This is a genomic window from Sorangium sp. So ce1504 (assembly GCF_051521635.1).
GTDB lineage: Bacteria > Myxococcota_A > Polyangia > Polyangiales > Polyangiaceae > Sorangium > Sorangium cellulosum_B.
The window spans coordinates 1,038,088-1,960,833 of record NZ_CP150365.1 but is presented as its reverse complement, the minus strand read 5'-3'; the positions used below and the strand labels follow the sequence as shown (position 1 = coordinate 1,960,833).

At 71.0% G+C, this 922,746-nt stretch carries 708 protein-coding genes, 2 tRNA genes, 12 pseudogenes and 2 riboswitches (2 of these 724 cut by a window edge); of the genes and pseudogenes, 363 read left to right on the top strand and 359 right to left on the bottom strand.

Annotated elements, in window-relative coordinates; all coding sequences use genetic code 11:
* The 5 genes from WMF39_RS07480 to WMF39_RS07460 all read left to right on the top strand — a co-directional run.
* Nucleotides 1-800: the 3' portion of an AAA family ATPase gene (locus WMF39_RS07480; protein WP_437298446.1), read on the top strand. It extends 166 nt beyond the left edge of the window; 800 of the gene's 966 nt are visible here — the last part of the coding sequence; its start codon lies off the left edge, out of view; the stop codon is at nucleotides 798-800.
* A 5-nt stretch (nucleotides 801-805) separates the two neighbouring features.
* The gene (locus tag WMF39_RS07475) at nucleotides 806-2,101 is read left to right on the top strand and encodes a DUF58 domain-containing protein (RefSeq protein WP_437744856.1); all 1,296 of its coding nucleotides are present in this window, start codon (nucleotides 806-808) and stop codon (nucleotides 2,099-2,101) included.
* A gap of 149 nt (nucleotides 2,102-2,250) precedes the next feature.
* On the top strand, nucleotides 2,251-3,819 hold the full coding sequence (locus WMF39_RS07470) for an AbgT family transporter (protein WP_437744855.1): 1,569 nt from the start codon (nucleotides 2,251-2,253) through the stop codon (nucleotides 3,817-3,819).
* A gap of 372 nt (nucleotides 3,820-4,191) precedes the next feature.
* Entirely contained in the window at nucleotides 4,192-4,806 is a 615-nt protein-coding gene (locus WMF39_RS07465; RefSeq protein ID WP_437744854.1) for a sugar O-acetyltransferase, read from the top strand.
* A gap of 10 nt (nucleotides 4,807-4,816) precedes the next feature.
* The gene (locus WMF39_RS07460; RefSeq protein WP_437744853.1) at nucleotides 4,817-5,392 is read left to right on the top strand and encodes a TetR/AcrR family transcriptional regulator; all 576 of its coding nucleotides are present in this window, start codon (nucleotides 4,817-4,819) and stop codon (nucleotides 5,390-5,392) included.
* 21 nt (nucleotides 5,393-5,413) lie between these two features.
* Here WMF39_RS07460 and WMF39_RS07455 read toward each other — a convergent pair whose 3' ends face one another.
* From WMF39_RS07455 to WMF39_RS07440, 4 genes are all read right to left on the bottom strand, one after another.
* Nucleotides 5,414-5,968, bottom strand: a complete 555-nt coding sequence (locus WMF39_RS07455; RefSeq protein ID WP_437744852.1) for a hypothetical protein — start codon at nucleotides 5,966-5,968, stop codon at nucleotides 5,414-5,416.
* A gap of 145 nt (nucleotides 5,969-6,113) precedes the next feature.
* Nucleotides 6,114-7,232, bottom strand: coding sequence for a DUF4185 domain-containing protein (locus WMF39_RS07450; protein WP_437744851.1), 1,119 nt, complete (start codon nucleotides 7,230-7,232; stop codon nucleotides 6,114-6,116).
* Between the two features lie 324 nt (nucleotides 7,233-7,556).
* Nucleotides 7,557-7,679 (bottom strand): hypothetical protein, encoded by a 123-nt coding sequence (locus tag WMF39_RS07445; RefSeq protein WP_437744850.1) that lies wholly within the window; start codon nucleotides 7,677-7,679, stop codon nucleotides 7,557-7,559.
* A gap of 28 nt (nucleotides 7,680-7,707) precedes the next feature.
* Nucleotides 7,708-8,178, bottom strand: coding sequence for a GNAT family N-acetyltransferase (locus WMF39_RS07440; protein ID WP_437744849.1), 471 nt, complete (start codon nucleotides 8,176-8,178; stop codon nucleotides 7,708-7,710).
* 79 nt (nucleotides 8,179-8,257) lie between these two features.
* Here WMF39_RS07440 and WMF39_RS07435 point away from each other — a divergent pair, with 79 nt between their 5' ends.
* The 4 genes from WMF39_RS07435 to WMF39_RS07420 all read left to right on the top strand — a co-directional run bounded on the left by WMF39_RS07435 (nucleotide 8,258) and on the right by WMF39_RS07420 (nucleotide 13,558).
* The gene (locus WMF39_RS07435; protein WP_437747955.1) at nucleotides 8,258-9,031 is read left to right on the top strand and encodes an endonuclease/exonuclease/phosphatase family protein; all 774 of its coding nucleotides are present in this window, start codon (nucleotides 8,258-8,260) and stop codon (nucleotides 9,029-9,031) included.
* A 273-nt stretch (nucleotides 9,032-9,304) separates the two neighbouring features.
* Nucleotides 9,305-10,939 carry a serine/threonine-protein kinase gene (locus tag WMF39_RS07430; RefSeq protein WP_437744848.1) on the top strand — a complete coding sequence of 545 codons (1,635 nt, stop codon included), beginning with the start codon at nucleotides 9,305-9,307 and terminating at the stop codon, nucleotides 10,937-10,939.
* A gap of 155 nt (nucleotides 10,940-11,094) precedes the next feature.
* Entirely contained in the window at nucleotides 11,095-12,774 is a 1,680-nt protein-coding gene (locus WMF39_RS07425) for a rhomboid family intramembrane serine protease (protein WP_437744847.1), read from the top strand.
* Nucleotides 12,775-12,847: 73 nt separating this feature from the next.
* On the top strand, nucleotides 12,848-13,558 hold the full coding sequence (locus WMF39_RS07420; RefSeq protein WP_437744846.1) for a GNAT family N-acetyltransferase: 711 nt from the start codon (nucleotides 12,848-12,850) through the stop codon (nucleotides 13,556-13,558).
* A gap of 57 nt (nucleotides 13,559-13,615) precedes the next feature.
* Here WMF39_RS07420 and WMF39_RS07415 read toward each other — a convergent pair whose 3' ends face one another.
* Nucleotides 13,616-14,938, bottom strand: a complete 1,323-nt coding sequence (locus WMF39_RS07415; protein WP_437744845.1) for a DUF6896 domain-containing protein — start codon at nucleotides 14,936-14,938, stop codon at nucleotides 13,616-13,618.
* 132 nt (nucleotides 14,939-15,070) lie between these two features.
* Complete coding sequence (locus tag WMF39_RS07410) at nucleotides 15,071-15,292, bottom strand: hypothetical protein (protein ID WP_437744844.1); 222 nt, start codon at nucleotides 15,290-15,292, stop codon at nucleotides 15,071-15,073.
* A 212-nt stretch (nucleotides 15,293-15,504) separates the two neighbouring features.
* Between WMF39_RS07410 and WMF39_RS07405 the strand changes: the two genes are divergently transcribed.
* From WMF39_RS07405 to WMF39_RS07395, 3 genes are all read left to right on the top strand, one after another.
* Entirely contained in the window at nucleotides 15,505-16,215 is a 711-nt protein-coding gene (locus tag WMF39_RS07405; RefSeq protein WP_437744843.1) for a DsbA family oxidoreductase, read from the top strand.
* Between the two features lie 30 nt (nucleotides 16,216-16,245).
* Complete coding sequence (ylqF, locus tag WMF39_RS07400; protein ID WP_437744842.1) at nucleotides 16,246-17,157, top strand: ribosome biogenesis GTPase YlqF; 912 nt, start codon at nucleotides 16,246-16,248, stop codon at nucleotides 17,155-17,157.
* Between the two features lie 195 nt (nucleotides 17,158-17,352).
* A complete protein-coding gene (locus WMF39_RS07395; RefSeq protein WP_437744841.1) occupies nucleotides 17,353-18,276 on the top strand; it encodes a DUF808 domain-containing protein in 924 nt (307 codons plus the stop codon).
* Between the two features lie 29 nt (nucleotides 18,277-18,305).
* On the opposite strand, the gene WMF39_RS07390 is transcribed toward WMF39_RS07395, so the two are convergent.
* The 10 genes from WMF39_RS07390 to WMF39_RS07345 form a co-directional block, all read right to left on the bottom strand.
* Nucleotides 18,306-18,743, bottom strand: a complete 438-nt coding sequence (locus WMF39_RS07390) for a DUF3037 domain-containing protein (RefSeq protein WP_437744840.1) — start codon at nucleotides 18,741-18,743, stop codon at nucleotides 18,306-18,308.
* Nucleotides 18,721-19,569: a HipA family kinase gene (locus WMF39_RS07385; RefSeq protein WP_437744839.1), complete on the bottom strand. Its 849-nt coding sequence runs from the start codon at nucleotides 19,567-19,569 to the stop codon at nucleotides 18,721-18,723. The genes WMF39_RS07390 and WMF39_RS07385 overlap by 23 nt, the downstream gene beginning before the upstream one ends.
* Before the next feature lie 294 nt (nucleotides 19,570-19,863).
* On the bottom strand, nucleotides 19,864-20,940 hold the full coding sequence (locus tag WMF39_RS07380; protein WP_437744838.1) for a hypothetical protein: 1,077 nt from the start codon (nucleotides 20,938-20,940) through the stop codon (nucleotides 19,864-19,866).
* Nucleotides 20,941-21,248: 308 nt separating this feature from the next.
* Nucleotides 21,249-21,794 (bottom strand): dihydrofolate reductase family protein, encoded by a 546-nt coding sequence (locus WMF39_RS07375; RefSeq protein WP_437744837.1) that lies wholly within the window; start codon nucleotides 21,792-21,794, stop codon nucleotides 21,249-21,251.
* Nucleotides 21,795-22,037: 243 nt separating this feature from the next.
* Nucleotides 22,038-23,300: a hypothetical protein gene (locus WMF39_RS07370; RefSeq protein ID WP_437744836.1), complete on the bottom strand. Its 1,263-nt coding sequence runs from the start codon at nucleotides 23,298-23,300 to the stop codon at nucleotides 22,038-22,040.
* 612 nt (nucleotides 23,301-23,912) lie between these two features.
* On the bottom strand, nucleotides 23,913-25,022 hold the full coding sequence (locus WMF39_RS07365; protein WP_437744835.1) for a hypothetical protein: 1,110 nt from the start codon (nucleotides 25,020-25,022) through the stop codon (nucleotides 23,913-23,915).
* A 371-nt stretch (nucleotides 25,023-25,393) separates the two neighbouring features.
* Nucleotides 25,394-25,864 carry a hypothetical protein gene (locus tag WMF39_RS07360; protein ID WP_437744834.1) on the bottom strand — a complete coding sequence of 157 codons (471 nt, stop codon included), beginning with the start codon at nucleotides 25,862-25,864 and terminating at the stop codon, nucleotides 25,394-25,396.
* A 10-nt stretch (nucleotides 25,865-25,874) separates the two neighbouring features.
* Nucleotides 25,875-27,077, bottom strand: coding sequence for an MFS transporter (locus tag WMF39_RS07355; protein ID WP_437744833.1), 1,203 nt, complete (start codon nucleotides 27,075-27,077; stop codon nucleotides 25,875-25,877).
* 45 nt (nucleotides 27,078-27,122) lie between these two features.
* Complete coding sequence (locus WMF39_RS07350; protein WP_437744832.1) at nucleotides 27,123-28,376, bottom strand: outer membrane protein assembly factor BamB family protein; 1,254 nt, start codon at nucleotides 28,374-28,376, stop codon at nucleotides 27,123-27,125.
* 29 nt (nucleotides 28,377-28,405) lie between these two features.
* Nucleotides 28,406-29,617 (bottom strand): DNA polymerase IV, encoded by a 1,212-nt coding sequence (locus tag WMF39_RS07345; protein ID WP_437744831.1) that lies wholly within the window; start codon nucleotides 29,615-29,617, stop codon nucleotides 28,406-28,408.
* 209 nt (nucleotides 29,618-29,826) lie between these two features.
* On the opposite strand from WMF39_RS07345, the gene WMF39_RS07340 reads away from it, so the two are divergent.
* From WMF39_RS07340 to WMF39_RS07305, 8 genes are all read left to right on the top strand, one after another.
* Nucleotides 29,827-31,200 (top strand): hypothetical protein, encoded by a 1,374-nt coding sequence (locus WMF39_RS07340; protein WP_437744830.1) that lies wholly within the window; start codon nucleotides 29,827-29,829, stop codon nucleotides 31,198-31,200.
* Nucleotides 31,201-31,328: 128 nt separating this feature from the next.
* Entirely contained in the window at nucleotides 31,329-31,946 is a 618-nt protein-coding gene (locus WMF39_RS07335) for an RNA polymerase sigma factor (RefSeq protein ID WP_437744829.1), read from the top strand.
* A 5-nt stretch (nucleotides 31,947-31,951) separates the two neighbouring features.
* Nucleotides 31,952-32,932 carry a tetratricopeptide repeat protein gene (locus WMF39_RS07330; RefSeq protein ID WP_437747954.1) on the top strand — a complete coding sequence of 327 codons (981 nt, stop codon included), beginning with the start codon at nucleotides 31,952-31,954 and terminating at the stop codon, nucleotides 32,930-32,932.
* A gap of 308 nt (nucleotides 32,933-33,240) precedes the next feature.
* Nucleotides 33,241-33,510, top strand: a complete 270-nt coding sequence (locus tag WMF39_RS07325; RefSeq protein ID WP_437744828.1) for an HPr-rel-A system PqqD family peptide chaperone — start codon at nucleotides 33,241-33,243, stop codon at nucleotides 33,508-33,510.
* Entirely contained in the window at nucleotides 33,507-34,574 is a 1,068-nt protein-coding gene (locus tag WMF39_RS07320; protein ID WP_437744827.1) for an ATP-grasp domain-containing protein, read from the top strand. Before WMF39_RS07325 ends, WMF39_RS07320 begins: the two co-directional genes overlap by 4 nt.
* Nucleotides 34,571-35,914 carry a diaminopimelate decarboxylase gene (locus WMF39_RS07315; RefSeq protein ID WP_437744826.1) on the top strand — a complete coding sequence of 448 codons (1,344 nt, stop codon included), beginning with the start codon at nucleotides 34,571-34,573 and terminating at the stop codon, nucleotides 35,912-35,914. Before WMF39_RS07320 ends, WMF39_RS07315 begins: the two co-directional genes overlap by 4 nt.
* The gene (locus WMF39_RS07310; protein ID WP_437744825.1) at nucleotides 35,902-38,163 is read left to right on the top strand and encodes an urea transporter; all 2,262 of its coding nucleotides are present in this window, start codon (nucleotides 35,902-35,904) and stop codon (nucleotides 38,161-38,163) included. The genes WMF39_RS07315 and WMF39_RS07310 overlap by 13 nt, the downstream gene beginning before the upstream one ends.
* Nucleotides 38,160-38,801, top strand: a complete 642-nt coding sequence (locus tag WMF39_RS07305) for a tetratricopeptide repeat protein (protein WP_437744824.1) — start codon at nucleotides 38,160-38,162, stop codon at nucleotides 38,799-38,801. Before WMF39_RS07310 ends, WMF39_RS07305 begins: the two co-directional genes overlap by 4 nt.
* 30 nt (nucleotides 38,802-38,831) lie before the next feature.
* Here the strand turns inward: WMF39_RS07305 and WMF39_RS07300 are convergent, their stop codons facing one another.
* A complete protein-coding gene (locus WMF39_RS07300; RefSeq protein ID WP_437744823.1) occupies nucleotides 38,832-39,884 on the bottom strand; it encodes an FG-GAP repeat domain-containing protein in 1,053 nt (350 codons plus the stop codon).
* A gap of 650 nt (nucleotides 39,885-40,534) precedes the next feature.
* Between WMF39_RS07300 and WMF39_RS07295 the strand changes: the two genes are divergently transcribed.
* Together WMF39_RS07295 and WMF39_RS07290 are read left to right on the top strand one after the other, a co-directional pair.
* Nucleotides 40,535-41,494, top strand: a complete 960-nt coding sequence (locus tag WMF39_RS07295) for an NAD-dependent epimerase/dehydratase family protein (RefSeq protein WP_437744822.1) — start codon at nucleotides 40,535-40,537, stop codon at nucleotides 41,492-41,494.
* A 14-nt stretch (nucleotides 41,495-41,508) separates the two neighbouring features.
* Complete coding sequence (locus WMF39_RS07290) at nucleotides 41,509-41,919, top strand: hypothetical protein (RefSeq protein WP_437744821.1); 411 nt, start codon at nucleotides 41,509-41,511, stop codon at nucleotides 41,917-41,919.
* Between the two features lie 275 nt (nucleotides 41,920-42,194).
* Here WMF39_RS07290 and WMF39_RS07285 read toward each other — a convergent pair whose 3' ends face one another.
* The 3 genes from WMF39_RS07285 to WMF39_RS07275 form a co-directional block, all read right to left on the bottom strand.
* A complete protein-coding gene (locus WMF39_RS07285) occupies nucleotides 42,195-43,328 on the bottom strand; it encodes a hypothetical protein (protein ID WP_437744820.1) in 1,134 nt (377 codons plus the stop codon).
* Nucleotides 43,329-43,467: 139 nt separating this feature from the next.
* Nucleotides 43,468-44,637 carry a hypothetical protein gene (locus WMF39_RS07280; RefSeq protein ID WP_437744819.1) on the bottom strand — a complete coding sequence of 390 codons (1,170 nt, stop codon included), beginning with the start codon at nucleotides 44,635-44,637 and terminating at the stop codon, nucleotides 43,468-43,470.
* On the bottom strand, nucleotides 44,634-45,812 hold the full coding sequence (locus WMF39_RS07275; protein ID WP_437744818.1) for an RNA polymerase sigma factor: 1,179 nt from the start codon (nucleotides 45,810-45,812) through the stop codon (nucleotides 44,634-44,636). The genes WMF39_RS07280 and WMF39_RS07275 overlap by 4 nt, the downstream gene beginning before the upstream one ends.
* A 492-nt stretch (nucleotides 45,813-46,304) precedes the next feature.
* Between WMF39_RS07275 and WMF39_RS07270 the strand changes: the two genes are divergently transcribed.
* Nucleotides 46,305-46,619, top strand: a complete 315-nt coding sequence (locus WMF39_RS07270) for a hypothetical protein (protein ID WP_437744817.1) — start codon at nucleotides 46,305-46,307, stop codon at nucleotides 46,617-46,619.
* A 9-nt stretch (nucleotides 46,620-46,628) separates the two neighbouring features.
* Nucleotides 46,629-47,084, top strand: coding sequence for a DUF6968 family protein (locus WMF39_RS07265; protein ID WP_437744816.1), 456 nt, complete (start codon nucleotides 46,629-46,631; stop codon nucleotides 47,082-47,084).
* Nucleotides 47,085-47,700: 616 nt separating this feature from the next.
* Here the strand turns inward: WMF39_RS07265 and WMF39_RS07260 are convergent.
* From WMF39_RS07260 to kdpF, 6 genes are read right to left on the bottom strand one after another with little or no spacing between them, the layout of a single operon-like run.
* Nucleotides 47,701-48,405, bottom strand: coding sequence for a response regulator (locus WMF39_RS07260; protein WP_437744815.1), 705 nt, complete (start codon nucleotides 48,403-48,405; stop codon nucleotides 47,701-47,703).
* A gap of 16 nt (nucleotides 48,406-48,421) precedes the next feature.
* A complete protein-coding gene (locus WMF39_RS07255; protein ID WP_437744814.1) occupies nucleotides 48,422-51,154 on the bottom strand; it encodes a DUF4118 domain-containing protein in 2,733 nt (910 codons plus the stop codon).
* Nucleotides 51,155-51,166: 12 nt separating this feature from the next.
* Nucleotides 51,167-51,739: a potassium-transporting ATPase subunit KdpC gene (kdpC, locus tag WMF39_RS07250; RefSeq protein ID WP_437744813.1), complete on the bottom strand. Its 573-nt coding sequence runs from the start codon at nucleotides 51,737-51,739 to the stop codon at nucleotides 51,167-51,169.
* Between the two features lie 20 nt (nucleotides 51,740-51,759).
* Nucleotides 51,760-53,952: a potassium-transporting ATPase subunit KdpB gene (gene kdpB, locus WMF39_RS07245; protein WP_437744812.1), complete on the bottom strand. Its 2,193-nt coding sequence runs from the start codon at nucleotides 53,950-53,952 to the stop codon at nucleotides 51,760-51,762.
* The gene (gene kdpA, locus WMF39_RS07240) at nucleotides 53,949-55,691 is read right to left on the bottom strand and encodes a potassium-transporting ATPase subunit KdpA (protein ID WP_437744811.1); all 1,743 of its coding nucleotides are present in this window, start codon (nucleotides 55,689-55,691) and stop codon (nucleotides 53,949-53,951) included. The genes kdpB and kdpA overlap by 4 nt, the downstream gene beginning before the upstream one ends.
* Complete coding sequence (kdpF, locus tag WMF39_RS07235; protein WP_437744810.1) at nucleotides 55,688-55,780, bottom strand: K(+)-transporting ATPase subunit F; 93 nt, start codon at nucleotides 55,778-55,780, stop codon at nucleotides 55,688-55,690. The genes kdpA and kdpF overlap by 4 nt, the downstream gene beginning before the upstream one ends.
* A 340-nt stretch (nucleotides 55,781-56,120) precedes the next feature.
* Here kdpF and WMF39_RS07230 point away from each other — a divergent pair.
* From WMF39_RS07230 to WMF39_RS07220, 3 genes and pseudogenes are all read left to right on the top strand, one after another.
* Nucleotides 56,121-57,201 (top strand): annotated as a pseudogene (locus WMF39_RS07230) (hypothetical protein).
* An 85-nt stretch (nucleotides 57,202-57,286) separates the two neighbouring features.
* Nucleotides 57,287-58,372, top strand: a complete 1,086-nt coding sequence (locus WMF39_RS07225) for an FG-GAP repeat domain-containing protein (protein ID WP_437744809.1) — start codon at nucleotides 57,287-57,289, stop codon at nucleotides 58,370-58,372.
* A 485-nt stretch (nucleotides 58,373-58,857) separates the two neighbouring features.
* On the top strand, nucleotides 58,858-60,036 hold the full coding sequence (locus WMF39_RS07220; protein WP_437744808.1) for a hypothetical protein: 1,179 nt from the start codon (nucleotides 58,858-58,860) through the stop codon (nucleotides 60,034-60,036).
* 106 nt (nucleotides 60,037-60,142) lie between these two features.
* On the opposite strand, the gene WMF39_RS07215 is transcribed toward WMF39_RS07220, so the two are convergent.
* Entirely contained in the window at nucleotides 60,143-61,843 is a 1,701-nt protein-coding gene (locus WMF39_RS07215) for a hypothetical protein (protein ID WP_437744807.1), read from the bottom strand.
* Between the two features lie 389 nt (nucleotides 61,844-62,232).
* Here WMF39_RS07215 and WMF39_RS07210 point away from each other — a divergent pair, with 389 nt between their 5' ends.
* On the top strand, nucleotides 62,233-63,537 hold the full coding sequence (locus WMF39_RS07210) for an ABC transporter substrate-binding protein (protein WP_437744806.1): 1,305 nt from the start codon (nucleotides 62,233-62,235) through the stop codon (nucleotides 63,535-63,537).
* 200 nt (nucleotides 63,538-63,737) lie between these two features.
* On the opposite strand, the gene WMF39_RS07205 is transcribed toward WMF39_RS07210, so the two are convergent.
* The 6 genes from WMF39_RS07205 to WMF39_RS07180 form a co-directional block, all read right to left on the bottom strand.
* Nucleotides 63,738-65,885 carry a TonB-dependent receptor plug domain-containing protein gene (locus tag WMF39_RS07205; protein ID WP_437744805.1) on the bottom strand — a complete coding sequence of 716 codons (2,148 nt, stop codon included), beginning with the start codon at nucleotides 65,883-65,885 and terminating at the stop codon, nucleotides 63,738-63,740.
* Between the two features lie 93 nt (nucleotides 65,886-65,978).
* The gene (locus WMF39_RS07200) at nucleotides 65,979-68,837 is read right to left on the bottom strand and encodes a response regulator (protein WP_437744804.1); all 2,859 of its coding nucleotides are present in this window, start codon (nucleotides 68,835-68,837) and stop codon (nucleotides 65,979-65,981) included.
* Nucleotides 68,838-68,842: 5 nt separating this feature from the next.
* Nucleotides 68,843-69,421, bottom strand: a complete 579-nt coding sequence (locus tag WMF39_RS07195) for a response regulator (protein WP_437744803.1) — start codon at nucleotides 69,419-69,421, stop codon at nucleotides 68,843-68,845.
* A gap of 53 nt (nucleotides 69,422-69,474) precedes the next feature.
* Entirely contained in the window at nucleotides 69,475-70,512 is a 1,038-nt protein-coding gene (locus WMF39_RS07190; RefSeq protein ID WP_437744802.1) for a hypothetical protein, read from the bottom strand.
* On the bottom strand, nucleotides 70,503-71,129 hold the full coding sequence (locus WMF39_RS07185; RefSeq protein WP_437744801.1) for a hypothetical protein: 627 nt from the start codon (nucleotides 71,127-71,129) through the stop codon (nucleotides 70,503-70,505). The genes WMF39_RS07190 and WMF39_RS07185 overlap by 10 nt, the downstream gene beginning before the upstream one ends.
* Before the next feature lie 1,245 nt (nucleotides 71,130-72,374).
* On the bottom strand, nucleotides 72,375-72,893 hold the full coding sequence (locus WMF39_RS07180; protein WP_437744800.1) for a hypothetical protein: 519 nt from the start codon (nucleotides 72,891-72,893) through the stop codon (nucleotides 72,375-72,377).
* A 119-nt stretch (nucleotides 72,894-73,012) separates the two neighbouring features.
* Here WMF39_RS07180 and WMF39_RS07175 point away from each other — a divergent pair, with 119 nt between their 5' ends.
* The 5 genes from WMF39_RS07175 to WMF39_RS07155 all read left to right on the top strand — a co-directional run bounded on the left by WMF39_RS07175 (nucleotide 73,013) and on the right by WMF39_RS07155 (nucleotide 76,631).
* The gene (locus tag WMF39_RS07175) at nucleotides 73,013-73,606 is read left to right on the top strand and encodes a hypothetical protein (protein ID WP_437744799.1); all 594 of its coding nucleotides are present in this window, start codon (nucleotides 73,013-73,015) and stop codon (nucleotides 73,604-73,606) included.
* A gap of 235 nt (nucleotides 73,607-73,841) precedes the next feature.
* Nucleotides 73,842-74,093, top strand: coding sequence for a hypothetical protein (locus WMF39_RS07170; protein ID WP_437744798.1), 252 nt, complete (start codon nucleotides 73,842-73,844; stop codon nucleotides 74,091-74,093).
* Nucleotides 74,090-74,716, top strand: a complete 627-nt coding sequence (locus WMF39_RS07165) for an RNA polymerase sigma factor (RefSeq protein ID WP_437744797.1) — start codon at nucleotides 74,090-74,092, stop codon at nucleotides 74,714-74,716. Before WMF39_RS07170 ends, WMF39_RS07165 begins: the two co-directional genes overlap by 4 nt.
* Nucleotides 74,709-75,602 carry a hypothetical protein gene (locus tag WMF39_RS07160; RefSeq protein WP_437744796.1) on the top strand — a complete coding sequence of 298 codons (894 nt, stop codon included), beginning with the start codon at nucleotides 74,709-74,711 and terminating at the stop codon, nucleotides 75,600-75,602. Before WMF39_RS07165 ends, WMF39_RS07160 begins: the two co-directional genes overlap by 8 nt.
* 9 nt (nucleotides 75,603-75,611) lie before the next feature.
* Nucleotides 75,612-76,631: a hypothetical protein gene (locus WMF39_RS07155; RefSeq protein WP_437744795.1), complete on the top strand. Its 1,020-nt coding sequence runs from the start codon at nucleotides 75,612-75,614 to the stop codon at nucleotides 76,629-76,631.
* Nucleotides 76,632-76,634: 3 nt separating this feature from the next.
* On the opposite strand, the gene WMF39_RS07150 is transcribed toward WMF39_RS07155, so the two are convergent.
* Entirely contained in the window at nucleotides 76,635-77,471 is an 837-nt protein-coding gene (locus WMF39_RS07150; protein ID WP_437744794.1) for a LamG domain-containing protein, read from the bottom strand.
* 354 nt (nucleotides 77,472-77,825) lie between these two features.
* Here WMF39_RS07150 and WMF39_RS07145 point away from each other — a divergent pair, with 354 nt between their 5' ends.
* From WMF39_RS07145 to WMF39_RS07135, 3 genes are all read left to right on the top strand, one after another.
* The gene (locus WMF39_RS07145) at nucleotides 77,826-79,280 is read left to right on the top strand and encodes a DUF1592 domain-containing protein (protein WP_437744793.1); all 1,455 of its coding nucleotides are present in this window, start codon (nucleotides 77,826-77,828) and stop codon (nucleotides 79,278-79,280) included.
* Nucleotides 79,281-79,350: 70 nt separating this feature from the next.
* Nucleotides 79,351-80,928, top strand: coding sequence for a DUF1552 domain-containing protein (locus tag WMF39_RS07140; protein ID WP_437744792.1), 1,578 nt, complete (start codon nucleotides 79,351-79,353; stop codon nucleotides 80,926-80,928).
* A gap of 79 nt (nucleotides 80,929-81,007) precedes the next feature.
* Nucleotides 81,008-83,320, top strand: a complete 2,313-nt coding sequence (locus WMF39_RS07135) for a di-heme oxidoredictase family protein (RefSeq protein ID WP_437744791.1) — start codon at nucleotides 81,008-81,010, stop codon at nucleotides 83,318-83,320.
* A gap of 135 nt (nucleotides 83,321-83,455) precedes the next feature.
* On the opposite strand, the gene WMF39_RS07130 is transcribed toward WMF39_RS07135, so the two are convergent.
* A complete protein-coding gene (locus WMF39_RS07130; RefSeq protein ID WP_437744790.1) occupies nucleotides 83,456-84,241 on the bottom strand; it encodes an SDR family NAD(P)-dependent oxidoreductase in 786 nt (261 codons plus the stop codon).
* 1,092 nt (nucleotides 84,242-85,333) lie between these two features.
* Here WMF39_RS07130 and WMF39_RS07125 point away from each other — a divergent pair.
* From WMF39_RS07125 to WMF39_RS07085, 9 genes and pseudogenes are all read left to right on the top strand, one after another.
* Entirely contained in the window at nucleotides 85,334-86,335 is a 1,002-nt protein-coding gene (locus tag WMF39_RS07125; protein ID WP_437744789.1) for a Vgb family protein, read from the top strand.
* A 153-nt stretch (nucleotides 86,336-86,488) separates the two neighbouring features.
* Nucleotides 86,489-87,604, top strand: coding sequence for a hypothetical protein (locus WMF39_RS07120; RefSeq protein ID WP_437744788.1), 1,116 nt, complete (start codon nucleotides 86,489-86,491; stop codon nucleotides 87,602-87,604).
* Nucleotides 87,605-87,860: 256 nt separating this feature from the next.
* A pseudogene (locus tag WMF39_RS07115) lies at nucleotides 87,861-88,169 on the top strand (integrase core domain-containing protein); the annotation flags it as partial.
* A 402-nt stretch (nucleotides 88,170-88,571) separates the two neighbouring features.
* Nucleotides 88,572-91,583, top strand: coding sequence for a hypothetical protein (locus tag WMF39_RS07110; protein WP_437744787.1), 3,012 nt, complete (start codon nucleotides 88,572-88,574; stop codon nucleotides 91,581-91,583).
* Between the two features lie 46 nt (nucleotides 91,584-91,629).
* Nucleotides 91,630-93,582, top strand: a complete 1,953-nt coding sequence (locus tag WMF39_RS07105) for a DUF4397 domain-containing protein (protein WP_437744786.1) — start codon at nucleotides 91,630-91,632, stop codon at nucleotides 93,580-93,582.
* 144 nt (nucleotides 93,583-93,726) lie between these two features.
* Nucleotides 93,727-96,129 (top strand): lysyl oxidase family protein, encoded by a 2,403-nt coding sequence (locus WMF39_RS07100; RefSeq protein WP_437744785.1) that lies wholly within the window; start codon nucleotides 93,727-93,729, stop codon nucleotides 96,127-96,129.
* A gap of 101 nt (nucleotides 96,130-96,230) precedes the next feature.
* A complete protein-coding gene (locus WMF39_RS07095; RefSeq protein WP_437744784.1) occupies nucleotides 96,231-97,982 on the top strand; it encodes a M16 family metallopeptidase in 1,752 nt (583 codons plus the stop codon).
* Between the two features lie 4 nt (nucleotides 97,983-97,986).
* A complete protein-coding gene (locus WMF39_RS07090; RefSeq protein ID WP_437744783.1) occupies nucleotides 97,987-99,636 on the top strand; it encodes a M16 family metallopeptidase in 1,650 nt (549 codons plus the stop codon).
* A complete protein-coding gene (locus WMF39_RS07085) occupies nucleotides 99,633-100,436 on the top strand; it encodes a phosphatase PAP2 family protein (RefSeq protein WP_437744782.1) in 804 nt (267 codons plus the stop codon). The genes WMF39_RS07090 and WMF39_RS07085 overlap by 4 nt, the downstream gene beginning before the upstream one ends.
* Nucleotides 100,437-100,503: 67 nt before the next feature.
* Here WMF39_RS07085 and WMF39_RS07080 read toward each other — a convergent pair whose 3' ends face one another.
* A complete protein-coding gene (locus WMF39_RS07080; RefSeq protein ID WP_437744781.1) occupies nucleotides 100,504-101,793 on the bottom strand; it encodes a glycerophosphodiester phosphodiesterase family protein in 1,290 nt (429 codons plus the stop codon).
* 174 nt (nucleotides 101,794-101,967) lie between these two features.
* Between WMF39_RS07080 and WMF39_RS07075 the strand changes: the two genes are divergently transcribed.
* Nucleotides 101,968-102,426 carry an SRPBCC family protein gene (locus WMF39_RS07075; protein ID WP_437744780.1) on the top strand — a complete coding sequence of 153 codons (459 nt, stop codon included), beginning with the start codon at nucleotides 101,968-101,970 and terminating at the stop codon, nucleotides 102,424-102,426.
* 119 nt (nucleotides 102,427-102,545) lie between these two features.
* Nucleotides 102,546-103,004 carry a thioredoxin family protein gene (locus WMF39_RS07070; RefSeq protein ID WP_437744779.1) on the top strand — a complete coding sequence of 153 codons (459 nt, stop codon included), beginning with the start codon at nucleotides 102,546-102,548 and terminating at the stop codon, nucleotides 103,002-103,004.
* A 183-nt stretch (nucleotides 103,005-103,187) separates the two neighbouring features.
* Here WMF39_RS07070 and WMF39_RS07065 read toward each other — a convergent pair whose 3' ends face one another.
* From WMF39_RS07065 to WMF39_RS07035, 7 genes are all read right to left on the bottom strand, one after another.
* Entirely contained in the window at nucleotides 103,188-104,351 is a 1,164-nt protein-coding gene (locus tag WMF39_RS07065) for a sigma-54 interaction domain-containing protein (protein WP_437747953.1), read from the bottom strand.
* A 152-nt stretch (nucleotides 104,352-104,503) separates the two neighbouring features.
* The gene (locus tag WMF39_RS07060; RefSeq protein WP_437744778.1) at nucleotides 104,504-105,259 is read right to left on the bottom strand and encodes an ABC transporter ATP-binding protein; all 756 of its coding nucleotides are present in this window, start codon (nucleotides 105,257-105,259) and stop codon (nucleotides 104,504-104,506) included.
* A 105-nt stretch (nucleotides 105,260-105,364) separates the two neighbouring features.
* Nucleotides 105,365-106,147 (bottom strand): ABC transporter permease, encoded by a 783-nt coding sequence (locus WMF39_RS07055; protein ID WP_437744777.1) that lies wholly within the window; start codon nucleotides 106,145-106,147, stop codon nucleotides 105,365-105,367.
* Between the two features lie 47 nt (nucleotides 106,148-106,194).
* Complete coding sequence (locus WMF39_RS07050; protein WP_437744776.1) at nucleotides 106,195-107,055, bottom strand: ABC transporter permease; 861 nt, start codon at nucleotides 107,053-107,055, stop codon at nucleotides 106,195-106,197.
* A gap of 64 nt (nucleotides 107,056-107,119) precedes the next feature.
* On the bottom strand, nucleotides 107,120-108,202 hold the full coding sequence (locus tag WMF39_RS07045; protein WP_437744775.1) for an ABC transporter substrate-binding protein: 1,083 nt from the start codon (nucleotides 108,200-108,202) through the stop codon (nucleotides 107,120-107,122).
* Nucleotides 108,203-108,365: 163 nt separating this feature from the next.
* A complete protein-coding gene (locus tag WMF39_RS07040; protein WP_437744774.1) occupies nucleotides 108,366-109,859 on the bottom strand; it encodes a hypothetical protein in 1,494 nt (497 codons plus the stop codon).
* A gap of 145 nt (nucleotides 109,860-110,004) precedes the next feature.
* Nucleotides 110,005-111,534, bottom strand: coding sequence for an amidohydrolase family protein (locus WMF39_RS07035; RefSeq protein WP_437744773.1), 1,530 nt, complete (start codon nucleotides 111,532-111,534; stop codon nucleotides 110,005-110,007).
* A gap of 1,337 nt (nucleotides 111,535-112,871) precedes the next feature.
* Here WMF39_RS07035 and WMF39_RS07030 point away from each other — a divergent pair.
* Nucleotides 112,872-113,336, top strand: a complete 465-nt coding sequence (locus tag WMF39_RS07030) for a hypothetical protein (protein WP_437744772.1) — start codon at nucleotides 112,872-112,874, stop codon at nucleotides 113,334-113,336.
* 228 nt (nucleotides 113,337-113,564) lie between these two features.
* Here the strand turns inward: WMF39_RS07030 and WMF39_RS07025 are convergent, their stop codons facing one another.
* From WMF39_RS07025 to WMF39_RS07000, 6 genes are all read right to left on the bottom strand, one after another.
* On the bottom strand, nucleotides 113,565-114,527 hold the full coding sequence (locus WMF39_RS07025) for a PAS domain-containing protein (RefSeq protein ID WP_437744771.1): 963 nt from the start codon (nucleotides 114,525-114,527) through the stop codon (nucleotides 113,565-113,567).
* Between the two features lie 239 nt (nucleotides 114,528-114,766).
* Complete coding sequence (locus WMF39_RS07020) at nucleotides 114,767-115,132, bottom strand: DUF1428 domain-containing protein (protein WP_437744770.1); 366 nt, start codon at nucleotides 115,130-115,132, stop codon at nucleotides 114,767-114,769.
* A 273-nt stretch (nucleotides 115,133-115,405) separates the two neighbouring features.
* Nucleotides 115,406-116,434, bottom strand: coding sequence for a hypothetical protein (locus tag WMF39_RS07015; RefSeq protein WP_437744769.1), 1,029 nt, complete (start codon nucleotides 116,432-116,434; stop codon nucleotides 115,406-115,408).
* Between the two features lie 369 nt (nucleotides 116,435-116,803).
* Nucleotides 116,804-117,763 (bottom strand): aminoglycoside phosphotransferase family protein, encoded by a 960-nt coding sequence (locus tag WMF39_RS07010; RefSeq protein WP_437744768.1) that lies wholly within the window; start codon nucleotides 117,761-117,763, stop codon nucleotides 116,804-116,806.
* Complete coding sequence (locus WMF39_RS07005) at nucleotides 117,760-118,302, bottom strand: hypothetical protein (RefSeq protein ID WP_437744767.1); 543 nt, start codon at nucleotides 118,300-118,302, stop codon at nucleotides 117,760-117,762. The genes WMF39_RS07010 and WMF39_RS07005 overlap by 4 nt, the downstream gene beginning before the upstream one ends.
* Before the next feature lie 290 nt (nucleotides 118,303-118,592).
* Entirely contained in the window at nucleotides 118,593-120,098 is a 1,506-nt protein-coding gene (locus tag WMF39_RS07000) for an FAD-dependent monooxygenase (protein WP_437744766.1), read from the bottom strand.
* A gap of 105 nt (nucleotides 120,099-120,203) precedes the next feature.
* Here WMF39_RS07000 and WMF39_RS06995 point away from each other — a divergent pair, with 105 nt between their 5' ends.
* Nucleotides 120,204-120,905 (top strand): TetR/AcrR family transcriptional regulator C-terminal domain-containing protein, encoded by a 702-nt coding sequence (locus tag WMF39_RS06995; protein ID WP_437744765.1) that lies wholly within the window; start codon nucleotides 120,204-120,206, stop codon nucleotides 120,903-120,905.
* 146 nt (nucleotides 120,906-121,051) lie between these two features.
* Here the strand turns inward: WMF39_RS06995 and WMF39_RS06990 are convergent, their stop codons facing one another.
* Nucleotides 121,052-122,077 (bottom strand): hypothetical protein, encoded by a 1,026-nt coding sequence (locus tag WMF39_RS06990; RefSeq protein ID WP_437744764.1) that lies wholly within the window; start codon nucleotides 122,075-122,077, stop codon nucleotides 121,052-121,054.
* 325 nt (nucleotides 122,078-122,402) lie between these two features.
* Between WMF39_RS06990 and WMF39_RS06985 the strand changes: the two genes are divergently transcribed.
* Nucleotides 122,403-123,239, top strand: coding sequence for a cyclase family protein (locus WMF39_RS06985; protein WP_437744763.1), 837 nt, complete (start codon nucleotides 122,403-122,405; stop codon nucleotides 123,237-123,239).
* A gap of 43 nt (nucleotides 123,240-123,282) precedes the next feature.
* On the opposite strand, the gene WMF39_RS06980 is transcribed toward WMF39_RS06985, so the two are convergent.
* Together WMF39_RS06980 and WMF39_RS06975 are read right to left on the bottom strand one after the other, a co-directional pair.
* Nucleotides 123,283-123,672: a tautomerase family protein gene (locus WMF39_RS06980; RefSeq protein WP_437550482.1), complete on the bottom strand. Its 390-nt coding sequence runs from the start codon at nucleotides 123,670-123,672 to the stop codon at nucleotides 123,283-123,285.
* Between the two features lie 32 nt (nucleotides 123,673-123,704).
* Nucleotides 123,705-125,645 carry a D-glucuronyl C5-epimerase family protein gene (locus tag WMF39_RS06975; RefSeq protein WP_437744762.1) on the bottom strand — a complete coding sequence of 647 codons (1,941 nt, stop codon included), beginning with the start codon at nucleotides 125,643-125,645 and terminating at the stop codon, nucleotides 123,705-123,707.
* A gap of 169 nt (nucleotides 125,646-125,814) precedes the next feature.
* Here WMF39_RS06975 and WMF39_RS06970 point away from each other — a divergent pair, with 169 nt between their 5' ends.
* The 4 genes from WMF39_RS06970 (at nucleotide 125,815) to WMF39_RS06955 (ending at nucleotide 131,194) form a co-directional block, all read left to right on the top strand.
* Nucleotides 125,815-126,981, top strand: a complete 1,167-nt coding sequence (locus tag WMF39_RS06970; protein ID WP_437744761.1) for an RtcB family protein — start codon at nucleotides 125,815-125,817, stop codon at nucleotides 126,979-126,981.
* A 145-nt stretch (nucleotides 126,982-127,126) separates the two neighbouring features.
* Nucleotides 127,127-128,911: a Rieske 2Fe-2S domain-containing protein gene (locus tag WMF39_RS06965; RefSeq protein ID WP_437744760.1), complete on the top strand. Its 1,785-nt coding sequence runs from the start codon at nucleotides 127,127-127,129 to the stop codon at nucleotides 128,909-128,911.
* Nucleotides 128,912-128,981: 70 nt separating this feature from the next.
* Nucleotides 128,982-129,869 carry a serine/threonine-protein kinase gene (locus WMF39_RS06960; protein ID WP_437744759.1) on the top strand — a complete coding sequence of 296 codons (888 nt, stop codon included), beginning with the start codon at nucleotides 128,982-128,984 and terminating at the stop codon, nucleotides 129,867-129,869.
* Nucleotides 129,870-129,874: 5 nt separating this feature from the next.
* Nucleotides 129,875-131,194, top strand: a complete 1,320-nt coding sequence (locus WMF39_RS06955; protein ID WP_437744758.1) for a GNAT family N-acetyltransferase — start codon at nucleotides 129,875-129,877, stop codon at nucleotides 131,192-131,194.
* Nucleotides 131,195-131,234: 40 nt separating this feature from the next.
* Here the strand turns inward: WMF39_RS06955 and glgX are convergent, their stop codons facing one another.
* Entirely contained in the window at nucleotides 131,235-133,364 is a 2,130-nt protein-coding gene (gene glgX, locus WMF39_RS06950; protein ID WP_437744757.1) for a glycogen debranching protein GlgX, read from the bottom strand.
* 79 nt (nucleotides 133,365-133,443) lie between these two features.
* Nucleotides 133,444-133,695, bottom strand: coding sequence for a hypothetical protein (locus tag WMF39_RS06945; RefSeq protein ID WP_437744756.1), 252 nt, complete (start codon nucleotides 133,693-133,695; stop codon nucleotides 133,444-133,446).
* 611 nt (nucleotides 133,696-134,306) lie between these two features.
* On the opposite strand from WMF39_RS06945, the gene WMF39_RS06940 reads away from it, so the two are divergent.
* On the top strand, nucleotides 134,307-135,440 hold the full coding sequence (locus tag WMF39_RS06940; RefSeq protein WP_437744755.1) for a hypothetical protein: 1,134 nt from the start codon (nucleotides 134,307-134,309) through the stop codon (nucleotides 135,438-135,440).
* 225 nt (nucleotides 135,441-135,665) lie between these two features.
* Here the strand turns inward: WMF39_RS06940 and WMF39_RS06935 are convergent, their stop codons facing one another.
* Nucleotides 135,666-136,859: a glycosyltransferase family 4 protein gene (locus WMF39_RS06935; protein WP_437744754.1), complete on the bottom strand. Its 1,194-nt coding sequence runs from the start codon at nucleotides 136,857-136,859 to the stop codon at nucleotides 135,666-135,668.
* Between the two features lie 14 nt (nucleotides 136,860-136,873).
* Entirely contained in the window at nucleotides 136,874-137,953 is a 1,080-nt protein-coding gene (locus tag WMF39_RS06930; RefSeq protein ID WP_437744753.1) for a glycosyltransferase family 4 protein, read from the bottom strand.
* A gap of 294 nt (nucleotides 137,954-138,247) precedes the next feature.
* Here WMF39_RS06930 and WMF39_RS06925 point away from each other — a divergent pair, with 294 nt between their 5' ends.
* The 4 genes from WMF39_RS06925 to WMF39_RS06910 all read left to right on the top strand — a co-directional run bounded on the left by WMF39_RS06925 (nucleotide 138,248) and on the right by WMF39_RS06910 (nucleotide 142,625).
* Complete coding sequence (locus tag WMF39_RS06925) at nucleotides 138,248-139,144, top strand: hypothetical protein (protein ID WP_437744752.1); 897 nt, start codon at nucleotides 138,248-138,250, stop codon at nucleotides 139,142-139,144.
* 79 nt (nucleotides 139,145-139,223) lie between these two features.
* Nucleotides 139,224-140,306 (top strand): nucleotidyltransferase domain-containing protein, encoded by a 1,083-nt coding sequence (locus WMF39_RS06920; protein WP_437744751.1) that lies wholly within the window; start codon nucleotides 139,224-139,226, stop codon nucleotides 140,304-140,306.
* A 28-nt stretch (nucleotides 140,307-140,334) separates the two neighbouring features.
* A complete protein-coding gene (locus tag WMF39_RS06915; RefSeq protein ID WP_437744750.1) occupies nucleotides 140,335-141,051 on the top strand; it encodes a TIM barrel protein in 717 nt (238 codons plus the stop codon).
* Nucleotides 141,052-141,227: 176 nt separating this feature from the next.
* Nucleotides 141,228-142,625 carry an ATP-binding protein gene (locus tag WMF39_RS06910; RefSeq protein WP_437744749.1) on the top strand — a complete coding sequence of 466 codons (1,398 nt, stop codon included), beginning with the start codon at nucleotides 141,228-141,230 and terminating at the stop codon, nucleotides 142,623-142,625.
* 40 nt (nucleotides 142,626-142,665) lie between these two features.
* Here the strand turns inward: WMF39_RS06910 and WMF39_RS06905 are convergent, their stop codons facing one another.
* The 3 genes from WMF39_RS06905 to WMF39_RS06895 all read right to left on the bottom strand — a co-directional run bounded on the left by WMF39_RS06905 (nucleotide 142,666) and on the right by WMF39_RS06895 (nucleotide 146,617).
* On the bottom strand, nucleotides 142,666-143,934 hold the full coding sequence (locus tag WMF39_RS06905) for a glycoside hydrolase family 113 (RefSeq protein WP_437744748.1): 1,269 nt from the start codon (nucleotides 143,932-143,934) through the stop codon (nucleotides 142,666-142,668).
* 52 nt (nucleotides 143,935-143,986) lie between these two features.
* Complete coding sequence (locus tag WMF39_RS06900; RefSeq protein WP_437744747.1) at nucleotides 143,987-145,987, bottom strand: protein kinase domain-containing protein; 2,001 nt, start codon at nucleotides 145,985-145,987, stop codon at nucleotides 143,987-143,989.
* 282 nt (nucleotides 145,988-146,269) lie between these two features.
* On the bottom strand, nucleotides 146,270-146,617 hold the full coding sequence (locus tag WMF39_RS06895) for a transcriptional regulator (protein ID WP_437744746.1): 348 nt from the start codon (nucleotides 146,615-146,617) through the stop codon (nucleotides 146,270-146,272).
* 204 nt (nucleotides 146,618-146,821) lie between these two features.
* Between WMF39_RS06895 and fusA (WMF39_RS06890) the strand changes: the two genes are divergently transcribed.
* The gene (gene fusA / locus WMF39_RS06890; protein WP_437744745.1) at nucleotides 146,822-148,933 is read left to right on the top strand and encodes an elongation factor G; all 2,112 of its coding nucleotides are present in this window, start codon (nucleotides 146,822-146,824) and stop codon (nucleotides 148,931-148,933) included.
* A 16-nt stretch (nucleotides 148,934-148,949) separates the two neighbouring features.
* Here the strand turns inward: fusA (WMF39_RS06890) and WMF39_RS06885 are convergent, their stop codons facing one another.
* Nucleotides 148,950-150,581, bottom strand: a complete 1,632-nt coding sequence (locus WMF39_RS06885; RefSeq protein WP_437744744.1) for a L,D-transpeptidase — start codon at nucleotides 150,579-150,581, stop codon at nucleotides 148,950-148,952.
* Nucleotides 150,582-150,829: 248 nt separating this feature from the next.
* On the opposite strand from WMF39_RS06885, the gene WMF39_RS06880 reads away from it, so the two are divergent.
* Nucleotides 150,830-150,903 (top strand) — tRNA-Arg (locus WMF39_RS06880).
* A 205-nt stretch (nucleotides 150,904-151,108) separates the two neighbouring features.
* Here the strand turns inward: WMF39_RS06880 and WMF39_RS06875 are convergent.
* Both WMF39_RS06875 and WMF39_RS06870 read right to left on the bottom strand, forming a co-directional pair.
* The gene (locus WMF39_RS06875; RefSeq protein ID WP_437744743.1) at nucleotides 151,109-151,606 is read right to left on the bottom strand and encodes a hypothetical protein; all 498 of its coding nucleotides are present in this window, start codon (nucleotides 151,604-151,606) and stop codon (nucleotides 151,109-151,111) included.
* Between the two features lie 119 nt (nucleotides 151,607-151,725).
* Nucleotides 151,726-152,760 carry a GNAT family N-acetyltransferase gene (locus tag WMF39_RS06870; protein WP_437744742.1) on the bottom strand — a complete coding sequence of 345 codons (1,035 nt, stop codon included), beginning with the start codon at nucleotides 152,758-152,760 and terminating at the stop codon, nucleotides 151,726-151,728.
* Between the two features lie 91 nt (nucleotides 152,761-152,851).
* On the opposite strand from WMF39_RS06870, the gene WMF39_RS06865 reads away from it, so the two are divergent.
* The 3 genes from WMF39_RS06865 (at nucleotide 152,852) to WMF39_RS06855 (ending at nucleotide 155,573) form a co-directional block, all read left to right on the top strand.
* Nucleotides 152,852-154,309, top strand: coding sequence for a PLP-dependent aminotransferase family protein (locus WMF39_RS06865; RefSeq protein ID WP_437744741.1), 1,458 nt, complete (start codon nucleotides 152,852-152,854; stop codon nucleotides 154,307-154,309).
* Nucleotides 154,310-154,472: 163 nt separating this feature from the next.
* Nucleotides 154,473-154,733, top strand: a complete 261-nt coding sequence (locus tag WMF39_RS06860; RefSeq protein ID WP_437744740.1) for a SemiSWEET transporter — start codon at nucleotides 154,473-154,475, stop codon at nucleotides 154,731-154,733.
* A 177-nt stretch (nucleotides 154,734-154,910) separates the two neighbouring features.
* A complete protein-coding gene (locus WMF39_RS06855) occupies nucleotides 154,911-155,573 on the top strand; it encodes a methyltransferase family protein (RefSeq protein ID WP_437744739.1) in 663 nt (220 codons plus the stop codon).
* Between the two features lie 100 nt (nucleotides 155,574-155,673).
* Here the strand turns inward: WMF39_RS06855 and WMF39_RS06850 are convergent, their stop codons facing one another.
* Entirely contained in the window at nucleotides 155,674-156,969 is a 1,296-nt protein-coding gene (locus WMF39_RS06850) for a serpin family protein (RefSeq protein ID WP_437744738.1), read from the bottom strand.
* 120 nt (nucleotides 156,970-157,089) lie between these two features.
* On the opposite strand from WMF39_RS06850, the gene WMF39_RS06845 reads away from it, so the two are divergent.
* A complete protein-coding gene (locus WMF39_RS06845; RefSeq protein WP_437744737.1) occupies nucleotides 157,090-157,575 on the top strand; it encodes a gluconokinase in 486 nt (161 codons plus the stop codon).
* An 82-nt stretch (nucleotides 157,576-157,657) separates the two neighbouring features.
* Here the strand turns inward: WMF39_RS06845 and WMF39_RS06840 are convergent, their stop codons facing one another.
* The gene (locus WMF39_RS06840; protein ID WP_437744736.1) at nucleotides 157,658-158,971 is read right to left on the bottom strand and encodes a hypothetical protein; all 1,314 of its coding nucleotides are present in this window, start codon (nucleotides 158,969-158,971) and stop codon (nucleotides 157,658-157,660) included.
* 345 nt (nucleotides 158,972-159,316) lie between these two features.
* Nucleotides 159,317-159,574, bottom strand: coding sequence for a hypothetical protein (locus WMF39_RS06835; protein WP_437744735.1), 258 nt, complete (start codon nucleotides 159,572-159,574; stop codon nucleotides 159,317-159,319).
* 359 nt (nucleotides 159,575-159,933) lie between these two features.
* Between WMF39_RS06835 and WMF39_RS06830 the strand changes: the two genes are divergently transcribed.
* Nucleotides 159,934-162,537 carry a GAF domain-containing protein gene (locus WMF39_RS06830; protein ID WP_437744734.1) on the top strand — a complete coding sequence of 868 codons (2,604 nt, stop codon included), beginning with the start codon at nucleotides 159,934-159,936 and terminating at the stop codon, nucleotides 162,535-162,537.
* Between the two features lie 719 nt (nucleotides 162,538-163,256).
* Here the strand turns inward: WMF39_RS06830 and WMF39_RS06825 are convergent.
* The 4 genes from WMF39_RS06825 to WMF39_RS06810 all read right to left on the bottom strand — a co-directional run bounded on the left by WMF39_RS06825 (nucleotide 163,257) and on the right by WMF39_RS06810 (nucleotide 169,633).
* Nucleotides 163,257-163,595 (bottom strand): hypothetical protein, encoded by a 339-nt coding sequence (locus WMF39_RS06825; protein ID WP_437744733.1) that lies wholly within the window; start codon nucleotides 163,593-163,595, stop codon nucleotides 163,257-163,259.
* Between the two features lie 735 nt (nucleotides 163,596-164,330).
* Entirely contained in the window at nucleotides 164,331-166,472 is a 2,142-nt protein-coding gene (locus WMF39_RS06820; RefSeq protein WP_437744732.1) for a response regulator, read from the bottom strand.
* 717 nt (nucleotides 166,473-167,189) lie between these two features.
* Entirely contained in the window at nucleotides 167,190-168,305 is a 1,116-nt protein-coding gene (locus tag WMF39_RS06815) for a prephenate dehydrogenase/arogenate dehydrogenase family protein (RefSeq protein ID WP_437744731.1), read from the bottom strand.
* A gap of 197 nt (nucleotides 168,306-168,502) precedes the next feature.
* Entirely contained in the window at nucleotides 168,503-169,633 is a 1,131-nt protein-coding gene (locus tag WMF39_RS06810; RefSeq protein WP_437744730.1) for a serine/threonine-protein kinase, read from the bottom strand.
* A gap of 404 nt (nucleotides 169,634-170,037) precedes the next feature.
* On the opposite strand from WMF39_RS06810, the gene WMF39_RS06805 reads away from it, so the two are divergent.
* Nucleotides 170,038-175,122 (top strand): sensor histidine kinase, encoded by a 5,085-nt coding sequence (locus WMF39_RS06805; protein WP_437744729.1) that lies wholly within the window; start codon nucleotides 170,038-170,040, stop codon nucleotides 175,120-175,122.
* Between the two features lie 46 nt (nucleotides 175,123-175,168).
* Here the strand turns inward: WMF39_RS06805 and WMF39_RS06800 are convergent, their stop codons facing one another.
* The 4 genes from WMF39_RS06800 to WMF39_RS06785 all read right to left on the bottom strand — a co-directional run bounded on the left by WMF39_RS06800 (nucleotide 175,169) and on the right by WMF39_RS06785 (nucleotide 178,865).
* Nucleotides 175,169-175,738: a cytochrome C gene (locus WMF39_RS06800; RefSeq protein WP_437744728.1), complete on the bottom strand. Its 570-nt coding sequence runs from the start codon at nucleotides 175,736-175,738 to the stop codon at nucleotides 175,169-175,171.
* Between the two features lie 65 nt (nucleotides 175,739-175,803).
* The gene (locus tag WMF39_RS06795) at nucleotides 175,804-177,957 is read right to left on the bottom strand and encodes a heavy metal translocating P-type ATPase (RefSeq protein ID WP_437744727.1); all 2,154 of its coding nucleotides are present in this window, start codon (nucleotides 177,955-177,957) and stop codon (nucleotides 175,804-175,806) included.
* 2 nt (nucleotides 177,958-177,959) lie between these two features.
* The gene (locus tag WMF39_RS06790) at nucleotides 177,960-178,556 is read right to left on the bottom strand and encodes a hypothetical protein (RefSeq protein ID WP_437744726.1); all 597 of its coding nucleotides are present in this window, start codon (nucleotides 178,554-178,556) and stop codon (nucleotides 177,960-177,962) included.
* Between the two features lie 48 nt (nucleotides 178,557-178,604).
* Nucleotides 178,605-178,865 (bottom strand): hypothetical protein, encoded by a 261-nt coding sequence (locus WMF39_RS06785; RefSeq protein ID WP_437744725.1) that lies wholly within the window; start codon nucleotides 178,863-178,865, stop codon nucleotides 178,605-178,607.
* Nucleotides 178,866-179,486: 621 nt separating this feature from the next.
* Here WMF39_RS06785 and tssC point away from each other — a divergent pair.
* The 5 genes and pseudogenes from tssC to WMF39_RS06760 form a co-directional block, all read left to right on the top strand.
* Nucleotides 179,487-180,959, top strand: coding sequence for a type VI secretion system contractile sheath large subunit (gene tssC, locus WMF39_RS06780; protein WP_437744724.1), 1,473 nt, complete (start codon nucleotides 179,487-179,489; stop codon nucleotides 180,957-180,959).
* Between the two features lie 99 nt (nucleotides 180,960-181,058).
* Nucleotides 181,059-183,173, top strand: coding sequence for a M13 family metallopeptidase (locus tag WMF39_RS06775; RefSeq protein ID WP_437744723.1), 2,115 nt, complete (start codon nucleotides 181,059-181,061; stop codon nucleotides 183,171-183,173).
* A 33-nt stretch (nucleotides 183,174-183,206) separates the two neighbouring features.
* Nucleotides 183,207-183,839, top strand: coding sequence for a glutathione S-transferase family protein (locus tag WMF39_RS06770; protein WP_437744722.1), 633 nt, complete (start codon nucleotides 183,207-183,209; stop codon nucleotides 183,837-183,839).
* A gap of 37 nt (nucleotides 183,840-183,876) precedes the next feature.
* Complete coding sequence (locus WMF39_RS06765; RefSeq protein WP_437744721.1) at nucleotides 183,877-184,188, top strand: RICIN domain-containing protein; 312 nt, start codon at nucleotides 183,877-183,879, stop codon at nucleotides 184,186-184,188.
* Between the two features lie 624 nt (nucleotides 184,189-184,812).
* Nucleotides 184,813-186,954 (top strand): annotated as a pseudogene (locus WMF39_RS06760) (right-handed parallel beta-helix repeat-containing protein); the annotation flags it as partial.
* A gap of 193 nt (nucleotides 186,955-187,147) precedes the next feature.
* On the opposite strand, the gene WMF39_RS06755 reads toward WMF39_RS06760, so the two are convergent.
* A complete protein-coding gene (locus WMF39_RS06755) occupies nucleotides 187,148-188,479 on the bottom strand; it encodes an extracellular catalytic domain type 1 short-chain-length polyhydroxyalkanoate depolymerase (RefSeq protein WP_437744720.1) in 1,332 nt (443 codons plus the stop codon).
* Between the two features lie 389 nt (nucleotides 188,480-188,868).
* A complete protein-coding gene (locus WMF39_RS06750; protein WP_437744719.1) occupies nucleotides 188,869-189,018 on the bottom strand; it encodes a hypothetical protein in 150 nt (49 codons plus the stop codon).
* 365 nt (nucleotides 189,019-189,383) lie between these two features.
* Here WMF39_RS06750 and WMF39_RS06745 point away from each other — a divergent pair, with 365 nt between their 5' ends.
* Nucleotides 189,384-190,901: a hypothetical protein gene (locus tag WMF39_RS06745; protein WP_437744718.1), complete on the top strand. Its 1,518-nt coding sequence runs from the start codon at nucleotides 189,384-189,386 to the stop codon at nucleotides 190,899-190,901.
* A 5-nt stretch (nucleotides 190,902-190,906) separates the two neighbouring features.
* On the opposite strand, the gene WMF39_RS06740 is transcribed toward WMF39_RS06745, so the two are convergent.
* Together WMF39_RS06740 and WMF39_RS06735 are read right to left on the bottom strand one after the other, a co-directional pair.
* Nucleotides 190,907-191,263, bottom strand: a complete 357-nt coding sequence (locus WMF39_RS06740; protein WP_437744717.1) for a hypothetical protein — start codon at nucleotides 191,261-191,263, stop codon at nucleotides 190,907-190,909.
* 69 nt (nucleotides 191,264-191,332) lie between these two features.
* Nucleotides 191,333-191,608, bottom strand: a complete 276-nt coding sequence (locus tag WMF39_RS06735; RefSeq protein WP_437744716.1) for a hypothetical protein — start codon at nucleotides 191,606-191,608, stop codon at nucleotides 191,333-191,335.
* A 269-nt stretch (nucleotides 191,609-191,877) separates the two neighbouring features.
* On the opposite strand from WMF39_RS06735, the gene WMF39_RS06730 reads away from it, so the two are divergent.
* Nucleotides 191,878-192,270: a family 43 glycosylhydrolase gene (locus WMF39_RS06730; RefSeq protein WP_437747952.1), complete on the top strand. Its 393-nt coding sequence runs from the start codon at nucleotides 191,878-191,880 to the stop codon at nucleotides 192,268-192,270.
* Between the two features lie 283 nt (nucleotides 192,271-192,553).
* On the top strand, nucleotides 192,554-194,041 hold the full coding sequence (locus WMF39_RS06725) for a UxaA family hydrolase (protein WP_437744715.1): 1,488 nt from the start codon (nucleotides 192,554-192,556) through the stop codon (nucleotides 194,039-194,041).
* 40 nt (nucleotides 194,042-194,081) lie between these two features.
* On the opposite strand, the gene WMF39_RS06720 is transcribed toward WMF39_RS06725, so the two are convergent.
* The 5 genes from WMF39_RS06720 to WMF39_RS06700 all read right to left on the bottom strand — a co-directional run bounded on the left by WMF39_RS06720 (nucleotide 194,082) and on the right by WMF39_RS06700 (nucleotide 199,066).
* A complete protein-coding gene (locus WMF39_RS06720) occupies nucleotides 194,082-195,359 on the bottom strand; it encodes an MFS transporter (RefSeq protein WP_437747951.1) in 1,278 nt (425 codons plus the stop codon).
* A gap of 202 nt (nucleotides 195,360-195,561) precedes the next feature.
* The gene (locus tag WMF39_RS06715; protein ID WP_437744714.1) at nucleotides 195,562-196,692 is read right to left on the bottom strand and encodes a mannitol dehydrogenase family protein; all 1,131 of its coding nucleotides are present in this window, start codon (nucleotides 196,690-196,692) and stop codon (nucleotides 195,562-195,564) included.
* 17 nt (nucleotides 196,693-196,709) lie between these two features.
* Complete coding sequence (locus WMF39_RS06710; RefSeq protein ID WP_437744713.1) at nucleotides 196,710-196,838, bottom strand: hypothetical protein; 129 nt, start codon at nucleotides 196,836-196,838, stop codon at nucleotides 196,710-196,712.
* A gap of 38 nt (nucleotides 196,839-196,876) precedes the next feature.
* The gene (locus tag WMF39_RS06705) at nucleotides 196,877-197,890 is read right to left on the bottom strand and encodes a zinc-binding alcohol dehydrogenase family protein (protein ID WP_437744712.1); all 1,014 of its coding nucleotides are present in this window, start codon (nucleotides 197,888-197,890) and stop codon (nucleotides 196,877-196,879) included.
* A 195-nt stretch (nucleotides 197,891-198,085) separates the two neighbouring features.
* A complete protein-coding gene (locus WMF39_RS06700) occupies nucleotides 198,086-199,066 on the bottom strand; it encodes an amidohydrolase family protein (RefSeq protein WP_437744711.1) in 981 nt (326 codons plus the stop codon).
* Between the two features lie 740 nt (nucleotides 199,067-199,806).
* Here WMF39_RS06700 and WMF39_RS06695 point away from each other — a divergent pair.
* Together WMF39_RS06695 and WMF39_RS06690 are read left to right on the top strand one after the other, a co-directional pair.
* Complete coding sequence (locus tag WMF39_RS06695) at nucleotides 199,807-200,895, top strand: PfkB family carbohydrate kinase (RefSeq protein WP_437744710.1); 1,089 nt, start codon at nucleotides 199,807-199,809, stop codon at nucleotides 200,893-200,895.
* On the top strand, nucleotides 200,892-201,563 hold the full coding sequence (locus tag WMF39_RS06690) for a bifunctional 4-hydroxy-2-oxoglutarate aldolase/2-dehydro-3-deoxy-phosphogluconate aldolase (RefSeq protein ID WP_437744709.1): 672 nt from the start codon (nucleotides 200,892-200,894) through the stop codon (nucleotides 201,561-201,563). Before WMF39_RS06695 ends, WMF39_RS06690 begins: the two co-directional genes overlap by 4 nt.
* A gap of 449 nt (nucleotides 201,564-202,012) precedes the next feature.
* On the opposite strand, the gene WMF39_RS06685 is transcribed toward WMF39_RS06690, so the two are convergent.
* From WMF39_RS06685 to WMF39_RS06675, 3 genes are all read right to left on the bottom strand, one after another.
* Nucleotides 202,013-202,957, bottom strand: coding sequence for a lamin tail domain-containing protein (locus WMF39_RS06685; protein WP_437744708.1), 945 nt, complete (start codon nucleotides 202,955-202,957; stop codon nucleotides 202,013-202,015).
* An 11-nt stretch (nucleotides 202,958-202,968) separates the two neighbouring features.
* Entirely contained in the window at nucleotides 202,969-205,053 is a 2,085-nt protein-coding gene (locus WMF39_RS06680; RefSeq protein WP_437744707.1) for a PEP/pyruvate-binding domain-containing protein, read from the bottom strand.
* Nucleotides 205,054-205,439: 386 nt separating this feature from the next.
* Nucleotides 205,440-207,809, bottom strand: a complete 2,370-nt coding sequence (locus WMF39_RS06675; protein ID WP_437744706.1) for an FG-GAP repeat domain-containing protein — start codon at nucleotides 207,807-207,809, stop codon at nucleotides 205,440-205,442.
* A 212-nt stretch (nucleotides 207,810-208,021) separates the two neighbouring features.
* On the opposite strand from WMF39_RS06675, the gene WMF39_RS06670 reads away from it, so the two are divergent.
* Entirely contained in the window at nucleotides 208,022-208,687 is a 666-nt protein-coding gene (locus WMF39_RS06670; RefSeq protein WP_437744705.1) for a DUF3455 domain-containing protein, read from the top strand.
* A gap of 95 nt (nucleotides 208,688-208,782) precedes the next feature.
* Here WMF39_RS06670 and WMF39_RS06665 read toward each other — a convergent pair whose 3' ends face one another.
* The 3 genes from WMF39_RS06665 to WMF39_RS06655 form a co-directional block, all read right to left on the bottom strand.
* Nucleotides 208,783-209,061, bottom strand: a complete 279-nt coding sequence (locus WMF39_RS06665) for a hypothetical protein (RefSeq protein ID WP_437744704.1) — start codon at nucleotides 209,059-209,061, stop codon at nucleotides 208,783-208,785.
* A 22-nt stretch (nucleotides 209,062-209,083) separates the two neighbouring features.
* Nucleotides 209,084-210,739, bottom strand: coding sequence for a bifunctional metallophosphatase/5'-nucleotidase (locus tag WMF39_RS06660; protein WP_437744703.1), 1,656 nt, complete (start codon nucleotides 210,737-210,739; stop codon nucleotides 209,084-209,086).
* A 180-nt stretch (nucleotides 210,740-210,919) separates the two neighbouring features.
* Complete coding sequence (locus WMF39_RS06655) at nucleotides 210,920-212,356, bottom strand: FAD-dependent monooxygenase (RefSeq protein ID WP_437744702.1); 1,437 nt, start codon at nucleotides 212,354-212,356, stop codon at nucleotides 210,920-210,922.
* Nucleotides 212,357-212,425: 69 nt separating this feature from the next.
* On the opposite strand from WMF39_RS06655, the gene WMF39_RS06650 reads away from it, so the two are divergent.
* On the top strand, nucleotides 212,426-213,052 hold the full coding sequence (locus WMF39_RS06650) for a TetR/AcrR family transcriptional regulator (protein ID WP_437744701.1): 627 nt from the start codon (nucleotides 212,426-212,428) through the stop codon (nucleotides 213,050-213,052).
* A gap of 352 nt (nucleotides 213,053-213,404) precedes the next feature.
* On the top strand, nucleotides 213,405-215,186 hold the full coding sequence (locus WMF39_RS06645) for a hypothetical protein (RefSeq protein ID WP_437744700.1): 1,782 nt from the start codon (nucleotides 213,405-213,407) through the stop codon (nucleotides 215,184-215,186).
* Nucleotides 215,187-215,466: 280 nt separating this feature from the next.
* Here WMF39_RS06645 and WMF39_RS06640 read toward each other — a convergent pair whose 3' ends face one another.
* Nucleotides 215,467-216,603, bottom strand: coding sequence for an FAD-dependent oxidoreductase (locus WMF39_RS06640; protein WP_437744699.1), 1,137 nt, complete (start codon nucleotides 216,601-216,603; stop codon nucleotides 215,467-215,469).
* 83 nt (nucleotides 216,604-216,686) lie between these two features.
* On the opposite strand from WMF39_RS06640, the gene WMF39_RS06635 reads away from it, so the two are divergent.
* The 3 genes from WMF39_RS06635 to WMF39_RS06625 all read left to right on the top strand — a co-directional run bounded on the left by WMF39_RS06635 (nucleotide 216,687) and on the right by WMF39_RS06625 (nucleotide 218,850).
* Complete coding sequence (locus tag WMF39_RS06635) at nucleotides 216,687-217,382, top strand: TetR/AcrR family transcriptional regulator (protein ID WP_437744698.1); 696 nt, start codon at nucleotides 216,687-216,689, stop codon at nucleotides 217,380-217,382.
* 15 nt (nucleotides 217,383-217,397) lie between these two features.
* Nucleotides 217,398-217,601 (top strand): hypothetical protein, encoded by a 204-nt coding sequence (locus WMF39_RS06630; RefSeq protein ID WP_437744697.1) that lies wholly within the window; start codon nucleotides 217,398-217,400, stop codon nucleotides 217,599-217,601.
* 187 nt (nucleotides 217,602-217,788) lie between these two features.
* Nucleotides 217,789-218,850 carry an endonuclease/exonuclease/phosphatase family protein gene (locus WMF39_RS06625; RefSeq protein ID WP_437744696.1) on the top strand — a complete coding sequence of 354 codons (1,062 nt, stop codon included), beginning with the start codon at nucleotides 217,789-217,791 and terminating at the stop codon, nucleotides 218,848-218,850.
* Nucleotides 218,851-219,090: 240 nt separating this feature from the next.
* Here WMF39_RS06625 and WMF39_RS06620 read toward each other — a convergent pair whose 3' ends face one another.
* The 5 genes and pseudogenes from WMF39_RS06620 to WMF39_RS06600 form a co-directional block, all read right to left on the bottom strand.
* Nucleotides 219,091-220,770: a methyl-accepting chemotaxis protein gene (locus WMF39_RS06620; protein ID WP_437744695.1), complete on the bottom strand. Its 1,680-nt coding sequence runs from the start codon at nucleotides 220,768-220,770 to the stop codon at nucleotides 219,091-219,093.
* Nucleotides 220,749-221,744, bottom strand: a complete 996-nt coding sequence (locus WMF39_RS06615) for a CheR family methyltransferase (protein WP_437744694.1) — start codon at nucleotides 221,742-221,744, stop codon at nucleotides 220,749-220,751. Before WMF39_RS06615 ends, WMF39_RS06620 begins: the two co-directional genes overlap by 22 nt.
* Complete coding sequence (locus WMF39_RS06610; protein ID WP_437744693.1) at nucleotides 221,741-222,295, bottom strand: chemotaxis protein CheW; 555 nt, start codon at nucleotides 222,293-222,295, stop codon at nucleotides 221,741-221,743. The genes WMF39_RS06615 and WMF39_RS06610 overlap by 4 nt, the downstream gene beginning before the upstream one ends.
* A gap of 55 nt (nucleotides 222,296-222,350) precedes the next feature.
* The gene (locus tag WMF39_RS06605; RefSeq protein ID WP_437744692.1) at nucleotides 222,351-224,039 is read right to left on the bottom strand and encodes a chemotaxis protein CheA; all 1,689 of its coding nucleotides are present in this window, start codon (nucleotides 224,037-224,039) and stop codon (nucleotides 222,351-222,353) included.
* Nucleotides 224,040-225,180: 1,141 nt separating this feature from the next.
* Nucleotides 225,181-226,016, bottom strand: a pseudogene (locus tag WMF39_RS06600) (gamma-glutamyltransferase).
* Nucleotides 226,017-226,240: 224 nt separating this feature from the next.
* A riboswitch (SAM riboswitch) is annotated at nucleotides 226,241-226,355 on the top strand.
* 95 nt (nucleotides 226,356-226,450) lie between these two features.
* On the opposite strand from WMF39_RS06600, the pseudogene WMF39_RS06595 reads away from it, so the two are divergent.
* A pseudogene (locus WMF39_RS06595) lies at nucleotides 226,451-226,591 on the top strand (aminotransferase class V-fold PLP-dependent enzyme); the annotation flags it as partial.
* A gap of 230 nt (nucleotides 226,592-226,821) precedes the next feature.
* Here the strand turns inward: WMF39_RS06595 and WMF39_RS06590 are convergent.
* Nucleotides 226,822-227,847 carry a lipoyl protein ligase domain-containing protein gene (locus WMF39_RS06590; protein WP_437744691.1) on the bottom strand — a complete coding sequence of 342 codons (1,026 nt, stop codon included), beginning with the start codon at nucleotides 227,845-227,847 and terminating at the stop codon, nucleotides 226,822-226,824.
* A 112-nt stretch (nucleotides 227,848-227,959) separates the two neighbouring features.
* On the opposite strand from WMF39_RS06590, the gene WMF39_RS06585 reads away from it, so the two are divergent.
* Together WMF39_RS06585 and WMF39_RS06580 are read left to right on the top strand one after the other, a co-directional pair.
* The gene (locus WMF39_RS06585) at nucleotides 227,960-229,795 is read left to right on the top strand and encodes a vWA domain-containing protein (RefSeq protein WP_437744690.1); all 1,836 of its coding nucleotides are present in this window, start codon (nucleotides 227,960-227,962) and stop codon (nucleotides 229,793-229,795) included.
* 380 nt (nucleotides 229,796-230,175) lie between these two features.
* The gene (locus WMF39_RS06580; protein WP_437744689.1) at nucleotides 230,176-231,129 is read left to right on the top strand and encodes a serine/threonine-protein kinase; all 954 of its coding nucleotides are present in this window, start codon (nucleotides 230,176-230,178) and stop codon (nucleotides 231,127-231,129) included.
* A 126-nt stretch (nucleotides 231,130-231,255) separates the two neighbouring features.
* Here the strand turns inward: WMF39_RS06580 and WMF39_RS06575 are convergent, their stop codons facing one another.
* Complete coding sequence (locus WMF39_RS06575) at nucleotides 231,256-232,167, bottom strand: LysR family transcriptional regulator (RefSeq protein WP_437744688.1); 912 nt, start codon at nucleotides 232,165-232,167, stop codon at nucleotides 231,256-231,258.
* A gap of 57 nt (nucleotides 232,168-232,224) precedes the next feature.
* Between WMF39_RS06575 and WMF39_RS06570 the strand changes: the two genes are divergently transcribed.
* The 4 genes from WMF39_RS06570 (at nucleotide 232,225) to WMF39_RS06555 (ending at nucleotide 237,619) form a co-directional block, all read left to right on the top strand.
* Nucleotides 232,225-233,232 (top strand): aldo/keto reductase, encoded by a 1,008-nt coding sequence (locus tag WMF39_RS06570; protein ID WP_437744687.1) that lies wholly within the window; start codon nucleotides 232,225-232,227, stop codon nucleotides 233,230-233,232.
* 1,116 nt (nucleotides 233,233-234,348) lie between these two features.
* Nucleotides 234,349-236,229, top strand: a complete 1,881-nt coding sequence (locus WMF39_RS06565) for a hypothetical protein (RefSeq protein ID WP_437744686.1) — start codon at nucleotides 234,349-234,351, stop codon at nucleotides 236,227-236,229.
* A 227-nt stretch (nucleotides 236,230-236,456) separates the two neighbouring features.
* Complete coding sequence (locus tag WMF39_RS06560; protein ID WP_437744685.1) at nucleotides 236,457-236,930, top strand: hypothetical protein; 474 nt, start codon at nucleotides 236,457-236,459, stop codon at nucleotides 236,928-236,930.
* 26 nt (nucleotides 236,931-236,956) lie between these two features.
* Nucleotides 236,957-237,619 carry a glutathione S-transferase family protein gene (locus WMF39_RS06555; RefSeq protein ID WP_437744684.1) on the top strand — a complete coding sequence of 221 codons (663 nt, stop codon included), beginning with the start codon at nucleotides 236,957-236,959 and terminating at the stop codon, nucleotides 237,617-237,619.
* Between the two features lie 118 nt (nucleotides 237,620-237,737).
* On the opposite strand, the gene WMF39_RS06550 is transcribed toward WMF39_RS06555, so the two are convergent.
* Both WMF39_RS06550 and WMF39_RS06545 read right to left on the bottom strand, forming a co-directional pair.
* Entirely contained in the window at nucleotides 237,738-238,115 is a 378-nt protein-coding gene (locus WMF39_RS06550) for a response regulator (protein WP_437744683.1), read from the bottom strand.
* The gene (locus WMF39_RS06545; RefSeq protein ID WP_437744682.1) at nucleotides 238,099-240,108 is read right to left on the bottom strand and encodes a sensor histidine kinase; all 2,010 of its coding nucleotides are present in this window, start codon (nucleotides 240,106-240,108) and stop codon (nucleotides 238,099-238,101) included. Before WMF39_RS06545 ends, WMF39_RS06550 begins: the two co-directional genes overlap by 17 nt.
* Nucleotides 240,109-241,177: 1,069 nt before the next feature.
* Here WMF39_RS06545 and WMF39_RS06540 point away from each other — a divergent pair.
* The 3 genes from WMF39_RS06540 to WMF39_RS06530 are packed head-to-tail and all read left to right on the top strand — an operon-like array spanning nucleotide 241,178 to nucleotide 243,565.
* Nucleotides 241,178-241,537, top strand: a complete 360-nt coding sequence (locus WMF39_RS06540) for a hypothetical protein (protein ID WP_437744681.1) — start codon at nucleotides 241,178-241,180, stop codon at nucleotides 241,535-241,537.
* Nucleotides 241,538-241,563: 26 nt separating this feature from the next.
* Nucleotides 241,564-243,078: a hypothetical protein gene (locus WMF39_RS06535; RefSeq protein ID WP_437744680.1), complete on the top strand. Its 1,515-nt coding sequence runs from the start codon at nucleotides 241,564-241,566 to the stop codon at nucleotides 243,076-243,078.
* 1 nt (nucleotide 243,079) lies between these two features.
* Nucleotides 243,080-243,565, top strand: a complete 486-nt coding sequence (locus WMF39_RS06530; RefSeq protein WP_437744679.1) for a hypothetical protein — start codon at nucleotides 243,080-243,082, stop codon at nucleotides 243,563-243,565.
* A gap of 291 nt (nucleotides 243,566-243,856) precedes the next feature.
* Here WMF39_RS06530 and WMF39_RS06525 read toward each other — a convergent pair whose 3' ends face one another.
* The 4 genes from WMF39_RS06525 to WMF39_RS06510 all read right to left on the bottom strand — a co-directional run bounded on the left by WMF39_RS06525 (nucleotide 243,857) and on the right by WMF39_RS06510 (nucleotide 248,473).
* Entirely contained in the window at nucleotides 243,857-245,005 is a 1,149-nt protein-coding gene (locus WMF39_RS06525) for a hypothetical protein (protein WP_437744678.1), read from the bottom strand.
* A gap of 294 nt (nucleotides 245,006-245,299) precedes the next feature.
* Nucleotides 245,300-245,899 carry a multicopper oxidase domain-containing protein gene (locus WMF39_RS06520; protein ID WP_437744677.1) on the bottom strand — a complete coding sequence of 200 codons (600 nt, stop codon included), beginning with the start codon at nucleotides 245,897-245,899 and terminating at the stop codon, nucleotides 245,300-245,302.
* A 304-nt stretch (nucleotides 245,900-246,203) separates the two neighbouring features.
* Nucleotides 246,204-247,790 carry an alkaline phosphatase D family protein gene (locus tag WMF39_RS06515; RefSeq protein WP_437744676.1) on the bottom strand — a complete coding sequence of 529 codons (1,587 nt, stop codon included), beginning with the start codon at nucleotides 247,788-247,790 and terminating at the stop codon, nucleotides 246,204-246,206.
* Between the two features lie 179 nt (nucleotides 247,791-247,969).
* Nucleotides 247,970-248,473, bottom strand: a complete 504-nt coding sequence (locus WMF39_RS06510) for a response regulator (protein WP_437744675.1) — start codon at nucleotides 248,471-248,473, stop codon at nucleotides 247,970-247,972.
* Nucleotides 248,474-248,671: 198 nt separating this feature from the next.
* Here WMF39_RS06510 and WMF39_RS06505 point away from each other — a divergent pair, with 198 nt between their 5' ends.
* The 3 genes from WMF39_RS06505 to WMF39_RS06495 all read left to right on the top strand — a co-directional run bounded on the left by WMF39_RS06505 (nucleotide 248,672) and on the right by WMF39_RS06495 (nucleotide 253,357).
* The gene (locus tag WMF39_RS06505) at nucleotides 248,672-249,286 is read left to right on the top strand and encodes an NAD(P)H-dependent oxidoreductase (RefSeq protein WP_437744674.1); all 615 of its coding nucleotides are present in this window, start codon (nucleotides 248,672-248,674) and stop codon (nucleotides 249,284-249,286) included.
* A gap of 258 nt (nucleotides 249,287-249,544) precedes the next feature.
* The gene (locus WMF39_RS06500; protein ID WP_437744673.1) at nucleotides 249,545-251,587 is read left to right on the top strand and encodes an ABC transporter ATP-binding protein; all 2,043 of its coding nucleotides are present in this window, start codon (nucleotides 249,545-249,547) and stop codon (nucleotides 251,585-251,587) included.
* A gap of 96 nt (nucleotides 251,588-251,683) precedes the next feature.
* Nucleotides 251,684-253,357: a glycerol-3-phosphate dehydrogenase/oxidase gene (locus tag WMF39_RS06495; protein ID WP_437744672.1), complete on the top strand. Its 1,674-nt coding sequence runs from the start codon at nucleotides 251,684-251,686 to the stop codon at nucleotides 253,355-253,357.
* A gap of 77 nt (nucleotides 253,358-253,434) precedes the next feature.
* On the opposite strand, the gene WMF39_RS06490 is transcribed toward WMF39_RS06495, so the two are convergent.
* The 4 genes from WMF39_RS06490 to WMF39_RS06475 form a co-directional block, all read right to left on the bottom strand.
* A complete protein-coding gene (locus tag WMF39_RS06490; protein WP_437744671.1) occupies nucleotides 253,435-253,815 on the bottom strand; it encodes a response regulator in 381 nt (126 codons plus the stop codon).
* A 229-nt stretch (nucleotides 253,816-254,044) separates the two neighbouring features.
* Complete coding sequence (locus WMF39_RS06485) at nucleotides 254,045-256,000, bottom strand: ATP-binding protein (protein ID WP_437744670.1); 1,956 nt, start codon at nucleotides 255,998-256,000, stop codon at nucleotides 254,045-254,047.
* 117 nt (nucleotides 256,001-256,117) lie between these two features.
* Nucleotides 256,118-256,795 (bottom strand): hypothetical protein, encoded by a 678-nt coding sequence (locus tag WMF39_RS06480; RefSeq protein ID WP_437744669.1) that lies wholly within the window; start codon nucleotides 256,793-256,795, stop codon nucleotides 256,118-256,120.
* Nucleotides 256,792-257,976 carry a hypothetical protein gene (locus WMF39_RS06475; RefSeq protein WP_437744668.1) on the bottom strand — a complete coding sequence of 395 codons (1,185 nt, stop codon included), beginning with the start codon at nucleotides 257,974-257,976 and terminating at the stop codon, nucleotides 256,792-256,794. The genes WMF39_RS06480 and WMF39_RS06475 overlap by 4 nt, the downstream gene beginning before the upstream one ends.
* 292 nt (nucleotides 257,977-258,268) lie before the next feature.
* Between WMF39_RS06475 and WMF39_RS06470 the strand changes: the two genes are divergently transcribed.
* The 5 genes from WMF39_RS06470 (at nucleotide 258,269) to WMF39_RS06450 (ending at nucleotide 262,589) form a co-directional block, all read left to right on the top strand.
* A complete protein-coding gene (locus WMF39_RS06470; protein ID WP_437298262.1) occupies nucleotides 258,269-258,586 on the top strand; it encodes a putative quinol monooxygenase in 318 nt (105 codons plus the stop codon).
* A gap of 1 nt (nucleotide 258,587) precedes the next feature.
* Complete coding sequence (locus WMF39_RS06465; RefSeq protein ID WP_437744667.1) at nucleotides 258,588-259,766, top strand: iron-containing alcohol dehydrogenase; 1,179 nt, start codon at nucleotides 258,588-258,590, stop codon at nucleotides 259,764-259,766.
* A gap of 27 nt (nucleotides 259,767-259,793) precedes the next feature.
* Complete coding sequence (locus WMF39_RS06460) at nucleotides 259,794-259,994, top strand: hypothetical protein (protein ID WP_437298260.1); 201 nt, start codon at nucleotides 259,794-259,796, stop codon at nucleotides 259,992-259,994.
* Between the two features lie 43 nt (nucleotides 259,995-260,037).
* Complete coding sequence (locus tag WMF39_RS06455) at nucleotides 260,038-261,171, top strand: class I SAM-dependent methyltransferase (protein WP_437744666.1); 1,134 nt, start codon at nucleotides 260,038-260,040, stop codon at nucleotides 261,169-261,171.
* A 251-nt stretch (nucleotides 261,172-261,422) separates the two neighbouring features.
* Complete coding sequence (locus WMF39_RS06450) at nucleotides 261,423-262,589, top strand: acyl-CoA dehydrogenase (protein WP_437744665.1); 1,167 nt, start codon at nucleotides 261,423-261,425, stop codon at nucleotides 262,587-262,589.
* A gap of 39 nt (nucleotides 262,590-262,628) precedes the next feature.
* Here the strand turns inward: WMF39_RS06450 and WMF39_RS06445 are convergent, their stop codons facing one another.
* The 6 genes from WMF39_RS06445 to WMF39_RS06420 all read right to left on the bottom strand — a co-directional run bounded on the left by WMF39_RS06445 (nucleotide 262,629) and on the right by WMF39_RS06420 (nucleotide 266,446).
* Entirely contained in the window at nucleotides 262,629-262,922 is a 294-nt protein-coding gene (locus tag WMF39_RS06445; protein WP_437327957.1) for a type II toxin-antitoxin system RelE/ParE family toxin, read from the bottom strand.
* Nucleotides 262,919-263,140: an addiction module protein gene (locus WMF39_RS06440; RefSeq protein ID WP_012233798.1), complete on the bottom strand. Its 222-nt coding sequence runs from the start codon at nucleotides 263,138-263,140 to the stop codon at nucleotides 262,919-262,921. The genes WMF39_RS06445 and WMF39_RS06440 overlap by 4 nt, the downstream gene beginning before the upstream one ends.
* 58 nt (nucleotides 263,141-263,198) lie before the next feature.
* Entirely contained in the window at nucleotides 263,199-263,678 is a 480-nt protein-coding gene (locus WMF39_RS06435) for a DUF2383 domain-containing protein (RefSeq protein ID WP_012233797.1), read from the bottom strand.
* Between the two features lie 303 nt (nucleotides 263,679-263,981).
* The gene (locus WMF39_RS06430) at nucleotides 263,982-264,488 is read right to left on the bottom strand and encodes a hypothetical protein (protein ID WP_437744664.1); all 507 of its coding nucleotides are present in this window, start codon (nucleotides 264,486-264,488) and stop codon (nucleotides 263,982-263,984) included.
* A 257-nt stretch (nucleotides 264,489-264,745) separates the two neighbouring features.
* Complete coding sequence (locus WMF39_RS06425; protein WP_437744663.1) at nucleotides 264,746-266,083, bottom strand: DNA topoisomerase IB; 1,338 nt, start codon at nucleotides 266,081-266,083, stop codon at nucleotides 264,746-264,748.
* A 12-nt stretch (nucleotides 266,084-266,095) separates the two neighbouring features.
* A complete protein-coding gene (locus WMF39_RS06420) occupies nucleotides 266,096-266,446 on the bottom strand; it encodes a polyhydroxyalkanoic acid system family protein (protein WP_437744662.1) in 351 nt (116 codons plus the stop codon).
* 403 nt (nucleotides 266,447-266,849) lie between these two features.
* On the opposite strand from WMF39_RS06420, the gene WMF39_RS06415 reads away from it, so the two are divergent.
* Together WMF39_RS06415 and WMF39_RS06410 are read left to right on the top strand one after the other, a co-directional pair.
* Nucleotides 266,850-268,694, top strand: coding sequence for a hypothetical protein (locus tag WMF39_RS06415; protein WP_437744661.1), 1,845 nt, complete (start codon nucleotides 266,850-266,852; stop codon nucleotides 268,692-268,694).
* 135 nt (nucleotides 268,695-268,829) lie between these two features.
* Nucleotides 268,830-270,356, top strand: a complete 1,527-nt coding sequence (locus WMF39_RS06410; RefSeq protein WP_437744660.1) for an amidohydrolase family protein — start codon at nucleotides 268,830-268,832, stop codon at nucleotides 270,354-270,356.
* A 151-nt stretch (nucleotides 270,357-270,507) separates the two neighbouring features.
* Here the strand turns inward: WMF39_RS06410 and WMF39_RS06405 are convergent, their stop codons facing one another.
* Nucleotides 270,508-271,413, bottom strand: coding sequence for a LysR family transcriptional regulator (locus WMF39_RS06405; protein WP_437744659.1), 906 nt, complete (start codon nucleotides 271,411-271,413; stop codon nucleotides 270,508-270,510).
* A 66-nt stretch (nucleotides 271,414-271,479) separates the two neighbouring features.
* Between WMF39_RS06405 and WMF39_RS06400 the strand changes: the two genes are divergently transcribed.
* Nucleotides 271,480-272,304 (top strand): SDR family NAD(P)-dependent oxidoreductase, encoded by an 825-nt coding sequence (locus WMF39_RS06400; protein ID WP_437744658.1) that lies wholly within the window; start codon nucleotides 271,480-271,482, stop codon nucleotides 272,302-272,304.
* Nucleotides 272,305-272,344: 40 nt separating this feature from the next.
* On the opposite strand, the gene WMF39_RS06395 is transcribed toward WMF39_RS06400, so the two are convergent.
* Complete coding sequence (locus tag WMF39_RS06395; protein WP_437744657.1) at nucleotides 272,345-273,733, bottom strand: MATE family efflux transporter; 1,389 nt, start codon at nucleotides 273,731-273,733, stop codon at nucleotides 272,345-272,347.
* A gap of 56 nt (nucleotides 273,734-273,789) precedes the next feature.
* Nucleotides 273,790-274,398, bottom strand: coding sequence for a DUF2239 family protein (locus WMF39_RS06390; protein WP_437744656.1), 609 nt, complete (start codon nucleotides 274,396-274,398; stop codon nucleotides 273,790-273,792).
* 111 nt (nucleotides 274,399-274,509) lie between these two features.
* Between WMF39_RS06390 and WMF39_RS06385 the strand changes: the two genes are divergently transcribed.
* From WMF39_RS06385 to WMF39_RS06370, 4 genes are all read left to right on the top strand, one after another.
* Nucleotides 274,510-274,917: a hypothetical protein gene (locus tag WMF39_RS06385; protein WP_437744655.1), complete on the top strand. Its 408-nt coding sequence runs from the start codon at nucleotides 274,510-274,512 to the stop codon at nucleotides 274,915-274,917.
* A gap of 14 nt (nucleotides 274,918-274,931) precedes the next feature.
* Complete coding sequence (locus tag WMF39_RS06380; RefSeq protein WP_437744654.1) at nucleotides 274,932-276,104, top strand: hypothetical protein; 1,173 nt, start codon at nucleotides 274,932-274,934, stop codon at nucleotides 276,102-276,104.
* A complete protein-coding gene (locus WMF39_RS06375; protein ID WP_437744653.1) occupies nucleotides 276,101-276,475 on the top strand; it encodes a hypothetical protein in 375 nt (124 codons plus the stop codon). Before WMF39_RS06380 ends, WMF39_RS06375 begins: the two co-directional genes overlap by 4 nt.
* A gap of 157 nt (nucleotides 276,476-276,632) precedes the next feature.
* Nucleotides 276,633-277,364 carry a hypothetical protein gene (locus WMF39_RS06370; RefSeq protein WP_437744652.1) on the top strand — a complete coding sequence of 244 codons (732 nt, stop codon included), beginning with the start codon at nucleotides 276,633-276,635 and terminating at the stop codon, nucleotides 277,362-277,364.
* A gap of 49 nt (nucleotides 277,365-277,413) precedes the next feature.
* Here WMF39_RS06370 and WMF39_RS06365 read toward each other — a convergent pair whose 3' ends face one another.
* The 6 genes from WMF39_RS06365 to WMF39_RS06340 form a co-directional block, all read right to left on the bottom strand.
* The gene (locus tag WMF39_RS06365) at nucleotides 277,414-278,079 is read right to left on the bottom strand and encodes a hypothetical protein (RefSeq protein WP_437744651.1); all 666 of its coding nucleotides are present in this window, start codon (nucleotides 278,077-278,079) and stop codon (nucleotides 277,414-277,416) included.
* 316 nt (nucleotides 278,080-278,395) lie between these two features.
* Nucleotides 278,396-278,938 (bottom strand): YkgJ family cysteine cluster protein, encoded by a 543-nt coding sequence (locus WMF39_RS06360; RefSeq protein WP_437744650.1) that lies wholly within the window; start codon nucleotides 278,936-278,938, stop codon nucleotides 278,396-278,398.
* Nucleotides 278,939-279,021: 83 nt separating this feature from the next.
* Nucleotides 279,022-280,473, bottom strand: coding sequence for an FAD-dependent oxidoreductase (locus tag WMF39_RS06355; RefSeq protein ID WP_437744649.1), 1,452 nt, complete (start codon nucleotides 280,471-280,473; stop codon nucleotides 279,022-279,024).
* Nucleotides 280,473-282,605, bottom strand: coding sequence for a molybdopterin oxidoreductase family protein (locus WMF39_RS06350; protein WP_437744648.1), 2,133 nt, complete (start codon nucleotides 282,603-282,605; stop codon nucleotides 280,473-280,475). Before WMF39_RS06350 ends, WMF39_RS06355 begins: the two co-directional genes overlap by 1 nt.
* A gap of 99 nt (nucleotides 282,606-282,704) precedes the next feature.
* On the bottom strand, nucleotides 282,705-284,414 hold the full coding sequence (locus tag WMF39_RS06345; protein WP_437744647.1) for a WD40/YVTN/BNR-like repeat-containing protein: 1,710 nt from the start codon (nucleotides 284,412-284,414) through the stop codon (nucleotides 282,705-282,707).
* A gap of 203 nt (nucleotides 284,415-284,617) precedes the next feature.
* The gene (locus tag WMF39_RS06340; RefSeq protein WP_437744646.1) at nucleotides 284,618-285,205 is read right to left on the bottom strand and encodes a hypothetical protein; all 588 of its coding nucleotides are present in this window, start codon (nucleotides 285,203-285,205) and stop codon (nucleotides 284,618-284,620) included.
* 1,598 nt (nucleotides 285,206-286,803) lie between these two features.
* On the opposite strand from WMF39_RS06340, the gene WMF39_RS06335 reads away from it, so the two are divergent.
* Nucleotides 286,804-287,223 carry a hypothetical protein gene (locus WMF39_RS06335; RefSeq protein ID WP_437744645.1) on the top strand — a complete coding sequence of 140 codons (420 nt, stop codon included), beginning with the start codon at nucleotides 286,804-286,806 and terminating at the stop codon, nucleotides 287,221-287,223.
* A gap of 407 nt (nucleotides 287,224-287,630) precedes the next feature.
* On the top strand, nucleotides 287,631-288,041 hold the full coding sequence (locus WMF39_RS06330; protein WP_437744644.1) for a hypothetical protein: 411 nt from the start codon (nucleotides 287,631-287,633) through the stop codon (nucleotides 288,039-288,041).
* Between the two features lie 225 nt (nucleotides 288,042-288,266).
* Here WMF39_RS06330 and WMF39_RS06325 read toward each other — a convergent pair whose 3' ends face one another.
* Nucleotides 288,267-288,977, bottom strand: a complete 711-nt coding sequence (locus WMF39_RS06325) for a DUF3943 domain-containing protein (protein ID WP_437744643.1) — start codon at nucleotides 288,975-288,977, stop codon at nucleotides 288,267-288,269.
* Nucleotides 288,978-289,306: 329 nt separating this feature from the next.
* Here WMF39_RS06325 and WMF39_RS06320 point away from each other — a divergent pair, with 329 nt between their 5' ends.
* Complete coding sequence (locus WMF39_RS06320) at nucleotides 289,307-289,693, top strand: SDR family NAD(P)-dependent oxidoreductase (RefSeq protein WP_437744642.1); 387 nt, start codon at nucleotides 289,307-289,309, stop codon at nucleotides 289,691-289,693.
* On the opposite strand, the gene WMF39_RS06315 is transcribed toward WMF39_RS06320, so the two are convergent.
* Together WMF39_RS06315 and WMF39_RS06310 are read right to left on the bottom strand one after the other, a co-directional pair.
* On the bottom strand, nucleotides 289,680-290,186 hold the full coding sequence (locus WMF39_RS06315; RefSeq protein WP_437744641.1) for a hypothetical protein: 507 nt from the start codon (nucleotides 290,184-290,186) through the stop codon (nucleotides 289,680-289,682). The two genes, WMF39_RS06320 and WMF39_RS06315, sit on opposite strands and share 14 nt — an antisense overlap.
* A gap of 344 nt (nucleotides 290,187-290,530) precedes the next feature.
* Nucleotides 290,531-292,108 (bottom strand): PLP-dependent aminotransferase family protein, encoded by a 1,578-nt coding sequence (locus tag WMF39_RS06310; protein WP_437744640.1) that lies wholly within the window; start codon nucleotides 292,106-292,108, stop codon nucleotides 290,531-290,533.
* Nucleotides 292,109-292,176: 68 nt separating this feature from the next.
* Between WMF39_RS06310 and WMF39_RS06305 the strand changes: the two genes are divergently transcribed.
* Nucleotides 292,177-293,460, top strand: coding sequence for a hypothetical protein (locus WMF39_RS06305; protein WP_437744639.1), 1,284 nt, complete (start codon nucleotides 292,177-292,179; stop codon nucleotides 293,458-293,460).
* Complete coding sequence (locus tag WMF39_RS06300; RefSeq protein ID WP_437744638.1) at nucleotides 293,457-293,999, top strand: GNAT family N-acetyltransferase; 543 nt, start codon at nucleotides 293,457-293,459, stop codon at nucleotides 293,997-293,999. Before WMF39_RS06305 ends, WMF39_RS06300 begins: the two co-directional genes overlap by 4 nt.
* Before the next feature lie 54 nt (nucleotides 294,000-294,053).
* Here WMF39_RS06300 and WMF39_RS06295 read toward each other — a convergent pair whose 3' ends face one another.
* Nucleotides 294,054-295,481, bottom strand: coding sequence for a sensor histidine kinase (locus WMF39_RS06295; protein WP_437744637.1), 1,428 nt, complete (start codon nucleotides 295,479-295,481; stop codon nucleotides 294,054-294,056).
* 258 nt (nucleotides 295,482-295,739) lie between these two features.
* Between WMF39_RS06295 and WMF39_RS06290 the strand changes: the two genes are divergently transcribed.
* The 5 genes from WMF39_RS06290 (at nucleotide 295,740) to WMF39_RS06270 (ending at nucleotide 299,716) form a co-directional block, all read left to right on the top strand.
* Nucleotides 295,740-296,846: a substrate-binding domain-containing protein gene (locus WMF39_RS06290; RefSeq protein WP_437744636.1), complete on the top strand. Its 1,107-nt coding sequence runs from the start codon at nucleotides 295,740-295,742 to the stop codon at nucleotides 296,844-296,846.
* A gap of 46 nt (nucleotides 296,847-296,892) precedes the next feature.
* Nucleotides 296,893-297,723, top strand: coding sequence for a molybdate ABC transporter substrate-binding protein (gene modA / locus WMF39_RS06285; RefSeq protein ID WP_437744635.1), 831 nt, complete (start codon nucleotides 296,893-296,895; stop codon nucleotides 297,721-297,723).
* A complete protein-coding gene (locus WMF39_RS06280) occupies nucleotides 297,720-298,535 on the top strand; it encodes an ABC transporter permease (protein WP_437744634.1) in 816 nt (271 codons plus the stop codon). Before modA ends, WMF39_RS06280 begins: the two co-directional genes overlap by 4 nt.
* Complete coding sequence (locus WMF39_RS06275; RefSeq protein WP_437744633.1) at nucleotides 298,535-299,311, top strand: ABC transporter ATP-binding protein; 777 nt, start codon at nucleotides 298,535-298,537, stop codon at nucleotides 299,309-299,311. Before WMF39_RS06280 ends, WMF39_RS06275 begins: the two co-directional genes overlap by 1 nt.
* A 174-nt stretch (nucleotides 299,312-299,485) precedes the next feature.
* Nucleotides 299,486-299,716 carry a hypothetical protein gene (locus WMF39_RS06270; RefSeq protein ID WP_437744632.1) on the top strand — a complete coding sequence of 77 codons (231 nt, stop codon included), beginning with the start codon at nucleotides 299,486-299,488 and terminating at the stop codon, nucleotides 299,714-299,716.
* A gap of 311 nt (nucleotides 299,717-300,027) precedes the next feature.
* Here the strand turns inward: WMF39_RS06270 and WMF39_RS06265 are convergent, their stop codons facing one another.
* The 4 genes from WMF39_RS06265 to WMF39_RS06250 form a co-directional block, all read right to left on the bottom strand.
* Entirely contained in the window at nucleotides 300,028-300,519 is a 492-nt protein-coding gene (locus WMF39_RS06265) for a Fur family transcriptional regulator (RefSeq protein WP_437744631.1), read from the bottom strand.
* Nucleotides 300,520-300,789: 270 nt separating this feature from the next.
* A complete protein-coding gene (locus WMF39_RS06260; RefSeq protein ID WP_437298218.1) occupies nucleotides 300,790-301,044 on the bottom strand; it encodes a UPF0175 family protein in 255 nt (84 codons plus the stop codon).
* 127 nt (nucleotides 301,045-301,171) lie between these two features.
* Nucleotides 301,172-301,531 (bottom strand): ArsR/SmtB family transcription factor, encoded by a 360-nt coding sequence (locus WMF39_RS06255; RefSeq protein ID WP_437744630.1) that lies wholly within the window; start codon nucleotides 301,529-301,531, stop codon nucleotides 301,172-301,174.
* Nucleotides 301,515-302,033 carry an SRPBCC family protein gene (locus tag WMF39_RS06250; protein ID WP_437744629.1) on the bottom strand — a complete coding sequence of 173 codons (519 nt, stop codon included), beginning with the start codon at nucleotides 302,031-302,033 and terminating at the stop codon, nucleotides 301,515-301,517. The genes WMF39_RS06255 and WMF39_RS06250 overlap by 17 nt, the downstream gene beginning before the upstream one ends.
* A 218-nt stretch (nucleotides 302,034-302,251) precedes the next feature.
* On the opposite strand from WMF39_RS06250, the gene WMF39_RS06245 reads away from it, so the two are divergent.
* From WMF39_RS06245 to WMF39_RS06235, 3 genes are all read left to right on the top strand, one after another.
* Nucleotides 302,252-302,581 carry an ArsR/SmtB family transcription factor gene (locus WMF39_RS06245; RefSeq protein ID WP_437744628.1) on the top strand — a complete coding sequence of 110 codons (330 nt, stop codon included), beginning with the start codon at nucleotides 302,252-302,254 and terminating at the stop codon, nucleotides 302,579-302,581.
* 10 nt (nucleotides 302,582-302,591) lie between these two features.
* Nucleotides 302,592-303,101: an SRPBCC family protein gene (locus WMF39_RS06240; protein WP_437744627.1), complete on the top strand. Its 510-nt coding sequence runs from the start codon at nucleotides 302,592-302,594 to the stop codon at nucleotides 303,099-303,101.
* 117 nt (nucleotides 303,102-303,218) lie between these two features.
* Nucleotides 303,219-303,887: a glutathione S-transferase family protein gene (locus WMF39_RS06235; protein WP_437744626.1), complete on the top strand. Its 669-nt coding sequence runs from the start codon at nucleotides 303,219-303,221 to the stop codon at nucleotides 303,885-303,887.
* Between the two features lie 7 nt (nucleotides 303,888-303,894).
* On the opposite strand, the gene WMF39_RS06230 is transcribed toward WMF39_RS06235, so the two are convergent.
* A complete protein-coding gene (locus WMF39_RS06230) occupies nucleotides 303,895-304,740 on the bottom strand; it encodes a ketopantoate reductase family protein (RefSeq protein ID WP_437744625.1) in 846 nt (281 codons plus the stop codon).
* A gap of 96 nt (nucleotides 304,741-304,836) precedes the next feature.
* Between WMF39_RS06230 and WMF39_RS06225 the strand changes: the two genes are divergently transcribed.
* From WMF39_RS06225 to WMF39_RS06210, 4 genes and pseudogenes are all read left to right on the top strand, one after another.
* The gene (locus WMF39_RS06225; protein WP_437744624.1) at nucleotides 304,837-305,703 is read left to right on the top strand and encodes a LysR family transcriptional regulator; all 867 of its coding nucleotides are present in this window, start codon (nucleotides 304,837-304,839) and stop codon (nucleotides 305,701-305,703) included.
* A 201-nt stretch (nucleotides 305,704-305,904) separates the two neighbouring features.
* Nucleotides 305,905-306,459: pseudogene (locus WMF39_RS06220) on the top strand (TetR/AcrR family transcriptional regulator); the annotation flags it as partial.
* Between the two features lie 128 nt (nucleotides 306,460-306,587).
* On the top strand, nucleotides 306,588-306,884 hold the full coding sequence (locus WMF39_RS06215; protein ID WP_437744623.1) for a YciI family protein: 297 nt from the start codon (nucleotides 306,588-306,590) through the stop codon (nucleotides 306,882-306,884).
* Nucleotides 306,881-307,495, top strand: a complete 615-nt coding sequence (locus WMF39_RS06210; RefSeq protein WP_437744622.1) for a DNA-3-methyladenine glycosylase I — start codon at nucleotides 306,881-306,883, stop codon at nucleotides 307,493-307,495. The genes WMF39_RS06215 and WMF39_RS06210 overlap by 4 nt, the downstream gene beginning before the upstream one ends.
* Nucleotides 307,496-307,532: 37 nt before the next feature.
* Here the strand turns inward: WMF39_RS06210 and WMF39_RS06205 are convergent, their stop codons facing one another.
* Together WMF39_RS06205 and WMF39_RS06200 are read right to left on the bottom strand one after the other, a co-directional pair.
* Nucleotides 307,533-308,960 (bottom strand): MFS transporter, encoded by a 1,428-nt coding sequence (locus tag WMF39_RS06205; RefSeq protein ID WP_437744621.1) that lies wholly within the window; start codon nucleotides 308,958-308,960, stop codon nucleotides 307,533-307,535.
* Nucleotides 308,957-309,496, bottom strand: coding sequence for a hypothetical protein (locus WMF39_RS06200; RefSeq protein WP_437744620.1), 540 nt, complete (start codon nucleotides 309,494-309,496; stop codon nucleotides 308,957-308,959). Before WMF39_RS06200 ends, WMF39_RS06205 begins: the two co-directional genes overlap by 4 nt.
* Nucleotides 309,497-309,645: 149 nt before the next feature.
* Here WMF39_RS06200 and WMF39_RS06195 point away from each other — a divergent pair, with 149 nt between their 5' ends.
* Nucleotides 309,646-310,605 (top strand): LysR family transcriptional regulator, encoded by a 960-nt coding sequence (locus WMF39_RS06195; protein WP_437744619.1) that lies wholly within the window; start codon nucleotides 309,646-309,648, stop codon nucleotides 310,603-310,605.
* Between the two features lie 34 nt (nucleotides 310,606-310,639).
* Here the strand turns inward: WMF39_RS06195 and WMF39_RS06190 are convergent, their stop codons facing one another.
* Together WMF39_RS06190 and WMF39_RS06185 are read right to left on the bottom strand one after the other, a co-directional pair.
* Nucleotides 310,640-311,704, bottom strand: a complete 1,065-nt coding sequence (locus tag WMF39_RS06190) for an NAD(P)-dependent alcohol dehydrogenase (RefSeq protein ID WP_437747950.1) — start codon at nucleotides 311,702-311,704, stop codon at nucleotides 310,640-310,642.
* 207 nt (nucleotides 311,705-311,911) lie between these two features.
* Entirely contained in the window at nucleotides 311,912-312,868 is a 957-nt protein-coding gene (locus WMF39_RS06185; protein WP_437744618.1) for a LysR family transcriptional regulator, read from the bottom strand.
* A 211-nt stretch (nucleotides 312,869-313,079) separates the two neighbouring features.
* Between WMF39_RS06185 and WMF39_RS06180 the strand changes: the two genes are divergently transcribed.
* The 5 genes from WMF39_RS06180 (at nucleotide 313,080) to WMF39_RS06160 (ending at nucleotide 319,275) form a co-directional block, all read left to right on the top strand.
* Nucleotides 313,080-313,772: an O-methyltransferase gene (locus tag WMF39_RS06180; RefSeq protein ID WP_437744617.1), complete on the top strand. Its 693-nt coding sequence runs from the start codon at nucleotides 313,080-313,082 to the stop codon at nucleotides 313,770-313,772.
* A 365-nt stretch (nucleotides 313,773-314,137) separates the two neighbouring features.
* A complete protein-coding gene (locus WMF39_RS06175) occupies nucleotides 314,138-315,031 on the top strand; it encodes a hypothetical protein (protein WP_437744616.1) in 894 nt (297 codons plus the stop codon).
* Between the two features lie 389 nt (nucleotides 315,032-315,420).
* A complete protein-coding gene (locus WMF39_RS06170; RefSeq protein ID WP_437744615.1) occupies nucleotides 315,421-316,869 on the top strand; it encodes a sigma factor-like helix-turn-helix DNA-binding protein in 1,449 nt (482 codons plus the stop codon).
* Between the two features lie 83 nt (nucleotides 316,870-316,952).
* Nucleotides 316,953-318,005, top strand: coding sequence for a hypothetical protein (locus tag WMF39_RS06165; protein WP_437744614.1), 1,053 nt, complete (start codon nucleotides 316,953-316,955; stop codon nucleotides 318,003-318,005).
* A gap of 148 nt (nucleotides 318,006-318,153) precedes the next feature.
* Complete coding sequence (locus WMF39_RS06160) at nucleotides 318,154-319,275, top strand: hypothetical protein (protein WP_437744613.1); 1,122 nt, start codon at nucleotides 318,154-318,156, stop codon at nucleotides 319,273-319,275.
* 203 nt (nucleotides 319,276-319,478) lie between these two features.
* Here WMF39_RS06160 and WMF39_RS06155 read toward each other — a convergent pair whose 3' ends face one another.
* A complete protein-coding gene (locus tag WMF39_RS06155; protein ID WP_437744612.1) occupies nucleotides 319,479-320,324 on the bottom strand; it encodes a hypothetical protein in 846 nt (281 codons plus the stop codon).
* A 552-nt stretch (nucleotides 320,325-320,876) separates the two neighbouring features.
* Between WMF39_RS06155 and WMF39_RS06150 the strand changes: the two genes are divergently transcribed.
* From WMF39_RS06150 to brxL, 12 genes are all read left to right on the top strand, one after another.
* Nucleotides 320,877-321,053 carry a hypothetical protein gene (locus WMF39_RS06150; protein ID WP_437744611.1) on the top strand — a complete coding sequence of 59 codons (177 nt, stop codon included), beginning with the start codon at nucleotides 320,877-320,879 and terminating at the stop codon, nucleotides 321,051-321,053.
* 111 nt (nucleotides 321,054-321,164) lie between these two features.
* Nucleotides 321,165-321,374 carry a helix-turn-helix domain-containing protein gene (locus tag WMF39_RS06145; protein ID WP_437744610.1) on the top strand — a complete coding sequence of 70 codons (210 nt, stop codon included), beginning with the start codon at nucleotides 321,165-321,167 and terminating at the stop codon, nucleotides 321,372-321,374.
* Nucleotides 321,371-321,937 carry a BrxE family protein gene (locus WMF39_RS06140; RefSeq protein ID WP_437744609.1) on the top strand — a complete coding sequence of 189 codons (567 nt, stop codon included), beginning with the start codon at nucleotides 321,371-321,373 and terminating at the stop codon, nucleotides 321,935-321,937. Before WMF39_RS06145 ends, WMF39_RS06140 begins: the two co-directional genes overlap by 4 nt.
* On the top strand, nucleotides 321,934-322,719 hold the full coding sequence (locus tag WMF39_RS06135; RefSeq protein WP_437744608.1) for a BrxA family protein: 786 nt from the start codon (nucleotides 321,934-321,936) through the stop codon (nucleotides 322,717-322,719). Before WMF39_RS06140 ends, WMF39_RS06135 begins: the two co-directional genes overlap by 4 nt.
* On the top strand, nucleotides 322,716-323,291 hold the full coding sequence (locus WMF39_RS06130) for a BREX protein BrxB domain-containing protein (protein ID WP_437744607.1): 576 nt from the start codon (nucleotides 322,716-322,718) through the stop codon (nucleotides 323,289-323,291). Before WMF39_RS06135 ends, WMF39_RS06130 begins: the two co-directional genes overlap by 4 nt.
* Before the next feature lie 12 nt (nucleotides 323,292-323,303).
* Nucleotides 323,304-326,852, top strand: coding sequence for a BREX system P-loop protein BrxC (gene brxC, locus WMF39_RS06125; protein ID WP_437744606.1), 3,549 nt, complete (start codon nucleotides 323,304-323,306; stop codon nucleotides 326,850-326,852).
* Complete coding sequence (locus WMF39_RS06120; protein ID WP_437744605.1) at nucleotides 326,849-328,279, top strand: ATP-binding protein; 1,431 nt, start codon at nucleotides 326,849-326,851, stop codon at nucleotides 328,277-328,279. The genes brxC and WMF39_RS06120 overlap by 4 nt, the downstream gene beginning before the upstream one ends.
* Nucleotides 328,272-332,129: a BREX-1 system adenine-specific DNA-methyltransferase PglX gene (pglX, locus tag WMF39_RS06115; protein WP_437744604.1), complete on the top strand. Its 3,858-nt coding sequence runs from the start codon at nucleotides 328,272-328,274 to the stop codon at nucleotides 332,127-332,129. Before WMF39_RS06120 ends, pglX begins: the two co-directional genes overlap by 8 nt.
* Complete coding sequence (locus WMF39_RS06110; RefSeq protein ID WP_437744603.1) at nucleotides 332,122-333,438, top strand: AAA family ATPase; 1,317 nt, start codon at nucleotides 332,122-332,124, stop codon at nucleotides 333,436-333,438. Before pglX ends, WMF39_RS06110 begins: the two co-directional genes overlap by 8 nt.
* The gene (locus WMF39_RS06105; RefSeq protein WP_437744602.1) at nucleotides 333,435-334,004 is read left to right on the top strand and encodes a hypothetical protein; all 570 of its coding nucleotides are present in this window, start codon (nucleotides 333,435-333,437) and stop codon (nucleotides 334,002-334,004) included. Before WMF39_RS06110 ends, WMF39_RS06105 begins: the two co-directional genes overlap by 4 nt.
* Nucleotides 334,004-336,556 carry a PglZ domain-containing protein gene (locus WMF39_RS06100; RefSeq protein WP_437744601.1) on the top strand — a complete coding sequence of 851 codons (2,553 nt, stop codon included), beginning with the start codon at nucleotides 334,004-334,006 and terminating at the stop codon, nucleotides 336,554-336,556. The genes WMF39_RS06105 and WMF39_RS06100 overlap by 1 nt, the downstream gene beginning before the upstream one ends.
* 3 nt (nucleotides 336,557-336,559) lie before the next feature.
* Nucleotides 336,560-338,602, top strand: coding sequence for a protease Lon-related BREX system protein BrxL (gene brxL, locus WMF39_RS06095; RefSeq protein WP_437744600.1), 2,043 nt, complete (start codon nucleotides 336,560-336,562; stop codon nucleotides 338,600-338,602).
* Between the two features lie 334 nt (nucleotides 338,603-338,936).
* Here the strand turns inward: brxL and WMF39_RS06090 are convergent.
* Nucleotides 338,937-339,012, bottom strand: a tRNA-Asn gene (locus WMF39_RS06090).
* 87 nt (nucleotides 339,013-339,099) lie between these two features.
* On the opposite strand from WMF39_RS06090, the gene WMF39_RS06085 reads away from it, so the two are divergent.
* The 3 genes from WMF39_RS06085 (at nucleotide 339,100) to WMF39_RS06075 (ending at nucleotide 347,239) form a co-directional block, all read left to right on the top strand.
* Nucleotides 339,100-340,740, top strand: coding sequence for a lipopolysaccharide biosynthesis protein (locus tag WMF39_RS06085; protein WP_437744599.1), 1,641 nt, complete (start codon nucleotides 339,100-339,102; stop codon nucleotides 340,738-340,740).
* 180 nt (nucleotides 340,741-340,920) lie between these two features.
* Nucleotides 340,921-342,594 carry an energy-dependent translational throttle protein EttA gene (gene ettA / locus WMF39_RS06080; protein ID WP_437744598.1) on the top strand — a complete coding sequence of 558 codons (1,674 nt, stop codon included), beginning with the start codon at nucleotides 340,921-340,923 and terminating at the stop codon, nucleotides 342,592-342,594.
* A 154-nt stretch (nucleotides 342,595-342,748) separates the two neighbouring features.
* A complete protein-coding gene (locus WMF39_RS06075) occupies nucleotides 342,749-347,239 on the top strand; it encodes a translocation/assembly module TamB domain-containing protein (RefSeq protein ID WP_437744597.1) in 4,491 nt (1,496 codons plus the stop codon).
* A 57-nt stretch (nucleotides 347,240-347,296) separates the two neighbouring features.
* Here WMF39_RS06075 and WMF39_RS06070 read toward each other — a convergent pair whose 3' ends face one another.
* Nucleotides 347,297-348,100, bottom strand: coding sequence for a phosphate/phosphite/phosphonate ABC transporter substrate-binding protein (locus tag WMF39_RS06070; RefSeq protein WP_437744596.1), 804 nt, complete (start codon nucleotides 348,098-348,100; stop codon nucleotides 347,297-347,299).
* 182 nt (nucleotides 348,101-348,282) lie between these two features.
* Here WMF39_RS06070 and WMF39_RS06065 point away from each other — a divergent pair, with 182 nt between their 5' ends.
* On the top strand, nucleotides 348,283-351,762 hold the full coding sequence (locus WMF39_RS06065) for a POTRA domain-containing protein (RefSeq protein WP_437744595.1): 3,480 nt from the start codon (nucleotides 348,283-348,285) through the stop codon (nucleotides 351,760-351,762).
* Between the two features lie 66 nt (nucleotides 351,763-351,828).
* Nucleotides 351,829-352,767, top strand: a complete 939-nt coding sequence (locus WMF39_RS06060; RefSeq protein WP_437744594.1) for a hypothetical protein — start codon at nucleotides 351,829-351,831, stop codon at nucleotides 352,765-352,767.
* 97 nt (nucleotides 352,768-352,864) lie between these two features.
* Here the strand turns inward: WMF39_RS06060 and trpA are convergent, their stop codons facing one another.
* From trpA to WMF39_RS06035, 5 genes are all read right to left on the bottom strand, one after another.
* Nucleotides 352,865-353,689 carry a tryptophan synthase subunit alpha gene (gene trpA, locus WMF39_RS06055; RefSeq protein ID WP_437744593.1) on the bottom strand — a complete coding sequence of 275 codons (825 nt, stop codon included), beginning with the start codon at nucleotides 353,687-353,689 and terminating at the stop codon, nucleotides 352,865-352,867.
* Nucleotides 353,686-354,879 (bottom strand): tryptophan synthase subunit beta, encoded by a 1,194-nt coding sequence (gene trpB, locus WMF39_RS06050; RefSeq protein ID WP_437744592.1) that lies wholly within the window; start codon nucleotides 354,877-354,879, stop codon nucleotides 353,686-353,688. Before trpB ends, trpA begins: the two co-directional genes overlap by 4 nt.
* Before the next feature lie 56 nt (nucleotides 354,880-354,935).
* The gene (gene trpCF, locus WMF39_RS06045; protein WP_437744591.1) at nucleotides 354,936-356,420 is read right to left on the bottom strand and encodes a bifunctional indole-3-glycerol-phosphate synthase TrpC/phosphoribosylanthranilate isomerase TrpF; all 1,485 of its coding nucleotides are present in this window, start codon (nucleotides 356,418-356,420) and stop codon (nucleotides 354,936-354,938) included.
* On the bottom strand, nucleotides 356,413-357,456 hold the full coding sequence (gene trpD / locus WMF39_RS06040; protein WP_044967908.1) for an anthranilate phosphoribosyltransferase: 1,044 nt from the start codon (nucleotides 357,454-357,456) through the stop codon (nucleotides 356,413-356,415). The genes trpCF and trpD overlap by 8 nt, the downstream gene beginning before the upstream one ends.
* Nucleotides 357,457-357,876: 420 nt before the next feature.
* Entirely contained in the window at nucleotides 357,877-358,110 is a 234-nt protein-coding gene (locus tag WMF39_RS06035; protein WP_437744590.1) for a hypothetical protein, read from the bottom strand.
* A gap of 333 nt (nucleotides 358,111-358,443) precedes the next feature.
* On the opposite strand from WMF39_RS06035, the gene WMF39_RS06030 reads away from it, so the two are divergent.
* The 5 genes from WMF39_RS06030 to WMF39_RS06010 all read left to right on the top strand — a co-directional run bounded on the left by WMF39_RS06030 (nucleotide 358,444) and on the right by WMF39_RS06010 (nucleotide 365,372).
* Complete coding sequence (locus WMF39_RS06030) at nucleotides 358,444-359,652, top strand: FAD-dependent monooxygenase (RefSeq protein ID WP_437744589.1); 1,209 nt, start codon at nucleotides 358,444-358,446, stop codon at nucleotides 359,650-359,652.
* A 187-nt stretch (nucleotides 359,653-359,839) separates the two neighbouring features.
* Nucleotides 359,840-362,275, top strand: a complete 2,436-nt coding sequence (locus WMF39_RS06025; RefSeq protein WP_437744588.1) for a sulfatase-like hydrolase/transferase — start codon at nucleotides 359,840-359,842, stop codon at nucleotides 362,273-362,275.
* A gap of 18 nt (nucleotides 362,276-362,293) precedes the next feature.
* Entirely contained in the window at nucleotides 362,294-363,385 is a 1,092-nt protein-coding gene (locus WMF39_RS06020; protein WP_437744587.1) for a formylglycine-generating enzyme family protein, read from the top strand.
* A gap of 113 nt (nucleotides 363,386-363,498) precedes the next feature.
* A complete protein-coding gene (locus WMF39_RS06015; RefSeq protein WP_437744586.1) occupies nucleotides 363,499-364,107 on the top strand; it encodes an SH3 domain-containing protein in 609 nt (202 codons plus the stop codon).
* Nucleotides 364,104-365,372, top strand: a complete 1,269-nt coding sequence (locus tag WMF39_RS06010; protein ID WP_437744585.1) for a guanine deaminase — start codon at nucleotides 364,104-364,106, stop codon at nucleotides 365,370-365,372. The genes WMF39_RS06015 and WMF39_RS06010 overlap by 4 nt, the downstream gene beginning before the upstream one ends.
* Here WMF39_RS06010 and WMF39_RS06005 read toward each other — a convergent pair.
* From WMF39_RS06005 to WMF39_RS05990, 4 genes are all read right to left on the bottom strand, one after another.
* Nucleotides 365,363-365,611, bottom strand: coding sequence for a hypothetical protein (locus WMF39_RS06005; protein ID WP_044964103.1), 249 nt, complete (start codon nucleotides 365,609-365,611; stop codon nucleotides 365,363-365,365). The two genes, WMF39_RS06010 and WMF39_RS06005, sit on opposite strands and share 10 nt — an antisense overlap.
* A gap of 130 nt (nucleotides 365,612-365,741) precedes the next feature.
* The gene (locus WMF39_RS06000; RefSeq protein ID WP_437744584.1) at nucleotides 365,742-367,133 is read right to left on the bottom strand and encodes a hypothetical protein; all 1,392 of its coding nucleotides are present in this window, start codon (nucleotides 367,131-367,133) and stop codon (nucleotides 365,742-365,744) included.
* Between the two features lie 360 nt (nucleotides 367,134-367,493).
* On the bottom strand, nucleotides 367,494-368,876 hold the full coding sequence (locus WMF39_RS05995) for a CCA tRNA nucleotidyltransferase (RefSeq protein WP_437744583.1): 1,383 nt from the start codon (nucleotides 368,874-368,876) through the stop codon (nucleotides 367,494-367,496).
* 52 nt (nucleotides 368,877-368,928) lie between these two features.
* On the bottom strand, nucleotides 368,929-370,827 hold the full coding sequence (locus tag WMF39_RS05990; protein ID WP_437744582.1) for a serine/threonine-protein kinase: 1,899 nt from the start codon (nucleotides 370,825-370,827) through the stop codon (nucleotides 368,929-368,931).
* A 207-nt stretch (nucleotides 370,828-371,034) separates the two neighbouring features.
* Between WMF39_RS05990 and WMF39_RS05985 the strand changes: the two genes are divergently transcribed.
* Complete coding sequence (locus tag WMF39_RS05985) at nucleotides 371,035-372,672, top strand: ABC transporter permease (RefSeq protein WP_437744581.1); 1,638 nt, start codon at nucleotides 371,035-371,037, stop codon at nucleotides 372,670-372,672.
* A 58-nt stretch (nucleotides 372,673-372,730) separates the two neighbouring features.
* Here the strand turns inward: WMF39_RS05985 and WMF39_RS05980 are convergent, their stop codons facing one another.
* From WMF39_RS05980 to WMF39_RS05955, 6 genes are all read right to left on the bottom strand, one after another.
* Nucleotides 372,731-373,879 (bottom strand): hypothetical protein, encoded by a 1,149-nt coding sequence (locus WMF39_RS05980; protein ID WP_437744580.1) that lies wholly within the window; start codon nucleotides 373,877-373,879, stop codon nucleotides 372,731-372,733.
* Nucleotides 373,880-373,928: 49 nt separating this feature from the next.
* Nucleotides 373,929-375,836, bottom strand: coding sequence for a 4Fe-4S binding protein (locus tag WMF39_RS05975; protein ID WP_437744579.1), 1,908 nt, complete (start codon nucleotides 375,834-375,836; stop codon nucleotides 373,929-373,931).
* Between the two features lie 5 nt (nucleotides 375,837-375,841).
* A complete protein-coding gene (locus tag WMF39_RS05970) occupies nucleotides 375,842-376,834 on the bottom strand; it encodes a DUF362 domain-containing protein (protein WP_437744578.1) in 993 nt (330 codons plus the stop codon).
* A gap of 111 nt (nucleotides 376,835-376,945) precedes the next feature.
* Entirely contained in the window at nucleotides 376,946-378,739 is a 1,794-nt protein-coding gene (locus WMF39_RS05965; RefSeq protein WP_437744577.1) for a serine/threonine protein kinase, read from the bottom strand.
* 208 nt (nucleotides 378,740-378,947) lie between these two features.
* Complete coding sequence (locus tag WMF39_RS05960; RefSeq protein ID WP_437744576.1) at nucleotides 378,948-379,829, bottom strand: hypothetical protein; 882 nt, start codon at nucleotides 379,827-379,829, stop codon at nucleotides 378,948-378,950.
* Nucleotides 379,830-380,116: 287 nt separating this feature from the next.
* Entirely contained in the window at nucleotides 380,117-380,347 is a 231-nt protein-coding gene (locus tag WMF39_RS05955) for a hypothetical protein (protein ID WP_437744575.1), read from the bottom strand.
* Between the two features lie 501 nt (nucleotides 380,348-380,848).
* Between WMF39_RS05955 and WMF39_RS05950 the strand changes: the two genes are divergently transcribed.
* The 10 genes from WMF39_RS05950 (at nucleotide 380,849) to WMF39_RS05905 (ending at nucleotide 388,166) form a co-directional block, all read left to right on the top strand.
* Nucleotides 380,849-381,205: a DUF4398 domain-containing protein gene (locus WMF39_RS05950; protein WP_437744574.1), complete on the top strand. Its 357-nt coding sequence runs from the start codon at nucleotides 380,849-380,851 to the stop codon at nucleotides 381,203-381,205.
* A 7-nt stretch (nucleotides 381,206-381,212) separates the two neighbouring features.
* Entirely contained in the window at nucleotides 381,213-381,662 is a 450-nt protein-coding gene (locus WMF39_RS05945) for a hypothetical protein (RefSeq protein WP_437744573.1), read from the top strand.
* 292 nt (nucleotides 381,663-381,954) lie between these two features.
* Nucleotides 381,955-382,389 (top strand): universal stress protein, encoded by a 435-nt coding sequence (locus tag WMF39_RS05940; RefSeq protein ID WP_437744572.1) that lies wholly within the window; start codon nucleotides 381,955-381,957, stop codon nucleotides 382,387-382,389.
* Between the two features lie 157 nt (nucleotides 382,390-382,546).
* Nucleotides 382,547-383,098 (top strand): CDP-alcohol phosphatidyltransferase family protein, encoded by a 552-nt coding sequence (locus WMF39_RS05935; RefSeq protein WP_437744571.1) that lies wholly within the window; start codon nucleotides 382,547-382,549, stop codon nucleotides 383,096-383,098.
* 84 nt (nucleotides 383,099-383,182) lie between these two features.
* Nucleotides 383,183-384,106, top strand: coding sequence for a DUF4349 domain-containing protein (locus WMF39_RS05930; RefSeq protein WP_437744570.1), 924 nt, complete (start codon nucleotides 383,183-383,185; stop codon nucleotides 384,104-384,106).
* 14 nt (nucleotides 384,107-384,120) lie between these two features.
* A complete protein-coding gene (locus WMF39_RS05925) occupies nucleotides 384,121-384,603 on the top strand; it encodes a serine/threonine protein kinase (RefSeq protein ID WP_437744569.1) in 483 nt (160 codons plus the stop codon).
* Between the two features lie 91 nt (nucleotides 384,604-384,694).
* A complete protein-coding gene (locus WMF39_RS05920) occupies nucleotides 384,695-385,510 on the top strand; it encodes a hypothetical protein (protein ID WP_437744568.1) in 816 nt (271 codons plus the stop codon).
* Nucleotides 385,507-386,835 carry a hypothetical protein gene (locus tag WMF39_RS05915; RefSeq protein WP_437744567.1) on the top strand — a complete coding sequence of 443 codons (1,329 nt, stop codon included), beginning with the start codon at nucleotides 385,507-385,509 and terminating at the stop codon, nucleotides 386,833-386,835. Before WMF39_RS05920 ends, WMF39_RS05915 begins: the two co-directional genes overlap by 4 nt.
* Before the next feature lie 53 nt (nucleotides 386,836-386,888).
* Complete coding sequence (locus WMF39_RS05910; RefSeq protein WP_437744566.1) at nucleotides 386,889-387,770, top strand: hypothetical protein; 882 nt, start codon at nucleotides 386,889-386,891, stop codon at nucleotides 387,768-387,770.
* Nucleotides 387,771-387,902: 132 nt separating this feature from the next.
* Entirely contained in the window at nucleotides 387,903-388,166 is a 264-nt protein-coding gene (locus WMF39_RS05905) for a NifU family protein (RefSeq protein ID WP_012233706.1), read from the top strand.
* A 207-nt stretch (nucleotides 388,167-388,373) separates the two neighbouring features.
* On the opposite strand, the gene WMF39_RS05900 is transcribed toward WMF39_RS05905, so the two are convergent.
* Nucleotides 388,374-389,228 carry a hypothetical protein gene (locus tag WMF39_RS05900; RefSeq protein WP_437744565.1) on the bottom strand — a complete coding sequence of 285 codons (855 nt, stop codon included), beginning with the start codon at nucleotides 389,226-389,228 and terminating at the stop codon, nucleotides 388,374-388,376.
* 318 nt (nucleotides 389,229-389,546) lie between these two features.
* On the opposite strand from WMF39_RS05900, the gene WMF39_RS05895 reads away from it, so the two are divergent.
* From WMF39_RS05895 to WMF39_RS05885, 3 genes are all read left to right on the top strand, one after another.
* Nucleotides 389,547-390,113: a cobalamin ABC transporter substrate-binding protein gene (locus tag WMF39_RS05895; protein WP_437744564.1), complete on the top strand. Its 567-nt coding sequence runs from the start codon at nucleotides 389,547-389,549 to the stop codon at nucleotides 390,111-390,113.
* On the top strand, nucleotides 390,110-390,928 hold the full coding sequence (gene map, locus WMF39_RS05890; RefSeq protein ID WP_437744563.1) for a type I methionyl aminopeptidase: 819 nt from the start codon (nucleotides 390,110-390,112) through the stop codon (nucleotides 390,926-390,928). Before WMF39_RS05895 ends, map begins: the two co-directional genes overlap by 4 nt.
* A gap of 179 nt (nucleotides 390,929-391,107) precedes the next feature.
* Nucleotides 391,108-392,640 carry an FAD-dependent thymidylate synthase gene (locus WMF39_RS05885; RefSeq protein WP_437744562.1) on the top strand — a complete coding sequence of 511 codons (1,533 nt, stop codon included), beginning with the start codon at nucleotides 391,108-391,110 and terminating at the stop codon, nucleotides 392,638-392,640.
* 159 nt (nucleotides 392,641-392,799) lie between these two features.
* Here the strand turns inward: WMF39_RS05885 and recN are convergent, their stop codons facing one another.
* From recN to WMF39_RS05870, 3 genes are all read right to left on the bottom strand, one after another.
* Entirely contained in the window at nucleotides 392,800-394,497 is a 1,698-nt protein-coding gene (recN, locus tag WMF39_RS05880; RefSeq protein WP_437744561.1) for a DNA repair protein RecN, read from the bottom strand.
* Between the two features lie 34 nt (nucleotides 394,498-394,531).
* A complete protein-coding gene (locus WMF39_RS05875) occupies nucleotides 394,532-396,985 on the bottom strand; it encodes a hypothetical protein (protein ID WP_437744560.1) in 2,454 nt (817 codons plus the stop codon).
* A gap of 228 nt (nucleotides 396,986-397,213) precedes the next feature.
* Nucleotides 397,214-398,026: a hypothetical protein gene (locus WMF39_RS05870; protein WP_437744559.1), complete on the bottom strand. Its 813-nt coding sequence runs from the start codon at nucleotides 398,024-398,026 to the stop codon at nucleotides 397,214-397,216.
* 223 nt (nucleotides 398,027-398,249) lie between these two features.
* Here WMF39_RS05870 and WMF39_RS05865 point away from each other — a divergent pair, with 223 nt between their 5' ends.
* Nucleotides 398,250-399,494: a DUF3829 domain-containing protein gene (locus tag WMF39_RS05865; protein ID WP_437744558.1), complete on the top strand. Its 1,245-nt coding sequence runs from the start codon at nucleotides 398,250-398,252 to the stop codon at nucleotides 399,492-399,494.
* A gap of 91 nt (nucleotides 399,495-399,585) precedes the next feature.
* Here WMF39_RS05865 and WMF39_RS05860 read toward each other — a convergent pair whose 3' ends face one another.
* Together WMF39_RS05860 and WMF39_RS05855 are read right to left on the bottom strand one after the other, a co-directional pair.
* Nucleotides 399,586-401,301, bottom strand: a complete 1,716-nt coding sequence (locus tag WMF39_RS05860) for a glycogen synthase (RefSeq protein WP_437747949.1) — start codon at nucleotides 401,299-401,301, stop codon at nucleotides 399,586-399,588.
* Between the two features lie 33 nt (nucleotides 401,302-401,334).
* The gene (locus WMF39_RS05855) at nucleotides 401,335-402,225 is read right to left on the bottom strand and encodes a helix-turn-helix transcriptional regulator (protein ID WP_437744557.1); all 891 of its coding nucleotides are present in this window, start codon (nucleotides 402,223-402,225) and stop codon (nucleotides 401,335-401,337) included.
* Nucleotides 402,226-402,314: 89 nt separating this feature from the next.
* On the opposite strand from WMF39_RS05855, the gene boxC reads away from it, so the two are divergent.
* Nucleotides 402,315-404,111: a 2,3-epoxybenzoyl-CoA dihydrolase gene (boxC, locus tag WMF39_RS05850; RefSeq protein ID WP_437744556.1), complete on the top strand. Its 1,797-nt coding sequence runs from the start codon at nucleotides 402,315-402,317 to the stop codon at nucleotides 404,109-404,111.
* Nucleotides 404,108-405,568 (top strand): benzoyl-CoA 2,3-epoxidase subunit BoxB, encoded by a 1,461-nt coding sequence (gene boxB / locus WMF39_RS05845; protein WP_437744555.1) that lies wholly within the window; start codon nucleotides 404,108-404,110, stop codon nucleotides 405,566-405,568. Before boxC ends, boxB begins: the two co-directional genes overlap by 4 nt.
* Here boxB and WMF39_RS05840 read toward each other — a convergent pair.
* The gene (locus WMF39_RS05840; RefSeq protein WP_437744554.1) at nucleotides 405,565-406,026 is read right to left on the bottom strand and encodes a hypothetical protein; all 462 of its coding nucleotides are present in this window, start codon (nucleotides 406,024-406,026) and stop codon (nucleotides 405,565-405,567) included. The two genes, boxB and WMF39_RS05840, sit on opposite strands and share 4 nt — an antisense overlap.
* Nucleotides 406,027-406,105: 79 nt before the next feature.
* Between WMF39_RS05840 and WMF39_RS05835 the strand changes: the two genes are divergently transcribed.
* A complete protein-coding gene (locus tag WMF39_RS05835) occupies nucleotides 406,106-407,179 on the top strand; it encodes an AAA family ATPase (protein ID WP_437744553.1) in 1,074 nt (357 codons plus the stop codon).
* Nucleotides 407,179-407,811 carry a hypothetical protein gene (locus WMF39_RS05830; RefSeq protein ID WP_437747948.1) on the top strand — a complete coding sequence of 211 codons (633 nt, stop codon included), beginning with the start codon at nucleotides 407,179-407,181 and terminating at the stop codon, nucleotides 407,809-407,811. Before WMF39_RS05835 ends, WMF39_RS05830 begins: the two co-directional genes overlap by 1 nt.
* A gap of 101 nt (nucleotides 407,812-407,912) precedes the next feature.
* On the opposite strand, the gene WMF39_RS05825 is transcribed toward WMF39_RS05830, so the two are convergent.
* The 3 genes from WMF39_RS05825 to WMF39_RS05815 all read right to left on the bottom strand — a co-directional run bounded on the left by WMF39_RS05825 (nucleotide 407,913) and on the right by WMF39_RS05815 (nucleotide 412,564).
* Nucleotides 407,913-408,569, bottom strand: a complete 657-nt coding sequence (locus WMF39_RS05825) for a hypothetical protein (RefSeq protein WP_437744552.1) — start codon at nucleotides 408,567-408,569, stop codon at nucleotides 407,913-407,915.
* An 85-nt stretch (nucleotides 408,570-408,654) separates the two neighbouring features.
* Entirely contained in the window at nucleotides 408,655-411,324 is a 2,670-nt protein-coding gene (locus tag WMF39_RS05820; protein WP_437744551.1) for a HEAT repeat domain-containing protein, read from the bottom strand.
* 139 nt (nucleotides 411,325-411,463) lie between these two features.
* Nucleotides 411,464-412,564, bottom strand: coding sequence for a hypothetical protein (locus tag WMF39_RS05815; RefSeq protein WP_437744550.1), 1,101 nt, complete (start codon nucleotides 412,562-412,564; stop codon nucleotides 411,464-411,466).
* Between the two features lie 307 nt (nucleotides 412,565-412,871).
* On the opposite strand from WMF39_RS05815, the gene WMF39_RS05810 reads away from it, so the two are divergent.
* Nucleotides 412,872-413,786, top strand: a complete 915-nt coding sequence (locus WMF39_RS05810; RefSeq protein ID WP_437744549.1) for a hypothetical protein — start codon at nucleotides 412,872-412,874, stop codon at nucleotides 413,784-413,786.
* Nucleotides 413,787-413,927: 141 nt separating this feature from the next.
* Nucleotides 413,928-414,851, top strand: a complete 924-nt coding sequence (locus tag WMF39_RS05805) for a hypothetical protein (protein WP_437744548.1) — start codon at nucleotides 413,928-413,930, stop codon at nucleotides 414,849-414,851.
* Between the two features lie 30 nt (nucleotides 414,852-414,881).
* On the opposite strand, the gene purS is transcribed toward WMF39_RS05805, so the two are convergent.
* Nucleotides 414,882-415,130, bottom strand: coding sequence for a phosphoribosylformylglycinamidine synthase subunit PurS (purS, locus tag WMF39_RS05800; protein WP_437532982.1), 249 nt, complete (start codon nucleotides 415,128-415,130; stop codon nucleotides 414,882-414,884).
* 87 nt (nucleotides 415,131-415,217) lie between these two features.
* Nucleotides 415,218-416,180, bottom strand: a complete 963-nt coding sequence (locus tag WMF39_RS05795) for a phosphoribosylaminoimidazolesuccinocarboxamide synthase (protein ID WP_437744547.1) — start codon at nucleotides 416,178-416,180, stop codon at nucleotides 415,218-415,220.
* Between the two features lie 128 nt (nucleotides 416,181-416,308).
* On the opposite strand from WMF39_RS05795, the gene mdh reads away from it, so the two are divergent.
* Complete coding sequence (gene mdh, locus WMF39_RS05790; protein ID WP_012233684.1) at nucleotides 416,309-417,250, top strand: malate dehydrogenase; 942 nt, start codon at nucleotides 416,309-416,311, stop codon at nucleotides 417,248-417,250.
* A gap of 133 nt (nucleotides 417,251-417,383) precedes the next feature.
* On the opposite strand, the gene WMF39_RS05785 is transcribed toward mdh, so the two are convergent.
* Nucleotides 417,384-418,559, bottom strand: a complete 1,176-nt coding sequence (locus WMF39_RS05785) for a hypothetical protein (RefSeq protein WP_437744546.1) — start codon at nucleotides 418,557-418,559, stop codon at nucleotides 417,384-417,386.
* Between the two features lie 289 nt (nucleotides 418,560-418,848).
* Here WMF39_RS05785 and WMF39_RS05780 point away from each other — a divergent pair, with 289 nt between their 5' ends.
* A complete protein-coding gene (locus WMF39_RS05780; RefSeq protein ID WP_437744545.1) occupies nucleotides 418,849-419,322 on the top strand; it encodes an N-acetyltransferase family protein in 474 nt (157 codons plus the stop codon).
* A gap of 52 nt (nucleotides 419,323-419,374) precedes the next feature.
* Here WMF39_RS05780 and WMF39_RS05775 read toward each other — a convergent pair whose 3' ends face one another.
* The 5 genes from WMF39_RS05775 to WMF39_RS05755 form a co-directional block, all read right to left on the bottom strand.
* Nucleotides 419,375-419,845 carry an NUDIX domain-containing protein gene (locus tag WMF39_RS05775; RefSeq protein WP_437744544.1) on the bottom strand — a complete coding sequence of 157 codons (471 nt, stop codon included), beginning with the start codon at nucleotides 419,843-419,845 and terminating at the stop codon, nucleotides 419,375-419,377.
* 59 nt (nucleotides 419,846-419,904) lie between these two features.
* Entirely contained in the window at nucleotides 419,905-420,867 is a 963-nt protein-coding gene (locus tag WMF39_RS05770) for an HTTM domain-containing protein (RefSeq protein WP_437744543.1), read from the bottom strand.
* Nucleotides 420,864-421,412 carry a hypothetical protein gene (locus tag WMF39_RS05765; RefSeq protein ID WP_437744542.1) on the bottom strand — a complete coding sequence of 183 codons (549 nt, stop codon included), beginning with the start codon at nucleotides 421,410-421,412 and terminating at the stop codon, nucleotides 420,864-420,866. Before WMF39_RS05765 ends, WMF39_RS05770 begins: the two co-directional genes overlap by 4 nt.
* 188 nt (nucleotides 421,413-421,600) lie before the next feature.
* On the bottom strand, nucleotides 421,601-421,939 hold the full coding sequence (locus WMF39_RS05760; RefSeq protein ID WP_437744541.1) for a hypothetical protein: 339 nt from the start codon (nucleotides 421,937-421,939) through the stop codon (nucleotides 421,601-421,603).
* A 238-nt stretch (nucleotides 421,940-422,177) separates the two neighbouring features.
* Complete coding sequence (locus tag WMF39_RS05755; protein WP_437744540.1) at nucleotides 422,178-422,744, bottom strand: Uma2 family endonuclease; 567 nt, start codon at nucleotides 422,742-422,744, stop codon at nucleotides 422,178-422,180.
* Nucleotides 422,745-422,846: 102 nt separating this feature from the next.
* On the opposite strand from WMF39_RS05755, the gene gpmI reads away from it, so the two are divergent.
* Nucleotides 422,847-424,478 (top strand): 2,3-bisphosphoglycerate-independent phosphoglycerate mutase, encoded by a 1,632-nt coding sequence (gene gpmI / locus WMF39_RS05750; protein WP_437744539.1) that lies wholly within the window; start codon nucleotides 422,847-422,849, stop codon nucleotides 424,476-424,478.
* Nucleotides 424,479-425,960: a serine/threonine protein kinase gene (locus tag WMF39_RS05745; protein ID WP_437744538.1), complete on the top strand. Its 1,482-nt coding sequence runs from the start codon at nucleotides 424,479-424,481 to the stop codon at nucleotides 425,958-425,960. It begins immediately after the preceding gene.
* An 18-nt stretch (nucleotides 425,961-425,978) separates the two neighbouring features.
* On the opposite strand, the gene WMF39_RS05740 is transcribed toward WMF39_RS05745, so the two are convergent.
* The 4 genes from WMF39_RS05740 to WMF39_RS05725 all read right to left on the bottom strand — a co-directional run bounded on the left by WMF39_RS05740 (nucleotide 425,979) and on the right by WMF39_RS05725 (nucleotide 430,569).
* On the bottom strand, nucleotides 425,979-426,485 hold the full coding sequence (locus WMF39_RS05740; protein WP_437744537.1) for a YkgJ family cysteine cluster protein: 507 nt from the start codon (nucleotides 426,483-426,485) through the stop codon (nucleotides 425,979-425,981).
* A complete protein-coding gene (locus tag WMF39_RS05735; RefSeq protein WP_437744536.1) occupies nucleotides 426,437-427,453 on the bottom strand; it encodes a peptidylprolyl isomerase in 1,017 nt (338 codons plus the stop codon). The genes WMF39_RS05740 and WMF39_RS05735 overlap by 49 nt, the downstream gene beginning before the upstream one ends.
* A 73-nt stretch (nucleotides 427,454-427,526) precedes the next feature.
* Nucleotides 427,527-428,279, bottom strand: coding sequence for a ribonuclease HI (locus WMF39_RS05730; protein ID WP_437744535.1), 753 nt, complete (start codon nucleotides 428,277-428,279; stop codon nucleotides 427,527-427,529).
* A gap of 169 nt (nucleotides 428,280-428,448) precedes the next feature.
* Nucleotides 428,449-430,569 carry a DUF4215 domain-containing protein gene (locus tag WMF39_RS05725; protein WP_437744534.1) on the bottom strand — a complete coding sequence of 707 codons (2,121 nt, stop codon included), beginning with the start codon at nucleotides 430,567-430,569 and terminating at the stop codon, nucleotides 428,449-428,451.
* A gap of 554 nt (nucleotides 430,570-431,123) precedes the next feature.
* Between WMF39_RS05725 and WMF39_RS05720 the strand changes: the two genes are divergently transcribed.
* The 7 genes from WMF39_RS05720 (at nucleotide 431,124) to WMF39_RS05690 (ending at nucleotide 441,130) form a co-directional block, all read left to right on the top strand.
* Nucleotides 431,124-431,594 (top strand): hypothetical protein, encoded by a 471-nt coding sequence (locus WMF39_RS05720; RefSeq protein WP_437744533.1) that lies wholly within the window; start codon nucleotides 431,124-431,126, stop codon nucleotides 431,592-431,594.
* Nucleotides 431,575-431,928: a hypothetical protein gene (locus WMF39_RS05715; RefSeq protein ID WP_437744532.1), complete on the top strand. Its 354-nt coding sequence runs from the start codon at nucleotides 431,575-431,577 to the stop codon at nucleotides 431,926-431,928. Before WMF39_RS05720 ends, WMF39_RS05715 begins: the two co-directional genes overlap by 20 nt.
* A gap of 72 nt (nucleotides 431,929-432,000) precedes the next feature.
* The gene (locus WMF39_RS05710) at nucleotides 432,001-437,361 is read left to right on the top strand and encodes an AAA family ATPase (RefSeq protein WP_437744531.1); all 5,361 of its coding nucleotides are present in this window, start codon (nucleotides 432,001-432,003) and stop codon (nucleotides 437,359-437,361) included.
* A 70-nt stretch (nucleotides 437,362-437,431) separates the two neighbouring features.
* Nucleotides 437,432-438,727, top strand: a complete 1,296-nt coding sequence (locus WMF39_RS05705) for a serine hydrolase domain-containing protein (RefSeq protein WP_437744530.1) — start codon at nucleotides 437,432-437,434, stop codon at nucleotides 438,725-438,727.
* Nucleotides 438,728-438,892: 165 nt separating this feature from the next.
* Nucleotides 438,893-439,435, top strand: a complete 543-nt coding sequence (locus WMF39_RS05700) for a hypothetical protein (protein WP_437744529.1) — start codon at nucleotides 438,893-438,895, stop codon at nucleotides 439,433-439,435.
* An 18-nt stretch (nucleotides 439,436-439,453) separates the two neighbouring features.
* Nucleotides 439,454-440,278: a hypothetical protein gene (locus tag WMF39_RS05695; RefSeq protein WP_437744528.1), complete on the top strand. Its 825-nt coding sequence runs from the start codon at nucleotides 439,454-439,456 to the stop codon at nucleotides 440,276-440,278.
* Nucleotides 440,279-440,533: 255 nt separating this feature from the next.
* The gene (locus WMF39_RS05690; protein WP_437744527.1) at nucleotides 440,534-441,130 is read left to right on the top strand and encodes a hypothetical protein; all 597 of its coding nucleotides are present in this window, start codon (nucleotides 440,534-440,536) and stop codon (nucleotides 441,128-441,130) included.
* Nucleotides 441,131-441,423: 293 nt separating this feature from the next.
* Here WMF39_RS05690 and WMF39_RS05685 read toward each other — a convergent pair whose 3' ends face one another.
* Nucleotides 441,424-441,858, bottom strand: coding sequence for a hypothetical protein (locus WMF39_RS05685; protein ID WP_437744526.1), 435 nt, complete (start codon nucleotides 441,856-441,858; stop codon nucleotides 441,424-441,426).
* Between the two features lie 400 nt (nucleotides 441,859-442,258).
* Here WMF39_RS05685 and WMF39_RS05680 point away from each other — a divergent pair, with 400 nt between their 5' ends.
* On the top strand, nucleotides 442,259-442,633 hold the full coding sequence (locus WMF39_RS05680; RefSeq protein ID WP_437744525.1) for a hypothetical protein: 375 nt from the start codon (nucleotides 442,259-442,261) through the stop codon (nucleotides 442,631-442,633).
* Nucleotides 442,634-442,682: 49 nt separating this feature from the next.
* On the opposite strand, the gene WMF39_RS05675 is transcribed toward WMF39_RS05680, so the two are convergent.
* From WMF39_RS05675 to WMF39_RS05640, 8 genes are all read right to left on the bottom strand, one after another.
* Nucleotides 442,683-443,321: a lysophospholipid acyltransferase family protein gene (locus tag WMF39_RS05675; RefSeq protein WP_437744524.1), complete on the bottom strand. Its 639-nt coding sequence runs from the start codon at nucleotides 443,319-443,321 to the stop codon at nucleotides 442,683-442,685.
* Between the two features lie 124 nt (nucleotides 443,322-443,445).
* Nucleotides 443,446-444,894, bottom strand: a complete 1,449-nt coding sequence (locus tag WMF39_RS05670) for a GuaB1 family IMP dehydrogenase-related protein (RefSeq protein ID WP_437744523.1) — start codon at nucleotides 444,892-444,894, stop codon at nucleotides 443,446-443,448.
* Nucleotides 444,895-445,019: 125 nt separating this feature from the next.
* Nucleotides 445,020-446,336, bottom strand: coding sequence for a glycosyltransferase (locus tag WMF39_RS05665; RefSeq protein ID WP_437744522.1), 1,317 nt, complete (start codon nucleotides 446,334-446,336; stop codon nucleotides 445,020-445,022).
* 67 nt (nucleotides 446,337-446,403) lie between these two features.
* A complete protein-coding gene (locus WMF39_RS05660) occupies nucleotides 446,404-447,582 on the bottom strand; it encodes a glycosyltransferase family 4 protein (protein ID WP_437744521.1) in 1,179 nt (392 codons plus the stop codon).
* Entirely contained in the window at nucleotides 447,579-450,206 is a 2,628-nt protein-coding gene (locus WMF39_RS05655) for an MMPL family transporter (protein WP_437744520.1), read from the bottom strand. The genes WMF39_RS05660 and WMF39_RS05655 overlap by 4 nt, the downstream gene beginning before the upstream one ends.
* A 78-nt stretch (nucleotides 450,207-450,284) precedes the next feature.
* Entirely contained in the window at nucleotides 450,285-451,874 is a 1,590-nt protein-coding gene (locus tag WMF39_RS05650; protein WP_437744519.1) for a glycosyltransferase, read from the bottom strand.
* Nucleotides 451,875-452,133: 259 nt separating this feature from the next.
* On the bottom strand, nucleotides 452,134-453,129 hold the full coding sequence (locus WMF39_RS05645) for a glycosyltransferase family protein (RefSeq protein WP_437744518.1): 996 nt from the start codon (nucleotides 453,127-453,129) through the stop codon (nucleotides 452,134-452,136).
* A gap of 6 nt (nucleotides 453,130-453,135) precedes the next feature.
* Entirely contained in the window at nucleotides 453,136-453,285 is a 150-nt protein-coding gene (locus WMF39_RS05640; protein ID WP_437744517.1) for a hypothetical protein, read from the bottom strand.
* A 398-nt stretch (nucleotides 453,286-453,683) separates the two neighbouring features.
* Here WMF39_RS05640 and WMF39_RS05635 point away from each other — a divergent pair, with 398 nt between their 5' ends.
* The gene (locus WMF39_RS05635) at nucleotides 453,684-455,192 is read left to right on the top strand and encodes a serine/threonine-protein kinase (RefSeq protein ID WP_437744516.1); all 1,509 of its coding nucleotides are present in this window, start codon (nucleotides 453,684-453,686) and stop codon (nucleotides 455,190-455,192) included.
* 17 nt (nucleotides 455,193-455,209) lie between these two features.
* Here WMF39_RS05635 and WMF39_RS05630 read toward each other — a convergent pair whose 3' ends face one another.
* The 3 genes from WMF39_RS05630 to WMF39_RS05620 all read right to left on the bottom strand — a co-directional run bounded on the left by WMF39_RS05630 (nucleotide 455,210) and on the right by WMF39_RS05620 (nucleotide 459,782).
* A complete protein-coding gene (locus WMF39_RS05630; protein ID WP_437744515.1) occupies nucleotides 455,210-456,532 on the bottom strand; it encodes a glycosyltransferase family 4 protein in 1,323 nt (440 codons plus the stop codon).
* Between the two features lie 285 nt (nucleotides 456,533-456,817).
* On the bottom strand, nucleotides 456,818-458,845 hold the full coding sequence (locus WMF39_RS05625) for an SBBP repeat-containing protein (protein ID WP_437744514.1): 2,028 nt from the start codon (nucleotides 458,843-458,845) through the stop codon (nucleotides 456,818-456,820).
* A gap of 1 nt (nucleotide 458,846) precedes the next feature.
* Nucleotides 458,847-459,782, bottom strand: a complete 936-nt coding sequence (locus WMF39_RS05620; protein ID WP_437744513.1) for a hypothetical protein — start codon at nucleotides 459,780-459,782, stop codon at nucleotides 458,847-458,849.
* A gap of 278 nt (nucleotides 459,783-460,060) precedes the next feature.
* On the opposite strand from WMF39_RS05620, the gene WMF39_RS05615 reads away from it, so the two are divergent.
* Nucleotides 460,061-461,785, top strand: coding sequence for a DUF1592 domain-containing protein (locus tag WMF39_RS05615; protein WP_437744512.1), 1,725 nt, complete (start codon nucleotides 460,061-460,063; stop codon nucleotides 461,783-461,785).
* Nucleotides 461,785-463,167 (top strand): DUF1552 domain-containing protein, encoded by a 1,383-nt coding sequence (locus WMF39_RS05610; RefSeq protein WP_437744511.1) that lies wholly within the window; start codon nucleotides 461,785-461,787, stop codon nucleotides 463,165-463,167. The genes WMF39_RS05615 and WMF39_RS05610 overlap by 1 nt, the downstream gene beginning before the upstream one ends.
* Before the next feature lie 78 nt (nucleotides 463,168-463,245).
* Here WMF39_RS05610 and WMF39_RS05605 read toward each other — a convergent pair whose 3' ends face one another.
* Entirely contained in the window at nucleotides 463,246-464,403 is a 1,158-nt protein-coding gene (locus WMF39_RS05605) for a PEGA domain-containing protein (RefSeq protein WP_437744510.1), read from the bottom strand.
* Nucleotides 464,404-464,468: 65 nt separating this feature from the next.
* Nucleotides 464,469-465,923, bottom strand: coding sequence for a serine/threonine-protein kinase (locus tag WMF39_RS05600; protein ID WP_437744509.1), 1,455 nt, complete (start codon nucleotides 465,921-465,923; stop codon nucleotides 464,469-464,471).
* 176 nt (nucleotides 465,924-466,099) lie between these two features.
* Here WMF39_RS05600 and WMF39_RS05595 point away from each other — a divergent pair, with 176 nt between their 5' ends.
* Nucleotides 466,100-466,717 (top strand): hypothetical protein, encoded by a 618-nt coding sequence (locus WMF39_RS05595; protein WP_437744508.1) that lies wholly within the window; start codon nucleotides 466,100-466,102, stop codon nucleotides 466,715-466,717.
* Nucleotides 466,718-467,244: 527 nt separating this feature from the next.
* Here WMF39_RS05595 and WMF39_RS05590 read toward each other — a convergent pair.
* Nucleotides 467,245-467,778, bottom strand: a complete 534-nt coding sequence (locus tag WMF39_RS05590) for a hypothetical protein (protein WP_437744507.1) — start codon at nucleotides 467,776-467,778, stop codon at nucleotides 467,245-467,247.
* Nucleotides 467,779-468,028: 250 nt separating this feature from the next.
* Between WMF39_RS05590 and WMF39_RS05585 the strand changes: the two genes are divergently transcribed.
* Nucleotides 468,029-469,870, top strand: a complete 1,842-nt coding sequence (locus WMF39_RS05585; RefSeq protein WP_437744506.1) for a hypothetical protein — start codon at nucleotides 468,029-468,031, stop codon at nucleotides 469,868-469,870.
* A gap of 11 nt (nucleotides 469,871-469,881) precedes the next feature.
* Complete coding sequence (locus WMF39_RS05580; protein ID WP_437744505.1) at nucleotides 469,882-471,456, top strand: hypothetical protein; 1,575 nt, start codon at nucleotides 469,882-469,884, stop codon at nucleotides 471,454-471,456.
* A gap of 109 nt (nucleotides 471,457-471,565) precedes the next feature.
* Here WMF39_RS05580 and WMF39_RS05575 read toward each other — a convergent pair whose 3' ends face one another.
* Nucleotides 471,566-472,324, bottom strand: a complete 759-nt coding sequence (locus WMF39_RS05575; RefSeq protein ID WP_437744504.1) for a type IV pili methyl-accepting chemotaxis transducer N-terminal domain-containing protein — start codon at nucleotides 472,322-472,324, stop codon at nucleotides 471,566-471,568.
* Nucleotides 472,325-472,567: 243 nt separating this feature from the next.
* On the opposite strand from WMF39_RS05575, the gene WMF39_RS05570 reads away from it, so the two are divergent.
* Entirely contained in the window at nucleotides 472,568-474,367 is a 1,800-nt protein-coding gene (locus tag WMF39_RS05570; RefSeq protein ID WP_437744503.1) for a protein kinase domain-containing protein, read from the top strand.
* Between the two features lie 25 nt (nucleotides 474,368-474,392).
* Here the strand turns inward: WMF39_RS05570 and WMF39_RS05565 are convergent, their stop codons facing one another.
* Both WMF39_RS05565 and WMF39_RS05560 read right to left on the bottom strand, forming a co-directional pair.
* Complete coding sequence (locus tag WMF39_RS05565) at nucleotides 474,393-475,187, bottom strand: alpha/beta fold hydrolase (protein WP_437744502.1); 795 nt, start codon at nucleotides 475,185-475,187, stop codon at nucleotides 474,393-474,395.
* Between the two features lie 200 nt (nucleotides 475,188-475,387).
* Nucleotides 475,388-476,074: a YqiA/YcfP family alpha/beta fold hydrolase gene (locus WMF39_RS05560; RefSeq protein WP_437744501.1), complete on the bottom strand. Its 687-nt coding sequence runs from the start codon at nucleotides 476,072-476,074 to the stop codon at nucleotides 475,388-475,390.
* A 66-nt stretch (nucleotides 476,075-476,140) separates the two neighbouring features.
* On the opposite strand from WMF39_RS05560, the gene WMF39_RS05555 reads away from it, so the two are divergent.
* Both WMF39_RS05555 and WMF39_RS05550 read left to right on the top strand, forming a co-directional pair.
* Complete coding sequence (locus WMF39_RS05555; RefSeq protein WP_437744500.1) at nucleotides 476,141-476,611, top strand: N-acetyltransferase family protein; 471 nt, start codon at nucleotides 476,141-476,143, stop codon at nucleotides 476,609-476,611.
* Nucleotides 476,612-476,934: 323 nt separating this feature from the next.
* Nucleotides 476,935-478,221 (top strand): MFS transporter, encoded by a 1,287-nt coding sequence (locus tag WMF39_RS05550; RefSeq protein WP_437744499.1) that lies wholly within the window; start codon nucleotides 476,935-476,937, stop codon nucleotides 478,219-478,221.
* Between the two features lie 7 nt (nucleotides 478,222-478,228).
* Here the strand turns inward: WMF39_RS05550 and WMF39_RS05545 are convergent, their stop codons facing one another.
* The 6 genes from WMF39_RS05545 to WMF39_RS05520 form a co-directional block, all read right to left on the bottom strand.
* Complete coding sequence (locus WMF39_RS05545; RefSeq protein ID WP_437744498.1) at nucleotides 478,229-479,530, bottom strand: ABC transporter permease; 1,302 nt, start codon at nucleotides 479,528-479,530, stop codon at nucleotides 478,229-478,231.
* Complete coding sequence (locus tag WMF39_RS05540) at nucleotides 479,473-480,699, bottom strand: ABC transporter permease (protein WP_437744497.1); 1,227 nt, start codon at nucleotides 480,697-480,699, stop codon at nucleotides 479,473-479,475. The genes WMF39_RS05545 and WMF39_RS05540 overlap by 58 nt, the downstream gene beginning before the upstream one ends.
* Nucleotides 480,696-481,817 (bottom strand): efflux RND transporter periplasmic adaptor subunit, encoded by a 1,122-nt coding sequence (locus tag WMF39_RS05535; protein WP_437744496.1) that lies wholly within the window; start codon nucleotides 481,815-481,817, stop codon nucleotides 480,696-480,698. The genes WMF39_RS05540 and WMF39_RS05535 overlap by 4 nt, the downstream gene beginning before the upstream one ends.
* Entirely contained in the window at nucleotides 481,814-482,608 is a 795-nt protein-coding gene (locus WMF39_RS05530; RefSeq protein ID WP_437744495.1) for an ABC transporter ATP-binding protein, read from the bottom strand. Before WMF39_RS05530 ends, WMF39_RS05535 begins: the two co-directional genes overlap by 4 nt.
* Nucleotides 482,609-482,846: 238 nt before the next feature.
* On the bottom strand, nucleotides 482,847-484,046 hold the full coding sequence (locus WMF39_RS05525; protein WP_437744494.1) for a glycoside hydrolase family 88/105 protein: 1,200 nt from the start codon (nucleotides 484,044-484,046) through the stop codon (nucleotides 482,847-482,849).
* A 25-nt stretch (nucleotides 484,047-484,071) separates the two neighbouring features.
* Nucleotides 484,072-486,324: a heparinase II/III domain-containing protein gene (locus tag WMF39_RS05520; RefSeq protein WP_437744493.1), complete on the bottom strand. Its 2,253-nt coding sequence runs from the start codon at nucleotides 486,322-486,324 to the stop codon at nucleotides 484,072-484,074.
* Nucleotides 486,325-486,858: 534 nt separating this feature from the next.
* Between WMF39_RS05520 and WMF39_RS05515 the strand changes: the two genes are divergently transcribed.
* A complete protein-coding gene (locus tag WMF39_RS05515; protein ID WP_437744492.1) occupies nucleotides 486,859-487,176 on the top strand; it encodes a hypothetical protein in 318 nt (105 codons plus the stop codon).
* A 34-nt stretch (nucleotides 487,177-487,210) separates the two neighbouring features.
* Here WMF39_RS05515 and WMF39_RS05510 read toward each other — a convergent pair whose 3' ends face one another.
* The 4 genes and pseudogenes from WMF39_RS05510 to WMF39_RS05495 form a co-directional block, all read right to left on the bottom strand.
* Nucleotides 487,211-489,886 carry a hypothetical protein gene (locus WMF39_RS05510; protein ID WP_437744491.1) on the bottom strand — a complete coding sequence of 892 codons (2,676 nt, stop codon included), beginning with the start codon at nucleotides 489,884-489,886 and terminating at the stop codon, nucleotides 487,211-487,213.
* A 437-nt stretch (nucleotides 489,887-490,323) separates the two neighbouring features.
* A complete protein-coding gene (locus tag WMF39_RS05505) occupies nucleotides 490,324-491,415 on the bottom strand; it encodes a glucuronyl esterase domain-containing protein (protein WP_437747947.1) in 1,092 nt (363 codons plus the stop codon).
* A 366-nt stretch (nucleotides 491,416-491,781) separates the two neighbouring features.
* Nucleotides 491,782-492,006, bottom strand: a pseudogene (locus WMF39_RS05500) (cellulose binding domain-containing protein); the annotation flags it as partial.
* Between the two features lie 575 nt (nucleotides 492,007-492,581).
* Nucleotides 492,582-493,355, bottom strand: a complete 774-nt coding sequence (locus tag WMF39_RS05495) for a class I SAM-dependent methyltransferase (RefSeq protein WP_437744490.1) — start codon at nucleotides 493,353-493,355, stop codon at nucleotides 492,582-492,584.
* Between the two features lie 367 nt (nucleotides 493,356-493,722).
* Here WMF39_RS05495 and WMF39_RS05490 point away from each other — a divergent pair, with 367 nt between their 5' ends.
* Nucleotides 493,723-496,167 (top strand): alpha-glucuronidase family glycosyl hydrolase, encoded by a 2,445-nt coding sequence (locus tag WMF39_RS05490; RefSeq protein ID WP_437744489.1) that lies wholly within the window; start codon nucleotides 493,723-493,725, stop codon nucleotides 496,165-496,167.
* 276 nt (nucleotides 496,168-496,443) lie between these two features.
* Nucleotides 496,444-499,770, top strand: a complete 3,327-nt coding sequence (locus WMF39_RS05485; protein WP_437744488.1) for a hypothetical protein — start codon at nucleotides 496,444-496,446, stop codon at nucleotides 499,768-499,770.
* Here WMF39_RS05485 and WMF39_RS05480 read toward each other — a convergent pair.
* From WMF39_RS05480 to WMF39_RS05465, 4 genes are all read right to left on the bottom strand, one after another.
* The gene (locus WMF39_RS05480; RefSeq protein ID WP_437747946.1) at nucleotides 499,751-501,100 is read right to left on the bottom strand and encodes a DUF1552 domain-containing protein; all 1,350 of its coding nucleotides are present in this window, start codon (nucleotides 501,098-501,100) and stop codon (nucleotides 499,751-499,753) included. The two genes, WMF39_RS05485 and WMF39_RS05480, sit on opposite strands and share 20 nt — an antisense overlap.
* Nucleotides 501,101-501,159: 59 nt before the next feature.
* Nucleotides 501,160-502,884: a DUF1592 domain-containing protein gene (locus WMF39_RS05475; protein ID WP_437744487.1), complete on the bottom strand. Its 1,725-nt coding sequence runs from the start codon at nucleotides 502,882-502,884 to the stop codon at nucleotides 501,160-501,162.
* Between the two features lie 366 nt (nucleotides 502,885-503,250).
* Nucleotides 503,251-503,889: an NADPH-dependent F420 reductase gene (locus WMF39_RS05470; protein ID WP_437744486.1), complete on the bottom strand. Its 639-nt coding sequence runs from the start codon at nucleotides 503,887-503,889 to the stop codon at nucleotides 503,251-503,253.
* A 28-nt stretch (nucleotides 503,890-503,917) separates the two neighbouring features.
* A complete protein-coding gene (locus WMF39_RS05465) occupies nucleotides 503,918-504,736 on the bottom strand; it encodes an inositol monophosphatase family protein (RefSeq protein WP_437747945.1) in 819 nt (272 codons plus the stop codon).
* Nucleotides 504,737-504,903: 167 nt separating this feature from the next.
* Here WMF39_RS05465 and WMF39_RS05460 point away from each other — a divergent pair, with 167 nt between their 5' ends.
* Nucleotides 504,904-505,812 carry a LysR family transcriptional regulator gene (locus WMF39_RS05460; protein WP_437744485.1) on the top strand — a complete coding sequence of 303 codons (909 nt, stop codon included), beginning with the start codon at nucleotides 504,904-504,906 and terminating at the stop codon, nucleotides 505,810-505,812.
* Nucleotides 505,813-505,906: 94 nt separating this feature from the next.
* Here the strand turns inward: WMF39_RS05460 and WMF39_RS05455 are convergent, their stop codons facing one another.
* The gene (locus tag WMF39_RS05455) at nucleotides 505,907-506,842 is read right to left on the bottom strand and encodes a LysR family transcriptional regulator (protein ID WP_437744484.1); all 936 of its coding nucleotides are present in this window, start codon (nucleotides 506,840-506,842) and stop codon (nucleotides 505,907-505,909) included.
* Between the two features lie 109 nt (nucleotides 506,843-506,951).
* Between WMF39_RS05455 and WMF39_RS05450 the strand changes: the two genes are divergently transcribed.
* Nucleotides 506,952-507,683 (top strand): SDR family NAD(P)-dependent oxidoreductase, encoded by a 732-nt coding sequence (locus tag WMF39_RS05450; protein WP_437298067.1) that lies wholly within the window; start codon nucleotides 506,952-506,954, stop codon nucleotides 507,681-507,683.
* Entirely contained in the window at nucleotides 507,673-507,990 is a 318-nt protein-coding gene (locus WMF39_RS05445; protein ID WP_437744483.1) for a DUF1330 domain-containing protein, read from the top strand. Before WMF39_RS05450 ends, WMF39_RS05445 begins: the two co-directional genes overlap by 11 nt.
* 9 nt (nucleotides 507,991-507,999) lie before the next feature.
* Here the strand turns inward: WMF39_RS05445 and WMF39_RS05440 are convergent, their stop codons facing one another.
* The gene (locus WMF39_RS05440; protein ID WP_437744482.1) at nucleotides 508,000-508,476 is read right to left on the bottom strand and encodes a hypothetical protein; all 477 of its coding nucleotides are present in this window, start codon (nucleotides 508,474-508,476) and stop codon (nucleotides 508,000-508,002) included.
* Between the two features lie 366 nt (nucleotides 508,477-508,842).
* Between WMF39_RS05440 and WMF39_RS05435 the strand changes: the two genes are divergently transcribed.
* A complete protein-coding gene (locus WMF39_RS05435) occupies nucleotides 508,843-509,589 on the top strand; it encodes an outer membrane lipoprotein-sorting protein (RefSeq protein WP_437744481.1) in 747 nt (248 codons plus the stop codon).
* Nucleotides 509,590-509,914: 325 nt separating this feature from the next.
* On the opposite strand, the gene WMF39_RS05430 is transcribed toward WMF39_RS05435, so the two are convergent.
* Complete coding sequence (locus WMF39_RS05430; RefSeq protein ID WP_437744480.1) at nucleotides 509,915-512,176, bottom strand: SdrD B-like domain-containing protein; 2,262 nt, start codon at nucleotides 512,174-512,176, stop codon at nucleotides 509,915-509,917.
* A 920-nt stretch (nucleotides 512,177-513,096) separates the two neighbouring features.
* On the opposite strand from WMF39_RS05430, the pseudogene WMF39_RS05425 reads away from it, so the two are divergent.
* Together WMF39_RS05425 and WMF39_RS05420 are read left to right on the top strand one after the other, a co-directional pair.
* Nucleotides 513,097-513,261 (top strand): annotated as a pseudogene (locus WMF39_RS05425) (DNA glycosylase AlkZ-like family protein); the annotation flags it as partial.
* A 465-nt stretch (nucleotides 513,262-513,726) separates the two neighbouring features.
* The gene (locus WMF39_RS05420; protein WP_437744479.1) at nucleotides 513,727-514,185 is read left to right on the top strand and encodes a hypothetical protein; all 459 of its coding nucleotides are present in this window, start codon (nucleotides 513,727-513,729) and stop codon (nucleotides 514,183-514,185) included.
* Between the two features lie 10 nt (nucleotides 514,186-514,195).
* Here WMF39_RS05420 and WMF39_RS05415 read toward each other — a convergent pair whose 3' ends face one another.
* On the bottom strand, nucleotides 514,196-514,771 hold the full coding sequence (locus WMF39_RS05415) for an exonuclease domain-containing protein (protein ID WP_437744478.1): 576 nt from the start codon (nucleotides 514,769-514,771) through the stop codon (nucleotides 514,196-514,198).
* Between the two features lie 50 nt (nucleotides 514,772-514,821).
* Here WMF39_RS05415 and WMF39_RS05410 point away from each other — a divergent pair, with 50 nt between their 5' ends.
* The gene (locus tag WMF39_RS05410; RefSeq protein WP_437744477.1) at nucleotides 514,822-515,823 is read left to right on the top strand and encodes a hypothetical protein; all 1,002 of its coding nucleotides are present in this window, start codon (nucleotides 514,822-514,824) and stop codon (nucleotides 515,821-515,823) included.
* Nucleotides 515,824-515,923: 100 nt separating this feature from the next.
* Here the strand turns inward: WMF39_RS05410 and WMF39_RS05405 are convergent, their stop codons facing one another.
* Nucleotides 515,924-516,421, bottom strand: a complete 498-nt coding sequence (locus tag WMF39_RS05405) for a hypothetical protein (RefSeq protein WP_437744476.1) — start codon at nucleotides 516,419-516,421, stop codon at nucleotides 515,924-515,926.
* Nucleotides 516,422-516,733: 312 nt separating this feature from the next.
* Complete coding sequence (locus WMF39_RS05400; protein WP_437744475.1) at nucleotides 516,734-517,669, bottom strand: LysR family transcriptional regulator; 936 nt, start codon at nucleotides 517,667-517,669, stop codon at nucleotides 516,734-516,736.
* 69 nt (nucleotides 517,670-517,738) lie between these two features.
* Between WMF39_RS05400 and WMF39_RS05395 the strand changes: the two genes are divergently transcribed.
* Both WMF39_RS05395 and WMF39_RS05390 read left to right on the top strand, forming a co-directional pair.
* Complete coding sequence (locus WMF39_RS05395) at nucleotides 517,739-518,071, top strand: cupin domain-containing protein (protein WP_437744474.1); 333 nt, start codon at nucleotides 517,739-517,741, stop codon at nucleotides 518,069-518,071.
* A gap of 243 nt (nucleotides 518,072-518,314) precedes the next feature.
* Nucleotides 518,315-519,676, top strand: a complete 1,362-nt coding sequence (locus tag WMF39_RS05390) for a CotH kinase family protein (RefSeq protein ID WP_437744473.1) — start codon at nucleotides 518,315-518,317, stop codon at nucleotides 519,674-519,676.
* A gap of 150 nt (nucleotides 519,677-519,826) precedes the next feature.
* Here the strand turns inward: WMF39_RS05390 and WMF39_RS05385 are convergent, their stop codons facing one another.
* Complete coding sequence (locus WMF39_RS05385; protein WP_437744472.1) at nucleotides 519,827-519,973, bottom strand: hypothetical protein; 147 nt, start codon at nucleotides 519,971-519,973, stop codon at nucleotides 519,827-519,829.
* 19 nt (nucleotides 519,974-519,992) lie between these two features.
* Entirely contained in the window at nucleotides 519,993-521,462 is a 1,470-nt protein-coding gene (locus WMF39_RS05380; RefSeq protein ID WP_437744471.1) for a cytochrome c peroxidase, read from the bottom strand.
* A gap of 287 nt (nucleotides 521,463-521,749) precedes the next feature.
* On the opposite strand from WMF39_RS05380, the gene WMF39_RS05375 reads away from it, so the two are divergent.
* Both WMF39_RS05375 and WMF39_RS05370 read left to right on the top strand, forming a co-directional pair.
* Entirely contained in the window at nucleotides 521,750-522,793 is a 1,044-nt protein-coding gene (locus tag WMF39_RS05375; RefSeq protein ID WP_437744470.1) for a sensor histidine kinase, read from the top strand.
* Entirely contained in the window at nucleotides 522,790-523,647 is an 858-nt protein-coding gene (locus tag WMF39_RS05370) for a LytR/AlgR family response regulator transcription factor (RefSeq protein ID WP_437744469.1), read from the top strand. Before WMF39_RS05375 ends, WMF39_RS05370 begins: the two co-directional genes overlap by 4 nt.
* Here the strand turns inward: WMF39_RS05370 and WMF39_RS05365 are convergent.
* On the bottom strand, nucleotides 523,601-524,782 hold the full coding sequence (locus WMF39_RS05365; RefSeq protein ID WP_437744468.1) for an FAD-dependent monooxygenase: 1,182 nt from the start codon (nucleotides 524,780-524,782) through the stop codon (nucleotides 523,601-523,603). The genes WMF39_RS05370 and WMF39_RS05365 overlap by 47 nt on opposite strands.
* A gap of 206 nt (nucleotides 524,783-524,988) precedes the next feature.
* Here WMF39_RS05365 and WMF39_RS05360 point away from each other — a divergent pair, with 206 nt between their 5' ends.
* Together WMF39_RS05360 and WMF39_RS05355 are read left to right on the top strand one after the other, a co-directional pair.
* Entirely contained in the window at nucleotides 524,989-525,948 is a 960-nt protein-coding gene (locus WMF39_RS05360) for a TetR/AcrR family transcriptional regulator C-terminal domain-containing protein (protein ID WP_437744467.1), read from the top strand.
* Between the two features lie 366 nt (nucleotides 525,949-526,314).
* A complete protein-coding gene (locus WMF39_RS05355) occupies nucleotides 526,315-528,567 on the top strand; it encodes a hypothetical protein (RefSeq protein WP_437744466.1) in 2,253 nt (750 codons plus the stop codon).
* 32 nt (nucleotides 528,568-528,599) lie between these two features.
* Here the strand turns inward: WMF39_RS05355 and WMF39_RS05350 are convergent, their stop codons facing one another.
* Entirely contained in the window at nucleotides 528,600-529,490 is an 891-nt protein-coding gene (locus tag WMF39_RS05350; protein ID WP_437744465.1) for a LysR family transcriptional regulator, read from the bottom strand.
* A 113-nt stretch (nucleotides 529,491-529,603) separates the two neighbouring features.
* Nucleotides 529,604-532,522 carry a protein kinase domain-containing protein gene (locus WMF39_RS05345; protein ID WP_437744464.1) on the bottom strand — a complete coding sequence of 973 codons (2,919 nt, stop codon included), beginning with the start codon at nucleotides 532,520-532,522 and terminating at the stop codon, nucleotides 529,604-529,606.
* A 406-nt stretch (nucleotides 532,523-532,928) separates the two neighbouring features.
* Between WMF39_RS05345 and WMF39_RS05340 the strand changes: the two genes are divergently transcribed.
* The 5 genes from WMF39_RS05340 (at nucleotide 532,929) to WMF39_RS05320 (ending at nucleotide 537,481) form a co-directional block, all read left to right on the top strand.
* Complete coding sequence (locus tag WMF39_RS05340; RefSeq protein WP_437744463.1) at nucleotides 532,929-533,777, top strand: SDR family oxidoreductase; 849 nt, start codon at nucleotides 532,929-532,931, stop codon at nucleotides 533,775-533,777.
* Nucleotides 533,778-533,788: 11 nt separating this feature from the next.
* Entirely contained in the window at nucleotides 533,789-536,158 is a 2,370-nt protein-coding gene (locus WMF39_RS05335) for a tetratricopeptide repeat protein (RefSeq protein ID WP_437744462.1), read from the top strand.
* Nucleotides 536,155-536,418 carry a GIY-YIG nuclease family protein gene (locus WMF39_RS05330; RefSeq protein WP_437744461.1) on the top strand — a complete coding sequence of 88 codons (264 nt, stop codon included), beginning with the start codon at nucleotides 536,155-536,157 and terminating at the stop codon, nucleotides 536,416-536,418. The genes WMF39_RS05335 and WMF39_RS05330 overlap by 4 nt, the downstream gene beginning before the upstream one ends.
* Nucleotides 536,419-536,611: 193 nt before the next feature.
* Entirely contained in the window at nucleotides 536,612-537,226 is a 615-nt protein-coding gene (locus tag WMF39_RS05325) for a PH domain-containing protein (protein ID WP_437744460.1), read from the top strand.
* Nucleotides 537,227-537,262: 36 nt separating this feature from the next.
* Nucleotides 537,263-537,481: a hypothetical protein gene (locus tag WMF39_RS05320; RefSeq protein ID WP_012233609.1), complete on the top strand. Its 219-nt coding sequence runs from the start codon at nucleotides 537,263-537,265 to the stop codon at nucleotides 537,479-537,481.
* A 41-nt stretch (nucleotides 537,482-537,522) separates the two neighbouring features.
* Here WMF39_RS05320 and WMF39_RS05315 read toward each other — a convergent pair whose 3' ends face one another.
* Both WMF39_RS05315 and WMF39_RS05310 read right to left on the bottom strand, forming a co-directional pair.
* Nucleotides 537,523-537,882: a DUF2325 domain-containing protein gene (locus tag WMF39_RS05315; protein ID WP_437744459.1), complete on the bottom strand. Its 360-nt coding sequence runs from the start codon at nucleotides 537,880-537,882 to the stop codon at nucleotides 537,523-537,525.
* A 233-nt stretch (nucleotides 537,883-538,115) separates the two neighbouring features.
* Nucleotides 538,116-538,475 carry a DUF2325 domain-containing protein gene (locus tag WMF39_RS05310; protein WP_437744458.1) on the bottom strand — a complete coding sequence of 120 codons (360 nt, stop codon included), beginning with the start codon at nucleotides 538,473-538,475 and terminating at the stop codon, nucleotides 538,116-538,118.
* 510 nt (nucleotides 538,476-538,985) lie between these two features.
* On the opposite strand from WMF39_RS05310, the gene WMF39_RS05305 reads away from it, so the two are divergent.
* Nucleotides 538,986-539,960, top strand: coding sequence for a ferritin-like domain-containing protein (locus WMF39_RS05305; RefSeq protein ID WP_437744457.1), 975 nt, complete (start codon nucleotides 538,986-538,988; stop codon nucleotides 539,958-539,960).
* Nucleotides 539,933-540,847, top strand: coding sequence for a hypothetical protein (locus WMF39_RS05300; RefSeq protein WP_437744456.1), 915 nt, complete (start codon nucleotides 539,933-539,935; stop codon nucleotides 540,845-540,847). The genes WMF39_RS05305 and WMF39_RS05300 overlap by 28 nt, the downstream gene beginning before the upstream one ends.
* On the opposite strand, the gene WMF39_RS05295 is transcribed toward WMF39_RS05300, so the two are convergent.
* The 6 genes from WMF39_RS05295 to WMF39_RS05270 form a co-directional block, all read right to left on the bottom strand.
* Nucleotides 540,783-541,838 carry an RHS repeat domain-containing protein gene (locus tag WMF39_RS05295; protein ID WP_437744455.1) on the bottom strand — a complete coding sequence of 352 codons (1,056 nt, stop codon included), beginning with the start codon at nucleotides 541,836-541,838 and terminating at the stop codon, nucleotides 540,783-540,785. The genes WMF39_RS05300 and WMF39_RS05295 overlap by 65 nt on opposite strands.
* Nucleotides 541,839-541,934: 96 nt before the next feature.
* The gene (locus tag WMF39_RS05290; RefSeq protein ID WP_437744454.1) at nucleotides 541,935-542,525 is read right to left on the bottom strand and encodes an SMI1/KNR4 family protein; all 591 of its coding nucleotides are present in this window, start codon (nucleotides 542,523-542,525) and stop codon (nucleotides 541,935-541,937) included.
* Nucleotides 542,526-542,712: 187 nt separating this feature from the next.
* On the bottom strand, nucleotides 542,713-543,576 hold the full coding sequence (locus WMF39_RS05285; protein WP_437744453.1) for a hypothetical protein: 864 nt from the start codon (nucleotides 543,574-543,576) through the stop codon (nucleotides 542,713-542,715).
* A gap of 14 nt (nucleotides 543,577-543,590) precedes the next feature.
* Complete coding sequence (locus tag WMF39_RS05280; protein ID WP_437744452.1) at nucleotides 543,591-543,773, bottom strand: hypothetical protein; 183 nt, start codon at nucleotides 543,771-543,773, stop codon at nucleotides 543,591-543,593.
* Between the two features lie 34 nt (nucleotides 543,774-543,807).
* Complete coding sequence (locus WMF39_RS05275) at nucleotides 543,808-544,182, bottom strand: hypothetical protein (RefSeq protein ID WP_437744451.1); 375 nt, start codon at nucleotides 544,180-544,182, stop codon at nucleotides 543,808-543,810.
* Nucleotides 544,179-550,877, bottom strand: coding sequence for an RHS repeat-associated core domain-containing protein (locus tag WMF39_RS05270; RefSeq protein ID WP_437747944.1), 6,699 nt, complete (start codon nucleotides 550,875-550,877; stop codon nucleotides 544,179-544,181). Before WMF39_RS05270 ends, WMF39_RS05275 begins: the two co-directional genes overlap by 4 nt.
* Before the next feature lie 522 nt (nucleotides 550,878-551,399).
* On the opposite strand from WMF39_RS05270, the gene WMF39_RS05265 reads away from it, so the two are divergent.
* From WMF39_RS05265 to WMF39_RS05235, 7 genes are all read left to right on the top strand, one after another.
* On the top strand, nucleotides 551,400-551,996 hold the full coding sequence (locus tag WMF39_RS05265; protein ID WP_437744450.1) for a hypothetical protein: 597 nt from the start codon (nucleotides 551,400-551,402) through the stop codon (nucleotides 551,994-551,996).
* 12 nt (nucleotides 551,997-552,008) lie between these two features.
* On the top strand, nucleotides 552,009-552,575 hold the full coding sequence (locus WMF39_RS05260; protein ID WP_437744449.1) for a sterol desaturase family protein: 567 nt from the start codon (nucleotides 552,009-552,011) through the stop codon (nucleotides 552,573-552,575).
* Nucleotides 552,572-553,327 (top strand): sterol desaturase family protein, encoded by a 756-nt coding sequence (locus WMF39_RS05255; RefSeq protein ID WP_437744448.1) that lies wholly within the window; start codon nucleotides 552,572-552,574, stop codon nucleotides 553,325-553,327. Before WMF39_RS05260 ends, WMF39_RS05255 begins: the two co-directional genes overlap by 4 nt.
* Before the next feature lie 216 nt (nucleotides 553,328-553,543).
* Nucleotides 553,544-554,176 (top strand): hypothetical protein, encoded by a 633-nt coding sequence (locus WMF39_RS05250; protein ID WP_437744447.1) that lies wholly within the window; start codon nucleotides 553,544-553,546, stop codon nucleotides 554,174-554,176.
* 190 nt (nucleotides 554,177-554,366) lie between these two features.
* Entirely contained in the window at nucleotides 554,367-556,070 is a 1,704-nt protein-coding gene (locus WMF39_RS05245; RefSeq protein WP_437744446.1) for a DNRLRE domain-containing protein, read from the top strand.
* Nucleotides 556,071-556,645: 575 nt separating this feature from the next.
* The gene (locus WMF39_RS05240) at nucleotides 556,646-557,860 is read left to right on the top strand and encodes an aldose epimerase family protein (RefSeq protein WP_437744445.1); all 1,215 of its coding nucleotides are present in this window, start codon (nucleotides 556,646-556,648) and stop codon (nucleotides 557,858-557,860) included.
* Between the two features lie 156 nt (nucleotides 557,861-558,016).
* Nucleotides 558,017-559,216, top strand: coding sequence for an alpha/beta hydrolase (locus WMF39_RS05235; protein WP_437744444.1), 1,200 nt, complete (start codon nucleotides 558,017-558,019; stop codon nucleotides 559,214-559,216).
* 345 nt (nucleotides 559,217-559,561) lie between these two features.
* Here WMF39_RS05235 and WMF39_RS05230 read toward each other — a convergent pair whose 3' ends face one another.
* Entirely contained in the window at nucleotides 559,562-561,196 is a 1,635-nt protein-coding gene (locus WMF39_RS05230; protein WP_437744443.1) for a glycoside hydrolase family 30 protein, read from the bottom strand.
* A 607-nt stretch (nucleotides 561,197-561,803) separates the two neighbouring features.
* On the opposite strand from WMF39_RS05230, the gene WMF39_RS05225 reads away from it, so the two are divergent.
* The 3 genes from WMF39_RS05225 to WMF39_RS05215 all read left to right on the top strand — a co-directional run bounded on the left by WMF39_RS05225 (nucleotide 561,804) and on the right by WMF39_RS05215 (nucleotide 565,370).
* On the top strand, nucleotides 561,804-562,670 hold the full coding sequence (locus WMF39_RS05225; protein ID WP_437744442.1) for a glycoside hydrolase family 11 protein: 867 nt from the start codon (nucleotides 561,804-561,806) through the stop codon (nucleotides 562,668-562,670).
* Between the two features lie 319 nt (nucleotides 562,671-562,989).
* Nucleotides 562,990-564,543, top strand: a complete 1,554-nt coding sequence (locus WMF39_RS05220; protein ID WP_437744441.1) for a DUF5924 family protein — start codon at nucleotides 562,990-562,992, stop codon at nucleotides 564,541-564,543.
* Nucleotides 564,540-565,370 carry a hypothetical protein gene (locus WMF39_RS05215; RefSeq protein ID WP_437744440.1) on the top strand — a complete coding sequence of 277 codons (831 nt, stop codon included), beginning with the start codon at nucleotides 564,540-564,542 and terminating at the stop codon, nucleotides 565,368-565,370. Before WMF39_RS05220 ends, WMF39_RS05215 begins: the two co-directional genes overlap by 4 nt.
* A 15-nt stretch (nucleotides 565,371-565,385) precedes the next feature.
* Here the strand turns inward: WMF39_RS05215 and WMF39_RS05210 are convergent, their stop codons facing one another.
* The 4 genes from WMF39_RS05210 to WMF39_RS05195 all read right to left on the bottom strand — a co-directional run bounded on the left by WMF39_RS05210 (nucleotide 565,386) and on the right by WMF39_RS05195 (nucleotide 570,663).
* The gene (locus tag WMF39_RS05210; RefSeq protein ID WP_437744439.1) at nucleotides 565,386-567,344 is read right to left on the bottom strand and encodes a sensor histidine kinase; all 1,959 of its coding nucleotides are present in this window, start codon (nucleotides 567,342-567,344) and stop codon (nucleotides 565,386-565,388) included.
* Nucleotides 567,345-567,483: 139 nt separating this feature from the next.
* Nucleotides 567,484-568,647: a formimidoylglutamate deiminase gene (locus WMF39_RS05205; protein WP_437744438.1), complete on the bottom strand. Its 1,164-nt coding sequence runs from the start codon at nucleotides 568,645-568,647 to the stop codon at nucleotides 567,484-567,486.
* A gap of 171 nt (nucleotides 568,648-568,818) precedes the next feature.
* Entirely contained in the window at nucleotides 568,819-569,457 is a 639-nt protein-coding gene (locus WMF39_RS05200) for a hypothetical protein (protein WP_437744437.1), read from the bottom strand.
* A gap of 183 nt (nucleotides 569,458-569,640) precedes the next feature.
* Nucleotides 569,641-570,663 (bottom strand): YegS/Rv2252/BmrU family lipid kinase, encoded by a 1,023-nt coding sequence (locus tag WMF39_RS05195; protein ID WP_437747943.1) that lies wholly within the window; start codon nucleotides 570,661-570,663, stop codon nucleotides 569,641-569,643.
* A gap of 157 nt (nucleotides 570,664-570,820) precedes the next feature.
* Here WMF39_RS05195 and WMF39_RS05190 point away from each other — a divergent pair, with 157 nt between their 5' ends.
* Both WMF39_RS05190 and WMF39_RS05185 read left to right on the top strand, forming a co-directional pair.
* Nucleotides 570,821-573,913, top strand: coding sequence for a PEP/pyruvate-binding domain-containing protein (locus WMF39_RS05190; RefSeq protein WP_437744436.1), 3,093 nt, complete (start codon nucleotides 570,821-570,823; stop codon nucleotides 573,911-573,913).
* 212 nt (nucleotides 573,914-574,125) lie between these two features.
* Nucleotides 574,126-574,638, top strand: coding sequence for a DUF1993 domain-containing protein (locus WMF39_RS05185; protein WP_437744435.1), 513 nt, complete (start codon nucleotides 574,126-574,128; stop codon nucleotides 574,636-574,638).
* Nucleotides 574,639-574,678: 40 nt separating this feature from the next.
* Here the strand turns inward: WMF39_RS05185 and WMF39_RS05180 are convergent, their stop codons facing one another.
* Nucleotides 574,679-575,272 carry a Uma2 family endonuclease gene (locus WMF39_RS05180; RefSeq protein WP_437744434.1) on the bottom strand — a complete coding sequence of 198 codons (594 nt, stop codon included), beginning with the start codon at nucleotides 575,270-575,272 and terminating at the stop codon, nucleotides 574,679-574,681.
* Nucleotides 575,273-575,553: 281 nt separating this feature from the next.
* On the opposite strand from WMF39_RS05180, the gene WMF39_RS05175 reads away from it, so the two are divergent.
* From WMF39_RS05175 to WMF39_RS05160, 4 genes and pseudogenes are all read left to right on the top strand, one after another.
* Nucleotides 575,554-575,841, top strand: coding sequence for a LysR substrate-binding domain-containing protein (locus tag WMF39_RS05175; RefSeq protein ID WP_437744433.1), 288 nt, complete (start codon nucleotides 575,554-575,556; stop codon nucleotides 575,839-575,841).
* A 159-nt stretch (nucleotides 575,842-576,000) separates the two neighbouring features.
* A pseudogene (locus tag WMF39_RS05170) lies at nucleotides 576,001-576,072 on the top strand (AAA family ATPase); the annotation flags it as partial.
* 209 nt (nucleotides 576,073-576,281) lie between these two features.
* Nucleotides 576,282-576,773: an AAA family ATPase gene (locus WMF39_RS05165; protein ID WP_437744432.1), complete on the top strand. Its 492-nt coding sequence runs from the start codon at nucleotides 576,282-576,284 to the stop codon at nucleotides 576,771-576,773.
* Entirely contained in the window at nucleotides 576,770-577,141 is a 372-nt protein-coding gene (locus tag WMF39_RS05160; protein ID WP_437744431.1) for a hypothetical protein, read from the top strand. The genes WMF39_RS05165 and WMF39_RS05160 overlap by 4 nt, the downstream gene beginning before the upstream one ends.
* Before the next feature lie 22 nt (nucleotides 577,142-577,163).
* Here WMF39_RS05160 and WMF39_RS05155 read toward each other — a convergent pair whose 3' ends face one another.
* Together WMF39_RS05155 and WMF39_RS05150 are read right to left on the bottom strand one after the other, a co-directional pair.
* On the bottom strand, nucleotides 577,164-579,179 hold the full coding sequence (locus WMF39_RS05155) for a sulfatase-like hydrolase/transferase (protein WP_437744430.1): 2,016 nt from the start codon (nucleotides 579,177-579,179) through the stop codon (nucleotides 577,164-577,166).
* A 5-nt stretch (nucleotides 579,180-579,184) separates the two neighbouring features.
* Entirely contained in the window at nucleotides 579,185-581,245 is a 2,061-nt protein-coding gene (locus tag WMF39_RS05150; RefSeq protein ID WP_437744429.1) for a sulfatase-like hydrolase/transferase, read from the bottom strand.
* A gap of 153 nt (nucleotides 581,246-581,398) precedes the next feature.
* Here WMF39_RS05150 and WMF39_RS05145 point away from each other — a divergent pair, with 153 nt between their 5' ends.
* From WMF39_RS05145 to panD, 13 genes are all read left to right on the top strand, one after another.
* Entirely contained in the window at nucleotides 581,399-582,682 is a 1,284-nt protein-coding gene (locus WMF39_RS05145) for a SprT-like domain-containing protein (protein WP_437744428.1), read from the top strand.
* Nucleotides 582,683-582,855: 173 nt separating this feature from the next.
* The gene (locus WMF39_RS05140) at nucleotides 582,856-583,320 is read left to right on the top strand and encodes an SRPBCC family protein (RefSeq protein WP_437744427.1); all 465 of its coding nucleotides are present in this window, start codon (nucleotides 582,856-582,858) and stop codon (nucleotides 583,318-583,320) included.
* 234 nt (nucleotides 583,321-583,554) lie between these two features.
* Nucleotides 583,555-585,009: a sensor histidine kinase gene (locus WMF39_RS05135; RefSeq protein WP_437744426.1), complete on the top strand. Its 1,455-nt coding sequence runs from the start codon at nucleotides 583,555-583,557 to the stop codon at nucleotides 585,007-585,009.
* 359 nt (nucleotides 585,010-585,368) lie between these two features.
* The gene (locus tag WMF39_RS05130) at nucleotides 585,369-585,770 is read left to right on the top strand and encodes a c-type cytochrome (protein ID WP_437744425.1); all 402 of its coding nucleotides are present in this window, start codon (nucleotides 585,369-585,371) and stop codon (nucleotides 585,768-585,770) included.
* A gap of 138 nt (nucleotides 585,771-585,908) precedes the next feature.
* Nucleotides 585,909-588,503 (top strand): transglycosylase SLT domain-containing protein, encoded by a 2,595-nt coding sequence (locus WMF39_RS05125; protein WP_437744424.1) that lies wholly within the window; start codon nucleotides 585,909-585,911, stop codon nucleotides 588,501-588,503.
* 131 nt (nucleotides 588,504-588,634) lie between these two features.
* The gene (locus tag WMF39_RS05120; RefSeq protein WP_437744423.1) at nucleotides 588,635-589,972 is read left to right on the top strand and encodes a protein kinase domain-containing protein; all 1,338 of its coding nucleotides are present in this window, start codon (nucleotides 588,635-588,637) and stop codon (nucleotides 589,970-589,972) included.
* A gap of 4 nt (nucleotides 589,973-589,976) precedes the next feature.
* Nucleotides 589,977-591,056 carry a dipeptidase gene (locus WMF39_RS05115; RefSeq protein WP_437744422.1) on the top strand — a complete coding sequence of 360 codons (1,080 nt, stop codon included), beginning with the start codon at nucleotides 589,977-589,979 and terminating at the stop codon, nucleotides 591,054-591,056.
* Between the two features lie 47 nt (nucleotides 591,057-591,103).
* On the top strand, nucleotides 591,104-592,198 hold the full coding sequence (locus tag WMF39_RS05110) for a hypothetical protein (RefSeq protein WP_437744421.1): 1,095 nt from the start codon (nucleotides 591,104-591,106) through the stop codon (nucleotides 592,196-592,198).
* A 220-nt stretch (nucleotides 592,199-592,418) separates the two neighbouring features.
* Complete coding sequence (locus WMF39_RS05105; RefSeq protein ID WP_437715874.1) at nucleotides 592,419-592,964, top strand: DUF1232 domain-containing protein; 546 nt, start codon at nucleotides 592,419-592,421, stop codon at nucleotides 592,962-592,964.
* A gap of 82 nt (nucleotides 592,965-593,046) precedes the next feature.
* The gene (locus tag WMF39_RS05100; RefSeq protein WP_437744420.1) at nucleotides 593,047-594,144 is read left to right on the top strand and encodes a metallophosphoesterase; all 1,098 of its coding nucleotides are present in this window, start codon (nucleotides 593,047-593,049) and stop codon (nucleotides 594,142-594,144) included.
* Between the two features lie 202 nt (nucleotides 594,145-594,346).
* On the top strand, nucleotides 594,347-594,523 hold the full coding sequence (locus tag WMF39_RS05095; protein ID WP_437744419.1) for a hypothetical protein: 177 nt from the start codon (nucleotides 594,347-594,349) through the stop codon (nucleotides 594,521-594,523).
* Entirely contained in the window at nucleotides 594,523-595,668 is a 1,146-nt protein-coding gene (locus tag WMF39_RS05090; protein ID WP_437744418.1) for a hypothetical protein, read from the top strand. The genes WMF39_RS05095 and WMF39_RS05090 overlap by 1 nt, the downstream gene beginning before the upstream one ends.
* A gap of 134 nt (nucleotides 595,669-595,802) precedes the next feature.
* Entirely contained in the window at nucleotides 595,803-596,192 is a 390-nt protein-coding gene (gene panD / locus WMF39_RS05085) for an aspartate 1-decarboxylase (protein ID WP_437297999.1), read from the top strand.
* Nucleotides 596,193-596,238: 46 nt separating this feature from the next.
* Here panD and WMF39_RS05080 read toward each other — a convergent pair whose 3' ends face one another.
* From WMF39_RS05080 to WMF39_RS05045, 8 genes are all read right to left on the bottom strand, one after another.
* Nucleotides 596,239-597,891: a hypothetical protein gene (locus tag WMF39_RS05080; RefSeq protein ID WP_437744417.1), complete on the bottom strand. Its 1,653-nt coding sequence runs from the start codon at nucleotides 597,889-597,891 to the stop codon at nucleotides 596,239-596,241.
* Between the two features lie 8 nt (nucleotides 597,892-597,899).
* On the bottom strand, nucleotides 597,900-599,954 hold the full coding sequence (locus WMF39_RS05075) for a PhoX family protein (RefSeq protein WP_437744416.1): 2,055 nt from the start codon (nucleotides 599,952-599,954) through the stop codon (nucleotides 597,900-597,902).
* Nucleotides 599,955-600,547: 593 nt separating this feature from the next.
* On the bottom strand, nucleotides 600,548-600,751 hold the full coding sequence (locus WMF39_RS05070; RefSeq protein WP_437297996.1) for a hypothetical protein: 204 nt from the start codon (nucleotides 600,749-600,751) through the stop codon (nucleotides 600,548-600,550).
* Nucleotides 600,752-600,904: 153 nt separating this feature from the next.
* The gene (locus tag WMF39_RS05065; protein WP_437744415.1) at nucleotides 600,905-603,355 is read right to left on the bottom strand and encodes a sodium-translocating pyrophosphatase; all 2,451 of its coding nucleotides are present in this window, start codon (nucleotides 603,353-603,355) and stop codon (nucleotides 600,905-600,907) included.
* Between the two features lie 472 nt (nucleotides 603,356-603,827).
* Nucleotides 603,828-605,579: a serine/threonine-protein kinase gene (locus tag WMF39_RS05060; protein ID WP_012233567.1), complete on the bottom strand. Its 1,752-nt coding sequence runs from the start codon at nucleotides 605,577-605,579 to the stop codon at nucleotides 603,828-603,830.
* Between the two features lie 57 nt (nucleotides 605,580-605,636).
* Nucleotides 605,637-608,300, bottom strand: coding sequence for an ATP-binding protein (locus WMF39_RS05055; RefSeq protein ID WP_437744414.1), 2,664 nt, complete (start codon nucleotides 608,298-608,300; stop codon nucleotides 605,637-605,639).
* Between the two features lie 78 nt (nucleotides 608,301-608,378).
* Nucleotides 608,379-609,083, bottom strand: a complete 705-nt coding sequence (locus tag WMF39_RS05050) for a DNA-directed RNA polymerase (protein ID WP_437744413.1) — start codon at nucleotides 609,081-609,083, stop codon at nucleotides 608,379-608,381.
* 161 nt (nucleotides 609,084-609,244) lie between these two features.
* A complete protein-coding gene (locus WMF39_RS05045) occupies nucleotides 609,245-611,149 on the bottom strand; it encodes a hybrid sensor histidine kinase/response regulator (protein ID WP_437744412.1) in 1,905 nt (634 codons plus the stop codon).
* 458 nt (nucleotides 611,150-611,607) lie between these two features.
* Between WMF39_RS05045 and WMF39_RS05040 the strand changes: the two genes are divergently transcribed.
* Nucleotides 611,608-612,102, top strand: coding sequence for a hypothetical protein (locus tag WMF39_RS05040; protein ID WP_437744411.1), 495 nt, complete (start codon nucleotides 611,608-611,610; stop codon nucleotides 612,100-612,102).
* A gap of 13 nt (nucleotides 612,103-612,115) precedes the next feature.
* On the opposite strand, the gene WMF39_RS05035 is transcribed toward WMF39_RS05040, so the two are convergent.
* On the bottom strand, nucleotides 612,116-614,317 hold the full coding sequence (locus WMF39_RS05035; protein ID WP_437744410.1) for a TonB-dependent receptor: 2,202 nt from the start codon (nucleotides 614,315-614,317) through the stop codon (nucleotides 612,116-612,118).
* Nucleotides 614,318-614,555: 238 nt separating this feature from the next.
* Nucleotides 614,556-614,763: riboswitch (cobalamin riboswitch) on the bottom strand.
* A 150-nt stretch (nucleotides 614,764-614,913) separates the two neighbouring features.
* Here WMF39_RS05035 and typA point away from each other — a divergent pair.
* The gene (typA, locus tag WMF39_RS05030; RefSeq protein ID WP_437744409.1) at nucleotides 614,914-616,800 is read left to right on the top strand and encodes a translational GTPase TypA; all 1,887 of its coding nucleotides are present in this window, start codon (nucleotides 614,914-614,916) and stop codon (nucleotides 616,798-616,800) included.
* A 79-nt stretch (nucleotides 616,801-616,879) separates the two neighbouring features.
* Nucleotides 616,880-617,374, top strand: a complete 495-nt coding sequence (locus WMF39_RS05025; protein WP_437744408.1) for a hypothetical protein — start codon at nucleotides 616,880-616,882, stop codon at nucleotides 617,372-617,374.
* Here the strand turns inward: WMF39_RS05025 and WMF39_RS05020 are convergent.
* Complete coding sequence (locus tag WMF39_RS05020) at nucleotides 617,362-618,300, bottom strand: LysR family transcriptional regulator (RefSeq protein ID WP_437744407.1); 939 nt, start codon at nucleotides 618,298-618,300, stop codon at nucleotides 617,362-617,364. The two genes, WMF39_RS05025 and WMF39_RS05020, sit on opposite strands and share 13 nt — an antisense overlap.
* Before the next feature lie 208 nt (nucleotides 618,301-618,508).
* On the opposite strand from WMF39_RS05020, the gene WMF39_RS05015 reads away from it, so the two are divergent.
* Nucleotides 618,509-619,318: a haloacid dehalogenase type II gene (locus WMF39_RS05015; protein WP_437744406.1), complete on the top strand. Its 810-nt coding sequence runs from the start codon at nucleotides 618,509-618,511 to the stop codon at nucleotides 619,316-619,318.
* A gap of 401 nt (nucleotides 619,319-619,719) precedes the next feature.
* Here WMF39_RS05015 and WMF39_RS05010 read toward each other — a convergent pair whose 3' ends face one another.
* Nucleotides 619,720-620,229 (bottom strand): Hsp20/alpha crystallin family protein, encoded by a 510-nt coding sequence (locus tag WMF39_RS05010; protein ID WP_437744405.1) that lies wholly within the window; start codon nucleotides 620,227-620,229, stop codon nucleotides 619,720-619,722.
* Between the two features lie 392 nt (nucleotides 620,230-620,621).
* On the opposite strand from WMF39_RS05010, the gene WMF39_RS05005 reads away from it, so the two are divergent.
* Nucleotides 620,622-621,227 (top strand): isochorismatase family protein, encoded by a 606-nt coding sequence (locus WMF39_RS05005; RefSeq protein ID WP_437744404.1) that lies wholly within the window; start codon nucleotides 620,622-620,624, stop codon nucleotides 621,225-621,227.
* Between the two features lie 315 nt (nucleotides 621,228-621,542).
* Here WMF39_RS05005 and WMF39_RS05000 read toward each other — a convergent pair whose 3' ends face one another.
* The 3 genes from WMF39_RS05000 to WMF39_RS04990 form a co-directional block, all read right to left on the bottom strand.
* Nucleotides 621,543-621,881 (bottom strand): hypothetical protein, encoded by a 339-nt coding sequence (locus WMF39_RS05000; protein ID WP_437744403.1) that lies wholly within the window; start codon nucleotides 621,879-621,881, stop codon nucleotides 621,543-621,545.
* Nucleotides 621,882-621,902: 21 nt separating this feature from the next.
* Complete coding sequence (locus WMF39_RS04995; protein ID WP_437744402.1) at nucleotides 621,903-622,163, bottom strand: hypothetical protein; 261 nt, start codon at nucleotides 622,161-622,163, stop codon at nucleotides 621,903-621,905.
* 595 nt (nucleotides 622,164-622,758) lie between these two features.
* Nucleotides 622,759-623,391 (bottom strand): DUF1990 family protein, encoded by a 633-nt coding sequence (locus WMF39_RS04990; RefSeq protein ID WP_437744401.1) that lies wholly within the window; start codon nucleotides 623,389-623,391, stop codon nucleotides 622,759-622,761.
* Between the two features lie 264 nt (nucleotides 623,392-623,655).
* Between WMF39_RS04990 and WMF39_RS04985 the strand changes: the two genes are divergently transcribed.
* The 9 genes from WMF39_RS04985 (at nucleotide 623,656) to WMF39_RS04945 (ending at nucleotide 631,682) form a co-directional block, all read left to right on the top strand.
* A complete protein-coding gene (locus WMF39_RS04985; RefSeq protein WP_437744400.1) occupies nucleotides 623,656-624,015 on the top strand; it encodes a hypothetical protein in 360 nt (119 codons plus the stop codon).
* Between the two features lie 5 nt (nucleotides 624,016-624,020).
* Complete coding sequence (locus WMF39_RS04980; protein WP_437744399.1) at nucleotides 624,021-625,199, top strand: caspase, EACC1-associated type; 1,179 nt, start codon at nucleotides 624,021-624,023, stop codon at nucleotides 625,197-625,199.
* A gap of 137 nt (nucleotides 625,200-625,336) precedes the next feature.
* On the top strand, nucleotides 625,337-625,834 hold the full coding sequence (locus WMF39_RS04975; RefSeq protein ID WP_437744398.1) for an HD domain-containing protein: 498 nt from the start codon (nucleotides 625,337-625,339) through the stop codon (nucleotides 625,832-625,834).
* A complete protein-coding gene (locus WMF39_RS04970) occupies nucleotides 625,806-626,219 on the top strand; it encodes a sigma factor-like helix-turn-helix DNA-binding protein (protein ID WP_437744397.1) in 414 nt (137 codons plus the stop codon). The genes WMF39_RS04975 and WMF39_RS04970 overlap by 29 nt, the downstream gene beginning before the upstream one ends.
* Nucleotides 626,216-627,061 carry a nucleotide-binding enzyme gene (locus WMF39_RS04965; RefSeq protein WP_437744396.1) on the top strand — a complete coding sequence of 282 codons (846 nt, stop codon included), beginning with the start codon at nucleotides 626,216-626,218 and terminating at the stop codon, nucleotides 627,059-627,061. The genes WMF39_RS04970 and WMF39_RS04965 overlap by 4 nt, the downstream gene beginning before the upstream one ends.
* A 280-nt stretch (nucleotides 627,062-627,341) precedes the next feature.
* On the top strand, nucleotides 627,342-628,391 hold the full coding sequence (locus tag WMF39_RS04960) for a DUF2169 family type VI secretion system accessory protein (protein WP_437744395.1): 1,050 nt from the start codon (nucleotides 627,342-627,344) through the stop codon (nucleotides 628,389-628,391).
* A 224-nt stretch (nucleotides 628,392-628,615) separates the two neighbouring features.
* The gene (locus WMF39_RS04955; RefSeq protein ID WP_437744394.1) at nucleotides 628,616-629,458 is read left to right on the top strand and encodes a helix-turn-helix transcriptional regulator; all 843 of its coding nucleotides are present in this window, start codon (nucleotides 628,616-628,618) and stop codon (nucleotides 629,456-629,458) included.
* A 44-nt stretch (nucleotides 629,459-629,502) separates the two neighbouring features.
* Complete coding sequence (locus WMF39_RS04950; RefSeq protein ID WP_437744393.1) at nucleotides 629,503-630,690, top strand: methylated-DNA--[protein]-cysteine S-methyltransferase; 1,188 nt, start codon at nucleotides 629,503-629,505, stop codon at nucleotides 630,688-630,690.
* 269 nt (nucleotides 630,691-630,959) lie between these two features.
* Complete coding sequence (locus WMF39_RS04945) at nucleotides 630,960-631,682, top strand: glutathione peroxidase (protein WP_437744392.1); 723 nt, start codon at nucleotides 630,960-630,962, stop codon at nucleotides 631,680-631,682.
* Between the two features lie 42 nt (nucleotides 631,683-631,724).
* Here the strand turns inward: WMF39_RS04945 and WMF39_RS04940 are convergent, their stop codons facing one another.
* The 3 genes from WMF39_RS04940 to WMF39_RS04930 form a co-directional block, all read right to left on the bottom strand.
* On the bottom strand, nucleotides 631,725-633,227 hold the full coding sequence (locus WMF39_RS04940) for a hypothetical protein (protein WP_437744391.1): 1,503 nt from the start codon (nucleotides 633,225-633,227) through the stop codon (nucleotides 631,725-631,727).
* 181 nt (nucleotides 633,228-633,408) lie between these two features.
* Nucleotides 633,409-635,205 (bottom strand): AMP-dependent synthetase/ligase, encoded by a 1,797-nt coding sequence (locus WMF39_RS04935; RefSeq protein ID WP_437744390.1) that lies wholly within the window; start codon nucleotides 635,203-635,205, stop codon nucleotides 633,409-633,411.
* 248 nt (nucleotides 635,206-635,453) lie between these two features.
* Entirely contained in the window at nucleotides 635,454-636,902 is a 1,449-nt protein-coding gene (locus WMF39_RS04930; protein ID WP_437744389.1) for an AAA family ATPase, read from the bottom strand.
* Between the two features lie 171 nt (nucleotides 636,903-637,073).
* On the opposite strand from WMF39_RS04930, the gene WMF39_RS04925 reads away from it, so the two are divergent.
* Nucleotides 637,074-638,120 carry a helix-turn-helix domain-containing protein gene (locus WMF39_RS04925; protein WP_437744388.1) on the top strand — a complete coding sequence of 349 codons (1,047 nt, stop codon included), beginning with the start codon at nucleotides 637,074-637,076 and terminating at the stop codon, nucleotides 638,118-638,120.
* Between the two features lie 97 nt (nucleotides 638,121-638,217).
* On the opposite strand, the gene WMF39_RS04920 is transcribed toward WMF39_RS04925, so the two are convergent.
* Both WMF39_RS04920 and WMF39_RS04915 read right to left on the bottom strand, forming a co-directional pair.
* Nucleotides 638,218-640,074, bottom strand: coding sequence for a hypothetical protein (locus WMF39_RS04920; RefSeq protein WP_437744387.1), 1,857 nt, complete (start codon nucleotides 640,072-640,074; stop codon nucleotides 638,218-638,220).
* A 166-nt stretch (nucleotides 640,075-640,240) separates the two neighbouring features.
* The gene (locus tag WMF39_RS04915) at nucleotides 640,241-641,545 is read right to left on the bottom strand and encodes a glycoside hydrolase family 5 protein (protein WP_437744386.1); all 1,305 of its coding nucleotides are present in this window, start codon (nucleotides 641,543-641,545) and stop codon (nucleotides 640,241-640,243) included.
* A 502-nt stretch (nucleotides 641,546-642,047) separates the two neighbouring features.
* Between WMF39_RS04915 and WMF39_RS04910 the strand changes: the two genes are divergently transcribed.
* On the top strand, nucleotides 642,048-642,764 hold the full coding sequence (locus WMF39_RS04910; protein ID WP_437744385.1) for a hypothetical protein: 717 nt from the start codon (nucleotides 642,048-642,050) through the stop codon (nucleotides 642,762-642,764).
* Nucleotides 642,765-643,118: 354 nt separating this feature from the next.
* Nucleotides 643,119-643,577, top strand: a complete 459-nt coding sequence (locus tag WMF39_RS04905; RefSeq protein WP_437744384.1) for a hypothetical protein — start codon at nucleotides 643,119-643,121, stop codon at nucleotides 643,575-643,577.
* Between the two features lie 85 nt (nucleotides 643,578-643,662).
* On the opposite strand, the gene WMF39_RS04900 is transcribed toward WMF39_RS04905, so the two are convergent.
* Entirely contained in the window at nucleotides 643,663-644,049 is a 387-nt protein-coding gene (locus WMF39_RS04900) for an NFACT RNA binding domain-containing protein (protein WP_437744383.1), read from the bottom strand.
* A gap of 14 nt (nucleotides 644,050-644,063) precedes the next feature.
* On the bottom strand, nucleotides 644,064-645,047 hold the full coding sequence (locus WMF39_RS04895) for a lysophospholipase (protein WP_437744382.1): 984 nt from the start codon (nucleotides 645,045-645,047) through the stop codon (nucleotides 644,064-644,066).
* A gap of 117 nt (nucleotides 645,048-645,164) precedes the next feature.
* Here WMF39_RS04895 and lon point away from each other — a divergent pair, with 117 nt between their 5' ends.
* Nucleotides 645,165-647,576 carry an endopeptidase La gene (gene lon / locus WMF39_RS04890; RefSeq protein WP_437744381.1) on the top strand — a complete coding sequence of 804 codons (2,412 nt, stop codon included), beginning with the start codon at nucleotides 645,165-645,167 and terminating at the stop codon, nucleotides 647,574-647,576.
* 6 nt (nucleotides 647,577-647,582) lie between these two features.
* Here the strand turns inward: lon and WMF39_RS04885 are convergent, their stop codons facing one another.
* The 4 genes from WMF39_RS04885 to WMF39_RS04870 all read right to left on the bottom strand — a co-directional run bounded on the left by WMF39_RS04885 (nucleotide 647,583) and on the right by WMF39_RS04870 (nucleotide 653,082).
* Nucleotides 647,583-648,506: an N-acetylmuramoyl-L-alanine amidase family protein gene (locus WMF39_RS04885; protein WP_437744380.1), complete on the bottom strand. Its 924-nt coding sequence runs from the start codon at nucleotides 648,504-648,506 to the stop codon at nucleotides 647,583-647,585.
* 162 nt (nucleotides 648,507-648,668) lie between these two features.
* Nucleotides 648,669-649,850, bottom strand: a complete 1,182-nt coding sequence (locus WMF39_RS04880) for a DNRLRE domain-containing protein (protein ID WP_437744379.1) — start codon at nucleotides 649,848-649,850, stop codon at nucleotides 648,669-648,671.
* Between the two features lie 739 nt (nucleotides 649,851-650,589).
* Entirely contained in the window at nucleotides 650,590-651,636 is a 1,047-nt protein-coding gene (locus WMF39_RS04875; protein WP_437744378.1) for a hypothetical protein, read from the bottom strand.
* Between the two features lie 222 nt (nucleotides 651,637-651,858).
* Nucleotides 651,859-653,082 carry an MFS transporter gene (locus WMF39_RS04870; RefSeq protein ID WP_437744377.1) on the bottom strand — a complete coding sequence of 408 codons (1,224 nt, stop codon included), beginning with the start codon at nucleotides 653,080-653,082 and terminating at the stop codon, nucleotides 651,859-651,861.
* A 132-nt stretch (nucleotides 653,083-653,214) separates the two neighbouring features.
* On the opposite strand from WMF39_RS04870, the gene WMF39_RS04865 reads away from it, so the two are divergent.
* Both WMF39_RS04865 and WMF39_RS04860 read left to right on the top strand, forming a co-directional pair.
* The gene (locus WMF39_RS04865) at nucleotides 653,215-654,075 is read left to right on the top strand and encodes an MBL fold metallo-hydrolase (protein WP_437744376.1); all 861 of its coding nucleotides are present in this window, start codon (nucleotides 653,215-653,217) and stop codon (nucleotides 654,073-654,075) included.
* 392 nt (nucleotides 654,076-654,467) lie between these two features.
* Nucleotides 654,468-656,330: a hypothetical protein gene (locus WMF39_RS04860; protein WP_437744375.1), complete on the top strand. Its 1,863-nt coding sequence runs from the start codon at nucleotides 654,468-654,470 to the stop codon at nucleotides 656,328-656,330.
* Nucleotides 656,331-656,433: 103 nt separating this feature from the next.
* On the opposite strand, the gene WMF39_RS04855 is transcribed toward WMF39_RS04860, so the two are convergent.
* Nucleotides 656,434-658,902 (bottom strand): ATP-dependent helicase, encoded by a 2,469-nt coding sequence (locus WMF39_RS04855; RefSeq protein WP_437744374.1) that lies wholly within the window; start codon nucleotides 658,900-658,902, stop codon nucleotides 656,434-656,436.
* Between the two features lie 180 nt (nucleotides 658,903-659,082).
* Here WMF39_RS04855 and WMF39_RS04850 point away from each other — a divergent pair, with 180 nt between their 5' ends.
* The gene (locus WMF39_RS04850) at nucleotides 659,083-661,380 is read left to right on the top strand and encodes a D-alanine--D-alanine ligase family protein (RefSeq protein WP_437744373.1); all 2,298 of its coding nucleotides are present in this window, start codon (nucleotides 659,083-659,085) and stop codon (nucleotides 661,378-661,380) included.
* Nucleotides 661,377-662,579 carry a P1 family peptidase gene (locus WMF39_RS04845; RefSeq protein ID WP_437744372.1) on the top strand — a complete coding sequence of 401 codons (1,203 nt, stop codon included), beginning with the start codon at nucleotides 661,377-661,379 and terminating at the stop codon, nucleotides 662,577-662,579. Before WMF39_RS04850 ends, WMF39_RS04845 begins: the two co-directional genes overlap by 4 nt.
* Nucleotides 662,580-662,739: 160 nt before the next feature.
* Here the strand turns inward: WMF39_RS04845 and WMF39_RS04840 are convergent, their stop codons facing one another.
* Nucleotides 662,740-663,117, bottom strand: coding sequence for an STAS/SEC14 domain-containing protein (locus WMF39_RS04840; protein WP_272100194.1), 378 nt, complete (start codon nucleotides 663,115-663,117; stop codon nucleotides 662,740-662,742).
* Between the two features lie 153 nt (nucleotides 663,118-663,270).
* Nucleotides 663,271-664,512 (bottom strand): glycosyltransferase, encoded by a 1,242-nt coding sequence (locus tag WMF39_RS04835; protein ID WP_437744371.1) that lies wholly within the window; start codon nucleotides 664,510-664,512, stop codon nucleotides 663,271-663,273.
* Between the two features lie 177 nt (nucleotides 664,513-664,689).
* On the opposite strand from WMF39_RS04835, the gene WMF39_RS04830 reads away from it, so the two are divergent.
* The 5 genes from WMF39_RS04830 (at nucleotide 664,690) to WMF39_RS04810 (ending at nucleotide 671,820) form a co-directional block, all read left to right on the top strand.
* A complete protein-coding gene (locus WMF39_RS04830) occupies nucleotides 664,690-665,778 on the top strand; it encodes a Gfo/Idh/MocA family protein (protein ID WP_437744370.1) in 1,089 nt (362 codons plus the stop codon).
* Nucleotides 665,775-666,785: an NAD-dependent epimerase/dehydratase family protein gene (locus WMF39_RS04825; protein ID WP_437744369.1), complete on the top strand. Its 1,011-nt coding sequence runs from the start codon at nucleotides 665,775-665,777 to the stop codon at nucleotides 666,783-666,785. Before WMF39_RS04830 ends, WMF39_RS04825 begins: the two co-directional genes overlap by 4 nt.
* A complete protein-coding gene (locus WMF39_RS04820; protein ID WP_437744368.1) occupies nucleotides 666,782-669,247 on the top strand; it encodes a hypothetical protein in 2,466 nt (821 codons plus the stop codon). Before WMF39_RS04825 ends, WMF39_RS04820 begins: the two co-directional genes overlap by 4 nt.
* Before the next feature lie 114 nt (nucleotides 669,248-669,361).
* Entirely contained in the window at nucleotides 669,362-670,327 is a 966-nt protein-coding gene (locus WMF39_RS04815; RefSeq protein WP_437744367.1) for a hypothetical protein, read from the top strand.
* 116 nt (nucleotides 670,328-670,443) lie between these two features.
* Nucleotides 670,444-671,820 carry an O-antigen ligase family protein gene (locus WMF39_RS04810; protein WP_437744366.1) on the top strand — a complete coding sequence of 459 codons (1,377 nt, stop codon included), beginning with the start codon at nucleotides 670,444-670,446 and terminating at the stop codon, nucleotides 671,818-671,820.
* 84 nt (nucleotides 671,821-671,904) lie between these two features.
* Here the strand turns inward: WMF39_RS04810 and WMF39_RS04805 are convergent, their stop codons facing one another.
* Nucleotides 671,905-672,636: a sugar transferase gene (locus WMF39_RS04805; RefSeq protein ID WP_012233516.1), complete on the bottom strand. Its 732-nt coding sequence runs from the start codon at nucleotides 672,634-672,636 to the stop codon at nucleotides 671,905-671,907.
* 65 nt (nucleotides 672,637-672,701) lie between these two features.
* Here WMF39_RS04805 and WMF39_RS04800 point away from each other — a divergent pair, with 65 nt between their 5' ends.
* The 5 genes from WMF39_RS04800 to WMF39_RS04780 all read left to right on the top strand — a co-directional run bounded on the left by WMF39_RS04800 (nucleotide 672,702) and on the right by WMF39_RS04780 (nucleotide 678,832).
* Complete coding sequence (locus WMF39_RS04800) at nucleotides 672,702-673,289, top strand: ATP-binding protein (protein WP_437327675.1); 588 nt, start codon at nucleotides 672,702-672,704, stop codon at nucleotides 673,287-673,289.
* A complete protein-coding gene (locus WMF39_RS04795) occupies nucleotides 673,286-673,585 on the top strand; it encodes an STAS domain-containing protein (RefSeq protein WP_012233514.1) in 300 nt (99 codons plus the stop codon). The genes WMF39_RS04800 and WMF39_RS04795 overlap by 4 nt, the downstream gene beginning before the upstream one ends.
* A 337-nt stretch (nucleotides 673,586-673,922) precedes the next feature.
* Nucleotides 673,923-675,479, top strand: coding sequence for a GumC family protein (locus WMF39_RS04790; protein WP_437744365.1), 1,557 nt, complete (start codon nucleotides 673,923-673,925; stop codon nucleotides 675,477-675,479).
* Complete coding sequence (locus WMF39_RS04785) at nucleotides 675,472-677,334, top strand: hypothetical protein (protein ID WP_437744364.1); 1,863 nt, start codon at nucleotides 675,472-675,474, stop codon at nucleotides 677,332-677,334. Before WMF39_RS04790 ends, WMF39_RS04785 begins: the two co-directional genes overlap by 8 nt.
* A gap of 88 nt (nucleotides 677,335-677,422) precedes the next feature.
* Complete coding sequence (locus WMF39_RS04780; protein WP_437744363.1) at nucleotides 677,423-678,832, top strand: hypothetical protein; 1,410 nt, start codon at nucleotides 677,423-677,425, stop codon at nucleotides 678,830-678,832.
* Nucleotides 678,833-678,883: 51 nt separating this feature from the next.
* Here WMF39_RS04780 and WMF39_RS04775 read toward each other — a convergent pair whose 3' ends face one another.
* The 4 genes from WMF39_RS04775 to WMF39_RS04760 form a co-directional block, all read right to left on the bottom strand.
* Complete coding sequence (locus WMF39_RS04775; RefSeq protein WP_437549743.1) at nucleotides 678,884-680,578, bottom strand: SpoIIE family protein phosphatase; 1,695 nt, start codon at nucleotides 680,576-680,578, stop codon at nucleotides 678,884-678,886.
* 479 nt (nucleotides 680,579-681,057) lie between these two features.
* The gene (locus WMF39_RS04770) at nucleotides 681,058-682,392 is read right to left on the bottom strand and encodes a nucleotide sugar dehydrogenase (RefSeq protein WP_437744362.1); all 1,335 of its coding nucleotides are present in this window, start codon (nucleotides 682,390-682,392) and stop codon (nucleotides 681,058-681,060) included.
* Nucleotides 682,393-682,662: 270 nt separating this feature from the next.
* A complete protein-coding gene (locus WMF39_RS04765; RefSeq protein WP_437744361.1) occupies nucleotides 682,663-684,144 on the bottom strand; it encodes an oligosaccharide flippase family protein in 1,482 nt (493 codons plus the stop codon).
* A 2-nt stretch (nucleotides 684,145-684,146) separates the two neighbouring features.
* Nucleotides 684,147-684,758: a polysaccharide biosynthesis/export family protein gene (locus WMF39_RS04760; RefSeq protein WP_437744360.1), complete on the bottom strand. Its 612-nt coding sequence runs from the start codon at nucleotides 684,756-684,758 to the stop codon at nucleotides 684,147-684,149.
* A 273-nt stretch (nucleotides 684,759-685,031) separates the two neighbouring features.
* Here WMF39_RS04760 and WMF39_RS04755 point away from each other — a divergent pair, with 273 nt between their 5' ends.
* The 4 genes from WMF39_RS04755 to WMF39_RS04740 all read left to right on the top strand — a co-directional run bounded on the left by WMF39_RS04755 (nucleotide 685,032) and on the right by WMF39_RS04740 (nucleotide 690,439).
* Nucleotides 685,032-686,303 (top strand): 3-dehydroquinate synthase, encoded by a 1,272-nt coding sequence (locus WMF39_RS04755; protein WP_437744359.1) that lies wholly within the window; start codon nucleotides 685,032-685,034, stop codon nucleotides 686,301-686,303.
* Nucleotides 686,300-687,799, top strand: a complete 1,500-nt coding sequence (eboE, locus tag WMF39_RS04750; protein WP_437744358.1) for a metabolite traffic protein EboE — start codon at nucleotides 686,300-686,302, stop codon at nucleotides 687,797-687,799. Before WMF39_RS04755 ends, eboE begins: the two co-directional genes overlap by 4 nt.
* On the top strand, nucleotides 687,796-688,677 hold the full coding sequence (locus WMF39_RS04745; RefSeq protein WP_437744357.1) for a UbiA family prenyltransferase: 882 nt from the start codon (nucleotides 687,796-687,798) through the stop codon (nucleotides 688,675-688,677). Before eboE ends, WMF39_RS04745 begins: the two co-directional genes overlap by 4 nt.
* A 376-nt stretch (nucleotides 688,678-689,053) precedes the next feature.
* Complete coding sequence (locus WMF39_RS04740) at nucleotides 689,054-690,439, top strand: hypothetical protein (protein WP_437744356.1); 1,386 nt, start codon at nucleotides 689,054-689,056, stop codon at nucleotides 690,437-690,439.
* A gap of 59 nt (nucleotides 690,440-690,498) precedes the next feature.
* Here WMF39_RS04740 and WMF39_RS04735 read toward each other — a convergent pair whose 3' ends face one another.
* From WMF39_RS04735 to WMF39_RS04725, 3 genes are read right to left on the bottom strand one after another with little or no spacing between them, the layout of a single operon-like run.
* Nucleotides 690,499-691,872: an alkaline phosphatase family protein gene (locus WMF39_RS04735; RefSeq protein ID WP_437744355.1), complete on the bottom strand. Its 1,374-nt coding sequence runs from the start codon at nucleotides 691,870-691,872 to the stop codon at nucleotides 690,499-690,501.
* A gap of 12 nt (nucleotides 691,873-691,884) precedes the next feature.
* Nucleotides 691,885-692,769: a TatD family hydrolase gene (locus WMF39_RS04730; protein WP_437744354.1), complete on the bottom strand. Its 885-nt coding sequence runs from the start codon at nucleotides 692,767-692,769 to the stop codon at nucleotides 691,885-691,887.
* A gap of 23 nt (nucleotides 692,770-692,792) precedes the next feature.
* On the bottom strand, nucleotides 692,793-693,551 hold the full coding sequence (locus WMF39_RS04725) for an EboA domain-containing protein (protein WP_437744353.1): 759 nt from the start codon (nucleotides 693,549-693,551) through the stop codon (nucleotides 692,793-692,795).
* A 104-nt stretch (nucleotides 693,552-693,655) separates the two neighbouring features.
* Here WMF39_RS04725 and WMF39_RS04720 point away from each other — a divergent pair, with 104 nt between their 5' ends.
* From WMF39_RS04720 to WMF39_RS04710, 3 genes are all read left to right on the top strand, one after another.
* Complete coding sequence (locus WMF39_RS04720; protein ID WP_437744352.1) at nucleotides 693,656-695,095, top strand: PQQ-dependent sugar dehydrogenase; 1,440 nt, start codon at nucleotides 693,656-693,658, stop codon at nucleotides 695,093-695,095.
* A gap of 111 nt (nucleotides 695,096-695,206) precedes the next feature.
* Nucleotides 695,207-697,066: an MYXO-CTERM sorting domain-containing protein gene (locus WMF39_RS04715; protein WP_437744351.1), complete on the top strand. Its 1,860-nt coding sequence runs from the start codon at nucleotides 695,207-695,209 to the stop codon at nucleotides 697,064-697,066.
* A gap of 168 nt (nucleotides 697,067-697,234) precedes the next feature.
* On the top strand, nucleotides 697,235-697,996 hold the full coding sequence (locus tag WMF39_RS04710) for a YdcF family protein (RefSeq protein ID WP_437744350.1): 762 nt from the start codon (nucleotides 697,235-697,237) through the stop codon (nucleotides 697,994-697,996).
* A 17-nt stretch (nucleotides 697,997-698,013) separates the two neighbouring features.
* Here the strand turns inward: WMF39_RS04710 and WMF39_RS04705 are convergent, their stop codons facing one another.
* The 3 genes from WMF39_RS04705 to WMF39_RS04695 all read right to left on the bottom strand — a co-directional run bounded on the left by WMF39_RS04705 (nucleotide 698,014) and on the right by WMF39_RS04695 (nucleotide 702,287).
* Complete coding sequence (locus WMF39_RS04705; protein WP_437744349.1) at nucleotides 698,014-699,138, bottom strand: glycosyltransferase family 2 protein; 1,125 nt, start codon at nucleotides 699,136-699,138, stop codon at nucleotides 698,014-698,016.
* 249 nt (nucleotides 699,139-699,387) lie between these two features.
* Nucleotides 699,388-701,739 (bottom strand): peptidylprolyl isomerase, encoded by a 2,352-nt coding sequence (locus WMF39_RS04700; RefSeq protein WP_437744348.1) that lies wholly within the window; start codon nucleotides 701,737-701,739, stop codon nucleotides 699,388-699,390.
* A gap of 2 nt (nucleotides 701,740-701,741) precedes the next feature.
* The gene (locus WMF39_RS04695; RefSeq protein WP_437744347.1) at nucleotides 701,742-702,287 is read right to left on the bottom strand and encodes a YdcF family protein; all 546 of its coding nucleotides are present in this window, start codon (nucleotides 702,285-702,287) and stop codon (nucleotides 701,742-701,744) included.
* A gap of 398 nt (nucleotides 702,288-702,685) precedes the next feature.
* On the opposite strand from WMF39_RS04695, the gene WMF39_RS04690 reads away from it, so the two are divergent.
* Nucleotides 702,686-703,519, top strand: coding sequence for an MBL fold metallo-hydrolase (locus WMF39_RS04690; RefSeq protein WP_020733205.1), 834 nt, complete (start codon nucleotides 702,686-702,688; stop codon nucleotides 703,517-703,519).
* 90 nt (nucleotides 703,520-703,609) lie between these two features.
* On the opposite strand, the gene WMF39_RS04685 is transcribed toward WMF39_RS04690, so the two are convergent.
* Entirely contained in the window at nucleotides 703,610-704,437 is an 828-nt protein-coding gene (locus WMF39_RS04685; RefSeq protein WP_437744346.1) for a sigma-70 family RNA polymerase sigma factor, read from the bottom strand.
* Nucleotides 704,438-704,820: 383 nt separating this feature from the next.
* On the opposite strand from WMF39_RS04685, the gene WMF39_RS04680 reads away from it, so the two are divergent.
* Entirely contained in the window at nucleotides 704,821-706,704 is a 1,884-nt protein-coding gene (locus tag WMF39_RS04680; protein WP_437744345.1) for a S41 family peptidase, read from the top strand.
* A gap of 20 nt (nucleotides 706,705-706,724) precedes the next feature.
* On the opposite strand, the gene WMF39_RS04675 is transcribed toward WMF39_RS04680, so the two are convergent.
* The 4 genes from WMF39_RS04675 to WMF39_RS04660 all read right to left on the bottom strand — a co-directional run bounded on the left by WMF39_RS04675 (nucleotide 706,725) and on the right by WMF39_RS04660 (nucleotide 716,613).
* Complete coding sequence (locus WMF39_RS04675) at nucleotides 706,725-710,930, bottom strand: DnaJ domain-containing protein (RefSeq protein ID WP_437744344.1); 4,206 nt, start codon at nucleotides 710,928-710,930, stop codon at nucleotides 706,725-706,727.
* On the bottom strand, nucleotides 710,930-713,758 hold the full coding sequence (locus WMF39_RS04670; RefSeq protein WP_437744343.1) for a protein kinase domain-containing protein: 2,829 nt from the start codon (nucleotides 713,756-713,758) through the stop codon (nucleotides 710,930-710,932). The genes WMF39_RS04675 and WMF39_RS04670 overlap by 1 nt, the downstream gene beginning before the upstream one ends.
* A 138-nt stretch (nucleotides 713,759-713,896) precedes the next feature.
* Entirely contained in the window at nucleotides 713,897-714,832 is a 936-nt protein-coding gene (locus WMF39_RS04665; protein WP_437744342.1) for a 3D domain-containing protein, read from the bottom strand.
* Between the two features lie 5 nt (nucleotides 714,833-714,837).
* On the bottom strand, nucleotides 714,838-716,613 hold the full coding sequence (locus WMF39_RS04660) for a hypothetical protein (protein WP_437744341.1): 1,776 nt from the start codon (nucleotides 716,611-716,613) through the stop codon (nucleotides 714,838-714,840).
* A gap of 351 nt (nucleotides 716,614-716,964) precedes the next feature.
* Between WMF39_RS04660 and WMF39_RS04655 the strand changes: the two genes are divergently transcribed.
* The 6 genes from WMF39_RS04655 to WMF39_RS04630 all read left to right on the top strand — a co-directional run bounded on the left by WMF39_RS04655 (nucleotide 716,965) and on the right by WMF39_RS04630 (nucleotide 727,417).
* Nucleotides 716,965-718,107 (top strand): SDR family oxidoreductase, encoded by a 1,143-nt coding sequence (locus WMF39_RS04655; RefSeq protein WP_437744340.1) that lies wholly within the window; start codon nucleotides 716,965-716,967, stop codon nucleotides 718,105-718,107.
* Nucleotides 718,104-719,528, top strand: coding sequence for a GDSL-type esterase/lipase family protein (locus WMF39_RS04650; protein ID WP_437744339.1), 1,425 nt, complete (start codon nucleotides 718,104-718,106; stop codon nucleotides 719,526-719,528). The genes WMF39_RS04655 and WMF39_RS04650 overlap by 4 nt, the downstream gene beginning before the upstream one ends.
* A 132-nt stretch (nucleotides 719,529-719,660) precedes the next feature.
* The gene (locus WMF39_RS04645; protein ID WP_437744338.1) at nucleotides 719,661-721,127 is read left to right on the top strand and encodes a serine/threonine-protein kinase; all 1,467 of its coding nucleotides are present in this window, start codon (nucleotides 719,661-719,663) and stop codon (nucleotides 721,125-721,127) included.
* Nucleotides 721,127-721,768: a tetratricopeptide repeat protein gene (locus tag WMF39_RS04640; RefSeq protein ID WP_437744337.1), complete on the top strand. Its 642-nt coding sequence runs from the start codon at nucleotides 721,127-721,129 to the stop codon at nucleotides 721,766-721,768. The genes WMF39_RS04645 and WMF39_RS04640 overlap by 1 nt, the downstream gene beginning before the upstream one ends.
* Before the next feature lie 367 nt (nucleotides 721,769-722,135).
* A complete protein-coding gene (locus WMF39_RS04635) occupies nucleotides 722,136-726,365 on the top strand; it encodes a protein kinase domain-containing protein (protein WP_437744336.1) in 4,230 nt (1,409 codons plus the stop codon).
* Nucleotides 726,366-726,370: 5 nt separating this feature from the next.
* Nucleotides 726,371-727,417 carry a tetratricopeptide repeat protein gene (locus tag WMF39_RS04630; RefSeq protein WP_437744335.1) on the top strand — a complete coding sequence of 349 codons (1,047 nt, stop codon included), beginning with the start codon at nucleotides 726,371-726,373 and terminating at the stop codon, nucleotides 727,415-727,417.
* A 246-nt stretch (nucleotides 727,418-727,663) separates the two neighbouring features.
* On the opposite strand, the gene rpsS is transcribed toward WMF39_RS04630, so the two are convergent.
* The 9 genes from rpsS to rpsL form a co-directional block, all read right to left on the bottom strand.
* Nucleotides 727,664-727,960, bottom strand: coding sequence for a 30S ribosomal protein S19 (gene rpsS, locus WMF39_RS04625; RefSeq protein ID WP_437744334.1), 297 nt, complete (start codon nucleotides 727,958-727,960; stop codon nucleotides 727,664-727,666).
* Between the two features lie 2 nt (nucleotides 727,961-727,962).
* Nucleotides 727,963-728,793, bottom strand: coding sequence for a 50S ribosomal protein L2 (gene rplB, locus WMF39_RS04620; RefSeq protein WP_437279857.1), 831 nt, complete (start codon nucleotides 728,791-728,793; stop codon nucleotides 727,963-727,965).
* A gap of 2 nt (nucleotides 728,794-728,795) precedes the next feature.
* Nucleotides 728,796-729,092: a 50S ribosomal protein L23 gene (locus WMF39_RS04615; RefSeq protein ID WP_012233478.1), complete on the bottom strand. Its 297-nt coding sequence runs from the start codon at nucleotides 729,090-729,092 to the stop codon at nucleotides 728,796-728,798.
* 15 nt (nucleotides 729,093-729,107) lie between these two features.
* Nucleotides 729,108-729,731, bottom strand: coding sequence for a 50S ribosomal protein L4 (gene rplD, locus WMF39_RS04610; protein WP_437744333.1), 624 nt, complete (start codon nucleotides 729,729-729,731; stop codon nucleotides 729,108-729,110).
* A 13-nt stretch (nucleotides 729,732-729,744) separates the two neighbouring features.
* Entirely contained in the window at nucleotides 729,745-730,056 is a 312-nt protein-coding gene (rpsJ, locus tag WMF39_RS04605; RefSeq protein WP_272100105.1) for a 30S ribosomal protein S10, read from the bottom strand.
* A 10-nt stretch (nucleotides 730,057-730,066) separates the two neighbouring features.
* Nucleotides 730,067-731,257 carry an elongation factor Tu gene (gene tuf / locus WMF39_RS04600; RefSeq protein ID WP_012233037.1) on the bottom strand — a complete coding sequence of 397 codons (1,191 nt, stop codon included), beginning with the start codon at nucleotides 731,255-731,257 and terminating at the stop codon, nucleotides 730,067-730,069.
* A gap of 9 nt (nucleotides 731,258-731,266) precedes the next feature.
* Nucleotides 731,267-733,381 carry an elongation factor G gene (gene fusA / locus WMF39_RS04595; RefSeq protein WP_437744332.1) on the bottom strand — a complete coding sequence of 705 codons (2,115 nt, stop codon included), beginning with the start codon at nucleotides 733,379-733,381 and terminating at the stop codon, nucleotides 731,267-731,269.
* A 304-nt stretch (nucleotides 733,382-733,685) separates the two neighbouring features.
* Nucleotides 733,686-734,156, bottom strand: a complete 471-nt coding sequence (gene rpsG / locus WMF39_RS04590) for a 30S ribosomal protein S7 (RefSeq protein WP_012233474.1) — start codon at nucleotides 734,154-734,156, stop codon at nucleotides 733,686-733,688.
* Between the two features lie 37 nt (nucleotides 734,157-734,193).
* Nucleotides 734,194-734,592 carry a 30S ribosomal protein S12 gene (gene rpsL / locus WMF39_RS04585; RefSeq protein ID WP_012233473.1) on the bottom strand — a complete coding sequence of 133 codons (399 nt, stop codon included), beginning with the start codon at nucleotides 734,590-734,592 and terminating at the stop codon, nucleotides 734,194-734,196.
* Between the two features lie 1,390 nt (nucleotides 734,593-735,982).
* Between rpsL and WMF39_RS04580 the strand changes: the two genes are divergently transcribed.
* A complete protein-coding gene (locus tag WMF39_RS04580; protein ID WP_437744331.1) occupies nucleotides 735,983-736,729 on the top strand; it encodes a hypothetical protein in 747 nt (248 codons plus the stop codon).
* 57 nt (nucleotides 736,730-736,786) lie between these two features.
* Here the strand turns inward: WMF39_RS04580 and ppk1 are convergent, their stop codons facing one another.
* Nucleotides 736,787-739,000 carry a polyphosphate kinase 1 gene (gene ppk1 / locus WMF39_RS04575; protein ID WP_437744330.1) on the bottom strand — a complete coding sequence of 738 codons (2,214 nt, stop codon included), beginning with the start codon at nucleotides 738,998-739,000 and terminating at the stop codon, nucleotides 736,787-736,789.
* A 193-nt stretch (nucleotides 739,001-739,193) separates the two neighbouring features.
* On the opposite strand from ppk1, the gene panC reads away from it, so the two are divergent.
* Together panC and tmk are read left to right on the top strand one after the other, a co-directional pair.
* Nucleotides 739,194-740,084: a pantoate--beta-alanine ligase gene (panC, locus tag WMF39_RS04570; protein WP_437744329.1), complete on the top strand. Its 891-nt coding sequence runs from the start codon at nucleotides 739,194-739,196 to the stop codon at nucleotides 740,082-740,084.
* The gene (gene tmk, locus WMF39_RS04565) at nucleotides 740,085-740,783 is read left to right on the top strand and encodes a dTMP kinase (RefSeq protein ID WP_437744328.1); all 699 of its coding nucleotides are present in this window, start codon (nucleotides 740,085-740,087) and stop codon (nucleotides 740,781-740,783) included.
* Between the two features lie 82 nt (nucleotides 740,784-740,865).
* On the opposite strand, the gene WMF39_RS04560 is transcribed toward tmk, so the two are convergent.
* Nucleotides 740,866-742,218 (bottom strand): hypothetical protein, encoded by a 1,353-nt coding sequence (locus WMF39_RS04560; protein WP_437744327.1) that lies wholly within the window; start codon nucleotides 742,216-742,218, stop codon nucleotides 740,866-740,868.
* A gap of 634 nt (nucleotides 742,219-742,852) precedes the next feature.
* On the opposite strand from WMF39_RS04560, the gene WMF39_RS04555 reads away from it, so the two are divergent.
* Entirely contained in the window at nucleotides 742,853-743,989 is a 1,137-nt protein-coding gene (locus WMF39_RS04555) for a vWA domain-containing protein (protein ID WP_437744326.1), read from the top strand.
* Between the two features lie 36 nt (nucleotides 743,990-744,025).
* Here the strand turns inward: WMF39_RS04555 and WMF39_RS04550 are convergent, their stop codons facing one another.
* Entirely contained in the window at nucleotides 744,026-745,198 is a 1,173-nt protein-coding gene (locus tag WMF39_RS04550; RefSeq protein ID WP_437744325.1) for a tetratricopeptide repeat protein, read from the bottom strand.
* Between the two features lie 338 nt (nucleotides 745,199-745,536).
* On the opposite strand from WMF39_RS04550, the gene WMF39_RS04545 reads away from it, so the two are divergent.
* On the top strand, nucleotides 745,537-745,758 hold the full coding sequence (locus WMF39_RS04545) for a YdcH family protein (protein ID WP_437744324.1): 222 nt from the start codon (nucleotides 745,537-745,539) through the stop codon (nucleotides 745,756-745,758).
* A 271-nt stretch (nucleotides 745,759-746,029) separates the two neighbouring features.
* On the opposite strand, the gene WMF39_RS04540 is transcribed toward WMF39_RS04545, so the two are convergent.
* The 5 genes from WMF39_RS04540 to WMF39_RS04520 all read right to left on the bottom strand — a co-directional run bounded on the left by WMF39_RS04540 (nucleotide 746,030) and on the right by WMF39_RS04520 (nucleotide 752,169).
* Nucleotides 746,030-746,539 (bottom strand): hypothetical protein, encoded by a 510-nt coding sequence (locus tag WMF39_RS04540; protein ID WP_437744323.1) that lies wholly within the window; start codon nucleotides 746,537-746,539, stop codon nucleotides 746,030-746,032.
* 120 nt (nucleotides 746,540-746,659) lie between these two features.
* A complete protein-coding gene (locus WMF39_RS04535) occupies nucleotides 746,660-747,817 on the bottom strand; it encodes a serine/threonine-protein kinase (protein ID WP_437744322.1) in 1,158 nt (385 codons plus the stop codon).
* A 36-nt stretch (nucleotides 747,818-747,853) separates the two neighbouring features.
* On the bottom strand, nucleotides 747,854-749,233 hold the full coding sequence (locus WMF39_RS04530; protein ID WP_437744321.1) for a serine/threonine-protein kinase: 1,380 nt from the start codon (nucleotides 749,231-749,233) through the stop codon (nucleotides 747,854-747,856).
* A gap of 78 nt (nucleotides 749,234-749,311) precedes the next feature.
* On the bottom strand, nucleotides 749,312-750,706 hold the full coding sequence (locus WMF39_RS04525) for a formylglycine-generating enzyme family protein (protein WP_437744320.1): 1,395 nt from the start codon (nucleotides 750,704-750,706) through the stop codon (nucleotides 749,312-749,314).
* Nucleotides 750,703-752,169, bottom strand: a complete 1,467-nt coding sequence (locus tag WMF39_RS04520; RefSeq protein WP_437744319.1) for a formylglycine-generating enzyme family protein — start codon at nucleotides 752,167-752,169, stop codon at nucleotides 750,703-750,705. The genes WMF39_RS04525 and WMF39_RS04520 overlap by 4 nt, the downstream gene beginning before the upstream one ends.
* A 173-nt stretch (nucleotides 752,170-752,342) precedes the next feature.
* Here WMF39_RS04520 and WMF39_RS04515 point away from each other — a divergent pair, with 173 nt between their 5' ends.
* The 3 genes from WMF39_RS04515 (at nucleotide 752,343) to WMF39_RS04505 (ending at nucleotide 755,946) form a co-directional block, all read left to right on the top strand.
* Nucleotides 752,343-753,290 (top strand): hypothetical protein, encoded by a 948-nt coding sequence (locus WMF39_RS04515; RefSeq protein WP_437744318.1) that lies wholly within the window; start codon nucleotides 752,343-752,345, stop codon nucleotides 753,288-753,290.
* A 26-nt stretch (nucleotides 753,291-753,316) separates the two neighbouring features.
* On the top strand, nucleotides 753,317-754,339 hold the full coding sequence (locus WMF39_RS04510) for a PEGA domain-containing protein (RefSeq protein ID WP_437744317.1): 1,023 nt from the start codon (nucleotides 753,317-753,319) through the stop codon (nucleotides 754,337-754,339).
* Between the two features lie 173 nt (nucleotides 754,340-754,512).
* A complete protein-coding gene (locus WMF39_RS04505) occupies nucleotides 754,513-755,946 on the top strand; it encodes an AAA family ATPase (RefSeq protein WP_437744316.1) in 1,434 nt (477 codons plus the stop codon).
* A 471-nt stretch (nucleotides 755,947-756,417) separates the two neighbouring features.
* Here WMF39_RS04505 and WMF39_RS04500 read toward each other — a convergent pair whose 3' ends face one another.
* The 4 genes from WMF39_RS04500 to WMF39_RS04485 all read right to left on the bottom strand — a co-directional run bounded on the left by WMF39_RS04500 (nucleotide 756,418) and on the right by WMF39_RS04485 (nucleotide 774,260).
* Nucleotides 756,418-764,265: a beta-ketoacyl synthase N-terminal-like domain-containing protein gene (locus WMF39_RS04500; protein ID WP_437744315.1), complete on the bottom strand. Its 7,848-nt coding sequence runs from the start codon at nucleotides 764,263-764,265 to the stop codon at nucleotides 756,418-756,420.
* 11 nt (nucleotides 764,266-764,276) lie between these two features.
* Nucleotides 764,277-772,004, bottom strand: a complete 7,728-nt coding sequence (locus tag WMF39_RS04495) for an SDR family NAD(P)-dependent oxidoreductase (protein ID WP_437744314.1) — start codon at nucleotides 772,002-772,004, stop codon at nucleotides 764,277-764,279.
* 26 nt (nucleotides 772,005-772,030) lie between these two features.
* A complete protein-coding gene (locus WMF39_RS04490; protein ID WP_437744313.1) occupies nucleotides 772,031-773,680 on the bottom strand; it encodes a PfaD family polyunsaturated fatty acid/polyketide biosynthesis protein in 1,650 nt (549 codons plus the stop codon).
* Nucleotides 773,681-773,915: 235 nt separating this feature from the next.
* On the bottom strand, nucleotides 773,916-774,260 hold the full coding sequence (locus WMF39_RS04485; protein ID WP_437744312.1) for an SDR family oxidoreductase: 345 nt from the start codon (nucleotides 774,258-774,260) through the stop codon (nucleotides 773,916-773,918).
* Between the two features lie 303 nt (nucleotides 774,261-774,563).
* On the opposite strand from WMF39_RS04485, the gene WMF39_RS04480 reads away from it, so the two are divergent.
* Entirely contained in the window at nucleotides 774,564-777,143 is a 2,580-nt protein-coding gene (locus WMF39_RS04480; RefSeq protein ID WP_437744311.1) for an ATP-binding protein, read from the top strand.
* 41 nt (nucleotides 777,144-777,184) lie between these two features.
* Here the strand turns inward: WMF39_RS04480 and WMF39_RS04475 are convergent, their stop codons facing one another.
* Nucleotides 777,185-777,934, bottom strand: coding sequence for a hypothetical protein (locus WMF39_RS04475; protein WP_437744310.1), 750 nt, complete (start codon nucleotides 777,932-777,934; stop codon nucleotides 777,185-777,187).
* Between the two features lie 305 nt (nucleotides 777,935-778,239).
* Here WMF39_RS04475 and WMF39_RS04470 point away from each other — a divergent pair, with 305 nt between their 5' ends.
* Nucleotides 778,240-779,409, top strand: coding sequence for a hypothetical protein (locus WMF39_RS04470; protein ID WP_437744309.1), 1,170 nt, complete (start codon nucleotides 778,240-778,242; stop codon nucleotides 779,407-779,409).
* Between the two features lie 76 nt (nucleotides 779,410-779,485).
* On the opposite strand, the gene WMF39_RS04465 is transcribed toward WMF39_RS04470, so the two are convergent.
* On the bottom strand, nucleotides 779,486-780,835 hold the full coding sequence (locus WMF39_RS04465) for an MBL fold metallo-hydrolase (RefSeq protein ID WP_437744308.1): 1,350 nt from the start codon (nucleotides 780,833-780,835) through the stop codon (nucleotides 779,486-779,488).
* A 292-nt stretch (nucleotides 780,836-781,127) separates the two neighbouring features.
* On the bottom strand, nucleotides 781,128-781,937 hold the full coding sequence (locus tag WMF39_RS04460; RefSeq protein WP_437744307.1) for a transglutaminase-like domain-containing protein: 810 nt from the start codon (nucleotides 781,935-781,937) through the stop codon (nucleotides 781,128-781,130).
* 558 nt (nucleotides 781,938-782,495) lie between these two features.
* Here WMF39_RS04460 and WMF39_RS04455 point away from each other — a divergent pair.
* The 7 genes from WMF39_RS04455 (at nucleotide 782,496) to WMF39_RS04425 (ending at nucleotide 789,659) form a co-directional block, all read left to right on the top strand.
* Nucleotides 782,496-783,269: an acyl-CoA desaturase gene (locus WMF39_RS04455; protein ID WP_437744306.1), complete on the top strand. Its 774-nt coding sequence runs from the start codon at nucleotides 782,496-782,498 to the stop codon at nucleotides 783,267-783,269.
* A 286-nt stretch (nucleotides 783,270-783,555) separates the two neighbouring features.
* A complete protein-coding gene (locus WMF39_RS04450) occupies nucleotides 783,556-783,930 on the top strand; it encodes a hypothetical protein (protein WP_437744305.1) in 375 nt (124 codons plus the stop codon).
* On the top strand, nucleotides 783,927-784,175 hold the full coding sequence (locus WMF39_RS04445; protein WP_437744304.1) for a hypothetical protein: 249 nt from the start codon (nucleotides 783,927-783,929) through the stop codon (nucleotides 784,173-784,175). The genes WMF39_RS04450 and WMF39_RS04445 overlap by 4 nt, the downstream gene beginning before the upstream one ends.
* 97 nt (nucleotides 784,176-784,272) lie before the next feature.
* Nucleotides 784,273-784,629: a hypothetical protein gene (locus WMF39_RS04440; RefSeq protein WP_437744303.1), complete on the top strand. Its 357-nt coding sequence runs from the start codon at nucleotides 784,273-784,275 to the stop codon at nucleotides 784,627-784,629.
* 503 nt (nucleotides 784,630-785,132) lie between these two features.
* Nucleotides 785,133-787,058 (top strand): glycosyl hydrolase, encoded by a 1,926-nt coding sequence (locus WMF39_RS04435; RefSeq protein WP_437744302.1) that lies wholly within the window; start codon nucleotides 785,133-785,135, stop codon nucleotides 787,056-787,058.
* 251 nt (nucleotides 787,059-787,309) lie between these two features.
* Nucleotides 787,310-788,044: a hypothetical protein gene (locus WMF39_RS04430; RefSeq protein ID WP_437744301.1), complete on the top strand. Its 735-nt coding sequence runs from the start codon at nucleotides 787,310-787,312 to the stop codon at nucleotides 788,042-788,044.
* A gap of 112 nt (nucleotides 788,045-788,156) precedes the next feature.
* Nucleotides 788,157-789,659, top strand: coding sequence for a carotenoid oxygenase family protein (locus WMF39_RS04425; RefSeq protein WP_437744300.1), 1,503 nt, complete (start codon nucleotides 788,157-788,159; stop codon nucleotides 789,657-789,659).
* Nucleotides 789,660-790,160: 501 nt separating this feature from the next.
* Here the strand turns inward: WMF39_RS04425 and WMF39_RS04420 are convergent.
* The 3 genes from WMF39_RS04420 to WMF39_RS04410 are packed head-to-tail and all read right to left on the bottom strand — an operon-like array spanning nucleotide 790,161 to nucleotide 793,946.
* The gene (locus WMF39_RS04420; protein WP_437744299.1) at nucleotides 790,161-790,538 is read right to left on the bottom strand and encodes a response regulator; all 378 of its coding nucleotides are present in this window, start codon (nucleotides 790,536-790,538) and stop codon (nucleotides 790,161-790,163) included.
* Between the two features lie 36 nt (nucleotides 790,539-790,574).
* Entirely contained in the window at nucleotides 790,575-791,111 is a 537-nt protein-coding gene (locus WMF39_RS04415; RefSeq protein WP_437744298.1) for a chemotaxis protein CheX, read from the bottom strand.
* A gap of 48 nt (nucleotides 791,112-791,159) precedes the next feature.
* Nucleotides 791,160-793,946 carry a nitrate- and nitrite sensing domain-containing protein gene (locus tag WMF39_RS04410; RefSeq protein ID WP_437744297.1) on the bottom strand — a complete coding sequence of 929 codons (2,787 nt, stop codon included), beginning with the start codon at nucleotides 793,944-793,946 and terminating at the stop codon, nucleotides 791,160-791,162.
* A gap of 552 nt (nucleotides 793,947-794,498) precedes the next feature.
* Here WMF39_RS04410 and WMF39_RS04405 point away from each other — a divergent pair.
* From WMF39_RS04405 to WMF39_RS04395, 3 genes are read left to right on the top strand one after another with little or no spacing between them, the layout of a single operon-like run.
* Nucleotides 794,499-796,025 carry a hypothetical protein gene (locus tag WMF39_RS04405; protein WP_437744296.1) on the top strand — a complete coding sequence of 509 codons (1,527 nt, stop codon included), beginning with the start codon at nucleotides 794,499-794,501 and terminating at the stop codon, nucleotides 796,023-796,025.
* Between the two features lie 17 nt (nucleotides 796,026-796,042).
* Complete coding sequence (locus WMF39_RS04400; RefSeq protein ID WP_437744295.1) at nucleotides 796,043-796,498, top strand: hypothetical protein; 456 nt, start codon at nucleotides 796,043-796,045, stop codon at nucleotides 796,496-796,498.
* Between the two features lie 23 nt (nucleotides 796,499-796,521).
* Nucleotides 796,522-796,902, top strand: a complete 381-nt coding sequence (locus WMF39_RS04395) for a hypothetical protein (RefSeq protein ID WP_437744294.1) — start codon at nucleotides 796,522-796,524, stop codon at nucleotides 796,900-796,902.
* 31 nt (nucleotides 796,903-796,933) lie between these two features.
* Here the strand turns inward: WMF39_RS04395 and WMF39_RS04390 are convergent, their stop codons facing one another.
* Nucleotides 796,934-797,443 carry a chemotaxis protein CheX gene (locus tag WMF39_RS04390; RefSeq protein ID WP_437744293.1) on the bottom strand — a complete coding sequence of 170 codons (510 nt, stop codon included), beginning with the start codon at nucleotides 797,441-797,443 and terminating at the stop codon, nucleotides 796,934-796,936.
* A 487-nt stretch (nucleotides 797,444-797,930) separates the two neighbouring features.
* Here WMF39_RS04390 and WMF39_RS04385 point away from each other — a divergent pair, with 487 nt between their 5' ends.
* The gene (locus WMF39_RS04385) at nucleotides 797,931-800,102 is read left to right on the top strand and encodes an alkaline phosphatase D family protein (RefSeq protein WP_437744292.1); all 2,172 of its coding nucleotides are present in this window, start codon (nucleotides 797,931-797,933) and stop codon (nucleotides 800,100-800,102) included.
* A 25-nt stretch (nucleotides 800,103-800,127) separates the two neighbouring features.
* On the opposite strand, the gene WMF39_RS04380 is transcribed toward WMF39_RS04385, so the two are convergent.
* Together WMF39_RS04380 and WMF39_RS04375 are read right to left on the bottom strand one after the other, a co-directional pair.
* Nucleotides 800,128-801,504, bottom strand: coding sequence for a multicopper oxidase family protein (locus tag WMF39_RS04380; protein ID WP_437744291.1), 1,377 nt, complete (start codon nucleotides 801,502-801,504; stop codon nucleotides 800,128-800,130).
* Between the two features lie 205 nt (nucleotides 801,505-801,709).
* Nucleotides 801,710-803,251, bottom strand: coding sequence for a right-handed parallel beta-helix repeat-containing protein (locus tag WMF39_RS04375; protein WP_437744290.1), 1,542 nt, complete (start codon nucleotides 803,249-803,251; stop codon nucleotides 801,710-801,712).
* Between the two features lie 619 nt (nucleotides 803,252-803,870).
* Here WMF39_RS04375 and WMF39_RS04370 point away from each other — a divergent pair.
* Both WMF39_RS04370 and WMF39_RS04365 read left to right on the top strand, forming a co-directional pair.
* Complete coding sequence (locus WMF39_RS04370) at nucleotides 803,871-805,619, top strand: DUF1592 domain-containing protein (RefSeq protein WP_437744289.1); 1,749 nt, start codon at nucleotides 803,871-803,873, stop codon at nucleotides 805,617-805,619.
* 4 nt (nucleotides 805,620-805,623) lie between these two features.
* Complete coding sequence (locus tag WMF39_RS04365) at nucleotides 805,624-807,096, top strand: DUF1552 domain-containing protein (protein ID WP_437744288.1); 1,473 nt, start codon at nucleotides 805,624-805,626, stop codon at nucleotides 807,094-807,096.
* An 18-nt stretch (nucleotides 807,097-807,114) separates the two neighbouring features.
* Here WMF39_RS04365 and WMF39_RS04360 read toward each other — a convergent pair whose 3' ends face one another.
* The gene (locus WMF39_RS04360; RefSeq protein ID WP_437744287.1) at nucleotides 807,115-808,737 is read right to left on the bottom strand and encodes a GMC oxidoreductase; all 1,623 of its coding nucleotides are present in this window, start codon (nucleotides 808,735-808,737) and stop codon (nucleotides 807,115-807,117) included.
* 356 nt (nucleotides 808,738-809,093) lie between these two features.
* Between WMF39_RS04360 and WMF39_RS04355 the strand changes: the two genes are divergently transcribed.
* Together WMF39_RS04355 and WMF39_RS04350 are read left to right on the top strand one after the other, a co-directional pair.
* The gene (locus WMF39_RS04355; RefSeq protein WP_437748161.1) at nucleotides 809,094-809,462 is read left to right on the top strand and encodes a hypothetical protein; all 369 of its coding nucleotides are present in this window, start codon (nucleotides 809,094-809,096) and stop codon (nucleotides 809,460-809,462) included.
* A 34-nt stretch (nucleotides 809,463-809,496) separates the two neighbouring features.
* Nucleotides 809,497-809,772, top strand: a complete 276-nt coding sequence (locus tag WMF39_RS04350) for a hypothetical protein (RefSeq protein WP_437744286.1) — start codon at nucleotides 809,497-809,499, stop codon at nucleotides 809,770-809,772.
* A 725-nt stretch (nucleotides 809,773-810,497) separates the two neighbouring features.
* Here WMF39_RS04350 and WMF39_RS04345 read toward each other — a convergent pair.
* From WMF39_RS04345 to trmB, 5 genes are all read right to left on the bottom strand, one after another.
* Entirely contained in the window at nucleotides 810,498-812,192 is a 1,695-nt protein-coding gene (locus tag WMF39_RS04345) for a recombinase family protein (RefSeq protein ID WP_437744285.1), read from the bottom strand.
* Entirely contained in the window at nucleotides 812,189-812,377 is a 189-nt protein-coding gene (locus WMF39_RS04340) for a hypothetical protein (RefSeq protein WP_437744284.1), read from the bottom strand. Before WMF39_RS04340 ends, WMF39_RS04345 begins: the two co-directional genes overlap by 4 nt.
* Before the next feature lie 240 nt (nucleotides 812,378-812,617).
* A complete protein-coding gene (locus WMF39_RS04335; protein ID WP_437744283.1) occupies nucleotides 812,618-813,385 on the bottom strand; it encodes an MXAN_6577-like cysteine-rich protein in 768 nt (255 codons plus the stop codon).
* 489 nt (nucleotides 813,386-813,874) lie between these two features.
* Entirely contained in the window at nucleotides 813,875-814,111 is a 237-nt protein-coding gene (locus WMF39_RS04330; RefSeq protein WP_437744282.1) for a hypothetical protein, read from the bottom strand.
* A 57-nt stretch (nucleotides 814,112-814,168) separates the two neighbouring features.
* On the bottom strand, nucleotides 814,169-814,849 hold the full coding sequence (gene trmB, locus WMF39_RS04325) for a tRNA (guanine(46)-N(7))-methyltransferase TrmB (RefSeq protein ID WP_437744281.1): 681 nt from the start codon (nucleotides 814,847-814,849) through the stop codon (nucleotides 814,169-814,171).
* A gap of 111 nt (nucleotides 814,850-814,960) precedes the next feature.
* Here trmB and WMF39_RS04320 point away from each other — a divergent pair, with 111 nt between their 5' ends.
* The 7 genes from WMF39_RS04320 (at nucleotide 814,961) to WMF39_RS04290 (ending at nucleotide 825,607) form a co-directional block, all read left to right on the top strand.
* Nucleotides 814,961-817,195 carry a hypothetical protein gene (locus tag WMF39_RS04320; protein WP_437744280.1) on the top strand — a complete coding sequence of 745 codons (2,235 nt, stop codon included), beginning with the start codon at nucleotides 814,961-814,963 and terminating at the stop codon, nucleotides 817,193-817,195.
* 387 nt (nucleotides 817,196-817,582) lie between these two features.
* Nucleotides 817,583-819,922: a TonB-dependent receptor gene (locus WMF39_RS04315; protein WP_437744279.1), complete on the top strand. Its 2,340-nt coding sequence runs from the start codon at nucleotides 817,583-817,585 to the stop codon at nucleotides 819,920-819,922.
* A gap of 163 nt (nucleotides 819,923-820,085) precedes the next feature.
* Entirely contained in the window at nucleotides 820,086-820,574 is a 489-nt protein-coding gene (locus tag WMF39_RS04310; protein WP_437744278.1) for a chemotaxis protein CheW, read from the top strand.
* 149 nt (nucleotides 820,575-820,723) lie between these two features.
* Nucleotides 820,724-821,083 (top strand): response regulator, encoded by a 360-nt coding sequence (locus WMF39_RS04305; RefSeq protein WP_437747942.1) that lies wholly within the window; start codon nucleotides 820,724-820,726, stop codon nucleotides 821,081-821,083.
* A gap of 75 nt (nucleotides 821,084-821,158) precedes the next feature.
* Nucleotides 821,159-821,740 (top strand): YfiR family protein, encoded by a 582-nt coding sequence (locus WMF39_RS04300; RefSeq protein ID WP_437744277.1) that lies wholly within the window; start codon nucleotides 821,159-821,161, stop codon nucleotides 821,738-821,740.
* Between the two features lie 137 nt (nucleotides 821,741-821,877).
* A complete protein-coding gene (locus tag WMF39_RS04295; RefSeq protein WP_437744276.1) occupies nucleotides 821,878-823,443 on the top strand; it encodes a methyl-accepting chemotaxis protein in 1,566 nt (521 codons plus the stop codon).
* Entirely contained in the window at nucleotides 823,427-825,607 is a 2,181-nt protein-coding gene (locus WMF39_RS04290; RefSeq protein WP_437744275.1) for a hybrid sensor histidine kinase/response regulator, read from the top strand. The genes WMF39_RS04295 and WMF39_RS04290 overlap by 17 nt, the downstream gene beginning before the upstream one ends.
* Before the next feature lie 30 nt (nucleotides 825,608-825,637).
* On the opposite strand, the gene WMF39_RS04285 is transcribed toward WMF39_RS04290, so the two are convergent.
* Nucleotides 825,638-826,429: an OmpA/MotB family protein gene (locus tag WMF39_RS04285; protein ID WP_437744274.1), complete on the bottom strand. Its 792-nt coding sequence runs from the start codon at nucleotides 826,427-826,429 to the stop codon at nucleotides 825,638-825,640.
* 302 nt (nucleotides 826,430-826,731) lie between these two features.
* Between WMF39_RS04285 and WMF39_RS04280 the strand changes: the two genes are divergently transcribed.
* Both WMF39_RS04280 and WMF39_RS04275 read left to right on the top strand, forming a co-directional pair.
* Complete coding sequence (locus WMF39_RS04280; protein ID WP_437744273.1) at nucleotides 826,732-827,400, top strand: hypothetical protein; 669 nt, start codon at nucleotides 826,732-826,734, stop codon at nucleotides 827,398-827,400.
* 605 nt (nucleotides 827,401-828,005) lie between these two features.
* Nucleotides 828,006-829,490: a glucose/sorbosone family PQQ-dependent dehydrogenase gene (locus WMF39_RS04275; RefSeq protein WP_437744272.1), complete on the top strand. Its 1,485-nt coding sequence runs from the start codon at nucleotides 828,006-828,008 to the stop codon at nucleotides 829,488-829,490.
* Nucleotides 829,491-829,536: 46 nt separating this feature from the next.
* Here WMF39_RS04275 and WMF39_RS04270 read toward each other — a convergent pair.
* Nucleotides 829,537-830,265: pseudogene (locus WMF39_RS04270) on the bottom strand (hydroxylamine reductase); the annotation flags it as partial.
* A 222-nt stretch (nucleotides 830,266-830,487) separates the two neighbouring features.
* Here WMF39_RS04270 and WMF39_RS04265 point away from each other — a divergent pair.
* Complete coding sequence (locus WMF39_RS04265) at nucleotides 830,488-832,200, top strand: CotH kinase family protein (protein WP_437744271.1); 1,713 nt, start codon at nucleotides 830,488-830,490, stop codon at nucleotides 832,198-832,200.
* A gap of 58 nt (nucleotides 832,201-832,258) precedes the next feature.
* Here the strand turns inward: WMF39_RS04265 and WMF39_RS04260 are convergent, their stop codons facing one another.
* Together WMF39_RS04260 and WMF39_RS04255 are read right to left on the bottom strand one after the other, a co-directional pair.
* The gene (locus WMF39_RS04260) at nucleotides 832,259-832,681 is read right to left on the bottom strand and encodes a DoxX family protein (RefSeq protein ID WP_437744270.1); all 423 of its coding nucleotides are present in this window, start codon (nucleotides 832,679-832,681) and stop codon (nucleotides 832,259-832,261) included.
* 97 nt (nucleotides 832,682-832,778) lie between these two features.
* Nucleotides 832,779-833,681: a LysR family transcriptional regulator gene (locus tag WMF39_RS04255; RefSeq protein ID WP_437744269.1), complete on the bottom strand. Its 903-nt coding sequence runs from the start codon at nucleotides 833,679-833,681 to the stop codon at nucleotides 832,779-832,781.
* Nucleotides 833,682-834,087: 406 nt separating this feature from the next.
* Here WMF39_RS04255 and WMF39_RS04250 point away from each other — a divergent pair, with 406 nt between their 5' ends.
* Complete coding sequence (locus tag WMF39_RS04250; protein WP_437744268.1) at nucleotides 834,088-835,458, top strand: glycoside hydrolase family 15 protein; 1,371 nt, start codon at nucleotides 834,088-834,090, stop codon at nucleotides 835,456-835,458.
* A 54-nt stretch (nucleotides 835,459-835,512) separates the two neighbouring features.
* Here WMF39_RS04250 and WMF39_RS04245 read toward each other — a convergent pair whose 3' ends face one another.
* A complete protein-coding gene (locus WMF39_RS04245) occupies nucleotides 835,513-836,400 on the bottom strand; it encodes a transglutaminase-like domain-containing protein (RefSeq protein WP_437744267.1) in 888 nt (295 codons plus the stop codon).
* 335 nt (nucleotides 836,401-836,735) lie between these two features.
* Between WMF39_RS04245 and WMF39_RS04240 the strand changes: the two genes are divergently transcribed.
* Genes WMF39_RS04240 through arsN2 form a run of 5 tightly spaced genes read left to right on the top strand, consistent with a single transcriptional unit; the run spans nucleotide 836,736 to nucleotide 839,109 of the window.
* On the top strand, nucleotides 836,736-837,041 hold the full coding sequence (locus WMF39_RS04240; RefSeq protein WP_437744266.1) for an ArsR/SmtB family transcription factor: 306 nt from the start codon (nucleotides 836,736-836,738) through the stop codon (nucleotides 837,039-837,041).
* Nucleotides 837,042-837,085: 44 nt separating this feature from the next.
* Nucleotides 837,086-837,562 (top strand): ArsI/CadI family heavy metal resistance metalloenzyme, encoded by a 477-nt coding sequence (locus tag WMF39_RS04235; protein WP_437744265.1) that lies wholly within the window; start codon nucleotides 837,086-837,088, stop codon nucleotides 837,560-837,562.
* The gene (locus WMF39_RS04230; RefSeq protein ID WP_437744264.1) at nucleotides 837,549-838,265 is read left to right on the top strand and encodes an aquaporin; all 717 of its coding nucleotides are present in this window, start codon (nucleotides 837,549-837,551) and stop codon (nucleotides 838,263-838,265) included. Before WMF39_RS04235 ends, WMF39_RS04230 begins: the two co-directional genes overlap by 14 nt.
* On the top strand, nucleotides 838,262-838,672 hold the full coding sequence (locus tag WMF39_RS04225) for an arsenate reductase ArsC (RefSeq protein ID WP_437744263.1): 411 nt from the start codon (nucleotides 838,262-838,264) through the stop codon (nucleotides 838,670-838,672). The genes WMF39_RS04230 and WMF39_RS04225 overlap by 4 nt, the downstream gene beginning before the upstream one ends.
* Nucleotides 838,669-839,109, top strand: coding sequence for an arsenic resistance N-acetyltransferase ArsN2 (arsN2, locus tag WMF39_RS04220; protein WP_437744262.1), 441 nt, complete (start codon nucleotides 838,669-838,671; stop codon nucleotides 839,107-839,109). The genes WMF39_RS04225 and arsN2 overlap by 4 nt, the downstream gene beginning before the upstream one ends.
* Nucleotides 839,110-839,185: 76 nt before the next feature.
* Here the strand turns inward: arsN2 and WMF39_RS04215 are convergent.
* Nucleotides 839,186-839,287: pseudogene (locus tag WMF39_RS04215) on the bottom strand (zinc-binding dehydrogenase); the annotation flags it as partial.
* 71 nt (nucleotides 839,288-839,358) lie between these two features.
* On the opposite strand from WMF39_RS04215, the gene WMF39_RS04210 reads away from it, so the two are divergent.
* Entirely contained in the window at nucleotides 839,359-840,477 is a 1,119-nt protein-coding gene (locus WMF39_RS04210; RefSeq protein WP_437744261.1) for an STAS domain-containing protein, read from the top strand.
* 151 nt (nucleotides 840,478-840,628) lie between these two features.
* Here WMF39_RS04210 and WMF39_RS04205 read toward each other — a convergent pair.
* Nucleotides 840,629-840,748: pseudogene (locus WMF39_RS04205) on the bottom strand (carbohydrate ABC transporter permease); the annotation flags it as partial.
* Nucleotides 840,749-841,256: 508 nt separating this feature from the next.
* On the opposite strand from WMF39_RS04205, the gene WMF39_RS04200 reads away from it, so the two are divergent.
* On the top strand, nucleotides 841,257-842,582 hold the full coding sequence (locus WMF39_RS04200; protein WP_437744260.1) for a trypsin-like serine protease: 1,326 nt from the start codon (nucleotides 841,257-841,259) through the stop codon (nucleotides 842,580-842,582).
* A 63-nt stretch (nucleotides 842,583-842,645) separates the two neighbouring features.
* On the opposite strand, the gene WMF39_RS04195 is transcribed toward WMF39_RS04200, so the two are convergent.
* Entirely contained in the window at nucleotides 842,646-844,883 is a 2,238-nt protein-coding gene (locus WMF39_RS04195; RefSeq protein WP_437744259.1) for a prolyl oligopeptidase family serine peptidase, read from the bottom strand.
* A gap of 389 nt (nucleotides 844,884-845,272) precedes the next feature.
* Here WMF39_RS04195 and WMF39_RS04190 point away from each other — a divergent pair, with 389 nt between their 5' ends.
* Nucleotides 845,273-845,539 (top strand): hypothetical protein, encoded by a 267-nt coding sequence (locus WMF39_RS04190; RefSeq protein WP_437744258.1) that lies wholly within the window; start codon nucleotides 845,273-845,275, stop codon nucleotides 845,537-845,539.
* Nucleotides 845,540-845,753: 214 nt separating this feature from the next.
* Here WMF39_RS04190 and WMF39_RS04185 read toward each other — a convergent pair whose 3' ends face one another.
* Nucleotides 845,754-848,846 (bottom strand): hypothetical protein, encoded by a 3,093-nt coding sequence (locus WMF39_RS04185; protein WP_437744257.1) that lies wholly within the window; start codon nucleotides 848,844-848,846, stop codon nucleotides 845,754-845,756.
* Between the two features lie 700 nt (nucleotides 848,847-849,546).
* On the opposite strand from WMF39_RS04185, the gene WMF39_RS04180 reads away from it, so the two are divergent.
* On the top strand, nucleotides 849,547-851,064 hold the full coding sequence (locus tag WMF39_RS04180; protein WP_437744256.1) for a M20/M25/M40 family metallo-hydrolase: 1,518 nt from the start codon (nucleotides 849,547-849,549) through the stop codon (nucleotides 851,062-851,064).
* Between the two features lie 23 nt (nucleotides 851,065-851,087).
* Here WMF39_RS04180 and WMF39_RS04175 read toward each other — a convergent pair whose 3' ends face one another.
* Nucleotides 851,088-851,387, bottom strand: a complete 300-nt coding sequence (locus WMF39_RS04175; RefSeq protein ID WP_437744255.1) for a hypothetical protein — start codon at nucleotides 851,385-851,387, stop codon at nucleotides 851,088-851,090.
* A gap of 343 nt (nucleotides 851,388-851,730) precedes the next feature.
* On the opposite strand from WMF39_RS04175, the gene WMF39_RS04170 reads away from it, so the two are divergent.
* Together WMF39_RS04170 and WMF39_RS04165 are read left to right on the top strand one after the other, a co-directional pair.
* The gene (locus WMF39_RS04170; RefSeq protein ID WP_437744254.1) at nucleotides 851,731-852,174 is read left to right on the top strand and encodes a helix-turn-helix transcriptional regulator; all 444 of its coding nucleotides are present in this window, start codon (nucleotides 851,731-851,733) and stop codon (nucleotides 852,172-852,174) included.
* Nucleotides 852,175-852,227: 53 nt separating this feature from the next.
* Nucleotides 852,228-852,614, top strand: a complete 387-nt coding sequence (locus WMF39_RS04165; protein WP_437744253.1) for a VOC family protein — start codon at nucleotides 852,228-852,230, stop codon at nucleotides 852,612-852,614.
* A 138-nt stretch (nucleotides 852,615-852,752) separates the two neighbouring features.
* On the opposite strand, the gene WMF39_RS04160 is transcribed toward WMF39_RS04165, so the two are convergent.
* Nucleotides 852,753-853,532, bottom strand: a complete 780-nt coding sequence (locus WMF39_RS04160) for an SDR family oxidoreductase (protein WP_437744252.1) — start codon at nucleotides 853,530-853,532, stop codon at nucleotides 852,753-852,755.
* Nucleotides 853,533-853,618: 86 nt separating this feature from the next.
* Nucleotides 853,619-854,020 (bottom strand): (R)-mandelonitrile lyase, encoded by a 402-nt coding sequence (locus tag WMF39_RS04155; RefSeq protein WP_437744251.1) that lies wholly within the window; start codon nucleotides 854,018-854,020, stop codon nucleotides 853,619-853,621.
* A 198-nt stretch (nucleotides 854,021-854,218) separates the two neighbouring features.
* On the opposite strand from WMF39_RS04155, the gene WMF39_RS04150 reads away from it, so the two are divergent.
* A complete protein-coding gene (locus WMF39_RS04150; RefSeq protein WP_437744250.1) occupies nucleotides 854,219-854,359 on the top strand; it encodes a hypothetical protein in 141 nt (46 codons plus the stop codon).
* A gap of 92 nt (nucleotides 854,360-854,451) precedes the next feature.
* Here the strand turns inward: WMF39_RS04150 and WMF39_RS04145 are convergent, their stop codons facing one another.
* From WMF39_RS04145 to WMF39_RS04135, 3 genes are all read right to left on the bottom strand, one after another.
* Nucleotides 854,452-855,579, bottom strand: a complete 1,128-nt coding sequence (locus tag WMF39_RS04145) for a hypothetical protein (RefSeq protein ID WP_437744249.1) — start codon at nucleotides 855,577-855,579, stop codon at nucleotides 854,452-854,454.
* An 89-nt stretch (nucleotides 855,580-855,668) separates the two neighbouring features.
* Nucleotides 855,669-856,508 carry a hypothetical protein gene (locus WMF39_RS04140; protein ID WP_437744248.1) on the bottom strand — a complete coding sequence of 280 codons (840 nt, stop codon included), beginning with the start codon at nucleotides 856,506-856,508 and terminating at the stop codon, nucleotides 855,669-855,671.
* Nucleotides 856,505-857,437, bottom strand: a complete 933-nt coding sequence (locus WMF39_RS04135; protein ID WP_437744247.1) for an ABC transporter ATP-binding protein — start codon at nucleotides 857,435-857,437, stop codon at nucleotides 856,505-856,507. Before WMF39_RS04135 ends, WMF39_RS04140 begins: the two co-directional genes overlap by 4 nt.
* Before the next feature lie 649 nt (nucleotides 857,438-858,086).
* Here WMF39_RS04135 and WMF39_RS04130 point away from each other — a divergent pair.
* Nucleotides 858,087-858,680: a hypothetical protein gene (locus tag WMF39_RS04130; protein WP_272093450.1), complete on the top strand. Its 594-nt coding sequence runs from the start codon at nucleotides 858,087-858,089 to the stop codon at nucleotides 858,678-858,680.
* A 57-nt stretch (nucleotides 858,681-858,737) separates the two neighbouring features.
* Here WMF39_RS04130 and WMF39_RS04125 read toward each other — a convergent pair whose 3' ends face one another.
* From WMF39_RS04125 to WMF39_RS04115, 3 genes are all read right to left on the bottom strand, one after another.
* Nucleotides 858,738-860,096, bottom strand: a complete 1,359-nt coding sequence (locus WMF39_RS04125; RefSeq protein ID WP_437744246.1) for an FAD-binding oxidoreductase — start codon at nucleotides 860,094-860,096, stop codon at nucleotides 858,738-858,740.
* Entirely contained in the window at nucleotides 860,093-860,800 is a 708-nt protein-coding gene (locus tag WMF39_RS04120) for a FadR/GntR family transcriptional regulator (protein ID WP_437744245.1), read from the bottom strand. Before WMF39_RS04120 ends, WMF39_RS04125 begins: the two co-directional genes overlap by 4 nt.
* Nucleotides 860,801-861,478: 678 nt before the next feature.
* Entirely contained in the window at nucleotides 861,479-862,861 is a 1,383-nt protein-coding gene (locus WMF39_RS04115) for an RICIN domain-containing protein (protein WP_437744244.1), read from the bottom strand.
* An 886-nt stretch (nucleotides 862,862-863,747) separates the two neighbouring features.
* On the opposite strand from WMF39_RS04115, the gene WMF39_RS04110 reads away from it, so the two are divergent.
* Together WMF39_RS04110 and WMF39_RS04105 are read left to right on the top strand one after the other, a co-directional pair.
* Nucleotides 863,748-864,956: a hypothetical protein gene (locus WMF39_RS04110; protein WP_437744243.1), complete on the top strand. Its 1,209-nt coding sequence runs from the start codon at nucleotides 863,748-863,750 to the stop codon at nucleotides 864,954-864,956.
* Between the two features lie 525 nt (nucleotides 864,957-865,481).
* On the top strand, nucleotides 865,482-867,026 hold the full coding sequence (locus WMF39_RS04105; RefSeq protein WP_437744242.1) for a M20/M25/M40 family metallo-hydrolase: 1,545 nt from the start codon (nucleotides 865,482-865,484) through the stop codon (nucleotides 867,024-867,026).
* A gap of 57 nt (nucleotides 867,027-867,083) precedes the next feature.
* On the opposite strand, the gene WMF39_RS04100 is transcribed toward WMF39_RS04105, so the two are convergent.
* From WMF39_RS04100 to WMF39_RS04085, 4 genes are all read right to left on the bottom strand, one after another.
* On the bottom strand, nucleotides 867,084-867,638 hold the full coding sequence (locus tag WMF39_RS04100) for a DUF1003 domain-containing protein (protein ID WP_437744241.1): 555 nt from the start codon (nucleotides 867,636-867,638) through the stop codon (nucleotides 867,084-867,086).
* A 173-nt stretch (nucleotides 867,639-867,811) separates the two neighbouring features.
* On the bottom strand, nucleotides 867,812-869,503 hold the full coding sequence (locus WMF39_RS04095) for a hypothetical protein (RefSeq protein WP_437744240.1): 1,692 nt from the start codon (nucleotides 869,501-869,503) through the stop codon (nucleotides 867,812-867,814).
* A 132-nt stretch (nucleotides 869,504-869,635) separates the two neighbouring features.
* Nucleotides 869,636-870,958 carry a hypothetical protein gene (locus WMF39_RS04090; RefSeq protein WP_437744239.1) on the bottom strand — a complete coding sequence of 441 codons (1,323 nt, stop codon included), beginning with the start codon at nucleotides 870,956-870,958 and terminating at the stop codon, nucleotides 869,636-869,638.
* Between the two features lie 470 nt (nucleotides 870,959-871,428).
* Complete coding sequence (locus WMF39_RS04085; RefSeq protein ID WP_437744238.1) at nucleotides 871,429-871,788, bottom strand: hypothetical protein; 360 nt, start codon at nucleotides 871,786-871,788, stop codon at nucleotides 871,429-871,431.
* Between WMF39_RS04085 and WMF39_RS04080 the strand changes: the two genes are divergently transcribed.
* A complete protein-coding gene (locus WMF39_RS04080) occupies nucleotides 871,787-872,473 on the top strand; it encodes a hypothetical protein (protein ID WP_437744237.1) in 687 nt (228 codons plus the stop codon). The genes WMF39_RS04085 and WMF39_RS04080 overlap by 2 nt on opposite strands.
* A 132-nt stretch (nucleotides 872,474-872,605) precedes the next feature.
* Here WMF39_RS04080 and WMF39_RS04075 read toward each other — a convergent pair whose 3' ends face one another.
* The 6 genes from WMF39_RS04075 to WMF39_RS04050 all read right to left on the bottom strand — a co-directional run bounded on the left by WMF39_RS04075 (nucleotide 872,606) and on the right by WMF39_RS04050 (nucleotide 882,347).
* Nucleotides 872,606-876,520: a serine/threonine-protein kinase gene (locus WMF39_RS04075; RefSeq protein WP_437744236.1), complete on the bottom strand. Its 3,915-nt coding sequence runs from the start codon at nucleotides 876,518-876,520 to the stop codon at nucleotides 872,606-872,608.
* Nucleotides 876,521-876,721: 201 nt separating this feature from the next.
* Nucleotides 876,722-877,588 (bottom strand): hypothetical protein, encoded by an 867-nt coding sequence (locus WMF39_RS04070; RefSeq protein ID WP_437744235.1) that lies wholly within the window; start codon nucleotides 877,586-877,588, stop codon nucleotides 876,722-876,724.
* A gap of 365 nt (nucleotides 877,589-877,953) precedes the next feature.
* Nucleotides 877,954-878,127, bottom strand: coding sequence for a hypothetical protein (locus tag WMF39_RS04065; protein WP_437744234.1), 174 nt, complete (start codon nucleotides 878,125-878,127; stop codon nucleotides 877,954-877,956).
* Nucleotides 878,128-878,594: 467 nt separating this feature from the next.
* On the bottom strand, nucleotides 878,595-879,089 hold the full coding sequence (locus WMF39_RS04060) for a cupin domain-containing protein (protein WP_437744233.1): 495 nt from the start codon (nucleotides 879,087-879,089) through the stop codon (nucleotides 878,595-878,597).
* A gap of 118 nt (nucleotides 879,090-879,207) precedes the next feature.
* Nucleotides 879,208-880,497 (bottom strand): DUF1552 domain-containing protein, encoded by a 1,290-nt coding sequence (locus tag WMF39_RS04055; RefSeq protein WP_437744232.1) that lies wholly within the window; start codon nucleotides 880,495-880,497, stop codon nucleotides 879,208-879,210.
* Between the two features lie 71 nt (nucleotides 880,498-880,568).
* Nucleotides 880,569-882,347 carry a DUF1592 domain-containing protein gene (locus tag WMF39_RS04050; RefSeq protein ID WP_437744231.1) on the bottom strand — a complete coding sequence of 593 codons (1,779 nt, stop codon included), beginning with the start codon at nucleotides 882,345-882,347 and terminating at the stop codon, nucleotides 880,569-880,571.
* Nucleotides 882,348-882,760: 413 nt separating this feature from the next.
* Between WMF39_RS04050 and WMF39_RS04045 the strand changes: the two genes are divergently transcribed.
* Both WMF39_RS04045 and WMF39_RS04040 read left to right on the top strand, forming a co-directional pair.
* A complete protein-coding gene (locus WMF39_RS04045) occupies nucleotides 882,761-884,350 on the top strand; it encodes a B12-binding domain-containing radical SAM protein (protein WP_437744230.1) in 1,590 nt (529 codons plus the stop codon).
* Nucleotides 884,340-884,798: a hypothetical protein gene (locus tag WMF39_RS04040; RefSeq protein WP_437744229.1), complete on the top strand. Its 459-nt coding sequence runs from the start codon at nucleotides 884,340-884,342 to the stop codon at nucleotides 884,796-884,798. The genes WMF39_RS04045 and WMF39_RS04040 overlap by 11 nt, the downstream gene beginning before the upstream one ends.
* A 69-nt stretch (nucleotides 884,799-884,867) precedes the next feature.
* On the opposite strand, the gene WMF39_RS04035 is transcribed toward WMF39_RS04040, so the two are convergent.
* Entirely contained in the window at nucleotides 884,868-885,608 is a 741-nt protein-coding gene (locus WMF39_RS04035; RefSeq protein WP_437744228.1) for a helix-turn-helix domain-containing protein, read from the bottom strand.
* A 224-nt stretch (nucleotides 885,609-885,832) separates the two neighbouring features.
* On the opposite strand from WMF39_RS04035, the gene WMF39_RS04030 reads away from it, so the two are divergent.
* Complete coding sequence (locus WMF39_RS04030) at nucleotides 885,833-886,684, top strand: NAD(P)H-binding protein (protein WP_437744227.1); 852 nt, start codon at nucleotides 885,833-885,835, stop codon at nucleotides 886,682-886,684.
* Between the two features lie 47 nt (nucleotides 886,685-886,731).
* On the opposite strand, the gene WMF39_RS04025 is transcribed toward WMF39_RS04030, so the two are convergent.
* Nucleotides 886,732-887,544 (bottom strand): hypothetical protein, encoded by an 813-nt coding sequence (locus WMF39_RS04025; protein ID WP_437744226.1) that lies wholly within the window; start codon nucleotides 887,542-887,544, stop codon nucleotides 886,732-886,734.
* A gap of 249 nt (nucleotides 887,545-887,793) precedes the next feature.
* On the opposite strand from WMF39_RS04025, the gene WMF39_RS04020 reads away from it, so the two are divergent.
* Nucleotides 887,794-888,462 carry a hypothetical protein gene (locus tag WMF39_RS04020; protein ID WP_437744225.1) on the top strand — a complete coding sequence of 223 codons (669 nt, stop codon included), beginning with the start codon at nucleotides 887,794-887,796 and terminating at the stop codon, nucleotides 888,460-888,462.
* A 232-nt stretch (nucleotides 888,463-888,694) separates the two neighbouring features.
* Nucleotides 888,695-889,186 carry a UPF0262 family protein gene (locus tag WMF39_RS04015; protein WP_437744224.1) on the top strand — a complete coding sequence of 164 codons (492 nt, stop codon included), beginning with the start codon at nucleotides 888,695-888,697 and terminating at the stop codon, nucleotides 889,184-889,186.
* A gap of 167 nt (nucleotides 889,187-889,353) precedes the next feature.
* On the opposite strand, the gene WMF39_RS04010 is transcribed toward WMF39_RS04015, so the two are convergent.
* Both WMF39_RS04010 and WMF39_RS04005 read right to left on the bottom strand, forming a co-directional pair.
* A complete protein-coding gene (locus WMF39_RS04010) occupies nucleotides 889,354-889,860 on the bottom strand; it encodes a DUF1993 domain-containing protein (RefSeq protein ID WP_437744223.1) in 507 nt (168 codons plus the stop codon).
* Between the two features lie 244 nt (nucleotides 889,861-890,104).
* A complete protein-coding gene (locus WMF39_RS04005; RefSeq protein WP_437744222.1) occupies nucleotides 890,105-890,422 on the bottom strand; it encodes a hypothetical protein in 318 nt (105 codons plus the stop codon).
* 28 nt (nucleotides 890,423-890,450) lie between these two features.
* Between WMF39_RS04005 and WMF39_RS04000 the strand changes: the two genes are divergently transcribed.
* On the top strand, nucleotides 890,451-890,819 hold the full coding sequence (locus tag WMF39_RS04000) for a hypothetical protein (protein ID WP_437744221.1): 369 nt from the start codon (nucleotides 890,451-890,453) through the stop codon (nucleotides 890,817-890,819).
* Between the two features lie 153 nt (nucleotides 890,820-890,972).
* Here WMF39_RS04000 and WMF39_RS03995 read toward each other — a convergent pair whose 3' ends face one another.
* Nucleotides 890,973-892,883 carry a response regulator gene (locus WMF39_RS03995; RefSeq protein ID WP_437744220.1) on the bottom strand — a complete coding sequence of 637 codons (1,911 nt, stop codon included), beginning with the start codon at nucleotides 892,881-892,883 and terminating at the stop codon, nucleotides 890,973-890,975.
* Nucleotides 892,884-893,200: 317 nt separating this feature from the next.
* Between WMF39_RS03995 and WMF39_RS03990 the strand changes: the two genes are divergently transcribed.
* The 5 genes from WMF39_RS03990 to WMF39_RS03970 all read left to right on the top strand — a co-directional run bounded on the left by WMF39_RS03990 (nucleotide 893,201) and on the right by WMF39_RS03970 (nucleotide 898,026).
* On the top strand, nucleotides 893,201-894,130 hold the full coding sequence (locus WMF39_RS03990; RefSeq protein WP_437744219.1) for an RNA ligase family protein: 930 nt from the start codon (nucleotides 893,201-893,203) through the stop codon (nucleotides 894,128-894,130).
* Between the two features lie 77 nt (nucleotides 894,131-894,207).
* Complete coding sequence (locus tag WMF39_RS03985; RefSeq protein WP_437744218.1) at nucleotides 894,208-895,416, top strand: aminoglycoside phosphotransferase family protein; 1,209 nt, start codon at nucleotides 894,208-894,210, stop codon at nucleotides 895,414-895,416.
* A gap of 43 nt (nucleotides 895,417-895,459) precedes the next feature.
* The gene (locus WMF39_RS03980) at nucleotides 895,460-895,762 is read left to right on the top strand and encodes a hypothetical protein (RefSeq protein ID WP_437744217.1); all 303 of its coding nucleotides are present in this window, start codon (nucleotides 895,460-895,462) and stop codon (nucleotides 895,760-895,762) included.
* 250 nt (nucleotides 895,763-896,012) lie between these two features.
* Complete coding sequence (locus WMF39_RS03975) at nucleotides 896,013-896,597, top strand: protoglobin domain-containing protein (protein ID WP_437744216.1); 585 nt, start codon at nucleotides 896,013-896,015, stop codon at nucleotides 896,595-896,597.
* Nucleotides 896,598-896,874: 277 nt separating this feature from the next.
* Nucleotides 896,875-898,026, top strand: coding sequence for a cytochrome P450 (locus WMF39_RS03970; RefSeq protein WP_437744215.1), 1,152 nt, complete (start codon nucleotides 896,875-896,877; stop codon nucleotides 898,024-898,026).
* On the opposite strand, the gene WMF39_RS03965 is transcribed toward WMF39_RS03970, so the two are convergent.
* Complete coding sequence (locus WMF39_RS03965; RefSeq protein WP_437744214.1) at nucleotides 897,998-899,071, bottom strand: trypsin-like serine peptidase; 1,074 nt, start codon at nucleotides 899,069-899,071, stop codon at nucleotides 897,998-898,000. The two genes, WMF39_RS03970 and WMF39_RS03965, sit on opposite strands and share 29 nt — an antisense overlap.
* An 832-nt stretch (nucleotides 899,072-899,903) precedes the next feature.
* Between WMF39_RS03965 and WMF39_RS03960 the strand changes: the two genes are divergently transcribed.
* Complete coding sequence (locus tag WMF39_RS03960; protein WP_437744213.1) at nucleotides 899,904-901,451, top strand: hypothetical protein; 1,548 nt, start codon at nucleotides 899,904-899,906, stop codon at nucleotides 901,449-901,451.
* Nucleotides 901,452-901,574: 123 nt separating this feature from the next.
* Here the strand turns inward: WMF39_RS03960 and WMF39_RS03955 are convergent, their stop codons facing one another.
* Complete coding sequence (locus tag WMF39_RS03955; RefSeq protein ID WP_437744212.1) at nucleotides 901,575-902,027, bottom strand: hypothetical protein; 453 nt, start codon at nucleotides 902,025-902,027, stop codon at nucleotides 901,575-901,577.
* Nucleotides 902,028-902,326: 299 nt separating this feature from the next.
* On the opposite strand from WMF39_RS03955, the gene WMF39_RS03950 reads away from it, so the two are divergent.
* Nucleotides 902,327-902,803 carry a VOC family protein gene (locus tag WMF39_RS03950; protein ID WP_437744211.1) on the top strand — a complete coding sequence of 159 codons (477 nt, stop codon included), beginning with the start codon at nucleotides 902,327-902,329 and terminating at the stop codon, nucleotides 902,801-902,803.
* 54 nt (nucleotides 902,804-902,857) lie between these two features.
* On the opposite strand, the gene WMF39_RS03945 is transcribed toward WMF39_RS03950, so the two are convergent.
* The 8 genes from WMF39_RS03945 to WMF39_RS03910 all read right to left on the bottom strand — a co-directional run bounded on the left by WMF39_RS03945 (nucleotide 902,858) and on the right by WMF39_RS03910 (nucleotide 915,145).
* On the bottom strand, nucleotides 902,858-904,159 hold the full coding sequence (locus WMF39_RS03945; RefSeq protein ID WP_437744210.1) for an aminotransferase class V-fold PLP-dependent enzyme: 1,302 nt from the start codon (nucleotides 904,157-904,159) through the stop codon (nucleotides 902,858-902,860).
* A gap of 138 nt (nucleotides 904,160-904,297) precedes the next feature.
* Complete coding sequence (locus WMF39_RS03940) at nucleotides 904,298-905,335, bottom strand: NADP(H)-dependent aldo-keto reductase (protein WP_437744209.1); 1,038 nt, start codon at nucleotides 905,333-905,335, stop codon at nucleotides 904,298-904,300.
* 220 nt (nucleotides 905,336-905,555) lie between these two features.
* Entirely contained in the window at nucleotides 905,556-906,254 is a 699-nt protein-coding gene (locus WMF39_RS03935) for a hypothetical protein (protein WP_437744208.1), read from the bottom strand.
* A gap of 128 nt (nucleotides 906,255-906,382) precedes the next feature.
* A complete protein-coding gene (locus WMF39_RS03930; RefSeq protein WP_437744207.1) occupies nucleotides 906,383-910,303 on the bottom strand; it encodes an ATP-binding protein in 3,921 nt (1,306 codons plus the stop codon).
* Nucleotides 910,304-910,443: 140 nt separating this feature from the next.
* Nucleotides 910,444-911,484, bottom strand: a complete 1,041-nt coding sequence (locus WMF39_RS03925) for a metalloregulator ArsR/SmtB family transcription factor (protein ID WP_437744206.1) — start codon at nucleotides 911,482-911,484, stop codon at nucleotides 910,444-910,446.
* 226 nt (nucleotides 911,485-911,710) lie between these two features.
* Nucleotides 911,711-912,313, bottom strand: a complete 603-nt coding sequence (locus WMF39_RS03920; RefSeq protein ID WP_437744205.1) for a glutathione S-transferase N-terminal domain-containing protein — start codon at nucleotides 912,311-912,313, stop codon at nucleotides 911,711-911,713.
* A gap of 86 nt (nucleotides 912,314-912,399) precedes the next feature.
* The gene (locus WMF39_RS03915; protein ID WP_437744204.1) at nucleotides 912,400-914,070 is read right to left on the bottom strand and encodes a right-handed parallel beta-helix repeat-containing protein; all 1,671 of its coding nucleotides are present in this window, start codon (nucleotides 914,068-914,070) and stop codon (nucleotides 912,400-912,402) included.
* A gap of 133 nt (nucleotides 914,071-914,203) precedes the next feature.
* On the bottom strand, nucleotides 914,204-915,145 hold the full coding sequence (locus tag WMF39_RS03910) for a helix-turn-helix domain-containing protein (protein ID WP_437744203.1): 942 nt from the start codon (nucleotides 915,143-915,145) through the stop codon (nucleotides 914,204-914,206).
* 170 nt (nucleotides 915,146-915,315) lie between these two features.
* Here WMF39_RS03910 and WMF39_RS03905 point away from each other — a divergent pair, with 170 nt between their 5' ends.
* The 4 genes from WMF39_RS03905 to WMF39_RS03890 all read left to right on the top strand — a co-directional run bounded on the left by WMF39_RS03905 (nucleotide 915,316) and on the right by WMF39_RS03890 (nucleotide 917,965).
* Nucleotides 915,316-915,771: a nuclear transport factor 2 family protein gene (locus WMF39_RS03905; RefSeq protein ID WP_437744202.1), complete on the top strand. Its 456-nt coding sequence runs from the start codon at nucleotides 915,316-915,318 to the stop codon at nucleotides 915,769-915,771.
* A complete protein-coding gene (locus tag WMF39_RS03900; protein ID WP_437744201.1) occupies nucleotides 915,768-916,676 on the top strand; it encodes an NAD(P)H-binding protein in 909 nt (302 codons plus the stop codon). Before WMF39_RS03905 ends, WMF39_RS03900 begins: the two co-directional genes overlap by 4 nt.
* A 235-nt stretch (nucleotides 916,677-916,911) precedes the next feature.
* Nucleotides 916,912-917,319, top strand: a complete 408-nt coding sequence (locus tag WMF39_RS03895; protein WP_437744200.1) for a PAS domain S-box protein — start codon at nucleotides 916,912-916,914, stop codon at nucleotides 917,317-917,319.
* On the top strand, nucleotides 917,273-917,965 hold the full coding sequence (locus WMF39_RS03890) for an STAS domain-containing protein (protein ID WP_437744199.1): 693 nt from the start codon (nucleotides 917,273-917,275) through the stop codon (nucleotides 917,963-917,965). Before WMF39_RS03895 ends, WMF39_RS03890 begins: the two co-directional genes overlap by 47 nt.
* Nucleotides 917,966-918,002: 37 nt before the next feature.
* Here WMF39_RS03890 and WMF39_RS03885 read toward each other — a convergent pair whose 3' ends face one another.
* The 3 genes from WMF39_RS03885 to WMF39_RS03875 all read right to left on the bottom strand — a co-directional run.
* Entirely contained in the window at nucleotides 918,003-918,635 is a 633-nt protein-coding gene (locus WMF39_RS03885) for a MarC family protein (protein WP_437744198.1), read from the bottom strand.
* A gap of 316 nt (nucleotides 918,636-918,951) precedes the next feature.
* The gene (locus WMF39_RS03880; protein ID WP_437744197.1) at nucleotides 918,952-921,219 is read right to left on the bottom strand and encodes a hypothetical protein; all 2,268 of its coding nucleotides are present in this window, start codon (nucleotides 921,217-921,219) and stop codon (nucleotides 918,952-918,954) included.
* Nucleotides 921,220-921,271: 52 nt separating this feature from the next.
* A protein-coding gene (locus WMF39_RS03875) for a dipeptidase (RefSeq protein ID WP_437744196.1) crosses the window boundary here: on the bottom strand, nucleotides 921,272-922,746 show its 3' portion. The gene runs 85 nt beyond the window's last position; the window shows 1,475 of its 1,560 coding nt (coding positions 86-1,560); its start codon lies beyond the right edge, outside the window — the gene reads right to left on this strand; its stop codon occupies nucleotides 921,272-921,274.

Sequence of the window (922,746 nt, the reverse complement as noted above, 5' to 3'; positions counted from 1 at the left end):
GCACCCTCGCGCACGTGCTCGGCGCCACCTTCAAGCGCATCCAGTTCACGCCCGATCTGATGCCGAGCGACGTCACCGGCGGCAACGTCTTCAACCAGAAGGAAGACCGCTTCGTCTTCCACGAGGGGCCGATCTTCACGCAGCTCCTCCTCGCCGACGAGATCAACCGCGCGCCCGCCAAGACGCAGAGCGCGCTGCTCGAGGCGATGCAAGATCTCGCGGTCACCTCCGACGGCATCACGCGCGCGCTGCCGGATCCGTTCTTCGTCATCGCCACGCAGAACCCCATCGAGTCGCAGGGCACCTACCCGCTGCCCGAGGCGCAGCTCGACCGCTTCTTGATCCAGGTCAACGTCAAGCACCCCTCGCAGGCGGTCGAGAGGCTGATCCTCAAGAACCACGTCAACGGCTTCCACGCGGCGCGCCTCGATCGCTTCGAGATCCAGCGCGTCGCCACCGCCGCCGAGCTCGTGGAGATGCGCGAGGGGCTCGCGCGGATCCGCGTGGACGACGGCATCATCGAGTACATCGCCGACATCGTCGGCCGGAGCCGCGTGCACCGCTCGGTTTACCTCGGCGCCTCGCCGCGCGCGTCGATCGGCCTGCTCGCGGTCGCGCGCGCCATGGCCGCGAGCGAGGGCCGCGAGTACGTCATCCCCGACGACGTGAAGGCGCTCGCGCCCGCGATCCTGCGCCACCGGCTCATCCTGCACCCCGACGCCGAGATCGAGGGCGTGAGCGCCGACGACTGCGTCGACGACATCCTCCGCGAGGCCAAGGTGCCGAAGACGGCGGCCTGAGCGCGATGATCCCCTCGCGCGCCCTCGTCCTGCTGGCGATCGTGCCCCTCGGGCTCGCGGTGGCGACGCTCGTCGATCGCACGCTGCTCCTGCCCATGCTCGCCGCGGACGCGGGCATCGCGCTCTGGGCCGCGATCGACGCGCTCCTCGCGCGGAGGCCGCTGGTGACGGTGAAGCGCCACGCCCCCGCGGTGCTCTCCATCGGGCGCCCCAACCTGATCACGCTCGAGCTCCGCTCGCTCTCCCGCCGCAAGCTCTCGATCGAGGTCGCCGACGATCTCTTCGATCACGCCGAGAGCGACGACCTGCCGGTGAAGCTCGAGCTCCCGCCCAGGGAGCGCGCGACGGCCCGCTACCACGTGCGCCCCACCCGCCGCGGCGCGCACACGATCGGCGATCACCACGTGCGCTACCTCTCCCCGTTCGGCCTCTGGATCCGGCAGGTCACGGTGCCGGCCGAGACGCCGGTCAAGGTGTACCCCGACGTGCAGGCCGTGCGCACCTTCGAGCTCATGGCGCGCCAGGATCGCGATCCGTCGGCGCTGCGCGCCTCGCGCAAGCGCGGCGGCGAGAGCGAGTTCGAGCGCCTGCGCGAGTACCGCCGCGGCGACGAGTTCCGCTCCATCGACTGGAAGGCGACCGCGCGGCAGAAGAAGATCATCAGCCGCGAGTACCAGCTCGAGAGCAACCAGAACCTCCTCTTCCTCCTCGACGCGGGCCGCCTGATGACCGCGCAGACGCAGGGGCTCTCGCTCTTCGATCACGCGCTCAACGCGAGCTTGATGCTCTCGCACGTCGCCGCGCGCGGCGGCGACCGCGTGGGCCTGCTCGCCTTCGCCGACGGCATCAAGAGCTACGCGCCCCCGGTGAGCGGCGCGGGCGCGGCCAAGCACGTGCTCTCCGCCGGTTATGACCTCTACCCCGAGCTCGTCGAGACCAACTACGGCTCGGCGTTCCAGCACGTGGGCCTGCGCGTGCGCAAGCGGAGCCTGATCGTGCTCTTCACGCAGGTCGTGGACGACGTCGCCGCGAGCGAGCTGCTCCGCCTGATGCGCGGGGTGATGCCGCGCCACCTGCCGCTCATGGTGCTGCTGCGGGACGTGGAGATCGACGCGCTGGTCGAGGGCGGCGAGGCCGACCCGTACACGCGCGGCGCCGCCGCCGAGCTCTCGAGCTTCCGCGACCGGCTCGTGCGCGACCTCAAGAACCACGGCGCGCTGGTGCTCGACGTCGCGCCCGGCCAGCTCACCGGGCAGCTCATCAACCGGTATCTCGAGATCAAAGCGCGCCATTTGCTCTGATCTGCGCGGCGGCCCTGGCGCCCATTGCTGCTCCAGCAGCAATCGGTGCTGATCCATTGCTCCTGCACGAGCACACCGGCGCCGGCCCGAGCAACCGATCAGGGCTCAGCGCGTCACGCTCCGCGGGGTGATCGCTCTAAGATGCGCGCATGTCCAGCGAGCAACCCGAGCAGTCCCTTCCCCTGCCCCGCGCCGAGCGCCGCGGGGCGAGCCGCGTCCTCGACGCGCTGGAGCGCGCCGGCAACAGGCTGCCTGATCCGGCGGTGCTCTTCGTCCTGCTGGCCGCGGTGGTCGTGGTCCTCTCCGCGGCGCTCGCTACGCTCACGTTCAGCGAGATCGACCCGCGCACGAAGCAGCCGCTCGTGGTCCACAGCCAGCTCTCGGGCAAGGCGATCACGGAGTTCCTCTCGACCATGGTGCAGACCTTCACGAGCTTCCCGCCCCTCGGCGTGGTGCTCGTGGCCCTGCTCGGGGTCGGCATCGCCGAGCGCTCGGGGTTCATCAACGCCGGCCTGAAGAAGGTCCTCGCGGTCACGCCGAGGGTGCTGCTCACGCCGATGCTGATCCTCGTGGCCATCGCGAGCCACACCGCGGCGGACGCGGGGTACGTGCTCGTCATCCCGCTCGGCGGCGTCATCTTCCAGGCCGCCGGCCGGCACCCGCTCGCGGGCATCTCCGCGGCGTTCGCGGGCGTGTCGGGCGGCTTCAGCGCGAACTTCATCCCGTCGAGCCTCGACCCGCTGCTGCAGGGCCTCACGCAGGCCGGCGCGAGCATCCTCGACCCGAAGCGCACCGTGAACCCGCTCTGCAACTGGTTCTTCTGCAGCGCCTCCTGCCTCGTGATCGTCGCGGTCGGCTGGTACATCACCGACCGCGTGATCGAGCCGCGCGTCGCCCGGACCCCCGTGGACGCCGCGCCCGAGGGGGAGCAGCGCATGACGGCGGCGCTCACGCCGCGCGAGGCGCGCGCGCTCTGGCTGGCCCTCGCGTCGATGGCGGCCAGCGTCGCGCTGCTGGTCGCGGCGAGCGTGCCGGCCTCGTCGCCGCTGCGCGCGCCGAGCGGGCAGCTCACGGTCAGCGGCGCGCCGCTCATGGGCGCGATCGTGCCGCTCATCTTCCTCTTCTTCCTCGTCCCGGGGCTCGTCTACGGCTACGCGGCCGGCACGTTCACGAGCCACCGCGACGTCATCGACGGCATGAGCAAGACGATGAGCACGATGGCCTATTACCTGGTCATGGCCTTCTTCGCCGCGCAGTTCATCTACCTCTTCAACCGCTCAAACCTCGGCGCGCTCCTCGCGCTGAAGGGCGCCGCGGGGCTGCAGGCGATGGCGCTCCCGAGCGCGGTGACCATCGTGGGCGCCATCCTGCTCACGGCGCTCACCAACGTCCTCATCGGATCCGCGTCGGCGAAATGGGCGCTGCTCGCCCCGATCCTCGTGCCCATGCTCATGTCGCTCGGCATCTCGCCGGAGCTCACGCAGGCGGCGTACCGGATCGGGGATTCGACGACGAACATCATCTCACCGCTGATGGTGTATTTCCCGCTCGTGGTGGTCTTCTGCCAGAAGTACGTGAAGGGTACGGGGATCGGCACGCTCGTCGCGCTGATGGTCCCTTACTCGGTGACCTTCCTCGTCGCCTGGACGCTGTTCCTTCTCGCGTACTGGCAACTCGGCTTCCCGCTCGGGCTGGACGCGCCCTATGTCTACCCCTGATAATCGACCTCTCCGGGGCGGCCGCGCACGAGCCCGCCCTGGAGTGACGTCCTTCGAGCGTCCACCCCGATGCCAGGCAGGTCGCGACCGTGCGCTGGCCGCCTTCGCAATCGCCATAGAAACAGGAGGGGCCGTTTTGCTGCCGGCACTCCGCCTCGGGCACCGGAATGGCCTGCAGGCAAAGTCGTGTGAGCGAGCGCCGCGCCCACCGGCGTGTCCTGCGCACATGGTTTGATGGAACATCGCTGCAGCGTCGTTCGGCAGGCAGGCGCAGGCTGGCTGGCTGCGCTCGCGCTCCTCGCCTGAACGCCGACGCGTTCGTCCCGGCCGCCGATGTGGACATCCGTTCCTATCGAGTGTACACTCGTCCATATGTCGACCCCTCCCGATCTCCGGTCCATGCGCGAGCGGATGCTCGCTGGCGACCTCTACATCGCCGACGATCCCGAGATCGCCGAGCAGAGCGCGGCAGCGCTCGATCTCATGGCGGCCTACAACGCGACGTCGCCACGGCAGCGCCCGCTGCGCCGCCGCTTGCTGGAGCAGCTGCTCGGCGCGATCGGCGAGGGCACCGAGATCCGCCCGCCGTTCTACGTGGACTACGGCTCGCGTATCACCCTCGGGGCGCGCTGCTTCGCGAACTTCGGCCTGGTCGCGCTCGACGTCGCGCCGATCACGATCGGCGACGACGTGCAGATCGGCCCGAACGTGCAGCTGCTGACGCCGACCCACCCGGTGGAGCCCGAGCCCCGGCGGCAGAAATGGGAGGCCGCGAAGCCCATCACGATCGGGAACAACGTGTGGCTCGGCGGCGGCGCCATCGTGCTTCCGGGGGTGACCATCGGCGACAACACCGTGGTCGGCGCGGGCTCCGTCGTGACGCGCGACCTGCCGGCCAACGTGGTCGCGGTCGGGAACCCCGCCCGCGTGATCCGCGCCATCGACGCCACGGGGGCCGCGCAGGCGCCGGGCGAGGCGCGAGGGTGACGGAGGCGCGATGAGCGCCGCCAGGGCGAGGCGCGCCGCCCCCGCGCGGCGGGCCCGCCGCCACGACCCCGGGCGCCGGGAGCGGCTCCTGGCGACCGCGCTCGACGTGATCGCCGAGCAGGGCGTCGCCGGCGCGTCCCACCGCTCGATCGCCCGGGCCGCCGACGTGCCGCTCGGCTCGACCACGTACCACTTCGCCTCGATCGACGAGCTGCTCGCCGCGGCGTTCACCCGGCACGCGGACGACATGGCTACCCGCTTCGAGGAGCAGATGCGCGCCGCGTGCGACCGCGGGGCCGCGGTCGAGCTCCTCGTCGAGCACCTCACCACGGCCCTGCTCGGCTCGGAGCGCGACCTAGTGCTCAGCGTCGAGCTCTACGTCGCCGCCGCCCGGAGGCCCGCGCTGCGCGCCGTCACCCAGGCCTGGATGCTACGGAGCCGGCGCGCGCTGGAGCTCCACTTCGACCCGGTGACCGCGCGGGAGCTCGACGCGCTGATCGAGGGCCTCGTGCTGCACAGCGCCCTATCGACGGATCCCATGGCGCCCGAGCAGATCCGGCACGCCATCCGCCGCTTCACCCGCTGAGCTCCCGCAGGAGAATGCCCCTCAGCAGTCCGTGCCGCATACCAGCCGTCCGTCTGGACACGTCACGCCAGGCGTGCTGTCAGCGCCGCAGCTCACCTTGCACTCCGCCGTCTCGGCGCACGTCGCAACGCAATCGACGTCGCACTTGAGATCGCAGTGACTCTCGTCCTCACACCGGATCGTGGCGCCGGGGCCCAGGTTGAACTTGCACGTGGCCTGATCTCGACAGACCGCCGTGGATCCGCCGTCCGCCTTCAGGTCGCAGTTCGACTGCTCCGTGCACGTGATCACGCTGCCGTCGCCGCCGTTGCCCTTGCACTCGCTCGTGTCGATGCACTGGAGCGTGAGCGCGCCTTCGCTGCTGCCGTTGCACTTGGCGTCCGTCGTGCAGTCGAGCGAGCACGACGTCGAACCGCACTCGGTCTTGCAATCGGCGCCCGCCACGCACTCACAGTCGAACCCGCTGCACGCACATCCTGCACCCGTGCACGTCGCGCTCCCTGTCTCTCCCCCGTCGCTCCCGCACCCGGCAACCGTGAACATCGCGAGCGCCACCAGCCAAGCTCTTGCCGTCATGGTCATCCCCTCCGAGAGTAGGTCGATCGCTAACCGAACGTAGACGGCGTCGCCAACCTCGTCATGCAGAGCAGAACGCGCGTCGCGCCGCATCCGCCCGGCCGCCTGCGGCAGGGGGCGACGAGCGGCGGCGAGCGCTCGCCCGTCACTTCAGCACGACGCGGACGAGCGCGAACTCCGACCCGAACCAGCCGCTCGTCGGCCGCGAGTACGTGATGTACTGCACCCGGCCGCCGTCCTCCTCGTACTCTGCGTGATGAACCGAGTCGTACGGCGCGCGCTCCTCGGGGGCCGTATAGAGGGTGGCCTCGTCCGACCAAGGGCCGGTGAGGTCCGGGGCGGTGCGCGCCACGATCCGGTGGTCGAACGGGGGCGAGTAGACCGCGAGCCACGCCCCGAGGTGCTCACAGTACGAGACGGACATGATGGGCGCGCCGTCGAACAGCTCTGCCGCATCCCCGGCGTCGTCGCTCCAGCCATCGCCGTCGAAGTAGCGGAAGGCACCCCGGTCGAGGGGCGTCTCGAGCGGCACGCGCGCGAGGCTGCACGGCTTGGACAGACTGCCGTCGCACGCGAAGGTGTACAGGTCGTCGCCGTGGGCGACCAGCGCGGCCCCCCAGCCTGGGTCCCCTTCCCCGAAGAGCAGGTCGGGGTGCTCCGCGCTCGCGTCGACGATCGGCCGCTCCGGCGCCTCATCGAGGCCCTCCCAGATCGCGAACGACTGGCCCACGCCGCGGAAGTTGAAGTCGCCCGGCTCCGCATAGATGAGGCCATACGGGATCAAAGCGCGGTCGCGCGCCGGATCGAACACCGGCGCCCCGGGCCACACGGCCCAGCGAGCGCCGCACGGCGCCTCGGCGCAGTCATCGCCGGCGTGAGCGTCGTTGAACGCCTGCTCGCCCGCGGTGGGCGCGATGAAATACCCCGGCGCCCCCACGCCGTCGGCCGGCGATGAGAAGCCACCGATGCCGTCGGACGCGTCGAGATCGTCCGAGATGTCGAACGAGTTATGGTGCCAGTTCGTCCCGGCCTCGTCAGCCTGCGTGAGAACGGTATCGCCATAGACCCAGACCGACTTGCCCCACGCGACAGCGCTGTCCCCACCGTCGCGCCCTTCGATCCATGAGCTCTTTTCGATGACGCCGATCTCCTCGGCAGACTCGACGCCTGGGCCCGGATCCCCGCCACACGCCGCGACGACCAGGTGCGCGAGGACGATGGGGACAGAACGGGAGAGCGTGAGGGATCGGCGTGTGGAGCGCATGACGCCATCATCCCACGACAGCGGACGGCGCAGCTCGTCGGAGCCGATTTCTGCCTTCGAGGGCTCGACTTTTCTCGTACACCGGAGCGCCTCTCGTGAGGCCGAGCGGCGGAGAGGGAGGGGCGGGCTACGAGCGGGACCGGTCGACGATGCGGAGCAGCCTGTCGATCTGGAGAGGCTTCTTCAAGGAATCGACGGCTTGTCGAGCAGGTCGACCAGCTTGGCACTCCGCTCGACATCGTCCTCGACGACTGGATCGCGCACCGCGATCACGGCCGTGTCCCCGCGCCGCTGAGCGCTGAGCTCGACGGGGGCGCTCGCACCCTACTTCAGCGCATTGGACACGAGGTTCGTCACCACCTGCTCGATCCGCAGCGCGTCCCAGCAACCGAGGATCTCGCGCTCGACGCGCAGAGACAGCGAGCAACCCGCCTGCGCCAGCACCACCCGGAGGGGCTCCCCAGCGCCCGCCGGCTCAGGCCATCCGCCGGACCATCTTCGTGTGCGGGATCCCCGCCTCGTCGAAGATCGGCCCCTCCTCGACGAAGCCGAGCTTGCGATAGAACGCCGCTGCAGCGACCTGGGCGTTCAGGACCAGCGCGCGCGCGCCCTCGGCCCCGGCGACGCGGATCGCCTCCTCCATCAGCCGCCGCCCGAGGCCCGCGCCGCGAAGGTCTTTCCTGACGGCGACGCGGCCGACCTTGAGCGCGCCCTCGTACGGCACGATCCGCATCGTCGCGACGACCTCGCCGCCGTCGAGGACCACGAAGTGTTGCGCGACGGCATCGAGCTCGTCGATCTCGATGTCCTCGGGCACGGACTGCTCGACGACGAAGACCTCGCGCCGGAGGCGGAGCGCGGCGGCGTAGAGCGGCGAGTCGCTGCGGATCGGGAGGACGTCGCCGGCCATGCCCGCTTCGTGCGCCGTCTCGGGCGCTGCGTCCACCCGATTCAGCGCGCCTTTTGACTGCTCCGCGCACACGCCCCGGCCTCGGAGGAGCTAGCCTGATCGGACCGTGAAGATCATGACCTTCAACATCCTCTTCGGCGGCGAGGATCGGTTCGAGGCGATCCTCGCGATCGTCGCCGCCGCGCACCCCGATCTGCTCGTCCTCCAGGAGTGCGTGGGCTGGGAGGACGGCGCCCGGCTCCGGGCCGTCGCCGAGGCGATCGGCGCGCCCGCCGGCGAGCGGCACGCCGTCCTGGGCAACGCCAACCCGCGCCCGAACGGGAGGCGCAACCACGTCGCCGTCGTCAGCCGGGCGCCGCTCGCCGGCGCGCGCGTGCACGCGCCCGAGGCGCTGGCGCACTGCCTTGTCGAGGTCGAGCTCTCGCTGGGCGGCGAGCCGCTCGTGGTGCTCGGCACCCACCTCAACGCCGGAAGCGAGGATCGCCGGCTCACCGAGGCCCGCTGGCTGCTCTCCCTCGTGCCGCCCGCCCGGTTCGCCGCGGGCCTCTGGGCGCTCGCCGGCGACCTCAACGCGCTGTCGCGCCGCGACCCCTACCCCGCGGACCTCGGCGCGCGCCTCGCGGCGGCCGGCATCGAGAAGTACGGCAGCCCGCCGCGGTTCGACACGATGGATTCGATCGAGGCGTTCGGCTGGGCCGACGCCCTGCTCCTGAGGCCGCGCTCGTCGCGCTGGTTCACCGCGCTGCGCGGGCGCGACGGCGCGCAGGTGGAGACGCGGACCGACTACGTGCTGCTATCGCCGCGGCTCGCCGGCCGGCTCGCGCTGGCCGACGTCATCGACGTCGGCGCCGCGTCCGACCACCACGCGGTCATCGCCGAGCTCTCCTGACACCGCGCGCCGCGCGGCGGATCCGTCCACGCATCTGCAACTGCAACAGCGAAGCACCGTTCGCTCAGCAATCCTCACGGCGAGCGCGGTGGCGGCAGCGCCCGAGCAACGGACGGAGCGCCGGTGTGACCGGGTCGGACCGGGACGACGCCACTGGAACAGCACACGATGCGATGTCTTCGGCTCGCCAGCGGCCGACAACATGATTGAATCGGCGGCATCGCGCGCGACCCGCGCGGGGGGCTCCGGTACGCAAACGCTTCGGTCCGCGCCATGGATTCACCCTACGGCCTGCAAGCTGGCAGCATCATCGGCGGCGACTTCGAGGTCGTGCGCCCGCTCGGCTCGGGCGGCATGGGCAGCGTCTATCTCTGCCGCCAGCACAGCACCGCGCGCCAGCGCGCCGTGAAGGTCATGCACCCGGTGCGCGCCGTCGACCCCGAGGAGCGCCGCCGCTTCGAGCGAGAGGCGCGAGCTCCTGGGCTCATCGGGTCGCCGCACATCGTCGAGGTGCTGATCGCCGGCGTCGACGGCGTGACGGGCCTGCCCTACCTCGCGATGGAGCTCCTCCAGGGCGAGACCCTCTCGGCCTGCGTCGCGCGGGCAGGCCCGCTCCCGCTCGCGGAGGCGCGCCGCGTCCTCGGGCAGCTGGGGCGCGCGCTCGAGGACGCGCACGGCGCGGGCATCGTTCACCGCGATCTCAAGCCCGAGAACGTCTTTCTGGAGGAAGCCGGCGGCGGCGCCGCGCCGCGGGTCAAGCTCCTCGATTTCGGCATCGCCAAGATCATCGCCGACGCGCGCGCCTCGCTGACGGCCGCCGTCGGCACGCCCCTCTGGATGGCCCCCGAGCAAGCGCGCGAGAGCCAGGGGGCGCTCCCCCAGAGCGACGTCTGGGCCTATGGGCTCCTCGCGTTCTTCGTCCTCACGGGCAAGCCCTTCTGGCAGTGCCGAGACGTCCCGTCGCTCCTCCGGGAAATCCTGTTCGAGCCCATCCCCACCGCGAGCCGGCGCGCGGGCGAGCTCGGACTGCCGCCCTTCTTCGCCGGATTCGACGCCTGGTTCTCTCGCTGCGTCGAGCGCGACCCCCTCGCCCGCTTCACCAGCGCGTCCGCGATGTGCCCTGTCCTCGAGCGCCTCCTCGACGGCGCCGCGCGCGTGGCGCCGACCGCGCCGGCGTCGCGTCGCCGCACCTCGCTCCCGCCGCCGGAGGCGTCGCTCGGCGCCGCGGCGGCGCGTCGCCGCAGCTCGCTCCCTCCGCCCGAGGCCTCCCCGGCCGGCATGGTCACGGCGAGGCCGCCCGCCCCGGTCGCCGCCTGCTTCAACAGCACGCTCGCGGCCCCGCCGCTCAGGGACCACGACGATCCCGCGCCGCCCGCGAGCTCGCCGCCGCCGCGCAGCGAGGGGGAAAGCTGGGCGACGAGGCCTTTCCTCCACGCGCTGGATGAAGATCACTGCGTCGCCACCTGGAAGGGCCTCCTCTTCCAGATCTGGCGCCGGCACACCACGGCAGCTGCGGTGAGCGAGGTCCGGAGCATCCTGCGCGAGCGCGGCAGCGAGCTGCAGGCGACGCTGGTCATCCTCGAGGAGAACACCGTCCCGGCGGGGCGGGAGGTCCGGAGCTCGCTCGCGGAGCTCTCCAGGGAGCTCGCGGCCCACGGGATGTGCGCCGCGCTGGTGTTCGAGGGCCACGGCTTCAAGGCGTCGCTCGTGCGCAACGTGGCCATCGAGTTCATCCTGCTGAGCCGCTCGCGGCTTCGTTACGAGGTGTTCAGCACCATGGACGACGCCGTCGCCTGGCTGATGCGCAATCGCCCGACGCGGGACTGGCTCAGGGAGCTACCGGGGGTCACGGAGGCCCTCCGCCGCGAGGTGGCGGCGCACGCGGCGCGGGCGTCGCACATGCCCTAGCGAGGAGGCCGGGCGCGCCGACCCGGGACGAGCGCGGCAGCTCGCCGGGCGCGCTCCGCGATCCTGCGCGCGCCGCCTTTCGGCTACGCTCGCCGCGCGACCTCTCGCAGGAGGAGGAAGCAGGAGGAGAAGCGAGCGTGGTGGATCTACCGATCATGGACCGTGCGCCCGGGGACGACGCGGCGGCTCGACGCGACCGCCTGCTCGCCGCGCTGCTCCGCGGGCCGGACGCCCTCGTGCTGCTCCGCTGCGACCCGGGCCTGGCGTTCCTCGCGGGCAGGTCGGCGCCCCTCCAGATCGCGCTCGTCACGGCGCCGGGGGACCCGTCGGCCGACGAGCTCCACGCCCTGCTCGAGCCGCTCGTGAAGGCGGTGCAGCCCGGCGGGCCGCCGACGCACGTCGTGCTGGTGGGCGGCGGCGCTGCCCCAGGCCAGGCCGCGCTCGCCAAGGTCGCGCCGTTCGTGCAGCCCGTGCCGATGGGCTTCCACCACCTCGACGCGGCGGGCGGGCTCGCGCGCGTGAAGGGGCAGGCCCTTCCGGCCCTCGAGCGGGCCCACGAGCGCCTCGCCGAGGCGGGCCCGCTCGAGCCCGAGGCGCTCGCTGAGGCGCTCGCCGAGGGGCAGGCGCTGGCGCAGCAGGAGCGCGCGATCGCCGACCGGCTGAGGGGCAGCCGCCGCGTCACGGCGACGCTCATGATCGCGTGCGCCGTGCTCCTCGCCGTGAGCTACGCCTTCGGCTCGGGCACCCACGAGGCGGCGCTGTGGGCCATGGGCGCCAACAGCGGCGAGGCGGTGCGCCATGGGGAGCTCTACCGGCTCCTCGCCTCGGCGTTCCTGCACGCCGACCCGATCCACCTCTTCGTCAACATGCTGGCGCTGTGGTCCTTCGGCCCGATGCTCGAGGCGCTCCTCGGCCCGCGGCGCTTCCTCCTGCTCTACGGGGCCTCGGCGCTCGGCGGGTCGCTCGCGAGCGCGATGCTGGAGGACCGGTGGAGCGTCGGCGCGTCGGGCGCGATCTGGGGCCTCATGACGGCCGGCATCGGCGTCGCGCTCCGGCCGCACGGGCTCCTGCCCCCCGCGATGATCGCGCAGATGCGCAGCCGCGCGTGGCTGCCGCTCGGGCTCAACCTCGTCTACAGCTTTCAGCCCGGCGTCGACCTGCTCGCGCACCTGGGCGGCGGCGTCGTCGGCTTCGCGCTCGTCGTCACGGTCCTCCCCCGGGGCCTCACGCCCGTGGACCGGCGCGAGCGCGCGGCGGACGCCGAGCCGAGGCCGCGCCCCCTCCTCACGGCGGCGGCCGCCCTGACGGCCGCGGCGATGGCGCTGTCCGTGGCGATGGCGTTCGCCGCCGGCCGCCCGTGGGAGCTCCGCGCGCCGCCGGCGCTGACGCGCACCGCGGTCGCGGACACGGGCGTCGCCCTGGACCTGCCGGAGGCGCTCGCGGGCGCCGCGTCCGTGGAGGAGCTGTCCGGCGTCCGCTTCCACACGTACGGCCAGCTGCCCCGGACGCCCGTCGTGTTCCAGGTCGCCGTCTTCCCGCTCGAGGGCCCGGTGCCGCCCGATCAGCTGGACGCCCTCCTCGAGCAGGAGCGCAAGGTGCTCGACGAGCAACGGCCGGCGAACACCGTCACGAAGGGCCCGGCGGCGCGCGTCACGCTGGGCGGGCGGCCGGCGGTGAGCGTCAAGAACGGGCTCAAGAACGGCGTGCAGATGGTGAGCTACGTCGTCGTGCTCGGGGACCGCGAGGTGATGCTCCAGGCCTACTCGACGGCGGATCGGCCGGCGACGTGGGAAGGGATCGAGGAGAAGGTGGCGGCGACGATCGGAGCGCAGTAACACGCGTCGGGCGGCGTCTGCGGCCGGCGCCCTGAGCGAACCACCTTGTGGAGATAGCGATCCCGTGGAGCACATGAATTCTCTGATGCAGCCGATCGGCCACCCCCTCCCCGGCTGGACGCCGCGGCCGCTGCCGCCGCGCGAGATCCTGCTCGGGCGCACGTGCCGACTCGAGCCGCTCGACCCCGAAAAGCACGCGGCGGACCTCCATGCGGCCAACCTCGCGGACGCGGAAGGGCGAGGGTGGACCTACCTGCCCTATGGGCCCTTCGCGACCCTCTCGGACTACCGCGCCTGGATGGACGCCACGTGCCTGGGCGACGATCCGCTGTTCCATGCGATCGTCGACGCGGCGACCGGTCGGGCGGTCGGCGTCGCGGCGTACCTGCGGATCGACCCCAAGAGCGGCGTGATCGAGGTCGGACACCTCAGGTACTCGCCGCTCCTTCAGAGGACGCCTGCGGCGACGGAGGCGATGTACCTGATGATGCGGCGGGCGTTCGACGAGCTCGGCTACCGGCGCTACGAGTGGAAGTGCGACGCGCTCAACGCGGGCTCGCGGGCGGCGGCGGCGAGGCTCGGGTTCCGCTTCGAGGGCGTGTTCCGGCAAGCCATGGTGATCAAGGGGCGCAACCGCGACACCGCGTGGCACGCGATCATCGACAAGGAGTGGCCGGCGGCGAAGGCGGCGTTCGAGCGCTGGCTCGATCCATCGAATTTCGACGGCGCGGGACGCCAGCGGCAGAGCCTCTCTACGCTGATGGGAGTCCAGGAGCGGGGGTAATCGCGGCTTGCGTGAGACTGCCCCTGGATCGATATCGCGTGCGCGGCGTTCTGCGTTTCATCCCCACACCACGCGGTCGAAGTCCGGATCGATCCCCGGTCGGGTCGCGTCGGCCCAGGCGCGACGTTCGTCGATCTCGTACGCGAGAGAATCATCGGCGCAGGCCTCCTGGATCTCCTCCCATCGATAGCCCGGGCCCTCCGTCGTCCGCAGGACGTGGGTCTGCGTCCAGTGCGCGACCGCCGCGCGCGCCTCGTCCGATCCGATCCACGAGAGCGCGGCCCGCACGGAGGCCGATTCCTCGAACGTGGCGGCGTCGTCCAGCGCGAGCACGAGCTCTCGAAGGCACCACGCCTGACCGAGCGCCGCGAGCGCCGCGGCGACGTCCGTCCGGACCGCGGGCGTGCTCGATCGCAGCCCCCGGCGGAGCGCGGCGAGCGCGTGCGGAGGCGCATGCTCGAGGAGCAGCAGGGCAAGCTCGCCGAGGAACGGGTTGCCCAGGTAGCCCGCGACGACCTCGACGCCCGCGAACGCCAGCACCACCTCGACCGCGCGATCGCGCTCGATCCCGCGGCGCAGCAGGTACCGGGCCGCGGCGTGCACGGCGTAGGGATGATGCAGCGCCGGATCCGCGCGGGCGAGCAGCCTGGCTACCGCTGGGCAGACGGGGTAGTCCGGGTGTACGTCGAGCCGCTCGATCGCGTGCCCAGAGGTCGCGTTCACCGACGCGTCGATCAGCCCCGCGCACACATCGACGAACTCCGGCGGCTCGAGCACTGTCTCGAGGGGCTCGATGAACGCGCTTGCCGTCGCCTCGTTCGCGATCCCCGCGAGCAAGTACCGCTTGTAGGCGTCGCGCTGCGCGGCGGCTCGCGCCTGGGCGGCCGCCGAGGGCCGCTCGGCGGCGAGCAGCTCGTGATCGCCGAGGTGCTCCGCCCAGCGAGCGCGGAGGGACGCGTCGGAGAAGTCGATCGCGGCGAACGCCCCGGCGTTCCCCTCGACTTCCTGGACGACGCGGAAGACGTGCCGATGCTCGTTGCGGACGAGCAGTCCCCCCCGGGTGAGCTCGCCGATCGCGGCGGCCATGGCGTCAGCGGTCGGAAGGAATGCGAGCAGGCGCCGCTCGGGGAGCGCGGGGTAAGGGAGGCTCAGGATGCGCTGCGTGAAGAACCAAGGATCTATCGTGAGGCCGTCATCGCCGTGATCATCGACGTCGATCGTCTCGCCGTCGGGTGCGGTCAGGCAGAGGCCGATGCCGTGAAAGTAAAACTTCCAGCCCGGCATGCCCGGTACGTCGCCACGGCGGGAGGCACGAGAGAGGCGCTCACGCTGGACCCGTACCAGCCAGCGCTGCCGATCGACCTGCCGCGCGAGCGCCACGAGGAGCCATGCGTGCCACGGGTCAGGAGGCGGACCGGCGGCGACCGGGCCCGCGGCTAGGCCGGCGCGAACTGCGACGAGGACGGGATGCACAGGCGTCGTCGTGACGCGGCTGGGCTTGCGCGGCAAGGCTCATCCAGCAGGCGACACATCACCTCCTTTCAACGCTCGCGCGCATCGCTCAGCCAAAGCATGTATCTCTTGAGCGGCTTGACGCACCTCGCCACTGTCCAACCCCGGCTCGATCAGCTGGTTGATCCGCTTGAGATTCCCGACCGCATAAGCCCACGCGGCGACGACATCGAGCATGTGGGCACCGTTGTAGAAATCGACCAAGAGCCTCTCGATGTCCATCACGCCTCTCCTCATCCAATTTCCCACTCACCCCTTACGCCAGACCTCAGATGCTGCCGCGGAGGTATCCGCCTCGCACAGGCAGGCGTACACGGGAGGGCTCCGTTCTCCCCGGCGAGCTCGACCCCTCCCCGACCGCCGCGCCGGCGCGCCTCCCGCCCGCGATGCACGCCGCCTGGCCGGAGGCGCCGCGGCGCCCTACCTTGACCCCCATGAAGAAGCTCCGTGTCGATGTCTGGTCCGACATCGCGTGCCCGTGGTGCTACGTCGGCAAGCGCCGGCTGGAGGCCGCGCTCGCCAGGTTCCCGCGCCGGGATGCCGTCGAGGTCGTCTGGCGCGCGTTCGAGCTCGACCCCTCGGCGAAGCGCGTGCTCGACACCGAGGTCTCCTACGCCGGGCGCCTCGCGAAGAAGTACGGCGTGCCGGTCGCCAAGGCCGAGGCGATGATCCGGCAGATGACCGAGGTGGGCGCGGCGGACGGCCTCGATCTCCGCTTCGACAAGGTCCGGCCCGGCAACACCTTCGACGCGCACCGCGTGCTCCACCTCGCGGCCGAGCGCGGCGTGCAGGACGCGGTGAAGGAGCGGCTGCTCCGCGGCTACATGACCGAGGGCGAGGCCATCGGCGAGCCCGAGGTGCTCGCGCGCCTCGCCGGCGAGGCGGGGCTCGACCCGGACGAGGTCCGCGCGGCGCTCGCGAGCGACGCCCACGCGCGCGAGGTGCGGGCCGACGAGGCCGAGGCGCGCGCGATCGGCATCACGGGCGTCCCCTTCTTCGCGTTCGGCGGGCGGTACGGCGTCTCCGGCGCGCAGCCGGCCGAGGCCCTCCTCGGCGTGCTCCAGAAGACGTGGGACGAGGCGGCGGACGCGCCCGAGCAGGCGCTCGCCGAGGGGGCGGCCTGCGGACCGGACGGGTGCGCATGAGCCGCCGGGCGTGATAGAGCTGCGCGGCGGATGTCGATCCAATGGTATCCAGGCCACATGACCAAGGCTCGGCGCACGATCGCCGAGTCGATGCCGTCGCAGGACGTCGTCATCGAGGTGCTCGACGCCCGCATGCCGCTGGCCAGCGAGAACCCCGTCCTGGCCGAGCTGCGCGGCCAGAAGCCGTGCATCAAGGTCCTGAACAAGAGCGATCTGGCGGACCCGGCCGTCACCACGGCGTGGCTCCGCTACTTCGAGGCGGAGGGCGCCGCGCCGCCTGACGAGGCGGAGCGCGGCGCCTCGCCGGGGGGCCAGGTGCTCGCGATCGCGATCTCCGCGAGCCAGTCGTCCGAGGCGCGGCGCCGGATCCCGGAGCTCTGCAAGCGCCTCGCGCCCCCCAAGAACGGCCCCGGCAAGGTGGTGCGGGCCATGATCGTGGGGATCCCCAACGTCGGCAAATCGACGCTCATCAACCTGCTCATGGAGCGCAAGGTCGCCAAGGTCGGCGACGAGCCCGCGGTCACGAAGAGCCAGCAGCTCGTCACCTTGAAGACCGGCATGGCCATCTCCGACAACCCGGGGATCCTCTGGCCCAAGATCGACGATGAGGCGGCCTCGTTCCGCCTGGCCGTGGGCGGGGCGATCCCCGACACGGCCATCGATTACCAGAGCGTCGCCCTGTTCGCGGCGGGGTACTTCCTGCGGCGCTACCCCGAGCTCCTCGTCGCCCGCTACAAGCTGAAGGAGCTGCCGGAGACCGCCGCCGCGCTGATCGAGGAGATCGGCCGCCGCCGCGGCTGCCTGCGCAGCGGCGGGGCGGTGGACCTGCACAAGGCGTCGGACATCCTGGTCCACGACTTCCGCGCCGGCCGGCTCGGGCGCATCAGCCTGGAAGAGCCGCCGGGGCTGGAGTCGCCGTCGGGGATCGAAGAGAGCGCGTGAGCCGCGGCGCGGCGCCGACGGCCGGGCTGGCCGATCGACGTGGGCGCCCAGGATCTTCGACCCGAAGGCCGCCGACGCCCGCTACCATGCCCACCGCGACGGCTGCGCTGCGGCGCCGCCCGTGACGTTCGCCACGCTCCTACGCTCCTACGCTCCTACGCTCCTACCCCATTCACCCGACGAGGACCTCACTCCATGGCCGGAAGCAGCCTGCTCGCCCTGATCGACGACATCGCCACCGTGCTGGACGACGTTGCCGTGCTGACGAAGGTGGCCGCCAAGAAGACCGCCGGCGTGCTGGGCGACGATCTGGCGCTGAACGCGCAGCAGGTGACGGGCGTCAACGCCGAGCGCGAGCTGCCGGTCGTGCTGGCCGTGGCGAAGGGCTCGATGCTCAACAAGGCCATCCTGGTGCCGGCGGCGCTGGCGATCAGCGCCCTCGCGCCCTGGGCCGTCACGCCCCTGCTGATGATCGGCGGCGCCTTCCTCTGTTACGAGGGCTTCGAGAAGGTCGCCCACAAGGTGCTGCACAGCAAGCACGAGGACGAGGCGCACCACGCCGAGCTCGTGCAGGCGCTCTCCGATCCGAAGATCGACCTCGTCGAGTTCGAGAGGGCGAAGATCAAGGGCGCTGTGCGCACCGACTTCATCCTGTCGGCCGAGATCATCGCGATCACGCTGGGCACCGTGGCGGCGTCGCCGTTCGGCACGCAGGTCGCCGTGCTGACCGGCATCGCCCTGCTCATGACCGTGGGCGTCTACGGCCTGGTCGCCGGCATCGTGAAGCTCGACGACGCCGGCCTCTACCTGAGCCGCCAGAGCGGCGGTCTGCAGCAGTCGCTCGGCAGCGGCATCCTGAAGGCGGCGCCGTGGCTGATGAAGGGCCTGTCGGTCGCCGGCACGGCGGCGATGTTCCTCGTCGGCGGCGGCATCCTGACGCACGGCGTGCCGTGGCTGCACCACCACATCGAGGACATGACCCAGGGCGCCGGCGCCGTGCTCGGCGCGGTGGTGCCGTCGCTCGCCAACATGATCGTCGGCGTCGCGGCCGGCGCGGTCGTGCTGGGCGTCGTGACCGCGGTGAAGCAGGCGATGAACCGCGAAAAGGACGGCCACTGACCCTGGAGCGCGGGCTCGCGCCGCGCCGATCAGCCCTGTCCGGACCGCCCTGGCCGCACCAGCGTCGCGAGCAGCCGCTCGAGCGCCGCGGCCGGGTCGGCGCCGAGGCCCGCGTGGACACGCGATGGCTGGACGACGGTGCTCGCCGGGGACACCACCCAGCCGAAGCGCTCGGCCTGGGGGAGCTCGGCGACGTACCCGCACGCCCGATCGCCGGCGCAGACGCGGCGGATGAAGTCGAGGTGGCCGCGGACCGCCTCCAGGTCGAGGTCGGGCCAGAGGGCGAGCAGGCGCCGCTCGTCGGGCTCGAAGCGCGCGTCGAGGAAGCCCCGGGCGCGGCAGAAGAGGACCACCCCGACGTTGACGCGCTCGCCGCGCTCCACGCGCGGGACCACGCGCAGCACGGCGTAATCGAACGGGTCGGCGGCGGGCGCGCCCGGAGGGCTACCGCCGGGCACGGGCTGCATCGAGCGCCTCCTCGACGAAGCCCCGCGGCGACGCGAGGCGGTGGGTCAGGTAGGCGGCGTACGCCGCGCGCCGCGCCGCGACGGGCTGCGGCGCCTCGGCCGCGCCGGGCGAGAACGCGGACCGCCGCTCGCCCGAGGGCCGGGCGCGGGGGTCCTGATCGGCCAGCCACGCGTCCGGGATCGCGGCGACGATCCCCGCGATGCGCTCGGGCGTGAGCCGGGCGCTCAGCGCGGCGTCGGCCGCGGCGAGGTCGCCCGCGAACGGGAGCAGGACATGGCTCTTGACGAGCGGAAAGCGGTCGTCCGCGTCGGCGCGCGGGTCGGTCGCGTCGGTCCAGGCGTGGTGGACATAGAGCGCCGCGCCGTGGTCGATCAGCCAGAGGCGGCGGTGCCACAGGAGCAGGTTGGGGTTCTTGGGCGTCCGGTCCACGTTGCTCATGAAGGCGTCGAACCAGACGACGGCGGCCGCAAGCCCCGGGTCGATCGCCGGGCCGGCGAGCGGCTGGAAGGCGAGCGATCCGGGCAGGTAGTCGAGAGCGAGGTTCAAGCCGGCGCTCGCCGAGAGCAGGTCGGACAGCTCCGGATCCGGCTCGGCGCGCCCGAAGGCGGGGTCGAGCTCCATGAAGACGATCTCCGGCACCGGGAGCCCGAGCGCGCGCCCGATCTCCCCGGCGACGAGCTCCGCGATGAGCGCCTTCGGCCCCTGGCCGGCGCCGCGGAGCTTCAGGACATAGAGCCCATCGTCATCGGCCTCGACGAGGGCCGGCAGCGACCCGCCCTCGCGGAGCGGGGTGACGTAGCGGGTCGTTTGGACGGTTCGGATCATGCTTCAGCAGCGTGGCGGGTGGCGGGGGAATTCCCCGCTCCGCCGGAAGGATGGGGCCGCCAAGACGCCATGAGGCGCCAAGATTTTATGTTTTTCTTGGCGTCTTTGGCGTCCTTGGCGGTTCAAAAGCCCCCACCTTCGGCCAAAGTACGCCGCCACACCGCAGTTATGTGAGACGGGGAAGCTGGGTCGGGCTGGAGCGCACCGGGGAGCGCGCCCTCGATGATCGATGAGGCGGCCCGGACGCTCGCTCCGCGCAGCAGCGCGAGAGCGAGCGCCGCAGGCCCTCGTGGATCACTCGCCGAGGGGATCCAGCCTCGAGCCTGGCACGGTCTGGTAATCGCCGAGCAGGAAGCCCTGCAGCCCGTCCGTGAACTCGAACGGACCGATCACATTGACCACCTCGCCGCTCGCGCCGCCGGCGCCGCCCTCGCCGCTCGTGCCGCCAGCGCCGCCCTCACCGGTGGCGCCCGCCGAGCCGCCCTCGCCGCTCGTGCCGCCAGCGCCGCCCTCACCGGTGGCGCCCGCCGAACCGCCCTCGCCGCTCGTGCCGCCAGCGCCGCCCGAGCCGCCCTCGCCGCTCGTGCCACCAGCACCGCCGGCGCCACCCGCGCCGCCGGCACCGCCCGCGCCGCCCTCGCCGCCGGCACCGCCCGCGCCGCCCTCGCCGCCGGCACCGCCCGAACCGCTCGAGCTGGCAGACCTCGTGACGGTGATGGAGTCGATATAGACGACGGTCGGGTTGGCCCAGGGCCCCTCGGCACCTGCGTCGACCTTGACGCCGATGCGCTTCACCTGGGTCTTGTTGAACATCGCGGACGCCGCGGCGGAGTCATCGACGTCGATGGTGAGCTCGGTCCACTCTTTCAGGTCGCTGAAGCTCGTCCACGCCCAGGGGACGCCCGCCCAGCTCTGTGCATTGCCGTTCTGCACGAAGACCTGCAGACCACCGCCGGTGGCGGCATGAGCCTTCACACGGAACGTGACGGTGGCGCCCGTCAGGTCGACCAGCTGAGCGAAGTCGAACTGGAACAGCGTCCCCGTGGAAGGCGTGGTGAGCGGCACAGCCAGCCGGGCGCAACCCGAGCAGCTCTCCTCCGGACCGGGCCCGATGTCGGGGGCGCCGCCGCCTTCGCCGCCTTCGCCGCCGGCGCCGCCGTCGCTGCCGCCCGCGCCGCCTTCGCCGCCAGCGCCACCGTCGCTGCCGCCCGCGCCGCCTTCGCCGCCTTCGCCGCCGCCCGAGCTGGTCGAGCTGCCGCTGGAGCTCGACGTCGTGCTGGAGCTGGCCCCACCGCCCGCACCCCCCGCACCGCCGCTGCCGGTGGTGTCGTCATCACCGCAACCCGTCATGGCGAATGCGCCGACCAGCATCCCGCACATTGCCAAAGAAAGAACTGATCTCATCCTGACCCTCTCCTGATGTGCACCACGAGGCCACGCAGCCCGGGCCGCCGTTCGCCATGGCGGTTGCCACCGCCCGCTAGCTCCTCCGAGCCAGCCGCGTGGCGCAAGCTACCCTGGGCAGAAATTTTTCTCAACAGCCCGAACGTGTGAGCGCGGCAACCAGATCAGCTCCGTCGAGGCGCGGCGCTCAGCGCCCGCCCGACAAAAGCGCCGCGGCGGGCCCGACGACGGCGTCGCGACGGAATCGTGCGGCACGCCCTCGCCGGGGCGGCCCCTCAGGCGGCGCCCCCGCGCTTCACGTCGTACCGGAGGAGCGAGACGCCGTTCGCGTACGACGTCGCGCCGAGGAGCGCCAGCTCGACCTTCCTGGAGCTGCCGCCGAAGAGCCGGACCCCGTGCCCGAAGACGATGGGATTCACCTTGAGGACGAGCTGATCGATGAGGTCGTGATCGAGGAGGAAGCCGGCGAAGGCGCCGCCCCCGCAGAGATAGATATCGGCCCCGGCGCCCTCCTTCAGCCGCTTCAAGACCGCGATCTCGTCACGGTCCACGACCTCCACCTCGGCGCCCTCGCCGAAGCGGAGGGTCTTCGAGAAGATGTAATGTGCCATGTGCGGGTAGGCTCGCTTCCCCGGGACGAGCCCGAAGGGATAGCCCCACTCGTACGTCCTTCGCCCCATCACGACGGTGTCGTAGCCCTTCAGGCGCTCGACGTAATCGGCGACGTGCTCTCCTTGCATCGCGAAGCCGTCCACCGAGCCGTCCTCGTGCGAGATGAAGCCGTCGACCGTCACCGCGATGTCATAGACGACCTTTCTCATTCGAATCCTCCTTGAAACGCTGTCCTGAGCTCGCCGTGGGTCGGTCCATCGAGCGCGCGGGGTCTCGGCGCGTCGAAGCCATTCTCATCGCGCAGCTCGCGCCAGCGCAACCAGAGAAAGCTCGCCGGGGGGCTTTCGAGCCCCTCCGGCTGGCGTTGTCACGAGTTCAGGCTGTTGGATGCTCTGGCGCGCCGTGCGTGCTTCGCTGCGTCCGGTGCAGCGTGCTCCCCGGCTGGCCCGGGATCACTCGGCGATGTGGGTCAGCAACGAGCCGGCCACCGGCATGTAGTTGCCGACCACCATCGGCTCCGCGCCGGCCGTGAACTCGAACGGACCCACCACGTGGATCACCTCTCCACTGGAGCCGCCGCCTTCGCCGCCCGCGCCGCCGACACCGGACGAGCCGCCTTCGCCGCCCGCGCCGCCGACACCGGACGAGCCGCCTTCGCCGCCCGCGCCGCCGACACCGGACGAGCCGCCTTCGCCGCCGACACCGGCCGTGCCGCCTTCGCCACTGGCGCCGCCCACGCCGCTCTCGCCGCCGGCGCCGCCCACGCCGCTCTCACCACCGGCGCCGACATCACCGCTCGTTCCACCGGCGCCGCCCACGCCGCTCTCGCCGCCGGCGCCACCTTCGCCGCTCCACCCGCCGGCGCCGCCCTCACCGCCGGCGCCGCCCTCGCCGCGCTCGCCGCTCGGTGCGGCGCCTCGCGCGGCGCTCGGAGTGCCGGGCTTCGTGACGGTGATGGAGTCGACGTAGATGACGGTCGGGTTGGTCCAGGGCCCGCTGCCGCCCGCCGTGAGCTGGAGTCCAATCAACTTCACCCGGGCGCGGTCGAAGTTGGGACGCGATGGGGCCAAGGCGTCGACATCGATCGTGATCTCTTTCCAGTCTGCCAGCCCGGCGATCGGATTCCACGAATAGCCGATGTTCGCATAGAACAGGTCCGCCCCGTTTTGCACGAACGGTTGCACGCCGCCGCTCGTACCGGCGTGGGTCTTCACACGGAACGTGACCGTGCTCCCCGTCAGATCGACCGGCGAGGCAAACTCGATGAAGAACTGCGTCGCGGTATTCGCGGTCGTGAACGGCACGGACAGCCGCGCGCAGCCGGAGCAACGCTCCTCCGGGACCGAGCTGCCGCCGCCTTCACCCGAGCTGCCGCCGCCGCCGACACCCGGGCTGCTGCCGCCGTCGCCCGAACCACCGCCGCCATCGCTCGAACCACCGCCGCCATCGCTCGAACCACCGCCGCCGTCGCTCGATCCGTTGCCGCCGTCGCCCGCACCCCCGCCGCCATCCGCGTTTGAACCGCCATCACCCGCGCCGCCGCCGCCGTCAGAGCCCGAGCTGGTCGAGCTCGACGACGTGCTGGAGGTGGACGAGCTCCCGCCGCCCGTCCCGCCCGCACCGCCGCTGCCGGTCGACTCGTCGTCACCGCAACCCGTCATGGCGAACGCGCCGACCAGCACCCCGTACACCGCCAAAGAAAGAACTGATCTCATCGTGACCCCTCCTGGATAGGCCCCCGCGAGGCTGCGCAGCCGAAGCCGCCGTTCGCCGGAGCGGCTCTCACCGCACTCGATCGCTCCCGAGCCAGCCCCGCAAGCAGCGACATTATCCTGGACAGACAACTTTCTCAACAGCCCGGACGTGCGAATCCGTCACCAGAACCCAACGCGCTTGGCATCGTTCGGCGCTGGCGCTGCTGCGAGCGCGGCAGCCACATGAGACCACCTGTGGAGTCGAGCCCGAGCGCGGCGCAGCGGCCACATGCGACCACCTACGGAGTCGCGCAAAGCGAGGCGCGGCAGCCACATGAGACCACCTGCGGAGTCGAGCCCGAGCACAGCGCGGCATCCCGAGAGCGCAGATCAGCGCTCTGTCGTGCCAATCGCTTCCTCAGCGACCATCGTCGCCGCGACGACGCCGCCGACAGCGCACCTCGTTCATTCAAGGCACCTCCGGACGCGGCAGCGCGCTCGGCTCGCCGAGCGTGCCGAGCCCCTCGCCGTCGCGTCCGGAATCGTCGTCAGATCGGTGCAGAAGGATGCTTCAACACGTGTCTCGTGGACCTCCCTGACGGGGTACAGGGGGCGCCACGGGATAGCCAGGGGTCACGGGGCGACGTGGGTCACCGTCGAGCCTTCCACGGGCTGGTAGTCGTTGACCACCATCGGCTCCTCGCTCGTCGTGAACTCGTACGGACCCCTCACATGAATCACATCGACGCTGGAGCCGCCGCCTTCGCCGCCTTCGCCGCCTTCGCCGCCTCCGCCGCCTTCGCCGCCTCCGCTGCTCGCGCTGCTGCTGCTGCTCGCGCTGCTGCTGCTGCTCGCGCTGCTGCTGCTGCTGCTCGCGCTGCCGCCGCCTTCGCCGCCTTCGCCGCCCGCGCCTCCGGCCCCGGCCACCCCACCCGCGCCTCCGGCGCCGCTCATACCCCCCGCGCCGCCATCGCCGCTGGTGCCGCCCGCGCCTCCGGCGCCGCTCATCCCCCCGGCGCCGCCTTCACCCCCGGCGCCGCCTTCGCCGCGCTCCCCGCTAGGGCCAAAGGAGAAGCGCTGGCTGCTCGGAGCCCCTTCGCCTGTGCCGGGTCTCGTGACCGTGACGGAGTCGACATCAACAACGGTCGGATTGGACCAGGGCCCCGTGTTGCCCGCCGTGACCTGAACCCCGATCATCTCCACCACGGTGCGGTTGAAGTTTGGATTTGCCGGAGCCAGCGAATCGACATCGATCTTGAGCTCCGTCCACTGTCCCATGTCGACAAGCGGGTTCCACGAGTAGCCGATGTTCGCATAGCCGAGATCGCCCCCGTTCTGCACGAACGGCTGCAGAGCGCCGCTCGTGCCGGCACGGGTCCTCACGCGGAACGTGACGGTCGCGCCGGTCAGGTCGACCTTCTCGTGGAAGAAGATCATGAACTGTGTGGCCTGCATCGCCCTCGTGAGCGGCACCGAGAGCCGCGCGCAGCCAGGGCAGCCATCGCCCGGATCAACGACGCCTCCACCCACACCGCCGCCGGCACCACCACCTGCGCCGCCATTACCGGTGGTTGCTGCGCCGCTCGAGCTGCTGGTCGCGCCCGTCAAGCCCGACGATGTGCTCGGGGGGAAGGGGAAGCCCCCGCCCGTACCGTCCTGGTTCGCGGGGTTGTCCGTGCAACCCATGACGGCGAACGCGAAAACCAACAACCCACACCCCGCCGTGGAACGAACTGTTCTCATCCTAGCCCCTCCTAGATCCATCCCGCGAGGCCCCGGCCAATGCCGCCGTTCGCCTTCAGCGGCTCCGACCGCGCCCGAGCTCCTCCGAGCCAAACAGCACGGGATGAGACTATCCTGGACAGAGCAACTTCTCAACAACACGGACGTGCGGATCCGTCGTTACAGTTCAGCGCATTTCGCGATCAGCGACGCCGGCGCCAATGCGCGTGAAGAGGCCACATCATGCCACCTGCGAAGTCGCGTCCGGAGCGCGGGCGCCCGCCGGCGCCAGCGGCTGAGCGTCCCTGGCTGCTCGGCCGTGGTGTGATGTCGAGGCGACGGCGGCGCGCGGTGCCCGTGGCGAGGCCACATCGGTCATCGGGGCGCAGGGCTCAACGCCCACCCGGCGACGGGGCCGCGGTGGGGTGGAGTAGCATCATGGCAATGGCGATCACATAAAACGAGAGGCCGACCAGCAGGAACGCGATGGCGACACGGTAGATCGTGGTCTTGCGATCCCGGTAGGCGAGCGAGGCGAAGAGCCAGCCGCGCAGGTCGTCGCCCGGTTGCTCGGTGAGCCAGCGGATGTGCTGCACACCCCAGACGATCAGGGTCGCGGAGAGCAGGACGATCGCCACGCCGGCGATGATCAGCCCCTGCGCGTGGGGGCTGGTGCCGGCGATGAGGCGGCCGGAGAAGCCGGTCGTGGTGATGACGATGCCGCACAGACCGATGAGCACCTGAGCGCGGTTGTGGAGCACGGAGAACTGCCGCTCCAGGATCCCGTGGATGACGTCCCAGGACCCGGCGCCCACGAGCTTGATGAGCCGGTCCACCTCGTCCTCTCTCTCGATCTTCTTCATGACAGGCGCCCTAGCACCGCGGCGCCGGCGCCTCATCACGCCGCGCCGCGCGCGCGACGAACAGGCCGAACGCCGCGCTCGTCAGCGCGACGAGGAGCGCGCCCGAGGCCCACAGCACGGGGCGGTGCCCGTAGCGATCGACGCCCATCCCCACGACGGGCCCGAGCAGCACGAAGGCGAGGCGGAAGAGGAAGCTGCGGAGCGAGACGCAGCTCGCGCGATCGCCGTCGGGCGCGAGGCGCTGCTCCTCGTGGTGGAGCAGCGGCATGTGCAGCCCGCGCACGAGCGTGAGCAGGAAATAGAACGCGACCCCGAGCACGTGGCGCGAGAGCGCGAGGCCGAGGTACCCGGCCGCCACCAGGACGACGCACGCGAGCAGCGTCCCCGTCATGCCGAGGCGGCGGCCGGCGCGCTCGCTCAGCATCGAGCCGAGCGCGGTGGTGAAGCTCGCGAGGGCCCACATGGGGCCTATCCACGCGACCGGGGCGCCGGCCTCGGTCGCGTACAGCGCCATGAGCCACGTCGGCAGGTACGACGCGAGCGCGAGCGCGACGCCGAGCAGCAGCACCGCGCGGAAGTCGGCGCGCTCGAACAGCGCGTCGCGCACGATCGCGCGCATGCGGCCCAGGTGGTCCTCGACCTTCGGCTCGGCGCGCCGCGTCTCGCCGAACCGGAGGGCGATCCCCGCCGCGAGCGCCCAGGCCGCGGCCTCCATCGCGAACGGCAGGCGGGACCAGCGCGCATAAAGGAAGCCCGCGGCGAGCGCGGCGCTCCCCGAGGCGATCTGCGCGATCGAGCGCATGCGGCCGTACCAGCGGGCGAACTCGTGCTCTTTGCCCTGCTCTCGCAGCGAGTCGAAGAGGAGCGCGGAGTCCGCCCCCGAGACAAGGGAGAACCCGACGCCGAGCACCAGCTCGGCGAGCAGCACCGACCAGAGCCCGCGCGAGAGCGCGTAGAGGACCCAGCCGGCCAGGATACAAAAGGAGGCGATCACGAGCGCGCGGCGGTGGCCCAGGCGATCGGCGATGTAGCCCGACGGGAACTCGAAGAGCGCGATGCTCAGGCTGAACGCGCCCTGCACGGTCATCATGGTGGCCACGCTCATGCCGATGTCCTGCGTCCAGAACAGCGGGAAGATGGCCGCCGGGAACATCAGCGATTGAACGCCGTGGTAGACGCAGATGCGCCAGGGGTTCTGCTGGACGGACGACATGGCGGGGAGCCCTGGAGCCCGCGCTGCCGCGGGAGCGCCGGAAGCCTAGAACTCGGTCCCGATCATGTACCTGAGTTGCCCCGTCTTCAGCGAGAACACGTAAAGCGCCGTCCAGCTGGCGAAGAAGACGTCGTTCGCCGAGATCGAGATCCCGGACGAGACCTGCGACTTCTTGTGGACCTGCACGTCCCACAGCCGCTTGCCGGTGCCGGCCTCGAAGCAGGCGAGGCGCGTGCCGTCCTTGTGATCCTTCATGTCATAAGGGACGACCAGGAACCCGCCTTCATAGGCCCCCGCGTCCACCCCCGTGGGCCTCGTGGTCAGCGGGTCGACGCCGGGCACCACCATCTTCCAGAGGACCTTCTTCTTGTCCACCGCGGCCACCATGCCGACCTGGCTGCCCTTGCTCCGGCCGCCGAGCAGGAACCGCGGCCCGGGCCCGCTCGGGATGATCGCGCCGCTCACCGACATGCCCTCGACCTCATGCGACCCGGGCAGCCCGAGCTCGTCGAACTCGTGCCAGCGGGCGAACCGATAACCGGGCGCCTCTTCCTGGATCGAGCTCGGAACCGTCTTGCAGGCCGCGCCCTTCGCGAGCTCGCGCCGGGTCCCGGTCGCCGGATCGAGCCCGTGCTTCACGTCGTCGACCGTCTCGACGACGATGACGCCGTCGCCCTGGCACAGCCGCCTCGCCTTCTCGCCGAGCAACGCCGACCACGACGGCGTCCCGGTGCGCAGATCATAGGCCTGCACCTTGCCGAGCGCGTCGATCGAGATCAGACGGCCGGAGGCGATCGCGCGCCGCGCCTCGTGGTTGGCCGCGTCCTTGGTGAGCGCCGCCGTCTTCCAGATCGGCTTGCCGTCGCGCCCGTCGTAGGCCGCGATCCACTCCTCGCCGGCGGGGACGTTGCTCTTGCCGATCACGTCCGGCGCGCCGTCGCCGTTCACGTCGGCGAGCATCGGCCGATCGCTGAAGTACGCCTTCGGTCCCAGGCCGGGGAGCGGCGCCGACCGGCCCTTGGACGGCCCCGACGCGCTGAACACGAAGGCGCCGGCGGCCGCGCCGGCCACGACCATGGCCATGACGACCGACATCACGATGACCCCCGCCGCGTTGCTGGACGGCGGGGCGACCCGGACGACGTGCATGCCCTGCGGGATCGGCGCGGTGGTCGGCTTCCTGCCGCGATCGATGAGCGACCGCGCGCCGCAGTACTGGCAGGTGACTGCATCCATCGCCGGCTGAATCGGCAGCGGGGCGCCGCAGCGCGGACACCTGGAATCGACGATACGAGCCATCGTCCCACTCTACACGAGCTCGAGACCGTCTATTTCTTCTTCTCGCGCTCGCCCGGGGCCGCGCGCGACGTCGCGCGGCCCGAGGGCGGGGGTCCCAGCAGCGCCGCGCGGGTGAGCCCCTTCCCACCGAAGCGCTCGGCCACCTCCGCCACGACGCCCTCGAGGCGGCGGCGGCGCTCGGAGGCGACCGGGAACAGGCTCAGCGTCGGGCCGCCGGTCTCGCTCGTCAGGTCGCTCGCGGCGACGCCGACGAGCCGCACGGGCCGCGAGAGATCGAAGCGCGACAGCAGCCCCTTCGCGCAGGTGTAGATCGAGTCCGTGTCGCTGACCGGCTCGGACAGCGTCGTCTGGCGCGTCCGCAGCGTGAAGTCCGAGTACTTGAGCTTCACCACCACCGCGCGGCAGGACAGGCCCGCCTTGAGCAGGCGCCGCGCCACGCGGCCCGACAGATCGAGCAGCCAATGCTCGATCGGCTCCCTGCCCCGGAGGTCCTCCTCCACGGTCTCCTCCGCGCCGATCGACTCAGCCGCGCGGCCCGGGACGACCGCGCGCTCGTCGACGCCCGCGGCGAGCAGCCGCACGTGCTCGCCCCACGCGGGGCCGAGCAGCTCGTGGAGGCGCGGCGCGGGGCAGCGCGCGAGATCGCCGATGGTCGCGAGCCCCGCCGCGCGCAGCCGCTCGGCCGCGCGCGGGCCCACGCCCCACATGCGCTCGAGCGGCAGCGGCGCGAGGAAGGCGGCGACGTCGCCGGGGACCACGACGAGGCCGTCGGGCTTCCGCAGATCGCTCGCGATCTTCGCGGCGAACTTGCAGGGCGCGACGCCCGCGGAGGCCGTGAGCCCGGTCTCGTCGCGGATCGCGCGCTTGATCTGCGCCGCGATCGCCTCGCCGTCGCCGAAGAGCGCGCGGCTCGCGGTCACGTCGAGGAACGCCTCGTCGAGCGACAGCCCCTCCACGAGCGGCGTGAAGCGGCGGAAGATCGCGAAGACCTGCGCGCTCACCTCGGCGTAGCGGGCGTGCCGCACCGGCACCACGATCGCCTGCGGGCAGCGGCGGAGCGCCTCGACCATCGGCATCGCCGAGCGGGCGCCCGAGGCGCGCGCCTCGTACGACGCGGCCGCGACGACGCCCCGCCGGGAGGCGCCGCCCACCAGGACGGGGCGGCCTCGCAGCGACGGGTCGTCGAGCTGCTCGACCGACGCGAAGAACGCGTCCATGTCGATGTGGAGGATGTGTCGCATCGGTGCTGCTCTTCTGTACCGCCTCGCCGCCCGCGCGCCGCGGTGAAGCGGGTGAAGCGGGTGAAGCGCCGAAGCGCTGAGCTGAAGGCCGAACGCCCGCGGCGGCGCCGTGCTGCGCGGTGGCGTCGTCGCTCGTTTGCTGCTACGGGTCGACTCTACTTCTTCCTTCGTCAGCCGGACACGTTGGACCGCGTCGCGGATCGTGAGTCATGACGTCGAGCGCCGCACGACCGAACTGCCCCCGTTGCGCCGCGCGCCGGCGCAAGGCGCCCGCGCTGCTCGCGGCGGGGTGGCTCGCGCTGGCGTCGGGCGCGGCCGCGGCGGACGAGCCGCGCGCCCCGGAGCGCGCCGGCGCGGGTGATGCACCCGCGGCGCAGCGCGCGCTCGTGCTGATCGTCGCCGGGCGCCCGGGCTCGCCGCTCGAGGCGCACGCCGCGGCGCTCGTCGCGGCGCACGTCCGGCCCTCGGGCGTCGGGCTCCACGTGGTCCGGCGCGCGCCGGCGCCCGCGCTCGATCTGCACGAGCGCGTCGCGGCGGCGCGCTCGCTCGTGGAGCAATGGTCCGCGCACGGCGCGCTGTGGATCGAGGCGGGTCCGGGCAACGAGCTCGCCCTGTATCTCTTCCCTCGCGGCGGGGAGCGCGTGTACTCGCGGCGGTTCCCTGCGCCTCCCGGGCGGACGTCCGTGGCCGTCGAGGCGCTCGCGAACGTCGCGGGCTCGGCGGCGGCGGAGGCGCTGGAGGGGCCCATCACCGGGGCCGGGATGGCGAGCGTCGACGTCGGCGGCGCCGAGCAGGCCGCGCCCGCCGCGCTGGCGCCCTCGCCTGCGCAGGCCGCGCCGCCGCCGGACGCGCCCGCGCCCCCCGCGGCCCCTCCTGCCCGGCCACCATCGCGGCCCGCACCAGCGCCGGACGAGCGCCCCGCGCCGCCGCCCTCGACGCTCGAGCACGCCGACGCCGCGTGGTGGCGGCGGTGGTTCCTCTCGGCCGGTTATGCGGGCGGCACGTTCGGAGAGCACGTCCCCTGGCAGAGCGCCGTCTCGCTCTCGCTGTCGTGGGCGCCCACGCCCGATTCGTACGTCGGCGCCGGCTACGACTGGATGGACACACAGCACCTCCAGGTGGAGCGCGCGGGCCTCGATCTGGATCTCGATCGGACACCGCTCTTCGCGAGCGGGGGCCACCGATTCGACATCGGGAGCGGGCGCTGGGCCTTCCATCTCGGCGGCCGGGCCACCTTCGACGTCGTCTCGCGGAGCGGCGCGTGGCGAGCGCCGCACGCGCCCTGGAGATCGCCGGGTCCGCCGGAAGCGTCCTCGCCGGAAGGACCGCATCTTTCGTCCGACAAGCGCGTGACCGACCTGCTGATCAGCGTCGCGCCCACGACGGGGCTGAGCCTCCGGATCTCCGATGAGCTCCGCATCGCCCTCTGGACCAGCCTCGACGTGCCGCTGAACCGGCTCTCGACCCCCGCGCCGCGGGTCGCCGATCTCCAGCCGGATCCCCTGCGCTTCCTCGGTGGGATCGGCCTCGAGCTCGGGCCGGCCGCGCGGAGCGCCCCGCCTCGTACGGTCGCGGGGCGGTGACGACGGGGGCGCGGCGGGCTCTCGCCGCGTCGGGCCACCGTCGCGCCGGGCCACCCTCATAAAAATGACCCGATCGTGCCCGCGGGAGGCACAGGGTCACCGTGATCGTGGATGGACAGGCTCTCCTCATGGGTGTGCGCGTCACGGAGGGGACGCGCGCTCACCAGGCCGAAGGTCCCCTCGTCTCTTCCATCGATCTCGAGCGGACCCGCCGCGCCGGGGCGGGTGATCCCGCGGCCCAGGCGTGGCTCGTGGCCAGGCTCCTCCCGGGCGTCCGGCAGGTCGCGCAGGCGTTCCTGCGGCGCTCGGCCGACGCGGACGACGCGGCGCAGCTGGCGATGCTCGCCATCCTGAGGGCCGTGCCCGCGTACCGGGGCGAGGCCGTCATCGAGGGCTGGGCGCGGCGCATCGCCGTGCGGACCGTGCTGCGGTACCTCCGCGCCCTGCGGCGGCGCGACGCCCCCATCGCAGGCGACCTGTCGGACGCCGAGGAGGTCCCGGCGTCGTCGCGCGGGAGCGCCCAGGAGGCGCTCCCGCGCCACGTGCGCGATTACCTGGGGGAGCTGCCCGAAGCCCAGCGCGAGGCGCTGATCCTGCACCACGCGCTCGAACACACCGTCGATGAGATCGCTGAGATGACCGACGTCAGCCCGGACACCGTGCGCAGCCGCCTGCGCCTCGGGATCGCCGCCCTGCGAAAGCGGGTCCGGCAGGACATCGCCGTCGGCCGGAGAAGATCGCCGTGAAGACCATGATGGCCCATGCCTCGGACGAGGAGCGCTGGATCGCGATCGTCGCGGCCGAAGGTCGCGGGACGCCGATCGGGCCCGAGGACGCCGCGTTCCGCCGCCGCTACGAGGAGGCTCACCCGGAGCTCGCCGGCGAAGCCGCGCTCTGGGCCGACCTCGGCCGGCTCGGCGCGCGGCGCGGCGGGGCTCTCGGCCCCGTGGACGACGACGCCCTCGCTGCGCGGATCCTCGCGCAGGCCGCCGGCGAGGCGGGGGCGCAGCGCGTCCCTGCGCCAGAGGAGCGCCCCAGGCGGCGCGCGATCGTGCGGCGCGGGGTCGCGGGCACCTTCGCCGGCGTCGCGCTCGCGGCGACGTTCCTGGCCGCGCTCGCGGCCGAGCTCCTGATCGACCGCGACGTGGCGCCCCCGCCCCCGCGCGCGCCAGACGCGGCGCCCGCGCAGGCCAGCGCCGGGATCGAGCCGCCGCCGCGCTCCCTCGACGTCCAGCCCGCCGCCACGGCGCCCGCGCCGAAGGAGTCGCCCGACGCGGGCGTGGTGGAGGCCGCCGGCGCGGCGGCCGCTCCGAGGGCAGCGCGCGAGGGCCACCGCGGCGAGGCGCACCCCGGTCCGAGCGCCGACGAGCTGCTGCGCGACGCCCAGCTGGCGCTCGCCGCCGGCCGCGACGCCGATGCGTCGGCCGCGTACCTCGCGCTGCTCGCGCGCCATCCGGGCAGCCCCGAGGCGCGCGTCGCGCTCGTATCGCTCGGCCGGCTCTCGCTCTCCGGAGGAGATCCCGCCTCGGCCCTCGGCTATTTCGAGCGGTACCTCGCGGCCGGGCGCGGCGGGCTCGGCGCCGAGGCGCGCTATGGCCGCATCGAGGCCCTGCGCCAGCTCGGGCGCGGAAGCGACGAGCGGGCCGCGATCGACGACTTCCTCTCACGCCACGGCGACAGCGTCTACGCGGCCCGGCTGCGCGCCCGCGCGGAGGGCGCGGCCGAGCATTGATGGAGCGTTGATCCTCCTCGCGACACACCGTCAAATTCATTGACCCGCTCTCGCCCCCGGCGGGCACAAGGAGGGCAGGCAGCCGCGCCTGAAGCGCCCCGCTCTACTACTCCAGCCGCACCTGGTCCGAGGCGCGGCTGGAGGCCTGAGGAATACCCTCATTTCGTGGCCCTTTTCAGCGAATTGAACAGGGAGGCTGGGAGACAGGGAGTATTTTGAATCTCTCCTCCCCGTCTCCCCGCCTCCCTGTGAATTTTCTAAGAATTTCACGGTCGGCGCCCCAACACCCTTAGAACGAGGAGGCTCGCGTGAGCGCGATCCTGCGATTGAAAGAGCTTGCACTCAGCGATACCGGATTCGTGTTCGATCCCGCGTCGGGCGCGACGTTCACCGTCAATCCCACCGGCCTCTGCGCGCTCAACGCCATGAAAGAGGGGCTCTCGCGCGAGGAGGTCGCCGCCCGGCTCCGCGAGCGATTCGACATCCGCGGGGGCGACCCGGCGCGCGACGTCGGCGAGTTCCTGGAGCTCCTCCGGCAGCACGGCCTCCTCTCCGCGGAGCCGGAGGGAGCCCAGTGAAGACGAGGCCCCGCACCATCGCCGTCACCGGCCTCAACGCGACTGACAACCCCGCTCCCGGCGTGGGCGTCATCCGGGCGCTCCGCGCGGGCGGCGACGCCTCGATTCGCCTCGTCGGCCTCGCGTACGACGCGCTCGATCCCGGCGCGTACGCCGGCGACATCGTGAGCGACGTGTTCATGATCCCCTATCCATCGCAGGGCCTGGAAGCGTTCGTGTCCCGCCTCGAGTACGTCCACCGGCGGGTCGGGCTCGACGTGATCATCCCGACGCTCGACGCCGAGCTGCCCTCGTTCATCGACATCGCGCCGCGGCTCCGCGCGATGGGGATCGGCACCTGCTTGCCCACGCGCGAGCAGCTCGATCTCCGCTCGAAGGCGAGCCTCGCCGCGCTCGGCGCCCGCGCCGGCATCCGGGTCCCGCGCACGGCGGCCCTCTCGGACGCCGACGAGCTCCTGCGCATCCACGAGCGGGTGCCCTACCCCTTCCACGTGAAGGGCGTGTTCTACGGCGCGACGCTGGCGACGACCTTCGATGAGGCGGTGTCGGCCTATTACAAGGTGATAGCCCAGTGGGGCCTCCCGGTCCTCGTGCAGGAGCACGTGACCGGGGAGGAGTTCGATGTGGTGGCGGTCGGCGACGGAGAAGGCGGGCTCGTCGGCGCCGTGCCGATGAAGAAGATGCTCCTCACCGACAAGGGAAAGGGCTGGGCCGGCATCACCGTGCGCGACCCCGAGCTCGTCGGCATCGCGCAGGCCTTCGCGGAGGCGACGCGGTGGCGCGGCCCCTTCGAGGTCGAGGTGATGCGCGACGCGCACGGGCGCTATCACCTCATCGAGGTCAACCCGCGCTTCCCGGCGTGGGTGTACCTGAGCGTGGCGGCCGGGATGAACCTGCCTCGCGCCGTGGTCGATCTCGCCGCAGGCGCGCCGATCGAGCCGCTCCGCGGCTACGAGGTCGGCGCGATGTTCGTCCGCATCTCGATCGACCAGGTCGCGCGGATCAGCGACTTTCAGAGCATGGTGACGACGGGCGAGCTCGTCCGTTCAGGAGGCCTCTCGTGAATAGCCCGGTCTACGAATCGCCCAGCATCGTCCGGCACCAGATGGGGGCGATGAACAAGTTCGGCCGCCTCCAGGGCGTGCGGCCCCTCACCCACATCGACGGAGTCGCCATCGCCGATCTCGTCGCCCAGCACGGATCACCGCTCTTCGTGTTCTCGGAGCGGACGCTCGTGAGCCGCTACCGCGAGCTCCACGGCGCGTTCGCGCGCCGCTGGGCCAAGGTGCGGATCGCCTGGTCGTACAAGACGAACTACCTCGAGGCGATCTGCCGCACGTTCCACCGCGAAGGCGCCTGGGCCGAGGTGGTCTCGCCCTTCGAGTACGACAAGGCGATCCTCGCGGGCGTCCCGGCCGAGCGGATCCACTGGAACGGCCCCTACAAGCCCGACGCGGCGCTCGCGCGCGCGGTCTCCGGCGGCTCGATCATCCACATCGACAACCTCGACGAGCTGGCGCGGATCGAGCGGGTCGCCGAGCGGGTCAAGGCGCGCCCGAAGGTGGCCATCCGGGTCAACATGAACATCGAGGGCCTCGCGCCGTGGAGCCGGTTCGGCCTGAACCTCGAGTCCGGCCAGGCCAGGGAGGCGGTGAGCCGCCTCGTGAGCGGAGATCGCATGGAGCTCACCGGGCTGCACTGCCATATCGGCACGTTCATCCTCGACCCGGGCGCCTACGGCAAGGCGGCGTCCAAGCTGGCGCGCCTCGCCAACGAGATACGCGCCGCGCACGGGATCCGGCTCTCGTTCCTCGACCTCGGCGGCGGCTTCGCCTCGAAGAACACGCTCAAGGCGCAGTACCTGCTCGGCGAGCAGGCGTCTCCGTCGTTCGAGCGCTACGCCGAGGCCATCTGCGACGGCCTCGGAGAGCTCGACTGTCCCGCCCGGGAGCTCCCGACGCTCGTCCTCGAGACGGGCCGCGCGCTGGTGGACGACGCGGGGTACCTCATCGCGACGGTCGAGGCCAAGAAGCGCCTCCCCGACGGGCGCAGCGGCCTCGTGCTCGACGCGGGCGTCAACCTGCTCTTCACCTCGTTCTGGTACAAACACGATGTCGTCCCGGCGCAGGAGTTCAGCGCCATGCAGGAGCCCACCGTGATGTTCGGCCCGCTGTGCATGAACATCGACGTGGTGCGCGACACCGTGCAGTTCCCGGCGTCGTCCCCGGGAGATCGGCTCGTGTTCCGCAACGTGGGCGCCTACAATGTGACGCAGTGGCACCAGTTCATCACCCTCCGTCCGGCGGTGGTGATGGTGGGCGAGGGAGGCGCCTCCTGCATCCGCCGCGCGGAGACGCTCGACGATTTCCGCGCCGTCGAGGACGTGCCGGCATGGCTCAGGTGATCCCCGGGCCGACGAGCGACGCGAGCGGCGCGGCGCGCGCGACCGGGACGGCCCGGCGCCGTCGGGTCGCGGCGGCCGTGAGCTCGCGGCTCGCGAGGAGCGGCGTCGTCGAGATGGGGGAGTCGCTCCTCCGGGTCTACGCGCACATCCTGTTCTCGCGCTCGCCGGCGGTGGGGCTGCTCGTGATGCTCGCGACCGCCACCGTGCCTCGCGCCTTCGTGTTCGGCGTCATCGCGGCGTGCGCGGCGAACGGGGCCGCGCTCCTCCTCGACCTCGAGAAGGACGCCGTGAGGGACGGGTCGTACGCGTACAACGCGCTCCTCGTCGGCCTCGGCGTGGCGCAGTCGTTCACCGCGGACGGCCCCGCCGTCGCCGTCGCGCTGCTCGGCGCCGCCGCGTGCGTGGTGGTCACGGCGGCGCTGCGCTCCCTCTCCGGTCCCGGCTCCGGCGGCGCCGCCGGCCTGCCGGTGCTGTCGCTCCCGTTCATCGTCGTCTTCCACCTGACGCTGAGCACCTCGGCGTTCTCCGGGCTCACGCTCGCGGCGCCCGCGCAAGCCCCGCTCGCGTTCGAGGGCCTCCCCGCGCCCATCGCGCTGTTCGCGCGGTGCCTCGGCGGCCTCTTCTTCCTGCCCCGCGCCGACGCGGGCGCGCTGGTGCTCGCGGCGCTCCTCGTCCACAGCCGGATCGCCGCGCTCCTCGCCGCGCTCGCGTTCGCGGCGGCGCTCGGGCTCGCCTCGCGATGGCTCTCGCTCCCAGACGGCGCGCTCGACGTGCTCGGCTACAACGCCGTCCTCACGGCGGTCGGGCTGGGCGGCGTCTGGTTCGTCCCCTCGGCGTCCTCGTTCGCGCTCGGCCTGTCCGGCGCCGTCGCCGCCGCGCTCGTCACCGCCGGCGCGATGGCGCCGCTCGCGCGGCTCGGCGCGGCGCCGCTGATCCTGCCGTTCAACGTCACCGTCGTCGCCGTCCTCCTCGCGATGCGTCGGCGCGCGCGCGACGAGCGGCCCAAGGCGGTGGATTTCCTCCCGGGCACGCCCGAGCAGAACCTCGCGTACCTCCGCACGCGGCGCGCGCGTTTCCAGCAGTCGCCGCACGCCGTGAGCTTCCGGCTCCCGTTCCGCGGCACGTGGACGTGCACGCAGGCGGTCGACGGCGCGTTCACGCACAAGGAGCAATGGCGCCATGCCTTCGATTTCCAGGTGATGGGCGAAGGTCGCCTGGCCTTCCGCGGCGCCGGGAGCGCGCCGCAGGACTTCCACTGCCACCGGCTGCCCGTGGTCGCGGCCGCCGACGGCACCGTGGTGAAGGTCGAGTCGAGCGTGCCCGACAGCGACGTCGGCGCGATGAACCTCGAGCAGAACTGGGGCAACCACGTCATCGTGGCCCACGCGCCCGGCGTGTACTCGATGGTCGCGCACCTCGCGCGCGGGACGCTCAAGGTCGTGGAGGGGCAATGGGTGAAGCGGGGCGACGTCCTCGGGCTCGCGGGCAGCTCGGGTCGATCCCCCGAGCCGCACCTGCACTTCCAGCTGCAGTCGACCCACAAGCTCGGCGCGCCGACGCTCCCGTGCCGGTTCAGCGACGTGGTCACGGTCGGCGAGGAGGCGCGGCTCTGGCCCAGCCTGGAGCCGCGGGAGGGCGACGCCGTGCGCTCCATCGAGGCCGACGAGGACGTGTCCGCGTACTTCGGCTTCACCTGCGCCGACACCTGGGCGTACCGCGTCGGCGCGGACGTCGAGCGCGTCACGTGCGACGTCGACGTCTACGGGCGGCTCCTGATCCGCTCGGAGGACCGCGCCGCGTCGCTCTTCTACGGCAAGAGCGACGACCTGTTCACGAGCTTCGACGCGGTGGGCGACGACGCGTCGGTCGTTCACCTGCTGCGCGCGGCGCTCCCGCGGGTGCCGCTCGAGGGCAGCGCCTCGCTCCGCTGGGCGGACACGCTGCCGGCGCGGCGATTCCGCGCGTTCGCGCTCCGGGTGCTCGCCGACTTCGTCGCCCCCTTCCTGCCAGGCGACGGGATCGAGATGGACCTCAGGATGCGCCGCGAGGGCGACCTCCTCGTGGTCCTCGGCGAGTCGCGGCGGCGCGATCGCCGCGGCGAGCCGCTCGTGCGGACGCGGGCGGAGCTCACGAGGGGCCGAGGGCCGCTCAGGGTCGAGGTCACGGCGCAGGGCCGCACGCGGGTGGCGGAGCGGGTCCAGGGCGCCGGCAGGAAATTCACCGTGTCATTCGGCGAGGAGACGTCATGAGAGCGAGTCGATGGTTCTTCGTGATGCTGGTCGGTTGTGCGTTGAGCGGCGTCCCTTCCGGGGCCGCTGACGCGGAGGGGAGGCCGGCGGACCTGTTCCAGCTGTCCTATGACGCCGAGGCCGCCGGGAAGGTGCAGGACGCGCTCGCCGCGCTCGATCGCCTCCCTGCGCCGCAGAAGGATGGATACGTCGCGGAGCTCCGCCGCGGCTGGCTCTATCACAAGCTCGGGCGCAACAAGGAGGCCGTCGACGCGTACGGAAGGGCGAGCGCGCTCGAGCCGAGATCGGTCGAGTCGCGCGTCGGCGCGCTGCTCCCGCAGATGGCGCTGCGCCGGTGGGCCGACGTGGAAGCGACCGCGCGGAAGGCGCTGCAGCTCGACCCCGCGAACTACCTCGCGAGCCTGCGGCTCGCGTTCGCCCTGTACAACCTGGCGCGCTACCCGGAGGCCGCGACGATCTACGGCCGGCTCGCGGAGATGTACCCGAGCGACGTCGAGGTGCGCTCGGGCCTCGGCTGGTCGCTGCTCAAGATGGGCAAGGGCGGCGACGCCGCGCGGGAGCTCCGGCGGGTCCTCGACATCGCGCCCAAGCACGCGCTGGCCCGAGACGGCCTGCGCGCGGCGGGCGTCTCGAACTGACGTGACCACGCCGCGGATCGCCCGGGTCGGTCAGCCGCCGGGGGGGCCCAGGATCACCGGCCCTGGCGAGAGGACGTGGGTGCCGTTCATCAACCACACCGCTACCTGGCTCGTCCCCGGGCGTTGCCACACGACATCCGACATCAGATCGGCGTTGACGTCACCGGCGGCGACCGCTGTCCAGCCGTCGCCGATCGGCCCGGGGATCACCGGCCCCGCGTCGAGGAGCTCGACGCCATTCATCAGCCAGATCGCCACGAGGCCCCTCTCCTCGTTGGTCCAGAGCACGTCCGACATGCCGTCAGCGTTGAAGTCGGCCGCCCAGAGGACGTCCCATCCCTCGCCGCTCGGCCCGGGGATCACCGGCCCCCGCCCGAGGACCTCCGTGTTGCTCATCAGCCACACCGTCATCAGGTTGTGCACCTGGTCGTTCCAGATCACATCCGCGATGCGATCGAAGTTGAAGTCGGGCGTGGGGCCGATATCCCAGTCGCCGCCCGGCCCCGGGATGAACGGGCCCGGCGCGAGCAGCTGGACGCCATCCAGCAGCCACACCGTCATGAGGTTCTGCTCCTCGCTGTAAAAGAGCACATCCGAGGCGAGGTTGCGGTTGAAGTCGTTCGGCCGGATCACCCAGCCTCCGCCGCGCGGCCCGGGGAGCATCGGGCCCTGCGCGAACGGCCGGCCTCCGTCCGTCAGCCAGATCGTTATCAGGTCCCGCTCATCGTGACGCCAGAGCACGTCCGCCAGGCCGTCGAGGTTGAAGTCGTGCCCTATGGCGATCCAGCCTCTGCCGGCCGGCCCACGGACGATCGGGCCCGGCGTGAGCAGCTGGACTCCGTCCATGAACCATACGGCCATGAGGCTGCGCTCGGCGTCGATCCAGAGCAAATCCTGCTTTCCGTCGAAATTGTAGTCGATCACCTCGATGACCCTCCACCCGTAGGTGCTGGCCCGCTGTTCTGCGACCCCGAGGGTGGGCGTCGCGGCCGCCGCGGATCCGCCCTCATCGGGCAGGTCGACGCCGGCCGCGCAGCCGAGCGCGGCGTGAATCGCAGCGGCGGCACACAGATACTTGGTCACGACCACAGGACTCGTCACGCTCGCCTCTCTTGCGCCGCGTGCGCGGCAAGGCCGCCGATCCTGGGGGGATGCGCGACCTCGCCCGTGGGCACGCCGCTCACGGGCCTCGTGGGACGGCAAGCGGCGGTCCATCCGAGGCCAGCGTTTGCGGGCGGCGCTCTCCGCCGCACTTCAATCCTATCGCAGCGGGCGCTCGGGCCCTCATGCGAGAGCGGTGGTCGCGGCCCTCGCTGGCTCCGTATCACATTCTTCTTCGAGCTCTCGAAGAATCGGAAAGAACGGTACAGAACCGGCTGCGCCTCAGAGCCGGAATTTGCGGCGTTCGCGACATAGCAAACCGTCCACGCAAGCCCGAGTGAGGATTCTGGGTGCCCTGGGCATCTCGTCGCTCGGTGGTGGCCGTTGCAGCCTGGCGAGCTGGGCGCCCGCGCCGGAGCGGGGGGAGTGTGCCTCCAGTGCTCGAGCTCTGCCACGGGTGCAAGCAGTACGTGCTGCCAGGCACGACGAGTTGCCCTCATTGCGGCGGTGACGTCGCCGTGCTGGACTCACGCTACGCAGCCAACCTCGCCGGCGCCCAAGCCGCAGCCGAGCGACTGCGACGGCTCCTCGAGTCGGCCCACCGCACGCCCGCTCCCAAGCGCGAGTAGATCATGCATTTCGTCCTGATTGGCGGGACTCGATTCCTTGGCCCAGCGGTGCTGCGGCGCGCCATGGAGCAACAGCATAGAGTGACCGTGGCGCATCGTGGGACACACGAGATCCCCGACCTGCCCGAGGTGGAGCATCTGCACGGCACGCGGGCGGAGCTGCTCGCGCCCGGAGCAGCGATCGAGCGCGCGCGCCCGGATGTGCTCGTCGATACGTTCGCCGGCGGTGCTACGGCCGAAAAGGCGACGTCACTCGCGGACTGCGCGCGACGCGCAGGAGTGCGGAAGGTCGTCGCGGTGAGCTCGATCGACGTCTACCGCTACCTCGTCCAGGCGGGCATCGGGGACGGTTCAGGACAATCCCTGCTCCCAGATACGCCGCTCCCGCTCACCGAAGACGCGCCCACGCGAACGTCGCCGTATCCAGGAGCGCCGCCGAACCATGATAACGCGGCGATGGAGATGGCTCTCCGTGACAGCGCCGGCGATGTTACCGTGCTGCGGCCCGGAGCCATCTACGGGCCCAACGATCCTCGATCGCGGGCGTGGCCTTTGATCCGGAAGATCCGTTCGGGCATGCGCCGCCTGGAGCTGCCTGACCGCGGCGTCCAGGTATGTCATCAGGTCGCGCTCGATCGCGTGGCCCGGTCCGTCATTGCAGCCGTCGAGCGTGCGCCGCGGGGCTTTTGGGCCTGCAATGTCGTCGACCCTTATACGTGGACATACGCTGGCCTCGCGGCCGTGATCGGACGTATGTTCGACTGGGAATGGGAGCCGGCGGTGGTTCCCTTCGCGGCGGTCGACCACCCCTACAAGGTGTCGAGCCCGGTCCTGATCAGCGATTGCCGGCTGCGCGAAGTGCTCGGCGTGAATGAGCCCGATCCGCTGCAGGCGCTCGAAGAAGCGGTGCGCTGGCTGTGGGAGCACGGCCCCCCCGCAGACGCGACCTTTGCGGGCGACTGACACGAGGCATCTCGATGAATGCAACATTCCTCGACCTCCGATCCCTCCGTGCGCAGCTGCTTGCCTGGCACACGTCCGAGGAGCCGCTGGATGACCCAGCGATTGATCAGCTGCTCGATCTTCGCATAGAGAGCGTGGAAGCTGGCATTGTTCCGCTCAAACGAATCATTCAGTTTCCCGGCGAATGCTCGACTTACGAGGGGGCGTCGTACGCCTCGATTCGACGCTTCTACCGGTGGGCCGCACCGCGACCAGGGGACGTCGTCTACGACCTTGGTGCGGGCTATGGCCGCGTCCTCCTTTATGGCGGATTCATCTGCCAGGCCACGCTCCGGGGCGTTGAACTCATCGCCGCGCGCGTGGAGTGGAGGAGGCGAACCGCGCCCTGGCGCGTCTCGACCTCGACGCCGTCGAGTTGCGGCTAGCATGCCGCTTTTGCGCTACGGCCTGCGGTTCTTCGTCACGAGAGGCGGCTGAGCTCCCCTCCCACGCACGAAGAGCCCGGATTCCTGGGGAGATCAGGCTCTACGGGCACCGCGAGCTCGGGACCGTGTCAATGTCGCCGTCCGCCTGGTCGAGGGAGCTCCTGACGCGCATGCAGTGCTCAGGCTGGGGCGAGGCGACCCGATCCAGATTGCGGAAGCGTCGCCGCCTGGAGAGCGCCGCCCCTCCTTATGCAGGCGTGATGCCGGTGCGAGCCCTATGCCTGGCAGCAGAACGTCGACGGCTCGGCCGGCAGCAGCTCGCCGAACGGCTCGCCGCCGCTCGGGGCGCAGCCGCCGGGATCCACGGCCACGACCTCCGCCGACTTGCTGCCGAGGGCGACGCCGGGCGGCGTGACCCCGCAGAACGGCGCCATGGAGCTGACGAGGTTCGATGCAACCTGCTCGACGCACGCGCCGTCGCTGTAGACGGAGGCCATGACGATGCACGACGCGCCCTCCGGCTCCCCGCAGCCGCACTCGGAGCAGCCGCGCGTGTCGTCGGCGCCGCCGTAGAAGACATGCCTGTCCACGTACGGCGCCTCGCACGTCACGTCGCCCTCGTGGAAGATGCACGTCAGGAAGCCGCCGGGCGGCGGGACCCCGGGCTGGTCCGGCGAGGGCATGCAGGTGCTCCGGTCGCCCACGCACTCCGTGTAGGCGCCGGGCACGCAGGCGAGCGCCCGGGTCTGCCACGGGTCGAGGAGCGCCGGCGGCGGGGGCTCGTCGACCCTCGGCGTGCAGGCGGCGGTGACCAGCACGGCGGGCGCGTCGATCGAGATCGACTTCACACACGGCTGCCCGCCGCAGTCCTGGCCCGCGGGGATGGCGTTCTCGGCGGTGCAGGCGCCGTCCCAGCCGCCGGGCGCAGCGAAGGGGGTCGCGACGCTGCCGGGGTCGCCGGAACACGTCGTCGAGGTGTGCGCCGACCAGCCCAGCGGAAGCTGGCACAAGGCTGTCGCCGCGTCGGGCGGATCGCACAGGCAGGACGCGCAGGCGAGCGGCGCGGGCGCCAGGTCGGCGAACCCCTCGTAGCCGACGTTCGGCGCGGCGGCGGGGCATGCGGGTACCTGGTCCCGCGGGCCGAACCAGAGGAGCGCCGGTCCGAACCAGCCGAGCGGCGCCGGTGGGACGCAATCGCCGGCGCAGGCGGTTTCATCGCCGCCGCCGGCCCCGCCGCCGCCGCTGCCACCCGCACCGCCCTCGCCGCCGGCCCCTCCGCCACCTTGCTCGGGCCACGGGCAGCCAGGGTGGCCGTATTCCTGAGGCTGACAGGGACCGTGGATGATCGCGTCGCCGGAGCAGCCCACCAAGGAGAACAGTCCCACGAACAACCAGGAGAAGAGGCGCATGCCGGAGAAGCTACCTGACGGGACTTCACGCTGACAACGGAGATTCATGACGACACAGGCGATTGCATGCCACATTGCGGATCTCTTCTAAAAATTGTCATGTTGGATGCGGAAGGTCCCCGGCGTCATTCGAGCTCGTTCAATACATTGCCGTGATACCGAATCCGAGCGCAGCGCCGACCGGGGGTGACGACCAGGTGAGGGGTGAAGGCGGTTCACTTCCATCTTTCTGGCGTCGAAGAACCGCGTCTGCGACGATCCAGACGGCTTCGGCGTAAGCGTGCGCGGACCACCTGTCCGACAAGGGCCACGCGCCGCCGAACCGCGGGCCGACGCCGAGCATCGGCTGGCCGGGTGAGCTGATGGTCCACGGCGCCCGAGGGACGAACCGGACCACGCCGATGGAGGCGACCCCGCAACCGAACAGGGTTTGGCCGCGACGACAGGCCAGTGCAGCCGCCGTGAATGCCCTGGTGCGGACGGGTACCGCTTCCACCTCCTGCGCCAGGGACACGAGCCCGCGTCCCTCCACCGCCATCGACCAGTCGTGCCGGCGAACACCGAAGGAGAGCGTCATCCCGACCGCGGCTCCCGGCGTGATCCCCAGGCCCAGGGTCGCCCCGAGCCCCGCTTCGAGCCGCAGCCGCTCCGGCGGAGCCGGCGCCGTCTCCGGCCGAGACGACGCCTGCGACGGCTCGGCCGGCCGAGGTGGCTCCGGCGCGGCACGCTGCGCTTGCGGGGGCGACGCCGCGGGCGGCGAGGAGGGCTCCGGCGGCGAGGGCTCGGGCGGCGGCGAGGAGGGCTCGGGCGGCGGGGATGCCGGCTCCGGCGCGCTCACGACGCGCGCCACGATCGCCAGGGCCACGCCGGAGAGCAGCTCCTCGCAGCCGCTCCGGGTGCCGAACCCGTCAGCCCACCGGGTATCGCCCGCGCCGTCGCGCAGCGCCAGCAAGGCGGTGAGCTCCGGCCCCTCCTGCGCGATGCGGACCGTGAGCACCTGCGGCGCGTCGTCCTGGAACGGGTCGGCGCCGAGCCGGCGCGCCACCTCCGCGCGCAGGAACGCGTCGCCGGGGCAGCTCTCGGTGCCCGGGCCTCGCACGACCTCGATCCGCATCGCCGCGCGCGGCGCGTCCGGCGCGGCGCGGGCGTCCCCGGCGCCGAGCAGGACGGTGGCCGCCGCCACGGCGAAGCGCGCCGAGCGCCCCGTGCGCGCCGAGCGCCCCGCGCCCTGGAGCGGTCCGGTGGCGCAGAGGCCGCGGGCCGGTCGCGGGCCGAGCCCCGCTCTCGGTCTCGCCCTGGACCGGCTCATCGCGCCGGCTCTCTTGCTGGCGCGCCCGGCGCCGGATGGGCGAGGCGCGCCCGGGCCGCCGTGCGAAGCTGCTCTCGCACGGACTTCAGCCGGCCTGCGGGGAACCGCGCCTCGTGCGCGGCGAGCTGCCGGAGCGCCCCGGCGGGATCGCCCGTGGAGAGGCGCTCTTGCGCCGCCGCGAGCAGCCGGCGCTCCTCCACGAAGGCGTCCTCCCGCGCGCCCGCCGGCGGCGCCGCCCGCGGCGCGGCCGGGCACGGGCGCGCGGGCGCGTCGGCCGCCGGCGCCGCCGGCCGCGGTTCCGGGGTTTGCTGCGATGGCTGTGGCGGGGGTGCTGCAAGGCCGGCGCCGGTCGCGGGGAGCTCATAGGCCAGCGCCGCGTCGAAGCGGCGAGCCCAGAGGGGCCGCGGCGGGGCGAGGGCGAGCAGCACGGCCGCGGTCCCGGCGCCGCCCGCCGCAGCGGCGCCGAGGGTGCGGCCGAGCCGGGCGAGCCACGATCGCGGGCTCGGTCCGGCAGGCGCGTACGGCACGCCGGCCGGCGGTACGGCGGTGCTCGCGCCGCCGTCGCGCACAAGGAAGTCGGACGCCAGGGGAAACACGAGCCAGCAGGCGCGCAGCGCCTGTCGCCGCTCCGGGCGCAGCCGCTTGACGGCGGCACGGTAGTCCTCGCGGGCAAGGCGCAGCCGGTTGCTGGCGGTGTTGTAGTTGAGGCCGAGCTCGCGGGCGATCTCGACGAGCGGCACCTCGTAGGCCTCGTGAAGGACCAGGAGGACCCGCCGCTCGGGCGCGATCGTCAAGAGCACCTCCCTCGCGACCTCCAGCCGCTCTTGCTCCGCGATGCGCTCCTCGCTGAGCGGCGCGGGATCGACGGTCTGGTAGCGCGACGCCGGACGCAGGCCGTCCGGCACCTCGCGGCGGCGGTAGGCGCGATCCAGGTGGTGACTGACCTTCCGCCACGCGATCCCGAACACCCAGCGGGCCTCGGGGCTGCTGTGCTGGCGCCGGCCCTCCCGGCGCAGCGGATCGCCGGCGGCCCCGGCCTCGCGCTCCGGCGGGGACCAGGCGGGGTCGAACCGATCCAGGCTCTCGTACGCGGCGAGCAGGACCTCTTGCAAGACGTCGTCGATGTCGGGCTCGGCGACCCCCAGGAGGCGAAGCGCGCGGGGGAGACCTTCCACCGCGGCAGCATGAACGGAATTCCATGTGTGGTCGCGGGAGGAGCCTTCGGAGGGGAAAAGAAGTGTGCTCATATTCTGAAATTGCGCGGAGCTTTCCGGGGCTGTTTGTAAAACGTGCCTCCCGGTGCGCGGGGTTGGAGGCCACGCCCGCCCGCGGTGGGAGGCTCCCCGGTCCGCCGCGGTCGTCCCTGGCTAGCTCCGCTGCCCTCGGCGCACCGGCTGCGGTCGCCCCTGCCTGGCTCGGCGGTGATATCCGGAACCACATCGGCGCCACCCGCGTTCCGGACACTCGCGCGGCGCATCCCGGACACCCCACTCCACTGAGTGGACTTTGCAGCGCGAACGACCGCTAGGTGCCGTACCGCGCGAAGCGGGTCGCGTGCTTCAGCGCCATGATTCCGCCCACATCAGCACGCGATGCCCTGTGCGACCTGCGGCTGCCGCTGAGCTCCCCTGGCTCTAGGTGGAGCGAGCGGTCGAACAGGGGGCTCTATGCGTGGCGCGAAGCTCATCGGTGTCGCCATTGTCGTCTTGTCCGCGAGCTGTGTTGCGAGCACGACCGAGGAGGAGGCCGAAGTGGCAGACTCGGACATCGCTGCGTTCGGGGCTGCGATGGGAGAGCCACGGTCCGATGCCAAGGGGATCTGCCTGCTGCTGACCCACGCGAGTCAGCGGGCAAAGGAGGCATTCTGCCGATCACAGTGGAAGCTGGATCCGGTGAGAAAGAGGGCTTGCTGGGAAGTTGCGAACAGCGGGTCACCGGTCAGATGGGAGGTCTACTGCCTGGTCACGTCGTTTCCGGACTAACCTAGCCCCATGCCCAAGAAGCGCATCGGTGAGCCCATCGCGGTCCGTCACTACGGGGTGGAGGGCCAGCCGGACCGGCAGATCGTACTCGTCATCGGCAAGCCGATTGCTCCCGGCGCGCAGGGCGGCGACTGGTGCTGTCCGGTGCTCATCTCCGGGCTCGGCGCTGAGGTGTTCAAGTGGCAGGAGGGCGTCGACGCGTTGCAAGCCCTCCAGCTCGCCCAGGGCTTCGCCAGGCAGACGCTGGAGGCGTCCGGGCTGCCCATCACCTGGGCCGGCGGGGAGCCCGGCGACCTGGGGCTGTACCGGCCGATCGACTCGCCGTTCGGGCTCTGGTTCCAGCGCCTCGCGGAGCGGGCTTTCGATCTCGCGGTCGACGTCGTTGGCCGGGTCATCGTGGAGGCCAGCCAACAGCATCCGAAGGTCCGCAAGCAGGTGAAGCGAGCGCGCGCACGGCGCGAATGAGCGCTGTGCGCGCACGCCGTGGCATCACAGCTGGTGATTCGCTGTCCGTCGGCGCTCTGCGGCCATCGCACAGAAGAGCCGTCAAACAGGCTGCAATCGCGCATGCGGGCCAGAGCGACAAGCGGGCTGAAAGGTGCCTAAATTCAATGGGTTGCGAGGCCCGACCGATCTGCCGGGAAACAAGCTCCAAGGGCCAGGAATACGGGAGAGAGACGAACCGCAAGGGGCGCAAGGGACCAGAGACGAGATATTTTCTTGCCTTCCCCTTGCGCCCCTTGCGGTTTCTCTTGCCTTCTGTTGATTTCATCGGGACTCCAACGTGATCGGTGCCCTAGCTCTACTGCGGGAAGTTGCCCCGGATCAGCAGAAAAAACCGCCAACCCGCCAAGGACGCCAAGGGGAGAGGGGCATAGGCGTTAACCAAGATCGTTCGGTCACGTTCAGGGCACGAACCCCGCCCCCATCGGTCACCAACGTGAACGTTTACGTGATCGTGGTCGTGGACGTTCACGGCCTATCGTTGACGACCACGACCACGACCACGTAAACGTTCGGATGTAGGAGGACGCTGCGGGAAGCGTGGTTAACCCCTATGCCCCTTCATGCCAGGATCGACTCAAGGGCTCTTGAGCCGGTAGCCCACGCCTGGCTCCGTGATCAGGATCGACGGGCGCGCCGGATCGCGCTCCAGCTTGTGCCGGAGCTGCGCCATGTAGACGCGCAGGTAATGCGTCTGGCCCGCATACGCAGGCCCCCACACCTCGCCGAGGAGCTGGCGATGGGTGAGGACCTTGCCTGCATGTCGGATCAGCGTCGTGAGCAGCTTGTACTCGATGGGCGTCAGGTGGATCTCCTCGCCCGCCCGCAGCACGACCCGGCGCGCGAGATCGACCTCGACGTCATGGACCGCGAAGCAATGGCCCTCCGCCGCCGCCCCGCGCGCCGCGCTGGCGGCGTGGCGCAGGGCCACGCGCAGCCGCGCCAGGAGCTCACCGGCGCTGAAGGGCTTGGTCAGGTAATCGTCGGCGCCGCCGTCCAGCGCGTCGATCTTGTCCTGCTCCTGACCGCGGGCCGACAGCACGATGATGGGGACGGCGCTCCACTCCCGGAGCCGCCGGGTCACCTCCAGGCCGTCCATGTCCGGGAGCCCCAGATCGAGGAGCACGAGATCCGGATTGCGCGTCGTCGCCTGGGCGATCCCGTCGCTGCCCGTCTCCGCCTCCACGAGCCGGTAGCCGCGGGCCGCCAGCATCGCGCGGAGGAACCGGCGCATCTGCGGCTCGTCCTCGATCAGCAGCACGAGGGGGGACGCGTCCGACATTCGCCCAGCCACGTTATCAAGCGCCCGCCGCCGCCGGCAGCTCCGGGCTCGCGAGGTTCGGCGGGCGGCCCTCGATGGGCAGCGTCACGCGGAAGGTCGCGCCCCCGTGAGGCCGGTTCTCCGCCGCGATCCGCCCGCCGTGCGCGGTCACGATGCCACGGCAGATCGTGAGGCCGAGGCCGATGCCCCGCTGCGTGTGGCCGCGCCCCCGGTAGAACTTCTCGAAGAGGGTCTCCTCCTCGCCGGGCGGGAGGCCCGGACCGCGATCCTTGATCTCCAGCGTGGCCACGTTCCCCTCGGTGAACCCCCGGATCCCGATCGGGCTGCCGGCGGGCGAGTACTTGAGCGCATTCTCGAGCAGGTTGATGAGCACCTGCTCGATCAGCACACCATCCATCGGGACGAGATCCATCGCACGGTCGAGCTCGATCGAGACCTCCCGGCCTTGAAGGTGCTCCTCGACCCGGTTCAGCGCAGCCCCGACGACCTCCTCCAGCGGCAGCCACTCCTTCTTGACCGCGAGCGCCCCGGACTCGAGCCGCGTCATGTCCAGCAGGTTGCGCACGAGGCGCTCGAGCCGCTGCGCCTCCTCCAGCACCGTCTGCGTCAGATCGCGGCGAGCGGCCGGGTCGAGCGCCGCCCCGTCGTTGCCGTCATCGAGCAGCGCCCCCGCCGCGCCGGTGATGGTGGCGAGCGGCGTGCGCAGATCGTGCGAGACGGAGCTCAGGAGGGCGTTGCGGAGCTCCTCCGCCTGCGCCTTCAGCCGGGCGCGCTGGGCCTGCCTCGCGAGCAGGGCGCGCTCCAGCGCGAGCGCCGTCTGCGTGGCGAAGGCGCCGAGCAGCTCGCGCCGGCTCAGGTCGAGGAACGGCCACGGTCGGCTCGCGCGGACGCTGAGGACGCCGATCGGCCCGGAGGAGCCCTGGAGCGGCAGGTGCATCGCGCCCGCGCTCGGGAGGGTGTCGGTGCCAGCGCCCGCGGCCTTGCCGCGCGCATACGCCCACTCCGCGACCGCCCGCTCCTGCTCCCCCGCGACCAGATCCTCGGCCGTGCCCGCCCGGACGGCGAGGCGGCCGTCGGCGCCGGGCAGGAGGACGACGGCGTCGGCCTCGAAGACCTCGCGCACATGGCGCGCGGCAGCCAGGCTGAGCTTGTCGATCCCGCGCAGGGCGGCCAGCTCCCGGCTCATCGCGTAGAGCGCCGCGGTGCGCTGCTCGCGCTCGCTGGCGCTCTCGGCCTGGCCGCGGATGCGCGCGGTGAGGCTGGCGATGACGAGGCCCACGCCCAGCATGATGGCGAACGTGAGGAGGTAGCGGAGGTCGCTGACCGCGAAGGTCAGGTACGGCCTTACGAAGAAGAAATCGAAGGCGGCGACGCCGAGCACCGACGCGAGCACCGAGGGCCCGGCGCCGAAACGGCTCGCGACGAAGACGACCCCGAGCAGGTACACCATGATCAGGTTCGCCAGGTCGGAGAACGGGTGCATGAGCCACGAGACCAGCGTGCAGATCACCGCCGCGCACGCGCCCCAGGCGTAGGCCAGCGGCCGGAGCCCGCGCCGCTCCGGCGGCCCGGGCTCCGGCTTCGCCGCCTCCGCCACCCCCTGGATGACGTGGACGTCGATGTCGCCGCTCTGCCGCACGAGATCGTCGAGCAGCGAGCCGTAGATGAAATCCTTCCAGCGGGGGTGGGTCGGCTTGCCGACGACGATCTTGCTGACGTTGTGCTGCCTGGCGTACCGCAGCACCACCCCGGCGACCTCCGCGCCGTGGAGCTGGACCGCGGTGGCGCCGAGGCGCTCGGCGAGCGCGAGGTTCCGGTCGACCCGCTCGCGATCGGCCTCGGACAGCCGCGCCTGGGCCGGCGTCTGTACATAGACCGCGTGCCACTCCGCCTTCAGGCCGCCGGCCATCCGCCGCGTCGCCCGGATGAGCCGCGCCGACATGGGGCTCGGGCCGACGCAGACGACGATCCGCTCGGCGACGGCCCACGTCTTCTGGATCCCGTGGGCGCGCATGTAGCCGCGCATCTGATCGTCGACGCGCTCGGCGGTGCGCCGCAGGGCGAGCTCGCGCAGGGCGATGAGGTTGCCCTTGCGGAAGAAGTTCGTCGCCGCGCGCTCGATCTGCTCCGAGAGGTAGACCTTGCCCTCGCGCAGCCGCTCGAGGAGGTCGTCCGGGGGAAGGTCGATGAGCTCGAGCTCGTCGGCGCGCTCGATCATCGAGTCGGGCACCGTCTCCCGGACCACGACGCCGGTCACCTGCGCCACCACGTCGTTCAGGCTCTCGATGTGCTGGACGTTGAGGGTGGTGTGGACGTCGATCCCGGCGTCGAGCAGGTCCATGACGTCCTGCCAGCGCTTCGGGTGCCTGAGCCCCGGCGCGTTCGTGTGCGCGAGCTCGTCGACGACGAGGAGCTTCGGCCGGCGCTTCAGCGCGGCCTCGAGGTCGAAATCGCGCAGCGTCCTGCCGCGGTGCTCGACCTCGATCGCCGGCAGGCGCGGCAGCGGCGGGGGCTCGTCGAGGAGCGCCTCCGTCTCGGCGCGGCCGTGCGTCTCGACCCAGCCGACGACGACGTCGACCGCTTCCTCGCGGAGCGACCGCGCCGCCTCCAGCATCGCGTACGTCTTGCCGACGCCGGGCGCGGCGCCGAAGAAGATCTTGAGCTTGCCCTTCTTCCCGCGCTCCTCCTCCTCGCGGGCCACGGCGAGCAGCGCCTCGGGATCCGGCCGATCGTCGCTTGCGTCCACCACCTCGCGCTCTCCTCAGCGGGCGCCGTCGAGGGCGAGGTTCAGGAGGAGCACGTTCACGTGGGGCTCGCCGAGGAGCCCGAGCAGGCGCCCCTCCGTGTACCGCGCGACGAGGCGGCGCACGTCGTCCTCTGCCAGGTTCCGCGCGCGCGCCACGCGCCGCACCTGGTACTCCGCCGCCGCGGGGCTGATGTGCGGATCGAGGCCGCTGCCGGAGGCGGTCACCAGGTCGACCGGCACCGGCGCGGTGGCCTCGGGATCCGCGGCGCGGAGCGCCTCGATCCTGGCCTCGACCGCCTCGGTCAGGGCAGGGTTCGTGGGCCCGAGGTTGCTCCCGGCAGAGGCCTGCCCCGCGTAGGGGACAGGGCTCGTCGCCGAGGGGCGGCCCCAGAAGTAGCGCGGGTCGTGGAACGGCTGGCCGAGCAGGCTCGATCCGACCACGCGGCCGCCCTGGAGCACGAGGCTGCCGTTCGCCTGGTGCGGGAACGCGGCCTGCGCGATGGCGGTCGAGAGCAGCGGGTAGGCGAACCCCGTGAGGCCGGTGAGGACGAGGAGGAGGACGAGGGCGGGTCGCAGGTGCGCGAGCATGGTGTTCTTTCCTTGGGACCTCAGACGAGGCCGAGGGCGGACAGGAGCAGATCGATCCCTTTGATCCCCACGAACGGCACGACGAGCCCGCCGAGGCCGTAGACGAGCAGGTTCCTGCGGAGCATCCGCTCCGCGCCGACGGACCGGTAGCGGATGCCCCGGAGCGCGAGCGGGATGAGCGCGACGATGACGAGCGCGTTAAAGATCACCGCGGAGAGCACGGCGCTCCGCGGCGTGGCGAGCCCCATCACGTTGAGCCGCCCGAGCGCAGGGTACGTCGAGACGAATGCCGCCGGGATGATGGCGAAGTACTTCGCGACGTCGTTCGCCAGGCTGAAGGTCGTGAGCGCGCCCCGCGTCATCAGGAGCTGCTTGCCGATCTCGACGATCTCGATGAGCTTGGTCGGGTTCGAGTCGAGGTCGACCATGTTCCCGGCCTCCTTCGCTGCCTGCGTGCCGGTGTTCATGGCGACCGCGACGTCCGCCTGCGCCAGCGCGGGGGCGTCGTTCGTCCCGTCGCCGGTCATGGCGACGAGCCGACCGCCCGCCTGGTAATCGCGGATCATCTTCAGCTTCGCCTCGGGCGTGGCCTGCGCGAGGAAGTCGTCGACGCCGGCCTCGGCGGCGATGGCCGCGGCGGTGAGCGGGTTGTCGCCCGTGATCATCACCGTCTTGATCCCCATGCGCCGGAGATCGCCGAAGCGCTCGTGGATGCCGCCCTTCACGATGTCCTTGAGGTGGATGACGCCCAGCACCTCGCCGCCCTCGGCGACCACGAGCGGCGTGCCGCCCTTCCGGGCGATGGCCTCCGTCACCGCGCGCACCGCGGCCGGGACCGCGCCGCCCTTCTCCTTGACGTAGGCCTCGATCGCGTCGAAGGCGCCCTTCCGGATCTCGCGCGCGCCGCTGTCGACGCCGCTCATCCGGGTCTGCGCGGTGAAGGGGACGAAGCGGGCGCCGAGGGTCGAGAGATCGCGCTCGCGCAGGCCGTACTTCTCCTTCGCGAGCACGACGACGCTGCGCCCTTCGGGGGTCTCGTCGGCGAGCGACGCGAGCTGCGCGGCGTCGGCGAGCGCCCTGGCCTCGACCCCGTCCGTCGGGATGAGCTCCGTCGCCTGCCGGTTGCCGAGCGTGATCGTGCCGGTCTTGTCGAGCAGCAGCACGTCCACGTCGCCGGCGGCCTCGACGGCGCGGCCCGACATGGCGATGACGTTCGCCTGGATCATGCGGTCCATCCCGGCGATGCCGATCGCCGAGAGCAGCCCGCCGATCGTCGTCGGGATCAGGCACACGAGCAGCGCCGTGAGCACGGTGATGCTGATCGGGGTCCCCTGCCCTGCTGCCCGGACGCCGAAGACCGAGTACGGCAGCAGCGTCACGGTCGCGAGGAGGAAGACGATGGTGAGCGCGGCGAGCAGGATGTCGAGCGCGATCTCGTTCGGGGTCTTCTTCCGCTTCGCCCCTTCGACCATCGAGATCATCCGGTCGAGGAACGCCTCGCCGGGGTTGGCGGAGATGCGGAGGATGAGCCAGTCGGACAGGACGCGCGTCCCGCCCGTGACGGCGCTCCGGTCGCCGCCGCTCTCCCGCACCACCGGGGCGCTCTCGCCGGTGACGGCGCTCTCGTCGACCGACGCGACGCCGACGACGATATCGCCGTCGCCGGGGATGATCGCGCCCGCCTCCACGAGCACGAGGTCTCCCTTCCGGAGGCTCGACGCGGACACGGCGACCCGCTCCGCGTCGCGCTCCGGGCGGGCGAGCTTCACGGCCTCGACGTCGCGCCGCGCCTTGCGGAGCGTGTCGGCCTGCGCCTTGCCGCGCCCCTCGGCCACGGCCTCCGCGAAGTTCGCGAAGAGCACGGTGAACCAGAGCCAGAGGGAGATGGCGAGGATGAACCCCGGCGGCTCCTCGCCCTCCCCGACGAGCGCGTGCACGAACAGGGCCGTGGTGAGCGCGCTCCCGGCGAGGACCACGAACATCACCGGATTGCGCACCTGGTGGCGCGGGTCGAGCTTGCGGAACGCCGCGACGATCGCCGGCTTGACGATCGCCGGGTCGAAGAGCGGCCTCGCCGCGGTCTTCTTCCCCTCCACGTCGCGGGACGGGTGGCGCGGCCTCGGCGGCGGCGACAGCTCGGGGGGCGGGGGCGCGGGGGCGCCGGGCTTGGCCCTGGCGATCGCCTGTCCGGAGGTGTGAAGGTTCATGGTCATCGCGTCATCTCCAGGTGCTCGACGACCGGGCCCAGCGCGAGCGCGGGGACGAACGTGAGCGCTCCGACGAGCAGCACGGTGCCCGTCAGGAGCCCGACGAACAGCGGCGTGTGCGTGGGCAGCGTGCCCGGGCCGGCCGGCACGAGCTTCTTCCTCGCGAGCGAGCCCGCCAGCGCGAGCACGGGGACGATCACCGCGTAGCGGCCGACGAGCATCGCGACGCCGATGGCGGTGTTGTAGAAGGGGCTGTTCGCGCCGAGGCCGCCGAAGGCGCTGCCGTTGTTGTTCGCGCCGGACGAGAACGCATAGAGCACCTCGCTGAACCCGTGCGGCCCCGGGTTGAAGACGCCCTTCTGCCCTCCCTCGGTCATCACGGCGATCGCGGTGCCGACGAGGACCGTGATCGCCGGAAAGAGCACGACGAGGGACGCCATCTTCATCTCGAACGCCTCGATCTTCTTGCCGAGGTATTCCGGTGTGCGCCCCACCATCAGGCCGGCGACGAAGACTGCGATGACGACGAACATCAGCATGCCGTAGAGGCCCGAGCCGACCCCGCCGAAGACCACCTCGCCGAGCTGTATGAGCCAGAGGGGCACGAGCCCGCCGAGGGGCGTGAAGGAGTCGTGCATCGCGTTGACGGAGCCGTTCGATGCCGCCGTGGTGGCGGTCGCCCAGAGGGCGGAGCTCGTGATGCCGAAGCGCGCCTCCTTCCCTTCCATGTTGCCGCCGGCCTGGAGCGCGCTCGCCGCCTGATCGACGCCCAGGGCGGAGAGCGCAGGGTTGCCCGCCTGCTCCGAGGCGACGCATACGACGAGGAGGACAGCGAAGATGGCCGTCATCGCGGCGAGGACGGCCCAGCCCTGCCGCCTGTCGCCGACCATCCGGCCGAACGTGTGGCACAGCGCGGCGGGGATGAGCAGGATCGCGAGCATCTCGAGGAAGTTCGAGAGGGCCGTGGGGTTCTCGAACGGGTGCGCCGAGTTCACGCTGAAGAACCCGCCGCCGTTGGTCCCGAGCTGCTTGATCGCGATCTGCGAGGCCGCTGGCCCCATCGGGATCACCTGCTCGACGACCGCGCCGCCGCCCTGGTCCTTGACGGCCTGGAGCAGCGACGCGCTCTGGTACCCGCCGAAGCCCTGCACGACCCCCTGGGACACGAGGAGGACAGCGAGCAGGAGCGAGAGCGGCAGGAGGACGTAAAGCGTGCTCCGGACGAGATCGACCCAGAAGCTCCCGACGGTGTCCGCCGTCTTCCGCGTGATCCCGCGGATCAGCGCGACGAGCACGGCCATACCGGTCGCGGCGGACACGAAGTTCTGCACCCCGAGCCCGGCCATCTGCGTCAGGTAGCTGAGCGTCGACTCGCCGCCGTACGCCTGCCAGTTCGTGTTGGAGGCGAAGCTCGCTGCGGTGTTGAACGCGAGATCGGGCGGGACGGCCGCCATGCCCTCGGGGTTCAGCGGCAGGACGCCCTGGAGCCGCTGGAGGGCATAGAGGACGAGGAGCCCGGCCAGGTTGAACGCGAGCACCGCGAAGGCGTAGTCCTTCCAGCGCATCTCCTGATCGGGGCGCACGCCCGCGGCGCGGTAGACGAGCCGCTCGAGCGGCCCGAGGACGCTGGCCATGAGGCCGCGCTCGCCCTGGTAGACCCGCGCCATGTACGTGCCGAGCGGGACGGAGAGGCCGATGAGGACGGCGAGGTAGAGCGCTGGTTGAAGCGCGCCGCTGGCGGTCATGACAGGCGCTCCGGCTCGAGGAGGGCGAAGATCAGGTAAAACAGGAGCCCCAGGGCGAGTGTGCCCGAGATCCAGGTGAACGCGGTCATGGCGCTCAGACCCTTTCACAGAGCTGGATGAGCCCTGCAAACAGCAAGAAACAGGTGACTGTCAGTCCCAGGTAGACCATGTCCATGGCGACCTCATCGGGGGCCATCGGACGCCGCAGACCCCGCGGCGCCCGCGCCGACCGAGCGGGACAGAACGTAGTCCCGCGCGGGTCAAGGGACCGTCAAACCGAGGGGGCCCCTCGTCAAGAAAGTATCAAGACGGCGGGATCCGGCCGCTCGGCCTTCCCCCGCGCCTGCGAGCGGGTTGACGATCTCTTGACGGTGCCCGACCGCCTCTTGACGGCTTCTTGACGCCGGCGGGCCTAGCTTTGCGCCCGTCATGCAGAACAGGCCACCACTCTTCGTCATCCCCACGTACCGGCTGCGCGACGTGGGCGAGACCATCCACCTTTACGACGAGCACTTCTGGCGCAATGGACATGCGATCGCGATGATCGTCTTCGACGACTCGAACATCCACAACCAGCAGAAGTACTACTCGCTGCTCGAGGAGACCGCGACCTACAACGACCTCTACTACGTCGGCCCGCGCGAGAAGGAGGCGTTCATCGCATACCTGAACCAGAGGCTCCGTGACCGCAAGCTCGAGCCGCTCGTCAGGAACCTGTTCCGGCCGAGCTACGGCGGGAACCGCAACTACACCCTGATGTACACGCTGGGCAGCCGCATGCTGAGCGCCGACGACGACATGCGCCCCTACGCGCTGGTCGAGGACAGCCCGGAGTCCCTGGAGAAGGATGAGATCTGCCGGGGCAAGCTCATCAGGGCGAACGGCGGCGGCTTCACCCGGAAATCGTTCGACATCCTGGCTGCGTTCCTCGACGTGCTGGGCAAGCGCGTCACGGACGTCCCGTCGAACCACGTGCGCGGAGAGCTGCTCCGCGACAGCGCCATGGACCTCGAGACCAACCGTGGCCGCCGCCCACGTCGACGCCGCCCAGACGCACGTCAAGAACAACTACATGCGGAGCCCGCTCGCCGCCGAGGTGTTCAACGAGGAGGTGTCGAACCTCCTCAAGCTGAAGATCAAGTCGACCCTCTCGAAGGTCGAGGACCTCAGCATCGGCTTCGACTATGGCGGCGAGGTGACCGCGGAGGACTGCGACCGGATCCTCGGGCGGATCACCGCGCTCCACGCGCGGGTGCTCGGCGCGGCAGCGGCGACCGTGAGCCGCGAGCGCGCCGACGCCCTGCGCACCTTCGCCGTGACCCTCGAGAAGACCTTTTACGGCTTCGAGCCCGATTTTTTCCAGCAGAACCTCGTCCGCATCGTCGACGACGTGATCAGCCAGTTCAAGGGCTCGCTCGAGCTGTGGCCGACGCTCGTCGAGATCTGCTACCTCCAGAAGAACCGCGCCGGACTGCCGCAGTCGCGCGTCCAGAACAAGCGGCGGCATTGACCCGCGCGCGCCTTCGCGCATCGGCTATTCTGGCAAGCATCGACGGCCTGGAGCCTGTGCACGAAGGCAAGAGGAAAGTAGGGGTATGCGACTCGTCATTGCGGCGAAGCTCATGAGCATGATTCCTGCAATATGCGCCATGTTTGCCTGCGCCGACGGCGCCGAGCGCGAAGCGAATGGTCTGCGTTCCGAAGGCCAGAGTCCATCGCCCGGCGTGGCGGCGCAGCGGTTGGACGGCGACAGGTGGAAGACCGCCTACCCGGCCGATTTCAACCGCGACGGCATGGCGGACGTGCTCTGGAACAATGCCGGACGGAACCTGATGGCCGTGTGGCTGATGAACGACAGCCAGCTCCTGGCGCCGGGTCCGAGCATCCCCGGGCCGATCGGCGACGGGTGGGAGGCGATTTCCGCTGGTGATTTCGACCACGACGGCATGGCGGACGTGTTCTGGTACAACAGCCCACAGAACCTGGCGGCCATATGGCTGATGAACGGCAGCCAGCTTTTTGCACCGGGGCCGGTCATCCCCGGACCGCTCGGCGGCAGGTGGGTGGCCGTGACGAGCGCTGCCGACTTCAACTTTGACGGGATGAATGACGTGGTCTTGAACAACCCCCGACAGAATCTGGCGACCGTGTGGCTGATGAACGGCACCCAGCTGCTCGCGCCGGGTCCGAACATCCCCGGACCGATCGGAGACGGATGGATGGCCTCGACAACGGCCGACTTCAACTCCGACGGTATGGCGGACATACTCTGGAACAATGCCGGACAGAACCTGATGGCTGTATGGCTGATGAACGGCACCGAGCTGCTCGCCCCCGGTCCGAACATCCCCGGACCGATCGGAGACGGGTGGGTCACCATCACGGCGCTCGACTTCAACTTCGACGGCATGGCGGACGTGCTGTGGCATGACGCCGCACAGAACCTGATGGCCGTGTGGCTGATGAACGACAGCCAGCTGCTTGCGCCGGGTCCGAACATCCCCGGACCGATCGGCGACGGGTGGGTGCCCGCGTCGGGCGTCGCCGATTTCAACTTCGATGGCATGGCGGACGTGCTGTGGGGCAATGCCGAACAGGACCTGATGGCCGTGTGGCTGATGAACGGCAGCCAGTTCCTTGCGCCGGGTCGGAACATCCCCGGACCGCTCGCAGGCAACTAGCGCTACTGCGGGGAGTCGGGAGGCGAACCGCCATGACGCCAAGGAACCAGGGAAATAGGAGGGCAAATGCAGGAACAGCCCTTCCCCTCGCCTCTTGGCGGCCTCGGCGGTTTTTCTGCTGATCCGGGGCGACTTCGCGCAGTAGTGCCAGGTGCTCTGCGAGGTCACACAAGCAACCGAGCATGTTCCGGTATGGTTCTCAGGGGCAGGCAGTCCGGGCGGTGAACGCATCCACCGTGCTTTGCGCCGGACCTGGGCGCGGCGCCACCTGTGCGCCCACACGGCCAATCCCCGCTTCTTGCATCCATGGTCGTTGGAGATGCATTCGATGCACATCGAGCTGGTCGCGCCCCTGGATCCAGGGTGCTTGCCGCGTTTGCGCGATGGTTTCGGGGGGCCGAGGGAGACCATCGGCTCCTCGGCGCTCTGCACGCCGGCTCGGCTTCGTCTCTTCGCTGCGTTGATTGCAACCCAGGGGAGTGCACATGTTCGTTCCTGACGTGAAGCTCGTGCTCGGTACGGCGATGATGCTCGTTCCATCCATCACTTGCGTGAGCCCGCGCGAGGCGTCCGAGGTACCCGAGCGCGCGGACAGCGGCGTACGAGCCGGAGTCGGCGAGGCCCGGCAGTCCCTGTGTTTCGGTCAGACGATCACGAACGTCCTCGTTCTACCGGAGACGTTCCACTGGGAGGATGCCGCCCACCTGCTCCGCGTGGCGGAGGGGTTCGGCCCGCGGACCCTCAGCGTCTCCGTGTCGGCGAGCGTCTCGCCGTCGGTGAGCGTGGTGCACACCATCACCCCCACGAATCCCGAGCCAGCGGCGCGCACGACGGGCAGCCGCGCGCGCAACGACCTCTGGCCCTTCCCGGCACTCTCGGAAGACGACCCGTTCGGGGTCTTCCAGCCCTTCCCGGGCATGCCGGGCGGCGGTGACACCTGGGGCCCTCAGCCGGCGCCGGGAATGCCGAGCGGCACCTGGGGCCCTCAGCCCTCGACGGGAATGCCGGGCAGCGGCGGCGCCTGGAGCTATCAGCCCGCGCCAGGCATGCCGGGCGGCGGCACCTGGGGTCCTCAGCCTTCCTCGGCCACGTCGGGCGGCGACACGTCCCCGGGCGCCCAGCCCACACCGGGCCCGCTGGACGATTGCGTGCCGTCGAACGAGCAGATCTCCAAGGCCGTCGGGTTCAACGTGAGCGCGACCGTCGGGCTCGACGCGACCTCGGTCCTGTTCGTGCCCACGGCCGCGCTCGCGCGGGTCTCGGCCTATCCGGTCTACCAGCAATACACCTGGGATATCGTCAGCACCGTCGGCTGGAACTGGGAGAACAATGCAGCAGAGACCGTCGTCGTGGGCTCTGGCATCGCCTACAGGCCAATCGGTGTCTATTTCGATACCGACCTCATCTACGATCTGGCCGCGATCGGCGGCGGCGTGATCGACCCTGGCCCGTACGTGGATCCCGGAAACGGCGCCGGCGGCGCGGGCAACGGCTCCATCCCCGGTAACGAGGAGGGCGGCGGCGGCGCGGGAGCCGGCGGTGCCGGGGCTACCGGCGGCGCGGGCGGCGACGGGGCTACCGGCGGCGCGGGCGGCGGCGCCGGCGCCAACGACGGCGCGGGCGGCGCCGGCGGCGCGGGCGGTCCTTGGATCATCGATCCGTAGATCGCTGGCAGCGCCAACGCCTCGGGTAGGGCGGCCGGCACCGGCGGCGCGGGCTCGCAAGGAGCCGATCTCGGCGATCCGACGCGCCACCCAGCGCGCGCCGCCCCTACCGCGCCGCCCGCGCGATCTCGTCGGCCGCCCGCGCCCTCTCCTCCGCCGACTTCGACAGCGGCCCCGTCAGGAGCGCCTGCGCCTCGCGGAAGCGCGCCGCCACGTCGGACCAGTAGCTCGCCTCCGCGCCCTGCGGGGCGGCGATCTGCTTGATGAGCGCCGCGTCGTACGCCGCGATGCCCGCGTACGCCGAGGCGGGCTTCGCGCGGGCCACCCAGTCGAGCGCGGCGATGTCGCCCAGGCCGAGCCCCGCGAGCGGCGCCCGCCGCATCATGAGCGCCGCGTCCTCGGGGCCGTTGCGCAGGCCGAGCGCGACCGCGAGCAGCGCCGTCGCCTCGGCGGCGCGCGGCGTGTCCTTGGGCCACGCCGCGAGCAGCGCTGTCGCCTGATCGAAGTCCACGGCCCGCCAGTAAAGTCGGCCGAGCTCGAGCCGCGCCCTCGCATAGAGGAGCCTCGACTCGGGCGAGAGCTGCGCGGTGCGCAGCGCCGCGCGGTGCTGGAGCGGGACGCCCCGGCCGAGCAGGACGCGCAGGAGCTCGGGCCGCGCCGCCGCCTCGGGCGCGATCAGGCGGCCCGCGTAGTACGTCGGCAGCCGGGCGGCGAGCCGCTCGACGGCCGACGAGGGGGGGCTGCCCGCCGCGAGCGGCGGCAGCTCCAGCGCGTCCAGCGCGTCGACGCGCCGGCCGCCGTAGAGGCGGGAGAGCATCTCGCGCGCGCCGTCGACGCGGGCGTCGCGGAGGACGCCGACCGACGAGAGCTCGCGCAGACCGACGAGCGCGGCGTCACGGCCGCGGGCCTTCCAGGGATCGAGCAGCTGATCGAGCTCGCCGTAGTAGACGTTCGCGAGCTCCGCGTCCTTCCGCATGGCGTCCGGCAGCGGCGCGGACCGGACCGCCTCGACGAGCCGCATGTCGGCCCGCCCGGACTCCACGGCGACGATGCCCTTCGCGTAGAACGGAAGCTCGACGCCGCGCCGCCCGAGATCCTCGATCGCCCGGGCCTGCTCCGTCACCCACGCGAAGAGCGGCCCCTTGGTGAACGCGAGGACGCGCTGGACATCGTAGGGCGGCCGCAGCGTGGGCGGCTCGGTCGCGGTGCGCGCGAGCCGGGCGGAGAGCGTCAGGCCGAGCAGCACCTGGTAGAGGTCGCCCCGGAGCGCGCCGGGCGGCGCTTCGAGGAGCGGCGCGGCGATGGCGTCGCCGCAGGTGATGGGCGCGAGCTCGGCCCGGAGCGCGCGCGCGAGGCCCGCCTCGAGGCCCGCGCACGCCTCGACGCCCGCGAGCCGCGCGTCGCGCTTCGCCGCGTCGTCCTCGGCGAGCGCGGCGTCGAGCGCCTCGATCGCGCCCTGCGCGTCGCCGCAGGGCTGGGCTGGCGCGACGGCGGCGCGCCGCACGAACGCCTCGCAGGCGCGCGGCGCGGCGGGCACGCCGGCCGGCGCCGGGGGGACCAGCGCGGTCTTCGGGTCGAAGGGCGCCGGCTTCAGGATCGGGAGCCACTCGTCCTTGAGCGTGCCGTGGACGGCGAAGGCCTCTTCCTCCGGGAGCGGCGCCGGCGGCGGGGTCGCCGGGCGGCCGTCGCGCGGCGAAACCGGCGCGTTCGGCGCGGGCGGAGGCGCCCCGGCGCAGGCCGCGAGGGAGAGCCCGAGCGCGGCGGCGAGGGCGTTGAAGGCGAAGTGCGAGCGAAGGTTGGAGGGCATCACGTCTCCTTGGACACGGGCGGTCCGCAAAGGTTTCGCGGAGCAGCGGCGGGCGTCCATCACAATCCGAGCGCGGGCGCAACCTGGGCGCCGCCCACGGCACGACGCCGCGGCCGGGGCCCCACCCGGGGTCCCTCTCTCTCGGTCACGCTCTCACCACGGCCCGACAGCGGCGTTCGACGGGCATCGATCGCAAAACGCAAACAGCGAACCTTGTGGTGCGCATCGCACCCACGGCCCTTGACAGCTCCGCCCTCAATGCGATGTCATCGTCGAGAAGGACAACCATGTACACTGGGATGCCTACCGTTCGGGACTGCCTCCATCGAGCCGGCGCGTGGCTGGGTGCTCGCAGGCGACGCGCGCGCTGTATGGAGACCGGGCTGATTGTGGGACTCGCGTCCCTGCTCTCGGCGTCCTGCTCGTCGATGGCGCCCGATGAGCCCGATGAGCCCGAGAACGCCATCAAAATTGGGGCCCTCCTCCCCTTCTCCGGGAGCGAGTCGGCCGTCGGGCGCAACCTCGAGCAAGCCATGTTGCTCGCGGTCGAAGACCTGAACGCCGCGGGCGGGCTCGAAGGGAGGCCGTTCGACATCGTGAGCCGAGACAGCCATTCGAGCCCGGAGCGCGGGCTCGACCAGCTGCTCTCGCTGATCTACACGGATGATGTCCGCTACCTGGTAGGACCCGAAGAGAACGAGCTCGCCCGCGACATCGCGATCGAGGTGAAGAAGGAGAACCTTCTCCACATGCTGCCGAGCTATGCCGCGCCCTCCATCGCGCGCCATGAGGACGACGGCGGCAGGGTGAGGCTCGCCCCTTCCCCGTTCGGCATCGGCTGCGCGCTCGCGAAATACATCGTTAGCGAGGGTGTCCGCACTGCCAATAGCCTCTCCGCGCGGGACGACTACAACACCGCCGTCAGCACCGAGTTCACGACCCATTTCGCGGCGCTCCAGGGCAGGATCCTCCCCTCGGTGACGTTCAAGCCGGGCGCACAGACGTACAAGGACAAGATCAAAGCCGCCTTCAACCCAGAACGGATGGCCGGCCGCACGCTGCTGGCCGCCTATCCCGCCGCCGCCTCGACCATCGTGACCGAATGGACCGTCCACGGGCGTCCGGGCAGGTGGCTCCTCGGCCCTGCATTGCACACCGAGGTGTTCCTCGCCAACATCCCTCAAGGCACCCTCGATGAGAACTCCTATGGGGTCTCGCCCTCGCTCAGCCTGCGGAGCGAGTGCAGCCCCAACCCCAACGACCCAACCGGGGAGGCGCTCAGCTGCACGCACTGGAACGCCGACGCCTTCACCTATCACTTCTCCCGCCGGTGGAACGACGAGGTGCCGTTCCCCGCAGCGCACTTCTATTACGACGGCGTCGTCCTCATCGCGATGGGCCTCGTGTACGGGTACGCCACCACCGGGCAGATCATCACGTCCGGGAATGAGCTGCGGCAGAAGATCCTCGAGCTCAACGACCCCAAGAACGATGTGGCCTTGTGGTGGGATCTGAACGCCGCGATGGCCAAGCTCCGCGCGGGGACCCCGCTCCGCTACATCGGGGCGGCCGCCGAATACGAGTTCGACACCTACGGGGCGAGCCAGAATCACATCATGCAAAAGTGGACCATCAAAGGCGACAAGTTCGTCGATGGCGATCACTTTGACGCCAGGTGTGTGATCCAGCAATGATCTAGAGCGGTTTCCGCCCCCTCTGCGCCATCCAGAGCAGAGCGGCAGCAGAGCGGCAGCAGAGCGGCGGTCTCCCGCACAGGAGACGGGCCCAGATCGGCGTTTTCGGCGCGCAAGCGCACTCCGGTGCGCTGAGCACCGAAAACGCCGAGGTGGGCCCGTATCCGAAGCGGGTGACCGTCGCTCCAGAGCGGTGCAGCTCAGTAACGGTGTCGTAGCTCGAAGAAGATCTCGCGCGGCGCGAGCGGGTACTCGAAGCCAGAGAACCCGGGATCCGGGCCGAAGGTGCCGAGGATGTTCTTGGCGCGCACGGCCAGGGTCGTCTCGTGCCCCGGGATGATCCACAGGTTGCGCGCGACCAGGCTGGCGTTCCACCTGAGGTACGTGGGCAGCTCGAACGCGCCGCCGGCCTCGAGGGTGCTCGCCTCCGCGGACTGCCGGGGCCCGACGAGGATCCCTTGCGTCGAGAGCTCCAGCGGCACGGAGCTCGGCGACGGCAGCTTCACATAGGCGCCGGCGCGGGCGATCCAGCTCGGGTAGGCGACCATCGACGAGCCGACCAGATCCGCCTGGTACCCCACCTGGCCGGAGTCCCGGGTGGAGTGCACGGTCTCGAACGACCCGTAGCCCCCGAAGGCGTCGCCGTGGCGCAGCTCGGCGCGGGTCGCCCAGATCAAGGACTTCTGGCTGGCGATGTTCAGGGCCGTCTGGTTGATGCCCCGCGGGACGAACTCAGCCTTGTCGTTCAAGAGGCTGTACGATACCCCCGTGCTCGCCGAGGCCCAGACAGCAGGCCTCCACGTCAGCTCCGCGTCCACGGTGTGGATGAGCTGAGGCGACAGGCGCTCGTTCCCGATCACGTCTCCCGGCACGAGGGGCTCGGCGAAGAGCAAATACGGGGACGGCGCCTTGAAGGCGCTGCCGTACAGCAGCTTGGCCACGACCGTCTTTCCCAGGTGCGAGGTCGCCCCGAACCGACCGGTCAGCTGATTGCCATACTTGCTGTGGTGATCGTAGCGGAGCCCGCCCGTGACCTTCAGCCACGGATCGAGCACCTTGAGGTTGGCGCTAAGGAGCGCCCCGATGTCGACCAGCTCGGCCGATTGCTGCTCCCGCTCCGGCGAGCCGAAGGACTGCTTCGTTTCCTTGGTGACCCGACGGAAGGACGGCAGGTCCTCCTTGTCGTAGACGGACTCCAGATTCAATATCAGGTTGAATCGGTCCCACGGCATCCACCGGGCCTCGACGCTCGCGTCCACGCCGCGATACGCCATGCGCCGCTCGATGTAGTACCAGCCGCCGGCGACGTCGATGCGGTCGTCCGGCAGGACGCCACCCTGGAAGTACATCCCCTGCACCGCGAACGCGAGCTCCCGGTTCAGCTGGAAGAGCCCGTCGACCGCCACGCGGCGCTGCTGGAGGCTGATCACCGTGCCGGCACGGTTCCCCTCGTCGTCCGTCCCGCCGGTGAGCTGTGCCCATTGCGCAAAATCCCCGCCGCGCCGGAGGCCTGACCAGTACGCGCTGAGCACGAGGTGGTGCCCACGCTCGGGATGGCGATACCCGAGCCGCGCCCCGACGACCCCCGACATGCGCTCGAGGTTCTGGGCGTCCAGGCGCCCCGCGTTGTAGGGCGGGATGACGGGAGCCGGGGACTGGGTGGGCATCTCCAGGCCGCTTCGATCATCGAGCTCCCCCGCGGCCGTCAGCATCATCTCGAAGCGGTCGGTGAACATGCCGCCCACGAGGTCGAAACGGCCGCGCGGGTGGTCCTTCGTCACGCCGCCCTGCACCGTGCCGTCGACGAAGGGAATGTCCTCCGGATCGAGGGTGATGATGTTGACGACCCCGAGGAACGCATCGGCGCCATAGAGCGCCGACGCCGGACCACGGACGATCTCGATCTGCTTGATGGCCGACAGCGGGATCAGCTCCGTGCCCAGCCAGTTGCCGCTGGTGGTCCGGAACGCCGCCGATCGCCCGTTGATCATCACCTTGATCCCGCCGCTCTCGGCCCCCAGCCCGCCCGTCATCCCCTGCACGCCGGCGTTCGGCAGGATGTGGTCGTCGATGAGATAGAACCCGACGACGTGCTCCAGCACCTCGCCGACGCTCGTGTATCCCCAGCGCCGGATCTCTTCCGCGGTGATCGCCGTCATGATGGCGGGCGCGTCGTCGAGGGTCTCCAGCGTCTTGGTGGCAGTGGACACCTCGACGTCGAGCAGCCGGAGCAGGTCGACGTCCTCGAGCGCGTCGTTCCGGCGCTCACCCCCCACCGCCTTCGGCGCTCCCGGCGCCGTCGCGGTCGTCGGCTGGGCCCATGCGAGACCGGGGATCGAAGCGATCACCAGCGCAACCATCCACCGGGTTTCGAGTGAGGCAAGCATCATGCGGGTTCAGTGGGCTCCAGACATTCGTCCATCGTCGATTCGGCGCGATCGTCACGTCGCCTTGGCGGTCGCGGCGAGCTCCTCCTTCAGCGCAGCGCTCACGGAGTCGAACTCGTCACGTAGCCGCGCGAGGTCGCCCGCCTGCGGCAGCTCGCCTTGACCCGCGGCGAGCTGCATCTTCTCCGCCAGCTCCGCGACGCGCGCCGCGCCGATCGAGAGCATGCTGCCCTTCAGCTTGTGAGCGTTCGCCTTGATCTCTGCGGCCACGGCGCTCCGGATGACCGCCTCCAGGCCGTCGAGCTGCGCCGGCACGTTCTTGAGGACGAGCTCGATCAGCTTCCGCGAGCGCGGGACCTCCGGGTCGAGCACCGGCGCGCGCGCCGCCTCCAGTTCGGGGCCGGAGGGAGACGGCGACGACCCAGGCTCGTCCCGGCTCAGGACCACGTGCCGCCACAAGGTCTTCTGCAGAGATTGAGGGCGTACCGGCTTGGCCAGATAATCGTCCATACCCGCCGCGAGCACCCGGTCCCGCTCGCCGACGAGCGCGTGCGCCGTCAGCGCGATGATCACCGTGTGGCGATTCCTCGAGCGCTCCCAGGCGCGGATCTCCTGGGTGGCGGTGTACCCGTCCATCACGGGCATCTGGCAATCCATGAGCACGGCGACATACCGATTTCGCTTGACGCACTCGAGGGCTTCCTGGCCGTTGCACGCGGTCTCCACGCGCAGACCCAGCTGCTCGACCTGCTCCATCGCCACGTAGCGGTTGATCTCGTTGTCATCGACGACCAGCACGGGGAGCTTGCTCGCGATCTTACCCGGCTCAACGCCGGGCTTGCTAGGCGGCGGGGTCGAGGTGCCCGTGAGCGCGCTCTGCAGCGTGTTGTACAGCTCGGAGACGCGGAGCGGCTTGGGGAGCTGCGTGACCATGCTGGAGTCCATCCCGCTCAACGTCACGCTCGATCCCATGTGATAGAGCGCCACCACGGGCAACGTCTGCAGCGCCGGGACCGACTGGATGGTCCTGAGGAACTCCTCGAGGCCGAGGTCGTCCATCTGGACACCGACGACGGCGGCGCTGAACGGCCGCTTCTCCAGCACCGCGAGCTCGAGCCGGTTGATCGCGTCCCTCCCGGAGGCCGCGGACTCGGCGTCGAAGCCCCAGGCCACCAGGTGCTCCACCACGACGTCGCGCCAGCTCCTGCTGTTCTCCACCACGAGCGCGCGGCGCCCGCTCGCCCACTCGGCGGAGCGGATCTGCTCGCCTCCGGCCGTGACGCCGACCCTGATCGTGAACCAGAACCGGCTGCCCTGCCCCGGCGTGCTGTCGAGGCCGACCTCGCCGCCCATGACCTCGACGAGGCGCTTGCTGATCGCGAGCCCGAGGCCCGTGCCGCCGTGCTTGCGGACCAGCGAGCCGTCCACCTGCGAGAAGGCGGCGAAGAGCTTCTTCTGGTCGTCGGGCGCGATGCCGGGGCCGGTGTCCACCACGGCGAGCTTGATGAGCGCCGTGGCCTTTTCCTGCTGAGCCTGCTGAGAGATCGAGGCGTCGATCAGCACCTCTCCGCGATCGGTGAACTTGATCGCGTTGCCGACCAGGTTGGTGAGCACCTGGCGGAACCGGTCGGGATCGCCCACGATGCCCGTGGGGACGCGGCGCTCGACGCGGTACACGAGCTCGAGGCCCTTCTCGTGCGCCTGGCTCGCCATCAGCTCCGCGACCTCCTGGATGACGAGGCGCAGATCGTAGGAGACGTGCTGCGCCACGTACTTGCCGGCCTCGAGCTTCGAGAAGTCGAGCACGTCGTTGATGATCGACATCAACGTGTTGGCGGAGGCGTCGACGGTCTCCACGTAACGCCGCATCTTGCCGTCGAGCGACTGGTTCTGCATGAGCCGGATGACCCCGAGGATCCCGTTCATCGGCGTCCGGATCTCGTGGCTCATGTTGGCGAGGAACTCGCTCTTCATCCGGGACGCCTCGAGCGCCTGCTCGGTCTTCACGCGCAGCTCCTCGAACGCCTGCTCGTTCGCCTCGACCATGCTGTTGAAGGCCGCTCCGAGCAGCTCGAGCTCGTCGCCGCTCGTGATCTGCACGCGCTCCCACTTCTTCCGATCCACGATGGGCGATTCGGTCGGCGGCGCGCTCGAGCGGAGCCCGGTGGCGATGGCCCCCGCCGCCGTGCGCAGCGCGAGCAGCGGCTCGGTGATGTGGACCGCGACCCGCTTGACGAGGAAATAGCTGGCCGCCCCGCTGCCGAGGATCAGCGCCACGATCAGGCCGAGCGTGGTCACGAGCCGGTTCGCGGCGAGGTCCCGGGCCTGGACCATGCGCTCGACGACGCTCCTCGTGCTGATGCCGTAGATCACGGTCCCGGCGTGAGTCCCCTCCGAGATGACCGGGGCCGCGACCTCGAGGACATCCTCCCCGCCCAGGGGGTTCTGCCGCCGCCGCAGCGCGAGCCGGGACGGGTGCACGGTGCTGATCCCGAGGGACTCCAGGTCCGCCGCGGTGAAGTTCGGCGCCGCCGGGCTGGGCGCGTCCTTCGAGGCGGGCACCCGGGCCAGGCCGCTCGCCGCCCAGACCCGGTTCTCCGCGTCGAAGAACAACCCGTAGGCGATGTCGTTGTTCTCCGAGACGGTCTGGTGAATGAGCGCCTTGACATCCCCGAAGAGGTTGTCCGCCACCAGGCTGCGCAGCGCCAGCGCCTGGTTGAAGCCGAGGAGGCGCGCCTTCTCTTCCAGACCGCTCAGGAGCTCCTGCTCACGCTTGGCCTGGACCGCACGATCCGTCGAATAGATGAGCGCGCCGCTCGCAAGCAGCGTGGTGCCCCCGAGCAGCAGCAGCGCGCCCAGGATCAGGCGCAGCAGCTTGATGCGGAGCGAGCCGTGGGTGTTCGGGGTTGCCATGCACTCTACTTTGGGCGCCTCATCGAGGGCGGCGGGTTAGAGGAGGACGACGCCGCAGAAGACCCCGCAGACGAAGACGGCGGCGGGCTGGTCTTCCCGGCGCGCGAGGCCACCGCGCGCTCGACCGCCGGCGCCAGCGCGACGTGCAGCTTCGCTTTCGAGACGATGCCGTCGGCGCCGACCTTCTCGCCGATCGCGCTCAGCTTGTCGATATCACAGCTGGAGACGAGGACGATACCCAGGTTCGAGAGCTGCGCGTTGTCCCGGAGCAGCTTCGCCAGCTTGTCGCCGTTGATGGTCGGCATGTTGATGTCGAGCGCGACCACGGAGATCTTGTCTCGCTTGATGACCGCCGTCGCGCCGATGGGCGTGGCGAGCTCGACCACGTCGAAGCCGGCCCTGACCAGGACGGCGCGCATCGCCTCGCGAGCGATCTCGTCGTCATCGATCACGAGCACCCGGATCATGACGGCGCGCTCCAGGGACGGCAGCCATGCGTGCGACGCTCTCCACACGACGAGCAGCAGATGGCAGGCCTGCCCGGGCGCTCGATGGTTCGAGCTGGCCCGTCGCATCGTGACCATGTGCCCGGTTGGAAAGGTAATCGCACGGCGCCTCCATTCCCCCCGATACGCGCTCACCTACCGATGAGAAAGTCAACCTGGCCGAACTGACTGGAATTCAGGCCGAAGCGCCGTGCGAGCCTCACGTCGACCAGGCGTTTCACCGAGATGGGCAGGCGGACACCCGACGACTGGAGCTTCCAGTCGGCGTCCGCGAGCTCGTAGAGGAGATCCGCCGCTTGCACCGCGAGCGCCTGGGTGTCGGGGATGGCAGCGAACGTCCCGAACTCCGCGTGCTCGTTCACGAGCGAACGCACGGCCACGACCACCGGCGCGCCGAGCCGGTCCACATAGGGCAGCCAGACGTTGGTCAAGAACCTCGGGCTCAGGAGGCCATTGTCGTTCGGCAGCCAGATCGCGTCGACCTTCGCCCGCTGGAGGTTCACGAGCGCGGCGCGGAGGTCCTGCACGCGCGGCTTGTTCGAGAGCTCTTCCTTGACGAAGGCCAGCTTCTCGACGTGCATGAGCGCTTCTTGTCGCGCGATGTGATCCGCGAAGCCCTGGCGGTAGACGACGCCGACCCGATGAGCGTCGAGGCCCAGCGTCCGCAGGCCCACCATGGCCGTGACCGCCGGCACCTCGTAGGAGATGGCGACCGAGTTGGGGACGGTGCGCTGGAGCTCCTCGGCGAAGGACGCCATCAGGATCAGCGCGACCGGCGGGGTCGGAACGGTGCGCGCCCACTCGCGATACAGGAGCACGGTCGAGTTGTTGACCAGCACCACCGCCCGCGGGCGATCGCGGGCGACGATCCGCGCCACGAGGTCGGGGCCCGACTCCTCGCTGCGCAGCAGCGAGATGATGACACGGTGTTCCCCGGACAGCTCGACGCGCAGCGATCTCAGCATGTCGTCGAGCTGCGGATCCGAGGGGGCGATGACGGAGATGACCGGCCTCGCGTCCGGAGGCGGCGGCTGGAGCGTCGGCGCCGGGTCGCTGGCGACGGGTGTCGCCGGGCCCGACGAACAGCTCAGGGACAGCGCGAGCCCCGCGAGGGCGGAGGCCCGCAGCAGCGAGCGCCGAGAGAGGGGACGCGTCGACCTTACTTCCATTCGTCAACCCCCAGATCGGCCAGCACGTGTTTCGGAAGCCTCCGGATCGCGCCCTCCACCGTCTGGCGCTCGCTCAGGAACGTGACCGCCACCAGCCCGACCTTCGCCGTCGAGAGGCTGAGGATCGTGAACGTCATCTTGCTTCTCGACTCGAAGTCAGAACGAAATCGCTCGGGGAGGAGGACCGCATCAGCCGTCTGGAACTGGAGCAGCTGCAAAAGATCTTCGATCTTCGTGACGCGCTGGACCTCAGGCGCGGTGCTCACACCCAGCAGCCCGGCTACGAACTTAGGGAGCGATTTCCGTTCGACCAGATCGACGATCCCGTATCTGAGACCGGAGAGCATCTCCTTGGTCAGCGCCCTCGTCGAGACCAGGAGGTACTGCTCCGCGTCGTTCCCCGCCTTCACGCCCTGGATGTCGGCGGTCCGATTGAGCGAAGCCAGGACCGGCTTTGGCGAGAGGGCCGCGTCGGGCGGCGCCGACTCGAGCGCGGCCTTGAAATCGCTCAACTTTCCGAACACGGTGACATCGACGCCGGGCATCGACTCCTCGATCTTCTGCTCGAGGGCGCGGGCGCGGAGCGGTGTCACCGCATACACATAGAGCGTGGCCACGGGCCCAGCCGTGATAGGCGGGCTGAGCAGCAGAAGGCAGCACCCGACGAGCAGAGCCGCCGCGAGCAGTGCCACCGGCGCGCGCGTCGATCGGAGCCCCCGGCGAAGCGGAACTCCGGTCCTGTCGGGCCAAGCGCGCTCGGCGAGGGTCCTGAGGAGTGAGCGAAATCCCCCGTGCCGAACCGGAGGAGCCGCGCGGTTACTTCGTGGCACCCACGATGATGCCCAGCGGGTTGCGATTCGCGCCCGACACGCGAGGTGCCCCAAGGCCCGCTCGACCGCTGACCGCCGTGCCCCCGTGGAGCGCCTGCAGCTCGTTTCCACCAGGCTCATGCCCTCCCGGTCATCATGGGTAGGCAGCGTAGCCGATGGTTAACCCTCTTTGTCAAGCGCCCCCTGGGAGGCGCCCCCGCGGTCCCACCGAGCTTGGCGAAATGGGGACGCCGGAGAGGGTGACGACACCCGACGGCCGCTCCCCCGCCAGCAGCCGGCCAGCACGACCACGCCGGCGCTGCCGAGCACGCCAAATACCGGGGCGAGCGCTTGACACGCTCCTCACGCACCTCGGTCTCAGGGCTCGATCTGGAGTCCCAGGGGCGGCATGTCCCCCGCACCGCGTAAGCAAGAGATGGCGCCTCCGAGAGACCAGCAGATGGCGCCCCGGATTCGCGCGACACATCATGCCTCGTCGACCTACATGGTGAGCGATGGTGCATCGTGATGTCCGGCAATTTCACCTTGTCATGCACAAACAGCGGATCCATGGGTGCGCCTTCGCTCCCTGCCACCGAGCTCGATAGCTCGCGCGTCGCGCTCGTTCTGCTTACCGCTTGCGTACCGCTGGCGCTCTGCCGCTGGCGCTTGCCACTGGCGCAGGGCGATCGTGGCGTCCAGCTCTCCGGTGCGGCGTCCCGCCAACAATCGCTCCGACAATGGGATTGTAGTCCATCGGGTCGCCACACAGCAACCCTCGCGAACCGCGAACGCAGGGTCGGGGTGTCGGGGATCACAGCGGGTGGCGCGCCACAGAGGCGCTGGCGCCGAGCGCCGCGCAGACGTGAGGCAGGGCCCCTGCGACCCGGCGTATTTGCAAGGAACTCTCGTGACCTGGAGAGCGAAGGTTCCACTCGAAGGGCACTCGGCCAGCGGACGGGCAAACCGCTGCCCGCCGCTGCCCGGAGCGCCGAGCGAGCGGAGCGGCTCGACCGGCGAGGCGGCGCGCCGCGCTCCGGCGCGCCGTTCGTCTCAGTACCACTCGCTGCCGAGGCCCAGCGTGAAGGTGAATGTCGGCCCCTCTGGCAGGAACACCGGGTGGAGATCCGCGCTGATGGCGAAGCCGCTCCGCCGCGCGCCGCTCCCGGCCAGGCCGCCGAGGATGAGGGCGCCCCGCGCGTGAGCGCCGAAGTACCAGGCCGCCGTGCTCTCACAGCCGGCGCTCGGGAGCGGGATGCCGCCCTCCGGGACCTCCGCGCCGCAGGTCGCGACGGCCACGTAATCCATGGAGGGTCCCGCGCCGAGATCGAGGAAGTGGAACAGCGTGAAGCCCGCGAGCACCGAGTTGTAGTCGATGAACCCCGCCTCGAATCCAGCGCTGTTCTCGGTGCTCTCAGGGGTGAGCGTCACCATCGGTGTGTTCTGGTAGTATATCCCGAAATAGTGGTTGACCTGGACACCGAGCCGGCCCGAGAGCGCAAAGACGGCCCCCGCGCCCGTGGGTGACTCGATGATCCCGCCGCCGAGCGTCGTACCGAAACGAAAGCGCATCCCGTCCTTCTCGTCGTCCTCGGGCTCCTCCGGCTTCTCCTCGGGAGCGGGCGGAACCGGCGCGGGCGGCTCCGGAGCGGGCGTGTGCGCGGGCGGCGCGGACCGCGGCGCGGGCGGCGGTGCAGGCGCTGGCGCGGACCGCGGCGCGGGCGGCGGTGCAGGCGCCGGTGTCGACCGCGGCGCAGGCGCGGGCGGCGGTGCAGGTGCCGGTGTCGACCGCGGCGCGAGCGCAGGCCGCGGCGCAGGCGGCACCGGCGTGGGAGAAGGCGGCGGGAACGGCATGGGAGCGGGCGCAGGCGCAGGCGCGGGCTGCACCGGAATCGGCGCAGGCGCGGGTGCAGGCGCAGGTGCGGGCTGCACCGGTGTCGGCGCGGGCGCCGGCTGCACCGGTATCGGCGCAGGCGCCGGCTGCACCGGTGTCGGCGCGGGCGCCGGCTGCACCGGTGTCGGCGCGGGCGCCGGCTGCACCGGTATCGGCGCAGGCGCCGGCTGCACCGGTGTCGGCGCGGGCGCCGGCTGCACCGGTGTCGGCGCGGGCGCGGGCGCGGGCGCCGGCGCTGGCGCTGGCGCGGGCTGCACCGGTGTCGGCGCAGGAGACGGCGGCGGTGCTGGCTGCGCGGAGGCAGACGGGAGCGGCTCTGGAGGAGGAGGCGGCGGGAGGGGAGCGTCGCCCTGGGTCAAGGCCGTCGCCGAGACCGCCAATGGAACGGTGAGCGCCGCGAGCGCGGCAAGCCAGCGAGGGGGTGTCATCCGGTCTTCCTCGATGCGCTCCTCGCGGCCGTCAAGCGCGCGGAGGTGCGCGCTGTCGGCCGCGGTGCGCCGCAGCGGATGATCCGCCCGCGAGCCGTGGAGCGCCAGCGCATCGACGACCGCCCGATGAACGTCGCCCCCCGTCCCTCCACTTTCCTTCACGGAACGCGGCGGCTCCGGTAACCAGCCCCTCGATCCATGCGCCGAGCTCGCCAGGCCCTCCTCTGCGGTACCAGCCCCCTGCCCGGGATCCTCTTCTCCGCGGCTTGCGTGGAGGAAACGCTCCCCCCAGAGGCGACCGCGGGCGGCGGCACTGGAAATCTCCATGAGACGAGCGGCGCGGGTGAGGGCGGCGCCGGCCCCGTGGACCCCAGCGGCACCGGCCCCGTGGACCCCAGCGGCACCGGCGGCGAAGCGGGGCACGCCGATGAGGAGGAGCGCAGCCCGTGACGGCCCGCGCGGCGGTCGCGCCGTCGACACCTCCGCCCGCCGGGGCGGTGCCCGCCGTCCCCGCGGCCGGCGTGCAGGCCGCGCCGCTCGATTTCGCCGAGGTGTACGAGGAGATGTTCCCCTTCGTCTGGCGGACCGTGCGCCGGCTCGGCGTGGACGCCTCGGCGCACGAGGACGTGTGCCAGGAGGTGTTCGTCGTCGTGCACCGGCGGCTCCCGGAGTTCCTGGGCCGCTCGTCGCTGAAGACGTGGGTCTTCGGGATCGTCGTGAACGTCGTGCAGACGCACCGGAGATCGCTGCGCCGCAAGAGCCCCGCCCACCGCGGGACAGGAGAGACCGTGGATCCCGAGCTGCTGGCGGGGCCGAGCAACCTCAGCCCCTACGAGGCCATGACGAGGGCGGAGGCCGCGCGCGTCGCGCACGAGCTGCTCTCGTCGCTCGACGAGGAGAAGCGCGTGGTGCTCCTCCTCGCCGAGCTGGAAGAGATGTCGGCGGCGGAGATCGCGCGGGGCATCGGGGTGAACGTCAACACCGTGTATGCGCGGCTGAGGGCCGCTCGACAGGCGTTTTCCGACGCGGTGCACCGCCACCACGCCAGGATCCGAGGAGGCCGCAATGGATGAGCTGGGGACCGGGGAGCGAGCGCTCCTGAACGCCCTTCGTGACGAGGACGAGCCGACCGACGACGACAGACGTCGGACGCGCGCGGCCGTGTGGGCGAGGCTCGGCCTCGCAGGGACGGCGGCCACGGCCGTGGCCGTGAGCGCCGAGAGCGCCGGAGCCGCCGGCGCCGCGAGCGCCGGCGCGGCCGCGCACGCGGTCGGCCCCGCCGCCGCGAGCATGGCCGCGAGCGCGAGCACCGCGGTCGCAAAAGGGGCGGCCATCACGCTGCTCGGCGCCCCGATGAAGATCGGGCTGGCGGCGCTGGTCGTGGGCCTCGCGACGGGGGCCGCGCTCTACTTCCCGACACCGGGCGAGGCGCCCGACGCGCAACGCGCGCTGGAGGCGGCGGCGGGCGCGGCCGAGGCGCCCCGCGCGGCGCACGCCGCCGCGCCCTCCAGCGCCCCGAGCGACGGGACGCCTGCGTCCGCCGAGGCGAGCGCCTCCAGCAAGGCCGACGCTCCCGAGGCGTCCGGCGCACCGGCCGATCCGAGCGCCGCGCCCCCGGCGGCCGCCGCGGCGCGCGCGACGGCGTCGCGCACGCCCCGGGCGGCGGCCGCCGCGAAGCAGGGCTCGGAGGGGCTCGACGCGGAGATCGCGCTGCTCCGCGACGCGCAGCAGGCGCTGCAGGCGGGCCAGTTCGCGCAGGCGCTCTCGAAGCTCGACGAGCACGCCAGCCGGTACCCGAGGGGCGTGCTCTCGACCGAGCGCGAGGCGTCGCGCGCGATCGCGCTCTGCCGCTCCGGCCGCGCGCCGTCCGGCAGGGCGATCGCGGCGAGGCTGCTCGCGAAGAGCCCGGGCTCGCCGCTCGCGACGCGCGTGCGCGCCGCGTGCGGACAGGAGGAGTAGAGTGCGCGGGTGCACGTATCGAGGTGGGCGCACGCGCCGTCGATCCTCCCGGCGCTGATCGCCGCGGCAGGGCTCCTGCCCGCGCGCGCGCTCGCGGCGCCCGCCGAGCCGCGCACCATCGATCTCCGCTGGGAAGCGCCGGCGGGGTGCCCGCCGGTCGACGAGGTCCGGAGCGAGATCGCCCGGCTGCTGGGAACGTCGGAGCAGCGCCAGCCGATCGAGGTCGAGATCGCGATCGCTCGCGAGCGCGACGAGCGCTACCGGCTCGACCTGCGCATCCGCGCGCCGGCGCCGGGCGAGCGGGTGATCCATGGCGACGACTGCGCGTCCATGTCGCGGGCAGCGGCGCTGATCGTCGCGATGTCGATCGATCCCGACGCGGTCGCGCGGAGCGCCGCCGCGCAGCCCGCGCCGCCCCTGGCGATCGCCGCCCCCGCCGCCAGCGCGCCGCGCCCGCCGCCTCCCGCGCCGCGCCGCCCACCTCCCGCGGCAGCGCGGCCGTCCGCTGCGACCGAGCGCGACGTGGAGGGAGCGCTCTGGGTGAGCGCGCAGCTCGAGCAGGCGCTCGTCCCGACGATCGGCGTCGGGCTCGCCGCGGGCGGCGGGATCCGCAGCGGCTGGTTCCGCGCGGACGGCGCGGCCGGCGTGGTGCCGTCGAGCTCGAGCCACATCGCGGGGCTGGCTGCAGGCGCCGAGTTCCGGCTCTGGTTCCTCGAGGTCGACGCGTGCGCGCTCCCGCTCGAGCGCCCCATCCGCGTCTACGTCTGCGCGCTCGGCCGCCAGCACTGGCTCCGCTCCAGGGGGCGAAACGTCGATGAGCCCTTCACCCTCACGACGCCGATCTTCGCAGCCGGGCTCGGGACGCTGCTCGAATGGCGCATCGCCGCTCCCGTGAGCGTCGAGGGCGCGCTGCACGCCGTCGTCCCGCTGAGGCGGCCCCGCTTCGTCGTCGAGAACCTCGACGGCATCGTCTACCGCCCGCCGGCCGCGGGCCTCAGCGCGCGCCTCGGTCTCGCGCTGGCCTTCTGAGCCTCAGGGCAACTCCGGGCCGGCGCGCCACGCGGCCTCGATCGCGCAGCCGGCCAGCGCCTCGCGGTAGAGGCGCAGCTCGTCGTAACGCCCTCCGAAATACGGATCCTGATCGAACTGGGATCGCCCGAGCCAGTTGTTCGCGTCCTGGATCGCCGAGAGCGGAAAGCCGACCGGCGTGCTGCCGAGGAGCGCACCGTCGAGGTAAAGCGAAAGGATCCCCGCCCCGCCGTCGAAGACCGCGGCGAGCTGATGGATCTCGGCGTCATCGAGCGTGGGCGCGGTGGCGACCTGCACCTGGCCCGCGGCGCCGCTGTCGCTCGCGAGCGCGGCGATACCCGGCGGGTCGAAGCCCGTCGACGGGGTGATGACGAGGTAGGACCGCCCAACGCTCGAGTCGCCTTCGACGGGATTCTCACCTGTGCTGCCGATGCCGAAGTCGACGACGCGCAGGTACGCCCCTCCGCCGTTGCGGGCGACCCAGACCATGACGGTGACGTCGCTCAACCCCGCGAGGAGACCCGCGGGCAGATCGACGTAGTCGTCCTCTCCGTCGAGGGTGAGCCCCCCTCCGCCGTCGAGGCTCGCGCCGCCGAAGATCTCACCGTCGGCGCCGCCGACCGTATCGGCGACGATCGCCCCCACCCCGTCGAACGAGTACCGATGAGCCAGCGACGGCAGCGCATCGCAAGGGGCCGCGCCGCCGCCCCCTTCCCCGCCGCCGCCCGCCTCGCCGCCGCTTCCCGCTTCACCGCCGCTCAGCGCCCCGCCACCACGCCCCCCTTCCCCGCTGCCACGACCACCTTCCCCGCCGCCGCCCACAACCGACGTCGGAGTCATACGGCCCACCGCAATATCCACATCTGCCCCACATCCGGACAAGCCGAGGAGCAGCACCATCATCGTAGTCTTCCGCGCGCACGACACAGGCTGATCCTAGCGCGGGTGTGCGGTCGATTCGATCACGAAAGGCGCGCGCTCCGGCAACGAGGGGGAGAGTGCTGATTCCACACGCGGGAGCCGACCATGATGTGCCGACTTGACCGAGTGTTCGCAAGTCCCTGGCTCGCCGCCGGGGGATGTCTCTTGAGCATCTCGTGCACTGGCCTCCTCGGAGGTGATGACGCTCCGGGACCGGGACAGGAACCCGGAGACGACGCCGTCGTCGCGCCGGGCGGGATGCCTTTGCACCACATGACAGCATCGGAGTACAACAACACGGTCGCCCACCTCCTGGGCACGCGCCTGCGGCCGGCGGACGGATTCCCGGCCTCCGGCGCGAAGGGCTTCGACGCGAACGCCAGCGCGCTCTCGAGCCTCTCGCAGGTGCTCGTCCAGGGGTATTACGACGCCGCCAGGAAGCTGGCGGCCGACGCGTTCTCGAACGAGGCGCAGCGCGCCCAGATCCTCGTGTGCGACCCGGCGGAGGGCGCGGGCGACGGGTGCGCGCGCGAGATCATCGAGCGCTTCGGGCTGCGCGCCTTCCGGCGCCCGCTCGAGGCGGCGGAGGTCGACCGGTACGCGGCGCAGTACGACGACGCGCGCACCACCCTCGAGATGTCCCCCGTCGAGGCGGTGCAGCACGTCGTCCGGACGCTGCTGACGTCGCCGAATTTCTTTCTGCGGATCGAGGTCGGCCCCGACTCGAAGCGATCGCCGGGCGCCCTCGGCGGCCATGAGATCGCGTCGCGCCTCTCGTACCTCCTCTGGAGCTCGCTCCCGGACGAGGAGCTCTTCGACGCCGCAGAGAGCGACGAGCTGGCCACCGAGGACGAGCTCCGGGAGCAGGTGGACCGCATGCTGGCCGACCCGAAGAGCGCCGCGTTCTTCCAGAACTTCTTCGGGCAGTGGCTCGGGACCCGCACGCTCCCGAGCCACAGCGTCGACACAGCGCTGTTCCCGGGCTGGAACGACGAGATGAAGGGCGCGATGATCGACCAGGCCAACGCCTATTTCACCGGCTTCACGACCGGCGAGCGGCCGTGGTCCGAGTTCCTCACGGCGCCCCACCCGGAGAGCCCGCTGCTCGCGCCGCTCTACGCGAACGACCCCGAGGCCGGGCGCGCCGGGTTCCTCACGCTCCCCGCGTTCCTCACGCTGTCCTCGCGCGCCGATCGGACCTCCCCCACGTCCCGCGCGAAGACGATCCTGGCGCAGCTCTACTGCGCCGAGCTGGCCCCTCCCGCCGGCGTGGATATCCCGGAGCTCGAGGCAGCGGGAGGCGACTCGGGCACCGTCGACAACGTCCGCGAGAAGCTCGAGAAGCACCGCGAGTCGCCCGACTGCGCGGGCTGCCACGATGTCCTCGATCCCATCGGGCTGAGCCTCGAGAACTTCGATGCGATAGGCGCCTACCGGACCGAGTACCCGAACGGCGACGCGGTCGACGCGACTGGCGAGTACGGGGGCGCGGCGTTCCAGGACATCTCGGGCCTCATCCCGGAGCTCCAGAAGGACCCCCAGCTGGGGATCTGCCCCTCCGAGCAGCTCTTCACGTATGCGTTGCGCCGGCGCCCGATCGGCGGCGACAGGGGCACGCTCGAGGCGATCGCCGCGCGCTGGGAGAAGGGGACGATCGCGGATCTGGTGAAGCAGGTGGTGACCAGCGAGGCGTTCCGCCTCCGTCCAGCCAAGGTCGGGGCGAAGTGAGGCCGCAGGGCGAAGTGAGGCCGCAGGCGCTGTTTCCGCACGGAACCAGGCACGAAGGAGCGATGCGCACATGAAACGCGGAATGACACGCAGGAACCTGTTGCGCGGCGCGGGCGTCTGCCTGGCGCTGCCGTTTCTCGAGAGCCTCGCGCCGCGCAGGGCGCGGGCGGGGGAGCCCGGCACGCCGAAGCGCTTCTTGCTCTGCACCTTCCCGAACGGGGCGCCCCACCACTGGTGGGAGACGGCGCCCGCGTTCGGCAAGACGCTGAAGGGCGCCGATTTCAAGCTGCCGAGGGTGCTCGAGCACTTCGCGCCGGTGAAGTCGAAGATGCTCATGATAAGCCGCCTCGGCAACCACACGTGGAGCAAGGAGCAGAACGCGTTCCTCGAGCCGTCCCACTCGCGCTGCATGGCCGCGCTGTCGACCTGCGTGGACGCCGATGAGCTCGGGAGGGCCGCCGGGCAGGACCTCGGCGAGTGGGTGGGCAACGGCGTCTCGGTCGACCAGCTCATCGTCCAGAAGGCAGGCCCGGAGCAGGCGACCCGCATCCCGTCGCTCCAGACCGGGCTCGGGGTGAAGCCCGGCTTCTTCGACGGGCGCAGCTACGCCTACAATCAGGCCGTCTCCTGGAAGAGCCCGCGCGAGCCGCTGAAGCGCTCGGTCAACCCGAAGGCGGTGTTCGACGCGCTCATCAACGCGGGCGCCGCGAGCGCGCCCCCCGTGCCAGGGCAGACCGACGAGCAGGCCAGGATCGAGGCGGAGCGCCGCGCGGCGACCGAGAAGAGCGTCATCGACGCGGTGCTCGGGGACGCGAACTCGCTCATGCGCAAGGTAGGCTCGGACGATCGCAAGATCGTCCAGCAGTACCTGGACGCCCTGCGAGAGACCGAGAAGAACGTGACCCGCGTCCAGTCGACGATGACCCCGTCGAGCCTGGGCTGCAGCCCGATCGGCGAGCCCGGCGTGGTCCCCGAGCCGCCGGGGCAGCAGGAGGGGCTCAACGAGAACGACAGCACGGAAGCCGGCGAGTACAAACACGACGATCACGCGAACGTCATGATCGATCTCATCGTCATGGCCATTCAATGCGACGTGACGCGCGTGATCACCCACATGCTCGACGACGCGCGCTCCGAGTTCGAGTACCGGTGCATCCCGGCCGACGTCCGCGCGAAGGTGGGCCTCGAGTACAGGGAGGGCAGCAGCCTCCATTATCACTCCTGCCAGCACGGCCCCGGCAACCTGGGCGCCACGGACGAGGGCGGCCGCTACGCGGTCGTCGAGGAGAGCAACCTCGACTTCGCGGCGATCAACTGCTGGCTCGGCCAGAAGACAGCGCAGCTCGCGCAGCGGCTCGACGCGATCCCCGAGGGGGATGGAACGGTGCTCGATCACTCGGTGATGGTCTACATGAGCGAGATGCGTACGCACGACCACGACGCGTACGATCTGCCCATCGTCCTCCTGGGCGGCGACGGCGTCTTCCTGAACGACGCGCACGTCGCGTATGGCCCCCTCGGCGAGGATCGCCAGCTCCGCGATCTGTGGTTCACCATCATGAACCAGTACTACAACCTCGGCGTCGCGTCGTTCGGCGAGGATCGCCGCGGCGTGCCGAACGCGCTCCTCGAGGAGATCCTGCGGTAGCTCTGCCGTTCACGGTCTCGATGGATGGGCTCACACCGGAGGTCGAAACGCGATGTTCGAAAGCCGCTCACGTCGGTTGGTGTCCGGGGGTCTCCGTGTCGTGCTCGGGCTGCTCGCGACCTGCGCAGCAGAGCTCGGGTGCTCGAGCGACCTGTCGCCCGCGTCTCCCTCGCAGGGGTCGCCCTCGCCGGAGTCGCCCTCGCCGGGCGACGGCGGCGGTCCGGAAGGCGCGCCGCCCTGCGAGGAGACGAGCGGCGGGCCAGCGCTGCCGCAGGCGTTCGCGCTGAACTGCGGCGGGTGCCATAGCGCCCACGGCAAGCCGACCGGCGGGTTTCCCGATCTCTTCGCCTTCGACGGCCCCCTGGAGGAGTTCACGGCGCAGGTGCGCACGGAGCGCACGGGAGACGCGCGCATGCCGGCCTTCGGCGAGCAGCAGATCGCGACGGCCGATATCGAGGCGATCTTCGCTTATTTCTCCGCGGGAGCGCCGCCCGCGCCGGCCTGCGACGGCGGCGAGGTCGATCCCGGCGAGTGCTCCGGCGTGGACGGCGACATCTCCCCGCTGTTCCCCTCCGCGGCGGCGGGCAAGCCGATCACCACGACGGCCGCCGATGGGACGATCACGCTCGAGGCCGCAGGGCGCGTGCGCGGGCGCCACGAGAAAGAGGAAGAGTTCAGCCCGTACCAGCCGCGCTATTTCGAGAACCGAAGCTACAAGTTCATCGTCGAGGACACGATCCCGGCGGGCGGCAGCACCGTCAAGTTCACCTGGCTCCCCAAAGCAAACGCATCGAACAACCAGACCATCAATTTCCGTTGCTGGTACTCGGGCGAAGGCAACGTGTTCGACTCGAACAACGGCATGGAGCGCATCACGAGCACCCACTGGGAGTTCGTCGTCGATCGCAACGCCAGGGACAGCAGGGAGATCCGCGCGGGAGATCTGCTGGAGTTCGAGTTCGGGGTGTTCCTTGACGCGGGCACCGTCGAGGGGAGGACGAGCTATTACAGCGACACGTTCCGCTACCGCGTCGGCAGCGGCGAGCTGACGCCGTTCGACGAGCCGAACGAGGCGGCCCTGTCGGGCGGCGACGGGACGATACCGTACATCTACGAGGAGCCTCATCTCTATTACGAGCAGATGGCGCTCAACATCCAGGAGAGCTCCATCCAGCCCTTCCTCGAGGGGCGCCGCCTGTTCCATACGGATTTTGCCACCGGCGAGCACAGCGAGGGCGGTAACCCCGTCTTCGACGAGCACGCCGGCAAGGCGGGGCCGCTCTCGAACCAGGCGGCGTGCGTGAGCTGCCATATCAACAACGGTCGCGGCGCGCCGCCCGAGCCCGGCGAGGCGATGGAGACCGCCGTCGTGAAGCTGTTCGGCGCAGGCGCGAACGCGGACGGCGGGCCCACCGCCGACCCGAGCTACGGCCGGCAGCTGCAGGACAAGGCGCAGGGCGGGGGCGAAAGCGAGGGTACGGCCACCGTGGCCTACACCGAGGAGCCCGGGCAGTTCCCCGATGGCACGCCGTACGTCCTGCGAAAGCCCACGTTCCGCTTCGACGGGCTCTCCGCAGGGCCTATCGCGAGCTACTCGGTCCGCGTCGCACGCCCGCTCGTGGGCATGGGCCTCCTCGAGGCGATCGCAGAGGACGCGGTGCTCGAGCGCGCAGACGGGATGGACTGCAATCAGGACGGTATCTCGGGCCGTCCGAACCTGATCCCGGACCCTGTCTCGGGGGCGCTGCAGATAGGGCGCTTCGGCTGGAAGGCGAGCAAGGTGAGCGTGCCTCACCAGGTCGCCGACGCGCTGGTGGCGGACATGGGCGTGACGACGAGCCTGTTCCCGGTCGAGGAGTGCGGCGAGGCGCAGTCAGGTTGCCAGGACGGCACGCGCGGAGATCCCGAGCTCTCCGACGAGGATCTCGACAGGCTCGCCGTCTACATGCGCATGCTGGGCGTGCCGCCGCGCCGAGACACGGCGGACCCGGCCGTCCAGCGCGGAGAGGCGCTGTTCAGCCAGGCAGGGTGCGCGAGCTGCCATGTCCCCTCGATGAAGACGGGGAGCCGCCACCCGCTCGTCGAGCTGCGGGATCAGCTCATCCAGCCCTTCAGCGATCTGCTCCTGCACGACATGGGAGAAGAGCTCGCGGACACGTCGACGAGCGACCACCTCGCGGGGCCGCGCGAGTGGCGGACGCCGCCCCTGTGGGGCATCGGGCTGCTCGAGGCCGTGAACGGCCACACCCAGCTGCTGCACGACGGCCGCGCGCGGAACGTCGTCGAGGCGATCCTGTGGCACGGCGGCGAGGCGGACGCCGCGAAGCAGCGCTTCGTGGCGCTCCCCGCGGAAGATCGCGACGCGGTGGTCGCCTTCCTGCGCTCGCTCTGAGCGCCCGCCTTCCTGCGCTCGCTCTGAGCCCCCGCCTTGCGGAGCTCGCTCCGGGCGCCCCCTCCCCGCCTTCCTTCGGCTTGCTCGGGTGCTCGACCCGCTCGGCGTTCCCGGCACAGGAGGGGCGCGCTCCGCTCAGAACCCGGACCGGCGCGCCATCCGCCTCGAGAGCCAGCGCATGGGGCCAGGCGCCACGCGGGCGGCGAGGCTCGCGGTCTTCACGAACAGGCTCGTCTCCAGGACGTCGCGGCCCGCGTCGACGGCGCGCACGATCATCTCGGCGACCTCGTCCGGGCTCTGCTTCTTGTGGCCGGGCGGGCGGTAGCCGACGTTGTCGTCGGTCACGACGGCGTTCGCGTGGAACGGGGTCTCGACCGGCCCCGGCCGCACCACGAGCACGCGCACGCCGCGCGACGAGAGCTCCGCGCGGAGCGACATCGCGAGCGCCTCCAGCGCGAACTTCGACGAGGCGTACGGGCCCATCCGCGGCGCCGCGACGAGCCCCGCGATCGAGGAGACCATGACGAGGGTGCCTTTCGTGGCCGTGAGGGGCTCGATCGCGAGCTGCGCGAGGCGCACGGGCGCGACGACGTTCAGCCGGTAGAGCGCCTCGAGCTCGGCGGGATCGATCTCGATCGATGGCGTGTAATAGCCGCGCCCGGCGTTGTTCACCAGCACGTCCAGCCGGCCGTACGCGCCGAGCGCCCGCTCGCAGAGCGTCTTGCGGTCCTCCTCGACGGTCACGTCGCCGGCCACCGCGAGGGCGGCGCCGCCCGCCGCGCGCACCTCCGAGGCGACCCCCTCGAGCGCGTCTCGCCCGCGCGCGCTCAGCACCACGCGCGCGCCGCGCTTCGCCCAGGAGAACGCGAGCGATCGACCGATTCCGCTCGATGCACCGGTGATGACGACGACGGGAGCCATGTCGGCGAGAGTACACGACCTCGTGACGGCGAGGAGAAACTTGCTGCCGCCGGTCGCACGGCCGTGGGCGGGCCGTCGGCGGCCGCGCTCCCTCCCTCTCCGATCTCGGGCGCAGCTGCTTGAAGGCGCGACGCTGCCCTCGCAGGAGCAGCGATATCCGGCGCTGGCGTTCTACCGTTCCGGCACAGGACCGTCGCAGAGCTGACAGCCGAATCGTTCTCGAGGAGCGATATCCGGCGCTGGCGTTCTACCGTTCCGGCACAGGACCGTCGCAGAGCTGACAGCCGAATCGTTCTCGAATGCACGAGCTCGCCCATCGAGGACGACAGGATCACGCCATCACAGGACACACGTCGGTATTACGTAACACAAACTTCGCGCATTTCGTTCTCGCGCCTACTATAGTCCGCCCCACACGAAGCCGCCGGGGGGGCTGGCTGGCCGTCCCCCCCCGCATAGCGAGCTATGACGTGCGGGTCTCGATTGCATCGACGCGCCCGAATCGCGCAAATGCGTGAGCCTTCGAGCGCGTCACTATTGCATTCTGACGCGGGGTGACCAGCAGAGGCGGGAGCGCGGCTCGTCCTCCTTCCGCTGGCTGGCAGCGCCGCGGCGGCCGTTCGCGATCGTGGGGGTGACCCGAATGGGCCCGGCCATCAGCTCCACGAAGCCATGGCCGTTCATACAACCTGTTTGGCGGGTCCGGCAGGCGCGATCTCCGCGTCGCGTTCTCATCGCGCGCGCCTGGCGCCGACACCCCAGCGACGCGCTGGAGGCGATTCGCTCCGCGGCTACATGGCTCGTCTTACGAGCAAACAGGTACGGATCGACATAGGACGGAATCTGGTTACGGGGAGGGAATGGGGGACGCACCGGGTGTGCACGCAGTTTGCCAGCGCAGTTCCGAACGGGGCGCCGAGCGGGATCGTGACGGACCGCTGACGAGCGTGAGCGCGAAGAGGCAGCGGTCGAGCGCGCGTAGCGCCGCTCTCGACGAGCAACGCCAGCGCGCGGCGTAGCCGCGGCATTCACAGATTCGTAACAGGAGATCTCGCGAGACGCTCTCAACCTCGAACCCTGATAGAGAATGAAATGAAGAAAAAGTCGATTGTTGCCTTGTCGATGATGGTCGGCGCCGCACTGGTGGCGCAGGCGGAGCACGCGAGCGCCGGGCATTGCCCGGCGGCGTCCGCGGGTGACATCACGGAGTACGCCATTCCTTCGAACTCCACGCCGGGGAACATCACCTTTGGCCCTGACGGCCGCGTCTGGTTCACCGAGGGCTCCGCCAGCAAGATCGCGGCCGCGGATTCCAGCGGCAACGTGACCGAGTACCCGCTCGCGGCCGGATCGAACCCGAGCGGCATCACCCTCGGTCCGGATGGCCGGATCTGGTTCACCGAGCCGGGGACCAACCGGATCGGGGCGATCACGAAGACCGGCGTCGTGACCGAGTACGACATCCCGACGAGCAACTCGAACCCGTTCGGGATCGCGCTGGGATTCGACGGGAATGTGTGGTTCACCGAGCTCCTCGGCAACAAGGTCGGGCGCATCACGCCGGCCGGCGTGATCACCGAGTTCGCGCTGCCGACCGCCAATAGCCAGCCGCGCGGGATCGCGGCTGGAGCCGATGGAAACCTCTGGGTCGCGGAGTCGTTCACGAACAAGATCGCGCGGATCAGCACGTCTGGAACCGTGACCGAGTACCTGCTGCCGGCCTCGGCCTCGAACCCCAACGCGGTGACGCTCGGGCCCGACCTCAAAATCTGGTTCACCACCGCGAACGAGATCGCGAAGATCGACACCAGCGGGACCGTGACGGAGTTCGCGCTCCCCGCGCTGGACCGCGGCCCCACGGCCATCACCCTCGGGGTGGACGGCAATCTCTGGTTCACGGAGCAGTTCGGGAACAAGATCGGACGCATCACCACGAGCGGCGTCGTCACCGAGTTCGATCTCCCGATCGCCAGCTCTCGTCCGCTCGGGATCACGCTGCGCCCGTCGCTCCTGGGGTGCGGCATCCTCGACGTCTGGTTCACCGAGCGGCTGGGGCGGCGCCTCGGCAAGATCCGCACGGTGACCACCCACTGAGCGGCCGCGTCGCGAGAGATAGAGACTTGACCGCCTGACGGCGAGCGCTTCGGCGGCCAGGCGGTTTTCCTTGGATTGTTGCATTGATCGATGTGCGCCGGTGCACCGAGACGATCGAGGTGCACAGGCGCACCGTCACTCTGAACGATGGAGATGAACATGAAGAACATGGGCAAATTGGTCCTTTCGGCGCTCTCGGTCCTCGGCCTCGCGGCGTGCGCCGTGGGCAGCACGAACGAGGAGCTCGTCGGCGAATCGCAGCAGGCGCTCATCAGCGGGGGTTTCTACGGGTCGGACACGCTGTTCAACGCGACCACGGCCGCGATCGCCGCGTCGGGCGTCACGGGCCTCACCTACTACGGTACCGGGTCGGGCAAAGGCGAGCAGTGCCTGGAAGGCACCGGCGCCGCCCCCTGCAACACGAAGGCGCAGACGATCGCTCCGATGTCCAGGGACCTGCAGGGCTCTTGTGACAGCAGTGGCACTGGTCAGAAGAGCAATCGCATCGCGCTCGACGCCGTGTATATCTGGGCGGATAAGAACGCGGACCAGACCGCGACCGGCGCGAACTTGGCGAACGTCAAGGGCGCGTTCTGCGGCGACGGCGACGGGGACGCCACCAGCTGCGCCGGCTTCAACACGTGGGGCGAGTTCACCTCGGGGTCGACGAACCCCTCGAACGCCCTCGTGATGTATCGCCGCGACGACATTTCGGGCACGACCGAAGTCTTCAAGGCCCTCACCGGCTGCACGGCTTTCTGCGCGAACGTGCAGATCGTGGTGGACGACCCAATCGCCGGGCCGCGGCTCTCGACCGACACGCCGGGGACCTCTTCGCTCGTGCCCACGCCCTGCGCGGCGACCGACTCGGCCACCGATTGCATCGGCAAGCTCGTGGGCGCGAACGTCGATGCGATCGGCTATGCGGGCGGCGACGCGAAGGTCGCCTCGGGCACCTACGAAAACAAGCCCCTCGTGATCAACGGCGTCGCGCCGACCGAGGCCAACATCCGCAAACTCATCACGGACCCGAGCAACAAGTACCCGCTCGCTCGCTTCCTGTACCTCAACGAGGGCAACGGAACTCGCGACATCAAGGAGCAGGACTTCCTGGACTGGGCCTTCGGCGTGAACGATATTAACGACGCTATTGCGTTCGAGGATATCCTGATCGCCAACGGCTTCCTCGCGTGCACCGCGACGACCAACTCGCCCCGCACGCCGCTCAATTGCGGTAGCACCGGCACCACGTGCCCCTCCTCGCTGTGAGCTGATAGGCTGATGACGAAGGACGGAGCGCGCCGCGCGATCCATGCGGCAGGCGCGCTCCGTTCGACGCACATGGCCAGCGCGGCGTGCTCAGGCACGCCCCCTTCTCATCACCCGCTGAGCACCGCGCGCCGCGGGAGATAGGGACTTGACCGTCTAGCACAGAGCGGCACGCATAGACATATCCGCGCACGAGGACGTGAGACCCGGCGAAGAGCCTCCGCCGCGCGCTCAGCGTTCAGCCCTCGCGAGGCGCGCCGACACAGCAGCGCAGCAGCGCGTTTTCGACCGCTTTCGGCACGAGTACAACGACCAGCGTCCGCACGAGGCGCTCGGCCAGAGGACGCCGGCTTCGCGCTACACGCCCTCGCGCCGCTCGATGCCGAGCAAGCCCTCGTCGCCGGAATACCCGGACACGATGGCCGTTCGACGCCTCAACGAGAAAGGACGGCTGCAGTTCGGAGGGTCGCAGACCGCCCTCTCCACGCTGCTCGCCGGCGAGCCCGTGGGGCTGCTTCCGATCGCCGACGACGTGTGGGAGCTGTACTACGGCCCGGATTGGTGAGACGAACGCATCGATGAACTGAGGTCGAGCCGACGAGCAATGCTGCCAAGCTCCGAGCTCGGCACGGCGTCCTACGACGCAATACAGGTCCGGCACCGACAGCCCCAGCGGCAGCCCACCCCGCAACACCGCCCAGCGTGGGAGGTCTGCCCGGTGAACGCTTACTCCCCATCAGCGACCGGCGGGAGAGGCGAGCTTGCGGCGCGTAAATCAATGAAAGCGCAATCATCTACGTCGATGGGACCGCAATGGCGTCACGGGTCCGTGACAGCCGGCATTCACGGTTGTTCCAGGAGCTCACCGGTGTCATTTCGGCCGCTGCGACGGTAGGGGGTTCGCCGCTGCGAGCCCGGGGAGCTGGCAACGATGGGTCAAGGTCGGCGTTGGGTGACGATGAGGTCGATGGTGCTGTTGCTCGGGGTCGTGTCCGTGGCCGGGTACGGCTGCGGAGGTGACGACACCGATGAAATCTCGCCCCCGGAGGGCACGAGCGGCGGCGGCGCTACCAGCGGTGGAGACGGCGGCGGCAGCGGCGGAACCGGCGGCAGCGACGGGACCGGCGGCAGCGGCGGGACCGGCGGGACCGGCGGGACCGGCGGGACCGGCGGCAGCGGCGGGACCGGCGGCAGCGGCGGTGACGGGGGGGGCACGCAGCCGCGTCCATGCGCCCCGGCCCGATCGCACGAACCGATCCCTCAGCGCCACTCGGCGACGGTCGAAGATGCCCTCGATACCTTCAGCAACCTTTCGGGGGAGATCGAGATTCAATGTGGCAACTGCCACAAGGCCCCGGCAGAGCAAGGAGATTTCTCCTACGCCGGCACCCCGGAGAACCTGTGCAATGCGCGCGGCAAGAGCGGCAAGACGCCCGTTGACGTCATGCTCAGCGGGGAAATGCCCTACAAGATCGGCGGGCAAGAGGCGCTCGGCCGGCGGCTCCAGGCGTGGATCGCGCAGGGCTGCCCCTCCGGCACGTACGTCCTCCCGAAGGGTGACATGGAGGTCGATCCGGACGGAGATTTCGTGACCCCGCGCGAGATCGGCGATGCGTTGACCGAGCTCGGGAGCTGCATCCCCGACACCGAGATCGTCGGTCGAGACGAGGCGGTGGACGAGCGCTTCGCTGCGATGCGATCGTTCGCGGACCTCCCGGTCAAGCTCTCGGAGACCGATTTCGTCTCGCTGGACGCCGAGGTGCTCGCGCGCAGGGGGACGCTCGCCTACGCGCCGACCTACCCTCTCTGGTCGGACGACGCGGCGAAGCTGCGCTTCGTGCACGTCCCGGCGGGGCAGGCCATCACGTACGACCCGGAGGCGAAGAGCCTCCGCATCCCCCCGAACACCCGCTTCTACAAGACCTTCTTCAGGGCCGTGGTCGAGCCCGACGGCGTCACGCGATACCGCAAGATGGAGACACGCATCATCGTGACGCGCGAGCGGGCCGAGGACGCGATCTTCGGCACGTACGTGTGGAACGCGGAGGAGACGAGCGCGAAGCTCCTCGGGACCGGGCTCGATCCGGCGTCACCGGACAGCAGGGAGCTCTACCTGAACGGAGATCCGTTCCCCGACTACGTCCGCCCTTACACGGCCGACGAGACCACCGGCTCACTGCAGAGCTACGCCGTGCCCGGCGCGACGCGATGCGTGGCGTGCCACACGGGCTCGGAGAGCGAGAGCTTCATCCTTGGCATCACGCCCTTCCAGCTCCACAAGCGACCCAAAGGGGAAGGCGGCGTCTACACGCCGGACGTGCTCGCCGACGAGCTCAATCAGCTCGAGCGTCTCCTCGCCTACGGTGTCGTGCGCGGCACGTTGGCGACCCTCACGCCCGACGACTTCCCCAAGCTGGAGGACTCTGCACTGCCCCGCCGACCGCGCAACGCCGACGAGCTGAACATGCAGGCCTACATGGCGGGCAACTGCGCCCATTGCCATAACCCGCGCGGCTATGCGGTGGCGAGCAAGGCGACGCTGCGAGGCCTGGACATGTCGCCCGGCGGGAGCATCTTCGGGTTTCGCATGGATACCGTGGGCTCGGACGGGCTGCACTACTTTCCTGATGTGCCCGCGTCCTTCGATGAGCTCGTCATCCAGAGCTCCATCCCGGTCGGAGGGATCTACCGTCGCGTCGTCCTGCCCACGGGAGCGTGGACTCCCCGCGCGTTCGGCCTGCCCGTGGACAACGAGGAGGCAAGCGCGTTCTTCAGCCTCCACATGCCGATGCACACGGCGTCGGTGGACTGCCGCCTGCCGGTCCTCGTGGCGCGCTGGTGGGCGTCGGTGCCGCGCGATTACGAGCTCGGAGGACGGGAGGCGCCGGGGGATCCGGAGGCGATCGAGCTCGCCATGCGCGCGGCGGACGCCGCGGAGGCGCGCGCCCTTCACGACTGCGAGGAGCATCGCGAACTCGGGTGGGTGCTCGAGGACACGACCGAGCGCTATCCGTACGTCCCGCGCAACATCGACTGGAGGACGAAGCTCGACGACTGGATCCGCGCGGAGGAGGTGACGAGCGAGCACGAGGCGCTGGCGAAGAAGGTGTATGCTCAGGGGTTCTTCGCCCCAGGCTGCGCGTTCCCCGGGGACGCGCCGGAGCCCGAACCGGTGGAGCAGTGGATGATCAATCCGGGAACCGGGAGGCCGCGCCAGCCGTGGAGCGCGATCTACTGGTCCAACCCAGGGGAGCATATCTACGCCGGTATCTGCTCGAATTGCCATGGAATTTACGGAGACGCCCAGACCGGCGCGGCCAGAGCGCTCCGCGCGACCTCCGGGGCAAGGGTGGCGAGCTTCGTCGACGGGCTCTTCGGCCCGCGCTGGGCACCCAACGAGAACCTCGCCACGTTCCATGGGCCCGACGCAGGGGAGAACGACCTCGGGCCCGACGGGGCGGCGAAGTACCTCGTCTGGATGGCGACCGGGGGCACCACCGTCTCGTTCGGCCGTACCGCGGAGGAGGAGAGGACCTTCTTCAACGTCTTCGTCAGCAATCGGATCGTGGCCGCGGTGCCGATCCCGCTCGATCCGGAGACCGCGAAGGCGGCCTTCAGGCGATCGAGGGCGAACATGCTCGGCGTCGCGCGCGCCGCCTGCGATGAGATCCGCACCGATGCGCATCGGTTCGGAGCCAGTTACGACGCCGCGGCCGCGAGCGGGAATTGGAGTCTCATCCTGAGCAATACGGTGGCTCCAGAGTTCGGCGTGCCCATGTGGAGGGACGTGTGCACGCTCAGGAACCCTCTCTCGGCTGAGCTCCGCGCCGCGGACGCGAGCTCGCCGGAGGTCGACGCATGGCTCCGGAGAGCCGTCTTCAACGCCGGCGTGATGGCCTACATCTACATGCGTGACGAGCTGACGAAGGGAGTCATCGCGGTTCCGCGTGACGCCTGCGCGCTGAAGTTCCCGAAGTAGTGAATCGTTCTGGCGCGTACGACGCGCTACACGGAGATGTGTTACGATGAAGATGCGTCAACGATGGCTGATCATGGTGGGTGCGCTGGCCGGGCTTTCGATCTTCACGAGCGCTTGCGGGGACGACGATACCTCATCACAGTCGGGGCAAGGCGGAGGTGGGACCACGAGCGCCAGCACGTCGTCGGGCGGTAGCTCTGACGGCGGCGGCGGCGGCGGCACGGGCGGCGCCGGCGGCACGGGCGGCGGCGGCACGGGCGGTGCTGGCAGCACAAGCGGCGCTAGCGGCACGGGCGGCGGCGACGCCAGCGGCACGGGCGGCGCTGGCGGCACGGGCGGCGCTGGCGGCACGGGCGGCGGCGGCGACGCGGCCAGCGCCAGCAGCACGGGCGCCAGCACCACGGGCGCCAGCACCACGGGCGGCGCTGGCGGCACGGGCGGCAGCGGCGACGCGGGTGGCGCCGGCGGCACGGGCGGCGCTGGCGGCACAGGCGGCGCTGGCGGCACGGGCGGCGGCGATCCGGCGGAGTGTGGCCTGCCGCCGGACACCGACCCTGAACCCAAGATCCGGCTCATCAACGCCCTCTTGCCGAACCGCACGAACACACCGGTGGGGGTCAGCGACCCGCCCGCGCTCCGCCTCTATGCGAACGGTGCGCCGGTACCCGACACAGAGGCAGTGTCGCCCGGCGTGGTCGCCGCGTCCGTCACGAGGTACGCCAAAGTCACGGCGGACGCGATCACCTTCTCGGCACGGAGCGATGATGGAACCGGTGGTGGCGTAGGCGACGCGCTCACGATTTCGGCCGATCCACTGACGGTCGCCCCTGGGACGCGCTACACGATCGTGGCCGTCGGAATCCTGGGCACGACGGGCACGACGGCGCCGCGGCTTCTCATCGCAGAAGAGAACTTCACGACGCCTTCATGCAGCGAGGTCGCCCTGCGCTTCGTGGGCGCCGACTCCAACTCGTGGAATCCGAAATCGTTCTACATCGACCGTAGCGCCGCGGCCGCCGCGGCGCTCGATTGGTTCACCGCCAGCGCTCCAGAAGGCGTGCTCGTGCCCCTGTCGACCCGGTCGATCACGGTCACCGCGTCGAGGAACTTCGGTCCGACGGGTCAGGCGCCGTTCTCGCTCTCTGCGGCATCGCTCGTCGGTGGGCGATCGTACTTCGTCATCGAGACCGGGGAGCCGACCCGCGTCGCCAGCGACACGCGCGCACACGGCCTGCTCGTCGTCCCGGCAGGGGACGACTCGCCTGCCGTGTTCGTCAAGCGGGATCCGCTCGTCTATTTCTTCCACGCATCGCTGCCGCCCACGCCGTCGCCCCTCGAGGTGTACTCGGGCACGGAGAGGGTCGCCATCAACCTGAGGTATGCGCAGGCGCCGACGTACACCGATCTTCCGCCGGGTGAGTCGACGCTCTCGCTCGTCGCGCCCGGCGCCGGCGAGGGGGGCTCGGATGTCGAGGTGGTCGGCGCTCAGCGGACGGGCCCGCTGGAGCCCGGCGCGATCTACCTGGGAGGTTTGCTTGGCACCACCGGAGAGGCGGGCGACAAGGCGCTGCAGCTCAAGCTGTGGAGGGTTCAGCCGGAGCTGCCCGGGACGTTCACCACCCCGCGCGTCATGTTGATCAACGCCTCGGCGACAGCGCCCTCGGTGGATCTCGGCCACTGGTCGGTCAATGCAGACGGGACCCGAGGCGACACCTTTACACCCGTGCTCACGGACGTCGCGTACGCGTCGGCGAGCGCGAGCACCGGCGCCGAGTTCGCGGCGCCGCGCGGCGCCGGCCAGCAGTGGGTGGGCGTTCGACCGGTCGGCTCGGCCGATGCCATCCGGAGCGTCTCGGCAGCCGTGCAGAACTACTGGTTCACCGCCGTCCTCCTGGGAGATTGGGCCTCATCCGACCCTGCGAGCGGCGCGCGGATCATGTTCATAAGGAACTTCGGCGTCAATCCAGCGGTACTCCCGTATCCGCTGCCGAGCCCCTGACCGGTCGAAATCCTGCGCCCCCCTCGACCGTACCGATTCTCCCCGCGCGCACCCTCACGATACGCAGCTTGCCTGGCGGCCTGCCGGAACGGCACACGCCTTCCGGCCCGCGCGGCTCGTCTGCTACTGCTGACCAGGGTGCACATGAAGAACGTCGTCGAAGCGCTGTTGATGGGCTCATGGCTCCTGGCGGCCGCCGCGTGCGGCGACGACGGGCCGACCGAGCCGCCCTCGGGCCCGGGAGGCGGCGGGAGCGGCGGCGATGCGCCAGGAGGCATCCGTTGCCCCGGCTCGGACATCGTGTGTCCCGGCGGCGCGCGGTGTCAGATCGATGCCGAGGGCAAGCCGTCGGGCTGCGCCGCCGCGTGCGACGAGGCGCGCGCCTGCGGCGACGCGGCGTGCTGCAGCCCCGGCGCCGCGTGCGTGCGCGGCGGCTGCGAGGCGGCGGACCTCGTGCTCGGGCCCCCGGAGCGAGGAGAGCCCGTCACGTTCGCCACGGTCCGCGTGGACGAGGACGCCTGCGAGCTGCTGCATGGCTGCTTCGGCGCGAGCGGCCGGCGGGCGCTCATGCGCTTCCACGTCTCGCTCGCGAACGCCGGCGACGTTCCGCTCGACCTCGGCGCGCCCTCGGAGAGCGACGTCTTCGAGCCGAACTTCTGCGAGGACAGCTACGTCGTCCCGCACTTCTTCCGCGCGCGCCTCAGCCAGGGCGGCGCGGTGGTCGCCGAGGCCGAGCTCGACGCGCGCTGCGTCGCGATGCCAGGCGGCCAGTACGGCTGCGACGCGCAGGGCCTCGGCCCGGGAGAGCACGTCGAGCAGCCCGGCACCGTGGCGTGCAACGCCCTCGACGTGACCGGCGTCCCGGCCGGGCTCTACGAGCTCGAGATCACCGTGAACCCGAACAGGACCCTCGCCGAGGCGCGCTTCGACAACAACACGATCGTCCTCCCGGTCGATTACCCCGCCTGCGACGGCGCGATCTGCGGCGGCGCGTGCTGTCCCGGCGGCCACGCGTGCGAGGCCGGCGTCTGCATCGTGCCCGACCTGCGCCCGGACAGGCAGCGCATCGTCGACACGATCCGGTTCTCGTACCAGACGTTCCCCAGAGACGCCTGCGAGCTCATGGAAAGGTGCATCGGCGGCCCCGGCCGGCGGCATCTCCTCGAGTTCGAGGGGCGCGTCGAGAACGCAGGGCCCGGCCACCTCGACCCCGGCCCCGAGTTCAACAGCCCGCTCTTCGAGTATGCGCAGTGCCACCAGCACTTTCATTTCCTGGACTTCACCGATTACCGGCTGGTGGACGCGGAGGGCGAGGTCGTCTCCCTGGGGCACAAGCAGGCGTTTTGCCTCGTCGACATGGAGCCCCTCGATCCTTCGTCCCCCGCGCCGCGCGGCTACCCGACCTCGGGAGGCATGGGGTGCAACTTCCTGAGCGCGGGGTGGGCCGACACCTACGACGTCGGCACGCCGTGCCAGTGGGTCGACGTGACGGACGTGCCCGAGGGGGACTACACCCTCCGCGTCACCGTCAACCCGATCGGCGCGATCGCCGAGCAAGCGATCGAGAACAACGTGGTCGAGGTGCCCGTCCACGTCCCGGCGTTCGCGCCCTGCGAGCCCGAGCCGGAGATCTGCGGGGACGCGGTGGACCAGGACTGCGATGGGCTCCCCGACGACGGCTGCGAAGGCGAGGGGTGCGCCTCCCCGGTGCCCGAGGTGTGCGGCAACGCGGTCGACGAGAACTGCAACGGCGTCCCGGACGACGGCTGCGCGCCGATCCCGGGCGCCGACAGCTGCGAGACGCCGGGGGAGCTGACGGGCTCGATGGATTACGCGGCGGAGATCACGGCCGGGAACACCTCCGACGTCGCGCTGCCGTGCGGCGGCAGCGGCGGCGAGGTGTTCTTCCGGTTCACGCTCCCGTCCGACGAGGTCGTGTACCTCGGCACCCTGGCGTCGGACGTCGACACGGCGCTCGCGGTGCTCGAGGGCGACGGGTGCGGCGGCCCCCCCGTCGGCTGCGCGGCCAGCAGCTGCGGCGACGCCGCGCCGGGCGCGCACTTCGCGGCCAGGCTCCGGGCCGGGACCTACACGGTGGTGGTCAAGGCCGCGCAGCCGGAGGCGCTCGGCACGGTCCGCCTCAGGTTCCAGCGCGCGTCGTGCCTCGGCGAGAGGGCCGGGGTCATCTCGGGCAGCGGCCTCGTCAGCGGCGACACCACCGGGGCGCCGATCCCTCCCAGCTCCGCGTGCGGCGCGAGCAGCCCTGAGCAGACGTTCTATGTCCCGGTCTGCCCGGGGATGTCGACCGTGGTGTCCTCGTGCGGCCTGACCGACTTCCCGATGACGATCAAGACCGCGGACGACGCATGCAATCCCATCAACATCGAGTGCTTCGGCCCGCTCAGCGCATGCGCGGGCGAGAGGGAGGGCGTGAACTCCCGGATTTACGGGGCACGACCGGGAGGGAGCCTCGGCGCCATCACCGTGAAGGGGCGTACTCCGGTGGATTTCGGGCCGTACCAGCTCTTCGTCGCGCCATTCCAGTGACAGGAGCGCAGCGCCGACCGTGAACCGCGCTGCGCCGCGCCTCCCTTTCCACGAGCGAAGTTTGCGCTCGACCTCGGGCGATCTGCGCTAAAACCGCGCTCATGCGAGCCCACCATCGGTCCGAACGGACGCGCCCCCGGGCGCTCTCGTCCCTGTCCAGCGCGCTCGTCGCCGCGCTCGGCCTGACGTTGCCCGCCTACGCCGCGCCCCCGGCCGCGACGCCGGCGCAGCCTGCGGCGGCTCAACCTGCGGCCAAGCCCGCGCCCGCGGCGGCGCCGGTCGCGACGAAGGCGCAGCCTGCGGCGGCGGCGACCAGCGTGAGCGTCGCCATCCCGGTCGAGAAGTACACGCTGGAGAACGGGCTCGAGGTGGTCCTGCACGAGGATCACCGCACGCCCGTCGTGGCCGTCAACGTCTGGTACCACGTCGGCTCCAAGGACGAGCCGCGGGGGAAGAACGGCTTCGCGCACCTCTTCGAGCACGTCATGTTCCAGGGCTCGAAGCACGTGGGCGAGGACATGTTCTTCAAGTACCTGGAGCGGGCCGGCGCGAGCGATCGCAACGGGACGACGAACACCGACCGCACCAACTACTTCGAGACCGTCCCCGCCAACGAGCTCGCGCTGGTGCTCTGGCTGGAGAGCGACCGGATGGGGTGGCTGCTCGACCACGCGAACGACGCGACCTTCACGAGCCAGCGCAATGTCGTGAAGAACGAGCGCCGCCAGAACTACGAGAACGCGCCCTACGGCCTCGTGCCGCAGTTCCTCCGCGCGGCCCAGTTCCCGGAGAGCCACCCCTACCACCTGCTGACCATCGGCACGCCCGAGGATCTCGACGCGGCGCAGATGGACGACGTGAAGGCCTTCTTCCGGACGTTCTACGTGCCCAACAACGCGACCCTCGTCGTGGCGGGCGACATCGACCGGAGCAAGGCAAAGGAGCTCATCCAGAAGTACTTCGGCCCCATCGCGAAGGGCGCCCCGCCGCCCGTGGCGACGAAGCCCGACCCCGGCGACCTCGCGACCGAGAAGCGCCTCGACATCGAGGCGGACGTCGAGCTGCCCCGCGTGACGATCAGCTGGGTGACGCCGCCGAGCTTCGCGCCCGGCGACGCCGAGCTCGACCTCGTCGCCAACGTCCTCGCCTCGGGCAAGACGAGCCGCCTCTACAAGAAGCTCGTGTACGATCTCCAGATCGCGCAGGACGTCTTCGCGTTCCAGCAATCGAGCCAGCTCGCCAGCACCTTCCAGATCACGGCGACGCTGAAGAAGGGCAAGTCGCCCGAGCAGGCCCTGAAGCTCATCGACGCCGAGCTCGAGCGGCTGCGCAAGGCGCCGCCGACGCAGGACGAGCACGACCGGGCCCAGGCCAAGGTGCTCTCGGAGCTGGTCTTCAGCATGGAGCAGGTGACGGCCCGCGCGAACGCCATCAACAACTACAACCAGCTCACCGGCGATCCGGGGTACTTCCCGAAGGACGTGGCCAGGTACGAGAAGGCCACCGCCGCCGACCTGCAGAAGGCGACCGCGGATCTCCTGCCCCAGGGCAGGCGCGTGATCGCCCTCGTCACGCCGAAGCCGGGCGCTCCGAAGGCCGGGCGCCTCGTGACGCAGAGCGGGGCGGCGACGCCCGCGGCGGCGGGCGCGAAGCCCACCACCGCGGCGCCGTCGGCAGCGGCGAGCGTGAAGCCCGCGGTCGCGGCGCCCGCAGCCACGCCGGCGGGCGCGAAGCCCGCGGCCGCGCCGGCGACCGACAAGCCGGCGGCCGCGCCGGCCATCATGAAGCCCGCTGGCGACAAGCCCGCGGTCGACAAGCCTGCGGCCGGCCCGGCCGCGCCGAAGGGGGGTTGAGCCCATGCGCATGAAACGAACCGTCTCCGCCTCGCTCGCAGCCGTGGCGCTCGCCGCCTGCGCTCCGGTCACGTCGACGCCGCCCCCCGCGCCCCCCGGCGCGCAGGCCCCCGCCGCGGCGCCGCCCGCCGCCGCGTCGGCGGACGACTTCCGCAAATCGCCGCCTCTCCCGGGGCCGGAGGTGGTCTTCCAGCCGCCGCGGATCGAGGAGGCGAAGCTCGCGAACGGGATCCGCGTCCTCGTCGTCGAGCGGCACGAGCTGCCGATCGTGGCCGTGGACGTGACGACCGTCCGCGGCGCCGATCAGGCCGAGCCGGGCGTCGGCGCGTTCGCGGGCGCGATGCTCATGCAGGGCACCAGGACCCGCAGCGCGCTCGCGCTCAGCGACGCGCTCGGCAAGCTCGGCGCGAGCTTCTCGTCCGCGGTCGGCTTCGACGGCGGCGGCGTGCAGGGCCAGAGCGTGACGCCGCGGTTCGGGGAGATGCTCACGCTGCTCGGCGACGCGTACATGAACCCGGCCTTCGCGCCGGCGGAGATCGAGCGCGAGCGGTCGCGCCGCATCACCCAGCTCGCCGAGATGAACGATCGCCCCGCGTCGCTCCTCTCCATCGCCCAGGCCCAGGTCCTTTACCCCGAGGGCCACCCGTACAACGCGCCGCTGATCGGCACCGAGGCGGCGCTGAAGAAGATCACGGCGGGCGCCCTGGCGAAGTTCCACGCCGCGCAGTTCCGGCCGGAGCTGACGACCGTCGCCATCGCCGGGGACATCACCAAGGCCGACGCGGTGAAGGAGGTGGAGCGGGTCTTCGGCGCCTGGAAGGGCCTGGCCTCCGCGCCGCCCGCCCCCGCCAAGGCGGCGATCCCCGCCGATCCGCCGGCGATCGCCGCGGGCGCGCCGCGCGTCGTGGTCGTCGACAGGCCAGGGCTCACGCAGTCGACCGTGACGGTGGCGCTTCCGGGCGTGCCGCGCGCGACGGCGGACTACGACGCGCTGCTCGTGATGAACACCCTCCTCGGCGGGCAGTTCTCGAGCCGGCTCAACCTGAACCTGCGCGAGAAGCACGCCTACACCTACGGCGCGCGCTCCGGCTTCGACATGCGCCACGGAGCGGGCCCCTTCTCCGCGGGCGGCGCCATCGTGCGCGAGAACACGGGCCCCGCCGTGAGGGAGATCTTCGCGGAGATCGACCGGATGCGGCGGGAGCCCGTCACGAACGAGGAGCTCGCGGACGCCAAGGCGAACCTCATCCGCCAGCTGCCGGCGCGCTTCGAGACGGCGGACGCGACCGCGTCGACGATCGCGGGCCTCGCGGTCTACGATCTGCCGCTCGACGAGTACGCGACGCGACCGGCGAGGCTCCAGCGGATCACGCCCGCGGACGTGCAGCGGGTCGCGCAGAAGTACCTCGTGCCCGAGCAGCTCCGGGTCGTCCTTGTGGGCGACGCCGGCGCTGTCGGAGAGCAGCTCTCGGCGTTGCAGCTCGGTGAGGTCATCGTGCAGAAGGCGCCAGGCGTGACGGCCGGACCGGCGGCGGCGGCCAGCAAGCCGGCGGCGCCCGCAGCGCCCCAGGCTGCGAAGCCCGCGGCGCCCGCGCAGCCAGCCGCGCCCCAGACCACAAAGCCTGCAGCGCCCCCCGCAGCGAAGAAGCCGTGAGGTACGCCGCGCCGCTCGCCTGCGTGTGCGCGCTGGCGTGGAGCGCGCCCGCCGCCGCGCAGGCGGGGCCGGCGGCCCCGGACTGGGCGTTCGGCACGCCGGGCGGCGAGGCGGCCCTCGCCGCGGCCTGCACCGCGTCGCTCGCGACGTACCTGCTCCCGCAGCGGCGCTCCGGGTGGGGCGCCGCCACCAGCGAGGAGCGCAACGACGCGGTCGGCCTCGCCAGCGATATCACCGGCGCGGCGGCGGGCACGCTGCTCCTCCTCGGCAGCGGGTACGCCCTCGAGGGCAGCTACCTCGCGGGCGCCGGCGTCCCCCGCCCCTACGCGCGGGCGCTCAGGACATCGCTCATCGAGGTCGAGGCGGTGGCGCTGTCGACCGGCCTCTCGAACGTGATCAAGCGCCTGTCGGGCCGGTGCCGGCCGCGCTCGTGGCGGACCGATCGGTGCGGCGAGACCGACCTCGATTTCGACGCCTTCCCCTCGGGTCACACGACCCCGGTGGCCGCCATCGCGGGCGCGCGCCTGAACCTCGCGCTGCGCACGACCGGCGACGCCGCGCCGCGCCTCGGCGCGCTCGCCCTCGCCGAGGCGGCCACGGTGGTGACGATGGCGCTGCGGATCGGCGCCGGCGCGCACTCGTGGCAGGACGTCGGCGCCGGCATGATCCTGGGCCACGTGACGGGCTTCGCGATCGCGGCCGTCCACCCGATGCAGCCGAGCGAGACCAGGTACGCGGCCGGCGTGATGCCCGGCCCGCCCCCCGAGCCCGCCGCGGTCACCTGGTCGTGGGCGTTCTGATGCCACGTCGAGAGGCCGCCGGGGGCTCGGCGGCCGCGGTTGCGCCCCGCTCCCCCGCCGCCCCGCCTCAGAGGCCCATGCAGCTCGCGTAGTACGTCACGGTGGCTGGCCAGTCGGAGAAGACGCCGCGGACGCCCACGTCGCGCGCGAGCACGTCGAGCATCACCATCGTGTCGCCATCGTTGTCGATGCTGTCCGCGACCGACTGGTAATAGTAGCCGCCGCCGCTCGCCAGCGGGCCCGAGCGCTCGAGCGTCCACGTGATGATGTCGAGGCCGGCGGCCCTGGCGGCCTCGGCGTAGTCCGAGGGCACGATCCCTCCTTTGCCGTCGAGCGTCACGAGCGCGAACATCGGCGGCGCGACGATCTTCACGCCCTGATCCGCGAGGCGCTGCATCCCGGAGACCGCCTCCTCGTACCCCTCGGCCGTGTCGACGCGTTCGTCGAGGTACACGGCCTGCGCGCCGAACTCCGGCTCTCTCTCGAGCCAGTAGAGCACGTCGTCGAGGCGGAACGACTGCGCGAACACCTGCTTCGGATCGATGTCGGCCGCCTTGTACTCGTCGATCATCTGCTGCGCGTAGTCCTGTTGCTCGTACTCGCCCTCGTACGGCATCTCCACCTCCGGGACCTTGAGCTCCGGGGTGAACTTGACGCCCAGGCTCGAGAAGAGCTCGATGCTCTCGGCGTGCGTGAGCAGCGTGCCGCACGTGGCGTAGAGGTCCGTGCGGAACGTGGGCGTCGCGGCCATGTACTCCAGGGCCGTGGCGGCGTCCGGGTTCGCGGAGTCCATCTTGCCGCAGAGCCGCTTGAACTCGGCGAGGGTGATGTCGCTCGTGCAGCACTTCGCCGAGGCGGGCGTTCCGGCCTCGGCGTCGGCCGGCACGAACGGCTCCGAGCACTTCTCGGCGAGCTCCGGGATCGCGAGGATGTTCGTCGTCGTGTGGAGATCGCACTGGGCGTGACGGCACACGAGCTTTCGGTCCCTGGTGAAGGTCACGTCGCACTCCACGATGCCGGCGCCCATGCGGGCGGCCGCCTCGTACGACTCCCTCGTGTGCTCGGGGAACTGCATGCAAGCGCCGCGATGGCCGATGGAGAAATCGGTGCGCTCGAAGGGCCCCTCGGAGCACGAGAGGAGCGCCTCCTTCAGCTCGCCTTCTTCCATGTCCGCGACGAGGTAATACGGCCGCGGGCCGAGCTGCACGCCGTGCTGCGCGGCATCCTCCTCGGCCGGCGGGGCCGGCAGCGGCGCGGGCTGCACCGCCTCGTCGCCGCTGGAGCACGCGCTCAGCGCAGCGACAGGCAGCGCGACAAGCGCCGTGGCCGTGCTCATTCTGGCGCTCTTCCTGATCATGAGACGCTCTCCTCTGGGTGGATTGAAGTTCGGACGGTACTCGCGTGCTCCTGTGAGAATATGTCGTCGGTGAAACAACCAAGCGACATCCCCTCTCCGGCGTGCTGTCGCCAGGAGCGGCGGTGATGCGCGTGCGCTCCTCGAAGAGGGGCGTGATGCGATCCATGCTCGCGCATGCCCACCTTCGAGAAGCGCACGCGCATCGCCGCGCCCCCCGAGCGGGTCTTCGCCTTCCACGAGGAGCCTGACGCCCTCGAGCGCCTCACGCCCCCCTGGGAGCACGCGCGCGTGCTGGAGAAGACTGGAGGCATCCTCGTCGGCGCGCGCGTGGTCGTGGAGACGCGCGTCGGCCCCGTCCTCTTGCGCTGGGTCGCGGAGCACACGCAGTACGAGCGGGGCCGGATGTTCCAGGACACGCAGCGCAGCGGGCCGTTCAAGCGCTGGGTGCACACGCACCGCATGGACCCCGACGGCTCGGGCGGCTGCTACCTCACGGACCGCGTGGAGTACGAGCTCCCGCTCGGCGCGATCGGCCGGCTCGGCGGCGGCCTCTTCGTCCGGCGCAAACTGGAGCGGATGTTCGACTACCGCCACGAGGTGACGCGACGGGCCTGCGAAGCCTCGCCGCGGTAGCCCGCTCGCCGACCGCCGCGTCCGCCGCACGGCGCGCACGCCCCCTGGTTGCCAAGGCGTACGCCGGACCCAAGTTGCTCGCAATGCCGCGGCACGCGGCGACGGCAAGGAGAAGGAGCATGGCTATCTACCGTTGCGGCCGTTGCGGCTCGATCAACCGGGTTGCGGACCAGAGGGTCAAGGATCGGCCGGTCTGTGGCCGCTGCAAGGCTCACCTCGACACGACGGGCGCTCCGCAGCCGGTGGACGGGGCCGCGCTCGAGCAGGCGATTGCGAGCTCTCCTGTCCCCGTCCTTGTCGACTACTGGGCCACCTGGTGCGGCCCGTGCCGTGTCGTCGCGCCGGCCCTCGACGAGCTCGGCCGCAGGAATGCGGGCCAGGTGCTGGTCCTCAAGCTCGACACCGACGCCGATCCGGCGGAGGCCGGGCGCCGGCGCATCCAGGGGGTGCCCACCTTCGTGCTCTTCAGCGGAGGGCGAGAGCTCGATCGCCGCAGCGGCGTGAGCTCGCGCGCCGATCTGGAGCGCTGGATCGAGACCAAGGCCGGGCAGCCCTCCACGGGCGCGAGCCACACTTGAGCCCGCGCTGCGGGCCCTGCCTGCAGGAAGCGGAGCTGGGGAGCTGGGAGCCGGGAAGAGCGGGTGACGCGACGCGCCTGGTCGACGTCACCAGCGCGTCTTCAATCAAGCGTTGCGCGTCCGGCGAGGCAGGCGTGGCGTTGAAGAATCACAGCCGAGCTGACGCGCTGGCTCAACGTTCGCTCAGGTCGTCCCAGGGGCGCGCGGCGCGGGGCTCGCCTCCCCTCGCCCGAACGCGGCGGCCGCCGTCCCGCCGCGCGACGCCCGGTAGCGCGCCAGCTCCCCGAACTGCGCGAGCCGCGCGCGCACGATGTTCCTGCTGATGCCGAGCAGCCTGGCCGTCTGGAGCTGGTTGCGATCGCAGTAGCGGTACGCCGTCCGGATGATCGTCTCCTCGATCTGCTCGTGCAGGTTCGGCAGGTTCTGCTCGAACATCGCGAGCAGCGCGCCCTCCAGCGCCGTCGCCTGCGGCGTCGGCCTGACCTGGGACACGGCGTCCGTCGCCCCCTGCTCCGGCGGAGGAATGCTGGCCCCGGCCTTCGGCTGGAGCGCCGTGAGGCGCAGGTCCGCCGGGGTGACCTCCTGGCCTTTGCAGACCAGGAGCGCGTGGTGCATCGCGTTCTCGAGCTCCCGGATGTTCCCGGGCCACGGGTGCCCGAGGAGCCGCGCTGTCGCCTCCGCCGTGAGCACGGCCGGCCCCGAGCCGAGCCGGTGCGTGTAGAGCTCGAGGAAGTAGCGCGCCAGCGGGAGGATGTCGCCCGGCCGCTCGCGCAGCGGCGGGAGCGCCAGCGTCGCCACGTTGAGCCGGTAGAAGAGATCCTCGCGGAACTTCCGCGCGATCACCGCCTCCTCCAGGTTCACGTTGGTCGCCGCGACGAGCCGCACGTCGATCGGGATCGGCTGGCGCGAGCCGAGCCGCACCACCTCGCGCTCCTGCAGCACGCGGAGCAGCTTGACCTGGAGCGGCAGCGACAGATCCCCGATCTCGTCGAGGAACAGCGTCCCGCCGTCCGCCGCCTCGAACCACCCGGCCTTCGAGGTCGTCGCCCCCGTGAAGGCGCCCTTCTCGTGGCCGAACAGCTCGCTCTCGACGAGGGACTCCGACCAGGCGCCGCAATTCACCGCCACGAAGGGCCGCCCCCGCCGGTGGCTCAACGTGTGGATGTGACGGGCCACGATCTCCTTGCCCGTGCCGGTCTCCCCCGTCACGAGCAACGTCGCGTCGCTCGGCGAGAGCTGCCGGATCCGCTCGAGGATCGCCTGCGAGCGTGGATCCTCGAAGACAAGCGCCTTGGCGCGCACAGAAAGGGCCAACGAGCTCGTGTTGGGAAGCGTGAGCAAGGGCATCGTCATCGGGCTTCACTCACCATAATAGCGGATGGTTCGTCCATTATAACGGATGACCCTGCCATGCGCCAGAGATCTTTCTCTGGCGCGGCCCCACCGGTTGTCCCAGATGGCTTCGGGCCTCCCGTCACGCTGCGCCTCGATCCGTCACGCTAGGCCTCGAGGAGGTAGCCGCGCACCTCGTCGACGAGGGCCTTGATCTCGTGATCGGTGCGGGACCTCGGTCGCGGCGCGCTGACGGGGACGACGCGCTTGATCCTCCCGGGCCGCGGCTCGAGCACGACGACGCGATCGCCGAGGAACACCGCCTCCTCGACGTCGTGCGTGACGAGGATCATGGTGATCTGCTCCTCCTGCCAGATGCGCTGGAGCTCCTGCTGCAGCTTCGCGCGGGTCAGCGCGTCGAGCGCGCCGAACGGCTCGTCGAGCAGCAGGATGCCCGGCCGGTTGACCAGCCCTCGCGCGATCGCCGCCCGCTGGGCCATCCCGCCGGAGAGCTGGTGCGGGTACGCCCGCTTGAACCCGGACAGGCCCACGAGCTCGAGGTGCTCGTCGACCGCGCGGGTCTTCTCCGCGTGCGTCCACGCCGAGCTCTCGAGCCCGAGCGCGACGTTCTGCTCGATGGTGAGCCAGGGGAAGAGCCGGTGCTCCTGGAAGACGATGCCCCGATCGAGGCTCGTCCCCTGGACGCGCGCGCCGCCGACGAGGATATCGCCCTCGTAGTCGCCGTCCAGCCCGACGAGGAGCCGGAGGAGCGTCGACTTGCCGCAACCGCTCGTGCCCACGACGCTGATGAACTCGCCGGGGTGAATGGTCAGGCCGATCCCCCGGAGGACCTCCAGGGGCTTGTCCTTGACCACGTACTTCTTGCTGACATCGCGAATGTTGATGACTCCAGGCGAGCCCATGAGTTCCTCCTCGAAGCAGACGAAGCAGACGAAGCAGACGAAGCAGACGAAGCAGACGAAGCAGACGGAATCAGACGTTGACGACGTTGACGACGTTGTCGACGCTCACACGCCGCGGACGCGCCACCGCAACAGGCGGTCTTCCGCGGCCTTGGCCAGCGCGTTCAGGCCGAAGCCCACGAGGCCGGACACGATCAGCCCGACCAGCACGACATCCATGGCGAAGCGCTCGCGCCCGTCCACCATCAGGCTGCCGATCCCGGGGGCGGGCTCGAGCAGGTACTCGGCCCCGAGCGTGCCGAGCCACGCGTAGATGAGCCCCTGGTGCACGCCCGCGAAGAGCGACGGCGCGGCGGACGGCAGGATGACCTTGCGGAGGATCTGCCACCGCGAGAGGCGGAGCACCCGCGCCACCTCGATGTGTTCGACACCGACGCTGCGCACGCCTTCATAGGTGTTCACGACGACCGGGTAGAAGGCGGAGAGCGCGATGAAGGCGATCTTCGCCTGCTCGCCCACGCCGAGCCACACCGACATGAGCGGGATCCACGCGAACAGCGCGACCTGCTTCGCCGCGTTGAAGCTCGGTGAGAACAGCTTGTCGGCGGTGCGCGAGACGGCGAGCAGGCCGCCGACGGCGCCGCCCGCGAGGATCCCGAGCGCGAGCCCAAGGAGATCCCGGACAAGGCTGGCGCGCAGGTGTGCCCAGAGATCGCCGCTCTCGTGCAGCGCGCTCGCGGCCTTCCAGACCGCGAGCGGCGGGACCAGGATGCGGGTGCTGGCGAGCTCGTAGCGGCAGACCACGAGCCACGCGACGAACAGCAGGACGGGCAGGACCAGGCCGCGCCGCAGCCGCGGCTGGATCAGAGCATGGGTGATAGCGCTCATCGTGTGTGATCTTCGGTGAGGTGTACCAGGGCGTCTTCGGTGAGGTGTTACAGGGCGGCGCGCCGCCAGCGGAGGAGGCGGGCCTCGATCGCCTCGAGCCCCTTGTCGAGCACGAGCCCGACGATCCCCACGACGAGGATCGCCGCGAGCACCACGTCGAGCTGGAACAGCTGGCGGCCCCAGACGATCAGGAACCCGACGCCCTCGGACGAGGCCAGGAGCTCGACCGTGACGAGCGACAGCCACGCTTGCGTCAGGCCGTAACGGATGCCGACGGCGATGGACGGCACCGCGGCGGGGAGCACGACCCTCCGGAGCAGCTGAGCATGGCTGAAGCGGAAGACCCGGGCCACCTCGATGTACGATCTCGGCACGTTCTTGATGCCCTCGAACGTGTTGATCGCCACGGGGATGAGGCTCGCCTGCGCGATGAGGATCAGCTTGAGCGACTCGCCGATCCCCGCCACCATCATGACCAGCGGCAGCCACGCGAGCGCGGGGACCTGCGCGAGCGCCTTGAAGAGCGGGTGGACGTGCTCCTCGATCCGCCGCGAGAGCCCCATGGCAATGCCGAGCGCGAGGCCCGCCGCGCCGCCCGCGGCGAAGCCGCCGAGGACGCGACCGAGGCTGATGGCGATGTTCGTGTGCAGATCGCCCGAGCTCGCGAGCTCGGTCAGCGTCTGCACGACGAGCCCTGGCGCGGGCAGGATCTGCGCCGGGATCAGCTCGCGCTGCGAGGCGTAGCTCCACGCGAGGAGGAGCGCCGCCGGGAAGACGAGCCCCACGGCGACGTTGCCCACCTTCCGCGACAGGAGCCGGGAGGCGCCGCCCGCGGGCAGCGCCACGTCGGGCGCCGCGAGCTTGTAGCCGGCCTGGGTCTGGCTTTCTTGAATTCCCTGCTGCGTCATCTTGGTTGCCTTTCTCTCGTGGCGTTCCGCCCTGCGCTAGGCCCCTTCGCCGCGCGCTCTCCTCTCATGACCTCCCGGGGTGCTTGACCTTCCCGTTCACGTCGAACTCGGGCCAGTAGCCCTCGAGGTTCAGCTCCTTCAGCGCCGCGTTCAGGAACCGCAGATCGATCCAGGAGTCGACGTCGAACGTGTTCCTGATCAGGCCGAACCGCTTCGCGTCGGCGACGGCCGCCTTGTAGCGGGAGATCAGGTATTCATCGAACAGCGGGCTCGCGCGCACCTTGAGCGAGTCGCCCGTCTGGTCCGCCTTGAAGTTCGAGTACGGCACCCCCGACTTGGACCAGAGCTGGTAGATCGGCGCCGGGTTGGCCTCGTTCTGCGCGATCCAGTGGGCGGCCTGCACGACGACCTTGACGACGCGCCTCGTGATGTCGGGATATTTGTTCGCGAAGTCCTCGGTGACGATCAGGTGGGCGTGCCGCAGGTAGGCCGGCGAGTCGTTCTTCGTCGAGTAGACGATCTTGGCGACCCCCTGATCCTGGAGCGTGAGCAGGTCGTACCCGCCGAAGGCGGCGTCGATGTCCCTCGTCGCCAGCGCCGCCTTCGCGGTCGCGCTGTCCATGTTGAGGATCCGGAGATCGCGCTCCGACAGCCCGCTGCCCGCGAGGATCTTGTTGACGGCGAGCTGCAGATTCGTGCCCTTGAAGAGGGCGACCTTCTTCCCCTTGAGGTCCGCGAGCGACGCGATCGACGAGTCCGCCGGGACGGCGAGGTAGGTATGCTGCCTCGTCGACACCCCCGCGAGGAGCTTCGTCTTGAGCCCCCCCGCCCTGCCGATGCTCGACGGCAGGTCTCCCTGGAGCGCGAAGTCGAGCAGCCGGTTCGCGTACGCCTCGTTGACGGCGGGCCCGGCCCCCTTGAAGAAGGACCACTCGATCTTGATATTGTCCTTCTTGAACTCCTCTTCCAGGAGCCCCCGCGCGTGCACCACGCTCAAGCTGCTACCGCCGACGAACGGCCGGTTCCCGATCCCCGCCCCCGCAAATGCAACCCGGATAACGCCAGGCGCCTCCGCCCGCGCCACATGCGCCGTCAACGTCAAAATCGCCGCGACCAGTATCTGCACCCAAATCAAAGCTCGTCTCATAAATTTCCTCTCTGAACTCATTGCCACACACCGCCCCCAGAGGGGGGCTCACCCGCACAGGAGACGGGCCCAGATCGGCGTCTTCGGCGCGCAGGCGTACTCCAGTACGCCGAGCACCGAAGACGCCGAGGTGGGCCCGTATCCGAAGCGGGTGAGCCCCCCTCTAGAAGGAGCCTTGGAGCTGGGCTAGGACCTCGTGTTTGGCCCCCTCGGTGCTCGTGCGGTCGTCTCGACGGTTGACGTTGAGCTGGAACTTCGTCGTCTCCGCGAAGAAGACGTTGAAGCCGAGCGTGTAGACGTCGACCCGGTTCTCTTGCACCTCGGTGCTGGGGTCGAAGAGGTCGACGCGGAGGAACGGCTGGTAGGTCTTCGGCCACCAGTCGTCGTAGCGGCCCTGGTTGCGGTAGCCCCTCAGGAACTGCTCGCCCCAGTTGTAGAAGAAGGTCGCCACGTGCGACAGGCTGGTTTGCCTCGTCTTCCGGGGGTCCTCCGCCGTCGTCCCGAGCGTCACGTCGTCCTGGCCGTAGATGAACTCGTAGGTGACGCCGATCGGATAGTGGTTGTAGTAGATGTCGCCGCCGAAGCGACGCTTGACGCCCTTGCCGGACAGCGTCTTCTTCTCGTCCTTGAGAAACGTGTTTTGCCAGCCGATGTACGCGCTCCCGCCGAGCGTGATCTGGCGGAGGATGGAGTTGTAGTCGGACGGCACGGTGAACGCGAGGCGGCCGATGATGTCCTTCTCGCTGTTGTCGTCGGGCGTGTTCGGCCCGCTCCCGTTGATGATGCCGATCGCGTAGGCGAGGAGGGGCGCCCGGTAGTTGTAGCCGTAGTCCACCTGCGGCAGCACGTCGCCGCGGACGATGAGCCCGAGGTCGCGCCGGTTCAGCCCGAGCTTCGTCGTGAACTGCGCGTTGGTGATCACCGGCTTCAGCTCCTCGCTCGCGGGGACCTCCAGCCCGAAGGGCAGGAGCTGCTGGCCCAGGGTGACCTGCAGGACCCAGTCCTCGGGGGCGAGGGTGGGGAGCACGGAGTACGCCAGCTGGGCGTCCAGCAGGTTGAGGAAGCTGTTGTTGCTCGCCTGCTGGGGCGAGGCGCCGAAGCGCACCGAGTAGGTCAGGTTGCGGCCTTCCTCGTAGTCCTTGTAGAGGATGCCATTGAACGTGAGGGTCGCGGCGCCCGTGTCGAACGTCACCTTGCGATCGTTCGAGGTCGCCGTGTTCACCGGCTGCTCCGTCCATCCGATGCGCGCCTGGATGACGCCGCCGACGAGGAGGGAGCGTGTCGAGAGGGCGGTGTGGAGATCGCGCTCTCGCTGCCACTGGAACTTGAAGTTCTCGAGGTCGGTGACGAGCCCTTGCAGGTCGTCCCGCGTGACGGCGTTGGGATCCGGCTCGACGAAGGCCTCCGCGGCTGCGTCGCCCGCGGGCGGGGCGCCGGGGGTGGCGCCGGGAGCAGCCGGGGCGGCGGTCGCGGCGCCCGGCGCGGCGGGGGCTGCGCCAGCAGGCGCCGCAGCCGCACCGGCAGGCGTAGGGGCCGCGCCGGCAGGCGCCTGAGCCGCACCGGCAGGCGCAGGGGCCGCGCCGGCAGGCGCAGGCGCAGGCGCGGGACGCTCGCCCTGGGCTCTGCCGGGCGGGTTCTGCGCGCTCGCCTGCGTCACGCAAAGGACGAGGCTCGTCGCGAGGATCGATGAAATGGCGGTTCTTGAGCGGTCGAGCAAACGCATGAATGGATCCAGAGGGGTTCGTTGATTCACAGCTACGGTCGGGCGGGGCTGCTTCCGTCGCCCCGCCCGACGCTCCACGTCAGGCCGCCTTGCTCTTCCGCAGCTTCTGCTCGACCGCGGTCCCGGCGAAGAAGCCGGGGTTCTTGCCGGCAAAGAAGTTGTAGGGGTGGGTGAACACGAGATCGCGGAAGTTCGCCTCCGTGAGCGCCCCGCGCTCGACGAGGCTCCAGGTGTCCGCGAGGACCTCGGTCAGATCCGGCACGTCCCAGTGGCCGCTGTCCGACGCCCAGAACGCGTTGAGCTGGACGCCGAGCGGGTTGACCTTCGTGTCGAACGCGTACGCGATCGTGGGGTCGTCCGCCTCGGAGCCGAAGTAGAAGTTCGGCACGTACCGGTCGCGGATGTCCTCGATCCGCTCGATGCCCGCCGCCGCGAAGTCGTCGAGCGCGCCCGGGTCCTGCGGCTGCCTCCGCGAGTTGTTCGAGACGCCGAGCGCCCCGCCGAGGACAGCGTGGATATCGCCGAGCCGCGCCCCGACCTCCTCGCCGCCGTACTGCTGGTACAGCGCGTACAGCAGCTTCGCGTCGATCAGATCAGGGTTGTAGTTCTGGACGGCCCTGCCGTTGCGCTTCTCCCAGTGCCCCACCAGATCCGTGAACAGCGTCGCGCCCCACGCCGCCCCTCCCTCGAGGAAGCCGACGCGGAGATCGGGGAACCGGCGGGTCACGCCGCTGAAGAAGAGCGACTTCGCGAGCGCCTCGGAGGCGGAGGCGAAGTGGCCGATGTGGTTGTACATGTAGCTCGAGACCGAGCTGCGGCTGGTCCACCCCATCCCGGCGGAGTGGGTGGTCAGCACCGTCCTGAGCTCGACCGCCTTGGCCCAGAACGGGTCGTAGTTGTGCTCGCTGTCCACGCCGAACGTGTCGAGCCAGTTCGCGTGCCGCGCGACGTCCGGGTGGTGCCGCGACGGGTACTTCTCGGCCACCGACCGGATCGGCCGCCGGAGGTTGCCCGGGATGAGGGCGACCTTGAGGCCGAGCTCGCGCACGGCGAACTCGAGCTCTTCGACGCCCTCCTCCGGCGTGTGCAGCGGGATGGCCGCGACAGGCGTGAGGCGGTCGGCGTACGGCCGGTACACGTCGGCGTGATAGGCATTGACCGCGCGGATGAGCACCCGGCGCAGGTCCTCCTTGCCGACGTGGGTGGCGAACGTGGAGACGTTCGGGAAAAGAACCGCGTAGTCCGTCCCCGACTCGCCGAGCCGCTCGTGCAGCAGCCTGGGCAGCGACACCGTGGCGAGATCGAGGGTGTTCTTGGTCGGCAGCGCCCACCACGGGGGGCGGACCGAGCGCTGCGCCGCGCGCTGCTCGGGCGTGAGCTCGTACCACTCGTTGCTCAGGTAGCCGAAGCCCCGGTTGATCGCGTCGCGGAACTCGTCGACGGACTTCGCGCCGCCGTACTTCGCGATGTAATCCTCGAGGATCGGCGCGAACTCGATCGTGTGCAGATCGGTGTCGATCACCGGATAATCGAGCTTGTCGCGCACCACCCGCGAGCGAGAGGTCTTCTTGCCGTCTTTCAGCGAGAGGTGAGAGGATGAGACGCTCATGACGATGACTCCATGGCGCGATCGCGCGGTCGCGCGGCGGCCATCGGCGCCGGGCAGCCGCGCCCAGGGCGCACGAGGCCGCGCGCCGACCAGGCGCCCGCTCCTGTGCTGAGAATGTGAGAGGCCTTCGAGCTAGAGCGCCGCGAGCGCGGCGCCCCTACAGCGCGTGGCGGTCCATCGCTCGACGTCAGCGCCGATCCGGCGGGGCGCGAGCCGCTGCGAGCGCCGGGGGAGCGCGGGAGAGCGCCTCTCTGCCGGCGCGCCACAGGCGGCGCGGCTTCGCCCGACAGTCGGCACGCCCGCGCGGGCGTTCGGCATGGTCGAGCTGGCGAGGACAGGTGAGATCGCGCCGCGCGCGATCGCTGGGTTCTTCATAGCTGCCTTCAGGTGAGCTTTCGCCCTGACGCGTTGCATTGCGCGGACCAAACCTTCGCCGTTGCCAGCAAGGCAGGCCGGGCGGAAACTCTGCTGGTGCGCTCCGCGAGCAGCGGCGCCCGCTCTTTCCAGAGCGCCGTCCCGGGGGAGAGACGGAGAGGCCTCGAAGGACCCGGCACCTCCCGGCGACGAAGGAAGATCAACGGATCGCAGCACGCGCCGCGCACCATGTCAGGAGAGCCAATCGGCGAACGTTGCTCCGCCTCCTTTGTGCCTTTATGCATATACATGAGACGTGCCAGACTTATGTCCGCCGTAGAAGACGAAAGTCCGCTATATCGGACACCGCCCTGCTGCTCCAGAAGCAGGGCGTGCTTCGCGGGTGTTGCTGGAGCAACAGTGGGGACCGGCTGGGACCACGTCGATGCTGCGCAGACGTTGCTGCTTCGAAGGGAGCGGGAGCGAGGCGGTGAGCATGACGCCCCGCCCGGTGCGGACCTCGAACGCGAGTTCCGGGGCGGCTCGGTCGGAACGCTCGTTCCTCCACCCCTCGCAGCGCTCGAACACGCAGCGTGGGTGTGGCGCAGCGGTTGTCCGCAGCTTCACCGGATCCCATCACGCCGCGATGAGGACGGAGAATCCCGGCCTGCTCGATGGCGCTCTGCCACGCAGGAGCGCCGCTTCGGAGCGATGTCCCGAGTCCTGACCAGGGCTCGAGGGCACAAAGAACGGAAGCGCTCGATCTTCGCTCGGAGCAATGTTCGCAGAACTTACCTACGGCCTGGACGCCGGCCATGAGTCCCGGCCGCAACGAACGTGTCTTGGTCGGCGAAAACGCTCTGCTCTGGTTGCTCATTTTCTGCGAGGCAGCAACTACACAGGCTCCCAAAGGCACACGGCCTGCTCCACAGTAACCTCAGAGGTCCGCGGCATGGCCGTCATCGGACGTTGAGGGGGGACATATGCTGTCAGTGCACAAACAGGTAGTTTGGCTCGGGATAATTTTCGCGGCGCTCACGACAGGCTGCGTGATCGAGCCGGAGTCGATGAGCGACCTCGATCAGGACGAGGTCGATCTCGAGGAAGCGGACGCCGAGACGATCGGCACCACCTCGGACGAGCTCGAGCAGGTGCAGGGCGGCTCCTCAGATTCGGGCCAGCTCGCGCAGACGGCCAGCAAGGGCTTGCCGTCAAGCTACGCATTCTCGGGTCAGGTCGCGCAGGGCGCCAGCGGGCAGCAAACGCCCGCTGTCCAGCTGTTTCCGAGCGGCGAACAAGGGACGGTAGTGCTACCGACATCAGGAGGTCAGATCAATCTGCCGATCATCGCGTCCGGTTCTAACTATGCGATCATCGTGTACATCATCGACAACAGCGGAGACTACTCCAGCAATGGCGGGAGTCGGGCGCCGCACATCAACCCCTAGCGCGGGCGCCCCGCTCCCCGAGGCCGATGCAGCCCCATTTGCCCCGGCTCGACCCAGACGGTCGCATTCACCGACGCTTTCGGAGCGCGCGTGCGCCGGCGCTGTCATCGGCTGGCGCCAGGACGCGCCCCCCTCACCCCGGTCGTCCTCGGCGTGTCGCTGGGCGCGTCATGCACGATGCACGTTCGAAGAACGCACAACGCCGAGCGGGGACGCAACGTCTTCCCGTCATGGCTGGGACGCCGACGCGGGCGCCAAGCTCATCCCGGTCGCGAACGAGATCGCGCTCTGCAGGTCGCGGCGGGTCACGATGCCGGCAAGATCGATGTCGAGGCTGACGATGGCCTGGGACACCTCCGGCCGGATGCCTGTCAGGACGACCTGCGCCCCGAGCAGCCGGACCGCCCGCGCCACCTGCAGGAGGGCGCTCGCCGAGGCCGTGTCGATGAGCGGCACGCCGGTGACGTCGATGATCGCCACCCGCGCCTGCCGCTCGACCACCTTGCTCAGCAGGTTCTCCATCATCTGCTGCGCCCGCGCCGCGTCTAGCACGCCCACCAGCGGCAGCACGAGGACACCCTGGCTGATGGGCACGATGGGCGTCGACAGCTCCAGGAGCGTCTTCGCCTGCAGCCGGAGCTTATCCTCGAGCCGCTTCCGATCGGTGATCACCTCCGTGAACAGCATGATCCCGCCGATCTCGCCGCTCGACTTGTACCAAGGAAAGATCTTCCAGCGCACCCAGTCGACGCTCCCGTCGGCCCGCGGGAAGGGCTCTTCATCATTCGATTCCGTGGCGCCTGCGATGCAGCGCCGGTGGATCTCCCTCCAGTGCTCGGGGATCTCGGGGAAGAGATCGTAATGGCATCGGCCGATGATGTCCTGCTCCTTCATGCCGAAATCTTCCCGCCAGCGGTGACTGACCAGGATGTAGCGCATGTCCTTATCGAACATGGCCACGGCAGCCGGGCTATAGGTGACAAAGACGCGCGCATGCTCCTCGCTCTGGCGCAGCGCCGCCTGGAGGCGATCCCGCGCCTCCTCGGCCTCCTCCAGCTCCCGGATGCGCTGCCTCAGCTGCTGGTTCTCCGCAACGACAGCCATGTAATCCGCGTCACAGTTCATCCGTACCCTCGGTTCCGTCCTGGTCTGTATACCAAGAAAGCGCGGAGCATGGCGCTCGACCGGCACACGCGTGCGCTACCGAGGGGCGGGACAAGGCTGCAGGCGGCTCGCGTTCACGCGGGAGGATCGGCAGGCGCCCACAGCGGGGCGCCCTGCGCCGGCGTTCAGCGCGCTTCATGCGCGGCCTTGAGACCGGCGATGTCCAGCTCCCCCATCTCGAGCATCACCTCGGGGAGCCGGGCCGCCACCTCCGCCTCTTTCGCGTACCAGAGGTGCGGCGTGATCTTGTTGACCTTGGTGCTCGCCTAGCGCTCCTCTCCGCTCGAGTCGAAGAGGACAGCGAACCCGCCCGAGATCAAGCGCTTGGGGTCGAACGGCGGGTTCTCTGTCATCTGCATGCGCGGGTCGTCCCTCATCTTCGCGCCCGCCTGGTCGCGCACCTCCTTCGATGGCCACACGATCCAGGAGAACACGATGGTCTCGCCTGCCTCGGCCTTCACCGCGCCCTTGAAGTCGGTGATCTTGCCGTCGGGGACGTCGTCGCCCCAGCACTCGACGACCCGCGTCGCACCATACTCCAGCAAGACCTCGGCGGCCTTCACGCAGACCTCGCGATAAGCTGCCTTCTTGCCCGTGGGCACCGGAGTGACAAAACCGTCGATGTAGCTCATAGGCGCGATTATGCGGACCTGTCGATCACGGCGTCAAGCGCGGCTCTCCACGCGAATGGCGGACTCTGCCGTTCACGCGAAGCCCGTCGGCCCCGGGCAGGCCCAGCAAATCGCGGCAAACAGGCCCTGGCGCGGGCAATGATTCGGAGAGAGAGAAATCGAGATACGTACTCGCAATGCGCCCTGCGCGTCGTCGAGGGCGGCGACCGCCGCGCCTGCCATGCGGGCTTTCGGGCGCACCGGATCACGGCGTGCGCCCCGATCCGTACATCGCTAGCGGTAGGGCCCGCCCCCGGGGCCACGCAGGAGGTTGCGCTCGATCCTTGCGCGCACCTCGTCGAGCGTGTCGATGGCCCACACCATCGTGTCCGGCGCGATCGAGGGGGCGATCGGTCCCACGGTCACGCCGCGATCGTCGATGGTAACGGGGCCAGCGCGCTCGTCGAGGGCGAGGAGGGCCACACGGGCGCCAGGGTCGAGCAGCGCGGGGGCTCGGTCGGTCTGCCGCGGATCCACACGCACGTGGAAGCGGCGATCGAACGCCTCGTCCTCAACGACGATGTCCTGCCCGCCCAGCCTCGTGACGAGGCCGTCGAGGAGTCGTTCGCGCCGGACGGCGAGGCCAAGGCCGAGCTCGGTCTCGAAGCTCGCGCGCGCGGTGATCCGGTGGCGTCCGCGCGCCGCGCGCGCCGAGCCGACCTCGATCGGGCCCCCCTCGATCCGGCCCGTGATCGAGAGCGGCACGCTCGCGAAGGCGAGGCCGCGCGCCGAGGCGAGCGCGCGGAGCGCCTCCGCGTGCGCGGCGAGCGACGCGGCGGCGCGGAGGCCAGCGCGCGCATCGTCGAGGAGCTCGACGGTCTGCGCGGCGCTGTGGGCGGCGCGCACGATCCACGCCTCATCGGTGGATCCGTACCGCTCGGAGAGCGTGCAGCCGCCATCATGGACGCGGAGCTCGTAGGACGCGCGGTGCAGCGCCACGAGATGCTCGCGGAGCGCCACGGTGAAGAGATCCCCTGTCCGGGAGGGGTCATCCGCTGCGATCGAGAACTCGCTGTCGAGGTCGTCGCTGCCGGTCAAGACCGCGTTCACGAAGCCCAGGGTCGTCTGCCTGCGCGCCATCTCGAGGCCCAGATCGAGGGGTGGCCGGAGCGAGCCATGGACGAGGACGTGCGGACGATCTTCTGAGTCGCTGAGCTCCACGGAGACGGGACGCCCCGCGACGAGGCCCTTCGCTTCGCCGCCCTGCGCGTCGAGGCCGAGCGTGGCGGCCACGGCCTGGACTTGCTGCTCCCAGCTCCTCATGCACCCACGCTATCCGCGCGATGCACCGGGCGCAATCATCGCAATCCCACGCGCCGCCGCCCGATGGACCTCGCCTCGCTGCGCCCCTGGTCTTGGTGAACGGAGAAGCGTCATTGTTCCTTCGACGCCAGAACGCCTGTGGCGCGCACCTCGAGCTCAGGCCGTTCGAGCCCGCTTCACCCGAGGAGAAGGGGAGGAGTCCCCACAAGGGGACTCCGCGTCTCCCTGGATGTACTGCTGTCGTGCTGCGCAGCCGCCGGGTCGCGGCGCGACTGGCAGCGTCACCGCGGGCCGCGGAGCTCGCTGGGCAGCACCGAGGTGGGCCGCGATCCTTGCCGGGGGTCCGCGCCCCACGCCGTCAGCGTGACGTCATGGCCAGCCGCGCAGGACGTCGAGCGCCCCGGCTTCCTGCCGCATCTCGCGCAGGAGGGCGGCGGCGACGACGCCGGGGTGCGTTCGCTCCGGCGCGGCGCCGAACGCGGCGAGGACCTCCGCGAGCGGGCGAGACGCGTCGTCTTCAGGAGGCGGCCCGCCGAGGCGCGCTGCCCCGAAGAAGAAGCTCGCGGCGTAGAAGGCGAGGGCGATGGCGCGCGCAAGGCCCGCCCGCGCGCGCTCGTCGTCGCTCGCGGGCCTCCCCAGGTACGCCTCGAGCAGCGCCTCGCGCTGCTCGGGCCGCGGGTACGCAAAGACGCCGAGCTGCGCGAGATCGATGAACGGATCTCCCGCGCCCGCGTGGGTCCAGTCGACGAAGTACACGCGCTCGGCCGCCACGAGCACGTTGTTCGGGTTGAGGTCGCGATGACACGCGGCGGCGTGCGCGTGCGGCGCGCTCACACGCTCGAGCTCGACGACCGTGCGCACGAGCTCGGCTGGCAGGCCTGCTCCTGCGAGCGCCGCGCACTGCGCGTCGAGGGAGCGCAGGAAGGCCATGCGCGACGGGCTGCGCGGGAACGGCGGACCGTCGTGGAGCCGCCGCAACGCCGCCGCGACCCGCTCGATCTGCGCCGGATCGCGCGTCGGGCGGAGCTGTGTCCCCGCGATGCGGTCCATGATCGTCACGCCCGTCCGCGCGTCCGCGTGGTGCAGGCGCGGCGCGACGCCGCGCTCGGACGCGATGCGCATGCACGCGCTCTCGCGCGCGGGGCGCTCCGGATCGCTCGGATCGAGCGCGAAGCGCTTCGCGACGTACGGCGCGCCGTCGACGACGAACGCGATCAGCGCGGCGCCGGAGAACCCGCCGGAGAGCGAGGTCACGTCCTGGACCGGGCGCCCCGGGAAAGCAGCCTCGAGCGCGGCGATGAGGTCCGGGTGCAGCTCCGGGGCGCTCATGCCCACCCCCGCATCGAGGCGAGCCGCTTTGCGTAGAGGCGGCTCCGCGCGGCGAGATCGGCGGGCCGTGCCCAGTCCCACCCGATCGCCTGCCAGTCCGGGTCGTCGGGATCGAGCCCGAGCGACGCGACGAACGCGCGATCGGCGACGAAGAAGTGGTGTTTGTACGCGAGGAGATAGCCGCGCGACGCCTCTGGCAGCGCCTCGACGTGGGCGCGCGCCTCCTCGTAGGTCGCGAACCAGTGGTGCAGCACGCCGCCATCCCGGCCGTAGAGCAGCGCCCCGAGCTCGGGCGCGCCGGGCTCTCCCGCGAGGGCAATGCGCGCGCGCTCCCAGCTCGAGAAGCCGCACTCGCGCGCGACCACCGCGAGGCAGTGCTTCCGGCGGACGCCAGGAGCGGCCGCGGCGAGCGCGGCCTCGTCGGCGCGCCCGAGCTCGGGCAGCGCGCGCAGGCGCAAGAGCGCCTTGGCGTCGTTCGACGCGAGCTGCTTGTGCAGCAGCTCAGCGCGGGTCTTCAGCTCGCGAACGGGATCCATCATGGACGTCTCCTCTCGAATCGGCCGCTACCCGCTCCCTCGGCCCGAGGATGTCGACGTGGTCATGACGGTGCGAGGTGACTCGCGGTCGTCGCGTCGCAGGGTGAAAGGCTTCTTTCCGGCGGGGAGGGCGCCCCTGCGCACCCTGGCCAGACGCTAGCGCTTCGCGTCGGGGCGCGCCAGGCGGAATCCAGGGGCGTGCGGGCGCTGAACGCGCAAACGGGCGAACGAGCGCCGGTGCTCCACCGTCTCCACCTCTTCCGAGCCCAAGGTGTGAGCGCACCCTCGCGGCCTCACGCGGGCCCGCACCAGGACGCGAGCGCGCTCCTCAGATCGGCGAGGCGCGTCGCCCGTCGCGCAGCGTCGCTCGCCCACGCGACGTGCCCGTCCGGCCTCACCAGGACCGCATCGACGGCGGCGAGATCGCTCTCCGGGGCGGCCGTCGCGCGGACGACGTCGACGCGATCGCCCCACGCCGCGCCTACCTCCCGGAGATCGACCGCGCCGGAGAGGTCGAGCAGGACGAACCGGGCCGTGTGGAGCAGCTCGTACAGCCGCGAAGCGCCGGAGTCCGTCACGAGCGCGCGATCGGGCGCCCGCCTACCGACCCAGGGGTGCGCCTCCGCTGCCCCGCCGGCCGGATACGCGACGTCGAGCGCGCTGATCATCTCGGAGATCCGCCGATTGACGGGATCCATGGCGAGCAGCTCGCTCATCATCTGGCGGAGCGCCAGCCCCGCTTCCGAGAAGTCGCCGAGCTTGGTCTGAATCTCCGTGTTGCGCCCCAGGGCCACGCCCACGGGGTGACGCTCGGCATGATAGCTGTCCAGGAGGTGGGGCGGCGCCCAGCCGTTCACCTCGGCCGCGAGCTTCCAGCCGAGATTCATCGCGTCTTGCAGCCCGACGTTGAGCCCTTGGCCGCCGGCGGGAAAGTGGATGTGCGCCGCGTCGCCCGCGAGGAGGACCCGCCCGCGCCGGTACCGCTCGGCGACCCGCGTCGCATTGCCAAAGCGCGACAGCCAGCGTGGATTGCGCATCCGGAAGTCCCTTCCGACGATCCGCGCGACGCCGCTCTGCAGCTCCTCGAGCGTGACCGGCTCGGACGTGCTCACGTGCGCCCGTTGCGGATCGAACACGACGAAGCGATAGACGCCCTCGTGATCGCCGGGTGGAAGCGGGGCCGCCAGCACGGAGCCGCGCGAGCCCGTGTGCCTGAACGGCCTGGCCGGGGGCTCGTCGAGCTCCACGTCGCCCAGGATGGCCGTCACCGTCGTCTCCGTGCCCGGAAACCCGACGCCGATCGAGCGTCGTACGACGCTCCTCGCCCCGTCGCACCCCACCACGTAACGCGCGCGCTCCTCGGCCTGCCCCGCGGGGCCTTCGACCCGCAGCGCGACCTCGCCTCCCCTCTCCGCGACCTCGACGACCGAGCGACCACGCTGGATCTCGACGCCCAGCTCGCGAGCCCGCTCCTCCAGGAGCCCCTCTGTCTGCGCCTGGGCCAGCCACAGCGTGTACGGGTGCCGCGTATCGAGGCGCGAGAAATCGAGCGGCGTGTCGAGCCACGCGAAATGCCCTGCCGGCACCGGCACGCCCCGGCGCTGGAAGCGGTCCACGATCCCGCGCTGATCGAGGATTTCCAGCGTCCTCGGGTGCACCGTGAGCGCGCGCGATTGCTCGGTGCGCGTCCACCGCTGCTCCAGCACACGGACCCGGACCTTCGCGAGCGCGAGCTCCGAGGCCAGCAACATCCCAACGGGGCCACCGCCAACCACCACAACATCATCTTTCGTCGACACTGAAACCTCCTCGTCCCAAACTCTAACAACGTTAGAGTAAATTGAACGGTGTTAGAGTCAAGGCCGTGCTTCGACTTCCGGGCGCGAACGAGGGAAGGGCCGGCGATGCGACTACGACGTGAGCAGGTCGTCGCGACGGCGCTGCGCCTCTTGAACGACGTCGGGCTCGACGCGCTGACGATGCGCCGGCTCGGGCAGGAGCTGGATGTCCAGGCGGCGACGCTCTACTGGCACATCAAGAACAAGGAGGAGCTGCTCGACGCGATGGCGGAGGCCATGCTGGCAGGCTGCGCGGAGAGCGCGCCGGCAGCGCTCTCGGGGATGGAGCGCGCGGCGGACATGGCCGAGCGGCTCCGCAGGGCGCTCCTCGCGCACCGCGATGGGGCGCGGGTGTTCGCGGGGACCTACGTCGCGCAGGACAACACGCTGCGGGTCTCGGAGGTGCTGCTCGGCGCCTTGAGCGACGCCGGTCTCTCCCCGCGCGCCGCGGCGTGGGGGTGCTGGTCGATCGTGTACTACGTGATCGGCTTCACCCTCGAGGAGCAGGCCCTCGTGGTCCGCCCGGGAGCGGACCCTGGCAAGGCCGATCCTGCGCTCTTCCGCGAGGCGGTGGAGCGAGGAGCTTACCCGCACCTCGCGGCGGCGCTCCCGCACCTCCTGAGCACCGACACGGACGCGCGGTTCCGGTACGGACTGGAGCTGATCCTCAAGGGACTTGAGGCGGAGCTCGAAGGGGCGCCGCGACCGAGGGAGTCCAGGAGCTCGCACGCCGGAGCCAAGAAGCGGGCGCCCCGCCGGAGCGGCTGACCGCCGCCCGCGCGGATGGCCGAGCCGCTCGGGTCGACGGTCGCTCCCGACCTGGGCCGCGCCGCTGCGGCTCCTGTGCGGCGGCTGCGCCTACCTGGATCGAATCGCTGCGATCACGCGCGCGGAGAACCATCCTCCCGCGGAGCTCACGACGTGCGGAGCGGCTCCGCGAGCCAGCGCACCAGCGCGTCGGCCTCCAGATCGAGCAAGGCATCCTCGACCTCACCCGGACCGATGGCGCGGGCTCGCTCGATGATCGAGCGCTCTTCTTCGGCCGTCGGTCGCCGCCCGAGCCGCCGGGTAAAGAGCCGACCGAGCAGCTCCGCGATCGCCTGCTGCTTGCCTCGCTCCTCACCGCGTCGCTCCCCGCGCTCCTCGCCGCGTCGCTCCCCGCGCTCCTCGCCGCGTCGCTCCCCGCGCTCCTCGCCGCGTCGCTCCCCGCGCTCCTCGCCGCGTCGCTCGGCCTCGATGATCATCTCCCCGATGATCGGCGTGCGCCGGAGCAGCCCCTCTTCCTTGTCCTCCACCATCATGACGAGCTCCTTCAGCAGATTATGCTCCCAGGGATCGATGGTGGCCATCACCAGGAGCGCCGTGTACAGCTCGGCCCGCTCCTCGGCGGTGGCCGCCCCCGTATGGATCTCCGCGACGATCTGCCTCAGCGCCGCCAGGGTCGCGTTCCGGGCGAGAGGCGCGAACACCAGCCAGAGCACGCTGCCACGCGCCCGCAGCTCGGACACCGTGCGCTGGTAGACGGCGTCGATGCGGAAGTGCGCGCCGCTGAACGGCCGCCCCGGCCACGCGATGCAGCGTTTGCCCGTCGTCGGCAGTCGCCGCCTACGGCCCGACAGGACGACGGCGACGCTCTCGATCGGCGGCACCGCCTCCCCGTGGGCATCGAGGCGGAGCGCGGCGAAGAGGAAGCCGAGGTACTCGAAGAGGCGATCCGGAACGTCGTCGCGGAGCGCGAAGCAGAACTCGACGTGCAGCACGCGCGGCTCGCCGTCGATCCGCAAGCGAATGGCCTTGTCGAGGCGACGCTCGATGTTCGTGATCTGGCTGTCGACCCAGCCGAGGACCTCGACGGGACGGCCCTCCGGAACGAGGGCGCGCACCAGATCCTCGGGGCGCCTCCGGGCGAGGTGGCGAAGCGTGATGTCGGCGTCTCCCATGCGCGGTGTCCATGGCAGCGCGCGTACCAGGGGCGCAGGCGGCCGAAATCAGCGGAATTCAGGGTGTGGCGTGGCGTCAGGCAGGTGGCGGCGCCATGGCGGGTGCGGGTCGCGGCCGCACGAGCCGCGGGGCTCCGCCAAGATAGAGCCGACCGAGCAGCGCCGCGATCGCCTGCTGCTCACCTCGCTCCCGTCCTCGTCGCTCCCTGCGCTCTTGCCCGCGTTACTCTCTCCCGCGCGCGACGTCAGGAGCGATGCCCCGGCGCGAGGCCGGTGACAGAATCATCTCACGCGGCCGGTCGCATGGCCGGCCAGGAGGGGCTCGATGCGAACGTTGATCACGACGATACTCGTGCTCGCCGCGGTCTCGGCGGGCTGCGCGGCGGAGCAGGCGGGAGCGCGGGGCAACACCCCAAGAGGCGCTGGCGCGAGCGAGATCCGCCTGCCCGAGGGCGCGCGGCTCGTCGACCTGACCTATCCCTTCGACGACAAGACCATCTACTGGCCCACGGCAACGACGGGATTCACCCACGGTACGGTGCACCACGGCAAGACCGAGGGCGGCTATTTCTACTCGGCGTACACGCTCTGCGCGCCTGAGCATGGCGGCACGCACCTCGACGCGCCCATCCACTTCGCCGAGGGCAAATCGACCGCGGACGCCGTGCCCCTGTCCCGCCTCGTGGGCTCCGCGGTGGTGGTGGACGTGTCGGCCGCCGCGGCCAGGGACAGCGACTACCTCGTGACCCCGGCGGACATCGAGGCGTTCGAGCGGGCGCACGGCGCCATCGAGCCGCTCACCATCGTGATGATCCGGACGGGCTGGGGCGCGCGCTGGCCTGACAAGAAGCGTTACCTCGGCGACGATCGACCTGGCCACGCCGAAGCGCTGCATTTTCCGGGTATCGGCGAGGACGCCGCCCGGGCGCTCATCGAGCGGAACGTGGGGGCGGTGGGCATCGACACGGCGAGCATCGATCACGGCCCATCGAGGAGCTTCATGGCGCATCGGGCGCTGCTCGGGGCGGATATCCCGGCGTTCGAGAACGTCGCCTCGATGGAGTCGCTGCCCCCGCGAGGCGCGCTCGTCATCGCGCTTCCGATGAAGATTCGCGCCGGCTCCGGCGGGCCGCTGCGCATCGTGGCCGTGCTGCCGCGCTGACCGCCGGAGCCGCGCCGGCGCCCGGCCCGCGAGCGCCCGGACGCTAGAGGTTGATCTTGTAGTTCAGCTTGACCTCGTCGCCATGCATCCCCCGAAACCCCCAGTCGTGGGCGGGCGACTCCGAGATACAGATCTCGATGTCCTGGTGGTCGATCCCGACCTCGTCCCGGATCTTGTCGAACAGGAGCCGCACGAGCTTCTTCTTCGTCTCCACGCTGCGCCCGGTGATCATCGAGATCTCGATGATCGTATAGGCGTCGGTGCGCCCGCCCGGCGCCAGCATGTCCTCGCGCTCCATCGGGAAGAAGCGATGCGCCCGCTTGTCCTGCGGCATCTGCAGCGCCTCCATGACGCAGGCGTGGATCACCCTCGACAGGGCCTCCTTCACCGGATTGAGCTTCTCCTTGATTCCGTAAATCTTCACCTGAGCCATGGGGAGTTCTCCTGGAACCACGTCGATTCGTTTCAGTCGTCCGCGTCCTCGCCCTTCGGCCCGGACTGCCCCGCGGCGGCCTCCTCGCCCTCGTCCTCGGGGAGCCCCGCGTCCGCCGCGCCCGGCGCCTCCGCCGCGAGCGCCATCCGCTCGGCGAGGGGCCGCTCGGGCAGCGTGAGCAGCGGGCCGTCGCCGAGCTCGCCGATCATGTTGAGGTACGCGTTCATCGCGTGGCACACCGAGTCGGTGCGCACATAACGATCCCTGACGCTCCAGAACACCCCGCCGGCGGCCGCCTGCGGGTTCTTCACCACGAAGGAGCTCTCCGGACCGTAAGTGTACTGCAAGAGCAACCGGATCGCGGCGACCACCGCGTCCTTGTACCGATCGCAGCCCTCCATGCCCTTCTTCCGGCAATGGTGGTACACCTCCGATATCACCTCGGCGAGCCAGCCGCTCCCGCTGCTCGACAGCGACCGCTGCCAGCGGCCGTAGCGGTAGGCGTCCTCGGGCCTGCGCCACTGCCGCTTCACGAGGTCGTCGGCGCAGCGGAAGACGGTCTGCTCGACGCGCTGGTCGCCGCCGGCCTTCGCGAAGTCGAGCAGCGATTGGACCGCCCACGAGCTCGAGATCGGGTTGGGCTTCCTGTAATCGTCGCCGAGGAAACACCCCTTCTCCGCGATCCTGGCGAGCAGGTAGTCCGCGGTCCGGGCCGCGGCGTCGAGGTACTTCTTGTTGTTCGTGGCCCGGTAGGTGCGTGACAGGGCGGAGAGGACCTGCCCCGTGTAGAGCGTCGAGTCCTTGCCCTGGACCTTCCACGCCCCGCCCTCCTGCCCGGTCAGGGCCGAGCGCACGCTGCCGTCCGGCCGCTGCATCGAGATCAGCCACTCGGCCGCGAGCACGGCGGACTCGAGGTACCTCTTGTCCTTCGTGACGCCGTGGAGCTCGAGGAGCGTGAAGATCGACTTCGACGCCGTGCCGACGACCAGCCGGCGCTCGGGCCGCTCGCGCTCCAGGTCGAACGCATAGAAGAAGCCGCCGGCCGTGCGATCGCGCGCCTCGCGGCTCTGCATGCCCATCATGAAGCCGGCGGCCTCCGTCGCCAGCCGCAGCAGGCGCTCGTCGGGCTTGTAGGCGTGCAGCTTCAGCAGCGTCAGCGCCGTGGACGCGGTGTAGATCGTGTGCAGCTCGCGCTCGAACCGGTCCGCGGGGGCGTGGTAGTACTTGTGAACCCCCTTGTGCCGCGGATCGATGACGCGCAGGAGATAGCCTTTGCCATCCTCGATGCGCCGCGCGAGGAGGGGCTTGTCGAGGACGCGCACCGGCACGAGCCCCTCGACGAGCTCGACGCCCTTCCCCGGGCGCTCGACGCTCTCCACCATCGACTCGTGATGATCCGGAAGCTCCACGACCAGCCGCGCGCCCGCGAGCGCCTCGCGCGCGCCGCCCCCCGCGGCCACGGCCCTGCGCGCGGCCTCCTTCAGCGCGACGCAGAGCCCCGCGTCCGACGCCTCCCCGCGGGCGATCTGCTTCCCCTCCTGAAAGCCCATCACGACAGCGCGGAAGGGGCGTTTGGACGAGAGGGCGAGATCGCACGTCACCTTGTCACCGCCCGCTGCCACCTGGCGGACGAAGGCGACGGCGCGATCGCGGAAGGTGCCATCGTCGAGCTCGGCGCCCGCGCTCCCGCCCTCCGGGGCCTGGATCGCCGGATCGGGCACCCGGGGTAGGTTCGCCGCGATCTGGGCCGCGAAGCGGTCGTCGCCGGCGGGCAGGGCGCGCGGTCTACCTTCCGCACCTTCCGCACCTTCCGCACCTTCCGCGGCGCTGGCCGTCGCGGAAGCCGCGGCGGCGGGCTTCCCGGCCGCAGGGTCCTCGCTCGGCTTGCAGCCGTCACAACCGCTCGTGGCCCCACACGACAGAGCGGCAAAGATCGCCAGGGTTGCGATGGAGAGCGCGCGAGCAGACGGCATGAACAAGGACCCCGGAAGCAGCGATTTCGACGCGTATCAAGAACCCAGAGGCCCCGCAAGGCCGAACGGGGTAGCCGCGCGCCTCGCGATCGCCCGCCCGCGCCCTCGCGATTCGGCCGCATGCGTCCCTCGCTGTTCGCCTGCGCGCGCCCCGCGCTATTCTGCCCGCATGGGACCCGCGCAGATCAAGGGCAAGAACGTGGACATCAAGCTGTGGACCCGGCCGGACGAGGTCGAGGCGATCGCGCTGGAGCAGCTGCGGAACATCAGCGCCCTGCCCTGGGTGTTCCACCACGTCGCCGCCATGCCCGACGTCCACTTCGGCAAGGGCGCGACCGTCGGCTCGGTCATCGCGATGCGGGACGCGGTCGCGCCGGCCGCCGTCGGCGTCGACATCGGCTGCGGGATGGGCGCGCTCCGCACGAACCTCACCGCGGCCGATCTGCCCGACGACCTCCGGCGGATCCGCAGCGACCTCGAGCGGGCGATCCCTGTCGGGTTCGCGGCCCACGATGCCCCGCCGGAGGGGTTCGAGCGCCTCGCGCTCTGGGACGAGTTCGCGAGCCTGAGCCCGAAGGTCCAGGGGCTGTTCACGCGGGCGCGCTGTCAGCTCGGCACGCTGGGGGGCGGCAACCACTTCATCGAGCTCTGCCTCGACACGGGCGGCGGCGTGTGGCTGATGCTCCACTCCGGCTCTCGCAACATCGGCAAGGAGCTCGCCGAGATCCACATCGCCACGGCGAAGAAGCTCGCCCACAACCGCGACCTGCCCGATCGCGATCTCGCGGTGTTCCTCGCCGGCACCCCGGAGATGAAGGCCTACCGGCACGACCTCTTCTGGGCGCAGCGGTACGCGCGGACGAACCGGGAGGCCATGTTCCACCTCGCCGAGGGCGTGCTCCGCCGGCACTTCCCCGAGCTCGCGATCCAGGAAGCCATCACTTGCCATCACAACTACGTGGCAGAAGAGTGTCATTTCGGTGAAGACGTGCTGGTGACGCGCAAGGGCGCGATCCGGGCGGGCAAGGGCGAGCTTGGCATCATCCCCGGCTCGATGGGAACGCGCTCGTACATCGTCCGCGGCCTCGGCAACCCCGAGGCGTTCGAGAGCGCCTCGCATGGCGCGGGGCGCAAGATGAGCCGCGGCGAGGCGAAGCGGCGCTTCACGGTCGACGACCTGGCCGCGCAGACGGCCGGGGTCGAGTGCCGCAAGGATGGCGGTGTCCTCGACGAGATCCCCTCCGCCTACAAGCCGATCGAGCGCGTCATGGAAGACCAGCGCGATCTCGTGGAGGTCGTCGCCGAGCTGCGGCAGGTCCTCTGCGTGAAGGGGTGAACGAGCGGCGCGGGTCCGGACAGGGAACTTTTCGCGGCGGCCCCGTTCGTGGCCCCTCCCCGCCCCGCTCTCGGCTACGATGCGCGTCGCTCTCACGACGCGCGCCGCGTACCCACCGCGGCGCGCGCCGCCGCGCGGAGAAGCCATGAAGTCGGACTGGATCGATCTGGGCCCCCTCTCCGAATTTCCGGCGGAGGTGCCCGTGCTGCGCAAGGACGACACGGGGCGGCGCTTCGCCTGCGTCCTCCGTGGCGGCGAGGTCCACGCGCTCGACGATCGCTGCCCGCACCAGGGTTACCCGCTGTCGCAGGGCGCGCTGCGCGGCGGCGTGCTGACCTGCGCGTGGCACAACTGGAAGTTCGAGCTCGCCTCGGGCGCCTGCACGTTCGGCGGCGAGCCCGTGCGGCGCTACGCCACCCGCGTCGACGGCGGGCGCGTGCAGCTCAACCGGGCCGTCGACACAGCGGCCGAGGTGCGGCGCCTCGTCGCCGGCCTGCGCGAGGCGATCCTGCGCGACGAGCCGGCGCGCGCGCTGCGCGAGGGCCTCCGGCTGGGCGCGCTCGGGCTCCACCGGGGGGAGAGCGGCCTGGGCAGCCTGCACCTCGCGTTCGAGGTGCTCACCAGGGACGGGGCGGAGCGCGCCGAGTACGGCTTCGACCACGGCCTCGCCCTGCTCGCGGACCTCTGCGCCTGGGTCGAGCGCGGCAGGATCCCGGCCGAGGAGGCGTTCGTGGTCGCCGCCCACGCGATCGGCGAGGCGTCGGCCCGGCTGGGCCCCCGCGGCAAGGGCCCCGGCAAGGTGGGGGCGCGCTCGCCCCTCGCGCGCATCGCCGACTTCGAGCTCGACGAGCCGGCGAAGGTGAGCGAGGCGCTCGCGGCGGAGCGCCGCGACGAGGCCGAGGCGCGGATGCGCGAGCTCGTCGAGATCCGCGGCACGGCCGGCGCGCGCCGCGCGCTCATGCCCTTCGTCGCGCAGCACCTGTACGACTACGGGCACGGCGCCATCTTCCTCTCGAAGGCGCTCGAGCTGGCCGAGCGGTTCTCGTCCGCCGCCGACGAGGTCCTCGCCGCCTCCACGGTGCAGCTCGCCTGGGCGACCGCCGACACCAGCCTGCCCCCCTTCACCGCCACGCGCGCCGCGCTCGCGCGCCTCGCCGATCTGCCCCTGCCTGGCCCCGACAGCGCCGCGGCGGCCACGCGCCCGGACGCCGCGCCGCTCGAGGGCGCGGAGCGCGCCGCCTTCGAGGCCGAGGTGCTCGCAGGAGAGCAGCCGGCCGTCGAGGCGACCGTGCGCTGGCTCGCGCGCGGCGCCGGGCCGCTCGCGCTGCTCGGCGCGATCGGCCACGCCGCCGCCGTCCGCCTCGCGCGCTTCGACTCGGCCTGGGAAGCGCGCCTCGACGCCGAGGTCGGGGTGCTCGACGTCACCCACGCCGTCACCTTCGCGGAGGCGGCGGCGGCGCTCGGGCGCGAGGCCCTCCCGCGCGAGGCCGCGCAGCTCGCGGTGCTCGCGGCCGGCTTCGTCGGCAAGCTCCGCAAGGCGGACGCCGCCGCGCCGCACGCGTCCGCTACGACGGCGGCTACCCGCGCGCGAGGCGGCGGGCTGCTCCAGGCGGTGGAGGCGCGCGACGTCGGCGCGGCGCTCGCGATCGCGCGGGAGCTCGACGCCGCGGGTCGCCTGCGCGCGTTCGCCGAGCTCGCCCCCTTCGCCGCGTTCGACGCCGCGGTGAGGCCCATCTTCACGGCGCACGCGGTGAAGACGCTCGAGGCGCTGGAGCGGCTCGAGTCGTCCGATCCTCAGCCCGACGGCGCGTACCTCGCGGCGCTGCTCACCCACGTCGTCCCCGTCCGGCCGGAGCTCTCCGCGCGCCGGATCGCGGCTGTGGCCAAGAAGTTCATGTCCGATGGGCGACCACCCGATGGACTGTATTGAGCCGGCCGCCCGCCCGATGGACAGAGAGAGAAACGTGCACTGGTGCGAGCATCATTCATACTGACTGTCTATGCGGCTTGAGCCTGGTTCCCACGTAGCGCCGCACCTGACGCTCGACACCCTCCTCCGGATGGGAGGCGTCGGCAGCATCTGGACGGCGCATCACCTCGGGCTCGGCAAGGAGGTCGCCGTCAAGTTCATCTCTGCGTCGCTCGCGACCGATGCGACCGCGGTCGCCCGGTTCCACCGCGAAGGCGCGCTCATGGCGAGGATCAAGAGCCCTCACGTGGCCGAGGTGTACGAGCACGGCGTCGCCGCCAACGGTCTCTCGTACATCGTGATGGAGCTGCTGCGGGGCGAGGAGCTGTCCGACCGGCTAGCGCGCGCCGGGCGACTCCCCCTGGAGGAGACGCTCGCGCTCGTCTCGCAGCTCTGCACGGGGCTCACCGCGGCGCACAAGCTCGGCGTCATTCACCGGGACATCACGCCAGAGCACGTCTTCCTCGCCGACACCGGCGGAGGCACCTGCGTCAAGCTGCTCGATTTCGGGGTGGCCAGGGGGGATGTCGACCCGGATGGGACCACGCTCACGAACACGGGCGCGGTGGTCGGCAGCCTCGTTTATATGAGCCCGGAGCAGTTCTTCAACCCGAAGCTGGTCGACGGCCGCTCGGATCTCTGGTCCGTGGGCATCATGGCGTACCACGCGCTCACCGGCGCGCCGCCGTTCGAGCAGAAGGGGATCGAGGCCCTCCTCGGCGCCATCCGGCTCGGCACCTTCTCGCCTCCGAGCCAGCGTTGCGCCGAGATCACGCCCGCCCTCGACGCGTGGTTCGTCAAGGCGCTTGCCCGTGAGCCGTCCGGCCGCTTCGGATCGGCCGAGGAGATGTCCGAAGCGCTTCACCGGGCCGCCGAAGGGCCGCCGGGCCCAGGGAGCGCGCCTCCCAGGGTAGATTGACCGGCATGGCGCGCACCCGCACCCCGAGCCGTTCCAACCATGAGCTCGTGTTTCGCAGCGCCCGCAAGGGCGAGGAGGGCACCCTCGCGACGGTCGCCTACCGCGCGTTCCAGGCGGGTGATCCAGAGGCGTGGCTGCGGTATTTCACCGAGCACGCGCACCTCGCCCTCGACAACGTGATCGTCGCGGAGACCGACGGCCAGCTCGTCGGGTACGTCGCCTCGCTCGACCTGACGATGAGCTTCGCGGGCGCGGACGTGCCGTTCCAGGGCCTCTCGTCCGTCGCGGTGCTGCCGGAGTTCCGCCGCCGGGGCATCGCGGATCGGCTCGTCCGCGAGAGCCTCCGCCGCATGCGCCGCCGGGGCGAGGCGCTCACCCTGCTCCACCCTTTCCGGCTCTCGTTCTACCGGCGGTTCGGCTTCGGCGTCTGCGAGCTCCGGGACGTCGTGCGCACCTCCCCCGATCGGCTCCCGGACTCGGTGCTGCGCCGCCACGTGCGGGCCTTCTCCCGCCCGCGGGACGAGCCGCTCATCAAGCAGGCCTACGACGTCGCGCGGGCCGAGACGACCGGGCAGCTGAAGCGGAGCGACTACTGGTGGGACGTGCGCGTCTTCAAGCGCTCTCCGAGCGGGGCCGTCTACGTGGATCCGGGCTCCAAGGCGATCGCCGGCTACCTGTTCTTCGACGTCCCGGAGGGCGGCGCCTACGGCGCGCAGCAGCTGCTCGTCCGCGAGCTCCACGCGCCGACGCCGGGCGCTTACCGCGGGCTCATCGGCTTCCTCGGCGCGCTCGGCGATCAGTACGAGGTCGTGGAGCTGGCGCTCCCGCGCGGCCAGGGCGCGCCGCTGCTCGATGAGCCCGGCATCCGCGACGAGCCGATCGTGTACGAGACGGCGGCCCGGCACCCCGGCCTGTGCCCGCCCGCGCACACGGCGCAGCGCCGCAGCGTCCTCGGCCTGACGGCGGCGGGCGCGATGGGGCGCATCGTCGACGTCGCCGCCGCGCTCGCGCTCCACCCGTCGCCGCGGAAGCACGGCGTCCGGGGCGCCATCGGCGTCGACGTCGAGGACCCGGTGTTCACGGACGCGCCGCGCGCCTTCGACGTCACCTTCGCCGCGCGCGGCGTCCAGACGGCGCCCGGCAGCACAGCGGGCGATCGCCTCTCGCTCTCCATCGAGCGCCTCACGCAGATCTATTTCGGCGCCTCCTCGGCGCGCGATCTCCTGAGCCAGGGCTTCGTGGTGGGCAGCGCCAAGGCGGCCGCCCTCCTCGACGCCGCGTTCGCCGGCCCCCCCCTCTTCCTCGGCGCCTTCAACGCGTTCTGAGCGCCCTGCTCTACAACGGTTTCCGCCCCCCTCTGCACCCTCATGCAGAGCGCCGGCTGCGGAGGAAGAGCTTGAGCGAGCGCGACGCCAGCGCCGTCTCTTCGCCGCCTTTCCGCGTCTCGAGGGCGGCGTCGTCCTGGGTGTCCACGAGGAGCTGCCACGGCCTGGGCTCATCGGCGAAGGGCAGGAGGAAGCCCAGGTCGCACGGCGACGCGTTGAGCAGCAGGACGAAGTCGTCGTCGATCAGCCGATCGCCCTCCTCGTCCACGTCGTCGAGCCCCTCCCCCGACAGGAACACGCCGAGGCACTGCGTGCACGGGTTCGACCAGTCCTCGTCGGACATGAGCTCTCCGTCCGGGCGATACCACTGGATATCGTAGGTCTTGCCGCCGCGGATCGGGCGCCCCTTGAAGAAGATCGAGCGCCTGAGCGCCGGGTGCTCGTGCCGGATGCGGAGGCATTTGCGCGTGAACTCCAGGAGCGCCCGCGACGGCTCGTCCCAGTCCCACGGCTGCCACGTGAGCGGGCTGTCCTGGCAGTACCCGTTGTTGTTCCCCTGCTGCGTGCGCCCCCGCTCGTCCCCGTGGAGGAGCATCGGAGTCCCCTGCGAGAACAGGAGCGACGCCATGATGTTCCGCGCCTGCCGCGCCCGCAGCTTCAGGATCTCGGGGTCGTCGGTCGGCCCCTCGACGCCGCAGTTCCACGAGCGGTTGTCGTCGGCGCCGTCGCAGCCCCCCTCCCCGTTCGCCTCGTTGTGCTTTTCGTTGTACGAGACGAGATCCGCCAGGGTGAAGCCGTCGTGGGCCGTGACGAAGTTGATGCTCGTGTACGGCTTTCGCCCGCTGTTCTCGTAGAGATCGCTGCTCCCCGTGAGCCGGAACCCGAGATCGGAGGCGATGCCGCCCGAGCCGCGCCAGAAATCGCGCAGCGTGTCCCGATAACGACCGTTCCACTCGGCCCAGCGCACCGGGAAATTGCCCACCTGGTAGCCGCCGGGGCCCACGTCCCAGGGCTCGGCGATGAGCTTCACCTGGCTGAGCACCGGGTCCTGGTGGATGATCGTGAAGAAGCTCGAGAGCTGGTCGACGTCGTGGAGGCCGCGCGCCAGCGCCGCCGCGAGGTCGAAGCGGAACCCGTCCACGTGCATCTCGAGGACCCAGTACCGCAAGGAGTCCATGATCAGCTGGAGCGTCTGCGGGTGACGCACGTTGAGGGTGTTCCCCGTGCCCGTGTAGTCGAAATAGTAGCGCTCGTTGCCAGGGACGAGGCGGTAGTAGGTCGGGTTGTCGATGCCGCGCAGGCTCAGCGTCGGGCCCAGGTGGTTGCCCTCCGCCGTGTGGTTGTAGACGACATCGAGGATGACCTCGATGCCGGCGGCGTGGAGCGCCTTCACCATCTCCTTGAACTGCCGCACCTCCGACGCCACCTCGGCGCCGGCGCGGTACCCGACGTCCGGCGCGAAGAAGCCTATCGAGTGGTATCCCCAGTAGTTCCGTAGCCCCTTGTCGAGCAGGAATTTCTCGTGAACGAACGCGTGCACGGGCAGGAGCTCGATGGCCGTGATGCCGAGATACCGCAGGTATCCGATGATGGCCGGGTGGGCGATGCCAAGGTAGGTCCCGCGGAGCTCCTCCGGGATCTCCGGGTGCTGCATCGTCATGCCGCGGACGTGCGCCTCGTAGATGACGCTGCGGTGGAACGGCACGTACGGGCGCCGGTCTCCGCCCCAGTCGAAGGACGGGTCGATGACGACGCCGAGCGGGGCGCCGAGCGCCTCCCCCTCGGCCATGGCGAGGTCGCCGTCGGGCTCACCGCTCCGGTGGGCGAACGCGCCCGCGTCCCACTGGAGCCGCGAGGCGAGCGCCTTCGCGTACGGATCGAGCAGGCGCACCCGCGGGTTGAAGCGCAACCCCCGCTCCGGCGCCCACGGGCCGTGCACGCGATACGCGTATTTCTGCCCCGGCCCGACCTCCGGCACGTAGACGTGCCAGACGAGGGAGGTGCGGTGACGGACCGGCAGGCGTTGCTCGTTCCCCTCGTCGTCGACGAGGCACAGGTCCACCGCCTCGGCGTTCTCCGAGAAGAGGGCGAACTGCGTTCCAGCGCCGTCCCATGTCGCGCCGAGCGGGTACGGATCCCCGGGGCGCATTCCTTTGCGCTTGTAGCTCATGCTGATCTCGGTTTCGGGATCCACAGTCGAGGCGCGGCGCCCCCTCGGGCCCCGTCGCCCCGGCCGGCGTATTTGCGGGCTAGGCGGCGTGAGCGCGCCGGCTGCCCATGACGTCGGTCACGACATCCGCGACGCTCCGTGCCATCCCCTCCGCGATGCGGAGCGCCTGGGCCTGATCGCCCTCCGGGGTGCACATCCTGAGGCGCTCGATCATGTCCACGAGCCGCCGGGCTAGCTCGCACGCCTCGGTCATCGAAGCTGGTGACTCCAGGGAGGCCCTCCGCGGGAGGGAAACCATCTCTTCGCTCGGCGTCATCGCGGTTGACATCATGCCTGGCTCCTTATCGGTGATGGCTGCGGTCCGCACCCCCCAGAGCAGGCATCGTGCCAGCGCGGCTCCCGTTGGGATGCTCACCGCAGACACAACGGTAGGTGGTCAGCCGACAGGCTGGGCGGCACAAATCGCCACAGGTGGGGCGATTTGTCCCCTCACAGCCATCCTCGCTCGGCAAAGCGGCGCGGCTCACCGAACAGCCAGGCGACAAAATTGAAGACACGATGCATGCCGCAAGGGTTCGCCGCACGGTGGCTGTTCGGGACGGCCGTTCGGGCTCTGCTGGGGTGTGCTTGAGTTTCCATGGCCTCTGCGCACCCCTTTCCGTGGCGGGCGGGCCGCGTGCGCTCGCTGCTTGCGGGGCCGAGGACGGCGTCGCGCGCCTCGCAGGGGGCGAACGCGGCGAGCACGATCACGACGCACGCCCCGTCGCGCGCGCCGTCCGGGGGGCAGGTGGGCCGCGCTCCGCGCGACGTCGCCTGAGACCGCGAGGTGATCTTGATCGCTGCGCGGCCCCGAGGCGGCTATGGCTACGCCCGGGGGGGCCAGGTTAGTATCCGTTCCGCCGCGGCGGCCGCCGGTCCAACGCGTCGCGGTCGAGAGAGCTCATGATCGGAACACTCCAGGCGAAGATCCAGTATCTCAAGAACAAGAACCTTCACAACTGGCTCGGCGGCTACGCCCGGCAGAGGATCGAGAACGCCCGTGCTCCGCGTCCGCTCGGCCCGCGGCACCTGCTCTTCGCGGTCTGCGATCACTGGGAGCCAGGGTGGGAGAACCCCACACCGGAGGTCGGCGACGCGCGGGTGAGGGCGTGGTCGAAGGGGTATCCCGAGATGGCCGGCGCGTACCGCGACGCGGACGGCCGGAACCCGCGTCACAGCTTCTTCTTTCCGGGGGAGCAGTACACGCCCGGGTGGCTCGACGCGCTGGCGGACCTCACGCGCCGCGGCTTCGGCGAGGTGGAGCTGCACCTGCACCACCACAACGACACGGAGGAGAACCTGCGCGCGGACATCCTCAGGTACCTGGACATCCTGGGGAAGCACGGGCATTTCTCGCGCGACCCGGACGGGCGCATGCGTTACGGGTTCATCCACGGCAACTGGTGTCTGGCGAACTCCGGGCGGGACTCGCGGAACTGCGGAGTCGACGCGGAGCTCCCGCTCCTCTTCGAGACGGGCTGCTATGCCGACTACACGTTCCCGTCGGCCCCCGACGAGTCGCAGCACTCCATCGTGAACCAGATCTACTGGCCGACGGGCAACCTGGCGCGCCGGAGTGCCCACGCCGTGGGCGCGCGAGCCAAGGTCGGCGAGGTGCTGGAGGACCGGATCCTGATGATCGAGGGCCCGCTCGCGCTCGCGCTGACGCGCCGGGGAAGCCGGGTGCGGATGCGGATGGAGTACGGCGCGCTCCAGGCGATCGACCCGCCGACGCCGGATCGGGTGAAGACGTGGGTCGATCAGAACATCCATATCGAGGGGAGGCCCGAGTGGGTGTTCGTCAAGGTCTACACGCACGGCGCGCCCGAGGAGCAGGCGGCGTCGCTGCTCGGCGCCGGGGGCCACGAGCTGCACCGGGAGCTCACCACCCGTTACAACGATGGCAAGGAGTGGGTGCTCCACTACGTGACCGCGCGGGAGATGTACAATATCGCGATCGCCGCGCTCGAGGGGAAGACGGGCAATCCCGGTGACTACAGGGATCACCGCCTGAAGCCGCCGCCCTGCGCGAGCTGACGCAACCACTCCCCCTCCGACAACACCGCAGGCCCGGCGCATAGGCGTTAACCAATCTTCGCGCCGCGTTCTCCTACCTCCGAACGTTTACGTGGTCCTGGTCGTGAACGTGGTCGTGGTCGTGGTCGTGGTCGTCAACGGTAGGCCGTGAACGACCACGACCACGACCACGTAAACGTTTACGTTTACGTTGGCGTGTCCGTCGCGCGAGCCGGACAGCTCGCCTCAGCCCGGCCCGCGACCGCGCTGCTCGCCGAGGACCTCTTTCAGGAGCACGTGATAGCGCTCCCCCACGACGTCCCATGACAGCGCCCCCACGCTGCCCCGCAGCGCCTCCGGCTCCCATGCCGTATCCAGCGCTCGCGCCAACGCGGCCCCGAGCGCCCCGGGATCGCCGGGGGGGACGAGGAGGCCATTGCCCCCGTGCCCTTCGCGGACGAGCTCCGGCACGCCGCCGACCCGGGTTCCGACGACGGGGCGGCCCGAGGCGAGCGCCTCCAGGACGACGTTCGGACAGCCCTCGCGGCGGCTCGGCAGACAGAACACGTCGCACGCGGCCATGTAGTCCGGGATCTCCACGGGCAGCGCCCAGCCGAACAGCCGCACGCGATCGCCCAGGCCGAGCGCGCTCACCTTCGCGCGCAGCGGCTCGAGCAGCTCGCCACCGCCCACCATCATCAGGTGAATGTCGCGGCGGCCCGTCCGGTCGAGGTGCGCCATCGCCTCCACGAGGACGTCCACACCCTTCTCGGGCACGTGATAACCGGCGTACAGCACCACCTTCGCGTCCGCCGGGACGCCGAAGCGCCGCCGCGGCTCGGCCCGATCCCGGATCGCGAACCGCGCGCCGTCGACCGCGTTGAGCTGCACCACGACGCGCTCCCGCGGCACCCCGAGCTCCACCAGGCGCTCCCCGAGCGCCCCGCTCACCGCGACCACACGGGCGCAGCGCTGGAGCGCCGGCGCGATCTGCGCCCGCAGCGCGGGGTTCCTCGGCTGCTCGTTGATGTCGCTGCCGAGCACCGTCGTGACGACCGGCACCCCCGCCTCGCGCGCGAACGCCTCCGCGGCGACGGTATCGGGATAGGCCCACGCGGCCAGGATCGCGTCGTACGGAAACTCGCGCCGCAGCCCCGCCATCGTGCGCCCGAGCGATGCACGGAGCGCCCGCGCGTGCAGGCTCGGCAGCCCCGGGACCGACCAGTACGTGGGGAACAGCGCGTCGATGCCGGTGTGCGCCTCGCGCGTGCCGCCGAAGAGCTCCCGTGACGCCCCCCGCGCGCGCGTCCACCAGGGGATCGGGGCCACGAGCCGGAGCTCGCAGCGGCGCGCGAGCGCCCTGTACGTGTGATAGCTGTACGGCGCCATCGTCGGCAGCCGCGTGGAAGGGTAATGATGGGTGAAGACGAGTACCTTCATCGCGCGCTCGCCTGTCACGTGAGACGGAAATAGAGTTGCTCGTATTTGCGCGTCATCTTCTCGAACGAGAAGTCGTCGCGCACCCGCGCGTGCCCCGCCTCGCCGAGCCGCCGCCTCAGCGCCGGGTCGCTCGCGAGCCGCTCGATCGCGTCCGCGAGCGCGTCGTGCCCGTCCACCGGGACGATCAGGCCGTGCTCCTCGTGCCGCACCACCTCCGGGACCCCGCCGACCGGCGTCACCACGACAGGCAGGCTGCGCGCCATGGCCTCGAGGACGGCGAGCGGCAGCCCCTCGTCGCGCGAGGGCAGCGTGAAGAAATCGGCGGCGACGAGCAGATCGGGCACGTCCTTGCGGAAGCCGAGGAAGCGCGCCTCGGCGCCGTGGACCCCGAGCTCCCTCGCGAGCCCATGGATGCGATCGCGCTCGTCGCCGTCGCCGACGACGAGCACCGCGACCGCGACGCCCCGCTCCCGGAGCCGCGCGAGCGCCCGCAGCAGCACGTCGTGCGCCTTCACCGGGTGGAACGCGGCGGGCATGATGCCAAGGAACACGTCCGGGCCGAGCCCGAGCTCGGCGCGCACCTCGTCGCGCGTCCGCTTGGCCGGGGTGATGTCGATCCCGTTGTGGATGACAGAGATGTTGCTGGCCACGCCGACCGCGCCGCTCTTGTCGGCCGTGTCCTGCGAGCAGCCGACGACAGCGTCCGTTTCACGCCACTCGAAGCGCGACGGAACGCGGATGATCCCGCGCGTCTGGGCGTGATCGGTGAAGACGAGCCGCGCGCGCGTAAGGAGCTTGCCGATCGTGGCGTAATGGAGCGCAGTGGGGTTGTGCGCGTGGACGACGTGCGGGCGGGAGCGCGCGAAGGAGAGGGCCGCGTGCGCGAGCCGCGTGGGGAGGCGCCCGCCCAGCACCGTGGTCGGCAGCGTCCGCTGCCGCGCCAGCTCCGCCAGCGGCCCGCCGCGCAGCGCGAGGATCGAGGCGTCGTGGCCGTGGCGCCGCTGCGCCTCGGCGAGGCGCAGTACGAAATGCTCCATACCTCCGCCATTGAGGCTGCTCACGACATGGACGATCCGCAGCGTCGAATTCCCCATGAAGGCTTGCTACCCGAATCGGGTCCCCTGTTGAAGCGCAAACCGCACCCAGCATCAACACACGCGCTGCCAAACGCCCACCCGGCACGCCGGCGGTCGTGGCCTCTGGTGCGCGTCGACGTTCGTCGGCGTTCGTCGGCGTTCGTCCGCGTTCGTCGACGTTCGTCCACGCTCGTTGGCGCGCGTCGCCGCCCGCCGACGCGCGCGCCCAAAGATCGATGGATCAGCGTACCACCTCGCCTCGCCGTCACCTCACCTTTTGATTTGCCGAACGGAAGCGGCTACTAGACGGGCATGAACCCTGAGCTTCGGCGCGCCCTTGACGAAGGCATGCGCCGCGTGCCCGGCATGGACGCCGCGACGAGGCTGCTCGCCGTGCGGCTCGAGACGGTCAGAGCGCTCCTTGCGCGCCGGCTCGCAGAGAACCCGCTCCCCGTGCCCGACGCCGTGACCCCGAGCGAGATCCCATCCGTCGCCGAGCTCGGCCCGGGGGACAGGGTGCTCGCGGAGCTCGATCAGGACGGCTTCGCCTTCGCGGTCCACCCGGCCGACGTCGCCTTCTTCAACCGGCGGAGCGAGAAGATGCCGCGCCTGCGCTACCGGCTGCACGTCGTGCTGCGCAACGGCTACGTCTGCGTCCGCAAGCGCTTCGTCGGACAGCCGCAGAACGCGCCGCTCCAGGCGCACCTCTTCGCCCTGCTCGGTCTCTTCTTCTACAACGAAGCAGCCGCGCTCTTCCGCCTGCGCGACCTCCCCAGCGTCCCGAGGATTCGCGATCTCAGCCTCGCCACGCGCACCCTTTACCTCGACTACGTGCGCGGACGGACGCTGCAACATCAGGTCGCCGAGCGCGGGGAGAAGGTGCTCGACATCGACCTCGCGCCGCTCGGGCAGCTGTTCGATCCAGACCGCGACCGGCGAGAGATCGAGGCGTTCGCGAGCGGCGGCGGCGCGGCCTACCGCGGCCGGATCGAGGAGATCGTCCGGGCGATGAACGCGCGCGGCGTCGCGCCGCTCGACGTCAAGCTGGGCAACGTGCTCATCGGCGAGAAGACGGGCGCCCTGTACTGGATCGATTTCGAGCGAGCCGCGCTCGAGGGCACCCCCCGCTACCGCGATCGCCTCGACGAGCACCATGACCTCGTGAACCGGTGGTTCGGGCTCGCGCTCTCCGGCGACGGCGGGGCGTGAGGCGCGCGGCGCGACGCGGCGCGCTGCAATGCGCTGCGGTGGGCTCGATGGACGGCTCCCGCGATCGAGGGTGCGATCGATGACGAGAGATGAAGACGCGGCGCCGCGGAGCGCCATCGAGCGGATCGGCGAGAAGGCGGGGCGATCGTGGCCGAGCATCGAGGCGGCCGCGCGGCTCTCGACGGAGACCCGGACGCGGCTCGCGGCGCTGCTCCGCGAGCAGATCCCCTGCGACACGAGCGTCGTGGTCTTCGGCTCTCTGGCGCGGGGCGAGTACACGACCGGCAGCGATCTCGACTGGACGCTGCTCATCGACGGTCAGGCCGACGAGGGGCATTTCAGCCAGGTCCAGGCCATCACGAGGATCCTGAGGGAAGCGAAGTTCCATGAGCCGGGCCCGACGGGCGTGTTCGGCAACGTGGCCTTCAGCCACCCGATCCTCCACCAGATCGGCGGGCAGGAGGACACGAACAAGAACACGACCCAGCGCATCCTGCTGCTCCTGGAGTCGCTCGCGATCGGCCAGCCGGACGCCCACGAGCGGGTGCTCAGGCTCGTGCTCTCGCGGTACATCGAGGACGACCGCGGGCTGCGCTACGGCAGCAAGCGCGAGATCCTCCCGATGTTCCTCCTGAACGACATCGTCCGGTACTGGCGCACGGTCGCCGTCGATTTCGTCTACAAGCAGCGGGAGCGCAGCTCGGGCTGGGCGCTCCGCAACGCGAAGCTCAGGATGTCGCGGAAGCTCATCTTCGTGAGCGGGCTCCTCACCTGCTTCGGCTTCGAGCTGTTCTGCAAGGATCGGGCGACGTTGACCGACGACGGCGAGCGGCTCTCGACGCCCGCGCTCGTGCGCTTTCTGCGAGAGCGCATCCGGGTGACGCCCCTGGAGAGCCTGGCCGAGGTGCTGCTCCGGCCCTCGATCTCCGCGGAGACGGCGCGCACGCTGTTCGACAGCTACGACGCGTTCCTCGCGCTCCTCTCGAACGAAGAGGAGCGCGGCCGGCTGAAGCAGCTGCCGCTGGACGATCAGCTGGGCAGCGACCCGACCTTCAAGCGGGTGCGGGACATCGCGCGTGAGTTCCAGGGCGGGCTCGACCGGCTCTTCTTCAAGGAAGACGACGAGCTCCGCAAGCTCCTCCAGACCTATGGAGTGTTCTGATGCTCCTCCAGACCTATGGGGTGTTCTGATGCGACCCGTGGGCTACTCGACAGGGGCGCTCGCCCTCAGCGACGTCGAGCGAGCGCTCTCGATGCTCGAAGGGAGCTCGGCGACCGCCGTGGAGCTCTCCGCGCTGCGGATCTCGGAGCTCAAGCCGCTGCTCCGGCTCCTCGGCTCGCTCGACCTGTCGCGGTACGGCTACGTCTCGTTCCACGCTCCGAGCCGCTTCGACGCGGCGGAGGAGCGCGCCGTCGCCGACGCCATGGCGGAGGTGGCCGCGCTCGGATGGCTCATCGTCCTCCACCCCGACACGCTCCGTGATCTCGGCGCCTTCCGGCAGCTCGGCGGCCTCCTCGCCATCGAGAACATGGATAAGAGAAAGCGGACAGGCCGCACCGTGGAGGAGCTCGGGCCCTTCTTCGACGCGCTGCCGGACGCGTCGTTCTGCTTCGATATCGGCCATGCGCACCAGGTCGATCGCACGATGACCGAGGCCCATTTCCTCGTACGGGAGCACAGGACGCGGCTGAAGCAGCTCCATGTGAGCGAGGTGAACGCGGGGAGCCGCCACGGCGCCCTGAGCCAGAGCGCGGCGCACGCGTTCCAGCGGATCGCCGCCCACCTCCCTGACGACGCGGCGCTGATCCTGGAGACCCCGGCGTCGCCCGCGGAGCTCGAGCGGCAGATGGCCATTGCGCGGGCGGCGCTGTCGAACCCGAAGGGCCTGGAAAACACGCACGCCTGAGGCCGCGCGCAGCGCAGCCTCGACGGGCGCCGCGCCGCTCCCGCAGCGCCCGGGCTCGGCCGCCTCCCCGGCGGCTCCGGGAGCTCCGGATTGCCCGGCGGACGGGCCGCGCGCGCTCGAGGCGCTACGCTTCCGCTCGTTCCCGGCGCGACCTGGGCCGGAACCGGGGGACGACGATGAAGCTGAAGACGCTCGCGGCGGCGAGCACCGCATGGCTCGCCGCCCTCGCGCTGCTGACGGCGAGCGGGTTCACGCTCAGCGCCACGTACATGACCCGCGAGGTCACGTGCCTCTTCAACATCGTCCGGGAGGTGCGGTCCATCACGCAGCTGGAGGTCCACCTCCTCTCCCACGAGCGCGAGAGCGCCCGCGTGGCGCTGACCCAGCTCCCCGAGCACGTCGGCGCGCGCGATACCGCCAGGCGCGAGCTCTCCCGGTGGCTCGAGGACGCCCGCGCGCAGCCGGTCACCGCGGAGAGCGCCAGCGTCTTCGAGGAGGCCGAGCGGGAGATCGAGCGCTACCTCGCCACGCACACGCAAACGCAGGAGCACCGGGAGGCCGGGGTGTCCCACGATGAGGTCGACCGTACGTTCGCCGCGCTCGAGCGGCTGCTCGCCACCAGGCTCGCCGAGGCGCGGATCGCCCGGCAGCGCGTCGATGAGGTGCACCGGCTCTCGGAGATCGTGAGCCTCGGGGCCGCCGGGATGCTGCTGGCCGGCGTACTGCTCGCGCTCTGGCAGCTGCGCAGGTGCGTCTATCGCCCGCTCCTCTCGATCCGCGCCGCGATCGACCGCTACGGGGCCGGCTCGCACGACGCCCGCGCGCCGCAGGGCGGGCTCGACGAGCTGCGCGAGATCGCCGTCGCGTTCAACGAGATGGCCGCCGCGCTGGCCGAGCAGCGCAAGAGGCAGCTCGGGATCCTCGCGAGCGTCGCGCACGACCTGCGCAACCCGCTCGCCGCGCTGAAGCTCACGGTCGACAGCCTCCGGCCGGATCGGCCCCTCCCCCACGAGGAGCGGCTCCGGTCGATGCTCACCCGCATCGGGAAGGAGGCCGCGCGCTGCGACCGGATGCTCACGGACCTCATGGACATCGCGCGGCTCGAGGGCGGTGAGCTCGAGCTGCGCCGCGAGACCCGGGACGCGCGCGAGCTCGCCCGCGACGTCGTGGAGCTCTACCGCCCGACCGCGACCGCGCACGAGCTCAGGCTGTCGCTCCCCGAGGAGCCCGTCCCGCTGTGCTGCGACCCGATCCGGGTCGAGCAGGTGCTCAACAACCTGGTCGCGAACGCCATCAAGTACTCGCCTGCGGGCGGCGCCGTGCAGGTGACCGTCGCGCGGGTAGGCGCCGAGGTCTCCATCGCGGTCTCGGACCGCGGCGTGGGGATCGCGGCCGACGATCAGCGACGGCTGTTCGAGCGCTACTTCCGCGCCCCGTCGTCGAGCGGCGTGGCCCCGGGCGTCGGCCTCGGCCTGTGGGCCGCGCTCCGCATCGCCGAGGCGCACGGCGGGCGCATCGAGGTGACGAGCACCGCAGGCAGGGGCTCGACCTTCACCCTCCGCCTGCCGTCATGAGCGCATCGTCCCGCAAGGAGCGGCTCGTCCGCTCGTCCGGCTACGGGAACAGGCTCCCGGGCTCGTCGGGATCGAGCTCCCAGCCGAAGAGCCCCGGGGTGCGGGCGCGGTGCCCGCCGAGCGCGTCGCCGGGCAGCCGGGGGCCGTCGGCGGCCCAGCGGGTGGCGAAGGCGTCGCGCAGCACGAGCTCCGCGAGCTTGCCCCTCGGCGAGAAGCCCCACTCGGCCTCCTGCGAGACGTCGTCCGGATCGGCGTAGAGCCGCCAGACGAAGAAGCCGGCGCACGTGCGCGCGTCGAGGAACGGCGCGATCACCGCGGCGTAGGCCTCGGCCTGCGAGCGCTGGTCGACCACCACGCCCTTCATGCGATCGGGCCACTCCCACGGGCGCACGGCGGGATCGCGCCGCGTGGTGTAGCCGATCTCCGTCAGCAGGATCGGCTTGCCCCACGCGCGCGCCACGGCGTCCACCCCGGCCGCCACCTTGCGCCCGCCGCGCAGGAGCTCCTCGAACGACGCGCCCTCGCGCTCCGCCAGCGGGTAGAACGCGTTGATGCCGATGAGGTCGAGCGCGTCGAAGATCAGCGTGTGCTCGACGTCGTCCCAGTTCGCCGAGTAGGTGAGCAGCCCCGGGTACACGCGGCGCACCGCCTCGATGATCGGCAGGAAGCTCGCCGCCCGCGGCGTCGTCACCCAGCTCCGCAGCTCGACGCCCACGCTGAGCATCTCCGCGCCTCCCTCGCGCGCGACCGCGGCCCACGTGAGCAGGAACCGGCGGTACGACTCGGCCCAGCGCGCCCAGCCGGCGTCGTCCCCGGGATCGATCTGGGCCCGCCACTCGCCGCTCTCGACCCAGAGGTGCGGGACGAGCAGCACCTTGAGCCCGCGCGCGTGCGCCTGCGCGATCGCCGCGAGCACGTTGCGCCGGTTCTCCTCGAACGGCGCCTCGAAGACGAGATCGACGCCCGTGCCCTTGCCGTCCCACACGCGGCCGAACGGCGTCAGGCTGACCCACGTCGCGCCCATGGCGACCGCCTCATCCATCGCCCGCCCGCTCGCCGCGGTGCCGTAGCCGCGGCCCGGGTGCCGCAGGTTCTCGATCGGCCCGATCGTCACGCCGCGCACGCCGCCCCAGCCCGACACGGCCCACCCCGCCGCGCCGTACGGCAGGTGCTCCGGCGCGACCCGCGGCGCCTGCTGCGCGGCCTGCGGCGCGGCGCTCGCAGGGCGCACAGGAGCGCCGACCGCCGCCGCCGACACGGCGAGCGCGGCGCCCGCCGCGCGGGCGAGCGCGTAACCTCCTCGACTCATCCCTGGCACGGGCCGCCTTATACCAGGCAGGCGGACCACCGGGCCGCGGACGTCACCCGCCGTCGCTCGCCTGAGGTCGCTGCGCGCCGTCGCTCTCCGCGGGTTGCTGCGGCGCGCGCGCGCCCTCGGCGGGCTGCGCCGGCCCAACCGCGCCCTCCTCGGGCCGCGGCGGCTCGCGCCGGGACGCGTCGCGCTCTTGCCGCGCGCGGGTGGTCGCCTCACGCCACGCCCGCTCGCGCTCGAGCTTCTCGCGCCGCCGCCGCCGCTCGCGCTCGACCTCGTCGTAGATGACCTCGGGGCGCCGCGCGTCGAGACGGGCCCCTCGCGCTTGCGCCACACGCGGCGCCTCGCTCTCGGGACCCGCGGCGCTCGCAGGAACCAGCTCGGCCGCCGGGGGCTCGACCGCCGTGGGCTCGGGCGAGGGCTCCGGCGCGGCAGGGACGGCCGCGCTCGATCGCCCCGCCACCACCGACGAGCGCGCCTCCTGAGCCGCGCGCTTCGCCAGCCCCTTCGCCGCAGGCAGCGCGCTCCCGCCTCCGTCGAGCGTGCGCATCTGCACGAGCCACACGCCGCCGACCCCCGCGAGCATCCCGAACAGCGCGAACGCGATCGCGAACCGCCGGGGCCACGGCGACGGCCCCCGGCGCACCACCGTGAGGCGCTCCGCATCGGCCTCGGCCAGGACACGCGCGGTGAGCGCCGGCGTGACGCGAGGCGCCGCGCCATCGCTGACGCGGTGCACGACCTTGCGGCCGAGCGGAACGGGCGTGTCCTCGGCGGTCGGCGGCTGCCCTGGCCCGCCCGCCTGGGGATCGGAGCGGCGCTCCGGCGGGCTCACCGTCAGGACCGGCGGGGGCGGAGTCCGGCTCGCCCGGAGGTGATCGCCGCCGTCCCACGCCGCTCCCGCGTGCGACACCAGCGTGGCGTCGGACAGACGGCCTGCGGGAGATTCCCACTTGGCCGTCGTCTCGAGGTCGCTCATGAGATCGTCGGGCGACATCCTCGGCAGGTCCGCCAGCGTGTCGGCCTCCCACTCGTCCGCGGCGACCGGAGCAGGCGTCGCCATGCGGACGGTCTCGTCCGCCCGGAGCGCCTCCCACACGCGCTCGGCCGCGTCCTCCGCGCCCTCGCCCCCGAAGCGCGCGAGCGCGAACGCGAGCTTCGCGACGTCCGAGGGGCGCGCCTCCGGGTCCTTGGCGAGGCAGCGCAGCAGGAGGGCCCGCAGCTCCGGGGGCTCGACGCCCGCCGGAAAGGGCGCGGGCGGCTCGGTCAGGACCTTGGTGCAGATCTCGAGCTCGGTCGGCGCATCGAACGGGCTCGCCCCGCAGAGCAGCGCGTAGGCGACCGCGCCGATCGACCAGATGTCGGCGCGCTCGTCGATGCCGCCCGCCGACCGCATCTGCTCCGGCGCCATGAAGAGCAGCGACGTCCGCATGGCGCCCGAGGCGGCGTTCGGCCCCTCGCTCTCGACACCGCAGGCGACGGCCGACACCCCGAAGTCGAGGACCTTCACGCTCGGGGCGCCGTCGCCGAAGCTGAGAAAGAGGTTCTCGGGCTTGATATCCCGGTGAAGGATCCCGATGCCGTGCGCCTCGGCGACCGCCTCGCAGATCTGCAGGAGGTACTTCACCGCCTCCCTGACCCGGATCGGCCCGCGGCGCCGCAGGTAGCTCGTGACGTCGGAGCCCTCCAGGTACTCGCTGACCACGAACGGCGCGCCCCCTTCGACCCCGACGTCGAGGATCCGCGCGACGTACCTGCCCTTGAGCGCGCGCGCGGCGCGGGCGCCCCGGAGCAGCCGATCGACGGCGTGCCTGTTCTCGACGAGCCTCGGATCGACGCGCTTGAGCGCGACGCGCTGGCCGGACAGGCGATCGGTGGCGAGCTGGACGACGCCCACGCCGCCGGCGCCGATCCGGGTCTCCACCGCGTACCTGCCGGCGACGATCTCTTGCCACCTCGGGCCGCCCTCGGCCGCCCGCGGCGCACGTTCAGCGTCGGTCCGCTCCCGTGCGGCCGCGCGATCCTCTGCTCTGGGCTTCAGCGACGTCAACGCACTGCCTCGGTGTGTGTCCGCGAGCTCCGCGGACAGAGTCAAAGCCTGTCCCCTGAATAACAGATTCAGAGTGCTGCTATCGCGTCCATGACGTGTCGTCTAGTGACACTCGGGCACGAAAATGTCCGTTCTTCACGCATTTTGGCGCAGCTGGCTGGCCGGCCAGCTGGCCGGCCGGCCGGCCGGCAGCCATCTCCATCAGCGGCATCCGCGGCTATCGTCATGGGCCATCGAGCCATCGACACCGCTTCCATGCGTTCCGCGTGCCATCCACGCGGCTCACGGCGGGAGCCCCAATGCGAGCGCGACCAGAGTATCGACGCCGCTCAGGATCAGGACGAGCGCTGCGGCGGACGCCGCGCCGAGCCCGAGCGCCTTCAGCGCGCGGAAGCGCGCTGTTCCGCGTGTTCCACGCGCCCCCGGCCGCCCGTGCTGGACGCCGCGCGTGACCCAGCACCACCCGAGCATGGACAGCGGGCCAAACGCATAGAGGGCCGCGCCCCAGGTCGCTCCGTTCCAGCAAGCGCCGCGCTGCTCGGGCGTGAGCCGCCGTCGGTCCCAGCGCTGCAGCGCGAACGGTAGCGCGATACCGAGGACCATCTGGAGCGCGAGGCGGAGAGTGCTCATTTCGTGCGCCGAGCTCCCGGGCGAGCGCTCCACTCAGGCAGCGCCGGACAAGCGCAAATCGCCAGAGCACGCCGCAGCGCGTCGCGGCAGAGCTCGGGTGAGCGACTCGCTGCCCGGCTTCGCTGACCTCCTGCCTCGAGGAAAGCGCCGCAAAAATCGCGTGCCGGCCTTCTCGATCTCGACGGGGATTGGTACGAACGAGGGATGACAACGACTGAGGCAGGGGACATCAGGAACGTTGCAATCATCGGACACAAGGGGGCTGGGAAGACATCGCTCGCCGAGGCCATGCTGTACGTCGCCAAGGCGACGGCCAAGCTCGGCAAGGTGGACGACAAGTCGAGTGTCCTCGACGAAACCGCCGAGGAAAAAGAGCACGTTTGCTCGTTCGAGGCGAGCGTCGCGCACCTCGCCTGGGCGGGGAAGAAGGTCAACCTCGTCGACACGCCGGGCGAGGGGAGCTTCCTCGCCGAGACGCGGCTCGCCCTCGCGGCGGTCGACGCGGCCATCCTCGTCGTGAGCGGCAAGGACGGCGTGCAGCCGATCACGGAGCGCGTATTCGGCTGGGTGAGGGACGCAAAGCTACCGTGCATGATCGTCGTCACGAAGGTCGACGCCGAGAACGCCCGCCCCGACGAGGTGCTCGCCGAGATCCGCGCGCGCCTCAAGGCGCCGCTCGCGGTGATGGAGGAGCGCGTCGGCGAGGGGCTCCAGCACCGGGGGGTCGTCGCCATCCGGACGAAGAAGGCCTGGCTCGACAAACCCGAGGCGCCCGCCACGGCCGCGGGCTCTCCCGTGCCGGCCGACGCCGCGGGCGCCGTCGAGAAGGCCCGGGGGAAGCTCGTCGACGACGTCGCCGGCAGCGACGACGAGCTCACCGAGCGGTACCTGACCGAGGGCGATCTCACGCAGGAGGAGCTCGATCAGGGGCTCCGCGCCGCGGTCCGCCAGGGGGCGCTGATCCCGGTCTACTTCGCCTCCGGGGTCCGCCCGAGCGGCGTCGCCGCGCTGCTCGACGGCATCGTCGAGCTCGTGCCGCCGCCGACCGAGCACCCGGCCTGGAGCGGCGTCGTCCCGACCGGCAAGCCCGGCGCCGCGCCGCAGGCCGCGGAGCGGCCGTCGGCGGCGGAGGCCCCGGCCGCGGCGTTCGTCTTCAAGACCTCGATCGATCCGCACGCCGGCCGCACCTCGTTCGTGCGCGTGCTCTCCGGCGTGCTCCGGCCCGACGCCACGATGCTCAACGCGAGCACGGGCGGCACGGAGCGGCTCGGGAAGATCCACAGCGTGGTCGGCAAGGACCACAAGCAGGTGGACGAGGCGCGCGCCGGGGACATCGTGGCGCTGCACAAGCTGAAGGCGACGCTGAGCGGGCACACGCTCTCGGACGAGAAGCACGCGTTCTTGCTCTCCGCGCCGGAGCTGCCGCCGGCCCTCTTCTCGCGCGGCGTGCGGTTCGACGCCAAGGGCGGCGAGGACAAGGTCGGCAACGCGCTCTACCGGCTGACCGAGGAGGACCCGGGGCTCAGCGTGCACCAGGACGCGTCGACCCGCGAGCTCGTCGTCTCGGGGCTCGGCGCCCTGCACCTCGAGATCACGGTGGAGCGCATCCGCCGGCGCGTCGGGGTCGACTGTCGGCTCGGCCCGCCGCACATCGCCTACAAGGAGACGATCTCGAAGAAGGCCACGAACATCGAGGGCAAGCACAAGAAGCAGACGGGCGGACATGGCCAGTTCGGCGTCTGCTACATCGACATGGAGCCTTTGCCGCGCGGCGGCGGCTTCGTCTTCGAGGACGCGGTCGTGGGCGGCGCCGTGCCGCGGCAGTTCATCCCCTCGGTCGAGAAGGGCATCGTCAAGTCGATGTCGAAGGGCGTCCTGGCAGGCTACCCGATGATCGACGTCAAGGTCCGGCTCTTCGACGGCAAGTACCACGACGTCGACTCCTCGGACGCGGCGTTCCAGATGGCGGGCAGCAAGGCGTTCAAGGCTGCCGCCGCGCAGTGCGCGCCGGTGCTGCTCGAGCCCATCGTGCGGCTCTCGGTGACGGTGCCGAGCGCCGCGATGGGCGACATCATCGGCGACATCAACAGCCGCCGCGGGAGGATCATCGGCACGGACTCGGTCGAGAGCCAGACGATCGTGAACGCGTTCGTCCCGCTCGCCGAGGTGCTCGAGTACGAGTCGAAGCTGAAGAGCATGACCCAGGGCAAAGGCACGTTCACGATGAACGTCGAGCACCTGGAGGTCTGCCCGCCGATGGTGCAGGACAAGGTGATCAAGGAGAGCGGCTTCAAGGCCGAGGCCGACGAGGACTGACCCCCGCCGCTCCGCTCTAGGGATGGATGTGGACGATGGTCCCTTCCCCCGTGGCCTTCCCCGCGCTGACCCCGTGCCATCCGTCGGGCACGGGGGGATCGGTCCAGAGGAACACCCGGCGCGCGTCGATCGGCGACAGGTTGATGCACCCGTGGCTGCGCGGCTTGCCGTAGTCGTCGTGCCACGGCGCCGCGTGGATCGCGTAGCCGGCCTCGAAGTACTGCACCCACGGCACGTCGCGGAGCTCGAACTTGTTGTCGACCTCGTGCGCGTCCATGGTCGTCGTGACGTGTTTGTCGCGGATCCGGAACGTCCCGCGCACGGTCGAGAAGGTCTTCTTGGGGTCGCCGAGCCCGTCGCGGCCCGTCGCCGCCGCGGTGGCGTAGACGGGCTTCTTGCCCTCGTAGAGGATGAGCGTCTGGCTCAGGATCGAGATGTCGATCCACTTCACGGTCCCCTGCGCGAACGACGGCAGCTCCGAGGGCTTCACCGCGATGGCGACGTCGGAGTCGCGCACCCACGTCCCGTCCTTCGCCTCGACGAGGCGGGCGCCGCCGACCTTCTTCGAGCGCCCCGTGAGCTGCACGGCGGTGTGCCAGGGCAGCTCGCCCGCCTTCTCCATCTCGCCGCCGGAGATGTCGTAGCGCTTCGCGTCCTGCCGGTGCACGAACGCGAGCGGCAGCTCCCACCCCTTGGTCATGTCGACGCCGTGGAACGTGGAGCCGCGGGCGGGCTTGAGCTTCGAGGTGGGCACGAGCCGCGCGTCGGTGGTCAGGGCGAAGCGCCGCCCGCCGTCGCCCATGAAGGTGTCGATGAGGGCGAGCCCTGCCTTGCGCGCGATCCGGTTGGTGATGATCGCGTAGCCCGGGACCTTGAACGACGAGATGTTCGGGAGCTGCCGGCCGCCCTTGAAGAACCAGGGGATCTCGTCGCTGCCGTTGCCGCCGAAGAGCTCGCTGTCGCCGAGGTCGGGCGGCTCCGCGGGCGGGTCGGCGACGGCGTTGCCCGCGGGGTCGAGCGGCACGTCGTTGGCGCCGACCTTGACCTCGTCCCACTTCTTCTTGAGCTTCTTGTAGCTGCGGAGGTGCCGCTCCAGGCTCATCTCGTACTGGAGCTGCTCCTTCGTGGACGGCATCCGGTAGTAGTTCGGCGCGATGGCCCGGACGAAGGCGTACGGGTACGGCATCGGCTTGGACAGGTCGGGCCGCCGCGTGAGCGCCCGGACGATCGGGTGCTGCGTGTCGATCGTGGCGTCACTGTCCGCGCACATGAACCCGGCGGGCAGCACGCGGTAGTAGCCGCCCTGGCAGTCGTCGAACGCGGCGGGCTTCTCCCCGCGGGGCGCCGTCCCGCCCGCGCGGAGGTAGCCGAGCTTGGCCGAGCGCCGGTCCGCCTTCTCGTAGATGGGCGCGACCATCTGCACGGCGCCGATGCGGGGCCCGTCCGGGCGCGGCAGGGTGGCGGGGTCGTTCTCGGCGGCCTTCTGGGCCGCGCCCGCGGAGAGGCTGATGATGCCCTCGGGCGTGGCGTTCTCCCCGCCGGTGCAGGCCGACAGGGCCGGCAGGGCGAGGGCGGCGACGGCCAGGGCGAGCGGGAGGGGTCCGCGCGCCGGGGCCGGGAGCGCGGAGCTTCGCTGTCGGGCATCCATGCCCCGGGAATGCCGGACAGACGGGCCGGTGGCCAAATTTTGGCCGTCGCCACGCCGCCCTCGCTGGCGGGCGGGCGGCGGCGGCGCCACGGCTGGCGCGGGCCCTCGGCGAGCGACCGGCGACGGCGTGACGGCGTGGGCGGGGCGGGATGGCGGCAACGCGCAAAGGTGGCAAAGGTGCAGGAATGGGGTTGCGCGAGAGCCCGGTCTTGGGTAGGTTCGGGGCCCCTCGCGAAACCCGCGAGAGTGCGCCACTAGCTCAGCTGGATAGAGCGTCGGCCTCCGGAGCCGAAGGCCAGTGGTTCGAATCCACTGTGGCGCGCTGGGTCCTCTGCCTTTCCGCAACGCTCGCGGCTGGCTCGGCTGCGCTTCGCCCGGAATCCACGCGAGCGCAAGGTGGGGAGCTGGTGCCCCGGGCCTCCGCGCGCTGATCGCCGATCGAGGGATCGCCGGCGAGGGCGCGACGGTAGCCGACCGACGCCTCGGCGGTCGCGTCGGTGGCGTGGCCGCGCGCTCGAGGCGAAGTTCTAGGGGCCATCGATCGCTTTTGCGCCAATCAAGACACGCCACTCATCAGCGTAGCTCGGATCGTCGCTTGGGTGGCAGGCGTCATTTTCGCTCATGTGGTTGTCCACGCTCGTGCCCACGATCGCGCGGTATGCCCCGCTCGCGTCGATATCACCTTCGTGCCCGTCGAGAATCGAGGCGCCGGGCACATGGTCGACCCAGAACTGGATCCGGGATCTGCGGCTGCTCAGGCATTCACGTCGGATTTCCACGGGACATCCTTCTTCGGCGGCCGGCAACATCGCGATCGGTGTGAAATAGCCATCAGGGGTCCAGCTCGAAGCGCGAGCGCCTCCCGCGAGCAGCGCGCCCGTGACATCGGAGCCGGCGCGCACCTCGAACCACTGATAGACCTCGCCGAACTCCTCATATCGCGCCGCCCGAAGGAACACGGGACCGCTCGCCGGAATGGCACCGACGATGTGCAGATTGGAAATGGTGAGCGTCAGGCCGTGCACCGTGCCGTCTGCGTACGTGCACGCGAGGTCGCGCGATGCTGCGCTGGCTGCCTCCACCTGGCAGGGCGCGGCGCGTCGCCGCGTAGCCGCGCGGCCCCGTCGGGCGCCCGAGCGCCGCTTCACGCGCGGACGAGCTGCATCTCCGTCGACGTGAACGGCCGCGGCGGCAGCGCCGCGCGGTCACGGAAACCGAACCGCGCGTAGAACGTGTGCGCGTCCTGGGTGCCCAGGTGGACGTGGCTCGCGCCGCGGACCGCGGGGTGCCCGAGCAGCAGCCGCACCACCGCCTCGCCCACGCCGCGGCCCCGCAGCGAGGGCGCGACCATCACGTCGTACATCCACGCGCGCCTGCTCCCGTCGCTGATCGCCCGCGCCGTCGCCACGAGCCGGCCCGCCGCGTCGCGCGCGCCCACCCACGCCGACGAGCCGAGCAGCGCCCGCGCGATCGCCTCGCGCGACACGCCCTGGTTCCAGTAGCCGCCCTCCAGCAGATCGACGGTCGCCGCCACGTCGCGCGGGCCCAGCGCGCACGCGAGCACGCAGCCCGCCGGCGCCTGCAGGAACTCGGGCACCGGCGTGTCCAGGCAAGCGCCGCGGAGCAGCTCGATCGCCGCGGCATCGCCCGGCGCACCCCGCTCCCAGAGCTTCGTGAGGATCCGCGCCCGCTCCTCGGGCGTCCGGTTCTGCGCGAGCTTCGCCTTGCCGTCGAGCCGCGACAGCGGGACCGCGAGCACGAGGATCCCAGCGATCGCCTTGCGGTAGAGCGGGCTCGACGCGTCGAGCGGCGTGTACCCGCCCTCGGGCTGGTACTTCTGCATCAGCGCCTCCAGCACCTCGGCCTTGTGATCCGGATCGTCCACGCGCTCGATCACCCCGTGGACCTGCGCGCTCCGGTAGAGCGTCGTCGCCGGGCACGCCCGCTCCGGATCGGTGAAGTAGCTCGGGATCGACGCGACGACCTGCTCGCACGACACCACCGCGGGCCGGCCGACGGCCTCGATCTTCTCGCCCACGGGCGCGCCGTGGAACGCGATCGCGCCCCGGACCACGACGCCGTGCACCGTCCTCAGCACCGGCTCGCCCTCGGCCGTCGTCGACGCCAGGTGGATCACCTCCGCGAGCCCGAGGAGCGCCTCGGCCTCCGCCCTCTCCATGCGAAAAATCTCCCTGCGCATGGACCGAGGTTGGCGCGCACCTGGTACTCTCGAAAGATCCGGTTCGCCGATTTCTGCTAGACCAGCTGGCATGCCCTGGGAGCTCGCCCTCGCGGTCGATCCCGCCGCACAGCAGCCGATCTTCCTTCAGATCGCGCGCGCCCTCGCCGACGACATCCGCCGCGGCCGGCTCCGCGCCGGCGCCGAGCTGCCGGGCAGCCGCGCGCTCGCGCGGTCCCTGTCGGTCCATCGCAACACCGTCCTCGCCGCGTACCGCGAGCTCGCCGCCGAGGGCTGGATCGAGGCCAGCGCCGCGCGCGGCACCTTCGTCTCGGCGGAGCTGCCGGCGCCGGCGCCCCGCGGCTTCGCCCGGCGCGCGGCCGCGCGGGCGGAGGTGCCGGCGCGGCTCGGCTTCGATCTCGGCGCGACCTCGCTCCGGCACGTGCCCATCATCCCGCCCGGCACGCTCCGCATGAGCGGCGGCCTCCCCGACATGCGCCTCGTCCCGACCGCGGCGCTCGCGCGCGCCTACCGCCGCGCGCTGCACGCCGGGTCGAAGCAGCTGCTCGACTACGCCGATCCGCGCGGCGACGAGCGCCTCCGCGCCGCCCTCGCCGCGATGCTCTCGGCGGTGCGCGGCCTCGCCGCAGGGCCGGAGTCGGTCCTCGTCACGCGCGGCAGCCAGATGGCGCTCGACCTCGTCGCCCGCGCCCTGATCGCGCCGGGCGACGCGGTCGCCGTCGAGTCCTACGGTTACCGCCCCGCGTGGGAGGCGCTCCGCCTCGCCGGCGCGCGGCTCCTCCCGCTGCCGGTCGACGCCGCGGGCCTCTCCGTCGACGCGCTCTCGGAGCTCGCCGAGCGGGAGCGCCTGCGCGCCGTCTACGTCACCCCGCACCACCAGTACCCCACGACCGCGGTGCTCGCGCCCGGCAGGCGCATCGCGCTCCTCGAGCTCTGCCGGGCCCGCCGGATCGCGCTCCTCGAGGACGACTACGATCACGAGTTCCACTACGACGGCCGCCCGGTGCTGCCGCTCGCCAGCGCGGACACGGCCGGCGTCGTCGTCTACATCGGCACCCTGTCCAAGATCCTCGCCCCCGGGCTCCGGATCGGCTTCGTGGTCGCCCCCGGACCGCTGATCGAGCGCCTCTCCCTCCATCGCACCTTCGTCGACCGGCAGGGCGACCACGCCGTGGAGCGCGCCGTCGCCGAGCTCCTCGAGGACGGCGAGGTGCAGCGCCACGCGCAGCGCGCGCGCCGCGCCTACCGGGCGCGGCGCGATCTGCTCGTCGCGTCGCTGCGCGCGCGGCTCCCCGACGCGCTCGACTTCGCCGTGCCAGCCGGCGGTATGGCCCTGTGGGCCAAGGTGGACGCCGCGATCGACGCGGACGCCTGGGCCGAGCGCGCGCTCGCGCGAAAGGTGGCGTTCTCCGCGGGGCGGCGGTTCGCGTTCGACGGCAAGAAGCGCCCCTTCCTGCGGCTCGGGTTCGCGGCGCTGGACGAGCGGGAGATCAGCGATGCGGTGGAGAGGATGGTCGAGGCGGTGTGAGCGCCCAGGCGGGCGGACCAGCTGAGCGCCGCGGCAGTCCCGAAGGTGGACGCCGCGCCACGTGGAAGCGTGGAGGCGTCGACAAAACATCCCTATCTCCCTGTCTCTCCGGATACGCCTCCCCTATGCACCTCGGGCGAACCGAAGGGATACGACAGAACAGATGACGCCAGCAGCAGTGACCACGCTCGGGCTCGTCGCGGCGACCCTCACCACGATCTCCTTTCTTCCACAGGTGCTGCGCACCCTGCGCACGCGCGACACACGCTCGATCTCCGTCGGCATGTACGCGGCGTTCGTCACCGGCGTGGGCCTGTGGCTCGTTTACGGCCTGCTCACGCAGGACGTGCCCATCGTCGTCGCGAACGCGGTCACCCTCGTGCTCTCGGGCGCCGTGTTCCTCCTCAAGCTCCGATACGGCTGAACTCTCCTTCTCCCCCGCAGGCGCTGTCTCCGACAGACCTCGATCGTCCCGCGGCCCCGCCGCCGTCGAAGCGCGCTGCGCCCGCGGTGGATGGATGATGGATCCGACGCGGCGAAAGCCCCGCTGGCTTGACCTCGCTCGCGCCCCCTCTCACGATGCGAAGTAAGGGGGGATACAATGAATGGCGCGGTGCTCTACGACCTCGCGATGCGGCTGCCGCTCGCCGTCCTCATGCTCTATAACGCCCTGTTCGTCGGGCGCGAACTCTATGCTCACCTGTTTCTCTGGAGCGGGCCCAGGGGGCTCACGTACGGGACGACGGTGGCCTCGCTCGCGGCCACCGAGGCCTACCTGCTGCTCGTCGCGGCGTTCACGCTCGTTCGCCTCCGCCCTGTACGCAAGCTGAGCGGCATCGTACCTCGCATCACCGCGCTCGCCGCCGGCCTGCTGCCGGCGAGCATCGCGTGGCTGCCCAAGGCCCCGCCGATGCCCGGCCGTCAGGTGGTTGGCACGCTGTTCATCATCGGTGGAATGGCGCTCGCCGTGGTCAGCATCGGGTGGCTGGGCAAGTCGTTCAGCGTCATGCCCGAGGCGCGACGCCTCATCACCAATGGCCCCTACCGGCTCGTGCGCCACCCGGTCTATCTCGCCACCCTGATCCAGGGGACGGGGATCATCTTGATCTATCCGTCCATCGCCGCTGTCCTGATCTACACGGTCGAGATGATCCTGCAGGTCATCCGCATGGGATACGAGGAGCGCGTGCTGCGCGACACCTTTCCGGAATACGACGACTACGCGCGCCGGACGTCCGCGCGGCTCGTCCCCCGCCTCTATTGAGGAGGGCGCGCGCCCTCCTCAATAGAGGCGGGTACGCGGCGCCATAGGACAGGATGCAACGCCTGTCGCAGGATGCCTCGCTCGTCCGGACCCGGCGCTCTTACCTGGACGGGTCGGCCACGCGGCCGACGAACAGGATCGCGCTCGTCGCGCGATCGCGGATGACGAAGAGGAACGGGCGATCGAAGCGGATGGTGGCGGGCTCGGGCGCCGACGTCTCGCGGATCACCACCGCCGTCGCCGCCGCCGCCTCGGTGCCCGCCTCGTTCACGGAGACGAACGCTTCGTGGAGCACATCGGTGATGAAGAGGCCGCCCTGGCCGTCGATCCCCGAGAAATCCGCGCGATTGGAGAAGGCGGCGGGCATCCCCAGATCCTCGAGCGGCGGGGCGAGATCCAGGGTCGAGGCGATCTTGAACCGCGGCAGCGCCATCGTGACGCTCCGCGACCCGAGGGAGGCGAGGACGCCCTCCAGCCGCTCCCGATCGAGCCCCGCCTCGAAGCCCCCGAGCTCCGACGGCAGCACGAGCACCATCGACAGCTCGCCGCCGTCGTAGGGCAGCTCCAGCGCCTCGTAGCCGTCGCCCTCGCCATAACGGACCTGCGCGTGGTTGGTCATCATCGGAACGGACACCGTGGAGCCGTCCGCCAGCGTGAAGCTCCCCGGAGTCGTCTCCTCCTCCTCGAACGGAAACTGCCAGGCAGCGTTGAAGTAGATGGCGTTCGTCAGCACGAGCCGGGTCGAGGGCCCGAGGGCGCCTTCAGGCAGGATGTCCTTGATGCGGTCCTCGGTGCGCTCGGCCACCCAGCCATTGATGATCTTCCGCGCCTCGTCGGGCGCCTTCACGAAGTCGACGACGTGCAGCCCGGCCCCGTAGCTCTCCGCCAGCACGTCGAGGAACGACGGCACGAACGCGGAGCCGACCTGCCCCCAGATCGCGTTGGCCACGTGGAGCCGGAACCCCTTGCCGTCCTGCCCCTCGGCGCCCTCGCCGCGGCGCGCGAGCGCGAGGTCGAGCGCGTTGAAGGCCGGGTGGAGCCGCGCTTGCGGCAGCGTGAAGCGCAGCGCGCGCGCCATCTGCTCCGCCGTTTCCCCGCGCGCGCCGGCGGTTGTCATCGCCAGCGCGCTCGACACGCTGTACGGCGAACAGAAGAGGTTGCCCGGCGCGGCGCCGATCCGGCGGTAGAGCTCGAGCGCGAACGCCGTGTTGCCGAGGGCGAGCTCCCTGGCGTCGGCCTCCGGCACCCGAGGCGCGCGGGCCCGTTGCCTGTCCGAGGCGACGACGCAGCCCGCGGTGCCCGGATCGGCGCACCCGGACGGCGAGGGCCGCCGCTCCGGCTCGGCGCCGGCAGAGGAGCAACCGGCGCAGAGCAGGGAAAATGGCAACAGGACCACAGGGATCGGAGGCCTACGCATGCGCCCGGCGCAGCAGGGGGCGTGCCGAACCGCCCATGATAGGATGGCTCCCACCATGCGAAGAGCGCGAGATACAGCCCTCGGAGAGGCGCGGCGCCCGTGATCGTGCTCGTGATGGGCGTGAGCGGCGCCGGGAAGACGACCGTCGGGGCGCGCCTTGCGCGCGAGCTCGGATGGGAGCTCGTCGACGCCGACGACTTCCACCCCGCCGCCAACATCGAGAAGATGCGCGCCGGCAAGCCGCTCGACGATCGGGATCGCGCGCCGTGGATCGCGGCGCTCACCGCGCGCATCCGCCAGCTCCTCGGCGAGGGGCGCGGCGCCGTGATCGCCTGCTCGGCGCTCAAGGCGGCGCACCGCGCGCAGCTGCTCGTCGACCCCGCGCGGATGCGCCTCGTGCACCTGACCGGCGATCCAGCGCTGATCGCCGCGCGCCTCTCGGCGCGCAAGGATCACTTCATGCCCCCCGGCCTCCTGTCGACGCAGCTCGCCGCGCTGGAGCCGCCCGAGGACGCGATCCGCGTCGACGTCGGCGGCACCCCCGAGGAGATCGTCGCCGCCGTCCGCCGCGCGCTCGGCGTGTGAGCCGGGCCCGCGCCGCGCCGTCTGCCGGCGCCGGGCGCTTTCCAGGCGATCTCTCCGGGAGAACCCGAGCGCCCCCGCGCTGTCAGCCCGGGTCCGGCAAGCGGGTCAGGAAGAGCGCGCCCTGGTCGCTGGAGAGGCGTTCGCCCCCGAGCGCCATCGTGCCCTGGAAGGACCCGGCCAGCATCGGGCTCTCCCACGGGTCCATCTCCAGCCCGGAGACGTGGACGTCGGCGCCGATGCGCCGGGTCCACTGCTCCTCTCCGCTGGAGCTGAGCCCGGCCGCCCACGCGCTGCACGACGCCGGCTCATCCGCGGACTCGCACAGCGCATCGCCGGCAAGCACCACGCGCTCGCCGCTCGCCGTGATGCGGCGGGGGCTCCGCGCGTCGAAGCGCTTCACCCAGATCACACGGCCATCCGGGCCGATCTTGGCGACGAACGGCCGCGGGCCGCCCGGCAGATCGGGCTCGCCGAAGACGCCGCTGCCGGAGAGCAGCGCGGCGCCTTCTGGATCCACGGCGAGGTCGTACGCCTCCTCGAGCTGATCCGACGAGCCACGGAACCGCTTGTGCCACACGAGCTCTCCGTTCCGGTCCAGCTTGGTCACGAACGTCGCCGTGCCCCGCCCGTCCTGGCTCGCGAGGATCACGTTCCCGTCGCGATCGACCTCGATGCCGATCTCGTCGCTGTCGGAGCCGCTCGGCGGCAGGCTGACCCACGCGAAGCGACCCGACGCGTCGAGCCGGACGACGAAGGCGCCGATGGCCCGCCGCTCGATCCGCGCGCCGGCGACCTTCGCGGCCCCCTCCAGCCTGCCGAGCACGAGCGCGCCGCCGCGGCCATCGGCGGCGAGCGCCGTACCGCTCAGGATCGCGTCCTCCTCCGCGGAGATCTGCGCCGCCCAGCTCGCCGCGCCGCGCGGGCCGAGCTTCGCGAGGAACAGGTCCGCGCCCGAGGGCGACGCCGCCGTGAGCCGGTGGGCGCCGAAGCGGACCGTACCGGAGAAATCGCCGAGCACGAGCGACTGACCCCCGCCGCTCGCGGCCACGTCGATGGCGCTCTGCGCCGTGCCGTCGCCGAACTGCTTGCTCCAGAGCGGAGCGCCGCACGCGTCGAGCTCGGCCACGAAGGCGTCCGTCGCGCCCGCGCTCCGCAGCCGGGTGCTGCCGAAGGTCAGCTCCCCTTCGAAGGAGCCGGCGAGCAGCGCGCGGCCGGCGCCGTCGATCGTGAAGCCGCGCAGCGTCGCGCCCTTGCCAGGATACTGCCGGCTGAACGATCTCTGCCGGCACGCCCGCTCGGCCCGCTCGCCGTCGCCGAGCCCGGCCGCGCCGGCCAACCGCCCGCCGGGTGCGACCGCGGCACCCAGACACACGCCTCCGGGACCGACTGCCCCCATCTCGCACATCCCGGGAGGCGAGGCGTGCTCCGCGTTCGCCCGCGCCGCACCGCCGCTGTCGCCTCCCGGTTCGCCCTCCGCCACAATGTCCGCAGCTTCCGAGGACATACACCCGGCGCCACAGCAGATGGCGCCGCAGAGGGCGCTCCGTGCTCTCAAGACAGACCACATACTGCATCTCCTCTCCCGCCTCGACGCGGGCACACTGGAAACACTGCAGGATGCGGACCATGGCCGGCGCCTTTCAAGCTTCTCGCGAAGTTGAAAAATCCAAACTTTTCTCGCTGGATGCGGGCTCATCCGGGGCAGGAGGACGCGTTCGTTCAGCGCCGCTTCATGTCCTCTTCACACCATCGCTCCGGGGCGCACCGGCCATTCGACCCCGGTCGCGCGCTCGATCGACTCACGCACTGGCAGGCGCGCGTCGACAGAGATGGATAGGGCATCTCTCGCCCTGGACACCGCCTGTTCCGGATCCAGATCATCGATGGTCGAGATCTGGCCGAGTCGCTCGCCGCTGCCGTCGAGGCGCGGGCGACTGGCATCTTGAACGCCGCCTGGCCCGGCGAGGCGCAGGCGATGGGGCGGGTTGCTCGCGCGCAAGGCCCTGACGCCGGGGCGGGAGCCGGGAGCCGCGAGCCGCGGGCGGGGCGCTCGCGCGGACCCCGAGGCCGCCCTCCCCCGGCTCCCCCGGGTGACCGGCGGCGCGCGCAGACCGGAAAGACGGGCGCCTACCACCGTAGCGCACCCACGCCCACTTAAGGTAGGATGCTGTCACACGACTCCGGCGGACGTATTCCCGCTGGAGGAGCCCGCGACCGCGGGCGCCGGCCGCTCCATGACCCCCTATCCATCTACGATCACGACGGAGCTCCCTGCGAGCGAAGGCGCGACTGCGCGGCCCCCCCGCGCCAGCCCCGCCCTCGCCGCCGGTGCCCCCCGCGATCGCCTCGGAGATGGCGATGAAGTTGCTCTGCAAGCCCGCTGACGAGCGCACCGCGCGTGCGCAGGTGCTGAAGGTCGACATCGACGCCTACGCCGCCCTCCCTGACGCGGAGCGGCGCGCGGTCCACCTGCGCCTCGGGCGCATGGCCGAGGCGCGATCGCAGCGCGAGCGCTCGGACGAGGCGCTCTTCGAGGCCGCGCACCACCTGAACCTCGGCGCGCCCTTGATCGTCGAGCCGCGCGAGCGGGCGGCGCTCGCCGCGATGAACCTCGCCGCGGGCCGCAAGGCGAGGGAGCGGGGCGCGACCCCGGCGGCCGCCGATCTCTTCGAGGCCGGGATCGCGGCGCTGCCAGACGGGAGCTTCAAGCGAGACCACGAGATCGCCTTCTCGCTGCACGCGGAGGCGGCCGAGTGCGCGCACCTCGGCGGCCGGCTCGATCGCGCGGAGGCGCTGCTCGACGTGCTCGCGGCGGAGGCGCGCTCGGATCTCGAGCGGGCCAGGGCGCATGAGCTGCGCATCGCCGTGTACACAACCCAGGGCCGGCTCGACGAGGCGGTGGCGCTCGGAAAGACGGCCCTCGCGATGCTCGGCGTCCCCCTCCCCGAGGACGGGCCGGGGCGGAAGGCGGCGGCAGACGCCGAGCTCGCGGCCGCGCGCGCCGCGCTCGGCACGCGCCGGCTCAAGGATCTGCTCGACGAGCCCGAGGCGTCGGACGCCCGGACCCGCGCGGCGCTCCGGCTCCTCATGGCCCTCATGCTCCCCGCCGCGACGGTGAACCCGCCGCTCTGCACGTTCATCGCGGCCAGGCAGGTCAACCTGTCGCTGGAGCGCGGCCACGGCGGAGTTTCCCCGTACGGCTTCATGGCCTACGCCTGGGTCGCCGCGCGGGTGCTCCGCCGCTACGACGAGGCCTACGAGCTCGGCCAGCTCGCGCTCGAGATGAACGAGCGGTCCAGACAGCCCGAGCTCTCCTGCCGGCTGCGCGTCGTGCTCGGGGCCCACGTCAGCGTCTTCACCGATCACCTGCTTTCCAGCCTCGATCTCTTCCAGGCCGCGCTCGAGGCGGGGCACAGGACGGGCGATCTCACCTACCTGTCCCAGGCGTGCGTCCACACCGCGCTCGTTCGATTCGGGCTCGGCGACGAGTGCGAGGCGGTGCGGGCCGAGGTCGACGGGTTCCTCTCGCTGGTGCGGCGCGCGCGGGAGGAGCTCGCCGCCCTCGCGCTGACCGGGGTGCGCCGCGCGCTCGACGACCTGATGGACGCGACGCGCGCCGGCGCGTCACGCCCGCCCAGCCACGGCGATCTCGACGACGCAGGGGATGAAGCGAAGCTCTCGGCGCCGGCGCACGGCGCCGCCGCGCGCGTCCACTACGCGCTGCGGCAGCAGATCTGCTTCCTCAACGAGGACTACGAGGGGGCGCTGCGGATGGGCTCGCTGGCCGAGGCGAGGGTGCAGGGCGGCGTCGACGATCACCTCGCGACCGAGGTGTTCTTCTACACCTGCCTGACGCTGCTCTCGCCCGCGCTGGCGCGCGGCCGGCAGCTGACCACCGTCTCGGTGGCGAGCTACCGGGATCGGTTCTCGGAGTGGGCCGAGCGGTGCCCGGACAACTACCGTCACAAGCACCTCCTCCTCCGCGCGGAGTCCGCGCGCGCCGCCGGCGAGGAGCTCGCGGCGATGAAGCTTTACGATCAGGCGATCGAATCGGCGAAGGTGAACGGTTTCGTCCGGGACGAGGCGCTCGCCAGCGAGCTCTGCGCGAAGTTCCACCTGGCGAGCGGCAGGGAGAGGATCGCCCACGTCTACATGGCCGACGCCCACGAGGGCTATCTGCGGTGGGGCGCGCAGGCCAAAGCGCGACAGCTGTCGCGAAAGTACCCGCACCTCGTGGCGCGCGCCGCGCTCGTCGGGCAGCAGAGCCGTCCGCCGGAGTCCGCGCTCCCGGCGAGCACGGAGCGCCCCACGTCGCTCGACGCGTTCGCCCTCCTCCGCGTCTCGCGCGCGATCTGCGGGGAGCTCGTCCTGGAGCGCCTCTTCGAGCGGCTCCTCCGGGCCCTGAGCGAGAGCGCGGGGGCGCAGCGCGCGGTGCTGCTCCTCGCGCGCGACGGCGCGCTGACCATCGAGGCCGAGCTCGACGGCGACCGCGGAGGGGTCCGCCTCGGACCTGCGACGCCGCTCGAGTCCACCGCCGATCTCGCCGCGAGCGTCGTCCAGCACGTCGCCCAGACACAGCAGCCGATCGCCCTCACCAGCGCGGCCATGGACGAGCGGTTCGCGGACGACCCTTACCTGCTCGAGGGCGGCCTTCGATCGATCCTGTGCCTCGCCATGACGCATCAGGGCCGCCTCACCGGCGTGCTCTACGCGGAGAACGGCGCGACCGCTGGCGCGTTCCGCGCCGGCCAGGTCGAGCTCTGCGGCCTCCTCGCATCGCAGGCGGCGGTGGCCGTGCACAACGCGTTGCGCCACCGCGACGCGCAGAGCACCTCGCGCGAGCTCCGTCGCTGCAACGAGGCCCTCGTCGACGAGGTCGCTCGCCTCACCGAGGAGCTCCGCGCGTGCAACCGCGACGCTAGCCCCACGAGCGAGCTTCGGCGCTGCAACGAGGCGCGCTAGCCCCGCTACAGCGGGGTGCGTCCGGGGTCCATCCCGCCCGACAGGATTCCCCGCCAGGAAGGGGAGAGCTTCAGCGAGGCTTCGCGGGGCGCCGTGGGCAAAGCTCCCATCGCGGAGGGGACATCCCCTCTGGAAAATCCATGACGCCGGCACCAGAGGGGCCGCAAAACATGCATAGCGTGGGCGCGTCCGCGCGCCATGGCTCCGTCCGAGATGCGTGCAAGCGCGAAGGGGAACGCAGTCGTGCGAACAAGATACGCCACAGCGCGAAAGACACGTGGCAGCGCGGTAGAGCGCGCGGCAGCAGCGCAGACGCTGTCCTGCACACAGCCCTCGAGGCCGGCGCTGACAGGCACATGTTCTGAAATCAAAATGCTCGGGACACCACGGGACGGAAGGGAAGACACAAAGCACCTGCCGTCTCCCAGCCTGCCCGTGATTCCCGAGCCTACAGCGCGGCGCAACTTCGTGCGCTACGGGCTCATCCGCGTCGTTCGGCTCGCTTCAGCGCACGTTCGCACGCCTAACGCGCTGTCCTGACGGTCGAGCTAGCATCCCACGAACCTGCACATCGCGATAGAGCGCCGAACAAAGCCAACCGAGCCATGCAGCCGCGAAGGCGCATGGGGACGGGAGGTGATGAGTGGCGCTCCACAGCCTATCCCCCGCCCGCCGTACCGCGGGCTCGGCGGGGGATGGCCGCTATCGACGCGCTCGTCTCAGGCGCCGCCCGCGCCGCCCGCGCCACCGGCGCCGCCCGCGCCGCCCGCGCCGCCGGTGCCGCCGCCCTCGCCCGCGCCACCCTCGCCACCCGCGCCGCCGGTGCCGCCGCCCTCGCCCGCGCCACCCTCGCCGCCGGTGCCGCCGCCCTCGCCCGCGCCACCCTCGCCGCCGGCGCCGCCTTCGCCGCCTTCGCCGCCCGTGCCCGACGCCGAGCTCGTCGTCGTCGAGGAGGAGGTGGTGTTGGTCTCCCCGTCATCGCCGCATCCGGCGCCGATCATCATCATGGTCGCGCCTAGCAGCAGCGCGCTTGCAAAGATGCTCTTCGAAGCGTTCATGGTTCGTTCTCTCCGTTGGGTTGTCCCCCCCAAAGAATGACTCGGCAGAACCCCGCGCCGATCACCGCTCCACACCGCCAAGCGACTCAATCCACGCAAATTCGCGCAAAATGTGCGCCCTAAAAAGCGCTATGAGCACGCTGCGTTCGATGGGCCGGTGTCAACTCCGTGGTGATTCCGTTATGGTGGACGATAGGCCACCATACTGGATTACGCAAGCTTTTTGTCTCACTGCATCATCGTTGCATGTGGGTGCCCCCCCGTGAGCGCCCACCGGTCAAGCACATTCGCCTACATCGGCGCGGGCGAACATGACGCGTGAAGAGCGACTGTGCCTGACAGCTCATCCGCCATAACGGATTGACCTCCAGAGGTGAGGGCCCCATGAGCCAAAGCCTCCTCGCGTGAGCGACCTGGAGGAGCGGCGCCGGCGCCGCGCAACACGCGAACAGAGCCCGACTGCAGCGCGGACGCGCCTCGTCTGGCCCCCGATGGGTCGGCTCCCGGTCTGGTCATGAGGACACGTTCGCGTCATGAAGTGCAAGTCTCAGGCCCAATGCTCATCGGCCATGGTCCTCGTCCCTGCTCATGAGCGCAGGCACGCTGGGGAGAGACCCGATATCGCCGGCGGGTCGGGCAAGGTAGCGGGCGAGCTCAGGTTGGATGTGCGAGCGGCAGAGAACGCGGAGGCGCGCCGCTATGGAGCGCCCGCGGCCCGTCGTCTCCGCGCGATCTTCACGGGTTGATCTCCTCGCTCGACCCTCGCTCCCGGGCGCAGGGGAGGTCGCCTGCGCGGGCCCGGGCCGCGAGGCTGGCCACGGCGGCAACGAGGGCGGCGGGCTCGATCGGCTTCGTGGCGTGCATGTGGAAGCCGGCTTCGAGCGCGCGCTTCTGGTCTTCCTTGCGAGCATAGGCCGTCAGGGCCAGCGCGGGCAGATCACCGCCGGCCTGCGGCGGGCGCTGGCGGATGGCGCGGATGAGCTCGTAGCCGTCCTCGCCCGGCATGGCAATATCGCTCACGAGCACGTGCGGGAGATCCGCGCAGAACGCCGCGAGCGCCTCGTGGGCCGAGGCCACGGCCGTCACCTCGGCGTGGTGCTGCGACAGCACCTCCTGAAGGAGCTCCCTGGCGTCCGCGTCGTCCTCGACGAGCAGGACGCGGACCCCGCCGAGGTTGGACGCGGACTCCGAGCAAGCGAGCGAGCGCGACCTCCCCTCCCTCATGAGCGCCGGGAGCGAGCTGCGCTCGACCCCGAGGAGCGGGAGCCGGACCACGAACGTGGACCCCTTGTGCAACCCAGGGCTGTCGGCAACGACCGAGCCGCCGTGGATCTCGACGAGTTGGCGCACAAGGGACAGCCCGATGCCGAGGCCCGCGTGCGTCCTGCGGCTCGTGCTGTCGGCCTGGCGAAAGCGCTCGAAGACGAGCGGGAGGAAATCCGGCGCGATCCCCTCCCCCGTGTCGCGCACCGTGAGCTCCGCCGTCGCGCCGGCCCGCCGGAGGGAGACGAGGATATGGTCCCCGGGACGCGTGAACTTGAGCGCGTTGGACGTGAGGTTCGAGACGACCTGCTGCAGCCGATCCGCGTCGCCGTTCACCTCGATGTCGAGGTCGAGCGAGACGTCGATCGTGAGGCCCTTTGCCTCGGCGGCGGGGCGGATCGCGTCGATGGCGGTCTCCACGACGGGCGCGAGCGCCATCGGCGCGGCGCTGATGCTCAGCTTGCCCGTCGTGACCCGCGAGACGTCGAGGAGATCCTCGATGAGCTTCGTCTGCGCGGCCACGTTGCGCTCGATCACCTCGAGCCCGTGGGACACCCGCTGCTCATCGAACGGCTCGGACCGCAGGAGGTGCGTCCAGCCGAGGATCGCGTTCAGCGGGCTGCGCAGCTCGTGGGAGAGCGTGGCGAGGAACTCGTCCTTCAGGCGGTTCGCCTCGCGCGCCTCGGCGTGCACGCAGTTCTGGATGGCGATGGAAGCGAGCTGCGCGAGCTGCACGAGGACGGTCTCGTCGTCGTCGGAGAACTCGCCGTCGTTCCGATCCGAGAGCTGGATGGTCCCGATGTTCTGGCCGTCGGCGGCGGTGAGGGGCGCCGCGAGGTACCCCCGCGGCGGCGGCCTCTGCCCGCCGTTGTCCAGCCACTCCGGGTGCAGCGAGAGCTCTCGCTGGGTCAGCCGGAGAGGCCTGTTCCTGGCGCAGACGAGCGCGCACAGCTTGCCGGCGATGGGGGGAGGCGCCTCCTTCTGGAACGTCGTGTACCGCTCCGAGAGCGACACCGCGGTCCGCGCCCGCTCACCGGGCCGCTCCAGCTTCACGAGGGTCATCGCCTGATGGGCGCCGCCGACGTCGCGGGCCGCCTCCGTGATCGCCGCGACCATGGCGTCGAGCGACAGGGCCGAGTTGATCGTGAGCGCGGCGCGGTTGAGCCGCTGGAGCTGCTCCGCGTGCGCGCGCAGCGACTCCGCCTGGAGCTTGATCTTCTGTGTCTTCTTGAAGAGATCGACGAAGACTGACACCTTGGTGCGGAGGACCTCGGGGGCGAACGGGGTCATGATGTAATCGACCGCCCCGAGCGAATAGCTGCGCTCGACATAGACGCGCTCGGTGTGCGCCGTCAGGAAGATGATCGGCGTGTGCAGCGTGCTCCGCCGCTTGCGGATGAGCGTCGCCGTCTCGAACCCATCTATCTCAGGCATCTTGATGTCGAGGAGGATGACCGCGAACTCCTCCTGAAGGAGATGGCGAAGCGCTTCCCTCCCGGACGCCGCCTTGACGATGTTCTCGCCGAGCGGCGCGAGGACTGCCTCCAGGGAGAGGAGCTGCTCAGGCCTGTCGTCAACGATCAGGATGTTGACTCTGCCTACTTCTGCCCTCATCCCGCGTCTCCTTGCCCCCTTGCTCCGTTGTCAGCGCCGCGGCCAGCCTCGCAGCATCCTCAGGAATGGGGCGGTGTCCACCGCTTTCGGGCGGCGTCTGCCGCGTCCGCTCCAGCCCGCTCCAGCGCTCCGTGCGAGGAGGCTCGGGGAAACCACGTCGCCGCAGGGACGCAGCGCGCGCCCGCGGCGGAGGGTGAGCGCGCCCGCCCGCCTGCCGGAGCGCCCCCCGGGCGCCGGAGGGCCTTCCCGGAGGCGGCCCTGCGCGGGTGCGCCGGCGCGCGGAGCGCACGCCGGCCACGCTCAGCCCCGGAACGCTCGACCCGCCCGGCATGGCCGCTCCGCAGATCCATCCAGCCCCTCCCGTGCGCTGCGCTGCGCCGACGAGCTCGTATCGTAATCGAGGCGCTGTCTTACCTGCGACCCAGGTCTCGCCTGCAGTATCCACAAGGGGGCGCCTGACGCCGGTGCATGATCCCCGCACGCAGACCCTACACCGGAGCACGCCAGGGTGGAAAGAGGAATTCGTGCGCCACCGAGGCTCCCCCTCGAAGAGGCCATGAGAGCAGCGCGAGAATCGGTGAGAACACGAAGAAAACCGACGCAAGTGGCGTGGACAGCGATGCATCGACGCTCTCCTGACCCTCTGTCGATACCCGCTCGACGCGCTCGGTGTGCCTCGTGTTTCGGTGGTGAGGAGCCCGTCGCCTGCGCCGCGCGCTAGACGGCGGAGCGCCGCTCCTGGAGCGAGCGCGAGTGCCGGAGGATCACCTCGAAGACCTCGGCGACGCCGTCGGGGTCGAGGCCGAGCTCGACGGCGCAGCGGCGGCGCGACTCCATCAGCCGCGCCTCGCGCACCGGATCCCGGACCGCCGCCCCGATCGTGGCCTTGGCGCGCCCGGCGCGCTGGACGAGCTCGGCCCTTCGCGCGAGCAGGCCGACGAGCTCCAGATCCAGGTCGTCGATGAGCTCCCGCGTCTCGCGGAGCTCGGGAGAGAGCGCGCCGAGATCGGGGATCGCGAGCGCGGCGAGGACCTCGGGCGCGGCGTCCTTGGTCGGGACGTCGAGGCTCCGATCGACGGCGACGAGCGCGTCGATGAGGCGGCGGCGCGCCTCGCCCGCGAAGGGGTTCTCGCGGTGCAGCGCGGCGAACAGGTGCCCCGCGTCCACGCGCACCGTCTCGATCGTGTGCGCGATGCCCTGAAACGAGGGCGGCGCGTAGGGCGCGCCGGCGGGCACGCCCGCGTCCATCATGCCCTTCGCGATGAAGAACGCGAGCGCGTGCGTGAAGGCCATGACGCGGTCGTGCTCCTCCGGCGCCTGCTCCAGCACCTGACAGCCGATCCGCTCGAACAGCGCGATGACGCGGCGCACCGCGTCCGGGTGCGCAGGGTTCGGGCAGACGACGACGCGCAGCGGGCGCTCTCCGCGAGCGAGGCTCGCCGGGCCGAACAGCGGGTGCGTCGCCACCCAGGGCCGGCCTTCGCCGAGCACCTCGGCCATGGCGCTCGCCGGCACGCTCTTCACGCTGCCCACGTCGGCCACCAGCTGCCCCGGCGCAAGGTGCGGCCGCAGCGACAGGAGGGCCTCGCGCACCGCCGGCACCGGGACGGCGACGATGACGAGATCCGCGCCGTCCACGAGCTCCGGGAGCGAGGCGGCCCGCGCGGCGCCGCGGATCTCCGCGGAAGGGTCGAACGCGCGCACCGAGATCCCCGCATCGTGGAGCAACGACCCGAGCGCCGCACCGAAGCGGCCATACCCGAGGAATGCGACCTTGCCGATGCGCACGGGCGGAGCGAGACCGCCCCCGGAATGCGGGAGAGAATGCGGCATGCGGCGGATACTACGACAGCCGCTCTACGCGGATGTCACGTTTTCTCGGCATAGCCGCGAGGATCCGCGACCGCGTCCGTGGGAGACAGGACGGCTCTCCGGCTTCTCCACGCCTGCCGCGCTCGCGGCGACGATGCCCCTCCGGCGAGGGCCGGAGGCGGCGCTCCTGCGCCCGCGGCGGCTCGGCCGGCGCCGGCTCACCTGAGCTGCGTCGCGGCCACGCCGAGGATCGCGAGCAGCGACGCGACGGCGGCGATCAGCGCGATGCGCGCCCTGTTGCGCCCCGTGTCCTGCGCGCCGTGCGCGCCGTGCCGCTGGGTCACCGGGCCCGCCTCCGAGCTCGGTCCGGCGCTCTCGGGCGGACGGGGCCTCGCGCTGAGCCCGAGCCCGATCGTCGGGAGCGAGGCGCGGGGGCGCGGCGGGAGCGTCGCGCCGAGGAGCCGCGCGGCCCGCTCCACGTGATCCTGGCCCTCCGCCGACGCGTGAGGGGCGAGCGCGATCGCCAGCTCGGCCACGCTCGTGGGCCGCCGCGCGGGGTCCTTCTCGAGGCAGCAGAGGAGCACGCGGTCGATGGCAGGGGGGATGTCGGACCGCAGCGCGCTCGGGAGCGCCGGCGCCGCGCTCGCGATGCGCGGCGCGAGATCGGCGAGCGAGCTCGCCTCGAACGGCGGCCGCCCGGTCAGGAGCCGGTACAGGATCGCGCCGAGCGACCAGACATCGGCGCGGGCATCGACCGCGACCGAGGATCGCATCCGCTCCGGCGACATGTAGAGCGGCGCGCCGAGCTCCTCCCGCGTCCGCGCCGGCGCGCCGCCGTCGCTCGCGCCGGGCAGCTCCCTGGACGCGCCGAAGCCGAGCACCTTGAGGAGCGTCGCGCCGCCGGGGGTCGTCGCGAGGAACAGGCGCGCCGGCTCGAGGTCGCGGTGCACGATCCCCGCGGCGTGCGCCTCGGCCACAGCCACGCAGGCCTGCAGCACCCAATCGATGGCCTCCGAGAGCTCGATCCGGCCGCGGCCGCGCAGCAGCTCGGAGAGGTCCTGCCCGTCGAGGTGCTCCGTGACGATGTACGCGACCCCCGAGGCGAGCTGGCCGACGTCGAGCACCCGCGCGACGTGCTCCCCCTTGAGCGCCACCGCCGCGCGCGCCTCCCGGAGCGAGCGCTCCACGCGCTCCGGGCTGCCGTCGGCGAGCAGGAGCTCGATCGCGACCCGCTGCGGAAGCACGAGGTGGCTCGCGAAGGCCACCGTCCCCAGCTCGCCGCTGCCCGAGATCCTGTCGACCCGGTACTTCTCGGCGATCACGTCCCCTGCGACGACAGGTGCGTTCATCAAAGCTCCCCGCAGCGCGCACCGGCGCGGGAGCAGCCGCCCGCCCCCCGTATATGCGCTGATTCATCCTAGCACCTTCGCTCGCCGGATTGGCGGTCGCCGGTCGTCGCCGGAGCTCGAGGCCAGCGCCGCGCTGCCCCTTTCACGCCTGCCCGTTTCACCCCTGTCCGCGCGGCCCGACGGCCTGGCAAAAGACCGCTGGAGGGGAATCCTCGCGACGAGGGTGAGGCCGCGCAGCGCGCGCGTTGTCGTGCCGAGAGGGAGGAAGCGGTGGCGTTGCCGCGCGATGGCGCGAAGCGCACAACCCGACGTTTCTCCCAAATCACGAGACCCGGGACTTCCCGGCTCGCACCAGCACACATCCTGCTTTATATTCTCGCGGCAACGCGCGAGGGGGAACGCGTATGACTCGGGCGGAAGCGACTGAGGTCCACCGCTGCAGCCGATTTCTGCTCCGCAGACAGAGGCTTGCCGGGAGGAAGGTCGTGCAGAAAACCGTTCGGGGGCGTCATCCAGCCCCGGGCGCGGCGGCCCTCCTGCTGCGCGAGCACGCCTTCCTGCGCCGGCTCGATGTGCCGGGGGTCGTGCGGCCGCTCGCGCTGGAGGGCCCGGAGAGCATGCCGGCGCTGCTCCTCGAGGACGCAGGCCCCGAGGACCTCGAGCGGCGGCTCGCGCGAGGGCCGCTCGCGCTGGACGCGTTCTTCGACGTCGCCATCGCGCTCGCGGAGACGTGCGCGCGCATCCATGGGAGCGGCGTCGTCCACCGCGCGCTCGCCCCAGGCCGCGTGGTCCTCGGCGAGGACGGGCAGGTCACCCTGGTCCATTTCTCGGACGCGGCCGAGCTGACGAGCATGCCCCGCGCCGTGGAGCTCGAGAAGCTCGACGCGCTCCCCTTCCTGTCCCCCGAGCAGCTCGGGCGCACGTGCTGGTTCATCGACGCGCGATCGGACCTGTACGCGCTGGGAGCGACCTTCTACGCCATGCTCACCGGCGCGCCGCCCTTCAAGGACCTCGATCCGCTCGCGCTGGTGCACGCCCACATGGCGAGGAGCCCCGTGCCCGCGCACGTCGTGATCCCCAATGTCCCGGCGGCCCTCTCGGAGCTCGTGCAGCGGCTGCTCGCGAAGATGCCGGACCTGCGATACCAGAGCGCCGAGTGCCTCGCCCAGGACCTCCACGAGGCGCAGAGGCGATGGCGCGCCGCGGGCACCATCGCGCCATTCGAGCTCGGCCGCATGGACCTCGCGCGGCGCCTCCCGCTGCCCGAGCGCCTGATCGACCGCGAGCGCGAGCTCGCCGCGCTGCGCGGCGCGCTCGCCCGCGTGTCGAACGGCGGGACGGAGCTCGTGCTGGTGACCGGGGAGGCAGGCGTCGGGAAGACCGCCCTCGTCGAGGCGCTGCAGGCCGCCGTCGCCGAGCGGGACGGGCGGTTCATCGAGGGCAAGTTCGACCTGCGCGCGGCGAACGTGCCCTATGCGTCCCTGGCAGAGGCGCTCCGCGCCCTCGCGGCCGCGCTCCGCGCCGAGCCGGAGGAGAGCCGCGCGCAGCTCAGGGAGGCGGTCAGCGAGCGGAGCCGCGCCCTCGGCGAGCTCTGCCCGGAGCTCGTCGAGCTCCTCGGGGACGCGCCCGCGCTGCCGGCTGCGGATCCGATGCGCGCGGAGAACTGCTTCCTGCTCGCGATCCAGGACTTCGTGCGCGCGGTGGCCAGCCAGCGGCCGCCGCTCGCGATCTTCCTCGACGACCTCCAGTGGACGGACGCCGCGTCGCTCCGCGTCCTCCGCGCCCTCGCCGCGGATCCGGGCAGCAAGCACGTGCTCCTGCTCGGCGCGTACCGGTCGAGGGAAGTCGGCGCCGCGCACCCGCTCCACCAGACCATCGAGGAGATCCGGGGCGCGCAGGTCCCCCCGATGACGCACCTCTCGCTCGTCCCGCTCGGCGTCGAGGCGGTCGTCGCGTTTCTCGCCGAGGCGCTCCGCTGCGAGCCGGAGCGGGCGCGCCCTCTCGCAGAGCTCTTCCTCGCCAAGACGGCGGGCAACCCCTTCTTCATCCGCCAGCTCCTCCGATCGCTCCAGGAGAAAGGGCTGCTCCTCTTCGACGCGATCCGCTCGACATGGACGTGGGATCTCGCCCGGATCGAGCGGGTCGGGGTCACCGACAACGTGGTCCAGCTGATGTCGGAGTCCGTCCGCAGGCTGCCCGAGGCGGCGCAGGAGCTCCTGCAGGTCGCCGCGTGCATCGGCAGGCGCGCGGAGCTCAGGCTCATCGCGGCGGTGCTCGGCCGATCCGTCGACGACACGACCGCATCGCTCGTCCAGCCGCTCCGCGAGGGGCTCGTCGTGCCCGATGGCACGTGTGGGCGCGAAGCGGGGCTCGCGATCCGGTTCGTCCACGATCGGGTCCAGCAGATGGCCTACGAGCTCGGGCCGGAGCAGCTGCGGATGCAGCTGCACCTGGAGATCGGCCGCTTCCTCGAGGCCACCTGCACCAACGGGACGGACGCCGCGCTGTTCGACGCCGCGGACCAGCTGAACCTCGGCGCCGCGCTGCTCGACGCAGAGCAGCGGGACCACCTCGCCGAGCTCAACCACCGCGCGGGCGTGAAGGCGCGCCGCGCCGCGGCTTTCGGCCCGGCGCTCGCGTACTTCCGCAGCAGCCTTCGCCTGCTGCCGGAAGGCGCGTTCCGAGCGCGTTACGAGCTCTGGTTCTCCCTCCACCGCGACGCGGCGGAGTGCGCCGCGCTGACCGATCAGCACGCGGCGGCCCGCGCGCTCGTGGAGGAGGGGCTCCGTCACGCGGCGTCGATCCCGGAGAAGGTCGACCTGGAGGCGCTCCGGATCATGAGCGCGACGATCACCGGCGATCACGATCTGGCGCTCGGCTGGGGGCGCGACGCGCTGCGCGCGCACTTCGGGGTCGAGCTGTCCTTGGCGGACCTCGACAGCGAGATCGCGGCGCGGCGGGGGGTCATCGCCAGGGACCTCGCGGAGCGCTCGCCCGAGTCGCTCGTCGATCTCCCCCGCGTGACCAGCCCGGAAGAGCGGGCCCGCATGAGGCTCCTCGCCGAGATGGTGGCCCCCGCCTGGTTCGCGGACCGGAAGCAGCTGGTGCTCCTCACCTCCCTCGGCGTCCGCTTCGCGCTGGAGCACGGCAACGCGAGCGAGTCGATCCTCTCCTACGCAGGGCACGCGATGCTCCTCGCGGCCGAGGGCGACCTATCGGGCGCCCAGGGCTTCGGCCAGCTCGCCGTGGAGCTCGCGCGGCGGTTCGAGGATCGCGCCCAGGAGACGATCGCCCGGTACATGTACAACGAGTTCGTCCACCCGTGGGTCGCGCCGCTCGCCTCGGGCGGGGAGCCGTTCCGAGAGATCATCGAGCTGGGCGTGTCGTCCGGCGAGCTCCGCTTCTCCTCGTACGCGCGCACGGGGCTCATGGCGCACTCGTTCGCCGCAGGAGTGGAGCTCGATCGCGTGCTGGTCGATCTGAACGACGGGTTCGCGTTCAGCCAGCAGACCGGCAACAAGTCGACGCTCTTCTACCAGCTCGCCTTCCGGCAGATGATCCGGTGCCTCAAGGGGCTGACGAGGGGCCGGAACGTGGCCGATGACGCCGAGTTCGACGAGCGGGCCTTCCTCGAGGCGGCGCAGCGGGAGCTTCCGGCGAGGTGCGTGTATCACATCGGGCGCCTTCAGGTCTCGTACCTGCTCCGGGATCTGGCCGAGGCCATCGCTCACGCCGACGCGGCGGCCCCGTTCATTCACTTTCTCGGCGGCTACATCCCCGAGTGCCAGTACGCGCTGTTCACCGCGCTCACGCTGCTGTGGCGATGCGATGAGGCCGACGAGCAGGAGAGGGCCGCGCTGCTCGCGCGCGTGGCCGACCTGCAGCGCGCCCTGCGAAGGTGGGAGCTGGGCTGCCCGGAGAACTTCCGCCCGCGGCGCCTCCTCGTCGACGCGGAGTTCGCCCGCGTCGAGCGCAGGTTCGAGCTCGCCGGCGCGCTGTACGACGAGGCGGTCGAGGCGGCGACGCGCGGGGGGTTCCTCCACCTCGCGGCGCTCGGCAACGAGCTGGCTGGGCGCTTCTACCACGGGCTCGGGCGGGCGCGGATCGCGGCCATGTACCTGCGCGCCGCGCGCCAGGGGTTCGCCCGCTGGGGGGCCTCGGAGAAGGCCCGCGCGCTCGCGGCGGAGTTCAGGCTCGGCGGGTCCGGCGACGAGCCCGAGCTCGCCGAGGAGCGGCTTCCGGCGGTCGCCCTCGACGCGCTCAGCCTGCTCAAGGCCGCCGAGACCCTCTCGGGCGAGATCGTGCTCGATCGGCTGCTCGAGAAGCTCCTGGGCGTCTGCCTGGAGGCAGCCGGCGCGCAGTGCGGCGCGCTCGTGCTCGAGGAAGAGGGGGAGCTCTTCGTGCGGGCCCAGGGGTCCGTCGCCACCCCGGTCTCCATCGAGCGCACGCCGCTCTCCCGGTCGCGCGAGGTCCCCCGGCGGGTCGTCGAGCACGCGCACGGCGCGGGCGAGATCGTCGTGCTCGACGACGCGGATAACGCGCCGGCGCGCGACCGCGATCCTCACTTCGCCGGGGGCGGCGCGCGGTCGGTCCTGGTCCTGCCCATCCAGCGGAACGAGGCGCGGCTCGGGGTGGTTTACCTGGAGAACAAACTCACCACGTACGCCTTCACGCGCGCTCGCGTCCACGTGCTGGAGCTCCTCTCCGACCAGATCGCGATCGCCCTCGAGAACGCCCGCCTCTACCGCGAGGCGCAGCACGCGGTGCGCGTCCGCGACGAGTTCCTCAGCGTCGCGTCGCACGAGCTCAGGACGCCCGTCACCTCCCTGCGCCTCGGCCTCCAGGCGTTGCTCCGCCGGGGAGACCACGCGTCCGACGAGCGCCTCGCGCGCTCCCTGCAAAGGATGGATCGGCAGGTGCACCGGCTCGTCCGGCTGATCGACGACGTGCTGGACGTGTCGCAGCTCCACACCGGCCGGCTGGAGCTGCACGTCGAGCCGGTCGATCTCGCGGAGGTCGTGGACGACGTCCTGGAGCGGCTCACCGAGCGCATCGCGCACTCCGGCTCGTCCGTGAGCGTGCGCGCCGAGCCGTCCGTCGTGGGATCGTGGGACAGGAGCAGGCTGGAGCAGGTGGTCTCGAACCTGCTCGACAACGCCCTCAAGTTCGGCGCGGGCAAGCCGATCGAGGTCTCGGTCGCGCGGAAGGACGGCACGGCAGAGCTCGTGGTGCAGGATCAGGGCATCGGGATCCCGGCGGGGAGGCTCCCGCACGTGTTCGACCGGTTCGAGCGCGCGGTGTCGAGCCGCCATTTCGGCGGGCTCGGGCTCGGGCTCCACGTCGTGAAGAGCATCGTCGAGGCGCTCGGCGGCGCGGTGCGTGTCGTCAGCCGGCCGGACGACGGGGCGCGGTTCACGGTGGAGCTGCCCTGCGAGCGGCCGGCGGCGAGCCACGCGGCGTCGGCGACGCTCGGCGGCCTGCACGCCTGACGCGAGCCGACGCGAACCAACGCGAACCGACGCGAGGCGATGACGACTACGGCCTGCTCTTCGGCTGCTGCGGGACCATGAGGATGTACGGCGTCGCAGGCTCCTCCTCCGGCGACACCGCGCGGGGAGCGGGGACGCCCTTCTCACCGAGGCTCCGGATGAAGCGGTACATCGCGACGAGATCGCGCTCGTGCAGGGTCACGTAGTTGAGCCATGGCATCGGCGGCCGGCCGGCGGCCTCGCGGAACATCCGCACCCAGGCCTCCTCGCTGAGGTTCTGGGCGGAGATCCGGAGGTTCGCCGCGTAGCTCGTCCCCCACGGACCTCGGTAGCCGACGTCGCTGCCCGTCAGCCACTCCGAGGTTGGGAGCCTGCCGCCCGATCGGTCCCAGCCGGGCGTATGGCAGTCGTTGCACCCGCCCACGAGGATCAGGTACCGGCCGGCCTCCTCCGGGCTCCCCGCCGCGACGTGCGGCGAGGCAGGCGCCCGTGACACGGCTGCACAGCCGATCAACGCCAGGAGCGCCGCGCCGGGCAGCCACTGCACAGTCCGGCGCCCCGCGCGCGCCCGGTCCGCGGCGGACGATCTCGATCCGCCGCGCGTCTCGCTCTGCATTCCAACCATTCCATTCCCCGTGCAGCGCGCGTGCCGGGCTGCGGCGCGGCGCGCGGACGAGCGCGCTAGGGGCCGACAGCGCGGGCCTTCCTGCGCGGCGCCCCCATGAGCGGACGGAGTCCGTTCACGCAGGCGAGGACCGCGGAGCCGTTGTTCATGAGCGTCGCCGCGACCGGGTTGAGGAGCCCGGGGATCGACAGCGCGTACGCGACCGCGTTCACGGCGAGGATCATCGAGAAGTTCTGGTGGATGAGGCGCATCGCGGCGCGCGAGATGTCGATCGCCTCGACGAGCTTCGACAGGTCGTCCTCCACGAGGACGACGCCCGCCGTCTCCCGGGCGATCTCGGCGCCCGCGGACACGCTGATGCCGATGTCGGCGTACGACAGCGCCGGGGAGTCGTTGATGCCGTCCCCGACGACCGCGACCGTGCGGCCCTCCTGCGTCAGCCGGCGCGTGATCTCCGCCTTGTCCTCGGGCAGCATCTCCGCGAAGTACCGGGTGATGCCGAGCTCGAGCGCGACCTGCCTGGCCACCTCGCGGCTGTCGCCCGTCAGCATGACGATATCCTCGATCCCCCGCGCGCGCAGGCTGCGGATCGTGGCGCGGCTCTCGGCCCGGATGGCGTCGCGGCAGGCGAGCGTGGCGACGTGCCGGCCGTCGACGGCGAGGAAGAGGAGCGATTTCGCCGCCGCCTCGAGCGCCTTCCTGGCGCCGGGCTCGGCGCGGCAGGCGACGCCGAGCTCGTCGAGGAAGCGGGGGCTGCCGAGCTGCACGACCTTGCCGAAGACCCTGGCCTGCACGCCCCGGCCGACGAGGTAGCGGGACTCCTCCCGGTCCGGGATCGTCAGGCACCACGCCTCGGCGAGCCGGAGCACGGCCTGCGATACGGGGTGGGTCTGCCGCGCGGACACCGCGGCGGCGAGGGTCGCCGCCTCGCGCGCGGACAGGGCGTCGTGGACGAGGAGGTCCGTCACCTCGGGGATGCCGGAGGTCAGCGTGCCCGTCTTGTCGAACACCACGGTCGACACCTTCGCGAGCTTCTCGATGTAGGCGCCGCCCTTGATGAGGATCCCACGCCGCGCCGCGGCGTTCATCGACGCGAGCACCGTCGTCGGGGCCGAGACCCGCGGGCCGGTGCCGAAGTCGATCGTCAGGATCGCGGACACGCGGCCGAGGTCCCTGGTCGCGGCGAGCACGACCGCCGAGCAGGCGAGGGCCGGCGGGACGAGCCGGTTCGCCACGAGCTCGGCGTAGTTCTGCGCGCGCGTCTCCAGCGCGGGCGCGTTCTCGATGAGCCGCGCCGTGCTCGCGGCGGTCGTGTCGCCGCCGACCCGCTCGGCGCGGATGTACAGCTTGCCGTCCTTGATGACGGTCGCCGCGAAGCAGCGGTCGCCGGGGCCCTTGAGCACGGGCATCGACTCGCCGGTCAGCGTCTGCTGGTCGACGAGCCCCTCGCCGTCCGTGACCGTCCCGTCGACCGGGATCACCGAGCCGGTGTAGACGACGAGGACGTCTCCGGCGGCGAGCTCGGCCACCGGGATCTGCACCTTCGCGTCGCCGCGGACCACCCACGCGAGGTCCTGCTGGTACTCGAGCAGGCCGCTGATCGCGCGCCGGGCGCGCGCCTGGGTGAGATCGCGGATGTGGTCGCCGAGCGTGACCAGCCAGATGATGCCGGCCGCGTTGATGGCGTTTCCGGTCGCCACGGCCGACGCGATCGCCAGGCTGTCGAGCAGGTCGACGTTGAGCTTGCGGTCCCGCACCACCGAGTCCCAGGCCCTCTTGAGGATGGGCGCGGACGTCGCGGCGATGAACGGGTACGCGAGCAGCGGCGAGACGAAGCTGCCGAGCGAGAGGACCATGCCGACGCTCGACAGGTAGAGCGGGCGCTTCGCGAGGGCGGCCGCGCGGCGCGCCTCTCGGGCGGCGCGCGCGGCGCGCAGCGCCCCCCGCGGGGCCGGCGCGGCGGAGGCCGAGGCGGCGGCGCGCACGATGGCGTCGAGGTCGACGTGCCGCGGGTCGTGCTCGACGACGGCGCTCGACGCGCCCTCGGCGATGCGCACGGACAGGACCCCGGGCACGGCGGTGAGCCCCGCCTCGAGCAGCGGGCCGAAGGCCGCGTCCTTCCCGAGGCGCGGGAGCAGCAGGCGGACCCTGCCCGGGATCGCATGGACCACCGAGACCGGCTCGGTCGCGGTCGACAGGAGCGCGGCCATCGTCACCCCGCCTCGCCGCCGGTGGGTGCGCCCGCGCCCGCGCTCACGCCCGCGAAGAAGCTCTGGATACGGCCGTGGTTCAGCACCACGAAGAAGTCGACCCCGTACTTCACCAGGGTGATCCAGTGGGGCATGGCCGGGGAGCGCCGCAGCAGCACCTGGAGCATCCCGGACCCGACGAGGAGCGCCGGGACCAGGAGCTTGAGGTCGACCTGCGGCGGCGGGACGACCTGCGACGCCGCGTTCAGCCTGTCCGCGGCCTGGACGACGAGGCGCGCCGTCCGGCCCGGGCTCGGCGGCTCGGCGGGCGCCGCGCAGGGCGAGGGCGTGAGCCCATCGATCGGGCGACAGCTACAACCCGAGAGCTCGGGGATGTGCGCGAGCTCGGAGAAGACGTCCTCCAGCGGGACATCGGGCTCGTGCTCGACCGTGAGGCTCCCCGCCCACGCGCTCGCCCGCGCATCGACGACGCTGGGGCAGGCGCGCGCCAGCTCCGCGATCTCCTCCGCCCTCGCCGGGTCCCTGCGCAGCGCGGGGACGGCGAGGCGCACGCGCCCTGGAACCCAGTGGATGATGACGACCCCTCGATCGCTCGGCATGGCTCACCTCCCGGCCCGCGAGGCCGGGTCACCGGAACATTCCACTCGTCAGCTCCCGGGCGGCTCCATCTCCGCGCGCGACCACCCCTGCGCGCCGCCCGAGCCGGCGCGCTGCTCCTGGCGCGCCATCTCCTCCCTCACCTCGGCGACGAGGTCGGCGAGCCTTTCCCTGCCCTCGCCGAGCGCGCCCCTGATCGCGTCCACGGCGACGAAGCCTAGCTTCATGGCCCTCTTGACGGTCGGACGGGTGATCCTCGTCAAGCTGGTGAGACCTATCCCGATGATGATGCCGAGCCCGAGGCGTTCCATCCCGACTCCTCTCCTCGAAATCCACGACCCATGGCGCGCCTTGGCGCGCCGAATGCCGACGACGCGCGGACGCGCGCGATGCCGACGACGCGCGAAGGCGCGCCGGATGCTGACGACGCGCAGACGCGCGCCGAAAGGCAGAGAATCTGGATCACATAGGCACGGGGCACACGGAGAGATAGAGACAGGCGATGTCCGCTGTCCCGCCGTGTTCCCACTGCCCGTTTCACTCGGTCCCGAGCCGTTCGGGGCGCTGGCGCCGCGCGGCGCCGCGCGGCCACGACCAGGACGGGCGTCGACGCGGGGGCGTCGGCGCCTGTTCCGGGAGTGCGAGAGGGAAGACTCGAACGAAAGCCCTTATGTCTTCGGCTTCCGTGGGAGCACCCACATGTGATTTGTAACACTGCAGTCGCGCCATCGCCATGGGCTTTTCATGTCCGGTCGACACCTGACTCGCGTGCTGAGGGAGCGTTCCGCGCGGGCGTCCGAGGCGCGCCGAGCGGGCGTTTCTCCTGTGGCAGCGCCGCGCCATGCCGCCCCGGGCCCGGGCGGGGCGGGGCGCGCGGGCGCCGGCGTGTCCGTCGCTTCCAGCCGGCGAGCGACCGTGGTAAATTTCCGGACATGCAAGCGGGGCAGCACGAAGAGCCGGTGATGGGGAGCAATGGCTCTCTCCTTGCGGAGCTCCTGGCGGAGACGAGGGTCGCCCCCACGAGCGGCGCCTACCACGATGTGAAGCGGGGCGTGGAGGCGGTGGTCGGCAAGGTCGCGGGCCGCCCGGAGGCCGGCGCGGCGCTGGACAGCGCCCTCATCGACCTGTGGATCGCGGAGATCGACCAGCGGCTGTCGCGGCAGATCGACGAGATCCTGCATCACCCGGTGTTCCAGCGCCTCGAGGCCGCGTGGCGCGGCCTGAAGTTCGCCATCGATCACATCGACTTCCGGGAGAACATCCGCGTCGAGATCCTCAACTGCTCGAAGGACGATCTGCTCGCGGATTTCGAGGACTCGTCCGAGGTCGTGAGGAGCGGCCTCTACAAGATCGTCTATTCGTCGGAGTTCGGCAATTTCGGTGGCAAGCCGTTCGGCGCCGTCATCTCGAACTACGAGTTCGGCCCCGTGCCCCAGGACATCGCGCTCCTCCAGAAATGCGCGGCGGTGGCGACGATGGCGCACGCGCCCTTCCTGGCCGTCGCGGGCCCGCAGTTCTTCGGGCTCAAGGACTACCGGAAGGTGCCGCACCTAGGCGACATCAAGGCGCTCTTCGAGGGGCCGCAGTACGTGAAGTACACCGCGTTCCGCGAGTCCGAGGACGCGCGCTACGTCGGCCTGCTCCTCCCCCGCTTCCTCCTGCGCCTGCCCTACGGGGCGAGCACCGCCCCCATCCGGGCGTTCTCCTACGAGGAAGACGTCGTCGGCAACCACGCGGCGTACTGCTGGGGGGCGCCCACCTACGCGATGGCGACCCGGCTCGCCGAGAGCTTCGCGCGCCACCGCTGGTGCCTGCACATCATCGGGCCGCAATCCGGCGGCACCGTCGAGGGGCTCACGCTCCACGAGTACGAGGCGCTCGGCGCCATCCAGACGAAGATCCCGACCGAGATCATGCTGACCGAGCGCCGCGAGTTCGAGCTCAGCGAGGAGGGCTTCATCGGGCTCACGTTCCGCAAGGACACGGACAACGCCTGCTTCTTCTCCGCGAACTCGGCGCAAAAGCCCAAGTACTTCGGCCAGAGCGAGGAGGGGCGCGCCGCCGAGGTCAACTACCGGCTCGGCACACAGCTGCCTTACGTCTTCCTCGTCAGCCGGCTCGCCCACTACCTCAAGGTCATGCAGCGCGAGCAGATCGGCACCTGGAAGGAGCGCGGCGACCTCGAGCGCGAGCTGAACAGCTGGCTCAGCCAGTATGTCGCGGACATGGATGTCGTGTCGCCCGCCGTGCGCTCGCGCAGGCCGCTCCGCAAGGGGCGGACGTCGGTGACCGAGGTCGAGGGGAGCGCGGGCTGGTACCGGGTCCACCTCGAGGTGCGCCCACACCTCAAGTACATGGGGGCCTATTTCACGCTGAGCCTGATGGGCAAGCTCGACCGGGAGTGAGGCCGGCCCGCTCCGGGCGGATGCGGGCGCGAGCGCGCGATCCCGCGGCGGGCGGCCATCGCGGGCCCGCGCAACGGCCGGCCTGTGGTAGAGCGCTGTATGCGCACGCTCCGACAGCCTGCCGCTCCCCTCGCGCTCACCGTGGCCCTCTCCGCGCTGGCGGCCTGCGGCCCCGCCGCGAGCCCGCCACCGGCGCTCCCGCCCCCCGCCGTGAAGGCGCTGATGCCGCCGGCGCCGCAGGGCCTCCCTGTCGTCGAGACGAAGCTCGAGAGCGTCGGGCTCGACGAGGCCGCGCTCGATCGATCGGCGAACCCCTGCGAGGACTTCTATCAGTTCGCGTGCGGCGGATGGCTGGCGAAGACCGAGATCCCGGGGGACGAGTCCGCCTGGATGCGGAGCTTCAACGAGATCGAGAAGCGCAACGAGGCGGAGCTCCGGCGCATCCTCGAGGACGCCGCGAGCGCCGGCGACCGGGATCCGGTGACCAAGAAGATCGGCGCCTACTACGGCGCGTGCATGGACGAGCCCGCGGTCGAGGCCGCCGGCGCGAAGCCCATCGCGGACCTCCTCGCGAAGGCGCGGCGGGTGCGCGACCCGAAGGGCCTCGGGGCGCTCGTCACCGAGCTCCACCGCCGCCGCATCTGGGCGCTGTTCGACATCGAATCCGCGCAGGACATGAAGGACGCGACGCGCGTCATCGCGCAGCTCGACCAGAGCGGGCTCGGCCTGCCAGACCGCGACTACTACCTCAACGAGGACGACAAATCGAAGGCGCTCCGCAAGACCTACGAGGAGCACGTCGCGCGGATGATGCGGCTCGCCGGGGCGCAGGAGGCGGCGGCGAAGGCGGCGGCGCTCGACGTCGTGCAGATCGAGACCGAGCTCGCGAAGATCTCGAAGACGCGGGTCGAGCGGCGGGATCCGGCGGGCCTCTACAACAAGCTCGACCGGGCGGCGCTCGCGAAGGCAGCGCCGGCGTTCCCGTGGGACGCGTATTTCCAGGGGCTCGGCCTCCAGGACGCCAAGGAGGTCAACGTGACCTCCGTCCGGTTCTTCGAGGGGCTCTCCCGGCTGCTCACGTCGGTGAAGCCCGCCGCGTGGCAGAGCTACCTCTCGTGGCACGTGGTGCGCTCCATGACGCCCGCGCTGCCCAAGGCGTTCGTCGACGAGAGCTTCACGCTGCAGGCCGCGCTCACCGGGCAGAAGGAGGTGCGGCCGCGCTGGAAGCGCTGCGTGGACGCGACCGATGACGCGCTCGGCGAGCTGCTCGCGCAGCCGTTCGTCAAGACGAGCTTCCCCGGCGCGAGCAAGCCTGCGGCCGAGGCGATGGTGCACCAGATCAGCGACGCGTTCGCGCGCAACGTCCGGGCGCTGGACTGGATGGATGAGGGCACGCGGCAGCGCGCGCTCGCCAAGCTCGCCGCGATGGCGTACCTCATCGGATATCCCGACAAGTGGAGGACCTACGATTTCGAGGTCGATCCGCGATCGTACGCGAAGAACGCGCTCGCCGCGCGCGCCTTCCACACGCAGTGGGACCTCGGGAAGATCGACAAGCCGCTCGATCGCGACGAGTGGCAGATGAGCCCGCCCACCGTGAACGCCTATTACGACCCGCAGCGCAACCACATGGTCTTCCCGGCCGGCATCCTGCAGCCGCCGTTCTACAGCGTGAGCTCGGCCGCGGCGGTGAACCTCGGCGGCATCGGCATGGTGGTCGGGCACGAGCTCACGCACGGGTTCGACGATGAGGGCTCCCAGTTCGACCAGAAGGGCAACCTGGAGGACTGGTGGTCGAAGGAGGTCGGGGTGGCGTTCAGGGAGAAGACCGCGTGCGTCGAGGCGCAGTACTCGGCCTTCGAGGCGCTGCCGGGGCTGAAGCTGAACGGCAAGCTGACCCTGGGCGAGAACATCGCGGATCTCGGGGGCGTGAAGCTCGCCTTCATGGCGTACCGCGCGATGCGCAAGGGCGCGGCGGAGCAGACGGTCGCGAGCGGTTTCACGGAAGATCAGCAGTTCTTCCTCGCGCACGGGCAGTCCTGGTGCGGCAAGCTGCGCGACGAGGCGCTCCGGCTGATGGTCCAGGTGAACCCGCACTCCCCGCCGCGGTTCCGCGTCAACGGCCCGCTCGTGAACCTCCCGGAGTTCGGCGAGGCCTTCAAGTGCGCGCCGGGCACGCCGATGCGGCCGACCAGGACGTGCGCTGTCTGGTAGCCGCGCGCGGCAGGCTCGGTTAAACGCGCCGCCATGATCCTGATTGGCCAGTACGACTCTCCCTTCGTGCGCCGCGTCGCCGTGGCGCTCCAGCATTACGGGCTCGCGTACGAGCACCGCCCGTGGTCGGTGTGGGCCGACGCGGAGTCCATCGCGAAGTACAACCCGCTCCGGCGGGTCCCCGTGCTCGTGACGGACGGCGGGGAGCCGCTCGTGGAGAGCGCGGCGATCCTCGACGCCCTCGACGACCTGGTGGGGCCCGATCGCGCGCTCCTGCCGCGCTCGGGCGAGGCGCGCCGCGCCGGGCTGCGGGTCTCCGCGCTCGCCACGGGGCTCGCGGACAAGGCGGTGAGCCTGCTCTACGAGCACGTGCTGCGCACGGGCGAGCGCCGGAGCCCTGTCTGGGTGGAGCGCTGCACCGCGCAGATCGGCGAGACGCTCGACCTGCTGGAGCGGGAGCGCGCCGCCCGGCGCGGCGACACCTGGTGGCTGGGCGCCTTCAGCCACGCCGACATCGCGGTCGCCTGCGCGCTGCGCTTCGCCTCCGAGGCGCACCCGGCCCTCACCGACGCCGCGAGGCGGCCGGCGCTGGCCGCGCACGCGGCGCGCTGCGAGGCGCTCCCGGTGTTCGCGGCGGTGGTGCAGCCCCTCCACGTGGCCGTGTAACCCCGCGTGCCAGGAATCACCTGGCCATCGACCGCCTGTGAACTGCATTGGATCGGGCTGCTTCCGACTGACCAACGTCAAGAGCGGCAAGGTGCTGGACGTCCCCGACGAGTCGACCACCGACGGGATCGCGCTGAAGCGATGGACCAACCACGGCGGCGACAACCAGGCGTGGCTGCCATCGTCGATGGCCGAGCTGGTCCTGTGCACGAGCACCGCCCAGGTCCCCCGGAAAACACGAGCTCGCGCGAGCCGGGCTCGCGGGACAGCTAACGCGGGCGCCTCGGCCGGCCGCCGCTGCGCACCGCTCCGGATCGAGGACATCCGCGCGCCGGTTCATTTCGATTGACGCCAGCCGTGTGAACGTTCACATTTTACGCCAGGTATCCTTTGGCGTTGCCCTGGATAGGTGCGTCATGCGCACCGGGCCTTTCTCATTGTGCGCGTTCGCCGTGCCGGTCGGGCTGCTGGCTCCAGGTGAGGCGCATGCAGGGGGAGGAGCGTGCCGGCGCCCGTGCTCGGTCGGCATCTCTGCTTCGCGACGTACCGCTGCTTCGCGAGGCTCTGGCAGGGCTCGCGGCAGCGTCGCTGCGGGTCGGTTCCTCACTGAGTTGACGTGTTCTGGAAGCGGCGCGGTGCTCCGCGTGGGCGGCTGGCTCACCTTCCCTTCGAGGCAAACATCATGCGTGAGAGTCACGATTCCACCGTTCGTCACCTCAAGCTGCTGGTCGCCGCATCCCTGACGGCGTTCGCTGGGTTGGCTGCCTGTTCATCGGACGGGACGAGCCCCAACCTGGCCGGCGGCGGCAGCTCGGCTGGCGGCAGCGCAACCGGCGGAGCCGACGCCACTGCAGGAGCCGGAGGAGCGGCAGCGGACGGGGGCGGCGGCGGCGCCGGCGCGATGGCCGGTGGCGGAACGGGCGGCGGCGGCGGCGGCGAGGTTCCAGACGAGACCGGGACGCGGCAGGCGGCGTACTACGTGTCGCCTTCCGGTAGCGACGACAATCCAGGCACGGCCAGCGCGCCGTTCGAGACGGTCACCAAGGCGCGCGACGCCGTCCGCACCCTCAACGCCAACATGACCGGCGACATCTACGTTTACCTCCGAGGTGGCACGTACAGCCTCACCGACGCCATCGCCTTCGCGCCGTCGGACTCGGGCACGAATGGCCATCGCATCTACTATCAGGCTTACCCCGGGGAAAAGCCCGTTTTGAACGGCGCGACGAAGGTGACCGGATGGACGCCGGACGCAGGCAATATCTACAAGGCCAAGCTGGACCGAACGACGAAGCTGCGCAACCTGTACGTGAACGATGCTCGTGCCCGGATGACGAGCAAGCGGGTCACGTCGCGCGGAGGGGTCGGGACGTACAGCGTGACGGCCGGGCAGCACAGCTGGGCTTGGGCGACCGGCAGCGGCAGTGACGGCGCCAAGTACGACCTCAACGCGGTACCTGCCATCGCCAGCAACAAAGACGACCTCGAGATCGTGAACGGCACCACCTGGAACGAGAATATCGTTTGCGTTCGTGATGTCATCACCACGCCAGACAACCTCCGCGCGCTGCTCTTTCAACAGCCCTACGGCGCCATCGCGCAGACCCCCGGCTGGAATTCGGGCTTCAGCGTTTCTGGTTCCCACACGATTTACAACGCGCGCGAGTTCTTGGACTCACCCGGTCAGTTCTATTTCGACAAGACGACCGGGACCCTCTACTACTACCCGCGGCAGGGCGAAGACATGGCTCAGGCCGACGTGCAGGCGCCGATCGCAGAGAAGCTGATCGACATCGTCGGCGCCTCCAGCGCTAGCCGCGTCAAAAACCTCACCTTCCAGGGCATCACCTTCGCCAACACCGACTACAACCTATACAGCGTGGACGGGTCGCGCGGCAAAGCGACGGTACAGGGCGCCACCATCTACGTCGCTTACGGCGACGGCAACTGGCACAACAGCAAGTACGAAATCATCGACACGCTGCCCGGGATGATCACGGTCAACAACGCCGACTCGATCAACTTCATCGGCAACGTGGTGAAGCACAGCGGCAACGAGGGCATTTCCTTCATCAACGACGTCGTGAACTCCAGCATCGTCGGCAACCACATCACCGACATCGCCGGCAGCGGCATCACGGTCGGCCACCCGCAGCACCTGTACGCGGGCGACTCCGGCCCGCACCACAGGTTCGGCCCGGGTGTCGAAGGCGTCTGTAAGAACGACACCATCAGCAACAACCTGCTGTACGACGTGAGCTCACTGCCGGGTTTCGGTGGCCATTCGGGCATCACCGCGTTCTTCGTGGATGGCCTGAAGATAACCTACAACCACATCCAGAAGACGGCCTATAACGGCATCAACCTGGGCTGGGGCTGGCGGAACTTCCCCGACTCGACCACCTGCAAAGACAATGCGATCAACAACAATCGCTTCATCGACACCTTGAGCAGGCTACACGACAGCGGCGCGGTCTACACGCTAGGTCAGATGCCGGGCACGACCATCAACGAGAACTACGTCAAGGGCATTCCGCCCGCGACGAGCGGCCCCACGTACGGCCTGCACAACGACGAGGGCAGCGCGCACATCACGCAGAACGACAACGTGCTCGACATCGACCCCGGCGTAAAATACACGATCAACTGCGAGGATTTCGGGGCCAAGCACCACCTCACCATCCTGAGGACGTACGCCACCGTGAACAAGATGGGCATCAACCCACCCGATAGCAGGATCGACCCGCCGGTCGCGGTTCCGGACAACATGTGGCCTGCAGCGCAATACGAAATTTGCCTGAGCTCCGGCATCCAGGAAGAGCACCGGGGCATCATCCCCAGCAGGCTGCTCGCGGTTCAAGACTACGTGTTCCCGGCGAGCGCCTCGGTGGCACCCGGCACCAAGACAATCAAGATCAGGAGCACCGGCGCGGCGGCCAACGCCGTCTGGCTCGCGCCGGCCGGCACCGGCACGTTCACGGAGGGCGCGACGATGACGAAGGCGGCGGGGGACGCGACGTCCATCGCCGTGCCGGCCAGCGCCGGAACGTACAACCTGCATGTGGTCGATGCGCAGGGCGAGAAGCTCGGTGAATCGGCGGCGCAACTGCGGGTGCGCTGACGTGCCGCGGTGGGCGCTACAGCAGTGGCCTTGCCCGGCCGAGCCTTCGTTGCTGCCCGGCGGGGAGCGCGAGGAGCAGGAGACGAGCAGGCCCGAGGCAAGGAAGCCCAGCGTCAATTCCAATCCACGGGCGCATCGATCGGCGCGGGCCTCTCGCGGATCTCCCCTCGGTGGTCCCGGTTCAGGTTCACCCCACCGCCGTCCTCCGGCGACGACGGATCAAGGTCGAAAGTGCAACTGCCAGAGCAACCAGGGAAGTCCCGACGGACTCCCCCGAATCGGCCCTGCCGACCGCGCACGATCCAGAATCAGCGCTACCGGCCGGGCCACCAGCCGTGACGGCGCCACCCGTTCCACTGCTCCCGCCGCTTCCGCCTGAGGTGCCGCTTCCGCCCGCGGTGCCGCTTCCGCCTGCGGTGCCGCTTCCGCCTGCGGTGCCGCTCGACCCCGTGCTCCCGGCGGTCCCGCCGCTCATGCCGCCCTGCCCCTGTCCGCCACCCCCACCCTCTCCACCGGTTCCGCCTGCGCCGCCGCTTCCGCCCGCCCCACCGCTGCACTGCTCTATCTCGGGATCGACCGGCCCGGTCTTGTCGAGACCCAGAAAGGGGATGACGTACTCAGCGGGGAATAACGCGTCGGAGGGGCCGTGATCGCCGCCAATCGAGGTGAACGCGTCGAGGACCACGTAGCCGCACTCATTCTCCCAGCGCTGCCGCGTCGCATCGTGATTGCCGAGCCGGACTCCCGTATCGGTCGACGTCGGGCTCGCGCCCACGCCCAGGACGTTGGTCCATTGCTTGATGGCCTCCGTGTGGTTCGGGTACCTGATGATGGTGTCCGCGTCTCCGTGGAAGAGCTGCAGCCGCGGGCGATGTCCCGCATACCCCGGGGCCAGCGTACGGGCGATGTCCCCCCACTCTTGCGCTGTGTGGGTCACCGAGCCGCCCGCGCACGCTCCGCTATATCCGCCGTTGTTGCCTGATTCGTTGGCTGCGCGGCACCCGGCCGGCATGCCCGCGAACGCGGCGCCTGCCTTGAAGACGTCCGGGTAGAGGGCAAGCAGGAGCTCGGTCATCATGCCGCCGGACGAATCTCCCGTCGCATAGACGCGATCCGCGTTGCCTCCGTACGTGTCGAGCGCGTACTTCACCATCTGCCTGATGGCGTGACTGTCGCCACCGCCTTCGCGCGTGCGAGTCTTGTCCGAGACGACGTCCCAGCATCTTCCGCTGCTGGGGACGACCATGATGAAGCCATGGTCGTCCGCCGCGTCGACGATGCCCCCGCCCCGCGCCTGACCAAACACTGCACTGGCGGTCCCGCCGCAGTAGTGCACCAGCGTCAGAATCGGAGGATTCTGCGCCACGCGGTCCGGGACATAGACGTACATGCTCACGTCACCAGGCAGACCGCTCACCTTCCAGTCGTTGATCTGCTGCAACGTCGCCGCTCCCGCGGAGGGTACCGGCCCCAGCATGGCTGCCAGCAAGGCGCCCCAAGCAGTCCAATTTCGGCTCATGATGGAGTCCTCTCCTGTGTATAAATTTGCTCTCTCGAACCAAGCAAGGCTGCGACGACATGACGCCGGCGATGTCAATGGCGAATCGCAGCGCTCACCTCAGGTGACAGAAGGTTCCGTACGCGATCCGCCTTCCTCTTGCCGACGATGGCGAAGCAGACCATCCGGACGGAGTCGGCGCCGAGATCCATCGGATGACGAAGATCTCCGTGTTCACGACGACCCATCCATGGCGAAGCAAAAGGATACCGATCGGGTCGATTGTGAGCGTTCACATAGACAACGTCAATTCCAATCGACCGGCCCGCGGTGTCCTCCAGCCCGAGGGAGAAGAGGGTACCTCGGCGGGGGAACACGTGTGGATGGCCGCGCGAGCAGCTCTACAGGCGTCACGATGCGATGCGTCGCTCCCCCGGGCCGGGTACTTCATCCGGTAGGCCACCTCGCCGCTCCTCGGCACCGCTGACGAGGGCGATGCCCACGTCCGCGGCGGCGAGCGCGGGCGCGTCGTTGATGCCGTCGCCGACCATCCCCCCCATGCAGCTCTACCGAGCGCCAGATACGGCCGCCCGGCGCGTCGTGCCTGGCCACTTCGCGAGCAGGCTCGAGACCACCCGGGCGAGCCGCGTCGGACCTGCGTCGAGGTGGATGGGCTCCAGGGGAACGGCGGCCGTGAGCCCGTCGCCGGGCCATTTCGGTTGACGCCGCTGATGTGAGCGCTCACAATTGCTCACGAACTACCCTTTCGCTTTGTCCAGGACAGGCCGTCGTGCGCGCGGGGCGCTCGTCCTCGGATCGATCCCGGCACGGCTCCGCTCGCTCGGTCATCGCGGACAAGCAACTACGCGCGAAACCGAGGAGCGAGATGGCACGTCTGGGAAGCAGATCGAGAGCACGATTCCTGGTGGCTCTCTTATGGACCTCCGGGTGCAGCGACCCCGTGACGACGGCCGGCGGAGACGCAGGACCCGATGCCGAGCCCCCCGCGTGCTCCGAGGGCACCTGGGATCACGATGGCGATAGCGCGACGAGCTGCGTCGCATGGACAGGCTGCACCGCAGGCACCTTCGCGAGCGCCGAGGGCTCGCCTACGGCGGACCGGCGGTGCGCGGCGTGCCCGGAGGACACCTTCAGCGACACGACGAACGCGCCGAGCTGCAGGATGCACACGCCCTGCGCGCCGGGGACGAGGCAGACCGCGCCGGGGACGAGCGCCACGCCCGCGCAGTGTGACGGCTGCTCGCCGGGCACGTACTGCGCGGGCGGGACCGCCGCGCCTGTCGATTGCGCGGACGGCACCTGGGACGACGACGCCGATCCCGCGACGACATGCGTCGCGTGGACCGACTGCGTGCCAGGGGAGCTCGTCGGCACGGAGGGGAGCAGCACCACGGACCGCAGCTGCCTCACGTGCACGAACGGCGAGCACACGGCCACGATGAACGCAACCAGCTGCTCCCCGGGTGCCTGGGTGCTGAGCTACTTCGGGCCGCATCAGGACGTGGCGAGCGATTCGCTGCATCTCGCCTACAGCACCGACGGGCTTCAGTGGTCGACCGTCGCCAATGGACAGCCTGCGTACCAGCTCACCGGGATGGGCACGAATCACATCCGAGATCCGTTCCTGTTCCGCAAGAACGATGGAACGTACATCTATATCGCCACGGACTGGACGCTCTCGGAGAACGACTCGAACTACTGGAACCATCCGAGCTCCAAGGTCTTCGTGGCGGACTCGACCGATCTCATCACCTTCACGAATCCCCGGTTGATCACGCTCACGAACCTTCCGGGCCCCGAGGCCGCCCCGATGCACGCCTGGGCCCCGGAGGCTTATTACGACCCCGATCGCAAGCTCTATGCGATCATCTGGTCCGGGAACGACACCACGGGCGCGAACCGCATCTACGTCAGCTACACCGAGGACTTCGTCACCATCGTCAACCCGACACCCGACGTGCTCTTCGACCCGGGCTACAGCGTCATCGACGCGACGATCACGCAATGGAATGACCGCAACTACCTCTTCTTCAAGGACGAGACGGACAGCAGCGGGAGCGCGCTCACCGGATCGGGCAAGGACATCCAGATCGCGCGCTCCTCGACGCTCGCGCTCGATCCGGCGACGTTCACGCGATGGAGTCCGGACTACATCACGCGCGGGTCGACCCAGAGCAGGAGACGAGCGACGGAGGGACCGTTTGTCATCAAGGATCCGCGGCAGAATCGATGGTACCTGTTCGCCGACTACTACCTGAACGGCGGTGTGTTCGGGTGCTGGAGCACGACGGATCTCGACGCGGATCCGGGCTCTTGGACGGAGCTCCCGAGCGCGCAGTACCGCTTTCCGTCCGGCGTGCGCCACGCGAACGCGGTCCGGGTCACGCAGGCGGAGCTCGACGCGATCATCGCCCACTACTGAACATCCTACCGGACCCACGGATGGGTAGAGTTTCCCCTTATCATGCGCGCACCGAGCTCTTGCCATCCAGAGTGCACTTCCCTCTCTGCGCCACGCGTTGCGCTCACGGCGGCAGCTTGCGCCTTCGCCGCACTGCTCGTGGTGGTCGGGTGCTCGGATGGGCCCTCGACCGATGCGCCGGTCGCGTCGACCAATTCATTGCGGATCATGACGGCGGGCGCAGCGCTCAGCACCTCGGAGTCCGGCGGGCGGGTGACCGTGAGCGTGGCGCTCGACGGCGCGCCGAGCGCGCCGATCATGGTGCCGGTCTCGAGCTCGGATGCGACCGAAGGCTCCGTGTCACCGGCGACCATCTCCTTCACGGTGGAGGATTGGAGCGTCCCTCGAGAGATCACGGTCACGGGGGTGGACGATGCGGAGAGCGACGGGGATCAGTTCTTCCGCGTCCGCTTCGGGCCCTCGGTCTCTGCAGACCCAGCGTGCGACGGCCTCGTCGCGGCGTCCGCTGACATCACGAACACGGACGACGACGGCCCAGGGACGGCAGCGATCGTCGTCAGCGACCCGTCGGGGCCCCTCGCCGAACGCGGCGCGCCCGTGACATTCACCGTGCTCCTCGCATCGCAGCCGAGCGCGCCCGTGACGATCGCCCTCAGCGTCAGCGACACGACCGAGTCGACGCTGAGCCATGCGGGCCTGACGTTCACGGAGGCGAACTGGAACGCGGCGCAGACCGTGACCTTGAGCAGCGTCGATGACTGGGTGGCCGACGGAGCTCAGCCCGTACGCGTCGTCTTCGACGCACCTGTCAGCGAGGACCCCGCGTATGCGGCCCTCGCCGCCCCCGCTGTTCTCGAGCTCTCCAATCTCGACGACGACGTCGGAGGGGGTTACCAGCTTCGCACGACGCACAAGGAGGACGCCCCGCTCTACGTCGCGCACTCCTATTATCACGCGATGATCACCCACCTCGACGATAGGGCAAACAACCAGCTTCCTGGCGACTTCCAGTGGGCGGGTCTTCATCAGCTACTCAGCGAGCGCGACGGACGACCGCTACTGCCTCGGCCTGCTCACGGCGAGCGCGACGGACGACCTGCTGAGCGCCAGCTCGTGGACGAAGAACGAGAATCCAGTGTTCGTCAGCGCAAACGGGCTGTATGGCCCGGGCCACAACTCGTTCACGACCTCGGCGGATGGATCGATCGACGTGCTCGTGTACCACGCGCGGAACTACGAGAAGATCACGGGGGACCCGCTCTACGACCCGAACCGTCACACGCGCGTCCAGCGGCTCGAATGGAACGCAGACGGAACGCCGAACTTCGGCGTACCGCTCCTGAACGGCGCGAATACGATCGGCGACTGACTGTTTCGCGGAGGAATCGAGCACGAGCAGCGAGGTGGGGAGCTCAGCGCGAGGCGGTGAATTTCACGATCGCATTCCCGCTCGATCGTGAACGAAGCGTCGTTGTTCTGCATCGTACCGCCGTCGACCGTCGCCGCGCGACGCACCGCGCCGCAAGCTCGGGCGGGGACAGGCGGTCTTCGTGCAGCATCAGCGGCCTGGCCATGGTGGTTCCTCGCGACACGCATCCTTGCTGCGTCGCGCAGACTTGCCGCGCCGAACGACACGGGTTACCGTCGATGACATGAGCTTGGCAGCCTCCCTGTTGCAGATCGATCCCCGAGATGATGTGGCCGTCGCCGTGCGCGGCATAACCGCAGGTGATTCGGTGGCCGACGCGATCACCGCCCGCGTCGACATCCCGGCCGGGCACAAGGTGGCGCTGCGCGCGATGGCCGCTGGCGAGCTGGTGCGGAAGTACGGCTGGCCAATCGGGCGGGCGACAGTGGACATCCAGCCGGGCGACCACGTGCACACGCACAACCTGGCCACCGCGCTCTCCGGCCTCGACACCTACGCCTACGAGCCCACGAACCCTGAGCCCCTTCCCGCCACCGAGAACCGCACCTTCATGGGCTACCGGCGGAAGAACGGGCGGGTGGGCACCCGCAACGAGATCTGGATCCTGTCGACGGTGGGCTGCGTCTCGCGCACCGCCCAGAAGGTGGCCGCCGAGGCGGACAAACGCTTCAAGGGCCGGGTGGACGGGGTCTACGCCCTTACCCACCCCTTCGGCTGCTCCCAGCTGGGGGGCGACCTCGAGGCCACCCGCCGGATGACCGTGACCCTGGCCGGCCACCCGAACGCGGGCGGAGTGCTGATCATCGGCCTGGGCTGCGAGAACAACCAGCTCGGCCCGCTCCTCGAGAGCGCCGCGCACATCGATCCCGATCGCCTGCGGTCCTTCACCGCCCAGACGGCCGAGGACGAGCTCGAGGCGGGCCTCGAGGCCGTCGAAGAACTGGTGAGGATCGTCGAGCAGGACCGCCGCGAGCCCTGCCCCGCCTCGGACCTGGTGATCGGCCTCAAGTGCGGCGGCTCGGACGGCTTCTCGGGGCTGACCGCCAACCCGCTGGTGGGCCGCATCTCTGACAAGGTCTGCGCCGCCGGCGGCTCGGCCATCCTGACCGAGATCCCGGAGATCTTCGGCGCCGAGCGCCTGCTCATGACCCGCGCCGAGAGCGAGGCGGTCTATGAGGAGATCGTCGGCGTGGTGAACAGCTTCAAGAGCTACTTCATCGCCCACGGCGAGCCGGTGTCGGAGAACCCCTCGCCCGGCAACATCGCCGGCGGCATCACAACGCTGGAGGAGAAGTCCCTGGGCGCGGTGCAGAAGGCCGGCCGCGCCCCGGTGACCGAGGTGGTCCATTACGGCGGTCAGATCCGCGGCACGCCGGGCGTGGCTCTGCTGGAGGCCCCCGGCAACGATGCGGTCTCGTCCACAGCGCTCACAGCCGCCGGCGCGACGGTCATCCTCTTCACCACCGGCCGGGGCACGCCCCTCGGTTTCCCCGCGCCGACCCTCAAGCTCGCCACCAACTCCAGCCTAGCCCAGCGCAAGCAGCGCTGGATCGACTTCGACGCCGGCCGCATCGCTTCGGGCGAATCCATGGACGCGGCCGCCGACGCCCTGATGGACCTGGTGTTGGCCACCGCCTCGGGCCGTCCAACCCGCGCCGAGGAGAACGGCGAGCGCGAGATCGCACTCTGGAAGCGGGGCGTCACCCTGTGAGCCGAAAGCGCCTGTCGGAGGCCAGGCTCGGCCTCCTCGGTCAAACTCCGGGCTGGGGTACCTCGCGGCGATCGGTGCCGACCTGGAGCGGCTCGATCTTGCCGACGATGACGAGGTAGCTGAACGCGCCAAGCAGGCAGAAGCCGCCCGCCACGACGAGCGGGATCGTGAACGATCCCTTGGTCAGCGAGAGCATCACGCCGGTGAACGTCGTGATGACGATGCCGGCCAGATTCGACGCAAAGTTCTGGATGCCGCTGATCGAAGCCACATGGCGCGGCGTGGGCGCGACGTCGCCGGGGAGGGACCAGATGCTGGCGCCGGCGAACGCAAGGCTCGCGTAGGAGATGCCGAAGAAGGCGAGCATCAGATGGATGTTGGAGGTCAATGCCGACAACGTGATCGCCGACGACACCAGCATGCCGCCGACCATGCAGGTCTTGCGTGCGGCGGTGAGGCTCCAGCCACGGCGATAGAGCACGTCGGAGACGAAGCCGCCGATCCAGCCGCCCGGAATCGCCATCAGCGCGGGGATCATGCCGAGCGTGCCGAGCGACTTGAGCGAGAAGCCGCGCGTTTGCACGAGGTAGCTCGGGAACCACGTGATGAAGAAGTAGTTGGTGAAGTTGAGGCAGAAGAAGCCGAGCATCATGCCCCAGAGCGTGCGATGGCGGAAAAGCGACGCCCACGTCACGTTGTTTTGCGCGTCCTCGGCGGGCGCTGCGTGGACGACGTCCTGCTCGCCCGTCATGTCGCCATGTGCGGGGCTGCGGTAGATGACGACCCAGCCGAGGATCCACACCGCGCCGAACAGGCCCGTGATGATGAAGGCCGCCTTCCATCCGAGCGTGTCGATGATGAGCGCGACGAGGGGAATCGACAGCGCCGAGCCGACGCGCGCACCGCTGTCGAAGATGCCCGTCGCGAGCGCGCGCTCGCGCGGCTTGAACCACTGGCTCACGAGCTTGGCGCAGGCCGGGTAGGCGCCGGCCTCGCCCACGCCGAGCAGCAATCGGTAGCCGAACATGGCCGCGACGCTCGACGCCCCGGCGGTCGCCGCGGTGAAGAGCGACCACCAGCCGACGGCGATCGGCAGCGCGATGCGTGCACCCACACGGTCGACGAACCAGCCGAACGGCATCTGCATGAGCGCGTAGGTCCAGAAGAAGCCGCTCATGATAAACCCCATCTGGGCGGGGCCGATGCCGAGCTCCTTCTCGATCTGGGGCGCCGCGACCGCGAGATTGGCGCGATCGATGTAGTTGATGGCGACGGCGAGAAAGCACAGGAAAAGCACGACCCAACGCATCTTCCTCATCTGCATGTCTCCTTGGATACGGTGTCTGTTCGTGCAATCGGCAGCTCTCGCGCGCTGCCCATCGAGCGGCGCTGCCTTGCGGTACGTTGCGCGGGCGGTGCAACGGCGACTGCATCGGGTTGTCGTGGTTATCGGCGCGGCGATCGCGGCGGCTCGCGCGGCCCGTCGATTGCGCGAAGCCGCCCGTGGCAGCCTCACCTGCTCATGCGGGCGCGGCCGTGCAAAGCGCCGCGTGCAGCCGGGGCTGATCGAGGTTCAGGCCGAGCTCGCGCGCGAGCTCGATCACGGGCCCGAACCGGCGTCGCTTCTTCTCGCCATGGTTGCGCGCGATATCGGAGAGCCGGTGATCGAGGAATGGGTTCTGGAAGCGCTGGCGCACCTCGTCGAGGTAGGCGCGCGCGGCAGCACCCTTGCCGAGCGCATCGAAGACGGGCACCACCTCGTCGCGCCAGAGCGCTTCGAGATCGGCGCGCAACGCCGGATCGCGCATCGCGTGCAGCGTGTTCTCGTCCGCGGGGCGCCCGTCCAGCTGCCAGCGCTCGGCGAGGTAGGTGTGCCCGAGGTTCAGCAACAGCAGCTTCAAGCGTTCGTAATGGATCAGGTCGTCCGTCACGATCATCGCTTCATGCTGGCACGGCAGCACCATCCCCTCGCGCCGCTCGATCGCCCAGAGCGCGTAGGGCTCGGCAACCGCGCCGACGGGACGGATCGGCTCCGAGACGATCCGGTCGACGAGCGAGTTCACCCAGATGCACGTGTGCTCGATGTAGCTCAGGAACGCGGCGTCGGCGCCCCATTGGCGCGCGACGCCGGCGACGAGCGCACGCAGCGTGTCACCGTTGTTCGAGACGAGCTCGCAAGGCAGCAGCGTGAGCGGCGCGGCGCCCGCCTCGAAGCGCGCGCGCAGCAGGATGACGAGCTTCGCGGCGAACCCGCGCGGCACGCCCGCGCCGGGCGCAAGCAATGTCGCCGTGTCCTCGGGCAAGCAGACGTATCCGCTGTCGCTCGTGTTCGAGATCACGACGCGCGCATCCTTCGCGAAGCGCTCGCGCACGAGCGGCCAATCGGTGTTCGCATCGAGCGCTTCCGTGATCGAGCTGCATTCGATCGTCGTATCGACGACCTCTTCGCGGCGCAGCCCCCGGATCCGCACGGGGTGACGCCCCTGCGCGCGCAGCGCGTCGATGCGCGCGCGGCTTTCGGGGTTCGACGTGGTCTGCACCACGGTGATGGTCCCGAGCGCGCAGCCGGCGAGAAGCGCCTCCGAGATGAAAAGGTCCGCGTGAGCCTGCAGGAATCGGCTCGTGCCGAACTGAAGAATCGGATTGCCCATGTCAGTGCTCCGGCGGCTCAGCAGGCGCGTACCCACGCGAGGCTCGTGTGCGCGAGGCTCCCGGTCGCGCTCGGCGACACGGTCGACTCGGGATCGTTCTTCGAGAGCAGGTTCTTCATCCGCAGAAACTGGTGGATCGTCTTCATCCGAAATCCCTTCAGTGAAGGCGCCGAATCGCGCACGCTCACGACATACCCACCATGATCTTGGAGGTTTGACCGGGGTGGGCAGCCCAGTCAGCGAGCGCCTCGGGCACGCCTTCGATGGGGATCGATTTCGAGATCAAAATGTTCGGGTCGAACGTGCGTCGCTCGAAGAAGGCGATCACGTCCGAGAACTCGTTCAGGCAGTTGCGCGAGCCGAGGATGTCGAGCTCCTTCATCACGAACAGCCTGGTCTCGTAGCTCACCGGCTCTTTGCCGTACCCGATGTACACGACTCGGCCGCAAAATTTCACCCAATCCACCGCGTTGCGGTAAGTCGCGGTCGCGCCCACGGCTTCGATCACGACATCCGGCCCGTCGCCGTTCGTCAGGTCCATCACGCGCTGGCGTGCATCGGCGTTCCCGAGCACCGCCTCTCGCGCGCCGAGCGCCTTGGCGAGCGCGAACTTTTCGTCCTGCGTGTCGAGCGCGATCACGCGCGCGCCGCGGCTCACCGCGCCGGCGACGGCCCCGAGCCCCACGCCGCCGCAGCCCATCACCAGCACGGTCTCATCGGCCTCGACGCGCCCCCGCGCCGCGGCGTGAAAGCCTACCGAGAACGGCTCGACGAGCGCGAGCTCCGTGAGGCTCAACTTCCGTGACGTGAAGAGCTTCTGGTACGGCACGGCCACGAGCTCGGTCAGCGCGCCGTCGCGCTGTACGCCCATGGTCTTGTTGTCGCGGCAGGCGTTGCGCCGCCCCGCGCGGCACGAGGGACACCCGCCGCACGCCGTGTACGGCGTGAACGTGACGTCGGTACCGACGCGCCAGTCCGCCTCGACGCCCGAGCCGAGCTCCACGATCGTGCCGGCCACCTCGTGCCCCAGCACCCGAGGGTACGTCACCATCGGGTTCTTGCCCAAGAACGTGTTCAAGTCGGAACCGCACAAACCGACCCGTTGCACGCGGATCAACACCTCATCGTGCGCCGGTTTGGGCTCGCGGATCTGGCTCACCTGTGCAACCGACGGACCGGTGATCGTCAGGGCTTTCATGCTGTCATTGCCTCACTGAGCGACTTCGTTCACTCGCGGCTTTCACGGCGCGCTCCGCAGCCGGGGCCGCTTCGTTCTGCCAGAGAACAGAGCGCCATGTCGAATGGCCGAAGCCGAAGCGACGTGGCGTTGCTCTACGATCCGTGAGCGGGGCGGCAGGCGCCGCCTTCGCCGTGGCGCTCGGGACGCCGCTGTTCAGGGGTGACGCGCGTAGAACTTTTGCGCATTCTTGTACATGACCTTGTCACGTGCTTCCTGACCAAACTCCTTGAGGTAGAGCTCGGCGATCTCGATCTCCGAAGCGAGGCTGCCACCCATATCGACCACGGGCCAGTTGCTGCCCCAGATCAGCCGGTCTTCGCCGAAGGCCTTCATCAGCACGTCGAAGTGCGCCTTGTACGCCGCGAGGTCGGTCGGCGCCTTCCAGGGATCGTCCTCGGTGGCGGCCGGGTTGTACATGTCGAAGAACGACGAGAACTTGATGTAGATGTTCGGGTGCCTGGCCAGCCGCTGCATCGCGTCGACCCAAGCCGGATCCGGCGTCGGCCCCTTCGCGCCCGCCAGGTGATCGATGATGATACGGAGCTTGGGCACCGCGGTTGCGAGCGCCTCGACCTTGTCCTTCGGGTTCAGGGTGCCGCGGCTGATGATGTCGAGGGTCATGCCCTTGGCCGCGAGCTCCTCCAGCGAGGCGAGTTGCTTGGCGTCGAGCGCCAGCTTCGGGCTCCAGAGGAAGCCGCGAATGCCGACCACGCGCGGGTCCGCGACGAGGCGCGCCAGATCGGCGCTGAAGCTCGGCGAGCCGATCTCGAGCTGCGCGACGAGGAACTTGAAGAAGTCGTTGCCCTTCGTCGTCTCGAGGACCTTGAAGTTGTCGTCGACGACGGGGCTGGCTTCGACGATGCCGGTGCCGATGATGCCATTCTGCTTCGCGATGGCTTCATACTCCGGGGGCAACACGTCGCGGTAAATCGGCTTCTGCTTGGCTTCCGGCCAAACGACGCCGCCCGGACGCGTGACCTGGTAGAGATGGATGTGCGTGTCGAGGATCGGACCACGCTGCTTCGCCGGCACGGCCAGCGGGGCCGCCGCTTTGCTCGTGTCGCCCGCCGTCTCGGGTGGCGTCGCGGTGGTCGCGGAAGACGACGCACACGCCGCGAGCGGCGAGAGCGTCATCATCAGGCACAACTTGGCGAAAGTCGTCGGAATACTCGTGAGTATTTTCATGGCGGAGTTTTTTTTGAGTCGGTGCCGAACTCGATCCCGAGTGCGAAGGAGTCGCTGCCCATGACGACCCCCTCAGGGCAAAGTCGAAGAATGAGGCCTCAATGTGAACGTTCACATAATCGGTGTCAACACCAATCCGTCCCTCCGGCCAAGCTCGGACTCGGGTGGCGGGCAAGTCTCCTCCGGAGCGGCGCGACAAGAGAGGCGGGCACCGGGCCGCGGTCATGTTCGATGTGGATTGCAATTTCCAATCAGATCGCCCCGCGGCCAAGGGCCTATCCCAGGAGGGAGCATCTGGGATCTGGGGAGACTCGGAGCGCCGAACAAACCGGACCGAGCCGGGCGCCCGAGGGTGGGTGCAGCGCTGGGCGCGACGAGTATTTTGGTTGACACCTGTAATGTGAACGCTCACAATTCGTCTTGGGGCTTCCTTTCGCTCTCCCCTGAGCAAGCCGTCATGCGCGGCGGCCCTTCGTCCCTGGGACCGGGATCGATCTCTGCACCGACTCCGTTCGCCCGGTTGTCGTGGGCGCGAGCAATGGTGAGGTCGCGAGGGCATCGCCCGGGCTGGGTTCGAGGTCTCACCTGCGACCCGCGCGCGTACCGGTTCACTGGGAATCTCAGCCGCGGGGGGAACGGGAAAGCGCTGGTCGTCGACGGCGGCTGGATGAGCCGTCGAGGAGAAGAAGATGCAGATTCGCAGTGCAAAAGGTTGCCAGTGGGACCAGGTGAGCCTCGGCGAGGTGATGCTGCGCCTCGACCCGGGTGAGCGCCGCGTCCACACGGCGCGGACGTTCGACGTCGGGGAGGGCGGGGGAGAGTACAACGTGGCGCGGGGGCTCCGGCGCTGCTTCGGGCTCCGCACCGCCATCGTCACGGCGCTCGCGGACAACGCCGTCGGGCGCCTCATCGAGGACCTGATGCTCCAGGGCGGGGTCGACACGTCCTTCCTGCGCTGGGTCGACTACGACGGCGTGGGCCGGGACGTGCGCAACGGCCTCAACTTCACCGAGCGCGGCTTCGGGCCCCGCGCCGCCGCCGGCTGCTCGGACCGCGGCCACAGCGCGGCGTCCAAGCTCAGGCCCGGCGACGTGCCGTGGAAGACCCTCTTCGGCGAGCGCGGCGCGCGCTGGTTCCACACCGGCGGCATCTTCTGCGCTCTATCGGAGACCACGGCCGGCGTGGCGCACGAGGCCATGGAGGTCGCGCGCGCGCACGACGTGCGGATCTCCTACGACCTCAACTACCGGCCCTCGCTGTGGAAGAACTTCGGCGGCCAGCGGCAGGCGCGCGAGGTCAATCGCGCCCTCATGCCGTACGTCGACTGCGTGTTCGGCAACGAGGAGGACTTCGTCGCGGGCCTCGGCTTCGAGGTGTCCGGCGTGGACAGCAGCTACAGCCAGCTCGACACGAGCGGCTTCCGCCGGATGATCTCCGAGGTCGTCGCGGCGTACCCCAACATCTCGGTCGTCGCCACGAGCCTCCGGACGGCCAAGACCGCCAGCGTGAACGGCTGGGGTGGCATCCTGTACTACAAGGGCGAGTTCCACGAGGTCCCGCAGCGAGACATCGAGATCCTGGACCGCGTGGGCGGCGGCGACTCGTTCGCTTCGGGGATCATCTATGGCCTCTTGACCGAGCAGAGCCCGCAGTGGGCAATCGAGTGCGGCGTCGCGCACGGCGCGCTGGCGATGTCGACCCCGGGGGACACCTCGATGGCGTCGCTCGCCGAGGTGCGGAGGGCCATGAGCGGAGCCGGCGCGAGGATCGAGCGATGAACAGGGAGCAAGTCGTCCGCCGCATCGAGGAGATCGGCATCGTCCCCGTCGTGCGCGCGCCGAGCGGAGAGCTCGCCGTGCGGGCCGCTCGCGCGCTGTGCGCGGGCGGCATCGAGGTCATCGAGATCACGATGACCGTCCCCGACGCCCTGTCCGTCATGCGCGAGATCGCCTCGCGGATGGGGGACCACGTCCTCGTCGGCGCGGGCACCGTGCTCACCGCGGACGCGGCCCGCAGGTGCATCGAGGCCGGCGCCGAGTTCATCGTGAGCCCGGGGCTCAACCTGGAGGTCATCCGCGCGGCGCACGATCTCGGGAAGGCGGTCTTCCCGGGGGCGCTCACGCCGACCGAGGTGATCACCGCGTGGAACGCCGGCGCCGACACGGTGAAGCTGTTCCCGTGCTCCGCGATGGGGGGCGCGAAGTACCTGCGCGCCCTGCGCGCGCCGCTCCCGGAGGTGAAGATGATGCCGACCGGCGGGGTCAACCTGACGACAGCCAGGGATTTCATCGAGGCCGGCGCCGTGGCGCTCGGGGTCGGCGGCGAGCTCGTGGACGCCGCGGCGCTCGCGGCGGGCAAGGACGAGGTCCTCACGGAGCGCGCGCGCGAGTTCATGTCCGTGGTCAGCGCCGCGCGTGCAGAGCTCGAGAACAGCGCGCGGGCGTAGAGAGGAGAGCGCCAGTCCATGGAGCGCACACGCGCGGCGCGCCGCTCATTCCACCGATGGCCAGGGGGCCCTCGCGATCCTGGTCGTGACGCAGGCGGGCTGCTCGGGCGCGGCGCCCGTGACCGCGCCTCCGCCGCCGGCCGCTGCATCCCAGGGAGCCCAGCCGCCGGCGCCGCCGGCGGCCGCGCCGGCGGCTTCTGCGGCGCAGGACGCGCCGCCCCCGAGGGCGTGAGGTCGCCGCACGCTGCAATGCGATACGGAGAGACGCTGCTCCTCACCGAGTTCGACGACGCTGGTGCAGCTGGGGAGGCGGACGGCCGCCTGCTCATCCTGCGATCTTCGCCTCGCTGACGCCGAGCCATGCCCCAGCTCGGTCGGCGGGCCAGCGTCCCGGGAGCGAGCGCGCGGCGGCGCGCGCATGGCCAGCACGGTCCAGCGCGAAGGCGCGATCATTCTTCCGGCGGCTTCACGCCGGGGGTCGGCCGCCCGACGACGTAGCCGTCCGCGGCCCATTGGTAGGCCAGGCTCACGCCGGGTACCTGAGCTTCGAGCACGAGGCCGCCATCGCTCACGCCGCCGCGTGCCGTCAGCACGAGCTCGCCGCCGCTCGGATCGAGCGCAAAGCTCGTGTGGAGCTCGCCCTGGTCCGTGTCGCCGTCGGCAAACAGGACGAGCACCTCGTGACGCGGAAGGGTGACGGCGGGCAGCGGCCACTTGCCGCGCTCGGCGAAGTCGTCGGACAGCGTCCAGCCCGTCAGATCGACGTCCTCCGCCGACGGATTGAACAGCTCGATCCACGGCTCGTACTCGCCGGATTCATCCGCCAGCGTGGTCGTGTTGTTGAGCATGACCTCCGAGATCGACACGGCCAGCGGCGCAGGACACCCCCAACAGAACGCCGGGCTGCCGGTCGAGATCATCGGGACGGCGTCGACGAGCACGGCGCCGTCGGCGGCGAAGGCGCTGAACGTGAACGGAGCGCCGAGATCGAACTTGAGCTCGTAGCGAGCCGTGCCCGCATCGGCTCGCGCGATGTCCGTCCAGTTATGATGGCTGTTGACGTACTCGAGGCGGCTCGGTTCGGTGACGCACGCCGTCGTTCCGTCGAGCGATACGCTGAAACCGTCCAATCGATACAAGGAGGATTCGCCGACACCGATGTCCTCCCAGGTCCGCCTGAGCTGGACCACCGCGCGCCCGTCAGAGGCCTCGAAGCGCAGCACGTGGGTCGCTCCGAGACGGCCGCCGGGACGTTCGCCGCACAGCGCGTCGCTCGAGTCCGGCGGTGCTCCGCCGGCTCCGCCCGCGCTCGCTCCGTTCCCCGGCTCGGAGCTGGAACAGCCGGCGCACGCCAGCGAGAACCCGAGGCCGTACAGGATCGTTTTCAAGGTCATGTCTGGCTCCATCATGGCGTGTAGGGTCTGGCTTGCTTGATCACGGTGCGCCCGTCCATCGTGACGTCCACTTCCACGTCGAGCGACAGCGGGGCGAGGCTTGGGTACACGCTGGCCGCGAAATGGTCCTGCACCACGAACAACAGCCCCGCGAGCTCGTTCAACGCTGCATCGGACCAGAGCCGAGCGCCGCCCGCCGCCAGCGAGGACGGTGACACCAGCGTGACCTCGCTCGGCGATCCGCCGGAAGAGCGCCGGAACGTCAGGATCTCAGGGCTGGCGGTGGGATCCAGCGGCTCGACGACGCCCACCTCTCCCACCTGGCTGACCACACGATACAAAGGCTCCGGCGCGCCGGGTTCGAGCCCCGTGAGCGCGACGGCTTCCAGGCGTTCACCGACGAACGTGGGGTGGACCGCGACGCCCATGAACACCTTGGTGTGATCGATGCCATAGTACTCGCGATCGTCGAACGCGCGTTCGTTCCACAAGCTGGCCCAGACCCGGCGCACCGCGAGCAGGGCGCTCTTTTCTTCGGTCAAGTCCTGCTCCAGATCCTCGATGATCGGCAGCAGATGGCTCCGGTCGGGGTGCTCGGCGAGCTCGAGCTCTCGCCGCTCGAGCTCGGCGCGCAGGTAGGCCTCGTGCTCCGGGCTCAAGCAGGCCGACGGCCCGAGCGTGTCCGGATCGAGGTCGTCAGCCAGGCAGCCGCTCCGGGAGTCGTACAGACCTGCTCCCGACAGACCCGGCAGGTCCTCGGCGTTGGTGCTGCTGCGAAAACGCAGCCGGGTGACCAGCCCCGCGGCGCCGTAGGCCTGGCGAACGGCCGCTTCGAGCGCCGCGCCGAATTCGGGCAAGTGCTCGGCGGCGCGCATGCGACCCCGGAGCTCCGACAGGCGGCGCTGCTTGGTGTCGGCGTCCGTGAACACCCGGGGATCGGCCAGCAGCGCCGCGACGTCGGCATTGAACCCGCGCCGCTCCATGAAGTCTGCATAGGCGCGGAACGGAATCGCAAAGCCATCCACGCGGTTCTGTTCGGGCAGGATCCGGGACAGCTCTCCGAGGTTCGCGGCCTTGGTGCCGAACGCCGCGACATCCGCCGAGCCGAGCGACGCCAGGGCTGCCGGCGTGGCGACCTCCAGGTCCGCGGCTGGATCTCCGAGCGGCGGCCGGCGGGTGCTCCAGAACGCCTCGGCGTCTTCCAGGCGCGCGGGCTCGATCTCCACGTGGGTGCCCCGGGCCGTGAGGTGGACCAGCCCATGGGCGAGCGCGCGGAGCACGCTGTTGTCGAACACGCCCGGCACCGCGGCGCTCGGGATCCCCTTCTCGCGCAAGCGCAGGTTCACGTGGCTGGCCAGGCTCTGCGGCTGCCGCGTGACGAGGCCGGCGACCAGCCCCAGATCGCTCGGCGCCGCGTCGATCACCAGCACGTCGCGCGGTCCGGCGCTGCCTGCGGCGGCGCCATCCACGATCTTCAGGTAACCGTACGCCTCGCCCTCGCTGTACGTCTCGGCGGACAGCCCGCTCAACAGCGTATCCGGATCGACCAGCGCGACGCCTGCTGCCACGAGCTCGCCGGCGATGGCTTGCACCGCCGCGGTCTGGGCAGATCCATCCGGTGAGAACACCAGGAAGTCCTCAGCGAACGGACTACACCCCTTGAGCCGCCGGTCGGCTTGCACGATGTCGTCGACCGTCAGGAGCTCATCGGGCGCGGCTTCGCTGTAGACCGTGTACGCCAGCACGCCCGCCGCTCCGGTCAGCGGATGAGGCGTGGCCGGGTAGAGCTTCATGCCGCCGCCCCACATCACGCGGCTGGCGCGGCGCAGCACCATGTCCGCATAACGTTCCGGCGCGAGCGCCGCGTACTCGGGGAAGGTACGAAGGAACTGCAAATGGTACGGGTGGTCGTCGGTATTCTGAAACAGGCACGCTGCGCCGGCGAACATCGCCGGAGGCTCGCGGCCGTCGACGATCGTCAGGTACTTCACCTCCGCGCCCTCGCCTGCCAGGGAAGTGTAGTCGTCGCGCGTGACGAGCTCCGTGAGATACTCCGTGTCAGCCCCCGGCGCTCCCCCCGCGCCGGCGGCGCTCACGGCCGAGGAATCGCCACATGCGGTCAACGCGACTGCCAAAAGCAAGGCCGATGCTGGCGCCAAAGTCCAAGGTTGCATCGATTGGGCTTCCCTCCCCGATGTGGCCGGGGTCGAGCAAGCGTGGTGCCAGGCCGGCGGCGGCGCTGGCTACCGCCGGAGGCGGCGCTCGAAGGGCCGCAGCCGTGACATCCGCGTCGCGGAGTGTGCCGCGGCCGTCATGGCACAGAGCCCCTTCGCGCCACCGGCGAGAACCAGCCGTTCTCATCGGGATCCCGGGACTTCGCCACGAACACGCCGGACTCGGCCGGCTCGCCGCGTGCCGTGCCAGGTGGAAGAGCGCATGCGGCCTCCCCGCGCTACGAGGACCTTGACGCTCGGAGATGGCCCTAATGAGAGATATTGACGAAGACGTTCACGCTCCCGTCCTGCTGGGCCGGGGCGGAGACGACGAGCACGTCCGGCCTCTGGTCGGCGTTCACGTCTCCGATCGCGAGCGCCCTGGTGAAGACGCTTTGATACAGGAGCGCTGCGTCGAACGTGCCGTCGCCCTTGCCGCGAAGCACACCCACCGTCCCACCGCCGCCGAGCGCAAGGAAGATATCGGGCCGCGTATCCGAGTCGAAATCCGCCGTGCTGAGCGCTGTCTCGATGGGGAAGTAGACCGGCATGGTGATCGGCGCGCCGAACATCCCCCGTGGCTGGCCGGGGAGCACGCCGACGACGCTCGCGCTGCCCACCGTCGCGAAAGCCATGTCGAGCACGCCGTCGCCCGTGAAATCGGCGGGCGCGACGGTCCACGCGGAGCTGCCGACCGGGAGGCTCGTGGCCGCCTCGAACGTGCCGTCTCCGTCGCCGATGAGGAGCCGGATATCATCGCTGTCGTAGTTCGCCGTCGCCAGATCCGCCTTCCCATCGCCATTGAAATCGCGCGCCGTCACATCCAGGATGTTCATCCCCGCGGGATACGCGATCGGCGGCAGGAACCCGCCAGCCTTGTCATTGAGGAGCACTCGCACGTCCTCGAAGGTGATCGCGGCGATATCGGCGGCGCCGTCTCCGTTCATGTCGGCGAGCGCGATCCTCCTCCCGCCCTCGTGGAGCGTCACGGGGCCGAACGAGCCTGCGCCGTCACCGAGGAGCACACCGACCTTTCCCGCCGCGATGGTGCCGAACACGACATCGAGATGCCCGTCGCCGTTCACGTCCCACGCGACGACCTGCTCCGGATCCACACCGCCGGCAGGCATGGTCACGGGCATATCGAACGCGCCGCTCCCTTTTCCGACAAAGAGCGAGAGCGACTGGCCATCGGCATACGCAACGACCACGTCGGCCTCGCCGTCTTCATTCCAATCGCCGAGCGCCGCGCCTCTCGCGCCCTTGCCCCCGAGGAGCGCCGGAGCTGCGTGGAACGTCCCATCTCCGCGACCTCGCGCGACCACGAGGCCGCTCATCGACATGACGAGATCCGCTTTGCCGTCCCCGTCGAGATCTCCCGACCGGACGCGCGAGCCACGGTGTCCAGTGAAATACGTCACCCGCGACTCGAGCCCTCCGAGCCCGTCACCCCGAAAAACGCTCAGGATCGAGTCGTCCATGCTCTCCACCGCGATGTCTTGTCTTCCGTCGCTGTCCCAGTCGCCGATGACGACGCCGCTCGGCGCGAGGCCGGCCGGGACGCGCTTGGTCGCCGAGAGCGCGCCCGACGGGCCACCCATCAAGAGGGTCATTCCCTTCGTATCCACGGCAGCGATATCGGGGTTGCCGTCGGCGTCGAGGTCGCCGACCGCCAGATCAGCCGCGCTGCCGACCGGCACGCCATCTTGCGCGGAGATCGTGGTCCTTGTCACGGGGCCGAACGCGCCGCCGGCCTGACCGAAGCGCACGCTGACGACCGGCGCGGAGATCTCCGTGTCATAGCCAACGATGTCGCGCACGCCGTCGCTATCGAGGTCGGCCAGCGTGATGAAGCGACAGCTCGTGGTCCCGGTGAGCGTGCTCGACGTCGTGAACGCGCCCGCGCCATCCCCCGCCAGGATCGTGATGCTATTGCCATTGCGGCTCGCCACGATGTCGAGCTTCGCATCTCCGTTCACGTCGGCGAGGACGGGCGAGACGTAGTCCGCTCCCGGGCTCGAGATCGGGGCCTGGAACGTGCCGTCGCCGTTGCCGAGCAGGACGCGGACGCCAGCGTCGGCGCTCAGGAGCGTGACGACCAGATCCTGGTTCCTGTCGCCGTTCACGTCGCCCACGGCGACGTCGTGCGCGCCATTCACGACGTGCTCTGTCCGAGGAAGAAACCCACCCTTGCCATCGGCGAGGAGCACCGAGACCCTATTCGCGCTGCGTAGCGCCATCGCACCGTCGGCCAGTCCATCGCCATTGAGGTCCGTGAGCGCGAATGGGGTGCCGCCATAGCTCGATCCGGTCGCATAGAATCTGACGACATCAAAATCGATCGTCTCCGCGGCCTGAGGCGCCCCCCCACCTGCTCCGCCTGCGCCATCTTGGCCGCCGCTCCCGCCCGTGCCGCCTGTGCCGCCGCTCCCGCCCGTGCCGCCGCTGCCGCTGCCGCCTGCGCCGCCGCTCCCGCCCGTGCTGCCGGCGCCGCCTGCACCGCCGCTCCCGCCTGTGCCGCCAACGCCGCCCGCGCCACCTTGACCGCCGAGCCCCCCGGCGCCGCCCTGACCAACGGGCTGATCGGACGGAACGTCCCCGCACGCATAGCTGCAGAAGATGACGAACGCCGATGCCACAACTCCGCCATGTGTACGCATTTGAATATCACCTTGCAATGAGCCGCGATTGGGAAGATAGTCCGCGCAAATCCATTTCTATTTGTCAAGAACTTTGCGCCAGCGCGTGCAGCGTGGCTGTACGGTGGGACGGCCGCCACGAGGAGATTGACTTCCGGATCGCGTTTGGATTTCCTGGCCCCTGTGCCGCCGCGATCAGAGAGGAATTCATCATGAATGCGCGTTATGCGATTGGACTCATCGTCGTTGGTTGTGGTTGCGCGGGATCGACGCCGAGCGCCTCGAGCCCGCCGCCGAGCGAACCGCTTGCGAGCGCGGAAGCTCCCGCGCCCGTCGCGCCCGCGCCGTCGGCACCGGCGCCTTTGCAAACGGCGCCCGCGGCCGAACCCGCGGCGACTGCGAGCGTCCCCAAGCTAGCGCCCCCCGAAACACCCGATGCCATCAAGGCGCCGAGCACGGCCAATCTCGTATTGAAGGCGAACGCCAAGGGCGCGCAGATCTACGTGTGCGGCAAGAAGAAGGAGCCCAAGGCGAAATTCGAATGGACGCTCAAAGCCCCGGACGCGACGCTCTCGGACGAGGCAGGTAAGACGCTGGGCAAGCATTACGGCGGCCCGACCTGGGAAGCGGCAGACGGCAGCAAAATCGTTGGTGCCATGAAGGCCAAGGTCGATGCTCCCGACACCACCGCGATCCCCTGGCTGCTCCTGGAGATCAAGTCGACCGAGGGGCAAGGCGTGCTCAGCCACGTCGCGTGGATTCAGCGCGTTCAGACCGTGGGCGGCAAAGCTCCGGCGGACGGCTGCGACAAAGCGCACGATGGCGCCGAAGCGCGCATCGACTACAGCGCGACCTACTACTTCTACGCGAACCCGTGAGCTCGCTCGCTCTCTGAGCCCGCTCGGACAGCCGCGTTGGCGCTGGCCGCCGCCCTGCGCGCCGAGCGGGGCGCTCTTACCAAGGATCCGCCGACTCAGCGCGCAGCGGTCAGCTGCTTGGCAGACGGGGTTGTCGCCCTCGCATAGAGGCTATCGAGGAGCAGGGTCATCGAGAGGTACAGCTGCGCACCAGGGCTGTGGAGCAGGGAACGGTGCTGTCCGTCCTCCCCCAGGCCGGGCGCGGTGCTGTCGTAGCCGAGCTCGAACCACGCGATGTCCTCGGCCGGGTAGCTCAGCGACACCTCGAACGTGGTGTCGACCGTTGCCGACGAGCCGCGCGACGCCACGGGCGCGCACGTCGGCACGGTCTGCACACAGCCTCCATCGCTCGGCACATCACGGACTCTGCTTGCCCGCTGGCGCCGGCCTCTCGTCGAGCTTCCTCTCGAGCGGCCCCGCTTCCGCGCTCTTCTTCTTTTCGATCCACGCGATCACCGGATCTCGCCACGACACCCCCGTCCCCACGGGCTTCGGATCTCGCGCCGCGAAGACGGCGCCGTCACCGCCCCCGTACATGAAATCGGTGATGATGACCGTGTAGCGCTTCTTCGGATCCATCGGCTTGCCGCCCACCGACCAATCTCCGTTCGGCGCTCTCTTCGCGCCGGAGATGATGAACGACTTCGCCTCGAGGTCCTTCGCGAGCGACGCGCCGTCGATAGACACCTTCACCAGGCGGTTGTCGAACGGGAGCACGCTCCAGATCGTCGCGTGGGTGATCGGCCCCCGTGGGATGGTTTGTCGCACGCCGCCTCGGTTCATGATCGCCACGTCGCCGCCCACCTCGTGGAGCCAGGCGTCGCTCACGATCTTGCCGACAGCCTCCTCCGGGCCGATCCCGTCCTCCGAATGGCCGATGACCTTCCCGAGCGCGCCGTCGACCTTCGTTCTCGACGCCGTGACGAGCCGCGCGAGCGGAGGATCCGCTGGCACTTGCGGATCGGTCGCCACGTCGACGATGGAATGGCTGATCGTGACGACGCGGGCCCGCGGGGGATTGTCGGGGTTGATGGTGATGGCGACGCGGGCGTACTGGTGCAGGCGCCAGCCGGGGGTGATGACGGGCGTGTCGCCTGCGCGCGCGTCGATCTTCCTGTGGCAATGGCCCCCTCCGACGAACGCGAGCTGCCACTCCGGGTGTCTCTTCACGATGGGCACGAGATCGTCGGGGCATTCGTGCGCGGTCACGACGACGACGTCGGCGGCTCCCGTCTCCCGCGCTTCATGGATCGCTCTGTCGAGCGAGGCCTCGGTGGGCTCGAACGTGATCCCTCGAAAGCGCTCGGCCATCGCGGCCTTCAGCGTCTCTGCTGCGGCGAGCCCCACGACGCCGATCTTCACGCCCTTGCGCTCGAAGACCTCGTAACGCCGGATGGCGAGCTCGTCCGCGAGCTTCGCGTCGTCGATCTTCACGTTCGCCGCGAGGTAACGCAGTCGCGCGAGGTCACGGAGCTTCGAGAACTGAGGCACGCCGAAATCGAACTCGTGATTACCGAACGCCGAGGCGGCATAACCCATACGCCCCATCGCGCTCGCCATGGACACACCGTTGAAATACGTCGAGATGGCGGGGCCGGTGAAATTGTCGCCGCCCGAGAGGAGGAGCGTGCGCGGAGAGGTGCAATCCTCGGGCGCGGCGGGCGTGAGCGCCCCTGCCGCGTCGATGCCCGCGGGAACAGGCCCTGGGCAGTGCCCTTCGTACTTCACGAGCCTCCCGAGCAGCTCGGCCGCGCCTCCGCGGCTCACGCCTTCCTCCGACAAACTCTCGAGCCAGCCGTGTTCGTCCGTCGTGTAGAGCAGCGTGACGGTGACGTCGCCTCGCGGCTTCACGGCGAGCGGAGGCGTCTCGCTCGCGAGGTTCGCTGCGCCCGCCTCCGCCGAGGCACCCGGGGGTTTCAGCGGGGCGCCCGGGCCCCCCTGAGGCTGGGCAGGGCCGCAAGCAAGAGGAAACAGGACGGTGCACGAGCCGAAGAGCAGGGCCAACGGGCGCATGGTCGAGCACGATAGTCCAGGCCAGGTGTCGTCGGCACGAAAAACCAGATGAAGGCGATGCGTGTAGCCCTGGAGGCGGGTTCGGACTCTGCCACGTCACAGGGTCATGGGGCGGCCTGCCCGAGCTCGGGCCGCCGAACCATGGTGGCGGCGGCGCGACGACGGGCGCGTCGCGCTGATTCAGAACCAGCGCGCGAGCGCGTCGTCGAGCGACGTCGACGACGCGTCTGTCCACGCGATGCAGCCGTCGGGTCGGACGAGCATCGACGGGCCGTCTTTGGTGCGTGCATGGTGCACGTCTTGCGGGAGTGACCGTTCCGAAGGCGAGATGAAGAGGCCGCCGCCCTTCTCCATCAGCACATAGAGCCGCTCTTCGCTGCCGCCTTCGAGCGTGAGGAGCTCGTCCTTCGCGAGGATGCCGACGAGCGGGTCGTCGTCACCGAGGTCGTAACGAACGCCGACGCCCGTGAGCATCTCGCCGAAGTAGCGGTTGCCTTCGGGGAGCTTCATCAGGTCGCTCACGATGGCGCGGAGCGCGCTCGTGAGCGGGTCAGGACGCATGAGGGCGACTTGCGCGCGGGTATTCTCGAGGACGCGCGCAGCGACGGGGTGGCGCTCGGCGGTGTACGAGTCGAGGAGATGCTCGCGCCCCTTCACCGCCGCGGCGAGCTTGAAGCCGAGGTTCGCGGCGTCGACGAGGCCGAGGTTCAAGCCCTGGCCGCCGAAGGGCGAGTGGACGTGCGCGGCGTCACCGGCGAGAAGGACGCGGCCCATCCTGTAGGTCGTTGCTTGCCGGGCGTTGTCGGTCCAGCGCGTCGCCATCGTCATCGACAGGATCTTGACGTCGGTGCCGCTCACGCGCTGGATCGCCGCTTCGACCTCGGCTTGCGTGATCGGCGCATCCCGATTGGGCGGCGGCCCGTTGAACTCCGCCGTGAAGACGCGCCCCGGCATCGGTCCGGACGCGACGAGGCCGCGCGGCGTTCGGTGCCAGCCCGTCGCGAGCTTCTCGGGCATATCGAGCTCGACGACGGCTTGATAGCCGGTGATGGTCGGATCCGTGCCGGGGAACTCGAAGCCGGCGAGCTTGCGGACGCGGCTCCGGCCGCCGTCGCAGCCGACGAGGTACTTCGCGCTCAGCGGGCCCGCGCTCGTCTGCACGGTCACGCCGTCGCTGTCCCGCTCGAAACCTTCCACCGTGACGCCGCGACGGATTTCGATCCCGAGCTCCGTCGCGCGCGCGATCAGGATCTTCTCGAGCGCCTCCTGCGGCACGAGACGCATGTGGCGCTCCGGGTCGCGCTGGAGGCTCGGGTCGATCAAGAACAGTCCAGAAAAATGGCCTCCCGGCCTCTTCATCGGTCCAGGTCCGAGGCGCGCCTTCAGCGCCGGCATCATCAGCGCCATGGTGGCGCGGCGCTCGTCATCGAGCGCACGCGCGAGCCCGCGTCGTTCCAGCGCCTCGGCCGCCACCGCGCCGACCCCGCCGGCCTTGATCGTGCGGTCGGGCTCCGCGAGCCGCTCCAGCACGAGCGGCTTCACGCCCGCGGTCGCGAGCTCGATCGAGAGGAAAAGCCCGACCGGGCCGGCGCCTACGATGACCACATCGTGCATCATGACGTGAAGTTTATACTAGGTAAAACTTTGATCAAGACAAAATTTTTATCTTGGTCTACTATTTGATCCATGGGCGAGCTCCGCGAAAGCAAGAAGCGCGAGACGAGGCAGCGGATCTCCGACATCGCGACGGCGATGTTCTTCGCGCGCGGCTTCGACGCGGTGACGATCGAAGAGATCGCCGCCGCCGCAAACGTCTCCAAGATGACGGTGTTCAACTACTTCGCGCGCAAGGAGGACCTCCTCCTGGATCGCGAGGACGAGGTGAAGCTGCTCTTGCGCGAGGCAATCCGCGGGAGGTCGCAAGGGCAGCCGCCGATCGACGCGCTCCGCCGCCTCGTCGACAGGCTCTGCGAGCAGAAGCATCCGTTCGCTCGCATCGACGGCCAGACGGTCGGCTGGTGGCGCGTCGTTGCGGCGAGCCCGTCGCTCAAGGCGCGCCTCCACGAGATCGGGGACGAGGTGATCGAGGGGCTCGCGGTCGAGCTCGGTGGTCCAAAGCCCGATGGCCTCGCGCGGCTCGTCGCCGGCATGGTCGTGCTGACGTGGCGCACGGCGTACGGCGAAGCGATCCGCGTGTTCGAGCGCGGAGGCTCGGCGAAGAAGGCGAACGCTGCGTTCATCGCGCTGATCGATCGCGGCTTTGCGGCCCTCCACGGAATGGCGGCGGGCTCGAGCTGGCAGACGGACGGATGACCCATCCCCACCCAGGGAGCGCGCTGCCCCACCACTCCGGTCCTCGCGGCGCTCGCCTCCCCCGCTTCGGCGAGCTCGAGATCCTGTAAATCTTCCGCCGAGCATCAGCGACATGCCCTTGGCGCTGGGCGCTCGAGCCTCCGGGGCTCGTCGTCGCCGCGGCCCACCGCAGCGCCGGCGCCGACGAGACTGCATAAGTGCCAGAGGAGCAGAAGTCGACGCATCGCCGCACGCTCCAGCTGCAAGGAGTTGCCATCTCCGGTCTCGGAGCCCGGGGCGAAATGCATTAGAGTCGAATTCAGGTCGAGGCGTGGAAGGGCGCCGCGCTCCGGCGCCGAGTGGGAGCAGCGCGATGAACGAGATCAATTTCTACAAGCTTCCGCGTACCATCCAGGACGGCGTGATCGAGGCGTTCCGCGGGCGGTTCGCGCCGGCGCCGATCGTCAGCCGGTTCGGGACTCGGCGCACCATCGTGGCTTGGCTCACGGTCAGCGCCGCCTCGGGCCTCCTGCTGGCGGCGCTCTGTGCGGCCGGCCTGGGCGACGTCAACAGCGTTCTCGCGCTCCACCCGACGTCGGCGGCCGCCGCGTACGTGCTGCTCGCCGCGATCACCGTCATCGGCGTGCTCCGGGCGCTCGCCTACAACGCCGACCTCATCACGCTGCCGTTCGCGCCCGGCCTGTTCGTCTTCCCCGCGAACCTGGTCGACGCGCGCGACCACAGGCTCCGGGTCTTCTCGCTCGCGGAGCTCTCGCGCGTCTCGGCGGGCCCTCGGGGCGCCGTGGTCCTCACGTTCGGCGGCACGCAGCACGCCTTTCCCCTCGAGGACCCGTCGCGCTCGGACGACGTGATCCGGGAGGTCGAAGCGGCGTGCAGCCGCATGAAGGCGAAGCCCGACGCCGCGGAGCTGCGCCGGCTCGATCCCTTCGAGCCGCCTGCCATCGAGAGCCCGTTCGCGTCGCCGATCCCGCTCTCGCGCGAGGTCCCGGGGTGGCAGAGCTATGCATGGCTCCTCGCGGCCGCGGTCGGCGTGGCCCTCGGCCTTGGGCTCTTCTTCCTCCGCAACCGGATGAGCGACGCTCGGATGTACGCCGCGGCGCGGGAGCGCGACGACGTGGCCGCGTACCAGAGCTACGTCGCGCGCGGCCGCGGCCACGCGGAGGTCGTCTCGCAGGTGCTGCTGCCGCGGGCCGAGCTGCGCCTCGCGGTGGCGAAAGGCTCGGTCGAGGCCATCGACGACTTCCTCCGCGCCTACCCCAGGACGGGCATCCAGGCCGAGGTCGCCGCGGCCCGCCGCGCCGCGCTCGCCGCGGAGCTCGAGCGGGCGCGGGAGGTGGGTACGCTCGCGGCGCTGCTGGCGTTCGCGGAGCGCTACCCGAAGCACGGCCTGGACAAGGCGTTCAACGACGCCAGGCACGCGCTCTATGCGCGCGCGCTCGACCGGTACAAGAGCGAGATGCCCGAAGGGAGCGAGCAGAACGCGGGCTTCGTGCAGCGGCTCCTCGCCTACGCGGAGCGCGTGGGGCCCAGGAGCACGCCGCAGGGCCTCCGCGGCCCGGCCGTCCAGGTCCGCTTCCGGCGGCTTCCGTCGCAGGACCTGGAGCGCGCCGACGAGATCGTCAGGAAGATCCCGATGTTCAGCGGCGCCGCGTCCCTGCCGAGCCGCTACGTGGATGCGACCCGCCTCGATCCCCAGGAGAAGCGGACCGCGTCGGCCCTGGTGGAGGGGCTCGCGCGGGGGTTCGAGCCGGAGTTCGTCACCTTCGAGCCGGGCCCGCCCCTCGAGGGCGCCGCCGAGGAGCAGCTCACCGTGACCTCCCCCTCCCTCGTGGTGAGCTATCGCGTCGAGTCGTCCGGGATCGCCCACGCCAGCAAGAAGCCGCAGCTCATCATCATGGGGCTCAAGTTCTTCTTCAAGACGGAGTTCATCTTGCCCGGAGACGCGGAGCCGCTGCTCACGAGCTACAAGATCTCGCGGAAGGTCCCGGCCGGGCTCATTCAACAGCAGACCCCCGCCCCGCGCCCTGGGGTCCTCGAGGCCATCGTCTACGAGGCCATGATGCGCGAAGCCTTCATCGACCTCGAAGAGCGCTACCTCTCCAAGTGGTTCAGGAAGCGCGACGCGCCCCGGTGAGGGTGGACGCGGCGGGCGCGCGCCGGCCCGTCGACCGCAGCTGCGCTCCTCATCGCAGCGCCGGGCTGCGACTGGCTCGGCCGGGACGACATCCGCTGCTTCGAGTGGCCCGAGGAGCTCGGGACGTGCCTGGACCGCGAGCAAGCGGTGGAGGAGCTCAACCTGATCGATGGACGTTTCACCGACCGGAGATGGTTGACTGCGGAGCCTCACGACACGAGCGTCTAATTTCGGCAAATCTCAGAGACACATGACAGCGCTTCGACGGCAGGCGCACATCTTAGCCGCTCGACCGCGCCTCCCCGCCCGACAGCAATGCGATGAGGCCGTGCGGGGCGGTTTCGCCGAAGCAAAGCTCGAAGGTCGCCGCGGCTTCGGGGGCGGCCTTCGCTCCACGAACGAACATCGCTTCTTCGTATTCGGCGAGCGCGGCTTCGAGGTCATTCGGGTGCGCGGCGATGGCCTTGCCGAGCTCCGCGCCGTCGACCATCGCGAGGTTTGCGCCTTCCCCGTCGGGCGGGCTCAGGTGCGCGGCGTCGCCGAGGAGCGTCACGCCGGGCACGCGATCCCAGCGATGCCCGGCGGGGAGCTTGTGGATCATGCGCGGGACCGGATCGGTCTCGCCGTCGGTGATGAGCGCGGTCAGGGCCGGGGCCCAGCCGTCGAACTCCGCGGCGACGCGCGCCCGCGCCGTCTCCGGGTCGGTGAAGTCGATGTCCTCGATCCACGCCTTTGGCCTCGTGAGCGCGACGTAGGTGTGGAGGACGCCGTTCGTTTCGCGGTGCGTGATGATGCCTTTGCCGGGCGTGAGCGCGTAGAACGCGCCCCCGCCGACGAGCTTGGCGCTGGCGGAATGCCGCGCGTCGGCGTCGAGCAGGTGCGTCTCGATGTAGGTGGTGCCGACGTATTCGGGCTTCGCGTCGGAGAGGAGCGGCCGAATCCTCGACCACGCGCCGTCGGCGCCGACGACGAGGCCGGTGGTCACGGTCGACCCGTCCGCGAAGGTGAGCTCGTGCTTTCCGTCGCCGAGCGCGCGCACGCCCGTGAGCTTGCGGCCCCATCGCACGGTGTCAGGCGGGAGTGAGTCGAGGAGGATGCGCCGGAGGTCGCCGCGGAGCACCTCGGGGCGAACGCCGGAGCCGTCGTCCGGCTGGTCGAGGAGGACCGTGCCCCGCGGATCGACCAGGCGCATCGCCTCACCGCCTTCGTGGACGATGCCGCGGAACTCGTCGGAGAGGCCGGCGGCCTCGAGCGCGAGCTGGCCGTTGTAGTCGTGGATGTCGAGCATCCCGCCCTGGGTGCGCGCCTCGGCGGAGGCGTCCGCCTCGTACACGGTCGCCCGGATCCCGTGGACGTGGAGGACGCGCGCGAGGGTGAGCCCGCCCGGTCCGGCGCCGATGATGGTGATGGAAGTCATCTTGATTCCTCTCGGTCTTCAGCCTGGAACATCGTTCCACTCATTTACCTGGAACGCCGCTCCAGAACTGTCAAGATGGAGCCGTGGCGAAGAAGGCGGCGCGAGGGCCGGAGCGCGAGAAACGCCGCGAGGATGCGCTCTCGCGCGAGCGGATCGTCGAAGCGGCGATCGCGCTGCTGGACGCGGACGGTGAGGATGGGCTGACGTTCCGCGCGCTCGCGACGAGCCTTTCGACGGGCCCGGGCGCAATCTACTGGCACGTCACGAACAGGAGCGAGCTCCTCGCCGCCGCGACCGACGCCGTGGTCGCGCGCACGATGGGCGAAGTGCGCGGCTCGACCCGGCCGCACGAGGCGATCCGTCGCGTCGCGCTCGGCGTGTTCGACGCGATCGAGGCGCACCCGTGGGTGGGTGCGCAGCTCTCACGCGCTCCGTGGGAGACGGCGATGCTGCGGATCTACGAGCGCCTCGGCCGCCAGGTCGAGGCGCTGGGCGTCCGCGGGAGCGCCCAGTTCACCGCGGCGTCGACGCTGCTCAGCTACGTCATCGGGGTGAGCGTCCAGAACGCCACGGCGAGCCAGTTCGCGCGCCGCGAGCTCGCGCCGTCGACGAACCGCGTCGACTTCCTCGAGGCGGCGGCGGCGCGCTGGCGCGAGCTCGACGCCCGTGAGTACCCGTTCACCCGAAACGTCGCCGCCCACCTCGCCGGCCACGACGACCGCAAAGAGTTCCTCGCCGGGATCGACCTGATCCTCGCCGGAGTCGCGGCCTCGAAGTAAGCCGCGGACGTCGCGATGCAAGCGCCGGTCGGTGAAACCTCCGAGGGCGCGAGGACGCGCATCGTCGCCGACGACGATGCGGACATGCGCGGCTACCTGGAGCGCTTACTCCGCCCGCTCCGCGTCATCGAGCTCGCTTTCAGGAGGGATGCGGTTCTCTACGTCAACCAGCGCGTACAGCGTGGCTGTATGGTGGGATGGCCACGACGAGGAGATTGACATTCGGATCGCGTTTGGATTTCCTGGCTCCTGTGGCGCTCAATGGTAAATCGACCGACGCTGCACCTGCGGCGCATCGCGCATTGGAGCAGCGACGCGGAGGAAGCGTCACAGGACGGCGAACCCACGATTCGTCGGATTCGTCGTTCATACGTGAGCGGCAACCCCTGGAGGAAATAAGACGACCATGAATTTGAGAGAGCTGAGCATTGCAACCTTCAATCTCTTCAACCTCAACGAACCCGGATTACCGATGTACTCGGACCCGGAGGGCTGGACCCAGGATCAATACAATCTCAAGCTCAAATGGGTCGCCTGGCAGCTAAAAATACTGAAACCCGACGTTTGCGGGTTCCAGGAATTATGGCACCGAGATTCCTTGAACAAATGCTTGCAGGCCGCGGGCATGACGGAAAATTACGATGTGCTGACGCCGGCAGAGGCTACGGGAACGAAGATCGTCTGTGCCGCCATCGTACGCAAGGGACTCCTGGAAGGCCAGCCGAGCTGGATAGAGCGTTTCCCCAGAAAATTCGTTCTGCAATCCAGCGGCGACGATCCGCAAACGCCGGACATCAACGTGGGCATCAGCGGCTTCTCCAGACCGGTCCTCCACTTCACGATAAAACCGCGCGAAAACGACCCTGCGATTCATGTCTACGTATGCCACTTCAAATCCAAGGCGCCGACGAAAGTATTCAACGAAGCCTGGTTCAAGGCAGACAGGACTGCATATTCAAAGCACTCGGCCGGGCTCGGGTCGGCGCTTTCGACGATCCGTCGAACGGCGGAGGCGGCAGCGCTTCGCTTCCTTTTGACAGAACAGATGAAGGGCAACAATACACCCGTCATCGTGATCGGCGATATCAACGATGGGCAGCAGAGCAACACTGCCAACGTGTTGACCGGCCAACCGAAGTACCTGGTAGGCGATTCGGCTGGAGGTGGGGACACCGCACTCTATACCGCGCAGACCTTGCAGGAGTATCGCGACACAAGGGACGTCTACTACACGCATGTCCATCAGGACATACGCGAATCGCTCGATCACATCCTGGTGAGCCAGGAGTTTTACGACAACAGCCGCAAACGTTTATGGATGTTCGACGGCATGACGGTGAATAACGATCATTTGAACTTCGAGGATCACAAGGCCGACGGCACCAACGATCACGGCATCATTCGCGCGATCTTCAAGTACAAGCCGATGAAGAAGGAAGCGCAGGACGTGATCGAAGAGGAGGCTTGAGCCCGCTCGCGGGTTCTGCGGCTTTGCGCGCTGTAACGCCCGCAGGCTGCGGAGTGAACGCGGCCTCCTCGATGCATCGATAAGCTCCTGATACAGCGTCACTTTTTCGAGGAGCAGAGCGGCGGTCTCCCGCGCAGGAGACGGGCCCAGATCGGCGTTTTCGGCGCGCAAGCGTACGAAGGTGCGCTGAGCACCGAGAACGTCGAGGTGGGCCCGTATCCGAAGCGGGCGACCGTCGCTCTAGAACGGGACGAAGTCCTGATCGCCTGCGGCGCGCGGCGCGCGCCCGTTGCTCGATGCGCCGCCGCTCGGGGGGCCCTTCTGCGGCGGCCTCCACAGCGCCTTGCCGCCGCGGCGGTCCGGTAAACGCCCCGGCGCCGCTGGCCTCTGGCCCGGGTCGCCGTCGCTCTCCTGCGCGAGGCGGAACGACGCCATCACGTTCTGGAGCTGCTCTGCCTGCGCCGAGAGCTCGGCCGCCGTGCTGGCGAGCTCCTCGGAGATCGCCGCGTTGCGCTGCGTGGCCTGCTCTATCAGCTCCACCGCCCCGCTGATCTGGGCCACGCCGTTCGACTGCTCCTTGGACGCCACGGCGACGCCCTGCACCAGCTCCGCGGTCTCCCGGATCGACGGGACGAGCTCCGCGATGAGCTGTCCCGAGCGCTCCGCGACGACGATGCTCGACGCGGCGAACGAGCCGATCTCCTTCGCCGAATCCCGGCTTCGCTCGGCCAGCCGCCGCACCTCCGTGGCGACCACGGCGAAGCCCTTGCCGTGCTCGCCCGCGCGAGCCGCCTCGATCGCGGCGTTCAAGGCGAGCAGGTTCGTCTGGTACGCGATCTCCTCGATGATCACGATCCGCTGGGTGATCGCCTTCATCGCCTCGACCGTCTCCCGGACCGCCTGACCGCTCTGCTCCGCGTCCCTCGTCCTCCGGTGCGCCGTCTCCTCGACCTGCTTGCAGTTGGCGGCGTTCTTCGCGATCGTGCCGCTCAGCTGCTGCAGGCTGGTCATCGTCTCCTCCACGGACGCCGCCTGCTCGCTGGTGCCCTGCGACAGGCTCTGCGCCGTCGCCGAGAGCTGCACCGAGACCGAGGAGACCGAGACCGCGCCGCTCCGGACCTCGCCGATGAGGCCCGCGAGGCGCTCCGACATGGCCTTCACGGCGCCGAGCATCTGGCCGAACTCGTCGGAGCTCTTCACCGTGACATTGCCCGTGAAGTCGCCCCCGGCGATGCGCTGGTGGATCGACACCGCCTGGGTGAGCGGCAAGAGGATCATCCTGCTGAAGACGACGGCGAGCACGGCGGCGACGACGATCGCGAGCAGACCTCCTATCTGCAGCGTCACGTACATCGTCTTGACGAGCGCGTTCGTCGCCGCCTGCCGCTGGGCGAGGAGGGCGACCTCCTCGTCGTCGATCTCCTTGAGCGCCGTGCGCATCTGGTCCATGAGGCCCTTCCCGCGCCCCTGCTTGACCTCCTCGACGGCGCGATCCGCCGGCCCCCTCGCCTCGTCCGCGCTGCGGCGCTGCTGGATGATCGGCTCCAGCACGGAGGAGAGCCACTCGTCGTGGAGCTTGTCGATCTTCTCGAGGCGCGTCTGCTGGCGCGGGTTGTCCCTGGTGAGCTCCCGGGCACGGCTCAGGCTTTGCTCGAACCGGTCTCGCCCGCTGCGGTACGGCTCCAGGAACGATTCCACCCCGGTGATGACGAAGCCGCGCTCTCCTGTCTCGGTGTCGAGCAGCGACGCCATGATCTCTCTCGTCGTGAGCATCACCTCGTAGGTGTGCTGGTCCCACGAGCGGGCCTCGTCGAGCTCCGCGAACCTCATGTAGGACGTGCCCGCCAGTCCGAGGACGATGACGACCATGGCGGCGAAGCCGAGGTAGAGCTTCCGGCCTACTCCGATATGCGCAAGCATGATGCATGCTCCGGGCTAGATGTGGTGCGGCTTCCTGCGAGCCCCGCCGGGGGCGGGAGCCGATAAACGGATGGCGCGACGCACCGCACGCGGTGGTCCGTCCCGTGGAGGCCCTCGGCGTGTCCGAGGAACAGGTACCCTGAAGGCGCGAGGCTGGCGATGAGCCTCGCCACGATCGACGCCTTCGTCGCGGCGTCGAAGTAGATGAGGACGTTCCGGCAGAAGATCAGATCGAAGAGGCCGAATCGCTTGGGTGCCGCGTCGAGCAGGTTGAAGCGCCGGAAGGTGATGAGCCTGCGCAGCTCCGGCCGGGCCTTCATGAGGCCCGCGCTCGCGCCCGTCCCGCGGAGCATGTAGCTGCGCAGGCGCTCCTCCGGGATCTCCGAGGCCCGCTCGATCGGCCACACCGCGCGTTGCGCCTGGTCGAGCGCGCGGACGGACAGGTCCGTCGCGAGGATGCAGATCCCCGGAGCGCCGGTCGACGCGGCGGCGGCCCGTGGCGGCGCCTGTCCCGCCGCGTCGCTGCGATCCCGGGAGGGCAGGCTGTCGAGCAACGACATCGCTATCGAGTAGGGCTCTTCCCCGGTCGAGCAGGCCGCGCTCCAGGCGCGCAGCGGGCGGCGGCCGCGCGCGAAGGACGCTCCGTGGCCTGCGCTGTCGTGCCACGCCGGGAGGATCTCGCGCTCGAGGAGCTCGAACTGATCGCGCTCCCGGAAGAAATGGGTCTCGTTCGTGCAGATGCAGTCGAGCATGTGCACGAGCTCGCCCTCGCCGCCCGGCGCGGTCACGCGGCGGTAGTACTCGCCGAAGCTGCGGAGCCCGAGCGCGCGGAGCCGGGGCCCGAGGCGGCAGATCAGGAGCGGCTTCTTCTGCGGGCCGAGCGCGATGCCCGAGGCGCTCTTGACGAGCCTCTGGAACAGCGCGAACTCCTCGTCGCTGAGGGCGCGCGGGCCCAGCTCGGCGAGCGAGATCATGGCCTGTCCCCTTCGCCGGCCGGCGCACCGTGGCCGCCCGGGAGCGCCGGCGGGGCCCCGGGGGCCGAGGGGCCGGGCGTCGTCGAGGCCATGAGCTCCGCCGGCGAGAGGATGCGGTCGATGTTGAGCAGCAGCACGAGCTTCTGGCCCACCTTCGCCATCCCGAGCAGCTGATCCACGCGCACCTGCGCGCCAAAGGCCGGCGCGTGCTCGATCTCGCCCTCGGAGAGCGTGAGCACATCGCCCACACCGTCGATGAGCAGGCCGAGGCGGGTGTTCTCGCCGTCGAGCTCGGTCTCGACGATGAGGACGCACGTCCACCGGCTCACCCTCGTCGGCGGCAGCCCGAGCTTGACCGCGAGATCGATGACCGGCACGACGCGGCCCCGAAGGTTCATGGCGCCGACGATGCACGCTGGCATCATCGGGACCCGCGATGTGACGCTGTGCTCGACGATCTCCCGCGCCCGGAGGATGTTCACCGCGTACTCGTCCCCCGCGATGATGAAGGAGATATATTGCGACACGGGGCTCGACGCGTCGGAGATCATGACGCCTCCATGGAGAGAGATGGCAAACGGGCGCCCTGCGCGCCGGGGCGCCGGCTCATCCTGGGCTGCCTCCGGCGGCCGCTGGCGCTGCCCTGCGCTCGTCGGGGGCCTCGACCGGGCCGAGGTCCCCGAGGACGCCGCCGAGCAACGCGTCGACGTCGAGGATCATCGCCACGCTGCCGTCGCCGAGGATGGTCGAGCCGGAGATGCCCCGGACGCGGCGAAACAGCTGGCCGAGCGGCTTGACCACCGTGCGCCCCTCGCCGTCGAGGAGGTCGACCACGAGGCCGGCCTCGGAGCCGTCGTGCGCGACGATGACGACGCGCTCGTCCGGCGGGGGAGATCCGCCGAGCCCGAAGAGCGCCCGGAGGCGGACGCACGGCAGCGCGCGTCCGCGCCGGATCATGAGCCCCTGGGCGCCGCCGTGCGCGAGCGCGCCGCGGGGCAGATCGCAGCAGGCGAGCACCGCGCGGAGCGGGATCACGTACCGCTCGCCGCCGATCCCGACGGAGAGCCCCTCGATGGTGGCCAGGGTGAGCGGGAGCTGGATCGACAGCGACGTGCCGTGCCCTTCGCGGCTCTCGATCCGGATCGTGCCCTGGATCGACTCCACGCTGCGCCGCACGACATCCATGCCCATGCCGCGCCCCGCCAGGTGGGACGACTCCGCCGCCGTGGAGAACCCGGGCTCGAACACGAGGCTGAAGAGCTCATGATCGGGGAGCGCCTCGGGCTCCGGGTGCCTCCCCAGCGCGCAGACGCGGGCGGCGATGCGCTCGCGGCTCATCCCGGCGCCGTCGTCGGAGATCCGGAGCGCGATGCCGCCCCGCTCGTGCGCGGCGTGAAGGGTGATCGTGCCGCAGGGGTCCTTGCCCGCGGCGCGCCGCGCCTCGGGCGGCTCGATGCCGTGACAGATCGCGTTGCGCAGGATGTGCGTCAGGGCGTCCCGGAACCGCTCGACCACGGCCGTGTCCACCTCGACGTCGCCGTGCACGACGAGAAGGCGCGCCTGCCTGCCGTGCGCGTGGGCGAGATCGCGCACCGTGCGCTCGTAGTGCCGGAACCAGGGGCCGACCGGCACCATGCGCGCGGCGCGCACCGCCTCCTCCAGCTCCTTGCAGAGCCGATCTTGCTCCTCCATCTCGTCGCGCAGCGCAGCGCCGGCGTCGCCGCGCACCGCGCGGAGCGTCCGGGCGATCCTGTTCCGGCCGAGGGTGAGCTCTCCGATGAGATCCGCCATGCAATCCAGCTTCTCGACGGCGACACGGATGCTCTTGATGCCGGTCGCTCCCTCCGCGTCGTCCTCGGTCGCGCGGCGCGCGCTCGTCGCCCCCGCGTCCTCCTCCGCCTTCAGCCCTCCGCGCCGCGCTTCCTCCAGGCGCGCGACGACCCCTCTGTACGAGGTGCTGCGCTCGGCCTGCCCCCGCTCGACCTCGGCAACGAGCCGGCGGGCTGCGTCCACCGTCTCGAGCAGCAGCGAGACCACGGGCGTCGAGAGCGGGAGCTCGCCGCGGCAGAGCGCCTCGATGATGTCCTCGGCGGCGTGCCCGAGATCGCTCAAGCCGCCGAGGCCTATCGAGCCGGCGCTCCCCTTGAGCGTATGGGTGGCGCGGAAGACGCGCTGGAGGACCTCGTGAGCGTCGCGGCCGGTCTCGAGTTGCAGCAGCGCGCGCTCGATCTCGTCGAGGAGCTCGTGCGCCTCTGGCGTGAACGTCTGGAGCAGCTCGTCGCGATCGCTGTCCATGCGGCTCACAGAGGCCGGATCGAGATGGCGCCGTCGCTCGTCCGGAAGACGATCTCTAGTGCTTGCTCAGCGCCATCTGCTCGATATGCAGGAGGGTCTGAGAATCGTCGACCAGCAGGATTTTCTTCCGCGGCATCGTTGCCCCCCTCGATCCGATTCAGCGGACATGGCGCGGCTGTGCCATCGCGCATGAGCACGACTCCCCCTCTTCCACCTGCCAGCCACCTGCCAGCCACCTGCCAGCAGGGCGTCTCCCCCGAGCAGGATCACCCTACCACGAGAGCAGGCGGAACCTCCAATAGAAATTTGCAACAGGCACGCATCTGGTCCCTGTCGGTCGCGATGATTTACCGGCTCGCCCGGATCCTCTCCATGAGGTTCGCGACCACGGCGCTGGCGGCATGCGGGCGGGCAGGCGCTGGTAGGCCTGCAGCCGGAGCGCGCGGCCTCGAGTGGAGGCGCCATCCCCGCAGCGACAGCGATCGCGCGCGGACCAGGCGCGCGAGCTCCGCGACCGGGAGCTCATGGAGGTCGAAGGCAGCTGGAAGGGAGGCGGCAGGGAGACAGGTAGCAGGGAAGCAAAGGATGTGCGCCGCAACAACGCACAGCAAGCCTGAAGGAGCGACGCGCGGGTGCGTTCGGATGTCGAGCCACAAGGACGCCTGGAGGGCGTGAGCGCCGCCCGCGACCCATGGACGGTGCGGTCCGGCGAGATCCGTTGTCGGACCGCACCCTCGAATCCATCGCTCGGCGCTCCGCGAGGGTTCCTGAGGGTCGAGGGCGGCGCCCTCGGGAAGGCAGAACAGGCCGAGCTCGACCGCGGGAGCGTGGTAGCTCGACTGGCACAGCTGCCAGAGCAGCCGATCATCGATTGCGCGTGGACGGCATCAACGCTGGCGCTCGCTCGCGGGTCACGATGCCGTTGCTGCTGAAGCATCACGGTTACTTACCGACTGCTGCCCCACCAACACCAGGATCGCGCGACGGGCCTCGCCCGACCGGATCGCGCGGAGGTGGCACCTCGAGGGCTGGTTCACCGCGCTGGCGCAGCGCCTGGCTTCCGGCGCCCTGAGCGCCCCGCCTCCGGGGTGCTCGGGGCAGCCGTCGGGTCCGGGCCCCGAGGGGCGCGCGTGCGCCGCGCTCACCGCTCCTGCTCGACCATCGCGCTCCCGCCGTGGCGCCGGACCGGCTCGGCGACCGCGGTCACGGTCCCATCGCCGTCGAAGCGCAGGGCCGTGGCCGCGCCGATCTCGCCTCCCATCGTGCCCGCGTCGGAGAGGACGTGGCCCAGGGACGCGAGCCCCTCGGCCTCCGGGGCGCTCAGGAACGCCGTCTCCGCGTCGGTGGCGCCGTCGCCCGAGTTGCGCTGCGACAGGCGCGGCGCCGCGAGCGCCCTGTCGATGGGGAGGCCCAGATCGAACTGGCCGACGAGGATCTGCAGCACCGTGGTGATGATGGTGGACCCGCCTGGCGAGCCGAGCGCGAGCACGGGCTTGCCGTCCTTGAGGACGATCGTGGGGCTCATGCTGCTGCGCGGCCGCTTGCCCGGCTCGACGGCGTTGGGTGCGGCGAGCTCGGGTCGGGCGGGATGTTGAAGTCCGTGAGCTCGTTGTTCAGCAGGAAGCCGTACCCCGGTACGACGATGCCATTGCCGCCCTCGAACTCGATGGTGCAGGTATAGGACACGATGTTCCCGGCGGCGTTCCCCCCTCGCTTCAGGATCTCGATGGCGGCCAGCGTCCCGCGGAGATCGACCGTCGCCGCCGCCCCCCGCCGCCCGGTGGCCGTCGGCGCGATCTCCGGGAGCCGGGCGAACAGGTCGTCCCCGGCGCCGCCCTCGGTGGCGTCCGGCTCGGCGCCTGCGTGGCCCGGCGCGGAGCCGCCGTGGCCCACCGGAGCGAGCCTCTCGTCCGGTCTGCAGGCGCTGCAGGAGGCGCAAAGGAGGAAGAGAGCGAGAAGGAGTCCGGGTGTCTTCATGGGTCCTCTCGGGGTGCGCTGGAGGACGGACGGCTCACGGTCGCACCCCGCCTCTGCGGCAGAGTCGGCCGTGAGGGCCCTGTCCAGGAGCCGCCATGTGCGGCATCGCATTGCTCCGGAGATTCACAATGCAACCGCCGTACCGGCGTTCGCAGCCGAGCGGGCGGCTGTGAGGTCGAGCCGGTCCTTGCCACAAGGCAACCATCGCGGTAATGGGTTCGGCAGGTCATGAGCGCCAGCGCGTAGCCCCGGCTCGCTGGCCGACAACCCTCCGATCCGCGGTGGGGTGTCCCGGGTGACGACCTGGCCGGCCGCATGTGCGGCGGGCAAGCGCGGACTCTGGTCGCCCGGAGTCCCCTGGACTCGTGAGGTGGTATGTCGATCACGAGGCGATCGCGCGGGCCGACGGCGCGCTGCGCGGCGTGCTCTCACGCCATCGGCTGCTCGCCGTGACGGGGGCGAGCAACGTCACGGGCGAGCTGTGGCCGCTCCCGGAGCTCGCCGCGGTCGCCCATCGCCACGGCGCGCGGCTCGCCGTGGACGCGGCCCAGCTCGCTCCACACCGGCGAGCTTCGGCGTCGGCACCAGCGGGCCGGACATCGACCGGTTCCTCCTCGCGATCGCCGAGCTCGTCGCCCGGGGTCCCCGCTGGCGTTATCGCCTCGACGGAGGGCGGCATGTCCCCGATCCGGATCCTCGCCCGCGCCCTGCGCTGGCGGGCCTCCTCGCCGGGGGCGCGGCCAGCGCGGCGCTCGGGCCCCTGGCGAGCCAGCTCGCGCCCTGCCAGGCGCCCCCCTGAGGCGGATCAGCCCCCGGGCGCGCGGCCGAGGGCGAGCGCGCGCCGCGCGAGCGCGCGCAGGTCGGCGAGGGTCGCCCCCTCCAGCGGCGAGGCCTCGGCGTCGAAGTCCTCGCCGCGCGCCGGCGCATCCCCCCGGCCGAGCGCGTCGAGGAGCCAGCGCGCCGTGAGCACGTCGCCGCCGAGCCACGCGCGCGCCGGCGAAACGAGCGGGACGTGCGGATCGTCGGCGAGCGCCGCGGCCTCGATCCAGCCGATGGGCACGCGCGCCAGCACCGCGGCGGAGGCGCCCGGCGGCACCGGATCGTCGGGCGCGGTCACGGGCTGGAAGCGCTCGGCCGCGAGCTCGGGCGCCTCGCCGCCGTCGATCAGCGGGAGCGCGGCGCGGAGGGCGACCCCCTCGACGACGGCGCGCGCGAGCGCCTCGAGCGACAGGCGCGCCGGGAGGACCTCGGAGAGCGCGGCCGGGGCCTTGCCCAGCCAGCGGTCGATGACGCGCTCGTCCGGCGCCGCGAGCTCCGGGGGGATCGCGGGCGCCGCGTCGAGGCCCGCGAAGACCTCGATGAGGACCGCGCCGTCCGGCGTGGCGTCGAGGCCGAGCAGCGCGGCGGGGCGGTGCTGCAGCGAGATCCACTCGCGCCCGAAGTAATGCGCGGGCGCGCCGGCGCGGGAGAAGCCCTTGAGAAAGCCGCGCACGTTGCGGTTGAGGAGCGTCCGGGCCGTGGCGTCGGGCGCGAGCGCGGCGGCGTGCGGCAGCGCGAGGGTCCACACGACGCCGCGCCCGCCGAGGAACGCGGCGGTGCCCGTCGTGGCGCGCCGCAGGACCTTCGCGCCGCGCGCGGCGCAGGCCGAGAGGTCGACCACGCGCGCTGCGCGCTGGGCCGCGCCCAGCACCACGGCAGGCCCCTCGACGAGGCTGGCGGCGAGCCAGGGCGCCTCCCCTGCGGAGCGGGCGCGCGCGAGCAGCGCGGGGCCGAGCGCGAGCGCGTCCTCGAGAGGGCGATGAACCGGCGGGAGCGAGTGCATGGCGGGCATCGAGGGAGTCTCCTTGGCGTGAAGCTCGGCGCGCGGCGATGCGGCGATCTGCCGGCCTGCGGAAGCCATCGACCCGTTGACGGCAGCCCGGGGTGGGGTGTGCCATGGTGCCATGTTCAACGCCCGCCCCGATCGACCATGGCTCCCCGCCGAGCCCGCGGAGCGACTGCTCCGGGTGGAGATCACGGTACCCCGGCCCGAGGGGAGCCAGGCCCGCAAGCCTGTCCACCTCTCGCTGGTGATCGACCGCTCCGGCTCCATGTCCGGCGAGAAGCTCCGGCTCGCGCTGGAAGCTGCTCGCCAGGCCATCCGCACCCTCCAGCCCGGCGACCGCTTCAGCGTGGTCACCTTCGACCACCAGGTCGAGGTGCCCATCCCCTCCACCGAGGCCACGCCTGGGGCGCGGCTCCGCGCCGAGGCCGCGCTCGACACGGTGACCGCGCGAGGCAACACCGACCTGGGCGGCGGCTGGCTCCGCGGCTGCGCCGAGGTGGGCGCGCACCTGCCCGAGGATGCCATCGGCCGCGTCCTCCTGCTCACCGACGGCCAGGCCAACCACGGGATCACCTCGCCCGACGAGCTGACCTCCCATGCCCGCTCCCAGCGGCTGCGCCGGGTGACCACCAGCACCATTGGCCTGGGCGAGGGCTTCAATGAATTCCTCCTGGGCCGCCTCTCCGAGGAGGGCGGCGGCAACTTCTATTTCGCTGCGCGCGCCGACGAGCTCCCCGGCTTCGTCGGCCGGGAGATCGGCGAGGTGCTCTCCGTGGTCGCCCGCGACGCCGCGCTCCTGATCCGCGCGCCCGAGAGCGTCGAGGTGGAGTCGCTCAATGACTACCCCTGCACCCGCGACGGCGGGACTTGCTCCTTCTCGCTCGGCTCGCTCCCGGGCGGGATGGTGCTGGCCCCGATGTTCCGGCTGCGCTTCCCCGCCGGCGCGATCGGCGAGACGCACCTGGTCGACGTCGCGCTCACGGACCGGGACGGCGCGCTGTCGAAGGAGCCCTGGACGCTGGCATGGCCTCGGGTCGCGGAGGAGCAGGTCCGCGCCCAGCCGGCGGATCCGGAGGTGCTCCGGGCCGCGGCTGCGCTCGACGCCGCCCGCGCTCGCCGGGTGGCCCTGGGGCTCAACGACGATCGCCGGTGGCAGGAAGCCGCGTCCACGCTGGCCGACGCGGCCAACCGGCTCCGAGGCTACGCCGACGGGGATCCCGAGATCCGGGCCGAGGCGGACCGGCTCGACGCCGAGCGAGATGCCTATTCCAGGCCGATGTCCTCCCTGAGCAAGAAGAGCCATTATTACGACGCGATGATGGCCATGAAGATGGGCGGCCGCGGCCGTGCCCGGCCGGGCCCTCGGGTCCTCGGGGTCCCCACGGCTGCCCGGCTGGACCCGCTGCTCCGGACGGCATCCCAGGCGCTCGGCGGTGTGAAGGGCGCGCCGGCCTTCGACGTGGACGTGTCGTTCCAGGGGGCCTCGATCCCTGCCGGTCCGCTCTCGCAGCGCGGCGAGGACGAGCTGGCCACCTACGCGGACTCGCTGGATCCCGGCGCCCTCAAGGTGGTCTTCGTGGAGCAGCCCCTGCTGGACCGCTGGTTCTCGCACTGGCATCCGGGACACCGGACGGCGGTGATCTCGCTGGCCGGCCTGGATCAGCTCATCTCCTTGCCAGCCGCGTCCTTCGTGGCCTACGAGCTGCTCCTCTACGGGCTACACGCCCTCTCCGCCGATTATGAGCCCGCGAAGCTGTTGCACACCGAGACCCTCGCCTGCCTCTTCGACCTCTGCCAGCAGAAGGCCGACGTGGCTATCAAGCTCCAGGCCGGTCATGTCTGCGCCGGGTGCCTCGGGAAGCTCTCTACCGTCGGCCTGGATCGCGACGTGGTGACCCAGCTATGGCGAGCGGTCCAGGCGCTCGCTCAGTCGGGGACGTCCACGGGGCGCTGACCTCCAGCATCTGCTTGTCTTATCCGCCGCAAGACGGTCGCGGAAGCTCGTAGGCCGGAGATTTGTCGAAGACGATGCCTTGGGTTTGGAACATGTGTGCAACAGAGGGCGGCGCTCAGCAGCTTCCTCCTCAGCGAGCTCCCCCACGCCGGGATCGCCACGGGGCTGGGCTGGCTGACGTTCTACGGGTTCACCCTCCTTGGTGATGGCCAGCGGCGACATTCGTGCGCTCTGGCTGACCCGCGGAGGGGTCGGCGGCCCCCCCGGCGCGCCCCCTCGATCACGGTCCAATGCGCTGCCAGGACCCTCCCGGGAGACTTGAAATTCAAACTGGCGCGGGACGAGGCCCGGCGGGCAGCCGCCGGTGGTAGCATCTCCCCATGGTGACCGAAGAGGAGCTGGCAGAGCAGCGCGTCGGCACGCGGATCGGCCCCTGGGCGGTGGAGAGCGTCCTCGGGGTCGGCGGCATGGCGAGCGTCTTCTTTTGCCGCCGGGCGGACGGGTGCGTGGCGGCGCTCAAGGTCCTGCACGCCGAGCTCGCCGAGATCGAGGCGGTGCGGAAGCGGTTCTTGCGCGAGGGGCCGATCGGGAGCGCGCTGGCCGCCGTGGCGCCGCTCTGCGACGGGCTCCCCCAGGTGCTGGAGTCCGGGGCCACCGACGACGGCCTTGTCTACATGGCCATGGAGGTGCTCGAGGGAGAGACCGTGTTCGACCGCATGGCGCGGCACGGGACGCTCCCTGTCGGGCAGGTGCTCGCGCTCGGCGAGCGGGTCCTCGACGTGCTGATCGTGGCGCACGAGCACGGCGTCGTTCACCGCGATCTCAAGCCCGAGAACCTCCACATCGGGAGCGACGGGCGCGTGCGGGTGCTGGATTTCGGCCTCGCGCGCGTCCTCGACCCGCTGCTCGAGGACGTCGCCGGGGTGCCGGAGATGACGAAGACCAAGACGGGCGTGTCGATCGGCACCGACGATTACATGGCGCCCGAGCAGGCCCTGGGCCTCATCCACGAGATCGACGGCCGGACCGACCTCTTCGGCCTTGGAGCGACGATGTTCCGGCTGCTCGCGGGCCGCACGATCCACGGCAACCTGGACGACGCGCGCCTGCTCATCGCGGTCGCCACCGAGAAGGCGCCGCCCCTCGCGATGCACGCCCCCACGGCGCCGCCCGGCCTGTGCGCCGTGGTCGACCGCGCCCTCGCCTTCCTCAAGCAGGAGCGATATCCCGACGCGAGGACGATGCGCGCCGATCTCGCCGCCGTGCGCGCCGGCCGCGAGCCGCCTTATGCGACGGCCGCGGCGCGGCAGCCGCGCGGGGCGACGGGGGCGTAGGGACCGGGGGCAGACCGCGCTCCAGGTGGATCCAGAAGGCGGGAAGGCCGGAAGAAAGATCGATGATCTTCGTGCCTTCATGGAACTCTCTCCGGGTCGATGGGCGCTGACGGGCCGGCAGGCAGGTCATCTCTTGCTCAGCGGCCGCGCGATCTGGACGATCTTCTCCCGCGCGAACTTGCACGCCTCGTCGTCGTCCGTGGCGGCGGGCCACAGCAGCTCCATGTACCCGGGCTGGACCTCGAACGGCAGGGGCTTGGTCCGGAGGTGCGCCCTGACGGCGCGGATGTCGTCGGCGACGATCTCGGGCACGGTCGCCAGCATCGCCGTGCCGTCGATCAGCGCGCCCAGGTTGGAGAAGCTCGCGACGGAGCACCGGATCCTCCGCGTCTTGCCGAGCAGGTCCTCCACGAAGCCGCGCAGGTCCCCGTTGTACGAGACGATGACGTGATCGTGCGCGAAGTACTGGGCCTCCGTCAGCTTGCGCAGGCGCGCGTGGCGCGGGTCGTACAGGCAGGTGAAGCCGGTCTTCAAGAGCGGCCGCCGGCGGACGTTCGAAGGCAGATCGTCGGCGACCGTGATCGCCGCGTCGACGCCGCCGGCGAGCGCTGCGCCCACGGTGCGGAACTGCACGGGCACGGCGACGACGCGCATGCGCGGCGCCTCGCGCTCGAGCGCGCGCAAGAGCGGCGGGAGCAGCCACACCTCGGCCGTGTCGGAGAGCCCGAGGCGGAGGGTGCGCTCGCACGTCTTCGCGTCGAAGGTCGGCGGCGCCAGCGCGGCGTCGATCAGGGCGCCGAGGTGCGGCTTCAGCGACGCGCGCAGCCGTTCGCCGCGGCTCGTCAGCGCGACCCCGCGCCCGCTCCGCACGAAGAGCGGCGCGCCGATCGTCGCGGTCAGGCGCCGGAGCGCGGCGCTCACGGCCGGCTGCGTCAGGTACAGCCGGCTCGCCGCCTCCGTGACGCTGCCCGCCTCGGCGACGACGGCGAAGACGCGGAGCAGGTTCAGGTCGAGGTTTCTCCCATAAACGTCAGGCATGTCGAGAATACATACTATTCATTGGAGCAATGAAACGCGAGCGCCTAGGGTGACGGCATGACGACGACGAACACCACCAAGCTCGGCAAAGCTGGCCCCTCCGTCTTCCCCCTCGCCCTCGGCTGCATGAGCATGGGCGGGGGCAGCTGGTACGGCGAGAGCGACGAGGCGGAGAGCATCGCGACCATCCACGCGGCGCTCGATCGGGGCGTGAGCCTCCTCGACACCGGCGACTTCTACGGCATGGGCAAGAACGAGATGCTCGTCGGCCGGGCCATCAAGGACCGGCGCGACAAGGCCGTGCTCAGCGTGAAGTACGGCGGCCTGCGCGCGCCCGACGGCACCTTCCTCGGATTCGACGCCCGTCCGATGGCGACGAAGAGCTTCCTCGCCCATAGCCTGTCGCGCCTCGGCGTCGACTACGTCGACATCTACCGGCCCGCGCGCCTGGACCCGGCGGTCCCGATCGAGGACACGATCGGCGCCATCGCCGACATGGTGAAGGCGGGCTATGTCCGCCACATCGCCCTCTCCGAGGTGGGCGTGGAGACGATCCGCCGCGCCGCGAAGGTGCACCCGATCGTGGACCTCCAGATCGAGTATGCGCTCGTGAGCCGCGGCCCCGAGGCGACGATCTTCCCCGCGCTCGCCGAGCTCGGCGTCGCGGTCACCGCGTACGGCGTGCTCTCGCGCGGCCTGCTGGCCGGGAGCAAGCCGGCCGGCGCGGGCGACATGCGGGCCCACCTGCCGCGCTTCTCGGGCGACAACGCCCGGAAGAACCAGGCCCTCGTCGACGCCTTCGTTCGCCTCGCAGAGAGGCGCGGCGTCACCCCCGTGCAGCTCGCGATCGCCTGGGTCCGCGCCAAGGGCGCCGCGCAGGGCGTCACGGTGATCCCGACCATGGGCGCGCGCACGCGGAAGCAGCTCGAGGATGCCCTCGCCGGCCTCGAGATCGCGCTTTCGCCCTCCGACCTCGCCGAGCTCGAGGCCGCCGTCCCCGCGGAGGAGATCGCCGGCACCCGCTACCCCGCGCCCATGATGGCGATGCTCGACAGCGAGAGGTGACCTCAGGGCCGCCTCATCGTCGATGCATGGATGAATCGATCGGGTTGGGCGGAGAGGAAGAAGGAAAGATTCACAGGGAGGCGAGGATGCGGGGAGACGAGAGATGGGGATCCTATCTCTCTCTTCCCCGTCTCCCTGTGTACGCTCTTGCTCTGCCTCCCGTGCTGTCGAGTGAAGGCCGTCCGCATCGAAGGGGCCGCCTTCACTTCATAGCCTGCTGGGCCGCTGAATGGACGCGCGTCGTCCCGCATCGAACGGGCGGGAGACGAACCCCATGATGACGCGAGGGATGTGGCGGAGCGTTGTGCGGCTGTCGATCGTGACGGCGCTGTCGTCCGTGGCACTGGCGTGCGATGACGCGCCGAGCGGCGACGGATCAGGGCGAGCCGGTACCGGGGGCGCTGGCGCTGGTGTGGCTGAGAGCGCGGCAAGCTCCAGCGGCGAAGGCGGCGGCGGCGCTGACGGTAGCGGCGGAGTCGGCGGCGAAGGCGGCGACGCTGGCGGTAGCGGCGGAGTTGGCGGCGACGCTGGCGGTAGCGGCGGAGTTGGCGGCGACGCTGGCGGTAGCGGCGGCGAAGGCGGCGGTGGCGCTGGCGGTAGCGGCGGCGCTGGCGGTAGCGGCGGAGCCGGCGGCGCTGGCGGTAGCGGCGGAGCCGGCGGTAGCGGCGGAGCCGGCGGCAGTCAGGCGTGCGTTCCCTTCAGCACGATCGCCTGCTACACAGGCCCTGGCGGGACCGCCGGGGTCGGCCAATGCGCAGAGGGGGTCGCCACCTGCGCGGCCGACGGCGCAGGATTCGGCCCGTGCACGGGCGAGGTTACCCCGGCGACGGAGGCCTGCACAACACCGGTCGACGAGAACTGCGACGGCGCGGCCCCGCCCTGCGCCGGAGGGGAGCACGTCTGGAGCAGGCACTTCGGCTTCCAGCCGCAGAGCCGGGCCGTGGACGTCGTCATGCACCCGTCGGGGTACACCCTGTTCGTCGGTTCGCTGCATCGCGGCGTCAGAAACATCGGAACCGGAAGCTCGACAGCGCGGGGGCTCCGCTCTGGAGCAGGCGCCTCGGCGGCGAGGGGGACCAGCGCGCGACGAGCGTCGCGTGCAACGCGGCCGGCGACGTGCTCCTGGCAGGGCGCTTCGAGGGGGAAATGGAGCTCGACGGCGTCTCGGTGGTGAGCGCCGGCGGCGCGGACGCCTTCGTGGCGAGCCTCGGCGCGGCGGGCGAGCCGATCTGGATCGAAGGGTTCGGCGACACCGGGCACGACGAGGCCAGCGACGTGACCGTCGACAGCGCGCAGCGGACGGTCGTGACCGGCTCCTTCGAAGGCACGGTGGACTTCGGCGGCGGTCCGCTGGTGAGCGCCGGCGGCGCGGATGCCTTCGTGGCGCAGCTCGACGCGGCCGGGCTTCACCGCTACAGCTTCCGGCTCGGCGACGAGGGCGAGCAGGCCGGCCGCAGCCTCTCGGCGGGTCCGTCCGGCACCGTGGCGCTCGGTGGTGTCTTTCAAGGATCGATCGCGCTCGGTGCTCGGGTGCTGACGAGCGCCGGTGGTACGGAACTCTTCTGGGCGAAGCTCGACGCCGACGGCAATCCGCTCCTCGGCGGGCGCGCAGGCGACGGAGGCGACCAGCACCACGTGGCGGTCGCCAGCGCGGCGTCCGGGGCCATCACCCTGGCGGGATCCTACCAGGGCGAGATCGCGTTCGGCAGCGAGGTCCTCATGGGCGCCGGGGAAACCGCGTATACCGCCGAGCTGGGGGACTCCGGATCGTTCGAGTCCACCTGGCATTACGACGCGATGGGCGCGCAGCACGGCCACGACATCACCGTCGATCGGAGCGGCAACGTGTTCGCGCTCGGCGCCTTCGAAAAGAAAGCGCAGATCGGCGGCGACGTGCCGATCGTGAAATCGAGCGGGGGCAGCAACAGGCTCCTGGTCAAGCTCGATCCTTCGGGCGAGCCCGTGTGGCACAAGGTGCTCGCGGACCATGGCATCTACCTCGGGTCGAACGCTGCCATCGCGGTGGACGCGCTCGGGAACGTGTTCCTGACCGGGAATCGGAGCGAGGACAACATGGTCCTGGTGAAGCTCGATGCCGCGGGCACTTGGCGCTGGGAGCTGTCCTTCGCGAGTCCCCACGACATCACGGCGCTCGACGTGCTGGCGGATCCCGCCGGGGACATCGTCCTCCTGGGCAGCACGGAGGCGACGGAGCTCGACTTCGGAGGCGGTCCTTTCTGGGTCGGCGGTACGGTGGGCTCCGCGTCGCATTTCGTGCTCAAGATGACGGGCGACCACGAGCTGCTCTGGGCCAGGGGGGTCGACGACGACACCCCTTCCCGCGATGCCAGGGTCGGGGTCGACGCGGCCGGCAACGTGGTCGTGACGTGGATCGAGGTCATTCGGGAGCCAGTTCTCATCGAGCCGGACTTTGACTATGGCGACAGCGATCTCGTCGTGACGAAGCTCGACCCGGCGGGCAACGAGCTCTGGAACTGGAGCGTCGGCGCCGGCCCCGAAGATTACGGCTATATCCGCCCCCAGCTCGCCGCCGTGGATGATGTGGGCAACGTGTTCATCCACGCGGGGGTGATCGGCCGGTGCGATTTCGGCGGAGGTCCGGTCTCTGACACCCACGTGCTGGTCAAGCTCGACGCCGACGGCCAGCTCCTCTGGGACACCTCGCTCCCGTCAGAATGGCTGACCGCAATGGCGCCGGTCGGAGACGGCGGGCTGCTCCTCGCCGGCTGGGAATGGGGCATGGGCGATGTCCTCAGGGTGGTCGAGCTCGACGGCGTGGGCTCGGAACGCTGGAGCAAGGGCGACATGGAGTACGTCGTAGGCGAGTTCGAGCGGCCGATGATCAACGCCATGGCCTGGGACGGCGCGGGGAGCATCGTGATGACGGGCGAATTCGCGCACAAGCTCGATCTCGGTGGCAGCGCTCTGTACGGGACAGGGGAAGAGACGATGTTCGTCGCGAAGCTCGCGCGATAGCGGCAGCGGCTTACGAGCGGCGCGACATCGATGGCGAAATAACCGCCATGAGGCCGGTCGGGCGCGGGCGTGTTGTCGCGGGCCGGACGTCGAGCCCGCCGCTCGCGTGGACTCGCTGCCGGAGCCTTGCCGCTTGCCAGCGCCCGCGGGCTGTGCGGAGATCGCCCGCGCGCGGCGATGCGATGGGCATCGCCGCCTCCCCGCAACGAAACAGACAGGAGATCTGGATGAAAATCCGCGTGCTCGTACTCCCCCTCCTCATGTTCACGAGCGCCGCTTCGGCCGGCGCCCCGCCGCCGAACTTCTCGCAGCAGGTCTATCTGTGCAACAGCCATCTGCAAGCGAAGGTCGATATCACCTTCGGCCAGACGACCAGCACCGCGACCGTCCAGTCCCAGTCCGGGCAGGTCAAGGACAATCCGTTCGTGCCAGGCGTCGAGAGCGGCATGGAGTACTCCGTGTTCGTCGCCTCCTCGATCAAGCCCAGCTCGACCGCGTCCTGGTCGGCGGTGAGCGCGCAGCAGGACGGCCTGGTCGGCACGCCGCAGGCCCCTGTCGCCATCGGCAACAGCACGTTCGTGAGTTCGTCATCGTGCCAGATCAAGGGCACGGTGATCCTTTCGACCGGTTGCCCCAGTGCCAGCGGAATGACCCAGGACTACAAGACCATCGAGCGTACCTGGGTCGGCTGCGGCCTGTGATCGCAGGGCCTTGGAGAGGAAGATCCATGAAACTGTACTTCAGCCGAAACTTGAATCCACGAGTCGCCGTCGCCGTGGCGCGCCACCTCGATGCACCTGTGGAATACGTCCACGCGGCTCCTCTCGACCCGTCACAGCGGGAGAAGTTTCGAGCGCTGAACCCGAACCTGCGCGTGCCCATCCTGGTCGAGGGGGACCAGTCGCTCTGGGAGACAGACGCGATCGCGTGCCGCCTTTCGCAGCTCACGGGCTCGGATTTCTGGCGCACGGGCACCGCGCAACCGGAGATGATCCGCTGGTTGAGCTGGGGCACGCACAACTTCGTCGCCGCGTGCGACAAGGTCCATTTCGAGCGGGTGACGAAGCAGCGCTACGGGCTCGGTCCCATCCGCGACGACCTCGTGGCGGAGGGGCTTTCGGGGTTTGCCGAGGCGGCGACGCTGCTCGAGCAGGTCCTGAGCGGCAGGGACTGGCTCGTCGGGAGCGCGGCTTCGTATGCAGACTTTCGCGTGGCGTCGGTGCTTCCGTTCGCGGATCTCGCCGGCCTGCCGCTTTCGGACTACCCGCGCGTCGCGGCCTGGCACGCGCGCCTGTGGCAGCTCGACGCCTGGCGCGATCCGTTCGCGGGGCTCGATGCCCCGGAGCTCCCGGAGGTTCCGCGCTTCGATGCCGCCGGTCGGCGCGGGTGAGCAGGTCAGCCGTAGGCGACCAGCCATCGCCATGGGCGCGACCCCTCGCCGCTCTCGCCGGGGTCGACGCCGTCGCTGGATGATGTCTCGAGCGCCGAACGAGCTCCCCGACACGAGCTCATCGTGTCTTCGCGACCACGGCGAGGAGGGTGTCGAGATCGATCGGCTTCTTGAGCAGCGCACACACGTCCAGGGTGGCTGCTCTGGCTTCCAGTGAGTCGACGCCCGACAGGATCGCCACCGGGATGTCCGCCAGCGCGGGCTCCCGTCGCTTGAGCGCGAGAAACTCCCAGCCGTTGATCTCCGGCATCATGAGATCGAGCAGGATGATGCTCGGGCGGAGGCCGCGGCGGAGCAGATCCAGCGCCACCGCGCCGTTCTCCGCGCAGACGACCTCGTAGCCGCATGCCTGCAAGAGCTCTTCCACGACGGAGCGAAACCCGCCGTCGTCATCGACGATCATGACACCGTCGTGATGATCATCCTGCGGGCTCATCGGGACCTCCAGCCGGCAGAGACACCTCGGTCGGCAGAGCGTGGCAGCGCCGGCGCAGGGGGAGCTCCACGATGAAGGCAGCCCCCGCGCCGAGCTCGCTCTCGACCCGGATCGAGCCATCATGGGCGTTCACGATCCGGCGGCTGATGTACAGCCCCAGGCCGAGGCCGCCGTAGTGCTGCGCCGAGACGCCTCGCTCGAAGCGTTCGAAGATGTACGGCGCGCAGCTCGCATCGATCCCGATGCCGCGATCGGCGACGACCAGCCTGGCCACCTCGCCCTCGGCCGCGACGCTGATCTCGATCGGCTTGCCCCTCCCATACTTGATGGCGTTCAGCACCAGGTTCGTCACCACCTGCTCCAGACGGGCCCTGTCCCACATGCCCACCACGGGGGCGTCCGCCCGCCAACTCACCGCACTTCCTGCCTGCTTCAGCTCCACGTCGAAGTGCTCCACGACCTCCTGCGAAAGCGCCCGGAGATCGACGTCTCCCAGCTTCAGATCGAGCTTGTCTGCCTGGATCCGAGCCACGTCGAGCAGATCCTCGATGAGCCTGACGAGCCGCTGGCACTGCCGCTCGGCCATCCTGGCCAGCTTCGTCGCGCCGGCGGGGAGCGTCGTCGCCTCGCGCATCAAGCCTTGCACGGCGAGCTTCAGGCCCGCGATGGGGGTATAGAGCTCATGTGAGGCGATCGACAGGAAGTCGTCGCGCATCCGCACCGCTGCTTCGGCGGCGGTCCGAGCCCTCTGCTCGTGCTCCAGGACCAGGGCGCGCTCCGCCTCGATCTTCTTCCGCTCCGTGATGTCCGTGGAGATGCCGCCCACCGCGTACGGGACGCCGGCGACGTCGCGCAGAGGGAACTTGATGGTGAGATAGGTGTGCACGCCGTCGTCCTCGGGCATCACCTCTTCGTCTTTCAGCGCCGTCCCGGCGAGGAGCGCCCGCCGGTCGAAAGCGCGAAGCGCCTCGGCGTGCTCCCGAGAGAACACGTCATCGTCGCTCTTGCCCACGATGGCCTCGCGAGCGACGCCGAACAGCTCCTCGAAGCGGCGGTTGACGAGGAGGTAGCGCCCCTCGATGTCCTTGACGGCGACGATGGCCGTCGAGCTGTCGATGATGGCGCGCAGGAGCTCCTGGCTCGTGCGCAACGCCTCCTCCGCGCACCTGCACTCCTCCGCGACCTTCCGCAGCGCCGCCTCCGTCCGCTCGTGCTCGGCGATCTTCTGCCTGAGCTGGGCGTTGGCATGGCGCAGGTCGGCGGTGCGCTCGGCGACCTGCTGCTCCAGCCGCTCTTTTGCCCGGGCCTCTTCTGTCAGGCGAGCATCGAGGGCGAAGATGGATTTCAAGTCCATCTCGATCACGTCGCGACACTGCTGCATGAGCGCCTGGTAGGCCTTGCTGTAATGGTTCGCGCGGTCATCCAGCACGCAGATGGTTCCGAAGATATCCCCCGTGGGCCAGGTGATCGGGAAGCCGAGATAGGATATCAACCCGAGCTCGATGTCCGGATTCGACTTCCACTGCTCGTCTTTCAGGGCGTCAGGGATCAGCAGCGGCGTTCGGGTCTTCATCACGCTCTCGCAGTAGAGCCCGGAGCCGAGGCGCGCTCGTTCGTTGGGCGCGAAGGGGTTCCCCTTCGACTCGCTGGAGACGCAGACGACCATCTCCGGCGGCTCGATCCTCATGATCAGAGCGGCCGGGACGCGCAGGATCTCCGCGAGGAGATCGGTCATCTCCTGCCACTTGCGAGCGATGTCCGTCGGGATGTCGGTCGCGACCGTGCTCGACTGGGCTCTTCGGCCGCTCCCCGGCGGAGGGCTCTTCGTCCCGAGATCGTCCGTACGTTGCTCCGGCGGGCAGCCCGAGGCGGCCTTATGCGGCCCGAGGCCCGCGCGCTCAGCGCGCTCCGCGGGCTCGCCCGGCCCCGGGTGGCGGGCGTGCTCGACAACGAGCGCGCCTGGCTCCGTTTGATCGTCGGGTCCGGTACGCATGCTCCCCCACGATGAGGAATCGTGCGAAGGGCCATCAGGTTGTCAAGCAATCCACAATGACGCTCACCGACCCCCCAGCGATCCGGCAACGTACGCGCCCCGGACCTGGTGACGTCACGCTGGCCGGCCCGTCGCCGCTCGGGCGAGCGCGGCGGCTCCCGGGTCTCCGGACGGTGAAAATGGGGCGAAGCCGGCGGATCGCCTCCTGGGCCTCGGCGAACAGCCGGGCGCTGTCGAGCGCGACAAGGAGCATCGTCGGGTGCTGGGCGCACCACGGACTCTACGTGTAGCACAACAGCTCATGCCGGCGCCCAGGCTGTCCCGCTTGACGCCTGTAAGAGGCCACGCAGATCCGTGGAGCGCAGCGCGAACTCGGGTCGCCCTGCGCTGAGCCGCCCTCCCAGGTGCGCAGATTGCGTCTTCCACTGGCCGCAGATCCCTGTAGCATTGTCCATGTGCGGGCAGTTCGGGGGCATGGCCGCAGTGGACGGGCACGCTGGGATCTGGGCAGACCAGCTACGACGGCAGTAGCCGAGCTACCCTTCGGTCGGCTCGACAACAGAGAGGTTCACTCCTCTTGCAAACTCTGCGTTCGAAGGTTGTGCAACGAACCCAACAACAAGGGATGAGCGTGATGTCTGCGAGACTGCTGCATGGACCTCCCCCCTCGGCGTCACGCCGATGGGGTCGAGTCTTTCTGATGGCCAATACCGTTGCTTTTTCGTTCCTTGGTTGCGTCTATGACAGCGAACAGCCCTGTGGACCTGGCCAGACCATCAGGGCCGAGTCGGAGTACCTGGAGGTCTGCGTCTGCGCCGAGGGTCATGCTGCGACGACGGCGGGCTGCGTGCGCTGTGGCGAGAACGAAGAGGTCGGGCCAAGCGGCTGTGTCTGCGAAGCCGGATACGGCCGCGCTGACGCCACGGCGTCCTGCACGGCATGTGGCGAGAATGAGGTGACCGGAGCGACAGGGGCGTGCGAATGCGCCGCCGGGTTCAGCAGGGCGTCCGCCGAGGCGCCATGCACGGCGACCCCGGCCGGCCTGGCTGCGGCATGCGACACCGCGACGATGCCTTGCCCCGAAGCCACGTACAACACCTGTCACGCCGTCTCGGGGACCAGCGGCTACTGCACCAGCCAGGGATGCGAGGGCTCTGCCGACTGCGCGGATGGATACATGTGCGACCTCACGGTCACCCCATCCTACTGTCGCCGACCGCCGATCGGTGCGGGGAAGCCCTGCACCAGCGACGCGGATTGCGCAGGAACCGAGGCCACGTACTGCAATATCCATCTGACGCAGAAGTGTCAGGTCCAAGGCTGCACGCTCTCGCCGAACAATTGCTTCACCGGCACCGTGTGCTGCGACTTGACCGCCTATGGAGTCGAGCAATATCAGTGCGTCGCGGAAGGGAGCTGCGCCAATTGAGAACGCGATCCGTTGCACTCCGCGGCGTGCCCATTCACCTTGCCTTCGCCGTATCCTCCGCGCTGTTGCTCGGGTCGTCGTTCGCGGCGGCACAAGCAGCTCCGGCGCCTGCGGAGGCCACGGGGCCAGCGGCCCCCTCCGGACCAGCGCCGTCACCGGACGCCTCGGGCGCCGTTGGATCTCCGGAGCCAGCGTCTCCGGCGCAACCTGCCGCGAGCGCGCAGCCGGGCGGGGCAAAGACACCTTCGCCGGCGGCCAGCCCGGCTTCGAGCGCCGCGGCGCCTCGACCAGAGGCAGGGGCTACCGGCCCGGTCGACGCGGGCGCCGCGCCGGGAGCCGGCGGAGAATCGGTCGCTCAAGCGTTGGCCGGCGAGGTAGTCGCGGAGGAGCTCACCTCCGAAGAGACCAAGATCAGCGTCTACGGCTTCGCTGATTTCACCTTCGCCACGCTGCTCAGCGACGAGAAGACATCCGGGGCCTCGAGCGGAGTGGGCCCGAACCCGACGTTCTACATCGGCAATCTCAACGTCTACCTCGACTCGAACCTGGGCAAGAAGTTCCGCTCCTTGATCGAGCTCCGATTCACTTACCTGCCCGACGGGGCAGTCGTGACCGACCCGGCGACGTTCCAGAGCACCCGTATCAGCGCTGCCTTCCCAGACTACACCGACTTCTCTCGGGCGAAGAAGGTGGGCGGAGTGATCATCGAGCGCGCATGGCTTGAATACGCTGCCCATCCTCTCTTCAACGTCCGGCTCGGACAGTGGCTTACCCCGTATGGGATCTGGAACGTGGACCACGGGACACCTGTCATCCTGAGCGTCACGCGACCCTATGTCGTTGGCTCCGAGTGGCTGCCCCAGCGACAAACCGGCATCGAAGCGCATGGAAGTCATGGCATCAATGATACGCAGGTAGGGTACCACCTTACGTTGTCGAATGGCCGCGGCCCGGTCGATAGCTACATGGATCTGGACAAGAACAAGGCAGTTGGCTGGCGTCTCTGGCTACGGCAAGACACTCCGTTCGGCAACTTCGCCGTCGGCACATCGGGCTACAAGGGCCGCTACACCGACGCCGAGCAGGTCACGACGCTGGAGAACGGCACGCCTGCTACCAGCTTCCCGATCACCTCGAGCTACGACGAGCTCGGCCTGGCCGCAGATCTCAAGTACACCTGGGGCGGATTCTTGTTCCAGACCGAGTACATCATGCATGATGTACGCTACGACGACGACCACCGGCCTGCTGGCTTTGCCCCGGGGACATGGACCCCTGACAACCGTGCCTGGGGCGTTTACTTTCAAACCGGTTATCGATTGCCCTGGTACGGCATCATGCCCTGGTTCGGCTTCGAATACGACCGCCTGGGCAAATCCAGCTTCGTGTACGAGGCGTGCGATATCGTCGGCGGCTTGAACATACGCCCCACGGAGAACGTCGTGCTGAAGCTCGTCGGTGTGCATGTATGGATGCCCTACATGAAAGAGAAGAGCTTCGATTTCGATCAGTTCGTCACGCAGGCCGCGTGGAGTTTCTAGCATGATCGCTCGAAGAACCCTCTTGACGTCGTGCGCATGGGTGTTCGCGGCGGTGGTCACGGCAGCGCCGGAGGAGACGTACGGCGCGGGAGACCTGGGACCTCTGGCGATCGTCGTCTCGAAGAGCTTCCCCGCGGAAGGGATCTCGTTTGGAGATCTGAAGCGCGCGTACATGGGCAGCCAGGTCATGGTGAACGGGAAGCTGCTGGTGCCCGTCACCTATCCCAGGGTCGCTCCAGAGCGCATCGCTTTCGACCAGGCGGTCCTCAGCATGTCACCCGAGGAGGTTGGTCTCTACTGGATCGATCGCAAGATTCGTGGCCAACCCGGTCCGCCGAAGGGCGTGTCGAACGCGGCTACAGTCGTCTGGATCGTGGGCAGGGTGGACGGAGCCATCGGGTTCGTTCGCGCATCTGCAGCGGGGAATGACGTCAAGGTGCTTCGCGTCGACGGCAAGCTGCCCCGCGATCCGGGGTATCGTCTCTAGAGCGGCGGTCACCCGCTTCGGATACGGGCCCATCTCGACGTTTTCGGTGCTCAGCGCACCGGAGTGCGCTTCCGCGCCGAAAACGCCGATCTGGACCCGTCTCCTGTGCGGGTGACCGCCGCTCTGCGACGCTCGTACCCGGGGGCGGGTGGGAGCCGTTCTAGTGCATCGATTTCATCGATCCAGCGCGATGAAGCCGCCGACGAGGAAGCGCGGCGTGATCGGCTCCTCCAGCCACGGCCATGCGAGCACCAGGCCGGCCAACGGCTGGACCTGAACCCGCCTCCCGCGTCAGCCCGCGCGAGCGCCCCGCCCCGGAAGCCCTACCTCGACAATCTGGCTCTCGGGCTCCTCCGCGTCGCCCGGCTCCACGGCCGCCGCCTCGCCGGCCCCGCTCTCGGCCTCGCCCATGTGCCCCGCCTCCTCGGGCGGCTCCTCCCACGGCCGCGTGACCTGCGCGGGTCGCACCAGCGGCACCCACGGCCTCGGCCCCGCCGCCGCCATGCGCCCCTCCTCGGCCGCGATCTCCATCAGGCTCTCGCGGCTGATGCTCACCAGCTCGAGGCGCACCGCCTCCGGCATCGATCCCACCCGCGCGGGCTCCGGCATCTCCGCCCCGATCGCCGCCGCGGCCCCCTCCCCCGCCGACGCCGCGCCGAGCCGGATCTCGGGCGCCGACGGCCACGCCCCGCCGAGCTCTCGCCCGATGGCGTCGAGGCTCTCGCGCCCGAGCGTCGCCTCGCCGATGCGGATGTCCGGCAGCGACCCGGCCGGCCCCGCCGGCGCCCCGGGGGACGCCGGCGCCTCGCGCAGCGCCACCGGGCGCGCCAGCGACCGCGGCGGCCCCCCGTTGGCGAGGAGGGCCAGCCCCGCGACCGCGCTCCGCTTGCGGGCCGGCGGCGACGGCGGCGGCGGGCGCCTCGAGGCCGGGGCCGGCGCCTCGCACACGACCGCGGCCCCGCAGATGGCCGACGGCACCTCGCGCACCTCGGCGACCGGCCGGCGCGTTGAGGCAGGCACCGCCTCCCCCCGCGGCCGCGACCGGGTGCGCCGCGGCGCGCTCCGGATCGGCTGCGGCGCCGCCAGGGTCCCCTCGTCGATGGCACGCAGGCCGCGCTCGATCGCTGGCACCACGTCCCGCCGGTCCGCCCACGTGGGCATCACCACGCAGAGGATCGCCTCGGCGGCCACGCCGAAGTACACGTCGACGGGCGCCGCGCCCCCGTACGGCACCAGATCCTCGCGCCGCAGCTCGACGCACCCGAGCCGCCCTCGCTCCCCGAGGCTCAGCGCCGCGTCGACGATCTGGGTGCGGCCCTCCCTGGGCATGTCGCGCGGCACGCGTTTGGTGATGACCCGCCCCCGCCGGGTGATCACGAACGCGAAGTCCGCCCCCGCAGCCACGTAGGTTCGGTCCGAGATCACATCGAGATCCACCACGCTCCCATCCTACCCGATCCAGGGCGTCCCCGTCTCGAGATCATGCCTTTCCGCGCCTCGCAGCCCCCTCCCGCCGCGGCGGAGGTGATGTGTTGTGCGAGATACCGACAGAGCCCCTGTTTTTCTACAGCCCTGTTATCAACCCAGCCCGCGCACCGCTCGCCCCCCGCGTCCCGCTCCGCGCGCTTCGCCGCCTTCCCCCGCCGCCGCCTCTCACCGCGCTCACCGCGCTCACCGCGCTCACCGCGCTCACCGCGCTCACCGCGCTCACCGCGCTCACCGCGCTCACCGCGCTCACCGCACGACTTGCAGCATCCCCATCATGCCCGCGTCGGCGTGATCGAGGATGTGGCAGTGGAACATCCACATGCCAGGCCGGTTGTCGTAACGCACCGCGAAGCGCGCCGCGCCGTCCACAGGCACGTTCACCGTGTCCTTCCACGCGAGCGGCCTCACCGGCTGGCCATCGGCGCCAAGCACCTGGAAGAAGAAGCCGTGCAGGTGGAACGGGTGATCGAACTCCATCGTGTTCTCGATGATCCACACCGCGGTCTCGCCCACCGCCGCCACGAGCGGCTCCGCCTCCCAGGAGGGCACGCCGTTGATGCCCATCACGAGGTCGCCCGGGCCCTCCTCCCGCGTCAGCTGCAGATCGACGCGCCTCGCCGCCGCCGTGTCGAGCGCCTCGATGCCCCGCGCGATCGCGGGGAGCGGATCGTCCTCGGCCAGGGGCTCGTCCGCGAGGCGCAGCCGGAACGCCTCGACCTCGGGCCTCCCGAAGGTCGTGCCGTAGCCCCGATCGTAGGGCACCCAGCGCACCGAGAGCGTCGCGCCCGGCGCCCCGCCACCGTGGCACGCAGCAGCGGGCCGGGGAGCCCGCCGTTGTAGGTCCACGTCGGCGTCCTCTTGCCGGCCACGATCTCCACGTCCTCGACGCGCGCCGTCAGATCGACCTCGAGCACCCCCGGGCTCGCGTCGAGATCGCGCGCCGGTCGCAGCGCCACCGCGCTGTCCCACCCCTTGGGCTGCGACGGAGGCTCGCCCGCACACCCGATCGAGGAGACGACGAGCCAGAAGCTCACGAAAGGACCAGCCGAACGCCCGCACAGCATATCGCGGGGACGGATCCTACCACCGATCGGCGAAGAACCCGCGTGGTTTCGCGGGCTTCGCGGGCCCGCCGCACGTCAGCTCCAGGTCAGCTCACCCGAGGCGCGGCCTCCGGCGGGTCGTCGATGGCGGGCGCCGGCGCCTCTTCGCGGCGCAGGTGGCTCTCGCCGCGGCGCGCGGCGAACGCCGCGGCGAACACCTCGTCGACCTCCGGGCGCTCGGGCGCATCGTACAGGAACCACGCGCCCTGCACGCGCTCCGGCGTCACGTCGAGGATCGCGTACCCGCGGCGCCACAGGTCGGCGTACTTGACGTGCGGGTTCGCGAGGACCAGCGGCTCGGCCGCCCGGGCCTGCTCCTCGGTGAGCCACGGGGAGGTGATCCCCGGCACCGCGATCTCGACCGCCAGCGCGCCCCGGCCCGTCGCGGCGTCGTAGCGCGCCGGATCGAGCGGCGCCGGCGCGAGATCGATCGCCCACGACGCGTGGGTGTCGCCGCTGAGCACGACGACGTCGCGCACGCGCTCCTCGTCGAGGAGCTCGAAGAAGCGCTGGCGCGCCGCCGGATACCCGTCCCACGCGTCCGTGTTCAGGTCCTGCGGGATCTGGCCCATCAGCACCTGTTGGCCGATGACCTTCCACGCCGCCGTCGAGCCCGCGAGCTCCGCGCGCAGCCACGCCTCCTGATCGCGCCCGAGGATCGTCCGCGCCGGCGCCTCGATCTCCCCGCGGTCGCTCGGGTCGGCCTGCCGGTCGCGCCCCCAGGAGCGCGTGTCGAGCAGGAAGAGGTCGACGAGATCGCCGTAGCGCAGCGCGCGCCAGATCCGGCCGGCGCCGCGCCGCTCCTCGCCGCGCTCGCGGATCGGCATCCACTCCGCGTAGACGCGCTGCGCGACCGCCCTGCGCTCCTCCCACGAGCCCTCGGCAGGCCACGCGTGGTTCCCCGCGCCGCCCTTCCAGGTGTTGTTCGCCAGCTCATGGTCGTCCCAGACCGTGATGAACGGGTGCTGCTGGTGCGCCGCCTGGAGGTCCCTGTCGCGCCGGTACTGGGCATAACGCGCGCGGTAGTCGGCGAGCGTCACGATCTCGTGCGCGGGCTCGTAATGCCGCGCGCTCCCGTACTGGCCGGCGCCGAATTCGTAGATGTAATCGCCGAGGTGGATCACCGCGTCGAGGTCGAGGCGCGCGGCGATGTGCCGGTACCCGTGGAACAGCCCGTGCGCATAGCTCGAGCACGACGCGACGGCGAAGCGCAGCCGCCCGGCGCGGCCGCGCGGCGCCGTCCTCGTGCGCCCGACGGGCGACGATCCGCCGAGGGCGATGAACCGGTAATAATAGGTCTTCCCTGGGTCGAGCCCGCCGGCGTCGACCTTGACCGTGTGATCGCGCTCCTCGTCCGTCAGGAGGGCCCCCGAGCCCACGATCCGCGTGAAGCCAGCGTCGAGCGCGATCTGCCATGTCACCGCCACCGCGCCCGCCTTCCCCGGCGTCACGCGCGTCCAGAGGATGACGGCATCGGGCAGCGGATCGCCGCTCGCCACGCCGTGCTGGAATACCGTCTTCGACAGCTCGCTGGCCGGCGACGGAGCGTCCCCCGACGCCGGCAAAGGCGCGTCGCCGTCCGGCGCGGCGCCCCAGCCGCCCGACAATCCGGGGAGCGCAGCGAGGCTGAACATGGATACGCTGCAAAGGATGCTTCGCCGGGCCATCGACATGATCTCTCCCCTTGTCGACCGCGTGCGGTGAGCTGCGTATGACGCACCCACCGCCGCCCCGGCAAGCGGAAACGAGCGCTGTAACGCGCCCGTCGCGCCGCGCTCTCAGCGATGTTTGTTTCGGGCGTCCCGGCGCCGACTCAGGTGTTGCGACCGACCACGTCGAGCAACGCGACGAGATCGACAGGCTTCTTCAGGATGTCGACCGATCCGAGCTCCGTGGCCCGCGGCGCCGCCCCCGCTGTCAGCACGACCACGGGGACGTCGGAGATCGCGGGCGTGCGCAGCTGCTCTGCGCGGAACGCGTATCCGTCCATCCCCGGCATCATCAGATCGAGCACGATGAGCGCCGGCGTCGGCGCCTCGCGGAGCCTGGCCAGCGCGTCCTCGCCGTCCCCGGCCGTCATCACATCGTATCCCTCATCGCGCAGGACGGTCACGAGCGCATCGCAGACGCCTGGGTCGTCCTCGATGATGAAGATCGTCTTCCGTCGAGAGGGGCCCTGCTCGGCGAGCCTCCGCCCCATCGCGCCCGGAGGGCACGGCGGCGCGGCCGGCGGATCGCCCCGCTCCGCGCCGCCCCCCCTTCCGGGGGCGCACGGGACATCGACGCCGCCGCCCCTGCGCAATCCGCTCCGGACCATCAAGGGACCCATAAGGCGTGGAGCCGCGACGCGCAATTTGAATCGCGCCGCGCGCCGCGCGCCCTGCGCCATGCGTCATCCACGGCTGCAGGGCCTGCCAGCGGGCCGCTCATGCCGTTCTCGACGATGCCATGACGGGGCGCGCGGCGAGCTCATCGGGGTTGGCATGAAGCGCTCCGGCCATGTGATCACGGCGGTATGAGGGCTGCATGCGCGCTCGGCATGAACGTGGCCGTGATCTTCTATTCCCGCTATGGCGGCACGGCCGCGCTCGCGGCCGCCGTCGCGCAGGGCGCCAGGCAGGCCGGAGCGACCGTGCGGCTCCGGCGCGTCGCCGATCTGACGGCGATCGAGGACCGGTGGAGCGCGGCGAATGAGCGGATCCGTGCCGCGCGGGAACACCTCGCCTCCGTCCCGCTGGCGCGGCAAGACGACCTCTTCTGGGCGGACGGCATCGCCATCGGCTCGCCTGCGCGCTATGGCGCGATGTGCGCGGAGATCCGGCGCTTCCTCGACGGATCGAGGCAGCCCTCGGGAGATCTCGCCGGCAAGGTAGCCTCGGTGTTCTGCTCGCCGTCCGCGGTCGAGGGAGCGCAGCGCGCGACGCTCCAGGCGACGCTCGCCTCCCTCGCCGGCCATGGAGTCCTGCTCCAGGCCCCCGCCCGCGCGGAGATGGATCCGACGAGCAGGGCCGCGCAGCGCGACGGCCCGCCTCAGGCGATCGCGGATCACGCGCCGGCGGAGCTCGACCTCGCGCCGGCGCGCGCCCTCGGCCAGAGGCTCGCGCTGCTCGAGAGCCGGACTCGCGGGTAGGCGCGGAGAGCCGGCCGCGCCGTCGGCCTGTGCCGTTGGCCGCGCCGGCGTCGCTGGCCCTGGAGTCCCGGACAACCGCGCAGCAAATCAGCGAGCGCCGACCTCTTCTCCGGCACTCACGTAGAGCGCGTCCGCGTCGGGCTGTTACACCAGCGGCGATACCTCACTACCGGTCGTAACCGATGGATCGTCAGGCCGGGCCCGAGATGGGCCGCCGACGACCACCTCAGCCGTAGACAGGAGAGAGCTCAGCGAACCATGAGCGCACCGGCTCACCGCAAGCACTATCATCCTTCGCCTCGGCGCGAAGGCAGGGTCAGGTTTTCGAGGCACTCTCCGCGGACGACCGCGCAGCTGACGGCCGCGCGCGCCGCGCCCAGCCAGCCGGCCGGCGCGGAGCGGGTCCGCTTCTTCGTCCGGGTGGGCGCCTATTTCAAGGGCGAGTGGGCGCGCCTCGGGGCGCTCGCCGTGCTGGTCTGCGTCTCGATCGCGATCAGCCTGCTCCAGGTGTGGCCCGTCGCCGTGATCGTGGATCTCATCTCGACCGGCCCGCGCGCGGGGGACTTCGTCCATCGCATCCTGCTCGCGCCGCTCCCGGACAGCCTGCTCGGCCGCGTCCTCGGGCTCGCGGCGATCACGCTCGTCCTCCGCGTGGCGCAGGAGTTCGTGGGCATGGGCCGCGCCTTGCTCACGTTCCGCATCGGCTATGGCGGGCTCACGCGCGTGCGGCGCGACGTGTACCGGAAGCTCCAGGCGCTCCATATGGGCTATCACCGGGCGCAGCCGCAGGGGGACGCCCTCTACCGGCTCAACCAGGACGCCTCCGGGTTCCACGGCATCCTCAACGTGGCGGTCGCGGTGATGGGGAGCGCGCTGACGCTCGCCGTGATGATCTGCATCATGGCCTCGCGCAGCCTGGAGCTCACGCTGCTCGCGCTCGCGGTCGTCCCGCCGCTCCTCCTCACGAACGTCAGGTTCGGGCGCGTGCTGCACAAGAAATGCACCGAGGCGAAGGAGGTCGAGAGCGAGTTCGCGACGTCCGTCCAGCGCTCGATGGCGTCGATCGGCCTCGTCCAGGCGTTCGGCCGCGAGGCGGACGAGGAGGCGCGCTTCCACACGACGCTGCGCAACAGCGTGAAGGCGTGGCTCCGGCTCCACCACGACGAGCTCCGCCACACGCTCGCCATGGGCTCGATCCTCGGGCTCGGCGGCGCGCTGGTGCTCGGCTACGGCGGCTACCTCATCGTCCAGGCCCGGGCGGGCGGGGGCGAGGCCGGCATGACGCTCGGCGCGCTGACGGCGTTCCTCGGGTACCTGGGCATGCTCTACGACCCGCTCTGCAAGCTGACCGGCGCCGGCGCCGCGGTGCAGGGCGGCGTCGCGGGCGCGCAGCGCGTCTTCGAGGTGCTGGACCGCGACCAGGCGGTCGTCGACAGGCACGACGCGGCCACCCTCCCGCCCCAGCCGCGCGCGCTCTCGCTCGATGGCGTCGGGTTCGAGTACCGCCCGGGCCACCCGGTGCTGCGCGGGCTCGACGCGACCATCCGGCCGGGCGAGATGGTCGCGTTCGTGGGCTCGGTCGGCGCCGGCAAGACGACGCTGCTCGGCCTGCTGCCGCGCTTCCACAACCCGACCTGCGGCGCGCTGCGGCTCGACGGCATCGACACGCGCGCGGTCCGCGTGGCGGACCTGCGCCGGCACATCGCGCTCGTCCTCCAGGACAGCATCCTCCTGCCGGCGACGATCGCGGAGAACATCGCCTACGGTCGCCCCTCCGCGACCGACCCGGAGATCCGGAGGGCGGCCGAGATGGCGGGGGCGGCCGGCTTCATCGAGGCGCTGCCGGACGGCTACCTGACGGCGATCGCCGACGGCGGGCTCAACCTGTCGACCGGCCAGCGGCAGCGCATCGCGATCGCGCGCGCGCTGCTGACGGACGCGCCCATCCTGGTGATCGACGAGCCGACCGACGGGCTCGACGCCGAGCACGAGCGGACCATCGGCGAGGCGCTGCGGGCCCTGAAGGGGAAGCGGACGATCGTCCTGATGAGCCACCGCCTGAGCACGGTCGTCGACTGCGACCAGATCTTCGTGATGGAGCGCGGCCGCATCGTCGAGAACGGCGGGCACGGAGAGCTCCTGCGGCGGGGCGGCGTCTACACCAAGATGGCGCGCTGGCAGCACCTCCACACCGGCCACGCCGCCGCGGCGAAGAGCAGCCCGCGCCGCGTCCAGCCGGCGCCGTCGTCCGAAGCGTACCGCGGCGAGGACGGCAGCTGGGCCGATGGGCTGATGGGCTGAGCGAGACGTCGGGCGCCGTCCGCCGCCCCGAGGCGGCGAGGACGTGATAGAGCAGATGGGGCGCGCGCCGGCCGCGCCTTCGCCGGATCGCCATCGATGCTGCGGGCCACGAACATCGACAGCTTGAGCCGCGACACGTTCGACGTCCTCGTCCTCGGCGGCGGGATCAACGGCGCCGTCGCGGCCGCGGCCCTCGCCGCGCGGGGGGCGAAGGTCGCGCTGATCGATCGGGGCGACTTCGCCGGGTTCACCAGCCAGGAGTCGTCGAACCTCGCCTGGGGCGGCATCAAGTACATGGAGAGCTTCGAGTTTCCGCTCGTGCGGAAGCTCTGCACGTCGAGGAACCTCCTCCTCAGGAGCTACCCGTCGTCGGTGCAGGAGATCCGGTTCTACGCCGCGCACGAGCGGGGCTTCCGCCACGGGCTCTTCAAGCTCTTCCTCGGCACCTGGCTCTACTGGATCATCGGCAGCTTCTTCACGCGCATCCCCCGCCTGCTCTCCCGCCGGGCGATCGCGCGGGAGGAGCCGATCGTCAACCTGGACGGCTGCGACGGAGGATTCGAGTACTCCGACGCGTACCTGGTCGACAACGACGCGCGGTTCGTCTGGGGCTTCGTGCGCGCGGCGCTCGATCACGGCGCGCGGGCGGCCAACTACGTCGAGTCGCTCGGCGCGCGGCGCGAGGGGGGCGCGTGGGTCACGCGCGCCCGCGACGTCCTGTCGGGCAGGGAGCTCGCCGTCCGGTCGCGCGTGCTCGTCAACGCCTGCGGGCCGTTCGTGGACGCGCACAACGAGCTGACGGGCCAGCGGACGAGGCACCGCCACATCTTCTCGAAGGGCATCCACCTCATCGTGGATCGGCTCACCTCGAGCCGGCGGGTGCTCACGTTCTTCGCGGACGACGGCCGGCTGTTCTTCGTGATCCCGATGGGCTCGAGGACGTGCATCGGCACGACCGACACCCGCGTCGAGGGCCCGCGCGCGGCGGTGACGCCCGAAGATCGGCGCTTCGTGCTCTCCAACATCAACAAGCGCCTCAACCTGCCCCGCCCGCTGACCGAGGCCGACGTCATCGCGGAGCGCTGCGGGGTGCGCCCCCTGGCCGTCGAGGGCGGCGGGGACGGCGAGGACTGGCTGCAGCTCTCGCGCAAGCACGCCCTCGAGGTGGACGGGGCGCAGGCCCACGTGAGCATCTTCGGCGGCAAGCTCACCGATTGCATCAACGTGGGCGACGAGGTCTGCGCCGCCGTGCAGGGGCTCGGCGTCGCGCTGCCCCGCCCTGCGCAGCGCTGGTATGGCGAGCCCGGCGAGGCGCTTCGTAAAGAGTTCTTTCACAAGGCGCGCGCCCTCGATCTCGACGCGCTGACGCCGCCGCGCGCCTCGGAGACGCTCAGCACGCGGCTATGGCGCCGCTATGGCGCGCAGGCGCTCGGGCTGCTCGAGGACATCCAGAGCGATCCGCGGATGGCCGATCCGCTGTTCGAAGGGGCGGACGACCTGCGCTGCGAGGTCGCCCACGCCGCGAAGCACGAGATGATCGCGAAGCTCGATGATTTCCTGCGGCGGCGCACGAAGATCTCGCTCTTGCTCCGCCGCGAGGCGCTCGCGAGGTCGCCCGGCCTCCGCGAGGCGTGCAAGCTCCTCTTCGGGGACGAGGCCGACAGGCGGCTTTCGGAGTACTTCCACGAGCACGGCGCCGGCCGCCTCGCGGAGGGGAAGGCGCCCGCCGCGGGCGCTGCCGGTCAGGTAGCGCCGCGCCCCGGAGCCTGATCAGGGCCCCCGAGCCGCCCCAGCGCCGCCCTGGCGCGCGATCTCGATGGGCGGGCGCGCGCGCCCCGCCCGGCTCATCACGCCGGCGCGCCGCAGATGCGGTGGACGAGCTCGAGCAGCGGCTCGATCTGGAGCGGCTTCTTCAGCAGGCCCGCGACGCGCAGCCGCGACGCCTCCTGCTCGACCCGCACGTCGGCGGACACGATCACCACCGGGATCGACGCCAGCGCCGGGTCGCGCTGGAGCTCGGCGCGGAGCTGCCACCCATCCATGACCGGCATCATCAGATCGAGCAGGATCAGCGCGGGCGGCGCGTCCCGCCGCAGCAGCGCGAGCGCCTCGGCGCCGTCCGCCGCCTCCTCGACGTCGTACCCCTCGAACGCGAGGAGCTGCGTCAGAATGCTCCTGATATCCAGATCGTCCTCGACGACCAGGATGCGGCCAGTTTTCTCGATCATGACCGAACCTCACGACCGGACTGCGCCGCGCGGCGCGCTTCCTCTGCCGCCCCGCCGAGCAGCCCAGCTGCGGCCCTGACCGATCGAGTGTTCATGGGGCCGGTGACGCAACTTGAGCGAACGCCGCGGCCCTGGCAAGCGGTCGGTCCCGCGGAGCGGCCCCGCGGCGCGCCGGAGCACGGACGGCGCGCCGCCTGTCGGAGCCCGTCCGCCAAGGACGGCGGAGCGCCTACTGAGCGGCCTCCTCGGGAAGCTCATCGGAGGCCCCGCCCGAGGCGGCGTTGCGCTCCTCTCCTGCCCCCGCGCGATGGTCATGGACAGGCAAGAGCACGCGGAAACACGCGCCCTTGCCGACCTCGCTCTCCACGCCGATCTCGCCCCGGAAGCTCGTCACGATGCCGTGGCAGATCGCGAGCCCGAGCCCCGTCCCTTCCCCGATGGGCTTCGTCGTGAAGAACGGGTCGAAGATGCGGCTCCGCAGCTCCGGCGCGATCCCTGGCCCGGTGTCGCACACCTCGATGCACACGCGTCCGGGCGGCGCGGGGGCGGTGGAGATCCGGATCTCGTTCTCCGACACCTTCCCCTCCGGCAGCGCCTGGGCGGCGTTCACGAGCAGGTTCAGGAGCACCTGGCCGAGCTGCGCCTCGTTCGCGTGGACGGCCGGCACCGGGCGGAGCGCCAGGACGAGCCGCGCCTTGCTCTGTATCTGCTGCTGCGCCATCCGCAGGACCAGCTGGATCACCGGGTCGACGTCGACCGGGCCGAGCTCGCCGTCGTCGGCCCGCGAGAACGTCTTCAGGCCGCCCACGATGTGCCGCACCCGCGAGCCGCCCTCCGCGGCCTCGTCGAGCGCCGAGAGGAGCGCGTCGAGGCGCGCGCCGGCCCCCTTCGCGCGGAGCTCCTTGCGCGCGAAATCGACGTTCGCGACCATGTACGCGAGGGGGTTGTTGATCTCGTGCGCCACCCCGGCCGCGAGCGTGCCGAGCGAGGCCATGCGATCGGCGAGCTGGAGCCGCGTCTCCATCTGCCGGCGCTCCGTGACGTCGGACACGGCCCCGAGCATCCGGTACGCCCTGCCGGTCGCGTCGCGCAGCACGATGCCCCGATCGTGGACGTCGGCGTAGCTGCCGTCCGCGAGCAGGCACCGGTACCAGAGCTCGAACGTCCCCCCGTCCCCCTCCATCGCGCGCCGCAGCCCGTTCATCACGCGATCGCGATCCTCGGGGTGGACCCGCTCGAACCACCACACCGCGTCCTCCTCGATGTCGGCGCCGCCCGTGCCATAGAAGCTCCGCATGCGCTCGCTGCCGGTGACGCGCCCGGACGAGAGATCCCAGTCCCAGAAGGCGTCGCTCGTGGCGCGCACGACGAGCCGCATGCGCTCCTCGCTCGTCCGGAGCGCGTCCTCTGCGGCCTTGCGCGCCTTCATGTCGAAGGCGAAGCAGACGCCCCGATCGCGCGCCCCCTCGACCAGGGCAGGCGCGATGAGGACGGGCACGCGCCGCCCGTCGCGGGCCAGGAACTCCTTCTCGAACGGCGGACAGACGCCGTTCTTCAGGACCTCCGAGAGGGCGCGCTGGTCCGCGGCGCGGTGCTCTGGCGGCGTGATCGCCATCCAGTTGAGGCGCCCCGCCTCGACGTCCTCGCGCGTGTAGCCCACCATGCCGAGGAACGCGTCGTTCGCGTCGAGCACGCCCCCCGCCGCGTCCCACACGAGGAGGCCGATCACCTCCGCGGACGCGTCGCGGAAGGAGCGCGCGGCGCGCTCGAGCAGCGCGCGCTCCGCGGGCGCCCGGTCGGCCACGTGCGCCGACGGCCGCCGCACCCACCACACCGCCGCGTCGAGCTGGATGGCGATCGACGGCTCGAGCGCCGCCGCCACGACCGTCGCGCCCGCCTCGAGCAGCGCCGCGGTCGCGCCCGCGCTCCCGGTGACGGCGACCACGGCCACGCGATCGCCCCCGGGCGCCGCGCGCAGCCGCCGGCAGAGCGCGAGCGTGTCCTCGAGCGGCCCCTCGTCCGCCAGCACGGCCACGTCGAACGGCTGAGTCGCCAGGAGATCCAGCCCGGCCTCGACGTCCCGCGCCGGGACCGCGACATAGCCGCGCGCCGCGGCGAGCGCCTGCGCAGCGCCCGAGGGGCCGCCTGGGAAGATCAGGATCCTGGGTGCCTGTGGTCCCGCCACGCGCGCAACATCCCGCGCGCGGCGCGCAGACGCAATACCGGCGCAGCGGTCATCCACGTTCTCGCACGTTCCCGCGCGTTCCCGCGCGTTCCCGCGCGCTCCGCGCCTACCCCCGCCTCACCCGACCCCGGCCCTCCGGTCGTCGAACCATTGCCACGCGTTCGCGAACCCCACGCGCTGGGATGATTTCTTGTAGCAGAGGAAGTAGAGCCTTCCGCCCTGAACACCGCACTCCGTACGGTCTTTCCAGCAGGTGAGGAGATCCGGGTCCACGGCCGGATTGCTCGAAAACACCGTCCCTTCGTCGAGCTCCTGTGTCCCGGCGGCGTCCAGGCAGGCCGCCGGGCCGGGGGTCACCGGAAGGCCCACCGCGCTCGATTCCACGCCCGTGTTGAAGAGCGCCTCGGCCACCCGGCGCACGGCGGCTGCGCGGTCTGGACCGCAGAGAGAGAGGATATCGAGGCTCGCGCGATCGACCTGGACGAGAATGAAGTTGCGCCCCTCGATGACGGTGAGCCCGAGCCCGCCCGCGGCGTACTCGTGGCGGAGCAGGTCGGGCGTATCGTCCGTGGCGGCATGGAACGCGTGGCGCGCCTTCACGGCCTCGCCGTGCGGGTTGAGCTCGTCCCGGAAGATGGAGTCGCACCAGTAGAACGACTCCGCGCGCGCCTGGGCCGGCACGTCGTCGAACCGCTCGACGGGCGTGAAGCCATCCGGCGAGACGCGCGCCACGGCCGCGAGCCACCCCGCGATCTTCGTGTCGACGTCTTGCTTCTGAAATGCGTGCGCGCTCATCCCCAGCCTCCGTTTCTGTAGGTCGCCACGATCTGCTCGACGCGGAACCCTTCGTCCGGCGCCGAGCTGAACCAGATGAGCCCCCAGAAGACGCCCAGGATCGGCTCCACGGAATCGAACACGCCGGCGCCGCCCGCGTAATACCTGGTCACGCCGCCGTGGGAGAACTCGAGGCACGCCTCGTACCGGTTGAGCCCCGGGCTGACCGTCCCGTCGGGGAGGCGCGTATGGGACGCCGGATAGGTCCTCCCCACCTCCACCGGCCCGTCGACGAGCGCGGCGCGCCACACGCGGCCGCCCTCGACCTTCGTGACGTCGAGCCCCGCCCACGGATTCTGCTCGACATCGGCCGACAGCGTCTTGCGCCCGCCGCCCACGTTGGGGTCGCCCCAGACCACGATCATGCGCGTCCGCCCCGGGATCCCGAGCTGGCGCAGCATGCCGCGGAGGAGGCGGACGATCGCCTGGCACTCCCCGCTCTCCTCCACGTGATCGGTCATCGGCCAGGCGCCGCCCTCGCCGTTCATGTACGTCGGGTGATGGTACCGCCGGGGCACCCTGGGGCTCGGCAGGAGCGTGTACGTCGGGAACCTGGCCATGACCCCCTCCACGATCTCGTGGGGATCGACTGTATCCATCGGCGCGATCCAGGAAACCGCCCTGTCCATCCGCTTCAAGGTCACCCCATCTTCCTGCCAGACATCCTGTCTGTCGGTCTGGGGCCTGCCCATCGTGACATAGACGACGTTCGAGGTCCGGGCGGGCGACACCGCAGCTCCCGCGCCTGCAGACCAGCTCAGGGCGAGGTTGAACTTCTGGATCTTCCTCCCGAGCTGCCGCGAGGAGAAGAGATCGAGCGGCGCGGCGACGGCCCCGTTACCGCGGCTCTCGAGGACGATGCCCCCCGGCCCCACGGCGCGGATCTCGGCCGCCGCCGCGCTGTAGGCGTCGCGCTGCGAGAGCTCGAGCCGGACGACGATGTGCCGGCCCATCGAGATCGAGAGGGGGACGGCGCCCCCCCGCGTCCACTCCGGCCGTGGGCACAGGGCCCCTTCGTTCCTCCAGCCGCTCTCCTCCTTGCAGTCCTTCAGGAGACCGTGATCGGACCTGAACTCGATGGAATGCAGCGCGATGGACCGCGCCGCATCGGGCTCCGGGCTCTCCATGGTCGGATCCGCCATATCGACCTTCCTCGCTCGCGGCGCTCATGCACTCGACGCTTGCCGAGCCGCACGCCGGGTCACGACGATCGTAGTGCGCGAGCCGGCCGGGCCAAGTCGGGAGTCCACGCAGGGGGCGACGGCGCTCTGCCGGACGCGCCGCCACCCGCGCGCCCGCCCTGCCATCCGCCGCCGCGCCCCGCCCGGAGGCAGCGCGCTCGGCCGAGCCGGCGCGGCCCGCGCGCTCTCCCGGAAGGCCGGCCACGGCGCGAGCCGGGTTCCTGCGGCAGCGCGCCCGAGCTAGATTGCGCGCATGTCCAACAGCCTGTTCGTCGTACATGTGCATGTACGTGTCAGACCCGAGCTCGTCGACGCCTTCCGGAGCGCGACGATCGAGAACGCACGCGAGAGCGTCAAGGAGCCGGGGATCGCCCGGTTCGACGTCGTCCAGGACACCGAGGATCCCGCGCGGTTCGTGCTCGTCGAGGTCTACAGGACCAAGGAAGCGCCGGCCGCACACAAGGAAACGGCGCACTACCAGCGGTGGCGGGACACCGTCGCGGAGATGATGGCCGAGCCGCGGACCAGCCGGAAATACGTCAATGTCTTCCCTGACGACGCGGGGTATTGACATGGCGCCTCCCATCCATGAACCCGCCTTCGAGTTCGCCACCGCGACGCGCATCGCCTTCGGCGCAGGCAAGGTCGCCGAGGTGCCCGCGGCCGTGCGGGGCCTCGGCGGGACGCGGGCGCTCGTCGTCACCGGGCAGGATCCCGGCCGCGCCGCGCCGCTCCTCGCCGCGCTCGCGGCGGCGGGCGTCGCCGCGGTGCGCTTCGCCGTCGCGGGCGAGCCCACGGTGGACGTCGCCCGCGAGGGGACGTCGCGGGCCGCGGCCGAGCGGTGCGACGTCGTGGTGGCGCTCGGCGGCGGCAGCGCGATCGACGCCGGCAAGGCGATCGCCGCGCTCGTCGCGAACGGCGGCGACCCGCTCGATTACCTGGAGGTCATCGGCAAGGGGAGAGCGCTCTCCAGGCCGTCCGTGCCGTTCGTGGCGATCCCCACGACCGCGGGCACCGGCGCGGAGGTGACGCGCAACGCGGTGCTCGCGTCGCGGGAGGCCGGCGTGAAGGCGAGCCTGCGCAGCCCGCACATGCTGCCGCGCCTCGCGGTGGTCGATCCCGACCTGCTCGCGGGCGCCCCGCCCGGGGTGCTCGCGTCGAGCGGGCTCGACGCGCTCTCGCAGCTCATCGAGCCGTTCCTGTCGAGCCGCAGCAACCCGCTCACGGACGGCCTCGCGCGCGAGGGCATCCGCCGCTCGGTGCGCTCGCTGCGCCGCGCGGTCCTGGAGGGCGCCGACGCGCCGGCCCGGGACGACCTCGCGATCGCCAGCCTGCTCGGCGGCCTCTGCCTCGCGAACGCCGGCCTCGGGGCGGTCCACGGCTTCGCTGGGCCCGCGGGGGGCATGTTCGACGCGCCGCACGGCGCGGTGTGCGCCGCGCTCTTACCCGCCGTCCTGGAGGTCAACCTGCGGGCGCTGCGCGCGCGCGACCCGGCTCACCGCGCGCTGCCGCGCTTCGACGAGCTGGCCGCGCTCGTCACGGGGCGCGCCGGAGCCAGCGCCGAGGAAGGGATCGCCTGGGTCCGCGAGCTCTGCCGTGATCTCGCGATCCCGGGGCTCCGGCGCTACGGCATGGATGAGGCGGACCTCCCGGCGCTGGTCGCGAAGGCCAGGGCGGCGAGCAGCATGAAGGCGAACCCGCTGCCGCTCACCGACGAGGAGCTGTTCGACATCGCGGCGGCGTCCTTGTGATCGCGGCGCTGGTGGTATCATCAGGGGGTGGCAAGCCCGTACCGCACGAGACCGCCCACTCCGCCGCGGGTCCGGTCGATCGACCAGCGGCGGCGGATCAGCGTGGCGAGCCTCGTGTTCGGCATGCTCTGCGGCGTGACGGGGATCTCGCTCGCCGACGAGGGTCGGGCAGAGTGCGCGCTGCTGTTCACGGGCGTCTGCGGCTTCGTCTTGCTCCTCCAGCGCTAGGGTGCACGCTAGCCTTGACCCCACCCCCGACGACCGGAGCTCGATGAAGAACGATCCCGCCCCGAATCCCACCCTCGACGCCATGCTCGCCGCCCAGCGCATCGCGTTTGCGCCCGTCATGTTCCAGGTGGCGCGGGTGATGCGAAACCGCGGCGTCCTCAAAGCGCTCCAGCGCGCTGGCAAGGGCGGCAGGACACCGGCGGAGGTGGCCCAGGACACCGGCCTCTCCGCCTATGCCGCCAAGACCTTGCTGGAGGCGAGCCTGAGCTTCGGCCTGGTGGAGCGCGCAGGCGTCGCAGGCGGCGCAAACGCCCACGCAGAGCCGCGAGAGCGTGGCGAGCGCTACACGATCACGCGGGTCGGGCTCATCGTCGAGAATGACAGGATGACCCGCATCAACATGGATTTCATCCATGACGTCTGTTACGAGGGCATGCGCTTTCTCGACGAGGCCATCGAGGGCGGCAAGCCGGCTGGCCTGAAGGTCTTTGGCGAGTGGCCGACGGTCTATGAGGCGCTCCCGGCGCTCCCGCCGAAGGTGAGGGAGAGCTGGTTTGCGTTCGATCACCTCTACTCCGACTCCGCGTTCCCCGAGGCGCTGCCCGTCGTGTTCGAGCGGAGGCCGAGGACGCTCCTCGACATCGGCGGCAACACGGGGCGGTGGGCGATCCAGTGCTGCACGCACGACCCCGACGTGCGCGTCACGCTGCTCGACCTGCCGGGCCAGCTGGAGGACGCGCGCGTCAACGTCGAGCAGCACGGCTTGCTCGGCCGGATCGTGGGCACCCCCATCGACTTCCTGGATCACGGCCAGGCGTTCCCGACGGGCTTCGACGCCATCTGGATGAGCCAGTTCCTCGTGTGCTTCTCCGAGGCGGACATCCTCCAGATCCTCCGGCGGGCCGCGTCGGCCATGGGGGACGAGACGGTGCTCTGGATCCTCGACACGTTCTGGGATCGGCAGACGAACGAGGTGGCGGTCCACTGTCTTCACGGCTCTTCCCTGTATTTCACGTGCCTCGCGAACGGGAACAGCCGCATGTACAGCGCCGCCGATATCCGGCGTTGCGTCGACGAGGCAGGCCTCGTCGTCGAGGCGGAGATCGACCACCTCGGCCTCGCCCACACGCTGCTCCGGTGCCGCCGGCGCGACGCGCCCGCGGGCAAGCGCGCGTGAGCGTCCAGGTGAAGCAACGCGCGTGGCAGCCTGGACGATCCCGGCCCCGGAGCGAGCGGCGACACCACGGATGAGGCGGCTCGGGGCGGCGCGCCCCGTCCGCCGCCGACGCGGCGTGGCCTGCGTTGCGCCGCGGCGATGACCGGGCGGGGCGCGCTCGAACGGCTTTCGCTCGTGGCCCTCGCGTAGCATAGTGGGGCGACGCCGCCACGGCGCCGCGCTGCGCCATGGGCCCACAAGGAGAAACCGTCGTGTCCCACCCCCCGCTCACCCAGCTCTCCGACGAGGAGCGCCTCTTCCGCGACTCGGTGCTTGATTTCGCCCGGAAGCGCGTCGCGCCGCGCGCGGCGGCGATGGACGAAGAGGGCGCGCTCGACCACGATCTGCTCCCTCCGCTGTTCGAGCTCGGCCTCATGGGGATCGAGATCCCGGAGGCGTACGGGGGCTCTGGAGCGGGCTTCTTCAGCGCGATCCTCGCGATCGAGGCGCTCGCCGTGGTCGACCCGAGCGTGAGCGTGCTCGTCGACGTGCAGAACACCCTGGTGGCCAATGCGTTCCTCCGCTGGGGCACCGAGGCGCAGAAGGAGAGGTATCTCCCGCGGCTCTCCCGCGACTGGATCGGCTCGTATGCGCTGAGCGAGGCGGGCTCCGGCTCGGACGCGTTCGCGCTCGCGGCCCGCGCCGAGCGCCGGGGCGACCGCTGGATCCTGAACGGCCGCAAGCTCTGGATCACGAACGCGAACGAGAGCTCGGTGTTCCTGGTGTTCGCCAACGTCGATCCGACGAAGGGCTACAAGGGCATCACGGCCTTCGTGGTCGAGCGTTCCTTCCCCGGCTTCTCGGTGGGCAAGAAGGAGAACAAGCTCGGGATCCGCGCCTCCAGCACGTGTGAGCTCGTCCTCGAGGACTGCGAGGTGCCGGAGGGCAACGTGATCGGCGAGGTCGGCAAGGGCTACAAGATCGCCATCGAGACGCTGAACGAGGGCCGTATCGGCATCGGCGCGCAGATGCTCGGCCTGGCCGCGGGGGCGTTCGACCACGCGATGCGCTACATGGGCGAGCGGAAGCAGTTCGGGCAGTCGATCGCGAGCTTCCAGGGCGTGCAGTTCCAGTATGCGCGCGTCGCCATGGAGATCGAGGCCGCGCGCCTCCTCGTCTACAACGCCGCGCGGCTCAAGGACGCGGGCCAGCCGTTCGTGAAGGAGGCGGCGATGGCCAAGCTGTTCGCGTCCGAGGTGGCCGAGCGGACGGCGTCGCTCTGCATCGAGTTCATGGGCGGCGTCGGCTTCACCAAGGACTACCCTGTCGAGAAGCTCTACCGCGACGCGAAGATCGGGAAGATCTACGAGGGGACGTCGAACATGCAGCTCTCGACGATCGCGAAGCTGCTCCAGGCGGGATACGACGCGAAGGGCTGAGCGGGGGTGTTCGCCCCCGTCCCAACACCGGAGTTGCCCTCAGCGTCTCCGCTTCCATGACTCGGGTCTTCGGCGCGTGTGAAAGCACGCGACGAAGACGACGACGTCATCCATCAGACGAAAGAACAGCCCATAGGGGAAGCGCCGGACGAGCGCTCGCCGTGTTTGGCGGTGCAGAACAGCGTAGGCCGTCGGCGCCTCGACGACCGCCTGCATCGCCGCGCGGACCTCCACGAGGAACTCCTCTCCTAGCCCGTCGCGCTCTCGCTCGTACCAGGCATATGCCCGCGCGATGTCCGCCGCAGCAGCGGGCCGAACGAGGTACGGCCTCACCGTGACCGAGCGCGTGCCTGGGCGACGACCTCATCCCAGGTGAGCCCGACCGGCCCCTCGGCCTCGAGCTCATCGAGGCGCCGATCGAGCTCGACCCGCTGGGCGTCGCTGAGAGGCAGCGCGTCAGGGTCTCGCCCGAGGCTCGCCCACAACTCGTCGAGGAGGTCGAGCTGCTCGTCGCGGCTCAGTCGGGTAATGTCCAGCGCAGCCCTGCCCATACGCCCGAAAGTATCGCACGGGGGGCCCGCCCGAACAATCCGCCGACGGCTTCCCGCGTCACGGCAGCTGCCGCTTGAGATCCGCGAGCGAGCGGCGCGTCGACACCTGCTGCGGCAAGATCACGTCCCGCACCAGGGCGTGCGACTCGGTGTCGAGCTCCTCGATGTCGTTCCGGTAGTCCTTCAGGCCGTGCTCCTCCCCCTCGGCCAGCGCCGAGAGCGCCGTCTTGTGGCCAAGCGCCAGCGCGGTCCCCTCGACGGCCTTGGCGAACGCGCCCCATGGCCCGGAGCTCGCCGGGGGGTCGCCTCCGAGCTCCTCGATCCGCCGGCGCAGCACCTTCACCCGCGCCTCGTGCGACGCGAGGTTCAGCCGGAGGTGGTGAGCAACCCAGCCCTGGCGCGCCGCGGCGATGGCTTGACGGTAGGTCTCGACCGCGGACATCTCGCCGCGGCAGAACGATTTGAGCTGTTCGATCGAGTCATCGTCGATGAGTCCGTCCAGGCCCACGCTCTCGTCTGCGAATGCGACCGGTTCCATGGGTACTCTCCTGAGATGTCTGGTGAACGCCCGATTCCTCTCCTCCTTACCTCCCAAGGTGGGCCACCACGCCATACGTCCACGCAGGAGCCGCGATCGCCAGGGATCGTCGCCGCTGCGGGAAGGCGCGCGCCCCCTGTTGCCTCAGGGGTACATGTTCGCCTCGTACTGCATCAGTCTCGGCTGAACCCTTTCATTCCCTTCAAGTCCCGTTCCAATGTCCGGGACTTCGCGGTCATGAAGCGAGCTCATCGATCCAGCGGCTCCCTCGAGCGGCGACGCGGAGCGGTGAGCGCCGGCGGCTCACAGCGCGGCGAACACACGGGCTCCCTTGCCCGTCCCACAGAAATCGCCGTTGCCCGCGTCTCGCAGGATCGCGCGCAGCGCCGCGGCGTCCTTCTCGTCGCGCGCGAGGGCGCCGAGGAGCATCGCGCCTTCCTTGAGGCGCCTCTCGATCTCCGGCGCGCTCTGCTCGGGGATCCCGGCGTCGACGAGCACGCTGCTCAGGCTGGCCGTCTCGCTCGCCGAGCTCGCGTCCGCGAGCCTCACCGCGATGGGGCCGGCCACCGCGAGCCGCAGCCCCGGGACCACGAGCCCCGCGCTCGCCGCGGCGAGGACGGAGGTCAGCGCGCTCCCGTGCGAGGCCGCACCGTATGCGCGTGAGCGCAAGATGTGCTGGCGGCGCGTCGCTTCGCTCACGATGGCGCAGACGTCCCGTCGCGTGTGCCCGCTGTCCAGGATGCGCCGGACGACGTCTTCGGCCTCCCCACGTGCTCGCACCATCCCGGTGATCAACCTCTGGCTCGCCATGCAGACCTCCTTGGCTGAGGGTTCGCGCCGCGCGCGCTGGTTTCCAAGGAGCTACGCACAACACGAACCGTACCGCGCGCGTATCCGGCGCGAGATCGCGGGCCGCTCGCGACCCCAGCAACAGCCCCCGTCGCGTCCGCGGCACGATGCCACAGCGGGGCGATCACGCTGTGACGCAACGACACGGCAGACTCGTCGGGAACAGCGGGGCGAGGCGCATCCCCGCGCGGCCGCTGCGGCGCTCGCCGCGGCGCGGCTCAGGCCGCGGCGCGTCGTTCCCTGGGGGGATGCTTCGCGCTCTTGCCGGCTCGCCGCGCGTTCACCGCGCGCGCCGAGCGCACGCTCTCGCGGAGGCGGGTGACGAGCGGCACCGCCTCTCGCTCGCCGAAGCCGCGGACGATCCGGAGCATCTTCGCCTCTTCGGGCCGGAGCGCCGCGAGCGCCCCGTCCGCGACGGCCTCCTCCACGTCGATCAGGGACTGCAGGGCGCCCTCCGTGTAAGCGCGGATCACGGCGGGGTGGACATAACAACGCTGACAGACCGCCCGTGTGTTGCCCAGGCGGGCAGACACCCTGTCGATCACCTGCGCCACGCGCTTCTTCACCTGGCGGACCGAGCTCGCGATCGCCATCTCGCAGAAGAACGACGCGCACAGCACGGTGCCGGTCCAGGTGCGGAAGTCCTTCGCCGTGAAGTCGTGGCCCGCGACCGAGCGCAGGTACTCGTTCACGTCGTCCGAATGGATCCTTTGCCGCCGGCCCTCGCCGTCGATGTACTGGAACAGCTCGTGGCCGGGCACGTCCTGACAGCGCTTCACGATGCGGGCGAGCCGCCGATCCCGCACCGTCATCGCGTGCTCCTTGCCGCCCTTGCCCCTGAAGTGGAACCTGATGAGGCTCCCCTCTATCTCGACGTGCTCGTCGTGAAGCGTGGTGAGTCCATACGAGTCGTTGTCGCGCGCGTACTCGTCGTTCCCTATGCGGATCGACGTCTCGTCGAGCAGGCGCACCACGGCCGCCAGCACCTTCTCGCGCGGCAGGCCAGGCAGCGCGAGATCCCGCTCGGTCGCCGCGCGGATCGCCGGGAGCGCCGCGCCGAACGCGAGCATGCGGTCGTACTTCGTCTCGTCGCGGACCTCGCGCCAGCGCGGGTGATACCGGTACTGCTTTCGGCCGCGCGCGTCCCGCCCTGTCGCCTGGATGTGCCCGCGCTCGCTCCGGCAGATCCACACCTCGGTCCACGCGGGCGGGATCGCGAGGCGGCGGATCCGCGCGAGCGTCGCCTCGTCCTTGACGGGGCGGCCGTCGGCGTCGACGTAACGAAAGCCCTTGCCCGCCCCTCGCCTGGAGATCCCCGGCTCACCGTCGTTCACGTACCGGAGCCCGGCCGACTCGGCGGACTCGACCGGTGACGGGGTGAGCTGCCCTGTCCCCGCGAGCTCGCCGTTCGCGCGGGCGAGCTCGACCGTCTCGACGGACTTGATCGACACGCTGACGCGGCGCCGGCGGAGGACGACGCCACTCGCGGCGGAGCGGCGCGGAGCGCTCCGCGGGCGGCGCCTTTCATGGGTGGTCGTGGCGCTTCCGCTCTTCATGGCGCGGACCGCTCAGAGCGCCTCCTGCGCGACCGCGCTCGGAGCGCGCCGCCGCGCGCGATCGCGGTGCGCGTCATCGATGCACCGCCTCACCTCGGCGTCGATCGCCGCGATCGCCATCCGGTTGAACATGCGCAGCGGCAGCGGCATGTCGATCGCGAAGTCGACGGCCCTGGGCCGGAGCTCGAGCCGCCCGGAGAGCGTGAAGCCCTTGAAGGAGAGGCCGACATCCGCGCGCCGCTCGTCGCTCCAGAAAATGCAGGGAGCGTACTCCGCGTATCGATCACAATACTTCGCCATCGCCCGCAGGACGGCGCTCTTCGCTTCTTCGTCGTTCAGGTCGTGATGGACAGTGTGGTTCATGATGACCTCGGGTGATGGCTGGAAGCCGGAAGATCGACTCCAGCGGACCTCCAGCTGCGTCGACGCGACAGGCTCGCCAGCGCCGGCGTTCGCGGGGTTAGCAAGCCGGGTGCCTGTCGGGTCCGACGGGGGCCGAGCGCTCGCGGCAGGGCCATTTCCGGGCGCGTCCGCGCGAGAGCGGGCCCCCCCGCGGTCCGCGCATGTCGACCTTCGCCACGAGCGGGGCAGATCGCCACGGCCAGGCTTGAGCCTGCCCCCTCGCGCCGCGGCTCAGCTCGCGGCATGGCCCGTGCGATCGGATGGGCTCATGCACGCGCTCCTGCACGAAGCTGCCGCGCTGAAGTCCCCACATGCGCTCAGCGGGCGGCTAGGGCCACGGGCCAGGAGGGCGCTGAAAACGCTGTTGATCCTGCCTCTCGCGCTCTGGCTCGGCTACGTCGTCGTCGTGAACGTCATGCTGAGCACGGGGCTCATCGCGAGGCTCGTCAGCTACAACCCCGTCGACGCCTCGCTCTATTACGGGTCGGCGTGGAGCCTCTGGCCGGGCGTCGTTCACGTGAAAGAGCTCCGGCTCAGCGGCTCCGACAGCGTGCTTCAGTGGGCGGTGGAGCTCGACGAAGCGGACGTCGATATCCACCTGACCGATCTCCTCCGGAAGAAGTTCTATGCGGAGGACATCCGCGCCAGGGGCTTCGTGTTCCGGCTGCGGATGCTCGTGGATCCGACGAGCGAGCGCGATCTGGAGGCGCCGCACATCGAGGCGCTGCCGCCCATCCCGGAGTTCGCGAACCCTCCGCTCAAGCCGGAGCTGCCGCCGAAGCACGATCTCGAGAACTCGGACGAGGGCTACAACCTGTGGACGGTGCACCTGGAAGGCATCGACACGACGCTCAAGGAGGTCTGGATCCAGCAAGTCCGGTATGCCGGCGGCGGTCGCGTGCGGGGAGGGTTCTATTACAAGCCGCTCCGCGCCGCTCGCGTCGGGCCCGTCGCGCTGGAGCTCCGGTCCGGCGAGGTCCACGTCGCCGATCGCGTCGTCGCGCGGCTCGACGCCGACGCCGACGTGACGATGAGCACGTTCGATCCGCGGGACGTCGACGGGCTCGACGTCCTCGAAACCGCCTGGGCGCGCGTCCGCCTCGACGCGCAGCTGCCGGGGCTCGATTTCATCCCCCTTCCCGCGGGCGAGGGCGCCGGACCCCGGCTCGAGGATGGGAGCGGAGAGCTCCGGACGAACCTCGTCGTGAACCGGGGGAGCGTCGAGCCGGGCAGCACCGCGTCCTACGAGACGAGCCACCTCGTGGCCTCCACCGCGTCGCTCCGCGCGACCGCCGAGGCGCGCGCGGCGCTCCGCGTCGACGAGCGCGGAGCGGCGCGCCTCGCCGTGACGCTGCCCCGCGCGACGCTCGAGCGCCCGGGAAGCGGGCTGCCGCCCATCGTCGTGGAGAGGGCGAGCGCCACCTTCGACGCGCCGGAGCTCCATCTCCTGCGGCTCCAGCCGGGGTTCGCGTCGAAGGTGGATGTCGTCGCCGCGGCGATCCCGGACCTGCGCTGGCTGAACGTCGAGGGCGCCGCGCCGGACGCGCCGCGGTTCACCGGCGGCGCAGCCTTCATGCGGAGCAGCCTGGAGGTCGACCCGCTGGGCCGGGGGACGGGCTCGCTGAACCTGCTGCTGAAACACGGCGCCCTGCAGTGGAAGAAGACGAGGGTGAAGGGCGACGTGGCGGCGCGCATGACGCTCGACGCGGCGGACGTCTTGAATCAGGCAGCCAAGCTGCGGAAGGGCCGCATCGACATCGAGGACCTCGCGATCGAGCACGAGGGCGAGGCGATCCCTGGCTGGTGGGCGCACATCGACATCGAGGACGCCGAGGTGAGGCGGGGGCTCATGGAGGCGGCGATCCGGGTGGAATGCAAGGACGCGCGGCCGGCCGTGATGCTGCTCGACGCCGAGGATGCCATTCCCGGCTGGGCCGCGGGGCTCCTCACGATGGAGGGGCTCAAGGCATCCGCGAAGGTGAGGCGCGCGGACGCCGGCGTCGATTTCAGGCTGCTGGAGGCGAAGGGGGGCGATCTCGCGATCCGCGGGCGGCTCACGAAGTCCGACGGGCAGACCCCCAGGGGAGCGTTCCTCGTGAAGAGTGGGCTGCTCTCCGTGGGCCTCGCGCTCGATCGGGACGGGGCCGGCGTGCACCCCCTCGCCGGCGACGACTGGGTAAACGAGAGGATGATTGCGCTGGGCAGGTGATCTCGCAAGGCTCGACGCTGGCTTCCGCACCGGGTTAATCTTTGCTTTGCTCAGCCCACCAGAACGCAGTGGTCGGTGTCTCGAGAGGCGGGGGCACGACAGAAGGACGCGTGAACTGAGCAGGAGGAACTTGGTATGTGCCAGAAGCTCTGTGGAAACGACTCGAACCATGACGGAGAGCCAGGCGAGGCGGGCTCGTCTCGTCGCCGGTTTCTCGCGGTGGGAGCTTCAGCGCTCGGTGCTGCGGCGGCCTTCTCGACTCCCGCGGCGGCGATGGGGAGGGCGGAGCACGATGATGACATGCCGCACGGGACCGGCGCCTCGCACCGGCGTTACATCCTGAGAGGCGGCGCCGTGCTCAGCATGGATCCAAACGTGGGGGACTTCGCCCGGGGCGACGTGCTCGTGCAGGGCAAGAAGATCATCGCGGTCGGGCCGCACCTGCACGCGCCAGGCGCGGAGATCATCGACGCGACGGGCACGATCGTGATGCCGGGGTTCGTCGACACCCATCATCACCAGTACCAGACCGCGCTGCGGAGCTTCCTCTCGGACGGCCTCCTGGCCAACGACGGGCTGCCGCACGGCGAGAAGAACTACCTCGACTACATCCACTTCACCATCACGCCGGTCTTCCGGCCGCGGGACGCTTTCCTCGCCCTACTCGCCTCCTCGCTCAGCCAGCTGGATGCCGGGGTGACGACGGTCGTCGACACGTCCCAGGTGGGCCACACGCCGGAGCACACCGATGCCGTCATCCATGGGCTGCAGGAATCGGGCCGCCGAGCGCTCTTCGTGTACTCGCCGGGTGCGGGCCCCGGCAACATCTTCCCGAACGATCTCGATCGGATCCAGAGCCAGTACTTCTCCTCGACCGACCAGCTCCTGACCCTGGCCATGGGCGGGGAGGTGTTCGACCCCGCGTGGCGCGATACCTGGGCGCTCGGGCGCCAGCACGGCCTGCCCATCGTGACGCACCTCGTCGGCAGCATCGGCCAGGGGACGCTCATCGAGCAGATCGAGAGCGAGGGTCTGATGGGGCCTGATCTCGAGTTCATCCACGCCAGCGCCATCTCGGAGGCCTCCTGGCAGGCGATCGCCGATTCGGGCGCGAACGTCTCGATCGCGGCCCCGATCGAGATGACCATGCGGCACGGCATGCCGCCTATCCAGGCCGCGCTCGATCATGGCGTCCAGCCCGCGCTCAGCACCGACGTCGAGTGCACCATGACCGCGGACTTCTTCACCCAGATGCGGACCGTCTTCACGCTTCAGCGGGCGCTCATCAACGAACGCGCGCTGGCCGGAGAGACGGATCTGCCCGAGCTCCTCACGTGCCGCGATGTCATTCGCCTGGCCACGGTCGAGGGGGCCCGGGTGGCCGGGCTCTCCCACAAGGTCGGCACGCTGACTCCGGGCAAGGAGGCCGACATCATCCTGCTGCGAGCGGATGCCATCAATGTGGCGCCGCTCAACAACGTACCGGGGGCCGTGGTGACGTTGATGGACCGCAGCAACGTGGACACGGTCATCGTCGCGGGGAGCATCCGCAAATGGCGAGGCAAGCTCGTCGGCGTGAACTTTGGCCGGCTCCGCGCCGGCCTCGAGGCGTCCAGGGACTACCTCCTCGACGCTGCGGGCGTCGAGCGCGTGCTCTTCTGAGGCTGTAACTGCCGCGTTCGGGGGAGGGAGAGTTCAACGCAAAGGAGCAAAGACGCAAAGGCGCAAGAGAGAGAGAGAAAGAATTTTCATGCATTTTTGCGTCTTTGCGCCTTTGCGTTGAACTCTCCCTTCGGACTCCTGGCGGCCGAAACTAGCCGCGAGCCTTCTCACGAACGGCGATCTGACGGATCGCCTCCTCGATCGCCCCCGCGACGCCGCGGATCCGCGGAACGCGCCGCAGATCCCGGTGGACCACGAGGTACACGCTCACCGTCGGGAGCGGCGTCGCGCAGGCGAGCCGCCGCAGCCCGGGCACGTCACGCGCGAGCGCGTCCGCGAAGATGCAGATGCCCTGGGACTCGCTCGCGGCCGTGAGCATCGCGTCGTCCGAGCTCGAACGGAACGGGAACCGACGCGCGCCGCGGGCGACGAGCCACCGCTCCTGCTCGGACTCCCGCCCCGGCCCGTCGTAGCCGACGAAGTCGTGCCGCGGGAAGTCCGCCTCGCGCAGGTGGCCGTCGCGCAGGTGTCGCTCCACATACTCGTTCGAGGCCCAGAGGCCGTACGAGAACGTGCCGAGGCGCTTCTCGACGAGCGCCTTCGACGACGAGCGCACCGTCCGGACGCCGAGGTCGGCCTCACGCTTCGCCACGTCCGCGAGGCGCGCCTCCGAGGCGAGCTCGATCAGCGTCTCGGGGTGGATACGCCGCCACGCGGAGAGGACCTTCGCCATCGGGCGCGCGAAGCTCTCCTTGATCGAGACGCGCACCACGCCCTCGAGCGACTCGGCGCCGCGCGCGTCCCTCCCTTCGACGCGGAGCTCCCTCTCCATGCCCTCGGCGAGCGCGACGAGCGCGCGCGCCGCCGGATCGATCGAGGTCCCGGCGGTCGTCCGGTGCACGAGCTTCCGGCCGAGCGCGAGCTCGAGCGCGTCGATGCGCCGCCCGACCGTCGAGGTGGAGAGCCCGAGCGCCTTGCCCGCGCCGAGGAAGCTGCGACGTCGATCGACCTCGAGGAGCACGCGCAGGTCGTCCCAGGAGAAGGCGTCGTTTTTCATCCGTGGAACTCCGATGCCCGAAGATGTCCGTTCTCGCGAATCCACCCAGAGCTTACACATGGAGGCATGACGCGACACCCCTTCGAGAACCGGAACGCCCTGGTCACTGGAGCCTCCACCGGCATCGGCGCCGAATTCGCCCGCCAGCTCGCCGCGCAGCGATGCCACCTGATCCTCGTCGCCCGCTCGCGCGACAAGCTCGAGGCGCTCGCCGCCGAGCTGCGCGCCGCGCACGGCGTCCGCGTCGAGGTGATCGCCGACGATCTCACGAGCGCGGGGGCGATCGGGCGCGTGCACGCCGAGGTCGCGCGCCGCGGCGTGTCCGTCAATCTGCTCATCAACAACGCCGGATTCGCGACCCACGGCCGCTTCGAGGAGACGCCGATCGAAAGGCAGCTCGAGGAGATCGCGCTCAACGTGAGCGCGCTCGTCGCGATGACCCACGCGTTCCTGCCCGATCTCGTGAGGACGCGCGGCGCGGTCCTCAACGTCGCGTCCACGGCGGCGTTCTACCCGATCGCCTCGATGGCGGTGTACGGGGCGACCAAGGCCTTCGTGCTCTCGTTCAGCGAGGCGCTCTGGGCCGAGCTCGGCGAGCGGGGCGTGAAGGTGGTCGCGCTCTGCCCCGGCGCGACCGAGACGCCGTTCTTCGAGATCGCCGGGGAAGCCGCGGCCGTGGGCGCCAAGGCGAAGGCGAGCGACGTCGTGCGGCTCGGCCTGAGCGCCCTCTCGACGGGGCGAACCCACGCCATCCACGGCCTCGGCAACTACATCCTCTCGAACCTCGCGCGCTTCGTGCCGCGCGCCATGGCGGCTCGCCTGACGGCGGAGGTCATGCGGAAGAACCAGGTGCGCGCCCTGCCCGCCAGGACGGCGGGCGCACGTCCCTGAGCTGCGCTCGGCCGCGCGCCGCGCCCCCCCCGGCAGCGCGTCACTGCGATACGGGCGCCTTGAGCGCGAGCTCGCGCCGCAGCAGGATCTGCTGGAGCCCGAGCTGGCCGAGCGTGGTGCCGACCGATACGAGCCAGATGGTGTGCATACGGAAGCCGGGGCGCGCACTCAGGACGAGCACGGGGAGGATGAACGCGAGCGCGCGCGCCCCCGAGGCGGCGAGCGAAGGCCAGGTGTTGCCGAGGCCTTGAAAGACGCCGGCGCAGACGAACACGATGCCGCTCGCGAAGTAACCCCAGGAGGTCACCTGGAGGTAGTCGACGCCGGCCGCGATGACGTCCGGCGCGGGCGAGAAGAGCGCGACGAGCTGCGCGGGGAAGACCTGGCAGACCAGGGTGAAGAAGAGCATGAACCCGAGCACGAGCTTCACGCTCTCGAGCGCGGTCTCGCGGACGCGAGCGTAGGCGCGGGAGCCGTAGTTCTGGCCGACGACCGCCGCAGCGGAGAAGCTGATCGCCACGGCAGGCATGAAGCCGGCCTGCATCAGCCGCAGCCCGATGCCGAACCCGGCCTGCGCCTCCGAGCCGAAGGGGCGCGTGACCACGTAGATCACGCCCATGGTGACGGCCAGCAACAAGAACTCCGCGCCCGAGGGCAAGCCGATGGCCACCAGCTTTCTCCATGTGGCGAGGTCTGGCTGCCAGTCGGCGAGGCGGAGGCGAAGGAAGGTCTTGCCGCGCAGCAGATAGACGGCGAGCCCCACGACGGCGGCCGCGGTCGCGAGGAGCGTGGCGAGGCCCGCGCCGAATACGCCGAGCGGGCGCCCCGATACCCACCCGAAGACGAGGAAGGGCGCGAGGACCATGTTGAGCAGCACGCTCGCGGTCTGGGCCACGAGGCCCGGCTTCATGTCGCCGATGCCGCGCAGGGCCGAGCCGAGCCCCACCATCGTGAACTGCAGCGCGAGCGCCGGAATGAACGCGAGCAGAAAGCTGCTCGCGAGCTCGGCGGTCATGGCGTCTCCCGAGAGCCGCTCGGCGTACGTGCGGTGAAGCGCGAGGCCGAGCACGAGAAAGAGGGCGCCCGCCCACGTGGCGAGGCTCTGCACCTGGTTGAACAGGCGCTGCACCTCGCCGTGCTCCTTTCTCCCGGCCGCCTGCGAGACGAGCGCCACGCAGCCGACCGAGAGCATCTGCGTCGCGGCCAGGGAGACGAACATCAGGTTGCTGGAGACCGCCACGGCGGCGACGGCCTCCTTCCCGAGGCGACCCACCCAGTAGATGTCGATCAGGCCATAGAGGGTCTGGATCGCCATGCCGGCCAGGATGAACAGCATGACGCGCACGACGTGCGCGCGCGGCTTGCCCTGCGTCATGTCGTGCACGCCGCGCGGCGCGGACGGCGCTTCGACTTCGATGTTGGTGTCCATATATTTTTACCGGGTAGTATCTGACCGTCTCGCGGATGGCGGCTCGGCGGCTGCGGCTACCTCGTTCGCCGCGGTTTGCCCTCGCGCGCTGCAGGGAAGGCCCCGCCCTCGCGCAAGAGCTCGTTCAGGTGCTCTCGCACGTCCGCGGGCCAGGAGCGCGTGAGCTCCGTGAAGCGCCGCTTGTCCGACGCGAAGAGCGCGCGCGACGCCTCCTCGAACAGGGGCAGGTCGCCGGCCATGACCCACATGAAGCGGCTGGCGGCGGCGCGCGCCTCCCGGGCGCGATCCTCGTCCGGGGCGCGCTTGCTGGCCTCCTCCACCAGCCTGCGGAGCGCGGCCGAGATCCCCTGCGGCTGACGCTCGAGCCACTCCCAGTGGCGGGGCAGGAGCGACACCTCGCGCGAGACGACCCCGAGCTTCGGGCGACCGGGGCCCGCCCTGGCCGGGCGCTCCGGCCTGGCGCGCGAGAGGACCTGATCGAGGGTGCCCCGGAAGTCGAAGTCGACCTGCTTCCCCGAGGCGTCCTCGAAGATCAAGAGCCGGAGCTCCGGATCCGCGTCGAGCCGCTTCTTGGCCTCGCGCAGCATCTCCTCCAGCGTGCCGCGGACGACGCGCTCGGCGCCGGCGAAGGCGGTGAAGGTCGGCAACGTCGGCGGGTCGCTCATGATGGCGACAATATTACCCGGGTATATTATTTTGGCAAGGGCCAGGCGCGACGAGCGTGGCTCGGAGGCTCCGCTCTTGCGGTTTTCCGTGCAAAAGCACAGAGTGGCGGGATGATGAAGCCCTCGTGCCTTGTGGCGATCGCCACCTTGCTCGCAGCGCCGCTGCTCACCTCTTCTTCAGCGCGGGCGGACGTCCCGCCGCCCGAGAGCTGCGACACGCCGGGGTCGAGCTGTAACAACGCAGGGCCCGCTTACAACGAGCCTGGCACGTGCACGCAGCAGAAGTGCCAGCGAACGCTGCCAGGCGAGGACGGCGGCTTCACCACGATGGAATACGACTGCAATCTGTGCATTTCCTCGGGCGGGAGCGCGACGTCCGCCGGCAGCGCGGGCGCGGACAAGGCGTCATCGGACGACGGCGGCTGCGCCATGAGCGGCGCCGCCTCGGGCGGCGCGATGGCGGGGCTGATGCTGCTCTGCGGCGCCGCGGCGCTCGTGACCGCCCGCCGGCGCCGCTGAACCGGGCGTCGACCGTGCGCGCGCCCGGTCCTCCGCCTGCGAGCGTGGCCCGCCTGCTCGAGCGCGGCGTCGCGCCGCTCGACGGCGCGCGTCGGCGCCTCTTCGGCCTGCTCCGCCGGAGCGAGCTCGCGATCGCCGTCGTGGCGCGCCCCGATCGCAGGATAGCCACCCTCGCCGCGGCCAACGCGCTCGGCGCCTTCACCATGGCGGTCTTTGCGCCGAGCGCGCTGCTCGTGCTCGGGCCCGTCCTGCTCGGCGTCCTGCACGTCGCGGCCGACGTGCGCTACCTCGTGCTGCGGCGCGGGCTGCCGTCGTGGTGGCGCGGCGTCGTCTGGGCGGCCTGCGCCGCGCTTTTGGGGCTGCGGGGCGCCCAGGAGCTCTTCGGCTCGGCCGCGGCGCTGCTCCGCGCCGAGCACGCATTGCTCGCCGCCTGGCTCGGCGCCGCGGTCGTCGCCGGCGCGCTCGCGTCGCGCGCGTGGCGGCGCGTCGCGCTGGCCGCCGCCGCCGCCGTGGCGCTGTCGGCGGCGGCGCTCGCCGCGCCGCGCGGCTTCCGGCTCGTCCTCGCGCACGCGCACAACCTGGTCGCGCTCGCGCTGTGGCTCGCGCTCTTCCGCCGCCGGGTGCGCGCGGTCGCCTGGCCGCTCGGGCTCGTGCTGGCCGGGACCGCGCTCCTCGCGAGCGGGGCGATGACCTCGCTCACCCTGCGCGCCGGGTGGCTGGACGCCTTCGGGCTGCACCTCTTCCTGGCGAGCGACTGGCTCGCTCCCGGCCTGCCGACCCGCTCCGCGGTCGCGCTCACCGCATGTTATGCGTTCCTGCAGTCCGTCCATTACGCGGTCTGGCTGCTGCTCATTCCCCAGGAAGATCACCCGGACCAGCGGACGACCACCTTCCGCATGTCCGCGCGCTCGCTCCGGCGCGACTTCGGGGACGCAGGGCTCGCCGCCGTGGCGCTCATCGCCGGCCTGGTGCTGCTCGGCGCCCTGCGCAGCGCGCTCGGCGCGCGCAACCTTGTGCTCTCGCTCGCCTCCTTCCACGGGTACCTGGAGCTCGCGCTGCTCGCGTACTTCTATGTCCGCGGCGACGTCGGCCGCCGCGCCGCGGAGGCGCGCCAGGAGCGGTCCGGGCGCGCGCGCGGGGTGGACGGCGGCGGGCCCGAGATCGCCGCGCAGCCGGCCGCGCCATGAGCCGCGTCTTCACCGATCCGCTGGTGGCCGCCTGGGCGCGCGCGTTCGCGTTCACGCTGCTCATCGAGCTCGCCGTCGCCTCACCGCTGCTCGGCGCGGCGGAGCGGTCACGAGGCCGCCGCGCCGCGCTCGTCGTCGTCGCCAACCTCGCGAGTCACCCGGCGGTGTGGTTCATCTTCCCCGCGCTCGCGATCGGCGCCACGGCGCGACTGGCCTTCTCGGAGCTCTGGGCGGTGCTGCTCGAGCTCGGCGTCTACCGGCTCACGCTGCGCGAGCTGCCTGCCACGCACGCCATCGCGGCCTCGGCGCTCGCGAACGGCGCGTCGCTCGGGCTCGGGCTGCTCCTGCGCGCCACGACCGGCTGGGTGTGAGCGGGCCGCGGGGCGCCGCTCCGCCGGCTCCGGAGCAACACCACCGCGGACAGCGCCCCTGCGGGCGGGCTCGTCCGGCGCGACATCGCTCGTTCGCCGACAGCGTGGGTGTTCGTCTCACGCAGCGCGGACGGCTCCGCTGCGCTATGACTGCGAGATGTTTGGTCCAGGGCGCCCTCAGTACCCTCCGCAGCAGCCGCCTCAGTACCCTCCGCAACCGCCGCCTTACTACCCTCCGCAGCCGCCGCCTTACTACCCTCCGCAGCCGCCGCAGCGTCCGAAGTCAGGCCTGTCGCCGCTCGTGATCGTGCTCATCGTCCTCGGCGGGTTGTTCGCGCTGGGCGTGGGCGCCATCCTCGTGATCGGCGGCGCGGTGTACCTGGTGGCGAGCGCATCGCCGGAGCAAACCGTCGTCGAGACCACGCCCTCCGGCGTGTCGACCGCCGGCGGCCTCTCGCCGGTGGTGCCCACGTCGACGAGCACCCCGCTTCGCCCCGACCAGGAGGCCGACGAGGCGGCGGGCGAAGACCCGTCCACCGGCGACCGCGCCGCGGGCGAGGCGCCGTCGCCTGCTGCCGACGACGAGACGGGCGAGGCGCCGGCGCCTCTGTCGACAGCAGCGCGGACGCCCACCTCACCGAGCGAGGGCTCCTCGAATGGAAGCCCGAGCAACGGAGGCGCGGCGGGCGGGACGTCCTGGTGGTGTACGGCGAGCGCGTCCGTGCGCGTCTGCGGCTTCGCGGGCGCGTGCAACTATCAGATGGTGTTCGGCAATGGCTCGGCGAAGGACCGCTTCCTGGCGTCGCAGCAAGCGAAGCGGTCGTGCGAGGCGAGCGCCCGCGCCAAGGGCGCCACGGCCTTCTGCGTCGTGCAGTGCAGCCCTCGCTGACGGGCGATAACGTCGCTCGCTCCGCTCCGCTCAGCTCCTCGCGCCAGCGCTAGTAGCCGCCGCTGCCGCCGACCCCCGCCGCGCTGTAGCCAGAGCTGTAGTCGCCGCCGCCCGCACCCCCGACTCCGACCGAAGTTCCGTATCCACCCTCGCCACCGTAGTAGTCGTCCGGATCTTCGTAGACGTTGATGTCGAGGTTCACCTTGCCGTTGAGCCACAGCTCGCTGCTCCCGATACCGAACGCATACTGAACCCAGCTCGTCGAATGCGGCGAGACGTTAACGTAGACATTCTGCGACGACAGCAGCGTGGCCTCCACGTTTGGATCCGTCACCGTGCCGTCCTCGACCTTCTCGAAGTGCCAGCCCGGAAGGAGCCTGACGCCGTAGTTGCCCTGCTCCAGATCGACGAGGATGGAGCTCGCGTCCGGATCCTCGTCCTCGCTGCTGACCGTCACCACAGTTCCGTAGCCACCACCGACAGCCATGGCCGAGGTATTCTCATCTTCGTAGTAGTAATAACCGTTCGAGATCTCGAACGTGGCGTCGCGGAGCCGATATCGCGCTCCAGACGCTGCATCGGCCGCGAGCGGCAAGCTGATCGAGCCGACGTCCGGCCCGCGCTCAGCACCCTGCGAGCCGCAACCGCTGAGCAAGGCCGCGAACACCACGCCAGCCGCCGCCACCGACCCAAACCCTCTGATCGTCTTGGTCATTCTATCCTCCAGATAAGCTGCCCCTCCCGGACCGGCGGCGGCGTGTGCCGTGACCTGCCATCGGTCCAGAGTGGGCCACCACCTGAGAGCAACCCGCGGGCCAACCTGAATTTCCCATAAATCAGCGTATGCCCATGGGCACACGTTCAGCACATGGCCCACAGTGAGCCAATAGATGGGCCATAGTTGGCCTGTGCAATGCCTATCTGTGCCACCGCGAGCGCACGCAAGCCGAGGCCGGGAGCGTCATGGCGCCGGCGACCGTCGATCGGCTGAGCCGGACCGGCTCGTCATCAGGCCGACCGCTCGGCGGCAGCTACCCCTCGCCCGAGAGCACCGCGGCGATCGCGACGCGCTGCCCTCGCTGCTGCCCCGCCGCGTCGGCGTGGGCCATGTCGAGGGCGGCCAGCACCGTCGACAGCGTCGTCTGGTCCAGGACCGACGACGCCTCGACGGCGTGGAGGTCTTCTCCCACGAAGTTCTTCGGGCAGGCGTCGATGACCGGCAGCGCGCGCTCGCTGGCCGGCGCGAACCGGATGGGCAGGCCGTGCGTGCGGCAGATGAGCGGCCGCGCCGCGTAGATCGCGCACCTCCCCTCCCCGTCGAGCGCCGGGCACACGCCCGGATCGCCCGCCCGCGCGCGCTCGGCCAGCGCCGCGCGGTCGGCCTCCGGGAGCGCCGCGAGCGCCTCGCGGATCGCGTCGGCCTCGATCGACGTCACCGAGAACCGCCGCCGGCAGCAGTCGCTGCACCCGGTGCGGCAGGCCATCCGCCCGCCGTGGCGGGCGCTCGCGCTCGCGAAGAACGCGTCGACCTTGGTGAAGAGCTCGTGGAGGCGCTCGCGCGGCGTGCGGTGCATTCGCCGGCGTCTATAGCGGGGCGGATCCTCGCGCGCCAAGGGCGCCTCCGCGCCGCTCGGCTCGCCCCGGCGTGCTTTCCACGTTATCCGGCGGCCACGGCGCGGCCGCTTTCGTACTCCGGCGAGGGCGCGTGCCGGGCCACGAGCTGGGCGACCTCGCCGCGGCAGGAGCCGCACCCCGTGCCGGCCTTGGTCGCGGCGCACGCCGCCTCGAGCGAGCAAGCGCCGCCCTCGATGGCCTCCCGGAGGGTCGCCTCGCTGACCTTGTGACAGTTGCAGACGATGCGCTCGGCCTGCGCCGCCGGCCCCGCGCCGCCGCCGGCGCAGAGCGCCTCCAGAGGATCGGCGGGCAGCGGATCGTTGCGATCGAAGAGCTGCACGAGCGTGGCCGCGGCCGCGGTGTTGCCGACGAACTGGGCGCCTAACAGTCGCCCGTCGCGGAGGATCAGCTTCCGGTACGTGCTCTTCCGCGTCTCCACGACCTGGAGCACGTCGTCGCTCTCGAGCTCCGGCTCGGTGCTGCCCATGGAGGTGACGTCGACGCCCGCCACCTTCAGCCGGGTATACATCTTCGTGCCTCGGTAGCGCGCCTGCGGGTTCGCGCCCGTCAGGACGTCGGCGAGGACGGCGGCCTGCTCCCAGATGGGCGTCACGATGCCATAGAGCCTGCCCCGGTGCTCCGCGCACTCGCCGATCGCGTAGATGCCGGGTACCTGGGTGGCCATCGTGTCGTTGACGACGATGCCCTTGTTGATGGGCAGGTTGGAGGCGCGCGCGGCGTCGACGCGAGGCCGGACGCCGCACGCGAGGACGACCATGTCCGCCGGCAGGACGCTGCCGTCGTCGAGGCGACAGCCCTCGACCGCCTCCTCCCCGCAGATGGCCTCGACGGTGCGCCCGGTGCGGACGAAGATGCCGCAGCGCTCGATATGCTGCTCGAGCATGTCGCCGCCCATCGGATCGAGCTGCGCGTTCATGAGGCTCTTCGCGACGTGGATGACGGTCACGTGGAGGCCCATGTCGCTCAGCACCTTGGCCGCCTCCAGGCCGAGGAGCCCGCCGCCGACCACGATGGCGTTGTCGCCCGCCCGCGCGCAGCCGCGCATCCGGACGCAATCGTCCATCGTCCTGTACACGAACACGCCCTGGCGCAGATCGCCCTCCGAGGTCGTCATGCCCTCGAGCGGCGGGACGAGCGGCTGGCTGCCGGTCGCGAGCACGGCGACGTCGTAACGATGGCGCGCGCCGTCCGCCGACACGACCGCCCTCGACCCGGTGTCGATCCGCGCCACGGAGGTCCCGCTGACGAGCCGCACCCCGTTCCGCTCGTACCAGGCGGGGGGCTTCGTGACGATGGAGTCGGGCGCCTCCCCTGCGAGCACCTTGCTGAGCAGGACGCGGTTGTAGGCGCCGCCCCGCTCCTCGCCGAAGACGGTGATGTCGTAGCGGTCCCTGGCGCCGCGCGACATCAGCTCGTCCAGCAGGCGGCACGCCGCCATGCCGTTGCCAACGATGACAAGGTCCTTCCTTCGCATCAGTTCGACTCCGAGACCCGGCGCGCCCTGACGGCGCACACCTTGAACTCCGGCATCCGGCTGGTCGGGTCCAGCGCCGGCACGGTGAGGACATTGGCGGCCTTCCTGCCGCCCCAGTGAAACGGAGCAAAGAGCGTGTCCGGCCGGATCGAAGGCACGACCGCTACCCGGAAGGTGACCGCCCCTCGCCGGCTCTCGACGAGCAGGGAGTCGCCGTCGACGACGCCGAGGCGCGCCGCCAGCCTGGGGTGGACCTCGACCTTCGGCTCGGGCTTGGCCTCCTCGAGCTTGGAGACCCGGCGCGTCTGGGCGCCGGAGTTGTAGTGTTCCTTGTAGCGGCCCGTCGTGAAGTAGAGCGGATAGGCGTCGTCGGGGAGCTCGGCGGCGGGGCGGTGGTGGACGGCGTGGAACCGCGCACGGCCGTTCGGGTGATGGAACCGCTCGGCGAAGAGGCGCGGAGTCCCCGGGTGCTCGACCGACGGGCACGGCCAGAAGACGCCTCGGTGCCGGCGTATCTTGTCGTAGGTGATGCCGCTGTAGTCCGCCTTGGCGCCCGCGGTCGCCCGGCGCAGCTCGTCGAACACCTGCTCCGCGGACGTGTACTGGAAGTGCCTGCCCGCGCCGAGGCGGCGCGCGAGCTCGCAGAAGATCTCGATATCGGTCTTCACCTCGGGGGGCGCGGGGCGGACTTTTTGCCGCAGGATCACCCGCCCTTCGAGGTTCGTCATCGTCCCCTCCTCCTCGGCGAACTGGGCGACCGGAAGGAGGACGTGGGCGTCCCGGGCCGTCTCGTTGACGAAGGCGTCACAGACCACGAGCAGATCGAGCGAGGCGAGCCGCCGCTCGATGTTGAGCGCGTTGGGCGACGCGACAGCCACGTTGGATCCGAACACGAGCAGCGCGCGGATCCCCCCCTCGGGGCCGAGCGCGTCGAGCAGCTCGTAGGCGCTCTTCCCCTTGGCCGGCAGCTCGGCAGGGTCGATGCCCCAGACGCGGGCGATGGCCGCCCGGTGCTCCGCGTCCTCGATATGCCGGTAGCCGGGGAGCTGATCGGCCTTCTGGCCGTGCTCGCGGCCCCCCTGGCCGTTGCCCTGTCCGGTGAGGCAGCCATAGCCGCTGTACGGCTTGCCGACCTTGCCGAGCGCGAGCATCAGGTTGATGAAGGAGAGCACGGTGTCTGCCCCCTTCGACTGCTGCTCCGGCCCGCGGCCGGAGAGCAGCATGCTGCTCGGCGCCTCGGCGAGCAGCCGCACGGCCTTGAGCTGATCCTGCGTGGAGACCCCGGTCAGCCGCTCGACGTGCGCCGGGTGGTACGAGAGGACGACGCGCCGGAGATCGTCGAACCCGTCCGTGCGCGCGGCGATGTACGCCGTGTCGATGAGCTTCTCCTCGAGGGCGAGGTAGAGCAGGCCGTTCGCGAGCGCCAGGTCGGACCCGGGCGTGGGCTGGAGGTGGAGCGCCGCGGCGCGCGCCGTGTCGGTGCGCCGCGGGTCGACGACGATCAGCGCGCCGCCGTTGTCGCGCTGCGCGAAGATCCATTGCATGATCGGCGGCAGGGTCTCCGCGCAGTTCGCGCCCCAGAGGAGGAGCGCCTTGGTCTGGGCGATGTCGGACACGGGGAACGGCAGGCCGCGGTCGATGCCAAACGCCTTGTTGTGCCCCGCGGCCGCCGAGGACATGCAATAACGGCCGTTGTAATCGACGTTCGGCGACTGGAGGGCGAGGCGGGCGAATTTGCCGAGGAGGTAGGTCTTCTCGTTCGTCAGGGCGCCGCTGCCGAACGCGGCCAGCGCCGCGGGGCCGTGGAGCTCGCGCAGCCGGAGGAGCCGCTCGGCGACGAAATCGAGCGCCGTGTCCCAGCGCGCCGGCAGGAGGCGGCCGGCGCGCCCGCGGATCTTCGGCACGGTCAGCCGCTCGGGGTGATCGAGCAGCGCCGCGGAGGTGAACCCCTTGATGCACATCTGCCCGCGGTTGACGGGGAAATCGTCGTCCGGTCGGACGTCGATCGCCCCCGCGTGGTCCGCGCGATCCGTCATGACCACGCCGCACTGGAAGGCGCAGTAAGGACAGTGGGTGTGCGTGGTCGTCTCGGAGGTGACGATCTTGAGCCGGAGGGAACAGCGCGGTGCCATGGAGTCGCGTCGGCCACCCTCACCGAGCGCGTCGAGGAGGCTCTCCCTGGTGTAGCAATCGCTCTGTTTCGAACGTATTTCTGAGGAATGTGCGGGCAGTTAATCTGTCGACGCCCGATGTCGCCGGCGCAGCAGAACGTTCTCCCCCAGCGCCCACACCTCGGCCCCGTCCCCGCGCACCTCGAACAGGGTGCCCCAGGTGCCGGACGCCTCGCCTCGCCAGGTGCGGCCGCCATCGATGGAGCGCAGGAGCACGCCGCGCGCGCCGCAGGCCCACAGCGTGCCAGCGTCGTCTCCCCAGAGGCTCCTGAGGCTGCCGGAGACCTGGGCCACCACCGCCCAGGTCGCGCCGCCGTCTCGAGAGCGCAGCACGTCGAAGACGCCCAGTCCGCCAGCCACGAAGAGCTCGTCGCCCCTGCCCCAGATCGCGGACAGATCGCGGGAGCTGCCGCTCTCCGCGGCTTCCCACGTGGCGCCGTCGTCGATCGTGCGGACGATGGTCCCGCCGGAGCCGACCGCCACGGCGCGCTGCTCCGGCCCCGCCCAGACGGCGCGGAGGCGCGGCTCGCGCGGGACCTCCAGCTCCAGCCACCGTGAACCGCCCGCGCCGAGGCGGCAGACCCGGCCATCGAGGACGGCGAACGCCCTTGTCTCGTTCTGCCCGTGGACCGAGGCGCCGCCGGGTTTGCCTGTCACGTCGATCCAGGAGCGCCCGCCGTCCTCGGTCCGGATCTGCGAGATGCCCTCGCCGACAGCCAGGATCGTCTCGCCGCTGCCCCACACGGAGATCAGCGCGCCGGCGTCCTCCACGGCGCTCCTCTCCCAGGTCTGGCCGCCGTCGTGGGTTCGCGCGACGGTGCCTCCGTCGCCCACCAGCACGACCCTCCCCTGGCCTTGCACCCAGAGACCCCGGAACTTCCCCCGGACAGGCACCTTTTCCCAGGGCCCGTCGAGCGGCGCGTCCCCTGCCTGGACTGGCACCTTGGCGAAGCTCTTCCCGCCATCGAGGGATCGGGCGGCGGGGCCGTCTCCCACGCACCAGATCGCGCCCTCGTCATCGCCCCACGCCGCGCAGCGGTGCTGATCGGACCGGAGCGCGGTGCGCCTCCAGGTGCGGCCCTCGTCCTCGCTGATCGCCAGGATGCCGCTTTCGCCGGACGCGATCACGACGCCCGCGGCGCCGAGCCACAGCGCCTTGATCGAGCGCCCTGTCCCGGTGGAATGCGACTCCCAGGAGGCGCCCCCGTCCCGGCTCGCGTGGGCATGGCCGTCGCCGTCGCCCACGATCACGAGCCCGCCTCGCGCGCAGAGCGCCCTCGGACTCCGGCCCGGGACCTTGTGGCGCGTCCATGTCGCCCCTTGCAGGGTGGCGAGCTGTCCTTCGAGCGCCAGCGCGAGGAAGCGGCCCTCGGCGTCGACCGCGGCGGCCTCCAGGCAGAGGTCTCCGGGGCTCGGCCCGGCTCCCCAGGTCTGGCCGTGATCGCCGGAGCGGAGGACCGTCCCGCCGAGCCCCACCGCGATGGCCTCGCCGTCGTCCCGCAGGGCGACGCCGCGCAGGTCCGCCGTCGCGCCGCAGCCCACGTCGGACCAGCGCTGCCCGTCATCGTGCGAGGACAGCAGGGTCCCGCAGTGTCCGGCGGCGATCAGCGCCGCGCCGGTGCCTGCGAGCGCGCTGAGGTCCTGGCGGGTGGACGTCTGCGCCCTCTTCCAGCGCTGGCCGCCGTCCTCCGAGCGGAGCACGTGCCCCTCGGATCCCGCGATGACAATCAGGCGACCTCGTCCCCAGACGGCGCTGTGCCGGATGCTCATTCCGGGCACGATACCAGGCCGGTGCACCGGGGGCGCTCGCGATCGTGTCAGGCCCCCGTGCGCTGCCGGCGAAGGCTCGCGATGGTCGACATCGTCGGTTGGCAACGTCGGTGGCCGTCCGACGTCTCATGCCCTCACCACAAGGAAGATCGGCGTGAGGACGGCGGCGTGTACCGGCTGCCCGACATCCGACAGGAGCGGGGTCAGACATCACCGGGCTCCTTCCGGAAGAAGTGACCGTGGAGGAACTGCCCGTCCGCCGGATCTCGGTGAACGTTGTACTTGAAGCAGCGGCTCGGGCAGCTCACATCAAACAGGTTTGGCGAATCGTGGACGCTCAGCACCGCCGAACACAAGGGGCAAACGGCCTCCACGCCCTCGTGCCTCGCGATGCAGCCGCAGAGGTGCTGGAGCTGTCGACCTTCCGCCTTGTATCGATCGCGGCGGGCGGGAGTCCAGAGGTAGAGCGGTTTGTTCCTTCTTGCGGAGAACGCCCTGGCCTGCGCACGGAACACCAGCTCGACCTCGATCGTGTCATCGCCCGACGAACGATGGAACGCGAACTCAAATTTATAGATGTCGCGGACGGCGCTGTTCGGACCGCAGTACCGTTCTGCATCGTAGGCCGCCACCAGGGCTCCGCTCGTCGACTCGAAAGGCTGTTCGACCTGCGGCAGCAATTCCTTCTCCAGAAATGCGCCGAGCGCCTCCTTGAACTCCGGGGTCATCGCTGCCGCGTGGTAGGCGCTCGCAAAGGGACCGAATTGAATGACGGCGAAGGCGGGATGCATCTTCGATCCCCAATACCGTCGTTCAGCAGCGGGCGCCAGAGCGACAGCGAGGCCCGCAGGCCGTGGCGCGAGAGCGGCCCTTCGACAGATGGATAAGTTGTCGATACAGCGTCACTTTTCAAGGAGGGAGGCGGATCGCGTGAGGTGCTCGATGTCAACCAGCGCGTACAGCGTGGCTGTACGGTGGAACCGGTGATGCCGCGGGCCCTTCATCGCGGGCGACGCGGCGGCGGAGGGCGCCCCGGCCCGCTGGAGACGCGTCGACTGCCGCCGGTGCTCGACGGACCTGCCCCATGGCGCTGGACAGCATCGGGGCCTTGCGGCGCAGAGCCGATTCATGAGACCTTTCGTGGGGGAGGCGCGACATCGCCAGTCGGTCCACCTTCGTGAAAGTCACACTCGAGTAGCCTTCTGCCCCGCCATCCCGGCCGACGGCCTCCCGCCGCGGCTGAATGTCACAGGACCTGGTGTTGCAGGATCGCGGGGAGGTCGTGGCGGTCCTCACACGAATCGACCTTCCCGGGAGCTCGGAGCCCTTCGCGCGCTCGTGGGACGTGCCCAGGAGAGCGCTCCTCAACATGATCCAGGCGGTCCACTCCATCATCAGCATGCTGGAGGCCAGCCACACGGAACGGGCGCTTGCCCTGATCTCACAACATCAGCGCGCAAGGAGCTCGAAGCCGTAATCGGACTGGAGAGCGAAGCCTCCAGCTGCGCTGCTGCAGGGCTTCACCGGTTACCTGCGGGGCGATGGCCACGCAGGGTACGGCGCGATGCTGCGCGGAGGCGGCGCCCTGCGCTCGATAGCACTGTTTCATTTCTCGAACGCCGCCGTTCCAGCCCGCCGTCTGGCGTCGCCCGCCGTGTCGCCGCATACTCTGGACGTGATCCCGGCGCGGATGCGGGGCGGGTCGGATGCGCCTGCCTCCGCACCTCGGGCTGCAGCGGGCTCATCATGTGGCTCCGCCGGTGCAGAGGACATCACGGCGGATGGAACCTGGCCTCGATGATCCGCCGCGGTGCTCCGGGCGCGTCCTTCGAGCGCGAGGGTCGCGCGCGGCCGCTGCGGCTCTTCGAGACTGGCGATTGCCGTGAAGGGAGACGACGTCGCGAGCGGCACGCGCCTCGCCGAGCTCTGGGACCCACGAGCGAATTGCAGAGCCCGACTGAAGGCAAGGCCCGTTCTACTGACCGGGTGACTAGGATCAGATTGCCATTTCCACTCCAATCATAGATATCCATGAAAACGACACGCCCGTTTAGACATTGACAGCGTTTCCGCTTCTGAGAATGATGCCTCCGCGCTGGCCGATGAAGCACGGAGCGGGCTCTCCACTGCGGAGCCCACGGGGCGTCTTGCGACGTGACCAGGATGCACCAAGGAACGCCTGCGCACGACCACGCGCTTGGCTTGGAAACATAACCCATCATAACAACACATTGGCGAACAAATGAAACACTTCTGTCACACGATGCCCATGGGCGCCCTGATCTGCGGCCTTGTCGCCGGAGGCATCTCGCTGAGCGCACCGGCTCAAGCTCAGGCGCTGGAGTTCGGAGTATACGAAGGAGAATCTTGCCCCGTAGGGTACACACCGTTGACCCCACTCGACGCCTTCTGGACGTTCTTCGCCCGCTGCGATGAGCTCCCCTATTCAGGGGTCTTTCGTATCGCAGACGGGTCCTCGATAGATGGCCCGTGGAACAACTGCCAGCAGCACGCCGACGATACCCGCGAGCTGGACTACATCCTCTGCAAGCCCAACTACCAGCTCTTTGAGATTGACGGGACCACCTTCGCGGTAGTGAGAGGCGGAGATCAGTGCCTGGAAGGCTTCGAGCACGTGGATTTCGCTACCGCCTCCGCGTACTCGGATGAGATATGCACTCACGTCGGGTACTGGGGGATTGCGAGGATCGGTGGAGGGGGCTCCATCGACGGTCCAGGTTACGGCTGCGGCGTCCGCGCGACCGACTCTCGCGAGCTCGGTGATGCCATCTGCGTAGAAATCGAGTGAACATCCCGAACCAGAGGCAAGGAGCTTGACTTTCGAGTCGCGTCTCGATTTCCTGGCCCCAAGTTCGGCAAAGGAGTGGACACTTGGAAGGCGCGACAGCGACCGGCTTGCACAATGCGCACATCGAATGCCCGTTTACCGCGGGAAGCGTCCAGCTGGCAGGCACTACCCTGTGCGACAATTGTTTCTCGCGGCTTCCGTTCGGCGCGCGCAAGGGTGTTCCCGGTTGGCGACCTCCCACGGCGTGCGACGCCTGTGGCCTGCCGCTCGCATCGCTCATCGGCAAGCCGGTGCGGTTGGACGATGGGCGGTGGACGATCCGCTGCGACTGTGGGGACCTCCTGCGAGGCTCACACCGTCGCGGCGCATTGTTCGGCACCTGGGCTTTCGTGGGAGTGCTGCCATCGGTGGAGCTCAACGTTGGTGACGGGCTCATTCCCGAGGCCGTCAGGAGCTCGAGTGACCTGGGAGCAACCTGGCGCTCGACGGTGATGAACGGGCTCGACGTGGCTGACCTGGTCACGTGGCGCTCAGGCACCATCAACAGTCTGGAATTCTCTGACGGATCGACTCACAGGTTTCTGCTCCAGTTCCGGCGGGAGAATCCCGCCAGCTGGGTCGCATACGGTGGCGCAGGTGTCGGCGGCGCAGGCATGCTTCTCTGGGCGCCGCTCATGAGGGATCCCGAGCTTGAGCGGAGGATTGCAGCCATGCTCGACAGAGCGATTCGCTGGAGGCAATCGGCTCTGGCGGGCGGCAAGCAGGGAGTGATCGAGCCGCTTCGCGCCCTCGGGAACTTCTACGCGTATCTCTGCTGACAGGTCCTGGAGCGACGGTCACCCGCACAGGAGACGGGCCCACCTCGACGTTTTCGGTGCTCAGCGCACCGGAGTGCGCTTGCGCGCCGAAAACGCCGATCTGGGCCCGTCTCCTGTGCGGGTGACCGCCGCTCTGCTCTGCATGGTGCAGAGGTGGGCGGAAACCGCTGTAGTCTCGAGGTGGGCACAGCTGCCCGGTGTCAGGCAGCTGTGTCCACCTCGAGACTAGCAGTCGAAGACCCCGGCGCCCCGCTCGATCTCGCCGAACGGATCCATGAGCGCGCGCAGGATCAGGCGCGCCGGCGCGCTCTCGATGCCCCCTGCCGCGCGCCAGGTCGCGTACCGGAGCTCGCCCAGGAGGACCCCGGCGAGCGGCGTGTAGACAAGATCGAGCGCCGAGGGCCGGACGCCGTTGGCCTCGTAGCCGTACTCCCAGAGGTGGGTGCCGGCGATGGCGAACGCGAGCGCGGCCGGGGCGCCGAAGCGGCATATCCGCGCCCTGAGGTACATCTCGCTCCCGAGCAGGCCGTGGCCGACCACGTTGATCGGCCACGGGTCGTGATCCCACCGGAAGGCGGGCTGAGCGGCGTCGAAGAGCGGCGGCTTCGTGAGCGCCTCGCCATAGTGGTATCCCCATCGCTCCGCGCGAAGGTCGGCGAAGGGCTCGGGCCACAGCACCGCCTCGACGCTGCGGGTCACCGTGAGCACGGCCAGCGTGTGCACGATCGGCGGCGCCCAGGCGGGCTCCACGGCCTCGGCCGCGGCAGCACGTGGTGACGCCTGGGGCTCCCCCGCGGCAGGCGCGCGCTCCGGCAAGGGGGCCGGGAGGCCAGGCGGAAAGGCCGACTCGGCCGGAGGAACCGCCGTGGTCCGGCCGGCGCACGCGGCGACGAGGACGGTGAGCAAAGCGGCAGCGCACAGGCGGATCGGGGCCATCGGGGAGCGGCCGCGGCGCGCGGTGGGTGCGGCGACCAGACTCGAGTCTAGAGCGACCAGCGGGTCGAAGCCGCATGCAAACAGCAAGAAGTTGAGCTGCCAGGTCGCCAGGGACGCCAAGATTTTGGTGTCTTCCTGGCGACCTGGCGGCTCATCTTCTTGTCTTCCTGACGACTCGGCGGCTCATCTTCTTGGCGTGCTTGGCGTCCTTGGCGTGCTTGGCGCTTTGGCGGCTCATTTCTCTGGTTTCCAAGCTGCTCAGCGCTCCAGCGCGACCGCGAGCCTCACAGCACCCCGCCTCGCCGCGGGCTCGCGTAGGCTCCCGCGCCATGGCCGACATCATGCTCGTCACGGGCGGCAGCCGCGGGATCGGCGCCGCCACCGCGCTGCTCGCCGCGAGCCGAGGCTACGCGGTCGCCGTGAGCTACCTGCGCGACGAGGGCGCCGCGGCGAGGGTGGTCGACGAGATCCGCGCGCACGGCGGCGTCGCCCTCGCGATCGCGGCCGACGTGAGCCGCGAAGAGGACGTCGTGCGCCTGCTCCAGAGCGTCGACCGCGACCTCGGCCCGATCGCGGCGCTCGTCAACAACGCGGGCGTGCTCGACCGGCAGGCGCGCCTCGAGGACATGACCGCGGCGCGGGTGGAGCGCATCCTCGCATCGCCCTGCCAGGGGCGAAGCCGGGCCGCTCGCGCGCTCGGCCTCAGAGGTCCATGAGGCAGTCGCAGCCGCACTGGACGGTGGCCTCCTGCTGGTTGTATTGCCGCGAGCCGATGGCACAGCCGGATTCTTCCCACGTGTCCGTGTCCGTCACCTCGTACGAGCACATCCCCGTGCCGGTCGTCTCGTCGTACCCGTTGAACTCGCAGATCTCCCGACAGAGGATGTCCCAGACCTCCGGGTTATCGTCCCGGATCGCCTCACACTCGTTCTCCGCGTGGGCCTCGAGCGCGTCGATCGCGCGGCTCTCGGCGTTCTTCTTCCGCCCGATGAGGGCACAGGACGAGCCGACGCCGTACGCCTCCATCTCGAACATCGACATGGCCACGGGAACGCACCCGAACCCTTGATATTCGTTTTCGATCGGGCTGGCGAACGCCTCGACCTCCTCCACGTCGGTCTCCTTCGAGCCTTCGAGCCCGCCACAGGCTCCAGCCGAGCCGACCGACAGCATGAGCACGGACATCCCCACGATCTTCTTGAGCAGCATGAGCGTCTCCTCCGTCTACGAGGTCACGGGTCTCGCGGATTGCGACTTCGATGCCAGCCCGTCCTCGCGGCGAGGACCCGCGCGATCTCCGCGTGCGCGCGGTCCGCTCCTGCTTTTGGCGCTCGCGCGCCCGTCCTGCGACGCCGGGGAGCCTGCCACACGGACCGGGTGTGACAGGTGTCAGGTGTGGCAGGCGGTGACACGGCGATGGCCTGCATCGGCGTGCTCTCCGGAACGCGCCCGGACCAGCGGGCCGGATCGCGGACGAGCCCTGCTCGTACGGCGCGGCGGTGGGCGCGGCGCTCGCTCACGACGGGCGGTACCGCGTCCCTGGGGGACAAGTCCTATCGCGGCGGCGACCCCGGCCATGCGCCGGCCTCGCCCGCGCCGATCGCCTCGCTCACCACGGCCGCCAGCGTCCGCGCCGCATCCCGGAGCGCGCCCTCCGAGTGCGCGCCGAACCCCAGGATGAGCCCGGGCGCGCGCGGCGCGCGGGCCGAAGCGCGCGCCGCCGTGCTGCGCGAGAGCGGCTGCGCGTCCACGCCCCGCGCCGCGAGCGCCTGGACGATGGCCACGTCGTCCACGCCCGCGGGCAGGTCGAGCGTCAGCACCGAGCCCCCCGCGGGCGCCCGCGCCCGGACGGCGCTCGGCAAGAGCAGCCCGAGCTCCGCGAGCAAGAGGTCGCGCCGGCGCCGCGTCGCCTGCTTCAGCTTCCGGAGGTGGCGCGCGAAGTGGCCCTCGTCGATGAAATCGGCGAGCGCGGCCTGCAGCAGGTAGGGCGGCGAGCGCGTCGACGCCGCGCGCACCATGGCCACGGCGCGCACCAGCGCGGGCGGCACGATCATGAAGCCGAGCCGCAGGCCCGGGAACAGCGAGCGGCTGAAGGTCCCCACGTGGATCACGCGATCCTTCACGCCCTCGAGGTCGAGGCTGAGGAGCGAGGGCAGCGGGGTGCCGTCGAACCGCAGCTCGCCCTCGTAGTCGATCTCGACGACGGCGGCGCCCGCCCTGGCGGCCCAGGACAGGAGCTCGATGCGCCGCGGCAGCGTGAGCCGCGCCCCCGAGGGGAACGCGTAGGCCGGCGACACGAAGGCGACCCGCGCGCGCGGAGCGCCCCGACGTCGATGCGCGCCGGCGTGCACCCGGAGCCCGTCCTCGTCGACCGGGATCGGGATCGGCCGCGCGCCCGCCATGCGCACCGCCGCGCGGAGGGCCAGCGGCCCCGGGTCCTCCACCCAGGCGGCGTCGCCCGGATCGAGCAGCGCGCGGCAGCACAGGTCCACCGCGGCCTGGGATCCCTCCGTGATGAACACCTGGTCGACCGTCGCGCGCACGCCGCGGGCCACCGCGATGTGGTGGAGCACCGCGCGCCGGAGCAGCGGCGCGCCCCGCGGATCGTGATCGAGCGCGTCGGCCGCCGACATCGAGCGGACGCGGCGCGCGAGGCACCGCTCGAAGATGCGCCACGGGAGCAGCTCGAGGTCCGGCAGGCCGACGCCGAACGGGCGCGACCGCGCGCGGCTGCCGAGGAGCGCGTCGAGCTTGTCGGGGGGCACCACCGCCGAGAGCCGCCGCGCGCTCTTCGACGTGCGCGGCGCGGCCGCCGCCGGCTGGACGCGGGCGGCGCTCTGCCACCCCGCGCGCGCCGGCACGTGCGCGACGACCGGCGCCCGCCGAGGGCGCACCACGATGGTGCCGTCCGCGGCCAGCGCCTCGTACGCCGCCACAGTGGTGTTGCGCGACACGCCGAGCTCCCGCGCGAGCTCGCGGGACGACGGGAGCAGGTGATCGGGCTGGAGGACGCCGTCCAGCACGGCGCGGCGCAGCTGCTCGACCAGCTGGGCGGCCAGCGTCGCCGGCGCGCCGCGCTGCAGGTGGAGGAAGGCGTGGGCGGCGTGAGAGGCGGAGCGCGCTGGCACCATCGAAACCGGCGTATCTGGAGCTTTCCAGGGTGCCAGATCCAGGGCACCGTGTCGACGAGGAGCCAGCCATGCCCACCGCCGATGACCTCACGACGCTGTTGACCGCCCGCGAGCGGCCCACCGCCCGCGAGCGGCCCACCGCTCCCCCGCGGCGGCCGCTCGAAGGCGGCAAGACAGGCGAGCTCTCGTCGCGCATCGCCCGCCGGGCGGCCGAGGCGCACGCCGGTCAGCCGCTCGATCGGCTCCTCGCCGAGGACCTCCCGGGCAACGAGCTGACCACGCTCCTGCTCCATTGCCTGCGCCGCCGCGCGCTGCGGCGGAGCTTCGCCGACGTCCTCGATCACGCGGAGCGCGCGCCCATGACGCACGCCTCGACGGCGGACGCCCGGCGGCTGCACGCCCTCGACGCGGCGGCGTACGCGGCGGCGGCGGGCTTCGAGGCGGTGGATCTCGCCCCGATCGGGCCGCTCGGCGCCACGGCGTGCGCGGGCGTCGAGCCGAACAACGTGCTCGCGACGGTCCGCTTCGCCGAGGTCGCCGCGGATCCCACGACGGGGCTCGCGCTGCACGCCGCGCGGCGCCGGCGCGGGACCCGGGGCGGAGAGCCGCTGCGGTTCTGCGCGAGCCAGCGCGTCCTGCGCATGCAGCCCACGACCCAGCCGGGCTTCACGCCGCACTTCCGCCTGTTCGCCCTCGTGACGGCGGCCCGCTCGCCGGCCCGCGGCGAGGACGACGCGTGCGAGCGGCGCGCCCTGCTCGAGCACCTCGTCGTCTGGGCGGACCTCGTCCGCGCGCTGCCTCACGCGGGCTTCCGCGCCGCGGGGCTGCGCGTCGTGCTCTCCGACACGTCGCTGGTCCGCGCGAGCCTCGGCGCGCGCGGCGTCGACGCGGACGCGATGGCGCGGCGGGCGAAGGCGCACGAGCCCGGGTCGTCCGAGGCGGCCCTGCGCGAGGCCGGCGTCGATCTGCCGCGGCGCGCGGCGGATCTCGTGGGGGCCGCGCGGTCCCTCGGCCTCGGCCCCGAGCTCCTCGCGCGCGCCGAGCGCTGGGTCGCCGAGGTCAGCGAGCCGCTCGCGCGCGCGCGCCCGGAGGTCGAGGTCGTGCACGATCTCGGGCGGCTGCAGGGGCTCGGCTACTACGCCGGGCCGTTCATCCAGCTCGTCGTCCGCCGGGACGACGGCCTCGAGCTCCCGCTCGGGGACGGCGGCGCCTTGCCGTGGCTCGGCGCCCTGCTCTCGAACCGCCGCGAGCGGATGGTCGCGACCGGCATCGGGAGCGAGATCCTCGTGAAGCTCTTCGATCGATCGGAGGCTCGGGCCGGCGAGGCTCGACCGGAGGGAGCGACGCCATGATCCTCGAGATGCCCGCGTTCACCCTGCGTCCCTGGGCGGCGGTCGACGTCGACGCGCTCGTGAAGAACGCGAACGACCGCCGCGTCTGGGCGAACCTCCGCGATCGCTTTCCGCACCCGTACACGCGCGACGACGCCGAGGGCTGGATCGCGCACTGCGCGGCGCGCGCGCGGCCCGGCGAGGCCCTGGCGATCGTGGTCGCCGGCGAGGCGGCCGGCGGCATCGGCCTCGAGCGCCTCGACGACGTGCACCGGCACACCGCGGAGCTCGGCTACTGGCTCGGCGCGGCCTACTGGGGCCGCGGGCTGGCGACCGAGGCGGTGATCGCGCTGACGCGGTACGGCTTCGAGCAGCTGGGCCTCGAGCGCATCCAGGCCGGCGTCTTCGACTGGAACGGGGCGTCCGCCCGCGTGCTCGAGAAGGCGGGTTACGCGCTCGAGGCGCGGATGCGCCGCCACGTCGTGAAGGACGGGCGGCTCGGCGACGTGCTGCTCTACGCGCGCGTCCGGGAGGACGCGCTGGCCGGCGGGCAGCCGTGAAGCGCCGGGCGGCACGGGCGCCGCCGCGCGCCGCGCGCCGCGTGGATCGACGCCTCACCCGCGCGGGCGGCCCTCGCCTCCCGCCGAGGGCGCGGGCGCCTCTGCCGCCGCGGGCGCCTCGTGCCCCGCCGCCTCGGCGATCGGGAGCGTGAAGTAGAACCGGGCCCCCTGCCCGACCTCGCTCTCCACCCAGATGCGGCCGCCGTGCGCGTCGACGATCCCCTTGGCGATGTAGAGCCCGAGGCCGGTGCCCTTCTTCCCGGGCGTCTCGTCCTTCCAGAACCGCTCGAAGATGCTCGTGAGGTTCTGGGGTGGGATCCCCGGCCCCGAGTCGAGGACGGCGAAGCGGGCCATCGCCCCGTCCCGGTCCACCGAGAGGGTCACCTGGCCGCTCTTGGGCGTGAATTTCAGCGCGTTCCCGAGGAGGTTCGACAGCACCTGGAGCACGCGCTCCCACTCCGCGCGGATCACGAGCCCGGGCTCCTTCAGGGATTGCTCGAACCGGACCTGCTTCGACTCGGAGAGCGGCCCGAACATCTCCATGGTCTCGTGCAGGAGATCCTCCACCGCGCACGGCTTCGGCGTCACCGAGAACCTGGAGGCTTGCATCGTCGTCACGTCGAGCATCGTCCTGATGAGGTGCTCCATCCGCAGCGAGACGTGCTCGATCGACTCCGCTTGCTGCCGTGTTCGCTCGGAGTCGGCGCCCCGCCGCAGCCACGCGGCCTTCAGCGCGATGGCGCCGAGCGGGTTGCGCAGATCGTGGGCCACGATGCCCATGAGCTCGTCGCGGGCCGCCAGCGCCAGGCGCGCGGCGTCGCGCGCCTCCCGCGCCTTGTGGTACGGGCCGCCGAGGAGCTTCGTGAAGTACCAGGCGATCCCCAGGCCGGCCAGCACCAGCAAGCCCAGCAGGCCCTCGAGCCACAGCTCCAGCCGGGCTCGCTCCGCCTTCGCGTCATCGTAGAGCTGCTTGAGGAGGTCTTGCTTATGGTCGACGAGGCGGGCGAGGGAGCCCTCGAGATCGCGGTGACGCGGCCTCAGCTCCTCATCGAATCGACGCACGAGCTCGCTCGCGTCGCCGGTCCGCTGCCGGGCGGCGAGCAGCTCTTCCTGAATCCGGACGAAGTGCCTGGCCGCCTGCTCGACCTCGGCCACCCGCTGGAGACCGGTCGGGCTGAGCGTCCGGTCTCGAAGCGCGCTGACGTGCTCTTCGAAGCGCGCCCTGGCGCTCTTCGCCTGCTCGAGGAGCTCGCGATCGCCGGAGATGAGGTAGCCCCTGCCGTCAGACACGATGAGCTCGCTGCTCCACCGGAGCCGCTCAGCGAGCGTGATCTCGTGCTCTTTGGCGCGTAGCCGATCGATCTGAGCCTCGGCCACGGACGAGAAGCGCCGCACCGAGAACGCCATGCCGAGCGCCAGGAGCAGGGTGAGGATGGCGTAACCCATCCTCGCCGTGGCCTCGAAGCGCGTCCGCGTCGGCATGACCGAAGTTCCGTCCTCTCGGCGGGCGTCGGCGGATCCGTGGGGCTGAGCCACTCCGCGAAGGCTAGGCCGCGTTGCGCGAAGAGCAAGGCGCCCCGGCGCCGCACAGCATGGCGAGACGCGCTCCGGCGGCGAGCGGGAGCGTGGCAGGACAATGCGCGACGAGCGGGGCGACTCGACCTGTCGAGGGGGCGAGGGGCATCTCGAGGCGGCCAACGGATGACAAGAAAGCGTTCCTCGGTGTAAAGAGTGTGCGTCATGACGGACCGAGCGGCGAACCGGGTTCGCGCGCGGCGCGAGGCGCGCGGGCTGTCCCAGGTGGCGCTCGCCGAGCGCGCCCGCCTCACGAGGCAGAGCGTGGGCGCCATCGAGGCGGGCCGCGCGACCCCGGCGGTCGACGTCGCGCTGCGCCTCGCGAGCGCCCTCGACTGCTCGGTCGAGGTCCTCTTCGGGGGGTCGAGCGCGGCGGCGGACCTCGCGACCGAGACCGACGCTCCGGCGGCGCTGGGCCGCGCCGCGGTCGCGCGCATCGCGGACCGCTGGGTCTCCTACCCCCTCGAGCAGGACGCGGTGCGGGTGGCCGCGGACGGCATCGTGACCGGCGAGCGGCGCGGGAGGGCTGTCGTCGAGCCCCTCCGGGCGCTCGCCGAGGTCGAGGAGAACGTCGTCGTGATGGGCTGCGCGGCCGGCCTCGGGTTGCTCGCCGACCGGCTCAACACGAGGCCGGGGCCGGGGCGGTTCCTCTGGTTCCCCCGCTCGAGCACCGCGGCCCTCCAGGCGCTGGCCCGGCAGCGGACCCACGTCGCGGGCGTCCACCTCGTCGACGCGCGCACCGGCGAGGCGAACGTCGCCGACGTCCGCCGGCTCGGGCACGCCGAGCCGATCGTCCTCATCACGCTGGCGCGCTGGGAGGCGGGCCTCCTCGTTCGCCGCGAGGACGCCGGCCGCATCCGCGGCGTGGCCGACCTCGATCTCCCCGGCCTGCGCCTCGCCGGCCGCGAGGCGGGCGCCGGCGCCCAGCGGCTCCTCGAGCGCGAGGTCCGCGGCCACGGGCTGCCGCTCGAGCTCGCGCGCAAGCCGCACCTGCGGGTCGCCGGCCACCTCGACGTCGCGCGCGCCGTGGCGATGGGCGCGGCGGACACCGGCGTCGCGACGCGCGACGCGGCGATGGCGTTCGGGCTCGGCTTCGTGCCCCTGGCCGAGGAGCGCTACGACCTCGCTGTCCCGCGCGAGGGGCTCGATGACGGCAGGGTGCAGCGCCTGCTCGACGTCCTCGTCTCAGGGGAGTTCCGCCGTGAGCTCTCGGCGCTCGCCTACGACGCTCGGCAGGCGGGCGAGCGGGTCGCCGAGGTGCGAGCGGCATGACGGCGCGGACCGAGCCAGAGAACGACGGAACAGAGGAGTCTCCCGGATGAATTGCCCCCGACGACAGCTGGCGCGCGCCCTCCCCCTCCTGATCCTCGCGGCGTGCCTCGCCGTCCTCGGCGGCTGCGAGCACCCTTCGCCGGCGTCCGCCCAGCGGGAGGACAGGCTCGTCGTCTTCGCCGCCGCCTCCCTCCGGGACGTGTTCACCGCGCTGGGGGAGGACTTCAAGCGCTCTTATCCGGGCGTCGAGGTCACGTTCAATTTCGCCGGCACGCAGGAGCTCCGCACGCAGCTCGAGCACGGCGCCGCGGTCGACGTGTTCGCCTCGGCGGATCAGCGCCACATGGACGAGCTCGTGAAATCCCAGCGCGCCGCGGGCCCCGTCGTCTTCGCGCGCAACGAGCCCGTCCTCGTCGTCGCGAGCGAGAGCGCCGCGACCGTCCGGGGGCTCGCCGACCTCCCCGCCGCGACCCGCATCGTCATCGGCACCCCCGAGGTCCCGATCGGCCGCTACACGCTGCAGATCCTCGATCGCGCGTCGGCCTCCCTGGGCGCGGATTTCCGCGCGCGCGTGGAGTCCAGGGTCGCCTCGCGCGAGCCCAACGTGCGGCAGGTGCTCGCCAAGGTGCGCCTCGGGGAAGCGCAGGCGGGCGTTGTCTACCGGACGGACGCGCAGGCCGCGCAGGACGGCGTGGTCGTCGTCGCGATCCCGCCCGAGGTCAACGTCCTCGCCGAGTACCCGATCGCCGTCGTGTCCGGCGCCGCGCACCCCGGGCTCGCGCGCGCGTGGATCGATCTCGTGACGTCGGAGGCCGGCCGGACGGCGCTGTGGCGCGCCGGGTTCCTGGTGCCTTCCGGCGGGGGCGCGCCTCGGTGAGCGGGCGCCTCCGCGCGGAGCGGGTCGCCCTGGCCGCGGTCGGCGCGGTCCTCGTGGCCTTCCTGGCCGTCCCGATCCTGGCCTTGTTCGCGACGGCCACGGCGGGGGACGTCGAGCAGGGGCTCCGCCACCCCCTCGTGTGGCCCGCGCTGCGCCTGAGCCTCCTGACGACCTCCGCGAGCCTCGCCGTCGTGGTCGTCCTGGGGACGCCGCTCGCCTGGACGCTGGCGCGCTCGCGCGGGCGGCTCTCGCGCGCGGTCGAGACGGTGGTGCAGCTGCCCATCGTCGTCCCGCCCGCGGTCGCCGGCGTCGCGATGCTGCTCGCGTTCGGCCGCCGCGGGCTCCTCGCCGGGTGGCTCTACCCCGTGGGGTGGTCCGTCTCGTTCACGACGACGGCGGTCGTTGTCGCCGAGGTGTTCGTCTCGGCGCCGTTCTTCGTGCAGGCGGCGACCAGCGCGTTCCGGAGGGTCGACGCGAGGCTCCTCGTGGTGGCGCGGACCTTCGGCGCGTCGCCGCTCCGGGTGTTCTTCCGCGTGGCGCTGCCGCTCTCGGCCCCTGGGCTCGCCGCGGGGGCCGCGATGAGCTGGGCCCGCTCCCTCGGCGAGTTCGGCGCGACGCTCATGTTCGCCGGCAACCTGGAGGGGCGGACGCAGACGCTGCCGCTCGCCATCTACACGGCGCTCGAGTCGGAGCTGCGCGCCGCGCAGGCGCTGTCGATGGTCCTTGTCGTCGTGGCGTTCACGCTGCTCCTGTTCGTGCGGGCCGTGCTGGGGCGCTCCACCGAGGCCGAGCGCCCCGAGGCGGCGCCGTGATGGCGGCGGAGCGCCTCCGCGCCCGCGTGACCGCGCGCATCGGGCGCCTGCGCATCGAGGCCGATCTCGACACCGGCGGCGGGTCGCTCGTCCTGGTGGGGCCGAACGGCGCCGGGAAGACGACCTTGCTCTCGCTCCTCCTGGGCATCTTGCCCGTGGAGCGAGGGCGCGTGGAGGTCGGCGAGGCGGTGCTCCTCGACACGGCGGCCGGGATCGACGTGCCCGTCGAGCAGCGCGGGATCGGCTATGTGCCCCAGGACTACGCGCTGTTCCCGCACCTCAGCGTCCGTGAGAACGTCGCGTTCGCGGTGCGGAGCGATCCGGCGCGGCGGGGGCGCGCGGCCGACGCCGAGGTCGTCGACGCCATGCTCGACGACCTCGGCATCGCCGCGCACGCGCACCGGCGGACGCAGGCGCTCTCCGGGGGCGAGAAGCAGCGCGTGGCGCTCGCGCGCGCGCTCTCCGTGAGCCCGCGGGCGCTGCTCCTCGACGAGCCGCTCGCCGCACTCGACGTCCACTCGCGCCGCGAGGTCCGGGCGTTCCTCTCGGACTACCTGCGGACGCTCGCCCTCCCCACCGTCGTCGTCACGCACGACGCCACGGACGCGCGGCTCCTGGGAGATCGCATCGCCGTCCTCGAGGCAGGGCGCGTGACGCAGGCAGGCACCTGGGAGGAGCTCTCCGCCCGACCGGCGTCGCCCTTCGTGGAGGAGTTCGTCGCCTCGGCGCGCAGCGCCGGCGACGCGCCGCCCTCCCGTAGCGCGGATTCGGCCTGAAAATTCAGCAAGGAGCAGCGAAGACCCTCTGTCACGGCCGGATCTCCGGGCGCGAGGCCATCCGTCGGTCAGTCGCCACCCAGTCACAGTCGCCCCCCAGTCACAGTCGCCCCCCAGCGCGATCATGTTGAAAATGATAATCATTCGCGTTACCGTCTCGCTCGGGAGGTCGACTTGTCAAACTCGAAGGACTGTCGTCACGAAACCCTCGCGTACAACGGCGTCGCGCACGTCCAGCGGTGCTTGGACTGCGGGGGTATCTCGATTCACCTCGGCCCCGTCTCCGTCCGGCTCGACGATTCCAGCCTGGAGGCGTTGTGGGCCGTGCTCGGAGAGGCCTCCGCGGAGCTCCACGCGCGGAGGACGACCGAGGTGATGAGCGTCGTGAGGCGAGGTGTCGCGTGAGGGCCCGGGCGCTCGCGCGCGCGGCCTCGACGGCGCTTCCGCTGGACGGGCCCAGGGGGACGTTCGGCGTGCGGGTCCGGGGGCTCGCGTGCGCGGCCATGGGGCGCCTTGGCCGGTGGGTCGCCGTGGCCGGCTGCGCGGCGATGTTCGGCTTCGTCGGCGCGTTCGTCGCCCTGAGCGCCGGCTGGGTCGAGTGGCCTGGCTACCTGACGGCGGTGTCCGGGTCGCTGCTCATGTACGCCGCCTGCCTCGCGGTCGGGCACGCCGGTGATCCGGTCGCGCTGCGGCGCCGGCAGGGCGCCTCTCGCGCGTCAGCCCTCGACGCCGGCAGCGCTGCAGTCCTTGCAGACCCCGAGCAGCTCGTGGACGTGGCCCGTCAAGCGGAAGCCGAATCTCTCCGCGACATCGCGCTGAAGAACCTCGATCGCCTCGAACTCGAACTCCACGACCTTGCCGCAGCGTGTGCAGATCAGATGGTCGTGATGTTCACGCTCGAACGCTCGCTCGTACCGCGCGCCGTCGCCCTTCGACACGAGCGTCATCTGGAGGAGCCCCGCTTCCACCAGGAGGGGTAGGACCCGGTAGACCGTGGCGGGGTGGGCATCGACGACGCCGCTCTCGCGGAGCTCCTTCAGCAGGTCGTCGACCGAGAAGTGGCCTCGCCTGAGGAGCGCCGCGCGCGCGATGGAGTCGCGGACCGACGACCCCTTCAGGCCGCGCTGCCGCACCGTGCGCCGCAGCCGCTCCAGCGCCCGCTCGAGGCCGGCCTCGTCGAGCGCGGGCGGCTGGGTCACATGGCGCACGCGGGGAACTATACGAACCGTTCGCAAGATGGTCAACGCCAAGCCCGTCGATCCCTTGGAGCGCATGAGCAGGAGGCGATCGCAGCTCGATCCAGTCCAGGGTGGTCACGTCGGGCAGATCTCTGCCCAGGCGAAGCCCTACGTTGAGCTCTGCGACGACGGCAGGTGGGACGAGCAAGTGCCGATAGAGCTGTTGCAGAAGCTCGAGGCGCCCGAGTCGGTGAAGGTAGCTCAGCGGCCCCGTATCGCTGATCACCGCGACCGGAAGCGTCATCTCGCTGCCGTCTTGGCAACATCCACATCGGCCGGGTCGAACGCCGCGGTCGGGATGCCGATCTCCGCGAGCCGGGCTGCGAAGCGAAAACGCTCCACGCATGCAATTTCGGCGGCCTTGGCCAGCGACACCCGGCCTTCCTCGTAGAGGCGGATCGCGGCGGCGAAGGCGATCTCGGACGCCAGCCGTTCGGCCGGCACCTGCAGCGCTGCGCAGAGGTCGTCGGGTACCGTCAGGGCGACGATGGTCATGCCTCTGAGTATCGCGCGAAGCGCCCCGGTGTCGAGGTCGGCTCGGGGGCCACAGCCGGCGTCGGCGCTGCGATTCTGGGCGGCGCTCGACTGCCGCGCCCGAATGCTTGCGCTGCAAGCCGCCCTCTTATGGCGCTTCCCGTTCACGCGTCGACGACGGAGGCTCCTCGACCATCCGGCGCAGCCGCTCGAGCGCGCGATCCCAGCCTGCGGAGATGCCGTCGAGGAACACGCGGGCTTCCTCGATCCGCCGCGGCTCGAGCGCGTAGAGGACCTCGCGCCCGCGCCGCTCGTGCGTCACGAGGCCCGCGCCCTCGAGCACCCGGAGGTGCTTCACGATCGCCTGTCGCGTCACCTTCGCTCCGTCGGAGAGCGCGGTCGCCGACAGCGCCCCTCCGGCGCCGAGCCGGGTCACCACCGACAGCCGCGTCCCGTCGCCGAGGGCGAAGAAGACGTCAGCGACCGCCGGTTCACACGTTTTCGACATACTTCGCGATGTTCTCGGCCTGAGCGGCCCATCCCCCCTCGTTCATGCGGAACGCGCGCTCGCGCCGATGCGCTGGCACACGGTCGAAGCCGGACTCCACGATGGTGAGCAGGGTGCCGTCGGCGACCCCCTCGAGGCGGAACTCGACGAGCGTCGTCGGCTCGTTGTCCGGGTCGGCCTCGGCGTCGATGCCATACGGGATCCAGCGAAAGCTGAAGTACCGCTCCGGCTCGATGCGCTCCACCGTGCAGAACACCGCGCCCTTCTCGGGGAGCTTCACCTTCGAAGGCCGGAGACCGCGGCTCTTCTGGTAGTCCATGATGGCGGCCTCGTTGAGCCCCTCGTCGAAGATGCCCGTGAGCGTCTTGCCCGCGGCGAACTCGCCCTCGAGCTCGATCCCGAACCAGCGCCCGAACTCCCGGGCGTCGGCGATAGCCCGCCACACGCGTGACACGGGCGCGCGCAGCGTGACCTGCTTCTCGATCCTGTCCGTCGATGCCATGTGCAACCTCCTGGATGCACAATACCGAGCAGCGCAACGAAGTGCAACCATTTGATTGCACATCATCCGCACAGCGCGACCGTGGCGTCCGGCGCCAGCAAGGCAGGCGAGCTCCAGCGTTGCGTCCGACGACGCCTTCAGGGGGTCTTCCACCTCGAGGGTCTCGAGGTGGAAGACCTTCGCTTGACTTCCGGCAGCCAATACACAACCATATGGTTGTGGATTCGCTGAGCACGACCCTGGCCGCCCTGAGCGACGCCACCCGGCGCGCGATCCTCGTGCGGCTCAAGACGGGGCCTGCGTCGGTGCACGAGCTGGCGCAGCCGTTTCAGATCTCGCAACAGGCCATCTCCAAGCACCTGGCAACCCTGGAACGAGCGGGTCTGATCGAGAAGCGGCGCGACGGGCGGCAGCACGTTTGCCAGCTCAATCCCGCGCCGATGCGGGAGGTGGCGAGCTGGGTCGAGCAGTACCGGCAGCACTGGGACGAGGCGTTCGGCCGCCTGGACGACCTCCTGCACGAGCTGCATCCGCCGAAGAAAGGGTGATCACGTCACGATGCAATTTTCTCAAACCCCTCATGAGCCCACGGTCCTCATCGAGCGCACGTTCGATTTTCCGCGCGACGTGGTGTTCGATGCGTGGACGAATCCCGACCTGCTGGCGCGCTGGTTCGCGCCGCGGGGGTGCACCATCCGCTTCGCGCGGATCGACGTCCGACCGGGAGGGGGCTTCCACTCGTGCATCCACAACCCGCAGTTCGGCGATTGCTGGACCATCGGTGTCTACAGCGAGGTCGTGCGGCCGGAGCGGCTCGCGTTCACCATGCGGATCGCTGACGCGAACGGGAATCCCGTCTCCTCCGAGAGCCAGGGGCACGACCGGGACTGGCCCGAGGAGACGCTCGTGTCGATCACCTTCGTCGAGCGAAACGGGCGGACGCTCGTGAGGCTCGAGCAGAACGTGAGCGAGGCGCTCGCTCGCCGGACCGGCGCGCACCCGAGCTGGCTCCAGATGCTGGACGCGCTCGGCGAGGAGCTGGCGAGGGGCGCGCGGAGGCCTGGCTAGGACATCGATCAGGCTGATTTTGTGAGAACTTCGGGCGCTCCGATGGAACGCTCGACGGTCTCGCCGGACGCTTGCAGACACGAACCGCTCGCAGACACGCGAAGCAGCAAGGCCACCATGACGACACCGATCCTCTACGCCCACCCCTTCTCGTCCTACTCCCAGAAGGCCTTCATCGCCTTCTATGAAAAGGACGTCCCTTTCGAGCTGCGCCTGCTGGAGCCTTCCAACCCGCAGGCCGGCGCCGAGCTGGCGGCGCTCTGGCCGCTCGGCAAGTTCCCGGTGCTCCGGGTCGGCGACCTCGCCCTGTGGGAGGCGACCATCGTTGTCGAGTGGCTCGACCAGGCGCATCCGGATCCTGCCCGCCTGATCCCGCGCGATCCGGCCGCCGCGCTCCAGGTGCGGATGTTCGACCGCATCTTCGACAACTACGTCATGAATACGATGCAGGTGATCGTGAACAACCGCATCCGCGAGATGCAGTCCAACCCGCGCGATGAGTACGGGGAGGTTCAGGCCCGCGCCGCCCTGGACAAGGTCTACGCCTGGCTCGACGGCGAGCTCGCCGGCCGCACCTGGGCGACAGGCGACGCCTTTACCCTCGCCGACTGCGCCGCCGCCCCGTCGCTTTTCTACGCCGACTGGGTCCACCCCTTCGACGACCGCCCCAACCTGCGCGCCTACTACCGCCGCCTGCGCGAGCGCCCGTCCGTCGATCGCGCGGTGGAGGGCGGCCGACCCTACCGCCACTATTTCCCGGGCGGCGCGCCGGCCGATCGCGACTAGCTCCAGTCTACGGGCGGATCGCCAGCAGCTCGGCGGCCTCATTCGGCACCGCGGTCGCCATCATGTCGATGAGCATCCGGGGCTCCGCGGCGCCGAGCGCGCCGAGGTTCCGGAGCTCCTGGGTGCGGCTCATGAGCCACAACAAGCCGGTGGTGAGCATGCGCGGCAGACGGCTGAGCAGCGCCACCACGGTGGGCTCGATGGCGTGGCCCAGGCCGCGCACGATGTGAAACCCCTGGGCGAGCGCGGCGGCGTAGCGGCGCGCCTCACGCCATGTGATGCCGGCGTTCCTGTGCGCCACGACGACGCCGATCGACATGAGGGGGATCACCATGGCGGCGTGCGAGCGCAACCATCCATGCATATCGGCGCTGGTCACGGTCGGGATCCCTGCAGCGCCGAACACCTTCGCCCAGGCCGCATTGCCCACGGTGGTGCCGGGCAGGATGCGCCTCCGCAGCTTGCCGTCGATGAGATGCGCGAGCACGCCGCCGGGGAAGCCGAACGAGAAGCGCTCGGCGCCCACCGCGTCCCGCAGTCGATCCAGCGGCTCGAAGGTGTTGAACATGAACATGATGTGTCTCGCGGCGCTCTGTCGCAGCGCGGGTAAGACGCTGTCGACCTGAGGCGCCAGCACCGTCACGAGCACGAGATCGTACGGGACGCTCGGGTCGAGCGTGCCGGCGACGGCCACAGGGGCGCGCGCGCCATCGCTCAGAACAATGGCGCGGTCTTCCCGCAGGCGCTCCAGCCGCGCGCCGCGCGCGACGGCCGTGACCTCGTGGCCGGCTTTAACCAGCTGGTAAGCGAATGTGCTGCCGATGGCTCCTGTACCGAGCACTGCCATTTTCATGGAGACAGCATAACCTGCGCCGCATCACGGGGGTTTTGCGCTGGTACAAAGCCGTTTTGCATGGACGAAGATCCGTCGAGGTGGCAGGGTCGTCCCATGGACTGGGACGATTGTCGTGTGCTGCTCGAGGTCCACCGCCGCGGGAGCTTCCTCGCGGCCGGACAGCGCCTCGGCATGTCGGCCTCCACGGTCATGCGGCGCGTCTCGACGCTCGAGCGCGCGCTCGGGCGCTCCGTCGTCCACCGGACGAGCCACGGGGTGCGGCTGGAACGCGAGGCCCTCGCGCTCGTGAACATCGCCGCCGGGTTCGAGCAAGCGCTCGGGGCGCACGATCGTGAACGAGCCGGCACCGTGCGCCTCTCCGTGCCGGAGGGGTTTGGCGCCGTGGCAGCCCAGGCGGCGCGGCGATGCTGGGAGCAGGACCAGACGACCATCGTCGAGGTGTCGGTCGAGTCGCGGCTCGTCGATCTGGCGGAGCGCGAGGCCGACATCGGGCTCCGCGGGGGTCGTTCGGCCTCGAACGTGCTCATCGAGAAGCGCGTCGGCGAGGTCAAGCCGGCTTTGTACGCGAGCGCCGCTTACCTGGCGGCGCATCTGCCCGGACGCCGGGTCACGCGAGATGACTACACAGGCCAGCGCTTCATCGTCGATGAGCGAGTCACCCAGGGACTCGGCCCCTTCCACTGGCTCGTGGAGCGCGGCGCGCGAAATTTCCCGCTTCGTTCGAACGCCGTGGAGACGCGGATCGAGGCAGCGCGGGCAGGCATGGGCATCGTCGTGCACGCGGCCGGCGTCGATGTTCCGGGTCTGGAGCCCGTGGCGCTCGACGCCGCGGGTCCGTCGGTCCCGTTCTACGTCGTGATGCATCGAGAGCTGCGCCAGGTGCCGCGCATGCGCGCGATGGCGAAAGCGTTGAGCGAGCTGTTCGCGGAGTACACGACCGGGGCCGCCGCTCGTGGATGACAGCGGGCCCTCGCGCCGCTCCAGCGTGTCGACCGGCGCGACGGCGGGGTGGTGCTGCAGGCGCCGCCGGTCCGCGGCCGTGCCCGCTGGCGCCCCGCGTCGTGGCAGCGCGGACGCAGCGACGCTTGACATCCTAGGACAATCGTCCTACTAGATCGACTCTCCGCGGCTGCGACAGCGGCCGTCCGGCGAGGCGATGCTGTGAGCAACCCGACGACGCGCGCTCAGATCGTTCAAGCGGCTGATGGTCTCTTCTATCGACGGGGCTACGAGCACACATCCTTCGCTGATATCGCGGAGGCCGTCGGTATCTCACGCGGCAACTTCTATTACCACTTCAAGACGAAGGACGAGATCCTGGATGCGGTGATCGACGAGCGCCTCGCGAGCACGCAGCAGATGCTCGATCGGTGGGAGATCGAGGGCAACAGCCCCGCGGACCGAATACGTAGCTTCATCGGTATCCTGATCGCGAACCGCGCCAGCATCAAACGATACGGTTGCCCCGTTGGCACCCTGTGCGCTGAGCTCGCAAAGCTCGACCACCCTTCTCGACCGGGAGCCAACCGGCTGTTCACGCTCTTCCGGACGTGGCTGAGTCGGCAGTTCGTCCAGCTCGGCCGGGCGGACGACGCCGATGAGCTCGCGATGCACCTCCTGGCCCGGAGCCAGGGGGTGGCCACGCTGGCGAGCGCCTTCCACGACGAGACCTTCATCGCGCAGGAAGTGGAGCAGATGCACGCGTGGTTGCTGTCGCTGGCGACCAGCGCCGGCCCGCCTGACCCCGACGCTCGGTCAGAGCGGGGGCTCCAGGCGACGCAACGCAAGACGACACGTGGCCGCCCCCGCGGCAGACGTGAGCCGTAACCCCAGGAGCGTGCGCCGTGTTTCTTGTCCTTCTCAAATTCTCCGACAACAAGGGTCAAGCCAGCCTGCACATGGAGCAACACAACGCCTGGATCCGGCGTGGCTTCGACGAAGGAGTGTTCGTGCTGGTCGGGAGCCTGAAGCCCCACGGCGGCGGCGGGATCCTCGCGCATCGGACCACGATGGACGAGCTCCGCGACAGGGTGAACGGCGATCCGTTCGTCGCCGCGGGCGTCGTCAGCGCCGAGATCCTCGAGATCGCGCCGTCTCGCGTCGACGAGCGGCTCGGGTTCCTGCGAGGCGACGCGCCATGAGCGCCGCGACGATCGTGGGACCCGACGGTCGAGCGCGTTGCCGCTGGTCCGGCGCGGCGCCGGAGTTCATCGACTATCACGATCGCGAGTGGGGGTTTCCTGTCAGCGACGACCGCCGGCTGTTCGAGAAGCTGAGCCTCGAGGGCTTCCAGTCCGGGTTGAGCTGGCGCACCGTCCTCGCCAAGCGTGAGAGCTTCCGCGCGGTGTTCCACGGCTTCGACGTCGACGAGATCGCTCGCTTCACCGGGCGAGACGTCGAACGGCTCCTCGGAGATGAGCGGATCATCCGCCACCGCGGCAAGATCGAGGCGGTCATCCACAACGCTCGATGCGCCGGAGAGCTCGTCGAGCGCGAGGGCTCGCTGGCGGCGTTCGTCTGGCGCTATGAGCCCGCCGCGGAGCGGCTCGCGCGCCCGCAGACCGTATCGACGTCACCGGAGTCGGTCGCCCTCTCGAAGGACCTGAAGAAGCTCGGCTGGAAGTTCGTCGGCCCCACGACGGTGTACGCGTTCATGCAGGCGATGGGGCTGGTGAACGATCACGTCGAGGGCTGCGTCATCCGAGGAGACGTCGAGCGCTCGCGCGAGCGATTCAAGCGCCCCCGACGCTGACGGCTCGTACCCGTCACGGTCGGGGACACCGCGGCTTTCATCTGCCCATCCGCCCACCGTCATGGCTGCGGTGCGAGCCAGCACGCAGCGCGCTGACGATCCCGGCGCTCAGCGTCAGCGCGGCACCGATACCGAGGCCGATGCGCGGCGCGGCATCGATTGGCATGAGCGTGAAGAGCAAGGTCATGACGACAGCGCCCGCCGTCTGGCCGGCCAGCCGCGCGGTGCCCTGCATGCCGCCCGCGGCGGCGCTCCGCGCGCGCGGGGCCGCGAGGAACATGTTGCGGTTGTTCGGCACCTGGAACAGGCCAAAGCCCGCGCCGCACAGCGCCACGAACGGCACCAGCGAAAGCGCGCTGCCGTGCGCCGGCGACAGCGCGAGCGCAGCGAGCCCCAGCGCGAGACACCCCGCGCCCGTCGCGCACAGCCAGGCCGTCGAGATGCGGTCGGCGAGGCGGCCCGCGACGGGCGCCAGGAGGGCCACGCTCAGCGGCCAGGGCGTGATCAGCAGCCCGGTGCTCAGAGCCTCTTGGCCAAAGCTGTGCCGCAGATAGAAGGGCAGCGCGACCAGCGCCGAGGCCTGTCCCGCGAAGCACGCGACCGACGCGATCACGGAGACGCGAAACGAACGGCTGCGCAGCAGGTCGAGCGGCACCAGGGGCGCCTCCTTCGGCAGCTCGCGGCGGAGCAACAGCGTCGCGCTCAGGGCGGCCGCGGCGAGCAGGCCGGCCCCGAGCGCCGGCGCCGCCGGCAGCAGCTCCGCGCCTGCGATCAGCGCGCCGAAGGCCCCCGCGTTCAGCGCCATGCTTGTCGCGTCCAGCGCCCGCGCCGTGCCGGGGACCTCGGGGAGGCCGCGCGAGGCGAGCAGCACCGCCACGCCGAGCGGAAGATTGACGGCGAACAGCCAGGGCCAGCTTGCGCTCGAGAGCAGCACGGCGCCGACCGTGGGCGCCGCGGCCGAGGACAGCGCCACGGCGAGCGCGTTCCAGCCGATGGCGGCTGCCAGCTGCGCCTGCGGAACCACGAAGCGCAGCAGCGCCACCCCGAGCGCCATCACGGCGGCGCCCCCGAGCCCCTGCAAAAAGCGCGCGGCGACCAGCCAGTGGAGCGATGGCGCCAGCGCACACAGCACCGACGCGCCCGTGAACAGCCCGACGCCTGCCGTGAACACGGCGCGATAGCCCAGGCTCTCGCCCAGCGCGGCGCACGGCAACAGAGCCATCACCAGCCCGAGCTGGTAGGCGCTGACGACGCGCACCGACGCGGCGGGCGTCACCTGGAACGCGTGCGCCAGCGCAGGCAGCGCCACGTTGGCGATGCCCGCGGAGAGCACCACCAGCACCATGGCCGCGAGCACGCACGCGATCGCCTCCGCGCGCGCCGGGCCCTGCACACCGGAAGCCGCCTGCTCGGGCGCCTCGCTCGGCAGGGGCGCGCCCGCGATCGAGGTGCGCAGCGCCATCATGTTCCCACCGTCCAGACGCCGTTGCGCTCGACATAGCGGGTCACGCGCCGCGCGACCTGATCTTCCTGTCGGAGATCGCGCTCGGTGAAGCGGAACAGCAGCGCCGGGCCGGCGACGCAGCGCGTGTCGTGGATGTCTCCCGGCAAGAACAGCTGCGCCTGCCCGGCGCGCAGCAGCGTCTCGTCACGCTTGACCAGCTGGACGCCGGCTCCGGTCTCGACGCGAGCGTAGGTCGACATCGCGATCTCTCCGCGCTGCAGGGCGTAAATCACCCAGCCGCGACCGTGGTCATGCGGCGGGCGGTAAAGCCCGGGCTGCTCGGTGTGGGCCTGCAGCACGAAGCCGTGCTTCGCATCCCGGTAGAGCTCCCTGGACGCGGGCGCGTCCTCGTGAAGCGCCGCGAGCCAGGGCTCGGAGGCGTGCGCCTTCGCCAGCTGTTCCAGGTGATCGCGACAGCTGGCGACAAGGTCGCTGCTGAGCGGTCCCCAGCTGGCGCGGGTGCGATGGACGAACAGGTCAAGGGCGTTCTCGGTCATGCGTGGCCTCCGGCTCGGCTCGAATCGAGGTGATCCGACCTTCGACGTCGAAACTAGAGCGCCGGCACGGATTGCGGAACGCGCAACGATCGCAACAACTATGTGCGTATGACGCCATGGTTCGCCCCGACCTCTGCTAGCCTGGTGGCATGTCGCTGCCCGACCTGAACCTGCTCGTGACGCTCGACGTGCTGCTCACGGAAGGCAGCGTCACCGGCGCGGCCCGACGCCTGAGCCTGAGCCCGTCGGCGATGAGTCGGGCGCTCGCGCGCCTGCGGGAGACCCTGGACGACCCCCTGTTGGTGCGCGCTGGACGCGGCCTGGTGCCGACCCCACGCGCGCTCGAGCTGCGCGAGCGCGTGAGCCACCTGGTGCAGGGCGCCGAGGCCGTCCTGCGCCCGGCCGAGAAGCTCGACCTGAAGCGCCTGGTGCGCACCTTCACGCTGCGCACCAGCGAGGGATTCGTCGAGAGCTTCGGTCCAGCCCTGATCGAGCGCACCGGCGCCGAGGCGCCAGGCGTCCGGCTGCGCTTCGTGGCCAAGCCCGACAAGGACAGCGCGCCGCTGCGCACGGGCGCTGTCGACCTCGAGACGGGCGTCGTCGACGAAGACACCAGCCCCGAGCTGCGCACCCAGGCGCTGTTCCGCGACCGCTTCATCGGCCTCGTGCGCAGCGACCACCCCCTCGGCCGCGCGAAGATCACGCCCGCGCGCTACGCCGCCGGACGCCACGTCGTGTTCTCGCGGCGCGGCGTGGCCAAGGGGCGCATCGACGAGAGCCTGGCCGCGCTCGGTCTGGCGCGCGAGGTGGTGACCATCGTCGGCGGGTTCGCCACGGCGATCGCCCTGGCGCGCGCGACCGACCTGATCGCCACCGTTCCGGATCACCACACCAGGAGCCTGCGCGACGGCCTGTTCAGCTTCGCGCTGCCCTTCGCCGCGCCGGAGATCACCGTCTCGTTGCTGTGGCACCCGAGGCTGGACGCGGACCCCGCTCACCGCTGGTTGCGCGACAGCGTGCGGGAGGTCGTGGCAGGCGGGGAAGAGACGGCGGCGCGGAACGGGCGTGCTGGGCAGCGCCGCGAGCCACGGAGGAGGCGAAGGGGCTAGTGCCGCCCTTCAGTGTTGACGATGACCTATGGCCTTACCGCTGTGGCCCGACGGCCAAGCTGGCGGTGTCGATGACGAAGCGATACTTGACGTCGCCCTTGAGCATCCGCTCGTACGCCTGTTCGATCCGCTGGATCGGAATCACCTCGATGTCGGCGACGATCCCCTTCTCCGCGCAGAAATCGAGCATCTCCTGCGTCTCGGCGATGCCGCCGATCGTCGACCCAGCGATCGTCCTCCGCTTGAGCACGAGGTTGAAGACGGTGGGCGACGGGTGGGCGTCTTTCGGCACGCCCACGAGCACCAGGGCGCCGTCCCGCCTGAGCAGCCTCGTAAAGGCGTCAAGGTCATGGCTCACCGCGACCGTGTTCAGGATCATATCGAAGCTCTCGGCGTGGCGGTCCATCTCGTTCGCGTTGCGCGACACCACGACCTCGTCCGCGCCGAGGGCCTTGGCGTCTTGCCGCTTCGACTCCGACGTCGTGAACGCGACGGTGTGCGCGCCCATCGCGTGGGCGAGCTTGACGCCCATGTGGCCGAGCCCGCCGATGCCCACCACGCCGATCTTCTTGCCGGGCCCGGCGTTCCAGTGCCGAAGCGGCGAATAGGTCGTGATGCCGGCGCAGAGCAGCGGGGCCACGGCCGCCAGCTGTTCCTCGCGATGACTGATCTTCACCACGTGCTTGTCGTTGACGACGATCCGCTGGGAGTAGCCGCCCAGCGTGTGCCCGGGGGCGTCCGGGGTCGGAGAGTTGTAGGTGAGCGTCATGCCCCTCTCGCAGTACTGCTCGAGGTGCTCGGTGCAGGACGCGCAGCGGCCGCAGCTGTCGACGATGCAACCGACGCCGACCAGCTCGCCCTTCTTGAAGCGAGATACCTGGGCCCCCACAGCGGACACCCGCCCCACGATCTCGTGCCCAGGAACGCACGGATAGAGCGTGCCCGCCCATTCACCTCGGACGGTGTGCAAGTCCGAGTGGCAGACGCCGCAGTAGGCGATGTCGATCTGCACATCGTGGTCGCCCGGGGCGCGACGAAAGATGTCGAGCGCTTCCAGCGGCTTGTCGGCGGCATGGGCACCAAAGGCTTTCACGGTCATCTTGAACTCCTGGAAGAGCTTGAGCTCCTGGAAGAGGGAGGGTAGGCCCGCCTCGCTCGTCGGCTGCCGGGCCACGTGCAGCACTATCATGCGCTCGGCGTCGACGGTGAACCAGAGCGCCAAACGGGAAGAAATTCGAACAAATACGCAAACTTAGCAGGCAGTGCACCGAGCGACCCCCTCCTCGAAGCGTTCGGCCCGTTGTTTCTAGCCGCGTCGCCGTCGCCGCCGGCGCTCGCTCTCCTGTCTGCGCGGTCCCATCTCCCGATCGCGAAGCGCGGCGCCGAATTCACGTACCAGGTCGACGAGCGGTCGGAGCAGGACAGACTGCGCGTCGGGCCGCCACATCGCAATGTTGCGCATCTCCAGACCGAGATCGCTGACCGGCTTCCAGATCGCGGTGCCGACCGCGAGGAAGGGCGCCGCGGGTTCCGCGCCGAAGGTCAATCCGAAGCCGCTCGCCACGAGCGTCAACAGGGCTTCTCCGTCGAGGATCTCCGAAGCCACGTTCAGGGTCACGCCGCGCGCGCGAACGGCGGCGATGATGTCGTCATACAAACGAGGGTTGCTCTTCCGCGGATCCATGAGCATGGGCTCGTTCGCCAGGTCCTTGACTTTGATCATGGATTCGGTCGCCAGAGGGTGCTGCTCCGGCACGATGATCCCCAGGCGATGCCGGGCAAGCACGACGCTCTGGAGCGAGGAGTCATCCGGGACGTAGTTCCCATAGCCGAGCGAGATCTGCCCCGCGCGCAAGGCGTCCCACTGCTGCGCGCTGCTCATGGGCACGAGCTCCACGTTCACTCGAGGCGCCTGCTCCCGAAACCGCGTGAGGATCGTCGACAACGGCCCTACATACGCAGAGCCGCTCTCGAAGCCGATCGTGACCGTCCCGATCTGGCCTTCGGCCGTCTCCCGCGCCTCTTTCGCCGCAGCGTGCACGTCTGAGAGGATCGTCTTCGCTCTGTCCAGGAGAAGCCGCCCGGCGGGCGTGAGCTTCACGCCGCGTCCCGATGGCTCGAAGAGCTCCGCGCCGATCTCCTCCTCGAGCTGCTGCATCTGACGACTCAACGGCGACTGCGATACGTGCAGCGTCTCTGCCGCGCGCCTGAAGTTCTCCTCCTCGGCGATGGCGATGAAGTAGCGCAGGTGACGGAGTTCCATCGGTTTGGTCCTCGATCCCAGGGCTGGCCGCAGCCCCCCATCGATGCTCAGCAGGTCTCAAATCGAGCCCAATATCGTCCTGGACGACTCGGTTGTCAAACGTTACCAATCACGCAGGGTCATGAAGGTCGCAAGGAATCGCCTGGTCACCCAGTCAACGACCAGGCGTCGCACGCATGGCCGTTCATTCAGAAGGAAAGGGATTATAGATATGAATTCGATCAGCGACGGCCAGGTCGCAGAGGTCCTCGAGCGTCTTCATGGGGAAGCGGAGGCAGCCGACGCGCCGCTGGCCGCCAGCGCAGCGAGCGAGGCGGCCACCAGGGAAGAGACGATCACCCAGCTCCTCAAGGACGAAGCCAACGATCTGAAAGGCACGTATCGCGGGTTCGCGGAGAATTTCCTCAATGTCTCCCCGGATCTTGGACGTTTTCTCTACATGTGTGCCCGCGCATGCAAGGCCAAGTGCATCGTGGAGTTCGGCTCCTCGATGGGGATCTCCACGATCTATCTGGCGACCGCGCTGCGCGATATGGGCGGCGGCCGCTTGATCGGGACCGACCTTGTGCCCAGCAAGGTCGAGCGGGCGCGGGCGAACGTCGCCGCCGCCGGGCTGTCCGGTCTCGTCGAGCTCCGGGTCGGTGATGCTCGAGAGACCCTCAAGTCGGGTGTCGACGGTGATATCGACATGGTGTTGCTCGACGGCGCCTTCACCCTTTACCTGGACGTTCTCAAGCTGCTCGAGCCGCATCTGAAGCCTGGCGCGATCATCATCGGCGAAAACGCGTTCGAGCAGGCCTCGGGCTATATCGACTACGTGCGCAACCCGCAGAACGGCTACCTCTCCCAGCCGCTCCCGTTCGACGCGGGACGCGGCAACGAGCTCACGATCAAGACGGGTTGAGCACCCTGGCCGAGGCACGTTGCAGGGTCATGGGGCCACCCGGGTTCCCTCGTAGGATCCGCAACGCTCACGCCGTACGAGCTGCCGGCGCGGGCGATGGCGCGGTCCTGGAACAGCCGCGGCACCCACACGCGCAGAGCGCGGTAGCCGCGGCGGCGGGCCCCCGTGGAGCATCAGGGCTGGCACGGCGGCGCGCTCTCCATGCCGCTCATCGCGGGGTTTGCTGCGGGCAAGGTCTCCTTCTGAAGCTCGGCGCGCGCGGCATCGGGTCGAATAGCCGCCTTGCCACAAAAGCGGCCACCCGGCGCGCACCGTCCGCGTCGATTGCTGCCAGCCCGGAAGCGCTGCCCGAGTAGAATGCGCCGGTGAGCAACGTGCCCAGCGCCGCCGACGAGGTCGAGCGGTACCTCCGCACCGGCGAGACCGACCCACACAACGCGGCGTGGCCCGGCGAGTTCATGGAGCGTGCGAACCGCGCCCACGAGGAGCTCCGAGGCGCGCTCGTTCGCGAGGTGCGGCGGCGGGCCGAAGGACTCGCGCACGAATCCCTGCCGCACGCCGACGCCGTCGCCATCACGCGCGGCAAGGTCGAGCCGATGGTGCGGGGGCTGTTCCCGCGGGTCGAGCAGGACGCGGTGCTCGCGACGCTCGAGAAGTCGGTCGTGTTCGTCACGAGCGAGAACATCGAGCCGCTCTTGCTGGAGCATGGATACGACAGCTCGGCGTGGACGCTCGCCAACCTGTACCTCGCGAGCCTCGGCGCGGATCTGCTCGGCGAGGACGCGCCGTGCCTCGTTGGCTTGAGCGAGGGGACGACCTGCTATGTCTCGGTCGAGTACTTCGCGGACGACGATCCGTTCGCCGACTTCATCGTTCACGAGGCGGCGCACATCTTCCACAACTGCAAGCGCGCGACCGTCGGTCTTCGCGAGACGCGGACGAAGGAGTGGCTCCTCGACATCGAGTACCGCAAGCGCGAGACGTTCGCGTACTCGTGCGAGGCCTACGCGTGCATCCTCGCGCGCGCCAAGGGCCCAGCCGAGCGCCGCGCGCTCGCCGCGGAGTATGGTGCGACGGCGCGGCTCTCCGAAGAGCGGGTGGATCCGAGCGAGGTCGCAGACATCGTCGCGGAGGCGGCGAGCGCACGGAACGGCTGGAAGCGCATCCTCGCGCGGTGCGCTCCGACGAGCCGTCCGCGGTCGGCTATCCAGCTGCTACGAGCATCGTGGGCCGCTGAGGATGCTGCCCGGCGTCGGTGATCGAGTCGGGTCCGGTATCCATGCATTTCGGCCCGTCGGCCCGGCACGCCTTCTACGTCATCGTCCCCGCACCGCCGTCACGTTTACGGGGAACCAGCACACGCACGCGCTATCGTGACATCACGACGTTCGAGGCGCAGGGCGCCGACATCGAACTCCCGGAAGATCGGAGGGTCGGGCAGGTTCGCCACGCGGCGCACAGCAGATGGACGCCCCGGTCTGCTGGAGGACCTGCTCCCCTCCCATCGGGCGTCCCACCCGGTCGAGGGGTCGCCCCTCGTCCGAGCTGGGATCGCACCGGGTCGAAGGGGGGGCCGCATCGGGTCGGAGGGGGCCTCGGCCCGGACCGATTCTGTGACGGCTGCGAGAAACGCCCCGTAATTCTGAGCATGAGCCCTTCTCGTCCTCCGGCCGACCCGGTCCAGCACGGCGCCTGGACATCCATGCACACAACCGCGGTTCATGTCCTCCCTGGTATGCTCCGGTTCCTCGGGGTCGCCGAGGACGACCTGGACGACCTGTGCCAGGACGTCCTGCTGGGCGCCTACCGCAGCTTCCCCCGGTACGACCCGATGCGGTCCAGCAGCGCGCGCGCCGCGGCCCTGGTGGCCTCGCCAGACACCGTGGGATACGCCGCAGCGCCCGCGCAGGCCGCCGTCGTCGCCGCAGACAGCGCACCGGGTGACACGCCTCCCCGGCCGCGCAGCACACCCACGGGCATGCCCGATCCAGCGCGACCGGAGCGCCTCGGCGAGCACTGGAGGGCGGAGGCGTCGTGGCTCTTCGGGATCGCCTGGCGGCAGGTCCGCCATCACCTGGAGCGCGCCTACCGGCGCCGCGAGGTGCCTGTAGGGCTCGCGGACGCCGCTTGCTTCCAGCAGGCAGACGTCGCGGCGAGCAGCGAGCATCACATCGCCGCGCAGGAGCGGCTCGCGCTCGCGATCCGCCTCCTGTCGGAGCTCGCGCCCGAGCGCCGCGCCGTCCTCCTCCTGGCCGACGCGTACGATGTCCCGATGCGCGAGATCGCGCGCGCCCTTTCGCTCAACGAGCACACCGCCGCGAGCCGGCTGCGCCTCGCGCGCCGGGACTACCGCGCCGCCGAGAAGCGGCTGCGCCCCGAAGAGAGACGGGCGCTCCGGTCCAGCGTCCTCGTGCTCCCGCTGTTCTCCGCGACCTCGTTGCGTTCGCTCCGCGAGACGATCCTGCCCGCGAGCGACCCGGCCGCGCCGAGCGCCGGAGCGCGGGTCGATGGGACACGGTGGCGAGCACGCCTCGCGCGGCTCGCGCGCGCGACCCCCCGGGCCCTTCGCCCGGCGCTCGGGTGGGGTGCGGCAGGCGTCGCCGGTGGCCTGCTCCTGGCCGCCTGGCTCGCTCGAGCACCGGTCGACTGGGCGCGCCACCTGGGCCCGGCCGCGATACCCATCGTCGTCGCCCGAAGCACTCATCCAGCCCCGACGCCGGAGCCACGACCCCAAGGCGTTCTCGGTGAAGCGCCGCGCCCCGACGACGCCACGCGCTCCGCCGACACCCAGAGCCCCCGAGCGCCCGCGGCACGGACGACCGATGGGCCAGGCCAGCGCAAGCCCGCTGGATCGAGGCACGCCCCGGCGCCCCCAGACCAGAGCCAGGATCGTCTCGACGAGGAGCTCGCGCTGCTCGATGCGGCCAGGCAAGCGCTGTTGCATGGCGAGCGCGGCGCCGCCCTGAAGCACATCGATGCGCACGCGCAGCGGTTTCCACGGAGCCGGCTGACGTTGCTGCGCGAGCGGCTTCGGTCGAGGGCGGAGGCGCTGCCGGTGACGACGACCGGCGGCACGGCGGGGCACGAGCGGCGATGAGCGCAGAACCGCCGCTTCACGCGCGCGTCGCGTCGCGCGCCCCGCGACGGGGAAAGCGGGCATGGTGCGCAGCGTTCGCTTCGATGGTCGCGGCCCTTGCCGCGCAGCTCGCGGCCGCGCCGGTCCGGGCTGATTCCGGACCGCGCCGGGCCCACGTGCGGATCGAGCTCACGCGCGCTCCAGGCACCGAGCGCTGCCCCGACGAGCGGTTCCTGCGCGCGGAGATCGCCCGGCGCATGGGCTTCGACCCCTTCGACGCGGAGGCTCCGCTCACGATGGCGGTGTCGATAGAACAAGGGCAGCGCGAGCTCATCGCGTCGATATACCTGCGCGATCGCCGCGGCGTGGTGATCTGGACCGACGGCTACAGGGCGCGCGGCGACTGCAAGGCGCTGGTTTCGACGGTGGCCCTGTCGATCGCGGTGCAGCTCGACGAGACGGGCGAGCTCCCGCCGCCGCAGGCAGCGCCGGCCCCGCGGGGAGAGCCGGCGATGCCGGCGGAAGCGCCGTGCTCCCCCGAGCGCCCGTGCGCGGGACAGCCGGCGCCGCCGCCGAACGAGGCGCCGCCCGCGCGCGAGCTGCCATCCGTGCGGGCACCACCCCGCCACCGCGCGGAGCAAGCTGCGGCGGAGCGCTTCCGGTGGAGCGTTGGCGCCGGCGCCACGATGGCGCTGGGGCTGACGCCCGGCGTTGCGGTTGGACCGACGTTGGCGGTCACGGGACGCTGGCCGGCATGGTCGGTCGCGCTGGAAGCCCGCGGGCTCTCGTCGCTGTCGACAAAAATAGAGGGCGTGCGCGTGGCATCATCGGCGCTCACCGCGAACGCTGCCCTGTGCCTTCACCGGCAGCTTCTCTTCGCGTGCGGGGTCGGAGAGCTCGGCGTGCTCCGTGTCGTGCCCGACGCTCCAAGGCTCGCGAGAATGCTGCTGAATCTTCGTGCCGGAATCGGTGCGCGAGCCGGCGTCAGGTGGCCGCTGTCAGAGGGCCTCTCTGGGTACGGAAGTGCCGAGGCGGTTCAGCGCACGATCGATGCGTCACTCCTCCGCCGTGGAGGCATCGCCGAAGCAGAGCGCGCAATCTGGAGCGCTCCCGCGCTCGGTGCGGCGTTCGGGATCGGTCTCGAACTGAACCTATGAGGAGGTCCGGCGGCAGAGATATCCGCCGTCCCCCAAGGTGACAAGAATGAGAAACTTTTCACGACCGAGGGAATGCTCAGCGCGCGCCAGGCCCGCGGGGCGACAGCCGCCTTGCGCTCAGGGCCATCATTCCAATAGGGTACAACGCATGCGCGTTCCGAGCTTTGCCCTCGCAGGCGTCCTGTTGACCGCGAGCTGCACCCAAGCCCCCATCGTCATTGAGGGCCCATGTTCGGACGAAGAGCGCGTCCTCTACCCTGAGTGGTGTGAGAAGTACGGCGGCGACGGCGGCCAGGGCGGTGGTGGTGACGGCGGCGGTCAGGGCGGCGCTGGCGGACAGGGCGGCGCTGGCGGCGAGGAGCACAGCGCGCTGTGCTCCGGCCAGTGCGTCTCCCCCGCCCCGCTCGGCTGGTCCGGCCCGGCGCTCCTCTGGTTCGGCCCGCCGGAGGCCGCCCCCGATTGCCCCGCCGACGCGCCGACGATCGGCTACGAGGGCTTCGCCGATCTCCAGCAGGTGCCGAAGACGTGCCCGACCTGCGCGTGCGACCCGCCCGAGGTCTCGTGTTCGCTCCCCACCGCGTGGGCCGCATCGTCCTCCTCGTGCCCCGGCGACGAACCCGACGCCGTCGCAACGCCGTTCGCCGCGCCCGACGCATGGGACGGCGCCTGCACCGCCGGGAGCGCGATCCCTGCCGATCAGGACTGCAACGGCGAGCCCTGCGTGCAGTCGCTGACGATCGCGGCGCCCTCGATCGCGGCCGGCGCATGTACGCCCCGCATCGAAGCCCCGCAGCCCATCCCCCAGAACGCGCTCTTGTGGGCGACGCGCGCGAGGGCCTGCGTCGCCGGGGCGCACACCGCGTGCGCCAACGCGACCACGTGCGCGCCGGCAGCGCCGCCCGGGTTCCTGACCTGCGTCTACCACGAGGGCGAAGCCGAGTGTCCGAAGGGCTACGCCCAGAGGCATGTCTTCTATAAAGACGTGCTCGACGGCCGCGACTGTACTCCATGCAGCTGCGGCGAGCCGACCGGCGCCTCGTGCACGATCATGGCGTCCGTGTACCGCGACGCGGCATGCACGGACCTAGTCGCATCGACCCTCGTCGACTCCAGCGTTCCGTTCTGCGGGGTGACACCGCCCGGCGTCGGCCTGGGAAGCAAGTCGGCCGCGGTCGTGGCGGTGGAGCCGGGCGCGTGCGCACCGCAGGGCGGCGAGCCCGTCGGCGAGCTCCAGCCGGCCGAGCCGTCCACGTTCTGCTGCATCGCCTGAGCTCGCCGGAGCCGCCGCCGCCCGGCGGAGCCGCGGCCCGGCGCAACGACCGGCTACCGGCGCCCCCAAAACCGGCGGCGTCGTCTCAGATGGCTGCGAACGGCGATGGGCGATGGTGAATGGGGGCGAACGCGCCGCGGAGCGCAGTTTCCGCGCGGACGGCGAACCGGCTGGGATGACGGCGGCCGACCGCCGGCCGATGTCTAGGAGGTCGCGGGCGCGGGGGTCGCGGGCGCGGGCGCCGCCGCCGGCTTGCCGTTGGCCTGTCCGGCCTCGGCGGCCTTGCGGGCCTTCTCGCGCCGCGCCACCGCACGCCGGCGCCGCTCGTAGGCGCTCGTCACCTCACGGGCGATCTCGGGGTGGCGCCGGAATACGTGGGCCGCGATCTTCCGGATGGCGCCGACGCGCCCGACCATGAGGTGCAGGAGCTGGTTGCGGATCGTGGTCGCGGCGGCCGAGGCGCCGGCCTCGGGGGCCGCTTCCAGCGCCCGCCGTTGCAGATCCTCCGCGAGCTTCCTGGCCTCGGCGATGAGGCGCACGTCGAACGCCTCGTCCGCCTCGACCAGGCGGTCCTTGAGCGACTCCGCGAGCCCCGCGTAATCGCGGAGCGCCTGGGAGAGGGCGCTCGAGCGCTGGCCGTCCTGCGCGTGGAACTCCTTGATGCGCGCGAGCTGCGCGTCGGCGGGCTCGTCGACGTCGTCGTCGAGCAGGAACTCGAGCGCCGACTCGAGCTCATCGACGACGAACCGGGCGCGCTCTCCGAGATCGGCCACGGCCGGATCGACGATGAGGAGCAGCCGCGTCTGCGCCTCCTGCACGGCGTGCACGATGGAGAGCAGCTCCTCGCTGCTCGAGGCGGGCAGGCGGCTCTTGACCCGCTTGAGGCCCGGGCGATCGCCGTCGGGCTCCCAGTACTTCTTCACGAACGCCGCGGCGGCAACCGCCTCGCGCACGGCGATGTCGTACGGAATGTTCAGCGGGTTGTCGGTCCGCTCCGACCCGGCGGCGACCTTGACCCAGCGATCGAAGTCCTGTCCTTGCTTTGCCATGACTGCTTGACCCCTCCTCCTGCGACCCGCGCCCCTCGGGGCACGACGCAAAGCGGCAAGGATGAGCTCGGTCGTGGGGACGTCCAGCGCGGAGCAGGGTCTGGACGGGGGTGGGGGGAGCCGGGAGGCGAGGCGCGCGGGGTGGGATGTCCAGATGGGCAACGGGGATGTCCAGATGACCCCACCCCCTGTCCAGATGCGCGGGGGGATGTCCAGATGACCCCACCCGCTGTCCAGATGCGCGGGGGGATGTCCAGACGGGCGACGGGGATGTCCAGATGGGTCCGCCCCTTGTCCGGATGGGCGACGGGGATGTCCAGACGAGTCCGCCCCTTGTCCGGATGGGCGGGCCGGGTGCCCCAGATGGGTCGGGAAGGATGTCCGACAGGCTCAGGCCGAGCACGGCGAGCATCGCGCAGGTCGCCTGCATGCTTGCCCTCGCACGCCACCTCCAGGGCGCCATCGACCGGAACCTCACGCGGGTCGCGCCGCCGTGGCGCGCTAGCTGGGGCTAACGCGGGCGCACGCTAGCTGGGGCTAACGCGGGCGCAGATGACGCGCCCGCTCGACTTGCTCCTCCTCGCGCCCAATCTTCAAGACGCCGTCCGTGCGCTCGAAGCCGCCGACGGCGCAGAGCCGATGGCCGAGCGGCCCGCCCGATCGGTGGCCCACGCGGGGACGTGGGCCCCGCAGCGGGAGGTGTGCGCGTCCGTCATCCGGCGCGGGTAGGTTCCGAGCCACACCTGTTCTTCTCGACTCTAGTCGGGTCTTGTTGGCAGAACCCGGCCCGGGTAGCGTGCTCCGGTGCACACGGGATTCCACGCGACCGGAGCGGAGCCGATGACGACAGAGCGTTGGGCCTCGGTGGAAGACGTCGCCAGGCACCTTGGGGTGGCGAAGGACTCGGCCTACCCATCGATCGAGACGCGGAGCCTGCCGGCGCACAAAATAGGACGTCTCTGGAAGTTCCAGCTTTCCGAGGTCGACGAGTGGGTGCGTGCTGGCAGTGCCGATGCCCACGACGGCACTACGAAGGGGGGCACCCGATGACCGGAGCAGCGCTCGATCTCGATCGGCTGCTGAAGCTTCGCCTCCTGGTCGCACGCTTCGGTGAGATGGACCTCGCCAAGTGGTGGAACACCAAGGGCCAGCTCGGGCGCCTCGGATCCGCCGCCCTGCGGCGCGGCTTCCCGCGCACGCATCGCTTCGCGCAAGCACGCTCGGTGTTCGCAGTCGCTGCTCAACGGTGCGCGGAAGTCTTCCAGCCCCCGGGCAGCGCCACGCTCTGGCGGCTTCCCGAGGCACTCGAGGAGGAGTTCGCCGCGCGCTGGGAACACTGGCTCGACAACGCCAGCGAGTGGACCCCGTTCTTCGAGAAGCTTGAGACGCTGTCGGGTTCGGACCTCACAAGTATTCTGCGCGCTTACGAGGTCGTGTCCGATCGCGATCTCGAAGCCTATGCCCGCCTCCGTCGCTCGGCAGAGGGCCGCGCCGTACCGTTGCCCAGCCCCTTCTCGGGCAGCGACGACGACGTGGCGCTCCTCGCCCTCGGCTTCGCCCGCGGAGAACCCGGCGCGCTCGCCGTCCCCTACGCGCGAAGGGCCGACGCATGAAGTCGTCCTCGCGTGCGAACGTCGCATCGTCCTTCACCGTCGTGAAGGGCGCGATGATCGACGAGACCTACACCGTGTTTGCGGCGTGGGACTTCGAGCGTTCGAAGCGCGAGAACCTCGATCGCCTGAGGCAGGAGAACTTCATCGGCGCAAGCAGCGCGACCTGGCTTCGCGACATCGCCTGGGTACTGAACCGTCGCTTCGATCCGGAAGGGCGCGACCGTCCCCTCGCCGTGCTGGCGAAGCACGGGCTGCCCATCGATGAGTGGAAACCCTTGCTCCTCTGGCACATGACCCGCGACGAGTTCCTCGTACGCGACTTCATCGAGACGTGGCTCTTCGCTGCGTACGACGCAGGGACCTTCCGCGTCCGCACCGAGGACGTAGAGAAGTACCTGGGCGACATCGGCAAGCGGGGCGGCACTACGGAGCACGCGTGGTCCGAGCAGACCACCAAGCGCGTGGCAGCGGGCCTCCTCAAGATGGCCGTCGACTTCGGCCTGCTGCGCGGCTCCATCGCCAAGGAATTCGTCTCGTTCCACCTGCCGGAGCGGAGCTTCCTGTACCTGCTTCACGCGATGCGCGACGAGAAGCGGAGCCCGAGCAGGCTCGTCTCGTCGCCCGACTGGCGCCTCTTCCTGATGCGCCCCGCTGATGTCGAACACGAGCTCCTGCGGCTCCACCAGTACCGCAAGCTCGAATACCAGGTCGCCGGCAGCCTCGTGCAGCTCTCCCTGCCGTGCACGAGCACCCGCGAGTACGCCGAGAGGATGGTTGCATGAGCGACCTCGAACACCGCATCACACACAGCCTCGAGCCAGTCCTCGATCTGCCCGACCCCCGGCAGCGCATCAGCGCGTACCATGACATGCCGTACGCCCTGTTCCGCTACGATCCCGAGGACGAGTTCGAACTGCGCAAACAAGTGACGCTGCTCGAGACGCGCCTCGACCAGAAGGGCAAACGCGTGAAGCGGATCTCGCTCGCGGAGTGTCTGGACGAGGCGATGCGCTCGCAGCGCCCGCTGGAGGAGTGGTTCACCGCCGAGCGCGAACAGGGGATCGAGACCCTCGTCGAGACGGTTCACTCGATCCTGTCCGAGTACTCGCCGCTCGTCGACCTCGTCGCCGCGCGCATGCCAGAGGCCCCGGATCCCCTGCGTGACGTGGTCTTCATCCTCCGTACCGGCGCCCTGTTCCCGGTGTACCGGACCTTCTCGCTCCTCGAACAGCTCCAGGGACGGGTCCACGTCCCGACCGTTCTCTTCTACCCCGGCGACCTCGATGGCGCGGCAGGTCTGCGTTTCATGGGCGTGCTCGATGCGGAGCACAATTACCGCCCGAAGATCTTCTGAGGACTACCGACGATGACGACGCCCACGCCCATCAAGACCCTCTTCGCCAACGACATCCACCGTCGCATCGAAGAAGTCATCAAGGTCGACCAGACCGACGAAGAGATCATTCGCGACGAGATCAACGAGTACGTCGTCACGGACGCGATCCGCTCGCACTACACCAGCATCTTCGACGCCTACCGCGAGACGCCGAACAAGCCGCACGAGGGGATCGCCATCTGGGTCTCGGGTTTCTTCGGCTCCGGTAAGTCGAGCTTCGCGAAGATGCTAGGCATCTCCGTGGCGAACCGCATCGTGGCGGGCGAGTCGGCAGCAGAGCGCTTCGCCGAGCGCGCGGGCGACAGGAAGCTCCACGTCCTGCTCAAGGCCATCAACGAGAAGATCCCGACCCACGCCGTCATCTTCGACGTCTCGACGGACCGAGGAATCCGCAGCGGCAATCAGACGCTCACCGAAATCATGTACGGGCTCTTCCTGCAGAGCCTCGGCTACGCGAAGGATCTCGACCTTTCGGAGCTCGAGATTGGCCTCGAGGAAAAGGGGCAGCTCGCGCGCTTCGAGGAGGAGTACAGGCGCCTCTTCAAGAAGGACTGGGCCGCCGAGAAGGGCAAGGTCGCCTTCGCGCTGTCCGAGGCGAGCCGCGTGCTGCACAGCCTCGACCCCGACACGTACCCGGTCGCCGACTCGTGGGTGAAGGCCGTCAAGAACAAGGCCGACATCACGCCGGGCAAGCTCGCGGAGCGCGCGGGCGAGCTGATGAAGCGCAGGAAGCCCGGGCTCTCGCTGATGTTCGTGGTCGACGAGGTTGGCCAGTTCGTCGCCCGTGACGTTCAGAAGATGCTCGACCTCCAGGCCATCGTGCAGAGCCTCGGCGTGAAGGGGCGCGGCAAGCACTGGGTCGTCGTCACGTCCCAGGAGAAGCTCGGCGAGCTCGTCTCGGGCCTCGACGACAAGAAGATCGAGCTTGCCCGCTTGATGGACCGCTTCCCGCTCCAGGTTCACCTGGAGCCGTCGGACATCTCCGAGGTCACGAGCCGCCGCGTGCTCTCGAAGAACGCCGCAGCGCAGGCAGCCCTCGGAAAGCTCTTCGACAAGCACCGTGGCCGTCTCACGGAGCACACGCGGCTCACCGCCGACATCAAGCTCCCCGAGCTGACACGCGAGAGCTTCATCGACCTGTACCCGCTGCTGCCCTACCAGATCGACCTCATCATCCAGGTCGTCTCGGGCCTGCGCACGCAAGGCGGCGCGACCAAGCACGTCGGCGGCGCGAACCGCACCATCATCAAGCTCGCGCAGCAGCTCCTCATCAACCCCGCCGTGAACCTGGCCGACAGCCAGCTCGGCGACCTCGTCCGCCTCGACCAGGTCTACGACCTCGTCGAAGGGAACATCGGCTCCGAGGTCCGCGCGAAGATCGCCGCCATTTCGAAGGAGCTGAACCACCCGCTCGCCCAGCCGGTCGCGAGGGTGATCTGCCTGCTTCAGTACGTGAAGAGCGTCCATCGGAGCGCCGAGAACATCGCCGCCGCGCTCCACCCGAGCGTCGGCGGCGACTCGCAGCTCGCGTCGGTGAAGGAGGCGCTCCGCGAGCTCGAGGCGGGACACAAGGTTCGCCACGGGGACGACGGCTACCGCATTCCCACGCCTGCCGAGGACGATTGGGAGCGCCTGCGCAACGGCATCAGCCCGAAGCCCGGCGACGCGCACCGCCTCACCTCCGAGGTGCTATCGGCGTTCTGGCAACCGCAGCCGTCGCACACGCTGTTCGACACCAAGACCTTCAAGGCGGGTCTCGCCATCCATGGCCGCGAGGTGACGAGCGGCGACATGATGTTCCAGGTCCACCTCGCCGACGACGGGAAGGAGTTCGACGCGCTCGCCGCAGAGCTGCGTGCGCGCAGCCAGCAGGAGCGCAAGCACGTCTTCTGGGCCGTCGCGCTGACCGACGCCATCGACCGCGAGACCGTCGAGCTGTTCCGGAGCAAGGAGATGCTCGCGCGGAAGGAGCGCGAGACGAAGGGCGAGGACACCCCGGCGCTCATCGCCGAGGAGCGCGTGCGCCTGCGGCGCCACGGAGACGAGCTACGCCGTCTCCTCCGCGCCGCGTGCCTCTCGGGGCGCATCTACTTCCGCGGCAACGACCGCAGCCCCGGCGACCGCGCCGTGGACGTCGGCAAGACCGCCGCCGAGGTGCTGGGTCAGGTGCTGCCGGAGGTCTTCGATCGCTTCAAGGAAGCCGCCGCGAAGGCGACGGACGTGAAGAAGGGAACGGACGCCCTGTTCACCGCCGAGAACCTCCAGGGGCTGCCCAGCGTGTTCGGCGGCATCGGCCTCCTGCGCGACGAGAAGGGCAAGACCGTCTTCCGCACCGAGAGCGGCCCGCTCAAGGAAGTCCTCGACCGCATCGAGGAGCGCGCGAACTACGGCGACACCGCGAGCGGCCGCTACCTCGCCGACGAGTTCGCGAAGGAGCCGTTCGGCTGGGACTTCGAGGTCGTGCGCCTGCTCGTCCTCTCGCTGCTTCGCGCGGGCAAGATCGAGGCGACAAGCAAGGGCCAGACGATCGACACGGTCACGGGCGTCGAGGCGCGCGACACGTTCTCGAACAACAACCTGTTCCGGCAAGCGTCGTTTCGGCCCCGCTCGGGCGGATGCGACTTTGCCACGATCCTTCAAGGAGCCGAGCACGCCAAGGATGTCTTCGGGCTCGAAGCCAAGGAGCTGCAGGAGAGCGTCGTCGCGACGATCATCCGCGATGCGTTGAGCCGTGAGGAGCAGCGCGTCCAGGACATGCTCGTGACGTTGCGCTCACGCGCTCTTCCCGGTGTGGCCGTGCTGCAAACGGCCAGCGATGCGATCCGCAGCATTCGCTCGCGACGAGACTGTCCCGCGATTCAAGAGTTCTCTGCCGCCCATCGGAGCCTGAAGGACGCCATCAAACGCGCTGTCGAGCTCGAGCAGGCGCTCAGCGAGCCGCGCCTCCACGACCTCGAGCGCGCGCGCACGGCGATGACCATCGCATGGCCCGTGCTGAAGGATGAGCCGGGCATTGGCCCCGACCTGGAGTCCCGGGCCGCACAGCTCGACGATCTGCTGAAGCGCGAGACCTTCTATCGAGAGCTCCCCGCGATCGAGCAGCACGCGCGCGCGATCGAGCTCCAGTACGCGCGCCGCTTCGACGACGCGCAGCAGGCCCGCGTCGACGCCTACCGCAAGGCGTTCGAGCGTCTCACGAAGACGCCGGGCTGGCACGAGATCCCGGAGGACACGCAACGCGAGATAGCCGCGCCCCTGCTCGCGGGGAAGGAGCCGCTGCCGCGGACGACGCCGATCCCTCTCTTGCGATCGGAGCGCGATGCGTGCGAAGCGCGGCTCAAGAGCGCGATCCGACGGGTGCAGGAGACCGTCGAGGGCGAGCGACTGGCTTCCGTGCAGGTCCAGCCCTACTTCGGCGCCGGCATCGAGACGGAAGAGCAGCTCGACGCTGCGCTGGCTGGCCTGCGCGATGAGTGTGCGCGCCTCATCGGGGCGGGCAAGAAGGTGGTGCTCTCGTGACGGCCCGCATCGACCTCGTGGAGCTCGCGAGACGGGAGAGCGAGCAGACGGAATGGAAAGAGAACGTCGCTGACGTCAACGACGTCGTCGAGACGCTCTCTGCCTTCGCGAACGACCTCCAGAATCTGGGCGGCGGCTACGTGGTATGCGGTGCGAAGGAGGAGAAGGACGAGAGCGGATTTCCCAGGCTCGTTCGCACGGGGCTCACCGCGGCGCGCTTGAAGGAGGTCGAGAACACCGTCCTGACGCGGTGCAGGGATCGCGTTTCTCCGCCCCTGGCGCCGTTGGTCGAGGAGCTCGAGTCGGACGATCCGCAGCAGCGGATCCTGGTCTTCCTCCAACCTGCTACTGGCTCCGCGCACACGTTTCGCCGAAACAACGAGGGGGCGAAGCACTTCGTGCGGGTGAGCCGCTCCACCATCGAGGCGCGGAACGGGCTCCTCAAGGACCTGCTCGTTCGCAAGGGGGCACTGGAGCCCTGGGATCGGAGGCCGTGCAACGCCGCGACCGTGAACGACATCGATCTGCTCACGCTGAGGGACGCGCTGCAGCGCATGGGGGTCTTCACGCTCGACCGTGGTGTCGAGCCCTACCTGGTCGACGGGATCCAGCTGTCGCCGTTCGTGCCGTCGCTGTGCGTGGCCGAGCCGCTCTCCGGCGTGCTGCGTCCGAGGAACTTCGCCGTGTTGCTCTTCGGACGAGAACCCCAGCGCTTCATCCCCGGCGCGTTCTCGATCTTCTCCGCGTACCCTGGGCTCGATCGCACCGATCCCGTCGCTCGTCGCTTCGAGATCCCCGGGACGCTGCTCGATCAGGCGCGCCGCCTCCAGGAGCTCCTCGACGCCGAAGCCGTGACGCTGTTCGACAAGACCAACCTCGAGGCGCCGAATGCGGAGAAGTATCCACGGCGAGCTCTCCAGGAGGCGATGGTCAACGCGCTCGCGCATCGAGACTATGAGCTCGTCGATCCTGGCCGCTTCACCTCGTACCGTGATCGCATCGAGTTCGTCTCACCGGGGCCGCTTCCCGTCGGTGTGACGCTGGAGAACCTCCGCACGGGCTCCGTCACGCCCCGCTGGCGAAACCAGGCGCTCGCCTGGTTCCTCTCTCGCCTCCAGCTCGCCCAGGCGGAGGGACAAGGTATCCAGACCATCCGCAGCACGATGAATGCAACGGGCTGTCCCCCGCCCATCTTCGATGCCACGGACGTCTCCGTGACTTGCATCCTGCGGGCCCATCCCCGCTTCGAGTCGGCGAAGCGAGGGAAGACCATGGCGAGAGGCGGAGCCGCGAAGCCCGCTGCTTCGAAGAAGACCAAGCCGAAGGCAAAGAAGGTCGCATCGAAGTCGAAACCTGTGGCGAAGCCCGGGAAGACGGGCACGAAGGCGACCCAGAAGAGCAGCAAGAAGGGGGTGCGTCGTGGATAAGGACACACGCAACGCCATCGAACGCGCCACCCAGCGAGCGCGGAAGCTCCTCGAGGAGGACTTCGCCGCGCAGCTCGAGGGCGACTTCGACGTGCAGAAGGACGGCGAGATGGCCGCCAAGGCGGGCAAGCACCTCTCGGCACGTCAGGCTTTCCAGCGCGAGCGCATCGTCGCGGCCATCGAGCACAAGCGCGCCGCCGGGATGAGCACCGCCGAGGCTGCGCGCGACTACCTGCGCGACGCCGCGTTCACCGCGCTCAACCGCTTTGTGGCGCTGAAGATGCTCGAGGCGCGCGAGCTGGTGCAGGAGTGCATCACCAAGGGCGACCAGTCGGCGGGCTATCGAGAGTTTTGCGGCATGGCTCCGGGGCTGCCGCTCTTGCCGGACAGCGCGGGCTACCGGCTGTACATCGAGTCGCTCTTCGACGAGCTGTCGACCGAGGTGAAGGTCCTCTTCGATCGGCGAGATCCGTCGAGCGTGCTTTGGCCGAAGCGGGCGACGTTCGAGGAGCTCCTCGAGATCCTGAACGCCGCCGAGCTCGGCCGCGTGTGGGGCGAGGACGAGACCATCGGGTGGGTGTACCAGTTCTTCAACGGCCAGGACGAGCGCCGCAAGATGCGCGAGGAGAGCCAGGCGCCGCGCAACAGCCGTGAGCTGGCGGTGCGCAACCAGTTCTTCACGCCGCGCTACGTGGTTCAGTTCCTCACTGACAACACGCTCGGACGCATCTGGTACGAGATGCGCGGCATCGAGACGGTGCTCGCCGAGAAGTGCGAGTACATGGTCAGGAGGCCCGGCGAGGGGTTTGCACCGCGCGCAAAGAAGGATCCGCGCGACCTGCGCGTGCTCGACCCGGCGTGCGGCAGCGGGCATTTCCTGCTGTACGCGTTCGACCTGCTGCTCGCGATCTACGAGGAGGCCCACGCCGACCCGGAGAGCCCGAACAGCGAGGCGACGGGCAAGGCGCTGGCCGAGGACTACCCGAGCCTTGACGTGCTTCGGAAGGCCGTCCCCCGGCTCGTGCTCGCGCACAACCTCCACGGCGTCGACATCGACCCGCGCTGCGCGCAGATCGCCCAGCTCGCCCTGTGGATGCGCGCGCAGAAGGCCTATCGCGACTTTGGCATTGGGCGCGCCGAACGCGCGCAGATTCGGCGCTCCAACATCGTAGTGGCCGAGCCTCTCGTCGCCGATGAACAGATCGCCAAGGAGTTCGTTGCGAAGCTGGGCGACGCTGAGCTCGGGCGCGTGTTCACGTCGCTCGTAGAGTCGTTGAACCTTGCGGGCGACCTGGGGCTCCTCCAGCGCGTGGAGCAACTCGTCGCACGCCAGGGCAAGCGAGGGCAGACCGGCGACCTCTTCGCGCCGCCGGAGGAGCGCATCCGCGCGGCGCTCGACCGCTTCGCACGCGAGGATGCCAGCGCGACGAACATGCGGCGGCGCCTCTTCGCCGACGATGCCGCGCACGGCGTGGCGCTCCTCTGCGTCGCCGAAACGAAGTTTGATGTCGTGCTCATGAATCCACCGTTCGGTGCGGGCAGCATGCGAGCGAAAAGGAACTTTGAGAAGGCGTACCCGAGGACGAAGAACGACGTCTACGCGGCGTTCGTCGAGCGCTCACTCGAGCTCATTCACGAGGAGGGACGCATTGGCGCCCTCACATCGAGAACGGGTTTCTTTCTGAAGAGCTTTCGGGAGTGGCGTGAAGAGACCCTGCTCACCCACGGCCGAGAGATGATTCTTGCGGATCTTGGAATTGGCGTCCTGGATGACGCGATGGTTGAAACGGCGGCCTACACTATCGGCAAGGGGACCTGCTCTACCTTCATCCGCCTGACAAGCGAGGCATCGAAAGGAGATGCCTTGCTTGCGTCGGTCGCGCGTAGCGATAACAGCGGAGCTCAGAACATTCATTGCCTAAGCCTGCAAGAATTTCGAGCCGTCGAGGGCGCGCCGTTCTCATACTGGCTCGCCACGTCGGTCCGGCGGCTTTTCCGAGCTTTGCCGCCCTTCGAGTCCGAGGAGCGCTTTGCGCGGCTCGGTGCTTCGACCAAGGATGACTTTCGTTTTCTGCGCCTCTGGTGGGAGGTGCCTCTAGGATCGGTCGCAACTGCCGCGACCGAGACGGAGAAGTGTCGGTGGGTCACGTTCGCGAAGGGCGGGCCGAGCACTCCCTTCTACTCAGAACTAAGCTCAGTGGTCAACTGGGCCTACGACGGCCACGAACTGAAAGCCTTCATCAGCGCCTATCGCGAGAGCCACGGATGGGGCGACCACTGGCGCGCAGAGCTTCACAACTCAGACTACTACTTCCGCGAGGGCATCACGTGGCCGTTGCGCGCGAGTGCGTTCTGTCCCCAGATATTGCCGAGTGGTTGTATATTCAGCGTTCGCGGCTACGCGGTGCTTGCTCCGAGTGATCAGCTCCTGCCGCTTGTGGGTTTGCTTTCCTCCAGTGCTTTCGACTTTCTTTTTAAGTCGTTGCTGGGCAGGTTTGGCTTTCCAGAGTTCGTTGTTGGCGCACTGCAGAAGCTCCCGATTCCAGAGCTGTCCACACTTCACGATGAGCTGGGTCGGCTCGCGCGCGACGGTTGGCTAGCATCGCGACGGCTGGTGAGCATGCAAGAGACGGCCCGCGAGTTCGTCGCGGTCGACACCGGGAGGCAGCGCAGGCAAGAACTCGATGCGACTCTCGCTGCTACTAGCTCGCGCCTTGATGCACTCGGCTTGGCGGCCTACAGCTTGTCGCAGAGTGACATCGCCCTTGCCATCGAGGAGCCAAACTCCGACACGGTTGAGAGGACGGAACCGGCCGAAGACGATGAACCTTATTGCGCAACTGGCGAGCGGGCAACGCCAAGCATCTCGTGGGTGCTCGGCGTCTCCTTCGGCCGCTTCGACCCGCGCCTCGCGACGGGCGAGCGCCCCATCCCGCCAGTGCCCGAGCCCTTCGACCCGTTGCCTTCACGCTCGCCCGGCATGTACCCCGAGGGCGAAGAGCCCGCCGAGCGCCCCGACATCCGCGTTGACGACGAAGGCCATGCCGACGACCTCGTAGCGCGCGTCCTGGCCGTCGCCGAGCGTGTTCACGTCGATGTGCCAGAGAACCTCCGTGGCTGGCTCGCCAAGGAGTTCTTCCCGCTGCACATCAAGATGTACTCGAAGAGCCGTCGTAAGGCGCCGATCTACTGGCAGCTCGCGACGCCCTCGGCAAGCTACTCGGCCTGGCTCTACATCCACGCGTTCAGCAGGGACACGCTCTTCCGCGTCCAGAATGACTATGCCGCGCCCAAGCTCGCGCACGAGGAGCGGCGCCTCGAGTCGATCACCAGCGATCTACGCGACGGCGCAACCGCCGCTCAACGCAAGGCCCTCGCCGCGCAGGAAGCCTTCGTCGAAGAGCTGCGCGCCTTCCTCGACGAGGTGAAGCGCATAGCGCCGCTCTGGAACCCGAACCTCGACGACGGCGTCATCCTCAACTTCGCCCCGCTCTGGCGGCTCGTTCCTCAGAACAAGTCCTGGCAGAAGGAGCTGAAGTCCACCTGGGACTCGCTCTGCGAAGGCAAGTACGACTGGGCTCACCTCGCGATGCACCTCTGGCCCGAACGCGTGGTCCCGAAGTGCGCCAAGGACCGCAGCCTCGCCATCGCCCATGGGCTCGAGGACGTGTTCTGGATCGCGGGCACCGACGGCAAGTGGACCGCGCGCAAGACGCCCACGCGGAGCGCCGACGAGCTTGTCCGCGAGCGCACCTCGCCTGCCGTGAAGTCCGCGCTGAAGAGCCTGCTCGAAGCGCCCGTCGCCAGCGGCGCGGCCAAGAAGACGAAGAAGGGCAAAGCCAATGCTTGATTCCCTCCAACTCCAGAACGTCGGCCCCGCGCCCGAGATGAAATTGGAGCTCGCGCCCCGACTCAACCTCATCACCGGCGACAACGGCCTCGGCAAGAGCTTCCTGCTCGACGTCGCATGGTGGGCTCTCACGCGGAAGTGGCCGCAGGACCTCAACGAGAACCTGACCTCGGGCTACGTTGCGCGGCCCACCGACGTTGGCCAGAAGGCCACGATCAAGTTCTCCGTCGAGAGCAAGACGGGCCGTGTCGAGTACGAGAGTTCCTACGTGCCCGCAGATCAGTCGTGGCTCGGCAAGGCCGGACGCCCGTGGAACCCAGGGCTCGTCGTCTACGCGCTTGCCGACGGCGGCTTCGCCGTGTGGGACCCGGCGCGGAACTACTGGAAGAAGAGGGGCAACATCGACGTGCAGGAGCGGCTGCCCGCCTACGTCTTCAGCTCGAAGCAGGTCTGGGACGGTCTGCCGGTGCTCGTCGACGGCAAGACGACGAAGGTCAGCAACGGACTGGTCGCCGACTGGGCGTCGTGGATTCGCGAAGGCAAGGCCGACGCGAAGCGCATGGCGGCCGTGCTCGCGACTCTCGCGCCGACGTCGGGCGACGACGGTCTGCAGGTCGGCGACACGTTTGCGCGGCTGTCGGTCAACGACGCACGCGACATCCCCACGGTGCGCATGGCGTACGGGCAGGACGTTCCGATTCTCTACGCATCGCTCGGTGTCCGCCGCATCGCCGCCCTCGCCTACATGCTCTCGTGGGCATGGCGCGAGCACCTCATCGCGTCGCAGCAGCTCGGGCAGCAGCCGTCGTCCCGCATCGTGGTGCTGTTCGACGAGATCGAGGCCCACCTCCACCCGCGCTGGCAGCGCGCCGTCGTGCCCGCGCTCCTCAAGGTGGTGCAGACGCTGACGGCCGATGCCGGGGCATCGGTCCAGCTCATCGCCGCGACGCACTCGCCGCTGGTGCTCGCGTCGGTGGAGCCGCTGTTCGATGTCGAGAAGGACAAGCTCTTCGTCCTCGACATCGAAGACCATGTCGTCACCCTTCGCGAGAAGCCATGGGCAATGCAGGGGGACGTCATCAACTGGCTCGTCTCCGAGAGCTTCGGGCTTCAGCAGGCACGCTCGATCGAAGCCGAGAAGGCTGTCGAGGCTGCGGAGGCATGGATGCGTGGGGACACCGATGCGCTTCCGCCGGACCTCTCGACGAAGGAAGCGATCCATGCCGAACTCGCGCGTGTCCTTGCGGGGCATGACCCCTTCTGGCCGCGCTGGGTCGTGAAGTTCGAGAAGGCGGGAGGGCGCCCGTGATTCGCTTTGAACGACGCCCCAAGCCGGAGGGCTTCGAGAAGCGCGTCGAGGAGCCCGGAGCTGCGTGGCTCGAGGCCAACGCGACCGGGCGCCCGCCGGCACACTGGCGCGAGTTTCGCCCACAGCTCGCCGACGCATTCGGATCGCTGTGCGCGTATTGCGCGATGTTCGAGCCGGTCGGTACCGTGGACCACTTCGTCAGCATCGATGAGGACAGGAGCAAGTCCTACGACTGGACGAACTACAGGTTCTCCGCTGGCTGGATCAACTCGAGCAAGCAGTCGCTGAAGTCGACGCAGGTCATCGATCCGTTCGCGGTCACCAATGAGTGGTTCGCGGTTCAGTTGCCGTCGATGCAGCTCGTCCTCACCGACCACGTTCCACCCGAGGAACGTGAACGCGCGCAGTTCGTGCTCGACCGCCTGCATCTCGGGCATGACGAGCGCGTCGTCCGGCAACGTCGTGAGTGGTACCGCATGTACCAGGAAGGCGAGCTTGACCTCATCGGGCTCAGAAGAAAGGCACCGCTCATCGCGGCGGCCGTCAAGAAGCAGGAGGCCGCCTGATGCACCCTCTTCACGAGTACGTAGCGAAGCAGCTCGCCGGTAAGCTCAAGGACCGTCGGGTCGTCGTCTGGTACGACGAGCGCCGCGAGTTCCAGCCCTTCGTCGACGAGGTGCGCGGCGGCCCTCGTTCGGCGAGCGAGCCCGTTCCGGTCGCTGTCGCTGGTACGACGGCGAGCCTCGCCGAGTATGCGGGCTCGCTCTTCGAGCTGCGCGCCGTCGTCGAGCGACTCGTCAGCGGCGACAAGCCGGACGCCGTGGTGATCTACATCCCCGGCCTCGCGCACGACGCGAAGGCGTCGGTGCTGATGGAGCTGGAGAAGGCCGGGCGGACGTGGAAGCCGGAGCTGAAGCAGCTCGCCAAGAACGTCCTGCTCCAGAAGTACACGCTCGGCGTCGTCGACGAGATGCTGCCCTTCGACCGCAAGGTCACCTACAACGACCTTGCGCGCGCGGCCGCCGGCAACTCCGGCGCGGAGCCGCCGTCGATCCTCAAGAGCATCTTCCACGACGCCGGCGGCGACGACGGGCCGCTCACGGCGTGGCTCGTGAGCGATGCGCGCGACGCCGAGATCGCCGGCAAGGAGGCGACCCGCGAGCTGACCAAGCTCGTGAAGGCACGCCTCGGGCTCGACCTCACTACTGACTCCCCGCTGGCGAAGCTCCGCGCAATCACGCTGCGCTACGTGCTCGCTGGAGAGTTCCGGCTCGACCTGTCGTGTGACGCCCCTGCGTCGCTCGACGGCATCGCGAAGCCGCCGACGAAGGACGAGGAGTCGGCCGTGCGGGAGATCGCGCGGCGCCTGCGCGCGGGCCACGCCAACGCCTACGCCGCGCTCGCGGACCGCGTCGAGGAAGAGCTCGGGCTCAAGAACGCCAAGCTGCCCCCCGGGGCGCTCGGCTCGATCGACACGTTCCGCTTCGAGGAACGCGCCCTGCTTCGTCACGCGGGCAACCTCATCGCGAACGGCAAGTTCAGCGAGGCGCTCGCGCTCGTCGCGGATCGAGAGCACAGCTTCTGGCTCGACCGAGACGTCAGCAGGAAGGCCCAGTGGGAGGCCGCTCGACGCATGGCCGAGCTCGGCAGCGCAGCGATGGACGTGCGAAGGGCCGTCAACAAGACCTCGGGAGACGCCGCCGCGTGGCTGGAAGCCTACGTGTCGAAGGACGGTTGGTTCCGCCTCGACCAGGCCCAGCGTCGCCTCGAGGCGTGGGTCGCGAACCTCGACGAGGAGCCTGAGGAGCGGCCTCTCGGCGTCGTCCGCCGCGCCCACGAGGACGCCTGCCACGCGATGGCGGAAGGCTTCACCAAGGCGCTCGTGAAGGCCGGCTGGACCGTGCCAGGCGCGCTCCACCAGACGCGCATCTGGAGCGAGGTCGTCTCCGACAAGCCCAGGCCCGTTGCCTACTTCCTCGTCGATGCGATGCGCTTCGAGATGGGCGTCGAGCTCGCCGAGCGCCTGCCGAAGACATCCGAGGTCTCGGTGCGCGCGGCCGTCGGCGCACTCCCGAGCATCACGCCCATCGGCATGGCGGCGCTCATGCCCGGGGCATCCGCGAGCTTCGCGGTCGTCGAACAGAACGGGAAGCTCGGCGCCCGCATCGACGATGCCTTTCTGCCCGACCTCGCGAGCCGCAAGAAGTTCGCGGCAGCACGCGTCCCGAAGGTGGTCGACTTCGCGCTCGACGAGCTCCTTAGCCTCCCGCCGTCGAAGCTCGCGAAGAAGCTGGACGGCGCGCAGGTCGTCGTCGTCCGCTCGCAGGAGATCGATCACGCGGGCGAGACCGGCTTCACCTTCCAGGCGCGGCAGGTGATGGATACGGTCATCGACAACCTGGCGCGCGCGATGCGCAAGCTCGCTGCCGCGGGCGTCGAGCACTCGGTCATCAGCGCCGACCACGGTCACCTGTTCTTCGCCAGCGACCGCGACGAGTCGATGCGCACGGACGCCCCGGGTGGCGATACGGTGGATCTGCACCGGCGCTGCTGGATCGGTCGCGGCGGCGCTACGCCCCCTGGTTGCGTCCGCGTGGCTGCGTCGTCGCTCGGATACGCGTCCGATCTCGACCTCGTCTTCCCTGCCTCGAGCGGCGTCTTCAAAGCGGGTGGCGACCTCGCGTTTCATCATGGGGGTCCGTCGCTCCAGGAACTGGTCATCCCGGTGCTCACGGTTCGAACGAAGGTACGAGAATCCGCACGCCCCTCGGCGGGTCCGATCACGGCATCTGCGCTCCCGGAGGCGGTCACGAACCGCATCTTCAGCGTGGCGTTCACCTTCGGCGGAAAGCAGATCATGCTCGGAGCGACAGGCATTCAGGTTCGCCCGCTGCTGATGGCAGCGGGAAAACAGGTCGGCGCCGTCGGGATGGCCATCGACGCGCAGTTCGATCGTGCGACTGGGTGCGTGAAGCTGGAGCCGAACAAGCCCGTCACGGTCGCGTTCCTGCTCAGCGACGAGAGCGCTGCGTCGCTCCGCGTGGTGGTCCAGGACCCGACGACCGACGCGGAGCTCTACCGCTCGCCCACCGACATCCCGGTTCGACTTGGAGTGTAAGCCATGAGCAGCGGAGCAACCCCGACACGAGATGCGCTCGACGACAAGGTCAATCGCCTGTTCGCCGGGAAGGTGGTGCGCAAGGACCTCGTCCGAAAGGTGAAGGTCGGCGCCAACGTGCCGGTCTTCGTGCTCGAGTTCCTCCTCGGGAAGTACTGCGCCTCCTCCGACGAGGTGGCCATCCAGATGGGGCTCCAGGTCGTCAACGACACCCTCGCCAACAACTACATCCGATCAGACGAGTCGATGAAGGCGCAGGCGACGGTGAAGGATCGGGGCCGGCACACCTTCATCGACAAGGTGAAGGTCCGCCTCGTCGACTCGGACTACTGGGCTGAGGTCACGAATTTCGGCCACAGGAACGTGCACGTCCCGGAGCACTACGTCCGCGACTACGAGCGCCTCGTGATGGGCGGCGTCTGGGCTCAGGTCGACATGCGCTTCGAGTACGACGAGGAGACACGCGGCAAGAACCCGTTCTGGATCGACAAGCTCACGCCGATCCAGATCGCCACCTTCGATCTCGAGGAGTACCGCCGCGTCCGCAGCGAGTTCACGACCGACGAGTGGCTCGACCTCATCATGCGAAGCATGGGGTACGAGCCCGGCGAGATGTCCCGACGACTGAAGATGCTCTTCCTCTTGCGGCTCGTTCCGCTCGCCGAACGCAACTACAACCTCGTCGAGCTCGGGCCGCGCGGCACCGGCAAGAGCTACGTGGTGCAGGAGGTCTCGCCGTACTCGGCGCTGCTCACCGGCGGCACCACGGTCGCCAACCTCTTCGGGCACATGAGCGGGCGGCAGAAGGGCATGGTGCAGATCTGGGACGTCGTCGGGTTCGACGAGGTCGCCGACCTCCAGAAGATGCCGAAGGAGGTCATCACGACGATGAAGACCTACTGCGAGTCCGGCACCTTCCAGCGCGGGCAGGAGGCGGTCTCGGGCGACGCGAGCATCGCGATGTTCGGCAACACGAACCAGCCCGTCGACGTGATGGTCCAGACCGGGCACCTGTTCGCGCCGATGCCCGACATCATCCGCGACGACATGGCGTTCATCGACCGCATGCACTTCTACCTCCCGGGCTGGGAGATCCCGAAGATGCGGAACGACCTCTTCACGAACCACTACGGGTTCGTCGTCGACTACCTCGCCGAGGCGCTCCGTGAGATGCGGAGACACAATTTCACGGAGATCATCGACCGCCATTTCTCGCTCGGCGCGCACCTCAACGCGCGCGACCGGAAGGCGGTGCGCAAGACCGTCTCGGGAGTGATGAAGATCCTCTTCCCGCACGGCGAGGTCACCCAGGAAGAGCTCGCCGAGGTTCTCGAGCTCGCCCTCGAGGGACGGCGGCGTGTGAAGGAGCAGCTCAAGAAGATGGGCTCCTTCGAATACTACCACACGTCCTTCAGCTACACGCTGGCGGAGACCGGCGAGGAGAAGTTCGTCGGCGTGCCCGAGCAGGGCGGCCGCGACCTCATCTCCACCGACCCGCTGGCCCCTGGGACCGTCTACAGCGCGGGTGTCACGTCCGATGGCACCGTCGGCCTCTATCGCGTCGAGGTCTCCGTCTCGAGTGGCACCGGCAAGCTGAAGCTCGCGGGCGGCGTCGCCGGTGCGATGAAGGAGTCCGTCCAGCGCGCCTTCAGCTTCTTGCAGGCGAAGAAGACGGAGCTCGGCATCGCGCGTGACCTCGACGTCTCCGACGTCCACGTCGAGGTGATCGACCTGCTCGCGAACCGCGTCGAGGCCGAGCTCGGTGTGGCGTTCTTCGTTGCCTGCTACTCCGCGCTGCGAAAGGCGCCCGTCAGCCCCGCGCTCCTCATCCTCGGCGACATGAGCGTGCAGGGGAACATCAAGCCCCTGCGCTCACTCACCGAGCCTCTGCAGGTCGCCAAGGACAACGGCGCGAAGCGCGCCCTCATCCCGATCGAGAACAAGCGAAACTTCCTGGACGTCAGCGCCGACATCATGGAGCACGTCGACCCGATCTTCTTCGGTGATCCGAAGACGGCCGCGATAAAAGCCCTCGGCCTGACATGAGGGGCCCCTGGCCAGCTCAACGTCAGCGGTCCCGTCCCGGAAAATGAGCTTCGCTGTTGAACGCACTCGGCGTCTCTCTCCCCGGAGGACAGAACAGAGATTCCGGGCGCCGTCCAGAACGCCCTCGGCGCTCTCTGCACGGCTCGTACTGCACGAGATCTGCGCAGCTGACGGAGTGCAGTACGAGCCACGGAGCGCAGCGAAGTGCACGCTGTCCACGCGCGCGTCGTGCTCGCCGACGCGCCGCAGGTCGCGGAAACACGACGGCCCCGGAGATCGCTCTTCGAGGCCGCTGTTCAAAGTTGTGGGGTCGCGTTTCCGCGACCCACGTAGATGGCTCCAGCTGCTGGACTCGAACCAGCGACCCGGCGGTTAACAGCCGCCTGCTCTACCAACTGAGCTAAGCTGGAATGCGTTGGAGACGGGCGCGAGGATAGTCAGCGAGGCCTTCCCGTCAAGCGAATCCGCACCGCCCCTGAAGTTTACGTGACGCCCCGGTGTGCTCGCCCGCTCCGCGCGAGATTGCCCGCCCGGCGTGCTTCTGCGACAACGCCGCCGTGCAGCGCGCCGCCGTGCCCTTCCCGCCGCAGCCGCCGGACGCCCCGGCCCCCTCCCCCTCCGCCGCCCGCTCCGCCGGCCGCGGCGGCCTCGCCATCGCCGGCGCCAAGGTCTCCTTCATCCTCTTCGGCTTCGTCCAGCAGCTCATCCTCCCGCGGCTGCTCGGCACCGACGGCTACGGCGCGGTCTCCGTCGTCCTCGCGGGCGTGGGCGTCGTCAACAACGTCATCGTCGCGACCGGCATCCAGGGCGTCTCGCGCGCCGTCTCCAGCGTCGCGGAAGAGGACGTCGCCGCGGCCTTCCGCCGCACGCTCGCCCTCCACGCCCTCCTCGCCGCGGTCGTCTCCGCCGGCTTCGCGCTCCTCGCCGGCGCCATCGCCGACTTCTCCGAGGCCCCGCACGTCGCCGGCCCGCTGCGGCTCGCCGCCGCCGTCGTGCTCCTCTACGGCCTCTACGCCCCGCTCGTCGGCGCGCTCAACGGCCAGCGGCGCTTCGTCACGCAGGCCGCCTTCGACGTCGGCTACGGCGCGCTCCGCACCGCGAGCATCGCCGCCTTCGCCCTGCTCTTCCTCCGCGCCGGCCAGAGCGGCGTCCTCGGCGCGATCGCCGGCTTCGTCGCCGCGGCCGCCGTCATCGTCCCGCTCGCGCTCACCAGGACCGGCCTCGGCCGCCCCGGCAGCGCCGGCCCCTCGATCCGCCAGCACGCCGCCTTCCTCCTGCCGCTCGCCGTCTCGCAGACGTTCCTGAACCTCCTGCTCCAGACCGACTTCTTCCTCCTCCGCCGCTTCCTCGGGCAGGCCACGAGCGGGCTCGCGCTCGGCGCGAAAGCTGCGGACGACCTCATCGGCGTCTACCGCGGCGCGCAGCTCTTCGCGTTCCTGCCGTACCAGCTGCTCCTCTCGGTCACGTTCATCCTCTTCCCGATGCTCGCCCGCGCGCACGCCGAGCACGACCGCGCCGCGGTCCGCCGCTACGCCATGACCGGCGTCCGCCTCTCGTTCCTGCTCACCGGGCTCCTCTGCGCCCCGATCTCGGGCCTCGCCCCGCACGTCCTGCGCTTCGCCTTCCCGGTCGAGATCTGGAGCCGCGGCGGCGACACGCTCCGCGTGCTCTCCCTCGGCATGGGCGCGTTCGCCGTCCTCGGCGTCGCCTCGGCCGCGCTCACCAGCCTGCACCGGGAGCGCGTGGCCGCCGCCCTCACGGCCGCCACCGTCTTCCTCGTCGCCACCGGGTGCTCGATCGCCGTCCCGCGCGCCGCGTTCGGCCCCGACATGCTTGTGCGCTCCGCCGTCGCCACCTCGCTGGCGCTCGCCACCGCCGCGGTCGCCGGCGGCGCCCTGCTCCACCGCGCCGCCGGCGGCTTCGTCCCCGCCCGGACGGCGCTCCGCGTCGGCGCCGCGCTGCTCGCCGGGATCGCCGTGGGCGCGCAGCTCCCGTGGCTCGGCAAGATCGCCGTGCTCGGCGAGGCGATCCTGGTCGCCCTCGTGTACCTCGCCGTCCTCGTCGCCACGCGCGAGGTCGGCCGCGAGGACCTCGCCGCCCTCAAGCAGGCGTTCGGGCGCGGCGCGCGACGCGCCTAGCTCCGCCCGTCCGTCCCGGCGCGCGCCCTGCGCGCCCGCCTACAGCCGCCTCCGCGCCCTCTTGACCGTCAGCCGGCGATCTCGCATACGGCCTCTCCCCCCAGCCCGGCCAGCGCCGCGCCCGCTCGAAGGCCGAGCGGGGCCCCACGGCGCGCCGGGCACGCACAGGCAGGCGAAGACGTGGCCCCTCAATTCATCTTCACGATGCAGGATGTCCGGAAGGTGCACCCCCCGAACAAGGAGGTGCTGAAGGGCCTGTGGCTCTCCTTCTACCCGGGCGCGAAGATCGGCGTCCTCGGCTCGAACGGCGCCGGCAAGAGCACCCTGCTGCGCATCATGGCGGGCGTCGACAAGGAGTACCTCGGCGAAGCGAAGCCCGCCGACGGCATCCGCATCGGCTACCTCGCCCAGGAGCCGCAGCTCGAGGCCGGCAAGACCGTGCAGGAGCACGTCGAGATGGCGGTCCACGACGTCCGCTCCCTCGTCCAGCGCTTCGAGGAGATCGGCGCGAAGCTCGGCGAGTCGCCCCCCGACATGGAGGCGCTGCTCGAGGAGTACGCCGCGCTCCAGGACAAGATCGAGGCCGCGAACGGCTGGGAGATCGACCGCGTCGTCGAGCGCGCCATGGACGCCCTCCGGCTGCCGCCGCCCGACGCCGACGTCACCAAGCTCTCCGGCGGCGAGCGCCGCCGCGTCGCCCTCTGCCGGCTCCTCCTCGAGAAGCCGGACATCCTGCTGCTCGACGAGCCGACCAACCACCTCGACGCCGAGAGCGTCGCGTGGCTCGAGCGCTTCCTCCACGACTACCCCGGCACCGTCGTCGCGGTCACCCACGACCGGTACTTCCTCGACAACGTCGCCGGCTGGATCCTCGAGCTCGACCGCGGCGCCGGCATCCCGTACGAGGGCAACTACACAGGCTGGCTCGAGCAGAAGAAGAAGCGCCTCGATCTGGAGCAGAAGCAGGAGAGCGCGCGCAAGCGCACCCTGGAGCGCGAGCTCGAGTGGGTGCGCCTGGCCCCGCGCGCCCGCCAGGCCAAGAGCAAGGCCCGCCTCGCCGCCTACGAGACGCTGCTCGCCGAGGACAGGTCGAAGAAGGTCGAGGAGAACGAGATCCACATCCCCGCCGGCCAGCGGCTCGGGAACGTGGTCGTCGAGGCCGAGCACCTCCGCAAGGGCTTCGGCGACCGCGTCCTCATCGACGACCTCAGCTTCTCGCTCCCGCGCGGCGGCATCGTCGGCATCATCGGGCCGAACGGCGCCGGCAAGACCACGCTCTTCCGCATGATCATGGGCCTCGAGCAGCCCGACGGCGGCGCGCTCAAGCTCGGCGAGACCGTGGAGCTCGCGTACGTCGACCAGTCGCGCGACGCGCTCAACCCGACCAACAACGTCTGGCAGGAGATCTCCGGCGGCGAGGACCGCCTCCTCGTCGGCAAGCGCGAGGTCAACTCGCGCGCGTACGTCGCCAGCTTCAACTTCGCCGGCAGCGACCAGCAGAAGAAGGTCCGCGATCTCTCCGGCGGCGAGCGCAACCGCCTCCACCTCGCCAAGCTGCTCCGCCGCGGCGGCAACGTCCTCCTGCTCGACGAGCCCACCAACGACCTCGACGTCGACACGCTCCGCTCGCTCGAGGAGGCGCTGCTCAACTTCGCCGGCTGCGCCGTGGTCATCAGCCACGATCGCTGGTTCCTCGACCGGATCGCGACCCACATCCTCGCCTTCGAGGGCGACAGCAAGGTCGTCTGGTTCGAGGGCAACTACGCCGACTACGAGGCCGACCTGAAGCGCCGCCTCGGCGCCGACGCGGCCGAGCCCCGCAAGCTCCGCTACCGCAAGCTCACCGCGGGCTGACCCGGCCCGGCGCGCCTCGCACGGCGCCCCCGCGGCATTCCACCCTGGAGCACGTTTCCGGTCGGGTGCGACGCGCACGCACCGGCATTTTCCCGTCACAGGATCCCCCCGCCCACGTAAGCGTCCGACCGCGCATCAGCTAAGCTGCGCCCCGATGCACGGCACGAGGAGAAAGGGCTCCCCGCCGAGCGCCCGCAGGGACTGGGGGCGCCTCGCCGTGCGCGTCGTGTGCGCCGTGTTCGCGGTGATCGGCGCGATCCCGCTCGCGCTCGGCTTCCTCGTGCGCACCGAGACGGTGCGGGCCTGGGCGGCGCGCGAGACGGCGGCGCTGCTCCAGCGCGAGCTCGGCATCACGGCCCGCTACGACGTGCGCGTCCAGGCCTGGCCCCTCATGGTCGGCCTGAACCGCCTCGTCGTCGACTCCTCGGACGGCGGCGCGCCGTTCCTCGAGCTCGAGCGCGTGGCCATCCGCCCGCGCCTGTTCTCGCTGCTCGCGGGGCACATCGACGCCGGGGACGTCGAGATCATCGGCCCCCGCGTCCGCGCGGTGCTGAAGGACGGGGAGCTCCGCAACCTCACCCTCCCGAGCACCGGCAAGGGCGGCGGGGGCGGCCTCGACCGCGCGCCGCTCTCCTCGGTGGCCATCACCGACGCGCGGCTCGACCTGACGATCGACAACGTCCGCGTCCAGGCCACCGAGGTCGACGTCGACGTCTCCGCCGAGCCGTCGGACGCGTTCGAGATCGCGATGCGCTCCGGCCTCGTCTCGGTCGTCCGCACGCACGCCGCGCCCGGCCACGAGGCCGAGGAGGACAGCGTCGACGAGGACGTCGTCTGCCGCTTCGACACGCGCGTCCGCGTCGAGCCGGGCCGCGCGCTCGTCCGCCGGCTGATCCTCGAGGGCGCCGCCGACTTCGACCCGGATCCCGGCACCGCGCCGCCCTGCGAGCTCCAGGACGGCGACTGGCGCCGGGTGGAGCTCGAGCTCGGCGCCCTCCGCGCCGTCGGCCTCGGCGACGGCATGCCCCACCGGATCGAGGGCCGCGTGCGGGCGCGCCTCCCCGTGCCGATCGTGCACCGCTTCGTGAACCTGCCGCCCGCGTCCGGCTCGGTCTCGCTCGACGTCGATGCGGAGTACGACGCGGCGTCCGCGCCGCTCGGCCTTTCGCTCCCCCGCCTCAAGGGCACGCTCCTGCTCGACCGGCCGGGCCTCGACGGCAGGGTCTTCGCCACGCGCCTCGCGGGCAAGGTCTCGACGACCCCTGACGCCGTGCAGCTCTCCGACACCGACGTCGCCTGGGCCGACGGCACGCTGAAGATCTCGAGCGTGGAGATCAAGCCGTTCGAGAAGGGCGTGCCGCTCCAGGCCGGGCCGATCGACCTCGCCAACGTCGAGCTGCCCGGCCTGCTCCGCGACCTCGCGGTCCACCCGCAGGCGCACGTCGCGTGGACGCTGCGCGACGGGAGGTTCGATCGCTTCGGCGGCACGCTGTCCCCGCTCGCCCTCGAGGGCCCCCTCGCCGTGCAGACGCACGGCTTCGACATCTTCGATCACCCGACGAAGGACCCTGCCCGCAAGCGCCTGATGGGCGTCAAGGAGGCCACGGTCCGCGGCTCGTTCCAGGTGCGGCCGAACGCCGTCGTGCTCTCGGGCTTCTCGGTCGACACGCCGAGCTCGCACCTCAGGACCACCGTCTCGCTCGGCTTCAACGACCAGCTCGGGGTCGAGGTCCACCCGGGCTCGCGCGTGGACCTCGCCGAGATCTCCCCGCTCGCCGCGCTCGAGCTCGCCGGCGTCGCCACGATGAAGGCGGCGATGCACGGCTCCTACGAGCACCCGAAGCTCACCGGCGAGATCGGCGTCGAGAAGTTCGTGTTCGGGGGCTTCCCCATCGGCGACCTCGAGCCCTCGCCGGTCGCGTTCGAGCCGCTCGCCCTGACGCTCGAGAACGCGCGGGTCCGGCACGGGGCGAGCCGCGTCCGGGTCCCGTCGATCAAGATCGATTTCGACCCGGCCGGCAACCTGCCCAAGGGCCGCCCGCTCGACAGCTCGGCGGGGATCGTCGTCGTGGACGCGACCGTCGACACGCGCGAGGCGCCGCACCTCGCCGCGCGCGACCTGCTCGAGGTGCTCCGCCTCGACAAGGATCCGCGGTTCGCCGACTACAAGGCGACCGCGAGCGGGACGGCCCGCGCCCACTTCGCGCTCGGCGGCCCCGAGGACCGCTGCGGCGGCGGCTACCTCGCCGTGAACGCGGGCATGCGGCTCACCGGCGTCGAGCTGCTCGACGAGCGCTTCGACGAGGGCGAGGTCGACCTCGACATGATCTGGGACGACCAGGCCGCCGGCGCCGACGGCATGCGGCTCGACGTCCGCTCGGCGTCGCTGCGCAAGGGCACGGGCTCCGTGCTGGCGAGCGCCTCCGTCGCGCACGGCGGCGCGCTGAAGGGGAGCGTCATCGCGAGCGGCCTCCCGCTCTCGCGGATCGACGGGCTCGGGGCGGCGGCCTCGCAGTTCGACGGCTCGGTGTCGGTCGTCGCCAGCCTGGGCGGCACCGTGAGCAGGCTCGCCGGCTTCGCGGACGTGCACGTCTCGCGCATCGGCATCCGCCGCACGCACGCGAGCCTGCCGCCCTCGCGGGTCGCGCTCACGATCCTGCCGAACGACAAGCCGCCGAAGGTCATCGGCAGGACGCCGATCTGCGGCAACCCCCAGGGCGCGCCGTTCGATCCGGCGGAGTACGAGCGCGACCTCCCCGACGGCTCCCTCGTCGCGAACGGCTCGCTGTTCGGCGGGCAGGTCGCGCTGAAGGGGCTCCGCGTCACGCGCCAGCGGCGCAAGATCGTGGACGGGGACGTGCGCATGGACGCGCTCGACCTGGGCACGCTCGCGAACCTGATCCCGGGCGCCGCGCTCGCGGCGGCGCCGAAGGGCACGATGACCGGGTCGCTCGACATCGAGCGGCTCCCCCTCACGGATTTCCGGCAGGCGGCGCTCACGCTCACGGTCGACGCGCTCAAGCTCGATCGGGAGGGCCAGGGGGTCCACCTCACGAGCCCGAGCGGCCCGATCCGCCTCGCGGGCAACACGCTGAAGGTGCCGGAGCTCCACCTCGAGGCGCACACCGCCTCGCGCCTGTCCGCCGCGTTCACGGCGTCCGGCGACGTCAAGCGGGTGTTCACGGCGCCGGACCTCGACGTGGCGATCCGGGTAAGCCCGACGAGCCTCTCGCGGCTCAGCGCCGACATCCCGCAGATCCGGCACGCGCGGGGCACGGTGCAGGCCGAGGTCCAGGTGGCCGGGCCGCTCCAGGGGCTGCGCTACACGGGCTCGGCGACGCTCAAGGAGGGAGAGCTCGACGTGGTCGGCCTGCCGGTGTCGCTCGACGACATCGACGTGGAGTTCGCGATCGGCGGCGACCAGGTGCGCCTCACGAAGGCGAGCGCGCGGGTCGGCACGGGCACGGTGACCGCGGTGGGGCACATGCCGGTGCGCGGCCTGACCCTCGGCACGGCGCAGGCATCCATCGTGGCGACCGGCGTGAAGCTGCCGGTCGCCGACGGGGTGAACCTCACCGCGAACGCCAACCTGACGGCGAGCTTCCGGCCCGGCGTCGAGGACGAGGCGTCGGGGGAGAAGAACCTGCCGCGGGTCGAGGGCAAGATCACGCTCACGTCGTTCAGCTACACGCGCCCCATCCTGATGAGCATGGACCTCGGCGATCTCACGGGGCGCCAGCGGACGACGGTGCAGACCTACGACCCCGCCGCCGACGTGGTCCGGTTCGACGTCACCGTCGCCTCGCCGAACCCGCTCCGCTTCTCGAACGATCTGGCCGACATGCGGCTCGAGGTCTCGCAGCCCGGGCTCGCGCTCTCGGGCACGAACCAGCGCTTCGGCGCGCGCGGCACGCTGCGCATCCTGCCCGACTCGAAGCTCATGCTGCGCAGCACCGAGTTCGAGGTCCGGGACGGCTACGTCCGCTTCGACGATCCGTTCCGCATCGCGCCCAAGGTCGACGTGCGCGCCGAGAGCGAGTACCGCCGCTACACGTCGACGAGCACCGCCGCCGCGGCGGACGCGACGTCGGGCGCGGAGCCCACGGCGCCGACGGCCGCGGCCGCGGGCAGCAGCGCGAACTCCAGCGGGCTCTGGCGCATCAAGCTGCACGCCCAGGGCGACGCCGACAACCTCCAGCTCAACCTGACGAGCGATCCGCCGCTCAGCCAGGAGGACATCGTCCTGCTGCTGACGCTCGGCATGACGCGCGCCGAGCTCAACCAGGGCGTCGTGTCGTCGCTCGGCGAGACCATGGGCCTCGAGGCGCTCTCGTCGCTGACGGGCGCCGACAAGGCGGTGAAGACGATGGTCCCCCTCATCGACGAGTTCCGCTTCGGCACCGGCTACTCGTCCAAGAACGGCGCCCCGGAGCCGACGGTGACGATCGGCAAGCGCATCACGGACGCGGTGCGCGCCAACGTGACGACGGGGCTCTCGCAGGGCAGCCAGGTGCGCGCGGGCGTCGAGGTGAAGCTCAGCGACCGGATGAGCCTCCAGGGGTCGTACGACAACTCGAGCGACGCCTCGAGCTCGCCGCTCGGCAACGTGGGCGCCGACCTGAGGTGGCGGCTCGAGTTCGAGTGACGGTCGAGCCGCGGATGGCGCTCGAAGGACGCTCGCGCGGCGCTCGATCCGCGGCCGTCAGGTGGCCGCGGCGAGCGCCGCGTCGAGGGCGCCGTACCGGTCGTCGCGGCCGGAGACCCACTGCTTGTGGCCCATGAGCTCGAAGATGCGCCGGTGCTTCGGGTTCTTCCAGGTCATGCTGAGCAGCGCGCGCTGGAACGCCTCGGCCTTCGCCTCGGGCAGCGCCGGCAGCGCGTCGAACATCGCGAAATCGTAGGCCGGCGTGGTCCAGAGGACGTCGACCCGGCGGAGGTCGATGTGGCCGTTCGCCTGCTCGGCGAGCCACACCGCGTCCCCGACCGCCGCCGCCTGCGCCTTGCCCTCGTGCAGCGCCGCGAGCGCCTGGACCTCGCTCGTCGCGGTGTCCCCGTGCTTGCCGACGTCCACCTCGAACGGCATGAGCTGGATCTTCTCCACGGCCACGCCCGCCTGCCGGAGGAAGTGGAGCGGCAGGATGCGCGCGTGCGCCGAGTCGACGCTCCCGACAGCGAGCGCCTTGCCCTCCAGATCGCTGAGCGCCCCGACGGCGGCGTCGCGGCGGACGAGCAGCTTGCTGTGGAAGTCGCGATCGATCTCGCGCATCGCGAGCGAGCGGGACCGGCCCTCGGTCTGCCGCTTCACCCGCACGTGCGCGACGGCGCTGTTCCAGGCGACGTCGATGTGCCCGCGGATCAGCGACTCGACCTGGCGCTCGTAGGTAGAGAACAGCGCGAAATCAATCAGGATTCCATGTTCGCGGAAGTGCTCGCGCAGGCTCTCCCACAGCGTCACCACCTTGGCGTCATGCGCCACGGCGCCGACGAGCATCGCCAGGTCCTTCATCCGGTGCCTCGCACGGGCGGCGACGCTAGCACGAGCTCTGCCCGCCGAGAGCCCCGCGTCTCGCACATCGGGGCCTCGCGGGCGGCCTCTTGCCCATCCAGCGCCCAACCGGGCTACGCTGCGTCCGTCGTGCACGCCGGCGCCGGTTCATTTCCGTTTCGTCCCCCGGCGCTCCGCGCCTGATGGCTCGCTTCCGTTCCACCCTCATTCCCCTTCTGCTCGGCTTTTTGCCGCTCGGCGCGATCGCCATCCCGGCGCACGCCGACCCGACCCCCGCACGTCCGGCTCAGGCCAGCCCCAACCCCGGTCAGGCCAGCCTCAACCCCGGTCAGGCCAGCCCCAACCCCGGTCAGGCCAGCCCCAACCCCGGTCAGGCCAACCTCAACCCCGGTCAGGCCAGCCTCGACCCTGTCGACTCTGTCAACCCTGCGGCACGGGCCGTGCCCTCGGGCGAGGCCGGCACCCAGGCCACCGACGTGCCGTCGCTCGGCCAGCCGCTGGCCCTGGGAGAGCTCGTCGGCAAGCCGATCGTCCGCATCGATGTCACCGCGCAGGGCGACCGATGGCAGATCGTGTCGCCGGTCACCAGCGTCGACCTCGGCGAGCCGCTCAGCCCCGACGCCGCGCGCCGCGCCATGCGCGAGCTGCTCGCCTCCGGCAACTTCGCCCGCGCGTCGGCCGAGGCGTACCTCGTGCCGGACGGCGCCGCGCTCCGGATCTTCGTCGTCCCCCGCCGGAGCATCGCCACCGTCCAGATCACCGGCGGCGCGCTCGACCGGCAGGACACCCTCGAGGCCGCCGGCATCGCCGAGGGCGGCGAGATCACCGCGACCACGCTGGCCGAGATCAGCCCCCGCATCCGCGCGTTCTACGCGCTTCACGGCTACCCCGCGGCCGCCGTCACGGTCCGCGCCGTCGACACCGACGAGCCCTCCCAGGTCGTCCTCGCCCTCGACATCGAGGCCGGCGCCCCGCGCGTCGTCTCGGAGCGCGTCTTCGTCGTGGCGCCGCGCGCAGACCGGGAGCTCGGCTCGCTCAAGCAGAGCTACGGCCTCGGCGTCGGCGCCCGCGTCGACGAGCCCGCCCTCGCCGAGGCCGACCGCGAGATGGCCGAGCTGCTCCGCCGGAGCGGCTTTCACGACGCCGAGGTCTCCCACCGCGTGCTCGCGGTCGGCCCGCACAACTACCTCTACGTCTACCTCGAGCCCGGCGCGCGCATCGTCCCCGCCTTCGACGGCAACCGCGCCTTCGACGACGACGCCCTCGAGGCCGCGCTCGATCTCGGCGAGACGACCGAGACGAAGACGAACGATCTCACCGATCGGCTCCGCGCGTTCTACGTCGAGCGCGGCTTCCTCGACGCCGAGGTCACCCCCTCGCTGGGCGGCAAGCCCGACGATGCGGTCCGTTACCTGACCTTCACCGTCCGCGAGCACGACCAGGTGCGCGTCACGAAGCGCGTCTTCCCCTGCCTCACGGGCGACCTCAGCCCGGACGACCTCGGCCGCGAGATCGAGAGCTTCCTCGAGGAGGACCTGCCCGGCGCCGACGCCTTCTCGATGCCCGACCCGCGAGGCATCTCGGACCTCTTCGGCCCGACCCGCGGCGCCGGCGGCCGGGCCAGGCCGGTCGAGCTCATCCCCTCGATGACGTACGCGCAGGAGACCTACGAGCGCGCCCTCAAGCACCTTCGCGATCTCTACTTCAGCAAGGGCTACCTGAACGCCGTCGTCGGCCCGGTCTCGGTGCTCCGCGCCACCTGCTCGCGCCGTTCCCCGCCGGGCGCCTGCATCCCCGAGCCGGTCGCCGAGCGCGTCACGGCCCAGTGCCTCACCGACGCGCAAGGGCTGCCCCTCCCCGAGCCGCCCGTCCCCGCCGCCCTCACGTGCCGCCCCGACGCCGCCCGGCACATCGCGTGCTCCCCCGAGGTGACGCTCCGCATTCCGGTCCATCCCGGCCCGCAGACCCAGCTCTACGATCTCGCCTTCGAGGGGAACAAGGGCTTCTGCGGCCAGGCCGGCCTGAGCGAGCGCGACCGCGCCCTCTGCGCCGAGGAGCGGCCGTTCAGCGAGCGCTGGCTCAGCGACCTCGTCGATCTGAAGGTCGGACAGCCCCTCTCGACGCTCGCGCTCGACGCCGCGCGGCTGCGCATCATGGATGCTTACCGCGACCTGGGCTACGCGTTCGCCGAGGTCCGCACGGCCATCGAGCCCTCGCCCGACCGCACGCGCGCCCGCGCGCGGTTCATCGTCTCGGAGCGAGATCGGGTGTTCGTCACCGGCATCGTCGTCAAGGGCGCCGTCCGGACCGACGAGCAGCTGATCCTCCGCCGCGTGCTGCTCCGCGAGGGCGCGCCGTTCCGCCAGTCGCAGGCCCGCCTGAGCGAGGAGCGCATCGCAGCGCTCGGCCCGTTCTCCAGCGTGTCGATATCGCTCGAGGATCCCGACGTCCCGCAGAAGAACAAGCGGGTCGTCATCCACGTGGTCGAGCAGCTGCCGCAGTACCTCAACCCGCAGATCGGGTTCTCGACCGGCGAGGGCGCGCGCCTCGCCTTCGAGTACGGACACCGCAACATCGGCGGCCTCGCCATCGGCCTCACGATGGGCGTCCAGCTCAGCTACCTGTTCGAGTTCATGATCGTCGACAAGGCGGCGAGCCGCCACTACGAGGAGCTCCAGATCGACGACCAGCTGGAGCGCCGCATCGCGGTCTCGGTCACGCTCCCGGACATCGGCCTCGGCCCGCTCGTCAGCATGTCGCTCGCGGGCATCAACGTGCGCGACAACCAGCTGGATTTCGGCGTCACGAAGACGGCGATCATCCCCGCGATCACCTACCGCCCGCGGCGCGCCGTCACGACGCAGCTCGCCCTGTCGACCGAGCTGAACAAAGTCGGCTTCTTCCCCGGCGCCGTCGGCGCCGACAAGCGGGATATCCTCGACCAGCTGCGCATGCCCGAGGGCGAGACGATCGCCCTGGCGCAGCGGATCGACGCGTCCTGGGACACGCGGGACACCCCCTTCGCCGCGACCCGGGGCTTCCTCCTCTCCGGCGGCGTCGAGCACGTCGACGCCTTCGACGCCTTCGCCTCGGTCCGGGCCCAATCGAGCTTCCCCGAGAGCCACTTCCTGCGATTCACGGGCCGTGTGTCGGGCTATATCCCCCTCGCGCCGCGGTCGCGGCTCACCCTCGCCCTGAGCCTGTCCGGAGGGTATATTCAGCCGCTCGTGGCCGAGAGCGGGACGTACCCGGATCGCCTGTTCTTCCTCGGCGGCGTCGACTCGCTCCGTTCCCATCTGGCCGAGTCGCTGTATCCTGAGGACGGGCTCGAGGAGGCGAGAAAGGCGCTGGGCGGGGACGCCGAGGTATCGACCGACGATATCCCGCGCGGCGGGACGGTGATGGTGAACCCCCGCGCCGAGCTGCGCATTCCGCTGACGGATCTGCTCCAGCTCGGGCTCTTCCTCGACGCGGGCAACCTCTGGATCAGGGCGAGGAACGTCAACCTCGATCCGCGGCTCTTGCGTTACGGGCTCGGCGCCGGCTTGCGGGTGAACACGCCCATCGGCCCCCTCGCCTTCGACTACGGCTTCAACCTGGATCCGCGCGACGAGCTGGATGAGATCGACGGTGCACTCCACTTCTCCGTGGGGCTCTTTTGACAGGCGGCCTCGCGCGCGACGCGCGCGAGGCGGCTCCCAACGCATGATGATAACGAGGCTCCCCTGATGAACCGTTCACTCCGCATGTGTGCTTTGCTCGCCCTGACATCGACCCTCACGATCGCCGGCTGCGGCGACGACGAGAGCGCCGCGCCGAGCAGCGCGGCGAGCACGTCCGGCGCCGGCGGGTCCGGCGGGCAAGGTGGGCAAGGTGGGGCCGGCGGATCGGCGGGCAGCGGCGGAGAGGGCGGGCAAGGCGGCTCGACGAGCAGCGCCTCGGCTGGCGGCGATGCCACGGGCGGCGGCGGAGAGGGCGGGCAAGGCGGCTCGACGAGCAGCGCCTCGGCTGGCGGCGATGCCACGGGCGGCGGCGGAGCGGGCGGGCAAGGCGGCTCGACGAGCAGCGCCTCGGCGGGCGGCGGCGGCGACGGGGCCGGCGGCGGCTCGGTGAGCAGCGCCTCGGCGAGCAGCGCTTCGACGGGCGGCGGCGACGCCGCCGGCGGCGGCGGCGAGGGTGGGGCGTCGGCGTGCGGCGATCTGCGGTGTGACACCGGCGAGACGTGCGATTCGTGCGCCGACGACTGCGGCGTGTGCCCGCCGGTCTGCGGTGACGGCGTGTGCGAGCCCGACAGGGAGAACTGCCAGGCGTGCGCCACCGACTGCGGCGTGTGCCCGCCGGCCGAGTGCAGCCACGACCTCTGCGAGGAAGGAGCGCCCCTCCTCATGGCCTGCGACCCGTGCGTGACCGAGCTGTGCGCGGAGGACCCGGCGTGCTGCATGAGCAACTGGGACACCCACTGCGTCGCCGGCCTCACCGCCGCCTGCGGGCGGGCCTGCGGGTGCGCCCACGACCTCTGCGAGGAGGGCGCGCCCCTCGACGCGACCTGCAACAGCTGCGTCGAGACCGTGTGCGGAGAGGACGGAGACAGCTTCTGCTGCACGATCGGGTGGGACGAGGGCTGCATCGCGCTCTCGGAGAGGCTGTGCGACGTCACGTGCCTGTGAGCTCGGCTCGCCGCCCGAAAGGCGAACCACGCAGGGCGCGATAGCGACGGCGCTCCGCCGCGAACCTGGCCGGCTCGGCGGGTGGAACCCGGCGCGCTCAGCGCGCCGTCGCCGCCTTCATCTCGCGGACGAAGCTCGCGACGGCGCGCGCGGCCGCCTCGGGATCACCGAGGTTCGCCGAGACCCGCTGCACGACCGCGGACCCGCTGACCACGCCGAACGCCCCGGCGGCGAGGGCGTCGCGCACGTGCTCGGGCTTCGAGATGCCGAACCCCAGGATCGCGGGCGGCGCGCCGAACCGGCGCAGCGTCTCGAAGAGCGCCCCGTGGCCCAGGCGCAGCTGCTCGTCCGCCCCCGTCACGCCCTTGCGCGTCACGCAGTACGTGTACGCGCTGCACCGCTCCGCGAGCCGCTGCAGCGTGGCCTCCGAGGCGTTCAGCGGCGCGATCAGCACCGGCGCCACCCCCACGGCGCGCGCCGCCGCCACGTACGGATCCGACTCCCTCACCGGCACGTCGGCGACGAGCACGCTGTCGACCCCGGCCGCGGCCACCGACGCGTAGAAGCCCGCCAGATCGCGGTGCTTCACGAGGTTCGCGTACGTCAGGATGCCGATCGGCACCTCCGGCGCCTCCGCCCGGAACCGCGCCAGGAGCTCGATGCAGTCGCCCGGCCTCACGCCGGCCGCGAGCGCCCGCACGGCCGCCGCCTGGATCGTCGGGCCGTCCGCGATCGGATCCGAGAACGGGATCCCGACCTCGATCGCGTCCGCGCCGCCCTCCACGGCCGCGCGCAGCAGCCGCGCGCTCGTGGCGAGGTCCGGATCCCCCAGCATCAGGAAGGGGATGAACGCCCCCTCGCCGCGCTGCTGCAGCCGCTCGAATGCGCGATCGTAGCGCGTCGTCACCGTCTCCCGACTCATGTCGACCTCCCGGGATCGAGCAGCTTTTGCGCCTGCTCCATGTCCTTGTCTCCGCGGCCCGACAGGTTCACGACGAGCACCGTCTCGCGCCCTGCCTGCGCCGCCTCCGCCACCATCTTCAGCGCGTGCGCGATCGCGTGCGCCGACTCGAACGCCGGGATGATGCCCTCGCTGCGCGCGAGCCGCTGGAACGCGTCGAGCGCCTCGTCGTCGGTCGCCGCGACGTACGTCGCCCGGCCCGACGTCATGAGGTGCGCGTGCTCCGGCCCGACGCCGGGGTAGTCGAGCCCCGCCGAGACCGAGTGCGTCTCGGCGACCTGTCCGTGCTCGTCCTGGAGGATGTAGGTCTCCGACCCGTGCAGCACCCCCGGGCGGCCCTTGAGGAGCGTCGCCCCGTGCATGGCGGTCGACAGGCCGTGGCCGGCGGGCTCCACGCCGACGAGCGCCACGTCCTTGTCCGGGATGAACTCGGAGAAGATCCCCATGGCGTTGCTGCCGCCGCCCACGCACGCGACCACCGCGTCTGGCAAGCGCCCCTCGGCCTCCAGGATCTGGGCGCGCGCCTCGCGGCCGATCACCCACTGGAAATCGCGCACGATCGTGGGGAACGGGTGAGGCCCGGCGACCGTCCCGATCAGGTAATGCGTGTCCTCGTAGCTCTCGGTCCAGTAGCGCAGCGCCTCGTTGAGGGCGTCTTTCAGCGTCTGCGAGCCCGAGGTCACGGGCACCACCTCGGCCCCCATGAGGCGCATCCGGAAGACGTTGAGCCGCTGCCGCTCGACGTCCTTCGCGCCCATGTAGATGCGCGTGGGCATGCCGAGCAGGGCCCCGATCATGGCGGTCGCGACGCCGTGCTGGCCGGCCCCGGTCTCGGCGATGAGCCGCCGCTTGCCCATGCGCCGCGCGAGCAGCCCCTGGCCGAGCGCCTGGTTCGTCTTGTGCGCGCCGCCGTGGAGCAGGTCCTCGCGCTTGAGGTACAGCTTCACGCGCGGATCGCCGGTCAGGTTGCGGCACAGGGTGAGCGGCGTCGGTCGCCCCGCGTAGGTCGTCAGCAAGGCGTCGAACTCCGCCGCGAACGACGGATCGCCGCGCGCCTCCAGGTACGCGCGCTCAAGCTGCTCGAGCGCGGGCACGAGGATCTCCGGGACATAGGCGCCGCCAAAGGCGCCGAAGCGGCCGCTTTGCTGCATGTGATTGCCTCGATCGTCGGTGGTGCGTTGTGCGTTGTGCGTCGTGAGAGCTGCCGTCAGGGGGAGGCGCGGTCCGCCGGGGCCGCGGGGTCATGGTCGTGGCGCGACGGGCCGCGCGCGCTGTCGAACAGGCGCACGAGCAGGTCGGCGCACTTCTCGCCGGGCGCGCGCTCGACGCCCGACGCGACGTCGAGCCCCCACGTCCCCACCCGGCGCGCCGCGGCGATGTTGTCCGGGTTCAGCCCGCCCGCGAGCAGGCTCCGGGCGCGCGCCGGGTGGCCGTCGATCGCGCTCCAGGCGAACGTCCGCCCCGTGCCTCCGCGCGCCTCCGCCGTGCGCGTGTCGAAGACCAGCCGATCGGCGCTGCGCTCGACCTCCGCGCCCGCGCCCTGCTCCCCGGCCGCGCCCGCGGCGGCCGCCGCGCCGGCGGCCTCCCCGGACGGCGCCATCGGGACCGCCTTCCAGACCTCGCACCCCTCGGGGAGCTCGCGCCGCAGCGCCTCGATGAACGCGGCGTCCTCGTCGCCGTGGAGCTGCACGGCGCGCAGCCCGATCGCCCGCGCCGTATCCGCGACGAAGTCCACGGATTGATTGAGGAAAACGCCGACGAAGGGCAGCCCCGCGGCCGTGGCGACCACGATCTCGGCCTGCTCGCGCGTCACCCGGCGCGGCGAGGTCTCGGCGAAGACGAGGCCGCCGAAGCGGGCCCCGAGCCGCTCCGCCTCGCGCGCGTCCCCGGGCCGGGTCAGGCCGCAGATCTTCACCCTGCCGGTCACCAGCGCGCGCGCGGCGTCCGCGATGTCGGGGCTGCGCATGAGCGACGTGCCGACGAGGAACCCGTCCACCGAGGGCGCGAGCCGCTCCACGTGGGCGCGCGACTCGACGCCCGACTCCGCGATGACGATGCGATCGCGCGGCACGCGCGGGGCGAGCCGCTCCGAGACGGCGAGATCGACCTTGAGCGTCTTGAGATCGCGGTTGTTGATGCCGATCACGGGCGCGGGCAGCGCGAGCGCGCGCTCGAGCTCCGCCTCGTCGTGGACCTCGACGAGGCAGTCCATGCCGAGCGCCTCGGCGGCGCCCAGGCACAGGAGCGCGGTCGCGTCGTCCAGCACCGACAGCATGAGCAGGATCGCGTCCGCGCCGTTCGCCCGCGCCTCGATCACCTGGTAGGGCGTCACGACGAAGTCCTTGCAGAGGATCGGGACGTCCACGACCGCGCGCACGGCCTGGAGGATCTCGAAGCTGCCCTGGAAGAAGGGCTCGTCGGTCAGCACGCTCACCGCGTCGGCGACGCCGTAATACGCGGCGGCGACGGCGTGCGGGTCGAAATCCGGCCGGATGAGGCCCTCGGACGGAGAGGCCTTCTTGCACTCCAGGACGAACCGCGCGCCAGGCGCGGAGAGCGCGCGCCGGAGGCTCCGCGAGGTGGGCGGCGCGTTCGCCCGAAGGCCGGCGAGCGGGGTCCGCCGCTCGCGCTCCGCCACGTCCGCCCGCTTCCGCTCCACGATGCGCGCGAGCACATTGCCCTGCTCAGCCATGTTTCGCCTCCTTCCGCGCTTCCTGGGCCCCGTCCCGGCTCAGCGCCACGAAGCGCGTGAGCCGCTCCGCCGCGCGCCCGGAGCCCAGCGCCTCGAGCGCCAGGGCCGTCCCCTCCCGCAGCCCCTCGGCGCGCCCGGCGATCCAGAGCAGCGCGCCGGCGTTGATCGCGACGGCGTCGCGGTGCGCGGGCGCGCCGCGCCCGGCGAGCAGGTCGCGGAGCCACGCCGCGTTCGCCGCCGGGCCAGCGCCCCGGAGCGCCTCGATCGGCGCCGGCGCGACCCCCGCGTCGGCCGGGTCGATCAAGAGCTCCTCGACGACCCCATCGCGGAGCCGGGCCGCGCGCGTCGGGGCGTGCAGGGCGACCTCGTCGAGCCCCCCGCCGTGGACGACGAGCGCGGCCTGGCACCCGAGCATGCCGAGCGTGCGCGCGGCGTGGGTGACGAGCTCCGGATCGTAGATGCCCATCACCTGGATCGGCGGCGCGCTCGGGTTCACGAGGGGGCCGAGCAGGTTCATGATCGTGCGCACCTTGAGGGCGCGGCGCACGGGCATCGCGTGGCGGAGCCCGGCGTGGTACTGCGGCGCGAAGAGGAAGCAGAAGCCGACCTCATCGAGGGCGCGGCGCGAGACCTCGGCCGGCGGGTCGAGCCGGGCGCCGAGCGCCTCGAGCGCGTCGGCGGAGCCGCACTGGGAGGAGACCGAGCGGTTGCCGTGCTTGGCGACCGGCAGGCCTGCTTCGGCCGCGACGAAGGCGACGGCCGTCGACACGTTCACGGTGGACTGCCCGTCTCCGCCGGTGCCGCAGCAGTCGGCATAGACATAAGCCGGCCGCGCGAACGGCACCGATGTCCCCCGGAGCGCGCGCGCCGCGCCCGCGATCTCGGCGGGGGTCTCGCCCTTCGCCTTGAGCGCCACGAACAGCGCGGAGAGCTCGATCTCCGTCAGCGCCCCGGCGATCAGGTCGCGGAACAGCGCCTCGGTCTGCTCCGCGGAGAGGTCGACGCCGGCGCAGAGCGCATCGATGACTGCATGCATCATGGTTCTCTCCTCATCTTCACGGCTGTTCTGGCAGACACGGATCCTCGGGACTCGGGCGTCGCGCTGCGGCGCCCTGCATAGCGGACAAAAGCGAAAAGGCCCACCGTTGTTCGGCGGGCCCTCTTTCTTCTTTCCTTCAGGTCGTCCTCCCTGCAGGGAGGCGCGTTACCCGGGGTAAGGGCCCGCCTTGGTAGAGCACCAGCGCCACCAGCGCAGCCCTGCCACGCACGAACCCACCTCGGCGGCCGAGCGCGACGCGCCGCCGAGGACGAAGGCCTCGGAGCGGCGGCGAGCGCAGGACGCGGGGAGCGCGCGGGGCATGCGGGGAACATAGCTTGCGGGCGAGACGAGCGTCAAGCGGGTTCCGCGCCCGCCGACGAGCCGCCGCTCAGCCGCGGTGGCCCGAGCTTCCTCGGATCAGCGAACCTCCGAAGCCTCCGCGCTCTCCACCGCCATCCGCCGGCGACGCCTCCGCAGGAGGGTCCTCGTGCCCTCGCAGGCGGCCAGCGCCGGCGTCGCGACGGTGGACAGCGGGCTGAAGGCCGGCGCGGGATACCGGTTCTCGTCGGCGCCTCGGTACGCTCTGAAGACGGAGAGCACGCTATCGAAGATCTCAGCGAGCTCGTGCCGGCGCCGCATCACACCCGTCATGTGGCAGACGCGATAACCGATGTGGAATATCGCATAGAAGACATCGTCTAGCGACAGCTTGCGTCGCGCAAGGAGCGTCGGTCATCGGTCAACTGAGGGTCAACTGAGCGCGCGTGCCAGGTGAGCTCGTCGATCCCGGAGAGCGGCGCCGCCTTGACGACCGCGCCGTCGGCCTCCCCTGCGGCCGGCGCCGAGAACATGACGCGTCACCGAGGACGCAGGCCTCGGAACGGCCCCGCGTGCGGCGCGCGGGGCATGTGGTAGGGAACGCCCGGCAGCGTCGTTGGAAGGGTCGTGGTCGCAGGGAGGCCACGAGAGAGCACGGGAAGGTTCATGTTGAGGAGTGCGGTTCTTGGAGGCGGGATCGCCGGGTTGAGCGCGGCGATCGCCCTCGCCGGACGGGGGTTCGAGGTCGAGGTCTTCGAGCGACACGCTGCGCCGACGGACATCGGCGCGGGGATCGTCTGCTGGCCAAACGCCTCGTTCGTGCTCCAGGAGCTCGGGCTCCTGGAATCGGTCGCCAGGCTGGCGGGGCGCCCGACCCGGATGCGGAGGGTCTCGTGGACCGGCGAGGAGCTCGGCGCGCTGGACATCCGGAAGCTGGACCAGCTCATGGGATCCCCGAGCCTCTCGGTGCTGAGGAGAGAGCTCCAGGCGGCGCTGCTGTCGCGCGTCACCGAGCTGGGTGTCCGCGTGCGGTACGGGCACGCCGCCGATCGCATCGAGCCCTCGGCCACCGGCTCGGCGAGCGTTCACTTCGCGAACGGAGCGACCGTCGCGGCGGACGTGATCCTCGGAGCGGACGGGCGGATGAGATCGGTCGCGAGGGCGTTCGTGCACGGCGACAATCGCCCGAGATATCAGGGCTTCGTCAACTGGCTTGGCACGTTCGAGAGCGATCGCGCGGTGTTCTCGGAATCGCAGATCGAGGTGATGGACTGCTGGGGTGTCGGCGTGCGCTTCGGCGTCGTGCCCGTATCTCGGTCGAAGGCGTACTGGGCCGGCGCCGCGGCCTGCCCTGAAGCTCGGGGCAAGGAGCCAGCAGATTACCGGGCCGAGCTCCGCGCCCTCTTCCGCGGGTGGCCGAGCCCGATACCGGAATTGATCGAGGAGACGCCCCCCGAGCGCATGAACAAGATCTACGTCCACGACCACGATCCCATCGACGCGTGGCATCGAGACAACGTCTTGCTGATCGGCGACGCCGCGCACGCGGCGCTTCCCACGTCGGGTCAAGGCGCCAGTCAGGCCCTCGAGGACGCGTGGCACCTGGCCGACTGCCTGGGCAGCGCGGCCTCCCTCGAGGAGGCGTTCACCGCCTTCACGAAGCGCCGCCACGCCAAGAACGCCGCGATCAACGCGGGCGCCCGCGAGCTGGCGCGCTCGCTGTTCGCGACCGATCCTGCGCTCTGCGAGGCGAGGAATCGCGGGAGCAAGGCGACCGACTACGAGGCCATGGTGCAGGGCATGGCGAGGGGCTGGTCCAGCGGACTGCCGATGAGCGCGCTCACGAACGCCCCGCCGGCTCAGCCTCAGGCCTGACCAGCCCGGGAGGGCGCCGGTACGTTCAGATTCCGGCCGCCGGCGCCCCCGGCTCGTCCGCTCCCGCAGGATACTTTGCGGCCCGGTACACCGATGGTAGGCCCCGTTCTCCAGGGCGCACGACCTCGCGGCCAGGCGCGACAGGCCCTCGCGAGACGCCCCCGCGGCCCTCCCCCCCTGCGTGCCCATGATCACCGCCGAACCAGGTCCCCCGCCGCCGCCGAGCGCCGCCGGCTCTCATGACAGCGTCCCGCCGCGATCGCCGAGCGGCCCGCCCGCCCGGCAGAGCGCGCCGCCGGGGCGGTCCGTCCCCCCGCCGGGGCGGTCGGCCCCTCCTCCGCCGCGCCGCAGCGCCTGGACGACCCGCCTCGGCGAGGCCTGCGTGCTCGGCCTCGGCGTCGCCTCGCTCTCCGCCGTGCCGACCGCGCTCCGCACCGCCCGCGCCGGCGCGTCCTTCCTCGACGGGCTCCTCGTCGGCACCGCCGTCCTGCTCCCGCTCGTCACGCTCGCGCTCATCCTCTCGCGCGCGGCCGGCCGCGGCTTCCGCGGCATCGTCGGCACGGGCGGCGAGCGGCTCGCCGTCCTCCGTGTCGCGCTCTGGATCGGCGTCGCCTTCCCGGTGCTCGCCGCGCTCGCCGCCCTCCTCAAGGCGACGACCCACCACCGAGGCCTCGCCGGCGCGACCTTCGGCGTCCTCGGCCTCGCCGGCGCCGTGGCCGCGGCGCTCGTCACCCAGCGCCTCGTCGCGCTCGGCGATCGCCTCGCCGCCCGCGGCGTGAAGCCGTGGCTCCTCGCCGTCGCCGGCACGGCCATCGGCGTCGTGCCCCTCGTCGCCGCGCTCGCTCCGCTCGCCGCCCACGCGGCCAGCACGACCGGTGACGCCGGGGCCGCCGTGCGCGCCGCCATCGTCGACGGCGCCATCGCGCTCGTGGCGACCGCGCTCGTCTCGAGCGTCGACCTCAGCGCGGCCGTCGGCCGCATCGCCGGCGTCGCGGGCGTCCCGCTCGCCGCCCTGGTCCTCATGACCGCGACCGCCCGGATCGAGTCGTTCCCCCCGCTCGGCCAGGCCGTGCGCGCCGGCGGCGGGCTCGCGGCCACCCTCTTCAGCGCGCTCGAGCAGTGGACCGACCGCGACGGCGACGGGATGGGCTCGCACTTCGGCGGCCTCGACTGCGACGAGGGCGATCCCACCCGGTATCACGGCGCACGGGAAACGCCGGGCGACGGCATCGATCAGGACTGCAGCGACGGGGCCCACGAGGGTGCCGCCCCCCTGCCCGCCAGGGCCGTCGCGGGCTCGCCGACCGGCACGTTGACGACCGCGGCCGCCGGCGCCCCACCTGCCACCGCTTCCGGAGCCGCGCCGACCGCTCCTGCCGGCGCCCCGCCGGCCGCGCACGTGCGCGCCGCCTCCACGCCCGCCGGGCGCGACGAGGGCGGCGCGGTCATCCCGGCCGTCCTGACCAAGACCATCGCCCCCGCCGGGACCACGCCTGCGTCCCCCGCGCCCGCCGCCGCGCCGACGCGCCCCGACGTCCTCCTCGTCACGCTCGACACGGTCCGCGCCGATCACACGTCGGCCTACGGCTACGGCCGCGACACCAGCCCGCGGCTCGCCGAGCTCGCGGCCCGCGGCGTGCTGTTCGAGCGCGCCTACGCCGCCTCGAGCGAGACGCAGCGGGCCATCTCGCCGCTCGTCACCGGCCGCCGCCTCAACCGAGCGGCGCGCGACCGCCGCGAGTGGCCCACGCTGCTGCCCGAGAACGACACCCTCGCGGAGCGCATGAAGCGCGCCGGCTACCTCACCGCCGCGGTCAGCTCGTTCACGTGGATCAGCCAGGAGCGCGGCTTCGATCAAGGGTTCGACCGCTTCGAGACCGTCTACGGCGACGCCCACCCGGAGCGCGAGGCGACAGGCCACCTCGCGGTCGAGAAGGCCATCGAGCTCCTCGAGGGGGTTGCCCAGCGCACCCAGCCGATCTTCCTCTGGCTCCACCTCTTCGACGCCCACGAGCGCTACCTCGCTCACCCCGGCATCCGCTTCGGCGCCGGCAGGACCGCCGCCTACGACGGCGAGATCGCCTACGTCGACCGGCAGCTCGGCGCCCTGCTCGACGCCGTGGCGAGGGGCCCCCGCGCCGGCCGCACGGCGGTCATCGTCCACGGCTCGCAGGGTGAGGGGCTCGGCGAGCACGGCCCCGTGGGGCACGGCGTCGAGCTTTACGAGGAGGCGATCCGCGTCCCCCTCGTCATCGCCCTCCCCGGCGCCGCGCCTGGCCGCTACCCGCATCCGGTAAGCACGGTCGACATCGCGCCCACCGTCCTCGACGTCGGCGGCGCGGAGACCACGGCCGTCGAAGGCGCCTCCCTGGCCGCGATCGCCGCCGGCGCCGAGCGCGCGCCCCGGGGACCGGTGTTCGCGCGCACGGCGCGCCGCGCCGCGGTCGTCGACGGGCAGCTCAAGCTCCTCGTGATCCAGCGGAAGAAGCGGGACCGGCTGCTCCTGTTCGATCTCGGGAGCGATCCCCGGGAGACCCGTGACCTGTCCGGCGAGCGGCGCTTCGAGGCCGACCTCGGGCGGCTCCGCCAAAAGTTGTCTGCCTTCGAGTCTCCCTCGCAGTAGAGTTTACTGCGAGGGATCATGCACCGATTCGCCCCTTCGACGCGGAAGCCCGCGTCCCCCCGCGCGAGGGCGCTGCGCGCCGCCGTCGCCGTCGGCTTCGCGCTGGGCCTCGCCTCGCTCGCGCTGCTCGTCGTGCGGCTCGCGGAGGCGCCGTCGGTGCCGCTGACGCTCGGCGCGGGCGCCATCACGGGCTCGCTGCCGCGGCGCCTCCGGTTCGAGTGGCGCCTCGTGCGCGATCGCCACTGGCAGATCGCCTCGTCGCCTGCCGAGTCGCGCGAGGCCACCGACCAGATCGAGGGCACCCGCGGCACCTGCCCGACGGGCATGGTCGAGGTCTCCGGCCTCATGAAGCTCGACCCTGCCCCGAAGGCCCAGGGCGACCTGCGCTCCATCGACGAGATGCAGCGGACCACCTGCAAGCACTGGATCAGCAGGGATTACCCCGAGCGGTGCGCGGAGTTCGATCGCGAGAAGTGGCTCTCGATGTCGAAGGACCTCGACACGAAGCCGATGCACTTCTGCATGGATCGCTACGAGTACCCCAACCAGAAGGGCGTCTATCCATTCATCCTCGTCTCGTTCTACGAGGCGAACGAGCTCTGCGCCGAGGAGGGCAAGCGCCTCTGCGACGAGGCCGAGTGGACCTTCGCCTGCGAGGGCGAGGAGGCGCGCCCCTACCCCTACGGTTACGTCCGCGAGCCTGAAGCGTGCGTCGTCGATCAGGCATGGCGCCCGTACATCGAGACCGCGCTGCGCCCGCGGGGCGGCCCCGCGGCCATGGCCGAGATGGACCGGCTCTGGCAAGGCATGGCGGCGGGCGTCCAGCCCCGCTGCCGGAGCCCCTTCGGCGTCTACGACATGACCGGCAACATCGATGAGTGGACCCGTTCCGTCCGCGAGGGCGAGCGCCCCTCCATCCTGAAGGGCGGCTACTGGGGTCCTGTCCGCACGCGCTGCCGCCCCTCGACCCGCTCGCACGACGAGAACCACATGTTTTACCAGCAGGGCTTCCGCTGCTGCGCGGACCGCGGCGCCACGATCGGCGTCCCCGCGGAGCGCGCCGTCTCCGGCGATCCTGCCGCCGCCCCGCTGCCGCGCGAGGTCCGCTGACGCGCTCGCCGGCGCGGCGGGTCGAGCGTCATCGGAGCTCGCGCCGCCGCGCAGCCGACCGCGCGCCGCCGCGCAGTCGACCGCGCTCGCCGCAGCGCGTATCCTCTGCGCTGATGGACCACCCCCCCGCCGGACAGGGCGCCTCGCCTGGCCCCCGCGACGTGCGCGCCGAGCACGCCGGCACGCGCCTCGCTGCCCGGGCGGAGCCGCCGGGCGCCGCGCCGGCCCCGCCGCGCGCGCGCCAGCTCGATCGGCTGACCGGGCTCGTGCTCCTCGCCGCCGCCGCCGTCGTGCTGCTCCCGACGGCGCCAGTCGTGTTCCGGGCGGTCGCCGGCGATCGCTCGCCGGCGCAGAGCGCTGGCCGGTTCGCGCACCTCCTCGATGGGCGTTCCCCGGCGGACCGGCGCGCGCAGGTCCACCCTCGTTTCCCGTTCGACGACGATCCTGGCTCCGACGAGCGGCCATCCCCTCACGACGACGGCCCTGCCTTCGACGACGAGGAGGACCCGGGCGCGCCTGCGCGCCTCCAGGCGGGCATCGCCTCGCGCGGCATCACGCTGCTCGACGAGCCGCGGGCGGACGGCACACGGGTCGGCGCCATCGCCGCGGGCGAGATCGTGATGATCGTGCGCGAGTCGGGCGCGTGGGCCCTCGTCATGACGAACGGCGGGGGCGAGCTGCTCATGGGCTGGGCCCGCCGGAGCGAGATCGCCATCCGATGAGCGCGCGGCCGCTGGAGTCGCCGCGCGCCTACCGCGGTCGCCTGCTCACCCCGATCCCCGCGTCGCCGGACGGCGCTCGGGTCCGAACCATCGACGACGCGCTGCTCGTGGTCGGCAGCGACGGTCGGATCGCCCAGGCAGCGCCGTTCGCCCCGGGCGCGTTCCGCGGGCCGGTGCTGGACCTGCGGCCTGCGGTGTTGATGCCGGGCTTCATCGACGCGCACGTCCACTTCCCGCAGACGCGCATCATCGGCAGCGCCAGCGGCCCGCTGCTCGACTGGCTCGAGCGGTCGGTCTTCCCCGAGGAGGCCCGCTTCCGCGACGAGGCCTATGCCGCGCTCGTCGCCGGCGAGTTCACGAGCCGGCTGCTCGCGTCGGGCACGACCACCTGCGTCGTCTTCTCCAGCTCGTGCGCCGGCGCGACCGACCGGCTGTTCCGCGCCCTGCTGGCCGCCGGCTTGCGCGGCATCGCCGGCCTCACGCTCATGGACCAGAGCTGCCCGGAGGCGCTCCGCGTCCCTCGCGACGAGGCCATCGCCGCCGCCCGCGATCTCGCGCAGCGCTGGCACGGAGAGGGCGGCGGCCTCCTCGAGTTCGCGATCACCCCCCGCTTTGCCCCGAGCTGCTCCCGTCCCTTGATGGAGGCGGCCGCGCGGCTCGCCCGCGATCACGGCCTCCTCGTGCAGACGCACGTCGCCGAGAACCCGGCCGAGGGCGAGGCCACCTTGCGCGCGCACCCCTGGGCGCGCGACTACGTCGACGTCTACGACCGCGTCGGTCTGCTCACCGGGCGCGCCCTGCTCGCGCATGCCATTCACCTCTCGCCGCGCGAGTGGGACCGCCTCGCGGAGACGGGCTCCTCGGTCGTCCACTGCCCCGACTCGAACTTCTTCCTGGGCAGCGGCCGCATGCGCCTCTCCGACCCGCGCGCGCGCGGGGTCTCGGTCGGGCTGGGCAGCGACGTCGGCGCTGGCCGCAGCTTCGACATGCGCCGCAGCATGTCGAGCGCCTTCGACAACGCCCTCTGCCTCGGCGACCGCCTGACCCCGGCGGATCTCTTCGTCATGGCCACGCAGGGCACCGCCGACGCCGTTGGCCTCGGCCGCGTCGTCGGCAGCCTCGACGTCGGCAAGGAGGCGGACTTCATCGCCGTGCGTTTCCCCGAGCACGTGCTCGGCGAGGCCGAGACGCTGAACCACCTCGTCTTCGCGTCCGACGCGACCGTCCAGCGCGCGTTCGTGCGCGGCCGGCCAGTCTACCCCTGACCGGTCCCCCTCTCGTCCTCGGCGGCCTCATAGACCTCGAGCTCCCAGACGAGGATCTCGAAATCTCGCCGCAGGATGTACCGTGCGCCGTCGTCCCCGCGCACCTTGAAGTAGAGGTGATCGCCCCCGGGCCACCGGTCGAGGATCTCCGTCACCCGCACGCGGCGCTCCCCCAGGGTGACCGTCTCGGGCTCTTCGCTCCCGCCGTGGCCGGCACGGCACGCCACATCGACCCGCATCTGCCTCTCGCGCAGGGTAGCAGGTGCGGGCGCCTGGCTCCCGCGATCCCTCCACGGAGAGGGCTCGCCCGGCCGGACGCCCCGGAATGGCGGCGCTCCCGGGGTGTCGCGCCCGGGAGCGCCTCCTCGCTCAGTTCGGGTTGACCGAACAGCCGTAGAGCAGCTCCATGCCCGCGGTGTTGTCTTGCGCCGCCATGGCGCACGTGTCCTCGCACAGCTTGATGAGCCCCTCCTCGATGTAGAAGGACGAGGACGCCCCGGCGCACTCCTCGAGGCTCTTCACCTGGGAGAAGGTCTTCTTCTGCCCGCCGTCGCTCGGCGTGAACTCGATCTGCACCGTCTTCAGGTCGATCGAGTGCCCATCCGGCGCCTTGGGCACCTCGATCTCGCACGACAGCTTGGCGCCCGAGATCACGCTGTCTGCGATGGCCTGGAACACCGCATCGTAGGTGGCGTGCTGCTGGATCGGGTATCTCAGCCCGCCGGTCATGACGCTGAGGACCTGATAGGTCGTCCCCGGATCGACCGAGTCTGGCCGGCACTGCTCCCAGGTGGCTGGCGCCTCCGGCGGCCAGGGGGCGGTCAGTGGGTCGTTCTCCTTGATGCCCACGAAGCTGAAGAACTTGTAGTTGCGCGCGTCCTTCGAGCCGAAGAACTCCGGCGCGGCCGCCGTCAGGGCCGCGTCGAAGAGCTCTGCCGCCTGGGTGCCACCGGCGACGTTCTTGTTTTCATCATCTGCGGTGTCGAGGAGCTTGATGTCGCCGTCATCGAAGGCCTCCTTGTTCGCGCCGAGCGACGTCGTCGTGCAGTCGACGCCGTCATCGGTGATCTCCACGAACACCTTCAGCGAGTCCATCCGCAGCCACTGCGACCACCCGGGCGACGTGGTCTCGCCCCGGGGCTGGATCGCCCCCTTCAGCGTGTCGATCGCCATGCAGAGCGAGTCGAGGCTGCCGATATCCTGGTTGTACTGGTAGAAGTGCGGCGGGTTGGTGTTCGGGTTCAGTGGAACCGGCGAGCAGCTCCCGCTGCCGAGCGGCGCCTCGATGCAGACCGACTGCTCCAGCGTCGAGCTGCCGTGTCTCGAGAGCATGATGACGCGGTAATCGATCTTGCTCGCCGCGATGATCGAGGCGAAGTTCTGGTTGATGTTCCGCTGGACGCTGTTGATCTCGTCCGTCATGCTCCCCGAGTTGTCGATGATGAAGATGATGTCGGCCGGGCGCTGCTGGTAATCGGCCTGCAATCGGGTCGCGACGCACGCCGTATCGCCATTCAGCGACGCGTCCTTGTCCCCGGTCCCTGCGTCGACATCGAACCCACCGCCGTCCCCGATCCCGCTCCCGGACGTCTCGCCGCTGCTGCCGCTGCCGCCGCTGCCGCTGCCGCTGCCGCTTCCAGAGCCGCTATTGCCGGGGTTCGCCTCACCACCACCCCCGCCGGAGCACCCACCGATGGCTGCCGCCGCCGCAAGCAAACCCAGACCAACCAGCCCAACAAGCGTCTTCGTCGAGAGCTTCAAAATGACCTCCAAATTGGGGAACGCGACAATGCGCAGCGACGGATGTTACCAGACTCACGTCCCAGTGGACGCGATCGGCATGAAATAATCTAGACCGACATGAGGTAGACAACCGACCACCGTTGTCGGTCAAGGTACCTTGTCGACGACCGTTCGACTCGCCCTCTGGGACAGGCTCACCAAAGGAGCGAGGACATGGCCGAGGGCGGGTGAACCGGAGCGCCGCACGACGCGGCGGCCCCAGGGCAGCCCGGCGAGACCACCCTCGGGTACACGCAGCGAGCGCGGCGCACAGCCATCCTGACGGCTCCCCTCGGCCGCTCGGCGACGGGAATCGCAACGATGCGGCGGGGGGTAGCGCTAGACTGCGCTCTTCGAGGCAACGAGTTCGCGCGCCGCCGCGAGCAGGCGCTCGGGCGTGTTCGCCTCGGGCTCTTCGGTGACGAGCTCGACGAGGCGCTCCAGGAGCTCGCCGACGAGCCGGCTCGGCGGAATGCCGAGCTCCTTCATCAATCGATTGCCGTTCACGGCGAGATCCTTGGCGGAGAGCGCCGCGCCCGCGGCGAGCAGCGCGTCCACGCGCTCCCGGAGCCGCCCAATCGTGGCGATGTCCTCGGTCGCCTCGCGCCCCTTGCCGAGCGCGTCGGCGAAGCCGATCTCGTAGAGATCCGGCGCCAGCGCCGGGGTCACCCGGCGGAGCCAGCGGCGCACCGCTGCGTCCGTCCAGGTGTCGTCGTAGCAGATCAGGTGGTGTCGGATGAGCGCCACGATCCGCGCGCGCTCGTCGTTCGAGAAGCGGAGCCGCGTGAGGATCGGGTCGGCCATCTCGGCCCCGACCCGCTCGTGCTCGTAGAACGTGTAGTCCTTCGTCTTGTCGGAGAACTCGCGCGTCCTCGGCTTCCCGATGTCGTGCATCAGCGCCGCGACGCGGAGGATCGGCTCGGGCTTGCACGCGTCGAGGCAGGCCATCGCGTGCCCCCACACATCGTAGGCGTGCCATCGGTTCTGCTCGCACCCGACCGACTCGATCATCTCCGGGCAGGTGATCGCCAGCAGCTCCGTCCGGCGCATGATCTCGAACGCCACGCTCGGGCGGCGCGCGCGCATCGCCTTCAGCCACTCGTCGCGCACCCGCTCCGCGCTCACGCAGCGGAACGTCTGGTGCGACCGCGCGGTGCCCATCGCGCGCTCGGTCTCGGGGTCCAGCGTGCCCTCCAGCGTCGCGGCGAAGCGCGCCGCGCGCAGCACCCGCAGCCCGTCCTCGGCGAACCGCTCGCCCGGATCGCCGACCGCGCGGATGATCTTCGCCTCGAGATCGCTCCTCCCGCCGAACGGATCGATGAGGTGCCCGTCCACCGGATCGATCGCGATGGCGTTCATGGTGAAGTCCCGCCGCGCGAGATCGGCGGTGATGTCGTCCACGAACTCGACCCGGTCCGGCCGCCTGCCGTCGCTGTAGGTCCCGTCGCCGCGCAGGGTCGTGACCTCGTACGGCACGCCGCGCACGAGGACGGTCACCGTCCCGTGCTGGATCCCGGTCGGGATCACCTTCCGGAACGCGGCCACGACCTCCTCCGGCCGCGCGTCGGTCGCGACGTCCCAGTCCTTGGCGTCCTGCCCGCGGAGCAGGTCGCGCACGCAGCCGCCCACGATCCAGCCGCGCTTGCCGCGCTCGCGGAGGCGGCGACAGATGCCGAGCACGTCCTCGGGGACGGCCTCGATGAGGTGATCGATCCGGGTCACGCCTGCGGCTTATCACGGGGCACGGCGAGCAGGGCCCCCGCCGAGCGCACGCTCACTTCTTCGGGTGAGCCCAGGGGTCCCGGACATCCGGGTTCTTGGGGGTCCGGGTCGTCGGCGCCGCCGGCGGCCGTCCCGCCCCGGGCCTCGCCTTCGGACCGCTCTTCTCGTCGGCCTCGAGCTTCACGAGCTTGCTCGGCTCGGTGCCGTCGAGCACCACCGTGCTGGTCTGGTACCCCTCGGCCCGGATGTCGATCGTGACCGTCTGCCCGTGCTCCACGTCGATGCTCGCCGGCAGCTTCAGCTCCACGCCGTTGCGGTAGCCGACCGCCGTCTCCGGCACCGCGGCCAGCGCCACCACCGTCTTCTGGACCGGCGGCGGCTCGGGGGGCACCGGCTTGGCGGGCGCCTCGACCGGCGGCTTCTGCGCCTTCTGGGCGTTGTCCCTGGCCGACCCGCTCGCGCCGATGACGAAGATCGCCGTCACGATCCCCACCGCGGCCGCCGCCCCGGCGACCCACACGTAGCGGGGCCAAGGCGAGCGCGGGGGCGACGGCGGCGTCGCGGGGACGATCACCTTCGAGGTCTTGAAGTAATCGTGCGGCACGTTGAAGCCGCCCGAGCGCGCCATCATCTCCGCGACCGCGCCCGGCACGCCCCCGCACTTCACCTGCTCGAGGTCGGCGTGGAGATCGCTCATGGTCTGGTAGCGCGACTCCGGCTTCTTGGAGAGGCACTTCAGGATCACCGCCTCGAGCCCAGGCGGGCAGTCGGGGCCGCCGACGAGCGCGCGGATGGGGACCGGCGCCTTGTACATGTGCTGCGTCAGGATCCCCATGAAGTTGTCGGCGTTGAACGGGAGCTGGCGGCTCACGAGCTCGTAGAGCATCACGCCGAGCGAGTAGATGTCGGTCCGGTGATCGATGGGCGCCCCCGCGGCCTGCTCCGGGGACATGTAGTGCGGCGTCCCGAACACCGCGCCGGCGCGCGTCAGCTTGGTCGTCGTGCTCGTCGACACCTTCGCGATCCCGAAGTCGAGGATCTTCACGAAGTTCGGATCGCTGCCGCGGGCGACCACGAAGACGTTGTCCGGCTTGAGATCGCGGTGGATGATGCCGGCGTCGTGCGCGGCGGCGAGCCCCGCGGACAGCTGCAGCGCGATGTGACAGATGCGCTCCATCGGCAGCTCGTTCGGCGAGTCGATGAGCTGCGCCAGGCTCACGCCTTCCAGGTACTCCATGACGAAGTACGTGGAGCCGTCCGGCAGGTCGCCGAAATCGGAGATGTCCACGATGTGCGGGTTGCCGATGCTCGACGCGGAGCGGGCCTCCTGCACGAAGCGCTCGAAGATCTCGCGGTCCCTGGCGAGCTCCGCGCGGAGCACCTTCACCGCGACGCGCTTGTCGATCACCTTGTGGCGGGCGAGGTAGACGAACCCCATCCCGCCCTCGCCGAGCAGCCGCTCGATCTTGTACCGGTGATCGAAGGTCGTCCCGATGTAAGGGTCCTTGGCGCCCGGCGGCCGCCGCTCGCGCGGCTCGACCTCGTCCGGCGGCGGGATCTCCAGGGAAGGCTCCCCCTCGCTGATCGGCACCGGGCTCGTTCGCCCGCCGATCTCGCCGGCATCAGGCTCGCTCTGCCGCCCGAACCGCGGGGCCATCTGGCGCAGCGGCGGCGGCGCCCGGAAGCTCGGCGGCACCTCGCTCGCGGGCCCCTCGACCCACCCTGCCCTGGAGGGCCTCGACGAGGGGCGGAGCTCGACCTCCACCGGCACGTCGTCGTCTGCGCCGCTCGGCTCCATGGAGGAGGGAACGAACGCGGCCGCGACACCGGACGAGCGAGGCCCGCCCGCCGCGCTCTTGGGGCGCGACGGGGGCGGCTCCTCGAGCGCGCCTTCCTCGGCGTTGAAGACCCTGCTGCGCGCGGTGTGGTGCTCGTTTTTGGTGGCGCTCATGAAAGGCTCGCGGGCAGAAGTGCACGCCACATGCCGGCAGCTGCGACAGGGTTGGATTCTAGCAGGCGTTCGGTCCGGGAAGCGAGATCATGCGGACCCCGCGCGCGAAAGGGCGCGGCGAGCGCGCGTCGACGGCATGTCGGCCCGCCGCCGACGATGGCGGCCCAGCGTGCCGCGCGCGCCGCGTTCTGCTAGGAGGGCACCGCGATGAGCTACCCTATCGAGGTCGCGCTGCGATATCTCGGCTCCAAGAAGCGGGCGTTCATCTCGGTCGGCACCACGTTCGCGATCCTCGGGGTCGCGCTCGGGGTCGCGGCGCTCGCGACCGTGATGAGCGTGACCGGGGGCTTTCAGGCGGAGTTCCGCGAGAAGGTCCTGGGCGTCAACGCGCACGTCCTGGTGATCAAGTACTCGACGGACTTCCGTGAGTACCGCTCGATCATGGAGCAGGTCTCCAAGGTTCCCGGCGTCGTCGGCGTCGCGCCGTTCAGCATCAACCCCATGATGCTGACGCACGGCGACGCGACGGCGACCGGCGTCCTGGTCAAGGGGGTCGACCCGGCCAGGAGCCTCGGCGTGGGGGCCGAGGGCGCCTCCACGGCCGTGCTCGACCTGCCCCGTCACATCCTCCCGGGCGGCGATCTCGCCGGGCTGCGGCGCCCTGGCTCGAAGCCCGCCGAGCGCGCCGTGCCGTCGTTGCCCGATGTCCCCCTCCTGGAGCCGGACGCTGGCGCGCGGGGCGCGCTCGCGCCAGACGCGGGCGCCGAGATCGATCTGCTGAAGGCCTACGAGGCGCGGATCCTCGAGGACGAGCGCGCCGCGGCCGCGCGCGACGCCGCGCTCACGCCCGCGACGACGCGCGCGGCCGAGGCGGAAGGCGCGCCGGGCGCCGGGGCCGAGGAGGCGGAGGTCGCGCTCGACGAGGGCGCCCCGCGGGGCGCGATCGAGCCGCAGGGCGGCTATGGCAGCGTTCTCCCGGACGACGACGAGCTGCCGCCCGAGGTCGATCCGGACCCCTGCGCCGACAAGGAGCAGATCGCCAGGATGCCGGGCATCGTGATCGGCGCCGCGCTGGCGAAGAACCTGTCGCTCGACCTCGGCCAGTGCGTCACTGTCACCTCGCCCACGATCGGCTTCTCGTTCGCGAACGGCGCCATCAAGCCGCCGGTCGCCAAGCGATTCCGGGTCATCGCGATCTTCGAGGCCGGCTTCGAGCAGTACGACACCAAGCTGGCGTACGCCGATCTCTACGAGACGCAGGCGTTCTACGACCAGGGCGACACGGTGACCGGCGTCGAGATGAAGGTCGACGACATCGACAACGCGAGCGGCATCGCGCGCGAGATCAGCAAGCTCCTCGGCAGCGGGCTCTATTACACGATGGACTGGGAGGAGCTGAACCACGGGCTCTTCACGGCGCTGCGCATCCAGCAGATCGGCATGAGCGCGGTGCTGGCGCTCATCATCGTGGTCGCCGCGTTCACGGTGATCGCGACGCTGATCATGGTGGTGCTCGACAAGAAGAAGGAGATCGCGGTCCTCAAGGCGATGGGCGCGACGGACGGCGCCGTCCTGCGCATCTTCCTCTACCAGGGCGGGATCATCGGCGTCGCGGGCACCACGCTGGGCCTCTTGCTCGGCGTGGCGGTGTGCAAGGGGCTCCTGGTGTACGGCTTCCCGCTCGACCCGAAGGTCTATTTCATCTCCCGCCTTCCCGTCCAGGCGCGCCCGCAGGAGTTCCTCATCACGGGCTGCATCGCCATCCTCATCTGCCTCGCCGCCACGATCGTCCCCAGCCTCTACGCCGCGCGCCTCCGCCCCGCCGAGGGCTTCCGCGCGCAGTGAGCCCCCGTCTCTCCCCGCGCCCCCGGTAGGCGCGAGGCGGCCCTGCTCGCCGCGCCGACTACCGCCGAGAGGCGGCGTAGAGCTTCTGCTGCCCGTTTTTGTCGGACGCCAGGTAGAGCGTGCACTCGTCCGGGGACAGCGACGGCGTCATGACGGCGACGCTCGGGTCCAGGTTCGGCAGCAGCATCCTCGCCGGCTGATCGTCCACGGGCAGCCCGTCGTCCCCGAGCGCCACGTAGAAGCTCCGCAGCACCGACGCCTCCTCGCACTCGCCGCGCGCGCTGTAGGGCGCCTGGAAGAAGAGCAGGCGGCCGTCGGGCGTCACCCACGGGGCGAGGTCGTCTCCCTGCGCCGGGCAGTCGCCTGGCAGGTGGATGTCGAGCACCTGCACCTCCGCGTCCTCTGCGCGCCTCGTGACGAGCCGGCTCGTGGTCCCGCCGGCGTCCTGGAGCCCGTTCATGAACCAGTACCGGTAGGAGGGCCGCTGCCCGTGGGCGACCGCCACCGAGCGGCTCCCCCCCTCCGGGTTCAGCGCGGGGAGCGCGTCCGCCTGGGTCGCGTCCAGCCCATCCGCGACGAGCAGCAGCGGGAGGCTGCCCGGCGCGGTGGAAAGGCGATCGAAGAGCAGCGAGCCCGCGGGGAAGCCGCCCTGCGGCGAGGGCGCGTCCAGGGGCAGGAGGAGCGGGCCCGACTCCTGCCCTTCGGCGTCGACGATGAAGCTGGAGACGACCTCGCCAGCCGTCCAGGGCCGCCCGGTGGCCGTGGCGATCTTCGTGTCGTCCGATCCGAACTTCGCCGTGTAAACGAGCCGGAGCGTCGCCTCACCCTCTCCGGTCTCCGCGCGCACGCGCGGGAACGCGGGCATCGCCCCCGCGACCTCGACCTCCGAGAGCGCGCCGAACGACAGCACGCCGCCGCGGGCCGCGCAGGAGACGCACGTCTCGCTGGCCGTGCAGAACTCCCCCTCCTTGCACGCGCCGCACCCGCCCTCGCCGCCCCCGCCCGACGCGGCGGACGACGAGGCCGAGCCCCCGCCTCCCCCGCTGCCCCCGCCCCCGTCGCCGCCGGCGCCGCCCTCGCCGCCGCTCGACGACGTGGACGTGGCGCTCGCGCCGGCCGCCGTGAACCGCTCGCCGCAGCCGGCGAGCGCCGCGAGCGCCAGCTGCGCGGCGAGCGAGAAGGGTCCGTAGAAGCGAAGCGTGCGCACCCGAGCTGCCTCCTGTCGTGGTCCCGCCGCGCGGAGCCGGCGTGCGCGGTCAAGACGCCTTGTTGTAGTCCGTGTCCTCGAGAAGGATGACGTTCGTCTTCGAGCGGGTCTCGCCGACGCTGGTCACGTAGACCGCGGGCTTGTCCTGCACCGGACACACCTTCTCGCACGCGCCGCAGCCGATGCACAGCGACGGATCGACGTGCGGACGCTGCACGTGGACCATCTTCATCGGCGGCTCCTTGCCGTGCTCGGCCGCCACCGGCTCGCGCTTCGGGATGTCGACCTCCTCGACCCAGATCGCCTTGGGCGACGTCGGGCAGAACTCCTCGCAGACGATGCACGGCACGCTCATCGACCACGGCAGGCAGCGCCCCTGATCGTAGAACGCGGTGCCGATCGAGATCGGCTTCTGGCCGATGCCCATCTTCTGCTCCTCGGTGATCTTCTGGATCGCTCCGGTCGGGCAGACGTCGCCGCAGAGGACGCAGGAGTGCTCGCAGTACCCGATGCGCGGGATGACGATCGGCGTCCAGAGCCCCTCGATGCCCGCCTCGAAGAACGCGGGGTGGATCGCGTTGTTGGGGCAGACCTTCATGCACTCCGCGCACCGGATGCAGCGCTCCAGGAACTCGCGCTCCTCGACCGAGCCCGGCGGCCGGATCACGCGGTGGTCATAGTTCGCGTCGAGCACGTCGGCGATGCGCGCCGTCGGGATGATCACCGCGCCGGCCGCGGCGGTCGCGAGGGCGGTGCGGCGGCCCGTGTCGGGGGTCACGAGGGCGCTCTTCCGGTTCGGCAGGAAGCGGAACTTGATGACGTCCTCGGGGCAGGCGCTCTCGCAGTTGAGGCACATGTGGCACTCGTCCTGCCGCCACTTCACCCCGCCCTGGGGCGAGTCGGCGCCCTGGCAGTGCACGAGGCACAGGTTGCAGTCGGTGCACTTCGCGTGATCCTTCTGCATCCCGAAGAGCGCGAAGCGCGCGAACACGCCGAGGAACGCGCCGAGCGGGCAGAGCACGCGGCACCAGAACCGCGGGATGAACCGGTTCATGAAGAGGATCGCGACGAACAGGATCCCGACGAACCACGTGTGGTGGAAGTAGAACTGCTTCGTCTGCCACACGCTCGCGGCCAGGAAATCCTGCGCGTGATCCGCGGCGAGCTGCACCGGCCGGCTCCCGGTCGTGGCCGCGGAGCCGGTCACCACGGCGGCGACGTACTGCGCGGCCGGGATGACGGCGAGGCCGATGGCCCGGACCGCCACGCAGATCGGATCGAACAGCCCGCCGATCACGCTGCCGGTCGCGCTCGCCGCGAGGAAGGCGTACATCAGGTAGTACTTCACCCGCTGCCGCGTGTACGTCTTGTTCGCCTCGACGCGCTTGCCGCCCTTGCCGTAGCGCGACGGGAAGATCCACCCGAAGAAATGGTGGAGGGTGCCGAAGGGGCAGATCCAGCCGCAGAACACGCGCCCGAAGACGAGCGTCAGCGCGAGGATCCCGAGCGACCAGAGCAGGCCGCGGTAGACGGTGTGCGTCGAGAGCAGGGTCATCGCGCCGACGAACGGGTCGGCGAGGAGGAAACCCTCGACGGGGAGCGGCAGGCGCACGCGCGCCTCGGCGGAGGCGAACGAGCCGCGGAAGCCCGTCTGGAACAGGAAGTAGAGGAACAGCCCGAGGCAGCCGGCCTGCACGGCGCGGCGCGCCCAGACGAGCACCTGGATCACCTTGCGCGCCGGCAGCCCCGAGCCGGCCCGGCGCTTCGGTGCGGGCCGGACGATGGCGCCGGCCTTGCGCAGCAGCGCCCCCCAGCGGGCCTCCTTCGCGGGCGCGGCGGGCGGCGCCGCGTTCGGCGCGGCGGGCGGCCGCGCGCTCGCCTTCGCGGGCGCCACGGCCGCTCCTGCCGCCGGTTCACGGTGCGCCGGCGCGGCCGGTGTCGGATCGAGGTTTGCCATGACTACTACACCTCGGCGAGCCGCAGGTTCTGCCAGTGCATCGTGCCCAGGCCCCGGTCGTGGCCCATCTTCAGGTACGGGATCTCCTCCGGCTTGCGGCCGATGAGCTGGCAGCCGTACGCGTCGGCGGCGACCTGATCGGTCGTCGCGATCACGGTGTGCATGTCCTTCGCGTCGGCGACGTTCCCGCCCTGCGGCCCGTTGCGCATGAGGACGCGGACGGCGTCCACGATCGTGAGCGTCGGCTGGATGAACGTCGCGAGATCGGCGATCGACACGTCGATGTTCTGGTGGAGGCGGTTGCGCCGGCCGCCGAGCGCCCCGTACCAGTTCTTCATCGCGCCGGTGTACCTGGACAGGTTGTGGTGCTTCGCGATGGGGACGTTGATGACCTTGTCCGCGTTGACCAGCGGCGTGTAGACGGGCCAGTCGTCGAGCACCTCGCCCTTCAGGCGCATGCCGCGGAAGCGGTGCGCCGCGGGGATGACGACCTCCCCGCCGACGTCGTAGGCGGCCTTCCAGATGCCGGAGCGCTGGAAGCAGCGGTTCGGCTCGTTGCACGAGGCGTCCGTCACGATGACGGTCTTGGCGCCGGCGTCGTAGGCGAGGCGCACCACCTCGGCCACGACCTTGGGGTTCGTGTTCGCCGCGTGGATCGGCGTGCGATCCCAGCCGATGTTCGGCTTCACGACCACGACGTCGCCGCGCGAGATGAAGCGGCGCATCCCGCCGAGCGCGTCGACCGCCTTCCGGACCAGGGCGGCCGGATCCGGGGCGCCCGCGGCGAGCGCCTCGGCGCCGGCGCGGGCGACGACGAGCTCCGGCACCCCTGCGGGCGCGTCGCGGAGCCGGTAGTCCCGCGTCTGCTGGCGCTCGGCGGCGACGGCGGCGCTGCCGCCGCGGTCCCACCGGGCCGCCGCGAGCCCCCCCGCGCCCCCGAGGACGAGGCCCGCCGCACTCAGCCGACGCAGCATTTCACGTCGAGAAATGTCACCCATGGCCCTCGCCTTCCCTGGACCTACGGATAGCCTCCCCGGGCGGTCGCCACAAGCAGAGGTGGCCTGGCGGCAGCGATGTGCGCCGCCTCCCGGCGCTTCCAGCAACGGCGATCAAGGAGGAGCCGCGGCGGACGTCGCCGGGGCCGCCGGGGCCCCCGGCGTCGCCGGAGCGCCTGCGGCGGGGGAAGCGCCCGTGCTCGCCGGCTGCGACGCCTGCGGCGCTTGCGGCGGCGCGCCGCTCGCGGCGGGCGGCGCGTGCGCAGGCGGCGAGGGCGGCGGGGCGGCGGGCTCGTCCGGCTCGTACGGGTCGGCCTTCAGGCGATCGCGCTCTGCAAAACAGCTGGCGCGCTCCGCGTCGCACGCGGCCCGCAGCTGCGCCGCGTTGGCGAGCTCCGCCGAGCGCTGGTCGGCGAGCGCCCTGGCCTCGTCGCGCTCGGTGGTGACGGCGGCGCGCGCCTTCTCGACCTCGGCGAGCCGCTCGCGCTCGTCCATGGCCGCCTTCTGCGCGGCCGCCGCGCTGTCCTCGCAAGTTTTGAGGCGCGCCGCCTGGGTGGCGTGCAGCACCTGGATCTCGCGGGCGTGCTCCGCCTCCGACGTGGAGCCGCTCTTCTGGAGGGTGGCCAGCGTCGCGTTGAACTCCGCGCGATCCTGATCGCGGGCGCCGCGGCATGCGATCGCCTCGGACTGGGCGATCTGGTGGCTGGCGACGCAGGTGTCGAGCTTGTCGAACGACTCGGCGCCCCGCTGGCGGGCCTGCTCGAGCTCGTTCGCGAGCCGCAGGGTCTCGCGCTTCGAGAAACCGAGCAGCACGACCGCGCAGCCCACGAGGGTCATCGCGCCGGCCGCGATCCGCGCGCGCAGGTAGGACGTCTTCTGCCTGATCCGCAGCCGCTCCGCCTCGCGATCCGCCTCGCGCTCCGGCTCGAGCAGCACGTCGAGCTCCTCGGCGAGCTGGGTCATCGACGGGCGCTCGTTCGGATCGATCGCGAGCCATCGCCTGAGCGCGGCCTGGAACATCTCGCGCGGGCGCCCGGTGAGGTCTGGCAGCGCGTTGTCGGCGAGCGGCTTGTCGGCGCGGACGTCGTGCGCCTCGGCGAGCTCGGTGCGGCTCTGCGCGGACTCGCCCGGGAAGTCCCTGGGGTTCACGAGCGAGTAGAGCAGGGTCGTGGCGAGCCCGTACGTGTCCATCTTCTCGGAGAGCGGCACGGCGCCGGGGAACCCGTTCAGCGCCCGGAGCTGCTCGGGTGAGGCGTAGAGCGCGGTGCCGGCGCAGAAGGAGGCCTCTCGCTCCGCGGCCACGCCCAGGTCGAGCAGGATGGGGTGGACGCGGCCGGCGAACCTGGCGAGGAAGATGTTGTCGGGCTTGACGTCCTGGTGCCGGAGCCCGGCGGCGTGGAGCGCCTCGAGCCCGCGCGCGACGGCGAGGAAGATGTCGTGCGCCTCGCGCTGGGCGAGGGGGCTGCGCTCGAGGCGCTGGGCGAGGGTCTCGCCCTCGTAGACCGGCATGGTGAGCCACACGTAGTCGGCGTTCATGCCGTGGTCCTTCAGCTGGACGACGTGCGGGTGCCCGACGGTCGCGAGCATGACGAGCTCTCGCTCGACGTTCCGCATCGCGTACAGCGAGCGGGGCATGAGCTTGAGGGCGACCTGGTGCTCGGGGACGTCGATCCGCTGGGCGACGTACACCTTGCCGAACATGCCCTGCCCAAGGAGGCGCCCCAGGCGGTAGAGCCCGCCGACAATCTGGCCGACCTCGGGGAGGATCGAGGGGCCGCGGCTGCTGCTCCTCGCGGGGTCGTCGCTCCCGCCGCGCGACGTGGTGCGCACCAGGCTGGACGGATCCGCCACCGTGACGGCGAACGCGTGGACGATCGTGGTGCGGAGGTTGGGGTCGACGGGCGGCACAGCGATTGCCAGAGTAGCGGAAGCCGCGAGCGCTGAGAAAGAAGCCGGCGGACGGAAGACGGCCGGCGCGGGGCGTTTATTCGAGGGGGCTGGCGGAGGCGCCGGGGGGCTCACCCGTTCGCGCCGTTGCGCCGCCGGTGTGTGGACTGTGCCCCGGCCTCGCGCTCTGGATCGCTTGCCGCGGCGAGGCGAGCCCCTCGCCTGCCGCTCAGCCCTCCAGCGGCATCTCCGACACCGCCGGCGAAGGCGCCGCCGGCGCTGGTGTTGCCGGCGAGGGGGCCGCCGTCGCCTTGGCCCGCCGGGCCGCCGCGCGCTTGCGGCGCTCGTACGCGCTCGTCACCTCGCGCACGATCTCGGGCTGGCCACGGAACACGAAGCGCGCCGCGTTCCGGACGAGGCCCATGCGCTCGACGAGCAGCGTCGCCAGCTTGTTGCGGAGCAGCAGCGCGTCCTGCGCCTGCCTGGAGATCGCCTCCGCCTGCGCCGGCCGGCTCCGCAGCTCGGCCGCCACGGCGCGCGCCTCGTCGAGGTGGGCCGCGTCGAAGCCGCCGAGCCCGTCGAGCGCGTCGCGGTGCTTCTCCCCGAGCAGCGCGTAGTCGTCGAGCGCGCTCGCCAGGGCGTCGGCCGTGTCGGGATCCTCCGCGTGCGCCGCGTCGATGCGGGCGAGCATCTCGTCCTTCGCGTCGTCCACGCCGTCGTCGAAGTAGAAGCGCAGCGTCGCCGAGATCTCCCCCAGCAAGAACTTCCCGCGCTCGCGGGGGCTCTCGTTCTTCTCGACGGTCAGGAGATACCGCGTCTGCGCCTCCTGCGTGGCGCGCTGCAGCGAGAGGATCTCTTCTGCCGTCCTCGGCCCGAGGCGCGCGGCGTCCCCCTTCTTGCCGTCCTTCGGGACCGCCGACTCGAGGCCCAGGCGGGTCACCCGCTTCTGGGCATCGACCTGTGTCTTCCAGTACTTGTCGCAGAACCTCGCCACGTCGACCGCCTCCCCGAAGAGCACGTGCAAGGGCACCGTGATCGCCGGGAGATTGCCGGCGCTCATCTGCTGGACGACGTCCGACCACCGCTCGATATCGCTCGTCTTCTTCGCCATCTCGACCTCCCCTGGGTTGCGGCGCCGGACACCCCGTCCGGAGCGGCAATCCCGGGCATCCATTCCGGAGAGCCCTGGCTCGGACTCCCCTCCACAAGGACCTGAGCCCGAGACTCCCGCCCTCTCGCACCACGAGCCGCCGAGAGCGGGTCATGAAGCGCGCGAGATGCGGGAGCTTCGCGGCAGGGCGACAGGGATCCACGTCCCGTGCCTGGACGACACGGCGCCAGGGACACGCGAAGACGCTCCGGGGTGTCCCTGGCGCTTCACGACGTGTCCCTTGCGCTTCACGACGTGTCCCTGGCGACGATCTCCGTGTCCCTGGCGACGATCTCCGTGTCCCTGGCGACGATCTCCGTGTCCCTGGCGAGAACACCGCCGGTCGAGGTCGACGCTGCCGCTTGTCCCTGTCGGCCGGTTCCCTGTCCCTGCCCCTCATTTCCATGTCCCTGGCGCCGCTCGACGAACAGCGGCATGACCATCGCTGCCGATTCGCTCGGATGGTCCTTGTGGATCATTGCAATGAGGGCTGTCGATTCCGGGGCGTCGCCCGCGACAAGAGGTCACACGCGGGGGCTCAGGCGCCGTCATCGGATGCGCAACAGCGCAATCCATTGCGCAATGGGCAGAGGCGACAGGAGAGGTCGTCGCAGCGGTCGCGTGCCCCGGAAGAGCAAGAAGCCGGCGATGCTCCGGCGGCGCCGCCGCCGGCGGCTCCGGGCTCCTCCTCGAGGGACGGCACCAGCGACCACGTGTCGCTCCCCGGCTCGTGGAGCTGAACGGCAGAGGCATCGCGCCGAGGATCGGACCAGCAGCGGACGACCTGGACCCTGCCATCGGCGAGGAGCACGGCGCTCGGGGCCATGGGCCAGATCAGCCCGGCTCGTCCGCGGGCAGCGAGCAGCTCGCGCGCACGGATCGCGCCGGCCAGGCTGGCCTGCCCGATGCACAGCGCGAGCCCAGGCGCGCCGCCGGGAGCGACGGTGCCACCGGCGCCGCGAGATCGGGAATCCACGCAAATGCTCGCCAGAACCGCGCTCGTGATCGCCTGTCTGGAGCTCGCCGGGTGCGCCGCGTTCAGGCCGCCGGCGTCGCCGCCCGAGCTCGCCCGCTCCCGGGCGGCGATCCGCGCGGCCGAGCGGGAGGGCGCGAGCGCCGACCGGCGCGCGGCCATGCACCTCGCGCTGGCGAGGAGCGAGCTCGCGCGGGCGCGGCGGCGGATCTCGGTGGGCGACGTGGAGAGCGCGCGCTGGCTGCTGCGGCGGGCCGAGGTCGACGCGGAGCTCGCGGCGCTCCTCGTGAGGGAAGCGGGGCTGCGCGACGCCGCGGGCCGCACGCTGGACCAGGCGAGCACGCTCGCCGAGGGGAAGGAGTAGGGCCCGCGTGCGCGCCGGAGCCCCGCTCGCCATGGCGCTCGCGCTCGCGGGCTGCGCGACGCGCGCGGCCGCGCCGCCGCCCGAGCTGCTGACGGCGCGCGCCGCCGTCGTGCAGGCGCAGGACAATCCGCTCTCGCCGCTCGCGATCGCCGAGCTGAGGCGGGCGGAGGAGGCGCTGGCGATCGCCGAGCGCGTGGAGCGCGAGCGCCCGCGCTCGACGGTCGCGCGCGACGCGGCCTACGTCGCGCGGCGGAGGGCGCAGTGCTCGCTGCTGTCCTCGCTCGTGCGCGCGAACCAGAGCGCGCTCGTGCGCGCGCGGCAGAGCCAGCGCGCCGCGACGCAGCGCGCGCGCCCCGGCGGCGAGCCTGAGCCCGCGGCGCCCGACCCTGCCGTCGATGTCGGTCGCGGCGTCGCGCTCGACGGCGCGCGCACGCGGCCCCAGCAGTCCGCCAGGTGATCGCGGCCGCGCTCCTGCGCTGCCGCGCCGTCGCGCTCATCGCTGCGCGCCCGCGCGACGCCTGATTTGCCGCCGGGATCCGGGCGGATCGGCCCGAGCGCCCCCGCGCGCCGCGTACCGCCCAGGGCGTCGGCGCGGCTTCCATCGAACAGTTTCTCCTGGGAGTGGCCGATTTTTGGATCCAAGATGCGCGCGACGCGCCTCCGACGGCATCGAAAGCGTCCCGGAGGTCAGCGTCGGTCGAAGTTCGAAGTTCGACGGGACACCCGGTCCCGCGTGCGAGGAGAGCGCGATGAAGGAAGGCGCGAACGTGATACTGGTGCCCGTCGACTTCGAGGCGGCCTCGATGAAGGCGATCGAGCTCGCGAAGGATCTCGGCGCGAGGCTCGGGCACCGGGTCGTGCTGCTGCACGTCTACCAGCTCCCGGTCTACACGTACCCCGGGCTCGAGCCGGCGCTGATGCCCGGGTTCCACGCCGAGGTGAGCGCCGCCGCGTCGCGCGCGGTCCAGCAGCTCTCGGCGCAGACAGGGGGACTCTCGACGGCGCTGCGCGAGGGCGACCCTGCGACCGAGATCCTCGCCGCCGCCGACGAGCAGGCGGCGGCGATGATCGTCATGGGCACGCACGGCCGCCGGGGGCTCTCGCACCTCTTCCTCGGGAGCGTCGCCGAGCAGGTGATCCGGAAGAGCAACGTCCCCGTGCTCACGGTGCGCGTGGCCAGCTGATCGTCCGCGGCGCCTCGCGGTGGGCGGGCCGGCGCGGCTGCCGGCCGGGGCGCGGCGGGCAGGGCCGCGCTCGACTGGGTTAGGGCGGGCTCGGCCGCGCTCGACGTGGGTCAGGGCCCCGGCTTCTGCGTCGCATGCGGCGCGTGGAGTTCCTCGCATGTCGCCCCTGTGTCCGCGCGATCTCGCGCTTCCGCCGAACCTCGTGAGCCTGGCCCGGCTGCCGCTGGCGGCCCTGTTCCCGATCGTGGCCACGCGGCCTGCGCTCGCCCTCGCCGTCCTCTGCTGCGCAGGCCTGACGGACGTGCTCGACGGCTGGCTGGCCCGCCGCTCCGGTCAGGTGACGCCCACCGGGGCGATCGTCGACCCGATCGCGGACAAGGTGTTCGCGCTCGCGGTGGTGGGCACGCTCCTCGAGAGCGGCGCGCTCCCCCTCTGGGGCATCCCGGCGCTGCTGGCCCGCGAGCTCCTCGAGCTGCCGCTCGCGCTCTGGATCGCGGTGAGCCGCCGCTTCCAGGGCGCGCGCCTGTCGGCGGCGAGCGCCAACATCCCTGGCAAGCTCGCGACGGTGGTGCAGTTCGCGGCGGTCTTCACCGCGATCGCGCTCCCGTCGGCGCTGCCCGCGATGCTCGCCGCGTCGGCGATCGCGGGCGCGGCCGCGGGCGTCTCGTACTGGGCGCGCCAGCTCCGCCGCGTGCCCGGGGCGGCGTAGGTGCCGCCTGGAGGCGCTCCTGGTGTAAGGTCGGCCCAGGCGGCGCGTTGAGCGTCTGCCACCGGCTCCATGCTCCGAGGAACCATGCGAAGAACGCTGCCCGTCTGGGCTCTCCTTGCCTCGCTCGCCGGCCCTGCCGCCTGCAGCTCCGCCCCTTCGGCGGCGCGCGACGCCTCCAGCTCGCCGGCGTACGGAGCGGCGCCTGCCCCGATGGCAGGGATGCCTCCTGGAGTCCTCCAGACGACCGGCGAGTCGACGCGCTCGGGGTCGGTGCGCGAGGAGTCGTACGATGCCGAGGTGTCGGTGGCGGCGGATTTCGCCAAGGCTGCGCCGCCGCCGGCCCCCGGCGGCGGCGCTCAGCCCCCGATGGCGAGGCCGGCGCCGACCGCCACCACGCCGCAGCCGGCGCCGACCTCGTCCGGCGCCGCACCGCAGGCCGCGCCCCAGGCCGCCGGCGAGGTGAGCGCGGCGCGCGCGCCCCTCCTCGTCTACACGGCGGAGATCGGGATGGCGGTGTTCGAGGTGGGCGCGTCGCTCGGCAAGGTCGAGGCGCTCGCGCGGGATCTCGGCGGCTTCCTCGCCCGCCGCGACGACCGGACGATCACGATCCGCGTCCCCGCCGCCCGGTTCGACGAGGCGCTGAAGCGCCTGGAGGGGCTCGGCGACATCCTCCAGCGCAACGTGGTCGCCGAGGACGTGACCGAGGAGTTCTTCGATCTCGCCATTCGCATCCGGAACGCGCGGGCCGTGCGCGATCGCCTGGAGAAGCTCCTCGAGAAGGCCGCCAAGGTCGAGGAGTCGATCCAGCTGGAGCGCGAGCTCGCGCGCGTCTCCAGCGAGCTCGAGCGCCTCGAGGGGCGGCTCAAGTTCCTGCGCGATCGGGTCGCGTTCTCGACCCTCACCGTGACCTTCCAGCCGCGCTCGACGGAGACCCTCGCCCCGTCGGGACCGCGGCTCCCCATCGACTGGCTCAACGAGCTCGGCCTCTCGCGGCTCCTCAACCTGTGAACCGGGCGCCTCCGATGAACCACTCCCTTCGCCACGCCTTCGCCCTCGTCGCCACGCTCACCGGCGCGGCGGCGCTGCTCGCCTGCGGCCGGCCCTTCGTCCCCGCGACCCCGCCGGGGTTCGTCGATCTCGACGATCGCTACGGCGACGACGAGTACCGCGCGACCACCGCCGAGGGGCTGGTGATCGGGATCCGTGCGTTCGAGAACGATCCGAAGGGCGACCTCGCCTTCTGGTCCCGCGTGATCGAGAAGCGGCTGCGCGAGGGCGGCGGCTACGCGCTGCTCGGCAAGACCGACGTGAAGGCCCGGAACGGCCTGCCGGGCGTCCAGCTGCGCTTCGGGCACGACGAGGGGAAGGAAGCGCACCTTTATTACCTCACCGTCTTCGTCAACGACGATCGCGTCTTCCTCCACGAGGCAGGCGGAGCGAAGGCGCTGGTCGAGCGGCATCAGCAGCAGATCGACTGGGCCATCCGCAACTTCCTGCCGGAGTGACGCGCGCTGCCCGCGTCGGCCGCGCGCGCGTCACTGCAGCCCCTGCGCCGCTGCGCTTGCTCGCGGAAGCCCTGTTTGCTACCTGGCGGACGTGCGTTCCCGCCCCATTCCCTGTGACGCGCGGCAGCGCCGGTGGAGCCAGGCGCTGCTCCTCGCCCTCGCGGCCACGCTCGGCAGCGCCGACGCCCTGGCGCACGGCGGAGGAGAGAAGCCGCTCGCCACGGTGCCCGCGCCGCCCCCCGGCGACGGCGCCAAGGCGGCGCAGATCCTCCGCGAGATCGAGGGCCGCGTCGCGCCCCCGCCCGCAGCCGTCGCCGGCGAGAAGGCCGCCGGCGGCGAGGAGACCGCTGTCGGGGCGCCGAGCGCGGCGAGCGGGCCTTCGCCGAGCGCCGCGAAGGTCGTGGCCGAGCCGATGGCGCACGCGAAGCGCGCGCTCCAGCGCGCGCACGGCGCGCGCGCGGCGGGCGACGCGACGAACGCGCGGCGGCTCGACGCGGTGGCCCTCGAGTGGGCGGAGGCGGCGAGGACGCTGCTGCGCGCCGCCGCGGCGGAGGCGGCGGCCGTGGAGGCCGCGAAGCGCGCGCGCGAGGTCGAGACGAAGCTCGAGCGGGCGCGCGCGCTGCTCGAAGAGACGCAGGCGCGGCGAGGCCGCGCCGCGGCGGAGCTCGAGCGGATCGAGGCCGAGGCGCGCGAGGCGACCAGGACAGCGGCGAACGTCGAAGCGCAGCGGATCGAAGCTGGCAAGAGAGGGGAGAGAGGGGAGAGAGGGGAGAGAGGGGCGGCGCCCAAGGAGGCGACGCCCGCGACGCGGGGGGCCGAGCGGGCACCCACCGCGGCGCCAGGCGCCGGGCCCAAGGGCGGCGCCGGCAAGGCGACGGCTCCGGTGGGCCAGGAGGGCACGCCTTGAGCGCGCGTCGCCTCGCAGGGATCGCCGTCGCGGGGGTGCTCCTCGGCGCGTGCGCGCCGATCCCGCGGCCAGCGGTGCTCGATGAGCTCGATCACGTCCGCGCGGGGGCGGCCGCCGCCGAGTCGAAGCGGCACGCGCCGGGCGCGTTCGCGCGGGCGGAGAAGCTGCGCGGCGACGCGCTCGCCGCGCTCGAGAGCGAGGATCGATCCGGGGCGCAGATCCTGGGCGAGCAGGCCATCGCGGCGCACGCGCACGCGCACGCGCTCTCGCGGGTAGCTCGGGCCGAGGCGGCCGAGACCGAGGCGAAGGCGCAGCGCTCCGCGGGCGAGGCGTCGCTCGCGGGCCTCGAGGCCGAGCAGTCGCGCGTCGCGGCCGAGGTCGACGCGCTCGACATGCGGACCAAGGTCGCCCGGGACGCGCAGCCCGTGGTCCCGTCGGGCAAGGCCGATGCGGATCGCGAGAAGGCGCGCCTCGCCGCCGCGCGCTCGCTCGCGCTCCAGGCCCGCTTGCTGTGCGGCGCGGCGCGCCTCCTGATCGCACCGGCGCCGCAGGACAGCTCGCAGCCCGCAAGCGCAAGCCCCGCCGGACCCCAGCCCGCAGGCGCTACCCCCGCCGGCGCGCAGCCCGCAGGCGCGAGCCCCGCCGGCGCGCAGCCCACGGCCGCAAGCCCCGCCGGACCCCAGCCCGGCAGCGCCCAGCCTGGCAGCGCCGAGCTCGCGACGCAGCTCGAGGGGGCGACCGCCGCGATCAAGAAGCTCGACGCGGAGCTCGCCGAGGCGAGCGGCTCCACCCGCGCCCTCCCGGCGCCCATCGACCAGGCTTCCCGCGCCAGGGCGGGCTGCCTCGCCGCGCTGACGGCCGCGCGCCGCGCCGCCACGCCGGTGACCCGCGCGCCTGGCGCTGGTGACGCGCTCCTCGCAGAGCTCTCGGCCGCAGGCACCTGGTCGCCCGTCCGCGACGATCGCGGCATCGTTGTCACGCTTCGCGGGCTGTTCGCCGGCAACGCCCTCACGAAGGCCGGCGAGGCGCGCCTCCGCGACCTCGCGCTGGTCGCCACGGCGCACCCCTCCTTTCCCGTGGCCGTGGTCGTGCACACGGACCGGGAGATCCGCGCCAGGGAAGAGCCCGCGTGGGCGGCGCGGGCCGATGCCGTCGTCCGCGCCCTCGGTCCGGCGCAAGGTGCGACCGCCGCGGGGGCGCCCGCGGGCCCGTCCATCGCGCCGTTCCTCGCGGGATCCGCGTCCCCGGTCGTCGATCCGGGGGGCAGCGAGCGCGCCCGCAACGCCCGGGTCGAGATCATCTTTGTAACCCCGGAAACCCTGTGAGGCGTGATGGTCCCGGCCGCCGGAACTCCGCTCGTCTCGGAGAGTCGTTCTCGATGATGCGCTCTTCCACCTTCGCCCGAAGCGAAAGCAAGCCTGCCGTGCTCGCCTGTGCGCTGGCCGCCGCCCTCGGGAGCGCGTGTCAGGAGGACGGCAAGACCTCCCAGAAGCACGCCGCGGAGCTCTGCGCCAAGCTCGCGCCGGTCGTCGCGGAGGACGTCGGCCAGGTGCGGACGGGCCTCCCCGCGGGCTCGCAGAAGCTCGCTGCGCTGGTGGACACCGACCCGGGCGCGAACCTGCTCGGGCTCCAGAAGGCGATCGCGGGAGCGCGCGCCTCGGTGAAGGACCTCGAGTTCGCGAAGAGCACCTTCTTCTCTTTCGCCGATCCGAGCGGCACGGTGCTGCGCAGCGAGGCCGATCCGGACATGCTCGCCAACAGGTCCGTCCTGGCCTCGTTCCCCGAGCTCAGGAAGGTGCTGGCCCCGGGCAGCGGCGTCGTCGAGGCGTTCGGGGAGATGCAGGAGATGCGCGGGGTCAGGAACGGCCCCGATCTCCAGTGGGTCGCCGTGCACCCGGTCACACGGAGCGGCGGCGAGCTCCAGGGCCTCTTCGTCACGGGCTGGTCGTTCCGCGCCTACGCGTACCGGCTGCAGGAGGCGGCCAAGCGCGACATCGCCGAGATCGCCAAGCGGGACGGGCTGAAGTCGACGCCGCTGCTCTACGTCTTCGCGTGGAAGGGCGCGAAGGCGTACGGCGGACCGGTGACGCCCGACGTCAACACCGAGGCGCTCGAGAAGCTGGACTTGCCGGTGAAGACGGCCTCGGGCCCCTGGAGCGGCACGGTGGAGATCGCCGGCCGCACCTTCGGCGCTGCGGCGCAGCGCGTTCCGGAGCTCGCCGCGGACGCCGGCGTCGCCGCGCTCGTCTCGACGCTCTGAGCGCGCCCTCCGGGGCGGTCCCCCTGGCTACGGCCCGGGTGCTGTCACGGCCGGCGGCGGGCCTGAGATCTCCTTATCGAGCGCTACCGTGCTAGGCTGTGGCGACTGGCTCGCGCTGCCGAGCTCACCCCCATGCCGGCTTCCATCGATCAGCTTCTCAAGGTTTGCCGCGAGGTGATCGCGCCGCTCGTCCGAGCCGACGGCGGTGAGCTCTACATCGTGGCCGTCGAGCCCGATCACCTGACGCTCCACCTGGCCGGCGCGTGCTCGGGCTGCCCCGGGGCCATGCTCACCGCGCGCGCGGTGATCGAGCCAGCGGTGCTCGCCGTCGCGCCGTCCGCGCGGGTCATCGTGACGAACGGCATGCGTGTCCCCGACGGCGCCTCCCTGGCCTGAGGCGGGCACCCGCTGCGGAGACGGGCCCATCTCGACGTTTTCGGTGCTCAGCGCACTGGAGTGCGCTTCCGCGCCGAAAACGCCGATCTGGACCCGTCTCCTGTGCGGGTGACCGCCTCAGGCGGGCTACTGGGACGGAGGGGAGAGAAGAAAAAGGGTGCGATGAGCTAACACGAGGGCCGGACGGGGGCGCGGCGGGTCGTGGGGCTACTTCTTTTTGCCGGGCTTGTCGGCGGAGGGGGGCGGGGCGGGAGGGGGCTCTTCCTTGCGGACGGCGGAGGCTACGGCGGGGTCGATGGCGTTCGCGTCGACCGGCTTGTTGGGGCGGAGCGAATCGAGGCTGCCCAACGTGACCAGGTCCTCGTAGGCGAACGCGATCTCGGAGTCGTTCCGCTCGATCGCACGGAAGTGCGTGGCCGCGTCCTTCCAGTCGACCTCGTTGACGTAGCGGCCCTTGTCCGGAGCAGGCGGCGTCACGCGGCCAGGCACCCCGAACGCCGTCGCGAGCTTGACCACGGCGGACGCATAGTCCTTCCCGCGGGCGGCCTTCTCGCCCAGCGGGTGCTCGTCGATGATCTTCCAGAGCTTGTCCTGGATGAAGAAGAAGTACCGCTTCCCGCTCTCGCGGGTCAGCGTCATCATCGATTCCTTGTTGAGGTAGGTGTACTCGCCCTTGAGCGGCGTCGCGTCGATGCCGGTCGGCAACCCGCCGAAGTCGATGCGGCTGCGGCGGAACGCGCTCTTCTCCTCGGCGAGCTCCGCGTCGAGCGCCCTCATCTTCACGCCGGGCGAGATCGCCTTGTAACGCGGCACGTACGCCTCATCGAGCATCTTGTCGATCACCGCCGCCACCTGCTTGGTGGTCATCCCCCAGGCGATGCCCGGCGGCGTCAGCGCGATCGTCTTCTTCGTCGCAGGCGTATCGGCAGGCTTGGCAGGAGCCGCGGCAGGCGCCCCGCTCGTCCCCCGCTTCTGCTGGGCAGCCGCCACGGTCGCACTCGTGATCGCCGCAAGGCCCAGCCCCAGAGCCAGCGCCGCTCCCAGGAGCCTCTTCGCTTTCATGTTCCTCCTCCAGCCGGCGCAGGCCCTGTCCCCGCGCTCTGTGCAATCGCAAAAGCCAGGAAACCCAGCCCGGCAAGCCGGAGAACGCTAGCACCTGCGGTAGGACAGGAGAATAGGTTCTCCGCACCGAGCGGGGTCGACCGCCGTTGGACGATCGCTCGGCCGGATCGATGGAGAGCGAGCGCGAGGCGGATCGCGACGAGGGCAAAACAGCCTCGACAGCGCTTGTGGCCGGTGTGTGCCAGGTCCTGACAGGGACCAGACGACGTGCTACGAGCTCTGGCCCCAAGGATGATCCCTGCCGCCGGTGCTGCACCTTTGCGCCTTGCGCTCGCCGCGCTGGCGACCGTTGGCCCCGCCGGCGGCTGCGTCGCCGATCACGAGCGCCCCGCGGCGTCCGTCGATCCACAGGCCGGCCTGCCCCCATGGGAGGGGCGCGCGCGCGAGGTCTTCGACGACAACATCGAGCCTGCCGCCGTGGGCTTCTCGCTGGACGGCCCCTCGCCCAGATCCGACCTGTTCCTCCGCGAGAGGGCGCAGACGGGAGACGTGGTCGCGCGGGTCCGCGTCAACACGGTGACCGTCGACTCGATCGGCGAACAGAGCACCTACCACCTCGGGATCCAGGTCGGCTACCCTCCGCTGGCCACACCCCGGGCGCCGGACCGGGCGTTCGAGCTCCACATCCGGCCGCAGAGCCGCGCGTTCGGCGTCGCGAAGGCGATCGACGCGCGGCTCCGCGGGCTCACCTTCATCGCCTTCATCCGGCGCTTCGCCGGCGAGGCCGGCGAGCCGGAGATCCACTGGCACCTTTCACCTGATACAGCGGAGGTCGCCGCGGCCGTCAAAGAGGCCGTCGTCCTCGGGGAGCTGTCTGCGCCGTGAGCAACGTGAGCATCAAGACGGTCAAAGAAGTCGACGCCCTCCGCACGGCCTCACAGATGGCTGCGGAGACGCTCCTCGGCGTCGGCGAGATGATCCGCGCCGGCATCACCACCGAGGACATCAACACCTTCGTCCACGAGGACACGATCCGCCGCGGCGGCTACCCCGCGCCGCTCAACTACCACGGGTTCCCGAAGAGCGTCTGCACCTCGATCAACGAGGTGGTCTGCCACGGCATCCCGTGCGATCGCGTCCTCGTTCCGGGCGACATCATCAACGTGGACGTCACCACGATCTACAACGGCTTCTACGGCGACACGTCCGCGACCTTCTACATCGGCAAGCCCTCGGCCGAGGCGAAGCACGTGACCGAGGTGTCCCGGCGCAGCCTGCAGCTCGGCATCGCCCAGGTCCGGGACGGGGCGCGCCTTGGCGACATCGGGGCCGCCATCCAAGAATTCGCCGAGGGCGAGGGCTGCTCGGTGGTGCGGGCCTTCGTCGGGCACGGCATCGGGCGGCGCTTCCACGAGGCGCCGCAGGTCTCGCACGTCGGCAAGTACGGCAGCGGCGCCCGCCTCCGCGCCGGCATGTGCTTCACGATCGAGCCGATGATCAACCTCGGCACCTACGAGGTCGAGATCCAGGAAGACAAGTGGACCGCGCTGACGGCCGATCGCTCGCTGTCGGCGCAGTTCGAGCACACCATCGTCGTGACGAGGAACGGCTGCGAGGTGCTGACCCGTCGCAGCCGGCCGCTCGCGAACAGCGAGATCTTCCCCGATCCGTTCGCCGTCTCCGCGGCGCGAGCGCTCTGACGCAGAGCGCGCTCGACGACGCGCACAACGCCGAACGCGCGCCGCGCCCGGACCGCGCGCGCCGGCCAGCCCCGGCCACGAGGGCCTGCGCGGCGGTGCGTCGACGTGGCCCGGATCTGTCGATCGGAAACCCAGTTTTGTCGACCGTCCGGCCTGCGATTGGGAGTAGAAGCAGGTGCATGGCCTTGGACGAAGCGTCGCGTGCCCGAATCGCGCCGTATGTGTCGAGCCCGACGGCCGACGTCTTCTCGCTGTCGGGTCTGCCGGAAGAAGTCATCGCCGTCCTGTTCGCGTACTACTCGCGCAGCCGAGACGATCTGCGCACCAACCTGGCGCGCCTGCTCGGCGACGAGGAGCTCGACGTCGCCCCGGAGGCCGACGGCCGGCCGCGCCGGGGCCTCGCGTTCGCGTCGGACAAGGCGCGGAGCTTCCACGAGAAATGGGTCGTGGGCTACGGCCACGCGTCGGTCGCCGAGCACGCCGTGGTGCACCTCGCGATCGAGAACGTCAGCATCGTCGCCTCCAAGGTGATCGAGGACCTGCGGCTCGGCTCGTACACGGAGAAGAGCACGCGCTACGTGGTCTTCGATCAGCACTCGTTCATCGACCTGCCGGAGCTCGACGCCGAGCACGCCGCGAAATACAAGGCCTCGAGCGAGCGGCTCTTCGCGACCTACCTCGACCTCGTCCCCAGGGTGACCGAGCGGCTCGGCGCGCGCTCGCCGAAGCCCGAGAAGATGTCGGACGCCGCCTACAAGGGGGCGCTGCGCGCGCAGGCGTGCGATCTCCTGCGCGGCCTCCTGCCGGCGGGGACGCGGACGAACATCGGCCTCACCGCGAACGCGAGGGCGCTCGAGGTCCTGCTCACGAAGATGCTGTCGCACCCGCTCGAGGAGGTGCGCAGGGTCGCCCGCGACATGCACACGGCGGCGCTCGCCGTGACCCCGACGCTCGTGAAGTACGCCGCGCCGAACGAGCTCCGGCAGACGCTGCAGGCCAGCGTCGCCGCGGCGATGAAGCGGGTCTACACGCCGCCGGACGAGGGCGTGAGCGCGACGATGGTGATCAACCAGCCTGTCCGGCTGGTGCGCTACGACAAGGACGCGCTGGAGCGCGTCGCGCTCGCGCTCGCGTACGACGGGAGCGATCCGGGCGTGCACGCCTACAACCTGGGCGACGCGCTCCACCGCGCGACGCTGCCGGAGCTCATCGGGATCGCGAAGGCCGCGTGCGAGAAGCGCGGCCCGTACGACGCGCCGCCGCGCGCGTTCGAGGCGTCGACGATGACCTTCGAGCTGATGCTCGACTACGGCGCGTACCGCGACCTGCAGCGCCACAGGATGCTGACGCCGGCGACGCAGCGGCTCACCTGCCGGCTCGGCTTCGAGACGCCGCAGGCCCTCTCGGATCTCGGCCACGCCGAGGCCTACCAGGACGCGATGCTCGCCGCGCGCGACGCGTGGAACGCGATGGAGGAGCGCTACCCCCTCGAGTCGCAGTACGCGGTGCCGCTCGGCTTCCGCGTGAGGACCCTCTGGACGCTGAACCTGCGCGAGCTCTTCCACGTCATCGAGCTCCGCTCGGCGAAGCAGGGGCACACGAGCTACCGGCGCATGGCCCAGGGGCTCTACCGCACCGCGATCACGGTGCACCCCTGGCTCAAGGACCTGATCCGCGTCGATCTGAACGACTACGCGCTCGCGCGGAGCTGATCCGCCCCACGCACCCCGCCTCGGGTACGCCGTCGCAGAGCGGTGGTCACCCGCACAGGAGACGGGTCCAGATCGGCGTTTTCGGTGCTCAGCGCACTCCAGTGCGCTGAGCACCGAAAACGTCGAGATGGGCCCGTATCCGAAGCGGGTGACCGCCGCTCAAAGGCGCGCTGCTTCGATGAGCTCCGTCGCGGCCCTGAGCGACGCGCCGGTGACCTTCGCCCCCGACAGCATCCGCGCCACCTCGGCGATGCGGTCCTTCTTGTCGACGCGCGTGACCGAGCTCTTGGCGATGCCGCCCGCGTTCTCCTTGGCGACGACGAAGTGAGCGCCGGCGAACGCCGCGATGGGCGCGAGGTGGGTGATGCAGAGCACCTGGTGGTGGCGCGCCACGTCGCCGATCGCGCGCCCGATCTTGTCGGCGACGGCGCCGCCGACGCCGCTGTCGACCTCGTCGAAGACGTAGAGCCCGGCGGGCCCGCACTCCGCGAGCACCCGCTTCAGGGCGAGCAGGGCGCGCGAGAGCTCGCCGCCCGAGGCGATGCGGCGCAGGGGGCGAGGCTCGATCCCCTTGTTGGGCGAGATGAGGAACTCGACGCGGTCGATCCCGTCCTGGCCGAGGCGGGCGCCGTCGACGACCAGCTCGGCGCGGTCGCCGCCGTGCGGCTCGATGTCCACGACGACCCGCGCCCCGCCCATGCCGAGATCGGCGAGCTCCGAGGAGATCGCGGCGCCGAGCTTCTCGCCGGCCTTCCGCCGCTTCGCCGAGAGCTTGCGGGCGCGCTCGGCGGCGACGGCGAGCAAGACGTCGCGCCGCCGCTCGAGCTCCGCGACGTGGCTCTCGACCCCCGAGAGGCGCTCCAGCTCGGCCGCGAGGCGCGCCCGCGCGGCGAGCACGTCGTCGAGCGTGGGGCCGTGCTGCCGCAGCAGGCCCTCGAGGCGGTACATGCGATCCTCGATCTCGGAGAGGCGATCCGGGTCGGCCTCCGCGCGCTCGGCGTAACGGGCGATCTGGCGGGCCGCCTCGCTGAGCTCCGTCCAGCAGCCGTCGACCGCGCGGGCGACATCGTCGAGCGCTGGATCGATCTCCGCCGCCGCCCGGAGCTCCGAGGCGAGGCGCGCGAGCTCGTCGCACATCGCGTCGTCCCCTTGATCGAGGCGGGACGCGGCGCGCCGCGTGATGTCGTGCAGGCGGCCCGCGTGGCGGAGCCGGTTGCGCTCGGCCGCGAGATCGGCGAGCTCGCCGGGGCGCGGCGACAGCGCGTCGATGGCCTGGAGCTGGAAGGAGAGGAACGCCTCGCGCTCGCCGCGGCCGCGCTCGAGCTCGCGGGCGGCCCTGAGCTCGGCGGTGAGCGCCTCGAGCGCGCTGACGTCCGCCGCGAGCTCGCTGCGCGCAGGCACGAGGCGGCCGAAGCGATCGAGGTAGCCGAGGTGCGTCGACGGATCGGTCAGCGCGACGCTCTCGTGCTGCGAGGCGACGTCGGCGAGCTCCGGGGCGAGCGCCTGGAGCTCGCCCGCGGTGCAGAGACGGCCGTTCAGGTAGGCGCGCGAGCGGCCGGTCGCCTGGACCACGCGGCGGACCACGAGCTCGCCCTCGCTCGCGATGCCGGCGGCGTCGAGCATCGCCATCGCGCGATCGGAGCCGCGCACGTCGAAGAGCGCCTCGATCTCGGCCTCGTCCGCGCCGGGGCGGACCTGCTCGGCGCTCGCGCGGCCGCCGAGGACCAGCGAGAGCGCGCCCACGACGATGGACTTGCCCGCGCCCGTCTCGCCGGTGAGCACGTTGAACCCGGGCTCGAGCCGGAGCTCGAGGGCGTCCATCAGGATGAAGTTCTTGACCCGAAGCGCGACCAGCACAGCGGCGGGAGGATAGAAAGCTTTCGACCCGTCGTCAGCGGATCTTCACTTGCTTCATGACGGTGACCGGAATTCCTTCGAAAGGCGGCACCGCGACGTCGCGGAATGCAGCGGCGATGCACCCGGCGGTGGCGGTCCCGACCAGGTCGCCCCCCTCCACGCGCGCCGACATGGCCTTCCCCGTGGGCGCGAAGGTGACGGCCACGCGGGCCGTGCCGGTGAGGCCCTCGCCGGTGCACCCGGCGGCGGCCGCCGCCGCGGACGCGAGGACGCTGGACGCCGCGCTCTGATCGAAGCGCGCTGGCTCGTCCTTCGCCGGAAGGAGCGGCGCCGGCGGCGGCTGCTTGCCCGCCGGCTTGGCGCGCTCGGGCTCGCTCGGCGCCGCGGCCCGGGCAGGGCGCTCGGGTACATCAGGCTTCTCGCTGGCCTGCGGCGCGGCGGTCGCCGCCGGCGCAGCGGTCGCCGCTGGCGCAGCGGTCGCCGCTGGCGCGGGGTTCACCGCCGGCGCGGCGGTCGCTGCTGGCGCGGCGCTCGCCGCCGGCGCGGCGGTCGGCTCGGGTACCGCCCCGGGAGCAGCCCCTGCCTGCACGGGCTGCGGCGGTGCAGCTGGCTCGCCGGCAGGGCCGGCGGAGGCGGCCAGCGCCTGCTCCGCAGGGCCGGGAGCGGCGGCCGGCGACTCCGCGACCGGCTCGTCGTCCAGGGACGGCTCCCGGTCGGCGATCTGGCCAGCGGGAGCCGCCGCGGCGGACGACGGAGGCGGCACCTCGGGCGGCGCCGCAACGAGCGCGCCGCTGCCCGCGGGCGCGCCCTGGGTCGCCACGGCGCTGGACGAGCGGCCGTGAGCCTGCGCGAGGTAGAGCGCAGCGCCGAACACGATGAAGACGACGGTCACCCAGCCGGCGAGCGCCATGTTCTGGCGCGATGCCGGCGTCGAGAAGGAGCGCAGCTTCTCGGACACGAGGGAGCCGGCCGTGATCGAGGTGCGCACCGGCGTCTCTTCCCCGGAGGACGTGTGTCCCTCGACGGCCAGGAGCTCGGGCTCGACGGGCTGCGAGGGGAACGAGGAGTCCGAGCTCCGCCCAGCGGCGGCGTCATCGAACAGCCCGCTGTTGATGCTCAGGATCTCGTGATCGGCCCGGTCCTCGTTGCGGCGCGCCTCGCCCTCCTCGCCGGGCGGCGGCGCCATGCTGCGCAGGTCGATCAGGCCCGAGGTCTCCTTGCGCTCGGCGCGCCCGCGAGGCTCGTTCTGGCTGGGCCAGTCGCCCGCCGCGTGGGCGGTCGACCGCGGGGAGAGGTTCGTGAGCGCGATCGGCTCGTGCGACGGCCGCTCGTCGCTCCCCTGATCCCGCGGCCCTCCCGCGGCGCCCTGCGCCTCGGCCGCCTTGGACCTGGCGCGATCTCGCCGCTGCTCCTCGGCGGCGCGCGGCGGGCCCGCGGCCGGCGACGGGGCGAGCGAACCCAGCAAAGCGAGGTCCGCCGGAGAGGCGTCGGCGGGCTGCGCGGCGCTCGGACCGGACCGGGCGCGCCGCGCGGACGGCATGGGCTGAGGGGCGAGCGCCGCCATCGCCTGCACGTCCTGGAGCCGGAGCTCGGGCGACGAGCGGTGCGACGACGGCCGGCCCTCGTCGATGGACAGCGGCGCCGACGGTATCTCGGAGAGCGGCGCCGGCGGCATCTCCGACGGCGGCGCGATAGGCCGCGCGGAGCCGCCGGCGCGCGGGACAGCAGCGGTCCGCGGCCGCGCCACCGGCGACGTTGTGCGCTGCTCGCGCCGCGCCGGCGGTCGCGCCGGGACCGGCGTGCGCGGGGTCGCGCGGGGCACGGCAGCGGGTTCGGGCGCGGGCGCGGGCTGGCTCGCGCGCTCCTCCTCGAGGGCGTGCGAGCCGAACGAGAGCGAGGGCGGCTCGACGCCCGGGGAGAGCATCTGCGCGAGGTCCTGGATCGAGACGGGATCCGAGTCGGCGGGAGGGAGCGCGGACGGGCTCCTGCCGGTCGGCGCCGCGCCGCCACGGGGCGTGTCGTCCCAGGAGAGGCCGGCGAACGTGCGATGCCGCGCCGGGACCTCACGCCGCCCCAGCCCGCCGTCCGGCGTCACGACGGCGTGCTCGAGCGAGGCCTCGGCCGCCGCGTAGAACGCATCCAGCGCCCTCGGGCTGGACTCAGGCGCGACGTCCAGCTCCTGCTGCGCGATCCGCTCCGCGAGCGTGAGCCCTCGCCTGCGCCCGGCCGCCTCCGGCGCCGCGCGCCGCTCCGTCTCGCCCGCGGGCTCCAGCCGGTGCTGGATGCCAGCGCCCGGGAGCGTCGTCTCGGCGTCCAGCACATCGCTCGAGAGCCCGGCCCCCCTCTCCGAGCGGCGCCCGGAGGACGGCTTCGCGCGCTCCGGCTCGCTCGACGGCTCTCGCCGGTCGCGTCCGCTCGCGGAGCTCGGAACGCCCGAGGGGGAAGACCGTGGCTCACCCCTCTCGGACGCGGACTGCTTGCTCTTCATGCGACACGTCTTGCAGACAAACGGCAAGGACGGACGCATCTCGCGTCCTACACCGATCTCCACGTAGGTCCTGCAGAGAGAGCAGGCGAGTTGCACCTTGAGAAGAGAATCGCGCAGCTCGCCAGCACGCGCAATCTTCTTCACAGGTGACCAGGGCGGTCGTCCTCGGGCTCGCCCGCTCCGCCCGGCTCCGGGCCGCGGGATTCCGCCGGATCCCGCTGGATTCGTCTAGGCGGAGGGCTCACCGGCGGGCGCCGGCAGGGGCGCGGGCGGGCGCACCCAGCGTTGCTCCAACCAGTCCAGCGACACCGGCGCGCTCCGCAGCGCCGTGTCGACGGCGCGCGCGACCGGATCGGGGGCGGGGGCTGACCCGGAAGCGCGGGTCGACAGGATCCAGTTCGACAGCTCGTAGTGGTGGAGGAGCGGCGCGAACCGGTGGGCGTCGAAGCCGGCGAGGATCTCCGCGGCGCGGCTCAGGCGATCGCAGCGCACGAGCGCCGTCGTGACGTCGAAGAGCAGGGCGCGGAGGTCCTCGAAGGCGCGCTCCGGGTTCCCGGCCACGCTCTCCAGGAGCGCCTCGAACCCGGCGTCGGAGAGGCCGGCCGCCTCGGCCGCCTCGGCCATCGCGGGCACCTGCGTGGCCAGGAAGTCGGAGCTGGGGGCGTGCCCAAGGAGGCGCCCGACGAGGTACAGATCGAACGCGCTGGCGATGGCCTCGGCGAGCAGGAGCGCCTCCGCGCTGGGCGGAGCGCCGGCGCCCGCGGCCGTGAGCGCGCGGTGGGCGAGGTGGTGCCACGCGACGTGCGCGACGACGTCGGCGGCGAGGTGGTCGCCGGCGATCAGGTCGCCTTGCTCGCTCTGGCTCCAGAACGTCAGGTTCAAGAAGACGACGCGATCCCAGCTCGCCTCGCCCTCGGGCACGCGAAAGCGGTACCCGTCGCGCCGGAGTGCCTGCTTCAGATCGTCGTAGAGCGCGACGTGCCGGAAGGAGCGCTCGTCGTCGATGGTCAGCTCGTCCAGGGTCAAGGTTCGCAGCTTCACGCGGCGGACATTAGACCCGGAACGTTTCGTCAGCCACAGCGGAGGCCGGGGGAGGATAGCCCCGGCGGAGGCCTGGAAGAACCGAGCGGCGTCGCGTGTTTTGGGCCGCGGGCGGGGTTTTCCCGACCAGGGCCGCAAGTTCTCGCCCCTGGCCGGGTGTTGCAAGCGCCGCCGGCTTAGGCATGATGCGCCCGTTCCTGCGCCAGCCGAGGAGGCACACCGAATGATTTCCGTCAGGTCTCTCTGTTCTATCGCGCTCGTGCTCGTCGCCAGCGGTGCCGCCGGCTGCAAGGAGGACCCGCCCCCTCCCCAGCCGGAGCCGGCAAGCTCCGCGGCGGCGAACACGAACAAGGGAAAGGCGAGCCTGCGGACGCCCGTGTCGCCGATGGCGAAGGTCGACCCGCAGTCGATGAAGGAGTACCGCGTCGACGTCTGCTACTTCGGGACGCTCTCGCTGAAGCAGGCCCGCGACGCGTACCTCGCGAGCCTCGGCAAGGATGAGCCCAGCGAGAAGAAGATCCCGAGCTTCGGCAACGACGATCAGGCGAAGGCCGGAGACGCCGCGAAGGGCGCGCTCCCCGCGAAGCCGCCCGCGCCCGGCGCCGCCGCCGCGCCGAAGACGACCGGCCTGCCCGGCGCCGCCGCCGCGCCGGGCGGCACCAGCGCCCCCGCCGCCAAGGGCGCGCCGACCCCGCCTGGCAAGCCGGACGAGCGCCGGCCGATCAACTTCAGCGCGCGCGCGCCGCACGAGCGCAACGCGCGCGCCTGCACCGTCGCCCTCAGCCTCAAGGAGCCGGCCATGGCGGACGTCGACGCCGCGCTCGCCGAGTACGCGCCGTTCGCGACCGAGCTGGCGAAGAACATCGCCGCGGCGGCCAACTACTACCAGCGCGAGGAGTACAAGAAGGACAGCTTCGCGAAGGGCAAGGAGCTCCACGCGAAGCTCCTCGCCGACTTCCAGAAGCTCGACGCGCACTCCGACAAGCTCGGCCTCGCGGTGTCCGCGTGGCACGCGTCGCACCTGCCCGACCTCGCGAAGGCGGACGAGGGTCAGAAGGAGGCGATCACGGCCCTCGAGGACGCGCGGGCGCTCATGCTGATCCTCGCCAGCAAGAACGTCGATCCGGCGGCGGAGAAGACCGCGCTCCAGAAGCTGGAGACGTCCGCGGCCGCGCTCAAGGTGTACGGCTCGACCCACCAGACCGACCCGTGGGCCAAGATCATGGAGCCCGCGCTCGCCGGCTTCATCCGCGACGTGAAGGCGGCCGAGCCCAAGCTGACGGACAAGGGGATCACCTCCCCTGCCCTGTTCCTGCCGGTCGTCACGAGCTTCGTGTCGGTGATCGAGGGGAAGCACCGCGCGCTCTCCCGCTCGCTCATGGCGAAGAGCCAGGCGGCGACGCGCGAGGCCGCCGGGACCGCGCAGCCGGCCGCGCCGGCCGCGCCGGCCGCCCCCGAGAAGGAGTGACGCGCCCGGGCGCGCTCCCCGCGAGGGAGGCGCGCCCGCCCACGCGAGGGAGGCACGCGCCGATCGCGCCGCGCCTCCGCCGGGGGCGCGGTCAGAACGGGCGGCCGGTGCGGCGGGCGATCGCGAGGCGGTAGAGGGCCTCGTACTGCCGCGCGGCTTGCGCCCAGCCGAAGTTCTTCTTCATCGCCCGCAGCTGCATCGACCGGAAGTAGGCCGGGTCGGCGCGGTAGAGGTGCACCGCCCACGCGACGGTGTTCCCGAGCGCGCTCGACGACATCTCCTCGAACTTGAAGCCCGTGACGTTGTTCTCGACCGTGTCGTCGAGGCCGCCGACGGCGCGCACGACCGGCAGCGTCCCGTAGCGCTGGCTGTACATCTGGTTCAGCCCGCAGGGCTCGTAGCGCGACGGCATCAGGAAGAGATCGGCGCCCGCCTCGATGCGGTGGGCGAGCCCCTCGTTCATGCCGACGTAGACGCGGAAGCGGTCGCTCGCGCCGGAGATCCGCGAGAAGAGGTCCTCGGCCCAGCGCTCGCCGGAGCCCAGGACGATGAGCTGGACGTCGAGCGAGAGGATGTGGTCGAGCGCGCCCGCGAGGATGTCGATCCCCTTCTGGGTCGCCAGGCGGCTGATGAGCCCGAGGAGCGGGACGTCGGGGCGCTCCTCGAGCCCCATCTCTCGCTGGAGCGCCGCCTTGCAGAGGCGCTTGCCGCCAAGATCCTCGGCGGAGAACGGCGCCGCGATGTGGGGATCGGTCGCGGGGTTCCAGATGGAATCGTCGATGCCGTTGAGGATCCCGATCACGTCGGTGCCGCGATCCCGCAGAACGCCGTCGAGCCCCTCGCCGCCCTCCCACGTCTGGATCTCCTGCGCGTACCTGGGGGAGACCGTGGAGACGAGCGTGGCGTTGTAGATGCCGCCCTTGAGCAGGTTGATGCTGTCGTACGCCTCCAGGCAGAACCTGTGGAACTGATCCCACCCGAGCCCGGTCGTGGGGAGCTGTCCCTTGTTGAACCAGCCCTGGTAGCCGAGGTTGTGGATCGTCAGCACGGACGCGGCGCGGGCGAGCGGCGACCGGTGCTCGAGAACGTTGAGGTAGAGCGGGACGAGCGCCGACTGCCAGTCGTGGACGTGGACGATGTCCGGCCAGAACTCGAGCGCGTGGCAGAGCTGCAGCGCGCCGCGAGACAGGAGCGCGTAGCGGGCGAGGTTGTCGCCGAACTCGCCGTGCGCGTCGCCGTAGATGCCGTCGCGATCGTAGAGGACGTCGTGCTCGAGCAGGTACACGCGGGGCGCAGGTGTGCCGGGCGCCCCGGGATCGAGGCGCGTCTCCCAGACGGCGGTCCACGCCTCGCCGCCGCCAAGGGGCACGCCGAGCGAGATCGGCAGCCGGTGCGGCACGAAGCGCTCCGCCGGAGGCTCGCCGTCTCCGCCTTGGGTCGCGTCTGCCGCCGGGGCGGCGTCGGCCGCCGGGGCGGCGTCGGCCGCCGGGGCCGCGCCAGTCGCCGGGGCCGCGCCAGCCGCCGGGGCCGCGTCGGCCGCTGAGGCGGCGAGCCCGTTGCCCGCGGCCGCGGCGGCGGCGACGGCCGGCGCGGCGACGGCCTCGCTGCCCGCGGGCCGCTGCTCGGCGAGCGCGATCTGGCGGGCAAGGTAACGCTTGGCGGCACGGTACGCCGGCATCACGACGCGCACGTCGTGACCGGCCGCGGCGAGCGCGATCGGCAGCGCGCCCGCCACGTCGGCTAGACCACCCGTCTTGCTGAAGGGGACGCACTCGGACACCACGAAGAGAATTTTGAGGCGCGGCATGGACATGGGGAGGAGGGGGAGCGCGCCCCCGACTCAAGGCGAGCGCGTCGCGTTCCTTCTACCAGCTTCACGCGCGATCTTGACCACGCGATCGACAGAGCGCGCGAGACCGAGCGCCGACGTGTCCACCGCGAAGTCGGCCTGCTCATAGAGCGCGCGCCGCGCCTGGAAGAGCGCCCTGAGCTCCTTCATGGCGTCGGCCCGGTTGGCCATGGGGCGCGCGTCCCCCTGCTCGACCACGCGGCGCCAGTGGTCCTCGGGCGTCGCCCGCAGCCACACCGTCACCGCGCAGCGCCTCAGTCGCTCGAAGGTCGCCGGATCGGTCACCAGGCCGCCCCCCGTGGCCACGATCCCGTGGGCGCGCGCGCCCTCGAGCCGCGCGAGCTCCTCGCGCTCCAGCCGCCGGTAGTAGGCGTTCCCATGGATCTCGAACAGGGCGGCGAGGCTCATCCCCGCGCGCGCGGCCACGAGGGCGTCGAGCTCGAGGAAGGGCACGCCGAGCCGCGCCGCGGCGCGGCCGCCGATCGTGGTCTTGCCGGCCCCGCGCAGGCCGAGCAGCGCGACGAGGGGCTCGCCCGCCCCTTCCCCGTCCTCGCCGGCCGACCGGCCGCGCGGCGGCGCCTCCTCGCCGAGCTCGCCCGCCGAGAGCAGCGCGGCGGCCGAGGTGCCCAGCGCGCGGCCGATGTCCTCGAGCCGCACCACGGAGACGTTCGCCCGCCCGCTCTCGATCAGCACCAGGAAGCGCTCGCTCACGCCGGCGAGCTCGGCGAGCTCGCGCAAGGTGAGCGCGAGCTCCGTCCGCCGCTGCCGGAGCCGACCGCCGAGGTACGCGAGGATCGGCGGCGCGCCGTCCGCGACGCCCCCCGCGCCGGCCTCCGGCCCCTGGCCTGCCCGCGCCCTGCGCGATGTCTGACGGGACGCCATCTCGTCGATGCACTATATTTCATGAAAGCCTGTCCAACAAGAACTATACTGCTTGACTGAACCCCGGCGCGGTGGTGGGCTCGTCGGGTATGGAAGCGACCACCTCTCCTCCTTCCGCGGCGCCGGCGCCGCAGACCAGGGCCCGGGAAGACGGCGCGTCCGGCGAGGACGCGCCCCTCCGCTTCGAGACGGAGCCAGGCCGCTACAGGCACTGGAAGCTCTCGTTCGAGGGGGCGATCGCGCGCGTGGCGATGGACGTCGACGAGGACGCGGCGGCGCGGCCCGGCTACCAGCTGAAGCTCAACAGCTACGACATCGCGGTCGACATCGAGCTCGCCGACATCGTGCAGCGGCTGCGCTTCGAGCACCCCGAGGTGAAGGCGGTCGTCGTGACGAGCGCGCAGCCGCGGATCTTCTGCGCCGGCGCGAACATCTACATGCTCGGGTCGTCGACGCACGCGTTCAAGGTCAACTTCTGCAAGTTCACGAACGAGACGCGCCTCGCGATCGAGGAGGCGTGCTCCGAGAGCGGGCAGCGCTACCTCGCGGCGCTGAACGGCGTCGCCTCGGGCGGCGGCTACGAGCTCGCGCTCGCGTGCGAGGAGATCCTCCTCGCCGACGACGGGAGCAGCGCCGTCTCGTTCCCGGAGACGCCGCTGCTCGCCGTGCTCCCGGGGACCGGGGGGCTCACGCGGCTCGTGGACAAGCGCAAGGTGCGGCGCGATCTCGCGGACGTGTTCTCGACGCTGGCCGAGGGGGTGCGCGGCAAGCGCGCGGAGCAGTGGGGCCTCGTCGATCGATCGATCCCGAAGAGCCGCTTCGAGCAGGTGGTGGCCCAGCGCGCCGCCGAGCTCGCGGCGGCGACGCCGGACAGGGCGGGGCCCGGGGTGAGGCTCTCGCCGCTCGAGGCGCGGCGCGCCACGGCGGGCGACGTGTCCACCTGCGACTACCGCCACGTGTCGATGAAGGTGGACCGCGCCGCGAGGACCGCGGAGATCCGCGTGCTCGGGCCGGACGGCGAAGGGCGCGAGACGCGCGAGACGCGCGAGACGCGCGAGACGCCGACCGACGCCGCCGGGATGCGCCGGGCGGGCGCGGACCTGTGGGCGCTCCGCGCGTTCCGCGAGCTCGACGACGCGCTGCTCGACCTCCGCTTCAACCACCCGACGGTGGGCCTCGTGCTCCTGCGGACGTCCGGCTCTCCCGCCGCGGTGCGGGCCGCGGACGAGGCGCTGTGGGCGAGCCGCGACGACTGGTTCGTGAAGGAGGTGCTGCTCCACATGCGGCGCGTGCTCAAGCGGCTCGACCTCACGGCGCGCAGCGTGTTCGCGCTGATCGAGCCGGGCTCCTGCTTCGCGGGGAGCCTGTTCGAGCTCGCCCTCGCGGCGGACCGCTCCTACATGCTGGACGGCGGAGGGGACGAGGGGCAGGCAGGGGCGCCCGCGTCGCCCGCGTCGCCCGCGTCCATTGCGCTGAGCTCGCTGAACTTCGGTCCGCTCGTCATGTCGAACGGCCTGACGCGGCTCGCGTCGCGCTTCCTCGGCGCGCCGGAGCGCGTGGCCGCGCTGAAGGAGAAGAGGGGCCTCCTGTCCGCCGAGGAGGCGCTGGAGGAGGGCCTCTGCACCTTCGCGCCGGACGCGATGGACTGGGACGACGAGGTGCGGCTCGCGATCGAGGAGCGGGTGAGCCTGTCGCCCGACGCGCTCACCGGGATGGAGGCGAGCCTGCGCTTCTGCGGGCCCGAGACGATGGAGACGAAGATCTTTTCGCGGCTGTCAGCCTGGCAGAACTGGATCTTCCAGCGCCCCAATGCGGTGGGCCAGCGGGGCGCGCTGACGGTGTACGGGCGGCCGGAGCGCCCCGAATTCGACTGGAGGCGGACATGAGCGCGGTCGTCAACTCGGAGAGGATCCCGAACAACGTCGACCTCGCGTCGGACAGGAAGCTGCAGCGCGCCCTCGAGGCGTGGCAGCCGAAGTTCCTGGACTGGTGGCGGGAGACGGGGCCCGAGGGCTTCCAGGCGGACGACATCTACCTGCGCACGGCGATCAGCGTCGATCACGAGGGGTGGGCGCATTTCGACTACGTGAAGATGCCGGAGTACCGCTGGGGCATCTTCCTCGCGGATCGGGTGGCGGACCGGACGATCGGCTTCGGCGACCACCTGGGCGAGCCGGCGTGGCAAGAGGTGCCGGGGGAGCTCCGGAACATGCTGCGGCGGCTGGTGGTGACGCAGGGAGACACGGAGCCCGCGAGCGTGGAGCAGCAGCGGCTGCTCGGCCAGAGCTGCCCGAGCGTCTACGACCTGCGGAACCTGCTCCAGGTGAACGTCGAGGAGGGGCGGCACCTCTGGGCGATGGTGTACCTCCTGCACAGCCACTTCGGCCGCGACGGCCGGGAGGAGGCGGAGGCGCTCCTGGAGCGGCGCAGCGGCGACCCGGACAAGCCGCGGATCCTGGGCGCCTTCAACGAGCCGTGCACGAACTGGCTCTCGTTCTTCATGTTCACCTACTTCACGGATCGCGACGGCAAGTACCAGCTGCTCGCGCTCGCGGAGAGCGGCTTCGATCCGCTGTCGCGCACGACGCGGTTCATGCTGACCGAGGAGGCGCACCACATGTTCGTCGGCGAGACGGGCCTGCTCCGCATCGTCGAGCGCACGTGCGAGCTGATGAAGCGCAACGCGAACGAGGACGCGCGCGCCGAGGGCGGCATCGATCTGCCGACGATGCAGAAGTACCTGAACCTCTGGTACTCGCTGTCGCTGGACCTCTTCGGCGGGGAGATCTCGTCGAACGCGGCGTCGTTCTTCGCCTCGAGCGTGAAGGGCCGCGCGAAGGAGGCGTCGTACGACGACCACCGGGCGCTCGACGGCGTGTACGTGATCGACGTGCCGCACGTGCCGCACGTGCCGCACGTGCCCGCCGCCGGGGGCGGCGCGGTGACCGGCTGGCGGCGCGAGGAGGTGCCGCTCAGGAACGCGATGAACGAGGTGCTGCGCGACGAGTACGTGGCCGACTCGCAGCGCGGGATCGACAAGATGAACCGGGTGATCGAGGCGTCCGGCGTGTCGTTCAAGCTGAGCCTGCCGAGCCGGCGCTTCCACCGGAGCTCGGGGATCTACGCGGGGCTCCACTTCGACGTCGACGGCAACCCGCTCTCGAAGGAGGCGTGGGAGCGCCAGCGCGACGCGTGGCTGCCGACGGCGAGCGACGAGGCCTACGTGCGGAGCCTGATGGAGAAGCCGGTGTTCGATCCGAAGCAGATGGCGAACTGGATCGCTGCGCCGACCAAGGGGCTCAAGGGCAAGCCCGTCGACTTCGAGTACGTGCGGCGCGGCTAGGGCGCGCCGGCGTCGGGCGAAGGCGCGCCCGCGTCAGGGGGAGGTGCGCCCCCGCCTGAAGGCGCCTTCTTCGGCGGGTCGCCGTGCTCGTCGGCGAGCTTCTTCACGAGCCCGTCGAGGAGCACCTGCTCGTGGTACTGCGGCATCGCCGGGAGCTGCACGGCGACGTGCACCCCGGCGCGGCCGTCCACGACCTCGATCGCCCCCTGCGTCACCCTGCCGCCGCTCTCCGGGCTCCGGTACTCGAAGAGCAGGTAACCATTGGAGACGTCCTTCTCGACGATCTTGAAGCCGAGATCGACGCGCACGAGGCGCAGCGCCGTGCCGAAGGTCTGCTCGAAGGTGTAAGGCGACTCATAGGCGACGCTGGCGCTGGCGTGCCGCTCGCCGAGGCCGCTCGCCACGGGGACGGCGAGCGCGATGAGGGCGACGAGCGCGATCGACGGGAGGCGACGCATGACCGCGGCGTAGAGGGGCTGGCGAGGACGGGCCAAGTTCCTTGCTGCCGAGCGAGCGGCTATGCTGGGGTCGATCTCGATGGACCGACCCTACGTCGAGCAGCTCCGCATCCAGGGCTACGGCTGCGTTCAGGACGCGACCCTGGAGCTGACGCCGCTGCATGCGCTCATCGGGCCCAACGACAGCGGCAAGAGCACGGTGCTGCGGGCGCTCCGCACGCTCTCCTCCGTCCTCGAGCGGGCGCTCGGGGCGCCGTCGCCGGACACGTTCGGGCGCGCCGGCCCCACGAGCAAGGCCCCGGACGGCGCCGTGTTCGAGGTGTCGGCGGCGAGCACGACGTGGCGCGTGGAGCTCGACGCCGGGGGCCGGGTCCGGTCCATGTCGTTCCCCAGGGACCTCGAGCCCCCTTCCCTGCTCGACGACGCAGACGGGGACGACGCGGGCGGCGCGCCCAGCCCGGAGCGCCCTGCCCTGGACATCGTCCAGGCGCTGCGCGGGGCGCAGATGCTCCGCCTCGATCCCGACGCGCTGAGGGCCCCGCACCCGCTCATCCCCGACGGGCACCCGCTCTGCTTCGCCGACGAGCGCGGCACGGGCCTGCCGGCCGTCTACGACGCCGTCATCAGCCGCGACCTGTCGGCGTACGTCGATCTGAACGAGGAGCTCACCCGCCTGTTCCCCAGCGTGAAGAGCCTCCACCTCGCCAACCCGAGCTCCACGACGAAGGCCATCGGCGTGAAGCTCGAGGGCGGCGCCGTCGTGCCGGCGTCGCTGATGAGCGAGGGCATGCTCTACTACCTCGCCTTCGCGGCGCTGCCGCACCTCGATCCGACGCCCCTGCTCCTCGTCGAGGAGCCCGAGCACGGGCTGCACCCCGCGCGCATCGCCGACGTGATGCGCGCGCTGCGCCTCGTCTCCGAGAAGACCCAGGTCCTCCTCGCGACGCACAGCCCGCTCGTGGTCAACGAGCTGCAGCCGGAGGAGGTCACGGTCGTCACCCGCGCTGGCGAGCGGGGGATGAGGGCCACGCGCATCCTGGACACGCCGGGCTTCGAGGATCGGGCGAGGGTGTACGCGCTGGGGGAGCTCTGGCTGAGCTACGCCAACGGCGGTGACGAGGCGCCGCTCCTCGGGGGAGGGCCGCGGCCGTGATGAAGGCGCCCGAGCGGATCCGGGTCTTCCTTGTCGGCGAGGGCGAGAGCGAGCTGGGCAGCCGCGCCGGGGCGCCCGCCTACCAGTCGGACAAGCACCCCGGCGTGCTCTTCACGCTGCTCTCCCGCGTCCAGCCGAGCGGGTGGGTCGTCGGAGGCGCCCGCGAGTGGAAGAGCATCCGGAAGTACCAGGCGCGCGGCGCGGCCCACGAGGACACGCACCACGTGCTCGGCGCGGCGCTCGACGCGCAGGAGGCGGGGTGCGAGATCCTCGCGTTCGCCCGCGACATCGACCGCGATCCGGCGCGCCGCGAGGCGATCGCCGAGGGCATCCGGCGCGTCTCGTCGGCCCTGTCCTCGCCACCCGACGTGATCGGCGGCGTGGCCGCGCCGGCGCTCGGAGCCTGGATCCTCGCGCTGCTCGGCGAGAAGACGACCGAGGAGATGTCGCCCCTCAGGGCGCAGGCGATGCTCGCTGCAAAGGGCATGATGCCCGGCGACGGCGCCGCCATGGTGCGCGTGGCGGAGGACGCCGACCTCGACGCGGTCCCCCCGGACGCCACGTCGCTCGGCGAGTGGCTCGCACGCGCGCGCACGGTGCTGCCGCGGCGGGCAGGACGCGTCGTGAGATGAGCGCTGACGCCCTCACGATGGAACAGCCATGGTCGGAAGGGGCTATCCCAGAAGTCGAAGCGTGCGAGCTGCTTCGGCGGCGACCCTTGCGCGTTTGTCCTTCACGAACGTCTCGATGAGAGGTCGATCCTGTTCGCGGCCGAACTCTGAGAGTACCGCGAGGGCGCCGATGAGTTGCGCGGTTTGGCCGGCGGAGCTCGTGAGAATCGAGAGCGCGCGGTCGCGGTGGTCGACGCTCCTATGGAGCTTGCGGAGGTAGCGCCGAGCGTACAAGCGCACATTGGCGTTGCCGTCGAGGCATGCGACCTCGATGCGATCGGCGTCCGCGCGCCGACGATGCTCACGCAATGCCAGGAGTCGGAGCGACGGGCTGCGATTGGCTGCGAGCAGCCGAAGAAGAGGTTCCAGCTCATGTTGTGGAACGACGGAGAGCGCGTCCGGTTTGCGACGCCAGCCAGCGAGATGGCTTCCACTCGGACGGCGAGCGCGGAGACGGTACGCTGACGCAGGTAGCCGTCGCGCTGCATGGCGAGACAAACCAGGAGCAGGGTGGACAGGCTGGAGATATCGAAGGGGAGCAGCGAAGAGAACTCGGTGAGGTCGAGACCGACCCTGGCGTAGGCTTCACGACTGCGCAGGATCCGGTCGAAGTAGCGAAAGGCGCGCGCCCCGTCCCGCTCGAGGCGAGCTCGCAGGGTCGGGGAGTGCGTGGCGTCGTCCAGAAGCGCGTCCCGAACCAGCTTGTGAAGGTTGAGCACGCGTTTCGTTGGCCGATGAAGGAGAGTGGAGAGCGAGGGGCATCGCTGGCGGCCTGCCGCCCCCCTGCCGGCCTTCGATTCTCAGTCAGCGGCGGCCGCACTGCGGCGCCGCGGAAAGCGCTGCCCTCGCCGCCTCGCGCAGGCCGTGCGGCGTGTCCTTGTCGAGGAGCGGCTTGAGGCGCGCGGGCAGATCCGCCGGGTGCACCGACCCGAGCGCCGCGAGCGCCGCCGAGCCAAGCCGCTGATCGTGCTCGCCGATCGGCGCCTTCGCCCGGTGCGCGAGCCGCGTCCACAGGTCGACCGAGCTCGCGTCGCACATCGCCCCGAGCGCGAGGATCGCCCGCGCGCGCACCTCGACGTCCTCCTCCTTGTCCTCCGCCCGGTCGCGCACGGCCTCGATGTGCGCTGTCGCGCGGTGCGCGCCGAGGCCGTCGAGCGCGTGCCGGCGCACCTCGGGCGAGCTGTCGGCGAGCGCCCCGACGAGCGCCCGATCGCCCGCCGGCGTCGCCTGCATCGCGCCGATCGCGAGCGCAGCGCCGCCCCGGATGAACGTCCACGGGTCCGAGGTGAGCCGCGCCGCGAGCGCCTCGGCCGCGCCGGCGGGCAGCTTCGCGCCGGCAGAGGCCGCGCGCGCGAGCGCCACGATCGCCGCCTCGCGCACGCGCGCGTCCGGATCGGAGGCCGCCGCGAGCAGGTCCTGCGCGAGCGACGGCACGTCCGCCGCGACCTCGGCCGCGCGGAGGCGCACGTGCGCGTCCGCGTCCTTCCGGAGCGACGCCCGGAGGTACGCCTCCGCCGGCGCCTCGCCCGCGCGCGCGAGCGCCGCGGCCGGCGCTTGCAGCAGGTAACGCCGCTCGAAGGGCGCGCTACCCGCCGAAGCGAGCGCCTGGAACGCCGCCCCGCCGCCCTTCACCCGCCCGAGCGCCGGCCCGAGCGCGCGCAGCAGATCGAGCTGCGCGTCCTCCGGCCGGGCGCGGAGCCGCTCGATCTGCACCTCTTCCTCGACCACGGAAGCGGCCCGCTCGCTCCGCGCCGCCAGCGCGAGCGCGGCCCGGAACTCCCTCCGCGCCGCGCCGCGCGCCCCGGCGAGGGCGTCGAGCAGCGCCGGGATCGCCTCGGCCGGCGCGACGAGCGCGAGCTCCCGGGCCGCCGTCACCCTGGCCGCGGCCGCGCCCGCCTTCACGATCTCCGCGAGCGCCGGCGCGGCCGCGCGCCCGCAGCGGCGGATGCGATCGCGCGCGTGGTGGAGCTCCGGATCGGGCTCGGGCGGCGCGGCGCGAGGGGCGCGCCCCGGCGCGGCCGATGCCAACCCGGACGCGCGCCCCGCGGATGCCGCGCCGGGCGCGAGCTGCGCCGCCGACGCCGCGCCGGACGCCAGCCGCGCGGTGAGGAACGGGATCTGCACCGCGCAGGGCGCCGTGTCGATCACGCCCCGGGCGAGCTGCCTGCCCGCGGGGTCGAGCCTGTCATAGCCGGCGATCGCCGCCTCGACCGCCTCCGGCCCGCCGCGCGCGAGCAGCGCCGCCGCCGCCCTGGATCGCTCGCCGCCGCCCGCGAGCGCGCCCACGAGCGCCTCCGGACCCTGCCCGTCGAACGCCGTGCGCGCCGTGACCTCGGCGATCGTGACCCGCGCCTCCGGCGCCGCGGGCGCGCCGCGACCCCCGGCCCCCGCCGGCGCGTACGCGTCGTCGAGCACGACGGCGATGCACGAGGCCTTGATCTCCTCGGGGAGCTTCACCTCGTAGCCGGCGGACTCCTTGAGCCACGCGTCCTCGGGCAGGCTCACCTGGAAGAGCCGGTCGGGCGTCGCCACGAAGAGCGTGCGCGGCGCGGCGCCGCCCTCGACGCCGTCGGGCGGCTTGATGCGCAGACCCAGGCCCGTGATCCCGACCTCGTCCGCCGACGAGAACGACACGAACTCGCCCCGGCCCGCGCCCGCCTTGCCCTCGGACCACGCGGTCTTCGGATCGCCGTCGGCGATCTCCGCGAAGCGCTTGCCGACCGCGCTCGACGCGGCGGTCGGGCGCAGCAGCCGGAAGGCAGCCGCCGCCGCGTCGGCGTCACGGCGCTCGGCGACCACCTTGCCTGCACCGCGCCGCTCCTCCGCCGAGAGGTTCTGGAAGCTGGCCCCCTTCAGGAGCGTCATGGTCCGGGGATCGACCTCGCTCGCGCCGACCAGCGCCGGCCGCCCGCAGAGGGTCACGTCGTCTCGCAGCTGCCCGACGAGCACACGGCTGCCGCTGCCGCCGAGCGGCTCCACGACCACGGCGTCGCTCCGCCCCTCGCCGTGCTCCCCGGTCGCGACGCCGGTCCAGCCGCTCCAGAGCACGAGCGGCTCCGTCCCCTTCCCCGCGAGCGGCGCCGCGAGCAGCATCACCCAGCTGCCGCTCGCGCCTTCCGGCGCGCCGGCGCCCGCCGGCTTTCCCCCGGCCGGCGCCTCGATCTTGGCGAGGCGCTTGCCGTCCGCCAGGGTGACCGGCACGACGCGCGCGCCGCCGAGCAGCGGCGCCACCTCGGACGGCACGGCGAGGACCTTGCCGCCGTCGGGCGCGCACGCCGCCGCGGCGGGACAGGCGCGGGCAGTGACCCCGCCCGGATCGATGCGGACAGCGAGCGCCTGCTGGCCCGCCGCGTGAGGGAGCACCACGGGCGCGGCCTGCGCGGCGGCGCTGCCACCCACGGCCGCGGAGGCTGCGATCACCCCGGCCACGGCGCCAAGGCGAGGCCGCCGGAAACGAAACGGCGATCTGGACATGCGCGCCATCCTAATCGCCCGGCGCGGCGAGACCCCTCGAGAGTTGACGCCTCGAGCACAGCGCCGCTCCCACCCGGACCGGCGCTGCGGCGCGTCGTCCGGGCGGGCCCGCCGCGCACGGCGAGCCCGCGCGCCCTCGCTACTTCGGCGTCTCCGAGGCGGGGATCCAGAAGCCGCCCTCGTCCGGCGGCGTCATCCCGAGCGCCTTCGGGAGCACGTTGGTCCAGCCCGCCACCGTCTCGAGCAGGTAGATCTCCGCGCCGGCCTCGATCTCGCCGATCGGCTTCTCCTTCTCGTCGCGCCGCGCGCGGACCGGGATCGCCCTCGTCGCCTTCACGATCGGCGGCGCCTTGTCGAGCGCCAGCTGCGCGCCGGCCACCGCGGTCGTCGGCGGGATGTACTGGTCCATCATCTCGCCCTTCTTCAGCGGCTCGAGATCCTTGAGGCGACCCCAGGCGTCGATCGTGAGGTCGCCCCGCGACATCAGGTGAACGAAGCCGGACTTCGCCTCGGTGCTCCAGAAGAGCTGGGCCGTCCCCTCCAGCATCCTCAGCGTGAAGATCACGTCGCCGTCCGGGCGATCGAAGAGCTCGATCGTCGACGTCTTCATCAGGTACCCGCGGGCGCTGCCGGGGATCTCCATCTTCGTGGAGACGCCGCGCTGCAGCGCGAAGGCGTCGCAGGGGGCCGAGGCCTTCGCCGTCTGCCTTTCAGACCCGGAGATCGAGAGCTCCGCGCGCAGCGAGTCGCCCGTGGCCGCGACGAGCTTCACCTTCTGCGCGCTCGAGATCCACACGTGCCCGGCGATGACCGGGATGTCGCGCGTCGTGAACACCGCGACGTCCGAGGGCGCGATGTAGCCGTCGATCCGCAGCGCAGGCGAGCTGTCCGACGTGCTCAGCCGCGCGCGGCCCGCCGCCGGATCCGCCGGGATCGCGCTCAGCGTCATCGGGACCAGCGCGCCGGTGAAGCTCGCGACCGTCCTGCCGCCGCTCGGCGCGTCATGCAGCCGGGCGCCCTTGGGCACCGGCGCCGTCCCCTTCAGCTTGCACGCCGGCCCCGACACCGCCTGGCCGACCGCCGCGGTCGCCTGCGCGGCCGCCCCCGTCACCTGCGCGGCCGACACCACCACCTGGGCGGGCTCTGCCTTCGCCTCGGAGACGGCCGGCGTGCCCGGGAGCCCCGCGCAGAGCACCCCCCCAAGAGCCAGAAGACCGAGTCCCAGAACGTCGCTTCTCATCCACTTCCTCCGACACAGGCCAGCAGCCCCGCTCGCGCGGCGAGCCCGAGCGCGGTCCCCGCCTGTCGAGTCTCCCTGGAACCGCCGGCCTGCTCTGCGCGGCGGCGCACTCGCTGCGGGGCCGCCCGGCACGCCGAGCCGCCACTGCCGTTGGTCGGATCATCCTAGCGGATCATTCAGGCCTCGCCCGAGAAAGGTCCTCCACCGCAGCGCTTCGACCGTTTCGGGTGTATGGAGCAGGGCGCCCGACGCGGCACGCGCCGGGTCGCCCGGCTGGACGGTACCTACCTCCCCGGGAAGCCACGCCATGCACGGATTCGATCTCGCCTTCGCCTCCCCCCGCAAGCTCCCCCGCGCCCGCGATCTGCGCGGCAACGTCGCCGTTCTCGATATCGCCTTCGCCTCGGAGGCGGGGGGCAAGAGCTTCGAGACGGTCACGCTGCCCTTCATCCAGGACCTCGGGCCGCGGCTCGCCGCCTGGGTCGACCACCACGACAGCGCCCACCACGCGCGCTTCGCCGGCGATCCGCGCTTCGTCCTGTCGACCAAGGCCGAGCACGGCGCCTGCCCCGAGATGATCACGCCGGAGCTCGTCGCCCGCGCCGGGCGCGTCGACACCCTCGTCTGCCACGTCGACTTCGACGGCCTCGCCAGCGGCGCGAAGTGGATGCGCGGCGGCGTCGAGCCCTACCCCGGCTGCGACGACGACGCCCGCGCCATCGACACCCGCATCGGCGTCCCGGGCCCGGCCGCCACCCGCATGGACCGCGCGCTCCGCGCCCGCCCCCGCGATCAGGCCCTCTTCGGCCTCATCGTCCGGCACCTCGCGTCAGGCCTCTCCGACCCGTCGCTCTGGACTCCCATCGACCAGGCCGGCGCCGAGCTCGCCACCATGGAAGCCGAGACCCGCCGGATCGCGCTCCGCTACGAGCGCGTCGAGCCGGGCCTCGTCCTCGTCGACGCCTCCCAGCGGGGCGGGGCCTACGACAAGACCCTGCTCCTCCTCATCGGGCAGGAGCGCGCGCCCATCTCCGTCGTCGTCGACAACGACAGCATCACCTTCGCCGCCCGGTTCGACAGCGGGGTGAACTTCCTCGAGACGTTCAAGATCTCCGGAGGGATGCCGACCCGCATCTCCCTCCAGCGCTCCCGGCTCCAGGAGGCGCTCGTGGCCCTCGGGGTCAAGGCGACCGACGCGAGCCGGCTCGCCGCGACCCCCTGAGCCCCTCCTCACCGCGATCCCGCCGACATCGTTGACGCTGTGGGCCTCGACGGCTAGGGGGGGCATTGCAGATCTGCAATTTGCAATTCTGCAATGAACATCTGATCCGAGGCGTCACGTCTGCGCCGAGCACGAGGGGGTATGGCAGCGACAAACTTGTCTTCGACGGCGAGCAGCGGTGTCGACGAGCTCCTGTTCCGGAACGACTCCGTCTCGCTCTGTCTGCTGGTCAATCGACGGCACCGGACGCTCCGCATCGTCGACTTCCGAGCGGGACCCACGCCGTCCAAGCGGAGCTTCGTCCTGTCGACCGCCAAGCGCGAGGGGGTCGAGAAGATCTTCACGCTGGTCGAGCGCGACGAGGTGCCGACGTGGACCCGCCTCGGGTTCACGCGGGAGGGGTCGATCCCCGGCTTTTACAAGCGCAGCGACGCCTGGATCCTCGGGGCGGTCGTGTCCGAGATGACGTCGCGGCTGCGCACGAGCGGCGACGGCGAGGAGGGCGGCGAGGGAGACGACGTCGCGGCCTCTCCGGCGGTCCTGCTCGCGGAGCGCACGATCGGCCGCGCGAGGCGGCTGCTCCGGGAGGCCGAGGGGCGGCCGCTGCCCGCGATCAAGATCGCGCCCGCGAGCGGCGTCGAGCTGCGGCGCGCGGTCGCGGCCGCGCAGCGGGCGGGGCGGGCGCTGACGGGCTTCGAGCCGTTCGGGCGCGACGCGGTGCGGACGGGCTACGTGCTGTCCGCGCGGGGCGGCTTCACGCTGCACGCCGCGTGGGAGATGCAGTCGTGCTTCGGCAACTCGTTCCTGGAGATCCTGTGCCCGCCGCGCCACGAGGCGGAGCGGCTCGCCACGACGGCCGCCATCGGCGCGCTCTGCGACCGCCTCGTCGAGGAGAAGGCCGTGAGCACGTTCACCTTCGCCCCCGCGGACGACCAGGAGCTGTGCGCCGCCCTCCTCGCGAACGGCTTCCGCCGCTCGGCCGTGCTGGCGCGGCACCTCGTCGTCGGCCGCGCCCGCAAGGACGCCATCCTCTGGGCGAAGAAGCTCGTCGCGCCCGAGGCCTGAGCCGCCGGCCCCCGAGGGCCGGGGCGAGGGCTACGGCGCGATCGTGACCTCGTAGTCCTCGATGACGGTGTTGGCGAGCATCTCGTCCGCCATCTTCTTCAGCCGCTGCTCGAGGTCGGGCGCGCTGCCGAGCGAGGGGTCGAGCTCTATCTCGATGAGCTTGCCCACGCGCACGCCCTTCACGCCGGGGAACCCGAGCGAGGTGAGGGCGCGCTTCACGGCGTCGCCCTGCGGATCGAGGACCTCTTTCTTCAGTCGGACGTTGACGACGGCTTTCACTGGCTTTGCTCCACGCGCTCTTCGCGCGACGCGATGGCGGTGCGCACCTGCGCCCCGCGACGATTCATGGGCGCGGCCGCGCCCGCCTCACACCCCCAGGTTGCGCGGGATGCGCACCGCCGGGTCCTCGAGGTCGGGGACGAACGCCGCCCCGGTGATCCGCTCGAACGCCTCGATGTAGCGGCGGGACGCCTCGATCCGGACCTCGTCCGGGATCGAGGGGATCGGCCCGTCGCCCTGGAAGCCGCGCGCGGCGAGCCAGCGGCGCACGTACTCCTTGTCGAACGACTCCGGGTCCTCGCCGGCCGCGAAGCGCTCGCCGTAGGACGAGGCGAACCAGAAGCGGGACGAGTCGGGGGTGTGGATCTCGTCGATGACGACGATGTTCCCGTCCCGGTCCTTGCCGAACTCGTACTTGGTGTCGACGAGGATGAGCCCCTGCTCCGCGCACGCGCGGGCGCCGTGCTCGAAGAGCGCGAGGGCCATCTCGGCGGCGGCGTCGAAGTCGCGCGGCGCGATCGTGCCGAGGGCGAGGATCTCCTCGCGCGAGGCGGAGAGATCGTGCCCGCCCTTCGGCGCCTTGGTGCTCGGCGTCAGGATGGGCCGCGGCAGGCGCTCGTTCTTGCGGAGGCCCTCGGGGAGCCGGTGGCCGCAGAAGACGCGCTCGCCGCGCGCGTAGTGCGTCCAGATGCTGGTCGAGGTCACGCCCGTCACGTAGGCGCGCACCACCATCTCGACCGGCAGGGGCACACACTCGATCGCCTCGAGGACGTTCGGGTCGGGCTGGGAGATCATGTGGTTCGGCGCGACGCTCCGCGTGCGCTCGAACCAGAAGGCGGACAGCCGGTTCAGCACCTGGCCCTTGAGCGGCAGCGTGCCGAGCACGCGATCGAAGGCGCTGATGCGGTCGGTGACGACGAGCAGGCGGCGGCCGTCCGGCGTCGTGTAGCAGTCCCGCACCTTGCCCTCGTAGCGGGCGAAGGGGCCCGCGAGCGAGGTGCGTTCGAGCACCCTGCCGAGCGCGGTGCGCAGATCGTCCTCGGTGACCATGGGGCGCGGCTTACCCGGGCTCGCGGGCCGAGTCGACAGGTTTCGAAGACGCCGGCCGAGTTCCCTCCTCCGTGCCCGCCCTGGAGCCCCGTTGGTCTCCGGCCGGGGGGGTGGTAATAGGGCCGCCCATGGCAAACCGAAGAAAGATCGCCCTTATCGGCGCCGGCAACATCGGCGGGGAGCTCGCGGCCCTCATCGCGCGCAAGGAGCTCGGGGACGTCGTTCTGTTCGACATCCCCCAGAAGACGGACTTCGCGAAAGGCAAGGCGCTCGACCTCGAGCAGAACGGCGCCGTGCTGGGCTACGACGCCTCGATCAAGGGCACCTCGAGCTGGGCGGACTGTGCAGGGGCCGACGTCCTCATCGTCACGGCCGGCATCCCGCGCAAGCCGGGCCAGAGCCGTGACGACCTGGTCGCGACGAACCTGCCGATCATCCGCAGCGTGGCGGACGGCGCGAAGGAGCACTGCCCGAACGCGCTGGTGATCGTCATCTCGAACCCGATCGACGCGATGGTCTACGAGTTCAAGCGCCGCACCGGCTTCCCGCGCGAGCGCGTGCTCGGCATGGCGGGCGTGCTCGACAGCGCGCGCTTCCAGCTGTTCCTGGCGCGCGAGGCGAACGTGTCCGTGAAGGACGTGCGCGCGATGGTCCTCGGCGGCCACGGCGACGACATGGTGCCCATCCCGTCGGCGTGCACGATCAACGGCGTGCGCGCGACCGAGCTCATCAGCAAGGAGAAGCTCGACGCGCTCATCGCGAGGACCCGCAAGGGCGGCGGCGAGATCGTCCAGCTCATGGGGACGAGCGCCTACTACGCGCCCGCCTCGAGCGCCGTCGCGATGGCCGAGAGCTACCTGCTCGACCAGAAGCGGCTGCTCCCCGTCGCGGCCTACCTGGACGGCGAGTACGGCTACAAGGATATCTTCATGGGCGTGCCGGTCATCCTCGGCGGCAAGGGCATCGAGAAGATCGTCGAGCTGCCGCTGACCGCAGAAGAGAAGGAGATGCTCGCGAAGAGCGCGAAGAGCGTGCAGGGCATCACCGACGTGGTGAAGGCCTCGAGCTAGCGCCGGTCGCGCCGCCTGCGCTGGCGCGCCGCGCGTCACGAAGAGCACGGGCGGCAGGAGCGAAACGCGCGCCAGGAGCGGGAGGGAGAGGAGAGGGCGAAGGGCTCTCCCTCTCCCTCGGCGCTTCAGCGGTTCACATCACACCGCCGTAGAGGCCATCCAGCACGGCCGTCAGCTCGCGCCGAGGATCGCGGGCGAGCTCGCCGGGGCTCGCGCCGCCCGCCGGCATCTCGGCGGCCGCGTCGCCGTCCCCTGCAGCGATGTCGCTGATGCGCTGGCAGATCAGGTTCATCATCTGCCAGCCCTCGGTGAGCGCGCCCCGCAGCGGGCCGAGGTCCAGGCCGGGGAAGCCCTTCAGAAGGCTGTACCCGAGCTTGAAGTGCTCGGCGTCCACCTCGGCGTGCGTCGCGAAGTAGTCCGAGTCGGGGAAGACCTGCTGGGCCGCCGTGAGGAGGATGTCGGCGCAGCGCTCGATGACGAAGTGGACGAGGACCGTCCGCTCCTCGGTGGACGCCGAGCCCATCCGCTCGATGAACCAGGACGACGCCGCGGCGATGCCGCGGTCCCAGGACGGCGAGCTCCGCGGGTCGTGCATCCTGGAGAGCCTCCGGTTGTGCCCGACCTCGTCGGCCAGGTGGCGCTCGGCGATCGCGATGGCCCCGGGGTGCGACTCGAAGACGACCCTGGCGCACAGGACCTTCTGGAACGCGTTCGACCAGATCTGGAGCGCGCCGAGCATCCGCCGCTTCACGTCGTCCCGGAGGGCGCGCTCGGACCGGATGAGCTGCATCAAGGGGCTGCCCGCGAACTCCCGCGCGTGGACCTCGTTCTCCTCGACGAGGAGATCCACGGGGGACACGGCGCGATCCGGGGACGCCTCGTCCGCGCTGTCCTCCCGCCCGAGCGCCGCGCACAGACACGGCGTGTCCCACCGAGGCTCGCTTTCGTCGAGCTCCTCGAGATGGATGGATATCGCGGAGAGCCCGTCCGGCGCGCCGCCCACGAGCCCCTGCAGCCCGCCGGGAGGGACCATCACGACGTCTCCCGCCCGGACGCTGCTGGGCGAGTCCCCGATGACCTCGCCCGAGCCTTCGGTGACGACGATCATGCCTTTGCCGAGGAGCCCGCGAGGCCTGAGCGGCTGACCTTCGAGGAGGCGTACCCATCGCAAGGACAGGTGGCAGACTTCGGGCAGGTAAGCCGAGAGCTCCGAATGTTTCCGGAGCTCCTTGAACAGCCCCAGCAGGGTGCGCTCATCCGCCTTGAGAGACTCGATCGCGAGGATGTCGGCTGTGTTGACTACGCGCATCTACACGGTCCTCCGGGTCGACATGATGGTGCGTCGACTCTGCACGGCTTGATCGCCTGTGTCTAGATCACACTCGGGCATGAAGGCGAATCGCACGGGCCTAAAAAGGAAGAACTCCCGAGGTTCTTTTCATTCACGCTTCCCGCTCCCTGCGCTGCGGCTTCTCAGTATATCTGTTTTTCCGCTCGTCTGTTTCTCTGCTCCTCTGCTCCCCTGCCCCTCTGCTTCCGTGATTCCGTGATTCCGCGATTCCGTGCGGGACCGCCATGTGTTGTGGCAGGATGCGTGCATGAGCCAGCCGCAGCTCGTACCCGCCATCCGCCGCGCCGCCGAGGCAGACCTGCCGGCGATCGTCCATCTCTTCTCGATCCCGGACGAGGGCAACGCGAAGACGGACCACCCCGGCCCGCCGCTCGATCCGCGCTACCGCGAGGCGCTCGCCGCCATCGCGGAAGATCCGAACAACGCGCTGCTCGTCGCGGAGGTCGAGGGGCGCGTCGCCGGCGCGTTCCACCTGACCATCATCCAGTACGTGGCGAACCGCGGAGCACGGGTGGCGCAGATCGAGAACGTCATCGTGGACCCGAGCCTGCGGGGCCGCGGGATCGGCGAGGCGATGATGCGATGGGCCATCGACGAGGCGCGGCGGCGGGGGTGCTTCCGGGTGCAGCTCACCTCGAACAAGGCGCGGCTGCGCGCGCACCGCTTCTACGAGCGGCTCGGCTTCGTGGCGAGCCACGAGGGGATGAAGCTGAAGCTGTAGACACGAGCAGCCGCGCGGCCAGCACGACCGCCACGGCACGAGGGGAGCCGCCTCAGCGGCCGCTCACGAGGAGCGGCTCCCCCTCGGCCCCGAGCAGCGACAGCGGGAAGACCTGCGCTCCGGCGAGCACGTCGCCGCAATAGAGCTCCACGTCGGGGCCGCGCAGCGGCAAGGCCGCGAGCTCCTCCAGCGTGACCCAGCGCGCCTCGAGCGAGTGCTCGTCCGGCTGGCTCTTCGGGGGCGTGGCGTCCCGAGGCCGCGCGAGGAAGATCACCCGGAAGCGCGCCTGCCAGGGGCCCGGGCTGTGCTCGATGCGCAGGATGCCCTCCAGCTCCACCGGGACGCCGGTCTCCTCCAGCGCCTCGCGCCGCGCCGCGTCCGCGAACGTCTCCCCGGGCTCGACGCGGCCCGCCGGCAGATACCAGAGCTGGTCGTGCTTGCGCTCGTGCACGAGGAGGAACCGGTTCCGGTGCCTCACCAGCACCACGGCGAAGCACCAGGTCGGGATGGCCGTGCGCGACATGATCGAACCTGCGACAGCCTATCCGGGGGCGCCGTTCGCCAGAAGGGGGGACGCGAGGATCACCCAGGCGCCGCGCCAGCCGGAGCCTCAGGCCCGGGGGGCTCGCTCGGCACCGCGAACGCGGCGATGGTGAGCACCGCCATGAGGGCGCCGAACACGAGGAGCCCCATGAACAAGGCGATCCCGGCGTGCAGCGCCACGGTGGCGACGACCCAGGGCAGCCGCGTGCGGCGCGGCCAGATCAGGAAGCCATAGCCGATCTCCACGAGCAGCACCGTCCACCCGGCGACCGCCGCGAGCCAGGGGGCGCCGGCGAGCCACGAGAGGTCGAACTGCCGGTATTCCGGCAACATGACCGAACGCCAGATCGCCTCGCCGTCCCACCACGCCTCGCCCGCTGCTTTTCCCAGCCCGCTGACGAGGTAAGCGAACGAGAGGTGCAGCTGCACCACGCGCAACCCGAGCCGGGCTGCCGGCGTGGGCCCTCCCCGCACGCGCCCGAGCCGGCGATCCATGGAGAAGGCGGCCTCCGAGGGCATCCAGAGGAGATAGAAGAGAAAGATGCTGGCGAAGCTGTCCACGCCATAGACGGTGGAGCTCGCCGTCGTCACCAGCATCAGGTGGGTGAGCCACGCCAGGAAGGCCGCGGCCCTGGTGCACCAACCGGCCAGGAGCGCGGCGAGGGCAACCACGTAGATCACCCCCGTGCCCACGATGACCGGATCCTCCCCGATCCCGAGCGGGGCAAGGAGCTCCACCGCCCAGCCGATGCGTGGCAGATCGGTCCTCGCGAACACGTCGCGCAGAGGCCCCTGGAGGATCCCGGACCGGCCGTAGAGCTCGAAGAGCGCGGGCGCGACGAGCGCCGCTTGAAGCAAGAGCACGGCCGCGAGCCCGATGCGGAGGGCCGCGAGCGGCGCCGCCGAGGCCGGCGCCAGCGCGAAGCGCTCGATCGCGCGGAGGACGCGCGCGGGCTCGCCGCCTGCGGCCGCCCCGCGGAGGCCGATCGAAGGATCCTTCACCGCGCACCCCCGCTCGCCTCTCGAGAGGCCCGGAGCTTCGCGCGGATCATGAACTTCGCCTCGTACTGCAGGTTCCAGCTGGACCGCTTCCCCTCCCGGTACTCCCGCATCGACGGCAGATCGCACGTCTCCAGTCGGACGAGGATGCTCTCGGCCGCGGGGTGTCTCGCCAGCACCTTGCCCGCCCACGAGGCGGCGATCGAGCGCTGGATCGTCGGGTCCTCCACGCTCAAGAAAGGCGTGATGAGGTTCAGTATCCGGATCTCCGTCTCGCGGCTGGCGCCCGACTCGAGGGCGTCGGTGAGGGTCGCACCGCCGGCATCCGAGACGTGAAAGCTGGCCCTGGGCAGCGGGGTGATGCTGTCCGCGAAGAAGGCATAGCCGCTCTCGGCCCCGGAGAGCGCGCCGTAAACCGCGAGCGCCCGCGCAAGCCAGCCGTCTCCCTCGGGATGGATCTGGAGAGCGCCCATGACGACGAGGCCTAGATGGCCCACGACGGCGACCAGGGCTGCGGCGTGGCTCCGGCTGTTTCGCTTTCCCTCCATGCAGCTCCCTCCGGGTGTGCCCGCCTGCGAGCGCCCGCGAACCTGACCGACAAGAGCGAGACGGGGAGAGGGCCGCCCGTCCCGCTCTCCTGCCGCGGCGCCGGCGCCCTCGACGATCCGTCCTGCCCCCCATCGGGCGTCCGCCGGCCGAGGGGGCGAGGCCCCCCATCGGACCGCCGCCGGTCATGTCACCGCCAGTGCCCGTACCAGAGACCATGCCAATGACCATGCCAGTGACCATGACCGTGCCAGTGACCATGACCGTGCCAGTGACCGTGCCAATGACCGTGCCAGTACCCATGCCAGGGCCTGTACCAGTGACCATACCAGGACGCGTACCAGTGACCGTACCAGGGCCGCTGGCGTGCAGGACGAGCGTCGGCTGCATCCGCAGCGACGGGAGCTCGTGTTTCCGCGATGAGGACGAGCTCCTCGACGGGCGTCGTGGGTGAGGCCGAGGCGAGCTGCGCTGCCCCGAGGCATGCGAGCGGCGCGGCCAGCAGGCCGATGATGTTGATGCGCTTCATGTTCATCCCCCCGTGTGACCGCTGCTCATGACGAGCGCCGAACATGGCCGAGTGTCCTCAACACCCATGCAAGCCGCACGCCCCGGCTGCATCCGGCGGATGGTCGTCGCTTCCCCGATCTCGGGGTGACAATCACGATAAAGCGGAGCTCACGCACCTCGCCCGGCACGCGGCTCGACGCCGACCGGCGACGGCAGATCCTGCGCTATTCCTGCGCTATTCCTGCGCTATTCCTGCGCTATTCCTGCCAAAGAACGCCGAGCTCGATCTCCACGGCGTCGAACGGCGCCGCGCGCACGGTGACGTCACCCTCCCACGCGCCCACGCGCGCGAACCGCCCACCGTCGATGCGGTAGACCTCCAGGAGCCGGAGCCGCGGGTCGATCAGCCAGTAGTGCGCCACGAGCTCGCGCGCGTAGATCTCCATCTTGTCGCGGCGATCGAGCGCCTCGGTGGACGGCGAGATCACCTCGCACACCCAGTCGGGCGCGAGGAAGATCGCCGCGTTCCGCATCGGGATCTGCGGCATCCGGTCGCGGCGCCACGCGGCGATGTCAGGGATCACGATGTCCGGATCGGTGCCGAGGTGCAGCTCGGGCTCGACCAGCAGCGCCCACCGGCCAGGCCCCTTGATGCCCCGACGAAATGGCAGGTAAAGCTCGCCCGCGAGCACCGACGTCACGTTGCGGGAGGACACGGAGGGCCGCGGCGTCGCGTGGAGGACGCCGTTCAGGACCTCCGCCACCTGATTCGGCGGCGTGTCAAGCACATCCTGGTACGTGGCGCGACGGGCGCAATCGGACATGGTCGGATGTTAGCATGCACGCCGCGCGCGGCGGCTCGCCAGGCGAAAATCCGTGAGCAGCCCCCCTCCGATCGCCGCGGGTTCGTTGTAGATTCCGCCGCCATGAGCGAAGCAGCCCCCTCCCCCACGCAACGCCCCCGTCCGCTCGTCCTCTGCATCCTCGATGGATTCGGCGAGCGCGAAGAAAAGGACCAGAACGCGATCGCCCTCGCGGCGATGCCGAACCTCGACGCGATCAAGCGCGACTCCGAGAAGACGCTGATCGGGACGAGCGGCCCGGACGTCGGGCTCCCGGTGGGGCAGATGGGCAACAGCGAGGTCGGCCACCTGAACTTCGGCGCGGGGAGGATCGCGCTGATGGACATCTCGCGCATCGACGTCGCGATCGCCGAGAACAAGCTCGGCTCGAACGAGATCATCGACCGGACGTTCCGGATCGCGCAGGACCGCAAGTGCCGGGTGCACCTCTTCGGGCTCGTCTCCGACGGCGGCGTCCACTCGTCGCTCGACCACTTCCTCGCGCTGATCAAGCTCGCGAAGTTCCACGAGGTGCCCCTCGTCCTGCACGCGTTCCTCGACGGCCGCGACACGCCGCCGAAGAGCGCGTGGGGCTACGTCGAGAAGATCGAGGAGGCGCTCCAGGGCATCGGCGTCATCGGCACCATCTCGGGCCGGTACTACGCCATGGACCGCGACAAGCGCTGGGACCGCGTCATGAAGGCCTACACCGCGATCGTGCGCGGCGACGCGCCGCGGGCCGACACGGCGTTCGACGCGATCCAGCAGTCGTACGCGGCCGGGAAGACGGACGAGTTCGTCGAGCCCGTCCGCATCGGCGACTATAACGGCATCAAGGGCGACTTCGTGGCCGACTTCGCCTCGAAGGAGCCCCGCTGGGAGTGGCAGGGAGAGGAGGTCGGCCTCTCCGTCAACTTCAGGCCCGACCGCATGCGCGAGATCTCGGCGATGCTCACGCGGCGGAACCTGCCGGCCGAGGTGCTGGAGCTCCTCTCGGACCGGGGCAAGCCGGTCTTCGCCTTCCAGGAGAACTGTTACAGCGGCATGACCGAGTACGACGCGGCGCTGAAGCTGCCGGTCGCGTTCCCGAAGGACGAGGTGACCGAGTCGTTCCCCGAGGTGATCGCCCGCGCCGGGCTCACGCAGCTCCGGTGCGCGGAGACCGAGAAGTACGCGCACGTCACGTACTTCTTCAACGGCGGCCGCGAGGAGACGTTCCCGGGCGAGGACAGGAAGCTCGTGCCCTCGCCGCGCGACGTCGCCACCTACGACAAGAAGCCGGAGATGAGCGCGGCGGGCGTCGCGAGCGAGGTCGTGGCCGCGATCAAGAGCGGCAAGTACGACTTCATCCTGGTGAACTTCGCGAACCCGGACATGGTCGGGCACACCGGCATCCTCGAGGCCGCCATCCACGCCAACGAGGCGGTCGACAAGGGGCTCGGCGCCATCGGGGACGCCGTGCGCGAGGCCGGCGGCGCGCTGATGATCACCGCGGACCACGGCAACTGCGAGCAGATGAAGGACGAGCACGGCAACCCGCACACCGCCCACACGCTCAACCCGGTGCCGTTCTACTACCTGAACAAGAACGACCCCGGCATCGTGCTCCGGTCCGGCGGCCGCATCTGCGACGTGGCGCCGACGATGCTCGAGATCCTCGGCCTCCCGCAGCCCGCGGCGATGACGGGGCGCACGCTCCGCGTCCGACAGCGGTAAGTGGGCGCCGACCAGAGGCAGCTCGGCCCGTACATCCTGCGCGAGGCCGTCTCGTCGCGGGCGCTCACCGTGACGTACCGGGCCGAGCACGCCGGGCTCGGCCGGGCGGCGCTGATCAAGACGCTCAAGCCCACGGTGTCGGCCGCGAGCGCGTTCGCGGCCGGCCTCGAGCGCGAGGCGAAGATCCTCGCGCGCATCCGGCACCCCAACATCATCGACATCCACGACTTCCAGCGCGACGAGGACCGGATATGGCTCGTGCTGGAGCCGCTCTCGGGGCCGACGCTCGCGGCCCTGTGCGCCCGCGCTGGCCGCCTCGAGGAGGGCGCCGCGGCGGCCATCGCGCTGGAGATCGCGCGCGGCCTCGGGCACGCGCACGAGCGGGGCGTCGTGCACCGCGAGCTGCGCCCCGAGCGCGTCATCGTCACGCCCGCGGGCGGCGTGAAGATCCTGGAGTTCGCGGCGGCGTCCGACGGCCGGCAACCCTCGCTGCCAGAGCCGTTCGAGGGCAGCGACACGTTCGCACGGCCCGACTACATGGCGCCGGAGCAGATCCTCGGGGCAGAGCCCGGGCCTCAGGCGGACGTCTTCACGCTCGGCGTGGTGCTGTTCGAGATGCTCACCGGCGTGCGCCCGTTCGACGAGCCGAAGGCGGGGCCGGAGGATGCCAATCATACGTCGAGCCACGCGTCGAACCACCCGTCGAACCGCGCGCCGGGCGCGCCCGGCGCGCCGCGCGAGCGCGGCGAGGACCGGTGGGCCGAGGGCAGGGCCATCGCCCACCGGATCCGCAACGCGCCGCCGCAGCCGCTGCGGGGGCTCGTGCCCGACGTGTCGCGCGGCCTGGAGCGCGTGGTGCTCCGGTGCCTCGAGAAAGAGCCGGAGCAGCGCTACGAGAGCGGCCGCGCCGTCGCGGACGCCCTGGCCGAGGAGCTCGCGGAGCGCGGCCATCCGCAGCCGCGCGCGCTCATCGCGAGGGCCCTCGCGGCGGCCAAGCTCGGCGGCGACGAGCTGCCGCCCGCTCAGGCGCCCTCCGCGCGCCCCGCCGTCGAGCAGCGCAGCGCGCCGTCGCTCGCGCCCGACGTGGGGCGGCTCGTCGGCATCTTCGCGCTGGTCGTCGCGGGCGGCGCGCTCATCGAGCTCAGCCTCCGCCAGCACGACGCCGCGGAGCCGCCCAGCGCCGAGGTCAGGCAGCCCGGCGCGCGCTCGGAGGAGCGCGGCTACCTGAAGGTCCTCGCCAGGCCGTGGGCGGAGGTCGTCATCGATGGGGAGCTCATCGACGTGACGCCGATGGCGCGGGCGATCCCGCTCCAGGCCGGACGGCACTACGTCACGTTCCGGCACCCGAACGCGCCCGAGGAGAAGCGCACGATCAGCGTCTCCGAGGGGCAGACGGTCACGCTCGACGTGAGCATGCGGATCGATCGCGGCGCGATCGACGCAGGCGCACCGCCGGTGGAGGACAGGGACGCGTCGCCCTGACGGCGGCGCCGGCCGCACCTACACGGCGCCGCCCGCCGCCCCCGCGCCGTTTGCGCCCCCCTCGTCTCCCTCGCCGCTCGCGCCGCCCGCGCGGCGGCGGAGCGCCTCGAGCGCGAGGAGCGGCCGCTCCCGCTTCTCGTGCAGGTCGCCGAGGCACGCGCCGCTGCCGCGCTCGAGCGCGCGGCAGCAGTCGGGCCGCACCTCGTAGATCGAGCACAGGAAGCGGCCGCGCTCCGCGTCCAGCGTGAGCGCGGCGCAGCGGCCGTCCTCGATGCGCATGTAGCAGCGGTTGCCGATGAAGCGCGTGAGCCCCCGCGCGCGATCGTCCATGCGATCGTAGTCGCAGCCGAAGACCCGGACGTACTCCGGCAGGGTCGAGAAGCAGCAGGTGCCGCACGCGGTGCACTCGGGGACGACCGCATCCCCCTCGCCGCGCGCGCCGCCCGCGCGCGCCGCGCCCCGCTCGCCCTTGCGCGTCAGAGCCGGACCTCCACGTGCGTCCCGCGCTTCAGGTCGTCGAGCCACTTCTGCTTGGCCTTCGTCATGATCTCCGCCTGCAGCCGCTGCAAGACCTCCGGGCGAGCCGCATCGAGCGTCGTGAAGCGGGACGGCTGGCGGCTCAGGAGCTTCATGACCACGAACGCGTCGCCCGCGCGCATCGGCCCTGTGACGCCGCCCGGCTCGATCGCCATCAGCGCGGCCTCGAGCTCCGGGGCCATCACCTCGCGCTGGCCGGTCGCCGCGGCCTGCGTCCCCTGCGGCGCGCGGACCCCGAGGTCGCCGCCCTCCTCGCGGGTCGCGGTGTCGTCCGAGAACTGCCGCGCGAGCGCCGCGAAATCCTCCCCGCCGCGCGCGCGCTCCGCGAGCGCGGCGGCGAGCGCGCGGCGCTCCTCGACCGCCTCGGCGCTCGAGCCGGGCAGGACGCGCAGGACGATCCACGCCGGGTGGTAGTCGCGCCGCCGGCGCTCCTCGCGCACCAGCCGATCGAAGGCGGACCGCACGTCCTGCTCGGTGATGCGCACGCGGCCCTTCACCCGGAGCTGCAGCATCTTGCCCTCGAGGATCTGCCGGCGGATCTCGTCGCGGTACTCCTGCTCGGTGAGCCCCGAGCTCGCCCGCGCCGTCCGGAACAGCTCCTCGACCGTCATCTGCTCCGCGGCCGCGATGTTCCGGAAGGCGTTCTCGATCTCCTCGGAGGTCACGCGGATATTGGCCTTCTCGGCGGCCTGGCCCTCGAGCTCCTCGTCCACCATCTTCTGGAGGAGATCGCGGAAGACCTGCGACTCGGCCGCCGCCTGCTGCGCGCCCGGCGGAACGCGGGCCTGGATCTGCAGCAGGAAGGGGCGAGCCCGCTGCCGCAGATCCGAGAGCAGGATGGCGCGATCGCCTACGACGGCGACGATCCGCTCGCTCACGACCGCGTGGGCGAGCGGCGAGGCGAAGGCGGCGGCGGCGACGAGCCCGGCGAGGGCGAGGCGGAGCGGAACACGCATCGCGCGCCTCTACCACTGGGCCCCAGGCGGTTCCACGCGTTTCCGGCCCCGCGCGGCCCGGGTTGCCCCGGACTCAGCCGGAGCCGGGATACACCGTCCGACGGGAGGCGCGCTCGCGGACGGCCTCGCGCGCGAGCGCGTCGGCGCGCTCGTTGAGCAGCACGCCGGCGTGCCCCGGCACATACACGAGGCGCGCGCGCGGCCGCGCGGCGAGCGCGCCTCGCAGCGAGGCGATGAGCTCGGCGTTCGCCTTCGCCTTCCACCCCTTCTGGAGCACGCCGATCGAGTACTGGCTGTCCGTGTGGATCACGATGGGCCGCCCCGGCTCGTCCACCTCCTCGAGCGAGCGGAGGATGGCCGTCAGCTCGGCGATGTTGTTGGTCGCGGTGCCGAGGAACTCGCTGCGCTCGATCCGCCGGCTGCCGTCGATGATCACCACGCCGAGCCCCGCGGGCCCCGGGTTCCCCGAGCACGCGCCGTCCGCGTAGACGATGACAGCCCCTTCCGGGACGGGCGCCGCGCCGGCCTCCCCCCGCGCCGGCGCCTTGCGCTGCGCGCGCCCGGCAGGCGCCGGGGCGGCCGCGCCCCCCTCGGGCTGCTCGCCGGCGCGCGCCTTCACGACCGCCTCCGCAGGCCCACAGGTGTCGTCGGGCAACACCTTCGGGTCGACCACGGTCAGGTTGTCGGCGCGCGCCTTGTATCTGCGGCCGTCGTGCGGCTTGTAGCGGATCTCGACGCCGCCGCCCTCCTCTGCGACCAGGGCGCCGGCGGCGTCGGCGCGAGCATAGACGGATTGACCTCGAAGCGATGCGCGGACCCAGGGCACGAGCGCACCCTGGCATGGATCGAAGGCCGCCGGTACGGGAGACCACGCCAGGCGAGCCCGGCCGATCGGGCCGGCCGGGCGCGGCCGCGACTGCCCTCGTCGCAGCCCTCGCGCCGCGCTCGGCGGACAGCGTGGCTGGCGGCGCGCGCGCGGCCGCGCCGCCCTGCGATCACGGGTCGATGCAGAGCGCGAGGGACCACGCGGTCAGCGTACCGGAGTCGGACCCGGCGTCGTCCCCGACCCGGAGCGTCCACGCGCCGTTCGCCGGCCCCGAGAGGAAGGCCGCGAACGACGACTCCGGGCGGAAGCAGCCGCGGAACGGCGCCATCGCTCCCGTGACAGCGGTCGCGCAGCCCATGTCGAAGACGGTCCTCCGGTAGTTGTCGCCGGAGCCGCCGTTGTCGCTCGACACATCGACCGTCGCGCCAGCCGGCGAGGTGAGCGAGATATCGAGATCTCCGTCGAACGAATGCGCGATGTCGAGCTCGAGCGTCACGCGCCGGATCGCGCCCCTCGAGACGACAGGGAGGACGCTGGCAGCGACGGCGCGATCCGTGACGGTCTTCGGGATGTCCGTGGACGACTGCACCCACAGCACCTGCCCGGGCGAGCACGCGCCGACGGCATCGTCGCAGCCGAGCGCGCAGTCCGGGTCGGCGCAGTCCGTCTCGCCGTCGAGGTCATCGTCCGCCGCGTCGCCGCAGTTGCGCTCCTTGGAGTACGTGCACACGCTCGGCGTGCCCCGGCAGGTGTACCGCGCTTCCACGACGCAGCTCGCGCTGCAGCCGTCGCCGCTCGACGTGTTGGCGTCGTCGCAGCCCTCGACGCCGTCCCGCACGAAGCCGTCGCCGCACCTCGCGGCGCGACAGGTGATCGGGCAGCCGTCGGCGCTGTCGGCGTCGCCGTCGTCGCACTCCTCGCCGGCCTGGATCGCGCCGTCGCCGCAGCCGTCGAGGAGGCACCCTGGGCTGCACCCGTCGCCCGCGTTCCGGTTCCCGTCGTCACACGCCTCGACGCCGGCACGGACGAACCCGTCCCCGCACACCGCGCGCGCGCAGCTCGTCGGGCAGGCGTCGGTGTTGCTCGCGTTTCCGTCGTCGCACGCCTCGACGCCGGCGCGGACGAACCCGTCCCCGCACGAGGCGGCGACGCACGTGGTGAGGCACGCGTCCGTGGTGCTCGTATTGCCGTCATCACACGCCTCGGCGGCGGCGTTCACCACACCGTCGCCGCAGACCGGCGCGGCGCAGGTGCCTGCCGCGCTGCACACGTGGCTCAGGCAATCGCGCCCGGCGGCGCAGCGCATTCCGGCGGCGCACCCGACGCACGCGGGGCCGCCGCAGTCGATATCGGTCTCCGCCCCGTTCCGGGCGATGTCGGTGCACGACGGGAGGCACGTCGTCCCTGAACAGCGGCCGCCCAGGCAGTCGCCGTCCGCGGCGCACGCCTTGCCGGTGGCGCAAGGCGAGCACGCCGGTCCGCCGCAGTCGACGTCGGTCTCCGCCCCGTTCGTCGCGCCGTCGGTGCACGACGACGCGCGGCACCTGCCGTCCGCGCAGATCCCGCTCCGGCAGTCCGCGCCGGTGAGGCAGGCCTCGAGATCCGCGCACCGCACGCAATCCGAGCCGCCGCAGTCGACGCCGGTCTCGGCGCCGTTCACCGCGCCATCGCCGCAATCGGGCGCGACGCAGCTGTTCTCGACGCAGATGTTGCTCAGGCAATCGCCTGCGACGAGACACTCGACACAAGCGCCGTTCCCATCACAATAGCGCGCTCCGGTCGCGTCGGATCCGCCGCACTCCGTGGTCGCCGGCGCCGGAAGGTTCTTCGGCGCCCCTGCGACGCACACGTCGGCCGAGCACGGGTCTCCGTCGGAGAAGGCGTCTTGGTCGTCGTCGAGCTCGATCACGGCGCCATGCCCATCGCAAACGCGCGCCTTGCAGTCGCCCAGCACCTGCTCGCCCACGGGCTTTCCCCGCGGCGCGGCGTCGAGGGCGCACCGGCCGCCTTCGCAGGTGCGCAGCTGACACGCGCCGTCGACCCCGGGGCAGTCCGCGGCCGTGACGCAAGGCGCTCCGCCCCCTCCGCCCCCGCCGTCCTCGCCGCCTCCGCCGTCCTCGCCGCCTCCGCCGTTCCCGTCGTTCCCGCCGTTCCCGCCATCGCCGGCCTCCGGCCCCGGCGCCTGCCGGGGACGATCGCAGTCGACCGCGGTCAAAGCAGCAGCGATGACGAGCGGCGACAGAACCTTCGTGAACGGAGCGCTTCTGAAGAGGTCCGCTCGCACTGACACCTCGATTCCTCTGCTTCTGGCGGGAACGGCGACGTCCCTTCAAGGCTCGATCCGAGCCTGACGGACGCGCAGGCGGTCGATCATCGGCGCACTAGACTGATATGGAATCGAGAGGACGCCAGCAGCCAAACGGATCGGGAGAGCCCCTATTGCGACGCGCGGCGCTCGCAGCGCGCCGGGCCCTCGGCCACGCCATGGCGGCGGCCAGCTCGCCGCCGCGTACACCTCCCGGCCGCCGCGTGAGCGCACGCGTCCACCGGGAACCGGGAACCGGGAACCGTGAGAGGAGCCGCCCGCGAGCGCGGCCGGGCGCGCCGCATGCCGATGTGAGGCAGCCCTCGCACTGCCGAGCAACGCGCCCGGCTGATGCTTGACATCTCCAGGCCGTTCTGGGTTTCATTCCCTCTTCTGCGCTCGTTCGGGATACCACCTTGCTCCTCCGAACCGCTTTGGATTTGATTCTCCCCCGAGCTGTTCCCGCTGGCGGAGCCCCTGTGCGCTCTTCTGCCCACCACCGGACTCGATCCATGCAGGCGTAGGCGATGCAACCACTGTTGAGCACCTCGCTCCGCCCCGTATGGAGCAATCTACGCGCGACCCGGGCCTCGGTGCGCAATGCCCTCGCGCAGTACCCGAGCGCGCTCGTGGACGCGGCAGAGATGACGGCCTGCGAGCTGCTGGAGAACGCCATCAAGTACGGCGAGGAGGTCCCCGCAGCGCGCGCCATTCGCTTCACGCTCAGCCTGACCGAGGACAGGATCGAACTCGTCACGATCAACGGCTGCACCGATCGAGGGTCGGTCAATCGACTGCTCTGCCGGATAGAGTCCCTGCGCAGCGCCCCGAACAAGACGGAGCTCTACATCGAACAGCTGGAGGAGCTGCTCGTCAGCCCGCGCGAGGGCGCCAACGTGGGCATCTACAGGATCGCGATGGAAGGCGGCTTTGCGCTCGACGCAACGTACGCAGACGATACGGTCATTGTGACAGCCACCAGGAGAATCCATGACCGAGTCGACATTTGAGCGCGACGGGCTGAAAGTACGCATCTCCGTGGCCGGCGATTCGTCGCGAATCGAGTGGTCGGGCGTCAGCGACATCCGCAGCCCCGCCATGTTCCTCAATCCCCTCTTCGAGGACTGGACCGGGAAGACCAGGAACACGGTCGTCACGGTGGATCTGACGAAGCTCGAGTACATGAACTCGGCCACGGTGAAGCCCCTGGTGGACCTGATAAAATTGCTGGATCAGACGAGCCTCGGCGTGGTCGTCGTCTTCCGCGACAACGACTGGCAGCGAGCGCACCGCAACTGCATGTCGGCCCTGGCGCGCACCCTGAAGAAGACAAAGGTGCAATGATCTGGAGCGACAAGGCCATCGGCGCGCTCACCGCCCAGATCTCGGAACGAAACCGATCCTCATGAATCCACCATGATCACCTTGTCCGACCGCTACACCCTGAACGCGAAGGTGCGCGAGACCCAGAGCTCCGAGGTGTACCGCGGCTATCGCGTCGTCGACGGGGCATCGGTGCTGGTGAAGCTGCTCAGGAGCGAGCGCCCGACCGCGCTCGAGGTGGGACGCCTCCGCCATGAATATGAAGTGTTGACGTGCCTCGACATGCCCGAGGTCGTCAAGGCCATCGGGCTGGAGCGGCATGGGCACGGCCTGGCCCTGGTCATGGAGGACGCGGGAGACGTGTCCGTCGACAAGCTGATTCGATCGGGTCGCCTGGATCTGCTGCGCTCGCTCGAGCTTTCGCTGGCCATGGCGCGAACGCTCGCGGCGGTCCACCGCAGGCACGTCATCCACAAGGACATCAAACCCCATCACTTCTTCGTCACCGACGGCCCGAGCTCGATCGTGCTCGTCGACTTCGGGATCGCGACGCGCCTCTCCCAGAAAGTCGACGCGCTCTCGGGGGTCACGCAGCTGGAAGGCACGCTGGCGTACATCGCGCCCGAGCAGACGGGGCGGATGAACCGGAGCGTGGACTTTCGAGCCGACCTGTATTCGCTCGGGGTCACCCTGTACGAGCTCTTCACCGGCGCGCTGCCCTTCGACGCCAGCGATCCGCTGGAGCTGGTGCACGGCCACATCGCTCGCAGCCCCAGGGCGCCCCTGGCATCCAGGCCGGACTTGCCGCCGGTCCTGTCGGACGTGATCCTCAAGCTGCTCAGCAAGTCCGTGGAGCAGCGATACCAGACCGCAGCTGGGTTGCAGCACGATCTGAAGCAAATTCTGGATCAGGTCAAGGGGTCTGGCGCGGCGGAGGTCTTCGGTCTGGGCCAGCGCGACAGATCCGATGAGCTCTCGATCCCCGAGAAGCTCTATGGCCGCGAGCGCGACCTCGAAGCGCTCCTGGAGAGCTTCGGCCGCGCCAGGCAGGGCAGGAGCGAGCTCGTCCTCCTGTCCGGACAGGCGGGCGTCGGGAAATCCGCGCTCGTCGAGGAGCTGCACCAGCACATCCTCGGCCGGGCGTACTTCGGCGCGGGAAAGTTCGACTCCCTGGCGCGGAGCGTCCCCTACGGCCCGATCGCCCTCGCTTGCCGTGCTCTCGTCCGGTCCGTGCTCGCGGAGCCCCCGGGCGTGCTCGAGCAGCGGCGACGTGAAATCCTCGAAGCGGTCGGACCGAACGCGGGTCTCCTCACGGATCTGATCCCCGAGCTGAAGCACGTCGTCGGCGAACACCCCCCCGTGCCAGCGCTCGGTCCGACCGAGTCGCAGCGCCGCTTCGAACATGTCTTCTTGAGCTTTCTCCGTGCGCTGGCGGCTGAAGAGCACCCGCTCGTGCTCTTCCTGGATGACCTGCAGTGGGCGGACGCCAGCTCGACCCGGCTCTTGCAGCACGTGCTGACGGCCGCCGGCGCGCGCCACGTGCTCGTGATCGGAGCTTACCGAGAGCTCGAGATCGACGCCGCGCACCCGCTGTCTCTCATGCTCCAGGAGCTGCGCCAGGCCGGCGTCACGAGGCATGAGATCACGCTCGGCCCGCTCGGCCAGCCCCACATCGCGGACCTCCTCGGCGACACGCTCGGGTGCGGCGCCGAGGCGGTGGGCGGGCTCAGTGCTGCCTTGTTCGAGAAGACCCGCGGAAACCCCTTCTTCCTCGCGCAGTTCTTGATCGCGCTGCACCGGGACGGCCTGCTGCGCTTCGACCACGGGGACCTCGCCTGGAGGTGGGACACCGCGCGGGTGTGGGAGCGGCTGGCGACGGACAACGTGATCGATTTCATGGTGTCCGAGCTGCGGCGATTGCCTCCGTCGAGCCAGGACGTGCTGCGCTTCGCCGCCTGTGTGGGGCATAGCTTCGACATGGCCACGCTGGCCGCCGTGTCTCAGCGCTCTCACGGCGATGTCGCGGACCACCTCTGGGAAGCGCTGCGCCAGGGGTTCATCGCCTCGCTGGACGGCAAATACCGCTACAGGGCCGACGCTCATCACGACGCGACAGGGATCGTCGACGGCGCGCTCGACGCCGCGTTCCGCTTCTCGCACGATCGCGTCCAGCAGGCGGCCTACTCGCTGTTCGGCCCGGAGGAGCGGGACGCCATCCACCTGCGCATCGGTCGGCTGCTGCGGGAGCGCGGCGGTGCAGATCCGGGCGATCGTGAGCTGTTCGCGATCGTGGATCACCTGAACCGTGGCGCGAGCCTGATCGTGGAGCCGGCCGAGAGGCGCGGGCTCGCGCGCTCGAATCTGAACGCTGGCCGCAAGGCGCGCGCTCGAGCGGCGCCCGACGCGGCGGTGCATTACCTGAGGGCGGCGCTCGACGTGCTCGGGGAGACGGGGTGGATTGAAGAGTACGAGGTCGTCTGCGCCGCTCACCTGACCATGGCGGAGTGCGAGTACCTCACCGGGAACCTGGATTCCGCGTTCGGGCTGCTCCAGGTCGTGGAGCGGAACGCGCGGTCGGTGGTGGATCGGGTCATGGGGCGCAACCTCGAGGTGCTCCTGCTCACCAACACGGGCAGGCTCAATGCTGCGTGTGCGAAGGGCATCGACGCGCTGCGCCTCCTCGACGTGGAGCTGCCTCCCCTGGCAGACAAGGCGGCCCTCGGCGCCGCGATTGGCGCCGAGTTCGGAGCGTATCAATCTGCGATAGCGGGGTCGGAGATCGAGTCTCTGGGGACGGTGTCGGGGATGAGCGACGCCCACGGGCTCGCGGTGCTCGACACCCTGGCCACCAGCATCCCGGCGGCGTTCCAGGCCGTTCCAGAGCTTCACGTCCTGCTCGTGCTCAAGGGAGTCCAGCTGCTCCGCCGGGGCACGGCGCCGCTCGCGGGCTTCTTCTATGCGCAGTACGCGATCGTCCACCTCGCCATCACGGGGAACCGGGAGCACGCGTTTCGCTTCGGCCGGCTGGGCCTGGAGCTCGCTACCCGTGGCGGCAGCCCCGCCAGCAGGGGCCAGGTTCATTTCCTCTTCGGGGGCTTCATCGCCCACTGGTGTCAGCACATCTCGCACAACCTCGAGGTGCTGCGGTCAGGGCTGAGGCTCAGCCTCGAGATGGGAGACCAGATCTACGCGTCTTACTGCGCTGCGTTCGTGGTCTACTATCGGATGTATGCCGGCGAGAGCCTGCAGGACCTGGAGAACAGCCTCCTGGCCGCCCGCGACCTCGCGAACAGGACGGGAGACGTCGTCAACCAGGGCTTCTGCAGCATCGCCCAGCAGGCCATCCGGGCGCTGACCGGGCGGACTCGGCATCCCGCGAGCCTGGAGAGCGCTGATTTCGAGGAGAGCACGTTCATCGCCTCTGCGCCGCCGCCGACGCTGGCGATGTACGGAGTCGTGAAGGCGACCGCCGAGTTTTTCGCTGGCCACTTCCGCGATGCCCTGGCCACCGGCGACGGCTGCAAGCTCGTCCCTGGTTTCTTCTATCACGCTGAGCACGTCTTCTATCGGGCGCTGACCCTGGCTGAGCTGACGCGCACCGCCGCTCCTGAGGAGCGAGCCGGGCTCCTGGCTCGCCTGCGTGAAGACACCGCCACGCTCGAAGCCTGGGCCCTGTCGTCGCCTGCCAACTTCGCGCACCGCGCCGCGCTGGCGCAGGCCGAGATCGCGCGGATCGAGCGGCGCACCGAAGGCGCGCTGGATCTCTACGATCGCGCGATAGCCCTCGCGCAGGAGCACGGCTTCGTGCACGCCGAGGCCATCGGCAACGAGCTGGCTGGCCGATTTCACCTGGACGAGCGCAGGAACAGGGTGGCGAGCGCCTACCTGGCCGAGGCGATCTACGCGTACCAGCGCTGGGGGGCGACGTGCAAGACAGAGGAGCTGAAGTCGAGATACGCTCACGTGCTCCGGAGCAACGCGGCGCTCTCATCCCCCCTCAATCCAGCAGACGAAACGGCAACGAGCCAGCAAAGAACATCCAGCCAGACCTCCAGCCAGACCTCCAGCACGCTTCGATCGGGCGAGAGCCTCGACCTCACGGCGGTCATCCGCGCGACCGAGGCGATCTCCGCGGAGCTCGTCATCGATCGGCTGCTCGAGCGGCTGATGCGGACGCTGCTCGAGAACGCGGGAGCTCAACGGGGATGCTTGATCCTCGATCGCGCCGGGGTGCTCACCCTGGAGGCGAGCATGACCATCGATCCCGATACGATAACGCTGGACGCCCGCGCGCTGCAGGGCGGCTCGGAGGTCCCGGAGTCGCTCGTGCGCTACGTGGCGCGCACGCGCGAGCTGACGGTGCTCACGGACGCGCACCGTGACATGCGCTTCGCCTCCGACCAATACTTCACCCAGGCTCGGCCCAAATCGGTGATGTGCGCTCCGATGCTCCAGGGCGGAAAGGTCACGGGCGTCGTGTACCTGGAGAACAGCATCACCGCGGAGGCGTTCAGCCCTGCGCGGTGCGGGCTCTTGCAATTTCTCGCGACGCAGGCCGCCGTATCCCTCGAGAACGCGATGCTCTACGGGCGGCTGGAGGCCGCATCGCAGGAGCTCCGGCGCGCGAACGAGAACCTCGAGGCGCTCGTCGCCGAGCGCACCGCCGAGCTCAGGCGCCTGGTCGCGGAGCTGTGGAGCGAGATGGATCTCGCGCGCAAGATACAGACGGTGCTCCTGCCGCAGCAAAGCCGTCTGAAGGATTACGACATGGCCGCCCTGATGACGCCGGCCGAGAGCGTCGGCGGCGACTACTACGACGTGGTCCAGACGGGCGGGAGCAGCTGGGTCCTCATCGGCGATGTGTCCGGCCATGGGGTCACCGCCGGCCTGACGATGATGATGGTTCAGACCGCCGTTCGGACCATCCTTACGACGTCGCCGCGCGACGGCGAGCCCCTCACCCCTGCAGTCGTGCTGAGCCGGGCGAACCGCGCGGTCCGGGAGAACCTGCTCCGCGTCAGCCCCGATCAGTACATGACGATCGTCGCGCTGGAGCTCGGCTCCGGCACGGTCCGCTACGCGGGCCTTCACCTGGACATCTTGATCCACAGGGCGCTGTCCAACACGGTGGAGCTCGTCGAGACCAGCGGGATGTGGATCGGGATCGAGGACGATATCACGGCGCTGCTCCGGGACGATGTGATCGAGATCGGCGCCGGGGACACGATGCTGCTGTACACCGATGGGCTCACGGAGTCTGTCACCTCCGCGGGCGGAATGCTGGAGACCCACGGGCTGGCAGAGCGATTCCACGCGCTCGCGGCGCAAGGGATGTCACCGGGCGCCGTCCTGAAGGGCCTCGTGGGCCCCATGGCAGGGCAGCAGCTCCGTGACGACGTCACCGTGATGGTGATCCGCTACTCTCCGGCCGAGCGGCCGCCGGATGCAAACTAGGTGTTCCGGAGGCCACGCAATCCCTTGATGAGCGCGCCGCTCGGGGTTAACAACCATGCACACGATCACGATGAAAATGCTCCGCGCTTCGGTCTCTGCGGTCGCTTCGGGCCTGCTTCTCTCCGCGCTGCCTGCCGCCCTGGGAGGGTGCAGCGCCCCGGCGCCGGCCGCGGCGCCCGCGCCGGCGCCACCTGCCGTGTCCGCCGCGGCTCGCCGTGACCACGGTGACGAGCCGCTCCGCCGCCGGCTCGATGCGGTCGTCGAGGCGGCCATCGCGGAGGGGCGGGTCGTCGGCACCGTCGTCGTCGTCGCGCGCGACGGCGAGGTCGTCTACCGGCGCGCCGCCGGCTTCGCCGACCGGGAGGCGGGGCGGCCGATGCGCGAAGATACGGTGTTCCGTCTCGCGTCGCTGACCAAGCCGATCGTGTCCGCGGCCGCGCTCGCGCTCGTGGACGCGAGCGCGCTGGGGCTCGACGATCCGGTGACGAAGTGGCTCCCCGCGTTCGCGCCGCGGCTCGCGGACGGCCGGGCCGCGACGATCACGGTGCGGCAGCTGCTCACCCATACCGCGGGGCTCGGCTACACCTTCGCGGAGCCCCCGGACGGGCCTTACCACCGCGCGCGCGTGTCGGACGGCCTCGATCAGCCCGGCCTCTCCCTCGACGAGAACCTCGCGCGGATCGCCCAGGCGCCGCTGCTCTTCGAGCCTGGCACGGCGTGGGGCTACTCGCTGGCGACCGACGTGCTCGGGGGCGTCGTGGCCAAGGCGGGCGGCGCGCCGCTGCCGGACGTGGTCCGCCGGCTCGTGACCGGGCCGCTCGGGCTCGACGCCTCGTTCACGGTCGGCGATCCAGGCCGGCTGGCCGTCCCCTACGGCGACGCGAGCCCGCGCCCGGCGCGCATGGCCGATCCGCAGCCCGTCTCGCTCGGGCCGGCCACGGTCACGTTCTCGCCGTCCCGCGCGCTCGATCCGCGCTCGTATCCGTCGGGCGGCGCCGGCATGGTCGGCACCGCCGACGACTACGTCCGGTTCCTCGAGGTGCTGCGCACCGGCGGCGGGAAGATCTTGCGACCCGAGACGGCCGCCGCCATGACCTCGAACCAGACTGGCCAGCTGAAGGTGCAGCAGGCCGGCGGGACGTGGGGATTCGGGTTTGGCGCCGCGGTCCTCACGGCGCCGGACCCGAGCACGATGCCCTCCGCCGCGGGCACATGGCAGTGGATGGGCGCCTACGGCAATCACTTCTGGGTCGATCCGAGCGCGAAGCTCACGGTCGTCGTCCTGACCAACACCGCCTTCGCTGGCATGCTGGGCGAGTTTCCCGACGCCGTACGGCGCGCGGTCTACGGCCCCGCTCAGCCGTGATGCGGGCGCTGGCGACGGCGGCGCCGCTGCCGCTGGACCGCCCGCTTGTCTGTGCACACGCCGAGCGCGCTCCGTCGCCTTGGATGGATTGCGTCCCGCGTTGACCTCTACGTAACGTGCCCGGATCCGTGCGCGCACCCGGGAGGCCGGTCGCCCTCGACCGCGGTGAGTCGCGCGATTGACGCCCGGTTCCCTGTGCCATATCCCCGTCCGCGCTGGTCCGAAACGCTCCCTCGGAGGGCTTCATCATGTCGAGGAAAAGCCGGCTACGCAGCGTACGCCCTCAGCGGACTTACCGAATCCCAGATCGTCGATCCTGAAACCATCGACGAAGAAACGCTGCTGCGGCTCATCGAGGAGAACGCGCCGCTCGCCTGGGAGATGGCGGAGCAATGGATCGCCTCGCTGGATCCGACGACGCTCTCGTACGGGTACCCGATCAACGTTGAATGCATGAATCGGCCGTTCTCGTGTCAATCCAGCGTCGAATGCGACTTCGCCAAAATTTGCGTCCTCGACGACTGCGGGGACGGCAAGTGCAAGCCATGCCCGGACACGTGGGGCCTCGGGAACCTCATCACCAGCGGATGGTGCACGTACACGTGTTACCTGGGAAATGACGGCGACATCGTCGGCGCGGCAATCACGTTTCGACCCAGGATCGGCAGCCACATCGTCCCATGGGTCAAGCTCTGCAGCCCGAATTAGCAAGTGGAGGGCACGACGATGGACGAGTCGACCAGAGCACAGACGCAGTCCAGAGAATGGGCCCAGTGCATGGTGCAGATCGTGAACTACGCGGGCGCGCTCGCGGCGCCGCGGGTAGCGCAAAGCCTCGGTGCCGCGCCGAGCCGGGAGGAGCTCCTCACGCTCCTGGATCGCTTCATCGCGCTGAACGGTGAAGGGTCGCGGGTGACGATCGGCGACGGGAGGCCGATCCACGAGGTCACGGCGCACGTGCGGACGCTTCGCGCCCTGTGCGAGACGTGGACGCCGTCGCCCGCGGTCCCGGCCGAGATCCAGCAAGCCGCGCGGAGCCTGCTCGCCGCGTTCGGCTTCCCCGAGCCGCCCGAGGGCTGGGACGCGCTGGAGGCCCCGCCGGAGGTGCCGCCGGAGCCCGAGGACCCGGACCTCCGCCCGCCGCCGACCGAAGCGGAGCTGGCGGCGCGACCGCACCCGTTTGCCTTCGGCGTGGCCATCGGGTGGTGCCACTACCTGGCGTCGCCCAGGATGGTCGCGAAGATCCCGCCCGCGGATCTCCGGTTCCCGGCGCTCGGTCACCTCGACAACATGCTGGCTTTGTTCCGGACCGCCCGCAGCAAGAACGCTGAAGGGTGCGCCTATTTTGCCACGCTGATCCAACGTCTTGAGATCTTGCGCGCTCTCTGCGCGGCGTGGGACGGTGCCGAGGCGCCGCCCGCGCGCCTGCAAGAGGTAGCGCGCGCGGTACACATGCAGATGCAACACAAGAGCGATCCACGCGAGTACGACGAGTTCGAGGAAGACGTCGACCCGGTCTACTTGACGATCCCCAAGGTGCGGAACGCCTGAACGCATTGCGCTCTCGCATGAAAATTTCGCTCCATATTCGCATGGCGTAGCCCGTGTGCGGGGGCCCGAGCCGCTCCGGCCGCTCGCGTGCGCCGGCCTCCTGCCCGGCGCGCATCCTTTGCTGCGAAGCGCCTTCCGGCGGCTGAGCAAATTGCCGCCGCGCCGCGCGGGTTGCCTCCGGCTACGACGTCCACGTAGCTTCCCGAGATCCGCGCGCGCCGCACTCGGCGGGCGCCCAACCAAGGAGGTCGGTTCATGCCCAAGCAACCTGTGCAAGACCCCACGGACGTCGATCAGCTCTCGGCCGCCCAGATCGAGGAGCGCGTCGAGAAGACGCTCCAGCACATCGAGGCCATCCAGGCGCTCTGGCCTGGTCTCGAGCGGCTCGAGGAGGGCCGGCGCACGCGCAGCGTCGGCCGCAGCCTCGGCGTGCTGGGGCCTCCGCTCGCCAAGCTGTTCGCGCTCCTGCGCCCCAAGGACGGCAAGGACAGCCCGCTCGCGAGATCGTTCCACGTGCTCGGCGACCAGGACGACGGCGATGACCCCGAGCGGTTCGAGGTGGAGCTGCTCGAGCGGCGCCTGAAGCGCGCCCTGGCCCAGCAGAAGGTCGCCGACGCGCTCGAGGACCTGGCGCGCCACCTCGACGACGACGTCCTCGCCACCGCCGAGATCGTCATCGGCCCCGGCCTCGCCGCGCTCGACCTGGCGCGCACGATCGCCCGCCAGAACGCGACCTTCCGCGCCATTCTGGCGCCGGTCCTCGACGACTTCCGGGCGATGACCAAGCAGGCGCGCAAGGGGAAGAAGCCCGAGGCGCCGAAGCCTGAGCAACCGGCGCCCGAGCCGATCTGACGGCGGCGCGGGATTGCCCAAACCGTCCCCGCCGTCCCAATCTAGCACCTGGTACTGGTCCGGCGGGTGAGGCGTCCTCCCATGCCGGCGCCGCCGTCCGTTGACCCCAGACCGACGTTCCTGCATTGCCCCGCGAGGTATCCGGCGATACCTCGGCAGGTATACGGCGATATCCCGCGAGGTATCGCCGGATACCTCGCCAGGCATCCGCCGGTACCTCGCCAGGCATCCGCCGGTACCTCGCCAGGCATCTGCCGGTACCTCGCCAGGCATCCGCCGGAGCCGCCGTCTCGTCAGTACTCGACGTCCTGCTTGAAGATGAGCTCCGAGGACGGCGACTCGGGGTTGGCGGTCTTCTCGAGGCTGATGACGAGCTCGAACCGGGTGAGCGGCACGCTCACGTCCTTGAGCTTGCCGGTGCGGGCATCGGGGTCGAAGTTGAGCGCGCCGATCCGCTGCCAGGGCGAGTCGCTGTCCGGACGCGCCCAGACGACGTAGGCGGTGCCGCTCGAATCGAGGCGATCGGGCGGCGGGAGGTCCTTCGCGTTGATGTCGAGGCGGGTCATGGCCGCGTCGAAGTTGACGTCGGCGATGATCACGGCGTCCGCGCCCGGCGCCTTCCCCATGCCCTGCGGCGTGTAGCGCAGCGGGCCGCCGCAGCCCGCCATCAGCGCGCACGCAAACGCCACGACAGCGAGCCGCAGCACCCTGGAAACATGTCCTCTCATCTCGGTAGCTCCTCCTTCGTCCCTCTGCTGCGGGCGAAGACGCCTCGCGAGCCGCCAGCACCGGCCGGCGGCCGAAACAGCCGCGGCATCATAGCCGCTTTCGGCCGCGCCGACGGCGCTCGACGCAGCAGGAGGCGGCCTGGCCCGCCGGACGTGCTCGACGCGCCGGAAACCCCGCCGCCTCGCGCGCCCGGCCGGCGAGGCGCCGTCCGCGAGCGCAGCTCACGCCCCCGGCGTCGGGGAACGGAGCGGATCGGACGGATCGCGTGGCGGAGCGCCGCCCATAGACTAAAGTCTCGAAATCGAGATGGATTTGGCACACACACGGCTCGGAGCGCGGGGCGACCGCTGGTCGACCGGGCGGGGAGTCCTCGATGTTCGAACGCCGGCGTCCGACGTCGTGACGAGGCGCCTCGAGGGGTACGCGTCGCTCGATCTCATCGAGCCGGCGATCAGGCACCTGGAGACCCTCGTCGAGGCGGGCGTGCACCCGGTCGTGTTCGACGATTTCGAGCTCGGCACCGGCTATGACAGCGACGTCCGGGCCAGGCTCACGGCGTGGCACCTGCGGAACCCCGGCAAGCTGAAGGAGGTCCATATCCTCGTGCGGCCGGGGCTCGTCGCCATGGGCGTCACGGTCGCCAACCTCGCCACGGGCGGCCGCTTCAACGTGTACACCGACCGCTCCGCGTTCGAATGGGCGCTCGCGGGCGTGCTGACGACGAGGATCACGGCGGGGCCCGCCTCGTCGGTTCGCGCGCCGTCCCTGCGCTGACGAGCGCACCCGGCTGCGCGCACGCGGCTCGCGCGCTGCCGACCCGAGCTCAGGGGTGCTGCACGGCCCCGTTCGCCGGAGCACCCCTGGCGCCGAGCGTGATCTCGCTCATCCGCTCCGGGTGCTTTCCTTCGATACCCTCGTAGAGACGGCGGATCGCCGCCATGTCGGCCTCGATGTCGCCCGTCGGGTGGAACACGTGGAGGATCCCGCCCCGCTTGCGGGGGAAGTCGAGGTATCCGAGGAGGATCGGGACGCCGGCGCCGAGCGCGACGTAGTAGAAGCCCGTCTTCCAGCGCTTCGTGCGCGAGCGCGTGCCCTCGGGCGCGATGATCAGGATGAGCTCGTCGCGCTCCTTCAGCACGTCGACCACGGCCGCGACGAGGTTGTTCCGGTCGCGGCGGTCGACGGGGACGCCGCCGAGCCACTTGAAGAAGAAGCCGAACGGCGGCTCGAAGAGCGTGTGCTTGCCGAGCCAGGAGAACTCGAGGTCGAGCACGTAGCTGACCGCGAGCGTGAACGGGAAATCCCAGTTCGAGGTGTGGGGCGCCGCGATGATCACCGCCTTCGACGGGAGCTCCGCCATGCCCTCCACGCGCCAGCCGAACACGGACAACCAGGTGCGGCCGACGAACCGGCGAACGGCGCGGCGCGCGGCGGAAAAACGTGGAGCGGGTGCGTTCGGCATGGAGGACCTCGACGGTAAGCAGCCGGAGGTTCGTCGCTGCCCGGGTGGAAGTCACGTCACCTTTCCGTCATCCCGCGCTCGATCAGCGCCGTTCGATCAGCGCCGTTCGATCAGCGCCGCTCGATCAACGCCGTTCGATTCCGTGCGGCTTGCCCTCGCCGTAGCCCGCCAGCGTCTGCACCCCGATGACGGCCTTGTCGTGGAGCTCGTCGAGGTTCGCCGCGCCGGCGTAGGTGCACGCCGACTGCACGCCGGTGATCATCTCGATCAGGATGGCGCCGACGCTCTCGCGCCCCTCGTGGATGTAGATGCGCGACGTCGAGATGCCCTCGCGGAAGAAGGCCTTCTTGGCGCGCTCGAACGCGTCGAGGTCCGCGGTGCGCTCGCTGACCGCGCGGGCGCTCGCCATGCCGTAGTTCTCCTTGTAGAGCAGCCCGTCGCGGTCCTCCATGACGTCGCCCGGGCTCTCGTACGTGCCGGCGAGCGTCGTCCCGACCATGACGCGCGAGGCGCCGGCGGCGAGGTAGAGCGCCACGTCGCGCGGGTGACGGACGCCGCCGTCGGCCCAGACGCGCTTGCCGTGGCGGCGCGCCTCGCGGGCGCACGCGAGCACCGAGGAGAACGTCGGGCGGCCGGCGCCGGTCTGCATGCGCGTCGTGCACATCGCGCCGGGGCCGACGTTCACCTTCACGATGCCGGCGCCCGCCTCGATGAGGGCCCGCGTGCCCTCCGCCGTGCAGACGTTGCCGGCCACGAGCGGGACGGCGTCGCCGACGGCGCCCCGCACGGCGCGGATCGCCTCGATCATCCGGCGCTGGTGGCCGTGCGCGGTGTCGAGCACGATCGCGGACACGCCGATCTCGAGCAGGCGCGCGGCGCTCTGGGCCGCCTGCGCGGAGATCCCGATCGCCGCCGCGACCATGAGCTCGCCGCCGCCGTCGAGCGTCGGCTTGAGCAGCTCGAGCCGCACGGCGTCGTCGCGCGTCAGCACGCCGTGGAGCCGCCCGTCCCCGTCGAGCACGGGGACCGCCTTCACGCGGGCGTCTTCCATCAACAGGAAGGCCGTCCGGTTCGGCGTGCCGGCCGGGATGGTGATGAGGCGCGGCGACATGAGCGCGGACGCGGGCGTGTACTGATCCCGGTCGCGCAGGTCGGCGTGGGTGACGATGCCGATCGGCCGCCGCTCGTCGTCGACCACGACCACCATGTCGTGCGATCGCTTGCGGATGATGCCGTGCACGTCGCGGAGCGTCGCCCGCGGGGAGACCGAGAGGGGCGTGTCGTAGCGCGGGTCGGCGCGCTTGATGTGGCGGACGATGCGCTCGACCGTGTCGAGATCCATGTCCTGCGGGAGCACGCCGAGGCCGCCGAAGCGGGCCATCGTCTCCGCCATCCGCTTGCCGGTGACCGCGTTCATGTTCGCCGAGACGATCGGGTGCGAGCCGCCAGGGAAGTCCGCCGGGCGCAGGTCGGTCTCGAGGCGGGAGCCGCCGGCGAAGTACCCGGGGGTCAGGAACACGTCTTCGAGCGCGAGTTCCAGGCTCTCGTCATGCTCGGGGTGGAGAAAGCGCATGCACAGCTCCGAGGAAGGGGGATGGCGCCGTGAAGGCGGCGCGGCGCGCGCCAGTCTAGTGCCTGACGGCAGGGCGGGGTCGGCGCTGGTTGCGCGACGGCCCCCTCCCCGCCGGGCTACCATGTTCAAGCAGGCTGGCGGGCGCTACGCGCGGTCGCGTCGGTGATGACGCGGTCCAGGATCGCGGCGACGCTGGCCGCGGCCGCCTCGGACGACAGCTCCGCGGGCGGAGGCGCCGGGACCGGCAGCGCGCCCGTCTCCCGGAAGCGCGCGAGGTGACGCGCGAGCGCGGCGGCGATGCCGTCCGCGTCGTCCGGCGCGACGCGCGCGTTGTCGCTCCGGTACGAGAGGAGCTCTTCGACCTCGCGGTTCGCGGTCACGCTGACGACGGGCATCCCCGACGCGGCGTAGTCGTAGGTCTTGGCCGAGACGCGCAGCACGACGTGGGGGCTGAGCATCGCGAGCAGCACGTGCGCCCGCCTGAGCTCGCCGAGCACGTCGCGCTGCGGGACCGGGGGGAGCGCCTCGATGTACGGCGTGAGCCCCATGCGCTCGAAGCAGGCGCGATCGTGGTCGGACATCCGGCCGATCTGCCGGAGGACGACGTCCTCGGGCGCGAGCCGCTCGCGGTCGATGAACCGCCGCAGCGCGGCGCCTATCTGGTCCGCCGAGGCCTCCTCGCGGATCGTGCCGAGGTGGAGCACGACGAAGCGGCGGGGCGGCTCCGGCACGGGCGGCGGCGCGTACAGCGCGAGATCGAAGTGGTTGCGCACGAACGAGGACTTCGACGAGAGCTCGGGGAAGCGCGCGCGGTAGGCCTCGAGCGCGGCCCGCGTGTTGAAGATCACGTGGTCGGCGCCCTCGAGCCAGCGACGCTCCAGGCGCGGGACGATGGCGCGCCGGGCCCGCTCGGCCAGGCCGGACGGCGGCCCGCTCCCCGTCTCGTGCAGCGAGTACGGGTCGCGCATGTCGAGGACGAGCGGCACGCCGAGCGTCCGCTTCACGTGGAGGCCGACCGGGCAGGCCGAGTACGGCCCGGCGCTCACCACGACGGCCCGCGCGCCGGTGCGGCGGGCCAGGGCCACGGCCGCGCGCGCCCCGCGCGGCGCGTGCGCGATCCAGCGGTCGGTGATCGCCTGGAACGGGCGGAGCCCGACGAGCGGCCCCGCGCGCCCCGCGGGGAGCGGCGCCCGCGCGCGGAGGGCGCGCAGCGCGGCGCCCGCGGCGAGGACGGCCGGATCGAGGTACTCGTCGAAGACCTCGACCTCGGGCGGCAGCGCGGCGAGCAACCCGTCGTCGCGCGGATCCTCGGGAAAGGTCCCCGACAGGACGGCGACGCGGAAGCCGTGGCGCGGCAGGTGCCGCGCGAGCTTCACCCAGCGGAAGGCGCCGACGCTCGTCTGGGGCGCGAAGGCGGGGGAGATCAGCAGGAAGGGGCGCACGATCGATCCTCTCGCGTCCTCTCGCGTCCTCTCGCGTCCTCTCGCGGGCAAGCTGGCGTCCACGACGTCAGCCCTCGCCGCGCACGCCGCGCTCGAGCAGGTCCGCGTAGAGCGCGAACAGCGCTTCGAAGTGCTCGTCGCTCGTGGGCAGCCGCTCCCCCGCGGCCCGCGCCGCCGCGACGCGCTCCTCCCGCGGGCGCGCAAGCACCCGCTCGATCGCGGCGGCCACCTCGCCCGGCGAGGCGCGCGGCGCGTACACCTCGGCGGCGCCGGGCTGCACGAAATCCAGCGCGGCGCCGGCGGCCGGGACGACGAGCGGCAGGCCCGAGCACAGCGCCTCGCCCAGCACGAAGCCGAACGTCTCGGCGGCGCCCCCGTGGACGAAGACATCGGCGCTGGCGTGCAGCGCGGCGTAGGTGGCGCGGTCCTTGGCGAAGCCGAGGAAGGTCACCTGCGGAAGGGCGGCCGCGCGGCGCTCGAGCCGCGCCCGCTCGGGCCCGTCGCCCAGCACCGCGAGGGCGACCGGGCGCCGCGCCGCGAGCTCCCGCGCGGCGTCGATCACGAGCGCGACCCGCTTCTCGACGGCCAGCCGGCATGCGACGAGGAGCAGCGCAGCCGAGGGCTCGTCCGCGAACCGGCCGAGCAGGCCGCGGCGCAGCGCCGCGTCCGCGCGGGAGGGGTCGAAGTCGCCGCGCTTCACGCCGAAGGTGACGCGGTGGACGCGCTCGCAGCCGTGGCTGCGGAGCTGCTCCGCGATGAACGTCCCGGGGGCGATCGTCGCGTCGAACCGCCGCGACAGCGCGCGCGGCCAGGCGAACAGCGCGCCCTCGAGCGCCCGGGCGACCGCGCGCGGGCGCACCCGGTCGAGCAGCGGCGCCGCGTAGGTGCTGATCTGATCCGAGTGGTACACGAGCGTGCGGAGCGGGACCTCGCGGGCGCTCGCCGCGACGAGCGCGGCCGTGTACGGCGCGCTCGCCTGCACCACGTCCGGCGCCTCGCGGCGGATGATCGCCCGCGCCGCGCCGAGCCGGAGGAGCGCGTGGTAGGTCGGGTCGTACGGCATCGGCGGGCCGGCCACCCGCACGATGCGGCCCCCCTCGAGCGGCACCACCTCGTCGCGCGGCCCGGGCGCCACGACGACGATCTCGTGGCCGCGCCGGCTCCCCTGGCGCACGAGCTCCTCCAGGTACGACCGCACGCCGCCCCCGCGGGACGAGAAGAACTCCGCGACGTCGAGGATCTTCACGAATGGTTGCTCCCGCGCAGGAGGAGGCCGCCCTTCCACGAGCGCCGCATCCGCGCCGAGCGGTTCATGACGTGGAGCAGCGCCGGGAGGAACAGGAGCGCGCACACGACGCACGCCACCTCGCCGCTGACCGCGACCCAGCCGAACGAGTTCAGCGCCTGGTTGTCGGCGAAGATGAGCGACCCGTAGCCCAGCACGGTCGTGTAGCTGCAGAGGGCCACGGGGCCGGCCGAGCGCTTGACCGCGAGCGACACATCGCCGCCGAGCAGCCGCGCGCGATCGAAGACGTTGAAGGGGTACTCGCAGCCGATGCCGAACGTGATCGGGAGCGCGATGAAGTTCAGGAAGTTGATCTTGACGTCGAGCGCCGCCATGGCGGTGGCCGTCGCGAGCACGCCGAGCACGAGGGACAGGAGGACCGCGAGCGCGCCCGCCATGCTGCCCGTCGCGAGCACCACGACGGCCGTGACCGCGAGGAGCGAGGCGGCCGTCGCCAGCGGGCCGTCGCGCTCCATCGACCGGATCATCTCGGCGAAGACCGTCGGCCTGCTCGCCGTGACGACGTGGGTCCCGTCAGGGAGGACCACGTTGCCGGTCGTGTCGGCCATCCGCAGGAGGTTCCTGCCGTTCGAGAACGAGACGTTGTTCTTGTACTTCACGTAGAACACCGTCCCCACCACGCCGTTGTTCTCCTCGAACCTGCGGCGGATGAGGTCGGGCAGGTCCTTCGGGCCGATGACGCGCAGCGCCTCCGGCGGCTTCATGCTGAGGACGCGCTCGCGCTCCTCGGGGCGCAGGGCCTTCAGCACCCGCGGGGTCAGCCGGTCCCGGATGCGCTCCAGGATCTCGATCTTCCGCCGCTGCTCCTCGGCCGTGCCGGGGAGGGCGTCGGCGACCATCGCGACGTCGGCCACGAGCTGGCCCTGCGGATCCTTCGCGTCGTTCGCCAGGATCTGCGCCTTGATGGCCGGCACCTGCTCGGGTGTGTCGGCGAGCATCATCGCGCCGGCGACGTTCATCTTCCCGCCGAAGACCTCGGACGCCTTGAGCGACCAGCTCCCCGCGCCCTTCTCCCGCGAGCTCTTCGAGCCGAGGCGCGCGAAGTTGTACTCCCAGGGATCCCGGATGTACGCGGGGAGCTTCCACGCGGCGAGCGCGACGATGACCGGCGCGACCGCGAGGAACGCGAGCGGCCACCGCGACGTCACGCGCGCGAGCGCCCGCGCGCCGGGCCCGGAGGCGCCCTCGTCCGAGACGCGCGGCGCCGGATCGCGCATCCAGCGCGGGAGCCTCGCCTGGATGCGCTCGATCGCGACGAGCGTCGCGGGCACGAGCGGCACGATGGACGCCCACACCATGAACATCCCGACGAAGCCGATCGTGCCGAACTGGCTGAACCCGCGGAAGTGCGTGATCGTGAGCGATCCGTAGGCGATCGCCGCCACGCTCGCCCCGACGAGCTCGGCGCGGAACGCGTTGATGACCGCCTCGCGCCGCGCCTCGTCCGCGGGCATGCCGCGCGCGCGGAAGTCGCGGTACCTCGACAGGAGCACGATCGGGTAATTGACCCCGTTGCCGACGATGATCGCCCCGAGGAAGGCGCCGACCGTGTTGACGTAGCCGTAGGTCAGGGTCGCGAACGCGTACCCAGCGCTGGCGCCGAGGGCCGTGGGGAGCAGGATCACCACGAGCGACCAGGGCGAGCGGTAGTAGATCATCACGCCGCCGACGATCAGCACGAGCGCGATGGCGGTGGCCCACACCGCCTCGCTCACGAGCGACTTCTGCTCGGCGATGGCGTTCGGGATGTCGCCCGCGTACCCGACCTGCATGGCCGGGTGGAACGCCGCAGGATCGAGGCGCGAGACGAGCGCGGTCACCTGGTCGAGGAGCTCCGCCGCGCGGCGATCGCCCATCCCGGCGCTGCGCGAGACGATGCGGAGCGCGACCATGCGCCCGTCGGGCGTGGCGAAGTAGCCGCTCGGGAACTCGTCGATCTTCTTCAGGCGCCGCTGGAGCTCCTGCCAGGTCTCGTCGAGCGACAGCCCCTTCTGGGCCGGCGCCGGCGTCGCCGCCGCGCCCGCGTCACCGCCGGGCGCCCCGGAAGCCTCCAGATCCTCGATGAGGCCGCTCCGCAGCGCGAGCTCCAGCTCGATCGCCTCGTCCGCCGCCTCGAGCTCGCGGACGCTCGCGTAGAGCCACTTGTTCGCGTCGAAGAAGCTGCGGACCTCCTTCGTGCCGGACTCCACGTAGCGGATGAGCGCCGGCGGCCCGCACGCCGCCCGGCAGGCGTCGTCGCCGCACGCCGCGGCGCAGGCCGCGCGCTTCCGGAGAGGCTCGTTCAGCTGCTCCGCGAGCGCGTCGATGAACCGCTCGTTCGCGCCGCGATCCGGTGACTCGGCGATGACGATGAGCTGCGCTCCGCCGTCCACGCGCCGGGCCTGACGCTCGTAGGCCTGGAACGCCGGGCTGTCGCTCGGCAAGAGCTCGCGGAGCTCCGTGCGCAGCTCGAGCCGCGACGCGTACCCCCATAGCCCTGCCATGGAGAGGAGGGCGAGCGCGATGACGAGCCAGGGACGGCGCCCGCTGATATCGACGAGCGCACCGATCATCCTGAGGAGCATTCGAAGGACACCTCGAAACCGGGAACACCTCGAAGCGGCCGCGTGCGGGCCGTCTTCGGGCCGGTCTTACCACGCGCGCTAGGCGCAGAACGACGGCTGGATACCCTTGGGCCGCGGCGCCGCCGCGGGGCGCAGGTGGCCGAACGCGAAGAGGCCGCCGGTGAAGCCCATCCAGGTGCGGAAGTGCCGGAAAGTCTCCAGCCACTGGAGCGCCTTCGGCCCGTCGACGAGCGGGCGCAGGTTGGATTGCCTCGCGTGCTCGCGCGCGTGCGCGAACGCGTTCGCGAGCATGCGCTGCACGACGAGGGGCGAGGACCGCTCGCGCGCCCGCTGCGCGGCCGCGTTTCCGAGCCGCGCGGCGGCGAGCGGATCGCGCGTGAGCGCGAGCACGGCCTTGCCGTACGCGGCGTTCGCGCTCTCCTCGGCGATCGGCCCGCGGCCCGGGTCGATCAGCAGGCCGTTGTGGCCGCTCTGGATCTGCGAGCTCACGCCCATGCCGTCGGCGAACGCGACCGTCGGGGAGCCGCACCAGAGCGCCTCGCTGAGCACGTTTCCGAACGTCTCGCTCAGCGAGGCGTGCAGGAAGAGGTTCGCGTGCCGGTAGTAGTCCGAGATCTGGCTGTACGGCACCTCGCCCGTGAAGATGACCCGGCGCGCGACGCCCAGCTCGCGCGCGAGCGCCGCGTACGCCACGCTGTCCGGCCCGTCGCCCACGAGCGTGAGCGTCGCCTGCGGCTCGTGCGGGGCGATGTGCTCGGCGAAGATGCGGATCAGCCGGTGCTGCGACTTCTCCCGGGTGTGGCGGCCCGCGCAGACGAGGCGGGGGCCGCGCGGGTCGAGCCCGCGCTCCTCGAGCAGCTGCACGTAGGGGTCGGGGCCGAGCGGGCGCTCGAACACGTCCTCGGGGACCATCCGCGGGATGACGTGGATGGGCACCGTCACGCCCCGTTCGCGCCAGTAATCGCGAAGGCCCTCGCTCAGCACGACGAGGCCGTCTCCCTGGTTGTACAGGTCCACGAAGAGCCGCTCCATCGGCGCGCGCAGCGTCTTGTGGAGCACCGTGTGGACCGCGCCGATCCGGGAGACCCGCTCCGGCAGGAGCACGTCGTACGCGGCCGCGAGGTGCGTCGTGTTCACGCAGAGCAGCGGGATGCCGCGCATCTTGCGCAGCCAGATGCCGAACTCGACGAGCAGGGTCGTGGTCTGCGCAAAGCAGATGTCAAAATCCCACCGCATCGGATCGAGCACCGAGGATCCCACGGGGATGGGCAGGTGCACCCCCGGGTAGGTGCGCAGCGGCAGGCTGGGCAAGGCGACGGTGCCGGGAGGGACCTCGTCGGCCGAGGCATCCGGATCCCGAGGTCCGATCAGTGTTGCCTGGTGACCACAGGTGTTGAGCGCGCGATACAGGGCCCGCGTCTGGAAGACCGCGCCATTCGCGTAAGGAATGCGCGTGAAATCGCTGAGGATGGCGACCTTGAGCGGCCGCCCGTTGGCGCCGGAGAGGGCAGCGAAGGGATTCTCTGGAATGGCCGCTTGCACCCTGACGGAGGAGAGCCCTCCCCGCGCGGGTCCCGTCGACGGCGTGGGACGCGCCGGCGCGATCGCCTCGTGCGGCGCGCGATCGCTCCGGTGGTCGCTGAGCGGCAGAATTGCATCCATCGTCATCTTCGTTGCTCCTGGAGAAGCGGCGCGAACCGTGGTCGATGGCCGACCGAGGCGCGCAGCGTGACGGGCGGTAGGGCGCTCGTGTCGCGCCCGCGACAGCCGTGTCACGCTGCGGCCGCGAGCGCTGCCTGCTGCTCGGCACAGCAGCCATTCCTCGTCGGCCAATCGGCCTGTCGGCAGCGGGCGTAATTAGCAAAGCTCATGCCGCTTGTGTCGACTTCGGCCACGGTGCGAGGTGCGAACGTCGCGATGCACCTCGTCACGAGGCGCCCGCGCACGCTTCCTCCAGCAGGGTGAGCACGGCGGAAGGCGCGCTCGGCAGCGCGCGCTCCAGGTCGATGCGAGCGAAGTCGGCGGCGCGGCAGCGATCGAAGAAGCGCGCCACGACGTCCGGCGAGAGCGCCGCGAGCGAGCTCGCGACGGCGACGCCGGCCCGCTCGGCGAGGAGCGCGTTGAGCGTCTGCTCGTTGTGGCGGTCGTCGTAGAGCGCGAGCACGGGCTTGCCGGCGAGCACGCACTCGGCGAGGACGTTGCTGCCGGCGGTGGTCACGACCGCCGACGCGCCCTCGAGGTGACCGAGGAACGCGCCCGGATCGAAGGGGCGCGCCTCGACGCCGGGCACGTCGAGACCCGGGTCGCCGAACGCGATGACGCGCCGGCCGTCGCGCGCGACGAGATCGAGCACGCGGCGCGCGTCGCACTCGCTGAAGTAGCAGACGACGGCCCCGGGCTCGCCGGCGCGCGCGGGGGCGAGCCGGCGCTCGGGCCGCGCGACGAGGGTGCCCGGCGTCTCCGGCTCGATCGGCAGGAAGTGGACGGCGACCGCGCGGCGCGCCCGGCTGGAGGCCCAGGTCGTGCGCCGGCACGCGAGCACCCGCAGCCTCGGCAGCCCCTCGGGCAGGCGGCAGCGCGAGAAGACGAGATCGTGGCCGAGCGCGACGGCGGGGATCCCGAGCGCGCGCGCGGCGAGCAGCGACGGGACGTCGCCGTCGCTCACGATGGCGTCGGGCCGGAAGCCCGCCTGCTCGACGATCTCCTTCGCCAGGCGGCGCGGGAGCTCGATCACGCCCGCGAGCCCGCGGTGGATCGGCCGCACGAGGCGGTGCTCCGGGAGCGCGCCGAGCAGGTCCGCCGCCTGGCCGCCGCCGTAGATCCGGAGCTCGTGGCCGCGCTCGCGGAGGGCTCCCACGATCGGGAGCGCGCGGCTCGCGTGCCCGCGCCCGCGCCCGTGGACGTAGTAGCCGATCTTCGCCACGGGCCGTCAGCGCACCGGCGCGCCGCAGCAGCCGCGCGCGCGAGAGAGGGCCCGTCCCAGGATCGCGCGCGGGCCCATGGCCGCCCGCGCGGGGGCCGCGCCGGCGAGCACGCCATTGCGGACCGCGATGATCATGAGCGCACGTCTCTGCTTCATCCCATTTCCCCGCGGATCGCCGCCGAGATCGCCGCCATGGCGGGGGTCTCGGAGCGAGCGCGGAGCGCCTCTACAACGGACGCCCCGCCGGCGGAACCCCGGAGGCGCGCTCGCCGCGCCGCGCCCGGGCGGCGCCCGCGTGGTGCGTACGACGTGGGGCAACGCGTACGACGTGTGTGATGCGCGCGATGCGCGCCCCACGTACGTTGCGTGCGACACGTGCGATGCGTCATTTCTCGCTCCTCCCGACGGGCGACGTGCGCTTTGACTCCGCGCCAGCGCAGGGCTCCAATGGCCTGCGATACGGCCCGCGCCGCACCATGACCGCCTCGAGCAGCTTCCATTCGACGGGATCCCAGGGACCTCGAGGCGTCAGCTCGGCGGACGAGCGCCGCGCGATGGCGCGGGGCCTCCCCACGGCGCTCGTGACCTGGCCCACGTTCGCGGCGCTCGACGTGTTCGTGGTGCTCGCCGTGTTTCCGAGCGCCTCGGTCACCCGGCTGCTGCTCTACCGGCTGCTCGGCGAGGTCATCCTGCTCTGGCTGTACCTCCTCGCTCGGCGCGAGCAGACCTCGGCCGAGCTCCTCGACGCGGCGCACGTCTTCGCGGTGTGGAGCACGGGGGGGCTCATCTCCGTGATGGCGCTGGAGTTCGGGGATCTGACCTGGAACTACATGCACGGGCTGTCGATCGTGATGCTCGTCGACGCGACGATCCTGCCCACGCACTTCTCGCGATCGCTCCGGATGACGATCCCTGTGGCGCTCAGCTTCCCCATCATCATGGGCGCGGGGGCGTCCCTCGACCCGGCGCTGGCTGCGCAGTGGACGTCGCCGCGGTCGCTCGTGATCTTCGCCTGCAATTACATCTTCGTGCTCGCCACCGCGATCCTGGTGTCGGCGGCGAGCCACGGCCTCTGGTCGGCGCGCCAGCAGGTCTACGAGGCCCGCAAGCTCGGCCGCTACCGGCTCGTGGCGCCGGTCGGTCGGGGCGGGCAGAACGAGGTGTGGCTCGCCTGGGACGAGTCGCTCCGCCGCGACGTGGCGCTGAAGCTGCTCCGCAGCGAGAGCAAGTCCGAGGGCGACGTGCGCAGCTTCGAGCGCGAGGCGCGCGCGACGAGCCGGCTCACGTCGCCGCACACGATCCGGATCTTCGATTTCGGCGCGAGCAGCGACGGCATCTTCTACATCGCGATGGAGCACCTGGCCGGCGCCGACCTGGCCACCCTGGTGCGCGATCACGGCCCGATGCCGCCCTCCCGGGTCGTCCATTTCGCGCGGCAGGCCTGCCTCTCGCTGGCGGAGGCGCACGACGCGGGCGTCATCCACCGCGACATCAAGCCCCACAACCTCTACATCACGCGCGTGGGGGACGAGCAGGACGTGCTCAAGGTGCTCGACTTCGGGATCGCGAAGCAGGTGAGCCTGGAGGGAGACGCGAGCATGACGGACGTCGGCGTGATCAAGGGAACGCCGACGTACATGTCCCCGGAGATGATCTCGGCCGGCGCCGTGGACGCCCGGAGCGACATCTACTCGCTCGGGGTCACGCTCTATTACCTGCTGACGGGCGTGGCCCCCTTCGACGGCCGGAGCTTCGGCAAGCTCGTCTACTCGCACCTGACGATGCCGCCGATCCCGCCGTCGCTGCGCGCGCCCTGGCCGCTGTCGTCGGAGCTGGAAGAGGTGGTGATGCGGTGCCTCGCCAAGCGGCCAGGCGACCGTTACCAGAGCGCGCGCGAGCTGCTCGCCGCGCTCGACGCATGCGAGCCGGCGCCAGCGTGGACGCCGGACGACGCAAGGAGCTTCTGGACGGCGCGCGCCGCGATGCCGCGCGCCGAGCCGCCGCCCCCGGATCCCGGCCCCACCGTTCGCCTGCGGCCAGAAAAGGCCGTGCCCGTGGCCTGAGGCGGGGCCAGGGCCCTTCAGGCCTGGCCGACCCCGAGCTGCGCGCCGTCGGGGAACCGCCGCGAGGGGGGCGGCGCCCGTCGCACGGATGCAGGGGGTTGCGCGTCCGCCTGGAGCGCGGGGCCGTTGTCGATCACGGGCACGCGCAGCGGCGCGGGCGCGGGCGCTGGCGAGCGCCGCTCGCTCCGCGCCAGGACGAGCGTGTCGTGGAGCGCGCGAGCGCTCTCGTCCCACCCCTTGGACCCGGCGAGCGCCGAGATCCGCTCGGGATCGTAGGGCGCGTGCGCCGCGCGCGCCATGGCGCCGGCCAGGGCGGGGAGATCGCCGGGCGAGACGAGCTCGCCGAGCTCGGGGCGGCTGATCACGTCGGGGATGCCCCCGACCCGCGTCGCGACCACCCGGCGGCCCGACGCGAGCGACTCGATCACGACGTTGGGCGTGCCCTCGTGATGGCTCGGCAGGACGAGCGCATCGCAGGCGGCGACCCAGCGCGCCACCTCGTGGTGCGGCAGGCGACCGGTCATCAGAACGCGCCCGCCGAGCCGCTCCGCCGCCGACCTGCAGGCCTGCTCGTCCGCGCCGCTCCCGACCAGCGCGAGGTCGATGTCGGGGTGCGCGGCGGCGATGCGCTCGAACGCGGCGATCGCGTCGAGCGCGCCCTTGTCGCGGAGCAGGTGGCCGACGTAGAGCAGCAGCCGGCGCTCCGCGGGGCGGCCCAGGGCGGCGCGGGCCTCGCCCCGGTCGCGCGGGTAGAACAGGCCGCGATCGACGCCGTTCATGACGACATCGATGCGGTCGCGACGGACGCCGAGCGCGTGGACCCCCTCGGCCAGCTGCTTGCTCACGGCGACGACGCGGGTCGCGCGCCGGAGACCCCACTCGAGCGAGGGCCTGACCGCCGGTTGCTGCGAGAGCACGTCGACGTCCGAGCCATGCACCTTGACGACCGCCGGGACGCCGAGCAGCTCCGCGAGGCACACCGCGGCGAATCCGTCCGGATAGGCGAACGAGCCCACGATGACGTCCGGCGCAGGACGGTGGCGCGCCAGCTCGAAGAGCATGGACGCCGCATAGAGCGGGCCATTGAGATACGGCGCCACCTTGGGCACATAGAGGAATCGCGGGTGGCGCACCGGCAACCCCTCGATCACGTCCTCGCGAGGCGCGTCGCTCGACATGGACCACCGGGAGAACCTGGAAGCCCCGGGGAACCAGGGGATCGTCGCGAAGACGTCGATGTCGCAATACCTCGAGAGCGCGGCGAACTGCCGCCGGTTGAACGGCGCCTGTCCCGGGTTCGTCGCGTTCGGGAAGATCTTGGTGATAAGCAGGACGCGCATACCTCTGCTCCTTCGGACTCGCCCGCTCGGCTCGACGGAAATCCTCCGATCAGCGGAGCATCTCGCCGCGCGGTCGAGCGGTGTCGAGCAGAGAACATGCCACTGCGAGAAAGCTGGAAACGAGGCAAGGAATGGGAGCAACGTGCCCAGACGAGCGATGAGCGAACAGCCATGCTGCCCCAGCGAGGCAAATTGCCACGCGCCGTAGGTGACCTTGGCAGAAGAGGTGGGCAAACAGCGCGCAGCGCTAGCGAGCGAGCGCGACGATTGCAATGAGAACGGTATTTATAAAGAGAGCTTCGCGACGAACGCGTCGCCCTGGCCCGCGCTCGAGAGCGCCCCTTGACCGAAGTTGATGGCGCCGTAGAAACGGCCGGCGATCAACACGCTCGCGCCTGAGCCCGCCGCCACGTCGAGGCCGACCTGCGTCTGGACGTCGCCGAACAGCTTGCTGAACACGTGATCGTTCGAGGCGCCGAGCTTGACCAGGTAGACATCGGTCTTGCCTCGGCTCGTCAGCGGCCCTCCGCCGAAGTCCGCCGAGCCGAACAGCGGCCCCGCGAGCAGGAGATTGCCGGCGGAGTCCACCGCGACGCTCGCGCGCGCCCCGGTCTCGAAATCGGTGAGCAGCTGGTCCTCGTCGTCGCCGAAGCGCCGGCTCATGAGGTGCGCGCCGGCGCCGGAGAGCCTGGCGACGAACAGATCCCGCCCGCCGGCGCTCACCATCGGCTCGCCGCCGAGGTCGATGGTCGACGCGAACGTGCCCGTGAGCGCCACGTCACCCGTGGCCTGGTGGACCGCGACGTCGTGGGCCTCGTCCGCCTCGGCGCCGCCGAACCGGGCGCTCCAGACGTGGTCGCCGGAAGGACGGAGCTTGGCGAGGAAGATGTCGGAGAGGCCGGCGCTCACGAGCTGCGCGCCGCCGAGATCGATGGATCCATCGAAATACCCCGCGACGACCAGGTTGCCGTCGGCGTCGACCGCGATCCCGTGGGCGTAGTCGTCGCCTTCGCCGCCGGCGCGCAGGGCGAGGAGCGTCCGGCCGTCGCCCGAGGCGAGGCGCAGCACGAAGGCGTCGCGCATGCCCGCGCTCGTGAGCTCGCCGGCGCCGAAGTCGACGGCGCCGTGGTAGCCGCCCGCCACGAGCACGTTGCCCGCCGCGTCGACGGCGATGCGGTCGCAGCGATCCGCGCCGGATCCGCCGAAGATCCTGCTCCAGATGTGCTCGCCGCCGCCGCCCAGCTTGACGACGAAGACGTCGTCGCTCCCGTGCGACGCGAGCTCGCCGCCGCCGAGATCGACGCGGCCGAAGGCGCGGCCCGCCACGAGGACGCTGCCCGCCGCGTCGACCGCGAGCGCCATCGCGAACTGGTTGCCGTCGCCCGGGAACAGCTTGCTCCAGACGTGCGCGCCGAACCTGTCGAACTTCGCCACGAAGGCGTCCGTGCCGGTGGCCGTGAGCGGGCCGCCGCCGAGATCGACGGTCCCCTCCAGCTGGCCGGCCACGATCACGTTGCCGTCCGCGTCGAACGCGACGGATCGGGCGTACTGGCCGGTCGCGTCGCCGAAGCCGCGGCTCCACACGTCCTCGCAGGCGGGCGTCGCGCCGTCGCAGTCCTCGTCGTCGGGCGTGTCGCACGCGTCGAACGCGGGCAGGACCTCCCCCATGCACGGGCCCCACGACGTGCCCTCCGCGTTGCAGACGCGCGTGCCGGCCACGCAGCGCCCGACGCCGTCCGTCCCCCCCGGGCCCGTGTAACACGCCTCCTGCGCGCTGGGCGTGCACACGCAGCCGGGACAGCCGCAGTCGAGGCCGCTGCACGCGGCCGGCGTGAGCTCCGCGATCCAGGCGGCGACACACGCGATCTCCTCGGACGAGTACGGGGCCCCCCCGAGCGGCATGCGCGCGCCGCACGAAGGCGCGTCGGTGAGCCGCACGTAGAGCGCGCTCTCCTCCGGCCGATCGGGGTCGGCGAGCACGCCGGCGCAGCTCGTGGCCGGGCGGCCGGCGACGCGATCGCCGACGCCGAGCGTGACGAGGTCGAGGCCGGCCGCGGGCTCGCCCGGCCCGTGGCAGCTCGCGCCGCCGCACCGCTCGGCGAACACCGCGGGCACGTCGGCGCACGCGGCCTGCGGGCCGCCGCCGCCGCCGTGCCGCCGGTCGAACCGCTCCTGATCGTCGATCGTCCCCGGACACCCCGCGAGCAGCGGCAAGGCCGGAGCGACGAGCGCCGCCGCCGTCGCCGCCGTCGCCGCCGTGAAGCGCCCGCCGCGACGGGCAGACCCGGCGCGCGCCGCGCGCGCTGAGCGCACCTCACTCCCCATGATAAGCCACCCCCAGGTGAACGCTGAAGTGCTGGTCGAGCGCCCCGCCAGCGATGTACGTGTCCTCTGGCTCGGAGTCGAAGTCGTAGAAGAACCGCGCGTACGACGCGCCGGCGCGCGCCTCGAGCCCCGGCGCGAACGGGGCGGCGACCGCGACGCGGAGATCGACGCCTCCGGCGCTCGGCGCGCGGAAATGAGACGCGAGGGCTCCCATCGAGAGGGGCGCCTGGACCCCTCCCCCGGCCTCCAGCGCGACCGGGCCGACCGGCAATCGCCCGTCCACCCCCACGCGCAAGGCGACGTAAGACACCGACGCGGCGTCGCGCGACGGGTCGCCCGTCGACTCGATATCGAAGTCGGTCCAGCGGAGTCCGCCGCCCGCGAACAGGACCGGCCCGTCCTGCCCGGCGAGGCGGTAACGGCCCCGGAGGCCGGCGTGGAGCCGGCTCCACGAGGTCGATACGCTCGCTCCGCCGGCGCCCTCCGAGTCGAGGCCGAGGGCGCGAGCGTACGAGAGCTCGACACCGAGGTCGCGGAGCACCGGGACGGCGCTTCGCGCGAACGGGTACAGCTCGCCCCGGAGGGACGGCATGGGCACGCCCAGCACCTCGTAGGTGCGGAGGTTGTCGGAGAGCAGATCGCTATAGGACAGCGTACGACCCGCGATCTCGAGATCGACACCCGCGCTGAAGAGCGCGGTCCCCGCGGCGGGCGGGCGGGCGCCTTCATCGCGCTCGGCGCGATCGGCGCTGGACGCCGCGCTGGGATCGGCGAGCGCCGAGCCTGGCGAAAGGAGCGCCAGGAGCATCGACAGCGCCGAGAGCGCCGCGCCGAGCGGCGCGGCCGCAGGAGAGCGGCGCGCGCGGCGCCGCGGCGCCCGAGGAGAGAGACGAGAGACAGGACAGGCGAGCGTTCGCCTTTGCATTGGGCGCGAGCATAGTCGCTCCGTACACCGCAGGTCGAGCCGCCTTCGAAGGCCGGAGTCCGCGGCAACGCCGTAAGACACGCGCACACGGGATGATCACATCGGCCCCGTGCTCCCACTTGATTCGGCCGCTCCGAGCGCGGCTCCTATCCGGGAGCGACGGTTTGCCATACGCTCCTTGAAGATGGCGAGATGGCGCGCCACGCACACGGCCGCGCCGCGCGCGCTGCACGGAGGGGAACGCGCCGTGCCCTGCTCGCGCTCGCCGACGAGGCACCATGGCTGAACCAAGAGCTCTCCGCTGGCCCATCGGCCTGCTCCTCCTCGCCTCCTGCTCAGGGCAGTTCGGCGATCTCCCCGCGAACGACGACGACGACGACGGCGAGGCGACGGCACCGCTCTGCGCCTCCATCGAGCCAGGCGAGTCGCCGCTCCGCCGCATGACACGGGTGGAGTACGACAATACGATACTCGATCTCCTCGGCGACGACAGCCGCCCTGCGAGGGGCTTCGTGCCCGAGGAGGAGTCGCTCGGCTTCAACAACCAGGCGGCGGCGCTCGTGGTGAGCCCGCTGCTCGCGGAGCAGTACATGACCGCCGCCGAGGGCATCGCGGCGCGCGCGGCGGGCAAGCTGCTCGGCGAGGCGCCCTCGTGCCGCGGGGCCGCGGCGGGCGCCGCGTGCCGCGGCGAGATCACGGCGCTCATCGCGTCGCTCGGCAAGCGGGCGTTCCGCCGGCCCCTCGCCGAGGACGAGGTCGCCGAGCTCGCGGCGCTCTTCGACCGCGGGCTCGGCCTCGGGGACACGCCCGACGACGCGTCGACCGGCCTCTCGCTCGTTGTCCAGGCGATGCTCCAGTCGCCGCACTTCCTCTACCGCGTCGAGCTCGGCATGCCGGATCCGGTGGAGGGCGACGTCGTGCCGCTCACCTCGTACGAGATCGCCTCGCGGCTCTCGTACCTGCTCTGGGGCACGATGCCCGACGACGCGCTCTTCGCGGCCGCCGAGGAGGGGGCGCTCGGCACCGCCGCGGAGATCGCGGCGCAGGCGCGGCGCATGCTGGACGATCCGCGGGCGCGCGAGGCCGCGAAGAACTTCCACCGCCAGTGGCTCGGGCTCTCGAAGATCGACGAGATCGCCGCGGGCGGGAGGGATCCGGAGCTCTACCCCGAGTACCGGGACGAGCTCCTGCCGCTGTTCCAGGCCGAGACCGAGGCGTTCCTGGATCACGCGATCTTCGAGGAGGACGCGAGCGTGAGCACGCTGTTCACGGCGTCCTATTCGATGATGAACCGGGAGCTCGCCGAGCTCTACGGCGTCGAGGGAGGCCCGAAGGGCGAGGCGTTCGAGCGGGTGGAGCTCGATCCGTCGCAGCGCGCCGGCTTCCTGACGCACGCCGGGCTGCTCTCGCTCTACGCGAAGCCGAACCGGTCCTCGCCGGTGCACCGCGGCCGGTTCGTGCGCCAGAGCCTGCTCTGCCAGATCCCGCCGCCGCCGCCGGACGTGGTCCCGGAGCCGCCGATGGTCGACCGGACGAAGACGACGCGCGAGCAGTTCTCGCAGCACGTGTCCGACCCGGGCTGCAGGAGCTGCCACACGCTGCTCGACCCGATCGGGTTCGGCTTCGAGCACTACGACGCGCTCGGCCGCTGGCGGGACGCCGAGAACGGCATCCCGGTCGACGCCAGCGGCGAGCTCACGCAGACCGACATCGACGGGCCGTTCGACGGGGCGGTCGAGCTCGCGCGGCGGCTCGCGGAGAGCGAGCAGGTGCGCGCGTGCGTCGTGAAGCAGTGGTTCCGCTTCGGTTATGGCCGCGCCGAGCAGCGCGAGGACGCCTGCAGCCTCTCGCAGGCGACGGAGGCGTTCGAGGCGTCCCGGTACAACATCAGGGCGCTGCTCGTGGCGCTCACCCAGACCGACGCGTTCCGCTACCGGCGCGAGATCAACGTGGGAGACGACGCAGGGGGCGCCTCGGAGAGCGCCCCGGGAGGAGAGCCGTGATGAAGCCGTACCGACTCAGCCGCCGCGCCGTGCTCAGGGGCCTCGGCGGCGCGGCGCTCGCGCTGCCGTTCCTCGAGGCAATGGGCTGCTCGAAGCGGCTCGCGCCGGCGTCGGAGCAGACGGGGCGGGCCGCGTTCGGGCTCGAGTTCCCGAAGCGGTTCATCGTGCTCTACACGCCGAACGGGACCGTCCCACCGGACTTCTGGCCGTCGTCCTCGACGTTCCAGGACGGCGAGGAGCTGTCGCCCATCCTCGCGCCGCTCAAGGACCACAACAGGGATCTGCTGGTCCTCGGCAACGTGAGCGCGCTGTCGGCGCTGACGGGGCCGGGCGACGCGCACCAGAAGGGCACGGGGCAGTGCCTGACCGCGCGCGCGATGCAGGAGGGCGACTTCCCCGGCGACGCCGGGCTGTCGTGCGGCTGGGCCGACGGCATCTCGCTCGACCAGGAGATCGCGAACCACATCGGCACGAAGACCAAGTTCCTCTCGCTCGAGCTCGGCGTGCTCGTCTACGGGGCGACCGTGGGCGCGCGCCTCGCGTACCGCGGGCCGGCGCAGCCGCTGCCGCCGGAGAACAGCCCGTACGCCGCGTTCGACCGGCTCTTCTCCGACCTGTCGGTCGCGCCCGCCGACGCGACGCGGAAGACCGAGCAGCGCAGGGCGGTGCTCGGCAAGGTGGCCTCGGACTACGACCGGCTGCGCAAGCGGCTGGGCGCCGCGGATCGGCTGAAGCTCGACGGGCACCTCGCGTCGGTGGAGGACATCGCGTCGCGCCTCGATCGCGGCTCGGCGCCGACCTCGCCGGCGTGCGCCGCGCCGGCGCTGACGCCGGATCTCGACGTCGACAAGGTCGCCAGCATGCCGGAGCTCTGCCGGCTCCAGCTGGATCTCATCGCGATGTCCCTCGCCTGCGATCTGACGCGGGTCGCGAGCCTGCACTTCACGAACTCCGCGACGACCAAGGTGCTGAGCTTCCTCGGGCCGGACATCACCGAGGGCCACCACCCGATGGCGCACAACGGCTACGCCGATCAGGTGAACCGCGAGCGGCTCACCAGGATCAGCCGCTTCTACGCCGAGCAGCTCGCGTACCTGATCGCCAGGCTGAAGAGCATGCCGGAGGGCGACGGCACGGTCTTCGACAACACGGTGATCTTCTGGACCAACGAGCACGCGGACGGCAATCACCTGCGCAAGAACATCCCTTATGTCGTCGCCGGGAGCGCAGGAGGTCAATTCAAGACGGGCCGATACGTCGTCCAGCAGAAGGAGGTCGCGCACAACGACCTGCTCCTGTCGCTGCTCCACGCGATGGGCATCGAGGCCGACACGTTCGGCGACCCGGACTTCTGCACAGGACCGCTGGTAGGGATGATCTGACGGCGGCCTGCCGGCCGCGCTCGCCAGCGCGAGGCGCAGGTTCGTGGGCGAGCGCCGCCGTGGACCGCGGCGGCCCCCTCAAAACCGGCCACCGAATCCGGTCGGGCGGCCCTCGCTGGGGGCTCCCTGGCCCGCCCCCACCTGCTCGGGATGGGGGTCGTGCGCGAGGAGGAGGCCGGCCGACAAGGCCGCGGCGACGACCGCCCCGGCGCCGGCGATCCATACCCACGACGGCGTCCCGCCGCGCTTCTCGGCCGGCACCAGGCCGACGCGGACGCTGCTCAGCGCCTCGTCCTGAATCCGTATCTGAGCCTGGTAGGGCACCTTCCCCGGCGCCGACACCCTCACCACGTGACGGCCGCTCGGCACGATGCCCTCCCACTGCCCTTCGCCCAGGAACTCGCCGTCGAGCGCGAGGCGATCGCCCGGAGAGGCAAGGATGGAGAGCCTGCCGCCGTTCATCGGCCGCGCCAGCCGGACGTCGAGCGCCAGCTGCGCGCCAGGGGACACGCTCTCCACGCGGAGGTGCTCCTTGAACCCCGGCTTGAAGACACGGATTCTCCTGGTGCCGGCGTCGACGATCACCTTGCCCGGGAGCGGCGTCTTCCCGATCAGCTCGCCGTCGATCGTCACCTCCGCGTCCCGCTCGCTCGCGGCGATGTCCAGGTGACCGACGAGGGCCCTGGCGTTCCGCTCGACCTCGGCGATCGTCGCCCAGTCCTCCGGGAGCAGGACGCCGCGGTCCTCCTGCTTCAACCTCTCCACCAGCGCAAGGAGCTGGCTGTACCGGTGCATCTTGGAGGTGCAGGCGATCATGTTCCAGAGGAGGCGCGCGTCCTTCGAGCTCTCGTAGGCGCTCTGGAACTTGAGGAAGGCGCTGGCGAAGTCGCCGTTGCGAAAGAGCGCCTTGCCGGACTCGTAATCGGCCCTGGCCTCACCGCTCAGCCGCTCGCGGGCGGGCGCAGAAGCAGCCTCGCCCGGCGCGGAAGGGGCCGGCGCGGGAGCGGCCGGCGGGGGAGCGGCCGGTGCAGGAGCCGCCGCCGGCGCGGGAGCGGCCTTCGCAAGAGCCGCCGGCGCGGGAGCGGCCTTCGCAAGAGCCGCCGGCGCGGGAGCGGCCGGCGCAGGAGCCGCCGCAGGGGCGGGCTGGGGTTGCTGCGCGGCCGCGCCGCCGGCCGTGGTCAACACCACGATGGCGACCGCTGGCGCGAGCCCCGTCGCCGGGCGGCGCGAACGCACCGGCGCCTCGCCTGTATCCGGCTGGAATGCGGGGTGCCGCCGGTCGGAGGCCGGAGGTTCCTGTCTCATTTGATCGGTAGTTCCAAGGGATTCGTCCCTCCGGGCGCCGACGGCGCCTTCAGCGTCGCCGACGCGCTCGTCGCCGGGGGCACGCGCCGGCCCTCGAGCGCCGCCCCGGAGGGCGCCGCGTCGTTGGCCGGCGCGACGACCGGGGAGACCGACGGCGGCTGTGGCGGCAAGGCGTCACGGACCGCCGGCGGCGGCTCCGGCGCGATCAGCGGGTCCGCGCCGCGCGCCGCGGTGTCCTGCCGCGCGCGCCGCGGCGCCGTGTCGTCCCGCGAGGCCGCCGCGGCCTGCAGCGCCGCCGCCTCCGGCGCTCTGCCTGGCAACGCGACCGCGCCCCAGAGGGCGAGCGCGAGCACGGCGATCGCGACCGCCCCGAGCGCCGCCCCGAGGATCCTGCGCGACCCGGGCCGCGCGGACGTCCGCGTGAGCCCCCGCGTCGTGGGCAGGAGGCTCGCCATCGCGCCGGACGGGGCGCTCGGAGGGCCGCTGGCCGTCACGAGCCGCGGCGGCGGCACCGAACCGGTCGGCGGCGGCGTCGCCTGCGCCCCCGCCCCGAGGATCCGCGCGGCGCGCTCCGCGCGCTCCTGCCCGCCCGCCGTAGCGAAGGGCACCAGCGCGCGCGCCAGGTCGGCCACGGTCTGCGGCCGCCGGGCCGGATCCTTCTGGAGGCAATGGAGGATCGCGGCCTCGAGCCCCGGTGGGATGTCGCTCCTGAGCGCGGTGGGCGGGATCGGCTCGGCGCTCGCGACCTGCAGCACGAGCTCGGCGAGCGCCGGGGCCTCGAACGGCGGCTGCCCTACCAGGAGGCGGTAGAGCAGCGCGCCGAGCGCCCACACGTCCGAGCGGGCGTCGACCGAGCGCGACGACCGCATCTGCTCCGGGGACATGTAGATGGGCGAGCCGAGCATCTCCCGCGTCTGCGTCAACGATGCGCCGACGCCCTCGGTGCTGCCCGGCACCTCCTTCGAGATCCCGAAGTCGAGGACCTTGATGAGCGTCGCCCCGCCGGGCGTCGTCGTGAGGAAGAGGTTCGCCGGCTTGAGATCGCGGTGCACGATGCCCGCGGCGTGCGCCTCGGCCATCGCCAGGCAGGCCTGCAGGACGTAGTCGGCCGCGTCCACGACGCTGAGCGTGCCGCGGGCGCGGAGCACATCGGAGAGATCTTCGCCCTCCAGGTACTCCATCACGATGTACGGGATGCCGGAGCCGAGCTCGCCGACGTCGAACACCCGCACGACGTGCTCGCCCTTGAGGCGGACCACCGCGCGCGCCTCGCGGAGAAACCGCTGCACGAGCGCCGGGCTCTCCGTGCTGAGAAGGAGCTTGATCGCGACACGCTGCGGAAGGAACAGGTGGCTCGCCGCGACCACGATGCCCATGCCGCCTCGGCCCACGACGCGATCGACCCGGTACTTGCCGGCGATGACGTCTCCTTCGACGACAGGTGGCTTCATGAGAGCTCCGTGCTTCACGCCCGGCCACGGGGCGCGCCGCCATCCGAGCCTGCTGTGGTCGACGGTAGCACAGGTGCCCCCCGGCCGGTCCATCGACGGAGGCGTGCCCTCGTCTGCGATCGCGGGCCGGAGGGCGATACGATGCGACGATGAAGCGCTCACCTCGATGCATCTCAATGGCGGTAGGCTCGCTCGCGCTGCTCGTCCAAAGCGCGTGCGGCGGCGCGGTGATCATGGACGGCGGAGGAGGCGGGGCCGGCGGCGCGGGCAGCACGACCGGCCAGGGCAGCACGAGCGGCCAGGGCAGCCCGGATGGCCCGGATGGCCCGGATGGCCCGGATGGCCCGATCTCGACGACGAGCTCGGTCGCGCCGTCGCCGACGACCTCGGGCGGCGGTGGGCGCCGGGTGAGCGCGATCGTCTTCGGCGACTCGTCGAGCGTGACGCTCCGTGTCGCCACCCTGGCCCTGTCCTGCAGCGATCCCGACGCGAACCCCACGTACGAGCCCTGCAGCGACTGGTGGGACCTGGAGCTGCGCATGCCCGAGTCGATGCTCGCCGTGGGCGAGGTGGACACGGCGAGCGGGGATCTCACGATCTTCGGGACGTCCTCTCGCGCGGACTGCAGCAGCACGGGGGCCGTCAGCGGCGGCGGCGACGCGGGATTCGGCAGGCTCACCATCACGGCGATCGACGCAAGATCGGTCAGCTTCGAGCTCTCCGACGTGGGTCCCGTGTTCGTCGACGACGACCCGAACGGCCGCTACGTCGCGGTACGGTGCGCCGCGCGGTAGCACCGCGCCGCCGGAGAAAGAATTCACGGCGATTGGACGGGCTGCGCGGGCTGCCGGTGCCGCCGGAGGGGTGTGCGAGCAAGCTTGAACGCTCCGTCTCGAAAGGCCGCCCCCGCGGCCCGCGCTCGTGAAACGTCAGAACGGACGTCGCGACAGAGAATCCGGCGTAATTTTGCAGGAGCGCCCAGGTCCTGACCTGGACCTCGCCTCCCAAGCAGGATCCTGGAGAGATCGCGACCTGGGCGCTGGTCAAAAACGACGGCTTGGACAGGTCGCGACCTCCGCGCCGCCTCCAAAACGGCCCTTCCGCCAGGTCGCGACCTCCGCGCCGCCTCCAAAACGACCCTCCCGCCAGGTCGCCACCTCCACGCCGCCTCCAAAACGGCCCTTCCGCCAGGTCGCCACCTCCACGCCGCCTCCAAAACGGCCCTTCCGCCAGGTCGCCACCTCCACGCCGCCTCCCAAACGACCCTCCCGCCAGGTCGCCACCTCCACGCCGCGTCCAAAACGACCCTTGGCAGGGTGCTTCACTCCAGCGCGACGCTCACGCTCTTCGTGCCCTCGTATCCGTCGCCGCGCACGGTCACCGTGAGCCCGAGCTTCTGACCTTCGAGCGTCTTGCGGTCCCATGCGAACGGGTGGTAGAACGCGCCGTCCGAGACCAGGAAAGAACCGGTCTTGATGAACTGGACGTTGAACTGCGCGGCGGCGAGCCCGCGGGGATCGTCGGCGAGCGGACCCTCGAACTCGTTCGCGAGGCGCACCACATGGCACGTCTCCTCCGCGTCGCCGGGCAGGGCCTCCACCTGGACCCAGGGCGTGATCATCATCGAGCCCTGGTTGCCGAGGATCAGTTGCACGCTGGCGCCGTCGGCGTAGGGCACGAACGTCCCGGACGACGCGTCGCCGATGTCGACGGCGCGGGTCTCGGTGAAGTCCTCGCCGAACAGCGCGGGACAATCGCTGGCTTCCGCGGGGATCGACGGCTCACGGTCGACAGGGCCACACCCGGAGAGGGACGCGAGAAAAGAGAAGGCGGACGGTAAAAGGCAGGATCGCATTGCGCGCGCAGAGCTCCGAAAAACGCCGGGACGAGCCGGACAGGAGAGACGCCGGCTCGCAGAGGCGCGAGGGCGAGGGCGAGGGCGAGGGCGAGCTGTAGCACGCCGGGTCCGGAGCAACCTCGGCGAGCAAAGCGCGTCCGAGTGGCACGCGCGCTGCTATCGGCTCGCGGCGATGCTGAACTCATCACGGCGAAACGCCGGCGGCCCCGCAGATGCTCTGACGTTGGTGTCGCGGTCACGACAATCTGTGTCGCCTCGATTCGCGGTCCTCCGCCACCCCCTCTTCCTTGGCGCCCTGGCGCTCCTGGTGGTCAACGACCACCTCCTGAAAGGCGCCGGGCTCTTGCCAGGCGCGCTCACCGGCAAGCTCAGCGACCTCGCCGGCCTCGTGGTCGCCCCCGTCCTCGCAGCGGCGCTCGTGGACGCGCGCACCTCGCGCGGGCGAGCGGTGGCGTTCGCGGCGGTGGTCGCGCCGTTCGCGGCGATCAAGCTCTCGGCCGCTGCCGCGCAGCTCCTCGTGGGGCTCGTGGGGCTCGCGGGGATCACGTGGCGTATCTGGCAAGATCCGACGGACCTGGCCGCGCTCGTGGTCCTCGTCCCGGCATGGCGCCTCTCGGCGCGCGCGGCTTCCAGCCGGGAGCTCTCGGCCCCGAGCGCCGAGGAAGGCCCGCGCACCGCCTGGGTGCTCGAGCGCACGATCCTGGGGGCGTCCGCCGTCGCCTGCGTCGCGACCGGCACCCCCGCACCCGAGGGCTATTCCACGGACGCCTATCTCATCAATGCCACGTCCGGGATCGTGGACGTCCGCGTGCGCTGGGTGGACGCGTCGCTCGATTGCTCTGACGTCACCTCCGGCGATCCGACACGCATGTTCGGGCCGAGCGCGTTCAACCTCGGGATCACGTATCGGCTGGACCCGCAGGACACGCTCCCGCTCAACCGGGTAGTGGCCCACCTCGCCGCAGGCAACTTCGAGGAGACGGTGCCGGCCTCGGAAGAGCCTTGCGAGGTGGTGCTGCTCGAGACGGATGGAATGCGGCCTGTGATGGCATGGTGGTCCGACCTGCAATTCGTCCTGATTCCGCAGAACGTGAACGACAACAGGGATTTCTGGGAGGACACGGAGATGTTGGCGGGGCGCGTCGCGCTGAAGCCGCTCACGGTGGTGGCGCCCGGACAGGTGAAGACGGGCGCGCTGCAGACGAACGTCGTGCCCTCGGTGTGCGCTGGCGCGCCTCAATCGTCCTTCCAGTGGGCGGGCCCCTGGTCGAAGCAGGTGGTCGGCGAGATCGCGAACATCGATGCACTGTCGGATGGCTGCATCGAATTGACCATGAACTACCCGCGGCTCGGCCCCGGCAATGGCTCGGGCGGCGCTGGCGGCGTGGGCACAGGCGGCGCCGGTGCCGGCGGAGCCGACGTTGGAGGCGCTGGCGGCGCGGGTGCCGGCGGAGCCGACGTTGGAGGCGCTGGCGGCGCGGGTGCTGGCGGAGCCGACGTTGGAGGCGCTGGCGGCGCGGGTGCCGGCGGCGCCGACGTTGGAGGCGCTGGCGGCGCGGGTGCCGGCGGCGCCGACGTTGGAGGCGCTGGCGGCGCGGGTGCCGGCGGAGCCGGCGGTGATGATGGAATGGGCACCGGCGGCGAGGGCAGCGGCGAGCCGGACCCGAGCTTCACCCGTCAGACTCACTACCTGTGCATTCCGATCGAAGACTTCCCGTTCTCGGCGGGCGAAACGGTAGAATGGTTCGACAAGGGCGACCACCTCGAGGTCTCGGCCGTCGACTCGACGAAGCGGCTCGAGGTCTATCTCAACGTTGTCGAGCTCCAGCGCGCGGACCTCGCTGCCTCGATCGAGGCAACCGAGTGCGAGGGCGACCGGCTGAGCTGCGGCGCCTACGTCACCGACGCGGTGGTGGCGGTGCAGAGCGGCGGCGAGAAGACCCTGCTGGGCCCTGGAGACGCCCTCGAAGGGCCGGATTTCCGCGTGCGGGTCGGCCGCGCCGAGCGCGTGCTCGCCGGGCGTGACGAGTGCGACGCGGGGTACGAGACGCCCAGCGCGTCCGCGGACCTGTTGATTGTTCACGAATGAGGAGAGGTCATATGTCGTCGAAGATGAAGCTGGTCTCACTCGGCCTCTGCGCCGCCGCCGTCGGTTGCGGCACCGACAGCAGCGACGGCGCGGGCAGCGACGTCCCCACAGGCTCGGTCAACGTGGCCCAGGGCGGGGCGCAGGACATTTCCCAGTTCCGCGCGATCGTGAAGGCGGGGAAGGTGCCCGCGCTCGACACGCTGGATCCGATCGGGTTCTTCGCCGAGCACGCGATCGACCTGCCCCAGGCCGACTGCGGCAAGGACGTCTGCATTCACCCGTTCCTCGCGGTGGCGCCGCGCTTCAACGAGGGGAACTGGACGATGGCCTTCGTCGCGATGAACACCGCGGTCGACCCTTCGATGCTGGACAGGCCGCCGGTTCACCTGGCGATCGCCGTCGAGAACAGCCGCTTCGCCGGCATCGATGAGAACGCGCTGGACGCGGGAATGGGAGGGCTGCTCGAAAGCCTCCGTCCCGAGGACCGCGTCAGCGTCATCCGCTATGGCGAGAGGGTCGAGCGCCGCGCCTTCCTCGAAGCGCCGGAGTCGGCGGAGCTCACGCGCCTCATCGCCGACGAGCGCCTCGGCGACGGCGCCGGCGAGCTCGTCGGCCTCTACGAGGGGATCGCCGCCGCCGAGAACGCGTTCGAGGAGGGCGACGCGGCCGGCTTCGAGGGCGCGCACCGCGTGCTCCTGCTCACGAGCGGGCACGCGACCAGCGGTATCACCGATCCCGACCGCATCCTCGGTCTGGGCGAGGCGCTTGTGGAGAAGGGCACGGCGTTCGGCGTGATCGGCGTGGGCGAGAGCTTCCTGGTGAAGATCCCATCGGCGCTGGGCTCGATGGGCGCGGGCACGTACGCCTACGCGCTGAGCTCGGGCGACCTCGGCGGCCTGCTCTCGGAGGAGGGGAAGACCACGCTCTTCCCGCTGGCAACGGACTTCAACCTGGAGGTGACCCCGTCGGCCGGCTACAAGGTGGGGCGCATCTACGGGACGAAGCGGGCGACCGCCAGCGCCGCGGGGGCGGCCCTGGAGATGCCGGCGCTGTTCATCGGCCAGCGCGACGGCGCGACCGACGTGGGCGGCAGCCGCCGCGGCGGCGGTGGCGGTCTGTTCGTGGAGCTCCTCGCCGACGCGTCCCTCGGCGACGACATCGGGCCGGACAAGGCGGCCTTCCAGGTGACGGCAGGCTGGACCTCGGCGAAGGACGGAGCCACGCAGAACGTCGACACCACGCTGCTCAACGCGCTGCCTCCCGGGCAGAACCCCGACTCGATGTGGTGGAACATCTCCGACGGCGGCTCGGGCAAGCCGTACATGATGCTGAACATGTACCTGGCGCTGCGCGGCGCGCTCGACTTCTACCAGGCGGGCGACTGCCGGCGCTCGCTCGGGGTCATCGAGATGATGAAGCCGTCGGTCGGGGGGTGGCTCGGGGAGTACCCGGACACGGACATCCAGGACGACAACAACCTGATGTTGATGTTGCGACAGAACATCGAGGATGCCTGTCGTGAATCGCAGTCGTCCACGGAGCCCACGCCCCCCTTCGACTTCGACGGCGGCTGCGGCTGGCTGTGACCGCCGCCTTCCCCCTCTGAACGCCGCTCGGCGGCGGTGGGGGCGGGGGTCGCGCTCCCTTCATCCCGCGAGGGTAAATCGACAGGCGGTCACGGAGAGCCGATGTGCATCATGACTGTCCGATACCCGCGATCGCCCGGAGCGCCTGGACCGTGTTGTCGAGGTGCCCCCTGGCCTGGACGAGGTGGCTGATCGTCCTTCGGATCTCGCGCACCGCCGGGCGGAAGATATAGAGCCCTTCGAGAAAGAGGACCCCCAGGGTCACACACAGCAGGATCAGCTCGACGAGCCGGAGCCGCTCGATCCGCGCCGTCGCTTCGTGGGCAACCTGAGAGACGACCCGGTCCATCCCGCTCAGGAAGCCCGGCTCCGCGGCGAGGATCGCGGCGACGATCGGCTGGATGGCGGCCGCCTCCACCGGCTTTTCGCCGCCGGCGCCGACCGCGGCGAGGAGATCCTTCCCGTCCCGGAGCATGCTCTGGTGCAGCGGCTCGATCGCCTGGAACATACGGGTCACCTCCGGCGTGTTCTTCCCCGGCAATCCCATCGCCGGATCGCCGTGCTGGAGCGCGCGATGCGACCGCTCCCAGAGCGCCATCGCCTGCGCCAGCTCGTCGGCGCGGCCCTTGCGCTCGGCGGGGTCGGTGGTCACCTGGAACGTGAGCGCGGCCTTGCTGAGCCGCTGGCTGAGCATTCGCTGGCGCCCGGCCACGTTGACGACGTGGGCGTCGCTCGTCTGCTGGTTCAACGCGTGCTGCACGAGGAGCTGCGCCACGACCGACAAGAGCGCCACGGCGCCGAGCGCGCTGACGTACAGGCGCGTCAACCGGCGGGTCGGTGCCAGGAGCTCAGAGGATACCTGCGCCATTGTTCTCTCTCCATGGGCGAGGAGGGAGACATTACCCGCGCATCGGAACGAACATGTATCGCTCATGTTTCCGCAGATTGCTTTGCGCGCGCTGCCCGCGCTCCGCCATTTCAGGCGGACGCATTCAAAAAAAATCTGACATCTCATGACCGCTCCATGGTAAGACCCGCCTGAGAGCGCTCTTCGCGAGGCCCCTTTGCGCTGGCCTTGCAGTAGCGTCCACTGGAACCAGGAGAATGTCTCATGCAAGAGCGTACCGCGTTGGCCGCGGGCGGCGCGCCGCCGAGCACGGCCGGAAACGCACCTGAGCTCTTGCCGAAACAGTTCGGCAAATACACGCTCCTGTCGAAGCTCTCGGCGGGGGGCATGGCGGAGATCTTCCTCGCGCTGCATCGCTCGTCCTTCGGCTTCGAGAAGCTCGTGGTGATCAAGCGCATCCTGCCCTCGATGAACCAGGATCCGTCGCTCATCGACATGCTGCTCCACGAGGCGCGCATCGCGGCGACGCTCTCGCATCCCAACATCGTCCAGACGTTCGACGCCGGGCAGGTGGACAGGACGTATTTCATCGCGATGGAGCACATCCACGGCGAGGACGTCGGCTCGATCGTGCGCGAGGCGGCGGAGCGCGACCCGGGAGGGATCCCGCTCGAGCACGCGCTCAGCATCATCCTCGGCGTCTGCGCGGGGCTCGCGTACATCCACGACAAGCGCGGCCTCGACGGTGCGCCGCTCGGCATCGTCCACAGGGACATCTCGCCGCGCAACGTGGTCGTGAGCTACACGGGGGACGTGAAGATCGTCGACTTCGGCATCGCGCGGAGCGAGCTCGGCGACGTCGAAGAGCAGAGAGAGAACGTGCTGATGGGCAAGTTCGCCTACATGGCCCCGGAGCACGTGGCGGGGGATCGCATCGACCATCGCGCGGACATCTTCGCCGCCGGCGTGGTCCTGTTCGAGATGACGACGGGCAGACGGCTGTTCAAGGGCGGTACCCAGATGCGGACGCTCCTCCAGATCCACGGCTCGGAGTACCCCCTCCCGAGCGCGATCAAGCCCGGCTACCCGAAGGGGCTGGAGAAGATCGTCCTGCGCGCGCTCGAGAAGCGGCGCGAGGATCGCTACCAGTCTGCCCGGGAGATGCACGCCGCGCTCGAGGAGCTCATCCGCGACGAGCGCATCCCCGCCTCGCCCATGGGCCTCACGGCATGGATGGAGTCGCTCTTCCGGGACAAGCTCGCTCGCCACAAGGAGGCGCTCCTCGGCGTCAGGCAGCTCATCGACGTGATCGCGGCGCAGCAGCAGCGCTGGTCGCTGGAGATGAGCGGCGGCGCGACCGTCTCCCAGAGCGGCGTCCCGACGAGCACGAGCCCGACGACCTTGAGCAGCCCGCCGCCGCTCGCGGGCAAGGGAGGTGTTGCGGCGTTCATCCCGGCCGCCAGCGCGCTCGCGCTCGTGCCTGGGTTCCTCTACATGCAGGGGCAGCTCTCGGAGCGGCACGCCGAGTTCATGACGATGGTCCACGACGCCCAGGCGAGCCGCCAGGAGCCGCCCGCGCAGGTCGAGGCGAAGGGCTCGCTGGAGATCACGAGCAAGCCGGAGGGCTGCACGTTATGGGTGAACGGCGAGCGTCACCCCGTCGCCACGCCGGCCAAGCTCCACGGGCTTCCGCTCGGGCGTGAGCTCCACATCAAGCTCACAAGAGACGGATACAAGCCGTACCGCACGGCCGTGAAGCTGAGCGACGAGGCGCGCTTCAAAGAGATCGTGGCCGATCTGGAGAGGCTCACGGCGACGGTGGTGCTCTGGGTCGATCCGCCGGCCAACGTCGTCGTCGACGGGAAGCTCTGGAAGGGCAATCGCACGAGGATCGAGGGGCTCACGGTGGGCGAGGGACACCGCTTCGTGCTGTCCGCCCCTGGGCATGCGTCCAAGACGCTGATGGTCAACGTGGAGCCGGGAGAGATGAAGACGCTGAGCGTCCGGCTTCCGAAGCTCGGCGCGCAAGCGCCGGTGGAGGAGCGCGCCGAGGGCGCGCAGTGACGCCGCGCGCCGCGCGTCTCCCTCGTTATGCCCGGATCATTTGCTGCTCGCCCGGATCACCGCGCAGGAACGCCAGCGCCGCGCGGGCGAACGGCTCCTTCCACTCGCCGAAGATGGGGCCGTGTCCGCCGTTCGGCAGGATCCACAGGCAGGAGCGCGGGATGGCGCGGTACAGCTCCAGGGCGATCTCGGCCGGGTAGAGGGGATCGCGGTCGCCGCTCACGATCATCGTGCGCGCCGTGATGGTCGACAGGTGGGGGGGCGTGAAGTTCATGTCGTCGTGGCTGGCCGCGAAGCGGCGCGGCTGATTCCACAGCGCTCGGATCTGCGCGTCGCCGAGCGCATGGCGGCTCCTCATGTCCCGCCATTCCTCCTCCGAGCGGCCCTCGTCGGAGACGAGGCGCATGATCGCCCTGGCCTGCTCGGGGAAGTACGGTGTCGCGGACACGAGGACCATCGACGCGACGCGGTCCGGCTGCTGCGTGGCCAGGTGCAGGAGGCACTTGGCGCCGAAGCTGAGGCCGATGGCCCGGAACGCCTTCACCCCCAGGTGGTCGAGGAGGGCGAACACGTCGGAGGCGCACTGACGGATCGTCAGCGAGCCAGCCGGGTTGGTCGAGCGGCCGTGGCCGCGCAGATCGGGGGCGATGACCGTGTGTCCACACCCGAGCTCCGCGAGGTCGAACACGTGAGCCCAGTCCCCGCCCGCTCCGGTGAAGCCGTGGAGCAGCACGAGCGGCGGCCCTTCGCCGCGGAGCTCGTAGTACATCTCGATGTCGTTGACGGGCGCGGTGCGCCCGGTGGCCGTCGCTGTCGCCATTCGCTCCTCCGATCGCTCGACCGCGGCCGATCCGCGGCCGGTCACCCACGATCTGTAAGCGGCGCGCTCCGCTCTTGATAGCTGTGACCTTTTCGCATAGAATGCCAGTCGGTTGGTGAGGGGACGGCCGACGAGCGTATCCTGTTGAACGCGCTGAACAGACGCTCAGCGTCCGCGGTCCTGACGACAACGCGTGTTCGTCAGCCGACGAGGAAGTGGCGCAGGAACTCGTCTGCTTCGCGGAGGATACGAGGAATCGAGGCGACGAGCTCGTGGCCGTCGTCCACCTCGATGAGCCGGACATGCCGCTTCCCTGCGGCGAACGTCCGCGAGAGCTCGATGTCCACCACCTCGTCGCTCCGGCCATGGACGATCAGCGTGGGTACACGCACGTCAGGCCAGCCCCCCGAGCGCTCATCCACCTCGGCCGCGTCGGCGGCGAAGCCGAAGTCCACCCGGGCTCGCTTCTTCTCCGCGTAGTCGTCGACCTCGAGCCACCCCCGCTCCTCCCACGCCCGGAAGCCCTCCTCACCCAGCCGCAGCCGCCATCGCTCCATGATCCGGAACGCGGGCGCGAGCAGCACCAGCGCGCACACCCGCGCGTCCTCCTCGGCGACGCGGCACGCGGTGAGGCCGCCGAGGCTCGATCCCATCACCACCGCCCGGTCGCGCTCTCCGCCGATCGCCTGCTTCACGGCGCCGATCATCGCGCTCAGGCGCAAGCGCTCGAAGGCGGGCACCCGCAGGTTGAGCCGCTCGACGGCGACCCCGCGCCCCTCGAGGTGCGCGGCGATCCGGACGCCCTTGGTCGAGCTCGGGCCCGAGGCGAAGCCGTGCAGGTACAGCCAGCGCGGGCCGGCGGCGGAGGGCGGCGTCGTCATGGTCATGCAGGCGGGGAGCCTACTCCCTCCACCGCGGCGCGACGATGCGGTATGACGCGCCGGAGAGACGCCATGATCCGCCCCGCCACCGCCGCCGACATCCCCACCATCGCCCGCCTCATCCGGATGCTCGCCGAGTACGAGCGGCTCGCGCACGAGGTCACCTTCGACGAGCGAGAGCTCGAAGCGCACCTCTTCGGCCCGAGGCCAGCAGCCGAGGTCGTCCTGGCCGAAGCGGAGGGGATCCCGGTGGGATTCGCGCTCTTCTTCCAGAGCTTCTCCACCTTCCTCGGCAAGCCCGGGATCTACCTCGAAGACCTCTTCGTGCTCCCGGATCACCGCGGAGGAGGCCACGGCAAGGCCCTGCTCGTGCACCTCGCGAAGCTCGCGGTGGAGCGCGGCTGCGGGCGCTTCGAGTGGTCCGTGCTCGACTGGAACGAGCCGGCGCTCGGCTTTTACCGGAAGCTCGGCGCCAAGCCCATGGACGAGTGGACCGTCCACCGCCTCACCGGCGAGGCGCTCGCCCGGCTCGCGCAGGGCTGACGCGCTCGCCACGGGCGTTGCTCGTGGCGGCGCAGCCGAGCACCACAGGCTGCTGCTGGAGCAGCAGCGGCCGCGACCCCTCGGCGCGCTCTTGGCCTGATCACGCCCGAGGCGCGCCGTCCAGACGACCACCGCGGGCGCGGGGATCTTGGTACGGATGTTGCGATTCATGGCAAATGGCGGATTGCGAATCGCCCATCACACACGCCGCGTGGGCTGATAACGGCGTCGCGACTCCTGGACTCGGTCGCGACATGCCCTGCTGCTCATCGTGGTTGAGCGAGAGTCCACAACGCCCCACCAGGGCCGCCGCAGGCGCCGAGATGTCTTCCAACAACCTCACCGGGCTCGGCGTGCTGCGCCACCGGAGCTTCGCGTTCTACCTCGCGGCCAGGCTGCTCTCCGCGGTCGCTGTGCAGATGCAGAGCGTCGCGATCGGCTGGCAGGTCTACGCGCTGACCGGCGATGTCTTCGATCTGGGCCTCATCGGCCTCGCCCAGTTCGCGCCCTTCTTCGCGCTGATCCTCTTCGCCGGCCAGGCGGCGGATCGGTTCGACCGGCGCCGCATCATCACGGTCGGCCTCGGCGTGGAGCTGCTCTGCTCCCTCCTGCTGCTCGCGTTCACGGTGTCCGGCCTGACGGTGGTGTGGCCCGTGTTCGCGGTGCTGGTGCTGTTCGGCAGCGCGCGCGCCTTCATGATGCCGGCGCAGCAGGCGATCCTGATGAACCTGGTGCCGCAGCACAGCTTCAGCGAGGCGGTCGCGCTCAGCTCATCGAGCTTCCATGTCGCGGTCATCGTCGGGCCGACGCTCGGCGGGCTCCTTTACCTCGCCGGGTCGACGATCGTGTATTCGATCGTCGCGGCGCTGCTCCTCGTCTCTCTCGTGCTCATGAGCCTCGTGCGCGCGGCCCGGCAGGCGAGGCGCGCCGAGCCGACGTCGTGGAGCGCGGTGCTGGAGGGGCTTCGCTTCGTCTGGTCGAAGCCGGCGGTGCTCGGCGCCATCTCGCTCGACCTGTTCGCGGTGCTGTTCGGCGGGGCGGTCGCGCTCCTGCCCGCGGTTGCGCGCGACGTGCTCCACGCCGGCCCGACCGGCCTCGGCCTGCTCCGCACGGCGCCGGCCGCGGGCGCCGCGATCACCGCCGGCGTCCTCGCCTTCCGGCCGATCACGCGCCAGGTGGGCCGCTGGATGTTCGGCGGCGTCGCCGTGTTCGGGCTCGCCACCATCGCCCTCGGGCAGACCCGGAGCTTCACCGTCGCGCTCATCGCCCTGTTCCTCGTCGGCGCAGGCGACATGGTGAGCGTCTATATCCGTCACATCCTCGTGCAGTTCGAGACGCCGGACTCCATCCGAGGGCGGGTGAGCGCGGTCAACGCGGTGTTCATCGGCGCCTCCAACGAGCTCGGCGAGTTCGAGTCCGGCCTCACCGCCAGCTGGCTCGGCCTGCTGCCCGCCATCCTCCTCGGCGGCAGCGCCACCCTCGTGGTCGCCGCGCTGTGGGCCCTCGGCTTCCCCGTTCTCAGCCGCATGGACCGCTTCCCGCACGCGAAGCGAGATCCCGAGCAGAGCGCGGACGGCGGCGGAGCGACCGAGGCCGCCGCGACGACGTGAGGAGCTGCTACTCCGCGCGGAGGGCCTCGATCGGGTCGAGCCGCGCGGCGCGCCAGGCCGGGTAGAAGCCGAAGACCACGCCGATCGTGACCGAGAGGCCGAGGCCGAGGAAGAGCGACCAGGGCTCGACCTGGAACGCCCAGCGGCCGACCACCTGCGCGAGCAGCGCGCTGGCGAGCCAGGAGAGGGCGAGCCCCGAGAGCACGCCGAGCACGCCGCCGAGCAGCGAGACGGCCGCCGCCTCGCACAGGAACTGCAGCAGGATCGCGCGCGGCGAGGCCCCGACCGCGCGGCGGATGCCGATCTCCCGCGTCCGCTCGGTCACGGTGACCAGCATGATGTTCATGATGTTGATGCCCCCCACGATCAGCGCGACAACGCCGGTGCTGAGCAGCAGCATCTTGATGATGTCGAGGACGAGCTTCTCCTGGCCGTGGCTGTCCTCGTCCTCGATCCTGAAGTTCTTGACCCCGTGATGGCGGCGCTGGAGCGTCGCGTCGATGACGCCGCGGAGCGCGGCGAGCGGGGTCCGGACGGTGACGAGCGGATCCTGCCGGACGTACAGGCGGTCGGTCCTGTGCGACGGCGCGTAGAGCGCGTCGTAGGTGGTCTCCGGGACGAGGACCTTGCGGTTCCAGATGTTCGTGTCGTCCGTGGAGCCGAGGATCGGCCGGTCCCGGAGCACGCCGACGACCGTCCACACGTGGCCGTCGGCCGTCATGTGCAGGGGCTCGGCCTGCGCGGCCCGCGCAGGAGGGCCGCCGAAGAGCTCGGCCCAGACCTCGTGGCCGACCACGCACACGCGCCGCCGCGCCGCGAGATCCGCCTCGACGAGGAAACGGCCCGCCGCGAGCTCCAGGTCGTAGAGGGCCGGCGCCGCCGGCACGGCGCTGACGAGGGAGATCCGCTTCTTCTTGCCGCCGGCGCGGGCCTCGGTCGGGCGCACCGACTCGCTCAGGGCAGAGGCGCCGCCGAGGGCGCGCGAGGCGGCGAGCGCGCGGGCGTCGTCCCGCGAGAGATCGCGCCGGGTGCGGCGCCGGTCGCCGACGCTCACCTCCGCGGGGTGGACCTGGATGAGGTCGGCCTCCACGGCCTGCTGGCTCGCCCGGAGGAGCGCCTCCTCGCCGCCCGCGAGCAGCGAGGCGAGCAGCACGATCGAGCCGGTGCCGATGATGATGCCGAGCAGCGTGAGCGCGGCGCGGGTCCGGTCGGCGACCACGGCGCGCGTCGAGTGGAGGAGATCGTCGAGCCTCATCGCCGCATCGCCGCCACGGGGTCGAGCCGGCCCGCGCGCTGGGCCGGCAGCCACCCGAAGACCACGCCCACGCCGGAGGAGACGAGCAGCGCCGCGATCACGGCCGGCGTGGAGACCGCGCCGATCCAGCTCGGCGCGAAGCGGCGGATGACCGCCGAGGCGAGCTCGGCCGCGGCGGCGCCGCCGGCGACCCCGAGCAGGCCGCCGAAGCCCGAGAGCAGCGCCGCCTCGGCCAGGAACTGCGCGCTGATGTCGCGCGGCGACGCCCCGAGCGCCTTGCGGATGCCGATCTCACGCACGCGCTCGGACACGCTGACGAGCATCATGTTCATCACGCCCACGCCGCCGATGAGCAGCGCGACGCCCGCGATGAGGCCGACGATCGCCTTCATCGTGGTGAACATGGCCTCGAATTTCTGCATGATGCTGCTGAAATCGAGGAGGGTGAAGTCGTCGACGCCGTGGTGGCGGTCGACGAGGAGCGCGTTGATGATGCGCTTCACCGGGTCGTTGTTGCGGACGTCGTCGGTCTTGATGACGAGCAGCGCCGAGGTGCTCACCGCCTTCTCGACGTCCGCCGCCGTGTCGAGCGGGGCGACGAGCAGGTCGACCCAGCTGAAGCCGAAGTTGACGCCCATCCGATCGGCGTCGGCCAGCACGCCGATCACGCGGCAGCGCAGGGCCCCGACCGTCACCCACCGGCCGATCGGGTCGCCGCGCCAGAGCCGCGCCGCGAGCTTCGGGCCGGCGACGCAGACCCGGGCCCGGCGGCGGTCCTCCTCGTCGGAGAACGTCCGGCCGCGCGCGACGGGCATCCGGAAGGCGTCGAGGAAGCCGCTGTCGGCCGCGATGAAGTCGGTGCGATCCTCCTTGCCCTCGTCGGAGGTGACGTCGCGCGAGCCGAGCATGGCGTACATGGTGTGCTCGGCGACGTGGGGGACGCCGCGCGCGAGCCGATCGCGATCCCGGCGGGTGAAGCCGGTGACGTACATCGTCTTCTTCCGCTCGGCGCGCTCCGGCTCCTTCGGGACGACGAGGATGAGCCGCGCCCCGCCGAGCTGCTCGATGCCGCGGCCCAGCGTGAGCAGGCCGCCCTCCGCGAGCGAGGTCATGAGCACGATGGCGAAGGCGCCCAGGGTGATGCTGAGGACGGTCAGGAGCGACCGCAGCTTGTGCGCCGAGAGGGCCTTCGCGGCGATCGCGAGGTAGGCGGACCACCTCACATCTTCGTCTCGTTCGCGGCCGCCGAGGGCGGGTTGATGAGCACGCGGGCCCCCTCCGGGACGCCGTTCACGATCTCGACGTCGCGATCGTTGCGCGCGCCGAGCGCGACCTCGACCTTCTCGGTCGTCTGCTTGCCGTCGGGGCCGTCGACGACGCGCGTGACGAGCTGCTTGCCGCCCTCGTCGGCGACGGCCTCGATGGGCAGGGAGACCACGCCTGGCCTGCTGTCGAGCCGGATGCGCACGTCGGCGGTCATGCCGGGCTTGATGAGGCCGTCGATCTGGGTGAGCTCGGCCTCGACCGGGAAGACGTCGACCTCGCGGCCCTCGAGCTTCACCGAGGCGGGCGCGATCTTGGTGACCCTGGCCGCGTACGTCTTGCCGGGCAGGGCGTCGAGCGTCAGGGTCGCCGTCTGGCCGAGCGCGACCTTGGCCACGTCGATCTGGTTGAGGTCCACCTTGACCACGAGCGTCGAGAGGTCGGCCACGGTGAGCAGCGCCTTGCCGTTGAAGGTCGACTGCACGCCCGGCGTGACGACCTCGCCGGGCTCGATGTTGCGCTGGATGACGGTGCCGTCGAGGGGCGAGGAGATCTTCGTGTACCGGAGCTGGTCCCTGGCGGCGCTGAGCGCGACCTCGGCGAGCCGGATGGCGACGGTCTTCTCGGTGAGGTCGTGCTTGGCCGTGTCGAGCTCCTGCGCGGGGACGACGCTGGCCTCGACGCCGGCGGTCCGCTGCGCGACCACGCGCTTGGCGAAGCCCGCGGCGGCCCTGGCCCGGGCGAGCTCGGCCTCGGCGCGGGCGACCTCACGCTCGTAGTCGGTCGGGTCGAGCACGAGCAGCAGCTGGTCCTTCTGGACCCGGGCGCCCTCGTCCGCGAGCACCTCGGCGACCTGGCCCGCGACCTTGGACTTGAGCTCGACCTGCTCGCGGGCCTCGATGCGCCCGGTCTCGAGGATCTCGACGGCGAGGTCGCCGCGCTTCGCGGTCACGACGAGCGCCGGGTCGATGGGCGCGGGGCCGGCGCCGGCCTTCGCGAGGACGGCGGCGCCGCCCCCGGCGAGCGCCAGCGCCCCGACGAGCCACGGCCAGAGGCGCCGCCGACGCCGGGCGCTCACGAGAGGCCTCCGGGAGGGGACGACGCTGGTCCAGGAACCGGCGACGCTGGTCCAGGAACCGATGACGATGGTCCAGGAACCGGCGACGAGACGTCCACGCGCCGGCCGCGAGGGCCGGTGTCCTCGACGATGGCGCCGTCCCTGAAGGTGACGACGCGGGTGGCGTAGTCGGCGATCGAGCGGTCGTGGGTCACGACGACGACCGTCATCCCCTGCGCGTGCAGCGCGCAGAAGAGATCCATGACCTGCCCGGTGGTGGCGGAGTCGAGCGCGCCGGTCGGCTCGTCCGCGAGGAGGAGCGGCGGCTCGTTGACGATCGCGCGGGCGATCGCCACGCGCTGCTGCTGGCCGCCGGACAGCTGGTTCGGCAGGTGGTGCGCCCGGTCCTCGAGGCCGACGCGCGCGAGCGCCCGCGCGGCCCGCGCCCGCCGGTCGGCCGGCCGGACGCCGGCGTAGACCATGGGCAGCTCGACGTTCGCGAGGGCGGTGTCGCGCGGAAGGAGGTTGAACGACTGGAAGACGAACCCGATCTTGCGGTTGCGGAGCTGGGCCAGCTCGACCTCGTCGAGCTCCTCGACCGGCTCGTCGTCGAGGAGGTAACGGCCGCCGGTGGGGCGGTCGAGCGTGCCGATGACGTTCAGGGTCGTCGATTTGCCTGACCCCGAGGCCCCCATGATGGCGACCATCTCGCCCCGCGAGAGCTCCAGCGAGACGCCGCGGAGCGCCTGCACCTCCACCTCGCCCATCCAGTAGACCTTGGTGATCGCGTCGAGCTTCACGAGTGCAGGCATGAGGGTCCTCGGCGGTGGCCTGCGCGCCGTCCCCAGGGACGGCCGCGGCCCGCGCGAGCCCGGTTCACCTGACCCGCGCGTGACGCACCAGGGTGCGCCGCTCTCGTCGCTCCGGCCATCGCGCTGCGAAGGCCGGCGGACGCGCTGAGGCGTAGGCGAAGCGCAGCAGCAAGGCAACCGCGGCGCAGGAGCGCGGCGGTCGCGCGCCGAGGCCACGGCGAGCGTGGCGCTGGCAGCGCTACAGCCCGGACGTTTCGACGAGCGCCAGGACCACGGCCCCGACGCCGTACGAGAGGTCGTCGCGGAGCTCGACCGCCGCGTAATCCTCGAGCTTGCCGACCGTCGTGGGCCCGGAGATTCCGGTCACCACCGGCCGCCCGGAGCCGTCCTCCTCGATGCGCGAGCGCACGCCCGCCATGGCGCGGTCGATCGCCGGGCGCACCGAGGCGTCGAGGAAGCCGTGGCGCAACCCGCGCGCGAGCCCGACGGCGAAGAGGGCCGTCGCGCTCGTCTCCAGGTAGATCTCGCCGGGGCGGTTCATGATCGTCCACCACAGGCCGCTGTCCTGGTCCTGCGCGCCCAGGACCGCCGCGACCTGCCGCTCGAGCGCCCCGGCCACGGCGTCGTCGCGCTCGCCGCGCGCCGCGCGCACGCGGAGGTACTCGTAGCCGGCCGCCGTGATCCAGGCGTTGCCGCGCGCCCAGTACACGTCCGGATCCTGCGGCGCCGCCCAGTTGTACGCGTGCCGGAACAGCCCGGGCTCGTCCTGGAGGAGCGATGCGAAGATCTGGAATTGATTCGAGAATTCGTCGATCGGACGCGCCTCGCCCGAGCGCTCGCCGGCGCGGACGAGCACGTTGCCGAACATGAACAGCGAGTCGACCCAGAGGGTGGGCTCGAACAGCGGCGACACGCCGAGGTGATTGATGCCGCCCTGCTCCGTCCGGCGCGCTTCCTCGTAGAGGTAGCGGAGCACGTCGTCGACGACCTTCGCATAGGGAGCCGCGCACGTTTCCTCGTGGAGCGCGAGCGCGGCCATGGCCGGCGGGCAGCGGTCGCTGGTCGTGATCTCGTAGCCGTCCTCGATGTGGCGGTCGATGGTGCGCCGGTAGTAGTCCCGGTACGGGGAGTGCTGCGTGACGCGGTACAGCTCGACCAGCGAGAGCATGACCGTGCCCTCGCCCCAGTCCCACGGCAGCGACTCCGCCGGGTGCTCGGTGATCCAGCGGTCGGCGATGGCGCGCGCCAGCGTGATGCTCTCGGAGTCGGCTGCGCGCTCGCGCGCGAACGCGTCCTCCGCCGACGGCGAGCTCGGAGCGCACCTCGCCCCGGAGCTGCCCGGCTGCCCGGCGCCCGGGTCCCCCGCGCACCCGCCGGCCGCGGCGGCACACGCGGCGGCAGCGACGAGCAGCGCGCGGAAGCGCGACGTGCGCGACATGGGAGGGCGAGCTCTCGGCGGCATCTCACTCCTCCACGGCGAGGCCGGTGGCGTCGGGCGCGGTGACGAGGGGGCTCCCGTCCAGGAGCACCCTGGTCCCCCTCGCCATCAGCGCGAACGGCCGGTCGCCCTCGATCCGCAGCACGACGAGCTCCGCGTCGGTCTCGAGGACCTGCCCCCCAGGCAGCGCCAGCGCCTCCGGGGCTCCCTTGCTCCGCAGCACCGCGACGTCGGTCCCTCCTTCGCTCTCGATCTGCCACGCGACGACGCCGGGCTCCGCCGCGATCGGCGCCGCCTGGAGCGGCGCGTCGGGACCCGCGTCCACGCCGACCTTGTAGGGCAGGAGCACCGCCAGGAACCCCGGCGCCTCGGCCTGCACGGCTGCGTCGATGACGGCGTGGTCGGCGGCCTCGCGGTCCTCCTCGAACTCGTGGACGTGGGGCGCGGTGAGCGGCGTGTACGGCGGCTCCACGACGGCGAGCCCCGGCGACGTCGACTGCACGCGCGCCTCGACGCCCGCCCGCGCCCTCTCCCATCGGCCGCCGTCGGGGAGGAGCTCGAAGGTGCCTCCGGACGTGAGCCCCGCGTAGCCGTGCAGCCGCCACGCGTGAGCGCGGGCCGCCGGGTGCGACGTCGAGAGGCGGTCGCCGACCACGAAGTAGCGGCCGTCGATGAAGGCCACGGATCGCTCGACGTGCGTGTCCTGGTAGTCCTGGTGCGCCTCCGCGTAGTCGACGGCGTCGCCGTCGTGGGTGTTCCGGAGGAAGGCGTCCGCGTCGCCGAAATCGTTGAAGAGCCCCTTGTCGGGCGCGGATCGGCCGTCGATGAGGACCACGTTGTGCGACGGCGACTGGCTGGTCTTGGCGTTGTCGAGCGAATCGGGCTTGTAGTAGCCGGCGTCGATCAACAGGTACTCTCCGTAGGCCGCGAGGGAGAACGACGTGCCGTCCACGTGGTCGTGGATCGCCTTGCGCGCCGAGCCGTGCTCCGCGAGGAGCAGGAGCCAGCGCGCGTCGTCGCCCCAGTCCGATCGGAACACCGCGTGGCCGGTGTCGGGGAAGAAGCGCGTGAGGAAGCGCGGCGCCTCTGGGGCCACTGCGTCGTCGACGTAGAGCAGGTGATGGGCGATGAGGTCGGCGCCGAACTCCATGGCCTGGGGGTCGCGGTTCTGCTCCCAGTCCCACAGGTACTCCCCGCTTCCGCCGAAGGACGTGAGCAGCGGGCTCCCGTTGAACGGGGTGAAGACCCCGTCGTCGACGGGGGGCCGGCTGCCCCAGGGGAGGCGCAGCGAGAGCGACCAGTCGACGGCCTTCGTGAAGAGCCCGCCGCGCAGCGGGACCTTGAGCGCGCCCTGCTCGCCGTCGACGCAGCCATGTCCGGCCCACGGGTCCTCGTCGGAGCGGGTACGGCAGTCGCGGGTGAAGGCCACCTCGCCCTCGAGCGCGTTGTCGAGGGCGATGAAGAACGCCGCCGTGGGGCCCCAGGCGAAGCCGGAGTAATACGGGCCCTCGGACGCCCCGCCGTCGGGCTGCACGTACTGGCCGTCCGGGCCCCAGAGGTAATCGAGCTCCGAGATCGACCAGCTCCACCAGGTCGCGGCGGCCGGGTGCTCGGGGAACGCGAGCGCCACATAACCGAGCGCGTCGGCGGTCCGGATCGGGTGGTTGTTCTGCGCGGGGCGCAGCAGGAGATCTCGATAGAAATCCTGCTCGAGGTACTTGGCGAAGAACTGACCGGTGATGTCGGTGATCTTGCTCTCGGCCTGGGCGGACTCCTCGTCGGGGAACCACGGCGTGGCGCTCAGGAGGTCCCACGTGTTCGTGTACCCCATGAGGATCTTCGCCATCCGGATGTTCATGTCGAGGACCGTGTTCGTGTCCCAGCGGGTCTCCAGGCGGCGCAGGAACTCGCGCGCCTTGTCGGCCGCCGCCCGGTCCTCGAAGGCCCAGGCGAGGAGGGCATTCGCCTGCGCGGTCGAGGCGTTGTTGCCGTTCGTCTTGTGGTCCCATGAAGCGGGGTCGGGCTCTTCCTCGTAGGGGCGGTCGGCGCGGCGCTTCAGGGTGGCGAGGATCGAGGCGTAGGGCTCGCGATCGACGCGCGAGCGCAGGAGGTCGCGGTGCTCCGGGCGCGCGAGGAGCCGCGGATGAACGCCGGTGTCCCGCGGCTCGCTCGGCCCGGTGGCGTCCGTGCCGCACGCCGCGGCCGCGAGCGCGACGCACGCGAGCGCCGGAGCGAGAGAGTGAAGAGGGAGAGGAAAGCCGCGAGACAGTGATTTCATGGACGGATGGGGCGAGGGCTCAGAGGGACGAGCTGGTGCGTGAGGCGCAGCGTATCAGCTCGTCCCGGCCTGGGGCCGCCCGAGTTCTCGCTGCCGTGGGGGCGATCACCACATGTCCACGATGGGCAGTCTCGGCAGCCGCCGACACGCCGGAAGATCCGACCAGAGCGGAGAGAACAACGCTGGCGACGCGCGGTCGCGAGGGGAATGCGGGAGAGGAGGAGCCTTCTGTGAGCCCGCCAGGATCAGCCTGGCAGGCGCCCCGGGGAGCGTGTCCTGCGAGCTGAGCCGTGCCTGTTGCGATGGCCTGGCGCGGGCTGCGTCGAGCGCGCCCGCGGCCTTCTCCGCGTGAGGGGCCGCGCTCGCCCAGGGTGGTGCGATCCTGCGCGAGCGTCTGCCCGCTGTAGCAGAACGCGACGGGCGGGGTGGAGTGACCGCGCCGCTCGCGCAGAACCCTCCACACAGGGGCTCCCCGCTGCGCGGTCTCCCGCTTGCATTGCCCGGCCCCGGTAGGGGGAGTCGAGGAGGTTTGATATGGCGACCGAGCAGAAGCAGGGAATGGGCGCACAGGGGCAGCAGGGCGCTGGCCTACAGGAGGGCCGCAGCGAGAGCAGCGTGGTCCCCGACAAGGACTACAACCTGGTCAGCGTGCTCTACCATGTGCTCAAGGGCGCGGAGACCCACTCACAGTACATCCAGGATGCGAAGAAGGAGGGGGATCAAGAGCTCGCCTCCTTCTTCAGCGAGGTCCGGCAGGAGGAGCTGCGGCTCGCGGAGCGCGCGAAGCACCTCCTCGGACAGCGGCTGAGCGGAGGGCGCCCGGGCCAGGGAGGGGCCCGCGCGAGCGCCTAGGGCTCACGGCGCTCCGGGCCGCCCTGACGGGCCCTCAATCGGCGATATACTGGTTTCGACCAACGAAATCGAGATACGGGTACAACGCCGAACGCAGGTTATCCACCTGAACACTCGAGTTGATACCGCCGACCTCCCACCCGTTCCACTTGGACGGGTTCCGGGTCGTCGCGTTCAAGAACAGCGGCACCTCCAGCAATGACTCCACGACGCCGGTCGTGGACATCTTGTCAAAATCGACGAGGACCGGAGCGGTGTTGTCCGTCAGGTTCTTCACCCAGACACGCGCAGCGCCGAAGTCACCGCCCGCGACGCCGTCGATGTCGCGGCTCGGGTCGACCTGCACCTGAAGTTCGTACCACTTGCCCGAAGCCGGCGCGAAGTTGGTCGCCTTGTACAGCTCGCCGCTGTCCCGCGACCCCCGGAGGCGCAGCTGCCCCTGCTCGAACTGCACAAGGAACCCGACGTAGTTGTTCGGGGTGAGGCCGTTGCTCGCGCTGGCGACCGTGTTGACAGGAGCAAAGTAGACACCTGTGGTGCCGTACAGCTGGCCGGAATAGACCGTCAGGTCGCTCGCGTCGTGGTCGGTCAGCTCGGTCTCCCACCAGGCGCTGGCCGCGTTCGAGCCCGTCGGACGAACCGCGAGCGTCGAGGTGTTGCCCGTACCGTACGGCGCAGAAGCCGTGAGCTGCCCTGGCCCGCCGGAGGCCGGCCCCTTCCACACCAGCTGCGGAACGACTTGACTATCCATGGCGACGCCGGACTGATAATGGTCGAAATTATCATTCAGCTGCGGCACGTAGTACCCCATCGAGAGGTCATCCACGGCGTTGCTGTCGCCGTAGGCCGCCACGATGAACCCGTTGAAATTGGAGGGGTTCTTGTTCACGCCCATGAGCAGCGGGACAACCAGCACCCGCTCGGTCACGCCGGTCGTATTGATATTGTCGAAGACGACGCGCGTGAAGTCCTTCTGCCCGTCCGTCACATTGCGGACGTACAGCGAGCCAAGACCGGTGCCCACAGTGGGGTTGACGACCATCTTCACCTCCAGCCATTTGCCCATCGTGGCGGGGATGTTGACGGCTTGATAGACATCTCCGCCGTCATAGCCAGAACGAAGACGCAGCGCCCCCCAGGCCATGGAAACGGTCGGCCCCTGGTAGGCAGGGAGGGCGTAGCCCGTCGGGCTCCCGCCGGCCACGTTGATCGGCTCGAACGCGACGCCTGAGATGGCATTGTAGATGAGACCCGAGTAGACGACCTTGTCCGTGCTGTTGAAGCTCGGACCATCGAACGCGGACCAGGCTACCTTGCCGTTGTAGCCGCCCGTGGAGACGATGCTCTGCTCGGAGTCATTCCCGCTTCCCGGCGGCGAGCCGATCGCGAACTTGTCCGGGTTCGCCCCCGACCAGCTGTTCGCGCCTTGGTTGTTCATCGCGTTGCCAAAGACGTGCTGCTCGTAGTCCTCGCGATCCATGGTGCAGGCCTCATACTGAAGGCGCACGTGGTCGTGGTAAGCGACGTCCGGCGACCGGGAGGGCAACGCCGCCACATGAGACCAGTCGGCGTGCTGCGTGGTGGTGTTCATGTTGCTCACCAGCACATCGACGCGGCCCCCTCTCTGAACACCGGACCACTCGATGCCGGCGTTCTTGTTGGTCGCCAGGTTGAGGGTGCGCAGCTCGCCGTCCCGCGCGAACACGCCGTCCAGCGCCTGCCACGCGTCAGCCATGTCGGCAGTGAACGCGAGCGTCGCGGTGACGACGTTGCCATACGTCTGGATGTAGTAGGTGGTCGCCCCCGTCTGGTTGACGTTGACCTCCCACGTCCTGAACCCGTCAGCCCCGCGGAGCCGGTAATGCTGGATTTGCGCGACGTTGTCCGTCGGCAGGAGGACCTGCGACTGAGGCACACCATAGTTGGGTTTGTTGACGAAGTCCGCGATATAGGGAATCAACAAATCACCAGCAGGAAGGTGGCGCGCCGCCACGCTCACCGTCTCGAGCCCCTGCCAGAAGATCGCGGAGATCTGGGTGGGCGCCGTTCCGCCGACATAAGGCACGCCATTGATCGAGGAGGCGACATGCAACGCCGATTGGCTCGAGTTGTACGCCACGGGCATCGCGACATTGATGCCTGACGTAGTGTAGATATTCTCTCGATCAATCTTGAACTGCTCACCGACATTCCAGGGCCACGCGCCGGACGTATCGACGCTCATCCCAGGGTAGTAGCCATAGTTGCCCACATAGGCCTCCGAGATATCCGCGTCTGGGTCGGTTCGAACGCGGTCGACGTTGTCCAGGAGCAGATCGTAGTGCGCCTGGGTGTCCCCCTCGATGTCCATCAACAGGTAATCGAGCGCATAGCCGTTGCTGCTGATCCAATCGAGCGCAGGGTCCAGCGTCGCCAGGCCCCACCCCCTGGTCTCGAGCCCCGTAGGGACCCCGGCCAGGGTGTTGCTGATGATCACGTCGTCGTAGTCGCCCCGCTCTGCCCACCCCACCGCGGCGATGTCGCCCCCGTTCTGGACAATCTCGGGGTTGGTCGGCTCGAACGCCTGCCAGCTCGTGAAGTAGCCCTCGGCTTGCGCCATCGCGGTCGAGCCGCTCTCGAGCACGCCGAGCAGCGCGCCTCCCATCACGAGCACCCCATGCAGCGCTGTTCTGTTTTTACCGTGCGTTCGCATCTGAGACACCTTCTTCATGGCGTTCTGGTAACGGCCCCGAGACGCATCTCGGCCATGGGCAGGCGCGGTCGGGCGCAGGGGGACCGCGCAGGCTGCGCCGCCCGCGGCGGGATCTCCGATTGGATCACAAGGACGGGAGGGATTGGACCAAAATCGTCCGTCCAGCGTGTCCACGCATCCAGCGCGCCACAAGAAAATTGAAGTGCGTGTACAGACGCCGGTCGCGAGCCGCTCCGATCAGGGGCTCACCGGTCGAGGCAAGCGAAGCGTGCCGCTACGCTATCGAAGTGAACTTGGTTTTGCAGGGGTATGCACGAACCGCGTGCGCCGTGGAAGGCTGCCCGGTTCGCGGAGCGAGCTTCGAAAGCTCGAGCGCCGCTCCGCATGCGATCACCGCCGCCGGGGCGGGTGCCGGTCGGGGCGCCCCTTGCGAGGCGCCCCGTCGCCCCGAGCGGCTACTGGAGGGTCGGCGCCGTCCACTTCATCCACCTGTTCAGATCGGCCGTCGCCCCGTCGCCCTTGAGCAGGTTGGTGTCCGCGGTGCCGCCGCCGACGAGGAACTTCTTCACGTACGCATCGAGGGCCGCCCTCTGCGAGGACGGGAACGCGCAGTGGGCATGGGCGGCGGTCTGCCAGTAACCCATCTTGTCCGGCACCCCGAGCCCCTTCCAGATCTGCTGGGCGATGGACCCCGCCGTGAAGGTGCTGTTGATGCCGAGCCAGTCGATCCTGTTGTCGATGACGAGCAGCGCGCGCGGCGCGACGAGCCCCATGACCATGTGATGGTCGAAGGGCAAGGACGTCACCCGGTTGCCGAAGGTCGAGCCGAAGTTCGCGCGGAACCACGGCTGCTCGCTGGCCGCGCTGGACAGGGTCTGCACGTTCTCCCCGGCGTTGGCGCCCGCCTGCGAGACGCGCCAGCTCGCCGAGCCGCCGGCGCCCGACTCCTGGGGGATCGTCAGCACGATGCGCTCGTCGAACGCGCCGGCCGTGAGCGCGCCCTTGCCGTTGCGCGAGCAACCCGTCACCGCGATGCGCTTCGGGTCGATGTTGGCCCCCGGGGTCTTCTCCAGCGCGTCGATGATCCGGCTCACGCCCCAGGCCCACGCGATCATCGAGCTGGCCGAGTGGTTGCTGCCGTAGAGGTTGTAGAACGTGCCCGTCCCGCGCGAGCCGCCGCCGTTCTGCGCGCCCATCGCGTTGTTGTCGAAGGTCGCCATCGCGACACCGTTCTGGGTGAACACGCTGTTGTCCAGATTCGAACCGCCGATGCCGATGACGAGCGGGATCGGACCAGCAGGCGCGCCGGAAGGCCGGCTGATGTTGATGGAGAAGGAGGCGCTCTTCCCTGCATCGTTGACGTTGACCGTCAGCCTGTTCGCCGAGAACTGCCCCGTGACATTGTCCTTGGACACCACCGGCTTCGATCCGGACTCATACGTCTCGACCTGCGACTTGATCTCCGCGCGCCGGCACGCCCACTCCGACTTCTTCGTGATGCGTGAACCGCTCAAGCTCAGGAACGGATCGTGATGCGTGTCGAACACCGGGAGAGACGAGGCGGCGGGCAACGTCGGCTTGGGGCAGCTCGCGCCGCTGTCTTCGACCGCGCCCGTGCTCCCGCCCGACCCGCCGGAGCCGCCCGACCCGCCGGAGCCGCCCGACCCGCCGGAGCCGCCGGAGCCGCCCGCACCGGAGCCGCCCGCACCGCCCGAGCCGCCTGCCCCGCCCGCCCCCGTGCTGCTGCTGCTCGACGACGAGCTGCTGCTCGACGACGAGCTGCTGCTCGATGACGAGCTCGCGCTGCTGCTCGACGAGGAGGACGCGCCCGTGCCGACGATCGTGCCTCCGCTGCCGGTGACCGACGCGACCGCGGGCCGCCCGCTGCCGTTTGCGCAGAACCCCCACTCCACCCAACCTTTCTCCTTGATCGCTGCGTTGTGGGTCACGTTCGTGGCGGTGAACTGCCCGTTCGAGGATACGGAGGTCACGTTCCACGCATTGGCCAGCGTCGAGCCGTTGAGCCGGACGCCCACGTTCCAGCCGGTGGTGGCCGGGGAGCGGGACTTGTTCGTCACCCTCACGTTCGCGCAGTAGCCGTTCCCCCAGTCCGACTGAATCGCGATATCCGCCGACATCGAGCCGTCAGCGCTGTCCAGGGCGCCGTCCAGCGTGTCGAGGTCCTCTTCCTCGATCGGCTCCACGGCGCACGCAAACAGACCGAGCGCGAACGAAGCGGAGATGCAGCCAAGCAAGCGAGTGGTACGCATAAGGTTCTCCATGATCAGAACGTCTGAGTCGCGGGCTTCTGCTCAAGGTGGATACGTGCACCAGCGAGACGCCTGCGAACCCTCGTTCAATTGGTAGAGCTCAATATTCCCGGCCAGCGTGCACCTGATCATGAACACCTCGCGAACCTTGCCGACCCCATGCCTGGCAACCACGGTGTTCGTCGGACAGCTACTCACATGCGGATACCCCGCGATGGGGCGGGACACCCTGAGAAAGCAAGAGCAACCATGAAGCGCAGCTGCAAGGAGCGAGCGCTCCGGGCAGCGCTCTCTCTCGAACGCTGAGTCCGGCGATGTGATGACAGCGGCGCCCAGAGACGACATGGTTCACGTCCCCCGCACACCGGGCCGGACCATGCTGTTGCCGCTCAGGCTGCCTGGGCGCGCGCCAGCGTCGAGTTACGCCGTTCCGAGGCCGGGCGTCACGCCGGCTTGCGCCCCGACACCAGGTAGAACGTCACCCCGTGCGCGCCGCCGTGCGTGCGCGCGAGCGCGGCCTGCTTCCACGCGCGGGCCTCCTGCATGGCGATCGCCCACAGCCGCTCGAACTGCGCCGGATCGCCGCCGCCGGCCAGATACCAGGCGTGGGCCTGGTCGCGGGTGCCGCCCGTTCCGAGCCAGATGCCGCCGTCGATCCACGCCAGCATCTGGCGCAGCTCCGCGCGCTCCGCGGGCGTCTCGTACGGCGGGATCAGCGCGGCGCACTTGTCCGACTGGCACACGTGGAGATCGCCGAGCCCTGCCTCGCGGAAGAGCCCTGGCAGTCGCTCGCCCACGGAGCTGTCCCCCTGTCCCAGCGCGCGCTTGCCGTCCTGGCAGGTTGCCTCGAGCTCGAGCAGCGAGAGCCGGTCGGCGCGCGACAGGCCGGGCGCGGTGACCAGGGCGGTGGCCTTCTCGGCGAAGTTGTTCGGCTCGACCGCCAGCAAAAGGCCGCCGGGGCGCAGGACACGGCGCATCTCGCGCAGCACCCGCAGCGGGTCGGCGACGTGCATCAGGACCGTCTGGCACGTGGCGAGGTCGACGCTCGCGTCGGGCAGCGGGAGGGCCTCGGCGAGGCCCTCGAGGTACGACGTGCGCGCCGCCACCCCGCACGCGTCGGCCTCGGCGGCGGCGCGCGCGCCCCGTCGCTCTGATGATCGAACGGCAAGGACGTCACCCGGTTGCCGAAGCTCGAGCCGAAGTTCGGGCGGAACCACGGCTGCTCACCATTCCCAGTGGAAGGCGCCTCGATCACGGTGATTGGCAGCTTCAGTCCGCATTCCTGACGTTTTTTGCTCGGACCCCGCCAGAAATGCAGGAGCGCTGAACACTTCGCGCACGACGGCACGAGAAGCGACCTCTGACGAGGTGAGCAAGGCATGGCGGAGCCGCGGTGCGTTGCAGTCTTGCACGGCGCGTTTAGCCCTTGACGGGCGTCGAGATTCACCCTCGAGATCCGCGAATCGGTTTGTTCACTCTCTTTCCCAAGCCCCCTCCATGGAAAGGCTGATTCAGATGGCGCCTCCTTCGGAAAACAAGATGCCACGTCGCGCGGGTCGACCGCCCACCAGACGGCCTCATTCGATGAAGATCCTGAGGGTGCCGCTCCTCGTCGTCGGGCTCTTGAGCGCGGCGCTCGCGGGCGCTTGCTCCTCGAGCGGCACCGATGAGCCGAACGAGGTGACCGGCAGCGGCGGCTCCAGCGCGGCGGGGAGCCCCAGCGGGGCCACCGGCACGGGCGGAGGCGCGAGCAGCGGCGCGAACAGCGGCACAGGCGGCGGCGCATCGGTCGGCCAGGGCGGCGTGGACACGACAGGATCGACCGGGAGCACGGGCGGCATGTCGGGCTCCGACGAGGAGTACCCCGCGCCGGGCGCCCTGCCGGACGAGACGGGCGCAGACCTCTGGCTCAGGTACCCGAAGGTGCCGATTCCGGGGCGCCTCGCGGAGTACCAGGCGGCCTTCAAGCGCGTGGTCAAATCGGGGACCGGCGCGAGCCTCGACATCGCCGAGGCCGAGCTCGTCAAAGGGCTGAGCGGCTTGACGGGCGGAACCGTCGGGACCGGCGCGGCCGTCGACGGACCGGGCGCCGTGGTGATCGGGACGGCCACAGCGGACGTCATCAAGGGCCTGCCGCTCGCAGCGCGCCTCGGCGCCCTGGGCCCCGAGGGCTACCTCGTCGAGGCCGCCGACGTCGGAGGCCAGCCGGTGATCGCCGTGGCAGGCAACACCGAGGTCGGCGTGCTCTATGGCACCTTCGCGCTCCTCCGGCACGTCCAGAGCCACAGCGCCCTCGACAGGCTGTCGCTCACCGGCTCTCCGAAGATCGGCCATCGCATCCTGAACCACTGGGACAACCTCGATCGCAGCGTGGAGCGCGGCTACGCGGGCCGATCCATCTGGGACTGGAGCGCGCTGCCCGGCACGCTCTCTCCCCGTTACAAGGACTACGCGAGGGCCAACGCCTCCATCGGCATCAACGGGACGGTGCTGACCAACGTGAACGCCAACGCGCAGGTCCTGACGCCATCGTACCTCACGAAGGTCAAGGCGCTCGCCGACGTCTTCCGCCCTTATGGCATCAAGGTCTACCTCACGGCGCGATTCAGCGCGCCGGTCGAGATCGGCAACCTGAGCACGGCCGATCCGACCAACGCCAGCGTCAAGCAATGGTGGACGAACAAGGTCAACGAGATCTACCAGCAGATCCCCGACTTCGGTGGTTTCCTTGTGAAGGCGAACTCCGAGGGGCAGCCAGGGCCGCAAGACTACGGGCGGACCCACGCCGACGGCGCCAACATGCTCGCCGACGCCCTCGCGCCGCATGACGGCATCGTGATATGGCGCGCCTTCGTCTACTCCGACACCAGCCCCCCGGACCGCATCAAGCAGGCCTACGAGGAGTTCAAGCCTCTGGACGGCAAATTCAAGAGCAACGTCCTCGTGCAGGCCAAGAACGGCCCGCTCGATTTCCAGCCCCGGGAGCCGTTCCATCCGCTGTTCGGGGCCATGCCGAAGACGCCCCTCGCCCTCGAGCTCCAGATCACGAAGGAGTACCTCGGCGAGGACACGCACCTCGCCTACCTCGGCCCGCTCTACGAGGAGGTCCTCAAGGCGGACACCTACGCGGGCGGCGAGGGCTCGACCGTGGCGCGGGTCATCGACGGCACCCTCCACAAGTATACGACCACCGCGATCTCGGGCGTCGCCAACGTCGGTGACGACACGAACTGGACTGGATCGCAGATGAATCAGGCGAACTGGTACGTGTTCGGGCGCCTGGCGTGGAACCCGGACCTCTCCTCGGAGGCCATCGCAGAGGAGTGGGTCCGGCAGACCTTCTCGAACGACCCCGTCGTCGTCGAGCCGGTCGTTCAGATCATGATGGAGTCACGCGAGGCGCTGGTCGACTACATGACGCCCCTCGGCCTTGTCCACATCATGGGCAACGACCATCACTACGGGCCGGGGCCGTGGCTGAACAGCCTGAGCCGCGCCGAGTGGAACCCGGTCTACTATCACAAGGCGGACGCGAACAGCATCGGCTTCAACCGCACCTCGGCGGGCAGCAACGCTGTTGCCCAGTACGCCGCGCAGGTGGGACAGACGTTTGGGAGCCGGGACACGGTCCCGGACGATCTCGTGCTCTTCTTCCACCGCGTCGGCTGGCAAGACAAGCTGAAGTCGGGGAGGACGGTCTGGGAGGAGCTCGTCCATCGTTACAGCCAGGGCGTCGATGAGGTGGGGGTCATGCGAGAGACATGGAAGTCCGTCGAGGGCCGTATCGATGGCAAGCGCTTCGGTGACGTGAGCGACTTCCTTGAGATCCAGCACTACGAGGCGCGCTGGTGGCGCGACGCGTGCCTCGCCTACTTCGGCTCGGTGTCGAAGCTCCAGGTCCCGAGCGGCTATGCCCCCCTGGCGAACACGCTGAGCTTCTACCAGGGGCTCCGCTGCCCGTCCGACCCGAAGAAGCCCCGCTGCTCGCAGGTCTATACGGGGAATCCGTCCCCGGCCATCCTCCAGTGAGAGCGGCGGGCCAGCTCGGTCTGGCCCGCGGCCTGCTGGCGATCTTCACGCCCCTGCCCCCGTCAAGCGCACAGCATCCTCCGGGTCTTGCTGACTCGGCGATCTAGCCAGGTCACAACACCGGAGTCGTCGCATGACCTCGTCGTGGTCCGCGATCGACGTGAACGCACACACGCTGTTACCGTCCCGCTGGCTCATCCATCAGAGAACGGCGTGGTGCGCGTCGGCTGCAAGGCCGTCAGGAGGTGCGTCGTGACGCTGGCTTCGAGTCGAGCATTGTTGCTGTTGATGGCGGGGTGCGCCTCGGCGTGCAGCGCGCCTGGACCGCAGGCGGCGGGGACCGGTCCTGCCGAGCGCCCCGCGGAGCGCGCGCTCCGGCCGAGCGGCGCCGCGCCGGTCGAGCTCGGGCGGATCGTGAGCAGGGCGCGGGCGAGCTTTCGATCCACGCGACAAGGGCTCTCCGCCGAGGGCGCCGCCCACCGGATCGACGTCGAGGGCGGCGCGGCGCGGATCCGCGCGAAGCCCTCGGCGAGGGCGGCACGCAGGGGGCGAGCGAGGCAGCTCCAGGCGCTCGCCGGGGCGCGCACCGCCGCCGAGCTGACGGCGCGCCGCCGCGCGCTCCGCGGGCCTCTCCTCGAGGGCGCGCCCGGCGAGCTCCAGCCAGGGAGCGCGCTCACGCTGACGACGCGATCGATCGCCCGCGCCGGCCACGAGTGCGTGAACGGCGAGGGCCGCGTGCGCATGGCGGCGGACGGCGGCGCGGAGCGCGCGTTCGAGACCTGCAGCGAGCTGTGGAAGAACCACGAGGCGAACGCCGAGCAGGCGTTCCGGTTCCCCGAGCGGCCCGGGGGGCGCGGCGATCTCGTCGTGCGCGTGAGCGCCCGGCTCGGCGCCGCGGACGCCGCGCCCTCGGTCGCGAGCGACGCCCGCGGCCTCGTCCTCGGCGCCGCGCCGGGGCAGCGGTTCGTGTACGGCCACGGCACGTGGATCGACGCGTCGGGCCGCCGCGTTCCGGTGCCCGCCCGCTGGGCGGACGGCCACATCGAGCTGCGCGTGCCCGCCTCGGTCGTCGAGGAGAGCGGCTATCCGGCGCTGCTCGATCCGGAGGTGGGCCCGGAGATCGGGACGGAGCCGCCCGTGCCCGTCCAGCAAGACGTAGGGTTCGATCCGGAGATCGCGACCGACGGGACGAGCTACGTCGTCGTCTTCGAGGATCTGTCGCGCATCCGCGCGGTCCGCGTCGGCGCGCGCGGGGACGTGCTCGATCTCGACTGGCTGGATCTGGGCGAGGAGTCCGCCGGTCAGTACCTGCCCAGCGTGGCGTACGGCGGAGGCCGCTACCTCGTCACCTGGAGCCAGTACGGCGACGACGCCCGGATCACCATCCGCGGCCGCGTGATGCGACCCGACGGCACGCTCGAAGGGCCGGCGAGCTTCGCGATCTCGACGTCGGCCGAGGGCGTGTATCCCTCGGTCGAGTGGAACGGGGAGCGCTTCGTGACCGCCTGGCTCAGCCTCGCCGACGATGGGGCCGACGACGTCCGCGCGACGCTCGTCGACCCGAGCGGCAGCGCCGTTCCCGGCGCCGAGCGCGCCCTGTCCACGAGCGGCCGCGCGTCGCGGCCGGCGGTCGGCGCCGGGGCGGACGTCTCCGTCGTGGCCTGGGACGAGGACGTCGCCGGCGGCGGCGCGCGGGCCATCCGTGCGGCGCGGGTGGCCAGCGATGGGACGGCGCTCGACGCCTTTGGCGTTCAGATCTCGGAGGACCCGGGCAACGCGCGGCTGGCCGCGCTCGCGTCCGGCGGGACGAGCTTCCTGGCCACGTGGGTACGGGACGATCCCACGAGCACGATCCGGGGCGCGGTGCTGCGCGCAGACGGCACGATCGCGGCAAGGGACTTCCCGATCTCGCGGCCGAGCCCGGGCGCCGGGGCCCCCGCCGCGGCGTTCGACGGCAGCAGCTATCTCGTGGCCTGGGCCGACGAGCGGGACGGTCGCGCGATGTACGGGGCCCGCGTCTCGGCCGAGGGCGTCGTGCAGGGGACCGACGACGTGAGGCTCGCGGACGGGTCGCCTCGCTCCGTCCGGGATTCGGATCGGAACGCGCTCGTGTGGAACGGTTCGCGCTTCCTGCTCGCGTTCCACGGCCAGGGCATCGAGGGCAGCCTGATCGGCCCGGATCTCGCGCTGGCCGCGGGCCGACTCGGGCTCAGCCCCCTGCCGAACAGGCAGGGCGCCCCGCGCGTGGCCTGGACCGGCGAGAGCTACCTCGTCGCCTGGACCGACGAGCCGGACCCGGAAGGGGAGCGGACGACCGCGCGCGCGGTGCGCGTGAGCGCGGCCGGCGAGGTCGTCGATCCGGTCGGGATCGAGCTCGCGAGCAGCGCCTTCGCGATCGATCTGGCCTCGAACGGCGGCGGCGCGTCGGTGCTCACCTGGAGCGCGCTCGGCGCCGGCGGGGATCACCTGCGGCGGGTGTCGGGCGACGGCGCGCTCGGGGAGAGCGTCGCCGTCTCGTCGCTCCACCTGTCGGCGACGCCGTCGGTCGCGGGCAACGGCGACGGTTATCTGGTGACCTTCGTGGAGAGGACCGCGGAGGAGCCCTTCGTGTATACAGCGTCGGGCCGCCTGCTCGGCGCTTCGGGGAGCGCTGGCCCGGTGTTCCCCATCGTGCCCTCGGTCGGGGCGGAGTCGCACGCGATGCCGCTCCGCGCCGGGCAGGACTACCTGGTGGCCTATTTGAAGGCCGGCCTGCATCTCGTCCCCGTGAGCCGCACGGGAGACGTCGGGGAGGGCTTCCTGCTGTCGAGCGCATCGGCCGCCATCGCCGGGGCGACGGACGGCACGGACACGCTCGTTGTCTGGCCGGAGTCCGGAGGTAGCTGGCCGGAGGGCGGTGATGGGCCGGTGCACGGTCGAATCTACGGCACGGGCGGCTGGAGGGGCGAAGCATTCCTGATCTCGCCGACGAGCGCTGGTCATGCGGCGGCCGTGGCCTGGGACGGCGCGAGCTACCAGGTGGTGTGGGAAGAGGCGGAGACGCACCGGCTCCGGATCCGCGCCGTGGCCCCCGATGGAACGCCGGGCATGGAGGCGCTGCTCGTGGATGACGCGTGCAATGCGCCGATGCTGGCCCGCGGCGAGGATGGCCGGTTCCTCCTGAGCTATGACAAGCTCGGCCCTGCTGCGCGCACGCGGCGCGTCGTCTCGCGGCTGCTCAGCTGGGAGCCCTCACCCGGGCCCGGCGCAGGCGGCGGCGCGGGTGGAAGCGGCGGCGCAGGGCTCGGTACGGACGGAAGCGGCACTGTGGGGCCGGGCGCGGGCGGAAATGGCGGTGCGGAGCCGGGCGCGGGCGGGAGCGGCGGTGCGGAGCCGGGCGCGGGCGGCCGAGCAGGGAACGGCGCGGGCGGCGGCACCTCCAGCGCTGCCGCCGGCAGCAGCAGAATGGATGGGACCGACGACACCGGCGACGACGCACAATGCAGCTTTCACGGCGCCGGCAGCAGGGCAGCGTACCTCGGGCTCACGGTCGCCCTGTTCGGCATCGCCCTCGTCGCGCGACGCCGCGGCGCCAGGAGTGGCGCTATGACGTCAGGTTCGTGAGCGGCCCGGTGCAATGCTCCGGGGTGCCGAACGTGGTCCGGGTGTCGCCGAACAGGTTCAAGATCGACACGAGCAGGTTGTTGTGCGGGAGGTTCTTGTACCGGAGCCAGCGCCCCGTACGCAGGCCTCCGCCGCCGCCGGCCAGGAGGAACGGCATGTTCGTCTTCTTGTGGCTCGGCGGATCCGAGATCTCGGAGCCGAAGAAGACGACGCTCTCGTCGAGCAGCGAGTGTCCGCCCATGTCGACCTTCTCCATCTCCTGCAGGAGATAGAGGTGTTGCTTCGAATACCAGTTGCAGATGAGCTCGCACTCCGCCGCCCTGAAGCCGCCGTCGTGCTGGTAGTAATGGTGGTGCTCGCTCAGGTTCAGCCAGGGGAAGGTGTGCTTCGCCTCGGTGTCGCTCCACTGAAGGGTGCCGACCGCGGTGATGTCGCAGGCGAGCGCCATCACCAGCATGTCCGTCATGAGCTTGCCGACCTTGGGGATCGCCGCGTCGGTCGACGTGTCCTTGATCGAGCCGTTGTCGGCGGAGTTGCGCCCCGTGCGCGGGTTGTAGTCGGACGTGTCGACCTTCGCCGGCGCCTGGCAGGCGCCCGCCGCGGTCGGCGCCTTGCTGAGGCTCTCCTCGATCTCGCGGATCTTCGTCAGGTGCTGATCGATCTTCTGCCTGTCAGCCGCGCCGAGCCGCGAGGAAAGGGCAGAGTAGCGCCGGTCGAGGAAGTCGAGGATCGACTGCTTCCGCGCGAGGCGACGGGCGGCGTCGTTGTCGGCGCCGGGGTTCAGCGTGCCGAAGAGATCGGTGAAGATCTCCACCGGATCGATGCGCGGCGGGATCGGGCTGTAGGGCGCGTCGTTCTCGAAATTCGCGATGTTCATCGGAGACAGCAGGCCGTGGGACTTTCCCGTCGCCCAGCGCACCGCGATCTCGAGGCTCGCCTTCGCCTTTTGCCCCCCGGAGATCCGGGAGGCGATCACCTGATCGATCGACGGCCCGCTCCCGTAGGCGCGGCCCGCGGCGCCGTCCTGCGGCGTACCCGTGAGCCAGGCGATGATCCCCGCCTGGTGCTGCTCGCCGAGCCCGCTCTTCATGTCGAGGCCGTCGACGACGAGCAGCCGGCTCTGCACCGGCGCGAGCGGCGCCAGGATGGGGCTCAGCGTGAAGCTCGTCTCGGAGCCCGTCGGCCGCCAGCGGTCCATCACGGTCCCGCCGGGCGTGTAGACGGCGAGGAAGCGCTTCGCGGGGGCGGCTTGCGCGCGCGCCGTGGGCTCGGTGCCCATGATCTCCAGCCACGGGAGCGCGATGGCGATGCCGCCAGCACCTCGCAGCAAGGCACGCCGGTTCAAGCGAAACGTCGAGCGAAACGTCGAGCGAAACGTCGACATAGCCGTCACTCCTCCCGGGGAGCCATGGTGTGGAAGGCGTCCGTCTGCGTGAGCTCGATGAGGAGCTGTTTCACGTTGTATCCGGACGTCTTGAAGGCGGCCGTGACGGCCTCTCGGGTGCACTTGTCCTCGGCGCGCAGGGTGAGGCCGTAGGCGTATTCGATCCAGTGCGTCGCGAAGCAGCTCTGCACGTCCTCGGTCTCGGCGAGCTTGCGCACCAGCTCGATCGGCCCGCTCACCGTCCCCTCCGTGCCCGGCACCGAGCCGCTCGCGTCGATCGCGACGTCGTTCTCGGTCGTGCGGAACAGCCCGACGGCGTCGTAGTTCTCGAACGAGAAGCCGACCGGATCCATGAACTGGTGGCACGTCGCGCAGACCTTGTCCTCGCTGTGCTGACTGAAGCGCTCCCGCGCCGTCTTGCCGGTGTACGGGTCCGGCGGCTTCACCTTCTCCAGGATGTCGCCCGTGGGGAGCGGGATCACGTGGCACATCAGCTTCTGGACCACGAAGGAACCGCGGACCACGGGGTTCGTCATGTTCGAGTGCGTCGTCCCGGCCATCACCCCCGCCTGGGTGAGGAGCCCGAGGCGCTGGGTCGTATCGAGCTCCACGCGCTGGAACGCGTCGCCCGTCACGCCGGAGACGCCGTAGAACGCCGCGAGCGGGCCGTTCATGTACGTGTACGGGGCGGTCAAGATGGACGGCCAGGTGCCGGCCTCCTCGAAGATCTCCTGCTCGAGGAACCGCTGCGTCTCCTCGCGCATCAGCGAGCCGATGGTGCGAGAGAACTTCGGGAAGGCCTCCGCGTCCCGCTCGAGATCCGCGAGGCTGCTGATGGGGAGCAGGCTGTCGAAGAAGAACCGCACGACGGGCCGGGCCCGAGGGTCGTCAAGCATGCGCTCGGCGTGCGAGCGCACGCCTTCCTTCGTCGCGAGCTCCCCCGCCCGCGCGGCCGAGCGCAGCTGCTCGTCGGGCATCGTGCCCCAGAACAGGTACGAGAGCCGCGTCGCCATCTCGTCGCCCGTCGGCCGGCGGAGCGCCGGGCGCGCGGGATCGGGCGCGCCCCACTCGACGCGGTAGAGGAAATCGGGCGACTGGAGCACCGCCTCGATCACCATCGCGATGCCGGCGGCGAACGTCGCGTCCTCTCGCCCGACGCTGTACAGCGCGAGGAGCTCGTCCGCCTCGCCGGCCTGGAGCGGCCGGCGATAGGCGCGCGCCGCGAGGTCCTCGACGATCGTGCGCGCGCACGCTTCCTCGCTCGCCGCCGTCACGTCGCCCGCGCAGGGAGCGAGCCTCGCGAGCGCCTCCGGCGTCGCTGTCGCGCGCTGGGCGATGCCCTCCGCGATGGTGCCCAGCTGCTCGGCGAGCAGGCTCGAGACAGACAGCGTGTCCGCGTCGTTGCCGAAGCCGTTCCCGATATCCTCGCTCGGCAGCGAGAAGGCGGGCTCCGTCGTGTCCCCCAGGAGGTCGCGAACCGTGTTGTTGTATTCGAAGCGCGTCAACCGCCGGAGCGGCGCTCGCCCGGGGTACACCGTGTCGTCCTGGCAAACACCGATCGGATCGTCGGTACCAGGTTTGCCGGAGCCGGAGCTCGAGCCGGAGCCGGAGCCGGCGCCCGGCTCACCCACGGATCCCGTACAGCCGCCGGCGAGGACCAGCGCGATCGGCGCGGCCCACCGAGCGCCTCCGCGACGACGCGCAGGCTGGTGACGCGAGGGTCTGGACATCGTTGTCGCTCCTCACCAGCGCTGGGAGCGCTGAAGTCCCGCGATTAGACAACAAGCGCTCTTCAATCGCCAGGAAATTGAGAGCGGATCCCTCCCCTTCGACCGCACAGGAGCCGTCGGGACCGTCCCGGCGGCCCCGTGATTCCAGTGACGGCGACATGATTTGATTTTTCAGGACGTGTTGCCCCCCGGCGCGCCCACGTTCCGTTCGTTCCGTTCAGCAGCGAAAATCACACGAACAAGGCGCTTCTCGTTGGCTGCAATTTTCTCGCGATGGGCGTTCGCGCAGGACCGGATGGGTACTTTCGCAAAGCCCCGGTCACGGAGATGGATTGGGCTCCAGATCCGCGATGCGCGCCGTCGCGTCTACCGGGCGAGCGCGACGGCGAAGGGCGCGAGCCCTCGCCTTCGCAGCACGGAGGGGACGAGCAAGGCGACCGCCTCGGGGCCGCGCGCGGTCTCGATGTCTCCGAGATCTTCGATCCAGTCGGCCGGCCAGCCCAGATCACCGAGCAACCGCCCGACGACCGCCTTCGCGCCCTCGTCGTTGCCGGAGAGGAACGCGGTCGGGGCGGCGCGCAGGCTCGTGGGATCGGCCATGACGGTGAACAGCATGGTGTTCAGCGTCTTGACCACGGCCGTCTCGGGCAGCGCAGCCTGCAGGCGCTCGGCGACGCTGCCGTTCGGGTAAAGCAGGCTGCCGGGGAGGCCGTCGCGGCCGCGCAGCGTCGCGTTGGAGATGTCGACGAGGATCTTTCCCTTCAGCGCGTCGCGCAGGGCGCCGAGCCGCTCCACGCTCGTGTCCCCGGGGGTGGCGTTGATGACGATCGCGGCCAGGCGCGCGGTCTCCGCGTGATCCCTGAGCTCGACGCGCGCTCCCGACCATTTCAGCGCCGCTTGCGCCGGGTCCCTGGCGCCGATCGTGACGGCGTGCCCGGCGCCCGCGAGCTTGTTGGCGAGGACCGTGGCGACACGGCCCGAACCGAGGATTCCAATGTTTCCCATGAGTCGATCCATGTTCAGCCTCCTCCTCTCATCGGACGGTCGACAGGACGAAGGCCGCGCCGGCGTGGAGCCCGGGCGCTGCAGCCAGGAAGTCCTCGCTGGCGAGGGTCCAGCGCTCCCCGCGTGTGTCCGTGACCGTGCCCCCGGCCTCCGCGACGAGCAGCGCCCCCGCGACGAGCCCGGAGCGGATCTGGCTGTACTGCCAGAAGACGTCCATCCGGCCGGCCGCGACCTGAACGAGCTGGAGGGTGGCCGGGACCGAGACGCGCAGGACGAGCGCGCTTCCGAGCATCGCGGTGACGGACATGCCAATCCGCCGGTACGTCTCGTCGTCCTCACCCGGCTTCGCCTGGCCGGTCCCGACGTAGGCAGCGCCGAGCGCCGTCTTCGCCGACGCTCGGATCCTCCTGGTCCCGAGGTACGCGCCGGCGCCCTTCCGGGCGGTGTACGTGTCGCCGGTCAGGGGCAGGTGCACCGCCGTCAGGACCGGCTCGTTGTCGCGGACGAGGGTCGCCGTGACGCACCAGTCCGCCATCCCGTGAACATGGTTGATGTTCCCCTCGACGGTGTCGGTGACCCACCACTCCCCCGGCGGGAGGGGCCCGCACTCGAGCTCGTCCTCGACCCACCGGGCCTCCGGGCGAGCGCGCGACAAGGGCTCGCGGAGCGCCTCGAGGGAGACCGCATCGTTGGCGCCGAGCGCGGCGAAGATGTCCTCTCGGCTCCTCGGGCGCGGCTCTGTCGAGAAGCGACCGACGAGCCGCTCGCCCGCCGCGGAGAGCGCCGCGACGACCACGGGCAGCAGGGGCTCGCCCTCCGCGCGGCCCGGGCTCCGGTCTCGCCACATCACATCGTTGTTCATCTGCTCGGAATGATCGGAATGAATCGACATGAATCCTCCTCGGACGAGCGCCTCGCGCGTGCTCGTGAACCGCTGAACCACCGCGCGGAGGAATAAACCCTGGACGACTCATACCGTCCAATGCATAGTTGATATGAGGAAGAATTACCGCCATGCATGTGGACCTGAACCTGTTGCCGGCGCTGGACGCGTTGCTCGAGGAGAGGAGCGTCAGCGCCGCGGCGGCCCGCTTGCGCCTGTCCCAGCCCGCGATGAGCCGAACGCTGGGGCGCATCCGGGACGCCACGGGGGACCCGATCCTTGTGCGCGCCGGCCGGACGATGGCGCTCACGCCCCGCGCGCTGGCCTTGCGACAGGAGGTCCAGGCCATCGTCCAGCGAGCGCACGCGGTGTTCGCGCCCGAGCGGGAGCTCGACCTGGCGAGGCTCGAGCGGACCTTCACCGTCCGCTGCCACGACGCCCTGACGACGGCGCTCGGCACGCGGCTCTTGCGAGCGGTGCAGGAGCAGGCGCCTCTCGCGAAGGTCCGGCTCCTGGCCGAGCCCGCGGGAGACACGGACGACCTGCGCCACGGGCGCGTGGATCTCGAGATCGGCTCGACGGAGCCCGCGCTCCCCGAGATCCGCGGGGAGCTGGTCGGCGAAGATCGCGTCGTCGTCGCCCTCCGCCGGGCCCACCCGCTCGCGCGCGGCCGGCTCACCGCCAGGCGCTACGCCGAGGCGCTCCACGTCATCGTCTCACGCCGTGGCCGCCTGCGCGATCCGATCGACGAGGCGCTCGAGGCCCTGGGGCTGCGGCGGCGCGTCGTCGCGGCGGCTCCCACGTGCGCGGCGGCCATCCATTTCGCCCACGAGAGCGATCTCGTCGTCGCGCTGCCGGCGCGCGTCTGCGGTCCCATCGTGCGGGCGCTGGGCCTCAGCACCCGCCCGCTGCCGCTCGACGCGCCGGAGCTCAGGATCGTTCAGCTGTGGCACCAGCGCTGCGAGGGCGACAAGGCGCACGCATGGCTGCGCGGACACACGCGCGAGATCCTCCGAGCGATCTGCCGTGGAGAGGCGTGACCCAGCAGCAGCGCGCCGGTCGGCCGGCGCTCGCGGACATGACGTCGACCGGCCTGGCGAGCGCGCTCCGCCGGAGGTCCGGCCGGCGCGGCCCTCAACCCCTCCTCCGGCGGCGCGGGGCCTTCCCGGCCGCCGCGGGCGCCCCGGCGCCGTGGCCGCAGCGCCCGAGCGCCTCCCAGAGCGCCTGCGCGACGACGCCGTGCGGGCGATCGCGGCGGCGGATCACGAACAGCTCCATGATGTCGGCCACGAACTCGGGGACCTGCAGCGCCACGAGCTCGCCCGCCGCCAGCGCGCCGGCGGCCACGTGCTCGGGCAGCCCGCCCCAGCCCATGCCCGCGAGGATGACGTCCTTCTTCGCCGCGACGTCGGTGACCGTCCAGCGCAGGCCGCCCTCCAGCACGTTCAGGGACGGCGAGGCGCTCGCCCTCGCGCTGTCGCGCAGGACGATCTGCGCGTGCGCCCGCAGCAGCGCCGGCGGGATCGGCGCGCCGCAGGTCGCCAGGGGGTGATCGAAGCGCGCCACCGGGATCACCCGCACGTCGCAGAAGCGCGCCGTCTCCACCGCTGAGCCGTCGATCCCGAGCTTCGTGGCGACGGCGAGATCGGCGCGGTCCTCGCGCAGCGCGTCGGCGGTGCCCGCCAGCCGCTCGGTGCCGAGCTCGATGCGCACCAGGGGATGACGCGCCTGGAGCCCCCGGAAGATGTCCATGATGGGGCCGAGCGGCGTCACCGCGTCGACGGCGAGCCGCACGATCGGCTCCGCCTTCCCCGAGAGGCGCATGCCGAAGCTGCGCAGCGCCTCGGTGCCCTCGATGACGGCCGCGGCGCGCTCGTGGAACAGGCGGCCGGCGTCGGTGAGCGTGGCGCGGTACTCCCGGCGATCGAACAGCTCGATCCCCAGCTCTCGCTCGAGGTTGCGCACCAGCTTGCTCACGGCCGGCTGGGACTTGTGCAGCCGCGCGGACGCGGCGCTGAACGTGCCCTCGCCCGCGACGGCGAGGAAGGCGACGAGCTGATCGTAGGTCATGGCGGGGCCCGCGGGATCAGAACCTCGGGTTATGGTGTTGATAGAAACATACCACTTTCTCGGTTCGAGGGGCGGCCGTAGGTTGTCGACGCGAAAGGAACGACACTCCATGTCCACCAGGATCGATCGCGTCATCATCACAGGCGCCAGCAGCGGTATCGGCCTCGACCTCGCCAGGAGCTTCCTGGCCGAGGGATCGAGCGTCGTCATGAACGGCCGCGACCCGGAGAAGCTCGAGCAGGCGCGGCGGAGCCTCGACGGCGGGGCGCGCGTCGTCGCCGTGCCGGGCCACGTGGGGGATCGGGCCACGGCGCGGGCCGTCGCCGCGGCCGCGCGCGAGCGCTTCGGCGGCGTCGACGTGCTGATCAACAACGCCGGGATCTTCGGCGTGAAGCCGTTCCTCGAGAGCACGGAGGAGGACCTGGAGCGGTTCTTCACCACCAACGTGAAGGGGACGTTCCTGATGACGCAGGCGGCGGTGCCGCTGATGATCGAGGGCGGCGGGGGCTCGATCATCAATATCGGCACGGTGCTCGTCCAGCAGGCCATGGCGCGGATGCCGGCCTCGGCCGCCATGGCCAGCAAAGGCGGCGTCCACGCGCTCACCGTGTCGCTGGCCGCCGAGCTCGCCGCCCACAACATCCGCGTGAACACGCTGGCGCCCGGCATCATCCGCACGCCGCTCATCGGCGAAGGCGCCGATTCGCTGGCCTCGATCCACCCGCTGCAGCGCGTCGGCGAGGTGCGGGACACGACGGAAGCGGCGCTGTTCCTGGCCAGGGCCGGCTTCGTGACAGGCACGACGCTCGACGTGGATGGAGGCTACTCCCATGGGCGCTGAGGGCCGGCAGCACGTGCTCCTGGTGGGGCTCCAGCTGGCGGACGAGGCGTCCTACGCCCGCTACCGCGCCAGCATGATGCCGATCCTGTTGTCCTACGGCGGCGCGTTCGGCCACGATTTCGTCGTGTCGCGCGTGCTGAAGGGGGATGAGCGGATCAACCGCGTCTTCACCCTGCTGTTCCCCGACCGCGCGGCGCGGGAGCGGTTCTTCGCCGACCCGCAGTACCGCGCCGTGCGCGCCGAGCTCTTCGAGCCGGCGGTCGCGGCGACCTTCATCCTCGGCGAGCTCGAAGCGACGGCGGGGTGAGCTGCCTCCTCAAGGCGTGTAGACGATATCGCCGTCATCGAAGAAGCCGCCGGGGATCGAGACGCCGACCGCGCCGTAGTAGTTCACGTCGACGGCGTCGACGCCCGCGCCTGGGCTGCCCAGGTCAGAGAAGGTGAAGCGGTTCGCCGCAGCGAACGCGCCGCCCGAGGTCCAGCACGTGCCATGGCCATCGAAGCTCCAGCTTCCGCCGCTCACGGTATGGGGACGGAAGCGCAGGTAGCGGCAGGTGACGGGGTCTTCGCCGGGATTGTGGATGATGATCGTGAAATGCCCCCTGAGCGAGCCGTCGGCCTGCTGGCTCACCGAGCCCATGAAGCTGGCATGGCCGCGCACGCCCCATCCGGAGAGCGTCGGCAGCGGCCCGGCCGCCGCAGGGGACGAGAACGCGGTGACGGCCAGGCCGGCGGCCATCGTGAGGGACATGACGAGGGAGCGGGTCTTGCGGGTCGTGTTCGTGGGCAGCATCGTATCTCCTTGGTCGTTGCAGCGTCGTTGCAGCGAGCCTCGCGGGAGGCTTCCTACGTGCGGAGAGCAGGCGGACACTGGCATGAGGCGTACCAGGGCCCACGACGCGAGCGGGTCGCGCGGGGGCGGCTAATTCAGCCGAGATCCTGGGACGGGCGCGGCGCGAGGAACGCGGGATGGAGGGACGCGCCTCCATGTCCGGTGGTGGCTCGCGGCACCACCGGGGGGGCGGGGCGCCGTGCGCAGGATTGACCTCGCGGACGCCATGTTCCTATCATGCCTATCCCCCACGCTCATGCAGGTGAAGCCGCGACGGCGGCTCCGCCCCGGCAAGCGGCGGGCCCCCCCCAGCTCTCCGAGGTCCCGATGAGGTTTTCGCGCTTCGTTTCCATCCTCGCCACCACGGTCGCGCTCGGTCTCTCGCACGCCCCCGCGGCGCTGGCCGACGACGCCGCCGACAAGGCGCTGGCAGCGACCGAAGCGGCCATGAACAAGGCCAAGACGCTCTACTTCGAATACGAGGCCAAGACGACGGAGAGCGGCAGACCCGACAAGACCGTCGGCCTGAACGTGTGGATGAAGGGCGAGAAGCGCCTCGCCGAGTTCACAGCTCCCGCCGACCTCAAAGGCACCAAGGTCCTCATCCTCTCCCCTTCCGAGATGTACGTCTATCTGCCGTCCTTCGGCAAAGTCCGCCGCATCGCCAGCCACACGAGCGATCAGAGCGCCTTCGGCATGGCCTTCAGCCAGGGAGACCTGGCCACCCAGAAGTACGGCAGCTACACGCCGGCCGTCAGCTCCTCCAGCGACAAGGAGGTCAAGCTCACGCTCACGCCCAGGAGCGGCCAGGCGACCTCCTACGCCAAGATCGAGATGACGATCACGAAGGACAAGAACGTCCCCAGCGAGATCAAGTATTACAAGACCGAGGGCAAGCTGGTGAAGACCGAGACCCGCACCGGCTACTCCTGCGACGGCGACGTCTGCACCCCCGGCACCCTCAAGATGGTGGACCACACAAAGAACCTCACCACCACGCTCACGCGCAAGAAGGTGAAGGTGAACGAGGCCATCAGCGACGACACCTTCTCCAAGCGCAACCTGGAGAAGTGAGCGGCGCGGCCGTCGACGGCCACCATCTCCTGAAGCACTCGACCTCAGGGTCGCCTCCTCCTCGATGAAGGGCATCAAGGAGGAAGAGGCACGCCTCGCATGGGCTGCTGGTTGCGGAGCGATCGAGCGATGAGGCTGCCGATCGCGGACCAGGACGTTCGGTGAGGAGGAACTCGGGGAGGGAGCGGCGCAGGAGGGGAAGCGGCCGAGGAGAGGGGGAGGGGCCAGCGCAGGTCGCGCTTGAGGAGGTTCGCTCGGGGCGGGCGCTGGCCTCGGGGGAGCTCTCGGCTTGCTGGCCGATCACCGGTTATCGGCCGATCATCGGTCAGTCACGGTGCGGCGCGCAGAGGAGGCCGTTGTTGTAGTTGTCGAGCTTCGTGGCGAGCGGCTCGCCGGTCGCCCAGGGCGAGCTCTTGCCTCCCTCCTTCACGTTGCTGCCGAGCGGGTAACTCTTGAGCCAGGCGTCGGCCGCGGCGATGGTGTCCTCGATGCAGCTCGACTGGTTGCCGATACCGACGTTGAGCTTGGCGACGATGAGGTGCTTCGCGATGGTGTACGTGACGTCACCCTTGGTCGGACGGCTGATGATGTCGAGGAGCTGGGACTTCGTATAGGTCTTGCCGCCGATGGTCAGCTGCGAGACCTTCCAGGCGCTCTCGTGGTTCTTCCAGTAGCCGGGGGTGCCGGTGCCGGGGGAGGCGCACTGGCAGGCGCCGCAGTCGGTCGCGCAGCTCGAGCAGTCCTCGGAGCCGGCCTTGCAGACGCCATCGCCGCATACCGGCGGGCACTCGCCGCAGTCGGCCGCGCAGCTCGAGCAGGTCTCACCGGCCTCGCAGACGCCGCTGCCGCAGACCGGCGGGCAGATGCCGCAGTCGCTCGGGACCTCGAAGCAGTTCTCGCCGGCCTCGCACACGCCGTTGCCGGGGACCGCGGGGCAAGCGCCGCAGTCGCCGGTGCAGGTCGAGCAGTCCTCGCCGTTCTCGCAGACGTTGTTGCCGCAGACCGCGGGGCAGGCGCCGCAGTCGTCCGAGCAGCTGCCGCAGTCCTCGCCGGCCTCGCAGGTGCCGTTACCGCAGACCGGCGGGCAGGTGCCGCAGTCGGCCGCGCAGGTGCCGCAGCTCTCGCTGCCGTTGCAGGTGCCGTCGCCGCAGGCGGGCGGGCAGACCTCGCAGTCGGCGCTGCAGCTGCTGCAGTCCTCGCCGGCCTCGCAGGTGCCGTTGCCGCACTGGGGCGGGCAGACGCCGCAGTCGACGGCGCAGGTGGAACAGCTCTCGTCGCCGCCGCAGACGCCGTTGCCGCAGGAGAGCTGGTAGCCGAAGTCCGCGTCGAGCAGGTCCTGTGCCCAGCCGAGCGAGACAACGCCCACGTTGTCGAGCCCGCCATCGGGATCGGCCGTCGGCTCCTGTCCAGCGAGCGGACCGCTCGTCATGAAGTTGTCGGGCGTGATGACCACCGAGTAGGTGCCCGCCGGGAGCGTGTCGAAGAGGTAGAAGCCGGGCTGGCCGGTGTAGGGGCTCGTGCCGGTGATGGTGAAGTCGACCAGCTGGGTCCCCTGGAACAGCTCGACACGGACGCCGTTGACGCCGAGCTCGCCGGTCTCCGGCTCGTAGAGCCCATCGGCGTCGCTGTCGAGCCAGACCGTGTCGCCGATCGACGAGTACGTCACGTAGCCGAAGTCGGCGTTGGCCACGTTCTCACCCACGTCGAGGGACACGCCGAGCGGCTCGTCGTCGCTGGTCAGGATATGGCCGAGCGGGAGCGTCGCGTCGTCGACGTCGACGACGTAACAGCCCGCCTCGAGCTCGGTGAAGCGGTAGATGCCGTTCGCGCCGGTCACCGCCGTCTGGAGCAGGGCGCCGTCGGCGACGCCGTCGCAGTTCGCGTCGCCGAAGAGGTCGACGACGACGCCGGAGATACCGAGCTCGGAGGCGTCCTCGATGCCGTCCGCGTTCGCGTCGAACCACACCTTGTCGCCGATCGAGCCCTTCGGCACCGTGTAACAGACCTCGAGGAGAGGCCGGTAACCCATGTCGGTGTGGGCGCTGCCCTTGTACGACGTCTTCCCGCTGGCGCCCTCCTCGAGGAGGATCCCGTAGCTCGGCGCCGTCCCGCTCACCCACTGCTGCACCATCCCGGTGAGGTCGACGGTGGTCCACCCGGTGACGTTGGGCACGAACGAGGTGAACGCGGCGGGGTCCATGCCACCGAAGTTATTCCACGTGACGAGCGGCTCGCTCCAGGGAGCGAGCACCTGGTGGACGTACACGGTCTTCGCGGTGCTCGTGTACGTCAGGGCGTAGAACTTGGCCGACGTGACGAGAGAGCCGGCGGGGATGGGGCTGAGATCGAAGCGGAACAGGGCGCGCTTCTCTCCGACCGAGCTGGAGTACCCGGTGTTGACCTCGAACGGGGACGGGACGTGGTAGCTCGGGGCGAGGCTCCAGATCTCCGCGTTGTAGATGTCGCCCAGGACACCCCGCTTGATCACGGTGCACGTGGGAGACGGAGCGGTCGTGTTGGCGAGGCTGGTGGCGGTGATGAACAGCGTGGCGAGCGCGGCAGAAGATGCGATTGCGATCTGCTTCATTGGTAGCTCCTCGAGGTCCTCACGGGTGAACCATTGCTGGAGCGTCATCCGAATAGCAGGCACCATGACACACGGGTCAGGCGAGGTCGGTTTCGCGGGCTCCGGTCGGAATGAGCCCCCGCGGGCTGATCAGGATCGGATCAAGTACGCGGGTGCTTGTGCTTCGATCAGAGGGCGGATGCGCAAGGTGACAGTGTTCAAGATAGCAACTCGACTACGAAGGTGTCCAGATCTTTTTGAAGACAGACCAGAAAAATACATCGAGTTGCGCAGTGACAATTTTGGGTCGTGCGGTGACGTTTTTGGGCGTCTCGCGTCGTCTCGCTTCTTCCCGCATCTTCCCGCATCTTCTCGCGTCTTCTCGCGATCTGTGGGGAGGAACGCAGAGACGAGCGTGGTCTGTCGCATCGATGTCGCATCGATATCGATGGCCAGTGCGCAGGTCGCGGTCCGCGGGTTGCGGCGTGCCCCGCGCGGCGCGTGCGGCGGCGGCACGCCACGACGCTCAGCCGGATCAGCAGCCCTCGCCGACCCTTCGAGGAGGCCGAGGGACGAACACGATCCGATCAGGTACGCGGGAGTGTCTGACGAGATTTGATGCAGAATGCGCACGGGACCATTTTTCAAGATAACGAGTCTTCGCTTCGCCTGTCTAGATCCATTTTTTGCCGCGTGAGCTTTTTATGTGGCTCTTGGTCTCGTTCTCGTATGCGGGCTCGTATGCGGGCTCGCATGCGGGCTCGCGTGCGGGTGGGTGTCAGGCGCCGGGCGCAGCTCATCGCGCACCGTTCATCACATACCGTTCATCGCGCACCGTTCATCGCACACGTTCATCGTCCACCGCGCCCACCGCCGAGGGAGACCCGCCCGACGACGGCCCGGCCAGCCGGCCGGCCGGCCGCGCGCGCCGCGCCGCGCCGCGCCGCCATGCGCCGGATGAGTCGGTGCGCCTCTTGGCGCCTTTCGATCCGGTCGTGTGGGACCGCCGCCGCTTCGAGCTGCTGTGGGGCTGGGCCTATCGCTTCGAGGCCTATGTGCCGGCGCCCAACCGCAAGCTGGGCTACCACGCGCTGCCGCTGCCGTGGGGCGAACTTGATGGTCCGCTGCGCTGCACCCGCGCTGCCACCCCAATACCGGATCTTCCTGCTTACAGGGGATGACCAGCGGCGCGCGCAACACGATATCAGCACGTCTTCGAGCTCGTCGAACCCGGGCCAGCGTGGAAGCGGCTCCAACCGTGGGCGGCTGCTCGCCCCCGGCGCGGCGCCGGAGGTCCGCCGCCGCTGGTACGCCGCACACCAAAGCCGGCTCACCAGGGCGCCCGACCAGAATGGTGGGCCCGGCCACGCGCTTCCCGCTGCGCGCGGCGCTGAGCGGGACCGCGGCCGAGCGGCGCGACAGGCGGCCCTCGAGCAGCTAGACAGGGACGGGCTCCTGGCGTAGCCGCGTCCGCCGGGTCCGGCGAGCGCCGAATCATCGGCATGGGCTTGACGACCATCCCCCCGGCGGAAGGACAATACGCCACAATGATAACGGTCCGTCCTCCTCCGATGACGGCCGAGCTACTCGAGCGCACGGACGGGTACGTGGTGGCGGTGTGGCGGCGGCTCATGCTGCTGGTCTGGCGGGGCGAGGCCACCGCGGTCGGGATCGATCGCTCGCGAGAGCTCTTCGCGCGCTGGGCGGCGGACCAGCCGGGCGGCGCGGTCTTCGTCGTCGTCCTCCCCCTTCAGCACACCCTACCGCCGGACGAGGCGAGCCGGGCCGCGATGCGGCGGGCGGCGAGCTCCCCTTCCCGGAACCTCAGGGGCACGGCCACGCTCGTCGAGTCGGAGGGGTTCATCGCCGCCTCGGTCCGCTCCATCATGATGCTGCTGCACACGGGGCGGGCGCCGAACGTCTTCCGGACGACCGGCGAGCTCGCGACCTGGGCGGCGACGCTCCTGAAGGACCCCGAGCTCACCTCCGCCGGCCTCGCGGAGGCGATCCGCGTGGCGCGCGAGGGTTGAGGCGAGGCGCTCACCCCGCGGGCCCTGCCTCGGGGATCGGCACGCGGCCAATCGCGTGAGGCAGGATACGCGCGATGTTGCGCGCGTCGTCGATCCCGCGGTGGTGTGTCCCGTGGAGCGGGAGTCCTAGCCGCTCGAGCGCGCTCGCCATGCCGTAGCGCTGGGTCACCCCGAGCGCCGCGGAGAAGCGCTTCTTGAGGTTCATGTGCCCCTGCAGCGGCAAGGGCACGCCCCAGCGGGCCGCGTCGATCTCGAACTGCTTGCGGTCGTAATCGCCCCACGAGCAGAAGAGCGCCTCCCGCTGGCCGACGAAGCGCCCGAGCGCCGCGACGGCTTCGGGGAACGTGGGCGCGGCGTCGACGTCTGCTTGCGTGATCGTGGTGAGCTTCGTGCAGAACGCCGTGAGCTTCGGCCGGATGACCGGGCGCACGAAGGTGGCGAGCTCGCTCACGGGCTCGAGCGTCGCGCCGTCCACGAGGACCGCGCCGATCTCGATGATCTCCATGATGCGCTCGGGGATGCGGCCCTCCTCGTCGCACGTCGCCTCCAGATCGATCACCAGGAAAAACGCAGGTTCCTTTCCCATGTCCGTCCTCCTCTCTTCTGCTGGACCTTGATAGGATCCGCGCGAAGAAAATGCCCGGACACGAAACCGGACAGGCCGCTCCCGCGGGCTTTTCCTGGGAGGACTACGTCGCCTGGCTCGTCGCGCAGCACGGCTCCTTGACCGCGGTCGCCGAGCGGCTCTCCTCCCTGCGTGGCTACGAGGACGACGTGTACTCGATCGAGCGCGCCCTGCGCCGGCTGCGGACGCGCGGCCAGCGGGACGGCGGGACGTGGGGGGCGCGCGCGCTCGCGGCCTTCGGCTTGCCGGACGCGCTCACCGAGCGCGCCCGCTGGATGGGCGCCTATCACTCGCGGTTCACCGACCTGCCCCTGCCCCTCGCCCAGGACCTCTTGCGCCTCTGGGATCGACCGCCGGTGAGCGAGGATCCGACCTCCCACGTCTTCCTCGCCCTCGCCCACGCCACCTGCGTGCTGCGCGGCGACGACCGCGAGGCCGGAAAGACGCACCTCGCCCGCATCCGGCCGCTGCTCGGAAAGGCCCCGCCCGAGGCGCGGGTGGAGGCCCTGCTCACAGAGGCCTTCGTGGCGAGCCGTGATGACGTCGCGCGCGTGCCCGGTCTGCTCGACGAGATCGAGCCGCTCTTCGAGCTGCCGATGCCCGCCTGCGACCGAGCCTGCCTGTTCGCCCGGTGGATCGATCAACGCGCCTTCGAGCGGAACCGCTCCTGGGGCGGCAAGCAGCCGGATCCGGCGGCCGCGGAGGCGCTTTACCGGCGCATCCCGGAGGACGGTCCGGCCTTCGCGCGGTCGCGGCGGGCGAACGGGCTGGCGTATGCGCGGTGGAAGCAGGGTTTCCCCGAGGAAGGCGCCGCGCTCGCGCGCGAGGCGTGCCGGCACGCGGGGGACGGCGGGCACATGCGGATGCGCGCGATGGCGCTGAACATGCTGGCGCGGATCGTGGGCGGCGACGAGGGCGCGGCGGCGCGGCGGCGGGCGATGGCGATCGCGAACGAGCTCGAGGACGAGGTGCTCAGGCTGCGGTTCGAGCGGCGAGCGGGGAACAAGGGCTGAGGCGGATCAAGCCGCCTGCGCGGCCTTCTCCTTTTCCTTCTGGGAGACGGGCCGCACCCCGGTTGGGTGAGCGCGCTGGAACATCGGTGGGCGCGCCGACTCAGTCCTCGTCGACGGTCTGGCGCCCCTTGGGGAAGAAGTCCTCGAAGATCGCGATCTCCTCCCGGGCCGCGACGAGCTCCGCAATGCGCTGGCCCTCGGCTTTCGGCAGGTAGGCGAAGCCGACCTCCTGTCCCCACGATCGCGAACAGAACGCATAGAAGCGGCCCGACGCGCCGTCCGCCTCGAGCGCGCGATCGAGCTGCTCGACGAGCGCCGGATGGTCGATCCAGTCGGTATCGCCCTCCAGGCGGAGCTCGATCGCCGCTCGCGCGCCCCGCTCGAGCACGATCGTGCGCGTCGCGCCCTCCTCGAAGCGGCGCGTGGTGACACCGAGCACGCCGCCCGAGATCGCGTCGAGCGCGTCGAGGACCCGGCCGTAATCGCGCACGTCGTCGACGCTCTCTCCGTCGGTCACGCCCACCGCCGCGTCGCCCGCCGCCGCGCGGACGATCTCCTCGAGGTTCTCGGACTCGCGAAGCTCTTCGTCCTCGTTCATCCGGGCACGATACCAGGAAGTGTGGCACGGCGAACCGAAGTAGCGGGACCGCTCGCGTCGCGATGCCTCGTTCTGTCCTCAGCTCAGCTTACCCAAGTCATTCGGCCCGAGTTCCCATGAAGAGCCGGCAAATCGAGCTCCAGAGCCACAGAGGACACGGAGTTTCTTTGCTCGCCCCTCCGTATCCTCTATGCCTCCACTCCTCTCATCTCGTGACGCCGCGTTCCCCGGGCTGGTTGCTGGTTCCGGGAGGCGCTGGGCCGCTGGGCCTACGAGGACGTCCGACATCGGGGCGTCCTCGACAGGCCATCGTCAACGGGACCGTCGCTGGCGCGCGCGTGAAGGGGTGATGAGGGACGACGGCGCGCGAAGGAGCTCGACGAAGCGCGCGAGCGGAAAGCGCGCAGCCGCGTCGCGCCTGTAGACGGCCGCCCACTGCTCCGGGAGGCCGTCGCGGGTGAGGCGGCGCGCGGCGACCTCGCCGCGCGCGATGTTCGGCGCGACGGCCCAGCGGGAGACGAGCCCGACGCCGAGACCGGCCTTGACCAGATCCACGAGCGCGTCGGTGAGCGGCACGCGCGCGGCGAGCGGCATCGGCGCGCGCTCGCTGGCGATGAGCTCGCGAAGGCGCTCGACGTCGCTCCGCGGGGCGTCGACGGTGAGGAGCTTCTCGTGACCGAGCTCGATCGCGGTGACGTACGGACGCGCGGCGAGCGGATGCGACGGTGAGACGATAACCGTCCACTCGTCGTCGAAGAGCGGCTCGACGACGAGCGCGCGATCGCGCACCGGCGAGCTCACGATGGCGATCTCGATCTCGCCGCGGAGGAGCGCGGCGACGGGCTCGCGCCGCGCCTCGAGCACGATGCGCACGTCGACATGCGGATGGTCCTTCGCGAGCGCCGAGAGGACCGGCGGGAGCCAGTAGTACGTGGTGAAGCACTCGACGGCGATGCGGAAGACCTCGTGCCTGCGCGATCCGGCGTACTGCAGGTCCCGCTCGATACGCGCCAGATCGACGAGCATCGTGCGCGCGGCGTCGAGCAGCCGCGCGCCGGCCGGGGTGAGCTTGAGCCGGCGCCGGACGCGCGTGAACAGGACGACCCCGAGGCGGCCTTCGAGCTCGGCGAGCTGATGGCTCACGGCGGACTGGGTCAGGTGAAGGCGCGCCGCGGCGCGCGTGGGCCCGCCCTCTTCGGCGATGGCGCGGACGAGGCGGAGGTGGCGGATCTCGAGCATCTGGGACATGAGCTGCTCTCATGAAGTCATGCGAAACATGAGTTTCTCACATACCGAGGCGACGATCATAGTGGGTTCATGAACACGACGACCTTCCACCAGCAGCAAGATCAGTCCTTCGAGACCGTCGCGCCCGGCATCCAGTTCAGCTTCCTGCGCCGCCACGACGGCGGCAAAGGGCTGACGGTGCTCGTTCGCATGGAGAAGGGGGCGCACGCGCGGCGCCACGACCACCCCGGCGGCGAAGAGACGTACCTCGTCTCGGGGAGGCTTCGGATCGGCGAGCGGGTGCTCTCGCCAGGCGACTACCTCTGGACCGCGCCGGGCGAGAGCCACGACGGATACGCCGAGGAGGAGAGCGTCTTTTTCGTCGTCCTCCCGGGCGGCCTCGACCTCACCGACGCGCGCTGAGCGGCGGCCCTCGGTCGGGTGAGCGCGCTTGAACATCGGTGGGCTCGCCGAGCTCGGTGAGCAAGCCACGCGCCCTGGAGACGCAAGACCGGCAGCTCGGGCAGACAGCGAGGCAGCTTGCGGCGCACGCGCTTCCGCCGGATCGAGGCGCTCAGCGACAGCCGTCCTGGCGCGACGCGCGAACGCCGAGCGTCGACAGGCGCGAACGCCGCGACTAGGCTCGCCGCCCGCAAGGAGCGGCTGATGAAACGAACGTATTGCCTCTTGCTCGCGCTGGCGCTCTCCACGCTGGGCGCGGGCTGTGGGGGCGAAGAGATCGAGAACGGCGGGCAGGGAGCGACGCTGCCGTGTTATCCGCCGGACGCCGCGGTGGCCGACGGCGACCCGAGCGCGCTGTACGCGGCCAGCGACGTCCCGCGCTTCGACTTCCGGCTTCGCGACGAGACCTGGGCGGACCTCCAGGCCAACCCGATCGAGGAGGAGTACGTCGAGGCGGAGGCCTGCTACAGGGGCAGCAGCCTGGGCCTCGTGGGCCTGCGCTTCAAGGGCGGCTACGGCACCCTCGAGATGTGCGTCGAGGAGCAGCAAGAGCTCCCCTGCCCGAAGCTCAGCATGAAGGTGAGATTCGACGAGTATGTCGACGGACAGCGCTTCTTCCGGCAGAAGCGCCTGAACTTCCATTCCATGATCCGCGACCCCACGAAGCTCCACGAGCGGCTCGCCTATGATCTCTACAGGGACATGGGCGTGGCCGCCCCGAGGAGCGCGTGGGCCACGCTGCACGTGAACGGCGAGCCGCTCGGCCTCTTCTCGATGGTGGAGGACGCCGACGGCCGCTTCACGGAGAACCAGTTTCCCGAGGATCCCGACGGCAGCCTCTACGAAGCAGCCTGGCCGGTCTCGACCGACCCCGCTTACTATGCCGAGAAGATCAAGACGAACGAAGAGGAGGCCACGCACGAGCGCTTCATCGCGTTCGCGGAGGACCTCGCGTCCACCGAGGGCGCGGAGCGCCTCGCCGCCCTGTCGACATGGATGGATGTCGAGGAGCTCCAGCGCTACCTGGCCGTCGATGACGCCATCTTGAACTGGGACGGGATCACCACCTTCTACGTCGACGCGGACGGCTCCGCCGCGAACCACAACTACTTCGTCTACGAAGAGCCCTCGTCGGGCACGTTCCGCATCGTTCCGTGGGATCTCGACAACACCTTGAGCCTGGGCAGCTGGCGCTTCTTCGGCGGGGCGGCTCACTGGACGGAGACGCCGGAGACGTGCCCCGAAGACGTCCCGGTCCTCGAAGGCAGAGCGCAGCTGCGCGTGCCCGGCTGCGACGTGCTGTTCAGCGCCCTTCGCCAGGACCTCGCGGGCTACCGGGGCGCGGTCCGGGGCCTGCTCGACGGCCCGTTCCGCGAAGGGCGGCTCGAGGAGCAGGTGGACCGCTACGCCAAGCTCATTCGCTCTTCCGTCGAGGAAGACGCGCATGGGCCCCCCCGCCCCGCGTGGGAGGCGGACGTCGCGTACCTCAGGAGCGAACTGTCGGAGATGCGGAGCCGCATGGAGCGCTTCCTCGACGAGGCGGCGCGCACGGAGCGCGGCGAATAAGGGGCTCACCGCGCGGGCGGCGCGCCTCGAAGGGCGCCGCCTTCACGCCACGGCGAGACGCGCCGCGGGCACACGTCGCCCTCCGGGCGCTCCTGATCCGCGTGCTTCGAGCGCGCCTGGATGACGCGCGCCGGATCACGTGCCCGTGAGCTAGCCGGCCACGAGACGCGTCGTCTCGTCGAGGAACGTCTTCATCCTCGGACCGGCGACGTAGGCGCCGTCGTTCACCACCGCCGTGTGCGTCAGCGTCTCGACCGTCTTCACGCACATGAAGGCCGCGAGGTCGAGATCGTCCACCGCGAGCGTCGGCTGGCTCTCACAGCCGCTTCAGAAAGGCCACCAGGTCGCTCTTCTGATCGGCGGTCAACGCTTCGGGAGGGCCGATATCCCCATCATCGTCCGGCTCCTTCTCCCCAGGCAGGGTGAGGGATGGGAATCTGGAGAGCAGGTGGTCGCTGTAGGCGTCAACAACCCTCTCCAGGGTGTCCGCGGCATTGTCGTGGAAGTAGGGAGCAGTTTTCCCTATTCCACGCAATGTCGGTACGTCGAATGCCTCAAAGTCGTTGGGGCTCCCGGTGATCATGGCGCGACCCGGATCGGCGGAGAAAAGTTGTAGCCCGAAGTTCGGCCCCGCGACGGGGTTGCCATCGCTGTCCAGATCGTCATTGAGGCCCGCGGGGTCGCCATCGCCGCCCGGATCGTCATCGAAGCCCGGCGGGGGAGCCGGAGGCAGGTCCGCGGCTATCTCCCTTCGAGAATCGTCCGTGTAGAACCGATACCGGTAACGTGGAAAGCTCACATCCCTTGTAAAGACATGCGAATCAGGGTCCAGCTGACCCATGAATGTTTCGTATGCCGACCCAATATTAAGAAATTCGTTCTTGGGCTGAGCGGCGAGCACCGGGGTCGGGGGATCTGTCGCTGGCACTTCATAAAGCACGGTTCCGTCGGGTTTGATGACCGGGAACGCCAGATCGTGGATATCCCGATCCACGATGGTCGCCTGGTTGCCGCCCCCATGGCACGCCGCGCATATGGCCTTGTAAACCTCTCGTCCCCGCTCCTCCGTCGGAGTGAGATCGAGCTCGTCCTCGACGTCGGGCGCGCTCTCCGGGGCACCGCCGCCGGCGAGAACCTCCGCGACGCTGCGCGCCCGGCTCGAGGAGAAGACGTCGCGCTCGAACGCGGCGATGCGCTCGAGCTCGCTCCGGGGAGCCTCGCCGCCTTCGCTGTGCCCGGTGATGGCTCCTTGGGCTTGATCTTCGAGCGTTTTCATACGTCCATCCAGCTGAAAAGGCGCAGTCAACGCCGAGTCAGCGATGGAGGGCACTCCGCGCCACACGAAGAGCTTGCGATCGCTCGGGGTGATCACGTCGCCCGCATCGTCTATGAGGTCCACGTTGTCGGGCAACGTGAGCCACACGCGCACGAGGCCCTTTTTCAGGTGCTCGAAGGTGAGCTTTTCGGCCGTGGGGTCGTCGGCGTCGATCGCGTTGAACAGCGGGTCGTCCGGGTTCGTCTCCAGCAGCCGCGCCACGTGGGTGGGTGTGAGCGTGAAGTTGTCCTCCGGTACGTGGCAGGTGGCGCACGAGCGGCCGTTGGAGCGCGGAAAGGGCGTGCTGAAGAGCTGCTCTCCCGTGAGGTCCTCTCTGCTCGCGCTGCTCGTGCCACAGGCGCTCGTCGCCATCAGCACGACTGCGGCCCAATGCCAAGGGCGGGTCACGAGCCGGCCTGGACGCGAGCCGCCGGACGGCTCGCGCTCTCTGCGGAATGTGTGTTGGGTCATGGTTCGTCCGTCTGAGCGAGTGGGAGTGATGGGTTGGCTGGGGTTCTCAGCTCTCCCATCTGGCGCGCGGCTCTGCCGTGCACTTCCGACGAGCCGGGTGTTGGTTCCGACGAGCCGTCGCTCCTCGCGCACGAGCCGGTGAGCGCTCGGTTGCGGCCCTTCTTCGCTTCATCGTGCGAGCGGCGAACGTTGTGGACCGTCTCCCCGAATGGTAGCTTTCCTTCATGGAAGGCTCTGCTTCGCGCGCGCCGCTGACCCTCCATACCCGGCGACGTTGGCTCCTCGGCATGGCCTCGGCCATCGGCGTCGGGGTGCTCCAGACCGCCCCTGATCTCGGCGGCGAGGAGCACATCGCGAGCATCGTCATCAGCTTCTCGCTCTGGCTGGTCGCGGCGCCGGTGGTGCTGCTCGCCCTCACCGCCGCCTTCGAGCGCGGCGTCGAGCGCAGCTTCAGCCCGACGAGGTTGCTGGTCGTGAGCCTCCTCGGGGCGGTCGTCGTCGGGGCCCTGTTCGCGCTCGCGTTCGTGCTCGTCTTCGAGGGGCTCCTCGGCGTCGAGCTCGACGAGAAGGGGCCGCTCTCCCCACCGCTCGTCGCGGGATTCGGCGCCATGATGGGCCTCGTGCTCGCCGGCATCTGGGGGCTCGTCTTCGTGTCCCCGCACGTGACCGAACAAGCCCAGCGCCGCGCGCTCGAGACGGAGAAGCTCCGCCTCGAGGCGGAGCAACTCCGGGTCTCGGCGGAGCTCGCGCGCTTGCGCTCACAGCTCGAGCCGCACTTCCTCCTCAACACGCTCAACACGATCGCGGGGCTCGTCGTGCAGGATCCGCGCGAGGCGCGGCGCTTGATCGGGTCACTCGGAGACCTGCTCCGGGGCTCGCTGCAAGGGGAGGACGAGATGCAGCCGCTGGACCAGGAGATCACGTGGCTCAGGCGCTATGCAGAGATCCTCGAGTCACGCCACCGCGACGCCCTGCGCTTCGACTGGGACATTCCGGCCGACGTCGGCGGCGTGCTGCTGCCGCGGCTCTTGCTGCAACCCCTGGTGGAGAACGCGGTCCAGCACGGCGCGCTGTGTCGCGCGGGCGGCGGACGGGTGACCGTGCGGGCGGCGATCCATGAGGCCGGCACGTCATCGAAGCTCGTATGTACCGTGACGGACAACGGGCCCGGTCTCTCGGCGAACGAGCCGCGCTCGGGCGCGCTCGGCCTCCACACCGTGCGTCGGCGACTCCAGCTGAGGTGCCCCGGATCACAGCTGCGCCTCTCGTCGTCGAGCGAAGGAACCGCTGCGGTCGTCGAGGTGCTGATGACTCGAGGAGCGACGGCATGAGCACGAAGGGCGACGCGAAGCTACGTACGCTCGTCGTCGAGGACGAGTGGGCGGCGCGCGACTACCTCGTCGAGCTCCTCGATGGCTCGAACCTCGCGCAGGTCGCGGGCGCCGTATCGTCCGCGGGAGAAGCGCGGGAGCTCCTCCTCGGAGAAGGGCGCCGCGCCTTCGATGTTGTGTTCCTCGACGTGCGCCTCTCCGGCGGTCGCAACGAGGGGCTCGACGTCGCGCGCGAGCTCGCGGCGCTGCCGGGCGCTCCGTTGCTCGTGCTCGCGACCGCGTTCCACACGCATGCGCTCGAGGCCTACGATCTCGGCGTCTCCGACTACCTCCTGAAGCCCTTCACCGAGCAACGTGTCGAGCAGTGCCTGAAGAGGCTGCGGGCGCGCGACCCGCGGCCGGAGCGCGCGAGTCCGCTGCGGATCGCCGCGCGGCGGAACAAGGGCCTCGTGCTGTTCGACCGAGACGAGGTCTGGGCGTTCGAGGCCGCGGAGCGCTTGACGCAGGTGCACACCTCCCACGGCGCCTTCGACATCGACCTCTCGCTCGCGGCCATCGAGTCGTCCTTCGGGCGGTCCTTCGCGCGTGTGCACCGCAACTGGCTGATCAACGTGGCGCACGTCAAGGAGCTCACGCGAGAGGGCGAGACCCGCGTCTGGGTGGGCGACGGCCTCGCGGCGCACGGTCGCGGTGTCCAGGTTCCGGTCGCGCGTGAGCGCGCGCAGCAGGTGCTCGACTTGCTGCTCGCAAACACCGCTGGATTGCGCCGCGGAAACGAGCCCACGCGATCGAGACACGGCGAGGAGGTCACGCCGGGTACGCGGGGAGCACGAGGTCGCTGGCGGCGCTCGTGACCATCTTCTCGAACCAGCGGGAGAGCGGGCGCGACGTGAGCGCCCGGTACATCGCGTTGCGCAGCGCGAGGTGCACGCGGGTCGGCGGTGCGAAGAACGAGCCGACGTGCTTCGCCCCCTGCTGGCAGCGCCGGGCATATCGACGGATCCGCGCTTCGTAGCGCTGGAACGCGGCGCGGTGGTCTCCCTTCGCGACGGCGAGCTCACCCGCGAGCACGTACGCGCAGACCACGGCGAGCCCGGTCCCCTGTCCGCCGAGGGTGCCGCCGTAGCCGGCGTCGCCCAGGAGCACGACGCGACCGCGCGAAGTGCGATCCATGTCGATCCGCCCCACGGCGTCGAAATACAGACTCGGACTCTGCCTCATCGCCTCGAGCAGACGCGGCACCTCCCACCCCATCCCCGCAAAACGCTCGGCGAGGATGGCCTTGTGCTGCGCCACGTCGCGCGGATCGTGGCCGAGCGGCCTGGAGGCGAACATCAGGAGCGCCGTCGCCTCCTCGGGGCGGCGGGCGCTCGCGATGCTGGCGGCCCGCCCCGGCTCGCTGAAGATGAGGCCCTGGTGATCGAGGTCGAGGTGGTTCGGCGCGGCGAACGTCGCCACGTAATGGCCGTGGAAGCGCAGGAACCTCGACTCGTCGCCGAACGCGAGCGCGCGCACGCGGGAGTGCAGCCCGTCGGCGCCCACGACCAGGTCGAAACGCCTCGGCCGGCCGCGTTCGAACGTGACGTCGACGCCGTCGGGCGTGTCGGTGAGCGAGGCGATGCTGTCGCCGAACACGAACTCGGCCGCGTCCTTCGCGGCCTCGTGGAGGATGCGGCTGAGGTCGCCGCGCTCGATCTCCACGTCGCCGCTCGCGAACGCCGCGGGGAGCGTGACGAGGCGCCGGCCGGTCTCGTCCACCATCGCGAGATCCCGCATGTGAGTCTGATGCTGTCGAATCGCGTCGAGCACCCCCATCTCGCCGAGGACGCGCAGGTGCGTCGGCCCGCGGAAGTCCACGGCGTTGCCTCCTGCCCGCAGGGCGGGGGCGCGCTCGACCACGGTGGGAGTGAACCCGCGACGCGAGAGCCAGTAGGCGAGCGCGGGGCCTGCGATGCCTGCGCCGGAGACGAGAACGGTGCCGTTCGACATGGGGGACCTCGGAGGGGAAGGTTGCGTACGACGTACGCAACCGACCGCGTATGACGTACGCACGAGCATGGCGACGACGGCGGCATCCGGCACCCCACGAGTGGCGCCATGGCCCAACATTCTAGGCTAGAACAGCCGCGGTCGCGCGCCGCGCCAGGCAGCGTCGCGCGCGCTTTCAACCGACCATCTGTGCTAGTACAGTCACCATGCCTCCGGTGAAGCGCGGCGCGTCGACGAACCGCCGCAAGTCGGCCGACGGACCGCCCTACCTGCAGATCGCGAACGACCTGCGCGCGCGCATCGCGTCCGGGCGCCTCCGTGCGGGCGATCGCATCCCTTCGACGCGCCAGATCGTCCGCTCCTTCGGCGTCGCGCTCGCCACCGCCACCAAGGCGCTGTCGACCCTGCGCCACGAGGGGCTCATCCGCTCGATCCCGCGCTCGGGCCACGTGGTGGCCGAGAGCGTTCGCGCGGCATGTGAGCCGTCCGAGCGAGGCGGCGCCTTGACGCGCGAGCGGATCGTGCAGGCCGCCATCCGGCTCGCCGACGACGAGGGGCTCGACGCCCTCTCCATGCGCGGTGTCGCCGCGAAGCTCGGCGTGCCGACGATGTCGCTCTACCGTTACGTGGAGGGGAAAGACGCGCTCGTGCTCCTCATGATCGACGCGGTGTTCGGCGAGCACCCGCTGCCGAGGTCGCCTCCTTGCGATCTGCGCGAGGCCCTGATCCGCGCGGCCCGCGCGCAGTGGGCGCTGTACCGGCGGCACGGATGGCTCGCGCACGTGCTGCCGCTCGCGCGGCCGGTCGCGCTGCGGAACGTGATCGCGCACGCCGAGTGGATCCTCGGTGCCATGGAAGCCCCCGGGCTCGACGCGGCGACCCGGCTCGAGGCGCACATGACGCTCTACAGCTACGTTCGCGGCATCGCCGTGAACCTCGAGTCGGAGCGCGAGGCCGAGGCCACCACGGGGATGACCGAAGCGCAGTGGAACGAATCGCAGGGGGCCGCGTTCCTGGCGATCGCGACGTCGGGGCCGTATCCGAGCTTCGCCAGGCTGCTGGACGAGCTCTCGGGCGGGTACGATTTCAACCTCGATCGCGTGTTCGAGTTCGGCCTCCAGCCGATGATCGACGGCCTCATGAAGACGCTGCGGCCGCGCGAATGAACGGGCCCGCAGCGCAAAGCGCGCGATGAGCGAGCGGACCCCCGCCGTGAAGGCGTAGCGCCGAGGCCTCGACCCGGCAGCGGAGGCGTTCACCAGGGCGAGGGGGGCGGATGACTATCCCCGAGGGGGTGCGTGCATTTTTGCACGGGCCTGGGCGCGCATTGCGAATCGACGGTTCGTCCGCCGGCGGGTACCAAAGCCTTGCAACGACGGCAGGGCGAGTCCCGCGCCGCCCGCCCCATCGCGGGGGCGCGCGCCGCCCCGACCCGTTCAGGGCGCCGTCATCCCACGCACCAAGGAACCCCAATGACATTTCGGTCGACTCACCTGTCTTTCCTGGCACGCGCCCTTCCGGCGTCCATTCTTTTGCCTACAGCTTGCGGCACCCCCGGCGTCGATCTCGAGCCCGCGCCCGACGGCGCCCCCGTGGCCGAGGTGTCGGCCGGGCTATCGTCTTCGACGACCATCATCCACCGAGAGATTCCAATCCGGTTCGTTCAGTTCGTCGACGGCACCGACGACTCGCTCGGCCGGACCGCCCTGAACGAGCAGATTGCCGGCGCGAACGCCGCCTTCGTCAAGGCGGGCATTCGCTTCTCGCTGGCCGCATCGGTCGTCATCACGAGCCCGACCTTCACCACCATCGGCGGCAGCTACGCCTGGCCCTCGCCCCCCTCGTCGGCGCCCCCCGTCGCCTTCAACGCCGGCTGCGCGGCCCCGGGGCTGAGCGGCACCGAGTCGGAAGAGATGGCCCTCTTTCGCGCCGCCTCGCTCTGCGGCAACGAAAACGAGATCGTCGTCTTCACCGTGCGCTCGAGCAGCCAAGCCTGGGGCGCCTACCCGTGGGAGGGCAACGGCATCATCATACAACGCTACAACATGGGCGCGGGCAACCGCACCTTCGCCCACGAGCTGGGGCACTACTTGGGCCTCTCGCACTCGTTCCGCGGCGCGGGCCTCGGCTACGATCTGTCGAACCCCAACCTGAAGAACCCCGCGACCGGCGCCCCGGCCAAGCTCGCCGACTTCTGGGACCTCGTCTACAAACCCGCCGACCTGCCCCCGGCGACCACGACCAACGTCTACTTCTCGAGCCGAGCGCAGGCCGCAGGCTACCCCGAATCGTCGCTACGGCCCATTCAAGGCAACAGCGGCTGGGCGCAGAGCCCGCTCGGCTTCGCCTGCTACGGCTCGCTCAACAACTGCCCCCCGGCCAAGCCCGACCGCACGTTGCGCTTGGCCGTGCCGCGCACGGGCTTCGAGTACGCCGACTGCAACCAGGCCGACCCCGGTTACAGCCAAACGTGCCTTTGCGTCAGCTTCCCTTCGGCCTGCGACATTCTTTATACGGGCGACGACGGGTTGAAGGGCCTCGGCCTCACGCTGCCCGGCCACACGCCGTCGGCGCCGAACCTCGGCGCCAACGTCATGAGCTATAACTACGATCCGGGCTACACCGGCGACCGCTGGTCGCTCAGCGACTCGCAGGTCGAGCAGGTGAAGCGCGTTCTGAGCTACGACGTCGACTCGTCGTGGTTCGCCGGCGCCCGGGGCAAAAGGCCCGCGCTCGGCATCGGCAGAGGCTGGGGCGACTGGGAGCCCGCCGGCGCCGGGGTACGGGGGCTTCCGGCCGCCGCGACCAAGCCGTCGGGCCAGCTCGATCTCGTCGTCAGAAACGCCGACGCCACCTTCGGCAACAAGGTGCAAACCCCCGGCTCGCCCCCCTCGTGGTGGCCGTCGCAGCTCGGCCTGGCGGGCCTCGGCGGCTCGTCGAGCAAAGCGCCGGCGCTCGTCAGGCGGGGCGACCACCTGAGCGCCTTCATGCTCGGCAACGACAACTCGGTTTACCACAAAGTGTGGGATCCTATCCTCGCCGGCTGGTGGCCCTCGCAAACCACGTGGGACTCTCTCGGGGGCCCCGCTTCGACACCGCCGGTCGCCGTCTCGCCCGACCCCGACTCGCTCGACGTATTCACGCTAAGCGCGTCGGGCAAGGTCTTGCACAAGTCGTGGTCGACCTTGACGGGCCAGTGGTCGCCCTCTCCATCTGGCTGGAACGACCTTGGCACGATGGGCTCCGCGCCGACGGCCGCCTCGTGGGGCGCCGGCCATATCGACGTCATCGCGCTCGACGCGAGCAAGCGGGCGTACAACAAGGTCTACAACGCGTCGGCCGGCTGGTGGCCCTCCCAGACGGGCTGGCAGGGCCTCGGCGGCAGGCAGTTCGCCGAAACCCCGGTCGTCGATTCGTGGGGCGCCGGCCACCTCGACATCGTCGGCCGCGGCGCCGACGGCCGCGCGTACAACAAGGCCTGGGAGGCGTCGGGTTGGTCGCCCAGCCAGACCGAGTGGTATGACATGGGCGGCAACCTCGCGGGGCCCCCGTCGCTGGTCTCGTCGGACGTCGGCCACCTCGAAGTCGTCGCCCGGAGCACTGATGGTCGATTGCTTTACAAAGAGTGGAGCGCGGGCAGCTGGTGGCCCGGGCAGACCGAGTGGGCGACGCTCGCCGTCGACGTCGGCGGCGACCCCATCATCGTGAGCTCGGCCCCGGGCAGGCTCGACGTCTTCGTCGTGGGCCCCGACGGCACCCTCTGGCACCGTTCGCGGGACCTTTAACCCCGAATGGCCCCGGGGCAGGGCGCCGCTCGTCAGCGGCGCCCTGGGGTCCCGAGGTGCCCGCGCAACGCCTCGGTGACGAGCTCGATGACCGCCCTCACCGGCTCGGCGAGGGGCGCCTCTTTGCGGTATACGATCGAGAGCCGGCTCTTGCCGAGGCTCTCGCCCGTGAGCCGCCGGAGCGAAGGCTCGAGCGAAGCGAGCAGGCAAGGCAAGATGGTGAGGCCCATGCCCGCGACGCAGGCGGCCAGAAGGTCGCTCACCTCGCGGTACCGCATGAGCACGCGGGCGCCTTCGCTGCGCTCTTCGAGCCACCGGGCCAGAGGGGTGTTGCTGATGCCGACCTCGAAACCCAACAGGTCGTGCCCCCGAAGGTCGCACGAGCCGGCCGAAGCCGGGTGCCGCGCCAGGTAGGCTTCCGAGGCATACAGCGACCAATCGAGCTCGCCGATCTTCTTGGCGATGAGATCGTCGCCGTCGACCGTGCCCGAACGCAGCGCGACGTCGGCCTCGCCCTTTCTGAGGTCGGCCGGGCGGCTACCGCTGAGTATCTCCAGGACGATTTCGGGGCGGGCGGCCTGGAAGGCGCCAATGTGCGGGGCGAGTAAGCGGCCGAAGGCCGAGGGGGTGGCCAGCTTGACCCGAACCGTTTGCGACCGCACGGCCGCTTGCACCGCGAGCGCCGCCTGCTCCATTTGCTCGAGCAGCGGCGCGACCGTCTGGCCTATCGCCGTGAGCGAAAGCCCCTCGGGGCCGCGCGTGAGCAGCGGGGCGCCCAGCGCCGTTTCGAGCGCCACGAGCCTGCGGCCTACCGTCGAGTGCTCGACGCCCAGCGAGCGCGCCGCGCCAGCCAACGTTTTGGCCCTCACGGCGGCGAGGGCGTAGCGAAGGTCGTTCCAGTCGAGGTCTGACGGCTTGGTCACGAGGGGTCGAGCTTAGCCCAGGTGTGCCTTCAGCTGGAACGTCACGAAGCTGGCCGGCACTGACAGCGCCCCGGCATTTCTGGCAGGATTTCTGACCCGCGGTCCTGGCGCCCTCAGCGCGCGGGCCGGTCGAGCGCTGCGAGCGCCTTCTGCGCGCCCCGGTGTTTGGGATCGAGCCGCAGCGCCTCCTCGAGGTGCTTCTTCGCCTCGGCGAGCAGCTCGGCGCGTCTCTGCTGCTCCTGCTCCTTCTCCGCCAGCGCCCGGAGGTACAGCGCCATGCCGTGCGGCGCCTCGGCGCTCCCGGGGTACGCCTCCCTCGCGGCGAGGAACTGCGCCCGCGCGCCCTCGAGGTCCTGCCGGGCGAGCAGCTGCCGGCCCTTGCCGCAGAGCGCGCTGGCCAGGATCGTGCGCCCTATCGGGTAATCGCTCGTGGCGAGGGCGGCTCGCGCCATGTCCACCGCCCGATCGTGCTCCTCTCTCCACGTGAGAAAGGCGGCGTAGTTGCCCTTGGCCCAGGCAGACTTCGGATCGAGGCGAACGATCGCCAGGTAGGTATCCTCCACGGCGTCCCACTCACGCATGGCCTTGTAGACGTCGGTGAGGATGTCGTAAGCGCGCGCCAGCACCTGCGGGTTCTTGCTGCTCTCGATGATCCGCTTCGCGCCCGCGAGGGCCTCCTCGGTCTTCCCCTCGCGCTCGGCGAGGGTGGCCGACAGGAGGACCACGTCGTCGGCGCCTGGGCGGAGCGCCTCCGCGGCCTCGACCCTCTTGCGCGCCTCGCCGTGGTTCTTCTGGAACATGTAGGCCCAGCCCTTGACCACATGGGCGTCCAGGCACCCGGGGTCGAGCTCCAGCGCCTTGTCCGTGTGCTCGTGGGCGCGCACAAGGCTGTCCGGCTCGTACTCGTTGCCACGGAGGTAACCGCTCTTGTACGCGACGCGGCCGAGCGCCGCGTGGGCCGGCGCGTAGGCGGGGTTCGTGCGGATCGCCTGATCGAGGAGCGCGCGCGCCCGCTGGTAGACGCTCTGCGATCTGGCCTCGTCGAGCAGCGCGTTGGCGTCGCGGACGAGCGACGCCTCGACGGAGGGCGACGGCTCGGGGACGACGGGCGCTGGCGCGTAGTCGGCGGGCGGCACCGGCGGCCTCCACACCTTGCCCGGCGCCGCCCAGATGCGGATCTGGTTGTTCCCGCCGCCCGCGGCGAACTGCGCGCCGCCCGGGTGGAAGGCGAGCGCGATCACGCCGTTCAGGCCGGCGCGCTGCTCTCTCCTGAGCTTGCCCGAGTAAACGTCCCAGACCCGGATCATGTCGTCCTTGCCGCCGCTCACCAGGGTGTCGCCGGTCGGTGAGAGGGCGAGCGACCAGACCTCGTCGGTGTGCCCGGAGAGCGTGGTGAGCGGCTTCCGGCTGCCGAGGTGGAAGAGGCGGATGGTGCGATCGTCGCTCGCGCTGATCACGGTCTGCCCGTCGGGCCCGATCACGATGCGGTTCACCGGCCCGGCGTGGCCCGAAAGCACGCCGATCTCGCTGGCCGTCTCGACCGACCAGATCCGGACGGCCCCGCGGTCGTCGCCGCTCAGGACCACGCGCCCGTCGGCCGTCATCGCGACGGACATGACGCGCCCGCCGTTCTGGAACGTCTTCTCGCTCTCGCTCGTCCGGATCGAGAACACCCGCACGGTCCCATCCATGCTCGAGACGGCGACCCGGCCGCCGTCGGCGGACAGCGCGAGATCGGTGATGACCCCGGCGCCGGCGTCGAGCGTCTTCAGCGGCGCGCCCGAGTCGACGTCCCAGAGCCGCACGGTCGAGTCGGCCGCAGAAACAAGCGCCTTGCCGTCCGGCGTGAACGCGATCCCTCCGATGCGCTTCGTGTGCCCGGCGAAGGAGCGCAGCGGCTGGCCGTCGTCGAGGTTCCAGAGCTTGAGCGCGAGATCGTTGCTGCCGCTCGCGAGGCGCTTGCCCCCGGGGTCATAAGCGACCTCGAAGATCGCGGACCAGTGCCCCGAGAGCGTGCGCAGAGGGGCGAAGGACGCCCGTTCCTTCGCTTCCTTCGCGGCGGTCGTCGCGGGCGTGCCGGGCGTGCCGGGCGCGTCGCGCGAGACGGCCGCGGTGGGGAGCGGAACCGATCGGGTGCGATGGACGACCAGGGCGGCGCCGCCGGCGGCCGTGAGGCCGAGGGCGACCGCGGCCACCGCGAACAGGCCCCGCCGGGGGCTGCGTTCCGCCGGGCGATCGAGCGCGAGGAGCGCTTCCCTCGCCGTGGCGAACCGGCGATCCAGGTCGGGATCGAGCATGCGATCGAGCCAGTCGGCGAAGGGGGGCGAGACCTGGACGCTGCCGCGGACGTCGAACCGCATGCCCTTCTGGGGCAGATCCGCGGGATCGCGGCCGGAGAGCACGTGCAGCAGCGTGGCGCCGAGCCCATAGAGATCGCTCCCGGGCGCGGCGCGGCCGCGGAACTGCTCCGGGGCCATGTAACCGTACGTGCCCACCACCGTGCTCCCTCCCGACGTCGTGTCCCGCGCCTCCCCCACGGCGCCGAAATCGACGAGGTACACGGAGCCGTCCTCGTGGCGGAGGAGGTTCTGCGGCTTGATGTCGCGGTGGACGATGGGCTGGCTGAAGCCCTGGAGATAAAGCAACGTCCGCAGGACGTGCCGCGCGATGGTCGACGCCTCGGCCTCGTCGGCGCGCCATCCGCCCTTGACCCAGGCCGAGAGCGGTCGCCCCGGCGCGAGCTCCTGCACCAGATAGAAACAAGGCCCCTGCGCGCCGTCGAGCTTGAGGTAATCGATATAGCGAGGAATGCTGGGGTGGGTGAGGTTCGCGAGGACCCTCGCCTCGCGCTCGAACAGATCGAGGGCCTTCCACTCCGCGCGCTTCCAGATCAGGAGCTGTTTGACGGCGACGCGCCCCCCGGTCGAGAGGTCCTCGGCCTCGTAGGTGATCGCGCTGCCGCCGCGGCCAAGCACGCGAACGACGCGGTACCGATCGGCGATCACATGCCCTTCGAGGTACGCAGAGTCCATGACGAGCGAGAGGATATCATGCGGAATGCGCTGCTCTCCGCGCGGTTCGCTCCGCCGGAGCGCCGGAATCGTGCCCCGAGGCGAGGGCGGCTCCGGGGCCCATGGACGTCGTGAGGACACGCAAATGACCCGATTCGTTCAACAATGCCTCGCTCGAGAGGCGCTGTCGCTCACGTGAGCAGCGCCGACGTCGCGCAGCGGGATCGGCGGTCCGACCGCGCGCCGGCCGCGAGGCGTCTGGCAGGCGCGCTGGGCGATCGCCGAGCCGCGGCGCAATCCGCGCCAGGCGCCGGAGCCGGACGGGCAAGCGCCCTCGAACGCCGGGGCCTTTCTGCCTGGGACGCCGGAACCACCCCGGATCGCCCAGCGTGTGGCGGCGCCCGCTGAGCCGTTGTAAACGCGGGGCGTGACCCAGGTGCGCTCGATCTTCGCCCCAGGACTCTTCGAACGCCAGGTGGCGATCGTCACCGGCGGGGGCAGCGGCATCGGCCTCGCGTGTGCGCGTGAGCTCGCTTACCTCGGCGCGAAGGTCGCGCTCTGCGGCCGCCGGGCCGACAAGCTCGAGGCCGCGGCGAGCACGCTCGCGGGCGACGGCGTCCCCGGCGACGACGTGCTCGCCGCGCCGTGTGATATCCGCGAGCCGGAGCAGATCGCCGCCTTCGTGGGCCAGGTCCTCGGGAAATTCGGCCGCGTCGACGTCCTCGTGAACAACGCCGGCGGCCAGTTCCCGAGCCCGGCCAGCGACATGACGCCGAAGGGCTGGGAGGCGGTCGTCCGCAACAACCTGAACGGCACCTTCTTCATGACGCGCGAGGTCGCGAGGCGCGCGATGCTCCCGGCGCGCCGCGGCCGGATCGTGAACGTCACCGCGTCGGTGAGCCGCGGCTTCCCGGGCATGGCGCACACGGGCGCCGCGCGCGCCGGCGTGGAGAACCTGACCCGCTCGCTCGCCGTCGAGTGGGCGGCGCTCGGCATCCGGGTCAACGCGGTCGCGCCCGGCAGCAACATCCGGTCGAGCGGCACGTCGCAGTACGGCGACGAGCTGCTCGAGCTCGCGCGGCGCGCCACGCCGCTCAAGCGCCTCGCTACCCCCGAGGAGGTCTCGCGGCTCATCGTCTTCCTCGCCAGCGACCAGAACGACTTCATCACGGGCGCGGTCTACGGCGTCGACGGCGGCCAGCCGCTCTGGGGCGACATCTGGTCCATCCCCGAGCCGGACGGCGCGCCGGGCGCTCCACCGGACGTGAAGGGCTGAGAGGGCGCGGCGTGACCTATCGGCCCCCGTCCCCTGCCGCCGCGCGCGACCCCATGTCCAGCGCGCTCGACGACGACACGACGACGCCGTACGGGCCGCCGTCCTCCGGGCCGCCGCCGTCCTTCGGGCCGCCGCCGTCCTCCGGGCTGCCGCCGTCCTCCGGGCCGCCGCCGTCGGCAGGGCCGCCCGCCACGCCGTCCTTCCTCGGGGACGCCGCGCGGCGCGTGCGCGACTACTTCCTCGGGCTCGACCCGACGTTCCTGTCCGCGATCGCGCCGCTCGCGCTGGTCGCCGTCATCCTCTTCACGCGCGCACCGTCGACGAACTACATCTTCGACGAGCAGGAGGCGCTCCTCGCCAACCCGTACGTGAACGCGAAGGGCGGGATCGGCTTCCTCGAGGCGATCCACCGCGATTTCTGGGGGCTGCCGCCCGACCGGAGCGTCGGCTCCTACCGCCCGCTGCCGAACTTCCTCTGGCGCACGATCTGGGCGGTCACGAAGCAGCCGTTCTTCCACCACTTCTACAACGTCCTCTTCCACGCGGTGAACGGCGCGCTGCTCACGTGCGTCACGTTCTGGCTCACGCGGCGGCGCGGGCTCGCGTACCTCACAGGGCTCCTCTTCGTCAGCTGCGCGGTGCTCACCGAGGCGGTGAGCGGTATCGTGGGCATCGCCGACGTGCTCGGGGGCATGGGGGCGATCGCCGCCCTCGCCGCCCTCGCGCTGCCCGCGTGGGCGATGCCGTTCGGCGTGTTCGCGGCCGTGCTCCTCGGCCTCTTCTCCAAGGAGAGCGCGCTCGTCTGCGTGCCGCTCGTCCCGTTCGCCGCGCTGATCGCCGCGCCGCTCACCCACCCCACGCGGCCGGCGCGGTTCGTCCGGGCGTTGCTCGCGCTGCTCGCCGCGGGCGCGGCGTTCGTGCTCTACGTCGAGCTCCGGCGGCGCTGGTTCCCCGCGCCCATGCCGGCCGAGCTCGCCGCGGCGCTCCCCGAGGGCGCGCCGCTCGTGAAGCGCGCGCTCCACGAGGCGCTCGTCTGGTTCCACCAGGCGCCCCTGCCGCGCGATCCGCTCAACAACCCGCTCGGCGCCGCGGACATGCCGCACCGGATCGCCGGCGCGCTGCGCGTCTACTGGCGGGGCCTCACCCAGATCGTGTTCCCGTGGACGCTGAGCGGCGACTACTCGTACCCGCAGGAGCCGGTGCCGGACAGGCTTGTCTTCTTCGGCAGCGTCGCCGGCGCCGCGATGATGGTGCTGCCCCCGCTCGGCTCGCTCGCGCTCTGGATCGCGGCCCTCCGCCGCGAGCACCTGGAGCGGCGCGAGCGGCGCTCGGTGCGCGCCGCCTTCCTGGTGGACGGCGGCCAGGCGACGTCGCGGAGGTGGCCGCTGCTCCTCGCGGGGGCGCTCCTCGCGATCGCGGCGGCGGCGCTCGCGGCGTACGACTGGCACGTGCTCCGCCCGGCGGGGCGCGCGCCGCTGCTCCGGGCGCTGCCGCTCGTGCTCTGGCCGCTGCCGTTCCTGCCCGCGTTCCTCCTCGGGCTCGGGCTGCTTGTCGAGGGCGCGCGCCCCCTGCCCTGCCCGGCGACGGCGGACCGGAGCGCCTGGGTGCCGCTGCGCCGCGGCTACGCGGGGATGTGCATCGCGGCGATCGGGCTGACCTGGGTCGTGGTCAGCTACTTCCCGCACTCGAACATCCCGGTCGTCCTGCCGACGGTGCGCGCCGAGCGCTTCTGGTACTTCCCGGCCATCGGCTCGTCGCTCGTGCTCGCCGTCGCCTTCTCGTGGCTCCACGAGGCGCTCGCGGGCTCGACCCTCACGCCGCGCGCGCGCTGGTCGTGGAGGGCGTGGGTGACGCCGGCGCTGTTCGTGCTCTTCTTCGGCTTCCAGTGCGCGCAGGCCTACCGGCACGCGATGGACTACCGCAACGACCTCGATTTCTGGGCGGCGACGAAGGAGGCGGTCCCGAACAGCGCCAAGGCGCACCTCAACTACTCGGTGATGAAGGGCGCTCGCGGCGACCTCGAGACCCGCCTCGCCGAGAGCAAGATCGCGATGGAGCTCGCCCCGACGTGGCCGATGGCGCACGTGTACACGGGCGACACGCTCTGCCGGATGCACCGCCCCGACGAGGCCTTCCCGCACTACCAGCGCGGCATGGAGCTCGGCCCGAACGAGCTGAGCCTGATCGCGCTCGCGCTGCAGTGCCTGCACGACGAGCAGCGCCTCGCGGCGCACGACGCGGAGCTCCGGCGGCTCGCGGAGGAGCACCCCGGGACGTGGCTCGCGTACCTCGCGACCGACACGCTCGACAACGGCGCGACGCACGGCGGAGTGGACCCGAAGTACCGGCCGCGCGGCTACAACGAGGGGCCGAAGGAGTGACCGCGGGCTGGCACGTCTACATCCTGCGCTGCGGTGACGGGTCGTTTTACACGGGGATCGCGCGCGACGTGGAGGCGCGCTTCGCGCAGCACGCGGCGGGGCGCGGGGCGCGGTACACGCGCGGACGGGGGCCGCTCGCGCTGGTCCACGTCGAGGCGGCGGCCGACAGGGGGGAGGCTCTGCGGAGGGAGGCGGCGATCCGGAGGCTGGGGCGCGCGGGAAAGGTGGCGCTCGCCGCCGGGGGCCGGGGGGCAACGTGAACGTTTACGTGGACGTGAACGTGGTCGTGGTCGTGGTCGTTCACGGCCTACCGTTGACGACCACGACCACGACCACGACCACGACCACGTAAACGTTCACGACCACGTAAATGTTCGGATGTAGGAGAACGCGGCGCGAAGCTTGGTGGTTGCCGTGGATCTCACGCCCGGGATGTAGACTACACTCGTCGGGGTGAAGCCCTGCCCCTTCTGCGCGGAGCAGATCCAGGACGCCGCGATCAAGTGCCGATTCTGCGGCAGCATGCTCGACGAGCGAGCGCCGGTGGCCGCGGCCCCCGCCGCGGCGCTCGCCCCCGCCGCCCACGCCGGCGGCGCGCTCGCCCACGCCGGCGGCGCGCTCGCCCACGCCGGCGGCGCGCTCGCCCACGCGCCGGGCGCGGCGCGCGTCCTCTTCGAGGGCACGCCGAGCTGGAAGGCGTGGTTCTGGTCCTACGTGGCGGCGAGCGTGCTCTCGCTCGTGCTGGTGGGCCTCATCTGGCTCGGCATCCTGCACTGGAAGCGCAAGAGCCTCCGCTACAAGATCACCGATCGCACGATCGACTACGAGGCCGGCCTGCTCACGCGCCGGATCGAGACCCTGCAGCTCTGGCGGGTCCTCGACATCGACCTCCGCCAGACGTTCATGCAGCGGCTGCTCGACGTCGCGGAGATCCGCGTGTTCACGAAGGACGCGAGCGATCCCGAGCTCGTCATCCGGGGGCTGCCGGCGTCGCGCGAGCTGTTCGAGGCCCTCAAGAACGCGGCGGAGCTCGCGCGCCAGCAGCGCGTGCTCGGCGTCGTGCAGTGAGCGCGGCCCACGAAGGCCAGATCTCGGAGCCTGACCATGCCCCCTAGGCGATCCCCGCTCGACGAGCTCCCGGATGTGCGCGACGGCCTGACCCGCGCCGAGCGCATCATCCTGTGGAAGCTCTCCGAGCTCGAGAAGGAGTTCAACGGCCGCAACGTGCCCACGGCCACGCTCTACGGCCGCGTCGTCGAGCACATCGACCTCTCGGTCCCCGAGTTCCAGCGCCTGATGCAGCGCCTCGTCGGCGTGCGCTGAGCGCTGCGTGACCCCTCCTCGCGCGGGCGCGGCGCGCCCCGTCAGGCGGCCGCCTGCTCGATGGCGGCCCGCAGCGCGGACACGGACGCGCTGCGCAGGTACACGACCTGAGCGCCGTCCGCCGCGAGGCGCTGCATCTGGTCGCGCAGCGCGTGCGAGACCATCGTCACCATGATCACGATGAGCGCGATCCTCCCCACGCCGTGGCGCGCGCCCGGCGGCACGCGGTTCTCGTAATGGCGCAGCGACCAGCCGTGCTTCTCGACCACATCGCGGTAGCGGCTCGACATGCCGCCGCTGCCCCCGATGACCAGCACCGTCTGCTCCTCACGCCTCCCGTCGCTCCCCTGACTCCGCCGCTCCGCCTTCATGCGATCTCCCTGGAGCAAGGCGCAAGCCACGCTCTCCAGCTCGCCATTTCCGGCGAAATCCTCGTCGTCGGACTCTATTCCTGGGCAAATTGTCCTCGAATCGCAAAGGCCCTTGTCACCGTGACAGCGCGAGCGTCGGAACGCAGGACAGACATGCTCGAGGAGGGTCGGGAGAGGAGAGGAGAGGAGAGGAGCAGGAGAGGAGGCGCGACGCCGGCTCCGGGGGAGAGGGCCTCTCCTCGCCGCGGCGGCGCGACGTGGTGTCAGGCGGACCGCTGCTCGATCGCGGCCCGCAGCGCCGAGACGGAGGCGCTGCGCAGGTACACGACGGGGGCGCCATCCGCCGCGAGGCTCTGCATCTGATCGCGCAGCGCGTGCGAGACCATCGTCACCATGATCACGATGAGCGCGATCCTCCCCACGCCGTGGCGCGCGCCCGGCGGCACGCGGTTCTCGTAATGGCGCAGCGACCAGCCGTGCTTCTCGACCACATCGCGGTAGCGGCTCGACATGCCGCCGCTGCCCCCGATGACCAGCACCGTCTGCTCCTCGCGCCTGCTGTCGACCGCCTGGGAACGCCGCTCCGCCTTCATGCGATCTCCCTGGAGCAAGGCGTAAGCCACGCTGCTCCAGCGGCCATTTCCGCGCAAATGTCGCGGCTCCGGCCTATTCCCCGGCAAAATGTCGTCGAGTCACCGAGGCCTCTGTCATCGTGACATCGCGAGCGCGAGGACCCGACGCTGCGCGGCGGTAGCCGCGAGGATCGGGGAATATTCTCCCCCTCGCAGCAGTTCCTGCCGGCGCGCGCGGCCCGGGCGAGGAGACGGATCGCAGGCGCTACCGCGAGCGTCCCGCCAAAGCCACGAGAGCGCCGCGACTACGACCGCTCGGTGCGGAAGGCAAACCTACCGGCACCGAGATAGCCCGACATGCCGTCCCCGCTGCCCGCGGCCGGGGTGCGCCCGGTGAGGGCGTGCCGGATGCGGCCACGAAGGCGGGAAGGCCGGAATAAAATTCAACAATAGTCCAGATTTAACGCCTCCATGGGGGCGCTCTCCTGGCGGATGCCACGGCGTTCCGCCGGCGACGTCGAGCTGTGGTAGGGAGCGGCGTCCCCCCTGCCCCGCCGTGCCATGATGTCTCCCGCCACGCCGCCCAGCGATCCGCCTCCGCCCCCGCCCGACACCGTCGAGCGCTGGGCCTGGGATTACGTCCTCTCGACCGACCTCGAGCACAAGCTCTCTCCGCCGCCCGTGCCCTCCCTCTGGGAGTCGGATGCCACGCTGTCTGCGTCGGGCGCCGCGCCGGCCCCGCCGCGGCGCCTCGAGCGACCTGGACGGCCCGCCGCGCTGCGCATCTCGGAGCGCGCGCAGAAGAGCCCGGGGCCCGAGGCGCTGCGCAACCCGGCGCGCCGCGCGCAGCTCTTCCACGCGTTCCTGCACCACGAGCTCCAGGCGGCGGAGCTCATGGCCTGGGCGCTGCTCGCCTTCCCCGAGACGCCGCGCGCCTTCCGCGGCGGCCTCGTCCGGATCGCCCTCGACGAGGTGCGCCACATGCGGCTCTACGCCGCGTACCTCGCCGCGATCGGCCACCGCTTCGGCGACTTCCCGGTGCGCGACTGGTTCTGGACGCGGGTGCCCGCCGCCGCGTCGCCCGCGCAGTTCGTGGCCGTGATGGGCATGGGCCTCGAGGGGGGCAACCTCGACCACACGGCGCGCTTCGCCGAGCGCTTCCGCGCCATCGGCGACGTCGAGGGCGCCGCGCTCACGGAGCGGGTCTGCGCGGAGGAGATCCCGCACGTGCGCTTCGGAGTCCGCTGGTTCCGCCGCTTCACGCAGGCGAGCGGGAGCGCTGGCCAGGCGGCGCCTTCCACGTCTGCCGCAGGCAATCCGGCCGCCGCGGGTGAAGCCGCGCCGCACGGGCCGGATGACGTCGCGCAGCGCGGGCCGAGCGATTTCGAGGCGTGGGTCCGCCACATCCCGCCGCCCCTCTCGCCGCTGCTCATGCGGGGCGAGCCGATGAACCGCCGCGACCGCAGCCGCACCGGGCTCTCCGAACCGTTCCTCGACGCGCTGGCCTCATGGACCGAGCGAGCGCCTGGATCCTGAACTTCGACGCCGACGAGGAGCTGGCGCGCCCCGCGGGGTACACCCCGCGCGCCGCGGTCGCCGGCCGGGCTCCCGAGCTCGCCGGCCGGGTCTCGGCCCTGCTGCGCCCCGGCGACGTCGTGCTCAGCCCCGAGCTCCCCTCGCCTCTCGTGCCGCCGGCGCCTCCTGGAACGCCGCTCGTCGGCCGCGCGTGGTGCCCCACGCCCCGCGCCCTTCGCCTCCTCGGCCGCGCCGGCGTCGCGCTCGCGGAGGCGCCGCCGCTCGAGGTGCTCCGGCGCGTCAACCACCGGAGGTTCTGCGCGGACCTCGGCCAGACGCTGCCCGGCGCGCGCTACGTCGCCTCCCTGGCCGAGCTCGAGGCCGCGATCGCGGAGCCCACGCCGACGGGCCACTGGCTGCTCAAGCGGCCGTTCGGGTTCGCCGGGCGCGGCCGGCGCCGGGTCGCCCGCGGCGCGCTGCCGCCCGATGCGCGGCCCTGGGCCGCCGCGTCGCTCGATCCCGCGTCGCCGGACAGCGGCCTGCAGGTCGAACCGTGGGTCGAGCGCCGCGGCGACTTCTCGCTGCACGGGCACGTCGCCCGCGGCGGCCCGGTGCGCCTCGGCGACCCGTGTGTCCAGCGCTGCGACGCGAATGGGGCGTACCTCGGGGCCGCCCTGGCCGGCGACGGCGACCTCGGCGACGGCGAGCGCCGGAGGCTCGTCGAGGCCGCGCTCGAGGCGGGGCAGGCGCTCGCCGCCGCGGGCTATTTCGGGCCGTTCGGGATCGACGCCTTCCGCTGGGAGGACGAGCACGGCGAGCTGCGCTGGAACCCCCGGTGCGAGATCAACGCGCGTTACACGATGGCGTGGGCCATCGGCATGGGCAGGGCGCGGCCTGATCTGGAGTGACCGAGGTCGTCCCCTCGGGCGGCGTGCACCGGGCTCCGCGCCCCGAGAGCGACGCGAACCACGTCGCGCAAGGATGAACGACTTTGCAGGCGCGAAGACGCTCACCCACGCCGTCGCTCTCGTGCCCGGTGAACCCCTGCGTCGTCTCACTCGGGAACGACGCAGGCGGGCGCTCCCCCCACACGGGGTTCCTGCGCTGCCCGAACGGGTCGTAGCTCCGCCGCTCGATCACGTCGCCGTCCTCGTCGGTGAGCGCATCGATCGAGCCGAGGTGATCGACATGCACGTAGCGCGTGCCGTCCTCCGAGCCCCCACGGGTCACGATCGCCACCACGCGCTCCGGCGAGTGGACGTGGTACCGATGCTTCACGGCGCCTGACGCCGCCTCGGTGACCCGCTCGTACAGATCGCCGAAGTAGAGCGTCGCCTTTTCCGGCGTGGTCTTGCGGATCCGCTGCTGGTCGCCGTCGTAGCCGAACGTGATGGTGCTCGCGCCGTGCGTGATCTGCTCCGGCAGGTCGAACGGCGTATAGCGCACCGTCGTGCCGCCGGGCCGCGCCGCCTGATTACCGACAGCGTCATGAGCGAAGCTGTCCGTACCGGCGCCGGTGATCGCATGCGGGTGCAGCGGGTCGTCATACGAGAGGTCACCGACGTCCGACTTGAAGGTGAGATTGCCGTTCGGGTGGTAGTCGTAGCGGAGCGCGCAGGGTGCCGTCGCGCTCTCGAGATCGCCGAAGTACGCGCAGGTCAGCCGATGGATCGGATCATACCGGAAGCGCTCCGTCGTGTTCTCTGGCTGGAGCGCGTCGGTGCGGCGCGTGAGATTCAGGAGATCGTCGAACCCATAGTCCAGGTCTTGCACCTCACCCGCACCGCTCTGCGTCGTCAAGTGCCTCAGGCGCTGCTTATCCGGGAAGTAGCTCCGCTCCGTGGCGGCGCCGTTGCCGAACACCTCCTCCCGGAAGCGCCCCGCGTCGTCCACGTCCACCAAGCGCCAGTAGGCGAGGTTCGTTCCGCTGTCGCGCGATCACGGTGTACGATCCACCGCGCGTGCCGCACCTCGTCGGAGCGCTGAACGGGCGGTTCAGCTGGTCCGTCCACGGTAGGGCACGCCGATTGGACGGCTTCGAAGTCGCGCGGTCATTGGAGTCTTGGTGAACGGATTGATCCCTGAACGCTCCTCAAACGTGAACAGGCTCTCCGCGAGTGAAACACCATTGACCCAGTCAGCCATCCAGTCATGAAGCGATATCTGCGTGTCGGCGAGGCCTGTTTCGTCCAACATTAGCACATGTCCAGTGTCTTCGTCGACGCACCACCATGTGCCGCTGCCCCAATCGCAGAGAGGGACTACCTGCGCAGGTACACCAGCACCCGTAGCGTCTGCGAAGAGCTGCTCGCGGAGCTCTACGACCGATCGACCGTCGTCATCAACTTTGCCTCCCGGTAAGCCAATGATACCATTCGCTGGACCGAATCCACCATTTCCGACCTCTTGGAGCAGCCTTCGGTGCAATGGGTGGAGCTTACACTTCAATACCTGCTCGGCTCGCTCCACCTGCTCCAGTGTGGCGCACGGAGCTAGCTCAGGCGTGTCTCGGTCCGGCCAATCCGTGCGGGTCGTCGGATCTGTTGCTCGTCTGATGATCGCGCCAATGAGGGTGTCTTCTTTCATGGTTAGAACTCGAATGTGTGCTTTCCGGTGACGCGGCCTCCGAGGCCTCCGATGAACTCAGTGCATCCACCGGGGCCTGTGTAAATGGTGCTGGTGGTTACGCCGCGCGTAGGTGTCAGGCCGAGCTTTCCGGCTCCGAAAATTGCGGTTGGCTCAGCATGAACTCCTGGCATCGGTGGTGCTGAAGTCAGCCCGAGCCTCCCGCAGCGATTTGAGCGGCGGATAGAGCGCTCGCGCCTCCAGCAACTAGCGTCGGTCCTTCGGCCGTTTCGACGAGCACAACCGTTCGTCTGAAGTTCATCGGCACACGTTCGACGTTGGCAATATGCTGAGCGAGCTCGCGAGTGGCTCCTGCCCCTCGTACCGCCCCCGCCGCAACCGCCGATCCCTCTGCTGCCCCGAGCCCCCTTCCCATCCCGAAGACGGTGGCCGCGGCGAGCACCATCGTCTTGGTCCCCGCCGCGCCCGCTGTCCGATAGTCATCCCGATCGATGGCGAGGGCCGTGTCCGCCGCGCCGCGGCCGATGTGGTAGAGCGGGTTGACGGCGTTGAGCGCGCCGACGAGGCCGTCTTCGTCGTAGCCGTCCCACATCGCGCTGGTGAACTCGTAGCCGCTGTACATCCCGAGCGTCAGCGCATTCAGCACGAGCATCCGCCCGATCCCTGCTCCGAGGTCGCGCGTCCCCTCCGCGGCGCCCAGCAAGGTCTGGCCGACGACGGTGCCTGGGCCACCGACGCCCGAGTGCTCCGGCGAGACGGTCACCGGCTGCGGCACGTACCCGGATGAGCTTCCGGTCGTGCCCACGTCGACAGGTGCCATCGAGGTGCCGACCTCGGCGGCCTCGCGCAGCTCGTCCCGGGGCTGCTTCCCCTCCCGCGGCGGGTAGCGGATCTCTACAAGGTTCTCGTGCTTGTGCTCCTTCGAGTAGATCGGCAGGATCGGCGGCGGCTCCGGCTCTGCCTGGAACCCGCTCGGAGCGACGTAATTGAGCGGGCTGTTGAGCACGTAGCTGTACGGGTTCCAGCCCTGTCCGGAGTGCGGCTGTGCCACGATCGGCTCGGTCATCAAGAACCGGCACGCGGGCGCAGCGGGTCGTCGTAGGAGAGCGCGCCGACGTCCGACTTGAAGGAGAGATTGCCGTTGGGCTTGCCCTCGTAGCGGAGATCGCGGGGCGCCGTCGCGCTCTCGGTGTCGCTGAAGTACGCGCACGTCAGCCGCTGGAGCGCGTCGTACCTCCACTCGGTCACGAGCCCATGATGCTGCGATCCGGGCGGTATCATGCTATATATTTCTATCGCCCAATTGCTGGTTCAGGATGTCGTGCAGCGGCGTTCCGTTGGGGCTGTTTATCTCCCACTCGTGTCCACCCTTTCGGAATATCAGCCTGAATTCTCCCTTCTCTGCGTCATCTTCGATCACTCTCGAACCGTCAAGGACAGCGAGAAAACCGAAAACTGCTTGATGGGCCGCCATATTGAGCACTCGGAGCAGTGTCGCCTGATCCTGGTCGGACAAGGTTCCAAACCACCGACTGGCCTCAATAAGATTTTTCTCCGGCCGACGCCCCGGCGGGTGCTCCAATGTTGCCACCGTCGCCTCGGTTGCGGCTTCGAGGACGTTTTTTTGTATCGCTGCGACAAACTTTTCCGGTGTCATTTTGTAAAAGCTCCAGGGTACATTTCCTTATTGAGTCGAATTAGTTCTCGGAGTGCGCCGTTTGGCACATTGGTGGACTGACGCAAGTTCCAAATGTCATGAGCGAGCAGTGCCCGTGGTGAGAGTGATACAGGCCCTCGGAGCGTCGGAACCAAGGCGTGTTCACCGCGGGGTAGGGCGATGGCAGGTCCGGAAGCCCTGCTATAGCCAGGGGCGATTTGCTCCATTGCGTGCGCCTGTCCCACATGATGAATGTCGAGTGCATCTCCAACAACTGAGCGAGCTTTCAGTGCGTCGTAGGTTCCCACTTCGTATGCGGCGACTCTCGGGGCTCCGCCTGCAGCTCGAGCCGCAACCGCCGACTCCTCCGCCGCCGCCCCCAGCCCCCGTCCCATCCCGAAGACGGTGGCCGCGGCGAGCACCATCGTCTTGGTCCCCGCCGCGCCCGCTGTCCGATAGTCATCCCGATCGATGGCGAGGGCCGTGTCCGCCGCGCCGCGGCCGATGTGGTAGAGCGGATTGACGGCATTGAGCGCGCCGACGATCCCGTCATTGTCGTAGCCCTCCCACATCGCGCGCGCGAACTCGTAGCCGCTGTACATCCCGAGCGTCAGCGCATTCAGCACGAGCATCCGCCCGATCCCTGCTCCGAGGTCGCGCGTCCCCTCCGCGGCGCCCAGCAAGGTCTGGCCGACGACGGTGGCTGGGCCGCCGACGCCCGAGTGCTCCGGCGAGACGGTCACCGGCTGCGGCACGTACCCGGACGAGCTTCCGGTCGTGCCCACGTCGATAGGCGCCGTCGTGGCGCCGACCTCCACGGCCTCGCGCGGTCCTTCTTCAGGCTGGTTTGCTTTCGGCGGCGAGTAGAAGATCTCTACAGCGTATTGTTCCGGGCGCACCACCGAGTAGACCGGCAGGATCGGCGCCTCCACCGGCTCTTCCTGGAACCCGCTCGGATCCACGTGATTGAGCGGGCTGTTGAGCACGTAGCTGTACGGATTCCAGCTCTGCCCGAAGGACGGAATCGAAACGATCGGGTCCGTCGTCAAGAACCGCCCGATCCTTGGATCATAGAGCCGGCCCTTCATGTTCACGAGCCCGAGGTCGTCGTCGCTCTCGTGTCCGGTGAACCCCTGCGTCGTCTCGCTCGGGAACGACGCCGGCGGGCGCTCCCCCCAGACGGGGTTCCTGCGCTGCCCGAACGGGTCGTAGCTCCGCCGTTCGATCACGTCGCCGTCCTCGTCGGTGAGCGCATCGATCGAGCCGAGGTGATCGACATGCACGTAGCGCGTGCCGTCGTCCGAGCCTCCCCGGGTCACGATCGCCACCACGCGCTCCGGCGAGTGGACGTGGTACCGGTGCTCCACGACGCCTGACGCCGCATCGGTGACTCGTTCGTACAGATCGCCGAAGTAGAGCGTCTCCTTTTCCGGCGTGGTCTTGCGGATCCGCTGCTGGCCGCCGTCGTAGCCGAACGTGATGGTGCTCGCGCCCTGCGTGATCTGCTCCGGCAGGTCGAACGGCGTATAGCGCACCGTCGTGCCGCCGGGCCGCGCCGTCTGATTACCGACAGCGTCATGCGCGAAGGTGTCCGTACCCGCGCCGGTGATCGCATGCGGGTGCAGCGGGTCGTCATACGAGAGGTCACCGACGTCCGACTTGAAGGTGAGATTGCCGTTCGGGTGGTAGTCGTAGCGGAGCGCGCAGGGCGCCGCCGAGCTCTCGAGATCGCCGAAGTACGCGCACGTCAGCCGATGGAGCGAATCGTACCGGAAGCGCTCCGTCGTGTTCTCGGGCTGGAGCGCGTCGGTGCGGCGCGTGAGATTCAGGAGATCATCGAACCCGTAGTCCAGGTCCTGCACCTCCCCCGCGCCGCTCTGCGTCGCCATGTGCCTCAGGCGCTGCTTGTCGGCGAAGTAGGTCCGCTCCGTGACGGCGCCGTTGCCGAACACCTCCTCGCGGAAGCGCCCCGCGTCGTCCACGTCCGCCAAGCGCCAGTAAGCGAGGTTCGTTCCGCTGTCGCGCACGGCGAGCACATGGCCGTGCGCGTCGCGGTCGTGGGCCACGACGAACGGCGCCGCGCCGGCCGGTGCCGGATACGTGACCGTCTCGACGCGGCCGAGCGCGTCGTAACCCAGCCTTGCCTCCAGGGGAGAGCGCTCTCCATCGATGCGGAGCGAGATCGTGTCGAGCTGGCCACGGCCCGTGTACCCGTACGTCTTCTCCCCGTCGGGGCTCGCGAGCGTGTGCAGCTTGCCGACGCCGTGCGCCGCGGTGTCCCAGGTCCACGTGGTCGTCAGGCTCTCCGCGCCGTCCTGGTCCACGCGTGAGCGGGGTCGACCGAGCGCGTCGTACGTCCACGTGACCTTTCGCTCGAGCGCATCGGTCGACGAGATCTGATCGCCGAAGCCGTCATGGATCGAGACCGTCGTGCCCCGATCGGGATCGTCGAGCTGCCGGACGCGGCCGAATGCGTCGCGCGTCGTGCGCGTCACCGCCTCGCCCGGATCGGTGACCGTGTGCAGCAGTCCGAAGGGGCCGTACGCGTAACGGGTGATCCCGTCGGCCGCGTCGGTGATGGTCTTGATGCGCCCCAGCGGGTCCTGCTCGGTCACGGTCACATGGTCGAGCGGGTCGGTGACGCGCACGCGAAGGCCATCGTACGCCGTCGTCGAGACCGCGTTCCACGGCGTCGTATGGCGCACTTCGCGGCTCGCGGCATCGTACTCGTAGCGATCGTACAGGATCGCGCTCTCGGACGTGTCCTCCCTGACCGGTACCGAGCGCCGCGCGACGTGCTCGCCCAGCGCGTCGTACACGACTTCCTGCATGATGCGCTTCGCATCGCCCGAGCCCTCCGACGGTTCCGGTTCGGGCCCGTATCCCAGCCACCGGATCGGGCGGCCGAGGCTGTCGAACTCCACCGTATCGTCGGCCCCGCCGGTCGTGATGCTCTCCTGCCTCACCCGCCACGCATCCTGCGCCGGGCCGCCGTCCTTGGTGCGGGAGAGCGCGACCGTCGTCGTCGTGCCATCCGGGCGCCTCTCGATGCCGAGCCGCCCGAAACCGTCGTGCGCCCACGTCGTCACGAGCTGATTCGGATCGACCTGCTTGAGGAGCACACCGAGCGCGTCGTCGAACTCCACGAGCGTGGAATGCTCGGCCGCGTTCACGTACTTCTCGGGGAACATGCCCTGCTCGTCGAAGTCCGTGCTGGATGTCCTCTTGTGCCCGAAGGCGTCCTCGGCCGTGACGCCGGTGATGTTCCCGAAGTCGTCGCGCGCGTAGGTGAGCTTCAGCTTCGTGTCCGGCAGGCCGTCGTCGCTTTCGGTGGACTCGGTCTCGACCTCGCCGTAGATCGTTGTCGTTCGCGTGAGGGTCCTGCACTGCGACATCCCCGCCGCCGCGCTGCACTCCTTCTGCGTCTCGAGCTGGCCGAGCACCCAGCGCTCGGTGTCGTTCTTGAACGACCGCGTGACCTCGAGCGTCAGGTCGACGCCCTCCGTCGAGACCTCCTCGGCGCGCACGTTGCCGAACATGTCGAAGTCCGTCACCTTCGACACCGAGTCGCGCAGCAGCGTCGCGCCGTCGCCGCCGCGCTCGATCTCCCGCACGTACGCCTCGATCGAGGTCGCGTCACCGCTCGGGGGCGGATAGACCCCTTGCGCTCGCCTCACCCGGCGCTCGGTGGGCAGCGTGAAGTACGTGGCGCCGTCGTTGGTCGGCACGAGCGTCCGCGTCACGTCGCTGAACGAGAGCTCGATCTGCTCCGGTCTGGGCTGGCTCGCGAGCCCCGGAGCCCCGCGCAGCGTCCGCTGGACGCTCCCCGCGAAGGGAAAGACCTGGAGCTCGTCGTCGAAGGTGACGTGGTCGTAGACGTCGATCGTCACGGCACCCGTATCCAGGTCGGTGACGATCCGCTCGCCGAACCCGAGAAATCCGCGGCCCAGCCGGTGGTAGCGTCCGTCGCGGTAGCCGACCTCGAAGCGCCGCGGCCGGTCCGCGCCGTTGTTGAGCGCGTACGCGCTGACCACCCGGCGAGGGCCCACGACGCAGCGCCGCGGATAGCCGCAGTCGTCCGCCGCGCCGGAACGCGCGACGTAGAGCGCGCTCCTCCGGTCCGGATCCTCCTCCGCGCCTCCGCTCGTGACCGGCGCATCGGTCAGGTGGCCGTACGAGATGCTCACGTTGGGCACGAAGCCCGGCTCGGTCGGCTCGTGCGCGTTCATCCCGTCAGAGACTGCGACCAGGAGATCCTGGTCGGCCGAGAGGTTCTGGAAGACGTTGAATACGCCGTCGAGCGGCAGGATCACGTCCTGGGCCCCGTCCCCGTTGAGATCGCCGGTGCGCGGCCCGCGCGGATCGGCGAGCGTGATCGCGTCACCGAGCTTGGCCTCGAAAGGAATCCCTGCGTTGACGAGCTTGAACGGCGGCCCCGCCAGGTCGCCCGTCGCTTGCAGGACGGCCCAGGAGGGGAGGACATTGGAGCCACTCAGCAGCATGCCTGGAGGGACGGGCATGAGCAGATCCTGCCGTCCATCGCCGTTGAAGTCGAGCGGCACCGCGAGGCGGAAAAGCGCGTCCTGGTCCGGGACCCCCAGCACATCGCCGAAGCTGAACGCGTCGACGGTCCGGAACGGCGATATCACGAACGTCGACCCCGTGTTGAGGTAGGTGTAGAGCTGGCCGCTAAAGCCGGATTCGACGGCATCGGGCAGGCCGTCGCCGTTGACGTCGAGAAAGACGACGCGGCCCCCGCGCGGCACGACAGGGAGCTTGGTGTCGATGACCCCCCAGCGTCCCTCGCCCCGGCGCATGATCGCCTCGTAGCTATCTTTGATGAGGGCCGTCCCGTCACCAAACAACTTCACGGAGGGCACGATGAGATCGATCTTGCTGTCGGCGTCGATGTCGAGCGTGTGGATCTCCATTGCGCAGGGATAGCCGGTGAGCAGCTCGATCGATTCGCCCGTGGGGTCGAATCCCGCGGACGTCGCGCCGCGCGCGGGCCTCCAGAGGTGGACGGTCCACACGGCGGAGAGCGGGTTCGGTACCAGCTCCTCGGCGTGGTCCTGGCACTGGATCAGATCCGGCACCGAGTCGCCGTCGAGATCGGCGAGGTGCACCGAGGCGCCGGGGCGTCTCAGGCTCGGCGGCGCAGGCGTGACCCCGAGCGGGAACGGCCGGCGGATGCCCGTGTCATGGAGCGCGAAGGTCCGGTCCGGCTGGGACAGCAGCACCTGCCATGTGGTCTTGGTGTCGAAGACGTCGTGGAGAAAGACGTCCATCTGCCCATCGTCGTTGTAATCGAGCACCGTCCCGAGCTCGGGCTGAAGAAGGGCCGGGTCGGACGGTCCATCCGGATCGGCGACGAACAGCCAATCCTCGAGGAAGGCGAGCTCAGGCGCCGCGAGAAAGGACGGCGAGGCGCGGGGCCCGAGGTTGCGCGCGACCCCCCACGCGGTGATCGGATGCGACGGCGTGCTGGACCCCGCGACGATGTCCGGAATCACGAGATCGTCGAGGCCGTCGGCGTCGATGTCGAACACCATCGGGCTCGCCTTCTCGGAGACCGGCTTGTCGATGTCCGTCGTGAGCCGCTCGAATCCGGGCTTTCCGCGGCTGTACTGAAACCGTGTCGGAGGCTTGCAGACCCCGTCGCTCGCGCACTCCTCGACCTGGTTGAGGAGCGTCCGGCTCGTCGTCGGGCTGAGCTCGTAGCGGAAACCGTAGCTCCGGACCAGCGCGTCGCCCGGACCGAGCATCTGGATCTCCTCCAGGCGAAGCGAGCGCTGGAGCGCCACGCCGCCCGAGTAGCCCGTGCGAACCGCGGCCGAGTCCTTGGTCCCGTACACGAAGCGCACCGCCCGGGAAGGCTCGAGCGACGGCGTGCCCTCGAAGCTCGTGTAGCGGATCTCGTCCACCGCATATTCGGCGGTATGGCCGTCCTTGGCCTCTGCGAGGCAATAGGCGTACGTCATGGCGTTGCCACGGCCGTCTCGGGCCTCGTTCGCGAGCCACGCGCGCGGGACGCCACCTCGCGCGAGCGGCTTGCTGCCCTCGGTACGCCCGTACTCGACGACGCGGCCGGTGGGCAGATAGGCCTCGAAGAAGAGCGCCTCGGCGGGCGCGCCGCGTTCCGGAGGGGTGTGACCGACCACCTTGACGAAGGTATCCGGGAACGTGCGGTACTCGATGGTTCCCGGCCCCTCTCCCACGGGGACGAGGCGCTGGCCGTCGAGGCAGAGCGCGTCGTCGCCGTCGTACCGCACGCCGCGGATCTCCCCGTCTTGCGCGAGGCTCTTCGGACATCGCGTGATCGCGGACAGCCCGGTGAGGGAGAAGCCGTTGCCGAGCACGCCGTCGCCGCCGTCGCTGCGGTAGACGATCTGGAGCCCAGGACCCATGCCCGCACGCGAGGGCGGGGAGGCCAGATCCATGGTGTACACGGCCTCACCGGTGCTCGTGATGGAAAACGCCCCGGGGATGGTGCCGGCGGCGACGGTCTCGACCTCTGGCGCGGGACGGGACGTGGCAGGGCCATGCGCGCGCTGCGTCCGGCAGGCGACGAGGCCAGGCGGCTCCGGAAGCGGCTCACCGAAGACGCACTGGCACCCGCCCGACCCGAGCACGCAAGCCAGAAACATCCAGAGCGGGATCAACGCCCTGAGCGACCAACGCGGAACTGGCGACATCACGGCCTCCCCGGCGAACAGCAGTGCCACGGCGCTGCATCGCGCGTCAAGCGCTGCGCTCATGCCGAACCGCGCCATCGATGCCGAGGTCGAGGCATTCGTGAATCCCTCTGTACCTGACCGGTGTGCGCGCGGCGGGCGCCACAGTTGCCCTCGTCGAGGCGCGATTGGCCGTCCATGATGAAGTCACGACGAGGAGAGGGCAACCGAGCGTGAACGCGCGCATGACGGCGTGCCCCCTGCCTCGACGATCACAACCGCGGTTCTCGGCTGAGCCTCGCACGGCCCAGATTGAGTGGATTGAGCCGGTACGGGAGGTCAGCACGCACGACGGCGTGATCGGAGCGCTCGCCGGCCGCCCAAGCGCAGGGACGACTCGATCGGCGTTGCCTACCTCGACGAGGACCAGCTCACGCTGGGGTTACCTACGATCTGGAACCGCCGGGCACGGGAAGCTGGAGTCTCGGACACGGGCGACGATCTGCGCGCCAGATCCAGCGCGCTCCGTGGTAGGATCTCATCATGGCCGAGCCCATGCCGACGCCGGACGCCGCGCTGTCGCATCGCCTCGGAGCGCGTTCGGCGCTCGGGGCACGCGCGCAGGAGCTCTTCGAGGAGCTCTCCCCCTACCGCGGCGACGGGCTGCGCAACCACTGTCTTCGCGTATTCCACTTCACGATGCTGCTCCTCGAGCGCCGCCGCCAGAAGGCCGATCCCGACCTGCTCCACGCGCTGGCGATGATTCATGATCTCGGGCTGCTGTGCCCGGACGAGCAGGGCGGAGACTACATGCAGCGCAGCCGCTCGCTGTTCCACCGCGCCTTCGCCGCAAAGTCGTTCGAGCTCTCCCCGCACGACCTGCGCGTGGCCGACGAGTGCCTCCTCTACAACCATCGCCTCCGCCCGACGCCGGCGTTGTGCCCTGAATCGACGGCGTTCCGGCAGTCGGTGTGGATGGACCACTCCCTCGGTGTGCGCCGCTACGACCTCGACGCCGCCTCGGTGCGCGACGGCTTCGCGCGTTATCCGCGGGGCGACTTCAACGCGGTCCTCCTCGACTTCGCCCGGCGCGTCCTGACGCGCGAGCCCTGGACCCTCGTCGACGGCATCTTCATGTGAGGGCCAGGCCGCATGTCGACCCTGCGTGGCGCCATGTTCCGGGACCCCGCCGACGCGCGGCGGCTCGCCGTCGTCGCGGCAGCCGAGGTGATCCTCCTCGGGATCGGCGTGTGGAGCGGAGGCGGCGCCCTCGCCGGAGCGCTCTTCTGGGCGGCTGGCCTCGCGGGATGGACCTTGATCGAGTACCTGCTCCACCGCTTCCTCTTCCACCTGCCGGCGGAGCACCCGCTCGCCTTCCTCGGCGCCCGTATCCACCTGGCGCACCACGAGGCCCCTGACCAGACGCCGATCGCCAAACCCCCCGCCGCCACGCTCGGGGCCTTCTCCGCAGGCTTCTGCGCGACCGCGGCGGCCGCGGGGGTCTCTCGCGCCGCGCCGCTCTGGGCCGGGCTCCTCGCCGGCTATCTTCTTTATGAGCTCTCCCATCTCGCGGCGCACCTGCTCAGCGACGCGGAGCACCCTCTTCCGGCGCAGCGCCGCCATCACCTCCGGCACCACGCCGCGCCGCGCGCGCGCTTCGGGGTGAGCTCCGCGCTCTGGGACCGGGCGTTCGACACCGGGCGCGAGGCAGGCCAGTGAGCGCGTCTGACCAGAATGGCTCGCCCGACCCCGCCCCGCTCGACGACTCGGGCCGGGCCGAGCTGCGGCGGCGCCGGGTCATGTCGATGCCGCGGTGGTACTCTCCCTGGCTCCACCTGGCGAGCACGGTCGGCCTCGGGTGTGGGCTCGCGGCGCTCTCGCTCACGCGGTTGCATGGCCTGCGGGCCTGGGAGCTCGCCGCGATTCCGCTTTTCTTCGTCTTTTGCAATGCCGTCGAGTGGCGGGCGCATCGGGGTCTGCTTCACCGGAGGCGGCGCTTCCTCGAGGCGTTCTACGACCGGCACACGCCGGTGCACCACCGCGTGTTCGTCGAGCGCGACATGGCGATCCGCACACCGCGTGAGCTCGGCTTCGTGCTGATCCCGTCGTACGGCATCGCGGGTGTCTTCGCGCTGACGCTCCCGCTCGCGCTCGCCCTCAGCGCGGCCGGTCAAGGCAACCTCGCGTCGCTCTTCGTGGCGACCTGCATGGCGTACATGGTGCTGTACGAGTGTCTCCATCTCTCGTACCACCTCCCGCCGGACGGCAGGATAGGCCGCAGCCGCGTCGTGGCACGGCTCCGGCGCCACCACGGCGCGCACCACAGGCCGTCGTTGATGCGGCAGTGGAACTTCAACGTCACCTTCCCGCTCTGGGATCTGGTTCGCGGGACGTACTACCGCGGCGACGCCACGGACGCGACGACCCGGGATGTGCGCTCCAGATCAGCGCTCGAGCGTCTCGAACGGTGATGTCAGCGCCCGGGAACCGCCGGGCGGATCCGACGACCGAGCGCCGCGCCCTCGCCGACACAGACTTGTTGCACACTGGCCCGTCCAGCTCCTTTACGTTCCCGCCCGCCGAACGACACGGGCCATCCAGGATTGTCCGATGGCCACGTGAGAGGAGGGAGCGGCATGGATCTTCCAACGTGCGTGGCGGTGCGACGTGCGGTGAGGCATCGCGCGGTGCGACGGGGCACCAGCGCGACGACGAGCGTGGGGCTCGGGGCGTTCGGCGCGCTCGTGGCGCTCGTCGCGGCGTGCGGGGACGGCGGCGACGACGGAACGGGCGCGGCCCGAGGGCCCTGCGGCGGCGTGTTCTGCGCCGCGGATCAGTACTGCAACTACCCGCCAGGCGACTGCGGAGAGGGCGGCGTCGTCCCGGGAAATTACGGTATCTGCCAGGAGCGGCCCACGTCGTGCGACACCGCCACGCCGCGCGAGGTCTGCGCCTGCGACGGGCGCTCCTACGCCAACGCCTGTGAGGCCGCGCGGGCCGGCGTGAGCGTCGGCAACGGCGAGGAGTGCGCGGGCGCAGCGCCGCCGGGGACGTTCGCCTGCGGAAGCTACTTCTGCCGATCGGACAGCGAGTACTGCCAGACCATCGAGGATCAACACGACGAGCTGTTCCGGCTGCCGCCGCAGAGCTCCTGCAAAGCGGTCGCCGTCGCCTGCGCGCCGGAGCCCTCCTGCGCCTGCCTGATCGAGGTGGTCAAGCCGGCTGGCAGCAGCGACAAAAGGGAGTGCACCACCGCACCGACCTGCACGCAGGACGCATCAGGCAATTTCGCCCTCCGGTGCGCCGGCGATCTCTACTGAGCTGCCATCGCGAGCGGCGGGATCTGCTGAGCCTGCGAGGCGCGGCGCCAGGCAAACGCTCAGTCGAACGTACCAGGATGGAACACGATCTTCATGGAATTGTATCCAGTAACGGAACAACACTTCCATTAACCTGCCCGTGCCTCGCTCACACCTACGTTCGAGATCAGGAGAAAGGGTAGACAGACTCATGCAGAATTCGCGCACGCGAGAGGACGCAGGCACACACGACCACCGAGAGACGGGCTGGTCGAGACGATCGAAGGGCGCCCTCTGCGCCGCCCTGCCGGCGCTCGCGGTCATCCATGCCTGTGGCGCAAATGACGAGTACATCGAGGAGGTCCTGGAGACGCGGCAGACGCTGACCACGGTCTCCTTCCAGCAGGGGTCGCTCCCGAGCTCGTCGTACGCCGGCTCGACCGACGCGACCCTCCGGCAGGCCGCCGCCACCACGAACTACGGCGGAGCCACCACGTGCGAGGCCGACGGCGACGACGGCTCGGGCGTGGACAAATCTTGCCTGCTGAAATGGACCCTCTCCGGCATCCCCGCGGGGAGCATCGTCCAGTCGGCGTCAATCACCCTCCAGGTGACGGACGGCTCCGCGAACACGTACAGCGTCTACGAGGTGAAGCGCTCGTGGAGCGAGTCGCAGGTCACCTGGAACAACGCGACGTCCACGACGGCGTGGGCCACCGCGGGCGCGATGGGCTCGACCGATCGCGGAAGCCTCGTGGGCAGCGTCACCGGCAGCGCCGGCGCCAGGACGATCACGCTGAACGCGGCCGGCGTGGCGCTCGTCCAGGCGTGGATCGACGGGACCTCCAACGACGGCCTCCTCATCGCGAGCGCGTCGAACACCGATGGCATCGACTTCGCGTCCTCGGAGCACGCCACCGTGGCGCAGCGGCCCAAGCTCACCATCACGTATGGCTCGCCCGGCGGCGGCGCGGGCACGCCGACCGATCCGGATCTCCTGATCGCCTTCATCGGCGACCAGGGCGCGAACGGCAACTCGGACGCGGTGCTCAACCTGATCAAGAACGAGGGCGCCGCGGCCACCATCCACAACGGTGACTTCGACTATGCGAACAACCCGACCGCGTGGGACAACCGGATCAACGGCATCCTCGGCGCGAACTATCCTTATTTCGCGATCATCGGCAACCACGACGCCGCGGCCTGGGGCGGCACGAGCGGCTACGCCAGCAAGATCCAGGCTCGCCACGCGGCCGTGCCGTCGATGAACTGTACCGGCGAGCTCGGCGTCAAGTCGACGTGCAACTTCCGCGGGCTGCACATCATCCAGTCCTGCATCGGGACGAGCGAGCTCCGCTCGACCTGCGCCGCCAACGCGGCCGACCAGGTGGACTTCATCCGCGACTCGCTCGCCGCCGACAGCTCGATCTGGTCCATCTGCAACTGGCACAAGAACCAGAACGACATGCAGGTCGGCACCAAGGGCAACGAGGTCGGCTGGAGCGCGTACCAGGAGTGCATGAACGCCGGCGCCATCGTCTCGACCGGCCACGAGCACTCCTACTCGCGCACGCTGACCCTGACCGACGTCGGCAACGCCGCGACCGGCCACGGCAAGACCGGCGCCTACGACCTCGTGGAGCTCGGCCCGAGCCGCAACTTCGTGTTCGTCTCCGGCCTCGCCGGCGTCGGCATCCGCGACTACGACGCGGCCAGCCACGACGACGACACGTGGTGGGCCTCCTACTACGCCAGCAACAAGTGGAAGAAGAACAACGTGGTCATGTCGGGCACCGCCGCCTATGGCGCCCTGTTCATCCGCTTCCACGTCGGCGGGGATCCGAAGCGCGCGACGGCGTACTTCAAGGACGTGAACGGCCGCCTCGCGGACGAGTTCACGATCCAGGTCCAGTAAACCCGGGCGGCCCCGGCGAACCTGCGGGATCCGCACGTTCCGCCAGGGAACAGCCTTCTACTAACACGACCGAGAATCCCACGGCGTTGTTCCTGGCCACGTGGTAGGTGAGATCGACATTGTGCTCGTTCACATTTTTGATGTCAACGATGCTCTGTCAGTCCGCGGCCAAGCTCGACATCGGATGGCTGGCAAGTCTCCTCCGGAGCGGCGCGTCAAGAGGGCGGGCGCAGGGCCACGGTATTGTTCGACGTGGATTCCAATTTCGGGATCGAGGCTCGCCTCGCGCCAGTTCATTTGAGTTGACATGCAGAATGTGAACGTTCACAATTTCGTCTCAGGGTGTCGTTTCGCTTTGTCCCGGGTAGCCGTCGTGCGCACCGGACTCTTGGTCCTTTGTACCGGGATCGATCTCTGCGCCGGCTCCGCTCGGGTGTCGTGAACGCAAGCCATGGCGAGATCGCGGGGGCTCGCCCGCGCTGGGCTCGCTCAGGTGGAGCCGATCCAGGTGAGACAATCGTGGCGGAGGGAACAGCATGGCGATGGGTAGGACGAGATCGTGGTTCGGATTGACGATGACGGCGTGCCTCGCCGGCGCGTGCGGCGGCGCGCAGACCGTCGACACGCCCCCTGCGGCAGCGCCGCCTGCGCCGGCGGCGGCCCCCGCGGCGGACGCCGCTCCAGCGGCCCCGGCCGCCAGATCCGAGCCACCTGGTGGTGAAGCCGTGAACGCAAAGCCCGCTTCCGTCTCCAAGGCGCCTTTCGGCAACGCCGATGGCAAAGAGGTGATCCTCTACACGCTCACGAACGCGAACGGCCTGGTCGCGAAGGTGATGACCTACGGCGCGACGGTGACCGAGCTCCACGTCCCCGACAAGACAGGGAAGATGGGCGACATCGTCCTCGGCCACGACAACCTCGACGGGTACCTGAAGAGCAGCCCGTACTTCGGGTCGACGGTCGGCCGCGTGGCCAATCGCATCAAGAACGCGCAGTTCCAGCTCGATGGCAAGACCTACAAGCTCTCCGCGAACAACGGCGCCCACACGCTGCACGGCGGCAAGAAGGGCTGGGACAAGGTCGTCTGGGACGCGGAAGCGACCGAGACGCCGGACGGCCCCTCCATCAAGCTCACGTACGTATCGAAGGACGGGGAAGAAGGATACCCCGGCACGGTCAACGCGACCACGACCTACACGCTCACCAACAAGAACGAGCTCAGGGTCGAGATGTCGGCGACGACCGACAAGACAACGATCGTCAACATGGCCCACCACGGCTACTGGAACCTGGGAGGGCACGGCTCGGGCTCCGTCGCCGACCAGGAGCTGACGCTGCACGCCGACAGCTACACCCCGCCGGACGCCACCGACATCCCCTCGGGCCAGATCAAGCCGGTGAAGGGGACGCCGCTCGATTTCACCACCGCCAAGCCGATCGGCAGGGACCTGAAAGCCATGGGCGGCAAGCCGGTCGGATACGACCACAACCTCGTCATCAGCGGCGACCCGCACAAGCTCCGCGAGGCGGCTCGGGTCAAGGATCCGAAGACCGGTCGGGTGCTGACGATCGAGGCCGATCAGCCGGGGATCCAGTTCTATACGGGCAACTACCTCGACGGGTCGATCAAGGGCAAGGGCGGCGCGGTTTACGAGCAGTACAGCGGCCTGTGCCTCGAGCCGCAGAAGTTCCCGAACTCGATCAACGTCCCGGCCTGGAAGAACGAGGTCATCCTCAAGCCCGGCCAGCGCTACGCGCAGACGGCCGTCTTCCGGTTCACCACCGAGTAGCTCGCCGACGGTCACCCGCGCTGCCTCGCAACGCCTGCGCGCTCACGCGAACGTCACGATCGGCTTCACGTCCGCCGACCGGCGCGCGAGCGCCACGGCCCGACGTCCGTGCCGCACACGCCGATGGCGGGCGGCAACCCAATCTCAGGAGGATCCATGACCCGCTCGATCCCATGCAGTATCTCGCTCCTTGTCGCGCTTTCAATCGCTGCTTGCGGGTCCGACGACGCCGCCGACGGCTCGGGCGGCAGCGGAGGAAAAGGAAGCAGCAGCGCTTCGAGCAGCAGCAGCAGCAGCAGTTCTTCGAGCAGCAGCAGCAGCCCTTCGAGCAGCAGCAGCACCTCGGGCGCGGGCGGCACGGACGACCCGAACCCGAGCGGCGGGGGAGGACAGGGCGGGACGGTCGATCCGGTCGGCACCGAAGGCGACGGCGATTTCGAGATCGGGCCTGACTACCAGGACGCCCCGGAGATCAAGAGGATCGACGGCGTTCCCCGGGGGCGGACGTTCACGTTCTCCCTCTCGTCCCGGGAGAGCGAAATCTTCACCGGCCACGATCCGACCTTGAACGACAACGCCAAGGGGGATTTCAACCGCCGCGTGGAGGTCGCGATCCCCGCGACGTACGTCGACGGCGCGGAGGCGCCGTTCATGGTCGTCCAGGACGCGACCAACAGGGACGAGATCATCAACACGATCAACAACTTCGTCGCGGATCCGAGCAACCGTTTCCCGAGCGTCATCGCGATCTTCGCCGCGAACGGAGGGGGCGACTCGTACGGCAGCGAGCGGGGGCTCGAATACGACACCATGTCGGACGCCTATCAGAGGTTCGTGGATACGGAGCTCCTTGAGGCGGTCAAGAACGACCAAGCCGTCCACGCCGCGTACCCCAACCTGAAGTTCACGAGCAACCCGGACGGCCGCGCCACGTACGGATGCAGCTCGGGCGGGGCGGCGGCGCTGACCATGGGCTGGTTCGGCCACGACACCTACCGCAAGATCGTCACCTACTCCGGCACGTTCGTCGACCAGCAGAACCCCCGCGCGCCCACCGAGGCCGAGTATCCCGACGGCGCCTGGGAGTACACGGAGGGGCTCATCCGGGATAACCCGGTCAAGCCGCTGCGCGTCTTCCTGCAGGTCGGCGAGAACGACCTCGGCAGCACCAGGGATGAAGCCAGCCACCACAACTGGGTGATGGCGAACCAGCGCGTGGCGGCGATCCTCAAGGAGAAGGGGTATCATTACCGCTTCGTCTACGCGAAGGGCGCCAGCCACTGCGACGGGAGGGTGCTCAAGCAGACGCTCCCCGACACGCTGCGCTGGATGTGGCGGGGCTATCCGGTCGATTGACGGTACGGACCGGTGGCCTGGGGAACGGTTCAGACCGGCAGCCTTGGCGACCTAGAGCGGTTCCCACCCGCCCCTGGTACGAGCGGCGCAGAGCGGCGGTCACCCGCACAGGAGACGGGTCCAGATCGGCGTTTTCGGCGCGGAAGCGCACTCCGGTGCGCTGAGCACCGAAAACGTCGAGATGGGCCCCCCCGCCTCCAGCTCCACCGGTGAGGCGCGGCGCATCGGCCTCTGCCGCGGGGCCTCGCTCGCTGCAGCCCATGAGCGCCCCGCACAACGCGCCGACGCACAGGGTCGTGAAGCGAACGGTCCGACGCTCGATCATGGATGTCGCTCCAGGGGAAATCAGGGCATCGGGATGACGAAGGTGGTGACGGAAAAGGCCGGGACCGTGACCACCAGGCGATAGTCTTCGATCGCCATGTCGGGGAGCCGATCGAGGTCCTCCGTGCGCGAGGTGCGGTGCACCTCCGCGGCGGGACCGACCGTGGGGAGCCGGGTGAGATCGAGCGTGTAGCCGCGGCTCGCGTTGCGATCACCGTTGCGGACCACGAGCGAGAGAGAGCCCCCGTCGGCGCTGACCGCGGCCACCATGTCCTCGCTATCGACGTCGACGAAGCGCGCGCCGGGCCGGATGTAGCGGCTGAAGCCGGCATGCATGTAGAAGCGCTTGATGGGAGCGAAGGACTGCTCGCGGTCGTTCAGCGTGAAGCTCGCCCAGCTGCGCGACGGATCGCCCGACTGCCAGTCCACCCAGGCCTCCGGCTTCAGCTCGCGCAGATCGTCGATGATGCGCTCCGCCATGAACAGCGCCGCGTCCGTGTCGTCGCTGATGCTCTGCCCGAGCGGCCCCGATTCCGATTGCCACAGCCGCTTGCCGAGCCTGGTCGCGAGCTGCCGGAGCTCGCTGCGCTGGCTGCCCGCGTAGGAGTGGACGTTGAGCTGCTGAAAGGCGGCGAGCGTCCCCGCGCCGAAGGCGCCGATGTTCCGGACGGCGTCATCCATGCTGTTCTCGTCCGACGCGCTGACCACCGTCTCGCCGAGGCCCTTGCTGGTCAGCTGCCTGGCCACCTCCTGGATGATCTTCTCCTGGCTCGCCCGGTCGAAGTGGCATCCTTCCTGGGAGCCGTTCGATTTCCACCAGTCGGCAAAAGGCTCGTTCAGCGGCTCCAGCGTGCGAAAGGTGATCCCGTGCTCGTCCCTGTAGTGACGGACGACCTCCGTGAGGTAGTGGGCGAAGTCGTCGTAATGGTCCGCTTTAAGGTTGTCTTTGCCGTTGCTGCTGCCCGAGGCGCAACCGCTGTTCGTCATCCAGTAGGGGGGAGAGTTGGAGAACGCCTCGAAGATCAGATCCGCTCCGCGCTCCGCGATGCGCAGGAGGATGGCGCGCTGCCTGGCGTCGTTCGCCCACGTGAAGGTCCCGTCGGCGCTCTGGAATCCAGGCATCTCGCGGTGCTCCTTCATGTGCTCGTGGGACGGGTTCTCCCCGCCGCCGATGTTGTAGCGGAACACGTTGTAGCCGAGGCCATTCACCGGATCGACGACCGCTTCGACCACGGCGTTGCGCTTGGCTTCCTGCCATCCGCCCACGTGATCGGCCCACCAGCACAAGCTCGTGCCCCAGCCCTCGAAGGATTGGTGCATCACGTTCGTGTCGACCCGGACGAGCTCCGTGCCCGGAGCGGCCGTCACCGTGGGGCGAGGCTCGCTCGGTGAGCCCCCGCTCGCGCCCGACGAGCCGCCGCTGGTCGAAGCCGCGCTCGCCGCCCCTGCCCCACCGGAGCCCGCCGGCGCCCCGCCCGAGCCCGCCGGCGCCCCGCCCGAGCCCGCCGCTCCTCCTGCTCCGGTCGAGGGCGCGCCGCCGCTTCCACCGCTCGACCCAGCCTCGTCCGAGGGAGCCGCCGAATCACGACCGCAGCCCGATACGAGGACCAGGGTGATCGCGAGGAGGGACGAGGTTCTCGAGGTCCTGGTCATCATGGGGCCGTCCCCGAGCACCGGCGCCTCCCGGTCGCTCCACGGTGAGAGGTCTCAACAGCTCTCAGGTGGTCGATGACCTGTCCGGCCGGACAGGGCGCCGAACAGGCAGCGTCTTCCCGAGAACGGCAACAGTAGAGCATGACGGCGCGGAGCGTGGAAGATGGGACCCGAGCCGATCCCACATTCCCGCCCTCATGTAGTTCTCTTGCGCTGTTTCACGCGACTCGGCGCGTCAGGGAGCCAGCGCGTCAGGGAGCCAGGGTGACGGGGGGAGACGCTTGCCTCGGCGGCTGTTGGCAAACCCACGGTACCGGGGGCGGTCGTGCGACCTCGTCCGCTGCTCGGCCGGGTCGAGCCTGAGGCGGGCTGTGGACCAGCGGCTGGAATGGCTCTACGGGCCGTTGTCGCCACCGAGCCCAGATGCTAGCCATGATCACGAGATCGGCTGCAGGGAATTGACTCATTTCGCCAAGGAGGATCTGTGAGTTTAACTTTGTTAAAACATTTTACTATCGCCCTGGGATTCATCGCTGTGGGGTGCGCGGGGCCGGACGATTCCTCTGCAGAAGACACCGGGGCGGGTGGCAGCTCGTCCGGGACGGGCGGCGTGACCTCGGGCAGCGCCGGCACCACCGGCAGCACCGCGGGCCCGGGCGGCGTGACCTCGGGCAGCACCGGCACCACCGGCAGCACGGCGGGCCCGGGCGGGTCGACCACGAGCGGGACCGGGGGCTCGGACGGGTCCGGGGGTGCGGGCAGCACGACAACGAGCAGCTCCACCGCGGGCAGCACGACAACGAGCAGCACGACAACGAGCAGCTCCACCGCGAGCAGCACGAGCGCGAGCACCACGGCCTCGACGGGGACCGGCACGCCCACCCGGTGCACGGAAGCCGACCTGGAGGTCTGCAGCGACAGGACAGGCACCCATTGCGGGCTCACCTTCGAATACTGGAAGGACCGAGGAGACGGGTGCCTGCTCAACACGGCGGATGGCTTCAGCGTGAACTGGAGCAACATCAACAACCTGCTGGGCCGTAAAGGCGTGAGGCCGGGCGGGAAGAACAATGTCGTCACCTACGAGGCCGACTACCGGCCAAACGGCAATTCCTACCTGGGCGTCTACGGGTGGACGAGGAGCCCGCTCATCGAGTATTACATCATCGATAGCTGGGGCAACTGGCGTCCGCCGGGCGGAGAAGGGCACGTGGGCACCGTCTCCAGCGACGGAGGTACCTACGACATCTACAAGACCCAGCGAGTCAACCAACCTTCCATCGATGGCACGGCGACTTTCTATCAGTTTTGGAGCGTCCGGCAGCAGAAGCGCACGAGCGGAACCATCACTGTCGGCAACCACTTCGACGCGTGGGGGAAGCAGGGGCTGACCCTCGGGACCTTCTATGAGGTCTCGCTGGTCGTGGAAGGCTATCAAAGCAGCGGCAGCGCCGATGTGAAGGTCTCGATCGAGTGAGCGCCGAGCCCTGAGCATCGTTTCGGCCGACAGCCGTCCCTGAACGGAGCAACGACGGGCACCTGGAGCATCCCCTCGAATTTTTCGGGGGGAGAATTCACAGGGAGGCGGGGAGACGGGGAGTAAAATCCCGACGATCTCACCGTCTCCCTGTTCAGTTTCCCGGCAAGATGCCGACCCATGAGGGGGTTGTTCAGGACGACGCCACGCGCCCCGTCCAGGCGCTCGCCGCCCTGCGCGCCCCCGAGCGCCGGCCGCGCCGGCCCGCTCGTGCGGCGCTCGAAGGTGGACCGCCCGTCGGGTACGCTGCGGGCCGGACATGAAACAGCACGCGCCGCGCTCCCCTGACGCCCCGGCCCCCGGGGCCCACGCGAACGCGCCCTCGCTGCCGTCGCCGCCGCCTTCCAGCGCCACGGCGCCGGTCCACAAGACGCGCGTCCCGGAGGCCTTCGGAGAGGCGCCCACGATCATGTACATGCCGGGCGACGAGCCCGATCGCTCGCCGGGCCACGCCCCGCCCCACGCGGCCGGACAGGCCCGGCCCCCGGCGACCGACGAGGCCACCCTGCGCATGCCGCCCAGGGCCGGCGCCCAGGCCGGGGACGAGGCCACCCTGCGCATGCCGCCCAGGGCCGGCGCCCAGGCCGGGGACGAGGCCACCCTGCGCATGCCGCCCAGGGCCAGCACCCCGGGCGGGGAGCACGACGACCGCACGCTCAAGATGCCCGAGCGGCCAGCGCGCGGCGCGGCAGCGGACGAGGACAACGCGCCCACCGTCAAGGCCGAGCCCAAGGCGTCCTACGTCGACCTGAACGCCGAGGACGAGGACAAGCCCGGGGACCTCCGATCGTCCGCCCGCGCCTTCCTCAAGCGCCACCACAAGAAGCTCTGGTGGCTGCACACCGCGTATGCGCTCAGCCTCGGCGCCTTCGTGGTGACCTTCGCGCAGAAGGGGTTCCAGCACGCGCGCTTCCTCGCGGTCACGGTCAGCGTCGCCTGGCTGCTCGTGCTCCTCTTCTTCCGGCTCTTCGGCACCGGCGCCCGCCAGGACTTCGCGACGGCGTGGCGCGGCGCCCGGCTGCGCTTCCTCGTGATGACCTATGTCCTGAAGAACCTCTATCAGGGCATGCTCTTCTTCCTCCTCCCGTTCTACTGGAAGAGCGCCAGCCTGGACGCGCCGAACCGGTGGTTCGTCCTCCTCCTCGCCGCCTGCGCGGTGCTCTCGACGCTCGATCTCGTCTTCGACCGCGTGCTCATGCGCTGGAAGACCCTCGCCTCGGTGTTCTACGGGGTGACGCTGTTCGCGTGCCTGAACCTCGTCATCCCCGCGCTCCTCCCCGACACCCGCACGCTGTACACGCTGCTCTCCGCCGCCCTCGTGTCCGTGCTCGGCTTCTGCACGCTGCACCTGCCGTTCGGGGCCCTCTGGAGCCGGATGGGCGCCGTGTTCCTCGTCGTCGCGATGGCCGCCGGGGTCGGGCTCGCCTACGGGACGCGCGAGCTCATCCCGCCCGTCCCGATGCACCTGTCCTCCGCGGCCGTGGGCCCCTCGGTGCTCCCGGACGGACGTCTCGCCATGTCCGTGAAATCACTTCATTTTTCTGTGATCCGCGAGCTGCGCGCGGTGACCGACGTGGTGGTGCCGGGCGGCGACGGCGATCGCCTGCTCCACGTCTGGCGGCGCGAGGGGCGCGAGGTCCTCCGCGCGCCCGAGGAGACGCTGCGGGTGCCCGGGCCGGAGGGCGCGGTGCGGCTCAAGTCGCAGCTCGTGGGCGGGAGCCTGCCGCGCCGCCTGGCAGGGCGCTGGACGGTGGATGTCGAGACCGAGGACGGCCAGCTCGTCGGCCGCACCTCGTTCGAGGTGACGGAATGAGCTGGCCGCTCCGGGGCGGAGGCGAGGCGAGCGCCGCGGAGCGCGCGCGCTGGGTCGACGCCGGCAACATCGCGAACGGGTTCCTCGTGTTCGGCAACGTCGTCACGGGCTTCATCGCGATCGGCAACGTCGCGCGCGGCTTCATCGCGATCGGCAACGTCGCCGTCGGCGTCGTCGCGATCGGCAACGTCGCCGTCGGCGTGGTCGGCGGGTTCGGCGCGACGATCGCCGTGGGCGCCTTCGCCGGCGCGGGCGTGCTCGCCCTGCCGGTGCTCGACGGGGTGGCGGGCGTGACCAGCCTGCTCGCCCTGAATCCATTCCTGTCGGTGCTCCCGATCGCCCTCTGGCTCCTCGCCGCGCGCGTCCTCCCGGGGGAGCGCGCGCCCCGGCTGGGCCCCGATCCCAAGCTCGCGTCGCTCTCGTCGGTGCTCCGCGGCGAGCGCTCCGAGGGCTGGGTCCGGGGGCGGGTCGAGCGCGCGGGGGACGGCGCGCTCCGCCTCACGCAGCGCGGCCGGGCCGTCGAGCTGCCCGCGACGCCGGAGGCGCTGCGCGCGGGCGCGGCGCTGCTCCCGGAGGGGCGCGGCGCGCGGCTCCTCGCCCTCGTGCGGGCGGAGGAGCACGTCCGCGGCGGCGAGGGCGGCTACCGCGCGGCGCAGGAGCGCGAGCGGGTCCTCACCGTCGCCGATCTGCTGGCGCCGCCGGCGTGGGTGCCGCCGTGGATCAACGGCGCCGAGGTGCAGTGGTGGCTCGCGCGCGCGTGGAACGTCGGGGCGGTCGTGGCGGTCCTCCTGAGGGCGGCGCAGCTCATCGCGGGCGCGATGGGATGAGCGCCCGCGACTCCCCTACTCCGTCTGTCCGTTGCGCCGTTCCGCCGCCGCCCTCCGCTCGCTCTCGGGCACCAGAGCGGCGTCGCCTCCCTCGATCTCCGGAGGCAGCGGCAGCCGGACGCGGAACGTCGTGCCCTGGCCTGGCTCGCTGTCGACCAGGATCTCTCCGCCGTGCGCCCATACGATCAACCGGCAGACGTAGAGCCCGACGCCGAGCCCGCTGTGCGCCTCCGGTGTCCACCGGAACGGCTCGAAGAGCCTGTCCCGCTGCTCCGGCGTGATGCCGACGCCGCGATCGTGCACGGAGATCACCGCAAAGCCGCCCTGCCGGACGACCGACAGCGTGATCGGCTGTCCAGCGCCGTGCCGCGACGCGTTCGACAGCAGGTTCGTGATGACCTGCTCGACGCGCGCGTCGTCCCAGTAGCCAAACACGGATCGATCGAGCTGGAGCTCCAGGGAACACCCGTCGGCCTCGAGCTGCTCTGTCACCTGCCGGGCGGTCCTGCGCACGATCTCGTTGATCTCCGTCCTCTCCAGGTTCAGCGCCGGCGGGCCGGTCGCGAAGCTCGCGACGACGAACATGTTGTTGATGACCTGCGTGATCCGGGCGAGCTCCCGCGAGGACACCTTCAAGAATCGGCTGATGTCCTTCGAGCCCAGCGTCGCCATGAGGGGCTGCGATCGCGATCGCAGCATGTGCTCGTACAGGAGCCGCAGGCTCGTCAGCGGCGTGCGCAGCTCGTGCGAGGCGAACCGCAGGAACTCCTCGCGGACGCGGATGGCGTCCTTGAGCTCCGCCTCCGCGCACTCCAGGCGACGGACGCGATCCTCGAGCTCCCTGCGCAGCTCCTTCTCGCGCCGCACGCCGGTGGCCAGGTCCTTCGCGCGCCGCTGCAGCAGGATCGTCAGGACGAGCGTGGCGAGCATCATCACGCCGCAGGCCGTGAGGACCACACGGCGCGTCACGACATACACGCCATAGGCATCGTCCTTGTCGATCTCGGTCGCGAGGCCGAGCTCGAGCTCCTGATCCCACAGCCACGAGCCGACGACCGGGACGCCGCGATAATCGCGGTATCCCTCGACGTCGACCCCGGCGATCCCCGCAACGGCGCTGGTCGCCATGCGCGTGAGCGGCTGCTCCATGCGAGGCAAGGGGCGCGCGGAGCCGTCCGGCGCTTCGCCCCCGGGGTCGCGTATCTCCACGTTGAGGCTCGTGCGCTCGCCGGCCGCCAGGAGGCCCATGTCGCGGAGGTTCTGGGCGAACCTGAGCTCCGTGACGGCACGACCGTGCCTGTCGAACGCGTAGGTCTCCCCTGACGCGCCGACCTGTCCGCGATGGGCGATCTGCGTCAGCTCCTTCCCGGGATCGATGCGGAAGGCGAGCGCCGCGATGATCTCCCCTTCCCCGACGACGGAGCGCACCGGCGCCGCGACCACGAGGACGGGGGTGACCCTTCCGATGACGGTAGACCGCATGGCGAAGGGAGTACCCATGACCGTCGAGCCGCGCAGGGCCGCGGCGATGGTGTCCGGGTCGTGGACGCTCAGCGTCCTGGTGGCGAGGAGCTCATCGCGATCCGAGGCGATGTGGGTGCCATCCAGCGCGATGACGTCGAAGCCGAGGCACTGTTCCCGCTCGACGACGTTCTCCAGCTCCAGCCGCAGATCCTGGAGGTACGGGCTATCGCGGAGCGAGCGTTCGCTGCGGCGCACCTCGACCTGGGCCGCGACCGCGCGCCGTATCCTCGGCTCGTTCGCCCAGAACCCCGCGGCGCCCTTCGCCTGCCGCGCCCAGGTCAAGAGCCCTTCGCGGGTCGTCGAGAGCACCGCCTGCAGGGTCGCCGCGATGTTCCTGCGATGGACGTCCTGGATCTCGTGGAGGCTCAGGAGCAAGACGACGCCGATCGGCAGCAGCGCCGCCAGGGGCATCCAGTCGAGCCATTCCTTCCTTCGCCGTTCGTTTCCCATGCATGATGCAGGCGAGACGCGGGGGAACGGCTCCTCACAAACCACGCCACCACCCCGTGTGAGCGCGCTTCACGCTCGCCCGCTCGGCCCGGGCCTGCCTCGATCCCCGGCGCCGAGGCGAGCCGGCGCCTCGCCTCGGTCAATGCGCAGGCGGGCCCGAGGGCGCGGGGCTCCCCTCCACGATCGAAGGGCTCCCGCTGTACACCACCGCGTCGAGCAGCCGCTCCTCCCGCACCATCGCGAGCGCCGGCGCGTCCCGGCGCACCGAGATGCTTCCGCCAGGATCCGCGAACCCGCACGCCTCCGCCCCCCGCTGCGAGCCGATCTCCCAGAGCGCCTCGGCGGGCGTCGCCCCGCCCTCGCCCCGCAGCGTCACGCGCCGGCCCGTCCGCAGCCGCTCGCCGAGCTCGACGCCGCGCATGTCCTCGAACGGATCGGTGATCACGTGGCTGTCGATCCCGACGCACAGCCGCGCGCCCGCCGCGCGCAGCGCGCCCACGTCGGGCAATCCGTCGCCGAGGTCGCGCTCGGTCGTCGGGCACAGGCACGCGAACGCCCTCGCCGCGCCGAGCAGCGCCGGCTCGTGCGGCGCGAGGTGCGTCGCGTGCACCGCCACGAAGCGCTCGCCGAGGACCCCGCGCTCGGCCAGGAGCTCCACCGGCCGCCGGCCCGTCTCGGCGAGGCACGCCTCGATCTCGGCCGGCTGCTCGGCCACGTGCATGTGCACCATGAGCCCGCGCTCCGCGGCGTACCGCGCGATCTCACCGAGCCACGCCGGGGGCACGGCGCGCACGCTGTGGGGCGCCACGCCGACGCGCACGTCCTCGCAGCCCGCGTAGCGCGCCCGGAGCGCCTCGACGTCCGCGAGCGCCGCGTCGAGCGAGGCGTCCGAGAACCGCCGCTGCGCCCCCTCGGGCGCCCTGCCCGCGCCGGCGCGCGCGTAGACGACCCGGAGGAGCGCGATCCGGAGGCCCTCCTCGCGCGCGGCCTCGATCACCGCGTCCGCGAGGACCGTGCGATCCGCGTAGGGCGCGCCGCCCGGCTGGTGGTGCACGTAATGAAACTCGCCGACCGTGCGCACGCCCGCTGCGCGGAGCTCGCGATAAGCCACCTTCGAGATCGCATGAATGGACTCCGGCGTGAGCGACTCGGCGAGCGCGTACATGGCGCTGCGCCACGACCAGAAGTCGTCCGCCCCCGACGGCCCCGGCCGCTGCGCCTCACCGCGCATCCCGCGCTGGAAAGCATGCGAGTGGGCGCTCGCGAGCGCCGGCAGCTCGATGGCTCGCTCGGTCAGCCTCATGGAGCACGTCTATCACGTCCATCGCGTCCATCACGTTGGGACAGACGGGAAAAGGCGTGGGCAGGCCGCTCTGCCGGGCCGGCGCCGCGATCCAGAGCGGCCATCTGTACCGCGGCAGGGAGCGCAGCGGTCCGGGACGCGCGCCTTCCAGTCAATTCCCGTCAATTCCGGTCAATCATCGCTCGGCGTCAGGAGGAGCGGGAGGCAGCCGACGTTGAGCTTGCTGCAGGCCCCATCGAGCACGGCGGGGTCCTCGTCGGATTGCTCGTAAAACGCCATGGTGAGCGCGCTGCACTCGGGGAGCACATCGCGCGTGTACGCTCGCACCTCGGCGGCGCAGGCGTCGATCTCCGCGATCGTGGCCGTGCACTGCGTCGGCTGGCCGCAGGGCTTTGCGTCGACCTCCATGAGGGCCTGCTCCATCAGCTGCTCTGCCTGGCTCGGGTCGGCCATGCACCCCTCGACCAGCTCGGAGCACTTCGCCTGCAGCTCGGCGTCGCTGGTCCCGGCGTCGTCCCCGTACGCCGCGCCGAGCACGCCCTGCATGAGGCAGACGTACTCGACGGTCACCTGCTCGGCGCTGCAGCGGCGATACCCCTTGCACGCCTGCTCGACCTCCGCGGGCGAGAGCTCGCTGACGAGCGCCGACGTGTCGAGTCCGGAGCAGGACGCGGCCCCGGAGCCCCCGCCTCCCGCCGAACCCGCCGAGTCGCCGGGCGTCGCCCCGTCGTCGTCTCCCCCGCAGCCCAGCCCCGAGAGGCCGCAAGCCAAGCACACCCCCACCACACAAGCCCAGAACGTCGTTCGCATTCCTCTGCGCTCCCGATGAAAGGTCAAGAATCGAGCCCTGCCGCGGCGGCAGAACCACGTTTCCTTACGCCGGGCCGCTGTGGTTCCCCCCCTGGCGAGGCCGTCACGATGCTGCTCGCCGCGACGCGACGCCGGATCGTGGTCGTCTGGGTCTTCCTCGGGCTTTCGCGGCCCGAGCGCGCCTCACGGCTTCGGCTCGACCTCGAGCTCTGGCAACCCCGCGAGCTTCACCTCGACCTCCGCGGCGGGCGGCGCTTCACGGGCCTCCTCGCGGCGGGGCGCCATGACCGTCAGGGCGCGCGGGAGGCACTCCACCACGAGCGGCGTCGTCCCGGCCTCCTCGCCGTCGATGAGCACGTTCTGGGGCGGATCGGTCGTGATGCAGACCCGCCGGGCGGCGAGGAAACCTATGTTGTCGCGCTCGGCCGGCTCGCCGTCGATCGCGGTCCTCAGGAGGTGCAGTCCGGTCGCGACCGCCTCCACCAGCGTCGTGGCCGACACGATGGTCAGGTCGAGCCGCCCGTCGTCGGGGGACAGGACGGGCGGCCCCTGCGCCAGCACCGTGCGCGGAGGCGCCATGTTCGCGACGGTCACCGCGACCGCACGGCAGTGGATCCGCTGATCCTCGGTCTCGATCTCGACCACGAACGGCTCGAGGCTCATCAGCTTTCTCAGCCCGGTGCGGATGTACGCGAGCACACCCCAGCGCTGCTTCTCGTCCTGCGGGGTCTCGCCGACCGTGTCGGCGTGCAGCCCGACCGCCGAGAGCAGGATCATGGTCTTCCCGTTGGCGCGGGCGGCGTCGATGCGCGTCGGCTCACCGTGGACGAGCACGTCGATCGCCCCCTCCAGGTCGGCCGGGATTCCCAGGGAGTGCGCGATCGAGTTCGCCGTTCCCAGCGGCAGGACACCCAGGCACGCATCGGCCCCGAGGAGCGCGGACGCCACGCTGGAGATCGTCCCGTCGCCGCCCGCCGCGATCACCAGGGAGGCCCCTTCGCGGCGCGCTGCGTCGGCGCAGGCGGCGGCAGAGCGCTCCGCGCTCGTCTCGTAGACGCTCAGCGCAAACTCGCGCTGGAGCCGGGCAGGCAGCGACTCGACCGAATCGCCCGCGTGGCCGGCAGCAGGGTTGACGATCAGCGCCGCTCTCCGCTCGGTCATGGCGGCATCGTAGAACGCCGAACCGGTTGAAACCCCAAGAAAAATCGGCAGGGTGGCCGCGAGAAGACCCGCGCGAGCAGCCGCGCCGCGCCCGTACGGCTGTGCCTGCGTGCGCCACGCGCGCGACAGCGACGCCCCGCCGCGCAGCCCAGAGATGCCGCTGGCCGCACGATGGCACGGCAGTTGTACCGCGATGTTGTTCATGAGACTTCAGCGAATCGGTCGACCGGCTTGTCTTGCGCTCGCGCTCCTCGGCGCGGGGACGCTCGCCGCCTGCGGAGAGGACTCGTCAGGGGGCGCGGGTGGCAGCGGCGCCACCAGCAGCGGAGGCGCCACCGGCGGCGAAGGCGGCGAAGGCGGCGCGGGCGGCGAAGGCGGGGGGGCCGGCGGGAGCGCCGGAGGCGGCGCGTCATGGCCCGTCGACACCTACCCGATCGACATCACGCCATCGGAGGACTGGAAGAACCAGATCAGCTTCCCCTTCGAGCCCTTCGCCGCCTGGCCCGCGACCTTCCAGACGCCGGGCTGGGTGAAGTTCACCGTGCTGATGCACGACCCCACCAAGGTCTACTACCAGGACAGCAACAAGTTCCCGTTCCATGGCGAGTTCGCCACGGCGCGGCTCGACCCGTTCTTCGAGATGTCGCGGGACGAGTTCGACCAGGTCTCGCTGCACGAGGAGGGGCAGAAGGCCATCCTCGGCGCCGTGCTCTTCCCGCCGACCCCGGAGAGCGTGCCGGAGTACGGCATCCAGCTCGTCCGCCAGGAGGCTTACGACCCCGAGGTGGCGCGCGTCGTCCTGGAGCTCGTGAAGGACAGCGTCATCGCGCCCCAGGGGGCGCGGCCCTTCTATTTCCCGACGTACGAGCAAGCCGCGTCGGCCGCGGAGAACAGCGCGTTCTTCGAGGCGAGCGGCTTCCCGGTGAGCTCGGTCGAGCGGTGGCTGGACGGCGACGCGTGTTATGCGACGGGCTGGGCCGTGGGCCGGCTCCGCTATGTCCCGCCGGACGCGATCGACGCCGCCTACGCGAGCGGCGAGCTCCGGGCCGAGGACATCCTGCTCACCGACTCCATCCCTGCGGAGGTGCCGTATGTGGCGGGCATCGTCTCGCTGTCGCCCGCGACGCCGAACGCGCACACCGCCCTCCTCGCGACCTCGTTCGGCATCCCGTTCGTCTACCTCGGCGATCCGGGCGCCGCCGAGGCGGCAAAGGCGCTCGACGGCGAGGAGGTCGCGCTGCGGGCCTCGCTGCAATACGGGTCCATCTGCCGCGCCGTGCTCTTCGAGGCCGGAGGGATCGCGCCGGCGGACAGGGAGCAGCTGCTCGCGCTGAAGCGGCCCGGCGAGCTCGGGATCCAGCCCAAGGAGCCCCTCGGCGCCTACGCCGGATCCACCGAGGATCTCGGCCCCGCGGAACTCGTGCATTTCGGGGGCAAGGCCGCGAACTATGGCCTGCTGCGGGACGCCATCCCGGAGAGCTCCGATGTCGCTGTCGCGCTGTCGTTCGATCTCTGGGACGATTTCCTCGATCAGGTCGTGCCCGGCGGCCGCACGCTGCGCGCCGAGATCGCGGAGCGCCTCGCGGGCCATAGCTACCCGCCCGACATGCTGGCGCTCAAGGCCGATCTCGCGGCGATCCGCGCGCGGATCACCGGGGAGACCGCCTTCTCGGCAGGGCAGCGGCAGGCGATCGAGGCGGCGCTCGAGGGCTTCACGCCCACGAAGAAGATCCGGTTCCGGAGCTCGACCAACGTGGAGGACAGCGCCGTCTTCACGGGCGCGGGCCTCTACGACAGCTACAGCGGCTGCCTGGCCGACGATCGGGACGCCGACCAGGAGGGGCCGAGCCTGTGCGACCCCGGCGAGGCCGGCGAGCGCGGCGTGTTCCGCGCGATCCGCAAGGTGTACGCGAGCTTCTACAACGACAACGCCTTCCTCGCCCGGCTCCTCCATGGCGTCGACGAGGCCGAGGTCGGGATGGGCGTCCTCGTCCATCACTCCTATCCTGACGACGACGAGATGGCGAACGGCGTCGCGACGCTCGAGCGGCGCGAGCTGGTCAATGACCAGATCCAGATCGTGACGCAGCTCGGGGCGACGTCCGTCACCAACCCGGAAGGCGGAGCGCAGCCGGAGGTCGTGACCGCGAGCCTCTTCGACGAGGAAACCTCCGTTTACCTCCTGTCCGGCTCGACGCTCGTCCCGCTCGGCGGCCACGTGATGCAATGGGAGGACGATTACCACGCGCTCGCCGCGCTGCTCGGCCGCGTCGAGGCGCGGTTCAGCGAGGTGAACCCCGGCAGGAAGTCGTTCCTGCTCGATTACGAGTTCAAGAAGATGAAGCCCGGAGACCTCGTCGTGAAGCAGGTGCGGGAGGTCGCGCTCCCGGACACGGCGCCGAGCCTCACGCCGTTCCTGCTCGACGAGCCCCGGGAGGTCTGCACCTTCCAGGGCGAATTCGGCAACGTGTTCGCGAACCACCGGCTCAAGGTGCGCGCGAGGCTCTCGGCGAAGAGCGGGTTCCTCACGCCGGCGGCGCTCGCCAGCACGCTCTTCGACGAGGACGCGCGGCTCGATTACCTCTCCGGTGGATCGGTGACGACACTCTCGGGGAGCCCTGCGGCGTGGCCGGCCGCGTCCCACGCGTATGCCGAGGAGACGGCCACGGACTCCTTCGTGGACGGCGCCGGGGCCTCGGAGATCACCTATGCTCTCGCCGCCTCCCCGGTGCCCGAGCTCCTGCCGCCGTCGCTGGGCCCGCTGGTCGCGCTGCGCGACGTCGGGATGATGCTGAGCGCCACCTACGCCACGCCCGTGCCGGCGCTCGAGTGGGACGGCACGCCGCTCGACGTGTCCTCGGAGGTGGTGCAGCTCGACGCCTGTCCCGCGGACGGCCCCCCGGTGGCAGGCGCGCTGCTCCAGGAGCGCTCGCTCTCGTGGGCGTCCGGCGTCACGGTGGAGACCTCGTTCTACTGGCCGCCGGCCCCCACGGGCCCCACGGCGGGGTACACGGCGCCGCTCCACAAGTGGGTGGAGACGCGCATCGAGGGGCTGACGAGCGCACCGATCGTGCTCAGGGGCTACCACGCGCAGACGTACCACCCGCAGCACCACAACTTCTCGGAGGATTTCATCTTCGAGCCCCGCCTCGAGCCCGGCCTGGATCCCGCGATCCTCGCCGAGCTGGAGCAGAAGGGCATCCGGCTGATCCACGTCCGGACGCCGGACGGCGGCGAGGGCGGCGCGAAGCTGTGGACCCTCGATCCAGCGGGCGTGTTCCACCGGGTCGACTGAGCGGCGCACGGGCGGCCTGCGGAGCCCCGGCGAGCCCGCCGCCTGAGGCTCCGCCGGGCTCGTCACTCCTCCTCGAAGCATACAGCCGAGCGCGACTGCCGCTTCAGACGGCCGCGCGACGTGAACCGGCGCCGGCGCGCGCGCGGAGTTGACGCGCGGAGGCCGCGGGTGGACCAGAGGCGCCGGCTGTTCCTGCTGACGAGGAGAAGATCATGAGCCTTTACGACAGCTCGTTCCCCCAGATGACTCGCATGCTCGGCCAGGTGCTGGTCTGGCTCGACAAGGCGGAGGCCTACGCACAGCAGAAGAAGTTCGATCCGGAGGTGCTCCTCACCGCGCGCCTCGCGCCCGATCAATGGAACTTCAGGCGTCAGCTCCAGAACGTCATCGCCTGGCCCCTGAGGCTGAGCGCGCTGCTCACCGGCGGGGAGCCGCCGCAGCTCGAGACGGGCGACGAGACGCTCGCGGAGCTGCGCGCGCGCATCGGCAAGGCGATCGAACAGGTGAAGGCGGTGAAGCCGGAGCAGCTGAAGGGCGCGGAAGACCGCACGATTCCGCTCTTCTTCCTGCCGGGCAAGGGCATGAAGGCCCCGGCGTTCGTGTTCGAGTTCGCGCTCCCCAACTTCTACTTCCACGCCACCACCGCGTACTCGATCCTGCGGCACAACGGGCTCGACGTCGGCAAGTCCGACTTCATCGGGTCGCTCGACCTCCGCGACCTGTGACCGCGGCCGCCCTCCCCCGCGGGGAGGCGGCGGGCGACCGTCAGTCGTCCTCGCGCTCGTCCCCGAAGAGCACGCCGACCTGAAGCTCGATCGCATCGAACGGCTCGGCCCTGATGCGCTCGCCCCGCTCCGCGCGGAGCGCCACCAGGTACCCCTCCGAGGTCCACCGGTGCACGGTCAGCGTCTCCTCCCGGGGATCGACGATCCAGTAATGGGGGAGCTGACAGCGCTGGTAAACGCGCATCTTCTTGACCGTATCGTTGCGCGCGTTGCTCGGGGAGAGCACCTCACAGACCCAGTCGGGCCGGAGCCGGACAGGGCACCCGCTGGGCCGCTCCGGCGCGCGCTCGCGACGCCAGCCGACCACGTCAGGCCGGTACACCTGGTCCGGCATGAACTCGACCTCGATCTCCGTGGCGAACCACCATCCTCCGGGCCAGCGGCCCCCGGGGCGCCGCTGGAAGGGGATCTTCACGTGCGCGACGATGGCGGACTGCGCGTCGCCGTGCTCGAACGAAGGCACGGCCTTCTGCACGAGCTCGCCGTCGAGGATCTCGTGAAAGCGCTGCTCCTCGGGGATGGCCAGGAGATCCGCCACCGTGGCTGGGTGTGGCTTCTGTGCAGCGGTGGGCACGCGTCGAGCATAGCGCTTCCGACAATGGGTCGCGACCCTTTGCTTTCCATAGCAATTTCAATATCTTACAGCCTGGCGCCACAGGGGAGCCGACCCGGTTTCGGCGCCCCCTCAGCGTGCGCTCGCCTTGCGATCAGCGAGCGCCGCGAGCGTCTCGAGGAGTTCTCGGCGGTCGCGTCGCCCGCAACGCTGGGAGCGCGCGGCCGCCCGGAGACGGCGCGGGAGCTCGCGGAGCACAGGTTCGTGGTCTTCGACGCGGATCTCGCGATGCACGCCGCGTGGTGGCGGGCCTCGTTCGGCAAGAAGGCCCGCTGCCGCCGAAGATCGCCTGCCGCATCACGAGCCTCGACGAGATGCTGGCGCTCGTGATCGCGGGCGTCGGGATCGCGGTCCTGCCCAACTACTTCATCGCCGAGGCGGTCGCGGCGAAGCAGGTCGTGGTGGTGGGGCCGCGGCCGGGCAAGGGGCGCCGGAGCGCCCGGAACACGATCCACCTCGCCTGGCGCAAGGGCGCGGCGCAGAGCGCGCGCTTCCGGGCCGTGCAGGCGGCGCTGCTGGAGGAGGGCTGAGCGCCGCGCGCGGCCTCGCTCGGTCTCACCGCGGGGCGCTAGGGCTGGGAGCGTGCGCCTGGCGGCCGGAGCCCGTACGCTTGGCCGGGCCGCAGGCGCGCCGTCGAGCGATTCGGCGGAGCGCGAGCGGAACGGCGGCTACACTAAACCGGAAAGCCCATGCTGACCTCGATCGAGCTCGAGAACTTCAAGAGCTTCCGGAAGGCGACGATCCCGCTTGGACCCTTCACCCTGCTAGTCGGGACGAACGCCTCGGGCAAGAGCAAACTCCGCGACGCGTTCCGCTTTCTCCACGGCATCGGTCGCGGCTACTCGCTGGCAGAGATCCTGGGCGAGAAGTACGGCAGAACCTGTCGTCCGTTCTGCAGGCGATCTCCCAGGACCCAAAGAAGAGAGCCACGCTCCTCGAATGGATCCGCGCGCTCACGCCGCTCGATGTCGTGGATCTCGAATTCCCTCAGGATTTCTCGGGACGCGTCCTCGTGCACCTCGTGGAGCAGGGCGGGCGCAGGATCTCGGCCTACAGCGCCTCGGACGGCACGCTGCGCTTCCTCGCGATCCTCGCCGCTCTTCTCGACACCGACTCCGCTCACTTCTACTTCTTCGAGGAGATCGAGAACGGCATCCATCCGACGCGCCTTCACCTCCTCGTGCAGCTCATCGAACAACAGTGTCGCACCAGGGATGTCCAGGTCATCGCGACGACCCATTCGCCCCAGCTCCTCGGATTCCTGAGCCCCGAGTCCAGGGCGAGCGCCCTCCTCATCTATCGGCTCCGCGGCGCCGACGAGTCCAGCGTGCGCAAGGTGGTCGACCTCCCCGATCTGAACCGGGTCCTCGAGACGCAGGACCTCGCTCGGCTCCACGCCTCGGGGTGGCTGGAAGACATGGTAGAGCTCATGGCCGACGACGCGGGCGAGGCCGCGCAGTGAGCTACCGCGTGCTCATCATCCCCGAGGACTTTCGCGAGGATCAATACGTCCTCGAGCCAATCATCACGAAGATGTTCGAGGCCATCGGCCGCAAAGCCAAGGTGATCGTCTGCCGCGATCCGCTCCTCGGCGGCGTCGACCAGGCGCTCCGGTGGGAGCGCGTCCAGGAGATACTTCTGCGCTACCAGGCGATGATCGAGTGCTTCCTGCTCATCGTCGATCGCGATGGCAAACCGGGGCGGCGCGAGGCCCTCGATCGACTGGAGTCGCTGGCCAGCGCCGCGCTTCCCCCGGGAAAACGTTTTCTGGCCGAGAACGCCTGGCAATGCCCGGAGATCGCGGACCTCGAGCGGCGCCTCGGCGCGTAGCGCCCCTGCGCCCCGTACAGGCTCACCCGCCCCAGTCGACCTTCGGCCTCCCCGGCGGCGTGACGTTCGGCATCTCGTGGAAGAGCCCCCGCGCGAGGTCGGGAAGCGGCGCGCACGCCTGCTCTCCCAGGTTGGTCAGCTCCAGCGGGTCCTCGAGCACGTTGAAGCAGTGGTACTCGCCGTCCCACTCGCGCGCCTCGATCTTCATCGGCCCCTGCATCATCCCCCAGTTGCGGAACGCGCAGCCCCACACCCACGTGCAGTTCGTGAGCGGCATCGGCGCGACCGTGCGCTCCGGCCGCGTCAACGGGTGCCCGATCATCCGCCGGCGGAACGGATCGAGCCCCGGCTCGTCCCAGAGGCCCATCAGATCGAGGAACGTCGGCGCCAGGTCGAGGTGCCACACGAACGTGTCCTTCGCGCCCTCGATGCTCGCCCGCTCCTCCGGCGCGAGCGTCCCCTCCGGCGCGTCGACCCACGTCGGGACGAGGATCTCCTCGTCCCAGAGCGAGCTCGTGTGGCCGAGCTGCCAGTGCTCCCGGAACGACTCGCCATGATCCGACGTGTACACGATGACCGTGCGCTCGCCGCTCGGCGTCCCGCGGATGTGCTCGATGAGCCGGCCAACCGCCATGTCCGACAGGTAAACGACGTTCTTGTAGTAGTTCTTGAAGTGCTCGTTCTTCTCGGGCGCCTTCGTCAGCTCGCTCGGTTGAAACGGCGAGTGGAGCGGATCGCTCACGTACGGGAAATGGACGTTCGAGTAATGGACGACCGCGAAGAACGGCTCGACGAGCTCGCCCCACTCCTCGATCACCCGATCCGTGAGCTGCCGATCATAGGCGCCGTAATCGAGGTCGGCGCCCGGATCGAGCTGGGTCGCGACCGCCCGGTGCGAGACCGGGATGTCTTGCACGTAGAGCCGGGCGTTCCCGAACATGAGGTTCTGGCTCGTCCAGTACGCGGTGTCCCACCCGGCCGCGTGGGCGTAATCCCAGAGCAGCGGCGCAGCGCCGAGCACCGCGAGGCTCTCCGTCGGAGGGACGCCGGACCAGATGTTCGAGATGGAGATGGCCGTCGTCGAGTCGTGGGCCCGCATCTGCAGGAGCGGCATGCGGCGGGGCGCGGCGGCGTTGGAGAACGGCGTCGCCTTGTCGCAGGCCGGGTCATACGCGACGCACGTCACGTCCGCCCGCTGGCTCTCCTGCAGGATGAGCACCACGTTCCGCGGCCGCGCAGGCCGCGCCGAGAGCCGCGGCACGCGCTCCGGGTTGCGGCGCTGCACCCGCAGATCCGGTGAGTCGTTCGTGACGCCGAGGTGCTCCTTCACCACGGCGGTGATGCCGTGGAAGTAGATCATGTCGGCCGACGACGACTGGATCACCCGGTAGCTCACCGGGATCATCGCCACGCCGGCCAGCGCGAGCGGCACGACCGCGGCGGCGAGGCGCCGCCTGAGCCGCCGGGGGCGCACGAGCCGTCGGGAGAGCCGGAGCGCCCCAAGGGCGAGCCCGAGCGCGACCGCGAAGTGGGCGATCACGCGCGGGTGCCCGAGCGGGAGCGTGCCCACGATCGACCAGGGGATCGACTGGGAGTGGATCTGGGAGTCGACCGAACAGTAGATGTTGTAGAGGGCGTGGAAGCCCCCCTGGACGCCGCACGCGAGCGTGAAGAGCGCGACGAACAGCGCGCCCACGGCGCCGCGCGCCGCGCCGCGGCGGCCCGAGGCGACGTAGAGCAAGAGGCCCCAGAACCCCAGCGACGCCGCCACGGTCGCGGCGTACCCCGCGGCGTGCGGCCGATCGAACGTGGTCATGTGGCGGGCCCGGCGCAGCACGTCGGCGACGAGGATCCAGAGCGCCGGCGAGGCCAGGAGGGCAGCGCTGATCAGGCGGCCGCGGCGGAGCGCGGCCCTCCGCGCAGCGCGCGGGCGGACGCGGGCACGGGCGGCGCGATCGTCCGCGCGCGCGGGGCGGATGGCGGGGGACGTGGGCGGCTCGGCGAGCGCGCCGCCCTGTCGGTCGATGTCCTGGGTCATCCGGATCAGTCGTGGCGAGGCCCGACCGCGAGGTCGCGGAGGTGGGCGGGGACGTCGACGCTGCCGGCGGGACCGCCGTAGAGGGCGTCCGCGAGCCGGGGCAGGTCGCCGCAGGCGGCGGGCCCGAGGTCGCGCTGCTCGCGGGGGTCGGCGAGCACGTCGTAACAGTGCCAGGCGGTGTCCCAGGCGCGGGATTCGAGCTTCATGTTGCCGCGCATCATCCCCCAGTTCTTGAACGCGCAGCCCCAGATCCCGGTGCAGTTCGTGAGCGCCAGCGCCGCCGGCCCCGGCGACGGCCGGAGCAGGCTGTGCCCGACCATCGCCGCCCGGTACCCCGCGAGCGCAGGCTCCTCCCAGAGGCCCATCAGGTCGAGCAGGGTCGGCGCCACGTCGGTGTGGAAGACGGGCTCGTCCCGGGCCGCGCGCAGCGCGCCCTCCTCCGCGGCCGTGAGGGTGCCCGGCGGAGCGTCGACCCATCCGGGCACCCGGATCTCCTCGTCGAGGATCGAGCCCGTGTGGCCGAGCTGGCCGTGCTCCCGGAACGCCTCGCCGTGGTCGGACGTGAAGACGATGACCGTGCGCTCGCCGACCGGAGAGCTGCGGACGAAGCGGATGAGCTCCGCGATGGCCGCGTCCTGACGGTAGACCGCGTTCCTGTAGAAGTTGCGGTACGCCTCGTTGTCGTCCGGCGCCTTGCTCTCGAGGGCGGGCTGGAACGGCGCGTCCTCCGGATCGACCAGGTAGGGGACGTGGGTGTTCCCGAAGTGCGCGACCGCGAGGAACGGCTCGCGCAGCGAGAGCACCTCGGACCGGACGTGCGCCGAGAGCAGCCGGTCGTCGGCCCCGAGATCGATGTCGGCGAGCGGATCGAGCTCGGTCGCGCCGCACTGGTGCGAGACCGGCAGGTCCTGCACGTAGAGGCGCGAGTTGGCGAACATCATGTGGTGGCTCGTCCAGTAAGCGCTGTCGAAGCCGGCGGCGTGCGCGTAGTCGAAGACGAGCGGCGCCGTGTGGAGCGCCTCGCGGGTCGCGACCGGCTGGAGGCCGGACCAGAGCACCGCGAGCCCGATCGCCGTCGTCGAGGCGTTCGAGCGCATCTGCGTGAGCGGCAGCCGGTCGGGGACTGCGGCGTCGATGCGCGGCGTGCCGGGGCACGCGACGGGCGCCTCGCCGGCGGCGACCCCGACGCCGACGGGCGCGCGCGCCGAGCACGTCGCGTCGGCGCGCACGCTCTCGGTCAGGATGAAGAGGACGTTGCGCCGCGGGCCCGGCCGCGGGGTGACAGGCGGCAGCGAGGGCGGCGTGCGGAGCCCGGGGCGCACCTGCGCCGTGGTCTGGACGCCGGCGAGCTCCTTGAGCAGGCCGCCGATCGCGTGGAAGTAGATGACGTCGGGCGTGGAGGCCTGCACCGTGCGGTAGGAGCACGGCAGGACGAACGCGGCCACCACGACCGCGGGCGCGGCGAGGCGGGCGGCGCGGGCCCACGCCGTGCGGCCTGGCCGCACGATCCGCCGGCCCAGCCACACGAGCGCGATCGCGAGCAGGAGCGGCGGGAGGACCGAGCGGAAGAAGTTCTCGCCGTCGGCCCGGAGCTGGCCGAAGAGGCTGGCCGAGAGCGAGGTCCCGAAGAGCGTCGCGTCGAGGTTGAGGTACGTCGCGTACTGGCGGTGGAAGTAGAGCTGGCCGCCGAGCGACAGCGTCGCGAGCGCCACGAAGAGCAGCGCCGCGAGCCACCGCGACGCGCCCCGCCGCGACGAGGCCGCGAAGAGCAGGAGCCCCCAGAGCGCGGCGCTCTCGACCATCGCGCCGAGGTAGCTCGCGATGTGCTTCCCGCCCAGATCGAGCAGGCGATCGCCGCGGAGGAGGACGTCCGCCACCACGATGAGGAGCAGCGGGAGCGCGAGGAACAGGCGGCCGTAGCGGCGGCGGGCGCGGGCGACGGCGCGCAGCCGCGCGCGCGCCGCGGCGCGATCTGCGCCCAGATCGCGGGCGAAGCCGCGGGACGAGCGGCTTGCGGCGTCGGCCTCGACCGGCCGTGGATCGTTGAGCGCCTTGGAGCGGAGCACGGAGGCGCGCGAGTTTACCGAGGACGTGGCGTATCGGGAACGTTTCTGAGGCGGCTCGGTGGCATCGAGGTGACGGCGCCGGCCGGGATTGCCCGCCCGGGATACGAGAAAACCCTTCGACCGCCGCGCGAGGCGTGCCATGGAGGCGTTCGCATGGCGGAGCAGCTCTTCCTGAACGGGATGCCCGGCGCGCAGCAGGCCTCCGGGGCCGGGGCGCCGCCGGCCGAACCCGCGTCGACCGAGGCCCCCGCGGAGCCTGAGGCGAGGCCGTCGCCGGGCGCGCCCGCGCCCGAGTCGCCGCTCGAGACGGCGGCCAGGCTCAGCGCCGAGCTGGAGGCCGCGCTCGTGCGCGAGCTCATGGCGGCCTACCAGAGCCTGAACTACACGCATTTCCGGCGGAAGCTGCGCTCTGCGTCCATCGAGCTGTCCGACGCCGCGAGCCGGCTCGGGCGGTGGATCTCGGAGACGCGCGCGATCGAGATCTCGCGGCCGCTCGTCCTGACGCAGCCGTGGGGCGTCGTGATCGAGGTGCTGAAGCACGAGATGGCGCACCAGTACGTGCACGAGGTGCTGGGCGTCAGGGACGAGGCGGCGCACGGGCCGGCGTTCCGCGAGGTGTGCACGCGCCTCGGCATCGACGGGACGGCGGCCGGGATGCCGGCCGCGGGGCGCTCGCCGGCGGATCCTGGCGGGGCCGCGCGCGGCGGCGACGCGGGCGCGTCGGAGGCGAGCGTGGACGCCCGGATCCTCGATCGCATCGCGCGGCTGCTCGCGCTCGCCGACAGCCCGAACGCGAACGAGGCGCAGGCGGCGATGAGCGCCGCGCAGCGGCTGATGCTGAAGTACAACCTCGACGTCGCGAAGGCGCGCACCGCGCGGCAGTACGGCTTCCGCCACCTCGGCGCGCCGAGCGGGCGCGTGGGCGAGACCGAGCGGATCGTCGGCGGCATCCTGGGGAAGCACTTCTTCGTCGAGGCGATCTGGGTGCCCGTCTACGTGCCGCTCGAGGGCAAGCGGGGCAGCGTCCTCGAGATCTGCGGGACGCCGGCGAACCTGGAGATGGCGGCCTACGTGCACGCGTTCCTGCACCACACGGCCGAGCAGCTGTGGAACGAGCACAAGCGGACCCAAGGGGTGAAGGGCAACAAGGACCGGCGGACCTACCAGGCCGGGGTGATGCTCGGGTTCCTCGAGAAGCTGAACGCGGAGCGGAAGGTGTCCGTCGAGCAGGGGCTCGTCTGGGTGAGGGACGCCGATCTGGACGGCTACTATCGGACGCGCCACCCGCACGTGCAGCACCTGCGCCACGCGGGCAACCAGCGGACGGCGGCGCACGCGCACGGGCGCGAGGCAGGGCGAAAGATCGTCCTGCACCGCCCGATGCAGGGGGCGACCGGCAACCGGGGCATGCTGCTGCCGCCGGGCAAGAAGGGCTGAGCTCGCGACTCCGGATCCGGGCCGCGCGAGGAGCTCGGACGGAAGCCGGACGATGCGAGATGGCGGAGCGCCAGCGTCTCGGCCGCGGCGCACGCTCGACGCGCTCGTTGACGGAGAAGGATCGGTTCCGGCACGATGGCGCGGCGCGCGGAAAAGCCTAGGAGAAGAACGAGATGCCGCTCCTGTTCACCATTGAAGAGCGCTTCGATGCATCGCCCGAGGACGTCTTCCGGCTCGCGACCGACATCGACGCGTTCGGCGACTGGATGCCCAATTTCGTGCGGGTAGAGAAGCTCACGGGCGCCGTCGTCGGCAAGGGCGCGATGTGGCGTGAGACCCGCAAGATGTTCGGCAAGGAATCGACCGAGCTGTTCGAGGTCACGGCGGCGGAGCCAGGCAGGCGTCTGGACCTCTTCGTCGACGGGCAAAAGGGCACCACGGGGCGGGGGGCCTACCGCTTCCGGTATGTCTTCGAGCCCGAGGGCGCCGGCACGCTGCTCAAGATGGAGGGCGAGATCGCCGGGATGGGCTGGTTCATGGAGGCGCTGGGGCGGCTGTTCATTGGCAGCTTCAAGAAGGCGGTGCACGGGGATCTCAAGGCCATGAAGACGCACCTGGAGCGGCGGCGGGCGAGCTAGCGCTGCGCCGCCCCACGAACACCCTCTCCGGGGGCCTCATCGGTGTTCACCAAGCTCGTTCGATCGCGCTCAGGGCACCAAGGCCGACCAGCGCTCACCAGCGTAATCGTGGTTATCTCATCCTCCCTCGACACGAGCCTGGGGGACATCCGCTGATGCAGCGAGGGTGATCCGCCACGGCTCCGGCGTACTTCCCGCGTTGCGCTCGGGCGGACGGCGGAACAGCATCCCGGCATGGCGATGCGACGGAGGAAGGACCCGGCGAGAGCGAAGTCTTCTCTTATGCTCGAGCGGCTGCCGTCTATCCTGCTGTCGCTGTTTGCGGCCTTCTTCGTCGCCATCGCGAGCTTCGTGATCTCCGCCGGCTACGCGGAGCACCGAGCCGCCGAGATCGACGCGGCGGCCATGAGCTTGGCGGAGAACGCCACGCCGAGCATCATGCACCTGGCGGCCGCGCGCGCCGAGCTGAGGCATACCCAGGCGCTCCTGAGCGACCTCGTCAACGACGCCGCGCTGGGCCGCCCGCGCGACCGCCACGAGCTCGACGAGGCGCGCGACAATCTATCCCGGAGCATCGACGTCTACCTCGGCATGCCCGTCTACCCGGGCGAGCTCAAGCAATGGCAGACCGTCGCGCAGGCGCTCGGCAAGCTCGATCAGGACACCGATCGGGTCCTCTCGCTGGTGGCGAACGGCCATCCGGACGAGGCCAACCAGCTCGTGGACGGCGCGCTGCGGGCGGACTTCAACTCGACGAACGACGCCGTGATGGCCAGCATCGAGCTCAACGCCCGGCAGGCACGCCGTCTGGCGATCGAGATCGCAGCCAACCGCGTTCGCTCCCGTCGGACCGCGCTCGTGCTCAACACGGCGAGCGTGACGTTCGCGCTGCTGGCCTGCGCGGCGGCCGCCGTGCAGGTCCGGCGCCACGTGAGGCTGCTCTGGCAGCAAGGCGTGGTCCTGGAGCGTCGAGCGGATGAGCTCGAGCAGTTCGCCGGCCGGGTCGCGCACGACGTGCTCAGCCCCCTCGGCGCGGTTGCGCTCGCGCTCGACCTCGCCTTGCGGCGGTGCGGCGAGGGAGATCCGGCACGAAAAGGGCTCGAACGGGGCCGGCAGGCCATCCTGCGCGTCAAGCGCATGACCGACGGGCTGCTGGCGTTTGCTCGCGCGGGCGCGAGTCCGGAGCCAGGCGCGCGCGCCGAGGTGCACCCCATCATCGACGATCTCATGGTCGAGCTCGCTCCTGTCGCGGTGGAGCTCGGCGCGGAGCTCCGCGTCGAGCCCTTCGCCCCGTGCGCGGTGGCCGCGAGCCCCGGCGTGCTGACCAGCATCCTCGCCAACCTGACCCGCAACGCGCTCAAGTACCTCGGCGACGCGGCGGTCTGTCGCGTCGTGATCCGGGTGATCGACGCGAGAGAAGCTGTGCGGATCGAGGTGGAGGACACGGGGCCCGGCGTCGCGCCGGCCCTGGAGCAGATGGTGTTCGAGCCTCATGTCCGAGCGCAAGGCGCTCGAGTGCCGGGTCTGGGCCTGGGCCTCGCCACCGTCAAACGCTTGACCGAGGCGCACGGCGGCCGCGTGGGGCTCCGCACGGTCGTGGGCAAGGGGAGCCTCTTTTGGTTCGAGCTGCCCAGAGCGAGCAGCGAGGCAGCGCACGCGCCCGAAATCGGCCCGAGCTCCACCGCATGACCTCCGGGAGGCTGCGCTCCGCGAGCGACGTGAGGATGCGCTTGCGAAAAAAGAGAGGCGCCGAGATCGTGCTCGACACGCCGGTCCCGGACGCGCCGCAGGTGCCGCCCTATCCGAACGGGGCCGGCGGCGCCTCCCCTCGCACGAGGCTGCCGCCGAGCAGACCCACCGCGCCTCGAACTTGTACGCGGTTGCCCCCTCGGACGACCCCGGTCCCCTTCAGTCCACGCCGATCCGTCTTTGTTGACCCGGTGCGCAGCCCCAGGCACCATCGGCGCGCAGCGCCCGGCCGGCCTGCATGGCTGGAGGCTCGACTCCGGCTCGCTCCCCTTCCCTAAACAAGCTGTTGAGGTGCTTTGATGCCCGTTCGTACGATGCTCTTGCTCTGCTTCGCGCCCTTTGTCATGGGCGCTCTCCAAGGTTGCGGCGGCGATGACGGCGGCGGCGATACCTCCGGGGGATCGCCGCTCGGTGAGTGTCCGCCCGACTCGACCGCGCAGGCGGAGGCGGGCTACCAGGCGCTCCAGGACCAGTGCGTGCCCTGTCACTTGTCGACCTCGGAGGGCGCGTCGCGCATCGGCGCTCCGGAGGATGTCAACGTCGACGACCCCGCCAGCGTCACCGCCGAGGCGGCGGAGATCCTCAAGGAGATCCGGATCGGCGGCGCGAATGGCGGGGACGGGATGCCCATCGGCGCGAAGCTCTCGGACGACACGATCGAGTCCATCCGGGTCTTCCTCGCCTGCGACGCGGCCCAGTAACGCCGCGCCCCCCGCCACGCCCGCTTCTCACGTCCGAACGCCGGCGCGCCAGCTCACGAGAGGGCGCGCCGGCGGCTCGCAGATGCGCCGCTCGCCTCGATCGCTGTGCGACCGCGCGATCCGGAGTATGGTGCAGGCATGTTCAGGCTGGATGCCCGCTCCGGGGCCGCCGCGCTCGCGCTGGCCGCCACGCTCGCGCTGACCGCGTCGCTCGGCGCCTCGTGCGCCGGCGCGCCCCCCGCGCAGCGCGGGGCGGCGGCCTGCCCGCCGCTCTGCCCGCAGCCGGCGCCCCCGCCGAGCGCGGCGCCGGCGGGGCCCGTCGTCCCGGGCACGCCGGGCGAGGCGCCGGCGTTCGACCCCGAGCGCCTCACCCTCGTGCTGGACGACCCGCGGCTCGCGCAGGTGCAGAAGCTCGTCGAGCAGGAGGCGTACGCAGGCGCGGCCGCGGCGATGGCCCAGGCGCTCTCGGCGCCCCTGTCGCCCGCGGACGCAGCGGCGTTCCGCTACCAGCTCGGGCGGCTGCGCGCCCTCGCGGGCGATCCCGTGGGCGCGGCGAAGGAGTACGACGCCGCCGCGGCGGCGGGCGGGCCGCTCGCGGATCACGCGAGGTTCGCGGCGGCCGATCTCCTCGCCAGGGCGGGGCAGCCCGACGCGGCGCTCGAGCGCGCGCGCGCCGTCGCGTCGGACGTCGCGATCGCCGACGAGCTCGATCGCATCGTCGCCGGCGCGCTCGCCGACAAGGGCGACATCGAGGGCGCGGCCGCGCGCTGGCGCGCGTACCTCGCCCGCAGCTGGCCGGCGTCGACGTGGGTGCCCGAGGCGCTCCGCTTCGCGCGCGCGCTGCTCCGCCACCCGAGCGAAGACCACGCCGAGGAGGCGATCCGTGTCACCCGGCGCGTCATCGACGAGGCGCCGGGCGGCGCCGGCGCCGGGGAGGCGAAGGAGATCCAGGACCAGGCCCTGTCGACGCTGCCGTTCGCGCGGCGCAAGCCGTTCCTCGACCTGGGCCCCGCCGATCTGCTCGCCCGCGCGCGTGCCTTGCTCGCCTCGCGCCAGGACAAGGAAGCGCTCGCCGTCACCGACGCGCTGATCGCCCTCCCCGAGGCGCAGGCGCCCTCGGCCTTCGCCTGCGACGCGTTCGCCGCGCGCGGCGAGGCGCTCGGGCGCCTCCGGCGGCGGGCCGAGGCCGCCGACCTCTTCGGCACGGCGATCGAGCGCTGCGGGCCGGCGGCGCCCGCCGCTGCAGGCGTTGCGCCCACCGCTGCAGGCGTCGCGCCCACCGCTGCAGGTGCGAGCGCGCCCGCCGCAGCCGGGGCGCCCGCCGCAGCCGGGGCGCCCGCCCCGCGGCGGCCCGAGACCCTCTACAACGCCGGGCGCGCGTCGCTCCGCGTCGATCGGCACGCCGAGGCGGCCGCGCGCTTCGCGCTGCTCGAGAAGGAATACCCGGATCACCGGCTCGCGGACGACGCGCGCTACCTCGGCGCGCGCGCGCTGCTCGGGCTCGGGGACCAGGCGCAGTTCGTGCAGCTGCTCACCGCCATGCCCGACGATTACCCGTCGGGTGACATGGTCGCCGACGGCCTGTTCGAGCTCGCGCTCTTCGAGATGGAGCGCGGCGACTGGGCGGGCGCGGTCAGGCCGCTCGAGCGCGCGCTCGAGCGGTTCCCGCACGAACGCGCGTACCACGCCGCCGGCAGGCTCCCCTATTACCTCGGGCGCGCCCACATCGAGACGGGCTCGCCCGACAAGGGGAAGGCGCTGCTCGAGCAGGTGATCCGCGATTACCCGCTCTCTTTCTACATGGCGCTCTCCCACGCGCGGCTCGCCGACGTGGACCCCGCCGCCGCCCAGCGCGCCCTGTCCGCGGCCCTGGAGCGCGACGCGAGCGCGCCGTACACCGAGCTCAGGAGCCCGCTCTTCGCGCAACCCGCGTTCACGCGCGCGGTCGAGCTCGCGCGCCAGGGGGAAGCGAAGCTCGCGCGGCGCGAGCTCGACCTGCTCGGCGTCGGGGGCAAGACGGCGCCGCGCGAGGTGATGTGGGCCTCGGCGTTCCTGCTCGCGCGCTCGGGCGCGCTGCCGCAGTCGTACAGCATCCTGCGCACCGCCATGGCGGCGCCGGCGGCCGTCGAGCTCGCGGGCGAGTGGGTCGATCACTACCCGGTCGGGCGCTGGCGCGGCGCCTGGGAGCTCGCCTACCCGCGCCCCTTCTCCGGCCTCGTCGCCGCGGAGACCAAGCGGAGCGGGATCCCCGAGGCCCTCGCCTACGCGATCATGCGCGAAGAGTCGGCCTTCGACCCGAGGGTGGCCTCGCCGGCCCAGGCGTTCGGGCTGATGCAGCTCATCGTGCCGACCGCGAAGCGGGTGGCCAAGCCGCTCGGGCTGCCGTGGAGCGCCGACGCGCTGAAGCGCCCCGAGGTGAACATCGCGCTCGGCTGCCGTTACCTCTCGCAGCTGCGCGGCCAGTTCTCGGACAACCCCCTGCTGGCGATCCCCGCCTACAACGCGGGGGGCGGCGCGCCGAAGCGATGGATCGCGGAGCGCCCCTCGCAGAGCTTCGACCTGTGGGTCGAGCGCATCCCGTACGAGGAGACGCGGCTCTACACGAAGCGCGTGATGACGAGCCTCGCCGTCTACGAGCTCCTCTACGCCGGCGCTCAGCCGGGCGAGGCCCTGCGGACGCCGCTGCCCGCGAGCCCGGCCGCGCGCTCGGCCGTGGCGAACGCCGCGCCCTGACACCCGCGCCGGCGGAGCCGCACGCCGAAGCGCCGGCGGAGCCGCACGCCGAAGCGCCGGCGGAACCGGAAGCCAAACGCCGCCGAGGTTTCGGCGAGCGGGCCGCGGTGAAGCTTTGGTAGAGTCCGCGTGTGATCGACCCATCGAGCCCTTCCCATCAGCTCGTGGGCGCCGTGCTCAGCGGGCGCTTCCGGATCCTGCGTCTCCTCGGCGAGGGGGGCATGGGCGCGGTCTACGAGGCCGAGAGCCTTCGCGGCGAGGGCAAGCGGGCGATCAAGGTGCTCCACCCCGAGTTCACGCAGGAGGAGCAGGTCCTCCACCGCTTCTTCGCCGAGGCGGAGGCGACGAGGGGGTTCGTCCACCAGAACATCGCCTCGGTCTTCGAGGCGACCCGCGCCGAGGACGGCACGCCCTACCTCGTCATGGAGCTCCTGCAGGGCGTCCCGCTCGCCGCGTACATCGACACGGGCAACCCGATCCCCCCGCAACAGGCCGTGCCGATCATCCACGAGGTGCTCCAGGCGCTCATGGCGGCGCACAGCCACAAGGTGATCCACCGCGATCTGAAGCCCGAGAACCTGTTCCTCATCCGCGATCCGCGCGGGGGCTTCCGCGTGAAGGTGCTCGACTTCGGCATCGCGAAGGTGATGGACGCGGCCGGCGGAATGGGCCTGAAGACCCGCGCTGGCACGCTCCTCGGGACGCCCGGCTACATGAGCCCCGAGCAGATCAAGAACGCGCAGGGCGTCGACGCGCGCGCCGATCTCTGGAGCGTCGGCGTGATCTTCTACGAGATGCTCACGGCGACGCAGCCGTTCCCAGCCGAGAACGAGTTCGCGCGGCTCACCGCCGTGCTCGCCAAGGAGGTGCGCCCGATCGAGCAGGTCGCGCCCCACCTCGCGGCCTGGGGCCTCTTCTTCCAGCGCGCCCTCTGCAAGGACGTGGCCGGGCGCTTCCAGACGGCCGAGGAGATGGCGCAGACGCTGGGCGCCATCGCGCACCGCACGGGCATCGCGACGCCCAGCGCGCGGCCCGACGCGCCGGCGTCGCCCGCGCTGACGCACCAGCTGCCCTCGCTGCCGCCGCCGCAGCCGCTTCAGAACGCGACGCAGTCGCCGCAGAACATGGCGCCACCGCCGCAGAACATCACGCAGCCGGTGCAGAGCGTGCCGCCGGTCGCGTCCAGGATCCCGACGGTGCCCCCGCCGCGCACGTCAGCGCCGCCCGTCCAGGCGTCCCCGTCGGTGGCGCCCACGGCGACCTTCTCGGCCAGGCCAACCCACATCAGCGCGCAGCAGCCCGCCGGCGTGCCGACGCTCACGGGCGGCCATTACGACGTGCGGGTCGTGGACGTCCCCCTGGCCGCCGAGGGCGGGGGCTCGGAGGGCGCTGCCTGGTGGCTCGTGGGGCTCATCGGGCTCGTGTGCCTCGGCGTCGGCTTCGCGCTGGGCGTGCTGGTGAGCGGGTGAGCGCATGAACGGAAGCGCCCGCGTCCGCGCCCTGCTCGCCGTCACCTGCGCCGCCGGCGCCCTGGGCGCGCCGCGGCCCACGCTCGGCGACCCGCCCGCGGAGCCCCCCGTGCCGGTCGTCGATCTGCACGTCGACGTGCCCTGGCAGGTCCACTTCAAGGGGCGCGACAGGCGCCTCGGCGAAGGCCACGCCCGCAGGGAGACGCTCGTCGCGGGCCACTACCTCGGCATCGTGCTGCCGATCTACCTGCCCGACCAGGCGCGCCCCGAGGGCCCGCAGATCGAGGACGCCAGCGCGGTCCTCGCGACGATCGAGGCGATCATCGCCGCGAACCCCGTGCTCCTCCCGCTCGGCGCGGCGCGGGCCGAGCCGGGGAAGATCAGCACCTTCCTCTCGATCGAGGGGGCCGGCGCGTTCGCGGCGGACATCGCGCAGATCGACCGCTTCATCGCGCGCGGCGTGCGGCTCATCAGCCCGAACCACGCGAAGAACACGCGGCTCTCGTCGTCCGCGACCGGCGAGCCGGCGGCGTACGGGCTGACCGAGCTCGGCAAGCGGTTCTGCGAGCGCGTCTACGACCAGGGCGCCCTGATCGACGTCTCGCACATCTCGGACGCCGCGTTCGCGGATCTCGTCCCGATCGCCGCGGCGCACGGCGCGCCGATCGTCGCGACCCACTCGAACGCGCGCGCGGTGGCGAACCGGCCGCGCAACCTGACGGACGAGCAGCTGCGGCTCATCGCGCGGAGCGGCGGGGTCGCGGGGCTCAACTTCCACGCCCCCTTCGTGAACGGCACGAGCGAGGCGGACGTCGACGACGTGGTCGCGCAGGTCGATCACATGGTCCGCGTGGCCGGCGTCGATCACGTCGCGATCGGCTCGGATTTCGACGGCGGCATCGTCCCGCCGAGGGGGCTCGACGACGCGTCGGCGCTGCCGGCGCTCGCCGCGCGGCTCAGGCAGCGCGGCATGTCGCGCGAGGACGTGGTGAAGATCTTCGCGCAGAACGCGCTGCGCATCCTCGGCTGGCGGCCGGCGATGGATGCGAAGAGCGCGAGCGCGGCCGGCGGCGCGCGCCCGTAGCCGAAGGCCGCGGCGCGCCGCCCGCGCGCTCGTGGTAAAGGCCACGCATGCGCAGGGGAGTCGCCCGGTCGGCGCGAGGGCTTCTCGCCCTCGCGCTCCTCGCGTCCATCGCCGGCCCGAGCTGCGCCGAGCTCCCGCGCGTCGAGGGCGCCGGCGAGGCCGTCTGCCCCGAGCTGCGCGGCCCGGGCGACGTCCTCGGGGCCCAGCTCTCCGCGGACGCCCGGGCGAACGCGAAGGTGAGGACGTTCGTGCAGGCCGCCAAGGACATGGCGGCCGTGTCGGCCGCAATCGAGGCGCAGGTGGCCGGCGCGTGCCGCCGGATGGGCGCGGATCTCGGGATACCCCCCGCGCAGATGGCGCCGCGCGACGAGGCGGGGGGCCAGGCCAGCGGCGCCTGCGGCCCGGTCTCGGCGGCGATCGACGCCATCCTGCTCCAGGGCGCCGGGGTAGGGGTCACGCTGAGGCGGCCGGCCTGCGAGGCGAACGGCGCGCAGTGCAGCGGCTCGTGCAACGTGCAGCTGGCTCCAGGGCAGATCGTGGCGTACTGCGAGCCCGCGCGGCTCTCCGGCCACTGCCAGGGCCGCTGCGACGGGCGGTGCGACGGGCGCTGCACCGGGCAGTGCCGGGGGCAGTGCTCCGCCTACGACGCGCAGGGCCGCTGCGTGGGGCAGTGCGACGGCGAGTGCGACGGCGGCTGCGACGCCACGTGCCACGCGCGCTGCGAGGGCACCTGGCAGGCGCCGCAGTGCTCCTGGGTGGAGTGGCCCCCGAGCGGCGACGCCGAGTGCGAGGCGTGCTGCCGCGCGCACGCGGCCGTCCACGCGGCCTGCACGCCCACGCGGGTCCAGGTGCGCGTGGTGCAGGGCGGCGAGATGGCCGCGCGGCTCGCGGCGACGCTGCAGGCCAACCTGCCGGCGTTGCTGCACGCCGAGGTGGCGCTCGGCCGCCGGCTCCTCGGCGACGCCCAGACGGTGGTCCAGGTCGGCGCCGCGCTCCCGCGGATCGTGGGCGACGCGGGAGCGCGCGCGCTCGCGTGCGTCACCGGGGCGGCCGAGGCCTCGAAGAGCGCGTCGGCGCGCATCCAGGCGAGCGTGCGCGCGAGCGCGAGCGTCACGGGGCGCATCGGGCTGACGGACGGATGATCGCGGGGCTGCCGCGGCAGAGCGCGCGCGCTGCGCGGCGCGCCGCCCGCGAGCCCCGATCGACGCGCGCCCGCGCCGGCGACGCGCGCTCGCGCCGGCAACGATGTCCTGGTCGCAGCGCCCGGCGCCCGAAGCGGCGCCGAGCGCCTTCGCCTGCATGGATGGCATGGACGGCGCCGCGCCCCTCGGACTACCCTCGCGCTCCCGCCGGGAGGATCCCATGACCGATCTCGACGACCGCTGTCTCGACACGTTCCCCGAGTGGCTGCGCAGCCTCGCCTCGGACGCCACGGATCTGGCGGGCCTGCTCGCCTCGCCGGAGAGCCCGGAGGCCACGCGCCGCTCGCTCGCGGGGGGCCTCAACTACCTCTTCAAGTCGCTCGACCTCATCCCGGACGGCATCGAGGATCTCGGCTTCCTCGACGACGCCTTCGTGCTGCGCGTCGCGGCGTCCTTCGCCGCGGCGGAGAGCCCTGAGCTGCGCGATCAGGCGCCGGCCCTCGCGCGGCTCGCCCGCGACGCGGAGCTCATCGCCGAGCTGCTCGGCGGCGACTACGCCCGGCTCAAGGGCTACGTGCGCTCGCTGGAGAAGGGCGCCGCGCGCGGCCGCACCGTCGACGACATCCTGAGCGACGAGCAGGTCCGCACCTCGTTCATGCACGAGATCACCGGCTGGGCGTCGAGCTACACGGCACCGAGCTTCAGCCGTGACGCGAAGAATCTGATCAAGCTGAAATCATTCCTCTCCGCCAAGCTCCCGGCCTGATCGCGCGCGTCGAGGCGCCGCCGCGGCGCGTCCACCGCTCGCCATGGTACACCCCCGATCATCCCCCGGAGGATCGCGTCCGATGTCAGCCGCTCCCCGCCTCACCGCGCTGCTCGCCGCACTGCTCGCCGCGGGCTGCGACGCCGACCGACCCGCCTCGACGGCGCACAGCCCGGCTGCTGCCACCTCTCCGCCTTCTCGCTCGACAGGAGCCCCGCCCGCGCCGCCGCCCGACGCGGATCGCTCCTACGCCTACCCGGCCGCCGATCGCGTGGTCGCCATCGGCGACGTCCACGGCGACCTCGCGGCAACGCGCGCGGCCCTGCGGATCGCGGGCGCGATCGACGGCGCGGATCGCTGGATCGGCGGCAAGCTCGTGCTCGTGCAGACGGGCGACGAGCTCGACCGCGGCGACGGCGAGCAGGAGATCGTCGACCTCTTCGATCGCCTCGCCGTCGAGGCGCGCGCCGCCGGCGGCGTCGTGTACGCGCTGAACGGCAACCACGAGGTCATGAACGTCCAGCTCGATTTCCGCTACGTCACCGAGGGCGGCTTCAAGGACTTCGAGGACGTGCCCGGGCTCGACGCGTCGGGCCCCCGCCTCGCGCCGGTGCCGCCCCCCGCGCGAGCCCGCGCCGCCGCGTTCGCCCCCGGCGGTCTCTACGCCAGGAGGCTCGCGGCGCGCGACGTGATCATCGCGGTCGGCGACACGGTCTTCGCGCACGGCGGCGTGCTCCCGGCCCACACGCGCTACGGCATCGCGCGGATCAACCGCGAGGTGCGCGCGTGGATGGAGGGGAAGAGCCCCTCCGCGCCGGCCGTGATCGCGGCCGAGGACAGCCCGGTGTGGGCGCGCCTCTACTCGAGCGAGCCGCCGCCGGCCCCGGGGTCGCCCCCCTGCGCGGCGCTGGACCAGACCCTCGCGGCGATGTCCGCGAAGCGCATGGTCGTGGGCCACACGGTCCAGAAGCGCGGCGTCACGTCGGCCTGCGGCGACAAGATCTGGCGGATCGACGTCGGCATGGCGTCGCATTACGGCGGAAAACCAGCAGCGCTGGAGATTGTCGGTGACACCGTGCGCGTCTTGACGGCCGACGCAGCCAAGGCGACCGAGGCGGCCGACGCGTCTGGCGGAACCGATGCGACCAGCGCACCCAACGCGGCCAAACCGAAAAAATAGACGCAATTGTGAGAAAATATCGGCGCCGTCCGCAATGCGATCGCGTGTCGTCAACGACCACGTCCACGTTCACGACCACGCCGACAGGTGCCAGGGGGAGAAGCCCCCGGGCGCGCCCACCAGCGCATTGACGCGCGCCGCGAAGACCGGATAACGTGAACAGCAAACTGGGGTTCTTCGATCCCCAGGGGAAGGGAATCAGATGCCCGAGCGACCGCTCGCGCTGATCCACGAGGCGAATCTGAGCGACGGGGTGCCTACCCTGACGCTCGGCGAGCGGCGCCCCCCCCTTCCGGTCCCCCGTGCTGCGCCCGCGCTCCTGAGCCGGTGCCGGCGGGGCGAGCGCTGTACCGCGTGGCTCGACGCGGGGAGCGGCTGATGGACGACGACGAGCTGCTGCGCGCCCTGACGCGCATCGCCCAGCGGGATCCGACGACCGATCCGCGCTGGCGCAGGCTCGCCGAAGAGACGCGCCCGGAGGACGCGCAAGACGCTCCGGGAGACGCCGCGAACACCGCGGCGCGCTCGATCGCCGAGCGTGAGGAGCGCGAAGTCCGGCCGCCCCTCGACGACGAGACCCGCGCCCGGCTCGCCGACCAGCTCCTCGCCCAGCTCCGGGAGCCGCGCGGCGGTGCGCCCGCGCCGTCTCCGCAGGCGCGTCCAGCGGTCGATCGGAAGTCGGGGATCCGCTTCCGGTGCCCCGAGGAGTGGGACTGCGACGCGGAGGAGGCGAGCGACGTCGCCGATGCCGCGCCGCTGGGCGCGGACGCCGACTCGCTCAGCGGGACGAGCGCGCCGTCCACCACGGACGCGCCGGTCTGTCGCGCGATCGACGGCGAATCGGTGCCGCCCGGGACATCGGAGCCGCCGCGTGATGCGCGCTCGAGCGCGGCGCCCGGGCAGCCTGCCCAGCGCGCGCAGGACGGCGCGGACGCCCTCGCCAGGCCGCCGCGCAAGGGCCTGCCGCACCCCGAGCTGGTCGTCGAGCGGCGGAGCGCGCGGCGGACGACTCCGGCGGCGCGGGCCCGGGCGGCCGTGGGTGTGGTCGGCTGGGTCGTGTCGGCGGCGCTCGTGTCGCTGCTCGCGCTGCGGCCCGCGCCGTTCGCGCCGGGCGCCGCCCCGCTCCCCGACTACACGCTCGCGACGACGATCCTCGGCGACGGCCCGCAGCAGGGCGATCGCGGGCCGGGCACCCCGCGCCACGTCGGCAGGGGCAAAAGGCTCACGATCGCGCTCTCGCCCGGCACGCGCGTGCCGGCGCCGGTCGCGGTAAGGGCCTTTCTGGTGCAGGGCGGGAGCGCGCGCCCGTGGTCCGTGGAGCTGGCGCTGGACGGCGTCGGCGGCGCGAGCATCTCGGGCACGCGCGAGGAGCTGTTCCGGGACGTCGTGGTGGGTCCCTGCGAGGTCGTCCTGGTTGTCGGCCACCCCGACGCGCTGCCAGGCCCGGACGACCCGCTGCCCGACGAGGACGCCATCCACCTGGCGGGCGGCCGGCTCCTGCGGCAGCGATTGTTCCTTGACTGACCGCCGCCTGCGCGCATGAGGTAGCCCGTCCCTCCCCTGGCGAGGGAGGCCCGCCTCGCCCGCGGGCCTGCGGGCGCGCTCGACCGGGCGCGCGCGCCGCCGTCCCTGGCCGGGAAGGGCAGAGGGCATCACGCATGAACCGACGGATGTTCAAGAGCAAGATCCACCGCGCGACCGTGACCCACGCGGATCTGCACTACGAGGGCAGCGTCACGATCGACGCCGACCTCCTGGAGGCCGCGGACATCTTGCCGTACGAGGCGGTCGACATCTGGAACGTGACGCGCGGCTCCCGGCTGACCACGTACGCGCTCGCGGGGGCGCGCGGCTCGGGCGTCGTGTGCATCAACGGCGCGGCGGCGCACCTCAATCAGCCGGGCGACCTCGTGATCATCGCGACGTTCGCGGACATGGACGACGCCGAGGCGCGGCGGCACACGCCGCGCGTGCTCCGCGTCGACGGGCGCAACCGGCCGCTCGCCGACCAGCCGCCCGAGACGCCGGGCCCGCTCGCGCCCAACTGAGCGCGCCCCCCAGGCGCCGAGGCCTCTCCGGGCCGCCGCCTGGGCCTCACCAGGCGAGGTGGACCCGCCCGTCGAGGTACACGCGCTGCGCCTCGCCGAGGCCCGTCGACTCGCCCTCCACGACGCGCAGGATCCCCGTCGCGGGCCCGAGCGCCACATCCCGCCCCGCCTCGAAGCGCTGCATCCGGACCAGGGCGCGGTAGGCCTTGTCCAGCAGGAGGGCCCGCTCGCGCGACGGCGCGACGAGGTACGCGAGATCGCGGTCGCCGCCGGGCGCGCCGCGCCGCACCTCGGCCTCATCGAGCGCGCCGCCCGGGAAGAAGCGGGCGAGCATCTCCGCGTTCCCGCGGTAGTCGTCGGCCCCGCGCGCGCGGCGCAGGTAGGTCAGCACCTCCGGCTCCGCGTGGCCGGCCTGCGGCACGTCGGGCATGCCGCGCAGGTCCTGGTGCCGCCAGCCGGCCGCGCCGGGCACCTTGCGCGCCAGCGAGAAGGTGTGATCCACCGTCACCCCGACCGCGCCGTGGCAGCCCATGCACGCCCGGTGCTCCTCCGCGGTCTGCAGCCGCAGCCGGCCCTGCTCGTCCTCGATGAACGCCTGGATCTGCCAGCCGAACGCGTTGCGCAGGCCGACCTCGGGCCCGCCCGGGTGGAACGGCGGCTGCCCCTCGTCCTTCTCCTCCGCCTCGCGCTCGTACGCGCGCGCGATCGCCCAGTCGTCCGGCTCGTCGACCTTGCGCGCGTAGCGCAGCTCCTTCATCCGCGCGGCGAGCAGCGCCGGGCGATCCGGGTCGAGGTACCGCACCGAGTGCAGGAGCTCCACCCCGCGCGGGTAGAGCCACGCCCGCACCGGTACGCCGGCCGCCCCGCCAGCATACCGCGCGGGCAGGCGGACGACGCGCGTCACCGCGGGCTCGAGCGCGCCGTCGCCGTCGAGATCGAAGCCGGCGAGGAGCTCGCTCACCGGCTCCACCTTCCGCCCGGCGGCCGCGTCGGCGGGCCCGGCCGCGCCCTCCCTCGGCAGGGGCGACGGCGACGCGATCGCCGCCTCGAGCAGCGCGAGGTTCAGCTTGTACACCTCGCGCGACGGCGCGCCCGAGGCGTCCTCGCGGAACGCGGCCGGCAGCCGGAGGAACACGTCGCCGGCGCTGCCGTTCGTGGGCCAGAAGCTCCCGGGGAACGGCTTGTAGCGGACCGCGCGGAAGCCGCTCCCGTCGCGCGCGAAGCCCTCCTCGTCGAGCCCGGCGCCGAGGTCGAGATCCGGCACGTAGCCCGGGTAATCCCGGCGCGCGGCGAGCGCCTCGCGCAGCGGCGCGTAGTTGTCCTCCCGGATGTACTCGAGGATCTCCGCGTCGCTCGTCCGGGCGGCGGCGGCCGAGAGGTCGTCGAGCAGGTTCGTCCAGGGGTTCTTCCGGGCCGCGTCCGAGAAGCTGTACTCGCGCTGGAGCTCGTGATCGGCGAGCGTGTTCGGGCCGATCCCGATCGTGTGGCACGTCCAGCAGCCGTTCGCGCCGCTGGCCGTGGTCGCGTAACACATCGGCGGGATCGACGCCTCGGGGTTGCCCGCGCGCCCGGCGCGCGCGGCCGCGGTGGCGAGCGGGTCGTAGCCGCCCCCGCCACAGCGCGCGCCCGCGGCGAGGACGGCGGACACCGCCGCGAAGACCAGGGGCGCGGACAGCAGGCGCGCGCGGCGGGCGGGCATCGAGGGGATCACTCGGGCAGGAAGGTGACCGCGATGACGCTCGACAGGGAGGCGTCGCCCTTCGGCCAGGTGCTGTAGGCGTTCTCGCCGGGGTGCTGCACCGACATGAAGATCGTGCCCATGTCGGGCGTGAACGACGGGCCGGTCGCCTCCGCGTCGCTCGGCAGCCCCACGACGCGGAACGCCTTGCCGAAGCTCGGCTGGGTCACGCCCGGCTGGCCCGCGCGGTGGGCAGGGTCGAGATCGAGGTAGTAGAAGGCGTCCGCGTGCGAGGCCACGCCGAAGTTGCCGTCGGTGCCGAACCACACGCCGCCATCGCGGTCGAGGAGCAGGTTGTCCGGGCAGGAGGCGTCGAAGTCGCCCTGCCCCTTCGAGCCGTGCCACACCTCGAAGTACAGGAATTCGATCGACGCGCCCGGGTTCGCGGGGTCGGACTCCTCCAGGGCGAAGATCGAGCCCACGGCGTCCGCGCGCTTCGGGGACTGGGTCGCGTGGGTCGCCGGATCGAAGACCGCGCCGTCCTGATCGAGCGACGTCTGCCCCGTGTGGTTGGTGAACGCCACGTAGAGGCGCGGCGTGCCGCTCGGGTCGCGCGGGTTCCACTCGATGTCCTCGGGCCGGTTCAGCTCCATGATCCCGACCTTGTTGCTCGCCGTGAACAGCGCGCGCCAGACGTCGTAATCCGTCGGGAAGCCGCCGATCCGGTTCCAGCTCACGTCGCGCAGCGCGTCGCCGACCGTCCTGGCCGGGTCGCCGAGCGCTGCCGCGTTCGGCGCGATGGCGGCGCTGTCGACGGAGAGCTCGATCCACTGCCCCGTGCCCGGGGCCGCCTCGGTCGGGGCCGCGTGGGTCGCGACCAGGGTGTTGCCTGTCGTGTTGTCGAGCCCGGCCATGTGCGCCGCGTAGAGCTTGCCTTCGTCGAGCAGCGCGCGGATCGCCGCCCGCGTCATCCCGGCCGTGTACGTGCCGCTGGTCACGTACTTGTAGATGCGGCCGCCGCGGCGATCGTCGGTCCCGTAGACCACGATCGGCCGGCCGGGCACGAGCCTCCACGCGTCGTCGACAGCGAACGTCGCGGCCTCCCAGCGGGCGCGGCCCATGAAGCCGAACTTCTTGTGGCCCGTGCCCGCCTGGGTCTTGCCGTCGTACTCGCCAGCGGGCTGCCCCGGGTCGATCTCGGTGAGATACCCGTAATGGTCGCGCGGCTGCCGGCCGTTCGGATCGGAGATGCGCCCGAACTCCGCGCTGGTGCTCGCCTCGAAGACAGGGCTCACCGGCGCGCCCGGGTCGAAGCCCCGGCCGGTGAGGAACCGCTGATCGCCCGACCAGCTCGCCTCGAGATCACCGTAGTAGTCCTGCACGTTCTCCTCGGCGGTGATCACCGTGCCCCACGGCGTCTGCCCGCCGGCGCAGTCGCCCATGATGCCGGCCACGAGCCCGCCCGCGAGCGCCGCGCCGGTCGTGTCGTCGTGGCCCGGACTAGAGAGCTCGTGCCCCGCGAGGCGGCTCAGCGTCTTGCTCGTCGCGTCGTAGCGGACGGCGGTCGCGCTCCGGTCGACCGACCATGCGCCCGTCGCCGGGTCCTGCACGGTCCGGAGCCAGGAGCCGCCGACCTCCTTCTTTTCCCAGCGGATATAGGTGTCGACGTCCGCCTGCAACCAGACGTTGGACTCGACATCATTCGTGAGGACGCCGAGCTTGCGCAGGTGCCGGGCCAGCGTGAGGTGCTGCCCGGTCGGCGCGGAGCTGACCGTCGGGCTTCGCCCGGAGACGTACTCGTGGTTGACCCAGAGCCACCCGGCGGTGGCGGAGCCGTTCCACTGCGGCGCGTCGCCCGCGGTGGCGGCCCACCCTTCGCCGAAGAACGCGGTGTAGTCGTTGTTGGCGCCGAAGCGAGGCGCTTCCGGCGCGGTGCTGAAGGTCAGCGGATCGAGCCAGGTCACCACGATGTCGGAGCGCACGCCGGCGAGGGCACGGATGGTGTCGGTCGCGGCCGCGCGGAGCGGGAACTGCTCGCCCTCGGGCAAGGTGCCGGTGGCGAACAGCGCGACGCGCTCCCTCACGTAGTCCCCGAGGTTCGCAGCGCTGCTCCACACCGGCGCGTCCTCGCCGGGCGCCCCGGGCTCGCCAGGCGCTCCGGGCTCACCAGGCGCTCCGGGCTCACCAGGCGCTCCGGGCTCCCCTGGCGCCCCGGGCTCCCCCTGCGCCCCGGGCTCCCCCTGCTCACCGGGCTCCCCCTGCTCACCGGGCTCTCCCTGCTCCCCGGGCTCTCCCTGCTCCCCGTTCGCGCCGTCCTTGCCCGGTGCGCCCTGTTCACCGGGCGCGCCGGGCGCGCCCTTCGCGCCATCCTCGCCGCAACCGCTCCCGATCGCGGCAAGACCGCCTGCGAGCACCAGAAGCAACGCCGTCCTCAGGGTCCGCCTCGTCATCATTTCCTCGTCTCCGCCGGGTAATGGCCGCAGACGATGCCTGGCGACGGTGGCGCCCCAATGCCCCTCACGCGACGAGTTGTTGTCAGAGATCGCCTGACCCTCGATCGGGCGTGTCATGAGCACCGCACGACCGGCGGCCACGCGCCGGGGCCACGGCGAAGATGCCCTCAGATGACCAGCGGAGCCGCGTTGCTCGTCATGACCGCGCGGCCGTCGTCGCTGCGCTACTCGTCATCTTCGTCGGGGACGACGACGTCTTGACCGAAGCGAGCGCGCGCCTCGAGCAGCTCCCTGTCCGAGATCCAGGTGCGCTCGCAGCCGAGGAGCGGCTCTACCTGATAGACGTCCTTGCGCTGCTCGCCGTGTCCGTCTTCGAGGACCCGGACTACCTCGTGATGGAGGCCGCAGGTGGGGCAGAGCGCTCGCATGAAGGGTCACTATAGTGCGGGCACGCTGGGCGCAAGGCCCCTCCCCCCGCGCGCCGTCGACCGCGGAGCGGCGTCGGGCGGCGGGTGAGGTCAGCGCGTGTGAGGGGAGCGCCAGGGCGCGGGGAGCGCCGAGCGCGAGAGGAGACGCCTGGCTCAGGCCGTGGCGCGGGCGCCGGCAGCGGCGGTCGCCTTCTCGTCCGACTTGATCCGCATCCCGTAGAAGGAGCGGTACACGAACACCGTCGAGAGCACGAAGAAGATGCCCGCGAGCACGAGGCTCGTCCCGCGGTCGATCTCGATCGCCAGCTCGACCGCGAGGAGGCCGAACAGCGTCGTGAACTTGATGATGGGGTTCATCGCGACGGACGAGGTGTCCTTGAAGGGGTCGCCCACGGTGTCGCCGACGACCGTCGCCGCGTGGAGCGGCGTGCCCTTCTCCTTCAGCTCCACCTCGACGAGCTTCTTCGCGTTGTCCCAGGCGCCGCCGGCGTTCGCCATGAAGATCGCCTGATAGAGCCCGAAGAGCGCGATGCTGATGAGGTAGCCGATGAAGAAGAACGGCTCGAGGCAGGCGAACGCGAGCGTCGAGAAGAAGACGCCGAGGAAGATGTTGAACATCCCCCGCTGCGCGTACTGCGTGCAGATCTCGACCACCTTCTTGCTGTCGGTGATCGAGGCCTTCTCCACGCCCTCGAGGCGGATGTTCGCCTTGATGAACTCGACCGCGCGGTAGGCGCCTGTCGAGACCGCCTGGGTCGACGCGCCGGTGAACCAGTAGATGACCGCGCCGCCCGTCACGAGGCCGAGCAGGAACGGCGGGTGGAGCAGCGAGAGCTTGTCCACGTTCGTCGTCAGCTTGCTCGTGAGCACGACGATGATCGAGAAGATGAGCGTCGTCGCGCCGACGACCGCCGTCCCGATGAGCACCGGCTTGGCCGTCGCCTTGAAGGTGTTGCCCGCGCCGTCGTTCTCCTCGAGGAAATGCTTCGCCTTGTCGAAGTTCGGGGTGAAGCCGAAATCCTTCTTGAGCTCGGCCTCGACGTTCGGGACGCTCTCGATGAGCGAGAGCTCGTAGACCGACTGCGCGTTGTCGGTCACAGGGCCGTAGGAGTCGACCGCGATGGTCACCGGGCCCATGCCGAGGAAGCCGAACGCCACGAGGCCGAAGGCGAAGACGCTCTCGGCGATCATGAGCTGCCCGAGGCCCTGGGCGGAGAAGAAGTACGAGATGGCCATCAGCACGACGAGGACGATGCCCATCCAGTACGCGCTGAAATTGCCGGCCGTCAGGCCCGAGAGCACGTTCAGCGAGGCGCCGCCCTCGCGCGACGCGGTCACGACCTCGCGGACGTGGCCCGACTCGGTCGAGGTGAAGATCTTGGTCATCTCCGGGATGATGGCGCCCGCCAGGGTGCCGCAGGTGATGATCGACGAGAGCTTCCACCAGAGCGTCGTGTCGCCCCCGATGTTCGGGATCATGAACGCCGAGACGGCGTAGGTGAGCGCGACCGACACGAGCGAGGTCAGCCAGACGAGGCGCGTCAGGGGGGCCTCGAAGTTCATCTTGTCGGCGTCGGCGTAGGACGCCTTCGCGATCGCCTCGTTGAGGAGGTACGAGCCGATGCTCGCGAGGACCATCACGATGCGCATCACGAAGATCCAGACGAGCAGCTGGACCTGGACGGCGGCGTCGGGGACGGCGAGGAGGATGAACGAGATGAGCGCGACGCCGGTCACGCCGTAGGTCTCGAAGCCGTCAGCGCTCGGGCCGACCGAGTCGCCGGCGTTGTCGCCGGTGCAGTCGGCGATGACGCCCGGGTTGCGCGCGTCGTCTTCCTTGATGTTGAAGACGATCTTCATCAGGTCCGAGCCGATGTCGGCGATCTTCGTGAAGATGCCGCCCGCGATGCGGAGCGCGGAGGCGCCGAGCGACTCGCCGATGGCGAAGCCGATGAAGCACGGGCCGGCGTAGTCGGCGGGGATGAAGAGCAGGATCACCAGCATGAGCATGAGCTCGGTGCTGATGAGGACGGCGCCGATGCTCATCCCGGCCTTGAGCGGGATCGCGTACGTCGGGAACGGCTTGCCCTTGAGGCTCGCGAACGCGGCGCGCGAGTTCGCGAACGTGTTGATGCGCATGCCGAACCAGGCGACGCCGCAGCTGCCGGCGATGCCGACCAGGCTGGCCAGCAGGATGACCACGACCTTCGTGGCCTCCATGTGGCGCAGCACGCCGAAGTAGAGAACCATGACCGCGCCGATCAGGATCTCGAGCAGCAGGATGAACTTGAACTGCGTGACCAGGTACGTCTTGCAGGTCTCGTAGATGAGCTCCGAGATCTCCCGCATCGCGCGGTGGACCGGGAGTTTGTTCAGCTGCGAGTAGATGACGAGCCCGAACGCGAACCCGAGCGCGCAGACGCCGATGCCGCCCATGAGGAGCGTGCGGCCGTCGATGCCACCGAAGGACTGGGTGCTTAGGTCGGGGAGGATGAGATCGGATTCACTGGCGCTGGCGAGCCCGCCGCTGAGCAGCAGGGCGAGCGCAGCGAGCCCGGCCAGCAGCGGTGCGAGCCAGGCCTTTTGGGACCGGAGAACGTTCATGGACGGTGTGCCTCCATCGCAAAATCCGAGGCAGAGGACGGCGCCATCGCCGCCCGCTGCTTCGTGGTTCCGAGGGGTTGGCCGCCTGCGTAAAGGGGAAGGGGACCGGCGCGCTGCCGGAGTGGCTCTTGCTCTAACGCCGACGCTTCAGCACAGCCTCGTCCCTCGACGACCGGAGGGTGTCGGAGTGCCCAGAGCTGCCAGGCATGCCTCCACCGTGACCGGACCCCCGAGGCGCGCGCTAGCTACCATGCACCCGAGACGCCGTCGAGAGGGCGCGGTGCGCGCCCACGACGAGAAGGCCTGTCAGCGGCGCGACGTCAGGAGATGACGTAGGGAGATTACGTACGATGGTGAAAGAAAGAAGCGCGCACGACCGAACGCTGTCACACGCTGTCGCGTTCGGTCGCATTCAGCTGCGCTCGGACGCTTTCAGCTGCGCTCGATCGCGTTCAGCTGTCTTCGTCCGTGTTCAGTTGCGCTCGGTCGCGTTGTTCAGCCGCCGATCCGAGCCGGAGAGCCGCTGATCCGAGCCCGAGTCCGCGCCAGGGCTGGCGTGGGACGTGAGGAGCTCCGCCACGAGATCCCGACACTCCGGCTTGTTGCGGAGGTGGCTCAGCAGCAGGTTGGAGGCCTCGCTGAACGATTTCTCGTAGGCGAGCCCCTCGCGCGTGCGCGCCGCGACGCGCTCGCGCCCCTGCGCCAGGTCCTCCTCCAGGGCCTCGGCGTAGCGGGCGAGCTGGGCGCGGAGCTCGTCGATCTGGCGGCGCAGGTCGCGCGCGTTCGCCTCGCGCGTGTTCTTCTTGTGCTCGTAACGCCCGAGCTGCTCGCGCTTCGCCTGCGCGGTCGCGCCGGCCGCGCCCGCGCGCTCGTAGATGAGCGGATCGTGGTTGCCCTGGCGGGCCGCCCCGTCCGCCAGCTGGCGCGCGGACAGCGCGAGCTTCTCGGCGGCGGCGAGCTCGACGCGGACCTTCTCGACGTCCTCGCCGTCGGCCATCGCCTCGCGCATCACGCGCGACTCCTCGTGCGCGAGCTCCTCGACCTTGCGGCCGATCTCGGCGCGCAGCGCGCGGCCGCGGCGCTCGAGCGCCTCGAGCTTGCGGGTGAGGCTCGCGACCTCGCCCTCGAGCTTGTTGGCGCGCGCGGCGAGGTCCCAGGCCTGCGCAAGGCCGTTCTGGACCTCCTGCGGCACCTGCCCGGACGGGTAGGCGCGGGAGACCATGCGCGAGAACAGGGCCGCCCGGCTCGCCCACTCGATGACGCCGGCGCTCTGCGGCGGCGGCGGCGGCGGCGGCACCGGCACGCCGTCGCTCCCCTCGACCTCCCACGCGTGGGCCGGGAGCCCGCGCTGGAGCGCCTTCAGCTCCTCCTGGAGGTGGTGGGCGTCGCGGTAGCGCTTGCGGATGTCCTTCTCGAGCAGGCGCAGCACGATCGCCTCGCCCTGCGCGTGCGCGTCGGGGCGGATCGAGCGGGGCCGCGGCGGCGCGTGGGTCCGCTGCATCTCGAGGAGCGTGTCGCGGTCGTTCGCGCGGAAGGGGAGCTGCCCGGTCAGCATCTCGAAGAAGAGCACGCCGAGCGCGTAGAGGTCGGACTGCGCCGTCGCCTCCTCGCCGCGCGCCTGCTCGGGCGACATGTACTCGGGCGTCCCGAAGACCGCGCCCTTCGGGGCGAGGCGCGGGTCGCGCGCGATGGCGGCGAGGCCGAAGTCGAGGATCTTGACGAAATCCTTCCGGCCGCCGCGGTGGGTGAGCAGGATGTTGTCGCTCTTCAGGTCGCGGTGCACGACGCCGAGGTCGTGGGCGCGCGCGAGAGCCGCGCACATCTGCTCGAGGATGTCCACCGATCGCGCGATCGGCATCGGGCCGCGCGCGAGCTCCGCCGAGAGCGGCGTGCCGACGAGGTACTCCATGACGAGATAGAGCTCGCCCTCCTCGGTCTCGCCGATGTCGTGGATATCGATGATGTGGGCGTGATCAACGCGGTTTGCGGCGCGCGCCTCGCGCAGCATCCACGCGCGGAGGTGGGTCTCTCCGCGGAGATCGGGCCGGATGAGCTTCAGGGCGACGACCCGGTCGATCAGCACGTGGCGAGCGCGATAAACGACGCCCATGCCGCCTTCGCCAAGCCGTGCCTCGAGCCGGTACCTGCCGGCCACGACCTTCCCGATCAACGGATCGGTGCTCGAAGCCTTGGGACCTGCCGGTCGCTGAATCGCGCGCTCCATGGTGCCTTCGTTTCTCCTCAGCGCTCCCCAGAAGAGCCGTTCTCGTCTCTCAGGGCCCTATTGCGCTGTGCGGTGAGTCGGATCGCTCGCTGAACGTATCCGGTTTGAAACAGCCGGTCTACGGGCCCGCGGTCGGGTTGCGATGAATATCGTGCGAGCTCCGTGTGGAGGTGGGGTGGGAGACCGGCGCCGATGACGCGCTCGTCTCGTCGAGCCAAGCCGCGCGTTAGGCCGAGCGGGCGGGCTCGCCTCCGCGGACGGCCGTTCGGGCGGGCTCGCCTCCGTGGACGGCCGTGCGGGAGGAGGGGTATCGCCTTGCGGACGGGCGCTCGCCGGGCGAGGATCGAGGGGCAGGCGACAGACGAAGCGCGCGCCGTGGACCGAGGCCGGCGCTCCGCGGCGCGGGTGTCCGCCGCGGCCGCCGTCGCCATCTTCTTCTTCTGGTTCTGGTTCTGGCGCGAGGGCCAGCGTGCCGCCGTGCCGCCGGACGATCTCGGTCGAGATCGACAGCCCGAGGCCGGTCCCCTGCCCTCGCGGCTTCGTGGTGAAGAACGGATCGAAGATGCGCTGGGCGAGGTCCGCCGGAACGCCGGGCCCGCTGTCCGAGATCGCGACGGCCGCCATGTCCTCGTCGACCCAGGTCTCGATGCAGATCGCCGGCTCGCCGGGCGCACGCGGCGCCGCGCCCCCGCCGGAGGTCCCCTCCTCTGCCGGCGCGGCGGGCGCCGGCGGCGCCTCGAGCGCCTGGATGGCGTTGACGAGGAGGTTCATGAACACCTGGTTGATCTCGCCGCCCCTGCAGGTGACGGGCGGCAGCTCGCCGTAGCGCCGGATCACCTCGATGCGCGCCTGCCGGAGCCGCGGGCCGAGCAGGAGCAGCGTCTCCTCGAGCCCGGCGTGCAGATCGACCGGCAGCGGCTCGCCCGAGACGCGCGAGAAGCTCTTCAGGTTGGTGACGATGCGGACGCTGCGCTCGACCGCGCGGTGGACGAGGGTCGAGATGCCGGCGAGATCGTCGAGCGCCGCCTCGGTCTGGAGCCGCTCGCGGAGCGCCTCGAGCGCGCGGCGGCGCTCGCCCGGGAGATCGCGCTCCGCCTCGCGGTACGCGTCGAGGACGGCGCGGAGCTCCGCGGCGCGCTCCTCGATCGGCTGGGCGGCGCCGGCGATGGCGTTCAGCGGGTTGTAGATCTCGTGCGCCACGCCGGCCACGAGCTCGCCGATGGAGGCGAGCCGCTCGCCCTGGATGAGCGCGGCCTGCGTCCGCTTCAGCTCGGACAGGGCGCGCGTGAGCTCGGCGGTGCGCGCGGCGACGTTCTCCTCGAGGCCGGCGCGCTCGGCCTCGAGCTCGGCGATCGTCCGGGACAGCGCCTGCCGCATGCGCTCGACGCTCTCGCCGAGGCCCACGACCTCCTTCGGCCCTGACAGCCGCGGCACGGCGGCGTCGAGCTCGCCGCGCGCGACCTCGTCGGCGGCGCGGGCGAGCTGTGCCATCGGCCGGGAGAGCTCGCGCGCCGCCCGCGCGACGACGCCGAGGGCGGCGAGGACGAGGAGGGACAGCGAGGCGAAGAGCGCGGTGATCGCGTTGAAGTCCTCGTCGAACGACGAGCCGGTGGCGAGCGCGCGGTAGAGGCCGATCGACGAGAAGAGCGAGAGGAGCCCCGTGAACAGGAGGGGCAGCCCGAAGTCGCGCAGCATGCGCCGCCGGAGGGGCGTCGGGGGCGCGCCGCCGTGCTCGGGCGCGCCCGTCCAGGCGCGCAGGAGGTCCACCGCGCGGGCGACCGAGTCCTTGTGCCAGGCGCGCTGGTAGAACGAGACGCCGAAGGCGAAGAGCGCGCCGAAGCCGAGCTGCATGAGCGCGTCGGCGACGCTGGAGGTGGCGCCGACGCGCACGTAGGCCATGCCGATCGCGGTGCACCCGAGCCACAGCGCGAAGTTCAAGGAGGCGAGCACGTCGGGGAGCCGCTCGGCGCGGGCGAGGCCACGGCCGAGCAGGGCGCGGGCGCCGGAAGGGCCGGCCGCGAGGGCGGCCAGGATCGGGCGCGTGGCGGGGCGCACGGCGAGCGTGAAGCCGAGGGTGCCCGAGAGGGCGAGGAGGGGGACGACCTCGAACCACGCCTGGAACACGACCTGGCTCTGGGTGCGGAGGAACGCGACGCAGAAGAGCAGCATGACGTGCCCGCCGACGATGCCCGCGGTCGCCGCCGACTCCGCGAGCCTCGGCCGGAGCGCCGCGGCGAGGGCGCGCGCCGAGGCGGCGTCTCCGGCGCCGCCCTCGACGGCGCCTTCGCGGAGCAGGGCGCGGTAGATCGCGCGGCGCATGCCGCCCGCCATGACGCCGAAGGCGACCGCGGTCACCAGGAGGCCGAGCCACGACGGCGGCGTCGCGCGGCCGATCCCGAGCGGCCCTGGCCAGGAGGGGGGCACGGTCGGGGCGCCTCGGAACGCGAGCGGCAAGACCGCGAGCGGCCACGAGAGGGTGCGGATCGCCGCCGCGACGGCGAAGCCGCGGTCGCCGCGGCGGGTGAGCGCGCCCGAGAACGCGGCCGAGGCGGCCAGGGAGGCGAGCAGGAGGATCGCCGGCCACGGCGTGGTGAGGGCGGCGGGGACGACGGCGGAGAGGAACAGGAGCGCCGAGAACAGCTCCCATCCGGTCGCGACGAGCTCTGCGCGGACGCGCGGGGCGCGGAGCGCGGCGGGCGGGGGCGGCGGCGGCGTGGTCACGAGGCGAGCGGCATGGAAGCGCAGGGCGCGCGCCCTCGCAACGGCGCCCCGGCCCGCGGCGGGGCGCGCCTCCGCGCGTCAGCGGGCGGGGAGGCGCACGCCCGGGAGGACGGTGCGCCGCTCGACGACCTCCTCGAGCGCGTCGGCGTCGATCAGGAGGTGGGCCCGCAGGCTGTCCTCGATCGCCGAGAACACCTTGCCCTGGTAACGGATCTCGCGGCCGGGCCCGGCCGCGAGCCAGTAGTTGCCGCCGGGGCCGCTGCCGTCGCCGGAGGCGCTCGGGCTGGCCAGGAGCGGCTCCGCGTTGCCGGGGAACGGATCGGGCGGGGTCGCGAAGCCCGGGAACGACGGCGCGGGCGGCGCGGGCGGGGCGGGTGCGAAGAGCTCGGGGCCTGCGGAGAACGTGAGCGACGCGCCGGGCTCGAAGCTCACCGACAGGGCGCCGCCGCGAGCGGCGACCACCACGCCGGGCGTGCGCTCCTCGACGACGACCTCCTCGATGACCTTCCCGGAGACGAGCAGGAGCTTGTGGCTGCTCGTCACCTGCGAGCTCTCGGCCGTGAGCTCGCGGCGCAGCGCGATCGGGTGCGAAACGTAAAATTGCAGGTTCTTCACGTCGCTGTCGCTCAGGTCGCGCTGCACCCGGAGCTCGTGCGTGAACGGGACGAGGCGGGGGCCGCAGCCCAGGAGGAGGAGCGAAAGGAGCGCCAGGAAGAGCGGGGCGGACGCCGTGGACAGGCGCCAGCGCGCCGCGGCGTGGGTCGGGTGGACGGAGAACGGCATGGAAGCCCTCGTTGAGGAGGCCCCGGCGAGATCGCCGCGGCGCACCTCTTCGCAACGGGGCGGCCGGGCGCAGCTTACAGCGAGCCGCCCGCCGCGAGGGTGCCTGGCGACGCAACGGCGGAGTCGCCGCCGCCTCCGGGGCGCGCGACGGGATGAGGCGCTCAGCCGGCTCCAGGACGATTGGCGATGTCCGCCAGGTGCTGTTTCAGCACCTCCGCGCGGATCGGCTTGACCAGGTGCACGTCGAACCCGGCCTCCCGGGTCATGCGGCGGTCCGATTCCTGGCCGTAACCGGTCATCGCGAACAGCGATAGGCCCGCGAGGCCGGGAGTGCGACGCAGCGCGCGCGCGACGTCAATCCCTGTCATGCCCGGCATGCCGATATCGAGCAGCACGACATCGGGCTGGAGCTGCGCCGCGAGCTCGAGCGCTGAAGGGCCGTCGAACACGGCGTGCACGTCGTTGCCCATGCGCTTGAGCAGCAGCGCCATGCTCTCGGCCGAGTCGTGGTTGTCGTCGACGACGAGGATGCGCAGCTTGCGCCCGGCCTTCGTTGCGGGCGCGCCCACCGTCGGCGGCGCGAGGGGGCGCGTCAGCCGCGGCAATCGCACGATGAACTCGCTGCCGCGGCCGGGCCCCTCGCTGAGCGCCTGGACCGTCCCGCCGTGCAGCTCGACAAGCCGGCGCACGATCGTCAATCCGAGGCCCAGCCCGCCCTCGACGCGATCGAGGCCGCGATCCCCCTGCGTGAACAGATCGAACACCTGCGGCAGCAGCTCGGGCGATATCCCCACGCCGTTGTCGCGGATACGGAGGATCGCGTGCGCGTCGTCCGCCTCCACGGTGACCCGGATCGAGCCGCGCGGCAGCGTGAACTTCGCCGCGTTGTGCAGCAGGTTGCTCACCACCTGCGTGAGCCGCGCCAGGTCGCCCGGGACGATGGCGAGCGGCTCGGCGGGCAGCTGCAGCTCCAGGGTCTGCTCGCGCGCGTCGATCCAGGTCCGGGACGCTTCCGCCGCGCGCGTCACCACGTCGGCGAGGTCGATCCGCTTGGACTCCAGGGCGATCTTGCCGCGCGTGATGCGGCTCACGTCGAGCAGGTCGTCGACGAGCCGCACGAGCTGACCGAGCTGCCGTTCCATCAGGCCGGCTGCCCAGACGACCTGGGCGTTGCCCTGGCCTTCGAGCTTGAGGACGCTTGTCGCGTTGGCGATCGGCGCCAGCGGATTGCGCAGCTCGTGCGCCAGCATCGCCACGAATTCCTCCATCTGGCGCGCGTTGGACTCCATCTGCTCCAGGCGCTTGCGCTCGCTCAGGTCGCGCGTGATCTTGGAGAAGCCGCGCAGCTCGCCGCCCGGGCCACGGATGGCCGTGACGAGGACGCTCGCCCAGAACATCGAGCCGTCCTTGCGCACGCGCCAGCCTTCGTCCTCGAAGCTGCCTTCGCGCCGCGCGGCGGCGAGCACCATCTCTGGCCGGCCGCGCTCGATCGCCTCGGCCGGATAGAAGCGCGAGAAATGCGTGCCGATCACCTCTCGCGCGGAATATCCCTTGATCCGCTCCGCGCCGGCGTTCCACATGGTCACCCTGCCCTCGGGGTCGAGCATGAAGATGGCGTAATCCTTCACGCCTTCGACCAGCGTGCGGAAGCGCTCCTCGCTCTGCCGCAGCGACTCTTCCTGGCGCTTGCGCTCGCTCAGGTCGCGCGTGATCTTGGAGAAGCCGCGCAGCTCGCCGTCGGGGCCGTGGAGGGCCGTGATGATGACGTTCGCCCAGAACATCGAGCCGTCCTTGCGCACGCGCCAGCCTTCGTCCTCGAAGCGGCCCACGCGCCGCGCTTCGGCGAGCTCTGTCTGTGGCCACCTCCGCTCGATCGCCTCGGCCGGATAGAAGCGCGAGAAGTGCGAGCCGATCACCTCTCGCGCGGAGTATCCTTTGATCTGCTCGGCGCCGGCGTTCCACGTGATCACGCGCCCCTCGGTGTCCAGCATGAAGATGGCGTAGTCCTTCACCCCTTCGACCAGCGTGCGGAATTGCAGATCGGCGCCGAGCCCCGTCGGATCCATGCGGCACAGCCTACAGCATGGGTACACGTTTGCCACGCGGCGAGGCTCTCCGTTCCCGTCCTGCTCTCCGCGTCTGCGAGCGGTCATCGTGGCGGCCGGCAGCGGCGAGTGACGAGCACAGCAATTGCCGCGTGGGCCGGCGTCGAGGGCGCCCGCCAGCGGCCGCGCAGGGCCACGGCTACCCGCCGGAGCGGTTCGAGACTGTCAAGACGGACTCATCGATTGTGGCGCCATCGAACGTGGCCAGTGCGAGCCACCCAACCTCGACGGCACCGGTACTGTCTTGCCCATCAGCGCCGAGAGCGCGCGGCGCGGATCCGTTATCGACGCCCGGTGGCTCACGCTCGAGTTGGTGTGCGTGCGTGTCGCGGGGAAAGAGACGCCGGTGTACCCTGGCCGGTGTACCCTGAGGCCGCCGCGAGCATCTCCGCTGCGACCGCTCCAGAACGAGCACGATCATGCATCCTGACCCCTGGCACCTGGTCACCAGACAACCGGACTACGTCCTGACTTCCTGGCACCAGATCTTCTGCGTCATCTGGCGCCGCGAGACGACCGAGGAGGCCGCGCGCCACCTGAGCGACGCGTGCGCGGAGTTCGCGAAGAAGCACCCGCGCGGCATAGGGCTGCTCACCCTCGTCGAGAGCGGGGCGTCGTTGCCGTCGGCGCCCGCGCGCAGGGCGATCGCGAGCTTCCTCGCGGAGGCGAGCGCAACCATCAGGTGCTCAGCGGTCGTCTTCGAGGGCTCGGGGTTCCAGGCGGCGATGGTTCGCAGCGTCGTGACAGGGCTCACGCTCATTGCCCGTCAGCGTTATCCGCACAGGGTATGTGACATCCGGGAAGCCTGGCAGATGTTCGCAGAGCTCCTGCCCCTAGCGACGGGCGCCGCCGTGAGCGAAGCCGCGTTCCGGGCATCGCTCGACGCGCTGCGCGAGGACCTCCGCCGGACATGAGCCGGCGCTGCGCCTACTCCCAGTACAGCGTCGCCCGCCCGATCGCGGTGAACGGCCACCCCGGCGAGTAGTGGATCCCGGTGACCGCGGCCGGCTCGTACTGCAGCCGCGACTCGCTCGCGAACTGGACCTCGCGCCACGTCGTGTCGAAGAGGTTCTGGATGTCCACGGCCACCTCGACGTTCTTCCACCGCAGCCCGGCGTTGGCGTCGACGACCGTGAACCCCTCGGCGGTGAGCGACTCGTCCTCGGTCGCGGGCCGAGCGCCGATCGCCTTGACCCGCAGCGCCGCGAACGGCGTGAACGCGCCGAGCGTCGGGCGGACGCCGACGCCCGCGGTCAGCGTCTGGGTCGGCGCGAGGGCGACCGCGCTCGCGTTGCCGGCGTTCTCGCGGAAGCGCGCGCGGGTGAAGGTCGCGTCCACGTCCGCGAAGAGCCAGCTCCAGAGCCGGTAGCGCCCGCCGATCTCGATCCCGTAGCGCCGCGTCTGCCCCGACGCCTCGGTCGCGCCCGCGTCGCCGCTCCAGACCAGCTCCGAGTCCAGGTCGAGCAGGAACGCGGCCCCGCTCAGCGACAGCCCGCGCAAGGGCGCGACCCGCAGGCCGATCTCGTAGCCCGTCGCGGGCGTGATCAGCGTCGCCGCCCCCTGCCCCAGCACCACGCCCTGCGCGTCGTTCGAGTGGAAGCCCCGCCCGAAGTGGGCGAAGAGATCGACCCCCTCGACGGGCGACACGATCGCCGTGAGCTTCGGGAGCAGCTGCATCTGTCCCCGGGCGCCGCTCGACCTGTTCCCCGCCGCCTCGAGGTCCTCGCCCGGATCGTCCACGTTGACGTCGATCCACTGCGCGCGCGCCCCGAGCACGACGCGGAGCCAGCGCCGGAGCCGGGCGTCCTGCTCGACGTAGACGCCGATCTGGCTCTCATCGACGTGGGTCCTGCTCTTCTCCTCGATCCGCTCGCGCGCCTCGTCGTGGTGGAGGGACTTGTCGATCGCGTCCGCGCGGATCTGCGCGCCGAGCGAGGTCGTGAACCTCGCCCCGCCGATCTCGTATTGCCTGCGGAAGCGGAGATCGGCGCCGCCGACCGTGCGGTCGTCGTTCTGCTCGATCTGGTCGCCGTGGACGGGGTCCTCGCTGAAGAAGGTGAAGTTCGAGTACAGCGTGAAGCGGTAGCGGACGAGGTAGGCCAGCGCGCTCAGATCGGCGTCCCGCCACGCGGTCGAGTACGCGACGGACGCCATGTGCCGCTCGGTCGCCCCGCCCTCGGTCGGATCCACGGCGCCGAAATGGTCGATACACGGCTGTCCGAACGCCGACGGCGGCGGGTTCAACCCGCCCTGCTCGCCCTCGCCGCACACGGCGCGCGCGGGGATCTGGCCGGAGCCGTGCCAGGTCGATCCATACGACATCCAGGTCATCTGGATCTTCCCGGTGTTGTCGAGATCGTGCGTGGCCCGCAGGTACACGTTGAAGCGCTCGAGCCGCTCCGGGCTCAGGAACGGCCCGTCGTTCCGGTAGATCTCCGCCGCGGCCACCGCGCGCCACGCGTCGCCGAGATCCGGCGAGGCGATGACGAGGCCGCGCTGGATACCGTACTGCCCCAGGCTGACCTGCGCGTAGCTCTCCTCGAGCTTCTCGGCGAAGCGCAGGTTGACGGCGCCCGCCGTACCGAAGTCGCCGATGCTCGCGTAATAAGGCCCCTTGTACCCGTCGAGCCCTGTCACGAGCTCCGGGATCATGAAGTAGAGATCGGTGAAGCCGTGCCCGTGGCCGTGGCTGACCATGTTGACGGGCACGCCGTCGACGAAGAAGGCGACGTCGGTCCCATGATCCGCGTCGAATCCGCGGAGGAAGTACTGGTTCGCCTTGCCGCCGCCCGCGTGCTGCACGGCGAAGAGCCCGGGGACCGACTCGAGGATGTCGCCCGGCCGGAGCCTCGGCCGGAGCTCGAGCTCCCGGTGTCCGACGGAGACGCGCGACGCGGCCTCGCTGCCCGGCTTCTCCGCCTGGATCGTGACCTCGATCGCGGCGTCGCCAGCGGGCGCGCCCTCGCCGGTGGGCTCTGCAGCGGCGGCCTCCGGCGGGGCAGCGGGCGACCCGAGGGTGTCGCCCTCGGCGCGCGCGGGCCGCGCGGCGGCCAGCACCATGGATAACGCGGCGAGCAGATGAAATGGATGGCGGTGCCCGTGGCTCGTCGTGACCGTCTCGCGCAGCATTCGTGTCCTCCTTCGCCGCAATCGCGCGGAGCGGCGTCGGGCCGCTCGCGTCGAGCTCCGCGAGGACGAAATGGCTGGCCATCGCACGGTGCGCTGGACCGACCTGTCGCCCCCGCGGGCGACCGGAAGGCGACGCGGGGGGCGGTTCGGTATCCGGGACGTGGCAGAGGCAGAGCTGCACCGGCTCGGACCTCACCGCCTCCCTCGAGGCTCCCAGGTCGAACCGGCGCCGGATGTCTCCCGCCGCCGGGCGCTGGCAGGTCTTCGGGCTCGCGAGCGCTCCGGTCTGACCGGCTCCCTACTGTCCACCGCTTCCCAGCCCTCGTCGGGCCAGTGCTTGGGGTGGAGGTCGTTCTCGCTTACCGCTGCGGGGCAGCCCCGGAGTTTCACCGGGTTCCCTCTTCGGCCCAGGCGAACGCCCGGGCACCAGCACGGCGCGCACCCTATGGCCGTGCGCCTTCGGCTGTCAATCGCTACCGCTCCGCTCGCCCGCTCGACGCGCGCCGCTCTCGCGCCATGCGCGCGCCTCGCGCTCTCCATCCGAGCGCCTCGACGCGGGCCTGCCGTGCAGGCCGAACGTTCGGGCTCTAGCGAGGATGGGCTCGCTCCTCCGTGGGTCGCGTGCTACACGGCCGCCGCCGTATATGCCCCGTAACGATCTCCGCAACATCGCCATCGTCGCCCACGTCGACCACGGGAAGACGACCCTCGTCGATCACATGCTCCGCCAGTCGGGCGCCTTCCGAGAGAACGAGGTCGTGGCCGAGCGCGTCATGGACTCGAACGACCTCGAGCGGGAGCGCGGCATCACCATCCTCGCGAAGAACACGAGCATCCGGTACCGCGGGGTCAAGATCAACATCGTCGACACGCCCGGCCACTCCGACTTCGGCGGCGAGGTCGAGCGCACGCTCATGATGGCCGACGGGGCGCTCCTCCTCGTCGACGCCGCCGAGGGCCCGCTGCCGCAGACGCGCTTCGTGCTCTCGAAGTGCCTCCAGCGCGGCTTCCCGGTCATCGTGGTCATCAACAAGATCGACCGGAGCGACGCGCGCGCCCACGAGGTGCTCTCCGAGGTGTTCGACCTCTTCTGTGACCTCGAGGCGAGCGACGCGCAGATGGACTTCTCGACGCTCTACGCCGTGGCGAAGCTCGGCCAGGCGAAGCGCGAGCTCGAGCACGAGGCGAAGGACCTCGATCCGCTCTTCGAGACCATCCTCGAGCGGGTTCCCGGCCCCTCCGGCGACCCCGACGGTCCGCTCCAGGTCATCGTCTGCAACACGACCCACGACGATTACGTGGGCCGGCTCGCGGTCGGCCGCGTGGTCCGCGGCACCGCCCGGTCGGGCGCCGACGTCGCGCTCCTCGGCGAGGGCGGCCAGTCGCGCGGCTACGTGAAGATGCTCTACGCCTACGAGGGGCTGAAGCGCGTCGCGGTCGAGAGCGCCGTCGCGGGCGAGGTGATCGCGATCGCCGGGCTCGACGCGGTCACGATCGGCGACACGATCACGGATCCGGCGCACCCCGAGGCGCTGCCGCGCATCGTCGTCGAGGAGCCGACGATCAAGATGAAGATCGGCGTCAACACGTCGACCTTCGCCGGCAAGTGCAAGCAGTCGAAGTACCTCACGAGCCGTCACCTGAAGGAGCGGCTCGAGCGCGAGGCGATGAAGAACCTCGCGATCCGGGTGGAGCCGACGGAGGTGCCCGACACGTTCGTGGTGCTCGGCCGCGGCGAGCTCCAGCTGGCGATCCTCGTGGAGACGATGCGGCGCGAGGGGTACGAGATGCAGCTCTCGAACCCCGAGGTGGTGACGCGCGAGATCGACGGCGAGGTGATGGAGCCGCTCGAGCTCGTGGTCGTGGACGTGCCGGACACCTACGTCGGCATCGTGACCGAGCGCCTCAGCTCCCGCCGCGGCCGGATGGTGAAGATGACGAACCCCGGCTTCGGCCGCGCCCGCCTCGAGTTCCGGGTGCCGTCGCGCGGGCTCATCGGCTTCCGCGGCGAGTTCCTGACGGCGACGCGCGGGACGGGCCTGCTCAACACGATGTTCGACGGCTGGGCGCCCTGGGGCGGCCCGATGATGCGCCGCCCGACCGGCGCCATCGTCGCCGATCGCGTCGGCGTGGCGACCCCGTACGCGCTGCACCACCTGCAGCCGCGCGGCATGTTCTTCATCGTCCCCGGCGTCGAGGTCTACGAGGGGATGATCATCGGCGAGCACAACCGGCCGAACGACACCGACGTCAACGTCATCAAGGAGAAGAAGCTGTCGAACGTGCGCAACCACGGCAAGGACGAGAACGTCCTCCTGGCCAGCCCGCGGCTGCTCACGATCGAGACGGCGATGGAGTGGATCGACGGCGACGAGCTCGTCGAGGTCACGCCCGACGCGGTGCGCGTCCGCAAGAAGGTGCTCGCGTGCAACCGCCGGGAGCGCCGCGAGGACGCGATCGAGCAATCGCAGGCGGTGGAGTGAGCGGCATCGGACGCCTGACGCGCGCCCGACGCGCCCGACGCGCGCCCCTGCCGTGCCTGCCGCGCGATAGGATGCCCTGATGAGAACGCCGCTGCTCTTCGCTTTCCTGGCTTCGCTCGTCGCGCTCTCGGGGGCGGGCGCTTGCGGCGGGGCCGTCGTCGTCGACGGGCTCCCCGGGAGCTCCGACGGCGCCGGGGGCGCCGGCGCGGCCCAGAGCTCTCCGTCGGCGAGCTCCGGCGGGCCCTCCATCGAAGAGCAGAGGGCCTCGTGCGATTTCTTCTGCTCGCTCTTCGACGGCGTCACGTGTCCGGAGCTCCGGTGTCGCGCGCGCTGCGCCGACCTGCTCTCCGAGCAGCGCCCCTGCAACGCGCTGACCGCCCCCTTCTTCGACTGCGTGGGCGAGACCGTCGCCTCCGCGGACCGGATCCCCTGCGAGTTCCTCGCGCCGTCGATCACGTCGCTCTTCGATTGCCTGAGCGGGCGCGTTCGAGAGTGCACGACCGATTTCCTGCCCCCGACGTGCGACGCGCAGTTCGAGAAGCTCAGGGCGTGCCAGCGCGATCAGGGCCGGTAGCGGGGGCGCTCGTCGCCTGACGCGCGCGGCCCCGCGCCGGGGTCGAGGGCGCTCCGGAGCGGCCCGAGGGCGTCGGCGACGAACGCGACGAGCGCCTTCACGCGCGGCACCCCGCGCGTATCGCGGTGCACCCCGAGCCACAGCTTGCGCCCCGGCGGCGGCGAGGGCGGCGAGAGCAGGCGGAGGCCGGCGGTCGCGTCGCCCAGGTAGCGCGGCAGGCAGACGAGCCCGACGCCGGCGGCCCCCATCGTCGCCTGGGGCTCGCGGCCGTTGGTGCGCGCGGCGACGCGGGCCTTCGCGGCGACGGCGCGCACCCACGACAGGTCGGCGATCGCCGGAGGCTCGTCGTTCATGGTGACGAGGGTGTGGCCCTCGCACTGCCGGCCCCAGTCCGGCGGGCCGTGCTCGGCGAGGTACGCCTCCGATGCATAGAGCCCGAACCCGATCCGCGCGACCTCGCGCTGGAAGACCTCGTGGTGCTCGAACGCGGCCGGGCGAAGGGCGATGTCCGCTTCCCGCCGCGGCAGGCTCAGCCATCGCGCGTCCGCGATGAGATCGACGGAGATGGCGGAGTGGCGCGCGAGGAACGGGACGAGCAGCGGCCCGAGGACGCGCGTGGCGAGCCACTCGGACGCGGTGACACGGAGGTGGCCTCTCAGGCCTGCGTCGCGTCCGGCGGCGGCGCGCTCGGCCGCGAGCGCGTCCTGCTCCATGCGCTCGGCGTGGCCGAGCACGCTCTCGCCCGCGGCCGAGAGCGAGAACCCCGACGGCGAGCGCTGGAAGAGCCTCGCCCCGAGGCGCCGCTCGAACGCGGCGACGCGCCGCCCCACGGTCGGCTGGGTGACCTTCAGCACGCGCGCGGCGGCGGAGAGGTTGCCGTGCCGCGCGACGGCGAGGAAGTAGCGCAGATCGTCCCAGTCGAGCATGGCTCCGGGGCGCGGGGCGCTGCTGCCGGAGCGCGCTCCGCGCCATGCAAAGGTGCATGGCGAGTCTACGTCGATGGCGGATCCCCGGGCAACGACGGACCGCGCATGCTCTCCCGCGTGCGTTCCCGCACCCGCGGACTCGCGGACTCGCGAACGCGCGGACTCGCAGGTCGCGAGTTTCACGTCGGAGGATCGGAGGGAGGCTGGCATGTTGACGAATCGTCGTGAGTTTCTCCACCGCGTGACCGGCACGGCCGCGGCGGGCTTCCTGGGCTCGGCCCCGGCCGGGACGGCTTCCTGTGCCGCGCAGCACGGGCCGGCGCCGCCGCGGCCGGCGGCGGGATCGAAGATCAAGGCGATCGCCTTCGACGCCTTTCCGATCTTCGATCCGCGGCCGATCGCGGCGCTCGCGGAGGAGCTCTGTCCGGGCAAGGGAGCATCGCTGAGCGAGGCGTGGCGTACCCGTCAATTCGAGTACACGTGGCTGCGGGTCGCGTCCCGCGAGTATGCCGACTTCTGGCAGGTGACTTCGGATGCGCTGGTGTTCGCCGAGCGCGCGCTGGCGCTCGATCTCGGGGAGGAGAAGCGGGCGCGGCTCCTGGGCGCCTACCTCGATCTCCGGGCGTGGCCTGACGTGCTTCCGGCGCTCCGGGCGCTGAGGGGCGCGGGGATCCGGCTCTCGTTCCTGTCGAACTTCACGCGGAGGATGCTCGGGGCCGCCATCGAGAGCTCCGGTCTGGGGGGCCTGTTCGAGAACGTGCTCAGCACGGACGGGGCGAGGACGTACAAGCCGGATCCTCGCGCGTACCGGATGGCGCTCGACGCGTTCGGCCTCACGCGCGAGGAGATCGCGTTCGTCGCGTTCGCCGGCTGGGACGCCGCGGGGGCCCGGTGGTTCGGCTATCCCACGTTCTGGGTCAACCGCCTGGGCCTGCCGGCCGAGGAGCTCGGCGTGAGCGCCGACGCGACGGGAGCGAGCCTCTCGGATCTCGTGGAGTTCGTGAAGGAGAGGGCGTGACCGGCGGGGCCATGCCGCCTGTGCCCCCTTGCCCGACGCGCGCGCGTCGCGCGGCACCTTGGTGGGATGCCATTTCAGGGGCGCGCGGAGATCCACCCAGCCGAGCATCCCTTGGCTCGCGTCACCGCCCGTGAAGACGACATCGTCGATGACGAAGATCGCGTGAATGTCGGGATTCCCCGGCCCCTTCGCCCCGCGCGGCGACAGTGCTGTCGAGTTGGTGCGCGCCGCCGGCGTGAGCACCGGAACGAACCAGGGCTCCGCTCGGACACGGCACGCCCCGGCATTCAGAGGAATCGGCTCCTGTCGGCGGAAGGGGAGTCTTCTCGCTCGGTTGTCTCATGACCCTGTGTAACTCAGCTCATGGAGCCGACCGCGGAGATCGAAAGATCTCTACGACATCAGCGGCAGACGGGAGGGTCCCGGGCCGATCCCGAGCCCGTGCCGATGCGGAACAAGTCATCCGGCAGCCACTCGGCCCCGTGGTGCACAAAGAGGTAGATGACGACGTTCTCCGCATCGCTCCCCTCGGGAAGCGTGAATGATCGGCAGAAGCTGCCGTACGAACGCTCGTGAGAGACGTACTGGTCGCCCTCATCTCGCGCCTCTTCCTCGCGCTTACCGCTCACGGTGAGCACGTTGCCCGCGATCGACACGTCGATGTCCTTCTCCTCCACACCAGGGACGTCGGCGTGGATGACGAACGCATCGGGGGTCTCCTTCACCTCCATCTCCAGCAGGTAGGACGTACCCCAGGGACGCTCGAACCGCGGAACCTCGCCGAAAGGATCCCATCGCATCAGATCGCGGAAAAGATCCCAACGCATGAGATCCCAAACACTCCGAAACGGATCGAATCGCCTGAAGAGGGTCGGCTCTCGATCACGGATCCTGCGAACCAGATTGGCCATACCCAACTCACCTCCTTTCAGTGGCAAAGCCCGTCCGCTGGCTGTGCCCCCTCAGATGATGTCCTGCAGTTCGAAGCGGGGTCCGGGCCCCGCGAGGCTCCGGCCCATGCACAGGCCGCCTGCAGAGCGGCACCCGGTCACTTCATCAGCATGGCGGCCCCACGTCGGCCCCGACCCCGCGTCACCCTGAGTAATCACGGCACGATGCTCGTCAATGGATCTGCGTCGTGTTCGCGCTCTGCTACAGTCTGCTGCCGTCTGCGCGTTGAAATCTTTCCAGAAGGCCAAGATGTTCACGCTATGGTGGCCAGAGCACGGGCCCGACGGGCAGAGCCGGCGTCGCCTTTCCGGGCGACCACAAGCACACAGGGTTCAGCGTCAGGTGATTCGCGATGGCAGAGCACCCCTTGACGGTGGTGTACGACCCGGCGACTTCGCTGATCGTCGTCGACGTCCAAAACGACTTCGCCGATCCGAAGGGCAGCCTCTATGTGCGCGGCGCCGAGGAAGTGCTGCCGCTCATCAACCAGGAGATCGCGCGAGCCCGTCAGGCGGGTTCGCCCGTCCTCTACACGCAGGACTGGCACCCGCCGAGCACGCCGCACTTTCAGAAAGATGGTGGGACCTGGCCGGTGCACTGCGTGCAGGACAGCTGGGGAGCCGATCTCCACCCGGCGCTAGAGGCCGCCGGCACGATCATCCGCAAGGGGGTGGGCGGCGAGGACGGTTATTCCGGCTTCGCCACGCGCGATCCGACGAGCGGCACGCTCACGAGCGAGACCGGGCTCGAAGCGGAGCTGCGAGCTCGTGGCACGCGCCGCGTGGTCATCGTTGGACTGGCAACGGACTACTGCGTCAAGGAGACGGCGCTCGACGCCATCCGGCTCGGCTTCGACACGGTCGTCTTCGCCAAAGCGACGCGCGCGGTAGATCTCGTAGCGGGCGACGGCGAACGCGCCCTCGCGGCGATCCGCCGCGCGGGGGGCGCTATTGTTTGAAGGAGGCGCGCGGACAGCATCATGAGCTGTTGTGGTCCAACGGCCCTCGGGACGGGCTCTGAGCGGCGGTTGGCGACGAAACAGGATGCCAGGCACGGGCTCGGGGCATCGGCGCGCAGCTCCGCGAGCGACGGCAACGGGAGCGGCGCGCCTGCCCGCGTCACGGGCCCGAGCAGGGGCTCCCAGCCCGCGCCGGGGCGGTTCTTCGGCGGCGCCAATGCGATCGCCGGTAAAGCGGCCGTCCGGGCTGCGATGGCGCCACACCTGCTGTGGCCCCACCAGGCTTGCCCTCCCCCCGTCGTTCGATGATCGCACTCAATCGATGGTGACCATGTACGGGTGCGCCTTGCGAACGTCGTAGACCACGCCGGTCGATCGGAGCACGACGCCGGTCCAGCCTTCGGCGAGCCGCGCCAGCGCGTGGAGCGACGCACCGAGCTCCTCCGGCGTATCGGCAGCGCCTGCCGCTGCGGCGAGCCGTTCGCTCTCTCGCTCCTCGCCCGCGGCGAGGACGCTGATGGCCTCGATGAGCTCTTCCCGGATGCGAACGGCGGCCCGTCGGACGCGCTCGGTCCGCGCGTCGCGTCTGCCGGACAGGATGTCGCCGCGGCGAATCTCCAGCGCCTCGCCAAGATCGCGGATGCATTCGAGCAACCAGGCGAAGCGGACGCGGCCTTAGCGGCGCACGAGCAGGGAATGGCGCGTGAGCGTGCGGTCGATCGGGCGGAGCCAGGCGAGCGCTTCGCGGTAGACGTCGGGCGCTTCCGCGAGCGCGCCGAGCGCGTCGCACTGCACGAGGGTGAACTGCTGACGAAAGGCTTGCCGCTGGACGTTCGAGAGCGGAGGCAGGGCGGCGAGGAGGGCCCCGACGATCGAGGTGTCGGGGCCCTGTGCGTTGGTGGACAGTTGCCGCTCGATGGAGGCGGTGGGACCCATGCCAAGACCCATGGAGCCGGGGTCGTGCGGTGCAAGCGGGGTGCATGCGGTGACGCCGTGCGGACAGCCTGATCGGCTCAGATGGGAAAGCCCGATCGCCCCTGGTCGAGCTCCTTTGTGGTGCAGGAACGCGGTTCGGGGTGAGCACGGCGGACGTGTGCGCGGCTCATCCACCGTGTTGCTTCTTCTCTCATGGAACCAGGAACGAACCTGAAACCAGGAACGAACCTGGGCGGTACGGCATCAGCAGCCCGGCACGGAGACATCGACGTCGAGCAGCACGTCCGCGGCGACGGTCGTCTCCTGGTCGACCCTCCTCTCGCCTGGCGGCGAGCCCGCCCCCTCCGATGACCTGCGAAAGGAGCCGCTCGCCTGAGCGCAAGATCCGCCGGGAGGTCCTCTGCGACGACGACGACCGCTATCGAGAGCTCCGGCCTGGAGGGCCTGTTCGAGCACGTGCTCAGCACGGACCGATGCTCCGGAGGTGCTGATGACGCTGCACGGAGGGCGTACTTCCGGATGAGGCGGCGCAGGCAGATCTGCATGCTGGGTTACTTCCGGACGAGGCACCGCAGGCATCTGCTCCCGGCGCGCCTCACGGCGGCGAGGTCGAGGCGCTGCGCATGGCGCGCATGGAGTCGCGGGCGAACCGCCCCTGGACCCGGCGCGCGTAGGGGAAGCCGAGCCGGGCGAGGAGGTGGTTCGGCCGGGAGACGGCGAAGATGTCGTAGGCGACCTCGCCGGAAGGCTCGTCGTGCTCGACGAGGAAGCGCTCCTCGCCGCGCTCGCCGTGCTCCTCCAGCGTCCCGTAGGCGAAGCCGAACCGGCGCACAGGGCCGCTCGTCTCATCGACCGTGTAAACGATCCGGCACGCGTTGAGCCAGTGAATCCCGAGCACGCGGACGAGGATCACCACGGTGACGCCGGCCTGGAGGGGAGCGTCGGGATAGCAGAGCTCGACCCAGCCGAGCCGGAACTGCGCCCAGCGCCGCATCGCCTCGACAGCGCGGTCGAAGAGCGCGGCGCCCTGGCCGAGCACCGCTCGGTGGTGGTCGACGTTGAAGCCGGCAGGCGGCCGCGGGCGGCCATCGCCGGCGCCGGTGCAGCCGACCTCCGCGTACGAGAGCGGCCGGCCCGCCTGGCGAGCGAGGAAGGCGCGGATCGCGGCGTCGGAGGGGCGGGCGCGGGAGAGCACGAGGGGCAGGATAGCCGACCACGGAGACGCCATCTTGATGGCTTTACAGTCACGACGAAGCACGAGGAGCAACTTCGCGGCTGACCGGCCTGCACGGATCCGCCAGGGCTCTCACGGATGGATCAGCATGGACATGAGATGTGCTGGACGATCGCGAAGAGGGCTTCAGGCGCGCTTCGCAGATCGAGGATGGCGGCGCGCGCCGCGCGCGGGCTCGCCGACCCGCGCGGCTGGCACCTGCCGGCGAGCGCTGATACGCTCCTCGGCGACTCGTAACAGCGAGGAGGTGCATGGCCAATGGACATGCAGTTCAAATTTCACGACGCCGATGTCGAGGCCGACCAGCTGGACACGATGCTCGAGAGCTTGATGCGCGACATCGGCACCGCAGGCGCGACCCCGCGCCGCGCCGTTGAAGGCCACCTCCCCAAGAACGCGAAGGGAGACGCCTTCACCGTCGGCGCCATCGCGCTCGCCGCGCTCCCCGCGGTGCTTCCCCAGGTGATTCAGCTCGTCAATGAGTGGGTCGTCCGCGCGCCGAGGCGCCGCATCCGCATCCGGGGGAAGAACGGTCTGGAGGTCGAGTTCACCTCGGACAAGCCGCTCGGGGAGAAGGAAGTGCTCGACCTCGCGCGCCGCATCAGCGCAATCAAATGACAGCCTTGGACAGAGATCCTGTGCTGGGCGGACGGGACCGCATCGCGCTCATCATCGCGAACGGAATGTACGCGGACGGCAGGTTGCGCTCGCTTCAGGCGCCCGCCCTCGACGCATCGAAGCTCGCCGACACGATGGGAAACCCGGACATCGGCGATTTTCGCGTCGAGCTCTGCGTCGACGGCAGTCAGCTCGAAGTCCGGAAGGCCATCGGCGCGCTCTTCCATCGCCGCCATCCGGAGGATCTGCTCGTCCTCTACTACTCCGGTCATGGCCTGAAGGACGACTGGGGGCACCTCCACCTCGCCACACACGACACGGAGAAAGAGCTCTTCAGCGCGACCTCGGTCGACGCGGCGTGGATCAGCCGCCAGATCGATCAGTGCCCCGCGAAGCGCATCGTCCTGATCCTCGACTGCTGCTACAGCGGCGCGTACGAGAACTCCGCCAAGAGCGAGCAGGACAGCGTCGACATCGCCGGGACGTTCATGGGAGACGGCTCGGGTCGCGTCGTGATCTCCGCCACGACGTCGGTTCAGCTGGCGTGGCAGGCTGACCAGCCCGTGGGGGTGCCCCCGCAGTCGATCTTCACGCGCCACATCGTCGAAGGCCTGTCGACCGGCACAGCCGATCTGGACCGAGACGGATACGTCGATGTCCACGAGCTCTGCGAGTACGTGCAAGCGAGCATCAAGGCCGAGGGAGGCCGGCAGACCCCGCAGATGTGGACGCAGAAGTACGAGGGGCGGCTGCGCATCGCGAAGGCCCCGCTCCGGCCCACCATCCCGGCGTCGGGCGGAAACACGTCGATCGCCTACGAGCTCCTCGTGTGCAACGGGCCCCTCGCGGGTCGGCGGTTCCTGCTCCGGCCTGGAGAGTTCAGGGTAGGGCGAGAGCCCGATTGCTTCATCCGCCTCGATGATCCGAAGGTGTCGCGAAAGCACGCGACGATCGTCGTCGGAGCGGATGAGGTGCGCGTGATCGACCAGGGAAGCACGCACGGGACCACGATCGACGATCAGCGCATCACGAGCGCATTGCTCCCGCAAAACGGCCAGATCATCGTCGGGGGCACCGTGCTCAGGCTGGTCCGCCTGGAGGCCCCAGGCACACGTCAGACCGCGGAGACGGCCGCGCAACTCACGCCGCCGAGGAAGCGATCGGCCACCCTGTTCACTCCCTGATTCCTGGCGCAGGGGGCGCCCGCGCTATGCTTCGGCTCGCCCGGCGCGCGGGGCCTCCCGGTGGGTGTGACCGCGCCCCAGGGTGAAGGGGCACCGCTCGCCCGCAGCCCGCGGGCGGCCTGACCGCCCTCCCATCGATGCACAAGGACCTCCTCGATCTCCTCCTCGCCCTCGACCGCGTGCCGCAGGATCCGCGCTGGCACCCCGAGGGCGACGCGCTCTTCCATTCCCTGCAGGTCTTCGACCTGGCCCGCCGCGAGACCGCGGATCGCTCGCTCTGGGCCGCGGCCCTGCTCCACGACGTCGGCAAGGCGTTCGCCTGCGCCGACCACGCCGAGGAGGGGGCCGACGTGCTCGCGGAGCTCGTGTGCCCGCGGATCGTCTGGCTCGTGCGGCACCACCTCCACCTGCTGCGCGCGCCCGGCGCGACCCGGCGGCGCCTGCGGCGCACGAAGGCGCTCGCGGACCTCGCGCGGCTCCGCCGCTGGGACGTCGGCGGCCGCTCGCCCGAGGCGACCGTGCTCCACCCCGAGGCCGCCGTGGAGCTCCTGCTCGACGGCGCAGACTGGACCCTGCTCTCGATCGGCGGCGAGCCCGCCCCCTCCGATGACCTGCGAAAGGAGCCGCTCGCCTGAGCGCAAGGTCCGCCGGGAGGTCCTCTGCGACGACGTCGACCGCTGGGGCGACGATCGCCGGCTCTGGGGCGGCGAGGCCGAGCCGCCCGGGCGAGCGCGGCTCTGCGCCGCGGTGCGGGACGCGGTCGAGACCGCGCTGACGGCGAAGCAGCGGGAGGTCGTCGAGGCGTATTTCTTCGACGGCCTTTCGCAGGGCGAGATCGCGCGCCGCCTCGGCGTGGCGCAGCAGGTGGTGCAGAAGCGCCTGTTCGGGGCGCCTCGGGGCGGCCGGGTGGTCGGCGGCGCGATGCTCCGGCTGCGGCAAGCCCTCGAGCCGGCGGTCGCCGCGGCGCCGGCGCGGGCGGCGGAGGCGCCGGCAGCGCGCGCGGCGTGGGTGGCCCGATGAGCGCCGAGCGCTTCGGCGGGCTGCGGGCCCGCATCGCCGCGGAGGCCGCGCGCCTCATGTACGAGGAAGGCGTGGACCAGTACTTCACCGCCAAGCGGATGGCCGCGAAGCGGATCCTCGGCCAGGTGGAGGGGCGGCGAGCGCGCTACCGGCCCGCGGACCTGCCCTCGAACGGCGAGATCCGCGAGGCGCTGCTCCTCTTCGCCGAGCGCGCCGAGGGGAGCCAGCGGACGCGCCGGCTCTTCGCGCTGCGCATCGTGGCGCTGGAGGCCATGCGCGCGCTCGCGCCGTTCTCGCCGCGGCTCATCGGCTCGGTCTCCACCGGCCATATCCGCCGCGGCAGCGACGTCGATCTGCACGTGTTCCCCGCCGACGAGGAGGCGCTGGAGCGGCACGTGCGGGCGCTCGGCTGGACGTTCGACCGGGAGCGCGTGACGATCCAGAAGGGCGGAGAGCTCCGGGAGTACGTCCACTACCACGTGGCGGACGTGGCGCCCCTCGAGCTCACGGTGTACGCCCCGCGCGACCTGAGGGCGCGGCCCCGCAGCAGCACCGATGGGAAGCCGATCGTGCGCCTCGGCGTCGCCGCGCTCTCGGCGCTCTGCGCCCGGGATCACCCCGGCGCGTGGGAGCGCTACCTGGAGACCGGCGAGGTGGAGGGCATGGACGCGCTGCTCGAGGCGGACGAGGACGAGCCGCTCCCCGGGCCGTTCGATGGGCTGCTCCACGATACCGGCGGCGCCGGCGAGGACGGCGACGAGCCGGCCTGCGCCGAGCCCGGCGAGGAGGACGACGCAACTCAAGACTACGAGCCGCTCCCCGGCTTCGAGGACACGGCCTGAGACCCCGCCCTCAGGCGAGGAGGGTCCGGCGCTCCTGCGCTCCCGCGACGGCACGAAGGGAACTCGTCGTTCGCCGAGCGCGATGTCCGACACCGATGGATGGATAGGACGACTCGCTGGATTCGGATCCTGCGGTCGTCGCTGGACTCCACCGCTTTCACCCGCGCTGCGAGGCCGATGAACCTCCTCGGCGGGCGGAGAGGCGAACGTCGGACGACGCGTCGGTGTCGCGGCGCGGCGAGGCTTGACCCTCGCGACGCCCCGGTGCTCTCATGGCGCGGTGAAGTCCGAGGCCCCGCCCATTCCCAGCGCGATTGCGGCGCCTTCCGGAACGGCGGCGGCGGCGGTGATGTGGCGCGCGCGGGGGCGGCTCCACCTCACGGTGATCGCCAAGGCGACCTTCGCCTTCGTCGACGGCGCACCGATGATTCCCGTCGAGCCGCAAAAAATCATCGATGCCGACATCCACCATCACAACCACCCGGGCCGCAGCGTCCGGTTGACGAGCGATCTCGCGCCCTACCTCGCGCGCATCGACGTGTTCTTCACGGGCCACGCGCACGCGCCGCCGGGCCCGCCTGCGGCGCCCTTCTCCGTGCGCCTCGCGCTCTTCGCCGGCGAGCGCCCGATCCTCGACAAGGCGCTCTCGATCGAGCCCGGCGGCGCGGAGAAGGCGATCCCGCTCGCCTACGAGCGCGCATTCGGGGGGATCGGCATGGCCGACAACCCGTTCGGCACCGATCGCCCGGCCGTCCTGGATCCCTCGCGGCGCGACCACCCGGCGGGCTTCGCGCCGCTCGGGAGCGTGTGGCCGTCGCGCAGGCGGCTGCTCGGACGTACGCCCCACAAGGCGCTCGAGGGGCCCATCCTCGAGATCCCCGACGATTTCGACTGGAGCTACTTCCAGGCGGCCCCCCCCGATCAGCGCGTCGAAGCCCTGGTCGGCGACGAGTGGCTCGTGCTCACGGGGCTCCACCCGACGCTCGCAGCGCTGCGGACGCGGCTCCCCGGGGCGCGCGCCCTCGCGCGCGTCCATGGCCTCTCCGCGTTCGGCGTCACGGAGGGGCAGCCGCTCGATCTCGTGCTGGACACGCTGCACGTCGACGGCGACCGGCAATCGTGCTCGCTGGTCTGGCGGCGCAGCTTCCCGCTCGCGGAGACAGCAGCGCTCGCGGCGGTGCGTGTCGTCGTCGGTGTCGAGGTGCCGGGCGCCCCGCCCGCATGGCTGGCTCCTGCCGAGATCGCGATAGCGGCCCAGAGCGCCGTCGCGACGTCCGATCCGACAGGGGTGACGCTCAACGTGTCCGATCAGGACGTCGTCAGTACGTGAGCGAGGCCGTCGCGCAACCCATTCCGAACGCGCTGACGGCGGTCGCGATCACGGTCTGAACGGCGTTCGGGACCTGGGAGCGGTCGCAAACGGTGTCCGGGGGGACTGTCGAGGTCGACGGCGCGCGCGGGCCCCGGAGCGGCGGGCGCGGCGCCGCGCAGCGGCGCAGCACGGGCGCGGGGCGCGTTGCTCGGCCTCGCCGCCGCAAGTACATTCGGTGACCCATGGACGTCACGACGCTGGTGCGGGGCGACGCCATCTCGGTGGTCGACTACCGGTGCCGCTCCGGGCCCGGGGACGCGCCGTTCGCCGAGCTCCACCGCGGCTTCTCCGTCTCCTACGTGCGCAAGGGCAGCTTCGGTTACCGCGTCCGGGGGGAGGCGTTCGAGCTCGTGGCCGGGTCGCTCCTGGTCGGCCACCCCGGCGACGAGTACACGTGCTCGCACGAGCACGTCGTCGGGGACGAGTGCCTGTCGTTCCAGCTCGCGCCGGCGCTCGTCGAGGCCCTCGGCGACGGCGACGGCGCGTTCCGGGCCGGCGGCCTGCCGCCGGTGCCCGAGCTGATGGTGCTCGGCGAGCTCGCGCAGGCGGCCGCCGAGGGCAGGAGCGACATCGGCGTCGACGAGGTGGGGGTGCTCCTCGCCGCCCGCTTCGTCGAGGTCGCCTCCGGCCGGAAGCGAAGGCCGCCGGACACCGGGGCGCGCGACCGCCGCCGCGCCGTCGAGGCGGCGCTCTGGCTGGACGAGCACGCGCACGAGCCGATCGACCTCGAGGGCGCGGCGCGTGAGGTCGGGCTCAGCCCGTTCCACTTCCTGCGGGTCTTCGGGAAGGTCGTCGGCGTGACCCCGCACCAGTACCTGGTCCGCACCCGCCTGCGCCGCGCGGCGCGCCTCCTCGCCGACGGCGCCCGGTCGATCACCGACATCGCGCTCGACGTCGGGTTCGGCGACCTCTCCAACTTCGTCCGCACCTTCCACCGCGCGGCCGGCGTCTCGCCCCGCGGCTTCCGGAAGGCGGCGAGGGGGGATCGCAAGATCTTCCAAGATCGCCTCGCCGCGCGCTCCTAGGATGGCCGCCGGACGCGGGCGCCCCGCCTGCCCGCGAGGACCCCATGACAGCAACGGCACACGGCTTCCTCCTGTTCGACACGGCGATCGGCCGCTGCGGCATCGCGTGGGGCGAGCGCGGCGTCGCCGCCTTGCAGCTCCCCGAGGCGCGCGAGCCCGAGACGCGGTCGCGCCTGCTCCAGCGCCTCCCGGGCGCCCAGGCGGCGGCGCCGCCGCCCGAGGTGCAGCGCGCGGTCGACGCGATCGTCGCGCTCCTGCGCGGCGAGGCGAGCGACCTGTCCGCGGTCGCGCTCGACATGGATCGGGTGCCGCCGTTCCACCGCCGCGTCTACGAGGTCGCGCGCACCATCCCGCCGGGCGCGACGCTGACCTACGGCGAAGTCGCGGCGCGCCTCGGGGCGGTCGGCTCGGCGCGCGCCGTGGGGCAGGCGCTCGGGCGGAACCCGTTCGCGATCATCGTCCCGTGCCACCGCGTGCTCGCGGCCGGCGGCAAGGCCGGCGGCTTCTCCGCGAACGGCGGCGTCACGACGAAGCTCCGCCTCCTCGCGATCGAGGGCGGCCAGGCGCGCGGCGCTCCCAAAGCCGCGCCCGGCGGCGACTTCGGCTTCGATCCGGGCGCCGCCGTCGAGCACCTGCGCGCGTCCGACGCGGCGCTCGCGCGCGTCATCGACGCGGTCGGCCCGTTCGCCCTGCGGATCGACAGGACGTCGAGCCTCTTCCTCGCGCTCGCGGAGTCGATCGTCTACCAGCAGCTCACCGGCAAGGCCGCCGCGACCATCTTCGCGCGCGTGCGCGCGCTCTTCCCGCGAGCGCACGAGGGCCCCACGCCCGCGCAGCTCCTGCGCGCCTCCGACGAGAAGCTCCGCGGCGCCGGCCTCTCGCAGGCGAAGCTCCTCGCGCTGCGCGACCTCGCGCGGAAGACGGAGGACGGCGAGCTCCCCACGCTCGTCGAGGTCCACGGCATGGAGGACGAGGCGATCATCGAGCGCCTCACGCGGGTGCGCGGCATCGGCCGGTGGACGGTGGAGATGCTCCTCATGTTCCGCCTCGGCCGCCCGGACGTGCTGCCCGTGGACGACTACGGTATCCGCAAGGGCTTCGCGCTCGCGTTCAAGCGGCCCGAGCCGCCTGCGCGCGCGGATCTCGAGAAGCGCGGCGCGCGGTGGAAGCCGTACCGCACGGTGGCGAGCTGGTACCTCTGGCGCGCGGTGGATCTGGCGCGGAGCGGCTGACGCCTCGCCCCGCGGCGGCGCTGCAGCTGCCCAGCGGGGCGCCTCTTCTGGCGCCGTCGCCCGGGCGAGCAGCCTTCGCGGCGCGTCCATCGGTCGGGCTCGCCATCGCGGCGCGGCCCTCGGTCGGGCTCGCCGTCGCGCTGGCCGGCGTCGAAGCTCGGGGCTACGTTCTCGCCGGCCCGAGAGCGCCGCGTGGAGCGCCGCACGACGCTGGACAAGGTTGCCGTCGCGGATGGCAACGAGAAGAGCACGGGAGGAGTACGACTGTCATGCTGAAGAACCTCGAAGGGCAGCGCGTTCCGGATGTCACGTTTCGTACGCGTATCGACGGTCAGTGGAAGGACGTGACCACCAAGGACGTGTTCGCTGGCAAGAAGGTTGTGGTGTTCGCGCTGCCGGGCGCCTTCACGCCGACCTGCTCGAGCAGCCACGTGCCGCGCTACAACGAGCTCGCGGAGGAGTTCAAGCGGCGCGGGGTGGACACGATCGCGTGTGTGTCCGTGAACGACGCGTTCGTGATGGATGAGTGGTGCAAGGCGCAGGAGGCGGACAAGATCCAGTTCCTGCCCGACGGGAACGGGGAGTTCTCCGAGAAGATGGGCATGCTCGTCGACAAGGCGAACCTCGGCTTCGGCAAGCGCTCGTGGCGCTATTCGATGCTGGTCGACGACGGCGTGATCAAGAAGATGTTCATCGAGCCCGAGGTGGAGGGCGATCCCTTCGATGTGTCGGACGCGGACACGATGCTGAAGTACCTGGATCCGTCGTCGAAGTCGCCGCACGACGTGCTGCTGTTCACGAAGCCGGGCTGTGGCTACTGCACCAAGGCGAAGCGGCTCCTCGACGCGCGGAAGATTCCTTACGAGGAGGTGGCGGCCTCGCCGCGCCGCCTGCGCGCGGTGAGCGGCAAGGGCACGACCCCGCAGGTCTTCGTCGACGGCAAGCACATCGGCGGCGCCGACGAGCTCGAAGCCTACCTCGCGAAGGCCTGATTCACGAAGGCGGCCTGGGCGCCCCCCGGCGATGGGGGGCGCCTACGCGCCGCCCTCCGGGTCCGACGGCTCGGCGCGGAAATGGGTCACCGCGGGCGCCGAGGCCGGCACCACCGCGGGCGCCGAGGCCGGCACCACCGCCGGCACCTCCACGGAGGCGACGGCCGAGCTGCGGCGCGCCGCGGCGGCGCACCTGTCGCTGTTCATGGCGAACTGCCCGATGCTGCTCCATAACCTGTCGAACTCGGCCTGATCGAAGGTCGACCGGGACTGGAACAGGTCGTATCCGCCGTATTTCGGGTCCGCTCCGTCGCCGTCCTCCGGGGCGATGAACCGATAGTGGCCCATCACGTCGGCGTGGTCGGCGTCGACAAGGAAGCTGCGCTTCGTGTCGGGATAGACCATCGATACGCAGTTGACGATCCCGTCGTTCATCTCCGGATCGAGCGACTCGGTCTGGGTCGGGTCGTCGAACCGTGGCACGGAGCAGGACGGCCCGAGGGCCTCGACCACCTTCGGATCCTTGATGTTGGCCGTGATGCCGTGAAAGATGCCGAAGGCGCCCAGGAACGGGCCGCCGGGATCGCGCTTCGCCCGGGTGACGATCGACCGGAGCGCGATGCCCCGCTGCTCGTAGTACGCGCTCAGCTCCTCCTCGAGCTCCGCCCCGAGGAGGCTGGCTTTCCTTGCCTGCTTCGCGCTCTTGACGGAGGCCGCGAGCTCGCGCGGCCAGGCGCCGAGGCCGCGCGCGGACAGGCCATGTTTGGACCAGCGCTCCTCGCGCGACGACTGGCCTGACAGCGGCAGGGGATCGAGATCCTCGAAGGCCTCGGTGTCCTCGGCGACGTGCAGCAGCCAGCGGAGCACGTTGAAGTACTCGCCGCGCGCCTCGGCCCTGGCGAGGTCGTCGCACGGCAACGCGTGGAAGCGCTCGATCGTGTCGAGGGCGGCGCGGACGATGCCGTCCGATTGGCCGAACACCTGCAGGAGCGTCTTCGCGCGGCGGGCCGCGGAGCTCGCGTCCTTCGGGCCAGCCAGGCGGAGCCACCAGTGGAGGGCCCCGGCCAGGCCTGTGAGGAGGGGCTGCCTCCGGTGGAAGACGTGGGCGAGGTTCGTCCCGCGGTGCGGCGTCGAGAGGAACTGGATCGAGCAGATGCTCTCGAGGATGCGCTCCACCGGGACGCCGTAGACAGACCCCTTCTGCTCGGTCTCGGCCAGGAGCAGGAGCATCAGCGTCTTGATGTCCCGCCCGCCGGTCGAGTGGCCCACGAGGTGGACGCAGTCCCGCTGGCCACGGCCCGCGCCCCCGTGGAACACCCCCTGCCTGAACCGATCCGCGAGCCAGCGGAGGAGCGCGTGCGCGCGGGTGTCCACGCTCGCCGTGGGCAGGTTCGGGAAGCAATGCACCGAGAGCGGGCCTTGATACGGCCCGGTATCGGAGTTTCGGAGGATCTCCGTGACACCGCTGTAATAGACGATCGAACCCAGGATATCGAAGCCCGCAAAACCCGGCACGAGCACGAGATGGCTTCTCGGTGAACTCATGGCTTTTCCCTCCCACATGAAAGGGCCGCGCGCATCCCTTCGGGAGATGAGCGACAGCCCGACATTCTCTGATCGAGCGGTCGGTCGACGAACGCGCCGCGGGGCGCCTCTCCCAGGGCCGGGCGAGCGCCGCGGCGCGTTCGTCGACCGACCGCCCGCCGGCGGGGCCCGCGGCCCCCGCTCACTCGGCGGGATACATCTCGTCGATGGTCCCGCGGAAGCGCTGCTCGATCACGTTGCGCTTCATCTTCAGCGTCGGCGTCATCTCGCCGTCCTGCACCGAGAACTCGCGGCCGAGGACCGTGAACCGCTTGATCTGCTCGAAGCTGGCGAGCTCCGCGTTCAGGGCGTCGACGTGCACCCTCACCTGGCCGACCACCTCGGGGCTCGTGATCGCGGCGTCGCTGCTCAGGGCGCCCCGATCCTTCAGCTCGGCGAGCTTGCCCTCGGTCAGCGTGATCAGCGCCGAGAGGTACTTGCGGCCGTCGCCCACCATGCACACCTGGCTGATGATCTCCGCCGCCTTGAGCCTCTCCTCGATCGGGAGCGGCGCGATCATCTTGCCGCCCGAGGTCTTGAGGATCTCCTTCTTGCGGCCCCGGATCTTGAGCTGTCCGCGGTCGTTCCACTCGCCGAGATCGCCCGTGTGCAGCCAGCCGTCCTCGAGCGCGGCCTCCGTCGCCGCCTTGTCCTTGTAGTAACCCACGAACACGTGCCGGCCGCGGGTCAAGATCTCGCCGTCCTCGGCCAGCTTGAACTCGACGCCCGGCACGGGCTTGCCCACGGTGCCCGCGCTCTCGATGCCCGGCTCGGTCATGCAGATGACGCCGGTCGACTCCGTCTGGCCGAAGTCCTCGAGGATCTCGAGGTTCAGCGCGCGGAACCACGTCGAGATGTGCGGCGCGAGCGCCGCCGCGCCCGAGGCGAGCACCTCGGCCTTGCCCAGGCCGAGCGCCGCGCGCACCTTGCCCAGCACGAGCTTGTCGGCGAGCTTGAGCTGCAAGGCGTCGAGCGCGCTCGGCGCGCGCTGCGCGTACTTCGCCTGGGCCACGCGGGCGCCCACGGCGAGCGCCCACTCGGCCAGCTTCTTCTTGGCGCCCTTGCCGCCGCGCACCTTCGCCATCACGCCTTCCATCATCTTCTCCCAGAGCCGCGGCACGCAGAGCAGCAGCGTGGGCTGAACCTCGGGGAGCTCGATCGAGACGTTCTCGAACTTCGAGCAGAAGTTGACGGTGTAGCGCTGGGTGAGCCCCGCCCCGACGCACTGCAGCTTCTCGGCGATGTGACAGAGCGGGAGGAACGAGAACATCGTGCCGCGCGCGAACGGCAGGTTCCAGTACTTCACGGCCATGTCGGCCGTGTAAGCCAGGTTGTCGTGCGAGAGCATGGCCCCCTTGGGGTTGCCCGTCGTGCCCGAGGTGTAGATCAGGAACGCGCCGGCCCTGGGGTCGATCTTCGCCAGGTAGTCGGCGAACGTCTTCGCGCCCGGCTGCCCCGCGAGCGCGCGGCCCTCGGCCAGGGCCTGTTCGTAGGAGATCGCCTTGGGAGAGATCGATGTGTCGCCATCGAAGACGAGGATCCAACTCACGCTGTCAGGGACGGAATACTCGCCCTTCTCTCCGGAGATCTTCTGGAAGTACTCCTTGTTTTGCACCGAGAGCAGCGTCGCCTCGGTGTGGTTCAGGATGTACTGGATGTCTTTCGCGGTGGAGTTCGGGTAGAGGCCCGCCGACTTGCCCCCGACGAGCAGCGCCGCCAGGTCGACGTGGACCCACTGCGGGCAGTTGTACGAGAGGATCGCGCCGACCTGGCTCGCGTCGAAGCCCCTGGACTCCAGGAACAGCGCGAGGTGGTGAACCCGGTCACGGTACTCGCGCGCGGTCAGCGTCTTCCACTCGCCTTGAGATTTGAAGCGCTGGGCCGGCGCGTCAGGAGATTCGTTAGCCCACTGTTCCAGACGGTGGAGGACGGTGCTCATTGCATCTCCTGCGGCTCAAGGCCTCGGGGGTCGCGGGGTGGCCAGGATGCGGGAGCCGCCGGGGCATTGTCAATCAGCGTCGAGGAGCCCCTCGAAGCGCTGGGCGGCACAGGACGAGCCGCCGGTTGTCTCGTTCCGCGCGCCGCGTTCCGCTTCCGCGCGCCGCGTACCGCCCGGTCCGGACGTCACGGTCCACGGTTCGGCATGGCCGCCCGGCGCCGCGGCCTGATACGATCCGATAAGGAACCTCACCTCACGTGGCCCGTCCATGCGGCATGTCCCCGAGCGCTTTCGAGGAAGGCCAGCGCGAGGGCGCGCCCCTCCTCGGGGGTGAGCGGGCCGACGGCCAGGGAGCGCACGTCGCCCTCGTCCCCGTCGCTCGGGGCTGGCGGGAGCAGCCGCGCGAGGAGCTCGCTCCGCTCGGCGTCCTCGCTCCGGTAGCAGAGGAGCAGCAGGAGCGCGGGCGCGTCGGGCTCACGGAGGACGTCGGTGAGGAGCGCGGCGCTGTCGGCGTCCCCCCACTGGAGGTCGTCGATGAACAGGACGAGCGGCCGTCGATCCGCGATCCGCGCGAGGATCTCGCGGAGCGCGGCGAACCCGCGCCGGCGGAGCTCCCGGGCGTCCGGGGGCTCGATCTCGCGCCGCGGCGCCCGGGCGATCGCGTCGACCCGCCCGAGCACCGGGAAGAGGCGCACGACCGCGTGGACGTCGCGCGGCATGAGCTCGGCGGCCTCCAGCCTGGGGAGCCGCGAGAGGTGGCGGCTGAGCGCGTCGATCAGGCTGTCGACGGCCTTGTAGGGGACGGATTCCCGCTCGTAACACCGGCCCTCGAGGATCACCGCGTCATCCACGCGCGCGCGGTCGTCGAGGAAGCGCCGGACGAGCGCGGTCTTGCCCGTGCCCGACGCGCCGTGGATGTGCAGGGTGGTCGCCCGCCCTCCCCTCGCCCGCTCGAACGCCCCGCGCAGCGCGTCGATGTGCCGCTGCCGCCCGACGAACGGCGCGCCGCTCCCGGCCGGCGGCCCCGGGCGCGCCTCGGCGAGCGGCGGCGCGCCGGCGCTGCCGCGGCTGCCGCTCTGGTCGATGGAGCCGCTCGAGAGCTCCGCAACGAGGCCGAAATCGAGGATGACGACGCGCCCCTCGCGCGTCACCAGCACGTTCGACGGCTTGAGGTCGCGATCGAGCTTGCCGGCCGCGTGGAGCGCGGCGAGGCCCTGGGCGAGCTGGAGGAGCGCGCTCCTCAGCGGCCCCCAGGGCGGCGGCGGAGCGGCGGCCGGGTCGCGCCCGGCGTCGCCGGCGGCCGGATGGGGCCGCGCCGCCGACAGGTCCGGTTCCGTCGCGTCCGGGTCGTCCTGCGCGAGGCTGGGCGCGGAGGCGGCGCGGGCGCCGCGGGCCAATGAGCCGCGCACGGAGGAGAGGAAATCGATGCCCTCGATGAGGTCCATCGTGAAAAACCACCGATCGTCCTCGGAGAACAGCTCGTGGAGCGCGACCAGATTCGGATGGACGACCTCGGACAGGGCGCGGAACTCGCGCTTGAACCGGTAGAGCGCGACCGGGTCGAGGTGGTGGAGCGATTTCAATGCGACGCGCGCCCCCCGCTCGCGATCCTGCGCCTCGTAGACGGCGCCGAACGCGCCCTCGCCGAGGCGGCGGCCGATCGAGAATCGCGCATTGCTGGGGGGCGTCCGCTGCATCGAACGAGGCGCCGCGCGGGGCCGACGAGGGCGGCTCGTACCTGCTCGTGGTGCAGGGGAGCTCCTCGTCGGTGCTCCGCCTGCCGCGGAGCGGCGTGGTGCTCCTGGGCCGCGGGCCCCGGGCCGACGTGCGCCCGCAACACCTCGGCGTCGCGGGAGCACGCGAAGATCGTGCTGCTCGACGGGCGCGCGCAGCTCGTCGATCTCGGCAGCCGGAACGGCACCCTGCTCAACGGCGTCCGCGTCGACGGCGCGAGGCCGCTCGGCTCGGGCGACGTGGTGTCGATCGGCGAGGCCGTCGTGGTGATGCGGTGCCCGCGCCCCGCGAAGAGCCGGCAGGTCCTCGAGATCGCGGAGCTGCGGCGGAGGATCGAGGGGGAGATCGACAGGGCGCTGCGCCACGATCGGCCGGCGACGGTGATCGCCGTCCAGCTCGGGGCGGCCTCGGCCCGCGAGGTCGTCGCCGGCGCGCTGGAGCGGGAGCTCGCGGTGACCGATTTCGCGGGCTTCGAGGCCGACGACCGCCTCCTCGTGCTCTTGCCCGAGGCGGACGCTACGGCGGCGGGCCACGCCGTGCAGCGGCTCGTCGACGCCGTGCACGCCGTCGCCGCGGCGCCGAAGGTCGGCGTGGCGACGGCGCCGGCGGACGGCTGCGACGCGGGGAAGGTCAAGGCGGGCCGCTTCCGGCAAGATCTCTATTATCGCCTCGGCGCGGCCACGGTGATCTTGCCTCCTCTCCGGGAGCGCCCCCGGGAGATCCTCGCGCTCTCGCGGGCGTTCCTGGCCGACGCGTGCGCGCGCGCGGGGAGCGAGGAGATGGTCCTGTCGACGGAGGCGACGGAGCTCTTCACGGCCTATGCGTGGCCGGGCAACGTGCGTGAGCTGAAGAACGTCATCGACTACATCGCGGCGACGGTCAGCGCGCGCATCGTCGAGCGCGGGCACCTGCCCGCTGCGCTCGCGGCGGGGCCGCCGCGCCCCGAGGGCATCCCGCCCTCGGTGGCGCCGGCCTCCCGCGCGGCGCCCTCCGCGAGGGGTGCTGGCCGGACGTTCCGGCCGCTCGCCGAGGAGGTGAGGGAGCTCGAGCGCACGCGCATCGCCGAGGCGCTCGCCGCTGTGGGCGGGGTGCAGACGAGGGCGGCGGAGGCGCTCCACATGCCGCTGCGGACCTTCGTGCTGAAGATGAACCGTTACGGCCTGGCGAAGCGCAGGCGGTGACGCCGCCGCCGGGCGCGGCTCCGATGCCAGGATGCGACGGCGACGTGGAGGCCTCAGCGCTCTCCCGCTGCCCTCGAGGAGGCAAGCGGTCCGTCGATCACTTCGAGATGACCTTCGTGCACGTCGCGCCGAAGTCGACGTAACCGACCGGGCAGCTCCCCCAGCACACGGGGCCCGCGCCGCTGTAGCCGGAGGCGCAGGCCGGATAGCAGAGACCCGCGTCGTATTGCTGGCCCGCGCCGCAGCTCGTCGGCACGGAGCCGGCGCCGCGCCCGTAAGAGCTCTTTCCGAAGATGTGCGCGTCGATACGGCACGTGCAGCCGTCGTTGCTATACCCCGGCGGGCAGGTGGAGCAGCCCTTGGCGAAGGTCAGGCCGCAGGCGTCATACCAGGGGCACGCGGAGTTGTTGGCGTTGATGATCTGCGCGTCGCGCCGGCACGTGAGGCCGTCGTCCGTGTACCCGGCCGGGCAGCTCTGCCAGCACACCGGGCCGACCCCGTAGTAGCCCGAGGCGCAGGCCGGATAGCAGAGACCCGCGTCGTATTGCTGGCCCGCGCCGCAGAGCGTCGGCGCCGTGCCGACGCCGCGCCCGTAGCTCGGTTTGCTGACCGTGGAGGAGCACGTCGCGCCATCATCGCTGAAGCCGGGCGGGCAGGCCGGCACCGCGGCGGGGGCCGGGACGGCAGGGTTCTGCACGTGGAGGCGCGCCTGGAACTCGTAAAGGCTGTGGATCGCGCCGGGGTTCGCCTCCAGCACCTGGATCATCGCGCTGTCGCCCACGATATCGGAGAGATCGAGCAGCGCGTTGGCGATGCGCTTCTCGTTCCAGTCCCGGTACTGGCTCGACGGGCACGCGGCCCCGCCGCCGCAGAGGCGGCCGCGCGCGCCGGCCCGGGCTTGCTCCCAGTAGTCCGCGAAGCCCTCGTTGAAGGCGTACCCCTGGTTGGCGATCTCGGAGCCGTCGTGAGAGCGCCCATAGACATAGGCCACGTCGTCACCATTCCAGTGGTTCAGATCCCCGTCGGCGACGTGCCGCACGCTGTGCCCGAACTCGTGGGTGATGACCCGCCGGCGCTCCGCGGCCGTGCTCCCCCAGGTGCTCGTGAGGAAGTCCGTGCGAATGTTGATGTAGTCGTAGAACGTGAAGGGCGTGCCCAGGTAGACCCCGCTCCAGCGCAGCATGCGCAGCGCGTGCGCGGGCGGCTGGGCCCCGCGGGCAGCGTGGAAGTCGCGCAGCGTATCGACGCCGAGCCGCCAGAGCTCGCAGTCGACGCCGCTCAGCGTGACCACGTCGACGTCGAGATCGCCGCTCGAGCGCGGGCTGCCGGCGATATCGACCCCCTGGCCGCGCGGGGCGTGCAGGTCGTCCATGATCGTGAGCGGCGTCGTCACGCCGCTCGAGCTCACGACGCCGTCGTACGTCACGTCGAGGTGCACGCTCGCGCTCGCGGTCGACGAGATGGGGATCCTGAAATCGCCGTTCGCGTCCGTCACGCCGCTCCCGAGGCCGGGAATGCTGATCGGCGCGAACGCGAGCGCGCTCGTGATGGTCCCCGCGCCGTCCGGCGCGGCGCACTGCAGGCGCCCGATGACGGCCGCGGACGGCGGTACGCAATGGAGGCTCGTCACCTCTGCGACGCAGATCGAGTCCCACTGGGTGGTACAGCAGTATGGGTCCGCCGCGCAAACGCAGCTCTGGACGGCCGCGTCGTTGCAGCCGGCGAACGGGTGCGGGTTCACGCAGTCGTTCACCTTGAGCTCGCTGTCCGCCTCGGCCGTCGATTCAGCCTCGGCCTGCGGCTCACCTGGATCGCCGGAGGGCTCCGAGCCCTCATGATCGCCCGAGGGCTCAGCGCCCTCGGGGACGGCGCACGCGGCGAACGCCCCCGCGGCGAAGAACAGCACGGCGGACGCAGAAACCCTCGCCATCCCGACGTTGCGTGTCGATGACATTGCCCCTCTCCTTGATGTGGTCTGGACGGATCCCTGTCGTCCAGCCACCCCAGGTACGCGGGCCAGGTTTGAAGGTTTCGCGCGACCGTCCAGTTTCGCGATGGCCGGACAAAGCGACGGCCGGGGGCGCGCCGCGCCCCCGGCGCCGGAGCGCCAGCGGCGCCGACTACCGGTTGACGGCGCTCACGACGGCCTGCCACTCCGTCGAGAACGAGCCGTCCGTGCGCTTGATGTCCGTCCCCGTGTCCCACAGCACGGGAACGACGCCGCGAGACCGCGCCGCCTCCACCACCGACCGCATCCACAGCGTCCGTGACGCCGCCTCACGGGGGTAGTTCGTGCCCAGCGTGACGCCGAACTCGCCGAGGATGATCGGGAGGCTCCGCTGCGCGCTGAACGCGCCGAGCGTGTCGAACTTGCTCTTCAGCTCTGCCTTCTCGGGCTCCGTGCCCCACGTCGTCTTGGGAGAGCCCCAGCTCTCCACCGTGTCGAGGCCGCAGAAGGTGTAGGGCGTATAGTAATGGATCGAGAGGAAGAGGCTCTTCGCGCCGGCCGGATCGGCCGGCACCTTGAAATCGCTCACACACGTCCTGTCGATGTCCGTCACGAAGCCGGCGATGAGCAGGGCGCGGCTCGCGTTGTAGCCTCCCTGCTCGCGCACGGTGGTGACGAAGAGCTGGTTCATCTCGTTCAGGGCGGCGTAGTCCGGCGTCCCGCCGTCGTGAACGCCGTTGACCCAGTAGTTCCCCTCCTCGTTCATCCCTTCGAGGATCAGCTTGTGACCGACGTCGCTGAAGGCCGTGGCGATCTGGGTCCAGTAGGACGCGAACCTGGTCTTGACCTCGTCGGTGAGCTTGTACTTATCGGCGTTGTCCTCGTTGTAGATCCAGCCCCCGTCCCAGTGGATGTTCACGATCGAGTACATTCCGGCGGCCTCGATCCAGCCCACCACCTCCTTGACTCGGGCCATCTTGGTGGCGTCGATCGTGCCGTTGACGGCGTAGGTGTCCCAGGCCACGGGCACACGCACCGTCTTGATGCCGTGGTTGGCCATGCCGTTGATGAACGTCTGCGTGATCAGCGGCTGGCCCCAGCCCGTCTCCCAGTCGGTCGTGTTCTCCAGCGTGTTGCCGATGTTGGCCCCGATACCCATGTCGGGGACCATGGCCGCGGCGTCCACCGGCGTCGCTGATCCGCCGGTCCCGCCGGAGCCCCCGACTCCCCCCGTACCGGCACCGCCCGCGCCGGCACCGCCCGTGCCGGCGTCGCCCGCACCGGCACCGCCCGTCGCGGCGTCGCCCGCGCCGGCACCGCTTGTGCCGGCGTCGCCCGTGGCCGTACCTCCGCCGCTGCCTCCGGTGGCCCCTCCAGAGGCCGCGCCTGCGCCCGACGTGACATCGGGATCCGTCGAGTTGCAAGCGACCAGCCAGCCGAGAATCGAGAAGAAAGCGAGTCGATACGCGTGGGTCATGGGTCCTCTGCGGGTGATGGAAAGGAGCTCGTCTCCCTCAGGTTGCGCTGCGCCCCTGCCAGCGGTCACAAATCGCACGGACGCTCCCGGACCGCCATCCGCGCCGGATCCTGGGAGCCCGAGCTCGGCCTTCGGGACCAGGCGGCGGCTCGCTACCAGGGGGCGGCTCGCCGTCGCCCTGCCGCCGCGCGCGGGCGGGGCGCCCTCCGGGTGCAGGAGTTACCGGGATCAGGCAAGAGTTACCTAGCCCGGTCGTGCAAGAGTTGCACGAGCTCGCCAGGGGGACGCGTCACGCTCGCTGGAGCGCGCTGCGCCCGCGGCGCCGGCGCGGGCACACAGGCTGCTAGGACGATAAGGCCCGAGCGCCTCGCAGGGTTCTCGAACACCGGAGGACGGAGCGAGGCGCGGAGCGGTCACGTCCGCCGCATCCGCCTCGCATCTTTCTTCTGCCGCCTCCTGTCTTCCGTGCGCGCACACCCGCGGACGCGGGCGAGGACGGCAGATGCATGGCGAGACGAGCGAGGACGCCCCCTGCTCGCAGCCCGAGGAGATCCGCTTGCCCGACGCCAACATGACGACATCCGCCCTCAACTCCGCGCTCGGCGGAGAGATTCGGTCCCTCCGATCCGTGATCGCCGCGCTCACGCCGGTGATTCACGCGCGGGTCGGCCGGGCGCTGCACCGGCGCCGCGCGCGGTTCGCGGGCGGCGCGGACGACCGCATGGACGACCTCGTGCAGGACGTGTTCGTCGAGCTGTTCCGCGACGACAGCCGGGCGCTCCGCGCCTGGGATCCGGCCCGCGGATTGAGCCTGGCCAACTGGGTCGGCCTCATCGCCGACCAGAGGGTGGCGGCGGCCTTCCGCTGCCGGAAGCGGCAGCTCGACGCCGCGGCGCTGCCGCTCGACGACGCGCCGGAGGAGGGCGCCCGGTCCGACGACGATCCGGAGGCCAGGGTGCTCGCCCGCGACGCGCTGGAGCGCCCCCTCGGCCTGCTCCGGGCGGAGCTCAACCCCCTCGGGCTCTCGCTCCTCGAGGCGCTCCTCATCGAGGAGGAGCCGATCGCCTCGGTCTGCGCGCGGACCGGCATGAGCGCCTGCGCGGTGCAAGCCTGGAGCAGCCGCCTCAGGCGGCGGTTCGCGGCGCTGGCCGCCGGGGGCGGCGAGCACGCGCGGAGCGGGCCCGGAGGACGGAGCAGGGCGGCCTCGCTCTGCGCGTGAGCGCAGCGGCCTCGCAGCGCGCCGCCTCGGCCCTCGACCGCGCCACGTGCTCGCGGGGCACCACGATGGGCCGGTGCCTCACGGCCCAGAGCCGCTCGGCGCCCTCCAGGGTGAGCGTCAAACGATCCCCTTCGATGCGAAGCTGCACGGCGACAGTCTAGCTGTTCGCGAGCGCCTGGCGAGCAGCTGTCGCTGCCAGATTGCCGCCATGGTGAAACGCAGCGAAGAAGAAAAAGACACGTGATGTCAGATGTGGCGAGCGTCGCGCATACTCCTCTATCGACGACGGCGAGGCGCCCGCCCCCGGGTGGAAGCGGCGGCTCGCCCCTCACCAGAACGATGGGAGAAGACATCATGTTTCATGACACGAACCTGCGCTCGATGAAGATGCACCTTTGCGCGCTGCTCGCGACGACCGCGGCGCTCACGACGCTCCTCTCCGCGTGCGGCGCCCCGCCCGTGGGCGATCTCGATGGCGCCGAGGAGGAGGCCCTCTCCGAGCAGGCGGATGCGCTCGCGGGGCCCGCGAGCGGCCGCCTCACCTGCGCTGTCGTCCGCTGTATGGACGGGTTTGTCTGCGAGGAACGGAAGGGGAGGGCCGCGTGCGTGCCCGCCCCGAAGCGCCAGTGCGTGACCGACGACGACTGCAGCCTCGTCGACAATTACTGTGGAGGCTGCAACTGCAACGCCGTCCCCACGGGCACGGCCGCGCCCAAGTGCCCGGGAGACGAGGTGGCGTGTCTGGTCGCGCCGTGTTCCGGCCTCACCGCTTCCTGCCAGGCCGGAGCGTGCGTGATCGCGAACGAGCTCTGACAGAAGCCCCCACGACGACGTACCGAGCCGCTGCTCGCCCCTGCGCGGCTCGCCGTCGACCTCGCACCACGCCCCGGCGCTCGCCTTACCCTGGATCGCGCCCGGGGATCTCCGGCCGCACGCGCACGCTCTTCCACCGCGCGAGCTGAACGAGCCCGGCGGGCGCGCCCCGCGGCTTGCTCACGTCCCCGGCCCGGCAGACGTGGACCTCCACCTTGGCGGCGCTCCGCGCCTTCGAGTACCACGCGGCGGCCGCCGCGGCGCGCTCGACCACCTCGCGCGGGACCTCCACGCGCTCGGGGTTGCGCACGATCACGTGGCTGCCCGGCGTGCCGCCGGCCACGTGCAGCCAGAGATCGTGCGGCTCGGCGACCTCGAAGGTGAGCGCGTCGTTGTCCTCGTCGCCGCGGCCGACGAGCACCTCGAAGCCATCGATCGTGAGCGTGCGGTACGGCCGCCCCTTGCTGCCCATGCCGGCCCCCGCCGTCAGCCGGGCGCGGCGCCGGCGCCCGGCTGCGCAGGCCTCGCCGGCGCCCTCGCCTCGCCCGCCACCTCGGCGGCGAGCCACGCGAGCAGGTCCCGCACGACCTCCTCGCGGTTGATCTCGTTCAGCATCTCGTGGCGCCCGCCGGGGTAGAACCGCTGCGCCACCCTGCGGAGACCGGCGGCGCGGTACGCCTCGATCATCTGGGTGACGCCCTTGAGCAGCCCGCCGACCGGGTCGCGAGAGCCGGAGAAGACGTAGATGGGCAGGTCCTTCGGGATGCGCGAGAGCCGCTCGGGGCGCGCGAGCGCCGCCATCGCGTCGAGCAGGTCGACCCAGAGCGAGGTCGTCGCCGGGAAGCCGCAGCGGGGATCGGCGATGTACACGTCGACCTCGGCGCGATCGCGAGAGAGCCAGTCGAAGGGCGTGCGCGTCGGCGCGAACATCTTGTTGAAGCTGTCGAAGCTCATCGTCTGGAGGAGCTGGCTCTTGCCGCGCTCGCCCAGCCGCCTCCGCTCGGCGCGGGCCACGAGCCGGCCCGCGTCCACGAGCGCGTTCGCCTTGCCCGATGCGCCGGAGAGCACCGCGCCGTCGATCGAGCCGCCGTGCTCGATCAGGACCTCCTGCGCGAGCGCGGCGCCCATGCTGTGGCCGAAGAGGACGACCGGCAGGCCGGGGTGCTCGCCGCGCGCGCGCGCGATGAGCTGCGCGAGATCGCGGACGACCCGCTGGAAGCCGCCCTGGCTCGCGAAGAAGCCGAGCTCGTCGCTCCCGCGCGCCGTCGCGCCGTGGCCGCGGTGGTCGTTCGCGTAGACGGCCCACCCGGCGGCGCAGAGCGCCTGCGCGAGGCGCGCGTAGCGGCCCGCGTGCTCCGACATGCCGTGCGCGACGTGGACGACGCCGCGCGCCCCGCCCTCCGGGAGCCAGCGGTACACGAAGAGCTCTCGGCCGTCGTCCGCCTGAAACGTGAAGGTGTCCGCGGGCATCGCGGGCCGACCCTACCACCGCTCCGCGCGCGGCTGACCACGATTCTCGATGCTTCCGCGCCGAAAGGAGTTTTCGGTACGGTCCTCCATGGCATGAGGTTCGCACAAAGGCCGGCCATGCCCGAGCGCCGATCGTTGCCCGTGCTCTCGTTGCGCGACACCGTCCTCTTCCCTGGGATAGCGACGCCCATCACGGTCGGACGGTTGAAGACGCTCCGCGCGGTGGAGGCCGCCCTCCGGGTCGAGGGAGAAGACAAGCGCATCTTCGCGGTCGCCCAGCGCGACGCCGCCGAGGAGCCCACCGCGGGCGGCCTCTTCTCGATCGGCGTGATCGCCCGCATCACCCAGGTGCAGCGGTTCGGGTCGGGCCTTCAGCTCGTGCTCTACTGCGAGCGGCGAGCGGCCGCGCCCCGCTACACCGAGGTCGACGGCGTGATCCGCGCCCCCGTCATCGAGCTCGCCGATCTGCCCCTCCGTCCAGAGGAGGACGGCGCCCTGGAGGCGCTCTCCCGCGAGGTGCGCGAGCGGGCCGTCGAGTACGGCCGCCACCGCGGCGCGCCGGAGGACGTGCTCAAGCAGTTCGTCGGCAGCATGTACGGCCCGGCCGAGCTCGTGAACCACATCGCCTTCTACCTGGACCTCCCGACCCCCGAGAAGCAGGCGCTGCTCGAGATCCTCTCGACGGAAGAGCGGATGCGCAGCCTCGCGCTGCACCTCTACCGGCAGATCGGCATCGTGGAGACCCAGGAGAAGATCAGGACGACCGTCGAGGAGGAGCTCGGCGAGCGGCAGCGGGAGATCTACCTGCGCGAGCAGCTGCGCGCGATCCAGAAGGAGCTCGGCGAGGAGGAAGACGAGAACGCCGCCGCACGTCTTGAGCACAAGCTGCAGCGGGCCAACCTGCCGGCGGAGATCCTGCAGGAGGCGCGGCGCGATCTCACGCGCTTGCGGCGCATGGGGCGGGAGACGTCGCCGGAGGCGCAGGTCCTCATGACGTGGCTCGAGTGGGTGGCGGATCTGCCCTGGAACCACCGGACCGACGACCACGTCGATCTCGATCGGGCGCGGGCGATCCTCGACGAGGATCACTACGGCCTGGGCGACGTGAAGGACCGGGTGCTCGAGTTCCTGGCCGTCCGGAAGCTGCGCCTGGAGCAGGCGAGGAGCGAGGGCGAGCGGAGCCGCGCGATCTCCCGCGGGCCGATCCTGCTCTTCCTCGGTCCGCCCGGGACCGGCAAGACGTCCATCGCGGAGTCGATCGCGCGGGCGCTCGGGCGCAAGTACGTCCGCGTCTCGCTGGGCGGGGCGCGCGACGAGGCGGACATCCGCGGCCACCGGCGCACGTACGTGGGCGCGATGCCCGGCCGCATCCTCCAGGGGATCAAGCGGATCGGCTCGAAGAACCCGGTGATCGTCCTCGACGAGGTCGACAAGCTCGGCGCCTCCTACCAGGGCGATCCTGGCGCGGCGCTGCTCGAGGTGCTGGATCCGGCGCAGAACGACGGCTTCGTCGACCACTACCTCGGCCTGCCGTTCGACCTGTCCGAGGTGCTGTTCATCTGCACGGCGAACTTCCGCGAGACGATCCCCGCTCCGCTGTTCGACCGGATGGAGCCCGCGCTGTTCGCCGGGTACACGGAGCAGGAGAAGCACGAGATCGCCCGGAAGTACCTGCTCCCCCGGCAGCGGAAGGAGTGCGGGCTGCGCGAGGAGCAGCTGCGCGTGACCAGCACGGCGCTCGGCGGGATCATCAGCGGATACACGCGCGAGGCGGGCGTGCGGCAGCTGGAACGGACGCTCGGCGCGCTGGCGCGGAAGACCGCGCGCCGGATCGCGGGCGGCGAGATCGAGCGGGCTGTGGTGGGCGCCGACGACGACGTGAAGGAATTGCTCGGCCGCGCGAGGATGCGCCTTGAGCGGAGGCTCCAGTACGATCAGCCGGGGGTCGCGACCGGCATGTATTACACGCAGATGGGTGGCGACATCATGCACGTCGAGGCGAGCGTGATGCCCGGCAAGGGCGATTTCGTCCTCACGGGGCAGCTGGGCGACGTCATGAAGGAGAGCGGCCGCGCGGCGCTGAGTTATGCGCGCGCGCACGCGGCGGAGCTCGGCGTGCCGTCCGATCGGCTGCAGCGGCGGGACGTTCACATCCATGTTCCGACGGGGGCGGTGCCGAAGGACGGGCCGAGCGCGGGCGTGACGATGGCGGTGGCGCTGGTGAGCGCCCTGTCGGGCAGGCCGGTCAGGAGCGACATCGCGATGACGGGGGAGATCACGCTTCGCGGGACGGTGCTGCCGATCGGGGGGATCAAGGAGAAGGTGCTGGGGGCGCACCGCGCGGGGATCTTCGAGATCCTGCTGCCGGCGGACAACGAGGCGGATCTCGACGATCTGCCGGCCGAGGTGAGGAGCTCGCTCGAGTTCTACCTGGTGAACACGCTCGACGAGGCGCTCGCGCTCTGCCTGCGGCTCCGCTCGATCCGCCTGGAGGCGCCCGAGGAGATGCCGCACGCGCGGGCGTCCTGACGCGCCTCAGGTGGGCGGAGGGGAGGCCGGCGCGCCGTCGCCGCCGAGCGCGCTGGCCGGCGCACCGGCGGCGCCGAGCGCATCGGCCAGCGCGGCGGCGGCGGCGGCGGCGAAGGCGTCGAGCGTGGCGGGCTCGGTCCAGCGGGTCGCCTCGCGGGCGTCGAGCGCGTGGTGGGTCTCGACGAGGATGGAGGGCATGGAAGGGCGGCGCAGCACGAAGATGCGCTGTCCCGGGGGGCGCCGGTCGAGGAAGACGCCGGGCTGGGCGGTGTCCGGCTCGTACAGGCCGCTGTACGCGGCGCCGTCGTAGGGCAACAGGCCTGCTTCTTCCATGCGCCTCGCGAAGCCGCGCGCGAGCGCGAGCCGGAGGGCGCAGAGGGCGGGATCACCTTCGTCGGACCACAGGACGGCGAACCCCGGCGCGGCGAGGCTGAGCGGGCACTGGCGGCCCTGGCCGGGCGACCACGTCTCGGTCCTGCCGCGCACGTCCGAGTGCAGGCTGACGAAGGCGTCGGCGCCCCACCGGGCGGCGTCCTCGACGCGCTCCGCGTAGGGCAACGGACGGTCGCCGGCCCTGCCCACGCGCGCCTCGAAGCGCCCGGTGGCGTTGAGCCGCTCGGCGAGGGCGCGCGCCGCGGCGAGGGTGAAGTCCTGCTCGTCGACGCAGAAGCAGGAGAGGTTGCCGGAGTTGCCGGGGGCGCCATGTCCGGCGTCGAGGTAGATGCGGCGGACCCCGAAATCCCGTGGAAAGACGGCGGAGGGGGCGACGACGCGGGCCCCTGGAAACGGCCACCCGCTCGGCGCGATCGGGAGCTTGAGGGCGCGCCGCGCCGCGATCTCGCGCGGGGAGCCCGGGGCGAGCGCCCGTGAGAGGGCGGCGGCGCCGGCGGCGCCGGCGAGACCGAGGACGAGCTTCCTGCGCGAGATCACCGCGGCTCCGCTTGCTATCAAAGGCGGAGCGCGGCGTCAGGTTCTCGGCAAGCGAGCGTGGCCGAGGTGACGAAGGGGGCGTGACGTGGCGACATCCCGAGATCGCCCGGGACGTCCGAGAGCTCGTGACCCGGCGTGCCCCGCGCCTCGGCCGGAACCCCGCTACTGGGCCGGCGTGTAGCAGACCTCGAGCTTCGGCCGGGGGGCGATGTTCGTTTGCTCGCTCGAGCGGATGTCGGTCCGACCGTTCACGTCGTGGAGCGCGACGCCGTGGTTCGGGGAACCATCCACCCAGGACTGGACGAGGGCCGCCACGTTGGCGGTCACGACGGCGCTCGCCTGGGCGACGGTGGTGATCGAGGCCTCGACGGCCGGGTTGTATCCGGGGAAGTTGCCGGCGTGCACGGTCGACTCCTGCCAGGGGCCGTTCACGCGGTGCAGCTCGATGGTGCTGGCGCTCGCCTTCCACGTGTGAGACAGCGAGAGGGTCGCGGATTCGACGTCGGAGCCCGCCGGGATGAACGACAGATCGAAGGCCAGCACGCCCAGCTGCACGCCCTCCGGGAACGTATTCATGACGACGTACGGGTAATCGCCGTACGGCCACGAGACGCCGGGCTGGATATGCGCATCCTGCACGCTCCCGTAGGTGCCGCGCTGCACGACCACGCACACGGGCTCGGCGGGCGCGGGGGGCTCGCAGGCGTCGCCGATGCCGTCGGCGTCGGCGTCGGCCTGGGAGGGGTTGGCCAGCGCCGGGCAGTTGTCGCACGAGTCGAACACCCCGTCCTGATCCGTATCTGCGGCGACCACGGTGACGTTATCGAGCAGCGTCCCCTGGCCGTTCGAGATGCCCAGGTCGTTGAACTGGAGGCGCGTCGTCGTGCCGGAGGCCACGAGGGTATAGGTGTAATTGACCCATGCGGAGCTGGCGGTCGTCAGCGTGGCCACCTGCTGGCCGCCCCAGACGACGCCCAGCACGTTCTGGCTCGCGCTCGTGCCGGGGCGCGCGGCGAAGGCGAACCGGAGCTGATAGGTCGCTCCCGGGACGGTCGTGAGGTTCTGATAGATGCCGCTCGAGTTCGTGGCGTCCAGCTCGACGTGCTGGTCGCCGTGCGCGGGGTTCATGCCGTTCGAGTGGTCATAGACCTGGATCTGACCATAGGCAGCCTGCCAGCCGGTGATCGAGCCGTTGTAGATCGACGACGTGCCGGGCCACACGTCCGGCGATTCGAAGCTGCCGTTCGTGACGATGTTGCCGGAGGGGAGCACCGAGCAGGAGACGAGCGCCGCCGCGCCCTCGCCGATGGCCTCGTCGTTGTCGTCACGCGGCTCGGGTGCCACGCAGCCGGAGATCATCAAGGCGAATGCGAGCACAGAAGCAGAAGCAGAAGCAGAAGCAGAGATCGACGGATAGGTGGTCCTCATGGGAGAGCTCCTCGTCGCGGCGCCGCCATAGCTGCGCCGCGTCGTGCGGCGATCTGCCGCACGTTATGGACTTTGAAATCACTATTTACAAATAAACCAAACGTTGATATGGTGTTCCATTTGCCCGAAGGCGGAGCGCTGAAGGAGACATTCGTCAATCAGCGCGTGCGACGGGACGGCCGTCACCAGGCGTTCGCCTCCCGGATCGTGGCCGACCTCGACCTCCCTGGCCCTCAGGAGGCTCTCGCTCCCCTGAGCCGGATGAGGGTCGTCGCCGGCCTGGCGATCGATGGACGGAGTCGGGCGAGCGCGGTCACTAGCGATTCTTGCAGCAGCCAGCCGTAGCGCTGTCTGGTTATATCATGAAATGGGCGCGCGGATCATCGTCTTTCGCATCAGCCGGCGCCGCGACGCAAAAGCCCGTCCTCTGGTCTCGTGAGAAAGGGAACCATAGAGGGCACCGTGGACGTCGAGGGAAGAGGAGGGAGTAAAAATTATCCATCGCTCCTCGTTCCTCGTTCCTGGTTCCTCGTTCCTCGGCGTCTTGCTGCGTCGCCTGGCCGCCCTCCGTGCCTCTACGGTTCAATTTCTCCGTGTCATTGAACCGCGCGCGGTGCTCTTCTCGCGCTGAGACGACTCGGCGGCGCGCCGCCGCTCACCCCGGACACGCCGCGCTGCACCCTGCTCCCCCGCAGTCCACCCCGAGCTCGTCGCCGTTCTCCACGCCGTCCTTGCAGATGGGCGGCTCGCACGCTCCGGCCCAGCAGACCCCGCTTTCGCAATCCTCGCCGGACGCGCACCCGCGGCCGTCCGGGCAGCGGCGCGGGCACGTGCCGCTGCAGTCCACGCCGGTCTCATCGCCGTTCTTCACGCCGTCGTCGCACGTCGGGGCCTTGCAATGCGCCATCGCGCACACCCCCGACTGGCAATCCGCCCCGACCTTGCACGGATCCCCGTCCTTGCACGGCTTGCATGGTCCACCGCAGTCCTGCGACGTCTCTCCGCGACCCGCGTCGAGCGCCTGATTGACGCAGTGGACCGGCACGCAGAACACCCCATCGCACGCCAGCCCGGAAGGGCAGTGCAGCGTGGGATCCTCGTCGAGGCACTCGACGCAGCGCCCCTTGTAACACCGACCCGAGCCCGAGATGGGGCAGATCACGCTATCGAGCGACGCGTTGAGCGGCTGATCGTAGTCGCAGAAATCGGTCGTGCACTGGTTGCCGTCGTTGTACACGTCGTAGGCCGGCACGCTGATCACGTTCCCCTCCGGGGTACACTCGTCCTGCTTGCAGTCGCCGCGGATCTGCGAGGTGAGCCGCCCCGGCCTGATCTCGATCTCGCATCTCCCCTTCACGCACCGCCCCGCGCCGCACCGCGGGTCCGGCGGCCCTGGGCAGTCCGCGGCGCCTTCGCACCACCGCGTCGGTGGGTCGATCACGCCCGAGCACTCCAGCGTTCCTTCCGCGCACTCGTCGCAATGCCGGCACTTGAGAAAGCAGTCCGGCTCCTCCTTGCCCGGCGGGCAGCAGATCACCTGGCCCGGCTCGGCGCAGACGCAGCGCTCCTCGACGCAGACCGTGCCCGGCACCGTCTGTTTGCTGGACAGGCAGTCGTCCGTGGTCGCGCAGTCGCCACCCATGTACGGGACGTCGCCACAGGCGAAAGGGAGCGCCGAGGCCGTGAGAGACAAAACTCCCACGATCCAATGCTTGGAAGAGATCATCGTGTGTCCAGTCCTCCGGCACAAGGCTGGGCAACCGGCACCCCGGCGGCCCCAATCCGCCGGGGTGTCGTTGGCCTGATCGTCGAACGGGCGCAGTATGGCGCGCCGCGCCTGCGGCCGTCACGCAAGTTTTCGCCAGCTACGCCCTCTGGCGGGGTGAGGTGCGCGCCGGCCGGCCGATGGCACGGCCGGGCCCGCTCACCCCTCGCCCGCTCTCCGCTCCCGCAGCGGCAAGAGCAGCCCGAGGAAGACGACCGAGATCACGGTCCCCAGGGCGAACAGACCTGCATAGCCGAGCCGCTGGGCGACGGCGCCCGAGAGCCACACCGCCGGTGATTTGCCGAGCACCTCCACGCTGGCCAGCAGCGTGTAGTGCGTCGCGCCGACCGACCGCCGGACACGCGACATCATGAAAGCGAACACCGCCGTCGTGAGCGCGCCGCCGAAGAGGTGCTCGGCCACGGTGACCGCGACGACGGCCTCCGCGGTGGGCGCCCCCGCCGCGGCGAGGTACCACTCGCCCGCCATCGCGACGGTGCGCAGCGCCGAGGTCACCCCGACGGCGGCGAGCAGCGGGATCCGCTGCGACAGGAGGCCTCCCGCGAGCGAGCCGGCGATCGACGCGACGAGGCCGTACGTGCCCACCCAGAGGCCGATCCGGTGCGGCGGGAAGCCGGCGTCGACGAGGAACGGCTTGAACATCATGTCGACCATCGCCTCGCCGAGCTTGTAGGTCCCGAGGAAGGCGACGACCCAGAGCGCGCCAGGCGCCCGCAGGGCGGCGAAGACCGCCGCGAGCACCTCGCGGAGCGACCGGCGCGCGTGCGCCTCGAGCTCGCTCGCGGGAGGCTCGCGCAGCGCGAGCGAGGCCAGCGCCGAGAGGAAGACGAGCGCGGCCATCGCCCCGAACTGACCGCCCCAGCCGATCCAGGCGCTCGCCCAGACGAGCAGCCCGCCCGCGACGAGCATGCCGACCTTGTAGCCGACCACCTGCGCGGCGTTCGCCAGGCCGAGCTCACCGCGCCCGAGCAGGTCGATCGCGAGCCCGTCGACCGCGATGTCCTGGGTGGCCGCGAGCAGGTTCATCAGGAAGACCAGCGCGAGCAGGGCGCCGAGGTGGCGCGACGGCGGGACGAACGCGGCGGTCGCGCACGTGAGCGAGAGCAGCACCCCGAGCGGCAGGATCCACGAGCGGCGCCTGCCGAGCCGCTCCCAGCCGTAGCGGTCGACGAGCGGCGCCCAGAGCGCCTTCGCCGCCCACGGGACCGCGAGCGCGCCGGCGAAGCCCACGCCGGAGAGCGAGACGCCGCTCGCCCGCAGGAAGACGGGGAGCGCCGTCGCCTGGAAGCCGAACGGAATGCCCTGCGCGAAGTACAGCGCGGCGAGGGCGGCGATCGTGCCGACGCGCGTTCGGTCTGCCACGACCGACAATCGTAACCGAGCGGACGAGCGTCGGTCGCCGGAAACACGGACACTGGCGTACGTTTCGATCTCGATCTCGATGAGCACGCCGCAACGACTCACCCCGTCTGCCGGCCGGACGAGCCCGCGCCGATGATCGCCGACACCTTCTCTCCGCGATCGCTCGCGCCGGCGGGCGAGGTCCGGGTGCGGTGGCTGGGCACGGCGGGGTTCGCGATCGAGCACGCCGGCGCGGTGGTGCTCATCGATCCCTATCTCACGCGCGCTTCGCTCCGCCGTTGCGTGGTCGGCCGGCTCGTCCCCGACGTGGCCGCCATCGCGCGCCACGCGCCGCGCGCCGACGCCGTCATCGCGGGCCACACCCATTTCGATCACGCGCTCGACATCCCGGAGATCGCGCTCCGCACCGGGGCCACGGTCTTCGGCTCGCGCTCCGCGGCGGCGCTCTGCCGCGCCGCCGGCGTCCCCGCGGCGCGCGTGCGCGACGTCGAGCGCGCGCCGGGCGGCGAGCCCGTGGTCGGCGAGGTCGGCCCGTTCCAGCTGCGCTTCTTCCCGAGCGCTCACGCCCGCCTGCTGCTCGGCCGGGTCCCCTTCCCCGGCGACATCTCCGATTGCGACCAGGTCCCGCTCCGGGCCGAGCGTTACCGGTGCGGCGCCGTCTTTGCGGTGGAGATCCGGGTCGCGGACCGGCGCATCGTCCACCTGGGCAGCGCGGAGCTCGTCGAGGCGGGCCTCGATTGCAGGGAGCCCGACCTGCTCCTGCTCTGCGTGGCCGGCTGGACCACCTCGAGCGCTTTCCCCGAGCGCGTCGCGCGCGCCCTGTCGCCGCGCGCGGTGCTCTTCTCTCACTGGGACAATTTCTTTCTGCCCCTCGATCGCCCTGCCGTCGCGCTCCCCGCGATGCAGGGAGAGCGCCTGGCAGAGCGCCTCGGCCGGGCGTCGCGCGATGTGAGGATGGGCGTGCTCCCGCTGCTAGGCGAGGTGTGGCTCTAGAGCGGCGGTCACCCGCTTCGGATACGGGCCCATCTCGACGTTTTCGGTGCTCAGCGCACCGGAGTGCGCTTCCGCGCCGAAAACGCCGATCTGGGCCCGTCTCCTGTGCGGGAGACCGCCGCTCTGCTCTGGGTCGAGGTGCGTTGTTTGCTCGCCGCCCTGGGGACCAGGGTGGGGGGAGCGGGGATGCCTTCCCCGGCCGGCGCGCTGCGTGCGAGAGGCCGCGCGGCGTCGTCTCGGCCGTCGCTTGCGGCCATGGCGGAGCTCCGGCTAGATTCGCGCACGCATGAGCGCTTCCCGTCGCTGGCCCTCCTCGCGCGCGAAGCGCTCGTCGCGGCCGCTCGCCATCACCCGCTTTGCTGGGCGGGCATCACAGATCAGGTGAGGATACCTTGATTTCGTTCATCGCCGCCTTCAACCTGCCGGACGCGAGCAACCGCGATCCCGGCGCGTTTCTTCGCCGCGCGGCGCTCCTCGTCGGCGAGCGGATGTCCTCCATGGGCCCGGAGCCCCGGATAACGGTGGAGGTCCTGCCAGAGGTGGGCGGCGGGTGGGCGCTCCTCACGCCGGAGCCGGGGGCGCGGCTCGCCCTGCTCGATCAGGTGGTCACCGACACGCACGCTGTGCTGTTGTTCGGCGAGCTGCAGGGCGAATCCAGGGCTGCGCCCGCGAGGGCCGTCCTCCGCGCCTGGACGTCGGGCGGCGGGGACGCGGTGGCTGCGCTCGATGGCAATTTCTCCGCCATCGTCGTCGACCGCGCTGAGCGCACGGCCTCGGTGATCTCGGATCTGCTCGGCCGCCGGGCGCTGCGCACCCTGCACGCGGACGGGGTCCTCTACGTCTCTCCGCACGACGTCGCGCTCGTGGCGACCGGGGCGTGCCCTGTCGAGATCGACCACGCCTCGGCGTGCTCGATCATCACCGCGGACTGGTCCATCGGCGGGCGGCCGCTGCTCGCGCGCGTCGAGCCGGGCGATCCGGCGCACTGGCTGCGCCTGCGGGGCGGACGCCTGGAGCGGCTCCCCGCGCCGCTCGGGCTGTTCGAGCGCCGCATCGACGCCCGTGACGCGGCCGCGGTCCGGGAGCGAATCGACCGGATCGTCGACACCATGCGCGAGAACACGCGCTTCGCCGCGGCGGGCTGCGACACGGTCCGGGCCGATCTGACCGCGGGCATCGACAGCCGCGCGGCTTTTGCGCTGGTCGCGTCGATCGTGCCGGCGGAGCGCATCGTCGCCAAGACCACCGGCGCGACCGACAGCCTCGACGTGCGCGTGGCCAGGCGCATCGCCGCCCTCGTGGGCGCACGCCACGAGCACCGCGAGCTGGATCTGCCCATCCACGACGATTTCAGCCGTCACGCGGATCTCATCGCGTTTCACATGAACGGCGATTCCAGCGCCAAGCGCGCGATTGACAGGTATCCGAGCTGGGACGACCGCCCCCTGGGCTTCGAAGGGGGTGGAGGCGAGATCTTCCGTGGCTATTACTATGCTCGCCCCGGCCAATACACGCGGGTGGCCCGCGCCAACGCGGACGACGTCACGGCCTTCTTCGCCCGGAAGTGGCGCCGCCCGACAGCGCTGAGCTTTCGCTCACCCGATCCTCTGGCCGCCGTCCGCGAGCGCACCCGCTCGGTGGTCGAGGCGATGTTCCGGCGCTCGCCCGACCTCCACGACGTGCTCGATCAATTCTACCTCTTCGAGCGGTATGGCCGCTGGGGCGCGATCACCTCGCGTTTCGCCTGGTGGAAGACCTTCTCCCCGTACGCGAGCCCATCCGTCGTGCGGCTGGCGTTCGGCCTGCCCTCCCCGATTGGCACGCACGCGGGCCTCCACGACGCCATCGTGCGCCGCTTCTTGCCGTCCGCGCGCGGCATCCTCGTGAACGACAACTCCCTGCTTCCGCTCCAGGGGCCCGGGCTCACACGCCTGCTCGCGCGCGATCTGCTCTATGTCACCGGCGAGCTCTGGCGAGCGGCGACCGCGTGGCGCGGCCGCTCGGGCAAGAAGCGCCGCTCGGCGGACGCCATGCGCGCCGATATGCTCGCGGGGCCGCTCCACGACCACGCGCGCGACGTGCTCCTCTCGCGAGACAGCATCGCCGTGGACCTGCTCGGGCACGAGCCCGTCGCCCGCCTGCTGGACGAGCACAGGGCGCGCCGGCAGCACCTGGAGAGCCTGTGCAACCTCCTCAGCATCGAGCATTTTCGGCGCCTCGCCACGTCCACCGCCGCGGCCGCGTCCAGCCGCTGACACCGGGTCGCTCAGGGCCCCTCTCAGGGGCCCGGCCGCTGGGCCGCACTTCCCGCGCGGCCGGAACCGTCCCTGGTCAACGCGCTGCCAGAGCCCGCCCCTCTCACGGCCCGGCGCGCAGGAACGCCACCTTGATCCGCTTCTTCCCCCACCCGGAGAACTTCACGGTCGCGATCGGATCCGCCCCAGGATCCACGCTCTCGACCACGCCCGGCCCGAACCGCTCGTGGTACACCCGCATCCCGCGCCGCAACGCGAGCCCCTCGCCGCCCTCGGCGCCCGGGTCGACCGCCTCCCGCTCGACGTACCGCTCGCCCGGCGCCCGGTCGGGGACGTCCATGCCGCGCGCCATCACCCCCCTCGCCGGCTCGCCCTCCCGCGAGAACCGCGCCCCTGCGAACCGCTCCTCCGCCTGCGCCTGCGCCCCGGGTCTCCGCTCACGGCCCTCCCACGAGCGCTCCTGGCCGCCGAACCGGAGCCCGGGCGCGGCGTACCCGCCGCCCCCGCCGAACCCGCCCTCGACCCGGCGCTGCGCCATCATGCTGGCGGGCGTCGCGATCCCGCGCACCGAGGCCGGCGGCAGATCCGCGAGGAAGCGGCTCGGCAAGCCGTAACGCGTCTGGCCGAAGATCGCCCGCCGCGCCGCGTGTGTGATCCAGAGCCGCTCGCGCGCCCGCGTGATCGCGACGTAGGCCAGCCGGCGCTCCTCCTCGATGTCGCCCTTGCGGTTCGGATCCTGGCTCCGGAACGGGAACAGATCCTCCTCCATGCCGGTCAGGAACACCGCGTGGAACTCCAGCCCCTTCGCGGCGTGGATCGTCATCATCGCCACCTTGGGCACGTCCGCGAGCGCGTCGACGTCCGACACCAGGCTCACCCGCTCGAGGTAGCCCGCGAGCGTCGCCTCGTCGCCCGCGGCGGTCGCCTCCTGCTCGTAGTCGACGAGCGACTGCACGAGCTCGCGCAAGTTCTGGAGCCGCGCCTCCGACTCGACGCTGTCCTCCTGCTCGAGCGCCTTGGCGTAGCCCGACCGCGCGAGCACCTCCTCCGCCAGCGCGCTCGGCGAAGCGCTCTTCGCCTCGGTCATGAGCCCGTGGATCAGATCACGGAAGCCGAGCAGGCTGCGCTTCGCCGCCGACGCGAGCGCCGGCAGCTGGCCCCCCGGCATCGCCGACGGCGGCACACGCCCCTCCAGGAGCGGATCGATCGCCTCGAACAGCGACACGCCCAGCAGGTCCGCCGCCTGGATGAGCTTGTCGACCGTGCTCTGGCCGATCTTGCGGGCGGGCACGTTGATGATGCGGTTGAGATCCACGTCGCTCTTGGGGTTCGCGATCACGCGGAGGTACGAGAGCAGGTTCTTCACCTCCGCCCGCTCGAAGAAGCGCGTGCCCCCGATGATCTGGTACGGGATGCGCGCCTCGCGCAGCACCTCCTCGAGCACGCGCGACTGCGCGTGGATCCGGTAGAACACCGCGATCTCGTTCGGCGAGACGCCCTCCGCGATGAGCTCGCGGACGCACTCGACCACCCACGCCGCCTCGTCGTGCTCGCTGTCCGCCGCCACCACGTCGATCGGCGTGCCGTCCTGGTTCGCCGTCCAGAGCTCCTTCGGCTCGCGATCCGACGCGTGGCGGATCACGCCGAGCGCGCCCCGCACGACGTGCCCGATCGAGCGGTAGTTCTGCTCGAGCTTCACCACCGTCGCGTGCGGAAAATCGCGCCGGAAGCCGCGGACGATCCGGACGTCCGCGCCGCGCCAGCGATAGATGCTCTGGTCGTCGTCGCCGACCACGCAGAGGTTGTCGTGGCTCTTGCAGAACGCCCGGACGAGCCGGTACTGCACCTGGTTCACGTCCTGGAACTCGTCCACGAGCACGTGCCGGAAGCGCCCCCGGAGATCCTCGCCGGCGTAGCTCGTCGGGTCCTCCGCGATGCGCAGCACGGCGAGCAGCAGGTCGTCGAAGTCCACCGCGCTCGCCGCCTTGAGGTGCCGCTCGTACGCCTCGAAGCACCGCGCGATCGCGTCGTCGAAGTAGCCCTTCCGCTCGAACTCGGCGGGCCCCCGCCCCTCCTGCTTCTCCGCGTGGATGCGCGAGAGCACCTGGCGGGGCGGATAGCGCCGATCGTCGAGGTTGAGCTCCTTGAGCACGCGGTTCATGACCGCCCGCTGATCGTCGTCGTCGTAAATGACGAAGTTCTTGTCGAGCCCGGCCGCCTCGTGGTGCCGGCGCAACAGGCGCGCGCACACCGCGTGGAACGTGCCCACCCAGAGGTCCTTCACGATGTCGGCCCCGATGAGCCCCTCCAGCCGGCGCTTCATCTCGGTCGCCGCCTTGTTCGTGAACGTCACCGCCAGGATCCGGTAGGGCGGGACACGGTGCGTGACGATGAGGTTCGCGATCCGGTACACGATGACGCGGGTCTTGCCGCTCCCCGCGCCGGCGAAGATGAGGAGCGGCCCCGCCGCGTGGCTGGCCGCGCGCGCCTGCGGCTCGTTCAGCTCCTCGTGAGGGAGGCCAGGCTCGGGCGGCGGAGAGCGGTCGGCGTCGTGTGCGGCGAAACGATCCACACGGGGTCGCTAGCACGACCTCCGCGCGAGCGGGAGCCCGCCGAGCCCCGGAGCCCCGAGCGGCGCTCTCCTGCTTTTTCCCCGGCAAATCACGCCCGCTGGCCGTAACCTCGCACGCGCGTGCGCCTCCGGCAGAGCACCGGGGGAGCCGCGGCCCGGACGACCGGCACAGGAGAGACCATGCGCATCGCGCTCACGCACAACCTGAAGATCACGGGCTCCGCCGAGGAAGCCGAGTTCGACAGCCCGGAGACGATCGCCGCCATCGCCGGCGCGCTCGAGCGAGCCGGGCACGAGGTCGAGCGGATCGAGGTCAGCGGCCCGGCCTCCCGGGTCCTCGCCCGGCTCGAGGCGCTCCAGCCGGACCTCATCTTCAACACCGCCGAAGGTCACAAGGGCAAGACGCGCGAGGCGTTCTATCCGTCGCTCTTCGACGAGCTCGGCATCCCGTACACCGGCTCCGACGCCTACACGCTGAACGTCGCGCTCGACAAGTCGCTCACGAAGCGCGTCCTCGCGAGCTACGGCGTCGCCACCCCGCGCGCCCGCCTCGTCAACCGGACCACCCTGGACAGCGGCGCGCTCGACGACATGAGCTTCCCCGTCATCGTGAAGCCGAATTTCGAGGGCTCCTCCAAGGGCATCTTCCGGGAGTGGAGCGTCTGCGAGGACGCGCACCACCTCGCCGAGGTCGTCGAGCGGCAGCTCGCGCGCTTCGAGGCGGGCCTGCTCGTCGAGCACTACATCGCCGGCATCGACGTCGCGTGCGCCTTCGTCGACGGCCTCAAGGAGGCGAACGGCGCGCGCTCGAGCGGCACCGGCATCCCCGAGGGCGTCCTCACCCCGATCGAGTTCGTGATCGATCCCCAGGTGCCGGGCAGCTACAACGTGTACGACTTCAACCTGAAGCACGCGAAGCCCGAGCAGGTCACGCGCCGGCCGGCGCAGCTGCCCGCGGCCACGATCGAGCGCATCCGGGCCATCACGGCGCGCGTCGTGCGCGCCCTGGACCTCAAGGATCACGCTCGCTGCGAGTTCCGGGTCACGCCGTCCCCCTCGCGCAGCCAGGGCCACGACGTCCACTTCCTCGAGGTCGACGGGCTGCCCACCCTCCAGCCGGGCGCCAGCGTCTTCGTCGCGGCGGCGCAGCGCGGCGTCGACTTCGACGGCGTGATCCGGGCCATCGTGAGGAGCGCCTGCAAGCGGCGGGGGCTCCTGCCGCTCCTGGAGAGCAACCAGCCGCGGCGGGCGAAGCGGACCGCGCTCCGCGTCGGCTTCACCTACAACATGAAGCGGAGCGACACGGCCGCGGCCGACAAGGCGGGCCCCGGCACGATGCACGACCTGGAGGCCGAGTTCGACTCGCCGCGCACGATCCAGGCGATCGCGAGCGCCATCGAGAGCTACGGCCACACCGTGGTCCCGCTCGAGGCGACCCCGGACCTGCCGCGCGCGCTCGCGGCTTCCGGGGTCGACGTCGTCTTCAACATCGCCGAGGGGCTCCGCGGCCGCGGCCGCGAGGCGCAGGTGCCGGCGCTCTGCGAGCTGCTCGGCATCCCCTACAGCGGCTCGGACGCGACCACGCTCTCGCTCGCCCTCGACAAGGGCCTCACGAAGCAGATCCTGCGGGCCGCCGGCATCGAGACGGCCGAGTGGCAGGTGGTCACGACCGGGCGCGAGAAGCTGAAGCCGTTCCGCTACCCGGTGATCGTGAAGCCCAACGCCGAGGGGACCTCGAAGGGGATCACCTCCGCGTCCGTCGTCAAGGACGAGGCCGCCGCGCGCGCCGCGGCGAAGCAGCTGGTCGATCGCTACCACCAGCCGGCCCTCATCGAGGAGTACATCACGGGCCGCGAGTTCACCGTCGGCCTGCTCGGGGAGCGGCGGCCGAAGGTGCTGCCGCCGATGGAGGTCGTCTTCGTCGACCCGCCCACCTACCCCGTCTACGGCTACGAGGAGAAGCAAACGGACACGCCGCGCGTGCGCTTCGAGTGCCCCGCGCAGCTCACGCCGTCGGAGCTCCGCCGCGTCGAGAAGGTCGTGCGCGACACGTTCGCGGCCCTCGGGTGCCGCGACGTGGCCAGGGTCGATCTGCGCATGGCGAAGGACGGCAGGGTGTACGTCATCGAGATCAACCCGCTGCCCGGCCTGACGCCCGACTTCAGCGATCTCTGCGTGATCGCGAAGGTCGCGGGGATGGATTACCGGATGCTGATCGGCGAGATCCTGGCCGGCTGCCTCAAGCGCTACCGCGACGCCCGGGCCGCCACGGCGCCGCGGCCCGCGTTCACCGCGGCGCCGCCTGCGGCGGGCGCCGCCGCGCCCTCCGCGAGCGCGTCGGGCGCCTCGCCGGCCGCCGATCCGGGCCTGCTGGCCGCGCCCGGCCCTGCGCTCGCCGGGCCCGCGCCGCTCCCGGCGGAGGCCGCGCCCCTCTCCGACACGGTCTCCGTCGCGAACGGCGAGGTCGCCGGCCCATGAGCGCGCCCTCGACCGCGCTCAGGCGCCCTCGGCTGCGCGATCTCGGCCTCGCGATCGGCCGCTTTCCGACCGGTCCGGAGAACGCGATCACGGACGTCCCTGGGGTGCGGGTCCACCACGTGACCAAGATCGAGGGCGAAGGCGAGCTCGTCCCCGGCCTCGGTCCGGTGCGCACGGGCGTGACCGCGGTCGTCCCGGCCGACGGCGACGTCTTCCTCGATCGGGTGTTCACCGCGAGCTACGTGCTCAACGGCGCGGGCGAGGTGACCGGCCTCTCGCAAATCAACGAGTGGGGCCTCTGCGAGACGCCGATCCTGCTCTGCAGCACGCTCTGCGTCGGCCGCGTCCTCGACGCGACCGTCGCGTGGCTCTCGCGCAAGCACCCCAAGATCGGCAAGGACTACGACGTCGTGATCCCGGTCGTCGCCGAGTGCGATGACAGCTTCCTCAACGACGCCGTGGGGCGCCACGTGGCGCAGGCCGACGTCGACGAGGCGATCGACAACGCCCGGGGTGGCCCCGTGGCCGAGGGGTGCGTCGGCGCCGGCACGGGCATGCAGACGTTCCACTTCGCGGGCGGGATCGGCACCTCGAGCCGGTCGGTCCCTGTCGGCGGGGTCGACGCCCTCGTGGGGGCGCTCGTGCTGTCGAACTTCGGCGATCGCGAGCTGCTCCGCGTCGATGGGGTCCCGGTCGGGCGGCTCATCAGCGACCGCTTCAACCACGTCCCGCGGCGGGGCCCCGCCGGCTCGATCATCGTGCTCGTCGCCACCGACGCCCCGCTCATCCATCGTCAGCTCGCGCGCCTCGCGCGGCGCGCCGCGCTCGCGATCGGCCGGACCGGCGGGTATGCGGCCAACAACTCGGGGGAGATCGTCCTCGCCTGGAGCACCGCGAACCGGGTGCCTCGCGTCGCCACCGAGCAGTGGAGCGCCCCCCGGTCGAGCCGCTCGCTCAGCGTGCACCCCCTCGCGCCGGGCCGGCACATGGCCGAGCTCGTCCTCGACACCGAGGTCGACGCGCTCTACGAGGCCACCGTCGACGTGGTGGAGGAGGCGATCCTCAACGCGATGTTCGGCGGCGTCGACATGACCGGCCACAGCGGACACCACGCGCCGGCCCTGCCGCTAGACGCCGTTGCCGAGATCCTGAAGCAGTACCGCCCCCCGCACCCCTCCGACCCGCCCCCCCTCTTCTAGCGCCCCCCGCCCCCTTCTCTCCGGCAAAGGCCCCGCCGAGCGGCGGTCACCCGCACAGGAGACGGGCCCAGATCGGCGTTTTCGGCGCGGAAGCGCACTCAGGTGCGCTGAGCACCGAAAACGTCGAGATGGGCCCGTATCCGAAGCGGGTGCCCGCCGCTCATTCCGGATCACCGTGGAGGAGCCACTCGTGGGCCGCGTCCTCGTCCCAGAAGCGCCGCAGGACCTTGTCCGTGCCGCTCTCGCGCGCCACGCGGTTCAGCTGGAGCGCGACGATGTCGCTCTCGATGATCTCGGCGACGCGCATCACCCCGAGCTCCAGGCCGAACTCCTGGACGGCGCGGATCTTCTCCGCCACATCGGGGGACATCGGCCTGAACCCGCGGACATCGGCCTTGATCTTGATCTCCCGGCCCTGGAGGCTCTCGCACGCCTTCCTCAGCTCGCTGACGAAGTTCTCCATCTCCTCGAGGCGGACACGCCCCTCGAGGACGAAATCCACCATGGCGATGATCCGGTCGACTTTGATCTCGAACACGTTGAGAGACCTCCTGCCAGTTCCCGAAGGGGCGGGATGGGGCCGCGTGATCATACCCCGGATCGCGCGAGGACGCGCCTAGGGATCGCGACGCTCACGCGGCAGCGACGCTGGCCGTCGGCCGTGGGAAGCCCGGGCTGGGGTCGCCGCCCTTCACGCCGCGCGCGGCTCGCCGACGCGCGACTTGCCCTGTCCGCGCCGCACGGCGATCGCCTGCTCGTAGATGGTCTCGTACCGCGAGAGCAGCGTGGGCCACTGCCGCTCCTTGAGGATCCACGCCCGCGCGTTCTTGCCGACCTGCTCGAGGCGCGCCGGGTCCTTGAGCGCCTCCACACACCGCCTCGTGAGGTCGGCGCTGTCGCCCGCCTTGAAGACGAACCCGGTCTCGCCATAACGGACGAGCTCCCCCATGGCCGCGACGTCGCTCACCATCACCGGCCGGGCCATGGCCATCGCCTCGAGCGGCTTCAGCGGCGTCGTCAGCTCGGTCGTCCGGGTCCGGATGCGGGGATACACGAGCAGGCTCGCCATCGCGTAGATGTTGAACACCTCGTCGTGCGGCACCCGCCCGGTGAAGGTCACCTTGGACTCCACCCCTCGCTCGCGGGCGAACGCCTTGAGCTCCATCTCCTGGCCGCCGGCCCCGGTGATCACGACGTGCGCGTCCGGGATCTCCCGCGCGATGTCGCCGATCGCCGCGATGAGCGTCTGGAGCCCCTCGTACGGCTGGAAGGTGCCGACGTAGCCGATGAGCTTCTTCCCGGCGAGCCCGAAGCGCTCCCAGGCGCCGGGCGGGGCCTCCCGCGGCGCGAACTTGTCCGAGTCGACGCCGTTGCCCACGACGTGGAGCGCGTCCGTGCTGCGCACCCGCGGCGCGACAGCGCTCTTCAGGGCCTCGCAGATCGTCACCGTCGCGTCAGCGTACTTGTAGACGATCGTCTCGAGGCCGGCCGCGATCTTGTAAGGCGCCGAGTCCTCTTTGAATTTGCCCCGGTCGACGGAGGCGTTCTCCCAGAGGTCGCGCACCTCGTAGACGAGCGGCAGCCCGAAGCGGCGCGCCGCCGCGAGCGCCGGCAGCCCGACGAGCATCGGCGAGTGCGCGTGCACGAGATCGGGCTGAAACTCCCGGATCGCGTCCTCGACGCGCGCCTCCAGCGCCCGCACGAGCTGGAGCTCCCTGACCAGCGGCAGCTTCTTGCCGGTAGGCTCGCGCGTCCGCCAGTACGAGATGCCGCCGATCTCGTCCTTCAGCGCATCCCCGGACCCCTGCTGCGCCGACGTCACCACCGCCGGCCGCATCCCGTGCTCGGCCTGGTGCTTGATGATGTAGTCGCTGCGGATCGTGTATCCCGCAATGACAGGCAGCGACGTATGAAGAACATGGAGCACGCGCACGAATCACCACCCTTCTTTATGCTGCGCCGCGCAGCCTACCCGAGGCCGCCGCGACCGTCATCAAGCTCCTCCACGCGCATGGACGCGCGTGGAGGAGCTTGGACGCGTCCGCGCTGACCGCGGGCCGGCCGAGAGCCTAGCTCTCGGCTGCCACGTTGCGGTACGCTCCGCCGCCGCATGACCCTCAAAATCGCGATCGTCGGCTGCGGCAAGATCGCCGACGGCCACATAGAAGAGATCCAGAAGATGCCGGAGCGGGCTCGGGTCGTCGCCGTATGCGACCTGGAGCTCCTGATGGCCGAGCAGATCGCGGTGCGCTACGGCATCCCGAGCCACTACGACTCGTTCGACCGGTTGCTCGACGTCGAGAAGCCCGACGTCGTCCACATCACCACCCCTCCGCAGTCGCACCTGTTCCTCGCCCGGCGCGCCATCGAGGCCGGCGCCCACGTCTACGTGGAGAAGCCGACTGCGCTGAACCTCGCGGACGTGCGGCGCCTCATCGAGCTCTGCACCGCCGCCGGGAAGAAGATGACCGTCGGCTGGGAGTACCAGTTCGATCCCCCGGCCATCGAGATGCGCAGGCTCGTCGGCGACGGCGTGATCGGTGATCCCGTCCACGTGGAGAGCTGCTTCGGCTACAACCTCGCCGGCCCCTTCGGCACGGCGCTCCTCGGCGACGGCTCGCACTGGGTCCATCGCCTCCCGGGCAAGCTGTTCCACAACAACGTCGATCACCTGCTGAACAAGATCGTCGAGTTCGTGGACGACGAGCAGCCGAAGGTCACCGCGACCGCCTACGCGCTCCGGGAGAAGCGGTTCGGCGACTCGCGCGACGACATGCTCGACGAGCTCCGCGTCACGGTGCAGGGCGCGCGCGTCAGCGCCTACGGGACCTTCTCGTCGCACGCGCGGCCGCCCGGGCACTTTCTCCGCGTCTACGGCACGAAGAACACGCTCCACGTCGACTTCACGAGCCGCACGGTCACCCTCGACGCGTCGCCGAAGCTCCCGAGCGCCATCGGGCGCGTCGTCCCGGCCTTCGATCAGGCCCTCTCGTACCTCCGCGAGGGGGGCAAGAACGTGGTGCGGTTCGCCCGCAGCGACTTCCACTTCTTCTCGGGGCTGAACCGCCTGATCGGCCTCTTCTACGACAGCATCACGCGGGGCGCGGAGCTGCCCATCTCGTACCGGGACATGATCCGGGTCGCGTCGATGATGGATGAGATCTTCCGGCAGGTCCCGCAGGAGAAGGCGCGCACATGAAAGTCCTTGTCACCGGCTCGAACGGCTTCCTCGGATCGGCCCTCGTCGACCGGCTGCTCGCCCACGGCGAGACCGACCTCCGCTGCCTCGTCCGCCCCGCGAGCAACCGCTCGCGGCTCGACGAGATCGAGAAGCGGCGGGGCGTCCCCCTCGAGGTCGCGGTGGGCTCCCTCGCCACGAAGGAGGCCGCCGAGCGCGCGGTCGAGGGCGTGGACGTCGTCTACCACGTGGCCGCGGCCATGGGCGGCGCGCCCGCGGACATGTTCCTGAGCACCGTCGTCGCCTCGAAGAACCTGCTCGAGGCGCTCGTCCACACCGGCCGATCGCCGCGCGTCGTCCTGGTCAGCTCCTTCGGCGTCTACGGCGTCGCCGATCTCCCGCGGGGGTACATCGTCGACGAGAACACGCCCCTGGAGACGCGGCCGGCGCAGCGCGATCTCTACTCGCAGGCGAAGCTCCGGCAGGAGAAGCTCTTCTGGGAGTACCAGGCGCGCTACGGCTTCCCGCTGACGGTGCTCCGCCCCGGCGTCATCTACGGCCCCGGCGGCAACGCCTTCTCCAGCCGCGTGGGGATGAGCCTCTTCGGCGTGTTCCTGCACCTCGGCGGCCGCAACGTCCTCCCGCTGTCGTACGTCGACAACTGCGCGGAGGCGATCGCCGTCGCCGGCCGGAGCGACGTCGCGCGGGGGCAGGTCTACAACGTCCACGACGACGACCTGCCCACGGCCGACGTCTACCTCGCCCGCTACAAGCGCGAGGTGAAGCCGATCCGCTCGCTCACGGTGCCCTACTTCGCCCTCGCCGGGATATCGAAGCTCGTCGAGCGCTACCACGCCTACTCGAAGGGGCAGCTGCCGGCCATCTTCACGCCCTACAAGAGCGCGACCTCGTGGAAGGGGAACCGGTTCGACAACACGAAGCTGAAGGCGCTCGGGTGGAAGCAGCTGGTCTCCACGGAGGAGGGCCTCCAGCGGACGTTCACGTACCTCAAGGAACGCGCGACATGACGGGCTCGCGGTCGCTCGCGTCGCTCGGCCTCGCGCTCGGCCTCGCGGGTCTCCTCGCCGGCTGCGACCGGCGGCAGACCCCGGGGCCTCCGGCGGTCCACAGCGGCGAGGGCACCCAGTCCGCCACCGCCGCGCTCGCGGTCGCGGCGCCGCGCTTCGACGCGCCGGCCGCGCCGCCGGCCACGCCGGCCAAGGGGCACCCCCGGCTCTGGGTGCGCGCGGCTGATCTGCCGAAGCTCCGGGCGCGCGCCACGCAGGCGAACCCCCTGTTCAAGGAGCTCGCCGCCGTGACGGCCGAGGCCGCGGCGGCGATGGACAAGGGCAATATCCCCTCGGAGGGCGACTGCACCCACGCCCGCATCTACTGCGAGGCGCACGCGGAGCTGTTCGCCTTCATGTCGCTCGTCTCGAGCGACGAGGCAGCCCGCAACGACCACGCCGCCCGCGCGCGCAAGATCCTTCTCTATATCGTCGATCGCGTGAACAAGGGGGATCCGCAGGATCCCTTCGTCCGCAGGTTCTCGACCGGCGACCGCGCCCGCTGGGCCGGCGAGTCGTTCGGCCTCACGGTCGACTGGATCTACGGGTACCTCTCGGCCCAGGACAAGGCGGCGATACGGCCCGTCTTTCTCCGCTGGGCGGAGGAGCAGCTGAAGTCGTCGACGACGAGCCACGATCACCCCGAGCCCGTGGGCAAGCTGAACGACCCGGCGATGCTGAAGGAGCCGAAGAAGCGCAGGTACGCCGCGAACAACTACTTCACGTCGCACATGCGCAACCTGACGCTCCTGTCGCTCGCGTTCGACGAGGCCGACGATCCGCCGGATCCGAAGCCGAGCGGCACCTACCCGCGGCTCAGGGACTACTTCGCCAACGTCGCCGGGGCGTGGCTTTACATGACCGACAGCGTCCTGCGGAACGACGCGCGCGGCGGCGCGCCGCCGGAGGGCTTCCAGTACGGCCCCGCGACGCTGGCCTACGTGAGCGAGACGCTGCTCGCCATCCAGACGGCCGGCGAGGCCGATCCGGCGAAGTGGGGCCCGCAGGTGCACCTCGACGGCAACCCGTTCTGGCACGAGTTCATCCCGGCCCACCTCCACAGCCTGAGCCCCGCCACGCCGGCGGGCCGGCTCGGGCCGACCCACGAGGCCGCGTGGACGGGCGACGGGGAGCGCTACGAATACACGGATCACATCGACCCGTTCGCGGCGCTCGGCCTCCACGCCGAGAACAGCGGCAACGCCGAGCGCCTGAACGCGCTCCGCTGGATGGCCATCCACGCCGGCCCGGGCGGCGCCGCAGCCCTCGCGCGGCGCGCCCGCTCGCAGCTCGGCCAGGTCCACAAGCGCCACTCGATCATGTACTTCCTCCTGCTCGACCCGGCGGTCACCCCGACCGACCCGCGCCCCTCCACCCCGCTCACGCACTACGGCCCCGGCCTCGGCCAGGTCTTCGCGAGGACGAGCTGGGGGCCCGAGGCCACGTGGCTCCAGTTCCAGCTCGGCTGGGAGCAGATCGACCACCAGCACGGCGACGGCCTCAGCTTCGGCTTCTACCGCGGCGGCGAGTGGCTCACGAAGGAGCGCGTCGGGTACGGCGCCTTCATGGGGAGCTCCGAGCAGCACAACACCCTCGCGGTCGAGAACGACAGGAACCGCCGCCACGACGACCCGAACCGCGGCGAGCTCTGGCGGCGCGGGTCCCAGTGGCCGCTCGTGCACACGGGCGATCCCAGGGTGCTCGCGAAGAGCTTCGCGCAGGACTACGTCTACGTCCTCGGCGACGCGACCCCGCTCTACAACTCCGAGTACGAGAACATCCGCGACGTCACGCACGTCAGCCGCGCGCTCGTGTGGCTCAAGCCGGACCACCTCGTCCTCTACGACCGCGCCGCCACGGGCAAGGACGGGCGCTTCAAGCGCTTCTTCGTGCAGACGCCGAGCGCGGCGCAGGTCGCGGGGAAGCTCGCGACGGCCACGACGGCGAAGGGGCAGAAGCTCTTCGTGACCACGCTCCTGCCGGAGAGCGCCGTCATGGTGGCCGAGCCGTACAAGCCGACGGGCACCTGGGACACCAAGCCGGCCGAGAACGAGCCGATGCTCGCGACCCTGCGGGTCGAGCCGCCGGCCCCGATGCCGAAGGACACGCGCTTCCTGCACGTGCTCCAGGGCGCGGCCGGCAACGCGACGGCGGATCCGGTGACGCTCGTGCGCACGAAGCGCGGGACGCCGTTCGCTGGCGCGGCGGTGAAGGGCACGCTGGTCCTGTTCCCGGTCGAGCTGGGCGCTGTGTCCGAGGTGCAGTTCACCTCGCTCCCCGGCGTGACGAAGCACGTCGTCACGGGGCTCTCCCCCGGCGCGTCCTACGACGTGATCAGGAAGCCCGCGGGCGGCGGCGACGAGATCACGATCCGCGCCGGCTCGGCCGCCAAGGCCGACGAGGGCGGCGTCCTCACCTTCTGAGCGCCGTGTCGCAAACGGCAAATGCGACGATGATGCCCTCCGCGCCACGCTTGTCCTCGGCGTGGCGCGCTGCAATAATCCATTCTCCTTGCCCACGTCCTGTACGGAGATGCCATGAGCAAGAAGCGACTCGTCTCTGCCGGCGCATTTCTCGTCGCGCTGGGCGCCATGTTCATCCCCATCGAGGGCACGGCGCCGGCCGCGACCGGCCCCATCGCGAAGGCCGGCTCGCTCGATCTGTCCGGCTTCGCGAGCGCCCGGCCCGATACCCCGCTGGATCTCCTGTTCATCCATCACTCGTGCGGCGGCCAGCTCCTCACGGAGACGGGCGCCGAGAAGGAGAAGGCGTCGTGCGTCTACGAGGCGCACCCGAACGGAGGCGGGCTCAAGAAGAAGCTCACGGAGCAGAGCTACCGCGTCCACGAGGCCTCCTACGGCAGCGAGATCGGCGAGAAGACCGACCTCTTCGACTGGGCGCCCAAGTTCCGCGACAAGATGGACAAGGTGCTCCGGGTCGCGCTGAACGACCAGATGCACCCGGACGGCGTGGTGAACCGGATCGTCGTCTTCAAGTCCTGTTATCCCAACAACCGCTTCGTCGGCGAGGGCTCCGCCCCCGGCAACCCGGCCGGCCCGGAGCTCACCGTCTGGAACGCGAAGGCCACGCTGACGTCCATCCTGCCCGACCTCGCGAAGCGGAAGGACACGCTGTTCGTCTACGTCACCGCCCCCGCCAACGTCCTCAAACGCTCGAAGGAGCCCGCCTGGAAGTGGACCGCGAAGCGGCTCCTCGGGAAGCCCTCCGACGCCGAGATCGCGCAGCGCCAGGCGGATCTCGCCCGCTCGTTCAACAACTGGGTCAAGTCGCCCGACGGCTGGCTCAGCGGCTATCCGGAGAAGAACGTCGTCGTCTTCGACTACTACGACGTGCTCACGAACAAGGGCGAGTCCAACTTCTCCCTGCACGGCTCGGAGGGGAACACCGACAACCACCCCTCGAGCGCGGGCAACGCGAGGGCCGCGGATGAGTTCGTCCCGTTCCTGAACCAGGCCGTGCGCCGCGTGGGCCTCAGCACGTAGCGTCGAGGGCCCGGAAACCACGCCGGAGGGAGCGAGCGCAAGTCGCTTGACGCGAGCCGCGATCCTCCGGAACGTCCCCCACCACCCGAACGGCGTCTCCGCCGAGGACCCTCGACATGCTCGCGCTCCCCGGGGTCATCCTTCTCATCGTCTTCATCTACGGCAGGCCTCAGGAGTGGGACGAGCGCTTCGAGAGCCTGCCGTTCCTGTACCTCTGGCTCGGCCTCGCCTTCATGGGCATGGGCCTCGACCTCGCGATGGGCAAGGTCAGGCTGAAGGCGACCCCGCAGCTCCGGTGGGCCATCGTCGTCTACTCCTGGTGCGTGCTCACGCTGGGCTTCCGGAACCCCGCCGAGTTCACCGAGGGGTTCGTCTCGATCAGCGTGACGTTCGTCCTCTTCTTCCTGATCGGGCACAGCCCCGACGGCTTCAAAGGGTTCCAGAAGCTCGCCGCCACGGTGCTCATCATGGGTCTCTTCGTGGCGGGCGTCGCGATCCACCAGGGGTTCTCCTCGTTTCAGTGCCTGGCGATGACGCAGACCATCGGAGGCTCGCGCGGCGAGGCGGGCATCCCCGACGGCCGCTCCTGCGAGCTCCGCGTGGACTGCCGCGAGGGGCCGGGCGCCGATCCCGAGGTCGAGTACCTGTGCGAGCGCGTCGGCCTCTTCAAGACGTCGACGATCAACGGCCGCGTGCGCTGGCGCGGCGTGCTCCAGGATCCGAACGAGCTCGCGCTCACGGCGGGCATCGTGCTGCCGTTCAGCTTCGCGATGTTCGAGCAGAAGCGCTCCTTCACGCGCGCGCTCATGGTCTTCGGCTCGCTCCTCCTCATCGCGACCGCGATCATCCTCACGCAGTCCCGGGGCGGCCAGCTCGTCTTCGCGACGGTGCTGGGCGTCTACTTCGTCAAGAAGTACGGCATCCGCGGCGCGATCTTCGGCGCGATCTGCGCGGCGCCGCTCATGATGCTCGGCGGCCGCGGCGGGGGCGAGGCGGATGAGTCAGCGAACGAGCGCACGGAGATCCTGGGCGAGGGCCTGAATATCTACCGGATGTTCCCGCTGATGGGCGCGGGCTTCCGCCAGTTCACGGAGCACCACTGGCTCACCGCGCACAACGCGTACCTCCTCGCGCTCTCGGAGCTCGGTCCGCTCGGGATGTTCGCGTGGACGGCGATGATCTACCTCACCCTCAAGATCTCGCTGGTCGCGCTCAAGCGGTACGAGCACGGCGCCCAGTTCGCGGCGATCCGCGCCTGGTCCATGGCGATCATGGCCGGGTTCTGCGGGATGATGGTCGGGATCTTCTTCCTCTCGTTCACCTACCACTACGTGCTCTGGATCTACTTCGGCCTGGCGGGTGCGCTGTATTCCGCCATCAGGAGCGTCGATCCGAACTTCTCGATCCGGCTCGAGAAGCGCGACGTCTACCGGCTCATCCTGGCCGATCTCGCCCTGGTGCTCGTGATCGTCGTGCTCAGCAAGAGGGGTTAGTACAGCCGCGGGAAGTTGCCCCGGTTCAGCGCCATGACGCACGGAGCATCGCGGCCGCGACGCCCGCGCCGGGCCGGGGCCCGCTCAGCGCCCGAGGCCGAGGACCATCACGAGCGGCGTCTTCACGATGATCGAGAGCTCCATCTGCAGGAACGTCGAGAGCTTCTCGAGCGACGCGGCGTACGCGAGATCGAAGAGCAGCTTCATCCGCATGTCGTCGGCCTCGGCCCCCTCCGCCTCCTCGAGGCCGAACGGGTTCGTCAGCGTCGCCTCGAACGCGGCGACCTCGCTCTCCGCCGGAGCGCGTCCGGTATACCCGAGCGACACCTGCGCGAGCCCCGTGATGCCCGGCTTGATGTCGCGCATCCGCTCCTCGAAGAAGGGAATGGCGAGCGCGAGGTTGACGAGCAGCTCGGGGCGCTCGGGGCGCGGCCCCACGATGCTCATGTCGCCCATGAGCACGCTCCAGAACTGCGGGATCTCATCGAGGCGCGTCTTGCGCAGGAAGCGGCCGACCCGGGTGATGCGCGGGTCGTCCTGCTGGGCGAGCACGGCCCCCGTCAACTTCTCGGCATCCACGCGCATGGAACGAAATTTGCGCATGTGGAATTCGACGAACCGCGGGTAGGCCACGCCGTCCCGCACTTCCGTGCCGATGAGCATCCCGGCACGGCGCTGCATGTAGAAGATCGGCCCGGGCGACTCGAGGTAGATAGCCGCGCCGATGAGGGGGTAGAGCGGGAGGGTCAGCGTGAGACCCACGAGCGAGCCCGCGATGTCGATCGCACGTTTCGCTACACGAACGCCAGGTGTCACTGTTTACCTTGTGGCTCCCATAGTCGAGAACGTGGTAGGGTACAAGCTCGGATGGAGGTTTGGGCGTGATCCGACTCCGCGTACCAGGTTCGTTGACCTATCGCCACCTCGCCCTCCGCGTGGTGGCGGCCGCATGCAAGATGGCCGCGCCGGGGAGGGTCGAGGGCGGGTCGCCCGGCCTCACCCAGGAGGATTTCGAGGACCAGACCGTCTCGGCGTTCGGCGAGGCGTTCAACAACATCGCGATTCACGGATACCGCGCTGGTCCGCCGGGCGACGTCGACATCGAGATCGAGTCCGACGCGGACGGCATTATCATCCGTTTGATGGACACGGGCTGCAGCTTCGATCCCGCGGCCATCGACAACCCTCCCATCGACGACCTCCCCGAGTCCGGGATGGGGCTCTTCATCATCAAGTCGTTCATGGATGAGGTCGACTACTGTCCTGGCAGTCCGAATGTCCTCCGTCTTGTGAAACGGAGGGAGGGCAGCTCGTGTATTGCCGGCGACGGGGGTGAAGGCAGCAGCGAACAAGAGCATTCCGACGCCGATTTCGCCGGGGCGACAGGGCATCGGACGAGCAGTTTTCGAATGCGGAGCGTCTCCCGTTCGGGCGCGACCCGCGCCGCAGGGGGAATCAAAATCCAATGAGTTATACGCGGACCGATAACGGCAGTGAGACGGTCGTGCAGTTCGAGGGGACCCTCGACGCAGTGACCGCACCGGAGTTCAGGACATTGGTGGACGAGCTGGTGGCCGAGAACCGGCAGAACATCACGCTCGAGCTCTCGTCCCTCCGGCTGATCGACAGCTCGGGCGTCGGCGTCATCGTCTCGCTGTTCAAGCGGGTACGGGCCAACGGCGGCCAGGTGCGCATCGTCGGGCTGAGGGATCAGCCGCGCGCGATCTTCCGCCTGCTGCGCCTCGATCGGGTGTTCCCCACGTGACGCTCGGTGGCGGCGCGCGCGCCGCCACCCCGGCCCCCCGGCCCACCCGTCGACAACGGTTGCGGTGGCAGCGCCGCGCGGCAGGTGTCGCGCGGACGGTGCAGCGCGGCTGGCGTCGCCCGGGCGGTGCCCCCTGTCGCCGTGGTGCTGGTTGCGCGTGCTGCGCGTACTGGAGGCGTGTTAGGCGTGGGGTTGCGCGCGGCGGGCACAGCCGGAGCCGGGTGCAACAAGCTGGCGCTCGGGCGTCGCACGTCTACCATAGCCAACCAGCCTGCCTGACCGGGGTGCGCGTTCTCCGGACCGGGCGGAGCAAGGCAACCTTCGAGGAGCGGGGACCATGGACAAGAAGATGAACCAGCAGCTCTCCGGGCCTACCCCGCCCCAGGAGGCGCTCGGGGCGATCCCCGCCGACGCAGCGGCGCGGCCTGCAGGTCCGCAGCCGCCCAGCGTCAGCGCGATGATCAACCGGACGCTGGCGCACTGGTACGTGGCGGTGCTGGTGGCGATCGCGGGGCTCGGGTTCACGGTGCTCGTCGTGCAGTCGAGGAAGCCCGCGTACCGCTCCGAGACCGTGATCTTCTACCGCGAGGGCGTCAAGGCGACGTACCTCGGGCCCGACGGGCCCGACCCGCTCCGCACCCTCTCCGCGCGGCTCAAGGAGACGCTGCTCGCGCGCTCCAACCTCGAGAAGGTCGTGACGGAGTTCAACCTCTTCCCCGACGTCCTCGAGAAGCGGGGCATGGTCGACGCGGTCGATCGGCTCCGCGCCAAGATCACCTTCAAGGCCCGCTCGCAGGACACCTTCGCGATCTCGGCCGAAGGAGAGACGCGCGAGCAGGCGCAGGAGGTGACGCAGCGGCTCGCGGACATCCTCGTCGAGGAGACGACCCGCATGCGCAGGTCGCAGGCGAAGCTGACGAACGAGTTCCTCGACGCCGAGCTGAAGCGCGCCGAGCAGGACGTCGAGAAGGCCGAGGCCGAGCTCGCGGCGTTCCTGGCCGAGCACCCCGAGTTCGCTACCGAGCAATCCACACCCGGCGGCTCGCAGGGCGGCGCCGCCATCCGCGAGCGGGAGCGGCGCGCCACAGGGACCGACCCGACCCTCGAGGCGCTCGAGCGGCAGGTGCCCCGCCTGCGCAGCCGGCTCACCGGCAAGCCGGAGCAGCCGGCGGCGAGCGCCGCCGGGGTGCCCTCCCCCGCGCTCACCCGGCAGCGGGATCAGGCCGAGCAAGAGCTCGCCACCGCGCGGCGGGATCTGGCCGACAAGCAGTCCCGCTTCACCGAGCAGCACCCCGACGTCCGGGCGGCGGCGGCCCGCGTGACCAACGCCGAGGCGGCGCTGCGGCGCGCCGAGCAGGCGCTCGTCCTGCCGCCGGAGCCGGTGGTGGAGGTCCCCGCGACCGACGAGGCCGAGAAGGCGAAGATCAAGTCCCAGCTCGCCGCTCTCGAGCGGGAGATCGCGGTGCGCAGGGGCGCGAAGAAGGGCAACGCGGCCGACGCGAGCGAGGCGGCGAAGCAGATCATCAACACCGAGACCGACTGGTCGCGGCTCAGCCGCGAGAAGGCGCGCGCGCAGCAGCGCCTCTCCGACCTCGAGGGCAAGTCGTTCCGCGCGGAGATCGCCGCGAGCTCGGAGCAGGGCGGCTACTCGGCGCAGATCGAGGTGCTCGACCCGGCGTACCGGCCGAGCGCGCCGTCGAGCCCGTCGCGGTTGATCATCGCCATCGGCGGGCTGTTCTTGTCCGTTGCGGCCGGCATCGCGGCCGCCGCGGCGCGTGGCATCGTGTTCGATGATCGGGTTTACGACATGGAAGATATCGATCGAATGGCGCTCGCTCCGGTGCTCGTCGTCGTTCCGCCCGCCGCGCGCGCGCCCCGAGGGCGCCGTGGCTGAGGCAGGCGGAGCTGAGCCGGGAAAGCCCCCGCCGGTCGCTTCCCTCGAGCGGGCGCTCGATCAGGTCTGCGACTTCCTGAGTCGCGCGGAGCAGACCGCGCGGGTCCGCGCCCTCGTCATCGAGGCGCGCCGGCTCCGCAACGTGGTCGGCAACTGGCGCTCGATCGCGCCGGATCCGGACGTGCGCGAGGAGATGATCGCCCGCGTCCTGCGCCTCGCGAACGACGCGGAGGACGTGGTCTCGGCGGAGCGCCCGAGCTCCAGCCAGGACGACCCGAGCGCCGCGTTCGACTCGCCGACCATCCGGCAAGATCTGCCCCCTTCGCCGCTGCAGCACCCGCAGGCGATGGGGCTGCGCCTCGGCGCCGCGCAGGCGCCGGGCGCTCACCCCGGCGCGCAGCAGCCGCTCAGGGGGCCGTCGCCAGCGACGGCGCTCTTCCTCGGGGGTCCCGCGGCGGCCCACGGAGAGCACCGCGCGCACCCGGGTACCGCGACGGTGCTCGGCATGCCCGCGCCGGCGCTGCCGCCCGGCCCCGAGCGGCAAGGCTCATCCCCCGCGATCGCGCGTGTCGCCGATCTGAGCGCGACGCTGAGCAGCCCTGGGCTCGTATCGAGCGGCGGGAGGCCGGGCAGCTCGCCAGCGCTGCCGGTGCCGATCGAGCGGGTCATCGCCTCGCCGGCGCGCGACGTGGGGGTCCGGGACGCGGGGGCGCCCCCCGGGGGAGCGCCGTCCCTCGAGCGATCGTTCAGCGGCGCGTTCCCCTCGCCTCCGTCGCTCGTCTTCGATCGCGTGGTGCCGCCCGCGGCGCGCGAGGTGACGGTGCGCGAGGTGCCGCAGCCGCATCAGCAGCCGCCGCCGCAGCAGCCGCCGCCCGAGCGGCCGATCGAGCGCTCGCTCACCAGCACGTTCAACTCGCCGCCCTCCCTGATCTTCAACCGCGTGGTGTCGACCCCGGCGCACCAGGCCGTGGACGCGAAGCTGCAGTCGCTGGATCCGACGTTCGAGGAGCCGCCGTCGCTGCACATCGAGCAGCTGCGCTCCCTGCCCACCACACCGGAGAACGCCGGGTTGCTCCCGGAGGAGTCGCTGCGCGGCCCGGGCGAGATCACCGTGCGCCCCGTGCCGATGCCGGACGCCGTGGATCCGAACATCGTGATGCTCCGCGCGCCCTACTCGCCCCAGGCCGACGCGTACCGGACGCTCCGGCGCAAGCTGCCGACGGGCTCGGGGATCACCATCGCCGTGACGAGCGCGGGGCCCGGCGAGGGCAAGACGTCGTGCGCCATCAACCTCGCGCTCGCGCTCCGCGAGACCGTCCGCGGGAAGATCCTCCTCGTCGAGGCGAACATCCGCAAGCCCGGCATCGCGAAGGCGCTGCGGTTCGAGCCCCCGAGCTGCTTCACGGAGCAGCTCCAGCGCCACGTCAACGACCGGTTCGCGCCCTGGGTCGTCGTCGATCAGGCGGCGCCCGCCGTGACGCCCGGCGACGACGGCGGCGAGTCGTCGTCGGACAGGAACGCCGCGCCGATGGGCGGCAGGTCGCCCGACGCGAGGCTCGCCCTCCAGACGCCCGTCCACATCCTGGCCGTCGATCCGCGCACGGAGCGGCCGCCGATCTTCGACGGGGTGGCGTTCTCGACCGCGATCGAGAGCCTCAAGCGCGCGGGCTACTCGTACATCATCATCGACACGCCGCCGGTGCTCGGCAGCATGGACCTGAACGTCATCGGCGACTCGGTGGACGGCGTGATCCTGACCTCGCTGGTCAAGAAGTCGACCCGCAAGGCGATCCGCCAGGCCATCGAGCAGCTCCGGCCGGCGCCCATCCTCGGTGTCGTCCTTCTCGACGCCTGAACGGCCGGCGCGCGGCGTTCGCCTCCTTGCGCCGAAAGGTCGGGGAGGCATAGCCGAGCGCCGGCTCCATTGTTACCTTGCAGCCCTCATGCGCTCCGGACGAGGTATTGCGGTCGCGGCCTTCGGCTGCGCGATCCTCACCCACCACGACGCCCGGGCGCAGGACGCAACCCTCCACGGCGTCTTCACCGGGTCGATCGGCGTCACCGACAACGTGACCTCCGCGGCCGAGCCCCCTGCCGGGCCCGGTCCCGACGCCGACGGCCTCGCGACCGCGAGCCCCGGCCTGATCTTCACCTACACGACGCCGCGGACCGCCCAGACGCTCTCCTACACGTTCTCGACGAGCCTCTTCTTCCGGCATGCGGAGGCGAGCTCGTATTCGAACGTGGCCGCGTGGACCGGCCGCTTCGTCACGTCGCCGAGGACCTCGCTGACGCTCGGGGCGTCCGGGTCGCAAGGCCAGCTCAACACGTTCCAGCTCGAGCAGACGCCGGGGACCACGACGCTCCAGGGCAACGCGGGCGGGACGACGAACTTCGTGCAGGGGTCGTTCAACGAGGGGTTCTCGTTCCAGCCCTCGCCGATCTGGTCGCTCGGGCAGGCGGCGACGTTCGCCGTCTACAACCCGCTCCTGGATCGCCCGCAGCGCACGTACAGCGTGACGAACACGCTGAACGCGAACCGAAGCTTCCGTCACGACGTCGCGGCCCTCGCGCTATCGGTCGGCTACACCCATTTCGACAACGTTCCGGTCACCGACACCGATCCCACGACCGAAGACACGTACACGTCGCGCGACCAGCTCCTCAGCACGCTCGTGGCGAGCTGGCAGCACGACCTCGGGCGTCGCTTCTCGAGCCAGCTCGACCTCGGCGGGGTCGTCGCGACGGACCTGGCGGGCGGCGCCGGGTCGCTCGTGCGCCCGAGCGGGCTCGCGGCGCTGCGCTACTTGCACGAGCGGGGCGACGCGGCCGAGCTCGCGTACACCTACGCGGCCACGCCGAACGTCTTCCTGCAGCAGATCCAGCTCTCCCATATGCTGACGCTCCGCGCCGCCGTGCCCATCCGCCCCGCCTGGCACCTGTCGGTCGAGGGCTCGGCCAGCGCGCAGCTCTCGCAGCCTCTCGAGACGAACGCGGAGGGGGATCTCGACACGGGGCCGACGACGCTCGCGGTGCTCACCGATGTCGGGCTGCTCTGGAGCCCCGTCATCCTCATCCCCGACTTCGCGCTCGCGCTCCGGTACCAGCACGCGAACCAGCGCGCCGAGGCAAGGACAGCGGAGCTCCCCGACACGCGCGTCGTCCGGAACACGCTCCTCCTGTCCGTGTCGGGCGCGTTCCCGCGGCAGATGGCGCCGGGCTCGCGCATCTTGATGACCCAGCCCTTCGGCTCGGCAGGCCCTTCCGGAACGCCGCGCCGGGAGCCGACGCCGAGCGAGCCGCTGGAGGGCGAGGCGCCGGCGTCGGCTGGCGCGGGCGACGCCGCTCGCTGAGCGCGACGGGGCGCGCTCAGGGGCTCCGCCGGGCGGCCGACCGCGGCGCGCTCAGGTGCGCCGCGCGAGGAGGAAGGCCCTGTCGTCCTCGGGCAGCTGGTCGCCGCGGAACTCCTCGAGCATGTGCGTGAGCTTGTCGGCGATCGACGCGACCGGGCGGCCAGCGCTGGTGGCGCAGAGCTTGGCGAAGCCCGTGCCGAGCGCGTGCAGGCCGAGCATCTGCTTCGACGAGTTGCGCAGCTCGGTGAGCCCGTCGGTGTACATCGCGAGCACCTCGCCCGGCGCGAGCACGCTCTGGTGCGCCTCCATCGGCACCAGGCCGACCCCGAGCGCCGGGTTGACCGCCGCCTGGAGGTGCCGCAGTCCGCCCTCCGCGGTCGCCACCAGCGCCGGCGGGTGCCCTGCGTTGACGCACTCCATGCGGCCCGTCGCGGGGTCGAGGGCGACGGCCACCATCGTGACGAACGAGTGCTCCGGCAGGTACTCGCAGAGGTAGGCGTTCAGCCGGTCCATCATGCCCGTGATCCCGCGGCCGGCGTCGACCGTCGCGCGCACCATCGTGTGGACGCTCGAGCCGATGAGCGCGGCCTGGAGCCCCTTGCCGCAGACGTCCGCCACGGCGAGCATGATGCGGCCGTCCGGCATCGGGACGATGTCCACGTAGTCGCCCCCGACCCACCGGCACGGCTCGAAGCCGAGCGCCACGTCCAGCGCCTTGAACTCCAGCCGCTTCGGGACGAAGGTCCGCTGGATCTGGTGCGCCATCTCGAGCTCGCGCTCGATCGCCGCGTGCGCCTGCGCGTGGCGCCGCGCCTCCCAGGCCGACTCGGCCTGCTGATAGACCTCCGCCGCGAGCGCGATGAGCCCGAGCCACTCGACGCTGCCGAAGTCGGGCGGCAGGGTCACGTAGAGCAGGTTCATCATCTGCTCCTCGACGCGCAGCGGACAGGCCACGACCCAGAGGGCCATGACGTCGCGCGACATCGTGAGCTCGACCGTGGCGCTGTCGCTGACCAGGTTGCCGGCCAGCACCGGCTCGCGCGTGTCCTGCACCGCCGCGAGCACGCGGCGCGAGATGTACGGCGGGGCGACGGAGTCCTCGCGCCGGAGCGACTGGAACGGGCGGTGCGGCCCGGACAGGATCGTCAGCGCGCCGTTCTGCCGGAGCCGCAGCGCGAGCGCCATGCTGCCGTGGAAGTCCTCGCGGACCATCAGCTGGCAGAGCGCGTCGAACCGATCCGTCGCGTCCTCGATGCTGAGGAGCCGCCGCGACAGGTCCATCAGGGTGAACAGGTGCTTCGCCGCGATCCGCGGAGGGTCGAGCTCGCCGAGCTTGCGGATCGCGGTCGGTTTGTCCTCCTCGAAATGGAGGCCGCCCGGGTCGATCGGCACACGAGGGGCCCGCGCCGTGAGCTGGAACTCGAGGATGTAGTCGCCGATCCCGATGCGATCGCCCGGCTTCAGCACCTTCTCGTTGATCCGCTCGTCGTTGACGAGCGTTCCGTTGGTGCTGCCGAGGTCGCGGATCCACCACCGGCCGAACGGATCGCAGAAGAGCTCCGCGTGGCGCCGTGAGACCGTGTAGTGGTCGAGCGTGAGCTGCACGCCCGGCGCCCTGCCGATGACGATGTGGGACTCGGTCAGCGGCCGTCGCGTCCCCGGGAGATCGCCGAGCCGGATCTCCAGGTGGCCCTTCCAATCCGAGCTCGACGGCGCAGGGCCCAGGCTGTCATCTGCAGGCGACATCGTTCGACCTGGCCCGACCATGGGCGGCGGCGTGGACATGGACCGTCTTTGATGGGTACCGAACCGGCGCCCTGACATCAAGGGGATGCTCGCGATTTCGCGAGCTCGGCAAGAGCTGCATCGGTTACCGTCGGTTACCGGGTTACCGGGTTACGGCGTTACGGGGTTGCCGGGTCACGAGGATACGTGGTGACGAGGATACGCGGATACAAGGTGACGCGGCTACGAGGTCGCGAGGACACGCGGAGCTCCTCGCGGTTGCCGAGGAGTCACCCAGGAGCTCCGCCGTGGCGCCCGCGCCGTGGCGTGGGCGCTACGGCGATGCCCGCGGCGCGCCGCCCACAGCGCGGGAATCGAGCGACACGCCACGGGGCCAGCGGCGACACGGCAAGGACGCCGCCGCTGGATGCCTGGTCACCAGGACCGCCGCGCTGGCGTGCGACGCCTGCCCGCGCCGCTCGGGGCGCCCTCGCCCTCCGTCAGGCCTTGACCACCTTGGGGTTCGCCGCGCGGTAGACGCCACGGGCGTCGACGATCAGGGCGGCGTGGTTCAGCACCAGATCGTAATCGACCACCGAATGGTCGGTGACGATCATGACCGCGTCGTGGCTCTTGAGCGTGTCCTCGTTGAGGGGGACGGACGAGAGCTCCGGCAGATGCGGCCAGGTGCGCATGCGCGGCAGCTTGGGGACGTGCGGGTCGTGGAAGCTCAGCACGGCCCCGAGCTTGCGCAGGAGCTCGATGATCTCGAACGCGGGGCTCTCGCGCGGGTCGTCGATGTCCTTCTTGTAGGCGACGCCGAGCAGCAGGACCTTCGTGCCCTTCATCGCCTTGCCGCGCTCGTTCAGCGCGAGCTGGAGCTTGTTGACGACGTAGTGCGGCATCTCGACGTTCACCTCGCCCGCGAGCTCGATGAACTTGGTGGACACGCCGTACTCGCGCGCCTTCCACGCGAGGTAGAACGGGTCGAGCGGGATGCAGTGGCCGCCCCAGCCCGGGCCGGGGTTGAACCGCATGAAGCCGAACGGCTTGGTCGACGCGGCGTCGAGCACCTCCCAGACGTCGATGCCCATGGCGTCGTAGACGACCTTGAGCTCGTTCACGAGGGCGATGTTGATGGCCCGGAAGATGTTCTCGGTCAGCTTCGCCGCCTCGGCCGCGCGCGCCGAGGAGACGGCCACGACGCGCGCGATCGCCTGCGAGTAGAGCGCCTGCGAGAGGACCAGCGACGCGCGATCGACGCCGCCGACGACCTTCGGGATGGTCGCGGTGCTGTGATCGCGGTTCCCCGGGTCCTCGCGCTCGGGCGAGAAGGCGAGGTAGAAATCCTGCCCCATGCGCAGGCCCGATTGCTCGAGGATGCCCTTGACGAGCTCATCGGTCGTGCCGGGATACGTGGTGGACTCGAGGACGACGAGCTGCCCCTTCCGCAGCCGCTCCTTGATCTTCTGGGCGGAGCCGACGACGTAGCTCATGTCGGGCTCCCGCTGGGCCGTCAGCGGAGTCGGGACGCAGATCAGGATGGCGTCGGGCTCGCCGAGCCGCGAGAAGTCCGCCGTCGCCTCCAATCGGCCCGTCTTGGCTGCCGCCGCGATGCGCGCGGGATCGAGGTGCTTGATGTAGCCCTTCCCCTCGCCGAGCGCGGTGACCTTCGCCGGGTCCACGTCAAAGCCCAGCACGCGGAAGCCCTTCTCGATGAACGTGAGCGCCAGCGGCAGGCCGACATAACCCATGCCGATGATGCCCACCTGGGCTTCGCGGGAGTTGATCTTGGCCAGGAAGCTCTCGACCGCAGGGGGATGCGTCTCTGCCATTTCCTATTATCTCCAGTGGTGGAGGGGAGCCGCCATGCGGATCCCGACCCAGTTTCGAAGAGAGGGGCCCGACGCTACCACAGGCCCCCCCAATTTCGCTCGAGTGTCGCGTGGGGCCCCAACGATCGGCGGGGAAAGGTGCTCCTCGTCGCGGTCCGCACGCTCGTTACGCTCGTTACGCTCGTTACGCTCGTTACGCTGGCAACGCTCGTTGCGCTCGTTGCGCGCGCTTCGCTCGTCACGCCGGGTCGGTGACATTCAGGAAACGCCTTAACGACGGCGGTGGACCGCTTCGCGGGCGAGCTGGAGGAAGTCCCGTGATGCCTGCCGCGCGATGACCAGCGCGGAAGCGACGAAGGCGAGCCCGCCGACCACCACCTCAGCGCCAAGGCGGCACCCGCGGGGCAGGTCGTGGAGCGACCGCATGCCGTAGCGAACGGCGAGCACCGCGGCGACCATGGGCACGCACGCGACGAGCGGGCGGACCAGCGGGCGCAGGAGCCGCATGTACGGGACGCCATCGGCGCGCTTGACCACCCAGAGGCTCGCCAGGGCGTGCACCCCGAACGCAACGCCGACGCCGGCGCAGGCCCAGAGGACGCCGCCGATCGTTCCGAGCAGCGCGATGCCGCCGACGATCGCGGCCACCTTGAGCCACTCCAGGACCATGATCGTCCGCGTCCGGCCGTAGACCTGCATGTACGAGGACAAGACCCAGCCGATCGGGCGCGCGACGCCGAGCGCGGACAGCACGGCGAGGAGCGGGCCGGCCGGCTCCCATGCCTCGTTGAAGAAGGTGTCGTTCAGGATCGTCGGGGCGACCGCGCCGAGGCCCACGGCGAGCGGGAAGATGAGGAGCGCGAGCAGCGTGAGCGCGCGGACGAGCGCCGCCTTGCGCTGCTCCGGCTCGAGCTTCGCGAACGACGGGACGAGCACGTCGCCGATGCGCTCGCCGACCTGGGAGGCCGGGATGTCGGCGAGGTTCCACGCGAGGTTGTAGAGCCCGCCGACTTGCTCCCCGAACAGGCGAATCATGACGAGGTTGTCCCATTTGGAAGCCCCGAAGTTCGCCAGCGACCCGAAGTTGAGCGGGATGCCGAAGGCGAACAGCTCGCGCGCCTTCTCGCCCGACAGCGGGCTCGGCGTCAGCCACTCGGAGAGCTTCACCGCCGGGACCGTGGTCACCACGCGCACGACGGCGCGCAGGAGCGTCGCCACCACGATGGCGTTCCCCCCCCAGCCGAGCACGGCGAGGGAGACGGACGCCGCGGTGTAGGTGAGCTCGCCGGCGGCGTTCCGGAGGCTCACGCTGCGGAAGCGCATCTCGCGGATGAGCAGGCGATCGGGGACGTACCAGATCCGATCGATGATCATCGCGAGAATGAGCCCTGGCATGAACTCGAGCATCCCGGGCGCGCCGACGAGGTGCACCGCGATCGGCTCCCGGAGGAGGTACACGGCGGCGATGGCGACGAGGCCCGCCACGTGGAAATAGACGGTCGCGTTGAAGACCATCTGGCGGTCGAGGTTGGGCCTCGACGCGATGAACTGGCCGGTCCCGAGGCTCGACATGAAGTGCGCCGTCATGATCACGACGGACGCTGCCGAGACCTCGCCGTACACATCCGGCGCGATGAACCGGGTGAGCACGAGGGTGCCTATCAGGCCGAGCACGCGCGAGCCGAGCCCCGTCGCGATCGTCCAGACCGCGCCGAGGACGGCCTTTCGGGCAAGCGCGGAGGAGCCGGCCACGATCAGGGCACGAAGACGGTATCGCCGGCCTTGAGCACGAGGTCCTGCTCGGGCCGCTTGCGCGAGGCGATGTCGTCGTAGTTGATGGGGATGTGCCGGAACTTGCCCGGGCTATCCATGCGGATGAGCAGGATCTGATCCGTCGAGGCGAACTGGTTGGGACCGCCGGCGAGCGCGAGCGCCTCGGAGACGGAGACGAAGTAGTTGGAGGCGAAGATGCCGGCGCGCGCGACGTTGCCGCTGACCACGAACCGGTAGCTGTTGATCCCGGTCACGGCGACGGTGATCACGGCCGTCTCGTCCTTCACGAACTCGGAGAGCCGCTTCTTCAGCTCCTCGCGCACCTGGGTCGGGGTCCTGCCGGCCACGTAGACGTCGCCGATGAGCGGCATCGTGATGACGCCATCGGCCCGGACGAGCGCCTCGCTCGACAGGTCGGCCATGCGCCAGACGTTGATCCGGATCTGGTCCCCTACCCCGATCGTGTATTCGTGCTTACGCGGGTCGTACTCCTTCGCGTAGTTCGCGGGATTGTAGACGTACGTGGGCGCGCACCCGGCGGAGAACGCGGCGAGGGCGAGCCCTGCCGCTGCCGTCAGAAGCACTCCTCGCATGAAGGACCGTTTCGTGGGACGGGCTGTGCCTTCCATGGGCGTCTGCATTGAGGAGGATGTCAGGCGGTACGGGGTTGCGATCACGCGGCGATCACGGGGCGATCACGGGGCCATGAGGTGAACTCGGCCGTACGGCGGCGCGATTCACCGAGCGGCGCCAGCATTGCAGGAAGGCCGTCCGCCGCCAAGGGGAAGTTTTCGTACCGCGGCAAGACGCGGGATCCTCGCGAGGAACCAACTTGACGGGCCGATGACCTCTCTCGAAAGTCGGCTTTGATGCTGCTTCATCTGCAACGGATCGCGGTCCCCTTCGAGTACCCCGTCTACTTCACGGAGGGCGTCTTTTCGCCGAGCAACGCCGACCTGGCGGCCGCCATCGCCGCGAAGGAGCCGCGCCGGCGTCACCGCGTGCTGCCGGTGATCGACGGCGGCGTCGCGGCGGCGTGGCCGTCTCTGGCGGACGACATCGCGCGGTACGTGGGCGCGCGACCGGACCTGCTCACGCTCGCGGCCGAGCCGATCGTGGTGCCCGGCGGCGAGGCGGCGAAGAACGACGGCGCGGCGACGGCGGCGCTGCAGGCGAGGCTCGACGCGCTGGGGATGGATCGGCAGTCGTTCGTGATGATCGTCGGAGGCGGCGCGGTGCTCGACATGGTCGGCTACGCGGCGGCGACGGTGCACCGAGGCGTCCGGGTCGTGCGGATCCCGACCACGGTGCTCGCGCAGGCCGATTCCGGGGTCGGCGTGAAGAACGGCGTCAACGCGTTCGGGAAGAAGAACCTGCTCGGCACGTTCGCCCCGCCGTTCGCGGTGCTCATCGATCCGCGCTTCCTGGAGACGCTGCCCTTGCGCGACAAGGTGGCGGGGATGGCGGAGGCGGTGAAGGTCGCGCTGATCCGGGACGCGCGGCTGTTCTCGTGGCTGTCCGAGCACGCGCCCGCGCTCGCGTCGGGGTCGCTCGCGCCGCTCGCGCAGCTCGTGCGCCGCTCGGCGGAGATCCACCTCCAGCACATCGCGAGCGCGGGCGACCCGTTCGAGCTCGGGAGCGCGCGGCCGCTCGACTTCGGGCACTGGGCTGCGCACAAGCTGGAGTCGCTCACGAAGCACAGGCTCCGCCACGGCGAGGCGGTCGCGATCGGGATCGCGATCGACACGCTGTACGCCGAGCTGGCCGGCCTGTGCAGCCAGGCGACGGCGGCCGCGGTGGTGGCGGCGCTCGAGGCGCTCGGCTTCACGCTGTGGGACGACGCGCTCGCGCTGACGCGCACGTGCGAGAGGGGAGAGCGGGGCGAGCGGCTCTGCGTGCTCGATGGGCTGGACGAGTTCCGCGAGCACCTCGGCGGGGAGCTCACGGTGACGTTGCTCGAGGAGGTGGGGCGCGCCCGCGAGGTGCACGCGATGGAGGAGCGGCACATCGTCGCGGCGATCGCGCGGCTGCGCGAGCGCGCCGGGAGGCGGGGCGCGCTCGCGGCGATCGGCGCGACGGGAGCGGCGGGCGCGGCCACGGGAGCGGCGAGCGCGGTCACGGGAGCGGCGCAATCATGAGGCTCGCGTGCGCGGGCGCTCCGCACCTCACGTACTGCACGAACATCCACGCGGGCGAGACGTGGTCGGAGGTGAAGCAGAGCCTCGAGACGCACCTGCTCGCGATCTGGTCGCGCGCGGCCGGCGGGGAGCAAGGGGCGCTGCACGGAGGAGGCGATGGAAGCGGCGGAGGCGGCAGCGGGGCGGAGGGCCTCGGGCCGGGCGCGCGCCGCCGGTGCGGGGTGGGGCTGCGGCTCTCGGCGAGGGCGGCGGCGGAGCTCGCCGAGCCGGCGGAGCTCGACGCGTTCCGCGATTTTCTCGAGCGGAACGGCCTCTACGTGTTCACGCTGAACGGCTTCCCTTACGGCCGGTTCCACGGCGCGCCGGTGAAGGAGCGCGTGTACCTGCCCGACTGGCTCGACGAGGAGCGGCTCGCGTACAGCGATCTCCTGGCGACGCTCCTCGCCGAGCTGCTGCCGGCGGACGAGGGCCTGATGGGCAGCGTCAGCACGGTGCCCGGCGCGTTCAGGCCGCGGGTGCGCACGCCCGGCGACGCGCCGGCGATGGCGCGGCGGCTGGTCGAGCACGCGGCGCACCTCGTCGAGATCCGCCGCCGCACGGGCAAGCACATCGCGCTGGCCCTCGAGCCGGAGCCGTGCTGCTTCCTCGAGACGACGCCCGAGGCGATCGGCTTCTTCACCGATCACGTGTTCGCGCCGGAGCGCGCGCGCGAGCTGTCGGCGCTGGCCGGGATGAGCCTGCCGGACGCCGAGGAGGCGCTCCGGAGCCACCTCGGCCTCTGCTTCGACGCGTGCCACATGGCGGTGGAGTTCGAGGACGCCCCCGCGTCGCTCGCGGCGCTCCGCGCGGCGGGCATCGGCGTGCACAAGGTGCAGCTCAGCGCCGGGCTGCGCGCCCGCGTGGCGGAGCGCGAGCCGGCGACGATGGCGAGGCTGCGCGCATATGCGGAGGACGTCGTCTACCTGCACCAGGTGGTCGAGCGGCGTGGGGGCACAGGCGGGGGCGAGCTCGTCCGCTACCTGGATCTGCCCGAGGCGCTCGCGGCGCTCGACGGCGGGACCGCAGCGGCGCCCGGGGCGCAGCCGGAGGAGTGGCGAGTCCACTTCCATGTGCCGATCTTCCGGGAGCTCGAGGGCGCGCTCGCGACGACGCAGCCGGAGCTGGCGGCGCTGCTGTCGCACCTGCGAGACTCGCCAGCGACGCAGCACCTCGAGGTAGAGACCTACACCTGGGATGTACTTCCGGACGACCAGCGCCGAGGCGGGCTGGTCGAGGCGGTGGCAAGAGAGCTCCGCTGGGTGGAGGAGCGGATGGTGGGTAACGAAAGCGCGGGCGCCGGCGAGGGCAGATGCGTCGGCGCGAGCCGTGGAGTCGGGGGTGGCCGCGAAGTCGGGGGTGGCCGCGAGGTCGGCGCGAGCTCCGCCGGGCAAGCGGACAGCGAAATCGGCGCGAGCTCCGGTGGCCGAGCGGACAGCCGAGCGGAGGCAGGGCGATGAGCTCGCGCGCACGGGTGTACCTGCGGCTCGGCCGCGTCTCGAACCTGCCCACGGTGTGGACGAACGTGCTCTGTGGCATGGCCCTGTCGGGGTCTGCGCCACGGGCGCCCGAGGTGGCGCTGGTGGGGTTCGCGGTGTCGCTGATGTACGTGGGCGGCATGTTCCTGAACGACGCGTTCGACCGAGAGATCGACGCTCGCGAGCGCCCGGAGCGGCCGATCCCGTCCGGGCTGGTGAGCGCCCGGGAGGTGTTTGCGGTCGGCTACGGCCTTCTCGGGGCGGGGGTGTTGATCGTGGGCGGCCATGCCTATGTGGCGAACCGGGGAATGGCGCCCGCCCTGGCGAGCGCGCTGCTCGCCGGGGCGATCGTGCTTTACGATGCCTGGCACAAGGGGAACCCGCTGAGCCCGGCGCTGATGGGGATGTGCCGCGTGCTGGTCTATGTGACCGCGGCGTTCGCGGCGGGGGGGCAGCTCGGAAGCGCGGTGATCGCCGGGGGGGTGGCGCTGCTGTTCTATTTGATCGGGCTGACCGCGATCGCGAAGCAGGAGAACCTGCTGGCGGTGCGCAGCCTCTGGGCGCTCGGCTTCATGGCGGTCCCGTTCCTGGCGACGCTCGGCGCGCCGCTCACGGGGATGATGGGGACGATCGCGTACGGGGCGCTCGCTGGCTGCGTGATCCACGCGGTGAGGTTGCTGCGTGGGACGCGAAAGGACCGGATCCCGCGCGCCGTGGTGACGCTCATCGCAGGGATATCGCTGCTGGATGCCGTGCTCATCGCGAGGAGCGGAGCGCCGGGCGCCGGCGGCGCGGCGGCGCTGGCGATGATAGGATTCCCGCTGACGCTGGTGATGCAGCGGGTGGTGAGGGGGACGTGAGGAAGAGGTGAGAAGAAGCCACCGCCCGCCTTTCCCAGCAAAGCACCAGCCCGAGCTTCGGGAGAACACGTTGAGTTATAGGAGACGCGCGCACATGTCCACATATCGCCCCCGGATGAAACAGGCCGGCTTTCTGGCGTTCGTCCTCGTCGGGTCCGGGTGCGGGCTGCTCCTCGGGCTTGACGACTTCGAGGACGCTTCCACTTCAGGAAGCCAGAGCTCGGGCGGCAATGGCGGCTCAGCAGATGCCTGCCCCCCTGACACGTCGGAGCAATGCTATAGTGGCCCGCCCAGCACCGCGAATGTTGGACTATGCCGCCCCGGAAGACGGACGTGCGACAGCCGAGGCGAGGCATGGAGCGCCTGCCAGGCCGAGGTGGTACCGAAGCAGGAGAGCTGCGCCTCCACCGAGGACGAGAACTGCGATGAGTTTGACTGCGCGCTGTGGGCAAAGACGTTCGATACACCCAGCAGCGATGCAAATATCAACTCGATAGTCTTCGACAGGGAAGAAAACATCATCGCGGCGGGCTCGTTCGCGCGCTCGATACAGTTCGGGCCCGAGCCGCTCGTCGGCTCCGATCACGACGACGCCTCCGACCTCGACGCGTTCATCGTCTCCTTCGACAGCGCCGGAAACCATCGCTGGAGCCACCAGCTCAGCGCCGCGATGGCCCAGGAAGCGACATCTGCGTGCGTCGACAGTGCGGGCAACATCATCGTCACAGGGATCAACAGCGGCAGCTTGAACCTCGGCGACGACGACATGGGCCCGGGCATCTTCGTTGTAAAGTTCGACCGCGACGGGAACCACCTGTGGAGCAAGGGCATCAGCGGATCTCCGGCGGGCGATTCCGGCTTCCTGGCAGGTCATCCAATGGTCAAGAGCATGCCAGACGGCGACGTGATCCTCGCTGGACACTTCGCTGGTACCCTCCAGTTCGACGACGACCAGTTCACCACCTACCCCGCGGATGCGTATGACATTTACGTGGCGAGGCTCAACGGAGAGACCGGGGCCTCGCGCGCGGCGGACGGCGGCTGGGTCCAGCGATTCAAGAGTCAAGGGGCCGACACGTTGACCGGGGTCGCCGTTCACTCGAGCAGCAACATCATCATCACCGGGAATTTCGCTCAAAGGATCGCTTTCGGCTCTCTCTCACCGGCGATCAACGAGGGCATGTTCCTCGTCAACCTGAACAGGGACGGAAGTCCTGCCTGGGCCCGCGGCTTCGCCAATGCTGAGCCGACCGCGCTGAGCGTCGACACGCTCGGCAACATCTCTGCGACAGGCGCCTACGAACATCCCACCGATTTCGGGGGCGGCAATCTTCCAGAGTGGAGCAAAATGGCCTTCACAGCGCAGTTCGACATCGCTGGAAACCACAGATGGAGCCGCGGCTTCAGAGGGGATATCACGACGGCGAGCATCGGCACCGACGCCAACAACAATGTTATCTTGCTCGGCACTGTGACGTATGATGTGAGGATCGACGACGGCGAGATACTGTACGTGGAAGAGATGCCCTCGCCTATCGTCATCAAGCTCGACCCCGAGGGGAGAACGGTCTGGAAGAGGTGGTTCCCTCTAAAGCCTCTTGGCGTAGGACTAGCAGGGGCCGCCGAAACATACCCTGCAGGCGGAACCGCCATCGCAGGACGAGCGGTGAACAGCTCGGGCCAAAGCACGACCATCGATTTTGGGACCGGCCCGCAACCCATAGCGGACCACTCTCTCTTCATCGCGAAGCTCGGCAAGTGAGCGCCTCGCGTTGCCGCACGAACCGACCGGCAGGCCGCACCCCGACAGTTCGTGAGCGATCAGTCAAAGATGTGGCTCAGGACGATTTCCTTGATGTCCGCTGCATGAACGCTCCTGTTCGGCAACAGGGACGCATCGGTCGACGCCACGAGCGGCCCCTCTGTGGCGCTCTCGGTCAAGCGACCGTGAGAGCCCTTCACGAGCGAAGCGTCCAGCGGGATGACATCCATCAGATAGCGGAAACCGAGCTTCTTCTTGAGTAGCCTCCACGCGACGTGGACCGGCGGGAGACGCAGGCCCGCGTCGACGAAGAGCTCCACTGGGTCATAGCCTGGTTTCCTGTGGATATCGACCGTCCTCGCGAACTCGGGGGCCTTGCTGTCATCCGTCCAATAATAGTACGTGAACCATCGGTCCTTCTTGGAGACGGCGACGAGCTCACCTGACCTCGGGTGATCCAGCCCGGCGGCGCGCTTGCCCTCGCCGTCGAGGACGAAGTCCACGCCAGGCAGCTTCACGAGCAGGCTCTTTACCTCGTCGATCCGCTCCGGGCGTCGAACATAGACGTGCGCAATCTGGTGGTCGGCCACCGCGAACGCCTCGGAAGCTCCCGGATCCAGCTTCTCCAGGCCACGCTCGACGCGCACGCGAATGAGCCCTTGCTCCCGCAGTGCCCGGTTGATGTGTACAGCGCCGGTCACAGGCGTAATGCCATACTCGGAGAGCACCAGCACCCGCGCCCCGTCCTTGCGCACGTGCTCGATGAGCTCCCCGCAAACGGCATCCACCGCTCTGAGATCCTTCTCGATGGCTGGGTCGCCCGGGCCGAGGCGTTGCAGGTTGTAGTCGAGGTGCGGCAGATAGACCAACGTCAACGTGGGACGACGCGTGTCGTACACATGGCGCGCGCACCGCGCGATCCACTCTGTCGATCGGATGTCCGCGTTCGGCCCCCAGAAATGGAAGAGAGGGAACTCGCCCAACCGGTGCACAAGCTCATCGCGTAATGAGGAGGGCTCGGTGTAGATATCGGGCAACTTGAGCCCGTCCGCCCAGTAGATCGGCCTCGGCGTCACTGCATAATCCGCCGAGCTGTACATATTGTACCACCAGAACAGCTTGGCACAGGTGAACGCCGGGTCGCGCCGGCGCGCAGCCTCCCAGATCTTGTCACCCGTGACGAGCTGGTTCGCCTGGCGCCACAAGTTCACCTCGGCGATGTCGCGGAAATACCAGCCGTTCGCCACAGAGCCGTGCCCGCTGGGGAGGAGCCCTGTCGTGAAGGTCGACTGGACCGTGCACGTGACCGCTGGTAGCACGGTCTGCAGAGGGCGCATGGCGCCCTCTTGAGCGAGGCGCTTGAGGTTCGGCGTGGCCTCGCCGAGGAGCTCCCCGGTGAGCCCGACGACGTTGAGAACGACGGTGCGGTGCATGGGTGTGCCCGATCAGCGCTGCACGACAGGGGCCTGCCCACGCAAGACCGAATTGCCCTCGAACAGGGTGCGCTGGTCCACTGCGGGCGCCTCGCCGAACTCCGCGAGGTCGAGCCGGCCGCTCTGGGCAAAGAATGCGAGCGGATTCTTCCAGACGATGCGCTCGATCACCTCGTCCGCAATCCCATTCTCACGCATCCGGGCCGCCGTCTTCGGCACTTTCAGGGGATCGCTCACGCCCCAGTCCGCGGCGCTGTTGATCAGCATCCGCTCCGCACCGTATTTCTTGACCAGCGCGACCATCCGGTCTTCGTCCATCTTGGTGTTCGGGTAGATGGAGTGACCCGCCCAGCAGCCCGACGCGAGCACGAGCGGCAGCGTCTCCTCGTTATTGTGATCGATGAGCACGCGCTCCTCGGGGAACCGAAGCTCTCGCACCGCGGCGAGCGTCCGCTCGGTTCCCCGCTTCTTGTCACGGTGCGGCGTGTGTACGAGGATGGGAAGTTCGTGCTCCCTCGCGAGCTCGACCTGCAGGGCGAAGTACTTCTCTTCCTCGGGCGTCATGTCGTCAAACCCGATCTCGCCGACAGCGACCACGCCCTCCTTGTCGAGGTAACGCGGCAGTAGATCGATGACACCTTGCGCCACGCGAGGGTTATTGGCCTCCTTCGGATTGAGCGCCAGAGTACACAAGTGACGGATGCCGAACTGGCTGGCCCGAAAGCGCTCCCAGCCGAGCAGGGACGCGAAGTAGTCCTCGAACGAGCCGACGTGCGTCCTCGGTTGACCGAGCCAGAACGCCGGCTCGAGGACGGCCACGATGCCGGCCGCGGCCATCGCCTGGTAGTCGTCCGTCGTCCGCGATGTCATGTGGATGTGGGGATCGAATAGCTTCAAGAGTCCCTCCGCAGCGCGCCGCTTCACTCGGGGATCCGCGTCGCGCGCTCGCGCTCATGGTCTAGGGAGAGCAAGCCTATGTCGACCGGGATGCCCCGGCCAGCCGCCCTCCGTTCGCTAGCAAAGTCCTCCGCCATCCTGGCGAGCTCGCCCGATCGCCGCCAGTCGAGCCCGATGATCCGGGCGAGCGCCACGCCCATGAACATGGCCTTGAGGACCATCTGGTTGAAGTTGAGATCGGGAAAATAGGCAGCCGGGTAGGGATTCTCGCAGGCGATCGCTTCGAAGATGGGCAGCTCGTTCGTTCGGCACGCCTCGACCGCGAGCGGAACGAAGCGCTCCGCCTCGGTCAAGAGCGGCAGTGCCCGCAAGAGCGCCTGCCGCTCCCGGCCATCTCCCTGCTCATAACAAACGCGGAGCAGCGATTCGAGCTGCGGTGCGGGCAGGCGCCTCGAAACCTGCGCCAGCATCGTTATCCGGCCGAGCTCATCCAGTGCCCGGCCATCGACCACCCCGGCGACACCGGCAGCCTTCAGGGCATCCCGCTCGTCGGGGTGAAGCCCGAGCTCCCCCCTACCGAGCACGCGTACCGCCGCAGTGAACGTCGCGAGGAAGCGGTCGAGATCGAACCACGTCGACGACTCGCTCTCCCGCGCGTCGGGCGCGCCGCCGAGCCCCGCACCGGCCCCGGTCGCCCGTTCGAAGCGCTCCAGCCAGGAGCGCGCCGCCGACGGAATCCGGCGCGATAGAATTCCAAACAGCAGTAGGGAAGCGTCTTGCATTGTAGTCATGCCCGCCGGTCCGGGCGCCTGCCGCAAGATGCCGACGTCGCCGAGCGGTGGAAAGTTATACCAAGGGGCGCGCTGTTCGGATAGTGTCCTACTGCATGATGGACCAGAAGCGTTTCCTTTTTCCTTTTATGCCCATCGCAGCCGCCCTTTTCGGGCTCGGCTTCACCCTGAATGGCTGCGGCGGTAGCGAGAGCGGCGCAGGCGGAGGAGGCGGGGGAGAATCCGGTCCCGGTACAACGGGCTCCGGCGGCGGCACCTCGACCGGCGCCCCCACGAGCAGCGGAACCGGCTCGGACACCAGCACCAGCACCAACGGCAGCACCAGCGGCCCGGGCACGACCACGAGCAATGGCGCCGGCGCCGGCCCTGCGACCAGCTCCGGCTCCGGCGCCGGCGGGAGCGGGACGATCGAGTGCGACGAGCCGGGCGGGACCGTACCGCCGCTCAAGCTGACGGAAGTCGTACGTGGTCTTCATCAGCCCCTCTTCGTGACGAGCGAGCCGAAGGACGCCAGCCGGCTGTATGTGCTGGAGCAAGGTGGAACGATCCGCCTCGTCAGCGACGGCGTACTGCAGAGCACTCCATTCCTTGATATCACCGACGACGTCCAGCAGGTCGAGTGGCAAGCCGACGAGCGTGGACTCCTGGGGTTTGCGTTTCACCCTGAATATGCGACCAACGGCCGGTTCTTCCTGTACTTCAACACGACGAACAACTTGCTGGTTCTTCGAGAGTACAGGCGTTCTGAGAGCAACCCGGACCGAGCCGCCCCACAGGCGCAAAACGAACTTCTCTCGATACCGGTGCTGCGAAAGAACCATAACGGCGGCATGCTCGCCTTCGGGCCCGACGCCATGCTCTACGTCGGCGTCGGCGATGGTGGCAGCGAAGGCGACACGCAGGACCCGGACAGGAACGGTCAGAATATCGACGTGAAGTACGGCAAAATCCTACGGATCAACGTCGACACATATCCGACTCCCCCCGCCGGAAACCTCGCCGGTGGAGATCCCGACATCTGGGACTACGGCCTCCGCAATCCATGGCGGTTCAGCTTTGATAGCTGCAATGGCGACCTCTACATCGGCGACGTGGGGGCGAAATCGGTCGAAGAGATCGACGTCGAGCCACGCGGCCAGGGGCACAAGAATTACGGATGGAGCATCTTCGAGGGGAGTGGCTGCTACCCGCCGAGCCAGACGAACTGCCAACTCGCAAATCACACACCGCCTGTCGCGGTGCATGGGCACGGCACCGGCGACGGGTCAATCACTGGAGGGTATGTGTACCGCGGCAGCAGGATCGCCGCGCTGCGTGGCACTTACATCTATGGCGATTTCTCCTCCAACCGCATTCATAGCTTCGTCTGGAAGAACGGCAGCAAGGTGGGAGAGAGGCCTCTCACGACTGATCTCGAGAGCGCGGATACGCTGCAAGCGCTTGCGTCCTTCGGAGAGGACGCCGCCGGGGAGCTCTACGTGGTTGACTATGGAGTTGACGGTAGCGGACGGCTGTTCCGCATCGATCCTGAATGATCGGGGGCGTAGCGCCAGGGTCACGCCGCCAGCGCGGAGAGGGTGGTAGCTGAGGCATTTCGGACAGAGCACGTCGAGCAGAGAAACTAGGTGAGAAAGAGGACGGGATCGATGCTGAGCACACGGGGGAACACCACTGCTTGGGGACTGCTCCTCGCGCTCGGGCTGCTGAGCCGAGACGCTGCCGGTGGGATCGAGGATCTCCAGGGGACCAAGCCCGGAGATCTGCCGAACAACGGAGATTTTTTCTCCGCCGAGGCATGCACCGGCTGCCACCGGGCCTTACCTAATACAGATCCACCACAGTCTAAGGACTACATGCCGTCCGATACATGGGCAGGCACCATGATGGCCAATGCTTGGCGCGATCCCGTCTTCATCGCTGCCCTCACCATCGCCAACCAGGACGCGCCCGGAGTTGGCACGTTTTGCATTCGCTGCCACTCCCCTATCGGCTTCGTACGCGGGCGTGCGACGCCTCCGGACGGGTCGGCGTTCGACCCCGATACGAGCCTGGACGGTATCGTCGACGGCCAGGGGGTCGGGTGCGATGTGTGTCATCGAGCGACGACATCGCCCGCCCCCAACGATCCATACATCCTGGGCAACGCGCAGCTCGTATTTGGCTACGAGATCGACCCGGAGGAGCAAAAGCTGGTCAAATACGGCCCTTACGAGAACGTGATCTCTGAGCACCACGGCGGACAGGAGGCTCCCAGCCTCTCCACCTCCCGCTTTTGTGGTCAATGCCACCAGGTCACGAATCCGGAAGTGATGCTCCGGGACGCGAACGGCACTCCGACGGACATCGAATTTCCGCTCGATACGACCTTCGAAGAGTGGGCATCCAGCGACTTCCGCGACGGCGGGACGAACGCACAGAGCTGCGTTGACTGCCATATGCGCAAGAAGCTCGGGGAGTGGTCCGTCGCCAAATTCGGGCCTCCCCGCACCGACCCGCGCGACCACCTCATCGTCGGCGGCAACCACTGGGGCATCCAAGCCGTCATGGCGGCCGACCCGACGCTCGCGGCGGAGCGCGCTGATTCCTTCGAGCGTGCGCTCAAAGGCACCCTCGAGAGCCTCGCCTCGGCCGCCTCGGTCACGCTCGTCGAAGCCCCGCAGGAGGCCGCGCCTGGAGAGGAGATCGCCGTCACCGTCCGGGTCGAGAACCTCACCGGTCACAAGTTCCCGACAGGCTACGCGGAGAGCCGGCGCGCCTGGATCGCCGTGTTCCTCGTCGACGAGAGCGGCGTCGAACGGCCGCTGCTCGGCGGCTACGACGCGGACACGGGCGAGATCCAGCACGAGCCGCCCACCCACGAGTACCGGGCCGTGCACGGGCGATGGGACGGCGAGGCGGGTGTGGGTGAGAAGGAGGAGCACCTCGCGCTCCACGACATGATCATCTCCGATACGCGCATCCCGCCGAAGGGCTTCGTCCCGTCGCGGACCACCCAGCCGACCCAGGAGATCGACTTCGCCGATGGGAACGGCGGATACCGCAACTACGACGAGGCGCGCTTCACGCTCACCGTCCCGGCCAACGCCTTCGGCAGGCAAACGCTCTCGGCGCGCGTGTACTACCAGTCGATGACGAAGGAGTATATCGAGTTCCTGCAGTCCGAGAACCGCACGGACAGCACGGGAGACGACCTCCGGGCCATCTACGAGGAGACCGGCGAGGCGCCGCCCATCCTCGTCGCGGCCGATGACGCGGAAGCGCCGCTCAATCTCGGAGAGCCGCCCGCCAACGCCAGCAGCGGCAACGGCACCGGCGGCAACGGCGCCGGCGGCAACGGCACCGGCGGCGAGAGCTCGACCGGCGGCAGCGTCAGCCGCTCCAGCGACGACGGCGGCTGCGGCTGCCGGATGCCCGGCAACGCCCCCGACGGGTGGCTCCCCGCGGGCCTCGCGGGGCTCGCCCTCGCCGCCGCAGCCAGGCGCCGGCGCACACACCGGCGGCATTGAGCCCCGCCCCACCACGAACCGCCGCAAGCGCGCGTCGCTGCGGGGCGGACGATCCCCGATCGACTCCGTCCCGCCGTTTCACCTGGAGACGGGCCCTTTTTCGCTCGCTTCGCCCCCCCGGCGCCTTCATAGAGTGAGCCCACCCAGCGCCTCACGGCGAGCCTCGCCTTGCCCATCTCCCGCCTCGTCGATCCCCTCCTCGTGCTCCTCGTCGCCGCGGGCGTCGGCCTCGCGCTCTCCGGCGGCGACTGGAGCTTCCGAACACGCGGGGCGAAGATCGGGCGGGCGCTCGCGTGGAGCGCCTGGCTCGCGCTGTGGCTCCTCTCCACGCCCTGGCTCTCCAGCGCGCTCGCACGCCGGATCAGCACGGTGCCGAGGGACCTGCACGCGGAGCTCGCGGGAAGCTCACCCGAGCGGCGGGTCCTCGTCATCCTCACCGCCGGCATCGACGCCGACGAGTTCGGCGAGCCAGCCATGGAACGGCAGTCGGCGGCAGGCCTCGAGCGCGGCCTCGCCGCCGTGCGGATCTACCGCGAGCACGGCTTCGGCCACGTCATCGTCTCGGGGAAGGACGTCCGAGGCGCGCCCACCCAGCTCGCCAGCGCCATGGCCGATCTCCTCGTGGAGCTCGGCGTTCCCAGGAAGAAGATCATCCTGGAGACCGAGTCGCGCGATACCCGAGAGAACGCCCTCCACTCCACGCGGATCGCCCGCGGCCTGTCGGCCGACGCCGTCGTGGTCGTGACCAGCGCGCTCCACATGCCGCGCTCCCTCCGCATGTTCGAGCGCGCAGGGCTCGACGTCCTCCCCGCGCCGGTCAGGTTCCAGTCGCTGCCGCCCGAGGGGCCTGAGCGGCTGCTGCCGGAGTCGCTCTCCCTCAGACGGTCGCAGCGCGCCGTTCACGAGCTCGTGGGTCTACTGGAGCCGTAGCCCCGGCGCGCCCCGCGCTACCAGGTGACCTTCTGCGAGCCGCGGAGGTATCGCCAGAGGCCGACCACCGCCGCCGCGTTCAGGACCACGAACGTCCGCGCGAGCGCGCCGAGCTTGCCCGCAGCGCCCCCGAGCGCCGCGAGCAGGTAGAAGGCCACCTGCCCGCCGAACAACGCGCGCGCCGCGTAGAGCGTCCACGAGGCGTCGCCGCTCATCTCGGCGCCCATCCACGCGACCGTCGACGTGATCAGCAGCGCGACGAGCGCCCAGGGGCACACGAGGCGGAGCAGCTTGTGCGAGAAGATCTCGAACCAGGACGGGTTCCTGAACGGGACGAGGAGCGCCGGGAGCAGCGAAAAGAGCTGATAATTGCCGGCCAGCGTGCGCACCTTGCGGCCGAACTCGCGCTCGTCGCCGAAGGCGTCGTCGTACGCGATCGCGTCGGGAGCAAACAGGATCGAACGCCCCTCGAGGCGGAGCCGCATCGGCACCCACATGTCGTCGAGGATGACGCCCTCCGGGAGATGGCTCATGTCGGCGCGGCGGATCGCATAGATGGGACCGGTCACGCCCACCATGCTCCTGAACCGCCCCTCCTGGAGGCGGATCCAGTTCTCGTAACGCCAGTAAGCCCCCGACCCCGCCGATCCCTTCAGCACCAGGTTGCCAGAGACACAGCCTGCGTTCGGATCGGCCAGGAGCCGCACGAGCGCGCGCAGCGCCCCAGGCACGAGCGGCTGGCGGATGTCCGTCATCAACAGCACCTCGCCCGTCGCGACCCCGAGCATCGTGTTCACGCCGATCGGCTTGCCACGACGCGCCTCGCTGACGATCACCTTCACCCGAGGATCGCGCTCGGCCAGCTGTCGCGCCACGAGCACGGTGTCGTCCGTCGAGCCGTCCGAGAAGAGCAGGACCTCCAGCTTGTCCTTCGGATAGTCGAGCGCGAGGAGGCTCTCGACCTTCGCCGAGAGATACGACGCCGCGTTGAAGACGGGAATGCACGCCGTCACCGTGGGGACGTAGTCCGGATCCTCCTTCCGCTGCGCAGGCCGGAGGCGCGCCAGGACGCCGATAACGATCGGGTACCCGAAGTAGGTGTACACGAGCACCGCGACGGCCAGAAAGGAGGCAATGACCACGCTAAACTGTAGAGCGCCGCTCGGGGGCGGTTGTCAACCGACATGGATGGGCCACGCCGCGACACCGCCGTTCAAGTTGCATGCGCACGCGCACGCGCGTCACGCGCCGCACAGGAACGATGCGTGGCGCATGTCGCACACTCCGTGAAGCGCGCCGCGTGAGGCGCGTCGTGCGCCGCGCGCGCACGCGCGTCACGCGCCGCGCGCCTCAGGTCGTCACGGGACGCGCACGCCGCGCGCCGCCCGCGATCAGTCCTGCACCTTCACGCTCCGGATGATGTCCCCATCCGCGAGCGCAGCCCACGGCCCGGCGGCGACGCCGACGGCCGCGTACTGGCCGTCGAGGTGCGGCGCGCGCGCGTGCATCACGAAGAGCTGGCTCGATCCGGTGTCGCGGCCGGCGAGCGCGACGCCGACCCGCAGCGGCTCGAACGCGACCGGCGACGTCTCGCAACGCAGCGCCGGCCTGCCGGGCGGACCTCCGGCGCCGTCGCCGAACGGCGCGCCGAACTGGGTGACGAAGCCGGGCACCACGCGATGGACAAGCTTGCCGTCGTAATAGCCGGAGCGCGCGAGATCGACGAAGCGGGTCACCGCGACGGGCGCGAGCGCAGGGTCGAGCGACATCGTGAGCTCGCCGGCGTCCGTGTCGAAGATCAGCACCGCCGGCGCGCGCACGAGCGCGGAGGCCTCGGCCGGCACCTCGCCGACCGGCGGCGCGACGGCCGGCCGCCCCGCCGCGCCCGCGTCCCCCGGCAGACCGGCGTCGCACGCGATCTTGCGGCCCCTGAGCACGCCGAGCGCCGTCCCGGCGCGCGCCCGCGTCGTGGGGTGGCTCGACCGGCAGAGCTGCTCCAGGCGAGCCTCCGCCGGCTTGAGCGCCAGCGCGCCCACCGCGTCGACGACCGCGCCGATCAGCTCCGGATCGTCGCGCGCGCCTGGGCGGTCGAGGATCGCGAGCAGCGCGGCCTCGATCGCCGGCGACGTGACCGCTGCGGGGGCGTCCTTCTCGTCGCTCCGCTTCCTGCGCTTCCGCTTCCCCGGCGCCTCCGACGCGCGCTGGGGCTGCCGCGCGATGACCTCTGCCGCGGCGGCGACGAGGCCCGGCTCCTCCGCGGCGAGCGCCTTCGCGAGCAGGTCGGGCGCGCCGGCGATCTCCTCGTGCGCGGCGATGAGCTCGATCGCGGCCTCCCGCGCGCGCAGATCGCCCGACGCGGCGTACGCGCGGAACGCGGCGAGCCGCGCGCCCGTGATGGCGTCGCGGCCGATCACCTCGACGACCGCCCGGGCGCCGATCGAGCCGCGCACCGGCGCGCCTGCGTCCGGCTTGCTCCCCGGCTCCGCCGGCGCCGTGACGTCACAGCCGAGCAGCAGCGGATCGCGGTAGTCCCCGCCCGCGAGGAGCCGGGCCGCGCCGCAGCGGAGCCACGCGACGCGGCGGAGGATCGCCGCGGGCGCGCTCGGCGGCGGCGGCAGGGCGGCGAGATCGCGGAGCGCCTTGCGCGCGGCGCCCGCAGATCCGAGCGCGTCGAGCGCGGTGAGCAGCACGCCGAAGTCCTCGCTCACGAGGCCCGTGAGCGCGATCGGGTCCGCGCTCGGGACGAGCGCGGCGACCGCGTCGGCGAGGGCGCGCTGGCCGGGCGGGCCGAGCCGCTTGAGCGCGCGCGCGGCCTCGGCGCGCTCGCTCGCGGTGAACACGCCCTTCGCGGAGAGCACGCGCGCGAGCTCGGAGGCGGCCGCCTCCCCTGCCCGGCCGAGCGCGCGCACCGCGAAGAGCCGCGCGTCGGAGGCCTCCGCGAGCCGCGCGGTCGCGACATCGCGGATGCGGGGGATGACCGTGAGCGGGACGTGCTCGAGGCGCCCGATCGGGTAGAGCGCCTCGGGGACCGGCGGGCTCGCCGCGCTCCCCGAGGCGAGGTTGAGCAGCGCGACGAGCGTCTCCTCGCGCAGCTTGAGCTTGATCGCGGCGAGATCGCCGAGCGCATACGCCGCGTGGATCGCGCGCTCGCGCGGGCCGTCGAGCCACGCGACCAGCGTCGGCTCCGACGCCTCCGCGCCGCACCGCCCGATGGCGCGGGCGAGCGCGCCGCCCGCGTCGAGCGGCGGCGCACCCGCAGCGGCGCCGCCGCTCGGCGCCGCCGCGGACGCAGCGGCGCTCGCCGCGCCCGCGGGGCTCGGGCGGGCGTCGCGGGCGAGGGCGCGCGCGACGAGCGCCGAGACCGCCTCGACCTCGCGCTCCTTGCACGAGAACCCGATGCCGTAGGCGGCCCACGCGACCACCTCGTCGTCCTCGTCGGCAAGCGCCCGCGCGAGCCCAGGCCACGCCGCGTCTCCGCCGATGCGCGCGAGGGCCCGCGCGGCGGCGCGCCGCACGCCGACGTCGCGGCTCTGCTGGTCCGCGGGGCTCACCTCCAGGGCGGCGCGGCGCTGCTCGGCCGCGAGGAGGGCATCGAGCCGCCCCGCCGCCCCGGCGCTGGCGGCCGGCGCCGCCGCGGAGCTCCCGGCGTCGGGCGCAGGGCCCGGCGCCGGCTGCCCGGTGCAGGCGGAGAGGGAGAGGAGCAGCGCGAGGACGAGGAGCGGAGAGGAGCGCCTTCTCGGCATGATCACGGTTCACCCTGACGAGCGGTGTCGAGCAGCCAGGCGGCGCTCTCGCTGAGGATCCGCCTGCGGCGCATCGCGCGCGCGTCGAGCCACATCGAGATCACCTCGTGACCGCGCTGCCATGCGCGCGCAACCACCGGCTCGCCCACGCGCGACGCCGGCAGCCCGCAAGCGTCGATCCCGACGTCGTGGAAGTTCTGGAGAGCCCTGGCCATGTGCCAGGAGCAGGTGACGATCGCCGCGCGCCGCGCGCCCACGCGGCGCAGGAGGGCCGCGCTGAAGATCGCGTTCTCGTGCGTCGTCAGCGACCAGAGATCCTGCAGGATCGCGTGCGCCGGCACGCCGGCGCGCCGCAGCTCTGCGGCGAGCACGCGCGCCTCGACCTGCGCGCCCCAGCGGCGCCCGCCGCTGGCGATCACCCACGGCGCGACCCCGGCGCGGTAGGCCTCCGCGGCGCGCGCCGCGCGGCGCGCGCCGGGGGCCGCCGGGCGCCCGGAGGGAAACACCCTGCAGCCGAGGACGACGATGGCGTCCGCGTGGAGCGGCATGCGACCGACCATAGCCCATCGGCCGCGACCTTCGCGTGCCCGCTGCGCGCGATCGTCCTGCCCTCCCGCTGCCGCCCGCGGGCCGTGCCGCTCCGATGCCTGCGCCGCCCGCAGGCCGACCTGTGGCCGCCATCTGCGACCCCCGCCCCGCCGCCCGCGCCTCTGCCCCGCCTCCGCCCCGCCGCCGCGCGCTCCCGCCCCCCAGCGGCAGGCCGCGCCCGCCGCTGGGCCCGCAACCTATCCCCTGACTACATTGGCGCCTTGGCCCTGCTCCCCCGGCCAGGTCTCCACGTCTGCGACCTTCCTTGCTCCCGGTGCACCAGGCGGCTTGACGCTGCCCGCGCTCGGAATCTAATAGCTCTACCTTGAAACGGGCGGGGTTCAGCGAGCGAGGCAGGATGCGGATCAAGATGTGGGGGGTTCGCGGAAGCATCCCCACGCCCGGTGCAGGCACGGTCGAAGTAGGCGGCAACACGAGCTGCTATGAGATTCGTGCCGGCGAAACGCTGGTCATCCTCGATGGAGGGACGGGGCTCCGTCTCCTCGGCCAGGAGCTGGTCAAGGAGATGCCCTTCGAAGCCTGGATGTTCTTCAGTCATGTGCACTGGGATCACATCCAGGGCTTCCCGTTCTTCACGCCCGCGTTCGTGCGCGGGAACAAGATCCATCTCTACGGTGGCCTCAACGTCTCCCGGACGCTCGAGGAGACGCTGGCCGGGCAGATGGACTACCCGAGCTTCCCGGTGCACCTCACGGAGATGGGCGCGGCGATGACCTTCCGCGACCTCTACGAGGGCGAGGTGGTCACGATCGGCCCGAACGACGATGTGCGCGTGACCAACGCGCGCGGCAACCACCCGAACGGCGTGTACGCGTACCGCGTCGAGCACGAGGGCAAGGTGGTCGTGTACATCACCGACTCCGAGCACTACGCGATCGTGGATCCGAAGCTGAAGAAGCTCGCGATGGGCGCCGACGTGCTGATCTTCGACGCCATGTACACGCCCGAAGAGTACGCGGGCGAGGTCGGCGGCGGCCCGAAGACGGGCTGGGGTCACGCCACGTTCGTCGCGGGCTGCGAGCTCGCGAAGGCGGCGGGCGCCAAGCAGCTCGTCCTGCACCACCACGATCCCAACCAGACCGACGCGATGGTGCGCGAGAAGGAGATGCGCGCCCGCGAGCTCTTCCCGAACACCATCGCCGCGCGCGAAGGCACGGTCATCGAGATCTAGCGCGACGCCTCGCCAGGCTCGTGGCGGCAAGGAGCCGCGCGCGGCCAGACGCGGCGCGCTCCAGCGCCGCGTCTCGCTGCCACAGGCGCCTTAAGCGCTCTTCGCCATCGGCTCTCGGGTGATCTCCTCGATGCGCGCGCGCATCCGCTTCTTGGCGCGCTCCTCGATCTGCCGCACGCGCTCCTTGCTGACGCCGAAGTCGGCGCCGAGCTGCTCGAGCGTCACGGGGCTGTCCGTCAGCCAGCGCTGGTTCATGATGGAGCGCTCGCGGGGCGACAGCTCGTTCACGACCTGGAGCAGCGCGCGCGAGAGCTGCGCGCGCTCATCGGCGTCGCAGGCCTCGTCCTCCGGCGTGTGCGCGCTCGACGCGAGCCGCTCCACCGGAGCTACGCCGTCCTCGGTCGGAGAGCGCTCCAGGCTGACGTCGCGCGCCATCAGCAGCGGCAGCAGCTCGGCCGCCCGTTCCTCCGACAGGCCGCTCAGCTCCGCGAGCACCGCCGGGTCCTTCTCGTGCGTCTTGCGGTAGATGCGCAGCGCGCGCCGCTCGCTCTTCGACGACCCGAGGCGCACGATCCGGTACCCCCGCGCCACGTGCTCGCGGATCTCCGCCCGGATCCAGTAGGCCGCGTACGTCGCCAGGCGGCAGCCGCGGTCCGGATCGAAGCGCTCCGCGGCCTTCAGGAGGCCGATGTTCCCCTCCTGCACGATGTCCTCCATCGGCAGCCCCCAGCGGCGGTACTCGAGAGCGATCGTCATCACGAAGGGCAGGCACGCCTCGATGAGGCGCCGGCCAGCGTCCTGGTCACCAGCTCGCCAGCGGAGCGCGAGCTCCCGCTCGGCGTCCGGGCTCAGGGTGGCGTAGTTCGCGAGCTCTGTACGATAAGCCGAGAATGCCGCACGATCCCAGGTGGCGCTCATGATCTCTCCGCTCTCCCACCGCGCGCCGATCAAGGAGGGTTGGTTTGCGAGCCCCTACGAGCCGGCGGGCGGCACAGACGCAGATGCAGGCGCGATGCCGGGATAAACCCTAGGAAATCGCCTTTTTTTGCGCTGGAATGCGCAACGTGTTCGGATCCCTCGACGGAAGCGAAAGCTTTGCGGGAAAGCGGAGGAGCACGAATGCGCAGCGCTGAGCCCAGATCCACAGCGCACGAGCGGCGAATGAGGCGGACGATGTGCGCGCCGAGGCCCCAGGCCGCGGGCGACGGCGCCGCCCGAGCGGCGCGCGCGCTCGCTCGCCGCGCGGCCGCCGCCGCGGTCGCCCCTGCCCCCGCGCGCCGCATCGTGATATCCGGGGAGCAGTGAGGACGCGCGTCGCGGGCTCCGTCGCGTGCATCGCCGCAAGCCTGGCGACGCTCGCCTTGCTCTCGCGCGAGGCGGAGATCCCCCTCGCGAGGGCGCGGCGCGGGATCGCGCGGCCCTTGCTCCACACCGTCGCGCCAGACGACGAGGAGATCGACGGCGTCGGCTGTGACCCGAACGCCCTCGACCGCGGCATCGCGGTGCCGACCGGGGCGCCGACGTCGCTCGGCTGCGAGCAGGCTCGCGCCATCGTGGCCCAGGCCCGCACCACGCTGGCCGCTCCGCCGCTCCGCGTCGATCCCGCAAAGTTTGCCGAAGCGACCTCCGACTGGCTGGATCCGCACGGGCTGTGGTCGGTCGCCCCCGACACGCCCGTGGGCGCCTCGCTGCAGCGGGAAGCCGCCGCGCTCCTGGACGAGCTGCAGGCGCCCGTGGGCAGCGGGCCGTGCGCGGCGGCGCTGCGCGTCGGGCAGGAGCTCGGCCGGTGGTCGCGCGAGCTCGAGAGGCTCTTCGATGACGGCTACCGGCGCGGCCTGGCCAGCCCGCCCGCGACCCACGCCGCGGCGTGGGAGCTGGTGTCGTCGGCGCCGTTCGAGGACGGCGAGGTGACGCGCAGCGCCCGGGACCTCGCGCGCAAGCTCGGCCGGGAGGTCGGCGGGCTGCGCGCGCATGTCGGGGAGCCGCTCGCCCGGTACGCCGACGCCGTGCGCGAGCGGGCGGCGCCCTCGATGAGCGAGGACGGCTGGGCGCGCACGGTGATCGCCGCCGCGGTGCGCGCCTATGTGCCCCAGCTGGACGCGCACGGCGCCTGGGCGCCGCTCGAGGAGGAGGTCTCCATCTACGATCTCGACCTCGAGGCGCACCCGCCGGCCCGGCTCTGGCAAGAGATGACGCGCACCGCGATCGGGGTGCGCATCGACCGCGGCGCGCTCGCGCCGCTCGAGGACGGGGACGTGGTGATCCGGATCCAGGATCTGCCGATCTCCGGCATGAGCGTCGAGCAGGCCGAGCAGCTCGCCGTGCTGTCCGACGTGCACCCCGGGACGACCGCTCGCGTGGCGCTGCTGCGGCGCGGGGTCGCGGCGCCCCTCGAGCTGACCGTGGCGCCGCACCCGGTCGGACCGCAGCCGGCCGAGGCGGCGCCCTCGGAGCTGCCGCTCGATCTGGTGCGCTACGGGGACGGCAAGGTCGCGGTGATCGCCATCCCCGACGTGCCCGACGACCTCGGGGATCGGGTCGCGGCGGCGCTCCTCCGCGCGCGCGCGCAGGGCGACACGCGGGGCGTGATGCTGGACGTGCGCGCGAACGGCGGCGGCTCGACCGACGGCGCGATCGCCGCGCTAGGGCTGTTCCTGCCGGGCGTACCGCTGTTCCCGATGCGGCGCCGCGACGGCGGCGTCGAGGTGGAGCGCTCGCCCGACGTCCCGGAGGAGCGCGGGTGGAGCGGGCCGCTCGCGGTGCTCGTCGACGGCGACTCCGCGAGCGCGGCGGAGATGATCGCCGGCGCGATCGCCAGCTACCGGCGCGGCGTGATCATCGGCGATCGGACGTACGGCAAGGGGTGCGCTCAGGAATACCTCGACGACGACGCCCACGTCGGCGTGCTGCGGCTCACGACGCTCCTCTACGCGCTCCCCGACGGCGCGCCGGTGCAGAAGGTGGGCATCGTGCCGCAGGTGCAGCTGTCGCTGCCGGCGACGAGCGAGCGAGAGGCGCGCGTGGACCGGGCGCTCGGCCCGTGGCGAGGCCCCGACGTGCGCGATCTGCACCGCGTGCGCGACGTGCCCTGGCCGGCGCACGCAGGGCGGATAGGGCCCTGCCGCGACGAGACGGTCTGCCGCGCGCTGCGGTCGCTCGGCGCGGTGCCCGCGGCAGCGCGCTGACGCGCGTGCGCTGACGCGCGTCAGCGCTTCCAGAACTTGCCGAGGAGACCGCCCGCGGGCGCCGTATCGCTCGTCGTGCGGCTCCGCATCTCCTGCAGGCGGACCTCGCGGATGGCGTCGAGGTTCTTCGGGTTGAGCTCTGCCGCCAGGCGGAAATCGCCGATCGCCTTGTCGATCCTCCCCGAGCGCTTGAGGAGCATGCCGCGGTAGAAGAGCGCCCGCTCGTAGCGAGGCTCCTTCTCCAGGACGGCATCCAGCGTCTGGATCAGATCGTCGTAGTGCGCGCTCGTGGCCCCCTCCGCGAGCACGGGCGGATCGCCGCGCCGCTGCGCCTGGATCCAGACGAGCAACGTCATGTACTCGGGCTGCTCCGGGTCGGCGTTGAGCGCGCGCCGCGCGCGGGCCTCGGCGCCCGCGAGGTCGTTCTTCTTGAGCAGTATCTCGGCCTTCTGGAACTCGAGCGCGGCGTCGACGGCGCGGGCGATCCGCTGCTCGTCCTCGGCGGGGGGCGGGGCCTCCTTCGGCGCGCTCTGGTACTCGGCGCGCCGCTTCGGATCGCTCAGCGTCTGGTAGGCCTCGCTGATGCGGGCGAACACGCGCGCGACGAGCGGCTTGACGTCCTGGAGCTCCGCCGGCGTCCGGTCGGGGTGCCACCGCTTGGCGAGCGCGAAATAGGCGCTCTGCACGCGCTCCGGAGGGGCGTCCTCCGCGACGCCGAGCATCTCGAAGAAGCTCTCACCGTCGATCGACGCGGCGCGCGCCTCGATCTCCGCGCGGCGCGCGGCGAGCTCGGGGTTCGGCGCGGCGCGCGGCAGCGGGGGGAGATCGGGCGCGAGCGCCGCCGGTCCCTGCGGCTTCGCTGGCTCCGCGGCGCGCGCCGGCGGCACAGGCGACGGCGCCTCGGCGCGCCCCGCCCCTCGCGCAGCCCTGCTGCCCTCCGGGCCGACCGCCGCCATCTTGACGGTGGGCGCCTGCTGGGGCGGCGGCGCAACGCGGGCGCCGGCGAAGGTCGGCGCAGGAGGCGGCCTCAGCGCCTTCGGATCCACGCCGCGGTAACCGCCGCCCGGATCACCGCCGGGCGCGCGCGCGTCGAAGGGCGCCGCCGGGCTCGGGGTGGGCGCGCCGCTCCACGACGCCGCCTCCGGCGCCGCGGCCGGGGGTGGCGCCGTGGAGCGACGGGGGGCGACCGGGACCCCGGCGCGCCTGCTGGACGGCGCGGCGACGTCGTCGGGCTGCCGCTGCGGTGCGCGGCCTTCGGCCTCGCCGCGCGCCGGGCGTGGACCGGGCATCGTCGAGCCCGCGGTGGGGCGCGGCGAGCGCGCCGCCGCGCCGGAGGGCTCGCGCTGGGGCGCTGGCCCCGCCTCGGCCGGGGGCGCGCCAGCGGCCCGCTCCCGGCCGGGCCCGGCGGGACCGCCGACCCCGACAGGGCGCCGGCCCGGCGCGCCGAGATCGAGGTGCCGCGTGATCGCGAGCGCATAGATCATCAGCCGCACGACGCGCTCCTGCGCGACGCCGGCGGCGAGCAGCTCGGCCAGCGTCATGCGCCGCATCCGCAGGAGATCCACGATGGCCGCCTCGTCGCGATGGAGCTGGAAGCGCTTCATCTCGGCCTCGACGTGGAGCCCGAGCTGCCGGTTCTGGATCCGGTCCAGGGTCGTGTCGATCAGCGGATCGTCGGCGTGGAGCCGGACGCCCGCCATGATCACCGCGAGGGGCTCGCACCCGATGAGCTCCGGACCGCCGTAGGACGACAGCAGGTTCTGGGCGTCGTAGTAGGCGTAACGCGTCCCGGGCGGGAGATCGTAGAGCGCGACCAGCTTGCGCACGAGCTGCTCGCGCAGCACGCCGAACACCGTCTCCCTGTCGAGCAGGCCCCGGGAGACGAGCAGCCGGCCATGCAGCACCCGTCGCTTGGTGATGTCCCGGAGCGTCTCCCGGAGCGTCGCCTCGTCCAGGAGGCCGAGATCGAGGATCACCCGATCGAGCGGGGCGATGATCGTCCCGGTCCAGATCTTGGCCGGCACGCCTTCGCTGAAGAAGATGCCGTGGCGGACGCCGTCGGGGTCGATGAAGCACGTCGTGCCGGTGAGGCGCCGGTCGAGCATGTACACGAACAGGTGGACGAGCGGCGTGCGCGCGAGCGTGCCCTCCGCGGTCGGCGGGTCGCCCGGCAACGACAGCACGGCGATCGGACCGGCCATCGCCGACGGAGGCAGATCAGACACGGGGTTGCGCTCGCGCCGCTGCGGCGGATCTCCCCAGCCGCGGGTTCGCACCGACGGCGGCCGCGCGCTCTCCTCGGGGACCTCGTCCGGATCGCTGTCTGTCTGCACCGACCACGACTCCTCTCCATGAGCGCCCGGGGCGGGCGAGGTTGGGTCCGCCACCGCGGCGGGCTCCAGATGCGGTGGATCTGGCCAGCGCGCCGTCGTGCGCCCTGACCGCAAGGGCGGAGACAGCCTGCCGGACGGCGCAGGCGGCAGATCCGCGAGCATCCTGGCGTCCGCGCCGTCGTCCGGCAGCCCCCCGAACGTGGCCTCGGGCGGCGAGGCGGGCCCGCGGGCGGCGTCGCTGGCCCGCGGCTGCGTCCTCCGGCTCGCCGGCGCGTTGGTCATGGGCAGCGTGGGCGACGAGGGCCGCGTGATCTGCTGCTGCGGCGGCATGCGGAGGTTTCCGAGCGGCGACGCCGGCGCGTTGCGGATCGGCGGCGACTCCGCCGCGAGCACCGGCGAGCGGAGCGACACCTGCGGCGCCTCCTGGATCGCCGCGTGGGCGCGCATCGACGCGGCGGCGGGGTCGTCGCTCGTCGCGACGATCCGGCGGATGTGCCGAGGCGGCTCGCCCTGGCGAGGCCGCTCGGCGAGATCGACCTCGAGCGCGCGCGGGATGGGACCGCCGGCGGCGTCGAGGACCAGCCGGACGCGCGGCTGCGAGTACCGGGCCGGGTGCGTCGGCGTCTGCACGACGAGCGCGACCTCCCCGGTCGAGAGCTCCACGAGCGTGCCGGTCGGAAAGATGCCGAGCGCGCCCACGAGCAGCCGCAGCACCGCGCGGTCCGCCGGATCGGCCGCCTCCTGCTCGAGCTTGGCGATGGCCTCGTCGGCGGAGAGCGGCGCCTCGCCCGGGGCCGGCGTCAGGAGGTCGTTGAAGGCGCGGGCGGTCGCGAGGATCCGCGCCTGGAGCGTCGGCTGGCGGAGGCCGCGGTAGACCGGGCCGAGCGCCGGCTGGCGGCGCACCCAGTGCGCCTCGTAGGCCACGACGGTGCGCATCACGCTCGGCTCGTTGACGAGGCCGAGCGCGGTCAGCACGACCGCCGTGCCCGCCGGGACGTCCGCCTCCTGCTGCTCGCTCAGCTGCGGGACGAGCCCGCCCGAGCCGCTCGTCGCGGCGCCCGTGAGGCGCGGCCGCGCGATGTCGAAGAGCAGCGCCGCCATCGAGAGCCGCTGGAGAAGGACGACGTCGCTCGTGATCTGCCGCGCCATCGCGAGGCTCAGGATCGCGGTGTTCACGGCGCGCCCGGCGTCGTCGTGGTTCTGGTTGCGCAGCGCGGTGACGCCCAGGAAGGCCGGCGTCTCGTTCGCGGAGAGGTCGACGAGACGCTGCGTGATGCGCTTGACGCCCTGCCGCAGCGTGTACCGGCCGTGCCGCAGGTCGTCGTAGAACCGGCGGATGATCACGATCGCCGTCGCGTAGGTGCGCACGATCGCGGAGGTCTCGTCGCCCTCGCGATCGATCGCCACCTCGCGGCGGAGCACGGCCTCGTCCACGGCGCGCAGGCGGATGCGCGGCGCCGGGCGGTCGGCGAGCGCCGGCTTGCTGCTGCGGAGGGCCTCGGCGAGCGCGGAGGCGAGGGCGTAGAGATCGCTCGCGCGGACGTCCTTGGCGACGCCGATCTCGGAGTAGCCGCAGCGGCTCAGGACGTCGCCGAGCTCGAGCGCGCCCTCGTAGACGGCGCGGTTCGCCTTGAGGAGCTGTCCGGAGACGAACACCGAGCCGCGGGTGAACAGGATCGAGACGTTGTGACCGGAGCGCTGGCCGAAGTCCTGGACCAGCGAGACCGTCTCCTCGACCTGCCGCACCATGGCCTGGTTGTCGATCGCGTGCAGCGTCGAGAGCTTCACCAGCCGGAAGAGGGCCTGCACCACGCTGGCGGCGAGATCGCGCGCCTGCTCGCGGCGGATGTTCTCCGACACGTTCTGGCTGATGACGTCGACCTGGGGCGCCATCACGGGACCTCCCCGGCGGTCGAGATCCGCTTGCCGAGGCGCGCGGCGATGGCCTCGGCGGCGGCGCCCGCGGCGTCGCGCAGCGCCTGGCTGTTCCAGGGCCGCCGCTTCGTGGCGGCGAGCGCGGCGTCGAGCGCCTCCTGCGAGCGCGCCTCGCGGCCGAGCAGCTCCGCCGAGAGGCAGCGGGTCTGCTCCGCCGCGTCGTCCGCGAGGAGGCCGTGCCGCTGGAGCAGCTCGACGGCGACCGACTCGCCGCGCGCCGGGTTGAGCGTGTAGAGCGCGCCGAGGAACTCGCGCCGCTCGTCGAGCGTGAGCTGGTGGAACGAGCTGTCCTGCACGCGGCGGACCAGCAGCGGTCCGGCCGCGCGGACCTGGTGGTGCGCCAGCGTGCGGAGCGCCGCGACGCGCACGTCGGGCGGCGCCGACTCGGCGAGCGAGAGCAGCTCGTCCCGGATCTGCTCGGGGCTCGTCGCGAGGTGCGCGATCGCCTCGCAGCGGAGCGCCGCGTTCGCGCACCCGGAGAGCCGCTTCAGCGCGCCCAGGGCGCCCGGCGTCCGCGACGCGGCGAACATCTTGAGGATCGGGCGGGCCACGTCGAGATCCAGCGTCATGAGCGCGTCCACGACCCCCTCCTCGTGCCCGGGCAGCGTCCGCTCGACGTGGCCGAGCAGCGCGCGGCGCAGCGCCTCGTGGCCGGTGTGCCCCACGACCTCCATCGCGACGGGCAGGGTTTCGCTGCCGAGCTTGTGCAGGATGGGCGCGAGCCGCTGCGCGACCAGATCGAGGTCCACGGGGGCGGGCTGCGCCGCGCCGCCGGGGGCGGCCGTCATGACGACGCGCGTCGCCTCGCGGAGGAGCAGCCGCATCGTGTCGGGCGGGAACATCCCCCGGGCGAGCTCCGTCGCGAGCGCGCCCCCCTGCTGCCTGGGCGCGAGCGCGTCGAGGGCCTTCTCGATGGCGTCGTGCATCCCGAAGAGCACCTCGAAGCGGCGCGCGAGGATGAGATCGCGCGCCGAGGCGGCCATCGGCTCGGTCACGAGCTCGACGTCCTTGTACCGCCTGGCGTTCAGGAAGGCGTCGGCCACGACCTCGACGAAGCGCTCGCTCCAGCGGTCCGGGCTCATGACCAGCTGCGTGCCGAGCGCGCGCTGCGCGACCGGGTCGAGCGCGAGCGCGCTCGCGGCGCGGCGCGCGGCCCGCAGCGCGGCGGCGTCGGTGTCGATGACCATCGCCGCCGCCTCGGCGCGGTTCGCCTTCTCCTCGGCGGCGCGCCGGGCCATGCCCTCGAGGTCGTCGGCCTCGTGCCAGAACTGCTCGCGATCGGCCGCGTCCCCCTCGACGAAGACGCTCACCACGTCGTAGCGCACGTGCTCGAGGCGGCGCTCCCACAGGGCGGCCGCGACGTCGTCCTCGGGGGCGAGGTCGCGCAGCGGATCGAGCAGCAGCACCTCGCAGAGCGCGCGCAGCTCGTCCTCCGTGATGCCAGGGAGCAGCTGGACGCGCCGCACGCCGGCCGCGAACAGGTTGTACGGGACGAGGTCGAGCGGGTGCGACGGCTCCCACACCGTCCGCCGGCGATGCTCGAAGGCGTACGGCGTCAGCGTCCAGTGGACGAGGCTCCCGTCCGCGCGCAGCGCCTCCACGATCGCCTGGAAGGTCGCGCGGAGCTTGTTGTCCGCGTCCGGATGGGTCCAGCCGTAGTGACGCACCGCCGGTAGCAGCCGCTCCACGCGGCGGAACACCTCGGTGAGCCGCGTGACAGCGGGGTCGTCCGGCTCCGCCTCGCCCGGCTCGTCGTGAGGCGCGGGCTCCTCCGCCGCCCGCATCCCGACGGCCGTGGGTGAGTCGTCCGGCGGGGGGCGCCTCGTGCTCTGCGGCGAGGAGCGGCGGGGCACGGACGCGCCGACCTCCTCGAGGACGCGCAGCACCTCCTGCCGCATGTGCGCGGCCGACTCGAAGCGGTTGCGCTTGTCCCAGGCGAGCGCCTTGTCGACGAGGCCGATGACCGAGGCGGGCAGCTCGGGCGCGATCCGCGCGAGCGACGGCGCCGGCGTCGTCGCCGCGAGGATGAACGCCTCGTTGTCCGAGCGCCCCTGGTGGAGGCGCTGCCCGCTGAGCACGGCGTACAGGGTCGCGCCGATCGAGAAGAGATCCGCCCGCCCGTCGACCCCCTCGGTCAGCCCCATCGCCTGCTCGGGCGCCATGAACGAGGGGGTCCCGAGCGCCGTGCCCGCCTTGGTCTTGTCGCCGGGCGCGCCGCGCATCCTCGCCACGCCGAAGTCGAGCAGCTTCACCACGTTGTCCTTCGTGATGAAGATGTTCGCGGGCTTCAGGTCGCGGTGGACGATGCCCTCCGCGTGGAAGCTCTCGAGCGTGAGGAGCACCTCCCCCGCGATCCAGAGCGCCTCGGCGACGGGGAGCTTCCGGCTCTTGCGCTTCCAGAGCTGCTGGACGGTCTCTCCGTCGAGCAGCTCCATCACGAGGAACGGCTCGTCCTGCTCGGTGATGTCGTCGTCGAGGATCGCGACCCGGCCGGGGTGATCGATCTTGTTGGCGACGTAGCCCTCGCGCAGGAACCGCTCGCGGATGCCGACGTCGCGCGCGAACTCGGCGTGCAGGATCTTCAGCGCGGCGCGCGAGCCGTTCCGGTGGTGGGTGGCGGCGTACACGGAGGCCATGCCGCCCACGCCGAGGAGCGAGTCGATCCGCCACTTGTTCTTGACGGTCATCCCGAGGCGGGCGCGCGCCCGCTGCTTCTCGTCCGGCGTGTCCGTGACTTCCGAGGGCGGAGGGATGACGGACTCGGGGAGGACGCCACGTGAGGTCATTCGGCCACCGGAAGGCGGGAAATCGTATCACCTCCCCGCCCGCGCCAGGTTCCGGATTTCACGCGGGAGGGCGGCCGGCCTTACGGTCCCTCGCGCTCCCTCCGCAGGCGCCCCCGGCGACGCCGCGGGAGACCGCGCTCAGGAGGCCCCCCGCGCGGCGAAGATCGCGCGACAGCGCGCGTCGTCGAGCACGGGGCGCACGCCGCGGTTCGACGGAAAGAGCGCGTTGAGGCGCGCGGTGACCGCAGGATCGCCGGTGAAGACGTCGATCTGCCGTCCGACGACCTTGATGCCGCGATCCTCGGCGACGAAGCACCCGTCGTGTCGGCCCCCGCCCGGCAGCGGCAGCCCGACGAGCTCGGGCACGAAGAGGGACGTGCCGAGCGGAATGACGCTCGAGTCGACCGCGACCGTGCGCAGCGGGGTGATCGGGCGCCCGGTCGCGCCGCGGCCGTACGGGAACCGCCGCGGATCGAGCCGCTCGAAGCAGACCTGCTGGCCGGTGCGCGGGCAGACATCGGCGCACCCGCAGCCGCGTCGCGCGAAGCTTACCGTGTCACCCGAAGCGAGCCGGCCGCTGCCCTGGACGCAGAGCTGGTCGTGGAACGCGCGCGGGACGCTCGCGAGCGGCGCGCAGGCAGCGTCGTAGAGGACCGCATCCTTCGGCCCTCCGCCCTCGCTCGGGAAGTCGTAGTAGGTGTTCCGGAACATCCCGGGCGCGAGCCCCGGCGCCGCCTGTGACGCCGGCGTCGCGCGCGCGGGCCGGCCGTGCTCTCGCACGAGGATCGCGGGGTCGCCCTGCGCGGAGGCCGCGCCCGCGGCGCCGCCCAGATCGGCCTGCGCCGCGCCGGGCGCCTCGCCCGGCGCGCCGTCGACAGCGGCGCTGGCGCGCCGGTCGCGATCGCCGTCGTCCGGGGAGGGCTCGTGGAGCCAGCCGCCGCCTCCGCGCGCGATCTGCGGCTCGCTCGAGCCGTCGTGGACCCAGTCGGCGCCCCCCTTGGTCGCGCACCCCGCGGGGAGCGCGAGCAGGAACGCATGGATCCCGCCAAGGACGAGCGCTCGCGCGCGTGCCACGCTCGTCAAAAGGCGCCTCCGAGCCGGACGAGCTCCCGGATCGCCGCGGCGGCGACGTCGGCGCGCGCCCAGAACGCGGCGGGTGAGCCGGCTCTCTCGGGCGCGGCGCCGGCCGCGATCACCACGGGCGCGGTGTCGCCCGCGCCCGGCTGGCCAAGGCGGCTCGCGACGAGCCGCAGCGGCTCGACCACCAGCGCGAACGCGATGTCCGAGCCGAGCGGCGCCAGCGCGGTCTTCATGGACGGGACCTCGCCGAGGCGCTCTCCCTGGAGCGCGCCGACCACGCTGCGGAGCCCCGCGCCCGGATCGTTGCCGACGGACGCGAAGAGGCCGTCGTCGCGGACCAGGTAGAGCAGCTCGATCGACGACGGCGGAAGCGACGCTCCCTGCGCGGCGGGCCCGCCCTTTCCGCCCTGCGGCCCCTTGCGCGCCGGCGCCCCTCCCACGCCAGCGGGCGCGCTCGCCCCCGCGGTCCGCTCGAACCGCACCCGCCGCACGTCGCCGTCGAGCAGCGGAAGCGCCGCCTTGCCCGCGGAGACCCGGAGCCCCTCGCGCTGCAGCGCGGCCTTGAACGGCGGGAGCTCCGCGGTCCCGAGGAGATCCTGGATGGAGGCCTCGAGCTTGGCCCGGTCGCCCACGGCGGCGCGCACGAACGCCGTGGGACCCGCGCCGTCGAAGCGGAGCCCGCCGGCGAACCAGTCGCCGCGCGCGTCCGACGCCGCGCGGATCGCGGCGCCGAGCCGCTCCCGCTCCGCGGCCGGGAGGTCGCCCTCGACGAGCCCAGCGAGGGCGTCGACGAGCCTGGGCACGTTCTCGGCGCGCGTCGCGGCCCGATCGCGGACGAGGATCCCGACGAGCGAGTCGGCTGGCAGATCGAGCAGCGGCTTCACGTCGCCGACGGCGAGATCGGCCGACGCCTTCGACGCCGGGCCACCCCCTGCCTTCGGCGTTCCGGAGACGCGCAGGTGCGCGTTCTCGTCCAGCACCAGCGTGAGGCGCGCTCGCTCGAGATCGCCGAGCATCGCGAGCGCGCTCTCGATCATCGGACCGAGCGGCACCGCGGTGGCGCGCGGCGCGCCGTCGGGCCCGCGCGCCTTGTCCCAGGCGCTCCGAGCCGCCTTGAGCACCGGGCCCTCGAGCGCGGCCCTCGGGATCTCGACCGCGAGATCCTCCTTCGGCACCTGCGCTTGAGGCATCGTCCGCGCGACGTAGGGGCCCAGGGAGATCAGGTCGCCCGGCGTCTCCGCGACGAGCAGGTAGTTGCCGAGGACGCCGAGGGCCACCGGGCTCGCGCCCTGGAGCGGCTCGAGCAGCGCGATCGCGGTCGCCGCGTCGGGCTTCGCGCGGAAGCGCGCCCCCTCGCCTCGCGTGAGCTGGTCGACGAAGCGTCCCCCGTCCTTCACGTGGATGCCGAGCGCGGCCCGCGGGCGCGCCCCATCCGCGGCCTCCACGGCCGCGCCGAGCACCGGCACCCCGCCGTCGATCTCGGACGCGACGGTGATGGGCAGGCCGAGCAGCGACGCCGCGAGGGCGCCGGCGCTGCTCGGGAGGAGCGCCGCCGAGCCGCCGACGAGGGCGCGCGCCTTGGCCCACGTGGCGTCTGGCGTCGGGAGGAACGCCTCGGCGACGAGCCCCGCCGGCGCGGGCACGGGGCTCAGGGCCGCGGCGCCGGCGTCGGACGGCGCGCCAGGCGATTTGCAGCCCAGAGCGCCCGCGCTCAGGCCGAGGACGATGGCCAGGAGCACCGCAGCGCCGCGGCGCACGGCAGAGGTCGATCGCACGATCACGACCCGAACGGTAGCGCCTTCCCGCCGCGATCGACCACGAACCTGCAAAATCGCCGCGCGCGCGCCGGGCGACGCACGTGAGGTCCTCGTCGCCGAGCGACTCGTGCGCGAGGAGGCGCGAGGAGGCGCGAGGAGGCGACTCCCGGGCACATCGCATCGACCGAGCGAGGAACCGTCGGGCCGCGGTCGCCGATGGTGAAAGCGCTCGGCTGCAGCCGCGGGTGCACGCCCCGGCCGGACAGCGGCGCGCAGCGTGGCAGCTGCCCCCATCACCCCTGCGCTGGTCCGAGGCGGCCTCAGCGGAAAGCTGCGGAGCAGGCGCACCGCTGCGGTAAGCTCCAGCCGATGCCTCGCCCCGGCTACGACAGCGTGGTGCTCATCACCGGCTTCCCCAAGTTCATCGCGCGGAAGATGCTGCAGCACATCCTCGCGTCGGAGCCGCGCACGCTCGTGTACGCCGTCGTGATCGCGAAGTCGTCGGCGCAGGCCAGCGCGGAGCGGGACGCGCTCCCGGCGGCGGACCGCGAGCGCCTCGTGCTGCTCGAGGGGGACGTCGCGGCGATGGATCTCGGGCTGTCGGGCGCCGAGTTCCGGCAGCTGGCCCGCGAGGTCGACCGGATCCATCACCTCGCGCACGTGGGCCACGCCGGGGCCGCCCCTGGCACCGCGCACGCCGTGAACGTCGTCGGGACGGCCGAGGTGATCGAGCTCGCCCGCGCCTGCACCTCGCTCCAGTGCCTCGTCCATCAATCGACCGCGTTCGTCGCGGGGGACCGGACGGGGATGGTGTACGAGGACGATCTCGAGGCCGGCCAGGCGTTCCGCAACCCCGTGGAGGAGACGCGGATGCGCGCGGAGGTGCTCGTGCGGCGGGCGATGCGCCACGTGCCGGCGGCGGTCGTCCGGCCGACCACGGTGGTGGGCGACGCGACGACCGGGGAGATCGACCGGCTCGACGGCCTGTACCTCCTGGTGCTGCTCATCATGGCAGCGCCGGCCGACATGGCGATCCCGATGCCCGGCCGCGGCGACGTGCCGCTCAACATCGTCCCGATCGACCACGTCGTCCGCGCGACGCACGCGATCGGCCTGAACCGCCTCGCGCCGGGTCGCACGCTCCACGTCACCGATCCGCACCCGCTGTCGGCGCGGCGGGTCTTCGATCTCATCGCGCGGGCGAGCGGCCGCCGCGCCGCGCGCGGTCACATCCCGTCGAACCTCGCCAAGGCGCTGCTCCGTACGCCCGGGATCGAGCGCTTCGTCCGCAGCCCGCGCGCGTTCGTCGAGCAGCTGATGACCCCGGTGCGCTACGACGCCCGGAACGCGGATCTCGTGCTCACGGCCGCGGGGATCGCGTGCCCGCCCTTCGAGTCGTACGTCGACGTGCTCGTCGGCGCCGTCCAGGAGCGCGTCCGCGAGCGGCGCGAGCGCCAGGAGATCGAGGTCAGCGCGGACGCCGAGCCCGACATCGAGGATCCGCTGTCGTGAGGGGCGCAGCCCGCCCCGCAGCCCGCGCGCAGATCCCGGAGCGCCGCGCGGCGTCCTGCCGCGCCCCGCGGCGGCGAGCGCCGGCGCGGCCCCTCTCCGCCGCGTCGCGGCGCGCCCTCGCGGCGCTGCTCGCGGCGCTGCTCGAGGCCGCCGCGCTCGGCTGCAGCGCGACGCGCGAGCACGTCGCGCCGCCCGCGCCCGAGGTGGGATCCGCGCCGCCCGCGCCTTCGCCCCCGCCGCACCTCGCAGAGGCCCCCGCCCCGAAAACAGCCGCGCCGAGCCCCGCGGAGCCCGCGCCGGCGCGCCCGCCAGAGCTGGATCTGCTGCGCCCCGAGGACGGGGCTTACGCCCACTTCTTCGCGGCGCTCCGCGCGCTCGAGCAGGGTCGCCGCCAGGATCACGTGCGCATCGCCTGGCTCGGCGACTCGCACGCCGCGGCGGACTTCTGGAGCGGCGCGGTCCGCGCCGCGCTGCAGCGGCGCTTCGGCGACGGCGGGCTCGGCTTCGTGCACCTCGGCTATGCCGCCTACCGCCACAACGGCGCGCGGCTCACGGCCGACGGCAAGTGGCGGACCCGCCCGAAATCTCCGGGCGGCTCCACGCCGGCCGACGACGGCGTCTTCGGGCTCGGGGGCATCCTCTTCGGCGCGCAGACGGCCCCGGTGCGCGCGGAGATCTCGCTCACCTCGGCGGCGCCTTCCGCGCGGCTGATCTGGGACGTGTGCTTCCGCCCGAGCGCGCCCACCGACGAGGTCGCGGTGACGATCGAGGGCGGCCCCAGCGAGGTGCTCCGCGCGGCCGCGGGCGAGGCGCCCGGCGCGCTGCAGCACACGCGGCTGGCGAGCGTGGGCGCGGTGAAGCTCGGCGTCGCGCCGTCGGGCGGGGCCGAGCTCTGCGGGCTGGTCGTCGAGCGCGATCCGGAGGCCGGGGCCGGGGTGGTGCTCGACACGCTCGGCATCAACGGCGCCCGCCTGGCGACGCCGCTCCGGTGGAGCGAGCTCGGCTGGGCCGCCGAGCTCGCGCGGCGCTCGCCGGAGCTCGTCGTGATCGAGTACGGCACGAACGAAGCGGGCGACGTCACCACGGATCCCTCCCTCTACGCGAAGCAGCTCGCCGAGCTGCTCGCCCGCGCCCGCAGGGTGGAGCCCGACGTCGACTGCCTGGTGCTCGCGCCGACGGACCGGAGGGACGCGCCGGAGCGCACGCCCGTCGTCCGAGACGTCCTGCGCGACGCCGCGCGGGAGGGCGGCTGCGCGTTCTGGGACACGTACCAGGCGATGGGCGGAAGGGGCTCGATCGAGACCTGGTACCGCGAGCGCCCGCCGCGCGCGTCGCGCGACGGCGTCCACCTGACCTTCCGCGGCTACCAGGAGCTCGGCGTGAAGCTCTCGAACGACATCCTGGAGCGCTATCGCCCCTGACGAGCGTCGCCGCCTCCGGGGTCGGTTCGACGCCGACGGCGGGCGGCCGGCCCGGTGGCCTTGCTCGTGCTTTCCGCTGTCGTTGCTCGATCGGCGTGAAGGCTTCTCACGCGCGATGGGCGAAGGGGGCACATGCTTCATGCCGGGGACGTTGCAGGAGGTCGCTTCCGGCTGATCCGGCAGATCGGCGCGGGTGGGATGTCGAGCGTGTGGTGGGCGCGCCATGAGCTCATCGGCCGGGACGTGGCGCTCAAGCTGTCCCCGGCGCTCCGGGACGAGCAGGTCGTCGGGCGCTTCATCCGGGAGGCGAAGATCATCGGCAAGTTCCAGCACCGGAACATCGTCGGCGTCGTCGACGCCGGCGAGCTCCAGGACGAGGGTTACCTGTTCCTGGCCCTGGAGCTCCTGCGGGGCTCGCCGTTCGCTGACCGCCTCCAGCCGAACCGGCCGCTGCCGCCCGAGGAGGTGGTGCCCGTCCTCATCGAGGTGTGCTGCGGGCTCTCGGCCGCTCACGCCGAGGGCGTCGTACACCGCGACATCAAGCCGGAGAACATCATGATGGCGACGGTCCCCGGCGAGGGGATCGTGCCGAAGATCGTCGACTTCGGCATCAGCCAGCTCACGGGCGCGGGCGACGCCATCACCATCGACGGGCAGCTGCTCGGGACGCCCTCGTACATGAGCCCGGAGCAGGTGCTCGGCAAGCGCACCATCGACGCGCGCGCCGATCTCTGGGCGGTCGGCGTCATGCTCTACGAGGCGCTCAGCGGCGCGCAGCCGTTCACGGGAGGCAACCACCACGCGGTCCTCCGGCGCATCCTCGAGACCGAGCCCGCGCCCCTGCCGAGCTCGATCCCGCCGCGCCTCCGGAAGATCGCCGGCCGGTGTCTCGAGAAGGACCCGGCGCGGCGCTACCCGGACGCGGCCTCGCTGCGCGCGGATCTCCAGGGCGCGCTCGACGATCTCGGCGCGAGCGCGCCCGCGCCGATCGTGATCCTCTCGCCGCCGGCCGCAGGCTCGCGGCCCGGGGAGGTGACGCGAGCCCGCGGCGCGCTCGCCGCGCCCCCGAGGCTCGCCGTTCGCGCCCTCGATCGGCTCTGGACCCGGGTGCCGCGGGCGCCTCGATGGCGGGAGGCGACGACGATCGGGCGCACGCAGGGCGCCGCCGCCCCGCAGGGCGCCGCCGCCCCGCAGGGCGCCGCCGCCCCGCAGGGCGCGGCGCGCCGCGCGAGGACGATCCTGGCGATCCGGCTCGCGGGCGCCGCGGCGCTCGCGGCGGCGCTCAGCTCGGCCGCGCTGCGGGAGCAGGCGGACGCGGGGCCCGAGAGCGCGGCGCGCGAGAGCCTCCGCCCCGTGCTGGCCACGGCCTTCGCCGGCAGCGGCGCCGCCTGGCGGCGCGGCGCCAGCGCGCCCGAGGCGACGAGCGGCGACGCGCCGCCACGGAACGCGGCGAGCCGCGGCGGCGCGCCGGGCTCGCCCGAGCGCGCCGCGAGGGACCCGGGCAGCGACGACGTCTCGTCGGCCTACGAGGACAAGCCCCCGCGCTGGCAAGCGCCGCGCGGGCCATCTCGACCCCGCATCACGAGCCCCGGGTTCTGATGACCAGCGCCGCACCGATCACCGCTCCTCGCCGACGCCGCTGCCGGCGCGCCGCTGCGCTCGGGCTCGTTTGCTGGGCGCTGCTCTCGCCCTCCTGGCTGCATGCGCAGGACGACAGCGCGACGCGCGCGCTGAGGCTCCAGTTCGCGCAGGGGCTGACGCTCGAGATCGCGGGGCGCTGGGCCGACGCGCTGGACAGGTTCGAGGCGATCGCCCGCCGGCGGCCGACGGCGAACGTGACGTACCACATCGGCCTCTGTCACGAGCGGCTCGGCCGGCTGCGCACGGCCGAGCGGACGTACCACAACGCGCGCGCGATCGCAGACGCGAACGCGCGGAAGGCGTCGCCGGGGGTGCTCGCCGAGATCGACGCGCGCCTCGAGGACCTCGAGGGACGGATGCCGAGGATCGTGCTGAACCTCGCCGGCGCGACCGACGGCGTGACCCTGCTGCTCGACGGCGAGGTGACGCAGCCGTCGCGGGCAATCCGGGTCGATCCGGGCCCCCACGTCGCCGTGGCGCTCCGGCACGGGATCCCCGTCGCCGCGAGCGCCTTCTCGAGCCACGAGCGCCGAACCAGGTTCGTGACGCTGACCGTTCACCCCAGTGCGCTCCGCGTGTCCAGCGTGTCGCGCCCCTGAGCTCGCTGACCTGGACGGCCCACACCGAGCTCCCCACACCCGGGCACCTGTGTGTGAACAGAGGGGCCCGCGCCCCTCGCTCCGGACATGATCGCGCAGCGGTGGCGCGCCTTCGAGGAGCGCCCTCGCCGCGCGGCCCTGCGGCTCGTCGCGGGCCCGGCCGCGCGCGCAGCGCCCACACGCCGGCGAGATCTCGCGAGCACGTGGCATTTCGCCGCACGCGCGGCGCTGGCCCGACCGTCCAGCGCCCGCTTGAATCCCATGCGAGGCCCACCTGACAGGGCGCTCCGGATACGCCCAAACTCGCCGAGTCGTCGGCCGTGAACGCTGGATCCAGCTTCTGACGTCCTGATAGCATGCGAATCCCATGGCGCTCGACAGGCCGCCCGGTGCGGGCTCTGCTTCGCGACTCGGCAACTATGAGCTGCTGAGAGAGCTCTCCGGCGGCGGCATCGGCTCCACGTGGCTGGCGCGGGCGTCCTCCGACGAGGGCGAGGCGAAGAGCGCGCCGCCCGTCACGATCCTGCGCATCTACCGGCACCTCACGAAGAAGGCCGAGACCGCCGACAGCATCCTCCGCGAAGCCGGGATGGCGCAGCAGGTCCGCTTCCCCAACGTGCTCTCGGTGCTCGACGCCCGCATCGCGGACGGCGAGGTCTTCATCGTCTCGGAGTACGTGGAGGGCGAGCCGCTGGGCGCGCTGGTGTCGGCGGCCGGCGCCGAGGGGCTGCCGCCGCCGGTGTCCCTCCGGATCGCGATCGACGTGCTGCGCGCGCTCGCGTCCGCGCACACGGCGCAGCCGGCGCCGCTCGTTCACGGCGAGCTGAACCCGATCCACGTCTCCGTCGGCATCGACGGCGTCACCCGGGTCGGCGGGCTCGGCGTCGCGCGGGCCATCGCCGGGCTCGCGCCCATGGGGACGAGGAACCCCGATCGGCTGGCCTATGCCGCGCCCGAGCGGGTCAAGGCGATGGCAGCGCACGCGGAAGCCCCGCTCGATCCGCGCGCGGACCTCTTCTCGGTCGGCGTGGTCCTCTGGGAGCTGCTCGCGCGGCAGCGGCTGTTCTCGTCGAAGCTGGAGGCTGCGGTCATCCAGAAGGTGCAGTCGGCGCCGATCCCGCAGCTCGCGGGGCTCGCCGGGAGCGCCGTCCCGGCCGAGGTCGTCGATGTCGTCCAGGCGGCGCTCGAGCGCGATCCGGCGCGCCGCTTCGAGAGCGCCTCGGCGATGCTCGCGGCGCTGGAGGCCGCGGGAGCAGGGCGGATCGCCGGGGATGAGGACGTGGCCGCGGCGGTAAGCAGGCTGGCCGGCAAGACGATCGAGCCGCGCAGGACGATGATCGCGGCGGCCATGGCGAGCCCCGCTGGCGCGGACGATCCGCGGCCGCCGCCGCGCGCGCGGGGGATGACGCTGGTGGGCGTGGCGATCCCCGCGGCCGACGGCGCGCTCTCCCCCCGCGGCGACAGCCCGCGCCAGGCGATCACCGCGCCGTCGCCGCGCGCGCGCGCGAACCCTGCGACGCCTGGCGCGCCGCCGGTGGCCGCGGGCGGCGCGATCGCCGCGAGCCAGGTTCGCCCGACGAGCGGCGCGACGGCGACGAAGGACGCCGCCGCGCCAAAGAACGGCCTTGGGGCCAAGCCAGCGGCCGGCGCAGGCGCGTCGAACGGCGCGGGACCTGCGGGCACCGACGCGGCGCACGCCAGCGTCGACGCCGGGTGGGGCTCGGTGGACGAGGTCCCCGCCCGCGACCTGCCCGGGCCGCGGCGTCCCGCGCAGACCCTTCCGCGGATCGAGCTGTCGGGCCAGGGGACCGAGGAGCGCGCCGCCGCCGGGGCGAGCACCGAGCGCGCCGCAGCGACGGGGGCGGCCACGGCGAAGGAGCAGCCGCCCGCGCGGCCCGCCGCGCCGCGCCCGGGCGATCTGGGCGACCCCCTCGTGGCGGCGCGGGCGACGCCGACACCGGCCGAAGGGACGGCGCCGAAGCCGGCCCCGGGAGGGCCGGCCCCGAGGCCACCTCGCCCGCCGCCGCCGGCTCGCGCGGCGTCGCCGGCGCAGCCCGAGACGCACGGCAAAATCGCCGCTGCAGCGCCTGCCGCCGTCGTGCCAGCGCTCACGCCGAGCCCTCCGACGCCTCGGGTACCTGTGCCGCCGCCGGCCGCTGCGACGCGCCGCACGCCCGTGGTGCCCGCCGTGACGCCGGCGCCACGCGCGGCCGCCACGCCCGCGCCGCCTCTGGCGACGGCCACGAGCCGCGCGCCGACGACACCGTCGGCGCCCCTCCCGCCGGCTGCGCCCGCGTCGGCCGCGTCGGCCGAGCCCTCTCAGCCGCTGCCCCCCGTCGCGCCCGCGTCGGCCACCGCGCCTGCCATCCCTGTCGCAGCGAAGACCCCGCCGCCCCCGCCGGCGGCGGCCGCGCCTCCGGGGGGGGCGCATGCGGTGGCTGCGACGCAGGAGGGCGCGCGCGGCAACGGTCCGGCATCGACCTCCAGCAGGACGGTCGCCACGCCGACCGGGATGCAGGGCCCGAACAAGCTCTGGGGTCGCGCGGCGTCGGCCGTGGACCAGCTGGGCCCGGGGAGCACCCTCGGCCGCTACGAGATCCTCATGCCGGTCGCCAAGGGCGGGATGGCGGCCGTCTGGGCCGCGCGCCTCCAGGGCACCCGCGGCTTCAGGAAGATCGTCGCCATCAAGACGATGCTGCCCGACGTCTCCGACGACCCCGACTTCGAGTCGATGTTCCTCGACGAGGCGCGGGTCGCGGCGCGGATCCGGCACCCCAACGTGGTCGAGATCCTCGACCTCGGCGAGGAGGACGACGTCCTCTACATCGTGATGGAGTGGGTCGACGGCGAGACGGCCGGCACGCTGCAGAAGGCCGCGAAGCGGCTCGGGGGCATCCCGCAGCGGATCGTGCTCCGCATCGCCTCGCAGATCTGCGCGGGGCTCCACAACGCGCACGAGCTCCGCGACGACAGCGGCGTGCTGCTCGACCTCGTCCACCGGGACATCTCGCCGGCGAACGTGCTCATCTCGACCGCCGGGTTCGTGAAGATCGTCGACTTCGGCGTGGCGAAGTCGAAGGGGCGCCTGCACGTCACGCGCGCTGGCGGCATCGTCAAGGGGAAGACGCCGTACCTCTCGCCGGAGCAACTCGGCGGGCTCCCCATCGATCGCCGGAGCGACATCTTCTCGCTCGGCGCGCTGCTGTACGTGCTCACGACGGGGCTGCACCCCTTCCGCGCCGAGACCGAGCTCGCGACCATCGAGAACATCACCATCAAGAACCCGCTCCCCCCGCGCGAGCTGAACGGAGCGATCCACCCCGAGCTCGACAGGATCATCCTCAAGGCGCTCGAGAAGGACCCCGAGAGCCGCTTCTCGACGTGCGCGGAGATGCAGCGGGCCATCGATCAGGTCGCGTCGACGCTCGGCGAGCCCACGACCGACGAGGACGTGGCGGCCTTCGTGCGGCAGGCGATCGGCGAGATCCAGTCGAAGCGCGCGCAGGAGCTACGCGACGCGATCGCGGCCGTCGACGCAGGCGCGGCCGTGAACTCGGAGCGTCGGCCCGGGGCCTCTCTGGAGGGCCACGCTGCGCTGGCGGACGTCGGCGCGGGCTCGCGCGAGGGCGCTCCCGCCGCCGCGGCGGGGTCTCCCCCTGCGCCAGCGGCGCCAGCCGGCGCCGGCCCGGCGTCCAGCAGAGGGGCCGCGTCACCGACCGCGGAGAAGGACGAGGAGCCGCCGGTCAGCCTGGAGCCGATCTCGTTCGAAGAGATCGCCGTGCCGGCGCAGCCTGCCGGGGTGCCGCCGCGGCTCATCATCGCGCCCGCCCTGCAGGCCGACGTCGCGCCCGGCGAGCCGGCCGAGCCGGTGAGCCCGCGGCCCGCCGCCCGCGAGGGCAAGCCGCTCGGCCCGTCCGCCAAGCGGATCCTCCCGGCGGCCGGCGTGCCCGCCACGAAGGTGCTCGCCGCGGCGGATCCGCCCGCGTCCCGGGCCGCGGCGCTCAGCGAACGCCTCGCGAGGCGCGGCTCGCGGAGCCTCGCCAACGACGTCGGCGAGGTCACGGCGGTCGACCGATCATTCGAGACCGGGGAGCGGCGCAAGCGGCTCCAGCTGATCGTGGCTGGCGCGGCGATGTTCTGCGTGGCGCTCGGGGCCGTCGCGCTGGTCGTGCGCGGCGGCGACGAGCGCTCGCGTCCGGAGATCGGCAAGGCGCGCGTCGATGCGTTGCCCGCGGCCGCGGCGGCCGACACCACCGCCACCGCGGCTGCAGCGGAGGCCGTCCCGGCTGCGCCCGTTTCGCCGGCGGAGCCTCAGGCGGCGGAGCCGGCGTCGCCGCCCGCTCCCGAGGCGTCGTCGACGCCTCCCGAGGCGGCGCCAGCGCCCTCGCCGACGCCTCCCGCGGCGGAGCCGGCGCCTTCGCAGACGGCCAAGGCGCCCGCGGCAGCGACGGCGCAGCCCATCGCCGCGCCGCAGGCGTCGCGCCCACCGTCGACCGCGCGCCCCCGGACGACGTCCACGCCGGCGAAGCCTGCGCCCAAGCCGGCAACGACCGGCAAACCCACCCCCAAGAAGAAGTACAACCCATCGGGTATCTGAACACCGTGCGATCTCGACCCTGGCTCCGTGCGCTGCTCTTCGGTGCGGCATCTTGCCTGTGCTTGTGCACGCTCCCCGGGCCCGCAGCCGGCGCGGACGGCGCCGCGGCGACGCCCGCGCCGGACGCGGTGGAGAAGGCGCAGAACCACTTCAAGAAGGGCGCTGCCCTCTACGAGAGCAAGCGCCACGCGCTTGCGCTGGAGCAGTTCCGGGCCTCGTACGCCACCGTGCCGAGCCCGAACTCCCGCCTCTACATCGCGCGCTGCCTCGCGGATCTGGGCGATCACGTCGAGGCGTACCTCGAGTTCGATCAGGTCGCGGCGGAGGCCGCGTCCCGGGCGAAGGACGAGCCGCGCTATGCCCAGACGGAGCAGACGGCGCAGCTGGAGCGCGACGAGCTCGCGCGCAAGATCGCCCTCGTCACGGTCACGGTCGCGCACCCGGATGCGGCGACCTCGCTCGCGGTGGCCGGCAAGGACGTCCCGCGCGAGCGGTGGGGCAAGCCGTTCCCGGTCAAGCCCGGCAAGACCGAGATCGTCCTGCGCACCAAGCTCACCTCGACGCCGCAGACCGTCGATCTCTCGGCGGGCGAAGCGAAGACCGTCGCGCTCGACGCCGAGCCGAGCGGCCCGACCGAGGCCGGCTCCGGCGCTCCGGCGCTCCTCGACGAGGGCCCGAGCCCGCCCTTCTCGGAAGCGCCCTCGCCGCGTGCGTACCTGCGGCCTTACGCCTACGCCGCCGGCGGCGTGGGGGTTGCGGGGCTCGCGATGTTCACCGTCGCCGGGCTGATGGCGAACAGCAGCTACAGCGATCTCACCGAGACCTGCGGGGGCCCCTGCCCCGCCGATCGCCAGGACGACATCGACGCCGGCAAGACCCAGAAGACGGCCGCGAACATCGGCGTCGTGGTCGGCGCGCTCGGGCTCGTCACGGGCACGACCCTGCTCATCCTGAGCTTCACCGGAGGTGGCGCTGGCGGCTCGCAGAGCGCCACCGCCTCGACGCAGCTGCTCGTCGGCCCCAGCTTCGCCGGTCTACGCGGCACCTTCTAGGCGCGGGGCTCACCCGCTGCGGATACGGGCCCATCTCGGCGTTTTCGGTGCTCGGCGTACGTGAGTACGCCTGCGCGCCGAAAACGCCGATCTGGACCCGTCTCCTGTGCGGGTGAGCCCCGCGCGGCGACGGAGACGCCCGTGCTGGCGGCGCTCAGATCGTAGCCACTCAAAAAAAAACGGGCAGGGCCGCTGCTGCGACCCTGCCCGCTTCATGTCGATGCGCTCGCGGTTGACGCGGAGCGATCAGCGACCGCCCGGGCCCTTGGAGACCTTGGACTTCTTGTCCCCGGAGTGGCCGTGGAACGTGCGCGTCGGGGCGAACTCACCCAGCTTGTGGCCGACCATGTTCTCCGTCACGAACACGGGAACGAACTTCCTCCCGTTGTGCACGGCGAAGGTCAGGCCGACCGACTCCGGCAGGATCGTCGAGCGGCGCGACCACGTCTTGATCACCTTCTTGGCATTGGTCGCCTGGGCCGCCTGGATCTTCTCCAGCAGGTGACCGTCAATGAAGGGCCCTTTCTTGATGCTCCTCGGCATGACTAACCCTTGGTCCCGCGCCGCCGGACGATCATCCCGTCGGTGCGCTTGTTGTTCCGCGTCTTGAGGCCCTTCGAGAGCTGACCCCACGGCGAGCACGGATGGCGCCCGCCGCTCGTCCGGCCCTCACCACCGCCCATCGGATGATCGACGGGGTTCATCGTGACACCGCGGTTGTGCGGCCGGCGCCCGAGCCAGCGCGAGCGCCCCGCCTTGCCGAGGCTGATGTTCGCGTGCTCGGAGTTCGACACCTGCCCGATCGTGGCGCGGCAATCGAGGTGCACCTTGCGGATCTCACCGCTCGGGAGGCGGACCTGCGCATAGTCGCCGTCCTTCGCCATTAGCTGCGCAGCCACGCCGGCCGAGCGCACGAGCTGACCGCCCTTGCCCTTCTTGACCTCGACGTTGTGAATCGAGGTGCCGGGCGGGATGAAGCGGAGCGTCAGGCTGTTGCCAGGCTTGATGTCCGCGTTCCGGCTCGCGAGCAGCGTCGCCCCCACCGCGAGGCCGTCGGGCGCCAGGATGTAGCGCTTCTCGCCGTCCACGTAGTGCAGGAGCGCGATGCGCGCCGTCCGGTTCGGGTCGTACTCGATCGCGGCGACCTTCGCCGGGACGCCGATCTTGTCGCGCCGGAAATCGATGATCCGGTAGCGCTGCTTGTGACCACCGCCGCGGAACCGCGACGTGATCCGGCCGTTGTTGTTCCGGCCGCCGGTGGACGTCTGCTGCTCCAGCAGCGACCGCTCGGGCTCGACCTTCGTGATCTCCTTGAAGTCGCTGACCGAGTAGTAACGCCGCGCCGGCGAGGTCGGCTTGAAGGATCTGATTCCCATCGCTATTCCGCCTTCTCGTCGAAGAACTGGATCTCGTCACCCTCCTTGAGGGTGACGATCGCCTTCTTCCAATTGCGCAGCTTCGCGTAGCCGCGCCCCATGCGCTTGTCCTTGCCGCGCATGATCAGCGTGTTGACGTCCACGACGCCCACCTTGAAGAGCGTCTGGATGGCGTCCTTGATCTGGATCTTGTTCGCCTCGCGGCGGACCTCAAAGATGACCTTGTTGCCTTGGTCGCGGAGCCGGCTCGACTTCTCCGTGAGGATGATTGGCCGGCGGATGATCTGCTCGGGCTGCATGTCGGACTCCCCTGACTAGCGAAGGCAACGCGCCTCGAGCGCCTTGGCGGCGTCCCTCGAGACGATGAGGTGGTCGTGCCTGAGGAGGTCGTAGACGTTGACCCCTTCCGGCGGCAGGTACTGGTGGTTCTCCAGGTTGCGGAGGCTCTTCACCAGCTTCTCGTTGCCGGCCGTGTCGACGACCAGCGACTTCCGATCCGCCTGCAGCGTCGTCAGCGTGGCAGAGATCGCCTTGGTCTTGATCTCGGAGACCTCCAGGCTGTCGAGCACGATGAGCCGCCCCTCCTTCGCGAAGAGGGAGAGCGCGCTCTTCAGCGCGCCGATCCGCACCTTGCGGGGCGGACGGTACGACCAGTCCTTCGGCTCCAGGGCGTGCGCCATGCCGCCGCCCGCGTGGTGCGGCGCGCGGATCGAGCCCTGGCGAGCGCGGCCGGTGCCCTTCTGGCGATAGAGCTTCTTCGTGGAGCCGGCGACCGCGCTCCGCTCCTTGGTGGCCTTGGTGCCCGAGCGGCGAGACGCGAGCTGCGCCTTCACGACCTCGTAGAAGAGGTGCTCCTTCACCTCGGTCCCGAAGACCTCGTCCGAGAGGTCGAGTTCGCCGACCTGCTCCCGCTTGAGGTTGTAAACGGTAACCTTCATGGTACCTGGACTCCTAGCTCTTGATCTCAACGTCGACGCCGGCCGAGAGGTCGAGCTTCATCAGCGCGTCGAGGGTCTGCTGTGTCGGCTCGATGATGTCGAGAAGCCGCTTGTGCGTCCGGATCTCGAACTGCTCGCGCGACTTCTTGTCGACGTGGGGCCCCCGCAGGACCGTGTAACGGCGGATCTCGGTGGGCAGCGGGATAGGACCCGCGACGTGCGCCCCGGTCCGCTTCGCCGTCTCGACGATGTCGCTCGTCGACTTGTCGAGCAGCTGGTGGTCGAAGGCCTTGAGGCGAATCCGGATCTTGGTTGTATCAGGCATGGTGCTCTTCCTACGCGAGGATCTTGGTGACGACGCCGGCGCCCACCGTCTTGCCGCCCTCGCGGATGGCGAAGCGCATCTGCTCCTCCAGCGCGACCGGGGCGATGAGCTCGATCGTCATCGTGATGTTGTCGCCCGGCATCACCATCTTCACCCCCTCGGGGAGGTTCACCGTGCCGGTCACGTCCGTCGTCCGGATGTAGAACTGCGGCCGGTAGTTGGTGAAGAACGGCGTGTGGCGCCCGCCCTCCTCCTTCTTGAGGACGTACACCTCACCGGTGAACTTCGTGTGCGGCGTGATCGACCCGGGCTTCGCCAGCACCTGGCCGCGCTCGATCTCTTCCTTCTCCACGCCGCGGAGCAGACACCCGACGTTGTCGCCCGCCTGCCCCTGATCGAGCAGCTTGCGGAACATCTCGACGCCGGTCACGACCGACTTCTTCGTGTCCTTGAAGCCGATGATCTGCACCTCGTCGCCGACCTTGATCACGCCGCGCTCGATGCGGCCCGTGGCCACCGTGCCGCGGCCCTTGATCGAGAACACGTCCTCGATCGCCATCAGGAACGGCTTGTCGATGTCGCGCACCGGCTCGGGGATGTAGCTGTCCAGCGCGCTGAGGAGCTGCTGGATCGTCTCCTCCCACTTCGGGTCACCCTGCAGCGCGGGCAGCGACGCGCCACGGACCACCGGCGCGTTGTCCCCGTCGAACTTGTACTTCGACAGGAGCTCGCGGACCTCCATCTCGACCAGGTCGAGCATCTCCGGGTCGTCCACCGCGTCGCACTTGTTGAGGAACACGACGATGTGGTTCAGGCCGACCTGCCGGGCGAGCAGCACGTGCTCGCGCGTCTGCGGCATCACGCTGTCGAGCGACGACACGACGAGGATCGCCCCGTCCATCTGCGCCGCGCCGGTGATCATGTTCTTGATGTAGTCGGCGTGCCCGGGGCAGTCGACGTGTGCGTAGTGGCGGTTGGCCGACTCGTACTCGACGTGCGCCGCCGCGATGGTCACCGTCTTCGTCTCGTCACGGACCGTCCCGCCCTTCGCGATGTCGGCGTACGAGATCGCCTTCGCCAGGTTGCGCTTCGACTGCACCTTGACGAGCGCCGCCGTGAGCGTGGTCTTGCCGTGGTCGATGTGACCGATGGTGCCCACGTTCACGTGCGGCTTCGTACGAGTGAATTTCTCCTTGGCCATGGCGTCTTTTTAACCTCGCTGCTTGGCGACGATCTCTTCCTGGATCGCTGCTGGAACCGGTGCGTAATGAGAAAACTGCATCGAATGGGTCGCGCGGCCCTGCGTCTTGGAACGGACGTCGGTCGCGTAACCGAACATGGTGGCGAGCGGGACCTCCGCGCGGATCACCCGGGTGTTCGCGCGCTGCCCCATATCGAGGATGCGGCCGCGCCGCGAGTTGAGGTCTCCGATGACGTCCCCGAGGTAGTTCTCGGGCGACACGACCTCGACGGCCATCATCGGCTCCAGGAGCACGAGCCCCGCCTTCTTGGCGCCGTCCTGGAAGGCCATCGACGCGGCGACCTCGAACGCGGGCCCGGAGGAGTCGACCTCGTGGTAGCTGCCGAAGTGGAGCCGCACCTTGATGTCGACGACGGGGTAGCCCGCGAGCACGCCGCGGCCCATCGCGTCCCGGATGCCCTTCTCGATCGAGGGGATGAACTCCTTCGGGATGATGCCGCCGACGATGTCGTTCTCGAACACGAAGCCCGCGCCGCGCTCCGCCGGCTCGATGTCGATCCTCACGTGACCGAACTGGCCGTGTCCGCCCGACTGCCGGACGAAGCGCCCCTCCACGTCGGTCGCCTTCTTCGAGATGGTCTCGCGGTAGGCGACCTCGGGCTTGCCGACGTTGGCGTCGACCTTGAACTCGCGCTTCAGGCGGTCGACGATGATCTCGAGGTGAAGCTCGCCCATCCCGGCGATGATCGTCTGGCCCGTGTCCTCGTTCGTGTACGTGCGGAACGAGGGGTCCTCGTAGGCGAGCTTCTGCAGGCTGAGCCCGAGCTTGTCGAGATCGACCTTGGTCTTCGGCTCGATGGCGATCGAAATCACCGGGTCGGGGAACTCCATCCGCTCCAGCACGATCGGGTGCTTCTCATCGCAGAGCGTGTCCCCGGTGCGGGTGTCGCGCAGCCCGACGGCAGCGTAGATGTTGCCCGCGTAGCAGACGTCGATCTCCTCGCGCTTGTTCGCGTGCATGCGGAGGATGCGCCCGAAGCGCTCCCGCTTGCCGCGCGTCGAGTTGAGCACGCTGACCCCGCTCTTCGTCGTCCCGGAGTAGACGCGGAAGAAGGTGAGGTTGCCGAACTGGTCATTCATGATCTTGAACGCCAGCGCCGAGAACGGCTCGTCGTCGCCCGCCTTGCGCGAGACGACCTTGTCCTTCTTGTCGGGCAGCGTCCCCTCGACGGCCGGGATCTCGACCGGCGACGGCAGGTAGTTCACCACGCTGTCGAGCAGGAGCTGGACCCCCTTGTTCTTGAACGCCGAGCCGCACAGGACCGGGACGATCTTGAAGCCGAGGGTGCCCGCGCGGATGGCCGCGTGGATCTCCTGCTCGGTGATCTGGTCGATCTCACCGGCGATGAACTTCTCCATCACCTTGTCGCTCGCGTCGGCACACGCCTCGATGAGCTTCTCGCGGAGCTCCTTGCACCGCGGCAGGAGGTCGGCCGGGATCTCCTGCCAGTCGTACCGCTGGCCCTTCGTCTCCTCGTCGAACACGGCGGCCCGGAGGGTCACGAGGTCGATCACGCCGCGGAACGAGTCCTCCGCGCCGAGCGGGTAGTGGATCGCCACCGGGTTCGCGCCGAGGCGCTCGCGGATGGAGTCGACGCACATGTCGAAGTCGGCGCCGACCTTGTCCATCTTGTTGATGAACGCGATGCGCGGGACGCCGTACTTGTCCGCCTGCCGCCACACCGTCTCGCTCTGCGGCTCGACGCCGTTGCCGCCGTCGAACACCGCCACCGCGCCGTCGAGCACGCGGAGGCTCCGCTCGACCTCGATGGTGAAGTCGACGTGACCGGGCGTGTCGATGATGTTGATCCGGTGAGAGACGCCCTTCTCGGGGCCCTGCTCCGGCGCCCAGAAGCAGTTCGTCGCGGCGGACGTGATGGTGATGCCGCGCTCCTGCTCCTGGACCATCCAGTCCATCGTGGCTGCGCCCTCGTGGACCTCGCCGATCTTGTAGTTGACACCCGAGTAATAAAGGATGCGCTCCGTGACCGTGGTCTTGCCCGCATCGATGTGGGCCATGATCCCGATGTTGCGCGTCCGTTCCAGGCTGTACTCGCGTGCCACTTTTCCTTCTCCGTCGTGTGATGCGTGGGGTGAGGGTTCCGGACTCAGGATGCAAAACACCCTCTCCAGCCCGGCCCGCCTCCGTTATGGCGGGCACTTGAACCTGGAGAGGGTGTCGGGGTACAGCAGCAGCTTTTCTAGGTCCCGCGAGGGCGAGCGCTGTCGCGCTCCCTCGAGAGGACCGGCTCTGTAACCCGATCCTTATGTCAGCCGTGCCATCTCGCTCTACGCGTCTCCTCGCCTGGGGATGGGACCTGAAATGACGAACCAGCGCAGATCCGGGATCTGCGCTGGCCTCGCTGACCTACCAGCGGTAGTGGGCGAACGCCTTGTTGGCCTCCGCCATCTTGTGCGTGTCGTCGCGCTTCTTGACCGCGTTGCCGCGGTTCTGCGCCGCGTCGACGAGCTCGGCGGCGAGCCGCTCGCGCATCGTCTTCTCGCCGCGGCCGCGCGAGTAGGTCACGAGCCACCGCATCGCCAGCGCGACGCGACGCTCGGGGCGGACCTCGACGGGGACCTGGTAGGTCGCGCCGCCGACGCGCCGGCTCTTCACCTCGAGCTTCGGCTTCACGTTGTCGAGCGCCTTGCGGAAGACGTCGATCGGCTCCTCCTTGAATCGGTCGCGCACGATGTCGAACGCGCCGTAGAGGATCCCCTCGGCGGTCGCCTTCTTGCCCGACTGCATCAGGGAGTTCGTGAACTTGGCGACGAGCTTGTCCTTGTACTTCGGGTCCGGAATGATCTTCCGCTTCGGGACTTCGCGACGACGGGGCATCTTCGTTCCTCTGCTCGGCTTTCGCGCGTTGAGGCTGTCAGGCCTTCGGGCGCTTCACGCCGTACTTCGAGCGCTTGCGGTTGCGGGTCGCTTTGTTGGTGGAGCTAGGCCCGGCAGCGCCGGACGCGTCGAGCGTGCCGCGGACGACGTGGTAGCGCACGCCCGGCAGGTCCTTGACACGGCCGCCGCGGATGAGGACGACCGAGTGCTCCTGCAGGTTGTGGCCTTCGCCCGGGATGTAGCTCGTCACTTCCATCTGGTTGCTCAGCCTGACGCGGCAGACTTTGCGGAGCGCCGAGTTGGGCTTCTTCGGCGTCGTGGTGTAAACACGTACGCACACGCCTCGCCGCTGCGGGCAGGACTTGAGCGCAGGAGAGGCCGTCTTGTAACGAGCGGCCTCGCGGCCTTGGCGGATGAGCTGGCTGATGGTCGGCATAGTGACGCGGATTTCCACCTGAGGGATGGGGACGCGCAGGATACCCAGGAGGCGACCCATGTCAAGCGGGACGACACCCGTTCGTGTTGGATGCGCCAGCGTGCCGTTCGTTCGCGTCGATCCCGTGCGTCGCGCCCGCCGCGTCGGTCGCATCGTTCACGTCGGTCGCGTCGGTCGCGTCGGTCGCGTCAGTCGCGTCCGTTGCGCTGGCCGAGGCGCGGCATCGTTCGTGTCGGGCGCGTCGGTCCCGCCGCGCCTGCGGAGGCCGTGTTCTGCGCGTCCCGGCCCCGCGCGAAGAGCTCGTGGGTCGCGGCGCGCGGCGGGGGCCGTCCGTGCGCGTCTCGTTCGACGGGGCGCTCGGCGTGCGACCGCGGCTCCCGGGACGCGCGGGTGCCTGCGCCCGCCGCACGAGTCGGACGCCGACACGCGCCGCGGGCCCTTGGCGGCCCGCCTGCTGTTCGGTACGGTCGCTGCGTGGCGAAGAAGCTTTCACGCGCCCAGCGTAAAGAAAGCCGGCGCAAGGCGCCGCAGAGCAGCGTTGCGTCGAGGCCTGCGTCCGACGTGGACACGGGGGGCGCGGGGCCCTCGTCGCGCGGCGATCAGAGCGACAGCGCGACAGCGCGAGGCCCCGCGGTAGCGCGCGTCGATCCGACGGCGAGCCGAAGCGGCGACGACCCGCGCGGCGCGCGCACACGCGGCGCCGCCGCGCCGAGCAGCGCGGAGCCCGCGCGGGCGCGCGACGCCGGCGATCGATCCCATCGGAGAGGCGGCGTCGAGGCGCAGCCTGCGCGAGCGCGCGGCGGAAGCGCACAGACGAAGCCAAAGCGAGATCGCGCGCTCCTTGTGTTCCTGGGCCTCGTGGCGCTCGCCGCGGTGATCGTGTTCGCCGCGCAGTCCCCCCGCGCCCCAGAGCGCGCCGCGCCGGAGCCCGCGAGAGCCGCTCCGGCAAAGACACACGCCGCGGAGCCGTCCACCGCGTCCCTCACCGTGCCGACGGCGACCGACGAGCTGCCGGCTCCACCTCCCGTCGACTCGTCACCGCCAACGATCGTCACCGCCGAACCGGCCGCAGCAGAGACGGCGCGCGCTGCAACCCCTCAGCGTGCTGCAGCCGGCGCCTCGTCAGAGGGGACGGCTGCCAGCGCTTCTCCATCAGGAGCAGCCACCGTAGCAGCCGCAGCCGCCCCGCCGAAGAAGCGCACCAGCGCACCGAAGCCGGCCGCCGCCCCGCCCGTGGCGACGCCGGCAGCGGGGGCGACGCCGGCAGCGGGGGCGACACCGGCAGCGGGGGCGCCGACAGCGGAGGCGGCGCCTCCGCCGGAGCCGGCGCAAAAGCCTGCCGAGCTTCCACACGAGTGATCGCAACCGCCGTGATGAAAGGACGCCCGAGATGCTTCGCTTGAATGCTTCGCCCGACGCCGCTCGAACGCCGGGCCGCTCGCCGCGCGCCCTGCCGCTCGGCGTCGCGCTGTCCGGCCTGCTCGCCGCGGCGACGGCGGGCGCGCAACCGGCGCCGCCACCCGCTCCGCCGGCTCCCTCCGCGCTGCCCGCTGCCTCCGTGCCGCCCGCTGCCTCCGCGCCGCCCGCTGCCTCCGCGCCGCCGTACCCGGCGGTTCCCTACCCGGCGCCGCCGCAGGAGGCCCCGCGGGCTCCGCCAGGGGCCTCGCCGGGCTATCCGCCGCCTGGTCCCCCGGGCGGCTACGCTCCGTACGGCGGCGCCTACCCTCCGCTCCCGCCGGGCTACCCGGTGACCCCGGCGGAGATCCCGCCTGCTCCGCCCCCGGTTCCCCTGCGCCGGAAGAGCCCGGGCCTCATGCTGGGCGGCATCGCGCTCACCGCCGGCGGCACGATCGCGTTCTTCACCGGGACGGGCCTGCTCGCGTCGGCGAGCAACAGATACGAGATCTACTGCGATTTCGGGGGCTTCACGGGCATCTGCGAGACGCGCTCCGACGGGCGCCGCCAGCTCGCCGGCGCGCTCGTCTCCGTGGCGGGCGGCATCATGATCGCCGTGGGCATCCCGCTCTGGGTCATCGGCGGGAAGAAAGTGCCGGTCAGCGACGCGACGCCCAAGGCGTCGGCCCAGACCACGCTCTCGCTCGGCCCCGGCTCCGCCGCATTGCAGACGCAGTTCTGAAGGGCTCCCCGCGCGCGAGGTCGCGGGGAGGCCTCTACCGCTCCTGCGCGTCGTCGCTCAGGGCAGACCCTTCTTCTTCTTGGCGCCCTTGCGGTGGCGCGGCCCGCCGTCGTCCGTGCCCGCGGGCATGCGGAGGATGTGGAAGCGCCCGCCGCCGCGCGCCAGCGGATCGCTGAGCTTCACCCGCTCGCGCGCGAGCTCGATGAAGCGGTGCTGCGACCGCAGCTGGGGGGCGCCGGCGGGCTGCTGGAGCTTGTGGTAGCTGCCGTCGCTCGCGAGCTCCCAGGTCTTCGCCGTGTCGGACATCACGGTGTTCAGCATGTCCTCCACGCGCGCGCGGGTGGCGGGCTCGATGATCGGGATCATCAGCTCGACGCGGCGATGGAAGTTGCGCGGCATCCAGTCGGCGCTCGACATGTAGATCTCCTCGCTGCCGCCGTTCGCGAACCGGAACAGGCGCTTGTGCTCGAGGAAACGATCGATGATCGCGCGCACCTGGATCCGCTCCGACAGGCCCGGGATCCCCGGCCGGAGGCAGCAGATGCCGCGCACGGCGAGCTTGATGTCGACCCCGGCCTGCGACGCCGAGTAGAGCGCGTCGATGACGTCGACGTCCACGAGCGCGTTCATCTGCGCCACGATCTCCGCCTTGCGCCCGGCCCGCGCGTGGGCCTCCTCGCGCGCGATGAGGCCCAGCACCGCCTCGTGCAGGCCGAGCGGCGCCACGAGGAGGCGGTTCCACTTGGGCGGCGCGCTGTAGCCGGTCAGCAGGTTGAAGAGCGACGTCATGTCCTCGCCGATCTCCCGGTTCGCCGTGAACAGGCCGATGTCGGTGTAGAGCCGCGCGGTCTGCGGGTTGTAGTTGCCCGTCGACAGGTGCACGTAGCGGCGCAGCTTGTCCTTCTCGCGCCGCACCACGAGCAGCGCCTTCGCGTGCGTCTTCAGCCCGAGCAGGCCGTAGATCACCTGCACGCCGCTCTGCTCGAGCGTCCTCGCCCACTGGATGTTGCTCGCCTCGTCGAACCGCGCCTTCAGCTCGACGATGGCCGTCACCTGCTTGCCGCTCTCGGCCGCGCGCGCGAGCGCCTTCAGGATCGGGGAGTCGCCGCCGGTCCGGTAGAGCGTCTGCTTGATCGCGAGCACGTTCGGGTCGTCGGCGGCGCGGGAGACGAACTCGGCGACCGGATCGAACGACTCGTAGGGGTGGTGCAGGAGCACGTCCTGCTCCCGGATGACGGCGAAGATGTCCTCGACGTCCCGGAAGAGCGGCGGGACCTGCGGCGCGAACGGCTCGTCCCGGCACTCGCGGCGCTCGTCGTCCGCGACGATGCCCATGAGGTCGGCGATGTGGAGCGGCCCAGGCACCCGGTAGACGGCGTGCGACGCGTCGACCTTGAGCGCGCGGCAGAGCCGCTGGACCGAGGTGCCGGCGCCCTCGCCGAAGCCGATCTCCAGGCGCACGGCGTTGCCGCGATCGCGCCGGCGGAGCTCGGCCTGGATCGTCTCGAGCAGGTCCTCGCCTTCCTCCTCGTCGATCTCGAGGTCCCAGTTCCGGGTGACGCGGAAGGGGTACGTGCCGCGCAGCCTGCCCGAGGGGAAGAAATCCTTCACGTGCCGGGCGATCACGTCCTCGAGCAGGACGAACGCGCGCGTCGCGCCCTCCACGCGGACCCGCATCAGCCGGCTCAGCCCCGGCGGCACCTGGATGACCGCGAAGCCGGGCTCCTGCGCTTCATGCTCCCGGGAGAACATGATCCCGAGGTTGATCATCTTGTTGCGCAGGTGCGGGAACGGGTGCCCCGGGTCGATCGCGATCGGCGTGAGGATCGGGAAGATGTCCGTGCGGAACCGCTCGTCGAGCGCGCTGAGCTCGGTCGCGTCGAGCTCATCGGGCCGGACGATCACGATGCCGGCGCGCTGGAGCGCCGGGATCAGATCCGAGTGCCACAGCTGGTAGGCGTCATCGACGAGCGCGTGGACCCGCGCGCTGATCGCCACGAGCTGCTCGTGGGGCGTGAGCCCGTCCGGCGGGACCTCCGCGATCGTGCGCTGCGTCTGCGCCTGGAGGCCGGCGACGCGCACCATGAAGAACTCGTCGAGGTTGGAGAAGAAGATGCTCAGGAACTTGAGGCGCTCGAAGAGCGGCACCTCGTGCGACCTGGCCTCCGACAGCACCCGCGCGTTGAACTCGAGCCACGAGAGCTCGCGGTTCAGGTAGTGCGTCGGGTCCCCCTCGATCGGGATCGCCGCCGGGGCGGCCGATATCGACACCGGGCCGCTGGACGGGGAGGAGCCCCCCCCGGACCGCGCGCTGGAGGGGCCATTCGGGCGCGAGACGGGCCCGACGGCCTGAGCTGAATCCACGTCGCCTTCGGAGTCGGGCGCGACGGTGTTGTCTGGGGTGGACGGCGGGTCAACCATGATCGAAGCTCCGGTTTTACCGTACGTCTGATAGGGTTCAATTATGGAGTTTTGGCGACAGCCTGGCGAGCTCAGGGTGGCGTGCGACCGGGCGCGCGCGACTGGACGCCGCGTCGGCCTCGTCCCGACGATGGGCGCGCTCCACGCAGGCCACCTCGCTTTGATCGCGGAGGCGCGGCGGAGGACGGACTTCGTGGCCGTGACCGTCTTCGTCAACCCGACCCAGTTCGGCGCGGGCGAGGACCTGGCGCGCTACCCGCGGACGCTCGAGCGCGACCTTGCCGCCTGCGCGGAGGCCGGCGCCGACGGCGTGTTCGCGCCGGACGTCGCGGCGATGTACCCGCCCGGCGAGGAGACGCGCGTGCGCGTCGGCGCGACCGCGGGCCCGCTCTGCGGCGTCCATCGGCCCGTGCACTTCGAGGGCGTCGCCACCGTGGTGACGAAGATGCTCTCGCTCGCTGGCCCGTGCGTCGCCGTCTTCGGCCGGAAGGACTACCAGCAGCTCCAGGTCATCCGGCGGCTCGTCGCCGACCTGTTCCTTCCCGTCGAGATCGTCGGGGCCACGACGGTGCGCGAGCCGGACGGGCTCGCCATGTCGTCGCGGAACGCCTACCTCTCGCCCGAGCAGCGGAGCGCGGCGCGCGCCATCCCGCTCGCCCTCGCCGGCGCGTGCCGCGCCTTCGCCCGCGGCGAGCGGCGCGCCGCGGCGCTCCTCGAGCCGGCGCGCGCGCGCCTCGCGGCCGCCGCGACGAGCATCGATTACGTGGACCTCGCCGATCCGGAGTCCCTGGCCATCTGGAGCGATGCAGCGGCGATCGGCGATCGGGCGCTGCTGGCGGTCGCCGTCCGCGTCGGGACGACGCGGCTCATCGACAACGTCGTGCTCGGGGAGGACGCGCCCCCCGTCGCGGAGTCGAGCGAGGAGGCGAGCTAGATGCCGAAGACGAGAGGCGAGCAAGAGAGCCCCGCGTCGCGCCCGGCAGGGGAGGCCGGCCGTGGCGTCTTCGTGGTGTTCGAGGGCATCGACGGCGCCGGCACGAGCACGCAGGCCGAGCGCTACGCGGCGCACCTCAGGGCGGCGCGGCGCATGGTCCACGTCACCCGAGAGCCGAGCGCCGGGCCGGTGGGCGCGCTGCTCCGGCAGGTCCTGACCCACCGGATCTCGCTTCCCGGCGCCCGCCAGGCGGAGGTGATGGCGCTCCTCTTCTCGGCCGATCGCCTCGATCACCTCGGCGCCGAGATCGAGCCGCTCCTCCGTGACGGATACGTCGTGATCTCGGATCGCTACGACCTGTCGAGCCTGGCCTACCAGTCCACGACGGCGGGCGAGGACGGGGCGGGCTCCGGGGCGATCGTCGAATGGATCCGTGAGCTCAACCGCCACGCCCTGAGGCCCGACGTCACGGTGGTGATCGACGTGGCGCCCGAGATCGCCGAGAAGCGCCGCCGCGGCCGCGGGGGGGCGGCGGAGCTGTTCGAGAAGACAGAGCTGCAGGCGCGGCTCGCGGAGGCGTACCGCCGGGCGGAGGAGCTCGTCCCGGGGGACCGCATCATCCATATCGACGGGGATGGCCCGGTCGACGAGGTCTCCCGGGCGATCACGGCGGCGCTCTCGGCCGTCGTGGAGCGGTGAGCCAGGGTCCCCGCTCGAACATCGGAGTCGAGCTGCCGAGGGCGCAAGGTCGCTGAGCCTCCCCGCGCCCCCGTCGCGCGCTCTACGGACAAGCCGCGTTCGCGATCTCCACATCGTCGACGTTCCAGCTCGACACGGTGTCGACGAAGGCTTCCCGCCCGATCTCGTAGCCGAAGCGGACGCGCAGGCTGGCGTTCTTGTAGGGCGTCAGGTCATGGACGACCTTCGTCCAGGCCGAGTCGCGGACGCCGGGGTACGCCCCCGACTCGAAGAGCACCTTCCAGCGGACGCCGTCATAGACCTCGACACGGTTCGTCATGTGAGGCGTCTCATCGCTGTTCAGGAGACGCCAGAACGTCAGGTACACGCCGCCCGCGACATCGGCGTTGACGACCGGGCTCGTCAGGTAGAAGTACGGGTGGACCCCGAGGGGCGCGTTCCCTCCGATGACCACGCCGGCCACCCCGTTGTCCGACGTCGCCGTGTGATCGAGCGCCGGATCGGCGTGCCCGTAGGTCTGCCCGGTTGACGCCTTCGCCGCGCCGATCTGCCAGGTCGGACCGAGCTCCCACCCGGCCCCGTCGCTCTCGAACGTATCCCGGAAATAGACCACCGGCGTCCCCGCGGCGGCGCCGCCCTGACAGACACCAGCCAGGCAGGACTCCCCCACGGTGCACGAGTCGCTGTCGACGCAGACCCCGCCGTCGGGAACCGGGCGCGCCGTGCACACCCCGGCCTCGCTGCAGACGCCGCGCGTGCAACCGACCGCCTGCGAGAGGCACGACTCCCCCGGGGTGGGGATGGAAATACAGGCGCCGCTCTCGTCACAGACGCCACGATTGCACTCGTCGGTCCCAGAGAGGCAGGCGCCGCCCGGTCCGATCGGCTCAGCATAGCAATTGCCAGAGCCCGGATCACAGGCGCCATCGTTGCACCCGACGCTCAGCGCGCTGCAGTCCTTCGGGACGCCCCCCTCGCAGCGGCCGCTCTGGCAGGTCTTGCCGACCATGCAGAGATCGCCGGAGTCCGCGCACGGCGCCCCCTCGTTCCCCGGAACCGCCTCGCACGCACCGGTGGCCGGGTCGCACGCACCAACATGACAGGAGTCCGGCACGTGGAAGAAGAAGCAGTCCCGCGGCGTCCCGACGCAGGCGCCGTCCAGGCACGCCGCGTCGAGGATACAGCGGTCTTCCGTCGCGCACGGGGCCCCGTTCGCCCTCGGCTCCACCCCGCAGCGAGGCGCGCCGCCCGCGTCGACGCACGTGACCACGTGACAGGCGTCCGGCGCGAGGCCGCAGTCCTCCTGGGCCCCGCCCTGACAGACACCCTCCTCGCACGTCTCGCCGACCGTGCAGGCGTCCCTGTCGTCACAGGGCTCCCCGCCCGCGCTGGGGACGAGCTCGCAATCGCGCGTCGCCTCGTTGCAGACGGCCATGACACATTGCGAGGTCGGAACGAGCGAGCAGTCTATCCGGCACGGCGCGCCGTCCCCGCCTGCGCCGCCCCCTCCGCTCGAGACAGCCCCCCCAGCGGCGCCGCCGGCCCCCGCCGGGCCCGAGCTGCCCGCGGATGTCGCAGTCGAACAGCCGAGATCCGTCAGGGCGACAGCGGAAAGTACCCATGGAATCCACCTAGTCATGTTCGCCTCTTTCCAGCAAGCGTGACGCACCTCGTGGGAATTACGCGTCCTTCGCGGCTGCGCAAGGAAACATGATGTTCCGGCGCGCGAGCACCCGGAACGGTCGGCGCGCTCAGCGACGAGCAAAGACGCCGAGCCCCGCCGCGCCGGCGCGCGCACGAGACCGCGAGAGCAACGAGAGCTGCAAGAAGCAACGAGAGCTGCGACAAGCGACGAGAGCCGCGACAAGCGACGAAAGAAGAGAGAGCAACGACAGCACGACACGAGCGGGGCTTACAAACCGGAGAGCCCCTATCGCGCCTTGATCGAGAGCTGCATACACTGACGAGATCGTCTCGGAGCTCGGCCACCCCTCGATAGACAGACCACTTCGCGCGTGGAGCCCCGCGGCAGCGAGCCACGTCGCACCCATTTTCAGAGGAGCGCAGAGATGTCCTTCCGACGTCATTTCGTGTTTGCCCCTTTCCTCGTCGCCACCGGGATCGCGGCGCAGTCGGGCGGCTGCGCGGCCACCGAGGACGAGAAGCCCGCGACGATCCCCCCGCCGGATGACGCCGCGAGCGGCGGCGGCGGCTCCTTCGGCGTGAGCAGCGCGAGCGGAGACACGTCGCTCGGCGAGGGGGGAGGGCTCGGCGGCGCCGGCGAGGGCGGCCTCGGGGAGGGGTCCTCCTGCGCCCAGGCGAGCGCGGAGGCCACGCTCCTGCCGCTCGATATGCTCATCCTGCTCGACCGATCCGGCAGCATGCTCGGCTCGAAATGGGTCGGCGTCACGAACGCGCTCTCGGCGTTCGTGACCGACGCCGCCTCGGCCGGGATGAACGTGGGGTTGACCTACTTCCCGCGGAGCAGCGATGGGCAGAGCGATTGCAACCACACGAGCTACGAGGAGCTCGCGGTCGCCATCGGCGAGCTGCCGGTGAACACGCCGGAGCTCACCGCCTCCATCCAGAGCACCTCGCCCGGCGGCGGGACGCCCATGCGCCCGGCGCTCCAGGGGGTGCTCACGAACGCGACCGCCTACAAGGACGCGAACCCTTCCCACAAGGTGATCGTCGTGCTCGCGACCGACGGCGATCCCTCGGGCTGCTCCGGAAACACCGTCGCGAGCACCGCGGAGATGGCGCAGAGGGCCCTCCGCTACAACGGCGTCCAGACCTACGTCGTCGCGGTGCAAGGCTCGACGCTCACCAACCTGGACCAGATCGCCGACGCCGGCGGGACGACCCGCGCGTTCGACGTCACGGCGGACATCACGGCGTTCTCGGCGAAGATGGCCGAGATCCGCGCGTCGGCGCTCCCGTGCGAGCTCCTCATCCCCGCGCCGCCCGCGGGCGCGGTCCTCGACACGAGCCGGGTCGCGGTCAGGTTCGCGCCCGAGGGCGCGAGCCCGCTGGAGGTCCCGAAGGCGGACGACGCAGCGGACTGCGGCACGGGGCCGGGGTGGTATTACGACGACGATGTGCTCCCGAAGAAGATCATCCTCTGCCCCGCGTCCTGCACGACGGTGCAACACGAGGTGCGCGCGGAGCTCGACGTGCTCTTCGGGTGCGCGCCGACGCTGAACTGAGCCGCGCGGGCCCCACCCCCGCCGCCCGCGCGGGGCTCACGGCCGCTTCGGCGCCGCCGTCTTCAGGGCGTCGAGCGCGGCGAGGAGCTCGGCCTCGGTGAACGGGAGCCTCGCGAGGGCCGCCTGCTCGTCGGCGAGCGCGAGCTCTATCTCGCGCTGCGCGTCGCGGGCGCGGAGGACCCACGCCGACGACTCCCCGGTGCGGTCGCCGAGGCGCACGGTGCCGGCGAGCATCTTCTGCCCCTTCTCCAGGAGCACGCGGTAGCGCAGCCGCATCGCCCCCTCGAACAGCTGCCTCTCCCTCGGGGTGTCGGCGCTCCGCGGCGGCGGGACCTGCATCACGTCGCGGTGGAGCTCCTTGTAGAGCTGCCCGATGCGGTAACCCGCCATCGCCGACCAGTGGGCGTCGAGGCTGCGCATGGCCTCGGTGTAGGCGCTCTGCGCGTCGAGCAGCCCCTGGCAGCGGCGCTCGAGCGCCTCGGCGAAGCTCGCCGGCACCGGCACGAAGGAGATCGCCTCGCTCCGGCGCCGCCGCACCTCGCCGAGCGCGAAGCTCACCTGCGCGAGCTCGATCGGCGGCTTGCCGGACTCGCCGAGCCGGTGCTCCTCGATGAGATCGCGCGCGAGCGCGACCTGACGCGCCGCCTCCTCCACGAGATCCTGCTCGACCAGGCCGAGCGCGAGCGCGCCGCGCGCCTCGATCGCCTCCAGCACGCTCAGATCGCCGAGGCGGAGCAGGCGGCGCGACACCTCGACGAGCTCGGGCCACCGCTCGAGGGCGGCCGCCGCGCGCGAGAGCCGGAAGAGCGCGCCGCGCGCGACCGCGTGGTCCGGGAAGCGCTGCGCGACCTCGCGGTAGCGCTCGGCCGCGAGCGCGCGGTCGCCGAGCGCCTCGTGCGCGAGCCCGGCGTTGAACAGGCTCGGGGGCGCGACCTCGCCGGCCGGCGCGAGGCGGGCGAGCCGCTCGAACAGGGGCGCCGCCTCACGCGCCTTGTCGGCCAGGAGCAGCGCGCGCGCCCGCTCGAACTCCGCCGCGAGCTCGGCGTCCGAGTAGGGCGACACGACGACCGGCGCGAGCTCGACCGGCGCGCGCGCCGAGGCCGGCTGCGGCGATCGCGCCCGCGCCGGCACGTTGGCCTCCGAAGTGCATCCGCCCAGGACGACCGCAAGGGCCAGAAGGGCGACCGAGGTGGCGCTGGAGCTCGACATTGCCGGGGAAGAATAGCCCCACGTTCGAGGTTGTTCCGCAACGTGCATGGACGGAGAGTCCGGCCCGGCCGTCCGGGACACCGGTGGATTGCTGTACGCCGTAGGGCAATCCCTGACTACAACGGCTGCTCTGTGAAATTGCAGAATGGCCTCGCCCGACAAAAAGCCTGCATGGATCCGCCATGTTGCGGTAATCTCGCATTCGTTCATCAGGCCGCTGTCTCGGCGTGTAGCTCGGTCGGCGGCGTTCTCCTCTCCAGCGACGATCAGAACGAGGGCTTCTGTTGTGGGCCCTCGAAGGCATCACGGCCCCGTTGTGGGGCCTTGGAGGTGGGCACATGAAGCATCAGATCATCTCTCCTCGCGCGGTGACTGGAATCGGCCCGGAGCAGCGGCTGAGCATGGCGGAAGCGCGTCATCGCGAGCTCGACTCACGCCTCAGGCAGCTGGGTCGACGGGCGTTCCTGACACCGGGGGAGAGAATGGAAGCTGCCCAGCTCAAGAAACGTAAGCTCGCCGCGAAGGACGAGATCGAATCCCTGCGCCGGCGGTCGTCGTAGCGAGCGACCCCTCGCCGACCCTCGATCCTGCGCCACACACGGCGCACCCTCCGCCCCTTTCCGTTCTATTCCAGACATCCCGCGCGCCCACGCAATGGGCCGCTCGCACGCAGCGCGCGCCGCACGGATCTGCGCGCGCTGCTGGGACGCACGCGCGCCCGATCGCCACGGCGGACGTGCCGGCCTGCGGGGACACGCGCACGCAATGCGCTGCTCGCACCCGATTCGATGCCCGCGAGGCGCGACGAGCGGGGACGTCAGCGCGCGGCGGTCAGAGCGTGGGCGCCGACGGCTCCGACTCCGACGGCGGCTCCTCGGGCGACGCGGGAGCGTCGGACGGCGGCGCGGCGCCCCCCTCCGGCAGCGCCTCGGCGCCGCCGTACACGTCGCGGTTGAGGTCCGCGAGGGTCTCGGTCAGGCGGTTCTTCTGCTCGCTGGTGATGCCGCCGGGGGCCTGCTTCTCGGTCGCCGCGGCGAGCCCGAGCCAGTGGCGCGCGTTGTCGCGGTAGCCCTTGCGCGGATCGGCGACGCCGGTGCCCTGCGGCGCGAGGTCGGCCAGGCGGTAGTCCGTCATGCCCCGGAGGTAGGCGTACTGCGCCCGCTCCGGGACCGAGAACGAGTCCTGATCGTGCTCGAGCACCCGGAACAGCGCCAGCGCCTGCTCGAACCGGTTCGCCTCGTAGTGGCTGCGGGCGCGATCGAGATCCTGCGTGTAGGTCGCGCAACCCGACGCAAGGGCGAAGGACGAGAGAAGGAGGACACACGGGACCAGGCGGCGCATGCGCGCAGGGTATCTCCCGTGTCGCCGGGCGATCAAGCACGAAGGCAGCGCGCCACACACCACGCGCCATGCTGGCCGCTGACGCGCGCCGCGCGGCGCTCGGCATCCAGCGGATCGCCGTCAGCGCAGGAGCGTCGCGGCGAGGACGCCGCTCACCGCGAGCAGCGCGACCGCCAGCAAGACGACCGCCCAGACGAGGCCGCGCGCGGGCGCAACAGGGCGCGCGGCCGCGACCGCGCCCGGCCCCGTCGCCGACGACAGGGGGGCGACCGGGGGCTGCGGCGCAGCGGCGACCGGCGCCTGGCCGTCGCTGGAGGGCAAGGCCACCGTGTCGGCCGTCTCCCACACCCCGGCAGGGGGGCGCACGGCCGAGGGCGGCTTGCCGTCCGGGAGGCCCGCGGAGGAGCCGCGATCCATCGAGTCGGCGACGCCCGACGCCACCATGAACGCCTCGGAGAGCTCCCGGGCCGAGGCGAAGCGCGCGTCCGGCTCGACGGCGAGCGCCTTCCGCATCCAGGCCTCGACCTCCACCGGGATGCCAGCGCCCGGCGCCGCCGCGGCCAGCGCGGGCGGGGGCGCGCCCAGGATCTTGGCGATGAGCGGCCCGAGCGCCGGGGCGGTGAAAGGACGTTCCCCCGTGAGACACTCGTAGACCACGACGCCCAGGGACCAGAGATCGGACCGGTGATCGACGCTCTTCAGGCCTTTCGCCTGCTCCGGGCTCATGTAGTAGGGCGTCCCGAGGAGCGCCCCCGTGCGCGTGGGATCCATGCCGGTGATGGCGAGCGCGTCTGTCACCTTCGCCACGCCGAAGTCGAGGATCTTGACGATCTCCCCCTCATCCTCGCGCGCGATAAAGAGGTTCTCCGGCTTGATGTCGCGATGGACGAGCCCGACCTCGTGGGCGCGCGAGAGGGCGCGGCAGACGTGAGAGACGATCGTCGCCGTCTCCGCCGGCGTCAGGCGCCGGCGCGCGGAGAGGCGATCGCGCAGGCTCTCGCCTGCCAGACACTCCATCGCGATGTACGGTAATCCATCGTCGGTGAGGCCATGGTCGAGCACCTTGACCACATGGGCGCTGCGGATCCGCGCCGCGATCTGCGCCTCACGATCGAAGCGCGCCCGGGCGGTCGCGTTCTTCGCGGTCTCGACGTCGATGAGCTTGATGGCCACCGGCGTGCGCAGCGACAGGTGCTCTGCCAGCCACACCGAGCCCATCCCGCCCCTGCCGAGGAGCCGGGCAAGGCGGTACTTCCCGGCGATACGTTGACCTTCCATGGCGCGGGAGCAGGGTAACGCGGGGCGCGCTCGCCGTCAGTACGGGAGTTGGTCGACGATCCCCCGCGCTTGCGTCGCCGGCGCCGACGGCGGCGGCGGTGTCGCCGATGTCGCCGGTGTCGCCGGCGCCTTCAGCGTGCCAGAGAGCGCGCTCGGTGAGGGCCGCCTGGACGACGACGCCGCGGACGGCGCGACGCCTGCGACCGCAGGCTCGTCCCGAGCGGGTAGGGGCGGAGCGGGCGAGCTCGACATGGATGCTGGAGGCACCGCGACCGCCGCGGGCGGCTCCACCACCGCTTCCGCCGAGACGGGGACCGCAGCGGCAGGCCCGTCCGGCGGCGGGGGGCGGAGCGCAGCGAACACCGCCACGAAGGCCACCACGAGGAGCGCCGCGAACGCGAACGCCCTCTTCAGCGATCGCGCGCGCCCGCCGGGGGCCGCGAGGGCCGGAGGCGCCGCGACGGCTCCCGAGATCAGAGGCGCGGCGAGCGGCGCGAGCGCGCCGACGAGCTTGCCTCCCGCGAGCGCGCCCGCCGACGTGGGATCGGTGTAGCGGCCGAGGACCTCGACGAGCGGCGCCAGATCGTCGAGCCGATCCTCGCGCCGCTTTTGCAGGCAGCGGTCGAGCACCCCGGCGACGTCCGCGGGCAGGTCGGGCACGGCCGAGCGGATCGACGGCACCTCGCGCTGCAGGAACGCCGTGTACATCTCGCCGAGGTTCTCGAACTCGAGCGGCCTCCGGCCGGTGAGCGCCTCGAAGAGGATGACGCCCATCGCCCAGATGTCCGCGCGATGATCGATGTCCTTCTCGCTCATCGCCTGCTCGAACGACATGTAATGAGGCGTCCCGAGGATCGAGCCGGTGCTGGTGTTGCCTCCCTGCGTCTCCGAGCTGATGGAGGTCGGGTCGAGCACCTTGGCGATCCCGAAGTCCAGCACCTTGGGCACGCACCCGCCGGCCTGCGGCTCCGAGAGGAAGATGTTGTCCGGCTTGAGGTCGCGGTGCACGATCCCCTTCTCGTGCGCGGCGCGGAGCGCGGAGGCGACCGGCACGAGGAGGCGCGCCGCCTCGTACAGCTGCAGGGCGCCCCTGCGCTTGCGCAGCCCGGAGAGCGGCTCGCCGCGGAGCAGCTCCATGACCATCACGGGCGTGTGGTCCTCCTCGAAGACGTCGAGCACCTCGATCACGTTCGGGTGCTGGATCGCGGTCGCCGCCTTGGCCTCGCGGAGGAAGCGCCGGGTCTGCGCGGCGTCGGCGACGCCGCGGATCATCTTGAGCGCGACGTCGCGCCCGGTGCCGACGTTCCTGGCCGCGTACACCTCGCCCATCCCGCCGCGGCCGATGAGGCGCTCGATCCGGAAGCGCCCGGCGATGATCTTGCCGGCCGGGAGGGAGCCCTGGAGATCGTCCGACACGAGCGGCAGCGTACCGTGGTTCCCAGCCGGACGCAGCGGTTCGCGGTCGCCGGCCGGCCCCGATCCGCGGCAGCGCGGTCACATCGGCTGCGCGCAGCGGAAGCCGGTGGCCGGGTTGAACGCCGACGCCCTCTCATGGCTGCGCGCCGTGGCCCGGGCCCCCAGCTTGTAGCCCGACCAGGAGCTCCCGCGATAAGAGAAGCCCGGCGCCGCGCCGGGGGCCGGCGCGCGACACACCGGATCGACGAGGAGCGGCCCGCCCGACTGCCAGCAAGGCGCGGCGTAGGGAGCGAAGGTGTCGGCCACCCACTCGGACATGCTCCCGGCGAGGTTCCGGATGCCAAGGGCGGTCACGTCGCTCGGGGCGCCTCCGGCGACAGGCCCCCAGGGCACCGGCGCGTCGAGCGGGCGACAGCCGGAGTTCTCGAACACGTCCTGGTCGACCTCCCCGCCGCCCCGGCCCCTGCCGAGGAGCGCCATCGCGCAGAGATCCCCGCCGTTGCCCCAGGGATAGGCGGTCTCGTCATCGAGGTTGCCGGCCGCGTACTCCCATTCAGCCTCTGTGGGGAGCCGCAATCCCCGCGCGGAACAGGCCTCCTCCGCCAGCGCGTGGGTGACGCAGTTGACGGGCAGCGCGTCGTTCGCGCCGTCGGACACGCCGAGATACGTGCAAGCGCCCAGATCCGACCCCGGCGCGTCGATGTCCCTGGCCACGGGCGCTGATCGGATCTGCCCTGTCGCCACGAGCTCCCGGACCGCGCCCACGGTCACCTCGTCCGCGTCGAGCGCGAACGCGCCGAGCTGCACGAGGCGCTCGGGCTGGCTCAGCTCGTCGAGATCGATGGTGTATCCGGGTCGCGGCGTCCCGAGAAGGAACACCCCTCCGGGCACACACACCATCCCCGCCGGCGCCGGCCCCTGGCAGGGTACCGGGGCCGCGCTCGGCCAGGAGCCGGGCTCGGGCCGGGCCTCGACCTCCGAGAGCAGCGGGAGCACCGGCTCCGGCGCGAGCGCGCCCGCCTCCGGGTCGCAGGTCGCGCGCTGCTCGGGGAGGCTCGGGACACCGAAGCAGCGCATGGACAGATCGAGGGCCACGTGTGTCTCGCCATCGAGCGGCGGGAGCCTGGCCACGGCGTCGATCAAGGCCGGGCCGCGGGGAAGGCCGTCGGGGCCCGCCTGCTCGGCCCGGTAGAGCCGCGCGCGGACCCGCACGGCGGCGCCTTCCTCCCGCGGGACCACGCCGAAGCTGACGGGCAGGCTGTCCGGCCCATCCACCCCGATGAGCCGCATGCACCCGGTGCAGATCGCGCCCTCGCCCATCACCTCGAGCAGCAGGTGATCACCGAACCGGGGCGCCGGGGCGTCCGTGGAGACGCTGACGAGCCACTGGCGAGGCTCGGGCTCGCAGGCCGAGAGCGCCGAGAGCAGAAACCCGGCGGCCGCGAGCGCCGTCGACAGGCCACGAGCCGTCACGGCGCACCTCCCGCGTAGACGCACCGGAAGCCGTGAAGCGAGTCCAGGACATCGCCTCTCCGGAACGCGGGCCTCGTGTTCGCGGGGCCGCTGGCCCAGTCTCCACCGCGGGCGGCGCGCGCGTTGATGCCTTCATCGTCGCAGCGGGGCTCGACGAAGATCCCCGGCGCGCTCCAGCAGCCCTCTCCGTACGGAACCAGCTTGTCGGCGCACAGCTCGCTCAGGCTCCCGCCGAGATCCAGGACGCCATCCCTGGAGCTGTCGCCCAGGCCACCGCACGTCGCCGAGGGCCGATGCGAGCCGACCTCCTCCGGCCCCGGATCGCCAGGGCACAGCGTCCCCCGCCCGGCGCTCGCCGTGCAGCACGCGGGAGACGCGTCACCCCAGGGATAGATTCGCCCCTGCCCTCGACCCCGCGCGGCGTGCTCCCACTGCGCCTCCGTCGGCAGATCACCGCCGCTCGCCCTGCACGCCTCCCGGGCAAGGCGCCACGAGATGCAGTTGAGGGGATATCCATCGTTCGCTCCGCCTTCGGCGCCCAGCCAGCGGCAGTCTGCGAGCCCTGCCCTGCTCGGATCAGGCCCGGCGAGGTCATCACCCTCCGCGTGGAGGAGCCCCTCGTTCAGCAGCGCACGGAGACGGCCGACCGTGAACTCCGTCCTGTCCATGAAGAACGGGCCCACATGCACCGGCCGCGGCGGCACGACCGAGACATAGCTCTGCTCGTCGACGCCGGCGAGCTCGGCCTGGCCGATGACGCTGAATCCGCCGGGGATGCAGGCGGCATCGGCGCCCTCGGGCGCGGCGCCGCAGGGGACCTCCCGCGCGCGCGACCACGTGCCGGCGCGCGTCACGCCCATCTCTGCCCCTGATCCGACGAGGACACCCTCCGATGGGACCGCCGTCCGCCTGGAGGCATCGATGCATGTGTGCGGCGGCTTGCGCAGCGACGCGGGCACGCCCAGGCAATCGGCCGAGAGCGTGAGTCGCACCGTCACCACGCCAGACGTCGGGAGCGCGACCTCGATCAGCCGGTCGATGGCGGCCTCTGGCGGAGGATCGATGGTCGAGAACACCCTCCCCTCGATGGAGTCCTTACCCCGCGCCGCGACGGCGCCGCGGAACGCCCGGATGCGCAGGCGGAGCACGGCGCTCCCCTCCTCCGACGCGGCCACCCCGAAGGAGAACGGCCAGGACGAAGGGTCCGGCAGGACGAAGTTCGCCGTGCAGTCGACGTCATCGATGCAGCCGGGGCGCCACGCGCCGTCGAACCCGTCGATGCGCACCGTATCGATGACCGCCTCCGGCGAGATGGAGGGGTCTGCCAGGAGCTGCGCGGCGACCGGCGCGTCGGTGTCCACGACGACGACGAGCTGCGGTCGCTCTCGCTCGCCGCAGGCGCCGGAGAGCCCCGCCGCAGCGAGCACGACGAGGATCGAGAGCGCGCGTGTCGGTTCGACCACCTGCCGCCTTTCGCCTTTCTCGTTGCCGCCCGACAGGACCCAGGGGTAGTCTCCTCGCTATCATCGAGGAGGGGCGAGGCCAAGAGGGTTCTTTCGCTTCTTCATCCGAATCCCTCGTCACCCGAATCACCCGAATCACCCGAACATCGCTCTGCCGCTCGCGAGGAGATTGTATGTCGTGGGTCACCCGGCCAGTGCTCGCCGCGCTCTCCGTAGCCACCGCGGCGGCGCTCTCCCCCGCGTGCGACGGCGATTCCCCATCCGGAGATCCGGGAGCGGCGGCGAGCACGGGATCGGGCGCCGGCGGCGGCAACGGCGGTGATGCCACGTACGGCGCGAGCGCGTGCGGTACGTGCGTGGAGCAGACAGCGTGCTTGTCCCAGGTGAACGCGTGCGCGGCCGACCCGGGCTGCGCCGCCTACCTCGACTGCCTCGACGCTTGTCCGCTGGGCCCGAGCGGAGACGCGGACATCGCGTGCGAGCAGGCGTGCCCGCCCGTCACCGGCTCTCTTGGCCAGAGCGCGAAGCAGGCCTTCATCGACTGTCGCCTCGCCGGCCCGGGCGCGGAGTGCGCCGGTTGCGGTCAGATCCCCGCCCCGACAGACCCGGATTTCAACCAGACGTGCTCGCCGTCGACGGATCCGAACACCTGCTACAAGTGCGAGGACGAGCGCTGCTGCGAGACCTACCAGGCTTGCAGAGACGACCAGGATTGCCAGGACCTGGTCACGTGCGTCAAGGCGTGCGCCGAGGACCCGGATGACGCGGCCTTCTCGCCCTGCGAGAGCGCGTGTTACCAGGCGCACGCCGGCGGCTACGTCGCCTACAGCCACCGGATGGCGTGTATGCAGTACTTCTGCTTCGACGACGACGCTTGCGGCAACGAGCCGCTGGACCCCTGCGTCAAGTGCCAGAACCTGCACTGCGCCGATGAGATGGCGGCTTGCCAGCATGAGATCGAGTGTGCGTTGCTGGACAACTGCAAGGTCCCGTGCGACGTCGGGGACCAGGCCTGTCTCATGGGGTGTGACGCGATGTTCCCGGACGCGGTGGCGACCCACGAGGCCGGGCTCGATTGCGCGCTCGCCCACTGCGAGATCGCTTGCGGCGGGACGGACTGAGGGGGCGGCCAGGGACGAGGGGTACGATGCGGACACGATGGATCCTGGGTGGCCTGGTCATGGCGGCGGTCGATCTCTCGACGGCCGGGCGCGCGCGCGCCGAGGCGCCGGCCCCGGCGGAGGCGCCGGCGGTCGATGAGCGCACCGCGCGCGGCAGGGCGGCGTTCCTGCTCGGCGTGCAGCGATCGAAGGACGCGCAGTGGGGCGAGGCGCTCGCCGCCTTCGAGGAGGCGGCGGCGGCGCGGGACGCGCCCATCGTCCAGTACAACATCGGCTTCTGCGAGCGCGCCCTGGGCCGCTACGTCGCCGCGCGCCGCACCTTCCGCCGCGTGCTCGCGGGCACCGAGGGCCTGGCGCCCGCGCAGCTCGACGACGCGAGGGCGTTCGTCGCCGAGCTGGATCAGCTCGTGGTCCGGGTGGCGGTCACGCTGGATCCCCCGGGCACCCCGCTGACCGTCGACGGGCGCGCGCTCCGGCTGGCCACCGACGATGGGACCCGGGTCTTCGTGACGCTCCCCGGGTCCGCCGAGCGCGCGGCGGCGCCGGTGGAGAAGAGCTTCACCGTGGAGCTCGACCCCGGGGTCCACCTCTTCCGCGCGGCGCGGCCAGGGCGCCAGGATGCGTTCGTCCAGAAGACCTACCGGCCGGGGGAGAAGGCCACGCTCGATCTGCACCTGGACATCCTCCCCGCGCGCGTGGCCATGCGCGCGGAGCCGGCGCAGGCGCTCGTGCGTGTGGACGGCCGCGAGGCCGGGCTCGCGCCCATCGACCTCGAGCGGCCGCCGGGGAAGTACAGGATCGAGGTGGTGCGGGACGGGTTCGAGACGTACGCGGCGACGCTCGATCTGCACGCGGGGCAGCGGGCGGATCTGACGGCCAAGCTGATCCCGGTGCGGCCGTCGCTGTGGACGCGGTGGTGGTTCTGGACGGGCGCGGCGGCCGTGGTGACGGGAGGCGTGGTGCTGACGTACGCGCTGACGCGGCCGGAGCCGGACTACAACGGGGGGAGCCTGAACTGGGTCGCGGAGCCGGCGGCGATCAGGTGGTGAGGAGTGTCAGGCGCGCGCGGCGCGGCGGGGCCAAGAGGGACGCCACGCTGCGCGCGCGGCGAGCGTCGGTGCGCTCGCTGGGCGGCGCGCCGACGAGCGTCCAGGCTGCGCGGGACGGGGCATCGGGCAGCCCGGCAAGCCGCACGGAAGCGCGGACATGGTAGGGTCGAGGCATGATCACGCGGTTCGAGATCGACGGCTTCAAGTCGCTGCGAGATTTCGCGGTCGATCTGGAGCCGCTGACGGTGTTCGTCGGGCCGAACGGGGCGGGAAAGTCGAACCTGCTGGAGGCGATCGGGCTGCTGGGGCGGCTCGCATCCATGTCGATCGAAGAGGCGTTCAAGCTCGGACGGGGGCGGGTCGTCGATCAGTTCAGCCGCTCGGGGGGAGAGGCGGGGAAGACGATTTGCTTCGCAGCCGAGGTGTTGCTGCGAGACGCGATTGAGGCATTCGATGACAGCGCGCCACCGCTGCCCAGCCGGTATAGATACGAGCTCGTCATCGAGCGTAGGATACGTCCATCAGGCGTCGAGGAGATCGCGGTCGCCGACGAACAGCTGCGCGTGCTCTCCGGCAGCGAAGATTCAGCGAGACCAAAGACCATCTTTCGACAGAACGGGCAAGATCAACGAGAGCGACTTCTGTCCATCGCGCCTAATCTAGAAGGTGGAGAGGCGAACACCATCAGGTGTCCGCACACGCACTCAGCGCTCGGCTCGAGGTTCGCGGGAGCCGAACGTTATCTCCTCCAATTCAAACTCGATGAGAATACGCGCGCGCGGCTGGCTGCACTGAAAGAGTCCATCGGCGCACAGCCCACCGACATTGGCCTGATCAAAGCGCTACTGGAGACAGAGACTCAGAAAACAGGAATCGACATATCGAAGACGGAAGAAAAGGGATGGAACGCCGTCATCGATGCCATCGCCGACGAGCTCTCCCATTTCCGGCTCCTTCAGCTCGACGCCGCGCGCCTGCGGGAGCCGAGCGAGCGCATCGCGTCGGACGTGCTCGCGCCGGACGCCTCGAACCTGCCCACCATCCTGGCAGATCTACCCGGGCCCATCCTCGGTGAGATTCGCGCCGATCTCGTTTCTCTCATCCCGGGGCTCGCCGGCTTCGACGTCGTGCCCAACGAGGACAGCTTCCGCATCGAGTTCAAGCTGTCCGGCGGCGAGCGCATCCCCGCTCGCCTCGCTTCCGACGGAACGCTGCGCGCCCTGGCGTTGCTCACAGCGCTCCACGTCGATCCCCGTCCAACCATGATCGGCATCGAGGAGCCGGAGAACGGGATTTACCCGGGACGTCTGCGCACGCTGCTCTCGCTGCTTCGTGAGATAGCGACTTCAGGAGACGAAGCTTCCAGGGGTCCGGTTCAACCCGCCACGCAGCTGCTCCTCACCAGCCACTCGCCTGTCGTCCTCGCCGCGTTCCGGGACAGCCCCGAGCATCTGCGCTTCCTCGATCTCGTGCGACGCGACGGCCGACTCGCGACCCGCGCACGTGCGGTGGGTGAGCTGAAGGCACCGGGCGACGGCGCGCACGTCGTGTCGCTGCGCGAGGTTGACGCGCTCCTCCAGTCCGCGACCAGCGAGGCCGCCGAATGACCGGAAGGCGGCTCTATCTCCGCGCAGGACTCTACGCGGAAGGCCCGAGTGACTACGACTTCCTCTTGCCGCTCCTCGATCGCTTGCTGCCAGCGCTCGCGGCGCCGCTGTTCCCAGGGACGAACGAGGTCGAAGCGAGCCTCGGGATCGATGCGCCACCCCCGGCGCAAGGCGAGCGCGCCGAGCGGATCGCAGCTGCCATCGCCGACCGCTGGGCGGAGTGCACGCTGTTCGCCCGAGCGCCTCTACCGGTTGTTCGACGAAGAAGTCAGCCTGGAGGCGCTGCGAAGGCTGCCAGCGTTCCAGCTCTTCGAAGCGGAGCTCGCTGGAGCGATCCGCGCCGTGGCGCGCTCACAGGGTTGGTCGGGCTGACCCGACCCCAGGGACACGAACCCGTCAGATCTCGCTCTCCCGAGCGCAGCGCGGCATTCGACGAAATGCAGGTGTGGGTACGGGCAGAGACGGCTCGGCTCACCCCCCGAGCCGCCTCCCGAGGAGCCGCGCGGCGAGCTTCCGCAGCCAGTCCGCCCGCCGCGCGTCGGGCGCGACGAGCCGCCCCGTGCGCGCGGCCTCCAGGATCGCCGCCGTCTCCGGCGTCGGGTCGGCGCACGCCTGCAGCACCCGGAAGACCGTCGCGTCCTCGTGCGCGACGCCCGCCTCCTCGACCCAGGCGTCCACCGACGCCGCGAACGCAGGATCCCCGGGGAACGGCTGCTCCTCCGCGTTGCTCGAACCGAGCCCGTTGATGCCGCTGATCACGAGGTCCTTGCGATCCTTGTAGGTCAGCCCCGCGAGCTCCTCGGGCAGCAGCGGGCGGCCGATCCAGATGTCCTGCACGCCCATGCCGAGCGGGAACTCGAGCCGCCGATCGAGCGGCTCCGGCGGCAGCGCGCCGGAGAAGCGCACCGGCACCACCGGGACGCCCACCGCGAGCGCCATGTCGATGAACGAGCCGCTCATCTTGCGCACCGGCGTGCGGCACTCGAGCGACCGCGTGCCCTCGACGTGCACCATCACGCCCTTGCCGGCCCCCTGCATCTCGGCCCCGAGCTCCGCGATGATGCTCCCGAGCGACGCCTTGTCCTCGCGATCGAAGTACGTGATCACCTTCGGATCGCGCGCGCCTGGGTACGCGAAGCAGTGCGCGAGCATCGTGCCGAGCCACGTCGTCCGGTGCTCGGCCTTGGCCAGCGTGACCGTCGAGACCTCCGTCAGGCCGGACACGGCGATGCCGAACAGCAGCGACTCCACGCCGACCTGGTGGTTGCCGAGGTAGAGCAGGCTCCGGCCCTTCACGGCGCGGAACGCCTCGGGATCGACGACGTGCACCCGGCGGATGAACCGCTCGATGAGGCCGAAGTACAGGTCCTCCGCCGGCCACCGGCCGATGCCCATGGCCGCGCCCCAGTAGCGGCGGACAGGCTCGATGTCGATCACGGGCGGGCCCGCGTCGCGGACCACGACCTCGGAGCCCTCGCGCGCCACGGTGAACGGCCAGCGCGTGAGCGGCTGCGCCGAGGAGACACCGGCGAGGGACACGGTCGACGGGTGCACGCCCGCGCGCCGCGCGACGTGATCCTTCACCGCCGCCGCCTCGACGAGGTCGCCCGACGCGGCGTAGAGCCGCGCCACGGTGCCGGGCATCCAGTCCATCGTGCGCACGTCGGCGGGGCTGCAGCGCGCCTCGCCCGACGCCGCGTCGACGCGCGAGACAGCGAGGTCGACCGGCGCGCGATCGCGCAGGAACGCCCGGCGGATCCCGGGAGGCGCGCCGCCGATCGGCCCCTGCGGGAGCAGCACCTCGACCAGCCGGAGCTCCAGCCAGACGCGCTCTCCCGCCGCGGCCCCGGCCTCTGCGATGGCCTGCACCCGGAACGAGACGAAGCGATCGTCACGGCCCTCGTAACGCACCTCCACGCGCACCGGCGACCCGGGCGCCGGCCCGTACAGGCGGAGCGACGGGATGCGCGACGGGAACGCGATCTGGGCGGGCGGGCACTCCGGATCCCACAGCGACAGCCGGTCGTGCGGGATGGTGTGGGTCAGCGCGTCGAGCATGCCCTGGTGCAGCGTGCCGGGAGGCACCGAGCCCCTCGCAGGGTCCAGCACCGCCGATGACCCGCGCGCGCCGAGGCGGAGCGCGGTCAGGTACTGGAACGCAGGGCCGTGGAACAGCGTCCCCGCGGCGTACGGATCGTCCGCCTCCGGCGCGTCGAGCGCCGGCTCCGGCGCCGGGGCGGGCGGGTAGTCACGGGCCACCCGCACGCGGCCGGTGCACACGGGCTCGAACCGCGAGAGCGCCGGGTTCGATGCCTCGCGCCACGCGAGCAGCCGGACGTCGAGGACGTCGCCCGATCCGGTCGCCTCGGCCTTGACGCGCACCGGCCCCGGCACGGGCAGCCAGCGCTGCACCACCACGTCCTCCACGGCCACGACCACGCTCCCCGGGCGCGCCCGCAACGCGGCGCCGGCCAGCCGGTCGACCATGCTCATCCCGGGGAGCGCCGGGACCGTCCACGTGGGGCGGTGGTCCGCGACCCACCCGTCCGGGTCCAGCACCTCCTCGACGTCGTCGAGCGCCGGCGCCGGCGCGGCCTTCGCCGCGGGCTGCTCCTGCGGGCGCAGGCGCGGGCTCCCGCCCACGGCGCCCGGGAGCGAGGCGAGGCTGCGCGCGCTCGCGCGCGGGTCGAAGCCGACGTCGCGCCGCGCCCGGGGCGAGGCGCCGTCGACGATCCGCACGCCGAGCGTCGCGCCGTAGATGCGCAGGCCGTCCACCCAGAGGTAGGACTCGGCGATGACGTAGGGCCCGCGATCGTCGCGGCCGATCTCGAGGATGTCGGTGTCGACAGTCACCCGCCGGCTGGCCGGCAGCACCTGGCCCCGGTACCGCCAGGAGTGCTCGTGCCCCGTCATCACGGGCTCGAACCGCGGGTCGCGGAGGCCCGCGTGGAGGTCCTGGTGCAGCATCCAGAACTGGATCGTCTGCAGCATCGCCTCGATGCCGAGCGAGCCTGGCTGCACGGGATCGCCCAGGAAATGAGCCTTGAAGAACCACTCCGACGCGTGCACGTCCCGCCGCGCGCGGAGCCGGCCGAGCCCCTTCCGGCCGCCGGCCTGCCACAGGCCGTCGATCCGGTCGATCATCAGCAGCGACGGCCGCGCGAGCCCGAGCTTGCCGCCGCAGTACCGCGCGGGGCGCTCGCGGAGATCGACCTCGAAATCGGACGGCTCATCGAGCGCGGCGACCTCCTCGGGCCTCGGCGGGATCCCGATCTGCGTCGCGAGCGCGGCCTTCGGGAAGAAGCCGAACACCGTGTCGAGGTCGTACACGCGGGCGCCGCCGAGGCTGCACTCGACCCGGAACGAGAGGATGATCATGCCGCCCGATCGGGACATGTTCGTGAGCCGCGATCGGGTGCGCAGCGCGCCGCCGGCCAGCGCCGGCAGGACCTCGGCGTGCAGCGTGCCCTTGCCGTCGAGGTTGCGGAAGTACAGCGCGCCGTCGGTCGAGAGCGCGCAGCCGGCGTAGCTCGCGAGCCAGCCGCACGTCTGGAGCGCGGCCTCGAGCACCACCGCGAACGGCATCGTGAGGCTCGCGTTCTCGTCGAAGTACCACGCGTCCTCCGGGACGTCGTACTCGACCTCGACCTCGGCGCCGGCCTTCATCGCCGCCATGGGGCGCGAGACCGAGAGGACCCGGCTCATGAAGTGGTACGGCGGCCCCGGGAGCCGGGCGACGTGCTGCCCCCCGTCGAACCTGCGGTAGAGCGGGCCGAACGCGTCCGACGGCCTGCCCCAGGCGCACGAGAGCAGGCTCCGGTAATCGAGCGGGAAGCCGCCGGCGTCCGCGTGTCCCGCCGAGAGGGCGCCGTCCGGCGGCGGCGCGCCCGTCTCGGACCAGGGGACGCGCGCGACCGGCACCGGCTCGACGTGGCCGTCGAGCAGCTCGGGGGCGCTCGTCAGCGGCCAGTCGGGGCTGAGGCGCAGGCCCACGCGGCGGGCGTGGAACGCCTTGAGGCCGTCGACCGTGCACAGGAAGTCGGCGAACACCGTCGGACACGGGCCGTCGTGGACCTCCTCGACGAACACCTCGTACGTGAGCACGCGGCTCGTCGGGACCACCTGGCCGCGGCAGCGGAGCAGGTACGGGATCTCCGGCACGGGCTCGAAGCGGAAGCCGTCCGCGTCCACCGTGAAGCCCATGGCCGCCATGTAGAATGCGAGCGCCTGCAGGCAGCCCTCGAACATGAGCGTCCCCGGCATGCAGGGGTCGTCCTTGAAGTGGCCCTCGAAGTACCAGCCGTCCTTCGTGATCGGCAGCGTGGCCCGGAGATAGCCGCGCTTCCACGGGCCGCCCGCCGGGTCGAACACGTCGACGCGATCGAAGAACAGCATGGGCGGGGCGCTGATCCGCGGCGTCCTGACGTGGGTGCTCAGACGATCGAAGCCGGGGCCGAACGCCGCCGCGCCGTCGCCGGCCGCGAACGCGAGGAGGTCGGCCCGGTCGAACGCGGACTTCCCGCACGCGATCCGGGGCGGATCGAGGCGGGCGGTCGTCGCGTGCTCGGCGGTGTCCGCGTCCCAGAGGACGCCGCCGGAGCTCGCGAGCTCCTCGTCGGTGAAGAAGCCGGCCTGGCCCTTGCGCGTCTTCAGGCGCAGCTCGCCGCCGATCCGGCAGTCGTAGTGGAAGAAGAACAGTCGGACGTCGCCGTGCTTCGCGTGCCCGTCGACGTGGATGTCGTAGACGAGCGTGTCGCCCGGGCGCGGCAGGCCGCCGTAGAAGGTGAGCTCGCAGCCGAGCAGGCGGTAGACGCGCTCGCCCTTGTTCTCGAAGTCCGCGCCGAGCCAGCTGATGAGCAGCAGGTCGGCCTGGCCGCTCTCGATCATGACGCCGGCCGGCATCGCGCCGTCGTGCAGGTACCAGGAATCCCACCGCACGTCGGTCTCGGTCCACATCGTGCCGAGCTTCATCGAGCCGGGCTCGGCGTCGATCCCGGTGACCCGATCGGCGAGCAGGAGCGGCGGCATGGGCATGCGCACCTGGCGGCGATAGGCGTCCTGCCGGGCGAAGAGCGGGCCGAACACGTCGGAGATCCGGCCCGAGGCGAGGTGCTCGAGCTGCTCGCGGCTGAACCGGGGGCCGCGGGGCGCAACGGCAGGCGCCGCGGAGAGCACCGGCTGGGCGGAGGGACGCGGCGCAGGCGGCGGCGCGGCGGAGGGGCGCGGCGCCTCGACGACGCGCGGCTCGAACGAGCGCGGCGCCTCGGCGCGGGCGGGCTGCGGTGGCTCGGCGCGGACCGGACGCGGCGCGTCGATCGGCTGCGGCGCAGCGGCAGGGCGCGGCGCCTCGATGCGCGCGAGAGGCGGCGCATCGATCGGCCGCGACGCAGCGGCGGGGCGCGGCGCCTCGACCGGGCGCGAGGCCTCGGTACGGACCGGCGCGGCGTGAGGCACCTGCGCCAAGGAGGCCTCGACCACCACCGCGGCCGCGCCCGACGACGCCAGCACGAGCGAGTCCAGCGCGCGCTGCCGCATCTGAAGGAACCGGCGGTGGACCTGGGCCTGCTGCTCCGCCCACTCCTTGTGGATCTGCGCCAGCTGCACGGTGAACGCCGCGGCGCCGGCGATCACGTCGCCCGGGATGTCCACGGCAGCGACCGCGACGACGGCCGGTCCGACCGGCGGCGGCTCCTCTGCGAGGCTCGCGGCGACGGCCGTGACGACCGCCGGCCCGACCGGCGGCGGCTCGTCCCAGGACGGCGCCCGATCCGCGTCGGCGGCAGAGAACCCCGTGGGGCCGGGGTACAGCGGCGGCAGGTCGTCGAGAGCGGACGGCAGAGGCGGCGCAGGTTCCATGGAGTCTCCGGGGGATGAACAGGAGGCCGCGCCGGGCACGACGATCGCCGGCGGGTGGGCGGGGAGCGTCAGCGTCGGCCCCTCCGCCGATCGCGGCGGCGGGAGCGGCGCGGCGGGGCCGCCGGCCCCGATGCGGACCGACAGCGAGCCGCCGCCGAGGCCGGCGCAGCGGACCTCGGCGATCCGGATCTCGTCGGACCAGGGCGCCCCGTCGGGCTTGCGGCCGTGACGGCAGGCGAGCGCCGCGGCGGCCACGTGCAGCAGGCCCGAGGCCGCGTGCGCGTGGCCGAACCGCGGCGCGAGATCCGTGGACGACAGCACGAGGCCAGGGTCGGCCGGCTCGTCCACGACCACGGCCAGGACCGGGTGCCGCTCCCGGACGGCGTCGTCGAGGCGCTCGAGCACGAGCACCACGGCGGCGTCGCCGGGGGGCAGGCGGACGCCGAGCGCCTCGAGCGCGGCCGCGTGGGCGGGCTCGCACGAGAGATCCACCGCGCCGACGATCGCCGCGTCCACCGTGCCGGCGCGCAGGGCGCGTGACGCGACGCGCAGCGCCCAGGGGCCGGACAGCTCCTCGGCCGCGATCGTGAACGACGGTCCACCGACGTCGAGCTGGCTGTTCAGCCGGTTCGCCGGGATGTTGGGCATGTTCCCGACGACGCCGGCCGCCTGCAGCGCAGGGATGATCGCGTCCTGGAGCGCGCCGACGTCGACCGACGGACCGAGCCGCGCCGGCGCCGTCTCGGCGAGCCGCCATCGCGTCATGTACCGGCACACCTCGGTGTCGGCGCCCATGCCGATCAGCACGGCGGTGCGATCGCGCGGCAGCGCGAGCCCCTCGGTGGCCTCGATCGCCGCCTCGAGCAGCAGCGTCTGCTGGGCGAGCGCCTGCTGCAGATCGCGCGGCGGGAACCGGAGCCGATCCGCGGGCAGCGCGACCGCCGCCCGGCGGGGATCCGCGCCGCGGCCCGAGAGGAGCGGCTCGGCGAAGGCCCGGACGCCGCTGAGCTCACCGACGCACAGGCCCATGGCCACCACGGCCAGGGGGCCTGCCGGCGCGGGATGCGCGGCCGCGACAGCGCGCGAGGCCGCTGCGGCGGGCTGCGGCGCGGCGTGGGCCGCGCGGCCCCTCGGCGAGGACGGCTCGTACGCCTCCACGAGGAGGTGGGCGTTGTTCCCGCCGAACCCGAACGCCGACAGGCCCGCGAGCCGCCGCCCCTCCCACGGCTCGGCGCGCTGCAGCACCCGGAAGGGGCTCGCGGCCGCCGCCTCGCTCAGCGGATCGGCGTGCAGCGTCGGCGGGCGGACGCCGGCGGCCATGGCGCCGAGCAGCTTGAGGAGCCCGGCCGCGCCGGCCGTCGTGACGAGGTGACCGAGGTTCGACTTGAGCGAGCCGAGCGGGACGTCGCGGGAGCCGAACACCTCCTTGAGGGTCGCGATCTCGGTCGCGTCGCCGAGGGGCGTGCCCGTCGCGTGGCACTCGAGCAGCGACACCTCGCGGGGATCGAGGCCCGCCATGGCGTACGCGGCCCGCATCGCGCGCAGCTGGCCCTCGACGGAGGGCGCCAGGAGGCCGCGGCCGCGGCCGTCGTTCGACAGGCCGATCCCGCGGATCACGCCGAGGATCGGCCTGCCCGCGGCCTCCGCGTCCGACAGGCGCTCCAGGACCACGAACGCCGCGCCCTCCGCCGGGACCAGGCCGTCGGCCTCCGACGAGAACGGGCGGCTCTGCCCGGTGCGGCTCATGGCCGACAGCGCGCAGAACCCGATGTGCATGAAGAGGTCGTCCGAGCGGCACACCGCGCCTGCGAGCATCCGGTCGACCTCGCGGTCCTGCAGCCGCTCGCAGGCGAGCGCGATCGCGTACAGCGACGACGCGCACGCGGCGTCGAGCGCGAACGCCCCGGCCCCGAGGCCGAGCACGTCGGCCAGCAGGTGGGCGGGCAGCCCCGACATGAACCGGTTGCGCGGATCGGGGCGCGGGACGCCGGCGAGATCGCCGAGCCACGTCGACTCGACCCACGCCGACATCGCCGACGACGGGAACGAGAGGTTCCCGAGCACCGCGCCCGCGCGGTCGGACCGGCCCTCGTGCCCCGCCTCGCGCAGCGCCTCGCGGCCCGCGTGGAGCACCCACTGGAAGAGCGGGTCGAGCGCGAGCAGGGACTCGGGCGGCCCGCCCCGCCGCGGGAACGGGTCGCTGGCGAGCACGCGGCGGAAGTGCTCGTCGAACCCGGTGACGTAGCCGCCGCGGTCGCTCCACGCGCGGTCCTTCGCGTCGCGCACGTCGCGCGCGCCGCGGGCGACGTGCGCGAGCGCGCGCTCACGCGAGAGGCGCCAGCGGCCGTCGGGCGCGGCGGACAGGAGGTCCCTGCCGGCGAGCACGTTGTCCCAGAGGGCCGCGGGGTGGAGCGCGCCCGGGAGGACGCACCCGCGGCCGACGATCGCGATGGGCTCGAACACGCTGGCCTCGATCACGCCTGGCCGCGCGCCGTGTCGGGGCGCAGGACGTACTGCACGTCGCGCAGCTCCGCGACGAGCGAGCCGCGGTCGTCGACGAACGCGATGTCGGCCTTCGTGCGATCGCGGGCCACGATCTGCCCGCGCACCACGGCGCGCAGCGGGCCGTCGGACGGCCCCTCGGCGAAGGTGTGCAGCGCGCCCACGGACATCGGGAGCGCCGCGCCGCCGAGCACGTGCTGCGTCCACAGCGTCGCGAGCTGCAGCCCGCCGTCGAGCGCCGCCGGATCGGTCTTCCACGGCTGGGCCACCCAGCCGGCCTCGCGGAGGCCCACGACCGTCCCCGCGATCCCGTCGCGGCTCACGCCGTCGAGCTGCCGGATCACCTGGAAGTCGCGGCCGTGGAAGAGCGTGCGGCCGTCGTACAGCTCGCCGCCGGCGGGCCACGGGCCGAGCTCCGGCGCGGCCGGGCCCTTCGGGGCCACGCGCCCTTCGGGCGGCTGCATCTGGATGGTCGCCGCGTAGTGCAGCGCCCCCTGCGGCCCGCGCAGCTCCGCCGCGAGCACCGCGCCTTGGCCGTTGCTCACCTCGCGGCAGTCGACGCGGAACACCTCGCCGCCGGACTCGTAGGCCGCGAGCTTGATCCCGCGCAGGACCCGCACGTCGCGGAGCTCGGTCACGACGAGATCCGGCCGGCACGCGCGCGCGGCGCGGGCGAACCACTCGAGCGCGATCACCACCGGCACCACGGGGACGCCGTTGATGGCGTGATCGCCGAGGTAGGGGTGCGTCGCGCGGTCCGCGCGGACGGCCAGCGCGACCCGGCCGCCGTTGCCCTGGGCCGCGAGCGCCTTCGGCTCCGCGCCGAGCACGAGCTCGACCGCGCCGGGCGGGGCGCCGCCTTGCCCGCGCGCGCCGCGATCGCCGCGATCGCCGCGATCGCCTGACGCGTCGCACAGCTCGTCGAGGAGCATCTTCGCGCCCGCGGCGAGCGGGATGAGCGGCACGCCGAGCTGCGCGAAGTGGGCCTCGAGCGCGGCGTTCACCATGCCGCCTTGCCAGGGGCCCCAGCCGAGCGACTTCACCCGGCAGCCCGGGCGGCGGGCTGCCTCGGCGGCCGCGACCTTGTTCAGGACCTCGTTCGCCATCGCGTAGTCGCACTGCCCCTTGTTGCCGCCGCGCGCGGCGACCGAGCTGAAGAGGACGATCGCCTTGAGCGGGTCGCCCGCGGTCGCGCCGAGCAGGGCCCGGAGGCCGTCGACCTTCGTGCTGAACACGCGCTCGAACTGCTCGACCGTCTTCTCGGCGACGAGCTTGTCGGCGAGCACGCCGGCGCCGTGGACGATCGCCGTGACGGGGCCGAGGGCGCCGCGCACGCCGTCGAGCGCCGCGGCCACCGCCCGCGCGTCGTTCACGTCGACAGGGACGTAGAGGGCCTCGCCGCCGGCGGCGCGGATCGCGTCGAGCGTCGCGCGGACCTCGCGGTTCGCGAGGATCTTCGCGACGCTCCGGCCGATCTCCGCCGGGGTCACCCGCTGGCCCGCGGAGGTCGCCGCCTTGACGAGCGCCGCCTTGAGCGCGGCCTCGCCGTCGGCGCCGCGGCAGGCGGCCGGCTCGTCCTCGAGCGCGGTGCGGCCGAGCAGCGCGAACCGCGCGTGGCTGGCCCTGGCGAGCGCGATCAGCGTCGCCGCGGTGACGCCGCGGGCGCCGCCGCTCGCCACGACCACGTCGGACGGCCCGAGGGGGAGCGGCCCGGGCTGCGCGTCCTGCCGGACGCTGCGCGGGGTGGTGCGCCGGCCGTCCGCGCGCAGGCCGATCTCGAGCTCGACGCCGCCGGACAGGAGCTCCGAGGTGATGGCCTCCGCGAGCTCGCCGTCCGAGCGGCCGGCGCGCTCGAGGTCGATCGCGCGGCAGGACGCCTCGGGCCACTCCAGCGCCGCGGTCTTCACGAGCCCCGTCAGCCCGCCGATCCAGGCTCGGTCCGAGCCGGCGAGGCCGAAGTCGCCGCCGGTGTCCTGGACCGTGACGAAGAGGGCCGGCTTCGCCGCGATCGCCTGGGCTGCGAGGAACGCCTCGCGATGGACGGTGAGCGCCTCGTCGGCCGTGGCCAGCTCGCGCAGGCCGCCGAGGAACACGGCGCCGCGCGCGCCGCGGGGCACGGCGGGGGCGTACTCGGCGGCGATCCCGCGCGCCGCGAGGGCCGCGACGAGCGCGGGGCCGATCGCGTCGTGGCCGGTGACCACGACGGTGCCTGCGTCGAAGAGGCCGGGCATCGTGAGGCCGGCGGCGGGCGCCGGCTCCTCGACGAGCGTCCACCGGCCGAGGGGCGCGGAGGCCGGCTCCTCGGCGGGCGCCGCCGGGGCAGCGCCGGCGGTGACAGCGGCGGGACCGAGGCTCGCGCGGAGGTGGTCGACGACCTGCCCCAGCGTGCGCAGCTGCGCCAGCGCCGACGCGTCGACCTCCGCCAGCCCCGGCGTCCGATCGCGGACCGCCGACAGGATCTCCACCCGCTTGATGCTGTCGATGCCGAGGTCGCTCTCCAGCTCCATCTGCAGCCCCAGCATCTCCGCCGGGTAGCCCGTCGTCTCCGCGACGACCGCCATCACCACCCGCTCCACCTCGGCCGCGCCAGGCGCCGCGCCGGACGCGCCGGCAGGCGCTGCGATAGCAGGCACGGCGGCGGCTGTGGGCGTGACGACTGCCGAGCTTGCGCTGGCGGCCGGCAGCGAGGCGCGGAGGTGGTCGACGACCTGCCCCAGCGTGCGCAGCTGCGCCAGCGCCGAGGCGTCGACCTCCGCCAGCCCCGGCGTCCGGTCGCGGACCGCCGACAGGATCTCCACCCGCTTGATGCTGTCGATGCCGAGATCGCTCTCCAGCTCCATCTGCAGCCCCAGCATCTCCGCCGGGTAGCCCGTCGTCTCCGCGACGACCGCCATCACCACCTGCTCCACCTCGGCCGCGCCAGGCGCAGAGGCGGAAGCGACGGCAGGCGCCGCGACGGCAGACGCCTTCGCGGCGGGCGCGACGGCCGCCGGACTGGCGCTGGCAGCAGGCAGCGAGGCGCGGAGGTGGTCGACGACCTGCCCCAGCGTGCGCAGCTGCGCCAGCGCCGACGCATCGACCTCCGACAGTCCGGGCGTCCGGTCACGGACCGCCGACAGGATCTCCACCCGCTTGATGCTGTCGATGCCGAGATCACTCTCCAGCTCCATCTGAAGCCCGAGCATCTCCGCCGGATAGCCCGTCGTCTCCGCGACGACCGCCATCACCACCTGCTCCACCTCGGCCGCGCCAGGCGCAGAGGCGGAAGCGACGGCAGGCGCCGCGACGGCAGACGCCTTCGCGGCGGGCGCGACGGCCGCCGGACTGGCGCTGGCAGCAGGCAGCGAGGCGCGGAGGTGGTCGACGACCTGCCCCAGCGTGCGCAGCTGCGCCAGCGCCGAAGCGTCGACCTCCGACAGCCCCGGCGTCCGGTCGCGGACCGCCGACAGGATCTCCACCCGCTTGATGCTGTCGATGCCGAGATCGCTCTCCAGCTCCATCTGAAGCCCGAGCATCTCCGCCGGGTAGCCCGTCGTCTCCGCGACGACCGCCATCACCACCCGCTCCACCTCGGACGCGCCAGGCGCCGCGCCGGAAGCGACGGCAGGCGCCGCGATGGCAGACACCTTCGCGGCGGGCGCGACGGCCGCCGGACTGGCGCTGGCGGCCGGCAGCGAGGCGCGGAGGTGGTCGACGACCTGCCCCAGCGTGCGCAGCTGCGCCAGCGCCGAGGCATCGACCTCCGACAGCCCAGGCGTCCTGTCACGGACCGAGGACAGGATCTCCACCCGCTTGATGCTGTCGATGCCGAGATCGCTCTCCAGCTCCATCTGCAGCCCGAGCATGGAGACGGGGTATCCCGTCTTGTCCGCAACCACGTCGAGGACCAACCGCTCGATGTCGACACGCGGCGCAGCGGCGACCGCCGCCTGCGTTGCCACGGCGACCGCAGGCGCGGTGACGGCCGTAGACACTGCCATCGCAGGCGTCGCGGCTGCGGTCTTCGCCGCCGCAACAGGCGCCGAGGCGGCCGCTTTTGCGGTCACGGCAGGCGCTGCAACCGCCACCTTCGCTGTCACGGCAGGCGCCGCCTGCGCCGGCAGCGCGACAGGCGTATGGAGCTCCCCGCCGGCACCGTTCAGGCCGTCCAGGGCCACGTTGCTCCTGCCCTCGCCGGAGCGCGCGGTCGGCGCCCCTGCGGGCCGTAGGGATGCCTCCGAGACAGGCCCCACATGCACCGGAGCGAGGAGAACCGGCGGAGGCCGTACCTCGGACACCGTCGTCGGAGCGACCGGGTACGGAGCGCCGGTCGCCAGCGCAGCAAGCCCTGCGAAGGACGCCTCGGCGGCCTGAAGGAAGGCGATGTGGCTCTCGGCCATCGTGCGCTGGTACACGCTGTGGGCTTCCGCCGTGGCGCGCTGCGCCTCCTGGTACGCGGCCAGCCACGACGCGCTCGCCGCCGGCCGCGATGCGCTCACGACAGGCGCCGGCGCGCTCACCACCGCCTGCGGCGCGCTCACCACCGCCTGCGGCACGCTCACCACCGCCTGCGGCACGCTCACTACGGGCGCCGACGCGCTCACTGCCGAACGCGACGCGCTCACGATAGGCGCCGACGCGCTCGCCACCGCAGGCGCCGGCGCGCTCACCACAGGCGCCGGCGCGCTCACTACCGGCAGCGACGCGCTCACCACAGGCGCCGGCGCGCTCACTGCCGAACGCGATGCGCTCACCGCAGGCGCCGGCGCGCTCACCACCGGCGCCGACGCGCCCACCGCCGCCCGCGGCGCGCTCGCCACAGGCTGCAACGCCGCCCGCGGCGCCTCCGGCGCCGGCTTCTGCGCCGCCCGCGGCGGGCTCGCCGCCGGCAGCGCCTTCGCGCCCCCCTGCGGCGGGTACGGCTTCCCGTAGTTGCTGCCGTTGATCTGCAGCGCCAGCTTCGGCTTCGGCAGCGCCCGCGGATCGCTCGGCGCCGCGAAGCCTTCCCACAGGACCCGCGCGTCCAGCGGCACCCCGGCCACGGCGAGCCGTGCCACCGCCTCGAGCAGGCTCGTCACGCCGTGTTTGCCCTTGCGGTCGAGCGCCACCGCCCGGTGCGGCCGGCCGCTCAGGATGTCGCCGACCAGGTTCGTCAGCACCGAGCCCGGCCCGACCTCGACGAACGTGCGCGCGCCGTCCGCGTACATCCGCTCGATCTCCTCCACGAACCGCACCGGCTCCGCGAGCTGCCGCGCCAGCCGGTCGCGCGCCGCGTCGCCGCCGCCCGCGTACGGCTCGATCTCCGCGTTGCTGTACACGGGCGCCGCCGGCGCCTCGACCGCGATGCCCGCCAGGAACTCGCGGAGCGGCGCGCTCGCCTCCGCCACGAGCGGCGAGTGGAACGCCGCGGCCACGTCGAGGCGCCGCGCCTGGATCCCGACGCCCTTCAGCCGCTCCTCCGCGGCCTCGATCGCCGCGACCGAGCCCGACAGCACCACCTGCTTCGGGCCGTTGTGGTTCGCTATCACCACGCCGCCGAGGCCGAGCGCCCGCACCTCGTCGATCCCCCGCGGGACCGCGATCATCGCGCCCCGCTCCGACGACGCCGCGCCCATCAGCTCGCCGCGCCGCCGCGCCACGCGCAGCAGGTCTGCCGCGGACAGCGCGCCGGCCGCGTGCAGCGCCGTGATCTCGCCGAAGCTGTGGCCCGCGAACGCCTCGGCCCGCACCCCGAGCGCCGCGAGCAGCGCGAGGTGCGCGAGGCTCGTCGCGCCGATCGCCGGCTGCGCCCACCGCGTCTCGCGGAGCCGCGCCTCCTGCGCCGCCCGGTCCTCGTCCGAGAACACCGGCCGCGGGAACACCACCTCGTGCAGCGGCGCGTCCGCGATCGCGACGCCCGCCGCCGCGTCCCAGGCCGCGCGCGCCGGGTCGAACGTCATGAGCGCGTCCGCGCCCATCCCGACGTACTGGCTCCCCTGCCCCGGGAACAGGAACGCCACCCGCCCCGGCGCCTCCCCGCTCGCGCAGTGCACGAGCGGCGCCGAGAGCGCCTGCTCCGGCCTCGCCTCGAGGTGCGCCGCGACCTGCTCGAGCTTCTTCCTGAGATCCGCCTCGTCCGTCGCGCACAGCCCGAGCCGCGCCGGCCTCGACGCGTCGAACGAGAGCACCGACTCCCGCGCCAGGAAGCGCAGGATCTCGGGCACCTCCGCCTCCTTCACCAGCGCCCGCGCGCGATCCGCGAGCGCCGCCGGCGTGTCCGCCGACAGGAGGAACAGCTCCGCCGGCAAGGCCCGCACCCGCCACGCCTTCGGCGCCGGGCCCGTGTACTCCTCCAGCGCCACGTGGAAGTTCGAGCCGCCGAAGCCGAACGAGCTCACCGACGCCCGCCGCGGGTGGTCCCCCGGCCGGATCCACGGCCGCGCCTGGGTGTTGAGATAAAAAGCGGTCTTTTCTATGTCGAGCTTGGGGTTCGGCTTGTCGACCTTGATGGTCGGCGGGAGCACCTTGTGGTGCAGCGCCATGATCGCCTTGAACAGGCCGGCCGCGCCGGCCGCCGCCTTGGTGTGGCCGATCTGCGACTTCACGCTGCCGAGCGCGCACCACTGGCGGTCTTCGCGCCCCGACTCGTCGAACATCGCGCGCAGGCCCTCGAACTCGGCCGCGTCGCCGGCCTTCGTCCCGGTGCCGTGCGCCTCCATCAGCTCCACGGTCTCGGGGCCGTACCCGGCGGCGGCGTACGTCCGGCGGAGCGCCTTCGCCTGCCCTTCCGGCACCGGCGCGTACACGCTCTTGCTCCGCCCGTCCGAGGACGAGCCGATCCCGCGGATCACCGCGTAGACCCGGTCTCCGTCGCGCTCGGCGTCGTCGAGCCGCTTGAGCGCCACCATCGCGATGCCCTCGCCGAGCAGCGTGCCGTCGGCCTTGTCGGAGAACGGCCGGCAATCGCCCGACTTCGACAGCGCGGGCGTCTTGCTGAAGCACATGTACATGAAGGCGTCGTTCATCGTGTCGCAGCCGCCCGCGATCACGAGATCGGACTGGCCGAGCGCCAGCTCGTTGACGGCCATCGACATCGCCGACAGCGACGACGCGCACGCCGCGTCGGTCACGCAGTTCGTCCCGCCCAGGTCGAGCCGGTTCGCGATGCGCCCGGCCACCACGTTCCCGAGCAGGCCCGGAAAGCTCGACTCCTGCCATGGCACGTAGTTGCCCGCGATCTTGTCGCAGGCGCGCTTCACCTCGTCCTCCGGATACCCGAGATCCCGGAGCGCCTTCGCCCACACCGGCCGCTGGATCCGGCTCACCATCGAGGCGAGCAGCTCCTGCGCGGAGGTGACGCCGAGGATCACGCTCATCCGCTCGCGGCTCATCGACTCGAACTGCCCCTGCGCCGCGTCCTCCAGGACCCGCTTCGCCACGATCAGCGCGAGCAGCTGCGTCGTGTCCGTCGCCGGAACGATCGAGGGCGGGACGCCCCACTCGAGCGGATCGAACGGCACATTCTTGAGAAAGGCGCCGCGCTTCGCATACGTCTTGTCCGGGGCGGACGGGTCAGGATCGTAGTAGTCCTCGACCAGCCAGTGGGTGCTCGGGACATCCGTGATAAGGTCTGTCCCGGACAGGATATCGCGCCAGAAGCCGTGCGCGTCGACCGAGCCGGGGAAGATGGCGCTCACGCCGACGACGGCGATGTGCGGGATACGCGAAGACGAAGGGTGCATGAGGACCTCGGCAGGTGGTCAGGCGCTCAGGCGAGCGGGCGAGGAGTGAAGTGGAATGCGGCGCTCGGCACGGGGACGCCGTACGTCCGGAGCTGCTGCGCGCGCGTGACGACGGCCGCGCCCTCGAGCAGGTTGCGCGCGACCTGGACCGCGGTGCGGCGCGCCGGGTCCTCGAGGAACGACCCCTTGACCCAGCGGTTGAACGCGCCCATGGCCGGGCCGCACCAGATCTGGTAATCGGCGCGGCGCTTCGGGTCCCCGGCGATCGCCCACTTGCTGGACATGCCGAGATACCAGCGGAAGATCAGCGCCATCTTGTGCTTCGGCTCGCGCGCGGCGCGCTCGAGCTCGGCCGGGTCGCGCTCGGCGAAGAACCGCTCGCAGCCCGCCCACACCTCGTCGCACGACATCTGGAACAGCTCCCTCTCGATGCGCGCGCGCACGTCGCTGGGCAGCGACTCGATGGAGTCGTGGGCGACGTAGAGGTCGTAGAGCCGCTGCGCGCGGACACCGAACATCGTGCCGCGCTTGAGCACCTGGACCTGCACGCCGAGCTCGAACATGTCGGCGGCCGGCGTCATCACCACGTCCGGGAGATCGGCCTGGGCCAGCATCTTCTTTCCCTCGTCGGACAGGCCCGACTCGATGCACGACTGGTTGACCGAGCCCGTGAGCACGTACGCCGCCCCGAGCGCGAACGCGGCGGCGACCGACTCCGGCGTGGAGAGGCCGCCGGCGGCGCCGACGCGGATCGGCCGGTGATACCCGTACTTCGCCGCGAGCTCGTCGCGGACGCCGAGGATCACCGGGAACAGCGCGACGAGGGGCTGGTTGTCGGTGTGACCGCCGGAGTCGGCTTCCACGGTGATGTCCTCGGCGACCGGGAGGCTCCGCGCGAGCTCCGCCTCGTCGCGGGTGAGCCACCCGTTGCGAACGCAGGTGTCGAGGATCTCGGCCGGCGCGGGCGACAGGAAGCGCGCGGCGACCTCCGGGCGCGAGATCTTCGCGAACAGGTGGTTCTTCCGGTCGACGCGGCCGTCGGGCAAGCGCTTGACGCCGCTGTAGGCGAACCGCACGACCATCGGGTTCAGGCCCATGTAGGCGGCCGCCTCGGCGCGCCGGACTCCCCTCTTCAGGTAGAGCTCCACCGTGTCGCTCTCCAGCCTGGGCTGGTTCGGAGCGTGGATGAGGTTGCAGCCCCAGGTGGGGCCGTCCGTCCCGAGCGCCGCCGAGATCTCGTCGATCGCCTGCTCGATCCGGTGCAGCCCGAGCCCGGCGGCGCCGAAGAACCCCATCATGCCTGCCTTGGCCATCGCGATCGTGAGCCGCGTGGTGTGGATGCCGTTCGCCATCGCGCCGGCCACGTAGGGGAAGCGCAGGCCGTGGACCTCGACGAAGGAGCGGTCTCCGAGCCACTCCGGGTACAGGGCGGGCAGCGTTCCGAGGAGCGGGAACGTCGGGACCCCGTTGACCTGATCCTCGCGGAGGACAGCGCCGCCCCGGGACACGCCGACGCGCCCATCCGGCGTCTCACGCACCACGTGCACCGGCTCTCGCACGCAGGAGACGGCCTCCCGCAGATCTGTCGATGTGAACGCGGGGAGCCAGGGCCCGCTGCGCCAGATGCCGATCGGCTGGAGGCCGGCGCTGCGGATGACCTGCGGATCCTCAATCATGCTGGGCTGCCTCCTAATGACAAGCACGGCCTCTATAACACCCGTCGTGAGCGGCCCGCGGTAATGGTTCGGTCACGGCGCAACGGCGGGACGGACGCCTTCACCAGGCGATGAAAGCGCTTTCCCTCGGCTCCTGCGGGCCTGACGCGCCCTCGTGACGCACCGCGCCTTTATTTCGTATCTGTCACACGCGCCGCAGCGCGGCGCTCACCGCACCGGCGACGAGCCCCTCGCTCTAGAGAGAGTAGCCACCATCGCTGACGAGGAGCGCGCCAGTCATGGTGGCAGAGGCGTCGGAGAGCAGGAACGCGATGAGCCCGGCGATCTCGTCGGCGCTCGCGTAGCGGCCCAGGGGCGTCGGCATCGCCGCCATCTGATCGAACGCGGCGCGCTCGCTGCCGGCCGTCGTGACGAGCGCCTGGAAGAAGGGCGCCTGGGCCCAGATCGGCGTCTCGACGCCGCCAGGCAGGACGCCGTTCACCCGGATCTTGTCGCGCGCCCCCTCCTTCGCCAGCTTGCGCGCGGTCGCAGCGCCGATACCCGACGCCGCTCCGGTGATGAGCGCGACTCCCTCCACCATGGGCGTACCTCCTCTCCTGTAGCACGGCGGAGCCGCCGCGCGCAGGCGCCAGTGCAGAGCTTTTGGGGTTCAGGGCCAGTGGGACGAGGCCAGCGACGCGCAGGCCAGCGCCGCCGGGAGGGCTCGACGGGACCGACACCAGGCGCTACCACAGCGCCCAGCGGCGAGGTGAGCGGCGGCTCCGACGCGCCAGCCTGCTCGGGCGTCATTTTACACGACCGTACGCGCTCGACCGCGGCGTCCCGGTGCTGAGCAGGTTTGATGTCGCCCGCGCTCGCCTTATGCTCCTGTGACGATACGACGATGAGACGTCTCTACCGCCTCTCCGCCAAGATCAGCAGGCTCCTCGCGGCCCGTCGGACGCGCGAAGCACGCGCGCGGACGCCCCGTGTGGCGCCGCCGGACGAGGCCGCGACTTGCACCGCCGCCCAGGAATGGACGCCGGCGCCCGTCGACCAGCAGCAGGCGGTGCTCAAGTACGTCATCGCCAACGTCCCCCACGCCATCTTCTGGAAAGACCGTCATGGACGGTTTCTCGGGGGAAATCAGAACTTCCTCAACGACACCAACACGAAGGTGCTGGAGAACCTCGTCGGCAAGACCGATTTCGACGTGTGGGGCAGCAAGAACGCGGAGTGCTTCGTGCGCATCGACCGGGAGGTCATGGAGGGCGGCACCCCGGTCCTCGACGTCGAGGAGCCGCTGCTCCGCCCGGACGGCGAGCAGCGATTCCTGCTCACCAGCAAGGTGCCCATCCGCGACGAGCGGGGCGAGGTGACGGGGATCCTCGGGATCTACGCGGACATCACCGAGCGCAAACGGATGGAGATCGAGCTCCAGAAGGCCAAGGAGGCGGCGGACGCCGCGGCCCGCGCCAAGGGAGAGTTCCTCACGGTGATGAGCCACGAGCTCCGGACGCCGCTCTCCCTCATCCTCGGACCGCTCGAGTCGCTCCTGTCCAACCGGGACGAACCGCTCTCGCCGCGGGTACGGGCGGACCTCGAGCTCATCCAGCGCAGCGGGCGGCGGCTCCGCCGGCTGGTCGACGATGTCCTCGATCACCAGAAGATCGAGGCCGGCAAGATGCAGATCGACTGGGAGGCCGTCGACGTCGGAGAGCTCGTCTCGGACATCGTGGAGGAGGCTCGCCCGGCGGCGGCGCGCGGCGGGCTCGATCTCTCGATTCACGTGGATCCCGAGCTGCGGAGGGCCCCCGCCGATCGGCGCAAGCTCGAGAAGATCGCGCTCAACCTGCTGGGCAACGCGCTGAAGTTTACCCCGCCTGGCGGGCGCGTCACCGTCGACCTGCGGGCGCTCGATGGTCTGTTCGAGCTCTCGGTCGAGGACACCGGCCCTGGCATCCCGGCGGACAGGAGACACCTGCTCTTTCGACGGTTTCAGCAGATCGACGCCTCGGCGACGCGAAAGCACGAGGGGACTGGGATCGGGCTGTCGCTGGCCAAGGAGCTCACGGAGCTCATGGGCGGCACGGTCGGCGTGGAGAGCGAGCCCGGGATCGGCTCTCGCTTCTTCGTGCGGCTCCCGCGCGCCGCGGATTTCCTGGCGGCGCGGCGGGCGACCGCCGCGCCCGAGCCGCCGAGATCGCTCAACGGCGCGGGTGCCTTCGAGCCTCCCCCGTCGTCGGTCAACCTCCGCGGCTTCGAGGTGCCTCCGCTGCCCGCCGCGGTCGCGCCCCGCGCCGACGGCGGCGCGGAGGGGCCGCGCGTGCTCGTGGTGGAAGACAACCCGGACATGAGATCGTACCTGGCGGACATCCTGTCGGCCGGACACGAGATCGTCCTGGCGACGAACGGCCGGGAAGCGCTCGATTCGATCGCAGCGAAGCGGCCCGATGTCATCGTCTCGGACGTGATGATGCCGGAGATGGACGGATTCGAGCTGGTCAGGCGTCTCAAGGGGGATGCCGCGCTCCGGGACATCCCGGTCCTCCTCTTGACGGCCAGGGCGAGCGGCGCGGAGGCCGTGGGGGGGCTCGACGTCGGCGCCGACGAGTACATGAGCAAGCCGTTCGACCCCCTGGAGCTCAGGGCGCGAGTCCGCGCCGCCGAGCGGCTGCACCGCGCCTATCTGGAGCTCGCGGCGAAGAACGGCGAGCTCGCGGCGGCGCTGGAGCGGCTCTCGGAGACGCAGCAGGAGCTCCTCCAGGCGGGCAAGATGGCGGCGATAGGGACGCTGGTTGCGGGGCTGTCGCACGAGATGAACAACCCGGTGTCGGCCATCCTGATGAACGCCCAGCTGCTGCTCAGGCGGCACCGGAAGGGGCACGGCCTGCCCGACGAGGCCTCGCTCCTGAAGGCGCTCAGCACCATCGAGCGGCAGGCGATCCGGTGCTCGGATCTCGTGACGGCGCTGCTCGAGTACGCGCGCGGCAAGCCGATCGGCCGGGAGCCGTGCGACGTGCGCGCGGCGCTCCGCCGAGCGGTCGACCTGTCCGCGCCGCGGGCGCGCGAGCGCAGGGTCCACCTCGAGACGAACGGCACCTCATCGGCGCTGCCCGAGGTGCTCGTCAACGCATCGCAGCTCGAGTCGGCCTTGCTCAACGTGATAGGCAACGCGCTCGACGCCAGCCCGCACGGCAGCGCCGTGGTGGTCGAGGCTCGCCCGCTGCCGCGCGGGGACATCCACGGCGTGGAGATCGACGTGCACGACCACGGCTGCGGCATCCGCACCGAGGACCTGAGCCGCATCTTCGAGCCGTTCTTCACGACGAAGCCGCCCGGGCAAGGGACCGGGCTCGGGCTGTCGCTGACGCACCGGTTCATCGAGGAACACCAAGGCAGCATCCGTATCGAGAGCGCGCCGGGCGAGGGCACGACGGTGCGCATGTGGCTGCCCGCGCGGCAAACGGAAGGGGCGGAGTGAGGCGAGGGAGCGACCACGCCGGCCACGCCGGCCACGCGGGGTCAGCTCGCCGGCGAGGCGCGGAGCTCCGCGGCGAGCGCCGCACCCAGCGCGAAGAACGCCGGCCGGGCGGGCTCCGGGCCGCCGCCCAGCCGGCGCTCGAGCCGCGCCGGATCCCAGCCGCAGGCATCGTAGGTCTCCAGCGCGTGCCGGTCGCGCCTGGACAGCCGGGCCCTCGCGCCGTGGAGCGCCGCGGCCATGGCCGGCAGCACCGCGGAGAGCGCGAGGCCGGTCTCCCCCCAGTCGTCGAGCGACGATGGGCTCTCCAGCACATCGACGACGAGGCCCGTGAAGAACAGGCCGACGACGGCCTCGCAGAGGCGATCCAGCGCGCCGCGCACGGCGTCATCGCCCATCGTCCAGAGCGCCGGGTCCGGGTTGAAGTAGCCCAGGAACGCTTGCAGCATGAGCATCGGCGTCTCGGGCATCAAGAAGCGACGCTCGCCCCGCTCGCGCGACCGCCTGCGGAGCACGCGCATCATCGAGATCATGATCTCGCCGACCGCGAACCCCTGCTGCGCCTGCTCGGCGAGATCGTCGCCCATGTCCACCTCGACGCGGACCCCGGGGGCGAGCCGGGCGACGAACGAGATCCCGAGCGGGTGCACGAACAGCGTCCTCGTGGCGAGCATCTCGACGTCACGGAGGACATCCGCGGGGAGAACCGTTGCATAGGCGACGAGCGCACGCTGGACCGCGCCGGTGATGAGCGGGTCCTCGGGGACGTCGTCGACCAGGTCGCCCAGGCTCATGATCGACTCCGCATGATCGCGGAATAGCACAGCTGGACGAGGAGCGGCGCCCGCTTCGCGCCGAACGCTCTCGATGCCGCCGGCGGCAGCGCGACATCGGATCTGTCATTTATTTGCGGCGAGCGATCTGTCATTTATTTGTGACGAGAGATCTCGTCATTTATTGATGATGAAGAGGGAAGGAGGCCACGGCGCCCCGCGACCCCCTCGATCCGACAGCGCACCGCATCAAGCTCGCCCTCGAGCCGGAGCTCGATCTGCGGCGTGCGCGCCGTACGGGCGCCCCTGTGTGGTAGCTTGGGCGCATGACCAGCGCGGGCGCGACGCTGCCAGTCCCGGTCGCGACGCCGCGTCGAGCCGCGTTGCGCGCCCATCTCACCGAGTTCCTGCTCGTCGGGGGCGCGACGCTCGTGCTCTTCCCGCTCGCGTGGCTCGCCCGCAGGGCCGTCGGGCTCGACGCGGCGGAGCTCGCGATCGGCTTCCTGACGTTCCACGCCGCGTCCGTGATCAACGATCCTCACTTCGCGGTGACGTACCTGCTGTTCTACAAGGACGCGAGGCGCCGCGCGTTCGGCGGCGCGTTCGCCCCGGCGCAGCGAGCCCGCTACATCCTGGCCGGCCTCCTGGTCCCGGTCGCGCTGCTCGCGTGGGCGATCGGGGCGCTCTCGACCGGCTCCGCGCGGTCCATGGGCTTCATGATCCAGCTCATGTTCCTCCTGGTGGGCTGGCACTACGTGAAGCAGGGCTTCGGCGTCCTGACGGTGCTCTCGGCGCGGCGTGGGTTCCGGTTCGGCCCCCTGGAGCGCAAGGTGATCCTCGCGCACTGCTTCGCGGCCTGGGCGTACGCGTGGGCGAGCCCGGCGGATCCAGGTAGAGAGGTCGAGGAGAAAGGCGTGGTCTACACGTCGCTCGGGCACCCGCCGGCGCTCGAGCCCGTCACCGGGCTCGCGTTCGGGCTCAGCGCGCTCGCGCTGCTCTGGGTGATCGCGCGCAGGTGGCGAATGGAGCGGCGCCTGCCGCCGCTCGCGCCGCTGGCCGGTTTCCTCATCACGATCTGGCTCTGGACGGTCTACTCGAGCCTCGACCGGCTCATGGTGTACGTGATCCCGGCGCTCCACTCCGTTCAGTATCTGTATTTCGTCTGGCTCATGAAGCGGAACGAGGCGCGCGACGCCGAGGGCCCGCCGCTGTTCGGGCGGCCGACCGGCCTGCGCCTCGGGATCCTGGCGGCGACCGCCGTCGGCCTCGGGTGGGTCGTGTTCCGCGGCGCGCCCGCGCTCCTCGACGGCGCGCTGGTGCTGAGCTCGAGCTACGGCGAAGCGATGTCCGACCTGGGCCCGACACCGTACTTCGCAGCCGTCTTCGTGTTCGTGAACATCCACCACTATTTCATGGACAACGTGATCTGGCGCCGGGAGAACCCCGAGACAGCGTATCTGCTGCGACAGGACGACCGAGGCAGCGCGGCCGGTTGATCGAGCGACCCGGCGCGGCGGCGCTCCCGCCCCGGCCCTGCGAGGACCGGAGCGCCGGGCGCCCCTCGAGGCCGCCTCACGCCCTCCTCTTCGCGACCGCCCCCGCCGCGCGCGCAGCGAGCCGCGCGGCGGCCGCCGCGGCGCCGAGCGCCGTGGCCGCGACAAGGGAGAGCCGCAGCCACGCGGCGGCGACCTTCTCCGGCCGGTAATCGGGCAGGTACGGCCGGGCGGCGCGCGGCAGCACCCAGGCCTCGCTCCCGGGGCCATCGCCGCCGATCGCGTGCACCGCGCGCGCGAGGCGGGTGCCGGGATACGAGCGGCTCTGCAACCAGGGGATGAACCGGAAGAAAGGGACGTGGCCAGGCGCCTGCCGCTCCATCCAGGCGAGCGCGCGCTCCAGCTCGGCGGCCGTCGCGCGAGCGCCGCCGTCGCCTTCGAGGCGGCGCCATTCGCCATGGCCGGGCAGGAGCCACGCGAAGCGGAGGTGGCCAGCGCCCGCCAGCGCGACCAGGCGGCGCACGGAGCGGATCTGACGCTCCCAGTCGTTCCAGCACTGGAGCCGGAACGCCACGATCTGACCGATGCGGCGCGAGTAGGCGAGGTGGTCGCCGGTGAACAGGAAGCGGCCCCGGTACAGCAGGCACATCGAGCCCGCGGTGTGGCCGGGCTGCGAGAGCACGGCGAGCTCGGCGCCGGCGAGGTCGCCGTCGGCGAGCGGCGAGCCGTCGAGGGTCATGGGCTCGAGGCGGTCGCTGAGCTTGATCTCCACATCGGAGGTGGCCGGATTGCGCCCGTCGCCGCGCGGGTTCACGTCCGCGGCGCCGAGGACGCGGCGACACCCGGGGAAGCGCGCCGCGAACTCGGCGTGGTGCGCGGTGTGGTCGCGGTGGGTGAGGAAGATCCACCGCACGCCGCCGCGCTCTTCGAGGAAACGGAAGACGGCCTCGGTCGGGCTCGGCAGGTCGACGAGCACGCCGCCGCCGGGGCGCTCGATGAAGTAGGCCGTCGCGCCCGCGTTCTCGCGCGCGGGATGGCCGAGGGCCCAGACGTCCCCTTCGATGCGGCGCGGCCAGGCGCGGAACGGGGCGCCGAGCGCGCCGGGCCGCGCGCGGCATGGCGACGACGATCGGAGGCGCAAGGCGTTGACCGGACAGGCGGCGACCGCCGAGCGCGCCGCCTCGAGGTCGGCCCGGCTCCGGGGCTGGCGCAGGATGCCGGTGAAGGCCCCTTCATCATAGGTGCCCGCGAGCACCGCGGGGCCGCGGCCCCGGACGTCGCCGTCCATGGCTTCCCAGTGCGCGGGCGCGACCTCGCCCAGGAGCTCTGGAGCGAAGTTCCTGCAAACGCCTGCACCACAGCAGGCGCGCGTGACGTGAAGTCGTCCCCAGTCTCCTTCATCGACACCGTCGCCCTGCGCGTTATCCATAGGCGCGCAGACTACCACGTTGACCGAGAGCAGGCATGTGCGCCGACTCGCCTCGAGCGGCCGGACGCACCGAGGCGGCCCAATGCCATGACGCCATCACCACACCACCCGATCGTCCAAGTTGCACACCGCCGTCTCCTGCATCGACGACATTGGCGGCGGTGCAGCGCCGTCACATCGCTCCGGCGGCGGTCGAAGAAGACAGCGCTGCGGCGCCTTCGAGCGAGCTCACGACGAGCACCCTCACCGCCCCCATGAGCGCGGCCACCGCGCGAGGCTGCCCCGGGCGGAGCTAGCCCACAACCTCATCCGTCCAGACGCGGAAGCTCCGCAACGTGTTCTCGCCGAAGGTCGTGGTGATCGCCACGTCGGCGGCATCGCGCCCGCGGGCGATCAGCACGCGCCCGATGCGAGGCACGTTGTTGCGCGCATCGAACGTATGCCACTCGCCACCGAGATAGGCCTCGAACCAGCCGGAGAAGTCCATCGTCCCGTGGGGAGGAGGTACGCCGATGTCGCCCAGGTAGCCGGTGCAGTAACGAGCCGGAACGTTCAGGCAACGGCAGAGCGCGATCGCGAGGTGCGCATAATCTCTGCAGACGCCTCTCCGATCGTTGAACACCTCCTCCGCCGTCTTGGTAGGGCTCGCAAACTCGTATCCGAAGGCGATGTGCCGATGAACGAAGTCGCAGACGGCCTGCACGCGACCCCAGCCGGTGGGCGACTGGCCGAACAGGTCCCACGCCGCCTCCGACAGGCGATCCGTCTCGCAGTACCGGCTGCCCAGCAAGAACACCAGCGTCTCCTCTGGCAGCGCATCGACGGGGTGTTGCTCGGCCGATGTCATGACCCGGTCCGGCGCGCCCGTGTCGTTCACCACCGCGTCGGAGGAGATCTTCAGCTGACCCGCCGGCGCGACGATACGGCTACACCAGTTGCCGAAGGCATCCCGGTAAGCTCGGACCGGGATCGACGGGCTGGTGAGCATGTGATCGGGCCGCACCAGATCCGATGCACGCGAGTAGTGGACGCTCAGCGTCAGGATCACCGGCGTCGGTCGTGGGAATTCGTAGAGCAGCTCGTATCCTACGCGGATCTGCATGCGTGCACCTCGATGTGATCGCGCGGCTCCAGTCACGAGCAGGACGCAGCGAGGCACCCTGTTCCTGCGGCGCACGAGCCGCCGCGCGACGGCCGGCCGCGCCAGCTCCCCGCCGCGATGGAGCGCTCGGACGAGCTATCCCACGTCAAGCTCGATGAGCCCGCACCGCGCGACGCCGCTGCGAGCCCCTGGACCCCGAGCGCGACGAATTCTTCGGCACACGCTCGAATGGCTTACTGAGACATTCTGTACGCAGCGCCCATGTATGTCAAGAACGATCCGCCGCCGCTGACGGTCTCAACGTTCGGCTCGTCGTGATAAGGCGGCGTGTGACGTCGCTTGCGTGATGCCGTGATGCGCTATACCTGCAGGGGCGACGCGGCGCCTGTCAGCACAGCATTGTTTCCGGTCGATGAACTCGCCCGTTACGGACTCGCCTCCACGGACGAAATCGCGTGGCATAAGAACGCGCTCGCACGAGCGACGCGGCAACGGACCTCGCGAATCGTGACCGTGAGCTGACCGCATGTGGGCCCAGCCTGGGTGTACAAGCGAGCCATGGAATTCGTCGCCATCCTGATCGCCCATTCGACGCTATCGGTCTTTTTCCAGACCTTCTTCCTGCACCGGTACGCCTCGCATCGGATGTTCACGATGTCGAAGCGCTGGGAACGGATCTTCCATCTCCTCACCTACGTCACGCAGGGCTCCTCGTACCTTGTGCCCCGGGCGTATGCGATTTTGCACCGCATGCACCACGCGTACAGCGACACCCCGAAGGACCCGCACTCGCCACGCTACTACGCGGAGCCAGTCTCCATGATGCTGTCGACCGCGAAGCGCTACGACGCCATCTGCGACGGCACGGCGGAGGTGGAGCCGCGCTTTCTGGGCGGCTACCCCGAGTGGCGCGCGCTCGACCGCATCGGCAACTCGTGGGCCAGCCGCCTCGCGTGGGGGACGGGCTACGCGCTCTTCTACATCGCCTTCGCCACGCAATGGTGGCAGTTCCTGTTTGTCCCGCTCCACTGGACGATGGGCCCGCTCCACGGCGCCATCGTGAACTGGTGCGGCCACCGCTACGGTTACCGCAACTTCAACAGCGACGACGACTCGCGCAACACGCTCGCCCTCGACCTCGTGACGCTCGGCGAGCTCTTCCAGAACAACCACCACAAGTACCCGCAGAGCCCGACTTTCGCGGTGCGCTGGTTCGAGATCGACCCGGCCTACCAGGTCATCCGCGTGATCGCCTGGATGGGCATCCTCCAGATGGCCGGCAGGCGCCAGGTCGCCCGGCTGGACGCCGGGACCACGGGTGCCGAGGGTTGAGCTCCCCTCCCTGGAAGAGACATCTCTCATGAGGCCCGGGGCGCCGCGCCGCGAAAAAGCATCGTGCCGGTGAAATCGGTGTGTGCTCCGCCGATAAACGTGGTGCAGCGGCCGTCCCTTCTGCTATACATTGTTTGCGCACACGCAGCGCAGTTGTCGGTGATGCCGTCTGGGCCGTCGGTCCTGGAGCGGCAAGCACGGCCGTCAAGCGACGTTCGAGGCAGTTCATGCACAGCCCCGGGATGCACGCGCCTTGCGTGCTTTCCGCCTTCGGGAGAACGTCGAGATGATCCACGTGTTTACGCCCAGCATCACCGCCGCGCCGAGCAGCGCGAGGCCGGGCGACGGCCTCGTGTCGATCTCGCCGTCGCGCGTCGAGCGGACGCCGACCGTCCTGCGCTCGCTCGGGGAAGACCTGCGATCGTGGCCTCGCTTCCTCCCGAGCGCGCTGTTCGCGCTCCGCTCCGCCGGAGGCCCGTCGCCGCTCTCGGGGCAGGACGAGGGCTTGGATGGTGGCGGAGGTCGAGGCGGACGTCAGGGAGGCGCGCGCCCTGGGCGAGGTACGGACGGGAAGGCCGCGGCCGCGCTCGCCGATCCCGCCGCGTCCGTTGCTTCCTCCCCGCGAGCACGCGCGCTGAGCGCAGAGAGCGATAGGCCATGAAAGTGTTGTTGTCGCGGGTCGTGGACGGTGTGGAACAAAGGCTCTGCTGGCGTTTCCAGGTGCATGGGAAGAGCGATGCCATGTACCAGCCGGCGAGCGAGCAGCGCGGTCCATTCGATCGCGACAGGCAGCGGCACCTCAAGGCGGGCGAGACGTTCAAGCGGCTCGACCGCTCGGGCTCTCCCCGGAGGTACGACGGGCTCTCCTGGCAGCCGACGAGCGCGCTCGCCGGCGCAGGCCCGTGATCGCCGGCTCCGCGAGAGCTCGGCCGCCGGGCAGCCTCGGAACGACGCGTCGCACGGGAACTTGCAAGGTCCATCAACGGAGCTGTTCATCACCGCCATGTCCATCCCCCAGAAGCCAGTCGCCTCCTCCCTGTTGCTCTCCACCGCTGCCCACCTCCACTTCCGCGCCACGGCGCGCGACCGAAGCGGCTCGACGCTCGGCGTGCTCATCGACCCGTCGGGCGCTCGGCAGCACCTCGTGATCGAATCGGGCGGCGCGGAGGGCACCTGGACGCTGTCCAGCGCGGTGCCCACCGGTCACTCCTCCTTCCTTCTGTACGAGAGCGCCGCCAACGTGTTGCGCGGCGGAAACATGAGTGAGGACGGGAGCATCTCCTACCAGGGAGCGCTGTACACCATCGAGTCGTCGCTCGACGGGAATACCCGTACAGCGAAGGTGAGCGGCAGCGTGTGAGCGGTGCCAGCGCCGGTCCACGGCGGACGCGCCGCGGCGGCGCGGTGATCCGGCCGCCTGGTAGGCGGACGAGGACGAAGGAGCGCGCGGGTCCGGCTGTCCGGCGTGGTGCTCGCCACGGGCCAGCTGCGGGTGGCGGGCGGTAGGAACCGCTTCCGCCGCGACGCATGGGATGGGTCGCCACCTCGGCCGCCGAGGCCATGCGCTCAAGCGCGCTCGCTGGATGCAACCCCATCAACGAAGAACCGGTTAAGAACCTGTCCCGGCAGGGCTCCGGCACAGGGCGCGCCGGCGGCAGCCGGCCGAACCTGCCGGCGATGCGCTCGCGGTGAGCCAGCTGCGTGGTGACGCACCGCAGCGTAGCGCCGAGGGGCGCTCGGGGTGAAATCGGCGCGAAGCCCGGGGCGGCGCACCTCTCCCCTGGTGAGATGGCCGTTGACACTGAACCGATTAACACGCTTTAGTGTCGCCTCGTCACTGGCACCGTTCGCAGGGGAGAACCGATGAATCTTGTCCCGCTCAGTCCGCGCGTTTATGCCGCATTCCTCCTGTGCTTGACGGCCGCCTGCGGGTCGTCGGACGAGGACACGCCGCCGGGAGGTGCCTCGTCGGGCACCTCGCGAGGCACCTCGTCGGGCTCCTCGGGAGGCGCGTCGTCGAGCACCTCGGGAGGCACGTCGGGAGGCACGTCGTCGAGCACGTCGTCAGGCACGGGAGGCGCGCCGGGAGACACGCCGGAGTTTCCGGACACGCCGAGGGGCGACCTCCTCGAGGACCTCTGGACGTCGTCTCGAGCCGGCAAGTTCCGGTTCGGTTACGAGAACGCCATCACGTGGGGGCTCTACGATCCGGGCACCAAGCAGTTCGTGTCGACCAACGACTGGTTCTCGAGCATGGCGGGCGCCGCCAGCCGCGGCGAGCGGGGCTGGTCGTCGGACGCCGGCGCCACCGTGGGAGAGAACCCCGGGCTACTCGGCATCTCCCTCGACGCGATGGTCTTCGATCCCGTCCCCTGGAATCGCCGCGACGTCACCGCGGACGCCGCGGCGTACATGCTGGAGCAGCCGGGCGGGATGGTGGCCTTCGACTGGCACACGCCCCCGTGCAACTACGATATCAGCACCTCGGACTTCGCGGACGCCATCGAGACGCCGCTCGCCACCCTCTCGGTCGACGGACAGAGCGTCCCGATTCACGCCCAGGGCGGAGGCACCCCGTTCTATGCCGAGACGTACTATTCGCGATCCCTCGGCTCCAGCGCAGACATCCCGGAGAACCTGAAGTGCATCTGCAAGATCGCCAACGACGTGCCGATCGAGCAGGGGACCCACGCCGGGATCTCGGCGCGCGACTGGCTCGTCGCCCACGCGAAGTACGTGGCCCAGTTCTTCCGCGAGCACGGGCTCGACGGCAAGCCGATCGTCCTCCGTCCGTTCCACGAGCACACCGGCGGATGGTTCTGGTGGGGTCAGCCCTACTGGAACTGCCAGGCCCTGCTCGACGACGATCAGGCCGTCACCGGCCCCGCCGCCTACAGCGCCGCGTACCGCACGTTCGCCGAGGCCGTCCGGAGCGAGCCGGGGATGGAGAACGTGATCTTCGCGTACTCGACGGACAAGGTGCGAAAGCTGAGCGACAGCTCGGTGACGCCCGCCGAGGCGAAGGTCAGGGATCCAGAGAGCCTCTCTCGCGACATGCTCCGGGCCCGCCTCGTCGAGGAGCTCACCAAGCTGGGCGCGGCGTACGAGAGCCCGCCCCAGGAGGCGATCGCGGCGCTCGAGAACGACGGCCAGCCGCCGTCCGCGCTGCTGGAGGAGTACTACCTCGAGGCGTACCCTGGCGACGACCTCATCGACATCCTCGGCATCGATCTCTATTACCCGTACGAGCGCGCGGCGTCCCCGGCAGATCTCGAGGACATGAAGGTGATGGCGCGCGCCGTCGCGGCGATCGGCGCGGCCAAGGGCAAGCCTCACGCGCTCACCGAGACGGGCACCTACCGGCTGCACCTCCTCCACCGGGTCAGCAAGCTCGCGGCGGGCGCGTCGCTCACGCTCTACCCGGCAGACCACGTGAGCAAGTGGCACGACACCCTGTTCGATGAGGGCCTGCGGACGGAGTTCCTGGCCAACTACGGCCTCGGCTCGGCGGGCGCCGTCGCGCTCTCTTCCGCCGAGGTGACGAGCCTGTTTCCGGACGCGGGGCAGGGCGCGCTCACCGAGGACTGGTACAACACCCACCTCCTCGATCTCGCCAAGAGCGCCGGCGTCGCTTACGCGCTGACATGGCAGACCTACTACGACGGCAGCGACTTCGACAACAAGGCCGTCTACTACTACGTTCCCTTCCCCGGCCACCCGGAGGCGGACAACTTCCGTCGCTTCGCGGACGATCCGGCGGTCTGCTTCGGCGCGACAGCCTGCCAGTAGCCCGGCGAGGAGGCGAGGAGGCGAGGAGCGGAACGCGGACATCCGCTCTAGACGTGAAGGAACCGTCGAGCCCCAGGCCTCGCGGTCAGGTGTCGAGGTTCAGGCGGTTCCAGGCGGCGCAGAGCCGCCGGAGCGAGGGAGCTCCGGCGGCTCTTTCACTGTCATCGTCGCCGCGGCCGAGGGCTCCCTCCCTGGCGCGCGCTGGCCTCGACGACGGCGCTGGAGTAAGGGGAGATCGTTCAGGAGGCACCATGGGCATCTCCATCGCGTACTCGGGCAAGCTCCGCGACCCGATCGTCGTCCCCGAGCTCGTCGCGGATCTCGCCGCCAAGGCCGCGGCCGCCGGCTGGCCCAGCAAGACCATGAAGGAGCTCATCGCCGATCGGCGCGTGACGTGCTCGGGTCTCGAGGGGATCACGCTCTATCCCCACCGCGAATGCGAGCCTCTCCACTTTCACTTCGACGGTGAAGGCACCTTCATCAACCACACGTACCACGCGCTGCTCAGCGACTCGAAGATGGCGGACATGATGCGTCAGGCGCTGGCGGAGTCCGCGGCCATCACGCGCAACCTCACCCGCGCAGCGCAGGAGAAGGCGGGGCGCGGCGGAGGGCCGCGCGTCAGCGTCAGCGTCCCCAGCCTGCCAGCGGCGCCGGGGGTCGAGTTCTTCAAGGAGGGGAGCCGCTACAACTGGACGAAGACGCAGTTCGCCGGCCCCAAGGTCCACGTCGCCGTGTGCGCCATCCTGCGGTACGTGAAGCAGCGCTATGCGCCCGAGCTCGACGTCAAGGACGACAGCGGGTACTTCGTCGACGGGGACTACGAGAAGCTCGAGGGCCAGCTCGCCTACGTCGAGCGCCTCACCTCGCTCGCGTCGCAGGCCATCGAGGCCGCCGCCGCCGCGAGCAAGGGCCCGATGACCCTCGACGCGTTCGTGGACCGGATCAACGAGGAGCTCGCCGAGGCGAAGGACAGGCTGCACTGACGAGCGCCGGCGCCGCCGCCGGCGGCCGCTTCGAAGCCTGCCAATGCAGTTGATGATTGCGTCATCACGACCCCGATGCGATCGACGATCACATCGGCCGCACGGAGGTCCCATGTCCATCGCCCTGTCCGCCCCCGACTTCGACGCCGCCCTCGACGCCGCCTTCGCCGGCGCGGGGGGCGCCTCCACGGGAGCCGCTCGCGGAGCGCGCGCCTTCGATCACCCGCTCGACCTCGAGGCCGAGTACGGGTTCACGCCGCTCGCGATCGAGGGGACGCTGCCCGAAGGCCTCGAGGGCACGCTCTTTCGCGTGGGCCCGGCCCGCGCGACCCTCTTCGGCGTCCGCGTGCCGCACGCCTTCGAGGCCGACGGCGGGGTGCTCGCGGTGCGGCTGTCGGGCGGCCGGGCGGAGGGCGCGCACCGCCTCGTGCGCAGCCGCGGCCTGGTGGAGGAGCTCGCGGCCGGGCGGCGGCTCTATGGCTCGACCCTGCCCTGGCCGAAGCGGGTGCTCCACGCGCTGCAGGGCAAGGGCAAGGGCAAGAAGGGCAAGAACGTCGCGAACACGAGCGCCTTCCTCGCCGGCGGCCGGCTGTTCGCGCTCATGGAGGCCGGCAGGCCGACGGAGCTCGATCCCGCGACGCTCGACACGCTCGGCGAGAGCGATCTCGGCGGCGCGGTGGGTTCCACCTTCTCGGCCCACCCGCACCGGGTGGCCGCCAGGAAGACGAGCTACAACTTCGGCGTCCGCTACGGGCGCAGGACCCAGCTCGACCTCTACGCGATCGACGACGACGGGCGCGCGCGCTCGCTCGGCGCGGTGCCGCTCCCGGCGCCGGTGATGCTCCACGACTTCTGCGCCACCCGCCGGCACCTCGTGTTCTTCGTCTCGCCCGCGATGATCCGGGTGGGGCGCGCGATGCTCCAGTGGGGAGGCTTCGAGTCCTGGGTGCGCTTCGAGCCCGGCCGGGGCACGGAGGTGATCGTCGTCGACATCGACGACGTCTCCCGCGTGCGCCGCTTCGGCGTCGACGCGTTCTTCCAGTGGCATTTCGCGAACGCCTACGACGACGGCGAGGACCTCGTCGTCGACCTCGTCCGCCACCGCACGCTCGCCACGCTCGGCGCGATCGGCAAGGACCCGGCTCGGCCCGAGCTCGCCTCCGTCGAGGGCGGCGTCCTCGTGCGCCACCGCGTGCGCCCGAGCCGCGAGCAGCTCCTCGTGGAGGACCTCGGCGGCGTCGTCGGCGAATACCCGCGCGCCGACCCGCGGGTCGAGGGGGAGCGGCACGGCGTCGTCTTCCTCGCCACGAAGGGGCGGGCCGACGACCCGCACGGAAACGGCATCGCGCGCGTCGACGTCGACACGGGCGCGATCACCCTGGCGCGCGTCGCACACCACGAGCGCCCGTCGGAGCCCGTCTTCGTGCCGCGCGCGCCCGGCGCTCCCGAGGGGGACGGCCACGTGCTCGCCGTGGTCACCGACGCGAAGGCCGGGAAGAGCGCCATCCACGTCTGGGACGCTGCGCACCTGGACGATGGGCCAGCGGCGCGGGTCCACCTGCTCCACGCCTCGCCCCAGACCTTCCACGGGGCGTTCCTGCCCCGCACGCGCTGAAGGCCACTGCTTCCGCCCCGGCTGGCGCGTCGCCGCCAGGCAGCGAGAGGAGGTGGCACCGCGCCGAGCGAGAGGCTCGTCGGGCCTCGAGACCGCGGTGAGACGCGGAGCTAGAGCGACAAGCGAGTTGAAACCACGAGAGAAAGCAGGAATTTCACAGGGAGGCGGGGAGGCGGGGAGCGAGAGACGGCAAGAGCGAGAGATTCATTTTTTCTTCCTCCCCGCCTCCCCGCCTCCCTGTGAATCTTTCCTTCTTCCTCTCCGCCAACGGATAGTCGACTGGTCAACCGAGGCCGGTGGACCAGCTCTGTCGATTCAGGCGCCTTGGGTGATCTCCCGCACGGAAGATCATACGGATCGGCGCTGCACCGCAACCACCGAGCGCTGTCCAGCGCCGCAGGGTAGCTCCGTCCAACACCGGGGGCAGGCGCCGATTCTCCGTGGTACCAGGGTGCGACGATTCTCTATCGGACCAAGGCCGCGGCCTGCGCGGCCACGGCTTCAGGGCTCGCCGGCGAGCTTCTTCACCGCGGCGAGCAGGAGGTCCGGCTTGAACGGCTTGATGATCCACCCCTTCGCGCCGGCCTTCCGGGCCTTCTCGATGAGCTCCGGCTGCCCCTCAGTGGTGAGCATCAGGATCGGAACCCCCGATGCGAGCCCCTTGTCCCGCAGGCTCTGGATCATCTCGATCCCGTTCATCACGGGCATGTTCACGTCCGCGATGATCATCGCCAGCTCATCCTTGTGGGCGGCGACCGCGGCGACCGCATCTCGGCCGTTGTCCGCTTCCAGCGTGCCATAACCCGCCCCCGACAGGAGAATGCCGACCTGCTGGCGGACCGTACTCGAATCCTCGACGAGAAGAATTTTCTTGGCCATGTGACGTGTCTCCTCTTGCGTGTACGGCCATCCGGCTCAGAACAGCAGCACTTCGCCCTCGGGCTGCGGATCGGGCATGTTCACTTCCTCGAGCTCCAGCGCGTCGTCGGGCGCGAGCGCGTCGAAGAGCACGACGAGCCGGTCGGAACCGGCGGCGAACAGGAGCCGCCGGAAGCCGTCGCTCTGCTCCTCCCTGGCGCGCAGGTGCTCGCCGATCGCGGCGCTCGGCGTCGAGAGCACGATGACCAGCCCGAGGTGGCGCAGGCGGTTCTTCACCCGCCCGAGGAGCTGGTTGGCGAGCTCGCTCGCCCAGTCGCACACCATGTCTTCGTCGATCTCGCGCTGCTCTCGCAGCGGGTGGCTGCGCGTGATGAGCGCCACGGGCGCGACGATGGTCAGGCTCCCGCGAAGGTGGTCGCCCGTGAAGCCGATGAAGGAGACCACCGCGTTGCCCGGCGTCGCCTCCGACGTCCCGTCGTCCAGCCGCCGGAGCTCGACGCCGTTGTCGCGAAACAGGTGGACGCACGACGAAGCGAGCTCCTCATGGATGCGGTCCCAGCTCTCCGAGTTCATTCCCCTCTCCTCGATATCTCGCTCTGCATTGTCGATGTGCTCACCGTGTCACGCGCTCCCCGAGGCCATGCCCGGGCTCGATCCGCCCCGCGGAGGAGGAGGCACCAGCGAGCCCCGCCCGCTCGGAGGCGGCAGCGAGGCAGGGAGCGACACCCCCGCGGCGTCGCTCGGATCCCGGGGGAACCGGAAGCGGAAGGTCGTCCCCTGGCCGCGCTCGGTGTCGAGCTCTACCCGGCCCGCCAGCCGCCGGCACTCGTGGAGCGCCACGCCGAGACCGACGCCGCGGCCGGAGACGTCCGTGACCTGCTCGGCCGTGCTGAAGCCGGGCGCGAACAGCGCGGCCTCGAGATCGCGCCGCGTCGCCCCCGAGAGCCCGATGGCCACGGCCTTCTCGCGCACGCGCTCCCAGTCGATGCCCGCGCCGTCGTCGCCGATCTCGATGACGATCTCGTCCGCCGTGATCCGCGAGCGGAGCGTGAGCGTGCCCCTCGACGGCTTGCCCGCCGCCTCGCGCGCCTCCGGCCGCTCGATCCCGTGGTCCATCACGTTGCGCACGACGTGGCCCAGCGCCTGCCACATCCCGGCGAACCGCGACGCGGGCAGCCGGACGCCCCCGGCGTCGATGCGCACCTCGGGCTTCGGCTTGCCGAGCTTCCGGGCCAGCGTCTCGGCCTGGTCCTTCATCCGGCTGAACCGCACCTCGGTCCGCTCGTCGCGGAGGGCCGCGATGGCCCGCTCGATCTCGGCGGGGTCGCGGCGCTGGCGCACCATGGCGAGCAAGGCATCGACCTCTTCATGGCCGACGTCGGCGCGCGAGGACTGCGCCGTCGACGCGAGCAGGACGCTCACGCGCCCCACGAACGCGAGCCACACGTCCCTCAGCGCGTCGATCTGCTCGTCGGACGGCAGCGCGCGCTCCTCGACGACGAAGCTCTCGATCTCGTGCGCCACCCTCGCCACGCTCGTCACGTCCCAGAGCCCGGCGTTCCCCTTGATCGTGTGCACGAGGCGCATCACCTCGTCCACCTCGCCGCTTGACCGCGCGCTCACCGCGTCGACGAGCTTGGTCGTGTCGTTGACGAAGCCGACGAGGCCGAGCCGATCCTTCACGGCCCGCTCGAACACCTGGATATACTCGTGCTGCTGCTCGGCCTCGCGCACGGAGGCGATCGTGGACGTGACGTCCGTGATCACCATCAGCGCCCCGTTGAACTGGCCCTCTCCCGACAGGATCGGCTTGAAGCCGAGCGCGAGGTAGCGGCCCTCGCGGTGCAATGTCTTCGGGAGCTGGTCGAGGACGACCTCGAGCGGGAGGAAGTCGTCGCAGGCCGCCTCCCACCCCATTCTGAGGAACGCGCTGGCCCGCGGATCGTGGCCGGCGATGCGATCGGCGAAGTGCTCGTCGCGCGCCGGTACGCCGAAGAGGCGCTCGAAGGCGGCGGAGTGCACGGGCTCCATCGTGCCGTCCCGGTGGAGGGTCACGAGGGCCTGATCGACGTTGTCGAGGACGAGGCGCATCTCCCGGTTGCGCTTCTCGAGCTCCGACGTCCGCTCGGCGACCGTGGCCTCGAGGTTCTGCCGGTGGCCCTCGAGGACCTCGTCGCGCGCCTGGATGCCCGCCAGCATCTCGTTGAAGGCGTCCGTGAGCGCCCCGAACTCGTCGTCGGCGGTCTTGCGGGCGCGCGTCGTGTAGTCGCGCGTCCGCCGGACGTGGGCCGCGGCCTCGCCGAGGACCTCGAGCGATCGGGAGATCCCCCGCACGAGGACCAGCGCAAGCGCGACCGACACGAGGAGCACGAACGCCGAGACCGCGACGCCGTCGCGCACCGTCCTCCGCGTGTCCGCCACCCTGGCCGCCGCGGCGCGCCTCATCCCGGAGATCGCCTCCTGCTCGATCGCGGCGAGCCCGTCGACGCGCCCCTGCTGCGCCTCGAACCACGCGTCGTGATCGATCGCCAGCGCCTCGTCGGTCGACGCGATCGCGGCGGCGCGCAGCTCGTCGGCGCGCCGCACGCGCGGGTTGGAGCGGGCGGCGTCGTAGAGCGCCCGCGCCGGCTCCGACGCGTTGGCGATGAACTCCTCGTGATAGAGCTGCTCCTCCGTCATCAGCGTCACGAGCGTCTTGAAGGCGCCCGGCTCGAACTGCGTGGACGCGAAGGCGTGCGCGAGCAGCGCGTGCTGGCGGCTGGCGCGCTCGGCGAACTCGTGGACGGCGACGATCGACTGGATGCTGCGCAGGAGCTCGCCTTCGTCGCTCAGCTCGGAGAGGCCGGCGTTGGCCCGGATGAGGCTCACGTTGATGCCGCCGAAGACCCTCAGCACGCTGTCGAGCGACACCGTCTTCGCGTCGGCCTGACCCCGGAACGCGCCGAGCTCGCCGACCTTGGCGCGCCCCTCCGCGAGATCGCGTGCGAGCCGGCGCGGCAGCCCGGAGAGGTCGCGCGCGGCCAGGAACGCGTCGAGCTGGGCGAGGCTCTCGTCGGTCGCCGCCCGCGCGTCCCGGAGCTGGCCGCCGGCGCGCAGGAGCTCCGCTGCGCGATTGAGCGGCGGCGCGGCGCGCTGCTCGCCCTCGACGTCGGTCGTCTCCGGAGGACGGGCCTCCAGCCCCTCGACCAGCGCGGTCCACGCCCGCTCCTTCTGGAGGGCGTGCAGCGGCTGCGCCATGATCGAGGAGAGCTGCGCGAGGTCCTCGATCGAGCCTATCCCCGCCGCCCTCGCCGCCTGCTGCCGCGCGTCGCCGACGATCATCGCCGCCAGCAGCAGGGCCCCCGCGACAGGGACGCCGGCGAGCGACCACAGCTTCAGTCGAATCGAAGCGCTACGCAATGTCGGCATGCCCCCGTCCCCCCGGCGTGGCCCGCGCGGCGCGGCGCCCGCGCGCATCTCGTGTGCTTCGTGACGAGGGGTCTCGCGCGAACGCCTGTCCCCCCGCGCGGCGCACTCAGCACGAGCCCCGGGCGAGCTGCCCCCCGCGCGCGGCGCGGATGATGCAAGTGATGCAAGTGATGCAAGTGATGCAAGTGATGCAAGTGATGCAAGTGATGCAAGTGATGCAAACGACAGTCAACACGTGCACACGTGGAGTCATCATCATCGTTCGCCCGCACACCATGTACGCTCCCCTGATTCACGTTCTTTCCTGTTGTGATGTCTCACCCAGTTGTGGTGCACCGGAGCGTCACGGAGCGCGTCGAGTTCACGCCACGCCCTCGTGGCCGTGTATGCTACGCGTGAAGTTCGCGAGTCCGCAAGAGCGCGTGCGACGTCGGCTGGAGCCGCAACGAAGGCTCTGCGAACGGGGAGAAATCAATGATGATGGGTCGGAGTTCACTGCGGCGAGCGCGGACAGGTCGCCTCGCGCGCGCTTCGAGCGCAGCCATCGGAGCAGTGCTCTTCACGGCATCTCTCGCGCACGCGCAGAGCCCTGGCGCCGGCGTCGCCCCGGCGCCCGCCGCCACCGGAGCGCCCGCGCCCGCCACGACCGGGGCGCCCGCGCCCGCCGCCACCGGGGCGCCTGCCGCGACCGGAGCGGCCGCCGCGCCCGCCGCGCCCGCCGCCACCGGCGCGGCCGCGGCGACCCCCGCCGCCACCGGAGCGGCCGCCGCCGAGCCCGCCACCGGAAATGATGCGATGGCCGCGCGGCTCGCCGCTGCAGAGAAGCGATCGGCGGAGCTCGAGAAGCGCCTCGAGGCGCTCGAGGAGGCGCAGGCCGCGCCGGAGCAGGACGACAGCAAGGATCTCTTCCGGATCTACGGGTTCGTCGACGTCGGCGTCCAGCGCACATGGGTCCCGGAGAACTCGGGCCTCGCGGCCGCCCTCCCGCAGGCGAACGCCACGAACTTCGTCGTGGGGAACTTGAACCTCTACCTCGACGCGCAGCCGACCGATCACTTTCGCTTTCTCGGGGAGCTGCGGTTCACGACCGCTCCCGGCGGCTCCCCGGTCCCGGCGGACGCGGCGACGCTGCCGCCCGGCGTGGTGGGCCGGACGACCACGCAGCCGTACGGGACCTTCGACTCGACGGCGATCGCGCTCGGCTCGCCGACCACCTATGGGGGGCTCGTGTCGATCGAGCGCGCCCACATCGACTGGACGCGCTTCAACCTCTTCAAGGTGCGCGTCGGGCAGTTCTTCACCCCGATCGGCATCTACAACGTCGACCACGGGAGCCCGGTGCTCATCACCGCCGCCATCCCCTATTTCATTACATCCCGCCTGTTTCCCACGCGGCAGACCGGGATCATGATCTATGGCAGCACGTTCACGGGCCCGTGGGAGCTCGGGTACAACGCGTACGTGAGCAACGGGCGCAACGAGGACGCGCCGTTCGCCTTCGACGACAACCGCGGGTTCGGCGGCCGCCTGCACGCCAGCTATGAGGACCCGGGCAAGATGGCCTTGAAGCTCGGGGCGTCGTTCATCGCGAGCAGCTCCCGCGACTGGGTCGCCGATTACAAGGTCGGAGAGTTCAACCCCGACATCCATGCGACGTGGTCGTTCCAGGAGTACACCGGGGCCGGCGACGTCTCGCTCGACATCGGGACCACCCGCCTGCGCGCGGAGGCGGCGGTCGTCCGCGTGGTCTACGACGAAGGGAAGCGCCAGGGGGGATTCGGGGTCTACGCGCCGGACGCCTGGAAGACCTCCACGTACGCCGTGGCGGCGCACCGGCTCGATTTCCTGGACATGGAGCCGTTCGTCATCGGCGCCGCCCTGCACGCGCCGTTCTACGGGCACGACACCATGTTTCAGCTGGGCGGCGGCTTGAACTTCTACATCACCCCGGACGTCACACTCCGGACCCAGGTGCTGCGCACGATCATGACCGCCCTGCGCGATCAGCCCCCGGGGGTGCCGGAGATCGAGGACTTCCACACCACGAGCGCGCTCGCGCGTCTGATCCTGGCCTTCTGAGAGAGGTTCGACGCACTATGAAGCGTTACTCCCTGCTGCTCCTCCTGGCCCTGCTCGGCATGACCCCATCGGCCTCGTCCTTCGCGGTGGAGGACGAGATCGTCATCGTAGTCAACCAGACCAACCCCGCGCGGGCGGCGAGCCGCGACACACTCCGCCCGATCTTCCAGACGACGCGCACCGAGTGGTCCGGCAGGTCGATGATGCCGGTGAACCTCCCCGAGGACTCCGCGCTGCGGAAGCGCTTCGACATGGCGGTGCTGGGCCTCGATCCCGAGGGCGTCGCCCGCTACTGGATCGACAGGAAGATCCGCGGCGGCGAGCGGCCGCCGCGCAAGGTGGCGAGTCCGAGCGCCGTGCTCCGCGCCGTGGGCGAGGAGGCGGGCGGTATCGGCTACCTCCTTGCCAGCGACGTGAACCCCACCGTCAAGGTGATCGCGCGCATCCGCGACGGCCAGGTCTTGCCGCCGTGAGTCCGTGGAGAGAGGAACGAACGATGGTCATTCACCCGTCTCGCATCATGCCGCCCACCCGTCGCGGCGCCCTGGTCGTCGCCCTCGGCGCGATCTCCGCGGCGATGCTCGTGGGATGCTGGGATTCCGACCCCTGCGACCCGGGCCAGCAGGTCATCGGAAACGCGTGCTTCGCACCGTTCCCGCCGCCCGGCGCCACGAGCAGCGGCAGCGCCGTCGGCAGCGGCGGCAGCGACGCCACCAGCAGCGGCGCCACCGGCAGCGGCGGTAGCGACGCCACCGGCAGCGGCGGCGCCACCGGCAGCGGCGGCGCCACCGGCAGCGGCGGTAGCGGCGGCGGTGGCGCTGGCGGCGGCGCCACGGGCAGCGGCGGTGCCGGCGGTACCGGCGGCGGCAGCCCCTAGACTGCGCGGCGCGGGTGCCGCGCAAGAGGGCTCAGAACAGGATCACCTTGCCATCGAGCGGAAGCGGGGACGAGTTCGAGAACACCAGCGAGCTCTCGTCGAAGTCGCCGCCCAGCGTGACGACCACCTCGCCCTTCAACGTCCGGAAAGCATAGCAGAACTGCTGTTTGCTGCCCCGGTACCGCCGCGCCACGTCGCTCGCGCGGCGCAGCTGCGGCAGCTCGGCGTGAAGCGCTATCTGGAACCGCGCGAGGCGGCTCTTCACCTTTCCCATGAGCTGATTGACGACCTCACGCATCCAGTCGTCGACGCTGTCGAGCCCGGGCGGCAGCCCCGTCATCGCGCGAAACACGCCAGGGTGCGCCGACAAGGCCAGCAGGCCGGAGAAGCCGGGCGCAGAGAACTCGACCGTGCTCGCGGGATCGCTGTGAACGAGCGCCTCGTCGCGGCTCTCCCCGATGTCCGCAGGCGCTATGGCGACGCCGTAAAAGTGGAAGAGCTCCACGGTCGCGCCCTGAACGAGGACGTCGATGGTCCGCACCTTGCGCGACGAAGCAGACCTTGGAGCGGACGACGGCTCGCTGGACGGGCCGGAGCGCCCAGGCCCGGAGGATGGCTGCCCGGATCGGGGCGGGGGGAGCGAGTCGCGACGCTCGGCGCCGGGGCGGTCAGGGATGCTGTGCCCCGACCTCATGTCGGACTCACCCACCGGTGTCGTGCTCCGCCGCCGCATGACAAACGCTCAACTTAGCTCATCTATCCCTCGAGGACCAATGCGGTCCTCGGACAGGACGCACGAGCACGCGACGCCTTGTCTATCACGCCTGATCACGCCTGACCACACCTGACCACGCTTAGGCGCGCTTGACCCTGCACGTCAACGCTCGGCCACATGTGAGCACACACACTTTCCCCACTCACCGGACGCCGCGCTTTGCGCTTTACAGGCGTGGCCGGCAGCGCGCGAAGCGGCAGGGTCCACGAGGAGATTGACATCAGCGAAAGTTCCAGGATTCCCTGATCGCCCGATGCTGAAGCGCAGAGATTTCCTTCGAGCCACGCTCGTCACCGCCGGCGCGCTGGTCGTCCCGGCCTGCGGAGATGACCCCGAGACGATCAACCCGCTCGACGACGAGCGCGAGCTCGCGGACGGCTCCGAGTACTTCCCCCAGTCGGTCGCCTCCGGCGATCCGCGCCCCGGCAGCGCCGTCCTCTGGACCCGCGTGCAGGACGGCGCAGAGGATCTCGATCTCGAGGTCGAGGTCGCGACCGACGCCGGGTTCGCGCAGCGGGTGGCGCTCGACGCCGGACAGGCGAAGGTGAAGGCGCTCGCGAGGCACGATCACTGCGTGAAGGTGAAGGTCCGCGGCCTCGCGGCGGGCACGGTCTACTACTACCGCTTCATCTACGTGAAGGGCGGGACGAGCTACGCGTCTCGCGTGGGGCGCACCAAGACCGCCCCGGCCGAGGAGGCGGACGTCAAGGTCCGCTTCGCCTACGTGTCGTGCCAGGATTACGTGGGCCGGTACTACAACACCTACCTGGCGCTCGCCCAGGAGGAGCTCGATTTCTTCGTCCACCTCGGCGATTACATCTACGAGACGGACGGCGATCCGAGCTTCCAGAGCACGACCGGGCGCCGCGTCGTCTTCACCGACGTGGCCGGCAGCATCTCCCTCGGTGACGGCGACGGCGCCTACCACGCGGCGAGATCGCTCGATAACTACCGGGAGCTCTACAGGACATACCGCTCCGACGCGAACCTCCAGAAGGTCCACGAGAGCTTCCCGATGATCGCCACGTGGGACGACCACGAGTTCTCGAACGACTGCTTCGGCGCCACGGCCACCTATTTCGACGGCCGGCAGGACGAGACCGACGCGGACCGGCGCAAGGCCGCGAACCAGGCCTGGTTCGAGTACCAGCCCGTCGATTACGGCGACGACGTCGAGCTCGACCCGGACGCCTCGCTCCCGGACGAATTCCACATCTACCGCGACTTCGTGTTCGGCCGGCACGTCCACCTGGTGATGACCGATCTGCGCAGCTACCGGCCGGATCACCTCATCCCCGAGGACGCTTTCCCCGGCAGGGTCGCGCTCGATCAGCCGAAGCTCGTGGCCGAGCTCGGGGAGGTCCCCGCGGCCGCCCTGCCCTACGTGGACGTGGAGACCTACGGCGACGGCATCTATGCGCCGGTCCTCCTCGGGGCCGCGGAGGCCGTGGGCTACGACCCCGCCGAGGTGACGGGGAAGATCAGCGTCGCCTTCATCAACGAGATCGTCGCCGCGGCGAACGAGGACCTGCCGGCGGACATGCAGATCCCGCTCATCGACGCCGCGGAAGCGGGCCTGGAGCGAGGCATCGCCTACGTGGATTTCGGCAAGATCAACGCGTACGGCATGATCGGCAGCCGCTACTTCATGGCCAAGGACACCTTCGATATCTACGCTGCCATCCGCTACAAGGAGACGCAGGGCGCGAGCGAGGACATGATGGGCGCCGAGCAAGAGGCCTGGTTCCTCGACACCATGGAAGGCTCGAAGGCGACCTGGAAGGTCTGGGGCAACGAGTTCTGCCTCGTCCAGCTCGCCGTCGATCTCAGCCCCTATTCCCTCCCCGCCCAGTTCAAGCGCAGCTTCTACACGACCACCGACGCCTGGGACGGCTTCCGCAACAAGCGGGACGAGCTGCTCGAGAGGCTCGTCGGGCTGGGGGGCGTCGTGGCGATCACCGGCGATGTCCACGCCTTCTACGCTGGCACGCCCGGGCCGAGCGGCGATCCCACGAAGAAGATCGTCGAGTTCGTGGGCGGCGCCGTCTCCTCGGCGTCCTTCCGCGAGATCCTGACGAGCCAGGTCGCGAGCGATCCAACGCTGCGCGCGCTCCCCGGCGCCGCGGCGCTCGCCCTCAGCATCGACGCGCTGCTCACGTCGCCCGAGACGAAGATCAACCCGCACCTCGCCCACGCCAACAGCAGCGCCCACGGCTATGTGGTGGTCGAGGCGAGCGGGCAAGAGCTCGTCGCCGACATGCGGAGCATCAAGGCCACCGAAGCGCAGACCGACTACTCGGGGAGGATCGGCGACCTGAAGATCAGCAGCAAGCGCTTCCGCACCCTCCCCGGGGAGAGCGAGCTCTACCTGGACGACGACGGCGCCTGGAAGCGCTGGGATCCCACGACGCAAGCGTGGGTCTGACGCCCGGCAGCCCGCGACAGACCGTTCACGGCATCAGGTGGAGCATCGCCATCATCCCCAGATCCGCGTGGTCGAGGATGTGACAGTGGAACATCCACATGCCGGCCCGGTCGTCGAACGGGATGGCGATCCGCACGGCCTCTCCAGGCACGAGGTTGACGGTATCGCGCCATGCGCGCACGGGCGGCTCGGCGCCGTCGATGTCGAGCACCTGAAAGAAGAACCCGTGCAGGTGGAACGGGTGATCGTAGTTGGTGGTGTTCATCAGCGTCCAGATCTCGACCGTGTTCGTCTTTGCAGAGAACATGAGAGAGCCGTCCGTCTGGCCGTTGATCCCGAGCACCGCTCCGTCGGAATCGCCCTGCTCCATGAACTCCACCGCCTGTCGTTGCGCGCCCGTGGTGTCGATCGAGGCGATCTCGGCCAGACGCTCGGGGAGCGTCGGTGCGCCGCTCCCCGGAGGCTCGTCGGCCAGCTCGAGACGCATGAGGTCCTTGGGATCACCCTCGTTCGGCAGGTGGAATCGATTCGCGTCCAGGAGCGGGATCACCACCGGCTCGCCCTCGACGGGCAGCATGGTGAGCTCCGCGCGCTCCCCCGGGGCGAGCGTCACCTCGTCCACGGGTAGCGGGCTCTCCGAGAGGCCCCCGTCTCCGCCGATGAGCACGAGCGGCTGGCCCGGCACGGCGAAGCGGAAGTAGCGGCTGCGCGCGGCGTTGACCACCCGCCAGCGCTGCGGAACCCCCTCCCGCGCCGCGACCGTCGGCAGGATCTTCCCGTTGACCAGGACCGTCCCGCCCTCGCGCCCGAAGTAATCGCCGAACCATCCGCTCTCGTCCGCGGGGGTGAGCGAGCCGTCTTCCTCGACGCCGATGTCGCTCATCACGAGCAGCAGCTCGTCGCCGAGCGTCGCCTCCTCCGCGGCATCCTCGACCACGAACGCGCCGTAGAGGCCCGCACCGACCTGGGCGCTCGAGCGAAGGTGGGGGTGGTACCAGAACGTGCCGGCGTCCGGCACGGTGAAGGAGTACTCGAAGCCCTCGCCCGGCTCGATGGGCTTCTGCACGTGCTGCGTCCCATCCATGGCCGCCGGCACGCGCAGACCATGCCAGTGGACCGTCGTCGCCTCGGGAAGGTGGTTCTCGAGCTTCACCACAACGCGGTCGCCCTTCTTCGCGCGGATCGTCGGACCGGGGAGCATCCCGTTGTAGGTCCAGACCTCGGTCGTGAGCCCCGGGACCACCTCGATCGCGGCCACCCTGGCCTCGAGGTGCACCTCGACCACGTCGGGCGCGGGGTCGTGATCCTCGGCATCCGGCAGCCGCAGCGCGTCGTCCCAGCCCGCCGGCTGCCGGAGATCCGGCGGCGCCTCTTCCGCGCCGCACCCCGCGAGCAGGGTCATGAGCGATAGGAGTACCGCAATCTCTCCGGCAAAACGTGCCGAGGACACGCACCCTTTGCGCCATGCACGGGGCAAGGCGCATCCGATCCAGCGCATGCGCCGCCCTCTGCAAGGCGCGATCCCTCACGGGCGAGCCGACCTGGGTTGTGTGGGGTGACCCCGCGGGCCGTGGAGTGAGCCTCGCCGCGGGACTGCACGGCGCGGGCTACCGCCCGAACGCGCCGATCGTGAGGGTCGCGCCGTCGTTGCGCGCCTTGGCCTGCTGGTGCGGCGTGTACTGGTGCTCGACCGGCGGGAGGCCGTCGAGCGAGGCGCCAGCGCCGATGAGCGGCGCGCTCGCAGCCGGCATGAAGTCGTGGTCTGCCGCCGACGCGAACGCCGGATCGACGCCGAAGATCGAGTCGTCCAGGCCGTCCACCTGCCCGATCACCTTCACCACCTCCCGGACGGGATCGAACGGCAGCCACCCGTTCGTCACCCAGTTCCCGGACAGGGTGAGGGCCCCGGCGGCCACGCCGTCGCGGTCCCCGAGGAAGGTGACCGCGCGGAGCTCGGTCGGCTCCAGGCTGCTGGCGAACACGTTGTTGCGGGCGTCGATCTGCTCGTCGTTGGTCGAGGCCTCGAACATCGCCGAGCGATCGTAGTCCTCGTAGTTGTCGTTCTTGACGAAGACGGTGTTGGAGAAGAAGTGGAGCGTGCCCTTCCTGTAGTACTCGGTCTCCCCGCTGTCCCCGCCGTAGTGGATCATGGACGCTCCGTAGCCGTTGCGCAGGAGCACGTTGCCGTAAATGAACGTCTCGTGGAACGACGGCAACGCGACCGAGTCGGTCGCCTCCTGCGCGTCGACGAGGTCGATCAGGTGGGCGCCGTCCTCGATCCAGTTGTACCGGATTACGACGCCGGCCGAGCGCTCCTTGATGTTGTTGCCGTTCCCGCCGCGCGTGGGGCCGAAGCGGTTGAACTGGTAGATGACGTTCGAGGCCTCGTTGTAGACGTTGTGCTCGTTGTAATCCTCGAGGCTTCCATTGTCGTGGATGTAGTTCGACTCGATGAGCACGTTCGTGGTCAGGATATCCCCGCCGGCCGTGCCGATGAAGAGGCCATTGGCGTTCTCGTGCACCTCGCAGGCGCGGATGGTCACGTGATCGCCGCGCTCCACGAAGATGCCGGCCGCGGGGTCCGAGTAGGCCGCTTCCGAGCCCGACTTGTCGGTGAAGCGGTGGGGGCGCGACGCGTTCTTGATCTCGAGGCCCTCGATCGTGATGTGGGTGGGCTCGAGCTCCCACGGGTCGTCGTGCTTGTGCCCGACGATGATGAGCCCCCTCACCTGGTGGCCGTCGAAGGGGAAATCGAGCTCGGGCCGGGTGGTCGCGTCCTGACCGTCGATCACCGGCAGCTCGCCGTTCGGCCCCGGGACGCCACAGAGCCGGATCGGCTGCTCGGCCGTCCCCTGGCCCCCGAGCATGATCTTCTCGTGGTACGCCTCGGCACGCCAGAAGATGCGCACCGTGTCGCCGGCGACGAGCGATTCAAGCGGGACGTCGCCGATCGCCTCGAATTCCTTGCCAGGGCCGACCTGGTAATCCTTGCCGCTTCCGACATGGCTGCAATCGACGTGAATCGGCGGAATGTTCACGACGGGCGGAGGGAGCGGCGCCGGACCGCCGTCGCCATACGTCGTTCCGCCAAGCTCGCCGGTGCACCCGGCGGCGAGGAGCAATCCGGTCACGCAAGCTCGAACCCTCACAGAATTCTCCACCATATGGGCCATAAAAGCTCCATTGTAATTTTACACATCGCGAGGCCTTCTCGCCTCGGTGAGGCAAGATGACACGCCGATCCACTTTGTCATGCGACCAGACATTGCTGTGGTCGCATCTTCCGCCCCCAAGGTAGCAGGATGTACTCCAGACTCGCGCCGGATGTCGCTTTCGCGAGAGGCTTGCTAACGGGTCGTTCGTTACATCGAACCATCTTCCTTACATCGAACCATCGATGATAACGGCGCTCCTGTGAGAAGAAGTTGAGCCGCCAGGGACGCCAAGAAGGGATTTTTCTCGCGCCTCTGAGGGTTTTTGGGGTCCTGTCGGCTCTCTTCAATCAACGGCCCCTCGCGTCATTCGAGACGATGACGTAGGCTATGCACAGGGTGCATGAGCTCCATGCGGCCTGTGAGCTGGATCCCGCCGATGAGTCAGTCGATTATCCACGATGGATAGAAGCCCCGGTTCGACGATCGCTCGATGCCGATCCCCGGCGGACGGCGAACACGCAGCACAGCGTGGCTCGATAATTCCCGGGAGAATCGAGCTGAGGCCCCTGCGATCCAGCCCGCTGTGTTCAGCGACCGCGCGAGGACTGAAGCCATGAAGCGAATGAAGCCCGACGGCGTGAACCCCCTCGACGTTCTCGATAGATTCACCGCGCCAGGGCGGCGCGCGACGGCGCTCGCCGGCGCGGTTGTCCTCGCGGCGTCCCACCTGCTCTCGGGCTGCGTCGGCGACCTCGGAGGCGACCGCGGCGGGTCGCCGAGCGCGAGCGGGCTGGTCGACGTCGCTCCAGCGGGGATGCGCCGGATGACACCGGAGCAGCTCACGAGCTCGATGCGCGACCTGTTCGGCGATCCGGGGCTCGAGCTCGACCTCGACCCGGACGCGGGAGAGGTCGCCTCGCTCCTCGCCGTCGACAAGCTCAATGCCGCGGCGGAGGCGATCGTCGCGCGGCGCGCGTCGTGGGGGACACCGGTGTTCCCGTGCGACACGAGCGGCGCGGACGACGAGGCGTGCGTGGACAGCTTCGTGCGGACGTTCGGGCGCCGCGCCTTCCGGCGCACGCTCGACGAGGCCGAGGTCGCGATGCTCAAGGGCCAGTACGCCCGGGCGCGGAAGGAGCAGTCGTTCGAGGACGCCCTCCTCGTCGTGCTCGAGACCATGATCCAGTCGCCCAACGTCTATTACTTCGTCGAGCTCGGCCGCGACGGGGACGGGAGCGAGCCGCTCGCCTCCGGCGTCCGTCCGCTCACGGGCTGGGAGCGGGCGTCGCGCCTGTCGTATTTCCTCTGGAACACGACGCCGGACGACGCGCTGCTCGACGCCGCGGAGTCCGGCGCGCTCGACACGGCGGAGGGCGTGCGCGCGCAGGCGGAGCGGCTCCTCTCGAACGACCGCGCCCGCGCCACGGCGAGGCGCTTCTTCGCCGATTGGCTGGAGCTCGACGGCACGAACAAGCACGCCTCGCTCGAGAGCGCGCCGAAGAGCCCCGAGATCTATCCCGAGGATTCACCCGCGCTGCGCGCTGCCATGCGCACCGAGCTCGAGGCCCTCGCGGAGCGCGTGCTCTTCGAGGGGGACGGCAGGTTCGAGACGTTGCTCACGACGACGGACGCCTACGTGAACGGGCCCCTCGCCGCGCTCTACGGGGTGGAGGGCCCCGCCGACGAGCGCACGTTCTCGTGGGTCTCCCTCCCCCGCGATCAGCGCGCGGGGATCTTCACGCGGGCGGCCTTCCTGAGCGTGTTCGGCAGCATCGAGGTCAAATCGCCGATCCGCCGCGGCGCGTACATCCTGGAGCAGGTGCTCTGCCGCCCCCTCGGCCCGCCGCCCCCCAACGCGAGCGACGTGCCGGTCAAGGGCGGAGCCGTCGAGGAGAACGGCGAGGTGGTGCACAGGACGATCCGCCAGGACGTCGAGGCCAAGACGTCGAGCGGCGCCTGCGCGAGCTGCCACAGGCTCATCAACCCGATCGGCTTCGCGTTCGAGCATTATGACGCGCTCGGGAGGTGGCAGTCGCAGGAGGCGGGCGGGGACGCGCACGCACCCTACCTGCTCGACATCGACGCACGCGGCAGCCTCCCTGCGCTCCCTCCGGACGAAGAGGGCGTGGAGGTCGACGGCGGCGTCGGGATGTCGGCGGCCCTCGCGGCGAGCCCCGCGGCGCGCGCCTGCCTCACGAAGCGCTTCTTCCAGACGGCGCTCCGGCGCGTCCCGATCGACCAGGATCTCGCGTCGATCGAGGCGGCCACGCCGACGCCCGAGAGCGGCGGCAGCGTGCGTGATCTCATCGTCTCCCTCACGACCAGCAACGCCTTCTTGCACCTGCGCCAGATCGAGGAGTGAACCCATGAGCCGCGCCGCTTTCAGCCGAAGGAATTTCCTCCGCACCGCGACCGGTCTGTGCATCGCCCTGCCGCTGCTCGAGGCAACCCATGGAGACGTCTGGGCCGCGAACGGCAGGGCCAGGCGGTTCATCGTGTTCTTCAGCCACGGCGGCACGATCACGTCTCGCCACTCCTCCGGGGAGAAGGGGGATCCCTGGAAGCCGGGCGCCTGGAGCATGCTCGACCTCTGGGCGCCCGGCGGCGAGGGGTCGGCGCTCGAGGTCCTCGGCGAAGAGATGGCTCCGCTCGAGGCCCACAAGGGCGACCTCACCCTGCTCCGCGGCGTCGACGACGCCGCCGGGATGCTCCAGGGAGACTACGGCGGGCACCACGGCTGCTCCAACGCGACCGTGCTCACCTGCGCCGATACGACCTCGGGAGGCGACGACGCCAGGGCGCTCGGCCCATCGATCGATCAGGTGATCGCGCAGCGGCTCGCCGGCGAGAGCCCGGCGCCGTTCTCGTCGATCGATCTCATGGTCGACGGACACAACTACGGAGAGCCGCTGTACAACGCGGCGGGCGAGCAGGTGTCCAGCGAGAAGGACCCGACGAGCGCCTTCGACCGGCTCTTCCAGGACGTCACGGAGACCGGGGCGGGTCCGACGCCCGAACAGCTCCGGCTCCGCGCCCACCGGAAGAGCGTCCTCGACGGCGTGAGCGAGCACCTCGCTGCCCTGAAGGGGCGCGTGAGCGCGGCCGACAGGCACCTGCTCGACGCGCACGCCGAGCACATCCGGAGCCTGGAGAAGAAGCTCGAGGGCATCTCCAACCTGGCGGCCTGCACGAAGCCGGATGTCAGCGGAGCGCCCGTGTACCAGGGATACGGATCCTACACGGGAGGGGGAATCGAGGAGGCCGCTCCCCTGCTGGTCGACGTCCTCCTGCATGCGTTCCGGTGCGGTCTCACGCAGGTGGCCACCTTCCAGGTGGCCGACGTCCTGACGAGCTGGCTGCCCCAACCTTACAGCACCGACCTCGGCCACAGCCTCGGCCACGCCGCCCTCGACGTCGGCCCGAGCGGCGCGGAGCCCGACAGGCTCGAGGACTGGCGCGCGACCATCCTCGCGAACCGCAACTGGCGTATGGAGCTCTTCGCACGCCTGCTCGACGGGCTGAAGAGCACCCCCGAGGGCGACGGCACGATGCTCGACAACAGCGTCGTGCTCTTCACGAGCGAGTTCGGGTGCGGCGGCGGGCACTCGCCCCGCGATATCCCCGTCCTGCTCGCCGGCAAGGCAGGCGGCAGGTGGCCGGGCGGCCGCCACGTCAACTACAACAAGCGCGCGGGCGGGGATCCCACCCAGTCCGACTACGAGACCGACGTCTCGATGCACAACGTCTACACATCGATCCTGCGCGCCTTCGGCTACGAAGACGAGCACTTCGGAAACGACACGGCGTACAGGAAGGGCCCGCTCGCGGAGCTGCCGTGAGAGACGTGCGAGGCGCCTTCAGCGCGCCCCGCTGCTGGGAAGCACCGCGGCCCCGGAGAAGGCGGGGTTGTCGCGCCTCGGGGGCAGCTTGCTCATCGCCCGCTCCGCCATGGCCGTGATGGTGAGCGACGGGTTCACGCCCAGGTTCGACGGCACCATCGAGCCGTCGACCACATAGAGGGCCTCGTGGCCGAACACCTGGTTGCGCTCATCGATCACCCCGCGCTCGGGGCTCTCGGCGATCGCGCAGCCGCCGAGGATATGCGCCGTGGTCGGCACGTTGAGCACCGCTTCGTTGATGGCGTTGCGCGGGGTGCCATCCATCAGCACGGCCAGCCGCTTGCCGACCTCGTTGGCGACGGGGATGTACGCCGGCGGCTTCGGCTGGTCGGGCGGCCTGCGGGTGGTCATGCCGCCGCGTTTCCAGACGAGCTGCATGTAATTGTCCAGCGTCTGCATCACGAGGAGGATCGTGGAGCGCCTGGCGAATTTGAACGGCAGGAGCCCCGAGATCAGGTCGATGGGGTGGAGCAGCCGCCGCCCCAGCCAGCGCAGCCAGCGCGGCAGGCCTGGCGCGTCGTCGGTGAGCACCGTGCCCAGCGCGCCCATCACGTCCGAGCCGGCGGGGTAACGCACCGGCTCGATGTGCGTGCGCGCGTCGGGGTAGATGCCGCTCGTGATCGCGATGCCGCGGGAGTAATCGACCCGATCGTCGCTGGCCGTCACCCCGAGGATGACCTCGCTGTTGGTGCGCACGTAATGGCCGAGCTGCGGGGAGAGATGGGGTAACCGGCCCTCGGCCCTCGCCTTCAGCAGGAGCTTCACCGTGCCGAGCACGCCGGCGCTGAGCACCACACCGCGCGCCCGGAGCGCGCGGCGGCGCTTCCTGAGCAGCGCGGTCGAGCGCTCCAGGGTGAGCTCGTAGCCGCCGCCCGGGAGCGCGTCGATGGCGGTGACCATCGTCTCGGGCTGGATGGTGCAGCCCTTCTTCTCGGCCAGATAAAGGTAGTTGAGGTCGAGCGTGTTCTTGGCGCCGAAGCGGCAGCCCACCATGCATCCGCCGCAGTGGACGCACGTGGCGCGGTCGGGCCCCTCGCCGGCGAAGAACGGGTCTGGCACGCGCTGCCCTTCCTGCTCGCCCTCCCTCGCGAAGAGGACGCCCACGCTGGCGACGTGGAACGTGTCCCCTCGGCCCATCTCGTCGGCGATCTGCCGGAGCTGCCGGTCGGCCGGCCAGAGCTTCGGGTTCGCGGTCACGCCGAGCATGCGCTTCGCGAGCTCGTAGAAGGGCATCAGCTCGTCGCGCCAGCTGGTGCCGGCCGGCCAGCCTGGGCTGGTGAAGGCCTCGGGCGGGGGCACCAGCAAGGTGTTGGCATAGACCAGAGAGCCGCCGCCCACGCCCGCGCCCGAGAGGATGAGCGTGTCCCTGAGCAGCGTCAGCCGCTGGATGCCGTGACAGAGCAGCCTGGGCGCCCAGAGGAACTTCCGTACATTCCAGTTGGTCTTCGGGAAATCCTCCTTGCGCCAGCGCTTGCCGCACTCGAGCACGGTGACGCTGTAGCCCTTCTCGGTGAGGCGCAGCGCGGAGACGCTGCCGCCGAAGCCCGAACCCACGATGGCGAAGTCGACGTCGAAATCCATGCCACCCGCTTCTCGGGGCGGAGTATGGCCCAGCCGGTCTCCAGAGCCCACCGGCGGACGCGGCTCGGCGTCGCGCCTCGCGCCTCGCGCCTCGCTGACGGCGCGCCCGCGCTCCGACGGCGCCGCCGCCGCGAGCGACGCGCGCCGTCCTGGCGAGGCGCACGCCTCCGCGGGGATCTCGGCGGCCGGAGGACGCTCTCGACGTCCGCGCTGCGCCCAGGTCAGCGCGGGTGCTGGTCGGCTGCTCGCTGCGCAGCAGCGTCGCGCGGCGGCGCCCGGCGCAACACCTCCACCCGTGGCTTCCACCGCTGGTACGCCCCGTGCGTAGCGCCACCGCGGACGAGGAGACGCGAACCATGGGCCATCCGACCATTTACCCCACCGGGGTCACCCTCTATGACCCGGACCGGAGCTGGAACGGCTATACGATCTTCCAGGCTGCAGGGCTCGGCGCGCTGCTCATCGACATCAGCCCTTACTGGCGCAAACCGCCGCTCAGCCTCAACCTGGTGTACCGGGCCTACCGGGCGCCGTACGCCTGGGTGCCCCAGCTCCCGGCGCCGCGGCAGGCGCCGGTGCCGAGGCTCGACGTCACGACGTTCCGCGTCCCGGGCGCGGCGCCCCTCGGCCGGGACCGGGTGGTGGAGCTCCGCGGCGCCCAGGGCTACGCCGCCGAGGCGGATTTTTGCGTCGCGCCCACGGAGGGGAGCGAGGCGCAGAGATGATCGGCGTCAGGCGGACCTGCGCGCGGGCGCCCACGTGCTCGGCGCGCTCCCGTGCGCCTCGCGGCGCAGCGAGCTGGCCTCGTCGGTCGCTGCGCGGAGCGAGGAGCGCGCGCTGCTGGTGACCGGCGGGACGCTCGCGGGGGCGTGGGAGGCGCTGCGCGTGGCGGCCGAGCCCGGAGGCGAGGAGGCGTCGGCGGCCCTTCTGTGGTGGGGTGCGTGGTGGCCTGCTCCCGCCGAGCGCGCGGTCGCCCGCGGCACCGGCGCGGAGCCGAAGCGCCGCGACTCGGCCCCGGTGCGCCGGGAGGGGTGAGCGCCCGGCTCCGTGCCCTCCAGCGGCTGCGCGCCATCCGGAGGCGCGGCGTCCCCCCACCCGTCGTCCCAGGCCTCGATCCTCGCATCCGCCAGCTGGCGCGCGACCACCTCGAAGAGACGATCGAACGCGGAGCGCTGGGTCTGATCGCGGGCCGTGCGGTCCCGCTCCCCCGCAGGATGGGGGAGGAGAAGGATTGAAGCTATCCGGAAGTGAAGGCCAAAGGCGAGCACGACCTCGGATGCCCCAGCCGATCCTCGGCGGGCCGCCCCTCCTCTCGGAAATTCCCCCGCGCCCGAGCACGCCGCAGGGGCTGCCGCAGCGACAGCGGCGACCCTCGCAAGAAATAAGGATTCCCGCCTCATACCCGTACGTACCCCGAGCGTTCTCGTTCGGCTCAACGAAAACGCCGCGGCAACCCCGGCGGAAGTTTCTTGTCAGGAGCTCTTCCTTTGTGGCGGCGAGGCGGTCCGCGGGAGAAGAGGGGGCGCAGCACGACGATGACATTCCGTGTCTGCCGGAGGTCGTGGACGGCGCAGCCGACGGTACGCGGCTCGTTGAGGCTCATCACACCTCCGATGGATCGACGAACGCCGGAACGGCCCCCTCTTCCGTGTCCTCGACCTCCTGGTTCCGTCCGCCAGAGGTCCGGCCAGGGATCCGGCGAGAGATTTCAACGCAAAGTCGCAAAGACGCAAAGCCGCAGGAGAAAAATGCAGACTATGTCATTCTTGCGCCTTTGCGCTCTTGGCGTCTTGGCGCCACGGACTCAATCGACAACCCGGGGACCCGGCCGATGAGCTGGACGGCGCGCTCGGATCCACGTGGCCGCCGCCCGGACGTCCGCCAGACGAGGGCAACCGGTACACGACCGTCGCCTGCTCCTCGTCGATCTCCACCCGTGCCACCAGGGTTCGGATCAACTGACGGCGCCCCTGCCAATCGAGGTGCTCCAGACCCCGCCCAACGCGCTCGGCGAAGTCTTGCAGCCGCGTGACCACGGCGCTCAGGACCGCGTTCTGGGAGAGCCTGTCCTCGGCTTCCTTGACGGCCTGCTCTGCCCTTCGGATCTGTTCGCGTAGGCGCTCGGCGCGCGGCAGCAGCTCCTCCAAGCAGATCGCGCCTGCCTCGTAGGCATCCAGCAGCCGTTTGAGGCTGCGCTGGTGGTGGACGACCCATCGCTCGGCTTGAGCGCGCTCGAGCTGCGCATCAGCCGCAGCGCCATCGGCGGCACTGCGGCGCAGCCACTCCTCTTCGAGTCGTTCGGGCTCTTGCAGCACCTGCCGCACCGAATCCCAGACCTGCGCGTCCAGCATCTCGGCGCGTACCGAGGGGTTGTTGCAAGCACGGGCAGTTCCGTGGCGCACCGCTTGCACACTGGTGCAGGTATCGTAGCGGTAGATGACGGAGCTCGACGGCTTCGAGGCCGACCGGCCGCAGAAGGCGTAACCACAGCGCGCGCAGACAACGAGGCCCTGCAGCAAGTAGCGTTGCCCTCGCGCGTGCCGCTGCGACAGCTGCTTGTTGCGCATCATCTGCTCGCCCGCGGCGGTAAAGACCTCGGCCGACACGATCGGCGGCACCGGGATCGAGATCCACTGGTCGGCCGGTCTTCGCCGATGTGTCCTTGCACCGCCGCGCGCTATCCGGGGCTTGCTCCGGCGAGGCCGGAGCGGCCGCGACTCAACCGACTCGCGCTTGCCGTAGGCCGCTTGCCCCATGTAGGCCGGATTGCGGAGCAGCTCGTGCAACCTTGACCCTCTCCAACAGCCACCCCTGGGCGTCGGGATCTGCTGCGTGTTGAGCCTGCGCGCGATCGTCCGCAGAGGCGTCTGCTGGTGCACGAAGGCGTCGAAGATGGCGCGCACGACGTTCGCCTCCGACCGCACGATCTCGTAGTGCGCCGGCTCGGCGTCCGAGCGACGCACGTAGCGGTAGCCGTACGGAGCGGTCGACAGCGGATTGACCATCCCTTGTCTGGCCCGGTGCAGCTTCCCGCGACGGCATCGCTCCGCGAGCCGCGCTCGCTCGTACTCGGCGAGCATCCCCTGAACCTGAACCAGCAGCTGGTCCTCCGCGTTTACCCCGGACGCGCCTTGCAGAAACACGATCGAGACGCCGCGCGCGGAGAACTCTTCGAGCAGCAGCACCTGGTAGGCGTAGCGTCGCGCAAGTCGGTCGGGGCTGTGGACGTACAGCACATCGACCACCCCCTCGGCGATGCGGTCGCGAAGCCGCTCCAGCGCCGGCCTGATCAGCGTTGCGCCGCTGCACCCATCGTCGACGTGCACGTCTGCCGGCAAGACGTGATGGCCGTCGGCCAAGGCTCGCTCCTTCAGCGCCGCCACCTGGCTGTCGACGGTGGCCTGCCTGGTCTGCCGATCCGACGAAACACGCGCGTACAGCGCGACCTTCTTCATGCAGCCTTCCCTCCCTTGCCACGCGATCGAGGCACCTCGGTCGGCTGTCGCCGCGCCAGCGCGTCGACCTCCGAACGCACCTCGCGCCGGGTCGGCGGCACCACGATGGCGTAGGCCAGCTTCAGCTGCTCCGCCGACCGGTGCGTGGGCTCAAAGGTGACCTCGATGCGTCTGCTGCGCCGCATGCCGCGCGGCCTAGCAGGCGCGCCACGCGCAGAAGCCAGGCGACGTGATGCGTCCCGGCTCAGCCACCGCCCCCTGCCTCAGCCGCCAGGCTTCCGAGCTCGGCAAGCGCGTGGCGACCTACAGGACGAGCGGGCGACCGAAACCCGCCACTGGAATTTGTCGATTGAGTCCGTGCCGTCTTTGCGTCAAATTCTCGCTTCGTTCGCGAGACAGATCCCTGGGATTTCTGACACGCGGAACTAGCGACAGATACCCGTGACGCAGTTCTGTCCGTCGGTGCAAGCGGTGCCGCACGCTCCGCAGTTGCTCTCATCGTTGCTGAGATTCACACATCGGTTACCGCAGTACGCCAGCCCCGCATTGCACGTGCACTCGCCAGCGGTGCAGAACGAGCCGCCGCCGCATGTGTTGCCGCACGCCCCGCAGTTGAACTGATCGAGGTTCGTGTTGACGCAAAGCGGATCGCAGTAGGTCTGCCCCGCCAGCGGGCATGTGCAGGCGCCGGCCTGGCAGGTCGAGCCCGCTTTGCAGGTGGTGCCGCAAGCCCCACAGTTCATGCTGTCTGTCTGTGTATCCACGCACAAAGGGTCACAGAACGTCTGGGTCGGGGGACACGGAGGTTCGCTGACCCCACCCTGTCCCCCCGAGCCGTCGAGGCCGCCTTGTCCCCCCGCGCCGCCGGTGCCACCCGCGCCGCCGTCACCGCTCCCGCCTTGCCCTCCGGCCCCCCCGAGCCCGCCCGCGCCGCCGGTGCCCCCCGCGCCGCCATCACCGCTCCCGCCTTGCCCTCCAGCGCCGCCGAGCCCGCCCGTGCCCCCCTGCACGTCTCCACCGCTCCCCCCGTCCCCGCCAGTAGCGCTACCCGTGCTCGTGGTGGTGGAGCCTGACGTGGCGCTCGTCTCCTCCTGGGTGCTCTCGCCGCCGCTACATCCGACCATCGGTACCGAACAGACGCCCACGCCCGCCAGCCAACCCAAGATCCACATGTTCACGCGCGCTCGATGCATGTCGTCCTCCAGATGTAAGAGGTAAGTGGAGTCGTGCCAACATCATGACTTGCTCTGGACAGCTTCGACGACTCCCATGGACCGCTGTCGCTGCGGACGGCGCGTGCGGCTCAGCTTTTTCTCATCTCGGTTCCGAAAGAACGACTGCCTCTGTTCGGGGCACCACAGAGAGCCCAGAACGAGCCCTTCACCCGAAGCCTCGCGTCCCCCATCACAGGGGCGCCCGCATCGCTGCAGGACACATGAGCCTCAACACCGGCCGACCGGCCCCGTCCTTCGCAAGGCGTGGAGGCGCTCAGCTCCCACTCTCGCGACGCCACGACGGTATCGGTCCACGACCAGGGTCGGCGACGCACATGCGGCGATGGGCGCTGCGCCTAGCGCAGGCTTGGCTCCCTCTCCCGATTCGACAGCACCGTGGCGGCCACCGTGCGTGCGCGGGCGGAGTTCTTCAGAGCCCGAGCATCGCCCGCTAAGCAGCGGACGGCGCTAATCCTCCTCGTCACTCTCCATCTCGGTGTTCGGCGTCGGCCGAGAGACATCGTCTTCCTGCCGCAGCCCCGAATACACAATGAAGGATCCCGCGACCGGCAATAGCCATATCAGCGCGCTTTGCAGGAGCTTCTGGTCGCGCGAGTACAGCTCGCTCCGCCACAGGCGCACGGTAATGAACGCCTGAGCGAGGATCGCCGCGGCGACTGTTATCCACGCAAGGATCACACGCATGACCTACAGCGTAGCCGCCATCCGCCTCACGTGCCCCGTCGAGCGCGTCCAGCGGGCTCAGACGGCGTCTCGGCCGGGATCCAGCGGCGCGCCGCCGGCCGCGCGCGGCCGCCTCCGATAGAGCAGCCGGCTCACCGGCAGCCCGTCGGCGATCGCGTGGTGCTCGCGGGGGCTCCTCGCGCCGTAGGGGTTCTCGGCGAGGTGCGGCGAGCCGGGCGCGTCGCCCGCCGGCTCGAACGCGGGGTGCGCGCCGATCTGCTCGGCGTAGAGCACGCCGCGCTCCTCGACGTCGGTCTGCACGAAGAGCTCGCCGCCGTCCACGAGCAGGCGCGCGAGGCTGTCGAGCAGCGCCGGGCCCATCACGAGGCGCTTCTCGTGGCGCTTCTTCCACCACGGATCCGGGAAGTGCAGGAAAAACCGCGCGATCGACGCGTCGGGGCGGAGCCGCGCGAGCGCCTCGCGCGCGTCGGCGTTGAGCGCCCGCACGCGGCCGCCGAGGCCGCCCTTCCTCAGGCGCCCATCGACGAGCGCCGCCCACTTCAGGCGGATCTCCAGCCCGAGCAGCCGCGCCTCGGGGCTCGCCGCCGCGCGCTCGAACAGGAAGCCGCCGCGGCCGGGGCCGATCTCGATCTCGACGGGGCCGGCGCCCGGGATCAAGGCGTCGATGGAGACGTCGTCGCCGTCAGGGAAGCGAGGCGCGTCGGCGTAGGGGTGGTTCGGGCGCGGCTGGAAGACCATGGAGCCCCGGCGCTCTACCAAATGCCGGCCGCCCCCGCGCGGGAAATCCGCCGGCCACCCGGCGCGCGAAATCGCTGTCCCCGGGCGGCGCGGTGGTATGCGTCGGGCCCCATGGCGGCACCTCCGGCCCCCTCCCGGCTGCGCGCCCTCGCCGCGCGCGCCCTCCCCTATGCGCCCGCCCTCGCCGCGAGCGGCGCGCTCGGCGCGCTCTGCGTCAGGGCGATCCTTGCGCAGGCCGGACGCCCGGCCCTGCCGCTCGACGACGCGTTCATCCACATGCAGTACGCCCGGCGGCTCGCCGAGGGCGGCTTCTTCAGCTTCGTCGCAGGCGACGGCTACTCGAGCGGCGCCACCAGCCTGCTCTGGCCCGTGCTGCTCGCCCCCTTCCACGCGCTCGGCCTGCGCGATCTCTCGCTCGTCTATGCGGTCTGGGCGCTCGGGCTCGTGTTCCACGCCGCGCTCGCCGTCGAGACCGCGCGCCTCGCGCGCCCCCTCGCCGGCCCCGCGGCCGCCGCCGGCGCGGGCGCGATGTGCGCCGGGTTCGCCGCGTTCGCGTGGTTCGCCTGGAGCGGGATGGAGACGGTCGCGTTCGCCTGGATCCTCACCCGCACCGCCCGTCTGGCAGCGGCGCTCTGCGAGCCCGCACCGCCAGAGCCCGCCACGGACAGCGCTGCCCCCGCGCAGCCGCCCGGCGCGCCCGCGCAGCCACCCGGCGCGCCCGCGCAGCCGCCCAGCGCCTCGATCGCCCGTTCCCTCGCCGTCTGCGGCTTCGTCGCGCCCCTGCTCCGCCCGGAGGGCGCGCTCGCCTCCCTGCTCGCCGCGATCGCGCTCGCCCTCTCGGCGTCACGCGCTGTGCCTCAAGCGCCCCTCCCGGCGCCGCCCCTCTCCGCTCCATCCCCCTCCCGCAGCGGCGCTCTCTGGCACTCCGCGCGCTCCGCCGGGCGCCTGCTCGCCCTCGCGCCGCTCCTCGGTCCGCTCGTCGTCCCGGCCTTGAACCAGCTGCTCGCGGGCCACCCGACCTCATCGACGACGTCCGTCAAGTGGCTGATCGGCAACCCCAACTACGACGGACCGACGCTCAGGGCCGCGCTCCTCGACAACGTCCGGCTGCTCGTGACCGACGTGATCGACGGCGGCCAGTGGACGGCCGTCTTCCTCCCCGAGGGCTCCGCCGCCATCATCGCCCTCGGCGCCGTCGCGCTCGCCGTGGCAGCGCACCGGAGGGGCCGCCCAGCGCACGCCGCGATCGTGGGCGCCCTCGCGCTCGGCGCGCTGCTGCCCTGCACGTACCTCAGCTTCCTCTGGAACCGCGTGCGGTACGTCTGGCCCTTCGCGCCGGCGTGGATCGTCATGGCCGCCTGCCTCGCGCGCGAGCTCGGCGACGCCGCCCAGCGGCTCCGGCCCTCGCTCCACTACGTGACGCCCCTCCTCGCCGGCGCGTTCGCCGGCGCCCTGGCCGCGCGGCTGCCGTGGGCCATCGGCGACCTCGCCAACTCCGCCCGCGCCATCGATCGGCAGCAGGTCTGGCTCGGCCGCTGGGCCGCGCAGCACCTGCCGGAGGACGCCAGGATCGGCGTCAACGACACGGGCGCGCTCGCCTACTTCAGCGGCCGCAGGACCTTCGACGTCGTGGGCCTGACCACCGAGGGCGAGGCGCGCTACTGGGTGGCCGGCGCCGGCTCCAGGTTCGAGCACTACGAGAAGCTGCCCCCGGAGCGCCGGCCGACCCACTTCATCGTCTACCCGCACTGGATGGCGTGCGCGCCGGTGCTGGGGCGCGCGCTGGTCGACGCCACCGTCGAGGACCAGGCCATCCTCGGCGGCACCACGATGATCGCCTACGAGGCGCGCTGGGACCTCCTCGGCTCAGGGGCGCTGCCGGTGCGGTCCGTGCCCGGCGAGCGGATCCTCGACGAGCTCGACGTCTCGGACCTCGAGTCCGAGGCGGCGCACGCCTATGCGCTCGATCCGCTCGCGGACCAGCGCAACATGGCGATCGCGCTCGCCGCGCCCGAGAGCAGCGCGCCAGGGGAGCTCGACCTCACGCGCACGGAGCTCGCGGACGGCGGCCGCTACCACCGGACAGCCGATCGCTTCGTCGCCCACCTCGCGGCGCTCCCCGCCGAGGCGCACCTCGTGCTCCGGGTGGCCTCGGACGACGGCGCCGAGCTCGCCGTCTCCGTGGCGGGCCAGGCGATCGGCACCATCGACGTGCCGCGCGGACCGTGGGTGGAGCGGGCGCTGCCCCTCCCCGCCGCGCGCCTCTCGACGCCGGCGCCGATCGCGATCACCCTGCGCCGCGGCGCTGGATTCCACGCCTTCCATTACTGGATCACCGGGCGCTGACGCCGGCCCCCCGCGCGGCCCGCCCACCGGGGAACACCACACCTTCTCACATCGACTCCCGTCGAGTCGCGCCCCGGGTGCAACTCCCGCTCCCAAGATGCGCTCTCGAGAGTCGAGAGCGCGCCGGCGGGCTCGCGGCGCTCCACGTCGAGCGTTCAGGACAGCCGTTGACGCATCCGGGTATTCGTGTAACATCGGGATGTTCGCGCAATACAGCAAGTCAGCGAACAGATCCGTTGCAGACTCGTGGGGGAGACCGGGCGGCGCGCGCCCGCTGGCGCCGCCGTGCACCGCCATGGCCGGCGGTCCAGGCGTGCACCAGGACCTCGGGCCACCGGCTCGCCCCGATCCTGTGCGCCCTGCCCGGCGTTCGAACGTGGGGAATCGATGCGCAAGTCGGCTTTGCTCCTCTGCTCGCTGCTATGCCCTCTCGGGGCGGCGGGCTCCTCCTGGGCGCAGACCCCGGGGAGCGAGGCGCTGGCCAGCGGCGATGACGGCGGTCAGGGGCAGTTCCTCTCGCTCGATCTCGAGGAGCTGCTCAACGTGAAGGTCTCGTCGACTGGCTTCTTCGAGACCGAGAGCAAGACGTCGACCGGTCAGGCGCGCCTCTATGATGCGCGCACGCTGAAGCTCTACGCCGTCCGCTCGCTCGACGACCTCTTGCAAGCCCACCAGCCCGGCGTCCTGATCGGCGAGCACGAGCGCACCTCGCGCCTCATCGGCGTGCGCGGCGTGCTCATCGACAACAACGCCAAGACGCTCGTCATGGTCGACGGCGTGAACACGAACATGCGCGCCCATTTCGGCGCCATCGGGAGCACGCTGGCCGTGCCCCTCACCGGAGACATCGAGCGGGTCGAGGTGATCCTCGGCCCCGGCGCCATCGTCCACGGCTCCGGCGCGATCAGCGGCTTCGTCAACGTCCTCAGGCCCACGGGGATCACCCGCCCCGGGCTCTGGGGCAAGGCGTCGTATGCCTCCGGCGACACGCGCACCCTGGAGGTCAGCTACGGCGGCCTGCTCAGCGAGAAGCACAACGCCGATTGCTTCCTCTACTTCGGCCACGCCGACAACGAAGGAGAGCTGCCCCAGGCGCCCCGGCCGAACACCGCGGAGCTGTATGGCAAGGGCTACGCCGGCGTCACGACGTCTCCCTTCCTGCGCCACACGCGCGTCAACGCCCTCGGCGAGCCGAGCTACAAGGGCTTCGGCCGCTTCCGCTACGGCTCCGAGCGCAGCCCCGTCAGCGTCGATCTGCGGCTCGACTACGCGCAGACGTCGATGATGGGCAACGCCCCGAACAGGGCCATGACCCGCGAGCAGCTCGCGGGCCAGTGGTCCGACAGCAACACCGGCCATCTGCGACAGAGGACATTCACCGTCACGCCGGAGATCCACGTCCACCTGTCCAGGCAGCACAAGGTCGAGCTGGTCCCGACCTTCTCGGCCTTCGAGACGGCCCTCGTCCCAGCCGACTGGGTCGCAGACGAGATGGCGAAGGCGTCCAATCCGGTCCCGGGCGCAGGGGTCCTGCCGGTCGGGGGCCTCGGCGAGGAGCACCGGGACATCAAGGCGGTCTACAAGACGACGGCGCTGCCGAACAGCCAGCTCGCGATCGGCGCGTCGGCGAGCCACAAGCGCTTCAGCGGCCAGAGGTCCCGCTGGGGACGGCTCTACGGGACCGCCTTCGAGTCCCCGGAGAGCTTCTCGTGGACCGAGCTCGCCGCCTTCGGCGAGAGCACCGCCACCTTCCACGATCTCACCGTCTCCGCGGGCCTGCGCTTCGATCACACCGAGTTTGGAGAGCTGAACCTCCGCGGGGGCCTCTCGCGCGAGCCCGAGCCGGTGAGCAGCCCCTCCTACCGCGTCGCGGCCGCCTACGCGATCAGCGACACGCAGAACGTCAAGCTGTCCTACCAGAAGGGCTTCCGCTTCCCGGACGCCGCTTACTTCAACTGGCTCGAGCAATTCAACGCCGCCTTCGAGGACGAGCCCATCGCGCCGCTGCCCTCGCTCGTTCCGGAGTCCTCCCACCTCGTGGAGCTCGACTATGTCGTGGGCCTGCTCGACGAGCGCCTCGCCCTCGACGTCGCGGTCTTCTATGAGCGCTACAAGAACCCCCTCGGCTGGGTGTCGTGGGATCAGGTGCGGCCCGAGGACTTCGAGGACCACGTGGCCCACAACCCCAGGCACCCGTCCGCGGGCGGCTGGTGGGGCAGCTTCTCGAACAGCACCGCGGACGTCGACGCCCTCGGCGGCGAGATCGGCGCGATCGGCGACCTCGGCGGCGGGTTCGCGGGGGACCTCTGGTACAGCGTGTCGAAGCCGTTCGGCCCCGAGAGCGACCTCAACATCCTGACCAACTGGGACGGCGAGACCTGGGCCAACTACCCCATCCACCTCGTCAAAGGCCACCTGAGCTACAGCGCCAGCCGGTTCACCGCCGGGCTCGCCGCGACCTTCCGGACTGGCATGAACAGCCACGGCTCCAGGGACGCGCCCGCCCACGACACGGACGATTTGCCGCCCAGAGATCGGATGGCGGCGCGATCGGCGTTCAACCTCGACGCCGCTGTATCCTTCTCGCCGCTCGAGCGCGTCTGGGTCTCCGTGTTCGGCAAGAACCTCACCTTCAACAAGGTCCCTCCACCGTCCTACGACTCGCACCGGCTGATCATCACCACCGGTCGCCCCTACGTGGGCGCCTCGGTCGAGGCGTCTTACTGACGCCGCCGGCCTGCGCGGGAAGGCGGCGCGCACGCGAACGCCGCGCGCACGACAGCGACAGCAGAATCGACGTCAGAAATCTCCTGACACCGCGCAGCCCGACACGAATGCACCTCCCCGGCGTCTGCCCTTGTGATAAATCGAGGACACCTTGTCCGAAGCAATGAGCCAGGTTCACGATCTGCTCGACGACGCCCCGGACAAGGGCCTGCGCGAGAGGGCCGTTGTCGATTTCTTGCTCTTCGACATGGGCGCGGTGACTTTCGCGCTCAGGGCGCAGCAGGTGGAAGAGGTGATCGCGTGGCGCACCCCCTTGCCGCTGCCGCGCACAGGCCCCCGGGTGATGGGCATCCTCCAGGACCGGGGGAGGATCATCGTGATCGTGTCGCCCGCCCCCGCGGAGCCGGCGGCTACCCCGCTCCGCATCGTCGTCTGCCGCGCTGCGCGCGGCTACCTGGGATTGCCCGCCGGCAAGACGCGGTGTGTCGCCGCGGTCGAGGTGTTCGGGGAGCCCGTGCCGAACGCTGTCGTCGACACCAGCGAGGGAGCAGTGACCTTCCTCGACGTGACCCACCTGGTCGACGCTTCCGACGTTGCGCCTCGGCCCTTCGTGGCGACGCGCGAAGCTCAGGGCATCTGGTCGAATCCATGAGCGTTCCGAGCTCCCGATCACCTGCGCCCAGGGCCAGACCGCCGCTCGATTCGGCCGATGAGGCGTCCCCGGCGAGCGCGGCTCCGCTGTCGCGGTCGCCGGCGAGCGCGCCGGCGAGCACGCTGACAAACGCGCCGGCAAACGCGCCTGTGCTCGTGATCGACGACAGCGAGATCGCCCGAGAAGAGGTGTCTCGCGTGCTGCGCTCCTCCGGTTTTCAGGTGCTCGCGCTCCCCTCCCCCATCGGGGCGACGCAGGCCATCGTGCGGCACCAGGTGCGCATCGTCGTCCTCGACGTCTTCATGCCCACCATCCGTGGGGACCGGCTGCTCACCCTGTTCCGGAAGAACCAGCGGCTCGGGCAGCTCAGCGTCATCCTGATGTCCGGACACTCCGAGCGGGAGCTCGAACAGCTGAAGCTGGAGGTCCAGGCGGACGCGGTCCTCTCGAAGCGCCACCTCGATCGTCTGCCGGCCCTGGTCAAGCGGCTCGCCGGCAAGGAACGCTGACGTGGGGACCGCGGTCGCCTGATGCCACGCTCGTCGAGGATCCGTCCGCGATCGTACACAGCTCGCCAGCGGAACATGGTGTCTCCGATTTCGTCGATTCGAATGCTGATGGCCGCGGCGCTCTTCACGACCGTGAGCACCGAGAGCCGCTCTGCCGCCTCCGTCCCCTACGAGCTGCGGGGCGCCATCCTCCTGCGGTCGATCGGCTACGAGAGCGGGTTCGCGAGCCGCGCGGGCACGGCCGTGCTCGCGGTCGTCGGGGCGGAGTCAGGCGCGAGCGCGGAGGACGCGAGCGCGATGGCGGCCGTGCTCTCCAGGCTGGCCGCGAAGACGACCGTGGCCAAGCGGCCGGCGTCCGTCCTGCGCGTGACGTACAGCGGAAGGGCCCAGCTGCAGGAGGCGCTGCGCGCCGCCGGCGCCGAGGTGGTCTATGTGGCGCGCGGGCTCGCCGCCGCCATCCCGGACATCCCGTCGCGCGAGGGAGCCGTCGTCCGCATCGTCGTGTGCGGCGACGGCGACGACACGAAGCGCGGCTGCGCCGTCGCCGTGGGGCTCTCGGGCGCGAAGCCCGAGCTCCTGCTGAACGTGAAGCACGCCAACGCCGTCGGCCTCCGCTTCGACCCGCAGCTCCTCCGGCTCGCCCGCATCGTCGACTGAGGCCCTCGCGACGTCCGTCACCGGACACCGCGCATCGCCGCTCGCAGGTTCACGGCTCACGGTTCACGACTCGCGATCTCCCATCGCCCATCCAGCGCCCCTCGTTCAGCGTCCGCCATCGCCGCCCCTCACCCGCCATGCTCAACTTTCGCTCTATCCGCTGGAAGATCGCCGCCCTCGTCGCGTCGGTGGCCATCGTGCTGTCGGCGCTCGATCTGTGGCTGATCCCCGAACACGCCGCGCGGGCGAGCGAGGCCGAGCTGCGCGAGCGCGCCGGGATCCTCGCCACCATGCTGAAGGAGCCCATCGGCGTGGCCATGGACCTCGAGCAGCCGCCGGAGACCTTCCCGGACACCCTGCGCACCGCGATGACCGATCCCCTGGTGAGCTGGGTGTCGGTCTACGACGCGAGGGGGCAGCGCATCGCCGCGATCGGCGCGGCGCAGGCGCCCGAGGGCGCGCGGGGCCGGGGCGACGCCGGCGTGGTCGTCAGCGAGGCCCCGATCCGGTCGCGGAACGGCGATCGCCAGCTCGGGACGCTGGCCGTCGGGCTGCGCAGCGACCGGATCGCCGAGCGCCGCGCCGACGCGCGCAGGACCATCGCCCTGCAATCGGCGGGGATCGCGCTGCTCGGCCTGGGCCTCGCCTGGGTCATCTCGGCGCGCATGACGCGCTCGATGGCGCACATCAAGGAGGCGGCGGACCGGATCGCCCGCGGCGACGTCTCGGCCCGGCTGTCCCTCAGGATCTCGGACGACGAGCTCGGGGACATGGCCAGCGCGTTCGAGCGGATGAACACCCAGCTGCGCGAGCTCCAGGAGACGGCCGCGCGGGTCGCGGGCGGCGATTTCACGTGCAAGATCACCGGCGACGGGGAGCTGTTCGCCGCGTTCCGCTCCATGGTGACGAGCCTCCAGGAGCTCGCCTCGCGGATCGGCAACACCTCGGCGGAGGTCGCGTCGGCCGCCGCCGGCATGTTCTCGTCGGTGCGCGAGCAGGAGACGAGCGCGAGCCAGCAGAACGCGGCGCTCGAGGAGATCCGGCGGACCGTCGAGGCCCTGACGGCCAGCGCGGATCACATCGCGAAGGACGCGGCCACCGTGCACGAGACGGCGCAGCGGAGCCTCGTCAGCGTCCAGCACACGGCGGAGCAGACGCGCCTCGTCAGCTCCCACTCGGACCGCATCGGCGAGATCCTGTCCTTGATCCAGAGCATCGCCGACAAGTCGGACCTGCTCGCGCTCAACGCCGCGCTCGAGGGCACAAAGGCCGGCGAGGTGGGGCGCGGGTTCTCGCTCGTGGCCGCCGAGATGCGCCGCCTGTCCGAGCACGTCATGGACTCGGTGCGCGACATCCGGAGGCTCGTGGCGAACATGCACGCGGCCTCCCACGCGTCCGTGCTCGCGACCGAGGACGGGATCAAGCTGGCCCGCGACACGGCGGCGGCCGCCGCGCAGATCTCGGACGCGGTGGACCACCAGCGCGAGGGGACGGCGCGGGTCAAGACGGCGATCGTCAACATCGTCGGGGCGGTGAACGACACGCTGACGAGCAGCGTGGCCGCGACGCGCTCGGCCGAGTCGCTGCTCCAGCTGTCGCACGTGCTCAAGACGACGGCGAAGGCCTTCCGGGTCAAGCCGCTGGGGGCGAGGGCCGGCAAGCCCGAGAGCGCGGAGGCGGACGCGGATGAGGAGCCGGGCTGATCTCGTCGCCGCCTTCCACCGGACCATGCCGGACCGCGTGGCCCAGGCGACGGACCTGTGGCTCGGCTACGAGCAGGGCCAGAGCGGCAACCTGCAGGTGCTGCGCCGGCTCCTGCACACGCTGAAGGGCGAGGCGCACATGCTGGAGCTCGCCGCGTGCGGCGACCTGGCCGAGCTGGCGGAGGACGTCATCGACGCGGTGCGGGGCGGCGCGCGCCCCACGCAGCTCACCGGCGACAGCCTCCTCGGCGCGCTGGAGGGGCTAGGGCTCCTGTCGGCGAGCCCCGGCGACGAGGCCGCGCCCGAGCTCGAGATCGTGAAGGAGACCCTCCGCGCTGCGCGCGCGGAGCTCGGCGGCGCCGGCCCGCCCGACGGCGAGCTCGCGCCGCCGCTCGTATCGGCGCCTGATTCCGTGCACGAGAGCGTCCTGCCGCCGCGGCTGGACCAGCCCGACGCGCCGCCCGACCCCGCCCAGCCGACCGAACGCGCGGCCCTCGACGCCGAGGCCGTCGGGGCGCTCTTGCAGGAGCTCCAGCGGCTCCACGGCGAGCGGGAGGTCATCCAGCGGCGGCTCCGCGAGTCCCAGCGCATGCTCCGCGCGCTGCTCGTCGAGATCGACCCCCGCGGCGCGGATGTGGATCGATTTGCCGAGCGCATCGCGAAGACGCTCGGCTATGGCGCGGAGATCGAGCGCCTCCTGGGCGCCGTCCGGGCGGACTGGTCCAGCAACGAGTTCGCGGCGGGGCGCGCGCTCGGCGAGCTCGACGAGGTGGTCCGGAGGGCGTCGGTCGTGCGCACCGAGCGCCTGCTGAACCAGGTGTCGCTCGCCGCCCGGAGCGCGGCGCGCATGCTGGGCAAGGACGTCGAGGCGCGGGTCGAGGGGACGGGGCTGCTCGACGCGGCCGTGGAGCGCCGCCTCGAGCCGGCGCTGCTGCACCTCGTGCGCAACGCCATCGACCACGGGATCGAGCCGGCGGACGTCCGGGCGCGCCGCGGCAAGCCCGCGCGCGGGACGGTGGCGGTGACCGTTGTCCAGACCGACGCCGCCGTGCGGGTCGAGGTGAAGGACGACGGCGGCGGGGTCGACTTCGCCCGCCTGCGCGAGGTGCTCGCGCCGTCGGTCCCGGGCGCCTCGACCCTCGACGACGCCGAGCTCATCCCGTACCTGTTCGCGCACGGGCTCACGACGAGCCGCAGCGTCGGCGCGATCTCGGGCCGGGGCGTCGGGCTCGACATCGTGGCGCGCGAGATCGGCGCGCTGGGCGGGCAGGTACGGGTCGACTCGAAGCCCGGGCTCGGCACGACGATCGTGCTCGTGGTGCCGAAGAACCTGCACGGCGAGGAGGTGGTCCCCATCTCCAGCGGGCGCTTCCGGTGCGCGGTGCCGACGCACGCCGTGCACTCCGTCGTGCTGCTGGAGGACGAGGAGCTCCTGCGCGCCCCCGACGGGCCGCGCGTGCGCCTGACCAGCGGCGCCGGCGCGGAGCTCGCGCCGCTGTACGCGCTCGGGGCGGTGCTCGGCGACGGAGGCCTGCCGGAGCCCGGGGACGCGGCGCTCGTGCTGCACCACGCCGCGGGCCTGTTCGCGGTGAGCGTGGACGGCTACGAGAACCCTCGGCTGGTCGCGCTCGTGCGCTCGGAGGAGATGCCCCTCACCTCGCCGCTCGTGCGCGGGGTGGCGCCGACGGCGGACGGCGAGGCGATGCTGCTCCTCGACGTGGAGCGGCTGTTCACGTACGCCCGGCAGGCGCCGCGGGACGCGCCCTTCACCGCCGCCGCCGAGCAGAAGCGGGAGCCGCTCGCGCTGGTCGTGGAGGACGCGCCCGTCGCGCGGGAGCTGCTCTGCGGCATCCTGCGGTCGATGGGCCTGCGCGTGGAGGAGGCGAGCGACGGGCGGGAGGGGCTCGCGCGGGCGCGGGCGGCGCCGCCCGACGTGGTGCTGACCGACCTGGAGATGCCCTACATGAGCGGCCTGGAGATGGTGGCGGAGCTCAGGCGCTCGCCCGGGCTCGCCCGGGTGCCGGTCGTGGTGCTGACGACGGCGGCGCAGGAGCAGAGCGAGGCCGCGCTGCGCGGGCTCGGCGTGCGGGCGGTGCTGTCGAAGCAGCGGTTCGTCGAGGAGGAGCTGCGCCGGATCATCGCGGCCAGCCTGGGGGGCGCGTGACGGCGCGCACGTCCAGCGCCGTCGCGACCGTCACTTGTCCGCGGAGGCCGCCGGCAGCGCGACGGAAATCTCGACGCGCCCCGGAGGCAGCTTGGTCTCCCCGAGCGCGGCGGCCGCGGGGTCGTGCTCGGCGTGCCCGACCGCCGACAGCCGGGCCCCTGCCACCGCGCACTTGTCCTGGAGCGTCTGCGTGACGGTCGCCGCCCGGACCGCGGAGAGCTCCCACGGCGTCGGATAGGCGGCCTGCAAGGGGGCCGGCACCGAGGCCGGAGGACCGCTGACCGCGCCGACGCGCAGCGCCGCCTGGCCGCCGCCGCTCGCGGACAGCGCGCCCGAGACCTGGCACAGGAGGGCTTGCCCCTGCGGGCTCACGTCGACCGTGTTGGGGAGGAACACCGCGCCCTCCGAGAGCGCGACGAACGCCTGTCCCTCCGCGACCGCGACCGCCGCGACCCCTTTCTTGACGTGCTTGTCGAGCTTCCCCGCGAGCTCCGCCTTGATCTGCCCGATCCGCTCGACGCCCGACTTCTTCGCGGCCTCGGTCTGCTGCCGCTCCGCCTCGCCCTTCTCGATCTGCGCCGTCTTCGCCTGGAGCTCCCCGCGCACCTGGCTCAGCGTCTGTTCGAGCTCTTTGGCCCTCTGGGTCGACTTCCGCTGCTCCTCCAGCAAGAGCACGTGAGCGCGGTGAAGCGGGACGTAATATGCCGCCACGAACGCGGCGGCCGCGACGAGGAGGAGCGCCGGCATCACGCGCATCCAGCGTCGGAAGCTGGACGATCCAGCGCTGTTGCCGGCCGCGATCGCCTCATCCGCGATGTTCATGACTGCCTCCATGCTCCGCCGCCATCGCCGGCGAGAATACCGACATGGCGAGGATCCCGCCAGCGCGACGGGTCACACCTCACTCATTGCAAAAATCCGCACCGTCTCGAAAGCACGCGGGGCCTCATGTCGGTGTGTACGGTGCGCTCGCGCCGTGGCATCCTCGGGGACGCAAGGGAGGACTTTGTATGAAACCGCCGCCCCTTCCGGCCAGGCGCCCGGCGCCGCCCGTTCCGGCAACCGATGATCGCGAGAGTCTCTGGCATGTCGCGATCGCGCCTGACGACATCAAGGTGCTCACGTTGGACAAGCTCGACGATCTGTTCCGTCTCGACGTGATCGACGAGACGACGAAGATATGGCGCCCCGGGATGGCCGCCTGGCAGCCGCTCGGCGTCGTGGCGGGAATCGAGCCGACGCCCCCCGAGCCGGCGCAGGTCCAGGGTCCTCCGCCGAGCACGGCGCGCCGGGGCCCGCCTCCGCCGCCCCCGCGCGTCCCTGCGCGGCGGAGCATGGACTCCGACCATCCGACGCCGGTGGCGTCGAACATGTTCTCCACGATGCCGCTCGGCGCCACGATGCCGATCGGAGCGCTGGACGACAGCTCGCCTCACCTCGTGACGCGGACCGAGGTGCAGGCGCCGCCCGCGGCGATGCTCGCAGCGTCTCGGCCCACCTCGCCGCCGTGGATGCCGGAGGCGCGGGAGCCGGAGTTGTTCAACGAGTCGCCCTACGCGGCGCCCCGCGCGCGCGAAACGGGCCGGGCGCAGCGCCTGACGCTCGCGCTGTCGGTCGTTGCGGGGCTGGTCGTGACGCTCTACCGCAATGACGTCCTCCTCGACGCCGCGCGCTCCTCCGGGCATCAGGGCGTGTATCTGAAGGTCGAGACCGCGCTCGGCGGGCCCGGCTTCGGGACCCCGCGCTCGATCGAGAAGCTCGACGTGTCCGCAGAGCCGGCGCCGACGAAGTAACCCCACCGAGATCCAGCGCTCCTTCGAGCGCTGCGCGACACGCGACATCGCGAGCTCGGCCGCGCTGCGACGCTCGGCCGTCCTGGCACGGCGACCCGGACACGAAGGCCGCCGAGGCGCAAGCGACGCCACGAGAGCGAGCAGGGCGCGCTCCTCGGCGTCCCGGCGGCTCGCCTTCGTCTCGTAAGAGCACCTCCGCCGCGCCACGCGCTGTCAGCGATGGATCGCCCCGACGCTCGCCGCAACGCGCGGTGGCGCCTCCCGCTGGGCTTCGAGCCGACCGGAGAAGCCATGTCCGCGCCAGGAACGACACAGTGGCTCGTTCACGCACAATGTCATCCACCGACATCGCAAATCAACGTTGTCAGTGCGAGCGAGCTCCACATTTGCTATAGTAAAGGCCTTACTCTAATCGGGGAGGGCCCTACCGGATGTCTCGCAATCCCCGGTTGTATGCCGAGATTTTCCCAGCGCGTCCGCCACGCCATGGCGCGGTGGGATCTGGTCAGCACCGACACGTGAAAGTCCCTTGATCGAGACAGGGAGGTAGTCCTATGTCGCCCTTTATCTCACGCAAGCTGGCTGTTGTTCTGGCTCAAGTTGGTTTGCTCACCACGGCTTCGTGGAGTCTCACCGGATGTGGCCAGGCGGGTCCCCCGGACGAGCCGCTCGAATCCGATGCTCAGGCCATCGTCGCCGAGGAGGCCGAGGATCCAGGTGACGCCGAGGATCCCGGGGCTGCCGATGAGGTGTGCTCCGGCGAGGAGCCGACCTTCACGTCGCGCGAAATCGTACGGGATCTCTCGTTTCCGATGCGGATCGTCTGGGGACCGGATGACTATCTGTGGCTCACCGAGCGCACAGGGAAGCGGGTCGTGCGCGTGAGGCCGGAGGACGGCCTTCAGAAGACCGCGATCACCATCCCGGAGGCGTTCCAGTCGGGAGGTCAGGACGGGCTGCTGGCCCTGGCGCTGCACCCGGATCTGCTCAAGCACAAAGGGAAGGACTACGTGTACGTGTCCTTCACCTACAACGTCGCGGCAGATCCAGCGGTGGACCGCAGGACGAAGATCCGCCGCTACACGTACAACCGGGTGACCGAGACCCTCGGGAGCCCTGTCGACGTCATCACGGGCCTGCCGGGGAGCGACGATCACAACTCCGCGCGGCTCCTGTTCGGGCCCGATGGGAAGCTCTATTACACCATCGGGGATCAGGGGAACAACCAGTTCGCCAGGATGTGCAACCCGAACCGCGCGCAGGAGCTGCCGACGGCGGCCGAGGTCGCGGCGCAGGACTGGCAGAAATACGTCGGCAAGATCCTGCGCTTGAACGTCGATGGCTCGATCCCGAAGGACAACCCGGAGATCGACGGGGTCCGCAGCCATATCTACTCGTACGGCCATCGCAACGCGCAGGGCCTCACGTTCGGGCGGGGCGGCAAGCTCTACGCGAACGAGCACGGGCCGAAGAGCGACGACGAGCTGAACCTCATCCAGGCCGGCAACAACTATGGCTGGCCGTACGTCGCCGGCTACCAGGACGACCAGGCGTACACGTACGACAACTGGTCGGCCTCGAGCCCGACGCCGTGCAACGAGCTCTTCTGGAGCGACTGGGCTCCTCCCGAGTCCGTGCCGCGGCAGCTGGAGAGCGCCTTCAGCCATCCGGACTTCAAGGAGCCGCTCCTCACCTTCTACACCGTCCCGAGCGACTACGTCTTCTTCGACTGGGCGTGCGGCTTCAGCCAGTACATCTGCTGGCCGACGATCGCGCCCTCCTCGCTCCACTACTACCCTGCCGGGCACGGCATCCGCGGGTGGGATCACTCTCTCCTGATGACCTCCCTCAAGAAGGGCGCCGTGTACCAGGTGAAGCTGAGCCCGAACGGGAAGACCGTGCAGGGCGAGCCGGTCGTCCTCTTCCAGACCACGAACCGGTACCGCGATCTCGCGATGAGCCCGGACCGCAAGGCCTTCTACATCATCACGGACACCACGGGGAACACGAGCGGACCGACCGGCGGCGTCACGACGGTCCTGGACAACCCGGGGGCGATCCTCGAGTTCAAGTACACGACATCGCACTGAGCCAACAGACGGCGGGCGCGCCGCGGGCAACCCCGCGCACAGGCGCTCAGGCGCTCGCGGGCGCCCGGTGGAGCTGCAGCAGGTCCATCGACGGCGCCCTGCCGGTCAGCCGGAGATCGTAGCGCTGTGCAGCAGCCGCAGCACGTTCGGCGAGAGGAACGCCGGCAGGCGCGGCCCGAGCACGATGCCCTTCACGCCCAGGCTGAGCAGGGTCAGGAGCACCGCCACGGCCTTCTGCTCGAGCCACGAGAGCACAAGCGTCAGGGGCAGCTGGTTCACCCCGCAGCCGAGCGCCTGGGCGAGCGCGCCGGCCACGCGGAGGGCGCCGTAGGCGTCGTTGCACTGCCCGGTAGGCCTCCTTCGGGAGGAGCACGCAGTTCGAGGTCATCAGGATCGGCCCGGAGAACGCCAGGAACTCGACCTTCTGGTGCTGCCACGCGGAGCCGTAGTGGCCGACGAGGTTCGGGTGGCCCGCGAGCTCCGGATACGCGTGCGCCGGCAGCATCTCGCCGTGGGTGTACACCCTCACGCCCGTCCCCTCGCACTGCCGGAGCAGCTCGGCGAGGTCCGAGAGATCGTGCCCCGAGACGAGGATCCCCGGCCCCGCCACGGTGCCTTCCCGGACCATCGCCGGCTGCGGCTCGCCGAAGCGCATGCGGTGGCCCTCGTCGAGCATCCTCATCACAAGGAGGTTCACCTGGCCGCACTCCAGGCAGAGCTCGAGGAGCGCCTCGGGGTCGAAGCTCACGTTGGTCAGCGTGGAGAAGAGCGTCTCGGCGGCGGGGTCGTCCTGCCCACGCGACCATGCCACCATTCCAATCCCAGCTGGCGCCGCCCTTACCCCGTGATCTACGTTCACACGCGCCGTCTTACAAGGTGTGAGCTGCTCCCCGCCGAGAGGCACGAGGCAGCTCGAGTCGCCGCGCCCGAAACGGATAGCGCTGCAGCCCTGTGTGTCAGTAGAATGGAGAATCCTTGAACTCTGAATGAGGTCGCAGTGGAAAATCATACCATGGTTAAACGAGGGCGCTTTGCCCGGTTTCACCGCTCCATCTCGCTCGCCCTGATCTCTCTGAGCGTTGCTTGCGGCCAGGGCCAGGAACCGGCTGGCGACGGCAACGGCACCGCGGCGCCGCCCCCGTCCCTGATCGGGGATGTGTCGTTCTCCACGCCTAGCCAGACGTTCAGAGATCAGATCCAGGTGGGGATGTCCACCGCGATCGAGGGGGCAGAGATCCGCTACACGCTGGACGGGCTGCTGCCGACCGCGTCCTCCACGCTGTACACGGGCGAGCCCGTGACCCTCACTGAAACGACGCAGGTCCGCGCGCAAACGTTCGTTGGAGGCGCCGCGAGCGGCGCGGTGAGCACAGGCCTCTACATCGCGCGCACCTTCGACGCGACCTCCGATCTTCCCATCGTGATCATGGACGGTTACGGCATGGGCAAGCCGACCGACAAGGAGGTCTACTTCGACGCGGCGGTGATGATCTGGGAGCCGGTCAACGGCGTCGCGTCGATCGCCTCGCTGCCCACGATGGCGATGCGCGGCGGGTACCACGTGCGCGGTCAGTCGTCGCAGAACTTCCCGCAAACACCATACAAGCTCGAGCTGTGGGGCAACGACGACAAGGACCTCGACTACCCGGTGCTGGGCATGCCCGCCGACTCGGACTGGGCGCTGATCCCCCCCTACTACGACCGCACGTTGATCCGCAATCCGTTCACCTTCACCCTCGGCCGCGACATGGGGCTCCAGGCGCCACGCGTCGAGTTCGCCGAGGTCTATCTGAACTACGACGCGCGCGTCGTCGGCGAAGCGGATTACCAGGGCATCTACTGGATCTCGGAGACCATCAAGAACAACAAGGTCCGCACCGATCTCAAGGAGCTCAAGGAGACGGACCGGGCACTGCCGGACATCAGCGGCGGCTACATCTTCAAGTTCGACCAGGCGGCCGCCGAGGAGCCGAAGCTCACCTGCACCGGGTCGGATCCCCTCCCGTCGTTCAGCTTCGGCGGCGGCGGGGGTCCCCGCCCCGGCGAGGGCGGCACGTGCTGGATCGATCTCGAGGTCGTGGATCCCGACCCCCTGAACGACGAGCAGACGACCTGGCTGACGCAGTACATCCAGCAGTTCCACGACAGCATCCACCAGACGCCGATCGGCGATTACGCGTCGTACATCGACGTGCCGTCGTTCATCGATTACCTGATCATCAGCGAGCTGACGCTCAACGTGGACGCGTACGTGCGGAGCGCGTATTACTTCAAGGATCGCGATCAGAAGCTCAAGGCCGGGCCGCTGTGGGATTACAACTTCGCGCTCGGCGGCGTGGGCGCCCAGAGCGCGACGCCGCAATCGGAGAACGACACCGGCTGGCGCTTCAGCGGCACGAGGAACGTCAACAACTGGTACCAGAAGCTCACCGCGGATCCGAGCTTCATGGCGCAGGTGAAGGCGCGCTACACGGCGCTTCGCCAGACGCACCTGTCCGAGGCCGCGCTCGAGCAGCGCATGAACGGGCTGAGCGCGCCGCTCTCGCAGGCCGTGGTCCGCGACTTCGCCAAGTGGCCGGTGTCGAGCGTCATCGAGTCGAGCGAGGGTTTCCTCGGCGGCCCCACGGCGCCGACGTGGGAGGGGCAGCTGCAGGGCATGCGCGACTTCCTGCGGGCCCGACTCGCGTGGATGGACGCCAACTTGCCGTGACGCGGCGCGAGCCGCCGCGCAGATCGCGCGGCCCTTCTCGACCCTGCGCGGCGAGGCGCTAGCCGCGCTGCAGCCGGCTCACGGCGAACGCGCCGTCACCGAGGAGGGCCTGCGCGCCGAGCGCGATCATCAGGAAGGCGACGTACTCCCAGCCGCCCCCCTGGCCGGCGAACATCCAGCCGTTCGGCAGGTGCACGAGCAGCGCGCCGATCATCACCGGCAGGAGCAAGAGCGAGACAAGGCGCGTCCTGAGCCCGGCGAGGAGCGCCGCGCCGCCGAGCAGCTCCGCGAGAAACACCGGATATGCCGTCCAGCCCGGGAAGCCGCTCGCCGCGAAGAACGCGACGGTGCCCGGCAACGTGAACACGAGCGGCTTGGCGAGCGCGTGCGCCAGGAACACGGCGCCCAGCCCGAGGCGCAACATCAGCGCGGCCAGCTCGGCCGAGCGGGGAACGGAGAGGATCGTTTCGACACGGTTCATGGGTGATGCCTCCATGACCCGAGGAGTAAGCCCCGGCGCCGCGCCACGGTAGAGCGCGCCCGGGAACGAATTGTTCTCCGCGGAGAACGATCTGCCGCTACGCCCACGAGATCCCGCGGAATGCGGCCGCCAGGTGGTCGACGAGCCTCCGCACCCGCGCGGGCGGGCGCCGGCCGGCCGCGTGCACCGCGTAGATGCCCATCGGCCGGGGCGCGAACGCGTCGAGCAGCGTGACCAGGCGCCCGGCCGCGAGATCCTCGTCGACCATGAAGCGCGGCAGCACCGCGAGGCCGATCCCGGACACGGCCGCCTCTCGGAGCGCCGTCCCGTTGCTCGCCGTCAGCGGGCCGGAGACGGGGACGGAGATGCGCCCGCCGGCCCCGTAGAAGCGCCACTCGTCCTCGACGCGCAGGTGGAGGTAGCGCAGGCAGTCGTGGCGCAGGAGATCCCCCGGCTGCTCGGGCCGCCCCCGCCGCTCGAGGTAACCCGGCGCGCCGACCACGTGCAGCGCCGTCGTGGCGAGCTGGCGCGCGACAAGGCTCGAGTCCTTGAGCTTCGTGATCCGGATGGCCAGGTCGACGCGCTCCTCCACCAGGTCGACGAGCCGGTCGTTCAGCATGAGCTCGACGTGCGCGCCCGGGCTCGCCCGGAGGAACCGCGCGAGCGGCTCCGCCAGGTACATCTGCGCGAAGCTGACCGGCGCGTTGAGCCGGATGCGGCCCCGGTCGGCGTCGGACGCGCCCCGCACCGCGGCCGCGGCCTCCTCGAGCACACGCGCGCAGCGCGCATAGAGGTTCATGCCGGCGTCCGTGACGGTGAGCTTGCGCGTGGTGCGCACGAGCAGGCGCTCGCCGAGGCGTTCCTCCAGGCGCGCGACCCGGGTGCTCACCATCGACTTCGACACCCCGAGCTCCGCCGCGGCCGCGGTGAACGAGCGGCGCTCCACGACGCGCGCGAAGCACAGCAGGGCGGGCAGATCGTCGAAGAGCGGGTCGACCATGCGCCCACTGTGCGCGGCGGGGCGGATTGTTCGCAACGGCGAACATCCCGGGATCGGCGTCGCCCGCGACGGCCCGGCGAACGCGGTACCGCGCGGCGGGCGGCCGGGCCGCTCGCGGAGCGCGACGTTCAGAGGAGACCAGGCGACAACGCCGCGACGCTCCGCTGGCCGCGTGACGCAGCGCGCGACCGCCGCACGCCTGCTCTCGACGCGCCGGCGCCGCCGGTGGTGGCGTAGCTGCGCGCGCGGGATCCCTGCACGCCAGGGGCAAGCCCCGTGCCCGGGCATGCGAACGGATAGCAACAAGACGGCGTTCGAGCAGGGCCTCCCACACCACGTCGCCGCGATCGCGCATAGCGCACGGATCGGCGCCCCGCTATAAAGGAACAAACCACGAGGGGGTCCCATGGCCAGTTCATTCGGTTACCTGAGCACGAGCGTCGACGTCTCGTCCGTGTCGTTCGACGCGATCAGCAAGTACATGCAAGTGCTCCTCCTGCGGAACATCGCGACGGGGACCTGGGTCTTCAGCAAGGGCGCGATGCAGTCCGTCAAGGGGTGTGTGCTCGCGTCCCCGTCCCTGCCGGACGACAGGGGTCAGACCGACCAGGACTATGTGCACCACTGGATCCGGGACGCGGCCATCTGCATTCCGGAGGCGCTCGACAACCCGGTCTTCACGGCGCGGACCCTCTGCGAGGATTACACGATGTTCTCGGCGCTGTGCCAGGAGAACGCCGAGCGAGCGAGCAGGTTCGCGCTGGCGTGCTTCCACATCGACGGCACCGTGCGCGACAACTGGACCTCGCAGACGGATGGCCCGGCGCACCGCATCCTGTCCCTGCTCGCCATCGAGGATCGGCTCTCGCTGCAGGCGCTCGCCACGGCCAGGTCCATCATCGAGAAGGACACCCGGTACCTCCTCTCGGCCTACAAGGAGCAGACGCACAACCTCTGGGAGGAGACGGCCGGGTTCAGCTTCTATGCCCGCTCCGTGCAGCGAAAGGCGTTCCTCTCGCTGATCAGCCGCGCCGACGAGCACGGGCTCTCTCCGTACATCAACGACATGTGGGCGGCCGCAGAGTGGCTGGGCAGCCAGATGGCGACGCACCAGGGCACGTACGACGGGCAGCCGTACTACGCGTCCATCACGGGCCCGAACGGCAGGCCCGCCGAAGGCAGGGGAGCGACGCTCAACGTGGATATCGTCATGTCGGCCGTCTACGGCTCCACGAACTGCGCGGACCCGGTGCTGCTCTCGACGGCCGCGCTGGTGCGCGAGGCGTTCGCCCAGGGCGACCGGCGGTACCGCATCAACGACGCCGATCGGGCGCTGCCTCGGAGCAGGGGGCCGATGATCGGGCGGTACCCCGAGGATACGTACGACGGCAACCTGTCGGATCACGGTCCGGACGCCGGTCACCCGTGGGCGCTCACGACGTGCAACTTCGCGGAGCTCTACTTCATGCTCGCGGCGAAGATCAAGAGCTCCCCCGGCGCCGTGCTCGTGAACGCCACGACGCAGAAGTTCTTCGCGCAGGTGGGCGTGAGCGATCCCGCCGATCCAGACATCGCGGCGAAGCTGATCGACGCGGGCGACAGGATGCTCGAGGCGGTGATCTACCACTCCGATCGCCTCCAGCTGAGCGAGCAGTTCGATCGCGACAACGGGTACGAATGCAGCGTGAGCGATCTGAGCTGGAGTTACGCCGCCTTCCGGAGCGCGGTCAGGGCGCGCGAGGCCGCCGTGGGGGATTTTCCAAGCCGCCACGGGTAGCCGGAGCGCGGCGCGCCCGTACGAGAGGTGCCCGGCGGCGAGGCTCGACGCAGGTCAGGTCAGAGCGTTGTCCTGACGGTTGAGCACGGCGTTGAAGACGACCGCCGGCACCCGCAGGCGCTCGTCGCCCTCGTAGAGCTGGCGCAGCTCGGCGAAGCGCGCATCGGGCGAGCGGGTGATCGCCGCGAGCCGGTCGAACAGCGCCAGCTGGTCGTCCCGCAGCGGCTCGTCGGGTCCGATCATCGCACCCCAGTCGTCCCACGGCAGCATCTCCATGTTGTTGAGCGCCGCGAGATCGCGCAGGACGTTGCCGCTGATGAACCAGAGCCCGCGCATATCGAACATCCCGAACTTCGACGGATCGGCCTCCCCGGCGCGGCACTGCGCCCAGGCGTCGCCCGCCACCACGAAGCGGTGGCGCGGCACGTCGAGCACATCGAAGTCGGGCTTCAGCGCCGCCCGCTGAACGTCGTCGATCTGCGCGTCGACGAGGACCCAGCGCGCCTCGGCGGCGTTCCAGTGCTCGCAGACCCAGTGGTCCACGAAGTCGCCGGCATGGAAATAGCCGCCGAAGCCGCAGCGGGCGCGGGCAGGGATCCCCTTGGCGCGCAGAAAGGCCACCAGGAGAACCGTGAAGTCACGGCAGGAGCCGACGAGGCGCGTGTCGAGCGGCCGGGCGGCGGAGAGCGGCCGATCGTCGTGGGCGAAAAGGCGATCCAGCATCCGGTCCGTCGGGCGGACGTGGGACTCGGCGCGGCGCTCGTCCGAGAGCTCCACGCCGTAGGCCTGCGCCCAGTGCACGTGCAGCAAGAGGCCTTGCACGACGCGCACGAGCGAGGCCACGTCGCCCGGCAGCTCGTCGAACCGGGGCGCGTGCGCGCCCCCGGACGTCATCGCCGCGGGGCGCGTGTAGAAATCGAGGATCTCTCGGGTGGTCGTCATGGTTCGCTCTCCACGAGGTCGGCCGTCCGGGGTGGTGATATCACTCGCGCTGAGGAACTTCACTTAAATGCTGTATGGCGGGAAGTCCTCGGGTTCGCCCTCAACAGACGGCCCGCTGCGCCGTCCAGGGACGTGGGCGCGGCGCGGAGAGCTCAGGCGGCTCGACTGCCCAGCCGAGCCCATGACCACCGAAAAGGCCTCGTCATCGCGCGCTGGGGTTCCCTCGATCCGGACGAACACCGCGCAGGGCGCGGTCCGAACGGCCGCGTCGACTGCTTCGATTTTTTTGGAAGAACCCCCTTGCGCCAGTACTTCTAGATCCGTAGAAGTAGTGCGTGCCCTCGACACTGGCGCGTCACGCTGAACAACTGGCCGCGCTCGGTCACCCCGTCCGCCTCGCGGTTCTGCGCTTCGTGGTGCAAGCCGGCGCCGACGGCGCATCTGCAGGCGAGATCCAGGCGCACATGCACACGCCTGCATCCACGCTGAGCCATCACCTGAAGCGGCTCGTCGACGCCGGCGTTCTAAGGACGCGCGGAGAAGGAACGTTCCACTACTACAGCGCCGACTACGCGGCGCTTCGCGGCCTCACGGACTACATCTGGGAGGACTGCTGCAAGCGCGGGAAGGGTTGCTGCTAATTTTTTTCTCCACTATTTCTAAAAATTTGGAAGGAGTACCCGAGATGAACGTCCTCAAGCCTCACGTTTCGCTGAACATCTCCAACATCGATGCCTCGGTCGCGTTCTACGAGAAGGCATTCGGTGTGCGCGCCGCGAAGCGTCGACCTGGCTACGCCAAGTTCGACCTTGCGTCGCCTGCCCTCAACCTGACGATGCAAGAGGCGCCGCGCACGGGCGTGAACGCGAGCCATTTCGGCATCCAGGTCGCGAGCACCGACGACGTGCTCGAGGCCAAGCGCGCCTTCGAGGCGGCCGAGCTCAAGACCTTCACGGAGGAGAACACCGCGTGTTGCTACGCGGTGCAGGACAAGGTCTGGATCGAGGACCCCGACGGCAACTCGTGGGAGGTGTTCGTGGTGAAGGGCGACGCGGACGTGATGGGAAGCCAGCCTGCGAAGAGCGAGCCTGCGAAGAGCGAGGCGGCGTGCTGCGCGCCTGGCTGCTGCGCGCCCGCGAAGCTCGGCGATGCAGCGCGCTGATCTCACCCGAAGGGCCGTCGCCGAAGCGCTCGGGACGGCCCTCCTTCTCGCGACGGTGGTCGGGTCGGGGATCATGGCGGAGGGCTTGGCCGGTGGCAACGCAGCCATGGCGCTGCTCGCGAACGCGATCGCCACAGGCGCTGCGCTGGTCGCTCTCATCCTGACCCTGGGGCCCATCTCCGGCGCGCACTTCAACCCAGTGGTGACTGTGGCTGACGCTTCGCAGGGCGGCCTTCCTTGGCGCGAGGTGCCACCGTACGTGCTCGCCCAGGTCGCCGGCGCGTTCGCTGGGGTCGCCGCAGCAGACACGATGTTCGATTTGCCGGTCTTCTCCGTGTCGAGGCACGTCCGTACAGGGCTGTCGCAGTGGTTCAGCGAGTTTGTCGCGACGTTCGGCCTGCTTGCGGTGATCTGGGGATGCTCGCGTCGGCGCTCCGAGGCGGTGCCGCTCGCCGTGGGTGCGTATATCACCGCCGCATACTGGTTCACTTCATCGACTTCGTTCGCGAACCCTGCGGTCACCGTCGCCCGCGCCGCGACCGACACGTTCGCCGGCATCCGTCCTATCGACACCCCAGGTTTCATCGTCGCCCAGGTCGCCGGCGCTGCGGCCGCGACAGTGTTCTTCCGCTGGCTGGTGCCAAACCTGCCCCAGCGCGCATCCGATGTCGTCGTTCCACGGGAAGAGGCCCGCACGTCATGACAACCACACCGAAGCTGATCCTCTTTGCCTGCATCCACAATGCGGGCCGATCGCAAATGGCCGCAGCATGGTTCAACGCCTTGGTCAACCCCTCGCAGGCGCACGCCATCTCCGCCGGCACCGAGCCCGGCTCGCGCGTTCACCCCGAGGTGCGCGAGGTGATGCACCAGGTCGGGATCGACCTGTCGGAGTCGACGCCGCAGAAGCTGACGCACGCGCTCGCAGCGGACGCGTACATGCTGATCACGATGGGCTGCGGCGAAGCTTGTCCGACCGTCCCAGGCGTGCGACGCGACGACTGGCCATTGGAGGATCCGAAGGGAAAGCCGCTGGAGCGCGTCCGTGCCATTCGCGACGAGGTGAAGGCGCGCGTCGAGGCGCTCATCGCGGCTGAGGCGTGGAGTTGAGCGACGCGAAGATCGAGCCGGCTGCGTCGGGCGATCTCGACGTGGTTCGGGGGCTCCTTGTCCGCGCGGAGCTGCCGACGGCCGGCCTGCTCGACCAGTTCCCCGCCGCGTACGTCGTCATCCGGCGCAGCCTGGGGCTCGTCGGCGTAGCTGGGCTCGAGACGTACGGGCGAGTTGGCCTGCTACGCTCCGTGGCCGTGGCGCGGACGCTTCACGGGCAAGGGTTCGGCCGGGCTCTCGTCGCCAACCGCATCGATGCGGCGCGGGTGGAGTCGCTCGAGGCCGTCTACCTGCTGACCACGACCGCTGCGGACTATTTCCGGGCGCTCGGCTTCGCCTCGACGCCGCGCGAGGTGGTTCCAGCCGACCTCGCCGCCTCCCCGGAGTTCGCCGGGGCCTGCCCGGCCTCGGCGGCCTGCCTGGTGCTCCGCTTGTGAGGCCAGGAAGCCGCGCAGCTTTAACTCCGGGGTCCGCTCCTCGGGGCGAAGTCAGGCTCGGTCCTCGGACCGACGTCTTGCCCACGGCGTCGAAGAGGATGTCGTAGTTCTCGCCGCCCTTGGCAAAATCCTCCTTGCTGTAATCGATGACGCTGTCTGCCCCCAGCGACTGCGCGACGTTCGCCTGCTCGCCCGCTCGCCCGGTGCGGCGCTGGACAGCCAGGCGCCGCTCGGGGAACACTCGGGCATATGGGATACGAGGGGGACGACGATAGCGCTCAGCTGGTTCGCCGCCTGGAGGCGATGGAGAAGGAGATGGAATCGCTGCGGGCGGACGCACGCAGATGGCGCGCGCTGATGGCGGCGCGCTGCTTCAGCGTGTCGATCCACCACCCCGTCGGCAGGACCCACGCCGTCAACGCCGGCTGGGAAGCGCTCTGGCGGGCCCCAGCCGAGGTGTTCTTGCAACTGAAATACAACATGCTGGAGGACCCGCAGCTCGTCGAGAACGGGATCATGCCGCACGTCGAGCGGTTCTTTCGCGGCGAGGAGGTCGCGATCCCGCCGATCAGCTACGACACCGACCTTGTCGAGGAGCTCACGGGCAAGAGGGGCGGAGCGGTGTGGGTCTGCTCCTTCGGCGTGCCGGTGCGCGACGCCGGGGACGGCTTCGAGGGCGTGCTGTTCCAGTTCGCCGTCCCGGAGGCGGCCGAGATCCAGCACAAATACGAGGCCCTGATCGAGGATCAGCGGGCGCTCCAGGCGTCGCTGGAGGCGCGCAACCGGGAGCTCGAAGAGACAGTGCGGGTGATCGCGGCGCAGCGGGACGCGATCCAGGCGATGAGCGTCCCGGTGATCCGCGTCGCGGACGGCGTGCTCTGCCTCCCCATCGTGGGCATGATCGACGACGCGCGCGCCAGCGCGCTCCTTGAGCGCCTGCTCGAGGCGATCGCCGCGCAGCAGGCGGCGCAGGTGCTGCTCGACATCACCGGCGTGCCGGCGCTCGACGCCCGGGCCGCCGCGCAGCTCGTCGGGGCGGCGTCGGCAGCGCGGCTGCTCGGCGCGTCCTGCACGCTGGTGGGCGTCTCGCCCGCGCTGGCGCAGACGCTGGTCGAGCTCGGCGTCGACCTCGGCGGCCTCGACACCGCGGCGACGCTGGCCGAGGGGCTGACCCGGGCCCTCGCCGCGCGCCGCGGGGCGGCGCAGCGGAGCGCGGCGGTCGCGGCGCAGCGGAGCGCGACGGTCGCGGCGCGCGCGCCCGAGCGAGGCGAACGGGGAGAGGCGCATCGGCCGGCGGCGCTGCCCCGCGGAGAGGCGCATCGGCCGGCGGCGCTGCCCCGTGGAGAGGCTCCGTCCCGCAAGCGGTGAGCGCTCGCCCGGCCACAGCAAACAGCGCGGCGGGCGGACCCATGCCCTGCTGTCCAGCATGAAGCCATCGAGCGCTCGCAGCAGCGCCGTCGCCTGCGCCCCGGCGTGCCCCTCCAGGCCGGCCCGAGGCGACACCCCCCGTCCCGACCGATCAGGTCTTCACCGCGCCCGCGGTGAGGCCCTGGACGAGGTAGCGCTGGAGCAGCAGGAACCCGGCCACCACAGGCACGCTGACGACCACCGAGGCGGCCATCACCTGGTTCCAGTAGATAGGAGCTCACCGCCTATCGGAGAGCCGACGTCGAACGCCGTGCGGTAGTTGGAGAGCCGCGCGAGCCCAGGCAGGCTACCGGCGCAAACCACCTCCAGCGCCGGGCGCAGGACGTGCCCCAAGACCCGCAAGAAGCGCGCGCGAGCCGAGCACTTAATCGGTTCATAATCAACGGCCGTGAGCGGGCATCGCGCCCCGCCCGACCCGGGATCGCGGGCGTCGAGGCGGCGGGGCGCCGTGGCCGGCGCGGCGAGCCGCGGGGGCGGGCGGCGCTCCTTCGGCTCGCCTCCGGATCCAGGCTCGTGCGACGCGGTCGTGGCGATCTGGCGACGGCATGCACGCCTTGCATGAGGTCCATGATGCATTCGAGTTGGAAGGAGGCTAACCGTCGGCATAAAGACCCTCCGTCGCACCGATACGACGCGGGGGGCGCGAGGCGTCGATGCACTCGGGGCGACAGGAGAAGCAACCAGTGCGCTCATCTGTATATGCTTTGTTCTCATTGTGCTTGGCCGCCTGCAGCGTGGAGGGCTACGGCGAGACCTCCGAGGAGATCGGCGCGGCGGACGACGCGCTGATCGGGGGGCAGCCGGCGCTAGAATCGCAGTATCCGTCGACGGTCCTCGGCCCGGGGTGCACCGCCGCGAAGGTCGGACCGCGTCACTTCCTCACCGCGGCTCACTGCGTCGATGACGAGTACGCCGCGACCGTGGCCGCGGGCTACGGGCCGGGCGGCTCGTACTCGGTCAGCGCCGACAACACGCCCCCGATCTCGCCGTACGTCAACCTGACGATCCAGCAGACGTACATCCATCCGAAGTGGCTCGAGGTCTGCGCCGCCGCGCTGGCGGGCGGAGCGACCGATTGCGGGGTCAACGTCCTGAACCCGGGGTACGCGCCCGACCTCGCGGTGGTCGTCGTCAACGAGCTCTCGCCGACGATCCCGGCCGCCGTGGTGGACGGGGCGCCGGTCGCGGTGGGGGATCCCGTCGTGGCGACCGGCTATGGCTGCGAGAACCCCGGCGGCGGGGGCGGCGGGCTCTTCAAGCTCCAGGACCTCAGCGCGGCGCCTGCCTCGATCCTGGATCACCCGGGCTCGTACGTCTCTGGCACCGCCATCAACGATGTCGCCGCGGCCTACGTGCTCACGCCGGGTTATGCCAGCAGCACCACGTACGCCAGCCTGTGCCCCGGCGACTCGGGCGGCCCGCTCTACCGGCAGAGCGCGACCGACCTCGTGGTCGTGGGCGTCAACGCTTATTACACGTTCCCGTCCGGCTGGAGCGGCCCGGCTCCCTCGCAGACCAACTGGCACACGCGGCTCGACACGGCGGCGCGCTACCCGGTGACGACGTGGCTCCAGGGCCTCGGGGTGAGCGTGATCAACGGCGGCGCCGCGCCGACCTGCACCGACGGCGTCAAGAACGGCACCGAGACGGACGTCGACTGCGGCGGCACGTGCACGGCCGACTGCGCGAACGGCCAGGCGTGCGTCACCGGCGCGGACTGCACGAGCCTGAGCTGCGTGGCCGGCGTCTGCCAGCCCAGCACCGGGACGGCGCCGTGCAGCAGCCTGTGCACGGGCCCCACCGTGTTCTCGAGCGCGAGCTACAGCTCGGGCAGCCTCGGCTCCGGCGCGCGCTGCTTCGAGACCACGGCGAGCCTGAGCGGCGCCAACTGCGGCAACTTCGCGGGCGGCCGCACGTTCGCGGTCAACGGCACGGCGGTGGCGTGCAGCGGCGGCAACATCACCCTGCCCGCCAAGCGCAACGGCGGATACTGCTTCCAGGCCTCCGCCGGAAACGAGGCGTGGGCTTACTTCACCACCTGGTGAAGCGAGACACGCAGCGACCGGACCGCGGCCGCACCCCGGGCGGGGGCGGCCGCGGCCGTTCCATCACCGGGGCGCCGCGTCGTCCTTGGCGGGCGGGGCGCCGAGCCCGAGCTCCTTGAAGAGGAACGCGAACACGTCGGCTTGCTCCTCGATCTCCTCGGAGAGCGGTGTCCCGGCCCCGTGGCCCGTCGAGCCGCTCGCCCGGAGCAGGATGGGCGCCGAGCCCGACGAGGCCGCTTGCATCCGCGCGGCCATCTTCCGCGAGTGCCATGGATCCACCCGCGGGTCGTTGGCGCCGGTCAGGAACAGGGTCGCCGGATAGGCGGTCCCGTCCTTGACGTGGTGATACGGCGAGTAGGCGTAAAGGGCCTTGAACTGCTCGGGGTCCTTCACCGTGCCGAACTCGGTCACGTTGAACGCCCCGTTCGGCGTGAGCTCCACCCGGAGCATGTCGTAGATACCGACGTGCGACACGACCGCCTTGACCATCTCCGGGTGCTGCGTGAGCTGCGCTCCCATCAGCAGACCGCCGTTCGAGCCGCCGCGGATGGCGAGCCGCGCCGGGCTCGTGACGCGCCCGTCGATGAGGTGCTGCGCGCACGCCGCGAAGTCGTCGAAGACGTTCTGCTTCTTGGTCAGGTTGCCGCCGCGGTGCCACGCCTCCCCGAACTCGCCGCCGCCGCGCAGGTTGGCGATCGCGACCACCCCTCCCTGGTCGAACCACAGCCGCCAGAGCGGGTTGAACCCGGGAGCCATGCTCGTCCCGTAGCCGCCGTATCCCGTGAGCAGCACCGGCGCGGTCCCGTCGAGGGGCGCGCCCTTCCGGCGCAGGATGTTGAGGGGAACCTTGGTCCCATCCTTCGAGGTGCACGCCTCCCGGGCGACCTCCACGTCGGCATAGGAGACAGGGGCCGTCATCGCGAGCGGCGTCTTCGTCACCTTGCCGTCCCTGGCCGAGTACGTGAACCAGGCCGCCGGCTCGGTGTAGCTCACGCCGCGAAAGAGCATGTCGTCGCCTTGCGTGCGCACGAGCTGCCGCACCGAGGAGACCTGCGGGATCGGCACCGTCCCGAGCGCCTTGCCCTTCAGATCGAAGACGCGGACCTGCGACGGGCCGCCGAGCAGATCGCGGACGTAGAGCCGCCCTGTCGTGGGCAAGAAGTCCTGGATCACCGCCTCGCTCTCGGGCACGACGAGCTCCGCCCTGGCGAGGTCCAGCTTGCCCGGCGAGAGGCGCAGCACCTTGCCGCGCGGCGCGTCCTTGCGCGACAGGAGGTAGAGCCGGTCGTCGGCGCCGAACACGACCCGGATGACCTTGTCGGGCAGGTCGGCGAAGCGCGTCCACTTGCCCGAAGCGTCGAGGAGATAGTGCCAGTACTCGCCTCCATCGCCGTTCTGCACGCTGGCGAGCACGAGCTTGCCGCTCTCGCTCGTCGTGAGCTCCACCTCGGCGATGCGGGGGAATTCCTTGCCGAGCGCGTACTTGTCGTCCTTGTCCGGCGTACCGAGCTTGTGGAAGTAGATCTGCTGGAAGAAGCCCATGTCCTCTCGCGGGCGCTCCCCGGGCCGAGGGTGTCGGGTGTAGTAAAACCCCTTGCCGTCGCCGGTCCACGCCAGGCTGCCGCCCGCGGTGCCGCTGTTCGCGTAAGGAACGGTGTCGCCCGTCTCCTTGCCCGTCGCCACGTCGTAGACGCGCACGGTCCCGCTCTCGGTGCCGCCTTCGGACAGGGAGACAGCCACCTTCTTGCCGTCGCGCGACGGGACGAACCAGTCGATGGCCGTGTGCCCTTTCGGGTCGATGACCTCTGGATCGACGAGGCTCCGCGCGGAGGCGGGGTCGTTCACGGACCTCAGGACGACGAGGAAAGGCTGCTGCTTCGGCGGCTGGTCCTTGAGCGCGAAGATCTGCCCGCCGGCCTCGTCGAGCGCGTAGTGGTTCGCGGAGGTCGCCGACAGGATCTCCTGCACGCGCGCCCGGATGGCGCCGCGCGCTGGCACGGCGTCGAGGGCGCCGCGCGAGAGCTGGTTCTGCTCGGCGACCCAGCGCTCCACCTCGGGGGAGTTCCCGTCCTCCAGCCACTGGTAGTCGTCGACGACCCGGGTGCCATGGTACTCGCTCGCCACGGGCCGCTTCGCGGTCGCCGGATAAGGAAGCCGCCCCGGTCCGGAGGGCGCTGGCGGCGGGGTCGCGGCGGCCGGGGACGCGACCGGCTTGTCCAGCGGCCTCGACGCGGGGGCGCTGCACGCCGCGAGCAGCGGCAGCGCCAGGATGAAGGCGGGGGTCGTACGCAGGCGGTTCATGTCCCCGACGCTAGCCGGCGACAGGGCGGTCACGGAAGTGGGCGAGCGCCGTCGCGATCCTGCAACCGTGCAAGCCGGATCCTCGCAGAATCGAAACCCACCCGATCGGTGCCCGAGACATAAGTAGGGGAATTTCCGAAGTGTGTACCTGGCACGGAGGATGCTTAGTCAGGGACCAGCTCCGCCGGCGGCCTCCGCCTAATCCCCCGAGGCGCCCGGCGGCGCTGCTATTTTGTCTGCCTGATTTCGGGCAGCCGCTCTGGTCGCGGCGCCTCGATGGCTGAGGCCGCGGGGCGCCGACGCCCCTGCGTCGATGGCAGAGGTCGCCTGGGCCCCCTGGGCCCCCGAGCAGCGCGAGGCGCGGCGCCCTTCCTGCTACCGTGCGTCGCATGGCGACACATGGGAACGAAGGGACGGCTGCGAAGGGCGAGGTCAGCGAGGTCGACGAGAGCGTCCTGAGGGATCTCGAGTCGAGGTACGCCGAGGTGGCTTGCCCGGTGCACGGCGAGCCGCCGAGCTTCGAGCTCGCGCCCGACGGCTCCGTGGTCGAGCGCTTCTGCTGTCCAGCGCTCCTCTCGATCGTCCGCGAGCTCCAGGTCGCCGCGGGCGAGCGCCCTCCGCCTCCAGAAGGCGAGGACGAAGAGGTCAGGAGCTAGCAGCTCGCCGTCCAACGAAGCTGCCGCGCGGAGCTCGTCGCACATCTGACGCCGGGGCAGAACGCGGCCCCTCGGGCGCGCGCACGGCGCGAAAGGCTCACGGCGCCCAACCGCCGCCCGCGTTCCCGGCCCCGCACGGCGACCGTCGGAGCTTCTCCACGCACCGAAAGGGCCATCTGCAGAGACTACAGGGATGAGCGCGCAGCGGGCTCGCTCACCATTCTTGGTTCAGCTCGAACGGCGCGGCATATTTTGAATCGCTGCATGTATATCCGTCGGGGCTACGACCATCGAGGATCAGCGCGCGCGCCGCCGGATCGAGGACACGGCGCCACGCACTTAAATGAAGGTGCGCGCAATCTGTCCCGGTATCGCCCACCACCACCGGAAGCTCGCCGGACGCGGCCACGGTCTGGCCGGCCATACCCGTGGCGTCGAACGGCGCTAGATGAGCGTAGCCCACAAAAAATCCGGGTATTCTGGAGCTCTCGATGATGAGCTGATACCCCCTCCCAGGATCCTTCGCGCTCTTGCCCGCGAATCGAATGACCCCGCTGATCGCAGAGCGTAAGCGCATAGGCCCCATCGTGATCTCCGTGTCGCAGCCGCCGAGCGTCGTGTTCCAGTCGTCCGCCGTCGCATCGGAGCACGCATGATAGGGGCTCCCCTCGACGCGCCTCCACGATTTTGATTCGAACGGCCATGCGAGGATGCTCACGCCATCCTCCCGGATCGCCTCGCGGTCCGACGCCTGCACGGGAGCCGCCGGCTTGGCCTGCGCAGTGAACGTCACGCGATCGATATTCACGTTGATGTGGTAGGCGCCGCCAGCCGCCTGACATGCCGCCGGGGTCGGCTGATACCCAAGAGGGTCATGGTCGGACACATGCACCTTGTATGACTGGCCCGAGGTGAAATGGAACGTCCCCAAGAGCGACGTGCGGGGCGTCAGCGTGGACGCCCACTGGTCGATGACCACCTGCGACGACTTGAAGTCGTCCTCCACGCCGTAGCGCACCGCGCGCGACTGGTCACAGAAGGCGAAGTATTCGGCGTACACGGGCTGCTCGCCGCTCGACGGCGCCGTGATGGTGAACGTCGCCGTGCAGTCAGGAACGCTGACGCTATAGGTCCAGAACCAGCTCCCCTGAGGCCCCGCATAGCACCCCACGAACTCGGTGCCGCAGGATTGCTTTGTAATCGACGCGTCGGACCTGCACGCGAACGACACCGACGGGAGCTCGTCGTCGACGGTCGTCTGCATCGGCTCGGTGTCGAGGTTGTATTTCATGCTCGCCAGCGCTCGCAGCCCCGCTTCAGCGGTGCTCGACGCGTCTCTCCAGAAGGTGATCGTCGCGTCCCGCTGGCCGCCGACAAAAGGATCCACGGCCAGGTAAACCAGCCAATTGGTGAAGCCGAGCTCTTCTCCTTCGACGAACGAGGACGCCGCGCGCGCGAGCTCCGCAAAGGCAATATACTTGAGCTCGGCCAGCTCAACGCCGTCGACAACCACGTCTGCCCGCTCGAGGCCGTAGGCGTAGAGCGTCGACAGCGCGCACAGGGTGCTCGATCGCCGGTGCGCGTCCCCGTTCCCGAGGGCCAGATCGAGGGCGAGCCCTGCAGCTGCCGCCAGCTTCGTGCCCGCGGCCTGCGTGATGAGCTTCGCTTTCACAAGGGAATCGACGATCACGGCGGGCAGGCCGATCGTCAATCCAGCCTCCAGGAGCGTGTCGACGGTCACGACCCCGTGCTCAGCCGCCTTCGCCACCGCGGCCACGAACTCGTTCAGCTGCGCGTCGTGGCGAGCCTCAACGCGGTCGGCCGCCACCTCGAATCCGGCCACGACGGCCGGATCGGCGCTCAGCCCTATCGAATCGAGGTAGGATTTCATCGCCTCGATGCGCGTCAGGTCGGCGGCCTGCGAGAGGACCCAGAGCAGCTCCACCTGAGCGGCGCCCTCGTCGAGCTGCGCGCCGACGGCGACGACCTGGAGCGCCGCGGATAGCTTGCTGAACCGCGCCTGAACGTTCGCGAAGGTCGTATGCTTGAAGGAGGCCGGCTGGTCGGCGTACCAGCCCCACAGACCCCGCAGCCCCCGATTGACGTGCTTGCTGAGCAGAGCGTGCGAATAGAGGAGATCGGCGTTGGACGCGAGCTCGTTGCGCGCGGACGCGAGGATCTGAGCCGCGATGGCATAATGCGCACCGCCGTCGCCCACCGTCGGCCGGAGCAGGACCTGCTCGAACACGTCCGTGAAGACGCCGTGCCGGAAGATCGGGTCGCTGTAGGCGGTGCCGAAGATGTTGTTGATCGGTGGGCCGTCCCACACGCCGAAATCGAAGTTGATAGGGCACACGTGAACTGCGCTTCGAACGGTGCCGATCTGGACGAGATCGAGCTCCGGCAGTTCGGGAAGTGCGACCGCATGAGACGAAAAATGGTCCACGAGGAACGCGGCGTGAGCCCCATCCGACGTGACCATGGCGCTGGCGTGCTCCCCCGTGGACATGAGGGAGCGCACCCACGCTCCCTGCGCGGGGTCATAATAAAGGGCTGTCAAGGGTCGCCCCGGCGTCAAGCGCCGCGTGAGCGGGACGAGCACGAGGGCGGGGGCGTCGAAAAGTGTGCCCTCCGGCAGGAGCTCCACGCCACCGACGAGGACCAGACCGTCGGGGAGAGGGCTGGCGGCCGCAGTGTCGCTTAACTTCGCGATCGTAATGGACGTCGGCGCCGAGAGCGCGTCGGGGGGTATAGAGATGAGCCCTGGACCGCCGCTCGAGGACACGACGCCTCCCGCGGGACCGACCGTGCCTGTCACCAGATCGCCGCCCGGATCGAGATCGATCGGGTCGACCACGCCGACTACCTCGACGTCGACGAACGTTCCAGGCTTCGACGCGACTCGAACCTCCACGCGATGCTCTCCGTCGTTCAACCCACGGACGAGCACGTTGAAGGCCGCGGGCCTGCCGTTGAAGTCGTCGGGCGAAACCGCGAGCAGCGACGTATCCAAGGTGATCCATGCCGCGGCCGCCGCGTGGCCGTTCTCCCCGCCGGTCGATACACGAAGGCAAATATCACCCGCCGCCGCGAAGATGACCGCGCCGGCATCTGGCGCCTTCTTCGAGCGATCGACCCGCACGTGAGCCAGGGCTGGCCCGTCGCATGGCCCTTGAAAGGATACATCCGGAACGGTGGCTGGTCGGGGAGCGTCGTCGAGCGGCGCTTTGCCGTCCAAGCAGCCGGCCGTGATCGCAGTAAGAAGGCAGCAGATCACGCGAATGAGCGTGAACGATGGGTGACCCATGATTTCCTCCGCGCTCCGCGCTTATGGCCAGCGGATTGTATCGGCTCAAGATGAAAGGAAAATCAAATTGATTCAAAATGTCAAGAGCAGTCCGCCACACTCACCTGAGACGACAGAAGACTCCTATGCGCCCGCTCTCCTCCTGCAAAGCGACGCTATGTCAACAACGTACCCACCCGGGCTGCGGTGCCTGAACCAGCGTCTCGATGTCGCCGTCGTGAGCCGACTGGCACGACATGATGATGGACGACACAGCGCTCTCCCAGGAGTCCCTGTGTGTGTTGGCGCTCCATGTAGAGGATCGCCGCAGGCCGCTTTTCGCTCCAGCAGGACGACGGCTCGCTCACCCACCGAGCCCAGCCGAGGGCCCCGTCGACGCGCTCGAGCACTCAGGCGCGCTCGGGCCGGCGATCGGCCGAGCATCACGCCCGTGGTGACGGAGGCCCGCTCACCGGCGCGATGGCCATCAGCCGACCCGAGCGAGAGAGCATCAACTCCACTGGATTCTCGGCTCCCTGGGCGAAACCATCGACGATGCTCCGCGCGCCTGCCCTTGCCTGACGTACTGCCTCGGCGTTGCACCCACGCGTGAACGCCCTCCTCTTTCTCCGTTGCATCCATGCCTCCCGGTGCCGTCGACGGGTGCGCATGAAAGCGGGGGGAGGACCGTTCCCGGCCGGCGCGCTTTAAGCTGCGCGCCATGCTGGACATCGATCGCCGCACCTTCATCGCCGGCGCCGCGGCCTCCGGACTGCTCGCCTCGTTTCCCCGCCTCGCCAGGGGCGCGAGCGGCAAGGCCGTCGACCTCTCGCCGGTATACGACAGGATCGCCGAGCAGCGGAGTCAGTCGATCGAGCGCATCCAGCGCTGGATCCAGCAGCCGTCGATCTCGGCGCAGAACGTCGGCATCGCCGAGTGCTGCGACCTGACGATGGATCTCCTGCGCGACGCCGGCTTCGGAACCGTCAAGAAGATGAAGACCGACGGGCATCCGGGCATCTTCGCGACGCTCGACGCCGGCGCGAAGCAGACCATGGGCTTCTACTTCATGTACGACGTCCAGCCGGTGGAGGAGAAGGAGTGGTCCTCGCCGCCCTTCGCCGCCAGGCTGGTCGACAAGGCGGACGTCGGCAAGGTCATCCTGGGGCGCGGCGCGGTCAACCAGAAGGGACCGCAGGGGGCGTTCCTGGCGGCGCTGCACGCGGTGCGCGCCGCTGGCCTGAAGCTGCCGGTCAACCTGGTGGTGGTCGCCGAAGGGGAAGAGGAGCTCGGCTCGCCGCATTTCTCGCAGGTGATGCGGAACGATGACGTGATGAAGGCGCTCGCGAAATGCCAGGGCGTGATGATGCCGGCGGCGGACCAATCGCTGTCGGGCACGGTCAACGTCGTCCTGGGCGCGAAGGGCATCGTCTACGTCGAGCTGGAGGCGAGCGGCGAGGCGTGGGGGCGCGGCCCGCGCGACGGGGAGATCCACTCCAGCATGAAGGTGGTCGTCGACAGCCCGGCCTGGCGGCTGGTGCAGGCGCTCGGCACGCTGGTCTCGGCGGACGGCAACGAGCCGATGATCGATGGCCTCACCGACGCCGTGCGCCCGGTCTCCAGCCAGCAGAAGAAGCTGCTCGACGACCTGTCGGCGCGCTGGGACGACGCCGACTGGAAGAAGGTCTTCGGGGTCGACAGGTGGGTGAACGACCTCGACGAGCGCGCCATGCTCGAGCGCTACGTCTCGCGCCCGTCGGTGAACATCGACGGCCTCTACGCCGGCTACATCGGAGAGGGCTCCAAGACCATCCTGCCGCACCGCGCCTTCGCCAAGATGGATATCCGGTTGGTGCCGGACATGACCGCAACGGACGTGCTCGCCAAGCTGCGCAAGCACCTCGACAGGCGCGGCTACAAGGACATCGCTATCAAGAACATGGGCAGCTACGACCCGACGGACACCGCGCTCGAGGCGCCGCCCATCCAGACCCAGCTCGCCGTCTACAAGGCCGCGGGCCTGAACCCGGTGATCTGGCCGCGCCTCGCCGGCTCCTGGCCCGGCTACCTCTTCACGGGAAAGCCGCTCGAGCTCCCCGCCGGCCACGTCGGCCTCGGCCACGGCTCTGGCGCCCACGCCAAGGACGAATACTTCGTCATCGAGCCCGCCGCCGGCAAGAAGTACCTCGGCCTCGACGGCGCGACCCGCTCCTTCGTCGATTTTCTGTTCGCCCTCTGAAGCCCTCCGAGCTCCTGATAGCGCTACTCGTCGAACGCCGCGCCCGCGATGACGTCGCAGAAGTGGATGGGTCGAAACCCGTCGAGCCTGCGCTCGCCGACGTCGGCCACGACCGGCGAGGTGGCCGCGGCTGCCTCGTTCCGGCGGAGCAGCCCGCAGAACGCGGAGGTCATCGCCTCCTTGAAGCCGAGCCGCGGGTAGCGCCCGAGCGCCTCCTCGACGAGCCGATCGGGCAGGAGCGTCCGGGGCGCGTAGCCGACGTCGACGGCCGCGCCCATCTGGCAAAGGGCGATCTCGGGGCGCTTTCGCTGGGGTATCACCACGGTGGTGTGCAGGGCGATCGCGTCCCAGACGATCTCCTGCTCGCGCGCGCCGACCCCGCGCGCGGCCAGGAAAGCTTTGGCCGCGTCGGCCCCCTCGACCTCGAAGCCCGCGCCGCCGGCGCCTCGCCACAGTCGGTACTGGACGGCGTGTGTGTCCGAAAGGACAATGGAACCGCAATTTCGGCCACGGCTGCTCCACTCGATCCGTGGCGAGCGCGGTCCGGTTGCAGCCCGATACTCCGCCGGCAGGAAAGCGAGACCACCCCGCAGGCCGTAGCTCGCGCGCCCCTCCGGTGGGGTCGCTTGAGGCAGCCGCCGCCACGCTCTATCCTGGTCGCCGGCGATGCTGCTCGGACACGACGCGCTCAGGAACCTCTGCCGGGCGCGGGACCTGCTCTCCGAGGTGCGCGAGTCGAGGTTGTCGATCGAGGACGTGGCGCGGGAGGTGGCGATCTCACCCTACCACTTCATCCGGCAGTTCGAGGCGGTGTTCGGCGTGACCCCGCATCAGTACCGCATCCGGCGGCGCCTTGATCTGGCCAAGCAGCTCCTGGCGGCTGGACATCACTCGGTGACCGACGTGTGCATGGAGGTCGGGTTCTCCAGCCTCGGCAGCTTCAGCGCGCTGTTCGCTCAGCGGATCGGCGTGCCGCCGTCGGCGTACCGGCGCCGCGTGCGCGCGATGGTCCAGGTGCCGGGGAGGCTCCCGTGGGAGCTCGCCCCCGGCTGTCTCACCCTGATGGGCCGGCTGCCGCCAGGCGCGTTTCGCAGTTTTCGAGAAGCGTGAGCCGGGCGGCCCTGGCAGAGTCGGCCCGAACCACCAGCTCAGCGAGGCGATCGATGAGGATCAAGCTCAACAGCATCATGGTCGAGGACCAGACGCGCGCGCTCAAGTTCTACACGGAGGTGCTCGGCTTCAAGAAGAAGAGCGATTTCCCGGTCGGAGAGTACCGGTGGATCACCGTGGTCTCGCCGGAGGGCCCCGACGACCTGGAGCTCGTGCTGGAGCCGAACGCCAACCCGGCGGCGAAGACGTTCCAGCAGGCGATGTTCGCGCAGGGCATCCCGCTCACCGCGTTCGAGGTGGCGGACCTCAAGGCCGAGTTCGCTCGCCTCAAGGAGCACCAGGTCGCGTTCACCCAGGAGCCCACGCCGATGGGCCCGGTCATGATCGCGGTGTTCTCGGACACCTGCGGGAACCTGATCCAGCTTTATCAGCCGCTCTGATACCACATCGCCCAGGCCATTCCCGGCCCTGATAGGGTAACTCCCAAGGCCGAATTTGCGGTGCCGAACCGGTGCGATCCGTCGGATCCCCCTGGGTTTGAGGGCCTTCGCCCGGTTGATCTCATGATCGACTCGCGCTCAGGTTATCGTCTGGCCGCCATCGACGACCAGCGCGTGCCCGATCATGAAGGCCGCCGCGTCCGAGCACATCCAGACGACCGTCGCGGCGATCTCCTCGGGCCGGCCCATCCTTCCAACGGGCTCCTCTGCGATCACCGTCGCCCGCCCCTCGGGGGTGTCGCCCGTGTAGCGAGCCATCATCGGGGTATCGATGTATCCGGGGCAGACGGCGTTGACGCGAACGTTCCGCGCTGCGTAGTCGAGGGCCGCCGCTCGGGTGAGGCCGATCACGCCGTGTTTCGCGGCGGTGTACGCGGGGCTGCCTTTGATGCCGATGACGCCGGCACCCGAGGAGGTATTCACGATCGCGCCGCCTCCCTGCTCGAGCATCAGCGGGATCTCGTACTTCATGCAGAGGAAGACGCCGCGGAGGTCGATGTTGATGATCCGATCCCACTCCTCCTGTTCCATCTCCGCGGTCGGGACCAGAGCCTTCGGCTCGACACCCGCGTTGTTGAAGGCGAAGTCCAGCCGCCCGAACGCTTCGACGGTCTTGTCCAGAGCCGCCTTCACGTCCTCGGCTCGCGTCACGTCGCACTCGACGGCGAGCGCGCGCCCGCCTCGCTCCTCGATCATGCGAGCCGTTCCCTGGTTGCCCCGCTCCGACACGTCGGCGATCACCACGCTGGCCCCCTCGCGGGCGAACGCCAGCGCCGCTGCGCGACCGATGCCGCTCGCGCCCCCGGTCACGAACGCGACCTTTCCGTCGAAACTCCTCTTCTCGTTCGTCGTAGGCATGACTGCTCCTCGTTTTTTCTTCGGTCTCAGGTGAACGCTCGTGGATCGTGGAGGCGCGACCCGTGAAGAACGGCTGTTTTCATGGCTCATATCCTCCCGTGGTACTGATCGTCGGTGACCTTCTCCATCCGCTCGACGTTCTTGCCGTCGAGGGACTCCTGGATCGCGATGTGGGTCATCGCGGTGCTCGGCCCGGCGCCGTGCCAGTGCTTCTCATCGGCGCCAATTGTCACGACATCGCCCGGTGGGATCTCCTCGATTGTTTCGCCCCACCGCTGATGCAGCCCGCACCCAGCCGTGACGATGAGGGTCTGCCCGAGCGGATGCGTGTGCCAGTCGCTTCGCGCACACGGCTCGAACGTCACGTAAGCGCCGCCGGCGCGCGCGGGCGGGCTCGGCTGGAACAGCGGGTCGACGCGGACCGTGCCGGTGAAGTGTTCGGCTGGCGCTCTCTGGGAGGGCTGCGAGCCGTTCTGTCTGGTTTCCATGATCCTGCCTCCGGTTGGTGGTCCGCTCGACCTCCGCGGACCTGGCCGCGACCTGCCCGGGTGGGGCACGAAGCGAACCAACGGCCATAAAATGGCTCCAGCAGGGCGATCGGGGGTGCTCTCACGGAGGCGTCCGCCCGACCGGGCGAGCCTGTCGGCCGGGTGCGGCTCTCGGTCCCCCAAGCCGCCTTGCCATTCGTGATCGAGCCCGTCCTTGAGCGCTTCGCGCCGACCGTGCCGGGCTACTTCATCTACTTCCCGAACCGGGCGCAACGGTCCGAGCCCCTTCGTCTCTTCGTGGAGGCAGCCAAGGAGCTAACGGTGCGCGGTGTCCTGTGAACGCGGCAGTTGTCGGTGCATCGTAGTAGCCCGGTGGCAGCCCGAGACCGGCCGTGACGGGTGCAATCGGGCTGCCTGAGGCATTGCGCGCGTCACCGCGGCGGCGCTGGCTCGGGCTCGGCCTCGACGTCCCGGTCCGGCTCGGGCCGGTCTCGACGACACGGGCCGAGGTTCTTCAGCAGCTCGACGGGCAGCGCCACGTCGACCGAGAAGCGCTGCTCCTCCGGCTTGCTCGCCCAGGGAGGGCGCCGCGCCTGCGTCTCCACCCGCGCGTGGTCGAGCAGCTCGGCGAGCTCGTCATTGTCTTCGCGCTTCGCGTTGAGCCGCCCCATGGAGAGCGCGGCGCCGAACAGCTTCGACAGGTCCTGCATCTCCTGGCCAGCGGGGCCGGCGACCTCGGCGACGACGGCGACATCCTCCGAGGCGTCGACGTGGATCTCCACCCGCTGGACGGTCTCTCGGATCCGCTCGGCGAGCTGGTCCTGGTCCGACGGCAGCATCTTCGAGAGATCGTCGGGCGAGAGCACTCCATAGACGTCGCTGTAGGCCTGGTATTCCTGAAGGATGGATCCCTGCGCGGGATCGGTCGATTCGAGCCGATCGATCGCGTCCTCGACGAGATCGGGCTCGGCACGCGGGTTCAAGATCAGGACGTCAGGCCCCCACGTCGCGACGCCCCTGCCCGTGTCCTTTTCCTCGTAGAGGACACCTCTCTCCCCGTACGTCCGCGTGGACCATCGCTCACGCTCGAACCTCGCGCCCTCGAACGATCCCTGGAGCACCATGAGCCCCGTGCTCGACGCGGCGATGCGCTCCACGTCCTCCAGCACGTCGATCCCGTATCGGTCCTTCAAGCGCGCGAAGCCGGCGCGCTCGTCGCCGCGCGACAGCATGCAATCGAGCCAGATCTGCATGATCGGCGACTCTTTGAGCGCCTCGATCTCGAACACCATGGCCGAGCGCATCGGATCGGCGGGCAGGGCGGCGAGCACTGGATCGCGCTTCCATTGCGGCGCTTCGACGCCGGGCGGCGGGGCGGACAGCGGCGGCAGCGTGCGGCGACGGCTGGCGCGCTCCACCTCGGCCGGCTTCGGATAGCGCGGAAACTCGATCTTCCTGGGCCGGACCGTGGGCTTCTCCTTGTCACCTCGCGACATCAGCCACGCGGCGAGCGCGAGCAGGACCATCGCCGCCGCGAGCCACACGCCCCGCTTCTTCATCGGTCTCATCGGGTCGTCACCCCCGCCCAGGCGCCGCGGAGCTGCCGATGTCGATCGCTCACCGCCTCGTCCAGCATCGCCGCTCCACCCTAGAAATCCTTCTCTTCGAACACGTGGATGCCCACCGCGAGCGCGGCCAGGCCGAAGAGGAGCAGCCCCGCCACCTGGCTGGCGAGCACATCCCCCTTGATCGCCGTCGCCACCGCGAACTCCGCCGACGCGTCGGCGAGCGCCGACACCCGCGGCAGCACGAGCGTCGCCGCGCGGAAGGCCCCGCGGGCGAGGCCAGGCTCGAAGAACGAGTCGAGCTGCTCGCGGTACCCCGCGACGATGCCGAGGATGAACAGCGCGATCCCCACCGCCGCGGACAGCGCGGCGCTCCGCACCATCACCGCGGTCGTGAGCATCGCCCCGTAGATGCCGGCGAACGTCACGCTCGCGAGGAGCGCGGCCACGATCGGGCTCGCCATCCACACGCCCGCCCTCAGCCCGAAGATGACCGTGATCCCGAGGGCGCCGTACAGCGTGCTGACGAGCGAGAGCGCGAGCACGCCGAGGAACGTGCCGAGCAGGAGCTCGAACCGCCGCACGGGCAGCGAGAGCAGGTGCTCGATGCGCCCCGGCGCCAGCAGGCTCGGGCCGAAATCGGCGCAGGAGACGATCCCGAACGCGAGCCCCCCGTAAAACAGGACGTACGCCAGCGCGCGGCCGACGTAGCGGAGCGCGACGTCGACCGAGCGGATGTCGCCGCGGCCGACCTCCTTGCCGAAGAGCCGCGTCGCCGCGAGCGCGCCGTCCACCACCTCGAGCTGCAGCGCGCCCCCGATCACCACGAGCGCCATCGTGACGCCGATCCCGAGGGCGAGGAACCACCGCCGCGACGAGGCCTCGCGCAGGAGGTCGCCGGCGACGCTCAGCGCCGCCCTCACGCCACACCTCCGCGGGCGCCGCCCGCGCCCAGCGCCTCCGCGAGCACGTCCTCCAGATCGCGCAGGTCCCGCGACAGCTCGACGAGCAAGGCGCCGGCGCGCCGCGCCTCGTCGAGCGCCTCGTTGAGCGCCGCGGGGCTCTCGGCCTCCAGGCGCCACCCGCCCTCCCCGTCGATCGGGCGGAACCCGAGCGCGGCGAGCCTCGCCGCATCGGCGCCGTCCGCGAACCGCACGCGGTACGCCGTCTCGCTGCCGCACAGCTCGACGAGCGCGCCCTCGCGCACGAGCCGCCCGCCCGCGAGGATGCCGATGCGGTCGCAGATGCGCTCGGTCTCCGACAGGAGGTGCGAGTTCAGGAACAAGGTCGCCCCCCGCGCGCGCTCTTCGCCCAGGATCCTGCGGATCTCGGCGCGGCCGAGCGGATCGACGCCGTCGGTGGGCTCGTCGAGCACGAGCAGCTCCGGCTGCCCGAGCAAGGCCGCGGCGAGCCCGAGGCGCTGCCGCATCCCCTTCGAGAACCCGCCGATCTTGCGGTCCGAGTCGACCCCGAGCCCTACCCTCTCGACCAGCGCGCGCAGCGCGCCCTCGCCCGGCGAGAGGCCCTTCATGCGGGCCACGCTCGCGAGGAACTGCCGCGGCGTGAACGCGCTGGGCAAGAAGAGCCGCTCCGGCAGGTACCCGATCCTGGCGCGCACGCCCGGGTCCTCCGGCTCGCCGCCGAGCACGCGCACGGCGCCGCTCGTGGGGCGCACCACGCCGAGCAGCGTCTTGATGAACGTCGTCTTGCCCGCGCCGTTGAGGCCGATGAGCCCGAACGCGGCGCCGCGCTGGATGGCGATGTCGAGGCCCGCGAGCGCCGTCTGTCCGCCGCTCCGGCGGAAGAAGCCGCGGTAGACCTTCCTCACGGAGGACGCTTCGATGGCCAGCACGGCGGCGTAGTCTGGCCGGCCGACCGCCGCACGCAAGCGGAATGCCCGAGGCGAGGGAGAGCGGGGCAGGAATCCTCCCGTCGCGACGGCGCGACAAGGCGCGCGCCGAGTCGACCTCGAAACACAGGTTCAGAGCAAAACACATCGTGAGGGAGCGGGAAGTCCAGACGCTCCGGAGGCGTTCCGGCCCCATCCTCCGCCCGCGGGCAGCGTCAAGCGCCAAGGAGCACGTGGTTATGACAGACCATGTCCGACCGGGTCCACGCCTCGATCACACCCCGTCCTCTCCAGTTCTCCACAGGGGTTCTCCACAGGACATCCCCTGGAGAACAGCTGGATTCTGTCGATTACCTTTGCCGCGCGCGCCTCCTCTCGTCATGGCCACTCGCGCGGCCCGGAGCAGCCCCGCGCCGCCTGGTGAGCCGCGCCCGGTCACCCGCATAAACATTCGTAATTACAACACTTTTTCGACCAGCGGCGCATCCGTCCGCCCTCGACAGGTTGGGACAATGTCCGTCCGACCGATCCCTTTCCCGACGGGTCGAAGATGACTATCCATGGTAGACACCAAGGACGCGGCGCGACGGCGTGTCTCTCGTACGACGCGTGTCGATGGCGCGCCGGAATGCTTCGTTTTGCAGGAGACTTCATGGAAAAGATCTCGCTGACGTACTTTGTCGACTTCGTTCTCAAGGCCGGGACGCCCAAGCTGACCGGCGTCAGGGAGTTCAAGGAACGGAAGGACGAGCTCTACACGGACTTTTACAGGCAGGTGCGAGAGGCGATCGTCGACATGCACAGGAGCGGAAAGCCCACCAGCGTGCTCGACGGCTTCCTCGCCGCGCAGCACGACGAGCGGCGCCGCCGCATCTACCCGTCGGTGGTGAATGGATATCGCAAGTTCCTCGCCTCGACGAAGATGACGTGGTTCGAGCCGCCGGCGTCGACGTACCGCCTGGGCGATCTCGAGATCAACGTGAATCCGGAGCTCGGGCTCGTCATCGATGGGACGCCCCACGTCATCAAGATGTATTTCCGCGGCGAGCCGCTGTCGTCCAAGCGCGTCTCGGTCGTGCTGAACCTGCTCATGAACGGGCTCGCCGAGAGCACGCCGGGCGGCGCCTTCGCGGTGCTCGACGTGCGGAACGCCAAGATTCACACCTTCAAGGTGCCGAACCCGCGTCTCAGCCTGCTGCTCCGCGGCGAGGCGGCCTCCTTCGCCACGATCTACACCGGGCTCTGATCGCGGCGGCGCCGCGCGGCGCGAGGCGGCGCCGCGCAGCGCGGACATCACGCCACGTCAGCCGTCGATCACCTTTCCGGGGTTGAGGATGCCGCCGGGGTCGAAGGCGTGTTTGATGCGGCGGTGCAGCGCGAGCGACGCCGCGCCGAGCTGGCGGGTGAGGAGACCGCGCTTGAGCGTGCCGACGCCGTGCTCGCCGGTGATCGTGCCGCCGAGCTCGAGCGCCTGCGCCATCACCTCGTTGAAGGCCGCGACCGCGCGCGCCTCGGCCGCGGCGTCGCTTCCATCGAACACGACCAGAGGGTGAAGGTTGCCGTCGCCCGCGTGCGCCACCGTGGCGATGGTGGTCTGCGTCGCGGCGGCGATCGCCTCGATTCGACGGAACATCTCCGGCAGCTGCGGCAGCGGCACGGCGACGTCGTCGACGAGCACCGTGCCGAGCTCCGCGAGCGCCGTGAGCGCGAGGCGGCGCGCGGTGAGCATCATCTGCCCCTCGCTCTCGTCCTCGGTGGTGGCGATCACCGTCCCGCCGGCGGCCTCGCAGGCCGCCTGCATGCAGGAGAGCTCGGCGGACCCGGGCGCGTCGCTCTGCGCGATCAGCATCGCGGCAGCCTCGGTGTCGAGGCCGAGCGGGCGGAAGCGCTCGACGGCGCGGACGGCCGTGCGGTCCATGATCTCGAGCATCGACGCATCGACCGAGCGGACGATCGCCGCGACCGCCCGGCCCGAGGCCTCGAGCGAGGTGAACGTCGCGACGAGCGTTGTCGCCGGCGGGGGCCGCCGCCGCAGACGCAGCGTGATCTCGGTGATCAACGCGAGGGTGCCCTCGGAGCCGACAAGGAGCCGCGTCAGATCGTAGCCTGCGACGTCCTTGCGGCTCCGGCCGCCCGTGCGGAGCACCGTCCCGTCGGCGAGGACCGCCTCGAGGCCGAGCACGTAATCGGACGTGACACCGTATTTCACGCAGCACAGGCCGCCGGCGTTGGTGGCGACGTTGCCGCCGAGGGTCGAGACGGCGTAGCTCGACGGGTCGGGCGGATACCACAGCCCCCGTTCGTGCGCGGCGGCCTTGAGCTCGCCGTTGAGCGCCCCCGGCTGGACGACGGCGAGCATCGCCGCCTCATCGATCGCGAGGATCCGGTTCATGCGCTCGAAGCTCAGCACCACGCAGCCGTCGCTGGCGGTCGCCCCGCCGGCCACCCCGGTCCCGGCGCCGCGCGGCACCAGCGCGGTGCGGTGCCGGGTCGCCCACTGCGCCAGCGCCTGCACCTGGGAGGTCGAGGCAGGCCGCGCCACCGCGACGGGCCAGCCGCCAGGCGCCCAGAGGGCCTGATCGCGGCGATAGCCCTCCAGGATGTCCCGATCCGTCACCAGGCCGTCGCCCAGGACAAGTGCAAGTTCGTCGAGCGGGGTCATGTGCCGTAGAACTCCGAGAGGTGCGCCCTGAGGAGCGTCGCCGCCGACCTCGCGTTACCGCGCTCGATCGCGCGCAGGAGCGCCCGGTGCTCCTCGACCACCCGCGGGCGGATCGCCGCGAACGAGCGCGGCCTCAGCGCCTCTTCGAGGTGGAGCCGGACGCTGTCCTTGACCGCGACCATCACGAGGGCGAGCGCCTGGTTGCCAGAGGCCGCGACCAGCGCGACGTGGAATGCGATATCGACGTCGTGGAACTCGGCGGGGGAGATCTGCTCCCGCTCCATCGCCTCGAGCGCGGCGCGCGCCTCGTCGAGGTGAGCGGTGACAGGCGCGGCCGCCGAGCGGGTCATCGCGGCGGTCTCGATCGCGACGCGCAGCTCGATGAGGTCCGGGAGCGACACATTCCGGAGCTGGACCACGTGGGTGAGCGCCTCGCAGAAGCGGTCGACCGCCGCGTCAGGGCTCGCGGCCTGCATCGGCGAGGTCCGGCCGCGCGACGCGAGCAGCCCCTGCGCCTGGAGGTGGCGGAGCGCCTCGCGGATCGTCGCGCGGCTGACCCCGAACTGCTGAGCGAGCTCGCGCTCGGGCGGCAGGCGCTCACCTGACGAGAGCGAGCGATTGAGGATCGCGTCGCGGATCTGGTCGGCGACATCGACGTAGATCGCCGAACGGGACACCGTCCGGAAGCGTGGGGAACTGGTCATGTTGTCAGTTGGTCAGACCAACGTACCGGCGGCAATCCTCGCCGTCAAGACAGAATCGGGAATCCATGCCGGTCAGGTGGGGGGCTCCGGAGGGGTTATTGCCCTCGCCTCGGGCCAGGGAAGGAAGAAGCCCAAGGACTTCCCTGGTGCGGAGGAGCGATCGGGCATTCAGCTCGGGGCTCGGACACCCTCGCGGTCGGCTTGGCCCAACGCGGGCCCAACCGGCCCCCTTCGGGGGCCTCAGCGTCCGACGAGGTGGGGGCGGAGAGGTCGCCTCGCGCCGGCGCCTGGACGGTCTGTGCGGGCGCGATGGCGGCTTCGGCGCTCGCCGCTCGCGTCGCCGGTCCAGCGGGCGCGGGAGGGCCTTCCGCGGGCCTTCCGCGCGTCCCTTGCCGGCCAGTTCGGGGATCGCTTCATCCAAGGGGGCGAAGTCGCCCAGCCGCAGCTCGGCGACCTTGCGCGCGGCGCGCCTGTAATGATGGATCTGGCCGCTCGACTTGTGCCCGGTCCGATCGGAGATCCACGTCTCCGTGCGGCATGGGCCCGCTCGGCCCAATGAAAGCACGCTCCTTCGGTGGACCGCCTGCTTCGACAGCTCATGGGCGGGGCGGGGCAACGCGGCGGCTCGGGCGGGCGCGTCTGCCGCCGCCCGCGCCGCCGCGTCGGCGGGGCGCGAGGTCAGAACTGCGTGAAGAAGCTCCAGATGGCCGAGCTCGCGAAGCTCGGCGTCTGGTGGTCACCGGCAAACTCGCAGCGGTGCACCGGGTATCCCTCCCGGCACCCTTGATAGGCGACGCACGAGTTGGCGCCTACGGGGCTCGTCTCGGTGCTGCAGCCGTTCTTGCGCACGAAGACGTCGAGCGCCGCCCTTCCGGCCGAGATGGGGACGACGCTGTCGGACAGGCCGTGCGACATCCAGACGGCGACGGGCTGGGTGTTGGATTGGTTGCAGCCGCTGTAGAGGGCGCCGGACATCGGCGCGATGGCTCGGAAGACGTCGGGCATATCACAGCCGAGCGCGTTCGACATCATCCCCCCGAAGCTCCACCCGGTCGAGAAGACGCGGCTCGTGTCGACGCACAGGTTGGCTTTGAGGGAGTCGACCATGGCGCGGGCGAAGGCGATGTCGCGCCCGCCCGAGTTGGCCCAGCCGTTGTCGATGCCGTTCGGCGAGACGAAGATGGCGCTGTTGTTCGCCAGCGCCTTGAGCCCATAGTACCCGTTGTTCACGACGTCGTTGGCCGATCCGCCACGCCAGTGCCAGCCGAACACCAGCCGATACGCCCTGTTCGGGTCGTAGTTCGCCGGAATGTCGAGCACGTACTGGCGCGTGGTGCCGTTGACGTTGATGGTGCGGTTACCGCTGGTGAGGGAGGTGGGAATGCCGCAGCCGGCGCTGCGCGTGCCGGCGGAGCCGCCGCCGCCGGAGCCGCCGGAGCCGCCAGTGCCGCCGGTGCCGCCGGTGCCGCCAGAGCCACCTGTGCCGCCGGTTCCCGAGCCCACGGGCGTGAGTCGGAATTGCTGATTGGTGCCGCCGTTCGACGCCCATTGAATCACGGCGGTGCCGTCCGCGGTGCCGCGGCCGTAGACGTCCAGAGACTTGCCGCTGTGGCGCGCGGTGAGGCGCACGACGCCGCTGGCGACGTCCGTGAACGACCATTGCTGGTTTGTCCCGGTCCAGCAGGAGTATTGCTGGACGGCGGCGCCGTCGCTGGTGGACGCGCCCGCGACGTCCATGCAACGGTTGCTGTTGACGTTGCGAATGCGATAGTAGCCGCCGCCCGCCGATTCCATGCGGAACTGTTGCCGCGTCGAGCCGTTGCAGCTGGCGATCTGCATGGCCGCTGCATCAGCGGTGCTGCCCCCAGCCACCTGCACGCATTTTCCACTCTGGACGCCGACGATCGTGTAGACCGCGCTCGTATCGATCGTGATGGCGCCCTCGAGCGAGCCTGCCTCCTCGATCTCGGCGTCGTACGCCCCCTCGGGGCCGATGACGCACGACACGGCGAGGACGCCCGTCGCCGCCGCAAGCAAGCTCTGCTTGGTTCCGAATTTCATCTTGTCCTCCTCGTCATATTAAGTAAGTAAAACTGGAATCTTCTCACTGCTCAGCGCTGCCCTTGCGTAGGTCGGGGTCGCTCGCCGCGCGCTCAAGGCATCGAGCAGCTGCGTTTGCCGTACAACACAACCAGAATGTTCATGGTGCATCCCCCCGGAGAGCCTGCTGCTGGGCGGGATACGTCGGGTCGCTTCCGGGGTTCCCGCCGCTGCCGGCTACACCGGAGTCCCACCGCCGCTAAGATCGTTGCTGCAGCCACGGTCGCCACTGGCCAGGACCGCGATCCCAGCCGCGAGCAACATGACCGATCGCTACTTCATGACCGTCTCCTGGATGCGCATGACGGCCGATCCGGAGCGAAGAAAAAGCATGACGACCGGCCGATAGTGTGAGCGTTCACATGTCCGGTGTCAACTTCGATCGACCAGCCTGCCGCCCGGCCAGCGAGGTGCGCGCTGCTGTGAACATTCATAATTTCACCCAGCCAGCGCGCTCGCGTGCTGAGCCGCGGCACGCCATCCAGCTCGCCCCTGCTTCCGGGCTCAGCGTGGGCCCGGGCCACTCGGCACGACCCCCGCGCGACGAGGGACGACCTCGGGCGCCACAGCGCTACGGCTCTCCGCCGCCGGCGCTCTCCTGGCGCTGCCGGACCGCCCGCGCCCGCCGCTCGCGGTTCCTCGCCACGCGCGCCGCCCGGCTCGCCAGGGGCTCCAGCGGTAAGAACATCCCTGATGCGAAGGAGTGGAGGAGTGCCCCACACGTGACCACCACGAGATTGATGAGCCGCGGCGCCCCGGAGGGCGCACTGCTGTCCAGGAAGTCGAGAGGATGCCACGACCGAGCCGGCGCTGGCCGGCGAGGCACAGGATGGCAACGGAGGAACCGATGATCCGTAGGACTCGTACCGCGCTCGTGTCTCTCACGCTGGCGCTCCTGCCCGCCTGCGGCGAGGCCACGGCGACGGCCAGCGCGGAGATGGCCCTGAGCGAAGAGCTCGGCGCCGCGGCGCTGGTCGAGGAGCACGACGAGGGGAATGTCGCCTGGCGCATCGACGGCGACGGCCAGGTGAAGGCCGCGATCACCGCCAGCTCCGGTGTGCGCATCAAGGAGGACGTCGGCGGCACGCTCGTCTGGAAGCTGCCGTCCGGAGAGGCGCGGACGATCCCGCTCGCGATCGACGCGAGGACAGGGCTCCTTGTCGCGGCGGGGCCGAAGCTCGAGGCGGACCTGACGGAGATCAGCTACACGCTCACGATCTCGGGCAAGCCGTGGAGCGGCGTGCTGCACGTGCCCGCGGGCGGCACGGCGGAGCTCGTGGCGAGCGCCAGGGTGAGCGCGGAGAGCAAGGTGTCCGAGGTCACGGTGGGCCCCCACGGCGGCTCCGTCCAGGTGGTCGGCGACGACCGGCTCGAGATGGTCGCCAACGAGGCCACGGGAGAGGTGCGCGTCTATGTGCTCGATGCCCACCTCAAGCCGGTCGCCGTCGAGGGGCGAACGCTCAAGCTGGGTCTCGTGGCCGAGCGGCCCGAGGTGCTCGTCCTCGCGCCGGCTTCTGCCGGATTCTACTTCGTGGGCAAGCTCGCGGCGGTGGTGAACCCGCTCCGACTGACGGTCGCGCTCGGATTCCACGGCACGACGCGCGTGGCGCTCTGGGGCTACCGGCCGGGCGTGCGCGTGATCGCGACGGCCGCGCGGGCGCCGCGGGTCAACATCCTCGTGAAGAGCTTCGTCGATGGGCCCGACGTCGACGTGCACGCGGGCGCGCGCGCCGACGTGGACGTGAAGGTTCACGATCATGATCGCGGCGGGGACAAGGTCAAGGTCATGATCCACGACAAGGACCATGGCGGCGGCGACAAGGTCAAGGTCATGATCCATGACAAGGACCATGGCGGCGGCGGCACCAAGGTCATGATCCATGACAAGGGCCATGGCGGCGGCGGCACCAAGGTCATGATCCATGACAAGGACCATGGCGGCGGCGGCACCAAGGTCATGGTCCACAACAAGGACCATGGCGGCGGCGGCAAGGCGAACGCGCATGGGAGCGGCGGCGGCGCGGCGAAGGCAGGCAGCGCCAAGGGCAAGCGCTGAGCTGCGCCGAGCCCGCAGGTTCCGCAACTGGAGCTTGACGTCTCCGAGACATCTGGACTTCCTTTCGCCGGTGCGGCCCGAGGCCACGACAACGCGGGCTCCACCATCGTCGCCCGTTCGGGGCACCCGGCCCCTGCCCCCTCCTCCCCGTCAGCACGCTCCGATCACCAGGCGCCGTAAGAGCGCCCCAGTCGCTCGCGCCGCGTGCAGGACGAAGCGGAATGTCCTGAGCTTCGAGCCTCGAACCAAGGCACAACACGAGTTCTTGACGAGCAGGGAACCGACGGTAGAGTACGCCGACTGGCAAGCGTTCTTCCATCGCTCCTCGCGCGCGCCGGCCGTAACAGACCCCGTCGCAGCCGCACCGACGCACACGCTTTCCAGCGCTGGTGCTTCCGCATGCTGACACGGAGTTGAGCTCGCCTCGTCCGGGCGTTCCTCTGTTGCATTCATGCATGCACATGGCGATGCCCTGCCCGCCGGGCTCGCGACGGGTGACCCCATCGAAGCGAGAGGTTGACGGCGATGCAAACGAGAGTGCTCTGGGGCTCTGGCCTGGCTCTATTGATCGGGTGTGCCATCAGTGTGCCGCTCAGCGCGGTCCTCGCCGACGAGCGCGCGAACACCGTAGGGTTCCGCAGGGCGGTGACCCTGGCGGGGATTCGCGAGCACCAGCTCGCGCTGCAGTGGATCGCCGACGCCAACGGAGGCAAGCGGATCGCCGGCACGCCCGGCTACGAAGCGTCGGCGGACTACGTCGCTTCCAGAGCGGCAGCGGCGGGATACGACGTGAGCGATGACCACTTCGAATTCGAGCTCTCGACCGACCGAACACCGCCGGAGTTCCATGTCGTATCGCCCAGCGCGGTGACCTTCGAGGCTGGTCTTGACTATGCGACGATGAGATATTCCGGCTCGGGTGACGTGACCGCGCCGCTCTACGCGGTCGCGCTGGAAGTGCCGTCTCGACCCGACCCCGGTCCACCCAGCGGCTGCCGGCCAGAAGACTTCGCGGGGTTCCCGGCAGGAGCGATCGCGCTCATTCAACGTGGCGGTCCTGGCTGCTTGTTCAGGCAGAAGTACCAGAACGCGCTGGCTGCGGGCGCTGCGGGCGTGATCATCTTCAACACGGGGACTCCCAACCGGATTCACCTGAGCATCGGCTCGCTCGGCGCTCCCCAGGGCCCGGTGCCCGCGATCATCACCAGCTTTCCCGTGGGGGACACCCTGAGGAACGGTGTCTTGAACGGCCCAACCGGTCTGACGGTGCGCCTCAAGGCCGACGTGTTCGCGGAGCGCCGGCAGACGCGCAACGTCATCGCGGAGACGCTGGACGGGGATCCGGATCATGTGATCGTGGTCGGCGCGCACCTCGACAGCGTCGAGAACGGTCCTGGGATGAACGACAACGGCAGCGGCTCCGCTGCCATCCTGGAGATCGCCGAGACGTTCGCCGCTCAGCGACGCGAGCCCAGGAACAAGCTGCGCTTCATCTGGTTCAGCGCCGAGGAGCAAGGGACCATCCACCTCGGCGCGGACCACTACGTGGCAGGGCTTTCACAGCAGGAGAAGGATCAGATCGAGCTGATGCTGAACTTCGACATGCTCGGCTCGCCGAACTTCGTCCGGTTCGTGCACGACGGTGCCGGCGCTCCGAGCGGCTCGCGCGCCATCGCGAAGGTATTCACCGACTATTTCGAGTCCCAGGGGCTCGCGAGCGCGCCGGCACTGCTCGACGGTCGCTCTGACTACGCCCCGTTCCAGGCCAATAACATGCCGGTCGGCGGAGTGCACAGCGGCTTTGGCGGCTTGAAGACGGCAGACCAGGCTATCCGCTTCGGCGGCGTGGCCGGGCAGCAGTACGACGACTGCTACCATTTGAAGTGCGATGACTTCGCCAACAACAGCGCGACCGGGCTCGACCAGCTATCGGATGCGGCGGCGCACGCCATCCTCCTCTTCTCGAAGCGCAACTTCCGGAAAGACCCCCTCGTGGACCCGCCGGCGGGGTCCACCCAGCAAGCAGGCGGCGCCGCGCCGATCCTCGGGGGCGACTCCGACCTCGAGTAGCGGCGGGGCCCCGTCGCGCGCACCGGGCTCATCCAGGCCTCGCGCGCTCACGCGGCCTCACGTGCCGGACCTGTCGCGCGCCGCCCGCTCGATCTCCTCGATGACCTCTTCGGGCCGGACATCCCTCTTCAATTCGTCCAGGGTTGCGTCCTGTCCGCTGGTGACACCGAGATGACGAGCGATGTCGTCCACGAGGCCGATCAAGCGCGTGACCTCGTGCTCGGCGAGGAGGTTGATGTGGAGATCCAGATCTGCCCGTTTGTCCGCGAGCGCCTGCATCCGGTTCTGGCTGATGAGCACGAAGGTCGACAGGAAGATCGCCTCGACCGATGCGATCATCGCCAGCATCACGAAAGGGAATGGGTCGAAGGGCTGGATCCCGGGGACGACGCCCAAGTTCAACAGGATCCAGCCCCCGAACAGGAGAGCATGGATATAGACGAAAGTCATGCTCCCCGCGAAGCGGGTGATCGCGTCCGCCACCGTCTCTTGATGGGTCTTCCCACGTTCCATCTTCTCTTGTACGGCGATCAGGGTCTCTATGTTGCGCCGGACCAGGTTGTTCAGCTCGCTCGTGTTCGCGTGATGTTGATTCCGCTCCATCGGGGCCATGCGGGATGCAAGTTTCGCCCCCACCGGACGACCCGCGCCCTTCCCGGCGTGGACCGTACCCGCAGGAGATGACTGGCCGCTGCGCCAGCCCGCCGGGCGTCGGGAGGGTGTGGCCCCAACCCGGGCCCAACCGCCGGCGCCCGGGCCTGGTGCGCGCCAGCGAGCTCCCGCCCTCAGGGCGTGAACATGCCCGTGTACGTCTGTGACTGGGCCAGCGTCGCTCCTCGGTACTTGAAAGGCGCCTGTCGCGTATGCGTGCCCAGGTACGCGGTGATCTGCACGCTGTAGTACCGCCCGCTCTCGAGCACGCCCTCCGGCACCTTGACCGTGGTCGCCGTGGTGTCGACGCTGAGCACGCTGGTGCGCTGGCTCAGCACCGCACCCTCCGCGTCCTTCACGTCATCGTAAAGGAAGACGACGACGCGATAGCCGTCCGGCTCGCCCAGGTCGGGCGGCTCGAAGGTGATGGTCGGTGTCGCGCCGGCGCCCTCGGTCACCGTGTCCACTGGCAGGCTCACGCCGTCGATCCGCGGGTCCCGCGGCAAGCCGAGCAGCGGCTCCACCGCCGCGCCGTTCGCGTCCTCGGCGCTCCTGACGACCGAGACGAAGCCGCGCAGGCTCTCCTGGACCTCATCGACGGGATGCATCACCCGCGTGCGGAACGTCACCCTCACGTCGAGCAGCTCCATGCCTCTCTCGGCGTACGGGTTGCCGTACTGGTACGTCGCCGCGTGGTCGCCGGGGTGGAACGTCGTCAAGGCAGCGTTGCACCCATCCGGGCAGAGCTCAGCGTCGCACGTGTCGTCCGTCGAGAAGCAGGTCGGGTCGACCGGCTCCTGGCCGCTCGTGACCTGCGCCTGGAGCAACGTGGGTGTGCTTCCATAGAGGGGCACGCCGGTGCCGGGCTCCTGGTACATCGCCATCGAGGTGACCGTGCTCGAGAGGACGGCCGGCGCATTCGCCGTCACCTGCGCGATGAACCGCGAACTCCGGAGGTCGGCCGCGAAGCTCGACAGCTCGAGCGGCGCGAACGAGCCGCCGAAGGCGATCGCCTCCCCGTCTTGCATGTTCACCTCCCGCGTCGAGAACGACGCTTCCGCCGCCTCGTAGGTGAACGAGGACCAGGGATCGTGCGGGTCCGCCTGCTCCGGCGGCGAGCCGACCTGGTGCTCGACGAGCTGGGTGACGTGCAGCACATCGCCCCGGGAAGCATCGACCAGCGGCCGCCCGCCGTCGTGCGACGCCGGGAAGACCTTCGCCCGCCAGTTGAACGCCCAGCCCGAGCAGGCCGTGTCCCCGTCGGCGGGCGCGCCTTTCGTCCCCTCCTCCGGGACGAGCGAGGCGATCGCGTCGACATTGAAGCTGTAGAGCTCGAGCCTGTCCTGGAGCGGCTGCACCACCGCGCCCTCCGCGTCGAAGCTGAGCTGGTGCCAGGGCTTGAGCCCATCCGCCGTGAGCGCAGCCTCGGTGTCCTGCGTCGCGTTGCTGTTGTCGGGCCGCCCGGAGAACGCGCGACCGAAATCGACGGTACGCGCCGTCGCCTGCAGCATCACGCGGCTTCTCGGCGCGTTCGTCGCGCGCTCGTCCGGCGCGGTGGTCGTCACGATCCAGTACTCGCCCTCGGGCACCGCCGGGATCTCCCAGCGCGAGCCGTCGGCCGACAGCGCGCCAGGGAAGGTCCGCACCGCGCCGTCCGCGGCGATCACCTGGGCCTCGACGGACTCGTACTCCGACATGTCCCGGCTCACGGCGATCTCGCCGCCCTCGGTGACGTACCGATCGGTCAGGCCGAGGACCACGCCCTCGAACGGCTCTCCGTCATCTCCACATCCCGGCACGGCCGCGAGGATCGTTATCACCAGCACTGAAGAGAGATGAGTCCACGTGCGCATCGTCCCAGTAGACGAAAGCGTGTGGAAGCAGCGCAAGCGGAAAATTCCGTCCGGTGCGTTTCTCTCTGAGGCGCGCTCGCCGTCAGGTGCGCTCGCCGCGGCCGCTCACGCGGCGACGAGCATCCGTTCCCCGTCGCGCCGCGCCGCCGCCCACGTCTCGTCCCAGGCGGCGTCGGCCTCCGCGCGCGGGAGCCGGCCGAAGGCCTGCACCTCCTTCCGCTCGCCCTCGACCTCGGCGTCGTCCGCCGGCGGCGCCGGCGCTGGCCCCGTCATCGCGTCGCCGACCGCCTCGCGCACCTCGCGCCCGCCCTCGGCCAGGCAGTAGGCGAGCACGCGCCACCCGAGCTCGGCGTGCAGCGCCTCGTCGCGCGCGATCTCGCCGAGCGCCGCGCGCACGCCCTCGTCCCTCGCCCCCGCGAGCGACCGGCGCGCCCGGGCCGCCGCAGCGCCCTCGCCGAGACAGCCGTCGTGCCACGCCTCGATCGCCATCCGCACGAGCGCCGCCTGCCGGTCCGCGTCGCGCGCCGCCGGAGGCGGGAGAAGCGCGGGCCTCAGGCGCCACCCCGCGAGCGCGCTCGCGATCTCGCTGCACCGCGCCGTGTGGCGCACCTCGTCGCCGAGCCCGGCGAGCGCCCGCGCCACGAGCGACGCGGGCGCGCCCACCGTCGCGAGGTCCCGCGCGAGGGCGAGGAACGCCGGGATCGAGCCGCACTCGGCCCGCGCGCTGTCCAGCCACGCCCCCGCGAGCGCCGCCCGCGTCGCGCGATCGAGCCGCGCCGGGCGCGACGCAGCGGGGCCCAGCCCGAGCACCGGCGGGAGCACGACGCCATCGGCCGTGCGCAGCGGCCGGCCGTCGATGGCATGGGACCGCTCTCCGAAAGGCCGATTGGCGCGGACACCCATGCCAAACATCCCCTCGGGGACGAACAGCTCGCCCGACACCGGAATGACCGCGCGCGCCGAAAAATCGACGACCACCGGCTCGAACAGGCTGGCCATCGCGCCGACGTGGAGGCCGTGCTGCGCCGGGAACTCGTCGCTGATGCGGGTGCGGTACGTCCAGCCGAGCTCACCGTCGATGCTGCAGGCGACGACCTGGTCGGAGTTGCCCGAGGTATCGCCGCCGCCGTGGCTGCCGATCGCGAAGCGGCCGGCAGAGAAGTCGAGCCATGTCGCCTGCGCGAACGGACCGAATCCCATGTGCCCCGAGTCGAACGCTCCGGCGAAGCTGCCCTCCATGAGGAACGTCGCGCGGAGGTCGGCGCCAAGACCGAAGGCGAGCTTCTGGCCGAAGGAGACCGACACGGAGACACCGACCGACATGGCAACAGCATCGTCCTCGGCGCGCGCCTGGCCGGGCAGCGAGACGAGGGCGGCGACACCGAGGGCAGCGAGCGTGGGCGGGAGCGCGCGGGAACAAGAGGACATGAAACCTCCGTAAGCCAAAAGGGGGACCAGGGATCGAACTCGGCTCCAAATTTACCAGAGGGCGCGAACCGGCACGACCGCGGTGGATGACGGAAAGCGGCTCTGGAGGGCGGGAGCACGCGCCGCGCGCGGTCCGTTCGGAGCTCCACGTCGCCGTGCGACCGGCGGTGAGCGAGCGCGTGGCGGAGAAGGTGTGACGCGCAACGGAGCGCGTCATTCCGGGCGGAACATCACACCCAACAGCCCGCGAAAAAAGATTGACTCTCGGTCCCGCGGCGCCGCCACATAGCCATCTGGGTGTTGCAAAAAATTTGCCGAGTTGAGAAATTCCCCTCGCCAGGCGGACGGGGCACCAGCACCCTCGGCTGGGTTGTGGGCCCCCTGTCTCTCGCCTGCTCGACCTCGGGGGTGCGGCTGGCAGCAACGCTCCTGCTTAACACGAGAAAGGAAACGGAGACCATGACACGCACTTATCGCCACTTGCTGCTGCCTCTCACCCTCGCGCTCTTCTCGCACGTTGTCGGCTGCGGTTCAGACTCGGATGCGGACACCTCGAGCGACGGCTCGACCAGCACCTCGTCCACGTCCGGCGGCAGCTCCACCTCCTCCGCCTCCGGCGGGAGCTCCACCTCGTCCACCTCCGGCGGCGGCACCTCCTCGTCCACCTCTGGCGGCAACGCCACCTCGTCCACCTCCGGCGGCGACGCCACCTCGTCCACCGCGAGCGGCGACACCACCTCGTCCACCGCGAGCGGCGACACCACCTCGTCCACCGCGAGCGGCGGGACGACCGAGAAATTCAGCTTCTTCGTGACCAGCCTCGCCGCCATGCGGGAGCTGTCGGGCTCCCAGGACGGCTTCGGGGGCGACCTCCGCTTCGGGGAGACAGGGCCGGGCGCCGGTCTCCGCGGCGCGGACAAGATCTGCGCGACGATCGCCGAGAAGAGCCTCCCGGGCGCAGGAAGCAAGATGTGGCGCGCGTTCCTGAGCGCCACGGCAGGCGAGGACGGGAAGCAGGTCAACGCGATCGACCGGATCGGCGAGGGGCCCTGGTACGACCGGCTCGGCCGGCTGGTCGCGAACGAGAAGGAGGAGCTGCTCAACACGCGCCCCAGCGGGGCCGACGAGGCGATCATGAACGATCTGCCCAACGAGGACGGCGTCCCCAACCACCAGCCCGACCCGGGCCAACCCGAGGTCGACAACCACGACACCCTGACGGGCTCCAACGCCCAGGGGCAGCTCCAGGGCGCCACGGCGACGTGCAAGGACTGGACGGCCAAGACGGGAGACAGGGCCGAGGGGGGACCGCAGCTCGGACACTCGTGGCCAAGGGGCGGCGGCGGCGGCCCGGGCGGGGGCGGGGGCGGGTCCCACTGGATAACGTCCCACAATGCGCCGGGGTGCGCGCCGGGGGTCAATATCGTGGACTCGGGAGGCCCGGCGCCGGGCTCGAACACCGTCGGCGGCGGCGGCGGCTACGGCGGGATCTACTGCTTCGCCCTGACGCCCTGACGCAGGCAACCCGGCGCGCGCCGCCTCCCGGCCGACAACACCATGCGCCGCCCCGAGCTGCCGGCCGAACGGCGAGCTCATCGAGCTCACCGCGGGGCCGTCGTGCCGGCTCGGGCACCCCTCCTCCCGGCGTCAGCGGCCGCCGAAGCCGGGAGCGAACAGGGCCGTCATCCGATCCGGACGGCTGGCGCCGAGGCGGACCATCGCGTCGTCGGCCGTCCGGACGAGCGCGCGGCCCTCGTCGCCGCCTAGCACCTCCCCTAGCCGCCTGCGCGCCGCCGCGGCGCTCAGCGCGACCTCGCTCGCGTCGAACCCGGCGATCGCCGCCTCCAGGTGCGTGCGCGCGAGCGCCGCGTCGCCGCGCGTCCAGGCGACGGCGGCCAGCGTGAGCCACGCCTGGGCGCTCGCCCAGCCCACCCGCTCCCGCAGGAGCACGCCGGCCACGCGCTCGGCGATGCGCAGCAGCGGGGCCGGATCCGCCGCGCTCGCGACCGCGTCGAGCGCCGCCCGCCCGCGCAGCTCGATCGCGCCGATCCGCATCGGGCTCATGCGCAGGTACGTGGAGTCCTCGACCGCCGGCCACGCGGCCGTCAGCCGGCGCCACGCGGCGCCTGGGTCCTCGCAGTACAGATCGATGAGCACGTCCGCAAAGAGCCCGAAGAAGTGCTGAAGCTGGAACCCCTGCTGCCGCCATGCCGCGAGGGCCTCCGCGAGATCCGCGCGCGCCCGCGCCGGATCGTCCGCGGCGAGCGCGACAAGGCTGTGGCCCCCCGTGACCGTGCGCAGCGACGTGACGGCATACCTGTCGCCGCGCGCCTCCGCTTCCTTGATCCACGTGGAGAGGCGCTGGGCGAGCCGCCTCAGATCACCGAGCTTGCCGAGCCCGATCATGCAGATGGTCTGCGCCGTGCCGATCTCCCAGGCCACCCCGGTGCACCGCTCGCGGAAGATGCGCTCTGCCTCCTCTGCGTGCATCACCGTCTCTCGAAACGACGTCTCGTGCGCGGCGATCGCCCGCTGGATCCGGAGGACGCCCTCGACGCGCGCGTCGCCGGAGCGCTGGAGGAGCGGCGTCACCGCGGCGATGGCGCGCTCGACGGAGCTGCCCGCCGGCTTGCCGATGATCGACGCGAACAGCGCCATGAACGCGAGCCCGAGCGCGACCCGCCCCGGCTCCCTCGCGGCCAGCGCGAGGAGGATGTGCTGCGCGTGAAAGCCCACCGCGCGCACCGGATCGACCGCGCAGAGCCCGAGAAACGCAGAGAAGCAGACGTCGACGCGGCGCAGCTCGGCGGGATCGATCTGGCTCGCGTCGCGCTCCTTGAACCCGAAGCCGCGCAGGGCGAGCCGCGTCCGGTGAACGAGCGCCGCGGCGAGGGCGCGGCGCTTCGTCTCGGGGTAACGCAGGCCCGTCTCGGAGAGCACCTCCCGGAGCACCGCGACGCCCTCTTCCGTGTGACCGCTCGTCAGGAGCTGCTCGGCCGCGAGGCGCTTGCAGTCGAGGACGACAGAGGGCGCCGCGGCGCCTCGCGCGGCGTCCGCCGCGCCGAGGTAGGCGCGGGCGGCGTCGGCGCCGCGGCCCGCGTTCGCGAGCGCATGGCCGAGCTGCACGAGGAGCCCGTGCCGGCGGTCGCTGCCCGCCGGCGCGCAGTCGAGCGAGAGCTGGTAGAGCCGCGCCGCGTTCTCGAAGGCGAGCGCAGCGGCGGCCCTGTCCGCCGCCTCCGCGGCGTACGCGCCCGCCCTGTCGAGATCGCCTGCGCCATGGAAGTGGCGCGCGATCTGCTCGGGATCAGCGCGCCCCAGGGCCGCGAGCTCCTCGCCGAGGCGGCGGTGATGGTCCTTGAGCCGCGACGGCTCGATCTGGCCGGACGCCGCCTCGCGTACCCGATCGTGGTACGCCTCGACAGGATCGGCCTCCTCGAGCCCGCCGGTGCGGACCAGGTGCCATGTCCGCAAGGCGTGCAGCGCCGGCGCTGCGTCCCCCTGCAACCCGGCGGCCCTGAGCGCGACGCGCTGCTCGATGGGGAGCCCCGCGACGGCGATCACCTCGAGGAGCCGCCGGGCGTCCGCCGGCAGATCCGCGAACCTCGCCAGGAGCAGCGCCTCCAGCGACACAGGCGGCGCCGGGGAACAGGCGTCCTCGTGGCCCGGGTGAACCGGCGCTGCGCGGCCCAGGTGGAGCGCGAGCTCCGTCAGGAAGAAGGGGCTGCCCTCGGACTCGCGGGCGATCTCCGACGCCTTGTGCGAGGGGCCGTGGCCGCCCAGGAGCGAGCGAGCCAGCGACTCCGCTTCTTCACGAACGAGCGGGCCGAGGCAGAGCTTCCGGTGCTCGGTGCCCCCCGTCCACCTGGGCGCCGGAGCACCGAAGAGCTCCCGCAGGAATGGACTCGATGCCTCGTCCTCGGACCGATACACGCCGAGCATGAGCATCGAGGGCGGATCGGGCGGGCCGAGGAGGTCGGCGAGGAGCAGCGCGCTGTCGCGGTCGCCCCACTGCAGATCGTCGATGGACACGACGAGCGGCCCCTTGTCGGCGAGCGCCGACAGGAGCTCCTTGAGCGCTCGAAACGCGCGGAACCGGAGCTCCTGGGCGTCGTGGATCTCGAAGGCGCGCCGCGGGACGTCCTCGATGGCCGCGACGACGCGCAGGGCGGGGAACACGCGCACGAGCTCGTGGATCCCGCGCGGCAGGAGGCCCGCGGCCTCGGACCGCGGCAGCCGCTTGAGATGGCGGCTGAGGGCGTCCAGCGCGCTGTCAAAGGCCTTGAACGGGACGGACTCGCGCTCATAACACCGGCCCGCCAGGACCACCGCGGCGCGGCGGCCGCGCAAATCGTCGAGGAAATGCTGGACCAGCGCCGACTTGCCCATGCCGGAGCGACCATGGACGTAGACCGCCACCGGGCGGCCAGCGCGCGCCTCGTCGAACGCTTCCTGGAGCGCTCGCAGCGGCTCGCCGCGTCCCATGAACGGCGCGCGAGGGAGCGGCGTCGGCGCCTCGCCGCCTGGCGGCGGAGCGCCGGGCCGGGGAGCGGCGCCCGGCGCTGCCGCGAGGGCGACCGCCGCCTCGCGGAGGACGCGCAGCGCGTCCGCGCCCGTGGCCCGCGCGCGCGGGTCGCGCTGGAGGAGCTGCAGGCACAGATCGCTCAGCGCCCGAGGTGCGTCCGGCGCGATGAGGTGAGGAGGCGGCGGCTCGCCGAACGCCTTTGCCTCGACGATGTCGAAGAGATTGCCGCTGAAAGGCGCGCGGCCGGTGAGCGACTCGTAAAGGATCACGCCGACCGCGTACCAGTCCGCCGCGGCGGACAGCTCTCCACGCATGTGCTCCGGCGCCATGTAGATGGGCGTCCCGGCGATCGGGGCGTCTGTCTCGGCGGTCGCGAGCGCCGTCCTGCGAGCGCCGGTGTCGCGGGCGATGCCGAAGTCCAGCACGACCACACGTCCGCTCTGGTCCACGAGCACGTTCGAGGGCTTGAGATCCAGGTGCAGCTTGCCCGCGCCGTGCAGCGCCTCGACGGCGTGCACCAGCTGCTCGAGCGCCTGGCAGAGGCGCGCGACGTCGACCTTGGGCTGTGACGCGGGCTCGCCGCCGGAGGCCGTCGGCGCCGCGCCGTCGGCGCGGGGCGAGGGCGCGCGGCCGTGGAGGTTCACCTGACAGGTCGTGGCCGCCGCGGGGGAAGTCCGCTCCGGGACATGCGCCGGCGAGCCCGGGGCGGCGGCCTCGCCCCCGCGGACGTACCTGGTGAAATTCACGCCGGAGACGAGCTCCATCGTGAAGAACCAGCGCCCCTGCGCGGAGATGAGCTCGTAAAGCGTCACCAGGTTCGGATGGGCGATGTCCGCGATGGCGCGGAACTCGCTCTTGAGACGAAGGATGTCGGCGGCCTCCATCCGGAGCAGCGTCTTGAGCGCCACATCGGCGCAGCGAAGCCGATCGTGAGCGTGATAAACGACCCCCATGCCGCCCGCCCCGAGGCGGGCGCGGATCTCGAAGCGGTCCGTGCCGCCGAACCCCTCGGCGGCCGGACCGTCAGCGACGCTGTCCATCTGAGCTGTCCATCTGACCCATCCCTGCCTCCGCGACGCGCCATCCTAACAGGGCGTTCGCCGCGCGCCAGAGCGCACAACGGCGATGAAGGCAGACGACGCGGCGTGCGCCGTCGGCTCAGCGCTCCGAACGGGCGGGCTGAATCAAGGAGAGAGGGGGAGACGCCGTCCGCTGGCGTCTCCGAGGAGCGGGCTCCGCGATCAGTTACACGGCCCGAGGTCGGCCCACTCGGCCGGGCACCAGAAGGTCGGGTTGCTGGGCGGGCACTCCGGGTGCGACCACCAGATCTGCTGGGTCGCCGACCAGAGGTGGCCGCCGTTGGTGACCAGCGTGGAGGGCGTATACACCTGCCCCGACGACCACGCGGGCGTGCTGCTGCAGTCGTTCGCGGGCACGGTCGACGTGCAGGCCTCCCAGGTCGACGGCGACGCGCCGAGGTTCTTGTTCTGGTAGACGTAGGGCTCGGCGTCGTGGAACGACCAGGTGCTCGCGCCCGACATGTTCTGCCAGGCGCCCGAGGTCGTCTTCACCTGCTGGCGAAGCATCTTGATGGGCGCCTCGCAGGAGACCTGCGGCTCGGGGTACTGCGGGCCCACGTCGGCGAAATGCTCGATGTCGTGCGCATACATCTCGACGGTGCTGCGCGCGTCCTGGGCGAGGAACTGCCAGCCGGCGCCGTCCTTCATGTCGACATAGAGGCAGAGCTGGGCGCCGGTCACGCTCGCGGCGCGCTCGGGCGTGCACCACTCGTACTTGAAGACGACCTGCTGCCCGGGCTGCAGGCCGCCGAGCGAGCCGCCGCAGGTGCCCCCCGAGCCCCACTGGGTGTTGCAGCTCGAATGATTCCCCGTGACGCCGTTGTCATCTCCGAAGTAGTAGACGAACCACCCATCCGGGCTGTGGTAAATGCCGGACTCCAGATTGTAGTACCACTGGCCCACCGCGGTCCAGGCCGTGGACGCGTTCAGAAGCTCGGGTACCTGCCACTCGATGAGCCAGCCGCGGGTGTCTCCGACGTTGCCCGTGTAGCTGCTCGTCAGATCGTAAGTTCCGCGCTGGCTCGCCACCCCGAGGCTCTCCTCCTCGTCCGCGCCGGCACCGGCTGTGCATGCGGCGGCGCCGAGGGCTCCGAGGAGCAACAGCGCCGCGCCGATTCGCGGCAGAGCAGCGCGTGACGGACGGAGAGAACAGGTATGCATCGACAGAGTGCTCTTCTCGATCATAAGGATTCTCCTGAGAGCGAGGTTTTCCCCCGCGGCGCTGAATAGCGCGGACCGAGGCCGCCCACTGTTAAGTCGTGTTAAGCCGAACGACGTGATTCAGGGGTGGGGCGCTGGGCGCGCGGGGCCGTTCGCGGGGTAGGTCGATGCGCTGGTGGCGACATGGAGGGCTGCTCAGCCCGCGTCGGCGTCGATGATCTGACGCGGCCCGGTCACGGCAGCTCGAGGCCGAGGCCGAGGTCGAGGATCGCCGACACCGGCGACGCACGGAAGACGTCGCGCCGCTCCCCCGCCTCGTCAGTGTAAAAATACGCATCGCGCGCGAGCGGCACCGCGATCCCGAGCCCGACGGCCCCGAACAGCGGGCCCACGAAGCGCCGCCGCACGCGCGTGTCGAGGCTCCTCCTGCGCGCGCTCGATCCGCCCCTCGATGGACACCTCGCCGCGGGTGGGCGGCACGAACGCCCCGCGCCCGAGCCGCCGCTCCACGGCCTGCGCGAGCGTCGGCGCGTCGATGCACGCCTCGGCCCCTGGCATCCTCACCCACGCGAGCGACGAGGCGCGCGGCGCCGCACCTGCGGGACGATCGAAGCTGCCCAGCGCGGCCCCGACGAGGAGCGCGAGCGCCGCGGATCTCATGCGGCAGCTTATCCAGGCGATCGCCGACGCCGTCGAGCGCGGGACGCATCGCGTTCGCGAGAGCAAGCGCTGCACAACATCGCTGTCACAAGACACCGAGACAGCAGCTGCCCGGACCTTGGCTTGAAATACCCACCGAAGCCGGCGTCGCCGAGCGCCCCAGCGGCCGATGCGGTCTACCCCCGGGGAGACATCGATTCGGCCGAGAGCCCGCTCATCGGCGCGCCGTCTCCCATTCGGGGCTGCTCAGGAAGTACGTATCGTAGAGCTCCTGCACGTCGCGCAAGGTCTCGGGCGGCTCCTCCCCGTGCGCGATGCGCGTCAACTTGCGAAAGTAATCGAAGCGCTCGACGCCTGGCGTGATGACGACCAGGAGCTCTGCGCCCTTGCCGCGCGCGGCGGCGAACGCGTGGGCGACCCGCGGAGGGACCACGAGGAGGTCGCCCTTCTCGGCCGTCACGATGTCGCTCCCCGAGAGGACCTGCACGGCGCCGTCGAGCACATAGAACATCTCGGCCGAGGCGTCGTGATGATGGGGCCGCGCGCCGTCCGCGTCCTTCGCGAGCGTCACGCGTACGGTGGAGAGGGCTCCGCCGGTCGCGCTGCTGTCCGCGAGGAGCTGGATCCGCGCGGCGGGAGAGCCGACGATCTCAGCGTCAGCGCCGCGGACGACGACCGACCGATCGAAACAAGGCTGGATGATCGACATGCCGCCCAGTGAAGCACCCGCGGGGCGAGCGCTCACCTGGAAAAGCGTACGGAGCGCGCCCGCAGCCGGGGCGCCCCATGCGCTGCGTTCCGCGCCGCCGACGGGAGGCGGCGCCTGCTCAGGTGAGCGGCAGGGCGCCCCCGGTGTTCAAGACGCCCTCGCCGAAGCTCTTGACGTCCTCGAAGCCCATGTAGTGGAAGCAGCTCACGAGCATGTCGGCGAAGGAGCGATCGCCGCGGAAATCTACGAGCCGCCCGCGCCGGAAGTGGTCGTGGGCCTTGCCCGCGAAGACGACCAGGTTGTCCTCGATGCTGTGGCTGTCGCCCTGCCCGAGCTCGTTCCAGTGCACGACGAGCGTATGATCCCAGAGCGTGCCGTCGCCGTCGCTCGTGTTCTTCAAGATCTCGTAGAGCTTCGTGTTCTGCTCCCAGAGGTGCCTGTGGATCTTGCGCACCTTGGCGAACGAGTCGTCGTCGCTGTTGTGCGAGATGTCGTGGTGTCCATCGCTGAAGCCCAGGTTCGAGTAGACGCGGTTGCTGGTGTTGCCGCTCCAGTTGAAATGCACCACGCGCGTCAGATCGCAGGCGAACGCGAGGGCGCTGATCCTGAAGAACAGCTCGCCCATGATCGCGTGGTTCTCGTCGGCGTAGGGGTCGAGCCGCTCGCCGAGCGGGGTCTTCACGCACGCGGCCGCGCCGTTGCCGGCCTGGAGCGCGCGCTCGACGTCGCGCATCGCGTCGAGGTGCTGCTGGATCTTGGCGCGGTCCTCGGCGCCGACCCTGGTGAGGAGGGAGTTGCCCTCTTCGCGCACCAGATCGATGGCCGACTGCTTCTTCGCCAGGCGCCGCAGCACCTCTTGCTGCGCGCCCCCGTCGTCGGGCATGGAGGCGAAGATCCGGGCGTAGGCCTCGTACGGGTCGGTCTCCGGCGGGATCGGGTTCTGCTCGCCCGCGGGCCCCGCGTGGGAGTGCGTGTTCCAGATGTCGTTCCACTCGTCCCCGACGCGGTACACGAGGTGCCGGTGCGCGATGCTCTCGTTGGCTTCCAGCACGCGATCGCCGATCGCGTAGTCGGCGCTCGGCCCCTCCACGTAACCGATGGTGCTCTCGGTGCCGCCGATGGGGAACGACCCGGTGCCGGACTTCCACGGAGCGAGCGAGCTGCCGCCCTGCTGGTGGTTGTCGGCCCGCTCGGACTCCGGCAGATCGTAGAAGTGCTTGTGCAGGTTGTTGAGAAAGAGGAGATCCTCGCGGTACGGCTCGAGCGGGGCGAGGAACTCGCCGAGCTGAAAGCTCGTCTCACCGCGGGCGTCGAAGCGCCTCTCCGTCTCGTCGCCGTTCGCCTGGAACACGAACATGATACGGCGCGGGGACGGCGTCGTCTGGGCTCGCGCGCGGCTCGAACGCATCGCATCGAGGAACGGGAGCGCGAGCGCAACTCCGGATGCGCCACGCAGGAAGGTACGGCGGCTCAGAGGTCTCATTGTTTCTCCGGGACGATGACGGGGCGGTAGCGGAAGGCGTCGGTCTGCGTGAGCGCGACCAGGAGCTCGGACAGGCTGTAACCGCTGTCCTTGAACGCGAGCGAGAGCGACGCCATCGAGCAGCGATCGGCGTCCGTCTTGTCGCGACCGTAGAAGAAGCGGAAGTTTTGCAGCACGTAGCAGGCGCGCGCCTCCTCGCTCTGCGCGAGGCGCTGGCCCAGCTCGGCGGCGTTCGCCACAGGGCCGTTGACGTCGCGCGTGCTCGAGATGGCGCTCGAGGTGTCGATCGGCCTGCCGGCCTCGTCCGTGGTGCGGGGGCGGCCCACGGCGTCGAACGACTCGAACACCACGCCGATGGGATCCATCAGCGCGTGGCACCCCGCGCAGCTCGGCTCGGTGCGGTGGAGCTCGAGGCGCTCGCGCTGCGAGAGCCCCTCTCCCAGGCCCTCGAGATCGAGCTTCACGTCGTTGGGCGGCGCGGGCACGATCTGGCACAGGAGATCGGTGCGCACCTTGAGGCCGCGGCGGACGATCGAGGTGCGCGTCGCCTTGTCGCGCGTGAGCATCATGCCCTGGGTCAGCACGCCCGAGCGGCCAGGCATGTCGACCTTGATGAAATCGTCGCCGCTCACCCCGCTCACGCCGTAGTGCTGCGCGAGCGCGCCGTTCACGAAGCTGTAGTCGGCGGCGAAGAGGTCGTCGAGCGAGCCGCTCGGGCTCGCGAACAGGTCCTTCACGAACGTGCGCGTCTCCGCTCGCAGCAAGGCGGGCAGGTCGCGCGAGAGGTCTGGATACACCTCCGGATCGCGGTTCATGCTGCCCAGGATGTCGGTGTCGAGCCACTGGTCGAAGTACTCGAGCAAGCGCTCGGCCTTGGGATCGGCCAGCATGCGCCGCACCTGGGCTTCGAGCTGCTCTGGCGTGCCGAGCTCGTCCGCCTCCGCCGCCCGCGTGAGCTCCTCGTCCGGCTGCGACTGCCAGACCAGGTACGAGAGCCGCGAGGCCATCTCGTACGGCGTGGGCTCGGTGACGTCCCCCGTGCTCGCCTGGCCGAGCTCGACGCGATAGAGCACGTTCGGCGACTGCAGCATGCTGAAGACGACCCACTCGATGCCGTCGTCGAAGGTGTACCCGTCCGATCCTGCGGTGAAGCGCTCCTCGTAACTCTGGACCTCGGCTTCCGTGAGCGGCCGGCGGTACGCCCTGGCGCCGAAGGTGCGGATGAAGTCGCGCGCGCACTCCATCTCACCGATCTCCTCCGGATCGCAGGAGACGAGGCCCGAGGCGTGGGCCGCGACAGCGGCGACCTCCTCCGCGGCGTCGAGGAACTTCTGCGCGACGAGCGAGCCGACGTTCAAGAAGCTCGCGTTGTTGCGGAAGCCGAGCGACTCGGACTCGTTCGGAAATGTGGCGACCACCTTGTCGACGGTGGAGGCCACGCCCGGGACGCCGGAGAAGAGATCCTTCACCGTGCTTTCGTACTCGTAATTGCTGAGACGGCGGAGCGGCGCCGTGCCGGGCCTCGGCGTCTGGCAGAACGCCGAATCCAGCACGTCTTCCGGGGGCTCTACGATCCCAGGCTCGTCCCCGCCGGGGCCCGTGCCAGGCCCCGTGGACTGGCCGGGCCCGCCGATCTGGCCGTTGCAAGCCGCGACGAGCGCGAGCAAGAGCGGCGCAGCGTACCTGAGTTGTGAGCCGAGAAGCTCGAGAGGCCAGCGATGCGTGTGTTGCTCGGGGTTCACCGTGTTCTCCACGCCGCGCCCGAAGAAAGGCACGAGTTGGTGCGAGCGCCGACCACATGGATCGGCACCTGCACGGGTTCCCGACGCTGCGACTCAACAGCGCCGATTTGACAGTATGTACCAGAGCCTGTCCTGTCCGGCTCACGGCAGAGGTCGATCGCGAACTTTTTTGTGCCCCAACGACCCACCAACCCACCCATTTTATCTACTGTCGTCGCGTTTTTGAACCTCGACGGTATCTGCGCGCGACACCTCACGAAACATCACTGCCGACAGTAGATACTTCAACTACCAACGATTTCGACGGCTGGACGTGGGGACGTGGGCACGTGGAGACGTCGGGCTCGCGCTGGAGGAGAACGCGCCTTCCTTCCGCCATGAGGTCGTGGCACCATCGCCGCGCCGGGCGCCGTTCGAATCAACAGACGCTCGCGGAGGTGCGGCCGATGGGGGTCAAGGTTCTCTTCATCGTCAAGGAGATAGAGGGGGCCGAGCCGCTCGGCGCGCTGTACGTGGCGGGCTGCCTGGAGCAAGCGGGCCACGAGTGCAAGTTCATCGGCACGCGCGGCAACGATGTCCTCGCCGAGGTGCGGCGGTACGGGCCGGACGTCATCGCCTTCGGGGCGACGACCGGGCTCCATCGCTATTACCTCGGGCTCAATCACCACATCAAGCAGCATTATCCGAAGGCGGTGTCGCTGATGGGCGGGCCGCACGCGACCTATTACCCGGAGGTCATCCAGACGCCGGGGCTCGACGTGGTGTGCCAGGGCGAGGGCGAGGACGCCGCCGTCGAGCTGTGCGACGCGCTGGCGCGAGGCGACGATCACCGCGGTATCCGGGACCTCTGGGTCAAGTCGGAGGGGAAAATCTACAGGAATCCAGCGCGCGGGCTGCGCCGCGACCTCGACGCGATCCCCTTCCCTCCGCGGCGTCTGCTCTACGAGTACGACGACGGCCTGCGGCGGCGCCCCCTCAAGTCGTTCACCACGAACCGGGGGTGCCCCTTCCCCTGCAGCTACTGCTTCAACCCGTCGCTCGTCGAGCACTACGGCTCGAGCTGGAAGAAGGTGCGCGTCCGTAGCCCCGAGAACGTCGTGGCCGAGCTCGTCCACGTGATGAAGCAAGGCCCGCTCCAGTTCGTCGGTTTTCGCGAGAGCATCTTCGTGTACGACGCCGAGTGGCTGAGGCAGTTCGGAGAGCTCTACCGGCGTGAGGTGAAGCTGCCTTATTACTGCCACCTGCGCGCTGACATGATGACCGAGGAGATGGTGGATCTCCTCGCCTGGTCTGGCTGTTACACCGTCAACGTCGGCATCGAGACCGCGAACCCCGAGCTCGCGAACGGCGTCTTGCGGCGCCAGATCCGGATGGACCGGCTCGTCCACGGGATCCGCCTCCTCAAGCGCGCGGGGATCGTGGTCTTCGCCGACAACATCCTCGGCATCCCGGGCGGGACGCTCGAGGACGACCTGGCGACGCTGGAGCTCAACATCGAGCTCGACGTGGACTACGCCGCCGCCACCTTGTGCACGCCCTATCCGGGGACAGGCATCGCTGCGTACGCGGTCGAGCACGGCCATTTCAGCGGGGACTTCGATCTCATCGACGACAGCTATTACACCGAGTCGGTGCTGCGCTTCTCGTCCGACGAGGAAAAGCGGCAGATCGAGAACCTGCACAAGGTGTTCGCGGTCACGGCCGCCATCCCTGCGCTGCTGCCGCTCATGAAGCGGCTCATCAGGCTCCCGCCGAACGATTTCTTCTATGCGATGTTCCGCGCCTGGTACCTCGTCTGCCACATGACGGACGTGATGCCGCGCCGGCTCGAGCTCGCCGAGCTCGTCAATAGCGCGTTATCGATCTTCGGGGTGTACCGGGGCGCCGACGAGAACCGGTATCCCGCCCCGGCCCCCGAAGCGTTGCCCGTCGCGGCGCCGCCGGCGCCGGCTGCCTGCGGGGACACGAGGACCATCCAGCTAAGGCGCCGCCCGAGGATCGCGGCGGAGAGCGAGGAGGCGCGGGATGTTCGCTGATCCGAAGAAGGTCGGGCTGCGGCGGCTGAAGAGGCGGCTCAAGGCGGGCGTGTCGATCGCGATCGCCATGGCCGCCGGGGCGTTCCTTGCCTGCAAGGGCGGCGCGAGCGACCCGGGCGCGTCGCCGAGCGGCCCCGACGCGCGGACCGGCCCTGACCGCCGGAGCGCGGCCGGCGGGAGCAGCGGCCAGAGCGCGCCCGCCCCGACCAGCGGCTCCGTGAGCGGGGGCGCCGCCGACGCCGGCGATGGGATGGGTGCCACGGCGCCTGCGGACGCGGAGGCCGGCGAGGCCATCGTGGCCCGCGACGCCGGCGCTCCCGCGGACGCCGGCGGGGCGATGATGGTCCCGAGCGGCAAGCCTGCCGCGGGCGTGAAGCCCCGCGCGCCGCACGTGGACAAGGAAGAGCACCGCAAGGGGATGCCGGTGCGGGACAACCTCCTCGAATAATCCCGGGGGCGCGCGGCCCCCGGGATGCGCCGCGCTGGCGGAAAAGAAGCGTGTCTGCCGGCGCGGAGGTCACCCGCGCGCGGTCGCGCCGCCGCACACGGGCCTCGCGGACGGGCGCGCGCCGGCGAGGTAGGCCCGCGGCGTCACCCCGAGCAGCGACCGGAACTCGGCGGTGAGGTGGGCCTGGTCGTAGAAGCCGGTCTCGAGGGCGAGCCGCGCGAGGCTCGTCGTGGCGAGGCGCTCGGCGGCGCGACGGATGCGCGCGATGCGCGCGTAGCGCTTCGGCGATATGCCGATCTCCTCGTGGAAGAGCGCGCGCAGCGTCCGCTCTGCGACGCGGAGGCGCCGCGCGAGCGCGGGGATGGAGGCGTCCGAGTCGGGTGCCAGCGCGGAGGCGTCGAGGGCATCGACGGCGCGGCGCAGGAGCGCCCGGCGCGCGGGGGCGTCGGCCCTCGCGCCGACCGCGCGGCAGAGGGCGTCCTCGAGCAGGCGCACCGCCGCGGCCGGGTCCCCGCCGGCGCGAGCGAGCGCATGGCGAAGCTCGCGCGCGCGTGCGCCCCAGAGGTCGTCGAGCGGGACGACGCGATCGACGAGCTCGTGGGCGGCGACGCCGAGGGCGGGCCGCGCGCCCCCGGGGTGGAACGAGAGGCGAGCATAGAGAGGCACCGCGCCCGAGGGCTTGAACGTGGCGCGCTGAAGCGGCCCCACCGCGGCCACGACCGGCTCTCCGCCGGTCCAGCACGCGACGAGCGACGTGGTCCCGCTCGGTAGCCGCGTCCACCCCGCGGGCGGCGAGGGGACGGCGCTCATCACGTGGACGTCGGAGATCCAGGAACGGAGCGGCGCACGCGGCGGGAGGTCGCAGCTCTCCGAGCGGGATGGCGGGAGCGAGGGCGCAAGCACGAAGGCAGTGTAGCGCGCGCGGCCTCCGGCGCCTCGGCCGTCGCGCGCCGATGAGCTCGACCTTCGTGCCGGAATCTCCAAGAGACGGCTTCGTCGAGACAGCAGGCTTCGCTCTCGAAACGGAGGTGTTCATGATCCTTGTTGCTGGTGCGACAGGCACCATCGGTCGCGCGCTGATCCCACAGCTGCTCGCCGCCCGGGCCGACGTTCGGGTGCTCACCCGCGAGCCCGCGCGCGCGCGTGCGCTCTGGGGAAACGACGTCGAGGTGGCCTGCGGGGACTTCACGGATGCGCCGTCGCTCGGGCGCTCGCTCGAAGGCGTCGACCGCGTCTTCTTGCTCACGGCGCCCGGGCCGACGGTGGCCGACCACGACCGCGCGATGACCGCGGCGGTGATGCGCTCGCGGGTCGAGCAGATCGTCAAGCTCTCGGCTTACGGCGCCGAGCAAGAGGATCTCATCGCGTCTGGCTGGCATCGGGCAGGAGAGGGAGCGGTAATCGCGACGGGGCGCCGCTTCACGCTGCTCCGGCCGGCGGGATTCCACTCGAACGTGCTCGCGTGGGCCGCGAACGTGCGCGCCGGCGCCCCGATCGAGGTCTCGACCGGCACAGGGAAGCACGCGGTCGTCGACCCGCGCGACGTCGCGGCCGTCGCGGCCCGGGCGCTCACGTCAAACGATCACGATGGGCGGGCGTATACCCTCACCGGGCCCGCCGGCCTCGACGCCCACGAGCAGATCGCGATCCTCGCCGAGGCGCTCGGACGCCCGATCGCCGCCGAGGACGTCACCGTCGAGCATTCGACGGCGAAGATGCGGGCGGCCGGCGCCCCGGAAGCGTTCGTCGCGGCGGTCTCCCAGGGCCTCACGTTCCTGCGCGACGGGCGCGCGTCGGCGCCGACGGACGACGTCGCCGCGGTCCTCGGCCGCCCACCGCGGCCCTTCGCAGCGTGGGTCCGGGATCACCTCGACGCATTTCGCTGAGCCGGCCATCTCAGAGGCGCTCCGCCGAGAGGCCTTGCATCAGGCGATCATTGGTAGAAGCCGACGTCGTCGATATAGACGTCGAAATCCTCCCCTTCCGTGAACGCGAACTCGATCGCGAAGAGCCCTGTGAGGTCGATGCCCTCGCCGGTTGGTTCGGCGTCCCCGCCGCCGCGCGCGAACTCCTCGAAGGGGATCACGACCGGGGCCCACGCCGTGCCGAGGCGCGCGGTGAATGACCAGTCGTCGAAGCACGGATTGGCCACGTCCTCTCCCGATTCATCGCAGAGCCCGCCCGCGGGGTCCGAGGTCTTGTCCGTGATGTTGACCTTCATCGTCGTCGCCGCGCCCGCGTCGCCGAGCCTGGCCCAGAACACGATACCGCTGTACGCCGACGCGTCGTAGGCGAACAGGCCCCCGTCGGGGCCGTTCAGCGCGAAGCCGAACCCGGCGCCCCACTCCGTGAAGCCGGATCCGAACGTGTGCATCGCCATCGTGCTCTCGCCGCGTGGCTCCGCGAGCTCCTCCGGGATGAACCCGACGGGATTGTCTTCCGTGTAGACCGGGGGAGTCTGCGTGCCCGTCCCATCATTGAAGCTGTACCAGTAGCCGACCCTGCCGCCCGCCTCATCGATGGCGCTGTCGCCGTCTTCCATGTCGTCGATCAGCTCGACGTCCGTGGGGACGACCACCTCGCCCCCCCCCGCCCCCGCGCCGGCCTCGCCCCCCGCCCCCGCGCCGGCCTCGCCGCCCGCTCCGTCCACCAGGTGGTAGCTGTCGTCCAGCCCCACGAGCGTGGTGCATCCACCGGCTGTGAGCGTCCACGCCGCGCACATCCATGCTGCACGCCTCTTCGCCATATCTTCTCCTACCACCACCGCGTGGGCACGGTCCACCGCGGCCCTACCGCGCCCACCGCACCCCGGAGAGGCAGCGACGACCGCCGGCGTTGGACGGATCTGCCCTGCGGCGCTGGACGAAGCTCGGGACTTGCGGCGCAGCGCCGATCCGTGAGACCTTCTGTGCGTGAGGTCACCCAGAGCGCCTGAATCGACAGACCTGGTCCGGCGGCTTCGGTTGACCGGGCCATTATTCGTTGGGTGGACGAAATGACGGTTGAAGACATAAGGCGCGGCCTGGACGCCGCCCGCGAGGAGCTGTCGGCTGCAGCCGCTGCGCTCTCCGGAAAACGCGAAGACGGGGGATGGGCCCGTTACCAAACCGCGCACGACAAGTGTATCTCGCTCGAGCGAGATCTCGCCCGAGCGACCGAGGAGGAGTGTGCCGTCGAGATCCCCTGGCAACATCCTTGGGATGTCGGCGCCCCACTCCCGCATGTTTTCTCCTCGGGCTCCAGAACTCTCGTCGTCTACAACATGCGCGAACCTGACCCCGCGTGGGATGGCTCGTATGCGACCGTGGTCGATCCCACCAGCGCCGACCTGCGCCTGATCGCCATCGTCGAATTCGAGCGATGCCTCGCCCACAAGCTCGGTCCACCGAATGACGAGGTTCTCCACGGACATCCCCTGCACGGCCGCGGGTTGGTCGGGTATGCTGCGCACGTCGTCGAGAGGTCTCGATGGATCGCCGAGCTGATGAAGATCAACTCGGTTCACAGCCAGTACAATCCAGATGGGTGGAAGCAGTATCGACACTACTTACTTGCCTTCCACGATGAGACGTTCGAGTGCATCGCCCGGAGTCATTCCCTCAAGCAGACGATGTCGTCGTTCCCCGAAGCGCTCCACTTGTGCACCAGGAGCATCCTGGCGTGACATCGCCGCCCAACAAGCTGCTGAAGCAAACGGCCGCACGTCAGTCGTTGGGCATGACGAAGCAGAAATGGCTACGGAATTCCATCCAGGGCGTTCGAGGGTCCCGGAGGCGATCGTGCACCGACCCAAATACGGACAATACGTATATTATGGAGTTCTGTTGATCTCTTCGCTGGCCGACGGTGAGCAGTTACAACCGTGAGGTGTGAGCGCTACACTGAGCTCAGCCCATATGCCCGTCCATGCCATCCGAATCGAAGAGCGCCTCTGGTCGAGCGCGTCGCCGCTCCGCAGGCAGGAGTGGCGCACGCTCACGACCGATATCGTCTCCGGCGAGCCGCCCTGGCCCTCGCGCGAGCCCTGCACCCTCGTCGCCGGTTGCGACGACAGAGACCTTCACTTCGTCTTCACCGGGAGCGCCGTCTCGGCGGACACCCTCGCCCTCGCGCGGGCGGAGGTCGCGCCGCTCGTGGGCGAGTACGTGGGCATCATCCGAAAGCTCTCCGGGGGCGACCTCTACCCTGCCCACATCGAGCCCATCGATATGGCCAAGCGCGTCCTCCACGACGCCGGCGCGAGGCGGATAGGCGCCCTCCTCCCCGACCTGAGCCCGAGCTTCGAGACGCGCCGCCGCTTCTTCTCGCTCGTCGTCTCGCTCCTCGTCGACACGACGCGGCTCGGCCCGCTCCCAGCGCACCAGCACGATCCGAGGCGCGTGCGGTAGCGGGCGTCCGCCGGAAACGACGACGAGCGGCGGTCACCCGCACAGGAGACGGGCCCAGATCGGCGTTTTCGGCGCACAGGCGTGCTCCAGCACGCCGAGCACCGAAAACGTCGAGGTGGGCCCGTATCCGCAGCGGGTGCCCGCCGCTCGGGTGACCGCCGCTCGGATCAGCGGGCGCCCAGGAAGTCTAGCTTGCCGATCTCGAGCCCGTTGTGGCGCAAGATCGCGTAGGCGGTCGTCACGTGGAAATAGAAGTTGGGCAGCACGAAGTGCAGCAGGTAAACCAGGCCCTTGAACTGCAGCGGCTGATCGCGCGTCGGGATGGTGATATCGCGGTCCTCGGAGCCGTCGATCTGCTCGGGCCGGAGGCTGTTCAGGAACGCGACGGTCTTGGTGATACGGGCCTGTAGCTCCTGGAAGCTGGCCTCGTTGTCCTCGTACTTCGGCAGGTCGGCGGCCGCCAGCCGCGCCCCACAGCCCTTGGCCATGTCGGTGGCGATCTGCACCTGGCGCGTGAACGAGAGCATGTCCGGGGCGAGGCGCGCGTCGAGCAGGACGCGAGGCTCGATCTTCTTCGCCTCGGCGTACGCGGCGGCCTTGGTGAGGATCGTCGAGAGGTTGCCGAGCATCTTGACGAGGGCCGGGACCGAGGCCTGATACATCGAGATCGTCATCTTCTCATCTCCTTGCTATCGCACGGTTCAGGCAGCGCGTTCCCCGCACGGCGCACGCGGCGCGGCGCCGGCGCACCCCCCGGCGGGGACGCGAGCAGGCGCGAACATAGGGCATCCTGCTCGCCAGGCAAGCTCGCCTTCTCACGCAGGGGCCGCCCGCGACCCCCGGGCGCCCGAGCACGGCGCTCGTTCACGCTGATCCACGGACTCCAGCGCTGACGACACGCCCGCCGGGCGCTCCGCGTCATGACGCGCTCGTGAAGTAATGTAAAGAGCATTGACGAACGAGATTCGATGACGGGGTGCCGCGGCGCGAGGCTCCGTGCCGGGGAGCTAGCGCGACGGAGCGCGCCGTGATGGCCCTCGACGGCCGCGGGGGCGGCGCGTTATAGGGGGCGCCGATGCGACACATCCTTTTCCTCAGCTTGTTCACGGCTGCGCTGGCGACCGCATGCGGCTCCTCGACGACCGATCCGGAGCCGTCCGGGAGCGGCGGGTCGTCCGCCAGCTCGACGAGCGAAAGCTCGACGAGCGCCAGTTCGACGACCTCCAGCTCGGCCACGGGCGCAACCTGCACTCCTGGCGAGATCATGTCCTGCACCTGTCACGCCGCCAGCGCGCCCGGCGTCGCGACGTGCCTCGCCGACGGCAGCGGCTACGGGCCGTGCATGGAGCAAGACGGCGGCGACTGCGGCTGTCCCCTCGGGCGCGGCGACGGCTGCTGCCCTGGCGACGGCATCTGCTGCGCGTGCGTGCAAGGCTGCGATCCGAACACGGATCCCCTGCAAGATCCCGAGACGGACGCGCTCATCGCCTGCGTCTGCGCGGCGGGCGTGTGCGCCGACGAGTGCGAGACGGAGTGCGCCGGCCAGGGCATCGCGGCGGACTGCAGGGCGTGCGTGCAGCAGGCGGGCGCGGACGCGTGCAAGGCGGAGTACGAGGCCTGCGGCGGGACGTGAGCCCGCGCCGCGCATCGCGGGGCCAATTACGCGCAGGAGGCCGGCGCCGATTCCCCCCTTCCTGACCGGCGCCGATTCCCCCCTTCCTGACCTGCGCCGATTCCCCCCTTCCTGACCTGCGCCGATTCCCCCCTTCCCCGCCCCGGCCCGCCGCTACATCCTCTCGGGCTCTGCCGCTCTCGCCTCCAGCAGCGCATCGATCCGCCGGAGCAGCTCCGCCGGGTCGATCGGCTTCGGCAGGACGCGTCCCCCGTGGGCCGAGAGGAACCGCCTGCTCACCTCGCTCGTGCCCCCTCCGGTCATGAACAGCACCCGGTCGACGAGCGCCGGCAGCTCCGCCTCGAGCCACTCGTGGAGCTCTATCCCCGTGCCCTCCTGCATCACGATATCGCAGAGCACGACATCGAAGTTTGCGTCCAGCTGGAGCGTCCTCTGGGCCTCTCTGCCCGAGCGCGCGCAAACGACCTCGTGCGACGCCTCGAGGAGCCCGCGCAGCGCGCGCAGGAGGAGGGGCTCGTCGTCCACGATGAGGATCCGGGCGCGCCGCGCCGGCTCCTCATCCCGCGCGGGCGCAGGCGGCGCGCGGCGAGGGGTGAGCTCGGCGCTCGACCAGGCGGGCAGCCGGACGCGGACGCAGGTGCCGACGCCGGCCTCGCTGCTGACGCCGATGGTGCCGCCGCACGACTCGACGATGTTGCGGCAGATCGCGAGTCCGAGCCCCGTCCCCTCCCCCGCGCGCTTCGTGGTGAAGAACGGCTCGAACAGCCTGTGCATGTGCTCTTCGGGCACGCCGCAGCCGGAGTCCACGATCTCCGCGACGACCTCCCGGCCCTGATCGCGGGTCCGCACCTCGACGATGTTTTCGGCGACGCGCCCCTCCCGGATCGACTGCGCCGCGTTGATGAGCAGGTTGACGAACACCTGCGTCAGGCGCCCCTCCGCGCCGCTCACGGGCGCGACCGAGGCGAGCTCACGCACGACCCGCGCGCGGTGCTTCATCTGGGGATGCACGATGTTGAGCGCGCTCTCGATCACCGCGTTGACGTCGGTCGGCCCGATCGCCTCGTTCGCCTCCGCGCGCGCGAACACCCCGAGATCCCCGACGATGTCCACCACCCGCGCAGCGCCGTGGCGGGCGTCCGCGAGCGGCTGGGCGAGGTGCTCGGTGGCGACGCCCTTGTCGGCAAGCCGCCGCACCTCGCGGGCGAGCAGCTCGAGGTTGGCCACCACGTACGCGAGAGGATTGTTGATCTCGTGGGCCACGCCCGCCGCGAGCTGGCCGACCGCGGCCAGCCGCTCGCTGCGCTCGAGCCGCGACCTCAGCTCCTCGGCCCGGCGCCGCCCGGTCACGTCGCGCAGGAGCGCCATGCGCGAGGGGCGCCCCTGCCAGTCCACGCCGACCCAGCGAACGTCGAGGGCGACCTGCTGCCCTCCGATCTCCAGGCTCGTCTCGCCGGCGCAGAGCGCCGCCGGGCAGCCCCGCCCGGCGACGGGGCGCCCGTCGCCCAGCAGCGACTCTGCAGCGGGGTTCGCGAAGAGCACCGTCCCGGAGGGATCCAGCACGATCACCCCATCGGCGCTCCGGGCGATGAGCTGGTGCAGGTTGGCCTCGTTCTCGCGGGCTTCGGCCATCGCCCGCGCGAGCTGCGTCAGGAGCTGCTGGCGGCTGACCGCATAGCGGATGGCTCGCCACAACGTGTCCGCGTCGAGGCCCCGCTTCACGAGGTAATCCTGCACCGAGGCGCCGAGCGCGCGCTCCGCGAGGCGGACGTCGTCATGGCCCGTCAGCACGACGATGGGCACATGGGGGTCCACCGCCCGCACCCGCTCGACCACCTCGAGGCCCTCGCCATCGGGCAAGGAGAGGTCGAGGAGGACGACATCCCACCCCTCGTTCACGCGCGCGAGCCCGGCGGCGAGCGTCTCCGCGTGCGCGAGCTCGGCGCGCTGCCACGGCACGGCGTCGAGGTGGCTTTGCACGACGGAGGCCGCGATGGCGCTGTCCTCGATCAGCAGGAGGCGAAAGCAAGGCGCAGGCGGCGCCCGGCTGGGTTCAGCGGACATGGTGACCCCCTGATGGCTAAGGAACTCCAACGCTTTCCCGGAATCAAGCGCCTCGCGCCCTCGCCGCCCTCGCCGCGCCGGCGGCTCGCAGCGCGGGCGGAGCGGGGATTGCCGCGCTCCTCCGCGGCGGACGACGCAACGCACCATCCCGGCGTCGGTGGTGGTGGTCAACTTTGCCCGAGAAAGATCCCAGGGAGACGGGGAGACCGGGAGATTCATTGAGTTTTTTCTCCTGCCTCCCCGCCTCCCTGTCCAAATTCGACCAGCACGCCGGCGTCCGCGGACCGGCCGCGCCATCGGCGCTATCGTCGCCGGAAATGGAGTTCCTCCCCTTCCCGAAGATGCCGTGCCTCGGCGCGAGCGACGCTCCGACCTGGGTCGCGCTCGAGAAGATCCACGGCGCGCAGCTCGTGATCGGCGTCGACGCGGCCGGCGTCCATTTCGGCAAGCGCAAGGCGTGGCTCCGGGACGAGGACCCCTTCTTCGGCTGGCAGCTGCTCCGCGCGTCGCTCCGGGACGCCGCCCGCGCGGCGTACGCGGCGGTCGGCGCGGCGCGGCTCGTCCTCTACGGCGAGCTCTTCGGCGGCGGCTACCCGCATCCGGACGTGCCCTCGGGCGGCGTGAGCGCGGTGCAGACCGGGGTCTGGTACGCGCCCGACCTGCGGTGGGCGCCCTTCGAGCTCCGCGCGGTCGACGGCGGCGAGGACGCCTTCCTGGCCTGGAGCGAGGCGGCCCCGGTCGCCGCCGCGGCCGGGCTCATGATGCCCCCGCTGCTCGCCCGGGGGCGCAAGGCGGAGATCGCCGCCGTGCCCGAGCGCTTCCCGTCGCGCGTCGCGTCCGCCCTGGGGCTGCCGCCCCTCGGCCCGGAGAACCTCGCGGAGGGCCTGGTGGCCAAGCCCGACGTCCGCATGCCGGCCGGGGCCTACATGGCCTTGAAGCGCAAGATCGCCGAGATGCGCGAGGACCGCTTCGACGAGAGCGCGCCGTGGGACCCGGAGCGCCCGGTCGACCTCGCGACGCTGATCCGCTGGGGGGAGCGGCTCGTGAACGGCCCGCGCCTCGCGTCCGCCGCGTCGAAGGTGGGGCGCCACGATCGGGCGGCCGTCGACGAGGAGGCGGCCCTCGACGTGCTCGTGGACCTCGAGGCGGCGTTCCCCGGCGCGATGCGCGCCCTCTCGCCCGAGGACGGCGAGGCGCTGGAGCGCGCCGTCAGGGCCGCGGTCGCGGGACAGCCGCGCTCGACGTGAGCGGCGCTCGGACGTCTTTCGTACGGCGGCCGAGCACCCGCGCGCGAGCGACGCCGCCTCTTCGCTATCCTCGCTCGATGCTGCCCCACCCGCCGCGCGTCGTTCGGCTCGTCCTCCTCACCGCGAGCGGTGAGCTCCTGGGCGCGCTGCCGCCCTATCCGGTCGCGACGCCGTGGTGGCAGGACGCGCAGGCGGTCGTCCTGGGTGCCCGCGAGCGCTTCGGCCTCCAGGTGACGGTCCTCCGGATGCTCGCCGCCGAGCTCCCGGCCCCCCACGGCGGGGCGGTCACCTACCTCGCGAAGGCGGAGCCCGACGCGCCGCCGCCCGGCGTCGAGCCCTGGCGCGGAGCGCTCGACGACCACCCGCTCCGGCAGCCGTGGGCGCGGCCGGGCGGGCCTGCAGACGACCTCGCGTGGGCGGACGCCGTCCTGCGCGATCGGGGCCTCGCGCGGACGGCGCCCGCCGAGCAGATGCGGTCGTGGAACCTGTCGAGTCTGTGGCGGCTCCGTGCTGGCGACCAGACGGTCTGGCTGAAGCACGTCCCTCCGTTCTTCGGGCACGAGGGGGCTGTGATCGCGCGGCTCGCGGGCGGGCCCGTGCCGGCGCTCTTCGACCACGACGGCCGGCGGATCCTGATGCCCGAGATCCCGGGCGAGGATCTCTACGAGGCCGATCTGCCGGTCCGGGAGCGGTTGATCTCGCTGCTTGTCGGGCTGCAGCGCGACGCGAGCCGGCAGGTCGGCGAGCTCCTTTCGCTGGGGCTGCCGGACTGGCGTGCGCCGGCCATGACCCGGCTCATCGCGGACGTGGTGACCCGGACGCCCGACCTGTCCGCCCGCGATCGGGCGACCCTCGACAGCTTCGTCGATGGCCTGCCCGAGCGCTTCGCTCGCCTGGCCGAGGCCGGGCTGCCCGACACGCTGGTTCACGGCGACTTCCACGTCGGCAATGCCCGCGGCGACGCGACGTCGGCCGTCCTGCTGGACTGGGGCGACAGCGGCGTCGGGCATCCGCTGCTCGATCAGCCAGCGTTCCTCGACGGGGCCCCGCCCGGCGCGGTCGAGCCGCTCCGGAGCTCCTGGAGCCGCGCGTGGCGCGCCGCGATCCCGGGCTCCGACCCCGAGCGCGCCGCCGAGCTGCTCGCGCCCGTCGCCGCGGCCCGCCAGGCGATCATCTACCGCAAGTTCCTCGACAACATCGAGCCGTCGGAGCACCCCTACCACGCGAGAGATCCCGTGGCGTGGCTCGCGCGGACAGCCGCGGTGGTGCGCTCTCGATCCTGCTAGCTAGGTGAGCACCGCTGCCACCTAGCTCTCGGACGTATCGACGTTGCCCGACGCCATCGTGTCCGCGGTGGGACCGCTCTCGGCGCTGGAGCAAGAGGCGTTCCTGGCTGGCGTCGTGAAGATCATCCGGTCCTTGCAGCTCAGCGGGCATATCCCGGTGAGCCGCATGTGCGTCACCTGCAAGTACTTCCGGCCGAACGCGCATGAAGGGGCGCTGCCCCACCACTGTGCTTTCGTCGACGCGCCGATGGCGGGCCGACACCTGAGGATCGATTGCGGCGAACACGAGCAGGCTGAAGAGCAGCAGCGCGAAGACGCGTGGAGGCGCTTCGTCCAGCCCGAGTAGAGCGGTGCTCATCCCCGCGAGATGAGGGGATAGCTTTCCCGAGGCCTGTCACTGGCTCCTCGCTCCGGGCCTGCGCTCCCGCGATCTCGGAGCGCAGCCGGCTCGCGCGCCGGCGCTGTCGTGAGGAATCGAGGCCGAGCTTCGGCGGAGCGACCTACCGGCCCGTCGCCGTCGCGACGACCGGTTCGACGTCCCGAGCGCGTCGCTCGGGGTGAGCGCGGGGTATTGCCCGCAGAAGGAGTGGACGATCATGACCATCCATGGATACACGGTTGGAACACACGCCGTCGCGAAGTCCCCGGTTCTGCCAGCCGACTTCGAGGACATGAAGAAGAGCGCCCTCTTCGGGGAAGAAGACGTGAAGTACCTGCGCCTCTCGCACGACGTCGTGAAGGATCAGGTCGAGCAGATCCTCGATGTCTGGTACGGCTTCATCGGCGCGAACCCGCACCTGCTCGCGTCCTTCACCGGCAAGGCCGACGGCAAGCCGCTCGGCGACTACCTCGGTGGGGTCCGCAAGCGCTTCGGCCAGTGGATCCTCGACACCGCGCGCGCGGAGTACGACCAGAAGTGGCTCGACTACCAGCACGAGATCGGCCTCCGCCACCACCGCATCAAGAAGAACAAGACGGACGGGGCGCCGTCGACCGACCTGGTGCCCTTTCGCGACCTCTTCGTGCTCATCTTCCCGGTGACGTTCACCCTGAAGCCGTTCCTCGCCAGGAAGGGCCACTCCGCCGAGGAGGTCGAGAGGATGCACGCGGCGTGGGTCAAATCCTGCCTGCTGCAGGTGACGCTGTGGAGCTACCCCTACGTGAAGGAGGGAGACTTCTGACGCGCTGGCCGCCCTGCGCCGCTGCGCGTGCTCTGCGCCGCGCCTCGAGGCGCCCGGAACCCCTCTGCGCATCGGGCGCCGTCCCGATGGAGTCTGTGGACCAGCACCCCATCGCCCGCTCGCTGGTGTGGTAGACAGGGGTCTGGATTTCCTCGCTCAGGGGTGAGCTATGGCCCGTGCCTTCCCGTTTTTCTCGCCGGAAATGCAGCAGGACCCGTATCCGCGGTATGCGCAGGCGCGCGCGGAGGAGCCGATTTTCTTCAGTGACGATCTGGGCATGTGGGTGGCCGCTCGCCAGGCGGATGTCGCCGCCATCCTCCGCGACACGGACCGATTCTCGTCGCGGCTCACCACGATGAGCGTCAAGGAGCCGCCGCCCGAGGTCGTGGCCGTCCTGCGAAGGGGGTTCCCGCGGACCACCTCGATCATCCACCTCGACCCACCGGAGCACACCTCGGTCCGGCGGAAGATGAACGCCGCGTTCGGCGCCGAGCGAATTGCCTCCCTGGAGGGCGCCATCTCCACGCTGGCGGACCAGCTGGTGGCCTTGTTCGAGGCGGAAGGTCGGGCAGATCTCATGGCGCGCTTCTGCGGCCCGCTGCCTGTGGCGGTCATCGCGGGCATCCTGGGTGTCTCGCCGACCGACGCCGGCAGGTTCGGTCAATGGGCAGATGACGCGGCGCGCCTGCTCATGAGCGGTCACCTGCCGACCGACGCATGGGTGAGAGCGGCCGAGAGCTTCGTCACCATGCAGCATCACCTCGCGGGGCTCCTCTCTGCGCGGAGGAGCGCGCCGGCCGACAACCTCCTCTCCGTCCTCGTCCAGGCGGCCACGGACCCGAGCGGTCAGCTCGATATGGCCAAGGCGGTCAGTTATGCGACCGCGTTCGTGTTCGCGGGCCACAAGACCACAACGGACCTGCTCGGCAACGCCGTGCATCTCTTGCTCCTGCACCCTGACACGCTCGCGGCGCTCGTGCGCGATCCGTCCCTCGCCGCCGCCGTCGTGGAGGAGACCCTCCGCCGGGACTGCCCGGTCCCCGGGACGACCCGTGTCGCCAATGTCGACGTGACGATCGGAGACGTCACGATCCCCAAGGGGGCGCGCGTCTTCGTGCTCCTGGGCTCTGCCAACCACGATGAGGCCGTCGTTGAAGCCCCCGCGAGGTTCGAGCCCGGGCGCCCCGACGGGGGCGAGCACCTCGGGTTTGGCCGCGGTGTGCACTTCTGTCTCGGCGCGCCCCTCGCGCGGCTCCAGGGGCGTGTGGCGCTCTCCACGCTCACGCAGCGCTTGCCGGGCCTCCACCTCGCGAGCGATCGGCCGGTGCAGTTCCGGCAAGTCACCATGTTCCGAGGCCCCGTGTCCCTCGATGTCGCCTGGGACGCCAAGGGTCAGGGCACTACGGGAACTGCGCGCGGACCGAGTTGAAGTAACTGACGAGCGTGTCCGTGACACGCGGGCCCAGCCCGCCCGTGTTGGCGACCACACCGTTCGATATCGACGTGGAGATCACGTAGGGGCCGCCGGCAGCCGGAGCGTAGCTGAAGACGCCGGCGCCGCTCACGCCTTCCGAATTGTCGACCCTGTGGCTGAGCCGAGATTTCGCATTGAGAAACGGCCAGTCGGCGAGCGGCTCGGAGACGACTGGGCCCGGGTTCTGGCCCTCTCCGGCGCCTCCGAAGAGCACGCCGTCCGTGCAACCCGGCGGACTCTGCGCCATTCCACAGCCGGGAAACCCCCAAAGATGATGAGCCCAGGACTGGACGACCGCATCATTCGAGTGCGCTGCGTAGCCGAGGTAGCCCGGATGACTTCCGCCGAAGGGCGAGGGCCAAAGTATCAGAATGACCCAATCATGCGCGTTGCATTCCCACGTGGGATTGACCGGACAGTTCCGGGTCACCCACGCCGTCGGGTAGGCGTAGGTTTGAGCTCCGACCACGCCGTATGGCGGAGCAGGACTCGTCGTGTCTTGCCGCGGGACGATGCGAGGCCAATCGATACCTCCAGCCGAATCGACGGTCCCGTGCGCGTTCGTGATGACGATCCTGGCCCCGATCATCGTCCCGGAGCCAGCGCCATGGTTGTTTGTCACACGCACCATCGTCGTTTGGGGCCAGGCGGTCGCCGGATAAAAGGCGCTGATCCTGAAATCGAGTCGATTGTCTGCCGGCCCGACGATCGACTGCGTCCCCAAGCTGGGCGGCCTCAGCTCTTCTTCGGCCGCGACCGGCGCCACATCGCCCGTGGGCCTCCCCGCGCGACCGTCGTACCCGAGCTTTCTCGCATAGTCGGCAGCGACCTTGAGGCCTTCGAGGGTCTGGACGACCTGATATTCCTCGCCTGTTTCCCCGTTGCCAACAATGACGGAGAACTCATCGTCCTTGACCGGCTGGAGGAGCCGTTTGTGGGCTTCGTGCGCTGCTACCTTTTCTGCATCTCCAGAATGGTCATACGGGTACTCGGGCGCCATGGCGGCCTTGCCCTGCGGTGGCTCCAGTGGCACCGACGCCGGCGCCGTCGGGATCTTTCGTAAGAAGACCTGCCTTCTGCCGGTGTCAAGCGGTGAGTCATACGCCGCGCCCTGCGAGGACGGCCAAGGCCGTGACTCCTCCGGTCCCGGCGGCTGTGCTCCTTCGGAGCAAGCAGCCAGCATCCCCGCCGTCAATACCGTGAATGAAACCCTCGAATGCACCGTTCGTGCGCGCGCCCCTGGCCTCTGCATCTTGCGCGTCCTCCTAGCCAATCCTCCCAAGCGGAAGCGGCAGCTTGATGGCGACGCTACACCATTCCCTCTCACGCATGTAAGGATTTCGCGCGCTCACGTGCGACCGCCGAGCGCAATCAGCGGCGCTGAGCCAGGAAAGACACCGCTCGAATGAAACCATCACAGAATGAGCACATTTTTCTTTCACGAAGCCCGTTGAAGAAGGCTCCTTGGAGCTCCGGCACCGAAGCGAATCACAGGCGGAGCTCTGCGAGCATCCGCAACATGTCGCGCGCCTCGATCGGGTCGCGCCGGTCCGGGCCGGTCACGTGGCGCAGCAGGCTGAGCGGCTCAGGATGGGGGATACGTCGAGATGAGGGCAAGCAGGCGCTGAGCCGCGCGCCCATGCCTGTGAACCAGTCCGAGACGGCGAGGTCGGGACGACCGTCGCCGTTCAGGTTTGCTGCCGCGGCCGACGGGGCGCGCTGCCACCCTCTCCTGCCGCGGTGGCGGAGAGTGTGAAGTGGTCTGTCAAGCCAGGACAGGTGGCGCAGTTGGGGATTGACATCTCCGAGGCGTTCGGATCTCATCTTCGCGCATGATGCGCGAAAAATTCGGGCACGGCGGAGGATGGGGCGCCAGGCGCGAGCTGGCTCTCATTCTGGGGCTCGTCCTCGTCGCGGCCTGCGGACAGAAGGTGCGAACGTTCGAGTCGTCGTCGAGCTCGAGCGACGTGGGCGGCGGCGGTCGTGCGGGCAGCGGCGGCGGCGGCGGCACGACAGGCGGTGACGGGGCAGGCGGCGACGGCGCGGGCGGCGACGGGACCGGGGGCGACGGGAGCGGAGGCGAAGCCCCCCCGCCCCACTGGGATACGTTCGAGCGCATCGGTCATGACGATCTCGCCAATCAGGTCTCGAATTTCCTTCCCCAAGTCGCGGTCTCGGCCAACGGCGACGCGCTGCTCGTGTTTTATGATCAGGACACCGTCTGGGCGCGCCGCTATATCAAGAAGAGCGACAGCTGGGACCCGCTGCTGCAGATCAACGACGCGGCCACGAGGGGCGTGAACGCCAGGGTTGCCATCGACGCCGGTGGCAACGGGGTGGTCGTCTGGTATTCGTCCTCGGTGGGCGGCGCCGTGTTCGGCAAGCGGTTCACGGCATCGCTCGGATGGCCCGCCGGGTGGGGCACGGTCGAGACGATCGCCGAGGGCACCTCGGGGGTCTCCAAACATTCGACGACGGTCGCGATGACCCCCGCCGGCCATATCGCCGTGGGGATCGACGTGAACACCGCCGACACCTCGGCGCGTGAGGGATACCTGGCCATTTACGAGGGCGGGCAGGGCTGGCAGACACCGGTGAAGGTGTCGGGGAGCACGACCAGCTGCAACGGCACGGCTGTCGGCGTCTCGACCGTGGGCACGACGCTGCGCGCGGTGGCAGCGTGGTACCAGTCGGACGGCGGGCGTCTCAACGTGCTGGGCAACGTGGTTACGTACGATCTGACGACGCACAAGGGCAGCGCGGCAGGCCCGAAGCCGCTGGAGGCGGACGACACGCTCGACCATTTGAGCCCACGCGTCGTGATGGACGGCAACGGGGACGCGATGGTCGTCTTCCTCCAGCGCGACTCGACCTCCTCGGTGTCGCACGTGATCGCCAATTCCTATTCAGGGGGCGTGTGGGCCGGAGCCACCGGCGTGGATACCGCGGGCCAACGAGCGACTGACTACTCCGTCGCGATGAACGCGGAGGGTGACGGGGGCGTGGTGTTCCGTCAGTGCGGCGCCGGCTGCGCGATCTGGGCGCGGCGCTTCTCGGGGACGACGCTCCAGCCAGCCGACAAGCTCTCGGCCGACGAAGATAGTGTGAGCGGTCCCGAGATCGCCGTGGATGGGGCCGGGCGGGCGCTCGCGGTGTGGACCCAGAAAGCCGCCGCCCTCCGGTCGATCTTTGCCAGCGAGCTCTCGCCCGCGCAGGGATGGACGGAGGCCCACGCGCTGGAGGACGACAACGCCGCCGAACACGGGGAGCCGACGGTGGGCTTCGGCGCGAACGGGACGGGGATCGCGGCGTGGGTGCGCGAGACGACGACGAACGAGATCATGCGTCGCTCGATCTTCGCCGATGTTTACAAATACTGAGGACAGCGCTGGGCGCCCGCTCCACGAACAGCTGAGTCCAGGCGTCCCCGGTCCTGGTGGGCCCTCAGCGGGGCTCTAAGAGCTTTTACGCGCTCATCCGCAGGCCGGCGCACGCAGAGGGGCTCAGGGCGGGGGCACGTTGATCAGGCGGGCCGCGCACCGGCCGCCCTGGCAGAGGCAGCCGCCGCCGCAATCCATCGTTCCGGGCCGGCACTCCTGCGTGCACATCAGGCCGCGATCACACGTCGGCGCGGTGGCCTTTGCGATGCACGCGGCCGCGTGGCACGCGCACACTGGCACACAGTCTGCGTCGCTCTTGCAGGGATCGCTGCCCACGACGATCCTCTCCCCTGTCGGGGCGGCCGCCGGCGGCGCGGCGGGCTCTTCCGCCGGCGGCGCGGCGGGCTCTTCCGCCGGAGGCGCGTTCGTGCCGGGAGGCGCGTTCGCGCCAGGAGGCGCGTTCGTGCCGGGAGGCGCGTTCATGCCGGGAGGCTCATGCGCGGACGCCCTGCACGCAGCGCTGCAGAGCCCCGCGGCCAGGATGACCCCCATCGACCCATCGAGGATGTGTCTCATGCGCGTGCTCTCTCACGGATCGCCACGGCGTTCCACCCGGCCCGCGAGCTCATCGTCGCCCGGCGCCGCCCCGGGGCGGCGGCCGGCGGACCACGGCGGCCGCCCGGCGGGCTGCCGCCCCGCCCCCCTCGGCCGCCCCGGCGACCCGGGAGCCCGGCCGCCCCGGTGGGTCGAAAAAAAATCGTCGGCCCCATGTCGAGCCGGCGCACCGTGCTCCGACATCCAGGCAAAGCGCGGTCGCGGTGACCGCGCCGCCCTCACCTCACCGCCGGGCCCGACCCCGGCCAGGAGCCCCGATCATGACCACCTCGCAGAAGATCAAGACGTGCCTCTGGTTCAGCAACAACGCCGAGGAGGCGGTGCAGTACTACCTGTCCATCTTCAAGGGCTCACGGATCCTCTCCGAGCTCCGCTCGGGAGACGCCGGTCCGGGGCCCAAGGGCTCGCTCGTGATGGCCGAGTTCGAGCTGAACGGCCAGCGGCTCATGGCCCTGAACGGCGCCCACCAGAAGTTCAACGAGACGTTCTCGCTCGTCGTCACCTGCGAGACGCAGGAGGAGGTCGACGAGCTCTGGAGCAAGCTCACGGCCGACGGCGGCGCCGAGAGCCAGTGCGGGTGGCTCAAGGACAGGTTCGGCGTGTCCTGGCAGATCGTCCCGTCCGTCTTGATCCGGCTCATCCAGCACCCGGACCCGGCCAAGGCGGGGCGGGTCATGCAGGCGATGATGCAGATGAGGAAGATCGACATCGCTCGAATCGAGGAGGCCGCCCGATAGGCGCCCTCGTCCGGCCCACCAGAGGTCCGGCCATGGCTCGCCGGACCGGGCCCCTCACGCGAGCGCGCGGATCGCGCGCAGCACCGCCTCGACGTCCGCCTCGGAATTGAGCAGGCTCGGCGCGACGCGGACATACGAGGTCGCGTACGGCGACGTCGACGCGATGATCTTCCTCTCGCGGAGCCTCCCCACGACGGCCTCCGGCGTCATCCCCGCCACCTCGAAGCACACGATCCCCGCAGAGAGCGCGTCGTCGAGCGGCGTGTGCAGGGTGACATGGCCCATCCCCTTGAGCCCTTCCTTGCACTGCCGGTTCAAGGCGTGGGTCCGGGCCGCGACCCTGGCCTTGCCGATGCCCCGGTGGAACGCGAACGCCGCGGGCAGCGCCCACCGGTGCTCGAAGGAGTGGAACCCTCCGGGAGACATCATGTCCGCGGTCGTGGGCGGCGGCGGCTGCTGCCGGAGCCAGGCTTCGTATGCAGCCCTTCCGAAGGGCGGGATGCTCGGGCGCAGCATCGGCCAGAGCTCCCGCCTGCCCCAGAGCACGCCAGTGCCCCGCGGCCCGAACATCCATTTGTGACAGCCCGCGGCGAAGAAATCGCAGCCGAGATCGGCCATCGTGGCGTCCTCGACCCCGAAGCCGTGCACGCCGTCCACACAGCAGACGACGCGCTTCCCCGGCGCCCGGCCCTGGTTCGCCCTGGCGACGACCTCGGCGATGGCGCGCACAGGCGTCTTCACGCCCGAGCTCGAGTGGACCCACGTGATCGCCACGACCCGCGTGGCCGGGGTGAGCGCCGCCTCGATCGCCCCCGCCATCTCCGTCGCCGTCGCGGCGCTGCCCCTCGCATAGAGCGCGATCTTCCGCACCACCGCGCCGGTCCGCTCCGCGGCGAGCCGGAGCGACTCGTGCGTGGAATAGTGATCGTGCTCCGTCGTGAGCACCTCGTCGCCGGCCTCGAGCGGCAGGCCGAGGTACAACGACGCGAGCCCCATCGTGGTGCTGTCCGTGAGCGCGATCTCCTCGGCCCCGGCGCCCATGTACGCCGCCGCCGCCTCCCGCACCGGCGCCGGATCCTCGCGCGCGTGGAGCGCGTCCACCGGGTTCTCGTCGAGCTCCCTCCGCAGCCGCTCGATCGCCTCGCGGACGGGCCGCGGGTGCGAGGCGAGCAGGAAGGCCGTCATGTGGATCCACGCCGGCGACAGATCGAACTCGTCCCGAACGCTCTGCCACGGATCGGCCGGCGCCTTCCGGCGAGCGCTCGCGGTCGTCATCGCCCCCGAGCCCGCACAGCCCGTGGCGCCCATCAGCAGCAGGCCAGCGAGCAGGCTCCGCCTGGGTAGCTTGGTCGTCATCTGATCCCCCCTCCGTGCCGGCGCGGCGGCTGCCCGCCGGCGCCGCAGCATCGCTCGCCCGGGAGCGCCGCGCTCCCGCGAACCGAGGGGGTCGGACCGCGCCGCCCCGGGCGAGCGGCGCCGCCGGGGCCGGCGAGATCAGGGCGCCGGGTTCGGGTACCGGGCGTGGATCTGCTCGATCTCGGCGAGCACCTCCGCGCCGAGCACCACGCCCGCGCTCTTCACGTTCTCCTCGAGCTGCTCGAGCGTGGTCGCCCCGAGGATGGTGCTCGCCACGAACCAGCGGCTGCGCACGAAGGCGAGCGCGAGCGACGCCGGGCTCAGGCCGTGGGCGCGCGCGAGCTTGACGTAGGCCTGCACCGCCTCGTCCACGTTGGGCTTCCTGTAGCGCTGGCCGAAGGTCTCGAACCGGGCGAAGCGCGAGCCCGGCGGCGGCCCGCCCAGGTGCTTGCCCGTGAGCAGGCCGAACGCGAGCGGGCTATAGGCGAGCAGCGGCACGTCCTCGCGACGCGAGGCCTCCGCGAGCGCGGAGTCGAACGTGCGGTTGACGAGGCTGTAGGCGTTCTGGATCGACACCGGCCTGGGGAGCCCGAGCTGCGCCGCGACGCGGCTCCACTGCGCCACCCCCCAGGCGGTCTCGTTGCTGAGCCCGAAATACCGGACCTTGCCGTCGCGGATCACCTCCGCGAGCGCCGCGAGCTGCTCGGCGATCGGCGTGCTCGAGCGCTCGTTCGCCGGATCGTAGGCGGTCGCGCCGAACTGAGGCACGTACCGATCGGGCCAGTGGATCTGGTAGAGATCGACGTAATCGGTCCTGAGGCGCCGCAGGCTGTCCTCGACCGCGCGCCGGACGTTGGCGCGGTTGATCGCGAGGGAGCCGCCGCGGACCCACGGGATCGGGCGGCCCGGCCCCGCGATCTTCGTCGCGACGATCACCTTGTCGCGCGGCCGCTGGCTCAGCCACTCGCCCACGTAGCTCTCCGTGCGCCCCTGCGTCTCGGCGCGGGTCGGCACCGGATACATCTCGGCCGCGTCGATGAAGTTGATCCCCGCGTCGAACGCGTAGTCGAGCTGCGCTCTGGCGTCCTCGAGCGTGTTCTGCTCGCCGAACGTCATCGTCCCAAGGCAGAGCTCCGAGACCCGGAGCTCGCTGTCACCCAGCTGTCGGTAGTGCATGGCTGTCCCGTCCGTTGGATGCCCAGTACCACGGGGCAGCGCCGACGTCCACCATAACGGACAACATTTCTTTTATAACGGACCAACGCATCTCCGCGCTCGACCGCGCCCGGAGACCTGGAGCTCGCCTCCCGCGGCGGGGGTCCCCGGTCGCTGCCGCCTCGCAGAGGAGAGTCCTCTCGCCGAGGAGCGGCGTCTCCGGAGGCGGCCTTGCGAGGGATCAGGGCATTCCCAAGCAGTAGCGAGGTCCTTCGAAGCTTCGTATGGATTCACCATCCTCGCTGACGTTGAGCGTGAAGTAGCTATAGGCGGACCCCTCCTCGCATTGCGCTCCGTACTCTTGCGGACCAGCCGTCGTTCCGCCCATGGGATCGAGCCATTGTTCGACGCTGGGCGTCGACGATTTCCATACCTCAGGCGTCGAACAACCAAGCTGGACCTGGTACACATGCTCCGCGTCGTACGTATACCTGAACGCCACGACATTCCTGGGGTAGTCGCAGAATTTGGAGACGTGCGAGCCCGTCATGCTGCCGGTCACGGGGCCGGCATCGTACCCGTCCCCGGTGTGACCGTCGCTCTGAAAGTCGGCGCAATGAAGGACGAACCCGTTGAGCCACGCGTCACCCCAGACGCGGGCGCCCACGGCAACCCCCTCGCCGGGCACGCACTCTTGGACCATCACGTCGCCGCCCATTGCGCCGCCGCCCGTGCCACCCCCCGCTTCGCCTCCGCCGCCCCCGGCGCCGCCCGCCTCGCCGCCTCCCGCTTCGGCGCCGCCGCCGCCGGCGCCGCCGCTTCCGCCAGCTCCTCCAGCGGCCTCACCGTTGAACTCGAGTGTTCCTACCCCCGAGACCAGCGTGCATCCCGCGGTCGCGGCGAATCCTGCGACCAGAACACCCATCCTCGCAATTCGCATGCGTTGCATATCCATTGTTCCTTCCTGCGTCAGAAGCTGCCTCGCGCTCCGCAAGCAGGTGATGCTGTCCTACGAGCCGCCCCCGGACGGCACCTTCTGGCCAGAAGCTCATCCTACGTCGCCGCGGCTCACTCGGCCCTGCAGGCCGGAGGCTCCTCGATGAGCGCCATCAATCGATCGATCTGGATGGGCTTGACGAGGTGTGTTTCGAACCCCGCCCGCTCCGAGCGCCGGAAATCCGACTCTTGCCCGTAACCGGTGATCGCGATCAGGCGAACCCGCTCACCCGCCGGCTGCTCGCGGAGGCGCCGCGCGAGCTCGTAGCCGTCCATCACCGGCAGCCCGATGTCGAGCAGCGCGACGTCGGGCGCGAACTCCTCCGCGATCCGGATCGCGGACGGGCCGTCGGAGGCGACGCGCATCGTGTAGCCCATGGCGCCCAGCGACTCGGCCAGGAGCTCGGCGGCATCGAAGTTGTCGTCCACGAGCAGGATGCGGCGCTGGCCGGCCGGAGACGGCGTCCGCTGCGCCCCGGGCGGAAGGAGCGCCGGCGCGGCCTCGGGCGAGCGCACGGTCGCCGCGGCCGGAAGCCGGATGGTGAACTCGCTCCCGCGCCCGCGGCCCTCGCTGTGCGCGCTCACGCGGCCGCCGTGCATCGCGACGAGGTTGTGGACGATGGCGAGGCCCAGGCCAAGGCCACCCTGCGATCGGTCGAGCGCCTGCCGCTCCTGCACGAAGCGCTCGAAGACGCTCGGCAGCATCTCGGGGGCGATGCCGATACCATTGTCGCGCACGGAGAGGACGACCTCGCCCTCCACGCGCCCGGCCCGGACGGCGATCTCGCCGCCGCTCTCGGTGTACTTCGCGGCGTTCGTGAGCAGGTTCGAGACCACCTGGGCGAGCCGCATGACGTCGCCCTCCACGGCGAGGCCGGCAGAAGGGACAGCGATAGTGAGGTGGTGCCGGCGCTGCTCGAGCAGCGGGCTCGCCAGCTCGACCGCCTTGGCCACGACCTCCGCGATCTCGATCCGCTGCTTCTTCAGCTCGACCTTGCCCCGCGTGATCCGGGAGACGTCGAGCAGGTCGTCGACGAGCGCCGTCAGGTGCTTGATCTGGCGCTCGATGACGAGCCGCTCGCGCTCGGCATGCCCCCCGGCGCGCAGGCGCATCAGGTGGAGCGCCGTGACGATCGGGGCGAGCGGATTCCGCAGCTCGTGGCCGAGCATCGCCAGGAACTCGTCCTTCGCGCGGTTCGCCCGCTCCGCGTCGCGCCGCGCGTCCTCCGCGCGGCGCAGCAGCTCCTCGCGCTCCCGCGCCGCCGCCTCGAGCTTCTTTCGCGCCCGCACGTACTCGGTGACGTCGAGCGCGACGACCAGGATCCGGGCGACGGCAGCGCCCGGGTCACGCATTGGGTGCAGGTTGAAGCTCCAGTACGACTCTTCCAGCACGCCGCGCCCGCGATCGAGGTCGAACCGGTAGTCGTGGGTGACGAACGGCTCGCCCGTCGCATAGGCCCGGTAGAAGACCTCGAGGAACGACGAGCCGACGACCTCAGGGAAGGCCTCCTGCAACGAGCGTCCGAGCACGTCACGGCCCACCATGGCCACGAAGTGCGGGTTCGCTACCTCGATGATGTGCTCGGGGCCACGGTAGACGGCGATCCCGACGGGCGCCTGCTCGAACAGCGCGAACAGCTGCTCGCGCTCCCGCTCCGCGGCGCGCCGGTGCGCTGCAAGCTGGAGGTGGGTCGCGACGCGAGCGACGAGCTCGCGCGCCGAGAACGGCTTCACGAGGTAATCGTCGGCGCCAGCCGCCAGCCCCTCGACGCGGGACTCCTCGCCCGCGCGCGCCGAGAGCATGATCACTGGCACGCCCCGCGTCGCCGGATCGGCGCGCAGCGCCCGGAGCAGGCCGAAGCCGTCGAGGCCCGGCATCATCACGTCGGCGACGAGCAGATCCGGCGGCGACCGCCGGGCGATCTCGAGCGCGGCGGCGCCGTCGCTCACGGCCTCGACGGTCCACCGCTCCTCGAGGATGCGCCGCAAGTACATGCGCATATCGGCGTTGTCGTCGGCGAGGAGAACGCGCGCGCTCGGGTCGAACGGCGCCGAGACGTGGCCGGGCCCGGCGGGATCGGTCGAGGCGAGCGCCAGGGCGGGCGCCTCGTCGACGAGCTGCCACCGCAGCGCCTCCTCGACGTAGGGCGCGACGCCGGTCGCCGTCGACGAGAGCATCTTCTCGGCGCGGATACGCTCCGGCGGGAGGTGCGCGGATCCGCGCGGGATCGCGACCGTGAACGCCGTCCCCTCGCCCACGCGGCTCCCCGCCTGGACGCTTCCGCCGTGCAGGCGCACCAGCTCGTGCACCAGCGCGAGCCCGATCCCGGAACCCTCGTGCGTGCGCGCGCGCGCCCCCTGGACGCGATGGAAGCGCTCGAAGAGGTGCGGCAGCTCGTGCTCGGGTACACCGGTGCCCGTGTCGCGCACCACGAGCTCGACGTGGTCCCCGCGAAGGCGCAGCGACATGACGATTTCGCCCTCGAACGTGAACTTCAGGGCGTTGGACAGCAGGTTCAGCACGATCTTCTCCCACATGTCCCGGTCGACGAAGACCGGCTCCGGGAGCTCCGGGCAGTCCACCTTGAACGCGAGCCCGGCTCGCTCGCTCGCAGCGCGGAACGCGCTCGCGAGATCGGCGGTGAGGCAGGCGAGGTCCGTCGGCTCGTAGGACGCCTGCGCACGGTTCATCTCGATGCGCGAGAAGTCGAGCAGCGCGTTGACCAGCTTGAGCAGGCGCAGCGCGTTGCGGTAGACGAGCAGAAGGTGCTCGCCGCAGAGCGCGCGCTCCGGCGACGCGAGCGCGTCCTCCAGGGGGCCGAGCATCAGCGTCAGCGGCGTCCGGAACTCGTGGCTGACGTTGCTGAAGAACAGAGTCTTCGCGCTGTCGATCGCGGCGAGCTCCTCGGCGCGCCTGCGTTCCTCCTCGTAGGCGCGCGCGTTCCCGATGGCGGTCACCACCTGATCGGTGATCAGCCGGAACAGCCCGCGATACGGCTCGTCGAGCAGGCGATGCGGGCTCACGCCGCCGATGAGGAAGCCATAAGGACGAGGCTGCCCCGGCCGCGAGAGGGGCAGGACGATCGCCCGCTCGATCGCGCTGCCCCAGCGGCCGAGGGGCAAGGCGCCGAAGCGGGCCGCGAGATCGCAAACGAGGAGCTCGCCAGAGGCGCGCGCCGCCTCCGCGAGCGGCCAGGCCGAGGCCTCGCCGCCTCGGTCGTGGAGGGAGATGCGCGCCGGCTTCGCCGCTCCCTCGTATCCGTCGAGCCCGCTCGCGCCAGCGAGGCGCGCATGGCCCGTATCGCCGTCCAGGAGGTAAAGCAGCGAGAACGGAAGATCGGCGACGTTCGCCGCGAAGATCTCCGCCGCTGTGGAGCACGCCTCCTCGGCAGACTTCGCATGGGCGGAGCGCGTCGCGAGATCGCGCAGCATGCGGAGCTGGCGCGCGTCGAGGACTTGCTCCGTGGTCTCCTGCACCGTGATGATGACGCCGGCGACCCGCTGGTCGTTGCCGGGTATCGGGCTGAAGGAGAGCGTGAAGTACGTCTCCTCGACGAAGCCTCGCCGTTGCAGCGGGAGCAGGAGGTGCTCGCTCCACGTCGCGGGCCCCCCGTCGAGCACGGTCTGCGTCATCGGGCCGACGACGTCCCAGACCTCGGCCCAGACCTCGCGCGCCGGGGCGAGCACCGACGCAGGGTGCTTCATGCCCAGGATAGGCCGATAGGCATCGTTGTAGATCTGCAGCATCTCCGGCCCGACCAGCATGATCATGGGAAACCGATTGCCCAGCACGAGGCCGACCACGGTCTTCAGGCTGATCGGCCATGTCGCGACGGGGCCGAGCTGCGTCTTCGCCCAGTCGATCGAGCGCAGCAGCGCGCCCATCTCGCCGCCGCCGGCGAGGCAGCCCTCGGCGCTCGCCTCGAGGGCGCGGCCATCGGGCGAGGGCTCGACGACATCTGGAGACTTCTTCCGTATGCCGGCTGGCCGCATGCAGCGCCATCGTGGATGAAATCCACGGCTTTCGCCACCGGGACAGGGCGCATGCGGCTCTGGCGCCGCCGGCCTCGAGGCGCCCCGGCGGCCAGGACACGGGCGAGCGCGGCGTCATCCGGGGACGGCGCGAGGCGGCGTCACTCGCGGAGCCGCGTATCCGTGTTGTAGCCGCGCGGCGCGAGGGGCGAGAGCCTCTCCAGCCAGATCTGCTCGAGCAGCGTGAGCTCGTCCGCCACGGAGAACCCCGGCTCATCCTTCTGCTGCACGACCTCGAGCACCTCGAACGTGAAGGCGTCGGCGCCGTGCTGCTGCCAGTCCCGCTGGAGAGCCTGGTTCTGGTGCGCGCCGATGGACAGCGCGAAACGGTGCTTGTTGAGCGGCCCATGGAGGTTCGTGCTGCTGCCGAGCAGGACCTTGCCGTTCACCGTGTTCTTGACCTGGAAGATGCCCGCCTGCTTCGGGGTCTCGAGATACTTCCGCTTCATCTCCTTGCGCGTTTCCATCGTGCTCCCTCTCGCCTTCTTCGTCCCTGAGCCGGGCGTCTTGCTCTCCGCCTCGGGTGTCGTGTCCTTCGCCTCGGGTGTCCTGGTCTGCTCCGCGATCAGCTCGTAGTGCAGGCCGTCGCGCGTCATGTATCCCTCGTCGACGAGCATGCGCCGGATCGTGCAATGGTCGGGATACAGGGTCTGGATGATCTCGTTCACCTCCTGCTCGCGGTAGCGCCGGCCCGCCTGGAACTTGCCCAGGAACTGCTCGAGCACGATGCGCCGCTTGCGCCATTGCTTCGGCATCTGGACCAGCACGCCCCCGCGGAAGAAGGCGCGCATCACCTGGCTCCGGGCTCGCTCCGCGCGCCGCCGCGCGGCGCCGTCGGCGGCGGAGGGCAGCGAGACGAGCTCCTTCAGCGTGAGGCGGAGCAGATCGTCGCGCAGCGCATAGACCAGGTAGTACTGGGTCTTCTGCTTCGTCACCAGCCCGGCCTCGTCGAGCTTCCGGAGGTGGAAGGAGACCGTGGACGGCGCGCGCCCCAGCCGCTCGGCCAGCTCCTCGGCGCAGTGCGGCCGCTCGATCAGGGCGTTCACCACCTGGAGCCGCGACGCGTCGGCGAGCGCCTTGAGCACGCCGATGCGCGCCTCGACGCCCAGCTCACGCGCCGGGGGATCTGCTTCGATGGTCATCAAAGTGAATCTAGGCGGCGCGGGGGCGCCGTCAATCTGTTTCGACAGTCATCGAACCGAAACCTCGCGGGACGGGCGTCGCTCGTTCAAGCGCCACCGTCGAGCGCACAGCCGGGCTCGGGCGTGGGCGGGATGCCGGCGGGATGCGGGCGGGATGGGGTGGGAGATGACGAGCGCCGAGCCCGCAGGGGCGGCGGGCGCCGCCTGGGGACCCCACGTCAGGAGATCACGGCGAGCGGTGCTGCGTCGCGGTCATGGACGGGCGCTGGCCGACGACGTCGAACCAGCGCGAAAGGCCGATCCGGCCGCTTCGCCACGCCCGATCCGGCCAGCGGAAGTCGAGGTAGCCGAGCGCGCAGGCGACCGAGATCGCGCCGATGTCCGCGAGCGCTCCCGACAGCGCACCGGCGTCGCGCTCCAGCCTGTCGAGGCTGGCCTCGATGGCAGCCGCCTGGCGCTGCATGACGCTGCTCGATCGCTCGTCGGATGGGCGATGCTCGTCGGCGAAGAGGCGCCCGGCAGCAGCGCTGATGCCGTCCGCGACGCCCTGCCGGAGCAAGGCGCTCCACCGCGCCTCTCCCGGCGCTGGATACAGCCCGCCGGCCGCGAGGTGATCCAGGTATTCGCAGAGGAGCGCCGACTCGAAGAGCACCTGTCCGTCCCCCAGCACCAGCGTCGGGACCTTGGCCAACGGGTTCAGCGACCGCAGCGCCGCGTCCGACCAGGGATTGACCAGCACAAGCTCGATCCGGTCTCCCAGCTGCAGCTCATGCGCGGTGACCCGCACCTTGCGAGCAAAGGGGGATGTGGGAGCGTAGAAGAGCCTCATGGAGAACAGCCCCTGACAAATCCACTCATTTGTTGGTATTTCAGCAAAGAGAAATTGAACAGGGAGGCGGGGAGATTGCTGGGATTTTAAGGCGGCGGCCAGCGGACGCCGAGCCCCTGGTGCGGCGAGTCGGCGCTCAGGCGGACGTCGTCCGCAGGGGCCGGCAGCGCGCGCCACACGTCGGGGTGCTGATCGGGCTGCTTGCCCTGGCTCTCCGCGAGCGCCTCGTAGAGCGCGCCCTGGTGGAGGACGTGGGCTCCCTTGGGGTACGTCACGGCGCGCTCGTCCGGGCTGAGCGTCGCGCGGTCGGTCCACCACTCCAGGCGCCGGTAGTCCTCGTCGAGGCCGCTTCCCATGAAGTCTCGGAAGCGGACCCGCTCCACCGCGACCGTCGGATTGTCCTCGGCCTGCACGCTGTCGAAGAGCCACTTGATGAACGGATAGGGCCCGTCCACCCGGTTGCCCTTCAGGATGTGCGGGTTCGGCGCGTTGCTGCCCACCGCGAAGACCTGCACCGGCTCGTCCGCGTCGGGGTACACCTCGCCATAGTTGAAGTGGAACCCGAGGAAGACGTTGCGCTCGAAGCGTATCGTGGCGCCGGTGTCCACCGCGTGCGTGTACACCCCGCTCAGCGACGTGTCGGCGAAGTAGTTGTCCGTGAACGAGATCGTGTCCGACGGCGAGCGCGGATCGCCGTCCACGCGCGTCGGGAACAGCTCGACGAAGAGGTCGCCCGTCCCGATCACGAGGTTGTGGTGGAAGCTCGAGCTGCCGTAGCGCTGGCCGAACTGCACGTTGCCGTCCTGGTAATGGTCGAACGCCGACCGCCACCGGACCGCGCCCGGTCCTATGACGTTGTGGTGGATCTCGCAATCCGAGCCGAGCTGCCCGACCTGCAGCGCCTCGGTGCCGGTGCGCAGGAAACGGTTGTCGTACACCTCGAGGCGCTCGAAGGCATGCTGCGGCTGCGCCTGGGTGCTGCCGAAGTAGATCCCCTCCGAGCCGACGTCGTGCACGTAGAGGTCGTGGATCTTCACGTTGCGCATCGTGGCCTGCCCGTCGTCGTCGGTCTTGGCGACGATGCCGGCGAACTCGGCGCGCGCGACCTCGAGGGTATCCAGCTCGAAATCCGACGCTCCTCCGCCGATGGCCAGCCCCGAGAGGCCCTCTTTGCTGAACGCGTCGTCGATGAAGATGCCGTACGTCCCCTGGCCATGGGCGAACGCGCCCTCGGCGTGCCCCCGGAACCCCTCGTCTCCGGTCTTCGAGACAGGGTCGTGCCGGCCGGTCAGGATCCAGCCCTTCCCGCCCTTGATCACGAACACGTAGTTGGCGGCGTCGCCCCCGACCTCGACCTGTCCGCCGAGGTTCGTGATCACGAGCGGGCGCTCCGCGCTCCGCTCGGGCAGGCCGCCGAGCAGGATGCTCCGGTAGTGGCCAGCCGGAATGTAGAGCCGGTCGAGCGCGCTCCAGTCGACCTCCGGGAACGACCCGGCGAGATCGGGATAGGCGATCTCGGGGAGCTCACCCTCCCTCGGGGCCGGCTCCGGCAGCGTGAAGGTGGTCGTGGGCTGACCGAAACGGCCGTAGGCCGGGACGCCCGGCGTGGAGCCCCCCGCGCCAGGCGAGGAACCACCGGCGGCGCCCGCGCCCGGCGCGGCGCCTCCGGCGCCAGCGGTGGACTCCGCATCATCGCCATCGCCGCCGCACGCCGCCATCGCGACGAGCAGGACACCTATCCTCGCGCCTTGCCGCATCCGCAGGAGGATACGGCATCCGCTGGGCGGGCCGCGCCGAAAGCCACGCACCGCGCGCCGGCGCGTGGGAGCTGGTGCTCCGATCCGGGTGGACATGATACCAGCTGCGCCGCAGAGCAGCGCTTCCCTCTCGTCAACCTGCGCGTCCGACGGTGTGCGCACCGTCGTGCTCTCGCCGCCTCGCCTGCCGGTAGCCGAGGGGGCTCACGCCGTGGGCGCGCGCGAAGGCGCGCCCGAACGCGGGCTCGCTGTCGTAGCCGACGCGGGCGGCGACGAGCTTCACCGGGAGCGTCGTCTCGCCGAGCAGGACCGCGGCGCGCTCGAGGCGCAGCCGGCGCACGTGATGGCCGAGCGGCTCGCCGAGCAGCGCCGTCGCGCGCGCCGCGAACGCGGATCGCGAGAGCCCGGCCGCTCGCGCGAGGTCCCCGAGCTCCCACGCGCGCTCGGGCGAGGCGCGCACCCGCGCGAGCGCGGCCGCGATGGGCTCGTCCCGGAGCGCGTCCCGCCGCGGCAGCGACGCCGCGGGGTCGCGCAGCGCGCTCGCGAAGAGCGCGTGCGCCCACGCCTCGCCGACGGAGCGGCGCAGCGCCGCCGACAGGGCCGGCGGGCCGGCGAGCAGCGCGAGCGTGTCGTTGAGCCAGCGCGCGAGCCCCGGCGTCGCGCCCGCGACGTGCACCGCCGGCGGCAGCAGGGCGACCCACGGGGCGCCCGCCGCGTCGACGTGCAGGTCGACGACGACGAGGCGCGTCTCCGGCGGCGCCTCCGTGGCCAGGGCGTCGTCGGCCACGGCGCGCATCCCGCGGCAGAGGGCCTCCGGGTGCGCGAGCGAGGTCGTCGGCCGATCGCGGATGGCGTGCTCCTCGGCGCGCGGCAGGAACACGAGCTCTCCCGCGCCGAGCGCGAGCCGCCGGCGCGCGACGTCGATCCACCCGCCGCCGCCGAGCGCCGCGTACACCCGGGCGGAGGCGCGCTGCGCCGGCTGCCGCTTGCCCCAGCGATCGCCGAGCGCGAAGCGCCTCACCTCGGCCTCGCGGAGCACGACGCTCCGGGCCAGCTCGTCGAAGGCGGCGGACATGGCGCGATCGACTCTACATCACGCGGCGGGCCGCGCCACGCCGGCGCGCGCGACCCGCCGCGCGGGCGGCGCCGGCCGTGGACCGTGGACGCGCGGATCGTGGAGCTGGACGCGCGGCAACCGCGGCGCCCCTACGCTGGCCTCGTCGACACGAAAGGAAAGGACATCCCATGACGCACCCCCTGCCGCATTCCCGTCCGCTCGACGCCGCGCAGGCGCTCGACGCGCTCCTCGATCTCATCGGTCGTGACCTGGAGCGCTGGCTCGACCTCTTCGCCGACGACGCAACCGTCGAGTTCCCGTACGCGCCGGCGCTCGGCGCGCCGGCGCGCCTCGAGGGCAAGGCGGCCATCCGGCGCCATTTCGAGGGCATCCTCCAGAGCTTCCACGGGCTCGAGCTCCGCGACGTGCGGCGGTATCCGACGACCGATCCCGACGTCGCGCTCGCCGAGGTGCACGGCTCGGCGACCATCGGGCCCGCGCGCAAACGCTACGAGCAGGACTATGTGATGATCGTCGCGACGAGGAACGGCCGAGTCGTGCGCTACCGCGAGTACTGGAATCCAGCGCCCGTCCTCGAGGCCTTCGGCGGCGAGCTCGACGCCCATCGCGCGGGGGCGTCATGAGGGCGCGCGCAGGGAGCGATGGGCCGCTCGTCCTGATCACCGGCGGGACGGGCACCACCGGGCGAGCCGTCGCCGCGCGGCTCGCGGCCGCCGGCGCGCGCGTCCGCACCGCGAGCCGCGCGGCGCCCGCCGCCCGCGACGGCGTGGAGCACGCCCGCTTCGACTGGGCCGACGCCGCGACGCACGACGAGGCGCTCCGCGGCGCCGATCGCGTGTACCTCGTGGCGCCCGCGATGGTCGAGGATCCCTCGGCGCTCATGCTGCCCTTCGTCGAGCGCGCGCTTGCGCGCGGGGCTCGCCGCCTCGTCCTGCTCAGCGCGTCGCCCGTGGCGGAGGGCAGCCCCGGGCTCGGCCTCGTCCACCGCGCGCTCCGCGAGCGCGCTCCGGAGTGGACCGTCCTCCGACCGTCGTGGTTCATGCAGAACTTCATCGACCCGCGCCACCCGCACGCGGCGGCGATCGCCGGGCGAGGCGAGCTCACGACCGCGACGGGCGGCGGCCGCGTCGGCTTCGTCGACGCCGACGATATCGCGGAGGTCGCCGCGCGCGCGCTCTTCGACGGCGCGCCGCACAACACATCTCACGTCATCACCGGCCCGGAGGCGCTCAGCTACGATGACGTGGCGGCCATCGTGTCCCGCATCGCCGGCCGGGCGATACGCCACGTCCGCGCCGGCGAGGAGGACGCTCGGGCATACCTCGTCCGGGCGGGTGTCCCATCGCCCTACGCCGGGTTCCTTGTGAGCCTCGATCTCGCCATCCGCGACGGGGCCGAGGACCGCGTCACCGACGTCGTTCAGCGCGTGACAGGCCGCGCGCCCCGCGCCTTCGGCGACCTCGCGCGCGCCCACGCGCACGTCTTCCGTGGGGAGCCCAGCGCGCACCGAGGCGGCCCGGCCGCGTAGCGACGTCGAGCCGCTGAGCCCGCCGCATCCAGCCGACAAGCGAGCTCCACGACGACTCGCCTTCACGCTCTCCCGATGTGCCCGACCCCACCGCGACGACCACACCGCTCGTCCAGCTCCTCGTTCTCCTGTAACCTGAGCAGCTGCGGGCAGGCAGCGCCTTCGCGGACACCGCACCTCAGGCGCTCATCGGCCGGACAAGTCAAGGTCGAAGCACGACCGGGGGAGATTGGCGATGGGGACGAAGGACCGCGTGGAAGACTGGCATGACGTCCTGGACAACGCTTCGCTGGGCGTCCATCTGGTGGGCGCGAACGGCAAGATCCTGTGGGCGAACAAGCTCGAGCTCGAGCTCCTCGGTTATGCGCGCGAGGAGTACATCAATCGACATGTCACCGACTTCCACGTCGACAAGGACGTGATAGACCAGATCCTCTGCTCGCTCGCGGGCACCGGCAAGCTGGCCTCCTACCCGGCCCGCCTCCGCGCCAAGGACGGCAGCATGAAGCACGTGCTGATCAACTCCAACGTCTTCAAGCGGGACGGCCAGTTCGTCCACACGCGCTGCTTCACGAGCTGTATCTCGGAGACGGTCTATGAGCAGCTCAAGAGCGAGATGCTCCGGGGGCGTCGTGCCGGGTGAGCGGGCGCAGGCGCTCCTACGCTACATCGAGCAGCTCAAGGAGGGAGACGCGGACGCAGCCCTCGCCGAGGGATCGGACCCTGGCGACGATCTCGGCGCGATCGCGGCGGCGCTGGGGGAGCTCGGGGATGCGCTGAGGGAGCGGGAGGAGCTCGTCCAGATCGCCCAGGCGGTCGCTGCGAGCGACCTGAGGCGGCTCGACGACCTCGCGCAGGAGCTCTCGCGCACGAGGGCCCTCAACGCGGAACAGCAGGCGACGATCCGCGCGCTGTCGACGCCGATCATCCAGGTCTGGGAGGGCGTGTTGATGATGCCGGTGCTCGGCGCGGTCGATCACTGCCGGGCGGACCAGATGATGCAGGGGCTCCTCGGCGCGGTCTCGAACACCCATTGCAGGGTGGTGATCATCGATCTGACCGGCGTCGACTCCATCGACGCCTCGCTCGGGAACATCCTTCTGTCGCTGGTCCGAGCGGTGGAGCTCCTCGGGGCGAAAGGGATCATCGTGGGCATCCGGCCCGACGTGGCGCGCGGCCTCCTCGTGGACGGCGTGGACATGTCGCGGGTATCCACCTTCGCGCGGCTCCGCGACGCGCTCGTCCTCTGCATGAAGCAGGCGCCGCGGCGCGCGGGCCAGCTCAACTGACGCGCCGGGCGACGCGCCGGGCGACGCCGGACGCGCGTCACCCGTGCCAGAGCTCCTTCACCCCGTCGGCCATGAACTGCACGGCGATGGCCGCCAGGATGAGGCCCATGACGCGCTCGAGCACGGCCATGCCGGACGCCTTGAGCGCCCGCTGCACGAGCCCCGCGCCGCGCAGCACGAAGTAGGAGGCCACGAAGGTGATGGCCACGCCGGCGAGCACCAGCCCCATGGCCACGGGGTCGTTGCCCCCGCGCGCCATCAGCACCATCACCGTGGCGAGCGCGCCCGGCCCGGCGAGGAGCGGCATGGCCAGGGGCACGAGCGCCACGTCCTCCTTCGCGATGCCCTCCTGCTCCTCGGACGGGGTGGTGCGCGTCGCCGAGGAGCGGGCGCGCAGCATGTCGAGCGCCGTGACGAGCAGCAACAGCCCGCCCGCGACGCGGAACGCGGCCAGCGAGACGCCGAAGACCTTGAAGACGACGCCGCCGAAGAGGGCGAAGAACAGCATGAGCCCGCCGGCGACGGCGCACGCCCGCCGCGCCGTGCGCCGCACCTTCTCCGGCGGATCGCCCGCGGTCATCGTCAGGAACAGCGGCACGATGCCGAGCGGATCCACGACGAAGAAGATCGCCGACAGCGAGACGAGGAAGACCGAGACGTAATGGGCCATGCTCATCGGATGCGTCGCGGCCCCCGCGGGCCAGGCCCATCTCCCACATCCCGGGCGGCCGCGCCAGAACAGCGTCGCGGAGGGACGACGGTGCGGCAGCGAACCGGCGTGATCCGTCGGATGCCCCGACGGGTGGAGATAAACTCCCCTGCTGGGTCCAGCTTGACCAGGAATTTTTGGGGGATTCACAGGGAGTCGGGGAGACGGGGAGTAAAATCCCACAAATCTCCCCGTCTCCCCGTCTCCCTGTTCAATTCCCGCTAAAAATGCCAATAGCGAGGGATTTGTCAGCGTCTTCTCCTGATCTCCGCGCTGCTCAGTCGAGCGGCACAGGCGAGGACGCCGAGGCGACCAGGTAATCGCGCGCGAAGGCCCCGCGCTCCTTCGCGAGGGCGAGCGGGACAGGCCGGTAGAGCAGCGTTGCGGTGACGTTCGCGGTCGCCGAGCAGCCCGCGGGGATCGCGAAGCCGTGCGACGTCACCGCGACGCTCCCCGGCGCGATGCGGTTGTCGCTGGCGATATCGACGGCGCGGTGCTGCGGCGCGTGCCGCGCGCCCGCCGGATCGACGAGCACCTTGGCGAAGGTGTAGCCCGCGGCGCCGGCGAACGCGGCCGCGGGCTGGCCGTCCGCGGGCGCCGCGGCGAGGGGCGCGCCGAGGTAGACGATATCCCCGTCCTGCGCGGGGATCGCGCCGCTCAGGGTGATCGCGCCGCCGCCCGCGGCGACCACCCGCGCCTCGCCGACCGGCGCGCGGACCTCGAGGCCCTTGTCCGCGGCGTCGAGCGACGGGTCCGCGAAGCGGCCGATGCCGGTGTAATCGTCGTAGACGCCGGTCGGGCGGACGATCCGCACCACGTCGCCCGCCCTCGCGCGCGCCGCGCCCTCCTCCCAGGCGAGCTGGGCGCCCGTCAGGGCCGCGCCCTGGCCCACGCGCGCCTCCGCGAGCGCTCCGCCGGTGTCGTTCACCGTCATGCCGCTCGACGGCGAAAGGGGCGCGCCGCACGCCTCCGCCGCGACGAGGAGCACGAGCGCGCGCATCGGCTCCCCGGTCGGAACGGCGTGGCCCGCCGCGCCTCCGGCCAGGGAGACCGTGACCGCGAGCTCGCCCGGCGCCGCCGAGGCGTCGATGCGGACCTCGACCGCGCCCTGGATGAGCCGCGGGGACCCCTCCAGCGGGCCGCGGAAAATATGGGAGCGGACCGTCCCCGCCGGGCGGACGAAGCCGAGCGAGACGCTCGCGTTCGCCTCGTTCGTCACGTCGAGGCTGCTCTTCAGCGAGAGGACCCCTGGCATGTGGCAGGCCTGGCATTGCGTGGCCGGGCGGTTCCAAGAGCTCGCGGCCCACTCGGAGAACGTCTCATGGATCGGGAGCCCGTCTGGCCAGCGGACCGGATCGAGCGCCGCGCCCGGCAGGAGCGCCGCCTGCTTCTGCTCGTGGCAGCCGCCGCAGAACTCCGAGGCCGAGAACTTCGGCTGGTAGCTGCCGCCCATGAACCTGTTCGGCACGTCCGGCCGCGGGCCGAACATCACCTCCAGGAGCCTCGACGAGGGATCGGGGGAGCTCCTCTCCTGCGGGCGCTGGACGATCAGGGCGCCGGCGACCCCGGGCGGCTTGCTCAGATCGACGTCGCGGATCTTGTGGCAAGCGTCGCAGTGGTCGCCCTTCTCGAACGCGATGCCGGTGGCCTCGAGGAGGTCTCGCCCGCCCGCGGGGCCGTCGATCCCCGCGGCGTGGCAGTCGGCGCACGCGCCGAACGCCGCCGGGCGCACCGCCTCGGGCAGCGCGGGATCGTCGCACGAGGGCTGCGCTCCCCCGCCGCAGGACGGGTTGAGATCCGGCAGCACGCCGCTCCCGAGATAACACCGCATCGCGGCGCCCCCCTCGCTCCCAGGGACGCGGCCGGCCTTCCATCGCCCGCCCGCGGCGCCGCACGAGGCCTCGTCCGTGTGGGCCATCGAGACCCCGGCGTAGATGGCCTGGAGGAGCGGGCTCCTGGCCGACCGCGCGTGCCCCGACTCGAGGAACTGGGCCACGAGCGTCGTGTGGCAGTGATCGCAGAACCGCGTCGAGTTGTGCGGGTCGCCGTCGCCCGGATCGCCGTAGGTGTAGCCGAGCGCATTGTCCGGCGGCGACGCGCGGCGAATAGGGATCTCCACCGGCCCGTCGGGGACGACCTCGAATTCGATGCCGTCCGTCCGGTATCCGATCTTCGCCGCGACAACGGTCGGCTGGCCCGGGATGTCCCGCGTGATCTCGATGGAGAACGCGCCGTCCGGGCCGGTCACGAGGGCCGGCTCCCCGCCGGCCTGCATCACGATGGCGCCCTCGAGCGGCGCCGCGCCGTCGGTGACGACGCCGGTCACCGTGAACACGCGCGGCAGCTCCTCCAGGGCGCCTCCAAAGCCCGTGGCCACGCTCACGTACGTGGTCGTCGTCACCGGGTGCGCGCCCGCGCCCTGGCCACCACCGCCGTGGCCGCCCGGCGGCGGCTCCGAGCATGCGCCGCCGAGCACGCAGGCGGCGAGCGCCGCCGGAAGCGTGGAGGTTCGCAGCCGGGTCAGGGGTCGCGCCGCCGTTCGCATCCCGGGGATCGCCACCGTAAACCCGGCTCGACCTCCTGTCGACGGCGAGAGGCTACCGCGACAGCCGGAGCTCCGAATACGGAGACTCCGGCGCTCCGGCCTTCGACGGCTGCGCTACCGGTCGCTGCGACGACGGCGAGGGCGGCGGGACGACCCCCCGCGACATCGGCCCCCACGACGGCGGGGGCGCCGGCGGCGGGGGCGCCGGCAGCAGGGGCTGCCCCGGCGGATCACCCAGCTCGGCCGCGCTGAGCTGTTGCGTGCTGCCGTCCCCAGACAGCGTTGTCTCCGTCGCGGCCGCGTAGGCCTCGGCTTGCTCGAGGACCCGCACGAAGTTCCCGCCCAGCAGGCGGAGGATGTCCGCATCCGAGTACCCGCGACGGATGAGCTCCAGCGTGATGTTCGGGGCCCCGGCGCTGCCTGCGAGCCCCTCCTTGAGCGCCTCGCTCCCCTCGAAGACGGAGCCGAGGGCGACATGCTCGATCCCCGCGATCTTCACCACGTGGTCGATATGGTCGACGATCCGCCACAGCGGCGGCGTCTTCTCCCCTTCCTGGGTCCTGAGCTTCTCGATCTCCTCGCGGAGCGCCTTCGTGTCGCCCGGGAGCCTCTCGCCGAGCTCCTTGAGGTGCGCCCCGTACTTCTGCGTGAAGCGCGCCGACTGCTCGGCATACGCCTCGTCCAGGAAGAGCGCCCACGAGTTCACCATGACGAGGCCGCCGTTCTCCGCGACCGCGCGCAGCATGTAATCGTCGAGGTTGCGGCGGCGGTGGCCGGCGGCGGGCATCGTGGAAGAGGTGATGATCGGCGCCTTGGCCACCTTCATGACGCCCTGGAACGTGCTGTCCGATCCATGCGAGACGTCGACCAGCATGCCGATCCGTTGCATCTCGCGGACCACGGCCTCACCGAAGGGGGAGAGGCCGCGGTCGCGGACGTACCCGGCATCGAGCGCGCCTCCCGCGGAGCCTGCCCAGTCGTTCGTGGTCATGTGCGTGAGCGCCATGGTGCGGACGCCGAGGCGGTAGAACGAGCGCAGCGCAGGCAGGGAGTTCTCGATGGCGTGCCCGCCCTCGATGCCCATGATCACGGCGATCCGGCCGTCGCGCTCGGCGCGGCGCATGTCTTTCGCGTTGCGCACGAGCATCAGCGCCTCGCGGTGGCGCTCGACCTGCCGGTGGGTCGCTTCGATGAGATCGAGCGCGCGGCGCGCGGCGCTGCCGCCGAGCCTCGAGGACGAAGGCGGCGCGGACGGGCCGACGTGGATCGGGAAGAACGCGCCGGTGACGCCCGCCGCCTTGATCCTGGCGACCTCCGCGGCCATCAGCTCGTCGTCCGAGCTCACCTGAGCGAACGAGCCGCCGAGGAGCAGCGAGGGCACGCCGCTGTGGCCATCCACGAGGATCGCCCTGGCTTGCAGCCGCGCGGCCCGCTGCTCCGGCGCCTCGATCCCCGGTGGGATCGCCGTGAGATCGGGCGCCGACGTGTACCAGGGCCCGACGTCGGCGGCGGACGGCGCGAAGACAT

What these genes read in the sequence shown, in the direction of transcription:
- WMF39_RS05420 (WP_437744479.1), top strand. Translation starts at nt 513,727, where the DNA reads ATGACGGCCGAGCTACTCGAGCGCACGGACGGGTACGTGGTGGCGGTG.
- WMF39_RS05095 (WP_437744419.1), top strand. Translation starts at nt 594,347, where the DNA reads ATGCCCGAGCGACCGCTCGCGCTGATCCACGAGGCGAATCTGAGCGAC.
- WMF39_RS07035 (WP_437744773.1), bottom strand. Translation starts at nt 111,534, where the DNA reads ATGAGCGTCTCATCCTCTCACCTCTCGCTGAAAGACGGCAAGAAGACC.
- WMF39_RS05265 (WP_437744450.1), top strand. Translation starts at nt 551,400, where the DNA reads ATGGCCGAGCCCATGCCGACGCCGGACGCCGCGCTGTCGCATCGCCTC.
- WMF39_RS06235 (WP_437744626.1), top strand. Translation starts at nt 303,219, where the DNA reads ATGACGACACCGATCCTCTACGCCCACCCCTTCTCGTCCTACTCCCAG.
- WMF39_RS05900 (WP_437744565.1), bottom strand. Translation starts at nt 389,228, where the DNA reads ATGAAAGCGAAGAGGCTCCTGGGAGCGGCGCTGGCTCTGGGGCTGGGC.
- WMF39_RS04295 (WP_437744276.1), top strand. Translation starts at nt 821,878, where the DNA reads ATGCTCAACTTTCGCTCTATCCGCTGGAAGATCGCCGCCCTCGTCGCG.
- trpD (WP_044967908.1), bottom strand. Translation starts at nt 357,456, where the DNA reads ATGCATGCAGTCATCGATGCGCTCTGCGCCGGCGTCGACCTCTCCGCG.
- WMF39_RS04795 (WP_012233514.1), top strand. Translation starts at nt 673,286, where the DNA reads ATGAGTTATACGCGGACCGATAACGGCAGTGAGACGGTCGTGCAGTTC.
- WMF39_RS07340 (WP_437744830.1), top strand. Translation starts at nt 29,827, where the DNA reads ATGACGTCGAGCGCCGCACGACCGAACTGCCCCCGTTGCGCCGCGCGC.
- tssC (WP_437744724.1), top strand. Translation starts at nt 179,487, where the DNA reads ATGCAAGCGGGGCAGCACGAAGAGCCGGTGATGGGGAGCAATGGCTCT.
- WMF39_RS05390 (WP_437744473.1), top strand. Translation starts at nt 518,315, where the DNA reads ATGAAACGAACGTATTGCCTCTTGCTCGCGCTGGCGCTCTCCACGCTG.
- WMF39_RS03955 (WP_437744212.1), bottom strand. Translation starts at nt 902,027, where the DNA reads ATGAGACACATCCTCGATGGGTCGATGGGGGTCATCCTGGCCGCGGGG.
- WMF39_RS04180 (WP_437744256.1), top strand. Translation starts at nt 849,547, where the DNA reads ATGCTGGACATCGATCGCCGCACCTTCATCGCCGGCGCCGCGGCCTCC.
- WMF39_RS05960 (WP_437744576.1), bottom strand. Translation starts at nt 379,829, where the DNA reads ATGGCGAAGAAGACGAGCGATATCGAGCGGTGGTCGGACGTCGTCCAG.
- WMF39_RS03945 (WP_437744210.1), bottom strand. Translation starts at nt 904,159, where the DNA reads ATGACGACCAAGCTACCCAGGCGGAGCCTGCTCGCTGGCCTGCTGCTG.
- WMF39_RS04010 (WP_437744223.1), bottom strand. Translation starts at nt 889,860, where the DNA reads ATGACGATCTCGATGTATCAGGCCTCGGTCCCGGCCCTCGTCAAGATG.
- WMF39_RS06990 (WP_437744764.1), bottom strand. Translation starts at nt 122,077, where the DNA reads ATGGGAGACGCCGACATCACGCTTCGCCACCTCGCCCGGAGGCGCCCC.
- WMF39_RS06370 (WP_437744652.1), top strand. Translation starts at nt 276,633, where the DNA reads ATGTTTGGTCCAGGGCGCCCTCAGTACCCTCCGCAGCAGCCGCCTCAG.
- WMF39_RS04340 (WP_437744284.1), bottom strand. Translation starts at nt 812,377, where the DNA reads ATGCGGCGCAGCAGACGCATCGAGGTCACCTTTGAGCCCACGCACCGG.
- WMF39_RS05575 (WP_437744504.1), bottom strand. Translation starts at nt 472,324, where the DNA reads ATGGCGCAGGTATCCTCTGAGCTCCTGGCACCGACCCGCCGGTTGACG.
- ylqF (WP_437744842.1), top strand. Translation starts at nt 16,246, where the DNA reads ATGTCGATCCAATGGTATCCAGGCCACATGACCAAGGCTCGGCGCACG.
- WMF39_RS07140 (WP_437744792.1), top strand. Translation starts at nt 79,351, where the DNA reads ATGAAACGCGGAATGACACGCAGGAACCTGTTGCGCGGCGCGGGCGTC.
- WMF39_RS07305 (WP_437744824.1), top strand. Translation starts at nt 38,160, where the DNA reads ATGAGAGCGAGTCGATGGTTCTTCGTGATGCTGGTCGGTTGTGCGTTG.
- WMF39_RS05410 (WP_437744477.1), top strand. Translation starts at nt 514,822, where the DNA reads ATGCCCGGACACGAAACCGGACAGGCCGCTCCCGCGGGCTTTTCCTGG.
- mdh (WP_012233684.1), top strand. Translation starts at nt 416,309, where the DNA reads ATGGCAAACCGAAGAAAGATCGCCCTTATCGGCGCCGGCAACATCGGC.
- WMF39_RS04170 (WP_437744254.1), top strand. Translation starts at nt 851,731, where the DNA reads ATGCTGCTCGGACACGACGCGCTCAGGAACCTCTGCCGGGCGCGGGAC.
- WMF39_RS04260 (WP_437744270.1), bottom strand. Translation starts at nt 832,681, where the DNA reads ATGAACCGTGTCGAAACGATCCTCTCCGTTCCCCGCTCGGCCGAGCTG.
- WMF39_RS06545 (WP_437744682.1), bottom strand. Translation starts at nt 240,108, where the DNA reads ATGCGTACCGGACCCGACGATCAAACGGAGCCAGGCGCGCTCGTTGTC.
- WMF39_RS04075 (WP_437744236.1), bottom strand. Translation starts at nt 876,520, where the DNA reads ATGGACAGCGTCGCTGACGGTCCGGCCGCCGAGGGGTTCGGCGGCACG.
- WMF39_RS07470 (WP_437744855.1), top strand. Translation starts at nt 2,251, where the DNA reads ATGTCCAGCGAGCAACCCGAGCAGTCCCTTCCCCTGCCCCGCGCCGAG.
- WMF39_RS06180 (WP_437744617.1), top strand. Translation starts at nt 313,080, where the DNA reads ATGAATTCGATCAGCGACGGCCAGGTCGCAGAGGTCCTCGAGCGTCTT.
- WMF39_RS06775 (WP_437744723.1), top strand. Translation starts at nt 181,059, where the DNA reads ATGCGCACGCTCCGACAGCCTGCCGCTCCCCTCGCGCTCACCGTGGCC.
- WMF39_RS07125 (WP_437744789.1), top strand. Translation starts at nt 85,334, where the DNA reads ATGAAGAAAAAGTCGATTGTTGCCTTGTCGATGATGGTCGGCGCCGCA.
- boxB (WP_437744555.1), top strand. Translation starts at nt 404,108, where the DNA reads ATGAGCGCGGTCGTCAACTCGGAGAGGATCCCGAACAACGTCGACCTC.
- WMF39_RS05510 (WP_437744491.1), bottom strand. Translation starts at nt 489,886, where the DNA reads ATGAAGAAGGTGTCTCAGATGCGAACGCACGGTAAAAACAGAACAGCG.
- WMF39_RS03885 (WP_437744198.1), bottom strand. Translation starts at nt 918,635, where the DNA reads ATGGCCCATTACGTCTCGGTCTTCCTCGTCTCGCTGTCGGCGATCTTC.
- WMF39_RS05465 (WP_437747945.1), bottom strand. Translation starts at nt 504,736, where the DNA reads ATGTGGCGAGACCGGAGCCCGGGCCGCGCGGAGGGCGAGCCCCTGCTG.
- WMF39_RS07260 (WP_437744815.1), bottom strand. Translation starts at nt 48,405, where the DNA reads ATGTCGGACGCGTCCCCCCTCGTGCTGCTGATCGAGGACGAGCCGCAG.
- WMF39_RS04775 (WP_437549743.1), bottom strand. Translation starts at nt 680,578, where the DNA reads ATGTCGCCTGCAGATGACAGCCTGGGCCCTGCGCCGTCGAGCTCGGAT.
- WMF39_RS04510 (WP_437744317.1), top strand. Translation starts at nt 753,317, where the DNA reads ATGCGGACACGATGGATCCTGGGTGGCCTGGTCATGGCGGCGGTCGAT.
- WMF39_RS07045 (WP_437744775.1), bottom strand. Translation starts at nt 108,202, where the DNA reads ATGAGACGAGCTTTGATTTGGGTGCAGATACTGGTCGCGGCGATTTTG.
- WMF39_RS07200 (WP_437744804.1), bottom strand. Translation starts at nt 68,837, where the DNA reads ATGGCAACCCCGAACACCCACGGCTCGCTCCGCATCAAGCTGCTGCGC.
- WMF39_RS06685 (WP_437744708.1), bottom strand. Translation starts at nt 202,957, where the DNA reads ATGACCTTGAAAACGATCCTGTACGGCCTCGGGTTCTCGCTGGCGTGC.
- WMF39_RS05050 (WP_437744413.1), bottom strand. Translation starts at nt 609,083, where the DNA reads ATGCCGTTCTCCGTCCACCCGACCCACGCCGCGGCGCGCTGGCGCCTG.
- WMF39_RS06300 (WP_437744638.1), top strand. Translation starts at nt 293,457, where the DNA reads ATGATCCTCGAGATGCCCGCGTTCACCCTGCGTCCCTGGGCGGCGGTC.
- WMF39_RS04015 (WP_437744224.1), top strand. Translation starts at nt 888,695, where the DNA reads ATGCCCGTCCATGCCATCCGAATCGAAGAGCGCCTCTGGTCGAGCGCG.
- WMF39_RS05455 (WP_437744484.1), bottom strand. Translation starts at nt 506,842, where the DNA reads ATGACCTACGATCAGCTCGTCGCCTTCCTCGCCGTCGCGGGCGAGGGC.
- WMF39_RS06210 (WP_437744622.1), top strand. Translation starts at nt 306,881, where the DNA reads ATGAGCGCCGCGACGATCGTGGGACCCGACGGTCGAGCGCGTTGCCGC.
- WMF39_RS05190 (WP_437744436.1), top strand. Translation starts at nt 570,821, where the DNA reads ATGAGACTTCAGCGAATCGGTCGACCGGCTTGTCTTGCGCTCGCGCTC.
- WMF39_RS05070 (WP_437297996.1), bottom strand. Translation starts at nt 600,751, where the DNA reads ATGCGAGCGCTCTGCCCCACCTGCGGCCTCCATCACGAGGTAGTCCGG.
- WMF39_RS04090 (WP_437744239.1), bottom strand. Translation starts at nt 870,958, where the DNA reads ATGTCCTCTTGTTCCCGCGCGCTCCCGCCCACGCTCGCTGCCCTCGGT.
- WMF39_RS06985 (WP_437744763.1), top strand. Translation starts at nt 122,403, where the DNA reads ATGCGAACGTTGATCACGACGATACTCGTGCTCGCCGCGGTCTCGGCG.
- WMF39_RS03975 (WP_437744216.1), top strand. Translation starts at nt 896,013, where the DNA reads ATGACCATCCATGGATACACGGTTGGAACACACGCCGTCGCGAAGTCC.
- WMF39_RS06885 (WP_437744744.1), bottom strand. Translation starts at nt 150,581, where the DNA reads ATGGATGCCCGACAGCGAAGCTCCGCGCTCCCGGCCCCGGCGCGCGGA.
- WMF39_RS04975 (WP_437744398.1), top strand. Translation starts at nt 625,337, where the DNA reads ATGCACAAGGACCTCCTCGATCTCCTCCTCGCCCTCGACCGCGTGCCG.
- WMF39_RS06475 (WP_437744668.1), bottom strand. Translation starts at nt 257,976, where the DNA reads ATGGCGGATCCGACCATGGAGAGCCCGGAGCCCGATGCGGCGCGGTCC.
- WMF39_RS06165 (WP_437744614.1), top strand. Translation starts at nt 316,953, where the DNA reads ATGGTCGCGGCCCTTGCCGCGCAGCTCGCGGCCGCGCCGGTCCGGGCT.
- WMF39_RS07385 (WP_437744839.1), bottom strand. Translation starts at nt 19,569, where the DNA reads ATGATCCGAACCGTCCAAACGACCCGCTACGTCACCCCGCTCCGCGAG.
- WMF39_RS06350 (WP_437744648.1), bottom strand. Translation starts at nt 282,605, where the DNA reads ATGGCACCGCGCTGTTCCCTCCGGCTCAAGATCGTCACCTCCGAGACG.
- kdpC (WP_437744813.1), bottom strand. Translation starts at nt 51,739, where the DNA reads ATGCTCGCGCACCTGCGACCCGCCCTCGTCCTCCTCCTCGTCCTCACC.
- WMF39_RS05345 (WP_437744464.1), bottom strand. Translation starts at nt 532,522, where the DNA reads ATGGACTCTGCGTACCTCGAAGGGCATGTGATCGCCGATCGGTACCGC.
- WMF39_RS06530 (WP_437744679.1), top strand. Translation starts at nt 243,080, where the DNA reads ATGATCGCTCGAAGAACCCTCTTGACGTCGTGCGCATGGGTGTTCGCG.
- WMF39_RS03895 (WP_437744200.1), top strand. Translation starts at nt 916,912, where the DNA reads ATGGGGACGAAGGACCGCGTGGAAGACTGGCATGACGTCCTGGACAAC.
- WMF39_RS06230 (WP_437744625.1), bottom strand. Translation starts at nt 304,740, where the DNA reads ATGAAAATGGCAGTGCTCGGTACAGGAGCCATCGGCAGCACATTCGCT.
- WMF39_RS04770 (WP_437744362.1), bottom strand. Translation starts at nt 682,392, where the DNA reads ATGGCAGAGACGCATCCCCCTGCGGTCGAGAGCTTCCTGGCCAAGATC.
- WMF39_RS03970 (WP_437744215.1), top strand. Translation starts at nt 896,875, where the DNA reads ATGTGGGTGGCCGCTCGCCAGGCGGATGTCGCCGCCATCCTCCGCGAC.
- WMF39_RS06590 (WP_437744691.1), bottom strand. Translation starts at nt 227,847, where the DNA reads ATGCCCGCCATGCACTCGCTCCCGCCGGTTCATCGCCCTCTCGAGGAC.
- WMF39_RS06025 (WP_437744588.1), top strand. Translation starts at nt 359,840, where the DNA reads ATGATCACCGCCGAACCAGGTCCCCCGCCGCCGCCGAGCGCCGCCGGC.
- glgX (WP_437744757.1), bottom strand. Translation starts at nt 133,364, where the DNA reads ATGAGCTACAAGCGCAAAGGAATGCGCCCCGGGGATCCGTACCCGCTC.
- WMF39_RS06690 (WP_437744709.1), top strand. Translation starts at nt 200,892, where the DNA reads ATGAACAGGGAGCAAGTCGTCCGCCGCATCGAGGAGATCGGCATCGTC.
- WMF39_RS04020 (WP_437744225.1), top strand. Translation starts at nt 887,794, where the DNA reads ATGACGGTTGAAGACATAAGGCGCGGCCTGGACGCCGCCCGCGAGGAG.
- WMF39_RS06970 (WP_437744761.1), top strand. Translation starts at nt 125,815, where the DNA reads ATGGGACCCGCGCAGATCAAGGGCAAGAACGTGGACATCAAGCTGTGG.
- WMF39_RS07130 (WP_437744790.1), bottom strand. Translation starts at nt 84,241, where the DNA reads ATGGCTCCCGTCGTCGTCATCACCGGTGCATCGAGCGGAATCGGTCGA.
- trpB (WP_437744592.1), bottom strand. Translation starts at nt 354,879, where the DNA reads ATGCAGCAAAGCGGCCGCTTCGGCGCCTTTGGCGGCGCCTATGTCCCG.
- WMF39_RS07120 (WP_437744788.1), top strand. Translation starts at nt 86,489, where the DNA reads ATGAACATGAAGAACATGGGCAAATTGGTCCTTTCGGCGCTCTCGGTC.
- WMF39_RS07180 (WP_437744800.1), bottom strand. Translation starts at nt 72,893, where the DNA reads ATGCGCTTTCGTTTCGGTACGACGCTCGGCGGCGGGATCATCGAGTCA.
- modA (WP_437744635.1), top strand. Translation starts at nt 296,893, where the DNA reads ATGAATTGCCCCCGACGACAGCTGGCGCGCGCCCTCCCCCTCCTGATC.
- WMF39_RS05440 (WP_437744482.1), bottom strand. Translation starts at nt 508,476, where the DNA reads ATGCTGCCCACGAACACGACCCGCAAGACCCGCTCCCTCGTCATGTCC.
- WMF39_RS04165 (WP_437744253.1), top strand. Translation starts at nt 852,228, where the DNA reads ATGAGGATCAAGCTCAACAGCATCATGGTCGAGGACCAGACGCGCGCG.
- rpsG (WP_012233474.1), bottom strand. Translation starts at nt 734,156, where the DNA reads ATGCCCCGTCGTCGCGAAGTCCCGAAGCGGAAGATCATTCCGGACCCG.
- WMF39_RS06830 (WP_437744734.1), top strand. Translation starts at nt 159,934, where the DNA reads ATGAAGTTGCTCTGCAAGCCCGCTGACGAGCGCACCGCGCGTGCGCAG.
- WMF39_RS04985 (WP_437744400.1), top strand. Translation starts at nt 623,656, where the DNA reads ATGGACATGCAGTTCAAATTTCACGACGCCGATGTCGAGGCCGACCAG.
- WMF39_RS07355 (WP_437744833.1), bottom strand. Translation starts at nt 27,077, where the DNA reads ATGTCGTCCGTCCAGCAGAACCCCTGGCGCATCTGCGTCTACCACGGC.
- WMF39_RS05760 (WP_437744541.1), bottom strand. Translation starts at nt 421,939, where the DNA reads ATGAAGCGCATCAACATCATCGGCCTGCTGGCCGCGCCGCTCGCATGC.
- WMF39_RS04475 (WP_437744310.1), bottom strand. Translation starts at nt 777,934, where the DNA reads ATGAGCCTGGGCGACCTGGTCGACGACGTCCCCGAGGACCCGCTCATC.
- WMF39_RS04940 (WP_437744391.1), bottom strand. Translation starts at nt 633,227, where the DNA reads ATGAGTTCACCGAGAAGCCATCTCGTGCTCGTGCCGGGTTTTGCGGGC.
- WMF39_RS07055 (WP_437744777.1), bottom strand. Translation starts at nt 106,147, where the DNA reads ATGAGCGCTATCACCCATGCTCTGATCCAGCCGCGGCTGCGGCGCGGC.
- WMF39_RS04035 (WP_437744228.1), bottom strand. Translation starts at nt 885,608, where the DNA reads ATGAGCGCCGTCCCCTCGCCGCCCGCGGGGTGGACGCGGCTACCGAGC.
- WMF39_RS05365 (WP_437744468.1), bottom strand. Translation starts at nt 524,782, where the DNA reads ATGTCGAACGGCACCGTTCTCGTCTCCGGCGCAGGCATCGCAGGCCCC.
- WMF39_RS06860 (WP_437744740.1), top strand. Translation starts at nt 154,473, where the DNA reads ATGACGCCAGCAGCAGTGACCACGCTCGGGCTCGTCGCGGCGACCCTC.
- WMF39_RS05300 (WP_437744456.1), top strand. Translation starts at nt 539,933, where the DNA reads ATGGACCGAGCGAGCGCCTGGATCCTGAACTTCGACGCCGACGAGGAG.
- WMF39_RS04045 (WP_437744230.1), top strand. Translation starts at nt 882,761, where the DNA reads ATGGGGGTCAAGGTTCTCTTCATCGTCAAGGAGATAGAGGGGGCCGAG.
- WMF39_RS05145 (WP_437744428.1), top strand. Translation starts at nt 581,399, where the DNA reads ATGGCGGAGCAGCTCTTCCTGAACGGGATGCCCGGCGCGCAGCAGGCC.
- WMF39_RS07050 (WP_437744776.1), bottom strand. Translation starts at nt 107,055, where the DNA reads ATGACGCAGCAGGGAATTCAAGAAAGCCAGACCCAGGCCGGCTACAAG.
- WMF39_RS06820 (WP_437744732.1), bottom strand. Translation starts at nt 166,472, where the DNA reads ATGAGGGCAGAAGTAGGCAGAGTCAACATCCTGATCGTTGACGACAGG.
- WMF39_RS06715 (WP_437744714.1), bottom strand. Translation starts at nt 196,692, where the DNA reads ATGGGCAATCCGATTCTTCAGTTCGGCACGAGCCGATTCCTGCAGGCT.
- WMF39_RS05230 (WP_437744443.1), bottom strand. Translation starts at nt 561,196, where the DNA reads ATGATGACCAGGACCTCGAGAACCTCGTCCCTCCTCGCGATCACCCTG.
- WMF39_RS05530 (WP_437744495.1), bottom strand. Translation starts at nt 482,608, where the DNA reads ATGCCTGCACTCGTGAAGCTCGACGCGATCACCAAGGTCTACTGGATG.
- WMF39_RS05785 (WP_437744546.1), bottom strand. Translation starts at nt 418,559, where the DNA reads ATGCGCGTAGTCAACACAGCCGACATCCTCGCGATCGAGTCTCTCAAG.
- WMF39_RS03925 (WP_437744206.1), bottom strand. Translation starts at nt 911,484, where the DNA reads ATGACCATCGAAGCAGATCCCCCGGCGCGTGAGCTGGGCGTCGAGGCG.
- WMF39_RS05910 (WP_437744566.1), top strand. Translation starts at nt 386,889, where the DNA reads ATGATGCGCTCTTCCACCTTCGCCCGAAGCGAAAGCAAGCCTGCCGTG.
- WMF39_RS05210 (WP_437744439.1), bottom strand. Translation starts at nt 567,344, where the DNA reads ATGGGAAACGAACGGCGAAGGAAGGAATGGCTCGACTGGATGCCCCTG.
- WMF39_RS06910 (WP_437744749.1), top strand. Translation starts at nt 141,228, where the DNA reads ATGAAGCTGAAGACGCTCGCGGCGGCGAGCACCGCATGGCTCGCCGCC.
- WMF39_RS06325 (WP_437744643.1), bottom strand. Translation starts at nt 288,977, where the DNA reads ATGGCCCCGATCCGCCTGTGCGCTGCCGCTTTGCTCACCGTCCTCGTC.
- WMF39_RS07020 (WP_437744770.1), bottom strand. Translation starts at nt 115,132, where the DNA reads ATGAGCTACATCGACGGTTTTGTCACTCCGGTGCCCACGGGCAAGAAG.
- WMF39_RS06395 (WP_437744657.1), bottom strand. Translation starts at nt 273,733, where the DNA reads ATGGACACCAACATCGAAGTCGAAGCGCCGTCCGCGCCGCGCGGCGTG.
- WMF39_RS06575 (WP_437744688.1), bottom strand. Translation starts at nt 232,167, where the DNA reads ATGCCTGACGTTTATGGGAGAAACCTCGACCTGAACCTGCTCCGCGTC.
- WMF39_RS07280 (WP_437744819.1), bottom strand. Translation starts at nt 44,637, where the DNA reads ATGAGCCGGTCCAGGGCGAGACCGAGAGCGGGGCTCGGCCCGCGACCG.
- WMF39_RS04085 (WP_437744238.1), bottom strand. Translation starts at nt 871,788, where the DNA reads ATGGCGGCGAGGCTGGTCACGAAGAAGCTGAATTTCTCGGTCGTCCCG.
- WMF39_RS04905 (WP_437744384.1), top strand. Translation starts at nt 643,119, where the DNA reads ATGTTTCATGACACGAACCTGCGCTCGATGAAGATGCACCTTTGCGCG.
- WMF39_RS04955 (WP_437744394.1), top strand. Translation starts at nt 628,616, where the DNA reads ATGGACGTCACGACGCTGGTGCGGGGCGACGCCATCTCGGTGGTCGAC.
- WMF39_RS05125 (WP_437744424.1), top strand. Translation starts at nt 585,909, where the DNA reads ATGTTCAGGCTGGATGCCCGCTCCGGGGCCGCCGCGCTCGCGCTGGCC.
- WMF39_RS04560 (WP_437744327.1), bottom strand. Translation starts at nt 742,218, where the DNA reads ATGGCCGTCTGCAACGAGGCGACGCGCGATTGCGAGCTCGTCCCCAGC.
- WMF39_RS06790 (WP_437744726.1), bottom strand. Translation starts at nt 178,556, where the DNA reads ATGCCGAGCGATCGAGGGGTCGTCATCATCCACTGGGTTCCAGGGCGC.
- WMF39_RS07420 (WP_437744846.1), top strand. Translation starts at nt 12,848, where the DNA reads ATGAATTCTCTGATGCAGCCGATCGGCCACCCCCTCCCCGGCTGGACG.
- WMF39_RS04790 (WP_437744365.1), top strand. Translation starts at nt 673,923, where the DNA reads ATGGACAAGAAGATGAACCAGCAGCTCTCCGGGCCTACCCCGCCCCAG.
- WMF39_RS04250 (WP_437744268.1), top strand. Translation starts at nt 834,088, where the DNA reads ATGGCCAGTTCATTCGGTTACCTGAGCACGAGCGTCGACGTCTCGTCC.
- WMF39_RS07395 (WP_437744841.1), top strand. Translation starts at nt 17,353, where the DNA reads ATGGCCGGAAGCAGCCTGCTCGCCCTGATCGACGACATCGCCACCGTG.
- WMF39_RS04695 (WP_437744347.1), bottom strand. Translation starts at nt 702,287, where the DNA reads ATGCCGCTCCACGCGGACGCCATCGTCGTCCTCGGCTGCAGGGTGTTT.
- WMF39_RS04360 (WP_437744287.1), bottom strand. Translation starts at nt 808,737, where the DNA reads ATGGATTTCGACGTCGACTTCGCCATCGTGGGTTCGGGCTTCGGCGGC.
- WMF39_RS04990 (WP_437744401.1), bottom strand. Translation starts at nt 623,391, where the DNA reads ATGGCGTCTCCGTGGTCGGCTATCCTGCCCCTCGTGCTCTCCCGCGCC.
- WMF39_RS06980 (WP_437550482.1), bottom strand. Translation starts at nt 123,672, where the DNA reads ATGGCTCAGGTGAAGATTTACGGAATCAAGGAGAAGCTCAATCCGGTG.
- WMF39_RS06170 (WP_437744615.1), top strand. Translation starts at nt 315,421, where the DNA reads ATGAGCCCTTCTCGTCCTCCGGCCGACCCGGTCCAGCACGGCGCCTGG.
- WMF39_RS07145 (WP_437744793.1), top strand. Translation starts at nt 77,826, where the DNA reads ATGACAGCATCGGAGTACAACAACACGGTCGCCCACCTCCTGGGCACG.
- typA (WP_437744409.1), top strand. Translation starts at nt 614,914, where the DNA reads ATGGGCTCGCTCCTCCGTGGGTCGCGTGCTACACGGCCGCCGCCGTAT.
- WMF39_RS04845 (WP_437744372.1), top strand. Translation starts at nt 661,377, where the DNA reads ATGAGCGCGCCCTCGACCGCGCTCAGGCGCCCTCGGCTGCGCGATCTC.
- WMF39_RS06720 (WP_437747951.1), bottom strand. Translation starts at nt 195,359, where the DNA reads ATGAGGAAGATGCGTTGGGTCGTGCTTTTCCTGTGCTTTCTCGCCGTC.
- WMF39_RS05435 (WP_437744481.1), top strand. Translation starts at nt 508,843, where the DNA reads ATGAGGTTTTCGCGCTTCGTTTCCATCCTCGCCACCACGGTCGCGCTC.
- WMF39_RS06405 (WP_437744659.1), bottom strand. Translation starts at nt 271,413, where the DNA reads ATGAAAAACGACGCCTTCTCCTGGGACGACCTGCGCGTGCTCCTCGAG.
- WMF39_RS04540 (WP_437744323.1), bottom strand. Translation starts at nt 746,539, where the DNA reads ATGCGCCGCCTGGTCCCGTGTGTCCTCCTTCTCTCGTCCTTCGCCCTT.
- WMF39_RS06340 (WP_437744646.1), bottom strand. Translation starts at nt 285,205, where the DNA reads ATGCATCCCGCCTTCGCCGTCATTCAATTCGGTCCCTTTGCGAGCGCC.
- panD (WP_437297999.1), top strand. Translation starts at nt 595,803, where the DNA reads ATGAACCGACGGATGTTCAAGAGCAAGATCCACCGCGCGACCGTGACC.
- WMF39_RS04735 (WP_437744355.1), bottom strand. Translation starts at nt 691,872, where the DNA reads ATGCACCGCACCGTCGTTCTCAACGTCGTCGGGCTCACCGGGGAGCTC.
- WMF39_RS05710 (WP_437744531.1), top strand. Translation starts at nt 432,001, where the DNA reads ATGATCACCTTGTCCGACCGCTACACCCTGAACGCGAAGGTGCGCGAG.
- WMF39_RS05405 (WP_437744476.1), bottom strand. Translation starts at nt 516,421, where the DNA reads ATGAACGAGGACGAAGAGCTTCGCGAGTCCGAGAACCTCGAGGAGATC.
- WMF39_RS05835 (WP_437744553.1), top strand. Translation starts at nt 406,106, where the DNA reads ATGGACCGACCCTACGTCGAGCAGCTCCGCATCCAGGGCTACGGCTGC.
- WMF39_RS05675 (WP_437744524.1), bottom strand. Translation starts at nt 443,321, where the DNA reads ATGCCGAACGCACCCGCTCCACGTTTTTCCGCCGCGCGCCGCGCCGTT.
- WMF39_RS04830 (WP_437744370.1), top strand. Translation starts at nt 664,690, where the DNA reads ATGACCCTCAAAATCGCGATCGTCGGCTGCGGCAAGATCGCCGACGGC.
- WMF39_RS04190 (WP_437744258.1), top strand. Translation starts at nt 845,273, where the DNA reads ATGGCGACACATGGGAACGAAGGGACGGCTGCGAAGGGCGAGGTCAGC.
- tmk (WP_437744328.1), top strand. Translation starts at nt 740,085, where the DNA reads ATGCCGAAGACGAGAGGCGAGCAAGAGAGCCCCGCGTCGCGCCCGGCA.
- WMF39_RS04820 (WP_437744368.1), top strand. Translation starts at nt 666,782, where the DNA reads ATGACGGGCTCGCGGTCGCTCGCGTCGCTCGGCCTCGCGCTCGGCCTC.
- WMF39_RS04535 (WP_437744322.1), bottom strand. Translation starts at nt 747,817, where the DNA reads ATGGAAGGTCAACGTATCGCCGGGAAGTACCGCCTTGCCCGGCTCCTC.
- WMF39_RS04230 (WP_437744264.1), top strand. Translation starts at nt 837,549, where the DNA reads ATGCAGCGCGCTGATCTCACCCGAAGGGCCGTCGCCGAAGCGCTCGGG.
- WMF39_RS04970 (WP_437744397.1), top strand. Translation starts at nt 625,806, where the DNA reads ATGACCTGCGAAAGGAGCCGCTCGCCTGAGCGCAAGGTCCGCCGGGAG.
- WMF39_RS05925 (WP_437744569.1), top strand. Translation starts at nt 384,121, where the DNA reads ATGAACCACTCCCTTCGCCACGCCTTCGCCCTCGTCGCCACGCTCACC.
- WMF39_RS06755 (WP_437744720.1), bottom strand. Translation starts at nt 188,479, where the DNA reads ATGAGCCGAAATTGGACTGCTTGGGGCGCCTTGCTGGCAGCCATGCTG.
- WMF39_RS06195 (WP_437744619.1), top strand. Translation starts at nt 309,646, where the DNA reads ATGTCGCTGCCCGACCTGAACCTGCTCGTGACGCTCGACGTGCTGCTC.
- WMF39_RS04465 (WP_437744308.1), bottom strand. Translation starts at nt 780,835, where the DNA reads ATGGATAACGCGCAGGGCGACGGTGTCGATGAAGGAGACTGGGGACGA.
- WMF39_RS05220 (WP_437744441.1), top strand. Translation starts at nt 562,990, where the DNA reads ATGAAACAGCACGCGCCGCGCTCCCCTGACGCCCCGGCCCCCGGGGCC.
- trmB (WP_437744281.1), bottom strand. Translation starts at nt 814,849, where the DNA reads ATGGTCTTCCAGCCGCGCCCGAACCACCCCTACGCCGACGCGCCTCGC.
- WMF39_RS04025 (WP_437744226.1), bottom strand. Translation starts at nt 887,544, where the DNA reads ATGGCGAAGAGGCGTGCAGCATGGATGTGCGCGGCGTGGACGCTCACA.
- WMF39_RS05950 (WP_437744574.1), top strand. Translation starts at nt 380,849, where the DNA reads ATGCTCGCCAGAACCGCGCTCGTGATCGCCTGTCTGGAGCTCGCCGGG.
- WMF39_RS05185 (WP_437744435.1), top strand. Translation starts at nt 574,126, where the DNA reads ATGAGCCTTTACGACAGCTCGTTCCCCCAGATGACTCGCATGCTCGGC.
- WMF39_RS05260 (WP_437744449.1), top strand. Translation starts at nt 552,009, where the DNA reads ATGTCGACCCTGCGTGGCGCCATGTTCCGGGACCCCGCCGACGCGCGG.
- WMF39_RS05975 (WP_437744579.1), bottom strand. Translation starts at nt 375,836, where the DNA reads ATGGCAAACCTCGATCCGACACCGGCCGCGCCGGCGCACCGTGAACCG.
- WMF39_RS06030 (WP_437744589.1), top strand. Translation starts at nt 358,444, where the DNA reads ATGTTGAGGAGTGCGGTTCTTGGAGGCGGGATCGCCGGGTTGAGCGCG.
- WMF39_RS05240 (WP_437744445.1), top strand. Translation starts at nt 556,646, where the DNA reads ATGACGGCGTGCCTCGCCGGCGCGTGCGGCGGCGCGCAGACCGTCGAC.
- WMF39_RS06770 (WP_437744722.1), top strand. Translation starts at nt 183,207, where the DNA reads ATGATCCTGATTGGCCAGTACGACTCTCCCTTCGTGCGCCGCGTCGCC.
- WMF39_RS04700 (WP_437744348.1), bottom strand. Translation starts at nt 701,739, where the DNA reads ATGCCGAGAAGGCGCTCCTCTCCGCTCCTCGTCCTCGCGCTGCTCCTC.
- WMF39_RS06785 (WP_437744725.1), bottom strand. Translation starts at nt 178,865, where the DNA reads ATGGAACGCCTCGGGCTCGGCATCATCATCGGGATAGGTCTCACCAGC.
- WMF39_RS06865 (WP_437744741.1), top strand. Translation starts at nt 152,852, where the DNA reads ATGCCCTGGGAGCTCGCCCTCGCGGTCGATCCCGCCGCACAGCAGCCG.
- WMF39_RS04040 (WP_437744229.1), top strand. Translation starts at nt 884,340, where the DNA reads ATGTTCGCTGATCCGAAGAAGGTCGGGCTGCGGCGGCTGAAGAGGCGG.
- WMF39_RS07070 (WP_437744779.1), top strand. Translation starts at nt 102,546, where the DNA reads ATGGCTATCTACCGTTGCGGCCGTTGCGGCTCGATCAACCGGGTTGCG.
- WMF39_RS06960 (WP_437744759.1), top strand. Translation starts at nt 128,982, where the DNA reads ATGCGGCTTGAGCCTGGTTCCCACGTAGCGCCGCACCTGACGCTCGAC.
- WMF39_RS07160 (WP_437744796.1), top strand. Translation starts at nt 74,709, where the DNA reads ATGGATGAGCTGGGGACCGGGGAGCGAGCGCTCCTGAACGCCCTTCGT.
- WMF39_RS04125 (WP_437744246.1), bottom strand. Translation starts at nt 860,096, where the DNA reads ATGACCCCGCTCGACGAACTTGCACTTGTCCTGGGCGACGGCCTGGTG.
- WMF39_RS04100 (WP_437744241.1), bottom strand. Translation starts at nt 867,638, where the DNA reads ATGGCCCCGATGGAGCGGAATCAACATCACGCGAACACGAGCGAGCTG.
- rpsJ (WP_272100105.1), bottom strand. Translation starts at nt 730,056, where the DNA reads ATGCCTGATACAACCAAGATCCGGATTCGCCTCAAGGCCTTCGACCAC.
- gpmI (WP_437744539.1), top strand. Translation starts at nt 422,847, where the DNA reads ATGAGCGAAGCAGCCCCCTCCCCCACGCAACGCCCCCGTCCGCTCGTC.
- WMF39_RS04300 (WP_437744277.1), top strand. Translation starts at nt 821,159, where the DNA reads ATGGTGTCTCCGATTTCGTCGATTCGAATGCTGATGGCCGCGGCGCTC.
- WMF39_RS06895 (WP_437744746.1), bottom strand. Translation starts at nt 146,617, where the DNA reads ATGAGCACTCTCCGCCTCGCGCTCCAGATGGTCCTCGGTATCGCGCTA.
- WMF39_RS05715 (WP_437744532.1), top strand. Translation starts at nt 431,575, where the DNA reads ATGACCGAGTCGACATTTGAGCGCGACGGGCTGAAAGTACGCATCTCC.
- WMF39_RS06580 (WP_437744689.1), top strand. Translation starts at nt 230,176, where the DNA reads ATGGTGACCGAAGAGGAGCTGGCAGAGCAGCGCGTCGGCACGCGGATC.
- WMF39_RS05025 (WP_437744408.1), top strand. Translation starts at nt 616,880, where the DNA reads ATGAGAACGCCGCTGCTCTTCGCTTTCCTGGCTTCGCTCGTCGCGCTC.
- WMF39_RS05555 (WP_437744500.1), top strand. Translation starts at nt 476,141, where the DNA reads ATGATCCGCCCCGCCACCGCCGCCGACATCCCCACCATCGCCCGCCTC.
- WMF39_RS06610 (WP_437744693.1), bottom strand. Translation starts at nt 222,295, where the DNA reads ATGATCTCCGACGCGTCGAGCCCCGTGTCGCAATATATCTCCTTCATC.
- WMF39_RS05985 (WP_437744581.1), top strand. Translation starts at nt 371,035, where the DNA reads ATGAGCTACCCTATCGAGGTCGCGCTGCGATATCTCGGCTCCAAGAAG.
- WMF39_RS04315 (WP_437744279.1), top strand. Translation starts at nt 817,583, where the DNA reads ATGCGCAAGTCGGCTTTGCTCCTCTGCTCGCTGCTATGCCCTCTCGGG.
- WMF39_RS07105 (WP_437744786.1), top strand. Translation starts at nt 91,630, where the DNA reads ATGAAGATGCGTCAACGATGGCTGATCATGGTGGGTGCGCTGGCCGGG.
- WMF39_RS07410 (WP_437744844.1), bottom strand. Translation starts at nt 15,292, where the DNA reads ATGGACATCGAGAGGCTCTTGGTCGATTTCTACAACGGTGCCCACATG.
- WMF39_RS06035 (WP_437744590.1), bottom strand. Translation starts at nt 358,110, where the DNA reads ATGACGGGTGTGATGCGGCGCCGGCACGAGCTCGCTGAGATCTTCGAT.
- WMF39_RS07390 (WP_437744840.1), bottom strand. Translation starts at nt 18,743, where the DNA reads ATGCAGCCCGTGCCCGGCGGTAGCCCTCCGGGCGCGCCCGCCGCCGAC.
- WMF39_RS04420 (WP_437744299.1), bottom strand. Translation starts at nt 790,538, where the DNA reads ATGGCCAAGAAAATTCTTCTCGTCGAGGATTCGAGTACGGTCCGCCAG.
- WMF39_RS07265 (WP_437744816.1), top strand. Translation starts at nt 46,629, where the DNA reads ATGCCCAAGAAGCGCATCGGTGAGCCCATCGCGGTCCGTCACTACGGG.
- WMF39_RS07150 (WP_437744794.1), bottom strand. Translation starts at nt 77,471, where the DNA reads ATGACTCCGACGTCGGTTGTGGGCGGCGGCGGGGAAGGTGGTCGTGGC.
- WMF39_RS07010 (WP_437744768.1), bottom strand. Translation starts at nt 117,763, where the DNA reads ATGAGCGCCCCGGAGCTGCACCCGGACCTCATCGCCGCGCTCGAGGCT.
- WMF39_RS06490 (WP_437744671.1), bottom strand. Translation starts at nt 253,815, where the DNA reads ATGATCGAGAAAACTGGCCGCATCCTGGTCGTCGAGGACGATCTGGAT.
- WMF39_RS03995 (WP_437744220.1), bottom strand. Translation starts at nt 892,883, where the DNA reads ATGTCCGCTGAACCCAGCCGGGCGCCGCCTGCGCCTTGCTTTCGCCTC.
- WMF39_RS06795 (WP_437744727.1), bottom strand. Translation starts at nt 177,957, where the DNA reads ATGGCCGCGCTCCTGTCGACCGCGACCGAGCCGGTCTCGGTGGTCCAT.
- WMF39_RS06295 (WP_437744637.1), bottom strand. Translation starts at nt 295,481, where the DNA reads ATGCCGACGCGGACGCGCTTCGAGGCCACGGCGAGGATGGGTTACGCC.
- WMF39_RS05820 (WP_437744551.1), bottom strand. Translation starts at nt 411,324, where the DNA reads ATGTCCAGATCGCCGTTTCGTTTCCGGCGGCCTCGCCTTGGCGCCGTG.
- WMF39_RS06290 (WP_437744636.1), top strand. Translation starts at nt 295,740, where the DNA reads ATGACGGACCGAGCGGCGAACCGGGTTCGCGCGCGGCGCGAGGCGCGC.
- WMF39_RS05905 (WP_012233706.1), top strand. Translation starts at nt 387,903, where the DNA reads ATGCCGGCTTCCATCGATCAGCTTCTCAAGGTTTGCCGCGAGGTGATC.
- WMF39_RS06110 (WP_437744603.1), top strand. Translation starts at nt 332,122, where the DNA reads ATGCTTGATTCCCTCCAACTCCAGAACGTCGGCCCCGCGCCCGAGATG.
- WMF39_RS04210 (WP_437744261.1), top strand. Translation starts at nt 839,359, where the DNA reads ATGGGATACGAGGGGGACGACGATAGCGCTCAGCTGGTTCGCCGCCTG.
- WMF39_RS06455 (WP_437744666.1), top strand. Translation starts at nt 260,038, where the DNA reads ATGAAGAACGATCCCGCCCCGAATCCCACCCTCGACGCCATGCTCGCC.
- WMF39_RS04055 (WP_437744232.1), bottom strand. Translation starts at nt 880,497, where the DNA reads ATGCGTTCGAGCCGCGCGCGAGCCCAGACGACGCCGTCCCCGCGCCGT.
- WMF39_RS03900 (WP_437744201.1), top strand. Translation starts at nt 915,768, where the DNA reads ATGAGGGCGCGCGCAGGGAGCGATGGGCCGCTCGTCCTGATCACCGGC.
- WMF39_RS05875 (WP_437744560.1), bottom strand. Translation starts at nt 396,985, where the DNA reads ATGAAGAGCAAGCAGTCCGCGTCCGAGAGGGGTGAGCCACGGTCTTCC.
- WMF39_RS07460 (WP_437744853.1), top strand. Translation starts at nt 4,817, where the DNA reads ATGAGCGCCGCCAGGGCGAGGCGCGCCGCCCCCGCGCGGCGGGCCCGC.
- WMF39_RS04725 (WP_437744353.1), bottom strand. Translation starts at nt 693,551, where the DNA reads ATGCAAGACGCTTCCCTACTGCTGTTTGGAATTCTATCGCGCCGGATT.
- WMF39_RS05475 (WP_437744487.1), bottom strand. Translation starts at nt 502,884, where the DNA reads ATGTCCAGACCCTCGCGTCACCAGCCTGCGCGTCGTCGCGGAGGCGCT.
- WMF39_RS06495 (WP_437744672.1), top strand. Translation starts at nt 251,684, where the DNA reads ATGCTGCGGGCCACGAACATCGACAGCTTGAGCCGCGACACGTTCGAC.
- WMF39_RS05520 (WP_437744493.1), bottom strand. Translation starts at nt 486,324, where the DNA reads ATGAAATCACTGTCTCGCGGCTTTCCTCTCCCTCTTCACTCTCTCGCT.
- WMF39_RS07100 (WP_437744785.1), top strand. Translation starts at nt 93,727, where the DNA reads ATGAAGAACGTCGTCGAAGCGCTGTTGATGGGCTCATGGCTCCTGGCG.
- WMF39_RS07430 (WP_437744848.1), top strand. Translation starts at nt 9,305, where the DNA reads ATGGATTCACCCTACGGCCTGCAAGCTGGCAGCATCATCGGCGGCGAC.
- WMF39_RS06155 (WP_437744612.1), bottom strand. Translation starts at nt 320,324, where the DNA reads ATGGCAAAGCAAGGACAGGACTTCGATCGCTGGGTCAAGGTCGCCGCC.
- WMF39_RS05290 (WP_437744454.1), bottom strand. Translation starts at nt 542,525, where the DNA reads ATGAAAGAAGACACCCTCATTGGCGCGATCATCAGACGAGCAACAGAT.
- WMF39_RS05955 (WP_437744575.1), bottom strand. Translation starts at nt 380,347, where the DNA reads ATGATCCACAAGGACCATCCGAGCGAATCGGCAGCGATGGTCATGCCG.
- WMF39_RS05100 (WP_437744420.1), top strand. Translation starts at nt 593,047, where the DNA reads ATGTCAGCCGCTCCCCGCCTCACCGCGCTGCTCGCCGCACTGCTCGCC.
- WMF39_RS07405 (WP_437744843.1), top strand. Translation starts at nt 15,505, where the DNA reads ATGAAGAAGCTCCGTGTCGATGTCTGGTCCGACATCGCGTGCCCGTGG.
- WMF39_RS05630 (WP_437744515.1), bottom strand. Translation starts at nt 456,532, where the DNA reads ATGCGCGTCCTGCTTATCACCAAGATCTTCCCGAACGCGACGAACCCG.
- WMF39_RS06705 (WP_437744712.1), bottom strand. Translation starts at nt 197,890, where the DNA reads ATGAAAGCCCTGACGATCACCGGTCCGTCGGTTGCACAGGTGAGCCAG.
- rpsL (WP_012233473.1), bottom strand. Translation starts at nt 734,592, where the DNA reads ATGCCGACCATCAGCCAGCTCATCCGCCAAGGCCGCGAGGCCGCTCGT.
- WMF39_RS04145 (WP_437744249.1), bottom strand. Translation starts at nt 855,579, where the DNA reads ATGAAGAAGCGGGGCGTGTGGCTCGCGGCGGCGATGGTCCTGCTCGCG.
- WMF39_RS06275 (WP_437744633.1), top strand. Translation starts at nt 298,535, where the DNA reads ATGGCGGCGGAGCGCCTCCGCGCCCGCGTGACCGCGCGCATCGGGCGC.
- WMF39_RS06240 (WP_437744627.1), top strand. Translation starts at nt 302,592, where the DNA reads ATGCAATTTTCTCAAACCCCTCATGAGCCCACGGTCCTCATCGAGCGC.
- WMF39_RS05110 (WP_437744421.1), top strand. Translation starts at nt 591,104, where the DNA reads ATGCGCAGGGGAGTCGCCCGGTCGGCGCGAGGGCTTCTCGCCCTCGCG.
- WMF39_RS04505 (WP_437744316.1), top strand. Translation starts at nt 754,513, where the DNA reads ATGATCACGCGGTTCGAGATCGACGGCTTCAAGTCGCTGCGAGATTTC.
- WMF39_RS05765 (WP_437744542.1), bottom strand. Translation starts at nt 421,412, where the DNA reads ATGGAGGGAAAGCGAAACAGCCGGAGCCACGCCGCAGCCCTGGTCGCC.
- WMF39_RS06695 (WP_437744710.1), top strand. Translation starts at nt 199,807, where the DNA reads ATGCAGATTCGCAGTGCAAAAGGTTGCCAGTGGGACCAGGTGAGCCTC.
- WMF39_RS05635 (WP_437744516.1), top strand. Translation starts at nt 453,684, where the DNA reads ATGGCGCGGGGCCTCCCCACGGCGCTCGTGACCTGGCCCACGTTCGCG.
- WMF39_RS04110 (WP_437744243.1), top strand. Translation starts at nt 863,748, where the DNA reads ATGATCCGTAGGACTCGTACCGCGCTCGTGTCTCTCACGCTGGCGCTC.
- WMF39_RS03965 (WP_437744214.1), bottom strand. Translation starts at nt 899,071, where the DNA reads ATGGCGCCCGAGTACCCGTATGACCATTCTGGAGATGCAGAAAAGGTA.
- WMF39_RS06250 (WP_437744629.1), bottom strand. Translation starts at nt 302,033, where the DNA reads ATGGCATCGACGGACAGGATCGAGAAGCAGGTCACGCTGCGCGCGCCC.
- WMF39_RS07375 (WP_437744837.1), bottom strand. Translation starts at nt 21,794, where the DNA reads ATGAGAAAGGTCGTCTATGACATCGCGGTGACGGTCGACGGCTTCATC.
- WMF39_RS04355 (WP_437748161.1), top strand. Translation starts at nt 809,094, where the DNA reads ATGGGCCATCCGACCATTTACCCCACCGGGGTCACCCTCTATGACCCG.
- WMF39_RS06955 (WP_437744758.1), top strand. Translation starts at nt 129,875, where the DNA reads ATGGCGCGCACCCGCACCCCGAGCCGTTCCAACCATGAGCTCGTGTTT.
- WMF39_RS07330 (WP_437747954.1), top strand. Translation starts at nt 31,952, where the DNA reads ATGATGGCCCATGCCTCGGACGAGGAGCGCTGGATCGCGATCGTCGCG.
- WMF39_RS06385 (WP_437744655.1), top strand. Translation starts at nt 274,510, where the DNA reads ATGATGAAGCCCTCGTGCCTTGTGGCGATCGCCACCTTGCTCGCAGCG.
- WMF39_RS05930 (WP_437744570.1), top strand. Translation starts at nt 383,183, where the DNA reads ATGCGAAGAACGCTGCCCGTCTGGGCTCTCCTTGCCTCGCTCGCCGGC.
- WMF39_RS06995 (WP_437744765.1), top strand. Translation starts at nt 120,204, where the DNA reads ATGCGACTACGACGTGAGCAGGTCGTCGCGACGGCGCTGCGCCTCTTG.
- WMF39_RS06515 (WP_437744676.1), bottom strand. Translation starts at nt 247,790, where the DNA reads ATGTTCAGCCTCGCTGCGCTCCCCGGATTGTCGGGCGGCTGGGGCGCC.
- WMF39_RS06855 (WP_437744739.1), top strand. Translation starts at nt 154,911, where the DNA reads ATGAATGGCGCGGTGCTCTACGACCTCGCGATGCGGCTGCCGCTCGCC.
- WMF39_RS04815 (WP_437744367.1), top strand. Translation starts at nt 669,362, where the DNA reads ATGAGCAAGAAGCGACTCGTCTCTGCCGGCGCATTTCTCGTCGCGCTG.
- WMF39_RS06190 (WP_437747950.1), bottom strand. Translation starts at nt 311,704, where the DNA reads ATGACCGTGAAAGCCTTTGGTGCCCATGCCGCCGACAAGCCGCTGGAA.
- WMF39_RS06400 (WP_437744658.1), top strand. Translation starts at nt 271,480, where the DNA reads ATGACGCGACACCCCTTCGAGAACCGGAACGCCCTGGTCACTGGAGCC.
- WMF39_RS06930 (WP_437744753.1), bottom strand. Translation starts at nt 137,953, where the DNA reads ATGGGGAATTCGACGCTGCGGATCGTCCATGTCGTGAGCAGCCTCAAT.
- WMF39_RS06150 (WP_437744611.1), top strand. Translation starts at nt 320,877, where the DNA reads ATGACGCGCCCGCTCGACTTGCTCCTCCTCGCGCCCAATCTTCAAGAC.
- WMF39_RS05805 (WP_437744548.1), top strand. Translation starts at nt 413,928, where the DNA reads ATGGCAGCGACAAACTTGTCTTCGACGGCGAGCAGCGGTGTCGACGAG.
- WMF39_RS05490 (WP_437744489.1), top strand. Translation starts at nt 493,723, where the DNA reads ATGAAGATCCTGAGGGTGCCGCTCCTCGTCGTCGGGCTCTTGAGCGCG.
- WMF39_RS06410 (WP_437744660.1), top strand. Translation starts at nt 268,830, where the DNA reads ATGTGCCAGAAGCTCTGTGGAAACGACTCGAACCATGACGGAGAGCCA.
- WMF39_RS06480 (WP_437744669.1), bottom strand. Translation starts at nt 256,795, where the DNA reads ATGAGCGCGCACGCATTTCAGAAGCAAGACGTCGACACGAAGATCGCG.
- WMF39_RS05650 (WP_437744519.1), bottom strand. Translation starts at nt 451,874, where the DNA reads ATGACGATGGATGCAATTCTGCCGCTCAGCGACCACCGGAGCGATCGC.
- WMF39_RS04635 (WP_437744336.1), top strand. Translation starts at nt 722,136, where the DNA reads ATGGCGCTCGACAGGCCGCCCGGTGCGGGCTCTGCTTCGCGACTCGGC.
- WMF39_RS04645 (WP_437744338.1), top strand. Translation starts at nt 719,661, where the DNA reads ATGCTTCATGCCGGGGACGTTGCAGGAGGTCGCTTCCGGCTGATCCGG.
- WMF39_RS04115 (WP_437744244.1), bottom strand. Translation starts at nt 862,861, where the DNA reads ATGAAATTCGGAACCAAGCAGAGCTTGCTTGCGGCGGCGACGGGCGTC.
- WMF39_RS06630 (WP_437744697.1), top strand. Translation starts at nt 217,398, where the DNA reads ATGCAAGCGCCGGTCGGTGAAACCTCCGAGGGCGCGAGGACGCGCATC.
- WMF39_RS07425 (WP_437744847.1), top strand. Translation starts at nt 11,095, where the DNA reads ATGGACCGTGCGCCCGGGGACGACGCGGCGGCTCGACGCGACCGCCTG.
- WMF39_RS05735 (WP_437744536.1), bottom strand. Translation starts at nt 427,453, where the DNA reads ATGCGTGTTCCGCTCCGCCTCGCCCTCGCCGGGCTCGTCGCCGCCGCC.
- WMF39_RS05430 (WP_437744480.1), bottom strand. Translation starts at nt 512,176, where the DNA reads ATGAAGCAGATCGCAATCGCATCTTCTGCCGCGCTCGCCACGCTGTTC.
- WMF39_RS07335 (WP_437744829.1), top strand. Translation starts at nt 31,329, where the DNA reads ATGGGTGTGCGCGTCACGGAGGGGACGCGCGCTCACCAGGCCGAAGGT.
- WMF39_RS05140 (WP_437744427.1), top strand. Translation starts at nt 582,856, where the DNA reads ATGCCGCTCCTGTTCACCATTGAAGAGCGCTTCGATGCATCGCCCGAG.
- WMF39_RS04060 (WP_437744233.1), bottom strand. Translation starts at nt 879,089, where the DNA reads ATGTCGATCATCCAGCCTTGTTTCGATCGGTCGGTCGTCGTCCGCGGC.
- WMF39_RS06810 (WP_437744730.1), bottom strand. Translation starts at nt 169,633, where the DNA reads ATGAACGCACCTGTCGTCGCAGGGGACGTGATCGCCGAGAAGTACCGG.
- WMF39_RS05970 (WP_437744578.1), bottom strand. Translation starts at nt 376,834, where the DNA reads ATGGGTGACATTTCTCGACGTGAAATGCTGCGTCGGCTGAGTGCGGCG.
- WMF39_RS07190 (WP_437744802.1), bottom strand. Translation starts at nt 70,512, where the DNA reads ATGGAAGTAAGGTCGACGCGTCCCCTCTCTCGGCGCTCGCTGCTGCGG.
- WMF39_RS05010 (WP_437744405.1), bottom strand. Translation starts at nt 620,229, where the DNA reads ATGGCCAATCTGGTTCGCAGGATCCGTGATCGAGAGCCGACCCTCTTC.
- WMF39_RS05705 (WP_437744530.1), top strand. Translation starts at nt 437,432, where the DNA reads ATGAAAATGCTCCGCGCTTCGGTCTCTGCGGTCGCTTCGGGCCTGCTT.
- WMF39_RS06440 (WP_012233798.1), bottom strand. Translation starts at nt 263,140, where the DNA reads ATGGGCAGGGCTGCGCTGGACATTACCCGACTGAGCCGCGACGAGCAG.
- WMF39_RS04395 (WP_437744294.1), top strand. Translation starts at nt 796,522, where the DNA reads ATGGTCATTCACCCGTCTCGCATCATGCCGCCCACCCGTCGCGGCGCC.
- WMF39_RS04545 (WP_437744324.1), top strand. Translation starts at nt 745,537, where the DNA reads ATGAAGCATCAGATCATCTCTCCTCGCGCGGTGACTGGAATCGGCCCG.
- WMF39_RS07090 (WP_437744783.1), top strand. Translation starts at nt 97,987, where the DNA reads ATGCGCATGAAACGAACCGTCTCCGCCTCGCTCGCAGCCGTGGCGCTC.
- WMF39_RS05590 (WP_437744507.1), bottom strand. Translation starts at nt 467,778, where the DNA reads ATGCGATCCTGCCTTTTACCGTCCGCCTTCTCTTTTCTCGCGTCCCTC.
- WMF39_RS06560 (WP_437744685.1), top strand. Translation starts at nt 236,457, where the DNA reads ATGAAAATCCGCGTGCTCGTACTCCCCCTCCTCATGTTCACGAGCGCC.
- WMF39_RS04485 (WP_437744312.1), bottom strand. Translation starts at nt 774,260, where the DNA reads ATGGTGGAGGGAGTCGCGCTCATCACCGGAGCGGCGTCGGGTATCGGC.
- WMF39_RS07005 (WP_437744767.1), bottom strand. Translation starts at nt 118,302, where the DNA reads ATGATGGATCCCGTTCGCGAGCTGAAGACCCGCGCTGAGCTGCTGCAC.
- WMF39_RS05565 (WP_437744502.1), bottom strand. Translation starts at nt 475,187, where the DNA reads ATGGCGACAGCGACGGCCACCGGGCGCACCGCGCCCGTCAACGACATC.
- WMF39_RS04320 (WP_437744280.1), top strand. Translation starts at nt 814,961, where the DNA reads ATGGCGGCACCTCCGGCCCCCTCCCGGCTGCGCGCCCTCGCCGCGCGC.
- WMF39_RS04000 (WP_437744221.1), top strand. Translation starts at nt 890,451, where the DNA reads ATGTCCTGCACCTGTCACGCCGCCAGCGCGCCCGGCGTCGCGACGTGC.
- WMF39_RS04225 (WP_437744263.1), top strand. Translation starts at nt 838,262, where the DNA reads ATGACAACCACACCGAAGCTGATCCTCTTTGCCTGCATCCACAATGCG.
- WMF39_RS04285 (WP_437744274.1), bottom strand. Translation starts at nt 826,429, where the DNA reads ATGAACATCGCGGATGAGGCGATCGCGGCCGGCAACAGCGCTGGATCG.
- WMF39_RS06005 (WP_044964103.1), bottom strand. Translation starts at nt 365,611, where the DNA reads ATGCGGGTCGATGTGGCGTGCCGTGCCGGCCACGGCGGGAGCGAAGAG.
- WMF39_RS07455 (WP_437744852.1), bottom strand. Translation starts at nt 5,968, where the DNA reads ATGACGGCAAGAGCTTGGCTGGTGGCGCTCGCGATGTTCACGGTTGCC.
- WMF39_RS04185 (WP_437744257.1), bottom strand. Translation starts at nt 848,846, where the DNA reads ATGGGTCACCCATCGTTCACGCTCATTCGCGTGATCTGCTGCCTTCTT.
- kdpA (WP_437744811.1), bottom strand. Translation starts at nt 55,691, where the DNA reads ATGACCGCCAGCGGCGCGCTTCAACCAGCGCTCTACCTCGCCGTCCTC.
- WMF39_RS06160 (WP_437744613.1), top strand. Translation starts at nt 318,154, where the DNA reads ATGCGCGTTCCGAGCTTTGCCCTCGCAGGCGTCCTGTTGACCGCGAGC.
- WMF39_RS06305 (WP_437744639.1), top strand. Translation starts at nt 292,177, where the DNA reads ATGCCCACCGCCGATGACCTCACGACGCTGTTGACCGCCCGCGAGCGG.
- WMF39_RS07270 (WP_437744817.1), top strand. Translation starts at nt 46,305, where the DNA reads ATGCGTGGCGCGAAGCTCATCGGTGTCGCCATTGTCGTCTTGTCCGCG.
- trpA (WP_437744593.1), bottom strand. Translation starts at nt 353,689, where the DNA reads ATGAGTCGGGAGACGGTGACGACGCGCTACGATCGCGCATTCGAGCGG.
- WMF39_RS06915 (WP_437744750.1), top strand. Translation starts at nt 140,335, where the DNA reads ATGCGACCCGTGGGCTACTCGACAGGGGCGCTCGCCCTCAGCGACGTC.
- WMF39_RS07195 (WP_437744803.1), bottom strand. Translation starts at nt 69,421, where the DNA reads ATGGTCACGATGCGACGGGCCAGCTCGAACCATCGAGCGCCCGGGCAG.
- WMF39_RS06800 (WP_437744728.1), bottom strand. Translation starts at nt 175,738, where the DNA reads ATGCAGAGCGAGACGCGCGGCGGATCGAGATCGTCCGCCGCGGACCGG.
- WMF39_RS04410 (WP_437744297.1), bottom strand. Translation starts at nt 793,946, where the DNA reads ATGCCGACATTGCGTAGCGCTTCGATTCGACTGAAGCTGTGGTCGCTC.
- WMF39_RS05235 (WP_437744444.1), top strand. Translation starts at nt 558,017, where the DNA reads ATGACCCGCTCGATCCCATGCAGTATCTCGCTCCTTGTCGCGCTTTCA.
- WMF39_RS04495 (WP_437744314.1), bottom strand. Translation starts at nt 772,004, where the DNA reads ATGCACCCTTCGTCTTCGCGTATCCCGCACATCGCCGTCGTCGGCGTG.
- WMF39_RS05320 (WP_012233609.1), top strand. Translation starts at nt 537,263, where the DNA reads ATGCCCCCTAGGCGATCCCCGCTCGACGAGCTCCCGGATGTGCGCGAC.
- WMF39_RS06870 (WP_437744742.1), bottom strand. Translation starts at nt 152,760, where the DNA reads ATGGAGAGGGCGGAGGCCGAGGCGCTCCTCGGGCTCGCGGAGGTGATC.
- WMF39_RS06390 (WP_437744656.1), bottom strand. Translation starts at nt 274,398, where the DNA reads ATGAGCGACCCGCCGACGTTGCCGACCTTCACCGCCTTCGCCGGCGCC.
- WMF39_RS07220 (WP_437744808.1), top strand. Translation starts at nt 58,858, where the DNA reads ATGTTCGTTCCTGACGTGAAGCTCGTGCTCGGTACGGCGATGATGCTC.
- WMF39_RS07095 (WP_437744784.1), top strand. Translation starts at nt 96,231, where the DNA reads ATGCGAGCCCACCATCGGTCCGAACGGACGCGCCCCCGGGCGCTCTCG.
- WMF39_RS06435 (WP_012233797.1), bottom strand. Translation starts at nt 263,678, where the DNA reads ATGGAACCGGTCGCATTCGCAGACGAGAGCGTGGGCCTGGACGGACTC.
- kdpB (WP_437744812.1), bottom strand. Translation starts at nt 53,952, where the DNA reads ATGACCATGAACCTTCACACCTCCGGACAGGCGATCGCCAGGGCCAAG.
- WMF39_RS04160 (WP_437744252.1), bottom strand. Translation starts at nt 853,532, where the DNA reads ATGCCTACGACGAACGAGAAGAGGAGTTTCGACGGAAAGGTCGCGTTC.
- WMF39_RS05860 (WP_437747949.1), bottom strand. Translation starts at nt 401,301, where the DNA reads ATGCCGCGCCTCAAAATTCTCTTCGTGGTGTCCGAGTGCGTCCCCTTC.
- WMF39_RS04440 (WP_437744303.1), top strand. Translation starts at nt 784,273, where the DNA reads ATGTCCATCCCCCAGAAGCCAGTCGCCTCCTCCCTGTTGCTCTCCACC.
- WMF39_RS05595 (WP_437744508.1), top strand. Translation starts at nt 466,100, where the DNA reads ATGGCGGTAGGCTCGCTCGCGCTGCTCGTCCAAAGCGCGTGCGGCGGC.
- WMF39_RS07015 (WP_437744769.1), bottom strand. Translation starts at nt 116,434, where the DNA reads ATGAGGAGCTGGGAGCAGCAAGTCCAGGCCGTGGCCGCCACGCTCGGC.
- WMF39_RS03930 (WP_437744207.1), bottom strand. Translation starts at nt 910,303, where the DNA reads ATGCGGCCAGCCGGCATACGGAAGAAGTCTCCAGATGTCGTCGAGCCC.
- WMF39_RS04445 (WP_437744304.1), top strand. Translation starts at nt 783,927, where the DNA reads ATGAAAGTGTTGTTGTCGCGGGTCGTGGACGGTGTGGAACAAAGGCTC.
- WMF39_RS06655 (WP_437744702.1), bottom strand. Translation starts at nt 212,356, where the DNA reads ATGATGCACGATGTGGTCATCGTAGGCGCCGGCCCGGTCGGGCTTTTC.
- WMF39_RS06145 (WP_437744610.1), top strand. Translation starts at nt 321,165, where the DNA reads ATGACGACAGAGCGTTGGGCCTCGGTGGAAGACGTCGCCAGGCACCTT.
- WMF39_RS04715 (WP_437744351.1), top strand. Translation starts at nt 695,207, where the DNA reads ATGCTGAGCACACGGGGGAACACCACTGCTTGGGGACTGCTCCTCGCG.
- rplD (WP_437744333.1), bottom strand. Translation starts at nt 729,731, where the DNA reads ATGAAGGTTACCGTTTACAACCTCAAGCGGGAGCAGGTCGGCGAACTC.
- WMF39_RS06645 (WP_437744700.1), top strand. Translation starts at nt 213,405, where the DNA reads ATGAACGAGATCAATTTCTACAAGCTTCCGCGTACCATCCAGGACGGC.
- WMF39_RS07345 (WP_437744831.1), bottom strand. Translation starts at nt 29,617, where the DNA reads ATGCGACACATCCTCCACATCGACATGGACGCGTTCTTCGCGTCGGTC.
- WMF39_RS07360 (WP_437744834.1), bottom strand. Translation starts at nt 25,864, where the DNA reads ATGAAGAAGATCGAGAGAGAGGACGAGGTGGACCGGCTCATCAAGCTC.
- WMF39_RS04615 (WP_012233478.1), bottom strand. Translation starts at nt 729,092, where the DNA reads ATGCAGCCCGAGCAGATCATCCGCCGGCCAATCATCCTCACGGAGAAG.
- WMF39_RS06550 (WP_437744683.1), bottom strand. Translation starts at nt 238,115, where the DNA reads ATGAGCCCGCAGGATGATCATCACGACGGTGTCATGATCGTCGATGAC.
- kdpF (WP_437744810.1), bottom strand. Translation starts at nt 55,780, where the DNA reads ATGACCGCGTTCACCTGGATCTCGGGCACACTCGCCCTGGGGCTCCTG.
- WMF39_RS06185 (WP_437744618.1), bottom strand. Translation starts at nt 312,868, where the DNA reads ATGGAACTCCGTCACCTGCGCTACTTCATCGCCATCGCCGAGGAGGAG.
- WMF39_RS03990 (WP_437744219.1), top strand. Translation starts at nt 893,201, where the DNA reads ATGGAGTTCCTCCCCTTCCCGAAGATGCCGTGCCTCGGCGCGAGCGAC.
- WMF39_RS06935 (WP_437744754.1), bottom strand. Translation starts at nt 136,859, where the DNA reads ATGAAGGTACTCGTCTTCACCCATCATTACCCTTCCACGCGGCTGCCG.
- WMF39_RS04470 (WP_437744309.1), top strand. Translation starts at nt 778,240, where the DNA reads ATGACCAGCGCGGGCGCGACGCTGCCAGTCCCGGTCGCGACGCCGCGT.
- WMF39_RS07110 (WP_437744787.1), top strand. Translation starts at nt 88,572, where the DNA reads ATGGTGCTGTTGCTCGGGGTCGTGTCCGTGGCCGGGTACGGCTGCGGA.
- WMF39_RS05865 (WP_437744558.1), top strand. Translation starts at nt 398,250, where the DNA reads ATGATTTCCGTCAGGTCTCTCTGTTCTATCGCGCTCGTGCTCGTCGCC.
- WMF39_RS04480 (WP_437744311.1), top strand. Translation starts at nt 774,564, where the DNA reads ATGAGACGTCTCTACCGCCTCTCCGCCAAGATCAGCAGGCTCCTCGCG.
- WMF39_RS05415 (WP_437744478.1), bottom strand. Translation starts at nt 514,771, where the DNA reads ATGGGAAAGGAACCTGCGTTTTTCCTGGTGATCGATCTGGAGGCGACG.
- WMF39_RS06945 (WP_437744756.1), bottom strand. Translation starts at nt 133,695, where the DNA reads ATGATGTCAACCGCGATGACGCCGAGCGAAGAGATGGTTTCCCTCCCG.
- WMF39_RS06710 (WP_437744713.1), bottom strand. Translation starts at nt 196,838, where the DNA reads ATGAAGACGATCCACCAGTTTCTGCGGATGAAGAACCTGCTCTCGAAG.
- WMF39_RS05020 (WP_437744407.1), bottom strand. Translation starts at nt 618,300, where the DNA reads ATGCTCGACTGGGACGATCTGCGCTACTTCCTCGCCGTCGCGCGGCAC.
- WMF39_RS06620 (WP_437744695.1), bottom strand. Translation starts at nt 220,770, where the DNA reads ATGCTTGCGCATATCGGAGTAGGCCGGAAGCTCTACCTCGGCTTCGCC.
- WMF39_RS05115 (WP_437744422.1), top strand. Translation starts at nt 589,977, where the DNA reads ATGAACGGAAGCGCCCGCGTCCGCGCCCTGCTCGCCGTCACCTGCGCC.
- WMF39_RS05570 (WP_437744503.1), top strand. Translation starts at nt 472,568, where the DNA reads ATGCAAGAGCGTACCGCGTTGGCCGCGGGCGGCGCGCCGCCGAGCACG.
- WMF39_RS04425 (WP_437744300.1), top strand. Translation starts at nt 788,157, where the DNA reads ATGTCCATCGCCCTGTCCGCCCCCGACTTCGACGCCGCCCTCGACGCC.
- WMF39_RS04670 (WP_437744343.1), bottom strand. Translation starts at nt 713,758, where the DNA reads ATGACCTCACGTGGCGTCCTCCCCGAGTCCGTCATCCCTCCGCCCTCG.
- WMF39_RS06225 (WP_437744624.1), top strand. Translation starts at nt 304,837, where the DNA reads ATGGACTGGGACGATTGTCGTGTGCTGCTCGAGGTCCACCGCCGCGGG.
- WMF39_RS04030 (WP_437744227.1), top strand. Translation starts at nt 885,833, where the DNA reads ATGATCCTTGTTGCTGGTGCGACAGGCACCATCGGTCGCGCGCTGATC.
- WMF39_RS06465 (WP_437744667.1), top strand. Translation starts at nt 258,588, where the DNA reads ATGGCGCCTCCCATCCATGAACCCGCCTTCGAGTTCGCCACCGCGACG.
- WMF39_RS06925 (WP_437744752.1), top strand. Translation starts at nt 138,248, where the DNA reads ATGAACCCTGAGCTTCGGCGCGCCCTTGACGAAGGCATGCGCCGCGTG.
- WMF39_RS05080 (WP_437744417.1), bottom strand. Translation starts at nt 597,891, where the DNA reads ATGCCCGCCCGCCGCGCGCGCCTGCTGTCCGCGCCCCTGGTCTTCGCG.
- WMF39_RS04720 (WP_437744352.1), top strand. Translation starts at nt 693,656, where the DNA reads ATGATGGACCAGAAGCGTTTCCTTTTTCCTTTTATGCCCATCGCAGCC.
- WMF39_RS03940 (WP_437744209.1), bottom strand. Translation starts at nt 905,335, where the DNA reads ATGCACTACCGACAGCTGGGTGACAGCGAGCTCCGGGTCTCGGAGCTC.
- WMF39_RS06140 (WP_437744609.1), top strand. Translation starts at nt 321,371, where the DNA reads ATGACCGGAGCAGCGCTCGATCTCGATCGGCTGCTGAAGCTTCGCCTC.
- WMF39_RS04640 (WP_437744337.1), top strand. Translation starts at nt 721,127, where the DNA reads ATGACCAGCGCCGCACCGATCACCGCTCCTCGCCGACGCCGCTGCCGG.
- WMF39_RS06310 (WP_437744640.1), bottom strand. Translation starts at nt 292,108, where the DNA reads ATGGTGCCAGCGCGCTCCGCCTCTCACGCCGCCCACGCCTTCCTCCAC.
- WMF39_RS04935 (WP_437744390.1), bottom strand. Translation starts at nt 635,205, where the DNA reads ATGAGCACCGTCCTCCACCGTCTGGAACAGTGGGCTAACGAATCTCCT.
- WMF39_RS07285 (WP_437744820.1), bottom strand. Translation starts at nt 43,328, where the DNA reads ATGCGCCTCTTCTCCTGGTTGTTCGTGGGACTGTTCTCCTTGGTGGGC.
- WMF39_RS06200 (WP_437744620.1), bottom strand. Translation starts at nt 309,496, where the DNA reads ATGACCGAGAACGCCCTTGACCTGTTCGTCCATCGCACCCGCGCCAGC.
- WMF39_RS06020 (WP_437744587.1), top strand. Translation starts at nt 362,294, where the DNA reads ATGCACCGATTCGCCCCTTCGACGCGGAAGCCCGCGTCCCCCCGCGCG.
- WMF39_RS04490 (WP_437744313.1), bottom strand. Translation starts at nt 773,680, where the DNA reads ATGATTGAGGATCCGCAGGTCATCCGCAGCGCCGGCCTCCAGCCGATC.
- WMF39_RS04920 (WP_437744387.1), bottom strand. Translation starts at nt 640,074, where the DNA reads ATGTCATCGACACGCAACGTCGGGATGGCGAGGGTTTCTGCGTCCGCC.
- WMF39_RS06130 (WP_437744607.1), top strand. Translation starts at nt 322,716, where the DNA reads ATGAGCGACCTCGAACACCGCATCACACACAGCCTCGAGCCAGTCCTC.
- WMF39_RS06075 (WP_437744597.1), top strand. Translation starts at nt 342,749, where the DNA reads ATGCACGGCACGAGGAGAAAGGGCTCCCCGCCGAGCGCCCGCAGGGAC.
- WMF39_RS03960 (WP_437744213.1), top strand. Translation starts at nt 899,904, where the DNA reads ATGATGCGCGAAAAATTCGGGCACGGCGGAGGATGGGGCGCCAGGCGC.
- WMF39_RS05620 (WP_437744513.1), bottom strand. Translation starts at nt 459,782, where the DNA reads ATGCAAAGGCGAACGCTCGCCTGTCCTGTCTCTCGTCTCTCTCCTCGG.
- WMF39_RS06470 (WP_437298262.1), top strand. Translation starts at nt 258,269, where the DNA reads ATGTCCAACAGCCTGTTCGTCGTACATGTGCATGTACGTGTCAGACCC.
- WMF39_RS05155 (WP_437744430.1), bottom strand. Translation starts at nt 579,179, where the DNA reads ATGACCCAGGACATCGACCGACAGGGCGGCGCGCTCGCCGAGCCGCCC.
- WMF39_RS05550 (WP_437744499.1), top strand. Translation starts at nt 476,935, where the DNA reads ATGTCTTCCAACAACCTCACCGGGCTCGGCGTGCTGCGCCACCGGAGC.
- WMF39_RS05360 (WP_437744467.1), top strand. Translation starts at nt 524,989, where the DNA reads ATGCCTCCGGTGAAGCGCGGCGCGTCGACGAACCGCCGCAAGTCGGCC.
- WMF39_RS05305 (WP_437744457.1), top strand. Translation starts at nt 538,986, where the DNA reads ATGATGTCTCCCGCCACGCCGCCCAGCGATCCGCCTCCGCCCCCGCCC.
- WMF39_RS06905 (WP_437744748.1), bottom strand. Translation starts at nt 143,934, where the DNA reads ATGAGTCGAGGAGGTTACGCGCTCGCCCGCGCGGCGGGCGCCGCGCTC.
- WMF39_RS06570 (WP_437744687.1), top strand. Translation starts at nt 232,225, where the DNA reads ATGACGACGACGAACACCACCAAGCTCGGCAAAGCTGGCCCCTCCGTC.
- WMF39_RS05685 (WP_437744526.1), bottom strand. Translation starts at nt 441,858, where the DNA reads ATGAGAGGACATGTTTCCAGGGTGCTGCGGCTCGCTGTCGTGGCGTTT.
- WMF39_RS04105 (WP_437744242.1), top strand. Translation starts at nt 865,482, where the DNA reads ATGCAAACGAGAGTGCTCTGGGGCTCTGGCCTGGCTCTATTGATCGGG.
- WMF39_RS06010 (WP_437744585.1), top strand. Translation starts at nt 364,104, where the DNA reads ATGAGCGCGCGGCCGCTGGAGTCGCCGCGCGCCTACCGCGGTCGCCTG.
- WMF39_RS04690 (WP_020733205.1), top strand. Translation starts at nt 702,686, where the DNA reads ATGCGGATCAAGATGTGGGGGGTTCGCGGAAGCATCCCCACGCCCGGT.
- WMF39_RS04895 (WP_437744382.1), bottom strand. Translation starts at nt 645,047, where the DNA reads ATGCCCGCGGACACCTTCACGTTTCAGGCGGACGACGGCCGAGAGCTC.
- WMF39_RS04945 (WP_437744392.1), top strand. Translation starts at nt 630,960, where the DNA reads ATGCTGAAGAACCTCGAAGGGCAGCGCGTTCCGGATGTCACGTTTCGT.
- WMF39_RS05580 (WP_437744505.1), top strand. Translation starts at nt 469,882, where the DNA reads ATGTCGTCGAAGATGAAGCTGGTCTCACTCGGCCTCTGCGCCGCCGCC.
- WMF39_RS06420 (WP_437744662.1), bottom strand. Translation starts at nt 266,446, where the DNA reads ATGAACCACACTGTCCATCACGACCTGAACGACGAAGAAGCGAAGAGC.
- WMF39_RS06100 (WP_437744601.1), top strand. Translation starts at nt 334,004, where the DNA reads ATGCACCCTCTTCACGAGTACGTAGCGAAGCAGCTCGCCGGTAAGCTC.
- WMF39_RS05370 (WP_437744469.1), top strand. Translation starts at nt 522,790, where the DNA reads ATGAGCACGAAGGGCGACGCGAAGCTACGTACGCTCGTCGTCGAGGAC.
- WMF39_RS07065 (WP_437747953.1), bottom strand. Translation starts at nt 104,351, where the DNA reads ATGCCCTTGCTCACGCTTCCCAACACGAGCTCGTTGGCCCTTTCTGTG.
- WMF39_RS04435 (WP_437744302.1), top strand. Translation starts at nt 785,133, where the DNA reads ATGAATCTTGTCCCGCTCAGTCCGCGCGTTTATGCCGCATTCCTCCTG.
- WMF39_RS07435 (WP_437747955.1), top strand. Translation starts at nt 8,258, where the DNA reads ATGACCTTCAACATCCTCTTCGGCGGCGAGGATCGGTTCGAGGCGATC.
- WMF39_RS03890 (WP_437744199.1), top strand. Translation starts at nt 917,273, where the DNA reads ATGAGCAGCTCAAGAGCGAGATGCTCCGGGGGCGTCGTGCCGGGTGAG.
- WMF39_RS04080 (WP_437744237.1), top strand. Translation starts at nt 871,787, where the DNA reads ATGCGGGAGCTGTCGGGCTCCCAGGACGGCTTCGGGGGCGACCTCCGC.
- WMF39_RS06255 (WP_437744630.1), bottom strand. Translation starts at nt 301,531, where the DNA reads ATGTCGAAAACGTGTGAACCGGCGGTCGCTGACGTCTTCTTCGCCCTC.
- rpsS (WP_437744334.1), bottom strand. Translation starts at nt 727,960, where the DNA reads ATGCCGAGGAGCATCAAGAAAGGGCCCTTCATTGACGGTCACCTGCTG.
- WMF39_RS05450 (WP_437298067.1), top strand. Translation starts at nt 506,952, where the DNA reads ATGTCCACCAGGATCGATCGCGTCATCATCACAGGCGCCAGCAGCGGT.
- WMF39_RS07215 (WP_437744807.1), bottom strand. Translation starts at nt 61,843, where the DNA reads ATGCCCTCCAACCTTCGCTCGCACTTCGCCTTCAACGCCCTCGCCGCC.
- WMF39_RS05655 (WP_437744520.1), bottom strand. Translation starts at nt 450,206, where the DNA reads ATGCTCCTCAGGATGATCGGTGCGCTCGTCGATATCAGCGGGCGCCGT.
- WMF39_RS07465 (WP_437744854.1), top strand. Translation starts at nt 4,192, where the DNA reads ATGTCGACCCCTCCCGATCTCCGGTCCATGCGCGAGCGGATGCTCGCT.
- WMF39_RS06365 (WP_437744651.1), bottom strand. Translation starts at nt 278,079, where the DNA reads ATGACCAAGACGATCAGAGGGTTTGGGTCGGTGGCGGCGGCTGGCGTG.
- WMF39_RS06650 (WP_437744701.1), top strand. Translation starts at nt 212,426, where the DNA reads ATGGGCGAGCTCCGCGAAAGCAAGAAGCGCGAGACGAGGCAGCGGATC.
- WMF39_RS04400 (WP_437744295.1), top strand. Translation starts at nt 796,043, where the DNA reads ATGAAGCGTTACTCCCTGCTGCTCCTCCTGGCCCTGCTCGGCATGACC.
- WMF39_RS04555 (WP_437744326.1), top strand. Translation starts at nt 742,853, where the DNA reads ATGTCCTTCCGACGTCATTTCGTGTTTGCCCCTTTCCTCGTCGCCACC.
- WMF39_RS07370 (WP_437744836.1), bottom strand. Translation starts at nt 23,300, where the DNA reads ATGAGATCAGTTCTTTCTTTGGCGGTGTACGGGGTGCTGGTCGGCGCG.
- WMF39_RS04675 (WP_437744344.1), bottom strand. Translation starts at nt 710,930, where the DNA reads ATGGCGCCCCAGGTCGACGTCATCAGCCAGAACGTGTCGGAGAACATC.
- WMF39_RS04915 (WP_437744386.1), bottom strand. Translation starts at nt 641,545, where the DNA reads ATGACCCACGCGTATCGACTCGCTTTCTTCTCGATTCTCGGCTGGCTG.
- WMF39_RS04370 (WP_437744289.1), top strand. Translation starts at nt 803,871, where the DNA reads ATGAAGCGAATGAAGCCCGACGGCGTGAACCCCCTCGACGTTCTCGAT.
- lon (WP_437744381.1), top strand. Translation starts at nt 645,165, where the DNA reads ATGCCCGAGCGCCGATCGTTGCCCGTGCTCTCGTTGCGCGACACCGTC.
- WMF39_RS06505 (WP_437744674.1), top strand. Translation starts at nt 248,672, where the DNA reads ATGAGGGCTGCATGCGCGCTCGGCATGAACGTGGCCGTGATCTTCTAT.
- WMF39_RS04865 (WP_437744376.1), top strand. Translation starts at nt 653,215, where the DNA reads ATGATCGCCGACACCTTCTCTCCGCGATCGCTCGCGCCGGCGGGCGAG.
- WMF39_RS04345 (WP_437744285.1), bottom strand. Translation starts at nt 812,192, where the DNA reads ATGAAGAAGGTCGCGCTGTACGCGCGTGTTTCGTCGGATCGGCAGACC.
- WMF39_RS04245 (WP_437744267.1), bottom strand. Translation starts at nt 836,400, where the DNA reads ATGACGACCACCCGAGAGATCCTCGATTTCTACACGCGCCCCGCGGCG.
- trpCF (WP_437744591.1), bottom strand. Translation starts at nt 356,420, where the DNA reads ATGGCTGAGCAGGGCAATGTGCTCGCGCGCATCGTGGAGCGGAAGCGG.
- WMF39_RS04385 (WP_437744292.1), top strand. Translation starts at nt 797,931, where the DNA reads ATGCTGAAGCGCAGAGATTTCCTTCGAGCCACGCTCGTCACCGCCGGC.
- WMF39_RS05060 (WP_012233567.1), bottom strand. Translation starts at nt 605,579, where the DNA reads ATGGAGCGCGCGATTCAGCGACCGGCAGGTCCCAAGGCTTCGAGCACC.
- WMF39_RS05755 (WP_437744540.1), bottom strand. Translation starts at nt 422,744, where the DNA reads ATGTCCGATTGCGCCCGTCGCGCCACGTACCAGGATGTGCTTGACACG.
- WMF39_RS05205 (WP_437744438.1), bottom strand. Translation starts at nt 568,647, where the DNA reads ATGAGGCTGACCGAGCGAGCCATCGAGCTGCCGGCGCTCGCGAGCGCC.
- WMF39_RS04455 (WP_437744306.1), top strand. Translation starts at nt 782,496, where the DNA reads ATGGAATTCGTCGCCATCCTGATCGCCCATTCGACGCTATCGGTCTTT.
- tuf (WP_012233037.1), bottom strand. Translation starts at nt 731,257, where the DNA reads ATGGCCAAGGAGAAATTCACTCGTACGAAGCCGCACGTGAACGTGGGC.
- WMF39_RS06015 (WP_437744586.1), top strand. Translation starts at nt 363,499, where the DNA reads ATGGACCACCCCCCCGCCGGACAGGGCGCCTCGCCTGGCCCCCGCGAC.
- rplB (WP_437279857.1), bottom strand. Translation starts at nt 728,793, where the DNA reads ATGGGAATCAGATCCTTCAAGCCGACCTCGCCGGCGCGGCGTTACTAC.
- WMF39_RS07475 (WP_437744856.1), top strand. Translation starts at nt 806, where the DNA reads ATGATCCCCTCGCGCGCCCTCGTCCTGCTGGCGATCGTGCCCCTCGGG.
- WMF39_RS06725 (WP_437744715.1), top strand. Translation starts at nt 192,554, where the DNA reads ATGAGCTTGGCAGCCTCCCTGTTGCAGATCGATCCCCGAGATGATGTG.
- panC (WP_437744329.1), top strand. Translation starts at nt 739,194, where the DNA reads ATGGAGTTTTGGCGACAGCCTGGCGAGCTCAGGGTGGCGTGCGACCGG.
- WMF39_RS05200 (WP_437744437.1), bottom strand. Translation starts at nt 569,457, where the DNA reads ATGCGAACGACGTTCTGGGCTTGTGTGGTGGGGGTGTGCTTGGCTTGC.
- WMF39_RS07075 (WP_437744780.1), top strand. Translation starts at nt 101,968, where the DNA reads ATGCCCACCTTCGAGAAGCGCACGCGCATCGCCGCGCCCCCCGAGCGG.
- WMF39_RS06205 (WP_437744621.1), bottom strand. Translation starts at nt 308,960, where the DNA reads ATGATGGCGCTGCGCACCTCGATCGCGGGCGCGCCCCTGCCGAGCGAG.
- WMF39_RS05810 (WP_437744549.1), top strand. Translation starts at nt 412,872, where the DNA reads ATGCACGGATTCGATCTCGCCTTCGCCTCCCCCCGCAAGCTCCCCCGC.
- WMF39_RS05130 (WP_437744425.1), top strand. Translation starts at nt 585,369, where the DNA reads ATGCCCGTTCGTACGATGCTCTTGCTCTGCTTCGCGCCCTTTGTCATG.
- WMF39_RS06065 (WP_437744595.1), top strand. Translation starts at nt 348,283, where the DNA reads ATGGCTCGCTTCCGTTCCACCCTCATTCCCCTTCTGCTCGGCTTTTTG.
- WMF39_RS04130 (WP_272093450.1), top strand. Translation starts at nt 858,087, where the DNA reads ATGGAAAAGATCTCGCTGACGTACTTTGTCGACTTCGTTCTCAAGGCC.
- WMF39_RS04580 (WP_437744331.1), top strand. Translation starts at nt 735,983, where the DNA reads ATGCTTCGCTTGAATGCTTCGCCCGACGCCGCTCGAACGCCGGGCCGC.
- WMF39_RS04515 (WP_437744318.1), top strand. Translation starts at nt 752,343, where the DNA reads ATGTCGTGGGTCACCCGGCCAGTGCTCGCCGCGCTCTCCGTAGCCACC.
- WMF39_RS06660 (WP_437744703.1), bottom strand. Translation starts at nt 210,739, where the DNA reads ATGCGCCCGTTGGCCCTGCTCTTCGGCTCGTGCACCGTCCTGTTTCCT.
- WMF39_RS04155 (WP_437744251.1), bottom strand. Translation starts at nt 854,020, where the DNA reads ATGGAAACCAGACAGAACGGCTCGCAGCCCTCCCAGAGAGCGCCAGCC.
- WMF39_RS05445 (WP_437744483.1), top strand. Translation starts at nt 507,673, where the DNA reads ATGGGCGCTGAGGGCCGGCAGCACGTGCTCCTGGTGGGGCTCCAGCTG.
- WMF39_RS06425 (WP_437744663.1), bottom strand. Translation starts at nt 266,083, where the DNA reads ATGAAGAGCGGAAGCGCCACGACCACCCATGAAAGGCGCCGCCCGCGG.
- WMF39_RS06555 (WP_437744684.1), top strand. Translation starts at nt 236,957, where the DNA reads ATGAAACTGTACTTCAGCCGAAACTTGAATCCACGAGTCGCCGTCGCC.
- WMF39_RS05105 (WP_437715874.1), top strand. Translation starts at nt 592,419, where the DNA reads ATGACCGATCTCGACGACCGCTGTCTCGACACGTTCCCCGAGTGGCTG.
- WMF39_RS07450 (WP_437744851.1), bottom strand. Translation starts at nt 7,232, where the DNA reads ATGCGCTCCACACGCCGATCCCTCACGCTCTCCCGTTCTGTCCCCATC.
- WMF39_RS06060 (WP_437744594.1), top strand. Translation starts at nt 351,829, where the DNA reads ATGAACCGTTCACTCCGCATGTGTGCTTTGCTCGCCCTGACATCGACC.
- WMF39_RS04120 (WP_437744245.1), bottom strand. Translation starts at nt 860,800, where the DNA reads ATGACCAGTTCCCCACGCTTCCGGACGGTGTCCCGTTCGGCGATCTAC.
- WMF39_RS05935 (WP_437744571.1), top strand. Translation starts at nt 382,547, where the DNA reads ATGTCGCCCCTGTGTCCGCGCGATCTCGCGCTTCCGCCGAACCTCGTG.
- WMF39_RS06320 (WP_437744642.1), top strand. Translation starts at nt 289,307, where the DNA reads ATGGCCGACATCATGCTCGTCACGGGCGGCAGCCGCGGGATCGGCGCC.
- WMF39_RS06510 (WP_437744675.1), bottom strand. Translation starts at nt 248,473, where the DNA reads ATGGTCCGGAGCGGATTGCGCAGGGGCGGCGGCGTCGATGTCCCGTGC.
- WMF39_RS06640 (WP_437744699.1), bottom strand. Translation starts at nt 216,603, where the DNA reads ATGACTTCCATCACCATCATCGGCGCCGGACCGGGCGGGCTCACCCTC.
- WMF39_RS04335 (WP_437744283.1), bottom strand. Translation starts at nt 813,385, where the DNA reads ATGCATCGAGCGCGCGTGAACATGTGGATCTTGGGTTGGCTGGCGGGC.
- WMF39_RS07060 (WP_437744778.1), bottom strand. Translation starts at nt 105,259, where the DNA reads ATGGGCTCGCCTGGAGTCATCAACATTCGCGATGTCAGCAAGAAGTAC.
- WMF39_RS06500 (WP_437744673.1), top strand. Translation starts at nt 249,545, where the DNA reads ATGAGCGCACCGGCTCACCGCAAGCACTATCATCCTTCGCCTCGGCGC.
- WMF39_RS05815 (WP_437744550.1), bottom strand. Translation starts at nt 412,564, where the DNA reads ATGAGAAGCGACGTTCTGGGACTCGGTCTTCTGGCTCTTGGGGGGGTG.
- WMF39_RS07030 (WP_437744772.1), top strand. Translation starts at nt 112,872, where the DNA reads ATGCTGTCAGTGCACAAACAGGTAGTTTGGCTCGGGATAATTTTCGCG.
- WMF39_RS05245 (WP_437744446.1), top strand. Translation starts at nt 554,367, where the DNA reads ATGCAGAATTCGCGCACGCGAGAGGACGCAGGCACACACGACCACCGA.
- WMF39_RS04195 (WP_437744259.1), bottom strand. Translation starts at nt 844,883, where the DNA reads ATGAACCGCCTGCGTACGACCCCCGCCTTCATCCTGGCGCTGCCGCTG.
- WMF39_RS04850 (WP_437744373.1), top strand. Translation starts at nt 659,083, where the DNA reads ATGCGCATCGCGCTCACGCACAACCTGAAGATCACGGGCTCCGCCGAG.
- WMF39_RS04430 (WP_437744301.1), top strand. Translation starts at nt 787,310, where the DNA reads ATGGGCATCTCCATCGCGTACTCGGGCAAGCTCCGCGACCCGATCGTC.
- WMF39_RS04235 (WP_437744265.1), top strand. Translation starts at nt 837,086, where the DNA reads ATGAACGTCCTCAAGCCTCACGTTTCGCTGAACATCTCCAACATCGAT.
- WMF39_RS07380 (WP_437744838.1), bottom strand. Translation starts at nt 20,940, where the DNA reads ATGCTGGTCGGCGCATTCGCCATGACGGGTTGCGGTGATGACGACACC.
- WMF39_RS04965 (WP_437744396.1), top strand. Translation starts at nt 626,216, where the DNA reads ATGAGCGCCGAGCGCTTCGGCGGGCTGCGGGCCCGCATCGCCGCGGAG.
- WMF39_RS06840 (WP_437744736.1), bottom strand. Translation starts at nt 158,971, where the DNA reads ATGGGGGCAGTCGGTCCCGGAGGCGTGTGTCTGGGTGCCGCGGTCGCA.
- WMF39_RS06360 (WP_437744650.1), bottom strand. Translation starts at nt 278,938, where the DNA reads ATGCACCGCACGCCGCGCGAGCGCCTCCACGAGCTCTTCACCAAGGTC.
- WMF39_RS07310 (WP_437744825.1), top strand. Translation starts at nt 35,902, where the DNA reads ATGGCTCAGGTGATCCCCGGGCCGACGAGCGACGCGAGCGGCGCGGCG.
- WMF39_RS05375 (WP_437744470.1), top strand. Translation starts at nt 521,750, where the DNA reads ATGGCCTCGGCCATCGGCGTCGGGGTGCTCCAGACCGCCCCTGATCTC.
- WMF39_RS06585 (WP_437744690.1), top strand. Translation starts at nt 227,960, where the DNA reads ATGTTCAACGCCCGCCCCGATCGACCATGGCTCCCCGCCGAGCCCGCG.
- WMF39_RS06975 (WP_437744762.1), bottom strand. Translation starts at nt 125,645, where the DNA reads ATGCCGTCTGCTCGCGCGCTCTCCATCGCAACCCTGGCGATCTTTGCC.
- WMF39_RS04415 (WP_437744298.1), bottom strand. Translation starts at nt 791,111, where the DNA reads ATGAACTCGGAGAGCTGGGACCGCATCCATGAGGAGCTCGCTTCGTCG.
- WMF39_RS03880 (WP_437744197.1), bottom strand. Translation starts at nt 921,219, where the DNA reads ATGCGAACGGCGGCGCGACCCCTGACCCGGCTGCGAACCTCCACGCTT.
- WMF39_RS06540 (WP_437744681.1), top strand. Translation starts at nt 241,178, where the DNA reads ATGCCTTGCCCCGAAGCCACGTACAACACCTGTCACGCCGTCTCGGGG.
- WMF39_RS06070 (WP_437744596.1), bottom strand. Translation starts at nt 348,100, where the DNA reads ATGAAGGACCTGGCGATGCTCGTCGGCGCCGTGGCGCATGACGCCAAG.
- WMF39_RS06805 (WP_437744729.1), top strand. Translation starts at nt 170,038, where the DNA reads ATGACTCGGGCGGAAGCGACTGAGGTCCACCGCTGCAGCCGATTTCTG.
- WMF39_RS05380 (WP_437744471.1), bottom strand. Translation starts at nt 521,462, where the DNA reads ATGACCCAACACACATTCCGCAGAGAGCGCGAGCCGTCCGGCGGCTCG.
- boxC (WP_437744556.1), top strand. Translation starts at nt 402,315, where the DNA reads ATGGAAGCGACCACCTCTCCTCCTTCCGCGGCGCCGGCGCCGCAGACC.
- WMF39_RS06375 (WP_437744653.1), top strand. Translation starts at nt 276,101, where the DNA reads ATGAGCCGCGTCTTCACCGATCCGCTGGTGGCCGCCTGGGCGCGCGCG.
- WMF39_RS05560 (WP_437744501.1), bottom strand. Translation starts at nt 476,074, where the DNA reads ATGACCATGACGACGCCGCCCTCCGCCGCCGGCCCGCGCTGGCTGTAC.
- WMF39_RS06615 (WP_437744694.1), bottom strand. Translation starts at nt 221,744, where the DNA reads ATGATCTCGCTCGCCGAGCTGGGCCCGCGCGCCCTCAGCGACGAGGAG.
- WMF39_RS04825 (WP_437744369.1), top strand. Translation starts at nt 665,775, where the DNA reads ATGAAAGTCCTTGTCACCGGCTCGAACGGCTTCCTCGGATCGGCCCTC.
- WMF39_RS06700 (WP_437744711.1), bottom strand. Translation starts at nt 199,066, where the DNA reads ATGACGCTCTCGCCGCTCGCGGCGTGTGCGTCGTCTTCCGCGACCACC.
- WMF39_RS04900 (WP_437744383.1), bottom strand. Translation starts at nt 644,049, where the DNA reads ATGGGCAGCAAGGGGCGGCCGTACCGCACGCTCACGATCGATGGCTTC.
- WMF39_RS03935 (WP_437744208.1), bottom strand. Translation starts at nt 906,254, where the DNA reads ATGCGAATTGCGAGGATGGGTGTTCTGGTCGCAGGATTCGCCGCGACC.
- WMF39_RS03910 (WP_437744203.1), bottom strand. Translation starts at nt 915,145, where the DNA reads ATGTCCGCCGCCTTCGACGAGCTGGCCCGGAGCGTCGTGCTCCGCGAG.
- WMF39_RS07350 (WP_437744832.1), bottom strand. Translation starts at nt 28,376, where the DNA reads ATGGCTCGTATCGTCGATTCCAGGTGTCCGCGCTGCGGCGCCCCGCTG.
- WMF39_RS05045 (WP_437744412.1), bottom strand. Translation starts at nt 611,149, where the DNA reads ATGGATCCGACGGGGCTCGGCGCCGATCTGCAATTCCGCACGCTGGTC.
- WMF39_RS04685 (WP_437744346.1), bottom strand. Translation starts at nt 704,437, where the DNA reads ATGAGCGCCACCTGGGATCGTGCGGCATTCTCGGCTTATCGTACAGAG.
- WMF39_RS06135 (WP_437744608.1), top strand. Translation starts at nt 321,934, where the DNA reads ATGAAGTCGTCCTCGCGTGCGAACGTCGCATCGTCCTTCACCGTCGTG.
- WMF39_RS06815 (WP_437744731.1), bottom strand. Translation starts at nt 168,305, where the DNA reads ATGCCGCATTCTCTCCCGCATTCCGGGGGCGGTCTCGCTCCGCCCGTG.
- WMF39_RS05470 (WP_437744486.1), bottom strand. Translation starts at nt 503,889, where the DNA reads ATGGGAAACATTGGAATCCTCGGTTCGGGCCGTGTCGCCACGGTCCTC.
- WMF39_RS07295 (WP_437744822.1), top strand. Translation starts at nt 40,535, where the DNA reads ATGCATTTCGTCCTGATTGGCGGGACTCGATTCCTTGGCCCAGCGGTG.
- WMF39_RS05015 (WP_437744406.1), top strand. Translation starts at nt 618,509, where the DNA reads ATGTTGACGAATCGTCGTGAGTTTCTCCACCGCGTGACCGGCACGGCC.
- WMF39_RS05775 (WP_437744544.1), bottom strand. Translation starts at nt 419,845, where the DNA reads ATGTCGCGCACGGCCATCCCGACCTGGTGCTTCGCCGTGGTGCTGGTG.
- WMF39_RS06625 (WP_437744696.1), top strand. Translation starts at nt 217,789, where the DNA reads ATGAATTTGAGAGAGCTGAGCATTGCAACCTTCAATCTCTTCAACCTC.
- WMF39_RS06670 (WP_437744705.1), top strand. Translation starts at nt 208,022, where the DNA reads ATGAATGCGCGTTATGCGATTGGACTCATCGTCGTTGGTTGTGGTTGC.
- WMF39_RS05855 (WP_437744557.1), bottom strand. Translation starts at nt 402,225, where the DNA reads ATGGCGTCCCGTCAGACATCGCGCAGGGCGCGGGCAGGCCAGGGGCCG.
- WMF39_RS05940 (WP_437744572.1), top strand. Translation starts at nt 381,955, where the DNA reads ATGAAGGAAGGCGCGAACGTGATACTGGTGCCCGTCGACTTCGAGGCG.
- WMF39_RS05795 (WP_437744547.1), bottom strand. Translation starts at nt 416,180, where the DNA reads ATGGTCACCGAGGACGATCTGCGCACCGCGCTCGGCAGGGTGCTCGAA.
- WMF39_RS05460 (WP_437744485.1), top strand. Translation starts at nt 504,904, where the DNA reads ATGCATGTGGACCTGAACCTGTTGCCGGCGCTGGACGCGTTGCTCGAG.
- WMF39_RS04995 (WP_437744402.1), bottom strand. Translation starts at nt 622,163, where the DNA reads ATGGGTCCCACCGCCTCCATCGAGCGGCAACTGTCCACCAACGCACAG.
- WMF39_RS04760 (WP_437744360.1), bottom strand. Translation starts at nt 684,758, where the DNA reads ATGCGAGGAGTGCTTCTGACGGCAGCGGCAGGGCTCGCCCTCGCCGCG.
- WMF39_RS05400 (WP_437744475.1), bottom strand. Translation starts at nt 517,669, where the DNA reads ATGTCCCAGATGCTCGAGATCCGCCACCTCCGCCTCGTCCGCGCCATC.
- WMF39_RS05840 (WP_437744554.1), bottom strand. Translation starts at nt 406,026, where the DNA reads ATGCGTCGCCTCCCGTCGATCGCGCTCGTCGCCCTCATCGCGCTCGCC.
- WMF39_RS05640 (WP_437744517.1), bottom strand. Translation starts at nt 453,285, where the DNA reads ATGAAGCAGAGACGTGCGCTCATGATCATCGCGGTCCGCAATGGCGTG.
- WMF39_RS04745 (WP_437744357.1), top strand. Translation starts at nt 687,796, where the DNA reads ATGAGCTCGCGCGCACGGGTGTACCTGCGGCTCGGCCGCGTCTCGAAC.
- WMF39_RS05695 (WP_437744528.1), top strand. Translation starts at nt 439,454, where the DNA reads ATGGACGAGTCGACCAGAGCACAGACGCAGTCCAGAGAATGGGCCCAG.
- WMF39_RS07365 (WP_437744835.1), bottom strand. Translation starts at nt 25,022, where the DNA reads ATGAGAACAGTTCGTTCCACGGCGGGGTGTGGGTTGTTGGTTTTCGCG.
- WMF39_RS05135 (WP_437744426.1), top strand. Translation starts at nt 583,555, where the DNA reads ATGGCGATGCGACGGAGGAAGGACCCGGCGAGAGCGAAGTCTTCTCTT.
- WMF39_RS05990 (WP_437744582.1), bottom strand. Translation starts at nt 370,827, where the DNA reads ATGAGCGCCACCAAAAACGAGCACCACACCGCGCGCAGCAGGGTCTTC.
- WMF39_RS04655 (WP_437744340.1), top strand. Translation starts at nt 716,965, where the DNA reads ATGCCTCGCCCCGGCTACGACAGCGTGGTGCTCATCACCGGCTTCCCC.
- WMF39_RS03915 (WP_437744204.1), bottom strand. Translation starts at nt 914,070, where the DNA reads ATGCGGCAAGGCGCGAGGATAGGTGTCCTGCTCGTCGCGATGGCGGCG.
- WMF39_RS05615 (WP_437744512.1), top strand. Translation starts at nt 460,061, where the DNA reads ATGGCTGAACCAAGAGCTCTCCGCTGGCCCATCGGCCTGCTCCTCCTC.
- WMF39_RS03950 (WP_437744211.1), top strand. Translation starts at nt 902,327, where the DNA reads ATGACCACCTCGCAGAAGATCAAGACGTGCCTCTGGTTCAGCAACAAC.
- WMF39_RS05515 (WP_437744492.1), top strand. Translation starts at nt 486,859, where the DNA reads ATGGCGACCGAGCAGAAGCAGGGAATGGGCGCACAGGGGCAGCAGGGC.
- brxL (WP_437744600.1), top strand. Translation starts at nt 336,560, where the DNA reads ATGAGCAGCGGAGCAACCCCGACACGAGATGCGCTCGACGACAAGGTC.
- WMF39_RS06315 (WP_437744641.1), bottom strand. Translation starts at nt 290,186, where the DNA reads ATGCTGCTCAAGAAGATCGTGGGGATGTCCGTGCTCATGCTGTCGGTC.
- WMF39_RS07225 (WP_437744809.1), top strand. Translation starts at nt 57,287, where the DNA reads ATGCGACTCGTCATTGCGGCGAAGCTCATGAGCATGATTCCTGCAATA.
- WMF39_RS07170 (WP_437744798.1), top strand. Translation starts at nt 73,842, where the DNA reads ATGCGCCGAGCTCGCCAGGCCCTCCTCTGCGGTACCAGCCCCCTGCCC.
- WMF39_RS03920 (WP_437744205.1), bottom strand. Translation starts at nt 912,313, where the DNA reads ATGAGGCTCTTCTACGCTCCCACATCCCCCTTTGCTCGCAAGGTGCGG.
- WMF39_RS04450 (WP_437744305.1), top strand. Translation starts at nt 783,556, where the DNA reads ATGATCCACGTGTTTACGCCCAGCATCACCGCCGCGCCGAGCAGCGCG.
- WMF39_RS06965 (WP_437744760.1), top strand. Translation starts at nt 127,127, where the DNA reads ATGAAGTCGGACTGGATCGATCTGGGCCCCCTCTCCGAATTTCCGGCG.
- WMF39_RS05610 (WP_437744511.1), top strand. Translation starts at nt 461,785, where the DNA reads ATGAAGCCGTACCGACTCAGCCGCCGCGCCGTGCTCAGGGGCCTCGGC.
- WMF39_RS05270 (WP_437747944.1), bottom strand. Translation starts at nt 550,877, where the DNA reads ATGTCGCCAGTTCCGCGTTGGTCGCTCAGGGCGTTGATCCCGCTCTGG.
- brxC (WP_437744606.1), top strand. Translation starts at nt 323,304, where the DNA reads ATGACGACGCCCACGCCCATCAAGACCCTCTTCGCCAACGACATCCAC.
- WMF39_RS05040 (WP_437744411.1), top strand. Translation starts at nt 611,608, where the DNA reads ATGCATCCTGACCCCTGGCACCTGGTCACCAGACAACCGGACTACGTC.
- WMF39_RS05780 (WP_437744545.1), top strand. Translation starts at nt 418,849, where the DNA reads ATGAGCCAGCCGCAGCTCGTACCCGCCATCCGCCGCGCCGCCGAGGCA.
- WMF39_RS07290 (WP_437744821.1), top strand. Translation starts at nt 41,509, where the DNA reads ATGAATGCAACATTCCTCGACCTCCGATCCCTCCGTGCGCAGCTGCTT.
- WMF39_RS06750 (WP_437744719.1), bottom strand. Translation starts at nt 189,018, where the DNA reads ATGGGGGGGATGGTCGGCGACGGCATCAACGACGCGCCCGCGCTCGCC.
- WMF39_RS04550 (WP_437744325.1), bottom strand. Translation starts at nt 745,198, where the DNA reads ATGTCGAGCTCCAGCGCCACCTCGGTCGCCCTTCTGGCCCTTGCGGTC.
- WMF39_RS03905 (WP_437744202.1), top strand. Translation starts at nt 915,316, where the DNA reads ATGACGCACCCCCTGCCGCATTCCCGTCCGCTCGACGCCGCGCAGGCG.
- WMF39_RS05600 (WP_437744509.1), bottom strand. Translation starts at nt 465,923, where the DNA reads ATGAAGCCACCTGTCGTCGAAGGAGACGTCATCGCCGGCAAGTACCGG.
- WMF39_RS04910 (WP_437744385.1), top strand. Translation starts at nt 642,048, where the DNA reads ATGCATGGCGAGACGAGCGAGGACGCCCCCTGCTCGCAGCCCGAGGAG.
- WMF39_RS05065 (WP_437744415.1), bottom strand. Translation starts at nt 603,355, where the DNA reads ATGAACGTTCTCCGGTCCCAAAAGGCCTGGCTCGCACCGCTGCTGGCC.
- WMF39_RS04310 (WP_437744278.1), top strand. Translation starts at nt 820,086, where the DNA reads ATGAGCCAGGTTCACGATCTGCTCGACGACGCCCCGGACAAGGGCCTG.
- WMF39_RS05035 (WP_437744410.1), bottom strand. Translation starts at nt 614,317, where the DNA reads ATGCTGCGCGAGACGGTCACGACGAGCCACGGGCACCGCCATCCATTT.
- WMF39_RS06605 (WP_437744692.1), bottom strand. Translation starts at nt 224,039, where the DNA reads ATGGACAGCGATCGCGACGAGCTGCTCCAGACGTTCACGCCAGAGGCG.
- WMF39_RS03985 (WP_437744218.1), top strand. Translation starts at nt 894,208, where the DNA reads ATGCTGCCCCACCCGCCGCGCGTCGTTCGGCTCGTCCTCCTCACCGCG.
- WMF39_RS05215 (WP_437744440.1), top strand. Translation starts at nt 564,540, where the DNA reads ATGAGCTGGCCGCTCCGGGGCGGAGGCGAGGCGAGCGCCGCGGAGCGC.
- WMF39_RS06355 (WP_437744649.1), bottom strand. Translation starts at nt 280,473, where the DNA reads ATGCGAAGGAAGGACCTTGTCATCGTTGGCAACGGCATGGCGGCGTGC.
- WMF39_RS04380 (WP_437744291.1), bottom strand. Translation starts at nt 801,504, where the DNA reads ATGACCCTGCTCGCGGGGTGCGGCGCGGAAGAGGCGCCGCCGGATCTC.
- WMF39_RS05525 (WP_437744494.1), bottom strand. Translation starts at nt 484,046, where the DNA reads ATGTCGCGCACGTCGCGCTTCCGCGCGCTGCTCGTCGCTGCCGCCGCG.
- eboE (WP_437744358.1), top strand. Translation starts at nt 686,300, where the DNA reads ATGAGGCTCGCGTGCGCGGGCGCTCCGCACCTCACGTACTGCACGAAC.
- WMF39_RS05830 (WP_437747948.1), top strand. Translation starts at nt 407,179, where the DNA reads ATGAAGGCGCCCGAGCGGATCCGGGTCTTCCTTGTCGGCGAGGGCGAG.
- WMF39_RS04460 (WP_437744307.1), bottom strand. Translation starts at nt 781,937, where the DNA reads ATGCAGATCCGCGTAGGATACGAGCTGCTCTACGAATTCCCACGACCG.
- WMF39_RS04950 (WP_437744393.1), top strand. Translation starts at nt 629,503, where the DNA reads ATGACAGCAACGGCACACGGCTTCCTCCTGTTCGACACGGCGATCGGC.
- WMF39_RS07080 (WP_437744781.1), bottom strand. Translation starts at nt 101,793, where the DNA reads ATGATCAGGAAGAGCGCCAGAATGAGCACGGCCACGGCGCTTGTCGCG.
- WMF39_RS04810 (WP_437744366.1), top strand. Translation starts at nt 670,444, where the DNA reads ATGCTCGCGCTCCCCGGGGTCATCCTTCTCATCGTCTTCATCTACGGC.
- fusA (WP_437744745.1), top strand. Translation starts at nt 146,822, where the DNA reads ATGACAACGACTGAGGCAGGGGACATCAGGAACGTTGCAATCATCGGA.
- WMF39_RS04365 (WP_437744288.1), top strand. Translation starts at nt 805,624, where the DNA reads ATGAGCCGCGCCGCTTTCAGCCGAAGGAATTTCCTCCGCACCGCGACC.
- WMF39_RS04255 (WP_437744269.1), bottom strand. Translation starts at nt 833,681, where the DNA reads ATGGTCGACCCGCTCTTCGACGATCTGCCCGCCCTGCTGTGCTTCGCG.
- WMF39_RS05005 (WP_437744404.1), top strand. Translation starts at nt 620,622, where the DNA reads ATGGCAGAGCACCCCTTGACGGTGGTGTACGACCCGGCGACTTCGCTG.
- WMF39_RS05275 (WP_437744451.1), bottom strand. Translation starts at nt 544,182, where the DNA reads ATGACACCGGAAAAGTTTGTCGCAGCGATACAAAAAAACGTCCTCGAA.
- WMF39_RS04290 (WP_437744275.1), top strand. Translation starts at nt 823,427, where the DNA reads ATGAGGAGCCGGGCTGATCTCGTCGCCGCCTTCCACCGGACCATGCCG.
- WMF39_RS04780 (WP_437744363.1), top strand. Translation starts at nt 677,423, where the DNA reads ATGCGCTCCGGACGAGGTATTGCGGTCGCGGCCTTCGGCTGCGCGATC.
- WMF39_RS06345 (WP_437744647.1), bottom strand. Translation starts at nt 284,414, where the DNA reads ATGAGCATCCGGCACAGCGCCGTCTGGGGACGAGGTCGCCTGATTGTC.
- WMF39_RS05885 (WP_437744562.1), top strand. Translation starts at nt 391,108, where the DNA reads ATGGCCTTGGACGAAGCGTCGCGTGCCCGAATCGCGCCGTATGTGTCG.
- WMF39_RS04330 (WP_437744282.1), bottom strand. Translation starts at nt 814,111, where the DNA reads ATGCGTGTGATCCTTGCGTGGATAACAGTCGCCGCGGCGATCCTCGCT.
- WMF39_RS06940 (WP_437744755.1), top strand. Translation starts at nt 134,307, where the DNA reads ATGATCGGAACACTCCAGGCGAAGATCCAGTATCTCAAGAACAAGAAC.
- WMF39_RS06430 (WP_437744664.1), bottom strand. Translation starts at nt 264,488, where the DNA reads ATGGCGAGCCAGAGGTTGATCACCGGGATGGTGCGAGCACGTGGGGAG.
- WMF39_RS06260 (WP_437298218.1), bottom strand. Translation starts at nt 301,044, where the DNA reads ATGACCATCGTCGCCCTGACGGTACCCGACGACCTCTGCGCAGCGCTG.
- WMF39_RS06825 (WP_437744733.1), bottom strand. Translation starts at nt 163,595, where the DNA reads ATGAACGCTTCGAAGAGCATCTTTGCAAGCGCGCTGCTGCTAGGCGCG.
- WMF39_RS05395 (WP_437744474.1), top strand. Translation starts at nt 517,739, where the DNA reads ATGAACACGACGACCTTCCACCAGCAGCAAGATCAGTCCTTCGAGACC.
- WMF39_RS04930 (WP_437744389.1), bottom strand. Translation starts at nt 636,902, where the DNA reads ATGCAGCGGACGCCCCCCAGCAATGCGCGATTCTCGATCGGCCGCCGC.
- WMF39_RS05670 (WP_437744523.1), bottom strand. Translation starts at nt 444,894, where the DNA reads ATGCGCTTTCTCCACCCCGAGCATGACGAGAGCCTGGAACTCGCGCTC.
- WMF39_RS06920 (WP_437744751.1), top strand. Translation starts at nt 139,224, where the DNA reads ATGACGAGAGATGAAGACGCGGCGCCGCGGAGCGCCATCGAGCGGATC.
- WMF39_RS05090 (WP_437744418.1), top strand. Translation starts at nt 594,523, where the DNA reads ATGGACGACGACGAGCTGCTGCGCGCCCTGACGCGCATCGCCCAGCGG.
- WMF39_RS05690 (WP_437744527.1), top strand. Translation starts at nt 440,534, where the DNA reads ATGCCCAAGCAACCTGTGCAAGACCCCACGGACGTCGATCAGCTCTCG.